General features: G+C 43.5%; 728 protein-coding genes, 6 tRNA genes, 4 pseudogenes and 3 riboswitches (2 of these 741 running past the window's edge). Of the genes and pseudogenes, 294 read left to right on the top strand and 444 right to left on the bottom strand.

Annotated elements, in window-relative coordinates:
* Both BDE36_RS15500 and BDE36_RS15505 read right to left on the bottom strand, forming a co-directional pair.
* Positions 1-213, bottom strand: partial view of a response regulator gene (locus BDE36_RS15500; protein ID WP_141815597.1) — the 5' portion only. The gene continues 207 nt to the left of window position 1, outside the view; only the first 213 of its 420 coding nucleotides appear in the window; the start codon lies at positions 211-213; its stop codon lies beyond the left edge, outside the window.
* A 7-nt stretch (positions 214-220) separates the two neighbouring features.
* Positions 221-448 carry a hypothetical protein gene (locus tag BDE36_RS15505; RefSeq protein WP_141815598.1) on the bottom strand — a complete coding sequence of 76 codons (228 nt, stop codon included), beginning with the start codon at positions 446-448 and terminating at the stop codon, positions 221-223.
* A 218-nt stretch (positions 449-666) separates the two neighbouring features.
* Here BDE36_RS15505 and BDE36_RS15510 point away from each other — a divergent pair, with 218 nt between their 5' ends.
* A complete protein-coding gene (locus BDE36_RS15510; RefSeq protein ID WP_161987639.1) occupies positions 667-1,275 on the top strand; it encodes an RNA polymerase sigma factor in 609 nt (202 codons plus the stop codon).
* A 56-nt stretch (positions 1,276-1,331) separates the two neighbouring features.
* Here the strand turns inward: BDE36_RS15510 and BDE36_RS15515 are convergent, their stop codons facing one another.
* Both BDE36_RS15515 and BDE36_RS15520 read right to left on the bottom strand, forming a co-directional pair.
* Positions 1,332-1,811, bottom strand: coding sequence for a Dps family protein (locus BDE36_RS15515; RefSeq protein WP_128767726.1), 480 nt, complete (start codon positions 1,809-1,811; stop codon positions 1,332-1,334).
* 46 nt (positions 1,812-1,857) lie between these two features.
* Positions 1,858-3,159, bottom strand: a complete 1,302-nt coding sequence (locus BDE36_RS15520) for an NfeD family protein (RefSeq protein ID WP_235904282.1) — start codon at positions 3,157-3,159, stop codon at positions 1,858-1,860.
* Positions 3,160-3,221: 62 nt separating this feature from the next.
* Here BDE36_RS15520 and BDE36_RS15525 point away from each other — a divergent pair, with 62 nt between their 5' ends.
* The 4 genes from BDE36_RS15525 (at position 3,222) to htpG (ending at position 7,737) form a co-directional block, all read left to right on the top strand.
* Positions 3,222-3,992, top strand: a complete 771-nt coding sequence (locus tag BDE36_RS15525) for a DUF4905 domain-containing protein (protein ID WP_141815601.1) — start codon at positions 3,222-3,224, stop codon at positions 3,990-3,992.
* 29 nt (positions 3,993-4,021) lie between these two features.
* Complete coding sequence (locus BDE36_RS15530) at positions 4,022-4,870, top strand: septal ring lytic transglycosylase RlpA family protein (RefSeq protein ID WP_128767729.1); 849 nt, start codon at positions 4,022-4,024, stop codon at positions 4,868-4,870.
* Entirely contained in the window at positions 4,863-5,504 is a 642-nt protein-coding gene (locus BDE36_RS15535; protein ID WP_141815602.1) for a uridine kinase family protein, read from the top strand. Before BDE36_RS15530 ends, BDE36_RS15535 begins: the two co-directional genes overlap by 8 nt.
* Positions 5,505-5,853: 349 nt before the next feature.
* Positions 5,854-7,737: a molecular chaperone HtpG gene (gene htpG / locus BDE36_RS15540; RefSeq protein WP_141815603.1), complete on the top strand. Its 1,884-nt coding sequence runs from the start codon at positions 5,854-5,856 to the stop codon at positions 7,735-7,737.
* A 98-nt stretch (positions 7,738-7,835) separates the two neighbouring features.
* Here htpG and BDE36_RS15545 read toward each other — a convergent pair whose 3' ends face one another.
* The 6 genes from BDE36_RS15545 to BDE36_RS15570 form a co-directional block, all read right to left on the bottom strand.
* The gene (locus BDE36_RS15545) at positions 7,836-8,984 is read right to left on the bottom strand and encodes a porin (protein WP_141815604.1); all 1,149 of its coding nucleotides are present in this window, start codon (positions 8,982-8,984) and stop codon (positions 7,836-7,838) included.
* 146 nt (positions 8,985-9,130) lie between these two features.
* The gene (locus tag BDE36_RS15550; protein ID WP_141815605.1) at positions 9,131-9,484 is read right to left on the bottom strand and encodes a hypothetical protein; all 354 of its coding nucleotides are present in this window, start codon (positions 9,482-9,484) and stop codon (positions 9,131-9,133) included.
* A 131-nt stretch (positions 9,485-9,615) separates the two neighbouring features.
* A complete protein-coding gene (locus tag BDE36_RS15555; protein ID WP_141815606.1) occupies positions 9,616-10,149 on the bottom strand; it encodes a hypothetical protein in 534 nt (177 codons plus the stop codon).
* A gap of 18 nt (positions 10,150-10,167) precedes the next feature.
* On the bottom strand, positions 10,168-10,515 hold the full coding sequence (locus BDE36_RS15560) for an STAS domain-containing protein (RefSeq protein WP_141815607.1): 348 nt from the start codon (positions 10,513-10,515) through the stop codon (positions 10,168-10,170).
* Between the two features lie 30 nt (positions 10,516-10,545).
* Positions 10,546-11,685: a fused response regulator/phosphatase gene (locus BDE36_RS15565; RefSeq protein ID WP_141815608.1), complete on the bottom strand. Its 1,140-nt coding sequence runs from the start codon at positions 11,683-11,685 to the stop codon at positions 10,546-10,548.
* Positions 11,686-11,691: 6 nt separating this feature from the next.
* Positions 11,692-12,237: a hypothetical protein gene (locus BDE36_RS15570; RefSeq protein WP_141815609.1), complete on the bottom strand. Its 546-nt coding sequence runs from the start codon at positions 12,235-12,237 to the stop codon at positions 11,692-11,694.
* A 110-nt stretch (positions 12,238-12,347) separates the two neighbouring features.
* On the opposite strand from BDE36_RS15570, the gene BDE36_RS15575 reads away from it, so the two are divergent.
* The 7 genes from BDE36_RS15575 to BDE36_RS15605 all read left to right on the top strand — a co-directional run bounded on the left by BDE36_RS15575 (position 12,348) and on the right by BDE36_RS15605 (position 21,481).
* Positions 12,348-13,268, top strand: a complete 921-nt coding sequence (locus BDE36_RS15575) for a glycosyltransferase family 2 protein (protein WP_141815610.1) — start codon at positions 12,348-12,350, stop codon at positions 13,266-13,268.
* A complete protein-coding gene (locus BDE36_RS15580; RefSeq protein ID WP_141815611.1) occupies positions 13,268-14,440 on the top strand; it encodes a glycosyltransferase family 2 protein in 1,173 nt (390 codons plus the stop codon). The genes BDE36_RS15575 and BDE36_RS15580 overlap by 1 nt, the downstream gene beginning before the upstream one ends.
* Before the next feature lie 113 nt (positions 14,441-14,553).
* Entirely contained in the window at positions 14,554-16,035 is a 1,482-nt protein-coding gene (locus BDE36_RS15585; protein ID WP_141815612.1) for a sensor histidine kinase, read from the top strand.
* 47 nt (positions 16,036-16,082) lie between these two features.
* Positions 16,083-19,688 (top strand): response regulator, encoded by a 3,606-nt coding sequence (locus BDE36_RS15590; RefSeq protein WP_141815613.1) that lies wholly within the window; start codon positions 16,083-16,085, stop codon positions 19,686-19,688.
* Positions 19,689-19,700: 12 nt separating this feature from the next.
* Entirely contained in the window at positions 19,701-20,072 is a 372-nt protein-coding gene (locus BDE36_RS15595) for a response regulator (RefSeq protein ID WP_317132918.1), read from the top strand.
* The gene (locus BDE36_RS15600) at positions 20,073-20,894 is read left to right on the top strand and encodes a CheR family methyltransferase (protein ID WP_141815615.1); all 822 of its coding nucleotides are present in this window, start codon (positions 20,073-20,075) and stop codon (positions 20,892-20,894) included.
* Complete coding sequence (locus tag BDE36_RS15605; RefSeq protein WP_141815616.1) at positions 20,876-21,481, top strand: chemotaxis protein CheB; 606 nt, start codon at positions 20,876-20,878, stop codon at positions 21,479-21,481. Before BDE36_RS15600 ends, BDE36_RS15605 begins: the two co-directional genes overlap by 19 nt.
* On the opposite strand, the gene lysA is transcribed toward BDE36_RS15605, so the two are convergent.
* Positions 21,469-22,629, bottom strand: a complete 1,161-nt coding sequence (gene lysA, locus BDE36_RS15610; RefSeq protein ID WP_141815617.1) for a diaminopimelate decarboxylase — start codon at positions 22,627-22,629, stop codon at positions 21,469-21,471. The genes BDE36_RS15605 and lysA overlap by 13 nt on opposite strands.
* 39 nt (positions 22,630-22,668) lie before the next feature.
* Positions 22,669-23,979: an aspartate kinase gene (locus BDE36_RS15615; RefSeq protein ID WP_128767746.1), complete on the bottom strand. Its 1,311-nt coding sequence runs from the start codon at positions 23,977-23,979 to the stop codon at positions 22,669-22,671.
* A 406-nt stretch (positions 23,980-24,385) separates the two neighbouring features.
* Between BDE36_RS15615 and BDE36_RS15620 the strand changes: the two genes are divergently transcribed.
* Positions 24,386-25,774 carry an APC family permease gene (locus BDE36_RS15620; RefSeq protein WP_141815618.1) on the top strand — a complete coding sequence of 463 codons (1,389 nt, stop codon included), beginning with the start codon at positions 24,386-24,388 and terminating at the stop codon, positions 25,772-25,774.
* Here BDE36_RS15620 and BDE36_RS15625 read toward each other — a convergent pair.
* The 4 genes from BDE36_RS15625 to BDE36_RS15640 form a co-directional block, all read right to left on the bottom strand.
* On the bottom strand, positions 25,755-26,039 hold the full coding sequence (locus tag BDE36_RS15625; protein ID WP_128767749.1) for a hypothetical protein: 285 nt from the start codon (positions 26,037-26,039) through the stop codon (positions 25,755-25,757). The genes BDE36_RS15620 and BDE36_RS15625 overlap by 20 nt on opposite strands.
* A gap of 95 nt (positions 26,040-26,134) precedes the next feature.
* Entirely contained in the window at positions 26,135-26,734 is a 600-nt protein-coding gene (pncA, locus tag BDE36_RS15630; protein ID WP_141815619.1) for a bifunctional nicotinamidase/pyrazinamidase, read from the bottom strand.
* A 9-nt stretch (positions 26,735-26,743) separates the two neighbouring features.
* Entirely contained in the window at positions 26,744-27,241 is a 498-nt protein-coding gene (locus tag BDE36_RS15635) for a hypothetical protein (protein ID WP_202618137.1), read from the bottom strand.
* A gap of 77 nt (positions 27,242-27,318) precedes the next feature.
* Positions 27,319-28,692 carry a dicarboxylate/amino acid:cation symporter gene (locus BDE36_RS15640; RefSeq protein WP_141815620.1) on the bottom strand — a complete coding sequence of 458 codons (1,374 nt, stop codon included), beginning with the start codon at positions 28,690-28,692 and terminating at the stop codon, positions 27,319-27,321.
* 62 nt (positions 28,693-28,754) lie between these two features.
* Between BDE36_RS15640 and BDE36_RS15645 the strand changes: the two genes are divergently transcribed.
* From BDE36_RS15645 to BDE36_RS15655, 3 genes are read left to right on the top strand one after another with little or no spacing between them, the layout of a single operon-like run.
* Positions 28,755-29,276, top strand: coding sequence for a hypothetical protein (locus tag BDE36_RS15645; protein ID WP_202616805.1), 522 nt, complete (start codon positions 28,755-28,757; stop codon positions 29,274-29,276).
* A 30-nt stretch (positions 29,277-29,306) separates the two neighbouring features.
* Entirely contained in the window at positions 29,307-29,804 is a 498-nt protein-coding gene (locus BDE36_RS15650; protein ID WP_128767752.1) for an RNA polymerase sigma factor, read from the top strand.
* Positions 29,791-30,411: a hypothetical protein gene (locus tag BDE36_RS15655; RefSeq protein ID WP_141815621.1), complete on the top strand. Its 621-nt coding sequence runs from the start codon at positions 29,791-29,793 to the stop codon at positions 30,409-30,411. The genes BDE36_RS15650 and BDE36_RS15655 overlap by 14 nt, the downstream gene beginning before the upstream one ends.
* Before the next feature lie 7 nt (positions 30,412-30,418).
* Here the strand turns inward: BDE36_RS15655 and BDE36_RS15660 are convergent, their stop codons facing one another.
* The 11 genes from BDE36_RS15660 to BDE36_RS15710 form a co-directional block, all read right to left on the bottom strand.
* Positions 30,419-31,033, bottom strand: coding sequence for a hypothetical protein (locus tag BDE36_RS15660; protein WP_128767754.1), 615 nt, complete (start codon positions 31,031-31,033; stop codon positions 30,419-30,421).
* Positions 31,034-31,127: 94 nt separating this feature from the next.
* Complete coding sequence (locus tag BDE36_RS15665) at positions 31,128-31,721, bottom strand: DUF4230 domain-containing protein (protein WP_128767755.1); 594 nt, start codon at positions 31,719-31,721, stop codon at positions 31,128-31,130.
* A 35-nt stretch (positions 31,722-31,756) separates the two neighbouring features.
* Positions 31,757-31,879, bottom strand: coding sequence for a 30S ribosomal protein THX (locus BDE36_RS24360; RefSeq protein WP_128767756.1), 123 nt, complete (start codon positions 31,877-31,879; stop codon positions 31,757-31,759).
* A gap of 81 nt (positions 31,880-31,960) precedes the next feature.
* Complete coding sequence (trxB, locus tag BDE36_RS15675) at positions 31,961-32,917, bottom strand: thioredoxin-disulfide reductase (RefSeq protein WP_128767757.1); 957 nt, start codon at positions 32,915-32,917, stop codon at positions 31,961-31,963.
* Positions 32,918-32,972: 55 nt separating this feature from the next.
* Complete coding sequence (locus tag BDE36_RS15680; RefSeq protein WP_128767758.1) at positions 32,973-33,563, bottom strand: LOG family protein; 591 nt, start codon at positions 33,561-33,563, stop codon at positions 32,973-32,975.
* A gap of 27 nt (positions 33,564-33,590) precedes the next feature.
* Positions 33,591-36,548: a TonB-dependent receptor gene (locus BDE36_RS15685; RefSeq protein WP_141815622.1), complete on the bottom strand. Its 2,958-nt coding sequence runs from the start codon at positions 36,546-36,548 to the stop codon at positions 33,591-33,593.
* A 268-nt stretch (positions 36,549-36,816) separates the two neighbouring features.
* On the bottom strand, positions 36,817-38,292 hold the full coding sequence (gene guaB, locus BDE36_RS15690) for an IMP dehydrogenase (RefSeq protein WP_128767760.1): 1,476 nt from the start codon (positions 38,290-38,292) through the stop codon (positions 36,817-36,819).
* A gap of 47 nt (positions 38,293-38,339) precedes the next feature.
* Positions 38,340-39,812, bottom strand: a complete 1,473-nt coding sequence (locus BDE36_RS15695; RefSeq protein WP_141815623.1) for an MFS transporter — start codon at positions 39,810-39,812, stop codon at positions 38,340-38,342.
* A gap of 349 nt (positions 39,813-40,161) precedes the next feature.
* Positions 40,162-41,223, bottom strand: coding sequence for a DNA topoisomerase IB (locus BDE36_RS15700; RefSeq protein ID WP_141815624.1), 1,062 nt, complete (start codon positions 41,221-41,223; stop codon positions 40,162-40,164).
* A gap of 15 nt (positions 41,224-41,238) precedes the next feature.
* Positions 41,239-42,057, bottom strand: a complete 819-nt coding sequence (locus BDE36_RS15705) for an alpha/beta fold hydrolase (protein WP_141815625.1) — start codon at positions 42,055-42,057, stop codon at positions 41,239-41,241.
* A gap of 122 nt (positions 42,058-42,179) precedes the next feature.
* Positions 42,180-42,680 (bottom strand): hypothetical protein, encoded by a 501-nt coding sequence (locus BDE36_RS15710; RefSeq protein WP_141815626.1) that lies wholly within the window; start codon positions 42,678-42,680, stop codon positions 42,180-42,182.
* 73 nt (positions 42,681-42,753) lie between these two features.
* Between BDE36_RS15710 and BDE36_RS23755 the strand changes: the two genes are divergently transcribed.
* The 3 genes from BDE36_RS23755 to BDE36_RS15720 all read left to right on the top strand — a co-directional run bounded on the left by BDE36_RS23755 (position 42,754) and on the right by BDE36_RS15720 (position 45,045).
* Complete coding sequence (locus BDE36_RS23755) at positions 42,754-42,930, top strand: hypothetical protein (protein WP_161987641.1); 177 nt, start codon at positions 42,754-42,756, stop codon at positions 42,928-42,930.
* A 12-nt stretch (positions 42,931-42,942) separates the two neighbouring features.
* Positions 42,943-43,857 carry an alpha/beta hydrolase gene (locus BDE36_RS15715; protein ID WP_141815627.1) on the top strand — a complete coding sequence of 305 codons (915 nt, stop codon included), beginning with the start codon at positions 42,943-42,945 and terminating at the stop codon, positions 43,855-43,857.
* A gap of 210 nt (positions 43,858-44,067) precedes the next feature.
* Positions 44,068-45,045, top strand: coding sequence for a Gfo/Idh/MocA family protein (locus tag BDE36_RS15720; protein WP_141815628.1), 978 nt, complete (start codon positions 44,068-44,070; stop codon positions 45,043-45,045).
* A 32-nt stretch (positions 45,046-45,077) separates the two neighbouring features.
* Here the strand turns inward: BDE36_RS15720 and BDE36_RS15725 are convergent, their stop codons facing one another.
* The 4 genes from BDE36_RS15725 to BDE36_RS15740 all read right to left on the bottom strand — a co-directional run bounded on the left by BDE36_RS15725 (position 45,078) and on the right by BDE36_RS15740 (position 49,847).
* Entirely contained in the window at positions 45,078-46,022 is a 945-nt protein-coding gene (locus tag BDE36_RS15725; RefSeq protein WP_141815629.1) for a 1-phosphofructokinase family hexose kinase, read from the bottom strand.
* Positions 46,022-47,080, bottom strand: coding sequence for a class I fructose-bisphosphate aldolase (locus tag BDE36_RS15730; RefSeq protein WP_141815630.1), 1,059 nt, complete (start codon positions 47,078-47,080; stop codon positions 46,022-46,024). Before BDE36_RS15730 ends, BDE36_RS15725 begins: the two co-directional genes overlap by 1 nt.
* 78 nt (positions 47,081-47,158) lie before the next feature.
* Entirely contained in the window at positions 47,159-48,457 is a 1,299-nt protein-coding gene (locus BDE36_RS15735) for a M16 family metallopeptidase (protein ID WP_141815631.1), read from the bottom strand.
* A gap of 10 nt (positions 48,458-48,467) precedes the next feature.
* Complete coding sequence (locus BDE36_RS15740) at positions 48,468-49,847, bottom strand: M16 family metallopeptidase (protein ID WP_235904281.1); 1,380 nt, start codon at positions 49,845-49,847, stop codon at positions 48,468-48,470.
* Between the two features lie 165 nt (positions 49,848-50,012).
* Here BDE36_RS15740 and BDE36_RS15745 point away from each other — a divergent pair, with 165 nt between their 5' ends.
* Both BDE36_RS15745 and BDE36_RS15750 read left to right on the top strand, forming a co-directional pair.
* Positions 50,013-50,264, top strand: coding sequence for a hypothetical protein (locus BDE36_RS15745; RefSeq protein WP_141815632.1), 252 nt, complete (start codon positions 50,013-50,015; stop codon positions 50,262-50,264).
* A 55-nt stretch (positions 50,265-50,319) separates the two neighbouring features.
* Entirely contained in the window at positions 50,320-50,805 is a 486-nt protein-coding gene (locus BDE36_RS15750; RefSeq protein ID WP_141815633.1) for a CinA family protein, read from the top strand.
* 175 nt (positions 50,806-50,980) lie between these two features.
* On the opposite strand, the gene BDE36_RS15755 is transcribed toward BDE36_RS15750, so the two are convergent.
* Positions 50,981-51,442, bottom strand: coding sequence for a deoxycytidylate deaminase (locus BDE36_RS15755; protein WP_128767771.1), 462 nt, complete (start codon positions 51,440-51,442; stop codon positions 50,981-50,983).
* Between the two features lie 8 nt (positions 51,443-51,450).
* Positions 51,451-52,932, bottom strand: a complete 1,482-nt coding sequence (locus BDE36_RS15760; RefSeq protein WP_128767772.1) for an MFS transporter — start codon at positions 52,930-52,932, stop codon at positions 51,451-51,453.
* Between the two features lie 137 nt (positions 52,933-53,069).
* On the opposite strand from BDE36_RS15760, the gene BDE36_RS15765 reads away from it, so the two are divergent.
* Positions 53,070-53,699, top strand: a complete 630-nt coding sequence (locus BDE36_RS15765) for a LysE family translocator (protein WP_141815634.1) — start codon at positions 53,070-53,072, stop codon at positions 53,697-53,699.
* An 89-nt stretch (positions 53,700-53,788) separates the two neighbouring features.
* Here the strand turns inward: BDE36_RS15765 and glf are convergent, their stop codons facing one another.
* From glf to ubiE, 33 genes are all read right to left on the bottom strand, one after another.
* Positions 53,789-54,901, bottom strand: coding sequence for a UDP-galactopyranose mutase (gene glf, locus BDE36_RS15770; RefSeq protein WP_141815635.1), 1,113 nt, complete (start codon positions 54,899-54,901; stop codon positions 53,789-53,791).
* 13 nt (positions 54,902-54,914) lie between these two features.
* On the bottom strand, positions 54,915-56,330 hold the full coding sequence (locus tag BDE36_RS15775) for a retropepsin-like aspartic protease (RefSeq protein ID WP_161987643.1): 1,416 nt from the start codon (positions 56,328-56,330) through the stop codon (positions 54,915-54,917).
* Positions 56,331-56,399: 69 nt separating this feature from the next.
* Positions 56,400-57,785 (bottom strand): aspartyl protease family protein, encoded by a 1,386-nt coding sequence (locus tag BDE36_RS15780; protein ID WP_141815637.1) that lies wholly within the window; start codon positions 57,783-57,785, stop codon positions 56,400-56,402.
* Positions 57,786-57,847: 62 nt separating this feature from the next.
* Positions 57,848-59,185, bottom strand: a complete 1,338-nt coding sequence (locus BDE36_RS15785) for an HlyD family secretion protein (RefSeq protein WP_141815638.1) — start codon at positions 59,183-59,185, stop codon at positions 57,848-57,850.
* Positions 59,142-61,364: a peptidase domain-containing ABC transporter gene (locus tag BDE36_RS15790; RefSeq protein ID WP_141815639.1), complete on the bottom strand. Its 2,223-nt coding sequence runs from the start codon at positions 61,362-61,364 to the stop codon at positions 59,142-59,144. The genes BDE36_RS15785 and BDE36_RS15790 overlap by 44 nt, the downstream gene beginning before the upstream one ends.
* A 364-nt stretch (positions 61,365-61,728) precedes the next feature.
* Complete coding sequence (locus BDE36_RS15795) at positions 61,729-62,706, bottom strand: DDE-type integrase/transposase/recombinase (protein WP_211360926.1); 978 nt, start codon at positions 62,704-62,706, stop codon at positions 61,729-61,731.
* Positions 62,703-63,017 carry a transposase gene (locus BDE36_RS15800; protein ID WP_141815524.1) on the bottom strand — a complete coding sequence of 105 codons (315 nt, stop codon included), beginning with the start codon at positions 63,015-63,017 and terminating at the stop codon, positions 62,703-62,705. The genes BDE36_RS15795 and BDE36_RS15800 overlap by 4 nt, the downstream gene beginning before the upstream one ends.
* Positions 63,018-63,076: 59 nt before the next feature.
* Positions 63,077-63,709, bottom strand: a complete 633-nt coding sequence (locus BDE36_RS15805) for a lanthionine synthetase LanC family protein (RefSeq protein ID WP_141815640.1) — start codon at positions 63,707-63,709, stop codon at positions 63,077-63,079.
* Positions 63,690-65,555, bottom strand: coding sequence for a glycosyltransferase family 2 protein (locus tag BDE36_RS15810; RefSeq protein ID WP_141815641.1), 1,866 nt, complete (start codon positions 65,553-65,555; stop codon positions 63,690-63,692). Before BDE36_RS15810 ends, BDE36_RS15805 begins: the two co-directional genes overlap by 20 nt.
* Before the next feature lie 174 nt (positions 65,556-65,729).
* Positions 65,730-66,248, bottom strand: coding sequence for a hypothetical protein (locus BDE36_RS15815; protein WP_141815642.1), 519 nt, complete (start codon positions 66,246-66,248; stop codon positions 65,730-65,732).
* Positions 66,249-66,447: 199 nt separating this feature from the next.
* On the bottom strand, positions 66,448-67,371 hold the full coding sequence (locus tag BDE36_RS15820) for a glycoside hydrolase family protein (protein ID WP_141815643.1): 924 nt from the start codon (positions 67,369-67,371) through the stop codon (positions 66,448-66,450).
* Positions 67,325-69,211 (bottom strand): glycosyltransferase family 2 protein, encoded by a 1,887-nt coding sequence (locus BDE36_RS15825; protein ID WP_141815644.1) that lies wholly within the window; start codon positions 69,209-69,211, stop codon positions 67,325-67,327. The genes BDE36_RS15820 and BDE36_RS15825 overlap by 47 nt, the downstream gene beginning before the upstream one ends.
* A gap of 643 nt (positions 69,212-69,854) precedes the next feature.
* Positions 69,855-70,835 (bottom strand): hypothetical protein, encoded by a 981-nt coding sequence (locus tag BDE36_RS15830; protein WP_141815645.1) that lies wholly within the window; start codon positions 70,833-70,835, stop codon positions 69,855-69,857.
* A 611-nt stretch (positions 70,836-71,446) separates the two neighbouring features.
* The gene (locus tag BDE36_RS15835) at positions 71,447-73,345 is read right to left on the bottom strand and encodes an amidophosphoribosyltransferase (protein ID WP_128771470.1); all 1,899 of its coding nucleotides are present in this window, start codon (positions 73,343-73,345) and stop codon (positions 71,447-71,449) included.
* 569 nt (positions 73,346-73,914) lie between these two features.
* Complete coding sequence (locus BDE36_RS15840; protein WP_141815646.1) at positions 73,915-75,411, bottom strand: NADH-quinone oxidoreductase subunit N; 1,497 nt, start codon at positions 75,409-75,411, stop codon at positions 73,915-73,917.
* Between the two features lies 1 nt (position 75,412).
* The gene (locus BDE36_RS15845) at positions 75,413-77,014 is read right to left on the bottom strand and encodes a complex I subunit 4 family protein (RefSeq protein ID WP_141815647.1); all 1,602 of its coding nucleotides are present in this window, start codon (positions 77,012-77,014) and stop codon (positions 75,413-75,415) included.
* Positions 77,011-79,068 carry an NADH-quinone oxidoreductase subunit L gene (gene nuoL, locus BDE36_RS15850; RefSeq protein ID WP_141815648.1) on the bottom strand — a complete coding sequence of 686 codons (2,058 nt, stop codon included), beginning with the start codon at positions 79,066-79,068 and terminating at the stop codon, positions 77,011-77,013. The genes BDE36_RS15845 and nuoL overlap by 4 nt, the downstream gene beginning before the upstream one ends.
* Before the next feature lie 2 nt (positions 79,069-79,070).
* Positions 79,071-79,376 (bottom strand): NADH-quinone oxidoreductase subunit NuoK, encoded by a 306-nt coding sequence (gene nuoK / locus BDE36_RS15855; RefSeq protein ID WP_128771466.1) that lies wholly within the window; start codon positions 79,374-79,376, stop codon positions 79,071-79,073.
* Complete coding sequence (locus BDE36_RS15860) at positions 79,373-79,909, bottom strand: NADH-quinone oxidoreductase subunit J family protein (RefSeq protein ID WP_141815649.1); 537 nt, start codon at positions 79,907-79,909, stop codon at positions 79,373-79,375. The genes nuoK and BDE36_RS15860 overlap by 4 nt, the downstream gene beginning before the upstream one ends.
* Positions 79,910-79,913: 4 nt before the next feature.
* Complete coding sequence (locus tag BDE36_RS15865; protein WP_141815650.1) at positions 79,914-80,522, bottom strand: NuoI/complex I 23 kDa subunit family protein; 609 nt, start codon at positions 80,520-80,522, stop codon at positions 79,914-79,916.
* A gap of 153 nt (positions 80,523-80,675) precedes the next feature.
* Positions 80,676-81,767 (bottom strand): NADH-quinone oxidoreductase subunit NuoH, encoded by a 1,092-nt coding sequence (nuoH, locus tag BDE36_RS15870; RefSeq protein WP_141815651.1) that lies wholly within the window; start codon positions 81,765-81,767, stop codon positions 80,676-80,678.
* Between the two features lie 129 nt (positions 81,768-81,896).
* Complete coding sequence (locus tag BDE36_RS15875) at positions 81,897-82,457, bottom strand: OmpH/Skp family outer membrane protein (protein ID WP_141815652.1); 561 nt, start codon at positions 82,455-82,457, stop codon at positions 81,897-81,899.
* Positions 82,458-82,498: 41 nt separating this feature from the next.
* Positions 82,499-83,029 carry an OmpH/Skp family outer membrane protein gene (locus BDE36_RS15880; RefSeq protein WP_128771461.1) on the bottom strand — a complete coding sequence of 177 codons (531 nt, stop codon included), beginning with the start codon at positions 83,027-83,029 and terminating at the stop codon, positions 82,499-82,501.
* A 97-nt stretch (positions 83,030-83,126) separates the two neighbouring features.
* Entirely contained in the window at positions 83,127-85,688 is a 2,562-nt protein-coding gene (bamA, locus tag BDE36_RS15885; protein WP_141815653.1) for an outer membrane protein assembly factor BamA, read from the bottom strand.
* Between the two features lie 63 nt (positions 85,689-85,751).
* Positions 85,752-86,489 carry an isoprenyl transferase gene (locus BDE36_RS15890; protein ID WP_141815654.1) on the bottom strand — a complete coding sequence of 246 codons (738 nt, stop codon included), beginning with the start codon at positions 86,487-86,489 and terminating at the stop codon, positions 85,752-85,754.
* A gap of 105 nt (positions 86,490-86,594) precedes the next feature.
* Positions 86,595-87,419, bottom strand: a complete 825-nt coding sequence (gene porG / locus BDE36_RS15895; protein ID WP_141815655.1) for a type IX secretion system protein PorG — start codon at positions 87,417-87,419, stop codon at positions 86,595-86,597.
* Positions 87,420-87,570: 151 nt separating this feature from the next.
* The gene (locus BDE36_RS15900; RefSeq protein WP_128771457.1) at positions 87,571-88,452 is read right to left on the bottom strand and encodes an NAD kinase; all 882 of its coding nucleotides are present in this window, start codon (positions 88,450-88,452) and stop codon (positions 87,571-87,573) included.
* Positions 88,453-88,502: 50 nt separating this feature from the next.
* The gene (locus BDE36_RS15905; protein ID WP_128771456.1) at positions 88,503-89,165 is read right to left on the bottom strand and encodes a CBS domain-containing protein; all 663 of its coding nucleotides are present in this window, start codon (positions 89,163-89,165) and stop codon (positions 88,503-88,505) included.
* Between the two features lies 1 nt (position 89,166).
* Entirely contained in the window at positions 89,167-89,931 is a 765-nt protein-coding gene (locus BDE36_RS15910; protein WP_128771455.1) for an alpha/beta fold hydrolase, read from the bottom strand.
* Between the two features lie 113 nt (positions 89,932-90,044).
* Positions 90,045-90,491, bottom strand: coding sequence for a GatB/YqeY domain-containing protein (locus BDE36_RS15915; RefSeq protein WP_141815656.1), 447 nt, complete (start codon positions 90,489-90,491; stop codon positions 90,045-90,047).
* A gap of 215 nt (positions 90,492-90,706) precedes the next feature.
* Complete coding sequence (locus BDE36_RS15920) at positions 90,707-91,468, bottom strand: SDR family oxidoreductase (RefSeq protein ID WP_141815657.1); 762 nt, start codon at positions 91,466-91,468, stop codon at positions 90,707-90,709.
* Between the two features lie 210 nt (positions 91,469-91,678).
* Positions 91,679-92,431, bottom strand: coding sequence for a type IX secretion/gliding motility protein PorT/SprT (gene porT / locus BDE36_RS15925; protein ID WP_141815658.1), 753 nt, complete (start codon positions 92,429-92,431; stop codon positions 91,679-91,681).
* Positions 92,428-93,159, bottom strand: coding sequence for a bifunctional demethylmenaquinone methyltransferase/2-methoxy-6-polyprenyl-1,4-benzoquinol methylase UbiE (gene ubiE, locus BDE36_RS15930; protein ID WP_141815659.1), 732 nt, complete (start codon positions 93,157-93,159; stop codon positions 92,428-92,430). Before ubiE ends, porT begins: the two co-directional genes overlap by 4 nt.
* Before the next feature lie 66 nt (positions 93,160-93,225).
* Between ubiE and BDE36_RS15935 the strand changes: the two genes are divergently transcribed.
* The 4 genes from BDE36_RS15935 (at position 93,226) to araA (ending at position 98,328) form a co-directional block, all read left to right on the top strand.
* Positions 93,226-93,933, top strand: coding sequence for an NUDIX hydrolase (locus BDE36_RS15935; protein WP_128771450.1), 708 nt, complete (start codon positions 93,226-93,228; stop codon positions 93,931-93,933).
* Between the two features lie 71 nt (positions 93,934-94,004).
* Entirely contained in the window at positions 94,005-95,684 is a 1,680-nt protein-coding gene (locus tag BDE36_RS15940) for a ribulokinase (protein ID WP_141815660.1), read from the top strand.
* 90 nt (positions 95,685-95,774) lie between these two features.
* Positions 95,775-96,470 carry an L-ribulose-5-phosphate 4-epimerase gene (locus tag BDE36_RS15945; protein ID WP_128771448.1) on the top strand — a complete coding sequence of 232 codons (696 nt, stop codon included), beginning with the start codon at positions 95,775-95,777 and terminating at the stop codon, positions 96,468-96,470.
* Between the two features lie 367 nt (positions 96,471-96,837).
* The gene (araA, locus tag BDE36_RS15955) at positions 96,838-98,328 is read left to right on the top strand and encodes an L-arabinose isomerase (RefSeq protein ID WP_141815662.1); all 1,491 of its coding nucleotides are present in this window, start codon (positions 96,838-96,840) and stop codon (positions 98,326-98,328) included.
* Between the two features lie 49 nt (positions 98,329-98,377).
* Here the strand turns inward: araA and BDE36_RS15960 are convergent, their stop codons facing one another.
* The 4 genes from BDE36_RS15960 to surE form a co-directional block, all read right to left on the bottom strand.
* Positions 98,378-99,034 (bottom strand): HAD family hydrolase, encoded by a 657-nt coding sequence (locus BDE36_RS15960; protein WP_141815663.1) that lies wholly within the window; start codon positions 99,032-99,034, stop codon positions 98,378-98,380.
* An 83-nt stretch (positions 99,035-99,117) separates the two neighbouring features.
* Positions 99,118-100,233 carry a lipid-A-disaccharide synthase gene (gene lpxB / locus BDE36_RS15965; protein ID WP_141815664.1) on the bottom strand — a complete coding sequence of 372 codons (1,116 nt, stop codon included), beginning with the start codon at positions 100,231-100,233 and terminating at the stop codon, positions 99,118-99,120.
* A gap of 8 nt (positions 100,234-100,241) precedes the next feature.
* Positions 100,242-100,502, bottom strand: coding sequence for a stationary phase survival protein SurE (locus tag BDE36_RS15970; protein WP_141815665.1), 261 nt, complete (start codon positions 100,500-100,502; stop codon positions 100,242-100,244).
* Positions 100,486-101,271: a 5'/3'-nucleotidase SurE gene (gene surE / locus BDE36_RS15975; protein WP_141815666.1), complete on the bottom strand. Its 786-nt coding sequence runs from the start codon at positions 101,269-101,271 to the stop codon at positions 100,486-100,488. The genes BDE36_RS15970 and surE overlap by 17 nt, the downstream gene beginning before the upstream one ends.
* 307 nt (positions 101,272-101,578) lie before the next feature.
* Here surE and BDE36_RS15980 point away from each other — a divergent pair, with 307 nt between their 5' ends.
* The 4 genes from BDE36_RS15980 (at position 101,579) to istB (BDE36_RS15995) (ending at position 104,982) form a co-directional block, all read left to right on the top strand.
* Entirely contained in the window at positions 101,579-102,142 is a 564-nt protein-coding gene (locus tag BDE36_RS15980) for a 2'-5' RNA ligase family protein (protein ID WP_161987646.1), read from the top strand.
* Positions 102,143-102,311: 169 nt separating this feature from the next.
* Positions 102,312-102,387 (top strand) — tRNA-Lys (locus tag BDE36_RS15985).
* A 300-nt stretch (positions 102,388-102,687) separates the two neighbouring features.
* Positions 102,688-104,211, top strand: coding sequence for an IS21 family transposase (gene istA / locus BDE36_RS15990; protein WP_235904557.1), 1,524 nt, complete (start codon positions 102,688-102,690; stop codon positions 104,209-104,211).
* 24 nt (positions 104,212-104,235) lie between these two features.
* Positions 104,236-104,982 carry an IS21-like element helper ATPase IstB gene (gene istB, locus BDE36_RS15995; RefSeq protein WP_141814234.1) on the top strand — a complete coding sequence of 249 codons (747 nt, stop codon included), beginning with the start codon at positions 104,236-104,238 and terminating at the stop codon, positions 104,980-104,982.
* Positions 104,983-105,176: 194 nt separating this feature from the next.
* Here the strand turns inward: istB (BDE36_RS15995) and BDE36_RS16000 are convergent, their stop codons facing one another.
* The 10 genes from BDE36_RS16000 to BDE36_RS16045 form a co-directional block, all read right to left on the bottom strand.
* The gene (locus BDE36_RS16000; RefSeq protein ID WP_141815668.1) at positions 105,177-105,752 is read right to left on the bottom strand and encodes a GNAT family N-acetyltransferase; all 576 of its coding nucleotides are present in this window, start codon (positions 105,750-105,752) and stop codon (positions 105,177-105,179) included.
* 103 nt (positions 105,753-105,855) lie between these two features.
* Positions 105,856-108,129, bottom strand: coding sequence for a multicopper oxidase family protein (locus BDE36_RS16005; RefSeq protein ID WP_141815669.1), 2,274 nt, complete (start codon positions 108,127-108,129; stop codon positions 105,856-105,858).
* Between the two features lie 12 nt (positions 108,130-108,141).
* Positions 108,142-108,597, bottom strand: coding sequence for a heme-binding domain-containing protein (locus BDE36_RS16010; protein WP_134092076.1), 456 nt, complete (start codon positions 108,595-108,597; stop codon positions 108,142-108,144).
* Positions 108,598-108,624: 27 nt separating this feature from the next.
* Positions 108,625-109,044 carry a hypothetical protein gene (locus BDE36_RS16015; protein WP_134092075.1) on the bottom strand — a complete coding sequence of 140 codons (420 nt, stop codon included), beginning with the start codon at positions 109,042-109,044 and terminating at the stop codon, positions 108,625-108,627.
* A gap of 31 nt (positions 109,045-109,075) precedes the next feature.
* On the bottom strand, positions 109,076-109,600 hold the full coding sequence (locus BDE36_RS16020) for a DUF305 domain-containing protein (protein WP_134092074.1): 525 nt from the start codon (positions 109,598-109,600) through the stop codon (positions 109,076-109,078).
* Positions 109,601-109,611: 11 nt separating this feature from the next.
* The gene (locus BDE36_RS16025) at positions 109,612-110,268 is read right to left on the bottom strand and encodes a DUF3347 domain-containing protein (RefSeq protein ID WP_134092073.1); all 657 of its coding nucleotides are present in this window, start codon (positions 110,266-110,268) and stop codon (positions 109,612-109,614) included.
* Between the two features lie 122 nt (positions 110,269-110,390).
* Complete coding sequence (locus BDE36_RS16030; protein ID WP_141815670.1) at positions 110,391-111,449, bottom strand: YncE family protein; 1,059 nt, start codon at positions 111,447-111,449, stop codon at positions 110,391-110,393.
* Positions 111,450-111,457: 8 nt separating this feature from the next.
* A complete protein-coding gene (locus BDE36_RS16035; RefSeq protein WP_141815671.1) occupies positions 111,458-113,578 on the bottom strand; it encodes a heavy metal translocating P-type ATPase in 2,121 nt (706 codons plus the stop codon).
* An 11-nt stretch (positions 113,579-113,589) separates the two neighbouring features.
* Positions 113,590-113,901 (bottom strand): phosphoribosylpyrophosphate synthetase, encoded by a 312-nt coding sequence (locus tag BDE36_RS16040; protein WP_141815672.1) that lies wholly within the window; start codon positions 113,899-113,901, stop codon positions 113,590-113,592.
* A gap of 14 nt (positions 113,902-113,915) precedes the next feature.
* Positions 113,916-114,821, bottom strand: coding sequence for a DUF3347 domain-containing protein (locus tag BDE36_RS16045; protein WP_141815673.1), 906 nt, complete (start codon positions 114,819-114,821; stop codon positions 113,916-113,918).
* 195 nt (positions 114,822-115,016) lie between these two features.
* On the opposite strand from BDE36_RS16045, the gene BDE36_RS23760 reads away from it, so the two are divergent.
* Positions 115,017-115,274, top strand: a complete 258-nt coding sequence (locus BDE36_RS23760; RefSeq protein WP_161987648.1) for a hypothetical protein — start codon at positions 115,017-115,019, stop codon at positions 115,272-115,274.
* Between the two features lie 253 nt (positions 115,275-115,527).
* On the opposite strand, the gene BDE36_RS16050 is transcribed toward BDE36_RS23760, so the two are convergent.
* The gene (locus BDE36_RS16050; protein WP_134092068.1) at positions 115,528-115,749 is read right to left on the bottom strand and encodes a heavy-metal-associated domain-containing protein; all 222 of its coding nucleotides are present in this window, start codon (positions 115,747-115,749) and stop codon (positions 115,528-115,530) included.
* A gap of 259 nt (positions 115,750-116,008) precedes the next feature.
* Here BDE36_RS16050 and istA (BDE36_RS16055) point away from each other — a divergent pair, with 259 nt between their 5' ends.
* The 5 genes from istA (BDE36_RS16055) to BDE36_RS16075 all read left to right on the top strand — a co-directional run bounded on the left by istA (BDE36_RS16055) (position 116,009) and on the right by BDE36_RS16075 (position 122,434).
* Positions 116,009-117,532 carry an IS21 family transposase gene (gene istA / locus BDE36_RS16055; RefSeq protein WP_235904557.1) on the top strand — a complete coding sequence of 508 codons (1,524 nt, stop codon included), beginning with the start codon at positions 116,009-116,011 and terminating at the stop codon, positions 117,530-117,532.
* 24 nt (positions 117,533-117,556) lie between these two features.
* Positions 117,557-118,303, top strand: coding sequence for an IS21-like element helper ATPase IstB (gene istB / locus BDE36_RS16060; RefSeq protein WP_141814234.1), 747 nt, complete (start codon positions 117,557-117,559; stop codon positions 118,301-118,303).
* A gap of 477 nt (positions 118,304-118,780) precedes the next feature.
* Entirely contained in the window at positions 118,781-120,076 is a 1,296-nt protein-coding gene (locus BDE36_RS16065; protein ID WP_141815674.1) for a hypothetical protein, read from the top strand.
* Positions 120,077-120,944: 868 nt separating this feature from the next.
* Positions 120,945-121,583 carry a type IV toxin-antitoxin system AbiEi family antitoxin domain-containing protein gene (locus BDE36_RS16070; RefSeq protein ID WP_141815675.1) on the top strand — a complete coding sequence of 213 codons (639 nt, stop codon included), beginning with the start codon at positions 120,945-120,947 and terminating at the stop codon, positions 121,581-121,583.
* Positions 121,580-122,434 carry a nucleotidyl transferase AbiEii/AbiGii toxin family protein gene (locus BDE36_RS16075; protein WP_141815676.1) on the top strand — a complete coding sequence of 285 codons (855 nt, stop codon included), beginning with the start codon at positions 121,580-121,582 and terminating at the stop codon, positions 122,432-122,434. Before BDE36_RS16070 ends, BDE36_RS16075 begins: the two co-directional genes overlap by 4 nt.
* 14 nt (positions 122,435-122,448) lie before the next feature.
* Here BDE36_RS16075 and BDE36_RS16080 read toward each other — a convergent pair whose 3' ends face one another.
* Entirely contained in the window at positions 122,449-123,873 is a 1,425-nt protein-coding gene (locus tag BDE36_RS16080; protein WP_141815677.1) for an alpha/beta hydrolase family protein, read from the bottom strand.
* A gap of 60 nt (positions 123,874-123,933) precedes the next feature.
* Complete coding sequence (locus BDE36_RS16085; protein WP_202618194.1) at positions 123,934-124,320, bottom strand: hypothetical protein; 387 nt, start codon at positions 124,318-124,320, stop codon at positions 123,934-123,936.
* 178 nt (positions 124,321-124,498) lie between these two features.
* Here BDE36_RS16085 and BDE36_RS16090 point away from each other — a divergent pair, with 178 nt between their 5' ends.
* The 12 genes from BDE36_RS16090 to BDE36_RS16145 all read left to right on the top strand — a co-directional run bounded on the left by BDE36_RS16090 (position 124,499) and on the right by BDE36_RS16145 (position 144,639).
* The gene (locus BDE36_RS16090; protein WP_128771382.1) at positions 124,499-124,957 is read left to right on the top strand and encodes a MarR family winged helix-turn-helix transcriptional regulator; all 459 of its coding nucleotides are present in this window, start codon (positions 124,499-124,501) and stop codon (positions 124,955-124,957) included.
* 16 nt (positions 124,958-124,973) lie between these two features.
* Positions 124,974-126,386 carry a TolC family protein gene (locus BDE36_RS16095; protein ID WP_141815678.1) on the top strand — a complete coding sequence of 471 codons (1,413 nt, stop codon included), beginning with the start codon at positions 124,974-124,976 and terminating at the stop codon, positions 126,384-126,386.
* Positions 126,373-127,341, top strand: coding sequence for an HlyD family secretion protein (locus BDE36_RS16100; protein WP_128771384.1), 969 nt, complete (start codon positions 126,373-126,375; stop codon positions 127,339-127,341). Before BDE36_RS16095 ends, BDE36_RS16100 begins: the two co-directional genes overlap by 14 nt.
* Before the next feature lie 67 nt (positions 127,342-127,408).
* The gene (locus BDE36_RS16105) at positions 127,409-128,572 is read left to right on the top strand and encodes an ABC transporter permease (RefSeq protein ID WP_128771385.1); all 1,164 of its coding nucleotides are present in this window, start codon (positions 127,409-127,411) and stop codon (positions 128,570-128,572) included.
* An 83-nt stretch (positions 128,573-128,655) separates the two neighbouring features.
* Positions 128,656-129,744, top strand: a complete 1,089-nt coding sequence (gene mnmA / locus BDE36_RS16110; protein ID WP_128771386.1) for a tRNA 2-thiouridine(34) synthase MnmA — start codon at positions 128,656-128,658, stop codon at positions 129,742-129,744.
* A gap of 119 nt (positions 129,745-129,863) precedes the next feature.
* Entirely contained in the window at positions 129,864-132,206 is a 2,343-nt protein-coding gene (topA, locus tag BDE36_RS16115; protein ID WP_141815679.1) for a type I DNA topoisomerase, read from the top strand.
* Positions 132,207-132,281: 75 nt separating this feature from the next.
* A complete protein-coding gene (locus BDE36_RS16120) occupies positions 132,282-132,686 on the top strand; it encodes a hypothetical protein (RefSeq protein WP_141815680.1) in 405 nt (134 codons plus the stop codon).
* 61 nt (positions 132,687-132,747) lie between these two features.
* Positions 132,748-138,321, top strand: a complete 5,574-nt coding sequence (locus BDE36_RS16125; RefSeq protein WP_141815681.1) for an Ig-like domain-containing alpha-2-macroglobulin family protein — start codon at positions 132,748-132,750, stop codon at positions 138,319-138,321.
* 17 nt (positions 138,322-138,338) lie between these two features.
* On the top strand, positions 138,339-140,690 hold the full coding sequence (gene pbpC / locus BDE36_RS16130; protein ID WP_202618193.1) for a penicillin-binding protein 1C: 2,352 nt from the start codon (positions 138,339-138,341) through the stop codon (positions 140,688-140,690).
* Positions 140,691-140,709: 19 nt separating this feature from the next.
* On the top strand, positions 140,710-141,420 hold the full coding sequence (locus tag BDE36_RS16135; RefSeq protein WP_141815683.1) for a 3'-5' exonuclease: 711 nt from the start codon (positions 140,710-140,712) through the stop codon (positions 141,418-141,420).
* Between the two features lie 62 nt (positions 141,421-141,482).
* On the top strand, positions 141,483-143,639 hold the full coding sequence (gene rnr / locus BDE36_RS16140) for a ribonuclease R (RefSeq protein ID WP_141815684.1): 2,157 nt from the start codon (positions 141,483-141,485) through the stop codon (positions 143,637-143,639).
* Positions 143,640-143,664: 25 nt separating this feature from the next.
* Positions 143,665-144,639 (top strand): polyprenyl synthetase family protein, encoded by a 975-nt coding sequence (locus BDE36_RS16145; RefSeq protein ID WP_141815685.1) that lies wholly within the window; start codon positions 143,665-143,667, stop codon positions 144,637-144,639.
* A gap of 106 nt (positions 144,640-144,745) precedes the next feature.
* Here the strand turns inward: BDE36_RS16145 and rpmA are convergent, their stop codons facing one another.
* From rpmA to BDE36_RS16160, 3 genes are all read right to left on the bottom strand, one after another.
* Positions 144,746-145,030 carry a 50S ribosomal protein L27 gene (gene rpmA, locus BDE36_RS16150; RefSeq protein WP_128771393.1) on the bottom strand — a complete coding sequence of 95 codons (285 nt, stop codon included), beginning with the start codon at positions 145,028-145,030 and terminating at the stop codon, positions 144,746-144,748.
* Positions 145,031-145,096: 66 nt separating this feature from the next.
* Positions 145,097-145,408, bottom strand: a complete 312-nt coding sequence (gene rplU / locus BDE36_RS16155) for a 50S ribosomal protein L21 (RefSeq protein WP_128771394.1) — start codon at positions 145,406-145,408, stop codon at positions 145,097-145,099.
* A gap of 353 nt (positions 145,409-145,761) precedes the next feature.
* Positions 145,762-146,958: an MFS transporter gene (locus BDE36_RS16160; RefSeq protein WP_202618192.1), complete on the bottom strand. Its 1,197-nt coding sequence runs from the start codon at positions 146,956-146,958 to the stop codon at positions 145,762-145,764.
* Between the two features lie 258 nt (positions 146,959-147,216).
* Here BDE36_RS16160 and BDE36_RS16165 point away from each other — a divergent pair, with 258 nt between their 5' ends.
* The 3 genes from BDE36_RS16165 to BDE36_RS16175 all read left to right on the top strand — a co-directional run bounded on the left by BDE36_RS16165 (position 147,217) and on the right by BDE36_RS16175 (position 150,133).
* The gene (locus tag BDE36_RS16165) at positions 147,217-147,411 is read left to right on the top strand and encodes an entericidin (RefSeq protein ID WP_141815686.1); all 195 of its coding nucleotides are present in this window, start codon (positions 147,217-147,219) and stop codon (positions 147,409-147,411) included.
* Positions 147,412-147,603: 192 nt separating this feature from the next.
* A complete protein-coding gene (locus BDE36_RS16170) occupies positions 147,604-148,722 on the top strand; it encodes a hybrid sensor histidine kinase/response regulator (protein WP_128771396.1) in 1,119 nt (372 codons plus the stop codon).
* A gap of 61 nt (positions 148,723-148,783) precedes the next feature.
* Positions 148,784-150,133 (top strand): MATE family efflux transporter, encoded by a 1,350-nt coding sequence (locus tag BDE36_RS16175; protein WP_141815687.1) that lies wholly within the window; start codon positions 148,784-148,786, stop codon positions 150,131-150,133.
* A 12-nt stretch (positions 150,134-150,145) separates the two neighbouring features.
* On the opposite strand, the gene BDE36_RS16180 is transcribed toward BDE36_RS16175, so the two are convergent.
* The gene (locus BDE36_RS16180; RefSeq protein ID WP_128771398.1) at positions 150,146-150,604 is read right to left on the bottom strand and encodes a GyrI-like domain-containing protein; all 459 of its coding nucleotides are present in this window, start codon (positions 150,602-150,604) and stop codon (positions 150,146-150,148) included.
* A gap of 63 nt (positions 150,605-150,667) precedes the next feature.
* Positions 150,668-151,738 (bottom strand): histone deacetylase family protein, encoded by a 1,071-nt coding sequence (locus BDE36_RS16185; protein WP_317132929.1) that lies wholly within the window; start codon positions 151,736-151,738, stop codon positions 150,668-150,670.
* Positions 151,739-151,950: 212 nt separating this feature from the next.
* On the opposite strand from BDE36_RS16185, the gene BDE36_RS16190 reads away from it, so the two are divergent.
* The 3 genes from BDE36_RS16190 (at position 151,951) to BDE36_RS16200 (ending at position 154,814) form a co-directional block, all read left to right on the top strand.
* Positions 151,951-152,898, top strand: a complete 948-nt coding sequence (locus BDE36_RS16190) for a Smr/MutS family protein (protein WP_141815688.1) — start codon at positions 151,951-151,953, stop codon at positions 152,896-152,898.
* A 111-nt stretch (positions 152,899-153,009) separates the two neighbouring features.
* A complete protein-coding gene (locus BDE36_RS16195; RefSeq protein WP_141815689.1) occupies positions 153,010-154,059 on the top strand; it encodes a hypothetical protein in 1,050 nt (349 codons plus the stop codon).
* Between the two features lie 326 nt (positions 154,060-154,385).
* Positions 154,386-154,814 carry a nuclear transport factor 2 family protein gene (locus BDE36_RS16200; protein ID WP_235833198.1) on the top strand — a complete coding sequence of 143 codons (429 nt, stop codon included), beginning with the start codon at positions 154,386-154,388 and terminating at the stop codon, positions 154,812-154,814.
* Between the two features lie 87 nt (positions 154,815-154,901).
* Here the strand turns inward: BDE36_RS16200 and BDE36_RS16205 are convergent, their stop codons facing one another.
* On the bottom strand, positions 154,902-156,785 hold the full coding sequence (locus tag BDE36_RS16205) for a DNA topoisomerase IV subunit B (RefSeq protein ID WP_141815690.1): 1,884 nt from the start codon (positions 156,783-156,785) through the stop codon (positions 154,902-154,904).
* A 368-nt stretch (positions 156,786-157,153) separates the two neighbouring features.
* Here BDE36_RS16205 and BDE36_RS23765 point away from each other — a divergent pair, with 368 nt between their 5' ends.
* From BDE36_RS23765 to BDE36_RS16230, 6 genes are all read left to right on the top strand, one after another.
* A complete protein-coding gene (locus BDE36_RS23765; protein ID WP_161987649.1) occupies positions 157,154-157,327 on the top strand; it encodes a hypothetical protein in 174 nt (57 codons plus the stop codon).
* A gap of 436 nt (positions 157,328-157,763) precedes the next feature.
* Positions 157,764-158,789: a Holliday junction branch migration DNA helicase RuvB gene (gene ruvB / locus BDE36_RS16210; RefSeq protein ID WP_141815691.1), complete on the top strand. Its 1,026-nt coding sequence runs from the start codon at positions 157,764-157,766 to the stop codon at positions 158,787-158,789.
* Positions 158,790-158,949: 160 nt separating this feature from the next.
* Positions 158,950-160,539 carry a peptide chain release factor 3 gene (locus BDE36_RS16215; RefSeq protein WP_141815692.1) on the top strand — a complete coding sequence of 530 codons (1,590 nt, stop codon included), beginning with the start codon at positions 158,950-158,952 and terminating at the stop codon, positions 160,537-160,539.
* Positions 160,540-160,662: 123 nt separating this feature from the next.
* Positions 160,663-168,570, top strand: a complete 7,908-nt coding sequence (locus BDE36_RS16220) for a PKD-like domain-containing protein (RefSeq protein WP_141815693.1) — start codon at positions 160,663-160,665, stop codon at positions 168,568-168,570.
* A 72-nt stretch (positions 168,571-168,642) separates the two neighbouring features.
* Positions 168,643-168,984, top strand: coding sequence for a hypothetical protein (locus tag BDE36_RS16225; RefSeq protein ID WP_141815694.1), 342 nt, complete (start codon positions 168,643-168,645; stop codon positions 168,982-168,984).
* 135 nt (positions 168,985-169,119) lie between these two features.
* A complete protein-coding gene (locus tag BDE36_RS16230) occupies positions 169,120-169,527 on the top strand; it encodes a tail fiber domain-containing protein (RefSeq protein WP_161987653.1) in 408 nt (135 codons plus the stop codon).
* 61 nt (positions 169,528-169,588) lie between these two features.
* Here BDE36_RS16230 and BDE36_RS16235 read toward each other — a convergent pair whose 3' ends face one another.
* Complete coding sequence (locus BDE36_RS16235) at positions 169,589-169,969, bottom strand: SRPBCC domain-containing protein (RefSeq protein ID WP_128771410.1); 381 nt, start codon at positions 169,967-169,969, stop codon at positions 169,589-169,591.
* Between the two features lie 225 nt (positions 169,970-170,194).
* Here BDE36_RS16235 and BDE36_RS16240 point away from each other — a divergent pair, with 225 nt between their 5' ends.
* The 3 genes from BDE36_RS16240 (at position 170,195) to BDE36_RS16250 (ending at position 174,151) form a co-directional block, all read left to right on the top strand.
* A complete protein-coding gene (locus BDE36_RS16240; protein WP_141815696.1) occupies positions 170,195-170,938 on the top strand; it encodes a nucleotidyltransferase in 744 nt (247 codons plus the stop codon).
* A 1-nt stretch (position 170,939) separates the two neighbouring features.
* Complete coding sequence (locus BDE36_RS16245) at positions 170,940-171,680, top strand: metallophosphoesterase family protein (protein WP_141815697.1); 741 nt, start codon at positions 170,940-170,942, stop codon at positions 171,678-171,680.
* Between the two features lie 191 nt (positions 171,681-171,871).
* A complete protein-coding gene (locus BDE36_RS16250) occupies positions 171,872-174,151 on the top strand; it encodes a penicillin-binding protein 1A (protein ID WP_141815698.1) in 2,280 nt (759 codons plus the stop codon).
* Positions 174,152-174,153: 2 nt separating this feature from the next.
* On the opposite strand, the gene BDE36_RS16255 is transcribed toward BDE36_RS16250, so the two are convergent.
* From BDE36_RS16255 to BDE36_RS16275, 5 genes are read right to left on the bottom strand one after another with little or no spacing between them, the layout of a single operon-like run.
* Positions 174,154-175,350: a sensor histidine kinase gene (locus tag BDE36_RS16255; protein WP_161987654.1), complete on the bottom strand. Its 1,197-nt coding sequence runs from the start codon at positions 175,348-175,350 to the stop codon at positions 174,154-174,156.
* A 1-nt stretch (position 175,351) separates the two neighbouring features.
* Complete coding sequence (locus BDE36_RS16260) at positions 175,352-176,359, bottom strand: ATP-binding protein (protein WP_141815700.1); 1,008 nt, start codon at positions 176,357-176,359, stop codon at positions 175,352-175,354.
* A complete protein-coding gene (locus BDE36_RS16265; protein ID WP_202618191.1) occupies positions 176,352-176,765 on the bottom strand; it encodes an anti-sigma regulatory factor in 414 nt (137 codons plus the stop codon). Before BDE36_RS16265 ends, BDE36_RS16260 begins: the two co-directional genes overlap by 8 nt.
* Positions 176,762-177,172, bottom strand: a complete 411-nt coding sequence (locus tag BDE36_RS16270; RefSeq protein ID WP_141815701.1) for an STAS domain-containing protein — start codon at positions 177,170-177,172, stop codon at positions 176,762-176,764. The genes BDE36_RS16265 and BDE36_RS16270 overlap by 4 nt, the downstream gene beginning before the upstream one ends.
* Before the next feature lie 5 nt (positions 177,173-177,177).
* On the bottom strand, positions 177,178-178,029 hold the full coding sequence (locus BDE36_RS16275) for an STAS domain-containing protein (RefSeq protein WP_141815702.1): 852 nt from the start codon (positions 178,027-178,029) through the stop codon (positions 177,178-177,180).
* A gap of 347 nt (positions 178,030-178,376) precedes the next feature.
* On the opposite strand from BDE36_RS16275, the gene BDE36_RS16280 reads away from it, so the two are divergent.
* Positions 178,377-180,530 carry an FUSC family protein gene (locus tag BDE36_RS16280; RefSeq protein ID WP_141815703.1) on the top strand — a complete coding sequence of 718 codons (2,154 nt, stop codon included), beginning with the start codon at positions 178,377-178,379 and terminating at the stop codon, positions 180,528-180,530.
* 197 nt (positions 180,531-180,727) lie between these two features.
* Here the strand turns inward: BDE36_RS16280 and BDE36_RS16285 are convergent, their stop codons facing one another.
* The 3 genes from BDE36_RS16285 to BDE36_RS16295 form a co-directional block, all read right to left on the bottom strand.
* A complete protein-coding gene (locus BDE36_RS16285; RefSeq protein WP_141815704.1) occupies positions 180,728-181,963 on the bottom strand; it encodes a cation:proton antiporter in 1,236 nt (411 codons plus the stop codon).
* An 88-nt stretch (positions 181,964-182,051) separates the two neighbouring features.
* Positions 182,052-183,404, bottom strand: a complete 1,353-nt coding sequence (mgtE, locus tag BDE36_RS16290; RefSeq protein WP_141815705.1) for a magnesium transporter — start codon at positions 183,402-183,404, stop codon at positions 182,052-182,054.
* A 132-nt stretch (positions 183,405-183,536) separates the two neighbouring features.
* Positions 183,537-184,145: a WbqC family protein gene (locus BDE36_RS16295; RefSeq protein WP_141815706.1), complete on the bottom strand. Its 609-nt coding sequence runs from the start codon at positions 184,143-184,145 to the stop codon at positions 183,537-183,539.
* Positions 184,146-184,199: 54 nt separating this feature from the next.
* Between BDE36_RS16295 and BDE36_RS16300 the strand changes: the two genes are divergently transcribed.
* Both BDE36_RS16300 and BDE36_RS16305 read left to right on the top strand, forming a co-directional pair.
* Positions 184,200-185,066 carry a lysophospholipid acyltransferase family protein gene (locus tag BDE36_RS16300; RefSeq protein ID WP_141815707.1) on the top strand — a complete coding sequence of 289 codons (867 nt, stop codon included), beginning with the start codon at positions 184,200-184,202 and terminating at the stop codon, positions 185,064-185,066.
* Complete coding sequence (locus tag BDE36_RS16305; RefSeq protein ID WP_244939623.1) at positions 185,048-186,085, top strand: glycosyltransferase family 2 protein; 1,038 nt, start codon at positions 185,048-185,050, stop codon at positions 186,083-186,085. Before BDE36_RS16300 ends, BDE36_RS16305 begins: the two co-directional genes overlap by 19 nt.
* Position 186,086: 1 nt before the next feature.
* Here the strand turns inward: BDE36_RS16305 and cobA are convergent, their stop codons facing one another.
* Entirely contained in the window at positions 186,087-186,827 is a 741-nt protein-coding gene (cobA, locus tag BDE36_RS16310) for a uroporphyrinogen-III C-methyltransferase (RefSeq protein ID WP_128771424.1), read from the bottom strand.
* A 196-nt stretch (positions 186,828-187,023) separates the two neighbouring features.
* Between cobA and BDE36_RS16315 the strand changes: the two genes are divergently transcribed.
* Positions 187,024-187,920: an aldo/keto reductase gene (locus BDE36_RS16315; protein WP_141815708.1), complete on the top strand. Its 897-nt coding sequence runs from the start codon at positions 187,024-187,026 to the stop codon at positions 187,918-187,920.
* Positions 187,921-188,004: 84 nt separating this feature from the next.
* Here the strand turns inward: BDE36_RS16315 and BDE36_RS16320 are convergent, their stop codons facing one another.
* On the bottom strand, positions 188,005-188,952 hold the full coding sequence (locus tag BDE36_RS16320) for a D-2-hydroxyacid dehydrogenase (RefSeq protein ID WP_141815709.1): 948 nt from the start codon (positions 188,950-188,952) through the stop codon (positions 188,005-188,007).
* Between the two features lie 149 nt (positions 188,953-189,101).
* Here BDE36_RS16320 and BDE36_RS16325 point away from each other — a divergent pair, with 149 nt between their 5' ends.
* The 8 genes from BDE36_RS16325 to BDE36_RS16360 all read left to right on the top strand — a co-directional run bounded on the left by BDE36_RS16325 (position 189,102) and on the right by BDE36_RS16360 (position 195,104).
* A complete protein-coding gene (locus tag BDE36_RS16325; RefSeq protein WP_141815710.1) occupies positions 189,102-190,181 on the top strand; it encodes a 3-oxoacyl-ACP synthase III family protein in 1,080 nt (359 codons plus the stop codon).
* Positions 190,182-190,554: 373 nt separating this feature from the next.
* A complete protein-coding gene (locus BDE36_RS16330) occupies positions 190,555-190,863 on the top strand; it encodes a YgaP family membrane protein (protein ID WP_128771428.1) in 309 nt (102 codons plus the stop codon).
* 9 nt (positions 190,864-190,872) lie between these two features.
* The gene (locus tag BDE36_RS16335; RefSeq protein WP_141815711.1) at positions 190,873-191,136 is read left to right on the top strand and encodes a hypothetical protein; all 264 of its coding nucleotides are present in this window, start codon (positions 190,873-190,875) and stop codon (positions 191,134-191,136) included.
* Between the two features lie 54 nt (positions 191,137-191,190).
* Positions 191,191-191,598 carry an outer membrane protein assembly factor BamE domain-containing protein gene (gene bamE / locus BDE36_RS16340; RefSeq protein WP_128771430.1) on the top strand — a complete coding sequence of 136 codons (408 nt, stop codon included), beginning with the start codon at positions 191,191-191,193 and terminating at the stop codon, positions 191,596-191,598.
* Between the two features lies 1 nt (position 191,599).
* Positions 191,600-192,967: an NAD-dependent succinate-semialdehyde dehydrogenase gene (locus BDE36_RS16345; protein ID WP_141815712.1), complete on the top strand. Its 1,368-nt coding sequence runs from the start codon at positions 191,600-191,602 to the stop codon at positions 192,965-192,967.
* Positions 192,968-193,131: 164 nt separating this feature from the next.
* Positions 193,132-193,815, top strand: a complete 684-nt coding sequence (locus tag BDE36_RS16350; protein WP_141815713.1) for an ABC transporter ATP-binding protein — start codon at positions 193,132-193,134, stop codon at positions 193,813-193,815.
* Positions 193,816-193,886: 71 nt separating this feature from the next.
* Positions 193,887-194,567, top strand: a complete 681-nt coding sequence (locus BDE36_RS16355) for a hypothetical protein (RefSeq protein WP_128771433.1) — start codon at positions 193,887-193,889, stop codon at positions 194,565-194,567.
* 6 nt (positions 194,568-194,573) lie between these two features.
* Positions 194,574-195,104: an O-acetyl-ADP-ribose deacetylase gene (locus BDE36_RS16360; RefSeq protein WP_141815714.1), complete on the top strand. Its 531-nt coding sequence runs from the start codon at positions 194,574-194,576 to the stop codon at positions 195,102-195,104.
* On the opposite strand, the gene BDE36_RS16365 is transcribed toward BDE36_RS16360, so the two are convergent.
* Complete coding sequence (locus tag BDE36_RS16365) at positions 195,105-195,752, bottom strand: DUF502 domain-containing protein (protein WP_141815715.1); 648 nt, start codon at positions 195,750-195,752, stop codon at positions 195,105-195,107.
* A gap of 48 nt (positions 195,753-195,800) precedes the next feature.
* Positions 195,801-198,272 (bottom strand): bifunctional UDP-N-acetylmuramoyl-tripeptide:D-alanyl-D-alanine ligase/alanine racemase, encoded by a 2,472-nt coding sequence (locus BDE36_RS16370; RefSeq protein ID WP_141815716.1) that lies wholly within the window; start codon positions 198,270-198,272, stop codon positions 195,801-195,803.
* A gap of 36 nt (positions 198,273-198,308) precedes the next feature.
* Here BDE36_RS16370 and BDE36_RS16375 point away from each other — a divergent pair, with 36 nt between their 5' ends.
* The 3 genes from BDE36_RS16375 to BDE36_RS16385 all read left to right on the top strand — a co-directional run bounded on the left by BDE36_RS16375 (position 198,309) and on the right by BDE36_RS16385 (position 199,112).
* Positions 198,309-198,818, top strand: coding sequence for a regulatory protein RecX (locus BDE36_RS16375; protein WP_235904412.1), 510 nt, complete (start codon positions 198,309-198,311; stop codon positions 198,816-198,818).
* A gap of 80 nt (positions 198,819-198,898) precedes the next feature.
* Positions 198,899-198,974: transfer RNA gene (locus BDE36_RS16380), tRNA-Gly, on the top strand.
* Positions 198,975-199,023: 49 nt separating this feature from the next.
* Positions 199,024-199,112 (top strand) — tRNA-Leu (locus BDE36_RS16385).
* Positions 199,113-199,222: 110 nt separating this feature from the next.
* Here BDE36_RS16385 and BDE36_RS16390 read toward each other — a convergent pair.
* The 6 genes from BDE36_RS16390 to BDE36_RS16410 form a co-directional block, all read right to left on the bottom strand.
* The gene (locus BDE36_RS16390) at positions 199,223-200,176 is read right to left on the bottom strand and encodes an ISAon1 family transposase (protein WP_420837441.1); all 954 of its coding nucleotides are present in this window, start codon (positions 200,174-200,176) and stop codon (positions 199,223-199,225) included.
* 10 nt (positions 200,177-200,186) lie between these two features.
* The gene (locus tag BDE36_RS24015; protein WP_202616981.1) at positions 200,187-200,552 is read right to left on the bottom strand and encodes an ISAon1 family transposase N-terminal region protein; all 366 of its coding nucleotides are present in this window, start codon (positions 200,550-200,552) and stop codon (positions 200,187-200,189) included.
* 18 nt (positions 200,553-200,570) lie between these two features.
* Positions 200,571-200,813, bottom strand: a complete 243-nt coding sequence (locus tag BDE36_RS16395) for a hypothetical protein (protein ID WP_141815717.1) — start codon at positions 200,811-200,813, stop codon at positions 200,571-200,573.
* A 251-nt stretch (positions 200,814-201,064) separates the two neighbouring features.
* Positions 201,065-201,715 (bottom strand): lysophospholipid acyltransferase family protein, encoded by a 651-nt coding sequence (locus tag BDE36_RS16400; RefSeq protein ID WP_141815718.1) that lies wholly within the window; start codon positions 201,713-201,715, stop codon positions 201,065-201,067.
* A complete protein-coding gene (locus BDE36_RS16405; RefSeq protein WP_141815719.1) occupies positions 201,702-202,538 on the bottom strand; it encodes an alpha/beta fold hydrolase in 837 nt (278 codons plus the stop codon). The genes BDE36_RS16400 and BDE36_RS16405 overlap by 14 nt, the downstream gene beginning before the upstream one ends.
* A 637-nt stretch (positions 202,539-203,175) precedes the next feature.
* Positions 203,176-203,649 (bottom strand): OsmC family protein, encoded by a 474-nt coding sequence (locus tag BDE36_RS16410; protein WP_141815720.1) that lies wholly within the window; start codon positions 203,647-203,649, stop codon positions 203,176-203,178.
* Positions 203,650-203,843: 194 nt separating this feature from the next.
* On the opposite strand from BDE36_RS16410, the gene BDE36_RS16415 reads away from it, so the two are divergent.
* The 6 genes from BDE36_RS16415 (at position 203,844) to BDE36_RS16440 (ending at position 213,860) form a co-directional block, all read left to right on the top strand.
* Entirely contained in the window at positions 203,844-204,419 is a 576-nt protein-coding gene (locus tag BDE36_RS16415; RefSeq protein WP_141815721.1) for an RNA polymerase sigma factor, read from the top strand.
* A gap of 80 nt (positions 204,420-204,499) precedes the next feature.
* Positions 204,500-205,747 carry a FecR family protein gene (locus BDE36_RS16420; RefSeq protein ID WP_141815722.1) on the top strand — a complete coding sequence of 416 codons (1,248 nt, stop codon included), beginning with the start codon at positions 204,500-204,502 and terminating at the stop codon, positions 205,745-205,747.
* Between the two features lie 190 nt (positions 205,748-205,937).
* Positions 205,938-209,387, top strand: a complete 3,450-nt coding sequence (locus tag BDE36_RS16425) for a SusC/RagA family TonB-linked outer membrane protein (protein ID WP_141815723.1) — start codon at positions 205,938-205,940, stop codon at positions 209,385-209,387.
* 19 nt (positions 209,388-209,406) lie between these two features.
* A complete protein-coding gene (locus BDE36_RS16430) occupies positions 209,407-211,167 on the top strand; it encodes a RagB/SusD family nutrient uptake outer membrane protein (protein WP_141815724.1) in 1,761 nt (586 codons plus the stop codon).
* 30 nt (positions 211,168-211,197) lie between these two features.
* Positions 211,198-212,298: a family 43 glycosylhydrolase gene (locus tag BDE36_RS16435; protein WP_141815725.1), complete on the top strand. Its 1,101-nt coding sequence runs from the start codon at positions 211,198-211,200 to the stop codon at positions 212,296-212,298.
* A 23-nt stretch (positions 212,299-212,321) separates the two neighbouring features.
* Complete coding sequence (locus BDE36_RS16440; protein ID WP_141815726.1) at positions 212,322-213,860, top strand: alkaline phosphatase family protein; 1,539 nt, start codon at positions 212,322-212,324, stop codon at positions 213,858-213,860.
* Between the two features lie 41 nt (positions 213,861-213,901).
* Here BDE36_RS16440 and BDE36_RS16445 read toward each other — a convergent pair whose 3' ends face one another.
* Together BDE36_RS16445 and BDE36_RS16450 are read right to left on the bottom strand one after the other, a co-directional pair.
* A complete protein-coding gene (locus BDE36_RS16445; RefSeq protein WP_211360926.1) occupies positions 213,902-214,879 on the bottom strand; it encodes a DDE-type integrase/transposase/recombinase in 978 nt (325 codons plus the stop codon).
* Positions 214,876-215,190: a transposase gene (locus tag BDE36_RS16450; protein WP_141815524.1), complete on the bottom strand. Its 315-nt coding sequence runs from the start codon at positions 215,188-215,190 to the stop codon at positions 214,876-214,878. The genes BDE36_RS16445 and BDE36_RS16450 overlap by 4 nt, the downstream gene beginning before the upstream one ends.
* 150 nt (positions 215,191-215,340) lie before the next feature.
* Here BDE36_RS16450 and BDE36_RS16455 point away from each other — a divergent pair, with 150 nt between their 5' ends.
* Positions 215,341-216,201: a glycoside hydrolase family 16 protein gene (locus tag BDE36_RS16455; protein WP_141815727.1), complete on the top strand. Its 861-nt coding sequence runs from the start codon at positions 215,341-215,343 to the stop codon at positions 216,199-216,201.
* 238 nt (positions 216,202-216,439) lie between these two features.
* Here the strand turns inward: BDE36_RS16455 and BDE36_RS16460 are convergent, their stop codons facing one another.
* Positions 216,440-217,147, bottom strand: a complete 708-nt coding sequence (locus BDE36_RS16460; RefSeq protein WP_235904358.1) for a Crp/Fnr family transcriptional regulator — start codon at positions 217,145-217,147, stop codon at positions 216,440-216,442.
* 271 nt (positions 217,148-217,418) lie between these two features.
* Here BDE36_RS16460 and BDE36_RS16465 point away from each other — a divergent pair, with 271 nt between their 5' ends.
* Entirely contained in the window at positions 217,419-219,308 is a 1,890-nt protein-coding gene (locus BDE36_RS16465) for a chloride channel protein (protein WP_141815728.1), read from the top strand.
* Between the two features lie 126 nt (positions 219,309-219,434).
* Here BDE36_RS16465 and BDE36_RS16470 read toward each other — a convergent pair whose 3' ends face one another.
* Positions 219,435-221,180 carry a glycoside hydrolase family 43 protein gene (locus tag BDE36_RS16470; RefSeq protein ID WP_141815729.1) on the bottom strand — a complete coding sequence of 582 codons (1,746 nt, stop codon included), beginning with the start codon at positions 221,178-221,180 and terminating at the stop codon, positions 219,435-219,437.
* Between the two features lie 420 nt (positions 221,181-221,600).
* On the opposite strand from BDE36_RS16470, the gene BDE36_RS16475 reads away from it, so the two are divergent.
* Positions 221,601-222,470: a sialate O-acetylesterase gene (locus BDE36_RS16475; RefSeq protein WP_141815730.1), complete on the top strand. Its 870-nt coding sequence runs from the start codon at positions 221,601-221,603 to the stop codon at positions 222,468-222,470.
* 24 nt (positions 222,471-222,494) lie between these two features.
* Entirely contained in the window at positions 222,495-224,072 is a 1,578-nt protein-coding gene (locus BDE36_RS16480; RefSeq protein WP_141815731.1) for a glycoside hydrolase family 43 protein, read from the top strand.
* A gap of 41 nt (positions 224,073-224,113) precedes the next feature.
* Here the strand turns inward: BDE36_RS16480 and BDE36_RS16485 are convergent, their stop codons facing one another.
* Positions 224,114-224,944, bottom strand: coding sequence for an alpha/beta hydrolase (locus BDE36_RS16485; protein WP_141815732.1), 831 nt, complete (start codon positions 224,942-224,944; stop codon positions 224,114-224,116).
* 34 nt (positions 224,945-224,978) lie between these two features.
* Complete coding sequence (locus BDE36_RS16490) at positions 224,979-227,429, bottom strand: glycoside hydrolase family 95 protein (protein WP_235904357.1); 2,451 nt, start codon at positions 227,427-227,429, stop codon at positions 224,979-224,981.
* A gap of 689 nt (positions 227,430-228,118) precedes the next feature.
* On the opposite strand from BDE36_RS16490, the gene BDE36_RS16495 reads away from it, so the two are divergent.
* From BDE36_RS16495 to BDE36_RS16560, 14 genes are all read left to right on the top strand, one after another.
* Positions 228,119-231,301 (top strand): SusC/RagA family TonB-linked outer membrane protein, encoded by a 3,183-nt coding sequence (locus tag BDE36_RS16495; protein ID WP_170205923.1) that lies wholly within the window; start codon positions 228,119-228,121, stop codon positions 231,299-231,301.
* A gap of 10 nt (positions 231,302-231,311) precedes the next feature.
* On the top strand, positions 231,312-233,207 hold the full coding sequence (locus BDE36_RS16500; protein ID WP_128770602.1) for a RagB/SusD family nutrient uptake outer membrane protein: 1,896 nt from the start codon (positions 231,312-231,314) through the stop codon (positions 233,205-233,207).
* Positions 233,208-233,235: 28 nt separating this feature from the next.
* Positions 233,236-236,154, top strand: coding sequence for a SusC/RagA family TonB-linked outer membrane protein (locus BDE36_RS16505; protein WP_141815734.1), 2,919 nt, complete (start codon positions 233,236-233,238; stop codon positions 236,152-236,154).
* Between the two features lie 30 nt (positions 236,155-236,184).
* Entirely contained in the window at positions 236,185-237,939 is a 1,755-nt protein-coding gene (locus BDE36_RS16510) for a RagB/SusD family nutrient uptake outer membrane protein (RefSeq protein WP_141815735.1), read from the top strand.
* A gap of 42 nt (positions 237,940-237,981) precedes the next feature.
* Positions 237,982-238,950, top strand: a complete 969-nt coding sequence (locus BDE36_RS16515) for a DUF5627 domain-containing protein (protein WP_141815736.1) — start codon at positions 237,982-237,984, stop codon at positions 238,948-238,950.
* Between the two features lie 22 nt (positions 238,951-238,972).
* Complete coding sequence (locus BDE36_RS16520; RefSeq protein ID WP_141815737.1) at positions 238,973-240,643, top strand: endo-1,4-beta-xylanase; 1,671 nt, start codon at positions 238,973-238,975, stop codon at positions 240,641-240,643.
* A 95-nt stretch (positions 240,644-240,738) separates the two neighbouring features.
* Positions 240,739-241,476 (top strand): hypothetical protein, encoded by a 738-nt coding sequence (locus BDE36_RS16525; protein WP_128770607.1) that lies wholly within the window; start codon positions 240,739-240,741, stop codon positions 241,474-241,476.
* Between the two features lie 4 nt (positions 241,477-241,480).
* The gene (locus BDE36_RS16530; RefSeq protein ID WP_141815738.1) at positions 241,481-244,246 is read left to right on the top strand and encodes a TonB-dependent receptor; all 2,766 of its coding nucleotides are present in this window, start codon (positions 241,481-241,483) and stop codon (positions 244,244-244,246) included.
* The gene (locus BDE36_RS16535) at positions 244,243-245,403 is read left to right on the top strand and encodes a DUF4249 domain-containing protein (protein ID WP_128770609.1); all 1,161 of its coding nucleotides are present in this window, start codon (positions 244,243-244,245) and stop codon (positions 245,401-245,403) included. The genes BDE36_RS16530 and BDE36_RS16535 overlap by 4 nt, the downstream gene beginning before the upstream one ends.
* A gap of 9 nt (positions 245,404-245,412) precedes the next feature.
* Complete coding sequence (locus BDE36_RS16540) at positions 245,413-247,788, top strand: Plug domain-containing protein (protein WP_141815739.1); 2,376 nt, start codon at positions 245,413-245,415, stop codon at positions 247,786-247,788.
* Positions 247,789-247,817: 29 nt separating this feature from the next.
* Entirely contained in the window at positions 247,818-250,211 is a 2,394-nt protein-coding gene (locus BDE36_RS16545; RefSeq protein ID WP_141815740.1) for a glycoside hydrolase family 31 protein, read from the top strand.
* A gap of 40 nt (positions 250,212-250,251) precedes the next feature.
* Positions 250,252-251,652, top strand: coding sequence for a glycoside hydrolase family 43 protein (locus BDE36_RS16550; protein ID WP_141815741.1), 1,401 nt, complete (start codon positions 250,252-250,254; stop codon positions 251,650-251,652).
* A 380-nt stretch (positions 251,653-252,032) separates the two neighbouring features.
* Positions 252,033-255,119, top strand: a complete 3,087-nt coding sequence (locus BDE36_RS16555) for a SusC/RagA family TonB-linked outer membrane protein (protein WP_235904356.1) — start codon at positions 252,033-252,035, stop codon at positions 255,117-255,119.
* 9 nt (positions 255,120-255,128) lie between these two features.
* Positions 255,129-256,736: a RagB/SusD family nutrient uptake outer membrane protein gene (locus BDE36_RS16560; protein ID WP_141815743.1), complete on the top strand. Its 1,608-nt coding sequence runs from the start codon at positions 255,129-255,131 to the stop codon at positions 256,734-256,736.
* Positions 256,737-256,838: 102 nt separating this feature from the next.
* Here the strand turns inward: BDE36_RS16560 and BDE36_RS16565 are convergent, their stop codons facing one another.
* The 16 genes from BDE36_RS16565 to BDE36_RS16640 all read right to left on the bottom strand — a co-directional run bounded on the left by BDE36_RS16565 (position 256,839) and on the right by BDE36_RS16640 (position 285,915).
* On the bottom strand, positions 256,839-259,448 hold the full coding sequence (locus BDE36_RS16565; protein WP_141815744.1) for a glycoside hydrolase family 31 protein: 2,610 nt from the start codon (positions 259,446-259,448) through the stop codon (positions 256,839-256,841).
* Between the two features lie 52 nt (positions 259,449-259,500).
* Complete coding sequence (xyl3A, locus tag BDE36_RS16570; protein WP_141815745.1) at positions 259,501-262,110, bottom strand: xylan 1,4-beta-xylosidase; 2,610 nt, start codon at positions 262,108-262,110, stop codon at positions 259,501-259,503.
* Positions 262,111-262,124: 14 nt separating this feature from the next.
* The gene (locus tag BDE36_RS16575) at positions 262,125-264,152 is read right to left on the bottom strand and encodes an NPCBM/NEW2 domain-containing protein (RefSeq protein ID WP_141815746.1); all 2,028 of its coding nucleotides are present in this window, start codon (positions 264,150-264,152) and stop codon (positions 262,125-262,127) included.
* Positions 264,153-264,167: 15 nt separating this feature from the next.
* Positions 264,168-265,955 carry a family 43 glycosylhydrolase gene (locus BDE36_RS16580; protein WP_141815747.1) on the bottom strand — a complete coding sequence of 596 codons (1,788 nt, stop codon included), beginning with the start codon at positions 265,953-265,955 and terminating at the stop codon, positions 264,168-264,170.
* A gap of 181 nt (positions 265,956-266,136) precedes the next feature.
* A complete protein-coding gene (locus BDE36_RS16585) occupies positions 266,137-270,279 on the bottom strand; it encodes a hybrid sensor histidine kinase/response regulator transcription factor (protein ID WP_141815748.1) in 4,143 nt (1,380 codons plus the stop codon).
* Between the two features lie 87 nt (positions 270,280-270,366).
* Complete coding sequence (locus tag BDE36_RS16590) at positions 270,367-271,488, bottom strand: alpha/beta hydrolase-fold protein (RefSeq protein WP_141815749.1); 1,122 nt, start codon at positions 271,486-271,488, stop codon at positions 270,367-270,369.
* Positions 271,489-271,541: 53 nt separating this feature from the next.
* Positions 271,542-272,903 carry a family 43 glycosylhydrolase gene (locus BDE36_RS16595; protein WP_141815750.1) on the bottom strand — a complete coding sequence of 454 codons (1,362 nt, stop codon included), beginning with the start codon at positions 272,901-272,903 and terminating at the stop codon, positions 271,542-271,544.
* A 266-nt stretch (positions 272,904-273,169) separates the two neighbouring features.
* On the bottom strand, positions 273,170-273,439 hold the full coding sequence (locus BDE36_RS16600) for a hypothetical protein (protein WP_141815751.1): 270 nt from the start codon (positions 273,437-273,439) through the stop codon (positions 273,170-273,172).
* Between the two features lie 51 nt (positions 273,440-273,490).
* Positions 273,491-274,465, bottom strand: coding sequence for a glycoside hydrolase family 43 protein (locus BDE36_RS16605; protein ID WP_141815752.1), 975 nt, complete (start codon positions 274,463-274,465; stop codon positions 273,491-273,493).
* Positions 274,462-275,997, bottom strand: a complete 1,536-nt coding sequence (locus BDE36_RS16610; RefSeq protein WP_141815753.1) for a sulfatase family protein — start codon at positions 275,995-275,997, stop codon at positions 274,462-274,464. Before BDE36_RS16610 ends, BDE36_RS16605 begins: the two co-directional genes overlap by 4 nt.
* A gap of 18 nt (positions 275,998-276,015) precedes the next feature.
* Positions 276,016-277,179: a hypothetical protein gene (locus BDE36_RS16615; protein WP_141815754.1), complete on the bottom strand. Its 1,164-nt coding sequence runs from the start codon at positions 277,177-277,179 to the stop codon at positions 276,016-276,018.
* A complete protein-coding gene (locus BDE36_RS16620; protein WP_244939624.1) occupies positions 277,163-278,338 on the bottom strand; it encodes a family 43 glycosylhydrolase in 1,176 nt (391 codons plus the stop codon). Before BDE36_RS16620 ends, BDE36_RS16615 begins: the two co-directional genes overlap by 17 nt.
* A 29-nt stretch (positions 278,339-278,367) precedes the next feature.
* Positions 278,368-279,834: a RagB/SusD family nutrient uptake outer membrane protein gene (locus BDE36_RS16625; RefSeq protein WP_235904354.1), complete on the bottom strand. Its 1,467-nt coding sequence runs from the start codon at positions 279,832-279,834 to the stop codon at positions 278,368-278,370.
* 17 nt (positions 279,835-279,851) lie between these two features.
* The gene (locus tag BDE36_RS16630) at positions 279,852-282,947 is read right to left on the bottom strand and encodes a SusC/RagA family TonB-linked outer membrane protein (RefSeq protein ID WP_141815756.1); all 3,096 of its coding nucleotides are present in this window, start codon (positions 282,945-282,947) and stop codon (positions 279,852-279,854) included.
* A 39-nt stretch (positions 282,948-282,986) separates the two neighbouring features.
* On the bottom strand, positions 282,987-284,231 hold the full coding sequence (locus BDE36_RS16635) for a hypothetical protein (protein WP_141815757.1): 1,245 nt from the start codon (positions 284,229-284,231) through the stop codon (positions 282,987-282,989).
* A 28-nt stretch (positions 284,232-284,259) separates the two neighbouring features.
* Complete coding sequence (locus BDE36_RS16640) at positions 284,260-285,915, bottom strand: arylsulfatase (RefSeq protein ID WP_141815758.1); 1,656 nt, start codon at positions 285,913-285,915, stop codon at positions 284,260-284,262.
* Between the two features lie 174 nt (positions 285,916-286,089).
* Between BDE36_RS16640 and BDE36_RS16645 the strand changes: the two genes are divergently transcribed.
* Positions 286,090-290,091, top strand: coding sequence for a hybrid sensor histidine kinase/response regulator transcription factor (locus BDE36_RS16645; RefSeq protein ID WP_141815759.1), 4,002 nt, complete (start codon positions 286,090-286,092; stop codon positions 290,089-290,091).
* Positions 290,092-290,124: 33 nt separating this feature from the next.
* Here BDE36_RS16645 and BDE36_RS16650 read toward each other — a convergent pair whose 3' ends face one another.
* Positions 290,125-291,111, bottom strand: coding sequence for a family 43 glycosylhydrolase (locus tag BDE36_RS16650; protein ID WP_141815760.1), 987 nt, complete (start codon positions 291,109-291,111; stop codon positions 290,125-290,127).
* Positions 291,112-291,302: 191 nt separating this feature from the next.
* On the opposite strand from BDE36_RS16650, the gene BDE36_RS16655 reads away from it, so the two are divergent.
* The 5 genes from BDE36_RS16655 (at position 291,303) to BDE36_RS16675 (ending at position 298,315) form a co-directional block, all read left to right on the top strand.
* Positions 291,303-291,884, top strand: a complete 582-nt coding sequence (locus tag BDE36_RS16655; protein WP_141815761.1) for an RNA polymerase sigma factor — start codon at positions 291,303-291,305, stop codon at positions 291,882-291,884.
* Between the two features lie 79 nt (positions 291,885-291,963).
* Positions 291,964-293,085, top strand: coding sequence for a FecR family protein (locus BDE36_RS16660; RefSeq protein WP_141815762.1), 1,122 nt, complete (start codon positions 291,964-291,966; stop codon positions 293,083-293,085).
* A 230-nt stretch (positions 293,086-293,315) separates the two neighbouring features.
* Complete coding sequence (locus BDE36_RS16665) at positions 293,316-296,732, top strand: carboxypeptidase regulatory-like domain-containing protein (protein WP_141815763.1); 3,417 nt, start codon at positions 293,316-293,318, stop codon at positions 296,730-296,732.
* 18 nt (positions 296,733-296,750) lie between these two features.
* Positions 296,751-297,524, top strand: a complete 774-nt coding sequence (locus tag BDE36_RS16670) for a hypothetical protein (RefSeq protein WP_141815764.1) — start codon at positions 296,751-296,753, stop codon at positions 297,522-297,524.
* Between the two features lie 5 nt (positions 297,525-297,529).
* Positions 297,530-298,315 (top strand): hypothetical protein, encoded by a 786-nt coding sequence (locus BDE36_RS16675; RefSeq protein ID WP_141815765.1) that lies wholly within the window; start codon positions 297,530-297,532, stop codon positions 298,313-298,315.
* Between the two features lie 49 nt (positions 298,316-298,364).
* On the opposite strand, the gene BDE36_RS16680 is transcribed toward BDE36_RS16675, so the two are convergent.
* The gene (locus BDE36_RS16680; protein WP_141815766.1) at positions 298,365-300,290 is read right to left on the bottom strand and encodes a sensor histidine kinase; all 1,926 of its coding nucleotides are present in this window, start codon (positions 300,288-300,290) and stop codon (positions 298,365-298,367) included.
* Positions 300,287-301,030 carry a LytR/AlgR family response regulator transcription factor gene (locus BDE36_RS16685; RefSeq protein ID WP_128770638.1) on the bottom strand — a complete coding sequence of 248 codons (744 nt, stop codon included), beginning with the start codon at positions 301,028-301,030 and terminating at the stop codon, positions 300,287-300,289. The genes BDE36_RS16680 and BDE36_RS16685 overlap by 4 nt, the downstream gene beginning before the upstream one ends.
* Before the next feature lie 320 nt (positions 301,031-301,350).
* On the opposite strand from BDE36_RS16685, the gene BDE36_RS16690 reads away from it, so the two are divergent.
* Genes BDE36_RS16690 through BDE36_RS16700 form a run of 3 tightly spaced genes read left to right on the top strand, consistent with a single transcriptional unit; the run spans position 301,351 to position 305,234 of the window.
* Entirely contained in the window at positions 301,351-301,710 is a 360-nt protein-coding gene (locus tag BDE36_RS16690) for a hypothetical protein (RefSeq protein ID WP_128770639.1), read from the top strand.
* A 60-nt stretch (positions 301,711-301,770) separates the two neighbouring features.
* Positions 301,771-302,559 (top strand): GLPGLI family protein, encoded by a 789-nt coding sequence (locus BDE36_RS16695; RefSeq protein WP_141815767.1) that lies wholly within the window; start codon positions 301,771-301,773, stop codon positions 302,557-302,559.
* Positions 302,535-305,234 carry a peptidase associated/transthyretin-like domain-containing protein gene (locus tag BDE36_RS16700; RefSeq protein WP_141815768.1) on the top strand — a complete coding sequence of 900 codons (2,700 nt, stop codon included), beginning with the start codon at positions 302,535-302,537 and terminating at the stop codon, positions 305,232-305,234. The genes BDE36_RS16695 and BDE36_RS16700 overlap by 25 nt, the downstream gene beginning before the upstream one ends.
* Before the next feature lie 74 nt (positions 305,235-305,308).
* On the opposite strand, the gene BDE36_RS16705 is transcribed toward BDE36_RS16700, so the two are convergent.
* The 4 genes from BDE36_RS16705 to BDE36_RS16720 are packed head-to-tail and all read right to left on the bottom strand — an operon-like array spanning position 305,309 to position 309,449.
* Positions 305,309-306,634 (bottom strand): TolC family protein, encoded by a 1,326-nt coding sequence (locus BDE36_RS16705; RefSeq protein WP_161987658.1) that lies wholly within the window; start codon positions 306,632-306,634, stop codon positions 305,309-305,311.
* Between the two features lie 12 nt (positions 306,635-306,646).
* Positions 306,647-307,753, bottom strand: coding sequence for an ABC transporter permease (locus BDE36_RS16710; RefSeq protein ID WP_161987660.1), 1,107 nt, complete (start codon positions 307,751-307,753; stop codon positions 306,647-306,649).
* Between the two features lie 30 nt (positions 307,754-307,783).
* Positions 307,784-308,737, bottom strand: a complete 954-nt coding sequence (locus tag BDE36_RS16715) for an HlyD family secretion protein (protein ID WP_141815771.1) — start codon at positions 308,735-308,737, stop codon at positions 307,784-307,786.
* A 19-nt stretch (positions 308,738-308,756) separates the two neighbouring features.
* A complete protein-coding gene (locus tag BDE36_RS16720) occupies positions 308,757-309,449 on the bottom strand; it encodes an ABC transporter ATP-binding protein (protein ID WP_141815772.1) in 693 nt (230 codons plus the stop codon).
* A gap of 86 nt (positions 309,450-309,535) precedes the next feature.
* Here BDE36_RS16720 and BDE36_RS16725 point away from each other — a divergent pair, with 86 nt between their 5' ends.
* Positions 309,536-310,498 carry a helix-turn-helix domain-containing protein gene (locus BDE36_RS16725; protein WP_141815773.1) on the top strand — a complete coding sequence of 321 codons (963 nt, stop codon included), beginning with the start codon at positions 309,536-309,538 and terminating at the stop codon, positions 310,496-310,498.
* Positions 310,499-310,748: 250 nt separating this feature from the next.
* Here BDE36_RS16725 and BDE36_RS16730 read toward each other — a convergent pair whose 3' ends face one another.
* The 9 genes from BDE36_RS16730 to BDE36_RS16770 form a co-directional block, all read right to left on the bottom strand.
* The gene (locus BDE36_RS16730) at positions 310,749-311,117 is read right to left on the bottom strand and encodes a type II toxin-antitoxin system VapC family toxin (RefSeq protein ID WP_128770840.1); all 369 of its coding nucleotides are present in this window, start codon (positions 311,115-311,117) and stop codon (positions 310,749-310,751) included.
* Positions 311,118-311,130: 13 nt separating this feature from the next.
* A complete protein-coding gene (locus BDE36_RS16735) occupies positions 311,131-311,361 on the bottom strand; it encodes a hypothetical protein (protein ID WP_128770841.1) in 231 nt (76 codons plus the stop codon).
* Positions 311,362-311,549: 188 nt separating this feature from the next.
* Positions 311,550-312,074 (bottom strand): hypothetical protein, encoded by a 525-nt coding sequence (locus tag BDE36_RS16740; RefSeq protein WP_128770842.1) that lies wholly within the window; start codon positions 312,072-312,074, stop codon positions 311,550-311,552.
* Between the two features lie 109 nt (positions 312,075-312,183).
* Complete coding sequence (locus BDE36_RS16745) at positions 312,184-312,750, bottom strand: C40 family peptidase (RefSeq protein ID WP_141815774.1); 567 nt, start codon at positions 312,748-312,750, stop codon at positions 312,184-312,186.
* Between the two features lie 13 nt (positions 312,751-312,763).
* Positions 312,764-313,159 carry a hypothetical protein gene (locus BDE36_RS16750; RefSeq protein ID WP_141815775.1) on the bottom strand — a complete coding sequence of 132 codons (396 nt, stop codon included), beginning with the start codon at positions 313,157-313,159 and terminating at the stop codon, positions 312,764-312,766.
* Positions 313,160-313,166: 7 nt separating this feature from the next.
* On the bottom strand, positions 313,167-313,811 hold the full coding sequence (locus BDE36_RS16755) for a DUF6266 family protein (protein WP_128770845.1): 645 nt from the start codon (positions 313,809-313,811) through the stop codon (positions 313,167-313,169).
* Between the two features lie 60 nt (positions 313,812-313,871).
* Positions 313,872-314,522, bottom strand: a complete 651-nt coding sequence (locus tag BDE36_RS16760; RefSeq protein ID WP_128770846.1) for a DUF6266 family protein — start codon at positions 314,520-314,522, stop codon at positions 313,872-313,874.
* A 503-nt stretch (positions 314,523-315,025) separates the two neighbouring features.
* Positions 315,026-315,277 carry a helix-turn-helix domain-containing protein gene (locus tag BDE36_RS16765; protein WP_128770847.1) on the bottom strand — a complete coding sequence of 84 codons (252 nt, stop codon included), beginning with the start codon at positions 315,275-315,277 and terminating at the stop codon, positions 315,026-315,028.
* Positions 315,278-315,315: 38 nt separating this feature from the next.
* On the bottom strand, positions 315,316-316,752 hold the full coding sequence (locus BDE36_RS16770) for an aminotransferase class I/II-fold pyridoxal phosphate-dependent enzyme (RefSeq protein ID WP_141815776.1): 1,437 nt from the start codon (positions 316,750-316,752) through the stop codon (positions 315,316-315,318).
* Between the two features lie 252 nt (positions 316,753-317,004).
* Here BDE36_RS16770 and BDE36_RS16775 point away from each other — a divergent pair, with 252 nt between their 5' ends.
* From BDE36_RS16775 to BDE36_RS16790, 4 genes are all read left to right on the top strand, one after another.
* Positions 317,005-317,559 carry a cyclic nucleotide-binding domain-containing protein gene (locus tag BDE36_RS16775; RefSeq protein WP_141815777.1) on the top strand — a complete coding sequence of 185 codons (555 nt, stop codon included), beginning with the start codon at positions 317,005-317,007 and terminating at the stop codon, positions 317,557-317,559.
* Positions 317,560-317,679: 120 nt separating this feature from the next.
* Positions 317,680-318,984, top strand: a complete 1,305-nt coding sequence (locus BDE36_RS16780) for a serine/threonine protein kinase (protein ID WP_141815778.1) — start codon at positions 317,680-317,682, stop codon at positions 318,982-318,984.
* A gap of 6 nt (positions 318,985-318,990) precedes the next feature.
* Positions 318,991-319,497 carry a MauE/DoxX family redox-associated membrane protein gene (locus BDE36_RS16785; RefSeq protein ID WP_141815779.1) on the top strand — a complete coding sequence of 169 codons (507 nt, stop codon included), beginning with the start codon at positions 318,991-318,993 and terminating at the stop codon, positions 319,495-319,497.
* An 18-nt stretch (positions 319,498-319,515) separates the two neighbouring features.
* Positions 319,516-319,836, top strand: coding sequence for a hypothetical protein (locus BDE36_RS16790; RefSeq protein ID WP_128770852.1), 321 nt, complete (start codon positions 319,516-319,518; stop codon positions 319,834-319,836).
* Between the two features lie 57 nt (positions 319,837-319,893).
* On the opposite strand, the gene BDE36_RS16795 is transcribed toward BDE36_RS16790, so the two are convergent.
* The 3 genes from BDE36_RS16795 to BDE36_RS16805 are packed head-to-tail and all read right to left on the bottom strand — an operon-like array spanning position 319,894 to position 326,096.
* On the bottom strand, positions 319,894-321,384 hold the full coding sequence (locus tag BDE36_RS16795) for a TlpA family protein disulfide reductase (protein ID WP_141815780.1): 1,491 nt from the start codon (positions 321,382-321,384) through the stop codon (positions 319,894-319,896).
* Entirely contained in the window at positions 321,384-322,757 is a 1,374-nt protein-coding gene (locus BDE36_RS16800) for a RagB/SusD family nutrient uptake outer membrane protein (protein WP_141815781.1), read from the bottom strand. Before BDE36_RS16800 ends, BDE36_RS16795 begins: the two co-directional genes overlap by 1 nt.
* Positions 322,758-322,766: 9 nt before the next feature.
* Positions 322,767-326,096 (bottom strand): SusC/RagA family TonB-linked outer membrane protein, encoded by a 3,330-nt coding sequence (locus BDE36_RS16805; RefSeq protein ID WP_235904352.1) that lies wholly within the window; start codon positions 326,094-326,096, stop codon positions 322,767-322,769.
* Between the two features lie 55 nt (positions 326,097-326,151).
* Between BDE36_RS16805 and BDE36_RS16810 the strand changes: the two genes are divergently transcribed.
* Positions 326,152-326,340, top strand: a complete 189-nt coding sequence (locus BDE36_RS16810; protein ID WP_141815782.1) for a hypothetical protein — start codon at positions 326,152-326,154, stop codon at positions 326,338-326,340.
* A 55-nt stretch (positions 326,341-326,395) separates the two neighbouring features.
* On the opposite strand, the gene BDE36_RS16815 is transcribed toward BDE36_RS16810, so the two are convergent.
* Entirely contained in the window at positions 326,396-326,761 is a 366-nt protein-coding gene (locus tag BDE36_RS16815; protein ID WP_141815783.1) for a hypothetical protein, read from the bottom strand.
* A gap of 468 nt (positions 326,762-327,229) precedes the next feature.
* Between BDE36_RS16815 and BDE36_RS16820 the strand changes: the two genes are divergently transcribed.
* The 3 genes from BDE36_RS16820 (at position 327,230) to BDE36_RS16830 (ending at position 328,743) form a co-directional block, all read left to right on the top strand.
* Positions 327,230-327,679 carry a helix-turn-helix domain-containing protein gene (locus BDE36_RS16820; RefSeq protein ID WP_141815784.1) on the top strand — a complete coding sequence of 150 codons (450 nt, stop codon included), beginning with the start codon at positions 327,230-327,232 and terminating at the stop codon, positions 327,677-327,679.
* Positions 327,680-327,718: 39 nt separating this feature from the next.
* Positions 327,719-327,949 carry a hypothetical protein gene (locus BDE36_RS16825; protein ID WP_141815785.1) on the top strand — a complete coding sequence of 77 codons (231 nt, stop codon included), beginning with the start codon at positions 327,719-327,721 and terminating at the stop codon, positions 327,947-327,949.
* A 149-nt stretch (positions 327,950-328,098) separates the two neighbouring features.
* Positions 328,099-328,743, top strand: a complete 645-nt coding sequence (locus BDE36_RS16830) for a hypothetical protein (protein WP_141815786.1) — start codon at positions 328,099-328,101, stop codon at positions 328,741-328,743.
* Between the two features lie 310 nt (positions 328,744-329,053).
* Here the strand turns inward: BDE36_RS16830 and BDE36_RS16835 are convergent.
* The 4 genes and pseudogenes from BDE36_RS16835 to BDE36_RS16850 all read right to left on the bottom strand — a co-directional run.
* A pseudogene (locus tag BDE36_RS16835) lies at positions 329,054-329,749 on the bottom strand (IS66 family transposase); the annotation flags it as partial.
* Between the two features lie 51 nt (positions 329,750-329,800).
* Complete coding sequence (gene tnpB, locus BDE36_RS16840) at positions 329,801-330,130, bottom strand: IS66 family insertion sequence element accessory protein TnpB (protein WP_141815787.1); 330 nt, start codon at positions 330,128-330,130, stop codon at positions 329,801-329,803.
* On the bottom strand, positions 330,130-330,405 hold the full coding sequence (gene tnpA, locus BDE36_RS16845) for an IS66 family insertion sequence element accessory protein TnpA (protein WP_141815788.1): 276 nt from the start codon (positions 330,403-330,405) through the stop codon (positions 330,130-330,132). Before tnpA (BDE36_RS16845) ends, tnpB (BDE36_RS16840) begins: the two co-directional genes overlap by 1 nt.
* A gap of 448 nt (positions 330,406-330,853) precedes the next feature.
* Positions 330,854-331,543, bottom strand: a complete 690-nt coding sequence (locus BDE36_RS16850) for a 2-C-methyl-D-erythritol 4-phosphate cytidylyltransferase (RefSeq protein WP_141815789.1) — start codon at positions 331,541-331,543, stop codon at positions 330,854-330,856.
* Positions 331,544-331,929: 386 nt separating this feature from the next.
* Between BDE36_RS16850 and BDE36_RS16855 the strand changes: the two genes are divergently transcribed.
* From BDE36_RS16855 to BDE36_RS16870, 4 genes and pseudogenes are all read left to right on the top strand, one after another.
* Positions 331,930-332,835, top strand: coding sequence for an IS982 family transposase (locus BDE36_RS16855; RefSeq protein WP_141815790.1), 906 nt, complete (start codon positions 331,930-331,932; stop codon positions 332,833-332,835).
* A 68-nt stretch (positions 332,836-332,903) separates the two neighbouring features.
* Positions 332,904-334,052 carry a LicD family protein gene (locus BDE36_RS16860; protein ID WP_141815791.1) on the top strand — a complete coding sequence of 383 codons (1,149 nt, stop codon included), beginning with the start codon at positions 332,904-332,906 and terminating at the stop codon, positions 334,050-334,052.
* 292 nt (positions 334,053-334,344) lie between these two features.
* Positions 334,345-335,349, top strand: a complete 1,005-nt coding sequence (locus tag BDE36_RS16865; RefSeq protein WP_161987668.1) for a LicD family protein — start codon at positions 334,345-334,347, stop codon at positions 335,347-335,349.
* A gap of 100 nt (positions 335,350-335,449) precedes the next feature.
* Positions 335,450-336,484 (top strand): annotated as a pseudogene (locus tag BDE36_RS16870) (IS481 family transposase); the annotation flags it as partial.
* A 180-nt stretch (positions 336,485-336,664) separates the two neighbouring features.
* Here BDE36_RS16870 and tnpC (BDE36_RS16875) read toward each other — a convergent pair.
* The 7 genes from tnpC (BDE36_RS16875) to BDE36_RS16905 all read right to left on the bottom strand — a co-directional run bounded on the left by tnpC (BDE36_RS16875) (position 336,665) and on the right by BDE36_RS16905 (position 345,180).
* Positions 336,665-338,164: an IS66 family transposase gene (gene tnpC / locus BDE36_RS16875; protein WP_141815793.1), complete on the bottom strand. Its 1,500-nt coding sequence runs from the start codon at positions 338,162-338,164 to the stop codon at positions 336,665-336,667.
* Positions 338,165-338,353: 189 nt separating this feature from the next.
* Entirely contained in the window at positions 338,354-339,070 is a 717-nt protein-coding gene (gene istB, locus BDE36_RS16880; protein WP_141813394.1) for an IS21-like element helper ATPase IstB, read from the bottom strand.
* 1 nt (position 339,071) lies between these two features.
* Positions 339,072-340,628: an IS21 family transposase gene (gene istA, locus BDE36_RS16885; RefSeq protein WP_141813393.1), complete on the bottom strand. Its 1,557-nt coding sequence runs from the start codon at positions 340,626-340,628 to the stop codon at positions 339,072-339,074.
* A gap of 229 nt (positions 340,629-340,857) precedes the next feature.
* Positions 340,858-341,163, bottom strand: a complete 306-nt coding sequence (gene tnpB / locus BDE36_RS16890) for an IS66 family insertion sequence element accessory protein TnpB (RefSeq protein ID WP_141815794.1) — start codon at positions 341,161-341,163, stop codon at positions 340,858-340,860.
* Entirely contained in the window at positions 341,163-341,438 is a 276-nt protein-coding gene (gene tnpA, locus BDE36_RS16895; RefSeq protein ID WP_141815795.1) for an IS66 family insertion sequence element accessory protein TnpA, read from the bottom strand. Before tnpA (BDE36_RS16895) ends, tnpB (BDE36_RS16890) begins: the two co-directional genes overlap by 1 nt.
* 150 nt (positions 341,439-341,588) lie before the next feature.
* Complete coding sequence (locus tag BDE36_RS16900) at positions 341,589-342,911, bottom strand: HlyD family secretion protein (RefSeq protein ID WP_141815796.1); 1,323 nt, start codon at positions 342,909-342,911, stop codon at positions 341,589-341,591.
* 4 nt (positions 342,912-342,915) lie between these two features.
* Positions 342,916-345,180: a peptidase domain-containing ABC transporter gene (locus BDE36_RS16905; RefSeq protein WP_202618230.1), complete on the bottom strand. Its 2,265-nt coding sequence runs from the start codon at positions 345,178-345,180 to the stop codon at positions 342,916-342,918.
* 264 nt (positions 345,181-345,444) lie between these two features.
* On the opposite strand from BDE36_RS16905, the gene BDE36_RS16910 reads away from it, so the two are divergent.
* The 5 genes from BDE36_RS16910 (at position 345,445) to BDE36_RS16930 (ending at position 351,476) form a co-directional block, all read left to right on the top strand.
* Positions 345,445-346,134, top strand: coding sequence for a hypothetical protein (locus BDE36_RS16910; RefSeq protein ID WP_141815798.1), 690 nt, complete (start codon positions 345,445-345,447; stop codon positions 346,132-346,134).
* Positions 346,135-346,704: 570 nt separating this feature from the next.
* Positions 346,705-348,864, top strand: coding sequence for a glycosyltransferase (locus BDE36_RS16915; protein WP_141815799.1), 2,160 nt, complete (start codon positions 346,705-346,707; stop codon positions 348,862-348,864).
* Positions 348,865-348,964: 100 nt separating this feature from the next.
* Positions 348,965-349,678, top strand: coding sequence for an NTP transferase domain-containing protein (locus BDE36_RS16920; RefSeq protein WP_141815800.1), 714 nt, complete (start codon positions 348,965-348,967; stop codon positions 349,676-349,678).
* Between the two features lie 467 nt (positions 349,679-350,145).
* Positions 350,146-350,550, top strand: coding sequence for a hypothetical protein (locus BDE36_RS16925; RefSeq protein ID WP_141814246.1), 405 nt, complete (start codon positions 350,146-350,148; stop codon positions 350,548-350,550).
* On the top strand, positions 350,547-351,476 hold the full coding sequence (locus BDE36_RS16930; protein ID WP_141814245.1) for an IS3 family transposase: 930 nt from the start codon (positions 350,547-350,549) through the stop codon (positions 351,474-351,476). Before BDE36_RS16925 ends, BDE36_RS16930 begins: the two co-directional genes overlap by 4 nt.
* A gap of 302 nt (positions 351,477-351,778) precedes the next feature.
* Here the strand turns inward: BDE36_RS16930 and BDE36_RS16935 are convergent, their stop codons facing one another.
* Both BDE36_RS16935 and BDE36_RS16940 read right to left on the bottom strand, forming a co-directional pair.
* Complete coding sequence (locus tag BDE36_RS16935) at positions 351,779-354,319, bottom strand: AAA family ATPase (RefSeq protein WP_141815801.1); 2,541 nt, start codon at positions 354,317-354,319, stop codon at positions 351,779-351,781.
* 256 nt (positions 354,320-354,575) lie between these two features.
* Positions 354,576-354,893, bottom strand: a complete 318-nt coding sequence (locus tag BDE36_RS16940; RefSeq protein WP_202618235.1) for a type I restriction endonuclease subunit R, EcoR124 family — start codon at positions 354,891-354,893, stop codon at positions 354,576-354,578.
* Between the two features lie 220 nt (positions 354,894-355,113).
* Between BDE36_RS16940 and istA (BDE36_RS16945) the strand changes: the two genes are divergently transcribed.
* The 23 genes from istA (BDE36_RS16945) (at position 355,114) to BDE36_RS17050 (ending at position 380,879) form a co-directional block, all read left to right on the top strand.
* Complete coding sequence (gene istA / locus BDE36_RS16945; protein WP_141813393.1) at positions 355,114-356,670, top strand: IS21 family transposase; 1,557 nt, start codon at positions 355,114-355,116, stop codon at positions 356,668-356,670.
* A gap of 1 nt (position 356,671) precedes the next feature.
* Positions 356,672-357,388 (top strand): IS21-like element helper ATPase IstB, encoded by a 717-nt coding sequence (gene istB / locus BDE36_RS16950; protein ID WP_141813394.1) that lies wholly within the window; start codon positions 356,672-356,674, stop codon positions 357,386-357,388.
* 51 nt (positions 357,389-357,439) lie between these two features.
* Positions 357,440-357,919 (top strand): DUF3347 domain-containing protein, encoded by a 480-nt coding sequence (locus BDE36_RS16955; protein ID WP_141815803.1) that lies wholly within the window; start codon positions 357,440-357,442, stop codon positions 357,917-357,919.
* A gap of 5 nt (positions 357,920-357,924) precedes the next feature.
* Positions 357,925-358,389, top strand: coding sequence for a heme-binding domain-containing protein (locus BDE36_RS16960; protein WP_141815804.1), 465 nt, complete (start codon positions 357,925-357,927; stop codon positions 358,387-358,389).
* A 212-nt stretch (positions 358,390-358,601) separates the two neighbouring features.
* Positions 358,602-361,079 (top strand): multicopper oxidase domain-containing protein, encoded by a 2,478-nt coding sequence (locus BDE36_RS16965; RefSeq protein ID WP_141815805.1) that lies wholly within the window; start codon positions 358,602-358,604, stop codon positions 361,077-361,079.
* Positions 361,080-361,097: 18 nt separating this feature from the next.
* Positions 361,098-361,568, top strand: coding sequence for a DUF305 domain-containing protein (locus BDE36_RS16970; protein ID WP_141815806.1), 471 nt, complete (start codon positions 361,098-361,100; stop codon positions 361,566-361,568).
* Positions 361,569-361,598: 30 nt separating this feature from the next.
* Entirely contained in the window at positions 361,599-364,115 is a 2,517-nt protein-coding gene (locus tag BDE36_RS16975) for a heavy metal translocating P-type ATPase (RefSeq protein ID WP_141815807.1), read from the top strand.
* Positions 364,116-364,151: 36 nt separating this feature from the next.
* Positions 364,152-364,646 carry a DUF305 domain-containing protein gene (locus BDE36_RS16980; protein ID WP_202618225.1) on the top strand — a complete coding sequence of 165 codons (495 nt, stop codon included), beginning with the start codon at positions 364,152-364,154 and terminating at the stop codon, positions 364,644-364,646.
* A 13-nt stretch (positions 364,647-364,659) separates the two neighbouring features.
* Positions 364,660-365,328 (top strand): ferric reductase-like transmembrane domain-containing protein, encoded by a 669-nt coding sequence (locus tag BDE36_RS16985; RefSeq protein WP_141815808.1) that lies wholly within the window; start codon positions 364,660-364,662, stop codon positions 365,326-365,328.
* A 152-nt stretch (positions 365,329-365,480) separates the two neighbouring features.
* Positions 365,481-365,825 (top strand): hypothetical protein, encoded by a 345-nt coding sequence (locus BDE36_RS16990; RefSeq protein ID WP_141815809.1) that lies wholly within the window; start codon positions 365,481-365,483, stop codon positions 365,823-365,825.
* Between the two features lie 2 nt (positions 365,826-365,827).
* Complete coding sequence (locus BDE36_RS16995) at positions 365,828-366,328, top strand: DUF2231 domain-containing protein (RefSeq protein WP_141815810.1); 501 nt, start codon at positions 365,828-365,830, stop codon at positions 366,326-366,328.
* Between the two features lie 3 nt (positions 366,329-366,331).
* Positions 366,332-367,243, top strand: coding sequence for a cation diffusion facilitator family transporter (locus BDE36_RS17000; protein ID WP_141815811.1), 912 nt, complete (start codon positions 366,332-366,334; stop codon positions 367,241-367,243).
* 31 nt (positions 367,244-367,274) lie between these two features.
* Complete coding sequence (locus BDE36_RS24365) at positions 367,275-367,589, top strand: DUF6660 family protein (RefSeq protein ID WP_161987671.1); 315 nt, start codon at positions 367,275-367,277, stop codon at positions 367,587-367,589.
* A 240-nt stretch (positions 367,590-367,829) separates the two neighbouring features.
* Positions 367,830-372,191, top strand: a complete 4,362-nt coding sequence (locus tag BDE36_RS17005) for a CusA/CzcA family heavy metal efflux RND transporter (protein WP_141815812.1) — start codon at positions 367,830-367,832, stop codon at positions 372,189-372,191.
* A 13-nt stretch (positions 372,192-372,204) separates the two neighbouring features.
* Positions 372,205-373,419: an efflux RND transporter periplasmic adaptor subunit gene (locus BDE36_RS17010; protein ID WP_141815813.1), complete on the top strand. Its 1,215-nt coding sequence runs from the start codon at positions 372,205-372,207 to the stop codon at positions 373,417-373,419.
* A gap of 51 nt (positions 373,420-373,470) precedes the next feature.
* Complete coding sequence (locus BDE36_RS17015; RefSeq protein ID WP_141815814.1) at positions 373,471-373,815, top strand: four-helix bundle copper-binding protein; 345 nt, start codon at positions 373,471-373,473, stop codon at positions 373,813-373,815.
* A gap of 70 nt (positions 373,816-373,885) precedes the next feature.
* A complete protein-coding gene (locus BDE36_RS17020) occupies positions 373,886-374,251 on the top strand; it encodes a SpoIIAA family protein (protein ID WP_141815815.1) in 366 nt (121 codons plus the stop codon).
* Entirely contained in the window at positions 374,227-375,144 is a 918-nt protein-coding gene (locus BDE36_RS17025; protein WP_211360928.1) for a cation diffusion facilitator family transporter, read from the top strand. The genes BDE36_RS17020 and BDE36_RS17025 overlap by 25 nt, the downstream gene beginning before the upstream one ends.
* A gap of 42 nt (positions 375,145-375,186) precedes the next feature.
* The gene (locus tag BDE36_RS17030; RefSeq protein WP_141815816.1) at positions 375,187-375,366 is read left to right on the top strand and encodes a DUF2188 domain-containing protein; all 180 of its coding nucleotides are present in this window, start codon (positions 375,187-375,189) and stop codon (positions 375,364-375,366) included.
* A gap of 34 nt (positions 375,367-375,400) precedes the next feature.
* The gene (locus tag BDE36_RS17035) at positions 375,401-376,015 is read left to right on the top strand and encodes a hypothetical protein (protein ID WP_141815817.1); all 615 of its coding nucleotides are present in this window, start codon (positions 375,401-375,403) and stop codon (positions 376,013-376,015) included.
* A 10-nt stretch (positions 376,016-376,025) separates the two neighbouring features.
* Positions 376,026-378,050: a heavy metal translocating P-type ATPase gene (locus BDE36_RS17040; protein ID WP_141815818.1), complete on the top strand. Its 2,025-nt coding sequence runs from the start codon at positions 376,026-376,028 to the stop codon at positions 378,048-378,050.
* 34 nt (positions 378,051-378,084) lie between these two features.
* The gene (locus BDE36_RS17045) at positions 378,085-378,666 is read left to right on the top strand and encodes a GNAT family N-acetyltransferase (protein ID WP_141815819.1); all 582 of its coding nucleotides are present in this window, start codon (positions 378,085-378,087) and stop codon (positions 378,664-378,666) included.
* 5 nt (positions 378,667-378,671) lie between these two features.
* Complete coding sequence (locus BDE36_RS17050) at positions 378,672-380,879, top strand: ATP-binding protein (RefSeq protein WP_141815820.1); 2,208 nt, start codon at positions 378,672-378,674, stop codon at positions 380,877-380,879.
* Positions 380,880-381,157: 278 nt separating this feature from the next.
* On the opposite strand, the gene tnpC (BDE36_RS17055) is transcribed toward BDE36_RS17050, so the two are convergent.
* Genes tnpC (BDE36_RS17055) through tnpA (BDE36_RS17070) form a run of 4 tightly spaced genes read right to left on the bottom strand, consistent with a single transcriptional unit; the run spans position 381,158 to position 383,702 of the window.
* A complete protein-coding gene (tnpC, locus tag BDE36_RS17055; protein ID WP_141815469.1) occupies positions 381,158-382,774 on the bottom strand; it encodes an IS66 family transposase in 1,617 nt (538 codons plus the stop codon).
* A gap of 29 nt (positions 382,775-382,803) precedes the next feature.
* Positions 382,804-383,016 (bottom strand): hypothetical protein, encoded by a 213-nt coding sequence (locus tag BDE36_RS17060; RefSeq protein WP_141815468.1) that lies wholly within the window; start codon positions 383,014-383,016, stop codon positions 382,804-382,806.
* Positions 383,017-383,034: 18 nt separating this feature from the next.
* Complete coding sequence (gene tnpB / locus BDE36_RS17065) at positions 383,035-383,400, bottom strand: IS66 family insertion sequence element accessory protein TnpB (RefSeq protein ID WP_141815467.1); 366 nt, start codon at positions 383,398-383,400, stop codon at positions 383,035-383,037.
* A complete protein-coding gene (gene tnpA / locus BDE36_RS17070) occupies positions 383,397-383,702 on the bottom strand; it encodes an IS66 family insertion sequence element accessory protein TnpA (protein ID WP_141815466.1) in 306 nt (101 codons plus the stop codon). Before tnpA (BDE36_RS17070) ends, tnpB (BDE36_RS17065) begins: the two co-directional genes overlap by 4 nt.
* A 71-nt stretch (positions 383,703-383,773) precedes the next feature.
* Here tnpA (BDE36_RS17070) and istA (BDE36_RS17075) point away from each other — a divergent pair, with 71 nt between their 5' ends.
* Together istA (BDE36_RS17075) and istB (BDE36_RS17080) are read left to right on the top strand one after the other, a co-directional pair.
* On the top strand, positions 383,774-385,300 hold the full coding sequence (gene istA, locus BDE36_RS17075) for an IS21 family transposase (protein WP_244939636.1): 1,527 nt from the start codon (positions 383,774-383,776) through the stop codon (positions 385,298-385,300).
* Position 385,301: 1 nt separating this feature from the next.
* Entirely contained in the window at positions 385,302-386,018 is a 717-nt protein-coding gene (istB, locus tag BDE36_RS17080; RefSeq protein ID WP_141813394.1) for an IS21-like element helper ATPase IstB, read from the top strand.
* Positions 386,019-386,056: 38 nt separating this feature from the next.
* Here istB (BDE36_RS17080) and BDE36_RS17085 read toward each other — a convergent pair.
* The 10 genes and pseudogenes from BDE36_RS17085 to BDE36_RS17130 all read right to left on the bottom strand — a co-directional run bounded on the left by BDE36_RS17085 (position 386,057) and on the right by BDE36_RS17130 (position 394,031).
* Positions 386,057-386,435 (bottom strand): annotated as a pseudogene (locus BDE36_RS17085) (type I restriction endonuclease subunit R, EcoR124 family).
* A 140-nt stretch (positions 386,436-386,575) separates the two neighbouring features.
* Complete coding sequence (locus tag BDE36_RS17090) at positions 386,576-387,028, bottom strand: protein-export chaperone SecB (RefSeq protein WP_141815822.1); 453 nt, start codon at positions 387,026-387,028, stop codon at positions 386,576-386,578.
* On the bottom strand, positions 387,028-387,483 hold the full coding sequence (locus BDE36_RS17095) for a helix-turn-helix domain-containing protein (RefSeq protein ID WP_141815823.1): 456 nt from the start codon (positions 387,481-387,483) through the stop codon (positions 387,028-387,030). The genes BDE36_RS17090 and BDE36_RS17095 overlap by 1 nt, the downstream gene beginning before the upstream one ends.
* Positions 387,452-387,862 carry a hypothetical protein gene (locus tag BDE36_RS17100; RefSeq protein ID WP_141815824.1) on the bottom strand — a complete coding sequence of 137 codons (411 nt, stop codon included), beginning with the start codon at positions 387,860-387,862 and terminating at the stop codon, positions 387,452-387,454. The genes BDE36_RS17095 and BDE36_RS17100 overlap by 32 nt, the downstream gene beginning before the upstream one ends.
* Before the next feature lie 217 nt (positions 387,863-388,079).
* On the bottom strand, positions 388,080-388,952 hold the full coding sequence (locus tag BDE36_RS17105) for a sce7726 family protein (protein WP_141815825.1): 873 nt from the start codon (positions 388,950-388,952) through the stop codon (positions 388,080-388,082).
* Positions 388,953-389,047: 95 nt separating this feature from the next.
* Positions 389,048-391,228 carry a DNA/RNA helicase domain-containing protein gene (locus BDE36_RS17110; protein WP_141815826.1) on the bottom strand — a complete coding sequence of 727 codons (2,181 nt, stop codon included), beginning with the start codon at positions 391,226-391,228 and terminating at the stop codon, positions 389,048-389,050.
* A complete protein-coding gene (locus BDE36_RS17115; RefSeq protein ID WP_128770881.1) occupies positions 391,228-391,557 on the bottom strand; it encodes a nucleotide pyrophosphohydrolase in 330 nt (109 codons plus the stop codon). The genes BDE36_RS17110 and BDE36_RS17115 overlap by 1 nt, the downstream gene beginning before the upstream one ends.
* Before the next feature lie 63 nt (positions 391,558-391,620).
* On the bottom strand, positions 391,621-392,073 hold the full coding sequence (locus BDE36_RS17120) for a hypothetical protein (RefSeq protein WP_141815827.1): 453 nt from the start codon (positions 392,071-392,073) through the stop codon (positions 391,621-391,623).
* A 452-nt stretch (positions 392,074-392,525) separates the two neighbouring features.
* Positions 392,526-393,362, bottom strand: coding sequence for an RpnC/YadD family protein (locus tag BDE36_RS17125; protein WP_141815828.1), 837 nt, complete (start codon positions 393,360-393,362; stop codon positions 392,526-392,528).
* Between the two features lie 156 nt (positions 393,363-393,518).
* Complete coding sequence (locus tag BDE36_RS17130; protein WP_141815829.1) at positions 393,519-394,031, bottom strand: hypothetical protein; 513 nt, start codon at positions 394,029-394,031, stop codon at positions 393,519-393,521.
* A 354-nt stretch (positions 394,032-394,385) separates the two neighbouring features.
* On the opposite strand from BDE36_RS17130, the gene BDE36_RS17135 reads away from it, so the two are divergent.
* On the top strand, positions 394,386-395,093 hold the full coding sequence (locus tag BDE36_RS17135; RefSeq protein WP_141815830.1) for a hypothetical protein: 708 nt from the start codon (positions 394,386-394,388) through the stop codon (positions 395,091-395,093).
* Positions 395,094-395,160: 67 nt separating this feature from the next.
* Here the strand turns inward: BDE36_RS17135 and BDE36_RS24370 are convergent, their stop codons facing one another.
* Positions 395,161-395,448 carry a DUF7674 family protein gene (locus BDE36_RS24370; RefSeq protein ID WP_420837436.1) on the bottom strand — a complete coding sequence of 96 codons (288 nt, stop codon included), beginning with the start codon at positions 395,446-395,448 and terminating at the stop codon, positions 395,161-395,163.
* Between BDE36_RS24370 and BDE36_RS17140 the strand changes: the two genes are divergently transcribed.
* Positions 395,372-395,587: a hypothetical protein gene (locus tag BDE36_RS17140; protein WP_141815831.1), complete on the top strand. Its 216-nt coding sequence runs from the start codon at positions 395,372-395,374 to the stop codon at positions 395,585-395,587. The two genes, BDE36_RS24370 and BDE36_RS17140, sit on opposite strands and share 77 nt — an antisense overlap.
* A gap of 45 nt (positions 395,588-395,632) precedes the next feature.
* Positions 395,633-395,998 (top strand): putative toxin-antitoxin system toxin component, PIN family, encoded by a 366-nt coding sequence (locus BDE36_RS17145; RefSeq protein ID WP_262714950.1) that lies wholly within the window; start codon positions 395,633-395,635, stop codon positions 395,996-395,998.
* Between the two features lie 134 nt (positions 395,999-396,132).
* Here the strand turns inward: BDE36_RS17145 and BDE36_RS17150 are convergent, their stop codons facing one another.
* Positions 396,133-397,257: a serine hydrolase domain-containing protein gene (locus BDE36_RS17150; protein ID WP_141815833.1), complete on the bottom strand. Its 1,125-nt coding sequence runs from the start codon at positions 397,255-397,257 to the stop codon at positions 396,133-396,135.
* A gap of 75 nt (positions 397,258-397,332) precedes the next feature.
* Positions 397,333-397,704, bottom strand: coding sequence for a hypothetical protein (locus BDE36_RS17155; protein WP_141815834.1), 372 nt, complete (start codon positions 397,702-397,704; stop codon positions 397,333-397,335).
* Positions 397,705-397,749: 45 nt separating this feature from the next.
* Between BDE36_RS17155 and BDE36_RS24375 the strand changes: the two genes are divergently transcribed.
* The gene (locus tag BDE36_RS24375; protein ID WP_141815835.1) at positions 397,750-397,908 is read left to right on the top strand and encodes a helix-turn-helix domain-containing protein; all 159 of its coding nucleotides are present in this window, start codon (positions 397,750-397,752) and stop codon (positions 397,906-397,908) included.
* Positions 397,856-398,029: a hypothetical protein gene (locus BDE36_RS23910; RefSeq protein ID WP_170205907.1), complete on the top strand. Its 174-nt coding sequence runs from the start codon at positions 397,856-397,858 to the stop codon at positions 398,027-398,029. The genes BDE36_RS24375 and BDE36_RS23910 overlap by 53 nt, the downstream gene beginning before the upstream one ends.
* Before the next feature lie 28 nt (positions 398,030-398,057).
* Here the strand turns inward: BDE36_RS23910 and BDE36_RS17165 are convergent, their stop codons facing one another.
* From BDE36_RS17165 to BDE36_RS17175, 4 genes are all read right to left on the bottom strand, one after another.
* On the bottom strand, positions 398,058-398,495 hold the full coding sequence (locus BDE36_RS17165) for a hypothetical protein (RefSeq protein WP_141815836.1): 438 nt from the start codon (positions 398,493-398,495) through the stop codon (positions 398,058-398,060).
* Positions 398,496-398,619: 124 nt separating this feature from the next.
* Positions 398,620-398,772 carry a hypothetical protein gene (locus BDE36_RS24020; RefSeq protein ID WP_211360929.1) on the bottom strand — a complete coding sequence of 51 codons (153 nt, stop codon included), beginning with the start codon at positions 398,770-398,772 and terminating at the stop codon, positions 398,620-398,622.
* A 546-nt stretch (positions 398,773-399,318) separates the two neighbouring features.
* A complete protein-coding gene (locus tag BDE36_RS17170) occupies positions 399,319-399,714 on the bottom strand; it encodes a restriction endonuclease (protein WP_202618123.1) in 396 nt (131 codons plus the stop codon).
* A 178-nt stretch (positions 399,715-399,892) separates the two neighbouring features.
* Positions 399,893-400,996, bottom strand: a complete 1,104-nt coding sequence (locus tag BDE36_RS17175; RefSeq protein WP_202618124.1) for a Fic family protein — start codon at positions 400,994-400,996, stop codon at positions 399,893-399,895.
* Positions 400,997-401,148: 152 nt separating this feature from the next.
* Here BDE36_RS17175 and BDE36_RS17180 point away from each other — a divergent pair, with 152 nt between their 5' ends.
* Complete coding sequence (locus BDE36_RS17180; RefSeq protein ID WP_141815838.1) at positions 401,149-401,493, top strand: hypothetical protein; 345 nt, start codon at positions 401,149-401,151, stop codon at positions 401,491-401,493.
* A 541-nt stretch (positions 401,494-402,034) separates the two neighbouring features.
* On the opposite strand, the gene BDE36_RS17185 is transcribed toward BDE36_RS17180, so the two are convergent.
* The 8 genes from BDE36_RS17185 to BDE36_RS17220 all read right to left on the bottom strand — a co-directional run bounded on the left by BDE36_RS17185 (position 402,035) and on the right by BDE36_RS17220 (position 415,478).
* Positions 402,035-402,958 carry an ATP-binding protein gene (locus BDE36_RS17185; protein WP_211360930.1) on the bottom strand — a complete coding sequence of 308 codons (924 nt, stop codon included), beginning with the start codon at positions 402,956-402,958 and terminating at the stop codon, positions 402,035-402,037.
* A gap of 192 nt (positions 402,959-403,150) precedes the next feature.
* Positions 403,151-403,519 carry a hypothetical protein gene (locus BDE36_RS17190; protein ID WP_128770897.1) on the bottom strand — a complete coding sequence of 123 codons (369 nt, stop codon included), beginning with the start codon at positions 403,517-403,519 and terminating at the stop codon, positions 403,151-403,153.
* 77 nt (positions 403,520-403,596) lie between these two features.
* Positions 403,597-404,886 carry a DUF3472 domain-containing protein gene (locus tag BDE36_RS17195; RefSeq protein WP_141815839.1) on the bottom strand — a complete coding sequence of 430 codons (1,290 nt, stop codon included), beginning with the start codon at positions 404,884-404,886 and terminating at the stop codon, positions 403,597-403,599.
* A gap of 98 nt (positions 404,887-404,984) precedes the next feature.
* Positions 404,985-407,204, bottom strand: coding sequence for an alpha-N-acetylglucosaminidase (locus BDE36_RS17200; RefSeq protein ID WP_141815840.1), 2,220 nt, complete (start codon positions 407,202-407,204; stop codon positions 404,985-404,987).
* 567 nt (positions 407,205-407,771) lie between these two features.
* Positions 407,772-409,361 (bottom strand): glycoside hydrolase family 76 protein, encoded by a 1,590-nt coding sequence (locus BDE36_RS17205; protein ID WP_141815841.1) that lies wholly within the window; start codon positions 409,359-409,361, stop codon positions 407,772-407,774.
* A 124-nt stretch (positions 409,362-409,485) separates the two neighbouring features.
* The gene (locus BDE36_RS17210) at positions 409,486-410,466 is read right to left on the bottom strand and encodes a BT_3987 domain-containing protein (protein WP_141815842.1); all 981 of its coding nucleotides are present in this window, start codon (positions 410,464-410,466) and stop codon (positions 409,486-409,488) included.
* 15 nt (positions 410,467-410,481) lie between these two features.
* Positions 410,482-412,278, bottom strand: a complete 1,797-nt coding sequence (locus BDE36_RS17215) for a RagB/SusD family nutrient uptake outer membrane protein (RefSeq protein WP_141815843.1) — start codon at positions 412,276-412,278, stop codon at positions 410,482-410,484.
* 23 nt (positions 412,279-412,301) lie between these two features.
* A complete protein-coding gene (locus tag BDE36_RS17220) occupies positions 412,302-415,478 on the bottom strand; it encodes a SusC/RagA family TonB-linked outer membrane protein (protein WP_141815844.1) in 3,177 nt (1,058 codons plus the stop codon).
* 618 nt (positions 415,479-416,096) lie between these two features.
* Here BDE36_RS17220 and BDE36_RS17225 point away from each other — a divergent pair.
* Entirely contained in the window at positions 416,097-419,294 is a 3,198-nt protein-coding gene (locus BDE36_RS17225) for a glycoside hydrolase family 2 TIM barrel-domain containing protein (protein WP_141815845.1), read from the top strand.
* A 68-nt stretch (positions 419,295-419,362) separates the two neighbouring features.
* Here the strand turns inward: BDE36_RS17225 and BDE36_RS17230 are convergent, their stop codons facing one another.
* Together BDE36_RS17230 and BDE36_RS17235 are read right to left on the bottom strand one after the other, a co-directional pair.
* Positions 419,363-423,541 (bottom strand): hybrid sensor histidine kinase/response regulator transcription factor, encoded by a 4,179-nt coding sequence (locus tag BDE36_RS17230; protein WP_141815846.1) that lies wholly within the window; start codon positions 423,539-423,541, stop codon positions 419,363-419,365.
* 261 nt (positions 423,542-423,802) lie between these two features.
* Positions 423,803-424,324: a DinB family protein gene (locus BDE36_RS17235; RefSeq protein ID WP_235904267.1), complete on the bottom strand. Its 522-nt coding sequence runs from the start codon at positions 424,322-424,324 to the stop codon at positions 423,803-423,805.
* Between the two features lie 117 nt (positions 424,325-424,441).
* Here BDE36_RS17235 and BDE36_RS17240 point away from each other — a divergent pair, with 117 nt between their 5' ends.
* The 3 genes from BDE36_RS17240 to BDE36_RS17250 all read left to right on the top strand — a co-directional run bounded on the left by BDE36_RS17240 (position 424,442) and on the right by BDE36_RS17250 (position 426,396).
* Positions 424,442-425,224, top strand: a complete 783-nt coding sequence (locus BDE36_RS17240) for an AraC family transcriptional regulator (RefSeq protein ID WP_141815847.1) — start codon at positions 424,442-424,444, stop codon at positions 425,222-425,224.
* Between the two features lie 63 nt (positions 425,225-425,287).
* Entirely contained in the window at positions 425,288-425,830 is a 543-nt protein-coding gene (locus tag BDE36_RS17245) for a dihydrofolate reductase family protein (RefSeq protein WP_141815848.1), read from the top strand.
* On the top strand, positions 425,827-426,396 hold the full coding sequence (locus tag BDE36_RS17250) for a dihydrofolate reductase family protein (RefSeq protein WP_141815849.1): 570 nt from the start codon (positions 425,827-425,829) through the stop codon (positions 426,394-426,396). The genes BDE36_RS17245 and BDE36_RS17250 overlap by 4 nt, the downstream gene beginning before the upstream one ends.
* Before the next feature lie 215 nt (positions 426,397-426,611).
* Here BDE36_RS17250 and BDE36_RS17255 read toward each other — a convergent pair whose 3' ends face one another.
* From BDE36_RS17255 to BDE36_RS17295, 9 genes are all read right to left on the bottom strand, one after another.
* Positions 426,612-427,778 (bottom strand): hypothetical protein, encoded by a 1,167-nt coding sequence (locus tag BDE36_RS17255; protein WP_141815850.1) that lies wholly within the window; start codon positions 427,776-427,778, stop codon positions 426,612-426,614.
* A gap of 30 nt (positions 427,779-427,808) precedes the next feature.
* The gene (locus tag BDE36_RS17260; RefSeq protein ID WP_161987678.1) at positions 427,809-428,429 is read right to left on the bottom strand and encodes a YceI family protein; all 621 of its coding nucleotides are present in this window, start codon (positions 428,427-428,429) and stop codon (positions 427,809-427,811) included.
* A gap of 22 nt (positions 428,430-428,451) precedes the next feature.
* On the bottom strand, positions 428,452-428,922 hold the full coding sequence (locus tag BDE36_RS17265; protein ID WP_141815852.1) for a cupin domain-containing protein: 471 nt from the start codon (positions 428,920-428,922) through the stop codon (positions 428,452-428,454).
* A 240-nt stretch (positions 428,923-429,162) separates the two neighbouring features.
* Positions 429,163-429,891 carry a LytR/AlgR family response regulator transcription factor gene (locus tag BDE36_RS17270; protein WP_141815853.1) on the bottom strand — a complete coding sequence of 243 codons (729 nt, stop codon included), beginning with the start codon at positions 429,889-429,891 and terminating at the stop codon, positions 429,163-429,165.
* Positions 429,888-430,961, bottom strand: a complete 1,074-nt coding sequence (locus BDE36_RS17275) for a sensor histidine kinase (protein ID WP_141815854.1) — start codon at positions 430,959-430,961, stop codon at positions 429,888-429,890. The genes BDE36_RS17270 and BDE36_RS17275 overlap by 4 nt, the downstream gene beginning before the upstream one ends.
* A 105-nt stretch (positions 430,962-431,066) precedes the next feature.
* Positions 431,067-432,203 (bottom strand): serine hydrolase domain-containing protein, encoded by a 1,137-nt coding sequence (locus tag BDE36_RS17280; RefSeq protein ID WP_141815855.1) that lies wholly within the window; start codon positions 432,201-432,203, stop codon positions 431,067-431,069.
* Positions 432,204-432,398: 195 nt separating this feature from the next.
* Positions 432,399-434,162 carry a RagB/SusD family nutrient uptake outer membrane protein gene (locus tag BDE36_RS17285; protein ID WP_141815856.1) on the bottom strand — a complete coding sequence of 588 codons (1,764 nt, stop codon included), beginning with the start codon at positions 434,160-434,162 and terminating at the stop codon, positions 432,399-432,401.
* Positions 434,163-434,180: 18 nt separating this feature from the next.
* Positions 434,181-437,471 carry a SusC/RagA family TonB-linked outer membrane protein gene (locus tag BDE36_RS17290; RefSeq protein ID WP_141815857.1) on the bottom strand — a complete coding sequence of 1,097 codons (3,291 nt, stop codon included), beginning with the start codon at positions 437,469-437,471 and terminating at the stop codon, positions 434,181-434,183.
* A 194-nt stretch (positions 437,472-437,665) separates the two neighbouring features.
* Positions 437,666-438,655, bottom strand: a complete 990-nt coding sequence (locus BDE36_RS17295) for a GlxA family transcriptional regulator (protein WP_141815858.1) — start codon at positions 438,653-438,655, stop codon at positions 437,666-437,668.
* Positions 438,656-438,856: 201 nt separating this feature from the next.
* Here BDE36_RS17295 and BDE36_RS17300 point away from each other — a divergent pair, with 201 nt between their 5' ends.
* The 3 genes from BDE36_RS17300 to BDE36_RS17310 all read left to right on the top strand — a co-directional run bounded on the left by BDE36_RS17300 (position 438,857) and on the right by BDE36_RS17310 (position 441,143).
* A complete protein-coding gene (locus tag BDE36_RS17300) occupies positions 438,857-439,300 on the top strand; it encodes an SRPBCC family protein (RefSeq protein ID WP_141815859.1) in 444 nt (147 codons plus the stop codon).
* A 99-nt stretch (positions 439,301-439,399) separates the two neighbouring features.
* On the top strand, positions 439,400-440,173 hold the full coding sequence (locus BDE36_RS17305; protein ID WP_141815860.1) for an SDR family NAD(P)-dependent oxidoreductase: 774 nt from the start codon (positions 439,400-439,402) through the stop codon (positions 440,171-440,173).
* Between the two features lie 52 nt (positions 440,174-440,225).
* Positions 440,226-441,143 carry a helix-turn-helix domain-containing protein gene (locus tag BDE36_RS17310; RefSeq protein ID WP_141815861.1) on the top strand — a complete coding sequence of 306 codons (918 nt, stop codon included), beginning with the start codon at positions 440,226-440,228 and terminating at the stop codon, positions 441,141-441,143.
* On the opposite strand, the gene gap is transcribed toward BDE36_RS17310, so the two are convergent.
* On the bottom strand, positions 441,144-442,121 hold the full coding sequence (gap, locus tag BDE36_RS17315) for a type I glyceraldehyde-3-phosphate dehydrogenase (RefSeq protein ID WP_141815862.1): 978 nt from the start codon (positions 442,119-442,121) through the stop codon (positions 441,144-441,146). It lies immediately after the preceding gene.
* Positions 442,122-442,149: 28 nt separating this feature from the next.
* Positions 442,150-443,181, bottom strand: coding sequence for a GlxA family transcriptional regulator (locus BDE36_RS17320; RefSeq protein WP_141815863.1), 1,032 nt, complete (start codon positions 443,179-443,181; stop codon positions 442,150-442,152).
* A gap of 180 nt (positions 443,182-443,361) precedes the next feature.
* On the opposite strand from BDE36_RS17320, the gene BDE36_RS17325 reads away from it, so the two are divergent.
* Positions 443,362-444,225 carry a DUF808 family protein gene (locus BDE36_RS17325; RefSeq protein WP_141815864.1) on the top strand — a complete coding sequence of 288 codons (864 nt, stop codon included), beginning with the start codon at positions 443,362-443,364 and terminating at the stop codon, positions 444,223-444,225.
* A 124-nt stretch (positions 444,226-444,349) separates the two neighbouring features.
* Entirely contained in the window at positions 444,350-444,700 is a 351-nt protein-coding gene (locus BDE36_RS17330) for a nuclear transport factor 2 family protein (protein WP_141815865.1), read from the top strand.
* Between the two features lie 240 nt (positions 444,701-444,940).
* On the opposite strand, the gene BDE36_RS17340 is transcribed toward BDE36_RS17330, so the two are convergent.
* The 8 genes from BDE36_RS17340 to BDE36_RS17375 form a co-directional block, all read right to left on the bottom strand.
* Positions 444,941-445,699, bottom strand: coding sequence for a LytR/AlgR family response regulator transcription factor (locus tag BDE36_RS17340; RefSeq protein WP_141815866.1), 759 nt, complete (start codon positions 445,697-445,699; stop codon positions 444,941-444,943).
* Positions 445,692-446,756 (bottom strand): sensor histidine kinase, encoded by a 1,065-nt coding sequence (locus tag BDE36_RS17345; RefSeq protein WP_141815867.1) that lies wholly within the window; start codon positions 446,754-446,756, stop codon positions 445,692-445,694. The genes BDE36_RS17340 and BDE36_RS17345 overlap by 8 nt, the downstream gene beginning before the upstream one ends.
* 14 nt (positions 446,757-446,770) lie before the next feature.
* On the bottom strand, positions 446,771-447,409 hold the full coding sequence (locus tag BDE36_RS17350; protein WP_141815868.1) for a hypothetical protein: 639 nt from the start codon (positions 447,407-447,409) through the stop codon (positions 446,771-446,773).
* 39 nt (positions 447,410-447,448) lie between these two features.
* Positions 447,449-449,557 (bottom strand): TonB-dependent receptor, encoded by a 2,109-nt coding sequence (locus tag BDE36_RS17355; protein WP_141815869.1) that lies wholly within the window; start codon positions 449,555-449,557, stop codon positions 447,449-447,451.
* A gap of 105 nt (positions 449,558-449,662) precedes the next feature.
* Entirely contained in the window at positions 449,663-451,945 is a 2,283-nt protein-coding gene (locus BDE36_RS17360) for a monovalent cation:proton antiporter family protein (protein ID WP_141815870.1), read from the bottom strand.
* Between the two features lie 199 nt (positions 451,946-452,144).
* Positions 452,145-452,456, bottom strand: a complete 312-nt coding sequence (locus tag BDE36_RS17365; protein ID WP_141815871.1) for a DUF3817 domain-containing protein — start codon at positions 452,454-452,456, stop codon at positions 452,145-452,147.
* 75 nt (positions 452,457-452,531) lie between these two features.
* On the bottom strand, positions 452,532-452,993 hold the full coding sequence (locus BDE36_RS17370) for a hypothetical protein (protein ID WP_141815872.1): 462 nt from the start codon (positions 452,991-452,993) through the stop codon (positions 452,532-452,534).
* A gap of 34 nt (positions 452,994-453,027) precedes the next feature.
* Positions 453,028-453,645 carry a TetR/AcrR family transcriptional regulator gene (locus BDE36_RS17375; RefSeq protein ID WP_235904268.1) on the bottom strand — a complete coding sequence of 206 codons (618 nt, stop codon included), beginning with the start codon at positions 453,643-453,645 and terminating at the stop codon, positions 453,028-453,030.
* A 361-nt stretch (positions 453,646-454,006) separates the two neighbouring features.
* On the opposite strand from BDE36_RS17375, the gene BDE36_RS17380 reads away from it, so the two are divergent.
* Positions 454,007-455,227 (top strand): hypothetical protein, encoded by a 1,221-nt coding sequence (locus BDE36_RS17380; RefSeq protein ID WP_141815873.1) that lies wholly within the window; start codon positions 454,007-454,009, stop codon positions 455,225-455,227.
* 250 nt (positions 455,228-455,477) lie between these two features.
* Here the strand turns inward: BDE36_RS17380 and BDE36_RS23915 are convergent, their stop codons facing one another.
* From BDE36_RS23915 to BDE36_RS17390, 3 genes are all read right to left on the bottom strand, one after another.
* Positions 455,478-455,630, bottom strand: coding sequence for a hypothetical protein (locus BDE36_RS23915; protein WP_170205924.1), 153 nt, complete (start codon positions 455,628-455,630; stop codon positions 455,478-455,480).
* Positions 455,617-456,198 (bottom strand): ATPase, encoded by a 582-nt coding sequence (locus tag BDE36_RS17385; protein ID WP_128770187.1) that lies wholly within the window; start codon positions 456,196-456,198, stop codon positions 455,617-455,619. Before BDE36_RS17385 ends, BDE36_RS23915 begins: the two co-directional genes overlap by 14 nt.
* 179 nt (positions 456,199-456,377) lie before the next feature.
* A complete protein-coding gene (locus tag BDE36_RS17390) occupies positions 456,378-458,423 on the bottom strand; it encodes an alpha-galactosidase (RefSeq protein WP_150309368.1) in 2,046 nt (681 codons plus the stop codon).
* Between the two features lie 170 nt (positions 458,424-458,593).
* Here BDE36_RS17390 and BDE36_RS17395 point away from each other — a divergent pair, with 170 nt between their 5' ends.
* Together BDE36_RS17395 and BDE36_RS17400 are read left to right on the top strand one after the other, a co-directional pair.
* The gene (locus BDE36_RS17395; RefSeq protein WP_141815875.1) at positions 458,594-459,490 is read left to right on the top strand and encodes an NAD(P)H-binding protein; all 897 of its coding nucleotides are present in this window, start codon (positions 458,594-458,596) and stop codon (positions 459,488-459,490) included.
* Between the two features lie 86 nt (positions 459,491-459,576).
* The gene (locus tag BDE36_RS17400; protein WP_141815876.1) at positions 459,577-460,497 is read left to right on the top strand and encodes a helix-turn-helix domain-containing protein; all 921 of its coding nucleotides are present in this window, start codon (positions 459,577-459,579) and stop codon (positions 460,495-460,497) included.
* Between the two features lie 37 nt (positions 460,498-460,534).
* On the opposite strand, the gene BDE36_RS17405 is transcribed toward BDE36_RS17400, so the two are convergent.
* From BDE36_RS17405 to BDE36_RS17435, 7 genes are all read right to left on the bottom strand, one after another.
* Positions 460,535-460,810: a DUF4287 domain-containing protein gene (locus BDE36_RS17405; protein ID WP_235904269.1), complete on the bottom strand. Its 276-nt coding sequence runs from the start codon at positions 460,808-460,810 to the stop codon at positions 460,535-460,537.
* A gap of 30 nt (positions 460,811-460,840) precedes the next feature.
* Entirely contained in the window at positions 460,841-462,274 is a 1,434-nt protein-coding gene (locus BDE36_RS17410; RefSeq protein WP_202618126.1) for a SusD/RagB family nutrient-binding outer membrane lipoprotein, read from the bottom strand.
* A 9-nt stretch (positions 462,275-462,283) separates the two neighbouring features.
* Positions 462,284-465,439: a SusC/RagA family TonB-linked outer membrane protein gene (locus BDE36_RS17415; RefSeq protein WP_141815878.1), complete on the bottom strand. Its 3,156-nt coding sequence runs from the start codon at positions 465,437-465,439 to the stop codon at positions 462,284-462,286.
* A gap of 307 nt (positions 465,440-465,746) precedes the next feature.
* Positions 465,747-466,910 (bottom strand): cysteine desulfurase family protein, encoded by a 1,164-nt coding sequence (locus BDE36_RS17420; RefSeq protein WP_141815879.1) that lies wholly within the window; start codon positions 466,908-466,910, stop codon positions 465,747-465,749.
* Between the two features lie 98 nt (positions 466,911-467,008).
* A riboswitch (SAM riboswitch) is annotated at positions 467,009-467,112 on the bottom strand.
* Positions 467,113-467,247: 135 nt separating this feature from the next.
* Entirely contained in the window at positions 467,248-467,838 is a 591-nt protein-coding gene (locus tag BDE36_RS17425; RefSeq protein ID WP_141815880.1) for an NAD(P)H-dependent oxidoreductase, read from the bottom strand.
* Positions 467,839-467,909: 71 nt separating this feature from the next.
* The gene (locus BDE36_RS17430; protein WP_235904270.1) at positions 467,910-468,335 is read right to left on the bottom strand and encodes a Crp/Fnr family transcriptional regulator; all 426 of its coding nucleotides are present in this window, start codon (positions 468,333-468,335) and stop codon (positions 467,910-467,912) included.
* Positions 468,336-468,529: 194 nt separating this feature from the next.
* Positions 468,530-468,754 carry a hypothetical protein gene (locus BDE36_RS17435; protein ID WP_141815882.1) on the bottom strand — a complete coding sequence of 75 codons (225 nt, stop codon included), beginning with the start codon at positions 468,752-468,754 and terminating at the stop codon, positions 468,530-468,532.
* Between the two features lie 380 nt (positions 468,755-469,134).
* On the opposite strand from BDE36_RS17435, the gene BDE36_RS17440 reads away from it, so the two are divergent.
* From BDE36_RS17440 to BDE36_RS17470, 8 genes and pseudogenes are all read left to right on the top strand, one after another.
* Positions 469,135-470,463, top strand: a complete 1,329-nt coding sequence (locus BDE36_RS17440) for a TolC family protein (RefSeq protein WP_141815883.1) — start codon at positions 469,135-469,137, stop codon at positions 470,461-470,463.
* 4 nt (positions 470,464-470,467) lie between these two features.
* Positions 470,468-471,526 (top strand): efflux RND transporter periplasmic adaptor subunit, encoded by a 1,059-nt coding sequence (locus BDE36_RS17445; RefSeq protein ID WP_141815884.1) that lies wholly within the window; start codon positions 470,468-470,470, stop codon positions 471,524-471,526.
* A gap of 8 nt (positions 471,527-471,534) precedes the next feature.
* Positions 471,535-474,659 (top strand): annotated as a pseudogene (locus BDE36_RS17450) (efflux RND transporter permease subunit).
* Between the two features lie 146 nt (positions 474,660-474,805).
* On the top strand, positions 474,806-475,852 hold the full coding sequence (locus BDE36_RS17455; protein WP_161987682.1) for a sensor histidine kinase: 1,047 nt from the start codon (positions 474,806-474,808) through the stop codon (positions 475,850-475,852).
* Entirely contained in the window at positions 475,849-476,565 is a 717-nt protein-coding gene (locus BDE36_RS17460; RefSeq protein WP_141815886.1) for a LytR/AlgR family response regulator transcription factor, read from the top strand. The genes BDE36_RS17455 and BDE36_RS17460 overlap by 4 nt, the downstream gene beginning before the upstream one ends.
* Positions 476,566-476,599: 34 nt before the next feature.
* Positions 476,600-477,589, top strand: coding sequence for a hypothetical protein (locus BDE36_RS17465; protein WP_141815887.1), 990 nt, complete (start codon positions 476,600-476,602; stop codon positions 477,587-477,589).
* A 113-nt stretch (positions 477,590-477,702) separates the two neighbouring features.
* Positions 477,703-477,831 (top strand): hypothetical protein, encoded by a 129-nt coding sequence (locus BDE36_RS24280; protein ID WP_262714945.1) that lies wholly within the window; start codon positions 477,703-477,705, stop codon positions 477,829-477,831.
* Positions 477,832-477,930: 99 nt separating this feature from the next.
* Positions 477,931-478,497 carry a DUF4256 domain-containing protein gene (locus BDE36_RS17470; RefSeq protein WP_141815888.1) on the top strand — a complete coding sequence of 189 codons (567 nt, stop codon included), beginning with the start codon at positions 477,931-477,933 and terminating at the stop codon, positions 478,495-478,497.
* Between the two features lie 40 nt (positions 478,498-478,537).
* Here BDE36_RS17470 and BDE36_RS17475 read toward each other — a convergent pair whose 3' ends face one another.
* Positions 478,538-479,311, bottom strand: coding sequence for an HAD-IIA family hydrolase (locus tag BDE36_RS17475; protein ID WP_141815889.1), 774 nt, complete (start codon positions 479,309-479,311; stop codon positions 478,538-478,540).
* A 62-nt stretch (positions 479,312-479,373) separates the two neighbouring features.
* Complete coding sequence (locus BDE36_RS17480; RefSeq protein ID WP_128770170.1) at positions 479,374-480,126, bottom strand: MBL fold metallo-hydrolase; 753 nt, start codon at positions 480,124-480,126, stop codon at positions 479,374-479,376.
* A gap of 185 nt (positions 480,127-480,311) precedes the next feature.
* On the opposite strand from BDE36_RS17480, the gene BDE36_RS17485 reads away from it, so the two are divergent.
* The 3 genes from BDE36_RS17485 to BDE36_RS17495 all read left to right on the top strand — a co-directional run bounded on the left by BDE36_RS17485 (position 480,312) and on the right by BDE36_RS17495 (position 483,300).
* Complete coding sequence (locus BDE36_RS17485) at positions 480,312-481,772, top strand: PQQ-dependent sugar dehydrogenase (RefSeq protein ID WP_141815890.1); 1,461 nt, start codon at positions 480,312-480,314, stop codon at positions 481,770-481,772.
* Positions 481,773-481,877: 105 nt separating this feature from the next.
* Positions 481,878-482,555 carry a hypothetical protein gene (locus tag BDE36_RS17490; RefSeq protein ID WP_235904271.1) on the top strand — a complete coding sequence of 226 codons (678 nt, stop codon included), beginning with the start codon at positions 481,878-481,880 and terminating at the stop codon, positions 482,553-482,555.
* 10 nt (positions 482,556-482,565) lie between these two features.
* Positions 482,566-483,300: a hypothetical protein gene (locus BDE36_RS17495; protein ID WP_141815891.1), complete on the top strand. Its 735-nt coding sequence runs from the start codon at positions 482,566-482,568 to the stop codon at positions 483,298-483,300.
* Positions 483,301-483,306: 6 nt separating this feature from the next.
* Here BDE36_RS17495 and BDE36_RS17500 read toward each other — a convergent pair whose 3' ends face one another.
* Entirely contained in the window at positions 483,307-483,588 is a 282-nt protein-coding gene (locus BDE36_RS17500; protein ID WP_141815892.1) for a hypothetical protein, read from the bottom strand.
* Between the two features lie 407 nt (positions 483,589-483,995).
* Between BDE36_RS17500 and nirB the strand changes: the two genes are divergently transcribed.
* Positions 483,996-486,509 carry a nitrite reductase large subunit NirB gene (nirB, locus tag BDE36_RS17505; RefSeq protein ID WP_141815893.1) on the top strand — a complete coding sequence of 838 codons (2,514 nt, stop codon included), beginning with the start codon at positions 483,996-483,998 and terminating at the stop codon, positions 486,507-486,509.
* Between the two features lie 43 nt (positions 486,510-486,552).
* Positions 486,553-486,936, top strand: a complete 384-nt coding sequence (gene nirD, locus BDE36_RS17510) for a nitrite reductase small subunit NirD (protein ID WP_128770165.1) — start codon at positions 486,553-486,555, stop codon at positions 486,934-486,936.
* A 475-nt stretch (positions 486,937-487,411) separates the two neighbouring features.
* Here nirD and BDE36_RS17520 read toward each other — a convergent pair whose 3' ends face one another.
* Positions 487,412-488,062: a Crp/Fnr family transcriptional regulator gene (locus BDE36_RS17520; RefSeq protein ID WP_244939625.1), complete on the bottom strand. Its 651-nt coding sequence runs from the start codon at positions 488,060-488,062 to the stop codon at positions 487,412-487,414.
* Positions 488,063-488,297: 235 nt separating this feature from the next.
* Between BDE36_RS17520 and BDE36_RS17525 the strand changes: the two genes are divergently transcribed.
* The gene (locus tag BDE36_RS17525) at positions 488,298-488,594 is read left to right on the top strand and encodes a hypothetical protein (RefSeq protein ID WP_128770163.1); all 297 of its coding nucleotides are present in this window, start codon (positions 488,298-488,300) and stop codon (positions 488,592-488,594) included.
* Positions 488,595-488,614: 20 nt separating this feature from the next.
* Here the strand turns inward: BDE36_RS17525 and BDE36_RS17530 are convergent, their stop codons facing one another.
* Positions 488,615-490,111 carry an ATP-binding cassette domain-containing protein gene (locus BDE36_RS17530; protein WP_141815894.1) on the bottom strand — a complete coding sequence of 499 codons (1,497 nt, stop codon included), beginning with the start codon at positions 490,109-490,111 and terminating at the stop codon, positions 488,615-488,617.
* Between the two features lie 232 nt (positions 490,112-490,343).
* Here BDE36_RS17530 and BDE36_RS17535 point away from each other — a divergent pair, with 232 nt between their 5' ends.
* Positions 490,344-490,610 (top strand): hypothetical protein, encoded by a 267-nt coding sequence (locus BDE36_RS17535; RefSeq protein WP_128770161.1) that lies wholly within the window; start codon positions 490,344-490,346, stop codon positions 490,608-490,610.
* Positions 490,611-490,615: 5 nt separating this feature from the next.
* On the opposite strand, the gene BDE36_RS17540 is transcribed toward BDE36_RS17535, so the two are convergent.
* From BDE36_RS17540 to BDE36_RS17550, 3 genes are read right to left on the bottom strand one after another with little or no spacing between them, the layout of a single operon-like run.
* Positions 490,616-491,200, bottom strand: coding sequence for a DUF4202 domain-containing protein (locus BDE36_RS17540; protein ID WP_141815895.1), 585 nt, complete (start codon positions 491,198-491,200; stop codon positions 490,616-490,618).
* Between the two features lie 17 nt (positions 491,201-491,217).
* Positions 491,218-491,664, bottom strand: a complete 447-nt coding sequence (locus tag BDE36_RS17545; RefSeq protein WP_141815896.1) for a DUF2147 domain-containing protein — start codon at positions 491,662-491,664, stop codon at positions 491,218-491,220.
* Between the two features lie 51 nt (positions 491,665-491,715).
* Positions 491,716-493,572 (bottom strand): sensor histidine kinase, encoded by a 1,857-nt coding sequence (locus BDE36_RS17550; protein WP_141815897.1) that lies wholly within the window; start codon positions 493,570-493,572, stop codon positions 491,716-491,718.
* Positions 493,573-494,139: 567 nt separating this feature from the next.
* Between BDE36_RS17550 and BDE36_RS17555 the strand changes: the two genes are divergently transcribed.
* The 9 genes from BDE36_RS17555 (at position 494,140) to BDE36_RS17600 (ending at position 503,628) form a co-directional block, all read left to right on the top strand.
* Positions 494,140-495,987, top strand: a complete 1,848-nt coding sequence (locus BDE36_RS17555; RefSeq protein ID WP_202618128.1) for a chloride channel protein — start codon at positions 494,140-494,142, stop codon at positions 495,985-495,987.
* 137 nt (positions 495,988-496,124) lie between these two features.
* A complete protein-coding gene (locus tag BDE36_RS17560) occupies positions 496,125-496,751 on the top strand; it encodes a TetR/AcrR family transcriptional regulator (protein WP_128770156.1) in 627 nt (208 codons plus the stop codon).
* Between the two features lie 68 nt (positions 496,752-496,819).
* Positions 496,820-498,082, top strand: coding sequence for a TolC family protein (locus tag BDE36_RS17565; protein WP_128770155.1), 1,263 nt, complete (start codon positions 496,820-496,822; stop codon positions 498,080-498,082).
* 112 nt (positions 498,083-498,194) lie between these two features.
* Positions 498,195-499,232 (top strand): HlyD family secretion protein, encoded by a 1,038-nt coding sequence (locus tag BDE36_RS17575; protein ID WP_235904272.1) that lies wholly within the window; start codon positions 498,195-498,197, stop codon positions 499,230-499,232.
* Complete coding sequence (locus tag BDE36_RS17580; protein ID WP_244939626.1) at positions 499,229-500,179, top strand: ABC transporter ATP-binding protein; 951 nt, start codon at positions 499,229-499,231, stop codon at positions 500,177-500,179. Before BDE36_RS17575 ends, BDE36_RS17580 begins: the two co-directional genes overlap by 4 nt.
* Positions 500,179-500,946 (top strand): ABC transporter ATP-binding protein, encoded by a 768-nt coding sequence (locus tag BDE36_RS17585; RefSeq protein WP_235904273.1) that lies wholly within the window; start codon positions 500,179-500,181, stop codon positions 500,944-500,946. The genes BDE36_RS17580 and BDE36_RS17585 overlap by 1 nt, the downstream gene beginning before the upstream one ends.
* A 20-nt stretch (positions 500,947-500,966) precedes the next feature.
* Positions 500,967-501,332, top strand: coding sequence for a four helix bundle protein (locus BDE36_RS17590; protein WP_141815900.1), 366 nt, complete (start codon positions 500,967-500,969; stop codon positions 501,330-501,332).
* Between the two features lie 8 nt (positions 501,333-501,340).
* The gene (locus tag BDE36_RS17595; protein WP_141815901.1) at positions 501,341-502,474 is read left to right on the top strand and encodes an ABC transporter permease; all 1,134 of its coding nucleotides are present in this window, start codon (positions 501,341-501,343) and stop codon (positions 502,472-502,474) included.
* A gap of 35 nt (positions 502,475-502,509) precedes the next feature.
* Positions 502,510-503,628 (top strand): ABC transporter permease, encoded by a 1,119-nt coding sequence (locus tag BDE36_RS17600; RefSeq protein ID WP_141815902.1) that lies wholly within the window; start codon positions 502,510-502,512, stop codon positions 503,626-503,628.
* Between the two features lie 45 nt (positions 503,629-503,673).
* On the opposite strand, the gene BDE36_RS17605 is transcribed toward BDE36_RS17600, so the two are convergent.
* The 3 genes from BDE36_RS17605 to BDE36_RS17615 all read right to left on the bottom strand — a co-directional run bounded on the left by BDE36_RS17605 (position 503,674) and on the right by BDE36_RS17615 (position 506,087).
* Positions 503,674-504,081 carry an RNA recognition motif domain-containing protein gene (locus BDE36_RS17605; RefSeq protein WP_128770149.1) on the bottom strand — a complete coding sequence of 136 codons (408 nt, stop codon included), beginning with the start codon at positions 504,079-504,081 and terminating at the stop codon, positions 503,674-503,676.
* Positions 504,082-504,425: 344 nt separating this feature from the next.
* Positions 504,426-505,460, bottom strand: coding sequence for a glycosyltransferase family protein (locus BDE36_RS17610; protein WP_141815903.1), 1,035 nt, complete (start codon positions 505,458-505,460; stop codon positions 504,426-504,428).
* A gap of 108 nt (positions 505,461-505,568) precedes the next feature.
* Positions 505,569-506,087 carry an outer membrane beta-barrel protein gene (locus BDE36_RS17615; RefSeq protein ID WP_141815904.1) on the bottom strand — a complete coding sequence of 173 codons (519 nt, stop codon included), beginning with the start codon at positions 506,085-506,087 and terminating at the stop codon, positions 505,569-505,571.
* A 458-nt stretch (positions 506,088-506,545) separates the two neighbouring features.
* Here BDE36_RS17615 and BDE36_RS17620 point away from each other — a divergent pair, with 458 nt between their 5' ends.
* The 4 genes from BDE36_RS17620 (at position 506,546) to BDE36_RS17635 (ending at position 508,320) form a co-directional block, all read left to right on the top strand.
* Positions 506,546-507,094 carry an RNA polymerase sigma factor gene (locus BDE36_RS17620; RefSeq protein ID WP_141815905.1) on the top strand — a complete coding sequence of 183 codons (549 nt, stop codon included), beginning with the start codon at positions 506,546-506,548 and terminating at the stop codon, positions 507,092-507,094.
* An 11-nt stretch (positions 507,095-507,105) separates the two neighbouring features.
* Positions 507,106-507,471, top strand: coding sequence for a hypothetical protein (locus tag BDE36_RS17625; RefSeq protein WP_202618129.1), 366 nt, complete (start codon positions 507,106-507,108; stop codon positions 507,469-507,471).
* 51 nt (positions 507,472-507,522) lie between these two features.
* Complete coding sequence (locus BDE36_RS17630) at positions 507,523-507,762, top strand: hypothetical protein (protein WP_141815906.1); 240 nt, start codon at positions 507,523-507,525, stop codon at positions 507,760-507,762.
* A 132-nt stretch (positions 507,763-507,894) separates the two neighbouring features.
* Entirely contained in the window at positions 507,895-508,320 is a 426-nt protein-coding gene (locus BDE36_RS17635; RefSeq protein ID WP_141815907.1) for a hypothetical protein, read from the top strand.
* 1,128 nt (positions 508,321-509,448) lie between these two features.
* Here BDE36_RS17635 and BDE36_RS17640 read toward each other — a convergent pair.
* Positions 509,449-509,688, bottom strand: coding sequence for a hypothetical protein (locus tag BDE36_RS17640; protein ID WP_141815908.1), 240 nt, complete (start codon positions 509,686-509,688; stop codon positions 509,449-509,451).
* A gap of 120 nt (positions 509,689-509,808) precedes the next feature.
* On the opposite strand from BDE36_RS17640, the gene BDE36_RS17645 reads away from it, so the two are divergent.
* Positions 509,809-510,384 carry a hypothetical protein gene (locus BDE36_RS17645; RefSeq protein ID WP_128770141.1) on the top strand — a complete coding sequence of 192 codons (576 nt, stop codon included), beginning with the start codon at positions 509,809-509,811 and terminating at the stop codon, positions 510,382-510,384.
* 139 nt (positions 510,385-510,523) lie between these two features.
* On the opposite strand, the gene BDE36_RS17650 is transcribed toward BDE36_RS17645, so the two are convergent.
* Together BDE36_RS17650 and BDE36_RS17655 are read right to left on the bottom strand one after the other, a co-directional pair.
* Positions 510,524-511,225 (bottom strand): DUF92 domain-containing protein, encoded by a 702-nt coding sequence (locus tag BDE36_RS17650; protein WP_141815909.1) that lies wholly within the window; start codon positions 511,223-511,225, stop codon positions 510,524-510,526.
* An 80-nt stretch (positions 511,226-511,305) separates the two neighbouring features.
* On the bottom strand, positions 511,306-511,539 hold the full coding sequence (locus BDE36_RS17655; RefSeq protein ID WP_141815910.1) for a hypothetical protein: 234 nt from the start codon (positions 511,537-511,539) through the stop codon (positions 511,306-511,308).
* A 294-nt stretch (positions 511,540-511,833) separates the two neighbouring features.
* Between BDE36_RS17655 and BDE36_RS17660 the strand changes: the two genes are divergently transcribed.
* From BDE36_RS17660 to smpB, 6 genes are all read left to right on the top strand, one after another.
* Positions 511,834-512,286 (top strand): hypothetical protein, encoded by a 453-nt coding sequence (locus tag BDE36_RS17660; protein WP_141815911.1) that lies wholly within the window; start codon positions 511,834-511,836, stop codon positions 512,284-512,286.
* Positions 512,287-512,437: 151 nt separating this feature from the next.
* Positions 512,438-514,174, top strand: a complete 1,737-nt coding sequence (locus BDE36_RS17665) for a phospho-sugar mutase (RefSeq protein WP_141815912.1) — start codon at positions 512,438-512,440, stop codon at positions 514,172-514,174.
* Positions 514,175-514,453: 279 nt separating this feature from the next.
* On the top strand, positions 514,454-514,927 hold the full coding sequence (locus BDE36_RS17670) for a ribonuclease H-like YkuK family protein (RefSeq protein ID WP_128770136.1): 474 nt from the start codon (positions 514,454-514,456) through the stop codon (positions 514,925-514,927).
* Positions 514,928-515,090: 163 nt separating this feature from the next.
* Positions 515,091-515,672: a Crp/Fnr family transcriptional regulator gene (locus BDE36_RS17675; RefSeq protein ID WP_141815913.1), complete on the top strand. Its 582-nt coding sequence runs from the start codon at positions 515,091-515,093 to the stop codon at positions 515,670-515,672.
* A 71-nt stretch (positions 515,673-515,743) separates the two neighbouring features.
* Complete coding sequence (locus tag BDE36_RS17680) at positions 515,744-516,403, top strand: metal-dependent transcriptional regulator (RefSeq protein WP_128770134.1); 660 nt, start codon at positions 515,744-515,746, stop codon at positions 516,401-516,403.
* A gap of 74 nt (positions 516,404-516,477) precedes the next feature.
* Positions 516,478-516,921 (top strand): SsrA-binding protein SmpB, encoded by a 444-nt coding sequence (gene smpB / locus BDE36_RS17685; RefSeq protein WP_141815914.1) that lies wholly within the window; start codon positions 516,478-516,480, stop codon positions 516,919-516,921.
* A gap of 20 nt (positions 516,922-516,941) precedes the next feature.
* On the opposite strand, the gene BDE36_RS17690 is transcribed toward smpB, so the two are convergent.
* Positions 516,942-517,601, bottom strand: coding sequence for a protein-L-isoaspartate(D-aspartate) O-methyltransferase (locus BDE36_RS17690; RefSeq protein ID WP_141815915.1), 660 nt, complete (start codon positions 517,599-517,601; stop codon positions 516,942-516,944).
* A gap of 131 nt (positions 517,602-517,732) precedes the next feature.
* On the opposite strand from BDE36_RS17690, the gene BDE36_RS17695 reads away from it, so the two are divergent.
* Positions 517,733-518,467, top strand: coding sequence for a hypothetical protein (locus BDE36_RS17695; protein WP_141815916.1), 735 nt, complete (start codon positions 517,733-517,735; stop codon positions 518,465-518,467).
* Here the strand turns inward: BDE36_RS17695 and priA are convergent.
* Positions 518,464-520,944, bottom strand: coding sequence for a replication restart helicase PriA (priA, locus tag BDE36_RS17700; protein ID WP_141815917.1), 2,481 nt, complete (start codon positions 520,942-520,944; stop codon positions 518,464-518,466). The two genes, BDE36_RS17695 and priA, sit on opposite strands and share 4 nt — an antisense overlap.
* Positions 520,944-521,327: a DUF423 domain-containing protein gene (locus BDE36_RS17705; RefSeq protein ID WP_141815918.1), complete on the bottom strand. Its 384-nt coding sequence runs from the start codon at positions 521,325-521,327 to the stop codon at positions 520,944-520,946. Before BDE36_RS17705 ends, priA begins: the two co-directional genes overlap by 1 nt.
* A gap of 74 nt (positions 521,328-521,401) precedes the next feature.
* Between BDE36_RS17705 and BDE36_RS17710 the strand changes: the two genes are divergently transcribed.
* Together BDE36_RS17710 and BDE36_RS17715 are read left to right on the top strand one after the other, a co-directional pair.
* Complete coding sequence (locus BDE36_RS17710) at positions 521,402-524,020, top strand: hypothetical protein (protein WP_141815919.1); 2,619 nt, start codon at positions 521,402-521,404, stop codon at positions 524,018-524,020.
* Position 524,021: 1 nt separating this feature from the next.
* Positions 524,022-525,431 carry a DUF5723 family protein gene (locus BDE36_RS17715; protein ID WP_141815920.1) on the top strand — a complete coding sequence of 470 codons (1,410 nt, stop codon included), beginning with the start codon at positions 524,022-524,024 and terminating at the stop codon, positions 525,429-525,431.
* 8 nt (positions 525,432-525,439) lie between these two features.
* On the opposite strand, the gene tsaB is transcribed toward BDE36_RS17715, so the two are convergent.
* From tsaB to rpmH, 4 genes are all read right to left on the bottom strand, one after another.
* Positions 525,440-526,123, bottom strand: a complete 684-nt coding sequence (gene tsaB / locus BDE36_RS17720) for a tRNA (adenosine(37)-N6)-threonylcarbamoyltransferase complex dimerization subunit type 1 TsaB (RefSeq protein ID WP_141815921.1) — start codon at positions 526,121-526,123, stop codon at positions 525,440-525,442.
* A 45-nt stretch (positions 526,124-526,168) separates the two neighbouring features.
* Positions 526,169-526,414 (bottom strand): membrane protein insertion efficiency factor YidD, encoded by a 246-nt coding sequence (yidD, locus tag BDE36_RS17725; RefSeq protein WP_141815922.1) that lies wholly within the window; start codon positions 526,412-526,414, stop codon positions 526,169-526,171.
* The gene (locus BDE36_RS17730; protein ID WP_128770124.1) at positions 526,386-526,787 is read right to left on the bottom strand and encodes a ribonuclease P protein component; all 402 of its coding nucleotides are present in this window, start codon (positions 526,785-526,787) and stop codon (positions 526,386-526,388) included. The genes yidD and BDE36_RS17730 overlap by 29 nt, the downstream gene beginning before the upstream one ends.
* 65 nt (positions 526,788-526,852) lie before the next feature.
* The gene (gene rpmH, locus BDE36_RS17735) at positions 526,853-527,011 is read right to left on the bottom strand and encodes a 50S ribosomal protein L34 (protein WP_128770123.1); all 159 of its coding nucleotides are present in this window, start codon (positions 527,009-527,011) and stop codon (positions 526,853-526,855) included.
* Positions 527,012-527,283: 272 nt separating this feature from the next.
* Here rpmH and BDE36_RS17740 point away from each other — a divergent pair, with 272 nt between their 5' ends.
* From BDE36_RS17740 to purE, 4 genes are all read left to right on the top strand, one after another.
* The gene (locus BDE36_RS17740) at positions 527,284-527,865 is read left to right on the top strand and encodes an NADH-quinone oxidoreductase subunit A (protein WP_128770122.1); all 582 of its coding nucleotides are present in this window, start codon (positions 527,284-527,286) and stop codon (positions 527,863-527,865) included.
* The gene (locus BDE36_RS17745; protein WP_128770121.1) at positions 527,862-528,347 is read left to right on the top strand and encodes an NADH-quinone oxidoreductase subunit B; all 486 of its coding nucleotides are present in this window, start codon (positions 527,862-527,864) and stop codon (positions 528,345-528,347) included. Before BDE36_RS17740 ends, BDE36_RS17745 begins: the two co-directional genes overlap by 4 nt.
* Before the next feature lie 81 nt (positions 528,348-528,428).
* The gene (locus BDE36_RS17750; protein ID WP_141815923.1) at positions 528,429-529,568 is read left to right on the top strand and encodes a 5-(carboxyamino)imidazole ribonucleotide synthase; all 1,140 of its coding nucleotides are present in this window, start codon (positions 528,429-528,431) and stop codon (positions 529,566-529,568) included.
* A 119-nt stretch (positions 529,569-529,687) separates the two neighbouring features.
* The gene (gene purE / locus BDE36_RS17755; RefSeq protein ID WP_141815924.1) at positions 529,688-530,179 is read left to right on the top strand and encodes a 5-(carboxyamino)imidazole ribonucleotide mutase; all 492 of its coding nucleotides are present in this window, start codon (positions 529,688-529,690) and stop codon (positions 530,177-530,179) included.
* A gap of 135 nt (positions 530,180-530,314) precedes the next feature.
* Here purE and BDE36_RS17760 read toward each other — a convergent pair whose 3' ends face one another.
* Positions 530,315-530,878, bottom strand: coding sequence for a YqgE/AlgH family protein (locus tag BDE36_RS17760; RefSeq protein ID WP_141815925.1), 564 nt, complete (start codon positions 530,876-530,878; stop codon positions 530,315-530,317).
* A 95-nt stretch (positions 530,879-530,973) separates the two neighbouring features.
* Between BDE36_RS17760 and pdxH the strand changes: the two genes are divergently transcribed.
* The 3 genes from pdxH to BDE36_RS17775 are packed head-to-tail and all read left to right on the top strand — an operon-like array spanning position 530,974 to position 533,334.
* Entirely contained in the window at positions 530,974-531,627 is a 654-nt protein-coding gene (pdxH, locus tag BDE36_RS17765; RefSeq protein WP_141815926.1) for a pyridoxamine 5'-phosphate oxidase, read from the top strand.
* A gap of 1 nt (position 531,628) precedes the next feature.
* A complete protein-coding gene (locus tag BDE36_RS17770) occupies positions 531,629-532,126 on the top strand; it encodes an NADH-quinone oxidoreductase subunit C (protein ID WP_141815927.1) in 498 nt (165 codons plus the stop codon).
* A gap of 23 nt (positions 532,127-532,149) precedes the next feature.
* Complete coding sequence (locus BDE36_RS17775) at positions 532,150-533,334, top strand: NADH-quinone oxidoreductase subunit D (protein WP_141815928.1); 1,185 nt, start codon at positions 532,150-532,152, stop codon at positions 533,332-533,334.
* A 50-nt stretch (positions 533,335-533,384) separates the two neighbouring features.
* On the opposite strand, the gene BDE36_RS17780 is transcribed toward BDE36_RS17775, so the two are convergent.
* Entirely contained in the window at positions 533,385-534,482 is a 1,098-nt protein-coding gene (locus BDE36_RS17780; protein ID WP_141815929.1) for a S1C family serine protease, read from the bottom strand.
* Between the two features lie 10 nt (positions 534,483-534,492).
* The gene (locus BDE36_RS17785) at positions 534,493-535,065 is read right to left on the bottom strand and encodes an RNA polymerase sigma factor (protein ID WP_141815930.1); all 573 of its coding nucleotides are present in this window, start codon (positions 535,063-535,065) and stop codon (positions 534,493-534,495) included.
* Between the two features lie 148 nt (positions 535,066-535,213).
* Here BDE36_RS17785 and BDE36_RS17790 point away from each other — a divergent pair, with 148 nt between their 5' ends.
* The 5 genes from BDE36_RS17790 to BDE36_RS17810 all read left to right on the top strand — a co-directional run bounded on the left by BDE36_RS17790 (position 535,214) and on the right by BDE36_RS17810 (position 538,371).
* Positions 535,214-535,408: a hypothetical protein gene (locus tag BDE36_RS17790; protein ID WP_128770112.1), complete on the top strand. Its 195-nt coding sequence runs from the start codon at positions 535,214-535,216 to the stop codon at positions 535,406-535,408.
* 102 nt (positions 535,409-535,510) lie between these two features.
* Positions 535,511-535,732 carry a hypothetical protein gene (locus BDE36_RS17795; protein WP_141815931.1) on the top strand — a complete coding sequence of 74 codons (222 nt, stop codon included), beginning with the start codon at positions 535,511-535,513 and terminating at the stop codon, positions 535,730-535,732.
* Positions 535,733-535,762: 30 nt separating this feature from the next.
* On the top strand, positions 535,763-536,164 hold the full coding sequence (locus BDE36_RS17800; protein WP_141815932.1) for a DUF1801 domain-containing protein: 402 nt from the start codon (positions 535,763-535,765) through the stop codon (positions 536,162-536,164).
* A gap of 143 nt (positions 536,165-536,307) precedes the next feature.
* Complete coding sequence (gene purB / locus BDE36_RS17805; RefSeq protein ID WP_141815933.1) at positions 536,308-537,651, top strand: adenylosuccinate lyase; 1,344 nt, start codon at positions 536,308-536,310, stop codon at positions 537,649-537,651.
* Between the two features lie 162 nt (positions 537,652-537,813).
* Positions 537,814-538,371 carry a NifU family protein gene (locus BDE36_RS17810; RefSeq protein ID WP_141815934.1) on the top strand — a complete coding sequence of 186 codons (558 nt, stop codon included), beginning with the start codon at positions 537,814-537,816 and terminating at the stop codon, positions 538,369-538,371.
* Positions 538,372-538,532: 161 nt separating this feature from the next.
* Here the strand turns inward: BDE36_RS17810 and BDE36_RS17815 are convergent, their stop codons facing one another.
* The 6 genes from BDE36_RS17815 to BDE36_RS17840 form a co-directional block, all read right to left on the bottom strand.
* Positions 538,533-539,324 (bottom strand): inositol monophosphatase family protein, encoded by a 792-nt coding sequence (locus tag BDE36_RS17815; protein ID WP_141815935.1) that lies wholly within the window; start codon positions 539,322-539,324, stop codon positions 538,533-538,535.
* A 2-nt stretch (positions 539,325-539,326) separates the two neighbouring features.
* Positions 539,327-540,484 (bottom strand): prolipoprotein diacylglyceryl transferase, encoded by a 1,158-nt coding sequence (locus tag BDE36_RS17820; protein ID WP_141815936.1) that lies wholly within the window; start codon positions 540,482-540,484, stop codon positions 539,327-539,329.
* Positions 540,485-540,518: 34 nt separating this feature from the next.
* Positions 540,519-541,841, bottom strand: a complete 1,323-nt coding sequence (mtaB, locus tag BDE36_RS17825; protein ID WP_141815937.1) for a tRNA (N(6)-L-threonylcarbamoyladenosine(37)-C(2))-methylthiotransferase MtaB — start codon at positions 541,839-541,841, stop codon at positions 540,519-540,521.
* A gap of 33 nt (positions 541,842-541,874) precedes the next feature.
* A complete protein-coding gene (locus BDE36_RS17830; protein WP_141815938.1) occupies positions 541,875-542,444 on the bottom strand; it encodes a UbiX family flavin prenyltransferase in 570 nt (189 codons plus the stop codon).
* Positions 542,445-542,702: 258 nt separating this feature from the next.
* Positions 542,703-543,341 carry an alpha/beta hydrolase gene (locus BDE36_RS17835; protein WP_141815939.1) on the bottom strand — a complete coding sequence of 213 codons (639 nt, stop codon included), beginning with the start codon at positions 543,339-543,341 and terminating at the stop codon, positions 542,703-542,705.
* A 1-nt stretch (position 543,342) separates the two neighbouring features.
* Positions 543,343-544,278 (bottom strand): ring-cleaving dioxygenase, encoded by a 936-nt coding sequence (locus tag BDE36_RS17840; RefSeq protein WP_141815940.1) that lies wholly within the window; start codon positions 544,276-544,278, stop codon positions 543,343-543,345.
* Between the two features lie 243 nt (positions 544,279-544,521).
* On the opposite strand from BDE36_RS17840, the gene BDE36_RS17845 reads away from it, so the two are divergent.
* Together BDE36_RS17845 and BDE36_RS17850 are read left to right on the top strand one after the other, a co-directional pair.
* Positions 544,522-545,862 carry an MBL fold metallo-hydrolase gene (locus tag BDE36_RS17845; protein ID WP_141815941.1) on the top strand — a complete coding sequence of 447 codons (1,341 nt, stop codon included), beginning with the start codon at positions 544,522-544,524 and terminating at the stop codon, positions 545,860-545,862.
* Between the two features lie 13 nt (positions 545,863-545,875).
* Positions 545,876-546,475, top strand: a complete 600-nt coding sequence (locus BDE36_RS17850) for a TlpA family protein disulfide reductase (protein WP_235904275.1) — start codon at positions 545,876-545,878, stop codon at positions 546,473-546,475.
* 27 nt (positions 546,476-546,502) lie between these two features.
* Here BDE36_RS17850 and BDE36_RS17855 read toward each other — a convergent pair whose 3' ends face one another.
* From BDE36_RS17855 to BDE36_RS17880, 6 genes are all read right to left on the bottom strand, one after another.
* Positions 546,503-547,024, bottom strand: coding sequence for a Spy/CpxP family protein refolding chaperone (locus BDE36_RS17855; protein WP_141815942.1), 522 nt, complete (start codon positions 547,022-547,024; stop codon positions 546,503-546,505).
* Between the two features lie 11 nt (positions 547,025-547,035).
* Positions 547,036-547,350 (bottom strand): hypothetical protein, encoded by a 315-nt coding sequence (locus BDE36_RS17860; protein ID WP_141815943.1) that lies wholly within the window; start codon positions 547,348-547,350, stop codon positions 547,036-547,038.
* 34 nt (positions 547,351-547,384) lie between these two features.
* Positions 547,385-547,969 carry an RNA polymerase sigma factor gene (locus tag BDE36_RS17865; RefSeq protein WP_141815944.1) on the bottom strand — a complete coding sequence of 195 codons (585 nt, stop codon included), beginning with the start codon at positions 547,967-547,969 and terminating at the stop codon, positions 547,385-547,387.
* Between the two features lie 48 nt (positions 547,970-548,017).
* Positions 548,018-549,313 carry a ferredoxin reductase family protein gene (locus tag BDE36_RS17870; protein ID WP_141815945.1) on the bottom strand — a complete coding sequence of 432 codons (1,296 nt, stop codon included), beginning with the start codon at positions 549,311-549,313 and terminating at the stop codon, positions 548,018-548,020.
* 396 nt (positions 549,314-549,709) lie between these two features.
* On the bottom strand, positions 549,710-550,609 hold the full coding sequence (locus BDE36_RS17875; RefSeq protein WP_141814111.1) for an IS3 family transposase: 900 nt from the start codon (positions 550,607-550,609) through the stop codon (positions 549,710-549,712).
* The gene (locus BDE36_RS17880) at positions 550,606-551,157 is read right to left on the bottom strand and encodes a transposase (protein WP_141815946.1); all 552 of its coding nucleotides are present in this window, start codon (positions 551,155-551,157) and stop codon (positions 550,606-550,608) included. Before BDE36_RS17880 ends, BDE36_RS17875 begins: the two co-directional genes overlap by 4 nt.
* Positions 551,158-551,289: 132 nt before the next feature.
* Here BDE36_RS17880 and BDE36_RS17885 point away from each other — a divergent pair, with 132 nt between their 5' ends.
* The gene (locus BDE36_RS17885; RefSeq protein ID WP_141815947.1) at positions 551,290-553,566 is read left to right on the top strand and encodes a TonB-dependent receptor; all 2,277 of its coding nucleotides are present in this window, start codon (positions 551,290-551,292) and stop codon (positions 553,564-553,566) included.
* 96 nt (positions 553,567-553,662) lie between these two features.
* On the opposite strand, the gene BDE36_RS17890 is transcribed toward BDE36_RS17885, so the two are convergent.
* The 3 genes from BDE36_RS17890 to BDE36_RS17900 are packed head-to-tail and all read right to left on the bottom strand — an operon-like array spanning position 553,663 to position 558,311.
* Entirely contained in the window at positions 553,663-555,120 is a 1,458-nt protein-coding gene (locus BDE36_RS17890) for a RagB/SusD family nutrient uptake outer membrane protein (protein WP_141815948.1), read from the bottom strand.
* Between the two features lie 19 nt (positions 555,121-555,139).
* Complete coding sequence (locus BDE36_RS17895; RefSeq protein WP_141815949.1) at positions 555,140-558,040, bottom strand: SusC/RagA family TonB-linked outer membrane protein; 2,901 nt, start codon at positions 558,038-558,040, stop codon at positions 555,140-555,142.
* Positions 558,033-558,311, bottom strand: a complete 279-nt coding sequence (locus BDE36_RS17900; protein WP_141815950.1) for a carboxypeptidase-like regulatory domain-containing protein — start codon at positions 558,309-558,311, stop codon at positions 558,033-558,035. Before BDE36_RS17900 ends, BDE36_RS17895 begins: the two co-directional genes overlap by 8 nt.
* Before the next feature lie 230 nt (positions 558,312-558,541).
* Between BDE36_RS17900 and BDE36_RS17905 the strand changes: the two genes are divergently transcribed.
* Complete coding sequence (locus BDE36_RS17905; RefSeq protein ID WP_141815951.1) at positions 558,542-559,264, top strand: class I SAM-dependent methyltransferase; 723 nt, start codon at positions 558,542-558,544, stop codon at positions 559,262-559,264.
* A gap of 101 nt (positions 559,265-559,365) precedes the next feature.
* On the opposite strand, the gene BDE36_RS17910 is transcribed toward BDE36_RS17905, so the two are convergent.
* Positions 559,366-559,842, bottom strand: coding sequence for a hypothetical protein (locus BDE36_RS17910; protein ID WP_141815952.1), 477 nt, complete (start codon positions 559,840-559,842; stop codon positions 559,366-559,368).
* A 233-nt stretch (positions 559,843-560,075) separates the two neighbouring features.
* Here BDE36_RS17910 and BDE36_RS17915 point away from each other — a divergent pair, with 233 nt between their 5' ends.
* Both BDE36_RS17915 and BDE36_RS17920 read left to right on the top strand, forming a co-directional pair.
* Positions 560,076-562,013, top strand: coding sequence for a tetratricopeptide repeat-containing sensor histidine kinase (locus BDE36_RS17915; protein WP_161987684.1), 1,938 nt, complete (start codon positions 560,076-560,078; stop codon positions 562,011-562,013).
* Entirely contained in the window at positions 561,994-562,638 is a 645-nt protein-coding gene (locus BDE36_RS17920; RefSeq protein ID WP_141815954.1) for a response regulator, read from the top strand. Before BDE36_RS17915 ends, BDE36_RS17920 begins: the two co-directional genes overlap by 20 nt.
* A gap of 86 nt (positions 562,639-562,724) precedes the next feature.
* On the opposite strand, the gene BDE36_RS17925 is transcribed toward BDE36_RS17920, so the two are convergent.
* The 23 genes from BDE36_RS17925 to BDE36_RS18035 form a co-directional block, all read right to left on the bottom strand.
* Entirely contained in the window at positions 562,725-563,681 is a 957-nt protein-coding gene (locus BDE36_RS17925) for a bifunctional helix-turn-helix transcriptional regulator/GNAT family N-acetyltransferase (protein WP_141815955.1), read from the bottom strand.
* A gap of 125 nt (positions 563,682-563,806) precedes the next feature.
* Positions 563,807-566,503: an alpha-L-rhamnosidase-related protein gene (locus tag BDE36_RS17930; RefSeq protein ID WP_141815956.1), complete on the bottom strand. Its 2,697-nt coding sequence runs from the start codon at positions 566,501-566,503 to the stop codon at positions 563,807-563,809.
* A gap of 29 nt (positions 566,504-566,532) precedes the next feature.
* Positions 566,533-567,882 (bottom strand): sugar porter family MFS transporter, encoded by a 1,350-nt coding sequence (locus BDE36_RS17935; RefSeq protein ID WP_141815957.1) that lies wholly within the window; start codon positions 567,880-567,882, stop codon positions 566,533-566,535.
* Positions 567,883-567,911: 29 nt separating this feature from the next.
* Positions 567,912-568,703, bottom strand: a complete 792-nt coding sequence (locus tag BDE36_RS17940; RefSeq protein ID WP_141815958.1) for a glucose-6-phosphate isomerase family protein — start codon at positions 568,701-568,703, stop codon at positions 567,912-567,914.
* Entirely contained in the window at positions 568,696-570,459 is a 1,764-nt protein-coding gene (locus BDE36_RS17945) for a class I mannose-6-phosphate isomerase (protein ID WP_141815959.1), read from the bottom strand. Before BDE36_RS17945 ends, BDE36_RS17940 begins: the two co-directional genes overlap by 8 nt.
* Entirely contained in the window at positions 570,459-571,418 is a 960-nt protein-coding gene (locus BDE36_RS17950; RefSeq protein WP_202618152.1) for an ROK family protein, read from the bottom strand. The genes BDE36_RS17945 and BDE36_RS17950 overlap by 1 nt, the downstream gene beginning before the upstream one ends.
* 5 nt (positions 571,419-571,423) lie before the next feature.
* Complete coding sequence (locus tag BDE36_RS17955) at positions 571,424-571,978, bottom strand: glucose-6-phosphate isomerase family protein (protein WP_141815960.1); 555 nt, start codon at positions 571,976-571,978, stop codon at positions 571,424-571,426.
* A gap of 32 nt (positions 571,979-572,010) precedes the next feature.
* Positions 572,011-574,182 carry a hypothetical protein gene (locus tag BDE36_RS17960; RefSeq protein WP_141815961.1) on the bottom strand — a complete coding sequence of 724 codons (2,172 nt, stop codon included), beginning with the start codon at positions 574,180-574,182 and terminating at the stop codon, positions 572,011-572,013.
* Between the two features lie 3 nt (positions 574,183-574,185).
* Positions 574,186-577,266, bottom strand: a complete 3,081-nt coding sequence (locus tag BDE36_RS17965; protein WP_141815962.1) for an alpha-L-rhamnosidase-related protein — start codon at positions 577,264-577,266, stop codon at positions 574,186-574,188.
* A gap of 68 nt (positions 577,267-577,334) precedes the next feature.
* Entirely contained in the window at positions 577,335-578,819 is a 1,485-nt protein-coding gene (locus BDE36_RS17970; protein ID WP_161987687.1) for a RagB/SusD family nutrient uptake outer membrane protein, read from the bottom strand.
* A 20-nt stretch (positions 578,820-578,839) separates the two neighbouring features.
* Positions 578,840-581,803 (bottom strand): SusC/RagA family TonB-linked outer membrane protein, encoded by a 2,964-nt coding sequence (locus BDE36_RS17975; RefSeq protein ID WP_141815964.1) that lies wholly within the window; start codon positions 581,801-581,803, stop codon positions 578,840-578,842.
* Positions 581,804-582,099: 296 nt separating this feature from the next.
* The gene (locus tag BDE36_RS17980; RefSeq protein WP_141815965.1) at positions 582,100-582,984 is read right to left on the bottom strand and encodes an AraC family transcriptional regulator; all 885 of its coding nucleotides are present in this window, start codon (positions 582,982-582,984) and stop codon (positions 582,100-582,102) included.
* A gap of 27 nt (positions 582,985-583,011) precedes the next feature.
* Positions 583,012-584,520: a M81 family metallopeptidase gene (locus tag BDE36_RS17985; protein WP_141815966.1), complete on the bottom strand. Its 1,509-nt coding sequence runs from the start codon at positions 584,518-584,520 to the stop codon at positions 583,012-583,014.
* A 4-nt stretch (positions 584,521-584,524) separates the two neighbouring features.
* The gene (locus BDE36_RS17990; RefSeq protein WP_141815967.1) at positions 584,525-585,931 is read right to left on the bottom strand and encodes a hypothetical protein; all 1,407 of its coding nucleotides are present in this window, start codon (positions 585,929-585,931) and stop codon (positions 584,525-584,527) included.
* Positions 585,932-586,222: 291 nt separating this feature from the next.
* On the bottom strand, positions 586,223-588,442 hold the full coding sequence (locus BDE36_RS17995; RefSeq protein ID WP_141815968.1) for an alpha-N-acetylglucosaminidase: 2,220 nt from the start codon (positions 588,440-588,442) through the stop codon (positions 586,223-586,225).
* A 4-nt stretch (positions 588,443-588,446) separates the two neighbouring features.
* Complete coding sequence (locus BDE36_RS18000) at positions 588,447-589,208, bottom strand: endonuclease/exonuclease/phosphatase family protein (protein ID WP_202618151.1); 762 nt, start codon at positions 589,206-589,208, stop codon at positions 588,447-588,449.
* Positions 589,209-589,261: 53 nt separating this feature from the next.
* A complete protein-coding gene (locus BDE36_RS18005) occupies positions 589,262-590,839 on the bottom strand; it encodes a DUF5689 domain-containing protein (RefSeq protein WP_141815969.1) in 1,578 nt (525 codons plus the stop codon).
* Between the two features lie 21 nt (positions 590,840-590,860).
* Positions 590,861-592,417 carry a SusD/RagB family nutrient-binding outer membrane lipoprotein gene (locus tag BDE36_RS18010; RefSeq protein WP_141815970.1) on the bottom strand — a complete coding sequence of 519 codons (1,557 nt, stop codon included), beginning with the start codon at positions 592,415-592,417 and terminating at the stop codon, positions 590,861-590,863.
* 7 nt (positions 592,418-592,424) lie between these two features.
* The gene (locus BDE36_RS18015) at positions 592,425-595,844 is read right to left on the bottom strand and encodes a SusC/RagA family TonB-linked outer membrane protein (protein WP_141815971.1); all 3,420 of its coding nucleotides are present in this window, start codon (positions 595,842-595,844) and stop codon (positions 592,425-592,427) included.
* 185 nt (positions 595,845-596,029) lie between these two features.
* Entirely contained in the window at positions 596,030-597,232 is a 1,203-nt protein-coding gene (locus BDE36_RS18020) for a FecR family protein (protein ID WP_141815972.1), read from the bottom strand.
* 57 nt (positions 597,233-597,289) lie between these two features.
* Entirely contained in the window at positions 597,290-597,868 is a 579-nt protein-coding gene (locus BDE36_RS18025) for an RNA polymerase sigma-70 factor (RefSeq protein ID WP_141815973.1), read from the bottom strand.
* Between the two features lie 295 nt (positions 597,869-598,163).
* Positions 598,164-598,535: a type II toxin-antitoxin system VapC family toxin gene (locus BDE36_RS18030; protein WP_141815974.1), complete on the bottom strand. Its 372-nt coding sequence runs from the start codon at positions 598,533-598,535 to the stop codon at positions 598,164-598,166.
* Positions 598,536-598,537: 2 nt separating this feature from the next.
* Positions 598,538-598,768, bottom strand: a complete 231-nt coding sequence (locus tag BDE36_RS18035; protein WP_141815975.1) for a hypothetical protein — start codon at positions 598,766-598,768, stop codon at positions 598,538-598,540.
* Between the two features lie 405 nt (positions 598,769-599,173).
* Here BDE36_RS18035 and BDE36_RS18040 point away from each other — a divergent pair, with 405 nt between their 5' ends.
* Both BDE36_RS18040 and BDE36_RS18045 read left to right on the top strand, forming a co-directional pair.
* On the top strand, positions 599,174-600,016 hold the full coding sequence (locus BDE36_RS18040; RefSeq protein WP_141815976.1) for a hypothetical protein: 843 nt from the start codon (positions 599,174-599,176) through the stop codon (positions 600,014-600,016).
* A gap of 60 nt (positions 600,017-600,076) precedes the next feature.
* Positions 600,077-600,718, top strand: a complete 642-nt coding sequence (locus BDE36_RS18045; protein ID WP_141815977.1) for a DUF6266 family protein — start codon at positions 600,077-600,079, stop codon at positions 600,716-600,718.
* Between the two features lie 45 nt (positions 600,719-600,763).
* On the opposite strand, the gene BDE36_RS18050 is transcribed toward BDE36_RS18045, so the two are convergent.
* The 7 genes from BDE36_RS18050 to BDE36_RS18080 form a co-directional block, all read right to left on the bottom strand.
* Entirely contained in the window at positions 600,764-601,966 is a 1,203-nt protein-coding gene (locus tag BDE36_RS18050; RefSeq protein WP_141815978.1) for an esterase, read from the bottom strand.
* A 186-nt stretch (positions 601,967-602,152) separates the two neighbouring features.
* Positions 602,153-603,280: an acyltransferase family protein gene (locus tag BDE36_RS18055; protein ID WP_141815979.1), complete on the bottom strand. Its 1,128-nt coding sequence runs from the start codon at positions 603,278-603,280 to the stop codon at positions 602,153-602,155.
* Between the two features lie 140 nt (positions 603,281-603,420).
* Positions 603,421-604,935 carry a TlpA family protein disulfide reductase gene (locus BDE36_RS18060; RefSeq protein ID WP_161987689.1) on the bottom strand — a complete coding sequence of 505 codons (1,515 nt, stop codon included), beginning with the start codon at positions 604,933-604,935 and terminating at the stop codon, positions 603,421-603,423.
* 189 nt (positions 604,936-605,124) lie between these two features.
* Entirely contained in the window at positions 605,125-605,985 is an 861-nt protein-coding gene (locus tag BDE36_RS18065) for a DUF7281 domain-containing protein (RefSeq protein WP_141815981.1), read from the bottom strand.
* Positions 605,972-609,649 (bottom strand): ATP-binding protein, encoded by a 3,678-nt coding sequence (locus BDE36_RS18070; protein ID WP_141815982.1) that lies wholly within the window; start codon positions 609,647-609,649, stop codon positions 605,972-605,974. Before BDE36_RS18070 ends, BDE36_RS18065 begins: the two co-directional genes overlap by 14 nt.
* Positions 609,633-610,205, bottom strand: coding sequence for a condensin complex protein MksE (locus tag BDE36_RS18075; RefSeq protein ID WP_235904296.1), 573 nt, complete (start codon positions 610,203-610,205; stop codon positions 609,633-609,635). The genes BDE36_RS18070 and BDE36_RS18075 overlap by 17 nt, the downstream gene beginning before the upstream one ends.
* Before the next feature lies 1 nt (position 610,206).
* A complete protein-coding gene (locus tag BDE36_RS18080; protein WP_141815983.1) occupies positions 610,207-611,406 on the bottom strand; it encodes a hypothetical protein in 1,200 nt (399 codons plus the stop codon).
* A gap of 524 nt (positions 611,407-611,930) precedes the next feature.
* Here BDE36_RS18080 and BDE36_RS18085 point away from each other — a divergent pair.
* Together BDE36_RS18085 and BDE36_RS18090 are read left to right on the top strand one after the other, a co-directional pair.
* Positions 611,931-614,720, top strand: a complete 2,790-nt coding sequence (locus BDE36_RS18085; protein WP_161987691.1) for a sensor histidine kinase — start codon at positions 611,931-611,933, stop codon at positions 614,718-614,720.
* 34 nt (positions 614,721-614,754) lie between these two features.
* Complete coding sequence (locus BDE36_RS18090; protein ID WP_141815985.1) at positions 614,755-615,504, top strand: LytR/AlgR family response regulator transcription factor; 750 nt, start codon at positions 614,755-614,757, stop codon at positions 615,502-615,504.
* Between the two features lie 396 nt (positions 615,505-615,900).
* Here the strand turns inward: BDE36_RS18090 and BDE36_RS18100 are convergent.
* Positions 615,901-615,976 (bottom strand) — tRNA-His (locus tag BDE36_RS18100).
* Positions 615,977-616,181: 205 nt separating this feature from the next.
* Between BDE36_RS18100 and rnhA the strand changes: the two genes are divergently transcribed.
* The gene (rnhA, locus tag BDE36_RS18105; protein WP_141815986.1) at positions 616,182-616,643 is read left to right on the top strand and encodes a ribonuclease HI; all 462 of its coding nucleotides are present in this window, start codon (positions 616,182-616,184) and stop codon (positions 616,641-616,643) included.
* Positions 616,644-616,646: 3 nt separating this feature from the next.
* On the opposite strand, the gene fbp is transcribed toward rnhA, so the two are convergent.
* The 5 genes from fbp to BDE36_RS18130 all read right to left on the bottom strand — a co-directional run bounded on the left by fbp (position 616,647) and on the right by BDE36_RS18130 (position 620,516).
* Positions 616,647-617,723 carry a class 1 fructose-bisphosphatase gene (gene fbp, locus BDE36_RS18110; RefSeq protein WP_141815987.1) on the bottom strand — a complete coding sequence of 359 codons (1,077 nt, stop codon included), beginning with the start codon at positions 617,721-617,723 and terminating at the stop codon, positions 616,647-616,649.
* 21 nt (positions 617,724-617,744) lie between these two features.
* Complete coding sequence (locus tag BDE36_RS18115) at positions 617,745-618,239, bottom strand: metallophosphoesterase family protein (RefSeq protein ID WP_141815988.1); 495 nt, start codon at positions 618,237-618,239, stop codon at positions 617,745-617,747.
* A 189-nt stretch (positions 618,240-618,428) separates the two neighbouring features.
* Positions 618,429-619,157 (bottom strand): tRNA1(Val) (adenine(37)-N6)-methyltransferase, encoded by a 729-nt coding sequence (locus BDE36_RS18120; protein WP_141815989.1) that lies wholly within the window; start codon positions 619,155-619,157, stop codon positions 618,429-618,431.
* Entirely contained in the window at positions 619,144-619,536 is a 393-nt protein-coding gene (gene gloA2, locus BDE36_RS18125) for an SMU1112c/YaeR family gloxylase I-like metalloprotein (protein ID WP_141815990.1), read from the bottom strand. The genes BDE36_RS18120 and gloA2 overlap by 14 nt, the downstream gene beginning before the upstream one ends.
* Before the next feature lie 137 nt (positions 619,537-619,673).
* On the bottom strand, positions 619,674-620,516 hold the full coding sequence (locus tag BDE36_RS18130; protein ID WP_141815991.1) for an energy transducer TonB: 843 nt from the start codon (positions 620,514-620,516) through the stop codon (positions 619,674-619,676).
* Between the two features lie 204 nt (positions 620,517-620,720).
* Between BDE36_RS18130 and BDE36_RS18135 the strand changes: the two genes are divergently transcribed.
* From BDE36_RS18135 to BDE36_RS18150, 4 genes are all read left to right on the top strand, one after another.
* Complete coding sequence (locus BDE36_RS18135) at positions 620,721-622,895, top strand: glutamine synthetase III family protein (protein WP_128770063.1); 2,175 nt, start codon at positions 620,721-620,723, stop codon at positions 622,893-622,895.
* 228 nt (positions 622,896-623,123) lie between these two features.
* Positions 623,124-624,302: an AIR synthase related protein gene (locus tag BDE36_RS18140; RefSeq protein WP_141815992.1), complete on the top strand. Its 1,179-nt coding sequence runs from the start codon at positions 623,124-623,126 to the stop codon at positions 624,300-624,302.
* 10 nt (positions 624,303-624,312) lie between these two features.
* A complete protein-coding gene (locus BDE36_RS18145; protein ID WP_128770061.1) occupies positions 624,313-624,810 on the top strand; it encodes a YdeI/OmpD-associated family protein in 498 nt (165 codons plus the stop codon).
* Between the two features lie 102 nt (positions 624,811-624,912).
* The gene (locus BDE36_RS18150; RefSeq protein WP_128770060.1) at positions 624,913-625,764 is read left to right on the top strand and encodes a CvfB family protein; all 852 of its coding nucleotides are present in this window, start codon (positions 624,913-624,915) and stop codon (positions 625,762-625,764) included.
* 85 nt (positions 625,765-625,849) lie between these two features.
* Here BDE36_RS18150 and BDE36_RS18155 read toward each other — a convergent pair whose 3' ends face one another.
* Entirely contained in the window at positions 625,850-628,039 is a 2,190-nt protein-coding gene (locus tag BDE36_RS18155) for a S46 family peptidase (RefSeq protein WP_141815993.1), read from the bottom strand.
* 100 nt (positions 628,040-628,139) lie between these two features.
* Positions 628,140-628,544 carry a c-type cytochrome gene (locus BDE36_RS18160; RefSeq protein WP_141815994.1) on the bottom strand — a complete coding sequence of 135 codons (405 nt, stop codon included), beginning with the start codon at positions 628,542-628,544 and terminating at the stop codon, positions 628,140-628,142.
* A gap of 314 nt (positions 628,545-628,858) precedes the next feature.
* Between BDE36_RS18160 and BDE36_RS18165 the strand changes: the two genes are divergently transcribed.
* Positions 628,859-629,602 (top strand): DeoR/GlpR family DNA-binding transcription regulator, encoded by a 744-nt coding sequence (locus BDE36_RS18165; protein WP_141815995.1) that lies wholly within the window; start codon positions 628,859-628,861, stop codon positions 629,600-629,602.
* A 1-nt stretch (position 629,603) separates the two neighbouring features.
* Here the strand turns inward: BDE36_RS18165 and BDE36_RS18170 are convergent, their stop codons facing one another.
* The 14 genes from BDE36_RS18170 to BDE36_RS18240 form a co-directional block, all read right to left on the bottom strand.
* On the bottom strand, positions 629,604-632,429 hold the full coding sequence (locus tag BDE36_RS18170; protein ID WP_141815996.1) for an FAD-binding and (Fe-S)-binding domain-containing protein: 2,826 nt from the start codon (positions 632,427-632,429) through the stop codon (positions 629,604-629,606).
* An 82-nt stretch (positions 632,430-632,511) separates the two neighbouring features.
* Entirely contained in the window at positions 632,512-633,984 is a 1,473-nt protein-coding gene (locus tag BDE36_RS18175; protein ID WP_141815997.1) for a sodium:solute symporter, read from the bottom strand.
* Positions 633,985-634,142: 158 nt separating this feature from the next.
* Positions 634,143-634,952: an N-acetylmuramic acid 6-phosphate etherase gene (gene murQ, locus BDE36_RS18185; RefSeq protein ID WP_128770054.1), complete on the bottom strand. Its 810-nt coding sequence runs from the start codon at positions 634,950-634,952 to the stop codon at positions 634,143-634,145.
* 49 nt (positions 634,953-635,001) lie between these two features.
* A complete protein-coding gene (locus BDE36_RS18190) occupies positions 635,002-636,198 on the bottom strand; it encodes a serine hydrolase (RefSeq protein WP_141815998.1) in 1,197 nt (398 codons plus the stop codon).
* 29 nt (positions 636,199-636,227) lie between these two features.
* Positions 636,228-639,203, bottom strand: coding sequence for a serine hydrolase domain-containing protein (locus BDE36_RS18195; protein ID WP_141815999.1), 2,976 nt, complete (start codon positions 639,201-639,203; stop codon positions 636,228-636,230).
* A gap of 13 nt (positions 639,204-639,216) precedes the next feature.
* Positions 639,217-640,347, bottom strand: coding sequence for a dipeptide epimerase (locus BDE36_RS18200; protein WP_141816000.1), 1,131 nt, complete (start codon positions 640,345-640,347; stop codon positions 639,217-639,219).
* 5 nt (positions 640,348-640,352) lie between these two features.
* Positions 640,353-641,585 (bottom strand): C40 family peptidase, encoded by a 1,233-nt coding sequence (locus BDE36_RS18205; RefSeq protein WP_161987693.1) that lies wholly within the window; start codon positions 641,583-641,585, stop codon positions 640,353-640,355.
* 17 nt (positions 641,586-641,602) lie between these two features.
* Positions 641,603-643,456, bottom strand: a complete 1,854-nt coding sequence (locus BDE36_RS18210) for an outer membrane protein assembly factor BamB family protein (RefSeq protein WP_235904291.1) — start codon at positions 643,454-643,456, stop codon at positions 641,603-641,605.
* Between the two features lie 172 nt (positions 643,457-643,628).
* On the bottom strand, positions 643,629-646,136 hold the full coding sequence (locus BDE36_RS18215; RefSeq protein ID WP_141816003.1) for a bifunctional glycoside hydrolase family 9 protein/polysaccharide deacetylase: 2,508 nt from the start codon (positions 646,134-646,136) through the stop codon (positions 643,629-643,631).
* Entirely contained in the window at positions 646,133-647,662 is a 1,530-nt protein-coding gene (locus BDE36_RS18220; RefSeq protein WP_141816004.1) for a glycoside hydrolase family 10-like protein, read from the bottom strand. Before BDE36_RS18220 ends, BDE36_RS18215 begins: the two co-directional genes overlap by 4 nt.
* 71 nt (positions 647,663-647,733) lie before the next feature.
* Entirely contained in the window at positions 647,734-649,572 is a 1,839-nt protein-coding gene (locus BDE36_RS18225; protein ID WP_141816005.1) for a RagB/SusD family nutrient uptake outer membrane protein, read from the bottom strand.
* An 11-nt stretch (positions 649,573-649,583) separates the two neighbouring features.
* A complete protein-coding gene (locus BDE36_RS18230; protein WP_141816006.1) occupies positions 649,584-653,003 on the bottom strand; it encodes a SusC/RagA family TonB-linked outer membrane protein in 3,420 nt (1,139 codons plus the stop codon).
* A gap of 267 nt (positions 653,004-653,270) precedes the next feature.
* Positions 653,271-654,482 (bottom strand): exo-beta-N-acetylmuramidase NamZ family protein, encoded by a 1,212-nt coding sequence (locus BDE36_RS18235; RefSeq protein WP_141816007.1) that lies wholly within the window; start codon positions 654,480-654,482, stop codon positions 653,271-653,273.
* Between the two features lies 1 nt (position 654,483).
* Entirely contained in the window at positions 654,484-655,341 is an 858-nt protein-coding gene (locus tag BDE36_RS18240) for a phosphodiester glycosidase family protein (protein WP_141816008.1), read from the bottom strand.
* 271 nt (positions 655,342-655,612) lie between these two features.
* Between BDE36_RS18240 and BDE36_RS18245 the strand changes: the two genes are divergently transcribed.
* The 3 genes from BDE36_RS18245 to BDE36_RS24205 all read left to right on the top strand — a co-directional run bounded on the left by BDE36_RS18245 (position 655,613) and on the right by BDE36_RS24205 (position 657,330).
* A complete protein-coding gene (locus BDE36_RS18245) occupies positions 655,613-656,734 on the top strand; it encodes an acyltransferase family protein (protein WP_141816009.1) in 1,122 nt (373 codons plus the stop codon).
* Positions 656,735-656,823: 89 nt separating this feature from the next.
* Positions 656,824-657,030, top strand: coding sequence for a hypothetical protein (locus BDE36_RS18250; RefSeq protein WP_141816010.1), 207 nt, complete (start codon positions 656,824-656,826; stop codon positions 657,028-657,030).
* 84 nt (positions 657,031-657,114) lie between these two features.
* Entirely contained in the window at positions 657,115-657,330 is a 216-nt protein-coding gene (locus BDE36_RS24205) for a type II toxin-antitoxin system RelE/ParE family toxin (protein ID WP_317132919.1), read from the top strand.
* Positions 657,331-657,429: 99 nt separating this feature from the next.
* Here the strand turns inward: BDE36_RS24205 and BDE36_RS18260 are convergent, their stop codons facing one another.
* From BDE36_RS18260 to BDE36_RS18395, 27 genes are all read right to left on the bottom strand, one after another.
* Positions 657,430-657,813, bottom strand: a complete 384-nt coding sequence (locus BDE36_RS18260) for a hypothetical protein (RefSeq protein ID WP_141816011.1) — start codon at positions 657,811-657,813, stop codon at positions 657,430-657,432.
* Positions 657,814-657,881: 68 nt separating this feature from the next.
* Entirely contained in the window at positions 657,882-659,012 is a 1,131-nt protein-coding gene (locus tag BDE36_RS18265; RefSeq protein WP_141816012.1) for a glycerate kinase, read from the bottom strand.
* 1 nt (position 659,013) lies between these two features.
* Complete coding sequence (locus tag BDE36_RS18270; protein ID WP_128770038.1) at positions 659,014-660,351, bottom strand: GntP family permease; 1,338 nt, start codon at positions 660,349-660,351, stop codon at positions 659,014-659,016.
* 1 nt (position 660,352) lies between these two features.
* Complete coding sequence (locus tag BDE36_RS18275) at positions 660,353-662,317, bottom strand: glycoside hydrolase family 97 protein (protein WP_141816013.1); 1,965 nt, start codon at positions 662,315-662,317, stop codon at positions 660,353-660,355.
* Between the two features lie 43 nt (positions 662,318-662,360).
* Positions 662,361-664,550, bottom strand: a complete 2,190-nt coding sequence (locus BDE36_RS18280) for an alpha-N-acetylglucosaminidase (protein WP_141816014.1) — start codon at positions 664,548-664,550, stop codon at positions 662,361-662,363.
* A gap of 24 nt (positions 664,551-664,574) precedes the next feature.
* Complete coding sequence (locus BDE36_RS18285) at positions 664,575-665,894, bottom strand: IPT/TIG domain-containing protein (protein WP_141816015.1); 1,320 nt, start codon at positions 665,892-665,894, stop codon at positions 664,575-664,577.
* Between the two features lie 28 nt (positions 665,895-665,922).
* A complete protein-coding gene (locus tag BDE36_RS18290) occupies positions 665,923-666,744 on the bottom strand; it encodes an endonuclease/exonuclease/phosphatase family protein (protein ID WP_141816016.1) in 822 nt (273 codons plus the stop codon).
* Positions 666,745-666,767: 23 nt separating this feature from the next.
* Positions 666,768-667,628 carry an endonuclease/exonuclease/phosphatase family protein gene (locus BDE36_RS18295; protein WP_161987695.1) on the bottom strand — a complete coding sequence of 287 codons (861 nt, stop codon included), beginning with the start codon at positions 667,626-667,628 and terminating at the stop codon, positions 666,768-666,770.
* A 26-nt stretch (positions 667,629-667,654) separates the two neighbouring features.
* A complete protein-coding gene (locus BDE36_RS18300) occupies positions 667,655-669,304 on the bottom strand; it encodes a RagB/SusD family nutrient uptake outer membrane protein (RefSeq protein ID WP_141816018.1) in 1,650 nt (549 codons plus the stop codon).
* A gap of 4 nt (positions 669,305-669,308) precedes the next feature.
* Complete coding sequence (locus tag BDE36_RS18305; RefSeq protein ID WP_141816019.1) at positions 669,309-672,707, bottom strand: TonB-dependent receptor; 3,399 nt, start codon at positions 672,705-672,707, stop codon at positions 669,309-669,311.
* 180 nt (positions 672,708-672,887) lie between these two features.
* Complete coding sequence (locus tag BDE36_RS18310; protein WP_141816020.1) at positions 672,888-674,102, bottom strand: FecR family protein; 1,215 nt, start codon at positions 674,100-674,102, stop codon at positions 672,888-672,890.
* A 220-nt stretch (positions 674,103-674,322) separates the two neighbouring features.
* A complete protein-coding gene (locus BDE36_RS18315; RefSeq protein ID WP_141816021.1) occupies positions 674,323-674,892 on the bottom strand; it encodes an RNA polymerase sigma factor in 570 nt (189 codons plus the stop codon).
* Positions 674,893-675,066: 174 nt separating this feature from the next.
* The gene (locus BDE36_RS18320) at positions 675,067-677,076 is read right to left on the bottom strand and encodes an enterotoxin (RefSeq protein WP_141816022.1); all 2,010 of its coding nucleotides are present in this window, start codon (positions 677,074-677,076) and stop codon (positions 675,067-675,069) included.
* Between the two features lie 59 nt (positions 677,077-677,135).
* Positions 677,136-678,692, bottom strand: coding sequence for a DUF4832 domain-containing protein (locus tag BDE36_RS18325; RefSeq protein ID WP_141816023.1), 1,557 nt, complete (start codon positions 678,690-678,692; stop codon positions 677,136-677,138).
* A gap of 34 nt (positions 678,693-678,726) precedes the next feature.
* On the bottom strand, positions 678,727-679,830 hold the full coding sequence (locus BDE36_RS18330; protein ID WP_141816024.1) for an acyltransferase family protein: 1,104 nt from the start codon (positions 679,828-679,830) through the stop codon (positions 678,727-678,729).
* A gap of 9 nt (positions 679,831-679,839) precedes the next feature.
* Positions 679,840-680,706, bottom strand: coding sequence for a PKD domain-containing protein (locus BDE36_RS18335; protein WP_128770027.1), 867 nt, complete (start codon positions 680,704-680,706; stop codon positions 679,840-679,842).
* Positions 680,707-680,737: 31 nt separating this feature from the next.
* Positions 680,738-682,252: a RagB/SusD family nutrient uptake outer membrane protein gene (locus BDE36_RS18340; RefSeq protein ID WP_141816025.1), complete on the bottom strand. Its 1,515-nt coding sequence runs from the start codon at positions 682,250-682,252 to the stop codon at positions 680,738-680,740.
* 10 nt (positions 682,253-682,262) lie between these two features.
* Entirely contained in the window at positions 682,263-685,520 is a 3,258-nt protein-coding gene (locus tag BDE36_RS18345) for a SusC/RagA family TonB-linked outer membrane protein (RefSeq protein ID WP_141816026.1), read from the bottom strand.
* Positions 685,521-685,782: 262 nt separating this feature from the next.
* The gene (locus BDE36_RS18350; RefSeq protein ID WP_141816027.1) at positions 685,783-686,988 is read right to left on the bottom strand and encodes a FecR family protein; all 1,206 of its coding nucleotides are present in this window, start codon (positions 686,986-686,988) and stop codon (positions 685,783-685,785) included.
* A gap of 175 nt (positions 686,989-687,163) precedes the next feature.
* A complete protein-coding gene (locus BDE36_RS18355; protein WP_235904290.1) occupies positions 687,164-687,736 on the bottom strand; it encodes an RNA polymerase sigma-70 factor in 573 nt (190 codons plus the stop codon).
* Positions 687,737-688,077: 341 nt separating this feature from the next.
* The gene (gene purL, locus BDE36_RS18365) at positions 688,078-691,737 is read right to left on the bottom strand and encodes a phosphoribosylformylglycinamidine synthase (RefSeq protein WP_141816028.1); all 3,660 of its coding nucleotides are present in this window, start codon (positions 691,735-691,737) and stop codon (positions 688,078-688,080) included.
* An 82-nt stretch (positions 691,738-691,819) separates the two neighbouring features.
* Entirely contained in the window at positions 691,820-694,435 is a 2,616-nt protein-coding gene (locus tag BDE36_RS18370) for a glycoside hydrolase family 31 protein (protein ID WP_161987699.1), read from the bottom strand.
* Positions 694,436-694,550: 115 nt separating this feature from the next.
* A complete protein-coding gene (locus tag BDE36_RS18375; protein WP_141816030.1) occupies positions 694,551-695,903 on the bottom strand; it encodes a Gfo/Idh/MocA family protein in 1,353 nt (450 codons plus the stop codon).
* An 85-nt stretch (positions 695,904-695,988) separates the two neighbouring features.
* Positions 695,989-696,342, bottom strand: a complete 354-nt coding sequence (locus BDE36_RS18380; protein ID WP_141816031.1) for a hypothetical protein — start codon at positions 696,340-696,342, stop codon at positions 695,989-695,991.
* 65 nt (positions 696,343-696,407) lie between these two features.
* A complete protein-coding gene (locus BDE36_RS18385; RefSeq protein WP_141816032.1) occupies positions 696,408-697,691 on the bottom strand; it encodes an alkaline phosphatase family protein in 1,284 nt (427 codons plus the stop codon).
* Between the two features lie 122 nt (positions 697,692-697,813).
* Entirely contained in the window at positions 697,814-698,758 is a 945-nt protein-coding gene (locus BDE36_RS18390) for a hypothetical protein (protein WP_141816033.1), read from the bottom strand.
* Positions 698,759-699,400: 642 nt separating this feature from the next.
* Positions 699,401-702,667, bottom strand: a complete 3,267-nt coding sequence (locus tag BDE36_RS18395; protein WP_141816034.1) for a TonB-dependent receptor — start codon at positions 702,665-702,667, stop codon at positions 699,401-699,403.
* Positions 702,668-703,190: 523 nt separating this feature from the next.
* Between BDE36_RS18395 and lpdA the strand changes: the two genes are divergently transcribed.
* From lpdA to BDE36_RS18420, 5 genes are all read left to right on the top strand, one after another.
* Entirely contained in the window at positions 703,191-704,579 is a 1,389-nt protein-coding gene (gene lpdA, locus BDE36_RS18400; protein ID WP_141816035.1) for a dihydrolipoyl dehydrogenase, read from the top strand.
* Positions 704,580-704,768: 189 nt separating this feature from the next.
* Positions 704,769-705,617 (top strand): MBL fold metallo-hydrolase, encoded by an 849-nt coding sequence (locus BDE36_RS18405; RefSeq protein WP_141816036.1) that lies wholly within the window; start codon positions 704,769-704,771, stop codon positions 705,615-705,617.
* A 172-nt stretch (positions 705,618-705,789) separates the two neighbouring features.
* A complete protein-coding gene (locus BDE36_RS18410) occupies positions 705,790-706,164 on the top strand; it encodes a co-chaperone GroES (RefSeq protein WP_141816037.1) in 375 nt (124 codons plus the stop codon).
* A 287-nt stretch (positions 706,165-706,451) separates the two neighbouring features.
* Positions 706,452-707,312: a sigma-70 family RNA polymerase sigma factor gene (locus tag BDE36_RS18415; RefSeq protein ID WP_128768249.1), complete on the top strand. Its 861-nt coding sequence runs from the start codon at positions 706,452-706,454 to the stop codon at positions 707,310-707,312.
* A 379-nt stretch (positions 707,313-707,691) separates the two neighbouring features.
* Complete coding sequence (locus BDE36_RS18420) at positions 707,692-708,342, top strand: ATP-binding cassette domain-containing protein (protein WP_141816038.1); 651 nt, start codon at positions 707,692-707,694, stop codon at positions 708,340-708,342.
* Between the two features lie 192 nt (positions 708,343-708,534).
* Here BDE36_RS18420 and BDE36_RS18425 read toward each other — a convergent pair whose 3' ends face one another.
* The gene (locus tag BDE36_RS18425; protein WP_141816039.1) at positions 708,535-709,518 is read right to left on the bottom strand and encodes a potassium channel beta subunit family protein; all 984 of its coding nucleotides are present in this window, start codon (positions 709,516-709,518) and stop codon (positions 708,535-708,537) included.
* A 243-nt stretch (positions 709,519-709,761) separates the two neighbouring features.
* Positions 709,762-710,331, bottom strand: coding sequence for a hypothetical protein (locus tag BDE36_RS18430; protein WP_141816040.1), 570 nt, complete (start codon positions 710,329-710,331; stop codon positions 709,762-709,764).
* A gap of 231 nt (positions 710,332-710,562) precedes the next feature.
* On the opposite strand from BDE36_RS18430, the gene smc reads away from it, so the two are divergent.
* Complete coding sequence (gene smc, locus BDE36_RS18435; RefSeq protein ID WP_141816041.1) at positions 710,563-714,117, top strand: chromosome segregation protein SMC; 3,555 nt, start codon at positions 710,563-710,565, stop codon at positions 714,115-714,117.
* Between the two features lie 78 nt (positions 714,118-714,195).
* Complete coding sequence (locus tag BDE36_RS18440) at positions 714,196-715,104, top strand: M20/M25/M40 family metallo-hydrolase (protein WP_141816042.1); 909 nt, start codon at positions 714,196-714,198, stop codon at positions 715,102-715,104.
* Between the two features lie 9 nt (positions 715,105-715,113).
* Here the strand turns inward: BDE36_RS18440 and BDE36_RS18445 are convergent, their stop codons facing one another.
* The 5 genes from BDE36_RS18445 to BDE36_RS18465 form a co-directional block, all read right to left on the bottom strand.
* Positions 715,114-716,730 (bottom strand): S41 family peptidase, encoded by a 1,617-nt coding sequence (locus BDE36_RS18445; RefSeq protein WP_141816043.1) that lies wholly within the window; start codon positions 716,728-716,730, stop codon positions 715,114-715,116.
* Positions 716,731-716,798: 68 nt separating this feature from the next.
* Complete coding sequence (locus BDE36_RS18450; RefSeq protein WP_141816044.1) at positions 716,799-718,307, bottom strand: S41 family peptidase; 1,509 nt, start codon at positions 718,305-718,307, stop codon at positions 716,799-716,801.
* A gap of 124 nt (positions 718,308-718,431) precedes the next feature.
* The gene (locus BDE36_RS18455; protein WP_141816045.1) at positions 718,432-719,040 is read right to left on the bottom strand and encodes an HAD hydrolase-like protein; all 609 of its coding nucleotides are present in this window, start codon (positions 719,038-719,040) and stop codon (positions 718,432-718,434) included.
* Positions 719,040-719,504 carry an ATP-grasp domain-containing protein gene (locus tag BDE36_RS18460; RefSeq protein ID WP_141816046.1) on the bottom strand — a complete coding sequence of 155 codons (465 nt, stop codon included), beginning with the start codon at positions 719,502-719,504 and terminating at the stop codon, positions 719,040-719,042. Before BDE36_RS18460 ends, BDE36_RS18455 begins: the two co-directional genes overlap by 1 nt.
* Positions 719,505-719,506: 2 nt before the next feature.
* Positions 719,507-720,166, bottom strand: coding sequence for an ABC transporter ATP-binding protein (locus tag BDE36_RS18465; protein WP_141816047.1), 660 nt, complete (start codon positions 720,164-720,166; stop codon positions 719,507-719,509).
* Between the two features lie 115 nt (positions 720,167-720,281).
* Between BDE36_RS18465 and sucC the strand changes: the two genes are divergently transcribed.
* Positions 720,282-721,475 (top strand): ADP-forming succinate--CoA ligase subunit beta, encoded by a 1,194-nt coding sequence (gene sucC, locus BDE36_RS18470; RefSeq protein WP_141816048.1) that lies wholly within the window; start codon positions 720,282-720,284, stop codon positions 721,473-721,475.
* A gap of 99 nt (positions 721,476-721,574) precedes the next feature.
* On the opposite strand, the gene BDE36_RS18475 is transcribed toward sucC, so the two are convergent.
* The 3 genes from BDE36_RS18475 to BDE36_RS18485 all read right to left on the bottom strand — a co-directional run bounded on the left by BDE36_RS18475 (position 721,575) and on the right by BDE36_RS18485 (position 724,823).
* A complete protein-coding gene (locus tag BDE36_RS18475) occupies positions 721,575-722,216 on the bottom strand; it encodes a phosphatase PAP2-related protein (protein WP_141816049.1) in 642 nt (213 codons plus the stop codon).
* Between the two features lie 102 nt (positions 722,217-722,318).
* Positions 722,319-723,995: a hypothetical protein gene (locus BDE36_RS18480; protein ID WP_141816050.1), complete on the bottom strand. Its 1,677-nt coding sequence runs from the start codon at positions 723,993-723,995 to the stop codon at positions 722,319-722,321.
* Positions 723,996-724,040: 45 nt separating this feature from the next.
* Positions 724,041-724,823: an ABC transporter ATP-binding protein gene (locus BDE36_RS18485; RefSeq protein WP_141816051.1), complete on the bottom strand. Its 783-nt coding sequence runs from the start codon at positions 724,821-724,823 to the stop codon at positions 724,041-724,043.
* Positions 724,824-724,918: 95 nt separating this feature from the next.
* Here BDE36_RS18485 and asnS point away from each other — a divergent pair, with 95 nt between their 5' ends.
* The 10 genes from asnS (at position 724,919) to BDE36_RS18535 (ending at position 737,301) form a co-directional block, all read left to right on the top strand.
* Positions 724,919-726,364, top strand: coding sequence for an asparagine--tRNA ligase (gene asnS / locus BDE36_RS18490; RefSeq protein ID WP_141816052.1), 1,446 nt, complete (start codon positions 724,919-724,921; stop codon positions 726,362-726,364).
* A 62-nt stretch (positions 726,365-726,426) separates the two neighbouring features.
* Positions 726,427-726,681, top strand: coding sequence for a KTSC domain-containing protein (locus tag BDE36_RS18495; protein WP_141816053.1), 255 nt, complete (start codon positions 726,427-726,429; stop codon positions 726,679-726,681).
* 191 nt (positions 726,682-726,872) lie between these two features.
* Positions 726,873-727,925, top strand: coding sequence for an iron-sulfur cluster-binding domain-containing protein (locus tag BDE36_RS18500; RefSeq protein ID WP_141816054.1), 1,053 nt, complete (start codon positions 726,873-726,875; stop codon positions 727,923-727,925).
* 46 nt (positions 727,926-727,971) lie between these two features.
* A complete protein-coding gene (locus BDE36_RS18505; protein WP_141816055.1) occupies positions 727,972-728,592 on the top strand; it encodes an L-threonylcarbamoyladenylate synthase in 621 nt (206 codons plus the stop codon).
* Between the two features lie 204 nt (positions 728,593-728,796).
* Complete coding sequence (gene nhaA / locus BDE36_RS18510; RefSeq protein ID WP_141816056.1) at positions 728,797-729,996, top strand: Na+/H+ antiporter NhaA; 1,200 nt, start codon at positions 728,797-728,799, stop codon at positions 729,994-729,996.
* 235 nt (positions 729,997-730,231) lie between these two features.
* Positions 730,232-732,268 (top strand): M13 family metallopeptidase, encoded by a 2,037-nt coding sequence (locus tag BDE36_RS18515; protein WP_141816057.1) that lies wholly within the window; start codon positions 730,232-730,234, stop codon positions 732,266-732,268.
* 48 nt (positions 732,269-732,316) lie between these two features.
* Positions 732,317-733,252, top strand: coding sequence for a YihY/virulence factor BrkB family protein (locus BDE36_RS18520; RefSeq protein WP_235904181.1), 936 nt, complete (start codon positions 732,317-732,319; stop codon positions 733,250-733,252).
* A gap of 90 nt (positions 733,253-733,342) precedes the next feature.
* Positions 733,343-735,256, top strand: a complete 1,914-nt coding sequence (locus tag BDE36_RS18525) for an ABC-F family ATP-binding cassette domain-containing protein (RefSeq protein ID WP_141816058.1) — start codon at positions 733,343-733,345, stop codon at positions 735,254-735,256.
* A gap of 139 nt (positions 735,257-735,395) precedes the next feature.
* On the top strand, positions 735,396-736,703 hold the full coding sequence (locus tag BDE36_RS18530) for a type IX secretion system plug protein (RefSeq protein WP_141816059.1): 1,308 nt from the start codon (positions 735,396-735,398) through the stop codon (positions 736,701-736,703).
* Between the two features lie 73 nt (positions 736,704-736,776).
* Positions 736,777-737,301, top strand: coding sequence for an acyl-CoA thioesterase (locus BDE36_RS18535; RefSeq protein ID WP_128768272.1), 525 nt, complete (start codon positions 736,777-736,779; stop codon positions 737,299-737,301).
* Positions 737,302-737,399: 98 nt separating this feature from the next.
* Here the strand turns inward: BDE36_RS18535 and BDE36_RS18540 are convergent, their stop codons facing one another.
* The 24 genes from BDE36_RS18540 to BDE36_RS18655 all read right to left on the bottom strand — a co-directional run bounded on the left by BDE36_RS18540 (position 737,400) and on the right by BDE36_RS18655 (position 782,861).
* Positions 737,400-737,813, bottom strand: coding sequence for an EVE domain-containing protein (locus tag BDE36_RS18540; protein ID WP_141816060.1), 414 nt, complete (start codon positions 737,811-737,813; stop codon positions 737,400-737,402).
* 112 nt (positions 737,814-737,925) lie between these two features.
* Positions 737,926-739,341: an efflux transporter outer membrane subunit gene (locus BDE36_RS18545; protein ID WP_141816061.1), complete on the bottom strand. Its 1,416-nt coding sequence runs from the start codon at positions 739,339-739,341 to the stop codon at positions 737,926-737,928.
* Positions 739,342-739,353: 12 nt separating this feature from the next.
* On the bottom strand, positions 739,354-742,533 hold the full coding sequence (locus BDE36_RS18550) for an efflux RND transporter permease subunit (protein WP_141816062.1): 3,180 nt from the start codon (positions 742,531-742,533) through the stop codon (positions 739,354-739,356).
* A 65-nt stretch (positions 742,534-742,598) separates the two neighbouring features.
* A complete protein-coding gene (locus BDE36_RS18555) occupies positions 742,599-743,786 on the bottom strand; it encodes an efflux RND transporter periplasmic adaptor subunit (RefSeq protein ID WP_202618088.1) in 1,188 nt (395 codons plus the stop codon).
* A 111-nt stretch (positions 743,787-743,897) separates the two neighbouring features.
* A complete protein-coding gene (locus BDE36_RS18560; protein ID WP_141816063.1) occupies positions 743,898-744,497 on the bottom strand; it encodes a TetR/AcrR family transcriptional regulator in 600 nt (199 codons plus the stop codon).
* Between the two features lie 206 nt (positions 744,498-744,703).
* Positions 744,704-746,701: a glycoside hydrolase family 97 protein gene (locus BDE36_RS18565; protein ID WP_141816064.1), complete on the bottom strand. Its 1,998-nt coding sequence runs from the start codon at positions 746,699-746,701 to the stop codon at positions 744,704-744,706.
* Positions 746,702-746,726: 25 nt separating this feature from the next.
* On the bottom strand, positions 746,727-748,094 hold the full coding sequence (locus tag BDE36_RS18570; protein WP_141816065.1) for an alpha-amylase family glycosyl hydrolase: 1,368 nt from the start codon (positions 748,092-748,094) through the stop codon (positions 746,727-746,729).
* Between the two features lie 17 nt (positions 748,095-748,111).
* Positions 748,112-748,870: a SusF/SusE family outer membrane protein gene (locus BDE36_RS18575; RefSeq protein WP_141816066.1), complete on the bottom strand. Its 759-nt coding sequence runs from the start codon at positions 748,868-748,870 to the stop codon at positions 748,112-748,114.
* 17 nt (positions 748,871-748,887) lie between these two features.
* Complete coding sequence (locus tag BDE36_RS18580; RefSeq protein WP_141816067.1) at positions 748,888-749,235, bottom strand: hypothetical protein; 348 nt, start codon at positions 749,233-749,235, stop codon at positions 748,888-748,890.
* 20 nt (positions 749,236-749,255) lie between these two features.
* Positions 749,256-750,383 carry a SusE domain-containing protein gene (locus BDE36_RS18585; RefSeq protein ID WP_161987701.1) on the bottom strand — a complete coding sequence of 376 codons (1,128 nt, stop codon included), beginning with the start codon at positions 750,381-750,383 and terminating at the stop codon, positions 749,256-749,258.
* A gap of 15 nt (positions 750,384-750,398) precedes the next feature.
* Positions 750,399-751,970 (bottom strand): RagB/SusD family nutrient uptake outer membrane protein, encoded by a 1,572-nt coding sequence (locus BDE36_RS18590; protein ID WP_141816069.1) that lies wholly within the window; start codon positions 751,968-751,970, stop codon positions 750,399-750,401.
* Between the two features lie 11 nt (positions 751,971-751,981).
* Positions 751,982-754,939, bottom strand: coding sequence for a SusC/RagA family TonB-linked outer membrane protein (locus BDE36_RS18595; protein ID WP_202618089.1), 2,958 nt, complete (start codon positions 754,937-754,939; stop codon positions 751,982-751,984).
* Positions 754,940-755,302: 363 nt separating this feature from the next.
* Positions 755,303-756,979, bottom strand: coding sequence for a DUF6377 domain-containing protein (locus BDE36_RS18600; protein ID WP_141816071.1), 1,677 nt, complete (start codon positions 756,977-756,979; stop codon positions 755,303-755,305).
* Positions 756,980-757,074: 95 nt separating this feature from the next.
* Positions 757,075-758,820, bottom strand: a complete 1,746-nt coding sequence (locus BDE36_RS18605; protein WP_141816072.1) for a PQQ-dependent sugar dehydrogenase — start codon at positions 758,818-758,820, stop codon at positions 757,075-757,077.
* A gap of 105 nt (positions 758,821-758,925) precedes the next feature.
* A complete protein-coding gene (locus BDE36_RS18610; protein ID WP_141816073.1) occupies positions 758,926-761,244 on the bottom strand; it encodes a DUF5703 domain-containing protein in 2,319 nt (772 codons plus the stop codon).
* A gap of 104 nt (positions 761,245-761,348) precedes the next feature.
* Positions 761,349-762,773 (bottom strand): sialate O-acetylesterase, encoded by a 1,425-nt coding sequence (locus BDE36_RS18615; protein ID WP_141816074.1) that lies wholly within the window; start codon positions 762,771-762,773, stop codon positions 761,349-761,351.
* Between the two features lie 72 nt (positions 762,774-762,845).
* A complete protein-coding gene (locus BDE36_RS18620; protein WP_235904182.1) occupies positions 762,846-764,909 on the bottom strand; it encodes an aceric acid hydrolase in 2,064 nt (687 codons plus the stop codon).
* A gap of 2 nt (positions 764,910-764,911) precedes the next feature.
* Positions 764,912-768,367 carry a glycosyl hydrolase gene (locus BDE36_RS18625; protein ID WP_141816075.1) on the bottom strand — a complete coding sequence of 1,152 codons (3,456 nt, stop codon included), beginning with the start codon at positions 768,365-768,367 and terminating at the stop codon, positions 764,912-764,914.
* Positions 768,367-771,666, bottom strand: a complete 3,300-nt coding sequence (locus tag BDE36_RS18630) for a glycoside hydrolase family 2 TIM barrel-domain containing protein (protein WP_235904184.1) — start codon at positions 771,664-771,666, stop codon at positions 768,367-768,369. Before BDE36_RS18630 ends, BDE36_RS18625 begins: the two co-directional genes overlap by 1 nt.
* Positions 771,667-771,680: 14 nt before the next feature.
* Positions 771,681-773,843 (bottom strand): alpha-L-rhamnosidase-related protein, encoded by a 2,163-nt coding sequence (locus BDE36_RS18635; protein WP_141816076.1) that lies wholly within the window; start codon positions 773,841-773,843, stop codon positions 771,681-771,683.
* 67 nt (positions 773,844-773,910) lie between these two features.
* A complete protein-coding gene (locus BDE36_RS18640; protein ID WP_141816077.1) occupies positions 773,911-776,463 on the bottom strand; it encodes an L-rhamnose mutarotase in 2,553 nt (850 codons plus the stop codon).
* 1 nt (position 776,464) lies between these two features.
* A complete protein-coding gene (galB, locus tag BDE36_RS18645; protein WP_141816078.1) occupies positions 776,465-778,873 on the bottom strand; it encodes a beta-galactosidase GalB in 2,409 nt (802 codons plus the stop codon).
* 87 nt (positions 778,874-778,960) lie between these two features.
* On the bottom strand, positions 778,961-780,058 hold the full coding sequence (locus BDE36_RS18650) for a glycoside hydrolase family protein (RefSeq protein WP_141816079.1): 1,098 nt from the start codon (positions 780,056-780,058) through the stop codon (positions 778,961-778,963).
* 19 nt (positions 780,059-780,077) lie between these two features.
* Complete coding sequence (locus BDE36_RS18655) at positions 780,078-782,861, bottom strand: family 78 glycoside hydrolase catalytic domain (RefSeq protein ID WP_141816080.1); 2,784 nt, start codon at positions 782,859-782,861, stop codon at positions 780,078-780,080.
* A gap of 198 nt (positions 782,862-783,059) precedes the next feature.
* Between BDE36_RS18655 and BDE36_RS18660 the strand changes: the two genes are divergently transcribed.
* Positions 783,060-784,250 carry an ATP-binding protein gene (locus BDE36_RS18660; RefSeq protein WP_141816081.1) on the top strand — a complete coding sequence of 397 codons (1,191 nt, stop codon included), beginning with the start codon at positions 783,060-783,062 and terminating at the stop codon, positions 784,248-784,250.
* A 21-nt stretch (positions 784,251-784,271) separates the two neighbouring features.
* Here the strand turns inward: BDE36_RS18660 and BDE36_RS24210 are convergent, their stop codons facing one another.
* The 3 genes from BDE36_RS24210 to BDE36_RS18670 form a co-directional block, all read right to left on the bottom strand.
* Positions 784,272-784,487 carry a hypothetical protein gene (locus tag BDE36_RS24210; protein ID WP_235904186.1) on the bottom strand — a complete coding sequence of 72 codons (216 nt, stop codon included), beginning with the start codon at positions 784,485-784,487 and terminating at the stop codon, positions 784,272-784,274.
* Positions 784,478-785,020 (bottom strand): AAA family ATPase, encoded by a 543-nt coding sequence (locus tag BDE36_RS18665; RefSeq protein ID WP_235904188.1) that lies wholly within the window; start codon positions 785,018-785,020, stop codon positions 784,478-784,480. The genes BDE36_RS24210 and BDE36_RS18665 overlap by 10 nt, the downstream gene beginning before the upstream one ends.
* 171 nt (positions 785,021-785,191) lie before the next feature.
* Positions 785,192-785,710 (bottom strand): hypothetical protein, encoded by a 519-nt coding sequence (locus BDE36_RS18670; protein WP_141816082.1) that lies wholly within the window; start codon positions 785,708-785,710, stop codon positions 785,192-785,194.
* Positions 785,711-785,908: 198 nt separating this feature from the next.
* On the opposite strand from BDE36_RS18670, the gene BDE36_RS18675 reads away from it, so the two are divergent.
* Entirely contained in the window at positions 785,909-790,708 is a 4,800-nt protein-coding gene (locus tag BDE36_RS18675; RefSeq protein WP_141816083.1) for a RecQ family ATP-dependent DNA helicase, read from the top strand.
* A 143-nt stretch (positions 790,709-790,851) separates the two neighbouring features.
* Here BDE36_RS18675 and BDE36_RS18680 read toward each other — a convergent pair whose 3' ends face one another.
* From BDE36_RS18680 to BDE36_RS18720, 9 genes are all read right to left on the bottom strand, one after another.
* A complete protein-coding gene (locus BDE36_RS18680; protein ID WP_141816084.1) occupies positions 790,852-791,394 on the bottom strand; it encodes a SusF/SusE family carbohydrate-binding protein in 543 nt (180 codons plus the stop codon).
* 34 nt (positions 791,395-791,428) lie between these two features.
* Complete coding sequence (locus tag BDE36_RS18685) at positions 791,429-793,138, bottom strand: RagB/SusD family nutrient uptake outer membrane protein (RefSeq protein WP_141816085.1); 1,710 nt, start codon at positions 793,136-793,138, stop codon at positions 791,429-791,431.
* Between the two features lie 16 nt (positions 793,139-793,154).
* Entirely contained in the window at positions 793,155-796,433 is a 3,279-nt protein-coding gene (locus BDE36_RS18690; RefSeq protein ID WP_235904190.1) for a SusC/RagA family TonB-linked outer membrane protein, read from the bottom strand.
* Positions 796,434-796,562: 129 nt separating this feature from the next.
* Positions 796,563-797,720: a FecR family protein gene (locus BDE36_RS18695; protein WP_141816086.1), complete on the bottom strand. Its 1,158-nt coding sequence runs from the start codon at positions 797,718-797,720 to the stop codon at positions 796,563-796,565.
* 62 nt (positions 797,721-797,782) lie between these two features.
* Positions 797,783-798,358, bottom strand: a complete 576-nt coding sequence (locus tag BDE36_RS18700) for an RNA polymerase sigma-70 factor (RefSeq protein ID WP_141816087.1) — start codon at positions 798,356-798,358, stop codon at positions 797,783-797,785.
* A 152-nt stretch (positions 798,359-798,510) separates the two neighbouring features.
* Positions 798,511-800,895, bottom strand: coding sequence for a TlpA family protein disulfide reductase (locus tag BDE36_RS18705; RefSeq protein WP_161987703.1), 2,385 nt, complete (start codon positions 800,893-800,895; stop codon positions 798,511-798,513).
* A gap of 168 nt (positions 800,896-801,063) precedes the next feature.
* Positions 801,064-801,786: a 3-ketoacyl-ACP reductase gene (locus BDE36_RS18710; protein ID WP_141816089.1), complete on the bottom strand. Its 723-nt coding sequence runs from the start codon at positions 801,784-801,786 to the stop codon at positions 801,064-801,066.
* Between the two features lie 120 nt (positions 801,787-801,906).
* Complete coding sequence (locus BDE36_RS18715) at positions 801,907-802,953, bottom strand: MBL fold metallo-hydrolase (RefSeq protein ID WP_317132916.1); 1,047 nt, start codon at positions 802,951-802,953, stop codon at positions 801,907-801,909.
* A gap of 816 nt (positions 802,954-803,769) precedes the next feature.
* Entirely contained in the window at positions 803,770-804,384 is a 615-nt protein-coding gene (locus BDE36_RS18720; protein ID WP_141816090.1) for a porin family protein, read from the bottom strand.
* 346 nt (positions 804,385-804,730) lie between these two features.
* Here BDE36_RS18720 and BDE36_RS18725 point away from each other — a divergent pair, with 346 nt between their 5' ends.
* Together BDE36_RS18725 and BDE36_RS18730 are read left to right on the top strand one after the other, a co-directional pair.
* Positions 804,731-807,223 (top strand): TonB-dependent receptor, encoded by a 2,493-nt coding sequence (locus BDE36_RS18725; RefSeq protein WP_141816091.1) that lies wholly within the window; start codon positions 804,731-804,733, stop codon positions 807,221-807,223.
* 26 nt (positions 807,224-807,249) lie between these two features.
* The gene (locus BDE36_RS18730) at positions 807,250-808,572 is read left to right on the top strand and encodes a PepSY-associated TM helix domain-containing protein (RefSeq protein ID WP_141816092.1); all 1,323 of its coding nucleotides are present in this window, start codon (positions 807,250-807,252) and stop codon (positions 808,570-808,572) included.
* 91 nt (positions 808,573-808,663) lie between these two features.
* Here the strand turns inward: BDE36_RS18730 and BDE36_RS18735 are convergent, their stop codons facing one another.
* From BDE36_RS18735 to BDE36_RS18815, 17 genes are all read right to left on the bottom strand, one after another.
* A complete protein-coding gene (locus BDE36_RS18735) occupies positions 808,664-809,104 on the bottom strand; it encodes a hypothetical protein (RefSeq protein WP_141816093.1) in 441 nt (146 codons plus the stop codon).
* An 87-nt stretch (positions 809,105-809,191) separates the two neighbouring features.
* The gene (locus tag BDE36_RS18740; protein ID WP_141816094.1) at positions 809,192-810,094 is read right to left on the bottom strand and encodes a sugar phosphate isomerase/epimerase family protein; all 903 of its coding nucleotides are present in this window, start codon (positions 810,092-810,094) and stop codon (positions 809,192-809,194) included.
* Between the two features lie 170 nt (positions 810,095-810,264).
* On the bottom strand, positions 810,265-811,641 hold the full coding sequence (locus BDE36_RS18745; protein WP_141816095.1) for an alpha/beta hydrolase family protein: 1,377 nt from the start codon (positions 811,639-811,641) through the stop codon (positions 810,265-810,267).
* A 51-nt stretch (positions 811,642-811,692) separates the two neighbouring features.
* Positions 811,693-812,832: a sialidase family protein gene (locus tag BDE36_RS18750; RefSeq protein ID WP_141816096.1), complete on the bottom strand. Its 1,140-nt coding sequence runs from the start codon at positions 812,830-812,832 to the stop codon at positions 811,693-811,695.
* Positions 812,833-813,165: 333 nt separating this feature from the next.
* A complete protein-coding gene (locus tag BDE36_RS18755) occupies positions 813,166-813,861 on the bottom strand; it encodes a DUF3826 domain-containing protein (RefSeq protein WP_235904191.1) in 696 nt (231 codons plus the stop codon).
* Between the two features lie 16 nt (positions 813,862-813,877).
* Positions 813,878-816,649 carry a glycoside hydrolase family 78 protein gene (locus BDE36_RS18760; protein WP_141816097.1) on the bottom strand — a complete coding sequence of 924 codons (2,772 nt, stop codon included), beginning with the start codon at positions 816,647-816,649 and terminating at the stop codon, positions 813,878-813,880.
* A gap of 167 nt (positions 816,650-816,816) precedes the next feature.
* Positions 816,817-819,693 (bottom strand): glycoside hydrolase family 2 TIM barrel-domain containing protein, encoded by a 2,877-nt coding sequence (locus BDE36_RS18765; protein WP_141816098.1) that lies wholly within the window; start codon positions 819,691-819,693, stop codon positions 816,817-816,819.
* Positions 819,693-821,150: a sialate O-acetylesterase gene (locus BDE36_RS18770; protein WP_141816099.1), complete on the bottom strand. Its 1,458-nt coding sequence runs from the start codon at positions 821,148-821,150 to the stop codon at positions 819,693-819,695. The genes BDE36_RS18765 and BDE36_RS18770 overlap by 1 nt, the downstream gene beginning before the upstream one ends.
* A 1-nt stretch (position 821,151) precedes the next feature.
* On the bottom strand, positions 821,152-823,008 hold the full coding sequence (locus BDE36_RS18775) for an exo-alpha-sialidase (RefSeq protein WP_235904192.1): 1,857 nt from the start codon (positions 823,006-823,008) through the stop codon (positions 821,152-821,154).
* Positions 823,009-823,225: 217 nt separating this feature from the next.
* Positions 823,226-824,167: a glycoside hydrolase family 43 protein gene (locus BDE36_RS18780; protein ID WP_141816100.1), complete on the bottom strand. Its 942-nt coding sequence runs from the start codon at positions 824,165-824,167 to the stop codon at positions 823,226-823,228.
* A gap of 146 nt (positions 824,168-824,313) precedes the next feature.
* Positions 824,314-825,711, bottom strand: coding sequence for a glycoside hydrolase family 140 protein (locus BDE36_RS18785; protein WP_141816101.1), 1,398 nt, complete (start codon positions 825,709-825,711; stop codon positions 824,314-824,316).
* Between the two features lie 64 nt (positions 825,712-825,775).
* Positions 825,776-828,958, bottom strand: a complete 3,183-nt coding sequence (locus BDE36_RS18790; RefSeq protein ID WP_235904194.1) for a DUF6298 domain-containing protein — start codon at positions 828,956-828,958, stop codon at positions 825,776-825,778.
* Positions 828,959-829,428: 470 nt separating this feature from the next.
* A complete protein-coding gene (locus tag BDE36_RS18795; protein ID WP_141816102.1) occupies positions 829,429-831,081 on the bottom strand; it encodes a pectate lyase family protein in 1,653 nt (550 codons plus the stop codon).
* Between the two features lie 267 nt (positions 831,082-831,348).
* Positions 831,349-833,379 (bottom strand): RagB/SusD family nutrient uptake outer membrane protein, encoded by a 2,031-nt coding sequence (locus BDE36_RS18800; RefSeq protein ID WP_141816103.1) that lies wholly within the window; start codon positions 833,377-833,379, stop codon positions 831,349-831,351.
* Positions 833,380-833,408: 29 nt separating this feature from the next.
* On the bottom strand, positions 833,409-836,690 hold the full coding sequence (locus BDE36_RS18805) for a SusC/RagA family TonB-linked outer membrane protein (RefSeq protein ID WP_141816104.1): 3,282 nt from the start codon (positions 836,688-836,690) through the stop codon (positions 833,409-833,411).
* Positions 836,691-837,064: 374 nt separating this feature from the next.
* Positions 837,065-837,757 carry a DUF3826 domain-containing protein gene (locus BDE36_RS18810; protein WP_141816105.1) on the bottom strand — a complete coding sequence of 231 codons (693 nt, stop codon included), beginning with the start codon at positions 837,755-837,757 and terminating at the stop codon, positions 837,065-837,067.
* A 32-nt stretch (positions 837,758-837,789) separates the two neighbouring features.
* Entirely contained in the window at positions 837,790-839,409 is a 1,620-nt protein-coding gene (locus BDE36_RS18815) for a fucose isomerase (protein ID WP_141816106.1), read from the bottom strand.
* Positions 839,410-839,711: 302 nt separating this feature from the next.
* Here BDE36_RS18815 and BDE36_RS18820 point away from each other — a divergent pair, with 302 nt between their 5' ends.
* Entirely contained in the window at positions 839,712-840,587 is an 876-nt protein-coding gene (locus tag BDE36_RS18820; protein WP_128768310.1) for an AraC family transcriptional regulator, read from the top strand.
* Between the two features lie 88 nt (positions 840,588-840,675).
* Here the strand turns inward: BDE36_RS18820 and BDE36_RS18825 are convergent, their stop codons facing one another.
* The 7 genes from BDE36_RS18825 to BDE36_RS18855 form a co-directional block, all read right to left on the bottom strand.
* Entirely contained in the window at positions 840,676-841,611 is a 936-nt protein-coding gene (locus BDE36_RS18825; RefSeq protein WP_128768311.1) for a dihydrodipicolinate synthase family protein, read from the bottom strand.
* A 55-nt stretch (positions 841,612-841,666) separates the two neighbouring features.
* Entirely contained in the window at positions 841,667-843,238 is a 1,572-nt protein-coding gene (locus tag BDE36_RS18830; protein ID WP_141816107.1) for a sodium:solute symporter family protein, read from the bottom strand.
* Between the two features lie 443 nt (positions 843,239-843,681).
* A complete protein-coding gene (locus BDE36_RS18835) occupies positions 843,682-847,224 on the bottom strand; it encodes a malectin domain-containing carbohydrate-binding protein (RefSeq protein ID WP_141816108.1) in 3,543 nt (1,180 codons plus the stop codon).
* 183 nt (positions 847,225-847,407) lie between these two features.
* Positions 847,408-850,236 (bottom strand): glycoside hydrolase family 95 protein, encoded by a 2,829-nt coding sequence (locus BDE36_RS18840; protein WP_141816109.1) that lies wholly within the window; start codon positions 850,234-850,236, stop codon positions 847,408-847,410.
* Positions 850,237-850,311: 75 nt separating this feature from the next.
* A complete protein-coding gene (locus BDE36_RS18845) occupies positions 850,312-851,823 on the bottom strand; it encodes a glycoside hydrolase family 28 protein (protein WP_244939627.1) in 1,512 nt (503 codons plus the stop codon).
* A 213-nt stretch (positions 851,824-852,036) separates the two neighbouring features.
* The gene (locus BDE36_RS18850) at positions 852,037-853,584 is read right to left on the bottom strand and encodes an MGH1-like glycoside hydrolase domain-containing protein (protein ID WP_141816110.1); all 1,548 of its coding nucleotides are present in this window, start codon (positions 853,582-853,584) and stop codon (positions 852,037-852,039) included.
* 311 nt (positions 853,585-853,895) lie between these two features.
* A complete protein-coding gene (locus BDE36_RS18855; RefSeq protein ID WP_141816111.1) occupies positions 853,896-856,652 on the bottom strand; it encodes an alpha-d-galacturonidase in 2,757 nt (918 codons plus the stop codon).
* Positions 856,653-856,860: 208 nt separating this feature from the next.
* Here BDE36_RS18855 and trxA point away from each other — a divergent pair, with 208 nt between their 5' ends.
* The gene (trxA, locus tag BDE36_RS18860; RefSeq protein WP_128768318.1) at positions 856,861-857,166 is read left to right on the top strand and encodes a thioredoxin; all 306 of its coding nucleotides are present in this window, start codon (positions 856,861-856,863) and stop codon (positions 857,164-857,166) included.
* A gap of 43 nt (positions 857,167-857,209) precedes the next feature.
* The gene (locus tag BDE36_RS18865; RefSeq protein ID WP_128768319.1) at positions 857,210-857,524 is read left to right on the top strand and encodes a hypothetical protein; all 315 of its coding nucleotides are present in this window, start codon (positions 857,210-857,212) and stop codon (positions 857,522-857,524) included.
* A gap of 81 nt (positions 857,525-857,605) precedes the next feature.
* On the opposite strand, the gene BDE36_RS18870 is transcribed toward BDE36_RS18865, so the two are convergent.
* From BDE36_RS18870 to BDE36_RS18895, 6 genes are all read right to left on the bottom strand, one after another.
* Positions 857,606-857,689 (bottom strand) — tRNA-Leu (locus tag BDE36_RS18870).
* A 28-nt stretch (positions 857,690-857,717) separates the two neighbouring features.
* Positions 857,718-857,802 (bottom strand) — tRNA-Leu (locus BDE36_RS18875).
* Between the two features lie 48 nt (positions 857,803-857,850).
* A complete protein-coding gene (locus BDE36_RS18880; RefSeq protein WP_141816112.1) occupies positions 857,851-858,624 on the bottom strand; it encodes an MBL fold metallo-hydrolase in 774 nt (257 codons plus the stop codon).
* Positions 858,621-858,896 carry a hypothetical protein gene (locus BDE36_RS18885; protein WP_128768321.1) on the bottom strand — a complete coding sequence of 92 codons (276 nt, stop codon included), beginning with the start codon at positions 858,894-858,896 and terminating at the stop codon, positions 858,621-858,623. Before BDE36_RS18885 ends, BDE36_RS18880 begins: the two co-directional genes overlap by 4 nt.
* Before the next feature lie 8 nt (positions 858,897-858,904).
* Entirely contained in the window at positions 858,905-859,555 is a 651-nt protein-coding gene (gene lolA1, locus BDE36_RS18890; protein WP_141816113.1) for an outer membrane lipoprotein periplasmic chaperone LolA1, read from the bottom strand.
* A gap of 193 nt (positions 859,556-859,748) precedes the next feature.
* Complete coding sequence (locus tag BDE36_RS18895; protein ID WP_141816114.1) at positions 859,749-862,349, bottom strand: FtsK/SpoIIIE family DNA translocase; 2,601 nt, start codon at positions 862,347-862,349, stop codon at positions 859,749-859,751.
* Between the two features lie 628 nt (positions 862,350-862,977).
* Here BDE36_RS18895 and BDE36_RS23805 point away from each other — a divergent pair.
* On the top strand, positions 862,978-863,136 hold the full coding sequence (locus BDE36_RS23805) for a hypothetical protein (RefSeq protein WP_161987711.1): 159 nt from the start codon (positions 862,978-862,980) through the stop codon (positions 863,134-863,136).
* Positions 863,137-863,209: 73 nt separating this feature from the next.
* Here BDE36_RS23805 and BDE36_RS18900 read toward each other — a convergent pair whose 3' ends face one another.
* The 3 genes from BDE36_RS18900 to pyrF all read right to left on the bottom strand — a co-directional run bounded on the left by BDE36_RS18900 (position 863,210) and on the right by pyrF (position 865,686).
* Positions 863,210-863,431 carry a PspC family transcriptional regulator gene (locus BDE36_RS18900; protein ID WP_109416625.1) on the bottom strand — a complete coding sequence of 74 codons (222 nt, stop codon included), beginning with the start codon at positions 863,429-863,431 and terminating at the stop codon, positions 863,210-863,212.
* 1 nt (position 863,432) lies between these two features.
* Positions 863,433-864,710: a DUF2851 family protein gene (locus BDE36_RS18905; protein WP_141816115.1), complete on the bottom strand. Its 1,278-nt coding sequence runs from the start codon at positions 864,708-864,710 to the stop codon at positions 863,433-863,435.
* 160 nt (positions 864,711-864,870) lie between these two features.
* The gene (pyrF, locus tag BDE36_RS18910) at positions 864,871-865,686 is read right to left on the bottom strand and encodes an orotidine-5'-phosphate decarboxylase (RefSeq protein ID WP_141816116.1); all 816 of its coding nucleotides are present in this window, start codon (positions 865,684-865,686) and stop codon (positions 864,871-864,873) included.
* Positions 865,687-866,028: 342 nt separating this feature from the next.
* Between pyrF and rho the strand changes: the two genes are divergently transcribed.
* Both rho and BDE36_RS18920 read left to right on the top strand, forming a co-directional pair.
* Entirely contained in the window at positions 866,029-867,741 is a 1,713-nt protein-coding gene (rho, locus tag BDE36_RS18915; RefSeq protein ID WP_141816117.1) for a transcription termination factor Rho, read from the top strand.
* Between the two features lie 72 nt (positions 867,742-867,813).
* The gene (locus tag BDE36_RS18920) at positions 867,814-868,506 is read left to right on the top strand and encodes a CDP-alcohol phosphatidyltransferase family protein (protein ID WP_141816118.1); all 693 of its coding nucleotides are present in this window, start codon (positions 867,814-867,816) and stop codon (positions 868,504-868,506) included.
* Positions 868,507-868,703: 197 nt separating this feature from the next.
* Here the strand turns inward: BDE36_RS18920 and folK are convergent, their stop codons facing one another.
* Complete coding sequence (gene folK / locus BDE36_RS18925) at positions 868,704-869,576, bottom strand: 2-amino-4-hydroxy-6-hydroxymethyldihydropteridine diphosphokinase (RefSeq protein WP_141816119.1); 873 nt, start codon at positions 869,574-869,576, stop codon at positions 868,704-868,706.
* Between the two features lie 86 nt (positions 869,577-869,662).
* Here folK and sppA point away from each other — a divergent pair, with 86 nt between their 5' ends.
* Positions 869,663-871,429, top strand: a complete 1,767-nt coding sequence (gene sppA, locus BDE36_RS18930; protein ID WP_141816120.1) for a signal peptide peptidase SppA — start codon at positions 869,663-869,665, stop codon at positions 871,427-871,429.
* Positions 871,430-871,764: 335 nt separating this feature from the next.
* On the opposite strand, the gene BDE36_RS18935 is transcribed toward sppA, so the two are convergent.
* The gene (locus BDE36_RS18935; RefSeq protein ID WP_235904197.1) at positions 871,765-872,844 is read right to left on the bottom strand and encodes an AI-2E family transporter; all 1,080 of its coding nucleotides are present in this window, start codon (positions 872,842-872,844) and stop codon (positions 871,765-871,767) included.
* 109 nt (positions 872,845-872,953) lie between these two features.
* On the opposite strand from BDE36_RS18935, the gene BDE36_RS18940 reads away from it, so the two are divergent.
* From BDE36_RS18940 to BDE36_RS18950, 3 genes are all read left to right on the top strand, one after another.
* A complete protein-coding gene (locus tag BDE36_RS18940) occupies positions 872,954-874,633 on the top strand; it encodes a DNA polymerase/3'-5' exonuclease PolX (protein ID WP_141816121.1) in 1,680 nt (559 codons plus the stop codon).
* A 12-nt stretch (positions 874,634-874,645) separates the two neighbouring features.
* Positions 874,646-875,605, top strand: a complete 960-nt coding sequence (locus BDE36_RS18945; RefSeq protein ID WP_141816122.1) for a glycosyltransferase family 9 protein — start codon at positions 874,646-874,648, stop codon at positions 875,603-875,605.
* A gap of 94 nt (positions 875,606-875,699) precedes the next feature.
* Positions 875,700-876,197, top strand: a complete 498-nt coding sequence (locus BDE36_RS18950) for a SixA phosphatase family protein (protein WP_141816123.1) — start codon at positions 875,700-875,702, stop codon at positions 876,195-876,197.
* Here BDE36_RS18950 and dprA read toward each other — a convergent pair.
* Genes dprA through BDE36_RS18970 form a run of 4 tightly spaced genes read right to left on the bottom strand, consistent with a single transcriptional unit; the run spans position 876,178 to position 879,643 of the window.
* A complete protein-coding gene (gene dprA, locus BDE36_RS18955; protein WP_141816124.1) occupies positions 876,178-877,287 on the bottom strand; it encodes a DNA-processing protein DprA in 1,110 nt (369 codons plus the stop codon). The genes BDE36_RS18950 and dprA overlap by 20 nt on opposite strands.
* A 7-nt stretch (positions 877,288-877,294) precedes the next feature.
* A complete protein-coding gene (gene rsmG, locus BDE36_RS18960) occupies positions 877,295-877,927 on the bottom strand; it encodes a 16S rRNA (guanine(527)-N(7))-methyltransferase RsmG (protein ID WP_141816125.1) in 633 nt (210 codons plus the stop codon).
* On the bottom strand, positions 877,917-878,528 hold the full coding sequence (locus BDE36_RS18965; RefSeq protein ID WP_128768335.1) for an RNA polymerase sigma factor: 612 nt from the start codon (positions 878,526-878,528) through the stop codon (positions 877,917-877,919). The genes rsmG and BDE36_RS18965 overlap by 11 nt, the downstream gene beginning before the upstream one ends.
* Positions 878,519-879,643, bottom strand: a complete 1,125-nt coding sequence (locus BDE36_RS18970) for a glycosyltransferase (protein WP_235904199.1) — start codon at positions 879,641-879,643, stop codon at positions 878,519-878,521. Before BDE36_RS18970 ends, BDE36_RS18965 begins: the two co-directional genes overlap by 10 nt.
* 200 nt (positions 879,644-879,843) lie before the next feature.
* Here BDE36_RS18970 and tgt point away from each other — a divergent pair, with 200 nt between their 5' ends.
* The 9 genes from tgt (at position 879,844) to BDE36_RS19015 (ending at position 892,315) form a co-directional block, all read left to right on the top strand.
* Positions 879,844-880,974, top strand: a complete 1,131-nt coding sequence (gene tgt / locus BDE36_RS18975) for a tRNA guanosine(34) transglycosylase Tgt (protein WP_141816126.1) — start codon at positions 879,844-879,846, stop codon at positions 880,972-880,974.
* A 4-nt stretch (positions 880,975-880,978) separates the two neighbouring features.
* Complete coding sequence (locus BDE36_RS18980) at positions 880,979-882,070, top strand: LptF/LptG family permease (protein ID WP_202618090.1); 1,092 nt, start codon at positions 880,979-880,981, stop codon at positions 882,068-882,070.
* 3 nt (positions 882,071-882,073) lie between these two features.
* A complete protein-coding gene (locus BDE36_RS18985) occupies positions 882,074-882,985 on the top strand; it encodes a DMT family transporter (RefSeq protein ID WP_141816127.1) in 912 nt (303 codons plus the stop codon).
* Between the two features lie 677 nt (positions 882,986-883,662).
* Positions 883,663-886,521, top strand: coding sequence for a TolB family protein (locus BDE36_RS18990; protein WP_141816128.1), 2,859 nt, complete (start codon positions 883,663-883,665; stop codon positions 886,519-886,521).
* A gap of 2 nt (positions 886,522-886,523) precedes the next feature.
* The gene (locus BDE36_RS18995; RefSeq protein WP_141816129.1) at positions 886,524-886,802 is read left to right on the top strand and encodes a hypothetical protein; all 279 of its coding nucleotides are present in this window, start codon (positions 886,524-886,526) and stop codon (positions 886,800-886,802) included.
* A 41-nt stretch (positions 886,803-886,843) separates the two neighbouring features.
* A riboswitch (cobalamin riboswitch) is annotated at positions 886,844-887,032 on the top strand.
* A 90-nt stretch (positions 887,033-887,122) separates the two neighbouring features.
* Positions 887,123-889,177 carry a TonB-dependent receptor gene (locus BDE36_RS19000; protein ID WP_141816130.1) on the top strand — a complete coding sequence of 685 codons (2,055 nt, stop codon included), beginning with the start codon at positions 887,123-887,125 and terminating at the stop codon, positions 889,175-889,177.
* A 12-nt stretch (positions 889,178-889,189) separates the two neighbouring features.
* On the top strand, positions 889,190-890,329 hold the full coding sequence (locus BDE36_RS19005; protein WP_141816131.1) for a YncE family protein: 1,140 nt from the start codon (positions 889,190-889,192) through the stop codon (positions 890,327-890,329).
* A gap of 17 nt (positions 890,330-890,346) precedes the next feature.
* Positions 890,347-891,429: a YncE family protein gene (locus BDE36_RS19010; RefSeq protein ID WP_141816132.1), complete on the top strand. Its 1,083-nt coding sequence runs from the start codon at positions 890,347-890,349 to the stop codon at positions 891,427-891,429.
* Between the two features lie 7 nt (positions 891,430-891,436).
* On the top strand, positions 891,437-892,315 hold the full coding sequence (locus BDE36_RS19015; RefSeq protein ID WP_141816133.1) for a cell surface protein: 879 nt from the start codon (positions 891,437-891,439) through the stop codon (positions 892,313-892,315).
* A gap of 452 nt (positions 892,316-892,767) precedes the next feature.
* Here the strand turns inward: BDE36_RS19015 and BDE36_RS19020 are convergent, their stop codons facing one another.
* Positions 892,768-894,705: a beta-N-acetylhexosaminidase gene (locus BDE36_RS19020; RefSeq protein ID WP_141816134.1), complete on the bottom strand. Its 1,938-nt coding sequence runs from the start codon at positions 894,703-894,705 to the stop codon at positions 892,768-892,770.
* A gap of 142 nt (positions 894,706-894,847) precedes the next feature.
* Between BDE36_RS19020 and BDE36_RS19025 the strand changes: the two genes are divergently transcribed.
* The 3 genes from BDE36_RS19025 to BDE36_RS19035 all read left to right on the top strand — a co-directional run bounded on the left by BDE36_RS19025 (position 894,848) and on the right by BDE36_RS19035 (position 896,548).
* On the top strand, positions 894,848-895,963 hold the full coding sequence (locus BDE36_RS19025) for a Gfo/Idh/MocA family protein (RefSeq protein WP_141816135.1): 1,116 nt from the start codon (positions 894,848-894,850) through the stop codon (positions 895,961-895,963).
* Positions 895,964-896,078: 115 nt separating this feature from the next.
* Positions 896,079-896,273 carry a hypothetical protein gene (locus BDE36_RS19030; RefSeq protein WP_128768347.1) on the top strand — a complete coding sequence of 65 codons (195 nt, stop codon included), beginning with the start codon at positions 896,079-896,081 and terminating at the stop codon, positions 896,271-896,273.
* A complete protein-coding gene (locus tag BDE36_RS19035; protein ID WP_128768348.1) occupies positions 896,273-896,548 on the top strand; it encodes a type II toxin-antitoxin system YafQ family toxin in 276 nt (91 codons plus the stop codon). The genes BDE36_RS19030 and BDE36_RS19035 overlap by 1 nt, the downstream gene beginning before the upstream one ends.
* Positions 896,549-896,560: 12 nt before the next feature.
* Here BDE36_RS19035 and hrpB read toward each other — a convergent pair whose 3' ends face one another.
* Entirely contained in the window at positions 896,561-899,089 is a 2,529-nt protein-coding gene (gene hrpB, locus BDE36_RS19040; RefSeq protein ID WP_235904200.1) for an ATP-dependent helicase HrpB, read from the bottom strand.
* Positions 899,090-899,313: 224 nt separating this feature from the next.
* Entirely contained in the window at positions 899,314-899,520 is a 207-nt protein-coding gene (locus BDE36_RS19045; RefSeq protein ID WP_141816136.1) for a hypothetical protein, read from the bottom strand.
* A gap of 22 nt (positions 899,521-899,542) precedes the next feature.
* Positions 899,543-899,607, top strand: a riboswitch (Fluoride riboswitch).
* A gap of 54 nt (positions 899,608-899,661) precedes the next feature.
* On the opposite strand from BDE36_RS19045, the gene BDE36_RS19050 reads away from it, so the two are divergent.
* On the top strand, positions 899,662-901,056 hold the full coding sequence (locus BDE36_RS19050; RefSeq protein ID WP_141816137.1) for a voltage-gated chloride channel family protein: 1,395 nt from the start codon (positions 899,662-899,664) through the stop codon (positions 901,054-901,056).
* Between the two features lie 31 nt (positions 901,057-901,087).
* Here BDE36_RS19050 and BDE36_RS19055 read toward each other — a convergent pair whose 3' ends face one another.
* Together BDE36_RS19055 and BDE36_RS19060 are read right to left on the bottom strand one after the other, a co-directional pair.
* Positions 901,088-901,624, bottom strand: a complete 537-nt coding sequence (locus tag BDE36_RS19055) for a hypothetical protein (protein WP_128768350.1) — start codon at positions 901,622-901,624, stop codon at positions 901,088-901,090.
* Between the two features lie 46 nt (positions 901,625-901,670).
* A complete protein-coding gene (locus BDE36_RS19060; protein WP_141816138.1) occupies positions 901,671-901,919 on the bottom strand; it encodes a hypothetical protein in 249 nt (82 codons plus the stop codon).
* 114 nt (positions 901,920-902,033) lie between these two features.
* Between BDE36_RS19060 and BDE36_RS19065 the strand changes: the two genes are divergently transcribed.
* Together BDE36_RS19065 and BDE36_RS19070 are read left to right on the top strand one after the other, a co-directional pair.
* The gene (locus BDE36_RS19065) at positions 902,034-902,516 is read left to right on the top strand and encodes a DUF4112 domain-containing protein (RefSeq protein WP_141816139.1); all 483 of its coding nucleotides are present in this window, start codon (positions 902,034-902,036) and stop codon (positions 902,514-902,516) included.
* A gap of 70 nt (positions 902,517-902,586) precedes the next feature.
* The gene (locus BDE36_RS19070) at positions 902,587-903,705 is read left to right on the top strand and encodes a tetratricopeptide repeat protein (RefSeq protein ID WP_141816140.1); all 1,119 of its coding nucleotides are present in this window, start codon (positions 902,587-902,589) and stop codon (positions 903,703-903,705) included.
* Between the two features lie 85 nt (positions 903,706-903,790).
* Here BDE36_RS19070 and BDE36_RS19075 read toward each other — a convergent pair whose 3' ends face one another.
* From BDE36_RS19075 to BDE36_RS19115, 9 genes are all read right to left on the bottom strand, one after another.
* Positions 903,791-904,003: a hypothetical protein gene (locus tag BDE36_RS19075; RefSeq protein ID WP_128768354.1), complete on the bottom strand. Its 213-nt coding sequence runs from the start codon at positions 904,001-904,003 to the stop codon at positions 903,791-903,793.
* Positions 904,004-904,328: 325 nt separating this feature from the next.
* Entirely contained in the window at positions 904,329-904,781 is a 453-nt protein-coding gene (locus BDE36_RS19080; protein WP_141816141.1) for a hypothetical protein, read from the bottom strand.
* A 59-nt stretch (positions 904,782-904,840) separates the two neighbouring features.
* Positions 904,841-905,947, bottom strand: a complete 1,107-nt coding sequence (locus BDE36_RS19085; RefSeq protein ID WP_141816142.1) for a hypothetical protein — start codon at positions 905,945-905,947, stop codon at positions 904,841-904,843.
* A gap of 63 nt (positions 905,948-906,010) precedes the next feature.
* Entirely contained in the window at positions 906,011-906,841 is an 831-nt protein-coding gene (locus tag BDE36_RS19090) for a DUF4249 domain-containing protein (protein ID WP_161987713.1), read from the bottom strand.
* 5 nt (positions 906,842-906,846) lie between these two features.
* On the bottom strand, positions 906,847-909,210 hold the full coding sequence (locus BDE36_RS19095; RefSeq protein ID WP_141816144.1) for a TonB-dependent receptor: 2,364 nt from the start codon (positions 909,208-909,210) through the stop codon (positions 906,847-906,849).
* Between the two features lie 90 nt (positions 909,211-909,300).
* Positions 909,301-911,136 (bottom strand): STN and carboxypeptidase regulatory-like domain-containing protein, encoded by a 1,836-nt coding sequence (locus BDE36_RS19100; protein WP_141816145.1) that lies wholly within the window; start codon positions 911,134-911,136, stop codon positions 909,301-909,303.
* A 10-nt stretch (positions 911,137-911,146) separates the two neighbouring features.
* Positions 911,147-912,100, bottom strand: coding sequence for a FecR family protein (locus tag BDE36_RS19105; protein ID WP_141816146.1), 954 nt, complete (start codon positions 912,098-912,100; stop codon positions 911,147-911,149).
* Positions 912,101-912,136: 36 nt separating this feature from the next.
* Complete coding sequence (locus BDE36_RS19110; protein WP_235833038.1) at positions 912,137-912,724, bottom strand: RNA polymerase sigma-70 factor; 588 nt, start codon at positions 912,722-912,724, stop codon at positions 912,137-912,139.
* A 165-nt stretch (positions 912,725-912,889) separates the two neighbouring features.
* Positions 912,890-913,342: a hypothetical protein gene (locus BDE36_RS19115; protein ID WP_141816147.1), complete on the bottom strand. Its 453-nt coding sequence runs from the start codon at positions 913,340-913,342 to the stop codon at positions 912,890-912,892.
* 241 nt (positions 913,343-913,583) lie between these two features.
* On the opposite strand from BDE36_RS19115, the gene BDE36_RS19120 reads away from it, so the two are divergent.
* Entirely contained in the window at positions 913,584-914,153 is a 570-nt protein-coding gene (locus BDE36_RS19120) for a Crp/Fnr family transcriptional regulator (RefSeq protein WP_141816148.1), read from the top strand.
* A gap of 122 nt (positions 914,154-914,275) precedes the next feature.
* Positions 914,276-914,665, top strand: a complete 390-nt coding sequence (locus BDE36_RS19125) for a RidA family protein (protein WP_141816149.1) — start codon at positions 914,276-914,278, stop codon at positions 914,663-914,665.
* 95 nt (positions 914,666-914,760) lie between these two features.
* Here the strand turns inward: BDE36_RS19125 and ispE are convergent, their stop codons facing one another.
* Complete coding sequence (gene ispE / locus BDE36_RS19130; RefSeq protein ID WP_141816150.1) at positions 914,761-915,564, bottom strand: 4-(cytidine 5'-diphospho)-2-C-methyl-D-erythritol kinase; 804 nt, start codon at positions 915,562-915,564, stop codon at positions 914,761-914,763.
* Positions 915,565-915,684: 120 nt separating this feature from the next.
* Between ispE and BDE36_RS19135 the strand changes: the two genes are divergently transcribed.
* The 4 genes from BDE36_RS19135 (at position 915,685) to BDE36_RS19150 (ending at position 921,534) form a co-directional block, all read left to right on the top strand.
* On the top strand, positions 915,685-916,479 hold the full coding sequence (locus tag BDE36_RS19135) for a thymidylate synthase (RefSeq protein WP_128768367.1): 795 nt from the start codon (positions 915,685-915,687) through the stop codon (positions 916,477-916,479).
* A gap of 4 nt (positions 916,480-916,483) precedes the next feature.
* Positions 916,484-916,984, top strand: coding sequence for a dihydrofolate reductase (locus tag BDE36_RS19140; RefSeq protein WP_141816151.1), 501 nt, complete (start codon positions 916,484-916,486; stop codon positions 916,982-916,984).
* Between the two features lie 101 nt (positions 916,985-917,085).
* Complete coding sequence (gene secDF / locus BDE36_RS19145; RefSeq protein ID WP_141816152.1) at positions 917,086-920,052, top strand: protein translocase subunit SecDF; 2,967 nt, start codon at positions 917,086-917,088, stop codon at positions 920,050-920,052.
* A 177-nt stretch (positions 920,053-920,229) separates the two neighbouring features.
* Positions 920,230-921,534: an NAD(P)/FAD-dependent oxidoreductase gene (locus tag BDE36_RS19150; protein ID WP_141816153.1), complete on the top strand. Its 1,305-nt coding sequence runs from the start codon at positions 920,230-920,232 to the stop codon at positions 921,532-921,534.
* Position 921,535: 1 nt separating this feature from the next.
* Here the strand turns inward: BDE36_RS19150 and BDE36_RS19155 are convergent, their stop codons facing one another.
* Entirely contained in the window at positions 921,536-921,955 is a 420-nt protein-coding gene (locus BDE36_RS19155; protein ID WP_128768371.1) for a GNAT family N-acetyltransferase, read from the bottom strand.
* 61 nt (positions 921,956-922,016) lie between these two features.
* On the bottom strand, positions 922,017-922,746 hold the 3' portion of the coding sequence (fbaA, locus tag BDE36_RS19160) for a class II fructose-bisphosphate aldolase (protein WP_141816154.1). The gene runs 350 nt beyond the window's last position; 730 of the gene's 1,080 nt are visible here — the last part of the coding sequence; its start codon lies beyond the right edge, outside the window; it ends in the stop codon at positions 922,017-922,019.

Here is a 922,746-nt window from a genome sequence, read left to right on the forward strand (position 1 = left end):
ACCGGCAAGGTCGATACCTGTCTCCTCTCCTTCCAACTGAATATCTAACAAAAGGAGATCAACTTTATTCAGGTTTAAATCCCTTACCGCCTGCCTGTACGATGTGGCAGTACCAACGACTTCATACCCGGACCGTTCGAGTAAACCCTTCAAAAAAGAAGCCCAAATAGCGTCATTTTCAACGATATACACCTGCATTGGCGACTTTTCCATGGTTATCTTATAAAAGATTTAAGAAGTAAAAAAACGAACCTTCTGCAAGGAAAAGGAATAACACAGTAAGCACTCCTATCAACGTCCTCCCTCTCGAAGAATGCAAAAACTTATCCTTCGATATTGTTTGTTCCTTAGGAAGAACAGAACCAGAAAACGCAATAAAGCCAATAACCAGTCCCGAAAATACGACAACTGACAGCATCAGTATTACGAAGGTTAGTATGATAATCATATCTGAAAAAATTTAAGAACTGTAACAACAGAGCTAATTATCCAATAATAAGAGAATCTTTCTGTGTACTAAACCACGAACATGTGTATCTCACTACAAACCACTTGTAGTTTACAAAACCGTCAATGTTAAATACTACGGGTATTTACGACCTGCTTTTTAGTAGATACTTTTATCTAAATCACTTAGAATAAATGATTCCGAAAGAAAAAAAAGATATGAAAAGGAAAGATAAATTCAGTTCGGATATTGATGCGGTTAAGGCATTTACAGAGGGCGATCAATCAGCTTTCAATTACTTATACCATAAGCATTATACATACGTTTACGACTTCGCATCCAAACGGCTGAACTACAATAAAGGTCTTGCCAGTGATATCTCCTCTCAGACCTTTGTGAACTTTTACAAATACGCCGGACGCTTCAATATTCACTATAACATTAAGCTAGGCTCCTTTTTATGTGAGATTGCAAACAATCTGATTATTGACAATTACAGAAAACTTCAGCGGCAGGTTGAACTGAATGGTTATTCTTTATCTGCTTGCCAGAATGAATCAGGGGAATTAACAATAAGAGACACTTCATGCCTCTCTCCTGAAAAAATTCTCGACAGGAAAATAGTAAGTACCATACTGTATTCGCAGATCGCGAAGCTTGATACTATATCAAATAAAATCCTTATTTATTTCTACAAGGAGGAGATGACGTATCAGGAAATCTGCACAAAGCTTGACCTTCCACTTCATCTTGTAAAAACCAAGCTTTTCAGGGCAAAACAGAAACTGCGGTGTTCTTTAAGGAACAGCGGCTTAAGATATTCTTAAAAGCAAAAAGCATCAGAAAATCTGATGCCTTTTGCTTTTAAGAACCACATTATCTGTTAATCAGTGCCGCAGAATGACCTCAACATCCAGGCGTTCTTTTCTTTAAACTGCATAAACTTATTGATCATGTCGTTAGTTCCATCATCACCACTTTCGGCTGTCGACTCCATTATCTCCCGCTCAATCTCGATCAGAGTAGTGAAATCCTCAAGTATGGCATGTACCAACTTTACATCCTGAACGCCCACTGTATTAATTTCTTTAATACGGGCCGTATCGATATAATCCTTATAGGTACTTAAAGGTGCCTGACCAAGTGTTAATATCCTTTCAGCTAGCTCGTCGATTGTGGCTATGGCATTTGTATATAACTCCTCGAATTTCACGTGCAGCGTAAAAAAGCTCTTGCCTTTTACGTTCCAGTGGCAACCTCTTAGTTTCTGGTAATGAATATGGTAATTTGCCAGCAAATCATTCAATTGATCGACTATGGGTCGTACTTTCACTTCGTCAAGTCCGATTTCTTCTGTTTTCATAACTTTTAATATTTATACCTAAAACCCAAATATACGACATAAGGTTTTAAGCGTTTTTTTTCCTTACAAAGACGTTATAGTTCTCCTGCTTTTCTATACTTACTTCACTTCCTTTAACGATGTATCCGTCGAGCGCTACAGCATCATACCATTTGCCCTCTACTTCAATCTTTCCCGATGGCCGCATATCCGTTTTTGCAATACCGCTTTTGCCGAGCAAGTCTTCTTTTTGTCTCCCGCTAACATAGCCCATTTGCGAGCGTTGTTCATCCTGCAATACCAGCCGCTGAAAGACCGGAGTCTTCAATAAAGATTTGCCAAGAAGCACAGATATAACAATTGCCCCTACCATCGAACCAACAACAAGCAATAGCGCCCGGCTCAACTGCTCTGACCCGGTTACAGTAAAGTCAAAGAAATCGTTCGTAACAAGGCTTAACACCAGACCTCCAATAACACAAAGGATCCCGAGGATACCGGCAACTCCAAAACCTGGTATTACAAAGACTTCCAGAACAATAAGGATTACACCAACTATAAATAAGACTATCTCCCAGTGGGCGGCCAGGCCTTCCAGATAGAGAGGAGCAAAAAACAACAAAGCAGCGGTGATAGAAACAAGCAGTGCAAAACCGATACCGGGTGCCTGCATTTCAAAGTAAATTCCCCCGATAATCAGAAGGATCAATATCCCGCTTACAGCAGGAGAAATAAGAAAAGCAATGATCTTATCTGTAAAAGTAACCTGATGTGTGATCACATCTGCATTATCAAGCCCCTCTTTTAACAGCACTTCATTAATATTTGATACCTCTGCTTTGCAAAAACCGATTCTTACTGCTTCACCGCTTGTAAGAGTAAGCACCTTCCCTTTTGCGACTACACCCGGGATATCAACATCAGGATCAACAAAAGCCTCTGCTATGCGTGGATTCCTCCCTTTCGCCTCGGCTGTTGCCCGCATAAGCCCGCGCATATACGACTGGTATTTTTCTGGCATGACCTCGCCCTGAGGGTTCACAACGCTTGCGGCACCAATTCCAGCACCCTTTTTCATATAGATCTGATCGCATGCCAGGGCGATAAGAGCCCCTGCAGAGGCCGCATTATTATCAATAAAAACAAGGGTTTTCATAGGAGCATTTAAAATAGCGGTCCTTATTGAATCAGCATAGTCCACCATTCCTCCGAAGGTATTCATCCTTATCAGAACAGTGCCAGCCTGTTGTTCGGAGGCCTTCTCAAAAGCCTTTTTCGTTAAACGCCAGGCGGATGGTCCTATTTCCTCCCTCATATCAAAAACATACACTTTACCCCTTGTTTGAGCTAAGGCAGGTAATACATTCATTAAAAACAAACAGATTAAGAGGATGCCTTTACAATAGCGGTTCATAATTATTACTTTTGAAAATGTCTTCAACAAATAAATATACAGTAAAACTCACCCTTTGTGAAAAGTTTAAAGGAATAATCTGGAAAGTTGAAACAGACTATAAGTTAAATATAGTTGCTATCGAAACAAGAGACGCAGAAAGTCACACCACTGCTATTTCGGCTTTCGACTTCAGTACCGGACGATGCCTTTTCAAAGAACTGCAGGTTGAAGACAGCTGGAACTGGGGGCTAGACCGCGTGACTTCGGGTATAATCTTTGTCCACGGATATATATCAGAAAAAAGTCCCGAACATAAAGGGATTATTGCGCTTAATGAGCTTGGAGAAGTAGCATGGCAGCACTATAATAAAACGCTTTATACGATCGGCGAGGAAGGGTTAATTGCGTATAACCCCTCCGTGCAGCCACGGATGCTTGAATTACTCTCACCTCAAAACGGGCAAATGATTAAATATGGGATAAAGGAGTATAATTCTGTTCACAGAGATATTATTGTCCCTGAGGTCGTAAACCAGGATGCATTACCAGACAAATCACTGGCCGAAAACATAGCTGGTCCCATTCTTTTTGCGCAATTAAAAGGCAAGGATATCTTTTCGTTCCATATGGTCAACGGAAATACTTTTTCACAGAAACTAGTTGTATATGAACACGATAACATCATACTAAACGAGTTTCTTGCGATTAACATACAAAAGTTCAACCCAGAGGCGTTTTTTATTGAACACAATCATTTATTCTGTATACGCAATAACAAACAGGAATTTGTTTCGTATTTAGTATAATTGCAACCTTTAAATAAGAGAAAAAACAAATGCGTTCTATACTGGCAGTTTTTTGCATTATTTTTACATCAAGTGCTTTTGGCAACTTAAGAGATTCAGTAGGCGTAGAAAACGTCAATGGCAAACAGGTAGTCTTACATCGCGTAGCAGCCAAAGAAAGTTATTATTCAATCAGCCGTTTATATCATGTTCTTCCTAAAGATATTATTGACTTGAACAAGGTTAAAACGCTGCAGCCTGGAATTACATTGAGGATCCCTACCAACAGAGATTATATTCAGCCGGGGACTCAGCCAAAAGCTGCTGCAGCCTTGCCAGCTGAAGATTTGATAGATTATAAGGTGGGACCAAAAGAAACTCTATTTGCGATCGCCAAACGGTTTAATACAAATATCGACGAGATTAAAAGAATTAATAACCTCAAAAGCAATAACCTTAGCGTCGGGCAGATTATAAAGGTTAGACAGGGCGGTTCGTCAGTGCCCCCTCCCGTATCAACCCCTCAGGCGTCAGACAGCTCACCTGCGATAATCCCAGCAGATTCTGATTCTGCTGCGGCCGATAATACGAGGATACACCCAAACAGGTACGGAGTAACGGAAAAAACCGAGCGTGGCGCAGCGGTATGGATTAGCGACGAACACCTTGATGCTACGAAGATGCTGGCATTACACCGAACGGCTCCTATTGGTACTGTCATTAAAATAACCAACCCTATGAGTGGGAAAAGTACTTTTGCAAAAGTTGTAGGCAAGTACACCGAGAACGAGACAACAAAAGACGTTATTATCGTTATCACAAAAGCTACCGCCGATTTGCTGGGTGCATTAGACAAGAGATTTCAGGTTAATATAGATTACGGTGTGCCAAATGAATAAACCTTTTATAATTGGCATTGCCGGGGGAAGCGGCTCTGGAAAGACTTTTTTCCTAAAATGTTTTTTAAGCTATTTCGCTGATGATCAAATATGCCTGGTATCCCAGGATGATTATTATAAACCCCTCAAAGAACAACCCATAGATCAAAATGGATGGGTCAACTTCGACCTTCCTCAATGTATTGATGATCAAAAGCTGCTTGATGATCTGAATACTCTTCTGCAGGGCGGAACAATCCAGAAAAAAGAATATACATTTAATGTCTCTGCGGATAAAGCGAAGATGCTAACCATCCGATCTGCGCCAATTATCATTGTAGAAGGCCTGTTTATTTTTCATTTCAGTAAGATAGCTGCCCTTTTTGATATGCGGATTTTCATGGATGCAGAAGAGGAAATTACTCTAAACAGAAGGATTAAACGGGATACAGCCGAAAGGGGATATACACAGGATATGATCATGTATCAATGGGTAAACCACGTATTACCTGCATATAACGCTTACCTGCTCCCATATAAGGGCACTGCAGATAAGGTCATTCTCAATAACACGCATGTTGCCGATGATATTATTGCAGTTACTGAAACTCTTTCAAATGAGCTAAAAACAAAGATACTACTTTCGGAACCGTAACTTCATGTAACACCAGGCATACAATAAAAGCTTATATTTATATTAAGTGCATGTACAAAAGGGAATTTGATTTGTGTGGAATGGAAAAGAGCGATACCGCTGCTATCTGTAATAAGGGTGTAAGCGCATGCTGCACTGGCTGCATATATAAAAAGTGCTGCAAGAAATATAAAAAAGGCAAACGCTGTAAGGATTGTCCGAAAGCATAAAACTACGTTCGTATCTAAACCGCATCATTTGTCGCATCACCTAAAGGAGCAAATATTATTCTGTCAAAATGGCAATCTTCCAAGTTTGGAACACCCCTTGATAATAAGGACTCAAACAGAAAGTAAAATTTCAATATACTATGCAAGAAAAAGGAACCATTTCGATTCACACCGAAAACATTTTCCCCATTATTAAGAAGTTCTTATACTCAGATAATGAAATATTTCTGAGAGAACTGGTGTCTAATGCAGTTGATGCTACACAGAAGATTAAAAGACTTTCTTCTTTAAACCAGTATCAGGGCGAGCTTGGTGACCTGCAGGTAGAAATCGCCTTCGACGAAGAAAAGAAAACGCTAACCATTTCCGACAGAGGAATTGGTATGACTGCTGAAGAAATAAAAAAATATATTAATCAGATAGCCTTCTCAGGAGCCACTGAATTTGTTGAAAAGTTCAAAGACGCCAAAGATGCAAATGAGCTTATAGGAAAGTTTGGACTTGGTTTTTATTCAGCATTTATGGTGGCCGACAAAGTCGAGATTCAGACTCTTTCATATCAGGAAGGTGCCGAACCGGCCAGCTGGATCTGCGATGGCAGCACAGAGTTCGAGATCTTAGAGGGAACGCGGACAGAAAGAGGAACCGATATTATTCTTTACATCAATAAAGATTCAGAGGAATTCCTGAGCAAATACAAATTACAGGAAATTCTTGATAAATATTGTCGGTTCTTACCTGTACCTATAAAATTCGGTACCAAAACAGAATCTGAGCCAGATGGCGAAGATGAGGAAGGAAAACCCAAATATAAATCAGTAGAGGTTGACAACATCATCAATAACACTCAGCCTATCTGGACTAAGTCGCCGACGGAATTAAAAGATGAGGATTATCTTTCTTTCTATAAAGAACTGTATCCTTTCTCTGAAGATCCGCTCTTCTGGATACATCTGAATGTGGATTATCCATTCAACCTAACAGGAGTTCTTTACTTTCCTAAGATTAAAAACGACTTTGAGCTTCAGCGCAATAAGATAAAGCTCTTCTCGCGCCAGGTATTTATTACAGATGAGGTAAAAGATATCGTTCCCGAATTCCTCATGCTTCTTCACGGTGTGATTGATTCACCAGATATCCCTCTAAACGTTTCCAGAAGCTTTCTTCAGGCCGACAGTAGCGTAAAGAAGATCAACAACTACATCACGAAGAAGGTAGCCGACAAGCTGTCCGAGCTTTTCAAAAAAGACCGTAAAGCGTTTGAAGAAAAATGGCAGGATATCGGTCTCTTTGTTAAATATGGAATGATCAGTGAGGACAAGTTTTACGAAAAGGCTAAAGATTTTGCTCTCCTGGTAAATACAAAGAATGAATTTTATACCATCGATGAGTACCGGGATAAGGTAAAGGCTCAGCAGACCGACAAAGACGGTCAGGTAGTCTATATTTATACTAACGACGCCGCAAAGCAGGATACGTTCATTCAATCGGCAAACAAAAAGGATTACGACGTATTGCTGATGAATTCTCCTATAGATAATCACTTTATTAACCAACTGGAACAAAAGCTCGAGAAAACATCTCTTAAGCGGGTTGATGCGGATGTAACCGACAAGCTTATCAACAAGGAAGACAATCCACCTCATGTACTTACTGAAGAGCAATCAGTCAAGGTAAAATCGCTTTTTGAAAAAGCAATTCAGAAACCAAACATGAAGGTCGAAATAGAAAGCCTTAGTCCTGACGAGCTGCCTGTACACATCACCATGGATGAGTTTATGCGAAGGATGAAAGATATGGCGCAAATGGGTGGTGGGATGAACTTTTATGGTTCATTGCCAGAGAACTATAAAGTTGCCGTTAATGGCAATCATCCCTTGATCAGCCGCATTGTTAATACCGAAAATGAGGAAGAACAAAGTCAGCTTGCCAAACAGGCTTTTGACCTCGCGCTACTCTCGCAAGGCCTTTTAACTGGCGCCGATCTGACCGAGTTCGTTAAACGGAGTGTGCACCTGATCTAACCACAGACAGGAGAGCTGCATTAGCTCCATACGGCAATATAAAAAAAGCACAGCATAATAGTACGCTGTGCTTTTTTCATATTATTAGCTATTTATTCCTAAAATCTTACCTGCAATTGCACAACCCCTGTATTATGAGAGTATTGGACGGTATTCGGTATATCATGCTTATACATATCCATGCTGCAGCCAATTTCCAGGCGTGCGCAATAATCGTCAGCAAATTCAAAACTAACCATTGGCGTAATGGTCTGCCGGAGGTTCTCATTTATCTTGTAATTCTCGTCCAGATACTCATATCGGGATGAAAATTCAACAGAACGAAGACGAGGCAAACGACACTCATAACGAAGGTTCGGAAATACGTAAAATCCTCTGTTACGATACTGATCTATTCCTTTTTTCTCGGGATCAGGCGTTGCTGCATACGCCGAAAAATTAGTACCCTGCTTATATTCGCTGATAAGCTCGAGTTTCAGCTTATTGCATAAAGGGAAAACAGCTGATACATCAGCCCCCCAGGCATCTCCCTTTTGATTAACCCAACTTCCCTTGGCTGCATTAACCCCTAAACGAAAATCTTTTGCTAAATCAGCTTCTATTCTTCCGTAGTAGTTTTTCCGGTTATCATTATCTATAGTCTGGTTTCGGTTGTTTCCATTGTATACACCAGCATAGTAATGAAACGGCACTTTCCCCTTCGTATTTAAATCTCCATATACAGCGCCTCCCATCTGGAAGCTCTGCCATCCGCTTGCACCAAAAAGGTTGTACTGATTTGAATAATCCAGCGACTTAATGATGTCTGCCGGTAGCATGTCCTCCGGACCGAAAAAAGGCCTGAACTGCCCTACCTGAATATTAAACGCCTTACTTTTATGGTACCTGATAAAAGCGTTCTCAAGCACTTTATTAGCGGTATTCCCCGAAAACTCAGCAAAATTCAACAAAATCGCAGCATCAAAGTGATCGTTGATGTTTGCCCTCGTATTTAATCTGACTCTCCTCAATAGAAAGCTATTCGTGTTAGGTACTACATCATTTGTCTCGTTATAATGTTTGCCGTTTATATCAACATTATCTGTAAGAGAATACACATAACGCAATTGCATCATGCCAGACATAACAAGGCTGCGTTTAAAAGTTGAATAGTTTAAGATGGTAGAGTCGGGGGATGTCTTTGTATTAGCTTGAAGATTTCCTGCCATTGTAAGGGCAGTTAACGTTGCACAGATTATATATTTCATTAATAAAAATTATACCTGTGCAATTATAGGTCTTCATGAAGAAAGTAAATATGACGCTAGTCACGTCTTACTGTTTGGTTGAATAAATATTCGCTAGAATAGATAAGCTCTCTTCACACACTCAAGCGGCTCAACCAACCTGTCTTTCAGCGTTTCATTTCAAGACCGATTGCCTTCGCTACAAGACTCATTTTACTAAGCCAGTACTTAAGTAACTGTTCTTTTCCGACAGGATATTTAACTGATATTAAATATTCGCTCTTTCCCGAACCATTGTCCGGCGAACCACTCATAAAATCAAACGAAAGTGTGCTGTCTAAATACTTACCAAAATTATACTGCAACGCCATTGAAGCAGCCTTGATGTTCCCTGAAGTCCATTCCTCTTGTTCGTAAAGTTCTAATACTTCCCTTCCAGTGCGCCCAAGCAATACGGCCAGTTCTTCAGCCGAATACCCCTTGGCATGGGCCACTCCTTTTACAATTTTCCCAAAATGCATTACTAAAAAATAGATGCCAGATCAGATATAGGATCTTTCCGGCAATAAAACTAAACCCTTTTCTAAGCATCAATTTACAAAGAAAACATTGAAGAAACAAGGTAATTCCTTTATTCTAATCTTTTAGTTGACTAATTATTAAGATTAACCGTTGCACTAAATTTGTTAATCTTCTTATTGCTATCATATTCATAGGTAAAAACAGAGGATAACTTGGTAAGTATCAACAAACCGTAGTGTTCGGGAATGGATGAAGAAGAGTGGACGTCTTCAACCGGATATTCTTCTACCTCAAAACTCAACTGATTTTCCGACTGTATAACGGCACTCAAAGCGTAGAAATCACAGTTATAGATAACGGTCCTCTCCCCTTCCTTAAAATTGCTCAGAGGCCATTCCTGATGCTCATTTAACCTGAACACATTGCCTCCATCCAATTTACTTATCACAATAGAAGAAGAATCGAACTTAATTGTAATCAAACTAAGACCCGTACCCGAATGCTTCACGCCATTAGTAAGAAGCTCTATTACCAGTTGTTTGCATGCACTTATTTTATATGCCGGCAGGCCACCGCGGCAGTAACGCCCAATATCCAAAATAACCTCATTCAGTAAAGGGTATATTTCCCCGGTAGTGTTATGAAAAAAATAGTCCCTGATCACAAGCTGAAAAAATAAGTTCTACTTCTTTCTTAAAGATGAGCCCGAAAAAGATTCAGGCAGTTCATCGTAAATCAAAAAAACTTTATCCAGCCGTACCATCAAAAACAGGTTATAAAGATCTTTGTTAAGACCCGTTAAAGCGATATCTCCATCTTTTGAGATAGCATATTTCAGGGTCGAAACCAAAGCCGACAAATAAGTACTATCAATATAAACAACCTCGCTAAAGTCAACTATAATAAACTTATATCCTTTATCGGCAAAGCTAATGATGCTTTCTTTGAACTTCGCAGCAGACTCCAGGTTGGCCTCTGGATACTTAATCTTAGCAACGTAATAATCATTACGCTTATACACTTCTACCATAATATCTTAATACTAAACATATATTTTTCGTCACTTTCTCTCTATAAACAACAAGCTTCTGTCGTCAATCACCTCGCTGTCTGCCTGCTCAGAAAAAGTTTCCTTCTTTATTAACTCCATTGTGTTCTCTTGGCCCAGCAGCGGACCAACCTTCTCTACAAATAACCGGTAATCTGTTTTCGTCCCCCCCTTATTACGAAAGTCAGTCATACCATCTGTTACAATAATAAGCTGATCGCCGGGGAGCATATCTATAATCTGCTCATCATATTGACCGTCAGGCATCACACCAAGTAACATACCCGAAGATTGTACCTGCGAACAACTCCCCGCAGCCCGATTGTAATAAATGGGAGGCATGTCGCCGGCCCCGGTATAGCGGACTTCGGTTGTTTTATGATTGATCATTACCAACGACAAAGTAGATAGCACATCACTTAAAACGGGATCCAAATTAACAACCCTGTTAATCTTGTTTACAATGCTTGCCGTAGAAATATCCCCTTCAAAAACGCATAAACGAATGGCAGAACGGATATAACTTAAAAAGTTAAAAGAAAAAAACCAGGCGCCCCATTTCTTTCCCATAACGTCCCCCAATATAATAAAGGTATAATCGTCGCCGGTTGTTATAAAATCTATGAAATCCCCGCCAGGATAGTTTTCGAAAGATTGGTGCAGGAAGTCGAATTTAAAGCTTTCATTCTCGGGGGCCCGCTCTGGTACCGACCGTAAATTAAGTGCCCTCGCAGCTGCCCCGATTTCATGAATAGACTGTTCATGCTGTTTCCTTATGGTATCAAGTATATTCGTTAGTTTCGAAACCACAAGAGGGATAGGAGTATTTTTATCAATATAGTCTATCGCCTTCAGGTCCAGCCCTTTTTGCGCCAGCTCCTGATCGGCAAAGGATGTAAAAAAGACAAAAGGAACATTCCTCCAGCGTTTATCATTCAGAAGCATCTGCCTGAACTGGAAACCGTCCATAACAGGCATGCTATAATCAGAAAGTATAATATCCGGCGTTTCTTTCTCAAGCATCTGCAATGCCATCTTTACAGAGTCGGCCTTACGACATATAAAGCCCTTTCTGTAAAGCATCCGACAGATGAGAGTCAGTATAAAGCGGTCATCGTCGACCAGAAGGATCTTTTTTAGGCTGTCCGGCATATAGAATTACTGCGCCTTTAATTTAGCGCTGGTAAAGGAAGTAAACAACAAATATACACCCGAAAAAACAATTAACAATGATATCAGATCCATCAATGTAACCCCGTCATCAGGCGTGAAATAAAATATAGTGAACATTTCAAAATAAGGAGGAGCCGGCAGAATGATCATAGAAAAGCCTAACGTTATTAACAGTGCAGAAATAATTGCCATCACTATTTTCTTCATCCTTAAGCCTATAATCAATTTCCTCGAGGATGTACTGTCAAACTTATACGTTGACAGCAGCACCTCAAGATCGTCGGCTATTTCTATTCTCGACGACTTGCTGTCATCAAACTTTCGAAATTCCTCTATGTCATTGGCTGTTAATATCTTATTATCAACGGCCCTGTTAAATTTATCCTGCAGTTTTATTACGCGTTCGCTGTCAAGACCACTTTCCTCAAGCAAAACTATTAATTCATCGAGCTTTTGCTCAAGCGAAAGTTCCGCTTGGTCAAGCTTTTCAAAACGGCTCAACTCTTCGTCCAATCTCTTTCTTTTTTTCAAACCGCAACTTTTATATAACCTTTTTCGTACCCGCTATTGATTTTTTTAGCTAAACGTGTAAATTATCATTATTTTTTCCAAATTCTAAATTCTCTGTTTACTTGTTTGTAATGAAAAAGGTTTCTGTCATAACTGTCAATTTTAATCAACATTCTGTAACAGAAGCTTTTCTCGACTCCATAGCGGCAAACGAAAACCTTGACGAACTACAAATTATTGTAGTCGATAACGGCAGCAGAATAAATCATGTTCCTGAATGGATTAAAAAATATCCCTACGTTAATTTCATGCGGTCGGAAATAAATCTCGGTTTCGCTGGAGGAAATAACCTGGCTTTAGCTGAGGCCGAAGGAGATTATTTGTTTTTCGTAAATAACGATACAGAGGTCACATCAGGTCTGGTCGAAAAGCTTGTTAATATTCTCGACAGGCATCCTGTTGTGGGAATGGTGTCACCTAAAATCAGGTACTACGACCAACCCTCTCTGATACAGTATGCTGGATTTACATCAATGAATTTCTACACCTGCCGCAATGAGTGTATCGGGCATTTCGAAGAGGACAAGGGCCAGTACGATAGCGCTGCGGGCCAAACAGGTTACATCCATGGCGCAGCTATGATGGTACGGCGTACAGCGATAGAAAAAGCAGGCCCCATGGCAGAAAACTTCTTTCTCTATTTTGAGGAAATTGATTGGTGTGAGCGAATAAAGCGAGCGGGATTCGAAATATGGATAGAACCCCGGGCACTGATCTATCATAAAGAGTCGGTTTCTGTAGGTAGCAAGAGTGCATTAAAAGAATATTTTATGAACCGGAACCGCATTCTATTTATCAGGAAGAATGCACCTTTCTTAGCAAAGATCATTTTTACTCTTCACTTTTGCCTATTGGTAACCCCAAGAAACGTTATAAACTATATTTCTCAAAAAAGAAGTGACTTAATACCCTGGCTGTTTAAAGCAATGTGGTGGAATCTGAAGAACAGTACCGATAGTATAAACTCTGGCTTTCCAATTAACAAAATCTAATGAAATTTGCATTCTGGTCGTCCCTCTTTATTGTTTTCTATACTTTCGCCGGCTATGGCATACTTCTTTACCTTCTTGTCAGAATACGCCGCATCATTAAAGGAAAGAGAAATGTACCACAAGTCGCGATAGATCAGCTTCCCACTTGTACCCTTGTGGTAGCCGCTTATAACGAAGAAGAGTTCATAAGAGAAAAGATAATTAATACGCTTGAACTCTGTTATCCTGAAGAAAAGCTGAATATTCTATTTATTACCGACGGCAGCTCAGACCGTACTCCTGATATAATAGCCGAATATCCTCAGTTACTTTTATTACATCAACCCCAGCGCAATGGAAAGATAGCGGCGGTACATCGTGCAGTCGGGCAAATAAGATCTGAAGTTATAGTTTTTACCGACGCCAATACGTTGTTGAACAAGGAAGCGCTCGTTAACATCTGTAGGCATTATTCAGACAATACAGTAGGCGCAATTGCCGGCGAAAAGAGAGTTCTTTCGGAAAAGCAGGCCGATGCCAGTTCTGCCGGCGAAGGTTTTTACTGGAAATATGAATCAGCTTTAAAAAAACTAGATGCTGAGCTCTATTCCGTGGTTGGCGCGGCGGGCGAACTTTTCAGTATCAGGCGGCATCTCTATAAAGCAGTTGGCGGCAATGCAATTTTAGATGACTTTATGCTTTCTATGCAAATTGCAGCACAAGGATACAGGATTGTTTACGAGCCTAATGCTTATGCAACCGAAACAGCTTCAGCAAATGTATCGGAAGAACTTAAACGCAAAATTAGAATCGCCGCTGGCGGCATACAGTCGATCCTGTGGCTTAAGCCATTGTTGAATTTCTTCAAATACGGAACACTCAGCTTCCAGTACATTAGTCATCGTGTATTACGATGGACGATCACTCCTGTCCTGCTGATACTTGCACTTTTGCTCAACGTGGCTATTGTTGCCATAGATACGGAGATGTCTTACAGTCTTTTATTAATCGCTCAACTCCTGTTCTATTTCCTGGCATTCCTAGGCTTCCTCCTGGAGAAAAAACAGCTCAGGATAAAAGTTCTGTTTATACCTTACTATTTCTGCGTCATGAATTATGCAGTTCTTGCCGGAATTATCCGGTATTATCGCAAACAGCAGAGCGCAACCTGGGAGAAGGCTAAAAGAAAATAGCCTCCATTTCTAACTTGTCACCGGCCGTATGTCGATTTATCGAAACCATTCGTTATGTTTATAGCTTGCATATTTAGAGCTATATTTGACAAAACTGAACTTACTTGGCCGCAATGATTTTAATTGTTGATGATAAACCAGAAAACATTTTTTCATTAAGAAGGATATTAGAGATAAATAATTTTGAGGTGGATTCTGCTCTGTCAGGCGAAGAAGCCCTGAAAAAGATATTAAAAAACTCTTACGCATTAATCATACTGGACGTTCAAATGCCAGGGATGGATGGTTTTGAAGTAGCCGAAAATATCACTGGCTACAGCAAATCAAAAGACATTCCTATTATTTTCCTTTCCGCGGTGAACACCGACAAAAGGTTTATTACCAAAGGATATGCTTCCGGCGGGATTGATTATATTACGAAGCCGGTAGATCCCGACATTCTGATCCTGAAAGTTAAAACGCTTCATAAATTATATGAGCAAACCAGAGAGCTAAACGAAATTCAGCTGGCGCTCAGGGCAGAAATTGAATTCAGGAAACATGCACAGTCAGAACTTCGGGAACGGGTACAGGAATTACGTTCTATACTTGAAAGTATTCCTCAAATAGCTTTCACAGCTCAAAGCAACGGTAAAATAGAATTCGTAAACCAGCATTGGTTTAATTATTCAGATTCTGAAGAAACCTTTCCTGAAACCCATCCCGATGATGCAAACATTAGCACGCAATGGAATAAGACTATTGCCAACAAAACTCCTCTCGAAATGGAGATCCGCATCAAGAAATTAAATGAGGATGTTTATCGCTGCCACCTGCTTCGGGTAATGCCGGTAATGGAAGGGACAGAAATAGTAAAATGGGTAGGTACTTTTACCGATATAGAAGAACAGAAACAAGCTGAAAAAAGAAAGGACGAGTTTCTAAGCATTGCCAGTCACGAACTAAAAACACCTCTCACCAGTATCAAGGCGTACATGCAGCTGTTGGAACGCTCATTTGACGCGCAGTCGCCGGGGTCGGGCGAAACCGGAAAATACCTTGAACGAACTCTGTTCCAAATTGACAAGCTTCATAGTCTGATTGCCGATCTTCTCGATATTTCCAAGATTGAAAGCGGCAAACTGAAATTCAACAAAAAAGTTTTCGACTTTGAACCGGTGATTGAAAATACAGTAGATATTATAAGACAAACTAACAAAGATTTCAATATCATCAGGAGAGGATCTGCCAACGTACAGATCTATGGCGACGACATCCGCATTGAACAGGTAATCATAAACTACCTTACAAACGCAATCAAATATTCCCCAGAGAATAAAGATGTCTATATCGAAAGCCACATTACAAACGATGGGCAGCTTCGTGTAAGCGTCAAAGACTTTGGAGTAGGTATCTCCGCTGAGAAGCTCGACAACATTTTTAAGAAATTTTACAGGGTTGAAGAAACATCTCACCGGTTTCAGGGATTGGGAATTGGATTATATATTTGTGCTGAAATCATTAAACGGCATAATGGATTTTTTGGAGTGGAGAGTGAGGAAGGAAAGGGATCTGTCTTTTATTTCACTGTCCCTGTTTATAAAAATCCGGAATAATATTCATAAAGCCGTTTAAGATATTCATATAAAATTTACCGTCCAGTATGAAAACCACAATTACCAGAAACCTCCGCATAGGATATGGTTTATCACTTATTCTGTTACTTTTAAGTTCTGCAGCTTCTTATTTCAGCATCCGGAACCTATTGACAAGTTCGTCAATGGTGAATCACACCAACCAGCTGACGCTTGAGCTTGAAAATACTATTTCAGTGCTTAAAGACGCAGAAACGGGCCAGCGGGGTTATTTATTAACAGGGATTGACCAGTTCCTCGACCCTTACAAAGGCGCGTACGACCGTGCCATCAGCTCAATCAATGCCGTCCGGGAGATGACCCGTGACAATCCCATCCAGCAAAAAAACGCTGATGAACTTCAGAACATCGTTGAGAAACGACTCAAACGGCTCGATCAATTGCTTCAGGAAAAGCGGAATAACAGAACGGTCTCAACAAACGATCTGCTTGAAGGAAAAAATTATATGGATGATGCAAGGCGGATAATTAAGAGGATGGCAGAAATTGAACAACGATTTCTCGTAACAAGAACTGAGAAGATGAATCTTTTTGCAAGCTATACTCCCATCTTAATAATTCTGGCAGCAATCCTCTCTTTTATTATCACCATATATTCTTACTTAAGAGCCCGGAAAGATTTTGACCAAAGGGCTGAACTATATAATGAATTACAGGAAAAAGACAGGGATATAAGCCGTCGGATTAACATCATCGAGGGTATAGCTGATAAAATATCGGCAGGGGATTATAAGACACGTGTTATTGATGAAACGGAAAAAGACAATCTGGGTAGTCTGGCCCTGTCTCTGAATAAGATGGCCGAATCGCTGGATTACTCATTCAACCTTCTTTCCGATAAAGAATGGCTACAGGCTGGTATTGCGGGATTAAACGACAAAATGATTAATGCAACCGACGTGGAGCCGCTTACCAGTAATACATTAAACTTTATCATAAAATATACGGGAAGCCAGATAGGCGCCTTTTATCTGCTCCAGGACGAAAAAAACCTATTATTAAGCAGTAGTTATGCCCTGCCACCCGACAAAAAACGAATGGTAGTGCAAGTAGGAGAAGGTTTAGTGGGGCAATGCGCTTTAAGTAAGGAGCACATTCTACTCCAAAAAGTAGAAGAAGAACACCTTTTTATCAGCCTTTCTGCAGGCGAAATTAAACCGAGGAACATTATTGCCATACCCGTTTTATTTGAAAACAATCTTAAAGGGGTGATCGAACTGGGTTCTATAGAAAAGTTTAGCGACCTGAGCCTCGAGTATTTTAAAAGCATTTCACATAATACCGGAATTGCAATCAACACGGCACAGAATCGACGGCGTTTGCAGGAATTACTGGAGGAAACACAGGCCCAATCTGAAGAATTGCAAACACAGCACAGCGAACTGGAGAACCTGAACACTGAACTTGAAGCACAGGCTCAAAAACTACAGGCTTCGGAAGAAGAGCTGAAGGTACAACAGGAAGAATTGCTGCAGGCAAACAAGGAACTGGAAGAACGCAGCAAAATACTGGAAGAAAAGAATCAGCTTATAGTCGAAAGAAATCTCGACATCCAGAAAAAAGCTGAAGAGCTCGAATTAAGCACCCGGTATAAGTCGGAGTTCCTGGCTAACATGTCTCATGAGCTGCGCACTCCCCTTAATTCCATACTGCTTCTGTCCAGGCTTTTAACGGAGAATAACGACAGCAACTTGAACGACGAACAGATTGAGTACGCCCGTGTAATTCAAAGTTCCGGCAACGGACTTCTCACGCTAATAGACGAAATTCTTGATCTGTCAAAGATAGAAGCAGGTAAAATGGACCTGGAGTATGCCGATACTCCTGTAAGGGGCATCATAGCCGACCTGAAACCCTTATTTGCACCTATTGCTCGCGAAAAGAATCTTGAATTCAAGACAGAATTGAGTAAAGATGTTCCTGACACTATTCGCATCGACAAAATGCGACTGGAACAAATATTAAAGAATCTGCTGTCTAACGCGCTTAAGTTCACAGCAAGAGGCAACGTTAGCCTGTTAGTCGCTGCGTCTGATAGAGAAAACTATATTCAGTTCTCCGTAAAGGATACCGGGATAGGGATTCCTGCAGAAAAACAAGAGCATGTGTTTGAAGCCTTTCAGCAGGCAGACGGCTCTACGAGGAGAAAGTATGGAGGCACAGGCCTCGGACTTTCTATCAGCCGCGAGCTGGCTAAACTTCTCGGCGGCGACATCCAGTTGCGCAGCGAGCTTGATAAAGGAAGTGAATTTATTGTTACGATTCCGGTTGCCCCCGAACTTGCTGAACAAAAAGAACTGGGATTTTCTGAAAAGGAAATCACAGCACAGCTTCCGGTGGAGAGCACACTCGAAATTCCCGAAAAGAAGAAGTATGTAGTACCGCTGATACCTCATGAAGTAGAAGATGACAGGGAAAATGTAAAGGACGACGACAAGGTTATCCTCATCGTGGAGGATGATACGAACTTTGCTAAAGCCTTACTGGAATATACCCATAAAAACAACTATAAAGGACTGGTAGCTGTACGGGGCGATCTTGGCATTGAAATGGCCAGGCAGTATAAACCTCTCGCTATTTTACTCGACATCCAGTTACCGGTTAAAGACGGATGGGAAGTAATGGAAGAGCTAAAGGCCGACCCTTTAACCCGGCATATTCCGGTACATATTATGTCGTCTATGGAGGTAAAAAAAGAGAGCCTTGTAAAGGGGGCCGTCGATTTCATCAATAAACCTGTTGCGATAGAACAAATGAAAAAGATGTTCATCAAGATAGAAGATGCATTAAACCGCCATCCCAAAAAAGTTCTCATTATCGAAGAGAATCCTAAGCATGCCCAGGCGCTGGCGTATTTTCTGGAATCGTCGAACGTAAATTCAGAAATAAAGGGATCTGTTGCCGAAGGTGTAGACGCGCTTAAAAAAGAAGAGATAAACTGCGTGATCCTTGATATGGGAATTCCCGATTTATCAGCCTATGAAACCTTGGAAACAGTTAAGAAAAACCCGGGACTTGAGAATCTTCCGATCATCATTTTTACTGGCAAAAACCTTTCAAAAGCTGAAGAGAGCCGCATAAAACAGTATGCAGACAGCATCGTAATGAAAACGGCCCACTCCTACCAGCGTATCCTTGATGAAGTAGCTTTATTTCTGCACCTCGTTGAAGAAAAACAAAGTCCTGCGAAAGAAGACTACAAAAGAAAAAACCCTGTACTTAATGAAGTTTTAAAAGACAAAACCGTATTAATAGCCGACGACGACGTTAGAAATATCTTTTCTCTCACCAAAGCGCTGGAACAGCTTAAGATGAAGGTTATTTCAGCGACCGATGGCAAGGAAGCACTTAGGGTGCTTGAAGAAAATCCGCAAACGGATGTCGTTTTGATGGACATGATGATGCCTGAAATGGACGGTTATGAAAGTACCACACGTATCAGGATGAACCCCCGCTTTAAAAAACTTCCGATTCTTGCAGTAACAGCAAAGGCGATGATCGGTGACCGTGAGAAATGCATCCGGGCTGGAGCATCCGACTATATTTCGAAGCCCGTAGATATTGACCAGCTTATTTCTCTATTAAGAGTATGGCTCTATGATAAGTACATGTAAAGCATGAAGGATATGAATAAATACGTATTGATCATCGACGATGAGCCCCGCAATATTTTTGCTCTTGTTGCAGTGCTGAAAGCAAGAAAATATCCCTGCCTTACCGCTGCCAGTGCATCAGAAGGTCTGGAAATTCTTCGCTCAAGAAAGGATATTGGCATAGTTCTTATGGATATGATGATGCCCGAGATGGATGGATATGAGGCTGTTGCTCATATCAGGAAAGAACAAACCATAGCAAACACGCCGGTGATAGCTGTAACGGCCCAGGCTATGGTTGGCGATAGGGAGAAGTGTATAGATGCTGGTGTCGATGCTTATATAGCAAAACCGATTGATGTCGACGTACTTGTAAGTCTGTTAAAGCAGTATTATAAAAATTGAATGGAGCAAGGTGTTCTGCAGGATAGTGATATTGAGATCTTACTAAATGATCTGTGTGAAGTTTATGGATACGATTTTACCGACTATTCAAAAGCTTCTATCAAACGCAGAATAAATCGCTTGTTCACTATTGATCGTTTTTTAAGCTTTGCTGAATTCAGGTACCGACTACGATTCGACCCTGATTATTTAAAACGCTTCGTGGAACAAATCACCGTTACCGTCACTGAAATGTTCAGAGATCCTTTGTTTTACAGAGCCTTGCGTGAACATATCCTTCCGGTGCTCGGCACATACCCCTTCATCAGGATCTGGCACGCCGGATGTTCCACCGGAGAAGAGGTTTATTCCATGGCAATTCTGCTCAAAGAGGCTAATCTTCTGCATAAGTCCCTTCTGTATGCTACCGATATCAACGCAGAGGTACTTGAAAAAGCAAGAAAGGGAATATTCCCGCTGAGCCAGATGAAACAATACTCGGAAAACTATATTCTATCAGGCGGAAAGAAGGATTTTTCAAGTTACTACACAGCAAGTTACGACAAGGTTAAATTAGATGAAAGCCTGAGCAAAAAAATGATCTTTTCTAGTCATAACCTGGTTTCCGACCATTCCTTCAACGAATTTCAATTGATCTTGTGCCGCAATGTTCTGATCTACTTCGATAAGGATCTGCAGTCACGGGTATTTGATCTTTTTGAAAACAGTCTCGAAAATCTAGGATATCTCGCACTGGGATCGAAAGAAACTTTACGTTTTTCGAACATATCACAGAGGTTTAAACAGATAGATAAAGAAAAAATATGGAGAAAAATAGCATAGGACGTTCTGTAGGTCTGGTGGTCATAGGAGGATCTGCAGGCAGCCTCGATGTTGTCCTGCAGATGCTGCCTTTTCTAAACGGCGGTCTCCGTTTTCCTTTGATAATCGTTCTTCACAGAAAAATCTCTTTTGATTCTGCATTGACTGATCTTTTTGCTGGCAAAACTGCCCTCATCGTAAAAGAGGCGGAGGAAAAAGAGGAATTAAAACCAGGGATCATCTATATAGCTCCCGCCGATTATCACTTACTCGTAGAAGCGAATCATACTTTATCAATCGACTACAGCGAAAAGATACACTATTCAAGGCCTTCAATTGACGTTACCTTCGAAACTGCGGCAGATGCATTTGGGAAAGCCGCAGTTGGAATCCTTCTTTCCGGAGCCAATGCAGATGGGTCTGAAGGCTTAAAAGTCATCCGTTCCCTGGGTGGAATAACCGTAGTACAGAACCCCGTTACTGCCGAAATCCCATATATGCCTCAGCAGGCTCTTGGTGCCTTAGCCGTCGACTATGTGCTCGACAGTCACCAAATAGCTGGCTTTATCAATAAGCTGTCCGACGATACTGCTGCTTATTCTGAATAAACACTTCTCACTTCATCCCGAAGGTTATACCTTGATGCCATAACCTCTCCGTAAGCCCCAGCCGTCCTGATTGCTATTAAATCACCTCTTTCAGAATCAGGTAGCTCAACTTCTTTTCCGAAGCAATCGGTAGATTCACATATTGGTCCAACAACATCATACTTTATCCGCTCAGAGGAGGCTTTATCCGGCCTGGAGATATTTTCAATTTTATGATAAGCCTGATAAAGAGCCGGCCTCATCAGCTCTGTCATCCCCGCATCAAGAATCAAAAAGTTCTTTTTAATTCCCTTTTTAACATACAGCACCCGGCTGATCAGGCTGCCACAATGTGCTACCAGTGCCCTGCCAAGTTCAAAATGAACCTCCTGTCCCGGCTTTCTTTCAAGAAATTGATTAAAAATATCAAAATATGCCTTGAAGTCAGCAACCTGATTTTTGTCAGGCTGGTAATAGTCTACTCCAAGCCCTCCCCCTACGTTTAAAACGTTCAGGTTAAAACCACGCTCCTCAAACCAGGTTTTTATCTCGTTAACCTTGATACAAAGACTTTTAAAGACATTCATATCCGTTATCTGGGATCCAATATGGAAATGAATTCCTTCCAGCCACAAGTTCTGGGCGCGGGTAAGCAGTTCGGCACAGGCCGATAACTCCCACTGGTTGATGCCGAACTTATTTTCGTCAAGACCGGTGGTTATATTGTGATGTGTATGAGCGTCGACGTTTGGATTGATCCTCAATGCCACCCGGGCTTTCTTTCCGGCCTTTAATGCTAAATCGTTAATCACTTCAAGTTCCTGAACTGACTCAACATTGAAGCAAAAGATATTGTGGCTTAATGCCTCCGATATTTCTTTATCTGACTTTCCAACCCCGGCAAATACAACCCTCTGCGGAGCGAATCCTATTTCTATTGCTTTGTTTACCTCATTTCCACTCACGCAATCAGCTCCAAACCCGGCGTCCCTGATAAGCTCGAGGACACGGCGGTTAAAATTAGCCTTCATTGCATAATGAACGTGAAAACCATAACTATCAGCTGCGCCCTTGCAAGCCTCAAGTGTCTGGCTTAACAACTTGAGATCATAATGGTAAAAAGGAGTCTGTTCAGACTCAAAACGGCCTACTATATCCTGAAAAAACATCTTAAAAATTAATGTCTTCCCTTAAAAGGGAAGACTTTACTAAAATAAACGATCGTGCAGGCTTCTTAAAGCTTCTGTCTTATTCTCAGAATCCACCAGCAAAGAAATATTGCAGTTGCTGGCTCCATAAGAGATCATTTTTATTGAAATATGTTTAAGTGAATCGAAAACACGGGCAGCAAAGCCATGCGATTCAAAAGAAAAATCACCTACTACACAGACAATGGTCTTACCACTCTCAACCTCCACTGTTCCAAAGTCCTGAAGATCTTTCAATATTTCAGTCAGATACGTAGTGTCATCAAGCGTAACCGATACTGCTACCTCCGATGTAGTGATCATATCTATCGGAGTTTTATAGCGTTCAAAGATCTCAAATACCTTGCGCAGAAAACCGTAGGCTAACAACATTCTGCTCGAATGTATTTTAATAGCTGTGATACCATCTTTTGCCGCAATGGATTTTATCTTCCCCTTTTCGCTTTCGTTAGTAATCAAAGTACCAGGTGCCGAAGGCTCCATAGTATTTAACAGGCGTACCGGTATTTTATATTTTTGGGCAGGAAAAACACTTTGGGGGTGAAGAATTTTCGCACCGAAATAAGCGAGCTCTGCCGCTTCATCAAATGATAGCTGCGCAATAGGAGAAGTACCTTTAACAATCCGTGGATCATTATTATGCATACCGTCAATATCCGTCCATATCTGAACTTCATCTGCCCTTATTGCTGCTCCTATTAACGACGCGGTATAGTCACTGCCGCCGCGACGAAGATTGTCTATCTCCCCAAACGAATTACGGCAAATGTACCCTTGTGTAATAAATAACGTCTGATCTGCACGCTCATCAAGCAAAGGCTGTAACCTTGATCCTATATATTCAATTACAGGTTCATTGTCTTCATCAATCTTCATAAAATCGAGTGCAGGCAGTAATACCGAACGTATCCCGATTTCAGTGAGATAAAAATGGAACAAGCTTGTCGATAGAAGCTCGCCCTGGGCCAGAATGATCTTTTCTTCAACAGGCGTAAATAAGTCGGTAGAGAATGAGCCTATCTGCGTAAAATGGTAGTTAATAAGTTCCTTCCCGTTATTGCGTCCCTCATCTGAGGTAAAAAGTTCATTAACAAAAGTCTTATACTTATCAAAAAGACTATCAGTTAACTGCTTAGCCTTTCGCTTATCGCCGTTTAAATAAGCATCTGAAATTTCCACAAGGCTGTTGGTCGTTCCTGCAACAGCTGACAATACTACAATCTGTTTTTCTTCAGGGCGGATGATATCGAGGAGCTTCTTCAATCGCTCCGGACTACCAACTGATGTCCCTCCAAATTTTAAAATCTTCATTTGAATAAATTGTTTTTAAAAGCGATGAAGCTTTCATGATCAGCTTGTGAACTTCTGCAAGCGCTCATGGCTATCTCATCTTATATATACGGCTAAATACTCTATCAGAAGCCATTCCGACTCCTTAATTCTGCCGCTAAAAATAGTTAAAAGCCTGATATTATTTCATTTCATTTGATTTTTTTAGCAAATGATTTTAAGCCTGCCTGGGGTTTCCGGGCGATCCGGCCCCAATGCCCGTAATTGCTAATATTATCCCTGTGTCTCATCAATATCTCCTTCAACCTTTCCTTGTCAGCAGCTGTTAATATGCAGTCAGGTACCTGACCGTCTTTTTGAAGAGAGCGGGCGATGACCGGGAGATGCGGGGCTACAATTAACACAATATTGCTATATTGTTGCCTCAATGGAAAACAATAACCAGCCATTCCAAGAAAAAACGGAACTCCAAAGGCAGCTCGGGCTTCCGGAAACGCTTTCTATCGTAATAAACCGCATTATTGGTTCCGGGATATTCCGCACTCCTGCGCCTATTATGCTCATAACGGCTTCGGTGAGCATGTTTTATGGAGTATGGGTACTCGGCGGCGTTGCCACTATCCTGGGAGCTTTATGCTATGCCGAGCTGGTGGCCATGATGCCCAAAGCAGGCGGCCCCTACGTGTTCCTGAAAGCAGCTTTCCCACCCGTTGTTACTTTTTTACGGGGCTGGGCCATGTTTTTTGTTTCCGAAACCGGCGCCATTGCTGCAGTAGCCCTCTTCTTTTCCGAAAATGCAGTGTCCCTTTTCCACACAGGTCCTGCTAAATATCCAGTCGCGCTCATTGCCATCGCCGTTGTATTCATGCTTACTTTGTTTAATTCATATGGTATCAAACTGAGCGGCACACTGCAGAACATCTTCGGACTTGCGAAAATCGCCATACTGGTTCTGATTGTTGCGACCGCTTTCTCTTCAGGCATTAATACGGCCAATTTTTCTTCGGAAGCAGCTACAGCAGGACCGTCTGGCTGGGCGGCCGTGATCGCTATATTCACAGCTATGCGATACAGCTTTTTCGCCTATAGCGGATGGGAAGGCGCTACTTATGTCGCAGAGGAGGTTAAAAACCCTTCCAGGAATCTTCCATTATCGCTCTTCGGAGGCATCGGCATCGTCATGCTCCTTTATCTGCTTATTAATTCGGCGTATATAAATTTATTGGGACCTGCTAAAATGGGTACTTCGACCTCAGTTGCCGTTGATTCCATGCAGATCGCCATAGGTTCAGCGGGCGCTTTATTTGTAATAATAGCCATCATGGTGAATACCTTCAGCAATGTAAATACACAAATATTTGTTAAAAGCCGCACCTGGTTTGCCATGTCAAGAGATCAGCTTTTTTTCAGGCCGCTTTCAAAAGTTCATCCCCGCTATAAAACACCAAACTACTCTCTTTATGCACAGGCAGTCTGGGCTTCCGTATTGATTCTTTTCTCAACAACGGCAAAAAGTAATTACGAAGCCGTTATAGATTATTTTTCGTTCACTTCATCGGTATTCAACGTTCTTACTTTTGCATCGGTATTCGTGCTGAGAATGAAGTATCCGGATATTGCACGGCCTTATAAGACTTTTGGCTATCCAATTACTTTGATCATTGTGATCTTGATTCAGCTGACGTTTATGATTGTAACGCTGATAACGGCCTTCATTCCCTCTTTACTGGGCATTGCCTTAACTGCAACAGGGCTTATCTATTATAAATTTTATGTACCTGAAGAAAGTAAACAGCTCAAAAGTTCAATGAGCTGAAATCTGCCTGCTCATTTATACACGAAATAATAACCTTGATCTTCTTTCGGGCACAGTCATGCTCTGTGTTCCCTTTCATCCTTTCATAGACATCACCGAGGTGCAAAGCATACTTAATAGCTTCTTCGGCATCTGCAAAAGACAGCTCAAGATGATCTTTATTTTCTTCAAACTTGCAGGGAGGAATGGGGATAGGATATTTATCAAAATCTGAAACAGAAACACCCGAACAGTTTTTTCCAGTCAACGGAAGAAGTATTTTCATATCAGATAGAATAGGAGGTTATAGTTGCGAATACAATGTCGTTTTTCATAGAGACGCTACAATTGTACCGAAGGTTTTGTTCGGATAAATATCAGCTATAGTACACTGACGATCGTTCCTGATCTTTTTATAATCTCCTTTTTAGCCAGCTGAAAACCCTCATCACTAATGGCCCGGGTTGCGTTCTCTATTAAATACGTGTCAAACCCTTCGGCAATAGCGTCTAATACAGAATAATAAACACAGTAATCGGCAGCAAGCCCGGCAACATAAAGCGCTGTTACTCCTTTGTCTCTTAAATACCCCGCCATCCCAGTAGACCTCCGGTGTCCGTTATCATAAAATCCGCTATAACTGTCAATATCGGGGTCTACTCCTTTTCTGAAGATCACTTCAATAGGCCTTGCATCTAGTTGATCAGAAAGCTCTGCTCCCACAGTTCCCTGGATACAGTGATCCGGCCAAAGTACCTGTTCCAGTCCGTTCAGATCAATCTTCTCGAACACCATTCTCCCTTTATGATTAGAAGCAAAGCTTTTATGATTGGCAGGATGCCAGTCCTGGGTAGCAACAATCAGGTCGAACCTGCTCTGTATCTGGTTAACAATCGGGATTACTTCATTACCCTTAGGTACGGCTAATGATCCACCTTCAAGGAAGTCGTTCTGGAGATCGATCAGAAGTAATGCCTTCATAAGTGCTTACTATCCTCGTGCTTCGGCAGTATTAATAGATTTACTTACAGTTTCTATAAGCTGCCTTACAGCATCTTTTAACTTCGTATTACCATTATAGTTCAGGTCGAACACCACCTTCTTGGTTTTCCTTTGGTATTTAAACTCCAGGTAATACCGCGGCGATTTGGCGCCATTTGCAGAAGCAGGTCCGGTCATATCCTGAGGGAAGTCCCAGAAACCCAGCTCTGCAGCTTTTCTGTGGAGATACAACAAATCGTCTTTTGTAAGTTTAACCTGCTTTTTAACTAAAGAATCCCGGTCGTTTAAATACTGATAGTGCATGGTTTTCGAGTCATACTGATTAATCAGGCTATCTCCTATCCCGTATTTGAAGTTCAGCGATTCGAATTCTGCAAATTTATAGGGTGCGTTTTTAACCATCATGCCATAGTAATAGACGCAATAGATCATAAACGGCACTACTATACTTAACGCTAGAAATATTTTTTTCCCTTTGTCGCCCATCAGACTAAATTAACGATTTATGACTAAATATGTGAAATACGTCCTGGTTTGTGAGTAAATTGACTTTTCGCAAACGATTAATCAAAACTCTGTTCCGCCTCACTGGGGTGAAATTCTTTCTCCCATTTTGCTACGACAACAGTAGCCAGACAATTGCCGATTACGTTGACGGATGTACGGGCCATATCCATCAATTCATCTATCCCGAGAATGATAAATATCGGCCAGGTAGGCATTCCAAAGGAAGATGCTGTTCCGAGCAGAATTACTAATGATGCACGGGGTACGCCGGCAACGCCTTTACTGGTTAACATCAGGGTAAATACAATCAACAGCTGATGTCCTAAACTAAGGTTCATTCCAGCAGCCTGCGCCACAAATATAGAAGCAAGTGCCAGGTAAAGCGTCGTACCATCGAGGTTAAAGCTGTAACCAGTAGGCATCACAAACGCTACAATCTTTCTGGGAACCCCTAACTTTTCAAGATTCTCCATAGCCCTTGGAAGAGCTGCTTCAGAGCTTGTCGTAGCAAATGCAATAGAAACAGGACCAGCGATAGCGGCAATAAATTTCTTGATAGGCACCCCAACAATCAGGGCTATTGGCAACAACACTCCAAATAGAAAAACAAGGAGCGCAACGTAAAGAGTAGCCAGCAGCTGAAACAAGTTTACCAAAATACCGAGCCCCATATGACCCACTGTATAAGCAATGGCAGCGCCAACACCGATAGGAGCAAAATACATTACGATATTGGTAAATTTGAACATCACTTCGGCAAGACTCTCTGCAAAGTGCAGCATCGGAAGCCGTTTGTCCTCACGTACCATAGCCAGTCCTATACCAAATATGATGCTAAAAACTACAATCTGAAGTATCTGTCCATCTGCTACCGACTTGGCAATATTTTCCGGAAAGATATGAAGAATGATATCATTTGTCGACTGAGGCGGAACATCAGGCAGAGCTTCATGCTGAGCAGGGGGGATTTTGATCCCGGCACCCGCCTGCGAAATATTTATCGCCGCAAGCCCTATGAACAACGCGATAGTGGTTACTACCTCAAAATATAAGATCGACTTCCAACCCATTCGCCCCACTTGCTTCAGATCCGCGTGACCGGCGATTCCGTAAACCAGGGTTGCAAATAATAAAGGGCCTACGATAGTCTTTATCATTTTCAGAAAAACCTTGCTCAGAACCTGCAACTTCATGGCGACATCAGGATAGTCGTGGCCAATTTCGGCGCCCACTACCATCGCTATCAATATCCATGCGGTAAGCGACTTTTTTTTCAGTCCAAACAAAACTAGTCCAGCTATTGCCAACCATCTTGAGAAAACAAGAACAAGCGGAGGAACAGTAGATATATTGTAATGATTGAGAAAAAGAAGGATAACTGCTATTGTAACTGTAATTAGAGCAGTAAAACCTGCTTGTTTTAACTTCATGTAAACAATTTAATGGCGAGCAAAGGTAAAATAATTAGCTTTACCAGCCAAATTGCTCATAAATGAAGCCCGAAAGATTAAGCGAAATTAAAAAAGAGCTGATATTGCTTGAAAACGCAGAACTAGTTGAAATCTGCCTTAAACTCGCTAAATATAAAAAGGACAATAAAGAATTCCTTCATTATTTGTTATTTGAATCCTCTGATTCAGCTGGATATATTAACTCTGTAAAAATATTTTTACAGCCATCCTTCCAAAATCTCTCTTCTAACTCATACCTTAAAGCCAAAGAACTCCGAAAAATTCTACGGATATTAAACAAACACGTTAAATATATTGGCTCTGCCGGAGCAGAGGCTGAGCTTCTGATGTGGTATAGCGCTAATCTTCTCAAGTACGCAGGCATACGCACTTCGCAAAAAGCCTTATACCTGCTTTTGATCCGGCAGCTTCAAAAAACAAAAAAGCTTATCCAGAAGCTCCATGAGGATCTGCAAAGCGATTATAAAGACGAATTTCAGATGCTTGTGCGCATGGCAAACGATAAGATCAGGGATTTTAAACCGGGCGAATTCGAGTTGTAACAATAATACCCCACTCTCATCTAAACAACAATGGCAACTAAGGAAGCTCTTTTTAAAGAAATCTTTAAATCAAACTCCAAAAGGGTTTTCCATTTATGTTATGGTTATACAGGCGACAATGATGCCGCAAATGATCTGATGCAGGAAACCTTTATGAAGGTCTGGCAAAACCTTGATAAATTCAGGAATCAGGCACTGATCTCTACCTGGATATATCGCATAGCTGTAAACACCTGCCTCTCCTGGCTTCGGGTAGAAAAACGACAGGCCAAAGAAGAACTAACGGATAACATCATCGAAAACAAAAAAGAAGAGTTCTCTGAAAAAAATGAGCAGGTGGCCTTACTTTATAAATGTATATCGCAATTGGAAGAAAATGAACGTTTAATAATTACTATGGTACTGGATGAGCTACCCTATGCTGAGATTGCCGATATCGCGGGAATTTCCGAAGGGAACCTAAGGGTTAAAATACACAGGATAAAACACAAGCTGACTGAAATATATAACCGTTATGAAAGATTTTGAAGCACTGAAAGGTATATGGAGCGGTCAGGTATCAGAGCCAAAGATCAGCGGCGACGACATTATAAAGAGCCTGAAGAAGTCAAAAAACACCTTTGGCAATAAGCTGTTATTTGAAACCGCAGGAATGCTTGCAGGAGTTATTGTGTTCGTTTGGGTATGGATAAGCAATCCGTTTATGATGTGGACTACCCATTTATCCCTTCTGATATTGATAATCTGTTGTATATACTACATTTTTATTCAGATAAAAGATTACCGCAGCATCTCCAATAGCGAATCCCTTTTAAAGCAGCCGGAGGAGTATATCGGATACCTGAAAGACTACAGACATAAACGGTATGTTTTAAACACACGAAAATATTCCATTTACAGCATTTTCATTGGGATCGCCTTTGCACTTTACTTTATAGAGCTATACTTCATCGCCCCCTTATGGCAAACAGCAGGAGGCATCGCATTCACGATTGGCTGGTTTGTTGTCTCCTGGCGGTTAATGCGGATTTATATCCGAAGAGAACAGGAACGGCTCTATGAAATGATCGAAAACCTCGAAAGATTACAAAAACAGTTTAGTTCCAAAAACTCACCAGACGCCGATACTCTGTAAAACTGCATCAGGGAGTTTTAGTGCTAACAGAAAAATCGTTCCCTCTCAAACTGTACTCGAGGATCTTTTTTCCGGTGGGCTTTACACCAGCAGTATCCTTTACGTCATACAATGGAAACTCACGATATAGGATACCCTCCTTTACGTACAAAGAATCTTTCCCCCGGTAATTTTCTTTTGTTGAGGATGTGAGGTCAGGAAACCGAAGTTCACGTGATGTACCGTTGTCGTCAAACTCATAAACGTACATGTTCAGGTAATTGCCCTTCTCTACCCCCTTTGATTCTATAAAGATCTCCGGATTACCATCCGAATCCATATCCATGTTCCATGCATCATTAATTCTGCCTTCAAGCTCCCCGGAGGTCGAACGATATTTCATTCCAGACGAATCAGAACGCAGAATAAGGAAGGCACTCTCAAGCTCAGATCCTCTTCCCCAGCTTACCACATCAAAGGTTAGTCCTGGTTTCACTTCAATCGCCTTGTGAAAATGGAATGGCTCGGGAAGCACAACCTTCACATCCGGCTTTTGCGGGGTCTTCTCCTCCACTGAAGTACAAGAGGCGACAACGGAAAGAATAAAAGGTAGAACTGCTACGTAGTTGATCAATTTACTCATCTGCATATGGTTTGAGAGGGATCAATAATACGAAAGGTTCTTAAGAAAATAAAATCACTATGATAATTTAGTCGCAGGCACGCTACTAACCCAATCACTTGAACTTAATTCCAACTTTCTTACCTGAGATATTCTCAAGCATGGGTTTAAAGATGACAAATGCATTTTGCCGTGTTTTGCCTAAGATATCCATCTCCTTTGCATTTTGTAATATCCGTTGTTCGGCCAGTTTGTAAATCCCTTCTACCATCTCTTTAGTATCTGCAGGAAACCAGGCGCCCGAAACATCATACACTTTCGATCGCTTATGATCAAGTTTCACATAACAAATCTCAGGTTGAGGAAGATAAACAGTAACGGAATCGGCCGACGACTTTACAATATCCTCCTTCCCTACTTTCCTAAGGTCGATACATCCGGTAACTTCGCCTGCAGCTACAAATAAGATCCTCTTGTCAGGTAAAATAAGTCTCAGCTCCTTTTTCTCCAGAACGTCTTTCATTGTATACTTCACCAGTTCAAGTTTACCGATATCCGTAATTTTTTCAACCATCACATCCTCACTTATCTCGGTTCTTGTCTGCTGAAAGCCGCGCTTCACATAAAAGAATAGAAACACAAGAAACAGCACGGTGAATACAGAAAATATAAGAATGATAGCTGTACGGATTCTAAGAGATGATGCCATATCTATAAAACGAAAAAAGTGCCTTTATGGCACTTTTACTTTGAAGTTTTTTCTTCCTGAACAGTGTCCAACGGTTTAGCAAGCTTATGTGGCCTTTTCTTTCCGAACGACTTGTTTGTAATTTTTCCTCTTCTTGATTTAATATCACCTTTTCCCATAGTTTTATATTTAAGTGATAACTAAACAGAATAAAGGCCAAAAATGTTTTAACAAACTAAAACCCTAAACCGGCCTTCCCTTTACTCAGTTTCAGCAAATTCCTTTTCAGCAAGATACCTTTCAGCTTCCAGTGCTGCCATACATCCTGTCCCTGCAGCTGTAACAGCTTGTCTGTAAATCTTGTCCTGCGCATCGCCACAGGCAAATACACCTTCGATATTAGTCATTGCGGTACCGGGTTTGGTAATCAGGTAACCAGTTTCGTCCATATCAAGCCATCCCTTAAAAATGTCTGTATTGGGTTTATGTCCGATAGCAACGAAAAATCCGCTTACGTTTATTACAGATTCCTCTGTGGTCTTATTATTGTAAACCCGGATACCCGTTACGTTCTGGCCGTTTCCAACGATCTCCTTTGTTTCGGTATTATAATGAATTTCAATATTATGAGTATTCAATACCCGGTTTTGCATGGCTTTTGAAGCTCTGAACTCGTCACGCCTTACCAGCATATGAACCTTGCTGCATAGTTTTGCGAGATAAGTAGCCTCTTCCGCAGCTGTATCACCGGCACCGACTATTGCAACTTCTTCGCCTTTAAAGAAAAAGCCGTCGCATACAGCACAGGCCGAAACACCAAAGCCATTATACTTTTGTTCACTCTCCAGTCCAAGCCACTTTGCTGAAGCTCCGGTAGCGATGATCACAGTATCGGCAGTTATTGTTTTATGCTCGTCAATCACCACGGTATGCGGTGGCCCTGAAAAGTCAACAGATGTAACGTAGCCAAACCTGATCTCTGTACCAAAACGCTCTGCCTGCTTCCTGAAGTCTTCCATCATTTCCGGACCCATTATTCCCTCAGGGTAGCCCGGAAAATTCTCAACGTCAGTAGTTTGGGTGAGTTGTCCTCCTGGTACAATTCCTGTATATAAAACCGGTTTTAAATCTGCGCGGGCTGCATATATTGCTGCAGTATATCCTGCCGGGCCTGAACCTATGATAAGGCATTGTACATGTTCTGTTTCCTGGGACATAAAAATTATTTAGTCTGCAAATTTACGAGTTTAACTCAGCCATTACAAGAGCAGTTCAGGTCAGATTTCTGTCTTTAAACCATACTTCATCCGGTACCGTGTCAAATTTTGTCATTTTCTCCACAAGCTCTTCAGGATTACCTTCATTAAATACCAGCGCGCGGTTAGAAGCCTTCAAAAAACGCTGTTCTACCATTACATCCATTTGTGCAAACAGATGATCGTAAAAGCCGGCAACATTCAATACGCCAATAGCTTTATTGTGCAAACCCAGCTGGAGCCAGGTTAAGACTTCAAAAAATTCTTCGAGCGTCCCAAAGCCTCCGGGGAGGATAATAAAGGCATCAGATAAATCAGCCATTTTCTTCTTCCTCTGGTGCATATTTTCTGTGATGATCATTTCCGTCAGGCTATTGTGCCCAACCTCCTTATCCATCAGAAATTGTGGAATAACACCGGTTACTATACCGCCCTTTTGAAGCACTGCATCTGCAAGGAGACCCATGACTCCGACGCTTCCGCCGCCATAAACAAGCCTGATCTTCCGTTCGGCAAATACAGCAGCAAGGTTCTCTACTGCCTCTTTAAGCCTGGGATCACCATTAAAGTTGGCGCCGCAGTACACGCATATGCTTTTCAGTTCCATGCGCCAAAAGTAATAAAAAGCTATATCCTATTTTGTAAGCAGTCCATCGAAAGTGATAGCAGCATAATATAAACCTCCAAGCGTAGGGCCTCCGGCATATTGTATATATTTTTTGTTAAATATGTTGCTGGCCCCTACCTTGATAGTAGCTTTGCTTTCTGGAATCCTGAAGGATGTCTGAGCGTCAAACGTGTTCACTGCAGCTACTTCTCCGGTAACAAGCGGACTCTCCCACAAAAACGACTGCTGCCATCTGTACACAATGCTGAAACCTAAATTTTTGACAATCTCGCGGTTTCCAAAAGAAACATTCGCCGACCATTCAGGAGTGTTGAAACCGGTTACGAAAATATCAGAAGTCTCGTTAGCCTTCATTTTATTGAAGCTTACATTTCCGGCGACCGTGTATTTCTTATAAAAATTATAAGTGGTCGAAAATGCAGAGCCGTAGTTATGATAGGTATTTTTTGCATTGGTGTAAACCCTGTACCGATCCTGCCCTTTGCTTGCCGCGTTTGCTCCACTGGCTGTAGTGGCATCGCGATTTCTGTCGATCATAGCAATAACGGCAGCGTCAGAGCCCACAGTTTCGCCCTTCGGAACAAATACCTGCACCTGCCCTAAAAACCCATCGTATTCATTCATATAGGCATCGATGTCAAGCACGAGCTTATTATTTAATAAAATGCTCTTATACCCTGCTTCAAATGAAACGATACGCTCAGGCCGCGCCTTAGGAAGATTTGCCACCTGCAGCAATGCACGGTTCGCCAGAGCGGCCGCATCTGTGTTCCCGGCTGCCTTAACAGCTGCATTAAAATTAACAACAGACGTCTGAGTATAACTATTGTCAAGATAACCCAGACCTTCATTTATATACGACAGACTGCCGACGCGTTTCACCCGCCCGTTATTCACGTACGAAAGCGCCTCAAACAATGCTGGAAACCGGTATCCTTCCTGGAATGTAAAGCGAAAGTTATGGTTTTCTTTTAATGTGTAAACCGCCGCCAGTCTTGGAGTGAATTTAGGGTCAAACTCTGGATTATAGTCAAAACGAACAGAACCAAACAGCTTTAACTTGTCATCGAATAGGGTCTTCGTCACCTGCGTAAAAGCACCAAACTTCTTATAGTAAACGTTATCTCCATAACTGCCGTCTTCCTTTTGTTTATTCCGCTCTTCGATTGGGCGATCAAAGTCTACAAAACTATTTCCATCGGGAATGATCTCATAAACTCGGGCATCGCCGCCTATCAACAGATCAAAAACCTTAGTCTTTTCCGACAAGTCCCATTGTGCTTCTGTATGATATAAACGACTGTTCTGAACAAGGGCGGCACCACCTGTTTCTGGCGCATCCGGAATTTGAGCCGACTTAATATCCCAGTTATTCGTGCGCCTGATGATATTTTTAAGGTCGTCAAAAGCTTTTGTCCCCGGTTCTACCCTGCTGGCATCAGCCGCCTGCCTGGCGTACTGCGTAGCTGCAGCGAGGTTTTCAGAAGTGAGTGATCCGCCGTTAGCAGTAGCATACGCATTTAAGGCGGTCTTAAATTTAGCACTCCATACGCTGCCGCTACCCCCGCTGGCAAGATCCAGATTGTCGGCAAGAGGCTTTACGTTATAAGAGTCGCCCGAATCCTCAATAGACATATAACTTCTGATCAGAAAGTTACTTCCCTTTATGTCGAGCTTGTGGTTCTGAACAACAACATTGTCCAGCTGAATTTTATTGCCTCTCTGAAACACCCCATCCATTTTGCCAACTCTGTAGCTATACGACAACTCAACGCGATCGTTTAGCCTGTAATGCAAGGCCGCATCGAACTTCAGGTTATCCACCGTCGGATTGACAAGATCTTTTTCCCAGTAGCCTGTACGGGCAACTGTAAGCGTCTGGTTCGCTTGACCGTTTATAGTTAAGCCAGTGACTGAAACGGTATTGCTTCCCGCAAGCGCGTCGTCCCCGTACTTGTTCCAGCCATCAAATACTGCATTATTGCTCCCGTTCAATTCAGGGAAGGAAGGATTAGCCGTCTTCAGGCTATTCGGATTCTGATCCAGTCGCGTATCCGAAAGCCAGTCGGTTCCCCTTAGGTAACTGGCATTAATTTTAAAGGCCCATTTATTGTTAAATGCCTTTGCATACCTGATAGAAGTTTCCGTCAGGTTGCTTAACTCTCTCCCCGTACCGCCTGTATGATTAAACCCGGTCTTCTGGTAAATACTCAAGCCTTGATACAGAAATGGGCTTTTTGTGAGGAGGTTTGACATTCCATTAATGGCATTCATACCGTACAAAGCAGACGCAGCACCCGGGGTGATCTCCACACTTGCTATATCCAGCTCGGTAGGGCCCACTGCATTACCCAGCGGCACCCCTAATGTAGCAGCCTGCATATCCGTGCCGTCAACCAGCTGCATAAACCTATAATTACTCGGAATGTTAAACCCCCGGGTGTTAGGGATCTTAAACGTAAGACTGGAGGTGGTCATCTGAACCCCCTTCATATTCTCCAGGGCATCGTAAAAACCAGGGGCCGGACTTTCTCTGATGGACCGGATGTCGAGCTTTTCTATGGCTACCGGAGATCTTAAAATACTCTCCTCTACCTTTGATGCTGTTACAACCACTTCCTTCCCTAACATGGTTTGGGTTACTAAAGCAATATTAAGCTTGGATTCCGGACCTGTAACAAGAAATTCCTGCGTCTGAAAACCAACACTTGAAAAAACTAAGGAGAAAGGGTATTTAGCCTTGGTCTTAAGGTTAAACTCCCCCTGTGCATTAGTTATTGTCCCTCCTACTGTTCCCTTTACATGGACACTTACTCCTTCCAATGATTGCTTATTATCATTATCTATGATGTGACCAGACACAAGGATCAGATTGTTCCCTTGTGCATAAACGTTAACGGAGGACAGCAGCAGAGCGATAAAGCATCCGAAAAGTTGTGTAATTACGCGTATTCTAAATTGCATGAGTTTGGTTGGATATTGTTAAAAAATAAAATCAAAAGGAAAAGACTCTTGCCTCAACAGCATACATGGCGGGAAAAACGAGTTATGAGGCACATTACGATATATTAGTCTACTTATTTGATAGACTAAGTAAGTACATTAAACAATATCTTCCAAATTTAATTTTCATTCTTTTTATAACAATTGGTCAAACCACTGTAAACCAGACAAAAAAAAAGCAGGCATGCAATTACGCATACCTGCTTTTTCTTCTATTCTTCAGCTACCGTTATCTGCTGCTGGTATAATTAGGAGCCTCTTTAGTTATCGTAATATCGTGAGGATGACTTTCACGCATTCCTGCCGCAGTTATTCTTACAAAACGGGCATTCTGCAAATCTTCGATGGTAGCGGCTCCACAATAGTGCATCCCTGCCCTGAGTCCTCCGATATACTGGTATATCACCTCAGAGAGTGTTCCTTTATATGGAACGCGACCTACGATGCCTTCGGGCACCAGCTTGGTAACAACGTCAGTTTCATCCTGGAAATACCTGTCTTTCGATCCTTTTTGCATGGCTTCAACAGATCCCATTCCCCGGTAAGATTTAAACTTACGACCTTCATAGATGATGGTCTCACCTGGCGACTCCTCAACCCCCGCGAATAAAGAACCAGCCATAATGGTACTTGCACCTGCTGCAATCGCTTTTACAATATCGCCGGTTTGCTTGATACCTCCATCCGCAATAACCGGGACACCACGTCCCCGTAACGCCTTAGCGCATTCATATACAGCATACAACTGAGGCACTCCAACTCCCGCAATAATCCGGGTGGTGCAAATAGAACCAGGGCCTATTCCCACTTTCACGGCATCTGCTCCAGCATCAGCAAGAGCTATTGCCGCTTCCGCCGTACCAATATTTCCTGCAATTACCTGTAGCTTCGGAAAGTTTTGTTTAATAAGTTTAACCATGTCAATCACGCCTTTTGAATGACCATGGGCTGTATCTACAGTCACCACATCGACTCCCGCATTAACAAGTGCTTCCACCCTTTCAAGGTTGTCGCCAGCCACGCCTACCGCAGCGCCAACTCTTAACCTTCCGTGCTCATCTTTACATGCCAGGGGGAAATTTTTAAACTTCTGAATATCTTTAAAGGTGATAAGTCCAACAAGCTCTCCGGCTTCGTTAACTACCGGTAACTTTTCTATCTTGTACTCCTGAAGAATGCTTTCAGCTTGAAGAAGCGTGGTTCCTTCAGGTGCTGTGATAAGGTTTTCCTTCGTCATCGCTTTACTGATAGCGAGAGCAGCGTCCTTCTGAAAGCGAAGGTCGCGGTTGGTTATAATACCTACAAGGATCCTTTCTCTTGTTACAACCGGAATTCCTCCGATACTGAAATCCTTCATGATCTTGAACGCATCGCCCACAGTCGCGTCTTCATGAAGGGTTATAGGATCCTGAATCATTCCACTCTCAGATCGCTTTACCTTGCGCACTTCTTCTGCCTGGCGCTGTATAGTCATATTCTTATGAAGAATGCCTATACCACCTGCCTGCGCAATAGCAATGGCAAGTTCAGCCTCCGTAACCGTATCCATGGCAGCGGAAACAACAGGAACATTTAGCCGGATCTTTTTGGTGAGATACGTGCTGGTATCAACATCGCGTGGTAAAACTTCAGAATAGGCGGGAATTAATAAGACATCGTCGTAGGTAAGGCCTTCAGCTACGAACTTTTCGGGATCAAGTTGCATTGGCAAATAAATTTTATTATTTGCCGGACAAATATAGGGCTTTTATTTCAATGAAACAATTGCCTCATCTTTTTCATCAGTCCGATTGAGAAAGCGGGACTATAATTCCCTACCCTTTTAACTTCGCGCGTAATATTTCTTCTGAAACGGGCATGCATATATACCACAACTTTATCTTTGCCCACCTCGCCTTTTTCTCTTACCTCAGCTAGCAACCTAAGCGAAAACATAGCAAATAAGCCGCCGATGATAAAGAAGAAGTTCCAGCCCTGTAAATTCACAAAATTAAAGAGTGAAGTATGTCCATCACCCTTCCAGGAGAATCCACCCGTGAGTTGATGTGACGAAAAGAAATCGGCCATTAATCCGCCTATCATCGGCGCTATCGCTGAGAACAGGGCTATCGTCATATTTTTAACCGTGAGATAAACGATCGCCTCCTCTTTCGGCGCCAGTTTAATACTGATATTGCTAATAGCAAGATTCGCTCCGGCCGTAGAAAAACCCGTAACAATATTGATCACAGCAAGAAAGCAAAGTACCAGCAGCATAGAAGGCGCCATACTCACAAAGGCCCAGGAGATTATACATAGGATGTATATCGGCGCGCAAATATTAATGATCGTTTTATTGCTGAAGCGATCAGAATATCTTCCCCACATCTTAATTGAAAAGATACTGCTTATCTGGCACAGTATACCGAGACATATGATATAGGAAAGAGGCAAACCTATTGTTTTGAGCATGTAGACCGAAAAAAACGGAGTCGCCAGATTAAGTGAAAAAGCCCATAAGCCGTTGAATTTAAGAAGGCTCCTGAAGTTCTTATCTTTTAGTGGTCTTTTAAGCAGCTTTGCAATATTCTCGTTTATAAGGAGAGATGCAGGCTCCGGCGTTTTTGCCAGCAAATACACACTTAGCATTCCGAAACAACCGCCAATCAGAAACATTACCGAATAAGCAATCATTTCATACTGCGGATAATGCAGTTTTATATAATCCAGGGAAAGAGCGATGAGCAAACTTAAGATCACACTTAGCGACTGGGTCAGCCTGCTTCTATGGGAAAAATACGTACCCAGTTGTTTCGACGGAATCAAATCCTTCATCCACGAATTCCAGCTCGCACCGGCGATAGAACCGAGATAGTAGTGAAAGAAAAGCAGGAATATCAGAACCTTTACACTTGTCCCGCCTGTAAAGAGAAGCGGCAGCAAGCCAATAACCACTAAAGGAAAGCGGGCAAAAAGATTACTCACAACAGCTATTACCCGGCGACTGGCAAACTTCTGGACTAACCAGATAGACACCAGTTGAAAAATACTGCTGAAGGTTGGCAAAGCGGCGAGTATCCCAAGCTGAAAATTACTGGCGCCCATATGCAGGGCCATCGCCACCAGGAATGCACCGCCCGTGAAGGCAACCATCGATTCTGTTGCAAGCCCTTCTGCAACTACCAGTTTAAGCCCCTTTTGAACCTCAGCTTCGCGTAGGCTCGCAGACGGTTTTAATCGTATCATTTAACCCCTTTTCAGAAAACAACTGAAGAATTAAACGGAAAAGGGTAACTCAGAGTTACTTACAAGGGCAACAAAAAAGGATGATCGTTATCACAAAAAAAATCACCGTATACTTAAACAGACACTTTAATTGCACGATGAGCGCGATTCAACACGAAATACAGCTATTTACTTCAGAAAACATTGATTTCCTTTCGTGAGAAGACTTTGGCAGGATTTTTTCTATCTGAACAATATATCCATGAAACTATGAAAAATTACAACCGCCTTAAGGTAAAAGTCTGGACAGTAGTAGGAGGCGTACAACAACTCCTGCAGGTATATTTCAGATTATAAGCAGTGGTGTCTGTTATGTACTACCGCTTTTCTTGTTTCGTTCTGCTTTAAGAAATGACAACAAAACCTTTTCGTCGGCATTTAATCCCGTCTCGGGAGCTAAAAGACCATTCTTCTTAACCTTCTTTAGAAAAGGAAGAAGCGAACCGTTCTCATAGGCTTCCATCAAAGCAGGAAACACATAATACTTTTTGCAAACAGAACGCGTATTACCTAACTTAGAGCTTACCGAATCAAGTACAGCAACCGTTATTTTTTTCCGTTTCGTTTCCGACTCTGGAAATTCATATTCTGAATAAGACCTTAAGGCCTCCATCGTCCCCGACCAGGTTCTGAAATCCTTCGCAGTAAAATCGCAACCCGTGATTTCTTTAATATAGCTGTTTATCATCCCTGAATCTATCGGGCAGCGTTCACCATCGGGAGTATAATACTGAAACAACTCCTGACCGGGTATATCACGACACTTCTTCACCAGTTTAGAGAGATTTCTGTCTGTCAGATTCATCTCGTGCATCACCCCCTTCTTTCCCCTGAAACAAAGTTTCATCCGGCTGCCCTCTATCTTTACATGCCGGTCGCGAAGAGTACTCAGTCCGTAAGATCCGTATAGCTGTTTATAAGATTCATTTCCAACCCTGATCAGCGTCTTTTGCATAAAATTAACAGCAATAGCGAGAACTTTGCGCTGATCCAGCGACCTTCTCCTCAAATCCCTCTGAAGGTTGCGCCTGAACTCAGGGAGCTTTCTTCCAAATTCGAGAAGCCGGTAAAATTTGTTCTCATTCCTTAATTCCGACCAGCTGGAATGGTATCGATATTGTTTTCTGCCTGCCTGATCAATTCCTGTTGCCTGCAAATGGGCATTTGCCTTTTCAGCAATCCAAACGTTTTGCCATGCTGGCGGAAGCACAAGCCTCTTAATGCGTGCAAGCGTCCTCTCGTCGCTTATCTCTTCTCCCCTCCTGTTCAAAAAAACAAACCCGTCCCGAGCGGCTTTCCTTGTTATTCCGGGGGAAGTATCGCTCACATAAACCAGATTATTTTCCTCGAGCAATTGTTCTGTCTCTGTCATTGCTCAATTAAACAATCAGGATAAAAAATGTTTGCTTAGATAATCTTTAAGCTTAGAGTTAAACACAGCAGGAGCTTCACAATTAGGAAGATGCCCCGCATGAGGGATAATTTCAAGTTCAGAGTCCCTGACGCTGTCCTTTAAAACATCAGCCTGTTCCTGCGTCATCAGACGATCATCGGCGCCCCTTATAACCAAAACGGGCACCTTGACAGCCTGGAGCACGCCGGTGCTGTCTGTTCTCGAAGCTAAAGCAAGCTGCGTTGAACAAATTACCTGGGGTAAAGTACTCGTAATGAGTTCGCGTATAAATTCAGGCACTTTGGAGCCTGATCTCAGAGTATGATCACTGAACAGGTTTGCGACAAAATTCTCAGCGAATTTATCAGTCCCATTTCGCATTATCTCATCAATAGAGGCAAAACGTTTTAACTTGCCCTCATTAGAATCTGAAGAAGCATTGGTATCACATAATATCAGGCCGCTAATAAGCTCCGGCGCGATCTCTATTACTCTTAATGCGATATATCCGCCCATGGAGACGCCGCATAAAACCACATTCTCAAGAGATAGTGTTTCTATGAAACGGCAAAGATCCCTTGCAAAAAGATCGATACTAAAAAATGGATGATCGGTACTGCTTTCCCCAAAGCCACGAATGTCGTAGGCTATACCCTGAACATTTTCGTCAAGCGGTTCCAGCTGTTTCCTCCAGATCTCCGAACTAAAAGGGAATCCATGAATAAACACAATGGTTACTTTAGGCTTATCCGATGGTTTTATGAGATAAGAAACTTCGAGATCGTTAATTTCAACAAATCGTCTTTCAATCATATCTCATAAAGTTAAGAATTAACTTTCGTGAGTCAATATGCTTTTGTTAGACGATAGAGGAAAGTAAACACGCGAATCCACAATTAAGGCATTCGCATCGTGGGTTCAAAAAGCTTGAGTAATTAATACCAGTTATTACTTCTGAAAGGGATAAGGTAAATCAATTTTAGAGATGGACTGCTTTTCCTCATGTTATTCAAAGGATTATAGTCTCCAAAATTATAACCAGCTCCAACACCGATCTTTTCGCCGATCATATAGTTAATTCCCACGCCTGTCTCCAAACGTAGCGGCGATTTCATACTTACTGCCTGGAATTGCGTTCCGTTAGAAACATCACACTGCATATAGATATTTACCCTTTCCGAAACGCTTGTTTGAGAATACAGGCGTATCCCTACTAAATTCCCAAACTTCTGATCAGACATATAGCTTTTAACAACAGGACCAAAAGATAACTGCTGTCCAGCTTCTGTTTTAAACCCCGCCAGTACCGCACCGTTCATGTTCGGCGAACCATAATTACAACTGCCCGTTTGCGCAGAAAGGTACCAGCTAAGATATTGCGCTTTAACAGAAACGCCTGATACAAATAAGGTAAATAGAAGTAAATATCTCATCATACTGATACTAAGGCAAAAAAAAAGCCAAAGGCTGGCCATATTCCCCAAAGATCAATTGCACCTGTGAAAACACATGAATTATATTTCTAATGACAGGAACGGCAACTTCGGATTACAGAAACCTGTGGAATATTGGGAAATAGCGGGGAACCAAATACACGCTTCAGAATATTCAGCCGGTAAGCTGGCGTCACTCAAAGCGTTGCAGAATCAATTGGCTCAAAACACAAACAATCACTATATTGCGTAAAAAAGTAAATCAATGTATAAGATTATCCTTACTTTATTCTGTACTCTAATTTTAATGAAAGGCAGCACCCAGACAGTTATCGCCCTCTATAACGGAGAGATCCCGGGCTCAATAAAAGGAAACGAAAAAGAAGAAAAGAACACCGATGCTTCGGGAATGATAAGATATGGAAAAGTTTCAGAACCTACCCTTGAGATCCATCTGCCTCCGGCTGGAAAAGCCAACGGAGCAGCCGTAGTGATCGTCCCTGGAGGAGGCTATCATATTGTCTCCTACACAAACGAAGGAACCGATATTGCCGCCGAATTTAACAAAATGGGCGTCGCTGCCTTCATATTGAAATACAGGCTGCCATCGGATGCGATAATGAAAGATAAAACGACGGGACCCTTACAGGACGCACAGCAGGCTCTGAAGGTAGTCAGAAGCAGAGCTAAAGAATGGTCGGTGGATATTAATAAGGTAGGAATAATCGGCTTTTCTGCAGGAGGGCACCTGGCCTCTACTGCAGGTACCCATTTCAACAAATCATACACAGAGAATAAAGAAAAAACCAACCTTCGTCCAGACTTTATGATCCTTGTTTACCCCGTGATCAGCCTCAGAGATAGCCTGATGCATAAAGGGTCGAGAGATAACCTCCTCGGAACAAATCCTTCTGCCAGCCTCATAACAGAGTTTTCAAACGAACTGCAGATCACGCCGCAGACTCCACCCACCATGCTTATTCATTCAGCAGATGACAAGACTGTAAAAATTGCAAACAGCCTCGTATTCTATGAAAACCTTTTAAAGAACAACGTTTCCGCCGAAATGCATTTATATCCAAAAGGAGGACATGGTTTTGGAATCCGTCCGAACCGCTCCCCCGATCACTGGACGGACCGCGTAGAGCACTGGCTGAAGGGACTCGGAATGATTAAATAAGGATCGGTTGTGGGTTGCGTGTTGCAGGCGACTGGCAAATTATGAGTTATGAATTATGAGTTATGAATTTAGAGAACCTTTAAGCATAAGCCTGATTAACACACAAACCATAACTCATAACTAAAAAAGCCCGCAATTCCCACAACACGCAACTCGCAACACTTTTCTTGATACTTGATACTTGATACTTGATACTTGATACCAACTCACATGAGCAAAATCAACTGGGGAATTATCGGCTGCGGCAATGTAACGGAAGTAAAAAGCGGCCCGGCTTTCAATAAAGTACCGAACTCATCCTTAGTGGCTGTTATGCGTCGCGACGGAGCAAAAGCCGAAGATTATGCAAAACGGCACGGAGTACCAAAATGGTATAACGATGCGCGGCAACTGATTCAGGATCCTGACGTAAACGCCATTTATGTTGCCACTCCTCCTGCATCACATGAAGAGTATGCGCTGGCAGCTCTGGAAGCTGGAAAACCCGTGTATGTAGAGAAACCCTTTACATTATCACAGGAATCGGCGATAAGGATGTCCGGCGCAGCGGCAAAGTATAATACCCGGTTGACCGTAGCGCATTACCGTCGCGGACTGCAGCTCTTTAAAAAGATTAAAGAACTGCTTCAGCAGCGTGTCATAGGAGATATCAGGTTTGTAAGTCTGCAGATGCTGCAACCTCCGCAATCAGATATGATTGCAAAAACGGAAGAGAACTGGCGCTTGAATCCTGATATATCCGGAGGAGGCCTCTTTCACGACCTCGCTCCTCATCAGCTCGACCTGATGATCTGGTTCTTTGGCAAAGTAAAACGGGCAGAAGGATTCTCCTTAAATCAGGCAGAAGCGTATCAGGCAGACGACCTTGTATCAGGAGAACTGCTCTTTGACAATAATATCCTTTTTAGAGGGATATGGTGCTTTACTGTCCTGCCGGAAGAAAGCAGGGACATCTGTGAAATTGTCGGATCTGAAGGGAAAATAAGCTTTTCGGTCTTTGGCGACCATTACGTCCTTCATCAGAATGGAAAAGAAGAACGTACCGTATTCGCTTTGCCCCAGCACATCCAACAACCCATGATTGAAGAAGTCGTACAGTACTTTATGGGAACCGGCCCTAACCCATGCACCGCGCAGGACGGTGTAGATGTTATGAAAATTATCGACACTTTTACGGGCAGAGGGTAATACTCTCTGCCCTATATGCCATTTTCAATGCTTTATCCTACCGTCGACTTCAGAAGCCATTTGTAAAGCCTGTCTACATCTTCCACCTTAAACAATCCTGTACCAGGGTTCATCGTAGCGGCAGTCCCGCAGGCAACCCCCATCATCGCCATTTCACAGAAGTCGCCGCCTTTAGCCAGCACAGATACCATACCGGCAACCATACTATCCCCTGCTCCTACTGTACTAAGTTTTCTTACCGACGGAGCAGGAATATGCCTGTTCATATCCTTTGTTACGAGATGAGCGCCCTGTGGCCCCATGGATACCACAACTACTTCCGCCTTACCCATGGTAATCAGTTCCTTTGCAGCCTCGTCGGCCGATTCGTTATCCAGCGATTCGGCACCGGTAAGCTTAGCAAGCTCTCCTATATTGGGTTTAAGCAAAAACACGCCCTCAGCGACAGCCTCCTCCAACGCTTCGCCGGAAGTGTCGAGAACAACCTTCGCTTGTTTTTCTTTAAGCGACTTAATGAGTCGTCTTAAAAAAGATGCTTCCATATCAGGAGGAAGACTTCCACTGATCACTACTAGATCCGGAAAAGGCGACAGGTTCATGATACTTGTAAATATCCGCTCCTGAGCTTCTTCAGGAATCGCAGATCCCGGCATTCCAAAACGGTACTGCTGATTGGTGGATGTTTCCACTACAATAAAGCTCTCCCGCGTTTCGTCCTCCAGTTCAAAGGGCAAGATCGATACCTTTTCCTTTTCGAGCAGCTCCTCCAGCAACTTTCCCGTTCTGCCCCCCGAAGGAAAAAACGCGTCAGACTGAATGCCCAGCCGGCTCAGTGCCCTTGAAACGTTAACACCACCGCCTCCGGGTTCGTATTTAGGAGGATCACATCTCAATTTTCTTTCGGGAGTAATTTTATCAACGGCGCTGCTTTTATCAACGGTCGGGTTAAGCGTTATGGTTAGAATATTCTTTATCATCAGGCTAAGTTAATTTCTTTTGCCAAATATACATCCTGCATGGTCTGTAAAAAAGAAACGCCTTCAGCAAACGGCCTTTGAAAAGCCCGCCTTCCTAAAATCAACCCCGTTCCTCCTGCCCTTTTATTTACAACCGCAGTCTTCACTGATTCAGCAAGATCAGATGATCCTTTAGATTCACCGCCCGAGTTGATCAGTCCGGCCCTGCCCATATAACAGTTTGCCACCTGGTACCGGCACATATCTATAGGATGGTCAGAGGCAAGTTCGGTATACATCTCAGGACGGCTTTTAGAAAAATTGATAGCCGTAAAACCACCGTTATTCTCAGGCATTTTCTGTTTAATAATGTCCGCCTGTATCGTCACACCCAGATGATTGGCCTGCCCCGTGATATCCGCTGAAACTTCGTAGTTCACACCATCCTTTTTGAACGCATTGTTACGGGTATAACACCATAAGATACAGGCCATCCCCAGGTCATGTGCACGCTCAAAAGCTTCTGCAACCTCAACGATCTGCCGGCTCGATTCCTCCGAACCAAAATAGATGGTTGCTCCTACCGCCGCAGCGCCCAGATTCCAGGCATCCTCTACCGACCCAAACATAATCTGATCGTATTTAGTCGGATAAGTAAGCAACTCATTATGGTTTATCTTCACGATAAAAGGAATTTTATGCGCATACTTTCGCGACATCATCGCAAGATTACCAAAAGTTGTGGCCACAGCATTACACCCGCCCTCCATTGCGAGCCTGATAATATTCTCCGGATCGAAATACATAGGATTCGGAGCAAACGATGCACCGGCTGTATGCTCAATCCCCTGATCAATCGGAAGAATAGAAATATATCCCGTGCTCGCAAGCCTCCCATGATTAAAAATAGAGGAAAGGTTTCTCAGCACCTGCGGATTGCGATTTGACTGCGCAAATACTTTATCGATAAAATCCGGTGAAGGCGTGTGCAAAAGATCCTTCGAAATGGTTTTACATTCATGCAGCAAAAGCGTTTCAGCGCTGTCGCCTAAAAGATCAAGAATTTTCTGATAACTCATGGCATTGCATTTTATACCCTTTAACAGCGCGGCGCTAATATTGTTGCCATTGAATACAATTACAACCCGTAAGATACATTAAATCCCAGAACCGAATACTTCTTGTCCGGCAAGCGTTAAATCTCCAAGATAATTCCACTGAACGTTGTTTACATACTTTTTAAGGACGGCATTCATCTGCTCCAGCCTTACCTTTCTAATCAACTCGGCAGCTTTATCAGCAAGCTCCCAATCGCCCATTACTTCCGCAATTCCGAGGCTTGCAGCAATAGCAGCAGTGCTCTGTTCCTTGATGTAATTGTTGGTTATGAACCCGCTCTTTGAAGACACCAGCTCTTCGTAACTGAAGCCGTTCTCCATTGTTTTCTTCAGCAGATCTAACATCACTTCTGTGGAAGCTTTAGGGTTGGTTGTACTTACATACATAACTCCAAAAGGCATAAGCCTTGTAGTAGCAAAAGCATATGGAGCATAGGATAAATTTCTTTTTGCTCTGATCTCAATGAACAACTTATTACTTAACGCAGCAATAGCAAGCCTGTAAGGCATATAATCAGCACTCGTCATAGCCGGCGCATTGATGGAAGCCGTTATGTAATTTGTAGCCAACTGCCGTTGCTCTAACAGGGGCTTTTTATCCTCTAAAGCAGGGGCTGCATATACAACACGTTTATAGGGCTTGACAGGCAGCGAAGCGAAAGCCGCTTGAATCCTTTTTGAGATCTCCTCTTTTGTTATCTTACCTACCACAACAATAAACATCTTGTTCTTGTTGACCAGTTGGTTGTAATAATAATTCTTCACATCGGCGGCAGTAAGTTTCCGGATAGTTGCTTCTTCACCCGAGGGATTCCTGGCATAGGGCGTACCGTTAAATGCATGCTGCATAGTTAACTGGTTGATCCTTCCATCCGGAATAGATTCAGACTGCCGGATACCTGATACTACTTTTTCTTTAAGCATCTGCAATTCTTTCTCGCCGAACACAGGACTCGACACTGCGCTAACAAACAGATCCCAGCCCTGATCAAAAAAACGAGATATACAGTTCATATTGATAACACCAAAATCGTAATCAGATGAACCGGTGATCTCAATTCCGTAAGATTCAGCCCTGTTTTTAAACATGTCCCTGGTATATTTCCCCGCACCACATTCAGTTGTTGCCAAAAGCGCGAGATTCTCTATACCTGCTAAATCATCGGTATAATTTGCTACGCCACCTTTGTAATACATACTCACATTGACAATATCTTTAATCGTAGGTTTCAGTATCACTTTAATGCCAGCCACATCAAAGGAGCTAGTCCCCGCCTGCTGAGAATAAACGATGATGCCAGGAATAAAGAATAAAATAGTTAATACAATACGCTTCATATACTATAGATTATTTAGACACAAAGAACTTCCCGGGATTTAGCTGCTCCTTCATCTGAGGATTAATTAACATACCTGCGCAATACGGCTTGTCTTTAATATATTTTCTAACGTATTGCTGCAGGTCTTTCTTGCTTACTTTTCTGAGATTATCGATGTACGTAGTCAGGTAGTCAATAGAAGCTGAAGCCCACCAGAATGATACAGTATGTACATAATTGGTTGTAATTTCCTGCTCTTTTACCTGCCTGATTTCGAGCTGCCTTTTAGCAGTCTCGATCTGTTCATCTGTAAGATAATCAGCAGAGTCCCATAACGCTACCTGCTTCTTTACTTCAGCTATACACTCTTCAGCTTTTGCGGGATTTGGAACAACGAAAACACTGATGGGCCCCGTATGCTTTTGTGTCAGGTAACCGATACTAATTTGATAAGCCAGCCCGGTGCTTACAAGCGCCTGGCTGAATTTAGAAGAGTTCTGGTTAATGATAAATGAGAAGACGTCGGCGGCATAGGTCGCTGGAATATCGGTACGGGTGTCGGGCCCCATCCAGTTAAACATTACCAGGGGAACCTTAGCCAGCGCTGATTCAACAATAAAGTAATCTGTCGTCTTCAATGGCTGGAATTCGGGAACCGGCCATCTTTTAGCTGGATCAAAACCAGAGCGCTGCCAGCTTCCCAGTACATTTTCAGTAAGACTGAAAACCTCCTCATGCTTCACATCTCCGGCAACTGTTAAAAGCGAATTATTCGGCCAGTAGTATTTATTTTTGATGGTATCCATCTTGGCCGGAGTTGCAGACCGGATAATGTCATGGTTCCCTATTGTATTCTTCCTGCTATATAACGCGCCCCACATATGACGATTCATTGCATCGTATAAGGAAAAATATGGATTCGACTCATTCCGTTGAAACTCTCCGTCCACAACCACATTTTCGCCCTTCATTTCCTGGGCATCAAACTTCGGATATCTGATTGCCGAGTTCATAAATCGCAGGCCCTCAGGAAAGTTATATTTAGGAAGAGTAAAGAAGTAATTCACCCGTTCATTTGAGGTGGTGCCATTGAAGAGAATCCCTAACTCCCTCACTCTGTTCATAAAATCCTGCTGACTTGGATAATCCCTGTTTGCTTTAAAAAACATGTGCTCATAAAGGTGGCTCAGGCCATTATACTCAGGAGGCTCGGTGTAAGCGCCATTCTTTACAGCAATCTCTATCGTTACAAGGGGCACGCTATTATCTTCAATCACCATTAACTCCAGGCCATTCGGCAGTTTCTTATAAAACATATTGGAAGGTAGAGAGCCCAATTTCTGTAGCTGCTGCGCTCGAAGTTGTATACAGGCTACAGAAAACATAAGAACGAACAAGGTTTTTTTCATAAAGAATTGGTTTTTATAAAGATATAAAATAATGATAAAGTGTTTCAAATCCGGTGGATCGAATCTCCCGTAGCAAAAAACAATTTCAGTTATTCCTTTGTGTTTATTGCTAAGAAAGCGCTTTGTTCAATATCAAACATATCAGAATTCTGGCAGAATAACAACATGAAACTAAGTGAACCATTAATAAAGATCCTCGCTAAGATGTATGAGCCCTCGAGCATGATCAATAGCAGTTATAAAGGCAATGACATAGCTCTTAAAACGGATACCGAGGGCAACGCTGTGCTATTATTCATCGGAAAAGCCACTGAGAAGGGGACGATTAAAGGCGAACGGTACGCACGCACATTGAAGAAGGATAAAGACGGAAATATCATCAAAGATCACTGGGAGCTGAAAGGAAAAGCAACATGAAACCTCAAAACATTATCTGTATTTAAAACGTTAGCCAATTTCACTTTATAATCATATGCCTGCACCATCCGTTATAGCCTGCTGTATTAAAATACTTGAAAAAGGCCTCAAAATATCCTTTGCCGAAAGCGCCAGTACCGGACGACTGATATACGATTTCACGTCTGTACCTAACTGCGGTAACATCATCAAAGGAAGCATCGTCTGTTACGACAGAAGTGTTAAGGAAGAACTTTTTAAAATCCCTGCCGAAGTCATTGATGAACATTCAGCCGAATCAGCAGAAGTAACGCAACTGCTTGCAGAAAACCTCCGGGATCTTTTGCCCGCAGATATCGTTGTAGCAGTAACCGGACTAGCCTCGCCTGGTGGCAGCGAAACACCCGAAAAACCCGTTGGAACCATGTTTGTTCATGGCATCATAAAGGACAAACCCTGGAGCCGACGCTTCTTCTTCGAAGGATCCCCCGACGATATCGTAGCCCAAACGATCAATGCAACAGCCTTAACCTTACTTGATGAATTGAAAGATGTGGAATAAGAAGGTTATCAGCAGTCAGAAATTAGCAGTCAACTTTTACAATCCGACCATTGCCAGCCGATTCTTGAATCTTGCTTCCTGATACTTGATACTTGATACTCGATACCTGATACTCGAGACTTGATACCCGATACCTGATACCTGATACCTGATACTAGATACCTGATACTTGATACTAAGTCCCCAGCTTACTGCACTCCACACCAAAACGTCTCAGGAAATCAACACCTTCATCCGAAGCCAGGCCTTTGTACTCTGCGTAAGAGCTCTTATAAATAACATTAGTTATCCCCGACGAAAAGATAAGCCGTGCACAGGGAAGACATGGCGATAAGGTAACATATAAAGTAGAGCCTTGCAGGTCAGCCCCATTCTTTGCAGCATAGAGGATTGCATTTTCCTCCGCATGCAGCGCAAGAGAACAACTCCCCCTTGCATCCCTCGGACAACCGGTTTCGGGCCACTCCTCGTCGCAGTTATGAGTACCTGCCGGCGGGCCGTTATAGCCAATAGAAATAATCCGCGTGTCCTTGGTAAGAACGGCTCCGACCTGGGCCTTTACGCAATGTGAGCGTAAGGCCAGGTCGGAAGCCAGGTTCATAAATATGCTTTCAAAACTTGGTTTTTCAGCAATCATAAAAATTATTAATGCCCTCCGGCAACAGTTTTATCAAAATCAATACCCTGTTTTTTCAGGATACCACTAACACGCCATGCGTAAAATGCAAGATATGCGAAACATAAAACGCCTACAAGGTACGACCATTGAATTCCGAGGAAAGCATCGGCAACGTAACCCTGAAGTAAACTGATAATACCGCCGCCCATAATCATCATCACAAGTAAGCTCGATCCGGCGTTTGTATGCTTACCAAGTCCTGCAATAGCAAGAGTAAAGATACAAGGCCATAAAGTAGAGCAAAACAGCCCGACACTGATAAAGGCATAAACACTTACCATTCCTTCAGTAAGCATTCCTAAGAACAGCGCTGCGATGGCGATTGAAGAAAAGATCAGCAACTGCCTTGCCGGATTCCCTTTACTCAACAAATCAGCGATGATCAAAACAACGATATTTAAACCATACACGTAGAACGGTGTAATATCATGACTAGCTAGTTTATTAATCAACAGGAATACTCCAAAAGCGATATAAGGCATTATAAACCTCATAATCTTCTTCGTTCCGTCAGATAAATTAAAGGCGCCAACCGAAGCAGTCCAGCGGCCTATCATTAAACTGGCCCAATATAGAGACACGAAAGGCGCTATATTCTCTGTTGGGAAAGGCAAACCGTCTTTCGTATGAACGTGTTGCTTCATAAACTCCGGAAGATTTGCAGCCGTTGATACTTCCACACCAACATACACAAATATCCCAATCATACCCATCACCAGCTGAGGATAATCCAGAGCCGATTTTTTAACGTGATGTAATACATTCGATACTGTGCCTGCGGATGAGTCGTCTTCCTGCGTATCCAATTTATTAGGGATAGAAGAAAACATAAAAATAACAGCCACCAAAATGAAAAGGGCCCCCAGGATAAGGTAAGGCACTTTCACCATTGAAATACTTGCAACACTGGCAGCTCCGGTGGTGCTGACAGAACCAAAGATCGCCATACTTACAAGGATCGGACCTATAGTCGTTCCGAAGTTATTTACACCTCCGGTAAGACTCAGGCGCTGTGCACCTGTCTTAGGATCACCCATTGCGATAGCAAGCGGATTAGCAGCAGTCTGCTGCAGTGAAAAGCCTAATCCCACGATAAATAAACCCGAGATCATTAGAATGAAGGAAGCCGATTCAGCTGCAGGATAGAAAAGAAGAGTTCCCAGCGCAGATATAACCAACCCCACTGCGATCCCGTTTCTGTACCCTATTCTGTTCAATATATCTCCACCAGTCAGTTTAGATATAAAATTATAGATCAGTGACCCTACCGTATACGCTACGTAGAATGCGAAGGCAATCAGCATGGACTGCCATTGTTCCAGGTGAAGATGATCTTTAAATACAGGAATTAAAATGTCGTTACTGGCGGCGACGAAGCCCCAGAAAAAGAATACCATAACCAGCGTATATAACGCCGATCCATAATTTTTACTTTCGTTTGCTTGCATGGAAATAATAAATTAAAGCGCCTAACATAGGTATTTTTTCAAGAAATCTGAAACGTCAGTTAATATTATTATAATTCATTATTTAAGGTTTTTTATTGTAAAAATCAGATATTCGCACATTCCGAACTGCGAATTAAATGCTTGAAACAATTATATCTGGTGTAGGACTTGGAATAGTGCTTTCATTTGTAACAGGCCCGGTTTTCTTTGCACTGTTGAAAACCAGCATTGAAAGAGGCTTTCATGCCGGTATGTGGCTCGCCGCCGGCGTTGTACTCAGCGATTTTATCTATGTAGGACTTGCTCTATATGGCTCATCCTTCATAAAATTTGAAAATGAATACCGACTGCCCATTGGAATTACAGGAAGCGTCGTCCTGATGGGAATTGGTTGCTACTATTTATTCAAAAAAGTTAAAATAAACTACGACAATACCACCTCCACAAAAAGAAATACGGGTTATTTCATCAAGGGCTTCCTGATGTGCATCTTCAACCCTTCCCTGTTATTATACTGGGTGAGTGTAACCAGCGGAATCATTTCAGTCACAGGAGAAATCCAGGCACAGCAAGTCATTCCCTTCTTCGGCTCCATCCTCGCAACCCAATTCAGCATGGACACCTTAAAAGCGTACTATGCAAACAAACTGCGATACCGGATCAAAGAAAACACCATAACCCTCTTAAACCGCGTCGCCGGAACCCTCATCATCATCTTCGCCCTTAAACTGATCTACAACCTGGTGTTCAATATGCCGTTGGTGTAGAAGATCTAGGGTTCGAATCAATTGAGACTGATGAGATGTGAGGGATTTTAATATTAGTGGAGGACTGCGCCGGTCGTCATATGTTATATCTATTTATCTCCTCTTTGTAATTCCAGTTGAACTTTGTTTAGCGCCGAGGCAATAACCTGATGCATATCATAATAGCGGTACTCACCTAGTCTACCTCCTAAAATTATATCCTCATTTTGTTTTGCCAGTTCTTTGTACCTGTTTAAAACCACACTATTCTTTTCATCGTTAATGGGATAATAGGGTTCTCCATTAGTTCCGTTTAATGGGTGTTCATATGTAATAACAGTGCAGGGCTGGGATCCAAATTCGAAGTGTTTATGTTCTATTATCCTAGTATAGCTTGTTTCTTTATCTGTGTAGTTGATAACAGCATTCCCCTGGTAGTTGGACATATCTATGGTTTGTGATTCGAAATGGAGACTTCTGTATTCCAAACTCCCAAACTTGTAATCAAAAAACTGGTCTATTTTTCCTGTAAAGACTATTTTCCGGGCAAGCGATTCATAAGATTCTCTCATTTCGAAAAAGTCAGTATTCAAACGCGTCTCTACACCTTCCAACAACAGCTCTATTATTGTATTGTACCCACCGATTGGTATCCCCTGATAAGTATCATCGAAATAATTATTGTCGTAAGTAAATCTTATGGGCAGCCGCTTAATAATAAAGGCTGGTAAATCAATGGCTTTTCGCCCCCATTGTTTTTCAGTATAGTGTTTTATAAACTTCTCATAAATATCAGTTCCCACCAGTAGCAAAGCTTGTTCTTCGAGGTTTTTAGGATCCTTAATCTTCAGCCCTCCGATTTGTTCACGTATTTTCTGTTTTGCTTCTTCAGGAGTTTTCGTTCCCCAAAGCTGGTAAAACGTATTCATATTGAAGGGAAGATTATATAAATGCCCTTTATAATTTGCGAGGGGAGAATTTGTATATCTGTTAAATTCGGCAAATTGATTGACGTAATCCCATATCTTTCTATCGTTTGTGTGGAATATGTGGGCCCCGTACCAATGAACGTTAATTCCGCTTATCTCTTTGCAATAAATATTTCCTCCTGCATGATTACGTTTGTCTATAACCAGACATTTTTTCCCGGCTTTAGTCATTTCGTGAGCGAAGACTGCGCCGAATAATCCTGAGCCTACTATAAGATAATCATACTGTTTCATTTATGTGGTTTGATTAATTTAAGGCTGTCACTCTCATATTATCGAAATCGAAGCTTATTCTTGGTGCCAATCTTTTAAATAATTTGACTCCGGCAACACCGTCGAAAATATTAAAATGAACATTTCTATCTAGTACGAGCACCTCACCAACAGCGTAATTTATCCGTCTGCCATTGAGGTAAATATTTGCATCTTTTACAAGCTCATGTGGAATATTAAAGCCACTACTTGTTAATGTTTGATATTCGTATGGCTTTTTTTGTGTTACTGAATCTATTTCTATCATCTTTTTATTCTTGTTATAAAATGAAAATGGTATGGTCAAAAGATCATTAGATCCTACATCCAAATGCCCCGTCCAGCTCAGTCCGTTTATTTTCAATTTCACAAAAGGATTATTGTCTATGAGAAAAATGTTTGAAGAATCGTCTGGTCCTGTCTTTTCATTGTTGACAGGAAAAGAAACTGTCTGCTTTTCCCAGTCAAAATCAAATCTGCCGACGAGTTTCATTGCTGGCAGACCCATTATTACCTGGTCGTTGTTAAATATTTTCTCGACACTCGACTTCATTTTAGCATTTAAAGTATCAGATAAACGGGAAGTAAATGGATCGTTAAAAACTACTACAGGGATATTGTGCAGTCTTATCCCTCCAAAATCTACCTGGTCAATCACCTCTACCCGCATTTTTCTGGGGACGCCATTAAACATTTGTACACTATCCTGGTTTTTATTTACCAATTTAGTGCCTAGTTTATCAGCAAGGCTCCGTGTTATCGTAAAATAGGCTGAAAATCCTGTATCGAACGTTGTTTCGGCAGTAACACCATTGTAGCTAGCATTAAACCGGATAAGCTCACTATCATTAATCCTTATTGTTTTTCCTTTACCGGAATTATCTCTCTCGATTTTGATTCTCGGTTCAATTAGGTCCCTATATTTGAATGTTTTTTTGGTCTTTTCTATAGAATTCGTCTCATTGCGAATAAAATCATGGTCCCGGAAAAATGGATTTCTTCTTAAATAATCCAGGTATTTATCGCATACGATCACCCCGTCGCTGAATCGCTGCTGACTATCGTAAATAGATAACAGCTTTCCATAATAAGGGCTAATTCCAGGGCCTATTTTAAGTTCATGATTGGCGATTAAATCTTCGATATAAATAGCGGCGCTATCCGGTTTATTGAAAAACATCGACATGTGTGCCTTATATAAGGCATCTAATGTTTTATCATTTACCGGCAGCTTGTCTGCATATTGTTCGCGAAATTCCCTAGCGTCAAAACATCTGCCCTGCTGCATAAGGTCAACAAGCTCACGAACATAATCACGCCGGGCGTTAGAAGATAAAACAAAATTACGCTGGGCGTTAGAGGTTAAAATGAAGGAAAAAGCTAATGATAAGGTTAAAAGAAGTCTTTTCATGTCCAGTCTGATTCTATTTATAATGATTACTGGTATCTCGGTTGTAAAATTCTGCCTGTCCATTTAAAACTAATCTGATACTTTCACCCTCATATTATCGAAGTCGAAGGTTATTTTTGACCCCAGTCTTCTAAAGAAATTGACGCCGACAACACCGTCAAAAATAGTAGCATGAGATTTTCTGTCCGATACGACAACTTCGCCGTCTCCATGATTTAACATTCTACTATTTAAGTAAACATCTGCTCCTTTCACAAGTTCGTGCGGAATATTAAAGTAGCTCCCAGCCATGGTATGACGTTGAAATGGTTTCTTTTGTGCTGTCGAATCGATTTCAATCTGGCTTTTATTCTTCATATAAAATGAATAAGTCATATTTAAAAAATCATCAGACCCTGTATCTATATATCCGACATAATTCAACCCATTAATTTTTAAGTCTATATAAAGACTATTTTCTAATAAATACGTCCTTGAAGAATCACTAGAAACAATGTTTTCAGTTTTCACTGGAAAAGAAACTGTACGATTTTTCCAATCAAAGTCGATCATTCCTATCATTTTCATTGCTGGCAACCCCATTATGATTTGCCGATCACTAGCTATTGCTTTGTCCTTTGATTTTGTTTTTACATTCAAAGTATCTGTCGTATATGGAACAAGCCGGTCGTTAAAAACTAATACAGGAATATTATAAAGTTTCACCCCGCCAAGGTTTATTTGGTCGATCACTTCTATTCTCGCTTTCGTTGGAATATCATTTACTATTTGTATGCTATCCTGAGTTTTATCCACCAATTTCGTACCTATTTTATCTGCTAAACTTCTTGTTAACATAAAATAAGCCGTCGCCCCTGTACTAAACCATGTTTCGGCAGTGATATCATTGTACTTAGCATTAAACCGGATATAGCCCATGTCACTAATCCTTATTGTTTTATATTTACTGGAATTATCTCTCTTAATTTTAATCCTGGGTTCATTTACATCTCTGGACTGGAGAGCCTTTTTTATACTCTCTACAGAACTCATCTCTTTATGAATAAAGTCCTGAGCCTGATCAAATGGGTTTATTCTTAAATGCTCTATGTATTTGTCGCACACCTTTATTCCCTCTTTGAATTGTTGTTTACTCCCGTGAACAGACAACAACTTTCCATAATAGGAAGAGATCCCAGGACCTATTTTAAGTTCATGATTAGCAATTAAGTCTTCCAGATAAATAACTGCACTATCCGGTTTGTTAAAAAACAAGGCCATGTGTGCCTTATACAATACATTGAATGCACTGTCATTTGCCGGTAGCTTATCTGCATTTTTTGTACGGAATTCCATTGCTTCGAAACATCTGCCCTGTTGAAGAAGATTAACAAGCTCCTGAGCATAATTACGTTGGGCAAAGGATGACAAAATAACAGAAACAGATAATGCTATGGTTAAAATGAGCTTTTTCATTTATTTGATTTAAATTTTGTAATAATTAGACTCTTTGAACTTACGGTTTTATATTATTGAATCTATTTTGTATTAAACTTTATATTATCGAACAATCGTTCTATAAGCCTACGATCTTTTACAATAATATCAGCTTGTCCTCCAATTTCATATTTAAAACCCAGTTTATCTCCGTAGTTTGTAAGCAGTCCGTTTGGCATATCCACTGTAACCAGATAGGTATTAATATTGCTTTGGGTTGTTTTATATTCATTGGTTATCAGTGATATCGATTTAACAACACCTTTTACCGCCCCGTATTCGGCATAAGGGTAGTCGTCCAGTTTTATTGATACGTTAGAGCCAATTTTTACTTTTCCAGCCCCTATAGCAGGGAGCAAAACCTGCCCCAGGATCTTATTTTCCTTCGGAACTATACTAAATACGTCTTCACCTGCATGCACGAACTGCCCCTCAGCCCAAAATTTCAGGAATTCTACCCGCCCGTTAAAGGGCGCTTTTAAAACATAAGTTTGTTCCCAGTGAGTTATCTGGTCATTCAAATCGTGATAAGACGCCTGCAGATCCAGCTGTATTTGTCTTTCCTTTTCATTCTTTTCTACGGTTAATAGAGATAGTCTGTTTTTGATTTCGGCTATTTGCAACTGTATTGAAGCTATCTCCTTTATCAAGTCTTGATCACTCCGTTTAGCTGCTAAATATGCCGTTTTACGTTCGTCTATTTCAAATTCAGTAGCAGCAACAGTGTTTTTATTTATTGATTTATATTTTTCCAGCCACTTTTCTGTAATATCCAGGTTATCATTTGAAATTGCAAGGGCCCCCTCCGTCTCGCCCAATATTTTGATTTTCCATTTTATTTCTCCCTCCAGGTTAGTGCGCTGTTGCTCATAAACATTGTCTTTATAATAGTTTGCCATATTTTTCAGAGCAGACAGAAATGTATAATATTTCAAATTCAGTTCCCCTAATGAAACCTTTTCCGGGAAAATCTTAATGAACCGAGTATGTAGCGCTGTATTATTAGGATCGAATTTCCGGACGAGAGATGCTAGAAATTGAACGTCTGAAGTATTCGCCGGGTTTTCGATAATGGCTAAATAATCACCCTCTTTTACGACGTCCTGAGCTTCAAAGCCAAAGATCTTTATTTTACCAGATGTATTTGCAGGCAATTTAACTGACGTTGTATTGGAGTTTATTTTTATCTGTCCTGTTACAACATCCGGGTATCTTATCAACCAGCCAAATAGAACAAGAAGGATAGAAAAAATAATTATTGCAAGAGCTACCCAATTGCTGAAAGCCGTAGGCATCCGATCTATAATATCACTTACTTCTTCGCTTCGCTTCGTATTATCCCTCGACTTCGGCCGCAATTTTAACAGGTTCCAGATCATATTGGCTTTGAATTAATTCGTAATAGTGCTCATGTCTACTCATTAACATATCGTGGTCGCCCACCTCTGCAACCATACCAGCTTTCATCACGATAATTTGATCAGCTTTCTTAATTGTACTCAGCCTATGGGCAATTACTATTACCGTCCGGTTTTTAAATACATTATTTAAGGCAGTTACTATCTTTTGTTCATTAATCGTATCCAGGGCATTAGTTGCTTCGTCTAAAAAAAGATAGTCGGGGTTTTTATATAATGCCCTTGCTATCAGCAGGCGCTGCTTTTGTCCGCCGCTCAACCCACGCCCCATTTCCCCTATCATGGTCTGGTACCCTTGCGGCATAGCTTCTATTTCTTTTGAGATGTTGGCAATATCAGTAGCGCGCTGTAAAGCTTCATAATCTACTTTTTCGTCGTTCAGAACGATATTGTTCTGAATGGTATCGTTAAATACCTTTCCGTCCTGCATCACACTTCCACACTTTGCCCTCCACTGGCGCAAACTTACATTGTTGATATTCATATCCCCAATACAAACTTCTCCAAAGGAGGGGAGATAAAGTCGTAGCAAAAGCTTTAATAAAGTGGATTTTCCGCAACCACTATCGCCTACTACTGCTGTTACTTTTCCTGCCGGTATAGTTAAATAGATTCCTTTCAAAATCAGCGGAGCATGAGGAGAATAAGCAAATGAAAGATTCTTAACGATAATACTTTTATCTTTAGGTAGCTCCATACTATTGGCGGATATCGATACCATATCATCTTCATCTCTTAGCTGGTGAATCTCGTTGATTCTCATGAAACTGATCTTTGCATACTGTGCCGACTGTATAAATCCTACCAATTGAGCAATGGGGCCATTGAGCATACCAATAATGAACTGGGTAGATATCATAATCCCGAATGTAATGCTACCATTAATTACTGCGATGGCACAGAAAAACGTGATAGCCATGTTTTGTAAGTTGTTTATAAACTGCGCTCCCAGCATTTGAGCATTATTGATATTTAATATCTTAACATTTAATTTGTAAAGACGTGCTTGTATAGCTTCCCATTTCCAGCGCTTCTGATCTTCGTAGTTATTAATTTTTATTTCCTGAATATTTTCGATCGTTTCAACCCAATAACTTCGATCTTTGGATAATAAATCAAAATACTCCCAGTCTAGCTTACGTCTTATCTTTAGAAACAGGAACAACCACAGTACATACACAATACTCCCGCCTAAAAACATAAAAAAAAGAGTCTTATTAAAAATCATTAGGATGGCACTAAAAATAACAAAAGTGATAGAAGAGAATACCATGCCCAGGGAGTTATTCATAATAAAATAGCGAATACGCTCGTGGTCATATGCCCGCTGCAATATGTCCCCCACCAGCTTGTTCTCGAAAAAAGAGACTGGCAGCTTCATAAGTTTCATGAGATAGTCTGAAATTAATGAAATATTGACACGGGTGGTAACATGAAGTAACACCCAGTCCCTCAGAATATTTGACAATGTAATACTTAGCAGCAAAACAATATTGGCTACAAGTACCATATACACAAAATTTACATCTCGTGTACGGATTCCTGTATCAATTACAGCTTTTGAGATAAACGGCAGGAATGCCTGCAATATCGTAGCTATAAACATAATCAGGAACAGGGTACCAAAAGCTTTTTTGTATGGAGTGAAATAACCAAGCAGGTTCTCAAAACTTTTCAGTCGTTCTATTTTTTCATGGGCTTCAATCTGTTTAAAATTGGCCATAGGATCTAAGATCATTAATACCCCATAAGAGCCCTCGCTTTTATACCACTTTTCTTTGAATTGTTCGTGAGAATATGAAATAAGCTCTTTCGCTGGATCGGATACGTATATTCTTTTGTTTGTAGCCCGGTAGATGACAATAAAATGATCGTTATTCCAGTGAACAATTGCCGGTAAAACCACTCTTGTTACTAAATCTTTAATTGTAACCTTAACAGACACAGTCCTCAATCCAATCTTGTCAGCGGCATAGCTGATATCTGACATCGATACACCTTCCCGGGTAATTCCACATAAATCTCTCAGATATTGTAAAGAATAATATTTACCATAGTATTTAGCAATTATCTTCAAACAGGCAGGACCGCAATCTTTAGCGTCCATCTGAAATTCGTGGGGAAAAGATTTCAACAGCATACTATATTAATTTTAATAACTGTAATCCCCCGCCTATTAAATACCTATAGTCGTTATTGATTAATTTACTGTTGTCATAGAAAAGATCCGTGTCGTCAATCCAATCATCGATCATCTCGGGGTCGAAATGGTATTTATAACATGAAGGACAAACTAGTATGCTCAGCCATGCGTTATTAATATCCAAATTGGAATTATCTTTCTTTCTCTTAAGCCTATTTTCACACGAAAACTGGTTTGCAGTGGATAAAAAGAAGGAGGAAATAATATTTTTTTTGTCAATCATATTTCCAAGGCTTTGCGTCACCTCCATGGAATTCCACAATTCCACATCATTACTCAGCGCAATCACTGTACCGACCCCTTATAAGTTGGACAATAATAATGAATTAGTTGTGTAATATTTGTTTATATCTGGGGATAATTCGGAGGCCATTTTATTGATATCTTGTAGTTCCGTTCTTTCTGCCCTTTTCTTTTCGGTTATATGAATATTCTGTTCCCACTTCTGTAACGGGGTCATACCAATGTTTCGGTGATTTCTTCTGTTATCGTACCAGGAGCGGTGCGCTGCAAGTGTGTGCTTTGCGTGATAAAAGCTGTCGAACTCAAACCGGTCTACCACTTCCCGCTGAACAATGCTGTGGAAAGCCTCGATATAAGAGTTTTCTTCTGGTGTAGCAATGTGAGTAAACTCCTGATTAGCTTCGGCAGCTCTTAAGTATTGCTTCACGCTGTTAGCGATAAACTGGGATCCATTATCATTTCTGATAGTAACTCCTTTGATACCGTATTGCTGCCTGATTCTTCTGAAAGCGTTAATTACATCCAACTGCCGGATGCTTTTCTGAAAGATCTGATCAACCGTTTTTCGGGAAAATACATCCAGAATGGTTAACAGGTAATAATTTCGTTTATCGGCATGCACATAGATGTATTTAATATCCAAGCAAAGATATTCCATTGGATAAGAGGCCTGAATCTTACGGTGCTGAACGAACTTGCGTTTTCCGCTTGTCCGGATCACTTTGCCTAATAAGAGGTTCTGTTCATCCATTAACCGGTAGACCTTTTTCTCATTGATATAATATTCCTGTTTACGCAACTCCTGGGTGACATTTTCATAACCGTAACAACAGAATTCCTGCGATAAAATGTCTTTTATTTCTTCAACTACTACCTGGTTTTCCACCCTGGAGCCATCTAGTTTAAAAGTATGGGTACTGGGCTTTGCACCCCGCTTACCGTTTCTGTTTTTATAATAATACACACTGCCAGGCATACCCATCCAGGATAAAAGCGTGCTGGAAGGAACCATATGATTGAACTGAGAGACGATCATCTTCTTGTCTTGGTTTGAATGGGAGTTTTTTTTAAAAGCTCAGATTTTACTTCTATCTCCAGGGCCTGTCTGGCAATGATCCGTTTTAACCGCTCATTCTCCTCTTCCAGAGCTCTTACCTCCGGATCCACCCGGTGATAGGCTGGCTTCAAACCTTCCATGCCTTTACTCTGATACTTCTTCTTCCATCTGGCATACAGTGAGGGTGCTAAATTATACTTACGGCAAGTGGATGTGATTCCCTCTCGTTCGCCTTCTTGAATGATAGAAAGCCTGTCTTCAGGGGTGAACGCCCTTCTTTCTCTTTTCATGATTCCCTAATTTAATCGTTCTAAATTGTTTTTAAAATTTAGTCCAGTCTTTTAGGGGGCTAGTACATCACTATCTTAGACATTATCAATTCAATAATTAAATTTGATCGTTTGTAATAGTGCTGATTCCCATTCAGCCTTATCAGAAAATACAATACGGAATTTGTATATGCCAAAGTTCTGTTATTGAAGACAAAGTTGGAATTGTATACTTCTTCGCAAATAGTTAATGCCACGTCTACTCCTTGCCTTCCGGCCTCCTCCATTTCCGATTCGTTATTATTATAAATGTTTCTTTCAAGAAGATATAACCCATACGAGAATAGAGGGAAATCCTCCGCAAAATCGTTTATATTTCTTCTTTCATACCCTGAATGGATTTTTTTATCCAGCTGGATAAATATGTCGTCAGGATCAGCATCTATAAATTTATCTTTAACGAGACGATTTATAGCAAAAGGAAGCCCGGCTAAACCGTTAGAAAATGAAAAGTTTGTATTTGACTTTATATCTTCAAATAACTTGTCCATCAGGCTATCTGCCAAATCCTGATATGACTTGCAGTTCACTATCCTGGAAGAATAATACAGGAACATAATAATGCCCATTTTACCACTTGTTAAACCAATATTTGATACATAATTTTCAGTCATTACGAAAATATTAGATAGCTTAATGATCCTTTTTTTCATTTTTATCTTTTTTAAAGCTGATTACTTTTCTGAAAAACGATATTAGATCCTCTGTATAATGGTCAAAAGAGAAAAGATATCTTGATTTTATTGCATTTTCTGTTAAACAGCCGATTTTGCTTTTATTAGATAATTGACTTACTAAGTCTCCCATGTCATTAAAAAAGAACCCAAAATCCAGGCTTCTGACTTTTGTTTGAACAGCTATTGTATGCTGTGCATTGTTTTTCAATATAACAGGCAAACCGGCCGAAGCATATGTACTAATACGCGCCGGGATATTTAAATCATCCCAGGACACCAACAGTAACTCTCCATTATTATCACTGGACAAAAAGTGCAGCCAGCCTGCATCATATCTGGAGAATTCTTTTGTCCAATCCTGAGCAGAACAATGTGGATGAATATGAAAATGATTTGGGGCAACCCTCGCCATTTCGTTGTTAAATCCTTCTCTACAGTTATGATAGTTCTCTGTGTATAAATGAACGTGAACATTATTGTCGGCTAGTACTTTCATGTCTGCCGGACTTATACCTATCATACGTCCAACTATAACAGTATGGACGTGTCCATCTATTATTGAAAGCTTTTCCGAAAAGTCATCTTTGAAATAGTCGCTTTTTGGCAAATCTCCATCCATAATATAATCCAGACCCATTTGAGGGGTAAATTGCTGATACCACTTTTTAGCAGTTTCATTCAAATAGATTTTACCATCTGAATATGTATATAGATATATTAATTTGTCCCATTGGCCAAAATTCAGGCAGATTGACGGCCCCTCTTTAAAGTGCCAAACAAATGGTATATCAGGGTTAGCTTTTAATACATCATAAGCGAGATCAACTGCGACAAAATTTAAAAGCGCATATATAACATCAGGCTTAATCTCATTTATACTCTCTTGCCAGTTGTCGCATGGCAAATCAGTTACGTTACCAAAAGGCAGATGACCGACTGTATTGAAAGTATAACCAGGTTTTGATATCCATAAGCCATATAATTTATGTCCTGCCTGTTCTAAAGCATAAATACGTTCAGAATTATAAGCAAGCTCTCCCACAATGAGTATTTTTAAACAGCCAGGTTTAACCTGGTTTTTATCTCTGAAATTTTTATATAACTGATTTTCATCAATTTCTTTATACTTTGACATTCTCATATTTATTGGCTTTTTCACTTTATAAAAAGCCCGGTACTGATTAAGTCCCCCACCAAATCTCTCACCGGCAATTTTGTGCCTTTGGTTAGGATGATCAGTCCAGAAGCATGATACCTCGTGAGTTGCCACAATGCTGCCACTCGTCAATAGTTTCCTCCAATACATGTCGAGTAAATTATGAGAAACCCACTCACCACGCTCGACCCATCGTTCTTTATTCCTTTTGTGAGCTACCTGTACAAGCTGTAATGTATGTCCTGGTTTTAACACCACAGACTCCTTATCCGGAGCGTTAACCATTGTGTCGCCCGTTTGAGTTCTGATACCGCTGAAGGCTAAAAATGTCTCCGGATACTTTTCAAATACGCTCATGAGTGATTCTAAATGGTTTTTATAATAAAAATCATCAGATGGCAGGTAAGCGATATATCCATACTCCGCAAGCTCCAACCCTTGGTTGATGGCCCGTCCGAGTCCTTTATTGCTACCGTTTTTTATATACCGTATCCTAGGATCTATTAAGAAATCAGCTATAAAAAATTCGGTTTCATCAGTGCAGCCATCATTTATAATGATAAGTTCCCAGTTTTGATATGTTTGTCGCTGCAAACTTAATATTGCCCTCCTTATAAAAGACGCTTGATTATAAGTAGGCATAATAACGGAAAAGCCTTTTTTCATTTAGAAGCTTATGGTATTAGGTAATTAAACACGTAATGTTATGAGTATTTATTTAGTATGTTATTAAATAACTAGCTAGCTATCGGCAAACGGGATTATTAAAATGAAAACTTAATCAGAAAGAAGGTACCCCTATAGCTTCTTTCTGATAGGAATAAGAAAAAATCACTGTAGCTAAAAGCCGTATTTCATACCAGTGCTGATGGTTCCACTAGAAGCATTATAATCTACATAAATCGTGAAGGATCCACTGTGATAACCTATACCTCCCCCGGCGCCATCGCTACCAGTATATATATATCCAGAAACCCCACTAGTACTATTATAGCCTCCAGTAGCACCCCAACTATTGCTTCCATAGCCCACAATACCATAAGGACCAGGGTTACCAGTATTATAGCTTGCAGTTGCACCCGCTTCGTAACCCGTGCGAGTTGATGCTAACCATGTGCCGTAAGTATATGGATCGACAGTTAGAGTCAAAGTAGCAGTGGTTCCATACCAACTACTACTGATTGAGCCCCCTATTTGAGGAAAACTATTATTGTAGGTGTTCCAGGGCTCGGTAGTCGAAGAATAGCCACCTGTCGGTGGATCATCAGGACCGCCTCCTACTCCACCAACAAATTGAGCAGCTTCTGATGGTGATAGCTGCTCGAAATCATCAAATAAAATTCTTCTTAATTTTTTCATGATTTTAATTTTTAATTTACTTGTTTTTAATTTTATGGATTCCGCAGAACCCAAGTGCATTTTATTATTAAATTAAACCGGCGAACGGTTCAATTTCAGGGGCATACTTTAAGTATTCAAAGAGCTTTTTTTAAATCGGGACTCAGTGTACATTAAATATATTGCAATAGAGACCTCCAAATCCAACATTCTGCTCATCTCAAAGATTTGACAGATTGGTAGCAAATATTGCATTGCCAAGTCCGGCCAAGCCTTTACTAAAGAGAAAATCCCTTTTTTCTAAACTCATTTGTTTTTGTTTTACGAAGTTCGATACAAGAGTTAACGAAATCGGTTTCATTGTGTTAACTCCAATGTACAGACCTTCCAAATACGATAATTTTATTATCTCCTCTATATCAAAATCCTTTACACCGTCTTTCGAATTGAAAGAAACAATATCTTTCCACTTTTTCCTTTGCAGTGGAGTAAGCTTCGACAGCAAACGACCAAAAATATAGAGGTCTACCTTGTCGTATAATTTATCTTCAAATGTTTTTTTCAGAACCGCCGGAAGTAGCTTCTTTGTTTGAGCAGCCTTCTCTTGATAGTTTTCCAAGCTGTCTATTTGTATTAAAAAAAATAAAACTGAATTGATATGATACAGTGAAGTTTGTCCTTTATATTCAGATATTCCCCTATTGCAAAAATCTAAAAGTTGATTTATGTATTTTTCGAAGTCGCTATTGGATTTATTATCCTCTAATCTCTGTAGTAAATATATCCCTTGCCCTAACATCGAAGTAATTGGATTACAACTCCATTGAGAGAAGATCCTTTTATCTACATCCAACAATATATCATTGGGATCACCTTCTACATATTTATTCTTAATCAGATAATTTATCCCCCATCCTACGCCGGTAATTCCGTTCTCAAAGTCAGGTGAAATATGCTTTATAGAGTCCAATACCTTATCTAGGAGATCATCCGCAAATTCACTATAGTATTTGCAGTTCGCATATCGACCATATTGATATAAATATAAGATTATTGCCATCTTGCCGTTAAGCAGCCCGGCATCTTCGATATGATAACTATATAGCAAAAGTGTATTTGCTATTTTCCTCAGCTCTTTTTTCATTAGTCTTGTTTATTACTTCCCTAAAAAATTGTATAATAAAAGGAACATGGTAATCAAAAGTAAATTTCAATCTTTGCTCGCGAACGCTCTGTTCAATCTCTTCTAATTTTTTCCTGTCTTTTAGCTGGCTTACTAGGTCCTTGATGTCTTTGTAGAATACACCCATGTTATACTTCTCTACATAGCTTCGCATAGCAACAATATGATCCGGGTTGCTTTTTTGAATCATAGGGATCCCCGCTGCAGCTAACGTATTTATTCGGGCTGGAAGATTCAAATCCGACCACCCGGCCCTATATAAAGAACCACAATTAAGGCTATTAAATGAATGCAGTAATCCGGCATCGTATTTAGAGAACTCTTTAACCCACCCTAGTTGCGAACAATGTGGGTGCACATGAAAATGATTAGGAGCGGCCTCTCTGTACTGTAACAATATCGCCTCTTCAGATATGTGATTTTCGTTATATACATGTACATGAATATTAGTCTTTGCTAAAAGGTGTACATCCGCGGGGCTAATTCCAATTAATCTGCCTATATTAACAATGTGTAATGCTCCATCTTTCTTAGATAACTTTTTTGAAAATTCGCTGTTGAAACAATTCCCTTTTGGCAAATCTCCATCTAAGACGAGTGCAGGGCGAGGTACAGCCTGCGATGGGATGAACATCTCAAACCATTCCTTAATCTCATCATTAAGGTAAATTCTACCATCAGCGTATGTATAGAGGTCTATTAACTTACTCCATAGTCCTGATTTCATTGCTTCATGAGGTCCTTCCTTGAAATGCCACACAAAAGGAATACCTGTATCGGACTTCATCACCTCATAGGCAATATCAATAGCACCGGTACTCAACTGAGCATAAACTACGTCAGGATTTATATCCTGAAGTCTCTCCCTCCAGTTTTCATACGGAATATCTTCAACATTGCCAAAAGGCAGGGGACCAACAGTTGAAAAGCAAAAAGCGGGATTAGCCCACAAACCATATAGCTTATGGCCAGCCTCTTCAAAAGCATATATCCGTTCAGGATTATAAGCCAGTTCTCCGACTAAAAGTATCTTTAAAGAATTGATAGATAAATTCTTCTTTTCTTTAAATGGTTTATATATCAGGTTTTCATCAATCGTCTTGTAGTTAGTAGCCCGCATTTTAATAGGAGTCTGCACTTTATAATACCGGCGGTACCGATTTAACCCTCCTCCAAATCTTTCACTGGTAATTCTGTGTCGTTGATTAGGATGATTAGTCCATTCACAAGTTATCTTTTTAGTAGGGACAAACACCCCTTTGTCTGTTAATTTTCTCCAAAAAGTAAAAAACAAATCATCCGACACATATTCTTGTCGCTCGATCCATCTATCTTCAGTTCTCTTATGCGCTGTTTGCACAAGAAGCAGGTTATAGTTCGGTCTTAAACCTTCAGTTTGTTTGTATAGCAAAAGACCCTTGTTTTCAGATTCATCATATCTTACTCCGCTAAATGCGAGAACAATTTCTTCTGATCCATCTAACTTTTCTCTAAGAGATTCCAAATGGTCTTTATCATAAAAATCGTCGGATGGCAGATAAGCAATATATTCGTATTCTGCAATCTCAAACCCCTGATTAATGGCGCACCCGAGTCCTTCATTGCGATCGTTCTTAATATACTTGATCTTCGAATCTGTTAAGAAATCGGCTATAAAGAACTCGGTTTCATCGGTACAACCATCATTTATAATGATAAGTTCCCAATTTGTATATGTTTGCCCTTGCAAACTTGATATTGCCCTCCTTATAAAAGACGCTTGATTATAAGTAGGCATAATTACTGAAAAACCTTTTTTCATTTAGAAAGAATATGGTATAAGGTAATTTGAATAGCATTTAGCATGTTATTGAATAATGAATTATTTGGGGTAAACGGGTAAAGTCGATGTAATAAATATGCATTACAACGTCCACCGTCCGAGCTCGCAATGAGGTTAAAACTGATATTATTGAACGCCGGGCTGGTGAGAAAGCATAGTCATTACAAATGGTTCATCTGAACACCAAATTCCACGAATAAATCAGATGACTTCGAGCGATGATAGTCGCTCAAAATCACAGAACAAGACTCTTTTTAGTGATATTTTGATTCTTTTTAGGGCTTTAAGTGGTAAATTTAATTAGTTAATTGGTGATTATATTTATAGTACATAAGGCCTGAATACTGACGTAAATTTAAGAGCAAACACAAAACTCATTTCATCAATTCATCTCAAAGATTCAACTATTTGTCTCAGATATTTAATAGCATTATACCATCTTCTGCTAAGTCTTCTAAAAAAGAGCACTATATTGTTCATCCTATAAAGTTCGTTACTCAAATTCATAGCCGATCTATTCACATAATTTCAAGCCCCATTCCTCTATTATGCTTTGTGAATCTTCTCATCTTGTATGTTTTGGAAACTTTACTTCAAAGGAGAGCAACAACAGAGTCTTCTTTTAAAACCGGATCTTCCCTTCGGGCAAAGCCGGAGGACCAGATGGCGGAGATTCCTGAAGGATCTGCTGTCGGAGTTTTTCTACCTTCTCATAAAGGGCCGCATCTTTCTTTACCTCGGCCTTCTGCACCTTTTCCCGGATACGCTGGATCAAAGAAAGAGTTGCCTCTCCGCGGTAGGCGTTCAGCGGCTTCTTCTCATAGGGGTCTCCTGTATACGTGAACTCCGGTTTCTGAACCTCTTCCTCCCCCTGTGGTACCTGCACCGCATAGAGGATCTCCGCAGGGCTCCAGTCCTTTGTGTTCAGTGTCTGGTCCGAAAAGGTCTTGTTCATCGACATGATCAGCGACACCGTCACCAGTACAATGCTGCCTGCCGGCAGTTCCTTCTCTACCTTCCATACCTGCCCGGGCATCGTTGCCCCGTAATCTACCCAGACATCCCGGCTGGCAAGGTGTTCGTAGTATCCTGCACGGAAATGAAAGGCCGTGGCCGTTAAGCGCAGTGTAATGCCACTGTAGCGGTTCATCGGACAGCGGATGTCGTGGTCGCTGTTAAAGGACGGTACCCGTACCTCCGGCCTGCCGTCTGCTCCTACCTTTACTTCCGGCCGTACCTGAAGTGCTTGCTGCAAGGACGAGTTCTTATTGAACTGGAACCCTGCCAGGTAGTTCAGGTCGCCGTCGTGAAGGTCACGCTCTCCCCTGCCCTTTGTCTGGCTTCCGCGGATGCATTTAAGTATCCTGGAGGTGAAGCGGTTCACCATCCCTTTATCCGGCGAATAAAAAACAGGCCAGAGCGCCTCACGCATTATCCGTGCTGTATTGCTCGCCAGGCCGAACTCAATGCCGCTTTCGCGCGTTGCCTGTGTCTGCTTGAACCGTCGTGGCCTGCTCTGCACAACGTTAATCTCTCCGATGGTGCGGTACACCAGCGGGCCGGCTTTACCATGCACCCGCCCTTGTTTGTCTATTGTTGCCATTCTTTTTTGTCTTTACTTTTTGCTTTCAGCTTTCAGCGGTCAGCCATCAGTATGACAAGATTTTATGGCCGGGAGCTGAAAGGGTTTACTTAAGTAAAGTTTGCAAGAATATTTCAAATTAGAAGTTGATATATATCAACTTTTTCATTTTGTTGTGCCACTCGTATTGATGCTTGTTTTTGTAACTTTGTAAAGAAGTTGCAGGTTTATGATCCGGGTTAAGTACGAACTTAAAACCCTAAATGGCGAATAAAGGTTCGCCTTCAACCAAAGAAACGGGATCAGGAAGACTTCGCAACTCCTGTTTCCAGTCGTCCCTCTTTACTTCCTGTATCTTACTGAGCTGCCCTGCGTCATGGCCGTCCCTTCTCTGAGCCTTCTTATCTGTGAAAGTCTACAGAACCTTTATTTAACCCATAGAAAGTCCACATAAAAACCTTTAGACGTGGACTCTCTATGCTCGCACTATGGGTACACAAAAGACTCATGGAGAACATGGTACAGCGAGGGGCAGGAGCAGGTACAGTTTAGTCTCTGCTGGGCCGGACGATCAGGAGTATTAGCTAAATCAAGTCCCAAACGACCTGCAACTCACAACACACAACCCAAACCTACACATATGCCCTCTGATTCTTTCCCTCTACCCAGTTCATAAAGGCTCTGTTGACCACTTTATTTCCACCTGGAGTAGGATAATTACCGGAGAAGTACCAGTCACCAAGGTGAGCGGGACAGGCCAGGTGAAGATTATCAAGCGTCTGATAAATAACTTTTACTTCGGCCCTGATATCCTTCGGAGAAATTATTTGTGCTACTTTATCCGCTATTTCCTCATCCGTAAACGGAGCATAAATGGCTTTGATATAATTATCTATCTCTTCCTTATTCATAGAAAGCGATGCCTGACATTTCTCATAGGTTTCCCAGATGATATGTTCTCTGTTCGTTTCCTTCAGAAGCGATATAGCCGCTTCAAAAGCCACGAACTCGCCCATCCTTGACATATCTATACCGTAGCAATCGGGATAGCGGATTTGGGGAGCAGAGGATACGATGACGATTTTCTTAGGGTTAAGCCGGTCAAGGATCTTCAGGATACTCTGCCGCAAGGTCGTTCCTCGCACTATCGAATCGTCAATTACTACCAGGTTATCCTGCCCTGCATTAACAACGCCATAGGTAGTGTCATAAATATGCGACACCATATCCTGTCTGTCGGCATCCTGTGTGATGAATGTCCGCAGCTTCGCGTCTTTTATAGCAATCTTTTCAACCCGCGGCGCCATACTCAGCATTTCTTCGAGTTCGGCATCGGAGATCTTATCTGCCCTGTTTAAAAGAGTGTCCTTCTGTAACCGCTTAATATATTTATGAAGGCCTTCCACCATTCCGTAAAACGCTACTTCGGCGGTATTCGGAATAAACGAGAACACGGTGTTTTTCAGATCATGATTCACTGATTCGAGGATCTGAGGACAAAGTAGCCTGCCGAGGTGTTTCCTTTCCCGGTATATGGCGGCGTCACTTCCACGGGAGAAATAGATCCGTTCGAATGAGCACGACTTCTGTTCCTCAGGCTCTCTGAACTGCTCCTCCGAAATCTCACCATTCTTTTTAATGATCAACGCATGTCCTGGTTTTATCTCTTTTACAGCACTAAAAGGAACATTAAATGCGGTTTGTATAGCAGGCCTTTCGGACGTTACTACGGCAATTTCATCATCGTAATAATAATACGCCGGTCTGATACCTGAAGGATCACGCATCACAAAAGCATCACCATGGCCGAAGATACCTTCTATAGTGTATCCGCCGTCCCAGGTTTTTGCTGATCGTCTTAGTATTTTCGCTACATCGATTTTATCAGCAATGAGATGACTGATCTCAGCGTTGCTGAATCCTTCGGCCTTAAAGTTATCGAAGAGGTTCTGGTTTTCGGCATCCAGGAAGTGCCCGATCTTTTCGAGTACCGTTACCGTATCTGCCTTTTCTTTCGGATGCTGACCCAGCTCAAACAACTGTTCAAGAAGCTCGTCGACATTAGTCATGTTGAAGTTGCCGGCGATCACCAGGTTTCTGCTCATCCAGTTGTTCTGTCGCAGAAAGGGATGACAGTTCTCAATGCTGTTTTTTCCATGGGTGCCGTACCGTAGATGTCCCATAAGCACCTCTCCTGTAAAACTCACATTCTCCTTCAGCCATTTGGTATCTTCAAATTCGGGAAAGTGCTGAACATCGGCAAACTTTCGCTGTACGTATTCAAAAATCTCGGAAACAGCGGTAGAGCCCATTGCACGATAACGGCTGATATACCGGTTACCTGGACTTACATCCAGTTTAATTGTTGCTATACCCGCACCATCCTGACCACGGTTATGTTGTTTTTCCATCAACAGGTACAGTTTGTTTAAGCCGTAAAGGGCTGTACCATATTTCTGCTGATAAAAAGAGAGGGGTTTTAATAGACGAATGAGAGCGATACCGCACTCATGTTTTATGGATTCACTCATGGATTATCACTAAGCACGCAAAATTAGAACTTTTTATGCATAGTCTGAAATCTGATGTCGGAATTATTGGGTTAAGAGTTCAAAGTTGAAGGTTGTGAGTTGCAGGTTGTGAGTTGCAGGTTGAAGGTGAAAGTTGATGGTTAAAGTTAAGAGTTGAAAGTTGAAAGTTAAAGCTGAAAGGCTAAAGACAAAGGTGAAAGGTTAAAGTGCAAAGTTGAAAGTTGAAAGTTGAAAGTTGAAAAGCTAAAGCTCAAGGGTAAAGATTGAAGGCCCAAAGGCTAAAGACAAAGGTGAAAGGTTAAAGTGCAAAGTTGAAAGTTGAAAAGCTAAAGCTCAAGGGTAAAGATTGAAGGTCCAAAGTCGACCGTTAAAAGCCGAAGCCGAAAAAGATTTAAGAGGGTAAGACAAGATACGTTTACTTTCAGCTCACTGTTCAACTTACAATACGCAGCTCAATAGACAACCTTCAACTCACAACCTACAACCTTCAACTCACCACACACAACTCGCAACCTTCAACTCACCACACACAGCCGACAACTCACAACACGCAACCTACAACCTGCAACCTAAATAAGCAATCCTGGGAACACGCCCCATAGCAAAATAAGGAAGGTCAGGACAATAATAATATAAGTCAGGATATCACGCCGGGCTGTAATAACAGGAGTTGTTTCCGACTGACGGAGGAATGCGTTTAAGGGTACCTTGAAGTAATAAAACAACGAAACTACTGTGGTGATGGCACCGGTGACGAGAAGGGCGAGCATCCACATGGAGTGACCGGCGGAGTAACTTTCGAAGACGGCTGAGAACACAAGAAACTTCGCAATAAAACCCGCGAGCGGAGGAAGGCCGGTAAGCGACATTAAAACCACTACAAAGCAAACCATCTCTATCTTCAGGAAACGTCCCAGTCCCCTATAATCTTTAATACTAACGGCGCCGGACTGATCTTCGATTTTCCCGGCCAGCATAAAGGCCGACATGTTCATCAGCCCGTATATGAGCAGGTAAAACATCATCGCCTTTAATCCGCTACCTGTGCTTACTACCACAGCCATCAGAATGAACCCGGTATGTCCGATCGAAGAATAAGCGAGCATCCTCTTTATGTTGTCCTGCCAGATGGCTACGAAATTGCCGACCACCATAGAAAGGATAGCGACAGCAGATAAAACACCCTCGAAATCGAAAACAGATATGGAGCCCATGCCTTGTTGGGGACTGAACCCTCCTAAAAAGCGGATGAGAATGGCAAAGCCTGCGATTTTCGGACCGGTAGAAAGAAAAGCGGTAACCGGAACCGGCGCACCTTCATACACGTCGGGGCTCCAGAAATGAAATGGAACGAACGATAGCTTAAAACCAATTCCAACCAGTACCAAGCCTACAGCTATAACGACAACCGACCGTGGCATCTCTCCCAGTCCAAGCAAAAACTCCGGATCTGTAATAGTCAATGTGCCCGTAAACCCGTACAAAAGCGACATACCGTAAAGCATTATCGCCGAGCATGCAGAGCCAAAGAGCACATACTTCATCGCCGCCTCGGTTTGCTTATCATCGCCCGATACATAACCCGCCATCAGATAAGAGGATATAGAGATCATCTCGATAGAGAGATAGATCAGCAGCAGACTGGAAGCCATCGACATCAGATTGAGGCCAAGAAGAACAGCGGGCAGTAAAATATACAGGTCACCTGAGCCTTTTTTATGTTGTTTAACCCGGGGATTGCAGCGGATGAAAATTGCAAAAAGAACGATTACGGCATAAAAGATCTGTTTGAATATCGAGCTCATGGCATCGGAAACAAGGGTATTTCCGAAAAGAAGTGCGGGTCCCTTAACAGACGGCACTTTAAAAGCCACAAACAACACCGAAGCAGTGATGCCGGTTAAGCATAGCCAAAATGCCAGTGACGAGCGTCGGCCGGGGAAAAACAGATCGGCCAGCAGAACAACGATAAAGGTGGCGACCAGAATTATCTCAGGTATGAGATAAGCCATGCCCGAAAGAACATCCTTTATAAATACCGGCAGCGTTGGCAATAATTCGTTCATCCTATTTCTGGTTTACAAGACGAATTAATTCGAGTACTGAAAAATTCATTTTATCAAAAGCCAGCGAAGGCATTATGCCCAGCACCAGCGCAAATAAAGCAAGAGTTGACAAGGCCAGAACCTCCCGGCCGTTTACGTCGGTTAAAGCGCTCTTCCATGCCTCCCCTCCCATTAGGCGGGTTTCACCGAAGAACATTCGCTGTAGTGTCCAGAGCAGATAACTGGCGCTCAGCAGTATCCCTACCGATCCGCAAACAGCCATCCAGCGGGGTAACAGTCCATTGATGCTCTCTGATGTAAAAGCGCCTATCAGGCTAAATGCTTCGGCGATGAATGCAGAGAATCCGGGCAGTCCCAAAGAAGCGAAGAAGGCAATCATGATAAATACCGTATACTTCGGCATGATCAGCGCCAGTCCCCTGAAATTAGGAATTTGCCGGTCGTGCACTCTGTCGTAAAGCACCCCCACCAGGAAGAACAGCATGGAGGATAAAAACCCGTGGCTGATCATCTGCATCATTGCTCCGGAAATACCTTCGGCAGTAACGGAGGCGATACCCAGCAAAACGAAGCCCATGTGCGATACGGAAGAATAAGCAATCAGCCTCTTTAAATCTGTTTGAGCCAGCGCATTCAGTCCCCCGTAAATAATGGAGACCACTCCTATCAGGCCCAGCCACCATGCACTTTGAAGGGCAGCGTCGGGGAATATGCTCATACAAACCCTCAGAATACCGTATCCCCCTATTTTCAATAGAATACCTGCAAGGATAATAGATACGGGAGTAGGCGCTTCTACGTGGGCATCCGGAAGCCAGGTATGTAAAGGCACTATGGGCACTTTAATGGCAAAGGCAATAAACAATACAATAAAACCAAGCAGCCTGGCAGAGATGCCAAACAGTTCTTGCTTCGCTAAGGCCGAAAAGATTGATCCCTGGGTATAATTCGCCGGATCCATCATCGCCAGCATGTTAAAGGTATGGTTGCCGGTTTGCGGATCGGTTACCGAAAAGTACAGGCCAATGATAACCAGCAGCATAAACACCGAGCCGAACAGCGTATACAGGAAAAATTTGATCGCAGCGTATTCCCGTCTTACGCCTCCCCACATTCCGATTAGGAAGTACAGAGGCAGCAGCATGAGCTCATAGAAAATATAAAACAGGAAGAAGTCAAGCGATGCGAATACACCCATCACAGCGGTATCCAGCAGCAGGAACAAAGCGAAATACCCCTTCAGGTTGGTTTTAATACCCCATGAGGCCAGTACAGCCACCAGCATCACAATGGATGTAAGCACAAGAAAGGGCATTGACAGTCCGTCGATACCTAAGAAATAGTCTATCTGGAGCTTGCCGAGCGTTCCAAGGCTGATATTGATCCATGGAAGGCGTTCAACCAGCTGGAACTTGTTCTGACTGGCAATACCTGTAAACGTTCCTGCATTAAAGTTTAAATATATATAAGCGCTTAAAATCACCTGAATAGCAATAACCCCCAACGCAACATATTTGTACCGGCTCTGCCATGCTGAAGGCATCAGAATGATGAGCAGTCCGGCAACTAAAGGAAGGAATATCAATGTAGAAAGCAAACTCATATCGCTCCGCTGTAATATTTAAAAATAAAAAACCCTAATAAAATCAGAAGCATGGTAACAAAATAGTGCTGCAGCCGTCCCGTTTGGAAATGACGGAAAAACCTGCCGGTCTGGCCCGTTAAGTAAGCCGCGCCGTTAACTATCCCGTCAATAATATTCCGGTCGGTCCAACGGGAAAGATACGACAAAACTACTCCCGCTCTGCCCACTAAATTAACCACACCATCAACTACCACCTTGTCAAAAAAATAAATACCTCTGGAAATTAACACAATGCCATCTACGATCACACTATCATAAACCTTATCGAAGAACCATTGATTCCCGGCAAAACGAAAGAGTGCCGTGTTCGAAAAAGCCGGCATTTTCTTTTGTCGTCCGTACCATTGGTAGGCCAGATAGATCAGCAGCACAGCCATAATATTCACGGCGGCAGGAACAATGGTATGAAAAGCATTGACGCGTGTCATCGTATCGGCTACAGGAAGTCCCTTCAACAGCCATGCATCCTCAAAAAGAAGCGGATGGGATGAAAACACGGGGAAAAGGCACAAAACAGCCAAAACAACAAGTACATTTTTCATCGCTGCCGGGGCTTCATGCACAGAGAACTTCATCGCAAACTGCTTCTCAATACGGAGTTCGCCAAAAAACACCTTAAAAATAAGCCGCGAAATATAGAAGGCTGTAAACCAAGAAGTTATTAATGCCGAATAAGGAATCAACTTCGAAAGGCCATTTCTGCCCTCAGCCCATTCAAAAGACTGGATAAGGATAGCATCTTTTGAAAGATAGCCCGAAGTAAGAGGAAGTCCGGCAAGCGCCAGAGAAGCAACAAGCATACAAACAAAGGTCACCGGCATTCTTTTTCTGAGGCCGCCCATCAAACGAATGTCCTGCGTATCAAACTGAAGGTTGTTTTTATCACGAAGGTGCGCCATCTCGTGAATCACAGCACCTGCTGCCAAAAACAGTAAACACTTAAAGAAGGCATGGGTAACCAGGTGAAATATAGCGGACGACTGCGCACCTACTCCCATAGCCAGCATCATAAATCCAAGCTGAGAAATAGTGGAGAATGCCAGGATGCGTTTAATATCGTTCTGTACCAATGCAATGCTCGCCGACATAAAAGCTGTAAAGGCACCAATAACAGCGATCACTGTAAGCACATCGGCGCTGAACAGTGGATTGATACGGGCGAGCAGGAACACGCCGGCCGCCACCATCGTTGCTGCGTGAATGAGGGAAGATACAGATGTAGGGCCTTCCATCGCGTCAGGCAGCCAGGTATGAAGCGGAAACTGAGCTGATTTAGCAACGGCGCCGAGGAAGAAGGCGAGCCCTGCAACGTTAAGCCACACATCAGGCATGCTGCTTGTGCCATTTATCCAAAAGCCATTTTCGACAACAGCGCTCACAACAAGACCATTGTCGCCAAAAAGGCTGGTAATATCGAGCGTATTAAACTGATTCAGGACGATCATGATCCCGGTGAGGAATCCCAGGTCGCCTAGCCGGTTCATGATGAAAGCTTTGCGGTTAGCCAGTACAGCGGTATGGCGTGTAAACCAGAATCCAATAAGAAGATAAGATGAAAAACCAACCAGTTCCCATGCCATGTACATCAGCAGAAGGTTATCTGCTATCACCAGCAGAAGCATGGAAAAACAAAAAAGTCCCAGATAAGCCCAATAACGGTACAAATAAGGGTCGCCCTGCATATACTTCGTAGAGTAAACATGCACCAGCAGGGCGATGCCCGATACAAGTACCATCATCAATACCGACAGGTTATTCAGCAGAACACCTGCCTGGAAGGTACGGCCAGCTATCGTGAACCATTCGAACTGCTCGTGAACCGGTTGCCGGTTCCATACCACACTGAAAAGAAAGATAGAAATGATCAAACTCGCGGCAATACTGGCAATAGCAATATATCCGCCGCGGCTTGCCTTTCCGGGAATAAAAAGAATTGTAAAAAATGTAAGCAGGGGCAGTAAGACAGCCACCAAAGCCAGTATACTTATATTTTCCTGTGTCAGTGTATCCAATGCTAATCTCTCAACTGGTCAATACGGGTTGGGTCAATCGTTTTATAGTACTTGTAAACATTTAAAATGATAGCAAGCGCCACGGCAACAGCAGCGGCGGCAAGCACTATAGCAAAAAGGGCAAATGTTTGTCCTCCGGCTGCAAATTTATCATACCTGCTGAAGGCAACAAAATTAAGTATGGCCGCATTCAGCATAAATTCAATTCCTATGAGTATCATGATCGCGTTCCGCTTTGATAATACTCCGTACAGCCCTATACAAAATAAAGCCGCACTGATCAACATAAAGTGTGAAAGAGGGATCATATTTTACGTTCCTTTCTGGCTAAATGTGCTGCGCCCACAAGCGCAACCATGAGCAGTACTGAAACCACTTCAAAAGGTACAAGGTAGCGGGTCATCATGTTGATACCGATATAATGGATTGTGTTATCAGTTGGTTGAAGCGTGTTTTCGCGAGCCTGCTTTACCCACTCTATCTGGTCGGGATTCGCCTGATATACCATTACCGCTAAAACTACAAAAAAGATGAGGGCAACAGCTATCCCCGGCAGCTGGTGAAGTCCGATAATTCCCCGTTTCCCGGGCAAAGGAATATTCAATATTTCGCGGCTGGATAAAAGAAACGTAAAGATCATCAATACCAGCACTCCGCCAACATAAACCACAACCTGAGTAACAGCTATAAAATCGGCCAGAGCAAATATGAACAGTCCCGCCATAGAGAAAAGTGTTACAAAAAATAAAAATATCGAACGGACAGGGTTTCTCATCGCCACTACCATCAGCGCTGATAAAAGCACTATCCCGACAAATACGTAAAATACCAATTGTTCCATCCTGTTATGCTTCTCCTTTGTTAGGGTTATCTTTTGGTGCTGCTTTCGTGGCTGCTTCCTTAGCAGCCTGCTTCTCTGCCTGCTGTTTTGCCAGCTCCTGCCTCTTCTCCTCTGCCTCCGCGGGGGTCATGTCCGAGAACTTATATGTAAGATCAGCTATATTTGTTACACTCTTGTCGTATTGATCGGTCATCGTGATACACTCCGTGGGGCAAACCACCGTACAGAGGCCACAATAAAGGCATTTAGCCATATCGATATCAAATTTCGCAGGATACAGCCGCTTGGTTGTGCCGTCTGAAGTCTGACCGATCGGCCCGGTAGCTTTAATACTTTCGATTTCAATACAATCGACAGGACAGATCTTGGCGCAGAGGTCGCATACAATGCAATCATCAATTTCTACATGAAGCTGATACCGCCCTACTTCCGGAACCGGCAGCTTCTCCTTAGGAAACTGCACTGTAACAAGGCCTTTCTGCTGTTCGAAATAGTTATCCGACTTAATATCAATACTTTTACGCCGCTTACCTATAGCAAAAAGATGCCTCAGCGTAAGGGAAAGCCCCTTCCACGAAGTCTTTAATGCGTTTATGGTTTTTTTTATAATCAAATTTCTAAGCTATTAGCTGTTGGCAGTTGGCTATTGACCTCCTGCAAATTTCTTATTATTGATATTGTCTCTATGTCCTGCATCAATCTTTTTAGTCCTTAACCTAATGCCAAAAGCTAATTGCCAATAGCTAACTGCCGCAGCGCCAGCTGCCTACATCACCATCAAGCGCCACACACCTGAGATCAGCATACATAGAAATGCCAGCGGTGTTAATACCTTCCAGCAAAGATTCATCAGCTGATCAATGCGTAAACGCGGCAGCGTCCAGCGGATCCACATTTGCGCCCCCACAACAAGTAACACTTTCAGCAGCGTCCAGATGATCCCCCAGGCAAGGCCTGTGGTCCAGTCGGCCAGCTTAAGTGCACCGATATTCGGCAAAGGCGAGTTCCATCCGCCCAGGAAGAGAATTACCCCAACCATGCCAACAAGGAACATCATCGAATACTCTGCCAGAAAGATGAATGCAAAGCGTAAACCGGTATACTCGGTGTGAAAACCTGCCACCAACTCTGATTCAGCCTCCGGAATATCAAAAGGCGCCCGGTTACATTCAGCAAGTGAGGCTATGAAATAAATAATGTAAGCAATGATCAGATGGGGCGCCTGAAAAACATGCCAGGCCAGAAAACCGCCCGTCTTGCTTACATCCCCAAATCCTAAGAACTTAATAGTCTCCGTCGCCGTTACTCCCTGCCTCACTGCAATAACCTGAAGGTCGAGCGACTGGGCAATCATCACCACCGACACCAGTGCAATTCCGGCAGGTATCTCATATGAAACCACCTGCGCTACTGACCGCAGCCCCCCAAGCAATGAATATTTATTATTTGAACCCCAGCCGGCCATCAGGATGCCAATGGATTCTACAGAAATGATAGCAAAAACATAAAACACCCCGATATTGAGAGATGCGGGAACTGCACCCGGAGCCCAGGGAAGTGCAGCAAAACCCATATATACTGAAAGGAAAATGATCACCGGTGCCGCCGCGAACAATATCTTGTCCGCTGCTCCAGGCACGATAAATTCCTTCTGCAGCATTTTCAGTATATCGGCAATAGTTTGAAGGCTCCCATATTTACCGGTCTCCATAGGACCAAGGCGATCCTGAATAAAAGCAGCTACTTTTCTCTCGGCATACACACCGAAAAGAGCAAAGGCTGCAGTAAACGAGAAAAGCAAGACTGCAATAAGTATATATATTATATAGAGATTCAATGTAACAGTAGTATCCTGCAAACTTATAAAATAGAGCCGAAAAACACTGCATTTTATAATTTATGAAAGTAGAATGATAAAACACCCAACAAAAAGGGTGAAGCTTTCTGGCTTCACCCTTTAAAAATATTCTTTTAAATTGTTATTCTTTTACTTTTTAGGAGTAGCTGCTGTAGTTGCAGATATACCTAATTTAGTTTTCACAAGGGCTAAGATATCTTCACCGCCGTCAACATAAACCAACGACTGCTGTGAAGAATCGAAAACATAAGCAAATCCTTTTTCCTTTGCTACTGTCTTGATTGCGGTTTCAGCTTTCTGCATAATAGGACTGTATACTTCCTGTTGTTTCTGAGCAATTTCTTGTCTCGCCTTGTCGTTGGTTTCCTGCATTCTCTGCTCCATATCCCTTATTTCTTTCGCCATAGTTTCCAGCTCTTTAGCCACTGTTTCGCGGTTAGCCTGGCTTAAAGTAGCCTCCTTCTCATTATAGGCCTGTACTTTCTTCTGGTGTTCCGCGCCCATTTGCTGAAGCTCTGTTTGTTTTTGCTTCTGAAATGTCTGCATTTGTGTATCTGCTGCTTTTATTTCCGGCATTGATTGCAGAAGCTCCGCTGAATTGATATGTGCAAATTTCTGCTGAGCGTTCACTGTATTTCCTGCTAAAAATAATCCTACCGCTACTACTGCTACTTTAACTAGTTTTTTCATTCTGATACTAAAATTTATTATGATGGGTTTTTATACGTGTTTTACTGTGCTACGGTTCCCGGTTTATATCCGAGGCGTGTAATAACTTCATTACTTTTATCTAAACGCGAACTTGCGTACAGAAGGATCACCTGACTGTTTTTATCGAGGATCATATCCAGCTGATTGCTTTCAGCAACGGCTTCTACGGCCCTTGCTACACGTTCCTGGATAGGTTTAATCAGTTTGATGCGTTGCTGATAAAGCTCTCCCTCAAATCCAAACTTCTGGCGCTGAAACTCCTTGGCAGCTTTTTCCTTCTCCACTATCTCCTCTTCCCGGCGTTTACGCATATCAGGAGTAAGCATTACCTGATCGGCCTGGTACGCTTTAAACAGCTTTTCTACTTCGGCCAGCCGGTCGTCAACCTGTTTCTGCCACTGTTGCGAAAGCGCATCCAGCTGCTTCTGGGCAGAATTATACTCGGGAATATGTTTCAGTATATATTCGCTATCTACATAAGCAAAACGCTGAGCAAATGCTGAAAGGCCCGAAACACAAACAAACGCAATAATTAACAGCAATTTTTTCATTATTCTATCTTTCTTAATCAAACGGAAGTATTGTCAACAAAGTATCTTCTCTACAACAACCTGACTATTCCGATACACAAACTTATATAAAATACAATTAAAATCCACCACCAAGTTGTTGTGCAATACTGAACTGGAATCTTCCGCCTGATTTCCTCAGCATGTTGTCTGTAGTGTCGTATACTTTGTCGAATCCGTACCCCCAGTCGATACCCAGTAAACCAAATATAGGAAGGAAGATCCTCGCTCCCACACCTGCCGAGCGGCGTACATTAAACGGATTGAAGTCTTTAAAATGGTTCCAGGTATTACCACCTTCCACGAAAGTAAGCATGAACACTGTTGCCTGCTGACTGTTCATCAGAGGGTATCTCATTTCAACAATGTATTTATTAAAGATAGGACTACCCGAATACCGAGCTATGTTCGCCTCATAACCCAGAGGAGTTACGTTATTATTTTCATAACCTCTCATCGATATAACTTCAGATCCCTGAAGATAATCAAATCCCTGCAATCCATCGCCGCCAAGCTTAAAGCGTTCGAATGCCGACTGCCCTACAGCATTGTTGTACTGTCCGAGGAAGCCAAACTGCGCCTGCGTTTTCAGAACCAGCTTACCAACAATCCGCTGATACCACTGTGCTTCAAACTTCCATTTATGATACTCCGTGAACCTGTATTTGTCCTGATCAACCGCTGTCTTGTAATTAATATTGTTAAACAACGAATATGGAGGCGTCAGCTGTACAGTCAATCTGATATGCGAACCCGAAGTAGGATAAATTGGCGCATCGATAGAATTACGGCTCAACTCTTCCGTGAGGTTAAAGTTATACGAGGTACCTGTCGAAAACAGGAATCCAGGATAATTCTTCAGTTTATACTGCTGAAGGTTAATAGAGTGATTCAGATTAAAATAGTCATCAGGCCACTTCAAACGCTTACCTAAGCTGAAGGTAACACCATTTAAGCGGATACGGTATTTTTGCTCATCGGTATAGTTGTAATACCTGGCATAGTCATCATTTGAACTTAAAGAAGTAAAGGCACTGATACCAAAATAGATCGGCTTCTTACCACCTAACCAGGGCTCGGAGAAAGAGAAGCTGTACGACTGGTACGACTTACCATTTGTTTGTCCCCTGATGCTCAGTTTCTGACCATCGCCTTTCGGAAGCGGCTTCCATTCCTTCAGATTAAACAGGTTTCTGGCCGAGAAGTTATTGAAGGTTAAACCCAGCGTACCGATGATACGGCCACCGCCGAAACCTCCCGATAATTCAATCTGATCTGAAGGCTTTTCTGCCACCACATATTCAATATCTACCGTTCCGTCGGCAGGGTTCGGAGTTGGATGAACATCCGTTTTTTGTTCGTCAAAGTTACCCAGCTGGGCAATTTCACGGGTAGTACGTACAACCAGCTCCTTTGAGAACTTCTGACCTGGTTTTGTGCGGATCTCACGCATTACCACTTTATCGTTGGTAATGTCGTTGCCCTTAACAGTTACTTTATTGATCGTATATTGAGGGCCTTCGTAAATACGAAGCTCGAGGTCTATGGTATCACCGTATATTTTGGTCTGTACCGGATCAACGTTGAAAGTAAGATAACCATTGTTCAGGTATAACGACGAAATATCCTCGCCATTAGGGTTGCCTCTAAGCCGCTTTTCCAGTTTCTCCTCACTAAACACGTCGCCTTTCTCTATAGCCAGCATTTCTGCAAGGGCTTTAGTTGTATACACCGCATTACCTGCCCATGTTACATTTCCAAAATAGTATTTCGGCCCTTCGTAAACGTGAATGTTAATATCCACCCTTCCGGTAGGCTTTTTAATTACAGTATCGCTTACAATCTCTGCATCACGGTAACCTTTTTCCTGCATCTTGGCAATCATGGTACGCTTGTCTTCTTCATACTTATCCTGAAGGAACTTACCCGATCTGAAAATATTGAAAGTCGACTTTTCTTTAGTTTTCTTAAGGAACTTACGTAAATGCTTATCCTTAAAATCTTTATTTCCCTCAAAGGATATATCGTCTATCTTGGTCTTCGTCTTCTTATCAACGTCAACTATCAGAACAACGTTATTCGCCTCGGTAGTATCTTTCTTTTGTTCATATTTTACCTCTGTAAACAAGAACCCTTTTTCGTTGAAGAACTTTTTGATAATCGCCGTGGTAGTACTCTTCAGGGCCTCATTAACGATTTTACCTGTTCGGTCCTTTAACTTCTCCTTAATATCATTAGTCTCCCCTTTCTTCATCCCTTTGAACTCCATACGCGTAAGCCGCGGGCGTTCAACAACAGCTATGTCAAAAAAGATAGTATCCCCTTTTACAGTACCGCTCAGTTTAACATCATCAAACAAGCCCTGCTGCCATAAAAATTTCACAGCATTTGCTGTAGCATCTCCCGGAACGGTAATACGCTCGCCGGTAATAAGCTTGGATATCTGTATTAAAATATCTTTTTCCAGATATTGGGCACCTGATACAGTGGTTCCCCCAACAATGTATTCTTTAGGATTAAGATAACTTAGTTCATCTCCCGACTGAGAACGTAACTGGAGGCCTGATTGCCGCCTGCCTATCTGAGCCATTACGGAAGTAGCAGCACAAAGAAAAAATATTATTATAAGAAATCTGTTCATTTAGTTTTTTGACGTTGCTAAAATAACGCAATCAGTTGTTAAATTTTGTTAAAAGGTATTTTTTTAAACCTGTTCGCTGGTTAACCCGAAGCGACGCTCCCTTTTCTGGTAATCTATTATTGCAGCGTAAAGGTCTTCCCTTCTGAAATCAGGCCACAGCTTCTGCGTAAAATACAACTCTGCATACGCAAGCTGCCATAATAAATAATTGCTGATCCTGTACTCGCCGCTGGTCCGGATCATCAATGAGGGATCGGGAATCCCTGCTGTCGTAAGTCGCCCTGCAAATAATTCTTCATTAATATCTTCTGGTTTTATGTTGCCCTGCACTGCCTGTTCTGCGAGCTGCCGGGCCGCTTCAACGATTTCCCACCGGGCGCTATAGCTCAAAGCAAGCGTTAATGTACATTTTGTATTCGATGATGTCTTATCTATAGCCTGCTGAAGCTGTTTTACACACCTGGAAGGCAGCTGTTTCAAATCCCCGATAGCATTTAAACGAACTCCGTTCTCCATTAGTGTCTTTGTCTCCTTGTTGATAGTAGAAACGAGCAGTTCCATCAACGCAGTCACCTCAATCCAGGGCCGATTCCAGTTTTCTGTTGAAAATGTATATAAGGTGATATACGAAATGCCAGCCTCCACGGCACCTTCAACCACGTCCCTGACAGATAAAACACCACTCTGGTGACCGAAAAAGCGCATCTTGCCTTTTTCTTTTGCCCATCGTCCGTTGCCATCCATAATAATAGCTATATGTTCAGGCAATCTGCTTTTATCAATTTGTTCCAGTAAACTCATCAGTAAAATTAAAAGCCCAAACGGGCATTTGGGTGTCAAAGGTATAAAAAAATTGATAGCGGTCAATCAAACCCGATCGATTAACCACCGTATCCGGGTGTGCCCCTACTGAACTGGGGGGCATTTACTACCAAGAAAAGTATATGTGAGCGTAAAACCGGTAAAAAAGTAGGTATCCCTGGGCCTGAAATCTCCGCGTTGTGTACGGGGATCATTAGCAGGAAATCCTTTTTCGGGCGAGCGGTCAGAAAGAGCTATCCGCAGCCCGTCCCGCGGGTTCGAAGGATCGAGGCGGGAAAGATCGTAATACCGGCCGCTAACATCGTCCAGATAATCCGTTGATGTAGTGCGGTAACCAAGTTCAGCGCTCAGCGTCCAGTTCCTTAAAATATTATATTTAAATCCGGCTCCGTAGGGCACAGACAAAGCATATTTCCGGTAAGGACTGGCGGGAGCCTGATTTTCAGTCCGAAGCGTGTTTAATTCGTACGTCTCGCCCATATATTTCGCCTTCGGATTGAACAAAACAATTCCCGCTCCTGCAAACAGGTATGGCGAATAGCGTTTTCTGCTTAACGATGGGATATAATTAAAGAAATTAAACTCAATTTGCAGCCCGGCTTCTGTAAGAGGCGAGAAAAAACTTAAATTCCTCCTTCTCTGCTGCTCATTATCCGACACAGAATCGGCAGCGCTGATCTTACCATGAAGGATACTAAGTTTCAGCGACCAGTAGCCGTCAAAATTCCTTTTCGCTATTATTCCGTAAGCCATATTGTTCACAGAATAAGGTTTAACCGGATTTAAATCGCCCATATAGCCGGCGGCGCCACCAAAAGCCCCTATTTCCCAGCTTTGGGCCAGCGCTGCATGAAAGCTGCAGGCCGTCAGAAAAACCAGTAAAAGGATTTTGATACTCTTTAAATTCATGAATCAAGCCCTAAGCCCTATGTTGCGCCGCTGATGATACCTGTTAAGCGGTTAAAATGTTACAGCAGTTTACAAAACTACTAAATTGTTTAAAAAGCGCTCTTTGCTTGTTACAGTGGCGAGTCATTTTTGTATTGTTGTTGTGATTCTGCTAATAATTCCTTGTGTCGATGCCCCAGAGCATCTTATTCCTTAAAGTCGACAGATAGCTTTCGTTATTAAGCCTCACCAGGTTGATCTGAAAGTCGGCCTTGCGGACGCTGAACTTCAGAGAGCAGTCTATTATTTTTGTTCGCGAGTCGAGCGACAGCAGATACTTGGAGCTTCTGCCTTCCAGTTCAAACGAGAGCGTGTACGCATCGGAGATCACCACAGGTCGTACATTCAGATTATGAGGAGAGATGGGAGTAATCACAAAATTCTCGGACTGAGGGAAAATGATCGGACCTCCGCAGCTGAGGGAATAGGCTGTAGAGCCGGTGGGCGTTGCCACAATTAGGCCGTCGGCCCAGTATGAATTGAGGAACTCCCCATTGAGGTAAGCGTGGATGATCATCATGGCCGAATTATCGCGGCGATGGACCGTTAGATCGTTCAGCGCGAAGTTCTCGTCGCCAAAGATCTCATTATCTGTATCTACCCGCAATAAATCACGACTATCTATGGTGTATTCGCGTTTCACCAGGCTCTCAATAGCAGGCAGGATATCTCCTTTATTAATACTGGCGAGAAAACCGAGACGCCCGAAATTGATACCGATAACAGGGATGCCCGAATCTCTTATCAATGTCACCGTATCAAGCATCGTTCCGTCGCCACCGAGACTGATCATTACGTCGACAAGTCCTTTGATTTCGTGGTGATCTTTAAATACCCATAATTTACGGGGGAAATAAATCCGGCCTGATATAAACTTATTGAACTTTTCGTAGATATAAAGCTCAATATCGAACTTCCTAAGGCAATCAAAGACCTCCTGAACAAAAGGTAATGTAGTATTACTAAACTCCCTGCCGTAAATTGCAATCTTCATTTTATTTCATCTTTTTGGCATAACCGATGGAAGGGCAGTCGCATCTCCGATCAAAAACTCAGGTAGTTCATCAGTTGTTCGTACCTGTCGGAGCTGCCCGCTTCATCTTTAATATCATTAAATGTTGCAATAACGGTATAGTCGTACCTAAGGAAAGATGCAACGATAGCAGTAATATCACTGCGATTCAATTTCAGAGTAATTTCAGTACGGGTTGAATCGACAAAGGATGTAATATAAGAACTGAGGATCCGGCAATTATTCGATTCAACAATCTGGGCGATATGCGATAAAGAACTATTGCGGTTGTTCATTTCTAGAACGATAATCCCTCCCGGCTCCTTCATTGCAGTTATAGACGCAATATATTCCATCATCGTATTTATGGATATTACACCCAGGTAATGTTTATTCTCATCCAGTACAGGTACAACACTGAGGCGGCTTTCATGAAACATTCGGATCACCTCATAAACATGCTGTTCATGATCCATGAAAACTTTCTTTAGCATCAATCCTGAGTCGGCGAGTACCGTATTAAAATCAGGGGTTTCGAAAAGGTCGTCATCAGACAGCACTCCGAGAAGCTGGACTTCATCTACTACGGGCAAATGGCTCAACCGGAACTCTGCCATACGGTCCAACGCCTTCTGAATACTATCGGAAGGCGTTAAAGGGGGTATTGCATCAGATATAAGTTCCTTCGCTAACATATTACTTCAGGAGTACTCTGTCTAAAAATTTTTGTAAGTATTCAATAAACTCTGCAGGCCGCTCCATCATCGGAGCATGTCCGCATTTATCTACCCAGTTTAGCTCCGAATTAGGTAACAGATGATAAAACTCTTCTGCAACTTCAGGAGGTGTTACCTTATCATCTTTCCCCCAAATGAGGCAAACCGGTATAGTGATCTTATGCAAATCCTTTGCCATATTATGTCTGATGGCCGATTTAGCCATAGATAAAATTCTGATCACCTTATTACGGTCGTTAACAGCGGCAAAAACTTCGTCTACAAGTTCTTTTGTAGCCATTGCCGGATCGTAAAAAGTAAAGGCCACCTTTTCCTGGATGAAGTCGTAGCTTTCCCTGCGGGGGAAAGATCCGCCGAAGGAATTCTCGTATAAGCCCGAGCTGCCCGTCAATACAAGGGCTTTCACATATTCGGGATTGCTGAGTGTAAATATTAAAGCGACATGGCCTCCCAGGGAATTGCCTAGCAGATTGATGTTTTTCAACTGCTTATGCCGCACAAACCTCAGCAAAAACTTGGCAAGTGTTGTTACACCTGTAGTAAGCAGGGGAAGCTCATAAATAGGCAATAACGGAATTACAACCCTGTACTGAGATTTAAAGGCTTCAGTAACGTCTTCCCAATTGCTTAACGCGCCGAACAGGCCGTGAAGCAGTAATAAGGTATCACCTTCTCCTTCCTCAATATACTTAAATCCGTTTTCTTCTTTTACGATATAACTCATAGTTCTAAACGAGTGTGTTTAGCTAAATTAAATTGAGGCGCAATTTATATGCACAATCAGGAATAAAAGTACGCTTTTATAAACTAATCGCAACAAAGCTGAAAAATAAACAATCAGGAAAGAAGTTGTTTTACCACTTCAGAAATAGTCTTACCATCTGCCTTACCCGCAAGTTCCTTATTAGCAGCGCCCATCACCTTGCCCATATCTTTCACCGAGCTGGCGCCGGTACTTTTTATTACCTCCTTTATTAACTCAGTAATTTCCTCTCTGCTTAACTGCTGGGGAAGGAATTCTTCTATAACCTTCAATTCCTCCATCTCGATGGTGTAAAGGTCGTCCCTGTTTTGTGCTTTATAAATATCGGCAGACTCTTTACGCTGTTTGGCCAGCTTTTGCAGCACCTTCACTTCCGTTTCTTCGGTGAGGCCCTCAGAATTTCCTTTTTCCGACTTAGCCAGCAAAATGGCTGCCTTAATCGCACGAAGTCCCCGTAACCGGGCTTCACTCTTTGCAAGCATCGCTGCTTTAATTTCCTGATCTACTTTTTGTTGTAACATATTTTTAAGCTTTCTGCTCTCAGCCTTCAGCTATCAGCTTTTTAGTGATAGTTTCAGGCATCAGCATTGTCAATTAAAATTCTATTTGTTTGCTGCTTTATTCGCTATCGGCTATCAGCAATCAGCTCTTGTCCATTGTCAACTGTCAATTGACCCTTGCCCATTATCCATTGTCAACTGTCAACTTTCCATTGTCAATTGTCAACTGTCAATTGTCAATTCTCTTTATGCCAGTAATACGCTCCGGCCTGCGCCACAGGCATAACCACCAGCTCGTTAATGTTCACATGCGGAGGCGTTGACACCACATACCATATTGTATTGGCTATATCCTCTGCAACCAGCGGGTCAAAGCCCTCATACACCTTTTTTGCCCTGCCGGTATCTCCTTTAAACCTCACTTCAGAGAATTCTGTTTCAACAGCCCCCGGATGGACGGCGGTCACTTTAATTCCGTAAGGCAGAAGGTCGATGCGCATCCCCTTGTTCAGAGAGTCGACAGCGTGTTTTGTGGCGCAATAAACATTGCCGTTGGCATAGGTCTCTTTACCAGCAATAGAACCCAGGTTTACAATATGACCGTGTTTCCGCTTTACCATCCATGGCGAAACCACCCGGGTAACATAAAGAAGGCCTTTGACATTCGTGTCAATCATCGTATCCCAGTCGTCCGTATTACCTTCATGGATTGGATCGAGCCCCTGACTAAGACCCGCGTTATTAATTAATACATCTACGGCTTTCCATTCTTCGGGTAAGGACGAAAGCTGCGCTTCAACTTCAGTTTTGCTGCGTACGTCGAGCGTGAGGATCTGTATTTGAACGTGGTGAGTACTGCGCAGTTCGGAGGATAAACATTCCAGCCTTTCCGTCCGCCTGCCTGTGAGAATGAGATTGTAGTTTTGTGCGGCAAATAACCTCGCACAGGCTTCGCCGATTCCAGCAGTAGCTCCCGTTATAAGAGCAATTTTAGGCATATCTAATATTTTGATGGCGAAATTAGTAATAACTTCCGTTATTATCCCAATGTTATTTAGCAGTTGGCTATTGGCAATTGACTTTTGGCTTTCACCAATCGACTCAACTCATAACTTATAACCGTCCCGCAGCTTTAGTCTCAAGCAACCACTTGTCTTGATACCTGCGTCTTGATACTTGATACTCATCACAAAACACAACCCGCAACCTTACTCAAAATACAGGCTAAACTGGATATTCCTTAAATAAAGTTTATCAACGGGACTGGCAAACGGAGTGACGTCATGTTTCAGCACATCATTAAACGACTGGGAGAATTTGATCTCGGGCGACAGCTTGAAATATTCAAAGTAGAGATCGAAACCGATACCGGCCTCATACGAAAGGTAGTTCTTCTTATTTTTCAGAAGCTTCTCCGAAAAGATATTGTTCTCATCATCCAGCTTCTTTTTAGAAATAATATCCATGGAGTACTTTGCGCCAGCCAGGAGATAAGCCCTGAAGTTTTTCCGCCTGTCGGATTTAATCTTAATACCAAGCGGAAGATCAATCACCGACGACTGAACCTTCTTCTCTAAAACCTGGCCCGTATAGCGGTACTCATAATAAGCAAGGCGGTCGGCAAATACAAGGGTCGGCGTAAAGCGCAGATCGGCATTGTTCCCCAGGCGAAGGTTGCTCACAAACCCAAGTCCAAAGCCGGGGCTTCCGGAAGAGCTTACACTATATAAGGTATCATAAAGGATCGTTTCAGAAGGATCATGCTGAAGCTGGGGGTATAAAGTGCTAAAAGGCGTTCTCCATTGCGGGGTCTTCAGCACCTTGAATTCAGAATTCACATATTGAAAGGTAAAACCAAAGTGCAGCACCTCGTCATCAACTCCCCCGCCCCAGTTGTCCTGTGCCGACGCCCCAAGAGCAGTAAAGAGAAATATAACGAAAACACCTATACACTTTCTCATTTAACACCTGTATAGATCGAACTAATGCCAAACGTCAGCGGCCGGCTTTTAGTTTCCCGGTACCCTACTTTCTCCATCAGATCAGTAAGCGCTTTTCCCTCCGGGAAAGCAGCGACAGATTCAGGCAGATATTTATAAGCGCTATTGTCTTTAGAAAAAAGCTTTCCAATAGCCGGGGTGATCGAGTTAAAGTAAAAGTTATACAGCTGCTTTACCGGAAAAACCTTAGGCTTCGAAAACTCCAGGATCACTATTTTACCCCCGGGCTTTAAAACCCTCAGCATATCTCCAAGGCCCTTTTCCAGATCTTCGTAATTTCTAACACCATATGCTACAGTAACCGCATCGAATGTGTTATCTTCAAACAGGAGCTTCTCAGAATCACCCATCCTCACTTCAAACACATCACCAAGTCCCCGTTTCTTTATCTTCTCCGCGGCAACACCTAACATACCTTCCGAAATATCCACACCGATCACTTTCTTTGGCTTCAGCATACGGATAGCCTCGAAAGCGAAGTCGCCTGTTCCGGTGGCCACATCAAGCAGGTATTCCGGTTTGTTACTTTTCAGCTCCCCTATTGCTATTTTTCTCCAGATAATATCGATCCCAAGAGACATAAAGTGATTCAGAAAATCATATGTTCCCGAAACCTTATTAAACATATCAGCTACCTGCTCTTTTTTCGAAGCATTTTTATCTTTGTAGGGAGTTACTTGTTGCGACATAGATGGCAAAGATAAGAATATATTTGCGTGGTTAATTTTCATCATTTATAATTGTAGCACGATTCGATGAACAAGTACCCTAATCAAACCCGCTTTCTTATTGCAATCGACTGCATCATTTTCGGCTTCGATGGCGAGAACCTGAAACTTTTACTTATCCACAGGGCTCTCGTGCCTGAGAAAAACAAGTGGAGCCTGATGGGAGGTTTTGTTCAGCCCGACGAAAGTACCGATGCTGCAGCCGGAAGAATCCTGAAACAACTTACCGGACTGGAAGGTGTTTACATGGACCAGCTCAGGGCCTTCGGAAACCCCAGCCGCGATCCCATAGAACGCGTGGTGAGCATTGTTTACTCTGCCTTAATTGATATCCGGAAGTATAAGGAACAGCTGAGTGATGAGTACCAGCCCGAATGGTTTCTCCTTAAAGATATGCCACAGCTCATTTTCGATCATGAGGAAATGGTACGCGCAGCGCTGAAGGACCTTCGCTATAAAGCTGCGTTACATCCTGTCCTTTTTGAGTTGCTGCCCGAAAAATTCACTCTCCCCCAGTTACAGGCTCTGTATACCGGTGTTTACGACGCCGAATTCGACAAGCGAAACTTCAGCAGGAAAGTACTCTCCACTGGTCTGCTTATCAAGCAGAAAGAAAAAGACAAAGAGAACTCTAAAAAAGGAGCCTTTTACTATGTGATCGACAAATCAAAGTATAAGGATAAGTTTCACTCATTTTTAAACTTCGTCCCCAATCCCGATAATTTTCTTTTTTAAAAAATATGCTTTTTAAAAAGGAATTTCTATTTTTGATACAGATAAGTGTTATTTAGACACGAATACCAGTTATGAACTCAGAACACTTTGTAATAGGAGTAGATTACGGAACGGATTCCGTACGCTCAGTAATCGTTAATACGAAGAACGGACAGGAAGTTGCCGCATCCGTTTTTTACTATCCCCGCTGGAAGGAAGGCAAGTATTGTAACCCCGAAAGAAATCAGTTCAGGCAGCACCCTCTCGACTATATTGAAGGTGTGGAGCAGACGATCAAAAAGTGTCTGCAGCAGGCAGGTGAAGCTGTTGCCGCGAATATAAAGGCGATTTCGGTGGACACTACAGGATCTACCCCGGTAGCTGTAGACAAAACCGGAACTCCCCTGGCTTTACTACCGGAGTTTGCAGAAAATCCCAACGCCATGTTTGTGCTTTGGAAAGACCACACATCCGTTAAGGAGGCCGCAGAGATCAATGAACACGCTAAGAATTTCGCAACAAACTACCTTCAGTTTGTTGGAGGGATTTATTCATCTGAATGGTTCTGGGCAAAACTGCTGCATGTATTCCGCGCCGATGCGCAGGTAAGAAATGCCTGCTACAGCTGGGTTGAACACTGCGACTGGATTCCCTTCCTGCTAACAGGAGGAAAAGATGCAACACAAATTAAACGGGGGGTTTGCTCAGCCGGACATAAGTCATTATGGTCTGAAGAATTCGAAGGCTTCCCTCCTGATGAGTTTTTCGCTACCCTCGACCCTCTTCTGAAAGGTTTTACTTCAAAGTTGCCTGGCGAAACGTATACTTCTTCAGAGGCTGCCGGTACTTTAAGCGCCGAATGGGCAGAACGGCTGGGATTATCTGAAGACGTTGTGATAGGCATTGGAGCTTTCGATGCCCATATGGGCGCGGTAGGCGGACAAATAGAGCCCTACTACCTTAGTAAGGTGATGGGAACATCCACATGCGACATGCTGGTTGCTCCTGCAGATGAAGTGAAGGGAACGCTGGTAAGAGGAATATGCGGACAGGTGAACGGATCGATTATTCCTGGGATGATCGGAATGGAAGCCGGACAATCGGCTTTCGGCGATGCATACGCATGGTTTAAGAATGTACTGATGTGGCCGGTAAAACAACTCATTTCACAATCGGACATTATTGATGCTGACACCGCAGCAAAATTGATCGTAGATATCGAAGGACGTATCATCCCTGAACTAAGCCGCCTGGCGGATCAGCTTCCCCTGGAAGAAAACGGAGAACTTGCCATTGAATGGCTGAACGGACGTCGTACGCCGGATGCCAGCCAGCTTCTGAAAGGCGCCTTCCTAGGACTTGATCTGGGAAGCGATGCCGTAAAGATGTTCCGCTCGCTGGTTGAAGCAACCTGCTTTGGTGCAAGGAAGATAGTTGACCGCTTTATTGAGCAGGGTGTGCCGGTTAAAGGACTCATTGGCATGGGCGGAGTGGCCAAAAAATCGCCTTTCATCATGCAGATGATGGCCGATGTGATGAACATGCCTATCAGGATTCACAAGTCTGAACAAACCTGCGCTATCGGCGCTGCGATGTTCGCTGCTACCGCCGCAGGCATCTACCCTAAGGTGGAAGACGCGATGGCTGCCATGGGCCAGGGCTTCGACGCAGAGTATCTTCCTGATTCCGAACGCGTAGCAATCTATGCAAAACGGTACGAACGCTACTCCGAGGCAGGAGCCGTCATTGAAAAATTGACAATGGAGCATTGACAAGGGACAATTGACAATGGACAGGGGACAATTGACAATTGACAGTTGACAGGGAACAATTGACAAGGGACAAGGGCCAAGAGCTAAAAAATGAATTACGAAGATATCAGACAAACGGCTTACGATACCAACATGCAGCTTCCCAAACTGGGATTGGTGCTGTTTACTTTTGGTAATGTAAGCGCAGCAGACCGCCAGGCCGGTGTGTTTGCTATTAAACCGAGCGGAGTACCTTACGAAGAACTTTCTCCGGAGAAAATGGTGATCGTAGATTTCGACGGCAAGATCGTGGAGGGCTCACTTCGGCCCTCATCGGATACCAACACCCACGCCGTGTTATATAAATACTGGGAGAAGATTGGTGGTATTGTTCATACTCATTCCACCTACGCTACAGCCTGGGCACAAAGTCACAGGGATATTCCGATCTTCGGCACAACACATGCCGACCATCTCACTGTCGATGTGCCATGTGCGCCCCCAATGAATGATGCGATGATCGAAGGGGACTACGAGTACCAAACGGGCTTCCAGATAATGGACTGCTTTAAGGAAAAGGGGCTGAGCTACGAAGAGGTAGAAATGGTGCTGGTAGGAAACCATGCTCCTTTCACCTGGGGTAAAACAGCAGAAAAGGCAGTGTATAACAGCGCTGTTCTCGAAGCCGTTGCCCAGATGGCCCTGCTAACCGAACAAATTAATCCACAGGCACCGAGGCTCAAAGACTCTCTTATAAAGAAGCACTTCGAGCGTAAACACGGCCCTAATTCGTATTACGGGCAGTAATCGGGTTGTGGGTTGTGGGTTGCAGGTTGTGGGTTGCAGGTTCAGAGTTGAAAGTTGAAGGTGAATAGTTGAAAGTGAAGAGTTGAAAGTGAAGAGTTGAAGGAAATAAGTTCCAGGTTTCAAGATTAAAGCTTAGCATTCATAATATCTAATTAATGCAACATACAAACTCACAACATAAAACTCATATCACACAACTCACAACTCACAACATACAACCCGCAACATACAACCCGCAACATGCAACCCACAACATGCAACACACAACTCACAACATGCAACCCACAACATACAACTCACAACATACAACCCGCAACTCACAACCCACAACTTATAACATAAAACTTACAACTTATAACTAAATAAAATGATAGATCTTAAAAAATTCGAAGTCTGGTTTGTAACAGGAAGCCAGCATTTATACGGAGAAGAAACCCTTCAGCAGGTAGCTCAGCATTCGCAGGAAATTGCAAACTCCTTAAACGGAGCTTCGCAGATTCCGGTGAGAGTGGTTTTTAAACCCACTGTTAAAACAACGGAAGAAATTTATGCCATTTGTCAGCAGGCAAACGTTGCAGAAAACTGTATTGGGGTGATCACCTGGATGCATACCTTCTCCCCTGCCAAGATGTGGATCAGCGGATTAAAGGTTTTGCAGAAGCCTGTATTGCACCTGCATACGCAGTTTAACAGAGATATTCCGTGGGGCACCATCGACATGGACTTCATGAACCTGAACCAGAGCGCTCACGGCGACCGCGAATTCGGGTTTATCATGTCGAGGATGCGCATTGAGCGCAAGGTAGTGGTTGGTCACTGGCAGGACACCGACGTTCTTGAGCAGATCAACGCCTGGAGCCGCGCTGCTGCTGGCTGGTACGACTGGCAAGGTGCTAAATTTGTACGCTTCGGCGACAACATGCGCTTCGTGGCCGTAACCGATGGCGACAAAGTAGAAGCGGAACTAAAGTTCGGCTTCTCGGTAAATACCCACGGCATTGGCGACCTCGTTGCCGTTATTAACCAGATCAGCGACAATGAAGTTGACAAGCTCACTGCCGAGTACGAAGAAAGATATGCGGTTGTAGAAGCACTCCGTAAGGGAGGCTCACAATACTCGTCGTTGCGCGAAGCAGCGAAGATAGAAATAGGTATCAGAACTTTCTTAAAAGATGGTGGATTTAAGGGATTTTCTGATACATTTGAAGACTTGCATGGAATGGTACAATTGCCAGGGATTGCAGCCCAGAGACTAATGAACGAAGGCTACGGCTTTGCGGGCGAAGGCGACTGGAAAACTGCAGCCCTGGTACGTGCCATGAAAGTGATGGGAAGCGGATTAAAAGGCGGTAATGCCTTTATGGAAGATTACACTTACCACTTCGATCCTTCTAACCCCATGGTCCTCGGATCACACATGCTTGAAATCTGCGAATCTATAGCCGACGGCAAACCTTCATGCGAAATCCATCCTCTCGGAATAGGCGGAAAAGCCGATCCCGTACGCCTGGTATTCAATGTAGCCGCAGGACCTGCGATAAATGCTTCTGTTATTGATATGGGTAACCGCTTCCGTTTATTGGTGAACGAAGTAGAAGCCATCGCGCCTCAGCACGAACTTCCAAATCTTCCTGTTGCACGCGTGCTCTGGAAGCCATATCCCGACATGAAAACCGGCTGTGCAGCCTGGATCCTTGCCGGAGGAGCACATCACACCTGCTACAGTCAGAACCTTACGTCAGAACATATGCAGGACTTCGCCGAAATGGCCGGAATTGAGTTTGTGAAGATTGGTAAAGATACCACCCTCTACCAGCTTAAAAATGAGCTGAGATGGAGCGAAGCAGCGTTTAAATAATAGCTGAAAGCTAAAAGCTAAAAAGGTCCGGAGAAATATCCGGACCTTTTTAGTTTCTTAGCAGATCTTCGAGATACGGATCATTGTAATCATCAATAAACCGCAGGATATTAGAAAGACCCTCAAATTCATGCTCCTCGTGGGCGGTCTTGATCACCACTACCTTCATACCTCCGTTAAGAGCAGACTCCACCCCTTTTGGATTATCTTCAAAGACAATACAGTCTTCAGGTTGTACTCCCAGTTTCTCCGCAGCCATAACAAAAGTTTCCGGATCCGGCTTGCTGCGTTTAACATCATCAGCACTCACAACGGCCGAAATATATTTACGGATGTCGAGGCCATCCAGCACAAAATCAATATTAAAAGGAATTGCAGCCGAGGCTACCGCCATTTTTATCCCCTGTTTATGCGCTTTTTCGAGAAAACGATCCAGGCCCTCAATCAACTTAAGATGAGGCCTGAAAGCCTCCTGGTATTGCTTCTCTTTACCGATAGAAAGCGCTTCCATCTCTTCGGCAGTAAAATGATTCTCGCCGAACACACGCTCAAGCACCTCCTGGTTCTTGCCGTACATTTCCTTCTTCACCTCTTCCATGCTAAGATCAGCGCCGTGTTCATCCACAAGGATCCGGTACCACGCCTCGGTATGATATCGCATGTCATCTATCATTGTACCGTTCAAATCAAAAAGTATTGCTTTCATTTTGTAGCTATCAGTTATCAGCAGTCAGCCATCAGCCGACTAATACATTAAATTGTCAATTCTCCATTGTTCATTGTCCCTTGTCAACTGTCCATTGTCAATTGTCTAACGATCATTTCCGCGGTACGTGACGAAGCTCCCGGCTCGCCCATTTTCACAGAAAGAGTACGGTAGTTTTCAAGCATCTCATTTCTGTAATTGCTATCTTTAAGGATCAGGTTCAGTTCATCCGAAATTTTATCCGGATTACAATCCTGCTGGATCAGTTCCTTAACTACTCCCCTGTCCATTATAAGGTTCACCAGAGAGATAAACCGGATTTTGATCACCATGCGGGCGATAGCGATAGAGATCGCGCTGCCCTTATACACCACCACCTCGGGGACATGAAACAAGGCCGTTTCAAGCGTGGCCGTTCCCGAAGCAACCACTGCAGCTTCCGCAATGTTCAGAAGATTGTACGTATTGTTAAACACAAGAGGATACTTCTTTCCCGGCATAAAAGTATCGTAGAAGCTGGCATCAAAATTTGGCGCCCCGGCAATCACAAACTGGTATTCCGGGAAGCGTGCCGCAGTCTGAATCATATCGGGGAGGATCTTGGTGATCTCCTGCTTCCGGCTTCCCGGCAGCAGCGCTACCACAGGCCGCTCATCCAGCTGCTGCTTCTGCCTGAACTGATCATCCGGATGGAAATCAGCAATAGCATCCAGCAGCGGGTTTCCCACATAGTTCACCTCCATGCCCCACGAACGGTAAAAGTCGACCTCAAACGGAAGGATACAATACAGGTGATCAACCACCTTCTTGATCTTCAGCACCCTTTTCTGATTCCAGGCCCACACCTTCGGCGAGATATAGTAGAAAACTTTGATGCCATGCTGTTTCGCAAACTCAGCAATCCGGAGATTGAACCCGGGGAAGTCTATAAGTACCAAAGCATCCGGCTTAAACCGCAGCATATCCTCCTTAGCCTGACGCATGTTCTTCATGATCGTCCTCAGATTCAAAACCACTTCCACAAAGCCCATAAAAGCCATGTCGCTGTAGTGTTTTACCAGTTCTCCGCCCTGGGCAATCATCAAATCACCGCCGAGGAACCTAAACTGCGCATCACCATCAGCCTTCTTAATCGCTTTCATGAGATTCGCTCCATGGAGATCCCCTGAAGCTTCGCCAGCAATGAGGTAGTACTTCATTCTAAAAATTATTGATGCATCTTGTAATAGAAAAATATAAAGGCACAAATAAAGGTAGAAGCAACCACCCCTTTAGCGGTATTCTCTTTATACTGCCTGAACAAGATCCTCACCAGTATGAGGTTAATCGCAGCGCAGCCAATATAGAGAAGATCGTCTTTCTCCAGAATGCGCACATTCTTTTTCAAAACCTCCACAAAGAAAGCGGCTATACCCGGAAGCACCAGTCCGAGTAAAACCCCGAGCCAAACATTATCCCTCTTGAACATCGAATTGCCAGTTATTTAAAACAGGAATCGCATGATGAGCCGTCAGATCAAACTGAATCGGAACAAGCGAAACATACTCATTTTTCAGGGCCCATACGTCGGTGTCCTCGCCTTTGTCGTTCAGCTGGAACACGCCGGTAAGCCAGTAATAGTTACGATTATGAGGATCGGTACGTTCGTCAAACTCCTCCGCCCATTTAGCGTTCGCCTGGCGGCAGATCTTAATCCCCTTCATCTTCTCAGCCTTCGGAAAATTAACGTTCAGCAAAGTACCCACAGGCAAGCCATGCTCAAGCACCTGCCTGGCTATCGCTTTCACGAAAGGAACACACTTGCTAAAATCGGCATCGTACGAAAAATCGTCGTATGAAAAGCCAATGGAAGGGATGCTTTCAATAGCCCCCTCAACAGCTGCCGACATGGTTCCGGAATAGATCACATTAATCGAATGGTTGAGACCATGATTAATACCCGAAACACAAATAGCAGGCTTCTGATCGTGAAAAACTTTATTCACAGCTAACTTTACACAATCAACCGGAGTGCCCGAACACTTATACATTTCAACGTCGGGATATATATGCACCCGGTCGAGACGAAGCGGCCTTGCGATGGTAATAGCGTGCCCGGTTGCCGATTGCGGACTATCTGGCGCAACCACCACTACCCTTCCAAGGTCTTTCATTGCATCTATCAGCACTTTAATCCCTGGAGCATCAATACCATCGTCATTAACAACGAGGATCGTAGGTTTTTCTTTTTTAGTCATTGCTGCGAAATTACGAAAAGCATGCCAAACGAGCGGTAATTTTTAGTAACCCGGGCGAGGCATGGGTTTTAACCGCGACCGGAAATCCTACAGAAAGATAATTATCCGGATTCGGAGCATCTTGCCGCTCGCTCCCGTGCTTCTTCTGTTTTTTATCGAAGAAGCACAGAAGGAAGACAAGGCATGGTCGTTAAGTGAGTGCTTCCCATTCTGAAGCTTTTCAAAAGCGGGTGCGAAGCGGATGGCAGTCGCGCTGATCAAAGTAAGTATTTTGCTAATATTGTTAGTATTTTGTTTATATTTGAATATGAGTTTATATCTTACCGCTATATTGCCCCCTGCCCCGCTTGCAGAAGAGATCGATGAGATCCGCAAAGAAATTTCCGAAAAGTACCGCGTTTATAAAGCACTGAGGCCGCCGGTACATGTCACCCTTTTCCGGCCCGTTAATATAGACGACGACATTGAGAAATATCTCATACAATGGCTCAAGCCGGTATGCCATCTGCACAATCCCTTTGAACAGCAGCTGGAAAACTATGATTCATTCAACAACCATACGGTATACATCAGAGTGCCGAAAAGCGCCCTCCTTCAGGCTTTGCAAAAAGACATATCAGCGGTTTTCAATAAAAATAAGATCGATCCGCCCGAAATGAAAGGAAACACCAGCTTTAATCCACATGTAACCGTGGCCTACCGCGACGTATCGCCGGAAGTGTTCGCGGGCATCTGGGAAGAGTATAAAAACAAGAAGTTCAGGAGAAGTTTTACTATCGACAAATTCACGTTACTGAAGCACGACGGCCATAGGTGGAACATTTTAAAAGAATTCCCGCTTCAGAAGCCCGAAATACTACAACTGTTTTAAGGCCCGGCAGGCTTTTAAAATTTAATTCAGCTGAAATTTAAGCCCTTAACTTAAAAAACAAAAAAAACCACAGCAAGGTATTGCAGAATATACATCAGAGCCGTATCTTTGCCTCACTTTATCGGAAACGGTTAAACACTTCAAAAAGTATTAAACGTTAAAAATAAAAGATTCCGTAGCTCAGCCGGTAGAGCATAACACTTTTAATGTTGGGGTCCTGGGTTCGAATCCCAGCGGGATCACCATATGGGACAAGTCAAAATTCAAACGACTTGTCCCATTTTTTTTGGGCTTCAATTCCTTGTCTATTAAGGATATGGATAAAACACACCAAACTGACCCCTTTTGGCCAATTGAAAATGCCCCCCTCTGCCAGAGCAAAGTGATCCCCTTCGGCCAAAGTAAACTGTCCCCCTTTGGCCAAATCAAAGTGATCCCCTGAAAAGAACATAAAGTTTAGTTCCGAAGGTTTCTATGGACCGGGTTTTTGTTAGCTTTTCGCTAAACACAAATCCTTGATGCCAATGTCCAATAAACCAATTCAAATGAATAAACTTAGGCAGATTATCCGTCTTTATTGCCAGGGAACCGGCACCAAGACCATTAATGGGATGGTCGGCAGTTCCCGTACTACCGTAAAAAAGTATGTTCGCGTGTGGCATCAGCTTGGTATTACCCACGAAGAATTCAGTGCCAAGAGCGATAGTGAACTGTCGGTACTTTTCATGACTTCGGCAGCCAAGACTGTAAACAGTCCCCGGCGGCAGGAACTTGAGTTACTGCTTCCTGAGTATTGTAAAAGACTAAAAAAGAAGGGTGTAACCCGTGAGCTATTGCATGTGGAATACTTAGCGAAACATCCTGGAGGTTACGGACGATCCCGTTTTAACAATGCTATCCATACTTATCTTCAGCTTTCCAAACCTGTGATGCATATTGATCACAAAGCAGGTGATAAGATGTATATCGACTTTGCCGGGAGCAAACTTCAATTTCATCCTGCTGATGGTCCTGAACGTGATGCAGAGGTGTTTGTAGCCATATTGGGCTGCAGCCAGCTTACATACGTGGAAGCTGTGGAAAGCCAGCGCAAGGAAGATCTGATCAGGGCCTGCGAGAATGCCCTGCACTATTTCGAGGGTGTGCCCCGGGCGATCGTTCCAGATAATCTGCGTTCAGCGGTAACCAAAGGGAGCAAGTATGAGGCAGTGCTCAATGATGAGTTCGCAGCTTTTGCGGAGCATTATTCGGTAACTGTAGTTCCTGCAAGAGCTTATAAGCCGCGCGACAAGTCTTTGGTGGAAGGGGCTGTTAAACTGATCTACCGGAGTATTTACCAGCGACTGGAGGGCCGCAGGTTCAGTGACCTGGAATCGCTGAACGCTGCCATACGTCCGGCGCTGGAGATTCATAACAACAAACCTTTTTCTGGTCGCAGCTATTCGAGGCGTGAACAGTTTGAAGAGATTGAACGGGAAGCCCTTGGCACACTTAACCCAATACGGTACGAAGTGCACAAACAAGTCATGGCAACAGTGATGAAGAACGGTTATGTGCGCTTAGGCGAAGATATTCACTATTACAGCGTGCCCTACACTTATATTGGTAAGAAGGTAAAAGTACTTTATACCTCTGCTATAGTCCGGATCTATTTCCATTACACGCAGGTTGCTGCCCATAAGCGCAACCGGATCAAGTACCATTATACTACTGACAAAGAGCATCTGGCCTCACAGCACCGCTTTTTAACCGAATGGACACCCGAAAAGTTTATACAGGAAGCGGAACAGATCCATGAAGATGTAGCACGATATATCGCCCAGGTACTGGAGCACAAAGCCTATCCTGAGCAGGCTTATAAATCATGTTCCGGTATCCTGAGCTTTGCCAGACGGGTAGGCTCCGACCGCCTTGCCGGCGCCTGCCGCTGGGCCGACAACATTGGACAGTACAACTATCCGGTCATAGAGGAGATCCTCCGTAAACGCCTGGACCAGCTTACCCCTGAAGATGAACCGGCCACTATTCCTCTACACAACAACATCCGGGGTAAAGAATATTATCAGTAACCAGCTATAAAATTATAAAGAATAATGAACAACGAAACACTAGAGAAGATGCGTCAGCTTCGCCTTTACGGCATGTATGATGCTTTTAAAACAAATCTGGAGACTTCAGTGAAAGAATCCCTCACGGCCGATCAGTTTGTCTCCCTGCTGGTGGCCAGTGAATGGGACGACAGACGTAACCGCTTCATCGAAAGAACCATCAGGACAGCTAACTTCAGGTACAAAGCATCTTTGGAACAGGTAGATTACTCCTTTGACCGCGGACTGGATAAAAACCAGGTGCACCGGCTGGCAGGACTGGACTTTATCAAAGAACACAAAGACCTGTTTATCACCGGTTCTACAGGAACCGGCAAGAGTTACCTGGCTACCGCTCTTGGGTATCATGCATGCCAGAACGGGTATAAAGTCATGTATGTAAATACAGCTAAGCTGATGGGCCAGTTAAAGCTGGCTAAGGCAAAAGGAACTATGCTGGCAGAACTCAAGCGGATAGAGCGTCTGGACATGCTCATCCTGGATGACTTTGGTCTGCAGCCCTTTGATCCTCAATCCAGACTTGCATTGCTTGATATCATTGAGGACAGGCACCAAAAACGGTCCACGGTGATCACGTCGCAGATTCCGGTTAAGGATTGGTATGATATCATTGGTGAAAAGACAATCGCTGACGCGGTACTTGACCGTATCGTTCACCACTCTTTAAGAGTCGAATTGTTTGGAGAATCTCTAAGGAGAAAAAAATCCAAACCGGAAAATGTATTTTTGTAAAAATAATAGTTGTTAAACCGGACTAAAAGCATCAGTTCAAAGTGCCAATCTGTACAACAACTTTTGTTCTTTTCAAACCTCAACTCTGAGGGGACAGTTTGCAGTGGCGAACGGGGGACACTTTAATTGGTATATCCACTCACGAAAAGAAATGTGACGATGTGCATTTGTGTTCCAAATACCAACATTGCCAGTTATTTTACATCTCTTTTAAAAAAATACAAATGGTAAGTGAGGTCGTGTTCATTATAAACTTCAAATCCAAATTTTTCATACCACGGCAGATTCTTGACTGTTGATGTCTCCAGATAAATAGGACGATTAGAAGAATTACTGAAATTGATTATTTCCTGGAGCATCTTACTTCCTATACCCCGATTTTGTACCAAAGGATCAACTCCAATAAACCATAGATAAGACATGATTATTTTGGGTTGAATGTTCTTTATGAGTTTCTCCCTCTTTAAGGTTTTGTTTATATTACTTATTCCTACAGATCGAAGGATAAGTTTTAAATCTAACACTGATGAACGAAAAGTACTTTTCTTTTTTTCTGGATAAACAATTAAAGCGCAAGCTTTCTCATCATCAGAAAGAAAAACGTCCCCGAACATCATACAGATGTCAAAAGAATAGTCCATCAGTGCACGTATTCGTTTCTCTCTATGTTTATCCTGTTTAATAATGTAGTTAACACTTGCGTTGGTGTCAAATGACGATGCAAGAATTTCAATAACTAAATTCTTGTGGGTGTAATTTGCCTTTTTCATAAATATTGGTTATACAGTTTTATATTATTTTACAAGGATCTAATCTCTTCGGTAAGAAGATTACGCATCAGACCAGTAAATATCATCGTTATGTTTATCCATCTTAATAGGTCAATGATAATCCGACACCCCATCCCATATCACTATCGTAGTGAGTGCGGATGCCGATGTTTTTGTTGATGATGTAACTAAGTTCCCCCATGTATTCAAAGTCCGTATTCACCATAAAGCCACCACGTAATCTTTTGGATATAGGAATATCCTCTCTCGTCATTTGCAACCGGACGATTCCATCGTGATATACCTCTGCCTGGAAGTTAACCAGCATCGGCAGCGTATAGATAAATCCTAAGCTAAACTGTCTGCGGGTGTCTTTCTCATTTCTTTGCCCAAACAAATTCTTTTCGTGCTCATCAATACCGAGTCTGCGGTAACGCCAGTCAAAACCTATGAATGGCATAAACCATTGCATTCTGCCCAAATACCTGCCTAAATGTGTTTCCACCTCGTAGCCGTGCATATCATTGTAACCTAAACGCCATTCCGAACTCAGGTTCCACCTCGTGTTTTGCAGCATTGCCGTTCCGTCATTTCCGTTTGTGGCAAAGTCATTTTGCGCCATGAAATGTGGCATATTGCTTTCCCGCTGTAAGGTTCTATAGGCTTTAGCCTTATCGGGTAAGTTGGGATTTTGGTAATCGCCTACAGCAAACACCCTATTCATGCCCGACATCATGTGATACAAAATATGACAGTGAAAAAACCAGTCGCCCTCCGTATTTGCCGCGAACTCAAGGGTGTCTGTTTCCATCGGCATGATATCAATGATATTTTTAAGCGGTGAATGCTCACCTTTTCCGTTTAGCACCCGGAAATCAAACCCGTGCAGGTGCATGGGATGGCGCATCATGGAGTTGTTGTAAATCGTAATGCGCAGTATTTCACCTTTCTTGACAGGTATTTTATCCGTTTCAGAAAGTACCCTGTTGTCCATGCTCCAAACATAGCGGTTCATATTCCCGGTAAGGGTGAATTTTATGTTTTTTACAGGTGCATCTTTAGGTAGTGATGTGTTGTAGGGAGATTTGAGCATGGAATAATTTAAAGTAACAATATCTCCCAAAGCATTCGCATTATAACGGTTGGGGTCATTATCCATATTCATTCCGCCATGCTTACTATGGTCCGCCTTTTTTCCTGCTTCTCCTGTAATTTCGGGGTACATGACCACATTCATATCCATTTGGTTCAGGCTCATCTTCATACCCATGTCGTCCAGGTCGCCGTTCATCTTCATCATATCGTTCATCATCTTCATCCCTTCAAAGTATTTCAGTCTCGGCAGCGGTGAAATAAGCTGCTTTACCCCATTACCGATGAAATAGCTTGCCGATTGTGTCCTGTCTTCGGTTGTCGCTAAAAATTCGTACGCCAAACCATCATCAGGAATAGTGACCACTATATCGTATGTTTCTGATACGGCAATAATTAACCTGTCCACCTCAACTGGCTCCACGTCGTTACCGTCGTTTGCCACTACGGTAATTTTACCACCGGCGTAACGCAGCCAGAAATAAGAAGATGCACCGCCATTGGAGATACGAAGACGGACTTTATCCCCAGCCTTCAATTTTTTTCCATCCACCGATTTTAACTCCGGCGAATTGTTGCCATTCATAAGGATCTTATCATAATACACATCACTTACGTCCATTGCCAGCATCCGTTTCCACTCATTCTTTACTTTTACGCCCAATTTTCCTTCTTTGATAGCTTCAACGTATGATTGCGTTGCATTCTTTTTAATGGCAGCCCAATCGTTGGCGTTGTGCAACATCCGGTTAATGTTGTTAGGGTTATAATTTGTCCATTCGCTCAGGACAATGGGTAAGGTGGGCAAATCGTCGATTCCTTTTCTAAAGGTCTTATCGTCCGCACGCTTGTTCATTATAAAACTGCCGTACATTCCTATTTGTTCCTGCAATCCTGAGTGTGAATGATACCAGTGTGTACCGTGCTGGATAATTGGGAAACGGTAGGTATAGGTAGTACCGGGCTTAATCGGCTGTTGCGTAAGATAGGGTACACCATCTTCTTTATTGGGCAGGAATACGCCATGCCAGTGTAATGATGTATTTTCCTTTAACAGGTTGTGTACTACAATTTCGGCAGTGTCTCCCTCGGTAAATGTAAGCGTGGGCATGGGTATTTGCCCGTTTACCGCAATCGCTCTTTTTTGCTTTCCTGCATAGTTTACGAGGGTATCTTTTACATACAGCTCGTAATGCACTACCTTCTGTGCAAACAGGGTTTGCGTGCAAAGCAGTATCAGTACTGTTTGCAGTATTTTTATGGGTATGTCTTTATATCTATTCATTATTTGAAATTTTTATTTAATACTGTCTTCCATTGTGCCAAACCAATTAACCAAAACCTGCTTATCCTGCTGTGATAATACTGCGTTGCGATGAATCAACGTATATGACGACAACGGCATTTCCCCGTCCTTGACCTGACCCGCCATTGCCCTGAACTTATTTCGCTGCTTGCGGGCTGAATACTCGCCAAAGGTGCTAAAGTTGAGTTCCTCTTTGCCTTTTTTGATATGCCGTGCCATATACCATGCCCCGGGCTGGATACGGCTGTACCACGGATAGCGGGTATTGTTGCTATGACAGTCATAGCAGGATTGGGTAAGGATGGCCTTTACGTTTTGGGGTACGTTGTAAACCCTTTCAATATGAGAGGCGGTTACTTCATCCGACTGGTTTCGTAACGGCTGAAAAAACTGTATGCCGATTAAGATAACAGCCAACCCCAATATGATTTTCTTTTTTAAGGACATAATATTGTGGCTTCATTTAAAATGTGACTACTGTTTTTTAAAATAATTGTCGTAATTATCCTTACTCTCAAAGTAGGATACTTCGCCGTTGTTCCCCGTAACGGCAATCACCGCTACAGCTTTATCCACTTGCTTGTGGGAATACGGGTCCGTTGCCACCCGAACGCTGGCATCTTTTGGAATGCGCTCTTTGCACATTTCACAGCATCCGTAGTATGTTTTACCTTGAAATTTTACGTCAAACTGCTTTTTGCCCATATAGGCATCGTTGACCATGCAGACTTCATCTGAGGGGACCAATTCGCCTTTTTGGATACTATGTTCGTGGCCTGTTGCGACTGCCTCCGGGTGATGGTGTGTTGCTTCCGCCTTATCAGACCCTGTCTGCCCGCAAGCGGTGCATAGCAGGGTTAACAGGGAAAGCAAGCCGATTAATACTTTGCTCATGTTGAATTATTTTTTGAATTTTATCATCGTCCTATTTATCATTCTCAAACTCTTTTAGTTTGCGCTTCATCAGTTCAATTTCTTCTGCCTGAGTTTTAAGTATGTTTTTTTGTAACTGTATCAGTTCCGGGTCGGTCAGGTGAGCCTTTTCAGACATCAGTATGGCTGCTGCGTGATGGGGTATCATACCCTTTGCAAACTGCTTGTCCCCGACATTGAGTTGTTCCCTGATACCAAACCATGAAAAAATGCCAACGGCGACTGAAATTATTGCTATCAACCAGTTCATCTTCCTGTTGGGGTACATCATTTTCATGATCAATAATTCAATAAGCAACATTGCCGAGGTCATCAGCAAGGTCATATACAAATTGTTGATATTGAGTAGAAGGTTCTGCCACCCGTCTATCATGGCGTACATGATAAAATACATAACTCCGAACATTGCGACAGCCATCACCGCAAAGCGTTTGTACATGCCAGAAGCATGTTTTGAATTGTGCACACCATGCGCTGAAGCATGGTGTGCATGGTGACTGTTTTCCATATTTTCCATATAACTGATTTTTATTTGCTGTTAATTGTTTGCTGCACCTTACCGCAGGTCAGCATTTTCGAGCCATAATAAGGGTTTTTGATTTCCTTGTTTTCACTGAACCAAACAGCTCCCTTATTGTCGTTGAACATCGGGCAATGATCCTGATACAATGTTTGTGATGAACCAAACAAATCAATCAGGTCTTTCAAATCTTCGCTAAGCGAGGATAAATGTTCGCGTTGGTGGTGGATGTTGCCAACATTTTCCCCGATATGCTCCGCATGTTCTTTTGCATCATCCGCTATGTCCATGTATTTTTTATGCTTATCGGCGGGAATGGCTTTCATGTCTACCTGGTTCAAAGCAGCTAAGAGTTTTTTACCTGCTCCGGCAGCAGCTTTGTCATCGTCTGAAACGAGAGCATTCTTTAATGACAGGTAGCCGGTAATGATGGGCGCAATGGAAAATCCTTTGGCTGCGGCATTTACTGATTCGCCTGGCTGTTTACCGCTTGATGTATCGGTAGCGGCAGGGGCGGTTAAGGTATCATTTGATTGGGAAGTCGCCTGCCCTTCAGAAACGGCAGTGGTATCCGTTCCAGACTGGTTTTTGTTTGAAGACTCAGTACAGGATACTGCTATAAATGTTATGATAACTGCGAAGACTGATAATGCGAAATTTTTCATTTTATTAATTTTTAAATTGAATAAGTATTTTAAGTTAGGGTTACCACCGTACCATGCAGTACCGGCAACCGGTAAGAGTTATTGTTAGCGGTATAGATAATAGTATCTATGCCACCTTTCTTTTACATTTTTATCACGAGGCCATTGGGCTTTTTACCAACGTTAAGCGTCTTTGTTACGGCATGTGATGATACGTTGATTACTGAAACCGTATTGCTTTCCTGGTTGGTGACATAAGCGGTATTCCCGTCCTGTGTGAATACAATGGCGTGCGCTCCTGCACCGGTATTAAATACACCCGCGTGCATCCACATACTCATGGCATTGTCCCAAGTCCAGTAATGAACTTTCCCATTCATAGGGTCAGTCACCCATAGTTCATTTTTTGACGCGTTATGGGCGGCAAATCCGGGCATAAAACCTAAACTAACAGTTTCGCTTACCGTATTGGTCGCTACATCAATCACTGAAATGGTCTGTGAAGCCTCATTGTCCACATACATTTTGCCGTTACCCGCAGGCCAGGCTCCGACAGGATCATCGCCTACGGTCAGGGTAGCTACCACGGTTTTTGCAGAAGGACTGATCACTGAAACTGTACCACTGCCACCGTTGCACACGTAGGCTTTTGTGCCATCCATGCTAAAGGTTACTTCCGCCGGATCTTCACCTACGGAGATTGTATTTTTGACAGCATAGGTGGTGGCATCGTAAACCAACACCTTTCCATCCATCGCCATTTGCGTTGTCCATATTTCTGTACCGTCCGGAGAATAAACGGCATTGTGATTCATTGCCGGTGTTTCGATATCCTTTAAAATGGTTCCTTTCTTTGCATCCAGGATCAGGATACGCCCTTTCATACCTGCCATACCGCCAGTATGACCGGCACTCAAATCCATACCTGGTACGCCGATGGTTAAGTGATCTTGATGGTTATAAATGTGATGCGGCCACATAATCATATTACCACCGGAGTTCATGATGTCAAAGGTTTCGCTCACGGTATTATCGCTTAGCTTGATAATTGAAACGGTGGCGCTTTCACCATTGACCACGTATGCTGCGGGGTAATCAATATTTTTGTCCATTGACATATCTCCCTTGTCATCTTTGTTACAAGAGGACAAAGTGGTAAAGGAAACGGCAGCGATTGCTACTAAAAATGCTATGTTTTTCATTTTAGATTTCAATTTTTGATTTTTAAGAAACTTGCGTTAATGGCCACTACAATGGTGCTTACGCTCATCAGCACAGCACCCATAGCGGGACTTAAAATAAATTTTGGATAGAGGATACCTGCTGCAAGTGGAATCGCCACAACGTTGTAACCCACCGCCCATATCAGGTTCTGCACCATTTTTTTGTAGGTGAGTTTACCGAAGTCAATCAGCTTAACTACATCCCTGGGATCACTGTCCACCAATATGATGTCCGCTGTTTCGGCAGCCACATCCGTACCGGAACCTACGGCAATACCGACATCTGCCTGCGCCAGTGCAGGTGCATCATTGACACCATCACCTGTCATGGCAACCACTTCACCTTTATCCTGGAACTCTTTTACCTTTTCCTGCTTGTTATGGGGCAGCACATTTGCCAAATAACCGTCCATTCCTAATTTTCCGGCCACCGCAGCAGCAATCCTGTCATTGTCCCCGGTGAGCAAAAAGGACTTAATACCCATTTTTTTGAGTTCATCAATTGCCTGTCCGGAACCCTCCCGGATGCTGTCTGCCAAAGTGATGATGCCGATTACCTGATCTTCGATGAGAACGAAGTTGACCGTTTCGGCTTCCTGGTTGATTTCTGCTGGAATTTCCGGCAAGGAAAGGCGGTTTTCTTTGAAATAATTTGGCCCCGCAGCTACTACATTTTTCCCTTTGACAACACCTTTAACACCGATGCCCTGCATATAGCTGAAGTTTTCAGACTTCCATAAGGCAAGGCCCTTTTCTTTTAATATTGCCATGATGCCTTTTGCGATATGGTGTTCCGAATTTTGCTGTACTGCGGCAGCATACTGGATCACTTCATCAGCCTTATACTCGTCCGTTAACGGGATCACTTTTTCCACTGCATGGGAACCTTTGGTGAGCGTTCCGGTTTTATCAAAAATGATGGTAGATAGCTTCCGGGTTGTTTCAAATGCCGTCCGGTTGCGAATGAGCAGACCATTAGTCGCCGAAAGTGTGGTGGAAATGGCGACTACCAACGGGATAGCCACACCCAATGCGTGCGGGCAGGCGGTTACCATGACCGTAACCATCCTTTCCAGGGCAAAGGCAGTATCACCACTGCTGGCAAACCAATAAACGAATGTGCCTATGCCAACGGCAATGGCAATAAAAGTGAGCCATTTGGCTACTTTGTCAGCAAGGTTCTGCGTATTGGACTTAGTAGCCTGTGCCTCTTGGACCAGGTTAATCACCCGGTTCAGGTAGCTGTCTTTTCCTACTGCTGTTACCTTTACCTTCAACGCACCGTCGCCATTGATAGATCCTGCGATCACCTTACTGTTCGTTTCCTTTTTTACGGGAACACTTTCCCCGGTAAGCATACTTTCGTTGATGTAAGAAACGCCCTCCAGTACCAAGCCGTCGGCCGGAATTTTTTCCCCCGGTTTTATGATGACCGTTTCATTGCTTTGCAGCTCTTCGAGCTTTATTTTTACGGCTTCTCCGTTTCGTTCAACGGTGACATCGTTTGGCAGTAAGGCCACCAGTGATTGTAATGCCCGGGAAGCAGCCATCTGGGAACGCATTTCCAGCCAATGCCCCAAAAGCATGATGTCGATAAGGGTTGCCAGTTCCCAAAAGAAATCCATGCCCTGCAGGCCAAACACAACGGCCACCGAATAGATGTAGGCTACGGATATGGCAATGGCAACAAGTGTCATCATCCCTATGGCTTTTGCCTTCATCTCGCCCATCATTCCCTTCAGGAAGGGTAAGCCTCCATAGAGATAAATGGCTGTTCCGAGTGCCAGCAATACATATTTATCGCCGGTGAAAGCAAGGCTGAAACCCAACCATTGCTGTATCATATGTGATAACAGCAGGATTGGAACTGTAATGACCAGGCTTACCCAAAAGCGTTTCAGGAAATCCCCGGTATGGTGCCCTGCATGCTTATTAAAGCCCTCTTTTTCATGATCATGAGAAGAATGCTCAGCATGCCCATGTCCTGATGTATGCTGATGAGAAGCTGATGTACTGCCAACTGGCACCAATGTCATACCGCAGAGCGGGCATTTGCCCGGTTCGTCTTTTAGCACCTGCGGATGCATCGGACAAGTGTATTTATTCATAACAAGGGGGGTTAAAATTTATGTGCATTTAATTTTTTTGCCATCTCATGGGTCATCACACCGGCATAAGTACCATAGGCATCAACAAGTACCCCTTTGTTCTTACCGTCATTGGACGATATCGCGTACACAACTGCATTGTTATCAGGACTGCTGTCGAGGCTTTCAAACCTATGTGTTTCCGTTACCGTAAAATCCTCCGGTTTTAGCTTCAGGCTCCTTGATGCACAGTACAGGCAGTCCGGTAAAAGACTAAAGTCCATACTGTACCCACGTTGTCTCAGTTCTTTGAGCGCCTGCACCATGTCATCGTACTGTACCATAGCGTTCAGATCTGTTATTTGATGGTTTCTACCGTGCTGCCGCAGCTAAGCATTTGTGAGCCATAGAATGGATTTTTTATTCCATTCTCCTTACTCAGCCAATTGGCTCCCTTGCCTCCATTATACATAGGGCAATGCTGGTAGTAAACGGGAACGTCCTGCTTGGAAACTTTCGCCAGTTCGTAGATATTACCTGAAAGTGCTGCCAAGCCATTTCTTTGTTTTGCTACATCTTTTGATGCTGAAATACTCGCTGCATTGGCCGCTAAGTCTTTCATTACTTTCATCCAGGCCGTATGTTCCTGTGCCGACAGCTTATTCATATCTACCGCTTTGATGGCTGCTGCCAATTCTGTGGCTTTGGCGGCTGCGGTAGCAGCGTCGGTCTTTACCAGGGCATCTTTCACTGAAAAGTAGCTGTCAAATACAGGTTTTAGCGGTGACTGATCCTGGGGGTCCGTCATTTTAGCTGAGGCATCCATTTTACTGTGATCATGATTGCCGTGCTCTGTTTTCATGCCGGTCATATCCATACCCGCCATATCCTTACCCGCCTCTTTATTTTTGGCAACCGTCTTCAAGGGTCTATCATACTGGCAGCAGCCAGCCAGTTTAGCATATACGTCATCGGGAGCGCGGAACTTCTCATTGTCATACCCGGCTAAAGCAATACGCTTCAGGATTTCATCCTGGTTTGTTCTGTCGCTGTCGTAAGTGAGTGTAGCCACTTTGGTATCTTTATTCCAATCCACGCTGGCTACCTGCTTTACATTACCTGCTTTTTCGATGGTGGTTTTACACATTTCACAATTACCGTAGATCTTTACGGTTTCCGTTTTCGCATTCTTGATCTGTGCAAAACCGTTAATTGATGATAGTAATACAGCGATTACCATCACCATTTTCGATAATGATTTCATAATAATTACTTTTTTAGAAACGAGGTATTAGCAACCCCTTTCCTGGTTAAAGTTTTGAATAAATGATACAAATAGGGAAGTTCAAAAGCGGAGAGTTGCTTTTGAAAGGGCACACCTATGGCTATCAGGCCATAGGTTTAGCTTATTTTAGGCGGTAGCCAAATGGAGTAATAGCCCGAAGAATAATAGGCTTCTTTGAAACCGAATTTTTGCTTTTTAACTGCTGCAAAAGGATATTTTGCTTTTAAGTCGATGGGAGTTGGTATGGTTAAAGAGGTTACGGAAGCGCCGCACCTGCAAGAGTTATGTTTACAATTGCCCCCGCAGCCTTTGCCATGCTTGCATTTGTTACAGGATTTATCTTTACAACCTGCCTGGTGTTCTGCTTTGGCGGACTTTTTCTTGGAACAGGCAGCCTTCTCAGCCGTTGTTGCATTTTTGGGACAGGCATAACTTAGATTGGGCATCAGAAAGAAACCCAAACACAACAGTGTTAAAATGCCTATATGTATCCTCAAATTTTTCAACGCCACAAAGTTACAAAGAAGATTCGTTTTTTTTACCGTTTTACATCTTTTTGTTATACAAACCAAAAAAATTACTTACCCTGCTGATTGTCTTTCTTTAATACGGAAAAAATGCCCTTACCTGAAAACCTAATATTTTGACAATCAGTGGTAGAATGGGCATTTTCCCCTTTTTATGCTTAGGCATTCAACGGCTCTATTTTGAAGCCTGCCTTTTGTACCGTCGATATCACTTCCTGCTCTGTAATGCCCTCTGACTTCACAGTAAGTACTTTGTCCTTATTGGCTGTGTCCACTTCCCAATGGCAGATGCCCTCTGCATTATCCAGGTGAGGCTTTACTGATGCGATACATCCGCCACAATTGATGTTTGTCTTGAATTGAAATTCTTTATTTTCCATTGCTTAAAAATTTTATAGTTATCTGATACTGTGGATAAAACACACCAAACTGACCCCTTTTGGCCAATTGAAAATGCCCCCCTCTGCCAGAGCAAAGTGATCCCCTTCGGCCAAAGTAAACTGTCCCCCTTTGGCCAAATCAAAGTGATCCCCTGAAAAGAACATAAAGTTTAGTTCCGAAGGTTTCTATGGACCGGGTTTTTGTTAGCTTTTCGCTAAACACAAATCCTTGATGCCAATGTCCAATAAACCAATTCAAATGAATAAACTTAGGCAGATTATCCGTCTTTATTGCCAGGGAACCGGCACCAAGACCATTAATGGGATGGTCGGCAGTTCCCGTACTACCGTAAAAAAGTATGTTCGCGTGTGGCATCAGCTTGGTATTACCCACGAAGAATTCAGTGCCAAGAGCGATAGTGAACTGTCGGTACTTTTCATGACTTCGGCAGCCAAGACTGTAAACAGTCCCCGGCGGCAGGAACTTGAGTTACTGCTTCCTGAGTATTGTAAAAGACTAAAAAAGAAGGGTGTAACCCGTGAGCTATTGCATGTGGAATACTTAGCGAAACATCCTGGAGGTTACGGACGATCCCGTTTTAACAATGCTATCCATACTTATCTTCAGCTTTCCAAACCTGTGATGCATATTGATCACAAAGCAGGTGATAAGATGTATATCGACTTTGCCGGGAGCAAACTTCAATTTCATCCTGCTGATGGTCCTGAACGTGATGCAGAGGTGTTTGTAGCCATATTGGGCTGCAGCCAGCTTACATACGTGGAAGCTGTGGAAAGCCAGCGCAAGGAAGATCTGATCAGGGCCTGCGAGAATGCCCTGCACTATTTCGAGGGTGTGCCCCGGGCGATCGTTCCAGATAATCTGCGTTCAGCGGTAACCAAAGGGAGCAAGTATGAGGCAGTGCTCAATGATGAGTTCGCAGCTTTTGCGGAGCATTATTCGGTAACTGTAGTTCCTGCAAGAGCTTATAAGCCGCGCGACAAGTCTTTGGTGGAAGGGGCTGTTAAACTGATCTACCGGAGTATTTACCAGCGACTGGAGGGCCGCAGGTTCAGTGACCTGGAATCGCTGAACGCTGCCATACGTCCGGCGCTGGAGATTCATAACAACAAACCTTTTTCTGGTCGCAGCTATTCGAGGCGTGAACAGTTTGAAGAGATTGAACGGGAAGCCCTTGGCACACTTAACCCAATACGGTACGAAGTGCACAAACAAGTCATGGCAACAGTGATGAAGAACGGTTATGTGCGCTTAGGCGAAGATATTCACTATTACAGCGTGCCCTACACTTATATTGGTAAGAAGGTAAAAGTACTTTATACCTCTGCTATAGTCCGGATCTATTTCCATTACACGCAGGTTGCTGCCCATAAGCGCAACCGGATCAAGTACCATTATACTACTGACAAAGAGCATCTGGCCTCACAGCACCGCTTTTTAACCGAATGGACACCCGAAAAGTTTATACAGGAAGCGGAACAGATCCATGAAGATGTAGCACGATATATCGCCCAGGTACTGGAGCACAAAGCCTATCCTGAGCAGGCTTATAAATCATGTTCCGGTATCCTGAGCTTTGCCAGACGGGTAGGCTCCGACCGCCTTGCCGGCGCCTGCCGCTGGGCCGACAACATTGGACAGTACAACTATCCGGTCATAGAGGAGATCCTCCGTAAACGCCTGGACCAGCTTACCCCTGAAGATGAACCGGCCACTATTCCTCTACACAACAACATCCGGGGTAAAGAATATTATCAGTAACCAGCTATAAAATTATAAAGAATAATGAACAACGAAACACTAGAGAAGATGCGTCAGCTTCGCCTTTACGGCATGTATGATGCTTTTAAAACAAATCTGGAGACTTCAGTGAAAGAATCCCTCACGGCCGATCAGTTTGTCTCCCTGCTGGTGGCCAGTGAATGGGACGACAGACGTAACCGCTTCATCGAAAGAACCATCAGGACAGCTAACTTCAGGTACAAAGCATCTTTGGAACAGGTAGATTACTCCTTTGACCGCGGACTGGATAAAAACCAGGTGCACCGGCTGGCAGGACTGGACTTTATCAAAGAACACAAAGACCTGTTTATCACCGGTTCTACAGGAACCGGCAAGAGTTACCTGGCTACCGCTCTTGGGTATCATGCATGCCAGAACGGGTATAAAGTCATGTATGTAAATACAGCTAAGCTGATGGGCCAGTTAAAGCTGGCTAAGGCAAAAGGAACTATGCTGGCAGAACTCAAGCGGATAGAGCGTCTGGACATGCTCATCCTGGATGACTTTGGTCTGCAGCCCTTTGATCCTCAATCCAGACTTGCATTGCTTGATATCATTGAGGACAGGCACCAAAAACGGTCCACGGTGATCACGTCGCAGATTCCGGTTAAGGATTGGTATGATATCATTGGTGAAAAGACAATCGCTGACGCGGTACTTGACCGTATCGTTCACCACTCTTTAAGAGTCGAATTGTTTGGAGAATCTCTAAGGAGAAAAAAATCCAAACCGGAAAATGTATTTTTGTAAAAATAATAGTTGTTAAACCGGACTAAAAGCATCAGTTCAAAGTGCCAATCTGTACAACAACTTTTGTTCTTTTCAAACCTCAACTCTGAGGGGACAGTTTGCAGTGGCGAACGGGGGACACTTTAATTGGTATATCCAATGGTGATTATTATACTTTAAGAATTAGCGAAACGGGCAGATTGATGACTTTTTTTCCGATGGGAAAATAGTTATTTGTACTACTAGATCTAATTCTATTTGCAGCTTTAGTTCGTTTCAAGGGACAATTGATGTTATTGGTAGCACAATTATTTTTGATTTTTCTCGGTTCTCTGGCACCGTGTTTTTTAAGACGAGAAATTGATTTATCCCGTGATAAACGTGGATGCAAATAGTTGCTATCAGAATAGTTGGTAAATAATGAAATTTAGATATTCTTTAAGGCTGGAGGAGAAGTTTAATTAAAGGTTGGTTATTTTTGCCTGCAAATTAATTTAAATGAAATTACCAATAGAAAACTGGTTAGATCACAACAAGTTTCCAAGCGAAGTTACCCACCTCCTAAAGGATTCAATTATCTGCTATAAAGCAGGTGCCTTTACATCATCTCTTTTGATGAGCTATCTTGGCTTCTTAGCGCTCATTAAAGGTAGAATAATGATGGGCAATAAACCGTCATTGTTACCGGATTACAAATGGAACAATTTGCTCAAGGAGCTGATAAACGAAGACAAGTGGGAGGCCGCTGTTTTCGATGCGCTTCAAAAACAAGAGGTAATTGGCCCTCCCCCTGATAAAGCAAGGACTGAAGATCCAATTTTTGCAATTAACGACAGTGTAAGATTGCAGATAAGGTATTGGAAGGACCGACGAAATGATTGTGCTCATAACAAGGACAATCTTATTATTAATGCTCATGTAGAGGCCTTTTGGAGCTTTTTAATAAGTAATTTGCCAAAACTTACTATTGAAGGAGGCGTTGCAACCTTAATCAATAAATTGATAACTTTTTATGACCCCAATCAAACCCCTCCGAATGCATCTATCCTCCCCATTCTTCAGCTGATACCAAGTGCTGTCGAAAAAAATGAAATGAAAAATTTTTGGAAGAAAGCATTCGAAGTAATAGATAATACAGAAGACTGGTATTTTAAAAGATCAAATAACTTTATTAAATCCGTTTTGTCAATTCAAAATGAGTTGATGTCATCGTCCTTACTCGCATTCCTTAAAGCAAATGAAGACTACCTACTGCCTTACGTAGATGAACATCCTGAAATAATTACTACGTTAGAGCTTTCTCCAGAAGAGACAAGGCAGTTTTGGCGTAAAAAGGTGCTGCCGAGGAATAACTTCTTAAAAATTTATTCTTCAATGCTTAGGAATAATCTTATCCCTAAAGAAGAAATAGATGAAGCCAATAAGCTCTTTGCTAGTAAAATGAAGTACACCAATGACTATACGGACCATCTCGTACTTAGAGATTCGGGGTTTGGGACAGTGCTTTATAGTAAACTTTTTGTTGAGGCCAACACCGAACATTTCAAGTTTTGGGAATATTTGAACGACCACTATATTGTATACAGGCAATACATCGAATTTTATCCTTTGGACCTGGAGATCGTAAAGCTGTTAAGTAAGGAGTTTAGTAAGAGCTGGCATTCTTATTTCTTAAAAGATCAACTAAATGAGCTTTTTACAACTAGTAAATCTAAAAGGGAAGAATTCACATCAATTGCTACTTCAAATTCAATAACGTTACCAACGGAGCTTACTTCATTGTCATCAAGCTGATCAACTGAGGAGGAAAATAATTTTTTCCGTTTTCTTATCCATCTAAAGCTATTTCCCTATATTTGCATAACGAGATCGTTCTTTAAACAGAATCAAACAAATACAAAGAAAAAGGTTACTAATTCGGTTACCTAAATTTTAAAAGGCTTTGTAAATAACTGACATTCAATAGAATGTGATAAAAATATGCGATCCCAGCGGGATCACGGAGAAACCTCCAAACAAGTAGAAAGCCGCTTAAAAAAGCGGCTTTTTTCGTTAAAAAGCCCCTTTTCTCAAAAATTTCAGTTCAAAGAAGCTCAGGTAGAATCAACCAAATCGGGGATCAAGCGGAATACTTGGGGGATACAATGAAAAGTTGTTTTTTTGCGGAGAGTTAATAACACGTAAAAAGAGTAATCCTTGCAAGATCTATACCTACAGTTAGCGAGTATATTATTACCGAAAGGCATCTTAGAATTTTTTGAATTAACACAGGTGCTTCAAAGTGATACTTTTCTGTCCACCCATCCACAAACCCCACATAGGCGATCCAGCCTTTCTCCAAGAAGTAGATGCCAAAGATGTCACTTGGAAGTGGGTTGCGGGATGGGTTGTGAGTTGAAGGTCGTGCGTTGCAGGCACTGGGTTGAAAGTTACGGGGTCTCACACCACCTTCGCTGCCGGAAACAAAACATGGCGTCGTTTCTAATGTGACAATGCCCATTCAATTTTCTTTTTTATGCAGTCAAATTATAATGGGTTCAAAACAATGCATTCATTACGGATCAATTTATAATAGAAATATTTTGCATGTACAAATAATGTAAATTGCCACTAAGATAATCGGTTTATTTCCGATTATCTGCTAAAAATTATACATTTGAATATGGATTTAAGCCCTGCTGTACGGTCATATATGACGCACCCCTTGACACGTCAGTTAATACTGTCTCTGCTGAAGGACTATAGAAGGCCTAACGACAAGGTACACGAATTGTTAAAGCAAGGAATACTGCAGTCTATAAAGAAAGGATTATATATTGCTGGTCCATCATTTAAGGGCACTAAGCCGGAACCTTTTCTTCTTGCAAATCATATTTCAGGACCGAGCTACGTCTCTTTAGACAGCGCTTTGTCTTATCATGGTTTAATACCGGAACGGGTATTTGAAATTTCATCCATGACAACTAAAGCTTCCTGCAAGTTTACCACACCAGCCGGAATCTTTACCTATACACATCTGGATCTGCCATACTATGCATTCGGAATACAGCAGACGAAATTATCAGATGAACAACATGTAATGCTAGCATCGCCGGAAAAGGCTCTATTTGATAAAGTCGCGACAACTGCAGGGATAATACTTAGAAGCACGAAAAGTGCTGCCGCCTATTTGATTGAAGACCTGAGAATGGATGAGGATATTTTAAGGGGATTAAATACCAGGATGATGTCATCATGGCTACCGGATGCGCCTAAAAAAGACAGTTTATCAATGGCAATAAAAATGATCGAAAAATTATGATAAAGGAATGGCTGGACTCCTACCAACCCTCCAATAAGGAGGAGGCTTTGCAGGCCCTGCGTGAAATCATGCAGGAAATTGCGCTTGCAGGGCTATGTCGAGCTGGCTTCTTTGAAAAGGCAGCTTTCTATGGCGGTACTGCGTTAAGAATTTTTTACGGTCTTAACCGTTTTTCGGAAGACCTGGATTTTTCACTTTTAGAAGCTAATCCCGATTTTTCACTGGATAAATATTTACGTTCCATTCTCGCCGAATTTGATTCACTGGGCATGCACGTATCCGTGAAGGAAAAACAAAAAACCAATCAGAATAACATCGAGTCGGCATTTTTAAAATCAGAAACCATATGGAGGGAGCTGGTTTTAGAAGGCGTGATACCTCAAAGTGGACTGGAGCAGAAAGCTAATATTAAAATTAAGCTCGAAGTAGATACGATGCCGCCACCGGGTTTCGAAACGGAAGAAAAACTGTTACTGAAACCATTTTCTTTTTACGTAAAGTGCTTTACTATTTCGGATCTTTTTGCCGGTAAGATGCATGCCTTGTTGTTCCGCAAGTGGAAGGATAATGTTAAAGGCCGGGATTGGTACGATATGGAATGGTATATTAAGAAAGGGATTCCGCTTAATCTCAAACACTTCGCACTTCGGGCAAAAGATAGCGGCGATAGGAAAGACGAGTTAATTACATCGGCAGAATTTCAGGATTTGTTACATGCAAAAATTGATAGTGTGGATTTGAACCGGATAAAGGCAGATATCAGCAGGTTTATTCCGGATCCTAAAGTTTTAGAAATTTGGACACCTCAATATTTTCATGATTTAACAGGGCATCTGAAAATCAAAACTTAGATAATTAGTTCGTCTTATTTTTCACTGTGCCCTCGTATCCAGTCTGTCATGACCTTTAAGGCTTCGGGCGCAAATGTTTCTTCGATATCAGCATACTCGCCTACTTCGCCCGTATCTGCAGTCTGGAATAAATGGTTAAGACCGGGGAGTAATGCAATCTTAAAATCTTTGTTCCCAGCCTGCGTAAGATATTTTCTAAACCCTTCGAGGTTTTCTTTTGCAGAAACCTGGGTATCCTTTTCACCGTTCATCGCTAAAACAGGTATTTTAACTTTGGTCAACGTGGTAGCGGGATCATATTTAAAAAAATAGCGCATCCACGGGGAATAAGTTCTGTTAGCCATCATTCCAATTGCTTTATCAGCGTCAGGTCCTTTAAAACCAGCTTTCCGGAGAAAATCTTCGGGCTGCTGATCCAGCCACTTTTGAAAGGCCGGCTTAAATTCGGATTTCAGTTTGGCTTCATCAGGGTATTCATCACTTAGCTTTATCAAAACATCCATCATATCGAGGATCCGCTTTACCCCTTCCTGGTCAAAGCCCATCCGTGTATATGAATGTTCAACCTGCCGTTTTATTAATTCCTTTCCTGTTACTCCTACCCCTGCTAAACTTACAATAAACGACACGTCTTTGGAACGCAATGCCACCATTGGAGCGATTATTCCACCTTCACTATGCCCTATTAGTCCGATCCTTGCCGGATCAATCTCTTTTCGCGTTTTTAAATAAGCTATGCCTGCAAGGACATCTTGCGCGAAGTCTTCTGAAGTGGCATTTTTCGCATCGCCTGTTGTTTTTCCAACTCCCCGGTCGTCAACTCTTAATACGGCTATTCCATTCCGGCTTAGATGATCTGCTATTACAAGGAAGGGCTTATGTCCAAATACGGTTTCATCCCTGTCTTCCTGGCCGGAGCCGGTGATTAAGATCACTACAGGACTGGGCGAAGTTGAAACCGGCAGAGTGAGAGTAGCTCCATATTGTATGGTTTTATCTTTATTGGAATAAATCAGATCTTCTGCTTTGTATGGAAAAGGTGGCTTAGGATTTTGAGGCCTTTTTGGTCCTTCCCTGTTGGCAGTTCTCTTTAGTATAAGCGGGATCGTTGCTCCCCCCTGTTGCCATATCCCGTTCAATACAGATTTATCAGCATTGAAACTGCCTTTAAAACCGCCTTGTATCAATGAAGAAAATGCCTCCAGGCTGTCGGCTGCTATATGAAGCTTTGATACTGTTAAGCCAAGAGCACCCTGATCAGGACTGTCAAAAACGGCTGTTGGCTTATGCGAAACACTATCTTCATTTATCCTGAGGATCAATCGTATCGCTCCCAGTTTACCCTCCCACGTAGTTTTGGGTGGCAAATCCTGGGCTCCTGCATTTACTAAAATGGTGAAACAAAGGCTAAAAACGAAAAAAAGAAATCGGGCTGACATGATGTAAATTTAATAAATAGTTCTGCACATCATATCAGCTGATTTCATTAATAAATTACCCTAGCCAGCTGGTTTAGGAGTTGGGGTCGGGATTGGTGTTGGAGTTGGTGTTGGGGTTGGTGTTGGTGTAGGAGTAGGCGTTGGAGTTGGGGTTGGCGTTGGCGTTGGAGTTGGAGTTGGAGTTGGAGTTGGTGTGGGTGTCGGAGTCGGAGCTGGTGTGGGAGTCGGAGCTGGTGTGGGTGTTGGAGTTGGGGTTGGCGTTGGAGTTGGAGCTGGTGTGGGTGTGGGAGTGGGCGTTGGCGTCGGTGTTGGCACAGAATCAACGGTGTCCCGGAGTATAACGCTATAACTTTTCAATGAAGAACGGGATCCTTCCGCGTTGCTAACTGCTGCATTCGCAAATACGATCGCTGCAAATGGCAGCATCAATAACAGTGACTTTTTCATGATGATGTATTTAATAGGTAAATTATTCTTTGTTACTGGCATCTATTGTTCAAAAACCGTTCCACTATCAACTAAAAGAACTCGTGCAACCGGACTCAAATTCTGCATTACGCTTATTAAAAAATGTTTTATTTATTAAACATATACGTATATTTGTAGTTGCATAGGAAACCAATTTATGAAAATATTAGAAGAAGATATTTACAACCTCATCATAGGGCGGACGACTATCGTTATTAACCGCGCCCTTCTGCGGAATTTCCGGAAACATCATCTTGATATCACGATGGAACAATGGTCGGTGCTGGCTATTTTATGGAAGAAGGATGGCTGCTCTCAGCTGGAATTAGGAACACGCACTTTCAGGGAAAAGGCCGCCACAACCAGACTCCTGGATAAGCTTGAACAGCAAAACATTATCGTAAGAATCCCCGACCGAAACGATCGCAGGATCCGTTTCATTCATCTCACCGCCAAGGGAAAAGCGATGGAAGAAATTGCGAACAAGGTGGTAGAAGAAACGTATAAGCAAGCAGCAAAAGAGATATCCGACGACGACATGCTCGTCTGCAAATGCGTTCTTACCAAAATCTACGACAATCTGAATACTGGTGAAAAAATAAAGTTACCTAAGTAACTATCAATTATGTATTATGAAAAGAATACTTTCGTTCGCCTTTAGTTTTTTAAGTTTATCCGTTCTGGGGCAAACAAACATTTCGCCGGGGACGATGAAGCTCATACAGGATGCTATACATAAAGACTATGAACTGGCGAACTCTCAACTGGAAATTAATAAAACAGATCAGGACATAAAAAAAGCACATGAGACCTACGTTCCCAAAGTAAATGCCACGGCAGCGTATGCTTACCTGGACAATAAGCTCACGATCGATCTGCCAGCAATCCAGATACCTGGTTTAAACCTCCCTTTACCCCAGGGCGATCAGACCTTTCACAACACCAGTAATCTCGGACTCGCAGCTCTCAACACCCAGATGGTGTTATTTTCCGGAATGCAGGTTACTTATGGCAGTAAAGCGTTAAACGAAAAAAAGAAAGCACAGCAACATCTCAGCGATGCCAAAAGACTCGATATCGCTGAAGATGTAATTAATACTATTGATCAGATTGCACTGCTGCAGCAATCTAAAGTTTTACTTGACGAAAGCCGCGTAAGGCTTGACAAAGAAGTGTTAAGAGTAAACCGTGCTATCGAAAATGGCTTGGCTACTCCTTATGAACGTAAAAAGATCGAAGTGGCACTGAATCAGCTTGCATCCCGGCAGGAAGAATATGAGGGAAAAAAGGCACTCCTCTATTCGAAACTTGAGATGCTCACGGCACATCCCATGTCTGAGCTTGAGCAATTAGTAGTCAGCTTAAAGCCATGGCTGCTGAATGCAGCGGCAGAAGAAGATATAAAACCGAGGTCGGAGATTCTTGCGCTGGAAGCCGGAGAACATGCAGCCGACTACCAGATTAAAATGCAGAAAGCCAAGGTACTTCCACAGGTGGTTGGGATGGCAAGCTTCGGATATGTCAATCTATTCAACAATACCATCAGGACTCCGTTTGCAAATCCACTCAACGGACAGGATATTGCTATAAAATCAGATAACCTTAAATTATATCCCAACTGGATTGCGGGTATTGGCTTGAAATGGGATATATTCTCCGGATTTAGCCGAACCCGGGAATTGAATAAACTTTATATGGACAAGACAATTGCGGAAAACAGGAGAAAGGATATAAGTGAAAAGCTTGATCTGTTACGTGAAAAATCGCGTACAGAATACCGGACTGCTATAAAACAAATGAGTTTGAAGTCGGCAGAAAAAGTATTGGCAGAAAGCACGTTGGATCTGGCTGTTAAAAGCTATCAGCAGGGACTGCTCCCGGTATCTGAAAGGCTGGCGGCAGAAACCGGCATGCAGCAAGCCCAGCTCGAGTATCTCCAATCGATATATAATCAGCGTAAAGCTGCTATTCAATACCTGAAAGCAAGCGGAAACTTTTCATTACAACAAAATAGCAATAATTCAGATGAGAATGAACGATATTAGAACAGTAATAGCCCTGTCATTTACAGTCGTTTTATTTACGGCATGTAACAACAAACCGTCCGGCGTTATTGAGGGCCGGATAAAGAGAGAAACGATCTCTGTTTCCGGAAAAGTTGCGGGAAGGATAGAAAAGATCTTTGTTGAAGAAGGAGACAATGTTAAAGCAGGCGACACGCTTGCCCTGCTTCACCTGCCAGAAGTAGACGCAAAAATGGCGCAGGCAGAAGGGGCTGTTAAATCGGCCGACGCCCAATATGAAATGGCAAAGAACGGCGCTACTGCATTGCAGTTACAACAGTTAAATGCAAAATATGAGGGCCTTAAAGATCAATATCAATTTGCCCGCACGTCTGTTGGCCGCCTGGCAAACATGCTGAAAGATTCACTGATCGCCCAGCAGCAATATGATGAAGCATACACTCGTATGCAGGGTGCTAAAGCACAATTAGATGCTGTTACAGCACAGATAAAAGAAGCGAAGGACGGCGCCCGGGCAGAGCAGCAGACTATGGCGATGGGGCAGAAAGACCGCGCAGCAGGAGCGCTGAAAGAAGCAGGTGCCGCCTCCGTTGAGCGTTATGTTATCGCGCCACAGGATATGAGCATAGAAAGCATCACACTGCATAAAGGCGAACTTGCTTTACCCGGCTATGCACTTTTCACAGGCTATCTGAACACCACTACGTACTTCCGCTTTTCAGTTCCCGAATCAGCTATTGCAAAGGTTAAGAAGAAACAAAGGTATACAGTCCATATACCTTATAATAAAACGGACATTGAGGGCGAAGTAACATCTGTGAGCCAACTTAACCACTATGCTGACATTACTACGGCGTACCCCGACTTTGAGATGGGCGAAGCGTTGTATGAAGTGAAAATCAGGCCGGTCAATCCTGCGCAAACAAACACGCTTCTGGCAAACGCGACGGCAACATTGGAACTATCAAAGAAATGACAAGCTTCACTATAAAAAGCCTTTACTATCTCCTGTTGCCAACGCGGATATATTTAGTTGAAAATACATGAAAACTTTCTTTGATCTCGTACTTCGGGAATTCAAACTCTTCAGGTCGAATTCTGTACTGATTCTCCTTTTTATCGGGGCACCTCTTACATACGGAATTCTTTTTGGGTATACGTATAAAAAAGGTAAGGTAACCGATCTGCCGATTGTGGTGGTTGATGAAGATCATTCTTCGGTAAGCAGCCGTATGATTGATATGCTGGACGACAACGAAGTTGTAAAAATAGCAGCCATACTACCCTCAGCCAACAGAATTAAAGACTTCTCTATCAAACATGAGGCGGCGTGTATCCTGATTATCCCTTCAAATTTCGAAGCAGATATACAGTATAAGCGGTATCCCGAAATGCTTGTATATGTAAATGCCGATAATATCCTCACAGCGAATTTTGCCTCAAGAGCGATACAGACGGTTGCCGGAACGCTTAAAGCCGGAATACAAATAGAAGCGCTTAAAAAGACAGGTGTACCTCAATCTCTCGCAGAAAAACAATATGAACCATTTGCTGCCACTATACTGAGGAACTACAACAAGGGGAGCAATTATATGTACTTCTTATGGCCCGGAATGCTGGCAACCATACTTCAGCAGGTATTGTTCCTTGCTCTTGCCATCACTTTTGCCGCTGAGTACGAAAAGAATACAATGACAGATCTTGCCCTGAAGGCAGGCTCTCCCCTGCTTGCCATTATTACCAAATGCACTCCCTATTTTCTCATGTCGTTTTTAATATGGCTATCCTACGGACTCATGCATATGTGGTTTAAAATACCCATGCAATATAACATGGGCTTGCTCACGCTTCTTGCAGGTTTGTTTGTTTTCGCGGTAAGTATGATGGGAATTCTTGTGAGCATTCTGATTCCGAATCAATTAAAGGCCACGGAGATCCTGATGGTCGTAGCCACACCCAGCTTCGTGATCAGTGGTTTTACATGGCCTTTAAGCCAGATGCCTATCGGTGTAAGGATCCTTGCTGATGCCATTCCGCTCACTCACTTTCTTCAAATCTACAGGATCCTGATGGTAGAAAATGGAACGTTCGACCTGGTACAAAAACCGGTTTTATACCTCGCTGGGTTAAGCATTTTTTTCGGATTGCTTGCATGGATTGCGCTTAGCAGGAAATTCAGGAAACTGCGACAGATTAAAGAACAGTAATTCGCGGTATATGGGAAGTTTTACAACTCTCTGACCTGCCTAAAACAAAAATCGGCGGGGAAGAAGTATCTTTGTACTTTGTTATGAGTAAGCACGGAAGAATTTTGGTTGCAATGAGTGGAGGGGTCGATAGCTCCGTGGCCTCTGTCATGTTACACGAACAGGGGTATGAAGTAATTGGGCTTACCATGAAAACATGGGATTATGCATCGTCCGGATCATCTTCGAAGGAGACTGGCTGCTGCAGTCTCGACTCCATTAACGACGCCCGCTCGCTCGCCGTTGCTTATGGATTTCCTCACTATATACTGGATATCCGCAGCGAGTTCGGGGACTTTGTGATCGACAATTTCGTAGCCGAATATCTTGCCGGACGCACGCCCAACCCCTGTGTGCTTTGCAATACTCACATTAAGTGGGAAGCGTTGCTTAAGCGGGCAGACAAGCTTGACTGCGAATTTATCGCCACCGGCCACTATGCCAATATTCGCCTTGAAAATACAGGGCGTTATGTTATATCCAAAGGGAAAGACGAAAACAAGGACCAATCCTACGTTCTTTGGGGTGTATCCCAGAGAAATCTTGCGCGAACGAAGTTTCCGCTTGGAAGTTTTACCAAGGCAGAGATCCGGCAGATGGCGCTCGACATGGGGCAGGCAGAACTTGCTAAAAAAAGTGAGAGTTATGAAATCTGTTTTGTTCCCGATAATGATTACCGCGCCTTTTTACGCCATCGCGTAGAGGGATTGGACGAACAGGTACAGGGCGGCAATTTTATATTGAGCGACGGATCGGTTGTAGGGAGACATGAAGGTTATCCATTTTACACTATAGGCCAACGCAAAGGACTAGGCATTGCTTTAGGCCAGCCTATGTTCGTTAAGGAGATTATGCCCGAGAGCAATACTGTAGTTCTTGGAACACAGGATGAATTAAAAAAGGTTACCGCCATGGTAAGAGGACTTAACCTTATTAAATACGACCATATCACGGAGCCTTTGGAAGCAATAACAAAGATAAGATACAAAGATTCCGGAACCATGAGCACTATCGTTGAAGAAGACGGATTAATGAAAGTTAATTTCCATCATGCTGTTTCCGGAATTGCACCAGGTCAGTCGGCTGTCTTTTACGAGGATAACGACCTCCTGGGTGGCGGATTCCTGCTTTAAGTGATTCAAAATCTAATCCGCTACACATCACTTATTTCATTCACTTTACAAAAATTTAAAGCAAATGGATTTTGCATTGGGGTGATTAATGCCTTTATTTGCAAAAAACGCATCCTTTAATGGCAAAAAATCTACTAATCGTTGAGTCACCCGCAAAAGCAAAAACCATAGAAGGCTACCTTGGAAAAGACTTTATGGTTAAATCGAGTTACGGACATATTCGCGACCTGGTAAAAACTGACGACGCGATCGATGTTCTTAATAACTTTACCCAGAAATATGAAGTTCCCGCCGACAAGAAGGCGGTAGTAAGCGAACTGAAGAAACTAGCGAAAGAAGCAGACGTTGTTTGGCTTGCATCGGACGAGGACCGCGAGGGAGAAGCTATTTCATGGCATCTTTTTGAAACACTCGGACTGAAGGAGGATAAAACTAAACGGATAGTATTTCACGAGATCACCAAGCCGGCGATACTGAGGGCCATTGATAATCCGCGTAAAATAGACTACAATCTTGTTAACGCACAGCAGGCACGCCGTGTTCTCGACAGGCTGGTGGGCTTCGAGCTTTCTCCTGTATTATGGAAAAAAGTTAAACCTTCACTTTCAGCCGGGCGCGTTCAATCTGTAGCGGTGCGGCTGATCGTAGAGCGGGAACGAGAGATAAATAAATTTAAAACAACTGCTGCGTATAAAGTAGTAGCCATATTTTCTACCGGAAAACAAAAGGAGCTTTTCAGGGCAGATCTATCGGAGCGGTTTGATACCGAAGCAGAAGCGACAGAGTTTCTGCAGGCATGTAAGAATGCTGCATACAAAATAGAAAGTCTTGAAACACGCCCGGCAAAAAGAAGTCCGGCCCCTCCCTTTACTACCTCTACATTACAACAGGAAGCTAGCAGAAAGCTTGGCTTTTCGGTTTCCCGAACAATGACTGTTGCCCAAAAACTATACGAATCGGGAAAGATAACGTACATGCGTACTGATTCGGTTAATCTTTCGGAAACGGCTCTTGACGCTGCTTCAAACGAAATTAACAAAGCTTACGGCAATCAATATCACCAGTTACGGAAATTTAAGACAAAATCGGCAGGGGCGCAGGAAGCACACGAAGCGATCCGTCCTACTTATTTCGATCAGCACAGCATCGAGGGTGATAACTCTGAAAAACGACTGTATGAGCTTATCTGGAAAAGGGCTATTGCATCGCAGATGAGTGAAGCAAGGTTTGAAAAAACAACTGCAAAGATCGGGATTTCTACCCGCGCTGAACAGTTTATAGCAAACGGCGAGGTGATGAAATTCGATGGCTTTCTAAAGGTATATATCGAGTCGACCGACGAAGATCAGGATGTAAACCTGGATGATGAAAGCGGCAATGCTATCCTGCCGCCGTTAAGCAAAGGCCAGGATCTGAAGGCCCAGGAAATTACAGCTACGGAACGCTTTAGCCGGCCTCCCGCGAGATATACGGAAGCAAGTCTCGTTAAGAAACTTGAAGAGCTGGGCATAGGGCGTCCTTCCACTTACGCTCCTACTATTTCTACTGTACAGAACCGCGGATATGTTGTAAAAGAAGACAGGGAAGGGAAGTCGAGAACATATTGCGTTTTCAGTTTAAAGAACGGAGAGATAAATAAAGACACAAAGACTGAAATTACCGGAGCTGAAAAAGCGAAGCTCTTCCCTACCGACATCGGTGCCGTAGTGAACGATTTCCTGATTCAATATTTCAAAGGGATTGTGGATTACCATTTCACAGCCAATGTTGAAAAGGAATTTGATGAAATAGCGCACGGATTGAAAGAGTGGACTGAAATGCTGAAGTCATTTTATAGCCCCTTCCACCAGGAAGTAGAAAATACCATACAAACCGCTGAAAAAGCCAGAGGGGAACGCGATCTTGGCATTGATCCGGCAAGCGGGAAAAAGGTATCCGTCAGGATCGGAAGGTTTGGACCGTTCGTCCAGATTGGAGAGGCTGACGATGAGGAAAAACCGCGCTATGCAAGCCTTAGGAGCGGCCAGATGATCGAAACAATCAGCCTTGAAGATGCACTGGAACTTTTTAATCTGCCAAAAAAAGTCGGTGCCTTCGAAGATAAAGATATGACTGTGGCTATCGGCAGGTTCGGTCCTTATATCCGGCACAACAGTGCGTTTTATTCCCTGCCTAAGGATGTAGACCCGCATAGTGTCACAGAAGAACAAGCGATAGAAATTATAAAGAATAAGCGGATAAAGGATGCGGAGAAGCTTATTAAAACGTTTGATGAAGATCCTGCCGTTAAGGTTTTAAACGGTCGCTGGGGGCCTTATATTGAATACGGCAAACAGAACGTTAAAATCCCCAAAGGGAAGGAAGCAAAAGATCTTACATTCGAGGAAGTAAAGGCGCTGGCAGAAGCCGCCGAGAAAGAACCCAAGAAAAAAGGTGGAAGGTTTGCGAAAAAGAAGGGATAAATAGTATCGAGATATGAGTATCAAGATTTGAGACAGGAGATTTGAGAAAAATACTAATATCTAACAACCCAAGATATGAAAAAAGATCTGCCCGAAAATATTGTTGAAGATATAGCTATTGCTGTGGTTCTTGAAAGAGAGAGTCCCGAAGCAAAAGTTTGGAATGTCTATCTCGTTAATCTGAAGGCTGAACAGATTGATATGGTACTTGTGTCATCTAAGGGCTACGGACAAAAGGATGGCAAAGATGTAAAAACATCTATACTTCGCCATTCTATAGGCACCGTTGAAAGCGGCAGTTATGCCCTGATTGAAGCTATAGACGAACAGGTATTCGGCCTTACAAATGAATACTGGCTCAGCTATTATATAAAAGATCAGATATACGATAAAAAGTTCATCTTCCTTCCCGAAAGCATCGTTGAATCGAACATCATCAGGATACCCGTCGTTAATAAACCGGGAGTAATGATCAGGTAAAGAGCGCCTGAAATCTTTTTTTATGAATTTAAATCTTCTTAAATTCACAAAAATCTTTTATATGCCTTCCGAAAAATCTTTCACAAAGAAACAGATCACCGTTCTTCTTGCCTTCATTGCCGTGCTTTCCATTGCCGGCATTACCTACTGGAACTTAAAACGCTATAAAAAAAGCAATTATGTGGAGTACAGTAAATACATTGAGAGCTTTACCAGTGGAATCGTATCGCGCGAAAGTGCGATACGTATAAGACTGGCCAGTGATATTCAGAATACCTATTCGGCGGGAAAGCCGGCGGGAGACGACTTGATAGAAATTTCTCCGGACGTGAAGGGAAAGGTCTATTGGATTGATTCAAGAACATTGGAGTTTAAGCCGGATTCTGAGCTCGACCCAAATCAAAAATACGACGTAACGTTCCATCTTGATAAGGTAATGGAAGTGCCTGGCGAAATGGACGAATTTTCATTCGATTTTCAGACCATCAAGCCCGACTACGAAATAGAGTTTTCGGGACTTCGATCTGCCAGTAACAGTTCGCCCGATAAAATGAAACTTTCGGGAACGCTCATTATGTCGGATACAGAGGAGGACACAAAAGTGGAGCAGCTTCTTAAAGTGGAAAGTCCGTATAAGACAACAGTGACATGGCAGCATAATAATGAATCGAGAACTCACCAGTTTACTATCGACAATATAACCAGAGCCGAAAGAGCCCAGGCCATATCAATATTGTGGGACGGCAGCACCCTGGATATTGACAAAAGCGGAAAAAAGAAATTTGAAATTCCGGCTGTCGGCGATTTTAAAGTCCTGGATATTCGTGCCATTCAGGATAATGAGCAGTACGTTCTCGTACAGTTTTCAGACCCGCTGCGAATTGGACAGGAATTAAACGGACTTCTCGGGATCACCAATTCCGAAATGCCAGCCTACACCATCCAGGGAAGCGAGGTAAAGCTTTACCCGTCGGAACGACTTGAGGGGAACTATGGAGTATTTGTCAACGAAGGGATTGAAAATTTCTCAGGAAAGAAACTCCCCCGTTCTTTCAATGCCAATGTATTTTTCGAAAACCGGCTGCCCTCAGTGACCATCCCGGGAAAAGGTGTGATCCTCCCCCATTCGGGCAAACTGATGATGCCTTTCGAGGCTGTGAATCTGAAAGCTGTTGACGTAACCATCATTAAGATTTATGGAAATAACATTCCACAATACCTGCAGGAAAATTCACTTGACGGCGATGTCAACCTCCGCCAGGTAGCAAAACCGATAAAGCAGGTAAGCATCCGGCTTGATGACGACAAAAGTGTAAACCTTCACAAGAAGACACGCTTCATGCTGGATATCGACAAACTTTTAAGGACTGAGCCCGGCGCTATCTACAGAATTATGATCGGATTCAGGCCCTCCTATTCGGTATACTCGTGTAAAGGAAGTGGCGGAACATTAAGCGACGATGAGAATGAATTGGGTTACAAGGCGAATATCGATGAAGACGATGAGTTCTGGAGCCGGTACGACAACTATTATCCCTATGGATACAACTGGGACGAGCGGGAAGATCCGTGCAGCAATTCATATTATAATCGCGACCGATGGGCTTCACGAAGTGTCTTGGCATCGAACATCGGCCTTATCGCTAAGAACGGAAGCAATAACAACCTTACTGTCGCAGTTACCGATATTCTGAGTGCGGAGCCTAAAGGTGGTGTTACATTGCAGTTCCTCGACTACCAGCAGCAGATCATAGGCGAAGCAAAGTCGGGTAGCGACGGCATCGTTACAATTGCTCTTAAACGTAAACCCTATCTGCTTGTGGCAAAGAACGGTGATGAAAGAGCCTACTTAAAGCTGGATGATGGAAGTTCGCTACCACTAAGCCGCTTCAACACGGGAGGCGAACAAATTCAAAAGGGACTAAAGGGATTCATATATGGAGAAAGAGGTGTATGGAGGCCAGGCGATTCGTTGAATATTACTTTTATACTCGACGACAGGGAGAACAAACTTCCAGTTGGGCATCCCGTGAGTTTCGAGCTTTATACACCGCAGGGTCAGCTCTATAAACGTCTGATCAGGAACAAAGGTCTTAATGGATTTTATGCTTTTAAAACAGCTACAGAACAGGGCTCACCAACCGGTAACTGGCAGGCCAAAATAAAAGCAGGGGGTGCGGTATTTGAAAAGAGGATCCGAATAGAGACGATTATGCCCAACCGGCTGAAAATCGATCTGTCATTCGGAGGGAAAAAGATACTTCGGAAAGATGAAGGGCTCGCCGCAACCCTGAGATCAGAGTGGTTGTTCGGCGGCGCCGCCAGAAATCTGAAAGCACGTGTCGATGCCTTTGTGAGTGCTGATAAAACCTCTTTCCCGAAACTCGAAGATTTCTCCTTTGATGACCCATCGCGGCCTTTCAATTCGCAACTTCAAAATATTTATGACGGGAACCTGAACGAAAAAGGATTGGCGGCGTTCAATCCCAATATCAGTACGGAACAAGCATCGCCTGGCATGCTGGACCTTAACTTTATGGTCAAAGTGTTTGAGCCGGGCGGCAATTTCAGCATCAGCCAGGTGTCGCTGCCATACAGTCCTTATCCATCCTATGTAGGGATAAGGGTCCCGAAAGGGCAAGGTTTTTCAGGAATGCTTGTTACCGGCAAGGATCATCCTTTGGACATTGTCTCCGTAGATCCATCGGGGAATTCCGTGCAGGGAATCCGCGATGTTGAAGTGGAACTGTACAAAATACAATGGCGCTGGTGGTGGGATGAAGACGAAAATTCTGTTAGTAATTTCACACAAGATCAATATAACAAGCTTATAAGCACCTCAACAATCCGCCTGGTAAATGGAAAAGGTAAATGGAACTTCCGTGTGAATGAACCCGACTGGGGCCGTTTCCTTATCCGGGTAAGAGATCCGAAAACCGGGCATGCTACTGGAAAGATCGTATATGCCGACTGGCCAAACTGGTCGGAACGTCTGCAAAACGAAAATCCTACCGAGGCCGCAATGCTGTCGTTTACATCTGACAAAGAGAAATACCGTGTGGGCGAAGATGTGGTTTTAACCATTCCCACAGCAAACAATGGCCGGGCTCTGGTGAGTATTGAAAACGGAAGTAAGGTAATTAAAACTTGGTGGATCGATACTAAGAAAGGCCAGACTCAATACAGGTTTAAGGCTGAGAAAGAAATGACGCCCAATGTCTTTGTAAACATTACCATGCTACAGCCGCATTCTCAGACAGTGAACGACCTGCCTATCCGCATGTATGGTGTTATTCCCCTGGAAATTGAAGATCCTTCGACGCAGCTAAAACCGCTGATCGCTATGCCCGAAATCATCCGGCCTGAAACACGTTCATCCATCAGCATATCCGAAGCGGCAGGTAAACCGATGACCTATACAGTCGCACTTGTAGACGAAGGTCTTCTTGACATTACAGGATTTAAGACGCCCGATCCCCATGCTGCCTTTTACGCCCGTGAGGGTCTTGGTGTAAAGACATGGGATCTGTTCGATTATGTGATAGGCGCCTACGGCGGCGAACTGCAGAGGATACTCAGCATCGGCGGCGACCGCCAGTCGGGTAAAGCAAACAAGAATCCTATGGCCAACCGCTTTAAGCCCGTTGTTAAATTTCTTGGGCCATTCAGGCTTAAAAGCGGGGAAAAGCAAACCCATCATTTTACGCTTCCTCAATATATTGGCTCGGTAAAAGCAATGGTGATTGCCGGAGAAGAAGGCGCTTACGGGTTTGCTGAAAAGACAGTAAAGGTGAAGAAACCTTTAATGGTACTTGCAAGCCTGCCCCGGGTACTTGCCCCCGGCGAACAGATCAAGCTTCCTGTAACCGTTTTTGCGCTTGAAAATTCTGTAAAGAACGTTACTGTTCAGCTGCAATCTAATGCTTTCGCCCCTGTTAAAGCAACGAAAACAATACACTTCGCGAGGCCGGGCGAACAAATGGTATACTTTGATATAAACACAGGAAATTTTGAGGGTATTGGAAAAGTAAAGATAACTGCCCGCAGCGGAAGGGAAACATCGGCTTATGATGTAGAACTTGATGTAAGGAATCCGAATCCCCTGATAACGAAAGTCACAGAGAAAATCCTCGACGCAGGAGCATCCTGGAATACGTCCTTTAATACATTTGGAACTGCCGGAACAAACAGCGCATCACTTGAAGTGTCGTCCATCCCTCCTGTTAATCTTCAGCAGCGGCTGGGTTATCTTATCCGCTACCCGCATGGATGTGTGGAACAGGTAACCTCTTCGGTATTTCCTCAATTATACCTTTCCAGTCTTACAGATCTTTCATCTGTGAGAAAGGCGGAGGTATCCCGTAATATTAAGGCAGGGATTTTACGATTGGCTGGATTCCAGCTGCCAGATGGTGGCATGTCTTACTGGCCAGGTTCGGGAACCGCAGATGAATGGAGCACAAGCTACTCCGGTCATTTTATGATCGAAGCAGAAACGGCGGGCTATACACTTCCGCCAGCTTTCCTTCCGCAGTGGAAAAAGTTCCAGAGGTCTAAAGCTGTATCCTGGGCGCCTTCAACAACCGACTTCTATGGCGGCGATTTGCTGCAGGCTTATCGTCTTTATCTGCTTGCCCTGGCCCGTTCACCCGAGCTCGGCGCCATGAACCGGCTGCGTGAATTCAAATACATTTCACCAGCAGCTAAATGGCGATTAGCTGCGGCATACCGGATCGCCGGACAACCCGAAATCGCTGCTTCTCTTATAAAAGGGTTGCCCCTATCGATAAAGCCTTACCGGCAGTCATACGGCACCTTCGGGTCAGATCTCAGAGATGAAGCCATGATCCTGGAAACGCTTACGTTAATGAACATGAAACGGCAGTCGGCTGCTCTGGTACGTTCTATTGCGGCCCGGCTTTCGCAGCAAAGCTGGTACAGCACTCAATCAACTGCGTATGCATTGATTGCTGTTTCTAAGTATTGCGGCAACAATACTTCCGGGTCAAAACTTCAGTTTGCTTATGGACTAAATAACAGCAAAGGAAACGTGGATACGAAGTCGTTCCTCTGGCAGCAGCCGGCTGTGTTGAACACTTCAAAAAACAACGTAGCGATACGAAACAAGGGAAGAAACCGGCTTTTTGTACGCCTGATTACACAGGGAAAACCAGGCATAGGTCAGGAAACACCTTCCGAAAACAATCCCGACGTGTTAACGATGCGGGTTAGCTATTTCAGCCTTAACGGAAAACTGACTGACCCCTCAAAACTGAAGCAAGGCACAGACTTCGTAGCGCAGGTAAATATTTATAATCCCGGTAAACGCGGAAAATATACAAATATGGCTTTAACCCAGATCTTTCCTTCTGGCTGGGAAATCATCAATACCCGGCTGATGGATCAGGAAAGCATTTTCAGCTCATCACCCGCCGACTACCGGGATATCCGCGACGACAGAGTGAATACTTATTTCAGCATTGAAGAGGGAAAGGAGCTTACTTATTTTGTATTGCTGAATGCTTCGTATCCTGGCAGGTACTATCTTGCCCCCGTTTATTGCGAAGCGATGTACGACGGCAGCATTAACGCTTCAGTAAAGGGACAATGGGTAGAGGTTTTGCCGGAAAATTAACCCTGAGAAATAAGATCATGGCAGGGTTATCTGTATCCTGCCTCATTGCCTTTTGGCTTTGCCTTCCTGATCCACTGTTCACCCGTCCGGTTTCATTTGTTATTGAAGATAATAAAGGCGAGTTACTGGGAGCTTCGATTGCTGAAGACGGTCAATGGAGGTTTCCCCTGGCCGATTCAGTGCCTGATAAATTTAAAAAATGTATTACAGCGTTCGAAGATAAGCGCTTCAATATACATCCGGGGGTTGACCTGCTTTCCCTGGCAAGGGCAATACGACAAAACATAGCTGCAGGCAGGGTTGTGAGTGGTGGAAGTACTATCACGATGCAGGTGATCAGACTGGCGACAGGCTCAAAGCGAACAGTAGCCAATAAGATTCTCGAAAGCATCAGGGCAGTGCGGTTGGAAATGGCCTTCTCAAAGTCTGAAATTCTCGCGCTCTACGCTTCGAATGCACCGTTTGGGAGCAACGTAGTTGGACTGGAGGCCGCTTCATGGAGATATTTCGGGCGCGGCGCTGATCAGCTTTCCTGGGGCGAAACAGCCGCACTGGCAGTGTTGCCAAACGCGCCATCGCTTGTTCACCCCGGCAGAAACAGGAAGGTATTGCTTCAGAAGAGGAACCGGCTTATCAGCATACTCCGGCAGAAAGGCATTATAAACAGTACAGAAGAGAAACTGGCAAAGCTCGAGCCTGTGCCACAAAAGCCGATACCTCTTCCCCAGCTTGCGCCGCACCTGCTCGCCTTAGCGAAAAAAGATTACCACGCTGGAAAGCTGAACAGCAGCAGGATAAAGACCAGCGTTTCATTGCAGCTTCAGCAGCAGGTTGACGGCGTTCTCAACAATCATCACGAAAGATTGCTTGCCAACGGAGTAAATAACTTAGCTGCCCTGATCCTCGATATAGAAACAGGTAACGTACTGGCATACAATGGCAACATTTTCAGGCCGGAAAATAAAGAGATCGAAAGTCATGTCGATATTATTCAGGCAAGACGAAGTCCGGGCAGCATCCTTAAGCCTCTTTTATACGCTTCTATGCTTAGTGAAGGAATGCTGCTCCCAAACAGCCTTGTGCCGGACATCCCAACTCAGATTGCCGGATATCAGCCTAACAATTACGACCTCGGGTACGATGGAGCCGTGCCGGCGTCGAAAGCCCTGGCAAGGTCGCTCAATGTACCGGCGGTCAGGATGTTACGTCAATACAAGTACGAGCGATTCCACGACATTCTTAAAAAGCTGGGCATCACTACACTGAATCAGCCGCCAGACTTCTATGGTCTTTCGCTGATCCTCGGCGGAGGTGAGGTAAGCATGTGGGACATTGCCGGAGTGTACGCTGGGATGGCCCGCACGCTCATTCTCGGCTCCCAGGAAAGATCGCACCGGGCGATGTGGCATGCACCTCGCTACATCGCTGATACCCAGGACAAAGATCACATATCAAATGAGAGTGCCATGCTTCTGGACCGGGGAGCGATATGGAACACCTTCGAAGCCATGAATGAAGTAATGAGGCCGGGCGAAGAACAGTTATGGCAGCAGTTTGACTCATCTCAAAAGATAGCATGGAAGACAGGGACGAGTTTTGGATTCAGGGATGCCTGGGCTATTGGACTAAGCACAAAGTATGTGGTGGCTGTGTGGGCCGGCAACGCTGATGGAGAGGGTCGGCCAGGGCTTACAGGAATAGATGCCGCAGCACCTGTGTTATTTGACATTTTCCGCCTCCTTTCGTCATCAGCCGGCAAATGGTTTACTATGCCTGCTGCAGATATGGTTAAAATAGACGCATGCGCCGAAAGCGGGTTCAGGGCATCCGAACTATGTGTGCATAAGCAGGCTGAGTTTGTTCCCAAAGCAGGGCTCAAAGCGCCGGTTTGTCCCTATCATCGTTTGATACATCTGGATAAAAGTGAAAAATGGCAGGTTACAGACGACTGTATCCAGCCGTCGGATATGGTTCACAAAGCATGGTTTGTTCTCCCCCCCGCCATGGAGTATTATTATCAAAACAAAGATTTCCGGTATAAGCCCTTGCCGCCTTTCCGGCCGGGTTGTGTAGGCTCCGATGCTTCAGCCTCTTCTCCTATGGAAATGATATATCCAAAGGACAATGCGCGGATCTATGTTCCGTACGAATTAAGCGGAGCCAGAGGGCAGGTAATCTTTAACGCGGCTCACAGAAAGGCCGGTGAAACCATCTACTGGCATCTTGACGACGAGTACATCGGATCTACCAGCAACCTTCATCAGCTGGCTCTTACCCCTGCAGCAGGGAGACATACTATCACGCTTATTGATATGGAAGGAAACCGCCTTGAACAAACATTCACGATTCTTGATAAGGAAAAGAATTAAAATGTAAGTTTGCATTGTTATGCTTGAACAAACCGATCTTCAACAAGTGCTGGTGCTCGACATAGAAACAGTACCGCAATACGCTTCCTTTGATCTGGTTCCACCAGTGTTCAGGGAGCTTTGGGAGAAAAAGACATTGCCACAGCGTAAAGAAGGTGAAACGCCCGAAGAGTTTTATCCCAAAGCAGGGATCATGGCTGAGTTCGGGAAGATAGTGTGTATCTCGGTGGGCATCTTTACCCGCCAGGGCGACCAAATGGGCCTGCGTGTAAAATCATTTGCCGGTGACGATGAATGTGCCCTTCTGTCGGGTTTCATTTCGCTGCTCGACAAGCAACCACCATCTTTAAGCCTGTGTGCCCATAATGGCAAGGAGTTCGACTTTCCCTATCTCTGCCGCCGTACGCTTATAAACGAGCTGTGTATTCCTGCACAATTACGCATAAGAGGCAAAAAACCCTGGGAGATAAATCATCTCGACACCATGGAGCTATGGAAGTTCGGTGACTATAAAAACTATACCTCTTTAAATCTGCTGGCCGCTGTTTTTAATATCCCCACTCCAAAAGATGATATTAATGGCAGTGACGTTTACCGGGTTTACTGGGAGGAACACAATATTGAACGCATTAAAACTTACTGTCAAAAGGACGTTATCACTACAGCACAGCTTCTTATGAGGTTCAAACAGCTACCCCTGATAGCCGATGAGAATATAGCAATCGTGTGAAAGTTTATAACTTTCTCAGAGCTTTGCTTGTTATAGTCCTATATTAGAGCAATTTCAAATACATGGCAAAAAAAAAATCAAGTCATATACTCACCGTTTTCAACCAGCTCTTAAGCGACATCTTTGAGCGAAACGGAAATAAGCCGCTTAATTACAAGCAAGTAGCTGCGAAACTAAACCTTAATGATCCTGAATCGAGAGATACCATCATGGAGCTCTTAAAGGATGAGAGCAAAAAGGGCCTGTTCAGGGAAGTGGATCGCGGAAAGTTTCAGCTCAAAGAGCAGAAGACCCTGGTAACAGGAATTGTATCCATGACCAGCGATGGTTCTGCCTTCATAATACCCGAGGACGAATTTGAGGAAGATATCTATGTAGCGCCGCGAAAACTGCGCACAGCACTCAATGGAGACAAGGTAAAGATTTATGTCTTTGCAAAAAGTAAAGGCAAACGAAAGGAAGGCGAGGTAATCGAAATTATTCAGCGCGCCAAGATGGACTTTACCGGTATCCTCAAGGTGTCGGAGCGTTTTGCCTTCTTTATCCCTGACGATAGGAAAATGCTTCACGATATTTTCATACCACTGGGAGAACTAAACGGGGCAAAACATGGAGAAAAAGCGATAGCCAGGATCACCGACTGGCCTGAGGGGGCCAAAAACCCTATAGGCTCAATAACACGGGTTTTGGGGATTCAGGGAGAGAATAACACAGAAATGAATGCTATTCTCGCTGAATATGGCTTTCCCCTCCAGTTTCCCGATGAAGTTGAAAACGAAGCCAATTCTATTCCCGAGAACATTTCGAATGAGGAGATTGCGAAAAGACGCGACTTTAGGGAAGTGCTTACTTTCACAATCGACCCTGCTGATGCGAAAGACTTTGATGATGCTATTTCTTTCAGGCGGCTGGAAAATGGCAACTATGAAGTAGGGGTTCATATCGCCGACGTTACGCACTACGTAAAGCCGGATACGGCACTGGATAAAGAAGCGTTCGACCGCGGAACATCAGTATATCTCGTAGACCGCGTGATCCCTATGTTGCCCGAAAGGCTTTCAAACGGAGTTTGTTCGCTGCGCCCGAAGGAGGATAAGCTTTGTTTTGCGGCGGTCTTTGAACTTGATAAAGATGCAAACGTAATAAATCAATGGTTCGGAAAAACAGTGATTCATTCCGACAGACGGTTTTCGTATGAAGAAGCTCAGGAGGTAATTGAAGGAAATTCAGAAGATCTGAAAGAAGAAATACACATTCTTAACGATCTGGCCTATAAGCTTCGTGACCGGAAATTCAAGCATGGCGCAATTAGCTTTGAGTCTACTGAAGTGAAGTTTAAGCTTGATGAACAAAGCAGGCCAATAGGTGTATATGTTAAGGAACGCAAAGATGCACATAAGCTGATCGAAGATTTCATGCTGCTGGCTAACCGCAAAGTAGCTGAGTTTATAGCCAAAAAAGGCCGCGGCAAGAAACGGTTAACTTTCGTTTATCGTGCCCATGATGCTCCAAACGAACAGACTTTAGCTAGCTTCGCCCAGTTTGCAGCACGATTTGGATACAAGATCAACACAAAATCAGATAAGGAAATAGCACGGTCGCTCAACACCCTTATGGAAGATGTTGAAGGCAAGAAGGAACAGAACGTACTGACGCAACTGGCTATCCGGTCGATGGCTAAAGCCATTTATACTACTAAAAAATCAAGTCATTACGGACTGGCTTTCGATTTTTACACCCACTTTACCTCCCCTATCCGCCGTTATCCTGATATGATGGTACACCGTCTTTTAGAACATTATCTCAACGAAGGGCAATCTGTGAATGAAGAGGCTTATGAAAAGATGTGTTTACATACTTCGCAGATGGAAAAGAAGGCTGCGGATGCGGAACGGGCTTCTGTTAAATACAAACAGGCTGAATATCTTGAAAATAACATTGGAAGAGAGTACACCGGTATAATATCGGGAGTAACAGAGTGGGGTATGTATGTCGAAATAATAGAAAATAAATGTGAGGGCATGATTCGTCTCCGCGATATCACCGACGACTTCTATGTGCTTGATGAAAAGAACTATTGTATCATCGGACAGCGCAAAAAGAAAAAATACCAGCTTGGAGATGAGGTAACAATTATGGTCAAAAAAGTAGATCTTTCTAAACGCCAGATCGACTTTACTTTGCTGCACCGGAAAGCTGGAGAGGAATCATCATTTTAAGTTTTAATGGCACTTATAGATGCTTATGTATTCAATTGATCAATTACAGGATTTAATAAACAAACAGATAGCTGAAAAGCAATATCCGGATACCCCGTCGGAATTGTACGAACCGATCCAGTATATTATGTCGCTGGGCGGTAAACGAATGCGTCCGGCCCTTGTTCTGATGGCCTGCGACTTGTTTGGTGGAAGCGTTATGAAGGCGCTCGATCCCGCTGTCGGAATCGAGATATTTCATAATTTCACTTTGGTACACGATGATATCATGGATAAAGCCCCTTTACGCCGGGGGAAACAAACAGTTCACGTTAAGTGGAATGAGAATGTTGCCATACTAGCGGGCGATGTTATGCTGGTGGAGGCTTACAAACTGCTAACCCGGGTGGATGACAATATTTTAAGGAGTGCCCTGGATGTTTTCAGTACCACGGCTGCCGGGGTTTGTGAAGGTCAGCAAATCGACATGAACTTTGAACTATCAAACGGCGTAGATATATCAGGGTATCTTGAAATGATCCGCCTGAAGACCGCCGTGTTACTTGGCGGAAGCTTAAAAATAGGGGCTTTGATAGGAAATGCGCCGGAAGAGTACGCTGATTATCTTTATAAATTTGGAGAGAACCTTGGAATTGCATTCCAGCTTCAGGACGACATCCTTGATGTTTACGGCGATCCCGAAAAGTTCGGCAAACAGGTTGGGGGAGATATTCTCTCCAATAAAAAGACTTTCCTTCTTGTTAAAGCGCTTGAAATTGCTGAGGGGATTGATAAAGAAGAGCTTAATTACTGGCTGAGTTCAGAAAGCGCAGAAGCGGAAACAAAAGTGCAGTCTGTAACACAAATCTATAACAGGCTTGGGGTACGGCAGCTGGCAGAACATCAAATGAGCCAGTTTGCTGAAAAAGCACTCTCGGCCCTGGCAAAGATTGACATTCCTTCTGAAAGGAAAGATACGTTGAGAAGTTTTGCGGAGCGGCTGCTGATCAGAGAAAATTGAGAGCTATCTTCTGCTAACAAGCGTTGGGCGTTGTTAGCAGAAACCGTCATAACCAGAAAAAGCCGGAACGTGAGATCCGGCTTTTCTATTTATGCTATATTGTAGCTTATTCTGTAACGGGAGCAACTTCAGGAGCTGCAACCGGAAGAACAGAAACATATGACTTGTTATCTGCTTTCTTTTTGAAGACAACTTTTCCGTCAACCAATGCAAATAAAGTATGATCTTTACCAAGACCTACATTCTTATCGGGGTGGTGCTTAGTACCACGCTGACGAACGATGATATTTCCTGCAATAGCATCCTGACCACCAAAAATTTTGATACCTAGACGTTTGCTATGCGATTCGCGACCATTCCTGGAACTACCAACACCTTTCTTATGTGCCATGCTTTTTTATCTTTTTGAACTGAAAATCAATTCAGGTTAATACTCTTTCTTTTTACCTTCAGGATCTTATAAAGATATCCCGGTAATTTCAATTTTAGTGAACTGCTGACGGTGACCGTTTTTCTTCTTGTAACCTTTACGGCGTTTCTTCTTGAAAACAATCACTTTATCACCCTTTAAATGAGACACGATCTTAGCTGAAACTTTAGCTCCGTTCAATGCACCAGCACCTACTTTGATATCACTTCCGTCTGCAGCTAACAACACATTGTCAAATTCAATACTAGCGCCTTCATCTCCCTGTAAGCGATGTACAAAGATCTGCTGGTCTTTTGCAACTTTGAATTGCTGTCCGGCTATATTTACTATTGCGTACATTGTTAGTTATTATGTTTTTTTAAATGAGGTGCAAATATAGGAAAGTGTTTTGAAAGAAGCAAGCGCATTTGGAGAAGTTGAGAGTTAAGAGTAGAGAGTTAAAAGTACAAAGTTGAAAGTAGAGAGAGAAGAGTGGAGTGTGGAGAGTTAAAAGTACAAAGTTGAAAATAGAGAGAGAAGAGTGGAGAGTGGAGAGTTAAAAGTACAAAGTTGAAAATTTAAAGCCTAAGGTTAAAGCCAAAAGAAGCTTCTTTCAATGATGATAAACAGTTTTCAAAATTTCAACGCTTAACTTTGGGTACACGCAACCCGCAAAGTCCAACTTTCAACACGCAACCCACAACTTTCAACTTTCAACTTTCAACCTGATCGCTGCCGCCCAGCAGATGGATCAGCAACGTAAGACCGCTTACAACAAGCCCCACTCCTACCACCCCGTCCCATTTCCAGAGATGCCAGGCCTGACCGGCAACAAACGTCCCTGTAGCACCACCAATAAAATAAGAAACCATGTATACCGTGTTAAGCCGGTTCCTCGCTGCAGGATGAAGAGCGAAAATAATGGTCTGATTAGCAATATGAGTCGATTGCAGGCCAAGGTCTAAAAGTATCACTCCTATTATTAAACCAGCCATGCTTTGTGCAGAAAAACCAAAGACAATCCATGCAACAAGCATCATTGAGGTTGTGATGGTTATCAATCTTCGCTTGTTCATCCTGTCACTGATCCGGCCAACCACAGAAGCAGCAAGAGCCCCTCCTGCTCCAATAAGGCCGAATGCGCCAGCAACATCACTCCCTGCGTTAAAAGGCGGTTCCTGAAGCAGGAAAACAAGAGTGGTCCAGAACGCTCCGAATCCTGCGAATCCCAATCCTCCTCTGATTGAAGCAAGACGGAGAGAAGGTTCTGTTTTTATATATTTAACAAGCGACATCATCAGTTCTTTATAAGAACCTTTGTAATCGGGATGCACTTCCGGCAACAGCCATAACAAAGCAATCCATAAGACCACCATTACCCCGGCAGCAATAAAGAACATAGCCCGCCATCCAAAGTACTCCCCTACAATGCCACTTAAAGTACGAGAGCAAAGAATACCTATCAGCAAGCCGCTCATTACTGTGCCAATGGCCTTGCCCCTGTCTTCTGGCTTAGCAAGATGTGCGGCCATCGGAACAAACAACTGCGGAATAACAGATGTAAGACCAATTAGAAAACTGGCAACCATCAATATATGGATATTCGGCGCCATGGCGGCCATCAGCAAGGAAAAAAGGATCAGGACAAAGTCGGTAAGAATAAGCCGTTTTCTCCTTACCATATCACCTAACGGAATAATAAATAAGAGTCCCACTGCATATCCCACTTGGGTAAGCACAGCAACTGAGGAAGCTTTGGCCTCTGAAATATGGAATGAATCTGCAATTTTCCCTAAAAGAGGTTGGTTGTAATAGTTATTTGCTACAACTAAACCCGAACCGGCTGCCATAAGCCATAGGTTTGCCTTTGTTAACTGTGGCCCCGGGTCCTTTAATTTCACATCCTGCATCGTCATCTAACCTTTATACTGCTGCAAAAATAATTCATTCTCATATTCGGCCAGCGCTATTTTGTTTTTGCAATCGATAATCGGGTTATTGTTGATTCCAACCACTACACACTGTTGGATATTTCAACAATATTTTTTGAGGCGCCTTGTTCTAAAACCAAATAAAACATTGAAAAACAACTACTTAACACAAATACACATTCCTGGCATCATTATTCTTTATGTCTAGTCATCGTTAACAAATTAAAATACAGAGTCATGAAGAAATTAATGTTTTCAGCAGCAATATTAGCTTTCGCAGGGGTAACAGCATTCAGTTCGGTAAGTCATCCGGTAAACGCGACGAAAGCAGCGTTTGTTTTACAAGATACGACAGACACAACAAGTACGCCAGCCGATACAACAACTACTGATACTACGAGTACTCCAGCAGATACAACGAAAGCAAACTAAAGACACATCTACCTGTGAAAAACAGGAATGCTTATCCTTAAATTACAATTGCACAACCTTACAAAGGCTCCGCACAAGCGGGGCTTTTGTCTTTTTTATACATATAATTTCAACAATTGGTAAAAATACGTGTTTCTGAATGGTGAATATACGGCAAGAATTTTCTTCCGTTGTAATAGTATATCACCTGAAATGGTTTTAATTGTAGACGATCTCCCAGAAAATTTGCTGGGGCTAAGAAAGATACTGGAGTTGAATGGTTTTAAGGTAGATGAGGCTTATTCTGGTGAAGAAGCTTTAAAAAAAGTACTTGTAACTACCTATTCGCTCATTATACTTGACGTTCAAATGCCTGGGATGGACGGCTTTGAGGTTGCTGAAGCTCTTGCTGGTTTCAGTAAAGCAAAGGATATACCTGTCATTTTCCTTTCCGCTGTAAACACTACGAAAGAATTTATTACGCGCGGATATTTGTCCGGCGGCTACGATTATATCACAAAACCTCTTGATCCGGACATATTATTACTAAAAGCTAAAAATCTTCACAAGCTGTCACAACAGAACCTGGAATTAAAAAAGACACAGGCCGAGCTTGAAAAAGAAATTGAAGTAAGAAAAGAAGCAGAAAGAAAAAAAGATGAATTTCTAAGCATCGCCAGTCATGAGTTGAAAACCCCATTAACACGTGCCAAGGGCTACGTTCAGCTATTAAAAAAGTTCTCCACCGATCCTCAAAAAAAAGAAGACAGTATTTTGTGCCTTCAACGTACAGAAACCCAGCTGGAGAAATTAAATCTGCTGGTAGCTGGCATCCTGGATCTTTCGAATATAGAGGCCGGAAAAATGCAGTTTAAAATGGCCCCATTTAACTGCTCCGATATGATAGAGAACATACTAGAAACATTCAGCAATATTTATCCTGAGTATACCATTATCAGATCGGGTGAACTGCCTCAAACCCTGTACGCTGATAAAGATAAAATAGAGCAAGTGGTGCTTGATTTTCTTTTTAACGCAGCCAAGTACTCACAACAGTCTAAAGAGATCTACCTTAATACAACAACCGGAGGAAATAGCTTTACTGTTGAAGTGAGAGACACGGGTGTTGGTATATCTGCTGAGAAGCTGCCGCATCTCTTTCAGAAATACTACAGAGCAGAAGACTCGTACAATGAATTTCAAGGCCTCGGGATTAGTCTTTTTATTTGCTCCGTAATCATCAGGCACCATAAAGGAACCTATGGCGCAAAAAGCGTACAGAATGAAGGTTCCTCCTTTTACTTCACTATTCCGGTTGCCGGTAACGAATAGAACCTTTCATGAGTTGGTTTGAAACTTTTTTGTCAAATCGCTTATGTATCTTTGCGCCCCCATGCTAAAGGGTAAAAAATATAAAAAGTATTACAGGAGCAATCTCCGGCTGGCAATGCCAGTTGTAGTATCGCAACTTGGCCACACGCTTGTGCACACTGCTGACAGCGTAATTGTTGGCCATTTCGCCGGAACATTCGCTCTTGCGGCAGTATCGCTGGTGAACAGCACCTTTACCATCATCATGGTCGCTGGTATCGGCATCGCTTACGGTCTCACCCCACTAATTGCGCGTGAAAACGGGCGAAAGGACTACGATGAATGCGGCAGACTGTTAATCAACAGTCTGTTCATAAATATCATCACTGCCATTCTATTATTTTTACTCATTTACTTTGGACTACTCTCTGTTATCGATTTCCTCAAGCAGGATCAAAAGGTAGTCGAACTGGCAAAGCCCTATCTCGGCCTCCTGGGAATTTCCATCATACCATTAATGGTATTTAACACATTTAAACAGTTCGCCGAGGGCCTTGGATTTACCAGGCAAGCCATGGTGATATCTATAGTTGGCAACATAATCAATGTATGCCTCGGAATAACCTTCGTAAAGGGGCTGTTTGGCATTGAACCCATGGGTGTTAAGGGTGTGGGATGGAGCACCTTAATTGACCGCTCGCTGATGGCTGTAGTAATGGGAACATATGTTCTCCGTTCAGTCAATTTCAGGAAATACCTCCGCACATTTGCCCTGCAAAAAATCGACCGGCTGCGGTCTTTAAGAATTCTGAAGATTGGCGCGCCTGTAGCTTTACAATACACCTTTGAAGTAAGTGCGTTCAGCGGTGCTGCTATTCTTATGGGTACACTGGGAGCAATACAACTCGCTGCACATCAGATTGCCATTAACCTGGCTTCTGCAACGTACATGATGGCTAGCGGCATTTCTGCTGCCGCGACGATTCAAACAGCCAACAGCTATGGACGTCAGGACTTTAACGCGTTAAAAATGTCGGCTAACGCCAGCTATCACATCGTTCTCGCCTTTATGTCCGTCATGGCGCTGCTCTTCGTTGTGATGAACCAATGGCTGCCATGGGTTTACACCTCAGACTCCGCGGTCATCATCGTAGCTGCACAGCTACTGATAATCGCAGGTATATTCCAGCTTTTCGATGGTGCCCAGGTAGTGGGCCTGGGCATTCTTCGCGGGATGGGCGATGTAAACATCCCTACGGTGATCACTTTTATAGCTTACTGGATAATCGGTATTCCCCTGGGGTGGATTATGGGGATCTATCTTAATATGGGAGCTAACGGAATATGGGCCGGACTAACGCTCGGCTTGCTGGCCTCAGCTGTACTGCTGTACATTCGCTATAAGTACTTCAGTAAGCGAATATCTCAATAGCCTCATAAGCGGTTATTCTACTGCAATAAATATATCAACTTCTGCATTCTCCGGATTTACAGATTTGACGCCATACACTTCAAAATCTGCAGTGAACGATCTTCTCAGATCAGCGCTCCAGATTTTTTGCCACTCTTCGAAAACAGCACCCTGCATCAGATTTCCCTTCGCCGAAAATTTTCTATACTGTGCCTCTTCAAATGCCTTCCCTGTCATCTGGTCGGGGATTTGATCCAAGTTCTCCACACGACAGCCCAAAATAGTTGTATAGGGCCTCGTGTGATCTTTTTCGTAGTCGGTATAAATACAATAAATAGTATCATCTATTCTATTGGGGATCTTTTCAAGGATTCCGTCCGACATAAATTTCCGCCAAAGTGAGGGAATGTCTTTTCCAGACTGTCCATTCTCATTTGTCGTTCTTACGGAGATACCAATAACACTAAAAGGTCCTATTTTTTGATTATTCATTACTTTCTTTGTTGGTATGCAAAAGTATCCAGGCCAATGACAATCCTATGTCAGCATGGTAAATTAAAAATAAAGTGAATGAGCAACACGAAAAGTATTGCAATGTGCTTCTACTATATCCGTTATTCTTTTTGAGTAGCCCCCTCCCATACTCACTTGAACTGGTATTTCGTACTTCTTACATAATTCGAACACTCTGCGGTCGCGTTCTCTGCATCCCTCACGACTTAATGCAAGATGGCCCAGCTTGTCGGTAGCCAGCACGTCCACCCCCGAAAGATAGAAAACGAAATCAGGCTTCAGGCGGGAAAACAAGGGCTCAAGCGTGCTGGTTAGAATTTGCAGGTAGGCTTCGTCACCAGTACCCAGATCCAGACCTATATCAAGGTCCGACCGCTCCTTCCTGAAAGGAAAGTTCTTCTCGGCATGTATCGAAAGGGTAAACACTTCAGGAACATTCTCAAATATTTGTGCCGTTCCGTTACCCTGGTGCACATCAAGGTCAATGATTAAAACGGAAGACGCCAGCCGGTTGCTTAACAGATAATTTGCAGCCACCGCCTGATCGTTCAAAAGGCAAAACCCTTCCCCCCAATTTGACCCTGCATGATGAGTACCGCCTGCTACGTTGAATGCTACACCATATTCACGGGCATACATGCAACCATCTATCGTTCCCTGCGCGATACGTCTTTCGCGTTCCACCAGCTGCGCTGTGAGCGGAAAGCCTATGCGCCTTACTTCGCGCGGCCCTAATGTAAGATCCCTAAGATTTTCCCAGTATTCTTTCTCATGGGTTAGAAGGATTATATCTTCGGCAACTGCAGCACTTGAGAAAATATTTTCTTCTGTTATCAAGCCTTCGTATAATAGCTGACCGGGGATGAGCTCATATTTTAGCATTGGGAAACGGTGCCCTTCAGGCAATGGGTGGGCATATATCGGATCAAAAGCTATCTTTAACACAATTGCAAAATACAAATTGATATCCGTGAAAAGCAAACGACAAATGAATCTCAGTACATCGTTTAAAAAAACAGATTTGTTTCCTGTGCTCTCATTGTCGTGCGGACCTGTCCAGAACCGTTCCAGGCTATCTTCGGTGCAGACTGCCGCTCGCTCCGTTGCTTCCAAGGTATTTATCGAAGAAGCACAAGACACGATATAGCATGGTAGCTAAGTGGTGGCTTTCCTGTCCGAAGCCTTTCTGAAGCGGGTGCGAAGCGCACCCTGAAATTTCAAATGCGTTTAATCTTCACTTTCGGCACGCTAAGCAAAGATTGACTCGGAATTTGAGTAACTTTGCTACTGTCTGTTGAAAAGATACCGACAGCTAAAACTTAAAAATGGATTATAAATTAGGTGAATTCGTCCGCTTTGTGGACGAAAAGAGAGAAGGATATATTACACGCATCTTCAGTGATGATATGATTGGCGTTACCGGAGACGACGATTTCGAGATTCCGGTTCCGGCAAATAAGGTGACCAGGGTGCATGGCCATGTGTATGAGCAGCAAGTTACCGATCAGAATGCAGCTCAAAATGTGGCCCCTTCTGCAGCTTTTGAAACAAAGGGTATATATCTCGCTGTCGCTCCCGACCAACGAAAGGGCTCGGTGGTTTACTTTCATCTTGTAAATAGCACTTCTTTTCAATTGCTGATCACACTGGTTACTGAAAAAGGAAAAGAACTGAAAGGTGAATTCGCTGGTATTATTAATCCAGCTTCATCAACGAGAATATTTACAGCTTCGCTATCCGAGCTGGATATGTGGCCAACCTTCCACTTGCAGGCGCTTTACTTTACAACTCAAAACATCGCCCTTCCAGAACCACTAAAGATTAAAGAAAAATTTAAAGCTAAAGATTTCGCTGGAGCCAAAAAACCGGTCCCTTTGTTAAAACAAGATGCATGGCTTATACGTCTCGACGAGGAGGACCTTGTTATCGATCCTGTGAAACTGAAGGAAAGCTTTTTCAAAGCCCCCGAAGTAAAGAAGGAAATCGCAAAACCACTTCAGGAAGTGGATCTCCATATCGAAAAACTGCGCGACGACCACCAGTTTCTTAGCAAAACCGAAATATTAAAGATCCAGCTGGAACACTTTAAGAAATCGCTTGACGCTGCTATCGTTCATAAACTTCAATCCATTATTTTTATACATGGCGCAGGCAATGGAACGTTGCGAATGGAAATCCATAAAAGCGTTGGCCGGAACCCTCATGTTAAAACGTTCATGGATGCCAGGAAAGAGAAATTTGGGTATGGCGCCACGGAGGTGATACTTAAATAGTGGAAAATTGACAAGGGACAGTGGACAATGGACAGTTGACGATGGACAAGGGACAGTGGACTTTATAGCCGTATTACAATACAGATATTTTTGAGAATAAATTAGGAATACATGCCAGAGTACGAAACACGCAAGGACGTCCCCTCGAAGAAGAAGTTTTTTTACCCTGTGATCGACCCTTTACATGATTATCTTTTAAAGTATAACAGGGAAATTAAATTGCCGGTGCAATATTCTGACCTTCTCAGGTTCCAGATGAGTACGCCCTTACTTGATAAGAGCGGGAACGACACACTCTGGCAAACTGTGTATTACGATCAGCATGAGATGAACGAACTTTTTCCCAGTCTGGTTAATATTTACGTTCTGATGTGCGCCGATGGAGATATACAGGTGGCAGACAACCTGACAATTGCCCAGATCGACTACTGCACCTTCGGGAATTCCAAACCGTTTCGCATCAGGGTGATCAACAGGTTTAACGATAACTACGACTATATCTATGTCAAGATAGCTGATGCTTCAAGGATATACGGGCTTGAGCTCGAACACATTTTATCCCCAAACCGTATCACCTACTTAACCGATGGTGATACTTTGATTGAAGAGCATATTTCGGGTTTGCCTGGAGATGTTTTTATTAATCAACGATTGAATACATCGAAGTTTAACCAAATTCGTATTTGCAAAGAGTTTGTGAAGTTCAATGAGCGCTGCTTTATAAGACTTTTAGGCGATATGCGCTCTTACAACTATGTTGTGCATATTACTCCCGACATAGAGGGAAACCAGTACCGGATGCGGGCTATAGACTTTGACCAGCAGTCGTATGAAGGCCGCCGTAATTTCTACCTTCCCCATTTTTTCAAAGAGAACAATAAGCTAGTGCTGCTCGGCATTAAGCACATGGATAAATCTACCATGCGACAGTACCAGGAAGAGGAACGAAGCTTGATAAATAACCGTATGCGGCTGGTTCATTACCGGCTAAAAGATTTGCTGGATGTGATGAAGATCCAGGAGATCTCACCTAAAGAAAAAGTACAGAGGCTGGCAGGCGAATTAAGCGACTACCACAAAAGAGACTCGTTTAAAAAATGTCAAAGTATGGGCGAGTTGGTACAAGAGCAATTAAATGTATTTTTTGAAAAAAGACCGTAACACCGGACAAAATTTCATTTTGCCAGATACAGTTTTAACAAAACTTTAGTCTGAATTGTTAATTTCAGAGGTGTTTTTGTTCTGAAATCCCTCTAAAATCCCCTAAAACGCAAATATGTGATGGAAGTCACAATACTAAAACTGCTATTTTTTGTTAATTCTACGATAAGTGATCGCGGTATTTTGCATCTTTTTTAAAGGAAATTTAACAATGGGAGCGAGTGTTTAAATATTTACTAAAAGTGCTCTCAGGTATCAAAAAACGCAACTTTCGGCTCCTCTGAAACGTTTTAGTAATAAACTAATATACCTAAATATTAAATATTATGAAAGCTTTAAAAACTATTATTATTGCATTCTGTATAACATTTTCTTTTGGCGCCTTTTCTAAAGATGACGGAGCTAAAGATCAAAAACTAAGTATGAACTATGCAGTTCAAACTTATATAGATGCCATTACTCAGGGAAAGGTAAAATCACTTGGGGAAGTATTAGACAACGATGTGAAGTTTACTATGACTCAGGGCGAAAAGATTGTCAACTTCAACAGGAATGAGATGCTGAACGCTCTTAAAGGATCGGAAAACATCATGCAGAACTGCAAAACAAATTATGCCGTGGTTGAACAAAACGACTCTCAGTCTATTGTTAAAGTAACCATGAGCTACGATGTGTTTACAAGGATTAACTACGTAACCATCACACACACCAGCAAGGGGTGGAAGATTACTAATGTTTCCAGCGTATTCAATTAAATTCGATAAACATTAGTAAAAAAAAGAGGGGACATCGACATGATGTCCCCTCTTTTTTTACACAATTTTTTTTACACAATCACTTACTTAAGCGGCTGATCCCTCCGTAATAGTTTCGGCTGCAGCAGCTGTTTGGGCATCATTCTTTTCAACACGCAGATTTCTTACGATGTGCTGCTGCCTGTCGGGCGTGTTTTTACCCATAAAATATTCAAGCAATGCATGTATGTTGGCTTCTTTCAGAATTACCGGTTCCAGCCTGATGTCTTTTCCAATAAACAAACCGAACTCGTCGGGAGAGATTTCTCCTAGTCCTTTAAATCGGGTGATTTCTGGTCGTGTCCCCAGTTTGCTGATTGCTTGCTGCCGCTCTTCGTCACTGTAGCAATAAATTGTTTCTTTCTTGTTGCGTACCCTGAACAGAGGGGTTTGCAAAATGGAAACGTGCCCCCCCTTTACCAGATCAGGAAAGAACTGAAGGAAAAAGGTCATCATCAGGAGTCTTATATGCATACCATCCACATCGGCATCAGTAGCAATCACTATGTTGTTATACCTTAATCCATCGAGGCCGTCTTCAATATTAAGCGCATGCTGAAGAAGATTAAACTCTTCGTTCTCATATACAACTTTCTTTGTAAGTCCGAAACAGTTAAGGGGCTTTCCTTTAAGGCTGAACACTGCCTGAGTCATAACGTCTCTCGATTTAGTGATAGAGCCACTGGCAGAATCACCCTCCGTTATGAATAAGGTCGTCTCCTGACGTCGTTCATGGCTATCTTCAAAATGAAGCTTGCAATCCCTTAGCTTTCTATTGTGCAACGATGCCTTCTTTGCCCGTTCATTGGCAAGTTTCTTAATCCCTGCGATATCCTTGCGCTCCCGTTCCGACTGCAGTATCCTCTTTAACATTGCGTCGGCAGTCTGCGGGTTTTGAAGCAGGTAATCATCAAGTTCCTTCTTTACAAAGTCGTTGATAAAACCTCTCACAGAGGGTCCATCGGGACCAACATTCAGCGAACCAAGCTTTGTCTTTGTTTGCGATTCGAAAACAGGCTCCTGTATCCTTACGGAAATAGCAGCAACTATCGAAGCCCGAACATCTGAAGCATCAAATTCTTTCTTGAATCTTTCCCTTATCGTTTTCACTACAGCTTCACGAAATGCCGCCTGATGCGTTCCTCCCTGCGTGGTATGCTGGCCGTTAACAAATGAATAATATTCCTCGCCATATTGCTGACCGTGGGTCATGGCGATTTCAATATCCTCACCCTTTAAATGAATAATCGGATACCGTATATGGTCGGCATCTGTATTCTTGGAGAGCAAGTCGTGAAGCCCTTTCTCCGAAAAATACTTCTGACCGTTAAAGTTTATAGTAAGGCCGGCGTTCAGAAAAACATAATTCCAGATCATGTTTTCTACAAACTCGGGAATGAAACGGTAGTGCCTGAAAATGGTATCGTCTGGAATAAACGAAATAGCTGTCCCATTACGCTGGGTCGTGTCTTTCTCAGGCTCGTCCCTCACCAGCTCTCCCTTACTAAACTCAGCAACCTTTGTTCTTCCGTCACGATAGGATTGAACAGTGAAGGTTGCAGATAAAGCATTCACAGCCTTTGTACCCACGCCATTAAGTCCGACTGATTTCTGAAAGGCCTTGGAATCATATTTACCTCCTGTATTGATCCTTGAGACACAATCTATAACCTTCCCTAAGGGAATACCACGACCATAATCGCGTATTGAAACTTTATGCTCAGAAATGCTGATTTCAATAGTTCTGCCAGCCCCCATAACAAACTCGTCGATGGAGTTGTCAACTATTTCTTTTAATAAAACATAAATACCATCATCATAAGCAGACCCGTCGCCGAGCTTTCCTATATACATGCCTGGTCGAAGCCGGATATGCTCCTTCCAGTCAAGCGACCTGATACTGTCTTCACTATAATTTATGTTTTCTGCCATACTTAAAGAGTTAAAAGTTAAGAGTCAAATACGACGTGCACGATACAACACAGAAACGTCTTTGATCTCATTCCCCTGCATTTGCAAAAATAAGATTTTCTGTAAGCTTAAAAGCAGCTCTCTAATTTTAACTTTTGAAACGGCCACGTTTGACCGGGTAAAGATTCAAAGTGTCGCACTTTAAAGACAGGGCATGTATTGGAATACTTACATATACCAGACATTGATCAGCTCTTTAAACGCTTTTAAAAGTAAAAACCCACCTATTTTATTCGAATATTATTAAAACCACGGTCATCCGGCTGTTCTGGTATGATATTGGAACATATTTTTCCAGAAAGACAATAAGTATGGTTGTTGTAAACAAGATGAACGAACCAAAGGACGAAAAAGAAACGAACAAAGAGGGCCAGGAATGGGAAAACCCTGTCGCCCCTGAGCAAGCGTCCGATCCCAGAGATTTAGAACAGCTAGAGCGTCAAAAAAAAGAAGCGGAACTTAGAAAGAGTAATCTTTCTGATCCAGAGGAAGAAAATAAATAATTTGATAATCAACCTAAAATCAAAGTTATGAAAATGCTAAACAAGACCTCCGTCACGAAATTAAGTGAAAAATTCGACAGGCAACTTTTGAGTATTCTTTCTCAGGAACTTGACTCATTAAAAGCATCAAAAAATAAAATCATAAAGAAACTAGCCTCGGAACCAGACAACGGCTTAATGGTTGCCTGATAAATACCGGGCTTTTGTAAATTACATTTACCTAAGAAAACAATACAATCGTTCTTTTTCCCTCAGTTAAACAACAAGAAAATAGGCCCTGCTTAAACTCGGGGCTTATTTTTTTTATTCCCTACGTCTATCTAACACGTCGTTACTTTTGGTTAATAGCGGACAACGCCCGCCCCCCAGGCTACTCAACTATGAGAAAGATCGGTTCCACACCAGAAGATCAGAGAGGATTTTGTATTTTAGCCGCATGTTAAACGAGAATTTAGACCCGGATGCAGAACGGCTAAGTCCGGCAGAACGTGAGATAGAAAAAGTGCTTCGTCCGCAGGCATTTGAAGACTTTACGGGTCAGCATAAAATACTCGAAAACCTCCGTATATTTGTTCAGGCGGCAAGGCTCAGAGGCGAGGCACTGGATCATGTCCTTTTACATGGCCCCCCGGGACTCGGTAAAACTACCCTTTCCCATATCATCGCCAATGAAATGGGGGTTAACATAAAGATTACCTCCGGACCGGTTCTGGATAAGCCAGGAGATCTTGCAGGCCTCTTAACAAATCTCGAAACAGGCGACATTCTTTTTATTGATGAGATCCACAGATTGAGCCCACTGGTGGAAGAATACCTCTACTCGGCCATGGAAGATTTCAAGATCGATATTATGCTCGAAACCGGGCCTAATGCACGCTCGGTCCAGATCTCATTAAACCCTTTTACATTGGTTGGAGCAACCACCAGGTCGGGATTGTTAACCGCTCCTCTGCGGGCGCGTTTTGGGATTAACTCACGACTTCAGTATTATGATGCAAAGCTTCTGACCACTATCGTGCTCCGCTCCTCTTCCATTTTGAAAACACCTATTACAGATGAGGGTGCCTATGAAATTGCAAGAAGAAGCAGAGGAACGCCCCGAATTGCAAACGCATTGCTTCGGCGAACACGCGACTTTGCACAGATCAAGGGCAACGGGAGCATCGATACCGAAATTGCCAGGTATGCACTGAACGCGCTGAACGTGGATGAACACGGTTTGGACGAAATGGATAACAGGATTCTCACAACAATTATCGACAAATTTAAAGGAGGTCCGGTCGGTTTGAAAACCATTGCCACTGCAGTGGGCGAAGACGAAGGTACCATTGAAGAAGTCTATGAACCGTTCCTTATACAGGAAGGTTTCCTTATGCGTACATCCAGAGGCCGTGAAGTAACAGATCTTGCATATCGCCACCTTGGAAAAATGAAGCCTGGTGGAGCGCAGACTTTATTTTAAACGACCACCTCTCTATTGCAAATTACAGGCTATGAATTTTAGTCTGTAAATACTACCTTTGCACCTCGAATGAAGAATACCTATATATACTTCAGCCTTAGGTTCCTGTAGCACTTCGTTAGAGCAGTGTTACGCCGTACTTCTTTCACTTAGATATATTATGAGTCGTCATCCCGAAATAGAAAAAAGGAAAACTTTCGCAATTATAAGTCACCCCGATGCTGGTAAAACTACCTTAACAGAAAAATTTCTCCTTTTCGGGGGAGCTATTAATACAGCTGGAGCAGTTAAAAGAAACAAGGCAAACCAGAATACCACTTCTGACTTCATGGAGATCGAAAAACAGAGAGGAATTTCTGTTGCAACCTCTGTAATGGGTTTCGAATATAAAGATAAGCGGATTAATATTCTCGACACCCCGGGTCACAAAGATTTCGCGGAAGACACCTACCGTACTCTTTCGGCCGTCGACAGCGTCATTCTCGTGGTCGACAGCGTAAAAGGGGTTGAAGAGCAAACCGAGAAACTAATGGAGGTTTGTCGCATGAGAAACACTCCAGTTATCATCTTTATTAATAAAATGGACCGGGAGGGAAAAGATGCTTTTGATCTTCTGGATGAGCTTGAAACAAAGTTAACAATAAGTGTCTGCCCCCAGTCGTGGCCGATTGGACAAGGTTACACCTTTAAAGGCGTATATAATATTTATGGCAACCAGCTGAATTTGTTTGAGGCTGATAAATCAAAAATATCGGAGCCTGTTATCCAGGTTAAAGATCTTCACGACCCTCTTCTGTCGCAATATTTGCAGGAAAAGCCTCTCGATAAGCTAAAAGGTGATCTTGAACTCATCGAAGGTATTTATGGAAAACTCGATAAGGAGATGTATCTGGAAGGACTGCTTGCACCAGTATTCTTTGGCAGTGCGATCAATAACTTTGGCATCAGGGAACTGCTTGACACATTTATCGATATCGCTCCAAGTCCTCACCATCGCGAAGCAGAGCAACGGATGGTTTATGCCGATGAAAAAGACTTCACTGGCTTTGTTTTTAAAATACATGCCAACCTTGACCCAAAGCACCGCGACAGGATCGCCTTCTTAAGGATCTGTTCGGGGAAGTTTGAACGGAACAAATTCTACTACCATACCCGGCAGGATAAGAAACTCAAGTTTTCAAATCCCATGGACTTTATGGCCAACGATAAGACGCTGGTAGAGGAAGCATGGCCGGGCGATGTTGTGGGCTTATACGACAGCGGGAATTTCAAAATTGGTGATACGCTTACTGAAGGAGAAAAACTCCAGTTTAAAGGCATTCCAAGCTTTTCGCCTGAGATTTTCAAGGAAGTTGAAAACCGTGATCCTATGAAGACCAAGCAGCTCGAAAAAGGGATTCAACAGCTAACAGAAGAAGGAGTAGCCCAATTGTTCGTTCAGCAGCCAGGTAACAGGAAGATCATCGGAGCCGTCGGAGCCTTACAGTTCGAGGTTATTAACTTCCGGCTTGAAAACGAATATGGTGCAAAATGTGCGTTCCGGCCCCTCTCTTTTTCGCGTTCAAGCTGGATTACCGCCAGCGACAAAAAGAAACTTCAGGAGATTATACAAAGACGTGCATCACATATCAGCTACGATAAGGATGGAAACCCCGTCTTTCTCGCCGATAATGACTGGGCTATCAACCTTGCTAAGCGCGATTTTCCTGATATCGAATTTCATACGACTTCCGAATTTCGAAGGGCCTGATCACTCCTCCCGGTAATGTCAACTTAGCCAGTTGTAGCTCATTCCCCCTTTAACGACTTTTAAGTAACCGGCAGACCTTTTTGTCGTATAAGCAATTAAGTCTTAAAAACATACTTAGAGGGAGTGATTACATATACCAGTGGCTACATAAAAAAGAGTCTGCTTTTACTCGTGTTGCTGGTATCTTTCTTTGCAGAAAGTCGTGCTCAGGATTGTAATATTCCTATCATAGTCGATCTGAGAGCGTCGCCAAATATGTCCAAATCGTTCAAAACGAAACGAAATGGTGATTGTTGCGGGGACAAAAGCTGCGTTACTTTTAAAATATACCTGCACCCTGGTTCCGACCTGCTGAGTTTTGCTACGGATAAGATAACCGGAGCAGGCTTTTACTCTATTGATTGCGGCAGCTTAATACCCAGCGGCACAGCGGCTTGTTTATCGAAATCCAGTGACATAGTAATCATTACCTATTGTAAACCTGGAGGAGGGGATGAAGAAACTTATACAATAAAGACGTCCACTGAAGTAAGCGCTTCTGCTGATATCAACCTAAGGCAGGGATGTACGGGTGAAATGTCTGTAAACGGATTGCAGCCAGCCAATATAACATGGACGTCCATCTATCCGGGGGTTCAGGGGCAGTACAACTCTTATCTTAGCTGTACCTCCGGATGTCCGGCAACATACGTTACTCCCATGCCGGGAGCTCCGGCATATATCGACTATCAGGTCAGCGGGCCGGGCGCAGCGTGTGCCGGTACTAAAACAGATACAATCAGGGTCTATACCTCGCCACCTCTGACAGTCGCCATCGATCCTGCGAATCCGGCAATTTGTTCGGATGGATCCGGCAGTACGGTTTTAACTGCTGTAACCACAGGTGGTATCCCCCCGTTTACTTACACATGGAGCGATGGACAAAATACACCATCTATTACAGTTAATGCTGCCGGTAGTTATAGTGTAACGGTTCTTGATAATGCAACCAACTGTTCTCCGGTATCACAAAATGCCGAGGTAACGGCTATACCCACACCTACAGCGCCTGTTGTAGATGGAACCACTATTTGCAGTGGCAATACAGCTGTTCTAACGGCGACGTCTCCGGGTGGGACTTATCAATGGTTCAATTCAGCCTCAGGCGGCACCTTACTATCAACGGGCGACTCCTTTATAACACCCGTATTATCTGCTACTACAACGTACTACGTTCAAACTACAGTAAACGGATGTACAAGCCAGCGAACACCTGTTACTGTAAACGTCACTCCCGTTCCTGCAGCTCCCGTTGCGCAGGGCATGGCTATTTGCAGCAACAATGCGGTAACGCTATCGGCTACTTCCCCGGGCGGCATTTACCAATGGTTCGACTCCGCTTCCGGCGGAACCTTGCTCGGCGCCGGATCAGCTTTTACCACCCCTGTTTTAACCACTACTACCTCCTACTATGTACAAACTACTGTAAATAACTGTACCAGTCCCCGAACGAAGGTCACGGTCACCGTCAAACCGGTACCGCCAGCACCTTCTGCTACAGGGGCCTCAATCTGCAGCGGTAGTTCCGTAAAGCTCACAGCCACCGACCCGGGAGGAAACTATGCCTGGTTCAGCGCTTCAGAGGGAGGAGTACTATTGGCAACAACACCTGATTTTTTCACTCCAATTCTTACGTCGACAACGACCTACTACGTTCAAACTACCATTAACGGATGTACAAGCGCACGGTCGCCCGTCGCGGTTATTGTCAATCCCATACCACAAGCTCCGGCAGCAACCAACATAACCATTTGTCAGTATTCCGCAGCCACGCTCAGCGTCACGGATGCCGGAGAAATCTATAAGTGGTATGATGCGCCAGAGGATGGTAACCTGCTGGCAACAGGGAGCTCGTTCACCACACCTCCTTTGTCCAATACCACTACATATTATGTTGACGCAACATCGGCATCCGGTTGTACAGGAACAAGAACGGCTGTCACAGCAACTGTAAATTACCCCAAAAATCCGGCCTTTGTTTACGCGTCCGGAACATATTGCGTGTCGGGCATTGATCCAACACCTGCAATCATCGGTGGCGAAACAGGAACGTTCAGCGCCGGCCCCGGAGTGGTATTTACCGACCCAAACACAGGCGAAATCGACTTGAGTGCGAGTTTGCCAGGATTATATGAAATCACATTTATTGCAAATAACCCATGTGCTTATGCCAGCACCGTAAGTCTTACTATAACCAATGCTCCGGATGCGAGCTTTAATTATAACGGTTCTTATTGCAGGAAACAAAACAATGCGATACCGGCCTTTCCAGCAGGAAGCAGCGCCGGTACCTTCTCGGCATCACCAGCCGGACTCGTTTTCTTAAACGCAAGTACGGGAGAAATTGATTTGAACCTAAGCCAGGCAGGTACTTATACAATTACGAATCAAATAGCAGCTGCGAGTGGCTGTGCCGAAGCCTCTTTCTCACAAATTATCACCATCAATCCTGAATCCATTGCAGATGCCGGTCCGGATCAGACGATATGCTCGGGCAGTTCAGTCGTACTGAATGGGCAGATCGGTGGAAGTGCCACCAGTGGAAAGTGGTCGGGCGGACTTGGAACTTTTTCAGACCCCTTTGCGTTGAATGCTGTTTATACACCAGCAGCCGGAGAAACAAACGTTTATCTAACACTAACCGCCGACACCGGCCCTTGCGACGGGCAAAATAACACCATGAATCTCACCATCGAACCGACTCCGGTGATTACCAGTTCTCCTTCGCTGACTGTCTGCAATGACGAGCCTCTGCAATATACCATTACGAGCAGTGTTAGTGGAACCACCTTTACCTGGAGCCGTGCGTACGTTGCTGGCATAGATAACACCGCTATTGGAGGACAGACCAGCGGCGTTATTAATGAGATTTTGCATAACAGCACGCCCTTCCCCGTGGTGGTCAAATATGAGATTACCCCTGTAGCCGGTGTGTGTACAGGCGATGTTTTTATATACCAGGTCACTGTTAACCCCACTCCTACGGTTACCAGCAACACATCTATTACCGTCTGCAACGACGAATTGCAGAACTACACAATTACAGGAAGCGTAAGTAACACAACATTTATCTGGAACCGGGCGAATGTTGGCGGTATCAGTAATCCGCCAGTTACAGGACAACCCGGCGATAAAATCACGGAGACTCTGCATAATACAACTTCCTATCCTCTGATAGTTACATATGAGATCATCCCAATGGCAAACGGATGTGCAGGCGAGACTTTCCTTTACGAAGTTACCGTTAATCCCAGTCCTGTTGTCAGCAGCTCCTCTTCCGCGACAATTTGCAACGATCAGCCGCAGAATTATACCATTACCAGCGATGTCAGTAACACTACCTTCAGTTGGAGCCGCGCAGCAGTATCTGAGATTAGCAATCCCGCTGTTACAGGCCAAACCGGCAGTACCATAACAGAAACGCTCCACAATACTACAGTTTCTCCTGTCATTGTAAGCTACGAAATCACCCCAACTGCAAACGGATGTACGGGTGTTCCTTTTATTTATCAAGTCACCGTCAACCCCACTCCTACGGTTACCAGCAGCTCATCGGCAACCGTTTGCAACGATAAACCGCAAAACTATGCTATTACCGGAGGCAGCAGCAACACAACCTTCAGCTGGAGCCGCGCACACGTGCAGGGCATCAGTAACACAGCCGTTACAGGACGAATCAGCAGTGTAATCACAGAAACGCTGCACAATACCACAACCTCCCCTGTGATAGTCAGCTATGAGATCATCCCACGGGCAAACGGGTGTACCGGCGCTCCGTTTATATACAAAGTCACTGTCAATCCAACGCCTACGGTTACCAGCAGCTCATCCACGACAGTATGCAATGATGAAGCGCAGAATTACACCATTACCGGAGGCGTCAGTAACACAACCTTCAGCTGGAGCCGCGCAGAGGTTCCGGGGATCAGCAATCCCGCAGTTACAGGCCAACCGGGTGATATTATCACCGAAACGCTGCATAATATGATGGCCTCTCCGTTGACTGTCAGTTATGAGATCATACCGATGGCAAATGGCTGCTCCGGTAATCCATTTATCTATAAGGTTACAGTAAACCCTACGCCCACTGTAACCAGCAGTTCTTCTGTAACGGTATGTAATGACGAGCCACTGAATTATACTATTACCGGAAGCGTAAGCAACTCAACCTTCAGCTGGAGCCGCGCTGAAGCTGCCGGTATCAGCAATCCGGCTGTTACGGGTCAATCCGACGATACCATCACAGAAACGCTGCATAACAACACTAATTCTCCGGTTATTGTCAGCTATCAGATCATCCCAATGGCAAACGGGTGTACCGGAGATCCATTTATATATAGTGTGACAGTCAACCCCACACCAGGAGTAACGAGCAGTTTAGCTGCTATAGTGTGCAATGACGAACCGCAAAACTATATTATTACCGACGGTGTCAGCGGTACAAGCTTCACGTGGAGCCGGGCAGACGTCGCCGGTATCAGCAACCCCGCAGTCGCCGGACAAACAGGCAATGTTATTTCAGAAACTCTGCACAACAGCACCAATGCCCCGATTATTGTTAGCTACGAGATTACACCGCAGGCAAACGGGTGTACAGGTGATCCTTTTATTTATAAGGTCACCGTTAATCCCACTCCTACGATAAGCAGCAGTTCGTCTGTAATAGTGTGCAACGACGAACAGCAAAATTATACAATTACGAGCGACGTCAGCAACACGACCTTCAGCTGGAGCCGCGCAGCAGTTCCGGGGATCAGCAATCCGGCCGTTTCGGGTCAAACAGGAGGGATCATCGCAGAAACGCTCCATAACGACACAGACTCTCCGGTTATCGTCAGCTATGAAATCACCCCCATCCTAAATGGATGTGCAGGTAATGCTTTTGTTTATACCGTGACGGTAAACCCCACTCCTTCTGTCAGCAGCAGTTCATCGGCAACTATTTGCAATGACGATCCTCAAAACTATATTATCACCGCAGAAGTCAGCGGAACAAGTTTCAGCTGGAGCCGGGCAGATGTCGCGGGAATTAGCAATCCAGCGGTTTCCGGACAAACGGGCAATGTTATAACAGAAACCCTTCACAACAACACAACTTCTCCCATAACCGTCAGTTACCAGATCATTCCCACGGCAAACGGATGTACAGGTACCCCATTTACATATAATGTCACTGTTAACCCGACGCCCGTGGTTACCAGCAGCTCATCTGCTACTGTGTGCAGCGATGAGCAACAAAACTATATCATCGCAGGAGGGGTAACTAACACTGTCTTCACCTGGAGCCGCGCACAGGTTCCAGGTATCAGTAATGCAGCTACAGTGGGGCAAACCGGATCTGCGATCACCGAAACACTGCATAATACCACTGCCTCGCCGGTGGTTGTCAGCTATGAGGTTATCCCCACGGCAAACGGTTGCATCGGTGATCCGTTTATCTATATAGTGACCGTAAATCCCACTCCCGCAGTAACAAATACCGATCTTGTAAAAACGATTTGCTCGGGAGAGACCCTTCCGGCAGTAATTCTTACATCTGACGTACCGGGCACTACCTTTAGCTGGACAGCAACCACCTCCGGCGCAATTACTGGTTTTACCGGTAGCGGAAACGGAGATATTCCAGTTCAAACGATCAATAATACAAGCTCTGTGTCAGGCACGCTGACCTATAGTATTACTCCTTTCCATGACGGCTGCCAGGGAGTGACAAAAAACCTCGTAGTTGAGGTAAACCCTATCCCCGCGACGCCACTGGCTACCAGTAATTCACCGGTATGTGCCGGCTCGGTCCTTGTTCTGAGTACACCGGCTGTTGCAGGGGCAAGCTACTTATGGTCAGGGCCAAACGGCTTTGTGTCGAGCGAGCAGAACCCGGGCTTGCCGAACCTTTCATTAGCCGCAGCCGGAACTTATTCCGTACAGACAACGGTTAATGGTTGTACAAGTAGCGCCGGAACCACTGAGGTCACCGTGGTTCCTCTTCCTTCAACGCCCACTCCATTAAGCAACAGTCCAATATGCGCAGGCAGCACCCTTATACTGAGTACTACAGGCATCGCCGGAGCCTCATATAACTGGACAGGTCCCAACGGGTTCAGCTCCTCACTGCAAAATCCTGAGATAAACAATGCCACTTCTGCGGCGTCGGGAACTTACTCATTAACTGTAACGGTAAATGGCTGCCCCAGCGCTTCCGGCACAACAGACGTAGTAGTAAACCCAATACCTCCTGCTCCCCTTGCCGGCAGCAACAGTCCTCTTTGTGCAGGAAGCTCCTTAAGCTTACAAGCCGAACCTCTTACCGGCGCAACATACACATGGACCGGGCCGAATGGATTCTCATCCAACCTTCGGAATCCGGTTATCAACTCCGCCTCTTTAGCCGATGCGGGTACCTATTATGTAACAACAACCATTGCGGGTTGTACAGGGCCGGCTCAGGCTGTTACCGTAGTAATTAACACAACTCCAATTAACCCTGTGGTCACTGCCACCACTCCCGTTTGTGCAGGTGAAACCATTCATTTCGAAGCAACCGAATTTGCAGGGGCATTATATAACTGGACTGGTCCCGCGGGTTTCACATCCAGCCTTCGTAATCCGGAAATAAATAATGCCACACCTGGAGCAACCGGAACTTATAGTGTTATCATCAGCTCTCCCGGCTGCGGCATCAATATTACAAAAGAGGTTTTCGTAAAAGTGAATGAAACGCCCGCCTCCATAGCAGTAAGCAATAACGGCCCGGTGTGTGAGGGTGGGACAATAAGTCTGTCCGCGGCGAGCGTGCCGGGCGCATCTTATAACTGGACGGGTCCCAACGGGTTTATTTCGTCTTTACAAAACCCGGATGTCCTCAATGCAACAAGCTTAAATGCCGGCGCTTACCGGCTCTTCATAACCGTTGACGGTTGTCCGGGTCCGGTTTCTGAAACAATTGTGGTTATCAGTGAAGCCTCTGTTGTTTATGCCGGTTCTGATCAAACAGTATGTTCAGCGAGTCCTCTCGTTGCGCTTTATGGAACCATTTCGGGAGGAAGCTCTACTGGCGTATGGAGTACAAGTGGCAGCGGCACATTTCCCCAGGGTAATACCAGTTTAAAGGGAACTTACTCACCTTCTACAGCCGACGTAATTTCGGGAAGCATCAAACTAACGCTTACTTCAACCAATAATAAATGTAATGCAGTTGCCTCCTCTTTTATGGTCACTATACAGGCGACACCGGTGATTGCAGCAGGCCCCGATCAGGAAGTATGTTCGGATAATCCAGATGTAAGATTAAACGGCAGTGTAAACACACCATATGGAGCCATTTGGAGCAGTTCGGGTACCGGACGTTTCAGCCCCTCAAATGCCGATTTAAACGCCAACTATCTACCTGGCAGGGAAGATATTTCGGCCGGTAACGTCACACTGCGGCTATCCTCTACGGGCAATGGTGCTTGTTCCGTTGTTTCAGATGAACTGAACATCAGCATAATTCGCCCCCCTGCGATCACCCCCATTGCAGACATCTACATTTTTGAAGATGAGAGCGTGGTTTTAGAGCCTCAGGTTAGCGGAGAAAACCTCGAATACAGTTGGGCTCCATTTAATTATCTTAGCGATTCCACGATCAGAAACCCCTCAGTGAAGGGCGTTGAAGATATTACTTATACGTTGACAGTGAAAGGAAGAGCCGGCTGCGTTGAAACAAGCCAGATTTCCGTCAAAGTTTTAAAACCAATAAAGATACCCAATACCTTCACTCCCAATAATGATGGAGTGAATGATGTCTTTAATATCCGGGAGCTAGACGACTACCCGGGTGTGTCGGTTACCATTTTTAACCGTTACGGTTCAAAACTGTTCTCTTCGCAAGGTTACGACAGTCCCTGGGATGGTACCCACAACGGAAATCCTGTACCCACAGGCGTTTACTATTATGTAATTGATATACCCGTTTATAATAAGACCCTGTCTGGTTATATTACTGTCATTAAATGAAAATACAGCCCTGTCACGGAGCAAACAATTTTATCGCTTAAAGTATTATTTATAAATTAGCCTGATAAATTATTGAAGGATCTATTGAATAAAATGCAGTCGCTGGCAAAACAAATATTTGTTTTTCTTTTCCTCTTCATCATACTTGAAAGGGCTGGTGTTTCTGTAGTTTCAACGCTCATCTCCAGCACCACGGTTAATAATGAACTTATTAACGCGGAAGCAGAAAATACAGCAAAGGAAGCCGAAAGCATTAAGGATTCTTCATTAAAAGAGTACTGGACCTGCTGCCTGCTTTATCGGGTACCCGATCCTTTGCTGCCTTATAAACAAAAAGTCCATATCTCTAAAGAGGAGATTTACGCACTTCTATTCTTTCCATCCATCCCAACGCCACCTCCGGACTTTTGTTAGACTGCCTTTTCACGGGTTCGTATTTACGGCTACCCATGATGACCATTTAACAATATCTGTATTTACTATATTATTTTAATTATGAACTTATTCAGTTTTAAAAGCACTGCAGTTTTTGCATTTGCCCTTTTATTTATGAACACAAACGCATCTGCACAGGCTAAAAAAGCCGACGACTCAGAGCTAAAAAAGGAGATTACACCTTTAACAAATTCCTTGTCTTATATTTCTAAGCTTCAGCCTTTATCCTTCAGATACAGCCCGGAGCAAATAAGTAAACTAAACCTTCCTGCAGGACAGCAATATGGGTTCCTCTCTGAAGATGTGCAGAAGGTAATTCCGGGAATCGTTAAAAGCGAAAACAAAATGATTCCCCGCGGGAAAAATGCTTTTCGCACCGTAGAAATGAAGAACGTGGATCTCGAAAGCCTGATCCCTATGCTGGTTGGCTCCATACAGGAACAACAGGCGGAGATTGAAAAACTCAAAAGCGAGCTTCAATCGCTGAAGTCGATGGCTGCTGCGGACAGCAACGCACCATGATTTTCCAATATATGTTTTTAGTTTAGTTGCTTAATGGAGGGTCGATGGCCCTCCATTGTTTTTAGCCTTCGTAAAAATCCTGCAGGGCGCCGAAATAGGATGTATCCCATCCTGCAATAATATCTTCGTAATCGTTATCCGGGATATTGGTGTGCCGCAATTCAACCGATGTACCGCTCTTATGAGCATGTAGTTTTATAGTAACGATAGACTCCTCTGCCTGATCACCGAAATACCACTGCTGTACAATTTTTTTCCCTTCTTCAAATTCAAGGTTTTTTCCTGATATACTTCCTTCCCACAATGAAAACTCCGAACCAGGAACTGTAGACATCTCCGCCTCTTCACCTGTCCAGAGATGAATCGTAGGAGGATTAGTTAAAGCGAGATATACTTCTTCAGGAGACGCTGTAATGATATAATATTTTTTGTAATCCTTCATGTGTCACTGATCCGGAATTAAGTTTCCGGCATCGATTATTAAATATAGAGGTTAAAAATAGGAAGCTTCACTTAATAATCCGCATTTATCTTTCTAAAGCAATACTTTATCGTAGCATCCTCCCCCTGAAAGTCCGATTTCCGACGCCAGTTAAAAACATATTAATCCATCTTGCAGTTTATATGCCTACGGGTTTAAAAATACACAGCCCCCTTACAGATACATATGATAGAAACAAAAGAACAAAAGAGAGAAGCGAATGCATTTTACAGGGAGGCGCTGGAAATGCTTCATGCAACAGGCGCAAATTTTATGCTGGGAGGTGCGTTTGCATTATTTAAATATACAGGGCTTTACAGGGACACCAAAGACCTCGACGTTTTTTGCAAACCCAGTGAGTACCCTAAAATCTTGAAATTTTTTGCAGAAAAAGGCTATGAAACACAGCTGACAGATGTAAGATGGCTGGCAAAAGTATTTAAGGGGGAATATTTTATCGATATAATCTTCGACACAGTAAATAACATTTGTACAGTTGACGACACGTGGTACGAGCGCGCCACCGAGGGAGAGTTTGCGGGAATCCCGGTGAAATTCATATCGGCAGAAGAACTGATCTGGTGTAAGATATATGTGCAGAACCGCGAACGCTACGACAGTGCGGATATCAATCATACTCTTCTCAAATATGGTAAGCAGCTCGACTGGAAGCACCTGCTATTCAGGGTCGATCAGCACTGGCATTTGTTGCTGGCCCAAATCCTCATATTTCAGTTCGTATATCCGGCTGATTATCACGACATCATACCTAAATGGCTTTTCGACGAGTTGATGAAGCGGGCAAACGAACAATATGATATTCCGGGTGCTGTAGAAAAAGTATGCAGGGGACCAATTATTGACCAAACACAATATAAGGTCGATATAAAAGAATGGGATTATAAAGTTACTACGATTAAAACAGTTTGATATGGAAGATCAGAATAAAAAAATACGTATCGCTGCAGTAGGAGACGTTCACGTAAGAGAGTCGGATAAAGGGAAATGGATAGAATACTTCAAGAGGGTATCTCAGGAGGCTGATGTGCTCCTGATTTGCGGAGATCTTACTGATACCGGCGACGAAGGCGAAGCACAGGTACTGGCCGAAGAGCTGAAGGCATGTTCTATTCCTGTTGTTGGCGTACTCGGCAATCACGACTATGAAAAAGGCAGGCATAAACTCATCCGGCAGATCCTTCAGAACAACAACATGTCTGTTCTTGATGGAGAAGCGCTGGTTATACATGGCATTGGTTTCGCAGGTGTAAAAGGTTTTGGAGGGGGGTTTGACGGACACATGCTATCGATGTTTGGAGAAGGAGCCATGAAAGCCTTTGTGCAGGAAGCTGTAGATGAAGCGCTTCACCTTGACAGGGCCCTTGCACGCCTGGATCAGGAACATGAAAACATAAAAAAAGTAGCGATCCTGCATTATGCACCCATTAAAGATACGGTGATAGGCGAACCTGAGCAGATCTTCCCATTTCTCGGTTCATCGAGACTGGCAGAACCTTTGAGTCGTAGAAATGTGGTGGCTGCATTCCACGGGCATGCGCACGTGGGGCAACTCGAAGGCGCAACCTCTAGTGGCGTAAAGGTGTATAATGTGGCAAAGCAGATTCTTATGAAGGCTGGATACGAATTCCCGTTCTATATATTCGAAGTATAAGGGCAGCGTTAATTTGCTATCCAACAGTTGCTATCTCCAAATCGAAATCCCGTCGAAATACAATAGTTTTTGTATATTGGTAAAAGTTGGTTTACATCAGCCTTTATCGGGCTACTATTGTATTAAGCCTCTGTTATAGTATATTACCGGCAACGGGTACACCAGGAACATTATTTGAATACGCGAACACGATGCAGATCACTTTACTCCGGTTCATTTTAAAAAGTTTTGTCATTATAGCGCTGGTTCTGCTTCTGAGCTTTTTCATCTTCTACTTTTGCATATACTCAGGTTTTTTTGGAAAAATCCCTTCAGAAAATGAGTTAAAAAGTAAGCAAAACAGTATAGCCTCAGAATTGTACACAGCCGACAGTGTGTTGATCGGAAGATACTATATTCAGGATCGCAAGAATGTTCGGTTTGAAGAAATCTCCAAACACGTCATTTCTGCACTGGTTGCAACGGAAGATGCCCGTTTTTACAAGCATAATGGAGTAGATGTCCGTAGCCTGGCCCGTGTCTTTTTCAAAACCTTCCTCGCTGGCGACGAACAGTCGGGCGGAGGCAGCACATTAAGCCAGCAGCTGGCTAAGAACCTTTATCCCCGGCAGAGACAGCCCTTTCTTAGCACTCCGATCAACAAGATCAAGGAAATGATCATTGCACAACGCATAGAATCGATCTATTCGAAAAAGGAAGTCCTCGAGCTATACCTGAACACTGTACCCATGGGAGGAAATATTTACGGTATAGAACGGGCCTCCGAAGTGTATTTCGGCAAAGCCGCAATGGGACTAAAAATCGAAGAAGCCGCTGTACTGGTTGGGATGCTTAAAGCAAACACAACGTACAATCCCGCTTACTATCCTACCCGCTCGCTCGAACGCCGTAACTTCGTGATAGATCAAATGGTTAAATACAACTATCTTGACAATAGTTCAGCCGATTCAATCAAAAACCTCCCTCTAAAACTAAACCTTAAAAGGAGAACGGTCTATGCCGGTATCGCGCCCTATTTTAGCGAGCAGCTGCGGCTTGAGCTTGTTAAGTGGTGCCAAAGCCAGATAAAAGCAGATGGGGAGCCGTATAACCTGTATACCGACGGGCTGAAAATATATACAACGATCGATTCACGGATCCAAAGGGAGGCTGAAAAAGCGGTAAAATCTCAAATGTCGCGACTTCAATACCTTTTTAACCAACATTGGAAAGGGCGGAACCTATGGCGCAATAACGGATCTGTTATTCAAACGGCGATGCAGCAGTCGCTTCGTTATAAACGACTTAAGGAGGCAGGCAAATCAAGTCAGGAAATCCGCGAAATATTTAATACACCAGTAAAGATGACGGTGTTTACCTGGGCTGGGAATAAGAAACGAACAACGAGCCCTCTGGATTCTATCAAGTATTACCAGTCTTTATTAAATACCGGCTTGCTTTCAATAGAGCCGGGGACGGGCTATATCAGAGCCTGGGTAGGTGGAATAAACCACCAGTTTTTTAAATACGACCACGTGCTATCCAGGCGGCAGGCTGGTTCAACTTTCAAACCGGTAGTATATGCCGCAGCTCTTGAAAAAGGTATCAATCCATGCAGATACTTCCCCAATGTAAGAATCTCCTATCCTCAGTTTGAAAACTGGTCGCCACAAAATTCAGATAACCAGTATGGAGGAAAGTATACTATGCGCGGGGCCCTGTCCCACTCTGTTAACACTGTGTCCACTCAAATACTTATACGTACGGGTATCAAGCCTGCTATAGCCTTAGCAAGGAGGATGGGGATAGAAAGCGATATTCCGGAAGTGCCCTCCATTGCACTCGGAACCGCGGCCCTTTCACTGTTTGAAATGGTAAAAGCGTATACAACATTCTCAAACAGCGGCAAGGCAATAGAACCTATATATATCACCTCAATTACTGATCAAAAAAACATGATACTGCTTCAGAGGAATCATGCTGTTTCGCACCAGGCGATATCGCCGCAGAACGCAGCGATAATGATCGATTTTCTCAAAGGCGCAGTAGATGAAGGAAGCGCTGTACGGTTAAGAACTAAATATGGGCTTAGCATGGAGATAGCCGGTAAAACAGGTACGACTCAGAATCAGGCAGACGGGTGGTTTATAGGTATTACCCCCGACCTTGTAACAGGAGTATGGGTAGGCGCAGAAAACCCGGCAGTTCACTTCAGAACGCTGGAGGCCGGCCAGGGAGCAAGTACAGCCCTTCCGGTATGGGCCCACTTTATGCTTAACCTAAGTAAAAAAGACGATTTTGCAGGATATCGTTCCAGTCGGTTTGATGCATTACCACGCGACTTGCAGGCGAGGTTAGACTGCCCCCCCTTCGTTCGCGAAGAAGTGAAAGAAGAACCACCTAAAAAGAAAGAATCCTTCTTTAAAAGGATCTTAAAAAAGGGGCTAAACCTATTTAAAAAGAAAAAAAAGAATGAAAGTAACGACATTTAGCGTCAGCTTTCTGCAGGCAGGGAAAAACAGAAAGTAGCCCCTTTCCCGGGAATGCTTTCTGCCCATATTCTTCCGCCGTGTCCATGTATTATTTTAGAAGAGATATAAAGCCCCATTCCCAGTCCTGAATACTTTTGTATCACTTCGGCATCTCTGAAAAACTTCTCAAATATCTTTTCAAGGTTTCCGTCCGATATACCAATACCTTTATCAGATACCGCTATAATAGCATGGTTATCCTCATTACAATATGTTTTTAATTCGATAAGGCTTTCAGAGGACGAGTATTTTGCTGCATTACCTATAATATTCGAAAGCACCTGTTCTATCCTAAGTTTGTCGAGCTTCAGATTTATCGGGCAGTTTAACTCCCATCTTATCTTGTGGTTTGGTATAGAAAGCTTTATTTGTGACAAAGTCTCATTCAAATAGGCGTCGAGATCTACAAGCTCCAGCCTATAGTCAAACTTACCAGCTTCAATCTTTGATACATCCAGAAGCTGCTGGATAAGAAAGGTAAGCTTCGATGACTGAGCTTCTATTTTACTCAGATATGCCTGGATGAGTGGAGGGCATTGCCCTTTGCTCGTTGAAAGGGCTAATTGAGCATACGCTTTAATAATCGTGACCGGCGTTTTCAGCTCATGACTTGCAATAGAAATAAACTCGGTTTTCTGCTCATTAATAATCTTAGTTTGCCTTAACTCTTCATCTTTTTCCTCCGCAATCTGATTGAGGTGGCTGTTTTTCCGTTTTATTTCCTCGTAAGGCGTATATGGCTCCTCCTCATTAAAGAAATGAATGAGAACGCTAATTTTCGCATTGTTAATACCAGAGGAACGGGGAAGGCCAATCTTCAGTTCGATCGTCGTCCGCCCGTCTATCGTATGAATACCCAGATGGGGTAAAAGTTTCTGTGCGTACAAAAAGCCGTCATCGGAAGAATTATAGACGATATCTTCTCCAAAACTGATTTGGGCCGCTAAAGAATATCTGATCTCCTCCCTGACGAGGCCAATAGAAAGCACTCCTGTATCGGTTTTTTCGATGATACCCCTGCATATTTCAGAAACAGCGGTGGCAAATGTTGTCTGAGTTGAAATAGTAAGATTAAGCCGTTCTGCTACCCTTATTGCTTTCTTATAAGCAAGAATAAGGTCCATCTCATTCTCCAGGGTAACTTTAACAAGTTCTGTCATTTCATGAAGTGATTTTTGCGACAACCACAGACATATCATCCGTCTTGCGCGCATAGTCTTTATAGAGAGCTGCGGCGAGAACAGAAAGATCGTATTTATTAATCGAAGGAAACTTCGGCTCCCATCTGGTTTTTAGACCGTCTGAGCAAAGAATCATTTGCTGAAAATCTTCAGAGCTAAATTCCTGTTCCTTCATCGAATTTGGAATATTGTGACCCATAATACCATTGTATGACATGTAGTTGCGGTATCCAAGAGGATTAAGCAACTTCGTCGAAATATTACCTATACCGGCAATACTCCATCTTTTACTTTTAAAATTAAATAAAGCCACTGTTCCTACTATTCCTCGTGTCTTTTTTATAGAGGTATGAATATACTGAATAATTTCGACTGGTGAATTAGCCGGGCAAGCCTTAAATGCATTGACAGCCTCGTTTACAGCCCTGTTAGCCTCCGGCCCATGTCCTAAACCATCGGCAACAAGAAGTTTTAAACTTTCACCGCTGATCTTATAATAACTCCCGTCGCCGCTTAAAGTTTCACCTGGTTTGGCAACAATCACTGACCGAATATCAACCGGGGGTCTCTTTGAATTCAACAAACTTTTCTTATAAACCCTGCTCAGAGCAATAGTGCCCCAGCCTTTCTGACTGTAAAGATCAAACTTATCTGATAAGCGTTTGATACTACCCAGTCCGTGCCCGAGTGTATTGGTAGACGATATGCCGTCATTTATCATTCTAATGGGGTCGGACATTCCCGGACCGTTGTCGATACTGATAATTTCAACATACTCGTCGTCATCGCTGAAATTCCCAAAGAGAATCTCACCACCAGTTGCATGTTTAAAAAGATTAGAAGTCATTTCCGAAACGATGATATCTATTTCCCCAATCTTCTTCTCACTATACCCGGATTCCAGTACCCTTGCGTGTATTTCCTTTTTCAATATTGAGAAATAACTTCTGTCGTCGGCCCGAAAACTTACGTGTGTGGCATTAACCATTAGCCCATTTAATTATAGATACTGTAGTTCCCTTACCCGATTCACTCTTAATGTCAAATTCACTTACAAGCCGCCTGGCTCCAGGTAAACCAAGGCCCAGACTTTTCCCTGTCGAGAAACCATCCTTCATCGCCATTGATATATCTGCTATACCAGGGCCCTTATCTTTAAATACCAGCCTGATACCGGTGTCGCGTCCTTTGGAAACAATTTCTATCAGAACCTCTCCCCCGTTAGCATACTTTAACATATTTCTCACCAACTCACTCGCTGCAGTTATAAGCTTGGTTTGATTTACTAATCCCATCTTTATCTTCACCGCCTTTTCTTTCACACGGTTACGAAAGGGAACGACGTCCTGATCTCTGACGATATACATGATATCTTTAGACAGCGGAATAATCATTCTGAATGGATTCTATCGTCATCTTCCTCTTCCCCTTCGTCATCTTCGTCCAATTGAATCATTGAATTCAATAAATTCATTCCTCTCTCGACATTTAAGGCGGTATAAACACCTTTGAGCGGAAGGCCTAATTCAATGAGTGTAATCGCTACTGCGGGCTGCATACCCACAACCACGGTTTCTGCGTCCAGAATCTTCGACATGCTGGCTATATTTCCGATAATCCGACCCATAAAAGAATCGACAATAGCCACTGCCGAAATATCAATAAGTACTCCTCTCGCGCCGGTTTTATTAACCATTTGAACAAGATCGGCTTCAAGACTGAGAGCGAGCCTGTCGTATAAATCAACCTGAATGGTAACCAGCAAAAATGGCCCCATCTTCAGAATAGGTATCTTTTCCATTAATCTTAACGGCTTACTTTTTCTTTAACAACTTTTCTTACCTCAAGGTTCAAATTAGTAAAGGCAAAACGCAAAGCGCTGGCAAGAGAAGCCTTAGTGATAATATTAGAAAGATCAATACCAAGGTGAACAATTGTTTGTGCAATTTCCGGCCTTATACCACTGATGATACATTCAGCCCCCATAAGTCGCGTAGCGCTTACCGTTTTAATTAAATGTTGCGCTACGAGTGAATCGACAGCCGGCACTCCGGAAATATCAAGAATGGCAATGCTGCTGCCGGTTTCAACAATTTCCTGCAACAGATTTTCCATAACGATCTGGGTGCGGGCGCTGTCCAGCGTCCCGATAATAGGTAAGGCCAATATTCCGTCCCATACCCTGATTACAGGCGTAGATATTTCAGCAATTTCATCAGTTTGCCTCAGAATAACTTCTTCGCGTCCTTTTATGAAAGTTTCAAACATTACGATGCTGAAGCTATCCAGTAACTTGCTAATCTTTAAGCTTTCTGAGTACAATTTTTGGGTGTCGTTCTGATAAATATCCTGTAACACAGAAAGCAGTGCATCTTTAAGTCCCAAGACAAACAGACCTGTTTCACGGGGACTAAAGCCCTGTCGTGCCCTTGTTATCGTTATCCCGGCAAGTATTTCCAGGACCGGATCAAAGTCAGATGAGTAAACATTGTTTAGGTTATCCTCATTAAGAGTTGAAACTAAAATATCTACCAGCTCTTCCGAAGAACCTCTCAGTTCCTCGTTACTGATAAGATCTTCTCGCAGTCCTTCATCTGCAAGCTGGCTGTTTACCCAAAGTTCCAGGATCTGTGTTTTCTTTTTCTCAAAAATATTCATAGTTCTTTTTGTGTTTATTTAATTCCAGTATAAGATCAAACTATCCTCTATATACCAACCTAATCCTCATTTCTACATCAAAACGCTTATAGCTGTTAGCCGTCATTTAACATCCTTTCATAGATGCTCATTCCTTTTCAAAATACCCCGGTTTCAAGACGAACCTTATACGGTTTCTGTAAGCCGAACAAGATAACTGCATTTTTGTGATTTGTGAAATAAAACCTGCACTTTATGGATATTTTCACTGTACGTCACTTGATTATTCAGATATTCGTTACAAAGAGTTAATAATTTATATCTAGACAACTAATATTTATCTTCGCTGTTACTCTTGACGCAGATATATGAACCAGACTCGCGAGATTAAAAACTTTATTTTCAGCCAGTATTTTTCAGATGGACTTCGTATTTCAGCAGGAGTTTTGCTTCCGCCTCTGCTTTTGTCGCAAATGGGATATTTAGAAAACGGCATCGCAGTTTCGATGGGCGCCATAGTAACAAGTATTCCCGACAATCCCGGAGCCGTGGTCCATAAAAGGAACGGCATGCTTTTCTGCATTCTTTTTATGGTAATTACCTCACTGCTCACCGGGTTTATTAACGATTATCCGGTATTGCTGGTTGCCGAAATATTCTCCCTGTGCTTTTTCTTTTCCATGTTCAATATCTATGGTAATCGTGCTGCGGCCATTGGAACCGGAGTGCTGATTATCATGGTTGTCAACGTTGACCGCCAATTTAATACACAGTCATTGCTTGAATATACCGGTTTTCTGCTGGCGGGCGGTATCTGGTATATGGCCTTAAGCCTGGCTGTTTCGCAGTTCAGGCCATATCGCATCGCACAACACTCCCTGGGAGAATGCATAGATAAGATTGCTGAATATCTGAGGCTGAAAGCGAGTTTCTATGATACGAATGCTGATTTTAATGATACTTATAAAAAGCTGGTGGATCAGCAGATCATGGTACATCAGCAACAGGACAACGTCAGGGAGATCCTTTTCAAAAACAGGATGTTCACTAAAGATCCCACAGATACTGGCCGTCTTTTGATCCTTGTATTCCTTGACGTTATCGACCTTTTTGAACAAACAATGGCTACGCACTATGATTACAAAACAATCCGTACATCATATGGTAACAGCGGCGTGCTCCAGGAATTCAACAAAATCCTTTTAAATATCGCCCGAGAACTCGAAGACCTTGGATACGATATCAATGCAAATGAAAGGCCTCGTCTCTCGCAGGATTTTCTGCCGCAGCTGGAGCAGCTAAAAACCAGTATCGATAACGTGGAAAATAACTTCGTACTAAAAAAGATACTGATTAACGTTCGAAATATCGTCAACAGAATAAATACCATTTATAGCTATTTTAATCATAAGAAGCTCGAAACGGTTAGTATAAATGACGAAAAAGACCTTGGACGGTTTGTCTCGAGCCAAAACCTCGACCCGAAGCTGTTTATTGAAAATATAAGTTTTAAGTCGGCTATTTTTCGTCATGCACTAAGAGTTGCAATTGTTTCAGTTATTGGTTACCTGGTTTCAAAGCTTCTGCCCCTCGGACATCACAGTTACTGGATATTACTTACTATCCTTGTACTGCTGAAACCGGGATTTAGCTTAACCAAGGAGCGGAATTATCAAAGGTTGATCGGGACTCTGATAGGAGGAATTACAGGGGCCTTGATTATTTATTTTATTCCCGATCAAACGATAAGGTTCATTCTCCTTTTGATATTTATGCTTGGAGCCTACAGCTTTCAACGTCTTAACTATGTGGTAAGCGTGCTCTTTATGACTCCTTATATTCTTTTAATGTTTAGTTTTATTGGCCTGGGGGATTTAAGCCTTGTAAAAGAACGAATCCTCGACACCTTCATCGGATCGTTCATAGCTTTCCTGGCCAGCTATTTCCTCTTCCCTTCATGGGAATATCCGCAGCTAAAGAACTTCATGAGGAAGTTGCTTATTGCAAATTATCACTATCTTCTGAAAGTCGCCGACGGTTTAAGAGGTAGAGATCTCGACCTGACAGAGTATAAACTCGTACGTAAAGAGCTGTATGTTAGTTCGGCCAACATGGCCTCTGCGTTTCAACGCATGCTTTCAGAGCCCAAAAACAAACAAAAAAACGTTAGGGAGGCCAGTAAGTTTATTGTCTTGAACCATAAGCTTTCTTCCTACATAGCAACGCTGATGTCCAGCATACGGTACAATGAAAGCCGTCAGATCAACAAAGCACATATTAAGTTGATCAGAAAAGCCCTATACCAGCTAGCTGAAGCGATCTCATTGCTAAAGGATGACAAGAATGACGACTTTCAGCCATCCGAACTGCATATTCCTGAAAATGGCATCATTATTTCAAACGAAGACACCGACAGCAAACTGATTGCAGAACAACTGGAATTTGTTAACAAGACCGCAAGCGACCTGGTAAAGACAACCGTGCGGGTTACGGGGGACGAGTTGAGGGTTGAGAGGAGTTGAGAGTTCAAAGTTGAAGGTAAAAAGAGCTGAAAGGTGAAAGCGGAAAGCTCAAAGGTTTGAAAGTTGAGGGTTGAAGGAGCGGAAAGCCGTTGAGGGAGCGGAAAGCCGAAAGCAGAAAGGTTTATTGGTCTAAGGCTTAAGTCGATCTGATTAACTGTCAATTGTCCCCTGTCCATTTTCAATTGCTTACAGCTTTCTCAATCGTTGTCTTCATGTTCACTTTCAACCATTCTCATGCCGAAAGCCGCCGTTGCCCCATGCACAATGACGGAGATCAGTACCACAAAGCACAAAGTGGCCCATAGTTCATCTGCATATTTGAAATCGGCCTTACTTAAGCCAAAAGCAAGATAAAAGAAAGAGCCGATACCTCTTATCCCAAAAAAACTGATAGCCGTTTTTTCCTTCATACTGAGGTTAACCGGTAGCAGAGTTAGCATCCCTCCTATGGGGCGTATGAGTAAAAGAAAGGCTATACCAAATAACGCCAGGGGCCATGTTAAAGCATCAAGCACTCCCGTTGCAAGGCTGCCGCCGAAAAGCAAAAGTATAATGCCGAGAAGTATCCGCTCAATCTGGTCGGTGAAAGAATGCAGACGCGTATGGTACTTATCATGCATCTCGTAATTCCTTAAGGTAATGGCAGCAACAAATACAGCGATAAAGCCATAGCCATGAACAAGCTCCGTTACACCATAGACAACGAGTGTGACAGATAAGGCCACAAAGCCGTCCCTGATTTCCACAAGCGATTTCTTTTTTGGGAGATAAAAGACGAGCCATGCTGTAAGCCTTGCTATAAGAAAACCGCATGCAATCCCCGCTGCGATTCTATAGAGCAGGTCCTTGTATAACCATTCAGAAAGATCGGGAGTCTCGCCCGACTGGATCATAAAAACCACAATTGCCAGCCAGGTAAACGGAAAAGCCGTGCCATCGTTCATGCCTGCTTCTGCTGTAAGGGCGAAGCGAACTTCACTTTTCTCCCTTTCATGTGGCGGACCTACCTGCACATCAGAGGCGAGTACCGGGTCAGTGGGCGCCAGAACAGCACCCAAAAGGATAGCAGAAGGCAGGTCAAAACCCAAAAAATAATAGGCTATTGCGGCAACTCCTCCAATACAGAGAACCATTGTGATGCTCACCAGCAGAAAGGGTATCCGCCAGCTTCTGAAAGAAAAAGGACGGTCAATCTTTAAGCCAGTCCCCATTAGGGATATAATAACCATTATTTCGGTTAAATGCAGGGTATACGATTCTTTACGCAGAGGATCAGGTGTCGGAAAAAAATCAAATGTCCTGTATAACAAGAAACCAATGAGAACGTAGAATATAGAATAAGAGATGCGTGTTTTTTTTGCTAAAGCCGGCATCCAGGCCATACCGAACGCAGCCAGACCAACTATCAGTAATTCTATAATATAAACATTCATTGATACTTCTTACAAAGAACCCGTCTGATTGTTCTCCGATAGGGCAAAAGCTTTAATACAGCGCTTTAAAAGAAGATGAAGGCAGGTATTATAGTAAAAGCCGGCTCGCCAGTCCGAGGAGGATCAAAAAGCCAAATACGTCGGTAAATGTGGTAATAATAATAGAAGAGGCGATCGCCGGATCAATTCCGACCCGTTTAAGAAGCAGAGGGATGGAAGCTCCGGTTATACCAGCAATTACAAGATTTCCGGTCATTGCAAAAAAGATCACCAATCCCAGCATGAGGTTACTGTCATAGATTAAAGCAAAAGCGAAAACGATCAGTCCATTGGCCGCTCCATTGATGAGGCCCACGGTAATTTCCTTTAATACAGTACGATATGCTTGATTATCGGTAAGGTCATTTAAAGAAATACGCCTCACCGTCACAGCAAGGGCCTGTGTGGCTGCGTTCCCTCCCATGCCTGCAATCATTGTCATATAGCCAGATAATATTACAAGCCTTGATATTGTAGGCTCGAAATACCTGATAACAGAAGATGCAAGAAAAGCAGTTCCTAAGTTGATTATAAGCCATGGGAGTCGGCTTCTCACAGCTTCTTTCCAGTTACCCGATAGTTCCTCATCTTCAGACACCCCCGAGATCTTCAATATATCCTCTGTATTCTCTTCTTCCAGAACGTCGATAACATCGTCGAATGTGATCCGCCCGAGCAGATGCATGTCATCATCCACCACAGGAATACTGCTCAGATTATACTGTGAAAGTAATTTTGCCACCTCTTCCTGGTCAGTATTAGCCTTTACGTACACAAAATCATCATTTACCAGCTCACGGATGTGTACTGTATTTCTCGACTTTATAATATCTTTTAATGAAACAATGCCTTTTAAGCGGTTAGAGTTATCGACTACATTGATCGTATAAAACTCTTCCATCTCCTCCGACTGCCTGATAATTTCATCGAGCGCTTCCTTTTTCGTCAGGCTGCTGTTCACCTTAATTACCTGGGTGTTCATCCTGCCCCCGGCGGTGTCCTCTTCGTAAGTCAGCAGGTTACGGATATGGCTTGCGTCCTCGGCATCCAGATCCTGAAGGATTTCATCCTGCCGTTCCTGGGGAAGCTGGCTTATAATATCGGTAGCATCATCATAATCGAGCTCTTCAACGATCTCGGATCGTTTTTCAGGATGGAGTTTCTCCAGGAGCTTTTCAGGGTGCATCTCTGCATCCATTTCGGAGATAACCTCAGAAGCTACATCCGCAGGAAGAATATTAATGATATGCTCGCGCGACTCTTCCGAAAGGCTTTCAAACAGAATGGCAATTTCTGATGCATGATACTCCTCAAGCAAAACTTTCAGAGCGTTTTCATCCTCATCCTCCAGTGCCTGTTTGATCCGTAGAGTGTCCGTTTTATTAAGCTCGAAAGACTGCATCGCGTGCTAAAATAAGTAAATGAATCTTTATCCTCTCATTAGTTTTATATTTTAACCCTTTGTTAACAGTAAAGCACCCGTATGGTTGGAGACACTGCTAATTTATCCTGCGGCTACGGCAGAAGCGCCGCTCTACAGAAACGAGGAGCTTTGCGGACCCTGATTAAAGAGCAGGTCGACTACGCTTAAATTGGGTATAAAACCGTTTCTATCTTCAAAAACCTGAAAATAAGGAACCACCGGCTCTGTCATAGCCAACTTCGGATGAATAGAATTTCTGAAATCATCTAAATCGGGATACGCATCTTCATAAGCATTGGTATAAGACCACGCAATATCGAGCTTCAGGAACTTCAGCAGCAGGCCGAGCAGTTCTTCATTATAGTCAAACAGGTAATCCCATTTCTTCTGATAGAATGCAGCAAAGTCATCTTCGTAAAACTCGAAATAGGCAGAACTGCGATATGAAGTCTGCATACTCATCCAATGCAGGCGTTGCCAGTCGAAATCATAGCTAATCCGCACATCCTTCACCATGGTATGCACTTTGGATCCCTTTACTACCGGAACAATCAGGGCGAGCTTCCCCTGGGGCGAGTGGATAAGAGCCCTGTTCCTATAGGTTTGTTTCGGGAAATGTTCAAACCGTTCTATAAAAACGTTGTCCTTATACTGCCTGATCTTACTGAAGAATTCTACAGGCGGAAGATAAAATAACGGAAAAATTGCTCCTTTATTCATGGTATGTACTATGTTTGTAATTCAGTTCGACGAAATTAACGATAAAAAGCACAGATGAAGAAGGTTCTTACAAGCCTTACAAAATATCCTTTATATATTATTTCTCTTCTCCCTTTCCCGGTACTCTATTTAATGGCCGATCTGCTCTATGCAATCATCTATTATGCTGTTGGTTACCGGCGGCAAGTGGTGCAATCAAACCTCAGGAACGCCTATCCGGAAAAGACGGATGCTGAAATATATTCTATAGAAAAAAAATTCTACCACTGGCTTTCCGACATGATGCTTGAGTCGATAAAGATGGCCTCCATGTCGCCTGAAACAATAAAAAAGCGGTTCCGGTTGAACAACCCCGAATTAATCAGCAGCTATTTCAGCGAAGGGAAACCGGTTCTCCTCGTCACTGCACATTATGGAAACTGGGAATGGGGATCGCTGGTCCTTTCAGCTAATTTCCGGGAACCACTGATTATCGTTTACAAGCCCCTTACGAATAAGACATTCGAGGAAATGATGAACCATGTACGATCCCGTTTCGGCGCGATCATGGTTCCTATGAAACAAACCCTCCGCAAGATCGTCAACTACAGATCAAGCACATATTGGGCTGTCTTTTTAGGCGATCAAACTCCTGTCAGGCAGGAAGCGCATTACTTCACCAGCTTTTTAAACCAGCGGACGCCGGTATTCCTGGGAATCGAAAAAATCGCTAAAATGACCAATGCACCTGTTGTATTCGGGCATCTTAACAGGATAAAAAGAGGATATTACGAGGCTACTTTCACTACCCTGTCAGAAAATCCGGCAGGTACCACAGAATATGAGATAACCGAATCGCATACGAGGCTGCTGGAAAAAATCATCAACGAAAGGCCCGAACTGTGGCTATGGTCGCATAAACGATGGAAGAACAGTTATTAACCACACCAATGACATCAGTACCCGAAGTAGCAATAGTGATCCTTAACTGGAACGGGAAAATCTATCTTGAACAGTTCCTCCCTTCTGTGCTGAGATCATCTTATCCTAACTTCAGGATCATAGTGGCAGATAACGCTTCATCCGACGAGTCGGTGGCTTTCGTCCAATCTCATTTTCCTGAAGTAGAAATCATTGTAAATGAGTCGAACTTTGGTTTTGCAGGAGGATATAATGCTGCTCTGAAACAGGTTCGGTCAGATTACTTTGTACTCCTCAATTCAGATGTAGAAGTAACACCCGGCTGGATAGAGCCGGTGATAACGCTCATGGAAAGCGACCTGCAGATTGCTGCGGCACAGCCAAAGCTCAGGGACTTCAACAACCGCAGGCGTTTTGAATATGCCGGAGCCGCAGGGGGTTACATGGATAAATTCGGATATCCTTTCTGCCGGGGGCGGATATTTGACCACATAGAGGAAGATGAAGGACAATATGACGTTTCTACGGAGATCTTTTGGGCTAGTGGTGCTGCTTTATTTATTAAAAGGCCTTATTGGGAGGAAATAAATGGCTTTGATGCCGATTTCTTTGCTCATATGGAAGAGATAGACCTTTGCTGGCGTCTTAAAAACCGCGGATATAAAATTGTTTATTGCCCTTCTTCGGTAGTTTACCATATCGGCGGAGGGACACTCCATACAGAGAATCCGTATAAAACCTACCTTAATTTCAGGAATAACCTCGTAATGCTTTTGAAAAATCTGCCTTTCAGGAAGGCGCTCCCTGTACTTTTTATAAGGTTCTGGCTCGACTTTATTTCCCTGCTCAAGTTCGTGGCTGAAGGAAAGTTTAAACAGGCACGTGCAATCAATAAAGCGCATATAGCATTCTTTTCAAGATACCGAACTAACAAAAGAAAGACATTGAAAGACTATAACTTCAACGCCGCAGGCTTGGTCAAAAAAAGTATCGTTTGGGAGTATTTCGCAAAAGGGAAAAAAACATTCCGCGAATTGTAAGCTACTTTTCTATGTTTCGCAGTCCCGCAACCTCGCCTATGATGATAATAGAAGGGTGAGTAAGGTTATTCGCTTCGGCAATGGCGGGCAGGTCTTTTACTTTTCCCACTCCTGACTTTTGCTTCGGCAGGGTTGCATGCTGAATGATTGCCGCCGGCATCTCTCCCATTCCTTCTGTTATATAGGTTTCTGCAATCTCTTCTACCTTTTTCATTCCCATGTAGATAACAACAGTAGCATTGCTCTGCATGGCCAGGCGAAGATCGGACGATAGCCGGCCATCTTTTTTCGTACCGGTGATCACCCATATCCCCTCGCTAAGAGTACGATGAGTAAGTGGTATATCTTCAAAACCCGCAGCCTGCATACTGGTTATTCCGGGAATGTAGAAAGCATCGATGCCGTGTTCACGTGCGAAGATGATCTCTTCATACCCCCTGCCGAAAATAAAAGGGTCGCCTCCCTTTAACCGCACCACAGTTCCTTTTTCACTGGCTTTCTGAAGGATCAATTCATGAATGGTCTCCTGCGCAGTATATTCGCCATAGGGCCGTTTTCCAACATAGATCTTTTCGCAGTCAGCAGGAACAAGATTCAGCAATTCTTCATTAGCAAGGTTATCGTATAATATTACCCTTGCCCGCTGTAAAACCTTATATGCTTTTAATGTAATCAGATCCGGATCGCCGGGTCCCGCCCCTACGACGTACAATTCCTGGTTTGTCCTGTTTCCCGCATTCATTTGAGTAGCGGAAAATACGATTCATTTTGCATAAATAGAACAAAAAACGAAAATCGAACTAAAGTTCTGCTCCAGTTAAGAAATTTCATGAAAACTTATACTTTTGATTTGCCAATACTTGTTTAAATAACAAATCAACTTATGCGCACAAAAACTGATAGGGATTTGTTAATAAATGAAACATAGCAGATAAATCATGGAGTATACCCAGTTAGGAAAATCAGAACTAAAAGTAAGCCAGATCGGTTTTGGATGTATGTCGCTCGGTACGGACCTCGAAACTGGCCGCGGCATCATAGAGAGAGCCATCGAACTGGGTATAAACTACTTTGACACGGCGGACCTGTACGACAAGGGATTGAATGAAGAAATACTGGGGACAATACTGAAAGATAAAAGAGACAAGATCGTCCTTGCAACAAAAGTGGGGAACCAATGGAGAGCCGACGGTAGCGGATGGGACTGGAATCCCCGGAAGGAATATATCATAAAGACATCCGAGGAAAGCCTGAGGCGCTTAAAAACCGACTACATCGACCTCTATCAGCTGCATGGAGGCACCATTGACGACAATATAGATGAAACCATTGAGGCTTTTGAGATTTTGAAACAACAGGGCAAAATCAGATACTATGGTATATCCTCCATCAGGCCCAACGTAATCAGGGAATATGCACAGCGATCGCAAATAGTAAGCGTAATGATGCAGTACAGCCTCCTCGACAGACGACCGGAAGAAAGTTGCCTTGATTTCCTGCTTCAAAAAAACATCAGCGTGGTGACGCGCGGAAGCATAGCCCAGGGCCTGTTAACGGGCAAACCTCCAAAGATGTACCTAAACTATGATGAAGAAGAAGTTGATACTATCGCCAAAGCGGTTCGCTTTGTTGGAGGAGAAAAAAGAAGCCAGGCACAGACAGCGCTTCATTATGTCCTGCAACAGCAGGCTGTTGCTTCTGCGGTAGTCGGCATCCGTACAATAGTTCAGCTTCAAGATGCGGCAGGTACGCCGTCTACGCCATTGCTTACGAAAGCTGAAATTAACTTTCTTCGCGAAGCTATAAAGCAAAATTATTACGAACAGCACCGTTAGATGTGGATAGTAGATATGAGATATTAGGTTAGATACTCTATTCGGCTTCCCGATATTTGGTACCTGTTACTCAAATCTCAACACTCAATTCACTACATTAACCGGCTTCCCTTCTGTAAAAGCCTTAAGGTTTTGATAGGTGATCTCCAGAATCCGTTGCCGCGCTTCCCTGCTCATCCATGCATTATGAGGAGTTATGATACAGTTCTTCGCTGTCAGTAAAGGATTCCCGCTGCGCGGCGGTTCTTCAGTTAACACATCAATTGCAGCCCCGGCAATTATCCCCTCATTTAATGCTGCAGCCAGGTCCCGCTCATTAATCAGCTGACCTCTCGAGGTATTGATGATATACGCGGTTTTTTTCATTATGCTGATCAATGTTCTGTCAACAAACCCTTTGTTATCTGACTTCAATGGAAGATGCAGCGATATAATATCGCTTTCCATGAACAAAGAGCTGAGATCTGAGTACCGGGCAAGCTCTGTTTCTTTTTCCCGGGGAGTATGATAAATCACATTCAAGCCAAAGGCATTTGCTATGCGTGCAGTTTGCTGACCAATATTCCCAAACCCTACCAGGCCCATCGTTTTGCCGCTCAATTCAATCAAAGGAGTTAATGTATAAGCAAAGTCCTGTGATCGCTGCCAGTCGCCACCGGCAACTGAACTGCTGTGCAAACCAACCTGGTTAACAAGTTCGAGGATGAGGGCAAAAGTATGCTGAGCCACCGAGTTCGTACTATAACCCGGTACGTTACATACAACAATCCCTTTTTCCCGGGCGGCTTCGATATCGATTGTATTATATCCGGTTGCGAGTACATTGATCAGCTTCAGTTTGGGAAGCTTACCGATCACGTCCTTTGTAAACGCAATTTTGTTGGTGAGCACAACTTCCGCTTCAGCACACCGCGCTATCACTTCGCCCGGATCACTCCGGTCGTATATCTCTATATCCGCAAATTGCTTTAAAGCATCCCAGCTCAAGTCTCCGGAGTTCAATGTAAAACCATCTGTTACAACTACTTTCATATTATCAGCATATTTTTTATCATGAAAAAGAAATAAAATCTCTATCTTGTAGACTACTTACCGAAATGGTATTCCGTATAAACACATAAATCCTTTGTTCATTTAAAATAATCAAAGCAAACATATAATAGAGAATTATATAGTACAAAATGAAAAGTAAACCTCAATCGGTCATCGCAGCAACAGGTAGTTATATACCAGATACAATTATCAAAAATGACCATTTTTTATCTCATCGCTTTTTTGATAAGGACGGCACAATCATTCCTAAAGAAAACACCGAGATCATCAGAAAGTTTAAAGAGATAACAGGTATAGAAGAAAGACGATATGCAGCCCCTAATGAACGGGCATCCGACCTTGGCTTTTTTGCAGCGAAAGATGCACTTGAAAGCTCCGGTATAGATCCCGAGAGCCTGGATTACATTATTGTAGCCCATAATTTTGGCGACATCCCCGTCGGAAGCAACCGCGTAGATACAGTACCTACCCTTGCTTCAAGAATTAAGCAAATGTTAAAGATTGAAAATCCCGACTGCATAGCCTACGATTTACCATTTGGCTGTCCGGGTTGGGTGCAGGGACTTATCCAGGCCGATTACTATATCAGATCGGGCGATGCCAAACGATGTCTGGTCATCGGGACCGAAACCTTGTCGAGAATAATAGACCCGCACGACAGAGATTCATTATTATACGGAGACGGCAGCGGAGCCGCCATTTTAGAGGCATCCGAAAGCGGCGAAAGCGGTATCCTGGCACATAAAACCCGCACTTATGCCATTGAGCACGCTTTGCTTCTAGCGATGGATAGCTCGTACACATCGGAGTACCCCATGCAGGAGGATCTTTTTATAAAGATGAATGGCCGCAAACTGTACGAATTTGCAATTACAAACGTCCCCCTACTCGTTAAAGATGCACTGGATAAAGCGGGTCTCCATATTTCAGAGATCAGCAAAGTGCTCATTCACCAGGCAAATGAGAAGATGGATATGGTGATTTTGGAAAGACTCTTCAAGCTATATGGCATGAAAAGTCCGGGAGAAGAAATAATGCCGATGAGTATCTCCTGGCTCGGAAACAGCTCGGTTGCTACTGTTCCTACATTATTAGATCTAATCATGAAGGGTCAGATGAAGGAACATTCACTTAAATCAGGCGATAAAGTTGTAATTGCATCTGTTGGAGCCGGAATGAATATAAACGCAGTGATATACCAACTGTAATACGATCAGTTTAAAAATAAAATCTCCATCCTGAGAAGATGGAGATTCAAACTAACCAATTATAAACCTTTTTATTAAGAACCCAAAAATAAAGCGGTTATTTCAATTTAGCATTACTTACAGCAATGATTTAACAAATTTTAACGTTTTAGCAGCCCATTAAAAAAGAAAAGCCCTCAACTTTTGGAGCTGAGGGTCAAGGTCTATAATTAGCCAGATGAGCAATTATCAAATATATGTAATATTTCGAAATAACAAATAGAAAAAACATATAAAAATATCCCCTCCCAACCTGCCTGCTTAGATTCCATAAATAAAGTAAACACTGTTTGGATTAAGGTGTTATAAGAAGTAACAATCTAAAATTGAAAACATGAACAATCAGGTAATCGACAAATTAAAGGAAAGCTTCAAAGGCCCTATTCTTCAGGAAAATGAAAATGCTAATGTAGGCAAGTCTGAAAGAATTCTTTCTCTTGCAACGGGCGCTTTTATTCTATTTCAGGGTGTTAAAAATATATTCTCACATCCCCTTATTGCTATTGGCGAAATAGCTGTTGGGGGGGCGCTCATGCAGCGGGGGGTAACCGGATACTGCGCTGTAAAAGCAATGGTCGATGCGGACATCCAGGAGCCGGTTTCTATCGTTGTTACAAGTCCCGAGCAGATAACGGTATCTTAATTTTTTGCTATGACCGGAATCGGAACAGAACCGTTTGATATCACTATCGGGATTTCTTCCGGAAAAAAGGAGCTTACAGTCTTCCCTGAGGAGGACAGATATACCCTCAAAGAATCCGGAAGCATCGTAGCCGTTATTAAGCAAAACGAAGGCAGATGGCAATTCACCACCGGGAGCTATACGAATGAAGACGCGCAGAAAATCGGTGCAGCTATTGTTAAATTACAGAAACCTGAAGGAGCAGCTGGCTGCTCCTTCCTTTTTGAAACCTAAACAAACCACCTTACTCCTTGTTATTTAAAGCTGAACATATTAAATAACAATATTATGACCTTAACAAAATCTTTCAGCTTCTTATTCGGACTGTCTTTTTTGATTGCCTCCTGTGGTCAAAGCCCCAAAACATTATCCGGCGTGCAAACTGGAATGTCGAAGGAAGAAGTTATTGCTATTGTAGGCGAACCAAAAAACAAAAATGTTGTCAATAAAACCGAGATCTGGGATTATCCTGAATCAGATCGTACGGTTGTATTCAGAATGGATACAGTGTACACCATCCTCACTTCCGCTGAAGCCCGGGCAGACTCTGTTGGTATGTGGCTCGACAAAACCAATGATAAAGTAAAGGACCAGCTGGGGAACTTCGTGGATAAAGCAGACAGTGCCGGCGACCGCATTACGGATAAGCTTAGAGATAAGCTAAAAAAGGACACAACAGATAAGGAAAAGAAGTAGAATGAGCATTGAATCAGTAAATCCGCTGAATGGAGAAGTAGTCCGTACTTACCAGCCATATCCCGCAGAACTTGTAACCCGGAAAATACGTCAGTCACATCAGGCCTTTCTTAGTTGGAAAAACACCTCTTTTAGTGATCGGGCATTCTGCATGACCAGAATGTCGGATATATTAAGGAAGCGGAAACATGAGCTGGCGAAGCTGATGGCTGTTGAGATGGGCAAGCCAATCAAAGCAGGCGAAGGTGAGATTGAAAAGTGTGCCCTTGTATGCGAATACTACGCCAAAAATGCCGAAGAATTTCTTGCCAGAGAGACAGTGCCGAGCAGCGCTGCAAGGAGCTATATAACCTTCAACCCGTTAGGAGTCGTACTCGCCATTATGCCCTGGAATTTTCCTTTCTGGCAAACGTTCCGGTTTCTTGCGCCTGGCCTGATGGCCGGAAATTGCTGTTTACTGAAACACGCCTCTAATGTTCCAGGCTGTGCGATCGCTACCGAAGAAATAATAAAGGAAGCAGGGTTCCCGGATCGTGTATTTCAGACCCTGCTTGTTGAAAGCAGCGCTGTGGAAAAGATCATCGAAAATCCCGTTATAAAGGCGGTAACATTAACCGGTAGTACAGAGGCCGGCATGAAAGTAGCACAAAAAGCTGCTTCCCTGATAAAAAAGGTCGTCCTTGAGCTTGGCGGAAGCGACCCCTACCTCGTCCTCAAAGACGCCGATGTTCCATTAGCTGCCGCAACCTGTGCCGAAAGCCGCCTGATAAACTCGGGTCAAAGTTGTATCGCGGCTAAACGTTTCATCGTAGTAAAAGAGGTAGCAGAAGAGTTTATCAGGCTCTTTAAAGAGGAAATGCAGTCGAAGAATATGGGCAACCCGTTGGATGAAGCTACCGCGTTGGGACCAATGGCCAAAAAGGAGCTGCGTGATCAGCTTCACGCGCAGGTAACCCGAAGCATAGATCAGGGAGCAGAATGTATCCTTGGTGGTCAGATATCTCCCGGTTCACACGCCTTTTACCCTCCAACTATACTCATTAACGTTAAAAAAGGGATGCCTGCCTACGAGGAAGAAATGTTCGGACCAGTAGCTTCCGTAATTACAGTATCAGACGAAGAAGAAGCAATACAAGTTGCTAACGACACAAGCTTTGGACTAGGTTCTGCTGTTTTCACAACGGATATAGAGCGCGGAGAAGAAATTGCTGCCAGCAGGTTGAATTCAGGATGTTCATTTGTAAATGACTATGTTAAATCAACTCCCGAACTCCCGTTTGGAGGTGTTAACCAGTCAGGCTTCGGAAGAGAATTAGGGACGTACGGTATAAAGGAATTTGTAAATATAAAGACTGTCTATATAAAGTAATTGACTCTATCCGAACACTTATGTCCGAAAACGTGCATGTGCGCTAAGCAATAAACATACAAACAACTGACAGTAAGCATATTGCAAATATGGCCTGTAAAATGTAGTATTGAAATAGTAAAGGGATGGGACTCACCTGTTCGTTTTATATTCAACTATACAGTATGATCAGTTTAAAGCATATTTATAAATGGTACAATACCGGAGGCACACGCAATTTTGTACTAAAAGACATAAACTTCCAGGCAGAGGAAGGTGAATTTATATCTATAATGGGTCCTTCAGGATCGGGAAAATCAACCTTATTACACATCCTCGGGATGCTCGATGAGGCTTCGGAAGGCGAATATGACTTCATGGGGCAATCCGTATTCAGGTTAAAGGAGAAACAAAGGACGGCTTTATACAAAGAACATATTGGGTTTGTATTTCAAGCCTATCATCTCATTGATGAGCTAACCGTTTACGAAAACATTGAAACACCCTTGATCTATCAGAATGTTAAAGGCAGCGAACGAAGAGCGATCGTAGCAGATACACTTGATCGTTTTGGGATTGTCGGAAAGAAAGATCTTTTCCCGTCACAACTCTCCGGCGGACAGCAGCAGCTCGTCGGAATAGCCAGAGCGCTGGCAGCGAAGCCAAAACTTATCCTTGCCGATGAGCCCACGGGCAACCTTAATTCTAAACAGGGAGAAGAAATTATGGACCTTTTTAAGCAGCTTAACAAGGAAGATGGCGTTACGATCATTCAGGTCACGCACTCCGAGAAAAACGCCGCTTATGCATCGCGTATTGTGCACCTGCTTGATGGGAGAGTTGAGAAGATAGAAAAAATGATACATTAACTTAAATCAAACTTAAACGCTTCAAAGTTGTTATACTAAAGGAACTTCCATCTGGGAAGCTGACCCTTTGTATGACAAAACTTTATTTTTTTCTCTTTTCGTTATCCCTCTTAATCAACATTAAAGGCCTGAGAGCTCAGAACATCGATACCTTGTTGTCTAAAAGTGAGGAAATCCTCGAAGAAGGCAGGATATTCAGCATTAAGGGTATTGGTATGGCGTTTCCAATGGGTGAGGTTTCGGACGTGTTAAGTCCAAAGTTCTCATCTGAAATCGGATTACAGATACTCTTGAAGAACCCCCGGTATTTTGTTTATCCGGCGCTGGATTACATGAACTATAAATACGATCAGAAGTATGATGATCCAGGCTATGATTATAAAACCAAAAACGCCAGTGCAAAGTTGTACATCGTCACTTTTTCTGCGGGGTTAATAAAGCAAATCAACAAACTTCGCATCTTTAGTTCAGCAGGCCTTGGAGGCGGTATCATAAACGAGCCAAGGGCAAACGTAAATGCTGCCGCTCATGAAATTAACTTTGAAAACAAGTCCTCTTTTACCGGAACGTTACGACTAAACACCGGACTGGATTATGGAAAAAAAACATTTAAGTTTTTTGCAGAGATAAGCTACCTTCTGCAAACCAAACGAATAGAACAGAGCAATCTGCACACGCTGGCTATTAATGTCGGTACGAAAACAAATCTTTACCGGTTAGCTAAGAGTTTAAAGAAGCTCCGGGAACAATAAGAAAATATGGATCTGAAAGAAAGAATTAGCATCATGAAAGGCGACATCACCAAGGTTGCTGCCGATGCTATCGTAAATGCAGCCAACTCCTCACTAATGGGAGGAGGAGGTGTAGACGGCGCTATTCACAGGGCCGGGGGAAAACGAATCCTTGAAGAATGCATGGAAATTGTAGGCTTACAGGGAAAATGTGAAACCGGAGATGCCGTTATCACCTCGGCGGGTATGCTTCCGGCAAAGTATGTTATACATACCGTGGGGCCTGTATGGAATGGAGGCAACAATAGCGAGATTGAAAAACTAGGTGATTGCTACACCAATTCGCTTAGTCTGGCAGTAAAACACGGTATAGAAAGTATTGCTTTCCCTAATATCAGCACGGGGGTGTACCGCTTCCCAAAAGAAAAAGCAGCAGAAATTGCATTTAATACCGTAAAGAACTTTCTCGAGAATGATACATCAATCACAAATGTCTTTTTCGTATGCTATGATGAAGAAAATGAGGAGCTATACCGGGCCCTCTATCAGAAACTCTGATTAAGGCCTTCTGAAGCGCCCCTCTCCCTGCATAAACTGCTTCGAATGGGGCTTATCCAGTCCGCTCACTCCTCCCGAGACAACAAACTTCATCGCTTCACTTGCACTTAGATCAAGCGGCCGCACCTTGTCTGCACTTACTATAGCTAACTGACCTGCAAAAGAGTACGAAAAAGGAAAATATACAGCGACCTCTCCTTCCAGATCAAGCCTGGAAAGATCCTTCTGCGTTACAAAACCCACCTGCTTGTATCCCGAATTGTTTATTTCTACGATCACCGGCTCATGAAACTTCTTCTCATCGCCAACAAAAGCCTCAGTGAGGTCTTTAATGGATGAATACAAAAAATTGAAGAGCGGAAGGCGGTTCAGCCAACGGTTAAACCAGTTCTTTATCGGTTCCGTGATGAAATTCGTAACCACAATACCGGCAAAAAGTATGATAACCAGCACCGTAAGGATCCCTAATCCGGGGATATAAACCGGCAGTCCGGTTTTCGGGTCAACCCATATCACGCCGCTTAAGTTCAAAAGCTGATCGAGGGACGACACTACCCAATAAATCAACATGACAGCCGCGCCTAAAGGGACAACCACTAAAACACCTTTAATAAAATAATTCAATAATGCCCTGACTATTCTGTTCATTGTTAAAGATATATGAGATGATAGAGTGACTTAGTCCGCTGCCGGAAATCACTCATAATAATAAACTCTTTTTACTCTTTGGGAAATCCCCGTAAGAATCTCGTAGGGAATAGTCCCGAGCTGTTCAGCGATCCATTCAACAGAGATATCTCTGTTAAATACAATAACCTCATCCCCTTCCCTTGCGTCCACCCCTGTAATGTCTAACATACACATATCCATACAGATACTTCCGATTGTAGGGACCACCTTCCCTCTGACCATCATCTTCCCGGTACCGTTTCCAAGTTTACGGTTGTACCCGTCGGCATAACCGATCTTCACGGTAGCAACTTTTCCATCCTGCCGCAGAACACCTCTCCTGTTGTAGCCCACTGTTTCGCCGGCTTTAAGTGTCTTGATTTGGGATATGCTGGTTTTAAGCGTAGCCACCGTCTCAAGCGGCGAAGCCTTACCCTGATAAACGCTGTCGATCCCGTACAGGCCAATTCCAAGACGTACCATATCAAACTGCGCCTCCGGCCAGCGGCTTATAGCCGACGTATTAGCAAGATGTTTAATCACAGGATAGCCCACGGCACTTTCAATCAATGAAGTCCATTCTTTAAAAAGGGCAATCTGCTGCCTCGTGAAATCATCTGAGGCCGGATCTTCACTGCTCGTCAGGTGCGAAAATGCGCTTTTCACCCTCACTACTTTAGTTGCCTTTAATTCCGGAAGCAGAGCTTCCAGCTCTGTACCAACAAAGCCCAGGCGATGCATACCCGTATCCAGCTTAATATGTACAGGATAATCTTCACGGTTTTTACGATTGAGCACCGCAATGAAATCCTTCAGTACCCTCAAGCTATAAATTTCGGGTTCGAGATTGTTGTCGATCATGGTGTCAAACCCCATCACATCCGGGTTCATCACCATAATCGGCAGAGTGATGCCCGAGCTGCGAAGCGAAACGCCCTCGTCGGCAAACGCCACGGCAAGGTAGTCGACCTTGTTAAACTGAAGCAGGTTAGCAATTTCAAAGCTTCCGCTGCCATAAGAGAAAGCCTTTACCATCGTGGTGATCTTCACCCCTGGTTTAAGCTGCGATTTATAGTAGTTAAGATTATTTTCCAGCGCATTGAGGTTGATCTCAAGTACGGTCTCGTGAACTTTCTGAGTCAGCGCCTTACTGATACGCTCGAATTCGAAACGTCGTGCGCCCTTTAGCAGAATACTTTCGTTCGCCAAACCCAGCTCATCCAGGTTCTCCAGAAAGGTGGCCGTATCCGGAAAAAAAGCATGACTGATGCCGAACTTCCCGGCGTGTTTACCAATTTCCGAGCCGATGCCTATCAACCTGTCAACCTTTTTGTTCTCCAGTAAAGCAGCTACCTGGGTATACAGCGTTTCAGAATCAGTTCCCGCTTCGGGGATATCCGAAAGGATTAAAGTGCGCTGCTGATGCTGCTTCTGCTGCTTCAGGAAGTCAAGTGCTATAGCAAGAGAGGAGATGTCAAGACTATACGAATCATCGATCACCGAACAATTATTGATTCCTGTTTTTAGCTCGAGCCTCATACGTACGGGCTGAAGCTTTTCAATCCGCTGATCCGCAATCAGGGGTGAGTAGCCCAATGCCAGCATCGTTGCCCAGCAGCAGATCGCATTTTCTACAGATGCAGCATCCGTAAAAGGGATCAGACACTGAACATCCAGTCCAAGGTATTTCCCCCGAAGAAACTGGAATTTATTGTCCTCGGATATTTCGCCGTCGATAATCTCGAGATCGGCTTTGCCATTCCAGCACCAGGTAAACTGTTGCTTGCCGGGGATATCACCAGTATATCCCTGGAGGTACTTTGGCGAATAAATAAAGAGATCTGTATCTTTAAAAAGTTTCAGCTTCTCTGCAATCTTTTCTTCTAAAGAGCCAAAACCCTCGTTATGGGCCTGTCCGATATTCGTCAGTATCCCGATGGTTGGCTTAATAATCTCCTCAAGGGACGACATCTCGCCCGACCTTGAAACACCCGCCTCAAAGATGGCCATAGTGTGTTCCTCACTCATCGCCCAAACCGACAGGGGAACGCCAATCTGAGAATTATAACTTTTAGGGCTCCTTACTACGTTTTTTTCGGGAGCAAGCAGCTGATACAGCCATTCCTTCACAATAGTCTTCCCGTTGCTGCCGGTAATTCCGATGACAGGAATGTCAAAAAGACTCCGGTGATGGGCTGTCAGCATCTGCAGGGCCTGAAGTGTATCGGCAACCAGCAAAAAGTTGGCGTCCGTATATTTCCCCGGGAAGAACCGCTCGTCAGAGACCACAAAATTGCGGACCCCTGCATCGTAAGCTTCCGCAATAAATTCATGTCCGTTTCTACGACCCTGTAAAGCAAAAAAGAGGGCGTGATGGATATCGCCTAGCTTCCTGCTGTCGAAAGCAAGCGTATGTAAAGCAGCGTTAGAGATGGGCGTAAATGACCTTGCGTCAATCAATTTGCTCACCTCCGCGATAGAATATGATATATGGTACATTTGTCCCCAAATTTCAGTTAATTTTTCAGTATTTGAATGATAATTTTACGAATTGAAATGGATACCGGCAGAACACCTAATAAATCAATAGATAAAAAGACGGCGCTTGCAAAAGCCGGAAGCTTTTGTGCCTACCAGGAGCGCTCACAGCAGGAAGTACGCGACAAGTTATATAGCTATGGATTGAAGACTGCCGAGGTAGAAGAGCTGATATCCGAACTCATCGGAGCCAACTTTCTTAACGAAGAGCGTTTTGCAATAGCCTACGCACTCGGCAAGTTCAGGATAAAGAAATGGGGAAGATTAAAGATCGTTGCTGGCTTAAAGAACAAACGCGTTCCGCCGGGGATCATAAATAAAGCCCTGCGGCAGATTGATGCCGGGCTCTATTTTGACACACTACAAACCCTCCTCAAAAAAAAGAATGCAGCAGTAAAGGAAAGCAACCACTTAAAGAAGAAACAGAAGCTGCTCCAGTATGCCGCAGCGAAGGGATTCGAAAAAGACCTTATTTTTGATATCCTGAATTCCAGCGATTTACTATAAAGTTTAAAAAAAAACACAATTTGATATTGACAAACATCCTTTTCTGTCTATATTTGCATCACCAAAACGGAATACACCATGCGAAAGTAGCTCAGTTGGTAGAGCACAACCTTGCCAAGGTTGGGGTCGCGAGTTCGAATCTCGTCTTTCGCTCCAATCCCTTCCCCAAAAGAAGGGATTTAAATTTTAAAAGGTTCTTTAACCTGCTCGGGTGGTGGAACTGGTAGACACGCAGGACTTAAAATCCTGTTCTCCTTACAGAGAGTGCGGGTTCGATTCCCGCCCCGAGTACCAGAAAAACTGAGGTTGTTCATAAATCGTGAGCAACCTTTTTTTGTGCCATATCGGATCCGCCGAAAATCGGATCAAGCGGAATAAATGGGATCTGTTCCAAAACCTGTGGACTAAGCAAATAATTTCATGAGTCTGAAGAGGAAAAAGTTTACATTTCCTACGCCTCTGTATTGGGCTCTGAAAGCTTTAATTTTGGCGTTGAACGATTCGGCCGAAGCGTTTGTACTTCGGTTATCAAAGTAGTTCAGGATATTGTTGTGGTGGAGCGTGATGGTTCTGGCAATGGTATTAAAAGATTTAAAGCCGGATTGCTCCACCTTCTCATTCCATCGGGCCAGTCTTGCAAAGGCGTAGAGCTTATCTTTGGTATTGCTGAATATCCAGGATAAGCCCCGGGTTAGCTGATAGGCTTTCTCCAGGGAAGGATATCGCTCAAAGAGCAGGGAAGCCCGCTCTGCCTGTTCTGCACTCCAGTTTTGCTGGTCCTTGTAGAGCAGATAGCGGCTTCTGGCCAGTAACTGCTTTAAGGTATCTCCATTGGATAATACTTCAGGTGAATAGTTTGTTTTACTTGCTTTGGCTTCTTCCAGAGCCTGATTCTCTGCATCAATGGCTTCCCAGCGGTATTTGATCCGTATTTCCTGCAGCGCTTCTGTGGCTAACTGCTGCACATGAAAGCGATCAATGACCTGAGAGGCCAAAGGGAAGCACTTTTTAGCGATCAGACTCATGTTGCCCGCCAGATCCAGGGTGATCTCTCTGACCTTATTTCGCAGTCTTTGGGGGATCTTTTGAAGCAGTGGAATGATGTTCTCTGAACGGGTACCTTCCATAATGGCAACCAGAGTGCCCTTTTTGCCTCTGGCTTCTTTATTGGTGACCACCGTATAGAGCTCACCCTGGGAAAGACTGGTCTCATCTATAGAGAGATAAGGACCGATGTTCTGTGGGAAGATCAGGCCTTTACGGGCATCGGTACAGTGCTCCCAATTCTTGTATTCACTGAGTTGATCGCGATAATAGCGCTGCAGCTTCTTCCCTTTGATCCCGTAAAAGGAGGCAATCGTCTGTAGACTATGCGGCTGGGTATCGGCTGATTGCTTTTAAAAAAGCCGCGAAATCACTGGTGATCCGCGTTCCTGTTGCCACAACACGCCAATCCCGGTGAACGACCTTTCCTGTATCCAGATTCCACCATCTGCGTCGCTTAACATGCAAATACACTTCTTGTCCCCGTATAGGAAAGTCCTGCAGAATGACTTCATCAAAGAAGCCCTTTGAGAGCAACTTACTGGTCTTGTATTCCACCGGAGTGGAGTTGATCTCTTCCAGGTAAATATGAATCCCGCTAGTGTCTTTTTTGTGATCTGTCAATTGGAAATAATCGGATACTCCTTCAGGAATAATCAAGGGAAGTAGGGCTTTAAACGACTCGTGCATTTATGGATTTTATGCCCGCTAATATCTTACTTTTACTCTTCTCTCCACAACTTTTGTCCCTGTTCCTACAACACCGGGCCAAGCCCCGGCTATGGTACGGCCATGGTACGGTAAAAGGGGGTTAAAGACACCGTTGGGCAGTGCCTTTAACAAAATCAAATCATTCCAAACGAAAAATGTCGGATTCGGATCCGTGGTAATAATCCCGGCGGCGATACGACGACAGGTCTTCAGTATTCCATGGGTTTTATAGGAGTCCATGGTTCGTTCGGGAACTCTCAATCGTCGGGCCACCTCTGTGACAACGAGCCACACCTCCAGCTCTGGCAGTGCAGTTGTGTGGGGTAAACCTCGGAGGGACATCATCGTGCCCATCGAGGTCATGCGAACACAAAGCTCCCGTACAAACTCCGATAAAACACGTTTTGAACCCGATAGCAGCTCCTGCAGATCAATACCCAAAATAACACGATTACATTAGAAGATGAGATCCGTTGCAAGTACCCGGTTATTCATTCCTCTGACAGTGTTCTCGAAGGTGGATTATGCAGTTTACGCTGTTTGTTCTTACATGAAGCATAGAACTCATTGTAAGCAGATTCCATTTTCTTCAGATCGCGATCGCCGGCATATTCGCTGAGATATACCCTTGCATGTGGCTTAAAGCTGTCGAGGTAATCCAGTAAGGTAACACCAAAGATCACCTGAAAGGTGGTTTTAGATGATTTTTTCAGGATGACCGATAAACCGTTCTCAAAATGGATTCGTTCAAGGTGTTGTGAATAAACTTCTCCCTGAGGATAAATCCCCAGCATGTTATTAGGGTCTTTCAGAAGTCCGGCAGCGTAGTTGAGTGACTCGATAACTTCTCGCGAAGCTTTCCTGATAGAGAAACAGCCAACATACTTCAAAGGAATAAAAGCCTTCAGCTGGTCTTCTACCACCATTACCCTGAATTGCTTTTTTAACAGCTGACGGTTAAGCCGATGCAATATAGCGCCATCGTTAAAACTGTAGTGATTCATCAAAACGAGACACGCCTGCTCAGAATCAATTTCGGGGCTTTCTACAAAACGAATGCTGGCAAATTTACGGAGAACTGTTTTTTCTACGATATGTGTAAAAAACCATTTCAAATTCTTTATAGGCTTATCTCGGATCATATTGTACTAACTGCAAATGGCTGGTGATTATTTCAGCCAGTCCTTCATTTACAAGTTCGTGGCCAGTGTTGAGTATATGCAATGATGAATTCTCCAGCATGGCCGAAAACTCCCGGCCAATTGATGGAGGAAACAACCGGTCGGTTTTTCCAAAGTAAAAATAGGTGCTTATCCGGTTCCTGTTAATGATATCAGCAAGCTTCGTTTTGTCAAAACGAAGACCGGCGAAGTAGGTGATCACTTGATAACAGGTAAGCCTTGAGGCTTCGGTTCCGAACTCACCCCGCAGAATCCGGTACAGCGGATCATCAATATAACGATATTTTAAGAGGCTGTTCAATATGAGATTAACTGTTTTGGGACTGTAAACGAGCTTATAAAACAGCCGGTTTATAATTATGTTTCGCGATCCGATCTGGAGTAGCGTATTGGGTCGTATACCGTCCGGCGCAATAAAATAAGCATGGTCAACTTTATTCCCCAGTTGTTCGATAATTGACAGTGCCATCAGCGCTCCCATGCTATACGACAGCAGAGAAACTTTCTTAAAACCCATTTCCTGCATGAATTCGGCGATGTAGCTGCCAAATTCTGAAGAATGCAGGCCCCGGCGTATTACCTCCAGCGAGCTTTCAAGCAGTTCTGTATGACCATGAAAAAACAAATCGAAGCTGTAAATAGTATAGCGTTCTGCAAATGCCGATTCAAGCACTGAAAATTGCGTGCCTTTCATGCCAAAGCCATGAAAAGCGAGCATAGCTTCGGGGCCCTTACCATATGTATAGTAATGCAGGCGAACTTTATTATTAGAGAATACTGCCAATTAACCGGTAATAAGGGTCCAAAAATACGTTTATCCTATAAGTTTCAAAATAGCTGGAGGAAATGCCCGTTCATTTATTGCAGCTATTTTACCTAACTGCTTCGTAGGCTCCTACATGCATGGCCTTGTTGAAACGATTTGCCACAGATGATTCTTGCACGGCATGTTCGATAAGAAAATGATATGTGACAGCCCTTCTGCGCATAAAAGCAGTACTCTGTATCAAAAACCGTATCACTAATTCATATCCTTTTGTATATTAGTAACCGGGTTTCGATTGCCTATCGATTCTTAATCTCTACGTTTTATACAAATTAAAAAATCCAAAAGGAAGACATGGAACTTGAAAATCTATCTGAATTAAGCGATGAAGTACTACTAGAAAAAATAAAGAAAATAAAAACCAATAAAATTCTCGATAATGCGCTCATAGGGTTTACTATTGGAATTGTGGTTTATAGTGCCGTAAAAACGGATTTACTTTTTTTACATTCTTTCCCCTGCTATTAACGGTTGCAATCCTTAGAAACTCTAAAAACAATAAAATGCTGGAGAGTGAAATAGCGAAAGAATTACAAAGCCGAAAGAGTCAGGACATGCCGTGACGAGAATATAGGGCATATAAACTTTCATTAACTCACGCTTGCTGAGCTTTGCACTCCGGAAGATGCCCAATCTTGAAATTGAGGGAGTTAGCAATAAAACAAAGGCGATTGGCATCCTTGTGTAATTCAAGGGCTTTTTCTACCATCGAAGGCTGGGCAACGGTAACAACGGGTTTGAGTATAATGGATGTAAAACGTCCGCTTCCGTCAGGTTCCTCTACCATAATCCCTTCGGCATTGTCTTCATAATCTACAACAATAACGCCGGCAGTTGCACAGAGATGCAGGTACCAAAGCATATGGCATGACGAAACAGAAGCCAACAGGAGATCTTCTGGGTTATGCAGATCTGCATCGCCCCGATACTGCGGCATTGATGAGCCTTGAATGACTGCTTTGTTTTCTACTTCGATGGTATGTGTTCGTTTATACGAATTATAGGCTGAGGTTCCTTCTCCAGGATTCCCTGTCCAGTTAACTTTCACTTTGTAGCTGTGTTCTTTCATATAACAAAAGTAAGGGGAATTATTGAGAGTCGTTAGACGGTGTAAAAGCTATCATCTTATCTAACGTCTCCATTATCATTAAAAAACAGCTAAAAATCAATGGGGGCGGACTCTACAAAAATGCGGTCTGGAAAGACGTTTAGGAGCTCCATTTAACTAATAGCATTTGAAATAATTTGGTTACATTTAAGCCCATGATTGCCTATCATTCGTATTCTGATCAAGAGCTAACGGCCTTGCTACGGTCGGGCGATAGAGCTGCATTCTCTGAAGTATATCAACGATATTGGCCTTTATTGTACAGGCACGCAAGGAAATTATTGCATATAGATGAGGCGGCAAAGGATATTGTTCAGGATGTTTTCATATCGTTGTGGACAGCGGCTACGGAGTTTGACGCACAAACGGCATTATCTCCTTATTTGTATGCGAGTACACGAAATAAAATCCTGAATTGGTACAGACATAATAAAATTGCCAATGTGCACCTGGAGAGCCTCGGCGATTTCATGACTGCGGGTTCGAATGTTACAGATCACCTGGCCGGGGAGCGAATGCTGGCCAAACAGATTGAGAAGGAGATTGAAAATCTGCCGCCTCGCATGCGGGAGGTTTTTGAATTGAAAAGAAAGCAGAACCTTTCTTATAAGCAGATCGCCATCGCCATGAATATATCTGAGCTTACGGTAAAGACCCAAATGAATAAAGCGATAAGAATTCTCAGAGGTAAGTTCGGCAACAGCATGAATGTCTTCTTCCCCTTTTTATAATAATTTTCATTTCCCTATACAACATTGACTTTTGTTGCGTGTCTTAGCTGTATACCAATATAAACAAGGTCATTGTAAGGATGAAAAAAGAAACACCAAAAGCGCTTATTGATAAGTACCTTTCTGGTAAGGCGACTGCTGAGGAAAAGGCAATTGTAGAGAGCTGGTACCTTGAGCATGCCAGTCATCAAGCTGATGACCTGCCTGAACCAAACTATAGCAGTCTTGATCAAGAGATGTGGGCGGTAATTTATGCCAATACGCCTGCGCGAAGAAAAACAACCAGACTTTGGCCATTTCTCAGATCCGCTGCCGCAGCAGCAGTGTTAATTATGCTTGGTGTTTGGGTTTATTATAAGCCCCATCAAACAAACTTCAATCGCGGTACACAATTCGCAACTCAACATGATGTTCTGCCCGGCAAGAACACCGCAACTCTCACACTGTCTAACGGAAAAACTATTAACTTAAGTGATGCAAAAACGGGGGTTGTAATTGACACTTCAAAATTGAGGTACAATGATGGAGAGGAACTGGCCATCTCTTCAGAGAGTGCCAAACCTTTAAATCAAAACCCTGAGACTGCGTCATTCCCAACCAGCGGACAGGATTGGGGCAGCATGACCGGCGGCTGGACAATCGGACATTTACCAGGCAGTGGAATATCAGGAACTTTAACAGCAATGGACGAGCGCAAAGCCATGCAGGTAAGCACACCCCGGGGGGGTACTTATCAGATTGTATTACCCGATGGAACTAAGGTTTGGCTTAACGCAGCCTCAACCATTAAATTCCCCTCTGACTTTCATGGCGTGAAGCAGCGTATAATCGAGTTGACTGGTGAGGCGTATTTTGCAGTACATAAATCACGTAACATTCCTTTTGTAGTCAGATCACAGGGACAGGAAATACAGGTTCTAGGCACTGAGTTTAACGTTAACAGTTATTTTGACGAGGAACAAGTGACCACAACACTCGTTTACGGTTCTGTAAAAGTAAATGCGCTCAATGGAAAATCGGTACTGCTGATACCCGGCGAGGAAAGTCTCTTAGGCCCGTTAAACCTCAAAAAAAGAGATGCTGACATCGCTATGGCTACCTCCTGGCGGCACGGAACATTTTATTTCAACAAAACGCCATTTACTGCGATGATGCGGCAGGTATCGCGCTGGTATAATGTAGAGGTGGTGTATTTGACGAAAGAAATTCCCGACATCCGTTTTACTGGTGAAATAAAACGGGATGTAACGTTAAAGACCGTACTTACATACCTTGAGGACTTAGGCGTGAACCTCCGCCTTATGGATAGAACCTTAATTATAGAATAAACTATTGGATATGCTACGCTTTCAACTAACAAAAATTATAAACAAACAAAACCAGGAAATATGAACAGATTATTACTCAACTAATCACAGAGCAGGAAAGTGCTACCAACACTTCCCTGCGATGCTCGGATTCCTCTGCAAGGAGAACATGTGTAATTAGATTAAACACCATCCAAACGTATCAAATTTAATGAAAAAAAAGAGAATATACGCCAAGGGCTATACTATGCCTGTGCGTGTAAAACAATTATTGCTGATTATGAAAATGACCTTCATATTCCTCTTGCTTTTTTGCTTACAGCTGAGAGCCGAAACGCACGCTCAGACGGTAACTCTCTCGGTGAACAACCGCCCGCTGAAGGAAGTTTTGGAAATGGTTAAAAAGCAAACCGACTATATGGTTATCTTAACCTCTGATGTTGAAGAATCGGCCAATCCCGTCACAATAGAGGTGAAAAATATGCCATTGTCCGCATTTATGTCTACCGTGATGGCCAACCAACCCGCTTTCTATTATATAAAGGAGAAGACCATTTTTATCGCACGCCGTAAAAATGTACCTCAAAATAAGCCACCCTTACAATCGATCGTCCGGGGAAAAGTCACCGACAGCGATGGTTACCCTGTGCCGCGCGCGAGCGTGAAGCTAAAGGATACTCGGACCGCCACCGCAACAGACGTAAATGGCAATTTCTCCATTCAGGCAAGCCCGGGCCAGGTACTGATTTTCAGTTCCCTTGGTTTTAGTACCGTAGAACGCAGGATTGACAACAATGCAATTTTAAATGTAGTCTTAAAGATAGACGTAACAAATCTGAGTGAAGTTGTTGTTGTTGTTGGTTACGGCGTCGTTAAAAAAAGCGACCTTACCGGATCTATCAGTTCGGTTAAAATTGGGGATAACAATGAAAACAAAGTAGTTTCTGTACCCGAGGCATTGTTGGGCAGAGTTTCCGGCGTCAACATTCTGAACAATACCGGTGAGCCGGGTTCCGGTATGACGTTTAACATTCGCGGCCTGACTTCCATTACGGGAAACAACCAACCCTTAATCGTCCTGGATGGTCAGCCCATCGAGTCTGGCTTGGGCGTAACTTCAGCTGGTATAAACGTCGACTGGCAGTCGCAAACTCCTCCCCTGGATCCGTTGGCCTCGCTGAACCCTTCGGACATCGGGTCAATTGAAATTTTAAAAGACGCATCTTCTACTGCGATCTACGGATCACGCGGGGCAAATGGGGTTGTACTTATTACTACTAAAACAGGAAAATCCAATGGCAATAAGGATAGATTTACTTATAACCTCAGAACGGATCTAAGTAATCTCCCGCATAAGATTGAAATGGCCGACGCTTTGACGTTCATGCGGTACAGAAACGAAGCGGCTATGAACAATGGCCTGGGTCCGGCTTATACCGAGGAGCAGATGACTGCAAACGCCGAACAATATGGAGGTCATAATTGGCAGGATCTGGTTTACCGCACGGCCAAATCACAGGAACATCAGTTGACTGCATCAGGATTGATCGGCAAAAGCAATTACCGGGTGAGCTTGGATTATGGCGACAATCAAAGTATACTGAACAATGCTGGTTTTAAAAAAGGAGGTTTACGTTTCAACTTCAATCGGGATATCACTAAGAAATTGTCCCTCGCTATACGTTCCAATTTGTCTTTGACCGAACGAACTTATGGTGCGCAATCGAATACCCAGGGCGTATTTGCCTCCTCTGCAGTAATTGGCGCAATTGCTTCGACGCCTTTACGTATGGCTTATACCGATGACGGCGATCTGGATCTTACTTTCGCTAATAATCCTGTGCTGGTTACAGAATTATTGCGAGACGTTACAGATACCCGAATGGTGATCGCCGGTATAGATCTGGATTATAAAATCATCAAAGGTTTAAGCTATAAGCTAAAAGGTGCCGTCAATGAAGTATCATCTTTAAGGCAATTGTACTGGCCCAGAGGTACCTTCCAGGGTGATGAGTACGAAGGTTCGGCTACACGTGCCGACAATTTGAACGGCAATTATATGATCGATCATTTACTGAATTATAACGGCAATTTCAAGAAACACAGGGTCAATGCCGTAGCGGGATATTCGTATCAATACTGGTACAGAAAAGGCACTAGTATTACAAGTACAGGATTCCCGTCGGATGATTTAGGCTACGAGAATTTTGCTTTGGCAGATAAACAGGGAACGTATTTCACCACCAACAAAAACAGAGCATTGCAATCGGTGTTGGGCAGGGTAACCTATTCCTATGACTCAAAGTATTTATTGACACTAACCGGACGCTCTGACGGCGCCACCCGTTTGGCACCAGGCAATAAGTGGCATTTCTTTCCATCTGTGGGATTAGGATGGAACGTAGCGAGTGAGAAGTTCTTCAAAAAAGCTATTCCTGCGGTGAACAACTTGAAGTTAAGAGCCAGCTATGGAATTGCTGGCAGCGAGAACGTAGCTATCGGTGCTACTCAGGCCGATTATTCTATTGACTATGTTACTATTGGTGATCGTATTTTACCGGGATTGAATTATAACAGTTTTCCAAATCACTTGCTAACCTGGGAAACTACTGCCTCTGTAAACGCTGGTTTCGATCTTGGTATATTCAATGACCGGATTACTTTCACCGCAGATTTTTATTCAAAAAAAACCACGGATCTGCTGATTGGCTTAAGTATCCCTGCATCTTCAACCTTTAGAAGCTATAGTACTAACACAGGAGAGGTGACCAATAAGGGGTTGGATTTGGAAACCAGTGTTCAAGTGATGAGGACGAAAAACCTTGACTGGTCAATGTTTGGTAACGCTTCTTTCAACAGGAATAAGGTGATCAGTATGGGGGGAACCAATATGATCTATGGAGGTATATATCTGAATGGTGGCAATAACTTCCTTGGTCAAGCTTTACAGGTTGCTAAAGTTGGAGAACAGATCTCTTCATTTTGGGCCTATAAAAGTGCAGGCGTTTATCAGAATCCATTGGAGATCCTCAACGATCCCAACATTGCAAATGATCCGGCTAAATCAACCTATCGTCCAGGTGACGTAAGGTTTAAGGACATTAATGGCGATGGCAAAATTGATGAAAACGATAAAACAATTGTTGGGAAGCCAAATCCTGACTTTTCAATTGGGTTCGGTAGTAATGTAAGTTATAAGCGATGGAATTTTGCCTTCACCTTTATAGGCAGTTTCGGCAATGAATTGATTAACCTGAATCAATGGCTGATCGGATCCCTGACTAACCTGGGCACCTACAATGTCTCTATGGATGCGTGGAACAACCGTTGGCGGGGAGAAGGCACGAGCAACAAGTACCCGCGCGCCAACCGTGACGCTGCTCGTTTTGGGAATAGATTCCCCGATTACATGATAGAGGATGCATCATTTGTGAGGTTACAAAACGTGAATGTTGGATACACCTTTAAGATGGACCGGATCGCTAAGGGATCAACAATTAAAACCTATGTTTCGGGTACGAACTTGTTTACCATAACCAATTATTCAGGTTATGACCCAAGCATCAATTCTCAGGGGCACTTTGCTTTGATGAGTGGTGTGGATTACGGCACCTTGCCACAAGCCAGGACGTTTTCTTTAGGGCTGATATTATCTTACTAAGTCGATAAAACTATATATTATGAAAATACTTAAAGCTGCAAGATATGTTGCCGTGATTTGGGCACTATTACTTGCCATACAGTCATGTTCGCTTGATGAAACTGTACCAGATACGATCACCGCAAAAAATATCGACTCTAAAGCGGATGTAACCGCGGTGATTCATGGCGCTTATGCCAATCTGAACAATCCGGACGCATTCAAGTTTACCGGTGTTTTCTGTTTTTTGTTTGTAGGGGGTGACGACATTTATGCTACTGTGACTACGGATCCCGCGAAATTCTCTCAAAAGGCATTTGACGCAGGATATACCAGTTCCTTTTGGAATGTCCTGTACTCGGTCATCGGTAATGCGAACAATTTGATCGATATATTAGACAGTAAGGACTTTGGCGATGAATTTGAAAAGCGTGCGTATGGAGAAGCTTATTTTCTAAGGGCATTCTCTTACTATTATCTGGTGAGGTTGTACGGTGGCGTGCCGCTTCGTGTAGAGTCAGTTAAAGTTGATAGTGATTTCTATATTAAGAGAAACACTGTTGACGAAGTATACAAGCAGATTTTTGAAGACTTCAAAAATGCATCAGAAAGGCTTCCGCTTCGCACAGCTATTGTAGCAACAGAACTGGGACGTGCCTCAAAAGGTGCGGCACAAGGCTTATTGTCTCAAGCTTATTTGACTTATGCAAATTATCTCGACAGAGAAGGAAAAGCAGATTATCAATCGTATTATCAACTATCAGTTAATTATTGCGATTCTGTTATCAATAGTGGCCAGTATGTTCTATTGAATGATTATGGCAAGTTATGGGATGTAACGCAGGAGACCGCAGCCTACGAAGAAGTAATTTTTGGCATTCGCTTTACTGCTGATCCACTCAAGGTAAGTTTAGGGTCTTCAGGATCAGAGTTCGCTTATCGTTTTTTAGGCTCGAACTCCCATGGCGTAACCGGCAATAAGCCAACTGGTGGTGGTTCTGCCGACATCAGGCCGCAACCTTGGTATACTGATATTTACTTCACTGGCGATTATGGGGACAACAGACCTTATTATCCAGGACTTACTTACGATTACCGTTCAGAAAAGTCATATTTCCCCCGTGGATCGAATACAGGATTGAATACCGTGACCGGCCAGAATTTCAGGTATATTTATCAGTATCCATATGTAGGTCCCCAGTCAAACAATCAAACCGGTGCCACTGCAGCGACTACATCCATTATAGGGAAATATGTTGACGGAGCAGGATATGACAGCAGGAATCATGGCAATGATTTCTTCATTATGCGATATGCTGAGATTCTGTTAATTAAAGCGGAAGCATTGAATGAATTAAATGGACCTAGTGTAGAAGGAATTAATCTGATTAATCAATTGCGTATCCGGGCCAGGAAAGGAGACGGAATTCCTCGCAATTACCCTACTCTAATCCCTACCAATACCGTTTATACAAAGCAGAGTTTCAGAAAAAAAATTCTGGATGAGCGTGGTGCCGAATTATTTGCAGAAGGGCATCGCTGGTTTGATCTGGTTCGCATGAAAAGCCATATAAACGAAGCTGAAACAATGTATGATTATCAATTTGGAACGTTCTTAAAAGGCATATCTCCAAAGACACCATCTTATACCAACACCGGTAATTTATGGAATAATAAAGGAGGATATATACCCGGAAGTGCAGCGGGTCAAAGCTATGACCCTAAATTTAAACTGTATCCTATTCCGACTTCAGAATTGATTATCAACCCGAATTTTGGAGATCAAAACCCTGGATGGTAAGTAGATTTAATACCTAAAATATAAAATCAGATGAACAAAATAAAAATAACAATTCTCAAATATGCCGTGGTTCTTTTCGTGGCGGCTATTCTTGCAGGTTGTAATAAGGAGCTAACAGTAATTGAAAAGCAAGCTTACGAAGCTCCTAAATTTTTTAACCCGGTCGTTAAACCGTCGTTATTTAACTCTTCTGTACTGAGGACCTGGGACGGTTGGTTTTATGCCTATGGCTCGGAAGAAAACTGGGTGGGTGCCGGTGGGAACAGGTTGATGCCGGTGATGAAATCGGCCGATATGGTCACCTGGACATACCAACGCAACATATTCAACGCCAGGCCAAGTTGGAGTACGGGTGCTATGACCTCTCCGGATGTAGTAGAAATCGAACGCAGGTATTATGTATACTATTCATTCGCATCGGCTTCTTCTACGAGTCCGAAGCCCAGTATCGCTCTTGCTACATCCGTAACGCCAATGGGACCCTTTGTAGAGCGTGAGGATATGGAAGACATGGGAACTAAGCCAGGAAACCTTTTCGATACGGACTCGGTTGACACACCAAACCCTCGTCACCCCTTCTTTTTTCAGGAAGAGAATGGTGACAAGTATTTGTTCTATACCAGTAATGTTGCAGGCGACGTTAAATCTGCTGTGTATTGCTTACCGTTGTCAGCCAGCGGACAACGAATCCCGGATTTTACGTCAATGAAGAAAGTCGCTTCTGCAGATTTCGATGGCGTTCTGATCCAGAAAAAGGATAACTTTTACTATCTTTTTGGGACACGCGTGAACGGCAATAGCTCGACGATTATAGTAGGCAGATCGGCAAACCTCTTAGGCCCGTATGTAGATAAAACCGGAGGAGATCTGATGGTAGGAACAAATGGAACAATATTCGCGGAAGCCAATGCACTATTTAGCTCTCCCGGCCATAACTCTAAGATCTTTACAGATAAGAGCAAAGAAGATTGGATAATGTTCCACGTTATAGACAGTCGCGATCCAAAATTCACTAACAATTTGGATAAGAAGCCGCTAGTACTGGCCAGGATTGTTTGGAACAATGGTTGGCCTGAACTGGTATCGGACTATCTGACGGAAAAGGAACTGATCGGACCTAACTTCTATTAACCACTTAATTTTAATACAGAGAAATGAATAACCTAAAAAATATAATCTGGGCGATTGCTTTATTATTTCTTTCAGCAAGTGCCCATGCAAAGCATTCAAAACTCAGACAAATTAAAACCTTAATCGTATTTTTTGATGGTTTGCGGCCCGACTATATAACACCTGAACTTATGCCCAACTTATACGCTTTTAAAAAACAAAGTGTTTTAGCTACACAGCATCACAGTGTTTTTCCAACTGTAACACGATTAAACTCGGCCGCGTACTCGACTGGCTCTTACCCGGCTAAGACAGGCATCCTGGGCAATAAGGTGTATTTTCCACAGGTTGATAAGGTGAAAGGCCTGAACACCGGGGACGCCAGTGATTTGTTACGTATTGACAGTGCAACAAATGGAAAACTGCTAACCACCATCACCTTCGGCGAAGTGATGGAAGCAGCAGGTAAGAGATTTATGGTATTCAGCTCTGGTTCGTCAGGACAGGCTCTGTTACAAAACCCTACTGTGAGCGCAGGCGCCATTGTCAACCCCGATATGATCTTGCCAGAATCGTACAAAGAAACCGTATACAAAGCTGTTGGCCAGTTTACCAGTCATGACGATCATTCAGCAAAACACATCTGGGCTACAGATGCATTAATAAGGCTAGGCTTACAAACGGGCGGTCCCGAGGTGTGTGCACTCTGGATGTCAGATCCTGATCACACAACACATGCCGATGGTATCGGTACCCCCTCTGCTGTAGCAGCGCTCAAACTGGTGGATGAGCAATTTGGTAAAGTGATCAGGCATTTAAAAAGTCAGAAATTGGATGAAGTGTATAATGTTATCGTTTCTGCAGACCATGGCTTCGTGACTCATGTCGGGAAGAAAACGATCACAGCTCATTTGATTGAAAAAAGACTCAAAGAAAGCAAAACCTCTGAAGACGTGGTGGTAGCAGACGGAGCAATTTATGTAAAGAACCATAACCCGGACGTGATTAAGAAGATTGTCACCTCACTTCAGGAAGCGAAATTTATCGGCGCAATATTTACAAAAGGCAAGAAACCAGGCGACACCAAAGGCTGGGTTGACGGAACTATTTCTTATGAAACCATTCACTGGGACCACCCAACGCGTGCTTCCGACATACTGGTGGCCGAGTACTGGGATAACCGCAAAAACAAATTTGGGTATGAGGGCGCCGGTTTTGCAGGTGGCCCTGCAGGCCATGGTGGTTCTAGCCCCTATGAAGTACATATTGCTTTGATGGGATCGGGCCCAGGCTTCAAGAAGAATACTGAAACTAACTTACCAACTTCTAATATTGATATTGTTCCAACAATACTGCACCTGCTCAACGTTCCAATACCACAACAGATGGATGGTAGAGTTGTCTACGAAATGTTGAAAGAAAATCCGCCTGTGTCTGCCCCATCACTGGCAAAAACCGAGAATGTTGTTAGCAGTATCCATGCATCGTGGGGAACTTACAAAACGACAGTACAACGAACCATTTTAGGCAAGTATACTTATATTGACTTTGCTAAAACTGAGCGTGTATTCTCTAAGCCCTGATTTTAGCAGACCACCTCAGTCCACATTATTGTACCGACCCCTTATAAGTTGGACAATAATAATGAATTAGTTGTGTAATATTTGTTTATATCTGGGGATAATTCGGAGGCCATTTTATTGATATCTTGTAGTTCCGTTCTTTCTGCCCTTTTCTTTTCGGTTATATGAATATTCTGTTCCCACTTCTGTAACGGGGTCATACCAATGTTTCGGTGATTTCTTCTGTTATCGTACCAGGAGCGGTGCGCTGCAAGTGTGTGCTTTGCGTGATAAAAGCTGTCGAACTCAAACCGGTCTACCACTTCCCGCTGAACAATGCTGTGGAAAGCCTCGATATAAGAGTTTTCTTCTGGTGTAGCAATGTGAGTAAACTCCTGATTAGCTTCGGCAGCTCTTAAGTATTGCTTCACGCTGTTAGCGATAAACTGGGATCCATTATCATTTCTGATAGTAACTCCTTTGATACCGTATTGCTGCCTGATTCTTCTGAAAGCGTTAATTACATCCAACTGCCGGATGCTTTTCTGAAAGATCTGATCAACCGTTTTTCGGGAAAATACATCCAGAATGGTTAACAGGTAATAATTTCGTTTATCGGCATGCACATAGATGTATTTAATATCCAAGCAAAGATATTCCATTGGATAAGAGGCCTGAATCTTACGGTGCTGAACGAACTTGCGTTTTCCGCTTGTCCGGATCACTTTGCCTAATAAGAGGTTCTGTTCATCCATTAACCGGTAGACCTTTTTCTCATTGATATAATATTCCTGTTTACGCAACTCCTGGGTGACATTTTCATAACCGTAACAACAGAATTCCTGCGATAAAATGTCTTTTATTTCTTCAACTACTACCTGGTTTTCCACCCTGGAGCCATCTAGTTTAAAAGTATGGGTACTGGGCTTTGCACCCCGCTTACCGTTTCTGTTTTTATAATAATACACACTGCCAGGCATACCCATCCAGGATAAAAGCGTGCTGGAAGGAACCATATGATTGAACTGAGAGACGATCATCTTCTTGTCTTGGTTTGAATGGGAGTTTTTTTTAAAAGCTCAGATTTTACTTCTATCTCCAGGGCCTGTCTGGCAATGATCCGTTTTAACCGCTCATTCTCCTCTTCCAGAGCTCTTACCTCCGGATCCACCCGGTGATAGGCTGGCTTCAAACCTTCCATGCCTTTACTCTGATACTTCTTCTTCCATCTGGCATACAGTGAGGGTGCTAAATTATACTTACGGCAAGTGGATGTGATTCCCTCTCGTTCGCCTTCTTGAATGATAGAAAGCCTGTCTTCAGGGGTGAACGCCCTTCTTTCTCTTTTCATGATTCCCTAATTTAATCGTTCTAAATTGTTTTTAAAATTTAGTCCAGTCTTTTAGGGGGCTAGTACATTATAATCCCTAAGCGAGAAATGCCTCGTTTGCTCAACGGTTTAAATTAAAACTCTGCACATAGTGCTTTTGATAAAATTACTATGTGCAGATTATCAACGAATCATGAAGTAAATTCTATGAACAACAAGTTCTTCATTTCGAAAATATTGATCAGCGGTTCTCTAATAATTATGTTTTCCTTTTGTAAAAAAGGATCTGGTGCAGATCCAGAAGACAAAAAGGAAGAACAAAAAGAAAGCTCCGGCACTCCAGAATATGTAATTAAGGATTACAAAATGGTTTGGAATGACGAGTTTAATGGCACCACATTGGATCTCACCAAATGGAATTACAGACAAGACGGTGTAGTCAGAAAGCTCGGAACGGTAAATAAAGAAACCATCTCACTTGATGGTAAAGGCAATGTTTTAATTACCGTTTTTAGGGACAATAAGGGAATATACAATATCGGCCAGATATCTACCGAAGGACTATATGCTACCAGGTACGGTTATTTTGAATGCAGAGTTAAGTTGCAGAAAAGCCTTGGTCCTCATACCGCTTTCTGGCTTCAGTCGCCTACTTATGGCAGAACAGCCGGCAATCCTGATAAAGACGGGGTTGAAATTGATATTTTCGAATACCATCGCTCAGCACCTACTAAAGTGTATTTCAATACACATTGGGATGGCCATGGCGACTATCATAAAAATTACGGCAACAACATTACCCTTCCAGCTATAGTAGATGGTTATCATACTTTCGGATTAGAATGGAACGAAAATGAATATACATTTTACGTTGACGGTAAAAAGGGATGGAGTTCCAATCAAGCAATATCACGCACCGACCAATTCATAATCCTTAGTGCGGAACTTACAGGTTGGGGAGGAGATCCTGCCTTAGGAACATTCCCTGATGCAGTTGCGTTTGACTATGTTAGGGTATACAAAAAGAAATAGTCTCTATTAAAGAGATTGGGGTCATTTGAATTTACAGCGAAGGATCTTACTTAGTCTGGTGTTTACCAGCTTGCAGAATCCATTATTTTCAAAAAGGTCGCAGCCAAGATAAAGTATCTTCCACTTGACATTATTACACAGGAGAACCTTCGATTCTATGTAGAGGTGTAAGAAATTACTTACCAAAGCCATATAAAATTAAAATCCCGTTTGCTTCCTGCTAATGCGGATATGTACTTCACTTAACATTCAGGTTATCCTGATTAATGATATTCAATAGTTCGGCTTCATCAAGAATTTTAATTCGCCTGCCGGTGAGTTCTACTATCTTATTTAAGGTTAATTCATTAACTACCTTAAAAAGAGTTTCATAAGACGCCCCCGAGAATGAGGCGAGATCCTGCCTTGAAAGCTCCAGATTAATCGTATTGTCGGCGCTCATTCCAAACTGGTTCCTTAAAGCAATAAGCGATTTCGCAATTCGTGCCTTCACAGACATATGAACAAAGTCCAGCATGCTTTTCCTGGAATGCTGAAGTTCATCGGCAAAAAAATGCATTAGTTTAAACGTTAAATCTGTATTTACTTTTAATGTCGACTCAAAGAAAGCCCGGTCTATATAACACAGTACGGTCGGTTCCAGGGCTGTAGCGGAAACAGGGTACTTAGGATCCTTCCCCAAACCCAAATGACCCATAATATCCCCCGCTTTCGCAAACCGGATTATCAGCTCCTTATCCTTATCCCAGCGTTTATGAACTTTAACAGTTCCCGAGTAAATAAAGTATATTCCGGATACCAGATCATTTTCGGCAAATATTGATTGTCCCTTTTTTACTTCAAAGTTGATTCGTTGTGCTTTCACCGCTGGAAGCCAGTCGGGTAAACATCTCTGACATACGAAACAGCTCTGAGTATCGCATACGTTTTTACATTCTTTCATCATTTACATCTGGTGAACAAAATTAACATTTATACAGCAGCTTAAACTTTTAGCTTAATGCCAATTCAATATTAATCCGGCTGTATCTGTCACCATTCCGGCCGCCCATGCAAAACGATCAGAGACAATATTATATTGCCAAAACAATATTAAATTATACTATCAATCGATTTAAAATACAAAAATTATTGCCATATAAATAGTTTATTACTCCATCTTTTCCTAGTTTTGTAAAATACTACGGACACTTACACACTCTATCTTAAATGTGCAGATGAAAATTTTCAAACAAGGAATCCCCATTTCTCCGTCTTTAACTTATCTAAATACCTCTGACAAGAACATAAAGAAGTCTTACTTTCAGAAGAAGCGTCTATTACGTATTTCAGCACTCTGTGTATTAACAGCAGCGGCCATCAGTTTCGTCGCAAAAATTCTTATTTATCTTATCAATCTGGTTACTAATATTTCTTTTTATGGCTCCTTTGACTTTGCTTTTAATAGTCCTGCCAATAACCTTTTAGGGCTATGGGTGATTGTTGTGCCTGCAATGGGAGGCCTTTTGGTGGGTTTAATGGCTTTATATGGATCGAAAGCTATAAGAGGTCACGGAATACCTGAAGCGATGGAGCAAATTCTAACGAACAAAAGCAGGATTAAGCCTTCCATTGCTTTTCTAAAGCCGATATCTGCAGCTATTGCAATAGGAACTGGAGGCCCCTTCGGCGCTGAGGGACCGATTATTGCTACTGGCGGAGCTTTTGGTTCAACGCTTGGTCAGCTCCTTCATGTTACTCCTAATGAGCGAAAGATCATTTTGGCAGCGGGCGCCACTGCCGGCATGTCGGCCATATTTGGAACACCGGTTGCAGCAATCTTCCTGGCTATTGAACTCCTTCTTTTCGAATTTTCTCCAAAGGCTGTCCTCCCTGTGGCCCTCGCGTGCATCACAGGAGCCGCAGGCCATCATTTCCTGTTTGAATCCGGACCGGTCTTCCCTATGCCAGATCTGGATATCCCATCAAACATGGCATTGGGGATATATAGCTTTATCGGAATTATTATAGGCATTATTTCAATGGCACTGACTAAGGCAGTCTACTATATTGAAGACGCTTTCGAAAAACTTCCGGTTCATTGGATGTGGTGGCCTGCTATTGGGGGGCTGGCGGTGGGTATAATTGGCTTCTTCGCTCCGGCAACTCTCGGAGTGGGATATGAAAACATCACAAACATGTTATCGGGAAAGGTTCCTATGATACTGATGCTGAGTCTGTGCTTCTTTAAATTTCTTTCCTGGGCAATAGCGTTGGGGAGTGGTACATCGGGCGGTACTTTGGCCCCCCTATTAACAATTGGAGGAGCAAGCGGGGCTATATTAGGCTCTTTGATACTGAGCTTGTTTCCTCAATCAGGCATCAGTGTTCCAATGGCTGCCCTGGTAGGAATGTCGTCTATGTTCGCCGGAGCATCGCGGGCTTATTTAACCAGTATTACATTCGCACTCGAAGCAACGATGCAGTCTCATGCCTTACTGCCTCTTTTGGGGGCTTGTACAGGATCATATCTGGTTTCCTTTTTCCTTATGGAAAATACTATTATGACTGAAAAAATAGCCAGAAGAGGGATATACACCCCCGATTCATATGAGCCTGATGTATTGAGAAAAATGTCGGTTTCGGACGTAGTTAGACAAGATCTCATTGCAATAAACGAAGGGAACACCATAGCAGAAACAAGAGAGTACTTACGCGATTATTCTGTTTCTGAGAGCCATTTTTTGGTTGTAGATAAGGATGGTTTATTTGTCGGGACGGTAACGACTCTCAATATTCTTAACGAAAGTCGGAATCCTGATTCTTCAATAGCAGAAATCACCAATCGAAACATCGCTATCCTAAGATCTGATGACACTCTTTCAAAAGCAGTAACCCTCATGTCGGAATCGACTGAAGATTTTCTGCCAGTAGTCTCATCAAATGATAATAATACAGTTAATGCTATTCTTACCTACAAGGACGTCTTATCCGCTTATCAATTAAACCATCATGAAAACCATAAGGCTGCTGTGGATCTATCGCTTAAAAGGCAACATATGAAGGTATTAATTAAAGGCAAACGACTAGTTAATACTGAAAAAATACGCCTGAATTCTCAAAAGTAAAGCATAAATAATTCTGACATGCATAGCGATGAATCCGGTATATGCAGGGCGGGAGTATGGACAGCTGTAGTTGCCAGGGCAAAATATCTTAGTCGTACCAGTATCTTTGCCCTGGCAACTTGGCTCCTAAAGAGTAATATCGTTTTCAGCAGTTGCGTACAATCCGATTAAAGAACCTGTGAACCCCCCGGCAACATCCGTTGACAATATGTCACCAGAAACGGTTCCTCCCACATTCTTAAACTGTTGTTTATCCGTCGAATAGTTGAACTGATAGTTATCTCCCTTTGCCACAACCTGTAACTGTACCGGCTTCCTGATATCTATTTTCTCACTTCCAATTATCGTAGTCTTGCCTTTTTCGGTTCTTGCCAAAACCAAATAGTTTTCATTTCCCTTCTTTGTAAGTCCGAATACGTAATTAAACGTTTCTCTTTGATAACAAACAATTCCCGCCAGGTCTTTTTCTGATTGCGGAACATATTTTACCGTCACCGTCGCATCAAAGGTATTATGCTGCTGCCTGTAAAAAAGAGTGGACGTAGGGGCAACTGCTTTTATATTTTGCTTATATGGATTGATCTTCAAGCCGTTTTTTGTCAGGCTAATAAAGTCCTCGCGGGGGCCCCGGACACCAATCCACCGGTAATCAAGCACCTTTTCTGCAAAGTTATCGGTGAAGGTGAAGTTGCCATTCGGGAAAAAGCCGTTTTGTCCGGTAAGGTTTTTAACGCCTGCAGGGCTTTTTAATTTCGTTTTTAAAGGAATAAGTCCGTTTTCAAATACAGGAAACTCTCCGGTCCAGTCAACCGGAAGAATGAATGTCCCACGGCCTGTTGTAACACGGTTCGTTTCGTTCGGCCGGATAGCGAGAAAAACACCGTAATATTTACCTCCCGGTCCTTCTACTAAATCTGCGTGGCCAGCCCAATCAACTTTATTTGCCCGGTTCACAGGAAAGTATCTTTGAGTAAGAATAGGATTGTTATTAGCCGGTATAAAAGGTCCGGTAGGTTTATCGCTAACAAAAATCACCTCACTATGCCAGCCACCAGTGCCGCCTTCTGCACACATCAGGTAATATCTTCCATTCTTTTTGTAAATATGAGGGCCTTCAATCCAGATGGGCTTTTGAGAAATATCAACTCCTCCGTCGACAATTATTTTATCGGTCCCGGGAACGACACGGTCGTTTTGAACATCGTATTCCCATATTTTTATTACGCGATGCCCTTCATATAAAGCTTTTCCTTTTGGCGGGGCATCATTATGAACAACGTATGCTTTTCCATTATCATCAAAGAAAAGCGAGGGGTCTATACCTTCAAACTGAAGCTTGATAGGATCGCTCCACCCCTTCGCCGGGTCTTTTGTCTTCACTACCATATTACCTATCCCACCGGCAAATTGGGTGGTTATCATATAGAAGGTGTCGTTATTCGGATTATATTTAATATCAGGAGCATAGATTCCTGCCGAGATTCCTGCATCCTGTACTTTCAGTTGCGAGGGCCTGTCAAGCACATGCCCTAGCTGTTTCCAGTTCACCAGGTCGTTAGAATGGAAAATCGGAACTCCGGGAAAAAAGGCAAACGATGAATTTACAAGGTAGTAATCATTCCCCTTTCGTGTAATGCTGGGATCGGGATAACAACCCTGCAACAGAGGAGTATAGAACTCATCTGCATGGAGAGGATTTTCATTATATATCTGGTCATCTCCTCTATAACTGAACTCACTGAAAACAGGTGCGTTCTTTACTGTTTTTTTAGCCTCCTGCGAGGATGCATCAAACATTGACAACATTGCAGCCAGCAAAATTGCTCCGCGACATTTTAGATTGAAAGTAGATTTAAACCCTTTTTTTCTCATTATAACTAAATAAAATTAACTAGAGCAGCACGATGATATTTTCACTATTCAAGGCTACAATTCGCTATTGAGTATATTGTGTTAGTTTTTTTTATAAGGCAGGTAATTACGCTGCTCTCCACAATGCCAAAACTAACACCATGATAATTGGCGAAATGGTTAAAAAGTATAAATAAGTAGCACCAATGTTTAAGAAGTTCAGTAAATCGTATACATAGGAGGCATTTGACATTTATACTATCTTTTTTTACGGGATGGTCTTTGGCTTACTCTTCTATAGCTTAGTTTTGACAGGTTATTCGGAATTTGTTTCTGTTTAAGATGTATCTCAGCCTGTCAATTAACCATGCGAACTACTTTTAGAACAAGCTGATGACATTTGCTACAAGCTCGAAACACAATAAAACCTAAAATAAAAGTATGAAGATCCGGTTAAAACAAAATGTTCAACTAACACTACTGGCATTTGCAAGTTTACTCTTTGCACATAGTAATGTATTTTCACAGGACAAGAACTTCTATATATTTCTGTGCATCGGACAATCAAATATGGAAGGCAATGCAAAATTTGAGGCCCAGGACACCGTAGCTAACGAACGCTTCAGAGTGCTTCAGGCTGTTGACTGCCCTGACCTGGGAAGATCTATGGGTAACTGGTACGCCGCTGTTCCGCCTCTCTGCAGATGCCGGACTGGTCTTACGCCGGCAGACTACTTTGGAAGAACAATGACTGCCGGACTTTCATCAGATATTAAGATAGGTGTCATCAATGTTTCGGTTGGCGGTTGTAAAATAGAATTGTTCGATAAGGGTCATTACCAGAGCTATGTATCAACATCTCCCGACTGGTTGAAAAACATGGTAAAAGAATATGATGGCAATCCATATGGCCGACTTGTAGAAATGGCAAAACTGGCTATGAAGGCCGGAGTGATAAAAGGCATTCTATTACATCAGGGGGAATCAAATACAGGTGATACTGAGTGGCCTCAGAAGGTCAAAACGGTTTACGAAAGCATCCTGACGGACCTGGGCATCGGTCGGGTGCCCTTGCTTGCAGGAGAAGTTGTGGGTGAAGATCAGGGCGGTAAGTGTGCCAGCATGAACAAGATTATAGCAACGCTGCCCGCTGTCATCCCAAATGCTTATGTTATTTCCTCTGCAGGGTGCCTTACAGCACCCGATAACCTTCACTTTAATGCTGCAGGATACAGAGAGTTGGGAAAGAGGTACGGCGAAAAGATGCTTTCACTGATCAGGGAAGAAGACAAAAAACAGAAATCAAAATAGTAAGCCCATATTTCCTTATATCAGATGAAAAGAACAATAGCTTTTCTCTTCCCACTGCTTGGAGCGCTCATTTTTTCAACCTCCATTTGTGCTCAGAAAGCATCCAATCCGGTCATTTTTGCGGATGTTCCTGATATGTCGGTGATCCGCGTGGGCAACACGTACTATATGAGCAGTACGACCATGCATATGAGTCCCGGCGTGCCCATAATGAAATCAAAAGATCTGATCAACTGGGAGATTGTCAATTATGCTTATGATATACTTGATGACGTGGACGAACTGAATTTAACTAACGGAAAAAGCACGTATGGCCGCGGATCCTGGGCAAGCAGCCTCCGCTACCACAAGGGCACCTATTACGTCAGCACCTTTGCCGGAACAACTGACAAAACCTATATCTATAGTACAAAAAACATTGAGAAGGGACCGTGGAAGTCTCATTCATTTAAACCGGCATTCCATGATCATTCTCTTTTTTTCGATGATGACGGAAGAACATATTTGATCTACGGCAGCGGAAAAATCATGCTTACTGAGCTTAACGAAGACCTCTCGGGCATCAGGCCCGGATCACACAGCCGCGTAATTATCGAAAATGCCGGAACGCCGGCAGGGCCCAATATTGGCTTGCCGGCAGAAGGGTCGCAACTATTTAAAATAAATGGCAAGTACTATCTTTTCAATATAAGCTGGCCTCGTGGGGGCATGCGAACAGTGATCGTCCACCGTGCCGATAAAATCACAGGACCATACGAGGGCCGGGTAGCATTGCAGGATAAGGGTATTGCCCAGGGTGGTTTAATCAGTACGCCACAAGGACAATGGTACTCCTATTTGTTCCGCGACTTTGGATCTGTAGGCCGTATCCCTTACCTGGTGCCTGTCTCCTGGCAGGACGGCTGGCCTGTGCTGGGCGTTGACAATAAAGCCCCCGATGAGCTGAACCTACCGGCAAGCCGGGGATACAACCCGGGTATTGTCGCATCCGACGAATTCAACAGGAAAAAAACAGACAAACCGCTTCCTCTCGTTTGGCAGTGGAATCATAATCCTGATAATCAACTTTGGTCATTAAACCAGCATCCCGGTTTTCTTCGCCTTACTACGGGAAGAACCGACTCATCTATTCTTTCTGCCCGTAATACAATTACGCAGCGCACTTTTGGACCGGAGTGTTCAGGCGTAACTGTTATGGACGTGTCGGGAATGAAAGAAGGTGACTGTGCAGGTCTCGTGCTTCTGCAGGCCAGATACGGCTGGGTGGGTGTAAAGACGGAAGCCGGGGGACAACGCTCGGTTGTCATGGTAAATGCAGACTCCGGTGCGCCCGTTGAGGCACAACGTATTCCTCTAAATCAAAAAATGGTTTACCTGAAAGCTGCATGTGACTTTAAAGAAAGGGCCGACAAAGGGTATTTCTATTATAGCCTTGATGGCAGAACATGGACGTCAATAGGCAGCGTTCTGAAAATGTCGTATACAATGCCTCATTTTATGGGATATCGCTTCGGACTGTTTAATTACGCGACAAAAAAACAGGGCGGTTATGTGGATTTCGACTTCTTCCGCATAAGTGACAGGTTGACGGAAAAGAAATAAAAGGAGCCCGCCGTAGTACAACCGGCAGGCTTTTTCTTCTTTTATTTAAACAACAATTGCGAAAACAAATAAAGGTCGTTCTTCCATACCTTAAAATCGTGCCCCCCTGGTTCAACATAAAAAACATGTGGTACATTTTCCCTTATCAGATAGTCGTGCGTCCGTTCGCTGAAGGACATGAGATTATCATTGTCACCACAGGAGATCCAAAGCAGCTTAAGCTTTTTTCGTGCCTCCTCCGGACTGGGGACAAGTTGCTCGGGAACTTTCGTATTGGGAGCAGATGAGAATCCCCCTACCCAGGCAAACTTATCCAGGTTGCCCAACCCAAAGTTCAAAGACTGTCCGCCCCCCATTGATAATCCGGCGATAGCACGGTTCTCCCTTTCTTCTTTCACTGGATATTTTCCTTCAATAAAAGGGATAAGATCATTAAGCAGATCTTTCTCAAAAATGGCAAAGGCCTCAACCTTATCCGGGGCCATAATATTACCCGTTGCCCCATCGTCTTTCATTGCCCTTCCGTTTGGAAGCACTACAATCATTGGCTGAATCTTCTTTTCGGAATACAGATTATCAAGAATGATTTGGGGCTTGCCCTGATTAAACCATTCTTTCTCATCGCCCCCGATCCCATGCAGAAGATAAAGAACAGGGTACTTTTTGCTTTTTGAAAACCCGGGAGGTGTATAAACAAGAGCCCTTCGGACAGAACCGACTGTCTGAGAAGAATAAGAAACGGTATCGATTTTGCCGTAAGGGATATCTGCACGTAAAGAGTCGAAGCCTGCAGGTGCTTGTTTCATGGTTGGCTGTGAGAACGCAGCCCCCGAGATGGATAAAATTACAAAAGAAAGAAATATGTGTTTCATAACATTTTTGAGTGGTTCGTTATATTAAGAGTATCTATTTACCAGTATAGCTGTAAGTTCGTCCTTTAGTTGTAACAACATCGTAAGTAAAACCAGTGCCTGCGTTTTGCCCTTTAAGCTTCGCTTCGCTCGAAATAACAGGTTTCGCAATCTCATCTATGTAATAAAAGGGATTATCGTTTTTACCTTTAGCGGAGTTGAGAGATACACCGGAAGATGCCTTTAACGGAGTCGGAACTTTCAACCGCATAATACCGCCTATGTTTGATTTGATAACCAACTTTTTAATACGGGAATCTTGCCAGACCATCTCTACGATTTCGAATCCTCCCCTTGCTTTCAAGCCTTTTACGCTTCCGTTCTTCCACTCATCAGGCAATGCCGGCAGGAGATGGAGCGATCCCGCGTGACTTTGCATCAGCATTTCTGCAATTCCAGCGGTACACCCGAAATTTCCATCGATTTGAAAAGGAGGATGCGCATCAAACAAATTATTGTAGGTCCCTCCCCCGTCCTTGTTTACTCCAAGGGGCGTGAGCTGTGTTTTTATTAACTGCCAGGCTCTGTTTCCGTCAAGAAACCTTGCCCACATATTGACTTTCCAGCCCATGCTCCAACCCGTAGATACATCTCCCCTGTAAACGAGGGAATTTCTCGCTGCCTCAAACAGCTCAGGTGACTGACCGGGTAAAATCTGCTTTCCCGGAAACAGACCAAACAGATGGGAAATGTGGCGGTGCTTATCATTCGGATCATCCCAATCTTCAAGCCATTCCTGCAACTGGGCATGCTTTCCGATCTGCATTGGCGGCAGTTTTCCCCGTGCTTCCTTCAGCCGGTTCATAAATGCCATATCATTCATTTTAAGTATTTCGGCTGCACGGATGGTATTTGACAAAAGTTCGAAAACGATCTGATTATCCATAGTAGCCCCATAAGTAAGGGACACACCCTGGAACCCGGGTTTTTTAGGCTCGTTCTCAGGAGAAACCCCCGGAGCCACTACCAGCCAGCCATGTTTTGGTTCGACAACCAGGTGATCAAGGAAGAATTCAGCGGCTCCTTTCATAACAGGAAAAACTGACGCGAGGTAACTGTTGTCTCCACTATATAGATATCTCTCCCATAGATGTTCAGACAGCCAGGCCCCTCCCATCGGCCACATCCCCCAATATACCCCATCAACAGGGCCGGTGATCCTCCAGATATCTGTATTATGATGAGCTACCCATCCGCCAGCACCATACATCACTATTGCGGTCTCCCTGCCGCTTTCGGAAAGATCTTTAATCAGGCTAAGCAATGGCTGATGCATCTCGCTGAGATTGGTATTCTCTGCAGGCCAGTAGTTCATCTCTGTATTAATGTTAATGGTATACTTACTGTCCCATGGCGGGCTCATAGAATTATTCCATAGCCCCTGAAGATTGGCTGCCTGCCCACCCGGTTGAGAACTGGATATCAGAAGATAACGACCAAAATGAAAATAAAGAGCAACCAGTTGCGGATCGTAGCCACTTGCAAAAGCCCGCAGTCTTACGTCAGTTGGCTGAGATGCTGAGGGGCTTTTCCCGAGGTCGAGATACACACGGTTAAAAAATTTCTTGTAGTAAGTAATATGATCTTTTAGCAATTGCTGATACGGCTTCGATGCTGCAGCCGAAAGCATCCGCTCAGCTCTCTCAGTGGCATCACCACTAAGGTCTTTGTATGAATTAAAATTCGTACCAACAGAGACATAGATAGTTGCACTGGTAGCTGACCGTACTGCAATGGAAGAGTCGGCTGACAGTTGCGTTCCACCTTCAGTATCAACTTTTACCAATGCCTTGAATTTAACCATTCCCTTCACGCCTTCATGGTCTGATGTTGTTCCGCTAAGCTCTATCCGGCCCTTTGAATCAATTTGCTTCAGCGAATTATGAAGCGAAGATAAGGAAGCCGAAAAAGAAAGGCTCCCTGGCTTATCGGCAGTCAGGCGGATCACAACTGCTTTATCTGTAAAAGACGTAAAAACCTCCCTGTTGAACCGGATGCCGTTTACCTGGTAAGTTGTCCGGGCAACAGCATCCTCTATGTTGAGTTCCCTGTAATACCGATCGGGATGCCCGTGTCCTTTAAAGTCAAGATATAAGTTCCCCACCGGTTGAAACTTCATGCCCTGACTCGCTTTCGAAATCATTGTTCTTCCGGCAAGTGCCTGCGCTTCTGCAAACTTCCCTTCAAACAAAAGCTTTCTTACTTCCGGAAGAGATTTCAATGCTTCAAGGTTATCATTCCTGTTTGGCCCTCCTGACCAGACAGTGCCCTCATTGATAGAAATGATCTCCCGGTCCGGATTCCCATAGACCATGGCTCCCAGAAAACCATTCCCTAGCGGCATGGCATCGGTCCAGGTGTTTCCGGCGGGTTTATTATACCATAGTTTTAAGCTGGTATTACTCTGAGAATAGAGGTTAAATGCCGAAAAAATGAAACCAGCCAAACTTATACATCTGATTATTATTGGAGATCTGAGTGCCTGCATTATCCCTGGGATCGTATACTTAAAACTTCGTGTTAATAGTTTATAAATTTATGGATTCAAATGCTTCTTCAGTATTTGAAAGAGGTATGTTCAAAGCTATATACCGCTTCTATTAAGTTAGTACAGGAATCACCAAAAAAATAGCAGATTTGTCTATAATACCCGAACTGTTATAAACAAGTGACCGCATTGAATTACATAGCCTTAGCATATCAATGTGCGGAGCGCTGAAGCTTTAATGTACAATTGACATTTATCCTACCTTTTTTGACACATGGATCATTGTGTTCGTCAGTACGGGCATATTTTTGATCTGTCCATGTAAACAGAGCCGAAGATGGCGGTGGCTTATTTATTCATCGCCATATAAAACTAACTTATATAAACCATTAACCAATTAAAACAGTGCTTATGAAGCCACCAACATAACATCACTCATGTTAGCTTAAATGATAACGTCGTCATTTATCCTAAAGTCAGTATTAATAACAACACGGTTATTATAAAACTAAGCCCAATAGAATCATGAAAAGGACTAACCACTCTAAAGCTCCGCCTATATCCGATGTCTCGAATTAAAACGTACTCAGGGATCATCAGGAATAAATTCTATAAGCAACCTATTTCCCCTTTAACAATATCTTAGAATGAAGAAAAAAATACTAAAAGTAAAAAAGGGCGTATCTCTCAAGTGCTCCTTGGGGAAACGTCTGTTAACCAGACTGCATCTTACACACCTTATTATGATGTTTCTGGCCCTTAGTGCCACGGCACAACAAAAACGTACTGTTAAAGGAACGGTACTGGACGAGCAGCAAAATACTGTCATAGGAGCCACGGTTACTGTCAAAGGGACGACGATACGGACCCTAACAAATGTCGACGGAAAGTTCACCCTAGTCGTTCCTGGCGACAAGCAAATACTTGTTATCTCATACGTTGGGATGCACACACAGGAAGTCGACATCCGCGGAAAAGCCGAAATAAGAGTGGCAATGCGGGATGATATGGCTAAACTCGACGAAGTAGTAGTTATTGGCTATGGGATACAGAAAAGGGCAAGTATTGTGGCTGCCGTCGCTCAAACGACAGGAAAAGTACTCGAAAGAGCTGGAGGAGTGTCCAGCATCGGGGCTGCTTTGACCGGAAATGTACCGGGAGTTGTAACGACTGCCAGTACGGGTATGCCAGGAGAAGAAGACCCTCAGATCCTGATCAGAGGAAGAAGTACATGGAACAATACCAGTCCCTTGATCCTGGTAGACGGAATAGAACGCCCGATGACAAGTGTTGATATAGGTTCTGTAGAATCAGTGTCTGTACTGAAGGATGCGTCGGCAACTGCTGTTTTCGGAGTCAGAGGAGCTAATGGGGTCATTCTCATTACCACCAAAAGAGGCAATGAAGGCCGCGCAAACATTCGCGGAACTATAAATAACGTAGTTAAGGTGCCCTCCAAACTGCCAGGAAAGTATGATGCTTACGATGCTCTGCGGATCAGAAATCAAGTGATTGAGTACGAGCTCGCACTACGTCCGGAAAGCTGGAACGATTATCTCCCCCAGGAAATTATTGATAAATACCGCTATCCGGCCGATCAGACAGAAGCTGAGCGATATCCCAATGTAAACTGGGATGAAGTACTGTTTAAGAACTACGCTATGTCTCACAATGCCAATTTGAATATCTCAGGAGGCACTAATAAAGTAAAGTATTTTGCCAATGCAGATTACCTGTACGAAGGCGACCTGTTCAGGACTTTTGAGAATGATCGCGGGTACGAACCTGGATATGGGTTCAACCGTTTAAACATGCGAAGCAACCTCGATTTCCAGCTATTTAAACCTACTATTCTGAAGGTCAATCTTTCCGGATCCAGAGGAGTTAAAAAGATGCCTTGGGGAGCTTCTAACGGAGATTATGGTTACTGGATATCAGCATATTCAACTGCACCCGACGTTTTCATCCCCCAATACTCTGACGGAACGTGGGGGTATCATGCCCCGAACGTCCAACGCGGACTAAACTCGGCAAGGAACCTTGCTATGAGTGGTATAGAATACACTACTACCAACAGGATAACCACCGACTTCATTCTGGATCAGGATTTAGGCAGCCTGGTAAAAGGTCTGAATTTTAAGGGAACCATTGCACTCGACAACACTTTTGTTGAGGGAGACAGGGGGGTGAATGATTTATATAATGATGTTCAGGCCAAATGGGTCGATCCGAAAACCGGACAAACCACCTACCAACTGGCTTTCGACGCCACTAATCGTTTCGATTTTCAGAATGGAATAAACTGGGCTACAAGCGCAGGCGCGGTTGAAGACTGGTCTACTTATCGCCGGCTTTTCTACCAGGCTCAGCTAAACTATTCCAAAACTTTGGGAGCCAAACATAATATCACGGCGATGGGCCTGTTTAACCGAAACCAGTACGCTACGGGAAGTGAAATACCATTTAATCGCGAGGACTGGGTTTTCAGAACAACTTATAACTATGCCAATAAATACATAGTAGAATACAATGGTTCTTACAATGGATCATCAAAGTTTGGCCCCGAAAATCGTTTTGCTTTCTTTTCATCAGGAGGGATAGGCTGGACGATATCTGAAGAAAAATTCATGAAGCCGCTTACTTTTATTGATAATTTAAAACTAAGGGGTTCGTATGGTGAGATTGGAGACGACAGTGGAGGGGCACGCTGGCTTTATCTTACTCAATGGGCTTATGGTCAGCAGACCAGGCTTGGTGTAACAGGTGTGGATTCAGAGAACAGCCCTTATGTCTGGTATAGAGAAAGCGCTTTGGGCAACCCGGATATACGTTGGGAAAAAGTAAGTAAAATCAACATCGGTACTGATTTTAGTTTTTTCAGGGGCTTGATTTCGGGTAAGCTTGATTTCTTTAGGGATAAACGCTCAGACATCCTGCTTACCGGAGACAGCCGTGCCGTTCCTTCATATTATGGAGTGGATCCACCGACTGCAAATCTTGGGATTGTTGAAAACAAGGGATATGAACTGGAACTGGCTATTGATAAAAAGTTGAATCCCAACTGGCACATTTGGGGAAACATAAATTATACCCGTTCTAAAGACAAGGTTCTTGAAGCAGATGACGCTGCCCTGCTACCCGAATACCAAAAACGCATGGGGAAGCAAATCAGTCAAAGTTATTCGTATGTAAGCGCGGGTTACTACAATACATGGGACGAGCTTTATGCCAGCACAGTAGCTGATAACGGAGATGCTCAGAAATTGCCGGGCAATTATCATATTCTTGACTACAATGCAGATGGGGTTATCGACTCAAAGGACAACATACCTTACGCATTTCCATCGGTGCCCCAGCATACCTTTAATGCTACCTTAGGATTGGACTGGAAGGGATTCACCGCTTTCGTGCAGGTCTACGGAGTAAATAATGTCACACGTCAGGTAGTTTTCGGTAGCTTGTCCGGGCAAAATCATCTCGTTTATGACGAAGGATCGTATTGGTCAAAAGATAATACAGGTGCAGACGTACCCCTTCCGCGTTGGCTATCAACACCAAGCAGCTATAATTCGGGAAGCAGGTATATGTTTGACGGATCGTATATCCGTCTGAAGAATGCAGAAGTTGCCTATACTTTCCGTAAAGAGAACAGCTTCATAAAAAAGATCGGCATAGAGAGTTTGAGGGTTTTTCTGAATGGAAACAACCTGGCGGTCTGGACTAAGATGCCTGATGACCGGGAGTCGAACTTTGCGGGAACCGGATGGGCCTCTCAGGGAGCCTACCCTACTGTAAAGCGCTATAATTTAGGTGCTAATATTATCTTCTAAAAGAAATACCATGAAACAGTATATAAAAACTATCATATCTTGCTTTATCGTTTGGGTATGTATTGGCCTTTCGTCCTGCGAGAAATACCTCGACAAGGATCCAGAAACCAATATTTCCGAGAAGGAAGCATTTAAAAATTTTACGAATTTTCAGGGCTTTACAGAAGAATTATACAATTGTATAGTCAACTTCAGTAATAATTACTGGACCAACTCATGGAATTGGGGCGAAGACGAAATAACCTCAACCGCCGGTAACTTTCATTTTATCCATAAAATAGATGATGGCAATTTCTGGGGCTGGCAGTCTGAATTTGATGGATGGGGCTCCGGCTGGATGAACCAGAGTGATTTTACCACAAGTACAGCACAGGATAACCGATTCAATAAAGACCTTTGGAATGCTGCCTGGTATGGTATCCGTAAAGCCAACATCGGTTTGGCCAACATGGACCTGATGACCGACGCGACACAGGAAGAACGGAATTTGGTAAAGGGTCAGCTTTTATTTTTTCGCGCCTGGTTCCATCACCGCTTAATAGAATATTTCGGAGGCTTACCCTATATCGACACCGTACTGCCCAGCATTGGCGATATCCGGTTACCACGACTCAAATACAGTGAGTGCGCCGACAAAGCCGCTGCCGATTTCAGAGCCGCTGCTGATCTTTTACCTGTAAATTGGGATGAAACCGCTCCAGGGAAAAGAACCCTGGGTAAAAACCAATTGCGCATCAACAAAATAATGGCCCTCGCCTATTTAGGTAAAAATTACCTGTGGGCAGGTAGTCCCCTGATGAACTACGAATCCACCGGAAGCAAAACCTATAACGTTGAGTATTGTAAGAAGGCAGCGGCGGCTTTCGGTGAGCTCTTAAGCCTCACAGAAAGCGGCGCTACGCAGTATAGTCTGGTTACTTTTCCGAACTATTACAAAAACTTCTATACTATAGGTGAAGGCTGGGCTCTTCCAGGTAGTACCGAAGCGATTTTCAGAGGACCTTATTATTCTGCAAACAATTCTAACTGGGGAACCAGTAAGCAATACACTCCGGTTGTGGTTTCCGAAGGTGATCTTAAGTTTGTGCCAACAGCGAACTACGTAGACAACTACGGGATGAAAAACGGCCTTCCCATACCCGACATCACGAAAGCAGACGCAGAATCGGGTTACGATCCGCAATTCCCCTGGAAAGACCGTGATCCCCGTTTCTATAATGATATTGTCTTCGACGGTGTAAAGTTCGTGCAGGGAGCAATTCCCAATGCTGATGAACAACCCAATCGATATGCCAATCTATTTACCGGTGGTAGCTATAGGGATGTAGGTACAGGCAGCCGTACTGGCTATGTACTTCGCAAATTCGTCCCCACTACCGCTAATAAATACGATAACGCTTATAGTTGGGGCAATAACCTCCATATTTATGTACCCTATCTGCGTCTTGCAGATGTATATCTGATGTACGCTGAATCAGCTTTGATGGGATTCAACTCACCGAACGGTAAAGATCCGAAATTCAGTAAAACAGCTGTAGAAGCCATCAACGTAATCAGGGCAAGAGCGGGAGCTGCTTTGGTAAACGCAAAGTTCCTCGGTTCTGTTGATGCTTTTCTGGGAGAAGTAAGAAGAGAGAGAGCGGTTGAACTTTCTTTTGAAGGACACCGTTTTAACGATCTCAGAAGATGGCGTCTATTGATTGAAAAACCATACACTTTGAAAAAATCTGTCGAATTTGACCGGACAGGCACATTCAGCACAACAGACGCCAGTCAAAACAAAGTCGCCAATTTAAGGGAAACTGTGATTCTGGAAAGAAAATTCTCTGAGAAACATTATTGGTTACCGCTCAAGAATGTGGATGTTAACATGTATGTAGAATTTCCACAAAATCCCGGATGGTAAAAGCTGTTAAATATCAAAAGAGACAAAAATGAAGTCAATAAAAATAGGAATAGCACTATGCCTCACCGTCGCAATGGGTTCGCCCGCATTGACTTCGGAAAAGGCTGCTTTCAAAATAAGTAATAAATCAAGTGCCAGGACAAAACAGAGCACAACAATACCGAAGTCCCCACAACAGGATTCGGTTGTTTTGCAGGACGATAAAGACTCTCTTGTACAGGTAGCGTTCAAAAGGGTTAACAAAGCTGATCTGCTGGGAGGCGTTTCGGTAGTCAACGTTTCAAGGTTAATGGAAAAAAACTATGCAACATATAGCTTGGAAAACCTCGAAGCTCTAGCTCCGGGTTTCCATGGAAATATTTGGGGAAACAGCAGTTATCTGGTATTAGTGGACGGCTTTCCAAGAGATGCTAATAACGTGTTGCCTACCGAGATTGACCAGATTACGGTAATGAAAGGCATTGGAGCAGTTGCCCTCTACGGAAGCAGGGCAGCCAAGGGTGTTGTTTATATTACCACTAAAAGAGGTGGAAGTTACGCACAAAAAGTCAATGTCAGGGCTAATGCGGGGATAAATACTCCTAAAGCATATCCTGAATATCTCGGATCGGCAGAATACATGACCTTGTACAACGAAGCCCGCAGAAACGACGGTTTGACTGATTTATACAGCACCGCAGCCATTTACAACCACGCGTCGGGATCTAACCCATTCCGGTATCCCAATATCGATTTTTATTCCTCTGAATATCTAAGCGACAGTTATAACCGTTACGATCTGACTACAGAGATATCCGGAGGGAATGAGACAGCCAGATACTATACTAACATAGGTTATTGGTCAAATGGATCTCTGTTGAATTTTGGAGAAGCTGCCGGGAATAATCGTTCCAACAGGTTCAATCTGCGCGGAAATATCGATGTAAAATTGAACAGGGTAATCAAGTTAAATGTTGATGCATCTGCCAGTTTTTATACGGGGAAAGGGGTTAACACAGATTACTGGGGAAACTCTGCCACCGTTCGCCCTAACCGGTTTTCTCCTCTTATTCCAATCAGTATGCTTGAAAACGGTGATGACCCGTCTCAGATTTATGTGAATAACAGTAACTACGTCATTGATGGAAAATACTTGCTGGGTGGAACGCAGCTGGATCAAACCAATGTTTTCGCGAGTATTTATGCCGGGGGATCAAACAAGAATATAAACCGCCAGTTTCAGTTCAACACCGGAGTAGATTTCGACCTGAGTGGGTTACTGCAAGGTTTAGCTTTTAAATCGACTTTAGCTATCGATTATCTGACATCCTTTACTCAGGCATATAACAATAATTATGCTGTTTATGAGGCTGGCTGGAACAATTATGCAGGTTACGATCAAATCAGCGGACTTACAAAATACGGCGACGATTCGAAAACAGGCGCAGAGAATATCAGTAGCAGTTATTATCGTCAGAACATAGCGTTTTCAGGGCAGTTTAATTATAACCGTACTTTTGGTAAAAACCATAACGTCTCGGGGACATTGCTCGGGTATGGCTTCCATATTGGAGAATCGGAGGTCTATCATAAAACGAACAATGCTAACCTTGGGCTACAGTTAGCGTACAATTTCGCTCAGAAATATTACGCTGATTTCAGCAGCGCATATATTTACTCGGCAAAACTGCCTGAAGGAAACAGGGCTGCATTCTCGCCCACACTAAGCATAGGGTGGAGAATTAGCGAAGAGAATTTCCTTAAAGATGTTTCAGCAATTGACAACCTGAAGATTACTGCATCAGCGGGTATTTTAAATACCGACCTGGATATATCAACCTATTATCTGTATCAGGGATATTATACCTATAATAATGCAGCATGGTACAGCTGGAAAGACGGACAATTGGTGCACAGTTTTGACAGAAGAAGGGGCAATAACTTCGATATGACTTTTCCCCAGAGAAGGGAAATCAACTTTGGTATTGAAGGATCTCTATTGAACGACTTTATCGGGTTCAGCGGAAATGCCTTTTTCAGTCAAACGAAAGGTAATATCGTACAACCGACATCCCTTTATCCAATATATCTCTCAACAGGATGGCCGGTTTACTCTGATATTCCTTATGTAAACTATGACAACGACCAGCGCAGAGGATTTGATTTCAGCCTGAACTTCAACAAACAACTGGGCAAAGTGGGCTGGACTCTTGGCTTTAATGGTACATATTATCAAACTGAAGCGAGCAGCAGGGCCTCAGACAGTCAATATGAATATGATTACCAACGGAGAACAGGAAGACCACTCGACGCAATTTTCGGATTGCGAAGCGACGGCTTCTTTATGGACGAAACAGACATAGCCAATTCTCCAGATCAATCCACCCTTGCTTCCGGAGGAGTGAAACCGGGCGACATTAAATACAAAGATCAGAATAGCGATGGTATCGTCGACACGCGTGATGAAGTTTATTTAGGAAGAGGAGGCTGGTCTGGTGCGCCGTTAACGCTGGGCGTAAATCTAACAGCTAAATGGAAAAACCTTACCTTTTTTGCGCTGGGTGCCGGACGGTTCGGAGCAAAGGCCATGAAAAACACGAATAGTTATGGCAACTACTTTTGGGTAGATGGTCAGGATAAATATTCTGAAGTTGTCCGGGGACGATGGACGGAAGAAACTAAAGACGTTGCTACTTTTCCGAGGCTCACAACAGGAACCAGTGACAACAACTATCGTGATTCTGATTTCTGGCTTTTCAGTACCGACAGGTTCGACCTGGCAAAAGTGCAGGTATCCTACCAGTTTCCTGCCCGCATGTTGGGCAAGGGATTTATAAAGGAATTTGGAGCTTATGTCAATGGGTTTAATCTCCTTACAATAGCTAAAGAGAGAGATATTCTTGAACTCAACGTAGGCTCGGCCCCGCAAACCAGGTTCTATAATCTTGGTGTAAAGGCACTATTTTAAATAGAGGTTGGTAATTTAAATTATTAAAACATGAGAAAAATATTATTAATCTGTATCTCGATGGCCGTTCTGTTCTGCAGTTGCGAGGAAATGTTCGAACCTGCGATAGAGAATAACCTCGAACTCGAAAATGCATTCAAAGATGCAACGTATGCGCAGGGCTTGTTACTTAACGGATATACAAGACTCCCCACAAATTCCTATTCTTTTAATGATGTGGCTACTGATGATGCCGTAACAAACGACAGGAACAGCGGATTTCTTAGAATGGCGACGGGCCAATGGACTGCAATGAATAATCCCGTAGATCAATGGAGAAACAGCCGGTCGGCAATTCAATATCTAAACCAATTTTTTGCTGTAACGGATAGTGTAGCATGGGCTATAGATCCCATCATCAGCAAAATGTTTAACGACCGGATGAAGGGCGAAGCCTATGGTCTCAGAGCATTATTTATATTCTATCTTCTTCAGTGCCATGGAGGCAAGGCAGCAAACGGCGAATTGCTGGGCGTTCCCATATTATTGCAGCATGAAACATTAACCTCCGATTTCAATCAGCCCAGGGCAACTTTTGATGACTGTCTCAACCAGTTGTATGCAGATCTCGATAGTGCCGAGGAATTGCTGCCCCTGGATTACTCCGACTCCTCACCTGTCCCTTCAAAATACAGTAATGTAAGCGCAGACAATTACCATCGTGTCTTCGGCGGCAGTTTTATCGGACGTATGACCGGCCGGATCGCAAAAGGTATCAGGGTGAGGGCAGCATTACTGGCGGCAAGTCCGGCTTATAACACCGGAGATGTAGCCAAGTGGGAAAAAGCAGCCAATCTGGCGGCGCAGGTTATTGACCTGAAAGGCGGAATAACCGATCTTACGAATAAAGATCTGGAGTGGTATAACAATAGTACTGGTGGAATCGACGGGCTGGCAGCAGGAGCTAACCCTACTGAAATATTATGGCGGGGAAATATAGGTACAAGTAACGACCTTGAAAGAAATCACTTCCCTCCTACTTTAAATGGCAGCGGCCGGTTAAATCCAACACAAAACCTGGTTAATGCTTTCCCAATGATCAATGGATATCCTATTTCTGATGTAGCAAACAGCGGCTATAATGCTGCCGCCCCCTATACCAATCGCGATCCCCGGTTGAGGCTCTACATTCTGGTGAATGGTGCTACTGCCGGAACATCCAGTACAGCAATCAATACTTCTGAAGATGGCACGACAAATGACGGATTGAATAAAGTGGAGACCTCTACCCGTACCGGCTATTACCTCAGAAAGTTATTGAGACAGGACGTCAATCTTAATCCGTCATCAACCACTACTCAGAAGCATTATACCCCCCATATCAGGTATACCGAAATATATCTCGCCTACGCAGAAGCTGCTAATGAAGCCTGGGGGCCCCTGGAAACTGGTGGCAATGCTTATTCAGCGTACAGTGTAATCAAAGCGATCCGGACCAGGGCAGGCATAGGAGTTTCAAATGGAGACCCTTATTTAGAGTCGGTTAAAAACGACAAAAATGCCATGAGACAGCTAATCCGGAATGAGAGAAGGCTGGAATTATGCTTTGAGGGCTTCCGTTTCTGGGATTTGCGCAGATGGAATGCCGATCTGAATGAAACGGCAAAAGGTATGCGTATTTCTGCCGGCAATTATTCAATAATTGATGTAGAAAACAGGGCTTATCAGCCCTACATGATCTACGGACCTGTTCCTTACAGCGAAGTCTTGAAATACAACAAGCTCGTTCAAAATGCAGGATGGTAATAATTACGGTATAAAATGCGAAAAGATTAAAATCACAAGAAAATGAAAAAGATATTATATACGATACTGGCGGCTTCGGTTTGCTTAAGCTCCTGCGAAAACGATGACTGGGAATTTGACGATTACGAGTTTCAGTCGGTATACTTTGCTTACCAGGGGCCCGTCAGGACCATCACTCTTGGTGAAGACGTTTTTGACACCTCGCTGGATAACGAGCATAAATGTGAAATCATGGCTACAACGGGTGGCGTTTATGAAAATAAAAGCGACGTAACTATCGGCATTCGTGTAGATAATTCGATCGCTGCCAATATGGAATTCAATACGGGTGGTGATATTATCGCTATGCCTTCAAATTATTATAATCTTGCTTCCGACAAAATTGTGATTTCCAAAGGGCAAATTACAGGTGGCGTACAGGTACAATTAACCGACGCTTTCTTTGGAGATCCACTTTCATTAAAGAACACCTATGTAATTCCCTTGAAAATGACTAACGTAGTGAATGCTGATTCTATGCTGGCAGGCAAAAGTTATGTATTGTACGCCGTTAAATATATCAATATGTGGCATGGGAATTATCTTCGGAGAGGTAAAGACGTGCAAACGGGAAAAAATGGAAATACATCTCTGAATAAAACTATTGTAAGACATAAACAATACGTAGAATCGGACGAAGTCTCTTCCGTGAGTACGCGATCCTTAACTGTTGCCGAATTTCCCGTGATCTTTAAGGATCAGAATAATCAGAATATCACCTGCAAATTGCTTTTGAATTTTGATGGCTCGGGAAATTGTACAATTACTAACGGCGACAATACCTTCACAGCGACAGGAAACGGAAAATTTGTAAAGAAAGGAGAAAAGAACAGTTGGGGGGCTAAAGACAGGGATGCTCTTTATCTCAATTATGAAATTGATCTAACAGACAGGCATGTTTCCTCGACGGATACTTTAGTAGCGCGGGACCGCGGGGTTAAGATGGAAACCTTTACTCCTGTAAGCAAATAGTTTTAAGCTTAAAAAATGGAAGATGAAAAATTTGTATAAAATAGCATTAAGCCTTACCCTTTCTATGATAATGGCTTCCTGCGCCAAGCATGAATTACGTGACTTTTATGTAGAAAAACCCGCGAGCTTTTCTAACCAGGAGATCATAGATGCTTATCAGCCTTTAAAAACGTATCTGAAAGAAGAAACCCTTTCTAATTTCAAATTTGGAGTAGCTCTCTCTCTTTCAGAATATGTTAGTAAAGGCGTAAAAAATCGACTGGCAAATTCCAATTTCAATGAGATTGTACTCGGCTATGAAATGAAGCACGGTGCTGTGGTCCAAGCCGATGGTAAATTGGACCTGATAAACGTAAAGACCTTGCTGGCAACAGCAAAGAGCGCCGGCATTTCGGTTTATGGGCACACGCTCTGCTGGCATGCCAACCAAAATGCCACTTATTTAAACAGTATAATTGCACCGACAGTCATTCCCGGACAAGGTCCTGCGCTGGAAGAGAACTTAATAGCAAACAGCAATTTTGAGACGGGCAATACTTCTAACTGGGGAGGCTGGGGAAACTCGTCCCAAAGAGGTATCAGCGCAAATGGCCAGGGTTACGGGGCTACAGGATACTGCATGTACATGACAAACCCCTCAGTAGTTAATCCGTGGGAGGCTCAAACGGCGTATGATTTTGGCACGCCCTTTCAAAATGGATCAACTTACAAACTTAAGTTCTATGTTAAAGGTACCGTAGCGGGTGCTGCTTCGGCGGCAATGCAGAATCCGGTAAATTATAGCGGTGATGATTTTGGGTCATTTGAAGTTACTACAGACTGGAAGCTCGTGGAACTTGAAAAGAAGACCACCACGGGTGACAGAAAGAGATTTCTTTTTAGTTTTGGAGGATACAAAGGAACCATCTACATAGATAACATATCTCTCCAGCGTGTTAATCCGAATTCAGGCGAGATAGTAAAAACACCGGAAGAAAAGAAAACAATTATCACAGGTGCCCTAAGGCAATTTATTTCCGGCATGGTTGATACATGTAAATTCTATGTAAAGGCATGGGATGTAGTAAACGAACCCATGGATGATGGCCGTCCGGCCGAACTAAAAACAGGTTTAGGAAAGACTCTCGCCGCTGATGAATTTTATTGGCAGGATTACATGGGTAAAGACTATGCTGTAGAAGCTTTTAAAACGGCCCGGGAACATGGAAATGCCGGCGATAAATTATTCATCAACGATTATAACCTGGAATATAGTTTAGATAAATGCCGGGGCCTGATTGCTTATGTAGAATATATAGAAAGTAAAGGCGCACGGGTAGATGGCATAGGTACACAGATGCATATCGATATCAACAGCGACAAAGATAAAATTGTGCAGATGTTTACGATGCTGGCTGCAACCGGAAAATTAATTAAGATCTCCGAACTGGATATCGGCCTGGGCAACAACACAAAAACAACTAATGCAACTGCAGAACAGTATGAAGCTCAGAAAGTGATGTACAAATACATTATCGATAAATATTTTGAGATCATTCCGGCAAATCAGCGTTACGGGATCACGATCTGGAGTCCAACCGACAGCCCTGCAAGCTCAAGCTGGCGGGCAGGCGAGCCAATCGGACTTTGGACCGAAGGGTATACCCGTAAACCTGCTTATGTAGGCGTAGCCGAAGCATTAAAGGGTAAATAGTTATATTTTCAGATCAAACACAGGGAGTTGTCTCACCGCGCTCCCTGTGTTGAACATACAGGCTCTGTCAAACACCAATTATAAGCTATCACGGTATGAAGATTGTTTCTCAGTTTTTTGAACTGCTTCTTGTCCTGGCTGCTTCAAATAACCATCTTTCTGCACAAATACGTGATGATAGCGTTTTCGTCTCCGGAATTGTCCAAAAAATAACACGTACATACATTGAACAGTTGAATACCGAAGCACCCATCTACAATGGAAAAATGTACCGGCCTGTATTCAACCTGAATGATGGCGGACATACCTTGTTCCAGAGTAACCAGTACACCAAAGGTACAATAGTTTATAACGGACATATTTATCAGGATGTAAACCTGATGTACGATATGGTAAAGGACCAACTGGTGCTTCTGAATTTTGATCAGGTGGGCGGCATTGTGATTTGGCCTCAATATGTAGATGCGTTTTCTTTGCACCAGCATACTTTCATCAACATTCGTCCCGATTCCACAACACAAAAGAGCATCGCCCCGGGATACTACGACTTACTGTATCAGGGAAAGACAAGCCTTCTGGCAAAAAGGATAAAAGAACTCATCGAAACGCCAAATCAAAACGCGGTAAAAAGGACCGTTTCACAACAGAATAAATATTATTTGCTAAACCACTCGGGCTATACTCTTATCAAGGGCAAAAAAGATCTGCTCAGATTATTGAGCCGGACACGCAATGAAAATCTGCAATATATTAAGACAGAGCGCCTGAACTTTAAAAAAGAGCTGGAGCGTTCAATGATAAAATTGCTGAGTTATCACGACTCTATCCTCTGACAGCATGAAGAGTTTCTGTATTCTTATAACATTACTTACATTATACGCTGCAGACCTTAAGGCGCAGGAAGACAACCGCGATATCGTAGTACATCTCAACCATGACACTTTTCAGGAACTGGTAAGGCAAATCGAATCTCAAACTTCTTATAAAGTTTACTACGACGATCCCGGCTTTGATAGTTTAAAAACGACATTGAATATTAAATATCCTTCCCTGAGCCGTGTTCTTGATACAGCTCTTTCAGGTTCCGGTTGTCATTATGCCATATTTGAACAGGCTGTTTTTATTACAAAAAACAAACAGATAGTGACATCTTTACCTTCTCAGTTCTCAGGAAAACACTCAAGCCCAATTGCTCGTGAAGCTCTGCAGTTCGCGGACGAACCCTCTGCAAAGAGTATCGCGATGCCTGCCACATTAGAAAACAAATTATATCCCATTGGCAGCAATACCAATCCCGGCAGGTCTACCGCAACCATCGCAGGATATATCAGAAATGCGGAGACCGGAGAACCGGTAAGCGGCGTTGCAATTTTCATTAATAACCCAAAAATTGGTACACTAACCGATGTTTTTGGATTTTACTCGCTCACCTTACCGAAAGGAAGACATGAACTAAATATCACAGCCGTCGGCTTAAAAGATACACGAAGGCAGGTGTTGTTGAATGGCAATGGTAAATTAGATGTCAGTGTATACGATCAGCCTTTTTCATTAAAGGAAGTAGTGATTACCTCTGACAAAACTTCAAATATCCGGCGCACCGCAATGGGAGTCGAGAAACTTGATATTAAAACCATCAAACAAATTCCTGCTGTCTTTGGAGAAGCAGATGTCCTGAGAGTGGTGCTCACCTTGCCAGGAGTGAAGTCAGTTGGTGAATCAAGCACCGGATTTAACGTACGCGGAGGATCAACCGACCAGAACCTTATTCTTTTCGACGAAGCAACCATCTTTAATCCCTCTCATTTTTTTGGCTTTTTCTCGGCCATTAATCCCGAAGTGATCAAGGACGTCCAGCTATACAAGAGCAGCATACCCGCTAAATATGGCGGAAGACTTTCTTCGGTGCTCGAGCTAACCGGCAGAGAAGGCAATAAAAAAGAATTTACAGGGACCGCAGGTATCGGACTGATCACCAGCAGGCTAAATATTGAAGGACCGCTGATTAAAGATAAAACGTCTTTCATTTTAGGTGGCAGAACTACTTATTCAAACTGGATCCTGAACCTTTTGCCTGATAATGCGGATTACCATGGTGCAAAAGCAAGTTTCTATGATGTCAATCTCCATATTAGCCACCAGCAAAACGAAAAAAATAGATTTTATGCCACAGGATATTTTAGCAATGATAAATCTAACCTGGCTACAGATACCACTTTTCAATACAGCAATCAAAACTTCGCATTAAGCTGGAAACATACACTTAATAATAAGCTATATGGTGTTTTGTCCGGCGGGTATGACCGGTATAGCTACGATAACTATAGCAACTACAAGGACGATGTTGACTACCGCTTAAAGTTCAGCATAGGACAGATGCATTTAAAAACGAATTTTAACTATTATCCAAATGCCAGGTGGAATATCCTTTTTGGGGCAACTACTATCTACTACAAAAACAAACCCGGATCACTGGAACCCTATAGTGATCTTTCTTTGGTTATCGCGGATGTCCTGCCACAGGAACAAGCTCTTGAAAGCGCGGTTTTTGCCGATCAGCAGTATGACCTCACAAAAGCTCTTACCCTAAACGCAGGTCTTCGTTATTCCTTTTACAACTACCTCGGGCCTGTGTCGGTAAGTAAGTATGCAGAAAACTTAACCAGAAACGATGCCAATATAGAGCCAGTCGATCATTATAAAAGCGGGAAAATCGTAAAAACCTATCATGGCCCCGAATACCGGTTAGGAGTAAGAGCCGCGATAAGCCCTGATCTTTCAATAAAGGCCAGTTACAATACTCAGAGGCAATATATCCACATGCTCTCCAATACAACGTCTCTCTCCCCTACTGATGTATGGAAACTCAGTGATTGGAATATCACGCCGCAGCTTGGCAGGCAGTTTTCCCTGGGCCTCTACAGAAACTTTCTGTCCAACACAATCGAAACATCGGTAGAAGGGTATTATAAAAAGATAGAGGATTTTCTGGATTACAAAAGCGGCGCTGTGCTGATCCTTAACCATAAGATAGAACAGGATGTTTTGCCCACCCAAGGCAAAGCCTATGGCATGGAAGTCATGATAAAGAAACTTTCAGGCAAACTAAACGGTTGGCTAAGCTATACCTATTCACGCACATTACTAAAGACCGCAGATTCAAATGGTACGAGTTCAATCAACGGAGGCGCATACTATCCTGCAAACTACGATAAACCCCATGATTTCACCCTTATAGGAAACTACCGTTTCTCTCACCGGGTGAGCTTTTCTTTGAATCTAACCTACAGTACAGGAAGACCTATTACGCTTCCGGTAGGAAAATATTACTATGCAGGAGGACAAAGGTTGCTGTATTCCGATCGGAACCAGTACCGTATCCCGGATTATTTTCGCTCAGATATATCATTTAACGTTTTAGGTAATCACAAAAAAAGGCAATTTGCCCATAACTCGTGGACGTTTGGAGTATATAACCTAACAGGAAAAAAAAATGTATTCTCAGCTTATTTTGCCAGTGAAAATAAGATTATCAATGGTTATCAGCTCTCTGTTTTCGGCACAGCTATTCCTTTTATAAACTATAACATCCGTATCAAATGAGTAAGCTTGTGAATAAACCGGCCATCTTTTTGCTATTTGTCATTTTAGTGACCTATGCTTGTAAAGATCCCTTTACGCCCGGCGTCGATGCTCAATACAAGAACCTGCTGGTTGCTGAGGGCTTCATCAATATTGGAGGCGAAACCACCATACAGCTGAGCCGTACAGGCGATCTGAACGACTGGCAATCTCTAATTCCTGAAAAAGACGCCGTGGTGACCATAGAAGGCGACCATGGAACACAATTAAGCGGCACTTCCGATTCGAATGGCAGATGCGTTCTGTCAACCCGCGGCCTTGATCTTTCGGAGCGTTACCTTTTGAAGATCATCACTGACGGAAAGACCTATCAGACAAGCTATCTCGAAAACAAGAAAAGCCCTGAAATAGACAGCGTCAACTTCAGGATAGAAAATAAAGGTTTCCGGATTTTTGTAAACACCCACGATGATGCTAACCAGACCAGGTATTACAATTGGGACTATACTGAAACCTGGGAAATCCGCTCTGCCTTTCCTTCGGCTGTTGAATATAAGAGCGGGAAGGTAGTACCAAGGGATCCAAATGTCAATATCCAGTATTGCTGGGCATCAAACCGTTCTTCAGCCATCCTCCTGGGGAGTTCTGAACGTCTTAAGGAAGACAGGCTAACCATGATCCCTGTCAACCATGTACCGGGCAACTCTGTCAAAGTGGTTTATATGTATAGCATTTTGGCGAGGCAGTATGGGTTGACACGCGAAGCCTATCAGTATTTGGAAATTATGAAGAAGAATACAGAACAGATCGGGACTATTTTTGACGCCCAGCCTTCTGAACTAAAGGGGAATGTTATCTGCCTTTCGGATCCTGAAGAACAGACATTAGGATGGATCAGTGCCGGAACAGTTACTGAAAAAAGACTTTTTATCAGCTATAAGAATAAACCCCCGGGTGGAGCTGGCGAGGACTGGTTGTATATACAACGTTGTGAGCCTTTTGTAAGTCCTAAAGACAGTTTGCTTTACTATATCAATGCACGCAACCTGATCATTTCTGAAAACATTTTTCCGCAACCTGGTGGCAACGTCTGGATCAATTACACTATGGCGCGGGAAGAATGTATCGATTGCCGCTTGCGGGGCTCAAATATAAAACCCGATTATTGGCCTGAATAAAACCTTACAATGAAAAATATAGCTGTTTTCTTTCTTCTGTTGAATATCTGGCCCGCAAATCGGTGTACTGCTCAGGATATCAGAGAAATTGAAACAAAACTTGAAACCTACCTTCTTAATAATTTTCAGGAGAAGCTATATATGCATACCGATAAAAGTTCGTATCTGGCAGGAGAAAGGATTTGGTTTAAAGTATATTGCGCCGAAGCTTATACCAATCGGCCGGTGGATGTAAGCAAGGTTGCTTATATAGAATTACTGGATAATACCAACAAACCTGTCCTTCAATCCAGGGTAGCATTAAAAGACAGTGGCGGCGAAGGCTCGTTATATACCCCGCTTGATTTATCATCTGGCCTGTATACCATAAGATGTTATACCAGTTGGATGAAAAACTTTGATCCCGATTACTATTTTCATAAAAACATAGTCATTTACAACACTTTAAGAGAAGAATCCTCTTTGGCGAACGAAATAAAAACTAAAAACTCCCGGCACATACAGTTTTTTCCGGAAGGCGGAAATTTAGTCGCAGGCTTAACGAGCAGAGTAGCATTCAGGGCTGTAGACAGCCAGGGCGAAAGTTTCAATTTTGAAGCGGCACTTGTCAATAGCAGAAAAGACACCGTTTTAAAATTCGGCCCATTCGGATCAGAATTAGGCAGTTTCTACTTTAAACCCGAAAACCACGAAACATATAACGTGTGGATCAAGCCAGTTGGAGGACAGGGTTTCAATGCTTCCTTACCTCAAATTTTCGAAAAAGGAGTGGTAATGCTAACCTCCGAAAGCGGAGCTGGCCTGTCGCTTTCTGTACAGAGTACCTTAGATACCCCCGGCAAGCTTACACTTTTCGTTCACTGCGGACAAAAAACAATTTTAGTTGATTCACTTGATCCGGGAAATCAGCGAAAAGGCTTTCAGGTTCCTTTGAACCTGTTAGGAGACGGAATTTCACACTTTACGTTGTTTAATGCTAATGGAGAAGCACTTTGTGAACGCTTGTATTTTAAAAAGCCACAAAACTTACTAAATGTCAGGATAAATACCGATAAGCCCATCTATTCCACCCGGGAGAAAGTACAGCTTGAGATAAGCACAACATTCAAAAGCGTGCCACCCAAAAGCAATTTCTCCGTATCCGTTTACAGCGCCGATTCTCTCCTAACATCAGATGAAGATATTGCTGTTAGCCTCTGGCTCACATCCGAGCTGAAAGGAAGAATAGAGAATGCAGCCTGGTATTTTAACGATGCTCCTGCTGATGCAACAGATCTCTTAATGCTTACTCACGGATGGCGACGTTTTAAATGGGAAGATGTACTGAAAGAAAGAAAAGCGCCGGTAACCTACCTACCTGAAGTGGATGGCCATATTATAAGCGGACGTGTAGTGAACCCCATTTCATCAACCGGGCTAAGCAATAGAACTGGCTTTCTTTCCATCCCTGGCGTGCAAGGCAAGCTTTACACAGCTTCATCAAACGAAGACGGTGATATTCATTTTTACACCTCTGATTTTTACGGAGGCAATGAAATCATTACGCAACCAGATCTCCGTACCGACAGCACGGCGGCAATCGAAATCAGCTCTCCCTATTCAAGCCTGTTTGCTGCTAAAAGAGTCAAAAAATACAATCTTTTCCCCAACCCTAACAACTTACTTAAGAGAAGTGTGGCTATGCAGGTCAATAATGCGTGGCACTCTAAATATCTGAACAATAAAACCGTGATAAACGCTGACGCCCCGTTCTTTTACGTCCGGCCTGAAAAAGTTTACGTCCTGGACAGTTACGTGAGGTTTACTACTATGGAAGAGGTGTTACGTGAGTATGTGCCGGAAATAAACGTTACCATACGCAAGAACAGCTATCATCTGAGAATGCTTGATTCTGAGACAGGAAAATATCACGAAAATGATCCCCTGGTATTGATAGATGGTGTCCCCATATTTGATGAAGGTAATTCGGTGATCAGGATGGATCCCCTTAAAATACAACGCCTGGAAATCGTCACGAGCGCCTATCAATATGGAAAAAGCACCTTTCCCGGGATCCTCAGCATCCATAGTTACAGCGGGCAGCTGGCGGGTTATGCATTACCATCCCGTGCCCTCGCATTTGACTACGACGGACTTCAGCTAAAAAGAGAGTTTTACTCTCCTATGTACGAAAAGGACAGTACAGTACTTTCCCGTACTCCCGACTACAGAACAACCTTATTTTGGAGTGCGAACAATAAAACCAGCAGTGCCGGAACATCAGAATTAAGTTTCTTCACGTCTGACTTAGACGGAAAATACATTATCGAAATACAGGCATTATCAGACGACGGCAAAGCAGGTTCGGCGAGGGCTATTATAAATGTTGTAAAAAAATTAAATTGAACACCAAACCCCTTAAATGACAAAAGACTATGATATTTAAATCTAAATCACTCCTTCTGTTTACTATCTTTTTTATCACTAATCACCTGTCCGCCCAGCAATATCAAAAAACAGATAAGGGAATAAAAATACAATCAGCAGGCACCGCTATTGAAGTGCAGTTCTATACTCCTTCTACAGTAAGGATAATTAAGTACCAGGCTAATACAGCCTTCAGCAAAGAGAGCCTTTCAGTCATTAAGACACCTCAAAAAGTGCCATTTACCGTTAAAACGGAAGGAAATAGCATTTCGCTAAAAAGTGATAAAATAACCCTTAACATTAACCAGCAGACAGGTGCAATAAATTATCTGACAAACTTAGGGCTTCCACTGCTGCAGGAAAAACCGGAGGGCGCCCGCTTCACCCCTTTCAACGATGCAGGGAATCAGACATTCAGTGTTTCCCAGGCATTCTCACTTGATAAAGACGAAGCTATCTACGGCCTGGGACAGATGCAGCAGGGCCGTATGATACAGCGCAACTTCTCCGTGAACATGATTCAGGGCAATACAGACGATTATATCCCCTTTTTCCAGTCAGTAAAAGGATATGGCCTGTTCTGGGATAACTATTCACCAACAAAATTTTCCGATGATCAGCAAAGCACCTCTTTCAGTTCGGAAGCAGGCGATGGTGCAGATTATTATTTCATCTATGGGGGTAATGCCGACGGAGTTATTACAGGGATGCGCGACCTGACCGGCAAGGCACCTATGTTACCTTTGTGGACGTACGGCTTCTGGCAAAGTAAAGAACGTTACAAAAGTCAGAATGAATTGATCGACGTAGTAAAAAAATACCGGGAGCTTGGGGTACCGCTTGACGGCATTATACAGGACTGGCAATACTGGGGCAACAACTATCTTTGGAATGCTACAGAATTCCTGAATCCCGAATTTTACAATCCTAAAAAGATGGTGGACGATGTTCACGGTTTAAATGCGCATATGATCATTTCTATCTGGAATTCTTTTGGCCCGCATACGAAACCATATCTCGAACTGGAAAAAAAAGGCATGCTCCTGGATATTAAGACATGGCCTGAGTCAGGCAGCGAGAAATGGCCGCCAAACATGGATTACCCCTCCGGCGTACGTGTTTACGACGCCTACAATCCTGAAGCCCGCGACATTTTCTGGAAATATCTTAATAAAGGCATTTTCTCATTGGGTATGGACGGATGGTGGATCGACTCTTCGGAACCAGATCACCTGCAGCAAAAGCCCTCTGACTTTGACAACAAAACATTTTTGGGTTCTTTCAGAAAAGTGCGCAATGCCTTTCCATTAATGACAGTGGGCGGAGTATCTGCGAATCAAAGGAAGACATCATCAGATAAACGTGTTTTTATTCTGACCCGTTCTGCCTTTGCCGGGCAACAACGCTATGGTGCGAACACATGGTCAGGAGACATACAGGCATCCTGGCAGACCCTTAAAAACCAGATTTCTGCGGGACTGAATTTTTCACTGTGCGGTATTCCAAACTGGAATAGCGATATCGGCGGGTTCTTCCTTAGTAACTATAGAAGAAAACTGGACGATCCGGAGTACAGGGAGCTATACGCACGATGGATACAATTCGGCACCTTCTGCCCAATGATGCGTTCTCATGGAGCCGATGCCCCGCGGGAAATTTATCAGTTCGGAAAAAAGGGTGATAAGGTATACGACGCTATAGAAAAGTTTATTAAGCTCCGGTATAGCCTTCTGCCTTATATCTATTCCACATCATGGGATGTAACCGCTAACAACTCAAGCTTTATGCGTGCTCTTGTCATGGACTTCCCGACAGACAAACGTGCTCTGAATATCAATGATCAGTACATGTTTGGAAAATCGCTGCTAATAAGTCCGGTATCAGTTCCAATGTATGTAAAGGAAGGAACGACAGAGGGAGAAAAAGCAATGGAAGAGGATTTCGCCGTCATAAAAAGTAAAGAAACCTACCTTCCTCAAAACACGGTATGGTACGACTTCTGGACCAATGAGAAAATAAACGGAGGCACTTATGTCAAAAAAGAAACCCCGCTTGATGTCATCCCTGTTTACGTCAAAGCCGGTTCGATCATACCTATTGGGCCTGAAGTTCAGTATGCCACCGAGAAAAAATGGGACAGCCTTCAATTCCGGGTATATCCGGGAGCCGACGGCTCGTTTGTACTTTATGAGGACGAGTTCGATAACTATAATTATGAAAAGGGAGCATACACAGAAATACCCGTCGGATGGGATGACCGTTCTGCCACCCTCACTATAGGAGCAAGAAAAGGAAAGTACATCGGCATGATCTCAAACAGAACTTTTTCTATCATACTTCCTGATGGAAAAAAGAAAACCGTTTCCTATTCAGGAAAAAAAGTCGCTGTGAAATTCAAGTAACAGATACCTAATGCACTCTTAAGTAAACGAATGATCGTATATGAGACTAACTAAAATTATAGCATGCATCTTTACAGTAATATCAGGAAACAGCACATTAAAGGCTCAAAACCCTGTCATACAAACACACTACACGCCCGACCCTGCTCCTATGGTGTATAAAGATAAAGTTTATGTTTATACAGGTGACGATATCCCAGGTTATGACTTTTATTACATGACAAAGTGGAGAGTATTCTCTTCATCGGATATGGTGAACTGGACGGATCACGGTTCGCCGATATCTCTCGAGTCGTTTTCGTGGGCCAGGGATCGTGCGTGGGCTGCTCAATGTATTGAACGGAATGGTAAATTCTACTGGTACATCTGCGCCCAGACCGTACAGAACAATATGGCGCTTGGTGTTGCGGTGGCAGACAGTCCGATAGGTCCGTTTAAAGATGCCCTCGGCAAACCCTTAGTAACAACGGGCAGCTGGTCTAATATAGACCCAACTGTTTTCATTGATAACGACGGGCAGGCTTATCTGTATTGGGGAAATGGCAGCCTCTACTATGTAAAACTCAACGAGGATATGATTTCCTGGACCGGAGACATTGTTGAAGTACCGCAGTCAGCCGAATCTTTCGGAGGAGTAAGACAGAAACGTAGCCCCGACAGCAAAGAAAACCCACAGGTTAAGGATGTATACGTCGAAGGTCCCTGGTTCTATAAAAGGGCCGGTAAATATTACCAAATGTTTGCCGGAATGAGCAAAGGCGGCGAAAGCTTATCATACGCGATGAGTGACAGTCCAACCGGACCATGGAAATACCAGGGCAAAATCATGTCAGAACAGCCTACCAATAGTTTTACAAATCACGGAGGCATAATCGATTTTAAAGGAAACTCCTATTTATTCTACCATACGGGGTTGCTTCCAGGTGGCGGAAGTTACGGACGCGCTACATCCATAGAAGCGTTTAAGTACAACCCTGACGGAACCATCCCTCTGATTTCTATGACCAAAGATGGTGTCGGCGCGGTTGGACTACCCGATGCTTATAAACGCATAGAGGCCGAAACCATAGCATGGGCAGAAAAATGCAAAACAACCCAAAGCGACAAAGGAAACATTTTCGTTTCTGAAATCCGTACTGGCGGACATATAAAAGTACGCTCTGTAAATTTCGGGTTGACTTCTCCTAAAACCTTTACTGCGTCTTTGGCTTCGGGACTTGACGGCGGTGTTCTCGATGTGCATATTGACAGTCTGAAAGGCGCTAAAATCGCATCCATTAACGTACCCCGAACGGGCGGCTGGCAATCATGGAAAACCTTTTCTCAAAAAGTAAACGAAAACATTACAGGAGTGCATGACCTTTATTTTGTGTTCAAGGGCCAGAATATTACTGCAGGCAGGGAACTCTTCAATTTTGACTACTGGCAGTTTATACATTAGTGCTAAGCCATAGTAAGGTCGCCTGGTCCGCTTCATGTGGTCAAGGGGACCTTACTTTTCGTTTCTCTAAACGATGAGACTAGTTCTAGACATTTTGGATAGATTTTTAGTGATTTATGTACTCTATCTTCATACGCTCCGCCGTTATTTGTATTCAATGAGAGTGCCTCCGGCGCTTATCATTGAATACATAACCTATTACATATACCTAAAAAAATTAACTATGAAATCCAAACTAATTACAGTAAGCCGTAACAAAACAAGTCATCTTCCTGACCTCCCTTCCTGCTAACAGGCGGGCGCGCTGAATAAAGCGACGCATACCTTGGATATGAAGGGAAACCTGCCAAAAGCTACTAATTACATCTAAATACATGATTATGCGAAAACTAAAACCTGGCTCAGGAGCGATCCTGACGTTTTTTGTGGCAGTCTTGCCATTGCTATCCCCAGGCAGACTAAAGGCTCAGGGGAATGAAATTACCGTGAGCGGAACAATACGTGATTCTTCGGGAGTGCTCCCCGGAGTGAGTATTAAAATTAAAGGCACCTCAAAAGGAACTGCCTCCAATCAGGAAGGACGGTACCAGATTAACGCACCGGCAACCGCAACACTAGAATTTATAAGCATCGGATTTTCGCGGCTCGAAATTCCCGTAAAAGGGAGAACGGTTATTGACGTCGTGATGAAGGCCGACGAAAAAACACTGGAAGAAGTCGTTGTTATCGGCTATGGAACTCAAAAGAAGGTCGACCTCTCCTCCTCTATCGCTACCGTCGAAACAAAAGACTTGTTAAAGGTCCCTGGAGGCTTTCAGGCTATCATGCAGAGTTCTGTACCGGGGGTTCAGGTAAACGCGGGTACCATCAGGATCCGGGGAGTAGGCTCCATTAATAACACCGACCCTTTGTATGTTGTAGATGGAATGATAGGAGGCGCGATTCCTGACGACAACAACATTGCCAGTATCCAGATCCTGAAAGACGCAGCTTCAAGTGCTATCTACGGTTCACGTGGAGCAAACGGCGTTATCCTGATCACGACCAAACGGGGAGCTACCGGACCTGTTAAAATCGACTATTTCGGCTTTGGAGGGGTCAAATCTATATCGAACAACGTGGAAACACTTAACGGCCAGCAGCTCGCAGAGCTGATCAACGAGGAAATGTATAATCAAAATCCCGCAAGAACCGATTATCTTCCCGCTTTATCAAATCCTACTTCTATTGGCCAGGGGTACAACATGGTGGATGCTCTCCTCCGTACAGGCTCCTATCAGAAACATAATCTTTCTATAAGCGGTGGTGCCCAGAATGCGACATTCCGTATCAATGGCATTTATTCAACTGATAAGCCCATTCTGATTCGGGATAACTCAAAGACCTACGCCACACAGTTTATCTCCGATTTTACTAAAGGAAAGTTAAAGGTTGGCGAAACCGTTTTGCTCAACTTTAACAGCCGCACCTGGAGTGATAAGAACCTGATTGATGCCCAGAGATGGTCCTCCACACTGCCCCTTTACGATCCCAACAGCACCACAGGCTTCGCCGGAGCGGGAAACGGAACAGACGTAGCGAGTGCCCTCGCAAATGCTTATCTCAATGAAAACAATAATGAAACTTTCTTCGCAAATGGAAATATATGGGCATCCTATGAGTTTATTCCCGGACTGAAGTACAAGTTTAATTTAGGGCTGGATATCAACAGGTTCCGGGGACAAGGCTACATTTCAGGTTACTCAGTTGGCCAGTATCAAAACCACGATCCAGATGAATTGAATATTTCAAGTAATCAGAATAACAGGTGGCTGTTTGAGCACACTCTGTCGTATGATAAAAGTATAGGGAAACACAGTTTCAGCGCTCTGGCAGGGATCACCTCTGAAGAGTCCAGATATAAAGCTGTGAATGCAGGGGCAAGAGCGCTTCCCAGCCAGGACGTGTTAATTCTCGGATTGACCACTATGTCTTCCTCCAAAGTCGTGGGATCAGGCCTCGGCCAGTTTGCCATGTATTCGATGCTCGGACGCCTTAATTATAGCTATGAGAGCAAATATCTGTTAACGTTCAACTTCCGCCGTGACGGATCGGCCAACTTCAGTAAGGCCTACCGGTACGGAAACTTCCCTTCCATTTCAGCAGGCTGGAGGATCAGTCAGGAGAAATTCATGAAGAACGTTTCCTTCATCGATGATTTGAAACTCAGGGGCAGTTACGGGCTGCTCGGAAATTCAGACATCGCACAGTATCAATATCAGCGGACCGTCAGTTTCGACCATGTATGGTATTACCTCAATGATGTAATGGTCACCGGGGCACTTCCGCTCACTCCTTCCAATCCAAATGTAAAATGGGAGAGCCAGTACTCAACAGATCTGGGTTTAGATCTGTCAATGTTCCGCAACAAACTGTCATTCACTCTCGACTACTACAATAAGAAGACTGAAGATATGCTGGTCAACGTACCAATATCTTATGTGGCAGGCTATGTAGATAATTTCCCTGTACTAAATGCAGGAAATATCAGAAACCGCGGATGGGACTTTATCGCAACTTACCGGAATTCCGCGAGAAAGTTCAATTACTCGGCCTCCGCAAATTTGTCATTGGTGAAGAATGAAGTATTAAGTCTGGGTAATAATAATGAGATACTTTTTGGTGCGGTAAACCCGGGCGGCGAAAATGTCACCAGAACTGCAGTAGGGCGGTCTATCGGCGAGTTTTGGGGATACGTGACTAATGGCCTCTATACCACTGCAGAACAACTGCAGCAGGATCAGGCATTTGCCCCCAAAGCAGGTTTGGGAGATATCAGGTTTAAAGATCTGAATGGAGATAATGTATTGAATGATAAGGACAAGGCGTTTATTGGCAGTCCTATCCCCGACTTCAGTTATGGCTTTAACATTGATGCCAGCTATGCCGCGAGATTCGGCACTCTGGACTTTTCAATGATCTGGCAGGGAGTTCAGGGCAACGAAATTTATAATAACAGCAAATACTGGGGTGAAGGTATGTATCACTATTACAATAACTTCGCCACTACTCTCAACCGCTACAGAGCTGAAGAACTTGTCTTCACGAATCCCGTTTCAGGTGCGCAAACGGTTTATCCCCGCAATGTTAATACCGACATGCCAAGGGCAATCCTTGGAGACCCGAATCAAAACTTGCGGGCATCAAGCCGTTTCATTGAAGATGGTTCCTATTTAAGGCTCAAAACCGTGAACCTGGGATATACCTTTCCGGAGCACGTTACAAAGAGACTTAAAGTGGATCGCTTGCGCGTATACATCGGCGCGAAAAACCTACTCACATTTACTGACTACTCCGGTTACGACCCTGAAGTAGGATCAGATGAGACACGGTATAACCTTGCCCGCGGTATTGATGCACAAAGGCCCTGGGGACGAACCTTCCCCAATTCAAGAGAATTCTTTTTAGGAGCACAGTTCACATTATAATATTTTGAGATGAAGAAGCTGATAAAAACCAGAAATATACTTTTACTTACCCTGGCTCTTTCTGCAGGATGTAAGCCCAACCTGGACCTGCAGAACCCCCAGGAACTTTCTACGGATACGTATTACCTGACAGCAGATCAATTAGAGACCACTGTCATACCCGCTTACCAGGCTCTGATCGGCAGGGTGCAGGGCGGATATGCCCGCTCTTTGTATTATGAGCTCCTGGCTCCCGGCGACGACTTTAACCACACGTTTAAATGGGAACCGATGTATCAGGACACATACAACACACCTGCCAGCGACGGCATGGCGTCAGGCACCTGGAAGGATCTTTGGAATGGTGTTTCCGCGTCCAACCTGGCGATCGATAAGATAACAAATTTCACAGGTCAGATTGACGAACAGCGCCGCAACAGGCTGCTCGGTGAAGCACATTTTCTAAGAGCAATGCATTATATGCATCTTGCGTGTTTATTTGGAGAAACAGTTCCTCTCGTTGAAAAACCAGTTAGCTCCGATGCCGACTATTATCCCACTAATTCGGAAAAGGGACAGGTATACGCTCTTATCGTGAGCGATTTTCAGAAAGCAGCAGAGCTGTTGCCTGTACGAAGCGTCTTGTATGCCAATGCGGCTCAAAAAGGGCGGGCTACAAAAGGAGCTGCGCAGGCTTACCTCGCAAAAGCTTATCTGTATCGTCCGATTCTAGAAAGCGGTCAGAAAGCTGAATTTGCAAAAGCAGAAGCCGAATTAAAGAAAGTAATTGAAAGCAACGAGTACAGACTTGTCGATTACTTTAAAGACAACTTCGCGGAGTCCACTGAAAACAACGCCGAATCTGTTTTCGAAATACAGATGCACAATGGCCCGGGCTGGCTTGGAGATGATATATCATCTTCATGGCGCTGGCAGGAAATTGGTATGTTTGACGGTACCGGCGGCTCCTGGTGGAACCTGGCACCTAATAAGAAAACTCATGACGAGTTCGAACCCGGAGACCCGCGTAAGTATATGACACTCTGGTGCGAAAACGGTGCGAAACATACCCAGGTGGATGGTAAGGTGACAAGTTATCCGGACTGGATGAATAACCTGGCCACCAATAAAGATCTGTACGGCACCCGAAAATATTGCCCTGATGTTCAGGTTGCCGACTTCGACAATGGCATCAATGACCGCCTGCTCCGCTACGCAGATGTTTATTTAATGTATGCTGAATGCCTGAATGAAAAAGGTGATCTCCCGGGAGCAAAGTTTTACATCAATGAGGTGAGAAAACGAGCTAACAATATCGTCCCCTCAGAACAACCTCATTTATGGTACCAGCATTCCCGCGGAACCATTCCGGACGTTGATGGCCTCCTGGCAAAAGATACTATTATCAACGGTGTGAGGCTGAATAACATCAAAAACATTATTGCCCATGAACGCTATGTAGAATTCACAGGTGAATACCTCCGTTATTTCGACTTAATTCGCTGGGGAAGCGCTGATCCGAAATGGCTCGACCCACTAAAACAATTGGGCTGGACCGAACGCGTTACTTACTATCCATTTCCACAGGCAGAACTGGATAATAATAAAAACCTGAGAGGGAATGCAATGAACAATTAAATGTTTGCCGAACGGACATAAAAAAGTCTTGCGGGATACTTCATTACTTATACAGAGTATCCTGCAAGGCTTTTTCTTTCCCCTGAAGCGAAGTCCGGCAATCTAATTTCTTTTTACTTGTATCCTGGCTCCATTATAAATTATACTCTCTTTCCTTACCGGAAGACTATCTCCTTTTCCTGCTGACCGGCTAACCCAGACAACATCAAAAACATATCTCCCGGGGGCATCAGGATAGTCTCCCTTCATAGCATCTATCGTCAGGATATTCTTCTGTTCGTTCCAGGTAAAAGGAATAAGCCTGTATTTTCCTTTTTCATAATTGTAATTATCGCCCTCATCCGCATACAAGGTAAATTTCCCGTTAGCACCCCTGTAAATTCTTATCTCCAGGGAATCCACTGCCTTCACGGTGGCATACTGCGTCACTTTTCCGAGAGGCACAATCGAACCGGCTTTCACAAAAAGTGGGATCTGATCTGCCGGAGTATTTGCTTTAACGGTCTGTCCGCCCTTCAGCCGTGATCCTGTCCAGAAGTCATACCAATCATTACCTCCGGGCAAATAAACGGAACTCTCTTTTATTCCTGCTTCTGTAACCGGGGCCACAAGGAAAGCACTCCCAAACATGTATTCATAGGACTGAGCCAAAGCCCTGGAATCATTGCTAAAATCCATTACAAAAGGACGCATGATCGTACTGCCATTGCTTGAAACCTGCCACCCTTCTGAATAGATATAAGGCAACAGCCTGTAACGAAGATTCAGCATTTTTCGCATATCGGATTCCACCTTCTCCCCATACTTCCAGGGTTCTGTTTCCGTCTGATAACCGTGTATCCGAAAAACCGGGTTAAACGCCCCCCACTGAAACCATCTGGTAAGAATTTCATGATACTTTTCATCGGTGTACTGAGTAGCTCCGGGACGGAAAAATCCACCAATATCTGTAGTCCAGAACGGCATACCGGTAAGCGAAAAATTAAGTCCGGCCTTAATCTGTCTTCTGAAAGTATCCCAGTTCCAGCCTATATCGCCCGACCAGTTAATCGTCCCGAAACGCTGCTGCCCTGCAAAAGCTGAGCGCGTGAGTATAGTTACCCGCTTCTGATCATTCGTAGCCCTTTGTCCCTCATACACAGCCTTACTTACAAAAAGCGGGTACGTCAGCCTGTAAAACTCACCGGGCCCAAACGAGGTTTGCTTTCCCGCGAGTGCGTCATTTTCCGGTTCTGTAGCATCCATCCACCAGGAATCAACGCCTAAGCTAAAAAGATTTTTATCCAGCGCATTCCAGTGAGTCTTTTGAGTAGCCGGATTAAAGATATCAATCCATGGACTATTCGGGATGTAGAGGTTTCCGGAAATATAGTCCTTCGCTACCTCCGATTTCTTATCCAGGTTTTCCCATACAGAAATCGAAAAACGGGCATTCAGGTCGTGCAGTTGTCTGATAAATCCTGCCGGATTGGGATAGTTGGCCGTGTCAAATTGCGGCACTCCCCAACCGTGCTTCCCCCAGTATTGCCAGTCCTGTACAATCACATCTACCGGGAATTTTCTCTTCCGGAACTCTTCAACCGTACTAACCAGATGCTTCCCCGAGGTATAGCGTTCCCGGCACTGCCAAAAGCCATAAGCCCATAAAGGCAGCATCGGCACATTTCCCGACAAGTTACGGTAAGCGGCAATCACCTCGTCGGCGTTTTTTCCATGAAACACAACATAGTCCAGAGCACGGGCGTTGGGCGACCGGAAAATAGTCTCATTATCCGCCATATTCCAGGACAATACCGGTTTATTAGAAGCCCTGCAAACAACCTGCACCGTATGCTCTCCTGCCTTCAGGCGAGTGAGCATTCCTGCAGCAGGAGGCAGCCACAGGTTAGACTGATCAATACAGCTGACTCCATCAATAATCAGCAGATGACGGCTGTCCATATCTCCCAGGTCAAGCATAAAAGAGTACTCGCCATCCCTTTCAACTTTAAACTTGCCGGTATATAACGATTGTTGTTGTGATACCCGTTGTGTTCCCGAAGTAGTAGTCACCTCAACCTCCTTATTTTCACCTGTTGCACTACTCTGTTTCTCAAGCGGCACAATATTATCCGCAGGGTTGAAATAAGTGAGACCATATTGATTCCAAAGGATCCCATAACCTTTGCTGGAATACAAAAATGGAATAGCAATCTGACTATTCACCTGGATCAGTTTCCGGCTTATATTGCGGAGGTTAAACTGGCCGTCCTGGAACTGGCCAAGCCCAAAGACGTGTTCATCGGCTGGAGAAATAAACCGCTGCTCTGCCACCAGGCAAGGCTCCCCTGCTACTGACGATTCGGTAAGCTTTCTACCTCCCGCCTTCTCACTCAGAAATATCTTTCCTCGAGCATCCCTGTAGTCGATCGTACCGCTCCTTTTGTCAAAAAACACTGACATGTCCTTTAGCTTGAGAACAAGCTTTGAACCAGCTTCATTAACGCTGAATGCGGGAGGAGAAACCTTCTCAGTAAAGATCAGCTCCCGTTCCTCCTTCAATTGCCCCTTATGCCACTGGACTCTCACCGCCCTGTCCGACAAAGGAATAATATCCATCACCCCATCAGTCAGACTGACCGACAAGCGGTCCGTCTGTAAGCGATGTCCTGTATAAGATTGCGCCGCCCCTGTCATAGGCATTAGCAGCAAAAAAAGGAAAACTCTATTCATACTCTGAGTAATTCACACTTGCTTTTGATGTGCAGCAATGTAATTTCTACGTTTACAATACGGTAACTTTCGCCTTTTTCAGGTCACGGTCGTCAGAACTGTTTCCGTATAAAATTTCATAGTCACCCGGGGTGACCTCCATCCTGAGTTTCTCCTCATTATAAAACTCAAAAGCAGAATAAGGGAGTTCAACCGTTTCATTGGCACTCCTCCCGGCAGCAAGGCTCACTCTTTTAAATCCCCTGAGAGTCTTCAGAGGTCCGCCCTTATCGTTTACCTTCCTCACATATACCTGCAGTATTTCAGTTCCATTAAGCTTTCCCGTGTTTTTTACAGGCAGGTTCAGAGCAATAGTTTCTCCCTTGTCTATTTTCTGTTTGCTGACATGCGCATTGCCGATCGAGAAGGTTGTGTAACTAAGCCCGTGCCCAAAAGGGAAAAGCGGATCAGACATAAACCGGTACGTACGGCCTTTCATAGAATAGTCTTCAAATCCGGCAAGCTGAGAAGTACTTTTGTAAAAAGTAACAGGAAGCTTTCCTGAAGGATTATAGTCACCAAATAACACGTCGGCAACCGCCTGTCCACCCGACTCTCCTCCATACCAGGCCTGAAGAATGGCATCGCATGACTGGGTCTCCGGAACAAGCGCCAGAGGTGAACCTGAGCAATTCACAAAAACAACTTTCTTCCCGGCCGCCTTCAGAGCCTTTAAACAATTTCGCTGCACTTCAGGCAACTCTATATCCGTGCGGTCACCTCCCTTAAAACCAGGGTAAGATACCGGCATCTCTTCTCCTTCAAGAAGTGTAGACAGCCCACCCACAAACACAACCTCATCTATTCCTTTCAGTTTATTGATCAAGCCTGTAAAATCAACATCCAGCTCCTTCCCAAAATCAAACTCCAGGTTTGCCTGCCAGTTATTCAGTTGGGCATAGCGGATTTCAATTGCATACTTTTGTCCCTTCTCCACCTTATAGGTAACTCTGGAAGGCAGGGTCCTCCAGTTATTGTATTTAACAAGAGAGCTGTCGTTTACAAGCAGCTCAAAGTAACCTGTGGCTCCGCATTTAAACACGATCTCTTCGGTTTCCGGCGCCTCAAAAGAAGTCTCGTACTTTGCAGAGAAAGCCTCCAGCCTTACCCCTGAAGCAAACTCATGCTGACCCGCAGTTGTTAACTTTACCGGCTCACCGATCTGGCGCGTGGTAACCACGTTGTCTTTCATATCCCGGTTATTCCAGTAAGACGCTTTAAATCCAGTTTTGCCGCCGGCGGAGGTCTTTGAGAAATAACTCTCCATCACTTTGTTCTCAACAAGATCACAGGCTTTGTCATACACCACATTTCCATCTCCAACCTTCGATTGAATACCCTTCAGGATAGTAATCGTTCTTATTGGCTTACCATTATAGTTTCCCCATAACATGGCTTCGTTATCCGCATTCGGACCTACTACCGCAATTTTTTTCTTTCTGACTGAAAGAGGCAGCAGCCTGTTCCGGTTCTGCAGGAGTGTCATTGATTCGCGTGACATTTCAAGCGCCAGCCTCCTGTGTTCGTCATTATTGATGACCGATGCAGGGATTTTCGACCACGGAACCAGTGAGTCGTCATCCATTTCACCCAGATCGAAACGGGCAGTCAGAACACGGAGTAAACTTTTATCAATCTTATCCTCAGGTATCAGTCCCCTCTTAACTGCATCAGGTAATGTTCCATAGGCATATCTGTCCCACACACACTCAACGTCGGTACCTGCAATAACGCCTTTTGCAGCAGCATGAACAGAATCGGATGAAACCTTGTGGCTGGTAAAAAAGTCGGTTATGGCTCCGCAGTCGGATACCACAAGATGCTTAAATCCCCAGTCGTCGCGTAGAATTGTCTGCAGCAAACGATTATTTCCGCAGCAAGGCTCATCATCGAGCCGCTGATAAGCACACATTACCTGCCTTACGTCCGCTTCCTGCACCAACGACTTAAATGCGGGCAGATAAGTTTCCCACAAGTCCCGGGGACTAACGTTATTCAGATTCAACTCATGACGGCTCCATTCCGGTCCTGAATGCACGGCATAGTGTTTGGCACATGCAAGAAGTTTTCTGTACTTCGAATTTGCCGGGCCCTGTAGTCCCTTCACCACTGCCACTCCCATTCGAGATGTCAGGTAAGGATCTTCTCCATAAGTTTCCTGTCCCCGTCCCCACCTCGGATCCCTGAAAATATTCACGTTGGGAGTCCAGACAGAAAGTCCCAGGAACCGCCGGCTCTCCTGGCCCCGTCTCTGAGCCGCGTGATATTTTGCGCGTACTTCGTCTGAAGTAGCATCAAATATTCTGTAGACGAGGGAATCATTAAATGATGCCGCCATCCCTATAGGTTCCGGAAAAACAGTCACACTATCCGTATTAGCAAGTCCGTGGAGCGCCTCACTCCACCAACTGAACTTCTTGATACCAAGCCTCGGGACAGACTTTGATTCATCCATCATTATTAAAGCCTTTTCCTCCAGCGTCAGACGGCTGATCAGATCTTTTGCCCTTTCTTCGGAAGACAAGGCAGGATTTTTATAGGGAAGCATCTGGCCGGAAATCCTGCCAGAGAACAGAAATACAGATAAAAGACAAAGCAGTTTAAAGCGAATTCCAGGTTTCATTCCGACAAAGTTTTTTATTTCGATACTGTAAACTTATACAAAAGAACACCATGCACCGGAACAGAAAGCTGAAGTGCATTTTTCCCTCCCTTACCAATGACAGCAATATCTTTCTGCCGCCATACGTCCCGCACCTTCTGCTTACCTGCGATACCCAGCTTTGAAAAATCACTAAATGAAAGGTTAACGGGTTCAAGTCCAAAATTACAGAAACCTACCGCACGGCTTCCGTCTTCAAGTTCTTTCACATAGATGCGCAAGTCGCCAATGGTATGCAAACACGTTGCCTGTTTGCCGAGCGGATCCTGATTCAAAGCGATCACTTCGTCATTTGTCAGCAGGTTCAGGGTAAAATCGTCCAGCTTTTCCATATCGCAGCCTATCAGAAGCGGGGCGGAGAAAAGGCTCCATAAACTGATGTGCAGATATTGCTCGTCGGGTCTCAACCTGCTCGGATGAGGGTTGCCCCAGCCTACAGTCCCCACTACCAGCATATCCGGATCGTTCCAGTTTCCCGGCTTCGCCCATGGCGCGGCTTTATCCTGATCGAGGGCGATGCCCCTCACACTCGCCCAAGTATCGGTAATATCGTTCGTGGTACGCCAGGAGGTTCCTCCAACCGAACCGCCCCATTTCCATACATCCGACATGCCGTACTGGCATAAACTGTAAATGATATCGCGTGGCTGTGACCGAAGGTAGTCGCCCATTACCTTAAAAGGCTTAACAGCAGTCGGCAAATCACTGCCACCCTGGTACGACAGCGATCCCACTTTATAGGGGTCATTATCCGGCATGCCGTTAATAACACCTCCATAGCTGCACCAGTCGTATTTCAGATAGTCAAATCCCCATCTGGCATAGCTTTCAGCATCCTGCTTTTCATAACCATAACTCCCGGCACATCCGCCGCAGGTCCAGGGACCCGGACTTGAGTAAATCCCTATCTTTAAGCCAAGACTATGAACGTAGTCAGCCAGCGGCTTCATATCGCCAAACCTGGCATTTGGCACGATCCTGCCTGAATCGTCGCGCAGTTTACCACGGAGCGTCTGATCCTTCGAATCACGGTGATTCTGCCAGAAGTCATCGATATTGATATATGTCCAGCCATGATTAACAAGCCCGCTTTTTACCAGCGCATCAGCTGCCCTTTTTACTTTATCAGCTGAAACCTCACCTGCGAAGCAGTTCCAGCTGTTCCAGCCCATCGGAGGTGTAAGACCGATGCGGTCGCCGCAGACGATACGAAATTTCTTTGACGCTGTACCTTTCGCATTTTTTGCACCCAGCGTAACATAGAACGTTCCCGCTTTAGCTAGCTGCCCGGTAATAATTCCGGTTTGGGTATCAATTTTCAATCCCTCAGGCAATCCCGAAGCCGAAAAGGCCATTGGCCTGTCGCCCGTAGCCGGTATACGGTATAAAAAAGGAGAGCCGGGCCGCACCCCAAATACAGTAGCGCCATTAATCCTGGGCGTAGCCGGGGCTGCGGGAGTCAGTATATAGGGTACATTAGATACAGGATTAGTAGTGACGAAAGTACTCACTCCCGATGTCTCAAACTTCGCATTCGCCCAGTCTGCATGATCGTAATAGTTGCCGTTCCCTCCGTCAGTTACCACCAGTTCAAGCTTCTTAACGCCGGCAAGAGATACCGAACAGGGCCGGGCTGCATCGCCCAGGCGCACGATACCGCTTTCCCAAAGAACCTTACCATCGCCAACCACCTGAAATTCGGCGGCCGGCTGATGCCCTGTAACCTCGTCATCAATACCCACCTGAGCCGTAAATAACGTCGCCTTTCCATCAAGCTGAATAAAAAGTGAACTTACCGAATGTGTTCCAAAGCCACGTTCAAACGTTTTGCCCGCAATGGTAATGGGTTTGCCGTCGACAGACTTATTTTTCCCCGGCAATCCGAATCCCTGGGTAGCCACACTCAGATCAAGCTCGTCAAGCCATACAGTCTGAGCTTTTACCGGGCTTGCCCAAATCAGCCCGGTCAGAAAAAAAAGAACTAAAAAAAACTTTTGCTTCATAATATTTTCACCTATTTATTTGAGTGAAGCAAACCTCCACCAATCGAAATTAAACAACTCTCCCTCGCCACCTTTAAAAACGAAATAAACATCGTGTACACCGCTGAGTCCCGTGACCCGTGAAGTCACAGTTTTCCAGCTTTTCGGCCCGGCGGTACTTTTAACATCACAAATACCTGCAATCTTTCCTGTAACGCTGTCCAGCCTTATCTCTATTTTTCCTCCGGAAATTGCGGTCACTCCGGCTTCAAATAACTTTGCTCCGCGGCGGAAGTCGACACTCCGCACCTTAATGTAATCTCCGTTATGTATATCCGTCACATACATGCCTTTAGCGGGATCTTTTGCAGTTTCAGTACCCTCTTCCCAGGCAATTGTTTCAGCCTCTACCCTTTTAAAAGGGTCGGGGGAACCCACCGGTTGTTCCAGCCCTGGCGTTGGCACAACCTCTGCAACAGAGCCATCTTCATTAAATTTCAGCTCGTCCACACACACTGAGCGGTTAAAGCCGCCCCCTCCCGGCAAAGCGCCGTTATGATAAAACAGATAAGTCTTGCCCTTATAATCAATCACCCCGGGGTGATTGGTAAAAGCACCTCCCTTTTTGATAACAGCCATTACCGTATCGCCGTATACCCACTGTGGGCTTGCGAGGCTTTTACTGGTAGAATAAGCCAGGTGCTCAGGGACTCCTCCTGCCGGATAAAACAGGTAATAGAGCTTATTTCGTTTATAGATCCATGGACCTTCTTCGTAGGTAGTGAACCTTTTTTCGGTGCTGTTTACCGTCCCGGCGATCCTGCGGCTGAACCATTCCTTTTTATCATCCGGAATCTGCGCCGGTCCCTGACCAGGATCGTACGAAGTCATATCGCTGTTTAGCTTTGCATACCACAGTTCCGATGATCCCCAGGTGAGCCAGGGTTGTTCAGTATCATCCCGGATAACCGTGGGATTGATATTCCCCTCTCCGCAATGATCAGTAATCAGAGGCTTTCCCAGGGCATCAGTAAAGGGACCGATGGCTTTTTCACCGATGCCAACGCCGATCACCTTCCTCCCTGTGTTCTTATCGGTTGCACTTACATACCAGTAATACTTGTCATTTGTCTTGCTCTTAACACTATGAGACGCAAGGCCATCAATTGATTTTGCCCAGGCAAAAGTTTTATGAGCGTTTAATATCCGCAGCTTAAACCCCTCTTCGGTCAGCGGAACTTTCACGATTCCAGTCCCCTGATCGTATGAAACCATATCACCGTTGAGCTTCACATAGTACAGATGGGGGTTTCCCCAGTATAAATAAGCCTGACCATCGTCATCGATGAACACCGTTGGATCGATATATCCCCATCCTCCGGAAACAAGAGGTTTTCCAAGTGCATCCTTAAACGGACCTGCAGGCTTATCGGATACCGCCACCCCAATCGCCATACCATTGGAAATCTTATCTTTTGCACAAATGTACCAGTAGAACTTCCCGTTACGCTCAATACATTGCCCTGCCCAGGCATCTTTTTCTGCCCATTTAAAAGTGTCAAGCGACAGCGGACTGCCCCGGTCTGTCCAATTAACCATATCCGTTGTCGAATACGCATGCCAGTCTTTCATCACAAACCATGTGGATTTGTCTTCATCATGACCTGTATATAAAAACAAGGTATCCTTATATACCAGTGGTGCAGGATCAGCGGTATAGATGGTTTGAACAATGGGGTTTTGGGCGTTTGCAGGCAGCACGCCAGTTATTACTGATACAAAAAAAAGAGATCCGGCTTGAATCGCCCGTAGCTTTATATTCATTCGTTAGTTATTTCAGGCAAGCGACCCTCTAAGAGAGATTCAACTTAACCATCCGAAGCCGAAATTATAAGGAAAAGCTAAGCCGGTATGGCAGACTTGTCTAAAAAATAGGTTATAATGTTTAAAGTCGCTCACATTTCCGCCTTCCACCGGCGCATTACAAGTGTAAATACAACCAGCCTTAGTATTCCGTGGGCTGTAATTTTCTTTTCTTTGCCAGATACTCTGAAGGAACGATATTGTACTTTGCCTTAAACGCCCTTGCAAAATAATTAGGAGTAGAAAAGCCAACCTGATAAGCTATCTGCGCAATAGTGAGATCACTTTGTTCCAAAAGAATAATGGCCCGGTCGAGCTTTGCCGACCTGATAAATTCAACCGGACTCATCCCCGTGATTTCGGTGATCTTATTATAAAGTGATGCCCTGCTCATTAAAAGACTCCGTGCCATGCCCTCTACCGAAAGTTGAGGATTATTCAGATTCTCTTCAATGTAAACCAGGACCTTGTTAATCAGTTTTTCATTTTCCGACTGGATCTCAACAGCGGGCGGCAACACCTTAACCTGTTTCACATAAGTATCTTTCAACGTTTGATTGAGCATCAACAGGTTCTTCAGTTTAACATTCAGGACCGCAAAGTTAAACGGTTTCGTCATGTAATCATTAGCCCCCGATTCCAGCCCCTTTATCTGCTCATCTTCGAGAGTCGAGGCCGTCAGCAAGATCAGCGGAATATGCGACGTTCTTTTGTCGGCTTTCAACTTGCGGCTAAGCTCAATGCCGCTCATAACAGGCATATTAACATCACAAACTATAATATCCGGATGATGCGCCAGCGCGCGCTGCCATCCTTCCTTTCCATTAGTGGCTTCATATATCCTGTATGATAACTTCAAATTATCTTTAATGTAAAATCTGAAGTCATCATCGTCCTCCACGATGAGCACAGAAGCGCCGTCCGGCATCCTGTTCTGCTGGTTTGGAATAGTACCTCCTGTTTCTGCCGGTATTGCAGCCTCACGGCAGTGCCGTTCCTCAATTCCGTCCACCCCGGTTTCGGGTAAAGCAAAAGGAATGGACACAACAAAACTGCTGCCTTTTCTCTGCTCACTTTGTACGTCTACAGACCCGCCATGCATTTTGGTAAACTCCTTTACAATCGAAAGGCCAATACCAGTGCCCTGATTAAGTACCAGGGGACCCGGGTCATGTTGAAAAAAGCGGTTAAAGAGTTTTCTTTGCGCCTCGGCGGGAATACCTATACCCGAATCCGAAACAATGATATCAAGCACAAGCACTCCTTCAGAGCTCTCTTCTTCACGGGCAATAATTTCAACAAGTATCTCGCCTCCCTCCTGTGTGAATTTGAACGCATTTGAAAGTAAATTAAAAAGGATCCTTTCAATCTTGTCGTGATCAAAAAGCACGAACGCATTCGTAATATCTGCAGAAAATTTAAAACTGATATTCTTTCTCGCCGCTACATCACAAAACGAGTCGGCAATATCCCTTGAAAAAGAGATGATATCTCCAGCGGCAAGATGAAGCTTTAATTCCTGTTCTTCCATTTTTCTGAAGTCAAGCAATTGATTCACAAGGTTCATCAAGCGACGTCCATTACGTCTGATTAAACTTAACTGGCTAGAAAATGCCGGTTCGCTTATTTTTTCAATCAACGCCTCTACCGGCCCGACGATGAGGGATAGCGGTGTCCTGAACTCATGACTAAGATTCGTAAGAAACTTAATTTTCATCAGATCCATCTGATGAAGGTGCTCAGCCTGACGGCGCTCCTGTTCAATTAACTGCCTTGCTTCTATCCGCTCCTTTTCGAGGGCAAACTTCATTTCCAGTTTTTTTATTCCACGATACCTGATCCAGAAAATGGTACCGATTACGCTGAGAGCATAAAAGATGTAAGCGTAGATAGTACGCCAAAACGGAGGAGAGACATTGATGATGACCGAGCGGCCCTTTTTATTCCATATACCGTCGTTATTACTTGCCCTTACCTCAAATATATACTCCCCCGGATCCAGGTTGGTATAATACGCAGTATGCTCTTTTCCAGCCTGTATCCAGTCCTTATCAACACCTTTAAGACGGTACTCATACTGATTTTGCTCTGATATCGTATAATTTAATGCGACAAAGGTGATTGAGAAATTGTCCTTATACCTTAGATCGATCTCCTTTGCAATTAATATCGATTGCTTCAATGGGCCGTCGTCAGAAGGAATAACATTAGAATTATTTACCCTTAGATTGGTAAGTACCACAGGAGGAACATTGCGATTCATCCGCAGTACCGAAGGATCAAAATAATTAAACCCCTCCTGTCCTCCAAAGAACAAGGTTCCGTCAGACATACAAAGGCCGGCTCCGAGCACAAAAGGACTGTTTTGAAGCCCGTTATGGTGCGAGTAATTTTTAAATTTCCTGGTTAAGGGATCAAAGCTGCTTATCCCTTTATTAGTGCTCAGCCAGATCTTGCCATCCTTGTCCTCAACAATCGTCTGAACGCCGTCGTTAACAAGTCCGTCTTTTTCGGAGTATGTTACAAAACGACCACTTTTCCTGTCAAGTAAACTAAGTCCTCCACCGTTGGTGCCAACCCAAATATTCCCTTTGCTGTCTTCCTTGATTGTGATAATATAATTGTTAGGAAGCCCGTTCTTTTCCTTGGAATAGAACGTAAACCGGCGGGTCCTGGGGTTCCTCACAGAAATACCCCCGCCAAAAGTACCGATCCACATATTGCCGTTACTGTCCTCTTCCAGCGCCCTGATAACCAGATGAGAAAGATGATTACGATCCCCCGGTTTAGCCGGATTATGCAGCAACTTTTCAATCAGTCCGGTTGACGGGTTATAGAGATTTATCCCACCGCCGTTGGTGCCTATCCAGACATTGCCTCTTCTGTCTTCACGGATGCAGAAGATATCGCTGAAATTCAGGTTAGACGGGCCCCCGCCTTTAACCAGGTGAGTACTGCTGCCTGTTTTAACATCAACAATATATACCCCGTCAAGGAAAGTCCCCACCCATAACTTGTTATCTTTTGTCATCTCCAGGGCAAGAACCGACAACCGTTTATTGCTCCCGGCAACACCTGCGGCAACCTGATAATGAGTAAAAAGTCCGCTGTTTGGATGAAATAAATCAACCCCTCCACCGTCGGTCCCTACAAACACACCCTTTCCCCGGTACTCGGCGAAGGAGGTTACTACAGGTGCACTAAGTCCGTTCACATCGAAGGGATTGCTCTCCACTGCTTTAAAGCTGGTATAGTTCTGATCGTATTTGCTTACCCCTCCCTGAAACGTCCCGATCCATCCAATTCCGTTTGCATCAAAGCAAATGGAACGAATTGACTTAGACCTCAAACTGCTTCTGTTTCGCCGGTCAGCCCGGTACCTATAAACAAAACCACTATCAATATTTACAACATTTAATCCATCTTCGGTACCCAGCCATACCAAACCATCTTTAGCCGTTTTAACAGCATATACTATCTCACTGCTGATATTTGAAGAGCCACTTCCCTGATTGAGTGTCATTACTTGTTTTCCTGCAAAACTTAACACATACAGGCCTCTCATGGTCCCGGCAATGATATGCCCTTTTTTATCTTCAGTTAACGACAAAATATATCCTGGCTCAGCCATAGAATTCAGCACGCGCGTAAATTTACCCGTACTTTTATCGTGACGATAGAGGCCGGCATTTGTTCCGATCCACATGTTCTTCCTTGAGTCTCTGAATAGCGCAATAATAATATTTGTGTGTAAATCGCCTTTCGACTTCCCCTCCCTGTAAATGCGGATAACCTTTCGGGTTGCGCGGTTCACTACAAAAAGCCCGTTATAAGAACCTATCCAGATATTTCCGAGGTGGTCCTCAGAAATGGAAGTGGCGGCCATGTTCACAACCGAAGGATTGTATGCGGTAAGATTTACAAACTCATCTTTATTCCTGTCGTAAATGCTCACCGCTCCTCCATTCGTTGCCACCCATAACGAGCCGTCTGAATCTTCAAAAAGAGAAGTAACATGATTTACAGGTAATGAAGCCTCCTGGCCACTGATATGCCTGTAAACTTTAAAAGAAGTACCGTCAAAGCGGTTCAGTCCATCTTCGGTGGCAATCCACAAAAAACCGAAATGATCCTCAAGCACTGAATTGACAGTATTCGAAGACAAACCGTCCCTGGAAGTAAAGGTAGTAAAGTTAAGATCCGGCTCCTTTCCTGTCAGCTGAAACGAAAAAATAAAACACAGAACGTATAGGCCGGCTTTTTTTAAAGGTATGTTCCTATTCATGTAGAGGTCTTTTCAATAATTAGTAGTTTCGCTAAATTTAATCATCCTCACATAAAAAAGGAATAAACGCAGGTAATTTTTTAAGCATCAATTTTGTCGAAACAACAAAGGAGCCAGTTCCTTCAGGCTTCGCCGCCAGGTTAGAAATTCGTGCGCTGTATTTTCCGATACATATGAAACTGCGTTATAACCTGCTTCTTTCAAAGATGACACCGCTTTCTTTACACCGTCCGGGCGCTCTTTACTTCCGCAGCTCAGGAAGATCAAATGTGGCTTCACTTTATCTTTCAATTCATCCGGATTAAATGTGCCGCCACTTAGCAGGGCATAATAACCAAAAATATCGGGTTTGTTAAGTGTAATGCTATGCGTTTCCATACCACCCATTGAAAGCCCTGCCATAGCCCGGTTATTCCTGTTGGCGATGGTTTGGAAATTAGCATCGATATAAGGTATTAGCTCTTCTGTCAGCACAGTTTGAAAAGCGTCGATTTTAAAGTCTCTTATACCTCCCCATCTGGTGTCGTTCGTCATACCATAAGTCATAACAATGATAAAAGGCTTGGTTCTGCCCTCCGCAATGAGGTTGTCCATGATAAGATTCGCGCGCCCCTGGTTGCTCCAGGCGGTCTCATCCTCACCCCAGCCATGTTGCAGGTATAACACAGGATATTTTTTTGTGCTTTTTCCATAACCCGGAGGAGTGTACACGAATGCCCTTCGTTGCATATTGGTGCTTTTGGAAGGAAAGAGAACCTGTTGCACATTCCCATGAGGAACATCTTTAAGCGCATAAAAGTCCTGGTCCCTGGCTGGTATTTCAATCCCGCTTTCCCAGCGCAGGGAACCGAAAAAATTAAGAGCTCCCGGATCATTAAACACGCCTCCATCAATCGTCAGATGATAATAATGAAAGCCTTCATCCATAGGACCTGAAGTTGTACCTGTGAAAAATCCGTCTGAGCCTTTACTGAGCCGGGTTCCTCCCTGACCGCCAAGGCCAAGGCTCACCCTGATACTATCTGCCTGAGGTGCTTTAATCCGGAACCGGGCATAACCTTGTGAGTTCACCTGGGGATATTCTTGTCCCGGTTGATTCAGGGGCGATGGTTTGAAATCTTCCTTAACCCCCTCAGTGCTGGTTTGAGCATAAGAGAATCCGCACACTAGTGCAACTGCCAAAGCAATGGTAATACTTTTTAAGTTCATTACTGTTTTTATTAGAGTTTCTATATCGGTTAATGTTTACAATAAAGAGTAAATTAATACGAGCCCTCTTTTTCGAAGCATAGCCAGTCGACTTCTACATCGCCCTCACCTTTCATTACCACGAACAGGTCTTTTTGCCCTGTATACCTTTTTGACAGCTTCGCATTGACCACTTTCCATGAAGCAGTAACAGGAACTTCCACCTCGGCGATCACCGGCCCGGACAATGAGTTCAGCCGTATCTCAAGAATCCCTGAAGTTTTCGAAGAAGCCAGCACGCTTACCGATCCGGGTGCTTTACTCCCAAAATCTACACGGTTATACTGCAGCCATGCATCTGCAGAATTAAACCTTGTTTTCCATCCTTTAAAACGATCGGCTGTGTCAATAAACGCAATGGAAATGCCCCTGTCACTTATTTTACTATAACGGTCGATCTGTATTTTCTGTAATGCAGGCGTCAGGCCTACGCCTCTCAAAGTGGGTATTACTTTTCTGATAGTTCCGTCTTCATTAAAGAACAGACTATCCAGCCTCACCGACCTGTTCTTGTCGAATTTCGGGGAGTAATCATTATGATGATAAAACAGATACCATTGATTCCGGAATTTAATGATAGAATGATGGTTGGTCCAGCAACCTGTTGGAGATTCGTCCATAATCACGCCTGTCTTTTTAAAGGGTCCTAATGGATTATCGCCTACAGCATATTCAAGGCGTTCTATCTTATTTTCAACATGGGGATAGGTTAAGTAATAGCTCCCCCTACGTTCAAATAAATAAGGACCTTCCTTCAATCCTTTTTCAGGAAGATTCAGAAGGATAAAAGGTTCAGATGCCAGTTCAAGCATGTTATCTTTCAGCTTTGCGCCGAATATATGCCCCTGCGACCAGTACAAATAAGCCTGTCCGTCATTGTCAATAAACACATTCGGGTCTATTCCTTTCACATTTTTTATCGGAGAAGGCTGGGGAACAAAAGGGCCTGTCGGTTTGTCGGCCACAGCCACTCCAATAGCGAACCCCTTTCCCCCGCTTGTATCAGCGGGAGTGGCAGGGAAATAAAAATAGTATTTCCCATTTCTGAAAATGCAGTCGGGAGCCCACATGTTGTAGCTGTCAGGCTTCACCCATGGCACCTTGTTCTGCGTGATGATCACCCCGTGATCTGTCCATTCCCTAAGATTTCCGGAAGAAAACACATGGTAGTCTTCCATACAGAACCAACCGGGGCGGCCCTTACCAGGCACTACCGGAATATCATGAGACGGATAAACATATACACTGTCGCCAAAGACCCTGGCAGATGGATCAGCAGTATACTGCCCTGTGATGAAGGGATTCTGAGCAAAAAGGCTTTTACAAACAAATACCATCACCAATTGCGAAACAAGGAAGAAACTTTTCTTAAGCATAAGAATGTATTGTTAGCCAGAAAGCATTGGCTTTAGAAGGTCAGTCTTTCGGGCAACTTCTTAATAATCGGTTTAAAACTGACGGCAAGATCGCAAACAAACGCGAGTAAGGATGGCATGAATGGTAAATATCATAGCACAAATGTCAATCGGAGAATCGGTCGTCTACCTGGCAGATAGGTTGTACGACACAGCAAACTCAACAAACCAGCTTCGGCTGTCTGCTTTCATAACAGGATCTGGCTTTGTCCCTAACGGCACGGTAATTACAGTCCATGGAGAATGATCTGAAACAGCGAATATTCTATCCTGGGCTTTACCGGAAACTGACCGTATACATGCCACCAGCGATCAGGCCGCCAGTCAAAATCGATAAAAGGGATGATCTGGTTTCCAAAGAACTGCCTGGAATAAGCCAGTCCGAAACCAATGAACAGCGCCTGCCTGATAAAAATGGAGATCACATGAACTCCGAAGCCGGTGGCTTTCTGGATTGCGATTTCCTTAATCTTCTCATAAATAGTCAGAAGAACCAATTAATTTGATAAACCATCCATATCGGGACATGAAGCGGACATACCGTCCTGTCATTTAAGTACAGGCACAATAACCTCAGGTGCTTTCACACTGAACTTATAAAGGCCAGCCTCGGCATCCCATTGTTTTACGATCGGAACGATACGTGTCCTCCTTGGGCTTACCCGTCCACGGTCAAAGTGAACATGGTATACATAATACAATTGCCCGTCTAGTCCTTCAAACAGATCTCCATGACCGGAACCATTTTCACCCAGTAAGGACCGATGAATGATCGGACTATTCCTTTGCTTTACCCAGGGGCCATAAGGCGTATCAGAAACCGCATAACCAACAGAATAGTCTATATTTTCAAAATGGTTGGCTGAATAAAACAGATAGTATTTACCTTGTAGTTTGACAACCGTAGGGCCTTCCATAATTGGTGCCGATTTATAATTTGGAGTAGCCTCCCAGGCTTCAGTCTGGCCAAAACACCTCTTTAAGGTTTCAGGTTTGAGCTTGCCCGTCTTCAGATCAAACTCCGCCACCCACAAGTAATTGCCGTTATTAAAACGAACATGGTATAAATAATACTTGCCGTCGTCGTCTCTGAAAATGAAAGGGTCAATATTCTTGACTGAACCGTCAATTGGAGTGATATTCTTTTGACGGTAAGGCCCCAATACCGACTTTGACTGAGCTAATACTGTTTGTTCATTAGCGGTATATGCCAGGTAATAAGTATCCCTTTCCCTGAGTATCTGTGGCGCCCAGAATCCCCTGGTCCCATAAGCCGCATCACCCTTGTTCAGTATCATGTATACCGAGTCTGTTGCCCCTGCAGGCGGAGCCCACGACTTCAAATCTGTAGACTCAAGAACATTAAACCCCGGTCGTCCATGATTTCCTCCCGTCCCGGTCATGTAATATTTGCCGCCTTCAACGTAGATAGTCGGGTCGGCAAAAAATATTTCTCTATTCTCCTGAGCTGCTAGTTGCAGAGCAGTGAGCAAAATGATGCAACTGATAATAATAGGTTTCATTTCTTTGTTGTAGGTGATTTAATCAACTGGTTTAACTTAATGGCCATCTCCTTCACTTTATCAGGATAATGGTTCGCTAAATTATTCTTTTCTTTAGGATCTTTTTTCAAATTATATAATTGAGGAGTGTTTTGCAGGCCGGAAGCAACGTCCTTATTTGCAAGCCAGTCAGGCGTAGACTTAGTTTGAGGTGCGATGTATTTCCAATCGCCGGAACGCAAAGACATGGTAAATGACTCTTCAATCATAGTTTCCCTGCCTTTCGTAGATTCACCTAATAAAACGGAGAGCATATCAAAACTATCAGGAGCAGTAGATTTTCCGGCAATATCCTGGCCCACTAAGTTGGCGAGAGATGCAAAAAAATCAACCTGGCTAATCAATGCATCACTTTTACCCGGTTTTATTATACCCGGCCAGTAAGCAATTGTTGGTACTCTTGAACCTCCTTCATAAGCACTATATTTACCTCCTTTGAAAATGCCTGCAGGTTGGTGAGTTCCAAGATTTGTAACAGCCTGATCTGTATAACCGTCATCCAGAACAGGACCGTTATCACTGCTGAATATGATGAGTGTATTTTTGTCAATTCTCAATTCTTTCAGCGTTTTTATCACCTCCCCCGCCATCCAATCCATCTGTACAATAACATCTCCCCTTGGCCCCATTTTAGTGGCGCCCGCAAACTTTTGATTTGGCGCTCTGGGTACGTGTATATCTGGCAAAGCAAAATAGAGAAAAAAGGGCCGGCTCATATTTTGACTTATAAACTCTTTAGCCTTTACAGTCAAAACATTCGGAAATTCTTCGTCTTTCCAATAGGCTTTGTGCCCGCCGCTCATGAAACCTATCCGGCTGATGCCATTCACGATTGTACCGCTGTGTTGACTATCAGCTTTCATTTTCATTAACTCTTCATCTTCCAGGCCAATGGGATCGGGACCTATACGTTTATTGTAATTTACAATTATAGGATCAGAGGGATCAAGATTTACAACCTTATGGTTTTCAACAAAAACAGTTGGTACACGGTCTGGCGTGGCAGGAATTAGAAAGCTATAGTCAAAACCAATCTCCAGAGGTCCCGGTTTAATATCTCCGTTCCAATCCGGCGATCCATCCCCGAGGCCCAAATGCCATTTACCAACCACACCAGTTTTATATCCCGCTTTTTTTAACATAGCAGGCAAGGTTTCCTGTGCTGTATTTATAATCAACGGCGCGTCACCAGGTAAAATGGCGGCGTTATTTCTGAAAGCATAACTTCCCGTTAACAGCGAAAATCTCGACGGCGTACAAGTGGAAGCCGAGCAATGGGCATCGGTAAAAAGAAGCCCATTCCTTGCCAGTTTATCAACGTTCGGTGTGATTACCGACTTTGCTCCGTAGCAACTTACATCGCCATATCCAAGATCATCAACATATATAAACACGATATTAGGCTTTTGGCTGATTTTAGCCTTCCTTTGAGTACACGAAATCACTAAGACGAAGACAATCGTAAAATTCAATAGAACAAGCTTTTTAACCATGATATTTTATCTTCAGCATCAATTCTTGTGTTTAACCCAATCCATAAAATCATAGAAACTCAATGGATTTTTTTCAACTTCGCCATTTTCACTGACTCCGTAAGATTTGTTTAAATAGATCGGGTTCAAGAACCACGATTCAGACTTTGGAGTTACGATTTTAGCATACCCCTGTTGAAACAACGGATAAGTGGCCAGTACTACACCATACTCCTTATAATACCGTTGGTAGGTTTTCAAGTAATGCCGGGGATACCAGCTCTGGCTGTCAAACATTTCCCGGAACTGGCTCACTGGAATCTTTCCGGCATTAACCATAGTAAGCCATTCGCTAACAGTAATATTGTCAGGATAATTAAATTTTAAAACAAAAGCCTTTCCGGTACTCCCTGACCCGATTTCATCTTTAAGGTGATTATTATATAACCGGAATAACGAGAACTCAGGTACAATAATGGGTTTAGCTGGCATAATGCTTCTTACGAATTTCAGTGCCTGAGGGATTTCCAGAGTATCGGCAATATGAAGGTGAATAGCCAGGCCCATTATTTCGGGGTTGCTTTGCGTAAACTTTATCAGTTCGAAAACGCCGGGCTTCTCCTGTTGGCTGGTTTCAAATAATGCTGGTAATGATCCGGTATAAATTTGTGGCTTTTTCCACTGCGGATGTTTCCTGTAATATTGAAGCACATGCTGTAGCTGGCTTTTATTGAACTCCACCAAAGGCACCTTATGCTGAGAGTCATATTGAAGGTCGCTCTCAATAGTTTCTAAATTAGGCTCATTCCCTAACTTGAAAATTTGGATATACGGACCAACCCGATCTAGAATCTCATCCATCGTTTTAAAATATTCCGCTTCCCGGTTTGAGCCAGGAGCTGGCAACGCCAGTTTTCTTCTGTTAAAATCCCACCTGAAACCAAATGCGATTTTATATCCCAGTTTACCCGCTTCAACTACTTTTTGAATAGCCGAGTCGGATTTAGCATCCATCCTTCCTTCAACATAATCCAGTATTCTTGGAGTCGTTCTTATCCAGTGAACACCGGTTTTTTTAACATACTCTAAACTTATGTTTTCAGGATTATGATTAAAGTTCAGTCCAATTTCCTGCGCCTTTGTAATAAGAGCCGGCATGGAAAATACAAGCAGGAAAAAAACGCACTTATTTAATGATTTCATCTTTTGCTTTAAAATTTTTGTAAAACTGGCTGGCTCGTTCTGAGTCGGGCATTAACTTGCCGTCTACCCACTTCACGGGAACTAAACCGACTCTGCAGGTAACCGGAAACCTCCTGCCCATGGCTCCTCTGGGGTTGAAAAAAGTGGTCGACCACCATTCCCCTTTAGAATCTTTGAACAGATTATTGTGCCCTCCCTCTAAAATAGCCGGATATCGCGGTCCATATGGTCCATAGATATTATCCGCTTCCGAAACCACCACATCATAACTATGAACATCTTTCGAGTTTCCCTTATTCCCTATGTAAGAATATGTTCCGTTAGGCTGTTTAACTGACCATACCGTTTGCAGAAGTTGATACTTGCCGTTATGCTTATCTAACCAAACGCCTTCGATGTATGGTTCCGGATTATATGGAGTTTCTTTAAACTCTTTGAAAGGTTCAACTATATCGCTTAAATCATCGTTCATTTTCGTAATCAGATGATTATGACCTACCAGATAAACACTCTTATCCTCATCCTCAAAAACGCTTAAATCTATATCCGGAAAAATAGCGCCGTTTTTGTTAGCCGGTATATTTACATAGGGCCCTTCAGGTTTGCCTGAAGTACTTTCTAAAATGAACGAGCCCATACCACCGTTCATACAAGCGGCAATAATCCATTTTTTCCGGCTCTTAATATAGTGCAATTCAGGTGCCCAAAGCGCTCTGTAGACCGAGTCCAGTAAATCTCCATTCACCGATTTAGCTCCTGGTTTTATTGGCTTACCCTTTTTTTGCCACTCTGCGGCATCCTTATCGAAAGACCAAACTAAGCCCAGTGGGCTCCAGTTTTTTAAATCTTTCGACGTCCACATATAGATGCCATCATTATAATCCCAACAATGCGGTTCGTCACGAAACCGGCGTCCATGAGCTGCAGTAGTGCCGGTTAAATAATAGTTACCATCCGGCCCATGCATTACAAACGCATCTCTCATCCATTCATTTAAAACAGGCTTTACAGACGAAGGAACCGTTAGTCGTTTATTCCCGACCGGAGCTTGAGGGCTGCTGTACATTTGATTTTCCTTCACTTGAGCACAAGCGAAGGAAAACATGGATATAATTATCCATAAGAGAGTGTATTTTTTAAAATTGAGTTCTTTAATCATATATATTTATTTGGTAACTTAAGTAAGTTTTAATATCCGTTATTCTGAACAAGAAGCTTATTAGCCGAAACTTCTGTCTGAGGTATAGGAAAAAGCAGCTTGTCAGTGGTAGCAGATGCAGCAGACACCCCTCTGGCAATAGCACTTGAAAGGAATTTACCATGACGGATCAAATCTTCTCTTCTCAGCCCTTCACCATAGAACTCCCACCCTCTTTCTGCTAAAACAGCATCCCTAAATGCTTCTTTAGTTGGAGTTGTCGCTATCGTTAAATCATGCAGCCCAGCCCTCGTTCTTACCTGGTTTATAAGTGTAAAACACTCTGTAGTTGGAACTGCACTTAACTCATTCAATGCTTCTGCTCTGATTAATAATATGTCGGCATATCTCAGCACCGGAACATCATTTCCGCTGTTATTTCCAATTGTTGCATTATCCCAATATTTAAAACAACGGGCATTATCTCCAGCCTGAATATTCACTGTAGCATTTGCATTATTGACATAGCTGGTCAAAATCAATGACTTTCTCAGATCGTTGGCTGCAAACGAATTCACGAAGGCTGTTCTTAAACGGTATTGCGTTGCGAAGTTCGACATAGTGGGCAGATACGTATATTGTGGAAACTGAGGAGAGTTTTTATAAGCGGGAGGCAGGGCTCCAGCCATATACCAGTTACCATAGTCAACCTCGTTTTTGCATTGCTTTACCAGTATCATTTCTTTGTTTTGTTCATTCGCAACCATGAACAAGTCTTTATAAGGCGTGAATAAGGTATAATAGTTAAGATCTATCACTGCTTTACTGGCATCGGCCGCTTTCTGCCATTGCTTGGTATTGAGCATAAATCTGGCTAGCAAGCCTCCAGCTACGCCTTTATTGTATCTGCCGTAGGCCTCTTCCTGTCCGGGAAGCGGTAAATCCGGAATTGCGGTCCTGAACTCATCCTCTATAAAAGCTTTTATTTCTTCATCAGTAGCTTTTGCGAAATCACCCACCTGTAAGGTCGACGTTCTTAGCGGAACAGGACCAAAATAATTATACAGGTTCATATAAGCGTTTGCCCTTAATGCCCTGCCCTCTGCTTTGAACAACTTTTTATTTGCATCCGACGTGACCACGTTGTCGATATTTTCAATCACACCATTTGCATCGCGGATACAACGATATTCGGGAGCCCATACGTCTCCCTGAAAAGTACCCAGGCTTGCATCCCAGGTGAAATTTATCATATGAACCAATTGTCCATTTTCGCCTCCACCCGAATTGAAACCTATGTCGGTACTTACTTCAGCGTTGTTGATAAGAAATCTGCTGTTTTGCTGAGTTTGTTCTTCGGCATAGGCCGAGAACAATAATGCTTTAATGCCATTCTCTGAAGTTAGTACGTTACCTGGTGCAAACTCCGAATTAGGAGTTACGTCCAGCATTTCCTCGCACGAAGCAGAACCTGTAGCTATACCCAATAAAAATATATATTTAACTATCTTTTTCATTTTAATTAATTTAATTGTTAAAACTGGATGTTAAGCCCCCCTGTAATTGTTCTTGTCAATGGATAAGAACTGTAGTCAACCCTCACTATATTGCCCCCATTTGCATTTATTGCTGGATCTGCACCTGAATAGTTAGTAAAGGTGTACAGGTTTTGACCCGTTACAAAAACAGTGGCATTTTTAAAGGCCTTTAATTTTGATACTGGTAATGTGTAAGATAAACGCACTGACTGCAACCTTAAATAAGAAGCATCCTCCACCGTTTTAGTATTCACTATAAACGAGTTCTGTACGCCCCCTGGAACAAACGACGGATATTCATTAGTAGGATTGCTCGGTGTCCATCGGTTCAAATAGAGGTCGGCCAGCTTATTTCGCCTGAAATCAAAAGGATAGTAAGAATCCAGCAAACTATTGTTCAGCATCAAGGCGCCATGTGATCCCTCAAAGGCTACTGCCAAAGCGATTTTTTTGTAAGAGATACTTGTATTGAACCCGTAGTAAAAGTCCGGCAACGAACTTCCGAGTATCGTCCTGTCGGCAGTGTTGATGATATTATTACCGTCCAGATCGCGGTATTTCAAATCTCCCGGACGTACTCCCGCCTGTACCTTACTAAAATCGTCGCCTGTTTGCCAGACGCCATCGACGATGTATCCGAAAATGGAACCAATTGATTCACCCGGTCTTAATATTGAAAGCGGACCGGTACTTGCCGGTCCGGCCTGGATAAAATCCGGTTGCCCACCGAGACTCAAGATTTCGTTCTTGAGTGTAGATAAGTTGGCACCGACATCGAATTTTAAATCTTTTTTATCTACAATAACCCCGTTTATTACAAATTCAAACCCGGAATTACGCATGCTTCCCACGTTTTGCGTCTGAGCTCCAAATCCTGAACTTAGTGGTAACGAAACATTATATAAAAGCTTCTTTGTCTTTCTATTGTAGTACTCAACACTACCATTGAGCCTGGATTTAAACAATCCATAATCCAGGCCCAGATCGGTCTGGCCGGCAGATTCCCACTGCAGATTATAATTAGGACTTCTGGTAGGGCTTATGGAGGTGTAGTATACACCATTAAACACAGCCTTCCTTGCGGGAGAGTATGTTGAAAAATATAAATAGTTACCGTTTGGCTGATTACCGGTAGCACCATAGCTCACCCGCAATTTTAGATTGTCTATTATTTTATTTCCTTTCAGGAATTCCTCCTGACTGATCCTCCAGGCTACCGCCGCTGATGGGAAGTACCCAAATCTGTTGTTTGGGCCGAAGCGGGCAGATCCGTCTGCCCGGAAAGAGGCTGTCAGTAAGTATTTATTATTCCATGAATAGTTTACTCTGCCAAAGTAAGATACCAGAATATTCTCTTGCCGCCCGCTTCCAACACCATTTCTCAAAGGGTCTCCACTACCTATGGCATCGTATGTTAAATCAGGCAAGGTAAATCCCTGGCCGTTGGCCACTAAAGAACTTGAAGTGTAACGTTCATAAGTCGCCCCGGCAACCGTAGAAAAGCTATGCACTCCAAATGCCTTATTGAAATTTAGTGTTCCTTCAAAAAGATAGTAACCTCTCTTCCCATCTCTCACGTCAGCATAACCACCATATGACTGCCCGGTAAGTGTAGACGGATCTATCCAAAACGAGCGCTGAGTATTATTTAAATCAGCCCCGACCTTGATCCTGGCTGATAAAGAAGGAATAAAAAAATACTCTCCATAAATGTTCCCAACCGTACGATAAGTATCGCCAATAGAGTACTGGCCATTAATCACGGCTACAGGATTGTCCAAAGGGTTCATTATTCCGGAACGGGCATAAGTACCATCGGCATTATAAGCGGGCGCTGTTGGATCATAGTTTTGGGCCATATAAAACGCACTTCCATTATCATTTATACCCGTTCCGTTAGCGTTATAATCATCTCTGGAGTAAGTGGTGGTTAGGTTCATCCCAATAGCATACTTACCTGAAACTCCATTTTCCAGATTAATTCTTGCATTATACCTCCTGGTACCGGAATTGAGCATAATACCATCTTGATTAAAGTATCCTGCAGAAATATAAAATTTGGTATTTTCAGATCCACCACTGAAAGACAGGTCATGGGATTGTATTTGAGCATCTTTCAGCAGAAGACTTTGCCAGTCTGTGTTATAGTTGGTCCCTGTAACCCTTGAATAGGTGGCTGGGTTTAGATTATTCTCATCAATTATCCCGTTAATCACTGTTGTATATTCATCCCCGTTCATATATCTCAGGGTATTGCTTGGCGTTTGCTGTCCATAAGAAGCATCATAACTGACCGCTATTTTGCCTGTTTTTCCGCGCTTTGTTGTGATCAACACAACGCCATTCGCTCCTCTCGAGCCATAAATAGCTGTCGATGAAGCATCTTTTAAAATCTCAATAGATTCTATGTCGGCAGGGTTTATATTGCTTAATGGAGAACGATCATTGGGATTCACAGTCGCCCCGCCCGTACTTGCTGCCCCTATGGCCGATGAATTATTGATAGGTAAGCCGTCTATCACATATAGAGGTTCATTATTACCTGTAATTGAGGTAATACCCCTGATCTGCACACTCATTGCCGCTCCGGGCTCTCCGCTTTTTTGATAAATCTGGACCCCCGGCACCCTTCCCTGCAGCCCCTGTTGAAGATTGATATTGGTCCCTTTAGTCAAATCTTCCGCTTTTATCGACGAAACAGAACCGGTTAAGTCAGTCTTTTTAACAACCCCATAGCCAATTACCACCACTTCATCCAGTAATTTGGTATCCTCTTCCAGAAGCACCGAGATATTGGATTTCCCCTGTAAAGACACTTCTTTAGTTAAATGGCCTAAATAACTAAAGATCAATACGGCGTTTGACCTGGTCACACGAATAGTGAATCTCCCATTTGCATCCGAAGCTGCTGCATTTCGGGTTCCCTTTTCCAGGACACTTACGCCTATCAAAGTTTCGCCATCTTTAGCCGATTTCACTACTCCGTTTACCTGGGTTTGCTGTGCAAACACTGTAGAAATGGAGATGAAACACAATAAAGCGAACAGGAATTTCTGCTTCCTGCTCAAGAGTATAGTAAACAACGTGTTCATACTTAAAAATTTAGAATTAATAAATGATTAGATTATTCTTTATTGACATGGGTTCTGACCCTGCACCGCCTTTTGAAATTGGTCCAGGAAGCTATACCCCTTTTGGTTTCTGCCGTCCACCTGCTCAACAGTTCTGTTCATAAAAAGGCCGTTCATAACCCATGGATCGGTAGTTTCGGTAAAATCGGTATTGAAAGGATATGATTGCCGAAGTGCATAAAAACCGGCAAACACCTTTCCATTATTTTTTAGATTTTCATAAGAAGTACATATATAATCCTTAGCACCCTGCAGATAGGGCGAATATTGCCAGAAAGCGTACCATTCTGCGGCAGGCCTTGGATTTTTAAGTGCATAGTCGATGTATTGATAGTTTTTGGTTACACCAGCCGGAGGTGGGTAAATTCTGTCAGATGTGCTTGCATTGGCAGCGGCAATAAAGGCGGCGTCAATATCTGTGGTGGCATAACTCTCATAATATTTTACCAGCGAGAATTCGGTGATCATCATTTTCTGATCATCTCTTATCCTTTCTCCTACGTACTTCAAAGAGTTTAGCATCTCGGTGTTAGTCGTATGGTGGATATGTACATCCACGCCCTTTAAATAAATCGTGCTTTTAGCGAAGTTCAATAAGCTATTTATCGCGGCATTCCCGGTTCTGCCGCTTAAATACATATTGTCAAATGCGCCTAAAAATATGGGCTTATCTATATTATTGGTTTTAAAATAATCGTAAACCCTGGCGGATGCTGCTTTGTAAAAAGTGTTTAGAGGTTCGTTCCAATCGGATTGATTTGCTTCTATAAACGGTTCGTTGCCTACGATTAAAACATCAGTATAAGGCATTACCCGATCTAAAACAGTGGATATATAACTTATATAGCCGTTCCAATCCGAAGAGTTTAATGCAGGGAAACCTCCCTGTAGCCTGAAATCAAACTTTAAATTCAGAACAGTATGATATCCTTTTGATTTCAGGGCAATAAATGCCGCTATCTTAGGATCTGTAGCCGCCGACTGTGCCTTGTAAACAGGTATAAAATCGATAAAAGATCTCACCCATTTTGTCTTTGTGTCTGCCAGATCATTCATATCAGCAGCATCTGCCTGCTCATTCAGATTCACTCCTAATGTAAAGTCATAATTTAAAGAGCTGCCCGGTGTTGCACCTATCACAGGATCCGGTTCCTTAACGGTGATCCTGGCTTCATTCTTTTTACAGGCAGAGAAGCCAAGTGCTAAAACAGCACAAAATAGTACCATACTGTATTTCTTGTCCATTTCTGATTTTTTAGGTGTGGTTTAATAATTAATCATTCTCCAGTCCCATTTCTTTCGCCCATTTTTGCCATTTGGCAATCATTTCAGCGGCTTTCCGGGGTTCTGATTGAATTAAATTTTCAGATTCTGTTTTGTCCTTTTTGAGGTTGTACATTGCCCATTCACCCTTTCTCAAGGCAACTATCTTATAACCTGCGGATATCAGTGCCCGGCCCCCTTCATGTTCAAAAAATAAATCCTTGTATCGCCCGCTGTTTTTTCCTTGCATAACCGGTACCAGGCTATGACCGTCTATAGAGGTGATTTTGTGACCTTTATAAACCGACGGGTAACTGGCGCTGCTAATCGCCAGACAAGTGGGCATGATATCCATTACATGAGCTAAAGAACTATTTACACCTTGTATGATCCCCGGCCCCGTCATAAACATCGGGGTCAGAGCTCCCCCATTGTACGATTCCGCCTTCCAGTATCTGAACGGAGTATTCGATGCGCTGGCCCAGCCGCTTCCGATACCTGTGTAAGAGACCGGACCACCTATTTTATCGTAATCCGGGTAACCATATTGCAAGGCAGTTCCATCACTCAATGCAGATGGCCTGTCGTAGCCGGGGGTTGTAACAATTTCCGGCGAAGCGCCATTATCAGACATAAAAAAGAACACCGTGTTTTGATATTGCCCGTTCTTTTTAAGCTGGCTGATTAATTTCCCAACACCCTGGTCAACTTCATCAATCATTGCGGCATGAGTAGCCATTCTTTTAGAAAAATTCATTTTCTGTGAAGGACTCAGCATCTTCCACTTCAGGGCATCATTCTCAGCTTCCACAAACGGATATTCTTTGTCATTTATGAGTTTCATAGCGACCATTCGATCATACCTCACGCGCCTTAAACTATCCCATCCGCCTAAATAGGTTTTTTCGTATTTTTTTATCGTTTCGGCGGGTGCCTGAACCGGCCAGTGTGGTGCATTATAGGCCAGGTACATAAAGAATGGCTTCCGGCCGTTTTTATATTCGTTCACATATTCGATGGCTTTATCAGTGAAAGCATGTGTGGTGTAATAATTGGCCGGAATATTTTTCACTGCCCTCGTTCCTTCAACCAGGGAGAACGGGTTGAAATAATTGACCACACCCCAGATGATGCCATAATATTTTTCGAAGCCCCTGTTAGCAGGGTATGTGTCTGGAGCCGCGTAGGTAGTATCAGGGTTATATTCCCTGCTTAACCATCTCAGGTGAAGTTTCTTGTCGGCTATAGGCCCGGCCTTAGATAAATGCCATTTACCAACCATAGCAGTAGCATATCCATTTTGCTGTAACGCTTCAGCTATTGTTACGCCGTTTTTAGTTAAGCTTTCTCCATTTCTGGTAAGCCCAACCTTATGCTGATACTGGCCGGTTAACAAAGAGGCTCTTGTAGGACAGCAACGGGCGTCGTTGTAGAAATTGGTCATCATCATACCAGATGAAGCCAGGGCATCAATATTAGGGGTCTTTATCTCGCCTCCATAACATCCTAAATCAGAGAATCCCATATCATCTACCATTATAATGATGATATTCGGACGTGTCTGTTTAATTTTAGAGGTATTGTTTCTTGATAAGCTTTGGGCGTAAGCACTGCCCGTCACTAACATATTGCATAAAGCTATAACTTTCAAATACCCGAATTGCATAACTGTTCAGTTTGATTAATTGGCAGAACAATCTTAGGCAGAAAAGCATCCTGAGGATTAGGACACATGTTACAATCTTAAGGACTATTGTTTAGAACCCCTTTTGCTGATAATTTGACTTAGCGTTTCTAAATATTATTTTCGACATTGTGAGGCCATTACAAACCCATAATAATGAAGCCGTCGGCAATTATCCTTTTGTTCTTTCTTATAACACCTTTTTCATTTTCGCAGGATGTAAGGTTCAGAAAAATAACTTCGAATCAGGGCTTGTCACATAATACCGTATATAGCATTGTGCAGGACGATAAAGGCTTCATATGGCTCGGTACCAGGGAGGGTTTAAACAAGTACGATAGCTATAAGATTAAAAATTACTATGTAAAGGGATCAAAACTAGGCGGGTCGGCAAACAAGATAAACTCGCTCTTGAACATCCGGAATGACATTTATGTGGGCACTGATAATGGATTGTATCTTTACGACTCCCGGAAGGATGATCTATATGCATATCCCGGGTTTGAAAAATTCGCCATCCTTTTTTTGAACCTTCACAAAAACAATATCTATGTTGGTACTTCAAATGGACTGTATATTATAAAGAGCGGAAAATCCAGGCTTATTACCAAAAGGGATGCCGCTAAATCTATATGTAATCTTGCGGGAGGAAGATTGTTGTTGAACATTGGCAACCAGCTGCAAATTATTGATGAAGAAGGTAAAATACAGAGGCAGTTTTCCAGCTCCGCGTTTTCATATCTCACAGAACCCGATTTTAGTATTTTCTCTATTTACAAAGATCGCGAAAATAGAATCTGGATATGCAGCAATAAGGGCTTGTTCAGTTACAATCAGGACGACGATCGATTTTCCAGAATCCAGTTCTGTACATCAGAAAATAACGAGATAAATACGGTAAGGTCGGTAACAAGGAACAAGGAGAACAAGCTGTTTATCGGCACCGAAAATGGCTTGTATGTTTATAACCTCGGCACCGGCGTGTCCGAAAATTATCAGCAGTCTTTTAATTACGACGCTAAAAAACTGAATGACAAAGCCATATACTCCACCTATACTGCGAATGACGGCTCTATCTGGCTGGGAACTTATTTTGGTGGTGCAAATTTTATACCGCCGGCTAATTTCGGATTCAAAAGCTTTCTACCCAATGACAGAGGCGATGGCTTAAGCGGAAAAGCAATAAGCCAGATGATGGAAGACAAAGAACGTCGTCTCTGGATTGGAACCGAGGACGGGGGGATATCTGTTTATGATCCCAAAACAAATTCATTTTCTTATATCAATAAAGACAGTCGCCCATATTACTTAAACATCAATAACGTGCATGCCATACACGACGATGGCTACGGAAATGTTTGGGTGGGTACTTTTTTAGGAGGGGTGCACAGGTTCAATACGAAAACGAAGAAAACTACCATTTATATAAATCAGCCTGATAATCCCAATTCACTTTCAAACAACCAGGTTTATGGTATTTATCGCGACTCCAGAGGAATGCTATGGGTAGCAACACAGAGCGGATTAAATACTTTTGATTACCAGAGAAATTCGTTCAGACTATTTAAAGCAGCGATACTGGGCAAAATGTTCATTTATGATCTAACAGAAGACAAAAATGGCGACATGTGGTTTTGCACCAGACAGAATGGTGTTTACAGATATCTGATTAAAGACGATACTCTGATCCACTATACAACGCCAAAGCTATCAAGCAACCAGGTTATAAGCGTCTATAAGGACACAGAGCATCGCTTATGGTTTGGAACTCTCGATGGAGGCGTTTCGATGTATGATACCGACACCGACAGATTTACCCGCTTCACCATCAAAGACGGCCTGCCAAACAATAATGTATATGGAGCTTTGGAAGATCAGAACAAAGATATGTGGTTTAGTACTAACCGCGGGCTTTCCAAATATGACGTCAGAAGCCATAAATTCACTAATTATGATAACAGGCTTGGCCTGCCATCTAATCAGTTCAACTTTAAATCCTTTTTAAAGTCAAGCGACAAGACCTTATATTTTGGAAGCATTAATGGACTCAGCTATTTCTCTCCACAGCAAATTGCTTCAAAGAACCTCTATCTACCCTTAAGATTTACCGACTTTTTACTATTTAATAATAGTGTAAAAGTTGGAGGCAACTCGGTCTTAAAACAACAGATAGATGATACCGAATCAATAAATTTATCTTATTCGCAAAATGTGTTTACGATAGATTATGCGGCTCTAAATTATGCAAATCCCGGTAGTGACAGGTTTGCTTACTATTTAGAAGGCTTCGAAAAGGGTTGGAATTATGCAGGATACAAAAACGCGGTTACATACACAAACCTCTCACCTGGTACCTATACCTTCCATATAAAAGCTGTAGATGCAGATGGGACAAGACTTAGCGATGAGAGAACCTTAATTATTAATGTTTCTCCCCCCTTTTATCTTACCAGGCTTGCCTATCTGTTTTATTTCATTTTATTATGCCTGTTAATTTGGGTATATTCTTATTTCATCAAATTCCTGCACCAGAAAAAACTTGAAATTCAACTTGAAAGAATTGAAAAGGAGAAGATCAAGGAACTTACCCAGCACAGGCTAAACTTCTTCACTTTTATTTCCCATGAGTTCAAAACCCCCTTAACCTTGATCCTGGCATCGATAGACCAGTTTTTAGAGAGAAAAGAAGAAAGATTAAAAAAGAACGCCGAATTGTCAATAATCAAAAATAATGCTTCGCGCTTATTTAAGTTAATTCAGCAATTGATGGAATTCACAAAGATGGAAAACGATCATTATTCGTCACGTATCTCAAGAAACGATATTCTAGAATTGATCAGGTGTACTCTCTTTTCGTTCAAAACGCTGACAGATGAAAAGGGAATCTCATTAATTTTTAACACTAATCAGGATCAGTTTAACTGCTATTTCGATTCTGATAAAGTAGAAAAAGTGCTCATGAATATCATTTCAAACGCCGTTAAAAACACTTTCGAAGGAGAAATAAGCATAGATGTGAATATCCGGACAGATAACTCCGAAAACACAGCAAAGGTAATTATTGAAATTAAGGATACAGGTATTGGCATGTCTTCAGAAGACCTTAAGAACGCTTTTATTCCATTTTACAGAGCCCGTCAGTCAAAAGGAAAAGGAATTGAAGGAAGCGGTATCGGCTTATCATTAGTTAATAGCCTGATCAATTACCTTAAAGGAGAAGTTAGCATTGAGAGCAGGCTAAACAAGGGAACCTTAGTCAAAGTTTCTATTCCTGTTCTTACTTTGCTGACATCAGAAAATAGTGAAGTAAGCAGCAAGATTAGTGAAGTTGAAACACCAGCCAACGGACCGGACAAGGGTATTCATAATGCAGAGCAAGACAAAGTAGGTTTAAGTAAATACAAGATTCTTATTGTAGAGGATAATAAAGAACTATTAAATTTTCTGTCAAAACATTTTTCAAAAAGCCACGAAGTCATCACCGCATTAAATGGTGCTTCTGCTTTTAACAAAATTGTTAAAAATGCACCTGATGTGATTATTAGTGATATAAAGATGCCCAAAATGGATGGTATAGAGCTATGCAATAAAGTTAAAAGCGACGCCCGTTTCAATTTCATCCCATTTATTTTACTATCAAGCGATGCAACCGAAACTTCCAGAGTAGCCGGACTCCATAGGGGGGCAGACGCCTATCTTAACAAACCATTTAATCTGAAAGAATTTGATTTATTGGTAACCAATATGATTAAATCGAGGGTTCAGCTTAGGGAACATGTAATCGGCATCGGCAAATTCACACTAAACCACCTCCCCCGTAACAACAAAGATCAGGAATTTCTTTCGAAATTAAGCGACGTCCTTGAAAAGCGATTTTCAGATCCGAAGCTTACTGTCGATGATATTGCAAACGACCTAAGCGTAAGCAGGACTTCGTTACATTTAAGCCTGAAAAAGCTCATGGATAAAAGCGCCACCGAATTGCTCAACGAATACAGACTAAAAAAAGCGGTGCTGATGCTGGAGAACGACTTACCTATTGGCGAAATAGCATACTACTGCGGGTATAGTGATCCGAATTATTTTAGCCGTATTTTCAGAAAACATTATCAGTGCTCACCTTTGCAGTATAAGGAAAAGGTAACAGGTAACTTATAAAAAGCTACTCATTCCCGCTACTTTTCACATGACCTAAGGTTCCGAAATAAGGTATGGACCTTCTTTATTCCACCCAATTTTCACGTTAGATAAAAACCACGTTTTCCCTTTATCATTATTACCCTGGTAAAAAAGATAGGTTTCACCGTTCTCATCTTCAAAAATCCCGGGATGCCCTGACTCGCTCGAATTCCACGTCCCCGGCAAGCCATTACGTAAAAACGGTTTGTCAGAAAGCCGGCGCCAATGAATACCGTCGTCACTCTCTGCTACACCGATCTGTTGCGGCATGTTGTTATAGCTGCCTGCATAAAACATATAGAGCTTGTTATTCCTTTTTATAATACTTGCACCCTCAATGCACCGGCCTTCCCAATCTAACGCAGGAGACAAAATAGATTCATCACTCGCTTGCTTCCAATCCGACCGTTTAAAATCGGTATTTGCCGACGCCGTTGCCACTCCTTGTTTCTGGATCTCTCCAGCCTTATCGCGGGTGGCAAAGTACAAGAAATAACGCCTCCTGTAAAAGTATACTTCGGCATCGATCGCCCGACCATTGGTCCAGTTACCATTCGGAGAAAAAATAGGATTCGTTGTATCACGCGTGAAATTAACACCGTCTGCCGACCATGCATGGCAAAGTGCATCTTTAGGTCCATTGCCATATGTTTGATAAAAAAGATGCACCTTCCCTTCCTTTACAATAGCCCCGGGGGCACAAAGACCGCGCTGTTCATAGCTAGCATGGGGCTTTATTTCGCCGATCTTACTCCAATGATACAGATCCTTGCTTTGTGCTATACCGATGTTCCATCCCAGCATACCATCGTTATTGTTTTGAAACATCTGCTTCGAATAATACATCAGATACTTGCCCCTGAACCTTACAACAACCGGGTCCTTAGCGATCATTATACCAGCCGACGATGTATCTGTATAGTACATCTTTGGCGTATCTTGCGCGTATATGCCTGATAGTAAAAAACTAAAAAGCAAAGTATATATTAATTTTCTCATTATTGTTTTCGATAAATATATTACATCACAATCAATTTTCTGCAATTAAACAACACTAAAGGCAACAATGCCGCCACACCGGCCTCCAGGCACGCGGCAATTCAATTAATTCTTAATATTTCCTTAACGCTTTGATTACGTTCCCGTATAGTTGAGCCGTTAACTTTACCGCCGGTATTTAGCAACAAAAGATGCTCCACTATAGTAAAATAGCAGATACGGAACTGGCGGCACAGCTTTGCAACCATAACCATGCTGCGTTTACTGAAATATATAAAAGGCACTGGAAGTCGATGTACATCTATGCCCGCTCCATCCTGAAGGATTCGGACGACGCCTCAGACGTCGTACATGACATCTTTACCACCTTGTGGAACCGCGGTCCATATCTTCAGATCGATACCGGGTTAAAAGCTTATTTACTCACAGCAACACGCCACCGGGCCCTGAGGATTATCCATAACTCATCACGTGCTGATGCATACGCGGCCGAACTTGCACAAAGTTTCAGCGAAGAAGCCGGCAGCACCGACGATAACTGCAACTTCCGCGAACTTTGCACCATCCTCGACGATGCCGTAGAAAACCTGCCCTCAACCATGCAGGCCGTCTACCGCAAAAGTAAACACGAGGAATTATCTCACCGCTCCATAGCCGAAGAACTCGGCATTACCGAACACAGTTCCCGAACTCTGCTAAACCGGGCATTAAACTCGCTCCGGACTAAACTCACCACTCTACTCTCTCTCGCAGCGGTTTTCTGGTATTTTTAAAAAATTTCGTTTTTCCTGTTGACATCCGGCTACCACGCGTCTCTTACTATTAACGGCCTGTAAAGCCGGTTTATGGATCATGACGAAAAAAGAAGCCCGCGAACTACTTGATAAGTATCTGGACGGCACGGCTACGCCCGGCGAACGAGCCCTGTTTGAACAGCTATCCAACCGGGTAACCCGAAAACGCCTGGAGCACAGTAACGCAGAGTCGTATAAAGATATTGGGGAAGATATTTTCATGGGGCTACCCGAGCCCCGTCCTTTTTTCAAAAGAAACCGTTTTCTCGCCGTCGCTGCATCTTTCATCCTGTTTATTTCGGCTGCGGCTATCATTTATTATAGCGGGTACCATAATGTCAACGATCAACCGGAAACTACACAAACTGCCGATATAGAACCCGGCCGCAATCAGGCAACACTCACACTGGCGAACGGAAAAAAAATTATGCTCACAGACGCTGGCAACGGCGAACTCGCACGCCAGAGCGGGATCAGTATCCGGAAGAACCGTAATGGAGAACTGGTTTACACTGTAGTTATGCAAAAAACCCACAACCCGGTAGAATATAATACAACCGAAACACCCAAAGGAGGACAATTCCGTGTAGATCTCGCCGACGGGACTAAAGTATGGCTCAATTCATCCTCTTCTCTAAGATATCCAACCCGTTTTACAGGAAAAGACCGGCAGGTGGTCCTTACCGGGGAGGCTTATTTCGAAGTCGCTCATCAGGCGTCGAAGCCCTTTAAAGTACTGGCGGGCAAGCAACTCGTTACCGTTCTTGGTACGCATTTTAACATCTGTGCTTACCATGACGAGCCCTCCATGAGAACCACCCTGCTTGAAGGAAAGGTAAAGGTGAATAATGTCAACGGACTCGATTCAAAAATATTAAAGCCCGGGGAGCAAGCCGCACTGGTTCGCAATCAAATAGAAGTGACCGAAGGCGATCCCGAACAGGCAGTAGCATGGAAAAACGGCTACTTCCGCTTTAAGGGAGAGAATATCGAAAGCATCATGCGCAAGCTGAGCCGCTGGTACAATATTGATGTAAAATATGGCACAGCGGTTTCAAATGAGGGATACTATGGAACCGTGTCGCGCTCAAAAAATATCAGACAGGTACTGGCTGTGTTATCAGAAACAGGATTAGTTCATTTTAAAATTGAAGGAAGGAGCGTAACCGTGATGGAATAGACACCATGATCACCATTTTTGGTATCCATATAAAAGGCCATACCGGCGCCAACCGGGATGACCTTCAGCCTGGATTACCTGATAATTAAAAAATTACCGGAGCGCGAACTGCCTGCAGCAAGTCGAAATGTAGAAGGCAGCCGCATTATACCAAGCAATCACAAATGTACACTATTTACCCTAATAAGTTCGTGCGGCAGAAGCGCGCGTTATACAAAACACTTTTGATTATGAAGCTGACTATCCTTCTCATGATCTCCGCCATCATCCAGGTCAGCGCGGGCGCAAAAGCTCAGAAAGTCACGTTATCAGAGAATTACACACGTCTTGATAAAGTATTCGATAAGATACGTGAACAGACCGGATACGACTTCCTGTTCAGCAATGCAATTCTGAAAGCAGCCAAACCCGTCACCATCCAGGTGAAGGATGCAGAACTGGAGAAAGTGCTCAGCAGCATCCTCGAAACTCAGTCTCTGAAATATACCATTAAGGAAAAAACCGTCATTGTATCCAGGGAAGAAACTTTGCCCGGCTACGGGGAATACCCTGCTTTCAGGCAGGCCCTCCTCCCCGGCCGCATCGCGGGAAAAGTGACCGATGAACGCGGCGAGCCCCTGCCCGGGGCAAATATCCGAATCCTGGAAACCAGCCAGACCACGCGCTCGGCTGTCGATGGTAGCTATAATTTCAGCATAGAGCCCGGCACGTATACCATCGAGGTCACCTACGTATCCTTTCAAACAAAACGCATTACCCAGGTTGTGGTAAGATCTGCCGAGCCAACCAGTCTCAATATTGTGTTAAACGCCATTACCAGCAAGCTTAGCCAGGTAACAGTAACAGCCAGTTACCGGCAGGAAAACACGGTAGCACTATACGCTAAACAAAAAAACGCAGCGGGCCTTACCAACGGCATCAGCCGCGAGCAAATGGCCGCTCTGCCCGACAAAAATATAGGAGAAACACTGAAACGCATCTCTGGGATCAGCACCAACGACAACCGCCGGGTGGTGGTGCGCGGTATTGCCGAACGCTACAATCTTGCCATGATGGACGGGGCCACGCTGCCAAGCACCGATGTACAGGTGCGCGACTTCGAATTCGACATTGTTCCCAGCAATCTCATCGATAACGTGGTGGTCAACAAAACCTCTACGCCCGATATGAGTTTCGGGTTTGGCGGCGGACTGGTACAGATCAATACCATGGCGGTACCCGAAAACAATTTCACCACTTTCAGTTTCGGCAGCAAATACGTCAAAGGCAGTACCGGTAAAGATTTCCTGGGCTATGGCCGCGGGAAATATGATTACCTCGGTTTTGACGACGGCAGCCGCGACCATTTTCCCAAAAACCTCAATACCTTCGCCAACGGCCAGTATGATCCCTCCAAACCTTATGCTACGCCACCGGCGGGTGTTACTGCCATCACTCCCGCTATGATCGCAGAGCAAAACAAACGGATCGGCGGACTGGAACGTATCGGGGAACGGCTATACACCGCAGCGCCCGGACAAAATTACCAGTTTAGCCTGGGCCGCAGCTACCAGGCTGGCAGCCACCGCCTGGGTTTTGCAGGCTCGTTAAGCTACCGCAATGAACAGGCGACGGATGATATAGCTCAATTCGGACGTGGGGAATGGGAAAAACTAGGTAATGTTACCTATAACACCGGGACAGGTGAAGAATTGATGCCGACCGCCGCCAGGCAATATAACTTCAATACCACCTGGGGGGCACTGCTAAACATGGGCTGGAACTCGAAAAACCATAAGCTCACCTCGCGCAACTTCTATTCAAGGGTATTCAGCAACCAGTTTTCACGCATACATGGATATACTGCCGATCCTCGCGAATATGCCGAGATCCGGGAATATGACCGGCCCAAGTTCATTGACCTGCTGCAGAACCGTATAAACGGCGAACACAGTTTCGGCGCTTTCCGGTTTGACTGGAATGTAGCCCGCAATAAGTTAACAAATACAGAGCAGGATGCCGTGGAAGCCTGGCTAAAGCCCGCAGCAGAAGGTAGTACGCAGTATGTGATTACCCCCAGCTCACCTACCAACCCGGGGGGCGGAACATTCAACCGCTCGCAATACAAATATATTGAAACCAACAAAATTGCAGAAGGAGCACTTAGTTACCAGTTCGAGCTGTTACAGCAAAAACAAACCGTCAAATCAGGCTACCAGTACCTGCAGCGCGAAGGAATTTATGACTGGACTATATTGCCCATCAGCACATTAGGCGGCGTTTATGCCGGTGTACCCGTACAGGAATGGAGTCAGTTCCTGGATTTTAAATACCCGCTGACCGACCTCTTCTATTATCCGGCCGGTTTTTCAGAAAACGGCTACAAGGGGAAGAATATCAACCAGGCCGTTTACGGCATGCTCGACAACCGCTTCAGCAGCTGGCTGCGCCTGGTGTGGGGCCTGCGTGCAGAATACTATAAATACGAAAGGATCAGGAATGGTGCCAACGACCGGATCACCAACGATCTGATCGAGAGAAGCGAAAAAGAAGTATTTGTAGACCCCGAAACCGGCAAAATCGTAAGTGCATTTGCCGACGCAGAAAATGAAGAGAAAACATGGCGCTACCTCCCCTCTGCCAGCTTAACAGCTACCCCCTTGAAAGACCTGAATATCCGGGCCGCCTACGCGCAATCAGTGGTAAGGCCCGCGCTGATCGAAAATTCGCGAATGATGCGTTTTGACCCGGTTGTGGGGGGATATCGCCGCAATGAAGGGGTGTTGTCAACGCGAATAGACCATTACGACCTTCGCCTGGAATGGTATCCCAGCGCCGGAGAAGTAATCTCGGCCGGTTACTTCCACAAATACTTCGATAAACCCGCTGAAATTTACCGTACACAGACAGACCCTACCGGACGTGTATACCTGCTCACCCAAAACTCCGAATGGGCAAAGGTTGACGGCTGGGAGTTCGATGTGCGTAAAAGCCTTGGCTTCATCAACCCGGACTGGGGCTTTATGGATGATATTTTTGTAAGCGGGAATCTTACCCTGCAGACTTCCGAAGTGCAGGCCAGCACCTTCACCAGTAAAGGCATGAATTCCGATAAATATGGCAAGACCTATTCTTACCGTACTAAAGTACAGCAGAAAGAAAAAAGACCTTTATACGGGCAGGTACCTAAAGTATACAACATAGGGCTTCAATACAATGGCAGCCGCCTTGGAGGGAATGTGGCGTTTAATCACATGGGCTATAAAACCTTCGTTACCGGGCTATCTCCTGAGATCGTTGAGTACGAACGCCCGCGCAACCAGCTTGACGCGCAGCTGAGCTACCGCTTCCTGAAAAACAAAAAACTGCAGACGAGGCTCAATATAAGCAACATTTTGAACGACCCTTACCGCTTCTACGTCAACAGCATCGACACCTACGAGCTCCAGGATCAGTGGAAAGGTATGGGCATCAACCAGATCAACGAGGCCGGCGCATTCGACTGGGGAGATATTTACAAATGGAAAGAAGGCTTTTCACGCGACTACGAAGAAGGTCATTATGAAACGTCGGCAGATGGAAAGACCCGCACCCGTGTGGGAGACAAGGACACCTTCATCCGCCGCACCGGCACATCGTTCAGCTTATCCCTGAGCTATAATTTTTAAACTCTTTTGCATACAAACATGAAAACAGTAACACAATATCTTACATTGATAATCAGCATGCTCGCACTGTCTTCCTGCAAAAAGGACGGCGAAATCCAGGATACCCGCAACGTGCTGGCCGTTTCCTTCAGCATCCTCAACGTCGGCTCCACTCCCCTCGAAGCAATGGTCGATACCTTCCGCATAGAAATCCCCACCGGACGTTTCGATCTTACCAGGGCTTTCCCGCTTCCGGCCGCACAACGGAATATGAAACTCAGCATCACAGAAAAAGCAACAGGAAAACCGGTGATGGAAAAAGAACTAAAAAAGGAAGACGGCCGTGCCGATATCAGTTTCTTTTATATGAACGGAGAGATTGGAAACGTACCCCAGGTGCCACCCGTTGAAGATGGCAAGATCAAGATCATTTATATGTTCAGGCCAGTGAAAACCAACTATGCCGAACCGGTAGACATCGTATTGGGTAAATACTACCTCACACCGAAAGTATTTGAAGAGATCACCCGCATTAAAAACGTGAAAGCGAATGAGTTCACCGATCCTGTAACGATCTCTACTTTTACAACTTCCGGGCAGCAGTATAACGGTCAGCCCTCGGCTGTATCATTCCAGGTCTATATTTACAAAGCAGGCACGAATGAGTTTTATACCCAGGGAACAGGCTACAGCTGGAACCCCACAGGCTCCACTGCACCGAAGCCTTCATCTGCCACAGCTTCGTCTAAATTATACATATTCAGCGAGTCTCCGGGCAACTATATGGCGTTCACTAAAAACTTTGAGATATAAAGATCATGAAGGTACTTAATAAATATATCCGGACCGCAGTGCTGGCTGTGGCGCTGATCAGCGTCCTCTCCGCTTGTAATAAAGAAGATCAGAATGTGGAAAGAGCTATGCAAATAATCGTGAGCGGGTACAACGGCGGAGATAACCCTCTGATGATAGCAATTGATACCACCCGGTATAACAGGCCGAACGACATTCTGAAGCCCGCATCGCTGGCAGGTTTGAATACCGTTTACTCCTATAGCACACAAAAGGAAAGGCTGTTAACCATAACCGACACCGTTACAAAAAAGATACTCTACAGCAAAGCGCTGCCGGCAGGCGGCTCAAAGGCGAACTTCAACTTTATTTACCTGGACGGACGCGAGCTGGAGGTTGACGAGCCGGTGGCCGATCCTGCCACCAACAAGCTGTCTTTCTATATCCAGTATACCGCAGACGATTCGCCCTTTGATATCTTTCTGTATAACAAGGATAACGAAAGCGGCAAAGAGCACCGTCAATACCTGGCCAGAAATGTCAGACCGCGTACCTGGATCAGTTTGGATTACCTGCCCGACGAATACTTCAGCGATATGAACGCTGTCAGGGCCGGCAGTATCTGCTTTACAAAAGCCGGAACCACAGATGAGTGGGCATTTAACCAGGATGAAAACATGAGCAAGATGAGTGCTTTCGGCTTAAATCTGCCCAAAGCCGGCGAAAAAGGCCTGGTACTGCCCTACTTTGTCGTTCAGGACGCTACGAAGCTGGTATATACACGCCTGTTCTTCTACCCCGACAGGTCTTAATCAAAAAAGCATAAGAAAGGCGCCTTTTCGGGTGCCTTTCTTCATCTCTTCAGGCATCTGCCACCGGGATTTTCAACGTCACCACAGTACCCGAACCGCCTGCATCCTTTGCTGCCTGCACGCTGGCTTTCCGTCCCAGCAGCTGTATCCGCTCGCGGCTGATAATGCCCGACAGCGATCGGTGCGAACGCCTGCTATCCTCCATTTGTATTTTACCGCTGTCAGTTATGCTGACAATCAGGATCTCTTCTTCTATTTGTAAACGGATATCAATATTTCCTTCGCCTGTATGGAGATCAATACCATGCAAAATAGCGTTCTCCACATAAGGTTGGATCAGCATCGGCGGCAGCATGATGGCACTCAGATCCTGTTCCTGAGGAGGCATAATACGATAGGTAAAGGCGTCTTCGCTACGCATCTGTTGCAGGCTCAGGTAATTTTCCAGGGTATCGATCTCTTCACTCAGCGGAACCAGATCTTCCCGGCTCAATTCCAGGCTGCTCCGCAGCAGGCGACTAAAACGGCTCAGATATTTGATGGCGTCTTCCTTCTTATCCAACCGTACAAAACTCTGTACAGCGGAGAGTGTATTGAAGATAAAATGAGGCTCCATCTGAGTTCGCAATAATTTCTGCTGCAGCAGCAATTTCTCCTTCTCTTCCCGGAGGCGCCGCTGGCGAAAACTATAGAACAGGAAGAGCAATGTCATCCCCAGCGATACAACACCTAATACCGAAACAACAAGCCATAAACGGTTCTGCTGCAACTGCAGCTTATTGATCTGAATATTTTCGTTCAACGCATGAATAGACCTGTCTTTTGCCTGTAACTGATACAGGGCATTCATCTCCGCAATTGTCTGCGCATTTTGCGTTTGATAAATATCCTCCTGCAGATGGGCGACCTGTTTCAACGCGCTGATCGCCGCATTATGCTTGCCCTGTAATTGATACAACGCTGCCAGGGTCTTCTGGTAGATCACATCATTATCAGCAAAAATGACACCGGGGTGCTTCTTTCTAAGCCTGTCCGCTTCGCCGATATATTTTATTGCGGATGCAGGCCTGCGAAGCTCAGTATAATCCCAGGCAACATTACAATAATCTACAAACAGGTTATTGACAAATATGGAGGTTTTCTTAGAATGGTAAAGTTCGACATCTGCCTGCATCTTTAACAACTGATAGTGCAGCAATGAATCTTTCCTCCCTGCCGATTCAAAATACAATATTTTAGATTCATAGAGGTAGCTTGCGTTGTAATCACCGGGATTCCTAACGTGAAGCGCTTCTAACCTCCGTAGATAAGGCAGAAGGCTGCCAGGAGACTTATGCCGTTTATTCAGCGTTTGTATCAGCTGCACTAATACCCGTTGTTTCACAACATGTCCTTCGACAACGGAATCAGAAAGAGGCAAAGCGGCGCGGTTCATTTTCTCGGCAAGGTCATATTGAAAGGCATCCAGGTTACTCTGTGCTGCAGACAGTAAGATAGCTGACCTTGCTTCGGCAGACAGTCCTACAGTAGAATCAGACAATACAATAGCTGCAGCCTTATTATAATAATAAGCCGCCTCCTTTTCTTTTGCCTCCATACTGCGAATATTGCCCATGCCATTGTACACAAGCGCCTTCATTTTCAGATTGCCTGCAGTGGGTTCTATCAGCTCAAGTGCCTGTCCTACAAAAAAGCCGGCAGAATCCAGCCCTTGCATGCCATATATACGTGCTAAATGATATTTTACCTTTGTGGCAAGTACCGTATCTTTTTTTACGTATGGGTTTTTGTCGAGCCGTATTCCCTCTCTCAGCAGCGAATCGTAATTTGACGGGCGGGCCTTTACATTTTCCAGCGCCTCTATCCGCCTGGAAAGAGTATCCGATGTTCCGCCGGAGGCGCTGCGTTCCTGGTTGCACGCAAAAAACGCCACAAGGGCGGCTAAAAAAAGAATGGTTCGGAACAACGGCTTCATTTTTCTGATAAAAGTAGGGCTAATATGCTGCTTTTCCGCCGGATAGAAATAGGGATCTCTTCACTATTTTTCAATACAATGTATTCGGAACGGCTCACGCCTGTAACATACTGCCTGTTCACTAAATAAGACTGGTGAGTGCGCAGGAAATAGGGCGCAGGCAATAAATCTTCATAATATTTCAGGGGTTTGGAAATAAGCTCTTTTGTACCGTTATTGAGGAAGAAAAATGTATACGGGCCATCGCCTTTACAATATATGATATCCTGTACCCGAACGATCCGCATATTATTGAGAGAGTTCAGCACAATATTTTCCGGCAGTTCTTCCGCCTCTATCGATTCCTGTGTCAGCGATAACTGCTGCATCCATTGCGGATTGTTCTCACGCCGGCGACGGAAACGTTCCAGAGCTTCTTTCAGTTCTGTCTGGTCGATCGGTTTCAGCAGATAGTCGAGCGCGCCATACTTGATTGCTTTGATAGCAAAATGGTTGTATGCCGTTATAAATATGATGTTTTGCGGAATGGGATTGAGCTCTTTAAGCAAATCAAAGGCCGTCCCGTCACGAAGCTGTATATCCAGCAGGATAACGTCAGGGCGCTTTTCCTCTATTAACTTTTGCGCTGAACGGACATTGTCTGCCCATCCCGAAAGAACTGTATCCGTCTCCTGTTGTATGAGATAACTGATTTCTTTCCGCACTGCGGGTTCGTCTTCAATAATGGCGATGGTGATCATTCATTCAATGCTTTAGCTACGCAAAAAAAGTACATTCTCTGATTCCTGCACATATCCATTACAATTCGTTTATGCTTTTTACAAAGCGACTCAGGCGGTGTATCATCTGATAGTCGCACCTGTCTGTTTTTATAGTCACAATTTATCTTATTATGCAATAAACGTATCTCTTCCTCTGTAAACGCCGGTACGAATTGTAAATGACGAATTGGCGAATCATAAATGCTTTACCTGCTTACCCACCGCAGGGTCTTTTTTTGTATTTCAATTAACGCATGCGGCAAGCGTATGTAATGGTTTAACAAAAAAATTAAAAGTAAATGAAAAAGTTATTCATGAGTGTAGTAGCAGTGGCGGTTATGTCATCTGCTGCCTTTGCAAATCCAGCAGTAAAAGTGAGCGAAAACAAAGCTGCTGAAACAACAACAGTAAGAAATGTTGCTGCCGGTCAGTACAATCTGAGAGTTGCCGAAGAGGTTGAGAAAGACGCACAAAGTAAAAAGGTGACACGCTGCAAATTGACAATCAACCTCGTAAACACCTCAGGCCAGGTTGTTGATACACACGTTTTATACTGGAACTGTTACGGAGCAAACGACATGTTCTACGAAACCTGCAGTGATTTCTTCAGAGCGACTATCAAAAGATATCAGGATTATTACGGAAACCCGAACCACTAATTCAAAAAATGAAGCTCATCAAAGTGAACCATCCGGTTCACTTTGAAACCTGTGAATATCATGACAAAACACCTTTTATCTTGTTTACTACTCTGCTGTGCCTGGAGTGTGCAGGCACAGAAATTACATGCAGTGTATGAATACATTCCTTCATCTGCCGCAACATTCCGGGAACATGTCTATTTCGAAAAAGGAACCAGGATTGCTGTTCGCGATTCTGTTCCTGTGGCGTCCAATGCTGGAAAAGGAAACGAAGCGAATGACGAAATATCTTCGAGCTTCTCAATGGTATTGAATAATGGCACGAACTACCGGAATATTGTCATACAGAAAAACGATAAAAAAAGCCTGATTGAAACCCGCTCTCTGGAGGGGAAGAATTATTTGGTGACCGACAAATTTCCCGGCCTCGTGTGGAACACTGATTACAGTGAGACCGACAGCATCGGTAAATTCGTCTGCCGGAAGGCGACGGCCGAATATCGTGGAACTACATTAATTGCTTATTATACAGATGAAATCCCCGTACCTGCCGGTCCTTATAAATTCGGGGGCCTTCCCGGCCTGATCGTCATGTTGCATAACGAAAGTGCGAACCCCAACTATTGGCTGCTGCAGGAGCTAAACTATCCTTATTCGGGCAATATCCCCGTAAATGAAAAATACATAAACTCCCTGCCTAAATTATCCTTAGAGGAATATGTAAGGAAAGAGGAAGCGCAGACAGAGCAGCAAATGCGCATCATGCAAAGTAAAATGCCGGTGATAGATGGCGTAACTGTAGAAAGACACAAAGTGCGGGGCGCTGTGGAGCAGGTATATGAATGGGAACAAGGAAAGGAAAAATGAACAGTGGTCCGTCGCCGTTCTGGCTGTTACTTGTCGGCATGTGGCTGATTACTTTTCGGGCCCAGGCCCAGGTGCTGATCAGTGGTGAAGTGACTTCCGGTGGCAAGCCTGTCGGAGGGGTACGGGTAGACCTGCGCCTGCCCGGCGCCACGGGATTTCTGGGGTACACATTCACGAGCCAGGAAGGAAAATACCAGTTACGTACACAACAGAGCGGAAAACTGTCCCTGCATTTCAGGGCACTCAGCTACAAACCCGTTATTAAGGAAATAGGGATCACACAACAAGACACTGTAGTGAACATAGAACTGGTAGCGGGCGGTGTTGAACAGCTCCAGGAGGTGGTTATCAATGCACGGCGTCCTTACCGGATTGGCAAAGACACCATTGAGCTGGATGTTAAATCGTTCCTGCGGGGCGACGAGCGCACAGTTGAAGATCTGCTGAAAAAGATCCCCGGATTGAATGTCGGCACCGATGGCAGCATCAAAATCGGAGAGAAAGAGGTAGAGAAAGTGATGGTAGAAGGAGATGACTTTTTCGAAAAAGGATACCGCCTGCTCACACAAAACATGTCTGTACAACCCCTGGATAAAGTACAGGTATTACAACGTTATTCGAATAATAAACATCTCAAAGGAATTGAAAATTCCGATAAGGTAGCCCTGAACCTGCAGCTCAAAGAAAACAGCAGGAGCCGGTGGCTGGGGTCGCTTTCAGCGTCGGGCTCGGTAACAGAACCCCTGTTTTACCAGGGCAGTATCAACCTGATGAACTTCGGAAAAAGAAGTAAGTATTACGTGCTGGGCTCGGCCAACAACAATGGCGTAGATGCGGTAAGCAGCATAAACAACCTGCTGTATCCGGGGCAAAGCGATGAACCCGGACAGATCGGCATTGGGGTAATGACGCCGACACTTATCGACTATACTCCCGATTTACCGGACTTTGATTATAAAAGGACAAATTTCAACCACGACCGGCTACTATCCTTCAATACTATCCTGAATCCGTCAAAAAACTTCAAAATAAAATGGCTGGGATTTGCTAATCCGACAAAAAAATCGTTCTACCGCAATACGGTGCAGGAATATCATATCGAGGATATACAATTTACGAACACAGAACTTTATAAATTCCACAAAAAAACAGATAATTACTTTTCGAGGCTGGAATTGCAGTATGATATCAATACCAGGGCGACCCTCACCTACACCGGAAATTTGGGCTCGCTTGGCAGGAATGATAGCGGCGACCTTTTGTTTAACGGATCGGGCACCGCAGAACTGACCAAAACCCAGGGTATTCTTACCAACCACAACCTGACGCATACTTTTAAACTTTCGCCGAGGGAAGCGATAGTTAGTTCTGCCCGCTGGATCTTACAGAAATCGCCGCTGGATTACAGTATAGACGAATACTATTATGAGGATCTTTTTCAGGTTGGCGGTATTGCAAATATAAACCAGCATGCTGAAAATAACCTTCAATACATGGGCGTTACGTCACACTATGTACGCAGGCAAAAAGGGGGAGATTATATCGAATTCGCCATCGCCAATGAATATAAGGACCAGGAGCTGGTCTCAGACTTTGTTCTGCTGACAGAGGATGGCAGCGCGATCAGAACCGGGGGATTTTCCAACCAGCTTAGTCTTGTCACTAATAATACCAGTGTGATGGCCAAGTACACGGTGAAGCGCAGGAAATGGGAATGGACACCTCTCCTGAATACAGGATTCGTTCACAGCAGCTTACACACTTACGGCACTACGAAGCGGCGGGAAAACTGGCTGATTTCTCCAGGCTTGTTAACGAAATGGACACTAAATCCGAAGGGGAAGCTGGAAGCACAACTTTCGTTCAGCCAAACCAATACCCAGCTGATGGAAGTGGTTCCTAACTATTTTAATACCGGCATCCGGAACTTTGTAAAGGGGCTGGATAATATGGCCACACTGAGCAGTTCTGAAGGCACACTAATGTATTCTTATGGGAATATGCTCGATAAGTTTTTTGCCAATTTCTCGATTGGTTACCGGACAATGTTCGACTATATCAGCAACCAGAGCATGATAAGCCCCAGCTATAACCTGACAAAGCAGGTATTACTGAAAGATAAGAAAAACTGGTCCTACAATGCTCAGTTCAACTATTATGTAACGCCGTTGGGCGGAAATTTCAAGCTGGATGCAGGTGCTGAATTCTCTGATTATGAAACAGGCATCGCCGGGGTAGGAAACCGGCAAATCCATTCGGGATCGCATAATTACGGTCTGTCTTTCAAAAGTGTATGGAGGTCCAAAGTGAATATATATACAGGCTCCAGCCTGCAGTTTACATCTTTCCGAAGTGAAAGCACTTCCCGGTTGAAAAACACCTATAGTTTCCTTAATATTTTCTTCAAAGCCACTGCCGATATACAGGCCCACCTGAAAAATGAGGTTTACCGGTTCGGTGATTTTCTTTCTCAAACTCCCAAAACATATTATTTTTCTGATCTCTCATTTTCCTATGATGTTAAAAAGATCAAAACGAGATTCGATATCAGCGCCAGAAACCTGTTCAATAACCGCTATTTTAAGAATGCAGTGATAACAGATACCTATCGTGCTGTAACAGAATACAGGCTGCTCCCAAGATATATATCCATCGGACTGGATCATAGTTTTTAGAATCTATACACGCCCGTTTCTCTACCCTGACAGGTCTTAACGCCTGCAACGGCGTAAGAGAGTTTGAGAGTCCCTTATTTTGAAGCCTCAAAACCATTAAGCTTTTTGAAATTATAGTAAGCCAGAAGATAATTGTAAACCGCTTTTACATAGTTCTGCTCGGCCGTATTGATAGTAGCTTCTGCATCGAGAACAGCGCTGTAGGTAACGGTTCCCAGCTTGTAGTTGTTAAACTGATTCTGGCGCAGGGTGCGCGACAGGGTTAAACTGTTTTCGGCCGACTGGATGTTGCCGGTGGTGTTCCATAGCTCGGTTTTGTTCTTTGTTACTTCATAATTCAAATCCTGTTGCTTTTGCTGATACTGCATTTCAAGCTGCGCGGCTTTCATCCGGTATTCTTTTTTATTAGCACTGCGTGTCCATAGTTCAGTAATTGGCAGGCTGGCTTTGATCCCGATATAATTGTAAGGGGTCCACATGGAGCCGATATATTTAAAATCTGCCGCCTGGTAAAGAGTTGTATAGTTGCCGGTTAACGATAAGGTTGGTGCCCATTTAGAATTTTCTTTTCTAATTTTCAGGTCGTTCGCTTCTTCTAAGAATTTAAGCTGCTTTAGCTCCGGCCGTTCCAGCATATCCACATGCGAATCTGTGAGGTGATTGACGATAATTAAAGCCTGTAATGAGTCAGTCAATACCAACGGCATATCATCCTGGATGTTCATCTGGTACTTCAGTGCTTTCATCGCCAGGTCGTAATTCTGGGTGCTTTCTTTTTCCGTCAGACTGGCATTTTCAAGGTCTGTCTGCGCTTTCAATAAATCGGTTTCCAGGATGGTCCCCAAACGCTTTCTTTCTGAAGAAACATCCAGGTACTCCCTGTAACGCCGGGTATTGTCCTTAGCCAGTTGTAATTGCTTCTGTTTTAGGATCACATTCAGATACGCTTCCGCAACCTGCATCCTGATGGTATTTTCTTTCTCCGCCGTCTTTTGCTGTTCTGCTTTATTCTCTGCTTTAGCAATATTGATATCCGCATTTAAACCCGGTTTGTAGATATTTTGCGAGAGCTCCATACTAAGCGTAGTGAAATTGGTGGTACCCACTTCTATCTTTTCTTTACCGCCGTTGCCGCCGAAACCGTCCAGGATCATCGTTTGTAATTGTGCATTATAGCGCACTTCTCCATCCGCCTTAAGGGTTGGCAGCCATTCGTTCTTTGCTTTGGATATTTTATTCGCTGCAATGTCGGCATCCAGTTTGTTTGCCCTTATATCGTAGCGTCTTTCAATGGCCGTTTGCATTGCCTGTGCCAGCGACAATTGCTTTGGTGGCAAGGTTTGAGAACGCGAAGCTACTGCTATCAGCATCCCCATTAGTATAAAAATTCTTTCTTTCATCTGATTCATCATTTACATTCTGAAAATTTGTACCGGTTCGAGTTTAAAGATCTTCCGCATCGAGAAAATGTTGCCGATGAGGCTTATGGCAAACGTGACGAGGAACAGTCCCGTCAATAAAGCCGGTGAATAGATAATAACCTGATTAACGGCTGCCATTGCCGCCTGCAGACCGTAAAGCAAAGCCAGAGAGGCAACGAAGCCCATCAGGGCATAGATCAGGCACTGCCTGAGGATAAGCTTTGCAATAAGAAAGTTGCTTCCACCAATCGCTTTGATGGTTCCGTAGTCGCGGATATGGTCGTTCACCGAAGAGAACATCGTTAATCCAACGATGATAATTCCCGTAAGCAGCGAGAAGCCTATCAGCAGGTAGAAATTAGCCACAATACCGCTTGCAGTTTTTACATATTCGATGGAAACTTCCGAAAACGCTTCGCCCGTATAGGCTTTTACCGAAGGGATGGTCTTGTTAATCTCCTTCACCACTTCGTTAATCGCTGCTGTATCTGCCGACGTACTTTTAATCAAAAAAGCGCTGACGCTATTCGGGCTGAACCCGGTAAGCTGACGTGCCCGCTCAACGGTGGTGATAATGTTATACTGCCCCAATCCCGCATTGTTTACAGACATCCCGCTCACGAAAACCCGCTTGTCATTAAGCGTAAAATGCTCGCCCATTTTGATGTTCTCCATGTTTTCCACGTCTCCAGCATCAATAATGACGGCTCCCTCATTTTGAAGATTATTTAGAACCGTTTCATGTGTGTAAAATGCCGGAGCGCCTGCCATTTCAGGGTACTGAACACCAATGATTTGAGCCATAGCCGTACCGCCGGACCTGAATTTGGTAGTTCCCCCGGCAACAATCACCGGATAAACTTTATCTACACCAGGAACAGACTGCAGTTCGTTGCCCACGCGCTTGTCTACATTGACCAGCGAGGTAGAAGAAGTGCTCTTTTTATCGACGGCATAGATGTATTCCTTGTTACCCTTAACAATGCCAAGGCTCATGTCGAGGATGTTATTCAGAATGCCAAGCTGTGCCCCGATAAGGAAAATAGAAATAACGATACCACACAAAATACCAATTAGTTTGGCTTTATCGTACGTCATAAAACGCAATGCTGTATTCCACATAGTCCTTTACTTGAGATAGATTTTACAATCCACTTTGTTATTGATATTAACTTTTGCACCCGAATTGAGCAGCACTTTCACTTCTCTCACGCGGCGATCTTCTACAGTGTTCTCATCAGAGAAGAGTGATTTTTTCTTCAGAAACTCAGCTATGAAAACCACGGTGCCGCTGCCTGTTTTTTGCCCGTTCATCTGGGAATAGATTTCTGCTCTCATCCCCTTCGCCACTTTATCTGAAAAAAGCTCATCTACTTCGGTTACCGCGATGAGCGGACCATCCGGTGCATACTGACCAAGCTTTTGTCCGGGCGTTACATAATCACCGTCGTGTACATCCCATTGGAGTACCCTTCCGGGATAAGCAGATTTAATTTGCCTGTCGGATAAAATGGCTTTCCTGTATTTTATATTGGCATCAATTTCCTGCACTTTGCTTTTCTGCTGTGCGATGTCTGCTATCAGTTTCTGATAGTCATATTGCAAACGGGTTACTTTGGATTTGCTGTCGTTAAGAGCCTGCTCCGTAATTGCCCTGGCCTTGAATAACTGCTCGTTCAGTGCCTCATCTTTTTGCGCTTTTTGCAGGTCGCTAAGGACGGCCTTTGCATTTTGCGTTGCCGACAGAATGGCTGCGTTTTGAGCCGGAGCTTTGCTTTGTTCAATGGCGAGCAAAGCGTTGTCGGTCTGGTTATCCAGCAAAGCAAGGTCGCTTCCTTTGCTCACGGACTGGTTTTCGGCAGCAACAATCTTCGAAATGCGCCCATTGGCATTAGCGTAGATATTCAGCAAGCCTTTTTCCGGCTCTATCCGGGCAATTCCGACGACCATATTCATCTCTGCTTTTTTAGAAGCTGAGGCCGGTTTACCTACCGTATCGTTTTTTTTATCTTCGCTGGAACAGGAAATCAGCGCCAGCATCATCATTATTCCCAAAAAGGGTGTAGTCATTTTAGTTTTCATTGCTAAAAATTTAAGTGTACTAGTGTTTCATTGCGTCGGCAGCCTGCACCACCGATATTTTGCCGTTGTTTATTTCAATTGCCCGGTCGGCATAAGAAGCCAGACGGGGGTCGTGCGTTACCACTGCCACCGCTTTACCGCTTTTAGCAAGCTGCTGCAACTCCTCCATTACAATATAAATGCTGTCTTTGTCCAACGAAGCGGTCGGCTCGTCGCAAAGAATAATTTTAGGGTCGGTTACCAAAGCCCGGGCGATGGCAATACGCTGCTGCTGCCCGCCCGATAGTTGTCGCGGAAGCTTTTTTCGGTGATCAAGCATATTTACTTTTTGAAGAGCTTCGGTTGTCCGCTTTTTAATTTCTGAAGGCTTTAAACCGAGCATTTTTAAGGGAAATGCGATGTTGCCTTCTGCAGTAAGGGGCGCCAGCAAATTGAATTGCTGAAAAACAAATCCAATGGTTTCTAATCGGATAGCTGCCATTTCCACCGCAGATAAGGTGTTGGTTTTCCTTCCGTCTATTTCTAAAATACCTTCTGTAGGGTTGATGAGGCAGCCCAGTAAAGAAAGCAATGTTGTTTTCCCCGAACCGGACGGACCGATAATCAATAGCAGTTCTCCCTGGTTAATTTTGAGAGTGCAGTCGTCCAGAACGGTCATCTTCCCGGTGGGGGAATCGTAAACTTTACTTGCATTTAGTAATTGCGCTATCATCTCTTTTCTATTGTGAGACAAAATTACCATGACATAATGAGGCAAAATAGCGTACTTTGGCCTAATAATATTCGTAAACGGTCATTATGAAAATTGAAATTAAATCAAAAGACGGACTGGGGATGCTGGCTGCTTTTGCCCGGGAAGTAGGCAGTGTGGTTGAAAACGGCAGAGTAGAAGTACCGGAAAAGTTTGGAACGGGTTATATTCAAGGCTTTAATTTCGACGAACGTTTACGGATGATGATACGGAACTATGAATTGCATCAGGACTTTGCCATCAGCCGCAGGAACCAGCCGTCCAATATGCTCATATTTAATTTTCAGCATATCATTAATACAACGAAAACGCCTTCCGGTTCCAAATTACAGCCGTCGGTACAAATTACCACCCAGGGGTTGAATGCCGAACTTTTTGTACCCAAAAACACGGTTCAGAATTCTATTGCCATGGTAATTGATGCCAGCTACCTGCGCAAATTGATTGGGACGCGCGTTGACCATCCCGTGGTGAACACCATCCTGGATAATGAGCAACCGCTGTTGTTTGAAGAATTTGTAGTTGCTCCGCTGCTGAAAGTGGTTGACGATATCGTGACCGCTAAGGTGCCCTTGCTGCTTCATGATTTTTACTACAAACTAAAAACGCAGGAACTCATTTGCCAGTTACTGATTGAACTTGTCAGCAGGGATGAAAAGAAGGTGTACGGCTTGCATATTGCCGATATCAGGATGTTGTACCAGGTAAAAGAACGGCTGCTGCAAAATATGGAAGAGGCACCTTCCGTAGCGGAGCTTACTGAATTTTCCGGCATGAGTGAAACCAAATTGAAAAGGTTATTTAACCAGGTTTTCGGCAGGAGCATATTTCAGTATTTCCAAAATTTCAGAATGCAGGAAGCCGCGCGCCTGTTGAAAGAAGAACGGTTGTCAGTTTCGGAAGTGGGTTATCAGCTTGGGTTTTCCAACCTTGGCCATTTCGCCAAAGTTTTTGAAGAGGTGATTGGTGTTAAGCCAAAACAGTATAGTAAGTTAACAAATAACCGATAAATGATGGAAATCAAACAGCCTATCAATACGATGAGCAAAGTTTTACCATATTGGTTATAAAACATTCAACACTGGCTGTGACACTGATCAGCGGCTCTCCGCCCGTAATAAAGAAGTTCAGGATGTGGAAAGAGCCATGCAAATAATCGTGAGCGGGTACAACGGCGGGGACAATCCCTGAAATAGACCTTATCACGTCGAGTTTTCGGATCGTTTAAACAAGCTGTGTACAATTTTGCAGGAAAGAGAATCAGATTAATTCTATACCGGGTATAAAATTAAAGTCTTTAACATTATAAGTATAAAGAGGAATATTGTGAATGACTGAAGTAGCTCCAATAAGAGCATCAGGAATTTGCAGTCCATGACTTAATTTAAATTTCTCAATTAATTCAGTGGCTAATCTTGAGATCGCTATGTCAATTTCTACAATATCAAAATACTTGATTTTTCTCTTCATACGGGCCAATTCAGTTTTATTGCCCATACCCTGATAAAGCTCCATTACAGTAATAACCGAAAGAGCTATTTGGTCTAATCCAATTTGACGTAGTCGACTTACAGTGTCGTCTCTTCCATTAAAGGAATGAATAAGGATATTAGTATCACATAGTACCATCGAATTTCAGACATTAACTTCTATGCCAGGCATCCTTGCGAATAGCATCAAGCGATCTTGGATTATCAGCCCAAATACCGAATAAGTCATTAGGATCAATTTTTTTATTACCTCTTTTTACCGGAGCGGGGCCAGCAATATCATCATTAGAAACAACTTCTATTGAATCTATATCAAGTGATTTAAATAAAGCAGTCAATTTTTTAAAATCGTTTTTGCTATCTATTTCAATAGTTACTTTCATATCATATCTGCTTGTAAAATCAGATCCATTAACAAATGTACTGAATATTTCAAGAGGAACGGAAGAAATTAACGCGCGGAAATCGATATTTCATACTCGTGAAATCAATTTTCATGGCTATCCATTTTTTCTGGTTTTATAAGATCACAAGCACAGATTATAAATGTAATAACGAAGTTTTAGAAGGTTTAAAGACACGACCTTCTGAAATAAACAATTCCAGCACCTGCCAAAATCACAAAAGCTATCCAGTACCACAACAAGCTCAACCGGTTACTTTTAAACTCTTTGGCCTTCAGCGTTGAGCTGCCACGCGCCGTGCTTTTTTCTTTGCTTTCTGTTTCTTTGTTCAGGAAGGATTTGCTGCTGATGGAACCCGAATCCTTTAAGGCCGAATAGCTTTTGCTGCTGCCTCTGATGCGGACGAGCGAAGCTTTGCCGGTAAAGCCCCCTTCCCGACTGAGATGAAATTCGCCTTCGGGAATGATTTCGGTAAGAAAACCGGTCGCAGAAGAATCGGTAAGAAGCAGGACATGCTGCTGATAGGAGGAAGATACAGCAGAGGTATGTTCTATTGCGATGGCTTCCCTCCTGCTTAGGCTATCGGTTTTCATGAGATTCTTGTTTTTAAGTACCGAGCAGGAAGAGAGAAGCACCAGCAGGAGTGCTATGTTGCGGGTTGTATGTTGCATGTTGTAGGATGTGGGTTGCATGTTAATGAATTATGGGTTATAAGTTGACAGGGGACAATTAACAAGGGACAGTTGACAATTGACAGTTGACAAGGGACAGTTGACAAGTGACAAGTGACAATGGATAGCCTTAGGGGTAACGGGCTACTTTATAAATGGAGCTGATCAGCCTTCGCTTCCGGTACACGCCGTCGCCCTCCCTGCTGCCTGCCTCGTTGGTATTGCCCTCCACTGTAATAGCGTACTTATCGCCCCATTCGTCAACAAAGCCAACATGGGCAATCCGGCCTTTTTCAGGGAAATAGATCCCGAACACATCGCCGGATTGCGGGTTGTGAGTTGCAGGTTGTGGGTTGGAGGATGGGTTGTGAGTTGCAAGTTGTGTGTTGCGGGCAACTCCCTCAACTTTCAGCCCCCTGGTCCAGATCACTTTTTCCCTGGCAAACAAAACGGGGCAATAGCCGGTTCGGGGGTTGGCGATACCAGCCTTGCCGAGGCAATAACACACGAACGCCGCGCACCAGGGATCGCCTTTTTTGAGTCCCACATAGCGAAGGTAGCCCTCTACCCTACTTCCATCGTTTCGGCCGGTTGCTTCGCGAACACCAAGCTCTGCGATATAGATTTGTTGCAAGGAGTGGGTTGCAGGCCTGAAAGCAACAATGCTCAGCAAAATGAATGATATGATTGTTTTCATGTTATCCCAATTTCTACCCTACCGCCGCAAGCGCTCCCACGAAACCAAATAACAGCAAGAGATAAAAGCTGAGGTATATCAGCACTTTGTACAGTGCAGGAAGCGATATAAAATCGTCCTCGAAGTTCCATTCTGAGTATTCGGCAAATACCGGCCAGATAACCTGAAGAAGCAGCCAGGTAAAGGACTTAAATACAAGGAATGCAAGTACCGCCATGATCACGATGCTCAATGCACCCGGATCAACCGGGGCCGAAGTAATATCAATATGCCGCGACAGCCACGGGAAAGCAAGAAAAGCTATCACCACACACAGCAGGAGAAAGCCCTCATGCTTAGGCATATTCAGCTTGAAGCTGAAATTATCCCCCTCATTAGCGGGGAAAAAGAAATGCATTAACTTTTTCATATTCATTTTATTGATTAGTCAAACAATCAGTTAACTCACGTTGAATGCCAACGCCAACAGCGTCTGGCGCAGGCACTGCGGCGCCATCCTGCAAAACAGGTTTCAGGTAGACGCTCAGGGAAGAATCTTTGCCTGTGCGCGATAGAAAAAACAGGTATGCATGAACCGTACATCCCACAAATTCTGTAGGCAGGCTCACACGAAGCCCGGCATTCTGCCGTTCGGCCTTTCTCCGTAGTACGAGGAAGATATCCTTCTCCTCATTATAGAGCACCACTACCGCTTCGTCGTCCGACCACGCATACGGAGCCTCGGCATAGAACCAGTTCACTGTAAGCAAGTCTCCATCGATAGAAGCCTGCGCAGCATAGGCTCTCATAAGCCTCCCTTTGCTCAGCACTACCCTGCTGAAATCGATAGCCAGGTTGGGATAATCACCCCGCAGCGCATACGAAATCAGATGACTCACTGCCCCATGATAACCCTGAGGCCGTTTCGACTGCGACGATATGTTATATGCTGTGTCGAGCAGCACCCTCAGCGGGTTTAAAAAATGTACAGCCATAGCCATCTTTTCCCGGCATTCGAGCTGACGTAACGTAGGCTGACTTTTGGATTTACTTCTGCGGTTATATTTTCTGTTAATGTTCATTTCCTTACTATTTGATTATGAAAAAAAGAAGGCCGGGATGACCTGTCCCGGCCCCCGGCGTTAAAGGATCACCACGTTTTTGCCATACGAAGTGGCTGATTTCGTTTTTCCGTTCTCTGAGGTAAAGAACATGAAAACCTCCACGGTATCGTTGCTAAGCTCTTCAGGAAGCTGAATACTCAACTGCTTATCCGCGCGGGTAGCTTCGCCAAGACTAAGCACATGGAATTTCTGCGTAGTGTCGTAGAGAACAACCATCGCTTTATCGGCAGCGAAAGCATTCGCGTCATTCACCAGTCCCGACCAGCTCAGCGTAACTTCACCCGGAGCCATCGATTTAGCCGTAAGGCCAACGGGTTTCATTAAACTGCCCCTGCTGATCTCTATTTTGCTGTAGTCAATAGCGAAGTCGGGATAAACACCTGTAATGGCTTTCGATTTGAAGAGATTGAAATGAAAGCCCAGGTTATACCCGGTGAGGCGTGTAATGTCCTGGCTGCTGTAGCTGTCCTCCATCAGGTTCTTCAGGGGGGCAAGGAACGATACCATCAGCGAGAACCTCATTTTCTGCTCAAGCTGCTTGTCGGTTGCCGGCTTGTTGCTGCGGCGGGCCAGGCCCCTGATGTAATCAATACTGCGCCAGTTTGCGCCTATCACACTTCCGGCTTTGCCAGAAAATCCACCGTTTGCACCTTTTATAATTTGTCCCATAATTTTTAAAATTTAGATTCAACCATCTCTTCCCGCCATCCGCCTCCCCGGGAAGCTGGGAGGTTCAGAACATCGCTCTGTGTACCGGTACGTGCCTGTCTGATGAAGCAAACGTAGCGACAAAACCCACAACAATCTAATTCACAACGCCTTATTTCCGGAATCTTCCGGTATTTTCCGGAATTTTCCGGTATTTTCAGGGTACGAAAAACTGATTTCCGGACTATGCTCTGCGGAATGAGAAACACAGCGCAAAGCCTGGCGGCAGAGCGGTGGCACCCTGTAGGCAGACTAACAGCGCATTTGTTCGGTAATTCATCGACTCGGCATGCTGGTTTTATCGACAATTCATCGACTCGGAGTCGTATAACCAGGCTCGGGCCGTAGTATGGCTAAGGAATAAACCTGAGGGCAGTCTGCCGTCAGTCTGCCAGCAGTCCGGGAGCAGGTAGGGTAGAATTTATAGCAGGGCACCAGATGAGCCGGTGCCCTGCATTCGGTTTTCAGCGGAGAGGAAAAACTTCAGATTCGATATAATAGTCGCGTTTCCCTATACGGTGAGGCTTCAAAAGGCCCTGATTTTTGTAGGTATACAAAGTGCGTTCGGTTACGTTCAGGCGTTTGGCAACTTCGGTGCTGTCGAGCCATACTACCTTAGAAGATAGTACGTTCCGCTCCCGCAGTAAGGAAAGGATTTCGGCAAGGACGCCAGCAGATCTGATGGCAGTCCTCACCAGGCGCAAAATTAGTTTCATGTTTCTTATGAGGATTTAATAAAAAAATAATGGTTTCGTTATAAATCAGAGTAAGGAGCGCTCTTTCTAAAAGCGGTGATGAACCGGGGCGCAACTGTTTCGGCCTGCGCAGCATCAATATTTGAGTAGTCCAGTTTCAATACCATCCTCTCCACGCCGTCAATCACTCTTAAGGCAGGGCTTTTTATGTAAATAGTATCTTTGTACAGAAGCTGTTTCAGCATCTGCCCATCTGTAGCGGGCGGCATGTAAAGGAACATCCCGGTTCCGGCGTCGGGAAGAAATACGTCGATGCGGTTCTTAAGGCTGTTACAGAGTTGTTTCTTTAACAAAACGGCCGCTTCCCTGCATCTTTCAGCCCTCAACCTGGCTGCCTCCTCCATGCCCGGCTGTTCTATAACACGCTTGATTGCCATCAGCCGGCATTCGGCTGCCCGGCTGCAGCTTTCAGAAAGGTGCCTGAGCGAGCGGATCACCTCTACCGGTCCGGCGGCATATTTAACGTCGTACATCGAGTGGGTCAGTTTGCTGATGCAGCTCACATAGATCACGATATCCGGCGCGTCGGCAAACAGCAGCCTGAAGGGACGGTAGCTAAACTCGTAGTCGTAATCAATTTCAACGATCGGGAATCTGCAGGTCCGGGCAAGCCCGAGCAGCGCTTCCCTGCCCGCCTCGGGAAACATGATGCCTGTGCCTCCGTCGCAGCGGGTTTCGAGGAATACACCTTTGACGCGATGCGCATAGGCCGCCGTGCTGAGCGATTGAAAGAATTGGTCGTACGAATTCAAATCAATCTGCATTACGTTCAACCCCGCAGATCGGATCATCCTGACCACCATCGGATTAACAAAAGCAGGTACAACTATAAATTCCCCTTCATTTTCGCGCAGCAGTGAAGCGATATGATGCAGGATGGTAAATTCGCCCTCCGTGAGGCAGATCTGCCTGGCGTCAAGAGCTATATCCCTGTGTATCAGCGAGGGCCTCACGCATTCTACGATGGCTTCTTTAACAGCTGTGATGTCACTCGTGCATGATGTCGCCTTCCGGCTGATATAGCATTTCCGGAGCTTGTCTAACAGCCTGGCGTCGGGCTCGGGCGAACTCAGGTCGAGCCTGATGGCCGTTCTTTTCGCAGGCCTCCACAACTTCCGATCCGGCTCCGAGAAATCTTCATAATCATAATTCGGTTCGCTGGTCAGATTCCGTTTTATTTCGTCCTCCAGCAACAGGCCGGTTACATAGGTACCCTTTCTGTTCCTGGTCACCAGCAGGTGTTCACGAAAAAGCATGTGACAGGCATTCAATACCACATCCTCGCTCTCGGCATACATTTTAGCCAGTATTCTTTTCGAGGGAATTTTGGTGCCTGCCGGCCATACGTTGTTCATAATGTTTTCTCTGAATCTGGCAGCGAGTTTTTCATAGCGGGGAGTTTTGCTGTCAGGATAATCATTTAGTTCTGTCTTCATTTCGATAAAGTCTGGCCTGAATGGATAGCTTGCGCGGGAAATAGTGTAGAATATGCAGCTATTATGGCAAACAGAGAAACAGGCAAATACTTGTTTTTACATTAGCGAAATAAAAATATACACGTATCGCTAATTGTGAAACATTTTTTTTGCTGGTTGTCCGGTTCGGCAGAGTCTGGGGGCCAATTTCCTGGTTTTTTTCTAAGAAATTTGTTTCCGGAATACATTTAATGGTTCTACCGCCACAAAAAAATGGAACAAATGATCAGCCTTTACCAGCAGCAAATGTCCCGGCTTGCCCTGGCGGTCAGAAATCACGTCCCGCTGATAAAACGGACTTACAGCAAACACCTGTTGCTGCTCGGACCCGAAACAAAGAGCACCACAGCCTGCATCATCAGCAAGGGACTTGCCAAGCAATACTACCGCGATATAGAAGGCAACGAAGTGATTACAGGGTTCTGGAGGATGAACGAAGTGATGCTTCAGCCCGAAAATTTCTTTCTCGAAGTAGAAGCTCCAGAGTATACCGAACTCCTCGAAGAAACAGAACTCGATATGTTCAGCCTTCCCGCCCTGCTCGCCGCAGAAACCAGTAACCCGCAGCTCCGGCTAAAAGAAACCATTATCCACATCAGCCGCATGCGTCAGCGGATACATCACGAGCTCAAAAACCGCGACACCGTTACCGCCCTTAATTACCTCGATCAATTATATCCTCTCAACCGCATCTCCCGCAAGGACATTGCCTCCTACCTTGGCAAAGCACCCGGCAGCATCAGCCGGGGCAGGCGGCGCGATTTGTAGCAGGTAACGGTGGTACACTAACGAGTAACACATATTACAGCAACATGTACCATATGCACTACCTCTGGTCCTTCCTTCCAGCCTAACTTTATTTCACTGATTAACAGCACGCTATCTGTCATGGAAAAAGCATTCGAAATATCACTACTCAGTTACGGCCCTATGCTGCAAAAGCATGATATCGCTTACCACGAACGGAATAACATGCTCGTGCACGGAACGCCAGGCAGCAGTAACGCGTGGATACTATACCTTTCGGTGAGGACCCTCGATACCGTTTTGCTGCTGGAGAACCTGCTGCCTTTATTAAAAGAAAATAACACTCCGTTCTCTCTCATCAAAAACCAGTTGCTGCAATACCAGCTGAATGCAGGGGCATTCGGCGAAGAGCTTGTTGGGAAGGTAATCACCCTTTATCCCAAAACAACGCAGGATGCAGTGATCCTTGCCGGCCAGATCAATGCCCTAAGCAGCAATTATAGCGGTCCGGTTGTTCCCGGAGCACAGAGGATCGGCAAGATCCTGTATGCCCCTAACCCAGAAAAGCTTCCTTTCCACATTGACGCAGAATACCGGCATAAGACGAAGCGGCCAGCCATATTGGGCAGGTACTATGTGCCAGTTCAGATGATCAGGAGTTCGGCCAAGGGCGATATTTACAAAGGCGTTAACCTAAAAGGCTGTGCCTTCAACTGGTGCCTCATCAAGCAGGGAAAGCCCTCGGCCCTTGACGATCATTTCGGGCGCGACATGAAAGACCGGCTGCTCTGGCAGAGGGAAGTGCTCGAAGATATCGCCGGAAATGTTCCAACTCCCCGCTTCCTCGACTTTTTTGAACGCCGCGATCACTCTTACCTCGTAATGGAATATGCCGAAGGCGAACCGCTGGGACAGAAAGTAACCGAATTGCTGAAAGGAAGGACCTGGTTAGCCCTCAACACCGAAGAAAAGAAACAATTACTCCGCTGGTACCTCGGGGCGCTCGAAATAGCCGGTAAGGTCCATCAAAAAGGCTACGTACACCGCGATATCTCGGATATGAATTTCATTATCTTAAACGACAATCGCCTGTGCGTAATCGACTTCGAGCTCTCCTACAGTCTGTCCAGGCAGAAGCCAGCCGTTCCGTTCGTGCTGGGCACCAGGGGATATATGGCCCCGGAGCAGGTACAGTATGCGGTGCCTTCCGTCAAGGAGGACGTTTACTCGCTGGGGGCCTTGTTATGTTTCATCCTCACCGGAAAACAACCTGCCGAGTTTATAGAAGCACAACCCCAAAAGACGCGCCCGAAATTACAGGGCCTTGCAGGGCCGGGCACGTTAAGCAACATCGTTCTGAAATGCCTCGACCCGCAGCGGGAGAAAAGACCTGAGGTTAAAGAGCTGAGGGAGCAGGTGCTAAATTATTACTGTCTTTTAAACTGATAAACCATGAAAATAAAACAATGGATCCTTGAAATCTCAGCATACCTGGCGGCCCTGCTGTTTTTGTATACAGCCGCCAGCAAGCTCGCTGATCTGGCGAAATTCCAGCATCAGCTCAACAACCAGGTGTTCGGCAACCAGTATACGCCGTTTCTTACCTACGCGATACCGCTGTCTGAACTGGCCGTTACCATTCTCCTGGTATGGCCGAAAATCCGGGTGTACGGTTTTGCAGTGTTCACATGCATGATGGCGGCATTCACCCTCTATGTTGCACTGGTGACCGCAAATTACTTTGACCGCATTCCCTGCGGCTGCGCCACGGCCTTCGAACACCTTTCCTGGAGCTGGCACCTGGCAATCAATATCTTTTTCACGCTGCTTGGCGGCGGCGGTCTTATACTTCAATTAATAGAAAACAAAACCCGGGTACAGGCCGGGGCCTCAAAATATTCTTTGCGCGAAGATCAGGAGAAAGCTGAAAACCTGCAGAAAAGAGTAAGCACAAGTTAAACTACTTAAAAAAAAGTCATGATTGCTAAAAAAACGACTCTCATGGAGAGGGTACGGATTGTTTTTACGGTTTTAATTACAATCCTGGGATTCGGGGGAGCAATGGCAGTGCAGGGCGGTGCAAAACAGGCCGACCAGAGCTACCGGTACATTTCCCAAACGTCCGGTCATTACATCGTTCAACAGGCACCGCTGACTGACGGAACTTACCGCTGCAACGACGCCCAGACTATTTGTACGGTCCAGTCGTCTTCCAGTCCTCAAATGGATGGAACCCAGTACAAGCTGGACAAAAATGATGCTTCGGTGAGCCTCGGGACTTTCCAAAGCACCAACTAAGGCCGTACCCTAAAAGATGAAGCGTTGCCGGCAGACGGGCAACGCTTCATTAAGTAACTACTTTTTCAGCGCCCGGATAATGGTCGCCGCCAGTATTTCAGGTCCGCCGCTATACAATTCCTCCATTTTACCACTGTAGATCTTCCCCTTCTTATCGATCAGAAATGGCCGCGGATAGGCCGTAATTCCGTAATGTTTTATTACCCGGTGCAGGCTTCCCTGCCCGCCGGTATATACGTTCAGCACTTTTGAAGAGGTATAGGATCCGCTTCTTAATCCATTCAGCCACTTTTCCCGGGTGCGGTCCACTGAAACAGAAATGAAGACGACGTCCGGGTTCTTCTCAAACTGCTGTTCCACTTTCGAAACCACATTTTTATAATAAGCGGCACATCCCCCGCATCCCGTAAACCAGAAATCAACAAACACCACTTTCCCCCTGAAGTCACTCAACCGGATCGCCCTCCCCGATGTATCGGGAAGCAGAAAGTCAAAAGCCGGGGTTCCGGGGTTCAAATGCGACCTCAGTTTGCGGAGCTCTCCGGCATAAAACGCGTCGGCGACCAGGCTTACCGCATGCTCTACCGTTTTTTCCGGCAGAAATTCATTATTGTTCAGCAAAAAAATGGTCAGCAGCTTATCCCGCAGCAGGCCCGGAGGGTAGGTACCTGTCAGCCTTTTCAGCATATCCGTGCTATTGTGCTTTTCCCCACTGATTCCGGCATCCCTTTGAATAATGAACTGAGGGAATGATGCTGACAGTGCGATAACCGTATCAGGAAAAAGCGAGTCGGGATACCGCTTGCCGGATACCGAAAGCGAGTCGCGGTACTCCCCGGTTTTCACTTTTAGCAGCTCCAGCCTGCCCACAAAATCGGCGCGCAACAAATCGTATGCCATCCGGCTCAGGCTGTCGCGGCTTTGGTCTATCAGTGTTAAGCCTGCATGTATAAGCCCGTCATAATTGGAACCTCCCCTTTCAGCCAGTTTGTCGAGCGCATACCGGATGCGATATTTAGCCGCACCGCGTCCTGAAAATTCCAAACGATACTCCTTTTGGTATTTGGTACCGAAGGCCTCCACTTCGGGGACCATTCCAAGTCCCGAGGCCCTGACCAGATGTTCCTCAGGCCTGTAAGAGGTATCCTTTTCAGCCCGCAGCACCACATCATCACCCGGCTCCATAAGGTACATGCTGATGATCTGGATAAACTCACGCAGCTTACCGGCCCTGCTGTTCTCCAGAAGGGAAAAGTATCCGGGACGGTCAAGAGATGGAATCCGGAACACGAAATACCCGGCGCCCTCCCGTACCGGGTAAGCCTCTGTATGCTCCTGGTTTAAGTCCGTTACATCTGTAAAGGTATGCCTGAAACCCACGTACCTGATGGTATCCTCCGCGCCTGCCTCAGGGAGATACACGCGAATCGAAGCCCCCTTTGAAGCCGCGCTGCCTGGCTGCCCGCTTAAGGCGAACGGAAGGCAGCACAGGCTGTAAGCAACCAGAGCTTTGCTTATTAAATGGATCTTTATCATGCTCCTTTTCATTACCGTTCGTTTTGTTCCATGGGGTTATACTTCAGCTCATTTTCAGGGATAGGGTATACATACCTCGGGTCTCCCGGATCAAGCGAATACTCCTGCCCGTTGACCCTGCGGGTAAGGCGTTTAGCGAAACGCGGATCAGGGTTGAGCCGCCTCAGGTCTTCCCACCGCAGCTGCCCGGTAAAGGGAAGCTCCTTCCGCCGCTCATTGATAATGAGCTGAAGCGCTGAAGTGGCATCTGCGGCAGAATAGGGCTCAAAGGCACCAGCGGCAAAACGATGTCCGAGCAGGTCGTTGAGTACCGACAATCCGCCCTGGATATCGTTCATCCTCACTTTAGCCTCGGCGTTGATCAGGTACACTTCATTGGTGGCAATGCCGGCAAACGGGCTGAAGTTACCGGTATAGGAACCCTTAAAGGTGATCTTCCCAGCCCCGTAGTCGCGGAAGAATATCGTCTTCCGGAGATCTCCGCCGGCATACTGGTTGTAAAGGGCAGGATCGGCAATGGCGTACCAGTCAACCGTGATAATGCCATAGTTCACGCTCTCAGCGTACAGGAGGATTTCGGACGGACGGCCGGAGACCACCGGGAACTGCCTGGAATTGGACACCGTCAGGCCCTGAAAATCATACAGGTACTTGCGCTGCTGCAATACCTTCGAGGAGTATTCCAGCGCTTTGTCATAATTGCCCATCGTGAGGTACACCTTGGCCAGCAGCGCCTGCGCAGCGATCCCCGAGGGGCGCGTCAGTTCAGCAGGCAGCAGCGGCAGCAAGCTTTCGGCTTCCAGCAAGTCCTTCAGTACCTGGCCGTAGCTCTCGCTGACCTTCGGGCGGGATACCTTCACATTGATATCCGAAGTGAGCAGCAGCGGGATGCCCGGGTCGGACGCCGCTGTTTGCGGATCATATGGCCGGGCAAAAGTCTGGAGAAGTCCGTAAAACGAAAAAGCCCTGAAAAAGAGGGCCTGCCCCTTCACCCGGTCCCACTCCGCCTGGTTATCGGGCGCCACCGCCACTTTCTGAATTCCGTCGAGCACGATATTGGCATAGCTGATCCGCTGATATGCATAGTTCCAGTCGGAGGATGGAGCCCCTTCATAGATGTCCTTCTTCCAGATATAAGCATTCTGCTCGGTGAGCGTTACGCTTTTCCAGTTCGCATCCGTAACATAGTAGTTATCTGCGCCCACCAGGCCGATTGAGGGATAATAGCGGAACATCAGTTCGTAGTCGAGCAGGGCCTGAAAGTCGCTCAGCTTTACCGGCACCAGGTCGTTCTTATTCTGTTTAACATCCAGCCAGTCGTCTATCTTGCTGCAGCCGCTAAGCAGGACCAGCACCATCAGTAAAAGTATCTTGTCTGTTTTCATCGTTAAAAATTAAAAGGAGGCTTTAACACCGAATGAGAAGGTACGGGGCGACACGAAATCGTAAGAGGGAAAATCGGGGTCAATGTCCGTTTTGGTGGCTTTCCAAAGGATTCCCAGGTTGGCGGCATACATATAGAAGGACAGCTTCCTGCTGAGCATGTAAGTCAGGCTGACGTCCTGCAGCCGGATATGATCGCCCTTTTCGATGTTTACCTCCGCGAACCTGTAAAAGTCGCTCCTGTTGTTATTCGAAGGATAAACGGCAGAAGGGACACTGGTGAAGAGCTCATCGCCCGGCTGCTGCCAGCGGTCGCCGAATCCGGCACGCGGCATGCTGATCACGTCGGCATAGTTGAGCGACGTGGTTTCTTTGCGGAAGAAATAGCCCAGCCTGAACAGGATATTGACCGATACAGACCACTTTCGCCAGGAAAGCGAGTTCATCACCGAGCCGTAGATCTTTGGTTTGGAGGATCCGCTGTAGACCAGGCTGTCGGCAGGGGTCGTGGTAATGATCTTCTCCCAGTCCCTGCTCTCCTCCCCGTTCAAAACACCAACCGGATCGCCGGTTTCCGGGTCGAGCCCTCTCCAGGTGTAGCTGTAAACGCCGAACAGCGATTTACCGGTTACCGGGATCAGAAAGGAGGCCTGCGTGAGCTGCGTATTGTTGTACGACTGGTCAAAGGCGGTGACCTTGTCGGATGCGTAGCTGAACAGGACGACCGACTTCCAGTTCCATTTCCCTTTCAGGTTCACCGTGTTAAGAGTAAGGTCCAGTCCTTTGGTACTTGTACTGGCGCCATTGCCCCTGAAGGACGAAAAACCCCGGGAGGGCGCAAGCGGAATGTCCTCGATCAAGTCCTTCCCCTCTTTCCGGAAGAACTCTACCGTCCCCGAAACGCGGTTGCCGGCACTTTCAAAATCCAGTCCGATATTTACATTCTTCACCCGCTCCCAGCTTAAGCCGGGGTTTGGCGGCCGGTTCACTACCGAGTATGGCAGGCCCAGGACGTTATTGCCGATATACCGCGCCGTAAGCAGGGCGCTGGCATTATACACGTTGCCGTTATACCCGTAGCTGGCCCTCAGCTTCAGCAAGGGCAGCAGGCCCGAATGATAGAAAGCCTCGCGGCTGATCGTCCAGCCCATTCCGGCAGACCACAAAGGGGTGACCTTGTCATTGGTTTTCACCCCAAAAATATTGGCCCCGTCCTGCCGGGCGCTTGCCGTCAGCGTATACCGGCCCTTGTAGGTATAGCCCATATTGGCGTAATAAGAGACATAGCGGTTGACCGTGCCGGGTACAAGGCTGTTCAGGGCAGGCAGCACGCTTGATCCGGAGGGGTTGGTGGGATAGGGATTCTTGAAATCGAGGTTGGTAACCGAGGTGCCGTATTCATTGTCGTAGCCGTAATAGCTGCGGTCATAGCCATCCGTTTTGCTTTCCTTCAGTTCAAATCCCATCAGGCCGTTCAGGGCGTGCTGCCCGGCAAAAAGATGATCGTAGTTCAGCTGGCCCCTGAGGTTGTAAGAGGAGAGCTCGGATTGCCTCAGGTTCAGGATGTCGCCTTTGGGGAAGTTATAGGTAATCAGCCCGGTACTGGTATTGATGGAAGCAAACCGGTTGATATAGTTCCTCACCTCGTAGGACTGCTGAAGCTGGAGGTTCCTGGACGACCCCGACTGCCGCTCCTGCTGGTAGAGCAACTCCGAGGTAAAGCCGGCGCCGATCGTGTACTTCAGGCCGGCCCTCAGCAGCAGGTCCTGCAGGCGGCTGGTATTACCGGCAAGGTTCAGCTCTTCAAGCGGGCGGTAGCTCCAGTCGGGCAGCCCCCTGGCCTCCATGCTCTCCTTATACCGCTGCCGGTATCCCTTGATTACCGGCAGGGGGCTGCCGTCCTCAGCGGCAAGCCGGGCATAAGGAAAAATGGTATTGTACTTTCCGCCTGCGGCAAACGTCCCCATAAAGACATTGTTATTATTGTCGCTGGCGAAGCGGGAATACAGGATCCCGGCGGTAATTTCTAATTTATCGAGCGGCTTATAGGTGCTCAGGGAGTTCAGCGTTACCCGCTCGTTGCCGTTCCTTACCAGGTAACTCCGGTTGCGGTCGTAGCCGGTGGACAGGGTGTAAGAGAAGTTTTTACTGCCGCCTCTCAGGGCCAGGGAATATTGCTGGTTTATGCTTTTCTGATACATGTATTTCATGTAGTCCCTGCGCACATCCTGTTCCCTCAGGACTGCGGTTGGCTGCTCCTTTTCGGTGTCGGAAAGCTGCTGGTTTCCCAGGATCTCGATAAGCGGCGAAACCACCGGGTAGCCGGAGCTGTTTGTCAGGTCGGAATTGAAATAGCCTTTTCCGTAAAGTGCTGTTTCGGCATCGATATAGTCGGAAGCGCTGATGAAGTTGCGGCTGTAGTACAAATCCGGTTTCTCCGCCACCGTCAGGTTGCTGTTGAAGCTGATGTGCAGGGGCTGGTTCGCCCTTCCTTTTTTGGTGGTTATTACCACCACCCCGTTTCCGGAGCGCGAACCCCAGATGGAAGCTGCTGCCGCATCTTTCAGTAAGGTGATGCTTTCTATATCGTTCGGGTTGATGTTCTTGATATCCCCTTCATAGGTAAAGTTGTCCAGTACGATCAACGGGTCTGCCGCCCCTTTTGAAGTGCCGTTCGTGAGCAGGGTGCTTCGCCCCCGGATGTTGAAGGGTTCGGAGCTTGATGACTGGTTGGTGTTGAATAATACCCCGCTGGCTACTCCGTCCAGCCTTTCCAGGACATTGGTGGAAACCCGGCGGTTAAACAGTTCGTTATTGATTTGCACAAAACTGCCTGTTGCCCGTTCTTTGGGGATCTGCTGGTAGCCGGTGCTGACGATCTGCACTTCATTGAGCTGTGTACTGTCAGGGCTTAGCGAAACAGAAAGGAACGTGTGCCCTGGTTTCAGGGGGATTTCCTGGGGCTGGTAGCCGATGAAGGTAATAATCAATGTGGGGTTAGCGAAGGGGGCTTTGATTTGGAAGGTCCCCTCCTTACCTGAACTGGTGGCAAGCGTGGTGCCTTTTAGTTTGATGATGGCGCCGGCGAGCCCCTCTCCTTTTTCGTCGGTGACTTTGCCGGAGATGGTTTGAGCGGACTGGGCGTAGGTATCGACGACGGCCATCAGCGAGAAGAGGATGATGAGGAAGAAATAAAAGAGAAGGATGAACTTTCCCTGTGCGGAGCTGTCATCAGGACTGGTTTTCTTTTTACCAGGCTTTAGCAGCCACGATCGGATATTGAGAATGTAGTAGGTAAGCCAGGGGCAAAAGAATCCCCTTAAGCTGTTTTTTGCTTTCATTTTATTGCGTAAAGGTTGTTGAGTGATGGAATAAGAAATAACGGCCGAACTCACCGTGGAAAGCGAAAAAGGGTTAGATGGGATTTCTCGGTTTGCGGATAAAGAGAATGTCGAACTGGGTACAGGTATTGTGATAGTAATGCCCCGGGCTTTTCCATCGCATACGTGGCCTGATTATATTCCTAAAGAGATTTTTATGCGTTTTAATGATGACGGGTGGAGAAGTAAGGATTCTGCTTTGTAATTGTGAGGGGCTGAATCTGGTGACAAGAAAAATCCGGTTGGAAAGAGACCGAATATTATACATGGTCTTTTTCCCCTTTCTTCGAAATGATACCCGGCTGAATATTACCGCTATTTTCTGAGTTTAAGGCAGGAAAATCATTGATGCTTTCGTTTCCGTGGTTATATTCTAAATATACTTCACTGAGTAGCCCATCGAGATGCTCATAGAATGTCAGCAGGTTCTGGCGTTCAGTGGAATTTAGCGTAAGAAGATTACCTGAGATGGAGCACTTTAATAGTAGCCAAAGCAGTGCTTTACTTTCCTCTTGGCTGTAGGCAGAAACAAAATCTGCAATACCTTCAAAAGTAGCTCCATTTTGTGAAAGCTCCTTCCCTAAAGAAATACTCGATTTTAAGCCGCTTGTTCCGTTTCCTGACATCCTTTGTTGTTCGAAGAATCAATGATTGAAATCCTGAACGGAACATGGCGCCTGGTATCTTTGGAATATGATTAAGGGACAGCTTAATGTTCCGTCTTGCTGCAAATGAGGCACGGCAAAGAGCCCTGAACGTAGCAAGCTGATAGGAACGCTGCCCCTTGACCATTTAATATGGTGGAGCAGAGTTCTTTCACTATCATCTCACGTTCGTTGAAATTTGCCGTTTTCATTTAGCGAGAGTCTTGTGAAAACCCTGATATAATATCTATATCTATGTAGTTTTCAAATGTATCATATTTTTTTTAACCGGAAAAACCGGCTGCTTCACATTAATTCCTCCTTTTAATGTCTTTAAATTATGTATATCTTTGTTTATTCTGCAAAACAAAGATGCATAGCGTTGATTATTAATCAAATAACTAAAAGTTATAATCGCATAACATTTGGTTATTAAAATCATATAAGTGGATGACTACAGGAACTAAAATACGTTTACTAAGAGAGCAAAAAGGTTGGGGACAGGATTATATAGCTAATGCATTAGGTGTTACACAACCCGCTATTTCCAAACTGGAATCCGATCAAACCAAACTATCTTGGGATACTGCAGTAGTCTTGGCTGGACTATTCGAAGTAGATCCGGAATATTTCTTTGATTCAAGAGTAAATAATTATAATTACAATCATGGAAGCGGCAACCAAGTAGTTAGCCCCATTACCTATAATGAAAGTGATATTGAGACTCTGAAAGCATTACATGCCGAACAGCTAAAGTTAAAAGATGATCTTTTACAGGAACGATTTGAACGGAATACGGACCTTAAAGCCCAACTCGCTGATCTTAAAAAGGAGTTAGCCGAAGTAAAAAAGCAGCTTGAGATACTGAAAGGCGAGCGTGGAGATTTGGTAAATGGCTAAGAAATAATTTTTAGTATTTTTACATTAAAGAGAGAGCATATGTATTCAGAAGCCAGAAAATTGCAGTTAATAGAGGAATTGATAAAGATAAAAAGCGAAGAGGTGCTTGCTGAAATTGAAGCAGTAGTAAAAAAATCCTCTCGCTCTTCCAGGGTCAGGAAACTTTCAGCACATGATTTCAGTGGTGTCATATCCAAGGAGGATGCCATTTTAATGGAGAATGCCATTAATGAAGGATGTGAGAAAATTAATCCTGATGACTGGAAATAACATTTTATTGGATACCAATATTGTTTCAGCTTGGTTGAAGGATAAACATCCTTTTCTTTTTGCAAGCAAAACCGTAATTAGATTAACTCACAAGAACGTACCATTTAAATGATAACTCACCAATGTAAAATCGTATGTTCGTTATAGTTATGGATAAAAGTACAGATTTGGTTTGGTATGCTTCCTATGGCTCCAATATCAGTGAGGAAAGATTTCTCTGTTATATTAAAGGCGGCAAACCAAAGGGGGCATCTAAAACTTATATTGGCTGTACAGATCCTACCTTGCCGAGTAATATTGAGGAATTCTATATAACCAGCGAACTCTATTTTGCCAAATCATCATCTACCTGGAACAATGGTGGTGTGGGCTTCCTTCGCAATGACTTTAATAAAAATGCACAAACCTGGGGCAGAATGTATCTAATTACTAAGGAGCAGTTTGTTCAGGTGCTGCAACAGGAAATTGGAGGCAAAGCCGTTCAGATAGACTTTGACCGTGCGCGAACATTAGATTACGTTTTTGCGCCAGGCTCATGGTATAGTAAAATTATTTATCTGGGTGATCATCATGGGTATCCCATATTTACTTTTACCCATGAAAAAGACCTACCAGAAACGTCCCCAAGTCCAGCGTATTTAAGTACCATCGCGGCAGGCATTAAAGAATGTTTTCCTTACAGTAACCGGGAGATTGCCGAATACTTTATAGCAAAAGCTGGAGTTAAAAATAGCTATAACATCACAAACCTAATGGAAATACTTGTTGCATTGGACGAAACCGCTGATCGCTAAAACCCATTAAAAGTCAGAGTCTTCAATAATTTCCACTAATGCAGGAAAAGTGATTCGGTTAATTTCTCGATTTAGATTAAGTTTTACTATCTCCTTTGGTGCTGAAAGATAATTGGCAATCACCACTTGAAGACCAAGAGCATTTTTTCCTGTCACATCTTATTTGCGAATTTGGGTTGTCACATCCTGTCCCAAAATATGAATACTGTTTATAACATCATAATTTACTTGGCCTTCCCAATCGGTCTCAACTGTTAAGGGTGTTGACAATACATCGACGTCGATAAAAGCATCTTTCGTTTCAGGTGGAATATCCTTTGGCTTTGATGTCGAACCTGAGCTGCTGGTAAAGTGGTTCCAGTCTTTCCAGCGCCTGTTTGACCCAGCCTTCAATGGTAGAGGAGGCTATGGGGATGTTCTCCCGGGCGAAGCGTTGCTTCTGCCGGTACAAAGGGAGATGGTCAACATACTTATCAGTAAGGATCATGGCCAGCAGCCCTGCTCCGGGAATGCCTTTATCGATCACCCTCTCAGGAAGCTCTCCTGTTTTCACTCCCTCTCCGCTTTTAGCAGCATATTTATAACGAATGTAGCGGCGAATGAAGAAGCGGGCAGGCTCACACTCCAGCTCTTCGGTCACTTCTTTGCCAATGCAGACCATATCAGAGAGGTCTCCTTCAGGATGGATCTCAATTTCTTCTACCGGTAAGTGTGCAGGAAGGGCAGCGCGGCCTTTATGAGAAGATTGCTTCTTACGGGTATAGGTAATCTGTTCCTTGATTTCTTCCTGTTGAATGGCGTCTTCTTCCGGCTGAGCTTCAAATGGCAGTACGCCTTGGGCGGGATCGCCCTCAAAGCGCTCGCGCTTCTGGCCGAACTGCAGGCGTTCTAAAAGATCGACACGGGCTTTGAGGTAGGTGATCTTTTCGTCTTGTTTTTCTATGGTGGCATCTTTGTGTTGTAAAAGAGCAATTAATTGCTCTTTTGAGAGTGCTTCCATATCCATGACGTGAAATTACGTAAAAAAGCGCGTTACTGCAAGGAAAAAGGCGCTTTTTCAGAGGTGGAAGCGTCGCAATTGCCGGCTCTTGTGAACCTGTATTCCTTCGATCATCAGCACCAGATCGGCCCAGCTCAGCTGCTCCTTTTTAGGAGTGTGGAAAGTACCCTGTTCGAGCCGTTTATAGTAAAGAACGAAGCCTCCGTTTTCCCAGTGCAGAAGTTTAATATGGGTACGCCCCCGGTTGAGAAAGACGAAGACTTCTCCTGAAGATACTTCCCTGCGGAGTTCCGAGGTGACCAGGCCGCAAAGGCCGTCAAAACTTTTACGCATGTCACAATTCCCCTGGTAGAGGAGGAACCGGTGAGAAGAGTTCAGGCTGAACATTAATACAGATGGATGAGCTGAGAAATGGCCTTCAGATCTAAAGCCGGTACTTTGATCCGCACTCCGTTAGGGTAACTAACCTCTATGGCATCTACCGATCCCGCCGGAGGGGCTAAGGGGATAAACCCTTTCTTCTTTTCTGATTCTTTGCTGCGGGACACCCAGTAGCCAAACGTTCCTGCTTTCATTCCTAAACCTTTACAGAACTCTTTTTGCGATAGTCCACTTTGGCGCCAGCGCTCAACCTCTGTCTTCATTCTTTCTCTTTGATCCATTACTTTTATCCTTATCGTGCAGGCAAAGTAAGATCATTAAGATCTGCAGGTCAAGATGGGGTTAGTCGGGCGGATACGGTAATAGTAGGTATCGTAGAGAGGATTAAGGGGAATGCGATGGTGGCTTAGGGATGTCATATTTAGATAGTGCTTGATGAAGTCTATCTGTGGCGATGCTTTCTAGATATTTCTGTTCAGGTACTTTGCCCCTTTGAGATTGCCTTTTTTGAGGCAAGAAAGGTTCGGTAGAACGAGGTTATGTTGATGATGATCCCGATCTAATATAAAACATGCCAGCCTCTTTCACACCATGCCAGCAAACTGGACGAATTGCTGCCACATAAATGGACTTCTTCTTACGTGCAATAATCTTTTTACGAAGCCAAAATAGATGGGTTAACCGGACGCTTACCCTGCAGCGACAAAGGCCCCTTTAAATTACTACTTCTTAAGCCAATGATGTCTTTTGATTGTATTCAAGTATACTATGCGCTATAGCTAAGTCCAAGGGATGAGTTATTTTTATATTTCTCCTATCACCTTCAATTAAATTAATATTAATCCCATATTTTTCGGCAACTGTAGCATCATCAGTAAATAAGGGATCGTATAGTTGTTTATAAGCTTTTCTTATTTCTTCTACCCTAAAAACTTGAGGATTTTGTACTACATGTATCGTATTGCGATCTAATGCAATCGAAGATTTGCTATCCAGACTTTGTCTTATTGTATTTATAGCAGTAACAGCAGGTACAGCATTGCCTTTATTTTTAGCCGTTAAAAATGCATCAATAATAAGTTTGTCAGTAACGAAAGGTCTAACCCCATCATGGATGCCAACAATTCCGTCGTCAATAATTTCATTTAACCCTTGCTTTACCGAGTAAAAACGTTCTTTCCCACCTTCAACTATGATATAAGGTGTTCTAAAATTATATTGACGGCATAACTCATCCCAATAGCCGAAATAATTTTTGTTCATCACCAATATAATATCCGGTGAGATAGTTGAATTTTGATAGGCGCTAATCGTATGCATAAGCACAGGACGGCTGTCTAGAAGACTGAATTGCTTAGGTAAATCACCTTGAAAGCGATTACCCGAACCTCCGGCTAATATTATCACATAGTTCTTCACTAATAATTGTTAGGTATTTCAAATATAGGTTAGTAGGCAAAATCAAATTGTAAATAAATTGTTATGTTTTTGTATCGGTTAATTGCTGTTTATGTGATTTTGCAAGGTTAATTTTATATTATCAGTGAGTGGAATGAGATTTCAACTCCTGCGTTTTTGGATTGTGATGAGCGCTACTACAGTGGTTTGTCTAATTTTCCATTCCCAAACAGGTGGCGACAATCAGTCTTTTGACTTGAAACCTCATCATTTGATAGAAGAAGATGATGAAAGTGAATATTACGACACGGACCTCTTAATTAACGAAAGCTTAACATTGGCTTTCGTGACAACTGCCATGCGAGCCTCGGGTATTTTGAGATGGGTATTATATTCTCTATTTTCGAATGATGGGTAACAATTTCGACAAGATTCTTGAGATTAGCAAACTTGCTTTGTCAGAATATCTATTACCCAATGGCAACTTCTTTACCTACAGGTATTTGCCAAAACGCTCAGATATAGAAGTGATTGCCTTGTCTATTACTTCCGAAGCCCTTGGTATTGATTCTGAAAACCTGTTATTTTCTATGCTTAGAGCAGAATATAGCAGGGAGTTTCCAAATCTGACTGACCGCTGTAACTATAACAGAAGACGAAAGAAGCTGCAGGATTATATAGCCCTGGTAGCCCGGCCCGTCTCACAAATCATTAGCCCGGATAACAATCAGTTCATCATCGATCCGGTGCCCATTCCCATCTGTCAGAATGTGAGGATATCTAGGAACAGCATCTGTAAAGAAGACACTCTTGAATGGCCCGCCCGGGGCTACCATGCCTCTCATAAGATGCACTATTACGGCTTTAAAATGCAACTGATCATTTCTAAAGCAGGCGTGCCGGTACCGATGGGAATGACGGCTGCCAACGTGCATGACGTTCAGTTTCTTAATGAGCTTAATAATATAGAACTTTCTGACTGTGAATTAATTGCTGATAAAGGATATTTGTCTCTACCATTTCAGACAACCCTTTTTGAGCAGGACAGAATCAGATTGATCACCCCATTAAGGAGTAATATGAAGAAACAAACATCACTTTGGAACCCTTCCATCCGCTATATCCGAAAGCGAGTGGAAAATCTGTTTTCTCAGCTGTGTGACCATCTGTATATTAAGATGAACTATGCTAAATCTCTTAATTGGCTGTTCACGAGAATGTGCTCTATTATCAGCAGCGTAGTTGAGCTTCAACTTATTAGTTTAAGAAATAACAGACCCATTAATCACTTAAACCATGCCCTTGCCGGTTGAACCGCACAACGGGTTAAAGTTAAAATTTTTTAGAAACAAATAAACCCGGAGCTTACGCTTCTGCTGATATGAAGAAATACAAAATCGTACCAATATTTGATGGGAATTTTGGCCATTTACACGAGAAATACCAACTAGACTCAGAGGGTTATTGTGAAAAATATGGATTTGGATTAAGTGAAGTGGAGCTTAATGAAGTTTACCAACATATACAGGCATTAGAAGATTTTATATCTACTGAGGAGGATGTCGCTTTTGTATATGACACTATTCAGAAATCGGATTTCATAGATAATTTCGAGATACCGGATCAAAATAATTGGAACTTTATTATTTTACAATCAAAAACACCTTTTAAATATTTACCCCAACAGGGATATAAGATGGGCTATAAGTGGACGGATATGAATTATTTAGTTTCCAGGGAAGGAGCTATTATAGTACTCAATCGAATCAAACAGATAAACCAGAATTATTGTGATATTATCCTTGACTTAATGCGAGATAAAAAATTAACAGCTGCTGTATTGAAAGATGATGGATTTGATTTTATTAATAAACCTAAGGATTATGATCAACATAGAAATCAAGAAATTTTATCATCAATTGGTAAGATAGAACGTTGGAATTCACGTAACAAGGAAAAAGTAAGAGAGCTATTAAACATAGTCTTTTTGGAAGCAAAAAAAATAAATATTGACCTATTTATAAGTGAAGGTACTTTATTAGGTTGTATTAGGCACGGGGAAATAATGCGATGGGATGACGATGTAGATCTGGCGATGAACAACAAAGATGTAGAAAAGTTTTTAGAAAGTCTCAAAAAAAAAGAAGGCATTGAAATAGGAACTGCTAACTTGTATGGTAAATACCCTTTCTACAAAATTTGGTCAACAGACTGCGAAGAAATCCAAGGCTATAGACACAGGTTCCCTTTTATTGACATCTTTCCTTTTGCAATAGTTGATTCGAAGCTATATTTTGATTATGGATATGCATACGATATAGTAGATATTTTCCCGCTATCCGACTGTAATTTTGAAGGCACCATTGCTAAAATCCCCAAAAACCCTATGTCGTACCTAAACAATAGGTATCCAGGTTGGAAGGAAAAGATTGTTTTCTATCCATATAGCCATCGTATTGAGAGATCGATAGGGAAGTTATTAGAAGCATATATCTCTGTAGACAAAACCGGAAGGATAGAATGCTGTTGAAAAATTCTCTGTATCAAAAATCGAGTACTATAATCAATAATGTTCATCAATAAATATTGAAATCGATATGACGATTTATAACATCAAGAATGACGAATCAGGTCGCCCCTCGGGATTCATAATGACGTCTTGTGGGCATGAGACTATCCTTGGTAGCCCTATCAAACAAACTGACGATCATGTTTTTTATGAAACGTACGGAGTAAGATTAACAGCATACGAAATTGACAATTACAAAGCACACTCAAGTATATGGCATCACTTTCTTGAATCTTCACTAAATGATATATGCATGATTGTTGAAGAAGGAGTAAAAGTAACTGTTACAGCAGAAGAGCTCCTATCGGAATTTTCTGACGAAGAAGATTGGGAGGTATTTTTTCCATATGATAAAATATCTAAAGAGGGTAGAAAGAAACGTAATGAATTGGGAGCAAGTCGATTTAATTACTTTTGGGGTAGTTACTTTTATTTTATGAAAAAAAGTGGTGCGCAAAAAATGTTAGTATGTGACACTATTACACAACCAGTGGATGAAGAATTACTGATAAAGTCGCTTTCGCGCCAAATTAATACACTTTATCTTGAAACCGATTGGTTTGAATATGATGAAACTAAATCTCTCAGTTATCTAGAGCGAAGTCAATCTATAAGAAATGCGATATTTAATCATCAAGCCTGGACAGTCGATACAAAGAAACAAGCTATAACAATAATGCATCACCTATCCTTGGTAGCTGAAGAGATGGGTATTGACTTATTTTTACACGCAGGCACGTTGCTAGGAGAAGTAAGACATGGAAAAATTATGCCGTGGGACGATGATATAGATTTAGAGATAGATTCACGGGATGTTGACAAGTTCATTCAAGAGATAAAAAAACGAGGTGTGGTTGAGCATTGTACATGGATATGGGGCTACACAAATCAGCAATACCATAAATTATGGCTAAAGAATGGTCAAAAAACAAATGGTTTTCCTTATCTCTTTCCTTTCATTGATATATGGGTCTTCTTTGAGGAGGAGAATGGTGAAATAAGAACATGTAGTGGACACAGCTTTCAGCGCAAGACATATTTTCCTTCGCGCGAAATTAAATTTGAAGGTTGCAAATTGAAGTTGCCTAATGATTGCAAAGGTATACTTGATATCAAATATCGAGATTGGAGAACCCATATCAAAGTGTATACTTGGTCACACCGGGTTAAAGCCAGGATCTTCAAACCGCTTAGTTTACCCATTCAGGTAGATGAAACAGGCCGATATAAGATAACATCGCTGGCAATTATAAATTAAAAGTAATTAACAAGGGTTACTGTATACAGGTTTAGATGAGATAGTCAAAACTTAATCTGACAGTTGCAATAAATTAACAACTGAAAAACAGATTTGAGTTATGACAACACAAGAGAAAATCATCAAGAACAAGTTAGGGGTATTGGAGTTAGCCCAACATTTGGGGAATGTATCAAGAGCCTGTAAAGTGATGGGCTATTCCCGGGATAGTTTCTATCGATTTAAAGAGTTATACGAGCAGGGAGGAGAGTTGGCCCTGCAGGAAATATCCAGAAGGAAGCCGGTATTGAAGAACCGCGTAGAAGAACATATAGAAAAAGCCATTGTGGATATGGCCATAGAACAACCAGCCCTTGGACAATTAAGAGTATCCAACGAATTAAAGAAAAAGGGCCTCATTGTATCTCCAGGAGGCGTTCGCAGTGTTTGGTTAAGACATGATCTTCACACGTTTAAGTTGCGTTTAAAAGCGCTGGAAGCGAAGTCTGCACAGGAAGGTATCGTTTTAACAGAAGCGCAGTTAGCTGCCCTGGAACGGGCCAAAGAAGAAAAAAAAGCGCAGGGAGAAATCGAGACACACCATCCTGGATATCTGGGAGCACAGGATACCTACTATGTTGGCAATATTAAAGGGGTTGGCCACATTTATCAGCAAACCTTTATTGATACCTACTCCAAGGTCGCTTTTACCAAGCTGTATGACAGAAAGAATGCGCTGATTGCCGCCGATATGCTTAATGACCAGGTGGTTCCCTTCTTTGAACAACATGACTTACGTTTACTCAGGGTGCTGACAGACCGGGGAACAGAATATTGCGGGGCCAGAGAACAACATGAATATCAGCTATATTTAGCCATAGAGGACATCGATCATAGTAAAACCAAGGCCAAGAGCCCGCAGACCAACGGCATTTGTGAGCGCTTTCACAGAACGATACAGGACGAATTCTATGCTATCGCGTTCAGAAAAAAAGTTTACCGAAGCATTCAGGAGCTGCAGCATGATCTGGACCGCTGGATGCACTATTATAACCAGGAGCGAACTCATTCAGGTAAATACTGCTTTGGGAAAACACCTATGCAAACATTCAAAGACAGCATTCCCCTTGCCAGACAAAAGATGCTAGAAACACTGAAGGAAGACCATTTTGTGGCTTATCCCTCCTTAAGCCACATCTGGGAGGGTAAGCCACAAAATGCGTCTGAGGGATTTGCAGAAAATAAGTTATATTCGAAGAGGACGTCTGACAATTTTTAAAAACACCCAACTGTCAGATCAAGTAGTGGCTATGTATCCGCCCGACGAACCCATCTTTTAGGACTCGATTAGTTTCTTATAATTCTGCGGATAGAGGTCACGAATGTTCTTATGGTTAATGGTCATGACGTTTTGCAGGGCGTGTTTCAACCACTGCAGGGGATTCACCTCATGCTTTTTGCAGATAGCGAAAAAGGAATAGATCATGCCTGCTCTGGCAGCTGCATCATGGCTTCCTGCAAAGAGGTAGTTCTTGCGACCCAGAGAGATGGGCCTCAGTGCATTCTCGATTTGGTTATTGTCAATCAACAAGCTTCCGTCCTGCAGATAGGCGCTTAGCTTATCCCAACGCTCCATGGCATAGCGCATAGCCTTCCCGATCTGGCTTTTGGGTAAGGTATTCTTTACCTCATGAAAGATCCATTTTCCCAGTTCATTGATCACCGGAAGAGATTCTTCCAGGCGAAGCGCTTTGATTTGCTGGGCACTCAGTCCTTCCTCTTTTGCCTTTCGCTCTACTGCATATAAAGCCTGGATAAGCGACAAGGCTTTGGTTGCCCTGGTTTTATCATTATCCAGTGCCCGTTCAAACTCTCTTCTGGCATGAGCCCAGCAGGCTACCGGTGTTACTTCTGTCCGCTGTCCTATCTTTTGGTAGACGGCGTACCCGTCACTCTGGAGGTATCCTCTAAAGTGTTTCAGCATCTCCGTAGTGGCTGCCGCACCCCGGGTAGGCTGATAGTCCATCAGCACCAATCCATCCAAAGGACTATGGTAGACCCAATACCAGCCCATATGGGCAGCACCTTTCTTATCGCTTTCCAATACTTTGATCGAGGTCTCATCGACCTGTAAATACCCTCTGGCTTTGATATCAAACCTGAGTTGCTGGTAGAGTGGTTCCAGTCTTTCCAGTGCCTGTTTGACCCAGCCTTCAATGGTAGAGGAGGCTATGGGGATGTTCTCCCTGGCAAAGCGTTGTTTCTGCCGGTAGAGCGGCAAATGATCCATGTATTTATCAGTGAGGATCATGGCCAGCAGCCCTGCTCCCGGAATGCCTTTATCAATGACCCGTTCAGGAAGCTCTCCCGTTTTTACTCCTTCTGCGTTTTTAGCGGCATATTTATAACGGATGTAGCGACGGATGAAGAAGCGGGCAGGCTCACATTCCAGTTCTTCGGTTACATCCTTTCCAATGCAGACCATATCCGTTAGATCACCCTCAGGGTGGATCTCGATTTCTTCTACAGGAAGATGGGCAGGCAAGGCAGCGCGGCCTTTATGTGCAGACTGCTTCTTACGGGTATAGGTGATCTGTTCTTTGATTTCTTCCTGCTGAATGGCTTCTGCTTCCGGCTGAGCTTCAAATGGCAATACGCCTTGTGCAGGGTCACCTTCAAAGCGTTCTCGCTTCTGGCCGAACTGCAGACGTTCTAAAAGGTCGACCCGGGCTTTGAGGTAGGTGATCTTTTCGTCCTGTCTTTCTATGGTGGCATCTTTGCGTTGCAAAAGAGCAATTAATTGTTCTTTTGAGAGTGATTCCAGTGCCATATCCATGGCATGAAATTACACAAAAAAGGCCGTCTATGCAAGAAAAAAGCCTCTTTTTATGCCTGATAACGTCGTAATTGCCGGCTCTTGTGAACCTGTATCCCTTCGTGGAGATTCCGGAGATGCTGACCCCGTACCGGGCATACTGACCCCCTAATTTGGTTTTGGCCCATAGATTCTGAAGGCCTGACAATTTTACCTTTTTTTTCTTAGACTTTCACCTTTAAGTTCAATTCTGTAAGCGGTATGTACCAGCCGGTCGAGTATGGCATCAGCAATCGTTTCTTCACCGATCACATCATACCAGCTTGCCACCGGCAGCTGGCTGGCGATGATAGTAGATTTGCGGCCATGACGGTCTTCTATGATTTCCATCAGATCCATGCGTTGCTGCTGTTCCAGGTGAGTGAGTCCGAAGTCGTCCAGAATGAGCAGTTCCGTGCGCGAAAGCTTTTCCATAAACTTATAGATGCTCCCATCAATCCGGCTCATCTTCGTGCGCAGCAGTAACTTCTGCAGGTTATAATAAGCCACTTTATATCCCTGTGCACAAGCCTGGTGCCCCAGGGCAGAAGCCAGAAAGCTTTTACCGGCACCTGAGGCCCCGCTGATCAGAACGGCATCTCCACTGGAGAGATAAGTTCCCATGGCAAGGTCCGTAATGAGTGAACGGTCAATCCCCCTGGAGGCATCCATGTTCAGTTCTTCCACAGAAGCCCGGTAGCGGAAGCCGGCATTTTTAAGCAGACGGTCAAAGCGTTTTCCGCTGCGCTGTTCCTGTTCGGCCTGCAGCAGCAATTGTAGGCCCTCTGAGAGGTTCAGTTCGTGATGGCGGCGGGTCTCCAGCAGTACCTGCCAACTGCGGCACATTCCATGCAGGCGCAGCTCTTTGAGTTGTGTTTCGATTTGCATATTAAAAGTGAATAGTGGATTGTATATAGTATTCTTTTCCTCTGATATTGTTATGGGCAGGAAGCGGATGTTCAATGCTCTCCTCCTGCAGATAGAGCGTCATGTTGTTCTCCAGTATTTTCTGGATGGCCTTATAGGAGCAGATCCGGTGCTGCACAGCGATCCGGCAAACACGGGTGAACTTTTCTGCCTCGGTATTCCGGTGTAAACGGAACAGGCCGTCGCAGGTGCGGTACAACTGCTCTGGATAACGGTCCTGCTGAAAGATGATCTCAAGGAGGCGGTAGAGATCTTCCGACTTATAACGGGCCCGCTCCAGGTAATATTCCGGACTGCGGTTCAGCCAGGCCTGATTAGCAGAACTCAGATGTTCCTTTACCGAAGTATATCCCCCGCTGTAGCTTCTGATATGGACAGCCACCTGTTTCCCTTCAGCATAGATAGAGACCATACTGCGGGTATAGATCACCTTTACTTTGGAACCAATCAGCGTGTAGGGAACACTGTAAAAGTGTTTCTGAACACTGACATGCCCGTTACTGGCTACCTTGGGTTCACAATAGTGTTTTAGTTCAAAGTCCTGCTGGGGCAGCTCAGAGAGTAACGGCTTTTCAGCGGCCAGGAAGCGTTCTTCCCTGCAGTAGTCCTTACGCTGCATGCGGGTCTGGTTATGCTCGCGTACTTTTTCGCTGATGGCCTGATTTAGAGAAGCCAGATCGAAGAACTGCCGGTTGCGCAGCCGGGCATACACTCTGGTATAGAGCAGCTTTACCTGGTTCTCAACCAGACTTTTATCGCGGGGACGGCCCGGTCTTGCAGGCACGACCGACATCTGATAATGATTGGCAAAGTCTTCCAGGCTCCGGTTGACCTCCGGCTCATACCGGTCTGCCTTGACGATAGCAGACTTAAGGTTATCGGGTACCAGTACCCGGGGTACCCCGCCCAATTCTTTCAGGCAGCAGGAAAGGGCATACAGAAAGTCACCGATTCGCTGAGAGGGTACAGCCATAGCAAAAGCATAATCAGAAAAAGGAAGACAGGCTACAAACAACTGGCAACTGATAATTTCCCCGGTCTGGCGGTCTGTATAACTGATCTGTTTGCCGGCGAAGTCGACGAACAGCTTATCGGCAGGCTCATGGCTTAATACAGAGGTCGGCTTACGGGCAACAAGCTGCTGATGCAGATGAAAGCAGAACTGGGAGTAGGCATACCCCTGGGGAAAACCCAGAATGTATTCATCCCACAGCAGTTTTTTAGTCATCCCTATTTTTTTAAGCTCTTTGGAGAGATATTCCAGTTTTCCTTTGAAATGAATATAACGTGGATCCTTATAAGCAGGATTACCGGAATGGAACCGGGTTTCCAGGACAGGATCCTCCAACTGAAGCAGTTCCTGTGGGTCCAGGGCAGCAGACTGAAGCTTGGCAAGATAAGACTTCACCGTGTTCTTGCTGATGTTCAGCGTTCGTGCGATGGCCTTAATAGAATAGCCCTGGGTGTGTAAGCGTAATAGTTGTTTTATCTGACTCATGGGTCTTGGTTTTCCGGCCATCAGTGATCTTCTTTTGTAATAAATTGATCACTAAGTATAACCAAAACCAGAATTAGAGGGGTCAGTATGCTCCGGTACGGTATCCCCTTTAAGTCAATATCAGGGGGGCAACATGCTCCGGTACGCATTGCGCCTATCTCTCAGAGGGGGTCAGTATCCGCCGGAATGGCAGGCGTTTCTGTTGATTTAAGCAGCATCGCTATCCGCTATCCTAACCGCTTTGGAGGGGTCAACATGCTCCGGAATATCCACCTTCGATCATCAGCACCAGATCTGCCCAGCTCAGCTGCTCCTTTTTGGGAGTAGGGAAAGTACCCTGTTCGAGCCGCTTATAGTATAATACAAAGCCGCCGTGTTCCCAGTGCAGAAGTTTAATATGGGTGCGCCCCCGGTTGAGAAAGACGAAGACTTCTCCTGAAGATACTTCCCTTTTGAGCTCTGAACTAACTAAACCACACAGACCGTCGAAACTTTTTCGCATATCACAATGGCCCTGATAGAGAAAATACCGGTGAGAGGAGTTCAGGCTGAACATTAATACAGATGAATGAGCTGAGAAATGATCTTCATATCAGAAGCCGGTACTTTGATGCGCACGCCGTTAGGGTAACTAACTTCTATGGCCTCTACAGACTCCGCCCGAGGGACCAGGGGGATAAACCCTTTCTTCTTTTCCGGTTCTTTGCTGCGTGATACCCAGTAGGCAAAGGTTGCCACCTTCATTCCTAATTGCTGACTAAACTCTTTTTGGGTAAGCCCGCTCTGACGCCAGCGCTCAACCTCTGCCTTCATTCTTTCTCTTTGATCCATTACTTTATCTTTATCGTGCAGGCAAAGTAAGGCCATTAAGAATTGAAGGTCAAGATGGGTTCGTCGGGCCGATACGTGGCTATTACAGTTTAGACAAATAAACACAAGCGGTTTACGCTCTTCCTGGTACCAGAAAATCAGATTAACTAATTACTTATTCATAACGTATTTTAAATTGTCAAACAATCTCTGAACAAGTCTGCGATCGTCGGTTACAATTTCTGCAGTTCCTTTTGCTTCAGCTTTAAAAGCCAAGTGCGTGCCGTAGTTTGTTTTTAGCTGATCGGGAAAATTTACCGCCACCTGATATGTTTCTATTTCACTGTTTTCGGTTTTTGTACTGCTGGTTGTAAGTGAAATGGAATTTACCGTTCCGGTGACTGATCCATATTCATTATATGGAAAGTTATCTAATTTGACAATTACCTGTTGTCCCTTTGCAATCTTTCCAACACCATGCGAAGGTACAATTACTTGACCGTGGAGCAGATTTTGTTTAGAGACTATTGTGAAAATCTCTTCACCAGTTTGTACAGTTTGGTTTTCTTGATAAGGTTTTAGAAACTGAATTTTTCCATCAAACGGAGCTCTAAAAATATACTTTTGCTCCCAACTCTTGATATTGTCTACTAAATCGTTGTAAGATGAAATTAAAGTCATTCGAAGTTCCTTCTTTTTCTCGGATTTATTCACAGCTAATTCTTGCAATTTACTTTCAGACTGTTGAAACTGTTGTTTAAAATTAGTTAAGCTATTAATCGAGCTTTGATAAGCATCTTTAGCGGATATGTAATTCATCTGGGTCTTGTCAAGCTCAGACTCACTAATTACTTTTTTACTGAATAAGATGGAATCTCGCGAATAAAATTTATGTATATAATTTAGCGTTTTAATTGCCATTATAATTCTTTGTTCGGCAGAGAAAATCGCTTTTTTTTGTTCATCAATGATTTCGATCAAACTTATAGTCTGTTTGTCATATAAGTCGTCTTGTTCGAAATTTATAAATTGTTCTAGTGCTGATGAAAACTCGTAGTATTTCACATTCAGCTCACCGAGAGAGAAGTTTTTAGGCAATTTATGGTATAGGTTGAGCATGTCATCGCTGTTCGGGTTGTAAGGTCTTATTAGGCTATCGATAAAAAATACATTATACGGTTGGGCCGGATTTTCCAAATATGCGATGAGCTGTCCCTCTTTTACATCACTTAGCGACTTTATTGCTGTTAATTTGAGTTTACCGTGACTATTGGCAAGTAATTTCAATGGTGCGTTATCTGCATGAACAATAATCTGTCCTTTAACAATATCAGGATAGCGTATAATCCAACCAAAGATGACCATAATAGTAAATAATACTACTACAATCATACTTATCCCAAAGCCAAATCGCAATGGCATCCGTTCAATTATATGATGAACTTCTTCACTACGACTATTTTCTATTGCTTTATCTATCTTTGTTGGTTCCATTGTATTAATTACTATTTAAAGTTGCTGGAACTTCAGTTGGTGAAGTCAATTGGAAATCAAGTTGAGATTGTACCAATTGAAAATATCTCCCTTTTATTCCCATTAGTGAATTGTGATCTCCAATCTCGACAATCCTGCCCTGTTGCATAACCACAATCTGATCTGACTTTCTTATCGTACTCAATCGATGAGCAACGACTATTACGGTTTTTCCCTTAAATACCTCATTCAAAGAACCTGTAATTTTCGTCTCGTTAATTGTATCTAATGAGTTGGTCGCTTCATCAAAAAATAGGTAATCTGGATTTTTATACAAAGCGCGAGCTATTAGGATCCGTTGTTTTTGCCCCCCACTTAATCCCCGACCTTGCTCTCCCATAATTGTTTGATATCCTAGGGGTAAGGCTTCGATTTCCTGGGAGATATTTGCTGTATTTAAAGCCTTTTTTAATCGCTCGTAATCAATACGTTCATCGTCTAGAACGATATTGTTTAAAATGGTGTCGTTAAATATTTTCCCGTCTTGCATTACTGCTCCACATTTATCTCGCCATTGTCTAAGGCTTACGTTATTAATGTTCATTTCACCAATCCGAATGTCACCAACAGTCGGTTTATATAGTCGTAACAATAATTTCAATAAAGTTGACTTTCCGCTACCACTATCGCCAACTATTGCTGTTACCTTTCCCTGTGGGATAATCAATCGGATACCCTGTAAAACAATTTTGCCATGCGGTGTATATTGAAATCCCACATTGTTGACAATGAGGCTTTTGTTGTTGGGCAGTTCAATATTGTTTTGCCCTACCTCATCATGCTCATTATCCATTTGATGTATTTCATTTAGTCGAAGAAAGCTTATTTTTGCAAATTGATACGAAATGATAAATTGGATAAACTGAGTGACAGGGACATTTAATATACCAATGATAAATTGGACAGAAAGCATAACTCCAAATGTAATTTCTCCGGTAATTACTGCTTTAGCACAATAGAAAGTAATAAATAAATTTTTTAGACTATCAATAAATTGCGCTCCTTGACTTTGCATATTTGATATCTTCAAAACACGCAAATTCACCTTATACAACTGAGCCTGGATGCCTTCCCACTTCCATCTTTTTTGTTTTTCGTAATTATTAATTTTAATATCCTGAATGCTCCCGATTGTCTCCACCCAATAACTTTGATTTTTACTAACTAGTTCAAAGTATTCCCAATCGAGTTTTTTTCTGACCCTTAAAAATACTATTACCCATATAACATATATTGTACTGCCAGCTATGAAAGTATAGAAAATACCTGGATTATAAATGAACATAATAATCCCGAACACCAAAAATGTCAGGATAGAAAAGACCATATTCAGTGAATTATTCATTATAAATGAGCGGATTCGTTCGTGATCCTGGGCTCGCTGCAATATGTCTCCCATCATTTTATTCTCAAAAAATGTAATTGGTAAACGCATTAGCTGGATGAGATAATCCGAAATCAATGCAATGTTCACCCTCGCGGTTACATGCATTAAAATCCAATCTCGAACCATATTGCTTAATAGGACACTGATAACTATTGCAACATTTGCGATTAGCACAATATTAATAAAATCCAAATCTTGTGTCTGTATTCCAACGTCTATGACTGCTTTGCTTATAAATGGCAGCATACTTTGTAGAATAGTCACTATAAGCATAACTATAAATAAGTTTAAGAAGCTTTTTTTATAGGGTACGAAATAAGCCAGGAGACTCTCAAATGTCTTTCTCCGTTCTATCTTTTCTTCGGCTTGACGTGCATAAAAGTCCGCCTGAGGTTCAATTGCAATTATTGCTCCTTTATTGCTTTTCTGTTTCAACCATTTTGCCGCAAATTCGTTCGTACTATATTTCACATATCCTTTTGCCGGGTCAGAAACATAGATAGCACCCCTTGGAACTGTGTTTTTTGATCCTTTATCATTGTTCCGGTAATATTTTATTCGGTACACGACCACAAAGTGGCTATCATCCCAATGTATAATTGCTGGTAAAGGAATCTTTGTAAGAAGATCCTCTATACTGCATTTAAGTGCGAGAGTTCTAAGTCCTATTGATTCAGCAGCATGTGTGATGTCATCAAATGAAACTCCTTCTTTGGTGATTCCACATTTGTCTCGAAGTGACTGTAAGGAATAATATTTTCCATAATATCTTGCAATCATCTTTATACATGATGGCCCGCAGTCCATCAGGTCCAATTGTCTGTCGTTAGGAAATTCTGCCATTAAGATAAAAGCGGTAATGTAAAAAAAGGCAATATAGACCTTATATTTAAAATAAATAATAGTTTCTTATAAAAATAGTCTGCTATTTATTTGTTGTTTAATAAATTAATAATTTCTTAATAATTTCACAATATAGATATCTTGCTTAGCTGATAAATAGACAATATCTTGTGGAACTTTTAAATGGAGTCTTTATTCTAGTAAACATATAACATTAACGATACTTTCTTTAGAAATTCAATAAATAATTCAAATATTAAACTAATGAAAAAGGGTAAAAAAATCTTGGCATTTGAGCAATTGGAGGCTGAAATGGAACTGATCACTAAGGATCAGTTAGCAGCATTCATGGGCGGGTCTTCAACCGGTATACGTGTTGCAATTGATAGCAATGGACCTTATTTGATTGATCAAGAAATTTATACAGCTGGTGATGGGTCCTTTTACAAAAAAGTATCATTCGATGGATATTCTTGGACAGACATTCCAATGTATCAAGGCAGAATAGATGGAGGGACAGGAGGGACAGGAGGGATAGGAGAATCGGAAGAAACATATGTACATCCTATGTTAAGCCAATACGCTACTCATGGCCAGCCTCTACCATCAACTTGGCTTGGGGGGGCTTCGGTCCGAACGGACAGTGAAGGAGATTCTTATTATCAAGACAATACAGGACGCGTACATTATGTTATGAATACGTCAATAATCTGGGACTCACTCGTAGGGAGCCTCTCTGAGGCAGCATCATGGGGTGCGATTTTTGGTTACTTTAAAGATATGTTCGGATCTGGCGGGAGTTTTGGTAATGCAGCAGCTGGCGCTGGATATGGTGCTGCATTTGCGGTGGAAGGGGATATAATGGCAGAATGGTGGCGAAGTTTTGGGAATAAAACTATGTACGTAGGGTCGGATGGTCAGGAGCATTATATCGGTGGTTCAACTGGACATTAAACTTTCAATTTAACGATATCCTTGTATGACCAACCGTATTTATAGAATTATTTGGGTTGTATTGACTTTGATGTTATTAATAATCGAAATCTTTTTTTTACCACGAATTTTTTTTGAACTAGCGCGATCCCTGCCACTATTGGTTATAACCTATATATTTATAATCGAAAAGAGGGATTTTTTCTCTTACAATAAACAATTCAACTTTTTGGCCTCCATAATATCGGTACTTTTGGCTTTTTCACAGATTAGCAACTACTTATCAACGTTGGTTAGACAACCTTGGAATTCGGTACTATCTGTTATAACAGTGGCAATTTACATATCAATTGTACATTTTTTTATCTCATTAAGTGCTAAAAAGAAGTAGATTTTTTCCCTGTTTTTGAGTTATTTAAGCTCATGTTAAGATTATACAGGAAACACCGAAGGGGCGTTTCCTGTATCCAATAGCCTTGTTCACAACAACAACATCCAGTAATTAATATTGAAAGGAATATTGTTTAGCAATTAAGATTTCTATATGGAGATTATTGCTTCAATTCAAATTTGTGATAATAGTTTTTGCATATGAAACTTCAGGTTTATTTAATAGATTATTTTAGAGAAGTAAAAGACAACGGATTAAATACTTATATCACACAGTTGGGAAATGGTCTGGAAATAAATGGAGGCATCGATTTAACTTATGTATGGACTAATAGTAAATACCTTGATCTCAAAATAGAGTATCTAGCGTCTGCCAGGGAACTGCATATTCCAACATTTTCGACGCAAGATAGAGGGTATAATGCCGATGGATTTTTGTCTAATGTATTGATTAATGATATGAAAACTAAAACAAATATCATTGTTCATTTGAATTGGATAAATCATTGTTCAGTCGCCTGGCATTTGAAACAGCGGATAGACTGTAAGATCATCTTAACAAAACATTGTATTCCCTGGCGAGATTTTGTAAATAATAACTTGAAGGATTTTTATAAACTGAATGCTGTTTATGAAAAGAGAAAAAAGATCACTCACTTACTACCTAAGCTTCAATCCGAAAAAATTAATTATGAGTCTATCGATCATATTATTACGGTGACAGATTGTGCAAAAGATAATTTAACGAATCTTTTTAGTGTCAGTTCTGAGAGGATCACAACAATTAATAACGGTATACAAATACAATACTACGATAAGAATAAACAAAAAAAGAAACTGCGCAGAACCTACGGCTTTTCTGTGAATGATAAAATTATTCTTTTCGCGGGTACGGTTAAAGAATCAAAGGGCGTTTTTGATTTAGTAAAAGTTTTTGAAAAGCTCGTCGCTAGAAATCCAGAAAATATAAGATTGGTAATCGCAGGTTCTGGTAACTTGTCTCTGCTGCTGCAGAAAACAAAAAAATATTGGTCAAAAATTACCATTACCGGTAGCCTCGATAAACCGACATTATATGATTTTTTTTGCATGTCTGATATTGGGGTGGTTCCAAGTTATGTTGAGCAATGCAGCTATACAGCCATTGAAATGATGCAAATGGGCTTGCCCATAATTGTAAGTGATGTTGATGGTTTGAAAGAAATTGTTCTTGACGAATGCGGGCTTAGAGTGAAAGTCAATTTTACAAAAGGAAAGCCTGTTGTTGTTGATAGTAAGGAATTATTCACTAAGCTTGAGTATTTTCTACAAAATGAATCAATAGCCAGAAGATTTGCGAAAAATGCGCAAAAACACGCTTTGAAAACCTTCAAATTAGATAACATGGTTGACCGTACAATCGAGGTTTATCGAAATGTTATACGGGAAGGTCCCGAAATTGAACAATTGAAATATCCCCTGCCAATCTTTGACAAAGATGCTTGCCCATTGGTGACTGTTATATTGTCATGTGAAGATGGGCCAACATATCTAAATCTTTGTGTTGCTTCGATACTATCCCAAAGTTATTCAAACTTTGAACTCTTCGTAGTTGACAATGAGGCTGTCGATATCAGTCGCTCCTTTGTTGAAACTTATTGTGATGATAGAATAAAGTATCTTTCCTTCAACAAAAATATATCTAAATGGGATTTAGCAATAGATATAGCAAAGGGGAAATACATTATTCATCTAAATGCTGAGGATTGGGTTCATCCCCATGGTATAGCATTGCAAATAGACTTTTTAGAGCGTAATCCTGATTATGCAATGGTAGGATCATGGTGTGAAATTATTGATGCTTTTGGCAAAGTAACCTCTAGAGTACAAACTTCAATGAAGCATGAAGACATTAGTTTAGCATTATTATTCGGTAATCCATTTTCGCAAGCATTAACGACAGTGCGGATGCACTTCGCAAAAAAATATAGATTTAATGTGAAATTTAAGCATTGTGAAGATTATATTTTATGGCTTGAAATTGTTGGTGACGCAAAAATGGAAATTCTGCCATATAATCTGTTGAAATATCGCGAGTATGCAGGCTGTAAGAGGTTTAACGATAAGAACCCTCTTAAGAAAAATATGACGTCTATTTTGGGGCGAAATCTTGATGAATTGAATATTAACTATTCTAGCGATGAGTTTACAATACATTTAGCTTTGAGTTTTAACTACGAAAAGTATTTCAATTCGGATGAAAAGAGTAAAAAGCTTAAGAATTGGTTAGATAAACTTTTTTCAGCAAAAGCCTTAACCGATCTACATTCAGCTGCTAAACTTAACTCCTATAAACGTAATTTGTTATATTCTTATCTATAAGAGCGGTTACTGAATATTCGAGTTTACAATGTAGTCGCCAAAGTGAAACATATTTTTGAGCTGTGCCTTTAATAATATAAATCTACAAACGTCATAAAAAATGAATGCAATTATACTGGCCGCTGGCTTAGGAACAAGAATTAGAACATATGTAAATATTCCAAAGGCACTGATTAAAGTAGACAATATCCCTATAGTTGAAAGTCAAATCACCGCACTTAAAGAAATTGGAGTTAATGAAATCTGCATTGTTGTTGGTTATCGCTCTGAATCCTTTTCTTATTTAACTGAAAAATTCGGTGTAAAACTAATCTATAATCCTAATTTTGAAAGCTACAATAATATTTATTCACTTTACCTTTGCAGAAACCATCTTGAAAATACTTGGATATTAAATGGTGATGTTTATCTCCGTAATAATTGTCTAAAGGAAGGCGTTTTCTCGAGTAGCTATTTATCAAGCTTAAAATGCAATACTAAGGGTGAATATATTATTGTTCATGACGAAAAAAATAAGGTTATCGACATTTTGCCGCCGAAAGATCACGAGCAGATTAATAAAGACAGACAACACTTTATAATTTCGGGAATGTCTTTTTGGACTAAAGATGCATCGCTGAAAATTGCTGAATTACTCAATAAATATATTATGATTTCTACAACAATAAGTGGAAATAACGTAAAGAATTGGTATTGGGACCAGGTCGTTTTCCATAATTTGAGCCAATTTGATATTTACATTAAAGAAGTGGATGTTAGTGATTGGAGCGAAGTTGATTCATTAACTGACTTATTACTTGCGCGAAGTTATTAACCCAAAGTAGCAATTGAAAAGAGATAATCCTTGTAAGAAGCTGAAAAACAGTTGAAATTGCCAGGAACGATTATCACTCAAAAGATGACATCACTACTCTTTAAGTATTACCTAATAAAAAGATTAGTCTCTGGTATACTCGTCTAAAATATAATGAGGGAATAAGAAAAAAGAAGGAGGTTGTTTACCGAAAAAACGGTATGTTTTAATCGCAAAACAAAAACATCCAACCTGCAGAGCAAAAACAAAAAGAAGTGATGGAAATCCTTTCCATCATCATGGCCTCAGGCTCTTCCATGTTTTAACATAAAGTTATGGAAATGATCTATATGAATCACACAATTAAATTATTAGTATTTAATCCCTTATTTGTCCCTTTATATAGGTAGCTAATTGAAAAACATAGAAATAATATTTAGCAAGAGAATGTCTTGTCCTGAAATAGCTTTACATTAAATGTAAAGTAAATGGAAAAAAAACAGAGAAAGCGAACGGTAAAACCGCTCAAAAAGATCGGCAGATCTTATCCCGAAGAAGTCAAAAGAAAAGTTGTTGGAGAAATACAATCCGGTTTCCACAGCCATCGTACGGCAGCTAAGCTTTACGGTATGAGTCGGAATACTGTAAACGATTGGGTTGTTCAGTATTCTTTACTTAACTTGGATTCACTGAACTCACAAGAGGAATTTATGACAAAATCTACTGAAAGTTCAACCATTCGTCATCTTCACAGACAAGTTATCGAGTTACAGAAGGCTTTGGAAAAGTCTCAGTTAAAGGTGGATTCTTTGGAAACAATGATTAAGGTAAGCGAAGAGGAGCTGAAGATCAAGATCCGAAAAAAGCCTGGTGCCAAACAGTCAAGAGAATGAGGCAGAAACATCCCCATGTAGGCCTTGGGGAGCTCTGTGTACTGTTTGGCGTTACAAGACAAGCTTATTATGACGCATTCCACCATGCTGAGAAAACGTCGATTGCTAACATGATTGTTCTGACGTTGGTAAAGGAAATTCGGAGCGTGATGCCATTGCTGGGTACACGAAAGCTCCTGTACTTGCTGGAACCACAATTGAAGGAACATGGAATCAAAATTGGCCGCGATCAATTATTCGACCTGCTTCGATTTCACGGGCTAATGATCCGGCGTCGTAAGCGTATAGTTCGTACTACTGATTCTAATCATATCTTCAAGCGATATCCAAACCTGATAAAGGAACTTGTTATCACCGGACGAGAGCAGCTTTGGGTAAGCGATATCACCTATATCAGGACGATTCAAGGCTTCAGTTATCTAAGTCTGATTACCGATGCATATTCCCATAAGATCGTAGGTTATGCATTGCACCCGACGTTAGAAGCGACAGGTTGCTTGAAAGCTTTGGAAATGGCCATATCGACCTGGAAACATGAATCGCCATTTTATCTTATCCATCATTCCGACCGCGGAATTCAGTATTGCTGTGCAGAATACACCGAAACGCTTCAACGTTTCGGTGTAGCTATAAGCATGACACAAAGCGGTAGTCCTTACGATAATGCTTTGGCCGAGCGGGTAAACGGAATCTTAAAGAATGAATTCTTTCCAAAACGGATTTATCAAAATCATAAGGATGCACAGAAGCATGTATCCAGGATTATTGCTATCTATAACGAAAGCCGCCCCCACGGGAGTATAGATTATTTAAGCCCAGCGAAGGTTCATGAGAGTTTATCGGGTCCGATTCGCAAGCGTTGGAAACAATATAGAAGATATAGGAAGACAATTCCGGACGAAAATGAATTTGAACATTCAGAATAAAAATGAAACTCCGTATCCTTGTAAGGATATCTTAGGACTACCAGGAAATACCTGCAAAGTTTTTATAGGATTAATGGTCAAAACTGTAAAGTTTTTTCAGGACGAGACACATAGAACGGGAAAGAAGGTATTACAGAATAAATGAGCAGGAATTTGCAAACTTTCTCATCAGAAAAGAGGAGCGCAACAAACTGCTGTGCCAATATGAAGGTTTAGTAAGAGAAGCCTGGAGGGCCTACCCACTTTCAAGTTTTCCCAAGGTGCTGCCCAAGTGCCAATCCGCGGGATTTAATACTCTTATATCACTTGAATGTCTTGTTAAAATTCTCTAATTGCAGTAGATCCTGTTCGGCTTTTGCTGTATCCGGAATGGTTGGATTTAGGTTAGCCGCTGCGTCATGCACCCAACTGGAACTTTCGGTCATGCCCGATTCCACCTCTGCCAATATGGAAGGCGTGATATTGATCTTTTTTAGTCTTTGAGTAGAAACTCCGGGTGAAAATCGCTCAACAACACCATTTAACACCTTCTCTTCAACCATTCTTTCCCAAGTTTCCCTTAGTAGCATATACCAATTTTTTATAGACATCAGATATTTATCACTGTCTGCCGATGTATCAATCTTCTTAATACCAACCAACATGTTCCTCAAGAAACCCAGACGCTGTTTTACGCCAGTTGCCGGCCAGGGAATGTCTTTAAAGATGACGCCAGTTGCATCGGCATGTCTGCGGATAGATACTAGAGTGCAATCGAGGCCGGCTTCTTCTGCACGCGTTTTCATACGTAAATAAAATGCAATGTCGTGTGTAAAAATTACTACCTGGTTTGTGGCAGAAAACTCTACAAGGCGTCTGGCGATCCGCTCCTTTCTTTCATGATCGAGCGATGACACAGGATCGTCGAAAACTACACCCGTATTGTTAGGATTCATTTGCACTTCGGTTAAAAAATCGGCAATACAAATGGCGCGTTGCTCACCCTCGCTGAGGATCTGATTGGCGACGTACCCACTAACCTGTAATTTACGGAGCGTTTGTCCCTTCGCATTTCGCTGTTGAATATTGACGACGTTCGGCGCTTTCAACTTTTCGCATTCTTCATTAAACAAGTCCGTATATCTTGAGGTGATATATTTAGTAAATAACTCGCCTTGTTTGGTGGTCAGCGCGTTGGTTCTTAATATGGATAATACAGCATCGGCTTTATCCGCCCACGCATGTCGTTTAATATATTTCTCAACCTGATCCAATACTCTTGAAAGTAGGTTTTTATCATTTAACAGTATAATTTCATTGTTATAGCTTTCTAGCTCCGCGCTAGTATCTTTGGTCAGCAAGTCATCGATTTTAATCGTAATATCTTTCAGTAACTGGTCAAAATCAGCCGAGTCAACAGTAAGGGACATATAAGCTGCATTCACGTTTTTTGTTTCCAGCATTTGCAAAAGCTCTTGCTTAATCGAGGTTAGATCTTTCAGATTCTTTTGCCAAGTGGCGGCAAGTTCAGGTTTATTCTCTTTGATGTAAGCAAATACAGTGCTAGTCTCGTCAAATGCCGGAAACTGGACCGTTTTGAGTTTATCGATAGCAGCATTTATTTCGTCATTTGACTTTTTAAAATTCTCTTCGGCCACACTCCGTAAGAAATTCCAATAAGTAGCTATCAGCTTTGCTTCCGGTTCACCAAGTGGGCGAAGGCAGAGCAGGCAATTGTCACCTAACTCTTGTTTGGCCTGTACTGAATATACCTGCGCTGCGGTCAGAAAGGCTTTCCACTCCTTGCTGCCCAAAGCTACGATCTCATATTGTTCAAAAGATGTAAGGCCTTCCGCTTGGGAGATAGCCAAATAACCTTGGTTTTCTGTTAGTAGTTGCCGGTAACTATCATATGTAGCTTTATTTAGTGCAGAGATGATGTTTTCAAGCATTGCTACCAGTTCCTTAAAACGACCATTGAGCAACTGAAGATCGGCTATTCGTTTGGCAATGTTTAGACTTTGTAAAGCAACTTTTTCCGCGTTCAGTCTCTCCAGTTTTTTAATCTCTTCATCTCCGAAAATACCTAGCTCTTTAAATTCTTCCGGTTTTGATCTTCCGCTTAAGCCGGCTATCTTTTCTTTGATTACATTTTCATTAATGAATAACGACAGTAAAGTGTTGGCAGGTCTGTTTTTCGCGGTATCTGCGCTAAGAGTATCCTTTAGGTATCCATAAACTTCCAGTAATTGATCAAAAAACTGAAACCCGGAAGGGGTAAAACTGAGCTTATTATCCTGTTCGAGCTGTGCTTTCAGGCAATGCGTATCAAATATTGAAAACTGAGTAAATTCAACCTTGTCTTTGTCATCAGGATATTTCAATTCGACGGTCGATGCCGCGTCCGTGAACATAAACTTTCCCGTAGCCGACGCAGGTTTACCACCGTAAATATTATGGATGATGTGTTTATCGCCTCTCGAATTGAAAGCGTTGTTTAGTAGACGGATATAGCCTGACTTCCCCGAACCATTATTCCCATAAACAATCGTCAAGCCAGGGCCAATCGGTAATTGTTGTCCGGTCGCCAACGCGTTTACATTTTCTACATCTTTTATACCAGATAATAACTTTGGCGTACTTGCCGCTACCATCGGGATTGTAGGCGTTGTGAAAACCACCGCTTCACGGGCGACCGCAGGCTGGGATTTTAAATCGTTATCCTCCAGAAACAAACTATAGATGTCAGACTTTAAAGTATCAGTAAGCTGGGTACCATCCAGTAAAAGACTGCCAGCGTATTGTAACCAATAGGGTTGGAGCTTTAACCATGTGATGATCTCACTTTTAAGCAATTGGGACATAAATGAAGAGGTTATAATCTTATATCAAATGTAATCACGATGAATATTCTTTAAAGAAAAATATTTATTTAAGCCAAATCAGCAATTAAATCGGCATGCCCTTCAGTGAGTGCGTAACAGGCACTGGATTCGCTGTTTAAATTCAACGTTATCACCGGCTCTCCCGCTCCTATCTGATAAGGAACAGGACACCCAATGCTATTTATATGTTTATAGATATTAACCCCGTACCAGTTTATAGTATCCCAAAGCATTGTTACGCCACCATCCCCTTCTCAAACACGTGTACATACTCTTTCATTTTAGCAATGATCCTCTCTCCTATTTCCCGGGCCTTTAAAATACTGGGCCGGTTGCCTAAGCATCGTAATACGTCGTCGCGTAATGGATCTAAGCCACTAAAAATATAGGCCTCGATGAGGGCTTTAAACTGTTCCTGGTCGAGGTGTTCTTCTTCGCAGAGTTTTGCTAAGGCCAGAACCTCTTGCTCCTGCCAGTATTTTTCGAACTCATCGTCGATATTATCGGCATCGTCTATCCGGGTGGATATTCCGGAGCATGTTGACCCCTCCAAAGCGGTTAGGATAGCGGATAGCGATGCTGCTTAAATCAACAGAAACGCCTGCCATTCCGGCGGATACTGACCCCCTCTGAGAGATAGGCGCAATGCGTACCGGAGCATGTTGCCCCCCTGATATTGACTTAAAGGGGATACCGTACCGGAGCATACTGACCCCTCTAATTCTGGTTTTGGTTATACTTAGTGATCAATTTATTACAAAAGAAGATCACTGATGGCCGGAAAACCAAGACCCATGAGTCAGATAAAACAACTATTACGCTTACACACCCAGGGCTATTCTATTAAGGCCATCGCACGAACGCTGAACATCAGCAAGAACACGGTGAAGTCTTATCTTGCCAAGCTTCAGTCTGCTGCCCTGGACCCACAGGAACTGCTTCAGTTGGAGGATCCTGTCCTGGAAACCCGGTTCCATTCCGGTAATCCTGCTTATAAGGATCCACGTTATATTCATTTCAAAGGAAAACTGGAATATCTCTCCAAAGAGCTTAAAAAAATAGGGATGACTAAAAAACTGCTGTGGGATGAATACATTCTGGGTTTTCCCCAGGGGTATGCCTACTCCCAGTTCTGCTTTCATCTGCATCAGCAGCTTGTTGCCCGTAAGCCGACCTCTGTATTAAGCCATGAGCCTGCCGATAAGCTGTTCGTCGACTTCGCCGGCAAACAGATCAGTTATACAGACCGCCAGACCGGGGAAATTATCAGTTGCCAGTTGTTTGTAGCCTGTCTTCCTTTTTCTGATTATGCTTTTGCTATGGCTGTACCCTCTCAGCGAATCGGTGACTTTCTGTATGCCCTTTCCTGCTGCCTGAAAGAATTGGGCGGGGTACCCCGGGTACTGGTACCCGATAACCTTAAGTCTGCTATCGTCAAGGCAGACCGGTATGAGCCGGAGGTCAACCGGAGCCTGGAAGACTTTGCCAATCATTATCAGATGTCGGTCGTGCCTGCAAGACCGGGCCGTCCCCGCGATAAAAGTCTGGTTGAGAACCAGGTAAAGCTGCTCTATACCAGAGTGTATGCCCGGCTGCGCAACCGGCAGTTCTTCGATCTGGCTTCTCTAAATCAGGCCATCAGCGAAAAAGTACGCGAGCATAACCAGACCCGCATGCAGCGTAAGGACTACTGCAGGGAAGAACGCTTCCTGGCCGCTGAAAAGCCGTTACTCTCTGAGCTGCCCCAGCAGGACTTTGAACTAAAACACTATTGTGAACCCAAGGTAGCCAGTAACGGGCATGTCAGTGTTCAGAAACACTTTTACAGTGTTCCCTACACGCTGATTGGTTCCAAAGTAAAGGTGATCTATACCCGCAGTATGGTCTCTATCTATGCTGAAGGGAAACAGGTGGCTGTCCATATCAGAAGCTACAGCGGGGGATATACTTCGGTAAAGGAACATCTGAGTTCTGCTAATCAGGCCTGGCTGAACCGCAGTCCGGAATATTACCTGGAGCGGGCCCGTTATAAGTCGGAAGATCTCTACCGCCTCCTTGAGATCATCTTTCAGCAGGACCGTTATCCAGAGCAGTTGTACCGCACCTGCGACGGCCTGTTCCGTTTACACCGGAATACCGAGGCAGAAAAGTTCACCCGTGTTTGCCGGATCGCTGTGCAGCACCGGATCTGCTCCTATAAGGCCATCCAGAAAATACTGGAGAACAACATGACGCTCTATCTGCAGGAGGAGAGCATTGAACATCCGCTTCCTGCCCATAACAATATCAGAGGAAAAGAATACTATATACAATCCACTATTCACTTTTAATATGCAAATCGAAACACAACTCAAAGAGCTGCGCCTGCATGGAATGTGCCGCAGTTGGCAGGTACTGCTGGAGACCCGCCGCCATCACGAACTGAACCTCTCAGAGGGCCTACAATTGCTGCTGCAGGCCGAACAGGAACAGCGCAGCGGAAAACGCTTTGACCGTCTGCTTAAAAATGCCGGCTTCCGCTACCGGGCTTCTGTGGAAGAACTGAACATGGATGCCTCCAGGGGGATTGACCGTTCACTCATTACGGACCTTGCCATGGGAACTTATCTCTCCAGTGGAGATGCCGTTCTGATCAGCGGGGCCTCAGGTGCCGGTAAAAGCTTTCTGGCTTCTGCCCTGGGGCACCAGGCTTGTGCACAGGGATATAAAGTGGCTTATTATAACCTGCAGAAGTTACTGCTGCGCACGAAGATGAGCCGGATTGATGGGAGCATCTATAAGTTTATGGAAAAGCTTTCGCGCACGGAACTGCTCATTCTGGACGACTTCGGACTCACTCACCTGGAACAGCAGCAACGCATGGATCTGATGGAAATCATAGAAGACCGTCATGGCCGCAAATCTACTATCATCGCCAGCCAGCTGCCGGTGGCAAGCTGGTATGATGTGATCGGTGAAGAAACGATTGCTGATGCCATACTCGACCGGCTGGTACATACCGCTTACAGAATTGAACTTAAAGGTGAAAGTCTAAGAAAAAAAAGGTAAAATTGTCAGGCCTTCAGAATCTATGGGCCAAAACCAAATTAGGGGGTCAGTATGCCCGGTACGGGGTCAGCATCTCCGGAATCTCCAACTACTTCTGATAACGCAATCAGCGGCCTCCTTACGAACTATATTGAAATAAAAAACGCACTAGTGGCAGATAATGATAAAGAAGCCGCTAGCGCAGGCAATGCAATGGCCAATACATTTGATAATTTGGATAGGGCTTCTCTAACACCTGAGCAAGCTAAAGTTTATAACGACATTGTTGAGGACGCAAGAGAACATGCAGAGCATATCGGCGCTAACGCCGGAAATATCGAACATCAAAGAGAACATTTTGAAACCCTGAGCCAGGAGATGTATGATCTGGTAAAAAGTGTTGGTGCAAATCAAAAACTATATTTCACTAATTGCCCGATGTATAATAATAACAAAGGAGGAAACTGGCTTAGTGAGACGAAAGAAGTCCAAAATCCATATTTCGGACAGAAAATGGCCAAATGTGGCTCGGTGAAAGAAGAGCTAAATTAATATCCATGAGCAGGAAGAAGATCATATTGTTTGCTCTGCTAATTGCTTTTATTGCCATACAATTTGTACGGCCTGCCCGAAATTACAGCGGACAGGCCTCTTTAGACAATATTGGCAGGGTTTTTACGGTGCCTAAAAAAGTAGATGCTATTTTAAAGTCATCTTGTTATGATTGTCATAGTAATAATACTCGTTACCCCTGGTATGCTGAGATACAACCCTCGGGTTGGTGGTTGGCTTATCATATAAAAAAAGGGAAATCGGAACTTAATTTCGATGAATTTGGGGCATATTCAAGACGAAGACAGAATAGCAAAATGAAATCTATTGAAAATAGCATCAAGGATGGAACCATGCCATTGCCTTCTTATCTATGGATCCATAAAAATGCAAAACTTACAAAAGAGGATAAAAGCTTATTACTGAATTGGGTTAAAAAAACAAGAGACAGTCTTTCACTAAAACATTAAACGATGAAGAGAATACTAATTTTAGAGCCTATAAAATCCAATTCCAGCAATATCTCTTCGGTAATAGTGCACTACGATTTATACATAACCGATACTACCTTAACATACAGCAAAAAATCAAAAAGAGCTGTTGCGATCAACGGTCAAATCCTTGAGCCTATAGTAACATTTAACCAGACACATCAGACTTACCTTAATTTAATTTTGGATCAATGAATACCTATCAAATTTATTTCCTAACGAAAAAGTTATTTGTCCTGCTCTTTATCGCAGTTGTTAGCCAATCAGCTTTCGCACAGAAAAATATAAAAAGCTATACCGCTACCCCCGATGATCATCTCATTCGCCCTGGGAAAAGAGTGGTTTATGATTTATATATCACAGATACCATAGTGAACTTTACTGGCAAATCAGTGAAAGCTCAGGCGATCAACGGCCAAATCCCTGGTCCAACGATTCGCTTCACAGAAGGTGATACCGCAGTTATTCACGTCCACAATAAAATGAAGGATGAAACCTCTATGCACTGGCATGGCATCTTGCTACCCAATAAATTCGACGGTGTACCTTATTTAGAAACTGCGCCAATAATGCCGGGTCAGACCCATGATTTCATATTTCCTTTACGCCAAACTGGTACCTATTGGTATCATTCGCATACCAAATTGCAAGAACAGTCCGGATTATTTGGTTCTATCGTAATCGAATCTCAAGATAAGGGCAATAAAATAGATCAGTATCCTGATAAAGTCTTAATGCTTTCCGACTGGACCAACCAAAACCCTAAAAATGTGCTGCGCCTTTTAAAGCGTGGCAGTGATTATTTCCCAATCAAAAAAGGAGCAGTACAAAGTTATGGGGAAGCTATATCAAAAGGTTACGGAAGTGATAAATTGATGATGGAATGGATGCGGATGCCCGCAATGGACATCAGCGATATCAAGTATGATAAGTTTTTTATCAACGGAAAAGAAAATGTTGATCAGCAAGAATACAAGGCTGGCGAAACAGTAAGGTTAAGAATTATTGATGGTTCGGCCTCTACCTATTTCTGGGTACAGTTTGCTGGTGGACAGATGACAGTAGTGGCTGCCGATGGATTGGAGGTACAGCCTATAAAAGTTGATAAGCTTTTGCTGGGCGTGGCAGAAACTTATGATGTGCTGATCACTATCCCTAAAGATGGTAAATACGAGCTTAGAGCCACACCGCATGATGTATCCGGACAGGTGTCTACTTTCTTTGGAACTGGCACATTGCATAAAGCTCCAGATATTCCTAAGCTGAATTATTTCAGGATTATGCACAGTATGAGCCAGATGATGATGGGAATGAAAGGGATGCAGATGAGTGCCGTAAAAAACAGCAAACTGAAGAAAGCCGGAATGCTGAAAGAAACGCCTAACGGCATGGAAGGTAAAATGGGTGCGTCTGCGATGAAGATGGATATGGGAATGGGAATGGGAATGGGAGAAATGAAGATGGACGGCATGCAAGGAATGGATATGAATTCAGATTCTGTCAAGATGAAACATTCGGGTCACGATAGAACCATGAAGATGGACGACAGCATGAAAAAAATGGACATGAACTCAGATTCTGAAAAAATGACGGGAATTGATATGGGCGGTATGGATATGATGGGGATGAAAGATGATGGAAGAGGTATTAAAATGACCGTTCCCGGATCAATGATGAACAGCTTGGGCGGAGAAGGTAAAATCCTGACCTATGATATGTTAAGGGCAAAAGCCTCTACAGAAATAGATTCCAAACAGCCATTGAGGACTTTCCAGTTATACTTAACAGGTTCTATGTTAAGGTATGTATGGTCTATCAATAACAAAACCCTTTCAGAACAGGATGTTTTATCTATCAAAAAAGGTGAAAAAGTCAGGTTTGTGATGCACAATAACACCATGATGGAGCATCCAATGCATCTACATGGACACTTTTTTAGGGTTATAAATGCGCAGGGAGAATATTCGCCATTGAAACATACGGTAAGTGTGGAGCCTATGAAAACGGTTACCATAGAGTTTGATGCCAACGAAGAAAAAGACTGGTTTTTCCACTGCCATATTCTTTATCACATGAATGCTGGGATGGCAAGGATAGTAAGATATCAAAATTCACCTATAACACCGGAAGTTGCCCAATATCGTGGTAACAATCCTATTCTGAGGGAATCAAACCATCCTTTCTTTTGGGCAAGTATTGCTATTCAGTCACAGGCTAACTATGGAATGTTCAACGTTTCGAACGTTAGGTATAGTTTTAATTCTGACTGGCGTTTCAGTTATGATGGAAGGTACGAGGTTACGCCAAGGTTAGAACGCTACTTGGATAACCGCTTTTATCTATCAGGTTATATCGGTGCTGAATTTAAAAATGACACTAAAGGTGGCGCTTTTCTAATAAATGACGAACAAAATGCCTTTGTAGGTTTAAGGTATCTATTGCCCCTATTCATTCAAACCGATGTGAGGATCAGTCAAAACGGAAAAGCCAGGTTTGAAATTGGGCGTTCGGACATCCCGATCTCTAACAGAATACGTTTAGGGGGTAGCTGGAATACAGATAAAGAATATCGTATCAGCACAACTTACATACTTGGGAAAAATTTAGGTCTATCCGGAAATTATGATAGTGATTACGGATGGGGCGCAGGGTTAAGAATTATGTATTAAAAATTAAATTTTAAAAAAATGGAAAGTCAAAAATCAGAAAATGAAATGATGAGTTATAGGAAATTTGCACTAACAATGGGTATCTCCTTTATGGTGATGTATTTTATCATGTTCATAAACATTGTGGATATTGATCACTTTTATATAAGCCTTACCCGTATTTACATGGCTTTATTAATGGTAAGTCCAATGGCCATCATCATGCTATTGATGATGGGTAAAATGTATCCAAATAAGAAGATGAATAAAGCCATCATTATAGGAAGTATAGCAGTTTTTGGTTTGGTGCTTACTGCATTAAGAACGCAAACTCCTGTTGGTGATGAGCAATATATGAAAGCAATGATTCCCCACCATTCCTCAGCCATCATGACCAGCCAAAACGCCAATATTAAAGATCCGGAGGTAAGGAAATTGGCAGATGAAATTATTGAAGCTCAAAAGAGGGAGATTGCGGAGATGAAAGCCATATTGGCCAGGATGAAATAAATTATTCCACTTAAATCTTTTACCAATATCATGGAGCATACTTATAAAATAGAAGGAATGAGCTGTAATGGCTGTCGTTCAAAAGTAGAGGAAGCACTTAATTCAATTAAGGGTGCTTCTGCAAAAGTTTCTTTAGAACCTCCTGTAGCCACCATTAACATGGCGAAGCATATTGCTCTAGAAGAATTGCAAAAGGTTCTTAGTAGTGCTGGAGATTATCATATTAAAGTTTTAGATAAAAACGATCAGAAAAACCACCATCAGTATATTACGGGTGAAAAGCTTTTCACAAAAAATAAAGCCGTTGGAAAAGATAGAAACGGTGCTTTTTACTGCCCGATGCATTGTGAGGGAGATAAAACTTATGATGCATCAGGTAATTGCCCTGTTTGTGGGATGGATTTAGTGCAAGCACCCTCCTTAAAAAAAGAAGCCTCCTATACCTGCCCTATGCATCCACAAATCATCAGGAACGAACCTGGAGCCTGCCCCATTTGCGGGATGGATTTGGCACCCATGGAACCAGATTTGGATGAAGAGGATAAGACTTATGTCAACCTATTAAAAAAATTAAAAATTGCTTCAGCTTTCACTATTCCTATTTTTTTGATTGCTATGTCAGAAATGATTCCAAATAATCCGATTTATAAATTGATGGATTTGAAATACTGGAATTGGGTTCAGCTTGCACTCTCCATACCTGTTGTGTTTTACGCAACTTGGATGTTTTTTGAAAGAGCATGGAGATCCATCATCAGTTGGAAATTGAATATGTTTACACTGATAGGTATAGGGGCTGGCGTGGCATGGCTTTTTAGTTTAGTTGCACTGTTATTTTCTGATGTTTTCCCTGATCAGTTTAAAACCCATTCAGGTACAGTATATGTTTATTTTGAGGCTGCAACTGTAATCCTAACACTCGTCTTATTGGGGCAGGCACTAGAAGCAAGGGCACATGGACAAACAAATAGCGCCATCAAAGAATTATTAAAGCTGGCACCCAATAACGCTACAAAAATCGTGGGAGAAAAGGAATTGCTAGTAAGTATTGATGACATCCAAAAGGGAGACCTGCTACGCGTGAAACCCGGTGAAAAAGTACCTGTTGATGGAAGTATTAAGGTTGGGGAGATAACGATTGATGAATCCATGATCTCAGGTGAACCAATCCCGGTTGATAAGAGACCGGGGGACAAGGTAAGTTCAGGCACCATAAACGGGAACAAGACTTTTACAATGCTTGCAGAAAAAGTGGGCTCGGAAACTTTACTATCCCAGATCATTGAAATGGTCAATTCAGCAAGCCGTTCAAAAGCTACTATTCAAAAGCTGGCTGATAAAATCTCTCGATATTTTGTACCGATAGTGGTGTTGATAGCTATCATTACCTATATCGTCTGGGCAATCTATGGCCCCGAACCTGCCTATGTTTATGCATTTGTAAATGCTATAGCAGTATTAATTATTGCCTGCCCTTGTGCGCTGGGATTGGCAACTCCTATGTCAGTAATGGTTGGTGTAGGGAAAGGCGCAAAGCTGGGAGTGCTAATAAAGAATGCAGAATCATTAGAAAAAATGAACACCATCGATGTGATGGTTATTGATAAGACCGGAACGGTTACCGAAGGCAAACCATCTGTAGAAAAAATCGTTAGCACAAATCCGGATTTTACGGAGAACGACGTTCTGCAACGAATCATATCTCTTAATAGCAGTAGCGAACATCCGTTGGCACAGGCTACACTGCGCTATGGAAAGGAAAACAACGTTGAAATTAAACCTATTTCAAAGTTTGAAGCAATTACCGGCAAAGGGGTTATTGGGATGCTGGAAGGCAAAAAACTGGCTTTAGGAAATAATAAATTGATGGAACAAGTGAAAGCGAAAGTTTCGTCTGAATTAAATGAGCAGGTCAAAACAGAGCAGAAACAAGGTAAAACTGTTTCCTATTTCGCAGTTGAAAACACAGCCGTTGGTTTTGTAGTCATTTCGGATATGATTAAAGAATCGAGTAAAGATGCCATCCGCAAATTACAGAAAGAGGGTTTGAAAGTGATGATGTTTACTGGGGATAATGAAGATACTGCAAGAGCGGTGAGTGAAGCGTTAAACCTCGATGGATATAAAGCCCAAATGTTACCTGAGAATAAATTAGATGAAATCAAGCGTTTACAAGGAGAAGGAAAAAAAGTAGCGATGGCGGGCGATGGAATTAATGATGCCCCGGCATTGTCGCAGGCAGATATTGGTATTGCTATGGGTACCGGAACGGATGTAGCCATCGAAAGCGCCGCAATTACCCTGGTAAAAGGCGACCTGAATGGGATTGCTAAAGCCAGGCAGTTAAGCCACAAAGTAATGCGAAACATAAAAGAAAATCTATTTTTTGCCTTGGGTTATAACGTTTTGGGAATACCTATTGCAGCAGGGGTTTTATATCCGCTTTTCGGCATTTTACTTTCTCCAATGATTGCGGCGCTGGCCATGAGTTTTAGCTCGGTATCCGTTATTCTGAACTCATTACGGCTGAGAAGCGCAAAACTATAACATATAGCGAATTAAGTGCAAACAAAAAAATAAATCATGAAAAACGATAATCAAAAAATTTCACACCAAGCAATGGGACATGAGGGCAATCCATATAAAAAGTTGTTGGTCATGTTGGTGCTGTCTTTTATTTCCATGTATATTCTAATGTATGCAATGGTAAACAGCCTGGAAAATGTGTATCCGAATATTAACCAGTTTTATATGGCCTCTTTGATGACCATGCCGATGATCATCATTGAACTGGCTTTAATGGGTAAAATGTACATGAATAAAAGATTGAATACTGTTATTATTTCTCTAAGCTCAGTAGCACTAATAGCATTTTTCTTACTGATCCAGTATCAAACTGCTGTTTCAGATAAGCAATTTTTGAAAGGAATGATCCCGCACCATGCCGCAGCGATTCTAATGAGCGAGCAATCAAAATCACAAGACCCGGAAATAAATAAATTACAGGAGCAAATTATATCAAGCCAGCGGGAAGAAATAAAAGTGATGAAAGCAAAATTAAAAGAATTAGAAAAGTAACCAAATCGTAATTATGAAATCAAAAGTTCAATCCCGCTTTAAGGGAAGATTGGTACATCATGTAACTTTAGCGCTGGTCACCATAGTCCTACTGGGAAGCCTTTATTACCTTGTACAATCTCCCGATACTACCTTTAAGTGGAGCATGAGTACAGCCTATGTGTCTCTGTTGTTTTTAGGGTTAACCTTAATTACTGGCCCAATCAATTTACTGCGTAAACGGCGCAATCCGGTTTCTACTGATCTGCGTAGGGATATAGGGATATGGAGTGGAATTATTGGCTTGGCGCATGTTGCCATTGGTTGGCAGGTGCACATGGGCAATATGTTGCTTTACTTTTTTAAGGAAGACAAGACCACTAACGAATTCACTCTCCGTTCAGACCTATTTGGTTTCGCCAATTATATGGGATTAGCTGGCGCACTGATTTTAGTGCTTCTATTGGCGCTTTCAAACGATCTATCCTTGAGAAAACTAAAGGCTCCGCGATGGAAATACTGGCAGAGATGGAACTATGTATTGTATTTGCTGGTGATCATTCATGCGATAACTTACCAGGTTATTGAAAAGCGAACGTTGCCCTATCCGCCACTATTAACTTTGCTTATTTTTCCTATTTTAGTTTTACAATTGTTAGGTGTCACACAAATTAGAAAAATAAAACAGAGTGAAAAATATTAACGAAGTACTAAAACTATAAATGGATTTGGGTGGTAGTAGAAGCGATAGATGAAAGATTGTAAAACTGGCATTGTTTGTGCCAAATTTTCTGCCTAACAATTCCTATTATGAATTTGTTATTTTATAAACAACAGTCATTAAAAATCAGAACAATGAAAAAATTAATCTTAACAGCAGCGTTTGCAGCATTTTCTTTAGTCGCTTTCCAGGCATGTAATAATAGTGGCAGCAGCAGTGCCGAAGTAGAAAATACGGATGTCGTTCCATCTGGCACCTATAACGGAACAGCAGATAAAGTGGATCCTGATGAAAAAGAAGTGTATGTTAAAACAAGCGACGGGAAGATGCTAGAGCTTTATTTCACTGAACAAACCAAGCTCACCCAAAATGGGCAAACAGCTACTTTTGATGCCTTAAAAGAGGGACAAAACCTGGAAGTTACTGTAGAAAAGAAAGGAAACAGATTAGAACCAATGGCAGTTAATATTATGCAATAAGCATGGATAAAGTTTCAGCTATTTGGAGAACGGAGCTCTGGCATCCTTTGTCAGTCCATTATCCAATAGCATTTTTGATATTAAGCACCATTCTTGGTATTTTAATCTTCATTCTTGGTAATAGACATAATTTTGAAACTCGCCTGAGATTTACGATGTCATTACTTTTATGGAGCGGCACATTACTTTTGTGGCTTGCGTTTTATACAGGCAAGTTGGCTTACAGCGTAGAAGTTAGAAGAATTTGTGATCCGTTCGTACTAAAGAATCATCTCTATTGGGCAAACGTCACCAGCTTTGTTTTTTCTGCTGCAACAATCACAGATGTTCTTCAAAAAATTGCAGCTATTAAAATAAATAAATTGCTTGTGCTTGTTACAGTTATTTTAATGATTGCCGGATCAATTTGTCTCGGTTATACCGGCCATCTTGGAGCATCATTGGTTTATGAGCAGGGTGCGGGAGTTCATCAGCCAGCTTCAGATTGCAGTGACTATAAATAATCTATGGAAATTTCAGACAACAAAATTATAATACCAAATAGAGGTTTAAGAACTACTTTAATAGGCATCATAGTAAGTGGCATCCTTGCAATCATTAAGGCTTTGGGCGGTGTCTTCGGACATTCGTACGCTTTAATAGCCGATGCTATCGAATCCACTGCGGATATTTTTACATCCAGTATGCTATGGCTGGGACTAAAGTGGTCTGCTAAACCGGCAGATAAGGAACATCCTTATGGGCATGGTAAAGCAGAGGCACTAACAGCGATTGGAATAGCCCTTGCTTTAACTATTGCAGCCTTTATTATAGCTAAAGAAAGTATTCACAATATTATAACTCCTCATAAAGTTCCTGAAGCATATACCCTGATCATTCTTGTTGTCGTGATCGCAACCAAAGAGCTGTTATATAGATATGTTTTAAAGACAGGATTGGAAATCAACAGTGGAGCAGTAAAAGCAGATGCATTTCATCATCGGAGTGATGCCATAACTTCTGCCGCAGCCTTTATAGGAATTACCATTGGTTTAATTGGCGGTAAGGGCTACGAAGTAGCGGATGATTGGGCGGCGTTATTTGCCTCTTTAATTATTGTGATCAATGCTTATAAAATTTGCAGGCCCGCTATCGGTGAATTGCTTGATGAAGACCTTGAACCTGAACTAAATCAAAAAGTCAAACAACTGGCTGCTGAAATTCAAGACGTAATCCTCGTTGAAAAATGTCATACCCGAAAAATGGGTGTTATGAACCATGCAGACCTTCATATATGGGTAGACAAAAATCTGACGGTAGAACAGGGACATGATATAGCCCATAAAGTGAAGAACCATGTGCAAAAAAGCCTTCCCCAGTTTATAGATGTAATGATCCATGTGGAACCGGCAAAACACATTTTTAACTTGTATTTATAATCAAACCAAAATTACTATCTTTGCAAGATTCATGAAGTTTACAGCTTCCATATTGACTATCGTTATTTTAGCAATGCATTTTTTGCCTTGCTCCGATGCTTTTGCCATGAACAAAAGTAGCCGATATGACTCTGTACAAAAATCTGCCGACAATGATACACATAAGGATATTGATGAGTGTACCCCTTTTTGCTCTTGCGCCTGCTGCGCTATCCCATCTGTAACGCAAGCTCAAATCGCAATAAAAGTTCATGTGCCGGACTATTCAAATACATATAGGCCACATATACCCGGCGATTTTATCGATGTTAGCCTTCCTATCTGGCAACCTCCTCAATTAGGTTAAGTACTTCTTTCTTTATTTAAATCTATGACTGCGAAACGCAGCTCATAGTTCAAGTACATGTATTGCTTTACCCAATACAAATGCCTACACAGATTAAAAAAAGCAGAAAAAAGAAAAGAAAAATTTCTACTGTCCAAATTGTCCGGTTGATAATCTATTATCTGCTGGCTGCAATTCTGGGAGCTGCAGTCTTTATGCGTCTATGGCATTACTATTCATTTCACTATAAGTAAATAAGAAATGCTTAATAAAATCATTCATTTTTCTATTCATAATAAATTGGTAATTGGCTTATTCACCCTGGCGCTCATCGCGTGGGGCTTGTATTCGCTTAAGCAATTGCCAATTGATGCTGTACCCGATATTACAAATAACCAGGTACAGGTTATTACTTTAAGCCCTTCTTTAGCGACACAGGAAGTAGAGCGTTTAATCACATTCCCGGTAGAACAGACGATGTCCACCATTCCCGAAATAGAGCAAGTACGCTCTATTTCCAGATTTGGCCTTTCAGTAGTCACCATTGTTTTTCATGATAATGTTGATATATACTGGGCAAGGCAACAGGTCAATGAAAAGCTGTCCGAAGCCAAAAATAATATTCCTCCCGGTATTGGAAACCCCGAAATTTCTCCTATTTCTACAGGCTTAGGTGAGATCTATCAATACGTTATCCATGCAAAGCCTGGCTATGAGAAAAAGTATGATGCGATGGAATTACGCAGCATACAGGATTGGATCGTTCGAAGGCAACTTTTGGGAACTCCCGGAATTGCCGAAGTAAACAGCTTTGGCGGCTTACTTAAACAATATGAGATTGCCATAGACCCGGATAAATTAAACAGTTATGACCTGAGCATCAGTGATGTATTTAATTCATTAGAAAGAAATAACCAAAATACAGGTGGTGCTTACATCGATAAAAAGCCCAACGCTTATTTCATTCGAAGCGAGGGCTTGGTAGGCTCATTAGAAGATATCAATAAAATTGTAGTAAAAAACACACCTGACGGACTTCCCATTTTAGTAAGAGATATTGCCAATGTCCATATAGGAAATTCAATTCGTTATGGCGCACTAGTTCGTAACGGAGAAGGAGAAGCTGTAGGTGGCATTGTGATGATGTTGAAAGGAGCCAATGCTAATAATGTAGTTGGACAGGTAAAAGATAAAATTGAGCGTATCAATAAAACACTGCCTGAAGGTGTGGTTGTAGAACCATTTCTTGATCGTAGTGAGCTGGTAGATAGAGCAATGGGGACTGTTGCGAAAAACCTCATAGAGGGAGCTCTTATCGTAATTTTTGTGCTGGTGCTTTTCCTGGGTAATTTCAGAGCCGGGATTGTTGTTGCTTCGGTCATTCCATTGGCAATGCTATTTGCTATTGCACTGATGAAAGTATTTGGAGTATCCGGCAACCTAATGAGTTTGGGCGCAATTGATTTTGGTTTAATAGTCGATGGCGCAGTCATAATTGTGGAAGCCACTATGCATCTCTTGGGTACAAATAGAGCCGGCCTACCACTCACACAGGCACAGATGGATCAACAGGTGGAAAAGTCTGCAACAAGAATGATGAGTGCAGCGGCTTTCGGACAGATAATTATTTTAATCGTGTACCTGCCGATTTTAGCTTTAGTAGGCATTGAAGGTAAAATGTTTGGCCCGATGGCACAAACAGTATCCTTTGCCATATTGGGCGCATTCTTACTATCATTAACTTATGTACCCATGATGTCTTCGCTGTTGCTCAGTAAAAAGATTTCTCACAAAAAGAACTTTTCTGATCGGATGATGGATTTTTTTCAGCGATACTATAGCCCAATGATTAATGGCGCACTTCGTAATCGCCTCTTAGTTGTAGGATCATCTGTTATAATTTTAATTGTAAGTATTGTTTTATTTATGAGAATGGGGGGAGAATTTATCCCGACGCTGGAAGAAGGGGATTTCGCTGTTGAAACTCGGTTATTGACAGGAAGTTCATTAAGCCAGTCAATAGATAAAATAAATCAGGCATCTGGTATCCTGATGAAAAAATTTCCGGAGGTAAAAGAAGTAATTGGCAAAATAGGAGCAGCAGAAATTCCTACAGATCCAATGCCTATGGAAGCAACCGATCTCACCATTATTCTTAAAGATAAAGATGAATGGGTAAGTGCAAAATCAAGGGAAGAACTAGCAGAAAAAATGGCAGCTGAACTGGAAAATGTAACGGGAGTAACTTTTGGTTTTTCTCAGCCTATACAACTTCGCTCGAATGAACTGATTTCGGGGGTTCGACAGGATATTGGAATAAAAATATTTGGTGATGACCTTCAAGAACTTACAGATTTATCACAAAAAATTGGGAAAATCGTAAATACAGTTGATGGGGCAAAGGATTTGTACCTGGAACAGGCTACCGGCCTTCCGCAAATTGTAGTTAAGATTAACCGGGATCAGATTGCCAGGTATGGGTTAGATGTCGAAACCGTCAATCAAGCTATTAATGCTTCATTTGCCGGTCAATCTGCCGGTTTGGTATATGAAGGCGAAAGGCGTTACGATATGGTGGTAAGGCTGTCTGAAGAAAACAGGCAGGGAATAGACGATGTAAAAAATATTTATGTCTCCGCGCCAAACGGAAATAAAGTTCCGCTGGCCCAATTAGCTTCTATAGAATTTCAAGTCGGCCCTAATCAAATACAACGGGAAGATACAAAAAGAAGGATCATTGTTGGATTAAATGTACGCGGACGTGATATTGCAAGCGTTGTTGAAGAAATCCAGCAGAAAATAAACCAGCAGGTGAAGCTTCCCGCAGGTTATTATATTACCTATGGTGGACAGTTTGAAAATCTTAAAGCAGCCACCGAACGGCTTTCTGTGGCAGTGCCAGTTGCTTTACTTTTGATTTTACTCCTACTTTATTTCTCATTTGGATCTGTCAAACAATCCATCCTTATTTTTTCTGCCATACCAATGGCAGCAATCGGAGGTGTATTTGCATTATTAATTAGAGACATGCCATTTAGCATTTCAGCCGGTGTAGGTTTTATCGCCTTATTTGGTGTGGCTGTATTAAACGGGATAGTTTTGATCACAGAATTTAACAGGTTAAAACTAAGCGGAATTCATGATCTGAAAGAAATAGTTTTAAAAGGTACCGCATTAAGATTAAGACCTGTTTTAATGACCGCCACAGTGGCCTCTTTTGGTTTTTTACCAATGGCTCTTTCTACTGCTGCAGGTGCAGAGGTTCAAAAACCTTTAGCTACCGTAGTTATTGGTGGTTTGATCACTTCTACCATATTAACCTTACTGGTTCTGCCTGTCCTATATACCTATTTTGAAAAATTCAAAAGTAAAAAGTCAAAGGTTGTGCCTACGGCTATGGCTATTATAATTGGTTTGTTTTTCATGCCTTTTAATACAAAAGCTCAGCAGGTTCAAAAATTAAGTATGCAACAGGCCGTAGATAGGGCTTTATCGAACAACCAGATCATTAAGACGTCCGGTTTGCAGATTAATCAGCAGCAGGCATTGAGAAATACTGCTACGGATCTTGGGAAAACCAGCTTTGATTTTCAATACGGACAGATAAATACCATAAAGAGAGATAATAATTTTTCCGTCAGCCAGAGTATTCCATTTCCAGGGCTTTTTAGAAATCAACGTCAACTTTTTGATGCACAAATTAAAAGCAGTCAGTTAAACCTTTCAGTCAATCAAAATGAATTGACTTATCAGGTAAAAAGTACATATACGCAGTTAGCTTATTATAAATCGTTGCAAAAGCTGTATCAAAGCCAGGATTCTATCTTCAGCAATTTTTTAAAAGCATCATCTCTGCGCTATCAAACCGGAGAAACTAATTTACTGGAAAAAACTACTGCCGAAACTCAGCTAAATGAAGTCCGCAACCAACTGGAAAAGAATAATGCAGACATAGCTATTTACACTTCGGAGTTGCAGCGATTGTTGAATACACAAGAAACGTTAGAAATTGCACAACAAGAGTTACAGAAAGAGAAATGGAACATCGCTAATCTTGATAGTATCAATACTAACCCATTATTGGCATTTCAGAAACAACAAATAGAGATAGCAGACAAAGCTATTGGGGTTGAGCGGGCAAAAGCAGGCCCTGACTTTAATATTGGTTATTTTAATCAATCTATTATTGGCAACCAAACAGTTAATGGGCAGGAACAGTATTTTGATGGCGGCAAAAGATTTCAAGGCATACAGGCCGGTATAACTATTCCTCTTTTCTATAAACCTTATTCTTCTCGTATAAAAGCCGCCAAAGTTCAAATGCAGATTGCAGAAACTCAGTTTGATTTATTTGAGACTAATCTACAGGCTCAGTACAAACAGGCTTATCAGGATTTGCTGAAAAATTCAAAGAGCATTGATTATTATGAAAAGAGTGCTTTACCAAACGTAAACCTCATTTTAAAACAATCTCAAATTGCATTTCAAAGCGGGGAAATCAGCTATCTGGAATTTTCGCAGGCATTAAGAACTTATTCAGATATCCGCTTTAACTACTTGCAGGCAATTAATCAATACAATCAATCACTATATACCCTTCAATATCTTGTTGGATTAAAATAATTAATACAAAAACATGAAAAAACTCATTCAGTTTAAACGATTTTTTTACATCACTTCCATGGCGGCATTTTTTCTTGTGTCGTGTGGGAATAATAAAGATGCTGAAAATACAGAAACCGAAGTACCGGCTAAAGAGGATGCAAATACGGTAGAACTTACCCCTGCACAATACAAAACATCAGGTATTACTTTGGGTAAAATTGAAAAAAGATCAATTAGCGGTACATTAAAGGTAAATGGTTTTGTAGATGTACCGCCAGAGAACTTAATCAGTATCACTACGCAAATGGGCGGTATTGTTAAATCTACCCCACTGTTGCAGGGAAGCGTTGTAAAAAAGGGTCAGGTAATTGCCGTTCTCCAAAATCAGGAATATGTTCAGATGCAGCAGGATTACCTTGAAAATAAAAGCCAGTTGGAGCTTTCAGAATCTGAGTACAACCGGCAACAGGAGCTTGCCAAACAAAATGTGAATTCGCAAAAAGTTCTGCAACAGGCAAAATCACAATACCAAACTATGCGTTCACGGGCGAGTGCTTTAAAGCAAAGATTGCAGTTGATTAATATTAATGCTAATTCACTTACCCCGGATAATATCAGGAGTACCATTAATATTTATGCTCCGATAAATGGTTATGTAACCAAAGTAAATGTCAATTCCGGAAAGTTTGTTAGTGCAAACGACGTCATGTTCGAAATAGTAAACAGTGCAAATCTGCATGTAGAGCTAAAGGTCTTTCAAAAGGATGTAAATAAAGTAGCTAAAGGACAGAAGGTTCGTTTTTCATTGCCCAATGAATCTGAAGAACGTACAGCCACGGTTACGCTGGTAGGTAGGGAAATAAATGCTGACAGAACAGTTACAGTACATTGTGTTGCAGATTTTAAAAGTAAAAATTTAACGCCGGGAGCCTATTTGCAAGCTTCTATTGAAACAGGAGGCAGTGAGGTTGATGCCCTGCCAGAAACTGCCGTGGTAGACTTTGAAGGTAAAAAATATATTTTTCTTGAAACAGGAAAAAATATTGCCGAAAAAGAGCAGGAAAAAACTGCAAAAACTACAGAGAATACCTATCATTTTTTGATGGTAGAAATTACAACTGGTCCGACTGATGGAGGTTATGTACAAGTAGAGTTACCAGCAGATTTTGATAAGAATAATGCCAAGATAGTAACTAAGGGGGCATATGACTTATTATCTAAAATGAAAAATAGTGAGGAAGAATGATTATCAACCTTGGTAGAAATAAATCTACATATAAATAAATCTATTAAAATTATGGAAAATCAAAATCATGAACAACTCGTTCAAACCTTGCTAAACTGTGCTTTAGCTTGCGAAAACTGCGCTGCCCAGGGCTTCGCCGAAGGACAAACAGGGATGATGGAAAAATGTATCCCGATGGACATTGACTGTGCTGACATTTGTATGCAGGCAGCCAGATTATTACAGAGAAATTCTCCACTTGCGCATGAGTATCTGTTAATCTGTGAAAAAGCTTGCAGGCTGTGTGCCGAGGAATGTGCTAAACATGACCATGAGCATTGTAAAAAATGCGCTCAGGCTTGTAACGAGTGTGCAGAAGCCTGCCATGCACATCATGGTAATGTTCAATTAAGCTAACAAAAGAAAGTATGCGCTACTTGATGCAGCGCATACTTTTTATTTATGAGTAAAATCAATAAAAGATATTATGCTACAGATCTTAGGGCAAACAGAAGGCAACGTAATTGCCACAAAAGCAATTGAGAAACTTACAAAATCAGATTATGCTGTTCTGCTTCCTGTATTAATAAACAGGCTGCAAACTTATGAGAAAATCCGCTGGTATTTTGAAATGGAGAACTTTCAGGGATGGGAGTTAAAAGCGTTTTGGCAGGATGTAAAATTTGACGTTCAACATGCTAATGATTTTGAAAAGATAGCAATGGTTGGTGATAAGAAATGGCAGGAATGGATGGCTGATTTAATGAAGCCATTCACGAATGCAGAAATAGAGTTTTTTGAATTAAAGGATAGGGAAAAAGCATTTGAATGGATAAAAAAAGCAATAGAATAAAAATATTGAAAATGGAAATCGCATCTACATCTTATAAAAACAAAGGAAGGCTTAAGCTGGTGTTAGGTTTAACACTTACTTACCTTATTGCTGAAATTATTGGCGGCATTCTTACCAAAAGTCTTGCTTTGCTTGCTGATGCAGGCCACATGTTTACCGATGTTGGGGGGCTTGCTCTCGCCCTTTTTGCCATTAATATAGCTTCCAAGCCTGCATCTCCCGAAAAAACCTATGGGTATTACAGAGCAGAAATTTTGGCTTCGTTAACCAATGCCATTGTGCTGATAGGAATATCCATCTATATTCTTTATGAGGCTTATCAAAGATTTTTAAATCCTCCAGAAGTACAAAGCAAGGCGATGTTAATTGTGGCTGCAATAGGATTAGTAATCAACATAGCAGGCATGCTTATCCTTAGAAAATCTTCTAAAGAAAGTTTGAATATGAAGGGGGCTTATTTTGAAGTTCTATCTGATATGTTGACATCAATAGGAGTAATTGTAGCAGGTGTGATTATGCTAACTACAGAATGGTATTATGCCGATCCTCTCTTATCTGCTGGTATAGGCCTGTTTATTCTCCCAAGAACCTGGATTTTACTTAAGGATTCTGTTTCAATACTATTGGAGGGAACTCCTAAAGACGTAAACATCGCGGATCTGCGAGCTGGAATTTTGCAATTAAATAATGTTGAAGAATTACATGACTTACATGTCTGGTCGCTTACATCGGGAGTAAATGCCATGAGTGCTCATATTATCATTTCAGCAAATGCTAATTACAACGAATCTTTACAGGATATGAATAGATACATAACAGATAATTTTAAGATCACCCATACTACATTACAGTTAGAAAAAACAGGAAATAATGAATCTCAAATGCACATATAAGCAAATGATAAAATTAATATTCACACATAAATTAAAAACATAATGAATTGGAGATTTGAAGATTTTGAACCGGATTTAAAGGAGTTGAAACCATCAGTTAAAGAGAAGGCTATAGAAATAGCTAATAAACTTTTAAAGAATGGAAAATTTACCGATCAGGGTGAAGCACTTAAAGAAGGTATTAAACAGGCAGAGGAATGGTTCATTAATATGGAAGGCTAATACTGCCATTTGATAAACTTAACGTCTTTGAAAATTGACACAGATACTTATAGGAAGTTTTTTACTGAGTGTATTACATGCAGTAATTCCCAATCACTGGCTGCCCATATTAGCTATTGGTAAAAAGGAAGGATGGTCAACAAAAGAGGTAACACAAGTTACGTTGATATCGGCATCCGCTCATGCATTGAGTACTGTACTATTGGGATTAGTCTTAAGCTATTTAGGCGCAGAGATGGAAAATCATATTAATGAATTTACCCATCTGATTGCACCGTCCATTTTAATCCTGCTTGGGTTGGTTTTTATTTATCGCCATCACAGGCACAAGCATTTTCATATTAATGAAAACCTTAAAAGAAAGCGGTCTAAAATCCAGATAATAATGGTTTTAGGTGTGGCGATGTTTTTTTCACCTTGCATGGAGATTGAAGGATATTTCTTATTAGCCGGGACACACGAAGGTTGGTTGGTCTGGTTTATTGCTTTGATGTATTTTTTAATAACGATCACAGGTATGGCATTATTGGTAAGATATGCATATAAGGGATTACTAAAAATAAACTGGCACAAATTAGAACACAATACAGGAATTATAACCGGAATTACTTTAGTAATAACCGGGATCATTAGTTTTTTTATACACTAAAATTAAAGTTATGAGCAAAGAATGTTGCAATAATGAGGATGGCCAAAAAGTAAAGTCCGGCCCAACAACTGGTAAAAATAAATTGGCAGAAAAAGATTTGCATTCACACAAAAATGGCCACGATGAAGGCAATAAGGAAGATGATGGACACGATCATGGATCTAAGGAGACATCAGATAAACCAGCCTGGTTACAACATTGGAACTTATTAGTATCCCTGCTTATCCTTGCCGTTTTGCTGGTTTTGGAATATGCTTTTGATGTTAAATTTAAAAATCCACTTTCATTTATTATAAATGCAATTGCCTACTTACTGGCTGGGTGGAGTGTTTTAGGAATGGCTTTCCGCAAAGCCAAACGGGGAGACATATTTAATGAATTCGTTTTGATGAGTGTAGCCACCTTGGGAGCGTTTTACATTGGAGAATATACGGAAGGCGTTGCTGTAATGGTATTCTACTCTATTGGTGAATGGTTTCAGGATTCCGCTGTAAATAAGGCTAAAGCCAGTATCAAAGCCTTACTGGATATACGCCCGGATGAAGTAACAGTTATTCGAAATGGCACAACTGAGGTATTAGACCCATCTGAAATCCAGTTAGGAGAAAATATCCAAATAAAGCCGGGTGAAAAAGTTGCCTTGGATGGCGAATTACTTTCAGAAAGTTCGTCATTTAATACGGCCGCCCTCACTGGCGAAAGCAAGCCAGATACCAAATATAAAGGTGAGCAGATTTTTGCCGGAATGATTAACTTAAATACTGTAGCAGAGGTAAAAGTAACCGCCTTATTTAAAGACAGTAAGCTTAGTAAAATTCTGGAAATGGTGCAGGATGCTACCGCTCGAAAATCCCAGACACAACTATTCATTTCCCGATTTGCAAAAGTATACACCCCAATTGTATTCTTTCTGGCATTAGCTTTAGTCGTAGTTCCATACTTTTTTGTCGATAGTTATGTGTTTAATGAATGGTTATATCGTGGGTTAGTTTTTCTTGTGATTAGCTGTCCTTGCGCATTGGTAGTTTCTATCCCTTTAGGATACTTTGGTGGAATCGGCTTAGCTTCCAAAAATGGTATTTTATTTAAAGGAGGCAACTTTTTGGATGTGATGACAAAGGTAACAGCCATTGTGATGGATAAAACGGGTACCTTAACTAAAGGAGTTTTTAAAGTTCAGGAAATAGTAGTCCAAGATTTTGATGAAAAGGAATTAGTACGGCTGGCGGCAGCATTAGAGAAAAATTCTACCCATCCCGTAGGTGAAGCTATTGTAAAATATGCTGGTAATACTATCGGCAATACTACAGCAACCGGTGTTGAAGAAATAGCCGGACATGGTTTAAAAGGTACCGTTGAAGGAAAAGAAGTGCTCGCAGGAAATTTAAAGTTGATGAAAAAATTTCAAATAGCTTATCCTGTTGAAGTTGAAAAAATCGCTTATACCATTGTAGTAGTATCAGTTAATAATAAGTACGTAGGGTACATTACGATTGCTGATGAAATTAAAGAAGATGCGGCACAGGCCATAAAAGATATTCATGACCTGAATATTAAAACAGTAATGCTGTCAGGTGATAAACAGGCTGTTGTAGATGAAGTTGCAAAACATGTAGGAATTGATGCCGCATACGGAGATTTGTTACCTGAAGCAAAAGTTGAAAAAGTGCAAGAGCTTAAAAATCAAGGCTTTCACATAGCATTTGTTGGCGATGGTGTAAACGATGCCCCTGTAGTAGCACTGGCTGATGCGGGAATTGCAATGGGTGGCCTGGGAAGTGATGCAACCATAGAAACTGCGGATGTTGTAATTCAAAATGATCAGCCCTCAAAGCTTGTTTCGGCTATTAAAATAGGAAAGATTACCAGAAGCATTGTTTGGCAGAATATTATTCTTGCGATGGTAGTAAAGGTCATTGTACTAAGTCTGGGTGCCGGTGGTATAGCAACTTTATGGGAGGCGGTAATAGCAGACGTTGGGGTTGCTTTGCTTGCAATTTTAAATGCAGTACGCATACAAAGGATGAATTTTTAATCATAACCATTTATTAATCAAATACATGAAATTTATGAAAAAGGCAGAATACACCGACAAAGCTTTGATAGTAGATATACTAACGAAGTCGTTTGAAACCAATCGAAGCGTTAATTACATCGTAAAACAAGATGAAAAAAGGATAAAGAGGGTTAGTGCGCTGATGGATTATTCCTTTGAAGTCTGTTATGCATTTGGGGATGTGTTTTTATCTGATGATAAAAAAGCATGTGCGCTGGTACTTTATCCAGATAAAAAGAAAACGACAGTTAAATCTATCCTGCTGGATCTAAAACTGATTCTTTCCTGCGTCGGTATAGAGAACATAAAAAAAACGCTCAATAGGGAATCTATGATTAAGAAAATCCAGCCGAAAGAGATCATGTATTATTTATGGTTTATAGGTGTTGACCCAGTATATCAAAATACAGGAATCGGAAGTGTATTCCTCGATGAATTAATAGAAGACAGCAAGCTAAAAAGAAGGCCGATTTATCTGGAAACCTCTACACTGAAAAATCTTCCCTGGTACCAGAAGTATGGTTTTAACATATACCACGAAGCAGATTTAAGCTACAAACTATTTTTTCTTAAGAGAGAGCTTGCTAAACAATAGTGTATATGCTGGTTTTCGGAACGGAAATGCATATTGTCACATCTATTTTCGTGTGTTTAGAAACGGTTATACTTTTTTATCTGGCTACCTATAAATTAGCCCGGCCAGATGATAAGACTGCTACTCTGAACATGGTTCTTATTTCTTTGCTTATAGTTTACAATGTTACAGGCGGTTTACTTCCTGACCCTGATTTACCCGGATCATTTTTTCTACAGGAGATTATTGCTTATGCAACAGGATTTATTACACCCTGTTACTTCCCCTATTATGTTTACCAAACATTCGGGCTGGAGAAAATGAGGTTTCATGCGTACAAAGGAGTTTATATTTTTTTAGTCGTTCCTTATCTCATTTTTGTGATGGTCTTTGCAGAATCAGGAGATTTGGCGACAGCGCAGCAATTACTTATACTGCCCGTATTGTATGCGTTATGGGTAATCTACACACTAATAAAAGCGGTCCAGCATAAGTATAACAACAATTTCAGCAGTAAGGAATCGAAAACCGAAATAGGCATTTTGTTTTTTAGTTTAACACCATGGATCGGTTTACCCTTTATCGCCTACTTCAATCAGAGTCAGGTTATAGAGGCTTCCATCACAAACACCGGTTTTTTGCTTTTATTCGGGCTTCAGGTGAGCCGTCATATTCAGCACACAAGGTTGGAGCATCAAAGGCTAATAGAATCTGAGCTGCTCCTTTTAAACTGGAACACAAATTTGCAGGAAGAGGTAGACAAAAGAACACAAGAACTCGAAAAATTGAACGAGCAAAGAACGAATAATTTTATCAACCTTGTTCATGAAACCAAGACACCCCTAACCCTTGTAAATAATTACCTGGAAGAATACATTAATAAGTATGGCTCGGTTGCTGAATTGGATATTATAAAGGGAGGCATCGACAAAATGACAAATGACATCACTAATTTATTCGATCTTGAAAGATTCACAAAAGGGTTTAGCGTTTATGATCACAATCAAATAACTGATTTTAGTGAGATTTTGAAGAACAGCTTTACCTTGTTTGAATACTACTGTCAGAAACAAAACCTGAAATGCATCAAAAACATTGAAGAGAATGTTTTATTGAAAGCGAATTCCCATGCGATTTACAGAATAGTGAACAATCTGATTGAGAACGCAATTAAATTTTCAAATACGGGTGGATTGGTGGAGGTTACATTGAAGTCTAATAGTGATAAACTTTTGTTTTCAGTAAAGGATAGCGGAATTGGAATCTTGCCTCATCTTCAGCATAAAATCTTTAAGCCGTATTATCAAATAGGTCACAAGAAATCAGCCTTGCAGGGCATGGGACTTGGTTTGCCTATAGTTAAAAAAGTAACAGATAGTTTAGGTGGACGTATTCAGGTAGAAAGTAATCCTGCGAAAAAACCTGGAACAACAATTACCATAACGCTCGACCGATATAATTTAAAAGAAGGAGAGGCAAAAGCTAAAGACACGTCGAAAACGAAAACGCTAATTTATAGCATTGAAAACTTCGACATAAACGATACGCCTTATGTTCCGGATAGACAATCTATATTACTCATCGAAGACAATAAGGCCATGCTTCACTTTTTATATAAAAAGCTAAGCCTTAAATACAATATTTTTTGCTCCTTAAATGGATCGGAAGCCCTGAAAAAATTAGAGACACTGCCAACCGTCCCTGATTTAATTTTATCTGATATCATGATGGATAAAATGGATGGCTTTGAATTTGTTAAGATTATTTCCGAACAGGCAAATTATGGTCATATCCCAATTATATTCCTGTCTGCCAGATCCACGCCAACAGACAAACTCAAAGGTTTGCGTTTGGGCGCTATTGATTTCATCCAAAAACCATTTTCGTTTGAGGTGCTGTATCAGAAGATTGAGACGGTATTGAACACCATTTTGAAGCAAAAGAAAGCGATTTTAGACGCTTCTATTTCAAACCTGAAAGTTCTAAGCGGCCAGGAAATTAACACGGCTTCAAGTACCGGGCTGGCGCCCTCATTAGACCAAAAATGCAAGCTTTACCAACTGACCAACAGAGAGATTGAAATTGTTAAACTTATCTTAAAAGGAACTCAGTATAAAACGATAGCTAAAACTTTGTTTATCTCCGAAAAGACGGTGTCCAAGCATATTCAGAACATCTTTGAAAAGGTTAACGTCACCAACAAGGTAGAGCTTATAAATAAGCTGAATTCCTAACAAAACTCTCCGGGATTACTGTACAAGTCATTAATATACTATCTTTTACGTACGAAAATGCGGTAAATGCCCTATTCTTCTTGCAATGGCAAATAGGCACCTTTGAATATGGAAAATGTTCACCTTATTCAATCTATGAAACATGTGCAGAAGATATATTTTGGAATGGCTAGATTCCCTCATTACCGTTTCCCTTAATCCCAAGAAGACCAATTTAGCAACAATAACTGTATCCATGCCGTAAAATAGGTATTTGATTCCTGGGGAATATTTCAGTTTTAGCCGGCCATCATCATATCCTGACCTTGAACAGGAGTATATATTCGTTGGGCCTTCGGCTTCCAATTGTTAGGAAGCAATTCATCAAGTCTTTCTTTGGGTGCAAAAACCAGATAAGGCAGCCTGGCCAGCACATCTTTGAGATAGCTGAAAGGATCAATGCTATTGAGTATGCAGGATTCTGTAATAGAATAGATGATGGCACTTCTTTCGGCCGATTGATGGTTGCCGGCGAACAACCAGTTCTTACGGCCTAATCCAATGCAGCGAAAACGGCCTTCAAGGAGATTGGTATCCGGAAGCATTCTTCCATCTGTGGTATAGTGCATCAGTTTATCCCATCTCTTAAGCATATACCGGCAGGCTTCTGCTATGGCAGCCCTGTGGTTAAGTTCCATTAGTTGCTTTTCTGCCCATTCTTTCAGTTCTGCCAGTATGGGAAGGGAAAACTCCTGGCGCATCCGTAAAAACTCCTGCTCATTTGCCCCCTTGTCCCGTGCTGAAGATTCTAGGGCATATAATGCCCCGATCATCTCCAATGCTTCTGTGGCCCGTTTCTTATCACCGGAGAGGGCTTTAAAAAAATTGCGCCTTGTATGGACCCAACATCCGGCGTGTACCATATCTTTTCTGTCTTTCAATAATTTATCATAGCCACCATAAGCGTCTGTCTGAAAGGTACCGCTATAGTCGCCGATAAACTGTTCTGGATAGTCGGCAGCCCTCCCTTCGGCATAGTCCATGACCACCAATTTTACCAGCGGTGCCAGATAGCCCCAGATATAGCCCTGGTGCTTGCCTGACTCTTTATGGGTATCCAGTACTTTGATGGTGGTTTCATCGGCCATCAGATAATCACTTTGAAGAACCTGTTCTTTCATCCGGCTGTAGATGATGGCCAGAAGGTTGATCGATTCCTTTACCCAGCGTCCCATGGTAGAGGTGTTTACAATATCCTCCCCGTAGCGGTTGAGCATTTTCACCTGGCGGTAGTACGGAAGGTGATCACAAAAACGGGATACCAGTACCCAGGCCAGCAGCCCTGCCCCTGCGATACCTTTATGTACCGGGCGCTGTGGCATGGGGGCGATAGCCACTCCTTTGGTGCGGGGATCGGTAAAACGGGGCCTTGAGATGACCCGCACAAAGAAGCTGCCCGGACGGTAGTCCAGTTCTTCGGTAATTTCAGCATCGATACGCACCATCTCCTGATGGTAATTCTCCGGAAGGATTTCCACATATTCGCGGGGAAGGTTTGCGCTCAGTTTTTTGCGCCCGCAAGGTTTCAGGCGGCGCTGATACCGATGCTGCGGTTCACTGGCAGGCACAACCTCTGCAGACGCTGTTTCTTCTGCATCCTTCTCCCTGCTGGTCTCTATTTCCGGCTGGTCTGCGAAAGGGATTTCCCCCTGGACGGTATTCAAGTCAGCCTCAGCAAGCGCCCGGATGTGTTTCTCGCTTTTTTTACCCCAGATGAGCTGCGCGTATTCTGCCAGCGTTCTGCGGTCCTTATAATGACGGTCTTCCAACTCCTCAATTCGGGTAAGCAGCCGCTGTACCAGCGACTGATATTCTTCCCGGGTAAGGGTTTCAAACAGAGGAATGATGACCTGCATTATGCTTTAAATATAGGCCTTTAAACGTATTAAAGCAAGTTTTTACCCCTTAAAAGACGCTCATTTTGTTCATCTATTTCATTCAGAAAAGCCTTACGCGCACTCAGGTCGGAGAGCTCATTTTGCAACTGCTCATTCTCATTTTTCAGATAGTCAATCTCACCCTTGAGCCCCTCCATCACCTTTTGGTATTCCTCTGGGGTCAGGTCTTTAAACCGGGGTAGTTTCCGCTTCTTCTTCATGTCCGTAAAGTTAATCTTTTAAGGGATTCCCCGCCGCTGATACCGCTTACGATAACTGACGCTCTGCAGCTTTACCCCCTGAAGGATCAGTTGCAACTGGGTTCTGCTAATGATGGCCCGTTGGTCGTCCCCACTATGGCCCGGTCTTTCAAAGGTGCCTGCTTCCAGACGTTTGTGGTAAATACTGAAACCGTCGCCTTCCCATAATAATAGTTTGACCTGGGTACCCCGCCGGTTAATAAAGATATACACCTGATGGTTCAGCGGGTCTGCTTCCATTTCATTACGCACCAGCCCGCACAGGCCTTCAAAGGTACGTCTCATGTCAGCATGGCCGGTATACAGATAATAAGAAAGGTGGGCGGGCAGCGATAGCAGGCTCATCCAAGCAAACTTTTGATGTATTCTGCACTCACCTGGCCCTGAAGGATAATCCGTATACCCCGCGGCAGTTCAAGGGTGATCTCCAGATGGGGGGCCTCATCTTCTTTCACTTGCAGGGGGGCAAAGGCTGGTATCCCGCTTTTTTGTCTTGCTTTCTTTTTCTTTCCGTAGATCCAATAATGAAGGGATAACACTGGAATGCCTGCTTCCCAGCTGTAGGACTTCTGGCTCTTGCCGCTGTCCCGCCATTGCTGTACATGATACTCCCGTTCTTCTTTCGTGTAGGCTTTGACTGCTTCCATCTTTGATTTTTTTTTCAAAGGTAGAACGCTCCCGTATTCTTTAGGGAACCTACATTACGGGACGGATACAGATAAAACAACTATTACGCTTACACACCCAGGGCTATTCTATTAAGGCCATCGCACGAACGCTGAACATCAGCAAGAACACGGTGAAGTCTTATCTTGCCAAGCTTCAGTCTGCTGCCCTGGACCCACAGGAACTGCTTCAGTTGGAGGATCCTGTCCTGGAAACCCGGTTCCATTCCGGTAATCCTGCTTATAAGGATCCACGTTATATTCATTTCAAAGGAAAACTGGAATATCTCTCCAAAGAGCTTAAAAAAATAGGGATGACTAAAAAACTGCTGTGGGATGAATACATTCTGGGTTTTCCCCAGGGGTATGCCTACTCCCAGTTCTGCTTTCATCTGCATCAGCAGCTTGTTGCCCGTAAGCCGACCTCTGTATTAAGCCATGAGCCTGCCGATAAGCTGTTCGTCGACTTCGCCGGCAAACAGATCAGTTATACAGACCGCCAGACCGGGGAAATTATCAGTTGCCAGTTGTTTGTAGCCTGTCTTCCTTTTTCTGATTATGCTTTTGCTATGGCTGTACCCTCTCAGCGAATCGGTGACTTTCTGTATGCCCTTTCCTGCTGCCTGAAAGAATTGGGCGGGGTACCCCGGGTACTGGTACCCGATAACCTTAAGTCTGCTATCGTCAAGGCAGACCGGTATGAGCCGGAGGTCAACCGGAGCCTGGAAGACTTTGCCAATCATTATCAGATGTCGGTCGTGCCTGCAAGACCGGGCCGTCCCCGCGATAAAAGTCTGGTTGAGAACCAGGTAAAGCTGCTCTATACCAGAGTGTATGCCCGGCTGCGCAACCGGCAGTTCTTCGATCTGGCTTCTCTAAATCAGGCCATCAGCGAAAAAGTACGCGAGCATAACCAGACCCGCATGCAGCGTAAGGACTACTGCAGGGAAGAACGCTTCCTGGCCGCTGAAAAGCCGTTACTCTCTGAGCTGCCCCAGCAGGACTTTGAACTAAAACACTATTGTGAACCCAAGGTAGCCAGTAACGGGCATGTCAGTGTTCAGAAACACTTTTACAGTGTTCCCTACACGCTGATTGGTTCCAAAGTAAAGGTGATCTATACCCGCAGTATGGTCTCTATCTATGCTGAAGGGAAACAGGTGGCTGTCCATATCAGAAGCTACAGCGGGGGATATACTTCGGTAAAGGAACATCTGAGTTCTGCTAATCAGGCCTGGCTGAACCGCAGTCCGGAATATTACCTGGAGCGGGCCCGTTATAAGTCGGAAGATCTCTACCGCCTCCTTGAGATCATCTTTCAGCAGGACCGTTATCCAGAGCAGTTGTACCGCACCTGCGACGGCCTGTTCCGTTTACACCGGAATACCGAGGCAGAAAAGTTCACCCGTGTTTGCCGGATCGCTGTGCAGCACCGGATCTGCTCCTATAAGGCCATCCAGAAAATACTGGAGAACAACATGACGCTCTATCTGCAGGAGGAGAGCATTGAACATCCGCTTCCTGCCCATAACAATATCAGAGGAAAAGAATACTATATACAATCCACTATTCACTTTTAATATGCAAATCGAAACACAACTCAAAGAGCTGCGCCTGCATGGAATGTGCCGCAGTTGGCAGGTACTGCTGGAGACCCGCCGCCATCACGAACTGAACCTCTCAGAGGGCCTACAATTGCTGCTGCAGGCCGAACAGGAACAGCGCAGCGGAAAACGCTTTGACCGTCTGCTTAAAAATGCCGGCTTCCGCTACCGGGCTTCTGTGGAAGAACTGAACATGGATGCCTCCAGGGGGATTGACCGTTCACTCATTACGGACCTTGCCATGGGAACTTATCTCTCCAGTGGAGATGCCGTTCTGATCAGCGGGGCCTCAGGTGCCGGTAAAAGCTTTCTGGCTTCTGCCCTGGGGCACCAGGCTTGTGCACAGGGATATAAAGTGGCTTATTATAACCTGCAGAAGTTACTGCTGCGCACGAAGATGAGCCGGATTGATGGGAGCATCTATAAGTTTATGGAAAAGCTTTCGCGCACGGAACTGCTCATTCTGGACGACTTCGGACTCACTCACCTGGAACAGCAGCAACGCATGGATCTGATGGAAATCATAGAAGACCGTCATGGCCGCAAATCTACTATCATCGCCAGCCAGCTGCCGGTGGCAAGCTGGTATGATGTGATCGGTGAAGAAACGATTGCTGATGCCATACTCGACCGGCTGGTACATACCGCTTACAGAATTGAACTTAAAGGTGAAAGTCTAAGAAAAAAAAGGTAAAATTGTCAGGCCTTCAGAATCTATGGGCCAAAACCAAATTAGGGGGTCAGTATGCCCGGTACGGGGTCAGCATCTCCGGAATCTCCACGAAGGGGGAGGTTTTCCTGGATGAACTTTTCTATCAGTTCGCGTTTGCTCCGCAGCGTTACTTCGCTGCCAAGGAGGTCGATGATAATTTTCCGCTGTTTTTCGGCGTCTGATGGGTTAGCGGTTTTAAGCCTGGTCAGCAGTTTTAAAATATATACTACATTGATCTGGTCACGATGGATCAGTTCGGGAGCTGTCGTACAGGTCGAGGTATTTACTTTTGAAGTTCTCGAAATCCTGCTCGCTGATGCCGAGATCGTCCCAGCTGAAATCGGCATAGGAAGAAAGGATGTTCTTATTAACAAGAGTTACGACTAATAAAGATATCAAGACTGCTAAGTTGACTATACTTGATTGTTTTTTGCATCATGAGCCTATAGATTTTACAAAAAAAACAACGCGTAGCAGTTTAAGCAGCAAGGGTATGTAGTTAGGTGGTAAATTGATTTGTTGTTTTGGTTCACCAACAACTAAACTCTTTCAGACTTTTGAACAAACAAATCCGTAATATCAATCGGAGGAAGATCATAAGGACCAAATACAGACAAACTTGTGGTTTGAAGTATATGAGTCCTTAAGCGATTAATTAAAAGATTAACAGCAGAATAATTTCTCAGATTATCGCGATGTGCTTCTGTCAGTGCCGCATCAGGACTGATTCTAAATACCCCTGCTCCCTCGACAGAAATTTTATATCCAGCAATCAAAATCTCGTCTGTATTGATATCTATTTTAGTAAATACCTGGAATTCATCTGAGCCGGTATCCTGAATATCAAAGTCGATATCGATAATGTAATCTTTAAAAAAATCGGCGGGATTTATCTTTTTCTTCTTGGGTTTGACTTGTGGTTGTACAAATTGAAAATTGCTTTGAAGCAAGGCAAAATTTAACCAGGAAAGCGGAGAAACTTTTGCTTTCATTATGCTATTTTTTGTTCATTATAATCAATTCGCAATGCAACGGAAGTATGTTTGCCGTAATCTGGGGTTAAATTCTTGTAAACGGCTACGAATCCATACGGATTTTCCACCGCGGGAAATTCAAATTTCGTTTTCGATATATCTGCATTAGTTTCCTTGGCCTTAACTTCAAACTTTAAGCTCAAAGCCTCCTGAATCCTGGCAAGAATCGTAAAGTTAGGGAGGCGATCACCTCTGAAAAGTTGTGTTATATAACTAGCAGATGTACCTATCCGCTCAGCCAACGCCTTTTTGTTTAGGCCTTGCTGTTCGAGTGCATGTTCAACTTCACTCAAAAAATGAAAGGCTAATAATCTCGCCTCCTGTTCAATTAATTCTTCTTTGGTCAAGCTGTTAAACAACTCATCAAAAGACCTTTTAATCTCAGCTGGGCTCAACGATTTCTTTGTAGTCATAACTTGCTACTCTATGGATGATGTTTAAAATTCTTTGATTGATTTTTTGCGTTTTCTTGCTTTCCAATAGTTCGGATGCGATAATCACAAAAGTCTTATCCTCCCTTGTAACTTCCCTGCAGTATATGCGAGCATTCTCTTGTCCTTTAAAAAATTTCATCGCCCGAACTCCTTTAGACTTTGCATCGGGCTCTTCCTTGTCGTAAAGTTCAGTATTCCTGAGCCCATTCAAAATTACATTAGCTATATCTCTAAACTTGCTCTTATGCCTTTTGTCAGCACCTAGGAAAGCAAGGATCATTTCATAATTAGATTCGTCCACGGCTATGCACCGTTTTCCATCTTCTGACCGAGTGATAACTATTGCTTTCCTAACCATACAAACTTAAGCTATTGCTTAATTGTTTTCAATATTTATTTCAAAAATTTACATTCTATCTTTAAATCTGTGATCAAGCACGCAGTCCGGCAAGGTTGGTGAAGACTTTTTGACCGGCTCAAGAACAGGTGATATTTTCCTGAATGACCTAAGCGTTCGCTTAACTCCCGTAAGGCAAGGAGCTCGAACTGTTTACATCGAAGATAAGGGAAATACATTACATTGTGAGGTTTAAAAAGTTATATAGATTTTGAAATTCTGTTTTATTGGGATTAAAGGTGAGACAGATATGCTTAATTTCTTCCGGCGTTTCTTTTGACTGAATCATTCTCTCCTCATGAAATGCACGGGTTCTTAATTGCTTGAGCAATAAAGCATGAACGATAACCGGATCTAACTTCTCAATCAATGCCAGGCAGGCACGATAGAACTTAATGTTGGCGACTTTCGGAACATCACCGAACGCTTCCATGATCAGATTTGAATACTCGTCCTTCCGTAAGGTACTCATCATGATTTTATTATCTAACAGCGAGAATTCCTCTACTGCCTCCTTTACAAGAGAAAGGCCTGAATCAGAGGAAAGAGACAATAGCCCCACGCTGTTATCACCCAGAATGTCCTCATATTTCCTGACCAGGGAATGGTGGGTGACGAGATATATTTTAGGTGAAAATTTTCTGTAGTCGCTGATCTGCTTTTTAAGCTTATAGGGTGAGTCGAGCTCGGTTTTTACCTCATAGACGGTATTAGTGCCGTTGATTATGACTATATCTGCGATAGAGGCTCCTACGCGTAACTCGTTGAGCATAACGGCTTCGTTAAGATTGTGCCGTTCTAATAAAAGGTTGTTTGCGATATGGTTTTTGTATACGTATTCATTTCGGTAATTATGCATCAGGTGCTTATAGGCTTTTCCGAGCACCTTTTTCATAGTTACCTCCTTTCTGAAACCTAACCTGGAACGATAGTAAAATATCGTTTCTGCGACATAATCACTTTGTCCGCTTTTGAAAATCTCTTTAAAAATTGGAACTGAAAATATCGCAGCGATAGATCTGAAGTAGTCGTCTATCAGGTTTTTCTTCATCAACAGCCTTTTGGGTAAACAAAGTAACGAAATATTATTGTTAGAAAGTGAATAAAATATAATGCTTTACTGTGCTTATTGTACTGGTTTAGGTTCTACAGCACTTTCTTAAAAATGCCTATAACCCTGAAATCCAACAATTCTTCGTCGCGAAGATGTATCGGTTGGTATGAGATATCTGTCGATCGGGGCAATAGAATAATTTCTTCGTGGTGCCAGCCGTCGTCGGTAACGGTCTTCTTGCTGCTGTATTCTTTGACGGTATAGTTTGATCCGAAATCTTTGTCTTCAAAGCTGCTGCATTCCACTAATGTGATCAGTCCGTTTCGGGAGCCGCCGCCGTAGCGTTCGAAAAGGCAGATGGCTCCGTTAGGGATCACTTTATTCATCGACTCTCCTACTACCTTACAGGCAAAATAATGCGTATGGTTGTAAAAAGAATCATGAAGTTGAATATACCTGGTAGTCTCTTGCGCCTGCAATTCTGAAAAACTTCCGGCAGCGGCTTCTATGTCGTAATAAGGAACGGAGTTTTCCGTGGCCGAATCAAGGAATAGAATAGTGGACTCTTGCTCTTTGATCTTTCCATTCACGGGGATGTATTGAGAAAGATAGCTACGCAGGTTTTCGTTGCAAGCATAGATATAGGTCCCCTTAATCCCACGAAACAATAATGTCCGGTAAATATTGAAGATATAGTTTTTAAGTACGACCGTATCCTTAATGGAATTCTTCCCGTTTTTGTCTTTGTACCGGTCTTTATAGACGACAAAGGACCGGGTTCTGAAGTTGTAATCGAGTTCTGGTCCGATAATTACGCCGGTGTAATTAAGGTCGTATCCTTGTGTGGTATGGATACAACCCACTTCGTTAATGGCATTGGACGAGTTAACCCAATCTACTTCTGTACTGTTCCACTGCAGTTTGGTATCGCCAATGACGATATCGTACAAGCTTTTATCTTTCTTAGAGATCCAGTCCCACGCGAAACCGGCTACCATGCGCGCAAGTCCGTCGGTTCGTTCTTTCTTTTGGATCTGCTGTTCCATTTCGCCTATGTCTTCAAAAAGCTGAAGGTCGTAATGTCCGCTTTCAAAGGGGCCGGGTGTCAAACTATCATGGTCTGAAAAGAGCTGATGAATTAACTTCATATACTTCGCCCCTCCTTTTACCCTGAACTGTGATTGTAGTCGTTCTATGCGGGTTGATGATTTTTCCTGGAGTTCTAAAAACCGGCTTTTATCGGTATCGGATGGTTTTACCGACTGGAATTCGTCATAAAAGATGATGGATTTATCGGACTGACGTTGTACCCAATCTAATTCGGAACAGGTGTATTTATCAAGGCCCAGGGCGGCAGCGCATTGGTCGAACGTGTGATAATATGATGACAGGTTTGTACGCCTGCGCAAACGGTGACCTTCATCTACAATCAGCAGATCATATTTTTTCCTGGTAACTTCCGCAGGACCAATGACCATTTTTGGAGAAAGACCCTTTATATTTTTAAAGACTTTGGAAATAGTTTTTCGGAAGGATTGCATTGGTATAACCAGGGCCATCTCCAGCTGTCCGTATTTTTTGCGCACCTGTTCAACCATGCGGTATAGTTCTTCATCGCTTTCATCAAAGTCGGCCCGGTTGAAGTCCTGTAAATCTGTTTTCAGGAGCTTGAACAGAAAGATGGCCAGTATGGATTTGCCTGTACCTGCTCCACCATGAATAAGGCTCACTTTGGCAGTGTCGTCAAGTAAACATTGCAAGATCATTTTCAATCCGGCAACCTGTTCTGACGAAAGAGACTTATACGGAGAATATTTGAACAGATCGGAATTGTCTATATAATCGAGGGAATGGCGGGCGATGCCCAGCGCCTGCAGCTCGTTCCAGATATCGCGGAATAGCTCCCAATAAACCTCCTTCTGCTGATAGAATTGATGGTTTGAAATGCCGAGGTTGCCGTTTTGCAGATTAAATTTCTGGTCGGCGGCAATATACCTGATGAGATTGGATTCAATATCCAGCGTTGCCGATTTATTGAAAAGCTCGCTCACAATCAGCGAGACGGTGGAAAGAGATTGCTTTCTTTGAGTCTTGAGGTGTGTTTTCATCCTCTGGACCATGTCGGTTGTTTCACCCACATAGGCTTCGCCCACAAGGTCGTTTTGAAGGAAGTAGACAACCGGCCAGGAAAGAAAGTTACGCTGCTGGTTTTGCAGCGTATCCTCCAGCTTGCTATCAAAGGGATACTGGTCAATCTGAAAGGCTTTGGGCATTATAGTTCGTCGTATTTCTTTGCGTTACCTTTTGCTTTATCCACGGGATATTTGGCATTATTGAGCCTGATTTTTTCTTCGATGATCTGCTCAAGGTCGAGTCCATGCTTGTCTGCTATCAGCAGGGCATACATTAGCACGTCGGCAAGTTCTTCTTTTAACTTTTCGGGATTGGCATCTTCGTTCCCCTTCCACAGAAATAACTCTAATAATTCGGAGGCTTCTATACTGAGCGCAACCGCTAAATCCTTGGAATTATGGAACTGCTGCCAATCGCGTGCGTCGCGAAAGGCTCTGATCTTTTCTAATAATTGTTCGACGCTTGACATTTGCGGTGAAATTAAGGTTAAATTTAGAAAAATCTATGGATAACCGCTTATGATATTGTCTAACTAGTGGCTGCCTTGCCGAAGCTTATTTAATTCTATATCAAGCGAACTTATTCCAGTTCCTCCTAATTCTTCCAAGGTTTTGTGCTTTATTAAAAAAGAAGTATATGGTAACGTATTCATTTCCAACAATAACGTATCTCTCCTTATCCTGTAAACACCCATTTTTGTTATCTTTCTGAGGTTTCCCAGGCTAAACGTTGAGTCATTATATAAAATTAATTCGATCCCGGTAATCGGGGCTTCCCTTTTTGCGACCAGCATTCTTTCTTTCCCGACCTTTGGAGTGATTCTAAAATCTAAAATAGTCAACAACAGTAATGTTATGAAAACCGTCACCACACTCAACAGCGCTTTTCTAAATCCCTTTTTGCCTGAAAGGCCTGCTATAAAAAAGTACAATGTCGCAATAGTTCCTAAGATTATAACTATTGCCTTAATAACGAAGATGACCATATTTGATATTTTTATAATTCCCTGGCATTACAGTTCTTTTTGGCCTGCCATTACCGCTGTGCAGGTAACGTTTTGGTTTGAAGCAATAGAAGATAGGGACATGCTGGGTCTGTAAAACTCTACAAGGTAGTACTTTTATTAAAAATACTTTCTTATCTATTTACGGGGCAGTAAAAACAAAAGCCGCTCAGTGGCGGCTTAAATATCTTGAAAGGGAACTTTTGATTATAATCCTTCTATTTCATCAGGATAAAGTTGTATGTTTGATATTAGATCGGGATCTACTTACTTTCGTCCTGAAGACTCCCGTACTTTACGTACAAAATCAATAGAAACTCCGGCGAGAACTGAAATCCTGCTATCATCAAAATCAGTCTGTTTCAAAAGATTATTAACAAACTCATAGCTTTTACTTTCAACGCCCTGTTCAAGACCTTGGGCAAGGCCCTTTTCTAGACCTTCTCTTTTTGCTTTATCCAGTAAATATTCTCTGGTTCCCACAGTGGTACTCCTTCCTTGTTTTTCTTTAACTTGTTCTTCAAACTAAGATGAAATCGATCTCTCTCCTTCCTCTTAAAAACAAATAACCGGAGAAATTTACGAATCATTTCTGTTTTTTCAAACCGCACATAGTATGCCAGAAAATCATAAATGGCTCGCCGTTCTTTCCTGTCCATTTTGCGCTGCATCATCTGATCATAAAGATCATGCTTAATGTCAAGCAACTGGCTGTCACCTGCTCCGTTATGCCGGATTGCCATCAACGCCGTTAACACCACTACGGCAAATGGATTGGGATTGCTTCTTAAAACGGCTTCATCCTGGCCGAGGATCTTATAGCTGTTAAACTCATACCGCAGGCGGGTTCCAAGAAATTCCTGCTCATAAATCCGGGGATGGTACTTCACATCGTTATCTGCCAGGATAACGATGGCTGTAACCGGCACTTTATGTTTGCTTACGATCCTGGAATAGTATTCAAACATCCGGTGTGCTAGACCACCCTTGCCTTTCGCGGACTGCGCCTCTATGTGGATTAACACATACTTCTCTCCTCCTCCCCTGAGCGGTACCCGCACTAATTTATCGACATAGCGTACTCCTTTGTTATGGGGCTTGGGCGGGAACATGCTCTGTAGCTCCTTATCGAGATAAACGAATTTCTTACTTAAATCGAATATTTTATCGGCTTCTGGAAAAAAGAAAGTTAGAAAATGTATAAATGTTTGCTCGAGTACCGACTTCCACAGGGGATCGTCAACGGCTTCTTTGGATGAATGTGGTGACATGGTTATTTCAGGTGATAACCAAAGCTAAATAGCTTCGCCCAGTTTTAAAAATGATACTGGTCATACTTTGGAAACGTATTTTCCCTGCAATATCTACAATTGTTATTTGTTATTTCAGGTTGTGCACGAGCCATAGCATTTCTGCATCATAAATAGTCATCCGAGATTTCGGTATGAGCCCACTCCTTTCCCTATAATGGCTATCAGTTCTTTTTCCTCATTTGATAACTCTTTCATCCTGATTTCGACATTTGTGGTTCTCCAGCCAGCTTCACCGAACTCTATAAAAACCTCGTTATTGAACGAATTAACATTCAACTTTCCCGGTGCTATAACTGTTGATAAAAGACTGAAGCGGAGATATCTCGCCTGGCTGGCAGTAAGAATTATTGGAGAACGGAGTAATTTGAACTGGCCTAAAGGGGTATATCCAAAAATGATAGCTGCATCGTCAGTGAGGTATAGATCGCAACGGTTGAAAATATAATTACTATTTTTCGCGCCTGAACCGAAGGTACTACAACGAACTCCAGAATGAGAGATCTTTATTTTGTCGCCGACATCCGTAAGTATTTTCTCGTATTTTACCTTCTCTGCTTGGTTAAGCAACATGGTTATGCCTCCCACAATAAGCACAAAGAGGACTAAACCAATAATTGGTGCAATCATAATTTGCTCTCCATTCCGACCCTAAATTACCATTTAATTCGGGCAATACTGCTGTTAGTAAAAAGACAGACTCTTTTTCTTTTAACACTTTTCGCCTGCTGCTTGTACTGCAGAAGATTTCCTGATAGTTGGTTTCGGAGTATAAAAATAGTGGTGGGTAATATCGCCCGCCTGTCGTGGCAGTAAGAAAATCTATAATGCAACGCGGCAGCGGCGCCTCGTGTGTCAGTCATTTTTTCGATTCGTGTGTCACTCGACGGCATTTTTTCTGCTGCTACTTTGCAATGGAACCGGGTTGCACTTTTTGGGCTATACTTCTTTATGGAATTACTCCCATGAATGCATCCTGTAAATATGAAAATCATTAGCAGTCTTCTTTTAATCCTGATCTCTTTTAGCCTTCAGTCTTCTTCTCAGGACTTATTTACCATCAAAGGAAGATTATCGACCTGTAGACCTTACCGGGCAGGAAATGATTTTGGTGAAAGACAGTTATCACTTATTAAAGGTAAAGACACAATCATTAAAAACATAAAAACCAGCATGGGCGAGTTTGTTGTTCCGGGACTGCAGCCCGGTCAGTATACGCTACGCTTTTTAAACATTTTTAATCAGGAGGTAAAGAAAAGTTTGCTTGTAATGGGAAATCTTCAAGAGGTCATCTGCTGCACAGATAGCTTTATTGACACGAAAAGGCCGACATTTATTGAAAAAATGTCAGCAGGCAGTAAGATAAAGCTTTCATTTGAATCGCTCGGCTGCTTTCACAACGTCAAATCGTCCATTTATATTGAAAAGAAGAACTCGAAAATAATTGCTTCTTTTTACTCTTCCAGAGATAATAAGAAGAAAACGAAAGTATTAGCAAAACACGATATAGAGGCCCTCATTTTATTTGAAAGACAGTTATTTCAGATGAAGAACGTACGGGAAGATTGCACCACTGTTGATTATTACACCTATACCGTTGCCGGTAAATCTGTGTTGTCGGTTACAGACGGTTCGTGTGACTGGAACGGCTATCTCCTTTTGACTAAAGAAATCTTCGGTGGTGAGATTTGAATGTTGAAGCATATAACGGGAAAATAGCGTTTCGACGATAGTTCTTCGTCTTCATCCACCAGATCGTCTACGCTTTGATAGGTTGGCGTACCTCATTCAAACGTGCAGGAAGTAACGTTTTTGCCTGTGTATTTCCTGAAAAGTTTAAATAACCCAAATAGGTGATAACGATCGCATTTTCCACGTCGGATGTAACGGTATCGAACACAGCGTTGATAAAGTCGAAACAGGCCTTAATTAGGTTAACTTTGTGTGAAAAACCCGCTATATTTGAGATTATGTCAACTATCAGAATTGAAATATTGAATCCCACTGCGTTGAAGCTGATTGAAGGCATGCAGGATTTGAATCTCATCAAGGTTAGTGTTGAACCGGAGTCAAGGCTAAAAGCTTATCTCCAAAAAATGAGGAGGAATACCGTTTCTGCGCCTGATATTGATGAAATTACTTCGATCGTTGAGAAAGTAAGAGCCGAAAGGTATGGCAAGAAATAAACCTGCCAATATTATAGTAGATACCAATCTGTGGATTAGTTTATCATTTCGAAGAAATATCACCTCTTAGATAGATTGCTGTACACTAACAAGGTGCGCATTCTATTCTGCCTGGAGCTTATTGAGGAACTCGCATCTACAATAACTAAGCCCAAACTCCGCAAGTATTTCACAGGAAATGCATTAGATGATATGATCGAAGCTTTTGATGCGTTTATTGACTTTGTGGCCGTAAAAAGTAACGTGGAAATCTGTAGGGATCCAAAAGATAATTTTCTTTTAGCATTGGCTAAAGATGGCAAAGCCGATTATCTATTAACGGGTGATAAGGACTTATTAGACATCGAAAAATTTGGCCGCACCAAAATATTGACACTCACCAATTTCCTTAACGAAATAACAATACGTTAATCTTCTCACTCAGGTACGTGTAGAGAATCTTTTACAACTAAATAGCGCCTGCTTTCGCAGACACCTCCATTTTTATGAGGATCTCAACTTCCGTAGTTGGGTTTGATCACTATGTTTACACCCGGCTTGCTATTCTATTCTTCCATGATGTCATTTAATCCGAACATCGTTTCCAAAAGAATTTCATCGGAAATATGAAACAGGTTGAACGATATTGCTATATAGGTATTTGTTAGTTGGTTTTTGGCAAGTATATTTTTGTATCCGGCGGCCTGTCCGATATGTCCATGCACAACTGTAAGGCCATTGTGTTCAAATAGCATTGTACCTAGCCCGTATCTTTTACTTGGGCGGTTCGAAGCAACCGTCTCGCCAAACATCTCATTTACCAGGTTTTTGGGGATAATCTTACCTTCATGAAGTTCATAGTAGAACTTGATCAGGTCGCTTGTGGAAGAACTGATATCGGCAGAACCGAGATGAAAGGACATATTAAAATCCGATGCATCGATCAGCGATACCTTAACCGTATCAGCATATTTCTTAAGATAGAGCGAAGGAATATATCCCTTAAATCTGTTTTTGACAGGCAATGTAGCTACATAGGTATGACTAAGGTTGAAAGGCTCCAATATGGCTGAGCGGATGTAATCACCGTACGACATCTTTGATGCCTTTTTTATGATTTCAGCTAACAGGATATAGTTTGAACTCGAATAGAAAAAGTTGGAGTAGCCTGCTGTTTGTTTCATACCCGCTATGAGTTCGGGTAGAACCATACTATAATCTGTACTGTCGTTTAAGGGATCGATTTCTGATCCCTGAAGTTCGTAGATACCAGAGGTATGGTTCAACAAATTCCGTATCGTGATTTTGTCTCCATTGGCGATTTTAGAGATAAACTTTGAGGGTAACCATTTGCTGATTGGGTCATCTAAGGTGAGGGACCCAGCACTCGCTAGCTTCAAAACGGCTGTTGCGCAAAACAGCTTTGAAATACTCGCAATCCGGTAATGCATGTCGGGTTTTGCTGGTATTAACGAATCTATATCTGCCAGTCCATTGGCATAGTTCCAATCGATTACTCCAGGCTTGTAAACATGCACCAATATTCCTGCCCCGCTGTGTTTGAGCCTCATGCTATCTACATAAGTGGCAAGTTTACGTGTCAGCTCCTGGCTTATATCGGATTGTCGCTGCTGGCTATAGGCCGAACTGGAAAATGCATACAGTAATAATGCTACATAAAAAAATTTCATAATATGCTAAATATAGCTTTAATCTAAGGTATCTTTTTTATCCATTCGCCTTCAACATCTCTCCTTCTCTTACAACTATTCCAGTTCCATACTTGCTATTTCTCCCGGCAATTCGGCGAACTCGTATACCGGCAGCAGCACTTCCACCTCCTGTACTTCTTCCCTTATTAAAGCTGCCATTTCTTTTTGCAGTTCTTCTTCAATGATGTCGTCGGTTGCCGCTTGCGCCCGCGCTCCTTCTTTAGCTTCCGCCAAACGCCGCAGCTCTCTTTCGGGATTGCGAAACCAGTCGGTACTCCAAACCTGCCACATCTTCCATCCTATGGCTTCGAGCACTTGCATTCTCAGCCGGTCTCGGTCGCGGGCTGAGCGGGCAGCTCCATATGTGTCACCATCCAGGATATCCCCATAATATATCTTCCCGAATGTTCTGGCATGACGTAGCATCAGCGCTAACGTAGAGTCTTAGCAAGTATTTACCTTCTATGACTTTTGAAACAACCCTCCTACGCTTCCGGCGGTCGTTTTCCTGCAAAAAAGCTGGGAGTACACGCCTTGGTCATCGCGCGATATGAGCGTGGCGAGGTCAAACCGTCTATTGAGACGGCCGCACGTATGGCTGAGACGTTGGGGGTTTCCGCAGGAACTTGACCAGGATATCGTTAAACAGATCAACGAACTACAGTCCCTTCAACTCGAAGACAGGCAGCATATCCTAAGGACGCTTGGTGCCCTGATCAAAGAGGCTAAGACAAGACTTACTTTTGGGTAGATAATAAACGCACCTGCACTCTTAACGACTATTCATAGGGCTGGTAAAGCTTCAATGTATATCGGATTATCTGCTGAATTTCCATACTATACTTCTTTATATAGTCGTTTAGCGTTTTGTCGTTTTCTGTATTCAAGAAGAATATACTTTTATCAGCTTCAAGAATAGCCCAGTAACCTCTGGCGTGATCACCTAAAGGACCAAACTTCACTAACAATATTCCCGGATTATTAGGTTTATCCGACCATGGAAATAACTCTACCGTCTTATAAACAAACATTTTCCCCGAATAGCCTTTAATATCAACAGGCTCTTGGATTATACTGAATTCCTTCTTGTTAACCAGGAACTTTACCATATCTAACTGGTATTTTTTTATCCTTGAATCCTTATCGACATAACAACCTTGCTGACTATATCCGGGAATACTAAACATTAATAAGATTATGAATATTACTAATTTCATGGCTTCTACTGTTTTTTCTGTTCATCCAATTCCTGATAATATTTAGCTTCATCGGTCCTGGTACCTTTCTCAACCTCTGAGGCTGGCTTGTTCGGCGAACCTGAACGTCTTGAGTTCTTATCTGTTATCTGCTTGGTATCATGAACTCTGTAGCTCCTATGTGTTCATCCTTTGAATAACTATCCAGATAGATCTTTTCGCCCTCTTTCATTAAAACCGGCTGGGTCCCTGGCTTAGACGTAGACAATTCGTCTATCCCTTTTTCATAAACAGTCATTAAAATTATTATTACCAATAGTAATCTAAGGGAAGCTACTTTATCATTTATATTGCGTTGAGATATGGCGAAAAGCTCTATTATGTTTCTAATATCATTTTTTTTAATAATACCCGTCTGATTATTCATCAAAATATTTGCTCTCCCAATATCTGGGGCTTTTCGAGAGCTGGTAAAATGTTCAATATTCTTTCAGGTTCCAAAAGCTCAAATGGATCCAGTAAGAGGACAAACTTTGATTCTGCTGAGTTATATGTAAGCAGATATAGCTCAAGATCATCCTTTTGACTATTATAAGCAAACCGATCAAAAAAGAGCCTGAGATTATTACTGTCAATTGCTAACAACATTTGCTTGTAGCTTTCTTCAGTGCATTCGCACCCGCCTATATAGAATATCTTTTCGAGGTCCTCCTTTTAAGCCTGACATAGAAAGGCTGTGTTCTATTTTTGTGAAAAATGGATTCTTATTTCCCTTATCCATGGCGGCCTGTCATTTAGGAATGAGTATTTTGTGTTCTTTTCTCATAAAGATCAAAATAAAAACTTATACGACGGCCTTTTGTAAGATATTTATTTGGTCGCCGTCGATTAGTACAATTTTGGTTTCGTTCTTGAGAGAGTAGCTTAATGCATCCTTGGTAAAGGCTGAGGTGGTGATAAAAATCCCTTTCTTGGCTCCCTGACCGGCAAGAGCCCCAACAAACTTGTGCAACTCTGGCCGTCCTACTACATTGCCGGCTTGCCAGCGTTTAGCTTGTATATAAATAATATCCAGACCAAGTTTATCTTCTTTGATAGTACCATCGATACTCTCGTCATTTGTTTCACCTATGGCTTTACATCGAATGACACGGTGAATGTACCGCGACACCGGTTTTCTTATCAATCCCGAGAATACCAACGTTTCTTTTTCTGCATTCTTTAATAAACTCCAATGCATCAGTTTTTCTATATAAAAAAACACCTGCTCTCTCCACTGATTTAGTTAAAAACAAACGCTCAACTTCATTCATCTTATTAAGGTTTATATAGGTTTTGTATTGTCGCATCTGGCACCCAATTCTTATCTGCTCTATTACTTATTTGAACAACTTCCAATTATCCTGTGTGATGCTAAATCAAACTAAATTCAACTGGTATTTTACCGATCTCCCTGCTCCTTCCTGGATTAAAACGCCCATCTCCTGAAGTTGTTGTAAATCACGAGTTGCGGTGGCTTTAGAAGCTTTACTAATGCCGATATATTTCTTAGCGGTCATTCCCCCTTCAAATCCATCAGCACCTTTTTCTAACATCTTATTGATTGCTTTCAATTGCCGCTCGTTAAGCTGATGCTTATACCGGTCAAAAAATTGTGCTTTCTTCAAGGTAAACTGTACCATGGCCTTAGCATCGCGCTGGGCTTCTAAAATCACAGCAGCGAAGTAATTAATCCATGCGGTTATATCCAAAGACTGTTGCGCTTCCTTTAAGGCAGCGTAATAAGTCGCTTTATCGTGTTCAATGATTTTAGAAAGGCTAAGCATTACAGGGCGTCCGATAGATTGAGACAATGCCTTCTCGGCAATTGCCCGCCCAATACGACCATTACCATCTTCAAACGGATGTATAGACTCAAAATACAGGTGAGCCACCGCAGACCTGAGTACCGCCTCGGCAACTTCGCCTTTTAGAGGAAATGTAGCCTTATTGTACCATTGAACAAACCTCTCCATTTCTTTAGGAACATCTGAGGATGGTGGTGCTTCATAATGTACTACTTCGCGGCCGTATGTACCTGAAATTATCTGCATAGGCTCAGCCCCTATTCGCCACTGGCCAGGATTAACGTTACGTGCTCCGGTCATCAATATATTGTGCCAAACCTTGAGCATATTCAAACTTAATGGTTGATCAAACGATTTCCGGACCTCCAGCATCCATTGCGCTACACCTCCTGCCCGTTGATCTTTTACATTAATGAGCGTTTCATTCAGCCCGAGATTATTTCTAATAGACGAAATTACATCTTCACGGCTGATATATTCGCCTTCAATTTCAGAGGTTTTAACTGCTTCAGACAACATGAGCTGAAGGAGCGTTTCTTGCTTTAATTCGTCAGATAGTCCTTGAATTACACCACTTATTTCCCCGGTCTCTTGCGCAAACGCAAGGATTAACGGTTGCACTTCCTTTACTTCATAAATGAAATCAGGCCATTCTAAAAACTGCCAGTTATACATAATGAGCCGATTAGTTTATTTATTCGGCTCAAATATAATAAAACCATGAGCCGATTTTCATTTTATTTGGCTCAACTCTTCCACTCCCGCAAGTCTAAAAAAGCATGTATAGCGGTTTATAACAACAAATTCCAGAAGAAGGATGAACGATTATGCAAGATTTCTTTGAACGCAAGGTGGATGCAGACGGATACGAGAGAGTTATCAGGCAGTTTGATACGGAACGATTTAAACCTCTCTGTAATTTCTTAAAGCGGAGGACCAATAATACCGATGAGATTAATATAGAGTTGCTGGCCTGGCTGATTGACTTTCAACCAAGGCCTTATTATACTGACTGGACGCCGCTTGCTCCGGATGAATCGCATAATACTGAGGTAACTGATCGTCTGGTGTCATTCGGTGGCAAGCACGAGGACGCTGTTACTGCTTCCCTTAAAAGAAAGAGACTCGTGTTATTTGCAGGTTTGGCGCTTAGTGGTGTATTGGCTGCCTGATTTGGATAAGCTTAACAGAGCCTCAGCAATGTATGTATTGGACGGGTGATCATTATGAGGCGGTATCATGTGACGCAAAAATCTTTAATAAGAACATCCTGGCAATGGATACGGTAAAAATGGCCCATTTCAGAAGAATCACTAGCCTGACACAATCACCAAGAGGGCAAAGGGATAAGTTTGGTATTCAAAGATCGGCGGTAAATTAGAATATTATACTTCAGACGGCGTTCATCCTTTATATACTGATAGGGAGCTGAAAAAGCTGACAGATTATATGATTGAGAAGCATCTAACGGGAAACGAAGGTGTGTCAGCTGATTATTAATGAGATTAGAGACCTAATGCCTTTTTATTGCCAATATCTCTCAATTTTTTATCTCAATACTCCATTATGCACTAACTACTAATCATAGGCCAACACATTAAATTTCCTGCCTGACAAACCACTCAATATATTGATGCAGTGCTGTGGCAGCATAATAAGGTAAATTCAATAACAAATATGGTTTTTTATTGGGAGTAACAGCTCTCTCTGTCTTTAAGGCGCCACCATATATCCGGATGGCGGATGGTCTGCTGCTTCAATAAACTGATGGAGCGACTTTAAACTGCCTGTACTGCCTGATTTGATTTCTATCGGGATAACCAACTTGTTATAAGTGTACAGTAAATCCACTTCCGCACTGGACTGGGCTTTTTCTCTCACCCAGAAATTGGGTGTATGCGCCGAAATACTTTGAAGGGATATCAGCTCCTGGGTCACCAGATGAGGGATAACCGCACCTTTGTAGGCACTGTTCAAATCATCCATCGCGAGCATTTCAGCCTGGATGTTTAGGTTATGATTGACCAGGCCGGTGTCCAGAAACTGCAAACGTGGCGCTTTCTTTAAATCAGACTTCAATGGCGGGTGCATGTCCGTGGTGGGATAAATCAAACGCACGATCTTTGCATCGTTAAGGGTCCTGAACGCCTCTCCTACCTCTCTTGACCGGTAACTGGAATTCCCAAAGCCCTGAAACTTGATGCGCTCGTCCAGGTATACCGGTGCCGTATCCATTAAATGTTTAATAATTTTCCTTTCTGTGTCGTTTGAAGTGTACTTTTCTACATCACTTTTATAGGTACCCCAAATGCTCTCATAGATAATTGATAAATCCGAAAGGCTGCGTTTCTCAATGTCGGTTTTTACTACCTCAGGCATACCGCCAATAATCGCATAACGATGAAAGACATCCATTAAGGTTTGATGAGCAAAGGCTTTTACCGGAACCTGCTGCAATTGTTCCAGCAGGGAGTGCTTTCCACTAGCCTGCAGATATTCCTGGAAATTCAGCGGATGGAGATATAAAAATTCGACCCTGCCTACCGGAAAGCTATGCTCTTTCTGCATGGCAAATTCCAAAAGTGAACCTGCGCTAATAACATGAAGCGTTGGTATTTCTTCATAAAAATAGCGCAACAGTTGGATGGCTTTAGGACTCTCCTGTATTTCATCAATGAACAGAAATTGTAACAGAATAAGGGCAGAATTACATATTTTTTGTAATAAAATAAACCCAATTTAAACATTCCATTGTAACAGAATAAGGGCAATAAAATCTTAAAAGATCGTCTCCTGGATATGACAAGTTATGATTTACACATTTTGTTGCTATAAAATTCTATTTACAGAGCATCCAAAATATAATTTAAACGCCTTTTGACCTCCTGTTCTACTTACAACAACGGTATCCGTACCCCTTCTTTTTACTACTTCATCTCCCGTGTTAAGGTAACTAAAGAAGTTAGAGGTGTCCACACCAAGAACTATTGTCTGGTTGCTTAATTTGATGGTTTTACAATTATGGTTAGACTCATCGAAATACTTACGTTCAACAAAACCTTTAATATTCTCTTCCTTAAACTCTTCTAACTCTTCACATGCTAAAGAGTGACTAAATTTGTTATCATTAAAGTAAATCAGCAGAGCGACGGCTACTACAATTAAAAATGAAACAAAAACTTTTATGTTATACTTCATAGAGATTCATCTAACTAATAAACTGACAATCACCTGCTCCGGCATGTATGCAGCGATCATCTTATCTGCCTGGCATTTTAAGGCAACTTATTAAAATCGACAATAGGCTTTTCCGAATACAAGGGGCGTTCAAAAACCTGATCGAAAGGAATGAACTGATCAAAAAAGCCACAATTCATCAGATAAAACTGCCCGTCTTTTGTTCCGCCGGCATAATCAGCCCTCAATTTATTCCGTGCTGCAGCATCTGCGGTAAGTGTAATCTGGTTAAGCTCATGCCATTCTCCGTTCTTTCCTGCAATCCATTGGTTTTTATAGTAAGCAATTCTCACCAGGTTACCGTTTTCCGGAATAAAATTCTCAAGAAAGGAATGTAATTGAGACAGATAGCTAAGTGTCTTAGGGCGTTCGAAACGGGCGACCAAAAACCATTTGCCTAAACTTAAATCTTTAAAATAGGCCGTAAAGATGGTTGAACCGGCGGCAGTATCGGGCTCTGCACCTAACAAAAAGCCATACGTTTTGCCGGCTTCCCAGGAGTACCTCATAAAGCTCTGGCCTCCGGAACCTTCGTTACCAAAATCCTGGGCATGGACAGTGGGACCTTTTTTCAATAACCTTATTTTCATGCTGTCCGGAATACTTTCCGGATTTTCAGTTTCAAACGGGCTCCAGACAGAAAACAATATCCGTCGTTCAGATTTGCTGTTCACCTGCATGCCAAAATATCCCTGGCTAAATCCATCCGCCATAAAATAAGAGCCTTCTTTATCCATTCCGAGCGGCACAGATATCTCACTATAAAACCACCTTACATCATTTTTAAGGTTTTCAGGGATATGAAAGTTAAGATGTACCGACGGACCGCGCCTGCAGAAATAAAATGAACTACCATTCTTTACATAAATTACTTCATTATCAGCATGAACACCGCTAATGATCATTTCAGAAACATTGGCAAACACAGGTCCGGTTTTATGGATGCCATGAAGCTCGGCTTTTATATAACCACCTTTTCCGGGTGTTATACTGCCAACATGAATAATTTCAGGGCTGGTTGCGCTAACCTGCTTTATAAATTCCTTTTCCCCGATCGTAACTTTGATCCGGCTTTTGCCCGAAGGCACCTGTAGTTTTAAGGATAAATCCAATTGCTGGGGTTTCGTTATCCTGAAATAAATCACCGGAACATTGCCCTGCTCACTCCAGTTTGATACTCCTGTATCTGTAATAACAGCCGGACTGTTCACCCAGGCATTCCCACCTAAAGGCAATATAATTGTCGAGTCTGAGCCGTTTGCCATCAGTACCTTTGCGGAGACTGTAAAAACCAAAAAGCAAATACGTGTCAAAATCGATTTTAGCATCTTTAAATTATTCTACTTGTAAAGGCCCCGACGTCACTAACTCGGTCTGATTGCTGCTTGCAATTATAAAATAGTGCTCTGAAATCATTTATATTTCATTATAAATAAGGCGCCCATTTTTTATAAATGTCCACAACTACCGAATAAGTATTTCCGGTTGTATTCCATTTAAACGGTTGCTGGCTTTGGTTGGTGTTTACCCATTTCCAGTCAAAAGCGGCGCGTTGCTTATCAAAGGCGTCCATGTCTGGTTCTTTGCCGGTATCAATGGTTTTACGTAGTTCATTAAAGAACAACGTCCAGCGACCTTTATAATAAGTGCTGATCATTCCCGACCAATCTTTTGCTGCATAATCGGTTATACCGTTGCCTTCTCCTCCCCAGGTGGTTATCAGCAGGCGGGCGTTTTTTTCGTAATAGTTTTTTTCTTCTGGCGTTGAGCCGAAATCGCGGGCCTCTTTTATCCATGCACCTAATAGCAATTCGTGCTGAGTAGCTGTTATACGGTCCACATCGTCGCACAAGTCAAGAAACAATCCGGTGTATTTATTAAACAATTGCTGATTTTTCGAATGGTATGCCCTGCCAACAGAATCCCTTAAGGACACAGCGAGGTTCACCAGCACCTGCTTCTCCAGCATAGCCAGGTCTCGTGTATAGTTAGGATTGGCCTTTGATGCTGAATCGGCAAGCAGGAATTGCGGAAAAATATTAGCCAATGCCTGATAATTGTATTTTCCCAGCCACGTGTAGCCTCCATTCCCTTTTAACATCGGTTTGGATTGTATGATATTACCAAGCCCTACATCCGAAACATCAGAATTATAAATCACCGGAAGCAGCTTTGTCCAGGCAGCTGTAATTACCGGGTCGTTATGCCCGCAGCGGCTTTCAGCATATTTTTTTATCCAATTGGCCGGGTCTTTGGCACCGGTATTCCATGCGTAATCAAATAGCCACTCGAACATAAATTCATTTACGCCAAAACCCTCAAGCGTTGAGCCGATGCCTGTCATTTGCCGGTGGTTTGGGTCGTCCTCTGTTGCACTTAAAAGTTTAGCAGTTTTTAAAACCGGAGCGGCTAACTGCGTATTGCCCCCAAAGTTTCCGAGGTAACACCAGATGTATGGTGCATTAAAAAAGCCGTCCGTTATGCGCCACACTTCGGTTTGCTCGCAAAAATAGTCCAGTATCATCATGTGGTTTTGCGGAACAGCTTTGATCATGGCTTCTAATCTTGGGTTGGTCCAGTGTTTACGGTCGTAATAAAATGTCCAGCCCATCTGTATCCAAACAGCTTTAGGGTCTATGGCTTTCATACCGCCATAAATGGATGCCGCTGTTTTTGCCAGGAATGATGGCTCCCAGCTTGGCGGGTCCATCTCATTAAAAGGATCTGCCCCGTAATAATGGTCTGTGCCCCAAAGCTTTTGCTGTTCACTCAGGTATTCCTTTTGTATTTTAACAAAAAGCGGATCCATCGGGTCAAGAAAATAAGCGTCGTTTTCTGCGCCTGTATCATAAGAGCCAAGATTAGTGAGTTTAATATCAGGATATTTCTTTTTCAGGTCTTTTGGCACATGCCCTGCAAAAGCCGGCAAAATGGGGTGCATTCCTAAGGCCCTCTCGCGTGTCAGTATTTTTTTCTGAAGCTCGAACTGTCCATCTATAAAGCTTTGCGGCAGTGGCCCCTGCCAGCGGTCAAGGTTACCCATACGCTGCCAGGGTAAATGCACAGGGCCGGTAAAAAATGCGCGCGATTGTTCATCCGTCATTCCAAATTTACGCCAAACGCGTTGCCAGATGTATTCCTGCCCGGTTATAGCCAAAGGCATGTTAATCCCGTTCATGGCCATCCAGTCTATGAAATGCTGCCAATGGTTCCACTTCCACCAAACCGTGGTATAGCCAAAAGTGCAATAGTTTAAAAAGAAACGATTATCAAAACGGCAACGCTCACCAGCCGGAGTAAATGCTTTTGGAAGAACTGCAGGCATTATTACTGAATCTGCAGCATACCAGGTTACAGAGACATGGCAAATGTTTTTCAGATAGTAGTTAAACCCTTTAGCCATGGCAATGGTGCTGCTTGCTTTAATAGCTATTTTGTTATCCTCATTAGCAAGGTAAAAAGTATCAACAGCAGCTGTTATAGGCTGTAAATTAAATTCACTCGCTCTGCCATGGGTTACACGATTTATTAAAGCCTGAATTTCAGGGATATTAGGGCCGTCACTGGCTTTAGCGGGGTTGAACGGTAACAAAAAAAATGCAAGAGCTGAAAGAATTGCGATGGAGAGGTGTTTTTTTAAATACATAGGGGCTATTCAAAGCCTTTAAGGTAATAAAATTATTTATCTTACAAGAGAAAATCTTTCCTTCCCGAGAAACTGGTTTACTGTTTGCCAATTGCAACGGCTTAAAAAAGCCCGCTGAAATGAGGGCCTTGAATAAAGTCTGTCATAAAAAGACTTAGGAGGATGAATAATTTCAAAATTTGACGGTCTGTAATTTCAGGCATAGTTGCTGCAGTCTATATAGTAAGCCTTGCCTGACTAACATGTTCGTCTATTGCATCTTCTTTGCTACGATCTCTGCTACAGTCTCTGAATTTCCTCAATGCTGAGACCCGTAAACTCCGCAATCTGGCGGATAGATAATCCTCCATCTTTCATCTTTCTGGCTGTTTCAAGTTTTCCTTCGAACATCTTGCTTCGTACATGGCTCTCTCCTCCGGTGTTAAGTTGTTGATCAGAAACTCCGGCTCTATCACCTTAAGTTTTTTATTACTATTAGTCCTACGCCGTTGAACATCTGAATTTTTATTCTAAGTTTAAAAACCACAAAAAGCAAACAACAATTATTATTGGTTGACCCTGCAAATTCTATTGATCTTTTTGAGGAAACCAAAGCTCGCTGTCGTCATTACGTTCCTTCCATAAAACACAGTCAATATTTTCCTCCGCGCTTTTATCCTTCAATTTAATCAGACTCAAGGGCGCATGCTGACTTCTAATCTTGTACAATCCATCATAGTCATAAATAAGTTTCCAGTTCTGTGACTTACCGGAACCCGCAGTGGAGGCTTTAATTGTTGTTCCGTCGGACTGACCCCCATTAGAGATATCAAGAAAAAAGGAAGTGGCATTTTGGGGGCTAAGTTTATAATACCCTTTCCCAATTGATGTCACACGGAACTTTTGGGCAGGTTGATTATCCCAGGTTAATATATTAGCTTTATTTTCCTCCGGAGTGCCTGATATATTCAGAGCTGCTGCACTATTTAGTTTTGGAGTAAAGCGATATACTCCGCCTTCTACTATGCCGGGTTTTGACGCTGGCATTATTTGCTGCATTACAACGGTACCAACACATTCCAATGCAGAACAATTGTCTTTAGGCGTCTGGGTCGTCCATTGGTTCCATCCTATATTAAGATCTCCCCTTCTTATTGCCCAGGCGGCATCCGCATTTTGTTTCATCCAGGGATAATAGAGATCCCACAAGTTATTGTCCCGAACAAATTCTCCTACTCCCCGTGCAAATTCTGATTGCCAGGTTCCATCTCTGGTACTATGTGTTAGAATACCACCAACTGTTTTATTATTTTTCACGAAATCCACAGAGCGTTTAGCATCATCGAAGTACGAAGGGATTGCAGTAAGCTTATATAAATGATTTGCGGCACTTATGAATGCACCCACATTATAAACATTTGCATCGGCTTTTATTATACCATTTGCTTTTATAGTTTCTGATACAGCTCCGGTAGCGGAGTTATAAAGTGTCGCCCTGATCCAATCGTAAATTTGTTGGGCTTTTGCGAGGTATACCTCTTCGCCGGTGGCTTCGTAAATATAACACGCTGTGATCACTGCGGTATTATTACTCAAGCCGGATTTATCATCTTTACGGATATCCCACCAGATACCACCGCCTAATGCATCGTCCCATCCTCTGTCATAGGCTCTGTTGAAGGAGTACTTAGCCTGGGTAAGAAACTTCTCTTCCTTAGTTATGTGATATCCTCTGGCGAAGGCAATTGCAGCCCAAAGTATATCATCATTAAATTCGTTCCAGTCCCATTTATAGTCACCCCCTATATCCTTATTCTGTGCTATAAATGTATTGAGAAGATTTTTTATCAACGTTTTGTGACTATCGGATTTTGTGCGTAAGTATACATCTTCCACCATTTGAATTTCCAGTGCCTGACACCAGAAATAGTCTTTTTCTGCGTCGCTTATAGACTTCTTATAAAATTGAGTGGAACCGGAGGTTGTTAAAAAGGCATTATTATAATATGCAATCGACTGATCTGCAATAGGGTGAGCGTCCTTAGTTGTAACAGGAGTGATCTCTGTCTTGGGTTCTGTAGGAACATCTTCCTCTATTTTGCTGTCTTTTTTGCAGGCAGAGAACAGCAAAACAATTATTATTACAAGCCTGGCAAGCCTGGTGTTTGATATTTCCATCGATTAAGAGCTTATAGGTAATTTAATAAAGGTAGTACTGGCTATTGTTAGCGAATAAAAAGAGTATAAAACCCATAAGCAGTCAAGTGAAAAAGTACTGGCTGCTTATAGATCTATTGTATTCTTAGAAAGCATTCAGTTCTGCTATCTGCATGTATGACGCGCCATATGCTGAAACAATTGTAAATTTGAAATAACGGGCTGTAGGGAATCCTTCGGTTAAAAACTGAAATTGCTCCTGTTGCTTATTCTCAAAATTTATAGTTCCGGCACTTGTCCAGTTAACATTGTCAAGACTGGTTTGTACGGAGACTTCTTGTGGTTTACCATTTCCGTCAGCCTGACGCGCTACTAAGTAGAAACCATGAATTTCTCTGATGGTACCCATATCAATGGTTATATGGTGTGGAGCAACGGCTCCTCCATTTGACCACCTGGAGTGCCAAAACGTACTTTTATTATTATCTAATGCAAATATTGCCCGGCCATTATTAGGGCCCTCTCCTGTAGCCTCTTCTGAAGAAATATCAATTATTTGCCACTGCGACCGGTCGAATAAAGGATAGTCAGACAGCTTGGGTTGAGCTTTAACAAGGAAGTAAGCAGTAGTTAGTTCCGGGTTTACAGCAACTCCCTGGGCGGACATAGTTATCGGCAGCAAGTAGCTTTTAAGAGGGATCATTGATCCGGGTCCCTTAGTCTTTAATAATATGCTTAAGGGGGTCGTAGATAATTTTCCTTTAGGGATTACTGTACTTGTACTGGATAGAGTGTACATACTCTCAGGCAGAACAGGATAGTTTGTGTTATTTTTAGTGTTATACTCAGCCACCAACTGATTGTTAACTGTAAAGACAACAGGAATGTCTGTATTTGGATAACCAAATCCTCCAAAAGCTGCCCCATAAGTTACTACCTGAAGGGTATCCGAAATGTTTAATGTTCTGCTTACAGTACCAGCAACGCTTTGTGGCATATATACTTTATTATAGCTATCTATGGGCTGATCAGGGAGATCAACCGTGTCTTTGCAGGCGTTGTTAAGTAAAGAACAGCCTACAAGACTAAGAATCAGGACAGTATGTGGAATTTTTTTAATCATCATAACTTTTTTAATTAATTACCAACCTGGATTTTGAATGACAAGTGTTGCTCTGTCTATTTCATATTGGCTGATGGGAAACCAATAGGATGCAGGAGAACGGAAAAGGTGAGTACTGGCAACTACTCTTTTATAGAAGTCATTTCCATCTTTACTAATATCCATTCCATGCATATTCCCCATTACTTGCGGTGCAATTTTCCAGCGTCTGATATCGAACCATCTATGACCTTCAAAAGCAAGTTCCACTCTTCGTTCAGCTCTTATTCTTTGGCGCATTTCCACTTGATTGGCTGGAACTGGAAGTTGATTTGTTCCCGGGCCATATTGAGGAATCCCCGCTCTCTCTCTGATGTAATTAAGATACCTTACAATATCCGGGTTAGTCGGATCATATTCATTCAACGCTTCCACATAATTCAGATAAATCTCTCCAAGCCGGAAGTGAACCTGAGGCCGTTTAAATGCTCTGTTGGCACTATTTGCTCCGCTATTGGTTTCAGGACTCACATTTTTTCTAACCAGATATCCTGTTCTTGTCCAATCGGTAGCATGCCCGGCTGAACCATTAGGGCCAGACCTGAAAAAGTTGATAGTGCCTGCAGCATTCATATTTCCGAGTCTCCAGACAGTATTATTATACAGAATCGAGGCATAAAACCTCGGCTCGCGATTCAGGTACATATTTGATACCTGAACTCCATTTACAGTTGTGAATCCAGTTTCTGAATAGAGAGATGATTCATTAATCGGCTTACCATCGTTCATGAAGTAAGCATCCACTTGTTCCTGAGTTGCTCCCACCCCATTCCAGCCCCCGGCCGACCGGGGAGTTGAATGAACTTCCAGCTCTACCTGATTATTGTTAGGCCGCACAAAAATCTGCTCGCTGTTTCCTGCTACCAGGAAGATATCTTCATATGACTTTTGCGCATTATTTCCCGGTTCCTTATACAAATTGTAAATACCGAGATCAATTACGGCTTTTGCTGCATCCACAGCCTTTTTCCACTTATTGACATCGGATGTTTGACTTATTAATGGAACTCCTTCACTGTTTTTAAAATTCGTTACTTCTGTGTTCCCATTGTATAAAGGACTTGCAGCATACAACAATAGTCTGGATTTCACTGCTAAGGCCATTCCTACGGTTGCTCTTCCGAGCTGTGTTTGGTTTGGAACTCCCGCAATGGAAGGCACAAGTGGTAGAACCCTGGCAGCCTGGTCAAGTTCGCTACTTACATATTCCACGCATTCATCAAAAGTACTTCTGGGCAGTTGCAAACTGGCTGCAGAAGCATCTGGAGCCATATCCTTGTCTCCAACTAAAACCACTGGCCCGTACTGACGCATTAGTAGGAAATAATAGTAGGCCCTGAGAAAACGTGCTTCTGCTTTATACTGATCAATTAATACTTGTCCTGCAAGGCTCAGAATTTCCGTGTTTCCATCAATATGATTTATGAAATAGGTCGCCGCCCGTATGCCATTATAATATGTCCCCCACTTATCGAAGATCGTCGCACCGGGACTGTAATTTAATATGTTTAAGCGATAAATATTATATTTTGTCCACGTGATATCTGCCTCGTCTGAATTACCCCACCATGGATTATCGGTCCATTGATTACTTTCATCGGGAATGTAACTGTAAACGTTTGCCAGGTACTGCTCCGAAGGTTCTTTTTTCTGAAATACCTCCTCTATGGTAATGCGGTTATCGGGTATCTGGTCAAGATAATCTTTACAGCCTGTATTAAACATTAATGTAATGCCTAATGCAAAGGTGCTCCCATTTATTAATATAGATCTCATGTTTATAAGCTTAAATATGCTTGTTATTTGAATGTGCATTTAGCCCCGAAATTGAATGTTTTAATTAAAGGATATTGTGAACCCCGGCCATCCCCTAACTCTACGTCCCAAAGTTTAAATCCGCTGATTGTCCACAGGTTGTAGCCAATAAAATATAAGCTAAGGTTAGCCATCCCTACTTTTTTAAGTACTTTAGCTTTATTGAAATCATAGCTTACCTGTAAAGTCTGTAAGCGCATGAAAGCGCCATTTTTCATCCACCAGGTACTTGTTGCATAATTCATATTCTCATTGCCATCAGTTAACCGGGGATAAAATGGACGAGGATTGGGATTGCCGGGTGTCCAGCGATCTGTAATCTGAGCCATAAGGTTACCGCGCTCACCACCCTGACTGAAGGGCTGAAACCCATCCCCTGCAAGGCTAATATCAACGTTACTGATTCCTTTAAACCACCCGGCAACTGAAAATCCTTTCCATCGAATGGTTGGGCCGAATCCATAAACTATTTCGGGTATAGAACCATAACCTATAGGGGCCTGATCAAAATCACTAATTTTGCCGTCGCCATTTAAGTCTTTATATTTTATATCGCCCGCAGCCGTTTTTCCACTTTGCTCGGGGCTGTTGGCAACTTCTTCATCACTTTCAAATAATCCCAAATCAATATATCCAAAGCGCTGACCATACTTACGACCAATTCGCTGCTGCCAGGGGTATGGCCATGGCGCATTAGCATCATCCATTACTTTTGCTCTGTTCCAGGTAAGGTTTCCTCTAAATGCAAAGTTCCAGTCTTTTCCTACTTTCGCATTTAGATCGATAGTTCCATCGATACCCCTGTTTATCACATGGCCAAGATTTGCATTAGGTAGACGACGAATACCTGTATAGTTAGGCAGATCTCCTCTCCGGAGGAAAATACCCGTACGGTTTTCTTTAAATGCATCTACAACTAAAGAAATTCCATTGTGTAACATTTTGATTTCAAGGCCCAAGTTTTGTTTGGTTGCCTTTTCCCAGCCTACTGATACTGCGTATTCTTCAATATCATAGCCTTTTACTTCAGTTTGAGAAGTTCCGGCACCGTACCAATAACTGCCATTTCCTCCAGCAACTGTGGATATGTAACCAAAGCGAATAGGATCCTGGTTTGGACGTTGAATTCGATCATTACCGACCTGGCCCCAGGAATACCTCAATTTCAGGTACTCAATAGTATTAGCAACAGGCTTAAAAAAACCTTCTTCAGAAATTATCCATCCTCCGCTAAGAGCAGGAAAAAATCCAAACCGCTTATCTGGTGCAAAGGTTTCTGAACCGTTGTATCCAAAATTGGCTTCTAACAAATATTTATTGCTATAAGAATATGTAGTTCGTGCTGCGAGGCCCATATAACGGTAGGGAATCGATGCGATAAAATCACCCGCAAAGGCATCGGATTTATCCGATTGAGTATAAAGCAACATGCCTGTTACGTTGTGTTTGCCAAAAGTACGATCATAGTTTATTGAAGCTTCCGAGTTGAATAGACGAGTTCCTCCATTTTTTCTATTGTATCCAAGAAAACTACTGCCAGTAGAGGTTCTTTTTGTAAGTAAGTTACCATTGTCATCCCGGCCAATAGCTATATAACCATCAACAGTCCTCGTTCTTTCAATAGTGTGGGAATTATAGTTATCAAAGGAAAACATCGCTGTAGCCGATAATCCCTTTAACCAAAAGCTAAAATCCTGGGTTACTCGTATATTACTCCATAACTGGCTTCTAAATTCAGAGACATACCCCGATCGGGCAAGTAAGCTGTAGGGATTAAAAACATCGGCAGTCGCTATTTTAGGAGCTAATCCGTTAGAGTAAGTTGCCGGGATTAGAATAGGAGGCATGACGTAAGCTGATCCCCATATAGCATCAGAAGAGTTACCGGGGTAATTACCTTCACTTAACCAGCCCGATGCTCCAAAGTCAACTTTAGTCGTTTTTGTTACATTCAAACCCAGGTTTGAAGTGAAATTATAACGGGTGAATTTGATTGATGAATTATATGCAGAAAGCTTATCGGTTTTATAAAGGCCATCTTCATCATAATACCCCAGTGATAAGTAATATCTCGCGTTTTCAGAGCCTCCTCCCGCATTCACTCTTGCCCTCCGGTTTTGTCCCGTTTTATTAAACAATTCCTTAAACCAATTGGTATTAGGGTACAAGTCTGGATCTAATCCTTTGGCCGTTGAATCAATTCTTCCGGCAGAATACCGCGGCTGGTCTGTCGGTTTGCTGTTGTGAACCGCTTCATTGGCCAATTGCATATACGTTGCGCCATCGGCAAATTCAGGAAGCCTTGTAAACTCAGTTACTCCCTGATCGTACTGGAAGTTAATAAGTGGTTTTCCCACTTTACCTTTTTTCGTTTGAATGAGGATAACTCCATTGGCCCCTCTTACGCCATATACGGCTGTGGCGGATGCATCCTTAAGGATGCTAAAACTTGCAATGTCTTCCGGGTCAACGTTGCTTAACTCCCGTTGTACTCCGTCAACTAATACAAGCGGGCTGCTATTGGTAAAAGTGGAAATACCTCTGATGTAGATTTCAGCATTATCATAGCCTGGTTGTCCGCTCCTTTGAACGCCAATTATACCTGCAACTCTTCCGGCTAAGCCCGTTGATAAGTTAGCTACCGGTTGCTTAAGTTCTTCGATGTTCACTGAGGTAATAGCCCCTGTTACCGTTGCTTTCTTTTGTTGTCCATATCCAACAATAACAACATCATTTAGTCCGACTGCTGATTCTTTTAACGTGACATTGATGGTTTTGCTATTGCCAACTGTAACCTCCTGGGTGGCAAATCCAACATATGTAAAAACCAGAACTCCATTGTTACCAGGCAATTTGATTGCAAAGTTTCCTTCTGTATTAGTAACAGCAGACACTGAGCCACCTTTCAGCTTAATTGACACTCCCGGCAACGGAACACCTTTTTCGTCGGTTACCTTGCCTGTAACCTGTATCGGAACGATTTTATCCGAGAGGTTTTCAAAAAACATCCCTTCATCCATCGTTTTCTCATGCCCGATTGATGCTGTACTTATCTGCAAAAGAGCCGCAAGTAGCAGGAAAGATGTTTTAATTTTAAAAAGAAAATTAGGTTTGATGTGAAAAAGGTTTCCACATCGAAAAGCAGTATATTTGTTATACATTGTGACTGTAGGATTTTAGTAAATAATTGTCAGTTGTAATATTATTAGCTAACTAACGACAGTACTTTACTGCTTTCGGAGGTGTCGAGAGCCTCTGAGAGCAGCTTTTTCGATAGTTCATAATTAAAGTATCTTTTAGGTCATAAAGCCATCCTCCTTTCTTAAGTTTACTAGTTTATTTAAGCACTACTCAAAACGTATCTTTTTTGGCTAATACTCCGTTCAATACACGTTGATGAATTGAATTTTCAAGCATAATTGGTTTCAAAAAAGAACGGCGGCTTCGCAATTTGTTTTTCTGATTACTGGCCGTTCAAGTAATGCTTGAGACAAATGTGATTTTATATTTTAAATAATCCATTCCGCTAAAAGTGAAATGCATCTGGTGTCAAAAAAAATGTACAATTTGAAAAAAACGCAACGATGGTTCTGAGCTTATCGCTATTTTAGCAGTATGTAGTTTAATGTGTTGCGGAGAATACCAGGGGGTAACTGACATTTTTTTGTACGCTGTGTCAAAAATTATGTATGCGGGGATAATGTAAACGAAGCAATGTTGCACATCTTTGTCGTGTAACTCTAAATTTCCCTTAACACCATTCACTTAGTTTAATATTTATGCTCACCAATGTATTTAAGAAAAAAATCTGCAAGTCTTTGCCGATCCTTATTTTCGCATTAAGCCACAATGTAAGCTTTGGCTTTCACCAGCAAACAGGCTATTTATCAAAGACGGACACCGCTTTTGTGCCAAAAGAAATTGAAGATCCGCAGAATATCGGTATCAATAAAGAAGTAAGCCACGCAACTTTAATGCCTTATGGCTCTTTAAAAGAAGCACTCGCAGGCAAAAGACATGCGTCTTCGTTCAGTCGGAGCTTAAACGGCTTTTGGAAATTCAATTGGGTAGACTGGCCTCAGAAACGTCCTGTTAATTTCTATAAACCAGATTACGATGTTTCTGGTTGGAAGGAGATCAAAGTTCCCTCAAACTGGGATGTACAGGGATATGGCACTCCCTCCTACAGCAATTACAATTATATCATTAAGAAGGATTTCCCTCATGTGATGAGCACTCCTGATGAGAAGTTTACAAGTTACAAGGAACGAAATCCGGTAGGCAGCTACCGGCGCGATTTTACAATCCCGGCGGCATGGAACGGACGACGGATCTTTATCACATTCGACGGTGTAGACGCCGGCTTTTTTATCTGGGTTAACGGAAAAAAAGTAGGATATAGCGTAAATAGCCGGAATGCTGCTGAATTCGATCTTACAAATTATGTAAAGCCGGGTAAAAATGTGATTGCAGTGGAAGTGTATCGCTATACCAGCGGAACTTATCTGGAAGATCAGGACATGTGGCGCCTAAGCGGTATTTTCAGGAATGTAACCCTCTGGAGTAGCCCGCAGCAGCACATCAGGGACTATTTTATTAAAACAGATCTCGACAATCAGTTTCGGAATGCACAACTGGCTGTAACGGCCAAAGTTAAAAATTATGGGTCATCAGCAGTTCCGGCCCGTACGTTGGCAGTTTCTTTATACAATGGTTCTGTGGCAGTACCCGGTGCTGCGGGTAAAGCACCTGTTCCTGCACTACAGCCCGGCCAGGAAGTCCTCATAAATGTAAACTTTTCTGTTAAGGATCCTCAAAAGTGGACCGCAGAAACACCCAGGCTTTATACTACAGTAATCACCCTGAACGACGGAACCAGGACAATAGAAACACTCTCTTCACGTACTGGCTTTCGGGAGATGGAAATAAAAGGCCGTTTGTTTACGCTAAATGGTGTTCCGATCAAGCTAAAAGGAGTTAATCGCCATGAAAACTGGCCCGATGTAGGCCACGCTGTTACAGAAGAGCAGATGATCCGCGATATCGAGCTGATTAAACAGGCTAATTGTAATCACGTTCGTACCAGTCACTATTCCGATGATCCGAGGTGGTATGAGCTGTGTGACGAATATGGAATTTATCTGGTAGCAGAAGCGAACGTTGAATGCCATGGAGCAATGAACGAGTTTAATGACGAACCTCGTATCAAAGCTGCTATTGTTGACCGGAATGTAGCGAACGTTGAGAACTTCAAAAACCATCCTTCGGTTCTTATCTGGTCTTTAGGAAATGAAAACGGCAGTGGCGGAACGAACTTCAGAGCTGCATTACAAGCAATTAAAGACATAGATCCAACCCGGGTAACACATTATGAGGGTTTTGGAGTCGGGCAGAATAACCCTGCAGATATTGACAGCAGAATGTACACGCAAACTCCGGAATTACAGGATCAGGCGACCAATCCATCTCTCACAAAGCCATTTTATTTATGCGAGTATGCTCATGCTATGTTTAATTCAATGGGTTCGGTAGATCTGTATAACGAATTGTTTGACAAATACCCATCTTTGCTTGGTGGAGCTATCTGGGAATGGCAGGATCAGGGAATTTACAATAACAGGGATCCTAAACACCCGATCACTGCATTTGGAGGGGGCTTCGGTGAATATCCAAACGACCGGTATTTTATTCACAAGGGTGTCGTAGCTTCAGACCGTACTCTCAAACCACATTATCCGGAGCTTAAACATGCTTACCAATGGATCAGTATTCTCGACAAGGACTTAAAAAATGGTTTCGTGACCGTTAAAAACCGATATCAGTTTACTAATCTTAGCCAGTTTGCCGCGAAATGGGAGCTTTCAGAAAATGGAAAGGTTATTTCCAGTGGAAAACTCCCGGTTATTGATCTCGTTCCAGGCGGACAAAAGGATGTTAAAATACCTTATAAAGTAACTCCAAAACCGGGAGCAGAATATTTCCTTCGCGTTTCTTTCGATTTAACCAAAGACGAGCTTTGGGCTAAAAAAACCTATGAGATAGCGTCTCAGCAGCTGCAACTGCCTGTAAGGGTTGCACCTTTTGAGGATAATACCCCGGGCGGAAAATTGACACTAAGCGATAATGATCATTCCATACTAGTAAAAGGTACTGATTTTAATATTGTATTTGACAAAGTGAAAGGCACTTTTTCGAAACTTGAAAATGGAGGCGAAAACTTATTACAGGAAACCGGGGGACCAATGCTTCATCTTTGGCGCGCCCCTCACCAGATAGACGATATGTGGGCCTACGAAGACTGGGATAAAAAGGGATTAAGATCAATAAACTGGAAAACGAATGATGTAAAGAGCTCTCAGTTAGCGCCTGATGTAGTAGAAATAAGGGTAAGTTTAACTGGAACCGGTAAGCAGGATTTTTCAGTAAAACACGATGTCATCTATACAATAAACGGAAAGGGTTTAATAAAAGCGGTAAACAATGTAAGCTTTGGAGGACCTAAAATAGCGCTAGCCCGACTGGGTATACGCATGTTTCTTAATAAAGATCTCAATACGTTCGATTACTTCGGCAGAGGACCGATGGAAAACTATGCCGACAGAAAAAGCGGCTCCGATGTAGGCCACTATTTCAGCACTGTTAAAAATCAATTAACACCCTATGAGAAACCGATGGAATGTGGTAATCACGAAGACGTTCGCTGGGCAAATGTAACTTCCAAAAAGGGAAATGGCATAACTATTAAACAGGACAAGGACCTGCTTCAGGTTTCTGCATTGCCATACAGTGATGAAGAAATGGAAAATGTTGAATACAAAATCGATCTTCCGGAAAGCAAAGGAACGGTCTTATGCGTAAGTCATAAGACACTGGGCGTGGGTTCTCACGGTTGCGGCCCCCGTCCTTTAGAGCCTTACAGGGTCTATACCGATGCAGCTACTTTCAGCTATCAGATACAGTTAGCAGGTAGAAAGTAAAATTACAATTAGTTCGGTTATTTTATAGAGCTGCTGCGATCAACAGTTGTATAAAGTAACTGAACTAATTATTTCTTCAATGACCTTATATACTGCAAAGGCGATTTTCCAAATTCTTTTTTAAACGCCCTCGAGAAGTTTGAACTGCTTTGCAGTCCGATCCGATCTGCCACTTCGTTCATTGTAACGTCTTCGTGCGTCATTATCTGAATGGCTTTTTTCAAACGGATTGTCCTGATAAACTCACTAACCGACAGATCAGATACGCTTTTTATCTTTTGATATAGCTTCGTCCGGCTGATGTACAGGTGTTTGCATAAAAAGTCGACGTCCAGATCAGTGTCCTGTATATTTTCTTCTATGATATCTAAAAGTTTCTGCAAAAACTCCTTGTCTTTTTCTGAATGAACTAATTCTGTTGCTTCTGCCAGATAGTCGTTTATATACCGATGTTTAAGTTTTTTACTTTGTTCAAAAATATTCTGAACGGTTAGCTGGAGCAAATCCATACTGAGAGGCTTTTCAAAATAGAAATCAGCGCCAGACCCCATTCCTTCAAGCTTGGAATCCAGTGTATCTTTAGCTGATAGTATGATAAATGGAATATGACTCGTTTCGAATTGTTCTTTTACCCGTTTGCAAAATTCAATGCCATCCATTACCGGCATCATCACATCACTAATAATGAGATCCGGAACTTTTTCTGCTGCAATCTCAAGCGCTTCTCTTCCGTCAGCCGCTTCATAAATGTGATAATGTTTTTCGAAAGCCTGTTTTAAGAAAGATCGTAACTCTCTGTTATCATCCACGAGCAAAATGTATTTTTGGATCTTTAAGTCTTCATCCTTGTCATTTTCCTTCAATGTTAACGGCAGCAATATAGAATGGTCTACCGCTTCAAGTTTAGGCTCCAGTTCAGTTCCTTCGGGAGCTTTTTCTGCTTCGGTATAATTTTCATCTCCCCAGGGAAGCCCAATAATAATCTCCGTCCCCCGCTGCCGCTCGCTGTACACGTAAATGTCGCCTTTGTGCAATTGTGTTAAGCTTCTGACAAGGGCAAGACCAACACCCGACCCTAGATGATCCTTACTAACCCGGTAGTATCGATCGAAAATCCTGTGAATAGACTCGCCGGAGATGCCTATCCCTGTATCTGATACACCAAAATAAATGTATTTCTCTGCTCTGAAACCGTCGTTCAGAAGCTGAAACTCGTTTTGAAAGGATGGTTTAAAGTTTTCAAGATCGAAAAATATTTCAAGGGACACTTCTCCACCCGGTTCTGTATATTTAAAACCATTGTTTAACAGATTAAGAAGAATTTTCTCGAGAATCTGGATATCAAAATAGTTTGTTAACTGGTCATCTCCCGTTTCTGTATGATCGATCAGTTTAAAATGAATATCTTTTCCTAACGACAAATCCTGAAACTCCGATACCAGTTCTTTACAAAAATTATTTATTGCTAAAGGCTGTACCTGGAGCTTTATAACGCTGTCTGCTGCTTTTTTAAAGTTCATCAACTCACTCACCAGATTCATTAACCGCTTTGCATTTCTTAGCATAAGCTGATATGAATTACTTAAAGCTGAGCTGTTACTATGGCCCATTAGTTTTTCTAATGGGCCCAGTATTAATGTCAGAGGAGTTCTGAACTCATGTGATATATTCGTAAAGAATTGCAATTGCTGTTGATAAAGTTCAAGCCGCTGCTGATGCATTTCCTCTCTCTTTTTTTCATTAAGGGCCCTGACCTCAATTTCCCTCTTTAAGCGATGCCATCTTGCCTGATAGATATAGATGCCTGCCAGGCCAGACAAAATGAGTAGTCCATAAAGCATCTTCGCCGCTGTAGATTTCCACCATGGTGGTGTAATTGTAATATCTAGCTGCGCCTGATTAGCGCTCCAAATGCCATCTATATTAGTGGCTTCAACAATAAACTTGTACGTATTAAAATCGAGGTTGCTATATGCAGCAGTGGGGTTTCCTCCATTCGTGTAACGCCACTCCTTATCAAATCCAACTAGCTTGTAGCGGTATTGGGATTTAAGAGGATTAGCATAGTTCATTGAGGAAAATGAAACCAGAAAGTTGTTTTGCAAATAATTCAGTGTAAGCTCTTTAGTATAGCTGATAGCTTCTTCAATCGAATTTTTAGCAGGGCCTTGTTTCCCATATTGGGGTCTTTGATTAGTAATAAGGATATCTGTCAAAACCGGATGGGCAACAATGTGGCTGGGCTTTATCTGCTCAGGGTAGAAATAATTCAGCCCATTTATCCCACCAAAATATAGCCGGCCGCTGGCCCCTTTATAAGACGATCCAACTTTAAAACTGTTGCCCTGTAGCCCATCGTTTTTGTCGTAACGTATCAGCTTACCTGTTTTAGGGTCTAAACGTTCCAATCCATTCCCGCCCATCCAAACGTTTCCGGCATTATCAATTTCCATACTTTCTACATCCTTAAACACGCCATAATTGCTGGTATAAGGCCTGATCGTATACGAATTGTTTTTCAAGTTTAAAGAAAGACGATTCAGGCCGCCGCCTATGGTTCCGACCCAGTAAACACTATCATTCTGTTTACATATGGGGTATGTATAGTCGGAAGTTAAAGAGTTCGGTTTTGACGATGCATTGTAATGGAAGGTTTTTAATATATTTCCCTTCGCGTCGATTAAAACACGCTTTAATCCTCGTGTACTCGAAACAAACAATTGAGGCTTTTTGTCATCAGCATGAATAAAGTACCCCTCATCGTAGTATTTAACATGATACGTATTTGATTCGTCTTTCCATATCACACCAAAATTGTTCATGTGATTGCCAAACCAAATATTCCCGTAACAGTCTTTAACAATTGTTTCAATAATATATCCCGGGAATTGATCTGATCCTTTAGGTCGCCACAATTCTGTTCCTCCAGCTTTTAATATGTCGATGCCACTGCCAGTGCCAATCCACAAGTTATGAGCATTGTCAAATGTAAGAGAAGTGATTGCGTCATTTTTTAATTTGATGGGAGAGTTGTAGGAGTTATAATAAGTGTACTTCTTTGTTTTTAAGTTATATAAATTCAGTCCGTTCGCTGTTGTTCCTACCCAAAGATTGTCTCCATCTTCGAGTATAGAACGAATGTGATTTCCAGAGAGAGTATTAAGATGACGTGGGTCACGTTGGAGGGTGTAAAACAACTTTTGATTTAAATCGCAGTAATTAACGCCGCCTCCAAAGGAACACACCCATAAACATTGAGAGCGGTCTATTATGCATCTGGTTAATGACCGCGAATTCAGGCTATGCTGCGAACTTTGATCATCTACTCTTTGTATAAAGTTTAAATTCCTGTCTAGCCGGATTAATGCTGATCCTCCACTGATCCAATAGTCTCCCTTACTACCCTGCATGATATCTCTGACAGAGAAGTTATCGGGCATTGAATAGGTTAGGAATATGGTTTGTCTCTTAGTTGCTGCAGAGGAATTAGCAATCGGCCTCAGAATCATAAGCTTCTTCCCGTTTGCAATCAGCAGATTAAACTGATTATCAAAATATAGTCGCGACAGATTAGAGTCGCCAAGACCATCTACAGGAACCGGTTTGAATTTTTTATTTCTATCGAAAGTCCATAAACCTTTGTTGCCCGACAAATAAAGCAATCCGTCTTTGCTGTTTGCCATATCTGAAAACCGTACATCGTCACGTGGCATTTGTATTCTTTCTTCGTATACATTATTTCCGTCTACAGAATACATTTTCAATATACCATCCGTAATCCCATAAAGCACATTTTTTGATGGTGTAAGTAATTTAGAAAATGGAGGCACTACGTACTTTTGCAGTTTAGGGAAATCCAGGTACCGCTCTGTCCCGGGATCAAAACATTGTAATCCGTCTTCCGTACCCAGCCAGATCCGGCCTGTCTCATCCGAGGCAATGCATCTCACCCGGTTTTTAAACGCATTATTTAGCGGGACATTAACATTATAATATTTCCTGATAGAATAGCCATCGTAGCGGCTGATTCCAAAATATGTTGCTACCCAGATATATCCATACTTGTCTTGCACTATATCATTAGCATCTGTGTGTGACAGGCCTTCATCAACTGTAAGATAATTAAACTGGTAGGGAAAAGACCGGTTTTGGGCCAACAAAGGAACGGTTGAAAAAACAAGAGGAAAAAAAAATAATAGAGTTATAATTCTCTCCCTCATCATTTCAAACCAATATTTAATGTTCATTGATTACTATATGGGATTGGCTGGTTTCAGGTGTTATGTCTAACTGTAAAGCGAAGGTCGGCAAAATATTAACCACAATCAAGCTAGTGTGACGAGCAGCATAAAACAACTACCGTACGGTTGGTCATCATCACTATACTATCTTTTATTCACATCTGTTTGAAGAGCTTAACAAATTAGATTTCGCATAGTAGAATTAATAAGGCATTATCCTGCCGGCAAGAAATAGAACTGTTCGGTAAAATGATCCGCCTTTCAAACTTATGTGCGCCTGCTTTCTTCATATGTGGGGCCGTACATTCCCGGTACCTTATTCCCGGTAGCACGCAGGTAAACAATCATTTCGCCACGGTGATGATATATATGATTAAATAGAAATCCACGTGCAACGATTCCCCTCGGCATGGGGCCAAGAACCACTTGCTCTCCCAATTTCATCGTCCAATTGGCCTGCAATTTCTCCTCGGTAAGTGCTTTCAAGGCAGTGCGGGCTTTTTCAACGTTACTTTCAAAAAGCGCCAGCGTAGCTTTAATATCATTGGTATCACCTCTCTCCAACTGATCCGCTGCCATATCATACACATCTTGCGTTAGCGTACCCACGTACCAATAGTAGATAGTGGCAATGTGTTGCGCCAGTTCCCCCATTGTCCAGGAGGAATCTGAGGGTTTGTAACCAAGGTCTTTTTCTGGAATAGCCTGTAATAATTTACGTGTGCTGCTTACTTCATGTTCGAACTCTTGTGTCAGGTATTGCAATATCATAACCAGATAGTTTTTCAATAAAGATAATAAAGATGATCTGCTCTAAATTGTTTTTTTGATTCTTGTTTCATAGCTTGCATGACAGTATCCAAATACACAAGGCATCAACAGGGGTTATACATATATTTGTAATGTATGCGTATTCAATCCTATGACATCCTCCCTTCTTTGCAGCCGTATGTTAAGCTAATCTGCACAATGGAATGCGATGAAGATGCCGATACCAGCTGTATCCGCGTACTGCCGGACACTTGCGCAGAGATTTTTTTTAATTATACCATTGCTCCTGTTGCCATCATCAACGAGGAATTATATAAACGCAGTATTGCTACTTTTCGAATGAGCAAGCCAGCAAATGTTCAAATGCGGAAAGGGACGGGGGTTATTGCAATTTGTTTCCACCCGGGCATGGCATATCGTTTTATGGATGTCCCCATGCATCAGTTAGCCAACAAAACGATCGGTCTTGCCGAATTATGGGGTTCTCTGGCGGCAGAACTGGAAGATAAATTGGCAATGCTTAGCAATAACGAGGCTCGCGTAAAGCTGTTACAGAGTTATTTGGTTAAGAAGATGGATTATGGCAATTATGATATGAAAATTGCCTGCTGTTTACAACAGGTACGTTTCTCTGGAGGCATGATTCCTATTGAAAAGCTAGCTGCAGACCTCGGAATCAGTCAGCGCCATCTTTCAAGAAAGTTTCAGGAATGCGTGGGTTTGTCGACAAAAGAATACCAGCGCGCTTTCCGGTTCATTGAATCTCTCGGCCGTCTCAAAAGACATTCCGCAAAATCGCTGACTGAGGTTGCCTATGAAAGTGGTTACTACGATCAGGCACATTTTATCCGGGATTATAAAGAATATACCGGATACACACCCAGGCAGGTAGTGCTTGCAAGGCATATCTTGTATTGATGTCCGTTTTGTACAATTATTTGAAATCGATACTATTGATTTTTGCAGTATAAATTAACTATCATGCGAAAACTAATATTAGGACTGGCCATTACATTGGATGGTTACATTGAAGGGCCGAACGGCGAATACGACTGGTGCTTTACAGATCAGGACTATGGATTAAACGAGTTTTTCGAACGTATTGACGCGATGTTTATCGGTCGCAAGAGCTATGTGGTAAACCAACAATACAGCGAGAACAATAACGGTCAGGGTATCCCGGGCATGCCTGCGCTGACGGAATATGTATTCTCGGCATCGTTGAGTTCGGTAAAAGAAGGCGCTGTATTGGTATCGGAGAATAGTCTAGCCCGGGCGCGGCAAATCAAAAATCAACCGGGAAAGGATATATGGTTGTTTGGCGGAGCTTCCCTGTGCGAGGCCATGATGAAGGAGGGATTAGTCGATGAACTGTGGCTGTCGGTCCACCCAATTTTACTCGGCAGCGGCAAGCGCTTGTTTCATGAGCAGGACAGACGATCCTATCTTACGCTTTTGGAAAGTAAAACATACGAAACCGGGCTCGTTTCGCTTCGTTATAAAGTAGAAAACAGAATTATATGAGAAAAATAATTTCATTTATGCACATGTCACTTGACGGCTTTGTAGCAGGGCCGGCCGGCGAAATGGACTGGATTAAAGTTGATGAAGAGATTTTTGACTATGTTGGAAAACGAATAAGCAAGGGCGATACTGCATTATATGGCAGGGTAACTTACCAGATGATGGAAAGTTACTGGCCTACAGCGGCAGACAAACCAACTGCTACCAGGCACGACATCGAGCATTCAAAGTGGTATAGTAACGTTCAAAAAGTTGTTTTATCAAAAACGATGAAAGACGAGAACTTAACCAATACAAGAATTATAAGCGACAATATTTCAGACCGGATAAATGAAATAAAACAAGAGGAAGGAACAGACATCCTTCTGTTTGGCAGTCCAACAGCCACACACACCCTTATTCAGTTGAACTTAATTGATGGCTATTGGCTATTTGTCAATCCGATTATTCTTGGACGAGGCATTCCCTTGTTTGCAGACATCAAAGACAAAATAAAATTAACTCTATTGAATAGCCGGCAATTTACTTCGGGGGTAACGGAACTCAATTACATAGCAGAAAGATAATCAACCAGTCCTGATAGCTTGCAGCATATTTTTAACTTTTACCGGTCCGGCACAATCATCTTGAAGCCTGACGGGTGTAGTTATTAATAAATTAACGACCCCGCCACTGAAGACGCTGTAATTGATACAGCGCCTTCGGGCGATCCATCGGTGGTGAGCGATTCTGAGACGATTCAGCCGGACAGGCTTACCGCAGGGACTTCATCTTTCTTCTATTAGTCGTAAACCGAAATAGCAGTGATAACCGAACTTGTTGTCTCTTTATTCTCTATGTCTATAAGCTTATCATTCCTCCAATAACAGGCTAAACCACCCTGTTCTCCTGCAACATATACATTGTTGCCCTCTGTTCCAATGAGTGTTGCTGATCCATAAGGGACACCGGCTTTGGTAGGGAGATCAAACTTATTTGTTACCAGTTTGCCGGTATTGGGATCTAGTTTAAGCGTTACATAGGCACACTTATTCGATCCGTTTTCGTAATACGGCAGATAGACTGTATTGTTAACGTAAGCCCCTTTGTTAATGTGAAAATTTGCTTCTGGCATTTCCGCCTGGTACAACTTCACCGTATGATCTGTGAGATTTATAGTAAAATAGAACAAGCCGGTAATGGGTGTGCCTGCCCTCTTACAAGCGACAATAGCAATCAGGTGATTATCATCTTTGGCAAACAAATTTTCCACATCGATATAAATGTGTCCTGGTACCTCCAGTTTATAATCCTGAATCCAGTTGTCTTCTCTAAATACCTCCAGAAATGTCTTTTTGGTATCAGGACTTAGAGATTTAGACACAATTAAACCCTTGCTGGTACCGCAATGCCATGCATAACCATTACCGTTTGGTGTTGGTGCCAGTGGGTGAGAAGTAATCTTTCGGGTCTGGCCATCGATTTTATAATAGTACGAATTAACGCGCTGCCCCGGCATTCTGCCTATTGCAATAATATAGGTAGATCCGTTGTAACTTGTACAACCTTGTGACCACTCTACATATGAGGGATCAAGTTTTCGGCCCGCAGACTCTGAAAATGGGGTACTTTTCTCCAAAAACTGGCATAACCGCGAACCTTTTCCATCAGTCACTTCGTTGCCATAATACTCAATGCCTTTCCCTACCCCGTTGGGAGTTACAATTGACCTTTCGTAAAAACCAGTTACAACCAGGCTCTTATGTTTATAGGAAACAATCGATGTATCACGTCGCTTGCCCTGCCATTCTGTAGGCACATAGTTATCGCCCACCCTCGTCAGACCAAAAAGCAGGGGGTCATTTACCGGTTCCAGCTCTTCCTGCTTAGAAGGCTCATTGTTATTATTCTTTTTACAGCCTGCTGATACCATTACAGCGGCTATAATTATCGTATAAACTTTTTTCATTTTTAAAATATTGATCGGACACCACGCTACCTATTTATCCTGGCCGGTGTCGGACATAATTTTAAGTTTAATCTCCACGTCAGGTAAAAGATATAACGGTTCTTCAGGATCGTTATAGCTCGTCATCCCCCACTTAAGTCTGTTTAGCTTGAAAGATGCCCTGGCAATTAATTGGGCTCCTTCTATAGTTATGCTGGCTGGAAAACTTATCTGATGCGTCTGGCCGATCATAGTAAAACTACCCGAGATAAGGTAATTGGCGTCTTCCGCTGCATCGGGGTCGTCAGACTGGTAAGGGCCTGCTTCGGTAATATGAAATTCGGCATGGGGATGAATAGCAATGTTGAAAAAATCCGGGCTTTTCAGATGTGTTAACAACTGCTCTTTTTGCTCGTCGGGCAAATCGTAATTCTGGATACTGGCGATTGGAATTTTAAAGTCACCCCCGTTTACACGACCACCTTTGTCAACTGTTAAATGGCCTTGCACAACAAAAGAACCGACATGAAAATGGTCCGGTGCACTCCCTTTCCATTCTATCTTTGAGGATTTTTCATTAACGGCATATATTTTCGCATCAGATTGATCGTCCTTGCATCCGGCGTATATTGACAGCGCCAGAGTGGCTAATAGTAGGTGTTGTATTTTCATTTTATAGGCTTGTATTAAGAGATTAAAAAATTGTAATACCATAGGATAAAGTCATCCTTTTTGTGAGGTGGGCAATAAATTCAGTGGAAGGCGGGCCTTGTGGCGGTGTTACTACTGGTTCGCCGATACAAGGCTTGCTGAACTCTATAAAGTATTCCCAGAAGTTGCCTGGAGAGATTAGTGTAAGAAATCTGACTTCACGGCTCAGGATCTTAAACAAATGAGGCACCTTTCGGGGCGCAAAAACCGCATCGCCGGCTTTCACATGTATCTCTTTCCCGTCAATCTGAAAAAACATTTCGCCGCTCAGCAGATAGAAAGCCTCGTCTTCGTCGGCATGTAGATGCATGGGTGGCTCTGCTCCTTGCGGCAGTACCATTTCCATTAATGCTAATGCTCCGCCCGACTGCCCTGGCGAGATTAGTGTTCTGACGTAGCCCCCATTATATTCACGGTAGACTGTCGCCACTTCACTTTTCAATTCTTCTGACATATTATTTGATTGTTTTATTTCCGGCAAATTTTTGAAAGGAAAAGAATGCAAACAAATTAAGTCGATGTATGCGCTGTTCTGTCGATGGAAAGCAGCATCAGTTGCCAAAAGGCAAAACTGTTAATAGTTCGGCCTTTAACAGAAAAAGCAGTTCCCAGTCACCGCAAATCCATTTCCGGCAACGAAAAACCAGGCTGATGAGACGCGGGTGCAAGATTCAGCGGTTCGCGAAAGTTGAAGTCAGGCACCAGAACTGAATCGCTTTTGACATTCGAGCTTGTAATTTCTCCCAATAGGCAGCTCCTTTCCCAAAACCTGCACGTAATTAGGGTGAAAACACTCAATCTTATCCAGAGGAACGATAAAAGAACGATGAATCCGGACGAAAGCGTTTAGCGGCAGCAGCTTTTCCATGACGCCGATCTTATGTTTTGAAGTAAGTGTGCGGTCTTTCAACACAACTTTTATATAGTCCTTGAGACTTTCTATCCAATAAATTTCTGAAGTATTGATCTTAACCGTGCGACGCTCTATACGCAGGTACAAAAAATGGTCGTTATGCGCTGTCTGGGTACCGGCTGATTCGGCGTTATCTCTTATGAGTTGCGGGCCTTTAAACACAGAAAGGACTTTATCCATTGCTCTCAAAAAGCGTTCGAAGGGAATGGGTTTCAAAAGGTAATCCAACGCACTGAGGTCAAAGCCATCGAGCGCATATTCCTGATAGGCCGTGGTAAAGACCACTTTGGGAGGCACCCTCAAACTTCTGACAAGGTCGGTACCGCTCAACCCAGGCATCTTAACATCCAGGAAAACCAGGTCAATCCTCGTTGATTGCAGCAGTTGAAAAGCCCTGATCGCATTATGGCAGGTATCAACAAGTTCAATATCAGGAAAATTGGCAAGATACTTCTCAATCACTTCTATGGCGTGGGGCTCATCATCGATAATTAACGTTCTTATGGTCATTTTCCATTGATTAAAGCGGGCTGAATAGTATGTATCTTCAACACGGCAATGTACACATCATCCTCGTCGTCCAATTCAAGCGTGTATCTGCCAGGATAGAGCAGTTCGAGTCGCTTCCTCACATTGGATAAACCCACCTTCTCAAAGTCCCTTTTTCCTGCAGGCCCCTTGCCTTCGGGCTTACTATTGGTTACTTTCAGCAACAGCTGATCATTTTGGATCATCAATTCAATACTTATCCATGGAGCATCAACAGTCTCGCTTACCCCGTGCTTAAAAGCGTTTTCTACCAGGGGCAACATGAGCAAAGGCGCTATACGTCGCGCACAGGGATCACCATGGAACGTAAAATTAAGATCAAGCCGTTCTTCATAACGGATCTTTTCAAGGGCAACGTAGCTTTGCAGTATTTCTATATCGCGTTTCAGGAGCACTTCGTCCGAGCGACATTCGTATAGCATATACCGCAAAATATTAGAAAGACCGAGGATCACGCCTGGCGTTTGTTTCGACTCGCTTAGCGAAAGCGCATAAAGATTGTTCAGCGTATTGAACAAAAAATGAGGATGTACCTGTCCCTTAAGAAAGTTGAGCTCAGCCTGAACAGCAGCCTGTTGCCGCTCATACCACATTTGAATAAAGCGTAACGAAATACCTATCCATACAATAACATTACTTCTTTCAACCGCATTCACAAAATCTCCAGGCCTGAGCAACTGCCGTATAAACGTACCGTCCAGCTTGCTCCAGCTGAAAGCCGGATCCTGAGCTTTGTAAAATTGAAAGATATAGGGATCTGAAATAAGAATCTCGTTAAGGCGATATAGTACGGCGACCAAAATAGCCACGGTTAAGCAGGCTATCACTGTAACGATGTATTTTTGCCTAAAAAAGAACCTTGGAATGATCCAGTAAGAAACAGCGTAAAAATACACCATGTGCACCGGCAACAGCATCAGGATTACGGCAAACCCCAGGCGGTAATTATCGTAGGCAGTACCATAGATCAGCGTAAGCACCAGGGTACCAAGGCACCAAAAGGCAATCTGCTGAACTATCGGCTTCTTCATTGTGTTGAATAACGCTATAAAATTCAAAAATATAATTTAATTGGCTGCTGCCGGATAATCATCAACAAACGGCAAGATACATTGACAACAACAAAACTCTCGTATTTATCTGACAAGGTTTCTTTTCAGCGTTTTCGGCATTTCCTGTGGCTTGAACTTCGGGAGATAATGCTGTAGTATGTTGCCGGAAATATAAGGATACATATCCGCGAAATTGCTTAGTTCTATCACCGTAAGTTTTTCGGATGGGACGCGAAGAATATCCCCTAGTCCGGGACCGCCACTATGGCCGATGACCTGATAGCCGTTATTTAATTGAGTGGTCCATCCTAATTGGGTGAAACCTCCCTTGATCTCCGTTTCTTTTTTCATTTCCTCCTGCATCGAAGCGTTGATCAACGTTTGTTTATCAAGAGCGATAGTCCATTTTAGGGCATCCCGGATAGACAAAAACATGCCTCCAGCATCATAGCTAGTAGGTGCATAAAAGCTCTTAAAAATTAGCGGACCATTTCTTCCTGTAGTAAAATTCTGTGATTTGTGCTTTAATGGAACCATAGTTAACACCCTCAAGTCGCGCTGCTCAACATCGTACCCGCTGTTTGACATTCCGATCTGATCGAAGACCTCTTTCTTGAGAACCTGTTCGAAGGGCTGACCTCCTATTTTTTCTATAACGTACTGGAGGAGGAAATAATCGCCGTTTACATACGATTGTTTCGTACCGGGCTCGAAGTTCATCGGTGCCGCCTTTAGCTTCTCTATCAGTACCGGCATGCTGTCGACCTTGAAAGGCTCGGTTGCTGCAATACCAATGGAACCGCCGAGGGATGCCGGCCACGGAACGCCACTCTCATGGGCAACAAGATGCCCGATGGTGATCTTGCTCCAGGTCCCAGGCGTATTTGGAATATAGGCCGAAACCTTATCCTCCAAGGATATTTTTTTCTGTTGTATCCATTTCATCAATAAAGTCGAGGTAAAGAGTTTACTTACAGAGGCTATTTGAAAAGCAGTGCTTTCGGAAACCGGAATGTCATGCTCAATGTTTGCTATACCATACGTGTTGCAATGAAGTACTTTGCCGTTCCTGATGACGGCAACTGCCATGCCTGGGATACCGATTTCTTTCATCTCATTTTTGATGTATGAATCGATCCACGGGTCGGCAACGGTCATTTGCCGGGCATATACAGCCGAGCCCATCATCAGCACCAAAAGGAGTAAATTATTTTTCATCATGAATACTGTTCAGTTATGTTACTTTTAAAGTTACAAATTTATGTGCCGGGGTTTAACAATTCAGGACTATCGACAGACAACAGTTTACGTCGACGGACTGCCTGCTGCGACGATACCCCTAAAAAGAAAAGATCTCATCCCCAATACATAGGGAATGAGATCATCCAGTGTAAAACGATTTTAGATTTTCTTTAGCTACCAGCCTGGATTCTGCCCGAGAGCAGGATTCATATTATAGTCTGTCTGGGGAATTGGATACAAATACTTCTTATCCTCCCATTCGCGAACTCCGGGATTAAATATCACCTCACCTGAAGTTCCGTTGGAAAGCTGTATCCTTCCGGCCGCGCTGGAAGTACTCACATCAACGAATGCTATACCCGAAGTTGTAGAAGTTGGCTTACTTCCCTGGTAGAAGTAAACATCTTTGATCCCGTCGCCGTTAAGGTCATATTCGCCTAAAGCCGGCACATAAATTCCATTCATTACGGCTTCCTCAAAAAGTTCACCGATATGCCACCTCTTCAAATCATCGGGACGAAGGCCCTCGAAGATTAACTCAACCGCACGTTCACGCATAACTTCCAACAACACGGGGTTGGTGAACTTACCCTTGTAAAAATTAACAAGGTAGGGATCTGCTGCAGTTGGCATAGTGGTAAGAGTGATACCCGTAATTCCGGCACGACGGCGTAAGGCGCCGATTGTGGCAGCCCAATCTACATCTGTCATCTGTCCGAGTTCAGTCAGTGCTTCTGCTTTATTCAGCAATACTTCTCCCCATCGCATAATGATATGAGCGTTATCATTCCTGCTTTCGTCATCGTATGGAAACCTTTCATCATACGACCACTTAATAGGCTGATATCCGGTAAACGTTTGATTGAAGTTTGGAGGAGCAACAACAGGAACCCCATTTTCAGTCCTCTTATAGTCCCCTGAACGAATAGTCTGCTTTAACCGCAGGTCGCGATCCTTTACCTCGTCAACAAATTGAGTCGTGCTGTAGGCCGGATCGGCTGTAAACGGGGTACCATCGATTTTTAAGTAAGTATTGATGAAGCGACGTGTCAAACTGGGGCGATTGCCATAAGTTGGACTGATGAACCGCCGGTTAGCAGAGCTAAACACTTGTAGGCTTGCATCCAATACTACAGCGAGGATAGTTTCGTCGACATAAGGGGTTTTTGTAATAAAAAGCTCGCGGTATGAGCGATCAGATGACTGTCCCTGGTGCAAAGAATAACCGGTGATCTTATTCGCTTCACTTACAACCTCCGAATACCATTGGTTTGCCGTCGCCTGCTGCTTGTAAACGGTGTGGTACCGCCGGAAGGAAGCTTCATACAGACAAATCCTGGTCTTATAGGCTCTGGCAACATTCTTTGTAATCCTTGTGCAAGTTGCATCTTTAGTCAAAGTGATGTTCTCGATCGCAAAATTCAAATCGGCCAGCACCTTGTCCATCACTTCAAAGCGATTTGTACGCGGTGCTTTGAGGGATACTGTATCGTTTACATCGATCGTTCTGTCTATCCATGGAACGTCGCCGAAGCGTTTCACTTTTTCAAAATAAAACAGGGCACGAAAGAAGCGGGCCAAACCGATGTAGTTGTTTTTAGTGGCCAGACTGCTCTTTTCTGCGTTTTCTATGAAATAATTTATGTTACGCAAATCAGACCATGACCACCCCGAGCTGGTAATGGGACTTAAAGCATTCACGGCGAGAAAATTATCTACACCATTTCGCGCTACCACATCCGAAACATCGTCAATTTGGAACACCCCTACATCCGGGTTTGGCAATATATCGTAGAAGGAATTCGTATAGAGTTCCATACCACCCTCAGAGTCAAAAATAGCTTCGTTTGTTGCGGTATCAACAGGAACTTCATTTAGCTCGCAGGAAGATAACGACATCATCATTACCACCGTCAATATCGAATAGAATATCTTCATGATCTTGTTCTTAAAAAATTAGAAATTAACATTTAATCCGAGGGAAATGGCCTTCAGCATGGGGTAGTTATATCCATCGCCACTGCCGCCGCCGCTGAGGTCTCGATCTGAACCATAAATATTGGTAACGTCAGTGTCCTTGGTCCATTTGTACATCGGCGACCAGGTCCAGAGGTTTTCAGCAGAGACATAAAGACGCACATCGCTGGCATAGAGCTTAGCAGCGAGACGTTTCGGCAGACTATAACCTACCTGAAGATTCCTCAGCCGGATATACGACGCATCCTGCAGAAAACGATCATTTGCTACCTGAAGAGCCCGACCGGTGCCCTGAGCAACATAACCCACCAGGCGAGGGAGATAGGCATCGAAATTGCCAAGCTCTTCTCTGAACATATTATCCTCGTGCCATCTGGGGTAACTATTATAAGGCCGGTTATACTGTCCCCAGAAACGCGACTCAGCAGCCGGGTAGTAATCCTGCTTCAGCACCCCCTGAAAGAATGCCGACACAAAGAACCCGCTCCAGTCTCCCGACAGGTTAAAACCGTAAGTGTACCTGGGTTCCGAGTTGCCAATAATTGTCTTATCGCCCGAATTACCAACCTGATTTAAACCCTCGAAAATAACGTTGTCGCCATCGAGATTTCTGAACTTCAGGTCGCCAACATAGTTCTTTCTTGTATTGGTGTTAGGGATATTTGCTTGCGAAGGCGAGTTCGCTATTTCGTCCGCAGATCGGAAAAGGCCCTCTACCTGATAACCCCAGATCTCTCCTACGCGCTGACCTTCATAGTAGTCACTTAGTTTTTTGTCGGCGTTATTGTATTTAGTAATTTCGGCAATATAGTCGGACATGGTTACACGTATTCCATAATTGAAAGGCTTTTTTGCCAGAGAGAAACGGTCGTTCCAGTTCACTGATATCTCCCATCCCGTAGTTTCCATATCTGCAAAATTCCCTTTGGGAACTCCTGTACCAAAAACCGCAGGCACCGTTGGGCCAACAGTAAACATGTCGCTCGTCCAGCGACGATATGCATCTCCGACGAACTGGAGTTTACCATCCAAACTTGAGAAGTCAAGCCCTATATTACCGGTTGTAGACGTTTCCCAGGTTAGACCAATTGGAATGATAGCTGGCTGGCTGGTCCGCTGCGGGCGTACGCCGTTGATGATACGCTCAGACTGAGTGATCTTGAAGTTTTCGGTAAAAGAATATGGATCTATATTTCCGTTCCCAAGTGAACCATACGAAACACGCAGTTTAACATCCGAAAGTATCTTCCGGTTCACACCCCAGAACGGCTCCTCCGAAAGTCTCCAACCGGCTGAAACCGAAGGAAAGAAGGCCCATTGCTCGTCGGTAGGAAATTTAGAAGAACCATCGTACCGGCCGTTCAGCTCCAGCAAATAGCGCTCCTTAAAGTTGTAATTCACCCTGAAAAACCCACCTGCTATCGCCCATTTCTGGTTGCCGCCCGTGGTCGAAACACTTTGACCTAAAGCAAGGTTAATATCGTCGGCCCCCCAATATAAGATGCCGTTTCGCTGTGCCGTAAGATTCCTGTAAAGCGACTGTTCATAGTTGAAGCCAGCCAGAAATTTGAAGTTGTGTGTATTGTTAATTGACTTTATATAGTCGGCATAAACGTTCGTAGCTAAATACTCCGTGGTTCTTCTGCGTTCCTGAATGTCGTTAGTATTTGTACCGGTATAGCCAATCACTCCCTGATAGCGGCTGTAAGGAACCTGAACCCTATTTTGTTGTGAACCAATATCTGTACTCTGGAAAGTAAAATCGGCCCGCAGGGTGAGGCTTTTATCAAAAAAATCAGCAGTCACCGCGGTCCTGTTTTTGAGGAAACGCTGTGAATTATCTACACCGCTTCTGCCCAAATAATAGTCGCCCACGGTATAAGCAGCAGAAAACGAAAGCGTTCCGTCGGGATTCAGCAGCGGCGCCAGAGGATGTCCTTCATCGGCTATATTCCGCCAGATACCACTCCCCTCTCCAACATTCAATGGCTGATGGTAATCCATATAGGCGTATTCGGTATTATTCTCAATCCTCAACCATTTACTGAGTTCAATACTTCCTTTGCCGCGTAAATTGTACATTTCATAGGTATCCGAGTTATAGCGAAAGAGTCCATCCTGACCGTTATAACGACCGCTCAGGTAGAATGCAGCTTTATCATTACCTCCTGAAAGCGAAAGATTATGCTCCTTCGACACAAAATTGTCCTTATATAATTCCTTGTACCAGTCGGTACTGTAGTAATACCTATATTCATTGTTCGCCGGGTTAATCTCCACTCTGGGTAAAGAGGGGTCTTCCCACCTTCTCTTTATTTCAGCGAGATAGTCTTTCGAGAACGGCAATGTTTTGTTCACTGCAGTAGGTGTATTCCCGTTATCGTTCCATCGCGACCAGGCATCGCTAAAACCTTGAGCCCATGGATATGATTCGGTAATGTTATCAGGTACCGTTGTAGGTGATTTCCATGAGTAGTTTGTAGAATAATTAATCGCCGTTTTCCCCTCTTTAGCCGACTTAGTGGTGATCAATACTACCCCAAAAGCTGCACGTGCGCCATAAATGGAGGCAGAGGCAGCATCTTTCAACACTGAAATACTTTCTATATCATTGGGATTGAGCATACGGGGATCGCCCTCAACGTTATCAATGAGTACCAGAGCATTCCCACCCTGACCAATAGAGGTAGTACCCCTGACATTGAAACTTGGAGATTGTGTTGGCTTGCCGTCGAGCATTCTGATATTCAGGTTCGGGATCACGCCTACCAGTCCCTGAGAAACATTGGGAATAGGACGATTTTGTAATTCTTCGGCGTCAACCTGATCTACCGCTCCTGTAAGGTTTGCTTTTTTTTGCCGGCCATATCCTACTACTACCACTTCATTCAGGGAGTTGCTTTCTTCCTTCAGAATGAAACTAAGATTGAGAGTCTGGCCCTCTTTAACTGTAATAGTTCGCCGCTCGGATGCGAAGGAAATGAAGGAAACTTCAAGAACATGACTTCCCGCAGGAACGTTAAGTATAAACTTACCGTCCACGTCGGCAGAAGTGCTGATCTGCCGGTCAATAACCTTAACAGATGCGCCAGGCAGCGGCATCCCTTTAGCGTCTGTTATCCGACCTGTTACCCGGCCTGTTTGCTGCACTTCTGTACGCATAGTTTCGTACGTCGCTGGCAAAGCACGCAGGGGTGCGCAGTAAGCAATAGTAGCACAACATAATACCCAGGTTTTTAAATACCGTTTACATCGTAGTGGTGTCTTCATTATAAATTGCGTTTAGTGGCAGAGATTATGCTTTTTAAATTGCCGCAATGTTAGTTGGCGCAAAAGAACCCTGGGTTAAGCTTAGATTACCTTTATTTTAAGAAACATTAGAGGCGATGGACATAGTAAGCAACGGGAATTACAGCCCGAAACTTTCCGGGCAGTTGGTTCAGGTGTGCGAATGAAGTACTGCTTTAATATTGGATGAAAGATTCTTTGTTGTATTTGTTCTTGTATTCAAGCGGAGACAGACCTGTGATTTTCCGGAATACTTCCCTGAAAGCTTTCACATCAGAGTAGCCCACTTCAAACATAACTTCGTTAATGGTTTTCCGGGTGCTTTCGAGCGCTTTTTTTGCCGACTCAATTTTTACTCTTTGGGCATATTCCAGGGGCGTATTGCCGGTAGCCTTAATAAATCTTCTATCAAAATTCCTCCTGCCGATCGCAAACTTTGAGGATAAAGCCTCGACCGAAATCTTTTCGTTGATATTGTTCTCTATATAAGTCTGGGCCTTTTGCACCATCATGTCGCCATGATGTTTTTGCCCGGTAAATATTACAAACGCCGACTGACTACTCCTGTCGAGTTCTATCTGGAATACCTTGGAACAATAGATGGCTGTCTGCCTGTCGTAATATTTCTCAATGAGGTATATCACCAGGTTCAAAAAAGAATAGGCTCCTCCATTTGTATAAATTCCCTTCTCGTCGGTGATCAATTGGTCTGAATGCAAATTCACTTTGGGATAATTTGCTTTGAAAGCATTGGCATACGACCAATGTGTTGAGCAGCTTCTGCCATCCATAATGCCTGTAGATGCAAGAATAAAAGCGCCGGAACACATGCTGGCTATTTCCGCGCCTCTATTATACTGCTGCCTTATCCAGTCAAACATCAACCTGCTCTCGCTTGTTTCATCCCCCGGGATTGCTGATGGAATAATGATCAGGTCAGTCTTAGCAATATCTGATATGAGGGCATCAAGCTTTAGGGCCACCAGGTTATGAATATAATCCTTTTTGGGCCTTATACCTGCTACTACCAACTCATATTTCGGTTTATTTCCCTGCTCTGTCCAGTATGCACTTGCGCGTGTGAGTATCTCAACAGTACCAATAATACATGCTACGGTACCAAGGTTACAATGTCCTTCAGGATACAAAAGAGTGATATGTTTCATGTCAGGAAAATATATTCAAAGATACCGATGCAACTCGTCCAAATCAACCCACCACAAAGTCTATTTTACCACCATGTATGTGCATTTAAAGACCCTACATTTGCTTTGCTGTCAAACCCATCGGCTGTAAAATTCAGAAGGTGCGGTATTGAACCGGGGTAAGCGTGTGATAATCATTAACTACAATTTAAAAAAGAGAAAATGAAAAACCAGAATTTCAACACAACTATCGTGGTTGATCAAACGCCCGAAGAGGTATTCAATGTAATATTGGATGTACGGGCCTGGTGGTCGGGACTATTCAACGAGTCCTTTGAAGGAAGCTCCGGGAAATTAGGCGATGAATTCACCTTTCGTGCAGGCGAAGGCATGCACTACACCAAACAAAAGCTCGTGGAACTCGTCCCTGATAAAAAAGTAGTTTGGCTGGTAACTGAAAGTAACCTCAGCTTCACAAACACAACAGATGAATGGACCAGCACTAAAATATCATTTGATATCTCCCGGGAAGATAACAAGACAAAAATTTCGTTTACTCACGCAGGGTTGGTTCCCGAATTTGAATGCTATGAAGCATGTGCTCCAGCATGGACACGGTATATACACGAGAGGCTGGTTGCTGCAATAGCTAACGCAACCAGATGATATCGTATTCGTTTAAGCTACAAATGTCCTTGATTTGGTTATTATGAAAAAACAACAATTACTGAATTTTGCTTTATTCATTCATTAATTGTTACTCTTATGGAAAACCAAATTGAATCATCAACAAACTATCAATCTGTTGCTCTTGTAACCGGCGCCAACCAGGGTGTAGGCTTTCAGATAGCAAAAGCGCTGGCATCTAATGGTTATAAGGTATATGTCGGGTCGCGAAACCCCGGCAATGGAGAAAAGGCTGCTACTGAAATTGGCGCTAATGCACAAGCTATCCAGTTGGATGTCACACAGCAATCAACCATTAGCGCTGCAGTCGACCGTATTGAAAAGGAAGAGGGTCGTCTGGACTTGCTGGTGAACAACGCGGCGATAGCACATGCGGGCAAACCGGGTAGAACATTGGAAGATGCTACCGAGGCTGGTCGCGCAACCAATGCCTCTCTTGACGAAGTAAGGACGGTTTGGGAAACAAACGTGTTCGGTGTCATCAGCGTCACCCAGGCAATGTTACCTTTGCTTCGCAAATCAAGTGCAGCGCGTATCGTCAATGTGTCAAGCGGACTAGGCTCACTCACCTGGATCTCCGATCCCGCCTGCTGGGCAAGAGAACATTTTGGTGTGGTTTATGCAGCTTCTAAGACAGCGCTTAATGCCGTTACCATGGCTTTTGCCATAGAGCTGGAAAAGGAAAATATCAAGGTGAATGCAGTCAGCCCCGGTTTCACCGCCACTGCCCTGAATAACTTCCAGGGTACTGATACCGTTGAGGTGGGCTCGCGCGAACCGGTGCGTGTGGCGCTGGAAACAGATGGACCAACCGGCACTTTCACAGGGCCGGACGGCGCGCTTCCGTGGTAGTAAATTCATTACCGGTGACTAAAACAGTCGCCGGTACTTATTATCTTTAACTATGAAAAACGAATATCCGAAAGTCAGCAAGATAGAATCTATACCCGAGCTCCATCGCGAACTGGGCCTTCCGGGTCCCCTGCATCCGCTAATCAGCTTATTGGACGCCACGAACGGACAAATAGACATGAGCCGGCTTCCGGGTAGTTATATAACGGGGTTCTATAAGGTCACATTTATTACCCACCTGGGAGGAAAGTTCAGGTATGGTCAGGGTTATTATGATTTCGATGAAGGCAACCTCATATTCACGGCACCCAACCAGGTTGTGGGCAGTACGAAAAATTATGAGGGCAATAAAGGTTATTCGCTGATCGTCCATCCGGATTTCCTGCAGGGTTATCCATTAGCCCGGAAGATCAAAAACTATGGTTTTTTCTCTTATGCCATCAACGAAGCGTTGCATCTGTCAGAGCAGGAAAAATCAACCATGCTCGCCATTTACGGTATTATACGCGACGAATTGAACAGCAGGATCGACGACTTCAGCCATGAGGTGATTATCTCACAGATCGAGTTGCTGTTGAATTATGCCAAGCGCTTTTATAAGCGCCAGTTCCTGACCAGGCAGGTGATTACCAACGACCTGCTCCGGCAATTGGAAGATTTGCTGGATAATTACTTTAACGAAGAAAAGCCCATCGTCCACGGTATCCCGACTGTTCAATATCTTGCAGAAAAACTGAACTACACACCGAATTATTTAAGTGATATGCTGCGCTCGCTCACCGGACTGAACGCACAACAGCATATTCATCAAAAACTAATTGAAAGATCAAAAGACCTATTGTCGGGCACCAGTCTGACCATCAGTGAAGTGGCTTACAAATTAGGCTTTGAGCATCCACAATCTTTCAGCAGGCTGTTCAAAATAAAAACCCGGATATCACCCGTACAATTCAGGACAGCCTTTAATTAATCACAGTATACTTACCATTTCAGCGATCCTGTTAGAAATCCCTACTTCGTTATCATACCAGGCCACGACCTTCACCATCTCACCAATGTTCTTAGTCATAGTGCCATCCACGACAGAGGAATGTGTATTTCCCAGGATATCAGAAGACACCAGGGGTTCTTCTGTGTATTCCAAAATACCCTTCAATGAGTTTTCTGCGTAGTGTTTAAACAGTTCATTCAATTCCTTCGCTGAAACTTCCTTTTTCAGGTTGACAGAAAGATCGACGATTGACGCATCAATCACCGGAACGCGGTAAGAATAACCATCCATTATGCCTTTTAGATTGGGGAGTACGTCGCCAATGGCTCTGGCAGCACCGGTTGTTGTCGGAATAATAGAATACGTCGCGGCACGAGCTCTGCGCAAATCTCTATGAGGGGCATCCTGCAAATTTTGATCGGCCGTGAAGGCATGTACAGTAACCATGTATCCCGACTTTACACCAAACTCTTTATCAAGTATATACAATATGGGTGCGATACTGCCGGTGGTACAAGATGCAGTAGAATAGATCTGATCATTGCCAATCAAATCGTCGTTTATACCATGAACAATTGTTTTTACGCCGCCGGTAGCTGGTGCAGTGATCAGTACCTTCTTTGCGCCTGCGGCGATGTGGGCCTGGGCGGCCGATTTATCAGTAAACCGGCCCGTTGATTCTACTACTACATCAACTCCGAGGGATTCCCACGGTAACTTCGCCGGGTCTTTTTCGCTCAGTAAACGTATCTTCTTTTCGTTTACTATGATGTTTTCACCATCTTCCAGAACTTCACCCGGAAAACGTCCATGAGCGGTATCGTATTTTAAGAGATGTGTTAACGTCTTGATATCGGTAAGGTCATTGACTGCTACAACCTCTACTTCTGGCTTATTTTCAAGCGCGCGAAGTGTCATCCGGCCAATACGGCCGAATCCATTAATTGCAATTTTCATAATGTTAATTTTTAAAGTTTGAATTACATTAAGTGATCACATCGGCTAAAGAGGTTCTAAAAGCCCTCCGGTAGTCGGATGGTGTGACCATTAAGTGACGTAAAAAAGTCCTCCTCATTGATACCAGACCACCTAGTCCGCATTTCTCAGCGATCTCTTCCAATGTGCTATCGGTATCTTCAAGATATTTACGCGCCGCTTCAACACGTAGCTTTTCTACATATTTTGCCGGTGGTGTACCTGTTTGTTTATGAAATACTCTGGTGAAGTTCCTGGGACTCATATTAATATGATCTGCTAGCCGCACGATATCAAGCGGTTCGTGCAGGTGTTCGATCATCCAGGGACGCATCTTTTCGGCAATGTTTTGATGATCTTGTACAGGCAGTAAATTGCCGAACTGAACCTGAAACCCTGGCCTGTTGAGGTAAAATACCAGTCGCCGGGCTACCTGCATCGCTATTTCCCTGCCGTAGTCTTCTTCTACGAGGGCCAGGGCCAGGTCTATCCCTGAAGACACCCCACCGGAAGTATAAATCTTGCCGTCTTTTGTGTAAAACGGATTGGAATCTACCTGAACCAACGGATAGTTTTTCTGAAGCTGCCCGCCACGGTCCCAATGGGTAGTTGCCCTTTTGCCGTTTAATAGCCCAGCCTTGGCAAGTGCGAAAGCGCCCGCACAGACAGAGCCTACTCTCCGTGTTTGCTGATCTGCTGCAGACAGCCAGCTGTAAAATTCCTGATAATTTGGATCGTCGAGGTTCTGAACATCGTTACTTCCCGCGATCAATAATGTATCGATGTGACCGCGGACTTCCATCACAGAGTACATGCAATTGATCTCAATTCCGGCAGAGGTAGTTACCTGCTTAGTGGCAGTCGGCGAAACCACAAGTACATTATAGCCCCCGGAGCCTCCGCTACGTTCAATAATTGTATTGGCACAATTGAACACGTCTGCAGGCCCGGAAAAATCAAGCAACATATGGCCTGTCATTGCAACGATTACCACTTGTTTTTTTGGCTTATCTTTCCTGACCGATAAATCCTCCTGATTCATAAATCAAATTTACAGAATAAAGAATTCGTCTAAAAGGACATAAATTATACAATTTAAGCCAACATTCCCCCAGAGATGACAGTAGTACCTACTGGTTTCTTCAGGGAATCCCTTGCGATTAAAGCACTGACCATTTATAAATCTTTGATTTAAGCTTATATTCGTCCCAATTAATAAAATATGGCATCAGGTTTTTTTGCAATTCTGGATGATATCACTGCTCTCATGGACGATGTAGCAGTAACTACAAAACTGGCGGCCCGGAAAACTGCCGGTATTCTCGGTGATGACCTTGCTGTTAATGCCGAAAAAGCTACCGGATTCCTGGCTTCACGCGAATTACCTGTACTATGGGCTATTACGAAGGGATCCTTTATTAATAAGCTTATCATCGTCCCTGTCGCATTGGTATTAAACGCGATTTTTCCCGTGGCCATTACGGTGATTCTGCTACTTGGAGGTTTGTACCTCGCTTACGAAGGGGTTGAGAAAATAATTGAATATCTTTTTCACAGGGGAAAAACCGGGCATGAGGTCGTTGAAGATGTCAGGCAAGACGGCGCTGCAGCCGAAGCAGGCAAAATAAAATCTGCAATAACAACCGACTTTATCCTTTCAATTGAGATCGTAATTATCGCACTCGGCAGTGTTACAGAGGAAAATCTTACAACACAGATCTTAACGGTGACAGCTGTTGCGTTTCTCGCCACTGTGGGTGTTTACGGTATTGTAGCACTCATTGTCAGAATGGATGATACTGGCTACCGGCTCATTAGGTATTCGGGCAACAAAGGCTTTTTAACTACAATCGGCTCTTTACTGGTGAAATCGCTTCCTGTTATTATCAGAATTTTAGCTGTCGTTGGCACTCTCGCTTTGATTTTGGTATCTGGCGGCATATTCGTTCACAATATTGAATACCTGCACCATGTACTTCCGGCTGTACCGTCGACGGTCAAAGAAATAGTGTTCGGACTGGTTGCCGGTTTGCTTGCTGTAGCCGTTTTGAAAGGCGCAAAGAAAGCACTTTCTCTATTCCGGTAATCTACATCAGACGTCCGATAGGTACATTCACCCGTTTGTATTGGACATTGGCAGGCAAAATGTTTAAATTCGTATCTGCTTTTACCATCTAAGAATTTACTTGAACATATATTAGACCTACCCTATGAAATTGAATAATAAAGCAACACTCGAAAAGGCAAATGCATTTGTCACAAAAGGCGACAATGAAGGGTTCCTGACTTTCTGCACCGATGATACGGTATGGACATTTGTAGGCGACAAGACATTACAAGGCAAGGAAGCCGTTCGCCAGTATATGGCAAAGGCGTACATTGAACCTCCAAAGTTCATCGTTGAAAACTTAATCGCAGAAGGCGATTTTGTCACTGCCCTTGGAAAAATAAGCATGAAGAATGAAGACGGAAAGACAATCGAATACTCTTACTGCGATGTCTGGAGATTTCACGAAGGAAAGATGGCCGAATTAACGGCTTTCGTTATAGAGACGGTTTAAAATGACCCTATCGGAGAAATTACTTTGGTCTATTAATTCAAAAGACCGGGGACTCTAAATGGGAGATCGACAGGATTTTCGCCCGGCCATTCCACTCAAATCTAGCCTCACAAAAGTTCCTGTTAAAAGCGGGTTTTACTAAGGAGGCAGAATTGAAGCAAACCTTATTTAAAAACGGCCGATATTACAACGAATTAATCTTCCGCATCAGAAGAAGCTGGACCATCAGCTCTTTTCCTGTTAAATTTCGAAATGCTCTCTTAACACTTCTCCATATCGCCGGCTCGAACTCAGCTTTACCGCTTCCTTGTCTTTCATTACAAAGATGAGCGTTCCGTTGAAGCCTTTCCTGATTTCCGAAATATGGTCAGTGTTGATCAGGGTACTGCGGTTTATGCGAATAAACGTGTCGGGCAGCTTCGACTCCAGACCGCTAACGGTGAAGTCGGTGAGATGTTTCTTTCCGTCGAGGCAGCAGAGAAACACATATTTATCTTCCGCCTGAATGTAAGCGATGTTCTCCGGCTTTATAAGGAGTATCCTGTCACCAATTTTCACGGTCAATGTTTTCGTGTCTTTCTTTATGTTGAGTTGTTTCAACAACGATTCAATGGGGAGAGACACAGCGTCGCTCTTATTTTCCTTCTCCAGCCTTTTCATGGTTAATTCCAGGCGTTCTGCTTCAACAGGCTTTAGAAGATAATCAACGGAATCCTCCTCAAATGCCTTAATGGCATACTGGTCGTAGGCCGTTGTAAAGACTACCCTGGGTGGATCTTCCAGTTTCGACAGCATCTCGAATCCATTATATACAGGCATTTCAATATCCAGGAAGATCAGATCTGGTTTTAGCTCTTCAATTTTTTTCAATCCATCTTCACCGTTTACCGCCTCCCCTATTATATTAATAATGTCATTGTAGTTTTTGAGAAGCCGGATCAATCGCAGCCGCGCGAGCTCTTCGTCGTCAATAATGATAGTCTGAAGTTTTCTATTCATACCTAAGCGGAATAAGAATTTTGACCTGTTTTACCGGTTCGTTGGCTATGCACACCTGATAATTATCGCCATACAGCAGAGAGAGCTTGTCGTATGTACTTTGTAAACCGTATCCTGTCTGCAGTTCTGCCGGAAATGGAGTGCCATTATCGGCAATCACAATTTCAATAAGCCCCTGCTCGCGCCGGATTCGGATCGTTAGGCTCCCCTTTTCTGTTACGTTTTTTAATCCATGCTTCAGCGCATTTTCAACAAGAGGTTGTATGAGGAATCGCGGGATTTTGGCATCCATAAGCTCGGGGTCGACATCCAGACTAAAGGCAATACGATCCCCAAACCGTATTTTTTCAATATCGAGATAGGTAATTCCGGTCTCAACTTCGTCTTTAATCAGTACCAGATCCTCACTGTTCTGATTGATACTATACCGGAAAAGCTTTGATAGTTTGAGCGTCATTGACTCTGCCTTGTCGGCGTCGTGATGGATGAGACTTGCGATTGAATTCAGCGCATTGTAAAGGAAATGGGGATTGATCCTGGCATGGAGCGTTGCAAGTTCTGCCTGTGTTTTAAGCTGCGTAAGACGCATCATGTCAAGCTCTTTCTGCCTTATCTGGATCTTCAGCGCCGACTTTTGCGAATGGTAAACGAAGCTTATGGTGCAAACGATGATTACAATAAGGGTAGAGAAAAGCATATCATGCAAATGAAAGAACCTGTATGGTCCTCCATTCGCAAGCGAAAGAATAAAGTTCGCCAGCTCTGTACCGGCAGCCATTCCAACTAAACAAGCGGCATAATAGGCAATAATGAAGGACAGCCGGTCGTATCGTAAATGGAAAAGAGTCTGGACAATATAAATGCTATTCATGATGCAAAAGGAGATCATCACACTAAAGAGACAGTATGTCCAGAATATCTGTGCCTGCACAAACCGCCCCCTCGTTACCGAAATAAAAAGGTAGATCAGAGTCCCGATACCGATGCCCCCTAATAGATTGATCGCATTCGTTTTAAACCACTCCCCCTGAATGTATTTTGCCCTGCCTTCAAACATTTTTTTCCGGTCTTTTATTTACACTGTGTCAGTAGCTCGTTGTTCCTTTCCTTTCCCCAATCAGGAGCTATCTCATTCTCTGGCTTAAAGGTAGCAAATTTTGCAGCAGCTTTTTCGAGAAGGGGCTTAGCAACATCCTTACCTCCGCCAAACGCGGCTGGAGTATAAAAAACAGTCTGACCTTTGACAAGGTAAGGCCTTGGATTGTCGGGGTTCAGAGCGATAGCCTTGTCCAGAGAAGCCGCCGCACTTTTCATAAAAGCCAGTCTGTTCATCGGATCAACCGACATTTTCATAAATTCGATGTATCCTTTGACTGTGTAGATCTCGCTATTGTCGGCGGACAGTGAATCAGCCTTTGAAATCTGGACGAGGGCTTTATCAAGGAGGAGGTCCATGTTTTCCTTTTTTCCGAGCAACCCGGCAATGAGGTTACAGTAAGATGCATAATAGGATGGCAGCCATTGGGTATTTTCAACTTTTGCGATCCGTTCAAAGTGATTAGCAGCCGCAGCAAATGAGTCGGGATCTTTAGCAGTCTGAAGCAGTTGCAGACCTTTTCCCATGGCAGACTTATATTTTTCTGACTGAGCGAATGAAGTAGTTGCCAGAAAGAGCAGGGCAACGACAATGTTAATTTGAAAGATTTTCATGATTTTATGTTGTTTATATTGTTATTTCGATGATCTTCATCAGCGGACAAACGTATTGTCGCCGATTGTCATAAGTAAACCGATAAAGAAATCGCGGTCAGCTCCCGGCTGAATTGCTTGCCGGAAATGACCGTCCCTTGAATAGTGATATCCGTATACATTGTTGAACCCGGGAACGTTCGTTGCCGACAGATATACGACAGTGAACTGTTTAAGTATATGAGTGAGATAGCTGACGTTCAAACTTAGATTGTTGAAATTCGCGGTTTTGTCTGCAAGGTACACCGGATTGGATGGGTTCACATATGTCCTCCCTGTAGCAAAAGTATACGTAGCACTCAGTTGCGAGTTCAGCTTTTCAAAGAACTGTTTGTAGACCACGTTCATAGTGTGCTTCGCAGCAAAGGGCGGGACAGCACGGGTGGGGTAATCAGCAAACATTCTTTTTGTGTCCAGAAAAGAATAGGATATCCAGTAGTCAGCATTTCGTATACTTTTCTTGTCTCTCCAAAACAGCTCTGCTCCCCTTGCGTATCCATCTCCCGAATTACTTAAGGTCCCACCGAAGTCGCGGGTTAGCTGAGTATAGCTCTTATAGTATGCCTCTGCACGGAAAGTATAATTCGGGTTGCCGTATTGATAGTTGAGAATGTAATGATCTGCCTTCTCGAAGTTGAGTGGCTGAAGGATCAGGTATTCATCCTCCGGGTTCTGGTAGAACTTACCGTATCCTAAGGACACCTGACTGAAGGAACCTGTCCTGTAACCAAGAGAAACTCTTGGAGCAACATTATAACGGTCAATCCACGACGAATATTCTGCGCGTAACCCCACACGGCTCACTAACGATGGAGTGACGTATATTTCGGCCTCAGAGAAGGCGGCCGTCAAACGATCACTGTAATCCCGTGATCTGTCGTTCATCCCTTCTTCCCGCTTAAAGGCAAAACTCTCTGTTCCGAATTTGAGGTTGGAGAGCGAGGACAAGAAGTGTGTTACCACAACCCTGCCCTGGAAAACCCGGTCGGTCCTGTTATATTGATCTTCTTTTTGCAGTCCGTTATCTGCCGTATTGCTAAAAGCAAGGCCCGTCTGAATCTTCCATTTCTTACCTATAAAATCCTGGTATGAGGTATTTATATACGTGTTTTTATTGGTATTGCTAAAGTAGCTCGTTTCCTGCGGGTTCTCGGTATCGCTGGTATAAAGGCCCAGGGTGGTTCTGCTGAAGTCGCTGTACCATTTAAAAATCCCTGTGTCAGAAGTCTTCAATTTATACTGTAATGTTGCTCCATACTGTTCAGGCTCTTTATCCCACTCCCGGCGCTGCCTGATCACCGCAAAGGCCGGCTTAAGGTTATAATAGAAGCCTCCTGTTGTCAAAGCGCTGTTTTTAAAACGGACAGTCTGGTCGAGCCCAGCCCCCACAGATAGTAAAGAGACCCCGGTAGTCGTTTTCTCCGGAAGGTCTTTACTCTCAAGAAGTAAGGCAGAAGAAAGCGCTTGTCCGTATAATGCTGAATAGCCGCCTGCCGAGAACGACGTTCCTTTGAACAGGAAGGGAGAAAACCGTCCTCTCGATGCCTGATCAGGAACCTGTGTATTGAATGGGTTCTTAATCAGCATGCCGTCAAAGAAGGTTTTTGTCTCAGCGGCCGAGCCGCCTCTTACGAATAATCCGCTTTCAGAAAAAGTGGTCTGCGCTCCGGGTAAAGTCTGTAGAGCGCTGATTATATCGGCATTAGCCCCCGCTGTGGATGCTACATCCAGTGAACTCAGGATACTTCCCCGTTTTTTGTCGCCTGCTTCGAAGGTACCTGCCGTAATAGTAACCGCATCCAGCTCGTTTACCTTTTTTTTCATTATCACCTGCAGGCTTACAGGTCGTCCGTCAAGTTGCACTTTCACACTATCGTCCTGGTAATTGATGGCAGAATAAAGCAAACTAAAACGGCCTTTTTCGGAAGTGATAAAGGTAAACCGGCCCATGCTATCCGAAGAAGCACCGTCGTATGTGTCTCCAAGTGTGATATTTGCCCGTCTTACAGGCTGCCCCTTCTGGTTCTTTATCGTCCCCGAAATAACCGTTTGAGAGAATCCGTAAAACGCAGAAGTAATGATTAACGTTGTTAGTAATAGTTGTTTCATCGTATCGAATAATACAATACGAAGATGCAACGACAATGAGCTTATAGAAACGTTTTCCCGACGAGAGGAAGGAAAGCCCGGACGAGCGGAAGAAAGAGGATGATGTTAGATTCCCCCCGACACTTTATTTAATTTTTGAATTTTGTGCCGCTCACCAACTATCCATACAACATCTCCCCATTCAAAAACGGTGGTTGAGTTGGGATTGATTATCCTTTCCTTATTCCTTTCGATACCAACGATCAATCCATTGGTCCGCTCCCTGACGCCCGAGTTTTGTATGGTAAGACCTTTGAGTTTGTTATGCTCATCGACGACTATTTTTTGCACCACGATATCTTCTACAATCTGTCCGTTGCTATCAGCATGTTCTTTCGCGTCAAATACAGGTTTAAATGCCTGCATCTGCTCATCCGATGCAATTACGCCAACATGATCAAATGGAAATAGTCTGGCGGTCCTGCCAGGGGCATAGATTATTCTGTCTCCGCGCTTAATATAGGCAATATTGACGCCATACTTTTCGCGCCAGCCCAGTTCTTCCAGGGTTTTGCCAACATAGTCTGCCTGGGGGTTCACTTCGAGATCTACCATGTGGGCATCCCATGGCGAAAGCTCCTGCTGGGGCTTAAAATGCCTCCTCAATATGTTATCGGAAGAAGAATTCATCTCCTCTGCCGCTATCTCCCTGGCATTCAGATTAATTAAAAATCTTCCTTCCAACCGTTGATAAAACCGTTGAATGCGTTTAGAGAATAAGAATAATACAATGATGGTTATTGAAACGGCGATCAGGATAGCTACAGTACCCGAGAAAAGCTGGTTTACCCAAAAGGCAATGATCAATACCCCTATTATATTTCTTGAAATCTCTAATATTAATAGAGGGCCATGACTATATTGCCTGTCGAGCCATAATTCTTTATAACTCATATTATTCGGACCTTTAGTCATAAGCGCCCATAAAAATGGAGTAGCAACTAAAAGTGAGACAGCAAGAGTAACGATATTCAAGGTATTGTCTTCAGCAATATATCCGTTAAGGAAAGGCTGAAGAAATTTCAACGACAGCAGCATGAGAGCCAATAAGATGATGCCATTTGTAATGACTATACTTAAATAGGATTTCGATACCTTTTTCCAGTTGCTTTCTGCCTGTATCTTTTGTGTGCTGGTAGAATAATTACTTAAACGGGATTCCCATTTACCGGGTAGTATCCGAACCAGGAAATTATAAAAAGTGGGCGAGAACTTGATCATGTAAGGAGTAGTAAATGTGGTAATGGCTGATGCTCCTACTGCTACCGGGAAAACAAAACTGCTGGTGACCCCTAAAGAGAGCCCCAAAGCAGCAACGATAAATGCAAACTCCCCTATTTGTGCCATACTCATTCCTACCTGAACAGATTGCCTTAAAGGCTGGCCCGATAACAGGGCTCCAAGGGTTGTGCTAAAGCATTTGCCGAGCAATGTCAATAATGTAACCCACAGAATAGGCCAGCGATATTCAACCATAGCTGCCGGGTCGATCAGCATTCCTACAGAGACAAAAAAGACAGCACCGAAAAGATCTTTAACGGGCTTTATTAAATGCTCTACCTTCTCAGCCTTTGTTGTCTCGGCCAGGATCGACCCCATGATGAAGGCTCCCAGTTCGGCCGAAAAACCTACTTGCGTTGCTACCACGACCATCCCCAGACAAAGCCCGATAGAAAGGATCAGCAGGGTTTCCTCATCGAGCAGCGCCTTTGCTTTCTTTAAAAAAGTAGGAAGTAAAAAAATACCGGTAATGAACCATAATAGCAGGAAAAACAACAGTTTGCCGACCATAAATAACATTTCTGTTCCTTCAAACTGGTTGGTAACTGCCACAGTAGATAAAAGCACCATAAGTAGAATGACCACTATATCTTCGACCACTAATACGCCAAACACGATACGCGCATATTGCTTGGTTTTTACACCCAGTTCATCAAACGCTTTAATGATAATCGTAGTAGAAGAACTTGCCAGCATACCGCCCAAAAACAGGCTGTCCATGGTAGTCCATCCCATTGCTTTCCCGACAAAGTATCCGGTAACCGTTATAAAAATAATTTCAACAAATGCCGTTATAGAAGCTGCCCCGCCTACCCTCATCAGCTTCTTAAAACTAAACTCAAGTCCGAGACTAAATAACAGAAAGATAACACCAATTTCTGCCAGCGTTTCTACATTCTCTGTGTCAGCAACTGTTGGTGTTAACGATAAATGAGGACCTACAATAAAACCCGCTATAATATAGCCCAATACTAATGGCTGCTTTATTCTTCTGAACAACAAGGTGGTAATTGCTGCAGCCACCAGAATTAATGCTAAATCTTCTATGAGTTTCGGTAAATGCCCCATTCTTTATATTTATATAGATTTTGAAGTAAAACAAAGATAACCCTTGGGTAGTGAACTGAAGACCATCAGGATTTCCGCAACTATTCCCTATATAAAACGACAATTCTATCAAACCAATACAAAGGTGAATTGTAAAAAACAAGTTACGTAAAATAATTACTCTTCAGCTCGCTGCCGAGATATAATATGCATTTTTTCGCTACCTTTCGTCTGCAGGCTTTAATATTGTTCTGTCTACGTAAAATGTTCCAAATGGAATTATACAAGCCAAAAGTACTTTCCATGTTGTTTGCCTGAATTCCCATTTCTCCTCTATACCGACACTCGTCGTTTCGAATATGAACCATAAGAAAAGGGCTCCATGCAGCGGACCTAGGGTTTTAACAACAGAGGGATCGTGTGCTAAATATTTGATGGGCACTGCAACAAAGATCAGGATTAAAAGGGATATTCCTTCAAGATAGCCAAGCAGACGCAACCGTCCAAGCCTGGTTTTAAATAAATGCTTCATAAAACTTACTTATTAATTTATTCTGTGTTTTGACTATTTCGGGAGAGACGTTTACCCACTTTCCGGTATGGGTTATTAAAATCTCCGTATTAACGGGCGTGATACATATTCATAAAACGGCCATGGAATAGCAAGCAGGATAACGATCAAACCGGCAGTAAACCATCTTAGCATGGTGCGATATTTTTCGGCGTCCGTAGTCATCCTTTTAGCCTTAGCCGACCCGATCGTTATAAAAACCACGGCGATGAACATTAGCGAAATATGCAGGTATCGAAAGAAAATACCGTCATTGATCATCGCCTTACCGCTATCTAATACAGCATATTTAACTACAGGACTTTGAAAATATATTGTTATTCCTATCATCAATTGAATATGAGCAATAGTTGCCGTCCAGTGCCTGACCGTGTTTACCAGCGGGCTGAACATTCTTTTTGAGACCAGGCCGTTAAGTCCCATATACAGGGATAGCAGCAGGCTAAATAACACGAACCATCGAATGAGGGAATGGAAAGAAAGCAATAGATAATACATAAGATACTAGTTGGTATGTTTTTAATGAAATTTTTTAGTTTAGAGTGTCCAGATATTTTTTAAATTCCTTAAGAAACTGATTGTAAGAGCCCCTTCCAAATACCTTTCCCATGTTTCGTATGCCGCCATAGGTCGATGTAATATACATGGAGATTGCCTTAGGGTTATGTTGAGCACTGATATCGCCGGCAGCCTGAGCTTTGATCAATGCCTCTTCAATAGCTTTTTGCCATCTTACAACGAGCTGAGAAAGCGCCTTTCGAAACGTCTCATTTAGCGGCGCCATTTCCTCAATGAGATTTACCGCCGGACAGCCGAATTCAACTTTGAAAGAAGGTGCTTTAAGCAAAAGACTCTTCATCATCTCATAAATATTCTTTCGTACGTCGCCAGGTCTTTCCAGGAATCGAAGCATAAAAGGAATCATCGACGGATACATAATCTCGTTAATGATAGACAGTCCCATTTCTTCCTTATTTTTGAAATGATAAAAAAAAGCGCCTTTGGTTACGTGAGTCGTGGCAATAATATCGTCAATGCTCGTCGCCTGAAATCCTTTCCTATAAATGAGATCAAAGGCAGCTTGTAAAATGTTAAGACGGGTTGCACTTGCTTTCGACATAAGATACCACTTAGTATGTTTTGCAAACATACTGTTTCTTTTAATTACTCCCCCGACAACTGTAACATTTTACACTTTATTGATAGTCCGTTTACTCCATTAAGTCCCGCTTCACCGCTATACAGCGGTGCCTTCCCATTTTGGCATCCGAGCGAAGACTTACATATACAGTAGGTTTATCTTATTTTCAGTACGTCAGCACATTGCTATTGAAGAGGTAAGTTTACATTGTGCCGTGGACTAACGCATTTCTGCAAGTAAAGCAGCTGCATCTCTCTCAGGGTAGTAATATATTTCTCATACCCCGCTGATAATTGAGTTTTATTAATGCCACTGATATACTGCTTATGTTCCGCCCAGAGCCCGCCTTTCGTATATAAAGGCGGACTTTATGCACGATTTAGCCAGTAATCCGGTTGCCTTCTTTATACTGTGTTTAAATTGCGAATTTGTCTTGACCTTTCTGTCGTATTATCCCAACTTTACGTTGCAAACCGGCAGCTCCGGCGCCCATGACCCTCTGGACCTTCGATTCAATCATTCTCCCCCGGGCCTTAACGACGCTTCAGTTAGCCCTTTAATAACGATTATGGCAATTTTAGAGAAAAATGGTGCCCTGCGCGGAACGGCAGGCACGGTAGTATTCCGAAGGTTCCGTACCCATACGGTGGTGCAGAAGCTTCCCGAGAGAAAGAAAGGACAGACCCTGGCCAGCCGCGCCAGCGCCTGCGAGTTCGGACTGGCCAGCACCTCGGCGGCCTCTATCCGCGATGCCCTGAATCCTGTCTTCCGCAACCGTCACGACGGGGCCATGGTGAACCGCTTCAACAGTGCGGTATACCACAGCATCTTAGGCAGCAGAACGGCTGCCCGGGGCAACCGTGACCTGCACGATGGCGACCTGGACTGCCTCAAGGGCTTTGAATTCAATGCTGAAAGTCCCCTGAATGAAGCACTGAAGGTAAAACCGGTGGTATCCCTCACCCCTGAAGGCAGGATCCGCATCCAGATGGATGCCCTCCACAGCAATACCGACCTGAAAGTACCGGCAAAGTTCAGGGAGATGACCGGCAGGTTCCGGCTGCGCTTTCTGGTCACAGCCCTCAACTTCCGCAGCGAATACTATGAATATGTGGCTGTAAAGGATGTGACAGTGATCAACGGGAGGGCCCTGGAGGCACAGGACTTCGAAATGGAAGGGACCATTCCCCAGGGATGTATGATACTGGTAACCTTGTCGCTGGAATGCCTGACCCGGAATGACATGGATGACAGCATCGAGCTGATCAATACCCTCTCGTTCAGTCCGGCAGCCATCATAGCGGCCTTTCAAATCGCTGAGGCAACACCTATGGGACAGTCGGAGGAAGCAAAGAAGCAGGCCTGGGACGATTATTCCATAATGAAAGGGTACTCTGGCAATACCTTGTTAGTGAAAATGGCCGAACTGGCCGAACAGGCGGCTGCAGGTCAGAAGAAACAGCGGGGGAAGCGATCAAGGGGCGGCTCCGTTGAAAGGGATCCTGGCGGTATGAAGAAGCAGGATGTCAGCACTTCGCAGAGTGATGAAGGGGCTTCTTTTGTGGTGATTGGCAAGAGGTTTGGGTTTTAAGGGATTTGTACTTTTTTCTTTGACCGCAAAGAAAAAAGCTACCAAAAAAGAAACTCGCGGCTGCTTTCATTGCTCTGAAAGAGGCTGCGGATACGGAGTTTAGCGCTGTCGCAATGAAAAAGGCCGCAGGATCGGTTATGGCAGGGCGGTGATCTCGTTACCTACCTATTCCCTCACGCTTTTTTATACTTTTAAGATTTAATTCTATATTGGGTGTGTGGCTTACTGATATTCAACTCCCGGCAAAGATTCATTCAGGTTTAATCTTCACAATCTTACCATCTTTAATGACTACCAGTTCGCTGTTTCGTTCTTTTTTAAACTTAATCAGCCTATCATAAGCCAGATCAAGGCCCGCAAGAATCCGTTCTCTCAATTCCTTTTGTTTTTCAAGCTTCGTCATAATATTGTTTTAACCTATTGAATTTGACATCGTTTACTACAATTAGCCCTCTCCCATCTTTTTGCGCAAGCAACTCATGCCGACCAAGTGAATTATCGAAAACTAATGCATCATCAACAATGGGAAGATAGATATTAAATAAATTATTGATTCCTTTATGATAGCGCCTTTCAATAACTTCCGGATCGATGTTATGTCCACCTTCCGCGACCCTACTTTTTACACGTTCCTTTGCTAACTCTACATTTTCTAACCAGAAAAAGAGCAGCATAGTTGAATAACCTTTCTGTTTTGCCTCTAGAATTTTATTCTTATAACTTCGGGTAGACAGTGTTGTTTCGAAAGCAAAACTTTCATTAGCCTTTAACAACTCGTTTATTCTGCTTAGCATAATCCTGCCTGCCTCAATCGCTACCTTTTCAGGCTGAAAAGGTGAAAGTCCCTTTGCAATTTCATCTGCATTGACAAACTCTCTGCATTCGATAATTTCAGGTAAAATGGTAAAAGAAGCTGTTGTCTTTCCTGCACCATTGCAGCCCGCAATTATGTAGAGACTTTTTTCGTCCATCAATACAAATTTACAAATTTATTCCTGCATCTGACAATACGGAACCAAGTAAGGTGATTCTCCCTGCCTACGGAAAGGAGTTCGTTTATGCGGCAGCAATCCGTCAGTTTGCCAGCATGATGAATGATCTCCATTCATCTTTAATAGCATACTTCTTTCCCTTGCATGCCTTGTTATTCCTATATTTTAAACTTAAGCAAAATAACATCTTTTGCTGCGACTTGCACTTGCTTCCCTTGCCCTATGTTGTAAAGTCTTCCGGAAAAGACGTCTGTTGCGACGAAAACGCTTTGCGCTGAAAGCCCTGCTTTTGCAAGATCTAGCACGAAATCCTTTTCTGAATCTCCATAATTAAATACCGCAAGGTAGCAGATTCCATCCATTTTTTTCCAAAACACTCCGGTTGCCGACTTTCTGGCGCTTCCATTTAACGGCCGGAAAGTTTTTCCATCGGCTACAAGATTGAGCAGTTCCTTTTTTTGAAAGAGCTCCTTTGCCCGTGTTGTCCAGGCACCGGCGACAGAGAAATCATCGCCAGTTATAAAAGTTCCGGTAATAACGGCAGACAATGTCCTGGCTTTATTCTCACCGTAGCTTTCGTTTGCCAGAACCACATGGTCGGCATCCAGGTAGTTGTATAAATAGGTTTGCCACCAACCATATGTTACGCTGTTAAGCGTGTATTCGGTTTCGCTGATACTTTTAAACGCATCACAGGCAATGCGACGGATGTGGACGTATCGCCCAGTCGCCATGCTGGGAGAAATCGCCGCATAAACGAGCATTCGGTTGCCGAGCTGTTTCAACAAATACTCCATCCCTATTTTATAGGCTTGCATTCCCGTTTTAACTTTCCTATTGTAGAATGAGTCTGCTTCAACCGCCCCATGGCCCAGAAAGTCGATTTTGATCATTTTAAAACCACATTCTTTTAACTTTCCGATTACCAGTTTAATTCTTTCCTGTGTTCCGGGATGCGTGGGATCTAAAGCACGCGCGCCATCAAAATCATGATATCCTCCGTTAACTTTAGTCCATAGATCCCCGTAAGTAAAAGAACTTCCCTCGACACGTCTTTCCTTCCCTGCTTTAAATCCCCAATCTGTAAAAGGAGCCCAGTAAACCCCCGGTTGTACTCCTTTGCTCAAACAATATGTGGCAAAGCTTTTAAGCTCAGAGTAGTCGCCCTCCAGTCCTCCTTTGATCATTTTATCCCAGTAAGAATCAAGATCAACATAGACATCCTTTCCACTTCTAAAGCCACTTAAACTATCGGCGAAAAAATCGACCACACGTGTAGCGTTTGAATAAGTGATATTCGTTTGCAATGCTCCCCAACTATTCCAGCCGATAGGTGTCGCTTTATTCCAATAAAAAATATAAGGTACTTCGGCTTTTCGGTTAGCCTTCCCATACTCTTCCAATCCGGTGCGCCAGTCGTCAAAATATCCAACAAAAAATTTAGCTGACCTTATCACATCTCCTTCAATAAATCCGTGGAATCGCTGATCACGGGTAACGTCTTTATCAGAGTAGCCAGAAAATGCTTCCAGCTTATTGCCGGTATATGAAGCTTTCGTTGCCACGCCGGACTTCCACACCATGTGCTCTACTGAGCCCGCAACTATCGCATTACCGGAATTCTCGTTATAGACCGCACCGACCTCAGAACTTGTATTTTCCATCCCATCATTACATTCTTTGGCATCGTACCTGATCCAGGCATCGTTATCAAAGGGAACAAAAAGCGAGCGGTTATTCAAATCATTTTCATCATTCTTGAAACCGGCGATAAGCGGGGCAAGATAGTTGGATTTAAGATTCTTTCCTTCCAGAGTAATCTCTATAAAAAAGTAGTCTTTGGCCGGATAAGTATAGATGCAATGCTTTATGATGGGTAATCCGGGAGATCGATATTCGATTGTATGCTTAATACCTTTTCCAAAGAGATCACTTAGTGTTTTTTTAGAATAATTATGCGTTTTATAATTTTGTACATATAATAGCTCGTCGTTATTTTTTGCCTGAGCATACCCATTATAAAATATCAGTTTACCGTTCAGGTAAATATCCATTTTCCCACTATTGAGGTCGTATTTGATCATGCCATTTTTGCCATATGATATATCTACCCTGTCTGTGGCAGCAAAGGAATCAAGCCGGGATACAAAGACAAGTGAGACAAATAAAAAAAGAGCCTTTCTGCACAGTTTAAAAAACACCATATTATTCTATACTATTCTACAATAATAGAACAATAGCGGATACGCAAAAACAAAAACTTTCTATAAGCGGCTGCAATGAACGTGTCAGGATATTCGGCTACAACAAAAGTAGTTTTGGCTACGCTAGTCCGTTCCTAGGGTCGGAAATTTGTATTAACAATAATTGACAAATGAAGATCGCAGTAACAGGTTCCTTAGGGAACATCAGCAAACCGCTGACCATTGAATTGCTACAGAAAGGGCATGAAGTAACCGTTATCAGCAGTAATGCTGGTAAAAGAAAAGACATTGAGGCGCTGGGCGCTTTGGCCGCAATTGGATCTCTGGAAGATGAAGACTTTCTCACTTCCGTATTTACAGGAAAGGATGCGGTATATACGATGATACCGCCGAATAATTATTTCGACCATACACTCGATCTTCCTGCCTATTATGAAAGGCTGGCAAGAAACTATGAACAAGCAGTAAATAAATCGGCTGTCAAGCGTTTAGTACATCTAAGCAGTATCGGAGCTCATTTAAAAAAAGGAAACGGAATTCTGGCCAGCACGCACGTCGTGGAACAAATTTTGGGTCGGTTGAGTGATGTTACCCTTACGTTTATTCGCCCTACATCTTTTTATTACAACCTGTTGGGTTATATTAATGGAATAAAAACGGAAGGGCTCATAAGCGCCAACTACGGCACCCAAAATATCATTCCATGGGTATCACCTATTGATATTGCAGCGGCTGTGGCTGAAGAATTAACAGCACCGGCAGGCACTCCTATTCGTTATGTCGCCAGCGAGGAGCTGAATGGTGACGACACAGCAAAAGTTCTGGGTACAGCTATTGGCATACCCGATTTAAAATGGAAACTTATCAGCGATGAAGAAGCATTGAATGGGCTATTGACTATAGGAATGAATCCCTCAATTGCAGCCGGACTGGTAGAAATGTATGGTGCGCTGCAAACAGGGTTGCTATCTGCAGACTATTATTGTAACCGGCCTGAAAAAATGGGCACTGTGAAGCTTGCCGACTATGCAAAGGAATTTGCTGCTGTTTACAACTCGCAGTGCTAAGTTATACGTAATAAGTTGTAAATTATAAGTGTAAAGCGCAAGCACCTCCATAACAGCATTATCAACAGAATCATTATATTGTATTCATGCCTGGAAAAAAAATCATTCACTTAAAAAGCATCACGGAATTTCATCGCAGTCGTGGATTAGAGGCACCTCAGCATCCGCTGATAAGTATTGTAAATTACGCGGATATTCAACTGTCTGCTGATACTGCCGACGTAAACTGGGTTTGCGATTTTTATTCCATTGCAGTTAAAAGAAATTTAAATGCTAAACTGCATTATGGGCAACAGGAATATGATTTTGACGAAGGGGTAATGTTCTTTATCGCTCCCGGGCAGGTATATGGTGTATCTTTTGAAGGCGCTGCTACATGGGAACGTTCGGGATGGATTTTATTGTTACATCCCGACTTTCTATGGAATACTTCATTAGGTACCAGCATCAAGGGGTACGAATATTTTGGTTACTCAGCGAATGAGGCACTTCATCTTTCCGAGAAGGAAGAAGCGACAATGAAGGGGATTATTGATAACATCAGGCAGGAATATCACAATAATCTGGACAGGTTTAGTCAAAACATCATTATTGCCCAAATAGAAACGCTGTTATTTTACGCTGACAGGTTTTATCAACGTCAGTTTATCACGCGAAAAATATCTAATCATAAAATATTATCGCGATTCGAAATTATATTAAACGAGTATTTTAGCTCCTGTAAACAGATAAACAGCGGCTTGCCATCCGTACAGTATATCGCCGACTCATTGAACGTATCTCCTAATTACTTAAGCGGTTTATTGAAAAGCCTTACAGGTGAGACTACTCAGCAACACATTCATAACTATCTGATTGAGAAAGCGAAAGAAAGACTATCAGCCACAACATTATCGGTTAGTGAGATTGCTTACGAGCTGGGATTTGAGCATCCTCAGTCCTTCAGCAAACTGTTCAAGTTAAAAACGGATGTTTCACCCCTTGAATTCAGAGCAAAGTTCAACTGACAAACTATCTATGGATTCCTTCGAGTGCCGTTGGGCACTAATCACTATTCTCGTCTTTTAAGCCTCTTAATAAGGCATAAATAGCCATGCTATGGCCATGACCCAGCCCAAAGTCTTCTTTAAGCCAATTTGTAATTTCTCCGGCTTTTACCTTCAGTTCTCCATTTTGAATAAAACCCTTGTCTTCGGCGAGTGCTTTAAACTCCGCGGGCCTTTGCCTGTTTTTTCTTTGATAGTTTTGAGATATCCTTGAAACGACATATTGATAAGTAAATTTCTCTAATATAAGAAAAGCGGCGATGACTTTCGTCACCGCCGCTTTTTCCTGATTTGCCTTAGATATTTAATATCTGTCGAACCACAGATGTGTAAGCAGATTATCTGTACCCTGAACATTTACTGCGTCCTGATAGCTCTTACTGTTCAAAGTTTGTTCTGTACCGGGATAAATAAACCGAACAGGAATCTTCCCGTTGAGCACTCCCGCGGCGGCGGGCTGCAACTGTGGATAATCAAGCCGGCGCCATTCGGCGAAGGCTTCCAATCCCTGGCCGAACAAGGCGATCCATTTCTGGTCTCCGATAGATCTCTTGTAATTTGCAGGATTATATTTTACCGAACTCTGAGCAAGGTAGTCGTTAATAACTGTTTGACTCGCGATACCGTATTGATTGAAGGAAGCAGCAATCGCCTTGTTATAGAAATCCCCGGCATCTTCATTACTTAAGCCGCGCGCGGCTGCTTCTGCCCGTAGAAACAGGACTTCAGCGTATGTTAAGATAACTGCAGGGGCCTCGGCTGCTGTGAAATATCCACCAGGTCTTGAGGTTTTGGATAATCCGAGATTGGCTGCATCGCCAGTTGTAAGTCCGTTTGGTACGCCAACATATTTAGTAGTGTCTTTAGGGAGTTCGGCATATACCGGCAGCCTGGGATCATTCAGATCATATAACCGGTCTACCACCGTCTTCGAGATCCGGGAATCCTGACGGGTGGAAAAAATAGCTGCAACAGGATTCCAGTTTGGCGAAGCCTCATATGTTACTTTAGCATTTTCAGCGTTATTGCTGATCAGGCCGGCAGGGCTCGCAAGCACCTGGGCTACGATTTGCTTTGACAATTCCGGTTCTCTATCGGAGATCCGAAGAGCGATACGAAGTTTCAAAGAGTTTGCGAACTTCTTCCAGTTGCCAATACTCCCCTTGTAAATTGCATCTCCGCTTATTGGTGCAGATCCTTCCGTCAGCGTCGTCAAAGCTAAATCCAGCTCCTCCAGTATCCCATGATATACATCCTGCTGTTTGTCGTACACTGGATTGGGATACTGATCGATGTTACCGGCCTGTGAATACGGGACATCTCCAAAGGCATCCGTTAGCAGCTGAAAGTCCCATGCGCGAAGAATATGTGCGACACCTGCGTAGTTCGGATTGCCCTGTGCTTCACCAAGGTCAATAATCGTGTTGAGATCGGTAATGTTATTTGCGTATACCGTAGCCCAAAAGGAAGAAAAGCTGGCGTTGCTAAATACATACCGGTCGACGTCGGTATACTGAATTCTGGCCCACTGCTGTATAAATAATTGACTGGCACTGTAATTAGCGGTACTTCCCCAATAATTGTCGGCCGCCGATTTGATAACCGAGGTTAAAAGATAATCGGGTTGCGGGCTCTCTGCCGCATTCGGATTTTTATTAATATCCGATAGTTCTTTCTGGCAGGAAACTAATATGGAACTGGCTACCAAAATTGTCCATATATATATAATCTTTTTCATGATGTCGTTTTAAAATTTCAGGTTTAAATTAAGTCCGAAACTGCGGGTACTGGGGTAAGTCAGGTCTTCCAGGCCCTGACCGTTACCGGTATTGAAAGCTGTTTCAGGATCAATATTTGGAACTTCCTTATGGATGATAAACAGGTTCCGCCCCACTAAAGAAACCACAGCGTTCTGAAGTCCGATCTTTTTAAGGAATGAAGGATTGAAAGCGTAACCGAGCTTCAGCTCCCTAAACTTAACGTAGGAGGCACTGTAAACATATTGCTCGTCAATGCTTGAACGGGACTTATAATATTGAGAAGCTGCGATAATCTGCGTGTTCGGACTTCCGTTTTCTCCTACACCTGCGAATATGATACCATCATCATATACAGTAACGCCTGCAGGAGCCGGACCATTAAGCGGCATCGCAGGATTACGCTTATCATTCCCAGGATAATAATACTCAAGCCCCCCGTGCTCTTTATCACGTCCCGGCAGCGTTTGTCTGAGTACCCCGGTGTAATCGCCGGTAGAATTGGTTCCTGAATATAAACTGCCGCCGATGCTGGCATCGATAAGGAAGCTCAGGCTGACTTTCTTATAACTGAAGCTGTTATTTATGCCCCCGATCCAGTTGGGAGGGAAATGCCCCAGTTCTTTCAGTGTTGGATCGGACTGTGGCAATCCGTCTTCACCTACCACAATATTCCCGTTTGAATCACGAAGGTAGCCTATGCCGACTATAGTGCCGTAAGGGCGTCCGGATGCGGCAATAACTTGTGCAGTGCCATCGGTTCCCAGAATCTGAGGCTCAATATCATAAGTGCGGCTCCTGTTTGCGGCGAAATTTATATCGGCGTCCCATTGGAAGGCTTTTGTTTTTATTGGCGTAAGTCCAAGCTGTACCTCCAAACCTTTGTTTTTAATCTCTCCAATATTTGTTACCCGCTTGTTATAACCAGCAGTAGGAGTTACATTTATCTCGAGGATTTGGTTCTTGCTTCTTGTGTTATACACACTCAGGTCTAACCGCACACGACCTGAAAAGAAACCGGCCTCCAACCCTAATTCTGTTGAAGTTGTCATCTCCGGCTGAAGCAAAGGATTATTTTTGGTACCAGAGGTTGTTAACACAGGATAACCATTAAAAGGAGATCCAAAGTTGTAGTTGTCAAGTAATTTATAGGGATCTGCATCGGCGCCAACCTTTGCCCATCCTGCACGGATTTTCCCATAACTAAATATGTTGCTTTGTATCTTTAAAAGATCGCTCCACACGAGTGTTCCGTTTACGGAAGGGTAAAAGTACGACCGGTGCTCTGCGGGTAGAGTAGATGACCAGTCGTTTCTACCGGTAACATTAATAAAAGCATAATCTCTAAACCCTAATTGGGCAGAGCCGTAAACACTGTAAACGCGTCTGCGGGTTAATACGCTTGCAGATACTAAAGGATCCCGTGAGTTGGCAAGTGTGTATACATTTGCTACTGCAAGCCGGGGAGCTCTCTGATCATTTTCTTCATACGTATTATTTCTGAGGTTGGCTCCGGCAAGTGCATTTACAGTAAAATCTGAATTGATCTTTCTATCGTAATTTAGATTAAGCTCTGTATTGTTTTCATTCACCTTGTAACCGGTCTCCTGGTAAGATCCAAAAGGGGTGCCGCTGGTACCGTATGCAATACGCAGTTTGCGCCGGTCGTTATAATTATCCACGCCAGACCGAAAATTCACGCTAAGGGATGAGTTGATATCATACTTCAGTCCAACGTTCCCCGTGATACGGTCACGCCGCTGCTGAACTGTATTCTCATAAGCTCCAAAATAAAGGTTTGGATAATACGCATTATTCCAGTTATTGGGACTGCCGGTTGAAAAATACGACTCTTTCAGCTTATCTATATCCACCTGCCGGCCAAACCATGCGAATTGTAACATCGTACTGGTTGCCCTGCGCCCTCCTACTCCGGGAAGATTAGGAGCATCGGTGATAAAATAATTACCGGTAGTGGTAAGTGTTAAACGCGGATCAAGCTTAAAGGAAGTATTAAACGACACATTTCTTTTATTCAACTTTGTGTTCGGCGTTATCCCCGTTTGATGCGAATTGTTAAATGACACCCTGTAGTTATACTTGTCGGCAGCATCAGCTATAGAAATACCATTATCTGTGAGAAACCCGGTTTCGAAGTAGTCTTTTACATTATCGGGATGAGGAACAAAAGGCACGGGAACCCCGTTGGAGCCAAACTGGGGTATCAAGCGCCCGTCCATCTTCGGCCCCCAGCTTTCGTCGACGTTATCGTTTAGGCCGCCCCCGTTTCCATCCACGTAACTGAACTGCCCGTTTGCTCCCTGTCCAAAAACATCCTGATACTCCGGCAGCACCAGGGGCTTATCAAAAACGTTATTGGAGTTCAATGTAATTCCCAAACCCTCCTTCTTACGGCCGGATTTTGTTTTGATGAGCACCACACCATGGGCAGCACGCGAACCGTATAGAGCAGCTGCGGTAGGTCCTTTAAGGACGCTTATCGATTCAATATCTTCAGAATTAAGGTCTGAAATGGCGTTGGCATAATCACGGCTTCCTCCTGCTCCCAGTTGTGAATTATCCACAGGAACATTATCAACAATAAACAATGGCTGATTATTATTGCTGATGGAAGTTTCACCCCTGATTACGATCCTGGATGAACCCATATTACCCTGTGAATTGGTAACGCGAACGCCGGCGACTTTTCCGGACAACGCATTCACCAGATTAGTCGATTTTGCGGTAGACACGGCTCCCGATTTAATCTCCTGCACTGCATACCCCAGGGATTTTCTCGCTTTGCTGACACCCAGGGCCGTAACAACCACCTCATTAAGCGAATTACTTGAGGCAGAGAGATAGACTGTGAGAGGCGTGGTTTCCGTGGTGACTGCCACACGTTGTAACTGATATCCCAGATAGGTAAAACTAAGCGTATCACCCGTGTTGACCCGGATTCTAAAAGCCCCGCTTTCGTTGGTGATCGCTTTCGCACCTTTGTTGGATGAAATATTAACGCCTATCAGGGGATCACCCACGCCCCGCTCTCTGACACTGCCAGAGATTGTCCTTTCCTGGGCACTCGAATTGTGTAAGGATAGAAGAGCCAGGAAGAATATAAGAAACAGTATTTTTACTTTCATTGTAGTATTTTCAAAATTTTAATTACTAAGATTCCCAGTCCTGCCAAGGACTAGCCAGACGAAGCAACTATACCGTCGCTGTCTTATTACATTAAATTATTAAAGCTTGATTTTTAATTTATTACCCTTCAGGCAATAGCGGAGAACTATGCGCAACACATTCGGCAACAACACGATACTATTTCACTGGTAGATGAATAGACGTTAAAAATTGAAGTAGATTGCCCTGCGACATCAAAAAGAAGTGGTGAATTTTTCATTTTATATATTGAAGTATAGAAAGATTATTATTATCGAAGATTTTGCCTCAACCGGCAACCTTCAATCGTTCTGGCCCTGATTTATGATACAGTCCCACCAATTTTTCAACTGTGTAATCGATATCCTGTTCAGTATTGTACTTACCGAAGGAAAACCGGATCACTGTTCGTTCAAAATTATAATTCAGTGCATGTAACACGTGAGAACCACCTGTTGAATGACTCGTACAGGCACTGCCTCCCGAAGCAAATATATTTTGACTATCCAGGAATGCAAGAGCCGTTGAAAACTCTGGTGACGATGGAAGAGACAAACTCAAAACAGTGTACAAGCTTTTCTGCGGGTCGGCCGAATTTCCATTAAATGAGATTTCAGGAATCTCACTTTTCAATCTGCCAATCATACGTGCTTTAAGCGACAGAATACGATTTTTGTCGGCGTCGAGGTCGCGGTATGCTATCTCAAGGGCTTTAGCCATGCCTACAATTCCCGCAACATTCTCGGTGCCGGCCCTCCATCCATTTTCCTGCCCGCCACCTTTGATGATTGAAGCAAGATTTGTACGGTTGCCATGATACAAAAAACCAACGCCTTTCGGCCCGTTGAACTTATGAGCCGAGCCTACGATAAAATCAGCATTTATCCCGCTGAGGTCGTAGACATAATGCCCCATCGTCTGAACGGTATCCGAATGAAACAACGCATTATATTTCCTGCATATTTGTGCGATTGTATCTATATCATTCAAATTGCCGATTTCATTATTTCCATGCATTACGGAAACAAAAGCACGTTCCTGAAAGGCAAGGATACTCTCCAGATGCTTCAGAGAAATATTGCCTTTTGCGTCGTGCATAAGGTATAAGAGTTTTATCACTCCATCCCTTTCGAGAGACTTCAGAGTGTTCAAAACTGCATGATGCTCAAATTGAGTGGTTATTGCAAGTTTAATACCAGACGATTCTATAGCTGAGCAGATCGCTGTATTGTCGGCCTCAGTCCCCCCAGCTGTAAACAAAATCTGGCTGGGTTGTGCATTTAGAAGTCCGGCGATGGTCCCCCTTGCTTTTTCAACAGCTTTCCTTGCTTCTCTCCCCACACCATGAGCGGAAGATGGATTGCCAAATCCTTCAAAAAAGAAGGGCTCCATTTCACTAAAAGCTTCCCTGTCTAAAGGGGTCGTTGCTGCATTGTCTAAATAAATCTTCATAATAAGTTTACTTTTAATAAGCTTATTCAGATTGAAAGAAAGGAAGATTTCCGTTTGATAGTATAGCAGACGTATGCGCAGTAGTCTGGTTTTATATCAACTTATCTTTTCTGCACTCCGTGCAGACAGGAATTAGCACCTTGTATTACAACAGGTTGCTAAGACTTCACAGGGCCTATCCCTCCGTCTTTCTGGATAAGTGTTAAATAACACAGGGGCAAATATAGACAATACTCTACTAATTCTATAGGATTTTATAAATTATTTCTGAAAGGTATAAAAAGGAAGGACATTGGGGAAGGCGATACTAACTCCTGGTAAGTTTTGAAACGCAGGATTAATTGAATTTTGAGAATCTATTTTCGAGACTGATCAACCATTTTTCTCTTTTTTCGCGGCTTACAGATTTCACCGAAGAAAAGTTTATCCAATTTAGATTTTTGTAACCCATCGTTTTAAAAACACTTCGCAACATTGCTCTTCTAATCAAATTTCCGACGAGCAGGGAATACATTATGCGGGGCTTATTCATCGTGGTGATTATTGTGACACTTTTTAAACTTTTTAAAAGTGGTACTAATCCAAAACCTCTTGGGTGGTGGTCATACACCACGCCAGGGCATAGAACCCTGTCAATAAAACCTTTAGTTCTTGCAGGCATTAAATCCCACCAAATCGGAAAAACAAATATCAGATGGTCAGCTTCCTCCAAACGTTTATTATAGTCGATTACCTGAGGATCAATGGGTTTATGTTCCACGAAGGCTTTCAAGTCAGCCGCCGACATTGCAGGGTTAAATCCATCATTATCAAGGTGTATAAGGTCAACTTCGTGGCTTGCTTTTCGGAGTCCCTTAGTTACTGAACTTAATATTGCATTATTATAGCTTCCCTCGTAGGGATGGTTAAATACTATTACTACTCTCATCTTGTCTGAATTATTTTACAAAACTGAGAAGCAGCGAACGCCCGGACGATAACAATTGTAAAGAAATGAATTTATCGCCTGTTTCGTATCCGGCTTAATGAAACAGAAGTAATACCTAAATAAGAGGCAATATAATGCTGCGGAATACGCTGAATAATATGCGGATAGTCGTCAACAAGCTCCTCGTAGCGTTTTTGAGGATTATTTTTAAGATAGGAATATAAAAGTTTTTGGCTGTGTAAAAGTCGCCTGAACAGATGTTCTTCCATTTCTTTTTTCATTTCAGATGAATTCTCCAGAGCATTTTGGAAGTCTTGTTGCGAAATAGTCTGTAAAACACAGGGCTCTAAACTTTCAATGTTATATAAACTTGGTTGATTTGCCCTAAAACTCTCAATGGAAGCAACTCTGTCGCCCTCGAAGAAAAATTGGGTTGTTATGTCTTTACCATCATTATTAATCCAGGTTCGCAAGCACCCTTTTTCAATAAAGAACATTGTTCTTGAAATCTGTCCTTCCTGTAAAAGAATTACTTTAGCTGGAACTTCCTGTCGCTTAAAACAGTGACTGAATTGACCCCATCTGTTTGTCATTGAAGTTTTTTTGATATCGCCTTTGTTCTCGTTTCAAAATTACATAAATAATTCTCTGCCGAAGCTAACGTCCTTCGATGACACGGAACAGTGCAGTCCTATAGCTCGTAAGTTAAATTCTCGCAGTAAATGCCTTCCGCTTTCAGCAAGTTTTCTATTACCTGGGGCCGCAAACCAGAGGACACAACCCGCAGAATTTTGTCGCAGTCGCATAAGTCGAAATTCCATCGCGTAATCTGGTTAGTTGACTTAAGCAGAGCAGATGCCCGTTTCACATCGCTCTCGCATTCTACATTGGTTTTGAAAATCAGTACATCTTCCATACTCATTTGATTTATTTCAGGACCTCAGTCATGCGATAATTGACCGTAATAGATTTCCGATTACTTCCTGATGTTATTCACAACTGCGGCCCCGGCAAGAACAAATCTAACTTAGTTCAACACATCTGTCACGTATTTTATACAAACCGGGGATTCCATTATACGAAACGGGCATTCGCTATCTTCTGTAAGTTGCAATTGAAGGAGTTAACTTTCTCATTTTTTACCTCTGCGCAGGATTTGGTATAAAAAAATACCCCTCTTGTATAAAAACAGAATCGTCGCTCAATCAAACCTCTACTTTCGCCGCATTCGTCATCTGACAGACAACGTCACTTACAAATAGTTAAAACACCAACACATAGGAGAATTTCAATGCAATGAGAAAAACACTATTAATGATATTGGCAATATCAACGCTTAGTCTTCAGGCTCAGGAAAGGTTCACGCTTAAGAAATGCGTAGAATATGGCCTCAAAAACCATCGCAACAACGCGATTTACGCCAATAGAAAAATAGCAGCCGACGCGCAGATCAGGGAGGCGCTTGCCGCTTATCTACCACAGATTAGTGTTAGCAGCACGCTGGACGACAACCTTAACCTTCAGGAAACGACAATACCAGCCGGCATTCTGGGCCCTGAGGAAACCCGGGTAGCCTTTTCTCAAAAATACAGTGCTGACGCAAATGCCAGGTTGGACCAGATGATCTTCGATAAATCGCTGCTTACCTCACTTAAAGCCAATAAATATCACAGAAAGTCGGCAGAACTCAGCAGTGTGCAGAGTCAGGAAGGCATAATTTACAATGTAAGCAATGCTTACTTTCAAATACTGATTTACAGGCAGCAGCTTAATCTGCTCAGGGCAAACAAAGAAAGCTATGAGAAGCAAATAGAGATATTCGGATTGCAGGTAGAAAAGGGCGTAGCAATTGAGAGCGACCTGAATAAAGTAAGGGTCGACTATAATAATACCCTCTCGCAGATCCGCCTGGCAGAAAGCAATGTGCAGCTGACTGAAAATGAATTGAAGTATGAGATGGGTTATCCGATAGATAACAGCCTGCTTATTGACACAGCGCTTATCTCTTCTATGCCGACCCTGCTTAGCCCAGCAGGCAATCCCGGCTTTATCCCTTCTTCGAAAACCGATTATCAGATTACTGCCACTAATGTGCAGCTCCTTAAAATTGAGGAAGACCGGATTCGCGCGCAGGGTCTGCCTGTTCTTAGCGGTTATGCCCTTTATGGCCAAATTGGTTATGGCGACAACATAAGGCAGTCGTATAAAGATCTGGATCCTTATTCGGCCATCGGGCTTAAACTAAGTATTCCATTGTTCAACTTCTATAAGCGGAATGCGCAACATGCACAGGCACGCGTGGAACGATTAAATGCGGAGGAAAATTTGAAACTCGACGAAGAAAAATACAAGCTTGAATATCAGAATGCGCGAACGAAGTTATCGCAGACGCAGATAAATATGGAAAGCGACCGCCGTAATATAACACTTGCAGAATCAACCTTCAGGCTTACCGATCTACAGTTTCAAAAAGGTGTTACGAGCTTAGTCGACTGGCTCAACACTCAGAATTCGCTAAAAGAAGCGCAGAACAGCTATCTCGAATCATTATACAACTATTTCCTGGCACGTCTCGATCTGGAGAAAGCGGCGGGCTCTTTACACTCATTTTATAATTCACTTTAACAGAATGAAAAAGAAACTTTTACTCGCTGCGATACTGATTGGAACAGTCCTGCTCATTGTATGGAAACTGGCCTCCAATAAGAGTAAGATAAATGACAATAATAAACCGGGCCGGGCCGGTTCAATACGAATTCCGGTGACTGTTGCGACAGTAAAAGAAGAGTTAATGGAGATCAATATCGTGAAGACCGGGTCTGTTGCTCCGTTTAAAGAAGCCAAAGTCATCTCTGTTGCAAACGGGAATCTGCAAAAGCTCTTGTTTGCTGCAGGCGACAAAGTCCGCCAGGGGCAAATACTTGCAATGGTCGACACCCGCCTCTTGCAGCTGGACCTGCAGAAGTCGGAGTCGAACGTAGCTCGTCTGGCCCGTGATCTTAAAACATACACGGAGCTCATGGAAGCTAATGCAGGCACCCGGGAAAAGGTGAGCCAGGTTCGCCAGGACTATCAGGACGCCCTTAACCAATCGGAGCAGTTGAGGAAACAGATAGCAGACGCAGCCATTAAAGCCCCAACCAATGGAGTTGTAAGCCTGAAACTGGTTGAAGAAGGAGTTTTTGTTACTGCAGGGACCGAGATTACCAGTATAGTAAACCTTTCGCAAGTGAAGGTGCAGGTTAATCTTACTGAAACAGAAGTATATCAGGTATCAGAAGGCCAGAAAGTAACGTTATCTGCAGACGTGTACCCCGGAAAGACCTTCGATGGTACCATCACCTATATTAGTCCGCAAGCCAGCGAAACTCACAATTACCTTGTGGAGATCACAGCGAACAACCCTCCGGAGTCGCCTTTACTTTCCGGGACTTTTATATATGCCGACTTTTCCAAAAAAACTGAGCAAGGGATCCTTTTGATTCCGGCGGAAACATTAGTAGAAAACACCAGAGAGCCTTCTGTATATGTAGTCAAAAATGGAATAGCACGACTATCGCAGATAAAAGTTGGAGGCAGGTACGGAGAACATATCAGGGTATTGGAGGGAATAGGCCACGGCGATATAGTAGTGACTTCCGGACAGATCAATCTCAGCGACGGTACATCAGTAAACATCTCTAAATAAACAGGATTATGTCAATAACAGAAATTGCGATAAAACGCCCTCTCCTGCTGATAGTTATATTTACTGTCCTGATCCTTTTCGGACTGCAGTCCTACTTTAATTTAAACTATAATCTGCTGCCCAGGATCGATATACCCGTTGTATCAGTCAGCACCATATATCCCGGTGCATCGGCGGCAGAGGTACAGTCGTCGGTGACCAGGAAGCTGGAGGATGCATTTGCGTCTGCTGAAGGCCTTCAGCAGATCAGTTCCACATCACTTCAGGGCGTTTCACAAATAACTATAGAGTTCAGAAGCGGTGTAGATGTTAACAATGCAGAACGTGAAATACAGCGTATGGCTGATCAGGCACTCAACGATCTGCCCGACATTGCAAAAAGGCCGCAGGTACACAAACTGGATCTTGGGGAAGCTCCTGTAATTAAAGCGGGCATATCAGCAAACCTTCCTCCGAAGCAATTGTATGACATGGTAGATAATCAGATCAGGCCCATCCTTCAGAATGTTGCCGGTGTTGGACAGGTAGATATCATCGGCGGAGATAAACGCGAAATACAGGTTAGCATCGACCGCGAGAAGTTGCTGCTGTACGGGCTATCCACCCGTCAGGTAACCGATGCTGTTCACAATGCCAATCAGTCGTTCCCTGCAGGCAGCATAGAAACAAAGAATCAGCAGCTCTCCATCCGTTACGATGCCAATTTAAGCTCGCTTGATCAACTGCGCAACCTGATCATTGTGCAGAATCCTGCAGGAGGGAGCATTTATCTGAGAGACATTGCTGAAGTAGCAGACGCAACGGCGAGAACCACAGCTATCAGTCATATTAACGGAATACCCGCTATCGGCATCCAGATCATTAAGCAAGCTGATGCCAATGCTGTCGATGTAAGTAACCTGATAAAAGAGGCTTTTAAAAGAATAGAGGAGCAGTATCAGCAAAAAGCCATGGCCATCAGGGTGTCGTCAGACCAGAGCGTTTACACCCTCGAATCGGCCGATGCTGTAATAACAGATTTGATGCTTGCTATGTTCATTGTAGGCCTTGTGATGCTTGCGTTTCTGCATAGCGTAAGGAGTTCGCTGTTTGTGCTTGTTGCACTTCCTTCGTCTATTATACCAACGTTTATTGCGATGTACCTGCTCGGATTTTCATTAAACCTGATGACGCTGATGGCTATGTCGCTGGTTGTGGGCATTCTGGTAGACGACTCCATTGTTGTTCTGGAAAATATTTACCGGCATCTTGAAGCGGGGTCAGATAAGAGAAAGGCCGCACTTGAGGGACGTAATGAGATCGGGTTTACCGCTCTCGCAATCACCCTGGTTGACGTGGTGGTATTCCTTCCCCTGGCTCTGGCCGGAGGAACCATCGGCGCTGTGCTCCGGGAGTTCTCGCTCGTGGTAGTTTTTTCGACGTTGATGAGCTTGTTTGTGTCTTTTACTATCACGCCGATGCTTGCAAGCAGGTTCGGAAAAATCGAAGATCTGAAAAAGCGGACCTTATGGGGACGGATAAACCGGGGCTTCGAGCATTTTATTGATATGCTCAAAGACGAATACGGGAAGTTACTTGCAAGAGTGCTAAACAGGAAGAGATGGCTTTTCGCAGGTACGCTATTTCTTTTGTTTGGAGCGATAAGCCTTCTGCCTATGGGTTTTATTGGCAGCGCTTTTATTCCGACTGCCGACCAGGGCGAACTGCTGATCAATCTGGAGTTGGAACCAACGGCGTCTATATACAAAACAAACAAGGCCACACAGGAGGCGGAAAGAATCATCATGAAAGAACCAATAGTGAAAAACGTATTTTCGAGTATTGGATTCGTGGCGGGCAGTGTAGCCGGTACAACTAATAATGCGAACCGGGCAGAAATTACAATTAAACTTACCGGCAAAAACGAGCGGCAAATGTCGTCGGAGGAATTTGGTATTATAATGCAACGCAAGCTGACAAGTATGATACCCGGAGTAAAATTCACAACCTCGGTAAGTTCCATAGAGGGGGGGCTGAGGACGCGCCGATCCAGATCGGAGTTAAAGGGCTCGACATTGAAAAAGTAAGGCAGGTTGCCGAGGCATATCAAAAGCTGATAGCTACTATTCCTGGCACCCAGTTCGTGAAGCTGTCAGTTACCGATAGAAGAACAGAGGTTAATGTGAAATTAAACCGCGAAAGGATGGGCATTTTAGGCTTGAATGCCAGCGACGTTGGCGCTACGCTTCAGAACTCCTTCAGTGGAAACGATCAAAGCTTGTTTAAAGAGGCGGGTAACGAGCATGACATACTTATTATTCTTGACAGGTTCAACCGTTCGAGCATCAACGACGTCAGACATCTTCCCTTTACCAATAATAACGGCGAAAGCTTCACGCTAAGCCAGTTTGCAGAGGTGAGCGAATCGCCGGGAGAAAGTGCACTTCAGCGAACAGACAGGATGGGATCTATTGCTATTGAAGCGAACGTCATGGGACGGCCACTAGGAAGCGTGATAGACGACATCAAGGCCAGGTCGCAATCTATAAGATTACCAGAAGGAATCAGTGTTGAATATCTTGGAGATGCAAAAAACCAGGATGAAGCCTTCGGCAGTCTTGGACTGGCTCTGGTGACCGCATTTTTACTGGTTTACCTCATCATGGTAGCTTTATATGAAAATGCTGTCTACCCCTTTGTTGTATTGTTTTCGATACCTGTGGCGCTCGTGGGTGCTTTGCTGGCCCTGGCTTTGACAATGGAAACATTAAACATCTTTTCTATAATAGGAATAATCATGCTTTTAGGCCTGGTTTCGAAAAATGCAATCCTGATAGTCGACTTTACCAATCAGTTGAAAAGCGAAGGATTTACAGTAAAGGGTGCTCTCGTTGAAGCGGGCAGAGAAAGATTAAGACCAATACTGATGACTACGCTTGCCATGATATTTGGGATGCTTCCTATAGCAATGGCTACCGGAGCCGGGGCCGAAATTAAAAACGGGATGGCATGGGTTATTATCGGAGGGTTGACAAGTTCTATGATCCTGACACTATTTGTTGTCCCGGCGATGTATCTCGTTGTCGACAACCTTCTTACAACGCTTCTTAAAAAGCGCCTGGAGCTTGATTTACAAAAAGGAAAGGATTATTAACAATTGGAAAGGATTTGTGAATGCGAAGGTCGTTTACGAGGATAAAAAGCAATGAAGAAATCCGTTTTGGTATAAAAAAAGGTTTGTTTTGTATAAATACTATTTTATTTCAACCTCTTTTGCCGTTTTTAGATGATAATATGAACATGTCAGACAATATAATCAAAGACACGAGGTACCATCAAAACTGGCTTGTAAGCTTCCTTATTGAGAAAAGATATAGATTATATCGGCATACACTTATATGGGCTTATATAATTTTAACTGAATTCCATCAGCCAAACGGGCCACATGTAAAGCTGAGGATTGTGCTGTTCTTTTCCGCGGTATATGTAAACATGTATCTGCTGATCCCGGCACTTCTGCTTAAGGACCGGTATTTCACTTACCTGTTCACCCTCGTAACTATAATCTTTGTTACCTACTTTCTTCCTGCCTGGATTTTCGATTACTATCCCGAAGTTTATCAGAAGGAGGCAGAAAAGTCGCAAAGTGTATTTTGGGATATAATTGGAAATATGAATTTACTTGGGATTGCTGTATTCTCATCCACCGCAATAAAACTTCTTCAGCGATCAAAAATAGATTCAACAAGAATTAATGACCTTGAAAAAAACACCCTGCAGATAGAACTTCGGGAACTAAAGAACCAGATCAGTCCCCACTTCCTGTTCAACATGCTCAACAACGTAAATGTCCTGATACAAAAAGACACACAAAAGGCAGGTACTGTTGTGATGAAGTTATCAGAGTTTCTACGTTATCAGTTATACGAAATTAGCGGCAGCTCAGTATCGCTACAGTCTGAAATCAAGTTTCTCAGGGATTTTATGGAACTTGAAAAAATACGGCGTGACGATTTTCATTTTACTGTCACTAATAATAATCCTGCCGAAACAGCGAGAATGTTGTTGCCTCCCGGCCTGTTTCTTACGTTTGTTGAGAATGCTGTAAAACACAGCGCAGATTCCAACGCACCGTCTTCTGTCGATCTGAGTTTTTCTATATGTGAAGAAAAGCTGATATTTATCTGCACCAATACAAAACCCCAGCAGCCTTCCTTTACTAAGTCCGGCGGACTTGGGCTAGCAAACATCACCCGCCGGCTGGATTTATTATATGGCAAAACCTACGTACTTCACATTGAAAATCAACAAGAATCATACAAAGTAGATTTAAGCATCCCGATATGAATTGTATCATTGTAGACGACGAACCCCTGGCAAGAGAAGGCTTGCTTATGCACTTGCAGAGCATTCCCAATATTACCGTCTCCGGAAGTTTTAACAGTGCAAAAAAGGCGTTTGATTTCATGCAGGAAAACCGGATCGATCTTGTCTTCCTTGACATACAAATGCCGGGGGTGAATGGTCTCCAATTTGCAGCAACTATGCCAAAGGAGTCTCTCTTAATATTTACTACTGCCTACTCGCAATACGCCCTCGACAGTTATGAAGTAGACGCGATTGACTATCTGGTAAAGCCTATTGCCAAAGAGCGGCTGGAGAAGGCGGTAAACAAAGCGTTCACTTATCGCACCTTGCTGAGTGAACACGGAACTACGGAAAGTGTGGAGAATGATTTCATGCTTATTAAGGCAGACCGTCGTTATCATAAAGTTTTGTTTAAAGATATTCTTTATATCGAGGGGCTTAAAGATTATGTAGTGATCTACACAGAAGGGAACAAGATTACAACAGCAATGAACCTTAAAACGATACACAGCCATTTGGACAGCAAAATTTTTGCGAGGGTGAGCAAGTCGTATCTGGTCAACATCACACATATTGACTCTTTCGATAATCATACTATTTATATCAGACAATTTGAAATACCCATAGGAGATATCTTCAGAAAGGCCTTTCTGGAAATGTACCTCGGCAAGGACCTTTCAGACAAGCTGTAGAAAAAAGAAAAAGCAACAATTAAAAAAACGTATCATGAAAAAAACAATCTGTTTATTTTCATTGGCCTTCTTTTGCCTTAACTTAAAGGCGCAGGAGAACGATGATATCAAGAAAAAAATGCAGGCTACACTGGCCGACAAGTTTCCGGAAACCAGAACTATTGATATTCGGTACCTTCGCTATCTGCCTTCAGACTTTGATACAGAGCTTATGAAAGAAGGATATGAGGAAGGGAAACTGGAGAGCTACTCAAAGCTCAGAGTGGCGATAAACCTGCCGGTAATCCGTCAACCCAAATGGAACGTCACGAGCTCTTTCGTCTATACTAACGATGCCTTTGATCTGCGTAACGTATCAAGTCAAAACGATCCATTACAACCCTCTTACAACCGGAAACGTGATTTCCATACATTTGTAGGAGCTGTTAGTTTCACCTATTTCTCCACTTTATTTGGAAAGCCTTTCATATACAACTCCAGCCTGATAGCTGATGCCAGTAACAGAGATATAGAACGTCTGAAAGGATTTATTGGAGGGTCGATGGTAATTAAGCGTAAACCTCAGACCATGATGACCGTGGGCGCAGTTGTATTCATAGACCCGGCGTCGCCTCTGCCCTTTGCACCCACCTTCTCGCTGGATCACAAGTTCAGCGGATCAGCCTGGGTATTGGATCTGATCCTTCCGCAACGCCTGCTCCTCAAACGTAGCCTGTTAACTAATGGACGGATCTCTATAGGAAGTGAGATTACCGGCGACGGATTATACGTAAACAATCCGCTTCCCGGATATTCCTCTGTCTATAATTTCACTCAGGTTGAACTACGATCGGGTTTAACCTATGAATACGGCATTAAAAAAATCATACTGTCTTTCAAAACGGGGATATCAACTCCACTAAGTAACAGGCTCACAGAAAAAGGAGAATCTTCAAGCGATTATATTCTCAAAGTGAATCGTCAGAGTGCAGGCTACTTCAGTATCGGGGCTTCTTACAATATATTTAAGAAAAAAAAGGATTAAGTTCCAGGAGGGAGTGATCATGCGCTTCTCCCCCGTCTCTGTTGACCTCTTTGGTGGAGCACGACACTCGAGTGTTACGTTTTATTAAGCGCCTGCCGCGAAAAATAGGCAATATGAAGGGAAAGCAGCCGGTTGACAGCTGTTTTCCTTTCGTTATTGAAGATACCACAAGAAAGCAACTCTTTGAAAAAGAACCCGACATCCTGATTGCCATTGTTCTGAATAAAGGTTTATTTTCATAATATAAAAGGCTGCGATTTTTTCTAACTTAGATTTTAAAACAAACATTCCGACAGTACTCGTAACACATTACTTAAAAGAATCGCTTAATCTATGAAAATATGAGTAGCAATAACAAAGAGCTTACAAATGAACGCCGCCGGGAATTATTGACAAAGTTGAAAGCTCGTTTTGAGAAAAACATGAATCGTCATAACGGTATTGAATGGGCTGCAGTACAGGCGAAGCTGGAAGCCAATACCGAAAAACTATGGTCGCTCAGTGAAATGGAAAGAACAGAAGGCGAACCTGATGTGGTGGGTTATGATAAAAGTACGGGAGAGTACATCTTTAACGATTGTTCAGCTGAAAGTCCGAAAGGCCGGAGAAGCATTTGCTATGACCACGAAGCGCTTGAGTCAAGAAAAGAGCATAAACCGGAGGATTCTGCTATGGGTATGGCCGCGGACATGGGTGTAACACTCTTAACTGAGGAACAATACCGGCATCTGCAGACGCTTGGGGACTTCGACACCAAAACTTCAAGCTGGATAGAAACGCCTCCTGATATTAGAAAACTAGGTGGAGCGCTCTTTGCTGATAAACGCTACAACTGTGTATTCGTTTATCACAACGGGGCATCATCTTACTATGCAGCCAGAGCGTTCCGCGGTTCGCTAAGAGTCTAGTTTGATATAGGCTAAGTGTGATGTTTCTATTGCTTATCCCTTACCACCATTTTAAAGGGAATTCGATCTGGGCGACACTGCTCATAATGAGGTCAGGCTTGAAGGCGTAGTGACCCAGGTGTTCCTTCCTTGCTATCCCCGACAATACCAATATGGTTTTATAACCCATTTGAACGCCACCCTGGATATCGGTTTCCATAGTATCGCCTATAACTGTGGTTTCGGCTGTTTCAAGTCCAAGGTACTTTCTCGCCGACCGCATCATAACAGGACTTGGTTTTCCGGTAACAAAGGCTTTTCGACCTGAAGCTTCCTCAATCATCGCTGTTGTTGCGGCTATCCCCAGGTTATTCCAGCCTGGTTTCTTAGGCGAGGGGTCACGGTTGGTAGTGATGAATTTAGCTCCGGCTAAAATCATATCGACCGCACGCTGTACCATTTCCAGTGTGAAGTTGCGGCCTTCGCCCAACACGACAAACTCAGGATCAGAGTCGACCAGCGTAATTCCGTTCTCGTTTAAGCTGGTTAACAGTCCCCCCTCGCCTAACACATAAGCTGTGCCGTTAGGACCCTGGTCGGCAAGGAATTTTCCTGTAGCCATTGCGCTGGTATAAACATGGTCTTCCGAAACTTTTATTCCCAATCTGGCTAATTTACGTACCGTTTCCAAACGGGTACGCTGGCTGTTATTGGTCATAAAGGTAAAGGGTATATCGTTTTTCAGTAAGTTGGCAATAAAGCGGTCAGCGCCTTCTATCAAAGTTTCGCCGCTATAAATAACGCCATCCATGTCAATTAATAAACCATGCTTCATAATGAACTCTTTTTTTTTATAAATACTGTATAATAATTGTCCCCTTTATATCGGAACGCCTCTCAATCTTTGGGATAAAAATCCAATAAACGCACGTTGATACCGGGTTTATGTTGTGAAACCAGCTGCTTAAATTTCTGAATATCAGAAAGACCCTCTCCTCCTCTGTAATGATACGGTATAACCTCTTTAGGACTGAACGCAACAACACCGTCTGCAGCCCGCTCTACGGTCATCGTATAGGGCAAATTCATACAAACAAAGGCAAGGTCTATATTTTTCAACGAACGCATTTCAGGAATATCCTCTGTATCTCCGCTGATATACACCCGTTTATTGCCTAAAGTGAGTACATACCCATTTCCTCTTCCTTTAGTGTGGTAAGCCTGTCTTTCCCCCGGAAGATTGTACATAGGGATTGCTTCAAACTTAATCCCCTGCCACTGCTTGCTTTCTCCATTTGAAATAACGATCAGGTTCTTTTTCAGGTCTTCGGGCAATTTATCTGCTACAGCCTGAGGAGCTACAATTGGAGTACCATTTAACTTAAGCTTGTTGAGATTATCTGCATTAAGATGATCCGGGTGGATGTCTGTTATAAATACAATATCAGGTTTTTTGATGTCAGCTAAAGTTTTATCATTAACACTGGGATCAAACAAGATCACTTTCCCTTTCCATGTAAGTTCAAGGGTTGCATGAGAAATGGGCAGCACCCCCATTCCCTGAACGTTAACAGAAGTATGTTGGGCAATTGCCAGTTGACTACAAACAAAAAAAACAACAAGGAAAATAGCTACAGTATTCTTTTTCATGATATGGAGTTTTAAGATGCATCAGGTAAACAATTTCTTTAAAACACAGCAACGAAAATACCAATTTAGTTTCAATAAGAACAGTATATACCTGCGGAACTTTACGCTTAGCACGACCGGACACTATGTGTTATAAATTTTGTACTATTGTGAGGAAGAGGTAAGGCAATAAAGGTCATGATTTTATGAAGCGAAGAGTACACTATTTAGTCATCTTTTTTTTATTTATTTCAACAGGCGCTTCTGTTTTGCGACCAGAATATTCGCCGGCAGATACAATAGAGGGATTTCAGGTGGATACACTTGCTACAGACTTAGTAGTACCCTGGCAAATCGTTTTCCTGCCAGACAACACCATGCTGTTTACTGAAAGAGCAGGACGGGTGAGAATTATCAGGAATGACAAGCTCATAAAGAAGCCGGCCTATATAACTGAGGTTGTTCAAAGGAATAAAACGGGTTTATTGGGTATGTGTATCCATCCCGACTTCAGAAAAAACAGGTTTATATATCTGGCTGATAATTACTCCCGGAATAACCGTGTAAAGCTAAAAGTAGTACGATATGAGTTCGTAAACGATACCCTTATACGTCCTTTTACCATTTTGGACAATCTTCCTGCAAATCCCAATCACACCGGGTGCCGCCTGCTTTTTGGTCCTGACAGAAAGCTGTACATTACAACGGGTGATGCTGATGAGCCGTCTCTTGCGCAGGACCTTAAGGCTTATAACGGCAAGATCCTACGATTAAATGACGATGGCAGCATCCCTGAAGACAATCCTTTTGCGGGACATAACGACCAGACTCTGAAAGCGATCTGGTCATACGGGCACCGAAATCCACAGGGGATTGCTTTTCAGCCTGGCACGGGTTTACTGTTTAGTTCAGAGCACGGACCTACGGGCGGAGATGAGATAAATATCATCAAAAAAGGAGGAAATTATGGATGGCCGGTAGTTCATCATCAGGAGTCACAAGAAGGAATGATTTCGCCTATAGCTGAATACACACCCTCTATAGCACCTTCTGAAGCTATGTTCTATACAGGAAAAGCGTTTCCTGAACTCGAAGGCAAACTGCTCGTTGGGTGCTTAAGAGGAGAATCCATCTTGAGATTGGAATTAAAAAATGGGACTGTCGTAAAGCAGGATGTGATCTTGAAACAGAAATATGGAAGGATTCGCTCCCTGGTAACGGGGCCCGACGGATATATCTACCTTTCTACGTCGCAAATCGATCCGTCAGAAGGCGTTCGCAGACCTCAATATGATATGATATTGCGATTGAAACCTTCAGGAGATAGCAATACACAGATCTCATCTCAAAGGATTATGCCACGTAAGACAACCGCGGCGAACAACAAAAATGGAAAATCGCCGGTAAAAACCGGGACTGCAGTTTTATTTCAGCAGCTATGTGTAAGTTGTCATAGCAATACTTCGGCTGGTACCAAAATAGCAGGCAGCTTGTTTGACGGAAAGTTTAAATACGGATCGGGGAAGGCATCCATTATTAAGAATATAACAAATGGCCTTATTAATAAGGGTATGCCCTCTTGGAAGGGTGCTATCAGCAGGGATAACATAGAAAAGATAGCGGAGTATATTCTTATCCGCCAGAGAAATCGCGGCAGTGCAAAATGAGAATAATGTTTTTTTAAAGTTAAGACAAAACCAATATGCATTTTTAATGTATTTATACTAAGTTACATACGTATTAGTACTTGCCATCTACCAAAGTCATCTAATATGAAAAAACATGTATACGCTTTTTCAATAGCGCTCATGTCCGTTTTGTCAACAAACGGGCAAGTTGTTTCGTCAGACAATCTGCTTCATCAAAAATCTGTCCAGCTCAATATAGGAACACAGGGTGCCGGACTTGAATTGAATTATAAGGTAATGCCAAAAACCTCTCTCAGGCTGGGAGCCAATTTTGTACCTCTAGCGGCTAACAACGTTTTTGAAATTTCCGGATTTAACTCCACTTCAAGAGTTGGAGTCAATTTTTATAATGCCCATTTATTTGCCGATGTTATACCTTTCAACAGGTTTAGGAACGTCCGTATAGTTGGTGGTTTTGGCTACTTTTTTAGAGCCGACGGAAACGCGAGGATAAACCCTACAGATAACTACACCTATGGTGATATTGTACTCACCAGTGAGCAGGTTGGCCATATCGACTTAGATATTGAATGGAAGGGTTTAGCTCCTTACCTTGGATTTGCCTTCGGTAATCTCTATCCAGGAAAAAGATTCAATGTAGGCTTTGATTTGGGTACCTATTATCTGAGCAGACCCGATGCCCGAATAACCGGCACCGGCATTTTAGAAGGGAATTCGACCCAGGAAAGCCAGCTGGAATCTAATATAAAAAATTATCGCTGGTTGCCTGTGCTGCAGTTGAACTTTAATTTTAAAATTTAATCGGGGAAATATGTCTGCTGTAAAAAAAGGAATAACGGTTTTTTGCATCCTCATCATTGCTGCATGCAAGAATCCTACGGAAGATTTGAAAATGGTAATCGACACCGATATTATTAAATATACCGCGCTGATACATGTTACTGATGGAAGTAACGGCGGGCCCGCGCCTGCAAATACCTCTATTTCTATCTCTGGGCCGGCCGCTTCAGATATTTACGAGGTGTCGGGAAAAAAAGAAATTCGTCTCAGCGCCGGAATAGTAACTATTGGATTAGGACCCGGACGCGTGCCGGATCGTGATAATCCTGCGAATATTACAGTTGAAATTACTGCCCCGGGTTACAATAAAGTAGCTAAACCGGTATCCTTTACTGCCACGAACGAACAGCAGATCGTAAATATCGGATTGATTAAAACTGGTTCTACAACACCTCCGGTAGTGGTACCACCTCCCCCTGTTTACAATTCTGTTACCTTGAACTTCACAGGAAAATGCTCTAACCGATCCGATATAGAGATAAGGCCGAGCATTTATGTCTTCTTTAGAAAGGCAGGAACGAACAGTGCTTTCCAGTACCTTGGTTATATGAATAAAGGAAATATAACTACAAAATATCTGGCACTCGGCGAAACCTATGAATTCCAAATCGCCTTTGGCGGCGAAAACTATGAAGTAACTCAGAAAATTGAAATGCCGAATTACTCCTTAACCATTGACATGGGTTCTGCCTGCGACAATTATTAGGTTGAATCAGAATTTTAAATTTGCCTTTACCCAGTCCCTAACGTCCTCCTGAGTCCTGACCTCCGGGGGTAACTTATCATGAATAAGTTTCTCCATCTTATTCCCAGTGTTTGAAAAGCGATAATCCCACAAGACCATTAGCTTGTTAATAAGGTATATAACCTCGTTGCCTTCATGGTGATCAAAAAGAGTACCGTCAAGCTTTCCGTGAATCCTTGAATCATTATTTAAATACGATGACCATTTATAGTCGTCGTAAAACAAATTCCGTTTTGAGAATAATATCATATTTCAATATATCCTGCTAAAGGTACGTTTATAAAGAATATCAGCAGCAAAATACTGCCTTATTTTTTATTACTTACAGGCCGTATTTTTTTGAAAAAACAGAACACTTTCTTTTCAAAACAACACATTTTTAGAAAAAAACCACAAAAACACTAGATACTTTCGGTAAAAAAGTATTTTTTTTCAGATAAACACCCAAAAAAACAAATTACTATATTAAAATCATATTTATTATGATAAATATCATATAAAATTATACAAACAATATCATTTGTAGTATATTTGGATTATATAAATCATAAAAATGCAGAAAAATTGATTTTTATATAGAATTAATGCAGAAATAATAACATAAATCCCAACATCATCATATAATCAGATCACTTTTCGCCATAAACATAACACAAATGAAAAAGACCACAATAGTTGTAATAGGAAATGGGATGGTTGGTTATAAGTTTTGCGAGAAACTAACAGCAAAGTCGGATGCCTTCCGTATTGTGATTTTTGGAGAAGAACCCAGAAGAGCATACGACAGGGTTCATCTCAGTGAATATTTCAATGGAAAGACGGCGGACGACCTTTCCCTATCATCGGAAGACTGGTACACGGGACAGGGAATCACCCTGCATCTGAATGATCCGGTAAAAGAAATAGACAGAGAAATAAAAACGGTTTACTCCCGCACCGGTATTTCCGTCAATTACGATTATCTGGTAATAGCTACAGGTTCATCCGCATTCGTCCCTGACATCCCAGGCATAGACAAGGATGGAGTATTCGTTTACAGAACCATTGATGACCTTGAACTTATTAAAGGGTATGCTACGCTTGTAAAAAACGGCGTCGTAATGGGCGGCGGACTGCTGGGTCTTGAAGCAGCGAAAGCATTGATGGATTTAGGCATTGAAAGAACACACGTTATAGAATTCGCTCCCCGTTTAATGCCCAGGCAAATTGACAGCGCTGGCAGCTCCATATTACAATCAAAACTTAAAGCCCTGGGACTTGAAGTTCATCTAAACAAAAACACGAGCAGCATCGAGGGGGATGATTGCATCCGCTCTATAAAATTCAACGATGAAACCGACTTGCCTGCCGACATCCTTGTTATCTCGGCAGGAATCAGACCCAGGGATGAACTGGCGAAACTTTCTGGTTTGGAAGTTAGCCCACGCGGAGGCATTATTGTAAACGAAAAAATGCAAACCAGCGATCCTTCCATCTTTGCCATCGGCGAATGTGCGGTCTTTGATCATACGATTTATGGATTAATCGCACCTGGATATGAAATGGCAGAGGTGCTGGCTGCGAATCTCTGTGGTGCCACCAAGGTTTTTTGCGGTTTCGACATGAGCACCAAATTGAAGTTAATTGGTGTTGATGTGGCGAGTTTCGGAGATCCTTTTGTTACCGAGCCCGATAGCCGTATCATAACGTTTGAAGATACTCATCAGGGCGTTTATAAGCGCATTAACATAAGTAACGACGGCCAGTATCTTCTCGGCGGCATCTTAATTGGCGATGCATCTTCTTATAATGTATTACTGCAAACGGTAAACAATAAGATTGTTCTACCTCCGAACCCTGAAGATCTGATATTGGGATCACGGGGCAGCTCCTCTTCTTCATCAGGAGGTGGCGTATCATCTCTCCCTGATGAAGCCTTAATCTGCAGTTGCGAGGGTGTAAGCAAAGGCGCCATATGTAACTCTGTATCAGAACTAGGTTGCGAAAGCGTCGACGCTATAAAGAAATGCACCAAAGCGGGTACAGGATGTGGCGGATGTTTGCCAATGGTGAAGGACCTGATGGTCCACACGCTGAAGTCTAAAGGAAAATACCTCCGGAATGTAATTTGCGAACACTTTAATTATAGCCGGCAGGAAATTTTTGACCTTATAAAGATTCATGAACTAAAAAGCTACAATGAGGTACTAGACACCCTTGGTAAGGGAGACGGATGCGAAATCTGCAAACCTTTGGTTTCGTCCGTTTTGGCCAGCCTCTGGAACGAACTGATCCTGAGAAGAGGAAACGACACCGCACAGGACAGCAATGACCGATTTCTGGCAAATATTCAAAAAGGAGGCTCGTATTCTGTAGTTCCTCGTATCCCGGGAGGAGAAATTACGCCTGAGAAACTTATTGTGATCGGGCAGGTGGCACAGAAGTACAACCTTTACACTAAAATAACGGGGGGACAGCGGATCGACATGTTTGGAGCCCATCTAAACGACTTGCCTTACATCTGGGAAGAACTTATTGCCGCGGGCTTTGAAAGCGGCCATGCATATGGCAAGGGATTGCGGACGGTGAAAAGCTGCGTGGGCAGCACCTGGTGTCGTTTTGGCCTGCATGATAGCGTCAGTTTTGCTATCCGTATTGAAGAACGTTACCGTGGACTAAGAGCGCCACATAAATTCAAATCGGCTGTAAGCGGATGTATCCGTGAGTGCGCCGAAGCGCAAAGCAAGGATTTTGGCATAATCGCAACCGAAAAAGGCTGGAACCTTTACGTTTGCGGCAATGGCGGAAGTAAGCCACAGCATGCACTATTGCTTGCCTCCGACATAGATAGCGATACCTGCATCAGATATATCGACAGGTTTCTGATGTTCTATATCCGCACCGCCGATCCGCTAACCAGAACTGCAACCTGGCTAAACAAGATGGAAGGTGGTATTGATTATCTAAGGAATGTGGTTATTAACGACAGCCTGGGTTTAGGAGAAATATGGGAAGCTGAGATGGAGGCTTTGGTAAGTGCCTACACCTGTGAATGGAAACAGGCTGTAGAGGACCCTCATATCAGAAAAAGATTTAGTCACTTTGTTAACGCCCCCGATGAAAAAGACCCTTCAATACAGTTCAATGAAATGAGGGGGCAAAAAAAAGCAGCCGACTGGCCTGTTGTGTAATCACCGCAATCAAGAGATGATATTAATCAATAAGACGAAAACAATGGAACAAAAGACAAAATGGTTTGCTGCATGCAGAGTAGAAGATGCAGTAGAGAACGGGGGTGTATCTGTAAAATACGGTCATGATCAAATTGCCCTTTTCTATTTTACACGCCGCAACGAATGGTACGCAACACAAAATGAGTGTCCGCACCGTAAACAAATGGCTCTGAGCCGTGGTATAATTGGCTCCAATGGCGACGAACCGAAGGTGGCATGCCCTTTTCACAAAAAGACGTTTTCTCTAGCAACCGGGGAGTGTACGAGCGGCGACGAGTGTTCTATAAAAACATACCCTGTTAAAGTGGAAAACGGCCTGGTTTATATAGGAACAGAACCTCTGCCTCATGCCTCCGGCACAAGAACCATGGCTGATCAATGTTAAAAACAATGAAACCATTCGCTGCTTTGTTGCGTAAAATATTTTTCAAAACATGCATTAAACTTATGAATCTAACATTCTCCACTGCCCTGATTATCTGTCTCTTTCTCTCTTCTGGAATAAAAGCTCAAACTCAAAAAGAGACCAAGGTTAAACCCGTTTTATTTGATGGATTTTTAGTAACAGGCTACGTTGACAACGGAGCTTACATCAACTGCACAGGCCCGGGTGTTAGATTCACAAAAAAGCCCGTTTCTGTCCTTCTGGGCTTTTTGCCAGGCCTAAGAATAAAAGAAGACAAGGTGCCAGAAGGCGCATCTAAGAATTCTGCTGTTACGCCTTCCCTCGGATTCGGACTAACAGCAGCATATAAACATCTTGCAATCCAGGTGCCCTTTTATTACACCAGTAAGACAGCTACAAAAGATGGTAAGTGGAATCCGGGAATCGGCATTGGCTATAAATTTCAAGAAGGTCTCTATTGCGCCTCTATCGTGAGATCGCGCAACTTCTCTTCATCTGTGATACGTATTTTCTTTCCTGTTAACGCAATTAAGTTCTCCTGTACCAGATCGTTCATCATTCTGAAAACAGTTTCGTAAGTGGCGCCTGCGAAAGCGGCCAGATCCTGCCTGCTAAGCTCAACGTTGATGCAATCTTCGTCGTCTGTCCCGAACAAGTCTTTCAAATGAAATAAAGCCACAGCCAAACGGCTTTTCACCGACATCAGGGCAAGATTCCGCATTTTCTTTTCAGATTCCTGCAGCTCATCCGCATAAAACATCATTAAATTAAATGCGAGGTCGTGGTTAACTTTTAAAGTCGACAGAAAGAAATCAATATCAATAAAACAGAGTGAGGTGGGTTCAAGTGCTGTAGCAGACACCGGATATACGGAACTTTTAGTGCTCAATCCACGGTGTCCAATAATTTTACCTTCGTTGGCGAAACGCACGATGAGTTCTTTGTCACCCCACTTTTTATGCACTTTAACGTTCCCGTTGTAAACGAAATATATCCCCGTTACCGGATCGCCTTCCTTTAAAATCAACTCTCCCTTCTTTGCGAGAAAATTTTTCCGGTGACTATCAATTGCGGGTTTCCACTCATTCAATGCCAGGCGGCACATAAAGCACTTTTGGAGATTACAGGGAGTGTTACAATTTTTCATTAGCTACAACACGGAAGGCCTTTACCATAATTAAAATCAATGCATCGGGATCACACATTACTTGTATTTCATTTAAGACGGCCAATATATTAAGGATCCTCGCTTTTCCCAAATATTTACCATCGAATATAGTTTTCAGAGAAGATATTAAACAGAAAAACAAACAAAACTAATAGAAAAGCATTACAGAATTATGGACAACAATGAAGCTTATTCCATTCTAAAAAACGCCGGAGAAGAACGGTGCGAAATCATTTTCAACCGCATTAGTGGCATACAGGTCCGTGTTATACCCTTAAAAACCATGGAACCGAATTTCAGTGATACTGAGGTTCATTTTTTCGGAGATTACCGGGGGACTCCTCTTGCCTTTGAAACAGTGGATTATAATGAACAGGGAATAGACATGGTAAGGGATGCGATCAGATGGTATGCTGAATATCGGGAATATCCTGAAATGGAAATTAAAAACATTGAGTTTAACCTGTAAGATCCCAGCCGTCGCTTCCTTTACGCTACAACTTTCCCGTCATTTAGCTTCAGGGTATGGTTTACGCTTTCTGGTATTTCATGCGGATAATGTGTTACGTAAATAAGTCCGACGTTACTGTACTTACAGATCTCATCCACCACTTTTTTAAAATGCTCTTGCTGATGCGGGTCTAAACCCTGGCATGGTTCGTCAAATATCAGCAACGGTGGATTCTTAACCAGAGCGCGGCAGAGCAGGCACAGACGCTGCACGCTGGCAGAAACGTTCCTAAATTGCTTCTGAGCTGATGCGTCGATTTCCAAAAGTTCCATCCAGCGTTTACTGATTGAAGCCTTAAAGGGATCCGAAGGCCTGAAAAGGCCCAGTGTATCGTAAAACCCTGACTCAATTACCTGGAGGCAGGAAGATGATACCGGAAAATATTGAAATAGCTCGGGGGAAACAAAGCCAATCTTCTTTTTAATATCCCATATACTTTCGCCACTGCCTCGCTTTCGGTCGAAAAGAATAATATCATTCGCGTAAGCCTGTGGATTGTCTCCATTAACAAGGCTTAATAACGTTGATTTTCCAGCTCCGTTTGGCCCCAGCAAAGCCCAGCGCTCGCCTGACGCCACAACCCAGTTTACGTGATCAAGAATAAGTTTATCCCCGTACCTGATCACGATATCTTTCATTTCCAAGAGGGTTTTGTGAGTCTGCGCTACATGGATCGCAAGAAGCCGGTTCAGCTCATCTGCATCTATCTGAGCTGTTTCAGGATAGCTCGCCTGAGCAGCATCAAAGTATTTTTTCTGTTCTGCTTTGATAACCTTCCGGTCCTGGAGAATAGCAACATTTGTAATTACATCAGGAATTTCACCCGGTGGGGTGGCCATAACAATATGGATACCCGAATCCGCAATTTCGGAGAGCAAATAATTTAAGTCTTTCCGCGACTCCGCATCCAGTCCCGTAAAAGGGCTGTCAAGCAATAGTAAGACGGGATTTTTTAAGAGTGCGGCCGCGAACAGCAACCGTTTGGTTTCTCCATTGGAGAGTTTTATAAGCTGCTTACCGAGCAACGGCGTTAATCTCAACCGTTCTGTTACCCGACTGTAAGTCCACACAACCGGTGTATTTGATTTTATCGAATGAAGATACTGCTCTACGGTTTCTACATCTTCTGAGTCGGCAGAATTAAACCGCTGCTGATAATAAAAGCTGCTTGTGTTCGAAAGGTTCCTGAAATGATGCCTGGAAGAAACCAGTGCTATTAACTTTTGCCTGTTAAAAAGAGGGTCGGCTATTTCAAAACGACTAACGTACTTATTAAAGAAAGGGTATTTGGCCTCACCTCCCGATATATGAAACTTTCCGGCTATCGTTTCCAAAAGCGCTGTTTTACCCGAACCACTCGGACCCACAAGAGCCCATTGTTCGCCTTCATGTATATCAAAACATAAATCGCTGAAAAGGATCGAAGTAATACTGCGTACCGTTATACCTCCAAAAGAGAGAATTAAACTATCCATATTATTCTATTACAAAAGGAGAATTATTTACAACAGATTTCTCCGTTGAGGTGTAAAATAATATTTTTTTGAGAAAGCCGCTATAATGAATGATTCTTTCACTGAGGTACTATTCCGTTCCACACCATAAACACCTAAGCATCAAAAAATTAAACAAAAAAAACTCAAACTATATTTTTACAATAGCGTTTACTTATCACTAACTAATTTGTACAATTATAAATCGGACAAAATGGAATTGTTCATTTTACTTCATTCAGATGTATATGAGGCATCTGACGGAAAAATAATAGCCTGCTCTTTGTTTCGCGAGAATCTGACAGAGCGGATGAATAAAATAGCGGAAGCAGAGAACCAGAAAATATTAGAATTTGCAAGTCTCAACGAAACCGCATCTCCGCGGCTGTATATTTATAATGAAATTGAAGACAGCTGGATAAAGCGGAATGGCAGAAGCTGGACAGAACGACTGAGCATAGAAAGATTCGACATGATTTGATAGTGCTAAATTAACTTCAGCGCTTCATTTATATAATTTTGTCCTTCAGCAGAAAACTTTAGCGATAGGGCATGCTGATGTCCTTTCCAGTCCATTTTTAATAGTGACTTCCTTAAGATGTTGATGACTTTCTCCGGAGAATGTTTGGGGTAAAAGTCTTCATATTGAAATTGCAAAAACACCAGGCATAAAGCATTCTCAATAGTTTGCACTTCATGATCTACTTTTATCTTTTGTTTCAGAATAATCTGGCGTACCCTGGAGGTTGTTTCTGTTCCGAAACCTGCTTCAACCATAAGTTCCGTTGATTTTTCTGCATGAAAAAAAGCCAACTCACGTCGCCATCTCAAGTAAGCTTCTCTACCTTCTGGATAACTGTCCCGCGGCATCTCCCATCTTCCTATATGCTGGCTTCTTGAGGCAAGGAGCAGTTCTTCGCTGGCGTTGGGCTCGAGTTTCAAGACCCACTCGTACAACCTTAGCGCTAAAAAATATTCCTGGGGGTAGGTTTTCCCCTTCCAGATAAAAATATTGGGATCCTTTTTATTGTAGGCGTCAAATAGTGTAAATGCTTTTTCGAGTTTATTCATAAACCAATGATTTCTTATCAGTTATTCACTCTTTCCCACACTGTGCTCTTTCCAAAGGCAGAAATACCCACATATCCGCGTAACACGAGTGATCCGTCTTGTAACTTTATGATGCTGCTATACGTTTTACCGGTTCTGGGATCATAGATCTTCCCTCCGGTCCACTCTCCTTCCTCATAGGTAAAATCCTTTAACAATACGATGTTCAAAATCGTTCTCTTCCTTAACTGTTCATTTGGATTCTTGGTATCCTTTTTCAGAGTTCTTCCGTCGGCTTCGTACACCTTCTTTCCCCATATGAGTTTTCCAAAATACCTGTCTCCCGACTTATAGATCTCGACCCTGCCATCCTTTTCAGCAGTTAACCAGGTGCCTGTAATGTCGTCTGCATCCTGGGCAAAACCGGCCTTAAACAAGGCGAGCAGTATTATTATGAAAAAAGCTTTGTTTCTTTGTAAATGCATATTTGATCACGTTATTTACTGTTAACGCCCTTGTGATACTTATGTTGCTGATTAATTCTTAGGAATGTAAACGGCAAAGGTGGATCCAACATCGGGCTGGCTTTCAATCTGCACCCACCCTCCAAGGCTTTCGGCCTGAGTTTTGACAAGATTAAGGCCCATGCCTTTACCGGGAATTCCCTGGGAATGAAAACGGTTATAAAGCCCAAAGACCTGATCGCCATATTTTTCCAGATCTATACCCATTCCATTATCTTTTACGGAGAGGCAAAGATTGCTTCCGCTGACACAGGTACTTAAGTGTATGGTTAACTGTCTTTTCTCTGACCGGTATTTAATGGCATTCGAAAGTAAGTTAAACATTATACTGTAAATGAAGCTCCTTACGCTTTCTATCCGTTCGTTGCCGGTAAAATCAAAAGTTATTACAGCCTGGCTATCGGCGATCTCTTTATCGAGCACCTGCTTGATAAGCTCGAGTTCTACGCTAAAAATAATCTCCTCTTTTTTTGCCTTTATTCCCTGATCGCCGTTTGAAAGGATCGTGTTGAGATCTCTAACGACATTGTCAAGGTTTGTAGCTTCGTCGCAGATATACTTTATTAGCTGTTGATTAAACTCATTGCCATTTACTTCATGTTCAAATAAAGAGGTTAAGCCCAAAATCTTTGCTATAGGAGACCGGAGGTTGTGAGAAATAATATAAGAAAACTGCTTCAACTCCATGTTTCGCTGAACCAGATCCGATGTCATTTTGCTGCGCTCCTCTTCTGCCCTCTTTCTCTCGGTTATATCCAGCCCCATGCCGAATATGCAGGCCTTACCAGCAAACGAGGCGGCTTTGCCGTTAAAATAATACGGTATCTGCGCGGCAGATTTAGTTAACAAACAGGTTTCCGTCTCGCCCGATCCCACCTCAAATATTTCCTCAACTTTCGCTAAAACAGAGGACCGGTCGTTCTCACAAACCATATCGAGGAAATGAATTCTGCTTATTTCCTCGCTTGTATATCCAGATATTAGTTCCAGATTCTTGTTCCAGTAAAGAAAGTATCCTTCATCGCTAAGACAATAAAATATCCCAGGGAGACTATTTATGATGGACTTGGATAGCTCTTTCTCTTTTTCAACAGCCAGTTGAGCATGCTTCCTTTCTGTAATATCGTTAACTATACCTTCGACCCTCGTAAGTACTCCTTCGGCAATAAAGGGGACAACTTTAATTTCAATCCAGCGAATTGATCCATCGCTTCGAATGATACGATATTCGGAAATTGTTTGCTTCCCCTCATTGAGTAACACGTCGTCTTTCAAGACGATCCACCGGTCATCGGGATGAATTACTTCAAACCAAAGTCGGCTGTTGTTAAAAAAATCGGAAATAGAATACCCGTAGATTTTCTGGCATCCTACCGATAAATGGATATACTCGTTCCTTAGTACATCTCTGGAGTAGAATCCCTCGTTGACCGTATTGAAGAGCCTTGTTATTTCCTGGTGAGCAAGCTCAAGTTTCTTTCGTGCAAGCACCTGCCCGGTAACATCAACAGCAAAAATAAGGACCTCATCGACAACATTCTTTATTACTTTACAGGGCTGCACCACGATATTCATTACTGTTTCAACTGCATCTACCTGGTTACAATCGAAAGTAAAATACATCTCATTGGCAGAGGAGCGATTTCCCGTGGCATAAACATTACCAAGCAATTCTAAAAAAGGTATTCCATCTGGCCCCTGAAATATTTCATTGGCCTTACGGCCAACAATATCCTGTTTGCCGGTTAACTCCAAAAACTTAAAGTTGGCCATTTGGAACAGGTGGTCAGGACCCTGGACAACGGCGATAGGCGAAGGCACCTGCATCAATAAATTCATATTGTGCTGATTTTCTATCTCGTTTGTCATCTTTTATTCGTCCTTTATTCTGCTACCTAAGCATCTTTACCCGTTCCATGGATATCGTTTGCAAGGGATCATTCCCTTTAACGAAAAAAAGCGTGATAAGGTTGCGGTGCAGAGCAGCATTATTAATGGACCCGTTTCTACATCACAATTTTGAGTTCACTGAAACTTTAGCCCATTTTATATGTTCTAAAATAAAAAAAAACCTACATATGAAGTCAGCGCATTTACATTTATTTCTTATTAGTTTTATTCTATTCTTGTCCAGTTGCGAATTAGTCGGCGATATATTTAAGGCCGGCATGTGGGCAGGAGTCATTGCTGTAGTATTAGTGATTGCTCTTGTGATCTGGATCCTTAAGAAGATCTTCTGACCGCAGGGATAGCTTGATTGAATTGACCGAAGTATTTCAAAGCCGTTCTAATTTGCCTCCTGATCTGGTATTAAAGTGAAGGTTATATTAAACGGCTTAAGTTTTATTTCAGCGGATAACTTATTTTTGTACCCAAACCGAGCTCATACTGCCTGGCAGGCCGCTTTGATTTACCACTACAAACATATTTATACTGTTGAAAAGATTTAACACAATAAAGAAATACCATAGTTTTCTACGTTTCAGGAGGGATTTCACCAAGTATAGCCTAAAAAAGGTCAGAAGCTTTGACATTTTCATACACTGGCTTAAAAGCAAACTCAGCAGAAATCAGTTTTTATTGCTCTCTGGCATCCTGGTAGGAATAACTGCGGGCTTTGCCGGCGTGATTCTCAAATTACTTGTAAGTAATATTCACTACTTTATAACAGGTAAGGTTCATTTTACAGATCAAATTTTCTTTTATATTGTTTTCCCTTTCCTTGGTATTGTACTCACAACCATTATTGTGATCTTATTTTTTAAGGGCCAGGACAGGAAGGGGATTCCGGCAATTCTTTACGAAATAGCACAGAACTCAAGTCTGGTGTCCTCAGTTAAAATGTATTCTCAAATTATACAAAGTGCTGTAACAGTAGGGCTCGGTGGATCGGCGGGTCTCGAGAGCCCAATAGCTGTAACCGGAGCGGCTATCGGATCCAACTTTGCTAAGACCTACGAACTTGATTACCGTAACAGAACTTTATTGCTCGCCGCAGGAGCAACAGCGGGTATTGCTTCTGCATTTAACGCCCCCATTGCGGGCGTAATGTTCGCCTTCGAAATATTGCTTACAGGAGTAGTGTTTACTGATTTTATTCCCCTTGTCGTTGCTGCTGTCTGCGGGAGTTTAATTTCAAAAATTATACTAAAGGAAGACGTATTATTTCATTTCCAGGCTAGAAATGAGTTTAACTACAATAACATTCCTTTTTACCTTATCCTGGGGATAGGTTGTGGCTTATACGCCCGGTATTTCGTAGTTGTATCATCCCGGATAGAACACTTTTTTTCTTCCATAAAGCTCTCTAAGCTCAAGAAAGCAATGCTGGGAGGAGCTATACTTTCGTCTTTATGTCTTCTTCTTCCCCCACTTTTTGGCGAAGGCTATCAAACGATCAAAGATATCACCAGTGGCCAGATGTTTAAAGTACTTGAAAACAGTTTCTTTGGTTACCTCAGCTACAATAACTGGATTATTATCCTTTTTCTCGGTTTAATCTGCCTTCTCAAAGTGTTCGCTACCGCCGTCACTATTCATGCAGGCGGTAACGGAGGCAATTTCGCGCCCTCTCTGTTTGCCGGTGGAATCCTGGGATACTTTTTTGCCAGCCTCTTTACTCAATTGGGAATTGAAAATGTGCCCGACTCTAATTTAGTGCTTGCTGGTATGGCGGGTGTAATGAGCGGCGTAATGTATGCACCGCTTACTGCAGTCTTTCTGATAGCAGAGTCCAGCGAGGGCTACGACCTTTTTATCCCATTAATGATCGTTACCGTAATTTCGTATCTAATATCAAGATGGTTCTCACCTATTTCTCCTGACTTGAAGGAAATGGCAAGTAAAGGCAAAATATTTACGCGGGAATACGACAGGAATCTGTTATCTCTTATACATACCTCCCACCTTATAGAAACAGGCTTCCAAACAATATATACCGGGGCATCATTTGCAGAATTACTTGAACTGGTAAAATATGGCAAAAGGAATATCATTGCAGTCATTGATGAAACCGGCAATTTGAAAGGTACAATTACCATCGACGACCTCAGACCTTATATGTTTAACAATGAATCAGTGAATTCTTTAACCATCAGAACGCTCACCAAGGCACCTGCTGCTATTATTAATTCTGAAAAGGACATTTTCAGTGTAATAAAGCTCTTCGATGAATCAGGTTCATGGGAACTCCCCGTTACCAACTCTGAGGGCCGATTCATGGGCTTCGTATCAAAGTCAAGTATCTTACTGAAATACAGAGAACTGCTAAAGGGGTATTCTTAATCTTTCTTTTCCGAAATGCAACTTCAAAGTCGGTATCGAGAAATCATTTTGCAAGTATTGATATTTAATCATTTGTTTAATATTTTTGATTAAACAACATAAATCTTACTATATTTGTTGCCCGATACTATACTACGATGGCAAATACGAAGGCTTTAACCGAAAGATCAACGGAAGAAAAGATTAAAGAAGCTGCACGAAAGGTGTTTACTCAAAAAGGTTATGCTGCCACGCGGACCAGGGATATCGCGGAGGAGGCTGACATCAATCTTGCTCTGCTTAATTATTACTTCAGAAGTAAGGAAAAGCTATTCAATCTTATCATGTTTGAAAGTTTTGGAACCTTTATTTATGGATTGAAAGAAGTATTAAATAACCGGACCACGTCGTTAGATGAAAAGCTGGTCGATATTGTAAATCACTATATCGATATGCTTACCGCCAACCCGGATCTTCCACTGTTTATAATGAGTGAGATCAGGACTAATTCCGATCATCTCCTTAGTAATATAGTTACCCGCGACTTTATTCTCGACTCTTACTTTTTTGAACAGTATCAGGAAGAATCAGCTGCAAGTCAGAGAGAACCCTTGAACCCGCTGCAGCTAATTATGACTATTGTTGGAACAGTGGTATTTCCTTTTATTGCCAGTCCCCTGATAAAGAAGCTGGGAGATACTGACCAGGAAGGCTTTGACAAACTGATGCAGGAACGCAGAGAACTGGCGCCAAAGTGGATAAGAGCAATTATTAATACAGGTTAAAAAAAATTTGCACCGCCGTTGATCAAATGATTAAAACCACTGATAAAAAACAATCAAACTGTGTACACATGAAAGCAGTATATCTTTTCGCAGCGTTCATCATTCCCATTAGTCTTCACGGCCAAAACAGCCGATCACTCAAAATTGAAGAATGTTACGTTCTCGCGCGCGAGAATTATCCGCTAGTCAGACAACACCTGTTGATAGAAAAAAGCAATAACTATACAATAGAGAATATCGCTAAAGGTGCTCTTCCTCAAATTAGCGTTAGCGGACAAGCCAGTTACCAGTCTGATGTAACCACTCTTCCAATACAGCTTCCAGGCATGAATGTTCCGGCCATGAGCAAAGACCAGTACAGGCTGACTGGAGAAGTAAGTCAGCCACTTACGGACCTGATCACAGTGAAGCAGCAAAAAGAACTACAGGAGATGAACAGGCAGGTCCAGACGCAAAACCTTGAAGTGGAATTATATAAGATTAAAGACCGCATTAATCAGCTTTTCTTCGGAATTCTGCTTATCGACGAGCAGCTGGTTCAGAATAACCTCACTAAAAAAGACATTCAGTCGGGTATTAATAAAGTGAGCGCTGCACTTAGAAATGGAACTGACTTCAGGAGCAGTCTTGATAAACTAAAAGCTGAAATGCTTAAGGCACAACAAAGAGATATTGATCTTAAGTCGTCGAGGAGTGCTTATACAGCCATGCTTGGCTTGTTTATCAACCAAACACTTAATGATAGTACCAAATTTGATAGACCAGAAGAAATAACATCTATTGCAAATGTTAACCGTCCGGAAGTTACGGCCTACGACTTTCAGAAAAAAACATACGATTTACAGAACCAGTTACTAAATACAAGATCATTGCCGAAATTCTCTTTGTTTTTTCAGGGCGGATTGGGAAAGCCCTCACCTGTAAACATGCTTAGCAATGAACTATCGGGGTATTATCTGGGTGGCTTAAGGCTTAACTGGTCGCTTTCAAGCTTCTATACTCTCAAAAAAGAAAAGAAGATCAATGATATTGCGAAGGAAGCAGTTGAAGTACAACGCGAAACGTTCCTGTTTAACACAAAGCAACTTCTCCGTCAACAAAATGAAGAAATCAATAAAATACGGAAGCTTATCAATACTGACAGACAGATCGTTGATCTCCGCAGCTCTGTAAAAACCGCTTCCAATGCGCAGCTTGAAAATGGAGTGATCACCGTAAATGACTACCTCAGGGAAGTATATGCCGAAGAGCAGGCCCGACAATCAGTTTCGCTTCACCAGATACAGCTGCTTATGGCACAATATAATTATAGAACAACTTCTGGTAATTGAAAACAATGGACAGTTGATAATGGACAGTTGATAATGGACAATTGATAATGGACAAGAGACAAGGGATAATGGATAATGAAATTCAGAATAAAAAAGATTAAAGCAACACGTCATGAATAATAACAACGATAAATTACTACGCAATGGTTTAAAACCATTACGGCTATTTGTTGATCTGATATTCACAAAGGATATGGGCAGATTGATTACTCGGGGAACCTTTTCTTTCACTGTCCCTTGTCAATTGTCAATTGTCAAATTGCCTATTCTTCCTTACCTGATCTGTTTTGCTCTCTTTACCGCTTCGTGCGGCACAGAACCTGAATACGACGCATCAGGCACTTTTGAAACGGAAGAAACAATTATATCAGCTGAAGCTTCGGGCACCTTGAAATCATTCGTCGTTGACGAGGGACAAAAGCTAAAAGAGGGTGACCTGATAGGTTATATCGATACTCTTCAGCTATATCTTAAAAAGAAACAGCTGAAGAGCCAAATTGCATCGACACTTTCGCAATTGCCGGATGTGTCGACCCAGCTTGCGGCATTAAAATCACAATTGAAGACAGCCGAAAGAGAAAGGAAAAGGCTTGCAAACCTTGTAAAAGCTGATGCAGCAACGCAGAAGCAGTTGGACGACGCTGATGCTCAAATAGATTTGATAAAAAAACAAATTGCGGCACAGAAATCGTCACTCGGTATTACTACCAAAAGCATTAACCGTCAAATTGCTCCATTGGAAGTTCAAATTGAACAAATAAACGATCAAATCGCGAAAAGCAATATCGTAAATCCTGTTAACGGCTCTGTTCTAACTAAGTATGCGGAAGAAAAAGAAGTGGTGTCGGCAGGAAAGCCCTTGTACAAAATTGCTGACCTTTCAAGTCTCATTTTAAGGGCATATATCACAGGAGATCAATTACCAGCGATAAAACTAAATCAAAAGGTAAAGGTACTGACCGACAAATCGAAAGACGAGTATAAAGAACAGGAAGGCATTATCACCTGGATAAGCGACAAAGCGGAATTCACGCCGAAAACCATTCAGACGAAAGACGAACGTGCGAATCTGGTCTATGCCATAAAAATAAAAGTTAAAAACAATGGATACCTTAAGATTGGCATGTACGGTGAGGTAAAGTTTGAATGATGAATGCAGTTATAGTTGATAGCATTATTAAAACCTACGGCAAAGAGAAAGACCTAGCTGTCAGCAATGTGTCATTCGCTGTTAAGAAAGGTGAACTGTTCGGACTCATCGGTCCCGACGGAGCGGGGAAAACAACTCTTTTCCGCATATTAACTACTCTTCTTATCCCCGACAGCGGTACGGCAAGTGTAGATGGTTTTGATATCGTAAAAGACTTCAGAAAAATAAGAGACCGTGTTGGCTATATGCCTGGAAAGTTCTCTTTATATCAGGATTTAACCGTCAAAGAAAATCTCAGTTTCTTTGCCACGGTTTTTGGAACAACTATCAAACAGAACTATGAGCTAATTAAAGATATCTATACCCAGATAGAACCTTTCAAGAATCGGCGAGCTGGGAAATTATCGGGAGGTATGAAACAGAAGCTGGCTCTATGCTGCGCGCTGATCCATAAGCCATCCGTTCTTTTCCTCGATGAACCAACAACAGGTGTCGATCCCGTTTCGAGGAAAGAGTTCTGGCAGATGCTAAGGCGGCTCAAAGAGCAGGATATTACCATTGTTGTTTCTACTCCGTACATGGATGAAGCGACACTGTGCGATAGGATCGCGTTAATTCAGAACGGACGCATTCTTTCCGTCAATCCACCAGAAGAAATTATACACTCCTATCCAGATTTACTATACGCGGTTAAGTCTGAAAATATATATCATCTGGTAAACTGCCTTAAAGATTATGAAAATACTATCAGCGCCTATGCCTTTGGTGAATATGTCCATTTGGCAATCAAATCAGGAGTGTCGCCACGCCATCTGGCTATGAATGAAAAAGACCAAAAAATAGATGACATAGAACAATATCTTTTGAGGAATGGCTTTAAAAACGCCGTGGTTAGAAAAACGGAGCCTACAATCGAAGACTGTTTTATAAAATTATTGTCCGATTAATGAACCAGCAAATAAAAATGGCAGATCCGCAATTCTCGATTCAGGCCGAGAAACTAAGCAAGCACTTTGGTCATTTTACTGCCGTAAATGAAATAACATTCAATGTCGTTAAAGGAGAGATCTTCGGTTTTCTCGGCGCAAATGGCGCGGGAAAAACCACCGCTATGCGCATGCTTTGCGGGCTTTCAAAGCCGTCCTCCGGCAAGGCGCTGATCGCTGGCTTCGACGTATATAAGAACACAGAGGACATAAAAAGAAACATTGGTTACATGAGCCAGAAATTCTCTCTATACGAGGATCTTACAGTGCTCGAAAACATCAGATTTTACGGCGGCATTTACGGTTTGTCAAACGAGCAACTGAAAAACAAAAGTGAACAACTTATCACCCGCTTGGGACTGCAACAGGAGGCTAAAAAACTGGTGTCATCTTTGCCTCTGGGCTGGAAACAAAAGCTATCCTTCTCGGTGGCTGTCCTGCACGAACCGCAGATCGTTTTTCTTGATGAACCAACAGGAGGCGTAGATCCCGTGACCCGCAGACAATTCTGGAATCTCATTTACGAAGCATCAGCCCGGGGTATTACCATTTTCGTGACCACTCATTATATGGACGAAGCTGAATATTGCAACCGGATATCAATTATGGTTGACGGCAAGATAGAAGCCCTGGATACTCCTGCTAATTTAAAACAGCGGTTTAACGTCCCGTCTATGGACGATGTATTTTACCAATTGGCCAGAGGAGCCCAAAGAACTGACAACTGATAACTACAAATCAAAAGGCAATGAAAGCTGTATCCCCCACTATAGAAAAGAACGTTGTTGCTTCAAAATCTGTACTATTTGCACTGAAAATAATGCGTCTATACGAACAGTTGTGCAGCAAAGGAACAGACCGGTTATTAGCAACACATTTACTGCAAAGCGGAACCTCTATCGGGACTTTGGTGAGGGAAGCCGAGTTAACAGAGTCAAAACCTGAATTTCTCGACCTGATAAACATGGCACTAAAAGATGCGCAAACAGCAGCCAGGTGTCTGCTTCTTTTAAAAGAGGGAGATTATATACATTCCTTAGAGTATGACAAACTAAATGCCGACTGTGATGAGATAACAACGCTACTAACGGAGATAATCGATCAATTACAATAAATCAGACAATGAAACAATCGTCAGATTCTATTTTTAGTTCGCAATTTTTCTCTTTCGTAAGAAAGGAATTTTATCATGTAATGCGTGATAAAAAAACGCTGCTCATTCTGTTCGGAATGCCGGTAATGCAAATCCTCATCTTCGGTTTTGCCCTGACCAATGAAGTGAAAAATTCCAGAATAGTTGTGGTTGACTATGCAAGGGACCTGGCTTCGCAACAAATTACGGCAAGAATAGAGGCAAGCCAGTATTTTGATATCGAAAAAACTATTCTTGACCAGAAACAGATTGAATCGGCATTTAAGAACGGAAAGATAAAATTAGCCCTGATATTCCCGGAAAAGTTTAACGACGAACTGCTGCATCAAAACAAAGCCCAGATACGGGTAGTAGCTGACGCTTCCGACCCGAACATTGCGAATACGCTTACTAATTATGTGACATTAATCGTTCAGGACTATCAAAATGAGCTGAATAAGAATATATCACTTCCTTACAGAATTGATACAGAGGTGCGAATGTTGTATAACCCACAGCTGAAGGGCGCTCACTCATTTGTCCCGGGAGTGATGGCTTTGGTACTGATGCTGGTTTGTGTAATGATGACAGCAATCTCCATTGTTAGAGAAAAGGAAACAGGAACCATGGAAATATTGCTGGTCTCACCCTTTAAGCCTTTTCTTGTAATTCTTTCTAAGGCTGTACCCTATTTGATACTCTCCCTTATAAATGTAGTTTCTATACTTCTGCTAAGTGTATTTGCACTTGACCTCCCTGTGAACGGCAGTGTACTGTTGCTCTTCGCTGAAAGTACCCTGTTTATTATCACCTGTCTTAGCCTGGGAATATTCATTTCTATAAAGTCGGCTACCCAGCAGGCAGCTATGACCATCTCGTTAATGGGGATGATGCTACCTACCATTATGTTCAGCGGCTTCATGTTTCCTGTAGAAAATATGCCGGTCCCACTGCAGGTAATTTCGAATATCGTACCCGCCAAATGGTTTTATATTATCGCAAAATCGATCATGATAAAGGGTCTTGGAATTACAGCGCTATGGAAAGAAACACTTATTCTGGCTGGGATGACCGTCTTTTTGTTAATAATAAGCTTAAAAAGCTTTAAAATCAGGCTTTCTTAAATGCATTCATATCAAGTCTCTATAAATATTGAAACATGCGTACGATAGGATTTTTGCTTCAGAAAGAATTCCGGCAGATACTCCGGAACAGAACCATCAGAGGTATGATTTTTATTATGCCAATAATTCAGCTGATCGTTATCCCAATGGCCGCAGATTACGAAGTGAAAAATATCAACCTTGCTATAGTTGACCACGATCACTCTCCATATACGCAAAAGCTTATATTAAAAATAGCTGCTTCGGGGTACTTTAAACTGAATAAGTACAGCAGTTCATTTAAAGAAGCATTCACTCAAATAGAAACTGATAAGGCCGATTTGATCCTCGAAATACCCCAAGGCTTCGAAAAAAATCTCATTCGGGAAAATGAACAGAAACTTTTTATTGCAATCAACGCCATTAACGGTGTAAAGGCCAGCATGGGAGGAGCATATATCGGCAATATTATCAGAAGCTTTAATAACGAAATACGCTTAGAGTTTATACAACCGCAAAAAATTGCCGAAGTACCTGCTGTAGAAGTGGTGCCGTCTAACTGGTTCAATGCTGAAATGAATTATCACGTATTCATGGTACCGGGAATTCTTGCCATCCTGGTGACGATGGTTGGAGGCTTTCTTTCTGCTCTGAATATTGTTAAAGAAAAAGAAGCGGGGACTATTGAACAAATAAATGTAACACCTATCCGCAAACATCATTTTATCATCGGCAAGCTCATCCCCTTCTGGGTGTTGGGGAATATAATATTTACAATAGGCTTGCTAATCGCATGGCTTATTTATGGTATTGTCCCGCAGGGTAACCTTGCTGTCCTCTACACATGCACTTCGGTATACCTGCTTGCAATTTTAGGCTTTGGATTGCTCATTTCCACATTTTGTGATACCCAGCAACAAGCAATGCTCATCATGTTCTTCTTCATGATGATCTTCATTCTTATGGGCGGACTCTATACAACCATTGAAAGTATGCCCAACTGGGCTCAAACAGTCGCGCGGTTTAACCCGGCGAGCTATTTAATAGAAATAGTACGCATGGTGATCCTTAAAGGCAGCGGTTTTAAAGATGTAATGCCCCACATCATAAAGCTGTCGCTATTCGCTATTATACTTAACGGATGGGCAATATATAACTACAAGAAAACAAGCTGAGATTACGCTCACCCTTTTTCCCTGTAGCCTGACAAAACAATACTACTATCTGATCCTTTTCCGGGGTCGTTTAAACGGAGTTCCCTCACCCGGACGGCTTACCTTTTGATAAGTAACCTCTCCCGGACGACTTAGCTTCTGATATGTTTTAGGCTTTGACTTAAACTCTATCTTCCTGGCAGCAGGGCGTTTAGTTTGCTTTTCCTTTTGACGGTCATCAGCATACTTCACACTGATAGTTTCCTCATCAATGCTCGCTTCATGTAAATTAATGATGGCTTGCTTGGCGTCTTCGTCTTCCGCCATGTCTACAAATCCAAATCTTCTGCTTATACCAGTATGTTTATCCCGTACAATATTAACAGACTCTACCTTCCCAAATTGTTCAAAGATCTCCTTTAATTCAAGTTCCTCAAGATCGCGCGGAAACCCGCCTGCAAATAACTTAACCATTATGTCGTGTGTATTTTCTGATGGAAATGACCATCATTCTTAACTATTATACTGTTTTAATGAAATGATTGTTTCAATAAATATGCCGTTATGAGAATATATATATTTAAGTAAACTTTCTATCCCATTTATGATAAATTTGAGAAACTTTATCTACACTTAAGGGGCATTTGAACCCAATCCCCAGCGATGTATTCTTTGTTGCCTTTGTATCGAATTTTTTTGTATTTATCAAATAAGGCTCTATACAGATGGCTTCTATGAGCCGGTAAAAGTAGTGAATTCTTTTTTTATAACAAAACACATAAAATGTTATCGTCTTTCACAGCTACTCGCCTGTTTAATCAGGCACTCTCATACTGATTCTCAATGTTCCATTTATGCGGAATATCCATTGTGTGCTTATCCACTATCATGTCGGCAATTTGCTGGGTAACATCAGGATAATTTACCGCGACCGGCTTCCCATGTTGCAGCCAATCAGATATAACCGGCTTATGTTTCGATTTCAAGCTGCCTATAACAGGTATGCCCATCATCTCTAATGCCGCACCATTTAAATGCTGCTCATATTGATTTCTCATCGGAACAACCAACAGTTTTTTTCCCATATAAAGTGCTTCGGCAGGGGTTTCAAAGCCCGCACCGCATAATACTCCCGACGAGTGGGCCATACTAGCGATAAACTTTTCGTTATTAACAGGCTGTATACTAATATTCTTAAAATTCAGAGGCCGTCGGTTATGCTTTGAAAAAACCTCCCAGCGGACATCTTTATATTCTGATAATCTTTTATAAAGCCGTTTGTCGTCGTAGGCAGGGAGATAAACTGTATAATGTCCTTTATCCGAAACGTCATGTTGCCGCACCTGGCTTCTTATAACCGGAGTAAAAATATTCTCGCTGTAAGACTCAAAATGAAACCCATATTGAGAACTCGAAGGGGCGTAATTCTTAAGTACCAACCTTCCTATCATATCGCTATGACCAGGTTTAGGAGAATTGGGAGCAAGTACAGCCGACTGATGACTTAAAGCAATAGCAGGCTGATTCTTCATATAACATGCCCATGCCGATACTGGTTCGAAATCGTTGATCACGATATCGTAATCCTCAACAGGCAAAGCTTTAATCTCCTTGACCAACTTTTTCACACTGCTCTTTATTAACGTTTTCCAAAGGTCTACTCCACCCGACCGGCCAAAGATAAAGCTCAATCCGTTTAATTTATATCTAATGGGAAAAGGAAGAGGAAGGTCCCCTTGTATTCCACTAACCAGTACATCCACTTGTCCTCTGCGTTTCAGGCATGGAACTATGTCCATTGCCCGGCTAAGATGCCCATTGCCGGTTCCCTGTATCGCGTAGAGAATTTTCATATACAAAAGTAAGATAATAATAATAAGTGAAGAGCTTTATATACCTGTATACATAACAAAAGGAGGACACTTGCGTACCCTCCTTCTGTTCTCATACTTTCCTTCCTATTATTTACTCAGGTTGAAACCGTATGCAATACGAAGTGCTACCTGCTTGGTAGGGTCGTACTTAGTATAGTCTTCGTACTTAACACCAATATCTAGTCCGTTAGTAAAGGCCCAGCCAATAGACGGAGACCAAACAAAGGATGTTTCGGACCAATCGTCAGTTCCAAAACCAGCGCCAAGCTCACCACTTACATAGAAATTTTTACTCAAAAAAGCCTTTACACCAGCCTTTAGAGGAACAACGTTATACGGCAAATCATTTTGCGTATCTTTAAACTCATCTTTCACAAAGAAGTGGTTAAAGCCCGAAGCCAGCGTAAGGGAAACAGGACCTGCAAGATCCTTTTGCAATTTAACGTCGCCACCCAAAACAAATCCGTACGGATCTTTAGTACCAACTCCACCATTTAATCCTACTCCAAGGCGCCATGCCTGAGAGTCCTGAGCTTTAGTTTCTGTAACACTAAATAATAAAGCTATGGCTGAAGCAGCCGTCAATAGTTTTATAGTCTTTTTCATGTCTTTTTGTTTAATTGATAAATTAATAAAACCATACACCTGCCTGCAAGTAGCATGCCAGAAGGACTATCTCAGGACTTTCGACCCAGCTTCTAAGGTAAAATATTACACATGAAGTTATAATTATTTCATTTAAAGATAGTTCCAAAAAGCAGTTTTCGAGTAACGTCTCAAAATTTACTTTCAGAAGACCAGTTGCCTGTGCAATTGAATGTATCTGTTTTGAGCTATTCTGTCATATATAAAGGGCATATTTGGCAGTAGTCAGGCTCCCTTTCTACTAAATGCATTTCTAATTCCTGTTGACATAAGGTTGTCAGTGACCTGCCTTTTATTTGCGCTATATAAAAACAGACAATGGAAAAACTTCGGCTGAAACTTTTTATCACTTTTTTAAAATATCTTTAACACTCAATCGTCTCCCTTCATAAAGCATTTAAGTTTGATCTCAAAGAGTAATGTCATCAGGTAAGGACAGCCATATTATCGAAACCATCAAAGAATATGGCAGGGGCTTGCTGAGTTTCATCAGGCGGAGAGTCAAAAGTGATGCTGATGCTGAAGATATTTTGCAGGATGTCTGGCATCAATTCTGCGCGCTGGTGAACGCCGAACCGATAGAACAAACAGGGGCTTGGTTGTTCAGAGTAGCGAGGAACAAAATAATCGACCGTCACAAGAAGAAGTCAGAGCAACTATTTACAGAAAGCGTTACAGAAGAAGAGGAGACATTCTCCTTTAAAGAGATTATGATGGTAGACAACGCCACTCCGGAAACGGAATACCTTCGCAACGTTTTTTGGAAACAATTCTTTGCTGCTTTAGAAGAATTACCCGAAGAACAACGCCAGGTGTATCTATGGCACGAGCTTGAAGGCCTCTCTTTTGCTGATATCGCTGTGCTCACAGGTGAAAACACAGGCACTCTTATCTCCAGAAAAAGATACGCAGTGTTACACCTTCGAAACCGTCTTCGCCTGCTTAGAGATGAAATACTTATTTATTAGATATAGAAAATATGAAAAGAAAGTTTTTTGTACGAAAGGCCCTCCTGATCATTTTATTCGTCCCCACAGTAATAACTGTTTTAACTTTTGTGGTGATGTCATTATGGAATTCCGTTCTCACAGAAGTAATCCCGGTGAAACACGTTAGTTTTTGGCAGGCGATGGGCATACTCGCTCTATCGAAAATTTTGTTCGGCTTTGGCGGGGGAAAAGGCCCGGGCAGACACTCCTTTTGGTGGAATAAGCGAATGCAGAGTAAAATGAGAAGCATGAGCCCGGAAGAAAGAGAAAAATTTAAAGAAGAGATGTGCAGGCGAATTAACTTTTGGCATATGCCCGATCGCTACTGCGACGTCCCTGACAATAAAAAAGATTAAATGTTACAATAATCTACCTGATGAATCTAACTGATATTAATTCTGTTTGCTATGGATATACTAATATTTAAAACCAACGTAAGCGGTAGCGAGCATGTAGAATCGGTGCGGCCGCATCTTCATGAGCTACATGAAATACTCAAGTGGAACTTTGACCTTCTTGATGAGGAATTCATTTTAAGGATAGAAGCCCATCATAATCTTAACCCACGTAAAGTAGAAAGAGTACTGTCAAATGCCGGATACTATTGCCAGGAGCTACAAACATTCTCTGGTGTACAGGTAGTTTAACAATATTGAATTTGCGTTTTCATAGACAACAGCAGCAACTTCAACTGCCGCCTGAGTGAAAAATAAAAAAAATCAGAAATTTCATTTTATTTTCATGTTGCATAGTGTTCTTTGAATAAAAGATCTGGCATTATGAAAACCATCATACTTTATAGTTCTGTTGTTCTTGCTTCCTTTGCTTTCTCCGAGAGCACGGCTCAGGTTCATGTAGATGTAAATATAGGTCGGCCTGTGTATGTAAACCCGGCTCCCGTAGCAGTCAGTTATTACTACTTGCCTGATGCGGAAGCATATTACTACGTTCCAACAAGGGTTTTCTATTATCAGAATCGTGGCCATTGGGTATCGTCCAGACATTTACCGGGCTATCATAATTATAACATATACAATGTACGGCATATAGCAATAAACGAACATAGGCCGTACCACCGCCATGGCTATTACCGCTCTAAATACAATGTAAGACATTCATCTTATGTATACCGGGACCGGCCAGAACACAGGCATTCCGGGAAATTCAAAAAATCACGCACACATAGAGGAAGAGGGCACCATTAATTTGGTGCAAACAGGATCGCCGGCAGTTTTCAATGGGGTAATTGTCTGCCGGCACCTGTTTTTTTATTTTTCTACTGAATAGATCGCATATTCTAAACGTCCTTTGCCTTCTGCTATCAGCACCGCAAGCTATCAGAGAAAACCTGGGCTGCATTAGCGAAAATAGATATTTTGCTGGATGAAATGGTTTTTATCTAAGATCAAAGCTCAAAATATAAAAGATACAGGGGGGTAGAAAAGAGCAAATAAAGATAAGGTTTAGGAGAATAATATTGTGATAAAGTTTAAATGATTTGATTCTTAAAAGTAGAAAAAGAACATGTTATATAAAATGATCCTGATCACAAATTGAAATTATTGTTTTCCCATATATTTTCTTCAGCAGCGTAAATGGAAAAAACGTATCAGCCCGGAAAGTTGTGAACCATGCATAAATTTTCATTAAGTGGTATATAAAAATTCTATATTTCTCCCGTCTGATCTGGCTAATCAGGTATGTTTAATTTACGGTGAATGTTAATAAAGTACTAAAAGATGAGGGTCCCCGGGGGGGCCAATATGGGTATAGTGCCTAACAAAGCTCTGATAAAACCCTGACCAGTGCCGCATCATGTCAGCATCTCGTCAGTATCTCCTCAGCATCATGTCAGACTAAAGTCTGACGAGAGTCTGACATGATCCTAACAAGATGCTGACGAGATGCTGATAACATCAGGGTTTGGTCAGGTATTGGTCAGACATTCTATAGGTTTTTTACAAACCTTCACCTCTCTTTTATCGGTACAAACATGCCGGTTGCTGAAAAGCACCGAATTCATTTACAAAGTAGCTTATCGAATAGAAACAAACCAAAACCAAGAAACTGTATTGCTGGATCTTACTTGTCGGCATAATAGCATTAATCAGTTTAAATAAGCAAAAAGGGCCGGAATGAATCCGGCCCTACATCTACCTATGAAAAACATACCCTTTGGGAGGGTATAAATGGAATATCAAATAGAGTGCCACAGAAAACACCGCGTTATCACCCTATTTAACAACAAGTTACACCAATACCCTACATCCTAATAGGAAAAAAATTTCTCACTTCAGGCAATTATTTGCTCATTATGAGAAAACAGCACAATATTATTGTTTGCGGTTTGCCGAATCTGGTCCAGCTTGTATCCGCGTGCCTCTCTGATCATTGTTTTCATCCAGATGGCTGGAATCAGCAAGGCCCGTGGTAGCAGTATCACTCGTATCAGGAAGCAAGCCGTCGATCGATTCTGACGTATCTCCTGAGCCTTTGTCCCTGTTATTAGACTGACCACAGGCTAAAACAATGGACGAGAGAGCTAAAACATATACAAATTTTCTTATAATCATAGTTCATAGATTGATGACCTTACAACAAAATAAACACACTATGGATTTGCTCTTTGTTATTTTAAATTTATGTTTCTATAAAAAAATTTGTTGTATACCTTTACGCCATTAGGAATTTGAATGGAATCCCGTTATCAAAACGGTTTAATTAAAGCCTGTCAGTGGCTAAGTGTTGCGAGTCATCAATTATTTGAACTCAGCATTGAAATAGCTTTGTGCGATGACAAGCGAGGAAATATCTCTCCAATAAGGGTTGACGAAAATCAACTCGATTCCATTGGCTTAAAACAAAACCCTTATGCAACGGAACTAAACGAGCTCGCAGGCAAATTGCGCGACAAGCTCGATATAATCATGGTAATAAATGATCTTGATCCTTTCGAAATAGAATCATGGCATTTACTAGACATCTTTGATGATGACACCCTTGAAAAAAAGAGAAAGTGGGTATACCATGATCTTGTCCGATTTTGCTACAAGCAAATCACCTTCTTCCCTGCCCAGCTGTTAGCTATTATTAGTCCCGATATTCAAATGCTTCAGGCCAGCGCGGGCAATAAACTCATGAGTAAGGAAGATGCCTTATATGAAAAAAGTTCATCAATCTTACTGGATGCGCTTGACGACTTTAACGCCGCAACGCAGGGATTTATCATCGCTCGTTACCTGGCAAAGAACGAAGGCCGGATAGTATAAACGCGGTTTTTCTGGAAACTCAAATATTTTTCAATTTTTATGAAACTATTTCTCTCATCAATCCGTTTAAATATACGATAAGGTTTAGGTGCCCTGACTATACTCATTATAGCCGGGGCTTTTTGTTTAAGAACCATTTTCAAGTGGCAAAAAGAAAAGCCAGAAAAGCTGCGAATAAAGTACTTAAGAAGTTCACCACATTATTACCCAGGTAGTGTTTTCTTTCCAGGCTGGCTCCCAATATCGAATCAGCAAGGTTACCTGCAAGGCCACAGACAATAACAAGGGCCGCATTGTGTTGTCCATATGCTATATAAAACACAATTGCAATAAGTAAGGAACCTATAAGTCCAGCTAGCGTACCTTCAAAGCTAATTACACCGTTCTCCCCTCGCCTGTCTTTTGTGAAGGTGAGTATATTAAAAAAACGCTTCCCGTAGATTGTTCCCAGCTCCGAGGAAAAAGTGTCGCCAGTAGCCGAGGCAAAACTTGCCGCTAGCATCAGATTAAACAGTCCTGCCTTTTCCGGGTATATCAAACATAAAGCGCCGCACCCAGCGGCTACACCTCCGTTTGCTAACACCTGCAACGTGTTTCTTTCCCCCTTGTTAGCCTCTGCGACCTTCCAATGTTCTTTTATCCCGCGCTTCCACGAAGTAACCATAGATGCGAGCACAAAAAAGGCAGCCAGCATTGCCAGGCCGGTATACCCCCCGCCGAGATAGATAAGTACGGCAAGTACACCTCCTGTAAATGCCGCACCCACCGTGAGTTTCCTTGTTTTGATACTTAAGAGTACACCTGTAATCAGAACCAGAAAAAAGAAAAAGAGATTATTCATGATTTCTTTGCAAAGAAAGAACAATCACGATACAAACAAAACAAGCAGCAATATTCAATAACATGGCGGTCTGTTGCTCATTACAGTGAGTTATAGCGGGAATGAGGCTTTAGAGCCTGTGCCACTGCAGCAACAAGTTCCGGATTGACATCTTCCTCATCCACCACCTGCCATTCACCATTCTTTTCTACCATAACGAAGGAATCTTTATCAGGAAATACAATACGTAACCCCTGTTCGCCATTATAATCTTCAGGTTCTGCCTCCAATTCGATATCAGCGTGCGTTAACGCTTCTTTTACTGTGATTTTCATAGGTTTTCTATTTAAATAAATTCTGAGAAGATCAGGCTATTTCAGGCTCGATCCATAAATAAAACCCATTTCTTTTAAAAAGGTTTATTTAACGCGTTGTCTCGCTATTCAGAGTATACAGGCAAAAGACTGCGGGATCTTTCATTTAACTTTTTCACAACAATAAAGCTCCCCGTTTGTATTAATGTACAGGTACAGTGATTCTGATTAAACCTTCCCCGCCATGTTCTCATTTAATTACCGGGGCCGTAAATTTTGAGTATCGATTAAAAATTTATATAAAAAAGCAGGAAGATGGACAAGGAAACGCTGACTTTGAAGATTCAGCAACTGCTGACGCATTCTGTTATGGAAAGGGAATTCTACGACAGGGCCACCGATATAATTAGCAGCTCCGAGCTTAAATCTGCTTTCGCGAAGTATTTGTGGATGAGGGGAGAGCATATTGTAGGTATAAAAACCTTTCTCATGAGAGCTGAACAGAACCATGAAATACCAGTATCGCAACCCTTTGAAAACGAAAGATTATGGCGCTTCTTTATAGAATCTGTAAAGCGCAGAGACAATTCTGCAATTTTAAATACCGGGATGCGATATGCACGCTTAACGCGATATAAATACAACACGGCCCTCCCTTTTGCCAATATGACCGACAGGCTGAATACTATGCTTCAAAACCATCTTTTTGAAATACAGAATATCCTGCAGGAATTTTCATCAATTCAATTGTACAAAACCAGATCCTGAAGTACTGCCGCGTCTCTAATCTTTACTTCTTTCATAATTTTTACAACAAAAGACATTTAATTACATCACATGTACCTTAATTTTACCGGCAGTTATTATACTTGCACGTAAATAGAACAGGAAACAAATCTTAAAATCAACACATATCAAAATGCAGGAATTAGAGCCCTCAGTTCTTAAAAAAATCAATGAATGGCTTCAGGGAAGCTACGATGCAGAAACAAAACAACATGTTCAGAAATTGCTGGATGAGAAATCTTTCACTGAGTTAACGGATTCGTTCTACAGAGATCTTGAGTTTGGAACCGGAGGTCTGCGCGGCATTATGGGACCTGGTTCAAACCGTATTAACAAGTATACTATAGGTGCAGCCACCCAGGGACTAAGCAATTACCTGAAAAAAGCCTACCCACGCGAACAGATTAAGGTGGCTGTAGCGCATGACAGCCGTAATAATTCCGACTATTTTGCAAGAATCACAGCCGAAGTATTTTCTGCCAATGGCATTTATGTTTACTTCTTTAAAGAATTAAGACCAACACCCGAATTGTCATTTGCAATAAGAGAGCTAGGCTGTAAAAGCGGCGTAATGCTGACCGCCTCTCATAATCCAAAGGAATATAACGGATATAAAGCCTATGGTGCTGACGGAGGCCAATTTGTATCTCCTGAAGACACGAAAGTGATGGAAGAGGTTGCAGCGGTCAGCAGTGTAGATAAGATAAAATTCAATCCAGAAGAACAGAACATTGAATTGCTAGGTGAGGAGATTGACGAACTTTACCTCGATAAGATCACCAACCTTTCTGTTTCTCCTGAAGCTATTAAACGCCAGAAAGATCTAAAGATAGTGTACTCCCCTATTCACGGAACAGGGATTACACTCGTCCCACAGGCGCTTAAGAGATTCGGATTTACAAATATCACCCTCGTTGAAGAGCAGGTTAAGCCTGACGGCAATTTCCCTACAGTGGTATATCCCAACCCGGAAGAAAAGGAAGCCCTTACTCTTGCACTTCAGAAAGGCCGGGAAATTGATGCAGATCTTATTCTTGCAACCGACCCTGATGCCGACCGTGTTGGTATTGCCGTAAAGAATAATGAAGGAGAGTTTATCCTTTTCAACGGAAACCAAACAGGTAGCTTGTTAATCAATTATCTGCTCACCGCCTGGGAAGAAAAAGGAAAACTATCAGGCAACGAGTATATTGTAAAAACCATTGTCACTTCTTATATTATCGACGAGATTGCAAAAGCCAGGAATGTAGAATGCTACAATACCCTCACTGGCTTTAAATATATCGGCGAATTAATGACGAAGTTCGAAGGCAAAAAGACCTTTATCGGAGGAGGAGAAGAAAGTTATGGATATCTCATAGGCGAGCTCGTTAGAGATAAAGATGCCGTTGTATCGGCAGCATTTATCGCTGAAATGACTGCATTTTACAAAGACAAAGGCAGCAGCTTATTTGATGCATTACTTGAAATGTACCAACAATACGGCTTTTATAAAGAAAAGCTTGTTTCAGTTACTAAGAAAGGAAAGAGCGGAGCTGAAGAAATCAAAGCCATGATGGAACGCTTCAGAAACAATCCCCCTGCTACTCTTGGAGGATCCAAAGTGACTGCACTGAAAGACTACGAATTAAGGGTTGAAACGAATATCGCTTCGGGCGCTAAAAAAGAGCTCGAACTTCCAAAGTCGGATGTACTGCAGTTTATCACTGAAGATGGATCTATTATTTCTGCACGTCCTTCGGGAACAGAACCTAAAATAAAGTTCTACTGCAGTGTCAAAACAACTCTTTCTGATAAATCGGCATATCAGGCAACCAGCGCGCAACTTGATGAAAAGGTTAATTCAATAATGAACGATCTTGGAGTATAACACGCCTGGTTAGTAAATATCAAAAACGTCCGCATTACAGCGGGCGTTTTTCTTTTTAATAGCTCTTCCTTTATAACACCCCTCTTCTGCTTTGTGAGCACTCATGCCCACCACCTACAAAAGCGACCTAACATCAAACAATTACTTCATTGCTGATTGTTAATATGTTAACAAATAATTAATCAAACAATAACATCTTTTAGTATATCTTTATAAGACCTCGGAAAAGTTTGTCGGCAGGACATAACCAGGTCATTTAACCGCTAACAACATACCCATATGACCTGGAAAAAATTCAGTGGAGAAATTATTCATTCGGACATTCACGATGAAGTAAAAAAAGCTATTGAGCGCGAAAGCAGCCTCGGCAACAAATTAAAAGTTTGTATTGGCACTGATTCGCAGGTGAAAGGGGCGGTAACGGACTATGCTACAGTAATTGTGTTTTTAAGGGAAAAGAAGGGAGCCTTTATGTTCATTCACCAGGAACGCAGCACCCGCAAAATGAGCATTAAAGAACGTATGCTTACCGAAGTTCAAAAATCAATTGAAATAGCGTACGCACTATGCGATCTGCTCGACCTGTATCAGGTAGATCTTGAAGTCCATGCCGATATTAATACTAATCCGATGTTCAAGTCAAATCAGGCCTTACATGAAGCAATGGGTTATATTTTGAGCATGGGTTTTGTATTCAAAGCAAAGCCCGAAGCATTTGCAAGCTCAGCCTGCGCCAACAAGATGGTTCATTAACCACTCTCCGAAACCGTTAAGTAACGCGGTGCACCATAAGCGCACCTGAAATAGTACACCCTATAGAAATCACCGGAAAGGGCTCGCAACGATTTCCCCACAGCTCTGCTTTAAAGTGGTTTTATACTGATTTCATTTGTATAATTGTATTTTAATCGTTCACATGGACATCTCCTTATTGCTTAATAATATCGCCAGATACATTGATCTTAACAAAGAAGAGGAAGAACATTTCGCTTCGCTTCTTCACCACAAAAAGCTAAAAAGAAAACAATTTATACTTGAAGAAGGCGAGATAAATACAAAAAGTACATTTGTCACATCCGGCTGTCTCAGAAGCTATATTGTCGACAAGAACGGCATTGAACATGTGTTGCAATTTGCTCCGCGCGAATGGTGGATCGTTGATATGCGAAGCTTTATTACCGGCTCGCCTGCAAGGTTAAATATAGACGCACTCGAAGAAAGTGAAATTATCTATATCAACAAAACCGATTTCGATAATCTGTACATTACGGTGCCAAAATTTGAAAGATTTAGCAGGATTCTCGGGCAAAACTCGCTTGCGGCTTATCAGTACCGGCAGATCGACAATATTGCGCTTCCAGCGATGGAGCGGTATAAACATTTTTGCCAGCTGTATCCATCCCTGATCAAAAGTCTCCCTCAAAAACAAGTGGCGTCCTACATCGGTGTCACACCCGAGTTCTTAAGTAAAATGCTCAATACCACACTTATTAAATAGATTTAGCCCCCTGTAAACGGCAAAAGGATTTCAATTTTATTAAAAGCGTAAGCTTTTCGTACTTTTGCAACATGCTTTCTTATACAGAAGAAAATTATCTAAAGGCTCTGTTGCATCTCACGCTGGAGGTACAGCATAAGAATGAGGCCGGAACAAATCAGCTTGCTTTTTATCTGGGTGTAAAACCAGCAACAGCAACAGATATGCTCAGGAAACTAAAAGAAAAAAAACTCATTTCTTATGAGAAATACGGCAAGATCTCTTTATCCGAAGAAGGCAGGAAAAAGGCAGTAGAAGTAGTACGAAAGCACAGATTGTGGGAAACATTCCTCTACGAAAAACTGGAATTCAGTTGGGATGAGGTGCATGAGGTGGCCGAACAGCTTGAGCATATCCAGTCGCCTAAGCTGGTTGAAAAGCTGGATAAGTTCCTGGGTCATCCTGAGTACGACCCGCATGGTGACGCGATTCCAGATGCAAAGGGCTATTTAAAGCCCTCTTTCAAAAAAACTCTGGCAGAAGCCGATGCCGGAACAAACTGCAGGATGGTCGCGGTCAAAGATAATTCGGCTTCATTTCTGCAATATGTGAGTCAGCTAAACCTCGCTATAGACGCCAAAATACAGGTTGTATCACTTCAACCCTATGATGGCTCTATGGAGATAATAATTAATAATGAAACGAGAACAACCGTTTCGCAAAAATTTGCAGAAAACATTTTAATTGTTTAGTAAGTTGCAGCGTGTAGCATGTTGCAGGAGGGAGAAACGTCGTCTGCAAACGACTATAATATCAACACATCATTATGAACATCAATATCAAAAATAAAAAGGCCTATTTTGAATACCATATCCTGGATAAGTATACCGCTGGCATTCAGCTCCTGGGTACGGAAATCAAGTCCATCCGTGAAGGAAAGGCGAACCTGAATGATGCGTTCTGCTCCTTCTTTAACGACCATCTGTATGTGCGGAATATGCATATTGCGGAATATTCACACGGATCCTTTTATAATCATGAGGCCAAACGCGATCGCGCCCTCCTTTTAACAAAGAAAGAGCTTAAGAAGCTCCGTGAGAAAGGTGAGGAAAAAGGATATACGATTGTCCCTCTGCATCTTTTTATCAGCGAACGAGGCTTCGCTAAGCTAGAAATAGGCCTGGCGCAGGGAAAGAAGACTTTCGATAAACGCGACAGTATTAAAGAACGTGAGAGTAAGATTGAACTCGACAGAGCAATGAAACGGTAAGGCCCGATAGGCCTGTCACGCTACCACGCCTGATCACCTACCAGTGGAACAAACCTGAATGTATCTAATTCTATGCGCTCGTAATCCGTATCGCTTACCCTCATCACAGTAACCATCTTTTGCGATTTTTCGTCACCCACCGGTATCACCATTGTCCCTCCTACTTTTAACTGCTTCAGCATAATTTCCGGCACAAAAGGAGCCCCGGCAGTAACCAGAATTTTATCATAAGGGGCACATTCAGCTATTCCCCTGGATCCGTCTCCAAGAAAGAAGTTAGGACGATAACCCATCTTCGTCAAAAACAGCTTTGCCCGTTGATATAACTTTTCCTGACGCTCTATGGTATAAACAACCGCTCCAAGTTCCAGAAGAATACAGGTTTGATAACCTGATCCGGTACCTATCTCCAGCACTTTATCGCCCTCTCTGATATTAAGCAGCTGCGTTTGATAAGCTACCGTATATGGCTGAGAAATCGTTTGCCCCTCCCCGATAGGGAACGCTATATCTCTATATGCCTGGTTCCAGAAAGTTTCGTCAAAGAAAAAATGGCGTTGCACCTTTCCTATGGCATCCAGCACCCTTTTATCTTCGATCTTCCGTTCGTCCCTTAGCTGTGTTACCAGTTTTTTCCTGGCACCTCTTTCCCGGTAATTATCTACAAACTTAAACGCCATTCTTCGGCAAAAATAACCTTCCTTAACGTTATATAATAATCGAAAACAAATCATAACTTTATCCATTTCAGTATCAGTTTTATAAATTATATCTGAAACAAAAAACCAATTCAAAACTTTAAATCGGGAGTATGAAAAAAACTTTACTTTTTATTTTACTTATTTCGCCGTTTATAAGCAAATCGCAGCAAAGCAATATCAGCAACCGCAGTAACAGTATATATCAGCGCAGCTTCAATAATTCTACGGCCTATTCTTACAGTATAGGATATAAAATCCTAAGTTTTGAAGAGTTCCCGCGGATTCTGGACCAAACCGACAACAATGTGCTCAGACGCTCTGTTCTAAACGGTATTATTTTAAAATATAACAACAAACAGATAAGCTACAGGCTTTCAGGCAGCTTTTATTCCAACCGTATTACTTTTCAAAATGGATGTGATGAATGCGAAGAAATAGAAGGGCGGCTTAAAGACAACCATATAAAGGTGGGTTTCGAAAAGAACTTCACATACGGCACCATTCAACCCTACTTCGGAATCGACCTCGGTATAAAAAGAAGCATCTTCAAAGGTGATGTAAAAAGCACATTTCAAACGCTTGATTCCAGCGGAGAATATGATGTAAAGACAGAGAAAAACGGACTGTCCCTTTCTCCGCTGCTGGGTATCAAGTTGAATATAATTGACCATTTCAGCATCACAGCCGAAAGTACAATAGATGTCTTCTACAGCTACGAACGGCAGGAAAGGACGAATAATGCCAATCCAGGCAGTCGTACATTGCAAAAGTATTACAAGTGGGAGTATCTGTTGAAGCCTTTAGGAATGCTGAATCTGCAGTATAATTTTGGAGCGATATATTAGTAAGGATCCACATCCACCTGGATGAGCGTCCCCTTGTTCTGTTTATCTGTCTCAAAATTCAAAAGCAGTCCGCGCAAAAACTCTTTCACTTTACTAATCGCTATACCATCGCGTTCAACTTTAATATATAGTGTTTTGATAAAGAAATTCCTGATGCGGCCCACCAGCGGATCTTCAGGCCCCAGAACACGTTCACCAAGAGCTTTTTTCAGCTCCTGTCCGAGCCGGTTCGCCACAGCACTTAATGCATGTGAATCTTTATGCTTTACATCTATCCGGATCATCCTGTATAAAGGCGGATACCTGAAACTCTTCCTTTCAGCGATTTCCACACGGAAAAGATCTTCGTAGTCATGTTCTATCACCTGTTGTATGACCCTGTGATTGGTACTATACGCTTGAATAATAACTGTCCCCGGCTTGCCGCGTCTTCCGGCGCGCCCTCCAACCTGCGAAAGGAGCTGAAAACTTCTTTCAAAAGCCCTGAAGTCAGGATAGTTAAGCAGACTGTCGGCATTAATGATACCAATAAGCGTTACATGATCAAAATCAAGTCCCTTGGCAACGATCTGTGTCCCTACTAACACATCTATCCTCCGCTCTTCAAAATCGTTCAGGATCCGCTGAAAGCTGTTTTTACTTCGCGTCGTATCCAGGTCCATGCGGGCAATCCTCGCTTCAGGAAAGATAAACTGAAGATCGTCCTCTATCTTTTCTGTACCAAAGCCCTTCTGTTCAATATGCGTAGAACCGCAAGCAGGGCAAACCGGAACAGTATCTTGTTTATATCCGCAATAATGGCAATGTAGTTTTCCTGTGCTTTTATGATATGTAAGACTTACATCACAATGAATACACTGGGGTATATAACCGCAGGTTTTACAGATCAACAAGGGAGTATAACCCCTCCTGTTCTGAAACAGAATCACCTGCTCCTTCTTTTCAAGAGCCTCTTTTATACCATCAATAAGCACGCTTGTAAAATGCGACTGAATGGTCTTTTTGCTGGTCTCCTCTGCTATACCCACCACCTTGATCGCCGGCAGATTCGATTCTCCGTAACGTTGTCTAAGCTCAGCAAAACCATATTTTCCCGTCTTCGAATTAAAGTAACTCTCCAGCGAAGGGGTGGCTGAACCGAGCAATACTTTAGCCTCATGCAGGCGTCCGGCGTAAATCGCTGTATCCCTGGCATGGTATCTCGGCGCAGGATCATATTGCTTGTAGGACGACTCGTGTTCTTCATCAACCACGATCAATCCCAGCCCGGTAAAGGGCAGAAAAACTGCCGATCTCGCTCCTAATACAACGTTGTACTCGTTATTAAGTACCTTCGTCCACACTTCAGCACGTTCGTTATCACCTAACCTCGAGTGGTAGATTCCGATTTTGCTTCCAAAATATTCTCTGAGCCGTTCTATTATCTGTGTTGTAAGCGCTATTTCGGGTAACAGATACAACACCTGCCTTCCCGACGTAATACACTCTTCAATTAACCGGATATAAACTTGCGTTTTACCTGAAGACGTAATACCATGCAGCAATACCACATCTTTCTCTTCAAACAATTTTTTTATACCCTCTAATGTTTGTTCCTGCTCTTCGCTAAGCGTAAACTCCTTCAGATGCTCATAATCCCCTTCCTTAAGCCTGCTTACAACCCGGTTCTCCACAACAAATATCTCTTTGTCAATTAAGGCTTTTAACGGTCCATTGCCGCTTCCGCTTTCTTCAAGGATTTCCTTTTTTCCTACATAAGGACTGCTCCTGCTTAACTTCAGATAAGCGAGAAGGATATCCAGCTGCTTCGGACTGCGTTCAAGGACATTGAAAAGGGCTTTCCGGTTGTCGGCATCGGCATAAAATGAATGGAGCGTGATATATGCCACTTGTTTTGGCTTATAGCGCTCGACAACTTCTTCGGATATATGAATAACCCCCTTATCAAAAAGCGATTTCAGTAACCTGAATACCGATTTCTGACCAAGTAACTTCACAATGTCACTTACCTTGAGCTCAGGCTGAATCTCAAGTGCATCTATAATAAGGAATTCTTTATCATTGAAGTCCTTTTTGTCATAAACAGCATCCTTAAGCAAAACCACCCTGGTCTCACTGGCCAGCTTTAACGCCGATGGAAGTGCTGCCTGCATCACTTCGCCAAGGTGACACATATAGTATGCGGAAATCCACTCCCAGAGCTTAAGCTGATGCTGATTTACAACCGGACTCTCGTCGAGTACGTCAATCACATATTTAGCCTCATACAGTTTCGGCGGATTTTCACTTATATGATAAATGATAGCAGTGTAAATTCTGCTTTTGCCAAATTGCACTACCACCCGCTTGCCTACAGCAACCTGTTCATTCAGCGATTGCGGCACCCGGTAAGTATAGGTCTTGGATATAGCCAGGGGTAGGATTACATCAACAAAGAATGTTTTTAGCTCTCCCTTCTCTTCATTCAGTTCCAGCATTATTTATTTTTAACAGCAGCCAGCAATAGAAATAACCAGCCTATAATAAACATCAGGCCGCCGATTGGAGTTATCGGCCCAAGGAAACCGGCGCTTAAACCGGTTACAGCACGGGTAGAGAGTAAATATAACGAGCCTGAAAAGAGGAAAATGCCCAGGACGAAGGCATAGTAGGCTATATTGATGAAGCCATCGCGATATTTAGCAACAGTTGAAAGAAATAGCAATGCCAGGGTGTGATAAAAATGGTAGCTGACTGCCGTCTTCCAGTTCTCAAGATCTGATGCTGAAATGCGGGGCTTCAGTCCATGTGCTCCGAATGCGCCAAGAATAACAGCTGCGATACCAAATACAGAAGCCGTAATGATAATTTTCCTGTTCATATCTTTCTAAATATGCTAAATTAAGTAAACCTTACAACAATTCTAATTGTAAAGATTAAATTTGCAGACAGACCATGAGGAAAATAATCATTCTATGTTCTGTTCTGTTAATAGCTATTGCTGTAATTGCGGTAAAATACTTTTCAGAACTTTCTGGCAACACCAATAGCAGCACAAAAGTATTAAAATATATACCTTCTGATGCCGCTTTAATATTGAGTTTTAATAATGATGAGTCATTTTATGACATCTTCAGCGACTACGAGCTCTTTGATGCTATAATTGGCGAAACGAGAGCGGCAGAACTCGAGCAGTTGTACAACCTGTTACTTAAACAACCATCGCTAAAGGAAATAACCGGAGGCGAAAAAGTCTTTCTTTCTTTCCATCCCGGCAAAGCCGACTCTGTAAGCCTGCTTTTTTCTATGGGCTTTAATGAGAAGGCAAGTGAGAACGACATTCAGGACTATTTTATTAACCTTCCCGGAGTATCACTTACAAAACTGTCTGATGCCAACTGGTACAGCCTTTCATTAAATACAATCAGTAAACCTTTTTTTCTTTACATAGCAAACGGCGCTGTAACAGGCAGCTTTTCGAAGGAGCTTCTTGCCCGTGCCGCCGAACCTAAGACAGGTAAAATAAACAAATCCTTCATTAGTGAAATAAGCGAAAATTCATCCAGAAACCATAATTCACCTGTCAGCCTGTTTATTAATCATGGGTCCCTGCCTTCTTTTTTTGCGTCGTTTATGCGGGTAAAAGCAAACGGGAATTTACTTTTGCTTAAAGACATGCTGGGATTTTCGGCACTCACCATGAACTTTAAAAGCGATGCACTTATGTTTAACGGGATCAGCACGCCTGATACTGCTGCATCGGTTTATTTAAACCTGTTTCTGGGCCAGCATCCGGTGAAAAACCAACTGAAAAACCTGCTTCCCGCGAATACTTCGAATTCTATTCTATTCGGACTTTCAGACTATAAGAAGTTCCATCAAGAGCTAAAGGGCTATCTCAGAAAAAAAGGAGAATTAAACAAGCTCGACAACCAGCTGAAAACCATCCGATCAGAAACAGGTATCAATATTGACACGGATATAAAACCAAAATTATCAAATGAATTTGCCCTTATCGAAACAGATAACCGGGAACGCCTCGGAATAATTAAGGTATCGAACGGAATAAAAATGAACTTTACTCTGCGACTGATCAGCCAGCAGATTACAGAGGTTATCTCGCGCCTTAATCACTCCAATATACTCTATTATTACCTCGGCGATCCGTTCAAAAGCTTTGCAAGACCTTATTTTGCTATCGCAGATAATTATCTGATTGTTGCAAATTCACAAAGCGTGGTGCAAAGCTATTTGAATGAATACGCAGAAAACCGGTTTATTGTAAAAACGAAGGAATATACGGAACATGACCAATTGGTAGCCAACAAAAGCAACATCCTGTTTTTTATTAACAATAAAAACTCCGGAAAAATAATGAAAGCTACTCTTAAGAGGGGCTATGCAGAAATATTCTCCGATGATAATTATGCCCTCAATAACTTCTATGGCTTAACATGGCAATGGAGCTCAGAAGGAAAACATTTCCAGACGAACCTTTATTCTAATTTTAACACTACAGGTAAAAAGGAGTTAAAATCCGTTTGGTCGTTTAAGCTCAACGCCCGTATCGCAACGACTCCACAGATTTTCAGAGAAGGCCAGCGACAGGTGGTTATAGTACAGGATAAAGTTTACAACCTTTATGCACTTTCGGACGATGGCAAAAAACTCTGGGCCACACAGCTAGACGGTAAGGTACAGGGAGTAGTTTGCAGATTAAACGATGGCTCTCTGTTATTTAATACCTCTCGCAAGTTATATCGCATGGATATGAAAGGAAACAGCATAGCTGGATTTCCGGTAAACCTGCCCTTTAACGCTTCCGGCGGCCTGTCGGTTACCGCTGCTGAACCTGCGTCTGCTAAAATTTTCATTCCGGCTCAATCGATGATCCTTGCTTATACGACTGCTGGTGCAACTATCTCAGGGTGGAACAAAGAGCTGCCGGGCAGGATCATTCCTGACCTCAAGCTTACCTCGAACAATAACATCAACTACCTGATTACCGGAACACAGGATGGTCGTTTCTTTTTCTTTAATTACAACGGCCAACTAGTCGGGAAAGCGTCTATCCCTGGTAAAAGCTTATTTAAATATCAACTTTTCGTTAATAATGACCCGCAAAACCCTGGTGTGGTCACTACCGATACATCGGGAACCGCTTATTACATCGGCCTCAACGGAAAAATATCTTCGGTAAACCTCGGAAAATGGTCAGACAGGCACAGCTTCGACTTTAAAAATGTAAGCGGCGATGAAGACCAGGAGCTAATCTATTTGGATAAAACACAGTTGAATGTATATAATGGCGACGAAACCCTCGCTTTTACCTACGAATTTGAACACCCGGTGAATAACCTGCAATTATTCCCTATGCATAATAACCAATATGTTCTGGGGGTGTCTTCAGCAGAAGATAGCCAGCTCTTTTTATTTGATACTGATGGTAACCTTTTGAGAGGTTTTCCAGTTAAAGGTACTGGTAATTTTAATGTAGGCTATCTCAGGAATGATGGAATTCAATATCTCCTCTGCGGAACCACAGATAACTTTCTCCATGCATATAAGTTATAAAATGCGGTTAGTTATCCTGGTTAGTTTCATACTATTTATTTTCAATCTGAGGGCGGGCGCACAGCAATTTGCTTTGTATAATACAGGAACACTATACGATTCATTTGAAAATCCCTCACAAAAGGCGTTTATAACAGATAGCAGCCGGCATTACGCTTTTAACTTTTTCATTCCGGCTGCCGGTGTTAGCTATGGCACATCTGGACCAGGCCTTCCAACTATTAAAAAAGCTTTATATACCGGTAAATATGATGCACGAACGCTTTCTGAAGAAGAAACCGGGCTTACGCGTATTTCGTCGGCCGAAAATGCCTATCTCCTCACTTTCAAACTATTTCAATCAGTAAAATACCACCGCGAACTTGGTTTCTCATGGCAGGTCAGAACAGAGAACTATGGTGAAACCACAAATCAGACTCTTATTGTATTTCAGGATTACAAGCGCATCATTGACAAGCAGTTAGACAATCAACTCTTTGATAACAATATGTTTAACACCAATGTGTATGCCCAGTCTTATCATCAGTTCGGGTTTACCTTCCGTGAAAATTACAACAAGCGGCTGGCTTATGGGATAAAGTTGAGTTATCTGAGCGGAATTGCTTATAGCAAGATAAAAATCAATTCTTCCGGTTTAAACATCAACACGGAGACACTCGACTATGATGTCTACATTGACGGAGATCTGCGTACTAACTTTTACTACGACGACATCGAAGGTAAAATGATTCGTCCAGGGTTTAAAAATCCCGGACTTGCATTTAGCTTGAGCGGGAACTATAAATCAAAGCGCGGGTGGTACTTCCTTGCGAACCTGAAAGATATAGGCTTTATTAAATGGAGCAAAGATTCCTATATGTTCAGGGACAAAAACTATACGATTGAAGCTGGAATGGTAAAAGACAGCCTGTGGCATGAGATCAAGAGTAAACTGCAAAGGAAAGGTTACACTACTCTCATTAACGGAAAAGCCGAGATACTGTTCAATAAAGACCTGGGGAACTATCAGCCCAATCTCTTATTATCCAAAAATCTTTTTTACAAAGGAGGCGATATCGCATTGGTCAACACCTACAGATATAAAAGTCTCAATTTAAGTCTTTCTACCGATTATAACCTGAACAACTTTTTTGAAGTTGGTGCCCAGGTGATGATGAAATCACCAAATACAGAGTTTTTTCTGGGAAGCGACCAGCTTTTTAAAACCATGGATACACAAAAGGCCTTAATTAATTCAGACGAAACTGTAGGCAATGGCTATAGTGGAGCTTCCTTCTACCTGGGTTTTTCCCTGAAGTTCGGAAGGATTATGAGCAGGCCTCAGAACGACAATTACATTCCAGGCATAAACCTGAAGCCAGGCGCAAAACCAGGCTTCTTTCAGCGTATCCTTGGAAAAAGGCAGGAATGAAATCTGGCTTACAAGCCCTTGCCCCCTGCAATGAAGTCTTTCAGATAATACGGCTCAAAATACGCCACGTCTTCAAATTGCTGCTGACCGAACTTCTCAAAAGCAAGCTTGCTCATATCTGCAGCAGAGTTTATAAAATCGTCCACAAACACAGCATTTGGATTTGCTCCCAATACGTCTTTGCATTTCGGCGCCCCATCTCCAAAGAAGACAACAATATTTTGATCAAGCAGTTCAGCAAACGAATCGCTATCGATAATCTTTGCCTCCACCGGCTGGAGCACATTTACTGCCTTGTCGAAAACCGCAGTATACACTTCCATCCGCCTGGCATCAATCATCGGGCAGAACAATACCTCACGGGTCTGATATTGTTCCTGCATTTTTGAGGCCATAGATGTTAATGTATTTACTGAGATTAACGGAATGTCCAGCGCATAACATAGACCTTTAGCTGTTGAGACACCGATGCGAAGGCCAGTATAAGAACCGGGGCCCATACTCACCGAGACAGCATCAAGATCTTTCATGGAGTAATTCCCGGCCTTCATCACGTCCTCGATAAAAAGAGTGACCGATGACGCATGTGCATTCCGTTCATTAAGTTCTTTGACGGCGATAGTATTACCATCGCGCGATAAAGCTACCGAGCACGAAGTAGTAGCTGTTTCTATTTGCAGGATAAGTGCCATTAGGGCAAAGATGCGAATAAGATGACTTGAATAAAAGTTTTATGTTTAAGGCACAGGGTCGTGTCCATGACCTCCCCAGGGATGACACCTCGAAAGTCTCTTCAATGTTAGCCAGCCTCCTTTAAAAGGTCCGTATTTCTTAATAGCTTCAGCCCCATACTGCGAACACGTAGGTGTAAACCGGCAGGCTGCCCCTAAAAGCGGCGAAAGGAGATACTGGTACAAACGGATCAGCACCAGAAAGATCCATCCCAATACCCATTTAATTGCTCTGAGAACCGGCTTCAGCATAGGCCTTGTTTAATTGCTTAAAAACGAGAAGCAGTTTTTTCTCAATCACCTTGTATTCAACAATTTCCTTTCCAATATATTGCAAAGACAGAAGTAACTTCAGGTTGTGTTCGCGGAGAAATGAGTATAAAAATTCTTCCTTGTGGAGGCGGTAAGACTCGCGGATTCGCCGTTTTATGAGATTTCGTTCATTTGCGTGTTTAAACCTCCGCTTGGGAACGATAATAACGACCTGCGAAGGAAATACCAAATCACCGGATTCGGGAATATGAACGACTCTGAAAGGATATACAAGAAAAGAAGAACCGTTACTAAAAAGCTTACTCAGAAGCTTTTTACTGCATAACCGTTCTTCTTTTTTAAATGTGTACACTTTTGATTGCCTTTTAGCCTGATTGTGCAGAGTGATCTCCAGACCGTTTGGGCTGCAATCAAAAATTATGCTTTATGACGACGTTCGTCAGATACTGATAATCTTCTTCTGCCTTTAGCTCTTCTGGAAGCTAGTACCCTTCTACCATTTGCGGTGCTCATACGCTCTCTGAACCCGTGCTTATTTCTTCTTTTTCTCTGAGAAGGCTGGAATGTTCTTTTCATGATTATAAAAATGTAGCTCTTAAAAACAAGAGCGCAAATATAGGTAGATTTTTTTCAAAGTCAAATTAATTTATCCGAATAAAACATCCAGCAGGAAAGCTTGTAATTAACTTAAATCCTAAACCTGCAACGCACTACATGCAGCCCGCAATTCACATCATTGTAATTGCTGTGTAAGAGTAAGGACCACGCTCCTGTCAAACGAACAATTTTCCCTATTTTTGTGCGGTTTAGTTATAAAAACTAAAGTACAAGGGATTGTATATTAACTCATGGAACAGTTAACAGAATTCGGCAAAGTGTTTATTTTCCTCATCTCGGGTATACTGTTGGTATCCTTTACGCTTTTGCTCTCCCGGGTACTCGCGCCCCGAAAACCGAATCCCATTAAACTAAGCTCATATGAGTGTGGTGAAGAGCCGACAGGAAATTCGTGGGTGCAATTTAATCCACGGTTCTATGTCATTGCTCTCGTGTTCCTGCTTTTTGATGTTGAAATGATATTTATATTTCCCTGGGCCACGGTTTTTGGCCAGAAGGCCTTGCTTGCAGCCAGTCCGGTATGGGGTTGGCTAACACTTGTGGAGATGTTTATTTTCGTCGGGATTCTGCTCCTGGGGCTCGTTTATGTGTGGCGTCGTGGTGATCTCGATTGGATAAAACCCGAGCCAAAGCTTCCTCAGGTTGATACTGCTATACCAAAATCAGCGTACGACCGTATTAACGACGATACTTATAAAACAAGAGCATTCACAGCAGATCTTCGCAAAGAAGAACTTGCAACAGAAAAAGCGCCGGCCACAGTAACACAAAAGCCTGCCTTTAAACCTGCATTTAAAAGGATACAAAAATGAGTTTGGAAAGATTGCCGGAAGACGGAGGATTTATAGTTACAAAACTCGACGACCTGTTAAACTGGGCCCGGTTATCTTCACTATGGCCCGTGAGCTTTGGTATCGCCTGCTGTGCCATCGAAATGATGGGAGCTTATTCATCAAATTTTGATTTGGACCGTTTAGGCGTATTTCCACGCCCTACTCCGCGTCAAAGTGATGTCATTATTATCGCCGGCACTGTCACCTTTAAAATGGCCGACCGGATCAGGCGTCTTTATGAGCAAATGCCCGAACCCAGGTATGTAATATCGATGGGTTCCTGCTCTAACTGCGGAGGACCATACTGGCAACATGGTTACCATGTTGTTAAAGGTGTCGATAGGATCATTCCTGTTGATATTTACGTTCAGGGCTGTCCGCCCCGTCCCGAAGCCTTGATAGGAGGCATCCTTGAATTACAAAACAAGATTCGTGAAGAAAGTTTGCTGAGTAGTAAATAGTGTTGAGAAATCTCAATATCATCTCTCGCAACCCGCAACTCAAATTCGCTTTTCTCACAGATTTCAATTAAACTTGCATCAATGAAAGCATTTTATGGCGACTTGAGGGTAGGAGTTCTCGGCGGAGGCCAGCTCGGGCGGATGCTCATACAAGAAGCAATTAACTACAATGTTAGCATCAGTGTATTAGATCCGGATCCTGAGGCTCCATGTAAAAACCTATGCGACAAGTTCGTTACTGATTCTCTTACCGACTATGAAGCGGTTTATAATTTTGGCAAAAAAACCGATTTACTGACCATTGAAATAGAGAAGGTAAATGTAGAAGCACTTCAGAAGCTTGAAGAAGAAGGCGTGCTGGTGTATCCGCAACCGCGTATCATCCGCCTGATCCAGGACAAGGGCCTGCAAAAAGAGTTTTTCAAACAGCACGGTATACCAACGGCTCCGTTTCAACTTATTGGGTCAAAAGAGATCTTAAAAGGGGCTTCTTTAAGCTATCCGTTTGTACAGAAACTACGACGGGATGGCTACGACGGCCGTGGCGTATACAAAGTACGTTCGGCAGCGGATATTGCACAAGCGTTTGATGCGCCGAGCATTATAGAAGAATGGGTAGATTTCGAGAAGGAGATAGCGGTGATTGTAGCACGTAACGAAAACGGTGATATAAAAGCCTTTCCCTGTGTTGAAATGGAATTTAATCCTGATGCCAATCTTGTCGAATTCCTGATCTCTCCCTCCACTCTTCCCCTGGAGACACAAAAAAGGGCTGAGTTTTTAGCGATCGAGATAGCAAATTCCTTAAAGATTACGGGATTGCTTGCCGTTGAGATGTTCCTTACAAAAGATAACCGCGTGCTGGTAAATGAACTGGCACCGCGACCTCATAACAGTGGACATCATACCATCGAAGGCAATTATGTTTCACAGTTTGAACAACATCTGCGGGCGATATTTAATCTCCCCTTAGGAGATATCCGGCCGATAACTAATGCTGTAATGATCAATCTCCTCGGAGAAAAAGGATATGATGGCCCGGCATTATATGAAGGCCTTGAAGAAGCAATGAAGCTTGATGGGGTATATGTGCATCTCTACGGCAAAAAGTTCACGAAACCTTTTCGTAAAATGGGACATGTAACTATTATTGATGATGTGCGGGAAAAGGCCATTGAAAAAGCCCGCCTCGTGCAGGAAATAGTAAAGGTGAAAGCCTAGAGAGCTGAAAGGCAAAAGCTGAAAGGTGAAAGGTGAAGTCAAAAAGTATTATAAAACAATAAACATCAATATTCTAGTATCCTGATACTTGATACTAGCATCTTGATACAAATAATAAAATGAAAGTAGGCATTATAATGGGCAGCAAGTCTGATCTGCCGGTCATGCAGGATGCAGCGGATATTCTAAACGAATTGGGTGTAGCATACGAAATCACAGTTGTATCAGCGCATCGTACTCCCGAGCGAATGTTTAACTATGCAAAGACAGCAGAAGACAGGGGACTTAAAGTCATTATCGCCGGCGCAGGCGGGGCAGCTCACTTACCCGGCATGATAGCGTCGTTAACCCATCTTCCGGTAATAGGTGTTCCTGTAAAGTCGTCTAACTCCATTGACGGCTGGGATTCTATACTTTCAATCCTTCAGATGCCCAATGGCATTCCTGTTGCTACAGTAGCCCTAAATGCATCAAAAAATGCCGGTTTGCTTGCAGCACAGATCCTCGGAACCTCCGATGAGGCTTTAAGCAGCCGCCTCAAAGCATTTAAAGAAGATCTCAAAAAGAAAATCGAAGATACTGCCAGAGAAATGGAAAGCGGGACAATCTAGTACCAAGACCTAAGTATCTAGTATCAAGATAAGCGCTTTAAATTATAAGCGGCTGGCTGACGATCCAATCTTTGTGCCTCCGCTGTTATACCACTTGTGTCTTGATACTTGATACTAGATACTTGATACTGAAACTCAATTCCACATCGGGTTTTCAGGAAAATTGACTATATGGGCGTATTTAGGACCTAAGCCTATTACAATATCCTTCCACAAATTCTCTTCCTCTTCTGTAAATATAAAATCAGGATTATACTGGTTGGTAACGAGCCATGAGTTTTGCACCAGCTCTCCGGCGAGCTGCCCGATATCCCAGCCCGAATAGCCTACAAAAAACCTGATCTCATTTTCCTCAACCTGCTTATTGTTTATCAGTAATTTTAAGGTTTCGAAATCCCCTCCCCAGTAAATTCCTTTTCCAATCTCAGTTCCGCTGTTCATCCTGTCGTAGCAACGATGAAGAAAATGTAATGAGTCGTTCCCTACCGGGCCTCCTATATAGATGGGAAAAGATGCATCAGCGCATTCCGGAATCACATCGCTCAGCACAAAATCGCTCTTCTGGTTCAACACGTAGCCAATCGTCCCCTCTTCATTGTGCTCCGCAAGTAAAACTACCGACCTTTTAAAGTTAGGGTCGAGCATAAATGGTTCTGATATCAGCACACTTGCCGTCTTTGGCTGAACTTCATTTAACATATAACTATAACAATGACGGTCATATATATGTTTTTACATTAGTTTGAGAAGTATTATATCTTTAAATTTTTAACAATTAGTAAGTTTGCAGCAATATGACCTTAAGCAACGAAACAATTCAAAACCTCAGACAGGAATATCGTTCTGCGACCCTGTCAGAAAAAGAGGTTGCCCCCGACCCGATCAGTCAGTTTTCCAAGTGGTTTTCCGAAGCACTGGCTTCAAGCCTGACAGAACCAAATGCGATGACTCTTGCTACGGCAACAGCAGATGGTAAACCCTCTGCAAGGATCATGCTACTTAAAGGATTCGAGGACAAGGGATTTGTGTTTTACACGAATTACCTAAGCCGCAAGGGACAGGAAATCACTAAAAACCCGGTTGCAGCCCTTGTATTTTTTTGGCAGGAACTAGAGCGACAAGTGCGCATTGAAGGTATCCTGGAAAAAATAGATGAAAAAGAATCGGAGAAATATTTCCATTCCAGGCCGCGTGGCAGTCAGATCGGCGCCCATGCCTCCCCTCAAAGCCGCGAGATATCGGGACGTGACGTTTTACAAAAAAACCTGCAGCAACTGGAAGAGAAATATAAAGAGGGGATAGAAATCCCTAAGCCTCCGCATTGGGGCGGTTATATTGTCAAACCAACATTCGTTGAGTTCTGGCAGGGCGGCCAGGGCAGGTTACACGACCGTATTGCCTATCGCCTTGAAAACAACAATTGGAACATTATTCGTTTAGCTCCATAATATGGGTTTTGAAGATATTAAAGCGCTGCTTATAAACAAGTTTGGTGAAGGTATTATCGTGGGAGAAGACATTACCGGACTTCAGCCTGCTTTGATTATCAGCCCTGAAAGAATAGCTGAAGTATGTTTAGAACTAAGAGACAATGAGAAAACATGGTTCGACCAGCTCTCCTGTTTATCGGGAGTAGACTACGGGATTGAAGAAAACATGTTTGGCGTTGTTTACCACCTTGCTTCCATACCCTATAAAACACAGCTTACGCTGAAAGTAAGAAAATATCACGACAGAAGCCGCGACGAGCTTCCCTCCTTTCCTACGGTGAGTTCGGTATGGAAAACAGCCGACTGGCATGAACGGGAGGCATACGATTTGCTCGGCATCGGCTTCGAAGGTCATCCCGACTTACGAAGGATCCTTCTGCCGGACGACTGGGAAGGCTATCCTTTAAGGAAAGACTATAAAGTTCAGGAATATTATCACGGTATTAAAGTAGATTAGTCCTCCCCTGAGGCGAAGCGATTATGAATAGCATAAAACCCACACGATATGAGCAGTTGATTGCCGGGGCGACATCTACGGAGATGATCCTAAATATCGGTCCGCAGCACCCCTCAACTCATGGAGTATTGCGACTTGAGGTTATAACCGACGGCGAAATTGTAAGAGAAGTAATACCTCACGTGGGCTATCTTCACAGATGCTTTGAGAAGCATGCTGAAAACCTCACTTACCAGCAAACGATTCCTTTCGTTGATAGAATGGACTATCTGGCATCAATGAACAACAGTCATGCCTGGGTAATGGGTGTTGAACGGATGCTCGGTATAGATAAGGATATCCCTAAACGGATTGAATACATCAGGGTATTGGTATGCGAGCTAAACCGGATCGGATCGCACCTGATTGCACTGGGCACTTACGGAATCGACATTGGCGCTTTTACACCCTTCCTCTGGTGCTTCAGGGATAGAGAGCATATCATGAATATGCTAGAATGGGCTTCCGGTTCGCGGATGCTTTATAACTATATATGGGTGGGGGGACTGTTCTACGACCTGCCTGTAGGATTTGAAGAACGTTGCAGTGAGTTTGTAAACTACTTCAAACCTAAGATGGTTGAGTTGAATGAATTACTAACCGGCAACCAAATCTTCGTTTCAAGAACTGCAAATGTTGGCATCCTGCCATTAGACGTCGCAATTAACTACGGTTGCTCGGGACCGATGCTGCGCGCTTCAGGTTTAAAGTGGGACCTGCGCCGCGTTGATGAATATTCTGTATATCCTGAAATTGAATTTGATATCCCCACCGGAAAAGGCGAAATGGGAACAATAGGAGACTGCTGGGACCGGTTCAAAGTTCGGATAGACGAAATCGGGCAATCGGTTCGTATAATAGAGCAGTGTCTGGAACGCCTTCAGAAAGATCTTAAAAGAACGCCGGATTTTGATCCTCGTGCAAAACTGCCTAAAAAGATCATTCCCAAATCCCAGGACTTCTATATTCGGGCAGAGAGCCCAAGAGGTGAACTCGGCTACTATTTTATTACCGATGGAAAAACCGAAATCCCCAAACGGGTTAAGGCGAGGGCACCCAGTTTTCACAATCTTTCGGTATTATCAGAAATATCAAGAGGAATCCTGATAGCAGATTTAATTGCCATCATCGGCTCTGTTGACATTGTTTTGGGAGAACTGGATCGCTAAAAAAAAGACCCGCGGGGAGCGGGCCTTTTTAACACTCAAACTAACTAATATCAATATACCTTAACCATATATATATAGTCTTCGATCTTTTTTATCTGATCTTTTCTGCTTAAGTTGGATAATGTATTCTTTCTATTCAATACCAACTTTTCACCTAATGAATCCTTTGGGATAGAAGCAATCGCTTCCAGCAGATACCCAGACTTAATGGCAAATGAAGCGCCTTCGGTTCTCGATGATTTTCCTTTTATCACTCCAATAATGTTACCTTTTCCGTCAAGAAGAGGACCACCGCTGTTTCCAGGATTAACAGAGATATCCACCTGGTATTCCGTGGTATCTCCCGAGTGCCCGGTTCTGGAACTCAGGTACCCTTTGCTGAATACTAACTCATCTTTAGGAAAGCCATAGGTAAACACATCCTCACCTAAATCAGATGTTGTCTTTTTAAAAGTGTATGGCAATGGTTTTAAAGTCTTAAATGCGGGATCAGTGATCTTCAGTACGGCTATATCGTATGCAGGATAACTGTATATAGTCGCTGCTCTATACGACTCGCCATCCGTATTCTGAATGTAAACAGAATCGGCATCTTTAACCACATGATAGTTAGTAACCACGTAGCCATCAGCCGTCAGAGCGAATCCGGTACCTCCGAATATGGCAGGATCTACCGGCGCTTTTGTATTCGCTTTAATGTTTTTGAGGATCTCATTCTGAGAACGCTGAACTTTGGTGTTTATCTCACGGCTCATCTCCCTTCTCAGTGCGATGTTATCAGACGCAATCGCACTTGTTTTGGCAAAAAAGCCGGTAGAGAACAAAGTCGCAAACACGGCTAAGACAGCGACAGACGCAGCAACTGCAGCATTGATACGGTATTTATTCCATAAAATCCTGACCATCGTTGAAACGGGCAGCACTTCAGCCTTTAAAGCATTAACATCAAGCTGTTCATGAATAGCATTCATCTCAGACACAAGCTTCCGGCGCTCTCCGTATGTCTTTATCTGCCGGATAAAACTCTCATGAGCCACTACCCTTTGATCGAGCACTGGGTCAGAAGCACGCATCCTTTCAAAGGCAGCTGATTCCTCCGCTGTCATCTCTCCCCTTAAATACGCTTCTATTTGTTCTGTCAATTCCATTTCTAAACCCTTATTTTGAATCTGAAAAAAATATCTTCTTCAGACGTTGCAGACATTTGTACTTCTGGTTCTTAGCATTATCTGCATTCGTATAACCAAACTTTACGCATATCTCCTGCATCGATTTATTATTTATGTAGTAGTCCTCTATGATCGTCCGGCAGGGCTCCCCCAAATGAACCAACGCCGTTTCCATCTGCTTAAAAAGCCTGTCCTTCTCCTCATGCTGTTCAATATCCTCTTCAACAGGCAACGTTTCTTCATAATCCTGGATGCTTCCACTATTACGACTTTTATAAGTCAGACGCTTCAGCCATAACCTCCGGCATACTGAATAAATAAACGTTTTAAGCTTACTGCTTAGTTCAAAGTTTCCGCTTTGAACCTTATCATAAAGAACGATCACTGATTCCTGAAAAACATCTTTGGCCTCATCTTCCGTTCCGTTATTCATTACAACAAGTTGCAATATCATCGGGAAATACGCCTTATATAACCTCTCAAGAACATCTTTTGAGCCATTAAGGATTCCCAGTATAACTTCACTATCGGTTGGTTCTGACCTTTTTATCTCTCTGCTCACTATTTATACGGTATTATATATTTTGTAACCCAATGATAGGAAAAAAATAAATTAAAAAAATTATTCAATTATCGGGTTACTTTTTCAAATGCCCGGTATTAACCTTAAAATTTGTAATTGTTTAATCATTAAACTTTAACCCAAAAAAATGAAAAATCTGTTTAAATTCGGTTTCGTAGCATTAGCTATCTCTTTATCAGTTGCTGCATGTAGCTCTAACAAATCAGAAAGTGCTTCTGATTCTACTTCAGTTGATTCTGCTGCTACAACTGACACTACTATGATGACTGACACTACTGCTACTGATACTACTGCTGCTGCTGATACAGCTGCTGCATTGTAATATTTAGTAATGTAAAAAAAGCAGCCCTGATTATATTAGGGCTGCTTTTTTTTGTCCTTACTTTTTATATTGCACTTAACAACAAACTCAATCTATACACCAATGAAAACTCAATCTAAATTTACGACCAGTATCCTCGCTTTATCATTTATTTTCTTCTTTTCTATTTCAGCTTGCAACTCCAATAAAAGCACTGATACCACCACAGATTCCATTGATTCTGCATCGGAAGCCCAGGTAGACTCCATAGATTCGACTTTTAGCACAAAGGCCGACACGATCGATTCTACTTCCGAAGCGCTGACAGATTCGCTTCATCACTAATTCTACATAATAATATATTGGAGGATGACCATGACAGCAAGCTCAGATATACAAGCATATAACGATTCTCAGCAAAACGAAGAGAGGTCAATCTGCAGTGTTCTATATCAGGAGATCAATAAAAGCCTTCCAGAGGCCGAAAGCAAGATCTGGCATGGACATCCGGTTTGGTTTCTGGACGGAAACCCAATTGTGGGATACAGCAAACTAAAAGGCGGCATCCGGTTATTATTCTGGAGCGGTCAATCATTTGAAGAGCCAAATTTGTCCGCAGAAGGAAGTTTCAAAGCCGCTGAAGCCCGGTATACAGCTATCAGACAAATTCACACTGATGATCTTGAACGATGGTTGAAAAAGGGGCGCAACATCCAGTGGGATTATAAAAACATAGTAAAACGCAAAGGCTCATTAGAGCCACTAAAAGGCCTTTAATTAGCCATTCGAAGAATTATTCAGACAATATAATCTGTTTGTCGTACATCCGGCGGTCGGACATTCTGCTCCCCGCGTTTTAAACTTCTACATTAGTATTTTAGCTCTGCGTCCTAAAATGTAACTTTGGCAAAATATTTCACATGAGTTTTTCTCCATTATTTGCCATTTCGCCAATCGACGGCCGTTACAGTAAAACCACGCAGGCCCTGTCCGCTTACTTTTCTGAAGCAGCTTTAATCAAATTCAGGGTATATATAGAAATTGAGTATTTTATTGCTCTCTGCAATTTACCTCTGCCGCAGCTGGAAGATTTTCCGAAAGAAAAACTGGAGAGCCTTAGAGATATTTATACGCAATTTAACGAAGAAGATGCCCTCCGGGTTAAGGAAATAGAAAGCGTTACGAATCACGATGTTAAAGCTGTAGAATACTTCATCAAAGAAAAATTCGATGGCTTAGGATTACAGCCTTATAAAGAATTTATTCATTTTGGATTAACGTCACAGGACATAAACAATACTGCCATCCCCCACTCTTTTAAACTTGCAGTGGATGAGGTTTGGCTGCCGGCCCTGCTCGAATTAACAAACAGGCTTAGAGCTCTCGCTGGCGACTGGGAAGCTATTCCTATGCTCGCACACACGCATGGGCAACCGGCCTCTCCTACGCGCCTTGGCAAGGAACTGATGGTGTTCGTCGAGCGGCTTGAGGTCCAGATTAACCTGTTTACTCAAATCCCCTATTCGGCTAAGTTTGGCGGCGCTACAGGGAATTTCAATGCCCACCAGGTGGCTTACCCATCGATTGACTGGAGACGGTTTGCCAACGACTTTGTGAACGGCCAGCTGAAGCTGAACCGCTCTCAATACACCACACAGATTGAACACTACGATAATTTTGCTGCACAATGCGATGCGCTAAAAAGGATTAATAATATACTGCTGGATCTCGATAGGGATATGTGGACCTATATCTCCATGAATTACTTCCGTCAGAAAATAAAGGCAGGCGAAGTGGGCTCCTCGGCAATGCCGCATAAAGTTAATCCTATCGATTTTGAAAATTCGGAAGGAAACATCGGAATAGCCAACGCTTTGTTTGAACATCTCGCGGCAAAACTGCCGGTTTCACGACTTCAGCGCGATTTAACCGATTCTACCGTTTTACGTAACATCGGCGTACCCCTGGCGCACTCTCTTATTGCAATTAAGTCGACGCTCAGGGGACTTAATAAGCTTCTTTTGAATGAGGAAATAATCCGGCAGGACCTCGAGAACAACTGGGCAGTAGTAGCGGAGGCCATTCAGACAATTTTGCGGAGAGAGGGATATCCCAACCCTTATGAAGCATTAAAAGAGCTTACACGAACCAATCAAAAGGTAAATGCAGGCACAATTGCTGCTTTTGTCGAAACGCTTGATATAGCGGCTTCGGTAAAAGAGGAAATCAAGGCAATAAGTCCCGGTAATTATACTGGAATTTAATAGCAGCGAAAGTCCGGCTCCTGATTCTTACCCAGCCACTGCGAATTCATTAAATGAAATAAATACTTGTTGTCACTTTAATTATCCATTTAATGTCAATTCTTATCGGCCTCACCCTGTATTCAGGGTCTTTTGGTAATTTTGTATAAAAATACATCAAACATGGCTTTTAACATCAACGTATATACCGAATCCACCCCCAATCCTGCAAGCATGAAGTTTCTTGTAAACAAGCTTCTTTTAAACGGCAGTGTGGATTTCCCGACAAAAGAAAGTGCGGAATCATCTCCTTTCGCGAAAGAACTGTTTAAATTCAACTTCGTTGCCGGAGTGTTCTTTGCAAGCAATTTTGTTACTATATCAAAGACAGAAGATGCTGAATGGCCCGATATTGAGCCAATTTTAAAAGAATTTGTAAAGGGTGCTGTTGAAGCGGAGCTGCAGGTCAGAGAGATCGTTCAGGAAGGAACACCTGACTTTGAAGGCACCGAAGCAGAAATAAAAATACAGCAGATCCTCCACGATTATGTCCGCCCCGCAGTTGAGCAGGATGGAGGTGCGATCCATTTTAAGTCCTTTGATAGCGGAGTTGTGACAGTAGAACTTAGAGGATCATGCAGCGGATGTCCGTCATCAACCTATACATTGAAGGCAGGAATCGAAAATCTGCTGAAAAGAATGGTTCCTGAAGTTACAGAAGTGGTTTCAGAAGCACTGTAACACTTGGGATTACACCGGTAAAACAATATCGGTATAATCCCAAATTACATAAAGTAAAATGATTTATTGTCTTTCGCAGGGTTAAGGTTATCCCGCCCAGTTATACTTAATACGTATTACCAACAACTTACTACCTACAACCTACTACTTACAACCTACTACTAGTTAAAATACTTTCCGATCACTTCCCGCATTTTTTCATTAAGCTTCTTGTTACCGGCAAGAATTTCCCGGGTATTAAAGGTGTCCGGTCCGCCTGCAAAGTTTGTGGCTTCGCCTCCTGCTTCCCTCACAAGTACCATCCCGGCAGCAATATCATACGAATTTAAGTTGTACTCAAAGTACGCATCAAAACGGCCACAGGCTACGTAAGCGAGGTCAACTGCTGCCGATCCTACTCTACGGAGGCCATGACTCACCTTAGTCAGTTCCCTGAAAACATTGATGTATTTCTCAAGCTTTTCAAAATCATAATATGGAAAGCCCGTCGCAATTAATGACTGTGGAAATTCTTCATTTGATGAAACGGAGATAGGATTCCCGTTCAAATAAGCGCCCCCATCCTTCCATGCGTAGAAACATTCGTCGCGGTTAACTTCATATACTACCCCCAAAACAAGTTCGTCGTTCTGCTGTAAAGCAATGCTAACTGAAAAAGTAGGGAGCCCATGTATAAAATTGGTCGTCCCGTCAAGCGGATCTACAATCCAGTTAAACACATCGCCGGTCTTGTTAATTGTTTCTTCCTCGGTCACAAAGCCTGCTTCAGGAAGAAGACTGGTGAGCCCGGCGACAATTCTTTCTTCTGCCGTTTTATCAACATACGAAACCAGGTTATTCAGCCCTTTGTATTCAATTTTCGAAGCGTCGAATATTGCACCCTCTGCACGAATGAACGCACCTGTTTCCTTTGCAAGTTTTACCACGTTTGCGGTAAGTTGTTCTAAATCCATTGTCAAACCAACTGTTTTTTTGATTTATTTACAGACCAGATAATTCCTGCGGTTCCCGAGACCACCATAACAAGAGAAATAAACTCTGCCTGAGTGAAACTAAGGCCACCAACATGGTAATGAGAATTCACCCTGATAAGCTCTATGAAAAACCGCTCTACGCCGGCCAAAATAAGATACAGTGAAAACAATACACCTGCGGGCTTCAGCTTCGTCCTCAAAGACCAAAGGACAAAAAAGAGGATTAAACAGATAACGACCTCATAAAAAGCAGTAGGGTAAACGCCCACAGGAAGTTCATTGCAATATTTTCCAACACATCCGGGAATAGGCACCCCCTCATGAATCACATTATGCGGATACTTGAACGACCACATCCAGTCCGGCGCCCAGCTCAGCCAATCCGGCTTCGGAGCAGTATTCGGAATTCCCCAGTCGCCATCGCCCGACATGTGACAGCCTATCCTACCAACGGCATAAGCCAGCATCATCCCCGGACCGCCTACATCAAGCATATGCAGGGGTTTGATACCATTTTTATTCGCTATATAGAGTACAGCCGCACCACCGCAGATGAGTCCGCCATAAAAGGTTAAACCACTAAAAGAAAGCAAACCGTCGATAGGGTCCTTCATAAAATCTTCTAAATATTCCAGGTTATGGAATATTTTGGCTCCCAGAAATCCCCATACTGCGGCCCAAACTACGGCCGAGCTCATTACCTGATATGGATGTACAGTTTCTTCTACAACTTTAGGCTTGGGCAGCTGCTGCTTCTTCTTCTCCGAATAAGCCCACCAGGCAAAGAGCCCTCCCAGAATGAGGCCTCCGATAAAGTTCCCCCGAGACGACAAAATAAAGGATTGCGGATTGTTTACAAACTCAGCATAATTCAGAACACCGTCCAGCAGCTTATACCCGATAACAAATCCAAAGAGTCCGTTAAGAATCAGTTCTGAAGACGACACCGGCTCGCCAATAGTTACTTTCCGTTTAAAAGGATGTACAAGGCCTCCGGCCTCCTTCCTTTTTAATTCCTGAGTAAAAGCCCAGTACCCTGCAATGAATGCCAGGGCTACAAAAAAGCCAAAGGTTTGAATCGGAAGCGGAATATTGATCCCGGTGAAGTATTCAATGAGGTGAGAAAGGGTTGGAAACATGTGCTAAATATACGGCTTGATAATTAAAATAAAATTAATGAGAAAAAACTTCTGCCGCCGCCTCCTCAATATCAACATTCCCATCCTCAGATATAGCAACAAGTTTCACCACACGCGATTCATTAACAAGTACAGGATCGTATTTCACCCTTACTTTCACATAGTTTCGCGTAACCCCATGCATATAACCGTCTTTCTGATCGCTCTCAAACAGCACAGCTTCCGTTTTCCCAAGCTGCGACTCATAAAATACCCTTCGTTTCTTATCCGAAAGAATATGCAGCATCTTGCTTCTGTCCGCCCGCTGGGCGCCGGGAACATTCCCTTCCATAGCAGCTGCTAACGTATTCTCGCGCTCCGAATAGGTAAACACGTGAAGATAAGAGATGTCGAGGTTGTTCAAAAAGTTATAAGTATCTAAAAAGTCCTCACGGGTTTCGCCAGGGAAGCCGGTTATCACATCCACACCGATACAACAGTCGGGCATCAGCTCTCTGATCTTAGCAACGCGGTCGGCATATAACTCTCTTTTGTATCGCCTTCTCATCAGAGAAAGTATCTTATTACTGCCAGACTGCAGTGGAATATGAAAATGAGGAACAAAGCGTTTCGACCTGGCCACAAACTCTATGATCTCATTGCTCAGAAGATTGGGTTCAATGGATGAAATTCTGATCCTGTCAATACCTTCCACCTCATCAAGAGCCTTCACCAGGTCGAAGAATTTATCTTCTCTCCCTCCGTTCCGGATACCAAAATCGCCGATATTAACTCCGGTAAGTACAATTTCTCTGACTCCCGAAGCGGCTATTGCCCGCGCCTGCTCCGTAATCTTCTCAATGGTATCACTCCGGCTTCCACCTCTGGCCAGCGGAATTGTACAAAAAGTACATGAATAGTCACATCCGTCCTGAACCTTTAAAAAAGTCCGCGTGCGGTCCCCATATGAATACGACGCCACAAATTCATTTACCTCCGAAATTGGTTTATTATAGACAGTAGCTTTAGGCTGTTTTGTAAGATCGGTTAAAAACTCTACAATCCTGAACTTCTCAGCTGCCCCCAGCACCATATCCACACCCGGGATCTCCGATATTTCTTTTGGCTTCAGCTGCGCATAACAGCCTACTATGATTATATACGCCTGAGGCGAATGCTTTAATGCCTCCTTAACTACCTTACGGCATTTCTTGTCGGCATGATCCGTTACAGAACATGTATTGATCAGGTACACGTCTGGCTTATCTGTGAAATTTACAACCTCAAAACCCGCCTGGCTGAACTGACGGCCAATTGTAGATGTTTCAGAATAATTAAGTTTACAGCCTAATGTATAAAATGCAACCTTCCTGCTCATAATCAGGGGGCAAAGATAGGAAAATTCTCAGTCTTAACTCCCTTCTCCCCACCTGTATGACGAATTCTTAAGACCGATAAGATCGATAACCCGGTCTATTACCGTAGCTGCCACCTCCTCTACGGAAGCGGGGCGACTGTAAAACGAAGGACTTGCAGGACAGATGATACCACCAGCTTCCGTCACAGTCTTCATATTATTGATATGAATAAGACTTAAGGGCGTGTCGCGCACAACCAGCACAAGCTTCCGGCGCTCCTTCAGGATCACATCGGCAGCCCGGGTTGTCAGATCATTCGAAATTCCCGAAGCGATGCGGCCAAGTGTTCCCATAGAACAGGGACAGATCACCATTGAATCGTATTGGGCAGAGCCAGAAGCAAAAGGAGCATAGAAATCTCCCTTACTATATATCTTAAAGGGATAGCTCCTGTAAAGATCATTTCCCAGCTCATGCTGCCACACCTCCAGCGCGTTGTCTGACATAATAAGGCCGACTTCCAGAAGCTGATCCTGTAAAAGCTGTAGTTTATCAAGTAACACTTTTGCATACACAGCACCGCTTGCACCTGTTACAGCTATCACTATTTTTCTTCTATCCATCTGCTATCAACAAAAATAATACTAATTGGTTAAAAAAAAGGGTCGAATACAAGTATTCGACCCTACATCTACCTATGAAAAACATGCCCTTTGGGAGGGCACTACAAATATAGTTATAAGTGCAATATCTGCAAAGATTTTTTCTTTTAAATAAATGTTGCAACTTACAATACGCACAGAATGCTGATTTTCAGAAAGAAATTTTTTTCATCAATCTAAAACACTATCGCTTTTCGATTGTAAACAGCCCTCTTTTCTTTATTTAACACCATCATTACTTAAAATAACATCATTCGCCAGAGTAATTTCGTCATTTATTATCGTATGACGCCGGCCTTCAAACACTTTTAAAGTAATGTCAGCATTCATATTTTCCAGTATTTTCACTGTTTCCTGAACCCGGCTGAAAGGCACATGCTCGTCGGGCACACCCGTAGTAATAAGTACAGGAGTTTTCATCAGATCGCCGGCATATTTTCCGGGGCTCAGGGTTTTACCGATCAGCCCACCTGTAAAAGCGATAACACCGGCATACCTGGATGGGTGCCGTGCAATATATTCGAGAGTTAAACATGCTCCCTGAGAAAAACCCAAAAAATAGATCCGGTCAGAGCTTATTCCCTCTTTGTTAACATCGCTTACAAGCTCATTCAAAACCTCCAGAGCGCTTGCCAGCGCCGGCTGGTTCTGCTCATCGCCGGCCATGAAACTATATGGATACCAACTCCTGTTAGTTGCCTGGGGGGCATATATAGCCAGCGAATCAACGTTCAGCGCTGACGACAGGCGTACAATATCCCCGGCAGCAGCGCCTCTTCCGTGAAGCATGATCAGGGCGGCGCGGGCATCAGCACTTGCCGCTCCTGTGGTGATATATTGTTTTTTATGAGTGTACATATTAATATAATTCAGGTAAAGTTTCCTCCAGCCTGCTTCTGTACTGTTCATATTGTGCAGGAAGCTTGAGATGAGAGCCAAGCTCTTCCACAGATTCGTCGGCGGCAAAACCGGGGTTATCGGTAGCCAGCTCAAATAACACACCACCCGGCTCCCTGAAGTACAATGAATAGAAGTAATTGCGGTCAATCTTATCGGTGATATGCAAACCAAGCTTTTCAATCTTTTCCCTATACTGCATTAGCACATTTTCATCCTTAACACGGAAGGCAACATGATGAACAGATCCTCCCGCTACATGACCAACCTGCTCACCGGGAACTTCAACTAAATCAACAATGGCGGCATTCTCTACCGCATCGGTAATAAACCTGAAGCGGTTTACATGCTGCTCAAGCAAGCGGTAGCCGAACACCTCCGTTAGAATATCCGCAGTTGGCTGTATCTTGTTACTCGTGATCGTTACGTTGTGAAAGCCTCGGGTCGCATTTTCACCTTTCACTTCATCCGTTTCCCAGGGCAGTCTCAAGTCAGCATTCCTGGAAACAATAAGCTCCAGCTTCAGTCCGTCAGGATCAAGGAACGTTAAGTACGGCTCACCAAACTTCTCTGCAACCTTGTTATAGGTAACATTATGCTGATCGAATCTTTTCAACCAGAAATCCAAACTGCCTTCGGGAACTGAATAACCGATCTCGGTTGCCTGCCGGCTTCCGCGCCGACCCGTCATGATATTATCCCAGGGGAAAAAAGTAAGTATTGTACCGGGCGTACCATTCTTGTCACCATAATACAAATGATATGTTTCAGGGTCGTCGAAGTTTACGGTCTTCTTCACCAGACGAAGTCCGAGTACTTTTGTGTAAAATTCAAAGTTTCTTTTAGCGTTGCCTGCTATTGCAGTGATATGGTGTATGCCGTTTATCGTGCTTTCCATAATTACCTCCTTTTTGTTGATACAAATTTACGGCGGGTTATTCCAGCTCATCTTAATGTAGAATAAGAATATTCATAGGGTATTCACAGTCATCAATTACGACGACAACAAAATGTGATCAAAGTTACATAACCCCACCTCCTTTGTTGTTACTTTTGCAGTATACATTATTACAAAATGAATCGCCGCGAATAATTCAATCAGTAGAGAAAGCAAACATTCGGGCAAGACAGAAATATACCAATGAAAATAAAACAGTTTGAAGACAGGTACCTGTCGCACTACAGTTACGCCATATTAAGTGAATGCGAAAAGAAGATTGTACTGATTGACCCCTCGCGCAATCCTGAGCAATACTACGAGTTTGCCAGGGAAGAGCAGGCTCAGATTACAGGAGTTATTGAAACACATTCTCATGCCGACTTTGTAAGCAGCCACCTTGAGATCCATCAGGCTACAGGCGCACAGATATACGCAAGCAAGCATATGCAGCCCGTTTTTCCTTTTACGCCTTTCGACGACGGTGATATCATTGAAATCGGTCATATAAAGCTCAAGTCATTAAACACTCCCGGCCACTCCAACGATAGCATCTCCATCGTTCTGGAACATAATGGCACAGATAAAGCAGTCTTTACCGGCGACACGCTGTTTATTGGAGATATCGGCCGCCCCGACCTTAGGGAAACCCAGCAAAACGCTGCTGCCCTGAGAGAAGAGCTGGCAGAAAAAATGTACTACTCCCTACGAGATAAATTAATGACGCTCCACGAAGAGGTCACCGTATATCCGGCCCATGGAGCAGGAACCCTATGCGGAAAATCCCTTAGCAGCAGCAAAAGCAGCACCATCGGAAACGAAAAGATCGGTAACTGGGCGCTTCAGCCGATGACACCCGGGCAGTTCATTTCAGAGCTGACATCAAATCAGCCCTTCATTCCGGCGTACTTTCCCTTTGATGTGCAGACTAATATAAAGGGGGCACCTTCTTTTGAAGAAAGTGTTTCCCATGTACGGATCAGCGAAACACAACCGGATGAGATCACCCGGGAAACCTGGATCGTAGACACCCGTGCAGAAGATACATTTAAGCAGGGTCATCTCCCCCACTCCGTCAATATCATGGAAGGGGAAAAATTTGAGACATGGCTGGGCACTATCATCAGGCCTGACGAATCGTTTTATCTCGCTGCCGGCAGTTCCGATCAGCTCGTCCGGATGATCCGGCGGAGTGCATCAATTGGATACGAAAGCCTGATAAAAGGCGCCTTCGTAATAAACGAAGCCGATGAGCAGAATCCGGTGCTTGACCTTGATCATTTTAAGGCGCACAAAGACGACTACACCATAATAGATGTAAGAAACCGCTCGGAGGTGGAAGAAAAGAAACTCTTCGAAAACAGCATCTCTATTCCCCTGCCCGACTTGCGGAACCGGATAAACGAAATACCCACCTCCAAACCCATTGTTATTCATTGTGCAGGAGGATACAGAAGTGCAGCCGCCAGCTCTCTCATTGCGTCAGAAACAGGCAGCCCGGCTCCAGTGTACGATCTCGGTGAGGCTGTCAAACAATTCACTTAAGAAAGTTTATTCTATGTCTATCATTAAATATATCAAATCAAACGTTCTGTTCATTCTTTCGGTGATTCTGCTGATCATCGTCGTCGTCAATCCGGATGCTAAAGCATTTCTGATAAAAGGCCTGATGAAAACAGGCCTCTATTCACCCGATATGAAAGAGAAGCAACCTGAGGTAGCAAGGGGCGTTGAAGGCCCCGGCGTCGTGGCAGCATCCGTATTATTCAAATCACCAGCCGGCGAAACAGTTGATCTGTCTAAGTTGCGGGGAAAAGTGGTGTTCCTTAATTTCTGGGCTACCTGGTGCCCACCCTGCATTGCCGAAATGCCATCCGTGAACAAGTTATACGAAAAATTAAAGGGCAATAAGGATTTCGTTTTTTTAATGGTCGACGTTGATGCAAATTATCAGCGTTCAAAGAAATTCATGGACAAGCATAAGTATTCTCTGCCAGTCTATACTCCTTTATCCGACATTCCCAAAGATCTCCTTACCGGAGCCATTCCAACAACGGTAATATTCGATAAGAACGGGAAGACTGTTTTCAGGCATGAAGGAGCAGCAGATTATTCGACCCCCGAGGTAATAAAATTCATGCAGGAATTAAGCCGCTAACATACGTGGAAAAAGGACGGGCGCTGCTTAATCATTGTTCCAGTGATGGCCTCTGCCCCTGTGCCTGAACTGCTGGCCGCCGTCGAAGCTAAATACCGGTGCGAACGCCCTGTTTAGCTTCGCCTGCTGTTCCTCATTACAAATTTTCTTCACCTCAAGATAAAACCTGTACGTTTTTATCTTCAAGGCCTTATGCAAACGTCCTATATCAGAAGAGATAAGATTGCACTTTATAGTGTCGGGCTTAGCCTTCTGAAGTTCAGCAAACAGGTTATTTCTGCTCTCATTCAAAGACCTGTTAATATCGCTTATAGCCTCCATAAAATCGCGGTTGTGCGAATGAAATGATTCCCGCTGCTGCGCTGTAAAATCAAGATGCTCCATAAGCTCCCTCCCTTTCAGGGGACCGGGATACCTTTCTGAACGAAGTCCCATTTGTTTTTTCTCAGTTTGAATATGGTAGATTATGGTGGCAATCGTCGACACATTTAACAGCACCAGCACCACCACCCCCCAGGTTAAAAATTTAACTTTTTGTTCTGCTCTCATTTCAGGTTACATTATTGGACCACAAACATATTCAGTTTCTCCAATTCAGCGTCGTTCGCAGAAACCGACTCCTGTTGCGCATGAACTGTGTAACTGCTATAAACATTCCCCAGATAGATTCCAAGAAAGACAGCAATCAACACACAGGCGGCAATGGCCATGTTCTGTACAACCTTTTGATATAAACTATATACAGGAACTTCACGTGCGCCTATCCCACCCATAACTTTCAACGAAAGCTGAGTATCGAAAGGCACTTCTCTTTCCGCCTTAATTACCCGGTCAATCATTTTTTCCAACTCACCCATGTTGCTATAATCATCCATATCTGCTTAATTAGAAACCATTAACATTCTATTCCTATGCTTTAAGATAATTTGTTTGGTAATAAAGGAGCAGCTGCTTCTGCAGGTGCTTTTTAGCACGTTGCAGAAGCTGCTCCACGGCACCAACAGAAATCCCCATAACCTCCGCAATCTGCTTTTGGGATAGATCTTCGTACTTGCTCAATATGAAAGCCACACGCTGTTTATCGGGAAGATTCTTCATAGCCCTGTGAACCTGATCGGCACATTCCTTATCCATCAGCAGTTTATCGGCAGCGGATTCGCTATTACAAAAGGCCGAACCGATCTGCTCTTCCATATCCTCCATGGTACCCGACCTCAGTAAAACCTGATCCTTTACATATTTCCTTTTAAAGTTCAGACAGGCGTTGACAGCAATCCTGTATAACCAGGTCGACAGTTCAGCCTGACCCTTAAACCTGCTTAGTCCCAAAAAAGCGTTGGTGAAAATCTCCTGGCTCAGATCATCAGCATCCTCTTTCTGATGCACAAAACCCATACATATCCTGAATACCCCCGGTTGATATTTTTCTATAATCTCCTTATAGCAACTGATATTGCCTCTAAGAATTTCGTTTATCAGCTCCGTGTCGCTCATGATCTTAATGGATCCGAATCATTACCCGAAATTATCGAAATAAATACGCTATGAAAAATCAAAATTTTCATAATGAATGAGTTGCGGTGGTATGTTCATTTCCTGGAATATCTCATTTAAAGAAACGCTCATAGCCTTAGGTCCGCAGAGGAAAATCTCCCTCTTTTGTATTTCCTGAATATCCCTCACTTTAAGGAATCCCTCCTTGTCTGCGCAGATCAAATGCAGCTTAAATCCCGGAAAGCTTTGCTCAAACGACCTGAATTCATCAAGATACACCGCCTCACTCTCATGGTTCACACAATAATAAAGCTCAACGCGAAGCTTATCTGCAGGCTGTTGCTGCAAATCGTTCATCCAGCTCACAAAAGGCGCAATTCCAACTCCTCCTGCAATCCACACCTGGTCATCTATCCCATCTCTGAAGTGAAAGCAGCCGTAGGGACCGTTAATCCTCACTTTCGCACCAGGTTTGAGTGTATCATATAAGCGGGAGGTGTAATCGCCAAGAGCCTTCACTAATATCTGAACCGTGCTGCCTTCACCACTGCAAAGGGTGTATGGATGAGATTCGCGCGACATCCCGGGGTAACGGAAACTAAAGAAGCAAAACTGACCCGGAATAAATTTCAGTTCGCGGTCGCGGGGACTAAGTTTTACACTGAGTACTTTACCGTTGATTTTTTCAACGGTGTTTACCACGTACACGAATCCTCTATTAAAAAGTCCGTACAGCAAAGTCTGATAGATAAACGCGGCGATCCCCAGGCCCGAAACCATTACCAGGTACAGCCACAGCAATGGGTTCCGGTCGAAAGACACCGTCAGATGAAAAGTGTGGATAACAATCATTATAAAGAAAACACCCATAAACTTGTGACTTATCTTCCAGCTGCGGTATGGGAGTTTAATAAGCAGTGTAAATATCATCAGCAAAATAATTCCCCATAGTGCATAGCTGCCCAGGTTCACCTCATCCCGGCGATGCAGAGGAAAAACCGTTAAGAAAAACCGTGCAGCATTGTCGGGTATCCAGCGTAACGCCAGGAGAAATGGATGAGCTATCATAAACATAAAAGCAAGCACTGCCATTTTATGATGGGTCTGATACATCTTATCAAGGCCCCCGAACTGACGTTCAAGCCACTTAATCCGCGCCGACAAGACAAAGGACAAAGCCAGCATTGAGTAACCTGTCAGAGCTACGATCTCGTTAAAATGTTTTAATAATGGCGGCATCTTATGATGCTCTGAAGCCTCGGGCGCCGATAAAAAACTTAGCGGAATAACAAGAAGAGCCAACCCCCAGAAGAAGTAGTTCGTGGCTTTAATATTGATTTTCATCTTTAATAATTATGATGGAATAAAGCATACCAACGCTTTATTCTTATTATTTAGAACCCAAAGCATTTAAAAACCTACGAATATTTTACATGAATGCTTCGGACCCGGTTCAGAACCGCTTCAGAGTGGAAAGCACTCACTTAGGGACCATGCTTTGTCTTCCTCCCGTGCTTCTTCGAGAAAAACCGAAGAAGCACGGGAGCGAGCGGCAGTCTGCACCGAAGATAGAGAAACTCCTTTTAGAAGAAGTTCCGAAGCGCTTAGACACTCCGTATTATAAATTGTCTTGTCCTGAAATAGCTATACAGGTTAATGAGTAAATCCTGAATTAATTATACACTATGGTTTGTTATTCCTGATTGGATTATACACTGCAATTTGGTAATCCTGATTGAACTATACAAGGGCAAGTTCCTCCTTTTTTGATTTTTTATTCTTCCAGCGTTTCATCAAGACTCCTGCCCGCAAATGAGCCTGATCTGGAGTGAGGTAATCACAACTGGCATGAGGTCTTAACTCATTATATGCCCGGATGCTTTCGGCGATCTTTCTTTTAGTGTCATCAAAGCCCAGTCCTGAGTGGTGCAGGTTGAATTCTTCTTTGAGAATCCCGTTCACCCGCTCGGCCAACGCATTCTCATAAGGATCGCCATTTTCAGTCATACTGATGGCAATCCTGCTGCCCAGTAATACAGATACATACTCTTTGCTGCAATACTGCGATCCCCGATCTGAATGATGGATCAGTTCATCCTGATAGATCCGATTGTCCAGGGCCATTCTCAGAGCCTGTGCACATCCCTGAGCAGCCAGATCTTTATGAAAGCAGTACCCCATGATCTTCCTGGAATAAGCATCCGTCACCAGGCTGAGATATCCCCATCCGCTGTTCATGCGGATATAGGTAATGTCACTCACCCATACCTGCTCGGGACGGTTAATCCTCAATTCTTTCACCAAATTGGCATATTTATGCATCCAGTGCCGCGAATCGGTCGTCACTACCCGCCTCTTACGGCGCCGGATATCCAGTCCGTGCTCCCGCATCAGATCAAATAAATAGTCCCGCCCTATTCGGATGTCATGCTCAGCCAGCATGGGAGTGAGCATGTAATGTAATTTAAGGGTGCCTGTCCGCGGCAGGGACTCACGGACCTGATGGACATGCTGCAGGATGATCTCCTCTTTTAATCCAATATCCTGATAGCGCCACTGGTGGTCATACCAGGCATGGCGGCTCTTGCCAAACAGTCTGCACAGTTTCTTTATTCCCATTGCGGGTTCCTGCTGTTTCATTTTGGTGACTGTTTGGCTCCAGACTTTTTTCGGATATCGATTTTGAGCTGTTCTTCGGCAATATCGATCATCGTCTCCAGGGCCCGGATCTTTAGCTGTGCCTCTGCCAGTTGTTCCTCCAGCTCCTTGACTTGACCTGACGAATCTCCTTTTGGTTCCTTCTCTTCTGATTTCACGGGTGCTATTTGACGCCTAAGTTCGGCATTTTCTGCTTTCTGTTGTCTCACCCAACGGTCTACTACCGTCCTGCATTTGATGCCAAAGGTCACACAGGCTTCCCGAACCGACATCCCTGACTCCACGGCCCGCAGCACGGACCGCTTCTCTGAGGGGCTATACCGCCGGCTGCGTTCTGCATAATAGTCCTTCGATCCATAACGGGTCATCCAATTGGTCAAGGTCGATTCATGCATCCCGTACTGACTCCGTATCTCCCGACGGGGTACGCCTGATTCGATCATTTCGACTATTGTCTCAATTTCTCGCTTGGTAAAGGGAACATTCTTATTCTCCCTTGTTGACTTTTTTCCTGCTCTTTTTGTTTCCATACACTACTTGTTTGGTGTATAGCTTTTTTAGGAATCGACAAATTCAATTAACAAAATAAAAAAAGATAGACATATCTAACTTTTTTTATTAAATATATTTAACTTTGAAAACATCATCATCCATAACTTAAAATGAAAAAGTACCTTTACAGCATTTCCCTCCTATTTAGCACCCTCGGTTCTTTTGCGCAAACGGGAACGATCGAAGGAAAGATCAGCCACAAAGATTCGGGAGTCGGCCATGCTTCTCTCAAAGTTGAAAATACTGGCAAAGGGACGCTTGCCGACGGGCAGGGACGATTTGTAATAAAGGAAATCGCTCCCGGCCAACATACCCTGGTTATTTCCTCCATAGGGTTTGAAACATTAAAACTTCCGGTGACAGTTCGTCCCGGCGAGGTAACGGTGGCTAATGCTTCCCTGAAAGAGGTATCTTCCTCTCTTAATGATGTCGTGATCACAGGCACCAGGACCAACAGAAGGCGACTGGAGAGTCCGGTGGCTGTGAATATTCTGGACAGCCGCACTTTTAACATTACACAATCGAACACAGTTTCCGAAGGACTGTGTTTTCAGCCGGGCCTCCGGATGGAAACCGACTGCCAAACCTGCAATTACACTCAGTTACGGATGAACGGATTAGGAGGATCGTATTCGCAGGTACTGATTAACAGCAGACCAGTCTTTAGCTCCCTGATGAGTATGTATGGATTAGATCAGATTCCCTCCAATATGGTCGACCGGATAGAGGTAGTGCGCGGTGGCGGATCCGTATTATACGGCACGTCGGCCATCGCCGGAACAGTCAATATTCTGACTAAAGAACCGGAGACCAGCTCATTCACCGTTTCATCTAATACAGCATCGATCAAAGGCAAGGCAACCGACAATTTTTTAAACCTGAATGCCAGCGTCATTAATGACGAAAAAAACGCAGGAGCTTCATTCTTTGCTTCCCACCGTAACCGCGACGCCTATGATGCCAATGGAGATGACTATTCTGAAATAGCTAAGCTCACCAACAACTCATTCGGATTTAACTCCTTTCTTAAATTCGATCCGCAGAATAAACTGGAGGTCAACGGATGGAGCATTTACGAAGAGCGCCGGGGTGGCAACAAAATTGAGGAACGGGCCGACAAGGCCGACCAGTCTGAATACCGCCTGCACAACATTCTTCTGGGAGGGTTTAATTTCGACCATTACTCTAAGAACAACAAAAACTCGTACAGCATTTATGCTTCAGCACAACATACCCGCCGGACACACTATACGGGCATAGACCAGGCCGACGCCTGGGGGCGTACAAAAAATCATTCATTCCAGGGAGGGTTCCAGTACAATCAAGTTTTCGACGATTTTCTGAACGGAAAAAACACACTCACTACAGGAATGGAAATACAAAGCGAATACACCTTCGACGAAATAGCCCTCTATAATTATTTGATAGATCAGAGGGTAAACCTTTTAGGCGCCTTTGTCCAGAGCGACTGGGAAATCAACCGTAGCATCACGGTTCTGTCAGGTCTCCGGGTAAACAAGTCGAATAAAGTAGACCGCCTCATCTTAACCCCCAGGATCAGCGCCTTATACAAGCCCGGCCAGAATACACAGATAAGGGCATCCTACGCCCGCGGATTTAAAGCGCCGCAAGCTTTTGAAACCGATATGCATATCGCCTTTGCCGGAGGAGGTGTTTCTTTAATCAGTATCGATCCCGCCCTAAAGGAAGAAACCTCTGATAGTTACAATGTTTCTGTCGACTTTAATAAGGCAAATGAAAAGCTGATCTATGGATTCACAGGCGACGTCTTTTACACGAACTTGCACGATTCGTTCATCCTCGAAGAAAGAGGCACCGATGAAAACGGAAATCAACGGCTGTTCAGAAAAAATGGAAGTAACTCGACTGTTAAGGGTATCACGCTCGAAGGACGGATTAACTACAGCCAGAAATTTCAGCTTGAAACCGGTTTAACCGTTCAGAGGGCAGAATACGACCGCCCGGTAGCCTGGTCTTCAGAACTCCCAGGAAGTCGCGAATACCTGCGCAGTCCTGAAACGTACGGTTTCTATACCCTCAGCATCCTTCCTCAAAGCCGGTTCAATGTTAATATTTCAGGGGTTATTACAGGACCGATGAAAGTACCACACTTTGCCGGTGCCCCCGGAGTAAACCAGGACGCATTAATAACTTCACGCACCTTTACGGAAACGAATATCCGTCTCTCCTACCGGTTTACCTTGAAAAGCATAAGGCAGGATCTGCAATTCAACGCAGGGATCCAGAACCTTTTCGATCAGTATCAAAAGGACTTTGATACCGGGAAGAACCGCGATAGCAACTACATCTATGGTCCTCAAAGGCCCTTTACGGTGTTTGCCGGCATTAAGTTTGGCCTGATGTAATGCAAGCAGTTTCGGAATATCTTTTAAGACCAAAGGCCCGAAAACGATGCAGAACATCATTTTTGGGCCTTTGGATATTTAAATATGCTGCGGGAATTAATAGCCTTGGTTTTGCTGTGCTTTTAATCCCGGATTTGCATTGATCTCTGTCTGCGAAATGGGCAGTCTCGTTTTGTAAAAGCTCCTGTTGATGGATGTCTCCCGACCTGCAACACTTAAGCCGCCGAGTTCATCATTGAACGTAATTGTTTTATTTAAGCGGATCATGTCAAAAAACCTATGACCTTCACCTAACAACTCCTTGCTTCTCTCGTCGAGGATCATATCAAGGCTGATAGTTGCCTCTGTCGCAGGCGCAAGGTTCGGAGCGCGCTTGCGAATGGCATTCAGGTAGGTCACAGCCTTCGCCTTATCGGTTGGAAGCGCAGCTTCGGCGGCAATCAGGTAAATTTCAGAGAGCCGTATCACCTTAATATTCACGGCAGTATTCGTGGCCTTACCATCCCCTTCCAAAGTAGTGCTACCGCTATATTTATACAAGGAGCCCATACGTGTCGCCGAGGTTTCGTCGCGGGCTAAAATGCCCCAGCGAACATCATTGGGATCCTGACGCAGACGGTCCAGATAGTAATCACTTACTAAAAACTGTCCCAGCGCATTGTTGGATCCATGTCCGCTGCGACGAAGATAGACGCCCAAAGCAGAAGTACCCAAATCATTCTCCGTTGCAAAAACACCCAGTTCGAAGATCGACTCGGAGCCAAATGGTGTTTTCCACGAAGCCACCCACGCGGCATTGCTATACAAGCTGTAAAGCGCGGTTTTGCTGATTACTTCTTCTGCAGCAATCAGCGCATTCGCGTAATCCTTCATGTAAAGATATACCCGGGCCTGCATCGCCAGGTTAGTATAGTAATTTATGTAGCCCTTAGTGATTGTTTTAGGCAATAAAGGAGCCGCTTTAGTAAGATCTGCCAGTATTTGTGTATAATTCTGTTCAACTGTTGCACGAAGTGGCTGAGCCTCCGAACCTAGTCTTGTCGTTACATTGGGAACACCAAATGAACTTTTATCATCATCATACGACTTGCCATACAGACGCACCAGATCAAAATGCATGATCGCCCGGGCAGTCAAAGCCTGTGCCTTGTAAGTATCAAAACTCGCATTAGGAGCAGTAGCTTCGATTGTCGCAATACCTTCGAGAATGTTGTTGGCCTGATGAATACCATTGTAAATCTGAAGCCATGTCCCCGAAAAGCTGTTCGTGGTTGCTGTGTGGTTAAATGTGTATAGCGCATCTAAGCCCCGCCCCTGGGAATATACCGTCAGATCACCCCCTTTGGCATCACCATACATAATAAAATTTCTCCCGTAATAGTTCACATCGGTCATGCTGTTCATCATTCCATTCACCATTATCTGCGCGTCGGCAGGTGTCTGAATAGAAGTCTCCACCTTACCCATATTGGTTGGCTCTACATCGAGGAAGTCCTTACATGACGACAGGCTTAAAGCCACAAGACCTGCTAAAAATATTTTTGTTGCTTTCATCTTATCAAATCAAAACTCATTAGAAACTAAATTCAACGCCCATTGTATAGGTCTTTCCGAAAGGTGTCTCCCAGCCCCTGGTGCCATACTCATTTACTTCAGGATCGGCTATTTTATACTTTGAAAATGTCAGAAGATTGCTGCCGTTGAGATATACCCTGGCATTCGAAACACCGATCCTTTTGATCAGATCCTTCGGCAAATTATAAGCAAGCGTTACGTTTTTAAGCCTTAGGAAGCTGGCATCGTGCATCTGACGGTTGCTGAATTGCTGCGGGTCGGTCAGGTCTAAACCAGACAAGGCAGGTAAAGTTCCTTCCGGGTTTTCAGCGGTCCACATCTCCTCATAGTAGATCTGCGATCTAATCCTCTCCCAATAGTATCCATCATCTGCCACGTCTTTAAAAGCAGCATCATACAGATAACCACCTATCTTATAGTTAAAATTCAGACCGAGGGTGAATCCCTTGTATTCCAGATCGGTATTAATCCCGCCGTATACATCCGGGATTGCAGAGCCTAAAACTGTATAATTAGCCTTTGAATAATCAAAGGTTGCACCCCTGCCGTTATGTATGAAGTCGCCTTCACTCTCACCCTCCGGCGAGTTTACATACCAAACGTTTCGGCCGCTTGCAGGATGAACACCGGCCCACTCATATCCCCAGAACGCACGTGTCGACTCGCCTTCCCTGAAGATATATTGCGCCCTCCTGTCTTCAACTGACAAAGTAGGATCAATCCATACAATATCATTCGCTGCAGCAGCGCCTTCTGCCTTATACAGTTTTGTAACCTTCGATTTTAAAAATGCGGCATTTACACTTGCGCTCCATCTCAGGTCATTCCTGCGGATAATATCGCCGCCCAGTTCCACTTCAATGCCCCGGTTATTAATTTCGCCTACGTTCTTAAGAGTATTCGGTATACCGACCACCAATGACAAGGGAACATTCTGAAGCAGATTTTTTGAGTTTCTGTTAAAATATTCAACAGATCCGCTGATCCTTTGGTTAAATAATCCAAACTCGACGGCCAGGTTCGAAGAGTAGCTGGTTTCCCAGGTGAGGTTGGGATCAGCGATGGTAACGATAGCACCGGCCGGCTGATTCATGTATTTTGATTTATAGCTGGTCAGATTCCTCCAGCCATAATCGTCGGTAGGAAGCGTTCCATTTGTACCATACGAAGCCCTCAGCCGAAGGTTGCTCACGTAGTCAACCTCTTTCATAAAATCTTCGTTGCCAATAGTCCAGGCTCCGGCTACCGACCAGAAATTCCCCCAGCGTGTATCCGGGCCGAGTCTTGAAGATCCATCACGGCGGAACGAGGCCGATGCATAATATTTCTGCCCATAGTTATACTCGGCACGGGTAAATCCCGATAGCAGGTTATTCCCCCACTCATAGGCATTTGCCGTGAGCACACCTGCAGTTTCTACAGTACGTAACGAACTCGACGCAAGATTTGTACCGGTGGAACGCTGAAAATCGGTTTCATTCTTTTCTGCTTCAAATCCGGCCAGCATGCCGATGTTATGTAGTCCGAATTGCTTCGCATAATTCAGCGTAGTGGAAGATACGAGCTTATTGATATTGGTGGTCATCTCGTTCACTGAGCCATTGGTACCGGATCCATTAAAGTGAAGAGCACTGTAGTAAATATGATCTTTAACCTGCACATTATCGTACGAGAACACTGATTTGAGGTTCAGTTCAGGAAGAAATTTGATATTGAGGGTCTCATTTGCCGTTATCCTTCGTGTGATCGAACTATTCTCCCACTCATTGTCGTAGTATACAGCATTTTGAGCGAGACTGCCATACCTTGCGGTAAAAGGCTGACCGGTTTTATAATCCGTAGGCCAGTAAAATGGCCATAGCAGATTCCTGGTTTGCATAAAGTAGTTCGAGTTGGTGTTTCTCGAATCGTTATATCCCTCCTGGCCGGTCCTCCCGATGTTCACGTTCGATATAAACTCTACATACTTCCCTACTTTCTGAGCTAAATTCACGCGGCCGGCCACGCGGTCGAAACTATTGATTTTAACGCGGCTCTGATCTTTCGTATAAGACAAAGAAGAATAGTACGTAGTGTTTGCATCACCACCGCTTACAGAAAAGTCATTTGTCTGATACACGCCCGTTCTGAAGAGTGCGTCCTCCCAGTCAAAGTAAGTACCTTCACGGTTCACTATTCCATCGGTCATACCTTTGATGATGACATTTTCAGATAAGCCCGTCCCTGCCGTCTCAAAATAATAGCCATGCCTGTTAAACTTGCCATTAAGCCTTCTTAAAGCATCTGCATTTGCAGCCGCTTCTGTTTTTTTGCCGGCAATATTATAGTCGTAAAAAACCCGGTATAACATGTTCGTTTGTTCCTGGATCCCCGCCGGCTCATAGTTATCGGTTGCCCATGAAGGAGTAAAGCCAACAGAGGATTTAAAGTTGACCACAGGCCTGCCGCTTTTCCCTCGCTTTGTAGTCACGATAATCACTCCGTTTGCTGCTCTTGAACCGTACAGGGAAGATGCCGCAGCATCTTTCAGTATGGTGATCGATTCAATATCAGAAGGATTTATCGAACTCATCACATTGTTGGTGGCAGTAGTATAGTCCTTCATCTGCCCCGCATTTCCGGATACCGCCGGAACTCCGTCAATGACATACAGAGGCTCATTTGTGGCGCTCATGGAGCCAACTCCCCTGATCCGTATCATTGGAGCAGATCCGGCCTGCCCCGACGCAGAGGTGATCTGCACACCAGGTGTCCGCCCGATCATGGCAGTCTCAAAGGAAGCGGCAGGAACGTCTTTAATTGCGCTCTGCTTAATAACAGAGGCTGAGCCTGTATACGTTCCCTTTGTCGCTGTCCCATAGGCTACCACCATTACTTCCTGGAGGGCCTGATTATCCAACTGAAGGGCCGCGTCCTTTCACCTGTATTTCCAGCTTTTTATACCCTAAAGCTGAAAAAATAAGAGTACCATTCTGGGGTACGTTATCGAGCGAATAAGCTCCGTTTAAATCAGTGGATGCCCCTTTCGACGTACCCTTTAAGAGCACAGTAGAAAAAACACCTTTTCCATCTTCTGCAGATGTGACTTTTCCCGTCACCCTGATTTGTCCCTGTGCAAATGTTGCCAGGTAAAGCAGGACACTAAATAAAATCAGTAGAGATTTTCTCATAATAACACAAATAGGTTCTAAAATGAAAGAAATTGTTCCAATAAGCGTATATACATTCAGGGGCACGATAGTTTTCGGTATATACAATTACAATATTATTATTTATTATGAAGAATGATATTATATTTTTGAAAAAAACTTCTTTTTCTTTAATCATTTATCAATAATATCCTGTTACTCACCATGAAGTCCGTTAATTAAACCATGTACCTTTACAAAAAGACTAAACGATGAAAGCAAATTACTCGCAGAAGGCGTCTAATGCCGAGATCAGAACAAGGTTCGATAATGATGTAGAACGGTTTTCAAACCTCGAAACTGGCCAGCAAACCACTATCGATGCGGCACTTACAATGGAACTATGCACAGAGGCTGCGAAATACACAACCCCCCAAGGCAAAGAACTGCTTGATATTGGCTGCGGGGCAGGAAACTATTCCTTAAAGATGCTGAGTAAGCTACCCGATCTGAATTGCACATTAAATGATCTGAGTATGCCTATGCTTGAAAGGGCTAAAGCACGGGTATCCTCACAAACCAATGGAGAAACAACCATTATACAGGATGATATGCGTAACTTAAATTTGCCCGACAATCATTTCGATATCGTGCTGGCAGCGGCAACCTTGCATCATTTGCGTGACGACGCCGACTGGGAACTGGTTTTCGGGAAGATTTACAGGTGTATAAAGCCGGGGGGCAGCTTCTGGATCTCCGACCTGATCGGCCATGATTCTCCCCCAATTGACAAGCTTTTCCAGGGGAAGTACAGTGAATACCTGGAAACCCTCGGAGGCCCCGGATACCGGCAAAAAGTATTGGACTATATTGATCACGAGGACACCCCCCGTTCCCTGAACTACCAGCTGGCTTTATTGAGCCGGGTTGGCCTTAAACATACCGAAGTGCTACATAAAAATTCCTGCTTTGCCGCATTCGGGGGAATAAAATAAACACAGGTTCTATAGTATTACTAAGGCCGCCCCAAAGGTTCGGGGCGGCCTTTTCTATCAATTAATTAATCAGAAATGTCGATATAAAAAGAGTCGCTCTCTTACAGAGCGTATTTGAAGGACAGTCCGAAACGTCCTGCTTCAAAATCAGTATCTTCGGTCAGATCCCACATCGGGCGCCAGTCAAATCCAACAGCTATCGGAGCTTTGGGAACTTTAAACTCCATCCCAGCCTGAGGACGGATTAAAAAACCTGTAAGATCATCACCAAAATAAACCTGGGGACCTATACCGGCATTCCAGCTCAGGCCGCTCGCATTAGGAATTGGCTTATTATACGAATATTCAACTCCCAGTACAGTAAGGTCGTTGCCAAACATGATCATCGCCTGTCCGGCATCATGCTCTGTGAAGAAATGTTTCACATGAGGGCCAACAAAAGTTCCGCCGTTTCCAAGATCCAGGAACAAACCGAAGCTTGTATTGTAAGGCGCTGCGGTTTTCTGGGCGTGCAAAACGGCGCCAAACATCAGAGGTAATACTGTAGCGAGTACTGTGGTTAAAAGAGCTTTTTTCATAATTAGTTTTTTAGATGAAACCATACATATTTGCTTTTCAAAGTTGCGGAATACAAACGCTTTTTGAAATCCGCTGATTCTGGTATATTTCATCTCATGGTTTTCAGGTATTTTGCTAAAAACTTATGCGGCCTTCAGCAGCTTTGGTTATATTGCTTACATACTCTCCTCGCCTGCTACTTATGAAGAAGTATTTTTTCTTTTTGACGTTTATTTGTCTATACGGTTCAGTAATGGCCCAGCAGCTGATTACTGCTCAGCCCGATAGTCTTGAACTGGCTCTAAAGAAAAGCAGAAACTATAAGGAGCGGGCAAAAGCGCTTGCAGACCTTTCTGATTTCTGGATTTATACCGACTCGGCAAAGTCAATGAACTACGCCCTTCAGGTGATGACCCTGTACAGGCAGCATAACGACAAGCAGGGGATTGGAATAGGCCATTACTATATAGCAGGTGTTTACATGGAAAACGACAACGGCAAAATGGCTGAAGCCGAATTTCGGAAAGCAGTGAACATATTGCAGAAAGACAGTTCTTATCTGTCGCAGCATTACCTGGCCCGGGTATGGCATAATCTTGGTGTATTGCTTCAACGCGAAGGAGACGCTTACGGATACTTAAATATACTCCTTAATAAAGCTGTGCCGATCCTCGAATCTATTAAGGATACAATTACACTCGCACGGAACTATAACGACATTGGAAGCGCATTTCAGAATACCCAGCAGTTCGAAAAATCACTCTCCTGGTACAAAAAGGCGATAAAAACCCTGCAGCACTTCCCTAATTACGAAGACCTCGCCCTCGCCTACCTTGGAGCAGCCAGAGCATTGTTGTTTAAAGAGGATTTCTCTGATCGCCCCTCACGTCAGATCAAAGCTTATCTTAATTTAACTGCAGACGTTTTAAAACCGAACCCCAAAGCATATCCCTGGATAGACTACTATACAAACGAAGGGCTGTACTATCTTCATATCGTTAAACGACCAGATCTTGCCATCAGAAGTTATGATCAGGGACTACTTCTGGCCCAGGAAACACACCAGGAGTATCCTCAGCTTGAATTGCTTAACCGCAAGTATTATCTCTATTACAAACAGGGTGACTATAAAAAAGCGAGGACTACTGCTTATCAACTATATAAGCTGGCAAGCAAGTACCCCATTTCAAAGAACCTCCTTGTTATTTTAAAGAACTTAGTGGATGCAGAAGAAAAGAACGGTAACGAAGCCAGGGCCTTTCAGCTGCTAAAGCAGTATACTGCCCTGTCCGACAGTCTCAAGGTGGAAGAAACCAATATCCGGTTAAATGAACTGGAGAAAAAGTATGAGCAGCAAACAAAGGAAAAGAAGATCCTTCAGCTCCAGGCAGATAACTCACTGAAAAGTGCCGAGCTCGACTACAACAGAACACTTCTGTTAAGTATTTCAGGATTACTGATAAGTGTGATTATCCTTTCGGTGCTAGTGTATCTTCTACACCGCAACAAGCAAAAGCTGCGGGAAAAACAGAAAGAAATGCAGCAGGAACAACTGTTCTTCGATGCACTTAATCAGGGACAGGAGCAGGAACGCAAACGTCTGGCTGGCGACCTTCACGATGGACTCGGGGGACTGCTGTCTAACATCAAACTCCTAATTTCGAAGGAAACAGACTGTGATGAAAGCAATTCTTCATGGGATAAACAAAACAAGCTAATCCTCCAAAAACTGGATAATGCGATGAATGAACTGCGGCGGATAGCACGAAACCTGATGCCCGAAACACTCCTTCGGTTTGGTTTAACCACAGCCCTGAGGGACTATTGTGAGGATCTCGAAAAATCGGGGGTGAAGATTTCACTTCAGACCTACGGAATAGGCACACACCACGACAAAAACGAGCTGATTATGATCTACCGCATCATACAGGAGCTTATCAGTAATGCTATAAAGCATGCCGAAGCCGAAACTATCCTGGTTCAATGTATTCAGAATGATGAAAAGATCTTTATTACTATAGAGGATGACGGCAAGGGTTTTGATAAAGAAATTATGAGTACCAATCCCGGCCTGGGATTGTCGACGGTAAGGAACAGAGTTGCTTACCTGAAAGGCACACTGGATATTCAGTCAAAAAAAGATGTAGGAACTACCATTAATATAGAATTTAATGCTCAGCAAACCACTTAAAACGAGAGTCTATATTGTAGACGACCATCCGATCGTTCTGGAAGGAATAAAGAACTTCCTCCAGTCGAAAAGCGACGACATTGAGCTAAAGGGAGGATGTGGAACAGGAAAAGAAGCGATGGAGGCCTTACTTACCGAAGAGGTAGATGTGTTGCTGCTGGATATCAACCTGCCCGACATGAACGGGATTGATCTTTGCAAACTCATCAAACAGCAGCATCCCGACATTAATATTATCGCTATCAGCATTTATAACGAGCGAAGCATGATCACCAAGATGCTGCAAAACGGCGCTACCGGCTATATCCTGAAAAATGCATCAGCCGAAGAACTGTATACAGCAATCAAGACAGTGGTTAACAAATCCCTCTATTTTAGTACCGACGTTCAGCGCTCTCTTTTTGAAGCAGCCCTCGACGATCCGCTCGATTTGCCCCGCCTTACCAGAAGAGAAGAAGAAGTACTTCGTTGTATCGGCGAAGGAAAAACCACCAGCGAAATGGCCAGTCAGCTGTTTGTGAGCACTCATACCATCGAAACGCACCGGCGAAACCTGATGCAGAAGTTCAATGTATCCAACTCAGCAGCATTGATCAGAATGGCAACGCAGTATAACCTACTTTAAAATGAGTGATGTTAAAGGTAAAATGACTTATGGTATTCTCGTAAAACAAGAATATCAGTTGTTTTATACTTAAAACTTACAACTTATTACGTATAACTTAACACTAGCTCCATTTGAATATTACAGCGTTCGTATGGGGTGGCACGGCCTGTAACTTTCTCAAATCCCAGCTTACGATACAAACTGATAGCCGGCTTCAGGATTGTATTACTTTCAAGATACAGTGCCCCCGCGCCTTTAGCTCTCGCACGCTCAATGGCTGCTCTGCCTAAAAGCCAGCCTATGTTTTTACCCTGTGCTTTCGGAGATACCGCCATTTTAGCCAGTTCATAATCATATTGCAGGTCGTCCATTTTTAAAAGCGCACAGGTACCCAAAGGTTCGTCTTTGTATAGCGCAATAAATATCTCGCCTCCTTTATCCAATATATATTCTTTGGGATGATCCAGCGACCGGTAGTCGGCTTCTTCCATTTTAAAATAGGTGGAGATCCACTCCTCGTTAAGCTTCTTAAAAACTTCCGCATACTGGTCTTTGTAACCTACTATTTTCACGTTTGAACTTTCCCGCGATTTCTTCTGTTCCTGCACCCGCCGCAGCAAACTCTTCTGATCCAGTAAATACTCCCATTCTTCAATCGCCTTCCACAGATTATGCTGTGTATTGTTCAGAATATCTTCAATGGCATTGTTAACGTCCACGTACTGATCCTGTACCTTTTCAACTATTTCTTTCCCCTTTTTTGAAAGAGTTACCATATTTCTTCGTCCATCCTGCTTATCCTTCTTTTCTAGTACCACCCCCTTCTCAGACATTTCAGAAACTATTTTACTGACAGAAGCATGAGAGTGACCAATCTCTTTTGCGATTTCTGTAATAGTATTTTCGCCTCCCGACAATGTATGGAATACGGGGAACCATTTAGGATGCAGATCGGCACCATACAGTTTATAAACTTCAGCGGCATCTTCTGTGATCTTGTCAGTTAACAACCGTAGCCTGCTTCCGATAGCCATTTTCCCTGTTTTCTTGTAGATTTCCATGATGAAACTAATTACGTAACTGATTACGTAAATTTATAAAAACAGTCTTAATAAAAGAAACATAATCTGTCGGAAGAACGTCATAAACCTAAGTCCAACTTATCACTGCGTCTCTTAAACACCCATTACGGTAGCTTAACTACCCGTAAATAATCTATATATGCATCGTTTTTATACGTCCCTGTAAAAGACATATTGTTATCAAATCCTTTATTTTCAGGATTAAGAAGTAATTTAACTGAATGCTTGCCTTTAGGCAGTTCTTTTAATATTAATTGGTTAGACATAGTCCATTTATTCCAGCTACCAGAAGATTCCAGTATAAAAGTCCCTGCATCCTTGCCATCTATAAATACGGATCGAACAAAACAATAAACGTCATGCGGCCCCCTCCCGTTAGATCCAATCAATGAAAAGGAATAATTCCCGTTTTCTGCTAAATCAACAGTAAATTCAAGATTGGCAGGTTTGGCGGCAAAGTCGACAACGTATCCTTTTCCAGAATATCCTCTTGCGGTATCAGCTGTGTTAGTAAGATACTTCCCTTCTTCAGATTCAATTCTTATTACTGTTGAGGAATAAAGTATGGGATTGGATAAATCTGACTCTAATCCGTTATCATTTACCGCACTAACAGAATAATATCCTTCAGGCTTATTTGCTAAACTATAAGGCGAAGTTGCATCCTCTTTACTATTATTTCCATATATTTTATACCGGAGTCCAGGCTTGGAGTGCCATATCAGCCGACCCTTTTCCAAATTTAATACAGGCTCATCCGGTGCCCAGCATTTGCCTGGGCCGGCCTGCACTAAATTAATCTTTCTATTATCATTATTATCAGGCGATACTTCTATTTCAATAGTAAACTTCCCCTTAGCACTTGCAGGAAATTCAAATGGCAAAGATTGAACTTTTCCATTCACTCTGATGTTCTTCACCAAACTTCCCGTTCCTGTCAGTTTAATATCAAGCACACTATTTCTGTATTTGAAATTTTTCAGATTTAGTTCTCCCTTTACTAGATCAGAGGGGACAACAGGTGAAAACAATAAGCCCGTTTCTGTCATTTCCATACCAAATAGTACCCGGTAGACCATACTTATATAGGAAGCTACAGACCACAGCTGACGATCGGAATTTAACGCAGTATTGCGATCATAGCCAGTATCATAGGTCATATTTTCTTTATGTGTCAGAAACATCGCTCCCTGGCGAATCTGTGATTTCATGATATGACTTACCGCCGCTAAATTCTTAACACGTTTGGCAGCATATAAATAGGGAGTTTCCCAAACAGTCCACACGCTCTTGTTGTGATAAGCGAAGTCATCGGCAATGGTCGGATAAATAACAGCTCCGCCATAAGGATAAAGCGGATAATTTTCTACAATACCCGATACCTGTTTTAAAGATGCTGCTCCAAGACAAGCAGCAAGCCCGTTCGACATAATATCAACCCGGGAGGATGGTTGATAATTCATAAACTGGGGATACAAATACGAATAATATAGTCCCTTTTTCTCGTCCCAAAAATGATCATTGATACCTTTCTTAACCTTCTTATAATACCATTCCCAAACATCTATCTCTTCATTCTTCTTGTTCAACAACTTTCCCGAGCGGGCAAGAAAATCATACAGGAACAAATGCAGCGCGTTTGTTCCTGACGAGAAAGACTCACCTATATTTTCATTAGAGAACCAGTTGGGGTAAGTATGGGTTCTCCAGTCCATGGAACAGGTTTCACCTCTGAACAAATTAACGGTTTTATCAAAAGTTACATGAATATCCTTTATTGCCGTATAACTCAAGCCTTCGTAAGCTTCTGCGAGCCAAGCCTTATCGCCGGTTACTAAATAGTATTCCCACGCTGCCATTGCCCAAACAACGCGATCAGTTGAAATAGGCCATGATCCTCCTGTTCCTGTATCCTGTAATGCCTCTTTAGGTTTCTTTAAAGTTTGCTTTCTAAGCGTCCTTCTTGATATATCCTTCTGAATCCATGAAAATGCAAAATAAATACTATATACAGCATCACGTGTCCAGGTATCCGGCCATAAAGCGCCGGCCATAAAGGTAGAATCAGAGCGAATATCTAATTGCATTTCTTCCAGTGCCATGTTATAAAGGGCCACCATCATAGTATTATTTTCAGCTGTAAACTGTGGAAATAAGCCGATATTTTCTTTTAACTTCCATTGACCACCTTTCTCATGATAGTCCGATTGAATGCTGGTTATTGAAACAGCCTTCGACTCCCTTAAACCGAGAAAAGAGGCTTCAACTACGCTGTCTGGGAAAATGGCAAATGGCAGCAGAGATCCTTTCTCTCTTACGAGCGTCCAATGCGAACGGTAGTTGGTATTTCTGTCAGTTTTATTCAATCCGGCTCCTGATCCAATCTGTGTTAATAATTCACCCTCTTTTTCCGAAAAGTTTGATAAGGTATACCAACTGCAATTTGCCATTTGTCTGATACCAAAACCTTTAAACAACCAAATAGCTCTTTCAGGCTTAACATTACTGGACAAGTTTGCACAAACTACCCGGCCACCGGCACCCGAAAGAAGGTAGTGGCCCGTCCTTTTATTACGAATTTTAACATTCTCAGATTCCGTGGATTCAGAAATCCAGAGATACCTGTCATCAGAAGGAGCTTTTCCAAATCTAAGAACTCCCTTATCCTCATAAATGTATTCCCCGGTCTGCCTGCATTGCAAACTCCATTCGGAATAGACCTTTGATATTTGCGCATTTACTGACTTCTCGTGGCTTATTAAAAACAATACTATGCTGAGACAAACTAATTTTTTTTTCACGTCAGATTATAACTAATGGTTACAGTTATTTAAACACCGCTACTTATAAATTCACTCTCTATTTGTTCCAATGATTTACCTTTTGTTTCGGGGATCCATTTTATAACAAACAAAAACGTTAGCACGCAAAAGCCGGTAAAAACGGCAAACATCCAGGTCGTTCCCAGTTCTGCTCTTATAACGGGGGCAAACTGAATCGTCAGGAAACAGCATAACCAGCAAATCGCTGTAGAAAACGACATTGCCACTCCCCTTATCCTGGATGGATATATTTCAGAAATAACCACCCACATAACTGGAGCTAATGATGCTGCAAAAAACGACACATATGTCAGAAGCGCGATTAGTACGCTGAATGCGTTTTGAGATGGCTTTGAAAACTCGTAAGTGAGATACCCCAGCGAGACTGCCATACCGGCAGCGCCCCATAATAACAACGTTTTACGGCCTTGTGAATCTATTAACCATAAAGCAACAATAGTCATCAGGAAATTAATCAGGCCGAGAATTACCGACTGGAACATAGCTCCCTCTTTCATAGAACCTGCAGCCTGAAATATATCTGGCGCGTAAATCAGAACAGCATTCACTCCGGTGATTTGTTGCGCAGCAGCCAGAACTGTCGCTATCAAAACAACCCTCCCCGTTTTTCCTTTAAATAATTCTGTTAAGGAAACTCTTTCCTTGTCCTTCTCCTGATTAAGAGAAAATTCAATTGCCGGCAAATCTTCTTTTACTGACGTTTCTCCGCCAACTTTGAGAAGGACCAGGAGCGCATTGTCTTTTTTACCCTTGGCCAACAGCCACCTTGGGCTTTCGGGAAAAGACATGAACAATAAGATTAGAAATATAAGTCCGAAAACAGCCGGGATGCCAAGCATATACCGCCAACTATCATTACCAAGGCCTATCAGAAAATAATCAAAGACGTAAGCAAGAAGTATTCCTATTGTTATGGCAAATTGATTGAGAGAAACCATTGTTCCTCTGCTTTTAGCCGGTGATATTTCTGAAATATACATAGGAGCAATAACAGACGTAATTCCAACTGCTATTCCTGATAAAACCCGACCGGCATCGAGGAAAAAAATATTTGTCGTAAATGCACATACCAATGCCGACAATGTGTAAAGGACAGCTGAAGCTACCATTACTTTTTTTCTTCCATACAAATCTGCAAATCTGCCTGAAAACAACGCTCCAACTAAAGCTCCTATTGTAAGCAATGCAGCCACCGTGCCTAATGCAGAGTCGGTAAGACCGAACTCACTTTTTATCATAGCGTTTGCTCCTGAAATGCCGGCAATATTAAGTCCAAACAAGAACCCTCCATTAATCGCGACAAACGTAATCCAGTATAAGTATTTTTTACTTGTCATTGGTTATTGATTTTTAAATGTACAATAATTCAGGGTTCAAAATTATCCCATAGTCCTGCCTTTAATTGTGGTTTTGGAACATAAAGAAAGGTTTCCGGCTCCTCTTCAAAGATAGTGTATATCGGTTTGCCAGGCTGAATACCTAATCCTTCATACCTGTTCGGCGATTTACAGATGAGTTCAGACCTTTTATACGTTTGATTCGCCCTCCATTGAATTTCATTCTGTTCACTAAATGCCGGAAACCAGGCTATTCCTTTATGCCTTTTGATTCCATCATATACAAACCCGTAATCTCTGTCGCACCAGGCTCCGAAGGTAAGCGGACTTTCCGGATTTGCACTAATGGTAGCATGAGCCCAATCCGGCGGGACTATTACAACATCTCCAGGTTTAGCAAATACGGCAAAGCATCTCCCGGGATTGTCCTCGTCGTACTCCTGCATATAAATTACTGCTTCTCCCTCCCATATTTCGTAGATTTCAGGAGTAGACCAACCGCTATAGGAAGATATCTTATGTACGTGGCCCTGACTTCTAACCGGCTCCTCCCCTAACTTTCCTGCAGCATAGGTTACCACACCAAAAAGAAGATGCAAGTCCTTTAATAATTGTCGATGGACGGTTTTACCTACGTCCATTGCAATTGCATAAACTATTTCCGGCCCTTCACACCGGGGGTTTAGTAAACTTTTACGAATGTCATCCAATCTTCTGTATTCTACTTCCGGACCGAAGACACCTTCTCCATACAAAAACCCCATCGGATTACTTATCGAATGGATAGCGAAACCTGGATTAAAACTATCTGATTTATGCATTGGTTCGTACAAAAGCTTTAAGTGTTGCACATTGTTGTCCTTCCGATTCTCCATAAGGCCTTATGGTATATTCGCCTACCCTCGCAGGGACAATAAAGGTTTCAGCATAATGTATTACAAAAGGATCAAACGAATGAGAAGGGCTTTCTACTATCACTTCCCTTCCTTCCACCAGATTCAGCACGTTTACACATCCGTTAGTGTTATGCAATACAGCATTAGTGAACCAGTGTCGCCGAGTTTCAATAAATTCCTGCTCATGAAGGCCTGTACGTTCTTCTATCCACCCGTCACCTTCTGACATTTTTGTTACACGGGAAATAAGTTCCTTTTTCACCCATTGCTCCGTTCTGTCCCATTGTATCACTTTACTGCCATGATCTATATTTATAGGACGGGGTTTTCCGTCGAGACCCGGCCTGCCCCAATCCCAAAGTTTAAATGTAAAAATATAAGGCGTAGCACTGATTTCCAGCACCATTGACTCTGCGCCCGAACAATGAACTGTGCCTGCAGGAATAAGTACATGGTCATGCTTTTTTACAGAATATTTACCCACATATTTTTCAGTCGGAAACATGCCTGTCTTTTGAGATTCTTTAAGATCATTAATCATTTCAACCGGATTAATGTCTTCTTTAAACCCAAGATATACAACAGCTTCCTCTTTCGCATCCAGTAAATAGTAACTTTCGTCCTGCGTGTAATTCATCCCAAATTTATCCTGGATATACTCGGTTAAAGGATGAACCTGTAAACTCAGGTTACCACCCGCCATGGTATCCAGAAAATCAAAGCGGATGGGAAACTCATCTCCAAAGCGGCCATATACCGGGATGCCCAGCAATTCTTTCGGATGGGCAAAAACAAGATTTATAGAAGGTATTTCAAATTTTACATCTCCCAGTCCTAACAGAAGACTGTTTTCTTCGGGAACACAGTCGAAGCACCAGGCATAGTTCAATGCTCCTTTGTCCAGATCACAAATCTCTTTCATCCATTGGCCTCCCCATGGACCGGGATCAAAAAAAGGGACTACCCTAAACGGGCGCCTCGTAGCCTCGCGCAGCCCTGCCGTTATAGCTTCAGCAGAAGCCATCTTAGGTTCATCCGGCACATTTGTGTCAAGAACATAATCCCATTTCTTCATGAGTCGTTTCTTAAACCTGTCGCAAATACGCCAATCAACAAAGAAACCACGTTTATATTGAAGGGAAGCCTTTTCTTGGCAATTATTAACTCCTATATTGCTTACCTCGTTCCGACGGAACCGCATTTGTATTTCCCATCGGGCCATATCGGCATAAATCAGCACATCATACTCCGGCTGTAGATAGGCTGCCCCAACGCCATAAATAACTATAGTGCCTCCCGTTATTTCCGATATTGCTTTTCTTAATTCATAAACCTTCGCAGCATCAAAATAACTGTCTATATCATACCTGGTTATATACCCAAATATTTCGTCATCTGTTATGTCTTCCCGAAGCTTCCTGTTCAATTCTGATTCATTTAACATAGCATCTGCCGATCGTATAAAGGTCACCGGGCCCATACCCTGTATAATTCCAGTCTCAATTTCGTTATCTAAAACCCCCTGATAACATTCTATAACCACTATTTTTCGTGTCGATCGTACACTGTCGATCTTCTTTCTGATCTCATTACTTATATTTTGCCACCCGGTCCAGCATCGTGCTTTTTCGGAGGGAACAGGAATTACCGGATATTTGTCGTAATTTGAAGTTCTTGCCATTAGTTAATTTCCCCCATTTTTAAGCGTTTTAATAAACTATACTGAATACCCAAAAGGGCGGCGCTGTCCTCCAGTCGAGAAGCTACAATATCAACTTTCCCAGATGGACACCAGGCTAATCTGTCTACCCGATCCTTAATATAGGGGATGATCAGATCCTTGCTCTTCATAATCCCTCCGCCAAGAACAATTATGTTCGGGTCGTACGCGTGTATATAGGTAACGATCGCGGCGGCCCAGATATCCATGCAATTGTTCCGAACAGTTATCGCATCAGTCTCGCCCTCACTTGCCAGAGAAAAGATTTTCTTGAAGTCGTACTGTACCGCTCTTTCTCTAAATTCTGGTGACAGTGCATCATTTTCAGAAATGATCTGCGGAAGGAACGATGAAGACGCCAACGCTTCCACGCATCCTATATTTCCACAAGAACATCTTCTCGCTTTATAATCCACAACAAAATGGCCACCTAAAGAACCTGCCTGGAAATGCTCGCCATACAATAACGAATCATCCATGATCACGCCAGTACCTATACCGGTTCCGATCGTAACCATCACTACATTTTTATGTCCGCAGGCTGCACCGTACTTCCACTCCCCAACAACGGCCAGCCGGGCATCGTTGTCCATAAAGAACGGCACTCTCCAGTTATTCTCAACCCACTCATTGAAATCCAGATCTCGTGCATCATCGTATTTCTTATTGGTTGAAATGATGGTATTATTTATCGGATTTACCAGCCCGGGAAAGGCCAATCCAACACCAGACAGTTCGTTCTGAGCGACATTTTCTTTAAACAACAGATCGTTTATCGCACTTTTAATAAGGGGCAGATTAGGTCTGACTCCACGCTCTGAAAAAGCCTCAAGCAGGGTAAAACCCGCAATCTTTCCATCACGTATCAAGCCCACTTTCACTACTGTACCTCCTAAGTCTATGGCTATACTATACATCATTCTGCTTATATTAAACTGGCAACTCCATTTATATCAATCAGCCGTTTCGCAAAGCCATTCCTTGCAATCTCCTCATAATTATGACCGGCGTCAGAGGGCCAGCTGGCTGCAAAAGACAATAACTCCTTACCTGTGTTGGCCACCCTGTGCGCCACTCTTCCGGGGATATAATGAAAGCTCCCCGGGAACATCTTTTCAGCCCACACCCTTCGCTGTTCATCCATCAATATCAGCACTCCCTCCCCCTTTATCCCCCAATAGAACTCAGTTCTATCTATCATAGCATGAAAATGACCTTTCGTCATAAAATATTCACCCCCAACACTACCCGGAAAAATAGATGTTACTCCGAAATAAACCCCTCCCTGTGTTCCTTCTTTAACTGGCAAATAGCTGATTACTTCATACACCAGCGTTTCGGGGTCCATATTTTCAAAGGCGCGCTCATCCTTGAAAATGCCCCTCAGATCTTTCAGCTTACGGATGCTCTTGTCAACGCCTTCGCCTCCCAGATGATCATCTCTGAAAACGCGTTTAGGTTCATTTATAATTGTGTCCATTATCTTGATTTTAATTATTCTACCCTACTGCTTTATTGCAGATCAATGATCAGATGATTGTCCTTATCAGGACTTAACCTTACAAGGCTGTTCTGTCCTTTTTTACCCCATTTACCCAGGTGTACATACATCGCTCTACAAGCCTTATCACTTAATTTAGATACATTCAATACTGCACTTTTACCTTCCGCGTCTACCTGGATCGTAAAAGAGAGCAAGCCAAAGGGAGTAGCAATCTCCTTTAGGCTGGTTTTCATTCCAGGACGTATCCACTCTTTGGGGAGCCCTTCCAATAAATGGATCTCGTCACCCCTGTCGAGGGCAAGTAAGTGCACGGCAAGACGAATAAACTCTGCACTCGCCCAGTTATGAGGCATGTCGCCCACATATTTTGCCTGCAGATCCCGTGGATTATGTTCTTCCCGCCATGCATACAACGGAGAGGCATGATTTGCAAAGGCATATAATGCCCCGATCGCCTTCCCGCCGTCGCCTCTCCAGAGACAGGCATGCCCATAAAAACTTGCAAAATAGTTCCATATCCCCTCTATGATCCAACCTGTACCCATCACCATCCCTTCCTGAAGAGTCGATTCGAGCATATTCATAGTGCCGGAAGCAATCTTATCATCCTTTTCAAAGAGCTGGCCTGGATAAACAGCCTGGCAGAAAGCCCATTGTGCCCTTTGGGGAAGAGATCTTTGTTTTGGATCCATAACCACCGGAAGATATTTGTTACCAAATGAGTCGGAAGCGAGATCCCTTAATGCCGCTTTCCTGAACTTTGAATAAAAATCATGATATTCCCTTGTCCAGTCTTTGCCGTCCTGCTTCATACCCAACCATTCAGCTGCCTGGATCATTGTTTTTAGTCCCGCAAGGCACCAGTATATATTAGTATATTCCGCCATATCCTTTTTACCCCATAACCCACCATCAATTTCTCCCGGAGGAATCAATCCGTCATCAAGGGATATGCTATTATCAAGAGTCTGCCCTCTTAGCTTCCTGATAAAGCCTACTGTCCTTCTTAGTTTTGGCCATACCGACCGTAGCCACTGTTTGTCTTGCGACAGCATAGCATGTCTTACACATGTCCACAACACAATGCCATTCTCCTTCCAGTAATTGGAACTCATTTTGCCGAATCCACCGGTGGTATCCTGAAAAGACAGGAGATAGTTAATGCCGTCCCGGGCATCCTCCCCTCTACCCATCAGTGCAGCAGTTTCGAGCAGAAACGCACCGTCTACTATCCAAAGCCCCCTGTAACACGTTGGCCCAACCTGAAAGGCTATACTGTTTTTCTTGATTTCCCGGGCCTGCCAGATACCTCTGAGTGAAGCATCTATGAGGTTTTGAATCTCCTCATCAGGAATCTCTATATGACCGTAAGGAATATTAGTGCGGTTAGTCCAGTAATCTATTACTTCTTTTCTGAGATCCCCTGTTTTTTTTAAAAATCGAGGAGGATCTGATTCCATTTCCTTTGATAAGAGGGATGCTTTAGCATTATCATATAATGCCGCAATCTTTACAATACTGCCGTTCACCACCTTCACAGGCTCCAGTTCTATAACAGTTTTATAATCTGCTCCTGCGAGGTTTTGTCTTAATATCTTAACTTTTTCACTCAGATAAACATGGGCGGTTTTTCCCAAAGAATCTGTTATCGTCACTATTCTATCCTGTGCCGACACTTTATGATCTGAATTGACAATAAGCACCGGACGAATAGTCTGATCCTTTCCGGAGTTATTCCTGACCTCGGTTAGTATAAGATCTTCCCTGTTTCCTGCTTTTGTTGATATGCCTTTCCGCATATAATCCAATCCTAAAGCAAAGGTTTCCTGAGTGACACTCATTCCCCCGACAGAAGACATCGTTTGTACTATCGGAACCCGTGCATTAAGTAGCTTCTGATCACTAATCTTAATACCTTCATCGGCGAGGAAATGAACTACAGTCGCAAATCCACGGTCATTTGCAAAAGGGAAGAAGCTCCTGCTTCCAAAATCGTAGAATACCTGACCAAGGGGTCCTACGAGTGTTTTACAGGTATCATCAGGAAATGAAATGCATGACACATGCCACTGAGGGGCATATCTGTAATCAACTGTATGCGATTGTGCAAACAGGCCTTTTAAACTAAAGCAAAAGATTACTGAAATTATAATAATACTTTCAAAAGTGTTTCTAATCATCACTCAATTGTTAAAGTTTACACCAAGCTTTTTAAGGATATTCTTCCCCGTAACACTGCCGGCAACAGCTGGAGTTATAAGCACGTACCCCCCTTTTGTGTCAGCATTTGCAATTCGTACAATGCACGGATATCTTTCAGTGACCTGCGGATAAAGGAGATGCTGCCTGGTTGTAGTATAAGCAAGTGTTTCAAAAGTCCAGGGCTTGAATATGGCAAAATCAGTATAGGCAGTTCTAACAGGCATGTGTTCTTTAGGCAAACCTCTTAATATGGTATTGTCACAAAACTCTATCCCATCTCCATCAATCTCAAAACCGAACATTCCATTTTTTGTACTCCAGGAGTTAAAGAACTGTTCATTTCCCCAGTAATTGACCCCCTTTCTTTTAGGTGAGCTTAACCCTACGTCAGGAAGCGCCTCATCTATCGGTTGCCAGCTTTTTCCCGTTTCTGTAACCCCGATGCTAGCTCCGTTACTATCCGGCATTCCTCTATCCATTCCATCATTGAATATTCTGACGGCAAGGGTATTTTGACCGCTAAATCTTATTGCTCTATATGCTTCTGCCTCCGGCTTAACTACATAAAAACGGCTTAACATCTTATACCTGTGGGCGTCCGGATAATTAGTACGGGTGGGATACTCCTGCTTAATACAGGCTTCCATGTCCCTGAAACTTGCTGCAAAAGAACCGTTAATAAAAACGCTGTCGAGGCCTGAAAGCGGCCCAAGCTCTATAAGGATATTCTTTCCCCTGAATGACTGCGGGAGCGTAAAGACCGTAGTATAATTACCGTTTTTTTGTAAAAGAGAGGTATTAGCAGTATCCGGAGAGAAAACCCACTTTCCGAGATCAATTTTCGTCCTGGCCGGAAGATACTGGTACCAGTCAATGATACCGCATTGCTCGCCCAGTATTCCGGCTCCGTCTTCATCACTTTTGGCATTCGTAGTAGCACCAAAGAAAATTACCGTACCTCCATGCTTTACAAACGCTTCTAAAGATCTTTTAACGCTTTTTCCTGAACTTGAATAAAGAGGCAAACGATTCCCCCGTACAAGGATTTTCTTGTATTGTGTATTTCCCAGATCAGCTAATGCATCTATATTTAGTAATTCAGCGCCAGGGTAAGGTTTATCAGAATGAAAGGACGGATCATAAAAGAGTGCAGCTTTGCCTTCCTGAAGAGGCGGAAGCCCGGTCTTCTTTACCAGCTTATACCCGGGTTCCTTCCTGTTACTTAAAGCTAACGTTGCTTTATATAACTTCTTGCCCGTTCCTGTTACGAAAGTATTCTCAGGATCAGAGACATGGACAAACCTGATATTAGGATCGTTCACATTTACCGACAATCTTCGGTTTTTACTTTTTATCAGGAGATATCCATGAGGCGTTGGAACCCTGCATTCAAAGTTGTCCCAGCTATCAGGAATAGATGGTATAATTTTTATCTCTGACCATCCAGGAATAAGAGGTTCAACCCCCATCACATCCTTTACTACCACATCCAGAAGATTTCCCGCTGCAGTGACAAAAACATTCCCTCCAGTCGACACACCGTTTGTATCGAGGGTTTCCTCTATAAACCCCGGATACTTTTCATCGCATATTGTCGAAGCAGCAAGATTGAGCAGTTTATACCCATTGTCCTTTTCTCCGTATTTAAAACAGGCTTCTGCTTCCCACAGGTTCCACCAGGGCCACACTTTTACATTCTGATCGTTTTCAAGCCCAACGTGGTTCATCCTGGGAACTATCGTTAATGAGCCGTAATCACACCAATTGTTTTTACGCAGATAATCGAGTGTTTCGGCAGACCTTACTGCATCTGTAGCTCCAATCTTCAATAACATCGCCTGGGAAGCTTGTGAACTTCTCTGACACACCATATCCCATAAAACCATGTTGTTAAAGTATTTTCTTTCATTATTCCAGAACACCGTGTTGATTGCATTAACCGTCCTGTTGTAAAGACCGAAAAGTTTCTGCGCTTCCCCCTTGTTCCCAAGTTCCTTTTCGATCTTAGAGTAATAATTCAACAACGAAGCGTACATTGAATTAGCAGCGAGAGTGCTCACACCATTCGTTGTAAGCATCATGATCATATGATCCATAAACTCAGTAACATCAACAATTAATCCATCATCATCGTAATCCCTTCTGATCCAATGCGCTACCCATGGCCGAATAATCTCTGCATCCTCTCTTAATTGCCTGATATCGCCCGAATATTGGTAGTAATTCCAAACAGAGCGGGCAGTCCAGCCTATTCCTTCTGCAGTTCCGCCCTGTGAAGGATCATTTGAGTTTTTGCAATCCTCAGGCGACATCAGCGCATATCTTTTAAGATCATATTCCAGAGATTGTCTTGCCGCTTTAACCCGCCCGGATGCCATTCCGCCCGGCAATAGACCCGAACCGAGATCACGCGCCCAGATATCCTGCCATCTGAACAGCTCGCAAAACATTAGGTCTCCGTTATACCCTAAATCAAGAAGCGACTGCGAAAAGGCGACCGCCTGGTTAAGTGTCTTGTCAGGTGATTTTAACACCAGCTTTTGACCTGACGCTGTTAATAGCTGTTTCTGAAAGTCGCTGTAGCTTAATATAGCTGGCGGCAGTTCTCCCTGATTGAAAAAGACATATTTTATGCTCTTATCTCTTTTCTCTTTTCTTTGAAGACCGATTGAATTATTTAACATGAGACGAACCTCAATCCATGCTGAAGTTTTAACACATATTGAAAAACCAGAGGCCGGTAGAACTCCGTAAATAACAGATATCGAATCCCTTCCTACCCTGATATCATAGGCTACCCCGCCTGGGAAGAAAGTACTATTCCATAAAGTGCTTGCCGGCAGGAGCTCGTAACCATTGCTAAAGAAGCGAAACATACCGTCAAGCTTAATTCCCTTAGCCGCCACAAAACGGTCGGGAGTAGTCCTGATGATAAATTTTCCATCGCCCACCAATGCCGTCGGACTCCGACCCTGATACTTAAGAAATAAATCGTCCTGTGCCCTGAGATGCGCAGGAAACAATACATTGAGAAAAAACAGCCCTAATAATAAGTTCTTCATATCAAAAACAAGGAGAATAAGAGGATATGGTCCAACATATCCTCTAATGACTATTATTGCTTATCGGCTCAGTAACCGGGGTTCTGTGTAAGATTTGGATTCCTGTCCATGATAGTCAATGGTATAGGAAATATATACGTATGCCTGTCAGCAGGATCAGAGTTAGGTTTAAAATCCCAGGTATTTTTAAAGACGTCAAAGCGGATAAGATCATTTCTTCTCCAGCCTTCAAAAACAAACTCGAAGCCCCGTTCCTTGAGCAGAAGATCCAGAGTTAATGTTGACAATGGCTTGGCAGGATTAAAATTCCGCTCCCGCACCTCGTTAACGAGAGCTCTCGCACCTTGTTCATCTCCCGTACGTAACATGCATTCGGCTTTCATCAGTAAAATATCCGAATAACGGAATATGGCGAAATCGTTATTTAAGTGCGTACGACCGCCCTTCTCAACTTCCCATTTAAACAGTCGGGCTCCTTCATTCTCGGTAGCACTCGCAAAATCTCTTACATCGATAGTAAAATTCAATGGTGTTATACCGTCGCGTGTATAGATAACTTCTCCTGTTGATGAACGCTGTGGGCCTATCAAAAATGAATTTCTTCTGGCATCAGCCAAATCAAAACTCTTTACGAAGCCCGGGACAGCACATGGCCCATTCCAGGAGCTGAACTGAACATCAAAAGTGAGGTAACTTGAATAATGCCATGACATCTGATATGGAATAAAATAGCCTCTGAAATAATCGGCGTCGTAAGGTATTGACCAGATATTTTCCTTGGACCCTTCATTTTTCACCTTAAAGTTGTTGAAGAAATTAGGCTCCAGCTCATAAAGGCCAGACTGAACTACTTTATTACAGTATTCCAGACACTTATTCCACTGCGGGGCGCCAGTGTATACTCCGGCGTTAAGGTACAATTTTGCTAAAATGGTATAGGCGACCCATTTTGTTGCTTTAGTATAGGTGTTCGTACTTTTTTCTTCGGTCAGTTTGTCAACTACAGCTAAAAGCTCCGACTCAACAAAATCATAAACTTCTTTACGTGTATTGTTCTTCGGCAGTTCTCCTTCAAATTCTGTCACTATCGGAACATTTCCGATATTATCCAGCATCAGGAAATACCAAAATGCCCTGATCGTACGCAGCTCAGCATAAATCCTGTCTTTATTTTCAATCTCAACAGTGGTATTATCGAGCAGGTCTATAATTTTATTGACCGTTGTAACCTGCTCAAATCGCCAGAAATTGGGAGTTTCCCTGGCTGACCATTCGTGAGTATGATAACGTAAATGAATTCCGCCAGAATACCAATCGAGCCCTCTTGCCGGAATCATATATTCGTCGGTAGTGATCTCCTGCATCCAGAAGTCGTTGTTCACGTAATTTACGAGGGTGCCGTATGCCGGCCCAATCAATGAATTTATTTCTTCGGAAGTTCCGCCAAACTGACTTTGCGGAATTGAACTATATAATTCCTCATCAAGATCCGTACAAGCTGTTATACTAAGAACAGCTGATAGTATTATAGCTAACAAATAATTTTTTCTCATGACCTTCAGTGTTAAATGCATTAAAAAGAAAAATTAACTCCCAGAGAAAACGACCTGGTCTTGGGATAGTAATTCCTGGCGTCTATTCCGAATACAAGCCCGTTCACATTTACTTCAGGGTCAATTCCCGTATAATTTGTTATAATGAACAGATTGTTGGCAGTAGCAGAAAGCCTTAAGTTCTTTATTTTGGAAGAAGGAGGGAGCTTCACATCGTATCCTAAAGTCAGGTACTCAAGGCGAACAAAGCTTCCGTCCTCAATGTAGTAAGAGGAATACACTAATGGCTGTGCTGCAATATCTAGGGCTGTTTTGAGAACATTGTTTCCAGGCATGCGGTTAATGTCGTTGAGGTACAAAGCAGTTGAATTTGCAATATCATTACCGAACACTCCCCTAAGTAAAAGATCAAGTGAGAAGTTCTTATATTTCAGAGAATTAGACATATTCAGTGTAAAATCCGGCTGTGCGTTCCCTATTACTGTTCTGTCGTCTGCGTAAACAAACTTACCGTCGCCGCTCACATCTTCATACTGGAATATGCCGTTTGCATCGCGGCCGATATATTTGGCGCCGTAAAACGTTCCGATAGCGTATCCTGGCTTAAGAATTTGCGGAGTTTCCTGTAATCCTCCTAAGGCCCATTCCCCCGTATACACTACATCCAGCTTAAATTCGTCGTTCGAAAGTGACTTCAGCTTATTCTTATTCCTGGCGAAATTGAGTCCCAGGTTCCATTTAAATTCACTGGAGTTTATTACCGTTGATTCAAGGGAAAGCTCAATACCCTTATTTTCAACCTCCCCAACATTTGCCATCATGGTATTGTACTGGTAAGGAGGGGTTGGCACGGGATAGTTATAGAGAAGATTGGAGGTTTGCTTATTGTAATAATCAATACTGCCTCTGAACCTGCCGCCTAAAAACGAATAGTCGATTCCGGCATCAAACTGGGCGGTTTCCTCCCATTTCAGGTTCGGGTTCGGATTTTGATTAGGTGCATATTGTGTAAAAAACTCTCCTCCCTGATAGTAGTACCCTGCAGCACCATAAAGGGCGAGTGCAGTGTAATTCGGAATCTCCTGATTACCGGTTATTCCATAGCTCGTACGCAGCTTTAACTCATCTATAAATCTCACATCCCGCAGGAAAGGCTCTTTATTGATAGCCCATGCGACTGATCCTGAGGGAAAAATCCCCCATTTGTTATCCTTACCAAAGCGGGTTGATCCATCCCTCCTAATAGTCCCGGTAAATATATATCTCCCGTCAAAAGAATAGTTAGCTCTTGCGTAGAATGAAATAAGCTTGTTCTTTTCTTTAAAACTTGATATATCCGTTGGGGTTAAATTATTGCCGGCTCCCAGATTATTATACAAAAAAAGGTCAGTTATAAAGTCACGGTTCTGCGCTGCAAAATTCTCAGGCGTAAACTCCTGATAGGAGTATCCAAGAATTGCGTTTATCTTATGCTTTTCGTTAAATGTCCGGTCATAGGTGAGCGTCGACTCGATTAACTTTGAATTATCCTCGCTTGTAGTTCTTCTGGCAAAGCCATTGGTCTGTTCGGCAGCTCTCGATACCCTCGACTCATAATAACCGGTCATCAGATTACGCCTGGAAATAGACCCATTGATAGCAGCGGAAAACCCTTTAAAAAATGTATATTCCAACTGCATCCTCCCCAGGAACTGATTTCTCTTACTATCAGATGTCATTTGATTAAGCATCGCTACCGGATTATAGTATTCATATCCAGAGACTTCCTTAAATTTGCCATTTTCATCATAAACCGGAATAGTAGGATTTAAATTGAGGGCATAAGCAAAAACGTTCGCTGTAGGAACACTTCCCCAATCTTCAATCGTCGTGTTGGCGTTAATTAAAAGTTTCAGTTTACCATCCAATCCCGTTTGGTCAAAAGCGATATTGGCATTAACCCTTTGCAGGTCATTTGATAAAACGATACCTTTCTGGTCAAGATAATTTACAGATGCACGATATGTAGAACTTTCGGTACCACCCGTTAAACTGATATTATGGTTCTGCGAATGGCCCCTTCTATAAACCTCTTGCTGCCACTTTGTATCCGCTCCATAATCCATCGCATTCGTAATATTGTGTGATTGAACGTAATTGCGCCAGTCCTCGGCTGTAAGCATGTCCAGGTTATTCGCAAGGTTTTCTGTAGCAAAATAGCCGTCATAAGAAATAGCAGTTTTGCCGGCCTTCCCTTTTTTTGTCGTGATAAGAATAACCCCATTCGCGCTTCTTGCGCCATAAATAGCAGCGGCAGAAGCATCCTTTAGTACGCTTATGGATGCAATATCCTGAGGGGCAACACTATTGATTGAAGCTCCCGGAACCCCGTCAATCACCACAAGGGGGCCATTACCTCCCATAAGAGAGGTCGATCCTCTTAGCCTCATGGTTACTTCCTGCGTCGGGTCTCCGCCCGGCCTGGTAACAACGAGACCTGAAACTTTACCCTGCATCAGTTGCTCCGGCGATGTAACTACTCCCTTGTTAAAGTCCTTTTCAGATACATTTGTTACGGAGCCTGAAAGATCCTTCTTCTGAATAGTCCCATATCCGATAGCTACAACTTCCTGAAGCATTACAGATTCTTCTGCCAATGTAATTCTAAGCTCTGTACTAGTACCTATTACTACTGTCTGGGTCTTCATCCCAATAAAAGACACCACAAGTTCAGCTGCGCCTGTTGGAACCTTTATTGAGAACTTCCCCTCGGTATCTGTAGTTGTACTGACCCGTGTACCTTTTACAGTAATGGTTACCCCGGGCAATGTTTCGCCGCTGGCCGCTACAACTACTCCGCCAATAGTACGGTCCTGCCCCGTTTTATCTTTTGCTAATAATACATTAGCATTCAAAAGATTGAAGCAACAGAATAGCAGCAACAATCTCCGACAAGAAAGCATTAACCTCTTGTCCCTCTTTTTTGCAAGTAACTTTCTTTCCATTTTGGTTAATTGATTAGATTGAAATTCTTTTTGTATTTACTATACACATACTCATTTGTATACTACAAAAATAGAGGCTCTCACAACCGCCTTTTTATGCCATTTTCACCAATGATTCTGGTATTTTATTAAAATGAACCTTTAATAATTGATCTGTGCAGCGCGTTTAAATAAATAGGATAATTGCATCTACGAATGCTAAAAGACAGAGGTTTCCCTCCCCGAATTATCGATCCCGGGATATTCTTTATGAAAAAAAGTGGCTAACACCACTATGGTATCATTAGTATTTTATACTAATATCTGTTTTGTTTGCCGCCGTATTTCTTCTGGTATTCAGAGGGTGACATTTTGGTTGAGCGTTTAAATTGATCAATAAAGTTAGACAAGTTATTAAAGCCGGATTCGATGCTAAGCGTAGCAATAGTTGACTTTCCCTCTATCAACAGTTTCTTTGCATGCCCGATCCTCACATCGTTCAGATACTGAACAAAGGTTTTCTTAGTCCTCTCCCGGAAATAACGGCAGAACGCATTTGGTGTAAGGCTTGCCAGCGAAGCTACCTCTTCCAGACGGATGGGACGGGAGAAGTTTCTCATTATAAACTGATAAACTTTGTTAAAACGCTCAAAGTCGCCTGAGTCGATGGTATTCCTCACAAAGCCAACACTGGCGAGCGTCTCATATTCGTCGGTAGTAGCCATGCATTCCAGTAAAGATATCAGTTTGGCAATCCTGAATGCTCCGGTTTCATTAATATACTCAAGGATTCTTTCTGTTATCACCTCTTTAGATTTCCCTACAAACTTCACTCCCCTGTTAGACCTGGATAAAAGATTACGGATATTGCTCATTTCCGGAAGGTTAAGCATATTGACTCCGAAGATGTCTTTGAGGAAAAACAGGCACCAGCATGAAGCTTTTAATTTAGATTCTTTATGAAAAAACACATCATGGTTTCTCCATTCGTGAGGCAGATTGGATCCTATTAAGCACAAATCGCCTTCCTCATACTCTTCTACATGATCACCGACAAAACGAGTACCTGTACCTTCGAGGATATACATAATTTCTACTTCGGGGTGGTAGTGCCAGGGAACAATAAAATGGGGAAGTTCTTCTTTGTAGACGTTTATATAACTTGCGCGGTGAAACGGTAATTCCTGGTATAGCGGTCTCATAATTGGTGTGTTTACGGGTTTGTTTTATTAGGGGCTCCACTTCATATTCATATCCAGCGGATAACTGGGTCTACCGACATTTTTATATTTTATGTTCTTTATATCGAGATTACAGAATCCGGACGTTAAAGCCATTAGCTGGGCAGGAGCTATGTCCCGAAGTTCGGGATAAAGATACCCTAACTTAACCACTACTACTTTAAATTGCAGTGGATCTAATCCCAATTCTTTAAAATCCCGAATTTCAACGAACGACCTCCTGGCTTTCAAAACCACAACATATACACCATTAACATCAAGTAAAGCAGCGGCTCTGTGAGTACCAACTTCCGAATCCAATGTTAAATATAAAACTTTCCCTTCTACTTTTAATGGCTTGCTGTACACATGATCAATTTTTCCGCCGAGTTGTAAACTTATCTGTTTATTAGCTCCCACTTCTGCACACTTTTTAAAAGCATCCTCATCAACAATACCCGCAACCAGTGCATTTTTTGTGCCCCTTCGTAGAACGGCGGCCAGGACGTTCATATTATCACCCGGCGCCCCGGCAGTTGTATTGTCTCCCGAATCGGAGATAAACACCGTCTTTCCCGCACTTTCTCCTGCCGCTGTCAGCATCTGGTCGATCGTACCGGAAGGTACGTCAAGCGTCATTTTTGTTCTGCAGTCCCAAATCTGTTGAGCGAGGTTGACCGCCTCCCTGCGTGCGGCGCTCTTGTACAAATCACTTTTAGCTACAACAAACACCCTCATTGCAGAACGCGGCAGGTCTGCCCAACAATATCCGGCAAATATAGAGGCGTCCATAATCCCTTCTTTTGAAGCTACCGCGGGAAGTTGTGAGTATATTGATTTTAAAGGATCTCTTTCGGTAACACTCTTTTCGCCCGGCACAAGTATTGGTATTGTTACCGATTCAATATGCGGTTTCAAATGTTGCCTTATTGCATCAACCAGCATCTTTACAGCCCGTGTCCTCGTTTCCTCTTCATCGCGATGAGGGGCAGTGCGATAAGCCGTCAGCATATTAATATGTTTCACAAATTCGGTGGAAGGGTTGCCGTGCAGATCAAAACTTCCGCAGATCAAAACATCTTCACCTGCTATCTCCCTGATTTCCTTTATTAAAGTTGCCTGCGCATCAGCATAGCCCTCCACATGAAGCGCACCGTGAAGGTCCATGTAAATACCGTCGAGACGGCCTGCCGATCTCACTCCCTCCAGCATGTCCTCCTTAAAGCTCTCAAATGCCGAGCGTTCAACTACTCCCCCTGGCCAGGCATAAGCGTGAAGAGTAGGAATAACTTCAACCTTTTCGGCTTTCAGAAAATCGGCCCACATTTTTCCTTTCAATGCATTTTCGCCCTTTAATACCGAAAAGTCGGACGCCTTCGTCGGAGAGGTCGAAAACGTGTTTGATTCATTTCTGATGCCAAGAGTGAGCACTCTGATTACCTTATCGAAAGCAAAGCCCTCAACTTTAATGGGAAGCAACAGCCAGCCCAAAAACATACCGGTTAAAAACGTCTTCATTATATTAACTTTTCAGACTGAAAACCTTTTTATAGTTGAGAAAAAACGGGGGTACCAAAGCGGGCATATTCGACAGCGGCAATACTTCTTCCGGCAGCGCGATTCCAAGCTCTTCTTTCATGAATTCTCTCCTGCGCATGCAGCGATCATAGGTTTCGGGATATTGCTGCTTCACTTGCATCCGTAACTCTTCATCCGCAATAATGATCCCATCTTCCATCCTCGACGAATAGTATTTTTCTGAATGAGGAATAATGTCTACCTGAAAATACATTCCCGACCGGATCTCATCCTCCGAATTCTTATATACGGGCGAGCTCACCCACTCTTCATAATGAATCAAATGTCCCGGATTAAGAAAAATCTGAAAATCTTCAAATGGAAGACGACCGCTGATAATGTCATACAGAACCTTCCCTTTTGTGCCGATCCTTATATTCTCCAGCCACTTCACACATGCAGAAAAATAAGGCGCCGCGAATTTTTCGATATAGTCTTTAGCCTCTACGGGAAGATCATCTTCACTTTCCACAACCCAGCCGGCACGACAAATATTGCTTCCCCAATAGGACAGATTAACAGAACAGGAATCTCCTTTTTTTACCAATGCCCCAACCGGACTCGAAAGTCCGATACGCTTATTTCCAGAACTCTTTAAACCTACGTGACATCCTAAGGGATAACCGGTAAACTGATATTCCCTTACCAGTTCAAAATCGGTAACATCGTACCTGAAATTCTTCAATAGATTTATCACTCCTTCCGATGCCATTACATTTGAAAACTCAAAATGAGCAATCTCAAACGCCGAACAAGCAGCTTTAAGGCCGTAAACAGGCGACATCAGAATATCAGATGCGTTCACCACATTACCCTTACCACATAACAGCTGAAGGGTATTAACGATAAAATGAGGCAGTTCTATGGCCGCTTCATACTCCAGAAACTCGATTTCCGTAAAATACTTCCATCCTATACACCCGACCTTCGATGCCTCATTGATTACCTCGTCGCTCAAGATCTCCCTAAGAGACCTGCTTTCGTCCCTCGGCTGACTAATAAGCGAAAATGGCTGATAACGTTCGAATCTGAGCTTACTATCGTTAAATATGGGAGATACTGTTAAATGACTTACACATTCATTTCCCACCAGCAGCAAGGGAACGCCCTGTTCCTTTATGATTAGCAGCGCTTCTTCGAAGCGAGGGTCAAAGTGCGCCAGATACATTAAATTACCACAATGCTCCCTGTCCGCATACACTACCAAATGAGTCAGGCTTCGCGCCCTCATCATCTCCCTGCATTTTTCTATCCTCGATTCAATCTCCCCTGACGAAGGATAAATTACCGGCGTAGCCGATCCGAAATCAGGCCACTCAATTTCCTTTAGATATACTTTTTCTGCTTGCACGGTCAATTATAATTTTAAAAAGATCCTGTAAACAAATATAAGCGCCACTAACGGTCTCTATTTTTGCTATCTTAGCGAATGTGTATGGTATTTTATCTTCGGCAGCACAGAATTCGAACTATATGGGGTAGGCATTCCTCTGACATTAATTTTTGCCAGGAAAGAGCGTTCAGGCTGTCACTCCTCAAATGACCTTTGATGTTCTTCTATTCCGCATTAAGGTAATGCAGAATATTTATCGAGGGCGTTTAATTATTATAGTCACCTGAGGCGCTCAAAAAACCAAAGCGATCATGGCTTTTTAGTGTCGTATACTTCTCTGAATTGCCCAATATACTTCGTATGCAGACCTTGCACCGTTTTAATCTCATTCCCTGAAGGCTGTTCAGGGAACACGTCGTTCATATTCACCCACTTCCATTCCCAGTCTTTCATCCGCTCTTCAAATGCTTTCTGATCTAGTTTCGCACCCGATTTGAGTTGCTGGTTCGCAAAACTAAAGAACTGTTCCCATCGCGGTTTGTAAAACGAGGAGATCAATCCCGACCATTGACGGCAGGAATACTCATTTAATGAGCTGTTCCTGTCGCCCCACAGCGTGATCAGGTTCCTGGCGTTCCTTTCATAAAGCGCCTTTTCCCCGGGTGTGTTTCCTGTTCTTTTAGCATCGTTAAGCCATTTGCCGAGCAGGAAATCCTTACGTGTCATCAAAAGGCGGTCAACATCATCCATTACCATTAAAAAGGCCTTCGTATGGCGGTTGAACTCTTTGCTGTCCTTTCTCTCGTACGCCTTAGCAAACTTTCGTTGTAAGGTATCTGCATAGTTAACAAGCACCTGCCGGGTAACGTCGACAATATCATATTTAAACCCTTCGGTGTTAAGCTCCTGCGAAGCCTTTATAAGGGCCTCCCAGGCAGGGATCAGGTCTTCCGGCTTGTAGTTCTTTTTGGGGCGGGTGCCGCGTGTATTTGCCGCGAGTGTTGGCCTTCCGGTAATGATAGACTCAGGCCCTCCCGGCAGAATGCCACCTGTATAAACCGTGCGGTATAAAATCTCCCAGGCCTCATCCGCATGGGAATTCTGTGCTCCATAGCGTTGCTTCACATAGTCCCTGAGCCAGGCCGATACGTTGATCGGACCGCTTGCCCAGATATTATCCAACATCAACTGATAAATAGCAGGATTCTGCTCAATAGCCTCGGGTGTCAGGCCAATACCAACCATTTTACCCGCAGCCGCCGACTGCTTTGCCTTAAAGGCGCCGGAAGCAACTTCATCCATGCGGCCATATAAGCTGATATTGCCGCCAAAATTATGCAGCATATTCCAGATCCAGGGCTTGCCGTAATAAGCATCTGTACGCTGCCACACAGGGTAGTTTTCGCTCCAGAGATCAAGAACGATCATCTTGTCGTTGGGTATCGCATTTAACAAGGCTTTGATCTGGGCAGGTTTCCAGAACTTCGCGCCGTGATAGAACAGCCAGCCCTGCATAATCCACGTTGCTTTGGGGTCGGCCAGGGCCATCGACTGGTATACTTTCTTGCTGACATTGCTTAGATAGAGCGAATCGGAGGTTGGCGGCGTATTCTCGTTAAAAGTATCTGCAGTATATAGGTGATCCGTACCAAAGGTTTTAACCTCTTCTTCGATGAACTTTTTGCCAATAACAGTAAACAAGTCATCATCCGGGTCGAGGATGTAAACCGAAGGAAAGGTGGTCCAGTTAGTTTTCTTAAGCTTTGCCTTCGGAAACCTGTCCTTAAAAGCGGGAGGAACATGGCCGGTGAAGGCCGGCAGGATCGGCGTCATTCCAAACGAACGTTCACGCTCCAGTATCTTTTTCTGAAGCACTTCGTGAGCCTGCATCTGGCTTTGCGGAAGAGGCCCGCCCCACCCGTCGATATTCCCCATGTAAAACCAGTTGAAATATGCCGGACCGGTGAAGAAACTTTCCAGGTCTTTATCGGTAAAGCCGAGGCTTTTGTACACCCTGCTCCAAACTGCGTTCTGCCCCGTAATGGCAAGCGGCATATTGATGCCATTAAGTGCCATGAAATCTATTTCCCATTGCCAACGTTCCCAGTCCCACCAGCTCATAGAATAATTAAACGTGCAGTAGTTCAGATAATACCTGTATTTATATGGTGTCGTTTTGCTTACCTTCTCATTCACAGGAGGCAATTTGGATGGTAAATCAAGATTTGTTCCATTCCATGATATCAGGCAGCCTGCGTAATTACGCAGATAGTAGTTCAATGCACTTGCTATAGATATGTTATTATTCCCCGACAATACGATCTTATCATTCTTACTTTCCAGCTCAAAGATGTCCTTACCATCAGCGGCCGCGGGAATGTAATTAATCTCAAAATGCGCTGCATGCTCTTTAACAATGCGGCGAAGGAATGCATTGGCTGCGTCGCGGTCGGGTACAGCCGTGGCATGGGCTGAAAATGTAAAAAGCGCCAGCAGGCTAAAGGTGATGTTTCTGAGAGACTTACGCATGAATCTATTCTTGTTGTTTACTAAAAGCAGCTGTTATAGGACGATGGTCGGATGCGTAGGTTTCCTCGACTACGACATACTCCAGTAATGGCCACTTTATATTTCTCGTCGCAATATAATCGATGGTGCGGCGCGGATTAACCTGAGGAGAAGTACCCGGACAATTATCCACACAAGTACGTTTGAACTGCGCATCAAGCAGATCAATAACACCCGAACCTGCAACACTGTTTAAGTCGCCGCACAGGATCACCGGCAAAGATACATTTTCAAACTCTTTTAAAATACGCTGCATCTGAACGATCCGGTTTCCGTGATCCCTTGTAGCATCGAGATGGGTATTTGCAAAAATAATCTTTTGCTTGTCCACCTTTACTGTTACATATGCCAGTATGCGGTCTTCAGCTTCAACTTTCTGTGGAAGCGGAATCAGGCGGACATTACGCAGCTTAAACCGGCTCAATATGGCAATGCCGTATTCTCCTCCATCGTAGTCAATCGCTCTGAAGAACTTATAATGAAGTCCCGTCTTTTCGGCAAGCAGTTTCGCTTCATCAACACCTCCGGAGCGTTTAGTACCTGTCTCCACCTCCTGTAGAGCTACCAGATCCGCCTTCGATTCCCTGATTACACGGGCAATGGCATCCAGGTCAATAAGACCTGGTTTTGAGGGCGGATTGGCGTGATGAATATTGTACGACATGACACGCAGAACATCGGGTGAACCTCCATTGGCGACTTTACTTTGCGCCGATGTATCGTTCATAAAAGCCATTTGTGCTGTAATGCACAGAAAAAAAAGTATTTTGCTGATCTTCATTATTGAACAACTTTAGTTGGGAACAGTCCTTCTGTAGTACCATCTCCTGCAGGGAATTCTTTTTCAAGCTCATCCAGAGTGGAAGTTTTGGAAAGATCAACTACCCGTTGTGCTCTGGCTTTTACCCAACGATCGAGACGGACATTATATTCACCTCCTAATTTATAAAACCAGCCGGAATCGGACGGCGTACCATAAGCAAGACAAATAGTGTTCGAACCCTGCTTGTAGAACGGCTGCTCAACTAAAGAAACCGGATTAACGATATCATACCAGTCGGTGTTTGTAATACGATAGCCAACAGGGGGATTAGTACTGCTTAGTACACTTCCGTTATAGCCTATGAAAATCACATCAATAGGCACAGAAGTCCGGGTTACTGTAGTTCCTTCAAATACAGCTATGCCGCAGGCGAAAGTCCCGCTGTTAATAAACAGGTTTGTATTGGGGGAGCCAAACCCATCACCGGTAGTGCCCGTAGCACCGTAGTTTCTTGAAACGATCCAGTTTGCTTGCGCCATGCTTGTTGAGTTTTGCCCGTTAATGAGCTTCTTCGAATTGCCTACATAGAAATAAGTCCCTTTTGCCGCTGTACCGGTTTTAAGATCAAACTTGTAAGTTCTCAAACCTCCCGTCGCCCAACCGTTGGCTGGGAATCCTGTAGGTGTATAGCCCGAGGTTTGATTACAGGTGACCAGCGAAAACGGCGTAACCGAAAAATCTATATCCCTGGTAGCCAGCAACTGAATGTACTCTCCATCCAAATCCGTACCTTCCACATCGGTAACAAAACCAGAAACTACCACTGCCGCCTGGGTTACAGTAGAACTGAGTACCGTAATGTCTTCAGGCCGGCGGATGCGCAGATGGGGCGTATACTTCCCTCCAGCGTTCTTGCTGTACGTCACAACGCCGAAAAAATTCGCCATGCCGGGTAAGGGGTTATTGGCAAAAGTTGCCGATGCCTCCGTGTGAAGTGTGAAATTATCAAAGCCATCGTTAACCAGTTTATCGCCACTGTATGTATCGGTCGGCGCCGGTATAGGGTCAAATCCACCTTTTACGATAACAACTTCGGTACTTTCATATTTATCCGGATCGGCAAGAATATAACTGCTCGGCACCCGGTTTATAGCAATGGGCTGATCTGAAGCTACCTTAGTAACCGCAGAACCTGTCAGTCCGGTTACCTGTAATAAACCATCAACACGTTTCATTGTTCCACCCACAAGATTTACAATTACCGAATCTCCCGGCACATATTGTTCTGCCTCAGTGCCTATATTAATAGCAATACCCCTCAATTCGTTCAGGCGCAGCTTATCCTGAACCATCAGCAGTCCCGATGGCAGATTTTTACCGCTATGATCAGAAACCACAACTCCTGTAATTCCCGTGGAGCCAAGCATCGATTTCTGGCTTAACGCAAAATCAGCATCTTTATAAAAGCTTCTCAGGTCGAAGATGGCGATATACGGACTTACCTCCGCCCCGGGGAAGTTACCTGTCTTCTCGCATCCTCCAAAGATCATCATTGAAGAGAACAACCAGGTTATATTTAGTATTATCTTTCTCATATCTATCAATTTTATAACAGATTAAGGCTTCTGCCACCAAACGAGGGTATTAATGTTGTCGCCTCCCATTCTTTGTACCGCTTTGCTGTAATTCGAAGCATTAGCAGAGCTAACATATACCGGATAGTTTAATCTTGCCGGCATATTGCCGCCATTCCTTAGTCCCGCACCTTTAGGTAATACCGGGTGGCCTGTCCGGCGGTGTTCAAACCATTGCTGAAAATCGGTAAGGAACAGGCAATAGTATTTCTGCAAATGAATACGCTCCATTTTGCTGTCTCCGGCGGCGGCATCAAGGGGAAGAGTGTCATCCCAGCCAATATCAGCTGTCGATATATACTCTGTGAACTCCTGGTTAGCAATATCCGTAGTAAAATCAGGTACCCAGTAGTGAATAGCGTTGGCAATGCCCTTGTAATAGTATGTGGCCGATGAGCCGGTGATCCAGCCCTTTGCAGCTGCTTCAGCCAGAATGAACTGCACTTCAGCATAGGTCATGATAATACCGGCCAGAGGGCTTTTCTGTAAGGAAAATTCAGAATTGCCTGCAGAATAGAAAAAAGACTGCTTGGGCTCGCTGCTCCCGGGGGGATAACCGCTTTCTATCCCGGCAAAACCCGACGAGCCCTGTGCTATGCCCAGCCTGTTACGGGTACCGTTACCATACTGCGTACTGAGATCAATACGGGGGTCACTCCAGTTAGATAACTTGAGAATAAAGAAGTTGCACAGCGATGGAATAGTAAAATCCGCCTCGCGCAAGAGTGTAACATAGGGATTGGTAAAAGGGTCGGTGGTGACTACACCGCCTGTCCATTTCAGCACGGCCGATTCGTCCGTAGAAGCGAACGTAGGGTATTTCGTCGGATTACCTTCTGCTATTTCCTTTATTTTAGCAATTACCTGCGCAGAAACTTCTGCTTTTCCCGACACCCGCAACAGCAGGCGAAGATGCAAACTATTACAGAATTTACGCCACCGCTCAATATTGCCGTGATAAACAGGATCACTTGATTCCACGATCGCTTTATTTCCGGATAACAGCGTATTTGCCTCCTCCAGTTTATTGAACAAGCTTAGATAAATATCTTTCTGCGCATCAAAAGCGGGCTCCAGTATACCCAATTTACCTTTATTCGCCTCAGTGTAAGGCACGTCTCCATAAGAGTCAGTCAACAGAGAGAATACCCATGCTTCGCACACCAGGGAGATCCCTTTATACGAGTCGTTCTGGTATTCTGTACCTGAAGCGAGCTCGTAGATATCCCTGAAATTAGTGAGTTCAGAATACCATGCATTCCAGGTGTAATCGGCCAGGTTAGGCCGGAAGTCGTACCTGAATACGGCATTGTCGTCTTCACTCATCGTGACAGTAACCTGCATCAGTTCGTTATTAAAATTCCGGTTACGAACCAGGTTTGCGCTCAAAACGTTTACCAATGCCGGCGCCAGCAGTTTTTCGGGTGGTGAGTTTATAATACTGATGGGATCTGTATTGACCTCGTCAAAATCCTTTTGGCAGGCAGTGAAACTGAAAACAGTTATTAAAACCGGCACAATAGCTAAAATTCTTTTCATGTTTCTCTTAATTAATACCTACAACTAAATTAAAACCATAAGTACGGGTAGACGGAAACTGGCCAACCTCAAAACCTTGGACGATATCCAGACCCTGCAGAGTACCGAATTCAGGATCGAACATAGGCCATGTCGACCAGATAACCAGGTTACGTCCATAGACACCAATGCTGGCCCGCGATAGCCTCAATGGCTTGAGTATAGATGCCGGCAGCTTATAGTCCAGTCGTGCTTCGCGGAACTTAATGAAGTCGGTCTTATAGGTTGCTCCCTCACCATTAGCAGTGCCCATGGTGTAATTGTAGAATGAAGTGATGTCTTTAGTCATTGTAGTATTGCGACTAAATGTACCGTCGGCATTTCTGACGACGCCGTTCCCGATGATCCCGCTGTACCTTCCCGGCAGGGTGGCTGTCAGCTTTCCAAAATCTGCCAGACGGCCATGGGTATACGAGTGCGCAACAGCTCCCTGCTGACCGTCAAACAGTACGTTCAAGCGGAATTGCTTAAAGGTAAACTCACTGCCGATGCTCGCTTTATATTTAGGAATGGTGTTCCCGAGATAAACGGGAGTAGAAGTTATTTGAGCCAGGCCGGAAACAGCATCATAGATTACCTGTCCGTCCGGAGAACGCTCAAAGCCAATACCGTACATATCTCCGAGGCTGCCGCCTACCTTGGCAACGATCTGCGCACCTCCAACTACACTCGAACGTAAGATGATGGTGCTATCCGTGTTTGCCATCGAAACGATCTTGTTTTTGTTCGTAGAGAAGGTTGTAAAAACTTTCCACTTGAAGTTTTTGCCCTGCACAGGCGATCCATTCAGAGCCACTTCGAGACCCGAGTTATCGATTTGCCCTGCATTAATGATCTGTCGCGAGTATCCGGATGCACGATCGACAATCCTGTCAAGGATCTGGTTTCTGGTATTTCCTTTGTATACTGCAAAATCAATACCCAGGCGACTTTTAAACATCCTGATATCGGTACCCAGCTCAAAAGTTGTTGTTTTCAGGGGCTTCAGGTTGGGGTTGGGAAGTGTTGCGGGGTTTTGCAGCGAACCATCCGGATATGTCCCGTTAGCCGCTAACGGGTAGGTATAAGCCGTACGATAGGCGATAGTCCCCCCACTGCCAGCCTGCGAAGCTGAAAATCTGAGCTTTGCAAATTCGAGCACATCGGGCATCTTAAAGTATTCTGATGCAACGAAGCTTAAACTTGCCGACGGATAGAAGAATCCTACGCTATTTGCACGATATGGATTAGCCAGTGTACTGCTCCAATCCTGCCGGGCTGTCAGATCCAGATAAAGGTAGTTTTTATAGCTTGTAGAAAACAATCCGTAAAAACTGTTAATACGGAAACGGCTGGTATCAGGTACGGACACCAGGGCATTAGCCGCATTCTCGAAACTATAGACATTAGGTTCAATCAGGCCATCTGCTCTGAGTTCTTTTTTATAGTAATGATTTCTCAATAAACTCCCGCCCGCTGTAGCGGTTATCCTGAAATCTTTATTCAGCGGTTTGTCGTACTTTAACAGGAAGTCGCCTGTAAACTCCTGCACATCGATATCCTGAGTGCGGTAAGAGCCTGTTGCTAAACGGGCAGCCGTCCATGGACGTTTTTGGTGCCGCTCATCAGCCGAGCGATCAAGGGTCGCTCTAAGCTGCAGGCTTAACTCTTTAGAAAAGGTGTAGTTCAACTGCACATTTCCCGTAAGCCCGTTCCGGTTTGAGCCATTGATAAACTCGTACGATATAGCATAGGGATTTTCCGGGGAGGTAGTGAAAATATCGTGTAGCTCCTGGTATTCTTTACCGTTTACCCAGTAATTTCTAAGCCAGTTAATATCGGCGTTTGGTACCCAGAACACATACCAATACATCACCGACTGGTTGCCATAGCCCATTCCGGGCAGGTTGTTGCTGAATTTGTTGGTATAATTCGCTTTTACAGTTAGGTCAAGTTTCGGTGTGATCTTAGAATTAGTGGATAAAGAAACATTCGTACGCCGATAGCCGGTATTCGGAATGATCCAGGTGTTGTCGGCATGTGTAGCAGACAGACGATAATTCGTGTTTTTCAGTTTCCCACTTAAACTCAGCGAGTTTGTGAAAGTCCTGCCTGTTTCAAAGAACTTCTGAACCTGATTAGTATAAGGCACCCACGGCGTGGGCTCGGTCGCAGCTGCCTGGGTAACAGGATCATACTGAATAAACGATTGCCCGTTAAATCTCGGTCCCCAGGTTAAACTGGTAACGCTGTTAGTACCATAAGTATAAGTTGCCGCACCGTTTAATCCCTGGCCATATTCATATTGTAAATCCGGCCAGCGGTTAGCGCTTTCCATAGAGGTGTTTGAAGAAAACGAAATGCTAACCGCCTTACTTTTGGCTTTGCCTGATTTTGTGGTGATAATAATAGCGCCATTTGCCCCTCTTTGTCCGTAAAGCGCCGAGGCTCCCGGCCCCCTCAATACTGTAACACTTTCAATGTCTTCGGGGTTGATATCATTAAGTCCGCTTCCAAAATCAGTAGGTTGAATCCCGTCTGACGGTCCGGATGCCGCTCCCCCTGTTGCCGTACGCTTGCCGCTGCCGTTATTGATCACCACGCCATCCACTACAATCAAAGCCTCGTTCTCTCCGGTAAAGTTGTTCTCTCCCCGCAGGATTATCTTGTTAGATCCTGTTGGTCCTCCGTTTGACCGCACCATATTCAAGCCAGGTACTTTTCCGGATAAAGCATCGATCCAGTTGCCCGCGACCGCGTCGGTTAACTGTGTGCTGTCAATTTTTGTAATGGCATATCCTAAAGCTTTCTCTTCTCTGCGAATACCCAGGGCTGTAACTACCACTTCTGTTAAAGCTTTTACATCCTCCTTTAAGGTAACGTTTATGGTGGTTTGGTCACCAACCACTACTTCGGAGGCTTTAAAACCAACTAAACTAAATACCAGCACGGCTCCATTGTCCGGAACTCTGATACTGTATCGCCCCTGGCCGTCGGTAATCGCGATCAGGCTGCTGTTTTTTACTCTGACATTCACCCCCGGTAAGGGCTCTTTGTCATCGTCAAGCACGGTCCCTCTTATTATTATTTCTTTTTTCGGCTGCTGCTCTTTGGGCTTCGCCATAATAACCACCGTGTTGCCGTTAATAGTGTACATCAAAGGTTGGTTCAGAAAACATTGATTCAACACCTCTGTGAGGGATGCATCCTTCATACTGAGAGAAACCGTATTCGTTCCCTCCAGCATCTTCGAATTGTAAATGAAATTGTAACCTGTCCGGCTTTCCAGGTCCCTTAATACATTTTGCAACGAAACATTCCGTTTAACTATACTAATCTTTTGCGCATAACCTGTAGCAGCGGCCACCTGTAAAAATGCAGTTAGTAATAAAACAAAACTCAGTTTCATTATCCGTAATAATTTAAAAGGTATGTAAAACTGTTTTTTACATAAAGCAGTATATTTTTTATACATTTGAATGGTTTGTTTTAATTTGTATGGTTCACTCAAATAATCAAGCAGTTACAGCAAACTACAGTCGGGAGAGGGTTCAGCTCTCTCGATTTTTTCTGTAAAGGACATCTTAAATAAACTTATGGCATAACCGTTATCCTCCTTCCTTCCACTTTGAATTTAATGGTGCCCGTCAATTCTAAACTTTTCAAAAGCTCCGACAGATTACTCGTTTTAGAGAATTTGCCACCATATATTTTATCCTGCATCTCGCCATCGTAGTACACATCCATATCATACCACCGGCTGATTGTTGTCATGAGACTCTCTATAGATTCATCTCTGAACAGGAAATAGCCGTTCTTCCAGGCGACCGCCTTTTCTGTATCGGCCTGCCTGACCGTAAATCCTTTTTGACCAGATGTTGCAAGAGCTTCTTGTCCGGGCTTGATAAGCGACTCCATCACGCCCCTGTTCACTTTAACCGAACCTTCCAGTAAAGTTGCCCGCATATTGTCCTCATCTGAATAAGCAGCAATGTTGAAATGGGTGCCCAGCACCTTCACTTCCATATCCTTTGCGCTTACATAAAAAGGCTTCGTTTTATCTTTTGCAACCTCAAAATAAGCTTCACCGCTCAGTTCAACCCTTCTCGCATTCTCTTTAAAAACAGTTGGAAATTCCAAAGACGACATAGAATTGAGCCATACATTCGTTCCATCCGGCAGTATCAGCTGGTATTGTCCTCCCCGCGGCGTAGCAATCGTATTATAGGTCGTTTCTCCTGAAGTCCGGTCTCCGGATCTGGAGAGATCATAGATCAGCTGGCCGTCCTTTGCTTTAGTGATAACAACATTCTGTTGCTGTGCCAGACGGCCGTTTTTTGCCTCATCCAGCACGATCTTCGTACCGTCAGCCAGCGTAAGCACAGCCTTGTTTCCTCCGGGTACAATATCATTATGAACAAGTTGACTGGTTTCTTTAGAATGATGGCCTTTTTGTTTAAACAGATAGACTGTCAAGATGGCGGAAACCGAAACAAGAGCTATAATGGCAGCATACCTGAACATTTTGCGGTCTTTCCTTACACGCGGAGTAACAGCACCTTTCCGTTTCGTTGCTTCTTCTATCTTCTGCCACGCCAGTTCTTTATTGCTGGCAGAGAAGCTTTTAAGCTCAGGATCAACAAAATGAGGGTTAGTAACCTTTTCAAATAATTCTCTGTTATGATCACTTTCCAGCAACCATTTATCCAGTTTTGCTCTTTCAGCAGTACTTAGTTCGTCCTTCAGGTACTTTAATACCAGGGCGCCTATTTCATAATGATTTTCAAACTCTTCCATCGACTACACCATACAGACACGCGAGTTTCAAAAGCGGATAAAAAACTCAAAAAAAAATTATGATGCGTGCCACAGAAGAATGGCGAACAAGTCGGATGTAAGTTTAAGGCGAAGCAGCTGCAAAGCCCGCTGCTTTTGTTTCTTTACAGTATTTACAGACATGCCCAGCTCATCTGCAATCTCATGGTTTTTCTTACCTGCGAGAAAGCCCTTTAAAGAGATGATACGGTAATTTTCGGGAAGCGATTGTATCGCCATGTGGATTTCAGCCAGAACTTCTGATGTAATAATAGCGTCGATAACCGGCTGATCAGCGAGCTCTGTCAGCGACTGTTTCTGCGCATAGTTATCAACGATTTTATTATGCCGCAGGACATTAAAGCTGAGATGTTTTACAGTGGTGTACAGATAATTTTTCACCGCGCACCTTTCATACGCAATGTTCTCCCGGTAATCCCAGTATTTAACGAATGCTTCCTGAACGATATCCTGAGCCTGCTCCCTGTTATTGATCAGCTGAACTGAAAAATAAATTAAGCGATCGTAATATTCGTCAAATATGGATTTGAGGTCCATTTCATTTCCAGACCCGCCTCTTTCTTCCCGACTCTTACCTTCGCCCTTTATACTATACATGTTTAATAAGCTAAACTCTAAAAACTTATCTGCAACGAAACGACAAGCTAAATTTATCGATTTTTATCAAATAAAATCTGTAGTTATCTACAAATACTATGGTTTCTGTAAAAATCTTCCTGCCGACAAAAGTACGCTGGGTTAGTATTACATCTTGTTAACAAAAAATGAAGTAATTATTAAATAATTAACACGCTGTATCTGTAGCTGAGGATTATCTCGCGTTCTTTATAACCACTTAAATCGCCTTTAATCTGATTTGCGGTTAAAATAATTTTAAATTAAAGGTGGGATATTATCCTTGGATAGGATTAATGCATACTAATTCCTTAATCCGTTCAAAATCAACCACATTTCTTGTATAGATTTCAAGCTGATGAACTGATGCTGTAGCTGCAATTAAGCTATCACCCAGTTTTAGATTATACTTTTTACGAATTTCGATAGCGACATTAAATATACCTTGATCTGGAAGAATTACTGGTGCATACTCGAAAATGTCTTTAAAGTACTTTTCTTCATCTTTCTTTAATCCACGGTAACCCAGTACTTCCACCCTGGATATCTCTGACAATACACAGGAGTCACTAACTATTAGCTCTCTTAAATACGCATATTCAGTCGAATATGAATAGATGATAATATTACTATCTAAAAGAAAGGCCATACTTACGAAAAAGGCAATTCACGATCTGAACGCTGACTCTTTTCCCATTCTGCTGCGTCACCAAACGAGGATAAATTATTGGCTTTGAAACTAACTATCCGATTTTTCAGATCAACTCTCGTTGTCTTATTAAAATCAGTACGCCTTTTTTCGACCACCACGTTTAAAGTCTTTGCTAAAGCAATTATCTTTGCGAGGCTTTCCTCGTTATTCGACTTCAAAATAAGCTCCATGTTATTTTATTTCAGATACATACAAAAATACTAAAATAATTATTCTTTATCTATATCCGTATTATATACAACGAATCGACATCCACCTCTATCCCTGGCCTTGTCAGAGCATCCAAACAGAGTGATCAACGGTGACGAAATCCTAGAATGGTTCGGGCACTCTTCTGCCCTGGTAGGAGATTGATTCGACATAACAGCACAGTGAGTGCAGGGTGAGTGCACGGTGAGTGCACCTTTTTCCGGCGAAAGGTGCACTCACCGTGCACTCACTGTGCTCTCACCGTGCACTCACCCCAATCCGTTCATGACCGGTGTTCCTATAAAGGTCATACAATTCTATAACTTTTCCTACCCGAAAATTGTTTATTACTATAAAATCTTCTTGTTTAACTAAATTTTAAGAATATGGCAATCAGAGACAAGGCGGGGAATCTGAGGGGGAAAGCTGGAGATAAGGTTAACCGCGTTTTAAATAATAAGAATGTAGTACAGACTATACCTGATTATGTCCATCAGACACAGGAAACCAAAAAGTGCAGCGGAGAATGGGGATTGGTGAGCACGACGGGTAAAGTCATCCGACGGGCAATGAGTTACGTCTGCGAGGCATACGACAGCGGGATCACCAACCGCCTCAACGCCCTGATAAAAGAGTCTTTAGCCTCGGGCGGCAAGGCAATCCTGCAGCGCGACCTTCACGACGCCGACTTAAGAGGCTTCTCAGGTTTCGAGTTTAATATTAAATCGCCTGCAGGTAAGGCCTTTAAAGTCCAGCCTGTTGTGTCAGTTGACGAAAACTATACTATTTTAATTTCCCTGCCCGCCTTTTCGGGACAGCAAAGTGTCGTCTACCCGCCGTCCCAGTCGCAGGTCCGTTGTTCTTTATGCTTCAGCGTCACAGCATTGAACCTTCGCCAGGAGTATTATATCCGGATGGAGCGCAGGGAGGTCGACATTAAACTGAGAGAGAACGCAGCTGCTGAATGGAGTTTCACACCCATTGTTCCTGGGGGCTGCATTTTGTTTGTCTGCATGTCTCTTCACTACTATACTGAAGATAGTGTGGTTGGCAGAAGGTATTTGAATGGGAAGGACTGGTCGCCTGCCGAAATACTGACCGCCTTTCACGCTGGAGAAGGAAATACAGATGAAGATAGTGCCGGTGCACTGGAGAAGGAGCAGCTTGCCGGTTACCGGGGTAATGAAATATTAAGGAACCTTGGAGGATCAACGGACAGGCAGAATTAATCCCGGGCTGTTTATACTTATAACTTACTACGTATAACTTAACACTAATATTAAAATCATATGGGCATATACAGAAGAGGTATTAACGGGCCATTCTCAGGAAAAGCCGGAAGTGTGGTGGGCAGCAGATGGAAAAAGATCGATTATATCCGCGGGCTTTCGAGGCCCTCGCATAAAGAGGCCAGCGAGGCCCAGCTCCTGCAGCAACATAAGTTCGAGCTGATGACGGCGTTTCTCAGTCCTTTATCGAAAGTGTTTGAATTTAGTTATAAGGAAGATACCCGGTATAAAACGGCATATAATATTGCCCTTGGTTATAATTTGAAATGGGCTTTCGTAGAAAAAGAAGATGAATGGATCATTGACTTCAGCAGGATAGTGCTTAGCCGCGGAAGTCTCCCGAAGCCAGTGGATGCCACCGCTGAATATACAGCAGAAGGTGCATTTCTGATCAGATGGCAAACGCTTGTGAGGAATTCTTTTGTTTCTGCTGAAGACAAGGTCAGGCTCATATTATACAACAGCGTAGCGAACATCCATATCATCAACACTTCGGATTACGAGAGAAAAGATGGCGAGGCGATGATTAAGATAGAAGACGATGATGCAGCCCGGGGCATTTGGCATATTTTCATGTTCTATTCATCCCCTTCCGGAGATAACTCGTCGAGCCATTACCTTGGAGAAATAACGATCGAATAAGAGGCGCGATATTCTGTTTGATAACAAAAAGGCCCCGAACAAGCCTTATTTGAATAAGAGAGGAGCAAAATCAGTGAGATAAATTCTCCAGTTCCTCCAGATGTGGCCGCCTTCCGACTCGTGATAGGTGTACTTATAACCCTTTTCGTCGAGCATCTTACGGAACTCCTCGTTTGCTTTATACAGAAAGTCTGTCTTGCCGATGCCGATCCAATATAGCTTTGGCTTCTTGCTAAACTGAACCTTCAGCTTTTCATCCATATTTTCATATACAGGGGATTTAGCATTCTTATCCGGCATGATAGCAGCCGAAAAGAGCCCGACGTAGTCGAACATGTCAGGATACTGTTTTGATATGTGGAGTGAATGAAAACCGCCCATAGACAGTCCCGCAATGGCCCGGCCGGTTTTATTTTTAATAGTCCTATAGTTCTTATCGATAAAAGTGACTACATCAGGAAAGCTTTCTTCCATCGAGCCTTCCATCGTTTTAGGCAGCTGCATGGTAGGCTTGTAGTAGTTAAGGGATGATTCGCCGGGAGCAGCTTCCTGGGCTGCGTTACCATTAGTCATCACCACGATCATAGGAGAAGCTTTTCCCTGTGCAATCAGGTTGTCGAGGATCTGAGCTGTACGCCCTAACGCAATCCAGGCCTCTTCATCGCCACCCATACCATGGAGCAGATAAAATACGGGATATTGTTTGGTACTGGCTTCGTATCCCGGGGGAGTGTAAATGGTTATACGGCGGTCCATCTTCAAGGTGGGACTATTGTACCATCTACGGGATACCGTACCGTGGGGCACCTTATTTACTTTATACAGATCTGCCTTGCCGCCGCCAATCAGAAAGACATTGGTAACAGAGGCAACATCGCGGATCAGGTATACATTATTGGGATCGGTCGTTTTAAACCCATCAACAATAAAGGAGTAACTATACAGTTCGGGGCTCAGCGGAGCAGCTGTCTTATACTCCCAAATCCCGTTAGTTCCTTTTACAAGACCGGCCACTCCGGGAGCGTCGGTCTTACCGTAGGGACTATCGACCCGTTGAGTCGGCAGGAAATCGCCGGTAACCTGCACCTTCGTTGCCTGAGGAGCATGAAGGCGAAATATTACTGTATTATCTGCAGCAACTTCCGGCGAAACGATATTCTGGCCTCCCCATAACGCCTGCTGGGCGAATGAGCCAAGGTGCAGGCACACGACAATGATGGCAACTGCTATTCTTTTTAAGTATGTCATATTACAATCAGGCTATGGTTGGATCTCTATGTTTAAAGTATGTATCAAACTTAGATAAACTTGTTTTGATATGCAAAACATCGTTCCACCGGAAGCATCACTACAGTTCTTTCTTCATCATAATGTCGGTCTGTTCGTCGTCTCCCACTTTGAGGTCTACCAGGCAGAACGTGGATCAAATAGAGATCATGACCGGGGTTTTTCAGTATTAACTGATTCCAGCCGGGCAAGTCTTCGGTTCCGTTTATCGGTTAAATATTTCCTTACAGGGATATCGTAAACAACCATTACGAGATACGCTGCCCCAATCAGCAGAATTAATGCGGCTATAATTATGAACGTCAGCTGCATAGTATCCGGTTTATGAGTGGTATAATAATTCCCGAACATCCATAACACTGCATAGTGGGTCATGTACAATGGATAAGAGATCTTTCCGGAAAACACGCAAACATTTTTCAAGCCCCCTGTCAACGTTACCCCTGCGCCTAAAGCGATCAGCAAAGGAAAGTAGAACACTACCACGAAAGGTTCAGACAACCAGTTCCACTTTGAGAATGGCATTAAAAAGGCCAGGAACAATAATGCGCCGATGCCTGCAAAGCCCAGCTTATTTTTGATGATCCAGTTCGAACGGTAGATAAGCAGTCCTGCCAGAAAAGAATACGCTATACGGGCAGCGCCATCCCAAAAGGTCGGTCCGCTCCAGCCGCCCAACAAATTGCCCGAGCGGTAAGCCACCCAGCAAATAGCCACGGCCGAGATGATCGTCAACAGCAGCAGGAGGCCACGTTTGATCCTATAGAGCACAAATGCATAGAAAATATTGGCTATGTACTCCCAAAACAGCGACCAGGAAGGCGCATTAAAGCTGAACAGGTTAAATCCGCGATCTTCTATTACGGGCAGGGGGATTAGCAGCAGAGAACAAACAAACGCGAGTATGATCTTACCGGTGCTGTACAATTCGGGATGGCCGCCAAACGGGTCGAACAAAAACGCCAGCAGACCTAACACCGACCCTGCTATAACCAGCGGATGCAGCCTGATGATCCTCGATTTAAAGAACTCTAGTACGCCCATTTTTGCAATACGATCGTCATAGGCATAGCCTATCACAAATCCCGAAAGGCAAAAGAAGAAATCGACAGCTAAAAAGCCGTGCGCGATGAAGTTGGTAGTGAAATCGGTGTAAGCCCATTCCATAAAATGAAATATTACAACCGCCAGTGCGGCGACGCCTCTTAATCCGTCGAGTATTTCGAAATGCTTTTTTGTTTGCAGAGTTATTGCAGTAGTTTTATTGCTATCCATTAATTTCCTATTCAGCCTTGATTTAAGGAGCCAGCGCAGCCTCCGAGCTAAAAATAAGTCAATTCAGCAACATATCTTCACATTTTCACATAGATAAATCGATGGACAGGTAAATTGAGCACTATTGCGTTTATTTTTAGCTAATCACGTGTATAACGATCAATAAACGCTAACCAGTCGCTGTTAAAAGGAATAACCAAATAGTTACCTTCGGGCGTAATCAGCACTTTAGTGGGGAAGCCATTGACGTTGTAAGTGCTAAGTATTTTTTGATCTTCCATCGCTACCGGAAAGGTGTATTTAAATTCGTTCATGTAAGCAGATACTTTCTCTTTAGTGTCTTGACAAGCTATGGTGATAATATCCAGGCCCGCTGAAGTATCCGAAATACTCTTCAAATAAAGCTTTTGTAAATCCGGATGCTCTATGCGGCAAGGGCCGCACCAGGTTCCCCAAAAGTCGACTAATATCCATTTACCAGCATTCTGAGCTGAAGAATAATTGCTGCCGTCTGTTTTCCTTATGAATATTGACGGAGCTTTATCCAGGCCTGTATTGATTGCCCTACGCCAGTAGGTGTTAAAATTTTCGCGCTGCGCAAAATTAGCTGCAAAATAAGCGGCTAACCCGGCCTTATGATCCACCGGATTGCGCAACGCTATTTGTGTAAGAGCCGACAACATCTGGTTTTTATCTCCATACTTTTTTAGATAGTTAACATAGGCCAGCTGAAAATACTCAGGTTGTTTATTTCCGAAAAGATATACCTCGCTACTAATATCATTAGGTTTGCGCAGGTCAGTAAGATCGGGACTATACTCAGCCGCTGTTTTGTAATATGCTCCGGCGGCCTGATGATCGCCGGCCAAAGTAAGGGCATTGGCCTTAAAATAGTTGGCGGCGGCATAGAGGTAGCGGTTCCAGGCTCTTTTTGCTATGGCAATATCCGGTGCCGTGTTTACATTGATATTCTGAATAGCGCCCAAAGCCGACTTCATAGTAGCCGACAATAAATCTTCAGCCTGGCGTTGCATCGTCTTCTCATTAGCTATGTCTTTGTACATCAACAAAGCATAAGTACCTGTTTTATCCTGAAAAGAGTTCTCCTGGGTAGTTTGAAAGGCAACAAATTCTTTTACAAGCTGTTTAGTCCGGGCAATATCCGCCGTGTTGCGGGGACTTTTGAGGGGCATCCCTGGCTTGTCTTTAACCAGACTTTGCACTCCTGCCCTATCCGACTTCTCCAGTTCTTTATTGTTGTCGACATTTTGTTGGAGCCCATGCACCTTAGCCCACAAGAATAACGGCTTTGAAGTATTAACCACCAGCGGACTGGCATCGGTAGACATTTTATGTAAGGTATTATATATTGGCAATAAAAACTCATTGTATTTTTTCTTCCAGTCGGCGTCGTTATTCTTCAGGCTGGCATCTTTAAACTTTTGTTTAACCTCATCTGAAAAGTAGAAAAAAATATCCTCATGTACGGCTTGCCGCAGAAAGCTGGCGTATTTCGGATCTGATGCCAGCTTTCGGGCATAGAATATGGCCGAATCAGGGTTCTTGTAGTAATTATTGTAAAATCCAGTCCGGTATTTTACAGCATCAGGATGTAACAATTGAGCTGAGGTATGAATTGATGAAAAAATCATCATCAATAGGCCTAACTTAAATAAACCAATTTTTTTGAGAAGGTGAAGGTGCAGGCTCATAAGTCAGTAGCGTTAATACTGTGAGAATGAATATTTAAACTTTTTCGATCAGATTTCTAATTTACAAAAAGGTTATTAAAAAAAAACCGGAAAGCTTCATAAAAGCCTAAATAAGATTTAGGTGATATTATCTCAGACCAACTGAATCAATACCTCCTGCTCCAAACCTTTTTTATAGCGATGCAATAACTGACTGAGTTCAAGTATGCCTCGCTCATCGACTTCTGACGCATGAAAACTTTTTTTTTGCCGGTCATATAATTTTCGATTGCCAAACCTGGCGATCAGTGATTCTATGTCGTTTGGAATAAAGAATTTTGCCCGTTCGCCTAATGAACGTTTATATTCATTCAGATAAATATTAATCCCGGCAAAATCAAAATCACCAAAGTGCAGATAGGAGTTAGGAATGCGGCGCAGCCAGTTCAAAAGGTCTTTGTTCTGATTTTGTGGATAACGGCTTACAAATAATGGAGAAATCTCCTCGAACAGGTGTCGTTGTTCAGCGATCCTGCTGAAATTTTCCGCGTTTTCAACATTGACAATCAATACATCCGGATCCGGAACAAAAGTTTCATAATTATGAATGAATTGAAAGGTGCCAGGAGGCGGCTGAATAATGATTTCTTTCCCACCCAGCATGGCAACGACGGGTTGGTAACTATTCACTAAAAACCCTTTAAATGTTCTAACCACCTTTCTCTTTGAATCCGATGCATGCCGCGCCAGATCAGCCCTCAAAAAGTCATCTTGACGCAGTGTAGCTAAATATGCTTCCAAATCAGATATAGAAAAGCGATTGTTAATGTATGCACGCAAAGACACAGGGTCAGGAACGTACAACGTGCTTTTTGTCCGCCCCTTTCTTTGGTCTATGATAATCCCTTCTGATATCAGTTCGGCAACCAGAGCAAATTTAAGGCTGCTGGCGGGCAGGCGCTCTCCATGCGCTAACCGAAGTAACTTATCCGCCAATGCACTACTCAGTTGCATTTCCCATATTATTAGTGATTAGTCTCTTGATAAGAGTGGCATGCTTGCTATCCTTGGTCAGCAGATAAGTGTGTTTATAGTCAACGGCATTATACGATGTCGGAGAGCTGTTGATAAGCATAATATTGCGATCGTTAGCAAACTTAAGAATGCCTTTAACATTATTTGGGTGCAGCTTGCCGATTTCATCCATCATACAATGCAGCCTAAAATCCCTGAACCTTTTAGATGCGTTCTCTTTAAAAACATTCAACAGCATGATATTGATCATGGCCTTTACCAGCACATCTGTCCCTTCAGATCCAACATTTGTTAGCTTTTCGACCCAGCCGCTGTCATTTTCATTTTCAACGATCCTGAACTGGAGTTCAAAGGTATCCGAGAGTGTCACCTCACCTTGTTTTGATCCGGCAATTTCAGCTGCAAAGCTTTTCAGATAACTGACCGCACGTTTGTTGTTATGCACGGTATCATCATTGCTGAACAAATTGGCACCACCCAGTGAGATCGCGTAATCGTTATTGAACAAACGGATCTCCTGCAATAAGGTAACAATCTTATTTGCACTGGGAGACATCCGAAGTTCTATACCCCTGATCACACCGGCAAAATTACGTTCCACAAAGTCCCGGTTGATGTCGTTGATCACCTTGTTAATGATGGCTTCTTTAGAGACCAGTTCCGTCGTCTCTTTACTCACCTGGAAGACCAGGGTCGCAAAAAGTTCGTTGGTGCGCTTTTCGTATTCTTCAATTTTATTTTCCTCCAAAAACTCGCTAAGACTGTCGGCGAACCTGAGGTATTCTTCATCATCGATCAGACTGGTTTCAAAACCAAAAATATTCCCTGAAGAGAAATTACTCAGGAACCTGTTTATGCTGCCGCGCAGATCATTCATCCGTAATATAGCTTCATTGATCTTATCCGAGATTGCTGCAATCAGTTTTGTCAGCCGCAGACTGGTACCCGATTCATTACCTGTTTCATCGAAATGATCAGCCAGCCGCAGAAACGTATCTGTTTTACTAAAGTCCTCAAACGCTTTCAGATCTTCTCCCATTTCCCTCAATGCCTGATTTTCGGCCTTAATGACCTCATTTAACTGGTCAACGGTCTCCTGTAGTTTTGCCTTTCCGGCCTCGTAGCGTTGCTGCTCTCCCGACAGTTTGGTTTCCGCCAGCTTTTTAGCCGCTTTAAAATCATCCACATGGTCAAACAACTCCCGTTTATCTTTATTATACTCCGCTACCTGATCACGGTTGGCCTCAATATATTCGAGCTCCGCTTCCACCTCCGTTAGTTCCTGGTCTAAAGCAGTGATGCGGGCAACGTCAGCGCCTTCGTTTTCCAGGGCCTTTTTACCCTGTTCATCAATTTGCTTTTTTCTTAGGACTATACGGTTCCGCTCTTCAGCAATATCAACTGCTGCTTTTTCCAGTTCAGTGTGTAAGGCCTGATCTTCGGCATCGAGCCGCTGATCTCTTTCCTTCTTTTTATCATCAAGCCGCTTTTTAATGGTTTTTTGAAACACCAAAAGTTGTTCCTCCGCCGATGATCTTTCTTCAATGGCGCTAACAATATGTGCTTTGATCGTTGTAACCTCTGCTTTTTGTTCACTTTCTGCCTTTCGCAACCACTCATCACGTTCCAGTATCGAAGCCTCACGACTTTCCCTAAGCTTCGTTTCTTCGTATTCACGGAGCGCGATCGAATCCTTTAGTGCTCTTATCTGCGGCTGATATTTCTTCTTTAGTTTGTCGGCCTCCACCATCTGTTCTTCTGTCAATGCAGCCAGAGATACCTGGCAGGCCGCAATGTCGTTATTGAGTTGTTGGATTTCCTGTTCATAATCCGCAATAGACTTAACATCGCTGGTCACACCAGAGAGGTCGAGTTCAACTCCGTAAATCAACGGATGATCCGGCTGCACCATTTTAGGCGACAGCCCGGAATTGAAAAGTACCGACCGCTGATCAACCACTTTACCAACACTCTGCTCCCAGCCTGGTTTATTTTCGTGCAGCCATTCGTAGAACGAATTCCTGCTGTTTGCAATAACCGCTGCGTTCTCTTCGGCCATCCTCCCGGCGGCGACGATCTGTGCTTCAATTTTTTCCCGTTTAAGCGTGTATTCAACCTCACTTCTTTTGACATCGAGGTCCCAGTTTTTTTGAAGTGATTCGATCTGCGTTCTACTGGCTGATCTTTCGTTTTTTATAACCAAAAGTTTCTGGTCGGCATTTACAATGGCCTTATTGCTGGCTACCAGTTCATTTTCAAACCAACGCTTTAGTTCGGCTTCCTTCTTTTTTAACTCCAGTTGATGCACCAGTTCTCTTTTTTCGCTGAGTGCAGCTTCGGCATCCTTTTTAATATCCGCATGCTCCCGCTCAATGGCGGCCATTATCTTGTCATATTGTTTTCTTATCTCCTCCTTTTTGAGGTAAGAAGCGGCCCTGACATCATTACCTAAGGTATTCTTTTCATTTATAAACTGGTCCAGCTGATTTTGTAACTGGAGAGCTAAAGCTTCATACTTATTGGTGATCTCCTGATAGCGACCGACCAATAAAGCCCGTTCCGCCTGCTTATTGGTTTTCCGGCTTTCCCATTCTGATCTTCTAGCAACGCGTTCTATCAGGCGATGAATACCGATCTGGTCATAGTTTTCCGTCTTGCGCCTTATTTCCGTTAGTTTAGCATCCATCAAGGTGATCTCTTTATTGATCTTATCCCTTTTGTCCCGGAACTTCTGGTCCGCCTCTTCGACTTTTTTTACAGCAACGGCGTGTTTCTCCCTATGCTGGTCAAGTCGTTTAACATATCCAGGATAAGCTTGTTCCAGGCTGGAATGAACGTGGAAAAGTGAGCGAACGAGGTGTACTTTCTCCTGTTCCAGAAAGCCCACCGTTTTATGCAAGCCAGCTATCTTATCGGCCAGTATGCGAACTACGACCTCACCAGACCGGGAGCGTTCAGTCCATTTTCCGATATCCGATAGCTGTTGTTCAAAATTCTTTAAATGCAGAGCATACTGATCCAGATCGATCTTTATGTCTTCTTCATTCAACGACATGATGATCGTTTGCTTTATAAACTCAGCTTCCAGTTTAGAGTTTAGAAAAACATTCTGGATGGTACGCGGGAGGTTTTGATATTGCCGGCTTTCAATCATGGCATACTTCCTGAACTGTGCAGGAAGCCCTTTATTATTTCCATATAAAATATCCCGGTATTCTTCATAGCGTTCAATTTTACGGGTATAAACGGAAGTACCGGAAAATGTATTCCTTACCTGGTCCCAAATCATTGCTTTATGATCGGTGCTGATATAATTGGCCCGGTCATAAGCGCCGTCTATAAAGCGAAAAGCGACCCTGCCCTGCGATTTGTAAGCAAGAACGCAAAAAAGACCGGTTTCCGTAACCACTTCATAAACAATAAATGAATTGCCGTGCGGCAAATAATAATCATCAAAAGACCGCTTGCCTTTCTCAATGCCCAGCTTCGTTTTATCTGCATTATAAAAAAACAGTATAGCGCGAAGGATGGTACTTTTTCCCACTCCCTGCGTTCCGATGAAGTGCACATTCCCCGCAATACCTATTTCCGCATAAGCAATATTGGCACTATTGATAAAAATGATTTTATTGAGGTATCTCATGCTGTATATCTTCGGGAATATTGATAGTCAGGACTAATTTTTCAAGGTAAGTAAACGAGGATAGCGTCTTATACTCCTGGGAAATATCATTTTCAAGTTCGATGAAATTATCCCTTACCAGATGATCTAATACCTTTTCCATGATATCGGTATATTTCTCTTTCCCAGGAGCATATTTCTTTAAGCCTTCCAGTTTGTTTTTCAGGTCCGCGTCAACACTCGTCCGGGCCAGTATATCAGCTATACGAAAGCGGAACCCGGAACCAAAGCTATTGTCGTAGGTCTTCAGAAAATCCAGAATATCGATCCATTTCATGGCAATTTCCAGCTTACGTTCTATTTCAGCACGGTTCTCTGCACGCACAAAATGATAATATTCGTCCCCTTCTTCAAGGATGAGGTTGATTCCTGAAAAGTATTCGTAATAGGCCTCGAAATCCTGGCTGATTGCATTATAAAGTTTTCGAATGGCATCTTTGGTGCTGTTGGAGCAAATGAACTGGCCTTTGCTGAGAATTTCGAAAACTTCCGCTGTTTGTTTGGGGATCTCGATCATATTATAAAGGGTATATCAGTAAATATTCAGATTCGTGTTTGATTTGGTATTGGTCGGTTAACCGGAACTGCGTATCATATTGTGAAATGAGCTGACAATAGATGGTCAGCCTATCCGCAAAAGAGACCGCCATGCCAAAATCGTACGATTCAAGGAAATCAAAAAGATTGTTACTGCCTGCCAAGAAGCTGTTCTTTACTTCTTCCAGGTTAACCTGAGAGACCAGCTCAGCGCCCGTTTCCAGATAATCCTGAAGGTTTGTATCGGCTACAGACTGTCTGATCCGCTGTCCCGACCTTGAACGGGCCTGTACTTTCCTGATCAATTCAAGGCTGGCATCATCAACCTGTAGCTGATCCAGGGACAGCTTTAAGGCATAAGCGGGTTTGGCTTCAAACAGCAGTGGGTTTTGGGCGCCAAGTACTTGTACAATGTTGGTTTTGGTACGCAGCTCGAATTGATCCTTCAGGTATTTGAGCTGACGGATCTTCTCTACCAATATGCTCTGACTTCTGAGGCGGTTGAGATATTCGATGATTTGTTTCTGCGCATCGATCAGGTTATGACGGCAAATGTTCAACTGACCTTTCAAGTTCAGAATGATCCTTTGCAGCTCTTCATCAGCGGCTATTTTAAAAAAAGTTTGCTCATCGTCCCCCGAAATCAGGTTATCTGTCAGGCTAATCAGCGTCGATATGTCATTGCGCTTGAGATCCAGATGCTCCAGTTTTGCCTTTTTTACCTGGTAATTAGGCTCGTTTTTAAACGTATTGTCAATGTTCCTCTTCAGGTCGACCACGTTGCGGATGGCAATCGTTCCCGTCTTGCGAAGGGCGCTTTTTACTTGTCTGAGATAGGCATATCGCCGGCTTTCACTATTTTCCTGAAGGTAATATAAGATATTTTGCCGGATGGACTGCAGGTTTTCATTGATGTAAGATACATTGATCTCTTCATTTACCTCCAGTATCTGCTCGAAGAATTGAAGGAACTGGTCGTCCAGCTCCAAAAAGCTGCCGTTTTCACGCAATACAGCGTATTCAATTAAGATACGCAGCTTATCTTCATTATACTCCAGTACTTCCAGCGCATCGTCATATTTGTAAGCGAGCACTTTTCGCTTCTCAAATATTTCGCTGATCAGCTTCTGTTCCCGGCTGAGTATATTCAGCAGTTGTTTTATCGAGGAAAATGTTTTCAAGTTAAGCGCATGTATAAATCAGCAGAATACCGTCAGGTTGAAAAAAGCAGGGCAGTAAAAAACACTCTTTGATGTCTTTAAAAGCTAACGCATGTGTGTCCTGGATAATCATTCAATAAATTAAGGCTATAATAACATTCGAAAATAACAAATATTTGATTTTGCTTATGATACTGCGTGTTTTTCTTTGACAAAATCTGCGACGGAACGAGGAAGGCTCCCAGCATCTCCGCTTGATCCCTAAACGCTCAAAGCAAGAGTGGCCTTGACTCTAATTTTTATCCGTCTGTGTGTAGCTTAAAAAACTTCATGTACATTTGAAAGGGACGAAACGGTACAACCGATTCTTTTTCCAACGCCTTAGATGCTGGTATTGTTAAAGTTTGTTGTAGGCCCCGCCGAAGGTGGTTGCCAATAGTGCAACATAAAAAAATTGCTGAATAATAAATCAGAACTACCATATGCTCGGCCGGCTACCTCTCATGGGACGATTATGCTTCCCTTTGTTTCTAAATCCAAGACTCATGAAACAGAAAAAATTTGTCCTGCTGCTCCTACTACTGCTGCGCGGACTCCCAGGAACCATTTTTGCACAGCAGGAAGATGCGTTCCAGAAAATGAAAGCCGGCGACTGGTTTGAGGTACTCGTTGCAGATACCGCCCGAAAGCCTGCTGATGAAAGCTACCGCTATAACATCAGATATCTGTTAAAAAAAACCGACGCCTCGGGCAACCGGGAATATACACTGACGTTCGAGCGGATCCGAATCATACTCTCCCACCCCGGCATCGTAGCCCTTGGCTACGACTCTTATTACCCGCCTTACAGGCAGGGCATGGAAAAGCCTGACCAAAAACCCGTTTTCCAGTCCAGAGTTGATCCGAAAGGCAAGATTCTTTCCATGAAACCGGGTGCTGAGTTTTCCAGAATCAATCTTTACGAAATCGGGACCCGTAGTACTAATGTTGGTAGATGGGTCGAATTAGAACCAATCCATAAAGAAACCGCGACAGTTATTTCCGCAATCATCATGAAAGCCATAGCAAACAGGGAGCAGGACTGGTACAGTGGAACGCTCTATCGAAACTCAGGACTAAGCTTCGTGTTATCTGCTGCTTCGTTTCCTCTGAAACCCAATGTACTCATAGAGGGTCATATCAAAAATATGACGGCTGAGCTTGCCGGTGAATATGCTCTTTATCTACCTGGTGTCGAGAAGGCGTTCCGGATTTCAGCTGATGGAAGCTTCAGAATGGCTTTTTTCCTTTCCGAGGGATCAGGCGCGCGCCTGAGAAACCGCCACCGGCTAGAAAAAACACCGGCAAAACCACATTCAGGTACCATGAAAGATGTTGATGTTGTGTTGGCCATGCGTACAGTCGATATCCCCCTGTTTTTCCGGCCCGGCGATACGCTTAGGATAACAGGTGATGCGCTCGATCCCGAAGGCAGCCTGCAGTTTTCTGGAAATACTGCTAAAATGGCGGCATTCGGGCTAGACATAGCCAAGGCTACCCTTAAAAAGAATACTCCCGAAATACCTTACGGCGTAAAATTATATTCTGCTGAAACCTTTATGAAGCAACAGGACGCGGACAGGGCTATCTTCGACAGGCTTAACAAAACCTACAGCGGACAGCTTTCACCGGTTACCGGGAACTATTACCGGCTCTGGTTTGCCTTTACTCAAGCTAGCGAGAGACTGGACTTTCTTAGCAAGACCTCTTATAAAAGCAGTCCGGCTTCTACCAGAATGTTTGATGGGTTTCCGGAGCACTTTTTCGAGGCTGTTGACACCCTGCCCGTAATGATGACCGATTACAACAACGCAGTCTGGTATACTGATTTTATCAATACCTTCCAATTCTATCTGAGCGCCAAAGTTGGTCAGCTTAATGGGGGAAGCAGTGGGTTTTTCCTTGGAGACTATGTTCTTTCGTTAAACCACCTTAGGTGCTTTCCTCTCTACCTTACGTTGGCCGACGCTTTTGAAAACCAGCTTGGAAACAACAGCTGGAAAACAGCCCAGACATTGAAGCCCTACTACGAGGACTTCATTAACAATTGCGCAGATACCGTCTTGACCGGACTGGTACGACAGAAATGGGAAACCCTATCATTGTGGGCACCAGGAAAGCCGATTCCCTTAAAAAGCATCAAATTAGCAGACGGAGGTCTCCTGAATATGAACAGGTTTAAGGGAAAAGTGCTGAACATCACCTTCAACTTCCACTATCCGGATGAAATGAGACGGCTGTTGGAAAGGATCAAAAAGCAGGATCCCCAGAAAGTGCATTTCCTTATCGTGCAGCTCAAAGAACATAGCTATCCGCCCTCGAGCGTTGTCAGCGAACTGAAAAAGCTCTCTCAGGTAACCTTTGTAGAGGTCGCGCCCGACAACCAGGCGCTCAGAGAACTGGTGATGCTGGAGAATTTCGATATCAAAACCTTTGTTATGGATTCAGATCTTGGGATTATCCAGGACAACATTAACGATAGCCCCGATGAGCTCCCGAAAGATAAGAACTTTGAAGAGGCCGTACAAAAAGCACTTGAACCCAAAAAAATGAGCCGGCAGGAAAAGGCCGAACTGATCAAAATAACATTATGGAGCCTCGGCTCCATAATGTTTGCCGGTTTGGGCTTTCTGTGGATCTACAGGGCGAGGGTTTCGGCGATCAGAAGAAAGGAATCTCTGAAAAGACGAATCCAGGAACTAGAGATCAGGGCAATACGGTCACAAATGAACCCGCACTTTATGTTCAATGCATTGAATTCAATCCAATCTCTGATCAATGGCCACCAGTACAAGGAAGCAAACATTTACCTGGAAAAATTTTCATATCTCATGCGCATGGTGCTCAATAATTCCGAAAAGACCTTTGTGAGCCTCTCGGATGAACTAGAAGCTGTATCGCTTTATGCCGAGCTGGAAAAGCTTCGCTTCGATTTTGAGTTTGGCCTCTACATTGGGGCAGAGATCAACAGCGAGCTCATTGAGATACCCGGCATGATCATCCAGCCGCTTGTAGAAAATGCCATTTTGCACGGGATCGCCCAGAAGGGAGCATCTGGATTATTGGCAATCAGGGTAAGCAGAGTGGGTATTTATCTGAGGGTGGAGGTAACCGACAACGGGACGGGATGGACAGAAAAGGAAGGCAGAAAACCATCCGGGTTCGGACTGAAGCTAGTTAGAGAACGGCTGCATCTTTTAAATGTTCATGGCGGAATAGGAAAACTGGAGATAATACCTAATTTAGGGATTCATGCAGAAGGAGTAACCGCTGTGCTCAGCATTCCCCTCGATTAGAAAAGATTGGAACCGAACCCAAAACAACATATACATGAGAATCAGTACCATTCTTATAGATGACGAATCCAGGAGCAGGCAGAATCTGAGGCAGCTGTTGGAAGTTTACTGCCCGGATATCGACGTTGTTGCCGAAGCCGGCTCGCCTACCGAAGCGCTTAGCCTGATTGCTGTGCACCAGCCAGATCTGCTATTTCTGGACATCGAGATGGGCGAACTTTCCGGATTCGATCTACTCAAGATGCTCCATAGCCCGCAAACCTTCGAGGTGATCTTTGTCACGGCCTTCGACAGGTATGGGATCCAGGCGGTAAAGGCATGCGCCATTGATTACCTGCTCAAGCCCATAAATATAATTGAACTATGCAACGCGGTAAACAAAGCTTTCGGACAGATCGGGCCAAAGAAAGAAAACGAAAAGCTGAGAGAACTGATGGCCAATATTGACCGCAGGGAAGAAGAACAGCGCATTGCAGTTCCACTTGCAGATAAGATCGAGTTTATTCTGATATCTAAAATACTGCGGCTGGAAGCGGAGGGCAATTACACCCATTTTTATCTTGAAGGGGGAAAGCACTACCTGGTCTGCAAAACGCTCAAAGAGTACCAGGATCTGTTGGAAGGATATCAATTCATCCGTACCCATCAGTCACATGTCATCAATTTCAAAAAGATCAGCGCCTATGTCAAAAAAGACGGCGGATACATCTCCATGGAGGACGGCAGTTCCGTTCCCATATCCAGACAAAAGAAGGATGAGGTTCTCTCCCACATCTTGCGCTGATTTTTCTACCATATTGGCTATGTTTTTAAAGGATAATTGAAGGCAGCTAATTTCGTGACCAACATTCGCATGACCTGTTGGAACATCGGGTGGTAACTGTATCCGAGATAGCCTACCGGGTGAGCCCGGCCAGCATTTCCCGCCATTTCGGCTATGCGCCTAAATTACTTTGATAACAGAAGTATCAATGCCTCCGCTGAGTCTTTCAATGTCAAGAAGCCTTCAGAGCACAATACAGATGAGTGGGAGATGTCAATTTTTTCCTCTTCAGACTCATGAAATTATTTGCCTAGTTCACAGATTTTGACACAGATCCATATTTGCCGGATGGAAAAGGTGGAAAATTCTGATCAAAAGCAAAAAAAGCAGCTCTTTTAGAACTGCTTTTAAAACCCGGGGTGGAATATGGGGCTCGAACCCACGACCTCCTGAACCACAATCAGGCGCTCTAACCAACTGAGCTAAAACCACCGTGTTTTGGAGATGCAAAAATAAGTCATTTCTTTCATTATGCAAATTTTACTTTAAGAAACTTAAGGCTATGCACTAACAGACTGATATTCCACTGTTTAATTATGCACACTAAGAGGCGATGACATTGATCGATCGACAGATGTCCCCGCACAGGCGTTCTTTCGGTTTATCTTTTTACATTTGCGCCTTACATTTTGCTTTTCATGATAGAGATCTTTACCGACGGAGCTTCAAGCGGCAATCCGGGACCAGGGGGTTACGGGGTGGTTTTAAGGGCTGGACAACACTATAAGGAGCTTGCCGGAGGCTTTCGTAAAACTACGAATAACAGGATGGAATTACTTGCTGTAATCGTCGGGCTCGAGGCTCTTAAGAATCCCGGACAGGAAGTGATTATTTATTCCGACTCCAAATATGTGGTGGATGCCGTTGAAAAGAAATGGGTGTTTGGATGGCTGAATAAGGGATTTGCCGGAAAAAAGAACAAAGACCTCTGGCTCCGCTTTCTGCAGTTATACAAACTTCACAAAATTCGTTTTAACTGGATAAAAGGGCATGCCGGTCATCCAGAAAACGAACGCTGCGACCGTTTAGCAGTCGCAGCATATCAACAAAAGGAAAATTTACTCATCGATTCTGTATTCGAAGCAGAAAACGGGAAGTAAAGGTTAAATTACATTTCCAACTTTAGAAATATCAGCCGAAGGCTCAACTTGTTTGTCTATCAATTTACCAAGCTCGGGTGAGAAATCCCGCATCATCTCTTCTGCCTTGAGCACCATATTCTCTGATCCAAGGAAAATAGCAGAACGCTGATGCAAGGAAGTCACTTCTTGCTCCAGGATCCTTTCAAAACCGTCGGTAGCGCGGCCTCCCGCTTGCTCAATAATAAAGGCCATCGGATTGCACTCATATACCAGTCGCAACTTGCCCCTGGGAGCACTCGCCGTTGTGGGATAAATAAAGATGCCTCCCTTTATAATATTTCTGTGCAAATCGGCCACCATAGAGCCAATGTATCTTGATGAATAGGGCCTGTTTGTTTCCTTATCCATCACCTGGCAATATTTAATATACTTCTTTACGCCGTCGGGAAAGTGTACGTAGTATCCTTCATTTATGGAGTAGAAGGTGCCGTCTTTCGGGATCGTCATATCGGGATGAGAGAGGCAAAACTCGCCAATGGACGGATCGAGCGTAAATCCGTTTACTCCTTTACCCGTGGTATAAACCAGCATGGCTGAAGATCCATAAACCACATACCCTGCAGCTACCTGCTCCACTCCTCTTTGTAACGCATCCTGAATGGTTGCTTTCCCTTCAATGGATTTTCTTCTGTAAATAGAGAAAATAGTTCCCACTCCTACGTTTACATCGATGTTCGATGAGCCGTCGAGGGGATCAATAGCGACAATGTACTTTGCATTCTGGGAAATTTCCGACTCAATGTACACGGGGTCGTCATTTTCTTCGGAAACCACAATACAACATTCTCCGCCGCAGGTAAGGGCTGAAATAAACTGCTCATTCGCAAAAACATCAAGCTTCTTCTGTGATTCGCCATGCGTATTCATGGTTCCGATCTCCCCCAGGATATCTACCAATCCTGCCTTGTTTACTTCGCGGTTTACAATTTTGGATGCAATACCGATATCCCTCAACAAACGGGATAGCTCGCCCTTGGCATAGGGAAAGTCTTTCTGCTTTTCAATAATGAACTGGCCTAACGTTTTTACTACCGACATATACTTAGTGTATTTATTACATTATCTATTTCCTAGTTCGATGATCTCTAATGTATGAATTTTTTCGTCAGAAATGCTGAATCTTAGCAAAGAACGTATTTTATGCCACCCTTGTTTGCCTGCGGCGCCGGGATTTAAGTGTAAAGTACCAATTTTTTTATCGTATATTACCTTTAATATATGCGAATGTCCTGAAATGAACATTTTTGGCGGATCTTTATAGATTAAATTTCGCACCTGAGGACTGTAATGATCCGGATAACCGCCAATATGCGTCATCCAAACATCGACATCTTCACATTTAAACCGCAGATGCTCAGGATAAACCGTGCGAATATCTTTTCCATCGATATTTCCGAATACTCCGCGTAATGGTTTAAAGGCGGCAAGCTTGTCTGCCAGCTCTAAATTACCAAAATCGCCGGCGTGCCAGATCTCGTCGCATTGCTCAAAGTGCCTGAATACGGCATCATCGAGGAAACCGTGAGTATCGGAAATTAGTCCTATTCTTTTCATTATATTAAGCTGTTGGCAATTGGCTTTTAGCACATAACTAATAGCCGACCTCCTTATAATCTATGAATCCTTATTTTATTTCTTGATACTTACATCTTGATACTTGTATGCTATATCTTGATACCTGATACTAGTATCTTGATTCTTGTCTCTTTCCCACAACACACGACCTGCAACCTGCAACCGCGCTCAAAATATCGTAAAAAAGTCTTTCAATGCTTCCTTGTATTGTTCTGAATAGCGTTTTTCACGTTCGTAAATAGCAAAAGAGGTTGTGCTGGCTTCTTTGCTATTGCTCAGTCCAAATGTAACGATCTTCCGGTGCGGAACCGAGGATGGAAAGGATGAAACTTCAATTTCGTTTAAAAGGAACAATCCTGCCTCGCGGGCATTGACTGCGGCTATCTGCACTGTAGCCAGAGGAAGGATAAGCGATAAGTTGCCGTTGGCGTTTAAAGAATCAGCAGTGAGACTCAGTAGATCCGAGAAAAAGTTATGGTCGGTATGCCTGGCCGTCTGCTTCCGGAGGTTGGCATTTTTGATGGAGTTCAGAAAAAACGGGGGATTACTGACTATCAGATCGTATTTTACAGGTGAACCGGTCCTGAGATAATCCTGAAAGGACCTAGCATGGAGGCTAAGGCGGTCGGCAAATGGCGAACTTCTGAAATTTGCGGAAGCTGTTTCGGCTGCATGGGCGTCAATCTCTACGGCAACTACCTTTGCTGCCGGAAACCGCTGTGCAAGCATCAGTGCGATTACGCCTGTTCCCGTTCCTATATCTAATATGGTTTCAGGATAATCCGGCTTAATCAAAGTGCCTAACAATACTCCGTCAGTATTGATCTTCATTCCGCAATTAGCCTGATCCACTTCAAACTGTTTGAACTGAAACACCTGCGGCTTACTGACTTTCATAAAGTTCTATGGGCAACTGATCAGGGTCAGAAAAAAAGGTAAAGCGTTTTCCTGTTATTTCGTCGGTCCTTACCGGCTCTGCTTCTATACCGTGCTTTAAAAGCCCGGTGACCGCGGCATCAATATCATCGCATTTAAATGCGATGTGCCGCAGTCCGCATGCCTCCGGGCGCGACACCCTTGCGGGAGGCGCAGGAAATGAAAAAAGCTCGATCTGGAAGTCGTTCCCAACCTTCAGATCCAGCTTATATGATTGCCGCTCTTCACGGAAAACCTCAGAGATTATCTGAAGGCCCAAAACCTCTGTATAGAATTTTTTCGACACAGAATAGTCCGAGCAAATAATAGCGACATGATGAGCCGACTTCAAGTTGAGCATCGATTATTTCTAAAGCTATTGCGTTTTTGAGATACGCAAAATTAGAAAAAAGCATTCAAGTTTTAAAGCTGGGGCAGAGTAGTTGTAATCAGTTGATAGAGGGATGGAAAGGAATAACCCCAACCATCCCTCTCGTTTTATTCAGAAAACTGGAACAGTAAAGGTAAAGTATACTGAACCCTCACTTTCTGTTTATTCTGTATACCTGGCGACCAGGACGGAGACTTTTTAAGAACACGCACTGCTTCCTCGTCGCATCCGAAGCCGATTCCCTTAATCACCTTTATATTGGTTAAACTGCCGTCCCTTTCGACGATAAAGCTAAGGAACACTCTGCCGGCGATACCATTTTCTGCAGCGCTGGCGGGATACCTTAGGTTTTTACGAAGGAACCGGGCAAAGGCTTCCATTCCACCGGGATATTCAGGAAACTTCTCTACGACATTGAAGTCTACAGGTTCATTTGAGTTCGTACCCTCTGTCACTCCGATTCCGGTCCCACCTGTAGTGCTTGCAGGCAGCGGACTGACATCTGATGGTAATTCAACACCATCCTGTGTTTTTGTGCTGATCGTACTTCTTTCAAGCTCCCTGATTTCAGGCATCTCTTCAGTTACAAGTTCCTGGCGCACTACCCTTGGGGGAACAAAACGAGTAGTTTTAATTTTGACGACATCCGCTTTCGGCGCAGGAGCTGGCGGAGTCGCCTCCTTTATTTTACTCATGTCGAGCAAGATCACCCTGTCGTTGTCCGGCACCAGGGCAGAAACAGGCGATTGTATATCCGCTCCCTTCAGATTCTTGTAAACCACAGGAAAGCATACAGCCGAAATAAAAAGAACAGAGGCGGTTATCAGCGCTTTGTTAAGAGTGTAAGAATAGTTCCTTCTTAACTCATAAGCCCCATATTCCTGGTTTCTGTTAGCGAATACAAGTTCGAGCCACTCGCTCCTGTAAACATCAAATTTATCGTTTAACATGATCTGAAGATTTAGTTCTATAGATAGGATGCATACAGCAGCCGGATTCCATAATGGAGTATAATTTAAAATACCGGCAAGCTTAGGCGACTTTTATAATTACTGCATTTTTTTCAACGTTATTAGTTTTTTAGCAATATTTTCCAAATATTTGACCCGAATTTTCGTATTTAACTTAAATATTGATAAAAAACATATAGTATTATGTCAAATCTCCGTTTTCAGGCATTGAATGCCGTCCTCACCAGGACTGTCCCCGAAGTCACCTATCCCTCCTCTAAAGTTTCTGAATTCTATGCGTCGAATGTTTTCGACAGAAGAAAAATGAAGGAATATTTATCAAAGGAAGCATTTCAGAGCGTGACTAATTCTGTTATCCTTGGTGAGAGAATTGACCGGGAAGTAGCAGAACAGGTAGCCTCGGCAATGAAAGCGTGGGCAATGAGCTTTGGCGTAACACATTATACACACTGGTTTCAGCCACTTACCGGAACTACTGCAGAGAAACATGATTCATTCTTTGAGCCTGCAGGCGACGGTCTGGGCATAGAAAAATTTTCCGGCGACGCCCTGGCACAACAGGAGCCGGATGCTTCAAGCTTTCCAAATGGCGGTATCCGCAGCACATTCGAAGCTCGTGGCTATACGGCATGGGACCCTTCATCTCCCGCCTTTATCATGGGAAAAACCCTTTGTATCCCCACTGTATTCGTTTCTTATACAGGTGAGGCTTTAGATAACAAAGCTCCCCTTTTAAAGGCATTAAGCGCTTTGGATAAGGCGGCCGTATCTGTTGCACAGTATTTCGATAAAGGCATTGAAAAAGTGAACGCTTCGTTAGGAATCGAGCAGGAATACTTCCTTGTTGACCTTGCTCTATTTAACGCACGCCCAGACCTTTATCTTACAGGAAGAGCTTTATTCGGCCATATGTCCGCTAAAAACCAGCAGCTTGAAGACCACTACTTCGGATCAATTCCTGAGCGTGTGCTGGCTTTTATGCAGGATGTTGAAATCGAATCCCTGAAACTTGGTATTCCATTAAAAACACGTCACAATGAGGTGGCTCCTTCGCAGTTTGAGTGCGCTCCTATCTACGAAGAGATCAACCTGGCTATCGACCATAACCAGTTACTGATGGATCTGATGGACAAGATTGCCCGCCGTCATAACTTCAAGGTTCTTCTGCACGAAAAACCGTTTGCTGGAATCAATGGATCAGGAAAACACAATAACTGGTCGCTTATAACCAATACAGGTAAGAATTTGCTGGCACCCGGCAAAACGCCTAAGAATAACCTGATGTTCCTTACTTTCTTTGTGAACACCATTAAGGCTGTTTATGAGCATGCCGATCTTCTCCGTGCATCCATTGCTTCGGTGAGCAATGATCACCGCCTTGGAGCGAACGAAGCGCCGCCTGCCATCATTTCAATTTTCCTCGGTACGCAGCTGAATGATGTACTCGACGAAATCGAGACTTCACGTGTTACCAGCAAGATGAAGCAGGAGCCTTCTTTATGGACCAATATTCCGAAGATACCTCAGATACTTCTCGATAATACCGACCGCAACCGTACTTCTCCTTTTGCATTTACAGGCAATAAATTCGAACTGCGTGCTGTTGGTTCTTCTGCAAACTCTGCAGGCCCGATGACCGTGCTAAACATGATCGTTGCCGAACAGCTTAACAGATTTAAAGTTGAAGTGGATAAACTTCTGAAAAAAGGAGAGAAGAAAGATGTGGCCCTGATGACTGTGATCAAAAAGTACATCAAAGAATCCAAGTCGATCCGCTTCGAAGGAAACGGATACAGTGACGAATGGGCTGAAGAGGCTGAAAAAAGAGGCTTATCTAACATAAAGACTACTCCTAAAGCGCTGGATGTACTGATCAGCGAAAAATCGGAAAAGCTTTTTGAAGAGACCGGAGTATTTACCAAACGTGAAGCACATGCACGTCACGAGATCCTGCTTGAAAATTACTATAAGAAATTGCAGATCGAGGCTCGCGTGATGGGAGAACTGGTGAACAATGTTATCATCCCTGCTTCTGTTGCATACCAGACCGAGCTGATCGAAAACGTAAAAGGACTGAAAGACATCGGGCTGGAAGAGGATTCGTATGCAGCCCAGGTTGAAATCATTACTAAGCTTTCGGTTCATATCAACTTCATACGCACCAATGTGCTTAAAATGGTTGACGAACGTAAAAAAGCAAATATCATTGAAGACGCACGCGAAAAAGCAATCGCTTACGACGAAAATGTTAAATCATATTTTGAGCCTATTCGTTACCACGTCGATAAGCTAGAACGCTTAGTGGCTGACGATAAATGGCCTCTCCCTAAATTCAGGGAATTACTGTTTATCAAATAAAGGCTTCGTCTTTATTTGATTGCTATTAGCTTTTAGCAATTGGCTTTTTACAAATAGCTGGCGAGAGCCGGCTATTTTGCTTTAGAAGGCCCGGCTATAGCAGAAAGCCAGAAAAGTCAAAAGCTGAAAGTTAAAAGCTTAAAGTCAAAAGCTAAAAGCTAAAAGCTAAAAGCCAAAAGCCAATCGCTGTCAGCTAAAAGCTGACAGCGATTTATTACCTTTGCCTCAATGTCAGATCTCAAATACAACCAACGGGGCGTTTCAGCAGGAAAAGAAGACGTCCACAATGCCATAAAGAACATAGACAAAGGCATTTTCCCAAAAGCCTTCTGTAAAATAATCCCCGATATTTTGGGAGGGGACAGTGAATGGTGTAATATCATGCATGCTGACGGTGCAGGGACCAAATCATCGCTGGCTTATGTTTACTGGAAGGAAACCGGTGATATCTCCGTTTGGAAAGGCATCGCCCAGGACGCAATCATCATGAACCTCGACGACCTGCTTTGTGTGGGCGCCACGGACCATATCTTATTATCGTCTACTATCGGGCGCAATAAAAACCTCATACCGGGAGAAGTTATTGCAACTGTAATTAACGGTACGGAAGAAATTCTCGCCGAACTTCGCGACATGGGAATAGGCATTTATTCTACGGGAGGTGAAACTGCCGACGTCGGCGACCTGGTACGGACAATCATTGTCGACTCGACCGTTACCTGCAGGATAAAGAAAGACGACGTTATTTCGAACGACAGGATCAAGACAGGCGACGTTGTTGTCGGGCTTTCATCCTCGGGAAAAGCATCTTACGAAAAAGAATACAATGGCGGTATGGGTTCAAATGGCTTAACGTCTGCCCGTCATGATGTGTTTCATAAATATGTGGCAGAAAAGTATCCTGAAAGCTACGATCCCGGCGTTCCTTATGAGCTCGTTTTTGCCGGTGGTAAAAAACTGACAGACGAAATAGAGATTTCACATGGTAAAACGCTAAGCGCCGGAAAACTGGTACTCTCTCCTACCCGCACCTACGCTCCTGTGATAAAGAAGATGCTTGAACAGTTCAGGCCGCAAATACATGGAATGGTTCATTGTAGCGGAGGCGCACAAACTAAAGTGCTCCATTTTATAGAAAACCTTCACGTCATTAAAGATAACTTATTTCCAGTTCCTCCTCTGTTTGAACTCATTCAGAAAGAATCAGGAACGAGCTGGGAAGAAATGTATAAGGTGTTTAATATGGGGCACCGCATGGAACTTTACGTTCCTGAAGCTATAGCTCAGGATCTGATTGCTATTTCTGAAAGCTTTAATATAGAAGCGCGTATAGTTGGCAGAGTTGAAGAATCTGACCGCAAAAGAGTTACCATTCGCTCTGAATTCGGGGAATTTATATACCAGTAAAACCGCTGCTATGCCACAGCACCCTCAATCCGTTACGTTTACTGCAACTCTTAGTCCTGTTGAGGGACCGATGATCCATCATGTTATCATTGTTCCCCAGGAGGTCTCTGCAACGTTCAGAAAAGAAAAGGGTGCAGTGCGCGTTTTATGTTCGGTGGAAGGAAAGGAAGAGTTCCCCTGTGCCCTGAATCCGAGGGGTGAGGAATATGTAATCATGGCGAGTAAACAGCTTATTCGCAAGCACCGGCTAAATGAGGGCGTTCCGTTCTCCGTTTCTGTTCGTTCGGATCTGAACGATGGACTTGAACTTCCTGAAGAGTTTGTGGAAGTATTGAACCAGGATGAGTATGCAAGCCAGTGCTTTGAAGCGCTTCTTCCTGGGCTTAAGAGAAGCCTGCTTTACTATATCCGTTCTGCAAAGAGCACGGATACCCGCATCAAAAGATCACTTCAGATTGCAGAGAAGGCAAAAACCAGACAATTGTATTCGCAGAAAAATAAAGACTAAAGCCGCGGCGATTGTTACCTTTGCAGAAATGTACTTGAGTATCAATAGCTCAGGAACGTCCAATAGAGTCCGCGGGATTCTGTAGATAATCCAATACCAATAATGATAGAAATCGGAAAATATAACGATCTTGAAATAACAGCAAAAACACAGGATGGATACATCCTCTCCGACGGAGACAGGGATATCTTACTTCCTCTTAACCACGCTCCTAAGGATGTATCTATCGGCGATAGCCTTTTCGTTTTTGTTTTCCTTAACAAAGAAGGCCGCCTCGTTGCTACTACACAGAAACCGTACGCCTGCGTTGGCGACTTTGCGTACCTGAAGGTGATCGATGAAAACCGGGACGGCGCTTTTATGGACCTGGGAATCGATAAAGATGTTTTTGTGCCTAACCGGGAACAAAAACGAAAAATGACTAAAGGTGAAAGCTATGTCGTTTATATTTATCTGGACGAGAGTACTAACCGGATGCTGGCATCATCACGACTGTCGGCATTTGTTGAAGAGGAAGATATCGAGCTGGAAGAGAAAGAAGAAGTGAGCCTGTTAATCACTGAAGCGACCGACCTGGGTTACAACGCCATCATAAACAATAAATACATTGGCCTGCTTTATCAAAATGAGCTCTTCTCTTATATCCATCCGGGCGATGTAAGAAAGGGATGGGTAAAGAGGTTCAGGGTAGATGGCAAGATCGACCTGAGCTTGCAGCCTTTAGGTTATGAGCATATCCTCGATTTAAAAGGCACTCTGTTCGAAGAGATCAAGAATAGCAATGGTGTGATTCCCTTAGGCGACAAAAGCTCTCCCGACGATATCTATAAACGATTTCAGATAAGCAAAGGCGCATTTAAAAAAGCTATCGGCGCTTTATATAAAGAGCGGAAGGTGGTGGTATCTGATTATGAGGTTCGCCTGTCGGATGCGGAGGCTGATACCGACTCATAGCCATATTATCCGGTCACATTATAAAAGAAGAACCTGCAGTTCGGGATTACCGGCTGCAGGTTTTTCTTTTTAAGGAGATATCTTCTTATCTCTTAACCGCCTTTTTGGGCGTTGTCTTCGGAATATCTCTGCGGATGTCCAGTTCTGCAATGATATTTTTTGCACCGCCAAGTACATCAATACACCACAATACATAACGGGTATCCACGCATATTGTACGTTTGTACTGTTTATCGAAGGCAATATCACCAGACATCGCTTCCCAGTTGCCGTCAAACGCCAGGCCTATCAGTTCGCCGTTTCCGTTAATAACAGGCGATCCGGAATTGCCTCCTGTAATGTCGTTGTTGCTGATGAAGTTGACAATGAGCGTTCCGTTCTGCCCGTAGTGCCCAAAGTTTCGGGTGTTATACGCATCAATAAAGCTTTGAGGTAAGTCAAATTCAGAATCACCAGGTACATACTTCTGCATCACTCCATCTATAGTGGTAACAATATTATAGGTAATGCCGTCTTTCGGACTATAGTTCTGGACATTTCCATAGGTAATGCGCATCGTTGAGTTTGCATCAGGATACATCACTTTGTCCTTGTTCTTCTCAAGCAATGCTTTGAGATAGAGGTTATCCAGCTTAGCCTTCGTTGTTTCGAATTCAGCTACAGAAGAGCCCATATTGATCTTGATAAAATCGGCTGGAACAAGGTTTACTGCATACTGATATCCAGGATCGGCAGCGATATCATTAATTGTGATATTGCGGCTCAAAAAAGCTTTAAGCTTTTCAGGACGGATAAGTTCTGAGTTGTTCCACAAATAATCGGCGTACTTCTTAAATGTCTCCTCTGGGGTACCCTGCCAGTTATCCTGTGCAATAGTTGTATAGAACTTAGGATGCTGACTTTTAGGAATGTCGTTATAAAAAGCAGAATGAATGCTTACAAAGATCTTCTTATCGGCATTATCATTATATGTTTCTTCATATTCAGGCAAAGCTGCAGCAAGTTTGCTTTTTGCTTCCTGAAACTCCTTCTCTCCTTTTTTCGCAGCAACTACTAAACCAGCCAGCTGCCGTACCCATGCTGTAGCAAGAAATCCTTCGTTTATATAGGTGCGTTCAATTGCAAAAGGCTCATAAGCTGCATAAGCGGCCTGATACTGACTGGTAAGCTGTGCATATTCCGGCTTAGATGCTGCCCATTTTGCAAACTCTGCTTCCTGCTTTTGCTTTTGCTCGTAGATCTTCAGGCGCTTGAGCTGCTCTGTCTGACCGATGAAATATTTCCAGTAGTTAGCGATACCGGCGTATTTAGAAGAAAGCTTTAATCTTGTAGCTACGTCTTTGTCCATCTCCTCCTTCCAGGCTTTCAGGCGAATATCCCGCAATTTTACAATCGTAGGCGACACTTTATCAGTGGCGAGCTTTACTCCATATGAAGTAAGGAACCTGTCGGTCCGGCCGGGAAATCCGTAAACCATTGAGAAATCACCATTCTTCATGCCTTTGATAGAGACTGGTAGAAATTTCTTTGGAGTGTAGGGCTTGTTACTGGCAGAATAAGCTGCAGGCTTATTATCTGTTCCGGCATATACCCTGAATACAGAGAAATCGCCAGTGTGACGAGGCCATACCCAGTTGTCGGTATCGCCGCCATATTTGCCTATCGACTGTGGAGGCGTGCCTACCAAACGAACGTCGGTGAACTTTTCGAAGATATAAAGAAAATACTGGTTGCCTTTATAGAAATCTCTTACAAAGCCATCGTATTTAGTGCCTTTAACAGCTTCAGCTGCGATCTGCGCTCCAACTTCTTCAATCTTTGCGGCTTTCTGATCTTCAGGAAGGCCTTCAACGGCAGCTTTTACTTTTGCGGTAACATCCTGCATCCTCACCAGGAAATTTACAAAAAGGCCGGGGATCGGCTTTTCTTCTGAGAATGACTTCGCCCAGAACCCATTGTCGAGAATGTTGTCCTGAGGAGTAGAGTTAGATGCGATAGCATCGTAACCGCAATGGTGATTTGTAAAGATCAAACCGTTCTTAGAAACAATTTCACCTGTACAAAAACCGCCAAATGACACAATAGCATCCTTGAGGCTCGCTTTGTTGATGCTGTAAAGGTCTTCAGGTGTAAGCTTGAAGCCCTGCTTCTTCATTTGTTCGTAATTCTTCCCGATGAGCATCGGGATCCACATTCCTTCGTCAGCTTTGGCAATTGAACTGAAGAGTATCGCCAGGCTTAAAAAGAATACAATAAATACATTATTCCTTCTCATTATAAAATTGTTATCGGGAGCGAAATTACACAATGTTGCGGAATTTCCATTGCCTGGCGGTTAGCAGTTGGCTATTAGCTTTGAGCTTTAAGCTCTCAACTCACTTAGTATTATGCAGAAAGGGTTTGTTCGGGTCGGCTGGGAATGAAAGCATGTACTTTACGATCTTTTCGGCATCTTCCTTCTTCAGTTGAGGATGGGGTGTCATCTCACGCGATCCCCATAGCCCCTCGTTCGGTTTTACACCGATGATAACTTTATATGCAAGATGTGAGATATTCGCTTCAGAGGACTCGTATTCTGCCGCCAGCTGCCTGAATGAAGGGCCGATAATTGCGCTGCTCTCGGCATGACAGCCGCCGCAGTCTTCTCTCGCAAAGAGCGCTTTCCCTTCTCCCAAATCCTTATCCGCAGTGTTCTCCGTTCCTGATGCGGTTTTTTCTTTCGACCGGCCACAGGAAGCAAGAACAATAAAAACCAGTAAAAACGGAACCAGAAATCGCATAATTGAAGAATTAACTATATTCTAACAAAGGATAGCCTGCTTGGTTTTGAGAAGCCGATGGCGGCTTTTGGCAGTTGGCAATTGGCTATTAGCCTTCAGTTCTTTTAGCTTGTTAGCAAATCGCTGTAGCTGAGCTGTTGGCTATTGGCTGTTTGGCAATTGGGTAATAGTTGTTGGCTTTTTAGCTTTGGACTTTCACCTTTTGGCTGTCTGCTTTCACCTTTTAGCTTTCTGCTTCTCAAAACTCACAACTTTTCACTTTCAACTTTCAACTTTCAACTTATATTTGGGAACTAATTGAATCATGCCCGATTATGTTAAAAGAGGAAAGACATACATACATCATCAAACAGATAAACCTTCACAACAAGGTGCTTTCGTCTGATCTGAGTATAGAACTAAATGTTTCTGAGGACACTATCCGTAGAGATCTGAATGAGCTCGCAGAAAGCGGAAAAGTCCTTAAAGTTTATGGAGGTGCACTGTCTAAATCTTTTCATTATCCCTTTCAGCAAAACGACATTTACGCGCGGGAATCGAAAAAAGAGATTGCGCGAAAGGTGATCGGCCTCATTCAGCCCGGAATGGTGCTGCTGGCCGGAGGAGGCACTTCACTAATCGAGCTGGCAAGGCTAATGCCCGAGAACTTGCACTGCACTGTATTCACGGTAAGTCCACTCGTTGCCCTCGAACTTACCGAACGCTCGGGTGTCGATGTAATCCTGATCGGAGGCCATCTTTCTAAAAACTCACATATAAATACCGGCGCGCTTACTATCAGTATCCTGGCGGATATTAAAGTCGACCTGTGTATCCTTGGAACGAACGGCCTTTCCCTGGAAGAGGGAGTAACCGACTCCGACTGGGAAGTTGTGCAGGTAAAAAAAGCGATGATCAAAGCCTCTCAGAAGCTGGCTATGGTAAGTATCGCCGAGAAGCTGAATTCAGTCCAGAAAATGAAGGTCTGCGGCTTAAATGCCATCCACTACCTGGTCACAGACCTTGACCCTGCTGATAAAATGTTGCAAGGCTATTCAAAGACGTTGACTGTGTTATAAATCAAACGCATTCATCAAGCAAATACACGATCGACTCGTAGTTCTTTCCCACGGCGTCGGACAAGTTCATTTCGCAAGTCTTTGCTGTGGAGTAATATCCATCGTATTCCTTCTGCCTCACTTCCTCGGCTTCAGGAAGAGTCGCCGATTTGGTAAGCTCAGGGAACCAGAATCCTCTGTCGCCGGCCATACCGCAACAGCCCGCACTTAAGGGAACATCTACCTTATCGGCTAACTGGTGCGCTATCTTTAAAAATTTCGCTTCCAGTCCCATTTTCTGTAATGAACAAACCGGGTGTAATACGATCTCCTTCTTCGTTCTTTTAACCGTCACTGCGGGAAGAATATAATCCAGGATATAATCGATACTGTCGAGGATCTTAATCTTGTCGAATTTGATCTTATTAGGCTCCGAGAGCGACGGTCGGCAATGATGGAGGGTAAATGTACACGAAGTAATATCGAGCACCACAGGGAGGCGCCCTTCGTCTGTCCACTTCCAAAGTTTTTCTATGGTTTCGTTGGCTGTATAAGAGAACGCTTTGTTAAATCCTTTGGACGAGAACAGTTGTCCGCAGCAAGCGGACTGAATATCATCCGGGATCAGCAGTCCCATCCGGGCTTTTTCTGCAACATTGAGAAAAGTATCAATGATACTCTTCTTATTCTCCTGCGCTCCTCCCATATTCCTCGAAATACAGGTTGGGAAGTAAACGGCACCAACTGCGTTACCACTGTTTTGCGAACGCTTAATTTGTCCGGCCAGTCCTGGTGACGGCTTTAGCTGATTACTCCATAACGGAAAAAGAGGTACCACCTCCTTCATTCCTTTTGTAAGCTTCAAAAGGGAATTGTCGCCAAAGATCCGGTTCACTGCCATTCCTGCCTGGAGACCCATTTTAACTGACGTGGCAACAGTTCCGAAGTTTTTTGCAATGGTCAAAGCAACGCTGTTCGCAAAATCACTGTGATTTTCTTTTCTTAGTCGTTTTACCAGCATGCCGGTATTAATGTCGACCGGACAGGCAGTAGCGCAAAGTCCGTCGACCGCACAGGTATCTAGTCCATCGTACTGATATTGGTCCAGCAGTTCTTTATGCTGCTGCTTCTTACCCTGACTTTTCAGTTTCAGGAGCTCGCGTCTTACTACGATGCGCCTCCGTGGAGTAAGAGTGACGTTCCTGCTTGGACACTTATATTCACAGAAGCCGCATTCCATACACTTATCCACTTCTTCTTCTACCTGTTGAAGCTCCTTGAGATCCCGGATATGCGCTTTCTTATCTTCATTTATGATTACTCCCGGGTTCAACAGGTTCTCAGGATCGACAACCTGCTTCAGGCTCTTCATGATCTGATAGACCTCCGCTCCCCATTCGGTCTCTACAAAGGGAGCCATATTCCTGCCGGTACCATGTTCTGCTTTCAGCGCTCCGTCGTATTTCTTAACCACCAGATCGACCACTTCGTTTAAAAAGCGGTCATACCGTTCAATCTCCGACTCCGAATCAAAGGCCTGTGTTACTACAAAGTGAATATTGCCGTCTTTAGCATGACCAAAAATGATGGCATTCTGGTACCCATGTTTTTTAAAGAGCTGCTGAAGATCGAGGATTGCATCTCCGAGCTGCTCTACCGGGAAAGCAATATCTTCGAGGATTACGGTGGTCCCACTCCTCCTCACCGCGCCGACGGCGGGAAACATTCCTTTCCGGATCTTCCACAGAAATGCCTGCTCCAGGGGGTCGGAAGTGAATACCGGGGGATAGAGCACCGACAGGCCGGGAGAAAGACCCAAAAAGCCACTCGTCTTGGCCTGGAGTTCAGCCTCATTATTGCCCTGATACTCCACCAGCAAAGCCGCCGCTGTTTCTGGCAACACTTTTAATACATCAGGAACGCCTTTAATATGCTCAACAGAACGCAATGAAGCCCTGTCCATTAATTCCACTGCTTCTGCCCCCGACACAGTAAGCGGAACGATTGCCTGACACGCCGCATAAATATCTGGAAAGTAGAGCAATGCTGTCGATTTAACCGGATAATCCGGAACGGTATGCATCACTGCTTCTGAAATGAACCCAAGCGTTCCTTCTGATCCGATAAGCAGGTGAGCCAGAATATCAAGCGGTTCATGGTGATCTATGAAAGCATTTACCGAATATCCTACCGTGTTCTTGGTTTTGTATTTACTCCTGATCCTGTTGTGAAGTTCCGGATTAGCACGGATCTGGTCGCGCAGGACCGCTATCTGCTGATATGCCTCCTGGCACTCTGTTTCAAACCGTTTATAATCCGCACTGTTTTCCGTAGAAAACACGTTACCGTCTGGCAGCACAAAACGTATGTACTTCGTTGTGTGATAAGAATTTCGGCTCACACCGCAGCACATACCACTGGCATTATTAGAAAGTATGCCACCCATCATCGCAGAATTGATGCTTGCAGGGTCGGGGCCTATTTTTTTAAAGTACTTTTTTAAACGGGCATTTACTACCGAGCCGATCACTCCCGGCTCAACTCTTACAGAGGCTCCGTCGTCCTCAATTTTCAGCCCTTTCCAGTATTTGCTCAATTCTACCAATATGCCGTCGGTGATAGACTGACCGGATAAACTGGTACCAGCTGCCCTGAAAGTAAGAGGAATTTTATTCTCGTGAGAGAAACGGAATAACCCTTTAATCTCCTCCTCTGAGACCGGCTGCACTACCGCTTTCGGTCGCAAATGATAAAATCCCGCGTCCGATGCATACGATACAAGATCGATCAGGCGACATTTTATACGGTCTTCAGGTAGAACAGATTCTAAAAGTTTTCCTATGTTCATTTTCAAATTATGATTAGCCAATCCACGTCGGCTTTTCGGGTACAGGCCCCAGTTGTAATACAGCCTGAGATCGAGCCGAAGTTTAAACTTTCGCTTTCCCGCTCTTTCCAGTTACTAACAATAACAGGTAAGTAATCAGGCCGTTAATGATGATTAGTTCAAAACCTATTGAATACCCAAACCAGGACCCTGAATTCCTATCTATTATAAACGAAAGAACAGGCGACAAAATACATATAAAAGGCACAAGTTTATCGGTTACTATCCTTTTTGTGGACATGCCGAAAGCAAATAAACCAACAAGCGGCCCATAGGTGTACCCGGCTGCTTTAAAAATTGCGTTCACTACAGAATCATCGTTAATAATCTTAAATCCAAGGATAACAAGAAGCATGATAAACGAAAAGATCACATGCACCATATGGCGGGTACGTATCAGCGCAGGGTCGTTATGATTTTCTTTCTTGTTAAAGCCAAGGAAATCTACGCAGAATGACGTAGTTAGAGCTGTAAGCGCCGAATCGGTGGTTGCAAATGTCGCGGCGGTTAATCCGAGCATGAAAACAACCCCTGGTATCAAGTTGAGATGATTTAAAGCGATTTCAGGAAACAAATGGTCGGGAGTCTGAAGCGCTGATACATCAATATTGTTTGCCGAGGCATACATATAAAGCAGGGCACCGACGCTGAGGAAAAACAGGTTGATCACTACAAACACTGAAGTGAACGTGAGCATGTTCTTTTGTGCTTCACCAATATTTTTGCAGCTTAGATTCTTCTGCATCAGGTCCTGATCGAGGCCTGTCATCGCTATGGTAACAAATATCCCTCCTAAAAACTGCTTTACGAAGTGATTTTTATTCCCCAGGAAATCTTCCCAGAAGAATATCCTGGAGTATGAGCTATTCTTTACCGTCTCGAAAGTCTGAGCCAGGTTGAGATTCAGGCTCTTTGATATAAACCAGATAGAGAGAATAACTGAAGACAGGAGAAATACCGTTTGAAGAGTGTCGGTAATGATAATTGTCTTGAGCCCGCCTTTAAAAGTATAGAGCCATATAAGCACAAGGCAGATTAATACAGTAGCCCAGAATGGAACATTCCATGCGTCGAATATGAACTTCTGAAGGACGATCGCTACAAGGTACAACCTGAAAGCCGACCCTATGGTTCTCGAAATAAGGAAGATCATAGCGCCCGACTTGTAGCTCCAGAATCCCAGCCGGTTCTCGAGGTAGGTATAGATGGAGATGAGGTGAATCCGGTAATACAGAGGCAGCAACACCGTTGCTATCAGAACGAACCCCACAGCATTACCCAGAACAAACTGGAAATAACCAAAGCTGCTGTTCACAACTGCTCCGGGAACAGAGATGAAGGTAACGCCCGAAAGCGCTGTGCCAATCATTCCAAAGGCCACAAAATACCACTTTGAGTTACGGTTGGCAATGAAAAACGTTGAGTTATCGGCCGAATTCCGCGACGTGAAATATGAAATAATTATCAACAGGCCAAAATAGCCTATCAAAAAAGATAATAATACAATTGGAGGCATCTTTTAAGTTGAAAGTTGTACGTTATAAGTTGTAAGTTATACGTTGTAAGTTGTAAGTAGCTAAAAGGCGAAAGCAGAAAGCTAAAAGCGGAAAGTCCAGAGTTAAAAGTGGAAAGTCCAAAGCTGAAAGCGATAGCTAAGCGCCAACAGCCAATCTGCTACGCCCGAACAATCGCCTCTATCGCTTTACGCACATTTCCGTATTTTTCGAGTAAGTCGGAAGCCGTTTGTTCGTCCGTTCCGGTTTCTTTCATAATAATACGAACGCCTCTGCTATATAGCTTATTATTCGTTAACTGCATGTCTACCATCTTATTACCTTTCACCCTTCCCAGTTGAATCATCACAGAAGTAGTGAGCATATTCAGCACAAGCTTTTGAGCGGTACCCGACTTCATGCGCGTCGATCCTGACAGGAATTCGGGACCAACAACTACTTCGACAGGATACTGCGCTGCTGCTGCTACAGGGCTTCCGGAATTACAGACGATGCACCCCGTTGCAATTCCGTTTTCATTGGCCTTTTTCAATCCTCCGATCACATAGGGAGTAGTACCTGAAGCGGCTATCCCCACTACTACATCGCTGGAATCGATTTCATATTCCTGGAGGTCGAGCCAGGCTTGCTCAGCGTCGTCCTCTGCAAATTCTACCGCCTTGCGGATAGCACTGTCGCCCCCTGCTATTATCCCGATCACCCAGTCGAATGGCACGCCGAAGGTTGGAGGACACTCCGACGCATCTAATATCCCGAGTCGCCCGCTTGTTCCGGCGCCAATGTAAAACAAACGCCCCCCTTCTTTCATCTTTTCCGACGTTATGGCTGCGAGCTTCTCTATCTGAGGTATCGCCTTTTCAACAGCTAAAGGAACTGATTTATCTTCGTTATTTATGTTAACCAGCACTTCCCTTAAAGACATCTTTTCAAGATCATTGTAATCTGAATCTTTCTCTGTTACTATTTCCATTCTAATAATTTATATTCTAATTGTCCTTTATTATATACTTCAAAACCGTTCATCTGAACCTGCTCAGATCCGGCTTATTCTTTCTATTTCTTTGTATTTCCTTTTGATGAATAATTTCCCCTAGTTCTTTAAAAAAGGGATACCCTATGGTTTCATAGTCATATTTATCGTCATTCAACACGCCGTCGCTGTTTACATAGATAGTGGCAGAGATCAAAAACTCACAATTATTTTCAAGGTCTGCGATATATGCGTTATCCGTCAGGAAGCCATATGACCAGCCTGCCTTGCTATAGATCCGCATCTGGCGCGGAATGTTACGCTTCTCTGCTCTGTATATAAAGAATTTAGCATAGCTGTCGAAAAACTCCGTGGTATCGTACCTTGGAAAATCACTCTCCCGAGGAAGCATTGATAAATATTTATAGAGAAAAGAGTAGTCATCGGCAGTGAGTCCAAAGCGCTTATCCTTACTTACAGACTCGGGAAACAGTACCGATCTCAAGATCCGTTGCTGATCTTCCAGCGGAAAGCAATTATGGCGTGTAAAATCCATAGGCTCCTTTATCAATACTTCATCACGGTTATAGTACGAATTGCCAATAGATACTTTCTTACTGAAGTCAAACTGAGCCTCGCTAAAGGCTGCTGGCAGCTGATATATCCGTTTTCCGTCTTTGAGAAAGCTGATTGGATTGGTATGCCTGTTCTCTTCATCTGTCATAGGCCAGAACCGTCGCGTGATACGGGTGTTCGTATACCCTTTCTTCCATAGCTTTTCATTCAGGGTTTGTTGTCCCACCCATTCGTAGAGCCTGTTATAGGCATCGTTGTCGCTTACCAGAAATATCTTTTTTACATAATGTGCTATAGACGGATAGCCGCTTTCTGAACTGACATCTTTCAACACGCTGGTTTGTCCGCTAAAAGCACTGTCGGTGATCATGTCGGTATACTTATCCAGTCCCTTCACGTTGATTTCATTCAGTTTTTCGAGCGCAAGCAATGCCGTTGGCAGTTTCACTGTAGAAGCAGGATTAAAATATCTTTCGCGGTCGGTGTTGAGATAGTAAGATTTAAAATGAGGCTTATTCTGTTTGTCTCTGTCAATGCGGGTATAAATAACCTGGTACTGGTATGTTCCGGGATTATCAAGGACCTTTCTGAAAAGCGGGCTTCCCTTACTATAAAGCAATTCTGCGAGCCATTTATCAGTCTTTTGCGCAACTAATGATACACTTATCATAACAAACATTAGAAGTAAGCCTGCAAATTTCATTTTGCTTCTTTTTTTATAGACTTATAGATTACTTCCTGTATTTCTGAACGGACATTCATTTTCAGAAGCCGCGTATTTTCTCCATCAGGACATACCCTGTTCGACATGAATATATAGACAAGATTATACTTCGGGTCCACCCATACACAAATTCCAGTAAAACCGGTATGGCCGAAAGTCTGAGGAGAAACACTTAAGGACGGATAAGGTTCTTCCCGTTTGTCATTGTCTTTTTCGGGCTTATCAAATCCGAGTCCTCTCCTGCTTATATCACTATGGTATGCAGTGAAATAATCGATAGTTTCCTTCTTAAATAACCTGACACCATTTAGCTCTCCGCCATTTAAAAGCAGCTGGTACAGCTGCGCCAGATCATAAGCATTACTAAACAGCCCGGCATGTCCGGCAACACCGCCAAACATCGCCGCTCCGGGATCATGTACATCGCCTCTGATCTGCTGGAGACGAAAATACTTCTCGTTTTCAGTGGGTGCGATCTTATTTAAAGGCACATGTCCCAAGGGTTTGAAACCAGTACTCTTCATATGCAGAGGCTCATAGAATGTTGTGCGGGCATATTGATCGAGGCTCATGCCGCTAACCTGCTCCACCACCTTTCCAAGAAAAATAAAGTCGTTGTCGCTGTATATATACTTTCCCTGCGGCCCTAGCTTACTTTGCAGGATCCTTTTATAAAGGGTATCCGTCCAGTCCTTACGCATGTACATGTTTTCAGCCACCCGGATGCTATATACATCATCCGGGGTTGATTTATAAAAACCAGGTTTCGGTTTCCCGGAAGCGTCGAGGGTTTCACGGTAAAAAGGTATGAATGACACGAGGCCCGCCTGATGAAGCAGGATATCTTTTAACTTCAGGCCAGCTTTATTCGTACCTCTTACCCAGGGAAGATAATCGCCGAGACTCTTTTCCAGATCAAGTTTTCCCTGTTCGTAAAGCTTCATAATACTAACGGTAGTTGCAGATATCTTGGTTACAGAGGCGAGATCGTAAACTGTTTCAACAGTCACGGGCTCTTTATTGTCATAGTTCATATGACCATAAGCACGCTGAAACGCCACTTTCCCATCTTTAGCTACAAGCACCACACAACCAGGAGTAGCGCCCTGACGGATAGCGTTCAGAGCGACATCATCAATACGATTTAGCTCCTTCTCATCCAATCCAACCGCTGCAGGCTGCGCAGCAGGAAAATAAGAGTTGTAGATAATGCCGCTTCCGTAATGAAAGGCTCCGGGCACGCTCACAGGAAGTTTTCCCTTTGCGGTAATGTTACCCTGAAGCAAACTCACAGCTACATCGTGCATCAGGCTGTCGTCTTCATAACAAGCCACCAGGTTCTTTGCATTCCCAAAGTTACTGATAGCATAAGGATTGCCAAAAATAAAGCTAATGGCGTTGTCCTGCAGGCCGATTGCGCGGACCAGGGATACGGCCGCATTGCTGATTCCAAAATTATTGGCAGGATATTTCCTATACTGATGAAGACCCACGATCACAGCGTCATACCCCGACCCGATTCTATTTAGAAGGCTGTCGGCAACGGTGCTATCTGCTGAATAACTGAAATAATAACAGTCGGCGCCAAACTGCTGCTGAAGGCTTTCGGCAAAATGGTTCTGCTTTTCTATGCCAACCCCTACATATGCTATCTTTTTACCCTTAGCAAGCGGCATAATGGAAGGACTGACACTGCTGAGCAAAGTAATCGCATTTTCATATACCTCTTTCTTTACCCTAAGTACATCAGTGTTGAGATCAATGGTAAGAGCAGCGGTATCAATAGCTTTCTTAACTCCTAAGCCAAGGTTATATTTGGCCAGCAATACCCTGTATACTTTCTCGTCGATACCCTTCCAGCTTAATTTATCCTTACGGATAGCTTTTCTCACCTTGCGGATACTTCCTTTAACATCACCCGGCAGACAAAGCATGTCATTACCGGCGATTAACGACTGCACAGCAGCCTCGCCCTGAGGATAGAACTTGGAAACGCCTTTCATTTCAAGGGCGTCAGTAAACGTCAATCCGCGGAAGCCCAGCTGATCGCGAAGCAGCCAGCTTACATTCCTGGGAGAGAGAGATGTTGCACGGTTATGAGTACTATCAATAGAAGGAATATACAGGTGTGCCACCATCACGCTACCCACTCCATCTTTAACCAGCTGCCGAAATGGATATAACTCCAGTGAATCGAGCTGAAGGATTGATTTATTTATTACCGGAAGATCCAGATGTGAATCAACGGCCACATCGCCATGTCCGGGGAAATGTTTGGCACAAGCCATTATTCCCTCATCCTGCATTCCTCTCATAATGCTCGATCCAAACAAGGCTACTTTGTATTTATCCTCGCCAAACGACCGGAAGTTAATGACCGGATTAGCAGGATTATTGTTTATATCCACTACGGGGGCGTAATCCACCTGGATGCCTATGCGCCTGCACTGTGCACCAATGGCCTGTCCCACCCTGTATGCAATAGACGCATCCTGAACAGCGCCTATGGTGAGTTGATCGGGGAAAGGAATAACGTCTGAGAAACGCATTCCAACACCAGTTTCGCCATCTACACACACCAGAAGAGGAGTTTTTGCCTTTTGCTGCAAGCGGTTGACAACCCCGGCCTGCTGCTGGGAAGTTCCCTGGAACAAACAGATGGAACCTATATTATACTTTCTTAGATATTTTGATACTTCGTCCTCATAAAACGCCACCCCATTTCCGCGTTTTTCAGACATTCTGATCACCATAAGCTGCGCGATCTTCTGCCTGCGCGACAACTTTTTCAGAGCGCTGTCCGCCCAATGTTTAGATGCAGGAGTTATTTCAAGGAAACGCTGAGCAAAAACAGCGGAAGAAGATGAAAGCAGTATAAAGAGCGAAAAGCACCTTATAATGGTACCTGAAGGCAGAAGACGGTTGATCTGGAGACGATTGTTGATAAACATGTACCTTGTTCTTTTAAATTTTTTCAACACCAATACCTGGTTTACTATTCAGGGTGACTTTACCGTTCACGACTGTCGCCCCCCGGTAAATATCGTTACTAATGAGCAGCGCTCCATCGAGGTCGGCCCAGTCTGTCATTGGGGCGAGCTGCGCAGCAGCAGATATGGCACATGACGTTTCGGTCATACACCCTATCATCACTTTCATTCCGAGTGCCCTGGCCAATGTGAGCATCTCATGTGCCTCACGCATTCCGGTACATTTCATTAGCTTGATATTAATTCCTGTATATACTTTATAAGCCTTCAACACATCTTCCAGGCGTTGTACCGATTCGTCGCCCATGGTAGGTAACGGACTTCTTTCTGTCAGCCATGCATTATCGTCGATCTGCTCCTTAGGCATAGGCTGTTCTATAAATACGATCCCCTTTTCATGAAGCCAATGGGCCATATCAAGAGCCTGCTGCTTGTCTTTCCAGCCCTGGTTCACATCAACGCAAAGAGGCTTATCTGTTATTTCCCGGATAGTTTCGATCATCTGCTTATCTGTATCACGCCCGAGTTTCACTTTCAGTATCTTATAGGGGTCGGCCTCCTTTACTTTTTGCCGCACTACTTCCGGAGTGTCAATCCCGATGGTGAAGGACGTAACAGGAGTTTTTGAAGGGTCATATCCCCATATGCGGTACCATGGCTGCTTCATGATCTTTCCCACAAGGTCGTGCAAAGCAATATCCACAGATGCCTTGGCAGCCTTATTGCCCTCCTCTATACCGTCGACATAATTGAGAATGTTTTCCATCTCAAAAGGGTCGTCGAATTTGGAAAGATCAACTTTAGACAGGAACTTCAGCACTGTTTCGTGAGACTCACCAAGGTATGGAGGCATAGAAGCCTCACCGTATCCGGTAATACCGTTATATTCCAGTTCGGTAAGAACCACAGGGGTGGTAGTTCGCGAGCTGCTTGCCAGATTGAAAGCATGTTTGAGGTTTAACGTATATGGCTTAAACCGTAATTTCAACGTACCCTTACCGGCAAAGCTCTCTCTTGCGTCAGCAAGTATTTTATTTGTACCTAACACCATAGATGCTCCTGTTATTAAACCTGATTTCTTAATAAAGTCTCTTCTTCCTGACATACCTGTTACTTGGATACTGTTTGATATAAAGAATGCTTATCGATACGGCTTATACCTTCGGTTCCTACTGCCGTTAATATTCGTCGCGCGCTCAGCAGCGTACGCGTCTGATAGGTATCATAATTAGTCGCCTCTTTCAGTAAGCTGTTTATTCTTACCATCCCCGCCGACTGGATGAATTCTCCCTTGCCAATATAGATTGCCGTATGAATGACCCTGGGTGCACCTCCATCCGCCTTTTTCCGGCCGAAAAACAAAAGGTCGCCGGGGAGCAGGTTCTGCAGACATTTTTCAATGCTGACGGTATCATTTTCAAGAATATCTACCGGTTCTCCTGTAAGTGCCTGCTGCGAAGCATCCCTGGCCAGGATAATTCCGTTGAGGTAGTAGCTCATCTTTGTAAAGCCGCTGCAGTCAACGCCTTTTACAGAGGTACCACCCCACAAATAGGGCACTCCTATCAACGACTTCGCCGTTCGGATAACTTCGGAAGCATCAGGATCAGGCCTCGCAACCCATTTCCTGTAAAGTTCTGCCTGCTTTACCGGTACATATCCTGTTCTTCCATCAGGGTATGCTATCCTATAAAATTTCTTATTCTTCCCCTTAAGCTCGAGGATATTCCCCGCCACGAGGTCTGAAACAGGTAAAGATCTTGTATCAGCTTCACTGTAGGCATGGCCATATTCAGATGTAAACACAACCCGCTCTGCATTCTTCCATTTCGTAAAAGCGGTTTCATCAACGACACTGATTCCTGCTTCCTCTGTCCAGGAGATATATCCTTCGGGAGTGCGGACAAGATAATACCCGCTTTCTTTTTTCAATATTTCAACAGGAGTGCCCAGGAGAGTTTGGGAAACCAGTTCAGCAGTATGTGTGGGCACGAAGCGGTTATTGCAAACCGACAAACTGGCAATACCATATATCCGGTTTCCAAGATCGGCCGAGGGCAGTAAGTGTTCGTTTAAGACCGTTTGTATGTTTGATTGAGCAAGGGTCTTCCTTAGGTGAAGGAGAGCTTCCTTACTGGTAGTTTCAACCCGTATCGTAAGGGGGTTTTCCGATTCAATGATGGCATTAAATATCGAGGTCCTTTTGTCAGGAGCAAACTGCTTCTCCACACGATGAAGCAGCTCTTCGGCTCTTTTTACCTGCACTGAATCATTATCTGCATACGCCGGCAAAGAATGCTGTGCAGCAATAAATAAAACAAGTATCAGATAAAACCTTTTCATAACCATCGCAAAAGGTACTATTTCTTTAAATACTCTATACAGGTAATTTTACCGTCCATAGTGCTAAGCACCACCTTATTTTTATCAAGGGGCATTACGGGATTCAGCAAACTGTTCGAACTCTTGTACTGCCACAGAACCTTGCCGCTCTTTCTTTCTACTGCTGATGCAAGTCCTGAATGAGAAGGTACATACACTACTCCTTTGCTTTCAACAATAGCGGAAGGAGTTAATTCGTAGGGTAGCTGAAGTTCTGATTTCCAGTCTATCTGCATAGAATCGGCCCTTGTCGACACACCAAAAAGCTGTCCGTCCATTGTCTTCACATAAACCAGGGAGCCATCTGAGGAAAGCCCCATTGATTCGCGCACCCGTTTATCTTTTATCTGCTTCCGCCATATTACATTACCAGTCTCAGCATCGAAGGAAGTCATATAGCGATCGGGAGCTACAATAAACACCCGTCCGTTTGATGCCACCGGATAACAGGCAGCCGGCGAGAACATGCGGTTGGAGGTGCCATTGTTCCATTTCCAGGCAAGCTTACCCGAAGCCAGATCCAGGGCATAAAAATCGTTTGCCCAGCAGCCAAAATAGATCTTATCCTTATAAATCAGCGGTTTGGTAACCACAAACCCCTTTACGTCATCAAAATCCCATTTCAGTTCTCCGGATTCAAGCTTCAGCGCTCTGAAATGTCCGTCGGAACTGCCTATATAAACCGTTTTATCTTTAATGACGGGTGCCCCGAGAACAGGCTTTAATGCAGCAACTTTCCAAATAAGCTTTCCTGTTAAAAGAGAAAGGCAATAAATATGATTATCTGAAGAACCAGTCACTACATAATTACCGGCCACTTCAGGAGTTGAATAGATCTTTCCGCTGGTTTTATACAGCCACTTTTGTTTTCCGGTGTTCTTATCCAGGGCGTAAATATGGCCGCTGGTGTTCGTGGCTATAACCAAGCCTTTTCCACTGGCTGTCCCTGCTCCTACATCACTCTTATCCTGATATTGCCATAACACCTTCGCTTCCGGATATTTATCATTCACGGCATACGATGGCCTGAAGTACCGCTGCGTATCGCGCCCGAAGTGGTGATTCGTCATAGCAACCTTTAGCCATTGGCTTTGCGACTGGACAACTGGTCTTCGCACTTCAAATATTGCGTTTCCCCCCTCTAACGTTACGATATTATACCCGCCAATGCTGTCTTTTGCTCGGAGGTTAGAACGGCCCATCACTCCTGGAATTCCCTCAAAGTCGTAGAGCTGATTGGTATGACCATGCCCGCAAAGGATGAGCTGTACGTTTTTCTTCTTTAACCTGTCTATTGCTTCGTACCAGTTATTCTGGGCAGAGTCCTGGGGATAGTGATTCAGATAAATGACCGGCATTTCGGGATCTTTCATGTTGTTCAGCACCGAATCAAGCCATACAATATTTTCGCGCGGTACCTGGCCAGGCCCCATACGCATGTTTGGACCTGAGCTTGTTGCAGCGAAAAGATAGCCTCCGCTAACAAAGGAAAAGGTCTCGGCTCCGAAAACTCTGCGGAAGCTGTTGCTGCCGCTTTCTGACCAATTAGAATCGTGGTTACCCGCAATTGCATACCAGGGCTTGTTGAGACTGTCAAGAATTTGCCGGGCTGTTTTTAGCTCTTCATCCGACCCAAACTCTGTAATATCCCCGGTAACTACTACAAACTGTAATGCCGGGTTTTCATTTATATCCTTTACCGTTCTTCTTAAATCATCCGCTCCGCTGTGATTTCCTATATGTGTATCAGTCACAAAAGCAAACTTCACAGTTTGTGCGTTTGCATGCTGCAGCAGCACAAAAGAGAATAATAAAAAGATCGTTCTATACATGATTTTGTTCATTTATCAGAAAATCAAAAACCGAATTCACGTTTCAAGTAAATAGCGCAAAAAGACGCAACCCCTCGTTCTATCTTTATAACGCTAAAATTACGAATTAGCGACTTAAATAACAAGCGCTTCATGCATTATTAATTTAAAACATGCATAAAAACGCAAGACTCTATTCTCCCTCATTCAGAAGCTTATCTATTTTTTCGAAGGAATATCCTTTATGATGCAAAACCTTAATCAAACTGTCGAGCAGATTATAAAACTTATCTGTCCTCCTAACGTCAGTACCGATATGCATCAGCAACATAAAGCCGTTCATCCCATTTTTTGCATTCGCTTCAAAACTCAATATCGAGTTGTAGATATCTTTTGATGAAATATAGCTCTTACCCATATCAGGATAAGTATAGTCGGCCGTCGATCGCGTTCCCGGGCTAAAATTCACCAACTGCATTCCTTCCTCCTTTGTCCACTTTGCGACAGTACTGTTATACCACTCGTAAGGCGGCAGAAAATAAGAAGCATCCTGTTTTTCGATACCAAAGTACATCATTGCATCATAATTTCTGCGCAGATCCTCTTTAAATTGCTCTTCGGTGACCAGCATACTGTCTCTCCGTTTCCAGTCGCAATACAACAGATGCTGATCAGAATGCGCCCCCAGATAGTGATCGTCTTTTTTTAGTTCTATTATCAGTTTTTCAAACAACGGATTCCTGTAAAAGCGACCGGTAAAGAAAAAAGAAGCTTTTACATGATTCCGTCTTAAAGTCCTTGCGATTATCTCTCCTCCATCTGCAAACTCGTCGCCGGTGAAAACCAGTGCGATATTTTTCTTAGTGGTATCACCCCGGATAATCGCTCCATGCGCATCAGTAACTACTTTTTTTTTTTGAACACCCTCCCGGTTTTCTGATTCCTTTGCAGCGAGCAGATAAACCAGGGAAGCTGTACCATCCATAGTAGGCTCGTTGGTACTATAATCGCCATAGTCATCATGATAAACTACAAGATCAGATTGAAAATCAGCATATTCATCGTCGCCATACAAGGTGATTCCGCGCAAGCCCTTATAAATCGAGCCATAAACAGGTCCATCAACCAGCCCGCCGTCTATTGGATACTTATACAAATGTGTAAAGGAGGAATGCGGATCGGCTGGAGTATCACCGCCGGTTGGAAGACCATACACCATGCTGGTTCCCCAGGGATTACAACCGAATAACCAGTCGAAATTTGCCTGTTCAAGTTCTCTGTAAGATTTGTCGCCACTAAGCTTTTCATATAAAAAACACTGGATAGCGAAGGACGTAGTCAAATTATTTGAACACCAGATAAAAGGCACACCCCGGTAAAAAGCGTTCTTCTTTCCCTTTTTCCATATATTTTCGATTCCTTCTTTATAAAAACCAGTCAGCTCTTTACGATCTCTGGCAATGGCTTCACCGGCCAGCTCGTAGTGACCGAAGTTATGAAAGGGATACCACTGATAATGACGGGCAGTATCAGCGCCCATCCAGGGTGTCACCTTCTCTTTTAAACCAAACTGAAAACCCTCATTGAAATACTTCTTATTGTTGGTCAGTTGATAAAGCGCTGCCGCACCAAGCTCCATATCATCCACCCAGTTATCTTCCTCGTAAAAATAAGGAGCAAGATTAGGAGCAGTTTGACACACTCCCGGTTTCTGAATTCCCAGTAAATAGGCGGACAACGCTTTCTCCCTCAACAATGCGGAAAAAGCAGCATCGCTGCCCTGATAGACCTTCGATCCCAGGGCAAAAGCAGCGGCAAACTTTCCGGCTGTGGAAGCCACACCGGTAGCTCTGTTCTTGTATTTACCCAACCCCTGTGGCATTCCGGTAGCAAAATAAACGGGTCGCCCTTTTCCCGGACCTACCCCGTAATCCACTGAATCGAGCGATGGAAGACGCATTCCTTTGTGATCGCGATCATCGGCCAGCTGATTGAAAAGCCAGTCTTCTTTCGGATGCATTTTCAGCAGCCATTCAATTCCCCATTTTGCCTCATCCAGAACATCAGCCACCCCGTTTGAACCATTCAGTCCATTTGCCTGGTGCTCATCAGTAAAAGCGGAAGGGAAATCCCTGTACGCTGCCAGAAGATGATAGGTTGCGTTGGCTGAAGTTGTAGAATACTGAAGATAATCAGATGCATCATGCCAGCCGCCGGCAACATCTATTCGCGTGCTGTCGGGCATAGGGCCATACATGGTATACCCATCGGTAGTATGACATGAATCCTTAAGATACGGATTGTAACCGCTTCGCTGCTGACGCATATAACGAAGCGCGAAGTCTGCTGTACCCTTATAAACATCGGCATCTATCCGGAAAACAGGCGACTTCACCGACCCTGCCCTGACGTAAAAGCTACCGGGAGTTTTGAATTCCGAAAAGTTCAGCCGGTACGACTCTTTGAAAGGACCGTAAGCTCCGAACCCGTGGCCTGCTTTTCCACGATATACAATTTTCTCAGTATTTGCATTGATAAGTTCAAAATCACGGATATTCCCAGCTGATTTGCTTACCCATACTGCTACTTTTATACCACCGGGAGTATATCCAAGTTGGTTAATGCGGATCCAACTATCGTCAGCAGCTTTTGTACTAAAAAAAACAAAAGCTGACAGTATTATAAAAATGCTTCTTTTCATTTTTTAACTTTTACTGTCGCGGCATTAGATGGCGTACTCTCATTCTTCATCCTGTCAATAGAGGTCACGAGATAAATGTATTTGCCGCTTTGTTTATCACTGCTATCAGTATAAGTGGTTGTTTTAGCGTTGAAACTAACATGAATGATATGCTCCGGATTATTTATGTCTATCCGCTCGTTTTTATCAAACCGGTAAATAACATATCCGTAAGCGACCTCACCATCCCTGACAGCTATAGGCTCGCTCCATTTTAACAACACCCCTCCCGGAACCCGTGAAGCCTTTAGCTTAAGAGGCGACAGAGGAGGAACTGCATCCATCCATATCATTTGCGGCAACAATGCCGGGTACTTATAATAATCGTTCCTTAAAGAATCTTTGAATCCTGCAAGGTTATTGGTAAGCGATTTCGAACTAAAAAACACACTCCCCTGAACCCTTGGATTTTGCCGGAGATAACGGATCTGATTTGGGAGCTGCTGTTTATCCCGCCAGCCATCACGATCTTCCATGGCGCGGTAAACACTATGTCCGATATATACATGTTTCCCATTCGCTACGTTGCTCCACCAGTCCACCAGCTTTTCGTAAGCAGCTGCTGGATAATTAAAAGGGAAATAAACCTGTGGATTTATATAGTCGATCCAGCCCTCTGTCAGCCATTTCTTTGCATCTGCATACAAGGCGCTGTATCCGGAAAGGCCGTTTGTCTCCGAACCTTCCGGGTCATCTTTCTGATTACGCCAGATACCAAAAGGACTGATGCCGAACTTCATATACCGCTTTTCTGCATGGATGCTATCTGAAAGAGTTTTTATGAGCACATCCACATTATTCCGTCGCCAGTCGTCAATTGAAGAAAACTCCTTTCCGTATTGAACGAAAGATGCGCTGTCGGGCAGAGGAGTTTTGCCCGGATAGGGATAAAAATAGTCATCAAAGTGGACGCCATCGATGTCGTAATTCCTAACCACATCCATAATGATCCCAATTATATAATTTCTCACCTCAGGCAGCCCCGGATTAAAGTACTTCTTTCCGGCGTAGGTGAAAAACCACTCGGGTTTGGTTCTGGTAATATGCTGAATGGCCGTATTTGAGTCGATGGTATCGTTCGTTGCCCTGTAAGGATTAAACCAGGCATGAAGTTCCATCCCTCTCTTATGCGCTTCAATAACTGCAAAGTCAAGAGGATCATAGAGCGGTTGGGGAGCAACTCCCTGCTTCCCGGACAAAAACATGCTCCATAGCTCCCGGCTTTTACCATACACGGCGTCTGCGGACGGACGAACCTGCAGCATAATAGCATTGATACCCGTCTTCTGATGATCATTCAGAATATTCACAAACTCCTGTTTCTGGACCTCCGAACTCAACCCCCGTTTAGAAGGCCAGTCTATATTTTGAACAGTGGCTATCCAAACTGCACGAAACTCGCGTTTGGGAAGATGGAGGTTCTGAGCTAAAACTTCTATAGAAAAGAAAAAAAAAGAGACTAGAATACCGTTTTTTTTCGCAAACATGCATTAATTCATTAAAAAAGCCCTCCTCGCAACATTGCAGTGGAGGGCTTTTCATTAGTAAATTCGACAAGTTACCATCCTGCTGTTTGCGTAAGAGTGTAGCCTTTATCTTTGTATTCATTAATTTGCGTCTGTCCTACAGGAGAAAGATATGCTTCATCACCAAACGTATTCCGGTTAGCAGCATTCTGCACTCTATAGAATCCGACCATTTCACTACCATTAGTTCCATTGTAGGTTACCACCGTTCCGTCAGCCTTCCTTACCTTTAAATTATCTTTATAAGTGGCAGCTAAAAAAGCAGGCATTTCTGTTGCAATATTAACCCAAGGCCCATAGAAATAATCATCGTTGGTACTAAAGTTCATGTAGTTAAGCTTCTTCCACCGCTTGAGATCCAGCAGTCGCGAATATTCAAACACAAATTCCATCCGTCTTTCACGACGAATTTCCCAGATCAGCGCAGGTACATCTGAATCACGAGCCGGATCAACTGGCAAAAAGTCCAACTGTAATCCAGTGGTTTTCTTTACACCTTTTGCAATAGCTTCTGCATCAAGAGGTCTATTTCTTATAGCATTAATCGATTTATCAAGATCTGCCTGAGTAACTGCTGTTCCACCTAAATGTTGAGCCAACACAGCTTTTGCTTCTATCCAATTTAGAACTACCTCTGCAAGGCGAATAACAGGTGCATCATTTGTGTTGGTATTACTTGTCCAGATTGATGGGTAAGGTTTCCCGATATAGGTAATAGCTTGCCTGGACGCAAATTTATACCCATACAGCAGAGTGGCAGAAGCGTTAATTGGCTTATCTATAAAGCTCGCTTCAAAACGTGGGTCACGTGTCACTACAAGATCCTTTGGTGAAAAGCTGTTTGCGTTGGTGACACTCGAGTTTTGCCAGACCTTTCCATCATTACATATAAACGACTTAATGAGCACCAGATTAGGATCCACTTCTACAGTTTCAGTACCGTTTGAGTATGAACCAACACTATGAGTAACATTCAAAGCAGCATCATACGTTCTGTACATCAGAACTTCAGGATTTCCAGATAGGTTCTCAGACGCAAATAAGCTCTTAAAATCACTTCCAAAACTGTACTTTCCACTATTCATCACCAACTCAGAAGCTTCAATTGCCAACTGAAGATATTTTTTCGCTCTCTCCGTATTTATATTGTGGTAATATTCATAAGTCCCTTCAAACAACATAAACCTCGAAATGAATGCCGCAGCGATATATCTGTTCAAATTTTGTTTTCCATCATCCAGCCTGATATTTTGCATTGCAAACACACAATCGTCATAAACTTTATCCATTACCACTCCCCTGTTATCGCGATCTTTATATAACAGATCCAGTTCAGTCTCTTGTACATCTTTGTCAAAATATGGAACATTTCCAAAAACCTGTACCAGACGGGTATATTCAAAAGCTCTAAAAAAACGCGCAACCCCCATCCAATGATTATATGCCTCGCCCGGCAAATTTACCTTGGCGACATTCTCAAGACGATCGATCAATATGTTAGACTTCCTCACCCATGCAAAATCCCACGTCGGTCCAGCATATTGTGTCAACCAAGCTGCGGTTTCAGAAGTTGATGCTCTGGTTGATGGTACCGCAATTTCAAAATTACTTTGAACCCCCTTCCTCGTAACATCATCGTTAAACGTATAACCTCGCGATGGAGCGTAGTCAACGCCAAATCCACTATTATACCCAGTGAAATAATTAGCATAATAAGCATTAGTGTATAAACGTATATCGGTTTCATTTCTCCAATACGCATTGTCTCTTGAGGCGGTTAACTGAGGTCGATCAAGCACATCCTTGTTACATGAAGCCAGTAGGGTAACTGCCGTAAACGCACTATATATAAATCTGTTATAATATTTCATTTCCTTAAATTTTAGAAATTTAGCTGAGCACCAAAAGAAACACTTTTAAAGGCAGGAACGCCTGCTCCGGTACGACCAGAATTATAGTTTTCTTTATTATACATTGAGTATCCATTAATATATTCGGGATCGATAGGCAAACCATTTAAATGATCCCAAGTCCAGATATTTTCTAAGGACATATATACCCTAAGTGAGTTGACACTTATTTTACTCAGGAATGATTTAGGTAACGAATAACCGAAGGATAGATTCTTAAGGCGTAAATATGCCATATTCAAAAGATACCTAGATTGAATCTGCATGTTGTTGGCGGAGTTACTTGCGCCATTATTATAGGCCCTTGGATAAAATGCTCCAGTATTATCTGGCCTCCAATAGTTGTCAACTATGGCAGCAGGCATTGCTCCGTCTGATGAGTTATATCCTGGAATCGCGAGAAAACCATCACCCCAAACTTTACGACTCCCCACCCCCTGGAAGAATACAGACAAATCAAAACCTTTGTAATCACCGCCTAATCTAAAGCCATACTCGTATTTGGGCTGAGAATTTCCAATCAACTCGAGATCGCCATGATCTCCAATTGTCGAACTACCGTTATTTATCTCTCCGTCGCCATTTATGTCAACAAATTTCACGTCACCAGGGCCGAAATAGAAATTAGAACTGTTCTGCAAAAATGTTTGGTAAACCGGAGATTCACCGTTTGGCCCGCTCTTCAATTTATACGCTTTCTTACCGGCATACAGCTTACTCTCATTTGTAGTCAGAGTTATCAATTGAGGATTCCCATTTGCATCCAAATCAAAATCATCCATCTGGAACAAACGATCAGTTCGATACCCCCAAATCTCTCCGATATTCTTACCGACGTAATAATTGCTTAAAGCTTGCGTAGATCCGTATTCCTTAACAATAGAATTTGCGTTAGAAATATTACCAGCCAAGTTAATTCCGAGCCCGTTTTCGAAACGATGATTAAAAGTAAGGGCAAACTCCCACCCTTCTGTTCGAAGGTTCCCATAGTTACCATACGGAGCAATCGTTCCAAAAGTCACTGGTATACCTTCCTGAGGAACGAGCATATTTTTTGTATCCCGCTGGTACCAGTCAAATGTCATCCCCAATCTATTGTTTAAGAGACTTAAATCAACTCCAAAATCAAGAGTATTAATCTCCTGCCAGGTGGGATCCGTCTTAATAGCACTTGGGGTGCCTACATAATTCAGTTTTGCACCGTCCCCGCCAATCCAGTTCGATATCCCGCTCGTGAGGATCGACTGATATAAAGTATTAGGAACCGTCTGATCACCGATCGATCCCCATGACCCTCTGAACTTTAATTGGTTTAAAGTCTGCTTAGACCATTCCATGAAACTCTCTTCGCTTACTACCCAACCGGCAGAAAAAGAAGGGAACCATTTCCACTGTAATGCTTCCCCGAACTTGGAAGTACCATCATGGCGTAAATTTCCTTCAAATAAATACTTATTCTTGTATGCATAGTTTACCCTTCCGAAATAACCGAGTTGTGATTCCCAAAGAGCCTCTCCTCCGCCTGTCCAGGTCCCGATTCCATAGGAGAACTGGGGATTGGTGATATCAGTAAGGTTGGTAACCTGAGTATAGTGATTTTCTGTGTCGTTCGTCACCCGGTTCAAACCAAGAATAAACTTAAAGTCATGATCCTCGTTGAGCTTCCAGTTATACGTTGAAAAAGCGTTAATTGTATTATTTCGAACATTCTCTGACAATCGGTACAAATGGTCTGGATTAGATCCATTAGCAGTATATGTTTGATAAACAAGATCATATGCTCGCATAGCACCAGCAGCGGTACTTGAAACAACCTCGCCCGCGTCATTTACATACACAGCATTCCCAGAATTATCGTTTCTCACCACCGGTGCAACCCACGAGTTCCTTGCTGTATACCTGGTACCGGGCCGGTTCCATACATGTTCTTGATTAGCAAAGGTATAATCAAAGTCTACTTTCCAGTTACTGGTAATATTTAACGTTCCGCCAAGATTGAGATTTAGGTAATTATAAAGTAAACTCGCAGTATTTGCTGCAGCGGTTTCACTTGCAGGACTGCGGATAGCATCACCATTTTCGTCATTCCCAAAAGGATAAATAGGAGCCCACCGGTATAAATATAACCATGGATCGGCAGTAGTAGAATTAGTTACATAAGGATATTCTTTATTCCTCCTGGAGTACATGGCACCCGCTCTTGCTGTAAAATACTTATTAATCTCGCTATTTACCCGCACGGAAGCATTGTACCGACTAAACTCATCCTTTTTGGCGGGCTTCATCATTCCGGATTGATTCAACAAACCTAGACCAATATCATAGGATGTTTTATTGGCGGTTCCTCCAATTGAGAGGTTATGTTGTTGTGTTGGAGCCCACTCTTTCACCATATAATCATACGGATTATAAGTCCTTACACCCATTTTACCAACACCAGGCTGAAAATACCAGTCCCGCCCATACACAGTGGGATCATCTGGGCCAATTGTACTACCATATTTTTCTTTCCATGCAACTGCTCTCTCATAGCTCTCCCTATTCACATAATAAAAAGCACCAGCGAATGTACTTCCAACCCTTTCAACAGCATCCATTGTATATTTCAGAGAATTAACATCTCCCATTTTTAATTCCTTCCATGGATTCTGAAAAGAAAAGTTATTAGTATATGAAATCTGGGGCCTCCCCGTTCCAGTTCCCTTTTTTGTTGTTATCAAAACCACGCCGAAGGCCGCTTTTGCCCCATAAATAGAAGCAGATGCAGCATCTTTCAACACTGAGATTGAAGCAATGTCAGAAGGATTTACGAGCTGAATACTCGGAATTTCCACGTTGTCTACCAGTATCAAAGGAGATGAACCTCCTATTATAGAGCCAATCTGCCCTCTGATTTTAATGACAGGATCTGACCCTACTTCACCACTCGGAATTACCACACTCAAACCCGGTGTTGATCCCTGAATCGCCCTGCCAACATCAGAAATCGGTCTTCCATCTAAAGCCTTTTTAACATCAATGCTCGAAACAGAACCGGTTAAATTACTCTTTTTCTGCGTACCATAACCTACAACCACGACCTCATTTAACGCTTTAGAATCTGAAGTTAGTTTAATATTAATGACACTCTCCTCTCCTACTGTTCTTTCTTGAGGGGTTGAGCCCACAAAAGAAAAAACAAGCACCTGTCCCGGTGACACTTTAATGGAAAAAGTTCCTTTGGAATCTGTACTCACTCCGGCGCTAGTTCCCCGGACCTTTACAGATACTCCTGGCAAAGGACTTCCGTCATCGGCAGAAGTAACCCTGCCTGTTACCGTCTTTTGTTGTGCCATGACTTGCACAATCATAAAGACCATACTCATAAAGAGTGTAAGTAGTCTTCTTTTCATATTGATATATTTAATTATTGAATGGATAAATAAATTCAATCAGAACATTGCACGTTTATACGCATTGCATTTTTATTTCGCAGAAATAGGCATTTGATAAAACACAAAGAAACCTCTATTTCACTAAGCGAATATATAATTATTAGTTTAGAAATTGAATGTTTTAGCGATTTTTACTTAAAAAAAAGCATAAACAAGCAAAAAAGAGTAACTAAATCGTTTAAATGGTTAATTTTTATGTATAATCATGCAGTATTTATCGTCTTTTTATAAATACAGCAAATATCTCTTTCTTATTTCCTTGAATTTTTCAAGCTTCGGCTCCCAGGTCTTCCTAATTTCCACCTCTGTCAAACCTGCAACAATCTGCTTTTTCAAAAGAGCGGTACCGGCGAGTTTATCGAAGTTCCCCATCTCTTTACTCTGTTTATAATCGAAAAATTTTTCCTTGTCCGGGTAAGCAGCATAAAGCTCGATAAGCCACTTAAGATTTATCTTTTTACTCTTTACAAGCTTATTAACATCATATTTACGCAAATCCAAGCCATAACATGCCTTATTCATATGCAATGGCGTTTCGCTCATCCCTTTAATACTAACCGGAGTAAAAGAAAAAGAATACTTACCTTTTAAGTCCGGATTCCCAAGGACAGTAAAAGGAAAATGAGTACCTCTTCCCTGACTAATAATTGTTCCCTCAAACAAGCAAACAGAAGGATACAGCATGATAGATTGCTGCGTATTCAGGTTTGGCGAAGGATTTACAGGAAGCGTATATAGCATGTCGTGCCGGTAATTCGCAACTGGAATAATCTTGATTTTACACTTTACTCCATTAGCAAGCCACCCCTCCCCGTTAATCATCTGGGCAAACTCCCCTACCGTCATTCCATGAGCGATTGGAACCGGATGCATTCCAATCCCTGACTTTAACTGCATGTCAAGCACCGGACCATCTACAAAATAACCATTGGGATTAGGCCGGTCAAGTATCAGCATTTCTTTGCCGTTCTCCGCACAAGCTTCCATTACCCTGTGCATAGTTGCTATATATGTATAAAAACGAGCACCCACATCCTGAATGTCAAAGACCATCACGTCAACATCTGCCAGACTCTCCTTTGAAGGCTTATGATTTTTTCCATATAATGAAATAACAGGGATACCCGTTTTAGAATCTTTACTATCTTCTACACTCACACCAGCACTTGCGTCTCCCCGAAAACCATGTTCCGGTCCAAATACTTTTACGATATTTATACCTAATGAAAGCAGACTATCTACACTTGCCTTAGTGCCAATAATGGACGTGGGATTAACAACCATCCCTACACGCTTACCTTTTAAATAAGGAACATACTTCTCCGTCTGATCTGCACCAGTTAGGATTTCTTTATTTCCTTTCTTATAAGAAGCTGAAAACGCACTGCCAGAAACTGCAAATACAAAGAACAACAAAGCACTTAAATTCCTTATCATATCATTTCCTTTTTAAAAGAACAACATTTGCCACTTTCCTTTGACCTTCGTGATCCCATTTTTTATTATCGGATGGATAGTTAACTACTCCACTTCCTGACTGGCCTCTTACCCACAAAGTGGTAGATCCTCCTCCGTCGAGATTGATAGCATCTTTACATTTCAACCATCTTACTATTTTGCTAATTTCAGAAAGGCTCATCCCTGCCGAATTTTCATGACGGCCATCTACAGTAATAAACCAAACACGATTTCTTCCATCGACTGCAATTACCGAGCGCGGATGTCTATTTCTGCTAAACGCTGAAGTGTCAGCAAGAACATCAGCAAAATCGTCAAGAATCATGGGACCCGACAACATCACATCCTCACCTTTCAATAGCTTTTCCCAGTCACTTGAGCCATTCCATTGACTTATTGAAAGCTTACCCTTATCAATCACAACCGCGGCTTTCTGGTGAATAGCACGTGTATTAGCCGCCAATGTGCGATTCTCATTGATAACGCAATCATTTAATCTTATATAATCAACAGATCCTCCGTTCGCAACATCAAAGAAAGTTCCATTAATGGCAGCTATCGCATTATTCTCAGCGCCAAACTCGCTGGTTGTCTTTTTAAGCCTCGCTTCTGCCGCCAGGTCAAACTCCAGTTTGCGCTTTTGTTTTACCTCAAGAATAGTAATATTCTGATTAGAATTAAACAGAGTATTGCCGGTAAAACTGTAGTGTTTTAACGATATTCCCCGGGCAATGCTTTTCGTTTCCCACCTGGCGTTTACCACAGCGATTGAATCCTGCTGTGCATACAGACCAGCAGAGAATAACTGAAAAAGAATAAAACAAGCGGAAATTCTCATATAAGGGTTAAAGCTATAATTTACTATTTACTATCTATAAGAAACGCAAAAACAAGCAAATAACTATAATCTATAATTGGTTTGTTGAAAGGATAAATGTAATTCATATTTACCAAACATGCAAACAATTGCATTATTTTTTTAAACTTCCGCATTATAACGCAAGTGCAGAGAGCCCATTAACCTTAACAACCAACAAATAACATTTTTCTCATACATATGTTCTATTTTCTGCATATTTTTATAAACAAATGCACAAACAAGCAAAACAATGACCACACTTAAGCCACGCCTGCTCTCTCTTGATGTATTCAGGGGCGCCACTGTTGCAGCAATGATCCTTGTAAATAACCCCGGCAGCTGGGGACATATTTATCCACCTCTGGAGCATGCCGAATGGAACGGATGCACGCCGACCGACCTGATCTTCCCTTTTTTCCTGTATATTGTGGGAGTGGCAATTGCATTTGCTTTCGATTCGAAAAAGGAAGATCAGGCACAACATAGCAAACTTATCCTGCGGGCTTTCAAAAGAGGCCTTATTCTTTTCTTCCTGGGTTTCTTCCTTGCCCTTTTTCCAGCCTTCGACTTTAGTACGGTAAGGATCTTCGGAGTTCTTCAGCGAATTGGTATCGTATTTTTTATATGCGCGGTATTATTTATTAAAACCAGTACAAAAACGCAATTACGCACATTACTGTTCGTCCTGATTCTGTACTGGGTACTGATGACACTGGTTCCTGTACCGGGCGTCGGTTATCCTAATCTTGACAAGGAAACTAACCTGGCCGCATGGCTCGACAGGCTCATTATTACAGAACAACATACCTGGAAAGCTGCCCGCACCTGGGATCCCGAAGGTATATTAAGCACCCTGCCCGCTATTGGCACCGGAATTCTGGGGATGCTTGCCGGAACATGGCTGAGAAGAAAGGATAAAACAGAGAGCGAAAAGATAGCGTGGATGTTCTCTTTGGGATTTATATCAGCCCTCCTTGGTCAGATCTGGGGTCTTGCCTTTCCGATAAATAAATCCTTGTGGACCAGCTCTTACGTATTATATGCCGGGGGACTTGCTACCATGATGCTGGCGCTTCTGTACTGGATGATCGACGTGCAGGGTTACAAAAGATACACGAAGCCCTTTGTTGCATATGGCGTTAACGCCATTACCGTGTTCTTCATGTCTGCGATTATTGTAAAGGTAATGAGCAGGATAAAAATAGATCTTGATGGCGAGCAGGTGGGACTGCAAACATGGCTCTATAAATCATTTTTCACGCCTTACCTTTCCGACCTCAATGCGTCCCTGGCATGGGCTGTAACTTTTGTGCTTTTCTGGCTGCTTATCCTTTGGCCGATGTATAAGAAGAACATTATCATTAAGGTATAAGGGCATGATGAAACACATAATCGAATGGCTCAAAGTGGTTATTATCAGTAATAATATTTAAATTTGCTCTATCCCACTAAAAAGAAGTCATGAAACTATTGTTAGAGATAAAAGATGAAAAAGCTTCCTTTATTATAGAGGTTTTGAAAAACTTTAAAGATGTAAAAGTCCAGCCACTTTCTTCCTATAAGGCAGATGTGTTTGAGGGATTGAGGGAGGCTGTAAGGGAGGTTTCACTTATAAAACAGGGGAAATTAAAGGGAATTCCAGCAGAGGATTTGCTTGATGAATTATGAGATTATAGCGACCCCTCGTTTTAGAAGGGATATCAAAAAGCTTGTCAAAAATATGCTTCGTTAAAAAAGGAGTTTGCCGAACTTATAGAAGACCTAAAGAAAGACCCTAAACAAGGTACTGCTCTGGGAGACAATTGCTTTAAGATCCGCATTGCAATAGCATCTAAGGGTAAGGGAAAATCGGGCGGTGCAAGGGTTATTACTCATGTGCTGATTAAAGAAGAAACTGTATTTCTATTATCGATTTACGATAAAGCAGAGCGAGAGGCTATTTCTGACAAGGATATTAAAGAACATTAGATCAACTTTAAAAAATTCCTGACCAGCTCTTTTATCCTCCCCTACGCTGTTTCAAACAGGTTAATAGCGAATAGAGTTTTCTTATAGCTTACATAACCATTAAGACTTCAAACTTTCCTCTTCTTTTTTTGCCAGTAACCGTTCTTTCTTAAGATCTATCCGGATAAGATTGTAGAGACTCATATATACATTGGCAATCCAGACTAAAGAAAAGCCTGCAAGGAGGTATCCTCTCCAGTCCATTAGCAACAGATGGAAATCAGTCAGTATCAAAATAAAGATAGTTACATAATGACTAAAGCAATATTCACATGTAAAAAGATAAAAGAATTTCCTTTTAAATAGCGTTCTGCTTTCATTACTATATCGGACGCAGTACTCCCTTGGTTCTCTGAATACTTCCTCGTGTGTTACGGTCCAGGCGATGCAGGCGATCGGAATTGCCAGCACAAAAAGCCATATCAATTGCTCGTTTAACGACATGTAAAAGAATACATTCAGCCGTTCCGAATTGTTTGTTTAAAAGCTTCTTCCTGCTATGAACAGTGCCTTTACTTTATTGCCAGCAAATTGCCGATCTGTTCCGATGTCCTTATCAGGTTATCCTTAGTGCACATCATAGCACTTGCAACATCGGCTGGCTCATTACCAATAGACAGCAGTACGTCGAAATACGCCGAAAGCCCGACATGGCTCTCCAAAGGAATTTTACCCGCTACACCAATCACCGGTATACCGCTCTCTTTTGCACGCCTGGCCACACCAAATGGTCCTTTTCCATGCAGGGTTTGTTCGTCAATACTGCCTTCTCCTGTTACCACGAGATCTGCATTCTCTAAAGCCCTGTCGAAATCTGTAATCTGAAGAAAATAATCAATGCCGTTAACAAGCTTTGCGTTCAAAAAAGCGTAAAGACCAGCGGCGGCACCCCCAGCTGTCCCTCCGCTTACCACTTCAGCCATATCTTTTCCGGTTGTCATTAAAGCCACGTCCCTCAATCTCCCGAGCGATGCCTCAAGTAAAGGGACATCCTTTTCCGATGCTCCCTTCTGCGGACCAAAGACTGTTGCTGATCCGCGATCACCGAGCAAGGTATTTTCCACGTCGCACAGCACTACGATTTCACAGTCCATAATTCGCCTGTCCAATCCCGAGAGGTCCGCTCTTTCAAGGGCTATCAGGCCTGCGGGAAGCTCTTTCAGATCAATCCCCTCCGCATCCAAAAAACGCACTCCCAGGGCTTTCAGAATACCCGTCGCTCCATCTACAGTAGCCGACCCTCCCATCGTAATTACCAATTTAGTTACCCCCTCGTCCAAAGCATGACTAATAAGTTCACCTGTACCAAAAGAAGAAGCATAAAGCGGATTAAGCTCTTCCTGTGATAATAACCGTATCCCAGATGCTTCTGCCATCTCAATAACAGCGGTCTTGCCGTTATCGATGAGACCAAAGGACGACGGGATCTTCCGACCCAGGGGGTCGCTCACTTCAGCATTTACGATGACGCCCCGACATTTTTCAACGATCAGCTTTCCTGTTCCGTCACCTCCGTCGCCTATTGGAAAACGCTCACAACTGCAACTGAGCCGACTTTTCAGAAAACCATCCTCTATTGCATCCGCAGCAGCCGAAGCATCAAGGCTGTTCTTAAATGCATTAGGAGCTATAAGAATATGCATATCAAACAAAAGATATAAGATAAATCATCGCTAAAGATACCAGTCCCATAAACAGGGTAGCAAGCGAATATACACGGAACATCGTCTTCATATCAAGTCCCGAGAACCTCGCTACCACCCAGAAGTAAGCATCATTGGCGTGCGAGATCATCATCGATCCTGCTCCCATCGCCAAAACCGCCAGCATCCTTCCATCCGGATCATTAAGCCCAACAGCAGGTAAAAGCGGAAGTACGATCGATGCCGCCGTAATAATAGCTACAGTTGATGAACCCTGTGCCGTCTTCAAAAGGGAGGTGAGCAAAAACGGAAACAATATTCCGAGACTGGTAAGAGGAAGTGAATCCTTAAAACTGTCGCCCACATGGGCTGCAGCCAGTACCGCTCCGAAAGCGCCTCCCCCTCCTATGATCACGAGGATAACACCAGCCTTGGTAACAGACTCTTCCAGCAAGTGGTTTATGGCCGACCTCTGACCCTTATTCATGTTAGACAGAGCCAGCAACACGCCCACGATCAAAGCCATTACAGGATTGCCAAGTATGATTAACAGATTTCTCCATATTTCCGCATCTTCGTTTTCTGTTGAGATAAAGGACCTTATGGAAATCAGCAAAACAGGAACCAGGACCGGAAGAAACGCCCTGAACACACCAGGAAGATCCTGCTGTTCTCTCACGACCGCCGCTGCCTCTTCATTCCCGGCTGCCGGAACATATCGCTTACCTGCATACATAGCCCAGAAATATCCGGTGAACATAGCTGGTATAGCCACGATAATGCCTGTTGCTATTAACCTTCCCAGATCCACTCCGATAAGACCGGCAGCTGCCGAAGCCCCCGGATGGGGCGGAATCAGACAATGAACGGCATATAAACCCGTGGCAAGGCAAACTGCCAGCGCTGCAATGGAAATTCCTGTACGCTTTGCCAGAGGTTTATTCAGTCCGCTTAATACGATATAGCCGGAGTCGCAAAACAAGGGAAGCCCGGCAATCAAACCTGTCAGGCTCAGTGAAAGCGCGGCTCTCCTTTCTCCCACAATCCTCAGGATATAAGCAGCCATCACTGTAGTACTCCCGCTATGCTCAAGCAATATACCGAGAGTGGTACCCAGCAGTATAATCATGCCAAGCGATTTCATAATGTTCCCGAAACCTTCCTTGATCAGTTCAATGATCGCAGGTACAGGCATTTGCATTCCAAGGCCTACCACAAAGCAGGCCAGGATCAGCGCAAAAAAAGCGTGCAGTCTCAACTTAACAGTCAGAACAACAATCGTTACGATTCCTGCCAGCAGGCAGATCATTAAATAGGTAAAGCCGAATGACTGCACCATATTAATCTGCCTTTTCTATAATACCAGCCCAGCCTCCACCGGCCGCAAGGTTTAAAACAAGCTTACTTCCATTAGTGATCTTTTGAACTACCTTCTTATAGTCATTCCCATTACGCCCTGCATTAACACCGTCCTGCATCATCTCAATTTTATAATTCCCGGGGGGCAAGAAAGAGCAGTCAAGAGTCAGCGTTCTGGGCGTCCAGTCTGTCATTGCCCCGGCATACCACTTAGCACCTTTTCTACGAGCCACCAGAATATAATCAGAAACTTTCGCATCCAGCACTCTAGTTTCATCCCAGGTTACCGGCATCTTAGAAATAAACTCTGTCGATTCGGGTTCTTTATAGTAGTGAGTCGGATTGTCTGCTAACATTTGAAGAGGACTTTCATAAACCACATACATCGCAAACTGATGACAACGTGTCCCCATGCTCATTGGATTATCGAAAATATCCCTGAAGCTGACCTTATTGGCATTTATCATCGCGCCGGGAGTGTAATCCATAGCCCCGGCCACCATCCTGATAAAAGGAAGTGTCAAATTATGATCAGGAGTGATCAGCTTACCCCATTTGTTGTTTTCTGCTCCTTTCAGACCTTCATAGCTCATCACATTGGGATAAGCACGGTGCAGTCCCGACGGCTTAAAAGCACCATGGAAATCAACCAGCAACTGACGTTTCGCACATTCACGGGCAACTCTTTCATAGTAATTGACCATATACTGATCTGCGCGCTGCATGAAATCGACCTTGATTCCTTTGGCTCCCCATTTCACAAACTGATCGAGATGCTTCTCCATGTTCTGATCCAGCGGCTTCCACAACATCCAAAGGATCACACCAACTCCTTTGCTTTTACCATAGCTGATCAATTCCTCAAGGTTAATGTCAGGATTGGGAGCTGTCAGATCAGTGGTTGTTTTTGACCAGCCCTCATCTAAAATGATATATTCCAGGCCATATTTAGCCGCGAAATCGATATAATACTTATAGGTCGCTGTATTCAGCCCCGCTTCGAAATCAACACCATAGATGTTATTGGCATTCCACCAGTCCCATGCCACTTTTCCCGGCTTGATCCATTTTGTGTCATTGATAGCAACAGGTCTCGACAATTTGAAAACCATATCGCTTTCTGCAAGTTTCCTGTCGTCATCTGTGATAGTAAACACCCTCCAGGGGAAGGTTCTTGTTCCGCTTGTTCTGGCGATATAATCAGCTTCCTTTACGATCTTTTCATCCCTGTCAGGACGCTTTCCCGGGTCAGCCTGAAGCAATACCGGTGGAAATTTAGCAGCTAAGGAATTACCTGCTGTTGCCGAGAGAAACAAATTCGGGTAGTCGAACAGATCAGCTTCGGTAACCAGCACCCTTACGCCGCCCGAAGTCACGAGGACTGGCAATGAACAAAACCGTCCTAAAGATAACGAAGCAAGAGCAGTATCGATATACGATCTTTCGTAATGCGAGATGATGCTTTCCTCTTCAGGAAAAAACACCTGGCTGCCGGGGTTGAAGCTTAAATTGACATCCTCATTTTCAACAAGGACCTCATTCTTATATTTGGTTTCAAAGCGATAGGCTGCCCCTTCGTTATAAGCCCTGAATATAAGGGAATAATTATTTTTAAATTGAAGAAGCAACTCATTGCAAAGGTCCTGCTCCGTCTTATTCTTTCTAGGCACATCTACCGTGATCCTGTTATTGATCTGCCTTCTGCTCTGCGAAAGCAGAACCGGCTTTTTCCCTAAGATATCCTTGTTTACCGCCATAGAAACAGATCCCGGAAGTATCACAGGTTTCCCATCAAGGGAGGCCGACCATTTGATATCGTCGCCGACTTCAACTTTTACGGTAACTCTCCCGTCGGGGGAAGAGAGATTGAATTGCCGCTGCGCAAATGTTTCCATAGAAAACAACAGAACAGCGACAACAAAAAATAGAATTTGCTTAATATTCATTTTATAACTGGATTGGTTTATAACAAATTAAAATACCTGAACCTTAGGGTTCACTGTATTGCCGTACAAGCTCCTTTGCTTTTGCAAGAGGATCAGCAAAAGGAGGCACTTTACTAACTCCTGCTTTCTTTATCCACGACTCTTCCCATTTTGCACGGTTAAAGTTAACATCATAAAGGTGATTTTGTATCCGGGGGATATAATAATCTCTGATCAAACCGCTCCATAACCGTGCTGCATAGTCTTCCTGCTTCCCTCCCCAGGTAGTGATAAGCCGCTTAGCGTTCGACTCGTAATAGTCTTTCTGCTGCTCTGTCTTGCCGTATGCACGTGCCGATGCTACCCAGGGCTGCAGGCGGTCGGTCGGATGAGATTCAAGTAAGCGGTCAATCTGTTTCAAGATCGCTATCGCCTTGTCGCCTGCCGCCTTTTTCTCCGCTACTTTACCCTCCCCGGCAGCCTTTAATGCTTCCTTATAGTATTCATCAGCCCTTACTCCCAGATAAAGCATGGCAATTTCTATGGCATCGTTTCTGTAAAGGTTGCTCTGCTTCAGATCTTCCGAACAATCAAGGAAATTCTGCGCTGCCTGCATAAAAAGAGGGTCGGAATTGACGCTGCCTTTTCTCCGGGTATCGGGCTCCACGAGCTGCCAGAGAAAGCGCGGATAAGAACCAAACGTTCCATAAGCCGTTTTCTGAAGCTGCTCCCAGGCAAGCCTCATTTTATCAGGATAGCCACCGTAGCGCGACCTGCAATATTGAGCTAGCCAGCTATTCAGGTCAACGGCATCCCGGCTCCATCCCATATCGGCCAGCAGCTCATATACCACCTCATTATTCTCAATCCCCTCGGGGGCTGAACCGAAGCCCACCAGACTCTTGTTGTAAGCCGATTTCAAAGCCTCTGCCGAGCCCGACGCATACAGAGAAAGGACTCCTGTCCATGGCGTTTTACCTCCGAAGTTTGGAACGAAGCTGTATACCCACTGCTTGCCGTAAAACCCTTCGTGCGTTTTCCAAACCATGGGTATCTTCCATACATATTCAGGGTATTCATTTGCCAGATCGAGGATCATCATCTTGTCGTCGGGCACCTTGGACAGCATCGCTTTAAGTGACTGCTGATCCCAGAATTTATGCTGATATCCGAACGTCCAGCCTTGAGTTACCCACACGGCGTCCGGATTTCCGGCCTTAATAGAGTTGTAAATAGACTCCCCGTAGCCTGCCAGTAGCGGATATTTCTGTTCGGGATGATCTTTCGGCACAGGTACATCCATTTCGTTAAAGCTGTCGGAAAGATAAAAGGTGTTCCTGCCAAACTCCTTCTCCCACTCCTCAACAAACAGCTTACCGATGTCTTCAAACCACTTAGAGCCCGGAGAGAGAACATAAGCATTGTACTCTCCAGGGAAACCGCCCCATTTCAAAGCGTTCACCTTCAGCTCAGGGTGTTTTTTCTTAAACCCTTCGGGCACAAATCCTGCGAAGGCAGGGGCAACCGGATGCATACCCAATGCTCTCATCCGGTCAAGGATCTTATGCTGAAGTGCCAGCTGATCTTTATGCCACGAGGCAGGGATCGGACCGTCCCACTTGTTCAGGTTTCCCATCCTGTGCCAGGGGAGATGTGCAGGACCTGTAAAAAACTCGTGTATCTCCCGATCGCTCAGGCCTAGTTTCTTCCATACACGAGCTGCAATTGCCTCACTCCCCACAACTGCCAGAGGCATATTCACACCGTGAAGGGCCATCCAGTCCAGCTCCTTTTCCCAGCGTTGCCAGTCCCAGTAAGGCGTGGTATAACCAAAAGTGACTACGTTAAGGTAATACCGGTATTTATAGGGCGAAGTCGTCGTTGCAACAGTGTAATCAGGCCACCTTGCCGGAATATTCAGATAGGATCCGCTCCAGCTCACCATACTGTTGCAGGCCTTTTTGAGATATTCATAGAAGCCGTAACACAAGGCAGAAGCACTGCTTCCCCGCACCGTAAGTTTTCCATTGCGAGCCTCAGCGGCATACACGTCCAGTCCATTTGCGGCAGGAATAATTTCCAGCTGAATCTGGTCTGCCCGGTTGCCAATGGTCCTTCTGATCACCTCGCGTGAAGAACTAAGTCCTGAACTACTCTGAGAGCTCAAGGTATGATCTGCTATCTCAGCAAAACCAGTGAACGGACTACTCAGCAATGAGACTAAAATGATTAAATAGCTTATACGTCTGTACATGAATAAGAATTAAGAAATCAATAATTATTTCTGCTGAACCAGCCTGCGCACCCGGTGATTCGCAAGGTCTGCAACATACACTCTTCCCTGACTGTCGGTAACCACGTCGGTTGGGTTGGTAAACCTTACCGCAGAAGCAGTGGCTCCATCGGCAAACCCCGCTGTACCATTTCCTGCGATCGTAATCACCTCCCCGTACTTCGTAATCTTACGTATAGCATGACCAGCAAGCTCGGCAACAAAGATTTCACCCGATTGAGCAATACAAAGACCGTATGGCTCGGAGAATGAGGCCGACAGCAGGTCGCCGTCAACCACTCCTTTAGTCCCGTTCCCTGCAACCGTAGTGACAACGCCCGCAGGAGTTATCTTTCTGATCATGTGGTTATTCCTGTCGGCAATAAGCAGATTGCCATCGTGATCCAGCGCAACGCCGCAGGGAGCATTGAATTTAGCATCCGTCCCTGTTCCGTCGGCATATCCGACGGTACTTCCGGCTAGGGTAGTAACCATTCCATCTGTGGTGATCTTACGGATCAGGTTGTTAGTATAATCCACCACATAGATGATCCCGCTGGCATCCACTTCCACATCCTGCGGATAGTTAAAGCTGGCACTCGTGCCTTGTCCGTTGGCGCTTCCTCTTACGCCGCTTCCGGCTATAGTCGATACCATACCATCGGCAGTGATCTTACGGATCAGGTTGTTTGACCTGTCGGCAACGATGATGTTATCATTCTTGTCCACCGCCACCTTCCATGGTCCATTAAATGTCGCTGTAGCTGCCGGCCCATTCACCTTTCCTGCAACACCCGTTCCGGCCAGTGTGGTGACCACCCCTTCCGGCGTTATTTTGCGAATGCGGTTATTGACACGGTCGGCAACGATGATATTCCCTCTTGAATCAACAGCAACACCTTCAGGGTTATTAAACTTAGCAGCTATACCTGCGCCATCAGCAAAGGCAGCGGTGCCATCGCCGGCGAAGGTCTCCGTGGTGTAAGGAATGATCGGATCCATATATTCAAAGGAGGAGCCCTCAACAGATTTACCGGCAACGCTGATACTTACAGGCCCGGTTGTCCCTCCTTCAGGTACCTCAACATAGATATTCTCTTCATTGAACGTAACGATCTTTGCCTCCACCCCATTAAACTTCACCGAATTCTCTTTCCTCAGCCGGCTGAAATTCTCACCGCTGATCGTTACTACCGTTCCAGCCCTTCCCCGCAGCGGAGAGACCGAGCTAACCACGGGGGCCGGTTTATCCCCTGAACCATCCTCTTTTTGACATGAAGCGTTTAACAATCCTATTGTTAAAAGCAGGAGCATAAGTCTTTTCATTTATAAAATCTTTTAAATACCCTGATAATTACTTTACTTTCAATTCGGCCAGAAGCGGCAAATGATCCGAAGCATACGGCTCGCTGATCACCTTATGAGACAGCACTTCAAACTGCTCAGGCTTTTTGAACATGATATAGTCAATGGTGCGGTTAGGATTCACTTCAGGGATGGTAAAACCACAGTTTTCCCTGCATGTACGTGTAAATCCTTTATCAAGAATGGTGATGGCTTCACTTTCGGGAAGAGAATTAAAGTCGCCGGCCAGCACTACCGGCAAGCTCTGATCTTTAAATATCCTGTTCACTTCCTCCGCCTGAAGGGGCTTATTTGCTGCTTTCAGGTCGAAGTGCGTACTGGCAAAGACCACTTTCTTACCGCCTTTCAGTTTCACTGTCACCACCGCCAGTCCTCTCGGCTCACCCCCGGCACCTTCCTGCATGGGAAGTTTGTATTTCGCCGAATCGACTATCGGAAATTTAGAAAGAACAGCGATCCCATAGTCGCCACCCTGATGATCTATTGTTTTGACAAAAAAGAAATGCATTCCGCACCGCTTTGCCAGCTCCCTGGCCTGGTTCAGCCCTTTACCCGAGCGCTCGGTATTTACATCTACCTCCTGCAGGGCCACCAGGTCTGCGTGCGATCTTTTAATCACATTTGCAATGGCCTTAATATCTATCAGCCCTTCCTTTGCTTTTGAAGGGGGGTTGCAGTGGTGTATATTATAACTAAGGACTTTTATTTTCACTCCTTTTCCTCCCTGGGCAAGCAAATTGCCCGACAGGGAAAACGCCAGAAGAAGGAGACATAAGCTTTTTACAAGTTGTTCCTTAATGAAATCGTTCATTGATCAGAATATTTTGAAATGGTCTATTTATATTTTAATTCGGCAATAACGGCGCGGTGATCGGAAGCCTGAGCCTCATTTGCTGTCCGATAGCTCAGTACGCTGAACGCAGCCGAAGCTTGCTGGTTAAGAAAGATATAATCGATAGTACGACTGGGACTGGCAGCCGGTGAGGTAAGAGGACAACCTGAACTGCAACCAGGATTAAAGCCTTGCTGGAGCGCGGTGATCGCTTCACTGGCCGGCTGGGCGTTGAAATCGCCCGCCAGCACCAGGGGTCCCTGTATCCCCGAATTGATGCGGAGAAGTTCCCTCACCTGCGCCATCCGGCTTGCCGCATCCGAGACTTCGAGGTGCGTAGAGGCAAAATAGAACTTTCCGCTTCCCCCTTCGGCGGCTACCGAGATCATCGCAACAGAGCGAAGTTCGCCGGTAGCCCCTTCCGCCAGCAGCAAAGGATAACGGGTACGATCTACTATAGCATATCTCGAAAGTACGGCGACCCCATACTCGCCCCCGTCATAATCGATAGACTTAGAGAAAAACACGCTCATCTTAGTCTTCGCAGCGAGGTCCTGCGCCTGGTTCAGGTTTACTCCCGACCTTCTGGTATTCTTATCTACCTCCTGAAGCGCCACAAAATCAGGCTTCTCGGCATTGATCACAGTCGCTATCGCATTTACATCTATCACCCCTGCCTGAGCGGGAGGGTTTGCATGATGGATGTTATAGGTCATTACCTTAATAGTCTGCCCCGACTTAATCGTCGTAAGGGTTTCCGTTACTGGCTTTTCGGGCTCCTCAGGCCCGTCTGACTTCGATTTTCCACATCCTGCCACGATCGCTGCGGCAATCCCTGCCAGTACAAAGTTCCTTATCTTCATGCTTCTTATCTTTCTTATTTGTACAGTTACCATCCGGGGTTCTGACCGAGATTAGGATTGCGGTCGAGCTGAATCATCGGCACCGGCCACAAATAGTTCTTCGGATCTTCAAAACGACGGTCGTCATCCACAATAATATAGCCCTGAGCGTCTGCTCTGAGGTTTGCTACGTCTGCAGGTACCGCCGCCCAAGCTTTGTTCATCCCCTTAATAGGCTGAGCCAGCAGCGCTCCCTGTTTCCAGCGCTTGATGTCGAAATAACGCTGTCCCTCAAGGGCCAGTTCAACCCGGCGCTCCCTTCTTATCTCAGTGCGTACATCCATGCCGTTAGCCGCTAGTTCAGTAAGCATCATAGGGTGCATATTAACTCTCCCACGGAGCAGGTTGATCGTTTTGTCAAGATCTTCCTGTGTAAGAGTACCTTGTTCAAACCGCGCTTCTGCGTACGTTAAAAGAATTTCACCGTAGCGTAAAACATGGATATCATTCTGGTCAAAACCTACCTGGCTGACAGTAGCTATCTCAACATACTTGGTAAAATAATAACCGGTAACCGTTACACTCCCTCTTCTGTCGGACACAAATTTAGGTGTGGTGAAAATCTCGGGACTGGTATTGACGGGTTTACCGTCATAGCGACCGCCCCATCTTGCACCCGGAGCAAGGATCGTTTGAGCCATACGCGGATCCCGGTTTTCAAACACCTGGTTATAGGTATTGTCCCGGTAGAGTGGCGACTTATCAATAGGCAAGCCGTCGGAACACAAATATGCGTCCACCAAAGATTTAGTAGGATTAAACCTCGAACTCTGATCAGGCACCTGAATTTCCCTGCTTAAGTTATGCATACTTTCGTTGGTCAGGTTAAGCCGGGCGATGATGGTTTCCCTGTTATTTCCGTTTACGAGCTTTCCTGCCCAGGTAAAAAAGTTATTGTACGTTGTTGCCGGATCTCCTGTATTGTACAACTGGTAAACCCCGAGGTCCATCACGTCTTTTGCTGCCTTCTCAGCCACATCGTAACGCCCGAAATACAGCGCGTACCGTGCTTTAAGTCCCAATGCAGCGCCTTTACGGATCCTCCCCTGATTGCTTTTATCCGGTAATTCTGATTTCAAATATACCGAAGCTTCCTGTAGTTCATTCAGAACGAAATCTTGTACTTCCTGAGCCGGATTCCTCGGGCCATAAACATCCTCAATAGTGATAGGAGTAGTTATCAATGGGACATCTCCGAAAAACAGTGTCAGGTGAGCATATAAGTAAGCACGAATGACCCTTGCCTCTGCAGCAAGTTCTTCTCTGCGCTCCGGACTTACAGTTTCTGCCCTGTTGTAGTTGGAAAGAAACACATTACACTGACGGATAGCCTGATATAAATTCCTCCATTCGGTGTTTGCCGTTCCTATATCAATCCCATATCTCCCGGCGGCGATATTACGGTGGTCTGTACTGCTGGAGTTATAAGAATTATCCCCGATCTGGTCCAGATCTACCGTGTTCTTATTTTTAATAACCGCATACAGCCCGTTTGCCGCCAAAACCAGCTGGCCTTCCGTCTCCCAGAACGTTTCATCTACAATCTGATCACGCGGAACACGGTCTAAGAAATCCTTCTTACAGGAAGAAAGGGCTAGTCCTGCTAATATTGCTATATATATAGTGATTCTCTTCATGGCATTATTTCAAATTGACGTTCAAACCAAAAACAAAAGTCTTCACCTGCGGATAGTATCCGCCAGAAGTAACCGGACTTTCCGGATCGTAGCCATAGTAATAATCTGACTTCGTAAAGAGGTTGTCGGCAGATGCATAAACACGCAGCCTGCTGATCCTAAACTTCTGAACAAGAGAGGATGGAAACGTATATCCTACCTGTATATTCTTTAGGCGGAGATACGATGCGTCTTCCAGCCAGTAGGTAGAAAGTCTCTGATTATACGACTGGTTGTAAGTAAGACGGGGATAGCTGGCATCAGGATTATCGATGGTCCAGCGATCAAGATGTACACTTTGAGGCATGCTCCCCTCATTAATGAACGCGTGGCGGGCTGAACCCGTTATCAACCCCTCTGCTTTCCCTACTCCCTGAAGAAAGAACTGAAAATCAATCCCCTTCCAGTCGACATTTCCCCTGAAGCCATACGTATATCTGGGTATAGCACTTCCGATCACCTTCCTGTCGTTGGCAGATGTTATCGCACCATCTCCATCCAGGTCCTTGAGGATTATATCGCCGGGCTTGGGCGGATACTGGGTGTCATAAGCAAATCTTGGAGTGTAGACCCTGGTTGCCGGATTGTAATCAAAATCCGCTTCCTGCGCCAAACGGTCAGCTACAAATCCATAAAAGGCATCAATGGGATAGCCTACCATTTGTACCCTGTCGGCAGGAGAAGAATTGGAGCCTCCCATATCGGTAACTTCATTCCTCACATCCGACAAGTTGACGCTAAGCCCGTAATTCACCTTCTTTATCCGGTCTTTCCATGACAAAAGCAGTTCCCATCCTTTATTTTCAACCTTACCGGCGTTCTGCGGAGGATAATTCTCACCAACCCCCAAAACGTCAGGCAGCCGTACAGGCAGAAGAATATCGTTAGTTTTATTGATGTAATAATCTGCGGTGATACCCAGGCGGCTTCGCAGCATGGTCAGATCTATACCGAAATCCTGCTTGGTGCTAGATTCCCAGCGCAGCAACTCGTTTGCCACTCCGTTTTGCCTGTATCCAATCTGAGGAACGTTCCCAATAGGCATTGTCTGGAATGGAGAAATGGTAGCCAGATACCCAAAGTTTAAGGTTCCGCCCGAAGAACTGGTCACCCTGTCATTCCCCTGACTACCATAAGACGCCCTGATCTTTCCAAAGTCGATCACCGACTTCAGAGGTTCAAAGAACCCCTCCTCTGAAAAGATCCATCCGAGAGAACCCGAGAAAAACCAGTCCCAACGGAGATCTTTCCGAAAACGGGATGACCCGTCATACCGGAAGTTACCTTCCGCCAGATACTTCTTATTATATATATAATTCAGGCGACCAAAGATAGACTGAAGAGCCCACTGTGTTGAGCTTGCGCCATTTTCCTGTTGTAAAGTACCGATATTAAGACTGGGAACGTCCTGCGACGGTAAACTCAAGCGACTTGCATTGAAATTATCCGTAATTTCTTCTTCCCTTGAATACGCCACCATTAACTTAAGTTCATTCTTCTCAGCAAAGGTTCTTTCATATTCTGCAAGTCCTAAAAACGACTGATAGAAATTGGTGTAGTCGTTTGCAGTGATACTGTTTGTCGGACTTGTCTGATAGATGAGCGAGCCATCGTCGGGACTATAGTAATTTATGGTCTTGTTGAAGACAGTACGTTTTGAATTAGATCTGATCAGGGCGTACTGACTACGCAGATTAAGCCCTTTTGTAATATTCAGTTTCGCCTGCAAATTTGCTGTTACCTCCTGGGATCCAAAGTCGTTTGAGCCCCCGTCTGTTGTGACAGCGACGGGGTTACGAGAGCCCCCTATATACCCCCATCCTCCTGTAGTAAATCTCACGGGAACCAGCGGAAGTATTTGCATTGCCGCATAAATAGGACCTGTTGCTGAGGTTACATCCTCGGAGGATCCTGCGTAGTTCCGGTCGATATAGCCAATATTTGCATCGAGATCGAGCCGGTTGAACAAACTGGTATTAAATCTTGCCCTGATATTGTGGCGTTTGGATTGATATTTATCGCCTGTAACAAGGCCGCCTTCTTTCAAAAAGCCGTAAGAAAGATAATAGTTAAGGTTTTTTGCGCCTCCATTAATGCTGAAGTTGTGGTTTTGCTGAGGTGCGCTTTTCTTCATGATCGCATCGATCCAATCGGTGTTGGCATAGTAATTAGGATCGGAGCCGTTCCTCGCAATTTCTATTTGTGCATCCGTATAAGTGGGATTTTGTCCCACATTCGACCTTGCTTCATTCAGCATAGTCATGTATTCTACAGAGCCTATCCTCTTCGGCAAAGCCGTCGGCGTTTGAAAACCAAAATAGTTGCTATACCCTATATTAGGCTGATCGCCAGCTCCTTTCTTGGTAGTGACCAGGATCACTCCATTACCGCCACGAACACCGTATATAGATGATGAAGCGGCGTCTTTGAGGACTGAAACACTTTCTATATCATCAGGGTTCAGAATATTCATATTTCCTCCGGGAACCCCGTCAATAACGACCAGCGGGTTGGCATCGTTCAACGTTCCTTCACCCCTTATGCGTATAGAAGTAGAGTTATTCCCCGGTACCGCGGTACTGCTGACGATTGTAACCCCGGCCATTTGTCCCTGTAAGGCAGAAGTAACGTTTCTTACAGGCCGGTTCTGAATATCCTCTCCTTTTATCGAACTCACCGCTCCGGTTACGTTTACCTTCTTCTGAGTGCCATACCCTACTACCACAACTTCGCTCAGGGCCTGGAGATCTTCTTTTAAGCTGATAGAAATCTCTGCCCTGCCATTTACGGATATCTCCTGCTGGGCAAAACCGGTATAGGTAATTACCAGAACAGCATTATCCTCAACATTTGCAATATTAAACACACCGTTAATATCTGAAACGGTTGCCTGGTTAGAGCCTTTTACCCGTATCGTTGCTCCGGGAAGAGGTTCTCCTTTATCGTCAGTTACCTTTCCCCTGACAGTAATCAAAGGGGTTATCTTAACCGGTTCCTTTTCATTCTTCTTCGTAACGATTATCGTCCTCTCTTCTATAACATACTTAAAAGGTTGACCCTTAAAACTCTGTTCCAAAGCCTGCGCTACCGAAACATTGTCGAGGTCAACAGTTACAGGTTTTGCGGATTTAAGCTCGTTATACTTGTAAAAAAAGAAGTAACCGCTTTGCTTCTCAATCGCAGTAAGGACTTTTTCAAGCGGCAGGTTTTTGCCCGACAAGCTGATACTCTGAGAGAAGCTGTTTGCACTTAGCTGAAGACAAGTGATCGTTAATAAAATGGCGGTGAGTTTCATTACCAGAAACAATTTGTATGGCAACAAACGCCCGAAACCAGGCATTTTACCATGAGAAGTTAATTGCATACTTTTGTACAGTTTGGGTTAAAGGATAGATTCCGTCAAGAATTTTATTTTTAGTCCCGGACAACCTATTCTATAGGTCCATTACCGGAAGTGTTGCAGCACTTCCGGCTTTTAGAGACTTAATTTGATTAAGTAACTATGTCTTCATCATGCTTATCTTAATAGTTAAACCTTATTGAATTAATTCCCTATAATTATCTTTCTGCCCTCTACCCGGCATTTTACGTTACTGAGCTCGAGTATGCGCAGTACTCCTGATACATAAGCCGTGCGCTTAATCTTTCCTACAAACTCGTCCGAAGGGATCTCTCCCCGGTATTCTACATCTACATCGTACCAGCGGGACACCTGGCGCATTAAAGACTGAATGTCTTCTCTGTCAAATTTGAAATATCCGTTCTTCCAGGCAACCGCCTTTTCTATATCAGCCTGACGAACACTCGTTGCATGATCGCCAGAACGAACAATGGATTCCTGTCCCGGCACGAGAAGCTTCGAAGCAGTAACTGAATTCCGGCCGGGTGTTACCCTTACAGAGCCTTCAAGCAGCGTGGTCTTTGTTTCACCTTCGTCCGCATAAGCATTGATGTTGAAATGCGTTCCCAGTACCTCAACTTCCTGCTCAGCCGTCATTACGATAAAAGGAACTCTTTCTGAATGCTGTTCTTTAAACTCTGAACCCTCAACTTTAAACTTCTTCGCTACTTCAAAATACACTTCGCCTGTTATCTCTACTTTCCTCTCATCACCATTGAACACCGTCGGGAAGCGGATAGACGATGCCGAATTAAGCCATACTTTCGAGCCGTCAGGCAGCGTAAGCTGATATTGTCCTCCCCGCGGAGTAGCTACCATATTATACGTAACCACTCGCTTCGCCTGCCCCGCACCTGCTTCATAGACAATTTCTCCGTCTTTCGTCTTGTTGATTGCGGCCCCTCCCTCCTTAGCAAGAACGCCATTTACTGCGTCGTCAAGCATTATTGTCGAGCCATCGCCTAATGTCAGAATGGCCTTGTTGGTTCCGGGAGCAATATCTTGTTTATGGATCGTTACAGATTGAACGGGACTCTTAGCACTTTCCTCTGTCTGGTTTACCCAAAACCAGATACCTGACGAAACAAGTATTAAAACAGCTGCCGCAGCAGACCAGCGCATATAAAAGCGGTCCTTCCTGGTTGTCCCCTCTGTTCCGGTATCGATCCGCGCCTTTAATTCAGCACGGATACTCTTCTTCAGTTCGTTCTTTTCAGATTCGCCCAATGACTTAAGCGGGTCCTCTTTAAGGTCGAACATATTATAATAAGCATGAAGGAAATCCTCCTCCTCCGCAGAAGCCTGACCGTTCCTGTACTTTTCCAGGATCCGTAGAAACTCCTTATTGTCAATATTCATTTAACGGCATTTCTACTAAGACCGTCATACACGGAAAAGTCCCACGCCAATATCAAATTTTTTGAAAAAAATTTCAAGGCAGAGGATAGGCAGAATGAAAAGGCAAAGCCATTGCCCGGAAGGCAAAAGATTTAAGCAAACATTTAAAAATCAATACTTAGAACTTACAACCTGGAACTTACAACTTAATACCTTCAACTTAGAACTTACAACCTGCAACTCACAACCTGCAACATAATGCTAAAGATAAAAGGCATATCAGCATAAAGGACTCACGCAGTAGCGCGATACTCCTGCCTAATTGGTTTTGAACGGTTTTACGTGAGACATTTAACCGTTCTGCGATTTCGTCTGTAGGAAGATCCTGGTGAAAGCGCATTTGAAAAATAACCTGTTGCGAAGATGTCAGGGTGCCGAGAAGTGCTTCATAAGCTCTGAGAAACTCTTTGTGAAGTACCACTGCGTCGGCATTGTCTTTCGACATTTCAAACTGAAGCAAAAGATCGGGAATGGAAGTATATTTGCCTTCCCTTTCCATCCATTTGTACACGTTATTACGTACAGCGGTAAAGAGGTAGGCAGGTAGGTTGTCAATTACAAGCTCTTTTCTCCTCGACCACAACTGCAAAAAAATATCCTGGGTGATATCCTTTGCATAACCGGGATCGTTAAGTCTTTTAAATGCAGCGGCGTAAACCTTCTCCCAATACTTTTCATATAACGCATCAAAAGCTTCGGAACTGTCTTCCTGCATCCTTAACAATAAAAACTTATCAGTTTCCTTATGCATAAACTACCAGCATTGACAATCCGCGTAATATCAAATTTAGGAATTATTCTGATTAAAAATCTAAAATAATTAAGGCTAAACACCTTCCTGAATCAGTTCCCGGACCGGCTCAAAGGAAGGTGTTTGGTATTAACTGGATATTAATTGCTGATTAAAGAAACATTAGCCGTTATCTCAGTCCGCCATGGCATTCATTACTTTCACTTCAAAGGGCTTCAATTTAATCACGGCCGTTCTTCCTGAGAATAATTTATCCCCACCGGGCAACCTGGCGTCATAAAAACTATAACTGTCACCTAATCCCCCGGGTATTTCAAACAGCTGCCTCACATTAACGGTAAAGCTTTTCTCAACAGGAGAAGGATTTCTTAAGGTTAACACCCCCTTTTGATCACGCCAGGCTGCAAAGCCGTACACTTCTTCCTTGTCAGGGTCGCCTCCAGCCCAGTGAACATCAGCCAGGACCTGCTCATTTGCTTTCGCCCAGCTGGCCGCATCGCGAAGACAGTCCCAGGCTTTGCTGTCTAGTTTATGTGGGTTTATATAAAGTTCCTGGAGACTGGTACCGGTTCCAAAAAACGACCAGATCTCATCTTCGACATTCTGATTGTCCGTTTCCAGTCCACCGGGGAGTCCGTTGTCGGCAATACATATCCCGTGGTTCATGAGGGAGTTTAGAGGATAAAGGGGAGCTCTTTTTACTACGTTCTTATAGGTTTGTGCATCCCGGTAATTGATCCACTGCTGGCGTTTCGTCCCCCTGCCACTCAAACCGGTATCTTCACCGGCACGCCATATAGCGTCGCCGTAATTCAGCCAGTATACCGAGGGCCAGGTACCTACTGTCAGACTAAAGTACAGGTCGGGTTTTGTTTTCCGCATCCCGCTGATCAAATTTAGGAACGACTCGATATCCTTCTGATAGGTAATACTCGCCCCGCTGGCGCCGTTTCCTGCCCCTACCCCGTCAAACTTGAACATGGAAACATTGTACTCTTTTATAAAGTTACTGGTGACTGCATTGAAACGCTTGTTGTAAACAGGGCCCGACAATGAAAATCCGTTTGCATTGGTCTCAAAAGGCGGGTTTTGCTGTTTCCCATAATTCAGGCGCTGCTCCTTTGCCTCGTCATATCCGCCCCAGGGTGAAATCCATACTCCGATTCCTGCCTGATAGCTTGCAGCCGCTTTCTTTAGTTCTGTAAAGCCCTTGGGGAAACCGGGATTAAACTGCCACAAGCTCTTATTATCATCCCAGCCGTCGTCAAATAAAAAGGCTTTTAAGTGCACATTGCGCTTTTGAACAAGGCTATCGCCAAACGTCTTTATACGGTCGAGACAAACTGCTTCGTTCAGCTTCCTGTCACCCCAGGAAATATCATACCATGAATTATAGTGCAGCATCTGCCGGTAAGGCATGGCGCGCTCCTTTTCAACGTAACATAAAAAGCCGCGGCGCAGTTGTCCTTTCGGGGTCACTCCCCATACGGCTGAAGTAGTAAACGAACTACCGGGAGTTAAAGGTTCGAGCCTTGGCAGATCGGAGCTGATGTATCCCTTTTCCTCTCTTACCCGACTCATGGGGTGCTCGGAAGCAAAAAACATCGTTTTATGAACAAGGGGTGAACCGTCGACAGTGCCAACTGCTTTAACACCAATATTCCCGGGTAACTTAATCATACTGATATTAACCAGCTTTACCGTCTTGTTTACAGCGAAGGTGATCACCTCTCGTATATAATTTGCGTCTTCTGTTAATATTGCTTCCCAGTGGATATTGATACCGGTTTTGGGATCTTCAAGTTCGGATTGATACTTTCTTCCTCCCGCTTTGCCAGGGCGTCCCGACCCTGAATCATAAGAAGGTATATTAACCAGCGCAGGTTTCTTCTTCAAAACAAAAGCGTCTGACGAAACAACTTTCCCGTCTGCGAAAGTGAGCTCAAATACAGGAAGATTCAAAGATAGCTTTGCTCCTGTACTCTTATCCGTAAAAGCGGCAACCCTTAACTTGCCGCCCACTGTACTAAATGTCATCTTCAGAATGTTATTTTCTAAACTGAGCTGATCTTTAGCGGAGGTCGTCTGCACCTCGCCCGGACTCTTTCCGGGATAAGGGATTTGAGCATATACTGTATTGATTGCGCTTAAAGCAATCAATACAAACAGAAGCCTCCATTTCATATAATCGATTTTCAAATGAATCATTGTAGTCCTTTATTTCAAATACGCCAGAATCGTTGTTACTTCACTTGCACAACATGATTCAGCTTATTATATCCGGTAGTCTCTTCCCATACATCCTTATTTGCCAGGCGGATGCTGTATTCGGGTTTGCCCGCCAGGCTCGAATAGGCGTCGGGAAGGTTTAAAAGCAATTCGTAGTCACCGGGAGTTATATCTCCTGTGATTCTCAACTTGCCCTGCAGCATTATCGCTCCAGAATACCATCTCCTGATATCCGTATCAAAAGGCAGTGTTATAACCTCCCCCGAGCTCTTACTGCGAAGAAGGACTTGCACCGGCCTTGGGTTATACGGAGCGGCATACCCTTTATTGCGGATATTGAGGGTGATATTCATTTCCGTTTTTCTTACCGCATTATCCGGTAAGACCGCACTTTCCAGCACCAGCCGGTAGCCTAGGTTTCTCTTAATATTATCCATGCATCCGCCGTCCTGCCAATCGTTGTTCACTGTATTATTATAATGAGCATTGATATAGCTGTAATGCATCGCCGCAAATTCTTCCTGGGCTTTTCCCGCTGGTTCACAATCATTCTGCGGACTGTATCCGTCACTGCATGTTTCTCCTCCCACCACCACAAACCGGCTATCGTTCATCATATAATCTCTTAATGTATTTACAACGGCAGCATCAGAGCTTCTGGGAGACAAGTTATTGCCATAGTCTTCAAAGGTCCCCACGTCGTTTGAACCCGACAGGAAACAATCGTTATGATATCCTATCCTCGATTTATCGGTCGCCGTAAATGCCTCCTGCTCGCTGAGCGCTGCCGAACTGATCAATGAATGAACTCCATAAGCAAACCGCTGCTTAAACTGCGGATACCTTACCTGCACCATCCTGTCGGCAGGTACAGCGCCAAGCAAAGCTTTTAAAACATCGATCCGGTCCTGCCAGTTCTGATCGCTAAGCACGTTCTGCTGATTCCCGTTTGGAGAAGGATCCCCAAAATAGTCAGAGTAATAGTTCTCCCCCCATATCCCTATAAAGCCAAACTGAACGCAGGTAATTACGTCCGCATTTTCCTGCAACAAGGGCTTTAGCTGCGCAATATGGTTCAGCACTACCGCTTTTGAAGCATCACCGTAAGGAGGGCAGATCCCTCCTTCAGCACAGTTTCCCGCATTGCTGGTCACGGTGTACACAAACCTCGGGATCACTTTCAGTCCGGCCGTCCTTATGGCTTGCATATCTGTCTTGATGCCGTTTAGTATAGCAACAGGGATGGCTGCGTTCTTTAGATTATCAAGAATATAATACCTGAACAGCAAGGTACTCAGTACCTGGTAATTTGCATTTTCAATGCTTTGAAGATTTCGGTAGCCCTTAATAGAAGAAGCATCGAGGGGCACGAAATTGCTGGCTGAAGTTTCTGAATAACGATAAAATCCCCGCTCGGGATTTGGAAAATCCTCTTCGCTTTCTGTATAGGTAACATTCACCTTGCTTATATCAACCAAACTATCTTCCTTCTCACGGCAGCCATAACAAAAAGACGTCAGGACAAACCCAACAGAGGCTACGGTAACGTATATACGTTTAACTACTTTCATTTTAATATTTTTATTCGTGAAATAATCCTCGGAACTAAATCTTAAAAAAGATCTTTCTCTTATACAGCCAGAAACAGAGATACCACTCTGCAAAAAGAGTGACCAGCGACGAGATGATAGCGCTTATCTTTTCGGGTGTGCCGGCAAAGCCGAGAAATCCCTTGATAAATATGCCAACGAAGCCGTTGAACCACTGCATTCCCACGGTCTCAAAGAACAGGTAAATAAACAGTGCATTCATCCCAACCACCGTAAACAACCAGGCACACTTATTCCAGTCTTTGATATCATTAAGCCAATACAAAAAGGCCATCATAAGTAATACCCATCCGCCTGAAGCCAATACAAAAGAACTGGTACTTATCCGTTTGATGATAGGTGTAACAGATGAAAGATCGAGTGCGTAACCCGCTACTAAACATACGCTACCTGCAATAAACAGATAGCTTATTTTCTTCTCAGCAGAAATCCCCGAAGCCAGTAACTTCCCCGCAAGAACACCCCAGATGGTGTGAGCCGCCGTAGGAATAAAGTTAATGGCCACCCATCCGTCTCCGTTGATCTTGCCCATCAGCAGGGTGTCCATGTAAGCGCCAAAGTTGTGATGCTCAGTAAAAGGCTGATCAAATCCCGGCATCAGTATCATCCGGTATAACAGGTCGGTCAATACCAGCAGAACGGCCGAGAATACCATTTGCCAGGCAAACGGCTTCCTGATGATCATATAAGCGACCAATGTGGTCACAGACAACTGCGTCAGCACATTCCAGAGTTCCCAAACAAGTTTCCCCGCGTACACACAATGCAGTGCCGTACCAAAGATGAACAGACGGAGGCATCTTATAAGGATATGCTTCAGGTTTCCCTTCCAGGTAATTCCTCTGACCGATTTACCCGACCACGACATATAGAGCGCTGCCCCTGCCATAAACATGAAAGCCGGCTGTACAAGGTCCCAAAAACGCAGGCCATGCCAGGGATGATGAAAAAACTGATCCACAAGGACCCCGCCGATGCCAGCAGGCTCAAGCTGCTGCAAAGAGGTGTATACCATACAACTCTCTGCAGCTAGCAGGACCATAATCAGGCCTCTCATCACATCAAGTGAGAGAAGCCTCTTTCCCGAATAATGTGCCATCTGATCTTCTTATTCGTCCATATTCAAAAAATAACCGGCAGACCCTTCATCCGGTGCGCTGCCAATTGAAGCCGACCAGTCGCTCTTGACTGCGGCAATAGCAATCCGCAAACCTGTACCGGTCAGAAACTTTAGTTTGCTTCTTTGCAAACTGCATTCAAACTTCAGAAGACCATTCTCTTCAACCACTGTCCCAACCGCATAGGCTTCCGAAATTGATTGAGGGTCAAAATTAAAAGCCGTCTGCGGATCATAATGATAAAACACATCAAACGCGCCTTCAAGGATTTGTCCTTCCATCAGGATATCGTAGCCTCCCTCCGGATAGGTGCCCGTAAGATATCCGGTCCCGGCATTATTATCCGAATCAATATAGAAGTCGAAGACCGGAGTGTCGCTTCTATTTCCTGATACCTCTATGTATACATAAACCGCATTGCCATCGTAATCCAGCTTCACTTTTTTGATCCCGTTACCTGCTGCGGTTGGCGTAATGACATTAGCCGTAATGTTGTCCCAGTCTGAAAGGGTATTATCCTTCAGCTTCACAGGTGTTGATTTTGAAATCCTGATCACAGTAGAACCCTCAACAGTTTGGCCCGAAGCGGTGGTAGCATACAGCGTAGCCACATACTTGCCCTTTCCGGGATAGGTATGAACCGGACTTTCCTCCTCCGAGTTTGTACCATCGCCAAATTCCCATTTATAAGCACTTACCCCCTTTGTTTCATTTTTAAATGCCACCTGATTGCCCTCGACATCCAGCGTATAGATCACATCAACGACCGGTTCATTATCTTCATCCTTGCAGCCATTCAGTACCCAGGCCAGCAATACCAGGGGCAGGATGTATCGCATTAATTTAAAAGTCTTCATATTCTGAACATTAAATCATTAATAAAAGGATTTATGGATTCTGCTGAACCTCAGTATTCGTAAGCACCTCATCAATAGGAATGTAATAGACCACCCTGGGACTATTCCAGCTTACCGTAATATTGGAATAACCGGAAGGCGCCTTTGATAGATCCACATCGGTTTCCTTCAGGCCGGGCAGATGATATCCCCAGTATGCCCTTTGCAGATCTTTTTTATTCCTGTAAACATCATACATCCGGTGACCTTCAAAAGCGAGCTCAATGCGGCGCTCATTCAATACTACATCCAGAAGGGTCGAACCCGATGGAACCTGCCCATTATACAATGAACCCTGAAGTCCCCGGTTCTTGCGGATCATATCCACATCTTCCAAAGCTTTGGCGGCCTGCGCCAGCTTGGCCTCTGCTTCCGCACGGTTCAGGTACATTTCCGAAAGACGGAACATCACAGGCGAACTCAGATTAGGGCTTCCACCCTGTCCTGAAAACTTTTTGATGTAGTAAACCTCTATGCCGTTCTTTTTCTGAACCGCCCCGTTATCATCTTTCAAAGGCACAATATAGCTCCATCGCACATCTTCAGGATGCTGCTCCATTAGGCTCCTTAACGACTGGGAAGCAAACTCCTCTCCCCATCCCGAGTTCCCATCCGAATAGACCATAGAAGCAATAGAACCGAACTTACCATAGTCTTCTGCCGTTGTAAAAGCAATGCAAAAGATCGTTTCGGATGAAGTGGTGGCATTGGCAAACAAAGAAGGATACGTAGAGGCCGTTGTCAGTTGAAACCGGTTCGAATTAATTACATTAGTGGCGTATTCTATAGCCTTTGCATTATCCTCTTTATACAAATTCACCCTTGATAGCAAGGCCCAGGCCGCCTCTCTGGATGCATATTGCACGCCCCTGGGCTGGTTCATCAGTGAGGCCGCTTTTTCTGCGTCTGCTATAACGGACGCATATACTTCCGCTACCGACGACCTTGGTTTTTTTGCAGGATCGGAAAGCGATGTCCGCAATATGATTCCCGGAGCCTCAGGACTCTGGCTGTAGGGCCTGGCAAACAAACGTACAAGATTGAAGTGGCAGAATGCACGGAGGAAATAGCATTCTCCTAAGAGCTGCTGTATGGATGCACTGGGGTTTTCTATCTTCTCCGCAGCCTCAATCACTGTATTCACACCGCTGATGATCTTGTAGGATACATACCAATAGTACCGGGTATTAGCCTGCGTAGGGGTATGGTCCTGTGTAAAACTATTGAACAAAGGGTCTTCTGTTATTTGTCCGCACACGATATCGTCACTCGCAAAATCAGAAAGCTGAAAGAACTGCCGGAGATACATATTGTTATTATCCGTTGTTCCGTTAAACTGAATATGGTCCTTAAACAGCGCGTAAGATCCATTCAGTGCATTGGTTAGCCCATCTGAGGTACTAATAAGATTCTCTGTTGTAATGGCGTTACTTGGTTCTACATCTAAGTCGCAACTTGTCGCGGCCGTTAGCACAAAAGCTATCAGAATTAATAATTTCGTTTTCATATCGATCTGTTTAGAACCTGCAGTTTATATTAATTAGATATTGCCTGTTATTAGGATATTTAAAGTCCGACACACCCGGCGTTACATTCTCTCCGGGAGTTACAGTTGTCTGAGGATCCTGTCCCAGGAAATTACTGAATGTATACACGTTATCAGCAGTCAAAGAGATCGTCACTCCCTCAAATTTCAGCTTGCCGACCACCGACTTTGGCAGTTCATAAGAAAGCGCGACATTCCGGATCGTAAAATAACTGCCGTCTTTAAGATATCGCGTCGATGTTTCTGTAGAGTTCGCTGAATTTTGGGGGCTCGGCTCCGTGGCGACATGCCCCGGATGGGTCCATACAACAGCGTCGTCGGGCAAGCTTATCTGGTTATAATAAGGCTCATGCCCGTCATTCATTACAAAGCGAAGGTTATTACTAAATACCTTGTTGCCGTAGTTAAAATACGTATTTACCCGCAGTCCGAAATTCTTATACCTGAAACTGTTATTAAATCCTCCCTGGTATTTTGGCAGGGCCGATCCAACTTCCTGTAACGTAGCCTGCGAATACTCCGTAGTGGTCTCGCGCGCTACCACCATTCCGTCTTCATCTTTAATCAGCTTTTCCCATAATGGCGCACCCGTCTCCGCGTCTACTCCCCTCCACTTTGGCATATAGAACTCATACAGGTTCCCTTCATTCCGGTAGATCTGGGAAATGCTCCATGCACCGGTCCTGATAATTTCACCTGGCAGTTCTTTTAACTTATTGCTGTTAAAATTTACCGAAAGATCCGAGTTCCATTCGAAATTGCGCGACTTGATAACAGCAGCATTGATCCCCAGCTCAACACCGTCGTTGATCACCTGGCCCGAATTCTCCCAGCGCTGTTCAAAGCCGATGGAGAGAGGCTGCGATACCTGCAGCAGCAAGTCTTTGGTAACGTTATGATAGGCATCAAACGTTAAAGCAAGACGTTTAAACAAGCCTATATCAACACCTGCATTATACTGGTGCTTACTTTCCCAGGTAAGCAAGGGATTAGGCAACTGGTATGGCGTTGCTCCCGGCAGCAAATTATATTGAGTAGTCAGAGAAAACAATCCAAGGAATCGGGATGCTCCGATGTCTTGTGTACCGGTAACCCCGTAGCTCAAACGAAGTTTAAGGTTATCCACCACATCGTTGTCTTTCAGAAAATCTTCGTTGCTTACCAGCCAGGCTGCAGAAACAGCGGGAAAGCCGGCAGTCTGGTTTCCCTTTGGAAATGCGGAAGATCCGTCAAGCCGGTACGAGCCGGTAAACATATACTTATTCTTATAACTGTAGTTCAGTTGCGAGATGAACGACTGGATAATGGCTCTGTTATTTGACCCGTTTACCAGCTGATTACTTGAAATGACGTCCAGAACCTTAAGTCCTTCAGGTAAACCGCGCCCCGATGCGCCGGAAAGCTCTGTTTTACTATTCTCAAACGCAACGCCGGCCAAACCATTAATGCTATGGTCGCCCAGCTCGAAGTTAAACTTGAGCAGATTATTGGATATTAGTCCGTAATTGATCGTATTCAGCTCATCGAGGTAACCGGTGTTATGATAAGTTCCCGCAGCAAGAGGCGAAACATAATTCACTCCCTTGTTAAAGCCGGCCGCAAAACGATTAGAGCTGGAGAAGATCAGCCATTTGTTAATCGTATAGTTCGCTGCAAAGTCATAATTCAGATCAAAACCCTTTGTTGAGTGATCAGAATTATTCACTGTATGAACCGGGTTCACCTTATCCCTCGACCACCATTTGAAAGCGGAGTTTCCGTCAACATAAACTGAGTTTCCATTTGTGTCATAGGGGTTATCCCAGGGCATATTCAGAAAGGAATAATAAACATCCATATAATCATAGCTCTTGCCTATTGAACCGCTCAGGTTAACGTTGTTTGTCACATTCAGCTTCTTCGAAAAGTGGTAAGTTGAGTTCGCCCTCAGATTCAGGCGCTGGAAACCAGTGTTCATAAAAGTTCCTTCCTCTTTGTAATAGGAAGCCCCCGCATAATAATCGTTCTTCTCTGTTTTTCCTCTCGCAGAAAAATAGAAATTATACATTGGCGCAGGCTTGAACGACTCGTCCACCCAATTATAATTCTGACTGCGTAGTTCAAGCGGCCTTTCGCTGTAGAACTTTACTATGTCTAACTTGTAAGAGTTATCAGTGGCTCCAACGATATAGTCGCGGTAAAACTCCTTCTGGTGCTCATAAAGCTCACTGCCGCTCATCATATCCATTTTACCGAAATCAGCAGTACGGTATCCGGTAGTTATCTTAGCCTCAAAATGAGTCTTATCAGACTTAGCGCTCTTCGTGGTGATGATAATGACTCCTGCATTTGCCTGCGAGCCATACATCGCCGTTGCACCCGCATCTTTTAGTACTGTAATGTTTTCCACATCATTCGGGTCGTAGTTGCCCCCGATAATCCCGTCAACAACGGTAAGAGGCTTCTGAGTAGCATTAACAGACGAAACACCGCGTAGCCTGATCTCAGGCGCTGCCCCGGGTGCTCCCGAGCTGTTGATTACCTGCAGACCGGCAACCTTACCCTGAAGCATAGAACCCACGTTGTTGGATGTCACGTCATGCAGCTCTTCAGAGGAGACAGTGCTTACCGCACTGGTTAATTCACTTCTCCTCCGGTTACTGTATCCCACAACCACTACCTCACTCAGATCCTGCAGATCTTCCTTTAATGCGATCATCAACTCGATCCGTCCGTTTAATGGAACCTCCACAGTAAGAAAGCCCGTATAAGAAACGACGAGCACCGCATTGTCATTGACGTTTCTGAGAGTAAAGATCCCGTTAACATCTGCTGCGACCGCCTGGTTTACCCCCTTTACCTTGACAGTAGCGCCAGGCAGAGGCTCGCCCTTCTCATCCGTAATCCTGCCCCTGACCTGCGCAGGAGCGGTGCTGTTCACCGGCTTTTCTTTGACCACTGCAGGTTTAATAATGATGATCTTGTCGACAATTTCCCAGGTAAAGGGCTGTCCTGAAAAGGCTTTCTCAAGAGCCTGTTCTACCGAAACCTTCTTTACATCAATACTCACAGGGTTTGCTTTTTTCAGGTATTCAGAGTCGTAGAAAAAGGCATAGCCACTTTGCTTTCTTATCTCCTTTATTACTTTTTCCAGCGGCGCCTTCCTTACAGCAAGGCTAACCTGCTGCGAAAAAACCGCAGCCTGTATCTGGAAGCAGGTGAGCACCGTTAAAATAATTGAAAGCTTCATGGTCAACAGAATTTTCGACTGAGAAGAACGGCAGCGGCAACTAACTAAAATATGCCGGCAGCACATTCCCTTGCCGTGAATGTAAGAATTCATACATTTGTAATGTTTAAGGTGAAAAATCGCATTAATTACTTTCGCCAGTGTTAATTGCAGAGAGACCTTAATGCCCGGGGTGTTCCACCACCTCAGGACAGCCCCGTCTTTTACAGATGGGGTTTTTGGCTTCTGCTGTCGCCCTCCGGCGGGAGAGCTATGAGGTAAGTCATTGCAGCATAGAAACCCTCCTTCCTTCTATTTTAAATTTCAAACCACTTGTCTTCTCCATCATGTCAAGTACCTGAGAGAGTTTAACATTCCGCGGGATAATGCCGTTAAATCTCTTCTCGGGCATACCTTTCGTATCTACCTCTATATCATACCACCTCTCAAGCTCATTCATAATGCTTCTGAGGTCGCTGTCGCTGAACTGAAACATACCGTTTTTCCAGGCAATGGCTTCCTCTGTATCGACTTCATTTACAATAATCTCTCGCTGTACCGAAGACAATTCTGATTGCTGGCCGGGCTTAAGCAACTTTGAATCTTTAGGAGATTGTTTACTGCCTGCAGTAACACGTACTTTCCCTTCAAGAAGAGTAGTCTTTATAGAAGCTTCATCGTTATAAGCACTAATATTAAAGTGTGTGCCCAATACTTCAACTATTTGCCCGCCGCTTCTCACCACAAATGGCACTCTTTCACCTTTTTGCTTTCCCCTTTCTGCTTTCACCTTATATGCCACTTCGAAATAGGCCTCTCCTTTCAGCTCTACCAGTCGCTCGTCTTTATCAAAGGAAACCGGAAACTTCAGGGAGGATGAAGCGTTTAACCATACCTCCGTTCCGTCAGGCAGGGTAAGCCGATAGCTTCCTCCACGTGGAACAGTAATGACATTATAAGCCATGGATGCCGCACTATTTGAATCTCCCGCTTTTGCGGTCCGGTATACTATTTTTCCGTTTCCTGTTTTATTGATGGCCATATTTCCCTGAGTGGCCAGGCGGCCATTTTCCGATTCATCAAGCATAATCGATGATCCGTCAGCTAAGGTCAGCACAGCTTTATTTCCTCCGGGATTAACATCGTTCTTATACTGCACTTCAGTCTTTTCCGCAAGCATAGCGCCCTTCCGATCCTGCTTTATAATATACAGCAGGCCTGCAGAAACAATTAACAACGCAACGGCCGCGGCAACTTTAACATAAGCAAAAGTGAAAGATCTTACAGGCTTTTCTTCCTGAGCTTTAATGGCTTCATCGATTTTAGCGCGGATCTCCTCCCCAATACTTTCCCCCTCTGCCAGAGTTTCCCATACCTGTTCGTCTTCCTGAAAATGATTGTAGTAGGAATTAAACAGTACCACTTCCTCTTCAGTCGCTACACCCTTACTTATTTTATCTGCTATCTGCAGGAACGCTTTCTTGTCCATTGTATACCTTCTATATTAGAAGGCACATTAAAAGCGTTCAGCCCCTACGAAAAGTAAAAAAAAGTCAAAATTAATCATAAAAGCGGCTCAATTGCTGTCGAAAAAGCGACAAATCTATTAAACAACGTGCCAAAAGAGACGTCTAATCAAGGTTTCATGCCATTGAACAAGCTAATTACAGAAAAAACAATATGAAAGAGGATAAACGCACGAGGGAAGAACGCAGCTTTTTGAGCGCGGTGGTGATTTGATTCTCGACAGTCTTCACGGAGATCCCGAGGCGCACTGCTATTTCTTTATTACTAAGGTGCTCATTCCTGCTTAACATGAACACTTCACGGCACTTCTCAGGAAGTTCACTGGTAAAACGCGCTATAACAACAAGCAAATCCTTTACTTCTACACTCTCCTCTACAGAAACAGAAGGTTCGCCAAGCTTACGGACATCGTCAAAAAAGGATTCCCGGATCTTTCCATACCGGATATAATTGGCAACTTTGAATTTAACAGCAGCAAACAGGTAGCCCTTTAATGTGGTAACTCTCATGCTGTCGTGATGCGACCAGATCCAGATAAAAAGTTCCTGTATAATGTCCATGCAGGCATCCCTGTCTCTCACTACATTGTAGGCAGACCGGAACATAGGGTTCCAATAGCGTCTGTAAATCTCATCAAAGGCTTTCTTTTCCCCCTGATTAAGCAAACAGATGAGCTCTTCGTCCGAATAATTCGTGTATTCCGTCCCCAATGTTGCGATGTTTACTCAAACTTAGTAAACTTTAACAAAAAATTAACATGTTTTTTTCAAGGAAGTAACACCTGAACATAAATAATTCACATCCCGGTATACAAAAAGCACATTAATAACAGACGACGAGTTAAGCCCCTGAAAGCAATAACTTTCAGGGGAATGAAAATCGTAAAAAACGTAGCTTACTTAATAGATTTACAATGCCGGTAAAGCAGCGGCAAGCCAATGCAAAGCTTAACTCTTAACTCTCAACCTATAACACACAACCTGCAACTCACAACCTGCAACTCACAACCTGCAACTCACAACCTGCAACTCACAACTTACAACTCACAACATCAATGTCCTTCCAGCCATACTCTGGCGTTTACGAAAGCTTCAAACCACGGCGACACCTCATCCTTACGTCCTGCAGGGTAATTAGCCCACTGCCACTGAAGAAGCGAACGTTCTATGTGCGGCATTGTCACGAGGTGTCTTCCGGTCCTGTCGCAAAGGATTCCTGTATTATAGCCCGATCCGTTCGGATTAGCCGGATAACCTTCATATCCATACTTGGCAACAATCTGATATTTGTCTTCTGTATAAGGGAGCTCAAACTTGCCTTCTCCGTGTGAGATCCATACACCGAGAGTTGATCCGGCGAGGCTCGACAGCATCACCGATTTATTCTCCTGAATAGTCAGCGAGGTAAAGCCCGATTCGTGTTTGCCGCTATCATTATGCAGCATCTTTGGTTTATTATCATGATCATCGTTGATCAGTCCCAGCTCCACAAACAGCTGGCAGCCATTACAAATGCCAATGGAAAGAGTATCCTCACGTTTGAAGAAATTCTCCAGTGCGATCCTTGCTTTCTCATTATATAGGAAAGCTCCTGCCCATCCTTTAGCTGAACCGAGCACATCGGAATTGGAAAAGCCTCCAACTGCGCCTATAAAACGAATATCTTCCAAAGTTTCCCTTCCGGAGATCAAATCCGTCATGTGAACATCTTTCACATCAAAGCCGGCGAGATACATGGCATTGGCCAGCTCTCTTTCAGAGTTGCTGCCCTTCTCGCGAAGGATCGCCGCCTTAATCCTTGGCTTTGCAGGATCCAAAACCGGTTTCTTCCCGTTGAAATCCGGCGGGAACTTATATTTCAGAACCTGGAACTTATAGTTATCAAAACGCTCCTTTGCCTTTACCGGTCCGCTTTGCTTCTGATCAAGAAGATACGAGGTTTTGAACCACACATCGCGTAACTGGTCAATGTCAAAATTCCATTCACCTGTACCGTTCTTCACTTTCAGCAAGGACTCGGAACTAACCTCCCCGATCTTATAGTAGGTAATCCCCTTTGATTCGAGAATGGATTCTACTGCCTGATCAGCCTGGAATACCAATGCAATATTTTCTGAAAAAAGAGTCTCAATGATGTCCTGATCTCCAAGAGGCGACAAGTCGATACTGGCTCCCAGACCACGATCAGCAAAGCAAAGCTCCAGCAAGGTAGTGATCAATCCACCGCTTCCGATGTCATGCCCTGCCTGAATATGGCCGGCTTTGATTAAACCTTGTACGGTGTCGAACACATTTTTAAATTCAGCTGCGTTCCTGATATCGGGAGTTTCCGAGCCAATTTTATTCAGGATTTGAGCGAAAGAAGATCCGCCAAGCTTAAAGCGATCGCCAGAAAGACTAATATAATAAATAGAACCGCCATCTTTGCGAAGGACAGGCTCAACGGTAGCTGTTATATCGTCGCAATGACCAGCAGCAGAAATAATTACAGTTCCTGGTGCGATCACCTCCTTGTCTTTGTACTTCTGCTTCATCGACAGGGAGTCTTTACCAGTAGGAATGTTGATACCCAGTTCGATTGCAAAGTCGGAACAAGCCTTCACCGCTTTATACAAGCGGGCGTCCTCGCCCTCATTTTTGCATGCCCACATCCAGTTAGCTGAGAGCGATACACTCGTCAGGCCGTCTTTCAAAGGAGCCCAGACTATATTCGAAAGAGCTTCAGCGATAGCATTCCGGCTACCTGCCGCCGGATCAATAAGAGCAGAAAGGGGAGCATGACCTATAGAGGTCGCAATCCCATCCTTTCCCTGGAAATCCAGCGCCATTACCCCGCAGTTGTTTAAAGGCAGCTGAAGGGGACCAGCACATTGTTGTGTAGCAACCCGGCCGCCAACGCAACGGTCGACTTTATTCACAAGCCAGTCTTTACAAGCTACCGCTTCCAGTTGCAGTACCTGCTCAAGGTAAGTTTCAAGCTTACTCACATCGTATACAACCGGCTCATATTTTGTTTCGACGGTTTTATCCTGCATCACCGTTTTCGGGGAACTTCCAAACATATCCTCCATCTTCAGGTCCATCGGCTTAGCTCCGCTCACCTGAGATTCAAAACTGAAACGATGGTCGCCTGTTACCGTACCCACAGTATACATTGGAGCACGCTCCCTGTCAGCGATCTTCTGCAGGGTGTCCAGGTTCTCCTCTCCGATCACCAGGCCCATACGTTCCTGCGATTCGTTACCGATAATTTCCTTGGCAGAAAGCGTTGGATCTCCTACCGGCAACTTATCAAGATCTATTTTACCGCCGGTTTCTTCTACCAGCTCCGAAAGGCAATTCAGATGGCCACCTGCACCGTGGTCATGTATGGATACGATCGCGTTGTTGTCGCTTTCAACCATGCCCCGAACGGCGTTGGCAACCCGTTTTTGCATCTCCGGATTCGAGCGCTGCACCGCATTGAGCTCAATTCCCGATTCGAAGGCGCCGGTATCAGCCGAAGATACAGCCGCCCCGCCCATACCGATACGGTAATTATCACCACCGAGGACTACGATCTTGTCGTTTTGCTTCGGTGTATATTTTTTTGCCTGGTCGGCTTTCCCATACCCTATCCCTCCTGCCTGCATGATCACCTTATCGTACCCGAGGATCCTCGAGTTTTCCTCATGTTCAAACGTTAGGACGGAACCTGCGATCAGCGGCTGGCCAAACTTATTTCCGAAATCGGACGCACCGTTCGATGCTTTAATCAGGATATCAACCGGTGTTTGGTACAACCATTCCCTTTCCTGTACTGCGTTTTCCCAGGGCCTGTCTTTTGTAAGACGTGAAAGAGCAGTCATATATACTGCCGTTCCCGCGAGAGGAACAGCGCCTTGTCCGCCTGCCAGACGGTCCCTGATCTCCCCTCCGGAGCCGGTTGCCGCACCGTTAAAGGGTTCTACTGTTGTAGGGAAATTATGTGTTTCGGCTTTCACCGAAATAACCGATTCAAAATCCTTTATTTCATAATATGCAGGAACATCAGGCCTTTGGGGAGCAAACTGCTGCACCACCGGTCCTTTCAGGAAGGCTACATTATCTTTATAAGCAGAAACGATCCCGTTGGGATGAGCTTCAGACGTTTTACGGATAAGTTTAAATAACGATACCGGCTGTTCCTGTCCGTCTATAACAAATGTTCCGTTGAAGATTTTATGACGGCAGTGTTCTGAATTTACCTGAGAGAAGCCGAATACTTCGGAGTCGGTGAGCTTACGCCCCAGTTTGTTAGCAAGACCATTCAGATATTCAATTTCCTCTTCGCTCAGCGAAAGCCCTTCCTGCTGATTGTAAGCAGCGATATCGTCAATTTCAAGAATTGGCTCAGGCTTGATATGGATGGTAAAAATATCCTGGTCCAGTTCCTTATACTTCTGCGAAAGCATCGGGTCGAAATCCTTAAAATCAGCTGTTACTCTTGTATACTCCTCTATCCTCAATATTCCATGGATATCCATATTTTGAGTGATCTCAACAGCGTTCGTACTCCAGGGAGTAACCATTGCTGCACGGGGTCCTACAAAATAGTCCTGGATTTTTGAGTCCTGTACTAACTGAGCGCTACCAAAAAGCCAGCTTAATTTAGAAATATCTGAAGAATCAAGGGTTTCTGGTTTTTGTACTGCGTAGACTGTATTCGCCTTATTGGAAAAAAAGTATATCATGGTCTTACCTAAGCCACAAAGTTATAAGATTCTTGCCTATGTGGGAAATCAGCCCGCCAGATTTTCGGGGTAAACGTCTATTTTAACCGCCGAGACCCAAATAACCCAGATACCATGACTCAGTTTCCTTCTTTAAGCCAAGAGGTTTAATAATTTCGGGCATTTTATTATAATTTTCATTAAACGTTCTGATAAGCTCCTCAAACTTTTCGGGTGAATACTCTAGCTGACGGTTTGTTTCCTCCGTTTTTCCGAGCATGTTCGGTAAAACCAGGCTACGCCCTTCTTTAAACTTAAGTTCAGTTGTTGCTTTAGTTAAACGCTTGAATCTTTCCTTAATGCCGTTGTTAATGTCAGTATGTGTGCCGCCAGGATAGCGTACCAGCACCTCCGCCTGTTCTGTACATGACGACTGCGGCAAAACTATACTGACGCTTAACTCCCTTCCGTTGTAATTCCAGCCTTCGCTATTAAGATCATCCGCTTTATAACTCAGCGGCTTTCCGTTTACCATCACATCTGCAGGCATCCTCGATCCGTAAAGAGTTAACTCATACACCCTGCTATCTTTCATCTCCTTGTACTTCCCTTCTCTTGGCGAGATGCTTACCTTCAAAGATCCGTCCTGCTGCAGTCCGGTTTTAAAAGCAGTATAAGCGTACTCCTTAGAATAATTCTTATCATTGCCGTTATCTTCGTACATCCTCGACGCGCTGCTGCCTCCCGGAAAAATGCCCAGTTTGATCCTGTCAGGATTATCACTCAGGTTTTTCACATCGTTGCCAAACATCGGTAAAATAGCGCCTGCCTTCACATATACAGGATACTCATCAATAGAGAATTCTCTCTCAAGTGTCTGGCCTCCCTTTAAAAGGGTACCCGTATGCCATTCATACCAATCGTTTCCTGCCGGCAGCCACACTTTTACTTTAGCAAAACCGTTCACCAAAGGCGTAGCCAGAGGGGCAACAAGAATATCATCCCCAAACTGATACTGCCGGCTGAAATCGTAAGCTTCCTGTTTTTCAGGATTATCGTAATACATAGGCCTGCAAAGTGAAATACCTGTATCATAAGTCTTTCTTGCCATGGTATAGATATACGGAACAAGAGAATAACGCAGCCTGATGGCATCGTACTGCGCATTGAAATAGTCACCCCTGAAATTCCAGATCTCCTTATTTAAAACGGAGCTCTTTGTAGAATGGGTTCTGAATACAGGACTTAGAGCACCATACTGCATCCAACGGGTGTACAATTCTGGCTCAAGTGTTCCCCCGTCCCGGTCTTTGAACATATGCCCCCCGATATCATGGCTCCAGTAGCCATACAGCACGTTTGACGCCGCATTCGTAAAGTAGGGCTGAAACTCGAGCGATTTCCAGGATATTATTGCATCGCCTGAAAAACCGATCTGATACCGGTGGTTTCCAAGTCCGCCCCAGCGGTGATAAAGCATCGGCCGGGTATCCCTGTTCCGTTCCATATCACTAAAGAACAAATAGTTAAGCCACCAGGTATTCTGCAGTCCCTTAATCTGCTTATCTTCCAGCCATTGCTGCCAGTCGAGCCACCAGAAATCCACGCCCTGCTTTTCCATCGGCCTGAGCACAACATCAAACAGGTTTTGTACAAACTTCTTATTCGAACCTTCATATGGAATATTCCTGCGGCTCGTCGTATCAAAATTCATTTTCCTTGCAAACTCTCCGTACTGCTTTTCAAAAGGAGCTATCCCCGAAGCCGGGTGAAGGTTCAAGGTTGTCTTTAGATTTTTGGAGTCGGTCCATTTCAAAAACCGCTCAGGATTAGAGAAAAGTCCGCTGTCCCAGGTCCAGCCGGTCCACCACTTACGCTGGCCAAATTCGTCCGGTTTCGCGTTAATGCTATCGGTAGAGTGCCAGTCCATATCAATTACCAAAACATCGAGAGGCACATTAAACTTTTCAAAGTTACTCACCAGGTCCCGAAGTTCATTATCAGAGTAGCTCCAGTATCTCGACCACCAGTAGCCAAAAGCATAACGCGGAGGCAGCGGAACTTTTCCCGCTATCTTCGTATAATCAGCAAGGGCCGCCTTGTAGTTGTGCCCGTAACCCATAAAGTACCAGTCCTGGACATTGCCTGCGTGCCGCTGAGTTACCCAGGGCCAGTCGCTTTTATCAAACAGAAATGATTGTGAGTCGTCCAGCAGATGCCACCCATCTCTTGAAAGCAGTCCATCCTCCAGCTTCATTTTCTTACCCTTTTTGTCCGTGTCGCCATCAAACCCGTCGAGAGTACGGTATGTTCCTTTTAAGTTGGCCTTCTCAACCTGCCCGGGCCGCCAGGTAAAACCATCTTTCTTTTGTTTCAGATACTTTACAGAAAGATTCTCAGCAGTAAACTTACCCGTGTTTACACGATATTTCAGCTCAAGCTCTTCCGTTCGTATCGTTAGCCAGTCGCCTTTTCTTACACTACTGAATTTCGGAACCGGAAGATTGCGGTTCACAACAACAAAAGAGGCATTATTGGTAAAAGAGGCGGTGCTGTCCCACTCCATCCGGATCACACGGGGAGTCAACACGGTAAATCGTACATCTTTGCCCGCTTTAACGATAGCGCTGTCTTTGGCCAGCGGATTGTTTTGAGCAAATGAAGGAATAGAAAAAGTAAGGGTAATAAGAGTGATTATACCCGTGGAAATTTTAGACATTACTTTAAGGAATATAAACATTGGTCAAAACCATTGCGGGGAATGATTTGAGAAAATACCCCGAATGGACAGAACAAATATAGATACCTTAATTAAATATCAAAACCACTTCCTCTTAAAACCCTGAGTCATCCAGAGCGAAGGTATTTTTCCGGCTTTTCCACTTCCCTTTAGTAAAATCAGGAAACTCCTGAGGCTGGTTACCTTCTGATATCGACTTTTGAGAAAGAGGAAGAATTACGCTCATAGTTACAGAATCATACACATCAATAGGAGTCTGCTTTTTCTGTTTTACAGATTGAACGAAGGCATTAAACACATACCAGTCCATGCCCCCATGACCGGCGCCTTCAGCCTTTGCTGCATATTTTTTCCAAAGCGGGTGATCATATTTTTCCAGCCATTCTTTTGCCGGATCCCATTTATCATAGTTTTTTGATTTCCCCTCAATATAAATTGAATCAGCTACATCCATCCACAAGCCTTCCGTTCCCTGAACCCGGAATCCTAAGGAATAAGGTCGTGGCAAATGGGTGTCGTGACTTAGTATCACAGTCTCGCCGTTAGCGCAATTAATTGTTGTAGTGACCACATCGCCATTCTTATAATCGAGCTTTGCATTTTTATGGCCGGGCGACATTTTTTCAACATACGAACTCAAGCCTCTGGCTTTAGAAGCGAAGGAAACCATATTAGTAAATCTGTTTCCGCTATTAATGTCAATATAGTGCATCAAGGGACCGATTCCATGGGTGGGATAGATATCGGCATTCAGATCAATGTTATACTGAGTTCGCCATTGCGCCTCTCCAATCGATGCCTCCTGTCCAAACTCTACTCCCTTTCCATAAAAATGCTTGCCATCGTTAAATAATACAGGTCTCAAATCATGCTGATACCCCCCTTCCAGATGTACCAGTTCGCCAAACAAGCCATTCCGAACCATATTCAAAACAGCCATTACGTCACGACGGTAACATACGTTTTCCAGCGTCATGTAAGGAACGCCGGTTTTCTCCGAGGTGTTTACGATATCCCAATGGTCGTCAACGGTTAATCCGGCTATTACCTCACATCCCACGTACTTACCTGCATTCATCGCATCTACCGCCTGGTCTTTATGGAAGGCCCATGGCGTAGAAATAATAACACCGTCGATATCTTTCCTTTCAAGTAGCTTTTTATAAGCGTCAACGCCTCCCGTGTACTCTTTCGGAAGCACTTTGCCGGCCTTTACAAACTGTTCCCTGCACAATTTCAACGAGCTTTCCTGCGTATCACAGATAGCTACAATCTCAACATCGTCCCTTAATAACCCTTCATTTATATGATTTCTTCCCCGAAGGCCCACTCCGATATAGCCCAGTCTTACAACACCCCGGTCCTTTGCAAATAAAACCCCCGAGGGAAGAATAGTTAATCCAGCTGCCGCGATGGCACTCTGGGCAATGAAATCTCTACGGTTCATAGTTCTTTTTATCCTGTTATTGAAGGACTAAATATATTAATTAATGAGATTTTATTTTAAGTTTTCAACTTCTTTTGGCCGCAAGTCACTTTACCTGCCATAAGTTACCACCTTCTTTAGACTCCAGTTCTTCCGAAGAACGGATGATAAACTCGTAAGACAGAGATCCTGACAATTGCACTTTAAGGGTTTTTCCTGAAACAGAATAGGTTCCGGAAGAAATGATATCACCCATATGCAGCATGCTTACTTTATTTCCGGGAAGAAGGGTTAGCATACCACAGCCTGTTTCGCCATAACGCATAGCATTTGTAAGACAGATCTCAGTATAGGTTTTACTTTCGAGGTCGCCTAACGGATCTTCAACCTTGTTCTTCTTGCAGGAATAAACGAAAAACAACAATATGACGAACAGAGGAGCACACTTTAAAAGCTTCATAAAATAGGTTTTTGTTATTACGGGAGAGTATAACAAATCGCTACAGTGAAGCTTCCGTTCCGGAACTACCGCGGTTCCTTTTTGAGCACTGACTTCAGTACCTTCAGGCGCCCGTCAATCGTTTCCTGAAGATTTAATCCTAATATTTCAGCGACCAGAGGATATACATGAACATTTTCGAAAGCAGGAATCTGCATGTTGGATCGAAAGGCAGGTCCCCACGCGATAAAAGTCGCATGCATGTCTTTCACATTGTAAGGATCGTAACCATGTTGTCCCGGGTTAAATTGCCGGTTCGAAAAATATCCCGGCCAATCTGCTGCTAACAAAACATCAGCAATACGACCCGCAGAGTCATCTTTCGCCGAATAATGCCAGTGAGAGGGAGTATTAAATTTCGTATAAACCTTATAGCCCTTCTCATTCTTTTTAAGTTTGGTATAAACCGTGTGAATGTCTTCCTTATTCTTAACAAAAACATCCAGCATTGTTCCGCTGCCCGAAATCGTATATTGGGCAGTGTCCGCCGGAATGTCCGAGATCAGCAGTGGACGCTCATTGTTCGCCTTAGTCATTCCATGATCAGATACAAAAATGAAATTCACGGGGAGACCTGTCTTTTTAACCTCTTCCGTTAACTTTCGTACGGCGGAATCAACAAACAGCACCGCGTTCCTGGTTTCTAGGGCGTCAGGACCATGCTGGTGGGCTTCATGGTCCACTTCGGGCATATAGAATGTTATTAAATGCGGACGTTCACTTTCCGGAAGCTTTAACCAGTTTACGGTAGCCTGAATTCTGCTATCGATGTCAATTCTCTCGTTATATGGATACCAGTACGTCGGCCTTGTGTTTTTAATTGCAGCCTCCGAGCCTACCCAGTAAAAGCTAGCGCTTAACATCTGCTGTTGCTCGGCAAGCACCCAAAGAGGAGTTCCGCCATACCAACTTCCATCCTTTACTGCCTTTTTATCCGACGAAGAGTACGACTTTTCACGCTGCGGATCATAAAAACTATTATCTATTAAGCCATGATGAGAAGGATACATCCCGGTAACCAATGTATAGTGATTAGGAAATGTTGAGGAAGGAAACGAAGGGATCATGGACGCCGCATGAACACCGTGCTTTCTCATCGACAGGAGAAAACTTGCTCCGTACTTCTTATCAAAGTCATGCCTGAAGCCGTCTGCCGATATTAAAATCACATACGGCTTCTTCTGCTGTGCCAAACTGTTTTTCCGATTGGGAACTACTTTCTGAGAGGTGTCAGTTTGAGCCTTTGATGACTGTAAAAAGGATATCAGGAAAAAAAGAAAAAACAAACTAACCCGCAGAAGATGTAACATAATATGATTCTCAAACTTCACAATGCACTAGCCGTGATAAGACACACAAATGTACTAAATAAACGCTTTTGACGGCCTTATTTGAGATTCCGGTTTGTTTCCTGACGTGAGAATGACGACGCCTACATCTTCGTCCAGCCATCCTTATCCTTTGTCTTCTCCTTCGCCACTGTTGGGCTCTTCCCCTTTGCCTGTTTCAGCCTTTGCCTTTGCAGCTTGTTATAGGCCTTGCTGTTTAACCCGACCTTTCGCCAGCCTGAATCCGGTGCCCATGATTCGTATTTGGATACCCGGATGATCTGCGGTGGTTCCTCATACGGCGTTTCCCGATCAGCACGGATAAAGCTCCCGATGATCTCTGTTGAACTGTGTTTTGAACGGTCCTGTACGATCTCCAGGATCCCGTTATTGTTCCGGTAGTATTTCAGAGAGAACCCCACCAGAAGTAAACATCCTTCCGGTACGTCCGACTCAAATGTCCATTCGGTGGCCTCCTGACGCCCGGTAATCAGTTTCACTTCCAGCTTCTCTTCTCCAAGGCTCTTGTACCGGCTGTTCTTAAAGTCGAAGGCGATCACCTGGGCCTTGATGATGCAATAGCTGCAGCTGGAGGATGGCGTCAGGTCTTTTAGATACACGAACGACGGAAAGCTCACCCGGATCGTTCCCTTTTCATCCATCCCGACCTCCGGTGTCAGCCTCCACTGGTTGCGCAGAGGGGCCGCCGCATTGAACTCGAAGCCCTTCAGCCTGCTGATATCTCCGCCGGTGATCTCCCTTTGTCCCCGAGGCCTGTCGTCCTTGCCGATCACTTCGGTAAGTGTTCTGACCATCCTGTTCATCATCCTGCCATCATACTCATACCCGTACAGGTTCCCAAAGGCATACCGAAGCATCTTGCCTGCTGTACTGGCCAGCCCGAACTCGGCGCTGCTCTCCCGCGTGGCCTCCGTTTGACGGACCGTGCCCCGGCCTGGCTTAGATTGTATAATGTTGCGGTTGCCGACCTTGCGGAATGCGTAATTCCCCACGCTTCCCCTTAAATATTTGCCTTGTATGATTGCCATGCCCGTTTTGGTTTAGATGAACATCGGTTTGGTTTATGAAGCTAATTTAGGAATCCTGAAAATTAAAAACATAAAAAATTTGAAATCTTTTTTCTTTAAAGATTAAACCACTTTCTCCTGAAAGAGAGCGGATTAGCTCTGCAGGTGCAGCAAGGCGATCTGAAAACGGGCTGTATAAGGGTATAAACAACGTTTGGACTGCATTTCAGCCTTTGCGGTCAAACAATATAAAAACTATGTTAAAAGTCCGTGTTTTAATGCCAAAACACGGACTTTTAACGCACTCATCACGTAATATGGACGCTAACGTAGTGATGAGGTTTAAAATAAGTTGCAGGCTGGGTACAGGTTGGGGAGGTAAAACCGGAGATAGGTAGGGTATAAAAAGTATAAGTGTCGTTAAAATAAAAAAGGCCGGAATCACTCCCGGCCTTTCACATTATCAATTATACTAACTTACTTTATTGTTATTAAGTTGTCTATTTTCAGCTGATAAGTAGTATATAGACAACTAATTTCTTGGGGCGGATATGGCCCTAGGCTATTAACAGTGGCTTAACGACACATTATCTCATTTAGCATAAATACAAAAGCCGTTCTGGATTATACCAGAACGGCTTTTGTATTTTAAACGTTCAGTTCTTAATTAAAGATATATCTGAAACCAAACTGCATATAATAAGTTGAGTTAATGGTTTGATTATCTCTAAATGTGGTAGAAACAGGAAGGTTTCTATCTGTCGCCAATCGATATAGGGGCTTAGTCGTTCCTCCAGGCGTAATACTATTAATATTAGACACAGAAACCAATGAGCCACTATTCGGGTTTAAGGTCCTTTTAGCACCCCAATTTTTGTTAAGTAGATTACCTAGATTAAACACATCCCAACTGAATTGAAGTGTATTTCTTTTTCCTCCTACATTAACAAAAACATCTTGAAGAAATTTCATATCTACCTGATTTCTCCATGGATACAATGCTCCATTACGTTCTGCATATTCACCTTTATGAGAACTTAAATATTTATCTTGCTCTATATAACGGAAGAACATGGCTTTTTGCTGTTCGGGAGTATAAGAAACTCCGTTTATAGTCGTTGCTGCAAAATCTATTTCTGACTCGTCTTTAGGAATGTACATCAGTGAATTATTAGACCCATCGCGAGTTAGGTTAGTTGTTACATAAGAGAACCGCCCATCATTTGATCCTTCATAAAATAACGATATTGTAGTACCTAAATTCTTCAGGTACTCTTTCCTATAGGATACCGAAGCTATTACTCTATGGGGAACAACATAACTTGCATAACTCAAGTCGGGGTTGTTAGCCCCGTTAATAGTGGGTGTTAAATTCCAGGCACTTCCAGCCTGATCGCCGCTTCCATCAAACAAATTCTTAGCTTCGCTTCCAACATATGCGACAGAAGCTGCTAACCCTCGGGTAATTTGTTTCTCCAATTTCGCGGTAATCGAAAAATAATATCCCTTGTAAACATTTTCTAACTGGAAGGCATTAAACGAACCATTCAATTTTGCTGTTGGATAGACCAATCTATTATCAGGGTAATCAGCAATATTTGTTGCCGTTGGTGCTGAGAGATTGACATTCCTCCACATCGCAGCAATTAAATCCCTGTTATAGATTCCCTCTAATGTTCCTACTATTCCCCATGGAAGCCTTGCATCTAACGCTAAACTACTTTTCCACGTTTGAGGCATTTTAAAATCATCATCTATAGCAGCTATAGATGACGGAATAGATGTTCCCGCCAAAGGAGGTGTTGATGGCAAATAAGCTGCTGGATCTGGGTTAAATGGACCGGGAACAGGAGTCGCATTAGCCCCCGTTGTTGGATAAGCACTTGTAAACTGAAGCATTCCCGAATCCCCTGCTTGTGCAACAACCCAAACAAAAGGAACGGAACCCGTAAAGATTCCCGAACCTCCTCTTAATTGGAGGGTACGATCTCCTTTTATGTCCCAGTTGAATCCTATTCTAGGAGAAAACATAAGAGTTGATCCTGGCAATTTACCTGTGTTTATTTTCTCTCCATTTTCAAACGTCAGCGGAGTAACTAAAGGATGTTCAGCTAATGAACCGGGGTAAGTTGGCAATTCTATACGAAGTCCAGGGGTTATTTTCAATCGTTCAGTAAGCGCTATCTGATCCTGTGCATATAACGAATAATTAGCAAATTTAAATGTTGGATAAGCTTGTTTGTAACCTGGGGTTAGGGAATAAGTAACAGCAAAATCTGTTGGGTTCGCGCCATTTACAAAATCATTCCATGATGCAAACCTATAATAGCTACTGCCAAAACGCATAAAACCATTCTTAGTTTTGCTGAAATCGGCTTGGGCGCCGACTGTCCAATTGTGCTTACCCGATGTCCAGGTCAAGTTATCTCTGAATGAATAGGTTTCTACGTCTCTAAGATTTCCGAATGTAAAAAGTTCTGTACCAAAGGAAGTATAAAACTTGCCGTCTTCCATGATGTCGACAAAAGGAAATACGCCTCCATCACTGCTGCGCGGATCATTTTGATGCGTATAAGAAGCCCTAAGAGTATTTGAAAATTTACCACCGAAGGTTGAATTTAATTCAGCAGCTACTGAATAATAATTTGCCTCCTGATAATAATTCGCACTCTTAAATGCTAAAGCGTTGTTATCCAGCCTAGTAGTTCCCGAAGGATTGCCTGAGATGGTTCCAGAGCTAGAAGTGCTTGGAAAAGATGGCGTTTTACTTTCTAGCTGACTATAACGAACATTTAAACGATGATTCCGATTAATATTCCAGTCAACACGAGCTAAAAATTTGTCACTATTCGATTCAAAATCATATCCATCATATGGTCCCACATCATATCCATAATTATCCAGCATATATGTTCTGATAGCATTCAACCTTTCTGCTGTAGGTCTGGCAACATTATTGTCAGGCCCCCCAAAGGGATTATCGGCAGTCGATGCTTTCTTTAACTGGCCGGGAGTGATATTCTTATCTGTTTCAGCATTTAAAAAGAAAAAAAGCTTGTCCTTAATAATAGGTCCTCCAAAACGGAATCCATACTGATTATATTGGAGATTTTCCTGAGTAATTTTATAAGATCCAACGCGACTTCCCTGCCCCTTTTCACTTCTAAAATAAGTATATACAGATCCGGAGAATTCATTTGTCCCGGAACGTGTTACTGCGTTTATTGAACTTCCTACAAATCCTGAGTTTTGAACATCATAAGGAGTTACATTAACCGAAATCTCTTCAATGGCATCTAGCGAAATAGGCTGAGAAGAATATCGTCCTGAACTAACTCCTGGAAGATTGCTTCCTATACCAAAACTATTGTTAAAGCTGGAGCCATCGACTGTTATATTATTCTGTCTATAATTTCCACCTCCAATAGCATTACCGTTTGCTTGTGGTGTTAAACGAGTTAGATCATTTATACTTCTGCTGATAGTCGGTAAAGTTTGAATCTCCCGCGTACTGATATTAGTCGTCGAACCACTTCTGTCTGCATTTAATACAGATCTTGGATCTGTTGCTGTTACAGAAACTTCTGTCAACTCTGTTCCAGCCTGACTTACATTAACATTCAGGACATAAGGTTCTCCTAACTTAAGTAAGACATTATCGATACGTCTTGATTGATAGCCTATATAGCTAACTTCCACACGGTACGGACCGCCACTCCTCATATTTGGAATTGAAAAATGACCTTCGCTATTAGTTGAAGCGCCATAAACAGTTCCTGTTGGCTGATGCGTGGCTTTCACCGTAGCTCCAATCAAAGGCTCTCCTTTTGAATCTCTAACAGATCCGGTAATACTACTTGTTGTCACCTGGGCGTACGAAGTCGCCACTCCCAGTAAGGCAAGAAGTGTAAAAAGTAAAAACTTCCTCATAAAAATTTGCTGTTTGATTAAAAATGAAAATTATATTTTGATTTTCGTCGCAAAGATAACCACGTTTTTTTAAAAATTTGCAGGGTTCTGCGTTAAATTAATATTAATAAACGGTTAAATCATCTAAGGATTTATCAGAAACGAAATTTTTCAGCCTTTAATTATCATTATACTACTAAGAGTTATAAAACATAAAAAAAATGTGGAAAACTTTTATGGAAATTGTTAATAAGTTATATCACACCAGATTATGCGCTCTTATTCATGTATTGCTGTATAAAACTGAATATTCGGGTATCTTTCTTTGAAGATACGGTTAAAAACGTTCAGCTTTATTGTTTCGCAAAAAGGTCAACAATAATATCAAGCAAAGAGTGTCTTCTTTCCAAAATCAACAGGCTTCGTTTTAGTAATTTACCTAACGACAAACACTTTAAATTTCATTATATGTTATTGCTGTGAAAATCGGAATGCAAAATTTTGCGTAAGTTTGGCGCGTTCAAAAATATAAATAGAAATTCTTATGAATTACGACTTAATAGTTATCGGAAGCGGCCCCGGCGGCTATGTTGCTGCGATTCGCGCTTCACAGCTGGGCTTAAAGACAGCGATCATTGAACGCGAATCTTTAGGTGGTATTTGCCTTAACTGGGGATGTATTCCAACAAAAGCGTTATTGAAAAGCGCGCAGGTTTTTGAATATATCAAACATGCTTCTGATTACGGTATCCAGGTTCAGGGTGGCGAGGCCGACTTCGGCGCTGTCATCAAACGCAGCCGTGGTGTGGCTGAAGGCATGAGTAAGGGTATCCAGTTCCTGATGAAGAAGAACAAGATCGATGTGATCATGGGTGTTGCCAAAATCAAAAAAGGCGGCAAAGTGGAGGTAAAAGCTGCAGATGGTTCTGCTAAGGAATACACTGCAAAGCATACGATCCTGGCTACCGGCGCGCGCTCACGCGAATTGCCTAACCTGAAGCAGGATGGCAAGAAGATCATTGGCTACCGTCAGGCGATGAACCTTCCTGAACAGCCAAAGAGCATGATCGTAGTTGGATCAGGAGCTATCGGTATTGAATTTGCTTATTTCTATAGCGCATTAGGCACTAAAGTTACTGTGGTTGAATTTATGGACCGCATTGTTCCGGTAGAAGATGAGGAAATCTCTAAACAACTGGAAAGAAGTCTTAAGAAAGCCGGCATTAATATTCTTACCAGCTCTACTGTTGAAGCAGTGGATACATCAGGTGAGGGTTGTAAGGCACAGGTAAAATCGGCTAAGGGAACTGAAACCTTAGAGGCTGAGATTGTTCTTTCCGCAGTCGGCATCACTCCTAATATTGAGAATATCGGTCTTGAGGAGGTGGGTGTTAAGACAGATCGCGGACGAGTGATCGTTGACGACTTCTATAAAACCAATATTGAAGGTGTATACGCAATCGGCGATATTGTAAAGGGACAGGCACTTGCGCACGTTGCATCTGCTGAAGGTATTATCTGCGTTGAAAAGATCGCAGGTCACCATCCGGAACCTTTAGATTATAATAACATCCCGGGTTGTACTTATTGTACTCCTGAAATTGCTTCTGTTGGTTATACTGAAAAAGGAGCTAAAGAAGCAGGATACGAAATTAAAGTGGGTAAATTCCCCTTCTCTGCATCGGGTAAAGCGAGCGCTGCCGGCACGAAAGATGGCTTTGTAAAGGTGATCTTTGATGCAAAATATGGTGAGTTCCTCGGAGCTCACATGATTGGCGCCGGTGTTACTGAAATGATTGCCGAAGTTGTAGTTGCACGTAAACTTGAAACAACCGGCATGGATATCATTAAGTCTGTTCACCCCCACCCTACCATGAGCGAAGCGGTTATGGAAGCTGCTGCTGATGCGTACGGCGAGGTGATACACCTATAATTGAGTTGCAGGTTGAGAGTTGTGGGTTGAAGGATATGTATAGCGCATTAAAAGCGGGATAAATTACAAAAGGGCAATAGATAGATTGTATTTATTGCTCTTTTTTGTACATTATTTATCGTCTGTCCTAACCTTCTTTGCTGAAGGTTCTCCCTACTCACAACACGCAACTTACAACATACAACACATATGAACCTCTACTCCATCAACACTGGTCTTTTTAAATTGGACGGCGGCGCCATGTTCGGGGTAGTTCCTAAAACCATATGGAGCAAGACGAATCCGGCGGACGAAAACAATCTGTGCACTCTTGCTATGCGTTGCCTTCTTGTGGAGGAAGGGAATCGCCTTATCCTCATTGATACGGGCATTGGCGACAAGCAAAGCGAAAAGTTCTTCAGGTATTATTATCTGCATGGAGAGGATACACTGGAAAAATCGTTAAAGCAACATGGATTTCATCGCGATGATATTACTGATGTGTTCCTCACGCATCTTCACCTGGACCATGTGGGCGGCGCCGTGGTAAGGGATGGGCAAGATCTTGTTCCTGCTTTTAAAAATGCGGTTTATTGGACTAGTAAACGACATTGGGACTGGGCAGCAAATCCAAATGAGCGGGAAAAGGCTTCTTTTCTTGCCGAAAACATCAATCCTCTTCAGGAAAGTGGTAAACTGAACTTCATAAACGAAAGCAACCCGACTTCCCTTACACCTGATTTTGGTATTCGTTTCACTTACGGGCACACGGATTCGATGATGCTGCCAACTTTGCAATATAAAGACCGTACAGTTGTCTTTGTGGCAGATTTACTGCCAACTACCGGGCACATTCCCGTTCCTTATGTTGCCGGTTATGATGTTTTCCCATTGCAGTCTATGGCAGAAAAAAGAGCGTTTCTGGATGAGGCACAGCAGAATAACTATATTTTATTCTTTGAGCACGACGCGGTTCATGAATGCTGCACGCTGCAACAAACCGAAAAGGGCATAAGACTTGCTGATACTTTTTCGCTGAGAGGGATAGCTGGGAGGTGAGGGTTGAAAGTGGAGAGTTGAAGGTTGAAGGTTTTGAGTTGTAACAGAAAGCTGAAAAGCGGAAAGTCCAAAGAGACAAGTTAATAGTCTGTTACTAAAGTTAAAGCTTAATGACGAAAGTAAAAGCCAACTGCCAATACCTCTAAAATAAGCTGATAAGCTCTAAAATAACATGCAAATTACACCTGATAACAAAATAAAAAAGCTGATTGTTGTGGGCGACAGGCTCCTGATTAAGCCTCTGAAACCGGAGGAAAAGACGGCTTCGGGATTGTTTTTACCTCCGGGAGTTCAGGAGAAAGAAAAGGTAAGACAGGGATATGTTATAAAGGCAGGTCCGGGCTACCCGATTCCGCAGGTTGCGGATGATGATGATGTGTGGAAAGGACGCGACGATCAGGTTAAATATATCCCCTTACAGGCGAAAGAAGGCGACCTAGCCATCTTTCTTCAGAACTCGTCAACAGAAATAGTTTATCAGGGAGAGAAGTACTTTATCGTGTCCCAGGGAGCAGTTTTAATGCTTGAACGAGAAGATGAATTGTAATTAAAGTTCTCTTTTGTCTGTTAAGTGTAATTTTGAAATATATTAAAACCTTCGCTCCGTAATAAGGGTTTACAGAATAGAACTAAACACTTTAAAAGAACTTTATAAAAAGGTAGTGTCTTTGCGGGGGCAGGACTTCCATGGAATGATTTTTGCTAACTATTGTCGCAATTCAAATTTAATATTAAAAACAATTAGTTTAGCAACTTTTTCGTTAAAGCATCGTTTAAGAAACAAAAGTTCTTAACTTTGCACACGCTTTTTAGAAAGGGGTATCATAACTTTAAATGAGACAACTCAAAATAACACAATCGATTACCAATCGCGAGTCGCAATCACTCGACAAGTACCTTCACGAGATTGGTAAAGTAGATTTGATTACTGCTGAAGAAGAAGTAATTCTGGCTCAAAAGATTCGGGAAGGCGACCAGGCTGCTCTCGAACGCTTAACCAAAACTAACTTGCGGTTCGTAGTATCGGTAGCAAAACAATATCAGAATCAGGGGCTTACTTTGGGCGACCTGATCAATGAAGGAAATCTGGGGCTGATTAAAGCGGCTAAACGCTTTGACGAGACCAAAGGGTTTAAGTTCATTTCATACGCAGTATGGTGGATACGCCAGTCAATCCTTCAGGCGATTGCAGAACAGTCGCGTATTGTACGTTTACCTTTGAACCAGGTAGGATCGTTAAGCAAGATCAGTAAGGCATTTTCAAGGCTTGAGCAGGAATACGAACGTGAACCGTCTCCCGAAGAACTCGCAGATATTTTAGAAACAACGGTAGATAAGATCTCTGATACTTTAAGTAATTCAGGACGTCATGTATCAATGGATGCTCCGTTTGTTCAGGGAGAAGAAAATACCCTGCTGGATGTGCTCGAAAATGATGATCCGAATACAGATAGTAACCTGATCAATGAATCGCTTTCTGAAGAGATTAAGCGGTCGTTACAAACGCTTACAGAACGCGAGCGCGAGATCATCGTATTGTTTTTCGGACTGGGGACCAATCATCCGCTGTCACTGGAAGAAATTGGTGAGAAGTTTAATCTTACCCGTGAAAGGGTCAGACAGATTAAAGATAAGGCCTTACAGCGTTTACGTCATACATCACGCAGTAAAATCCTTAAATCCTACTTAGGTTAATAAAACAGTTTTATTAAAAATACTTGAAAGGCTTCCCTGAAAAGGAAGCCTTTTTTTATTTGATTAATAGTTTTAAACTTCTAAATTGTCGGTGTGAAGAAGTACCTTCAATTCTATAGGCTGTACTATGTCTGGTTTGCCCTGGCAAACTTCATCGGCTTCTGGATTTTCTTTTTTGAACCCGTTCCCCTGCCTATTCTGTTTATTATTAAGGCGTCTTTCTTCCCTGCGATTTATCAGCTTGCCAAACCATCCGTAAAAAAATACTTTTGTTACTTCCAGAATTTAGGTTATCCTGCCAATAAGCTTTTTATAAGTGTCGCGTGTTTTGACTTTGCGGCTTTTATTCTAATTATTTTAATCATTAATTCTTTTAAAGATGCTTGAAATAGATAGTGTATCGCTTTGCTTTGGCAGAAAACAAGTATTGTCGGGCTGTTATATTTGCTGCAAACCCGGCGAGATCGTCGGTCTTCTGGGAAGGAATGGCTGCGGCAAATCAAGCTTGCTGAAGATCATCTTTGGTACCCTAAAGGCTGATTTCATGCATCTGAAGGTCGGCAGCAAGATTACGAAAAAAACTTTTCCGGGAAAAGATGTGGCGTATCTTCCTCAGCATAACTTCATTCCACCTTTCCTGACCGTTAGAAAGGTACTCGAAGATTGTGACCCGTCTGTGGCTACAGAAGAGGCTGTTGTGAGCCTTAACGAACTAAAAGACAGCCGTATAAACAGCTTATCCGGAGGCGAACGGCGATTTTTGGAATGCCTGTGGCTGCTGTCACGCCCGGCAACGTACCTCTTGCTGGATGAACCTTTTTCCGAAATTGCTCCTTTCCAGATTGAAATCCTTCAGGATATCATCCGGACAAAAGGGAAAACCAAAGGTATTATCCTTACAGATCATTTTTATCTCCCTTTAATGGAAGTGAGCACCAGGATTGTTCTGATGCACAATAACGCCATCTATAATATTCGCGACGAGTCTGACCTTATTCTGTATAATTATATCCCGGACTTTAGCAGTTGACGGGAGAGAATGGACAGTTGACAATGGACAATTGACAGTTGACAATCGACAATTGATAATGGACAGGGGACAATGGACAATTGATAAGGGACAATGGACAAGGGACGATTGATAATGGACAAGGGGCTGTTGACAAACAAGTGATTTAGTGTGCGGCTAAACCACTTGTTTGTTATGGCTGACTAATATCAATTAATGAGCGGGGATTACGGGTTTGTTCTGGAGCACCTGCTCGATCTTTTCCATTATCTCTCCGGTTATCAGCGGGAGAACGTCGAGTGCGGTGAGATTTTCGGACAGCTGCGCGGTTTTTGATGCTCCAAGGATTACCGTACTTACATTTGGGTTCTTCAGGCACCATGCCAGTGCGAGTTTAGGCATGCTGACGCCCATTTCATCTGCTATTACCTTAATCTTGCGCGCTTTCTCCAGGCTCTCGTCTATAAGCGTACTATTCTTTAACCAGTCGAGCCCCGGTATGTGCAAACGTGTGTCGGTAGGGTCTGAATCATTATACTTTCCCGACAATAAACCTGACGCCAAAGGTGACCAGATAGTGGTACCAATGCCGTGATCACGAAACAACAGATGATATTCCTTCTCAAGCTTATTTCGCTCAAGCATATTATACTGTGGCTGCTCCATTGTAGGCCCGATGAGGTGATTCTCCCTGGCAACCCGGATTGCTTCAGCGATCTCTACAGCGCTCCACTCCGAAGTCCCCCAGTACAGGATCTTCCCCTGCTGAAGCAAGGTGTTCATCGCCCATACTGTTTCCTCTATCGGCGTATTGATATCTGGCCTGTGACAAAAATAAAGATCGAGGTAATCAACCTGCAAACGTTTTAATGCTCCATGACAGCCTTCTATCACATGCTTACGGGACAAACCGATGCGATTAGGACCTTTCTTCTCCGCTCCAAAAAACACCTTGCTTGAAACTAAATAGGATTCACGGTCCCAGTCTTTACTTTTCAGTATCTTACCCATTACCTCTTCCGATTTACCACCAGCATAACCTTCTGCATTGTCAAAGAAGTTCACACCGTTATCGTAAGCGATGCTCATGAGTTCGTCGGCAACATCGTCCGAAATTTGTTTTCCGAAAGTCAACCAGCTGCCCAGTGATAAAACGCTCACCTGAAGCCCGGACTTTCCTAATCTTCTATATTCCATATTCGTAAAATCAATGTGTTATACAAAACTAAAGAGGGTTTTAGATTAAAGATACATTTCATTGTCAAATAAGGAACGACAATCCGCATCCTTAAGGCGAAAGTATAGTACTGTTGAGTTATACATAGGTTTAAGTACGAGTCAGCTGAAGCCTTCGTTTTATAAAAACCAAGGAGTCGTCTTGCTTTAACGCATTCGTTCAGCACGGTTACCGCTGGGGTGGCTTGTGCTTGTTACAATGCTTCAATATTCAGGCCGGTTGAGGATGGCTTGCTGTATTATCGCCTGCCGCATGTCAAACTCGAAATAAACATCCTGATCCTCATGAGTGAGAGGATTCATTCCATGCTTGTGAGGAGCGTGAATGTTCCTGTTTTTTACAGTCTCATCAGATATATCTTCAAAATGAGTTAATTCTACGCGCGTTGGGGTGACAGTCTTTTCCAGTCCACTCCTTTTGGGCAAAACCGGCTTCTCATATACCGGTTCGCTGTAATCTCTTGTATATACAGGTTCATAAGGACGCTGCGGATTAGTGGCTTCCCTTACTAAAACGGGTTCAGGCTTAGCCTGAGGTTTTGGAGCAGGTATCGAAGGACTTTGAGGCCAGGAGACAACCGGTCTGTGTGGTGGCATAGAAGGACGCGGCTCGGATACTTGCTTTTTCTGAGGATTAGAAGTCTCATCAGCTTCGCTCTGTTTTGTTGGAAGAGAAGGATTTCGCTTACGCGCTTTCTCCTGTTCCTCTTGAAAATTGCTGTAAAGCTTATATGCAGCAATGATTATACCAATAACGAAAGGCAAATACTCCATCTGTTAAAGTTAGTGGTTTCTATTGATAGATGAAAGAAGTTATTTTTTGTTGGGGAGATTGGTTGAAGACTATATGGTCAGATACTGTCTTACGTTTTGTACTCATAATAAACCGGCCTTAATCCTATTTTTATTCGTGCGTGTGTAGCATCAAAAACTTCATGTACATTTGCCTGGTTATTTTGACAACCAATAGGTTATAATAAAAGGGGAAAGAGAACAAAACTAAGGATGCAATTAACGAAGCTGGAGATTAAGGGCTTTAAGAGCTTTGGCGACAAAATCACTATAAATTTTAATGAAGGGATTACGGCTATTGCCGGACCTAATGGCTGCGGAAAATCTAATGTGGTAGATGCTATCCGCTGGGTGCTTGGCGAACAGAGCACGAAGGCGCTGCGTTCCGAAAAAATGGAGAACATCATTTTTAACGGCACCAAAACGCGCAAGCCATCACAGCTTGCAGAGGTTTCGTTAACCTTCGACAATACAAAGAACATCCTCCCTACCGAGTTCGCGCATGTTACCATTACCCGTAAGTTATACCGCAGCGGAGAAAGCGAGTACCGGCTGAATGATGTTCATTGCCGGCTTAAAGACATTACAGATCTCTTTCTCGACACTGGTATCGGATCTGACTCCTACTCTATTATTGAGTTGAAAATGATCGACGAGATCATTGCGAACAAAGAAGGTTCAAGGCGAGCTTTATTTGAGGAGTCGTCGGGAATTTCGAAATATAAGCTTCGGAAAAAGCAGACGTTTAATAAGCTGAAAGATACGGAGGCTGACCTGAGCCGGGTTGAAGACCTGCTGTTTGAAATAGAGAAGAATCTCAAAACACTCGAAAACCAGGCTAAAAAAGCAGAACGGTATTACAAGCTTAAAGAACAGTACCAGTCCCTCAGCGTGACACTTGCTTCGTTCCGGATTACGGGCTTCAGGGAATCATTGGAGAAGCTTGATGAGCAGGAGGAGCGTCACAACGTCGAAAAAAGCGGTATCATTGCAGAAATCGATAAGCTAGAAGCGGCCCTTCAGCAATTTAAGACCGAAAATATCACAAAAGAGAAAAACTTGTCGGCCCAGCAGAAGGCGGCTAATGAGTTTACTTCAAAAATACGTGCTTACGAGAGCGAAAAAAAGATTAAGAATGAACAGCTGCGTTTTTTGCAGGATAAGGAAAAACGTCTGAGTGAGGAACTCGACAAGGATAAAAATCAGCTGAATCATGTTATCTACAACATTAAGCGGCTGAATGAAGAACATCTTCAGGAGAGCGAAAAGCTAAACGCCATCAGCTCCGGCCTTTCAGAAAAGAAAGCCGAGCTGGATGAAATGCGCTTGCAGCAACAATCCTCCAAAACGGCTCTTGACAGTTTTGTAAAGCAAAACAATGAACTGCAGAACGAGGTCTATAAGGTCGAAAAGGACCTGACGGTCTTGAATATTCAGAAGGATGCTCTTTTGCAGGAAAGCAGGCGCAATATCGCAGATACAGAATCGAAAGAAACGGAGCTGAACGAGTTCAATAAAGCGATATCCGAACTCGACAACAAGCTGAAGATCAAAAAGGAAGAGCTTGAGGCAGCTCAGATGTACGAGGATGATCTGGAACTGCAGATCAAGTCGACCGACGAACAGCTAAACAGACATAAGGAACAACTGTCGGCAGAAAGCCGAAAGCTTGACGCCAAACAGAATGAATATAACCTGACAAAATCGCTTGTAGACAACCTTGAAGGATTCCCTGAATCAATACGGTTTCTGAAGAAGAACACGGGATGGGCAAAACAGGCTCCTCTCCTGTCGGATGTTCTTTTCTGTAAGGAAGAGTACCGTATCGCGATTGAGAACTACCTGGAGCCTGTGATGAACCACTATGTGGTGGAGACTCATGCGGAGGCCGTTCAGGCCATACGGCTGCTCAGCGACTCATCCAAGGGCAGGGCAAACTTCTTTATTCTTGCAGCCCTGGACGCAGGGCCTGAGCCTTCGGCGCTTGATATGGTGGGAAGCAACCTTATTCCTGCCCTCAGCATCATAGATGTTGAAGAAAAATACAGCAGGCTTTGCCGTCAGCTCCTCAGAAATGTATTTATTCTGACTACCGGCGATGAGGAAGAGCTAGGCAGCATTCTTCCTGATAAAAACGTCGTTATCCTCAGTGGCAGCGGTAAGTTTATTAAAAGCCGTATTACCATGGCTGGCGGCTCTGTGGGACTCTTTGAAGGCAAGCGTATCGGCCGGGCGAAGAATCTTGAGAACCTTGCCAAAGAGATCAGGGCTCTTGAAAATAAGATCAGTGTGCTCAAAACTTCAATCGAGCAAGAGGTTCAGAAGTCGGGCACCTTGCGATCGAGTTCAAAAAAGGAAGAAATACGGTTATTACAGCAGGATACAAACCGGCTGAATAACGAACTTATATCCCTGCAAACGCGACAGGAGCAGTATACTACATTTATTCAGAACAGCCAAAACCGTAAGCAGGATATTGAACAAAAGATCCGGTCGCTGAACGAAGAGCTTGAGAAAGCCGGTCCTGAGCTAAACCGGCTAAAAGATAAAAAGCAGGAAATGAGCAACATGCTTGCTGAAAAACAGCAGGCTTATCACGAACTTGCGGAGCTGGTAACAGAACGGGCAACAGCCTGGAACCAGGAGAACATCCGCTTCCATCAGCAGCAAAATAAAGTTTCAGGAATAGAGAAAGACCTGGACTACCGCGACAGCCAGCAGCAGGGACTCGATACCAGAATCGCCACCAACGGCACAGAACTCGAAAAAACCCGGTCGGAGATCAACGAAACACTGCAGCATGTGGATCATTCGGATGAAGATCTGATAGCCATGTATGTTCAGAAAGAAGAGTTTGAAAAGGGCGTACGTGAAGCTGAACAGGAGTATTATCAATCGAGAGGTGTGATAACAGAAACGGAAAATGCTGTTTCTGCATTGCGGCGTAAAAAGGAACAGTCGGAACTGATCGGAAACGAGCTGAAGGAGAAAAAGACGAGTCTGCGGCTGGAACTGAACGCGTTGAAAGAAAGACTGTCGATAGAGTTTTCGATTGATATTGCCGACCTTCTTGACGCGGAGATCCCTGAAGGAGAGAATGAAACCGACCTTAAGGAAAGAACTGATAAGCTTAAACGCCAGCTGGATGACTTCGGCGCTATCAACTCGATGGCTATGGAGGCTTATAAGGAAATGAACGAGCGCTATTCCTTTATTCAGGGGCAGAAAAAGGACCTGCTGGAGGCAAAGGCTTCGCTGATGGAGACAATCAGGGAGATAGACGACAGCGCGAAGAGCAAATTCATGGATGCCTTTTTGCAGGTCCGGGATCACTTCATCCGCGTGTTCCGTTCGCTCTTCAACGAAGAGGACAGCTGTGACCTGATACTCTCTGATCCCGAGAATCCTCTCGAGTCGGACATCGATATCATTGCACGCCCCAAGGGGAAACGCCCTCTGTCTATAAATCAGCTCTCGGGAGGAGAAAAGACATTAACGGCAACAGCCCTGCTCTTTTCGCTATACCTGCTAAAACCGGCTCCTTTCTGTATTTTCGATGAGGTAGATGCACCGCTGGATGATACGAACATCGACAAGTTCAATAATATTATCCGTAAATTCTCCTCTGAATCGCAGTTTATAGTGGTGTCGCATAACAAACGTACTATAGCGAGTACAGACATCGTTTATGGTGTAACTATGGTTGAGCAGGGTATCTCGCGGGTTGTGGCGGTGGATTTGAGGGAATATCCGGCAGAGGTGAGTTGAGAGTTTAAAGTGGAGTTGAGAGTTTAAAGTGAAGAGTGGAAAGTTATAGGTTATAAGTCTGTTAAAAGTATTGATTGTATGATCAGGAGTCTGGTTATTCTGGGTATTCTTCTTTCTGCTTGTTTTGCGGGCAGATGCCAGTCTTTATTAAATGATGTTAAAGAGCTGTCCTCTGATAAATATCAGGGCAGAAAAACGGCGACTGAGGGTAACCGGATGGCTGCAGAATATATCGTCAAGCGTTTTAAAGCTATTGGGTTAAAAAGCTATAATAGTAGTTTTAAGCATTCATTCAGTTTCAGGAACCAGGAGAAAACGATCAAGGGAACGAATCTCATAGGGTATATTCAGGGAAAGAAGAAGGATGTAATAGTAATATCCGCGCATTACGACCATTTAGGAGTAATAAACGGAAAGATCTACAATGGTGCGGATGACGATGCCTCCGGAATCGGCGGCCTTCTTGCAATAGCTGAACATTTCAGTCGCAACAAACCGGAACATACGCTTGTGTTCGCAGCCTTTGATGCCGAAGAAATGGGATTACAAGGAGCCAAAGCTTTTGTTGCCAGGCCGCCGGTTGCATTGAGCTTAGTAAAGCTGAATATAAACCTGGATATGATCAGCCACAATGACAAAGGGGAACTCTATGTGGCAGGGACATACCACTATCCTGAGTTAAAGGGCTATCTGTTTGTCACTAAGGCGAATATCAAATTACTTACGGGGCACGATAATCCACAGCAGACATCCGCAGATGACTGGACAAACCAGGGAGATCATGGCGCCTTTCACGCTAAAAAGATCCCTTTCCTTTACTTCGGTGTGGAAGATCATAAGGACTACCACCAACCTTCTGATGATTTTGAGAATATCAATAAGGAATTTTACAAGAATGCTGTAAGCAGTATCCTTGAGGTGGTGAAGAACTACGATCAGGGTAAAACTATCCAGAAGGTATTCAGGAATAAAAAGATAATGAGGTAAGGCGAAGAGTTACTTTCTCTTTTTCCTGTCTTCAATCATCCCCTTAAACTCTTCACAGGCAGGCGAAAATGATTCCATTTTGGTCCCTGATATGCTGTTGCCCGACGATGATTTAACAGATGATTTCTTAACAACACCGGTATACGTTCCGTTTATCAGGTAGCTATACGCACTTGCGAGTAATTTTTCCGAAAGATCTCCGAAATCATATTTATTATCATTCGCTCCTGATATTTCCTTTAAGGTATAATTGGGTTCCATACCACTAAAATACTCTCCCTGCCCCTCTGAATTTTTCGACTCAAACATGCTAAAGTACACCTCGTATTTATCAATTGTGATAGGAAAGAAACCAACAGGCTTGCCATAGGTTTGTTCACCTATGAGCTTAATATCGGCTATATGCGGTTTAAGGCTATTAATAACCAGTTCGCTGGCGGATGCTGTGTTGCCTGATACCAGGAACACGATTTTTTCCACGTTATTCAAAGAGCCTTTTTTGGTAAAGTTATAGGTATTCCCATTGACGCTGTAGTCCAGATCAGCATAAGTGAGCAACTTTCCGTTTTCGTATTGAGGCTGGTCATTCACAAGAAAAATCTGGTTTTTCAGTATTGATGCCTTACCGTTTTGCAATGTAGAATTGAAATACTCTTTATACATTACCCTACTATTAATCGTCGATGGCGCTATCAGATCGGCCAAATACTGTGCGGTGCTTACATAGCCGCCCCCGTTATATCTGAAATCGACGATCAAATCAGTCACCCCCGCGACAGCAAACTTATTAAAAGCTGCATCAAGTACAGGCTGGGCATTCGTTAATGTAGAAAAGCGCGCAAAGGCCAGGTAACCGATCTTCTTTGCACCCGAGATATAGACTGAATCGCGATATATTGGATTGCTTTTATAAGATGTTCTGTTTAAAACAATATCGGATGAAATGCCCGTATTTTTCAAAACTTTCAGGGTAACTGCTGATGCATCAAATAAAGCAGCGTTTATAAAATCTTCAACGGACGAAGTAAAGTTAGTAGTAACCTGAGTTCTGTTTATTGACGTAATTACATCTCCCCTTTTTATTCCGGCTTTCTCGGCAGGAGACCCTTGATAGACAGCGAGTACTCTTACCTCGTAAGATGCTTCTGTCCCAAACAGCCCTACATAAAATCCAAAATCATACCCATTACCTTCAAGATCTACCGAGCTTTTGACTGGTAAAGTATATGAGACAGGATTAGCGTCGTCGGTATCAAAGATATAACTGTACTTCGTTTCATTTGGGCGATTCTGATTATACTCATAGGAGTTTTTCGCATATCTGGTTATTGCAAACAACTCATTATTTAACCCCGCCTCTTCATCGCTGTTTACATACTGGCGCGGATTAAAAACTTCGTAAGTGGGCAACAAATCATTCCATAAATAAACCTCTTTAGCATAAAGGAACATCGAGTCGGCGGATAGCTGGGCACGTGAACTTTGCGGAGTGACCGTAACCTTGGGTTCCGGTTCGGGCTGAGCCTCTTCTTTCTTCGCCTTCTTACAGCCTGCCGCTGCTATACCATAAATCACTAACACAAGAATTGAGAGCCTTGCAGAAAATGTATATCTCCGTATTTCCATATAACCTGTTTTCTTTTTAACTACTTATGACTCCGGGCATCAAACGCTCTGGCTGACAGCGTAATCGGTTAACGTTTACGTGGTTTATCCACCATTCCTTTAAACTTATTGCCTTCGAGCTTATTGTTTACTTCTTTGAATCTTTCATTACTCATCACTACCAAAGGACGTGTAGTTGCGGAGGTTTTGGTGGAGCTGACCGTATAATTTCCGTTCGCAGAATATGCCAGAGCAGAAGCAAGATATCGCTCAGCAGGATCACCAAAGGCTCTGGTAATATCGTCGTTCGCTTCTTTATTAACACTTAATCCGTCGAAATACTCGCCCACTCCCTTCTGGTTCTTCGTCTGGAACTGGGGGATATAGAGGTCATATTTATCAATGTGAATAGCAAAAAAACCAACAGGCTTCCCATAGGTGGGATGACCGATAAGCTTTACATCCATAACAGGAGCCAGGCTATTAATTACCAGTTCGCTTGCTGATGCTGAATTCCCTGTAACCAGGAAATAGATCCGTGAAAGGTTTAAGGAGCCTTTTTTGGCAAACTTTTCCGTGTTCTGCGAAGCAGCGAATGGAACGTCAAAATAAGAAACCACTTCTCCATTATACAAAAACTTCTGATTCTTCAGTATGGTTGCCTTACCGCTCTGCATCGTTTGATTGAAATGATCCACATGCATCACGTTGCCACTCTGAGCAGCGGGGACGAACCAGTTGGCCAGGTAATTTGCTGTTTCAACACTTCCGCCTCCGTTGTATCGCAGGTCGACTACCAGTTCTGTAATATTCTGACTTTGGAAATAGTTCAGAACTTGGTCCAGCGCTGTTTTGAATGGTGTTGGGACATCCTCATCAGAGCCAGAGATCTGAAGGAAACTGTTCAATACAAAGTATCCTACTTTCTTCGATCCCACACTGAACACATTACTTGCCAGGATGGGATTGATGTTATACCGAGCTTTTGTTACAGAGACATCGGCAATAGAGTTATCCTTTTTTCTAACCCTTAAATTTATCGTCCGGTCAGGCCCAAAAAGCGCATTATTAAGAAAGTTGATATTGGCATCCACCCGCCCATCCAGATTACTGTTTCCGTTTATCTGGAGGATCTGATCACCTCTCGACAGTCCTGCCGTTCCTGCGGGAGAACCAGAGTAAACATAGTTAATTCGAAGATCTAAAGGATCGTAGCCGCCTTCAAGACCATTAAAACCGACAAAGAAACCGTAGTCGCCACTGATACCCTCTCCGATTTCGTCGGATACTTCGCCCTCGTCAATGAACGAATATTTATCAAGGGCTCTGCCCGAAGTGCTCCGCTTATAGCTTTTCAGTGCATTTATTTCGTCCTGAAAGCTCGAATACTGCCTTGGATTAAAACTTTTATAGGACGAAGGCAGCGCATCATTCCACAAATAAGTTTCGCGTGCATATAAGTAAATAGAATCTTTAGTGAGTTCGTCTCTTGTCCCTGTTTTAGGAGGATTGTCAGACGATTTTTTGCAGGCCCCAAAGGCCAATATCGCAAACAGTCCGAACAAAAACCGCTTGCGAAAAATTGAATATGAATACATCTTTCTTTATAATCTAATGTTAAGTTATATGTAGTAAGTTACCAGTATAGACCGGCTGTAATTCTTTGTTATACAGAAACGTAATGAGCCATTTTATCATTACTTAAATCTAAGTTAATGTAGGCTATTTTTCTATTTTAACGAAATCAATACCAGCATTTTCTGCAAAAACTGCGTCTAGTGACGCTACTCCTGCGACCAACACATCTATTGCTTCAAGATTATGCAGCTTCAATATCTCTAATAGTACGTCGGGAGAAGGTTTTGGTTTCACTTCATTGGTAAAATATACTCTCAAATACTTCTCGAGCCCATTCCATTCTATTTGCCTGATCTTATTCAACTGCTGAACAGGATCTCCGGCAGTAACAATGAAAATCTCTTTGCGGTCAATCACTATATCCTGCAGTAACTTCAGCATGTCGTCGAATAACAGAAGCTTCAGGGGCAGCTGAGCCTGACGATGAAGTCGCAAAAAGTTTTCTCTATATTTCTCACTAATGCCGAAAGCCTCTCTGGCTTTATCAAAAATAAGATTTGGGCCGGCATGTTCATACGCCTTTTTAAAGAACTCGGTAAGCTGGACGGCAGGAGGAAATGTCTCTGAATATTCGAGAAAGTTGGCAAAAAGATAATATACCTGCAAAAGGTAATCTCTTTCGGGATACAGAACATTATCCAGTTCGAAAACAAACGCTTTTTTTGAAGGATCAAATTCAGAATAGACTAACATTAATCGGCTGTAAAAATGGCTACCCGGCTGTCCGGATATTCTTCATTAATTAAAAAAAGTCCAAAGTCGGCATCGGGAAGTAGACCAGCTTGATCAGATAGATCGGTTTTTATCAGAATTCGCCCCGGTCCATTCCTCATCTCCATTTTTTCGAGCGCCGGAAGTGGTGGTACTATAACCTGAATTCCGTATTCCATGAACAAAGTCCGCGATTCGGAGAGTGCTTTAATTTCCCCTTTTCGCAGCGGAAAAACTCTTTCAATCTGCTGATCAAGACAAATGCCGAGCAATTCGTGAGCAAAAGAAGGGGCGTTCCCTTCTGATATCTTTATAAATTTTCTGTTCTTCAGCATAAACTGCGGTAGTTCCGCAGAATCGGCAAAAAAAACAGCTTCCGTTCCTCCTACCAACCGTTCGAGCTGGTATGCTTGTGCCGTTGCTGCAGCCGTAATCAGAATATTCACTTTTATTGTCCGCTAATAATTAAACCATCTTTCATTATCACCTTCCGGTCGGCCATCTCGCCAAGATGTTCATTATGTGTTACAATAACAAATGTCTGCGAAAACTGATCCCGTAGCTCCTTAAAGAGCATGTGGAGACTATTCGCATTCTCGGAATCCAGGTTTCCTGAAGGTTCATCTGCCAGCACAACAGAAGGTTTGTTCACAAGAGCCCTGGCTACGGCCACTCTTTGCTGTTCACCCCCCGATAGTTCAGAAGGTTTATGATCGGCTCTATCGCCTAGTCCAAGCATTTCGAGTAACTCCCGCGCACGAACCTCCGACTCTCTTTTACCCCTTTTCGCAATATATGCCGGAATACAGATATTCTCGAGAGCGGTAAACTCCGGAAGAAGATGATGAAACTGAAAAATAAACCCTATCCTCTGATTACGGAAGGCGCTTAGTTTTGCTGAAGACAGTGACGATATATTGACTCCATCTATCGTGACCTCTCCCCTGTCGTATTTATCCAGGGTTCCGATTATATGCAGCAGGGTACTTTTACCAGCCCCTGAAGCGCCTAAAATGGTTACGATTTCGCCCTTGCTGACATCCAGATCAACGCCTTTTAATATCTCCAGTTTTCCGTAAGCTTTATATATACCTTTAGCATGCAGCATAGGGCGAAAATAAACATTTATGTGATTAGGATAAGGTTCAGTGTAATCTTTTTGTCATCAGTGTAATCTATTCCAAAAAACTATTAGCTTTACCCTCTGCAAACTATCAAAACAAATGAATATTCACGAATATCAAGGCAAAGCCATTCTCAAGAGCTTCGGTGTACGGGTTCAGGAAGGTATCGTTGCTGAAACTCCCGAACAAGCTGTTGAAGCGGCTAAAAAGCTGAAAGAAGATTTCAATTCGGACTGGGTGGTTGTAAAAGCTCAGATCCATGCCGGGGGCCGTGGTAAAGGCGGAGGCGTAAAGCTGGCCAAAAACCTCGATGAAGTAAAAGAAAGATCAGAACAGATCATCGGAATGCAATTGGTTACTCCGCAAACCGGTCCGGAAGGTAAGAAAGTAAATAAAGTGCTGATTGCACAGGACGTTTATTATCCTGGTGAAACTGAACCTAAAGAATTTTACATGAGCGTATTGCTCGACCGCTCAAAAGGCCGCAACATCATCATGTACTCTACTGAAGGGGGAATGGATATTGAGCATGTTGCAGAAACGACTCCTCACCTCATCTTCAAGGAGGAGATTGATCCGAAAGTGGGACTTCGCCCTTTTCAGGCCAACAGAATCGCTTTTAACCTGGGTTTAAGCGGCGATGCCTTTAAAGATATGACTAAGTTTGTTGCATCGCTTTATAAAGCTTATGAAACTACCGATTCTTCTTTGTTTGAGATAAACCCTGTTTTAAAGACCTCTGACAATAAGATCCTGGCAGTCGATGCTAAGGTGAACCTTGACGATAACGGACTTTTCCGTCATAAGGACTATGCTGAGATGCGTGATACTTCAGAAGAAGATCCTACGGAGGTTGAAGCCAGCAAATCGAACCTTAACTATGTAAAACTCGACGGGAATGTCGGCTGTATGGTTAACGGTGCCGGGCTTGCTATGGCAACAATGGACATCATCAAGCTTGCCGGCGGCGAACCTGCTAACTTCCTTGATGTGGGTGGTACTGCTAATGCCCAGACCGTAAAGGCTGCTTTCAATATTATCCTTCAGGATCCGAACGTAAAAGCTATACTGATCAATATCTTTGGTGGCATTGTTCGCTGCGACCGCGTTGCCCAGGGAGTTATTGACGCATATCAGGAACTCGGAAACATTCAGGTTCCAATCATTGTGCGCTTACAGGGAACCAACGCTGAAGAAGCTAAAAAACTGATCGATGAATCGGGCCTGAAAGTTTATTCGGCGATCCTGCTTAAAGAAGCAGCTGACTTGGTTACGAAAGTGTTAAAAGCGTAAGTTATAAATTATGAGTTATGGGTTATGAGTTTACATGACTCAACATAGTTTTAAAAAGAAAGCGGTTTAAAGACCGCTTTCTTTTTTGTCTCCCCCTTATCACGCCATTCGCCGGGCGAGCAGATAGCACAGATATGTTAGCGGTGGGGCAAAAACCACATCAATGGTATAATGAACGTGCTGAACCATCACTAAAACTCCCATAAGAATGGTTGTAATTAATGCCAGCAGCTTATCACTCTTCTTTGGAAGCAACAGAAAGAATAAGAACTGAGTAGCAGTGTGTCCCGAATAAAAGAGATCTTTCGTAACGTAAGTATCTCCGTAAAACATATCCGTAATAGGGTCCCATATATCGATCAGGCCAGCCGGAGGATTTAACGGTACCAGAGAGATGGTTATAAAGCGGGAGATATTTAATACAATGACACCGTAAAGTAAACTCAATAACAATGACGGCGTTTGAATAACCCTTGTCAAGGTAAATAAAGCCATCCCCCAGGTAATCATAAAAATGGGGATAGAAACATCTATGGAAGGGATGAGATTAAGAAGCGTATCATTATAAGCAATACCTTCCCTCCTTTCAATGAACTGGTAAAACATCGGAAACACCGGAGTGAGGCACAATAGTATCACCACTGCCATCGCCAGCTTTTGCTTAAATAAAGGGGCCTGCCACGTAAGCACCCATCTCCTGGCCAGGAATACACTGCCCAGCCTTGTTCTTTTATTACTCATCAATACTTATATCACATAAACATCATGTTAATTTTATGTGAAGGGGGACGCAAATATAATGAGTAATTTGAAATTGCAAACGAGAATGATGTCATAGTCGTTTTAGTCTTCCATGTCCAGACTTTCCCAGCTTTCGCGTACATAGTAATGGAATGCGAGCCAGCTTAGGAAACCGCTTATGAAGACCGAGGCCCATATTAACATTTCATATGAGGAGAGCCAGTAATGGGCAAATCCTATAGCGCCTGGAATCATAATCAACAAGAAAGAGACCAGAATCCTGCTGCCCGCTTTTATAATGGGAGGCTTGGAAAATGGCAAACCTTTTACCATGAACAAAGCGTTGAGCAAACCGTAAAGCAGGGAAACGAAAAAGGCAAGCAACATATCGTTTATAACCCTGGGGCCCCAGAAAATCAGAGTAAAAGCTGAAACGAGAATAAAATAAGGAACATAATATTTTACCACTACTGCTTTAAACATGCCGCCGAGTATCCTTCCAGGCTGGTTGTGAGGAGTGGTAAAATATATCCAGGAAGCTTTATACCTATCGGAATAACTAACATTTTGCAATACAGTGATCAGCACGAAGCCGGTTAGGTAAGCAAGGAACAGATACATATTACTTCCTTTGACTTCTTTCCATCTGGTCGCATAGGATCCTTCTCCCCTTCTGTTGATAAAGGCAAAATAAACAAAGTATACCGGCACGTAGGCAAAAGAGGGATACACCTTAATCCGAAAATCCCTGAAACGCGATGTTAATATCCAGGTTACACGGAAGCCTGCATTTTCAATTGCATTTGGAGATATAGCATTCGCTATCCTGTTCATTAAACCAGTTCCAGATTTCATTGCCGGCTTCGGCTGCTCCTCGTTTCCGCTGCCACTGATGGCTCCAAGCTTTGTATTGAATCCTGGAGCAAGTACCTTTACCACCAGAAAAAGGCAGATAAAAGGTGTTATTACTGCGACAGCCGCCAGCATAAACGCTCTTGACCCGGCTCCTGAAGCTACTGAAAGTTCATGCAAAGAGGCAACCCAGAGGGAAGGCAGAAAATAAATACCTTTGAAGCTCAGGATATCTATATTTTTCAGTACAGAACTATCTATCAGTCTCGGAAGCATGTAATAAAGAGCAAAGATCACTACAGAAAAGAACACCTGAAAATAAGAAATAAAATCCTTGAAGCGCGCAGGACTCGAAATCTTCAGTACCAAAAGGTAAATAATGTTTACGATAAAAATACTTAACACCGTAGATATAAGGATCTCGACGATAAAAAGCAGTGCAGCAAGGATGCTCTCCATCACCAGCATATAAATCAGTCCGGTAATACTAAGGGCAAAGGCCATTTTTGAGACATGAACCAAGATGTGAAGAACCCTTGACAAACTGAAAGTTGCATCATTTACCGGCTTTGGCAGGATAATATAATTATCCCTGACATCAATCAGCACATTAGTAAAGTCGGAAATAAGTGTAACCGCAAGCATCACCATAAATGCCGAGAAATAAATAGTATGACCTGTATATGGCTGCTTTGCCATGGGCAGAAAAAAAGCAAGGAACAAACCCGCCAGCGCGAGGACAAACATGGTGATCCATGTTGAGTATTTCGACTCTTTACCTGCCTTCTGCCGACCTACCGACAGAGGACGACGGTCGTCCATCTTCAACTTGGTTTCCAGAATGATCTTTAATTGTGATGCATCGGCACCAAACCTCTTGTAAAGGGGTGCAAACAGCATAATAAGTTTCAGTATTATTTTATTCATGGTTGAGCTATCAGAAATCAGATATCAGCTTTATAAATGCCAGATTTAGCGAAGGGCCTGTAGTATGTCTTCGGCTTCGTGACTGCTCTCTTCTTTCCCTGTAAGCCTGGCGAATATTTTTTCGAGTGTTGCACCGTGATGCTGCTTTAGCTCTTCAAAAGATCCGTCTGCCACAATCTGTCCGTTGTTTATCAAAAGAATACGGTCGGACACCTTCTCCACCACATCCATCATATGTGAACAATAAAAGATAGTTTTTCCCTCTTTGGAAAGCAGCGAGATCAGTTCTTTGACCATAATTACGGCGTTGGCATCGAGTCCTGATAAAGGTTCGTCAAGTATGATAATCTCCGGATTATGTATGATACCACTTATCAAAAGCACCTTTTGCTTCATTCCTTTTGAGAAGGTATCCATCCGCTGATTGGCGTTGGCTTCTATTCCGAATGCCCGCAGCAGCTTTGTTGCCCTTTCTAAAATATTAGCTTCTTCCATTGAATACAGCTTTCCGACAAAGTCGAGGTATTCAACAGGCGTCAACACATCGTACAGTTCGGCATTTTCGGGAACATAGCCGATGAGCGATTTAATTTCCTGAACGTTGTCTTTCAGAAGCTTTCCGTTAATATAAACATCTCCCTGATAATCGGAGATAAGTCCGGTAAGCACCTTCACTGTCGTAGATTTACCTGCGCCATTGGGACCAATATATCCGATAACCTGACCGGCAAAAACATCGAGGTTGATATCTTTCAATACCTGCCTGGTGTCGTAAAATTTGTTTAGTCCTTTAATTGTAATAACGGGGGCAGGACCTTGTTCTTCCATTTTCTAAAGTTTAAGTTGAGGGAAGAAAGATAAGGTTTATCTGAATAAAATCCCCAATCCTATTCTCCAATTCTTTTTTTTAGATTTGCGTCAATATGAAACGCACGAAAATTAAAGACTTATTGAATGCTACCGACTTTGGTCAGCAGGTTACTGTAAAAGGATGGGTAAGGACGTTCCGGAACAATCAGTTTATAGCTATTAATGATGGGTCTTCAATAAATAATATACAGGCGGTTGTTGATTTTACATCTACGGATGAGAGCTTGCTGAAAAGACTGACTACAGGAGCTGCTGTTTCGGTTACAGGTGAGCTTGTTGAATCGCTCGGAAAAGGACAGCGTGTAGAAATTAAGGTCGGGCAGCTCGAAATACTCGGCGACTGCGATGCTGAAAAATATCCTTTACAGCCAAAGAAACACAGCCTCGAGTTTTTAAGGGAAATCGCGCACCTGCGCTTCCGTACCAATACCTTTAATGCCGTATTTAAAGTAAGGAATGCGCTTGCGTTTGCTATACATAAATTCTTTAACGAACAGGGTTTTGTATATATGCACTCTCCTATCATCACTGGCTCGGATGCTGAAGGAGCCGGAGAGATGTTCAGGGTGACTACTATCGACCTGGATAATATTCCGCGTAACGAAGATGGCTCCGTAAATTACAAGGAAGACTTCTTTGGCAAGTCGACGAACCTTACCGTTTCGGGACAGCTGGAAGGAGAGCTTGCGGCTTTAGCTTTTGGAGAGATCTATACTTTCGGCCCCACTTTCAGGGCCGAGAACTCAAATACTACACGACACCTTGCTGAGTTCTGGATGATCGAGCCTGAAATGGCCTTCTATGATCTGAATGACAACATGGATCTGGCAGAAAGCCTGCTTAAATATGTGATTCGCTATGCTCTTGATAACTGTGGTGACGAGCTGGAGTTCCTTAAAGGCCGCCTGCAGGAAGAAGAGAAGCTGAAGCCGCAGAACGAACGTTCTGATCTGGATCTGATCAGTAAGCTTAACTTCTGTCTGGAAAATAGCTTTGAACGTATCACCTATACTGAAGCAATTAACATATTAAAAAGTTCTAAGCCAAACCAGAAGAAGCAGTTTAAATATCTTATAGAAGACTGGGGAGCAGATCTGCAGTCGGAACACGAGCGCTATCTGGTAGAAAAACACTTTAAAAAGCCAGTGATCCTGACGGATTATCCTGCCGACATCAAGGCGTTTTACATGAAGCAGAATGATGCGGATGACCAGGGCAGAAATACTGTTCGTGCGATGGATATTCTTTTCCCAGGAATCGGTGAAATTGTAGGGGGCTCGCAAAGAGAAGAAGTTCTGGAGAAACTGGAAAGAAGGATGACAGAAATGCACATCCCGGTAGAAGAAATGTCGTGGTTCCTTGATACCCGCCGTTTTGGATCGGTACCCCACTCCGGATTTGGGCTAGGTTTTGAACGGCTCGTTCTTTTTGTAACGGGAATGACCAACATTCGTGATGTGATCCCTTTCCCAAGGACACCGAAGAACGCAGAATTTTAATTGCGGATCAAAATATTTAAACATAAAGCTCCTTTTGGAGCTTTTATTGTTTCCGGATATTCATGAAACGAAAACGCCTGCCTCCGAAAAACGCTGTCTATACTCCTGATTCGGGTACGACTGTGATGGTTAATTACCACGAGAAAGACCGAATACTGGAAGTTGAGTTTACGGGCGGAAGAGCCTATCATTATCATGCTGTCCCCTTAAATATATGGGAGGAGTATAAGGAAATTATCCGATCCGGGGGTTCATCAGGAGAATTCGTAAATTACCGGATAAAACCGTTTTATGAAGTAGTAAGCGTTGAGGAGTAGTGGGTTGCGGGTTGCGGGCAAAGCTAAAAAGCAAAAAAGGTTTCATGCATCTTACATTTTCATAATCCATAAACCCATAACTCTTAATAGCATACCCCCGCATACGAAACCCTACAACCCGCAACGTACAACCTGCAACTTACATCTTAATTTCCCGAACAACTTTGCTAATTTGCAGTTTTATTATCAATATGGCTTTGAATCAGGAAAAATCACTGAACTTCCGTATTGTTTCTGTCACACAGGAAACAGCTTTGGCTAAAACCTATGAGCTGGAACTACTGGATGGAGATAGCCTGAATTATAAACCGGGGCAATTCCTTACTTTCATTATTCGAACCGGCCAGCAGGAGCTGCGTCGTTCTTATTCTATATTAAGCCTCCCTGGTGAGCCTTTAAAAATCACCGTCAAAAAAGTTGAAAACGGGGCAATCTCCCGATTCATCCTTCAGCATTGGAAAGAAGGGGCAATAGTGAGCGCTCTTTTACCGGCAGGGCGCTTTTCACTTAAAGCTCAAAATGACAGGCAGCGCGACATTTTCTGCTTTGCTGCCGGAAGCGGCATAATTCCTATCCTGCCTCAAATAAGGTATCTGTTGAAGAATGAACCCCAAAGCGTCATCCATTTAGTTTACAGCAATCACAATGAACATGAAGCTCTCTTTCTTGAACAAATAGAGAAGCTGGCTGAACGACATCCTAATTTGCATCTGATCAATTTATTTTCTGATCCGGTAACAAGGCGTAAAGAACCGGGACATCTGAGTAACATTTTATTGGAATCGTATGTTAAAGAACAGATGACGTTTACAAAGGAAGATGCGATGTTCCTCGTATGCGGTCCTTTCACCTATATGAGAATGATCAGGATAACTTTGGGATTCATGCACTTTAAGGCAGAAAATATTTTAAGAGAGAACTACAGTCCGGAGTTAATGCGTTCCGGGAATGTCCATCATCCTGTATTTCCCGAAAGGAATGTCATGATCAGCATCCACAACCAGCGGCATATTGTGAAGGTACCCTCGGGGAAAGACATACTTTCGGCATCGCTGGAGGGGGGAATCGTTCTGCCCTATAGCTGCAGAGGGGGTGTTTGCGGAAACTGTGCTGCAATATGTAAAAGGGGAAAAGTACAAATGAGTATAAACGAAGTATTAACAGACAGTGATCTGAAACAAGGTTGGATTTTAACCTGTACTGGCTTCCCAGAAGAGGACAATACACTGATAGAATTTTCGTGATAACAAGTACATATAAACAAATCAGAAGACCTTTAATTATTTAATTATGCTGTTACGTATTTATCCTGAAAACCCAAATGAAAAGGCAATCCAGCAGGTGGTGGATGTGCTTAAGAACGGTGGTCTGATCATCTATCCTACCGACACTATTTATGGGCTTGGTTGTGATATCACAAACCACAAAGCGATTGAAAAAATCTGCCAGATACGTGGCATAAAGCCCGAGAAAGCGAACTTTTCATTCATATGTCACGATTTGAGCCACATTTCTGAATATGTGAAGCCAATTGATACGTCGGTTTTCCGCATGCTTAAAAAAGCGCTTCCGGGGCCTTATACCTTTATTTTTGAAGCAACTAATAAAGTACCAAAGCTTTTAAGTTCAAATAAAAAGACAGTCGGCATACGCGTTCCTGATAATAATATTGCCCGCGAAATTGTGAATCAGCTCGGAAACCCTATTGTTTCAACTTCTATCCGTGACGAGGATGAAATTCTTGAGTATTCTACAGATCCGGAACTTATTTACGAAAAATACAGAGACAGCGTCGATATTGTGATAGACGGTGGCTATGGCGGGAATATCGCGTCAACGGTGATTGATTGTACTACCGGCGACTTTAATGTCGTTCGTCAGGGAAAAGGAAATCTCACAGAGATACTCTGAATTCCATTTATTGTTGCCTGAAGTTTAGGATTGTAACGATAATCTAACATCTGTCAGGTACTTATTTCACTAAAGCAATAAGTCTTTATATATCAACAACAAACACTTCTGATTATTAAAAAGCGACCATCAACACTCCGGCATCTCTATAATAAGAGAAGCCGGAGCAATTAATTATTTTTTCAGAATCCTTAAATTCGCCGCATGAGTAAACTTATAAACTTCCGCCCTTTCAAAGATTTTCTAAGATCAGGACAAATCGGCGGGATTATTTTGATGTTGGCGGTAATTATTTCTTTAATCATAGCTAATTCTCCGTGGCAAGAAGGATTTACTCATATTCTTGAATTTCAAATCGGCAAGAACGTTGGCAATGTCCAGTTAAGATATCCTCTCGAATTATGGATAAACGACGGGCTTATGGCTGTCTTTTTTTTATTGGTTGGACTGGAAATAAAGCGTGAGATTCTCGAAGGTGAACTTTCTTCACCCAAGAAAGCTGCTATGCCAGTATTCGCGGCGCTTGGCGGAATGCTGATACCAGCAGGTATTTTCTTGTTAATTAACGGTGGATCGGAGACTTCTCATGGTTGGGGCATACCAATGGCAACTGACATTGCTTTTGCACTGGCAATAATATCCTTGCTGGGAAAACGGGTGCCTACTTCGCTGAAAATATTCCTGGCGGCCCTTGCAATTGTTGATGATTTAGGTGCCATTCTTGTAATAGCCGTCTTTTATACCAGCGAAGTACACCTAGATCAATTACTCTATTCGGGCATTATTCTAGCCCTTCTCACTGCATTTAATTTATTGGGTGTCAAAAAGCTTATCTTTTACATTATCCCCGGATTCTTTTTATGGTATTTTGTTCACCATTCCGGAATACACGCGACTATTGCGGGCGTCCTTCTGGCATTTACGATTCCTACAAATCCGGTAAAAGCAACATCTCCGCTGGAGAAGCTGGAACACTCGCTTACGGCCCCGGTAAACTATTTCATAATGCCCATTTTCGCCCTTGCCAATACAAACATTCATTTTGAGGATGGCATGGTTCAAGGCCTTGCCAGTTCACTTGGACTTGGAATTATTGGAGGGCTGGTGTTAGGAAAAACGATAGGGATTACACTTTTTTCATACCTGTCGGTAAAGCTGGGTTTCGCAAGCCTTCCCTCCCGTTCCGGCTGGAAACACATTATCGGACTAGGTATGCTTGGCGGGATAGGATTTACCATGTCGGTTTTTATTGCCCTCCTCTCTTTTGATCAGCCCGAGTTCCAGGCTGAAGCTAAGTTTTCTATTTTGATCGCATCGCTGATCGCCGGTATCTCTGGCTATTTGTTCTTAAACTCCTTATATAAAAAGCGCTTAAAAAAAATCCTGGTGCATAAAAATTGTTAAAAAACATTCCCCAACATCATACTATTTTTAAATATTAACAGTTTAGAATAGTGTTTAGTTGATTAAAATGAAACCAGATATCAATCAGAGAATATCCAACATCCTCTACAATTATCTTCACTTAGATCGCCTGTTCAGATGGTTCAATAAGTAAAATAGCTATTACCTTGCTCTTTTTCTGATTTTTTAGGCCTATTTTTACGCCTCTCCCGGTGAGGGTTAACCATCATTGTTCATGAATAAAGCATTTTTGAATCTTATTTTATCGGGTATGCTGGTATGTGGTCTAAAGGCCTCTGCACAGCAATCTCCGGCAACTAAGTTTATTGACCAGGCGAATATGGATTTGTCTGTTAAACCCGGTGACAATTTTTATCAGTATGCTAGCGGAACGTGGATCAAAAAAAATCCTGTCCCAGCCAAAGAAACAAGATGGGGAAGCTTTAATGTACTACGCGACTTTAATATTAACGCTGTAAAGACGATTCTTACGGAGGCAGCAACTAACAAAAATGCTCCTGAAGGTTCCGTCGAAAGAAGAGTAGGTGACTTTTATGCTGCGGGGATGGATAGCTTAACGGTTGAAAAGCTTGGTTTTACTCCTATTAAAACCGACTTGCAACGCATCGCTGAGATCAACAGCCTGAACGGCATACTGGATGAAGCAGCTTATATGCGTATACAGGGCCTTGCCTCGCCATTTTTCGGTTTCTATGTTGGGCAGGACCGGAAAAACGTGAATAAGAACGTCCCACAACTATCTCAGGGAGGCACCAGCTTGCCCGACAGAGATTATTATCTGAAGTCGGATCCACGAAGCCTGAAAATACAGTCTGCTTTTAAAACATATATCACCACCCTTTTCACTCTAACCGGCACTCCGGCGGCTGAAGCAAAGAAGAATGCAGAAACAATTTTCAGTTTTGAAAAAGCTCTTGCATCCGCTCAGATGAGCCGGGTGGAAATGCGTGATCCGCACAAGACATACAATAAATTTACTATAGCAAACTTCAACAGGCTGACTCCCGCAGTTAACTGGACGGATATGCTGGCAAAAATAAAAGCTCCGGGCCAAGATACTGTTCTGGTTTCGGTTCCTACGTTTTTCTCCTCACTCAACGGTCTTTTAACAAGCACCTCCGTAAAGGATCTTAAGACGTACCTGCAATGGAATATCCTAAAGAATTCGGCTCCATATCTAAGCTCGCCTTTCGTTAAAGCTAACTTTGTTTATAGCCAGGCGCTAAGCGGGCAGAAGGTGCAAACACCGAGATGGCAGCGCATGTCGTCTTTAACAGATAATAATATAGGTGAGCTGCTGGGACAGCTGTATGTAAAAACCTATTTTAAACCTGAAGCAAAGGCCAGAATGCAGGTTCTTGTCCAGAACTTAAGAAAAGCGTATGCCATTCGTATTAATAATCTGGACTGGATGAGTGATGCCACGAAGAAAAAGGCGTTAGCGAAGCTCAATGCGTTCAATACAAAAATCGGGTATCCCGATAAATGGAAAAGCTATGAGGGACTTCAAATAAGCCGGAGTTCATTCTTCCAGAATCTGCGTAATGCAGATAAATGGAGCTATAATGAAATGGTAAGCCAACTGGGAAAGCCCGTCGACCGTACACGGTGGGGAATGACGCCGCCAACAGTAAACGCATACTACAGTCCGGTAATGAACGAAATTGTATTCCCGGCGGGAATCCTGCAGTTCCCTTTCTTTGATCCCAATGCCGACGACGCTGTTAACTACGGAGGTATTGGCGCCGTTATAGGTCACGAAATGTCGCACGGCTTCGATGATTCAGGAAGCCAGTATGACAAGGACGGAACCCTTCGTAACTGGTGGACAGAAGAAGACCTTGCTAAGTTTAAGGCTAAAACAAAAGCGCTTGGCGAACAGTTCGATGCCTATACCGTACTTGATACGATCCATGTAAACGGTAAGCTCACGATGGGTGAAAATATTGGAGATTTAGGAGGCTTAAATGCAGCTTATGAAGCATTTAAAATGACTAAGCAGGGCCAGTCGAATGAAAAAATTGATGGATTCAGTCCTGACCAGCGTTTCTTCCTCTCGTGGGCACAGGTATGGCGGGGAAATATCCTTCCTGAAACCGCAGCTCAGTTTATTCTTACTGACCCACATTCTCCGGGAGAATACAGAACTATCGGGGCTCCGGTAAACATGGATGCCTGGTATAAAGCCTTCGATGTTAAACCGGGAGATAAACTATATAAGAAGCCGGAAGATCGAATCAGAATCTGGTAGAATAGAGCCTGCTATAAAACAAAGCTGCTTAAAAACTATTATAGCCAAATGAATGTAGCGGAAAACATAAAAAAAGCGGGTAAAACGCTGGGAACCCTTCCCTATTTAATGCGACATTCTTTCGCAGAGCTGCAAAAGAACGACCCTCTGCGGCTTGCGGGAGCCACGGCCTTTTTCACTACTTTCGCCCTTCCTCCCATAATGATTATACTGATCCAGCTTTTCGGATTATTCGTTAATGAAAGGACCATCCGAAAAGAATTAATCGGTCGACTGGGGAGCATGATCGGCAGAAAGGGCGCGCTGCAGATAAGGGAAGTACTTGAGAACATAAGTACACTAAGCAAGCATTGGTATGTTACTTTATTTGGTTTTATTTTCCTGCTGTTTGTAGCGACAACTCTCTTCAACGTAATTAAGAACTCTTTAAACCAGATTTGGAAAATCAGGGTTATACAAAACCCTGGTGTGTTATTTACGCTCAGACTGCGTGCAAAGGCTTTTGGCATTATACTTCTTACCGGCCTGCTTTTCGTTTCAGGATTAATAATTGAAGGGATACAGGCTATTCTCGGCGATTACATTACGTATATATTACCCCAAACATCGGCGTTGTTCAGCAATGCCTTAAATGAGATTTTCTTCGTCATTATTGTGACCGTCTGGTTCACTATGCTTTTCCGCTTTCTCACAGACGGACAACCTGCATGGAAAGTGGCATGGGCCGGAGGCTTTTTCACCGCTATGCTATTCACCTTTGGGAAAGTAGTGTTGCGCAGAATGCTCGCAATAAGCAACATCGATACAATTTATGGTGCTTCGGGTTCCATTGTGCTCATCCTTCTCTTTGTTTTTTATTCAGCGTTAATTTTTTACTTCGGCGGTTGTTTTGTTAAAGCGTTAAGTGATAAATTGAATTGCCCTATACAACCGCATCATAAAGCATTCCATTACGAACTCCAGGAAATTGTGCAGCCCAGGTAAGCGGCAAAGCCACTTACCTGGTTGAGCTGTCAGCTAATGACTGATGGCTGATCGCTGATTGCTTTCAGCAATTTTTCGTAAATTTGCAAAGTGATTGCAATTAACAACCTTACGTTCGAGATCGGTGCGAGGGCATTATACGACGAAGCGAACTGGCACATTAAACCTGGCGATAAAACAGGGCTTATAGGGGCTAATGGAACGGGTAAAACAACCCTGCTAAAACTGATAGTAGGTGACATGAAGCCTACCGGTGGAAACATTTCCATGTCTAAAGATCTCAAGATCGGCTATTTGAACCAGGACCTCTTATCTTACCAATCCGATAAAAGTATTCTCCATGTGGCGATGGAAGCTTTTACACGGCAGAATGAGCTTCATGGAGAAATTGAAAATCTGCTAAAAAAGCTTGAGACAGACTATTCTGATGACCTGCTTCATAAGCTAAGTGATAAACAGCACGAATTTGAAGTGCTTGACGGCTATAATATTGAATTTAAAGCCCATGAAATATTAGCAGGACTCGGTTTCAGCGAGGAAGATCAGAACCGTCCTCTGGCGGAGTTTTCGGGAGGATGGCGCATGAGAGTCATGCTTGCTAAAATTCTGTTGCAGGCCCCCGACATTCTTCTTCTGGATGAACCGACCAACCACCTTGACCTTCCTTCTATTAAATGGCTCGAAAGCTATCTTCAGGCTTTTGACGGTGCTATTGTAATTGTTTCGCATGACCGTTGGTTTCTCGACAGGGTAGTGAACCGGATCGTAGAATCGCGCAAAGGTAAGTTGACCTCTTATGCTGGGAACTATACCTTCTATACCGAAGAAAAGGGAATGAGGGAAGAGATCCAGCGTAACGAATATAAAAACCAGCAGCAGAAGATCAAACAGGAAGAACGTTTGATTGAGCGCTTCCGGGCAAAAGCCAGTAAAGCTAAATTTGCGCAGTCGCGCATAAAAATGCTGGATAAAATGGATCGGGTGGACGATGTGGATGATGATAACCCGAGCGTAAACTTCAGTTTTAAGTTTAGCAAACAATCTGGCCGCCATGTGATACGCCTGGAAGACGTAAGTAAATCTTACCCTGCAATAAAAATCCTTAGTCACAGCAGTGCTGTAATTGAAAAGGGCGATAAAATTGCATTAATAGGTGCTAACGGACGAGGTAAATCTACTTTGCTGCGCATTATTGCTGGTGCTGAATCTTTCGAAGGTGAATGTATTACAGGCCATAATGTAACCGAAACATTTTTCGCCCAGCATCAGTTGGAGTCGCTGCATCTTGAAAATGAGGTATTACAGGAACTGCAATCCTTTGCTCCGAAACATACGGAGACTGAACTTCGCTCTATTCTCGGATCGTTCCTTTTTACTGGAGATGATGTATTTAAAAAGATCAAGGTATTATCGGGAGGAGAAAAATCACGCGTAGCTTTAGCGAAAGCGCTTACGGCAGATGCAAATTTCCTGATCCTGGATGAGCCTACCAACCACCTCGATATCCAATCGGTTAACATCCTGATCCAGGCACTTAACCAGTTTGAAGGAACTTTTATCGTCGTATCCCATGACCGGTACCTGCTGGATAACGTAGCTAACAAGATCTGGTTTATTGAAGATCAGAAGATCAAAGAATACCCGGGAACTTATGCTGAATATGAGGACTGGCAGTCTAAACGGGTGATTACGGCTCCTAAACAGCCTATCGCCCCACCTAAAAAAGAAGAAAAACCAGCTGCCAAACCACATCAGCACACAGACGACAAAAGTAAGCAGCTCAAAAAACTGAATCAATCACTGCAACAGATCGAAGAGAAAATTGCCCTGCTTGAAACAGAGGTGAAGAACGCTGAACTCGAACTGGGCCAGGAAGGAATTTATCAGGATATGGCAAAGTTGAATAGCGTCAACGAGCGCTATCAGAAAGCAAAAACAGAGCTTCAGGTGACTCAGGCAGATTGGGAAAGCCTTGCCGAGCAAATCATGGAGCTGGAAGGTTGATGGGGGGTAGGATGTGAGTTGCGGGTTGCGGGTTGAAGGTGAAAGATGAAAGCTAAAGGTGAAAGCTAAAAGTCAAAAGCTGAAGGCTGATCGCTGACAGCCAAAAGCCAACTGCCAATAGCCAAATAAAAAACGGAGAATGAACCATTTTAGATCGGGTGTGCTTGTTATCGCTTTCCTGGTGCTGAGCACCTGCTGTATCTTTGGACAAAAGAAAAAGCGTGCAAACTTTGATCAGGTTCCTGATCAACAGTTAATCTACCAGGACTTTGTTTATATCCCTCAGATCCGTACCGTTGAATTTTACAATCGTAGTAAAGAGGGCTCTGTACCGGTAATAACCCTGGGTTCTGCAGATGAACTTCTGCTTGCCTTTGACGATCTCAGGGCAGGAAGCAGGAATCTGTCGTATACTATTGAGCATTGCGATGCACAATGGAACAGCAGTAACCTCTCTCCAATTGACTACCTGGAAAGTTTCACGGAAGACAGGATCAACGACTACCGATCTTCGTTTAATACCCTGCAAAAGTATACTCACTATGAACTGACATTGCCCAACAACACCGTTAAGCCTAAGATATCGGGGAATTACTTGCTAAAAGTCTATGAGGATGGAGATCAAAACAAGCTTATCCTCTCACGGCGGTTTCACATTGTTTCTCCTTTGGTAACCATACAGGCAGAATTGGTAGCTTCTCCGAAGGTGCAGAACCGCGACAAGAACCAGAAGATCAATCTCCTGATAAATCACGCTGCTGTTAACATCCAAAACCCTTATACGGATGTAAAGGTACTGGTAATGCAAAACGGGAGGCCGGATAATGCAAAATGGGCAGTGCGGCCTTCTTTCGTAAGGCAAAACCAGTTGGTATACAATGACCTCACCTCGTTCGACTTTCCAGGTGGTAATGAATTCAGATTTTTTGATATCCGAAGTTTCAGATTACAGACAGAGCGGGTGGCGACTATCCAAAAGGATACGTCCAATATCATTCAGCTCCTTCCTGACGCTGACAGAAGTAATGCACCTTATACATCTTCCTTTGACGAAAACGGAAGATTCTACGTCAGAAATCAGGACGGGCGCGATAACCGGACAGATGCTGACTATGCTTCTGTTCATTTCATTCTGGAGGCTGCGGCTCCTTCTCCCGGCGGCAATGCCTATATAGTCGGAAAGTTTAATGACTACCGTCTTACCGAAGAAAACAGAATGACCTACGATGCTGAAAGGAGCCGTTTCTATGGCAACGTATTTTTAAAACAAGGACTGTACGATTATATGTATGTCTGGGCTAAAGATCCCCATAGCAGCGCTCAGGTAGCCGATAATGCTTTCTTTGAAGGTTCTTTCTATCAAACCAGAAATAATTACCAGATATTATTCTATTACAGGCGTCCGGGCTCAAGATGGGAGGAGTTGCTGGGATATAGTGAGTTGTGAGCCAAGCCAACAAATTTGCACTATTTCCGTTCTATACAACATATACATAACTATTTTCAACTCAAACAATTCCATGCACATAACATCAAAGCCGGCTAGCGAATCGCACACGATAATGAATGAACTGGTACTGCCAAATGACACCAATCCTCTTCACAATCTGATGGGAGGAAGACTCCTTCATCTTATGGATATTGCGGCAGCTATTTCAGCTCAAAAACACTCCAATCATATCGTTGTAACAGCCTCGGTAGATAACGTTTCATTTAAACATGCGGTTAAACTTGGCGATGTTATTACCATCACAGCCAAAGTAACCCGGGCTTTTCATACTTCAATGGAAGTTAAAATCGAAGTGTGGAGCGAAAATATTCCTTCTGGATCTAAAATAAAAAGCAATGAAGCGTACTATACATTTGTTGCACTTGATGACGAGGGTAAGCCGGCACTTGTTCCCGAGCTTATCCCTGAAACAGAAGAAGAAAAACATCTCTATGACTCAGCATGGTCGCGCAGAGAACAGCGGCTGATCCTCGCAGGAAAAATGAAACCAGAGGACGCTACTCACCTGAAGGCCATTTTCTTCCCGGAGCTATGACGGTTGAGTTGTGGGTTGTGAGAGAGTTATGAATTATGGATTATGAGTTATGGGTTTGAATGATGCAAATTCATAACTCATAATTCATAACCCATGGCTTAGCTAACGTTGCTTCCCAATTCAACAATCCTATCGAACTCTTCAGGCTTTAACGACATTACCGAAAGTCTTCCCTGCTTTACCAGTCCGATATTTTGGAGCCGTTCATCTTTTTTAATCTGTTCGAGAGTAACAGGGGTTTTTAACGTTTCTATAGGTGCTAGATCTACAACCAGCCAGTTAGGGTCTTCTGTAGTGGGATCCTGATAATGCTCTTTTACCACTTTAGCAACCCCAACCACAGCTTTCCCCTCGTTGCTATGATAGAACAGCACCAGATCACCTTCTTTCATGTCGCGAAGGTTGTTCCGTGCCTGAAAGTTACGGACGCCGTCCCAGAATGTGCGTCCATCTTTATTAAACTTGTCCCAGCTGTATTTAACAGGCTCGCTTTTAACTAACCAGTAGTTCATTATCGATCTTCTTTAAAAGTGTAAACCGTTTTCGTCACCTGTATGCTCAGGGCAACGAAAACGGTTACAAATTAAGAAAAGGTTTGCGAATTATTACAAGCAAAGCTTAACGCTACTTCCAACCTCCCCCAAGCGACCTGTACAGCTCCACGACCGCTCCAAGCTGCTGACGCTGTATGGACGCGAGATTAAGTTCAGCCTGCAGTACGTTACTCTGTGCCGTTATTACTTCGAGGTAATTTGCCATATCGCTCTTGAAAAGCAAGCGTGCATTCCGGCTGGCGCTGCGCAAAATCTCTACCTGCTTATCGGCAATTTGTCGTTGTTGCTTTAGTTTCTCGTTCTGTACCAGCGCGTTTGAAACTTCTCCTACCGCATTCAGCACCGATTGACGGAACTGCATAACGGCCTGTTCGCGTTGTATCTTAGCCACCTCATATTGGGTTTTAAGCGCCCGTCTTCTGAAAACAGGTTGTAGAACGGTTCCTCCGGCAATCCCAAACAGTGAATTTGGAACACTGAACCAATTGCTCGACTTGAAGCTTTCAACACCCCCTGCGGCAGTGATACTTAAGGAAGGGTACATATTGCCCTTTGCCACTCCAACTTGTGCATTTGCAGCAGCCAGAGCCATCTCATCTGCCCTTATATCGGGTCGCCGGCTAATTATAGTGGCAGGAAACCCTGCTGGGAGATCAGTACGAACGTTCAGTTGTTCTAACTCAGAACTACGAGGCAACGAGGCGGGAAGTTGTCCGGTTAATATCTGCAATGCATTTTCCTGTACGCTAATGTTTTGCTCTAATACAGGAATTAGTAAAGCAGTAGTTTGCCTTTGAGCTTCTGCCTGCTGAATAGCAAGAAGATTTACTTCACCGGCGTCCTTCAGCAATTTAGTAAGCTGCACGGTACTATCGTTCAATCGTAAATTCTCCCGGGCTATAGTTAGCTGGCCATCAAGCATCAGCAGATTATAATATCCCTGGGCAATGTCAGACACCAGCTGTGTTTGCACTGCTTTGGTAGCTTCATACGTTTGAAGATATTCGGACAGCACCGCCTCTTTTTGACGTCGGATCTTACCCCATATGTCAATTTCCCAGGAGAGATTGAGACTTGCGTTGTAATTCTCTATGTGTTTGCTGCCAAGGAAACTGCTTGTACTTAACCCGTTCAGGCTGTTGTCTGAAGGCCTGTTGTACTGCCCCGTTACCTGAAGATCAAGCTGAGGAAGCAACAATAACTTTGCCTGTTTCAGTTGCTGCTGGGCAATGTCTATACGCTTAAGGGCGATCTGAAGATCGTAATTATACCTAATTCCTCTGTCAATCAGTCCCTGTAGTGTGGTATCAGCAAAAAACTTTCTCCATTCTATATCGGCAATGCTGTTGGTATCACTGGTAGCGGTACCGTTAAACTTCTCCGGGAGACTGACTGAAGGCCTTTGGTAGTCTTTCCCTGCTTTACATGCACCAAGAAAAAGGGCAAGCAACAGGATACTGTATATCTTAATATTATTTCTTTTCATCGTATTCTATTATCAGGCATGTATTACTTCAACTTCTTCCTCTTCGTCTTTTTCTGTTAATACCTTCGGCTTTCCGTTCACTCTCTCGTGAAGGCCCTGAAAGATTACAAATAGTACCGGAATGATGAATATACCAAGCATTACACCAGTAAACATCCCCCCCACAGCGCCAGTTCCGATGGAACGGTTACCCAAAGCAGAGGCCCCGGTTGCTCTAACAAGAGGCAAGAGTCCGGCAATGAAAGCAAAGGAGGTCATTAATATCGGACGTAGACGTAACTGCGCTGCCTCAAGGGCTGCCGCAACAAGGTCCATTCCGCTTCTACGCCGCTGAACAGCATATTCAATGATCAGGATTGCGTTCTTAGCGAGCAAACCAACGAGCATAATAAGTCCTACCTGTACATAAATATTATTCTCTATACCGGTTAATCCGATAAAGGCAAATACTCCAAATATTCCCGTAGGTACCGACAGAATAACTGCCAGAGGCAGGATATAGCTCTCATACTGGGCGGACAACAGGAAGTAAACAAATACCAGACTAAGAATAAACACAATGGTTAACTGAGACCCTGAACTCTGTTCCTCACGGGTCATGCCAGTCCATTCATAAGCGTAACCTCTCGGAAGATATTTTTCGGCTACTTCCTGCACTGCCTTAATAGCATCACCCGAAGTGTACCCTGGGTTTGGCAATCCATTGATGGCCACCGCGTTGAAAAGATTATTACGGGTAACAGTCTCAGGTCCATACACCTTCTTCAAATTAACCAGTATGTTTACGGGAACCATTTCGCCCTGATCGTTTTTCACGAATACATCATCCAGTGAGGTCGGCTCAGCACGATAAGGTATATCCGCCTGAACAATCACACGGTAATATTTACCAAACCTATTGAAGTCAGACGCAAAGCTGCTACCGTAATAAACCTGCAGGGTTTGCATCAGATCGGTAATGGATACTCCTAACTGCTTGGCTTTACCGTCGTCAATATCAAGCATATATTGAGGGTTATTGGTATTGAAGGTGGTGAAAGCGTACATAATCTCCTTACGCTTCATCAGTTCTCCGATAAAACCGTTGGCGGTTGCGTTCATTTTATCAAGCGGGCCGCTCGTGCGGTCCTGCAGAATAAATTCAAAGCCGCTGGTATTACCAAAGCCCTGTACAGTAGGATAGACGAACATGAAAACGTTAGCTTCTTTTATAACGCTCAGCTTTTGGTTTAGCAACCCTATATACTGGTCGATATTATTCACGGCACCACGTTCGCCAAAAGGTTTTAGCCGTATAAAGCCGACCGCATAAGCAGAACTATTGGCATTTGCAACGATGTTTAACCCCGTAACAGCGCCGAGCCGCTCTACTCCTTCCTCCTTGCTCAGAATTTTGTCGATCTTATCCATTACTTTCTGAGTCCTATCGAGTGACGCCCCCGGAGGCAGGTTTACAGAGTACACTATAAATCCCTGGTCCTCTGTGGGTATAAACCCGGTCGGGGTGCTATACATGATCCATGCCGTTGCAAGGGTAACCACCGTGAGTCCGCCAATTGCGACCCATTTGCGCTTGATCAGAAAATTCAGGCTTCTCCTGTACCGACCGGTAGTAGCATTAAAACCCGCGTTGAAAGCCCTGAAAAACCGGGCTCCGAATCCTGTTTTTTCTTTATGCTCACCAGGCTCTACTTTATGAACGCTCTTTAGAAATATAGCACACAATGCAGGACTCAAAGTCAAAGCATTTAATGCTGATATTAAAATGGCAATACCAAGGGTAAAGGCAAACTGCTTATAGAAAACACCGACCGGTCCCTGCATAAAGCCCACAGGTACAAACACGGCCACCATTACCAGTGTAATAGAGATAATGGCACCCGATATTTCGCTCATCGACTTGATAGTCGCTTTCTTTGCCTTCATGCCCGTTAATTCCATCTTTGCGTGCACCGCCTCGACGACAACAATGGCGTCATCGACCACGATACCAATAGCAAGCACCATAGCAAACAGAGTAAGCAGGTTAATGGTAAAGCCAAAAATCTGCATGAAAAAGAATGTCCCTATAATGGCCACAGGAACAGCAATTGCCGGAATAAGAGTAGAACGAAAGTCCTGCAGAAATATGAAAACAACCAGAAACACCAGAATAAAGGCTTCCACCAATGTGTGCTGCACCTGGCTAATTGAAGCATCCAGAAATTCCTTCGAGCTGTACATGTTGAAATAGGATACTCCTTTAGGAAAAGATTTCGATGCCTTTTCCATCACCTTGTTGACCTCTGTAAGAATATCATTCGCATTTGAGCCTGCTGTCTGATATACTGCCAGTCCGGTACCCATCTTCCCCATGATTTTGGTATTGGCGCTGTAGGTATAAGAGCCAAATTCCACACGTGCAATATCCTTAAGCTTTATTACAGATCCATCGGCGTTTGCTTTGAGAATAATATTTTCATACTCAACATTCTTGGAGTACTTGCCTTTGTACTTTAGTACATATTCAAAAGACTGGCTGCTGCTTTGACCAAAACGCCCCGGAGCGGCTTCAATATTCTGCTCTTGTATAGCATCCAAAACGTCTTTTGCAGATAACCCGGCAGCATTCAGGCGATCTGGCTTCAACCAGATACGCATAGAGTAATCTTTAGCTCCGAAAATAGTTGCCTGCCCCACTCCCGGTACCCTCTGGATCTCCGGAATAATATTTATTTTGGCATAATTCTGCAAAAAGGTTTCATCATAGGTTGAATCGGTGCTGTATATAAGCGGCACCATGATCATACTATTCTGCTGCTTTTGAGTAGATATCCCCGCCTGAACGACTTCCTGAGGCAATTGACTCACAGCTTTCGACACGCGGTTCTGAACATTTACAGCCGCGAGATCGGGATTTGTCCCCAGCTTAAAAAACACGTTCAGGGTCATAGTTCCATCGTTGCTGGTGGTCGAGGTCATATACGTCATATTCTCAACACCGTTCACGGCTTCTTCTATAGGGGTGGCTACGGCGCGCGCAACAACTTCTGCATTCGCACCGGGATACGTTGCCGTTACCTGGACGGTGGGTGGTGCAATGTCAGGAAACAACGTTATAGGCAGAGTATAAAGGGAGATAATCCCGACCAGCGTTAACAAGACCGATATCACAGTAGAGAGAACCGGCCTTTCAATGAATTTTTTAAACATAGTTGTGACATTATGCTCCCCGGATCAGTGCCAGGGAGCAGTAAAAGGTATATGCAGGGTGAAAATTATAGTGATGCCGACTTAAACAGGCTATCTATTGACGTATTCTTTGGACTTATAACCATTCCATCGCGCAAACGGTCGATGCCCTGGTACACAATTTTGTCGCCAGCTTTAAGTCCTTTGGAAACAAGGTAGAAGTTACCGCTGGTACCTTCTATTGTAAGCGGCTTTCCTATCACTTTGTTGCTGTCAGCAAGAGCGTACACGAATACTTTATCCTGCAACTCAAAAGTGGCTTCCTGAGGCACCAGCAGTGAATTATCAACAAGATTAGGGACTTTTATTCGTCCTGTGTTGCCTGATCTCAAAAGGCCGTTTGCATTCGGAAACGTAGCTCTGAAACTAATTGTTCCTGTAGTCTTACCAAATTGCCCTTCTGCTAACTCTACCTTACCCTTTGCAGGATACACGCTGTTGTCGGCAAGGACCAGCTCAATTTCGGGCATATTCCTGATTTTCTCCTGGATTGTATTACCGGGAAACTGCTCTTTGAATTGAATAAAGTCGACTTCACTCATTGTGAAGTAAGCGTGAATATTCCGGGTTTCGGATAGTACAGTCAGAGCTTCAGGCGTTGATTTACCAACGAGACTGCCGGTCTTAAACGGTGTTTTACCAATATATCCTTCAGCTGGTGCAGTGATGGTGGTGTAGCCGAGATTAATCTTTGCGCTCTGAACCTGCGCCTGAGCTTGAGCAACATTGGCCTTGGCTGCATTATAAGCTGCCTTTGCCGATCTTAACTGCACGTCGGAAACTACATTGTTCTCAACGAGCGGCGTTAGCTTGCTTACATTTATGGATGCATTCTCAAGCGCAGCTTTTGCAGATGCTAATACCGCGACCGCTGTATTCAACTGTTCGCGATAGGGTCTCGCATCAATTTTAAACAAAGCCTGCCCCTTTTTTACCAATGCGCCTTCCTCGACATAAATAGCTTCAAGATAGCCGTCTACCTGCGGGCGGATCTCGATGTCGCGGCTTCCCTGCAAAGTAGCTGTAAACTCATTGTAAGTAGTAACAGGACGGCTACCTACACTTATGACGGGTAGGTCGGGTGGCGGTGGTGCAGACGCATTATCGCCTGCAGATGAAGAGCTGCAACCGCTATACAGGACGATCCCAGGCATTAATAGAGAAACCAGTATGATTTGATTCAGGGATAGTGCTTTTTTTTCAGTCGTTTTCATGTGTTAATAGTTTAAAGGTATTATGTATTTGTTTTTGAGAGCATTAATTAATTTATTATTAAAACGACGTTAACTTTCCTAACAGCGTTAGAAGTTTGAGCATAAAAAAACCTAGCTGAGGTTTTTAATATATCCTTCAATAGCGTCATCCAAAACCATCTTATTCAGTTCCTGGTCGATCACTGAATTGCCAATTATTTTAATAGAAATAAGACCATGCATCACCGACCAAAATGTATGATACTTCATACAAGGATTAATATCGGTTCGCTTACTCCTCTTTATCAGGACTTCAATCGGCTCCATGACGAGGTTCCTGAATTTCTGCTGCTCGGGCATTGCTTTTGCTATTTCACAACATGGCATACCGATACCAAACATCAGCTGATAGTGTTCTACATTATTCATCGCAAAGTCCCAGTAAGCATCAGCCATAGCCTTTATTTGCTTTTCAGGTTCTTTATGACGATCTCTTGCTTCTATAATCTTACCGGATAACAGAGTGAAGCCTTTTTTACTGAATTCGAGAAGGATGGCATCTTTGTTCTCGAAATGATCGTATATCACCGGCACACTGTATTCTATCGCATCGGCAATTTTACGAATGGATAGCGACTGCCATCCCTCCTTTTTTACCATTTGCCATGCCGTACAAATAATATCATTCTTAACTTCATCCTTCTGTCTTTGCCTGCGCTCTGATATTCCCATGTTATATTTCCTAACAGTGTTAGCAAATATAACAACACTTAATAATCACTTCCAACTATTCTAACAGGAAACCGGTTTCTTTTATACTCACATGACATTTGTCTATTTCTGCCTGATACAAAAATACCATCCAAATCACGAATAGAGGATGTGTAAAAACGACAAATAAAGGGGGTATATGCGTCTGAAGGATAAGCAGCAGACGGTTATTGCCCGTCTGCTGTCAGCTTCGTAAAAATCATGGCCGCGCCTCCGCCTGGTGCGAGGTGCAACCTAAGTATCGATTCTGAAGTAACTTCCATTTCTTCGATATCAAGGGGATATGGGTTCGTCTTATAGTCGGCCTCCTTGCCGTCTCTAAATATCTTCGCCTTATACTTTGCATTGCCATCAAGAAAGGTAAGGTGCAAAACCATGTTACGGGGGCTGGCATTGGTGATGCTACCTACAAACCAGCTTTCAGAAGTCCGGTCTTTACGTGCTATCGTTACATATTCTCCAATCTTAGCAGCAGGTATCAAGGTTTTAGCCCAGTTCACCGGACATGAGGTGATAAATTCGAATCCTGGTTTATCTTCATAATTTTCGATCATGTCTGACGCCATTTGCAGCGGACTATAGAGAACCACAAATAAAGCAAGTTGCTTAGCCAGGGTTGTGTGCACACGCGTTCCAGGTAATGCAGTATTCGTAAAGTTGAAAGTCCCGGGAGTAAAGTCCATCGGCCCCGCCAGTCCACGGGTAAATGGAATAATCGTTGTATGTTCCGGCGGGTTACCACCGTCCTTCGACCATGCATCCCACTCCTGGCCTCTCACGCCCTCCTGGGTCATCAGGTTGGGAAAGGTTCGCTGAAGGCCGGTAGGCATCACCGGCTCATGGTTGTCTATCATGATTTTATGAAGTGCAGCTGTCTCTATCACCTTTCTGTAGTGCCTTACCCCGTACTGACTGCTGTGTCTCTCCTTGCCGTCGAGCATGCCGCCCACATAACCTGTCTTTACAGCATCAACGCCGTACTTCTGATAATAGGCGAACGCTGTATCCATCTGACCTTCGTAGTTTCGGGTATTACCACCCGTTTCATGATGGCCAATCAGCTTCACATTCTTTTTTGCTGCATACGATGTGATTTCAGCTATGTCAAAATCTGGATAAGGCTGAGTAAATTCAAATGACTTCCAGTCTTCCCATCCTTTGTTCCATCCTTCCACCAGCACTCCTGAGAAGCCATACTTTGCTGCAAAATCAATATACTTTTTTGTATTTTCTGTTGTAGCGCCGTGCAGCGGCCCGGCCTCCCAGGTATGCTTTTTCATATGCATTCCCCACCAGATGCCAATATAGCGCCCTGGTTTAATCCAGGATATATCTCCCAAACGGCTTGGCTCATTTAGGTTGAGCAGCATCCGCGACAGAAGTAAGTCGGATGGAGATTGTGCAATGATCATCATTCTCCAGGGGCTATGCCGCACGCCGCTCACAAACACTTTCTCCCCGGTAGACCAGGGTGTCAGAAAAGTTCTTAAAAGGGGCGTTTTGTTGACCGGAAAGAGATTCATGCCAGCGTAATCGGTGAGATTTGCTTCGTGAATTGACAGATATAGACCTTTCTTTGTTTCCATAGTCAGTGGAGTACAAACAGTATCGAGTGCACTTATTGCAGACGGTTTATAAAGGCCTTCGTAAAATTCCGTTTTATAAGGTATCGACCAGGCTGTATGTTCCCCTGCCAATGCAAACTCTGTCAACTCGTCCATAATTATAAAATCTTTCAGGTTTTCCTGTTCGGGGAACTCGTACCTGAATGCAAAGCCGTCGTTATACGTTCTGAAAACGACGTTCAATTTCCTTTTTAATCCGTCGGACTCCTGCAGGCACAAGATGAGCTGACGATAATTATCTCTGACAGCCAGTTCTTCCCCCCAGGGCTTATTCCAGCTTTCATCAGAAGAACTTCTCTCTGCGCTTAGTATTTTAAAACCACTGTCAAAGTTTCCTTCTTTCAAACGGAAGCCCAAAAATGACTTATTCAGGATTGCAAGCCCCCCCTTTTTCACAGAATAATATATCCTGCCCTTTTCAAGTCCTGCCGTCACTACGATCTGCCCGTTAGGCGAGCGAAGCGTTTCCGGCTTTTCATCGGCAAAGGAGGTTAAGATAATCAGATGTACAAATAAGAAACAAATTAAGAAGTACTTCATCAAAAAAATAATTGCTGGTTTTAATCTACTTACTAACGTAAACGGCATAGCCGTTCGCCGGCAGGCTTAGCTCACTCTGCAATGAAAAGGACACGCTTCCCTGGCCTAAATAATCAAACATTGTATATTGCGGTGTTGTATTGCTAAAAGAAAAGCTTACAGGATGGGGTGACAGGTTAAGCATGATCAGCACCTCGTTAGTGCCACGTTTCCTCGAGTACACAAATACCTGATCATTATTAGTGGGATAAACCTTGAGCGTACCCCGGTTTGCACCGTCTTCAAGAGCTGGCTGCGTCCTTTTCAACTGCGTAAGTCTCTTAAGCAAGGTGTTCAAAGTTTCATTCACTGGCTTCCATTCTACAGGCGATACTTCAAACAGGTTCATACGTTTGTTCATTCCTACCTCCTGCCCATTGTAGATTAAAGGCATATCATACACTGTAAAATACAAAACGGTGAGAGGAAGCAGATTAGCCCCGTAACGTTGTTGTTCAGAACCGGTGTCATTATTGAGATCGTGATTGGTAAGGTAAACCATCCTCCCTTTGTCAGCATATGTATTGTTTGAAGCCAGTTTATTGCAATCGCTTACAAGCTGTTTAACATTATTGCTTTCACCAAAGGCATTCAGACGGTTGTTAAAGTCCCAGGCGTAGTCATAGTCAAATACCTGCATATATGCTGGATTTTCCCCCTCGCATAACCATGTTATCTTTTTTAGTGGATCAATGACCGCCCTCGCTTCCTTCCAGAATGTTAGCGGAACGTAGGTCGCAGCATCGCAACGATACCCATCAATATCAAACTCCCTCACCCAATAGCTCATGGCGTCGATCATTGCAGCGCGGAGCTCTTTATTTTTATAGTCAAGCTGGGCGACATCGGCCCATCCTTCGGGTGAATAAGGTCGCCGACCGTCCTTCACCGCATAGTAGGCAAGATTTGAAGTCGCCCAGGGATGATCCCAGGCAGTATGATTAGCAACCCAATCCATCCAGATTTCCATTCCGGATGCATGTGCAGCCTTAACAAGCGATTTGAAATCATCTGCTGTCCCGTAATCCGGATTAATTGCCTTATAATCCTTTACAGAATAAGGGCTTCCCTTTGTACCAATCCTGTTTTTAACACCTATCGGATGAACCGGCATCAGCCATAGAATATCAATGCCCAACTCTCTCAGCCGCGGAAGATCTTGCTCAAGCCCCTTAAAGTTCCCTTCTGCTGAGTAATTTCGAAGGTTTACTTCATAAACCACACGATTATTCGGGCTTATTGGGCTCACTTCTTCATTTGGAATTTGAGGCCAGCTCCCTGTATCGTCGTCTTTGCTGCATGCGCCAACGGAGCAGAGCAGCAGGCTCAATGTCAATAATTTAATAGTATTCATATCGATACGTTGGATCGTTAATTGTCTTTTTTAATAACATAATGTCCAGTGAGGTCATTAAAATAGATAGTGTATGTTCCCGCTTCCTGAACAGTTGCTCCCGGACCGTCGAACACGGCTTTTCCAAAAGGAATATCCAATTCGCCTCCGCCCCAGTTATTGGTCCAGTTCCTGTCGCCTCTGAATTTACATGCTGTTGAGCCTGTGAAAGCCTGGTTGATACGCCACTGATGTTTATCGAATGCAGAAGGGGTCATGGCTGGTTCGTTATCCCAGTTGCAAAATCCTCCAATCGGACCAACAATGTCGTAATTTTTCGCATTGCCGGCATCATATGGCTCAATCTTCCAGGTCATATTGATTATATCTATTGTAACGGTTTTGTAGCCAGCGATATAAAAAGCACCGGTGTCGCCGAATTCAAGTTTACCGCCATCAGCTGCGCAATACATATTGGCAAATCCGCCTAGAAATTCTTCAGCGCAGAATTTCAGGTAGACCCCTGTGCCGAAATTACCTGTATAGGTATATTTGCCGTCGGCACCATCGTTGTTGTCCCGAAACATAATAAAATCACGGTTGTTCGGGTTCCACTGATTCATGTCACCTATGATGTAAATAAATTTAGGAGCGTCAGGAACAACTGGCGGCTCAACATAAATATAAGGCCTTACAACAAGTGTAACAGGTTCAGAATAAACAGAATCTGCGACCGCCGTTTTAATCTTTACCCGCAAACTCAGGTTCTGCACCTCGTTACTTTCTTTTCCAAGCAAGCTATGTACGAGCTCATTCAGCTGAAGGGTGTAGATATCAGTATATAACTTGCTGTTGATGCAAGCACCTTAGCCTTCGAAAAATTATTAGCTGATAAATCAGCCTCTACCTCATACGTCACGCTGTCGACAGGGACGTAATCTCCTCCAATACTTAAGAATCTTGACTTTGACCACCCCAGTCTGAACAGAAAGGTATTTTCATCTCCGGCAGGCTGAGTAAGCTGCCAGTTTGAATTTACCGGAGGAGTAATAACCGGAGCAACCGCACGTATTGCTGCGGTGTTTATTTCATTATCCTTTTGGCAGCCTGATAAGCATAATAAAACACATAGCAGACTTCCTAAATATCCTGGTACTTTCATCGCTATTATATTATTGGATTTTACTTTTGTAATAGTATGATGTAGTGGCCTGTCAGATCATTAAAATGGATCCTGTATTTACCCGGCTTGGCCACATTTGCTCCCGGTCCGTCAAACACACCCTTTCCAAATGGAAAGTCGTCAGCGCCCCCACCCCAGTTGTTGCCCCAGTCTCTGTTGCCTCTGAACTTACAGGCCGTAGATACGGCAAACTCGTACACCAACGTCCATTGGTGGGGATCATAAGACGACACGGTCATAGGGGGTTCATTATCCCATCCGCAAAATCCTCCGATAGGTCCCATTGTTGTATAAACCCGTGCAGAAGACGCGTCGAATGGGGCGATAGAATAAGTCATGTCTTTGAGGTTCACATTAATTGTCACATATCCCTCATTTGTATTGGTAAATGCTCCGTCTGCCCGGTCTTCATAAACGAGGGTGCTTTCATCCTTTCGGCAGTATGACTTGTTTGTACCCAGTGATTCTTCGGGGATAAACTTGAAGCTGGTCCCTGCGGCCAGCCGCCCGGTAAATGTATACGTCTCGTCATTCGGATTGCTGCTATTGCGATACATAACAAGTCTCGTCCCTGAAGGATACTCCCCATGAGTATCTCCAAGGATCCGCAGGTACATCATCTGCATCTTTGGAGTGGCCGCATATGGTGTAATCGTCAGTGGCAAGGTGTTTCCCGATATAGCTATGCGGGCCAGATTCTTTCCGTAATCGGCAACGATTCGCATCTCCATATCTATAGATTCTCCCGGCTTGGCCCCGAAGCTCTGCAGGAGCAAGAGATTCATATCACTTACAAAGATGTTGGCCGAAAGTCCGTTGGTAGCAGCCACTACCTGGGGATTAGCAAAAGCATTCCCTTTTTTATCAATTTGCAGCGTATAATTTACAGGGCCAAGAGGCTGCGGACTTGTACTCCCATCGAGGTAAAACTGAGTTTCTGTCCAGGTAACTGTAAGCAGCAGAGGATTGGTATCCTCTACAGGTTCTGCCAATACATAGTTCTGCGAAGGAAGGTTATCTAGAACGCTGGGTTCCGAATGTGTGAGCACGGGAGATTGATCCTTCTTGCATGAAGTAAATACAGCAAGAAGAATCATGCCCATCAGTATGTATCTAGTTAATTTCATTTGAATAAGCATTTATTAATATCCTTTATTCTGAGCAAGCTTCGGATTGGCAGTCAGCTCTAATGCAGGCAAGGGGTACAGGTTATATTTATCATCGATGGTAGGAACACCGGTAAAGACTCCATTTTTCCATGGCCATGAATACTCACGGGTAAACTTGCCAAAACGGATCAGATCGCTTCGACGGTGGCCTTCCCAGTACAGTTCCCGTGAACGCTCATCAAGAATAAAAGAAAGTGTGAACTGAGTATCACTTACGTCGTCAGCATCTGCCCTATCCCGTAATGCATTTACCAGCGTTCTTGCCTGCTCCCGAGTGCCACCCTGCCCTCCTCTTAATACTGCTTCCGCGTACATCAGGTAGGCGTCGGCCAGACGGAAGAATGGAAAGTCGGTGTCGGCAAATACAGGATTCGATCCCTTTTGACCGTCACTATTGATGTTAGTATACTTAATCACCGACCAGCCTTTGTTGAAATCGTACCATTGTGTAGTCTCAAGTGTACGTCCTTCTTTCCAGAACAAAGCTCTTTTATCGTTATTTGCAAACCGTGCCGATAACGACTCTTTCGCCCGTATACCTGACCATGCCTGTGAAAAGCCGAAATTGTCGGCGGGATTCATGTCTGATTTATATGATGCGGCAAGAAGAAACGTCGTCCCTCCATAGGTTGTGGCTCTTCGCCCATCAAATACTAAAGGGAAAATGATCTCGGGCGACTTATAGTTATCAGCCCCGAACATGTTCTTATAAGCTGGGTCAAGAGAATAACCGGCAGCAAGCACCTTATTCACGTACTGCAGGCATTCAGTATATTTATTCTGACCAATATACACCTCAGCATTCAGATATAGCTTTGCCAGGATCATCCAGGCAGCAGCACTAGTTAACTTTCCGTAATTTGCTTTCGTATTAGGAGGAAGTCCGGCCTCAGCATCTTTGAGCTCCGACTCAATGAAAGAGAAAAAGAACTTACGATCTTTCTGTTCAGGCAGATAGGCCCCTACGCCCGCTTCTTCAGGAATATAGGGAACATTCGCATAAAGGTCCATCAGGCAGTAATAATTCAGCGCACGCAAAGCGCGAACTTCGGCCCGGTAGGTTTTTATCTGATTCTTTAAATCAGCTGGCACCCCACGCTCCTCGAGTTTGCTATCGGTTGTTTCGCGTAAAAACTCGTTTGCATACGCAACGTTCATATAAATGCGTGTATAGTTGAGCAGCAGGAAATTATTACTGGATGTCCATTGACAAAACTGTAATCCCCGAAGAGTTTCATTATCCCAGGCCCCCAGAACTTCATCCGTGCAAAGTTCCTGTAAGTTCCAGTAACTTCTTAGAAAGGTGGCTTCACCCTGATCGTCTGCTGTGATATCAGGCTGGCCCGCAGGGCCTTCGTTTCCCGACAATGACAAACCTGCATATATTTTGGAAACAAATTGTTCGTACGAGTCCTGATCCCGCCACGCAGTCTCGGGAAGCAATATATTGTCGGTTAATGGCTTCGTATCTAAATCTTTCACACATGACGAAAAAGCGAACAGCAATGCGGCTACCAGCACCCATATATTAAAAATCTTTCTCATATCCATCTTTATTAAAAGTTGAGATTAACACCAAGCATGACAGTAAAAGGGCGGGGATATACGTTATTATCTATGCCGCCGAACACTTCGGGATCAAGTTCACTGTACTTCGTGAATACCAGTGGGTTCTGAACAGTACCATAAACTCGTCCTCCGAAAGGCAGGTTTTTCAGCTTTTTGAAGGAATATCCCAAAACAATATTGTCTATCCGGAAAAACGAAGCGTCCTGTATGTAGTAATCCGATTGTGGCTGTCCAGTCTGAAAGCGTGTTGATAAAGCACTGGTAACCCTGTTTGTAAGAAATTCGTTTGCAAATACCGACGTAGAACTGATTGCGGCATTATTAGCTGCAATGGCATTATAATTATATTTGCCCAGACTACCGTGCCCTGCAATAGTAAAGTCCCAGGACCTCCAGGTTAGTTTCGAGTTTAACCCGAAATTAAAGTCAGGTGCCGCATTCTTGTAAACATGCAGGTCCTGCTCGTTAATCAATCCATCACCATTGCGATCACGGTATAATCCTTCAATAGGTTTGGCCTGGTCATCATAGATCTGCTCATACACATAAAATGAATTTACCGGACTTCCTACCTTCTGTACAAGCATGCCTTCCTGACGCAAAGCATTCGGATCGTCTGAGTTGGTGAGCTTTGTAAGCTCGTTTTTATTATAAGCAATATTTCCCGCAAAGTCCCACTTAAGGTTCTTTCTGTCAATAACATGTGCATTAGCTGATAATTCGAACCCTGTGTTTTCGAGATTCCCGATGTTAGCAGCAACATATTCGCTGAAATTGGTACCGGCAGCAATCTTCGTTTTAGCATTGATCAAATCTTTTGTTTTCCTGTGATATACATCAATGGCTCCCTCAAGGCGGTTATTGAATAATCCGTAATCTATTCCAGCGTTGTACGTTTCTGTCGACTCCCACTTCAGATCCGGATTAAAGGCGCCCGGTCTGAGGAGAGAGACCCAAACAGGTTCCCCATTATTGTAACCGCGTAAATAGCTTGCTTCAGCGCCAATACTGTGCTGGTAAGTTCCGAGATAAGGATAGTCGCCCTGATTAATATCCTGCTGTCCGGTCATTCCCCAACCCAGTCTCAGCTTCAGATTACTTATGGTCGTTGAATTTTTGAGGAAGCTTTCGTCTTTTATTCGCCATGCTAGCCCCAGAGATGGAAACAGGGCCCATCGGTTTTTCTTGCTAAAGCGTGATGATCCATCATCTCTTAGAGTAAAGGTAAGCAGGTACTTTTCTTTCACACTATAATTGAGTCGTCCGAAAAAGGAAACTATATAATGTTCGGTATCATAGTCACTGGTGCTTACAAGCAAGGGGTTTCCCTGCTCATCAAGACGGGAAATACGATACGCGATATTATCCCCCGACCGCCTGTAGTGCTGCCAGGAGTAGCCCGCCATTATATCGAATTTGCTGTCGAGGGCGTCGAGATTATGAAAGTACTGCGTATAAAAGTCAAGTGTTTCGTTTCTTCGTTTCTGGGTCCAGTCAGAGTCATACCCTCCGTAGTTATAGTCAGACGGTGCGTCAGCCGGAATATATCTGAATCCGTCGCTATTTGAGTAATCCATTCCCACGTTAAGGTTAAAATGAAGGTCGGGAAGCGAGTGCAATTTATAGTCAAACTGTGCATTTCCAACGAAGTTGTACACATCAGATATATCCCTGTTCATCGTTAACATTGAAACAGGGTTGACTGTAGCAACCTGATTCGGAATGCCCCCTGTAAGCCAGGTAAAATATCCGCCGAATTTACTGGCAGGATCGTACACCGGTTGTGTAGGATCCATGTTTATGGCAGCCCCGATAGACGCCTGATTTGCAAACCGATTATATGCATACATTCCCCTACCATTTAACGTCATCTTCAAGTGGTCGTCAAATAACGACGGCGACAATGAAACACTGCCGGTAGTACGTTTCATCACAGAGGTCTCAAGAATTCCCTGCAGATCTGTATAGCCAGCCGACGCCCTGTAAGGCAGCTTTTTGCCGGCTGAACCGTAAATACTGATATTATGTTCATTGTTTAACGTAGTCCTGAAAATCTCGTCCTGCCAACTAGTGTTGCTGCTCCCTAACTTTCCTTTCAGCTCGTCATATGTGGAGAGCTGTGAATATTCTCTGTCTATAAAGCTACGAAAGTCACCGGCCGTCAATACGTCGATGTTCTTTTTGGGACTACTTACCGAAACGTTTCCATCATACGCTATACGTGTTTTCCCGGCGGTTCCTTTTTTAGTGGTAATGAGAATAACGCCGTTTGATGCCCTGGATCCATAAATGGCTGTAGCAGAAGCATCTTTTAAAACTGTAAATGATTCGATGTCTGTTGGATTGATCGTGCTGAGAATATTCCCAACACCACCGAGTCCCTGGTTGTCAATAAATATCCCATCTACAACGATCAGCGGATCGTTACTGGCCGACAAGGAAGAACCCCCGCGAATACGGATTGCGGCACCACTGCTCGGGGAGCCCCCTTCACTGGTGATACTTACGCCTGCTACCTTACCTACAAGCATATCCTGTGCATTGGGCGCCAGCCCTCTCACCGAGGCGTCAGCCTTTACTGCCGAAATAGAGCCTGTAGCGTCTCCTTTACGGACTTGTCCGTACCCTATTACCACTACGTCCTCCAGCATCTTCGCGTCTTCAGTAAGCGTAACATTCAGTTGTGACTGCCCTTTGTAAACAACCTCTTTGGTTACATAACCAATAAAAGAGAATACAAGGGCGGAATTTATACTGACATTATTTAGCTTGTAAAAGCCCTCCGCATTAGTCGAAGCGCCTGTCCTGGTGCCTTTTACTATAACAGATGCTCCGATAACGGGTTCTCCTGATGCATCCTTTACAATTCCCTGTACAGTGTGCTGAGCCTGAACACTGGTCACGATCAGCAACATGCAAAAAAGGCAGAGTACATTTGTTCTCATTAAAATCAGGTATTTCATTTAGATAATTTTCTTACAGCCGTGTGCTGTGATTAACTCACTGATTATAGTTAGTAAAAAGTTGTTAGCAGTAGTGAACTGTCAATGTTAACATTTCAGGCTCCTGCGAAAGATGGTTAGTGTAGCGTTCTATCATACTATTCTTTTAATTGGTTAATAAACTTTTCCGATCAACTCAAAATTAGATATCACTTTAGTCAGTGAGAATAGCGGAGATGACTCTGGTAACTTTTTGCACTGCTAACATCAAATCAAAAAACTGAATATCAAACAATTACACCAAATAAAATCAATAGGATATGTAAAAATATAGTTAGCTCTGAGCGTGTTAACCGGCGATCCAACCTATTCCAGCAGACCGATTTGCCGCACCTTCTCTTCAAAATCAACCTCCTGGTTAAGAGATTTCGATTTCACCTTACTTCTGTAATTGTAAATAGTCCGGAGGGAGTAGTGTAAAAAAGTAGCTATTTTATTGCTGTCTGTAATGCCGAGCCTGATAAGGGCAAACACACGCAGTTCCTGGTTTAGCGATTTTCCGTCATTCAGTGGATATTGTTCTTCCAGGCGAAGCATTTTGTTAAGCTCTTTAACGAAATCGGGGTAGATATTCAAAAATGCTTTATCAAAGCTGGCATAGAGCGATTTCTGCTCTTTCATCGAATCTTCAGATGTTGATGTAATTTTAAGAAGGTCATTAATCTGTCCGGCCTTTATCTTTCGGTGAACCATTAATTTGAAGGCATCAAGCTTTTCTATATGTTCTGTACAGATTTCGAGAAACTGACTGATGAATTTTTCCTTGATATGATTAGCTTCCGCGAGGTGAATATTAGTTTGCTTTTGTTGTTCATTTGCAGCTTTGAGTTCCTCATTTAGCTCATTCAGCTTGCTGTTAATCTGTAATATTTCTTTCTGCGCTTTTGCCAGAGCCCTCATTTGCCTGAAAATAAACACAATACCAATCAACAATACTAAAGACAATACGCTAACTATCACCAGAAGCACCCTCAATTTCTGCTGATATTTCTCCCTATCAAGCTGGTAAGCTTTATCAATAATAGGAAGCACCCTGGACGTTTGAATATTTCGTAAGCGGGCATTATAAAAATTGGCGTCCTCCAGACTTTTCTTGATATAGGAGTTCGCCCTCTCAGTATCGCCCTTACCATAGAGAAGTGTGGCGAGTTCCCTGAGGGCCAAATTTTCTTTTATTGCAGCCCTAATATCAGAAGTAGCCGACATGGCCAGATATTTCTGTTGTTTTTGTGTTTCTCCTTTCTTTTCATACAAATAGGCAAGAATAGAGGCCAGGACTGAATACTCGCGTGTGTCTTGCTTAACAGAAGGAATGCAGGCTAGAAGGATATTCTCTGCCTGCTGAAAGTGCCCCGACTCGATACATTTAGTACCGAAATTGATCGCATATTCATACCCATCGGCGGGGAGATAACTTAGAAGGGAATCCTGATAGTCATTCCGCTTTTTTACCAGGAGGTCGATATCATTTCCTCTCTGAAATTCGATCCAGTAAATATATGTCTCAATATACGCCTTATAACAGGCTATACGCTGTGGGGAAGATAGTTGCCCTTTATTTATTTCATCCAACAGGCCAACAGCATCTGAAAACATTGCTACCCGCGCCATGACCCTGGCAAGCTGAATCTTGCTGTCCCTTATTTTTTCGGAATCGCCCAATTGTTGCGCAGCTTGCAACGCTTTCCTGCCGTATAACTTAGCCGAATCGCTTATAAACCCTTCATATTCTTTTGCCAATGTACTATACACTTCATACTTTCCAGTCTCAGCCAAATCAGTACGACTTAACCGTTGAGTGATTTTATTTAGAAAGGCCTTCTTCTTATCTGTAAACTGCTTTTCGGTGTTGATTACATTATCAAGTTCAGATAGCAAAGAATCGGGCTTAGCAAAAGCAACACCACACATTAGGACTGACTGAAAACCTATCAGCACCGGAATGATCCGCTTAACAGGTTGAATAAGAAAACTTCTAAACATGAATATTGGCTAATACCACAAAGATAATTTATTCAGGCTGATAAACAGCCTGTCGCTATGGTCCCTTTGATGGTTTGCCAGGCAAGCCTGATCATTTAATTATCCTGCTGTTTTATGCTGTTCACCAGTCCCGAAGTCAGTTTCTTAGTGAGTTGGATATCTTCAGGTGTTAACCTACGTTTAATCAGAAGATTGAATGCAAGTTTCATTTCCGGGCTGAACATCACCTTCCGGGCTGTTCCTCCGTCCATTGATTTGATCGACTTTATCAGTTCACTCAAAAGTTTCTTCGCTGATTTCTGATCATTAACGGCCCCGGCTTTTTCTTCTATTCCATCCAGGTCGGCTCCCCCTTTCTGCCAGGTGAACTGTATAACTACCCCTCTTAAGCTACTGCCTTCCGGATCTTCACCTGAGGGCCCAGACGTCACAGAGGAGCTATCTGTAACAACATAAATATTTTTACCATCGGGCGAAACGGCGATATCTCTGTATCTTGCTTTTCCTTTGAAGTAGCTGATGGTATCGCCACTAATTCCATCGCCATTTTTATTGAGCTTTAGACGAACCACTCTTCCCTCCTTTAGCGAGGCGACAAGCAGAGAATTTTTCCAGCCCGCTATTGCATCGGATGTATACACTTCTATACCAGAAGGCGCAACAGCCGGCCAGTCAGGCTTTTCACCGGTCTTTTCTTTTGTTGCTATAAATATCTTATTTAGGAAACTACCTTCGGCAACGTACATGCTCTTTATGGGATCCCGGTAATTATCTAACCCTATCTTTTCTGCATTTTGCTCTTCGCTTACAATCTCGGGATAAGTAGTATGCCACTTACCCGGCAGACTATCGCGGTCCGAAACGCCAGCTGAAAATCCGTTATAATTATTGTCGTTATATCCTATGATCAAAGGGTGCCCGTAGTTCTTTCCTTTCTCAATAATATTGATCTCATCGTCAGAGAAGGGACCATGTTCCGATGAGTATAAATAGTCTTTTCCCTTTATCCTGGCCGCTGCAAGTCCCTGAGGGTTGCGATGCCCGTAGCTCCATACCGCATTTTGTCTTTCGGAATTAAAGGGATTGTCGTTGGGTATCCACCTGTCGTATACGTCAAAATCACTGTCGGGAGTAAGATTAAATCGATGGATCTTTCCTTCATATTTATTTGTATTTTGAGCATGATTTGTTCTTCCTCCATTGTCAAACTGTCCCGCTCCCATATCCCCAACGGAATAAAAAAGATAATCGACGCCATCAAGGGGCGCTATGCGCAGCCTGCCGCCATTATGATCATTGCTTTGAGGGATAGAGTCACAAATCGTTACAGGATTTATAAGGCTATGATTCTTTTCGTTGTACTGGTAGCAAACGATCCGGCCTGTAAAAAAATGTCCTCCCCAACCAGGCTTTCCTCCATCATTTGTTGAATTTACTGCCGGGTCGTTGTAGATGTACATGAGATACACATAAGGCTTTCCCTTAAGTAACTGAGGATGCAAAGCCATTCCCATTAATCCCCCCTGCGGCCATGGTTTTCCATTATCTATTGAATCAGGAACCTTATCATACCTTGGAAAATTCTTTTTATCATTTAAATCAAGTACAACTGCCCGTTCACCGTTCTCCGGATTGATCCGGCTTACCTTATACCCCTTTGATTCGGTTATCCATAGAAAATTATCAGGACCATAAACAATCTCCCAGGGATCGCTTAATCCTTTTGCTATAATTTTAGATTTAAACTCCTCACCATATGGTCCGTGGAGTTTCTGCGGATAAGCTTCCGGGTAAAAAAAAGTCAATAGAATAAAAAGCAGGATAAAGGTTTTCCGTTGCATAAAGATTGTTTTTCTGTAAAATAGATGCAAATATGAAACAGGCTGAGCACCTTAATGTTTCAACAAAAGACGTTCCGTAGACGTTGTGTTTCAGTAATGTTACTCTTATCTGATTATTACTTCAACGTCTTTTGCCCTGCTGGACGGTATTACATTCAGCGAAACGATTTTACCTTTTATAACAACAGCTTCAACAGTAGTCTCATACGGCGCACGCAGCTTAAAGTGAACATCCCAAGTTTTGGGCCAAGCGGGAAGCAGATGAATTTTCCTGCCGCTGGTTTGCATAAGCATTTCCTGAAGTCCTATCATTCCGGAACCACCCCAATTATGGTCTGGAGTCCAGTCGTATCCCGGTCCCCAGAAAGCAGGAAAGCGCCGGCCCGAATCTCCAAGCTTTAACAAGGTAAGTCGTGAGGCCTCTTCTGTTAATCCTAATCTGGCTGCAAATATATTGTCCTGTTTCCAACCAATATGGCTTCTGAACTTTAAAGCATCTGCATCATATCTGTACGTATTAATTGCGGTATCCAAACCCGGTTTTCCTATTCCATAAATTCCCCAGGGGAAAACAGGATAGAGCTGCGCGGTTTCGGTGTTATTCACCCTCGCCCATAATTTAGCCGGTGCTATTGTGGGGTGTCCGTCTGACTCACGAAAACTGAGAGGAGGAACGCGGTTCAGCATAAGGGCCCATTGCTGACGCTTCTGCTCATCCAAATATTTTTCCGGCAGTTCAAGCAATCGGGATAAAATAATTCTTAGCCCGGAAATGGTGGACGACGCGTTATATGCCATCTTGTAGGTCTCCGCTCCTGAACCCGGATAGAAAACGAGATGTCCATTTCCGTCCAGCATTTTGCTGCCCCTCATTTTAGCCAGATACTGGTAATGCTCGTTAAAGAAGGTCAGACAGCTCTCAATAAACGGGATATACACGGTAATGTCGCGCCCTGTATATCTCTCCTCTTCGAGCATCATCAAACAAAACTCAAGTACCGTATCCCATTCATATTCGAGCCAGGCATTATACTCCATTCCTTTATCATACCATTCCGGACGCTTCCAGTTATACTCAGCCGGATTAGGAAGGCCAAAGTTTTCCAGTTGCTCCGTAAAGCAGGCGCCCTTGTGTCCCCAATATACCTGGCTTCTCAGTTCCGCATTTTTCAAGGCCCTCATGTAAAATTCAAACTGCGGCTTCATCAGGTCGAAGTCGCCGCTTTTTAGCATTGGCCAGTATACGAGTCGTTGATTTTGCGCAGTATGCGTGCCTCCACCCCAATTTCTAAAGTCGGGAGTAAACTTAAGTGCTGAATCGGTCAATGAAGGGTCGTACGTAAAGAGGCCTCCATTAAATTTTGTAGGCCATTGTCCGAATGCGTTGCACCCAAGCATATACCTGAATAGCTGATAGTTTCTACCGATCTTCCATTCATCTGAAGAAGCGCCGGAGGCAGAAGGCTGAATGCAAATGTAGCTTCTGTCCCAATACTGGTTCCACCAGGCGGTACTCTTTACATAATCACTTTTTGTATTTTCAATAGCAGATTGAAGAAGTGTGGCCAGTTTTTTTCGCCACTGGCTTGTATCCTTAGTCTGTTCGGTATTTAAAGCAATGAAAAGGTCATGGCTGACAGCAGGCTTTTTACTTTTTATTGTCCATCTTCTGAAATCGGTATCAAGGTATTTTCCGGCAGATGTTCCGGCCTCTTTCATGTTATGCCCATAAAGAATGCCTCCGAAAAGCAGGTTTTTAACCGGGTTATATAGCTGATCCTTCACTTTATCCATTCCCTGCTGAATAACCGCGGCATCAAACACTGTTGAATCTGTATTGTGATGATAAAACAGTACCTTGTCTTTTTCAAACGCAATTTCGTCTTCCCGCGTAGTCACGATTCCTTTTGGTGCCCATTTCCAGGAATTGGCGTTATTTTCCTTCCCTTTTGGAAATCTGTCCGTATATCTCCAGCTTTCAAACGACGCTTCTGCCACGAGAGGCTTGTTTCCCGAAACATCAACATGAATAACGGGATGAAATACATCTACCCATACTCTGACATCTGCCGACAACCCTCCCTTTTTTCCTGAAATTCTGACATTTCCATCCTTCAACACCAATTCCTGTCTGAACTCCCCCCCTTCAAAGGGATTAGGACTGAGTTTCACTCTCACCCTACCCAGCTTCAGCAGGGTATTATTCTCATCGAATGTTCCGCTCCTGGCAATGTAGAACAGAAGCTCTCCTTTTTCAACCCAAACATTCAGACCAATATCTCCACCACCACAGAGCATCGACTCGCCTGAATTTTTACTTTGGCTATTCCATACCAGATTATAACGGCATAATTCCGAAGGCTGAGCCATTCCCCAGGCAAACCGGAGAAGCAAAAAAGATAATATGAGGATTCTTTTGACCATGAACTCTTATATATAATTAGCAGTTGGCGATTGGCTGTATGTTATGCGCCACCTCCCGCCAACTTTTAACTTTCTACTTTAAACTTTCCACTTACAACTTTACCTCACCATTCGTCAGTTCTGAAAGATGCAGCCGGAAGTCCGTCAGTACCAAACAGGTCACCGACAACAAAATCCTTAAAAGCATAGCGAACGGCAACAGGGTCCTTTACCATTGGCGAAGATACCGAGACTGTGCTTCCGTTGATGGCTGCTTTCGCAGGATAGAATATTTTATCCTTGCCGGCAACTTCGAAGTTGGTTATCTCTTTTCCAAAAGAAGTAAGCCCGTTAGTTGCGTTTACAAATTTAAGAACGGCAACACTTCCATTTATTGTCAGCGATTCGTATTCAGGGCTGGCAAATCCAAAGCCCTGCAATCCGTAAGTTTTCCCCAGGGCTAGCAAGGCAAGACGCTTGCCTCCTTCCTCTTTGCGGGCAGGATGTATGGAGTTCTCTTCGCCGATATCCAGCACAACCGCCATTCCCGAGTTAGGGATTTTCGCGGCTGACTTGCGTTGAGCATCTCTAAGATATGCAGAATTAAACTTGCCGCCATAGTTAAAAGGGGGAAGTTGTGAATAGTTATAGGGCGCTATCTGAACATAATAGAAGGGGAAATCGCCCTGACTCCACAAGGTCCGCCATCTTTTTACCATTGAAGGGAGAAGACCCTCATACTGGTCCGGCCTTTCGTAATTTGATTCGCCCTGGTACCAGATACAACCCTTAATGCCATATCCGATAACCGGGTGAAGCATCCCATTAAAAAGAGTAGTCGGTGTACGGTTCACCACTTTTATTGAATCGCTCTTCCCGGGAATTTTAATCTCAGGGAACGACTTTAATACTTCAGGATCCATCCATGCCTCAATCGTAGAGCCACCATAGCTCACGTTAATCAGACCGACAGGAACGTCGAGCATCTCATTCAGCAAACGGCCAAAGAAATACCCCGTTGCGCTGAAATTTGCTACGGTCTCAGGGCTTGCTATTTTCCAGGGTGAGGGTTTGCTGTTTGCCTGAGGCTCCTTCTGAGAGGAACGCGGTACGGTGTAAATCCTCAGATTCTTGTTCCGTGACTTCAATATCGCGTCGTTTGAACCGATTATGGGTTGTCCCTTAAATCCTTTCAAGGGCATTTCCATGTTCGACTGTCCCGTACAGAGCCAAACCTCGCCGATCAGGATGTTGTTCAGCTTAAGGGGAGTGCCATCACTTATCGTCAGTTCGTACGGACCACCTGCAGACGGCGTAGAAACGATCGCCTTCCATTTCCCGGCCTTATCAGCCTTAACCGAATAGCTTTTCCCGTCCCATGACGTCACTACATTAACAGCGCTTCCCTCCTTAGCCCAGCCCCATACAGGTACCTGTGACTGCTGCTGTAATACCATGTTATCCGTAAATATCGACGGAAGCTTAACCTGCGCTTTCAGACAAAACGAAGCGCAGAATAAAAATAGAAATGTGTATGTTGTTTTTGACATGAATATATGGATATCGGAGGTTTGAATTTCTTATTACTTTTAACTTTCAACCTTAAACTTTCAACTCCCCAATTACCTCACTGGCATCCAGACTTCCATATCCGTATGGCCCCGGTTACCCCAGGCGTAGTAAGGCACAAGGCGGATCTTTACCCGCTCTGGTTTATCCTGCGATATTTCGCGGTATAATTTATTGTTCCAGTCCTTTTTGCCGGTAACAAATCCTTCTCCTTCAAGGGCTATCAAATTGCTGTTGCTGACAGTTACTTCTTTCGGGGTAAAGGCAGCGTTTGAAGGAACGGCCACATCAAACATATTGACGTTCTCGGGAAGATCTTTTGCTTCGAGGCAATATACTACAGGTCCCCGTTTAACGGCCACCTGGTTACGAGTTTCTTCTACCAGAGGATTAGATTCAACAAGAACCGCATTCATTGGAAGAATAAGCTCGATAATGTCGCCTTTTTTCCATTTCCTCGTAATAGTAGCGTACGTACCGGCGGTAAGTTCATCCTGCTGATCCTTTCCATTAATTTTTAAGCTTGCTCCTTTGCACCACCCTGGAATACGCATCATCACAGCAAATGGTTTCGATGGTGTCGATTCGAAGCTTATCCTGATATTTCCGTCCCAGGGATAAGCTGTTTCCTGTGTCAGCTTAACTACCGAGCCATCATTCAGCTTTGCAGATAGTTTGCTTCCTCCATACAAGTTAAACCACAGGCCTTTGTCAGATACACTATACAGGTAATTATTCACTTCAGCTATCGTTCTGACGACATTGGGCGGACAGCAGTTAGAGAGTGCAATGTATCCCACCCGGTCTTTCGACCAGCGTTGTTTAAACGGAAGTTCATCCGAATAGCTAAGCGGGTTGGTGTATAAAAACTTAGTTCCATTTAAACTGATGCCCGATAAGATACTGTTATAAAGCGTCAGTTCAGCAATGTCGGCATATTTGGCATCGCCGGAGAGAGCCAGCATCCTCCAGTTCCACAGCATGTTCCCGATGTTCGCGCAGGTCTCGCCGTGGGCCGTAAAATTCGGCAGTTGGTAATCCCGTCCGTATGCCTGGTGGATCTTCTGAACATCTGTCGGCTCGTAAGAGGTGCCGTCAGGAGACACACCATCATATAAAGCGCCACAGGCCCCCGTAATGTACATCTTACGCTGGGTTACGTCATTCCACATCAGGTCGAGCCGATGGAGCAAACTGGTATCCCCCGTTTCAGCATATACGTCTGCCACTCCTGCATATAGATAATTCGCACGAACAGCATGGCCCATTGCCTTAGTTTGTTTTCTGAACGGGATCCGGTCCTGATTATCGTCCGTTCCGTTCTCAACCAATCCCCTGATATCGATTAAACTTTTTGAAAGCTCAAGATACCGGGCATCCTTCGTCGTACGGTACATTTCAACCACTCCCATGTAATGAGAAGGACAAATGGCATTACGCGCCAGCTCAGGAGACGATGTTTTGTAGAAATTATACAAATAGTCGGTTGCTTTCTTTGCAATAGTCAATAAAGAAGTTTTTCCGGTAGCCCGGTAATGAACACACGCTGCAGTCATCAGGTGACCCATGTTATAGGTCTCAAAATGCAGCCTGTCTTTAAACTCAGCCGCCTTTCCTGCAGAGTTTCGTTCTTCAATCATAGTTGGCGTATGGATGTATCCGTCGGCTCTCTGGCATTTGGCAATCACGGGGATCACCTCATCAATGTACTTGTCAAGCTTCGGGTCTTTCGTAACAGCGTACATTGCGCTAAGCGCCTCAATCAATTTATAAAAGTCGCCATCATGAAATGGAGGCCCTGCATTCTTTCCTTCCTTCAGCCCTGCTGCTATCTCAAAGTTGCGGAAGGCATGAGCTACCTCAGGGTCCTTATATAAATTCCACATATAAGGGATCATAGAATCCTGGCATACTTTCATTCTCTCCGCCCAAAAACCACTGGTCATCTTAACATCGCCCATGTTTACGTTCCTGAGCTTTGCATAGGGACTGGATGTTGTATTTACGAGGCTTTTATCCTGCCCAAAGCTGCTATTTGCAGTCAGCATCATCATCCCGGCAGATAAGGCCGCCAGCATAAAGGCTGTCTTCAATTTATCACGCATTATTCTGTTCATTATCATTTCTCTGAAAGGATTGTTACTGCTCCGGTAAGCCCCGCTTTTAAAAGAGAGCGATTGTGTAGCCTGAAGGGAGCCGTCGTGTGGCTTATCCTTTGATTTTCCGACAATGTCTGATCATGCTTCATCCGGTTGAACCAGGTGTTTGTTACTTCTATGACCAGTTCATTATTACCGTTCTTCAGTGCATCTGTTATATCGAGTCTGTAAGGTGCAGTCCAGGCAATGCCACAACTTACACCATTCAATTTCACCTCTGCGATATTGGATACCTCCCCAAGATCGAGCCAGAAGCGGTCACTATCCTTAGGCTTCTTCCATTTAAAGTTCTTATGATAAACCGCCGTGCCTGAATAGTAACGGACAGACGTATCCTGACTTTGACTCCAATCGCTAAGTTCCTTAAACAATACAGGCTTTTGCGGTCCTCCCAAAACAGGATCAAAGTGCACAGACCAGCCACCCTCTATCTGCTTGACAGTATGGGATTCCGACCAGTTCTTCTTATCTCCGTTGGCAGAAGGAACTGTCTCATTTCTGAAGATCACGAAGTAAGATCCGTTCGGAGGAAACAGCATGGGTAGTTCCGTACGGCCCGATGAAGCCGTCCAGTTGGTTGCTGTGATTGTTCTTCCTGTAACAGGATCATAAATATCGGGGACTTTATCCGCGACCCGGAACGACAGTACGAGCTCTTTATTGACCGAATCCTGATTCGAAACAAAATAGATTTCAGAATCGCCGGTACTCCGGTGGTTCCAGGCAATTTTACCGGCCGGCTCATTATTCTTACCTGTGTAAGTAAAATCGCACGGTACTCCGATGAAGTCAAAAGACTCTAAACTAATAGGCCCGGGTATCACACGGCCCTTTCCGACCTGTTTTACCATTGCTGAAGCGGCTCCGTTGCGCACTGTAGTAAAAGATCCACCCCAAAGTTCCTCTGTTGCTATCTGAAGCCTCTTATCTTCTTCAGTAAAATCTTTAAGCCCGGGAGTAGTTACCGGCCGGTCTCCAAGCACAACGGTTGCACCGTCTTTAACAAGCTGCAGCAATCGTTCCGCTACACCGGCACTCATTAAATTACTGTTTGGATTCATGGGATGTTTTCCCGGCAGTACAAGAACCGCGTAACTTGCTCCTCCGGGCAATTCAATCCGTCCGTTCCTGACCACAGCGAGATTAAGCAGGACGTCTGCGTTGAAAGAGTCATAAGCATACCCGCGCAGCGGATCAGTCCAGTCTGCAGGATTGATCATATTCGCCCCCGTATTAACGCCTACAGGCATTTCGCGCATGGGCACTCCCCGGTTTTCGAGCCTCTTCCTTTCTGCGGTTACAACTTCCTTACCGAAAATCCCTGGTAAAGACGGCACAAGCCGTTCAGGGAGGATTGCCCTCCCTGGAAACTCCTCTCCGGTAAAAACGGCAATATCGTCAACTGGTCTTCCCTGCTGAAGCAATGATTGACAACGCTCTGCGTATTCTACCCATGACCTTCCCTGCTTCCACCAGGTTTGATCCCGCTGGAAAAGTAATCCCACATCATTGAGCGTCATCCCAGGCTTACGGTCCATCCAGGGGTTGTGTGTATACACATGATAAACCAGTCTGTTTATGCCCAGGGCATAGTTCCTGTCCTGCAAAGCTTTAAGCATTCCCGGATGTTCATCCCAGTGCATGCGGACCTCCGTAAATGCCTCCGACTGGATGACGTTCTTGCCATAAATATGAGCGCCGCTGATAGCGTCCCTTACATCGTTAGGTTTATCGTGCGACGGGCTCCGCAGCCAGAATTCACCCATCGGTATATCCACCTCCTTAAAGTGCAGCAAGCCATCAGCAACCATCACAGGAGCCGTCGCCTCTGCAGTAAAGGTGGCACCCTTTTCATGAGCCAGCTGTTTAAGGGTTTTAAAGAAGTTATCAGCTATAAGCTCTGATATGGTTTGCCTTATATCATAGAGGAAACGTTCCGAAACATCAGCGCTCTCAACAGGAACACCCGTCATGACGGGAAGGTATGGCACAGGATCGTATCCCCGCCGTTTCCTGAACTCTTCGCGAAATACCGGCGACCAATTCTGGCTTCCGCATTCCCAGCTGTCGACATGAAAGATATTCAGGACTCGTTTAGCCAGGTCAGGACCTGCCACACGGAGCGCTTCTCCAAACCATTTGTCAAACTGAAACCTCACCACCTCCGGGTTAAACTTGTCGCACTCGAGTCCTTTTCCCGCACCGGCAGTTTCATTCATGTGACCGGTTGATGTATAACCAACCCTGAGAATCACCCAGTTGCCTGCAGGAACCTTCCACTTCAACCTTCCTTTACCGTCAGCATATTGTGTTATATCCTTTACAGAACCGAAAGGAACACAAAGTGAATCGGGGACAAGGTCGCTGGTGGTCCTTGAACTTACCCTCCATACTTCACCTGTCTTGCCTTCATACTGATGGATGCGGGCCTCAGATGACAGCTCTATACCAGCAATCTTAAGGGAGGGCTTCCATTTTGCCGCGTCCAGGTCTTCGGCTCCAGGCTCTGAACCTTCTTTATTGTAGACAAAGCGAAAGAATCGTGCAGTTACAGGCTTAATTTCATGGGTAACGTCGGCATCCCAGTCAAGCCAGCCTGCCCTTGGCGGCTGAAGACGTTCGGCGGCCCGGAAGTTTTTGCCGTCGTCACTCACTTCAATGAGAAGCCGGTGCGACTGATAATTAAAGCCATTCACCCTGATCACCACCGAGCGGCAGGTAAACGGCTTTGTAAATTCATATTGGATCCAGCAGGGATCGTTACGGCCGAAGTTTTGCTTATTACCCGGCTTCACAAGGAAAGACGCGTCGGCTCCGTTACTTGTGGTCACCTTTGGAACAACCGTCCTGGTTGAATGTCCCGCTCCCCGGTTTGCCGGGAATGCAAACACTGCAATGTCGCGAAAATATCCTTTATATGCTGGCAGAGAAGGCAAAGTATCATTAAATACCCGTCCGCCCTTTATCATTAAGGAAGATGAAACCACTTTTTGCATTGAATTCTCAGGCGTAATCCATGGGCCGCCGGCGGTTGCGAAACCATCGTTGGGAAGCATCGCAATCTTAATCCCTATCCTGGCGGCTTCATCAAGGGCATAGCGCACCATCTTCCACCATTCGGGACTAAGCTGATCAATAGAAGGCGTATACAATGGAGGATCTGTTTTCCCCTTGATGGGGGCCAGATACGCCCCTGCGATGCCAGCCTGCTTCATTGCTTCCAGATCGGCTGTAATACCCTCTCTTGAATAGGCCCCGTGCATCCAGTACCAGAATACCCAGGATTTTGCCGATTCACCAACGGGCTTTATGTACTCCGGCAAACCACGCTGTGCTGAGGCCCTTCCAAACATCAGAACGGACGTCAGAACAGAAAGCACTATACCGTATTTAATTCTTTTATAACTCACTTTCATCAGAACTTAAGCTTTTTAGATATTTCCCCTGCATCTTCTGCCTTCACTCTCGCAGGCAGAACATAAAATCCGTACCGGTAAGGCTTAGCGGGAATTTGATACTGCGCTAAAGGCTGAGAAACATCCGACCATGTGTCATTACCTCCCACTCCCATCTGGATCAGATCAATATTTAAAGTGAGGAAGCCTGCATCCTTCAGTTTATTGGTGTGCTTTGCCTCTTCAATGTTCTTTTCCGTGTAAGGCCACGCACTCATGCTGAGAAGACTGTCGGCTACTACCAGCAATCCTTCATTAGCTTTATCCTTCTTCAGATACATCCACCTCACGTCAGTCCGGTTGCCATTCTCCTGGGGATACATATACGGCTCCATGAATTCCTTCACCGGAAGGGAATAGACAGCAGCGTCAAAGCCGTATCTTTTGTCAATATAGTTTTCAAGGGGGCCGCGGCCATACCAGTTAACCAAATCGTATTCCCTCCGTATGCCGCATTGCATCCCGACTTTCGGGATATTAGGCAAACCGGTGCCCGGGTTTAGTGAATAATCAACTTTTACGACGCCCTCCCCATTCACTGTGTAGACCACTTCCACTGAAGCCCGTCCTCCTATTAGAGTATAAACGCTTTTAATTCTTATGAGACCGGATTCCTGCTTCTCCCCGGTTATGCCTTTCAACTGAAGATCATTCTCATACCATTCTTTCAGCTTCTTTGAAGGCTTCCAGCCGCGGCGGTCGTTATCCGTTTGAGGTCTTGTAAAGTGAGGCAGAAGCGGACTGAATATCTCTTCTTTTCCGTCAGAGATGTAGGAACTTAAAGCACCGTTCGCCTTACTGAACTTTATCCGGAAACCGCTGCCTGAGCAAACGTATCCTTCAGCATCCTCTGTAAAGCTAACTGCGCGATATTGTTTCTGGGCGTCCGAGGGTTTGGCAAGGCCAGTCAAAGCAAACTGGTTAGATGCAACCTCAAATCCCCGGGGCGCCCATGGCTCGTCTCGCGACAACGAAAAATGGATATCTGCAAGATACTCGCAGCCCTGCTTAAAGGTTGGGAACCATTTTTCAATGCTGATTATAGTATCTTTTCCCGCCTGAAGACTTAAACGGGGCAGCGACTGCACTTTTACTGGCTTACCGTCCTGCCGTACTATAAGGGTAACAGCATAGTCGGCTAACGACTTCACGGCATGGCGGTTGGCGACTTTTACAAGGCCTCTTTCAGCATCATAAAGCTCACACTCGGCAGGCTGATAAACTCTCTTGCATTCGAAAATCGCTGACTTAGGCCTTCCGTCAGAAGCTACTATGCCGTTAATACAGAAGTTTCCGTCGTGCCTCTTTTCGCCAAAATCACCCCCATAAGCATAGAATTCTACGCCTGCTGAATCCTTTTTCAGTATTCCCTGATCTTTAAAATCCCAGATACAGCCTCCAATCAATCGGGGACGTGACCTGAAGATCTCCCAAAACTCCTTCATATTACCCGTTGAGTTACCCATAGAATGCGAATATTCAACAAAAAGAATCGGCCGGTTGTCGCCGTTCTTCTGATTAACAAGAAGATCGGGAGTGTAAATACCCGGGTAGAAACGACTCACAATATCCACATAATACTGGTCGAGGGGATTCTGCAAACGGTGAGAATGATCGTTAGACTTTGGATAACGCGGATCGGAAGGATCAAGATATCCTTCCAACTGATGGCTTCCCATTGCCGGCTCGTAATGAACCGGCCGGGTAATATCGAAATCATGAATCCAGGCAGCTTGTGCTGCATTGCTCGGGCCTCTTCCGGCTTCGTTACCCAGGCTCCAGATGATGATACTGGGGTGATTCTTATCGCGCATCACCATTCGGGTGGTACGTTCCATGAAAGCGTGTGTCCATTGAGGGTCGTTGCTTAACTTCCCTCCCAATCCGTGCGTCTCATAGTTGGCTTCATCCATTACGAGAATTCCATACTCATCACACAGATCGTAGAAATACGGATCATTGGGATAATGGCTTGTCCGGATACAGTTGAAATTAAACCGCTTGATAGTTTCAACATCCTTCCGCATGTCTTCCCTCGACAATGCCTTTCCTTTTACCGGGTCGTGATCATGACGGTTGACGCCATACAGATAAGTCACCTTTCCATTGATCAGCAGTTTCCCGTTCTCCGTCGAAAACTCTATACTTCTGAAACCCACCTTACAGCTTTTCGCTTCCAGCACGTTCCCGGTCGAATCGGCAAGGGACAATACAAGGGTGTAAAGGTTTGGTTCCTCGTCACTCCATTTATCCGGATTCTTAACCGTCGTTTCCAGCAAGCCGAACTTTACGTTATCCAGCCGCGGGTAAATTTCATTGATGATCGATTCGGCGCTTCTTTCAAGAGCCTTCTGAAAAACAGGCTGTCCCGCTTTGTTGTACAGCTGCGCTTTTATCACACAGCCTTTCACTTCTTCTCCTGTGAGGTTCTCTATCCTTGGCCGGATACTGAATATCGCGTCTTTATAGTGTTTATCGAGTTTCGCCTGCCAGTGAAAATCGGCTATCCGAACTTTCGGTTCTGCCAAAAGCATCACTTCCCGCTGGATGCCACTCATTCTCCAGTGATCCTGGTCTTCGAGATAGGCTCCATCCGACCAGCGGATCACCTGAACAGAAACAGTATTCTCACCATCCTGCAGGTAAGGAGTGACATTGAATTCAGAAGGAAGACAGCTGTCTTCGCCATAGCCTAAAAACTTACCGTTTACCCAAACCTTAAAAGCCGAACTTACCCCTCCGAAATGAAGGGTGATATTCATATGCTTCCAATCAGCAGGAATTGTAAAACTCCGCTGATAAGAACCTACCGCATTGTAATCTTTTGGCACCCGCGGCGGATCAACCGGACGGAATGGATACACTGCACTTTTGTAGATTGGAATATCATAGCCCTTCAACTCCCAGTTAGAAGGCACTTCAATCTTCTGCCAGCCCTGCACCTTCGACTTATAAAAATCGTGGGGAGCGTCGGCGGGTTTAAAAGCAAATGAAAAGTCCCATTCTCCGTTCAGCAAAAGCATTCGCGTGCTCTTATTCCTGTCACCTGTCAGGGCTTCCTTTTCCGTTTTAAACGAATAGGCGGTAGCACGCGCCGGCTCGCGGTTGATGCTGGTTACAAGAGGGTCTTCCCATGGTTCGGTATTATAAATCCCCTGTACCGGAGGAATAGCTGCCGGCAGACCGTCAACAGTCTGCGATTTCACAGCCAATCCCGGCATCACAAAACATACATAAAAAACAAAAAGCTTGCGCATCATAATTTCGTATCCCGTTATAGAGCAGAATAACGTACGGTTATTGCCTTATTCTGTCCTATTCCAATTTCATACAGCTGATTGCCTAAGGGTTTAACCTCAAGGCCGTCCCCCGATGGTTTCGTCTTACTTTTAATCCTTAACACACCTGCTCCTGCAACTCCCTGCACCCTGATCTCTTTCGTGCTGCAATAAACTTTGACATCACCTGCCGGGGTAGGGACCTTACCATCCATCCATTTTAGGCCACCAAGCACCGGCTCTACCACATAGCTCGCATAGCCAGGGCTTAACGGTTTTACCCCGAGGTAGTATTTCCCAAGAAGGTAAAGCGGACTGGCGCCCCAGGCGTGGCACAGGCTTTTCCCAAAAGGACGTCCATACATTGCGTAATGCTCCGCGCCCTTCTTCGAAGGATTATATTCTTCCCAGAAGGACGTTGCTCCCAGTTTTAGCATTCCGCCCCAGTAATCTTTCATCTCAAGCAGGACATGTTTCTGTTCTCCCATTGCACACAGCGCTTCCAGCTCGTAAAAACGCATGTAAGGAGTGGTAATTTTTTGAATCTTGTCGTTGAGCAGTACATGCTGCTTAACACCCTGTTTTTGCTGCTCGTCAAAGTAATCAAAGAAGATCCCGAACATATTAGCATACCGGGTAACATTATCAGTTTGCTTCCCGGCAACGAGGCTGTGTACCAGCGCCTGTTTCTGTTCGTTCCAGTAAGTCGAAAAGATCTTCGCCTTAAGATTGGAAGCCAGCTTTTCATACTTCGTCGCTCCTTCCTGATCGTTCACAATCTTAGAGCAGGTAGCCATAGTTTCGAGGCTTCTGGCCAGTAGAAGTTGCTCGAAACTTACTGCTCCCTGTTTACTTAGTCCGTCGGCCCAGTCGATGAAAACCCAGTCTCCCGGCAAACCCTCCATTAAACCGTCGCCGTTGCGGCGCGATAAACAGAACTCCATCAAACTTTGCATCCGCGGATAAAACTGCTCAATGAACTTTTTATCTCCTGTATACAGGTAGTAATCGCTGATACCAAGGAACCAGTAAAACGTATAGTCCATAATGGTATTAATGTGACTGCTTACCGGGTCTTTTCCTCTCAATGCAAGCAGGGTCCTCGTCACCGAGGGCGAGTCGAACAGGAGATAATAATTCATCAGGTAGCTCTGATAAGCATCCCCCGACCAGATCCACCGGTCGCGTTTAATTCCGTCGATAAAAAACTCCCTTGTATTAAGATGAAAGGTATACTTGGAAACGTCGTAAATTCTGTTGATTTCGGCATCAGAACAGCGGAAATCACCCCTGTCGGCCACCGGCAAATATTCATAAAGCATGGAGACGCTGTCAATACTTACATCTGGATGATACTTTACATTTACAAAACGAAAGGCTTTGGTAAGGTTCATAACCGAATCCTTTTTCACCGGGGCGTTGATCTCAAGATGATCGAGAGTCTCGCAGGTTTCGGTAGCCAGAGCTTCTTCCTTTGATTCCCCATAATAAACCGATACACGGCCATTTCCCTTCAGTCCCTTGAGCCTGATAAAGCCAAAGGTCTCTTTCCCGAAGTCAACCAAAAGCGATCCTGCCGTCTTTTCCACCTTCACCGGCGATTGCGGCGCAGTAGCAAGTGCAAACATTGAAGGAGGAACAGAAGGACTGTCAAAATTCCAGCTTCCGGCAGAAAGCCAGTTGGTACCCGACTGGTCAGAGGCCTTTCCGCTGGCGTCGATCCACTCCTTATCTTCGTAGGTTACCAGCCACGATGAATCAGAAACCACGGTTTTGCCCTTTACGAATATAGCAGGTACCCTGTCCTGACAAAACACCTTCATGCTCAACTTGTGTTTCCCTGCTGGCATTGTAATGGTACGCGGATATCCGCTGATCCCTTTACCGTCGATCTTCACGTTGAACTGACCTTCCACATAAAGTTCTACCTGCTCTTCTGAAGGAACATCAAAAACCTTATGAAAATCAATCAGCACATAATGATTATCCATTCTCCAGAACGGAGGGAAAAAAGCCCCCCTTTCGGTCCGCCGGTTCTGCATCTTATTGCTCAGCCAGACCTCAAAATCTCCCGGGTACCAAATCCAGGTAACCCTGTTCTGAGCACTTAGTTCAGCTCCCAAAGAAATCAACATGAACAGAATAAAAACCTTTTTCATTTTCTTTAGCTATTGGCTTTTAGCAGTTGGCAATTGGCTTCCTGCATGATAATTCATAACTCATAATTCATAACCCATCATTCCCTTTCAGCTCCACCCAAACCTCCCCAGGCTTTGTGCCTGGAATTCCCTCCTGGTATTTCTTCATCAGCGCGTTCCATTCGTCGACTCTCGGATTATTTTCCGTTGTCAGCGGATTAAGCTCATCAAGGGTTTTTCCTTTCGGAATACTGATCACCAGTAAAAGCTGTTTCCCATTGCGAAATAGCAGCAGACGCTGAAAATCAGCATTACAAAATCCTTTAGCCACTTCAGGCCATTTCTTAAGCTGAGCAGCATGAAAATCCATATACTCCTTTTGTAAGCCTTCATCGGCAACCAGATTGGCTGTTAACAAAATATTATCCCACTCAACTGCCTGACGTATATCATTGCAACGTTCTTTTCCTGAAAAGGAATAAAAAGGCGTGTTGTAACTCTTCACAACGGCATCAGGAAAGCGAAGGGCAAGCTTCTTCTGCATCTTTTCCGAATCATTCAGGAAATCATCAAATATCACAACGTGATTATCCCATTGAAAAATGGAATTCGTCGCTATACCGTGCTGCCTGCAAATATCGGCTATTGAAGAAAGGTCTAGCCGTTTTCCCGGTTTCGCGCTGATCTCTATCGCCTGCGGCTTCGACCCCAGACCATCTACATGCGCATATACCGAATTAACCTCTCCTTTGGCTGGAGCACTGAATCTCAGCAGATCTTTATACTTCTCCTGAATCCCGGCGGCAAGCCTGATACTGTCTGCTACCTGAGGCCCGTTATTCTCCCACACATTTCCCGGGCCATTTGCATTCTGCAGAAATTTTCCAGCCGGGCACCAGTTATCTTTAACCGTAAAATAAGAAGAGCCTTCATCTGTGTACAGGTAAAACCAGTGATGAGGATCATGCGCATAAGGCGCCTTATAGATACTATCGATATAGTTTTCTGTAATGGAGGACCCGGGCTGTGCTGATAATGTATAAATACCCGCAACGTCGTACATATTCCGGCCATAGTGATGGATCTTATTGGCGCGGATCACGTTATTATTCATCACATTGATATCCTTTGTCCAGCCCCAGCCGACAGAAATACCTGAATAAGACACCTCATTAATTTCATTATGCTCTATCTTTATCCCTTTTACAAAGCCCGCCCCGATACCTACACAGCCCCAGTCTTCGTTGGTCACGTCCGTTATAAGATTATTCCTAATTTCCGTTTGAGCCGTTACTTCCCTCTGATCGGCAGGATTATAAGCAAGGTGAGACTCAAAAGCCTCGTCTGAAAACACCCCTGCGAGGATTGCAGATCCGCCTATATCCTTAAACAGGTTGCCCTCTACGCCGTCGTTCTGGTTTCCTCTCCTGAGGTCAAGGCCCGTAGATGCAAGATGTTCAAAACGACATCTCTCAAATCCGGTGTGGCTGCTGAAACTGACTTCCACCGCCGCCTCCGGCCGCCCTGTCCAGCCCTGATTTTCGAGGCTTTTCTTTTCGGGAGTACCCGGAACTTTTAGCTTATAAGCATCAAGAAGATACATGCCCGCCTGAAGAGGAACATGCCCCGCCTTCGAGGGACGAAGCCATCCGCTATGCTGAAATGAAATCCCCTTGAAATATACATGAGATACAGGCCTGTCTGCAGTACCTTCCATCTTCACAAGCGTTTCCAGAAAAGGCACGGTAACGACCGCCTTACTCAGGTCCTCATTTTCACTGGGCCAGTAGTACACCTTCCTGTTTTTCTTATCAAGAAACCATTCACCCGGTTCGTCCAGAAACTGGATCGCGTTGCTCAAGTAGAATGCCGAGTTTCCTGTTTTAGAAGAGATCCAGGGCGCAGGCCATGGATGTTCCGATTGTATATGGCTCTCAGGCTGATGAAACCTGAGCCGTGCGTTTTCCCCTTCCGTTTCAATGGATTTAACTCTCAGAATAGCAATGGCCCACCATTGATGGATAAACATTTCGAGTCCTTCGGCTTCACTCAGTCCCTTTATCTGAGGCAAGGGAATCAGGCAGCTCTCAGAAGCATGATCCCATGAAACGATCCTGCTCATCGAGATACCGCTCGCATCCTTCGCCCTTACCGCTTTGTGGTCACCGATCCACAGTTGCCTGAAATCAACCGGGTTTCCTCCTTTCAAAGGGACATCTGCCACCCATACATTTCCCTTTGCCTTCCCAGATAATCCCCTGACAACACCAGTTGCACGCTGCCATTTACTAATCTGCACGCCGCCGCTTAATACCGGATATTCTCCAGGCGCAGCCTCTATAATTGTCGGGCTGGAGGGGTTTCCTGAATCTTCGGGCCTGACAAACAAAGGTTCATCAAGACGGTAAACATCCCCGCGAAGGATTATACGAATACCCCCAGCTACAGAGGGATCATTTAGCCGCCGCAGCTCTCTCCCCATGCGAAGAGCCGTATGAATACTCGACACAGGCTTTTCTTTCGTGCCCGGATTCTTATCAGAACCAACCGCCGATACCCATATCTCTGCTGCTTTCGATGGGTAACTGCAAATAAGCCAGCAAGTCAGAATAGTGAGGTATAATCTGTACTGTTTCCCCATGTTATCTTGCTTTTAAGGAAATTACTGCGGGATCCAGACCCTCAGCAACCGCCCGTAATACTATTGTTCCGCGTTTTTCCGATGATTGAATGATCGCCAGACAAAGGCCGTTAAAAGCCTTCCGGTGATCAGCCTTAAAAGGCTCCATACTGGCCTGGTATCCGTTATCAACACCCGCAATAAAACCTTCACCTCTAATGCTGAACTTCACGAGGTTATCTGCATCCGGCACCACATTCCCCTCTTTATCGAGGATCTTCACCGTAATGAACGAGAGGTCCCTGCCATCGGCCCTGATCTCTTTCCTGTCGGCAAGCAGTTCTATTTTCGCAGGTCTACCGGCCGTTTTCACTTCTCTTACCAGCACCTCTTTCCCGCCTTTGCGCGACACAGCCTTCAGCACTCCCGGTTCATACTTTACACGCCACATTACATGCAGATCGTCGTTCTCTTTTGCCTTTACCCCGAGCGACTTTCCATTCAGGAAAAGCTCCACTTCGTCGGCATTATTATAGTAAGCCCAAACATCTACCGTTTTCCCTTCCTGCCAGTTCCAGTGCGGCAAAAGATGAAGGACAGGCTTGCTGGTCCACTCACTCTGATACATATAATACGAATCCTTCGGAAAACCGGCGAGATCAAGAATTCCGAAATAAGAACTTCTGGCCGGCCATGGATATGGAATTGGTTCTCCGAGGTAATCAAAACCAGTCCAAACATACAAACCGGCTATATGATCCAGCTTCTTTACCGTTTTCCAGGTTTCTTCATGGGTGGAACCCCAGTATGCAGAGACGTTATCATAAGCCGAAACCGTATAATCTTTATTACCTTCTGTCAGTTTAGTCTTCCCGTCCTTTGGCCAGCGCCTGATACTATCCGAAGGCATATCATAATGTCCGCGGGTGGCGATAGCGGACGAAGTCTCCGATGCGATAAACTTGTAGTCGCCGAACTTCAGCGGTAAGCTGTCATATTTTGCATGATTATAGTTAAACCCAAGAAGATCGAGGGCCTTCGCCTGAAAGAGGAAATTCTTTTGGGGAACCATTTCAGTCAAAGCGGAAGTGACAGGCCGGGTTTGATCCAGCCGTTTAACAATAGAGGTAAGCTCGCGTGTTATGCTGATGCCCGTACTGTCAAACTGTTCCCTGATTTCATTTCCGATGCTCCACATGAATACAGAAGGATGGTTCCTGTCGCGTTTGACGTGATCCTCAAGATCCCTTTTATACCACTCCGGAAAATCAAGATGATAGTCCTTCGAATTCTTCTTCTTCTTCCACATGTCGAAGGTTTCGTCCATTACAATGAAACCCATCCGGTCGCACAGATCCAGAAGTTCGGGAGCCGGAGGATTATGCGCGGTTCGGATACCGTTACAGCCCATCGCTTTCAGTAACTCCAGCTGCCGCTCCATGGCGCGGACATTAATCGCTGCGCCCAAAGCGCCGAGATCATGGTGATTACAAACTCCGAGTATTTTGAGGGGCTGGCCGTTCAGGCTGAACCCTTTCTTTGCGTCGAAGTTGAAGAAGCGTATTCCAAAGGGCGTCACATAATGGTCTGTCAGCTTCTTTCCAATATATACCTCGGTCACTACACTGTACAGATAAGGCCGGTCTACCGACCATAGAATGGGATTGCTTATTGAAATCTTCTGATTAGCCACCGCCGACTTACCTTCAATATGCACAGACACTTCACTTTTGCCGACTTCCTTTCCTTTTTCATCCACAACAAAAGTTTTAAGTATGACATTGCTGCCCGCACCGCTGTTCTTCAGACTTGTTTCAACCGACACCTTTGCATGAGATTCGCTCACTTCGGGAGTCGTAACATAGGTACCCCACAAGTCTACCCGCACTTCGCCGGTCGTTTCCAGCCAAACGTTCCTGTAGATGCCGGAACCTGAATACCATCTCGAATTAGGCTGTGCCGAATTGTCAACCCTCACAGCTATCACATTCCATTTCCCGAACCTGAGATAAGGAGTCAAGTCATAACTAAACGAGATATAGCCATTAGGCCGTTTGCCGAGATACTTTCCGTTCACCCAAACCTCGCTGTGCTGATACACGCCGTCGAAAGTGATGCTCACATTCTTTCCTTTTGAAGACGAGGGTACAACAAAGCTCTTCCTGTACCAGGCAATCCCGGTTGGCAAAGCCCCCCCTTCCGGCTTTGCCGGATTAAAGTTGCTGAAATCCCCCTCAATACTCCAGTCATGAGGAACGTTCAACGACCTCCAAAACGCGTCCTTATAATTAACCTTAGATGCCTCTTTCTCATCTCCAGCAAAAAACTTCCACCCCTTATTGAACGACTCGCGCAAACGCACATTTCCCTGTCCGTAAACCAGTACGGGTAGCATCAGAAAATACAGAATAAAACACCTCAATTTCAGCATATTTTTTGTTATCGTCTTTAGGCTCTCCGCCATATTTACTACTTGCTATTCTCTTGATACTTGTGTCTTGATACTTGATACTTCTTATCACTTCCCAACAAACCTCACCACGCTTTTACCCAGATCTTTAGAAGTTGCAACCGCAATTCCCCGCTGGTCTTTCTTGTTCACGGCGCAGTAAAAGTGATATACCACACCTTTATGCTTTACAACAAATGACTTATGGGCATAGAGGCTGTCATAGTGTTCAGAGGGCTCTATCAGATTATCACCAGTCCAGTCTGTCCAGTTCACGAGGTCATAAGAACAGGCGAATCGGTTGAATGCACCCTTTCTATCCTGCCAGAACGCACCAAAATAGAACATCACCCAGAGGTCGTCAATCTTTTGCAGAACAGCATCACCGGTTATCCCTACCGGGTGGTGCATCACAGGCTCCTCGTTAAACCGTTTCCAGTTAACCATATCATCAGAAACAGCCATGCCAATCCGTTCGAACCACCGTGTTTTAATATTATTTTTAGCCGAATCGCCATTAGCATTATAATACATCACGAAAGGATGTCCTGTCAGCTTCTTTTGGTCGTATATTACACTACTCTTAAACAGCTTTCTGTTCTCCCACCAACGTACGTCCGCGTCCTTTGATGTAAAAAAAGGTTTATCAAACCGGGTCCATTCATGAGGCTTTGAAGGATCCTGTGTTGTGTAAGCCATACTAATCCCAAGGTCGCCGGCTTCATAGCCTTTGTCGGCTCCTCCGAAATACGACATCCAGTATTTTCCGTCATGCTGCTTCAACTTATAACTTCCCCCCCATTTCGTATCCTGCAAGGCTATATATCCGGCCCGCTGACTGCCGTCCCATTCCGTGCTATCACCAAACGACATCAGGCGGCCCTGCTGCTCCCAATGCAGAAGGTCCTTACTTTTCGCCATCCAGGTTTCATACCCGCGGCCGTTGAAGATAACATAGGTCATGTACCAGTTCTTTCCTTTTCTAAAAACACTGGGACAATCCATTTTTTGCGAATCATCTGACGGTACCAGCACAAGACCATATTTATAGGGAGTCTTAATTTCCTTATACACCTCCTGCATTTTCTCGTCACCTACCGTTTGTCCTTTTAAAGACATGCCGCTTAAAACGACCAGTATAGCTATCAAGGCAATCTTAAATCTCATCTCTCTCAGAATAAAAAAACTAACTGATTTTTACTGTAAACCGATACACTCCCGAGCCAACTTCTAAAACAGTCTTTCCTTTAACAACGGCCTTCAATAATATTTCGCTGCTGGTGGTAAGCGGTCTGCCTCCCTCCATAATCATTGATGCCTGCTCTGCAGGCAGCCAGACTTCAGCCTTTGTGTTCACCGGAATTTTTATGGTTAGCTCAAATTCATTTGCCGTTTTCGTCCAGCGACTGGAGATCAGTCCGTAGGGGGAATAATGATCTGCACCTCCCGAAGTAATATCCCCCACGAGTTCAGGATGAATTACGATCCGGTTGAACGCTACCGAATTCTCTGCCGGCCTGATACCTGCAAGGTCGCTGTAAAACCATTCAAGAATATGCCCCAGCATAAAATGATTGTTGGAAACCGCCGGGGAAGCCACCCACGACTCGGTGAGCGCTGTAGCGCCCTTAGCCAGCTGATAACCGTATCCCGGCACCTCCGTATTGCTGTTCATATCATAGATCACGTCCGATCTTCCGGCGTCTGCCAGCACCTGGATCAGATAACGGAAACCGATGTCGCCCGCCGTGAGGCTGTTATTCCTGTCACGGATATCCTTCACAATATTATCAACTACCGCGTCCTTATCCTCCGGATCAACAAGGTTCATGTACACTGCCATGGCATTGGATGTCTGACTTCCGCTGCCGTACTGTTTCTTTTCCTTGTCGTAGAATTTCTTATTGAAGGCAAGTTTCACTTCTGACGCCAGTGCTGCATACTTTGCGGCATCGGCTTTCTTTCCGAGAAGAAGGGCAGCCTTTTGAAGAATGACAAGATCATAATAATAGTAGGCAGTTGCAGTTAACCCCATCGGAGTCATCTGCGAAAACCCTGAACGCTGCGGACCGATATCATACCAGTCGCTTAAGCCGTAGGAAATAATATATCCTGAAGCTTTGCTGCTGAGATATTCGAGGTATCGCTGCATCATCTGATAAGAGCTTTCAAGCGCCTCTCTGTCGCCATACCACTCATAGAGATACCAGGGAAGAATAATGGCATTACTTCCCCATTCAGGCGAATCACGAAAAACACCACCCGAAAAATCCATTACCGTATATTCAGGCACCGTGCCAGGAATTAACCCTTCAGGCGTCTGCGCTGTTCTCAGATCGCTTAAAACCTTCCTGCAGAGATTGGCAATATGATAATTGTAGCGAATAGAGTTACCCACAAGATGCACCTGTTCCTGCCATCCAAGGCGTTCGCGGTGCGGGCAATCAGTAAAAACGCTGACCAAATTACTGCGGATAGCCCAGTCGATCAGCTTACTGGCGCGGTTAAAAAGATCATTCGAAGAAGTAAACTCGCCGGCCCTTTCCGCTGCATTCCTTGTGTGCAGCCCCCTTACCGCTTTCAGTACCGGCTTGTCAGTAACATTTTCCATCCCTTGGGGCACCGCTCCGTCAATCTGGAGGTACCTGTATCCGTAATAAGTAAAGCGGGGGGTCCAGGTTTCTACACCCTCTCCCTTCAAAATATAGTCGTAATACACCGGTTTACCCGTTGCTTTCTGATTAGCCGTATTGTCGTCATTGAGTAATTCGGCAGGCGTTATTCTTACCGTGTCGCCCTTCTTTCCCTGTACTGCAATTTCCGGGATACCCGAAGCATTCTGACCAAGGTCGAACACGTAACTTGTCCCGCCGATCTTCATCGTATCCACAGGAACGAAACGCTCAAAAGTCTTCAGGGGATCGGCCATCTGCGATTTCAGCACAGGAGGTCCGTCTGTAAGAATGACCGGCTTCCACGCCTTATCATTAAACACTGCTGTATTCCAGCCAGTTTGTTCCTTCCGCGCATCGTAATCCTCCCCGCCATAAATACTGCTATAGGTAACAGGGCCCGGCGATGTTTTCCAGGTGGCGTCACTCAGGATATTTTCTGTTGTACCATTCTGATATTCCAGCAGAACGCGACAGATCATTTTAGGATAACCAAAGGCGCTGGTGAGCTTGCGGTAGCGTTTATCCCGCGGAGTATAGTAAAAACCATTCCCCAGCATCACTCCTATCGCATTCTTTCCCTCCTTCAGCTGACCGGTCACATCGAAGGTGACATATATAGCTTCCTTATCATATTTAGTCCATCCCGGATCAAGGAAATGATCGCCGGTTTTCCGTCCGTTCAGGCTCATTTCAAAGTGACCCAGTCCCGAAATAAACACCGTTGCCCGTTTCACCCCGGCCTTTACGGTAAAATCCTTACGAAACAGAGGCAAGACATTATTAGAAGGACTAAGATTTTTGCCCCCCTTACCATGTATAGCAGGCACAATCTTTTCAGAATCAGGTAATTTCTCATAGGCAATCCATCTTGCACCCTTCCAGTCGCCGGCAGCAAACAAACCAGTTTGCCATGAAGCCACCTTGCTCCAGGCTGATACACGGCCTTTATCATCCCAAACCCGCACTTTCCAGAAATAACTTTTCGCAGGAAGCAAGGCTTTACCCTCATACTTTACCTGAATCGAAGCCCCTGAAACAAGCTTCTTTGAATCCCAGACATTTCCGAGGTTAGCAGAAAGCGCTTTCGCGTTGTCAGCAACTAATACCTGATACGCAGTTTGCAACACGTTCCGTCGCTCAGAACTGATTTGCCAGCTCAGCCGCGGCGTCTTTATATCAACCCCAACAGGATCTTTTTTAAATTCACAGCGCAGGTTCTCCACCATCAGCCCTTGCCCAAAGGAACATACAGAAATAAAAAGGAAAAGCAAGGAAAGAGTAGTTAGTTTGCGCATTCTTCTTTCGTATCTATGGCTAGCAAACAAAATTACTCGGAGAAGACAGCTCTTTTATATAAAAAGTTCTCTATATATTGTATGATATTATCTTAGCGTATACCATCTGCTGATATACCATAGTTATATGAGTTCTTCGAATTTTGTTGTTTACATTTAACATTATTACATTAATTTTGTTGTGCAAACAGAACAAGAATGGAAAAACTTAAAGAAAAGTATTATAAGAAAATAGATAATATCCCCCTCCGTTTTACGCGATATTTAATGAAAAAAATCGATTGGAGTAACCGTATAATAGGGATAAAAGGTGCACGCGGCGCCGGAAAGACAACGTTTCTGCTACAATATATACGCCTGTATTTACCTCAGGACAATAAAACTTTGTACGTCAGTCTCGACGACTTATATTTTACAGAGAATAAACTTATAGATTTTGCGGATACATTTGTTAAGCAAGGCGGAGAATACCTTCTTCTTGACGAGGTTCACCGGTATCCAAACTGGTCGCAGGAAATAAAAAATATTTATGACGATCATCCGGATTTAAAAGTCATATTTACAGGATCATCTATATTACATATCGATAAAGCAAGGGGTGATTTGAGCAGAAGGGCCGTAATGTATGAATTATCCGGTCTTTCTTTTCGTGAGTTTATTAACTACACGACCGATGCAAACTTAGAAGCTGTTGAACTTAAGGAGCTGCTCAGCAATCATACAAGCATTGCCCGCTCTATAGTAAAGAAATTACGACCGCTTGAGCATTTTCAGAATTACCTTCGCTACGGTTATTATCCTTACTTCGCAGAAAACATAAATCTATATCCCCAAAAGCTCGCCGAGACTATTTCTCTTGCCCTCAGTACCGATTTACCGGCAATGTACGAGATTAGCAATGCAAGTATTGAAAAAATGAGATTACTACTGTATATTTTGGCAGAGTCAGTCCCATTTAAACCCAATATATCAAAGCTGAGTGAACGTATAGGAATCAGCAGAAATTCACTGCTCAACTTTCTCCGTTATCTCGAAGATATGCGGGTAATACGAAGTGTTTACAGCTCTATTCACGGTATCGGACTTTTGCAAAAGCCAGAAAAAATATATCTCTATCATCCAAACATTCACTATGCTTTAGCTAGCAACGATAGTAATGTCGGAAATATAAGAGAATGCTTCTTTTTAAATCAAGTTCAGACAACAGAAAAAATAACCTATCCGTCAGAAGGAGATTTTAAAGTAGATGATCTGGTATTCGAGATTGGAGGCAAGGGAAAAAACACAAAACAAGTTAAACACATGCAGGATTATCGTATAGTTTCCGACGATATTGAAATTGGTTCTGACATAAAAATTCCTTTGTGGCTATTTGGTTTTCTTTATTGAGCATTATGAATATAAAATACTTCAATCCTCCATGAGATGTCTTAAAAACACATCGGGATTATCCAGGAAAGATTTAGTGAGCCGGTAATGCTCCGTCTGGTCATAAGTTGTCTCAGAAACACCCGTTTCGTCAAACTGGAAGATGGAAGCTCCGGGGTAACATATCAGGATGGGAGAATGCGTTGCTATTAAAAACTGTGCCCTGCCGCTCCTTTCCAGCTGGTTAATTACCGACATAAAGCGAGTATCCGCGCCGGAGATAAGGCTGCTTCAGGCTCATCCAGTATATAAATACCTGAATCGAAGTGATTATCAAATAAAGCGAGGAAAGATTCACCATGCGATTGCTCATGCAGGTATTTACCGCCATAAGCATCAAGAAGTTTTTGACGATCACCAGGGGGAGCTTCCCTGGCAATTTCATCAATATATGAAGCAAAATTAAAAAAGCTCTCCGCCCGCATAAAGAAGCCATTGTTAATTCTTCTGGGCCTCCACACCAGTTCAAGAGACTGCGCCAGCGGTGATTCATATCCCTGAAACCCGTAGCCCGTATTGAAGTTGTGATTTCTGTTCCCTCCCCTCAAGCCAAAACCACACTTTTCTGCAATCCCCTCCAGAACAGTCGATTTTCCAGATCCGTTCTCTCCGACAAAAAAGGTCACGTTGCTGTATAATGATAAACGCAATCCGTTTCTCAAAGCAGGAATATTAAACGGATACACATCAGAGAGAGAAGCAGGATGTTTTATTTCTGAAAGGTATGGCATAACGGGTATAACATTTTTATTAAAACAAACATTTTTATAACCTCGAAGTACGGTCGAACTCAATGCAATAATAGCTTAAATTCCGGGAAGACTATCTGGCAGCTTTATTTCTGCTCGTATAATCTTCGATTTAATGGATCGATACCTGATGCACCTGACTGTTAATCGCCACTAAGACAGTATTTGTTCTTCTGTGCTAATTAAAGCCTTCCTGGTTTCAATGTCATTCTTCAGTTTATCCAGCCAATAAATAATCAGGAAGGGAACAAAATTGATCAATAACGAGAGTTCTGACGTGTTATCGGGAGTATACTTTAATCCAAAACCGGATAATGAAAACGCTGCGTCAGGTATAATCTTATCCCCGATTTGTATCCCAAACGCAATTCTAAAGCCAGAATAGTAGGAAAACCCAAAAGCTGCAACATTAATTTGAAATACCTGAAATATTTGGTTCCAGATCGAAGCTTGTAGCCCTTCTACCTCTGATTTACGCAATCTGTTACCACAGTAAATGGAGAAAGCAAATAATCCTCCTGCTATCGAATAAAACAAAAATTGCAAACCACCCAGTACGGGTTCCTGCACAAACATTCTGCCGGTAACATACAGTCCGAACAAACCACCAGCTATCTGGTAATATCCCAGACCTTTCATCCGGTCTTCAATGTCAAAAGATAAAATTCTCATCAAGATGGAGTAAAAATGGTTCACTGGCCAAGGGGCAGGATAAATGTAAACCGGAAGGTTGGAATTTGCAAGATAACCTTTAGAAAAAAAACATGGCCACTCACGTTAGTAATTGTTTCGTTTACCCTCTTCATATACAAAATATACAGCTCTTCTTGTATCTTTACTACCACCTATATAACCCTATATTACCCGAGAATGGAGTCAATTGTCTTTTTTGATACTGAAATCGAACCCCGCAATAAAAAAATACTGGATATCGGTGGTATTCGCGGGAATGACCATCGTTTTCATTCAGCTTCCGTCAGCTCCTTTATCAGGTTTATTAACGGCGCGAAATTCATCTGCGGACATAACATTATCAATCACGACCTGAAATACCTTAACGGGTATCTTAAGGAAGCCGGAGAGAACAGCTATACTGTTATTGACACTCTGCTTCTTTCCCCGCTGATGTTTCCTACTCACCCATGCCATGCATTGCTGAAAGACGACAAACTTCAAACCGAGGAGTTGAACAATCCTCTTAACGATGCTATAAAAGCTAGAGATCTCTTTTTTGATGAAGTGTCAACCTTTAACCATCTAAGGCATGAACAGAAGCAGATCTTCTGGCTATTGCTGAACCATCGTCCTGAATTCAGCGGATTTTTTGATTACACCGGACATTATACAAGCCCCCAGGATGCCGCAACGCTTATCCGGACGACGTTTCAGTCTGAAATCTGCAGCCACGCAGATCTGGAGCAGATCGTGAACCAATGGCCGGTAGAGCTGGCTTATTGCCTTGCACTCATTAACAGCAAAAAACCCAATAAGCTGCTGCCTCCATGGGTTGTCAGGCAATACCCCAAAGCAGAATGGATTATAAAGGTTCTTCGCGAAACTCCCTGCCCCGAAGGATGCAATTACTGTAATAAAGCTTTGGACATTTACGAAGGACTGAAAAGACATTTCGGGTTCACTGCCTACCGCAGCTATGGAGGGCAGCCCCTCCAGGAGATGGCAGTAAAGACCGCCGTTAACAATAAGTCATTATTGGCTGTATTCCCTACCGGCGGAGGCAAGTCCATCACCTTCCAGGTGCCTGCTCTTATGGCCGGCGAAAACTCACGAGCTCTTACCATGGTGATCTCGCCCTTACAGTCGCTGATGAAAGACCAGGTAGATAACCTGGAAAAAGCAGGGAGCACGGTTGCGGTTACCATTAACGGATTACTTGACCCGATTGAGCGTGCTAAATCTTTTGAACGAGTGGAAGACGGATCAGCATCAATCCTCTATATTTCCCCTGAATCCTTACGTTCGGTGAGCATCGAACGACTGTTACTTGGCAGAAAGATAGCCCGCTTTGTAATAGATGAAGCCCATTGTTTCTCGTCATGGGGACAGGATTTCAGAGTAGACTACCTGTATATCGGCGATTTCATCCGTTCACTTCAGGAGAAGAAAAACAGCGAAGAACCTATTCCCGTTTCCTGCTTTACCGCAACGGCTAAGCGGAAAGTGATAGAAGACATCCTTCTCTACTTCAAGGAGAAGTTGTCTCTCGATCTGGAGGTGTTCAGGACCGGGACCTCAAGAACCAATCTCCACTATCGTGTACTTAACCGGCAGGACGACACTGAGAAATACAATACATTGAGGGGACTCATCGCAGAAAAGGATTGTCCTACCATTGTATATGTCTCAAGGACAAAGAGAGCGGGCGACCTTGCCAATCAGTTAACCAAAGACGGATTCACAGCTCTTCCCTACCACGGAAAGATGGAGTCATCAATGAAAATCCGTTACCAGAATGATTTCCTTTCAGGATCTGCCCGCATTATGGTAGCCACTTCGGCCTTCGGAATGGGTGTAGATAAAAAAGATGTCGGAATGGTCATCCACTATGATATTTCTGACTCTCTTGAAAATTATGTTCAGGAAGCCGGAAGAGCGGGCAGGGATGAAAATATCACTGCGGAATGCTATGTATTATATAATGATGACGACCTCTCCAAACATTTCATCCTGCACAACCAAACCAAACTGGGGATTAAAGAAATACAGCAGGTTTGGAAAGCGATAAAAGATCTGACAAAATTCAGGTCGGCTGTATCAAATTCAGCTCTTGAAATAGCCCGTAAGGCTGGCTGGGATGATACGATCGCTGAAATAGAGACAAGGGTAACTACAGCTATTGCCGCACTTGAAGACGCTGGCTATATACAGCGCAAACAAAATATGCCCCGGGTGTTTGCAACAAGTATTGTTCCCCGTAACGCACAGGATGCGATCGACAAGATACATACCTCACCGAGGTTCAACGAAGAACAGCGGGCAAGTGCCGTAAGGATCATCAGGAAATTGTTCTCGGCTAAAAGCAGGAAACACGCAACCGGCGAAACGGCAGAATCGCGGATTGATTACATTTCCGATCATCTGGGAATCACCCGGGAGAAGGTGATAGAGGTGATTAACCTGCTCAGGGAGGAGAACATCCTTGCGGATTCAAAAGACCTGACCGCCTTTATCAGAAAAGGAGAAAGCAGGAACCGCTCCTTAAGCGTCACAGAGACCTTCTTCCGGGTCGAAAACTTTCTGTTGTCTGCCATCCATGGTGATGATCAGATTTACTCATTTAAGGAGCTGAATGAACAGGCTGAAGAAAAGGCAATAGAAAATGTGACCCCCAACACGATACAGACCATCCTCAACTTCTGGTCGATAAAGAAATGGATATCCAAAAGAAGAGGCGGCTTCTCGAAGAACCACTTAAAAATAAACTGGCTGATCAGCGAAGAACAGGCAAAAGAAAAGTTTGGAAGGCGCCGTGACCTTGCAGGTTTTATTATTGGATTTCTTTACAGCAAGGCGATGGCCGACAGTCCGGAAACCGATCCGGGAGAGGAAGAAATACTGGTTGAGTTCTCCGAGCTTGAACTCATAACCGAATACAACAGCCAGACTGCTCTTTTTCAAAACAGGGCTACTTCAGAAGATATTGAAGATGCTTTATTTTATCTTTCAAGGATCGGCGCGCTGAAGCTGGAAGGAGGTTTCCTGGTTATCTATAATAAACTGACGATCGACAGGCTTGAGAAAAATAACAGGGCAAAATACACCCTGTCCGACTATCAGAAGCTAAGCCAGTTCTACGAGAATAAAGTTCAGCAGATCCACATCGTGGGGGAATATGCTCAAAAAATGATCAATGACTATAAGAGCGCGCTGGAGTTCGTCGACGATTACTTCCAACTGAACTATTCGTCCTTTCTTAATAAATATTTTAAAGGTGACAGGCAGACCGAGATAAAAAGGACACTCACACCGGCTAAATTCAGGCAGATTGTGGGCGACCTTTCACCGGCGCAACTCGGGATAATTAATGACAACACTTCTAAATACATTGTCGTAGCCGCAGGGCCCGGCAGCGGAAAGACCAGGGTACTCGTTCATAAGCTCGCATCCCTGGCAATGATGGAAGACATCAAGCTGGAACATCTGCTGATGATCGCTTTTTCAAGAGCAGCTGTGACCGAATTCAAGAAACGGCTTATCGGCATTATCGGAAACGCAGCCAACTTTATCGAAATTAAAACATTTCATTCCTATTGCTTCGACCTGACCGGGAGAGTCGGCAATCTCGAAAAGTCGAAGGATGTCATCAAAGAAGCCGTTCTCAAAATACAAAATGGGGATGTTGAAACGAGCCGCATTACTAAAACTGTTCTCGTTATTGATGAAGCTCAGGATATGGATGCTGATGAATATGCCCTTGTTGAAGCCCTTATACAGCAAAACGAAGATATGAGGGTGATTGCCGTAGGCGACGACGACCAGAACATTTATACATTCCGCGGTGCCAGTTCTGAATATATGGAAAAGCTGATTTCCGAAAAAGGAGCAACAAAATATGAACTTATTGAAAACTACCGGAGTGAAAATAATCTTGTTCAGTTCACTAATAAATTTGCGGAGAACATATCGCACAGGCTAAAGGCAAGTCCAATTGTGGCCAGACGGGCTTCAAACGGAACCGTCCGCCTGATCAGCTATAACGGAGGCAGCCTCATTACTCCGCTTGTAAATGATGTACTGAATACCGACCTGGCCGGCAGCACCTGTGTCCTCACACGGACAAATGAAGACGCCCTGCTCGTTGCCGGATTGCTACTGAAACACAACCGCCAGATAAAACTCGTCCAGGCTGAAGAGGGAATAAACCTGCGAAATCTCGTTGAAATCCGTTTTTTCCTTAAACTGCTGGATCACTACGATGATGTTTTTATCATTCAGAACGAACACTGGAAACAAGCAATCGCAGAGCTGACAGGCAGGTTCAGCAAAAGCTCCAGGCTGGAGATGTGCCTTCGTCTCCTAAAGGACTTTGAAGAAGCTAACACCAGGGCAAAATACCGCAGCGATCTTGAAACTTTCATCATTGAATCTAAGCCAGAAGACTTTACCTCTGTCACAGAAGATTCTATTCTGCTCTCCACCATTCACCAGGCAAAGGGCAAAGAGTTTGATCAGGTTTTTGTACTCCCCGGCAATTGCCATACGTATGATGAAGACACCAAAAGGCTCCTGTATGTGGGAATGACAAGGGCTAAAAAACACCTTTCCATTCATACCACCGACAGATTTCTTCAAAATATCAAAGGCGAAAATATTATAAGGATAAAGGATGATACTACTTATCCCCCGCCTAATCAGATATTACTCCAGCTTACTTACAAAGATGTGTGGCTCGACTATTTTATATCACGACAGCAATCTTTATCACGTCTGACCTCCGGAGATTTGCTTCTCACCGGAAATGATACATGCAAAACATCTGACGGGATTCCGGTATTAGTGTTCTCAAAAAAATTCCAGCAAACAATTACCGACATGCAGGCCAAAGGCTTTACCATGACCTCTGCCAGAATAAATTACATTCTTTACTGGACTAAAGAGGAGACGGAACAGGAGATCAAAATCGTACTTCCGGAGGTACATTTTGAGAGGTAAAAAATAACATCTTTTACAATTACCGGATTTCCACTTGTATGCAGTAGAAATCCGGTAAGACAAGGTAAATGTGCCCGTAATGTATCCTAGTAAACTATAACAGCTCTGCCACTGCCTACTACACACTATTTTGGCTCTATGGTCTAATTCTGCACCTTTTCAAACGAAACTGTCGGAATCCGTATATCCAGGGTAATCTTGTAATTTCCAGCCTCCGAAGCGGTGAGCTTCCAGTGGATATCAGGACGGGCGTTCGGAGCAAGCTGTGCTTTACTGTCGGTAATTGGCTGACCGGCGACTAAAGACATAAAAGAGTCTGAACTCCAGTTTCGCAATGTGGGAAATTTAATTTCTCCCGCCTTCAATGGACCCGTCCAGGTAAAAATGTCGGTATTTTCGGTGCTTCTTGTCATTGCTTTAGCACTGTCTATGTTCCATCCTGCTGGTGTGGCATCTCCAACGAGATAGACGTTCTTGTAGATCAGGGGTAGCGGATCTCCAGCCTCTAACTTCTTGCTACAGCCGGTGCTGGCCATCATCAATATCAAAACGGCCGGTATCATACCATAAAGTAACTTTTTTATATTTATATTCATTTCGGTATTCTTAGAATAATAATCACTTATTTTACTTGAATAGTTATTAGTGAAGCGTTCGCTGATACTGAGAAGAGCGGAACGCTTCATCAGACCTATATCTGTCTATCTTTTATCAGACATCTTAGTAACCCGGATTCTGATTTAGCTGAGGATTAATATTGAGCACCCTCCTCCCTATAGGGAAAATAAGGGTATAGTTACCGGCATCGGGTTGTTTGTCCCACCAGTTCCCTGCATTAAAAACGCCCCAGCGGATGAGATCTGTCCTTCTCCTGCCTTCCCCGATAAATTCGCGGCCCCATTCATCAATCACTTCCTGGTCGTTCAGATCGCTTCCGTCCGTCTTGTAAAGACTGGCAGATCCTGAAGGATAATAACGTTTTCTCACGCTGTTCAGCAAAGCAGCCGCGCCCGGCTTATCACCGGCCCTGTATTTACATTCGGCAAGAGAATAATAGATCTCAGCCAACCGTATCTCAGCATATGCTGACATGATCGCATTTTTGTCATCAGATGGATATATGGGATATTTAACCAGTCTGAAACCGGAATTATGATCGGCATGATCCATATTCGATTCCTTATCCGCTGGTACTTCGTCGGGCGGCAAATTCGTAAACATACCAACAGCATCCCTCATATAAAGTGTATACCCCTTTGTAGTCTGTACATTTTTCACCACCCCGTCTTCGGTGTAAGGAAGGTAGCCGAAAAGGAACATCCCTTCCCGTTGTGAATTTCCGAGATTTTTGTATTTCTTCAGCCTTACATCATCCGGGTATTTTGAAAATTTCAAGAACGGCTTACCAAGGGCCTGGGGGAGCTCGTTCCCATCCACGTTCCTGCCCGGTGCCAGCGACCACTTAGGGTTATTCGCCCCGAATTCAGTAAAATCGAAATATTTGAAAGTATTGGCCTCATAAAACCGCCAGTACATATCGTCCGTATAGTGCCAGTGCGTATAACCCTGTGAAGAAGGGAATGCAAAAACAGTTTCAGATGAGTTGGCATTATTATAATCAAAGGGAGCATCCCACCGGTCTTCAATAGCATAATTACCATACTTTCCGTCGATAATATCCTGGCAAACAGCGGCGCATTCAGAAAATTTGTCCTGTCCTATATATACTTTCGCATTCAGATAAAGACGCGCTAACAATGACATGGCAGCACCCTTTGTCCAGCGTCCTACAGCGTTCTCTCCAAGGCTTTCTTTTGTTGGCAATCCATCTATCGACTCCTTCAGCTCCTTTTCAATAAAACTAAAGCTTTCTTCCGGCGTAGACTGTGTTGTGCCGGTATTCTCCCCTTTAACTTTGGTAATAATTTCAATGTTTCTGTATAAATCAAGAAGCCTTAAATAAAACCAGGCCCGGTGCACGCGGAGCTCAGCAAGAAAATCAGCCTTTTCAGCTTCCGTCATATTAAATTTTGCAGGATCAATTGCCTGAATGTCCTCAAGTGAATTGGTAGCAAGATCTATTCCCTGATAAAGAGCATTCCACATATCCGAAGTATATGAGTCTGTAGGAATCCAGGTATGATAATGAGCGCGCTGGTAGATACCGCCGTCATACCAGTCCCCCTCCCTGTTGGGAGTAATCAGTTGATCGGCCGAATTCTCCTGAGCAACAAAAGTGCTTCCTATGCTCCAGTATCCATGTTCAAATGACCGCAGAAAGTCTCTTATAACATCCTCGCGCGTCTGTAAAAAATTTGATGATATAATGATGTCGTATGGCTTCTCGTCCAGCTTGGTGCAGCTATTTAGCGTCAGCACAATTGCCAGGCCCGCCATTAATGTCAATGCACAATATGTCTTGAATTTCATCTTCTTAAATGTTTAGTTAAAAACTAACCTGTACTCCTGCAAGCAGTTGCATAGTGGTAGGATAAAAGCCTCTGTAAGTGTTAACACCTGGCCATAAGCCGTTTACAGACACCGTTTCCGGGTCTCCGCCTGTATACTTCGTGAAGGTTGCGATATTCCTTCCCGTGAAATACAGCCTCGCTGATTTGAGATACTTCATCCGACTGTGGTAGGTGTAACCTAAAGTAACGTTGTCAAGCTTTATAAAACCACCGGGTTCAAGGAAATAGTCTGAAGGAGTATTGAGCGTAGAATTACTGGTCAGTTTGGAATATTTTCCTCCGTCATACGCTGATTCCAATACATTTCCTGAGCTGGTTGCCGGAGTTCCGATATAATAAGCCGTCGTGTTAAAGATCTTATAACCAAGCATCCCTCTCAGATATACAGAAAGGTCCCAGTTCTTATATGTAAGCGTATTGCCGAGACTACCACTGAATTTAGGCAGCCCATTACCAACAAACTGCTTATCGTTGTCAGTCCCGAGATTGCCTGAAATAATTTCACCATCCTTGTTGTACACCAGTAACCTGCCAAAGGAATCATTGCCGGCCGACTTCAACATGTAAAAGCTGCCAATCCTTCTTCCCTCCTCTAAACGCTGAATTTCGCCAGGACTACCAGGAGACGGTAAGCCGGCTCCATCTGCAAACTTTTGTCCGTGATAGATCTGGTTAGAGAAGGAAAGGAACTTGTTCTGTAAAGTCGCACCAGCAAAGGAAATCTCGTACTTCAGTTTATCTCTCCTTATGATGGCCCCTGTTAACTGCAGCTCCAGGCCGGTGTTTCTCATAGAGCCCACATTAGCATAGATAGTTCCCTGAACGTTTGGCGGCACAGGGACATCATAATTCCCAAGCAGATCCTGGTTCTTTCTTATATAGTAATTAATACTTCCGCTGACCGTCCTTTTCAGGATGGAAAAGTCAAGACCGATATTATAGTTGATCGCTTTTTCCCAATGGAGTTCGTAATTGGTGTTCTGACTGGGTCCGTAAACCTGGTAATAGTTCCCGTTATACTTATAATAGCCATATGCGGCATAAGTATCGAGGGAAAGATAATTGCCGAAATTCTGGTTCCCTGTTACTCCGTAATCCCCTCTCAATTTCAGATTATCAATCCAGTCAAATTGTTCAACAAAAGGGCGCCGGCTCAAATCCCAGGCTAACGACAGAGCCGGAAAATTGCCCCATTTATGATTCAGTCCGAATTTCGACGAACCTTCGTGGCGCAGACTGGCGGCAAAAAAGACCTCGTCGTTGAAGTTATAATTTAGCCGTCCGAAAAACGCAATCAACCTTGAGTCGTTCTGATAACTGTGAACATCATCCCGGCCCAGTTCCCGGTTATAAAGACCGGTACCCAGATTGTTATAGGTAAAAACATCGGTAGGGAATTCCGAGTTGCCACCTGATAAACCCTGGCTATTGTAATAGAAATAGGAATAGCCACCCAAAAATTTAGCAAAGTGCTTTTTATAGTTAAAAGAATAATTGGTTGTCCATTCGAAACTTTTCCAGTCTTTTACATCATAATTCCTGGAAGCAGAATTGCGGCTGTCATTGTTCTGAATAGCGCCCGTATTCGTAGAGGGAGTAAAGCCAAAACCAAAAAAATTTGTATTATTCTCGCTTAACATCACCTGTGTATCCCAATTATTGAGTATATTCAACTTGAACGAGCCGCTCCAGTCCAGGTACTTACCGGTCTGCCCGGAAAGAACAGTCCTCGCAGCTTCAACGGGATTATACATGTCGATCAAACCCTCGGTTACGTAATAATACCTATTGGGATTATCAGGGTCCATAATCGGCTGAGTAGGATTAAGCGTGAGTCCCTGGGCCCAGCCCTCTTCAGAATTATTTGATTTAAGATACCGCGGAGCAATTCTGAAGTTGATCGTATATAAATTACTTGCCGGAGTATGGGTTATATTGGCCCTAACGCCATAGTCCTCCTTGGTCGATCTGTAATCTATACCGTTTGCATTTCTATAATCACCTGACACATAGTAATTCGTTTTTGAATTTCCGCCAGAAACAGACAGATAATGCCGGTGAGAAAAAGCGTAATCCCGGCTCATTGCCGACATCCAGTCTGTTCTGGCCCCCTTGTCAGCTCCCCTCCCATGTGCCAGAAATTCTTCAGCAGAGAGCGGACGAAGCTGATTATTGGGAATATCGAAGGCAAAGTAATCGCTGTAAGTGGTTTGGGGCTCAGCAGATCCTTTCTTCGTGGTTATCAGAATCACGCCATTACTTCCCTGCGTTCCATAAATAGCGGAAGCGGCTCCTCCTTTGAGCACGTCGATCGAAGCAATATCGTTCTGGTTAATGTTATCGACATTCCCGTTCGGAACACCATCAATCACATATAAGGGACCAAGTCCATCATTCAATCTTGAGGATACCCCTCTTAGTTGAATAGCTGCCGTAGAGTTCGGATTAGCGGTTGCGGTATTTGTAATAGTCAGACCAGCAACCTTTCCCTGAAGTGACATTAAGGGCTGATTGCCGCCTGTCGTTAACAGTTCGTCGCCGGAGATATGTGTAATGGCGCTGCTGATTTCCTTTTCTCTCAAAGTACCATAGCCGACTACTACCACTTCTTCCAGCCCACTTGTTTGGGGCCTTAGCGATAAGTTAATAATTTGCTTCCCGGCCACAGATACCTCCTGCGAAGCAAACCCTATAAAACTGAATACGAGAACCGCATTATTTTCAGGAACCGTGATTTTGTAATTACCCTCAACGTCCGACACGGCAGTTGTGGCTCCGCTTTTCACGCGGATAGTAACTCCAGGTAAAGGCGCCCCCTTCTCGTCCGTTATTTTCCCGGAAATGTTTACCGGAGGGAAGGCGATCCGAAGGGAAGGCACGTCTTTTTTTTCCGCCTTCTTAATAATGACCGTTGCGTTCTCTATCCGGTAGGTCAATGCCTCGCGAGATAAGCACTGATCCAGCACTTCTCCAAGGGGTGCGTTATGAAAGTCCAGGCTGACAGGCTTTGCCTTCCTGACCAGATCAAAATTATAAATAAAATCAAATCCGGTTTGCTCACGTAACTGATCGAAAACCGTCAGTAACTGAGCATTCTCCACTTTAATATTGACGCGCTGGGCGTACCCCTTCCCATAGGTTTGCAAAAAAGCGGCTAAAATTATTATCAGGGAAAGTTTCATCGGCAATAAGTACCTGGATAAAAGACCATAATAGTCCCTTCTGCAAGAAATTGCAGCAAATATTTTATACATTTGAACAATAGGTTAAATTTAATTAATTGGTGATTTCAGTTATTAATTTACCTTATTCATCATTGATGATTAAGCCGGGAGCGCTCCAACGCTTCCGGTTTATTAGGTTTTTTATCGGGTTAGTCGAAATTAGTTCATAACAGTTACCCTCCTTCCTTCCTGTTTAAATTTCAGATCCCCCGCTTCATGTAAGTATGCCAGCAACTGCGAGAGCTTTTTATACCGCGAAAACGTACCGCCGAAAGGCGGCGATTTTACATCCCCCTGGTAAACCACCTCCACATCATACCATCTGGCTACTCTCATCATCACACTTCTAATATCCTCATCGTGGAAATAGAAATAACCATTTTTCCATGCAACATTAGCTTTTATATTTGCCTGAGAAACGATTATTTGATCGTTCTTTTTATCTATACTGGCCTGTTGCCCCGGCATCAAAAGCTGTTTTCCATAGCGGTTTCTGATAAGCACCGATCCTTCCAGTAAGGTAGTATTCATTGTTTCCTCATCGTCATAAGCCATCACGTTGAAATGAGTTCCCAGCACCTTAATCTCGATTTGATCGGATTCAACGATAAAAGGCTTTGTTTTATCGGGTGCAACTTCAAAATAAGCTTCCCCGGTTAACACAACTTTTCTTTCCTTTCCAGTAAAAGCAACCGGATACCTTAATGATGATCCGGCATTAAGCCAGATCTTTGTATTATCAGGAAGATTTATCTGATATTGACCTCCCTTAGGTGTTTCTATGACATTAGTTTGCCCTGCAGTGATTCCCCGGCTAGCGGGATCCACCACGGTATAAACCAGTTCACCGTTAGTCTTTTTCGTGATTTTTATGCCCGACTGTTTAGCAATTTCCCCATCGGCCGAATCATCCAGCAGGATCTTTTTTCCATTGGATAGCGTAAGAACAGCTTTATTTTCTCCCGGTGCAATATCATTATCAGCTGTCTGAACAGTTCCCGGATCTTTCCGGAGGATCAACAGCAGAATACAAAGGGACAAAATAAGAGCAACAGAGGCTGCGACCCTCCGGAAGGGCCATGATTTCAACCTTACGATCAACCCTCTTTTTTCTGAACCGGTCCAGTCAACGGTTGCAAGCATCCTTTCTTTTTGCGACCTTTCGTCACTGGCAAATTCACTACTGACGGTAACGGGTTTATCCTGACCGGCATTGTACCATGCGGCAAACTCAGCCTCCTCTTCAGGAGTGATTTTACCTGTCATCCATTTCTCTGCTAGATCCAGATAACGCTTGTCAACTTGTTCGTTGTCCATGAGATTTAGTAGGGCTCTTTAAATAGTATATCGGCTGAGAAAGGCGGAACCCTATATGCTTTTTAAAAAAAAAGAGAGAAAAGAAATGAGCTTAACTTGCTCCTGAGGATTTTCAAGGCGCGTGTAAGATGGGCTTCCACTGTTTTCTCAGAAATGCTCTGTTCTGCTGCAATTCGCTTGTTGCTGTATCCCTGCTCACGGCTTAGCTGGTAGATCAACCTGCACTTTTCAGGAAGAGCATTTACAAGCTTCTCCAGCCTTCCCCGCAATTCCTCAAAACTCAGCCAGTTTTCGGTTGAATCATCATATTTAGTGCCGTTGGTCAGCATATATTCCTCATAACGGTTCCGGTGACTCTGTCGGGCAAGGTAATCGATCACCTTATATTTCATGGCGACAGCAAGATAAGCACTAAAGGTAGTTGTGATCCGGATAGTATCTCTGCGTTGCCATACATCTGCCAGTATGTCCTGCGTCAACTCCTCCGCAACAGCTATATCTTTTAACTTGTTTGCCGCTATAACGAATAATTTCTTCCAGTAACGTTCGTAAAGCTCTGTAAATGCAGCCCGATTGTCTTCCCTGGTAAGTTCCAACAACTTCTCATCCGTCCAGTTGCTCGGCATGTAAAGAGGCATGAATTGAGGGATTAACTTCTATATTTAAACCTCAAACTTAGATAAATTGCTTTTATATGCAAAATCATAAGTTGCTTGTAAAACGATTTAACGGTCTCTAATCTGCCTTTTCGAATAGTTCTGTAAACGCCTTCAGGAGCCTCACGCCCTCATTATTCCTGAATCTTACTAAACTGCATGACCACATCTTTCCAGTCCGTTCCAAAGTTCACCGTAAGCATCCGACCTTCAGGCGAAATAATTACCTTACTGGGATAGCTCCGGACATTATAATTCTTCTCAATAACGTTATCTGACATTACGGCCGGCATGGCGTAGTTATTCTTTGTAAAGAAAGACTTCACTTTTTCTTCTGTATCGTGGCAGGCAATACTCAAGAAAGAAACATTCTTATGCTTCCCCTCCTCCACTTCTTTTGCAAAAGAGTTTATTGACGGCATTTCCTGACAGCAGGGACCGCACCAGGTTCCCCAAAAATCGAGCATAAGCCATTTGCCTTTATAGTCCTTAAGTCCATGCTCTTTGCCATCGATGCCTTTCAATACGAAATCAGGGGCTAAAGCCCATGATGTAATAATCTTTTCAGCAAAGAAACGATTGAAGCTCTCACCCTGGAAATGTCCTTCATACGTCTTTTTCATCTCGCCGAGCTGATTTGGGTTAGCGTTAATGTGTTCAATAATAAAAGGCAATACACTGCTCCTGTCCCTCTTCTTAAATAATTCGGCAAGGTACTCACCCCGGTAGCTATCCTTTGAGTGTAGAAATACTCTGTCGTAAAAACTCGCGTGCGCCGACTCCTTCTCGCTTTTAGGAGAAAGTTCTGCAGCTCTCGATAAGTATCGAACAGCCTTTGCTGAATCAGTGGCGGCTGTTTCCTTATACTTAAGATAATACGCAAAAGCAAGGATATTCTGCTGAGCATACCTCTCCGTATTCAGCGAATCCTTAACCAGTCCATCAAGCTGATTTATTGTACCATCCAGCAATCGTGCTGCCGTCTTGTTTTCTCCAGCCCTCTGCAGCAGGTCATAGATTAATAAAGCATATCGCCCTCCATTTCCAGTCTGCAAGTCAGCGGGACTCATTTTACCGAACTCCGTCGCAGCCTTCATAAGAACTGATTTATCTTTCGAATTATCCTTTGAGGTAACCCATAGATACAACGGATGCGCCGTTTTCTGCATTGTCAGATTGTTTGAATTATTGAGCTTGTCCAGCAGCATATAGCTGTTCTCAGAGCTGTTCATCCTATCTTTCTGCTCCTGTGCTATTTCCTCATCCGTCCACCCTAATTTTTTAACATGTTCAGCAAAGTTCCTCATTTCTTCTTCCGACGGCTTCTGGTACCGGTCACGGAGAAAGTCCTGCGCAAAGGAATTGTGTACCCAGTCAGAGAACGAGGGAGTCTTAGACATATATTGTGCTATAGCATAGGCTGAATCAGCACTTTTATCCGCCACCTTTTGAAGCTTGTTAAAAAGGTGGCTGTATTGCGATTCAAGGAGGTGATTTGGAGTTTTTGCCAGTTCTTTAGAATAGTTTCGATACGCCCTGTCACTGCGAAAATGCTGCATCAGGCTGAGTTTAGTAGATACATAATAAGCATCTCCCCGAAAAATCGGATCATATTTCTTAAATGCATTAAACACTTTCAGCGAATCATCTTCATCCCCACTCTTCAACCACGTACTCATCCAGCTAATCCTAACCGCCATATTGATCCAGGCGGTATCCACTGCTTTAATACGAACCGGCCTTACCAGCTTTATTGTCTCAGAAGTTTCTATCTCTTCAGAAGGACCATTTTTCACTTTAGGGGACAAGGAATAATAGATTTGAGATGATTCTTTCAGTCCTGTATTGCTGTTTAACATGATATCCCCCTTTTGAACAGAATAAGTAGTATCCTCTTTAGAGGAGCTCTGCCTGATCATCAGCAAGGCGCCTTTTTTACCGGCAACATCGTATCTGGTTTGTTTGTTATCACTGGTCCACGACCCGGGATAGGTAATCTTCTTTTCAGATAAAGGACGGAATAAGCCTTCTATTTCAACACGAGGAGTAGCTTTTAAATTCTGTATGCACTGCGCTCTAAGCTCGTCCTTTGCCTGCCAGATATCGAGCGAATTATTCACCAGTTGTTCCAGTCCCTTCACCGTATCTACCCGGCCCAGAGAGTCCAGTACTACTTCAAAAGGCTTTCCCAAAATAGAGAACGGTATCAGCAGTCCACTCGATTGCAATGTTGTCTTACGGATGCTATCGCTATTGAAAACTGTAAATTCTCCCACGCGGCCATACGAAGGCTCTTTTTGCCAAATCCTTTGTAAAACACATTCAAGCCGGTACTTACCTTCGTTATCTTTTCCTAAAACCTTAAAATTATAGGTAAATTCAGAATCCGATTTATACGGAGTCTTCATTGCTGAATGACGAATAAATGCAAAAGTATTCCCGGTTTCCAAGTTAAGTTTCTGTGCCGAAAGGTTCAGGCTGATTATCAGGCAAAATAAGAGCAAAAAAGGCTTGGTCATGCTATAGCTGTTTAGTATACGAATATAGTAAATCTGAAACGATAACTCATGCATCTTTTTAATTTATGAAAGCACGAACGATCGTTCAGATTTACATGCCTGGGCGGCTTATTCAGGACCAAATAATGCCCGTAAAGTCACTTCGACAGACGAGGATCTGCTATTGAATCAGGGATTAGTCGACCAAAGTCCAACTTCTTTAACGAATGCACGTTGCGGCAACTTTAAATTGTTAACCACCAGAGAGGCAAGATCTTCAGGTTGCAGTACTTTTTCCGCATTGCCGTCGGTAAAGTTAGCATTGATCGTCATTTCAGTCGCGATAGTACTCGGGTTCACTGTGGTAACGCGAATGTTCGATTTACGGACTTCCTGCATCAATGATTCGGTCAAATTGATCACCGCCGCTTTAGAAGCACCGTAAGCGCTCATTCGGGCAGATCCTTTCAATCCTGCGGTAGAAGCTACATTAATGATATCGCCTCTGCCCTGCTCCAGGATGAACGGTAAAACCTCATGTATCACGTAATAGTTACCCAATACATTCACTCGAAACACCTCTTCCCATTCTGTTACGGGCAGCTCAAGAAAGCCACCAACCTTTAGTATACCGGCGTTGTTCACGAGAATATCCACCTTTTCCAGTTTTCCCACAAGCTCCCCAACAGCGGATTGAACTTCAGCATAGTTAGCCACATCGGCGCTGGCGAGGGCCACTGTAATGTCGGGGTTTTGCCCTTTCGCTTCCCCGGCTACACGTTCAAGGTCAGCTACCGTTCTGGCCACCAAACCCAGGTTTACTCCCTCAGCCGCCAAAGCAAGTGCCATTGCCCGTCCCAATCCTTTTCCAGCACCCGTGATTATGGCCGTTTTTCCTTTTAAAATTTGCATATTTATTACGTTCGGATTTATGTATTATAAAAGCTAAATATTAGCACCGCTAAATTCATAATATTTGATTTAGATTTCAAATATGGCTTCAAAAGTTTCGGCGTCTACTGGTGAAACACCTCAATTCACTCGTTCCCACCATTTGGTAAAAACTTGTGTACTGTCATTTAGCCTCACTACTTCCCCAATCTTAGGCGTCACCAAGGGTAAATGATATTCTTTTTCGTTCAGTTCACTGATGGTTTTCAATGGTTCATCCCAGGGGTGATTTGCCAGTTTAAATTTAGAAGAATGTACAGGAAACAGCCGTTTAGCATGTAAATCCTTCGCAGCTTTCAACCCTTCGTTCGGTAGCATATGAATGGCCTGCCATGCTACATTATACTGACCGTTGTCTAAGAGTGCCAGATCAAACCCACCGAACTTTTCCCCGATTTCGGCAAAGTGCGTATCGTAGCCGCTATCACCACCTAGATACAACTTCAGATCAGACGTTTGCAAAACAAATGAAAGCCATAGCGTATTATTTCTGGTAAAACTCCTGCCGGAAAAATGACGTGCAGGTGCAGTATGCAAGGTAAAATTTTCGCCGATAACAACACTCTCGTTCCAATCCATCTCAATGACCTTTGCAGTATCGAACTTCCAGTATTCAAAATGTTCGCCCACACCTAAACCGCAAATGATCTGCCTGACTTTAGGCTTCAGCTTCATCACAGTTTGATAATCTAAATGATCGTAATGATCGTGTGTTATGAGCAGAAAATCAATTTCTGGCATATCCTCTGCCGAATAGATGTCTGTGCCCTTAAATGATTTATTAGAGTTTGGTATCGGCGAAGCATTGCCGCTAAAAACAGGATCAATAAGAAAACGCTTCCCATCGAGCTGAATAAAGTATGACGAATGCCCGAACCACACCAAGACATTTTCGGTAATTGGTAAATTTTTCAAATCGGTCTTTACAGAAGGAATACTGTCGATTGGCCGGGTGCGCGGAAATTTTGTAAATATGAAATTATACATCACGCCCGCCATGGAATAACCTTCAGTCGTAATAGGTGTAAAGTGTATATTTTGAAATTTTCCGTCTTTGTAGTGGGGTGATTTTTGCAAACGCTCAAGTCGTTTGCCTCTTGGTGCTTTTCCGAATTGTGGTTGACGCATATAGAAATATGTTACAGTTACTAACAGCAATGTAATACCCAAAAGGATTATCATTGTTCGTTTTATCATTTTTTGTTTTTACTCATTTTGTTGCGGGCTGCTATTTATTGCCCTGTAGACGGAGATTACTTCAATCCAGCGGTCCCTGCGAAATCCGGTCTAATTTACTGTTTTGAATGTTACTTTAGCAATTTTCTTTAGCTCTCTTTACCACGACTATTGTTATATACTTCATGTGTGCGGAGCTATTCTTACTATACAGATGCCTCAATGCAGAGGAGAATCGGCACTATATTTTTCTTTCGATAGCTCGTACTGAAAAGGATATGCTTAAATAAAAAGAGGCCACCAGATTGACCCGTATGGGGTTACTGCCTTCCAAATCCCTGATAAACGCCTTACCAATCCCACATCTCGTCAGGATGTCATCAGCATCTCCTCAGCATCATGTCAGACTAAAGTCTGACGAGAGTCTGACATGATCCTAACAAGATGCTGACGAGATGCTGACAACATCAGGGCCTGGTAAGGGATTTGTCAGACACTCTTCAGGTTTTCTACAAGCTTTTACCCCTGTTCTTACCATTTTATGGCAAAACGTGGCTTTGCTTGTTCAGTGTACACTCTTACACTAAATAATTTGAAAGAATCAATACTGGAACCAAAGGCTCCCTATAATGAAGTTGGTAAGTGTGATCGGATTGGGAAACTGGTATTTATAACGGGAGAATTCCAGGTAAAAGGCAGGTTTCAAAAAAAGAGGATGATGCACCTGTACACCATCCTCTTTTTCTGAAGAGGTTTGTTCAGTTAATTTTAAAAATTAAATCCAATATTAATGTTCGAGGTACTGCTTCTTATGGTCATCCCGGTATTATCTTTCACTAAATCAGTAAATCCGCTCTGTCCATTAAGTTCAATAAAGAACTTGGTTTTCTCAGAAACCGGAATTTTTACTCCAATACCGGCATCCAGTCCGAAGTCTGTACTGGAAAGAATAGATTTAATATCAGTATCACGGGCAGTTTCCGAGGCTGATAACAGAATACCGACATAAGGACCAAAGTTTAAATACCAGTTTCTGGTACGCCCAAAATGCCAGTTTGCCATTACAGGAATAGTAAGGTAATCCAGGTGATAGTTTGTGGTGACAGGACCGCTGCCACTATCAAAGTAACCATTATTCCATCCTTTCTGATCATACGTGAACTCACCTTTAATGCTCCAGCGATCAGAAAAAAAATAGTCCACAGAAACTCCAGCATTAAAACCGCTCCTGTATTTGCTGTTCGTAATGTTATCATCGCTGGTAACTGTTGCTGCGTTGTAACCAACATGAAAACCGAATTCTGTTTCGCCTTTTGTTTGAGAAAAAACGGTTGTACAAAGGCTTAGTACGATAAGAAGGGTAGTAAAAAATTTTGACATCATCGTGTGATTTAAGTTGCTCAAAGCTATAATTATTTTGCTATTCCGCCCAAAACTAAATCACACAAATTCCGGCAGATATAGTGCAATTAGGCCCACTCTCGTAGTGTTTTATTTATATAACGACCTCATTTCTCAGTCGCGCTGCCCAATGCAGGTGAAATAAGGGATTCTATTGGCGGTAATGAACTAAAAATAAGAAAATGAACGTGCAATATGTGCTTTTAGGTGTCATTTATTTGGACTGAATCTAAATAACTCTATATTTGCGAAGAAAAAAATGCCACACGGGGTGGACACCGTGTGGCTGCCGGATAAACCGGATCACCTTTAATATAGATTAAAAGTAATGCAAGTTAAGAAAATTTTGCTATTAGGTGCCCTCTGCGCCTGCTGGTCTATTGACAACACGATGGCCGGACTAAAAACATCTGGAATCAATTCAAAAGCCTATGAAGAAAGTTTACCTGAAAATGAACAACATTACGGCACAATTCGGGGAAGGATCACAACGGCCGACGGTAGCATAGCTGCGTATGTGTCGGTGGTATTAAAAGGCACCAAGTTCGGTGCGATGTCGGACGAAAATGGTGAGTACCAGATAAAGAGGGTACCAGAAGGTGATTATACCATGATAGTATCTGCAGTTGGGCTATCTCCAAGGGAAAAACAAATCCATGTTTCTGGTAAGGGAACTGTGATTGCGGATTTCTCCTTGAAGGAAAATCGGGCGGAGCTGGAAGTGGTGCAGATAAAAGGGCACCGGAACAAGTTTAAGACTGATAAAGTCTCCCCTTCCCTGCGATTGCAGTCGCCGCTCATTGAAATACCTCAGAACATTCGGGTGGTTACCGATAAACTGATTGCAGATCAACTGGTATTTGATATAGTAGATGGAGTGACACGAAATGTCGCTGGAACGGTCAGGACCGGTCACTGGGACGCTCAGTATGCAAACATATCAACGCGCGGCACTACGATCCCGGCTTTCAGAAATGGGATGAATCAAAAGATGCCATGGGGGCCTCTGGCTGATGATGCAGCAACCATTGAAAGGATTGAGTTTATAAAAGGGCCATCAGGGTTTATGATGGCAAACGGCGAGCCGGGCGGCATTTATAACGTAGTAACTAAAAAGCCCACAGGAGAGAATCGCAGCTCGGTAAGCTTCAGTGGTGGTGGTTATAATTTGGGTCGTGCAGCTATTGATCTTGACGGAAAATTATCGGCTGACGGCAGACTGCTTTTCCGCCTGAACGCGGCAGCCCAAACCAAAGGCAGCTATAACAAATACAACTATACCGACAAATATGTGATTGCGCCAGTAGTAAGCTACCAGATTGACAGTAATACCCTTGTCACCGCTGAATATACTACGCAGCATGTGGAGGCCCAGGCTTTGGGTACTTATGGTTTTTCGCCCAATGGATTTGGCGATACCGATCCCAGCTTCTTTATAGGTGACCCTTCTCTTGACCCTAACAAGTTATATGATCACAATGCAACATTGTATTTCAACCATAAGCTAAACAACGACTGGAAGGTAAACGCCCAGGTAGCTTATGTTCGGTACGGTTTATTTGGCGGTACCCCCTGGCCATCTCAGATTGCACTTAACGGGGATATGAAACGATATTTAAATATCAGTGAAGAGTTAGCCATCAATAAAAATGCACAGGTAAGTATTATGGGAGATCTGGCTACAGGTCCGGTGATCCACCGGCTAATGGCTGGCGTGGATATGGGCAATCTCAAAACCTGGGGGGACTTTGGGAGTGCACAGGAGCCCGATCTTCGATTGGGGGATAATAAGGTGTTTAACATCTATAACCCTGAATACGGCATTCCAATGGACAGTATCCCGGTTTTCGACCGTTCAAGAAGTATTCAGATACGCTCTGGTTCAAGTACGTACCTAACCAACCTTACTTATACAGGAGTTTATTTACAGGACGAAATTCGGATGCTGGACGAAAAGCTTCGTTTAACTCTGGCCGGCCGTTTTACCCACGCCGTAACGGTAGGAAAGACTAACAAGACGCATATTTCTGACAATATATTTAGCCCCAGAGTGGGCCTGAGTTACTCAGTGACAAAAGATTTCTCTGCATATGCGCTATATGATCAGAGTTTCCTGCCCGTAGGAGGCCAGGATTTTGCAGGTGATCCATTTAAACCCATCAGGGGTAATAACGTCGAGTTGGGTTTGAAGAAAGACTGGTTTGACGGAAAATGGAATACCACTATTGCAGCTTATAAGATCACTAAGAAAAATGTACTTACTCAAGATTTAGATCCCGAGCATCGTGCAATAAATCCAAATGCTCAGGTTCAGGTAGGTGAAATTGAATCGAAAGGGATTGAACTGGATATTGTGGGCGAAATTGTGAGTGGGTTGAACGTCGTGTTAAATTATGCGTATACTGATGCGATAGTCAGTAAAGATAACAATCCGGAGTTAGTTGGCAGACACGTCGCCAATTCTGTAAAACACCTTACAAACGGCTGGTTGTCATACCGCTATAAAAAGCAGGGATCGTTACTCGATGGTTTCGGATTAACGGGCGGTTATCAAATTCATCTTGACAGGTACGCAGGAACAACAGCCAGGCCGCTAATGTTGCCGGAGTATTATCGCTTTGATGCAGGTGCAACATATGAAAAAGGTAAACTGAGTGTTTCTTGCCTTGTGAACAACTTGCTTGACCGAAGATTGCTCACACAGGGTTCTTATAATCAGTTAGATCCCAAGAAGGTAACACCCACAAATGTTAATTACTACACATACATATACGAAATGCCCAGAAACGCGAGGCTGAGTATTGCTTACCGTTTCAAATAAATTTATCACTTTATTAACACAGCACAATGACTCCCATGAAACAGACACCGGCAAAAAAGAAGCAAAAGGATTCTCTTTTTAAAAGGATTAATAACTGGCTTCATTTATGGCTGGGACTGATATCTGGTGTCATTGTGCTGATTGTTTGTCTTACCGGCTGTATCTGGGTGTTTAATGAAGAGATTACCGGCTTGCTCGAGCCAGAAACCAGGTTTGAATGGCAGAACAAGCCGGTCCTCAGGCCTTCCCAGCTGATAGATATCGCAGCGAAGCGGCATCCTGATAAGATACCGTCGTATGCCAATTACCAACAGGGCAGAGCAATTAACCTGAACCTTCGATCTGCAGATGCCGCCCCGCGTGATCGCAGTGGCGGAACGCTTCTGAAAATCAATCCCTACACTGGCGAGGTGATTAGTGAAGAAGTGCGAAAGAAGGGAGAAACCGATTTCTTCAGATTCATCCTCAATGGACACAGGTTTCTATGGTTGCCTTCCGGGATTGGCAGGCCGATCGTAAACTACGGAACATTGGTGTTTGTAGTATTGCTTATCACCGGACTGATATGGTGGTATCCCAAAAAATGGAACAAGTCTACCCGCAGGAAGAGCTTCACGATTAAATGGGGCGCCTCGTTCAGGAGGGTAAACCTTGACCTGCATAATGTAGTCGGCTTCTATTCGTTGCTGTTCCTGGCGGCTATTGCCCTCACAGGAATGGTGTACGGCATCAAATGGTATAGCGAAGGATTGTATTGGGTTACTTCGGGTGGAGATAAGCTGGCTGAATATAAAAGGATGGAATCGGACTCTCTGCAGAAGGGAAACCTCTATACACCAGCGCAAGCGATGGATGGGGCCTGGGCCAGAGTGATCGAAAGGCATCCTAAATCCATGGGTTTCTATTATAGTTTTGCCGACACTTCGCATCCGAAAGCTGCGATTGACGTTTCGGTTTATCCTAACAAAGGACAGTTTTACAATAGTCAGGGCTATAGCTTCGACCAGCATACGCTGAAAGAACTGAAACGTCGCGATGCTTACTCTGTAGCTTACAACGAAGCTTCCTTTGGCGAGAAGCTGCGAAAAATGAACTACGATATCCATGTTGGCAGCATTCTCGGCTTTCCAGGTAAAGTTCTCGCCTTCCTGGCTTCACTAATTGGGGCAAGCCTGCCGGTTACTGGCTTCCTGATATGGTATAACCGTAAGTTTAAGAAGAAAAAAGGTGTCAAAAAAAGGAGGAATGCTGAAGGAGAGGATTCATCGCTGTTCGGCAACGAGAAACGAAATATAAATCCAAAGACCTCTTCCAGCAAACCTCAGCCAGCACTGTCCAGGGTGCTTTAACGTGTTAAAAACACTACTATTACATTCTGGTACTGCTACTTTCCTGTGCAGGTACTATATAAAATAATACCTGCATTTTCCGGAACTCACTTTACCTCGTGTAGATTACCTGCACCTTTTTCTCAACTGTTGTATTCGGTGTTTTATAAATGGTAATGGTGTAAGTACCCTGAGCATCGGGGGTAAAAGATGCTTCTCTTGCCGCTGTTACGGGAGTATTTTCGCAGCTTCCCGTACCTACGGTTCCATAAGCTTTCAGAACGTAATTATACTTTGAACTTTTGGTTAAGGATAACCTCAGGTCCGTCCAACAACTGCTGCTGCCGGTTACTGTTGCTTTAATCTTCACGGGGTTTACCCCCTTGGACGCCTCGGGAACCACAATGTTCGATATTTGCGCCTGCTGGCTTCCCGGAGTGGTACTTTGTGCAGAGCTTAATTCTTCTTCGCTTTCCAGGACAGCATTGTCCTTACTGCAGGCGCTTAAGAAGACACACAAAATTGCAGTAAACAAAAATTTTGACGTTTTCATGGCTAGATGTTTGTTATTTGTATTATCAGCAAACATCCTGCCAATACGGTCGGCTAAGGTCGGTTTAAAAGAGAGGAAAACTAATCATTATCCCTGAAATACCTTCTTAAGATAGGCCACATTAGCTCCGAAGTTCCATTTGACGTTTGTTGGGTTACTCTGGTCGCGCGACCGTTCTACCACCAGCCAGCCTTCCCAGCCCATTTTATCGAGCGTGCGCTTAACCTCCTGCATGTTGATTGCCGGATCGTTCTGCAGCCATACTCTATCTTCATTTGTACAGTGGATCATACAAATTCGTTTCTTTCCGAGGATCTTTAATTCCTGACATAAATCCCTTCCGCCCTTTACAGGGTTGGCGAACTTGAAATAGATCTTTATTGCATCAGACCCGATATCTTTTAGCAATTGCACTTCTGCCCTCGCGTCAAGAGAAGTTTCTATTCCGATAATCACACCTGCCTGCTGAGCCATCTTCCCGGCTACTTGCAGCCTTTCTACAATCGCAGGCCTTAACTCCGGGTTCTTTACAAGGTCTCCCTGTACTCCCAGAGGCAGAAAAGCGACCTTCACTCCCATTGCCTTCATCGTATCTATACAGTCCTGAATCATCTTCTGCCAGGTCGGCCTTGTAGCAAAGGACTGGGCAAAGAAGCCAGTCATTGCCAGGGAGCAAATCCCCAGATTTAGTTCTTTCGCTTTATCGAGGAACTGCTGTCTTATTATTGGATCTGAAAGTTTGTTATCAAACGTCTCACGGTTACCCAAGCCACCCATGTCTACTTCAAGCCCATCCGCTCCTATCTCTTTTGCAAGCTGAAAGGCGCTTAGTTTCTGACGCTTCAGGATCATCAGATCTACAACCGCGATCCTGTACCTCTGTTTCTTATCAGTCAACGCCCACGCAAGACTGCCCGGCATTAGTAATCCCGCCGATGCCATTGCAGTACCGGCGATAAAATGCCGTCTGCTGATAGTTTTGTTTTTCATTGTTATATTACTATAGTATTGAGACATGAGAGATTAGGTAATAGATTATTTTCACTGTAATGAGAGATGAGAGAATAGGTAACAGATTGTATACTTAGCGCTCTAGTATCTATTACCTCATATCTAGATACTCATATCTATTCTATTACCTCATATCTAAATACTTATATCTATTTAAACATCTCTTCCAATTGAGCAAAATCCTTCACTGCATTGGCTGGCAGGCTCTCCCGCTTCTCTCCAAATACGTACATAGCCGGGTATTTTTCTATCGTTACTCCCGACTCGTGGATCCTGCCTTCCTTGTCCTGAATTTTCTTAATGTCGAGGTTAAAATGCTTTGCAACAAACTGATACATAGCCACACGCTTACTTAATCCGTAATCGTGCCCTTCCTGGGGAAAATGCGCATTCTCAACCTCGCCCGTTTTCCCATAAAAGTCGTACACCTTCTTCAGGTAGGGAAACTCCACTTGCGGTACCTGCTGGGTCCAGTCCTTTCCATCGGAAATAATAAGTTGAGGTCTCGGTGCCGCCATCGCCGCAATTTCGACATTGTTGGTCCCTCCGCCGCAAAGATGTACCCCCATACCACTCTCACAAGGGCAGCCTCCACTATGGTAGGACGACATCATCACTACTGGAACGCTCAGCTTGATCCGGTCATCCAAAGCGGTGATCAGCATAGTCTGACTTCCGCCTCCTGATCCTCCGGTAATAGCTACACGATTAGGGTCGGCGTTCTTCATCGACAACAGCCAATCGAGTATTCTGATGCTATTTAAGGCATGAACGCTCATTGCGAGACTCTTTCTATGATCGGAAGGTTTAAATTGTAATGCTGATTCGCCCCATGCGAAAAGATCATAACTAAAGGAAATAGCTCCCATTTTTGCCTGCATAGCACAGCGGTACTGGCAGTCAGCCCTGTACCTTCCATCGCCGAAATGCCCATCGGGATTGAGGATCACCGGAAGTTTCCCTTTTGCATTCAACGGCCGGTATAAGGAACCGCAAACGTATACGCCGGGCAAGGTTTCCAAAGCAACATTCTCAATAGTGTAACCGTTCATGGTTCGCCTATTACTAATAACAGGTCTACTCGCAGGCTTCGCCGGAAGAGGGGAAAGCTTTAAAGCTTTCCACATACATTCCCGCAACTCCTTTTTACGACTTTCCCAGGACGTCACGTCATTAAACTTCGTCCACAGGTACTCTAGTTGTTGTTTTCCTTCAAGCGGAGTTTTCAGGTGGTACTGAAAGTTCTGAAGCTTGTATTTGCCCTCGCCCTCCTTTACAAACGTAATATCCTGTGACGACATTACATTGAACAGCGTCTGTTCAAGATCCGGCCTGAACCTCCAGCCAGCATAAGTTACCATGCGGTCCTTCACAAGATCTTCAGGATAACGAATCTTTACATGGAACTGGTTTTCTATATCGGATATTACTTCCTTTAATGGTTTTCTGAAAGCATCGTCAGCTGTTTGGGCAAAGCTGAAAGAAGCAAGTAAAACCAGAAAACCGGCAACTAAGCTTTTATACATCTTTTTTTTTCTTGATTGCTTATACATCTCATACCGTCCGTTCAAACTGTCTTAGTCGTTTGTGATTTCAGCCCCTTTAGGCGCAGTGTAACCCTTCATTTTCGGCCATTCTCCATTTACAATCTTCTTCAGCTTTAATTTTGAAGGATCAATTACGACATGCTTAATCCGCTCCCGCCGCCAGGTATAAACCACATGGATCATTCCTTCTTTACTTTGAATGATGGATGGATAAGAATACTGACTAATGGGCGAATCTTCCAGGATTGCAGCCGCATACCAGGTTTTTCCGTCTTTAGATAAAGAGAGGTTCAAAGGCGTGCGAGGCCCCTTCGCTAAGTCACCTGGAGGCAGCACATGATTATAAATGAGCGCATGCCGACCGTCTTTAAGGGTCACTGCGTCAGTTCCGGAATTGTTATTTGGCAGGTTTGTTTTCGACAGGGGTTCCCACGTTTCTCCATTATCATACGACCATGACTGTAATATGGCCCTGTTCCTGCTTCGTGCCAATAACTGAAGTTTGCCCTTTCCATGGTCCAGGATACTTGGCTGAATGGCATCAAGACCTTTCTCTGCCTGAACAGGGCCTATCTTCCTGAATGTTTTCCCCATATCAGGAGTCACCTCAAAATGTATTTGCCAGCTATTGCCCGTACTGTTTCCTTCAGTGCTCGTAGGTGCGAACAAGTTTCCGTTACTCAGTAATACAGGTTTATTTTTCACCGGGCCAATATATCCTTCAGGCAAGGGGAATCCCTGTGACCATGTTTTCCCGTCATCTTTAGAGATCCTCGCCCATCCTTTCCAGGTCGAGGGGCTAGGCCCAATCTTGTAAAACAGATATAGTTCTCCTCCTGGAACCTGGTACAAAACAGGGTTCCAGGTTGGATATCTTTTGTCGGGCATTACCCCATCGGCCACATTCTGTGGGGCAGTCCACTTACCATTCTCACGCCTGCTTACGTAAATACAAACGTCTGGATTCCTCTCCTTCGTCCCGCCAAAGAAAGCTGCTACCAGCCCCGTGGGAGTTTCAGCTATTGTAGCAGCATGCGCCTGTGGAAACGGCGCCGATTCATAAATAAATTCATCCACGAGGATTCCTTTTTTCCAGGGCTTATCCTGCGCCGCAACACTCCCTGCGAGGCTCGTTGCGACCAAACTTAGTGCGATTAATTTCTTAAACATATTTGGCTATTAGCTATTGCTGTTGGCTATTAGCTTTTTTAGCAGCTAAAAGCAATCAGCCTTTTTTGTTACTTATAATTTACCTGATTCTACTAATTCTTCTTCTATCTCCTTCTTGATACTTGATACCAGCTACTTGATACTTACTACTTTCCTTCAACACACAACTCGTAACCTGCAACCCTCTTTCCTGCAACCCACATCCTACAACACACAACCACTTTTCCTGATACTTAATACTATCCGCTTGATACTATCCTGCAACCCACATCCTACAACTTGCACCCACTAATCCTGATACTTGATACTAGCTACTTGATACTCCCCCACAACTCACTTCCCCTTCTCCGCTTTGCGCGCAGTAACGTAGTCCTTAAACAACTGTTTCCAATTTCTTCCATTCGAATTCAGATACTGCTCGCATTTCGTTTTATAAATCTCGAAGATGGCAGAGATCTGGTTCATATTCTTAAAGTCGACTGCCTGTTCCCTTGCCAGCTTCAGGTTCTTCAGAATAACGGCCTCTTCTTCAGGCTTCAGGTCGGGAACGATCGCCTTATAACCTTTTAAAGTAAAGGCCACTTTCCCAACGGTATACTTATCCAATATAGCCTCAACCTGCTCCTCCGTCAGATCATTGCGCAGACCGTCCATCAGGCTTTTATGAACGGCAGAAGGCATCGCCGAATTGGCAATCACCTGCCTGTCGAGATCACTCAGCTTAATACCCGTAGCTGGATTGATTCCCGCGGGAACCGTAGTAAAGGGATGATCGTTATGCCAGTCTCTGATCGTCTTAAGATGTGTGGCGACAACACTCTTCACCCTGTTCTCTTTTGCCGGATCATTCAGATTAAGTGAAGCAACCCATTCGGCCGCCTTCTTTTCCTGATCAGCATCAGATTTCACTTTTGCGTCAGCACTCATAACTGCTGTCTGAACCTGCTGGGCTTGACAAAAAGTTGAAGATCCGAGTAGTACAGCGCTTAACATCGCCGCGCCTAACACTTTTGATTTAATATCGTTCATGTTCATAATTAAAACTTTACATATTCGAAGTGAAAGAATAGTCACCCGATCCAGCTTCAAACAAAGCTCTGTTTCCCTCCATTTTTAAAAACTTTAGTCCATCCGAAGCAGAAGCAGCCTTCTTACCTTCTTTAACCTTTTCGGCTGAGGAGGCAGGAATATATACGAGAGCCCGGGTATTAGCAGGAACGCTGATATTCCATATAAAAGTCTTGCCGGCCTTCTTCCAGTCGCTTTTAACCAGGCCGTGAACAGACTGGTACGATGCCCTAGCATAAGTAAGGCCATCTATCATCTCCGGTTTCATTATGATCTTTTTGAAAGCCGGAGCGTCCGGATCAGACTTAATCCCAGCTACGTTTTCGTAATACCAGATCACCAGATCCCCCAGCAGCATTACATGATTAGCGGAGTTCATTTCGGGGTTGGCAGTATTCCCATTCCACAGCTCCCAGATGGTGGTAGCTCCATTTTCAGCCATGTACCCCCAACTTGGATAGTCGCGGTTCGATGCCAAACGATAGGCGATATCCGGCCTGCCGTTTGCAGTAAGCCCCCTCATCAGCCACTGGGTTCCTATTACTCCCGTCCCGATATGCCCCTTGTTTTCTATCATGATCTTATCGGCTATGCTAGTCATCAATTTCTCTCGGGAATTTTCCGGAACAATTCCATAGACGAGTGGAAGCAGGTTGGCTGTAATTGTATTATTACTGTACTGGCCTTTGCCAGGATCAAAAAACTTCTTATTGAAAGCGTCTTTTATAGCAGAAGCTCTTGCTGCGAACTCAGCAGCATCCTCATTCTTGTTCAGCAGCTTCGCAAATTTTCCCATTAACGACGATGCATGTACATATGTTGCCGAGGCGAGGAGTACACCATCTGTTTGCCTTTTTGGATCTCTTGAGTGGATCATCTCTTTTGATTCAGGCGGCACACACCAGTCGCCATACTTATCTTTTGTGATCAAACCATCCCGGGTGTATTTGGCGGCCATGTAGTCCATCCATTTCTTCATCGAATCATAGTGCTTTCTAATCGATTCGAAGTCGCCATACTGCCTGTACAGCATGTCGGCAATCGTCATATAGGTGGAAGGCCACGTTACATTATCGCTGTAATACCTCCAGAAGGCCGGCGCCACATCCGGTATGCTGCCGTCTTCTTTTTGCGACTGACGGATATCATCCAGCCACTTGGCGTAAAGCCGGCTGTTATCAAAAATAAAGCTTTCACCATATGCACCGGTAGTGCGATCGCCTAACCAGGGCTGGCGCTCGTTACGTTGCGGACAGTCGACGGGCATTCCCTTATAGTTGCTGAGAATACCCCACTTTGCATTCTTGTAAACCTGATTGATCGTGGCATCTGAAGTAAGAAACCCGCCAGTAGTTTTCATATCATCATAAATCACCCGCCCATCGAAATCCTCTATAGCAGGAGTGCCTGGATATCCTGTAATTTCAACGAAACGAAAGCCATGATATACAAAGGTTGGCTCCCAGCTTTCCTGTACTCCTCCCTTTAATATGTAGACGTCGGTAGAACGGGCGTCGCGAAGATTGCGGACATATAACTCCCCATTAGCCTGAACATCTTCGCCAAAGCGAAGTTTAACAGTGTCTCCTTTTGATCCTTTAACCCTCATCCGCAGCCATCCCGCAAAGTTCTGACCCATATCTAAAATATAGGTATTGGCTTTCAACTTTTTTATTGAAACCGGCTTTATCGTAGCCATCACCTTCATGTTCTCGTTCATTTGGGCTTCATAGGTACCACCCGGTTCCTGCACAAACGTTGCCTTCAGCCATTTACTGTCATCGAACCCGCTGGTATTCCATCCCGGCATCTCTTTATTCGCGTCGTATTCTTCTCCGTCGTACTCGTTATTCGACCTTATAGGTCCGTCAGCATTCAGCTTCCATGAATCGTCAGACACAATCGCTTCGTTAGAACCATCCGAGTATTCAATCAGAAGATTGAAGAGCATTTTAGGATACCCGAAAGTCTTGATTTTATAAGGCTTATAGGCCTGTCGCATGGTGTAGTATCGACCGTTGCCCAGGATAGTACCAACAGCATTCTTCCCAGGCTTAAGCATACCTGTAACATCAATAGCATTGTACTTGACACCTTTGAAATAGTCGGTAGGTCCGGGTGCCAGAACCTGATCTCCTACCTTTTGTCCGTTGAGGTAAAGCTCATATAAACCCAGCCCGATAATATAGGCTGTTGCACGACTAATGGTTTTCTTTGTTTCAAATTCTTTCCGTAAGTACCTTGCAGACAAACGCGACCACTGGGTTTCACTATCCCAGGGAAAAGAACGGTCCATTCCAATCCATCTGCCTTTCCAGTCAATAGAATTCAGAAGTCCAATTGTGAAAGTAGCAGGACTGCTCCATGCTGATTCGCCCTTGTTCGTCCATACCTTCACTTTCCAATAGCATCTTGCATTGCCTTTGAGATCTGTACCATTATATTTAACATGAACCGAAGCATCAGAGCCAACCTTCCCCGAGTTCCACAGGTCACCTTCATTGGCAGAAAGTTTTTCCTCGCTGGAAGCTACAAGTACCTGGTACGCGGTCTGAACAGTCGCTCTTGCGGCGGACCTGATCTCCCAGCTCAACCGCGGTTGTGTAACGTCAATCCCTACAGGATTAACAAGAAGTTCCGTCCTGAGATTTTGCAGACTAACAACATCCGCTTTTCCATAGACGTTCATGCCCGTAGTTAGCAGGAACAGAGGAAAGATTATCAGATAAAGAATACTTTTATGTTTCATTTTATTTAAGCTATTGGCAGTTAGCGATTGGCTTCCTGCATAATGCACTTGTTTATTATTATTTAGCTATTGGCGCTTAGTGTTTAGCAATCGGTTACTATATTACTCATAATTCCTCTCGCTTAACTTATTCTTGATACTTGCATCTTGATACTTGATACTAAACCTCACTTTCCCGAGAAATCAAAATACAACACTATATTCAACGCTCTTGCAGGCTCTTTCTCATAATCATAAAACAGGTTCTTCATTGACATGGGCCCGGTACGGTCAGCCCGTTGAGTTTTTGTACCTATACCCGGAATTCCCTGCATAAAAGAAATATCTCCCGACGGAAAAAGAGGCTCATAATTATGCCATTGATCGGTTTTGTATGCCGCACTAAACAGACGCAAAAACAGATCTTCATTCTCGGTTACCACTGTAAAAGGCTGGTCTGTGGTTAGGAATTTACACCAGTACATGTTAGAATGATATCCTTTAAATTCAGGATATGCCCAACTTTCACCGGTCTCCGTGCTATTGTAATCCTTTTTCCAAACGCCAAACTGATTGCCTTTTATCCGGTTTTTCCACACCCTGTAAGGGCCTCTTCCCATATACTCCATCCCTTTCATTTTATTTTCAGGAAACGAGAAGTTTATTCCGGCAAAGTTGGTAAGATATTCTGCCGGAAAGTATTTCACATCCAGCTTCACCCAGCCCGAAGGATATATCGTCCACTGAAGTGTGTTATACGATGTTTTACGATTGAAGGTCGACTCAATGATCAATTTATCACCATCTCTCCTTGATGTAATACCACTGAAATTATTCGCTCCTTCCTGAACCACCGGACCGTTACTAAATGGAATGATTCCGGCGTCATTCTGTACTTTCTTAAGGACCCCCGTGCTTTTGCTGAAGCTAAGGCTGATCCCATTTGCCTTAACATTGTAAAGAGAGTCTGTTTCCGTTACAGAAACCGCCCCTTTGCCCTCCTTTACCACCATTCCTGCGGCTTCTTTAGCAGGAAGTGTAATGGGGAAGCTTGATGTGAACAATTCTCTTTTATGAGGATCTGTTGCGGTAATGTAGAGAACGTCGAAACTTCTCCAGTCGGAAGGCAGGTCCACTTTTAACTTTCCTTTTTCAAAAGGCTTTAGGTCCGGGGATCCAGCAGTTCCTGTTTTTGATGCGTTCGTTTTAAGGTTAACCAGCTTCCAGCTAAAGCTGCACTGGTTAAGGTTCGTGTAGTAATACCGGTTCTCTACATTGAACACGCCATCAAAGCCTTCGGTCATTTCCCTGCGTTCGAAAAACACAGGACTCCATACCTCCTTAATAGTAAAGAAGCTGCCCTCCTTTTCATGGTAGGGGCCAACAATGCCGTCTGCACCGCGACTTCCATCCGTGTCCAGGATGCCATTCTTATCCGTCCTTACCACTCCCTGATCTGCAAAGTCCCACAGGAAACCACCGGCAGAAAGCGGGTGATTCAGCATTTCATTCCAATAATCTTCCAGTCCGGCGCCATGACCGCCATCGTATACGCCATGTAAAAATTCGGTGGGCATTACGATACTATGGCCATGCATATAATTGGAAATTCCGTAGTTATACTCGCGGTAGTGCTGTGTGTCAAAACCATTAAAATCCTCCCAGGGGTGAACCATGGGGCGTTTCTGAATATCCAGTTCTGCGAATAAATGATCGAGTTCACGGTTGTGGCCTCCTTCATTTCCGTTAGACCAGAACACAATAGAAGGATGGTTCACATCCTGGATCATCATTTCCTTTAACAGCTTTGAGCCGGTAGGCGTATCGTAGTTCCCATGCCATCCGCCGAGCTCATCCATCACAAATAAACCGAGAGAATCGCAAACGTCGAGAAAATGACTATCCGGAGGGTAATGCGACATGCGTACTGCATTCATATTCATATCCTTCATCAGGTTCACATCGGCAATACTGATCTTCTTGCTGGTTGTCCTACCCGACGATGGCCAGAAAGAATGACGATTTACCCCTTTAAATTTAATCTTCACCCCATTTATAAATACCCCGTCGCGTTCCCTCACTTGAATGGTGCGGAATCCAGTCTTCTGACTAAAAGAATGAATGGGCTTCCCATTGTCATACAGCGTAAAAACAGCTTTATACAGATTAGGAAATTCCGGAGACCAGAGCTTTGGAGAGCCGTAACTACCGCTGAGAAGTATCTCTGAAGAGCCATTTGCTATAGACGAAGACATCTCGTTCCCAAATTTCTGACCATCGGCAGAATATAGCTGAACAGATACCTTAGCCGCCCCGCTCTGTGTGTATACCTTTGCTGCAAACTGACCGTTTGCCTTTGCATCAATTGCTACTCTTTCAATGTGCGACGCAGGCAAAGCCTCCAGATAAACAGGCCTGAATATCCCTCCGAATATCCAGTAGTCGGCTTTCCTTTCGGCTTCATTCACCGATTGGTTGGCAGAGTGCTTAGCCACTGTTACTTCCAACCGATTGGAGGAGCCGTATTTCAACAGCTTGCTGATATCGTATCTAAATGCATAGAAGGAACCCTGATGGATCTCTCCGGCCTGAATGCCATTGATCTTCACCTCCGTATCCGTCATAGACCCTTCAAATACGATATTTACTTTCTTGCCGCGCCATGCAGACGGAACCTTAAAAGTGTACTTATATAGTCCCTTTTCTTTTCCCCTCACAGAGTCTTTATCGAAGCCGTAGTTATATTTACCAAAGCCCTGCAACTCCCAGTTTGATGGCACTGCAATCTTACTCCACTTACCTGAGTTTCTTCCTGCCGTGCAATAGAAATCCCACTTCACAGTATGGTCATTACCGGTACCTGATAAGTATACTTTCTGAGTTTCCTGGGCCCTGAGAGAGCTGAAAGCAGAAAGCAGAAAGCTCAAAGCTAAAAGCTTAAAGCGGAAAGCGAAGGGTTGAAAGTTGAAAGTTGAAAGTTGAAAGTTGAAAGCAAAAAGCTGAAAGCTGATCACTGATTGCTGATGGCCTCTCAAGGATTGCTGATTGCTGATCGTAGATTGCATTACTTTTTACTATCCGGTTTAAACTGATTAATCAAAATATTATCGGTCCTGAAGGGTTGCGCAGGCAGACCCTCTTTATTATAAAGATTGGGTTGGGCTGTTTCCACCCATGCAAACCGTACGTCGGCCGGGCTGTTCACCGCATTGGATGAAACAACTACTTTATTTCCTTTTATTTCAGCCTGCGCAGGAACGAATTTCTTATCCTTTCCCGCGATAAGAAAATCTGACAATGTCTTGCCGTCCTTACTGACGAGGCCCCCTCCCACAGAGCTGAAGCTCAGTTCTATCTTATTACCCTTTATTTTCATTCCATGATAAACCGGACCGGTACTTACAATTTCCTTAAATCCATAGTCACGTGCAAGGGCAAGAAGTGCCAGCCGTCTGCCGACCTCCCATTTATAAGAAGGATGGATATCGCTGAGATTATCAGCCAGATCGGTAGTAATGATCATGGCGGTGTTCGGTATTTTTAGGGCCGCAGCCTGCGCTTCCCTGAACTCGGGTAACGATTCTTTATTGAGTGTAACCTTATTATCTTTTGATTCAGAATACTTGAAAGGTGCTATCTGAACATAGTAAAAAGGGAGATCTTTATCATTCCAGTCGCTTCGCCACCTGCCGATCAAAGCTTCCATTTTATGGGTGTATTCAATCCTTTCATTAAGGAAGCAATTCGTCTCTCCCTGGTACCAAAGGAAGCCTTTTATAGCGAAAGGAACCAGGGGATGAATCATAGGAGTATAAAACTTCCCGGGATCATTTTGAACCTTATAGTTAATAAAAAAAGCGTGATCATTGAAAGCCTCCGCCGGGATCCATGGTTCTATAGCACTCCCCGGGACGGCAGAAGAAATTACACCAACGGGAACATGAAGGCGGCTGTATAACTCTTTTGCAAAGAAATAAGCCGGGGCTGAAAACACCCTTAGCGCAGAATCACGTGCAATGCTCCAGCCACGGTGAAGGGAATCGGGCTTGATCAGCTCCTTCCGGTTTACCTGGAATATCCTGATTGAAGGATTTTTAGCGTACTGCAATTCATCCACCGGATTCTGTCCGGCGACATCAGGACGCTTCATTTTGCTGCTTTTTCGCATAGTGAATTCCATGTTCGACTGGCCTGAACACAGCCAGACTTCACCAACAAGGATGTTCTCAAGCTTTATAGTATTCGATCCGGCAATGATCATTTCACGCCCTTCAGATGAAGCGTTCATTGGATCAAGCAAAACTTGCCACTTGCCTGCTACATCAGCTATTGTTTCCTTTCTCTGCACTGAAAACGTTACACTAACTTTCTCTCCTGCCACTGCTGTTCCCCAGATACAAACTGGTTTATCCCTCTGTAAAACCATGTTATGCCCTAGTACTCTCGGCAGAACAACTTCGGCCTGCGTTTCAGATAACATGAGGAGCGCAGCAATTACAAAGAAGATCGTAGTTACTCTCATTCTATATGCCGGTTTTAAAAGATTTAATGGAATATATGGCTTCCGGTGCTGGCTCCCCGGGTTTATCAAGATCAAAGTCCTGGTCGGTAGGAGTATCCGCATCAGGAAAACGCCTTACTTCACCGGTTCTGAAAACAATTCTTTCTACTGATGCAACAGGAGCAAAAAAGATCTTAGTTCCCTTGCTCTGACCGTTTACAGAAATTGAATAAGAACGGGTAGCCACATTATAGTCGACACGAACCTTGTACTCCTTGCCCCCCTCGTACTTCGTGACGCCTGAATTTCTATATCCGGCTTTTGTCTTGAGCATACTGTCGGCATCAAAGATCAGCCTGATAGCCGCGCTTCCTTTTGCATCCTGGAATTCTACATGTAACAAGCCTCTATTATTTTGCGCTGGGATGACCGAAAACTCAACGGACCCCTGTTTTGATGCCGGAATTACGCGCTCTGCTTTTGCATAGTCGTAAGGGTCTTTATCTCTTAAAACGAGAGATTTTGCTCCGTCACCTCCCTTTTCAATTTTTACCGTTGCCCAAAGCGGACTGTATACATTCCAGTAATTAAGCTCCTTCCCATCTGCTATCTGAGTAAAATCCTCATTAACAGCATCAGTGACTTTTGAAACTACCGGAACAGGAACCCTGGCTACCCACATATCCTCCTTGTTCATGCTGTAGGTTATCCACATATTTTTATCAGGAGGCGTTCCATTCCCTTCTGCTATACCTCTCACATATTGGGGACCATAAGACTTGTAATTGCCACCGTAGCGCATCGGCGAGATCTCACCATTCACCAGCAGAAGGTCTTTATACTCCAATCCATTATCACTTGTAGAAACTGCCAGAGGCCAGCGATACTCTGAAGGATTATACACCGTAGCAAAACGTCCGTCAGAAGTACGTTGTCCCCAGATCTTGGCATTACTGTTTACAAAACCGGGAGCACGTAGTGGGTTATATGCCCAGGTTTTTCCCCCATCATTTGAGATAGAGGTGAGCGCATGCTTCCATAAGCCTACCACGCGACCATCGTTCAAATGATAAAAACTGAAGGCTTTCACAGGGCGTTGCAGGCTGATAAGAGGATCGTTTCTGTCTGCTTCTTCCACCCACTGCTGCACCATTAGCTTATTAGCCATCAATTCGTTACATGCTTCAACGAAGCCTTTATCCTTGCTTTTTGTATAAAACGGAAAGTCGCCTTTCTTTACTTTCCAGGAAGAATTGTTGCGGATAAAATATATGGGACCGAATTTTCCGTTCTGATATACTTCTCTCACCACCCGGCCGATTCCTTTTCCATCGTTCGGATCATCCTTCGCATCCATTGCAATTCCATAATATCCTAAAACCAGCAACCTGTTCTTTTTGGAAACATAGAATCCCATCCGTTGATGCATTACCGCATCCAGGTTCTTTGCTACGCCTGGGTAACCTTCTTTTACCGTGCCATCAGGAATCCTGTAAACCGGAAACACAGTAGAAGGAGCCGACCAGTTATATCCGTCTTTTGACGTAAGTAGAAAAGTCTGACCGGGAGGAATGTGTTCGCCAACCGGGTTACTCAAAAACTCCAGGTAAAAAGTATTATTCCAGTAAGCCAGCATGGGCTGATGGTTATACGTCCAGTTCATGCCGCCCGCCATCTCAGGATGCTCCCTGTTAGCTCTGAACACCTGTATATTATGTACCCCAACCGCCGGGCTTAATTGTCCGTGATGATAATCTACACTAGACAGTGTTGTCCCGGTATATTCTACCGTATCCTGCGCCCTCACACCGACATTGCCCATACCCAGCAACAAAGCTGTAAATATACCTATCTGTTTTGCCCTGTTTCTCAATATCATTCGTTTTAAAATCGTTTTTTTCTATCAACTTTCGGCTATCAGCAGCTTCTCACTTTTTGCCTCGCGCTTAATAGTTTGTTCCTTATTTTACACTAATTCTTCATCAAACCGCAACAGTACTATCTTGCTGCTTGATACTAATATCCTGATACCTGATACTGTTATCTTGATACCTGATACTAGTATCTTGATACTTTTCCCACAACCCACAACTCAATCATTTCCCCGCTTCCTTCTTCAACGTTTTCAATTGCGCTCTGGTTACTTTAAAAATAGTTCCATGCTTGTGCCCTTCGGGAACTTGCACCTGATTGGATACATCCTCAAAAGTCTTGAAATCATATGTTCTCGCAGCTCCATATTTTTTCGTTCCGTATGAATCATAATAGATCAGCCACTCTTTACCCGGATGAACTACGGCAGGCCCTTCCGTAAGTTTTGCAGTAAAAGGCTCTGAGACGTTTGTGTAGGGACCAAGAGGGTTATCGCTAAAGGCCACTCTAATGTTCCGGTTAGGACGTGTATTATCCTTCAATACCAGCACATATTTACCTTTTGCTTCCTTCAAAATAACACAGTCTATCACGCTAAAACCGGGATCAAGGAATAGCTTTGTTTCGCTAAACGTCTTAAAATCCTTCGTGGTGGTATAATACATCCGGTGGTTATTGTTCTCCTCTTCCTGTCCCTTAGGAAAGCGAAACGGGATAGTTGAAGCCCAGATGATAATGAACTGCCTGCCTTCATCATCGTAGAAAAGTTCGGGAGCCCATACATTCACTGTTTCCGGTTCCTTTGCCATCACTTCTATCGACCGCTCATCTGTCCAGTGGATCAGATCCTTAGATCTCGCGTAACCAAAGCCCTTAGTTCCCTTCCATCCCGTTGTCCATACGAGGTGATAGGTTCCGTCAGGCCCCCGCGCCATAGAAGGATCACGCATGATCTTCTGTTCACCCACACCCGGCTTAAGAAAAACATGGTTTAAGTCATTCCACTTGTAGCCATCATAACTATACAGCAATCTCAACCCCTCATCCGCAGGCTCATGAAACGAAGAAAAAACGTATACGTCCCTGGAACATCCGCTAATAAACAGCGACAGAAGGATGAACCATATCGAGGCAACCCTTTTTGAAACATTTCTTGATCTTATCATTATAATCAACTGTCTATTTAGCTATGGGCCGTCAGCGCCATTTATAATTCACCCCTACTCTTACTGTTTATCTTGATACTTGTATCTTGATACTTGTGTCTCGATACTTGTGTCTCGATACTTGTGTCTTGATACTTGATACTTTTCTATAACGTATCAAGCACCAACACCCAGTCATTCCCTTCCTTCACTTCTCCGGGGGGATTAAACTCTTCAACCCCTTTGTTATCAAACTTTCCTATTTCTGTAGTTTTTCCGTCACGAGGGTTGAACCAACATGCTTTTACCTTTCCTCCTGCAATCTTTCCCATGTTGATCTTCATGTTTCGGCCTGTATACGTATAAACAAATGCATAATCTTTTCCACGTGTTGCAATCAGGTAATCATATTTTTCACCCTGATTGACAATCAGCGACTGGTCTGGCACTCTTTCCATAAAAGGTCGTGAGAGCATAAGCGCTTTGATATAAAGCATCTGACGAGCTCCGGGGTCATTCAAGGCGTCATACCAATATTGATGAGATCCATAAGCACTCGTCTTATCCTTAGGGTTGTGCATTTGCATCACCGAATTATGGCCGTAAGTATAACCGAAGCCACCAGCAAAAACCGACCAGTAAGCGTACCGGCGAACGTCATTCGCTGTCCACCGCGGCTGAAGAGTGTCGTGAAGCCCCTGTGGAATTCCTTCATAGGAAGGCTCACCATCAATTGAAGGCTTTACAGGTTTTAACCTAAAGTCCTCAGCGACAAACTTCCAGTTATCTTCTCCGTAATGCCGGGTTTCTTTCGCCGAAGTATCCTGATCGTACCTGCGGTGACCGGATTGGAACATATTAAAATCGAGCCATTTTTCATTATGAAACCATTCAGACGATGTGGTACGGCCCCGTGGGTGGAAGGTAATAAGATGGTTCGGGTCGTTTTTCCGGAGAACAGCACCTATCGTTTTCCACACATCAAGTGAATCACTTCCCTTGATGTCGCCACCGTTCAGCCAGATAATATTCGGGCGGTCTTTATACCTGTCTGCAAGGAACTTTGCATATACAGCTGCCTGCTTTTGATTCACGAAGCCGCTTTTCACATTCGATCCCCATACAGGGACCATAGCCATGTACAGCCCCTTCTCTGCGGCTTTATCAACCATATAATCCACGTGATCCCAAAAATCATATTGAACAGAATCTTTAGGGTCGTTTCCAGGTGTAACTTTGGGTTTAGCAACATCCTTATTTACCATTGCTGTGTCGCCATAAAAGTTAACAGCAGGCACCGTATGCAATACCATTACCTGAATTACATTGAATCCCTTTTTACTACGGTCTTCCAAATATTTATCGGCTTCCTCTCTGCTCAGTTTCCCGAACAACAGCCAACCTGTGTCGCCAAGCCAGAAGAACGGCTCTCCGTTTTCGCTTACTAAATATCTCCCGTTTTCGGAGACCTTTAACTTTCCTGTTTTTTGTTCTGCTTTCTTGTCAGTACTGCACCCGGCAGCCAACAACCCAAGAAGAACCACTATATATGATATTCGTAACATGCGATTTATTTTAAGCTATCAGCTTCTTATTAACTATTCATTCTTCACTGTCAATTGTCAACTGTCAATTGTCCATTCTCAATTGTCCCCTGTCAATGTCCGCCCAAAGCACTGCATCTCCGCCAGCCGGCTTGCTGACCTGTACCAGTTTGCCTCCTTTTACTGATTCTTCCTTTCGGATTATTTTTCCATTCGCCGGATTAATCCAGCAAAGCTTATAAGTGCCACGATAGTTTCTCAGATCAAGTTCCGCCGCTTTATCTGCTGCGCAATAGATTATGCTTCCTCTTTCACCCCCATTAAGAATATACATTCCCGATGCTGGATCTGCCGGAACTGGTTTCATTAAAGCAGCAGCAGAAAGAAAGGCAGGATCAATATCTGATGGAATTTTAGGGATCGATCCGCCGGCCATGAAGGCGGCCCAACCAAAAGCATCCCAGCTATCACCCGAATACATAATAGCCTTCTCGGGGAATCGCTGATGATATTCGCTTACGGCGCGGTAAACCTGTTCAAAAGAACTCCTCTTTGGCTTCAGCAGACGTGCATGCTGCCTTGGGGCCAGGTTTTGCCCCCCCTGAGGAGCATAGGCGTTTCCGTCTGCCTGGTAATGCCAGTACCTTATATCGACTAAACTGACCACTGAGGCACGTGCGGGGTCAGCAAGAATAGCGTCCTGAACATCTTTAGTTGTACTCAATCCAATAATGACATTATTGCCGTTTTCTTTTTCCCATTCCTTAATGACATCAATCCAGAACTCGACAAAATGCAACGGACCTGTAAACTCAGCACCGATCAGCTGAATGACGCCTGTATTATCTTTAAAATTATTGAGACACTGGCGAATATAGGCTCTATGCAACTCACGACGTGCCGGATTGCTGATATCATAGAACTGTGCGGCCATGAAGATCCTTTTATCCCCCGCATAGGGAGGAGGTTCGGGAAAACCTGTATCGCTTATATTGTTGGCGGTACGCCATGGAAAGTCGGCGTAATGGGCCCCTGCTTCTATAATGTTATGCTGAAAATAGTTCTGGTGAACTAAAACCAGACCTTTTTGGTCTGCGAGATCAGCGAAATGTTTCAAGCGTGTCCAGTAAAACTGATTGTATTTCTTGAGATCATACTTACTCAGGCCGTCCCACGCTGTACCCTGACCGCTACGGGCAAAGGGCTGCTCATAGAATGGAGGCCAAACCTCACCATCCATGCGCCTGATGCGTTCATGGTCGTCACGGCGGCGATCATACCAAAGCCCGTAATTATGCTCGAGAGCCACGATACGGCTGTCTTTCATCCATTCCGTAACTTCGTCCAGATCGTCCGTTAAACCAAGTCCTGTTCTCCCGGGAACAAAACGGGTGATTGCAGGCTTTGATGCTTTCAGCTCATTTGGCTGAAGGCTTCCCCTCCACCATGGAACATCCTGACGACCTCCCGTCACTACGCTATTTCCTCTTAAGATCCAGCCGTTAGAGAGGCGCATACCGGGAGCCTTAGGTGTGGAAGGCGTTGTTTTCTTGCCTACCTGGTCAATTGATTTTATCCCTTTCGTCGTCACAGGAATAGGATTGCGTATAGCTGAGCTATCAATCCAGTCTGTTAACTGAGTACGCGGTTTTGCCGACAACTCAGTAAGCTGCATAGCCACCGAAACCGGAGGACTGCTTGATGCTTCTGTTCCGATCGAAAGCAGATAAGCTCTTTTCATCACATCCTGGCCTAATCTTTCAGAAAGTTGAGCATAGTACAGACTTCTGGGATCGACATGTTCGTTCGACATATTCCAGTAACCGTTTCCCTGAAATTGTGCCCAGCATCCAAAAGCCCAGTTATTAGCCGTCGGAGGGGCAAAACAGTCGATCCTCGCCGCCGAGCATTGCCAGAAAACGCTGTTAGCAGCTGTCCATCCGGCTCCCTGAGCATCTTGTCCGCGGTTGAGGTAACTCAGCGCCTGCCCGTCTACATTTACAATATCGAACAAAACGCCGGAGGCCCAGCTGTCTATTGTTCCACTAAAACTGTAGGGCAAATGAGATTCACACTGAACAAAGGCATTGGGACCGGTAGCACAAAATCCCACAGCAAAATCATGATACCCTTTTTCAGCATAACAACGCTGGAATAACGTTTGCTGACCGAGGGTATAAAATGTGTAACGACGCTGACCTCCTATCTCCGAAACCGGAGCCAGTGACTTGCAATCTTCTACTGTGATCTTTCTGGCAGTCTCAAGAACAGCCACTGCCGAACCGGCAAAATGTTCGAAAGTAACCTGCCTTACCCAGGCATTAGTAACGTTCTCCAATGTTACAGCCATCCAGCTATGATCCTCGTCTTTTAAGTTACCGGGATCATAAGCTGATCTGCAAAGCATATTTTCCACACCGCACTGAGATATCAATCCGTTCCACTGCAGTTTGCTTACTGTTCCTCCTCCATACTCCGATTCTATTGCAGTAGTAAGCGGGGCGTCCAGTGTCAGGATATTTCCGTTAACCGAAGTTATTGCTCTATCCCAGTTAAGATCCATTTCGCCAGGCTTCCAGCCCAAAGAGGTAATACCGCCGCCAAAATGATATGTACCGAGCTTCCCGATCCATTGAGCCGTAGATGGTCTGCGGATAGTTACAAGATCGCCTGCTCTAAATAAATTCCCTTTTGAAACTTTAATTTTAACAGAATTTACAGGCACATAGGCATCCGAAATTCCAACACTGTCTTCTTCTTTCCTGTCGTTGGCTCCCTTTATACGGATAAGTGCCTCCCGCTCTTTTCCGGTAGAATAAAGAATAGTTCCATTATGCCCCATTCCGCTTCCTCTTAGTACAACCCCGCCAGCTTTGATTACCAGGCTACCTGCGACCTCATAAGTACCCTTTTCAAGCAAAACAGCTCCGCGTATTCCGTTCTTATCAGCAGGCAAAGATGATACATAATTTATGGCGGTCTGAATCCTTGAAGTAGCATCTCCCTCCCGTAAGGGCACTACTACCTTCACCGCCACATCTGGAATAGACTTTTCTCCCGCCATATAACCGGCATAAGAAAAGTCGGGGATCCTGTTACCCATCGAATCAGGAGAATAAACCAGTTTACCATCTTCGCCTTGTGCGAGAGGAGGTATGGGTTTGGGTGTCTTTATCTTTTGTGCTTCTGCTTCTCCGGTATAAATAAGTCCAGCGCCTATTATCGCCGAAAACAAATACTTAAACAGGAATGACTTATCAGGTAACATCGTTTTAATCTTAGTGTGCGGGATCAATCCCAATTGGTTGTTGAATTTAGCTTTACCCTGGCCTGAAAACAAATTCTCAGTAACAAAAGTATATGGAGCCCATAGTTATTTTATATACCATTTTCTCAATGTTTTGTATCATCTTGACATGAATGGGCTTCAGTAAATATAATAAAAAAGAGACTGACCTTCTAAGGAACAGTCTCTCACACCAACTTACTTAATGAACTTGTTACAATTACTTAACCACGGTAACTGTATTCAATGGAACAACACTATTTAACCAGGCTTCGATGTTGGTATATCCGTCTTTTCTAAACTTAACAGCATCCGAAGGATCATTAGGATTCAGTCCGTTTCTCGCCTCTTTCTCTAATTTTCATTTTCCAATCTCTCTTTAAAAGAATACCGGAAGACGATGAGCGTTACTTCCGGTATTCGAAGTATATGAAAGGATCTTTAATGTCTGTTTATTTAGCTACTGGTTTTACAATGTCGATCGCTACAAGACTGTTCAGGTAGTTTTCGACGTTGGTGTAGCCATTCTTTCCGTATTTCGCTGAGTCGGTTCCATCTTTAGGATTCAACCCGTTCTTTGTTTCCCATTCATCCGGAATACCATCGTTATCAGAATCCTTGTAAGGTTTGCCCTTATATTCGGGATATCCGCCTACCTGATTGATATCGGTAATGATACCTCCTTTATAAGAGTCGATCGGTAAACGACGGTGTTCAAACTGTGTTTCAGGCAGCTTAACATTCTTTAGATAATTAATTTTGCCGGTTCTCACCTGCTCAATAACTCTCGTGTCCACCGCATCCCTCTTTGGGAGAGTTGCGCCAACATTCGTCAGCACATATTCGTAAGCCTTTTGTGTTGGAATAATAGTGATAGGCGCCATTGGATGCGGATTTTTCGTACGCATAGCGGCAAAGTATGATTTTGCCTCTTCGAAGCTCATCAGGTCGCCTTTTTTATTCTCAAGCTGAATACCGCCGTCCCAGTTGTCTTTCGTTACTTTTTCGTTACCGTCAATAATGTTACCTTCCACGTAGGCTCTTCCGAATACTACATAGGGAAGTTTGCTCCTGCCGGATTCTGGCTTCAAAATCCTGTAACTGATCGGTTCATTTAACGGAGTTAAAGGTCCGGGCTTATAATAATTATTGATAATATTATATAAAGCAGTGTAATCACCTCCATCGGTTGAACGGTGCACCCAGTTAAATACTACGTTATTGGCAAAGTTGAATACTCCATTCCAGCCGATGGAAGGGTTCCTGGCGGCATTATCAGCCCACAGGTTTCTCATGAAAGTACAGTTCTCACCGCCAAGGGTGCTTCCGAAAGCGTGATTCCAGGTATCCAGCGCTTCAGAGAAGATTGAATTCTGAATGGTAATGTTCGACGTCCCCAGTTTCACTTCCGCTTTTCCCGTGCTGTCGTTATACATATGACGATACATAGACATGTTTTCGTCTAATCCCCAGCTTGCTGAAACGTGGTCTATCATGATGTTCCCTACCGGATTTCCCCCAATTGCATCGTCACGGCGTCCAACATAAGTCTCACCACGACGGAAACGCATAAAGCGGATCACCACATCATGTGTATTGATCCATACCGATTCACCGGCCACACATACACCATCGCCTGGAGCAGACTGTCCCGCAATGGTAATATAGGGAGCTCTGATGATCAGCGGACTCTTAAGCCTGATAATTCCAGATACATTGAAAACAACCGTACGCGCTCCTCCTTGCTCACATGCCCAACGAAGAGTGCCCGGGCCGTTGTCAGCTAAGCTTGTCACAACGATTACTTTACCGCCGCGACCTCCAAAAGAGTAAGCGCCTCCACCTTCAGCACCAGGAAATGCAAGCATCGAAGCCTGAGGAAGATCCGTGGGTCTGCCCGCCCATGGTATAAATGGCTTGCCTTCACGCGCCTCCTTCTCTATTACAGGAAGAGCTTTAAGCCAGGCACTATCAGAACGACGCTCTGCGTCCTTCATTAATTGTCCTGACTGCTGCTTAACATCCTCAGGAATACTGGGATATTGCGCTGAAGCCGAACTAATCAGCCCCAAGAACAATGGGATTATGAAATACCTTCTATTCATCGTTAAATCTGTATATAATTGAACTAATTGTGTGTTTAAAACTTAATATAAAATACTATAACATTTCAGGTAACGGACCTTGGTTAGAAAGTTAATAATTCAAAGATGCATCAAGAAATAAAGTTTTTTTTATAGCATTTTCTCAAGGTGTTGTAGGATATTAGCAGAGGGAATAATAGTTAAGCATCCGTTTGTAGATACATAATAACTTAATAAAAAAGAGGCTGAATCTTTGGATACAGCCTCTTACTTTTATTATTAAGCAAATTACTTTAGCGGATCAAAACCATCAAAGCCACTGAGACTATCCCAATCCTTCGTTTGTTGAAGATATGGCGCTCCTGCCAATGATTTGGCATTAAGTCCAAAGAAGTAATATTGAGGATACCATGTAAACTTCCAGTTTGACACACTAGTATTCTCAAGGTTATCCCGTTCTACTATGTCAAAATAAGTATCATACAAGTAATCAAGATACTGGTCATATGTCGTAATCCCTGCCGGATACGATGAAGGCTCACGTTGAATAACAGGTGCAGGTGTAGTTCCGTCTTTAAGAGGATCGTTAGGTCCGACGTATTTGGTACCATCAGATTTCTTCACAACAAAATAATAACCTGTACGGCGCATTCCATTAATAGGCTGCATGTTCAGTTTTGTGCAATAGCCGTAAGTATCATCAAAAAGCAACCAGCGTCTTAAGTCCCAGAACCGTTTTCCTTCATAAGCCAGTTCAATCTTCCTTTCATTTAAAACAGCTGCAAAATATTCATTACGGGAAGATGCAGTGATCCCATAGTTACCATCTTTATTTTCAATTCCGGCACGATCTCTGATGCTCTTAATGAGCGTTAGGCCTTCACTTAGGTTGTTGATTCCGATTGCGCACTCCGCCAAATTGAGAACAACTTCGGCATAACGCATTTCCATAAAATCGGTACCACTTTCCTTAAAGTGACCGGCAGCATTGGTGGCGTTCGGATTTGTCGCTTTGCAAAGATAAAGTCCGCTTGCGCTGGCCGTTTTTTCCGTTCTTCCATCTGGTGCAGTAGCCGAAGCAGTTTTGTACCATGAATAAGTCCATTGCTTATAAGTGGTAGCTCCACTATAAGGCCATATAGCACCGTTGTAAACAATAGTTTTATAGAACCGGGGGTCCCTATTTTTGTAAAACTTCTTGGTTTCGTAAGCATAAGTAGAGGAACCAGGCATTTTACCATCTTTCATCGGGAACGCATCCACCATCTGCTTTGTAGGCACAATTGATCCTGATCCATTGAGGTCAGCAGACCGCAAACTGTTTTCCCATCCGTTATTCTTTTTAGTTCCAGAAGAAGTTAGATTGTTAAAACCAAAAACGATGACACCTTCGCTGTTGTTCACTCCATTTGCTGTTGTGTTATTGGCAAACCACATATTACCCCAGGCAGTGCCATTTGCTACACCCCCTGTTTTAAAAAGGCCAAAGCCGTTCGCATCAAGCATTTCCATGGCGGTTTTGTTCGCATCATACGCACGTTGCCACCTGCTAACTTCATCTGTCCGGTTGAAAAGTGGACTTGCCCATGTTAATAATACCCGACCTTTAAATGCGGCTGCTGCACCACTGGTAATTCTACCCCAATTAGAAGAGTTCCACTTACCTGGCAACATGCTAATGGCCATATCCAAATCGCTGCATATTTGCTCGATACATTCTGAAGATGTACTTCTCGGTATTTCGCTTGATGTATCGCCTTCTGGTATAATGGGATTCTGTGTTTTCAAAATCAAAGGCACACCACCATACAGCCGTACAAGATCAAAGTACTGATAAGCTCTCCAGAAATACATTTGACCTTTAAGTTTAGTGCGAACATCCTCAGGCAATCCATGTAGATCGATATTTTCTAAGAAGAGATTTATCTGTCTTATACGAGTATAGGGATTATTTACTATGCTCCCAGTCATTGCTTCCCCGAAATATTTCGGTGCATGGTCCTGAGTATATGAAATTTTACTATAAACTTTATTATAATTCGTCTCTCCCGCTCTTTCCTGAGACATTTTGCTCCAGGTATCGCCACCGGCACTGGCACTATTTCCTGAAAGCTCCCAGATAAACGCCGCATTACCATCCGAGGGTTGAAACTGCGCATAAACATAGTCGACAAATGCGGTGGCTGTATTTTCATACATGTACACATCATCATTCATCCCCGTCAAATCGCTCTTCTCCTGAAGGAAGTCATCTTTACATCCTACCGAATTTACAATCATCCCGAGTAAAAGCAGTAGCAAAACTTTATTTCTTTTCATAACAATATTATCAAAATTACGGACCTTAATTAAAGTGACAGGTTAACTCCAAAGGAATATGTTTTTAATAAAGGATAAGAGTCGTAAGCACTGTCTGAATCCCTATACGTAAATGGATTGTAGAAGTTAAATGGATTAACTGCTGTAAAATACACTCTACAATTTTTCACCTTTAACTTTTCCGATATCGAATTAGGTAAAGTATAATTCAAATTAAAGTTTCTCATTCTCATTCTGAAAGAACTTACCTGCCAGAAACTCGACGCGGGAGCTAAACTCACAGCACTATAGTATGGATTTGGGTATTTTCCATCTGGATTCAATTCAGGATCATAAATATTACCCCAGTAAGCTACCGTACTTTGATAGTTTTCAGTGATCTTATCTTTCATCTTCGTTCTTCCATCCATTTCTGCATATCCACCAAAGGAACCAGAAACGACGCAATCAAAGCTAAAAGCTTTATACGAAGCCTTCAAGGTCAGTCCAAAACCATAGTGGTTTTTTTCCTTTTTTGTTAACTGCACCTGGTCATTTTCATCAATAATTCCATCCGGCCCCTCGAAAGTTCCATCTGCGTTCATTACACCCCGAACATCACGGTAATAAAGCATTCCTGGCCTCAAATCATCTTTTGTAAGATTTGCGTTAGGCAAAGAAATCTGTTTAATGTTATACTTGTTAACATAATCATCAATTTCCTGCTGATCATGAAACATTCCTAAATAGTCATATCCCCATTTACCAACGTCGTCTGATCCATTGGGTTTGTCATTCCAAGGCTTTAGAATTTCAGTATCATTAAAGTTGCTTTTCTTTACTTTATTATCAGACCAGGAGAATCGGCCTTCGATCCCATATCTAAAATCCTTGCCAACCTTGTCATTCCAACCTAATGATAACTCGTAGCCGAACATATCAACGATTGCATAGTTTTGCTCTGTCACAGATCCGCCTATTGTTAACGGAACATTTCCTGTAACTGGAATAAGGAGATCTGTTCCATGGTTATAATAGCCATCTAAACCGATAGACAAGCGGTTATTCAGTATGCTTGCGTCGATACCAAGGTTATTCTTAAACTCATCGCTCCATCTTGCATTACGATTCGGGGATACTTCCATCTTCATCCCTAATCCGGCAACATCGTTATCTGCTCCAAAAACTGCTCCTTTACCCTGCTGATAAGTATATCTTTGGTTCCATCTCCAGGCCTTTGTGTCATCTTTTCCCAAAAAGCCTATGGAATATCTGATTTTCAAGTAGTTAACAAAGGACTTGTTAAAAAACCCTTCTTCTGAGATAATCCAACCGACTGAACCGGAATAAAAGTCTCCCCAGTAATTATCAGGATGGAATCGTGTAGAAGCATCAGTTCTATACATAAATTCAGCAAGATATTTATTGGCGTAGTTATAATTCGCACGCGCTATATATGATAAAGTACCCGACTCATTTCCGGTAGTTTTTCCATCTATTGCCCCGAAAGCCGTGTTAAATTGCAGATTGCTCGTTTCGACAGGATCCTCTTTCCAGACATCTTCCTGCGCAGATTCTGCCTCAGACTTTTCAACAGTAACCAAACCGCTAACATTGTGCTTACCAAACTGGCGTTCAAAATTCAAAGCGAAGTTTAGCTGGTATGATTTTCCTGTGACATTGGAAAGGTAAATTCTGTTACCGTTTTTATACCTGGCAGAAGTACCTAATGTAGCGCCTTCATCATAGATGTGACCATTCGCACCAGCAGTAGTTACATTATACAATGTATACATGGTTCCAAGCTGTGTGCCACGTCCACTACTCAAATTGCGACCATAGTTTACTCGTGCTTTCAATCCCTTTATCCCTGGAATTTCATAATCGGCGTTAAAATTGACAGTCAACGTTTTATTATTGTCTCTCGCAAGATTGTTCAAGTCTTCAAGAGCAAAAAAGTTATAATAAGAAAGCTTATCAGAACCGGTAGCTATCCTTATAAACTGTCCATCTAGCTGCCATGGAATATAACGGGGTGCCAGGAGTAAGTTAGTGTAATCATCGTCATCCCTTTCTGAATTTACCTTATTAAATGTCTTTTGCTTCTCAGAGTAGTTTCCTGATAGTTGTAACCCTGCCTTCAATCTTTTAGACACCTGAACGTCAGCACCAGCCCGAAAATTCCATTTATCGTAATTAAGCGTGCTTATATTTCCATCCTGCTTCCAGTAAGATGCCCCCGCATAGAAGGTGGCAGTCTCAGTCCCCCCGCTTACACTCAATGAGTGGCGTGTATTGTATGAAGGCTTCCATTCTTCTTCCAGCCAGTTGTAATCGACATTTTTGAAATGTTCCAGCTCATCATCAGAAAAGAAGTATATACCGTCGCCCTTGACCTTTTCATTTCTTCCATTAGGGCCGTTCATTATATTATAGTATAGACCGTACTCATATGCGCTAAGCACTTTAGGCCTGTAGGCCTCATCATTGACAGCATATGAACCACTATATGAGATCCTAGGCGCACCCTTTTTCCCTTTTTTTGTTGTTACCAATACTACTCCATTGGCAGCCTTAGAACCATAAATAGCAGCTGAACCATCTTTTAAAACTGAAATACTTTCAACTTCGGATGGATCAAGATTACTAAAATTCGTATTATCAAGAGATCCATCTGCGGACATTTGAACTACTCCGTCAATTACAAATAAGGGAGCGGTGGTTCCTCCATCCTTAGAGTAAGCTACCTGATTCCTTATTCCTGAAATAGTTGATACCCCACCTGGCCGTGGAGAACTATTAAGAGAAACATTAACTAAACGCCCCGCCAATGCATCAGATACGTTCGAAACGGGTAGATCCTCTACTTCACTCAGCTTAATTTGTTGAACCGCAGCAGTTAAATGTACCCTTTTTTGCGTTCCATAGCCGACAACAACAACCTCATCAAGGTTATTAGCTTCTTCGGTTAGCTGAATGCTCAACGTCGACTGTCCCTTAACTACCACTTCCTTTGTATGAAACCCGATATAGGTTATCACCAGCGTTTCATTTCCTGTCGGCAAGTTAAGCCTGAATACGCCGTTAATATCCGTACTCGTTCCAGACTTTGTTCCTTTAATCTTTACTGATACCCCGACCAGCGGTTCGCCTTTACTATCCTTAACAGTACCAGTAACATTTACCCGCGCGTTGCTTACCGCTTTAGCAGATAAACCTGCCGGACTTGAAGCATATGAGACGCCTGGAATAAATCCGGATAACAATAAACCGAAACAAATCAGCCTTAGACCAATGTTTCGGTGGAATTGTGTTTGTAATTTTTTTTTCATGTTCCTTTTCGTTTATTTTTAAGTCAGACACTTACCCCCGCCTGATTTAAGGCTGCTAATTAGGGGTGACCGTTTGCAATACAGTCTTATTGATTACTCCTAATTTTAGTTTTTCTATAACATATCCTTGGTTTATTTGATCATCAACCGGTTAGCGGCGTATTTTAATGTGGTTTTACAAACGTTATATATTCTATATGAAAACTTCTCTTATCCCCCATACGTTCAAACTATTAACTAAAGAGTACTTAGGCTATTAAATGAGTTGTTGGTTAGACAAACTTTACTAACCAAAAGTAGCTATGGCGTATCTGCTTTTCCTATAGCATTTTTTCCAGCTTTTGTACTATCTTATCATTGGAACCGTATAAGGATTATGGCTTTGCAGCTTCCCTCTCTTTCAGCTTCTTTTCCCATTCAGCACGGGCCGTCTTCGTTTCTACCCCTTCAGCCGAAAGATAATTATTGATCTTTCCCTTATATTTTCCAAACCACCAATGCTTCTTTTCCGACGATCCGGCGTCAATTGCATGTTCCCTTGCTTCGGTAAGATATGCGAGTATTTTCGATTTCTGCTTTTCTGTAAGGTCGGGCAGCATTTCGAGATATCCTTTATAAGTAATAGGAAGTACATTGTATGTCATCCCGTCTTTTACTTTGTCAACCTGTTCTGCATTTAGCTCTTTTGAAAGCCGACTTATATAACGTTTGTGCAGCTTAGCTATTTGCTTTTCATCAGCAGTCTCAAGATCCTTTAGCTTCGCTTCGAATGATTGTTTATCACCTCCAGTTTTTTCTTTCAAACTGTTTACTTTTTCTTTTTTTGCTTCCTGGATGGTATTCAAGTCACGATATTGCTGCGTAATAATATCTCTAACCTTGTTTGCTTTAGCCTGATCAGCAAGATTAAGCGTAATTACTATTTTATCGGCACGTTGTGTAATCGCACGCGTGTACTCTGCCGCTTTATCCTCCTCCTTCTTCTTCTGTTCCTGTGCCTTCAAACCCACAAACAATCCTATTGTCATGATAAAGCAAAGAGACACTACTTTTACCCATTGATTCATATATTCAGATCTATGTTTTAAACTGTGATTGATTATTCGAATTTGACATCTCCGCAGAAGTGAACTTCTATTCCAAGTTCAGCAAGCGCAGCTGCTTTTATGCGGCACGCCTCATGCGCCTTTGCCTTATCAGAGGCATACACCACCTGGATATGGTTCGCCTTGTGACGTGCCATCATCTGATCGCGTGTTACCCCGTCAAGCACTGCATGCATGATCGGCCATTGCGGATTGGTTTCTTTCCATCTTCGCTGTGTTTCCTCTTCAGGCAGAAGTACGCACTCGCCGACGCCGAGATCACAATGTAATTTATTGTTCATTACAAAAACACGACTCCACACTATCGGCCCAGGCTTGCTTACCCCCTTTAGAGTTCCGCCACCAAACGGGAAAAACATAGGCGGTTGCCTGTCGCTTGCAGCTCCTTTGTACCCATTAATAAAGTGAGATGCAGGTGCAGCCCCCGATATCAGAAGTACCCAAACAAAGTCATCTATTCCATTCCCCTGGAAATGCTCTCCCCAGCGAATGTCATGCAAGGTATTGTCACCCTGCATTCCGAGTTCTTTCCACAATAGGTAGGTGATCAAACCATCTAAACCGGCACACTCATCTACTTCGTTAAAATGAGGAAGGGCACTCCCGGCATACAACACATCCCCGGACTCCGACACAACCGGAGGACGGTCAGTGTTGTTCAACAACCCTTCTGTAAGGTCGCTCGCCACTGTAAGATCTTTCAATCCCTGCTGATATTGAATACCAATGGTATCGCAACCAAAATTATCTGCAATGCGTAACGCAGCGATATACATTTTGCATTGCTCAAGGGTCTGTTCCCTTGTCAAGTCAGACTTCGGATCTTCTCCCCAGTTGAAAGTCATCCCCTTGTCCAGCATCCAGTTTAAAACGGCTTCTGCTTCTTCGGTTTTTACCTTAAGCATGGCAGCATACAAGGCGGACTGACTTAGTCTCTCTTTAAATATTCCGGTCGCATGAAGCAGATCATCAGGGACAATTGCATTGTACATCCCCATACACCCCTCATCAAAAACTCCCATGATCGACTTCTTAGCTTTAAGCTTTTTTGCAAACTCACGTCCCGCAGTCTCCTCCTTAACGGGGATCTTCACAAGATCAAAATCCTTCACATGACTCTGATCATGCCTGATCTTGCCGGTCGACAACCATTCACTCAATCTTTCTACGAAGAATGCATCATCAAAGTTTCGGCTCCATAGAGTACTATATACGACCCCTGCTTTTGTTAACGAACCGTTCAGATTTAGCATTCCCACAAGTCCCGGCCACATACCGCTCCAGTTTGCTACAGTCAGTATCGGCCCCCTATGCGTGGTAAGTCCGGCAAGTACATGATGAGAATATTGCCAAACGCTTTCTGCAACAATTATTGGTTGATCCGGATCAACGTTTCTAAACACCTCCATGCCCATCTTCTGGGAATCAATAAAGCCGTGCTTTTTAACAGCGTCATACAGATGAGCTCTACGCACTTTCCACCCTTGCTTTTCAATCGCAGCGGTAAGGGCTTGCTCCATTGCATCCTGCGTTGCCCAGCAGTCCTGATTAGCTGAAAGTCTCAAATCGCCACTTGCGACAAGTAAAACTTCTTTTATTTTTCCTTCCAACATAGTATAAAAATTTGAAAAAACAGTAATGCTGATCCAGTCGTCTTAACCAATCGACTTCGAGAATATTAGTCTTGATAACCCCTTTCGTTATCTCAATTACTTATTAGAATGACCGGATATCCTTAAGTTTATAACGCACTATCGCTCTCTAACAAAGCATAGTCATCAACACAAATATGCGTGGCTGTGTAATACTATTGTTGCAGATTGTTATCCTATTTTTATACGATCTTACCATCAACATTCCGCTCAAATTCAGTATCATTGCAGTCCGTTAGTGCAAGGCGGATAATAGATAGAGTATGAAGCCTTTATTTCATAAAGTCCCGGTTAAACTTCAAAATTCATTTAGCATAAGGCATGATGTGGCCTCTAATTTTGGAACGGTCTGGCATTATCACCCCGAACTTGAAATACAGTATGTGATTAAGGGAGAGGGGGTCCGCTTTATCGGCGATAACATCAGTAATTTCTCATCCGGAGAGCTTATCCTGCTCGGCGAGAATCTGCCACACACATGGAGATGTAATGAGACTTACTTCCAGCCTAATTCTCAACTCGAAGTTGAAGCCATAGTCATACACTTCCTTCCCGACTGCCTCGGCAAGGACCTGCTTAATCTCCCTGAAGCATATCTTATCCCGAAGCTCTTCGAAAAAGCAAAACAAGGGATGGTTATTCAGGGTAAAACACGTGAAAAGTTGAGCAAGCTTCTTTTTTCAGCCATTAATGCCACTAATCTCGACAGGATTATCGTTCTTCTTTCTATTTTGAAAACGCTCGCAGAGACGAATGAATATTCCACTATCACTACCAGTCAGCATACTTTTACCCAATCGTCAGAATCTGATAATATCCGCCTGAATAAAGTTTATAACTACACGTTGTCGCACTATAAAAAAGAGATCAGTTTAGAGGAGATCTCTTCTTTAAGCAATCTTAGTGTTACCTCATTCTGCCGGTACTTTAAGCTGATGACGAAAAAAACGTATTACGACTTCTTAATCGAGATTCGGATTAGCCACGCCTGCAGAGCGCTTATTGAGGATAAATTGCCCACAGAGGTGATTTGTTTTGAATGCGGCTTCAACAATGTTTCAAACTTCTACCGGCACTTTAAAAAAGTGACCGGAATAACGCCGCTCGATTATAAAAGAACGTATTTGAATAAGCTGTAGATGAGTTGCGGGTTCTGTGTTGTGTGTTGAAGGAAACAAAGACTATAAAAGACTCCTGCAACCTGGAACACGCAACACAGAACCTAAACTAAAACTCATACTTCAAATCCAGCTCCTGCTGCAGATGATTGTATTTTTGTAAAAGTGCCTCTATTTCCTTTGTAACAGACTGAGTAAACTCCCCCACTTTCCTCCGTGTAAAGGTAGAAATATTCAGTCCGCGCTTTTGCAGGAAGTATTTGGATACCACAGGATATACATTGTGCATGACATCCATATTGTCTATTAAAAATTGCTGAACTTTTACTACTTCCTGCTGTAGAGAAGGATCATTATAATTATCGCATAACCAAACGATCAGTTCTGGAAAGTAGTTCCCCTGGATGCAGGATAGTCCGGCTGATCCGGCCCTTAAGGAATCTACGGCATGCACCATATACGCATCATAGAGGCCAAATTCAGGGTATTTTTCTGTGGCTTTCAGCTTTTCTTTTATCTGGTTCAGATCCAGACAGGTATCTTTATGGTAAATCACCCTTCCTGTTTCAACAAATGACTGAAGCTGAGCAGCAGAAAGAACACGTTTATAAGGCACCGGACATTCATAAAAGCCGAGAGGAATTCCAGGGGTGAGATCTAGTAGCTCAAATACCCGTTCATTAAAGATATCGTCGGATTCCTGCTCCCCAGCAAGAAGACTGCTGATCATGATCACTGCCTGAATACCGGTATCATGTACCTGCTTGACAAAGTCTGCCTGCTTAGAAATCGTCCCCCCGAAGGTGCCGGTTGCAACGACAGGAACCTTCCCATTCACTGCCTTAACAACATGTTTGATTGCCTCAATGCGTTCCTTATCGCTCAGCTCGAACATCTCACTCGACAGACAGTTGGCAAACAGCCCCGCCGCCCCTGCTTCCAGATACACCTCTGTAAGCTCTGTTAAAACGTCGTAATCTATTTCTCCATTATTCTTAAAAGGCGTTAGCATTACCGGAATAAATCCCTTCTTCTTATTTTCCATTTATATATTTTAATCTATTTCTTTCTTCTTCCGGTAATGCAGGCTATATCCTCACTCAGCTTTCCACCGTAAATTCCCTTCTCTTGCGAAGCCTGGTAAGAAAAACACCTACAAGAAATATCGTCAGCGTTCCTATTACGATGATCATGTTAATATGAAGAGGATTCCTGAGATATCCATATTCGTCAGGAATACTACCAGAAAATGTCATCCATACAATCACCAGAATTCCAATGATGGTTGCCGTTAGCGCCTCGTAATTGCCGCTTTGTTTGCTGATAATCCCCAAAAGGAACAAGCCAAGCATGCCTGCTGCAAATATTCCAGACAACTGCCACCAAACGTCCAGGATACTCTTCACCCCGATCATTGCAATTCCGGTTCCCATACCCAGCAAACCAAATGCAACCGTAGCAATGTGCAAGAGCTGCATGGTTTGTTTTTCTTTGATATCTTTCTTAAAATATCGCTTATATATATCCACAGAAAAGACTGTGGCCGATGCATTCATTCCCGAGCTAATGGTACTCATTGCGGCAGAGAGGATTGCCGAAACAATCAAACCCACCAATCCGGCTGGTATTTTGGTTACCATAAAATGAGGCATTACCTTATCTCCATAGTCTGAAGGCTGCAATGTGGCAGCAACCTGTACAATCTGCTCATGACTGGCATTCAATGGCAATCTCTCGGCTGCAACCTGCTGCCGTATCCCTTCAATTAATTCGGGATGAACCTGGTAGTATGCGAACAGACAGGAGCCGATAATAAAAAACAATAGTGATGCCGGAACATATAACCATACACACAGCCACACAGACTTTGATGCTTCTGCTGCCGACGTGGCGGTATGATATCGCTGAATGTAATTCTGATCCATCCCGAAGTTGTTCAGATTTATAAAGAATCCATACAACAGGATCACCCAGAACGATGCTGTCGTAAGATCGGGGGCAAAGCTTCCTAAACTAAATTTTCCGTTCTGCTGACCTATCTCAACAATCTTCGATACTCCACCCGGCATCTCTACGATAATCAGGTAAAGGATCAGTGCGGCGCCAAGAGTCTTGATCACTCCCTGAACTACTTCTGTCCAGATAACCGCCTCTATTCCTCCTAATACAGTATAAATAATTATGCAAATACCCATTACCAGCATAATGGCCGACATGGAATATCCCGTTAATGCCTGTAAACTTAAAGCGATACCAAAAAAAATGGATCCCATTCTGGCCAGCTGCGTCAGCAAAAAACAAATTACGGCATACGTTCTCGCCCAGGCACCAAAACGGTGTTCCAGATGCGTATAGGCCGAGATCTCTCCGGTAGCACGATAAAAGGGTACAAAAAACTTCGATGCTACCCAGGCAGCAAAAGGCATGGAAATACTAAAAACGAATGAGTTCCAGTTGGCTCCAAAAGCTTTTCCGGGCACACCTAAAAAGGTGTTACTACTTAAAAACGTTGCATAAATGGACATTCCTATTGCCCATCCCGGAATTAAGCCCGATGCTTTGGTAAACTGTTCTGAATTTTTATTTTTCCTTGAAAAATAAACACCAACGAGGATCATCCCCAGAAGATAAGTTGCTATAACAGCAAGATCGAAAATTGGAAGGTTCTTCATATTAATCGTCAAATAAATCAGATTTATTTGATCCGTTCAAATTCGTTAGTTTTTACTGTTAAAGCACCGATCATTAAGTACAAAACTACTTTTGGATGTCTCACTAATCATATAGCATTTTTTCAAGCTATTGTAGGATATTAGCATTCAGTATCAAGACACAAGTATCAAGTATCAAGACGTACGACGTCAGTGTCAGGAAAGTATCAGGACACAAGTATCAAGTATCAAGACGTACGATTTAAGAAAGAATTAAGAGACAATCCCTGGAACCGCATGAAGAATCTTGATACTGATGCCGGATATTTGATACTTGCAAACTGTATCTTGATACGTGGTACCCATATCTTGATACTAATATCTTGATACTTGTATCTTGATACCTGATACTAATATCTTGATACTAACATCTTGATACTTGATACTTCTATCTTGATACTCAATCACTGCACATCAAGCCCCGAGACACTCAAACCCTCTGCGTCAACAGAAATAAGCCTAACCTTATAAGTCCCCGCATTGATCATGGAACCGGTGGATGTTGCAAAATAATTCCATTTACCTGTCTTGCTTGGCGCAAGTGCTATCATCTCTTCTTTCATTAGCGTACCATCGGCAGCGAGCAATTGTAGCTTTGCGATCAGGTCGTGAGAAAAAATGTTGGCATATTTAACGGTAAGGGAGTAAGTATCAGCCACCCCTACTGATATCGTCCATTCGAGGGTATCTCCTGATGCCTTTTTAAACGTTATTGCATCTTTTTCATTTACCGTCGTCTTAATGATGCCGGCAGTCATCGCAGCCAGCGGAGCTTTATAGCCATTTACCGGTTTCAGATCATAGGCCGGAGCTATTGTTGTTGCAGGCAGAACTGCAATGGTGTACATAGGGGCGCCCTCTTTGTTCTTTCCCAACTCAACTAACTGTCCCTTTTCCACTCTTCTACGGTATACTTTGAATCGGTGATTCTCGCTATCCGTGATGAACGACTTCGTGTCTTCATATCCGTTCATCCAGGAAAGCAGAGGCTCCTTCTCTTCCAGTCCGATAAACACATCAGCAACGGTATCAACCCTAAATACTGCAGAAGAAGCGGACGACAGTGATTTCGCGGAAGGGGTTTGAATCCATTCGGCCCCGTAAAGGTTGGAAGGCAAAGAAGAAAAAGCGGTGCCCGCATCCGTGTAGAGTTTATCTCCTGTGTTAAGCCAGGTCTGAGCCGAAAAGCCAGAGGCCTTTCCCTCCCGGACTTTCAAGTCACTGATCAGAGCAGGCGACCCCAATGCGGGCTTTACTGCTTTATCTGCCGACGCGATGGCGATGGCCGAGATTAACGCCTGACCAGAGGCTACTTTCGGGAAAGAAACAACCAACAAGCCGCCTGTTACCTTCACCCTGGCGGTTTTTTTAAGCGCTCCATCATGTCCAGCTTCTTTCCAGATATCCAGGTTTTGTATAACCGTATTGCCGTTCACGGCCACATCAAACAGGCGCCATCCGGTACAATCGAGGCCGCCGCCCGTTCCTAACCATGGCTCTGTAAAATAGAATTCCACCATGTATTCACCGTCCGGCACCGGAAACTCGTAAGTTAACTTGTCGCGTCCATAGCGAAAGCTCTGAAAGAGTGACCAGTCGGCAGTACCTTTAATCGGATCATTTGTCTTTCTCTGACTGGCGAAGAACGCCGGCATACCGGGGTAGTCTTCGGTCCACGACTTCGATCCCCATGTTTGTTTTTCAGTTCGTCTACGGTCTGCTAACCATATGTTACCATTTTCATCCCTATAGTCAGGGCCTCCGCAGTTCACCCTATAGAGGTAGTTATAACCCTTTAGAGGTGCGGTCAACGGCTTTGCGTCTTTTAAAAAGGCATCAAAGTAAGGAGCCTTTGGAAGATGATGTAAAACGATGTAATCTCTGGCAACTTCCTTTCCGCCGACATACCCAACAGCATATAATACATTGTATTTTATGTCTGCTCCATCCCACTGAAAATGAGTTCCTATGCCATTTCTTGTCCGTCTGCCTAACGACTGGTCATTCACATCGTTAAAAAGCTCTACTTCATCACAATTTGAATATACAGTAATGCTATCTTTTTTGCCTGGAGTGGTCCAGCGGTCGGGCCAGGTATGAGATACAATATAAACCATTGGTTCTTTATCCTTAGGCGCATAATTCGCTCTGAACATATAATATACGTCCAGCGGTTCCTCCCAGGGAGTTAAGAGTCCTTTGTAATTTACCGGACCAACACGATCTATCTCCCGCAAGCCTTCGCCTCCCTGAACCCTTCCGGGATTGTCATGCGATGTAAACAGCCAGAAATAATGGCCGCTTGTTTTATCCTTAACAGATTCGGCAAGCCTCACCTTCGTTTCCATTAGCTGCGTCATCCGATCCTCGCTATAAGCTCCGTTTTGATTAAAAGGGCCTTCTGTATGAAGATCCAAAGTCCGCCAGGCTCCGTATTCTCCGATTAAAACCTGTCGTTGAACATCATCCGCATAGGTGGCAGGGTTTCCGCCATAGGTCCCTGTCCAGTTCTGCGGAACATCCCAATCGGTTCCCTTTCCTCCGTTGCAGGTGGTAACTTTCCGTTGAGAGGAAGCAGTTGGATCAAGCCGACGGATCAGCTCTGTACATTCACGTGCAAAATCTTCGGGAAGAGTGCTTTCATTTTCAAGCCCCCAGAGTACTACAGAAGGACTATTCCGCCTTTCTTTCACCCAGTCGGTCAATAAGTCTTTAAAGTTTTTCCTGAATTCTGGATTATCAAACCAGATATGGGCAGCCATCTGCGGCCACCACAGGATGCCCAATTTATCCCAATATTCCTGGTATCGAAGGTTATGAGGCTGATGCGCATCGCGGAACGAGTTAAACCCGGCTGCCTTCATTTGCATTACCCGAGAGTGAACCTGCTCTGCGCTGAAGGCATGGCTCTGGCCTATTAAATGCTCGTACTCCGCTATTCCATTAATAAAGACCGGTTTACCGTTGAGGTAAAAGCGCTTATCATCGGAGCTTCTGCCCACAGGCCAGCTTATCCACCGTATACCATAGGGCGTTGAGATGCGATCTGTTATCTTTCCGTTTTCTCTGATCTCAGAAACAAGCGAATAAAGGTAAGGATCCTCAAGCGACCATAAACGGGGAGTCCGGATTTCCGGAGTTTGCTGCCTGAATGTAAAAGTCTCTCCGGCAGCAATCTTTCTCCCGGCATGGAGTTCGGCGATCAGCTTTCCCTCCTTTGTTAAAAGGCGGTTAACAATGCTCACTGATTTAGCCTCTTTACTATAGTTCTTTACTTCTGTTTCAACATGAAGTTTTGCAGATTTTTCGGAGATAGTGGTATCATTCCAGATGTGAACGCCAAAAGGTTCAATTCTCACGGGATTGGTAATCAGAAGATGTACTGGCCGGAATATACCCATTGGCTGCGACCCTTCCGAAAAACCTCGCTCCTCCGAACAGCCGCCGCACACCCAGGGAAGATCCCGTATCTGCGCAGGATGATCTGCCTTAACAGCGAGAACGTTTACAGAGTTATCTTTATGAATAGTTTCAGTTACGTCGAGAGTAAAGGATGTTCTTCCCCCTGCATGCGATCCTACTTTCTTACCGTTTAACCACACAGTTGCGTAAGACCCAACACCTTCGAACCAGAGAAAATATCTCTGCCCCTCACCTTTGGATTTAACGCGGAAGGATTTACGATACCATGCGTATCCATGGCGGTTTCCATGCATGAGTCGCCTGTATCCGCCGTATTCATCCCAGTTATGAGGGACATCTACCCTCTTCCACCCTTTGTCATTGAATACCGTTCTTTCAAAGCCGGCATAAGCGTCTTTGCTGGTATCATTAGCCGCTGTCAGCCAGTTATCGCTGAGGGAAATGGATTTACGTCTCTCCTTCTGCGCCGACGCAGACCGTACTATAACGTTTACAAAAAGAAAAACAAGAATGAGATGTCTCATATTGTGCTAGCTTTTTAACTCTGTAAATCACATCAGGAAGTTATTGAAAAGGTGCATTCAACTAATCCTGAAGCAGAGAGTATATCTTAACAACTGATTAAAACGACAAGGCTTGAGCAAGTCTGCTGCAAGCAGACCTGCCAGCCGTGTCTATTACTAACCAATTAACCAAATTGCAACATTTTAAAATTTAACTAAGGCTCCATTCAACCTGTACTTTCCGCCCTTTGTTGTTTTAAAGTTCACATTCTTGTCACCGTAGCGCACACTGCAGTCATTGCCCGCCTTTGAGATTATCTCAGCGTACTGCAGTCGTCCCGACTTCCAGGAAAAGTTCAATTCAAAACCACCCCTGGCGCAAATACCCTTAATCTCACCATCCGGCAGCGCCGAAGGCAAGGCAGGAAGAAGATCAATTACACCATTCTGGCTCTGAAGCAGCATTTCCGCTATACCAGCCGCTCCTCCGAAGTTTCCGTCGATCTGAAATGGTGGATGAGCATCAAAGAGGTTCGTATAAGATCCGGCTCCTCCCTTTTCTGCCGGACTGATCAGCATTTTAACCAGATTAAAAGCATGATCGCCTTCCCTGAACCTCGACCATAAGTTTATCTTCCAGCCGAGGCTCCATCCCGTCGCGGCATCGCCTCTGTATATCAGAGATTGCCTTGCCGCTTTCATTAAAACGGAAGATGTTTCCCAGTTTATTTCGTTTCCCGGATAGACAGCCCATAAATGGGATACGTGCCGGTGTTTGTTTGTAGTATCATCTTCGTCCTCCAGCCATTCCTGTAACTGTCCGTATTTCCCAACCTGATTAGGCGCTATATCTTTATATTTTCGCTGAAGAGTATCAGCGAATGATTTGTCAGTCTGCAGAATAGACGCAGCCTCTATGCAGTTTTTAAACAGGTCCCGAATGATCTGATGATCCATAGCCGGTCCTGCTACCAGTCCCCCCTGCTCGGGCGAGTTTGATGGGGTGCTGATCAACCATCCCGTTTTAGGGTCCCTGATCAAAAATGTATTAAAGAATAAAGCAGCGTCTCTCATTACAGGATAAGCCCGGTTTTTAAGGAATTCTTTATCCTGCGTAAACACATAATGTTCCCAGAGATGATGGCATAACCAGGCGGCGCCGCTTACCCAGATCCCGTGGTTAGAGGCGTTAATCGGTGCTGTACCCCTCCATAGATCGGTATTGTGGTGCAATACCCAGCCCGGGGCATTGTAATGCATCCTGGCTGTCGTCGAACCGGTTTCCCGTAGTTCATCAATCATATCGAATAACGGTCCGGCCATAGGCGACAGATTCAGGATCTCCGACGGCCAGTAATTCATTTCCAAATTGATGTTAGTTGTATACTTACTTCCCCACGGAGGGGTTAAAAGGTCATTCCATATCCCTTGCAAATTAGCAGGCCGCGTACCAGGTCGTGAGCTTGAGATCAGCAAATATCTGCCATACTGAATATAAAGAGCGGCGAAAGCTGGGTCGGCTGAAGAAGCAAACTCTTCAAGCCTTTTGTCCGTCGACACATCAGTCTTAAGATCAGGTCCGAAGCCTACAGAGAAGGTGTTAAAATATTTCTGATATTCCTTTATATGGGCGTCTTTTATACTTTCATAGTCCTTTGCTGCAACAGAAGTCAAAGCGTTTTTACAAACAGCGGCAGGATCGCCTGATACATCGTTGTACCGCCTGTAATTAGTTCCGGCGCTAAGGTATAAGGTCACTTGATCAGCCCCGCTTACATTCACTTTGTCTCCGGTTACCGACACCTTCCCTTTAAGCGACACTACCCGCAAATAACTTTCGCCTCTCAAAGCGCCATTCCTCACTTTCAATGAAAGGGCCAGGGTGTGGTCGTCAATTTTCTGCACAGCCGAATTTTTATGGGGACTGCTCAGAGCTGCCTCAAAGCTAACACTCCGCGGCTTGTCGGCTTTTATATGAATTACGATAACCTGGTTGGGCTGACTCGCAAAATACTCCCGTGTAAAGGTTGTTCCATTAATTTTATAGGTCGTACGTGCAACAGCGTTCTGCAAATCAAGTTCACGCTTGTAGTTTTCGGTTTTCTCATGCCCCTGAAAAGCAAGGACTACATCACCAAATGGCTGGTAATCTGCCTGAAACCTTGGTACAGCAGGAGGTTCATCATTCTGAACCAGATATTTCCAGTTTCCATTCAATGGAATTCCAGTACTCTCAGCTTCACCTTCAGGATAAACCAACAGCTTGCGTGATACATCTTTATATCCAACTAACCCACCCTTGTCGTAGTAATTGAGAACCTGAACCGCGATATAGTTTTTTCCTTTTCTTACGTTACTTGCTTTAATCGTGTACTTCCGTCCTGCCCCCGCATCGTCCATACTTCCAATCAGTTCACCATTAACATATGTAAAGTCCTGGTCGCGGATCTTGCCAAGATCGATAATCAGATTTCGCCCGGTCCATTTTTCCGGCAACTCAAACGTTGTCCTTAACCATACAGCCCCATCCAATCCCTGCCATCCTGCCGCTTCCCATCCTTCGGATACTGGCACGGGCATATCTTTCCACTTGCTGTCATCATAACTGATGGTTGCCGGATTGGCTGAAAGGCCCTTCATGGCACGCATTTCCCTGAACCAGGCTTCCTTGTTCCCCTCACCCGACATTGTTCCCATAAACTTTTCAGCTGCCAGCTTCTCGGCTTCATCCTGCTTCCCTTCAAAAAGAAGTTGCCGTATTTTCGGCAGGTAAGCCGAGGCCCCTTCCCTGCTGTAAGTTCTTGGCTCTCCGGTCCAGAGTGTTTCCTCGTTAAACTGGATCCTGTCCTGCGCCGGACCAGCAAAGATCATCGCACCAAGTCTGCCGTTACCAATAGGCAATGCATCCGTCCATTTAACAGCTGGTTTATTATACCATAGCTTTAAATGCTGCCCATTAAGGGAAGCCGACAGCATCAATGCGGCCACAAGCAACTGGAATTTCCGGAAACCGGATAAATGAAGTACTGGCATGGTTATTATTTTTTGCTTTCAGAATCAGCTATAAACTTTGACTTTCAACTTTTGACTTTCAACTTTTAACTTTACTCAAAACGCAGTCACTTTTTCCTTTACCGATATATCCTGAATTACAGGTGTTTTCACGTTTCTCAGATTATTATTTTTCAAAACGATTCCCTTCGTCTGTTCTCCACTAAGCTTCAGAAATATCTCTGTTCCTGATACAGGAAATGAATTATAAAAAAAGGCATCTTCTGTATTGGTTAAGTCAGCGATAGCAACACCAGGAAGAGGAGTAAAGGACTTTAAACCATCCACAACTAGGGTCTTTACATTTTCTGACTTCAAAGCCGGACCCTTTTTTGTATTAATATGAAGATTATGCATCTCTATGTTTGCAGCGTTCTTTATCTGAAATCCTGTTTCTGCATCCATGTTCATATCGTTGAAAGAAATGTTCTCTACAGGCATTTCCTCCAGTCCGTTTATATAACAGGCTTGTTTAACTCCAGACGCAGTGATATTGCTTAAATGAATATTCCTGAGCCTGGGGGTTCTTTCTGAAACAAGCTCAGGTTGTGTTTTAGCATACTGCATGTCGAGCACAATCGCCTGTTCCTTTATGTTCTTCATGATAATATTATCCACCCTGATCTCTTCCACTACCCCACCTCTGCCTCTGGCTGTTTTAATCCGTATACCCCTGTCGGTTCCATCGAAAACACAATTGGATATCGTGATCTTCTTCACATCTCCCGACATTTCACTTCCTATTACCACCCCTCCATGGCCCGACAACATCGTACAATTGGTGATGGTATAATTCTCTGCCGGCATAGCCATTGCTCTCCCCGGTTTATCTTTTCCCGATTTGATGGTAATGCAATCGTCACCTACGCTGATATGGCAATTCGATATATGAACATACTTGCACGATTCAGGATTAATGCCGTCCGTGTTAGGAGAGTGCGGGTTATTTATCGTCACTCCGGTTATCGTTACGTTTTCGCAAAACTCCGGATTTACCGTCCAGAAAGGCGAGTTTATAATGGTTATTCCTTCGATCAGCACATTCTTACAATACATCGGCTGAATGAAAGGGGGGCGGAGGAAGCCTCGTTTCATTTGTTTTGGATCGTCAGGAAGAAGGATGGTCTTGTTCAGATCATCGAACATATACTGCCATTTTGATCTTGGCTGCCCTTCCTTGTACCCTTCTACAAAGTCCCACCACTTCTTTCCGTGACCATTAATTAATCCTCTGCCTTTAATGGTTATATTTTCCGCTTTATACGCATAAAACAAAGGAGAAAAACTGGTAACATCGACTCCTTCGTAGCGACTCTTCACCATTGGAAGGTAGTGATCAAAGTTATCGCTGAAATGAAGTTCCGCTCCGGCTTCAATAAAAATAGTGATGTTGCTTTTAAGATGAATTGGCCCGGTCAGATATTTCCCCGCCGGAAAATAAACAGTGCCCCCTCCGGCTTGCGCAGCCGCATCTATAGCCTTCTTCACAGCATCCGTAACCAGCTTGCTGCTGTCGTTTTTTGCCCCGTACTTCAATACATTATAATATTGCTGAGCCGAAGCAGTCATTGTAAAAAACAACAATAACAAACACCAAATTAGCTGTTGGCTATTGGCCATCAGCAATTGGCTGGCTGGCTTTCGGCTATCAGCTATCAGCAATCGGCTTTTATATTTACGTATAGTTTTAGTATGCATAATCCTTATTTCTATTTCTCGTTACTTTGCATCCAGTCTTGATACCTGATACTTGCTACCTGATACTATCTCACAACCCACATCCTACAACTTCCCCCTCACCGCCTTCAGCTTTGCAGAGCTAATCACTTCCTTCCCATCGGCAAAAACCCTCAGGCCTTTTCCTTTTCCGTATTTCTTTCCTGTCTTATCCCAGAGAATGGTAAGTTTCTTCCCATGATATAATACGTTATCAAGGCAGAACCAGTCCCATTGCCCTTCAGGGATCAGAGGATGCAGCTCGAGAATATTATCTGGTCTCGGCTTTAATCCCACGAGGTCGCTGATAACAAGGTCACAAAATCCTGAATGGTTATAAAAGCGGCTTCTCGGGTTATCCCCTTTAAGCCAGTTTCCATTCTTTTCATCCTGGTATTCGCCGATATACGTTCTGCCGTTCATAACGTGCGACATGGCATATTTATGAAGTTCATCATAAAATACCTTAGCGGTCATCTTGCCCTGTTTCGAATAATTACTTAACAGGTTCGACAAGCCCTTTAATGTTTGAGTAGTAGCAAATGGCCATACGGCGCCATCCCACTCACAACCATGGCCAGATCCCCTGGTCCTGAATGTTGGTTCACGACGTTCGGCAGTAGTCAGTCCCCATGGCGCATTAAAGCCTGCAGTGTCTATGATCTGATCCCATGCCCGTGCATACACAGATTTGTCGGCAGGAAGGTTAAAGTACCATGGTATAAAACCTATAGCTTCTCTTGGTGCAAGATTACCGTCTTCCTTCAGCGCAAGGAAGAAAGAAGCGCTATCGCTCCAGAGGCTGTCGACGATCATTGTATTCAGCATCGCGGCCTTCCGCTCATACACAATCTTAAGGCTGTCATTATTCGTCATCGAAGCCATTTTAGCAAGAGCTACGGCATTGCCATACATATAGCTATTAATAGATGGTCTGCGGTTCTTCACTTTCCTGCCGCCGCTTACCGACTCTTCCATGCCATCTTTTACATCATATTGCCAAAACATGCCTGAGGGTAACTGTTTTTCCGACTCCCACTTCCGGTAATCAGCATCCAGTTCGGGAACCAAACCAGTTATGAACTTTTTATCCTGATTAACAAGATAACGGTTGTAGATAGCATCGTCCACCCAGCTGCTGAAGGCATGGAACCGCGGTGCAGGGAATGTTTTATCTTTTAATACCCAAAAGTTGATATACTGATCAATATACTGCTGATTATGTAACCAACGGCCTTCGTATATATGATGGCCAAGCGCACAACTTATCGCATTAAACTTTCCGGCATGCTTTACCGGAGTAATGAACTCAGTAAAAATAAACCCTGCGGGGGTTTCCTTCAGATGCTTCCGGAACGTCCACCACCTGTAATAGTAAATTTTTTCTATTGCTGAATCGGGACACTCAAAAAGCGGAGCGTTTGCTGCAATCCAGCTGGCTGCCTGTGCATTGGGAATAAAGTTTTTTACGTCCTCGCTATCCAGAGAGTTAAAATACCTGGTATACCTTTCCAGTAAACCAGTTCCAACCACACTACTTTTCTTCTGCCCATAAACACTCGCTCCTGTAATCACCAGAGCAACGAATCCTAAAAGTTTAAATGTCTTTATCATCTTATTTTGGCAATTGGTTTTTGGCAATTGGCTTCATTCATAATTCATAGTAATTTAGCTATTAGCAATCGGACATCAGATATCAGCTTTTTGCTTTCCGCTTTGAGCTTTATCAGGCTATCAGCAATCGGCCATCAGCTTTCTGCTTTCCGCCTTAAGCTTTCTGCTTTATTCATAATTCATAACCCATAACTCGCAATTACTTACCGCTTTCTCCCGATACTTGTGTCTTGATACCTGATACTATTCTATTTCTCGTTACTTTGCATCCAGTCTTGATACTTGCTACTTGATACTATCTCTCGCAACCCCTACTCAAACAACCAGTCTATATCTCTTTTGCTTTCCGGCACTCCAATTCCCGCATCATATAATCTTATACGTTCATTATCATCTATAAAGCCTAAAATCACACAAGTTCCTTTCGCAAGCGTAAGCGTATGTGTTCCCGGCTTGAAGGAATAACTGTGAATGTTAAGAGGCGCCATTCCATCTAAAGCAAGTGCATTAGCGATCTTTATCTCAGACTGACCATACTCGTTTGCTGTAGCGTCATGTTCAAGATCAGGAGGTGGCAGAAAACCCGGAGCTTTACTATTGAAAAAGCCAACCAGAAGCTTAACAGCCTTACCCGTTGTAAACTTAATTGCAGTGCCCTTTGATTTTTGCAAAGACCTGTTTATTTTAATACCCCGGAGTCCAGCGAGTTCTTTTGCAAAACCGGTAATTTTGGCTGTGGTATCCCGAAACACCTGTTCACCTGTATTAATGGTAAAGTAGCCTTCGGTATCAGACAGCACCTTCACATCGGCGTTTTTAAAAGGATGTATCATTTTGCCCTTTCCCGCCGATTTATCCGATTTCAGAGAATCTATACTTCTTTTAAAATGTATAAGCTCCTCCTCAAACCGTGGCAGCACTTCAACCCATGTCTTATAAGTAGCATCCACCCCCCTTACCGGTATTTTCCGCTGGCTGGTTTGCATGCTGTTTGCATATAAATAGGTATCTTTTGTTAATTCTGTCAGCTTTCTATAGTGCTTCACACTATTTTCGAGAAAAGGAAGAGCTTTTTCAAGATCTGCAACATCGTTAGAATACTTATATTTTAACACCAGCAAGGCAGCGCGTACTTTTTCTGCATAAAAACCAGCTAGCTCGTTATAGCAGTGCACATCATTCCTTAGTCTGGTAAATTCGTCGTTATCTTTTGAAACGGCAGTTGCTGCTTTGTCGATCGCTTCTACGGCTTTTCGTCCATGCTCCGTTACTTCAGCCGCAACCTGAACGGGTGTTTCACCAATATGCTTTTGGCCCTTCCATTCCTTCTCCGCATACTCTATGATCATCTCGCCCTCAGGAGCTTCCGATTCATACATCAGCGTAAACAAGCCATAACGGAAGGGATTGATCAGCTGCGTCATAAACATTCCCAACGTTAAGGTCTGTCGATTTCCGTCGGTTATTCCATACCGTCTTAAAAGTTTGGGAGCGATCTCGCCCGTCTGCTCATAGGCTTCCAGGATGTCCTTCCCTTTATTCAGATCTGTCCCGTACTTCGTGGAAAGTAAACCCGACCAGTAATTTATTTCATCAGCTCTGTCCCGACGACAATTCCAGGCATAACGGGCCCATGTTTTATACCATATCCAGTCGCGGTCGGTTTGCAGTAAGCGCCCCTTTACATTATCTGCAGCATAAGGCCAGTCCCAATAAGATGCCTGCGGATAAAGATGCAGACCGTTGGCTTCATAAACATCATGCATTGCCTGAACGGACTTTTGAATGAAGTCGGCTGAGCCATAACGGAAGGGCTCCAGATTTGCGAGGATATGCACATTCTCGATATGTACCGTACCAATCCTGCTCAAACTGCGGTGCAGGTCGGCCCATTTGCCCCTTGGAGTATATGTGGTTAATGCCTCGCCATTATACTTCGCCATGGTATAAAGATTTTTATAGAGAGGCAAGGCTGCTTTCATCACCCGCGGCGCATCAGTATCATGAACTCTCAGTACGATTGGGGGTTCTTTACTTAGCCCGAGAGACTTCATACCATCCTGAACACCGGGAATAATCGTTTTTGTAAACCAATCTACATCATCCTGCCCCACGCCCTCCATAGCCTCGCCGAGTGTAATGAGCAGGCCTACGTTAGGATACTTTTCTACGAAAGCAGCAATAGATTTACGGGTGTAATCAGCTATAACTGGCAAGATCGGACGGTTCCTGTCCTGCGTCTTTATCTGATGCTTCTCGGCGAAAGGTTTCGATACGATAATATTATAGAACATTTGGATTACCCATATACCCCTTTTGTCTGCCTCTTCTGTAAGAAAGCGGAACATTTCCTCGTTCTTTCTGAACGTTGCGTCGTCTACTTCAACAGCATAGGGATATTCCTTTAGCTTCACCAGGGAGGCGAAAGGATGACCATTCCAGAGATATAAAGAGTTATACCTGTTCTCAACCATCATGTCCAGATATTTTACCCAGAGCGCCTTGTCATAGAACCAGGGGAAAGATTCAGGAGTATAAGGATACTCATAAACACCCCTTCCCGGAAGTAACGCCGGTTTCTGAACACCTATACAGGTACCCCGCAAAACCATCTCCGGTTTGTCGGTGAGGGATATATTTTCCGGAATTTTGCCCGAGGAAGCAATGCGTTCGGCTAATTCCATACAGCCATACAAGGCTCCGGAATCATCAAACCCATTGATAACAAGTCGATTCTTACTGAAAGAAGATATTGCAAACCCCTCTTTCCCAGTTGCTTTAACAGCGAGTCGCATGTTCTGAACTAATGCATCCGAAGATCTGCCAACGGCTATTACTACGCCATTCCCAGAAATCTTATCCTGTCTCAATACGGAAACTGTATAACCTACTCCTTTCAATACTCCTGAAAGTTTCTCTGCACCGAATTTCATCCTGGCACTTGCTGCAGAAGGAATTACCACAGTAACTTTTTGTGCCTTTTCTGCAGCATTTGCAGAAAACATCTCTCCTGTAGCAAGAAAAACAACAATAAAAAATGTAAGAAATAAACGTATGGAGCCCTTCATTTAATTAATCCTTCTGGTTTGTGTGCGTTATTACTTAAGCTGCTATTCGGTTAGTATTAGCAGTATTCAAAAGTAGTACAAGAAACAAAAGTATTTCTGTACCATTTTCACAACATATTGTATAATCTTATCAGAGGTCAAAGAGCGGGGGGACAAATATTTAAAACTGCATATCCACCATCCTTGTTTATTACAAAAACAACTGATCATGAACACAACATCCCGCTTCTCAGATATTATTGGTTCTGAAAAACCTACATTGGTTGACTTTTCGGCAGAATGGTGCGGCCCTTGTAAAGCGATGGCCCCAATCCTCACCGAGCTGAAAGAACAGATGAAAGACCGTCTTACAATCCTTAAAATAGATGTCGACAAGAACCCTTCAGCAGCCAATGCATACGCTATACAGGGAGTACCTACATTAATTCTTTTCAAAAAAGGAGAAATAAAATGGCGGCAGTCAGGAGTTGTAAGCAGTAACCAATTGCAGCAGGTTATAAATATCTATTCCTGAAAACATTTTTCCATATACATCTATTATCTTGTAATACTAAAATATGGATCAATCTGTTTTCCTTTTGGTACAAGACTCACATAATGCCTGCAGAGAAGTCATCAGGCATCGCGATGGAGATTTACGTATAAAAGTATATTGCCTCGGGCAGGACGGATTTGAACCCGACCCGGATGAGCTGCAGTTTTACGGAAATGACAATGGAAATCTACTTGCTTTTGAAACATCGGGCTACGACGGATCAGACCCTCTTTTAGTGATTGAAGCAATCCGATGGTATGCCGACTATATTGATAACCCCCGCATGGAGATACTCGCGGAAGATCCCCGCATTTCTGACGCCGATACAATCTATTAAGTAACGATTTGGGATATAAATACAGAAAGGCCGCTCTTTTACAGAACGGCCTTGTAAGGGATTCCTTTTATTCTTTTGCCGTGCCCGAGACGAGATTCGAACTCGTACACCCAAACGGGCGCCACCCCCTCAAAGTGGTGCGTCTACCAATTTCGCCACCCGGGCATTGCATATTTAAGAACTGTTCCTTTGATGGTGACCGGAGAGAGACTCGAACTCTCAAGGGAATTCCCAACGGCTTCTGAGACCGCAACGTTTACCAATTTCGCCATCCGGCCATAAAGGACTGCAAATATATGATCTTGATCCGAAAGTTCAAATGAAATTTAGAGATTATGAGAAAGCTCAAGAGTTAAGCCATCATAAGCAAGTTCGATTCCCTCGGGCAATTCCCTGTTCACATCCTGATGCCTCCCCATATTGTGACTGATATGAGTGAAGAACGTTTTCTCTGCCTTTATTTCCTGTGCAAAGCTTATAGCCTCATCCAGTGTAAAATGTGAAATATGGCTAGCCCTCTGAAGCGCATTAATCACCAGTACTTTCGTACCTTTTATCTTTTCCATTTCCTTAGGCGCAACCGATTTTGCGTCGGTGACATAAGTAAATTCCCCTATTCTAAAACCCAACACAGGTAGTCTGTAATGCATTACTTCAATCGGCAGAATGTCGGCTCCCGCAATAGAAAAAACACTTTCACCAATATCATGAAGGTTAATGAGCGGAACACCAGGATATTTCTTTTCTGAAAAAGCATAATAAAACTCGCGTTTAAGGGCCTCTTGCACCCGGGGACGGGCGTATACATCCATCGCCCGCTGCTGCCGGTAATTAAATGCTCTCACATCATCCAAGCCAGCTATGTGATCTTTATGTTCATGTGTAAGCAATATCGCGTCGAGCGACTTCACTTTCGCCCGGAGCATCTGAAATCTGAAGTCTGGCCCCGTGTCGACCACAATAGTCTTTTGATTAATCTGCAACATAACAGAGGTTCTCAACCGCTTGTCGCGGGGATCCTCAGACGTACACACAGAGCAATCGCAACCAATAACGGGGACCCCCTGCGATGTTCCTGTTCCTAAAAAAGTAATAATCACAATTGCAGAGATGTTTGTTTTAAATGATACAAAAATTGCTTCTGTTTTTCGTCAAGCAGGTTTTCACTTATGGGTATCTGCTGTAACAACTCTGCTAATGAGTTTATTTTACTCTCAAGAGAAGAAAACTTATTGACTACCACCACTTTGCTGTTTTCCAGCAGACAGGCGGCAGTTTTAAAGTTCCCCTTTTCATAACGTACCTTATAGTCCAGCGCTTTCAGTAATAGCTCCAGCTTATCAAGTGTATACTGGGTGTATGAGAGTGGCATAACATAAATTATCTAAGATCAACAACCTCTACCCCCGGATGTTTTCGGGGATCAAACGTAAAGATAGTCTCCGGAACCTTTACATTAGGGGTAAAAGTTTTGATAGTATATGTATAATGACTTCCGTTTTTATCAAAGATCAAAGCTTTACTTATCCTCTTCGTCTGTTTATCGATAGTAAGTCTCACCTTGAAAAATGACTGCTTGCTGTCCAGCGGACTCAGGTCAATAACATGATAGACCTTCGAACTTTGCTTTACATCTCCGGTGTAAAGATATTTAAATCCTTTCTCATAAATGGTAAATATCTTTGCAGGATTGAGCGCTTTGCTGCTATTATCTACGTCGCTTAACTGAACTTCTTTGTCGCTTTTCAAATAAGTCCACTGACTCTTACCGTCACTGATCAGCTCCTGATCTTTCATCGTAACATGATACTTATTTGCTTTGGGCCGCGTATACAATGTCCCGGGGACGGTTTGGTTAATATTTGCCTGAGGATTATTGATTGTATAAGTAAAATCCGTCTTTATTATATTGTAGGAAGAATATTTCTTGCTCACTTCAGCGAGAATTGCCTTGGCTTTTGTATCGGTTTGTGCCAGTCCTGTTATCACACATCCTGTTATTAAAAAGGCACTTATAATAAATTTTCTCATTGGTATTTATTTGTTGTTATATCTACACCAGCTTTCGTTACAAATTATCGCGCGTTCAAGCCCTTCTCTTTGTCTCTTTATTAAAGAGACAGCAATTATGCTAATTGGTTTAACATTAATCAAAAGTGAGCCGAACTTTATACAGGCATGACAGACAAAAGATGAGAGCCATACCTTCTGCAAAGCCATATCGCTATTCATTATTCAGATTATCCAGGAATTGTTCCAGGGCATAATCGTCAGGCAATAACACCTCACGGGCTTTACTGCCTTCAAAAGGTCCAACTACTCCGGCGGCCTCCAGTTGATCAATTATGCGTCCGGCCCGATTATACCCCAGCTTCAGCTTTCGCTGAATAAGGGAAGTTGATCCCTGCTGATGCAATACTATAAGGCGCGCGGCATCTTCAAACAATGGGTCACGGTCATTGGGATCAAAATCCTTGACACTTCCGCCTTCACCGCTCTCATCAACATATTCGGGTAGCAGCCATGCAGATGAGTATCCCCGCTGCTCTCCTATGAAATCAGAAATACGTTCTACCTCGGGCGTATCTACAAATGCACACTGAAGACGTATCAGGTCGCTCCCCGTAGAGAGAAGCATATCTCCCCTTCCTATCAGCTGATCGGCACCGCCCGAATCCAGAATGGTCCGTGAGTCTATCTTGGAAAGCACTCTGAAAGCCAGTCGTGCAGGGAAGTTGGCTTTAATAGTACCGGTAATGATATTGACCGAAGGCCTTTGAGTAGCAATTACAAGATGTATACCAACGGCACGTGCCAATTGTGCTAAACGGGCGATTGGCGTTTCTATCTCTTTCCCGGCAGTCATCATTAAATCGGCAAACTCGTCGACAATTAAAACGATGAAAGGCAGAAAGCGGTGTCCCTCTTCAGGATTCAGACGTCTGTTTATAAACTTCTGATTATATTCCTTCAGGTTACGTACATGGCCATTCTTCAGCAGGTCATACCGCTGGTCCATTTCAATACAAAGTGAATTTAATGTATTGATAACCTTTTTGGTATCGGTAATGATCGCATCCTCCTCTCCCGGAAGCTTCGCAAGAAAGTGCCTTTCTATCTTCTTGAAAAGAGTAAGTTCTACCTTTTTGGGATCTACCAGCACAAACTTCAGCTGAGAAGGATGGAGTTTATACAACAACGAAACCAGAATGGCATTTATCCCTACAGACTTACCCTGGCCTGTTGCTCCTGCCACCAGCAAGTGAGGCATTTTAGCAAGATCGGCTATATACACCTCATTCGATATCGTTTTTCCAAGCGCAATCGGAAGATCCATGTGCGTATTTTGGAACTTCTCTGTGGCCATAACGGAACGCATAGCGACCATTTCCGGCTGTTGATTTGGAACCTCAATACCAATCGTTCCCTTTCCTGGCATCGGTGCAATGATACGTATACCCAGAGCTGCGAGACTAAGCGCGATATCATCCTCAAGATTTTTAATTTTGGATATACGTACGCCCGGTGCAGGTATGATTTCATATAGGGTAACCGTGGGACCGATAGTAGCCTTAATCTTATCAATCTCTATATTATAGTTATTGAGAGTTTCGACGATCTTGTTCTTATTAGCTTCAAGTTCCTCTGTGCTCACTGATATCTTATTAGACCGGTGATTCTCCAGAAGGTCGAGATGCGGATACACATACGAAGAAAGATCGAGCTTCGGATCGTATTGCCCGAACTGCTCAACCAGATCTTTTGCGGTCTTTTCTTCAGCAGTCCTTTCTATTGTAAGTTCGGGTTCAGGCTTAGACACTTCAGGCTTAATATAATCCGAATCAGCAGGAACAAACTTTGGTACATTTAAGGCTGTCGCAGCTGCAGCCGTTTCAAGTGGTACAGTCCGAGGCACTACCGTTTCACCAGCAGCAGAAAATGTCGTTTCTACAGGAGGTACGATCCTTTCCTGCTTTAACGTTGTACTTTCGCTTCCTTCAGCAAACTTTTCTTCTGCAAGTGTTTTCTCTCTTCTCCTGTTATTCAAAGGGAACTCTACCGGCTCCGACTTTATCTCATCTTCCAGCTCAATCTCATCAGGCACAGCCGGAACTTCCAGCACTGTTTTTTTCTCCCTTGCCGGAATTTTAAAATCAATATTATAGGCAATAATCAAGACCGTCAATGCGGCAAACCCAAGTAAGCCTGCAATGCCAGCATTCCCAATCTGAGCCTGCAGCAACCGGTTTGTCCAGAACCCAAATTCACCCTCAAGAAAATGCGGGTAATCTGAAGTAAAGCTGTGGAAAAAAGCCAACGTTAAGGAAATGAATATTAAAAGAAAAAACGAATACCCAAGGGCTTTAGAAATGGATACAACATGAACTTTAAAAAGCAGGCGGTAACCAATAATAAATAGTATCGCTATGAAAATAAAGGATGCAACCCCAAACCATTCGTAAATAAACTGGTGGGATAGCAAAGCACCAAATTTTCCGAGCCAGTTTTCAACTATAGGCGTTTGAACGTCAGACTTTGCAAGCTCTTCGCTGGTTTTGAAAAGATTACTCCAGCCACCGTTGACATCGAGCACATAACTTTGGTCCTCTTCCCAGGTAAACAGATAAGAGCAAAAAGCAACCATGAAATAGAGTGAGAGCACCAGGAAGAATAATCCCAGTATCTTAACTACTCTCCCGTTGTTAAAAGTAAATTTTGGTAAGCTCTCGGCTTTCTCCTTCACTAAGCGCTCCCGTCCCGACCCTCTCGGCCTTTCCTCATCCCTAAAACTATTTGATCTGAACTGATTTCCTTTTACCGGCATTTTTTGCGGTTTTAAACCGACAAATATACGAAAGTTTTTAGTTGATAAGACGGGTCCGGAAAGGGCAATCCAACCACCGTTTAACCATATTAAAACATACCTGTATAGATTCGCTCCGCTATCCCGACGGATTATTAAAGAATATATATATTGGTAACATTTCTGTGTTCAATAGGTCCCGGAGAATCTACTGCTTGAAATTCTCAATTGTACCGCCTCCTGTTATCCCCAGGCTATGCCCTGAGTATCAATATTGCCCCACTTCTGCTAATGAATCTCTACTGTGAGTCTACCTTTTTACCCAAAAGGTAGACTCACTATACGCTGAGTCACCCTGATGTGAAGGAATACAGATAGCCAGGGGATATGCAGTAGCAGACCACTCCCGGAGCCTCCCGGCTCCGGGCCATGCCCTTGCCGGGATTGCCAGAACAGCTCAAACCAAAGGAAATCAAGCGCTTAGTTTAAACTGATTATAAATTACAAATACCTGTTTCATCTTTTTGCAGTTCTTATCAACTTTACTTTACATCAGCTAAAGCCGCCGACCTCCGCATCGTGTTACCGTCCTAACCCTGCCCTGTGCCAGCTGCTGATGGCTGAAGCAATTTAAAAAAGGAGAAAATATATGGCAGTAATCGATAGTAAAGGCGGCATCCACGGCACAGCAGGCTCCGTGGTATACCGCAGCTACGGGGGAATGAACATCGTTCAGAGCCGTCCCCGGCGCTTCAAACAAACAGAGGCCAGCCATTACCGAGTTATTGTCATACTGACGGCATTCTAACGGTATGCTTTCAGGCGGTCAAATCTGCCTTAGCTCATCCTGTTAAATCATTACATACAGAATAGAAGAAGCTTTAAAAGTCCCATATCCTGGTTCTGATCCGTTTCATATAATTGCGGATCCCCAGAACAAAAGCTGCCAGGAAATAAAATATAAGCGGAAATCCTACGGCAAGAAAAGATGAATAAATGAAGAACAGGCGGATTTTGGAGATAGACATGTCAAACCTTTCGCCAAGGTAGGTTGAAACTCCAAAAGAGTATTTTTCAAAGAAGGCGATAATTCGTTGTATCATATCAATCGGAATTTATAATCTTAGCTCCGACAGCACAAAATAAACAATTTTTTTTGTCACACCACGATTTTTTTAATTGCAATAAAGCCTGGGACCTGTCGGCATTTCCACACGCTACTCCTATTTCATTAAACCGTTTGGTTATATGATTTGTTTCAGAGGGCAGATTTTCCAGAATATCTACTGCTCTGCGCATAAGATTCTCATCATCAATATACTTTCCATAACTAAAAATCATTACAGCAACGGTATTTATAAGAATGTTATTGATAGCTTCCTGTCCTAATTGTGGGGATACACCAGTGCTAACCTTACCAAGCCGATAGTGATTGTCCCAATAGGGATTGGGGCGCAAACCTTTAAAAAGATCCGCAATTTTTTTTGTTTCCTTAATCTCAAGGATCTGTGAGAATAGCCTCGTCGATTTGAGAATCAGGGCGGAAAACTGTGCTATCCGTAGTGTAGGGAAGTTCTGAGGCCTGAGCCGAAGAAACTTCCATAAATAGGAATCGATAGGTTTCAGCGAATACTTCTTCTTCAAAAAGTGATATTCTTTGGTAAGCAACGATGTGTATACGTCTTGTTGTTCTTCGTTCAAAAGGCCTGCCTGGCCAAAAAGCAGTGCTTCAGTTTGAAGGGGACTATTTTTATGCTTGCCAAGTATCTGCTGAGGAAGGGATCTCGCCAGGAGTTCGAAAGGAAGTGCATTTACTTTGAGTCCGAAGTTTCGGGCAATCTGTATGTAAAAGGCATCATCCCAGCTCCCTTTACATTCCTTTACCAGTGCAAAGATGCCAGAGGACTTTTCTTCCAGGCGTTCTATGAGCATTCTGGACAACCAGTTACCAATATAAATTTCATCTACCTGTCCCATTTGCTTTTCACAAGGTATCCAGCTTAGATTTTCCATCAGCATATGGTAACGTTTTTCGATCCCGGGTATTATATAGCTTTTTAGCTCCAGCGTCGGCGGCTCTGTCCCATCGTTCCTTAACACGGACTTATCATGTTCGTAAACTATATGAAGTACTACATTATTGTAAGCCTCATCCTGACCATGTTTGTGGCGCTCCCAATCGGAAGACTGAATGTGCACCTCTGCATTTCCTGCCCACAGCGTGTTATTAATGCGAACTTTTACATCACTAAAGTCCGGACCGGCATCCTTATTATAAATTCCTGGTGTTATAATTTCGACAGGTTCGGAGTAAATGGTTTTTAAGTCCTTCTGACTAAACTGCCTGAATTTCCATATAAAACAGATAAAGTCCTCGGTCATTTATAGTTATGAGTTATATGTTATGAGTTATGAGTGATTTAAGCCACCGGGGTACGTAAAACCTCCTGTTATATAAAACAAATATGAAGAGCCTAAGGTTTAAAAACAGCTGATTTCTAATACACCTAACTTATAATCCATAATCCATAATTCATAACCACTAAAGCCACGCAGCCATTTCCTGCTGGACCTTCTTCGCTTCCCGTCGTGCAGCCTCCGCGAAATCCTCTCCCGAAGACGCATAAATAATAGCACGCGATGAATTAACGAGTAGTCCGCAATCCTGGTTCATCCCAAATTTACAGACATCATCCAGGCTTCCTCCCTGAGCGCCTACTCCCGGAACCAAAAGAAAGTGGTTAGGCACATGCTTCCTTATAGTAAGGAAGGCCTCTCCTCTTGTCGCTCCCACAACAAACATCATATTTTCATCAGAGCCCCACTCTTTCGCTGTATTTAACACCGATTCAAACAACATCCCGCCTCCATCTGAAGTTAAAAACTGAAAATCCTTGCTTCCCTGATTGGAAGTAAGAGCCAGAAGAATCACCCATTTATCTTCAAAGCTGAGGAAAGGTTTAACAGAGTCGGCGCCCATATAAGGCGCCACGGTCACAGAGTCGAAGCTCATTCCGGAAGATCCCGGATCAAAAAAGGCCTTAGCATACATTTCCGAAGTATTGCCGATATCGCCTCTTTTAGCATCTGCTATGCTGAAGCAGTCTTTCGGGAGATATTCAAAGGTTTTAATGAGGCTTGTCCAACCCGCAAGACCACGGCTTTCATAAAAGGCTGTATTTATTTTATAGGAAACGCAGAAATCTTTTGTCGCATCAATAATCTTCTTGTTAAACTCAAATACAGGATCTTCTGTATCCAGAAGAGAATTTGGAATCTTGTCAATATCTGTATCCAGTCCGATACATAAAAAAGACTTTTTAAGCCTTATCTGATCAATCAATTGTTCGCGTTTCATATTTTATTACTGGTAAAGCCTGCTCCTGGTAATCAAAAAAACATTCATATTGAAGCCATTGGCTCCGTAATGAATACGCATAGCACAAAATAACGAAGTCATCCTGCTTCGTAAAAAGAGGTGTGCAGTTTGCGACACAAAGAAACCAAAACAATAAAGGGCACGAAAATTTTTTTTATTTTTTTGCTATTTCGAAATTATTGCAGTACAATTGTGCCGTTATCTCAGAATGTTATCCTAAACATCGCAGAAAATTCATAACGATTTCTTTAAAATGTTTTTTCTCTGATTGTTGCGGATTTACTCTTACAAACAAAATCCTATATAATATTTCAAAATTGAATGGAAATTACTGAATTGAACGACAAGCTTGTGTCTGAGCTTCGTGAGATTGCCAAATCCTTTGGTATCGAAGGTGCTGATACTTTGCGAAAAGCCGAACTTATAAATAAAATCAAGGAGCAGCAATCACTTATTGAAGCTGCCCGTCAGAGTGAACCAGTTGCCGAAGTTGAGCCAGCGATAGAAGAAAAGCCAAAAAAAAGGGCACGCACTATAAAAACAAAAGCAGAAAAACAACCGGAGTCATCTTCAAGTACGTTATTTGACGCGCCGGCAGAAACTCCTTCAACGGAGCCAGCTCCGGCAGAAGCAGCGCCAGAAGTAGCAACGAAGGCTGAAGCTTCGCCTGCTGAAACCACTCCTGCAGAAAATACAGCGCCTCCTGCCAGGCCAAGAAGGCAGATCACGTTAAAAAAACGTACAGAAGCTGATATAGAAGCTTTCGAAGCAGCTCAACAAGTAGCTCCCGAAGAAAGACCTTCCTCTGCAGCAAGCAGATTTAGCGCTGCCAGAGCCTCTGAAAGAAGTACTGACAGCAGAGCTCAGGAGGCCAGAGCGCAGGAAGCTGCTGGCCTTTCCCCTGCTACCAATTTAGACTTTGACAACGTCATTGTAAATGAAGGTGTGCTTGAAATAATGCCCGATGGCTATGGTTTCCTCCGCTCTTCCGATTACAACTATCTGACGTCTCCTGACGATATTTATGTTTCGCAGTCTCAAATTAAATTATTCGGGCTCAAAACAGGCGATACTGTAAGAGGAAGTATAAGGCCTCCAAAAGAAGGTGAAAAATATTTTCCATTAGTACGTGTAGAAGCTATCAACGGACGGATTCCGGCTGAGGTAAGGGACAGAGTGCCTTTTGATTACCTTACGCCCCTTTTCCCTTTAGAAAAGCTGAATCTGTTCATGGATACAAGCCATAACTCAACAAGGATCATTGACCTGTTTACTCCAATAGGTAAAGGCCAGCGCGGACTGATTGTTGCGCAGCCAAAGACAGGAAAAACCATGTTACTGAAGGATGTGGCTAATGCGATTGCAAAAAATCACCCTGAAGTGTACCTCATTATCCTTCTGATCGACGAACGTCCTGAAGAAGTAACTGATATGGCAAGAAGCGTACGTGCTGAAGTTGTTTCGTCGACATTTGATGAACCTGCAGAGAGACACGTGAAGATTGCTAACATTGTGCTTGAAAAAGCAAAAAGAATGGTAGAATGCGGGCATGATGTTGTTATCCTGCTGGATTCTATTACACGACTGGCCAGGGCCTATAACACCGTTGCTCCGGCTTCCGGAAAAATCCTTTCTGGTGGTGTTGATGCAAATGCACTTCATAAACCAAAACGTTTTTTCGGAGCTGCACGTAATATAGAAGACGGCGGATCTTTAACTATCCTGGCTACCGCCTTGATAGACACTGGTTCTAAAATGGACGAAGTGATCTTCGAAGAGTTTAAAGGTACCGGTAACATGGAACTTCAGCTCGACCGCAAATTATCTAACAAAAGGATATTCCCAGCAATTGATCTTACTGCCTCAAGTACCAGAAGAGATGATCTTCTGCATGACCGTGAAACACTCCAGCGTATCTGGATACTCCGGAATCACCTTGCCGACATGAACTCCCAGGAAGCTATGGAATTCCTGCTTGGACAAATGAGAGGCACAAAATCAAACGAAGAATTTCTTGTTTCAATGAATAGTTAAGACAAAGTGCAGGCGAATAGGAGAAAGTGTAATACTCTTTCTTACCTTTGCGCCTGCACTTGTACTTTTTACATGAAAAAACACATACCAAATGCAATTACTTGTTTCAACTTGTTTAGCGGATGTGTTGGTATTGCCTTTGCATTCAATAACAACCTCATCTATGCAGGCTATGCTATAATTATTGCAGCCCTCTTTGATTTTGCAGATGGTTTAATTGCCCGGGCTCTCAGCGTTTACTCAATTCTGGGTAGGGAGCTTGATTCTCTGGCTGACGTGATCAGCTTTGGACTGCTGCCTTCGGTAATTGTTTACCAGTTATTTCTTGCGGCTCCTCAACTGGGCGAACTGAGTATTTACTTAAATTACTCTGCCTTTATGATCACTATCTTCTCGGCACTCAGGTTAGCTAAATTCAATATTGATGCCCGCCAGACGGATCATTTTATCGGACTGCCTACTCCGGCAAATGCGTTGCTGGTTGCGTCTCTTCCTATGATCATATCTGAAGCAGGAAGCTTTTGGTCGAGCTATATTTTAAATCCTTACTTCCTTTTTATCTTCAGCATTGGAATGGGCTTCCTGCTGGTCATGGAAGTACCACTGATATCGTTAAAATTTAAGTCTTTCGCTCTCAACGAGAACCTCCTACGCTACATTTTACTATTTTCTGCAGCCCTGCTCATCGTGCTGTTTAAATTCGTCGCCGTTCCGTTTATTATCTTTATCTATATCGTTTTATCGGTTATTCAATTTAAGTTTTAAGTAATAGGTTTTAAGTAGTAAGTTCTAAGTAATAAGTTCTAAGTAGAAAGTAATACGTTCTAAGTGATACGTATTGAACGATACATTTCTGATCAATTTCTAACCTATAGGCATTACGCGCAACTCATAACTCATAACTCATAACTCATAACTCATAACTCATAACTCATAACTCATAACTCATAACTCATAACGCCCTACCCTTTCCCCTGAAGGTCGTCTTTTATTTTCTGAAGACCGGCGTAAAGAGACTCGCAGGAGACCTTTAACTGGCTCACCTTTTCCTCTATCTCTTCGGTATGATCAAGATTGCGGGCCTTACGTTCAATTTCAGCCATTTGCTCCTTTGCTGCTTCCACACCCATAAAGGCCAATGTTGGTTTAATCTTATGAGCCACGTCTCCGGTAACTTTCCAATCTTTTTCCTGAATTGCTTTATCCAATTGATCAAAATAGACCGGAGTTTGCTCCATAAAGATGTCGATCATATCAATAATAAACTCGGCATTTCCATCCGCAATATCATTAAGATACGAAAGATCAATATCAAAAGTAGTTTTGTTAATATCCTGGGGCATATTGTTATTATCAGATTCCACTTGTACGTATAAATCGTCAGAAAGTTCGGATAATAGCTCTTTTATCTTCTTCCCTATTAAAGGATGAACCATGTCGGGCGCTATCTCGCATAGTGGCGCTAATGCAAATCTTCTTTCCTGCATTAAGGGGTGAGGGATAACCAGATCGGGTTCGTTAATGATTTCATTCTCATAAAGAAGAATATCAATATCAAGCGTTCTGGACCCCCATTTTTGAACTCGTTCGCGACCCAGAGATTTTTCTATGGCATTTACAGTGAACAAAAGGTCGCGCGGCGAAAGACTCGTAGACACCTGTAAAGCCTGATTCAGAAATTCAGGAAGCCCGGTATTGCCCCATGAGGCAGTTTGATAAATGGAAGATGACTTTTCTATCGGACCTATTTCTCTTTCAATCAAGAGGGCCCCCTCCCGGAGATAAGAGTGTCGGTCGCCCAGATTACTTCCCAGCAACAAATAAATATTTCGCATAAACCTAATTCGGGCTTGTAACGTTTCAAATATATTGATATCTATTGTATACTTGCATATATTAAACACTATAAGATTAGCTTTCGATGAAAGGATTTTTTAAGATTGTTTTCGCTTCAATGGTAGGATTTATCCTGTCGGCCATTGTTTTGGGTATTCTTTTTATTGCCATTGTCGTGGGAATTGTTTCTGCAACCGATGGCGAGAAGGTGACGGTGTCGCCCAACTCCGTTATTCATATGTCTCTCAATGACCAAATTGTAGAGAGAACATCAAAGAGTCCTTTTGACGAGCTTGAACTTACGGGACTTCAAACCAATAAGAACATGGGGTTAAACGACATCTTATTGGCACTCAAGCGTGCTCAGACCGACGATAACATCAAAGGGATCTATCTTGATGTCTCTGGAGTACAGGCAGGAATGGCCACAGTAGAAGAAATAAGAAATGCTCTGATCGACTTTAAAAAGTCGAAGAAGTTTATCCTGGCTTACAGTGAGGTATATACACAGGGCGCCTACTATCTGGCTTCGGTAGCAGACAAGGTTTATATCAATCCGGAAGGGATCCTCGAATTTACAGGATTCAGCTCGCAGGTTACCTTTTTTAAGGGAACAATGGAAAAACTGGAAATTGAGCCGCAGATCATTAAGGTAGGCACATATAAAAGTGCAGTCGAACCATTTATTCTGGATAAGATGAGTGATGCGAACAGGCAACAGGTCACTTCTTTTGTGGGCTCTATGTACGATCATTTCCTAACGCGAATCGGTGCTGCCAGAAGCATCAGTAAAGATTCGCTGTTTGCCATAGCAAACCAGCTGAAGGTTAGGAACGCTTCAGACGCCGTAAAGTTGAAACTGGTGGATGGACTTCGCTATAAGGATCAGGTAATTGACGAACTTAAAAAGCGTACTGGTACCGATAAGAAAGACGATGTTAAAGCTGTTTCTCTTGCAGGCTATATAAAAAACAATACGGTTGAAGATGGTGATATCAACAACAGAATTGCAGTTGTTTATGCTTCAGGAGAAATAACTGGCGGAGAAGGCGATGACGAAACAATCGGATCAGAACGTATTTCGCGCACCATTCGTAAAGTGCGAACAGATGATAAAATAAAAGCTGTGGTATTTAGGGTTAACTCTCCCGGAGGAAGCGCCCTGGCATCTGATGTAATATGGAGAGAAATAGCGCTTACAAGAAAGGTTAAACCTGTGATCGTTTCAATGGGTGATGTCGCTGCATCGGGAGGTTATTACATCGCCTGCGCTGCCGACTCCATTTTTGCTGAACCCAACACAATCACCGGCTCTATCGGTGTATTCGGAATCATACCTAACATGCAGAAATTCTTCAACAACAAGCTGGGGATTACTTTTGATGGTGTTAAGACTGCCGAACATGCCGACCTTGGTACGGTTACCCGTCCGCTTACGGATGCCGAACGCTTAATTATTCAGGCCGAAGTTAACCGGATATACGGCACCTTTACAAAAAGAGTGGCCGATGGCCGGAAAAAGACCCAGGAATATATCAACCAGATCGGGCAAGGCCGCGTTTGGAGTGGTTCCGAAGCGTTAAAAAATGGTTTGGTAGATCGTCTTGGTGACATCGACGATGCCGTCGTATCTGCTGCAAAAATGGCTAAGCTAACAGACTATAAACTAGTTTCCTATCCAACCCAAAAAGATCCGCTTGAATCCATATTCAATACGGGAGAGGATAAGCTTAAAGAGCATTTTACGAAAATGCAATTAGGAGAACAGTATCAATATTACAAACAACTCAAGGATGGTTTGCGCTTTACAGGTATCCAGGCCCGGCTTCCTTATAACATCACTATTAAGTAGATGTTGTAGGATGTGAGTTGACGGTTGAAGGTTGTAGGTTGTGAGATGCGAGTTGTAAGATGTGAGTTGTAGGTTGTAGGTTATAGGTTGTGAGTTATGAGTTATTGATATTGCTGTTGCGGACGGTGGGCTGATTCATGGAAGTTTACAAAAAGGCTACTGGAAACGCTAATAACAATGCAGGACTTGCCATCCCAAAGAGCAACGCGCAACCTGCAATCACTTGTAACTTATATCATACAACTTACATCTCCCTTCATGCAACATGCAACTTACAACTCACATCTTACAACTCACATCCTGCAACCTGCAACTCACATCCCACAACTCGGATCTCAAAACATCTTCTTCAGCTTTTCAACGATTCCGGTCTTTTTCCCCGACTTCGATTCGCCTCCTATCAGGTAGGCGTAAGGTTTTAAAGGGACCACGTTATCGCAGATAATTTTAGTAACGCCCAGCAGCGGGATAGCAAGTACCATCCCGGCAATGCCCCATAAAAGTTCTCCAAGCACAAGGGCAATAATCGTAAAGAGAGGATTGATATTTACTTCAGCACCCACAACCAGGGGCTCAATAATATACGTCTGAACAAACTGGATCACTAAATAAGTGGCAATAACGCCCAGCACAAGCCCGCTGCCCTCTCCCTGCGATACAGCCATTAATACAGCGATCCCGGTCCCGGTAAGGTTCCCGATAAAAGGGACGATTTCAAGCAGGCCGCATAGTACTGCGAAGAAAATGGCGCTTTTGAGTCCTGCTATTGAAAATCCAATACTATACAGGACCCAGAGCATTACAATCATTACCGACAATCCCGAAAGGTACTGGTAGGCCACTTTTGCCGATTCGCTGATCACTTTCTCCGTCTTCTCCATCTCGTCAACGGGAACGAGTTTCAATATAAACCCTTTGATACGTTTTCTGAAAAAAACAAAGAGGAAGGTATACACAACAACCAAAACAAAATCTACGAGGAACCCCATCAGACCGGTAACCATACTGGTCATCCTTCCACTACTGCTTTTCTGCTGCTGTTCCAGAATTTCCCTTTGTTTCTCGGCTGTAATCCCTACAGCAGTGCTCAGAAAACTCTGTGCGCGCTCCAGCATCCTGGCTACCTGCTGCTTCATTTCAGACACATCTTTTGCCAGATCTGAAACCTGCCATATAATGAGAGAAATAATTCCGGCAACTATCAACAGCAATCCAACAATACAAATCACAGTTGCAAAGCCCTTATGAAGTCCCTTCTCCTCAAGCTTCTGTGTGGATGGCAAAATAAGGGTGGCAAACAATCCTCCAAAGGTTAAGGGAATAAGAAATTCGCGGGCGTAATATAGTCCGGAAAAAATGAGGAACAGGAGTAACAGGATCTGTACCGGTTTCGCTATGGTTATTTTTTGTGTCAACGCTGATAAAACACAATTGAAATACCTAATGTTTGCACTTCCGATAAATTGCCCTGGTATGCTTTTATGTATTTTGCATATAAAAGCAATTTATCTATGTTTGAAAAATATGGAGAACAAGACCATAGCAAGGACTTTAAGACTGCTGAGCCAGTTAATGGAAATTCACAATGAAAATCCATTCAAAGTTAAATCCTTCTCATCTGCTGCTTACACTGTTGATAAACTCCCCTACCCCCTGTCTAAGAAGACTTTAGCCGAGATCGAGAAGATTAGCGGCATTGGTAAAAGCACGTCGGCAAAGGTTTGGGAGCTGTTACAGACCGGAGAATTGCAGGAACTGGAGGACTTCCGGAACCGGACTCCAGAGGGAATAATTGAAATCATGAGTATCAAAGGCCTTGGTCCTAAAAAAATACTGGTGATCTGGAAGGACCTTGAAATAGAAAATTTGGGGGAGTTATTGTACGCATGCAATGAGAACCGCCTGATTGAAGCTAAAGGTTTCGGACTTAAAACTCAGGAGGAAATAAAGAAGGCCATTGAATTCAAGATGGCTAGCAGCGGTCGTTTCTTATATGCTCACGTTCACGAACTGGCAGAACAACTGCTGGCCCGGCTTAAACAACTGTTCCCTTCCCGGCAAATCTCTTTTACAGGTCCTTACCGCAGAAAATGTGAGATTATTGACAACATTGGTGTACTGATTGCCATTCCGCTTAGCGATAGCATTTACGAAAAAATAAATGAAATACCCGGGCTGGCGGTCACCGAAAGGAAAGAAAATGCACTCGTAGCAGTGAGTCCGGCAGGAATATCGCTTCAAATTTCTTTTTGTAATGAAGCAGACTTTGTAAAAGAGCTGCTGATACAAACCGGAAGTTCAGAACATATAGACGAACTGATCAAACGTCTCGATAATAATATACCGGCAGCTGCCAATGAAGCAGAAATCTACAGTAAAGCCCGGCTCTCTTTTATAGAACCCGAATTACGGGAAGGCCGGGGAGAATTCAGCCTGGCTGAAGCAGAGAAGCTACCTCAACTATTGGAGTATGCCGATCTTAAAGGAATGCTGCACTGCCACAGCACCTGGAGCGATGGAGTAAATACGTTAAAAGAAATGGCCGAATATTGCCGTGATGAACTAAAACTACAATATCTGGGCATCAGCGACCATTCAAAAACAGCATTCTACGCCAAAGGACTGAGTGAGGAAAGGGTACTGGCACAACACGAGGAAATAGCGCAGCTTAATCAGCAGCTTGCACCTTTTAAAATATTTAAAGGGATCGAATCGGATATACTGTTCGATGGATCACTGGACTATTCTCCCGAAATTCTTGCGACATTCGATTTTGTGGTAGCTTCTATACATTCTGTATTCAGAATGTCGGAAGAAAAGGCTACGTCCCGACTTATTAAAGCGATTGAGAACCCCTATACAACTATCTTAGGGCACCCAACAGGGCGTTTACTTCTCTCGCGGAGTGGATACCCTGTAGATTTCAAAAAGGTAATTGACGCATGTGCGGCGAACGGAGTGGTAATCGAAATAAATGCAAATCCGCTTCGTTTAGATTTGGATTGGCGATGGCATCAATATGCAATTGAAAAAGGCGTAATGCTTTCGGTCAACCCCGACGCTCACAGTAATAAAGGATTTAATGATAGCCGCTATGGGGTACTTGCTGCCCGAAAAGGAGGGTTATCTTCAGGGAACTGCCTGAATATCCTGAACCTTGATGAAATCAGCAGCTTTTTCAAGGACAGAAAGTTGGTTAACTAAGGAAGGAAAAAATTGAAAATACTGGTTATTCGTTTCAGCTCAATAGGCGACATCATTTACACTACTCCAGTTATACGCTGTATTAAACAACAGCTGCCGGACGTTGAATTGCACTATCTTACCAAGAGCAATTTTAGTTTTATAGTCGATAACAATCCTTATATCGACAAGCTTTTTTTACTAAAATCGCCCCTGGATGAAACGATTAGCGACCTCAGGAAAGAAAAATACGACTATATTATTGACCTTCACAATACACTCCGTTCGTCCATTGTTAAGCTGAAGCTGGGCGTTAAATCGTCTACTTACAAAAAGGAACGGTTGAAAAAATGGCTCGCCATCCGGTACAAAATTAATCTTGTGAAGCCGGTGCACCTTGTAGACCGCTACCTTAAAACGGTAGAATTCCTTGGCGTGAAGAATGATAATCTTCCCGTTGACTATTTTCTGCAGGGTGATTTTGACCTGCAAAAACTGCTTCCTCCCGGTTACCAGCAACAGTATATTGCTTTTATCATTGGAGCCACTCATTTTACCAAAAGGATGCCTAATGAGAAGGTAATTGAACTTTGTCGAAAACTGAATTTTCCCGTTGTACTATTAGGTGGAAAAGATGTAGCTGCAAACGCTGAGGTAATAGCAGAAGCAGTAGGATTAAAGATTTTTAATGCCTGCGGCACAATCGGTTTTAACGAATCGGTATATCTCGTTAAAAACGCTCACAAAGTAATTGGCTTTGACACCGGTCTTACCCATATTGCCGAAGCTTTTAATAAACCCATTGTTTCCATTTGGGGTAGTACAGTACCCGAACTGCTCGGGGTTCAGCCATATCATGTCGACGAAGTTTACGAAGCTGGCGTTGCTCTCCCCTGCCGGCCCTGTTCGAAGTTTGGCAGGCGGAAGTGCCCGCTCGGGCACTTTAAATGTATGTACGACATCGACCTCAATAAAATAGCTGATTTTATTTAATTTCTTATACCGTTTAGTGTCATAGGGACTCTTTCTAAAGAAGATTTTCTTATAATTGTGCAGCCCGGTTTTGGGCTGTCTTTTTAATATCCGGATGAAAAAAATACTTCTTGTTCGTCATGCCAAATCCGACTGGGAAAATTCTGAATTACAAGATTTTGATCGGCCTCTTAACAGGCGGGGACAAAAAAATGCTCCTGAAATGGCGGGCAGGTTACTTAAAGCAGGGTTGATTCCCGAAATATTAGTTACAAGCCCCGCATTACGTGCGCTAACTACAGCAGAGTGCTTTGCAGACGTGCTTAGCATTGAACGATCCGCAATCATAAAAGAGCCACAGATCTACGAAGCCTCCTCATCAACTCTTTTAAACATCATTAACTCGCTTGATAATAAACATCACTTCGCCGCACTGATTGGCCATAACCCCGGTCTAACTAACCTTGCCGTTAATCTCTGCGATAGTGATATATACAATATCCCGACATGTGGAATGGTGCTTATACATTTTCCTTTCGACCAATGGGATATGATTAGTTACTGGACAGGCGACCAGAAACTGTATGATTATCCTAAGAATGTTGCGGAGTAAAAGATAACTTGTACATTTTACCTGGCAGGGCAATTGCAATTCCGGTCATTTCGAGCGAAAGCAGAATCATTGTAAGTTTGCTGTGAGGCAGCTGTGCAAGGATTGAGATTTCGTCAATAGCTATAGTACCCTTCTGCATCAGGATATCAACAACCTTCTTTTCCTCCACAGAGAGATTTAGGGGGAGACTGAGTTGTTTTTGTTCCTGTTGTTCTTCAACCTCCCATCCCATCAGGTATTCGATATCTTTGACGCCAGTTATCAGGTTTGCCCTGTTGGTTTTTATCAGATAGTTGCATCCCGAAGAATATTCATCCTGAACACGCCCTGGAAATGCAAACACATCGCGATCATACGAATTAGCAAGTTCCGCAGTAATCAGCGCACCTCCGTTCACAGCGGCTTCAACAATGATCGTTGCATCGGCAAGTCCCGCTACAACGCGGTTCCTTTTAGGAAAGTTCTCCCTGTCGGGATTTGTCCCTGATGGAAACTCGGTGAGCAGCCCTCCATTGCTCATCATTTTTTCGGCTAAAGGCCGGTGCTGGGCGGGGTAAATACGGTCGAGCCCATGTCCTACCACTCCTACGGTAGGAATGTCCTGCTTTAAACAAGCCCTGTGCGCTATTCCGTCAATGCCGTAGGCAAGGCCACTTATCACAACAACATCGTGCTTCTTCAGATCAGCCACCAACTGGTCCGTTAATTCTTTCCCATAAGAAGTTGCATTCCGTGTACCAACTATGCTGATTATCCTGCTGCTATTGAGATCTGCATTCCCCTTGTAGTACAACAAAACCGGGGCATCATAACAGTTTCGCAGTCTCGAAGGGTATTCTTCTGACGTATAGAAAAGCATCCTGATTTTGTACTTTTCGACGAAAGCAAGCTCCTTTTCCGCTCGTGTTAAACAATCTTTTGCGTGGATATTGCCGGCAGTTTTAGGTCCGACACCAGGTATTGCCATTAATTGAGCAGGCTTCGCTTTAAATACAGATTCTGCATCTCCGAACTGATCCAGTAGATTGCGGGCTGTTACCACTCCAACTCCCGGAATAAGGGTAAGCGCTATTTCATATAAGGAAGGCATAAAACAACTATTGAGCAGGGAAATAAACTACAAACTTTGTTTCAAAGAAATCTTCTGAAAAATAAGAACTTAAAGAGAACAACTTAACTTGCTTTAAGCGGCTCTCTTTAATCTCTTCCTCCAGGTCGCCTCCTTTCAGGTATAACACGCCATTCGGTAAAACATTACCCGACTTCGTTTCAAATTTACCCCGTATCCAGGGATAAAAATCACCTAAACGAGTAACCGCTCTCGACACTATAAAGTGAAATTTCCCGTCAATCTGCTCCGCCCTGGCATGGCTTGCCTTAATATTTGTTAATCCTGCCGCCTTCGAAATTTCGTTCACCACCTTAATCTTTTTGCCAATAGAATCTACCAGGTGGAATGTGGTCTCGGGAAACAAAATGGCCAATGGTATCCCCGGAAACCCTCCGCCAGTCCCTACATCCAGCACCTTCTCTCCCGGCAAAAACGGCATCACTTTAGCTATTCCAAGAGAATGAAGAACATGCCGCAGATATAAACTTTCAATATCTTTTCTGGATATAACATTTATCTGGGCGTTCCATAGGATGTATAACTCCTCAAGTTTGTCAAATTGTTCTTTCTGTGCCGTGCTGAGACCAGGGAAGTAGTGATAAATAATGTCAGAAGTCACTTGGGTTGGTTTTTTTCCTTCGGTTTAAAATATTAGCCATCAGATCGCGCGCCCTGAACAACTGGGCCTTCACTGTACCTAACGGCAGGTCGAGCTGCTGTGCTATCTCTTCATAAGAAAGTTCATCGAAATATCGCAGCATAATCAGAGTTCTGTATCTCAAAGGAAGCTTATCAACAATAAGTTTGATGGCCTCGCTTTGTTGCTTCTTTATAGATTTTTCCTCTGGATTTAACACATCCGATTTGATCTCCAGCTGTCGTTCCTCCCCCTCGTCGGTGAGCGTATGGATGGAAACCATGTTTATTCTTTTTTTCCGGATAAAATCAATGCTATTATTCGTGGCAATACGGAAAAGCCAGGTACTAAAGGCAAAGTCCGGTTTATACTTCTCAATATTCTCAAAGGCTTTGGCGAAGGTTTCAATAGTTAGATCCATAGCATCATCCTTGTTATTCACCATCTTCAGCGCCATGAAATAAATAGAGTCCTTATACCGCTGCATAAGATCGGCATACGCTTTCTGATCACCTTCTTTTGCCCGTATAACGAGATTAAAGTCATTAACCGCATTGGCCGAAAAACTTGGATTTACTTCCATTTGACTTTTTTCTTAAATAAAGAAATAATGCTTAACACGATAATAAAAAAATTATAAGACAAATCCAATGCCGGAAACCACCAGAGCAGGTCTTTATTATTTAATTTTTTTGCAGTGGGATAATAAACTATCAGTTGAACAAGCAGTCTCACGAGGTAAATCCCTAAAAGCATCCACCATTGCGCCTTCAAAACAATCAAGACAAACAATAATAAATAAAACAAGCCGGCAGACGCTGCCTGCACAGACAGGATTACTTTGTCGCTCTTCTTATACGCTTTGCCAGCGCCCATGTGGCGAATCTTTTGTTTCCAGTAAGAAGACCAGGTTCTTTTTGGCCACGACCATACCTGGCTTTCGGGACGGATTTCTATGACTGTATTCTCCCTGGTGGAATTTTGATTCACAAACAGGTCATCATCTCCCGACGGAATATGTATATGAGAGGCGAAACCTTTATTTTTAAAGAAAAGCGATTTAGTATAACTGAGGTTACGGCCTACGCCCATATAAGGGTGTCCTGCAAGGGCGAACGACAGGTAATTTATCGCCGTATTAAAAGTTTCAAACCGTATAAAAGCATTCAGAAAGCCCTTCCCCCTGAAATATGGCGAGTAGCCCAAAACAATCTCCGTATTCTTTACGAAATTCTGCTGCATCATATTTATCCATTCTGCACTTGCCGGACGACAATCGGCGTCTGTAAACAACAGATGTTCGTTTGACGCCGCCTTTATACCTAAAGTAACAGCGAATTTCTTCCCGTGTTTAAAGCGATCGTGTTCCTTAATAGTCACCACCTTAAGATGCGGATATTTTTGCGACAACTGCCGCAACACGAGATCTGAATCGTCGGAAGAGCAATCATTTACAACTACCACTTCAAAAGAAGGATAGTCCTGCTCGAGTACAAGCGAAAGATTCTCTTCGAGGTTCTTTTCCTCATTGCGGGCACATATAATAACAGAAACAGGAAGCTGCGGGTGCTCACTGTCAGCCGGGTCTGTCCTCTTATATGAGCGCAACCGCCCATGCATCATCACGATAAAATATAACTGAATAATAAAAGCGGCCTGTAATAGTATAAAAACAAATAAAAATACGTAATCAGTCAATGGTGTATAATTTATTGGGCAAAGGTAAGCAAAAGGCAGCTGAATGGGTTATGAATTATGGGTTATGAGAGATGGGATGTGAGATATGAGATATTAGTACTGAGAGCTGCAAGTTGATTGCTGATCGCTGATACCTAACTGCCAATTGCTAAAAGCCAACGCCAAAAGCTGAAAGCTTTTAACTACCTTTGCGTGTTAAAATGAAATTCAGATTAGAAGTAACAGATAAGCTTTCTAAGGCCAGAGCGGGCGAGATTAGCACGGACCACGGGACTATTAAAACTCCTATCTTTATGCCAGTGGGCACCGCCGGCTCCGTAAAGGCCGTGCATCAGAGGGAGCTGAAAGAAGATATAGAAGCACAGATTATATTAGGAAATACGTATCACCTATATCTAAGACCGGGGTTAAATACGCTTGAACAGGCCGGAGGGCTCCATAAATTCAATGGATGGGACAAACCCATTCTCACCGACAGCGGCGGGTATCAGGTATATTCACTTACAGAAGTACGAAAAATAAAGGAAGAGGGAGTAACATTCCGCTCTCATATCGACGGATCAAAACATCTGTTTACTCCAGAAGCAGTGATGGATATACAGCGTACCATCGGAGCGGATATTATCATGGCTTTCGATGAATGTACACCTTATCCTTGCGAATACAACTATGCAAGCAAGTCGGTAGACATGACCCACAGGTGGCTAAAACGCTGCTGCGAGCGGTTTGACTCTACAGAACCAAAATACGGGTATTCCCAAACACTCTTCCCTATTGTACAAGGCTCGGTTTATAAAGATCTGCGCGTAAAATCTGCAGAGGTGATCGCTTCTTTTGAACGGGAAGGGAACGCTATAGGCGGTTTATCGGTAGGTGAGCCGGCCGAAGAGATGTACGAGATGACTGACCTTGTGTGCAATATCTTGCCTAAAGACAAGCCACGCTATCTCATGGGAGTAGGGACACCGGTAAACATCCTCGAAAACATTGCTTTGGGGGTTGATATGTTCGATTGTGTAATGCCTACCCGGAATGGTCGCAACGGCATGCTTTTTACAAGCGAAGGCGTCATAAATATCCGGAACGAAAAGTGGAAGAACGACTTCTCCCCCATTGGTCCCGGCAGTGATCTTTTTGCAGATATTACTTACTCAAAAGCTTATTTACGTCATCTTATAACATCTAAAGAGATATTAGGTGCCCAGATCGCAACACTCCACAATTTGCATTTTTACCTTTGGCTGGTAACGCAGGCAAGAGAAAAGATCATATCCGGCGAATTTTACGAATGGAAAAACAAAATGATAAAAAAGCTTTCTCAACGTTTATAATAAGATGGGCAACGGATTTATCAAAATAATAGACTGGTATATTATTAAAAAATACCTCGGTACGTTCGTATTCACCTGCGCTATTTTTACAGTAGTATGTGTGGTATTTGATGTTTCTGAGAAGCTCGACGACTTTCTCAAGCGTTCCGCTCCGTTTTCGAAGATCCTTTTTGAGTACTACGCCGGATTTATTCCCTTCTATCTGAACTTCCTTTCACCCTTGATCAATTTTATTGCAGTTATCTTTTTCACAGCAAAAATGGCTGATCAGACTGAGATTGTTCCGATCCTTAGCGGAGGTGTGAGCTTCAAAAGGTTCCTGTGGCCTTATTTCATTGCTTCTTGTCTTATCTTTGTGGTTACACTTGTTGCTAACCTGTATGTTATTCCACATACTAATAAGCTGATGATCGGCTTTGAAAATATCTACATCAAGCCCGTTTCTGACAATTCAAAAACAGAAACGCACATGCAGATCGATAAGAATACGTATGTATATATCAAGAGCTTTGATAACGTTCAGAAGGTCGGATATACCTTTATCATGGAGAAATTTAACGGCGATCAGCTGGTAGAAAAACTGATGTCAGACCGCATTGTATGGGACTCTTTGAAGAGGAAATGGAGCATTGAAAACTACTCCATAAGGACGGTTAACGGACTGAAAGAAAAAATGATCTCCGGAATGAAGAAAGACACCACTCTTGACATGCGGCCTGTCGATTTTCAGGTGTACGATAATATATACTCTGCAATGAGTATGAAAGAGCTTAATTCACGTATTGAGAAAGAAAAGATACGGGGAACCGGGGTGATGCAGCTTCTTGAACTCGAGAAATACAAGCGGTTTATATCCCCTCTGTCGGCGTTTGTCCTTACGCTCATGGGGGTATCTCTATCTTCACGAAAGGTACGTGGAGGGATTGGTCTGCCGCTTGGTATCGGTATCTTTTTAAGCTTCACATATATTCTTTTCATCCAGTTTTCAACCATGTTTTCCTTAAAAGGAGGCTTACCTCCTATTATTGCTGTGTTCATTCCTAATATACTATTCGGTGCCCTCGGAGTTTATCTGATGATAAAAGCGCCTAAATAAACCATGTTAAAATCACATTCTTTAAACCGCAATCTGCTGGTATTGCATGCTACTGTTATGATATGGGGCTTCACCGGCATTCTTGGTAATCTCATTTCAATTTCTGCAACCCACCTGGTATGGTATAGAGTGCTCATCGCCTTTATTACGCTGCTAATCTATTTCAGGGCTACAAAGACTCCCTTCACGGTCACGAAGAACGCCTTCTTTAAGCTCATTTTTACGGGTGCTATTGTAGGGGCTCACTGGATATTTTTCTTTCAGTCGATCAAGTCATCTAACGTGTCGGTAGCATTGGTTTGCCTTTCTTCGGTGACTCTTTTTACCGCCATATTAGAACCCATTTTCAGCAAAAAAAAGATCTCAAAACTGGAGATATTTACCGGGCTGATGATCATCACAGGCATCACTTTAATCTTCAAATTTGAAACGCGATATGCTGTCGGGATCAGCTTCGGACTCCTGTGTGCTTTCTGTGCCAGCCTCTTCTCAATCATCAATTCAAAGCAGGTGCAAAACCGGCCTGCGCCGGTTATCAGCTTCTATGAAATGGCGGGTGCCTGGGTGTGGATTTCACTTTATCTGGCGCTTACCGGAGGCTTTAATTCGTCAATGAAACTACCCCTTTCCGACATCATATATCTGCTCATTCTGGGTACTATTTGCACCTCTCTTGCATACGTTGCGGGGGTCTCTGTGATGAAGGAATTGTCAGCGTTCAGAGTTGCCCTGATCACCAATCTTGAGCCCGTTTACGGCATCATCCTGGCCTTCATTTTCTTTGGAAAAAGAGAGCATATGACTGCCGGTTTTTACGCCGGTTCTCTTATCATTCTGTCTTCTATCTTCCTGTATCCTTACATCCGTACGAAGATCGAAAAACGGCGAATGAGCAAGCAGATGCTGCCGGGGTAGGGGAGGAGTTTAGTACACTAAGTGTAGTCAAAAAACGCTTCCGGAACAGAAGAGAATAACTTCACCAAACAACATTTCATCAGGCCAATTTATTGAGGCGTACCAGAGAAGAAGGGGTACGCCTCTTTTAATTTTCAGCATTTTTGATTCGTAGCCCAGCGAGTCAACAAAGACAAAACGACAGCATCTTCTGCAGTCCCGCTCATCTTGCGGAGTAGCTCCGCTTAAACAGATTCCCGTTAAATATTCATCTCCAATATCGATCCGGCACTAATCATTCTTTTGTGCGAGGGCCTCTGGCAATCTAAAATCTCCCGGGCGTAAAGGAGCCTTTGAAATCAAAATACAAGTCGGCTGATCGCAACAGAAGTCAGCGATATGGGGGAGCTCTTCTTCGTCTCTAATGCAACTGTCCAGCCGCCTGTATAGATTCGGCGAGATTGCTTTTCGGCAAACCATCTTCAATTCACGACGCTGTTTCAGACTTAATTAGCCAAGCGTCCGTTTTTCTCGAAAAAAAGTGGTAAATTAAAGTTTTTAAAAGAAAATCATAGGATCAACTATTTTATATAACACACAAAATATCTTTTGATTAAAGCTTAACAACTCAATTAAAATATAATATTAAAAAACTTGTTTTTTGCTCTTTCGACTAAAATATTTAGCAATCAATTAAAATGACCTGTAAATTACGACATATACATTTTTTAATCAGGAATATAACACTAATTACATTAATCTTTAGTTATCATAGTCTAAACGCCCAGGTATTCAATTCAGATCAGAACCCTCCCTCCCTTAAATGGAGCCAGATAAACACAGAAAATTTCCAGATCCTCTATCCTACCCCCTTTGAAACTGAAGCGCAACGGATGGCATCCGTACTGGAAAACATCATATCCAGGGAAGCATATTCACTGAATAAGAAACCCAGGAAGATCTCTGTCATTCTTCAGAACCAAGGTACCACGTCCAATGGTTTTGTTCAATTGGGCCCCCGGCGTTCAGAGTTCTACACCACCCCGTCCCAGAGCTTCGACTACCAGGACTGGCTAAATAGCCTGGCCGTGCATGAAATGCGGCACGTTGTTCAGTTTGACAAGTTGACAGGTAAACTCAATGCTCCTTTTTTCGAAAAACTTGCATTGGCAGTTTTCGGCATTACCCTCCCACCCTGGTTCTATGAAGGCGATGCTGTTGGTACCGAAACTGCCCTAACCCATGCAGGCCGGGGAAGGATACCCGAGTGGGCACTAATCATGAGAACGAATACACTAAGCGGAAAAAAATTCAGCTATTCCAAGGACTTCTTCAACTCTTACAAAGACCTTACTCCCGGCTATTACCAGCTTGGATTTTTCATGAATACGAAGCTCCGGAGAGACTTCGGAACCGGCATAACAGATAGTATCATGACCCGGATTTCGAAGAACCCTCTACGGCCATATAGCTTCAGTAATTCGGTGAAAAAATACACGGGTTTAAGCACCCGGCAACTGCATGATTCGACCATCTCAGAGCTAGGTAAATTATGGTATCAGCAGACTGAAAAAACGGCCCCTCTGGATTACCCTGCAATCAATAAAAGAAAGAGTAATACTCCCGAACATTATCTGCTCCCGGCAGCGATTCCCGGCGACAAGATTTTAGCGTTAAAACAGAGCAAGGCACGTACGCCGGCGATTGTAGAAATAGACTCCGCAGGTCGCGAGCGAAGGGTAACAGATATAGGTTTACAGGAGGTGGCATGGTTTAGTTATTCGGCTGGTAAACTTGTATGGGACGAGTCACGTTTTGATCCGCGCTTTCATCAGCGGTCGTTCAATGTTATCAATATTTTTGACATGCAAACACGACGGGCAAAACAGCTCACTCATCGCACCCGCATGTTCGCCCCTACCCTGTCGCCCGACGGCAAAACTATTATCGCAGTCGACATCTCCTACTCGAACAGGATTTCACTAAAGTTAATGGATGCCGCACGGGGAAAAGAGATCCGGATTTACAACAGTCCGGAAAACTACATGCTTCAAATGCCGGCCTTCAGTCCCGACGGCAAAACCGTAGTTGTGGTAGCTGTCGCAAAAACCGGCAAGGCCCTTTTCGAACTCAATCTTGAATCGGGTACGTTCTCTCCGCTCTTCCCCTTTCAGCTTCAGGAAATCCTTCGCCCGGTCTATGCCGGCAGACAGATCCTCTTCAAGGCTCATTACAACGGAATCGACAACATTTACCGGTTCAACCCCAATGACAGGCAGATATATCAGCTCACATCAGCCCGATTTGGCGCTTTTAATCCCTCCTACGACACGATCTCCCATAAGTTAATACTGAATACCTTTTCGGGACGCGGATACGATATAGCGGCTTTAAATTACTCCGATACCTCCGGGCAGAATATCAGCACGATAAAAAACACTTTTATCGACTACGCAGCACCCTTATACGACCAGGAAGGCCACAGCAATGTATTCGACAGCATTCAGCATAAAACTTATCCGGTAAAACGATATCACGAGTTGAGCAATTTGTTCTACTTCCACAGTCTTGTGCCGGTTGCGGAAGAAAATCAGTTCTTCGACGACTATAATGTTGGGATCGAAATGCAGTCGGACAATAAACTGAACACGCTGAGTTTCTACTCCCGCTACCAGTACAACAACGCTCTGCGTAAAAGTGAGTACCTCACCGGATTTAACTACAAACGCTACTTCCCTATCTTCAGCATCGATTATATTAACCGTCCCCGGCTGATATACCGCCGCGTGAATCAGGCGGGTAAAACTGTTTTAAGCCCGGTTACCTGGCGCGAGAATGAGATAAAGGCCGAAGTGACCTTTCCTTTTACCCTAAACCGGTTTAACAATAATTATAGTTTTGGATTCAAAACCGGCACAAGCTATACCAACCGGTACGGTATCGAAAACGGCATGCCTTCGCTCTTAAAAACGCTTGAATATCCCATGCATTACCAGTTTTACGCCTCGAGGAACAATCGCCGGAGCTCCCGTGATCTTGCGCCGCGTTGGGGACAGAATATCACGCTCACTTACCGGAACTATCCCTTCGAAAACCGCGTGGAAGGCGAACTATTCACCCTTCGAAGCACCTTTTACTTCCCCGGCCTTGCTTCCAACCACTCTTTTCAGGCTGCTTTCAACTACCAGCACGGTGATGGAAATTATGTAAATACAGTAGATATCCCGAGGGTAAGCGGCTACAGTTACCTTAGCCCGATTGGGAATACACGCAACACGCTTCTTCTGGACTACAGGCTACCTTTGCTTTACCCCGACTGGGAAGCAGGGCCACTTGCATTTATCAAACGCATTAAGGGCGGTGTTTTTGCCGATTTCGAAAATATCGGAAAGGGCGACGCCTTCTCTCCCCGCTCCTACGGCGCTGAACTCAGAGCGGATATGAACCTGCTCCGCTTTTATCTTCCTAATTTTGATGTTGGAGGAAAAGTGATATTTTTAAATGAAAAACCACGCCAAAATCCGATATTCGAATTTATGGCTACTTACAGCTTTTAACCATGAGTGGGAAAACAATTTTCATTATCGTTGCGACTGTTCTCGTGACGATCGTACTGATGAATAATACAGAAGAGATTGACTTCTGGATTTTTGGAATAGCTAAAATCCCGAAACTTGCAATCCTGGGTGCGATGTTTGCCATAGGGTTTGTCCTGGGAGTAATGGCAGCCAGGCCACGCAAGCAGAAAATAATCGTAAACGACCATTCTTCAACAACAGCCGAACCCGACGATTATCAGCCCAAACTAAGCGACGAAGACAGAGACTATATTAGTTGACAAGGGACGATGGAAAGTTGTCAATTGTCAATTTAATATTCTACCTTTGCAATGCTTTTGGTTTCCGGTGTAATAACCGGGATTAAAAGGGAATCCGGTGTAAGTCCGGAACTGTCCCGCAGCTGTAAGCTCCATTAACCAGGTCCACCCTATGTCACTGTATTTGAAAATACGGGAAGACAGGCCCGAGGGGAGTAAGTCAGAAGACCTGCCATAGCACGATAGATTCATAGCTTTCGGGGATTGAAGCTGGAATGAAAATACTCGTCGTATTTCCATTGTTCATTTCCTTCCCCCTGCTTAAATAATTACTCATTAACATGAAATCAGGGCGAGGACTTACTTCTTACAGACTGACGTATATTTTATGTCTGGCGCTTTTTTCAGGAAGCATCGCCTCGCATACAGAAGTCTTTGCTCAAGCCATTACGCCGAACGCCAAAAATCGATTCTCCACAAACGATACACTTAAGGAAGTACAAATAAAGGGGATCAAACCCAGCCTCCGTCATACCTCAATTACCCCTGTTCAAACACTCGCCGGACAGCAGCTTGAAAATCTGAACAGCTTATCCGTTGCAGATGCATTAAGATTCTTCTCGGGAGTACAAATAAAAGATTACGGCGGCATCGGAGGCTTAAAAACGGTCAACATTCGCAGTCTCGGCAGTCAGCATACCGCCGTATTCTATGACGGCATTCAACTCGGCAACGCGCAGGACGGGGAAATAGACCTGGGAAGATTCTCGCTCGACAATATCGAAGAGATCGACCTGTATAATAGTCAGCGGAGCAGCATCTTTCAGCCCGCGAGAGCTTTTGCAGCAGCCAGCAGTATTTACCTGCAGTCCAAAATCCCGGTTTTTAAAAACAACGATCGCGATCACGTGAGGGCCGCTTTCAAAACAGGCTCATTCGGACTGTTTTCACCATCACTGGCCTGGCAGCACAAAATAAGCAATAAGATTTCCAGCACGTTCAGCACAGAATGGCAAAGGACCGACGGCCGGTACAAGTTCAGGTATACCAATTCAGTATACGACACCACTGCCGTCCGTCAGAACGGCGACACCGAAGCTTTGCGATTAGAAGGAGGCTTGCATGGGTCGTTTGCCGACAGCAGCGAATGGTCTGTTAAAATCTTCCAGTATTTTTCAGAAAGAGGACTTCCCCGTGCCATCGTCAGAAATAATTTTGAATCACGCGACAGACAATGGGACCGCAATACTTTTGTCCAGGCATCCTGGACCAGCCGCAGCAACGGGCCATTTCAGCTGATGCTGAACGCGAAATATGCTCACGACTATATGCGGTATCTACAGCCCGGATACGACAATATCGAAGGATCCATGGATAACCGGTACAGACAAAAAGAATTTTATGCCTCAGCTGCCGGCCGGTACAGCTTAAATTCATTGCTGGACATCGCTCTGTCAACAGATCTCCTCGTTAATGACATGAGTTCTAACATGGCTCATTTTTCTTATCCTGCCAGATACACGAGCCTGACAGCGCTGGCATCCGAATTCCACTCCGGGCGTTTCAGAATGCAGGGAAGCCTTCTGGGCACACTGATTAATGAAACAACAGAGCAAAATGCTGCTGCAGGAAATAAAGAGAAGCTAAGTCCCGCTTTTACTGCTTCATGGCAGCCATTTCCGCAAAATACACTCTTGCTGAGAGCTTTTTACAAGGACATCTTCCGGATGCCTACCTTTAACGATCTTTATTATACCTTTTCGGGCAACACCGCCCTTCGGCCTGAGAATACCAAACAATACGATGCTGGCTTCACTATCCTGAAACATCTTAGTTCGCGTTTCTGGCAAAGCATTTCCCTTCAGGCAGACGCTTACTACAATCACGTAAAAGACAAGATCGTTGCTGTACCAGGCGAGAATATCGCTACCTGGATGATGATGAACCTAGGCGAAGTCAATATCAAAGGAGCGGAAGTAAACATGACAACTTCGGCAAAAGCCGGTAAAACCTCGTTAAATGCAACGCTGGCTTACACCTACCAGCAGGCTCTTGACGTAACCAGCGCCTCCGACTTTAACTATCGCCATCAAATCCCTTATACTCCCGAACACTCCGGGTCCTTCATTTTAAATGCCACACGCGAAAACATCTCCTTAAACTACAGTTATATCTATACGGGAGAACGGTACAGTCAGAAGGCTAATATTCCCGACAACTATATGGAACCCTGGTATACACACGACATATCAGCATCGGGAGGCTTCAAAACAAAGAAGATCGTTTATAAGGCCACCGCGGAAGTGAACAATCTTTTTAACCAATATCGTGATGTGATTTTGAACTTCCCGATGCCGGGCCGGTCATACCGCTTCACATTAAGCATGAACTATTAAAAGAGAATGACGATGAGAAAGATCAAACATATAAAATTACTCCTCCTGTTTGCCCTGATTACAGCGGTGCTTTCCTCCTGTCGCAAGGATCCTAAGGTAACACCTGAAGAAATTACCGGGATATCAGATCCTGACCTGGCTCAAAAAAGCAGCTTTTACCTTTTAAATGAGGGAAACATGAACATGAACAAGGCCTCTCTCGATTTCTTTGACCATCAGACAGGCGTTTACAGGAGGAATATTTTTGAATATACCAATCCCGAAATCACAAAAGGGCTCGGAGATGTAGGCAACGATATCGGCATCTATGGTTCCAAATTATATATCATTGTCAATAACTCCCATCAGGTTGAAGTATTAAATGCACAGACCGCAAAGCATATCGGCACGATTGACATTGTGAACTGCCGGTATATCACATTTTATAACGGCAAAGCATATGTGAGCTCGTATCAGAGCCGCATTGAAGGAAACAGCTCTGCGAACGGATATGTGGCAAGGATCGATACCGCCAGCTTACAAATAGAAAAAACTGTTACCGTGGGCCGCCAGCCGGAAGAGATGGCAATTACAGGAGGAAAACTATATGTCGCTAATTCCGGCGGGTACGACCCCGGACAATACGAAAGTACTCTTTCTGTAGTTGACCTTAACAGCTTTACCGAGATAAAGCGGATTGACGTAGCCATCAATCTTCATCGTGTAAAGGCCGACAAATACGGTGACCTCTATGTTACTTCGAGAGGCGACTCTTACAATATCCCTTCAAAGCTTTTTGTAATTGATACCGGTACAGATGCAATCAAAAAGACATTCGACATAGCAGCTACCAACCTCTGTATCGATAATGATCTGGCTTATATCATTGGGGTGCAGTTTAGCTACCCGCTTCAGAAAAACACCATCTCTTATGCCGTTCTGAATGTAAAAGACGAAAGCATTGTAAGCCGGAATTTCATTACCGACGGTACGGAACAAAGCATTGTAAGGCCTCAGGGCATAGCAATCGATCCTTATACAAAAGACATCTACGTTACAGATGCCAAAGATTTTGTTACGCCAGGTACTCTTTACTGCTTTGATCGAAACGGCCGCAAAAAGTGGTCGGTATTTACCGGGGACGCTCCCGCACATTTCGCATTTATAAATTAAACACTATATATTTTATTATGAAACAACGACTATTACCCGCACTGTTTATCCTTTCGCTGGCGCTTTTTCAATCATGCAAAAAAGACCGTGATGAAACTCCAAAAGAAAAAGAGACAGTGGGGATGTATGTACTTTTTGAAGGATCGTGGGGACAGAATAACAGTGGAATAGCCTGGTATGATCTAAGAACCGGTCAGTCTGACGCAAATTATTTCAAAACCGTAAATGGTCGCAATTTGGGAGAAAGTGCCCAGGATCTTAAGCTATATGGAAATAAAATGTATTGCGTTGTATCAGGAACTCAGGGCGAGAAAAAATCATTTCTTGAAGTGATAGATCCTCTCACCGGAAAATCGATTAAACAAATTCCATTTTTTGATGCCAACTCCGAGTATATGCCCCGCTCTATCGCTTTCGCAGGAGGCAAAGCTTACGTTTCAGGCTTTGATGGCTATATTAGCCGGGTAGACACTGCGTCGTTAACTATTGACAGCCGGTTGTCGGCAGGACGCTTTCTGGAAGGAATTACTATATCAAACGGAAAATTGTATGCAGCGAATTCAGACTATAATTATTCCGGAGACGAAACAACTGTATCTGTTGTAGACATAGCCTCGTTTAAAAAGTTATACGAACTGGAAGTTGGTTCTAATCCCACAAAAATGGCGACATCTGAAAATGGCGATGTTTATGTGGTGCTTGCAGGCACTACTGCCAACGCTCCTGCATTTAAAAGGATCGATAGCAAAACAGATAAAGTCACGGCATCTTACAATTACTTTGTTGGATCAATGGCTGTCTCCGGAACGCGCGTTCTATTGAATGTAAACCCCTACAGCACTCCCGAAATCAAACCATTTGATATCACCTCAGGCGCTCTCGGTTCCAACTTCATTACGGATGGCATCAAGGTTGACATTCCATACAGCATCAGTATCAATTCGCTTAATGGAGATGTCGTAATAGGTGATTCAAAAAGCTATTCATCTGCATCTGGTGAAGCACTCTGCTTTTCCTCAGAAGGAAAGCTGAAATTTAAATTCACTACAGCTGCTACCAATCCCAATCACACCGTATTTATCTATGGCAACAAACAGTAATAATCATATGAAAAAAACTACCATTCACCTATTGATTCCGCTGCTATTGATCTTTGTGGTTATTAACGGCTGCAAAAAAGAAAGCGGCATTGACGGATCGGATGAGGCACCAATACGGCCCATAACGTCCGGCAGCAATGCCTATGTTACCACTTTATTTGAATACCTGCCAGCACCCGGTCAGCTGGTAAACACCAATGCCGGCACTACTGCCGCTGCAGAAAGCATACTTAGCAAAAAAGGTCTCATCTCGCTCGGGGCATGGGGAGGGAGTATCGTCCTCGGTTTTGACCACACTGTCGTCAATGAATCCGGCAAAGACGATATTATTCTGCTCGGGAACGCAAGTACCATTTTTGCAGAACCTGGAGTAGTATGGGTGATGCAGGACGAGAACGGTAATGGCAAACCAGATGATACCTGGTATGAGCTGGCAGGAAGCGAGTACGGCAAAACAGGATATATACGTAATTACTCTATTACTTATACTCGTCCGAACCCGGCCGGCGATGTGTCGTGGACAGATAACAAAGGAAATACAGGCTTTGTTAAAACGAATTCCTCCCATACTCAGCCTTACTATCCTGAATGGATCACTGCGGACAGCTATACAATAACCGGAACGTTGCTACCAGGCAACAATATCGACGACAGCGTTCCTACCTTCATCAAAAGTCTCCCATTTGAATTTGGTTACGCGGACAATACACAAGGAGGAGATAAAATCGACATCGACAGGGCCGTAGATAAAGACGGCAAAAAAATCAATCTTAAAGGTATTGATTTTATTAAAATCCAGACGGGGGCACAATACAATATGGGATGGCTGGGAGAATTGTCAACCGAGCTGCAGGGAGTAGCCGACCTAAGCCTGTATAAAGAATAGACGATTGTCAAATAAAAAAGAAGAGATAAGGCAAACGCGACAAGAAGTTTCAGACGGGAGGGCTATAAGTTTCCAGTCAGCAGACGAAGAACTTCTCCTGTTTTGATCTTATTCTATTACACTATTACAATTGAGCAACGAAGTACAGGTTCACCAGATTATTACTTTAATAATGGCATAAAGTCCAACAGCAAGGATAACCGCTTCAACTGCAATAGTAAACTTGATCACTGATTCGAAAATTCTATTTTTCATATCAGGTTTTGATTAGTTAATTCACTATAAAAGTAGAATATCACAATCATATTCACAAACACAAAACGCACAAAACAAACTGATTTTCAGCCATTTTGTGCGTTTTGCATATTCAGCAATTATTCGCGTAAAAACCTGCGATGAATGCTATATAACGACTTCTCTCTATGCTTTATCGCAAAGAATCGAACCGCTAATTATTGCTGCCTCTGTCCCTGGGTTCTTTGCAGCTTAATTTTATCCTGAAGGTCTTTTATCGGATAATTTATCATTCTTCCAACGGGCTTATTTCCCCGGTATGTAATTACCTTTAACATCACGGCATCTTTAGGCGCTATTAAAGGCGTAGTATATTTTGGATAAAAGTGATCGGGAAACGAGTTGTCAAAAGTGTAATATATATCAAGGCCGCTTACTTCTGTGCTCATATGGATTTGCAGCTGCTTATCAGGAGTAACGCTTGTTGAGAAAATCGGCTCGTAAACACTGGGTGCATACTTGATCTCGGCCTGATCGAAACGCGCGAAATGTTTTTCTACCCTGTTAAAGAAATAGTCCCAGTTTTTCTTTCCTTTTTGCGACCAAACCGACTCAGAAATAGCGAAAGCCCTGGGCCAGGTCATGTATTGGGCGTGCCGCATGTTATAAATTTGCTCGGTCCACAAGTTAGCCTGCCCTCCTTTGATATATTGCTCATCAACACTGTCGGGAAGTGGCTCAAACTGGTATGCCTTGTTTAAGCGAAGGGATGCATAAACCTTAGGTTCAATTGCCGCATCGCCCTGCATATAGTCGAGATAAGCAAAGGTTGTGGGGCTCATAACCACCTCATGTTTCATTTTCGCAGCTTCTGTCCCGCCTTTCATCCCTCTCCAGCTCATAACGGCAGCACTTGGCGCTAATCCACCCTCAAGGATCTCATCCCAGCCCATAAACTTTTTTCCCCTGGATACTACGATCTTTTCAAGACGTTTCTCAAAATATCCCTGAACCTCTTCCATGTTTTTCAGGTTATTTTCCTTAGCCAGCGCTTTAATAGCCTCGTTCTTCTCCCAGAAATTCTTCGGACACTCATCACCTCCCATATGGATATATTCGAAAGGGAAAAGTGCAGCTACTTCTGTTACTACATTATCTAAAAACTCGTATACTTTTTCATTCGCAGGGCACAGCGTGTTATCGAGAAGCGCTATCGGGGGCGCTCCGCGCGACCAGTCCATTATCTTTTCACCCGATCTAACCTTGTACTGATCTGCACCAGGAGTACAAGATAATTCCGGATAGGACGCTACGGCAGCAAGACTATGTCCGGGGACGTCAATCTCGGGAAGAATATCAATAAAACGTTCCTTCGCGTACCTGACAAGTTCTTTTATATCCTCTTGTGTATAGAATCCACCATAAGTACGCGGTTCGTTAGGCAGCGGCGGCGTAAAGTCGCCAAAATACCCTACCTTTTTCACATTCCATGCACCAACCTGTGTAAGTTTAGGATAACTCTTTATTTCAATACGCCATCCCTCGTCGTCGGTAAGGTGTAAATGCAGAAGATTAAACTTGTAACGTGCCATCTGGTCGATATACTGTTTCACATCTTCCTTTGTGAAAAAATGGCGGGCTACATCAAACATGAGGCCTCTCCATCCAAATCTTGGATAATCTGTAATGGTTGCACAAGGCACCTGCCACTTCAGATTCAGAAGCTGATCTTTGCTCTCCACTTCCTTTGGAAATAGCTGAAGGAGTGTTTGTACTCCATAAAACAAGCCCGCAGGCTGATTTGCTTCGATCTTCACTTTCTCTTCGGATACATTCAACCTGTACCCTTCTTTACTTAGTTCTGTATCTTCTTTGCGCAGCAGGACCAGTTCAATGTTGCTGTTTCCCGAGTGACTGACAACAATGTTTTTCCCGGTAACACCTAATTTCTCTTTAAGATAAGCAGCTACCTGCATGCTTTCCGCATTGCTGGAAGCTTTAATCGTGGTCTTTTCAGGTAAAACAAAAGTTCCCGTATGTTCTACTATGCTAACAGGTTCGGGAATGATAGCAATTTTTCCGGACGACGTTTGTGCTGATGCAGTAAAGCCAGCATAAACAAAGAGAGCTGTAAGAATTCGCTTTTTTAATAACATAATCTGAGCTTATAAAGTCTGTGTGCGCCCACAAGATAAGTTCTTTTAAGGAAATTGCAAAATACAAAGAACTTAAGCTAGCTTAGTATTGTTTACTGAATATCAATGTATTGCTCATGTAACCTCCTTAACCATGATTTTTATGAAAAACAACAGCAGGTATACCAGAAGAAGCTTTTTAAGAACCTTATCCTATTCCGCCGGAACTCTGGCGCTTATGCCCGCCTTCAAATCGCTGGCGGCTTGCTCCTTACCCGGTAAAGATAAAAGACTAGGCATAGCGCTGGTTGGGTTAGGGGGATACAGCGGCGGACAACTGGCGCCTGCTCTGCAGGAGACAAAAAACTGTTACCTCGCAGGGATAGTAACCGGCACTCCTTCCAAAGCCGACAGCTGGTCGAAAAAGTATAATATCCCCGGCAAGAACATCTACAACTATAACAACTTCGATTCTATTGCCGACAATCCGGACATCGACATCGTCTATGTGGTATTGCCTATTTCGATGCACAAAGAGTTTACCATCAGGGCGGCTCAGGCAGGCAAACACGTGATCTGCGAGAAGCCTATGGCTTTGAACGCCGGCGAATGTGCCGAAATGATTGCTGCATGTAAGAAAGCAAACAGGATGCTGTCTATCGGATACCGGCTACATTTTGAACCGCACAATATCGAGATGATGCGGCTTGGTCAGAAAGAAATATATGGCAAGGTTACTTCCATCGACACCGGAAACGGCTTCACTTACCGGGGAGATCCTAATGCCTGGCGGTTAAAAAAAGCGCTGGCTGGCGGAGGCGGCCTGATGGATATGGGAGTTTACAGTATCCAGGGATCCAGATATAGCCTTGGCAAAGAACCTCTGTTTGTAAAAGCAACCGAAGAAAAAACCAATCACGAGCTTTTCCGTGAAGTAGACGAAACCGTCTTCTGGGAACTCGAATTTCCGGGCGGCATATTAGCCAAGGGAAAATCGAGCTACAACAATAACTGGGGATACCTGAAGGTAAAGGCGGAAAAAGGGACTTTCGGACTAGAGCCGGCATTTGGATACGGAGGCATCAGGGGAAACTCACCTGCAGGAGAAATGAATTTTCCACAGATTAATCAGCAGGCCTTCCAAATGGACGACTTTGCCCGGTGTATCCTTCAGAAAAAGCCAACGAGAGTACCCGGCGAAGAAGGCATGAGAGATATGAAAGTAATTGATGCTATTTATAGAAGCATTGCCTCGGGCAAGAGAGAAAGAATAGTATAAAAAAGACATCGCACGCCACACAAACGTTACCACAACACCTGTTTCTTTCTCCTGCAAACACGGAACAATTTTATTTTTTTGTAGCTTTGGGTAACTTCATTAAACAGGTGCGGATATGGAAATTACAATAAAAATAGATAAGCGGAGCAAGCAGGCAAAAGCGTTCTATGAATACCTTAAGACGCTTCCGTTTGTTGAGTTGGGAGAACCACGTTATAATAAAGATACTGAAATAGCGATTAAAGAAGCTAAATCAAGAAAGACATCCAAAATCTCGCTTGAGGATTTCAGAAAAGAACTTTATTCCTAATGTATCAACTTGAACAGACAGGAAAGTTTAAAAAGGACATTAAACTCGCTAAAAAGCGTGGTTTGGATATGCGCCTGCTCGATGAGGTCGTTACTCAACTGGTCGAAAAAGGTGAGCTTCCAAAACAAAATAGGTCCCACAAATTAACAGGTAATTATAAAGGATTTTGGGAATGCCACATCCAGCCCGACTGGTTATTGGTATGGGCCCAAGACGATACCATTAGGCTCATTACACTAACGAGAACTGGTACACATCGTGACTTATTTTTGTAGGGACACCACATATCACTTCCTCCTTACCCCGCTCACAGCTTCCGCTTTTAAAGGTTCCTCTGGCCATGAATGCTTAGGATATCGTCTCTTTAATTCCTTTCGCACCTCGAAATAGGCATTTTCCCAGAAGCTCCTCAGATCAGAAGTCACCTGTACAGGTTTAAATCCCGGCGACAACAAGTGAAGTACCACGCCCTGTCGGCCTTCATTTATCTTTGGCGTATCCAGCATACCGAAAACCTCCTGCAGCCTTACTGCTAAGACGGGCAACGCCCCGTCGGCATGGTATTTTAATTTCACCTGAGAACCACTGGGAACACGGATACTTGAAGGTGCAAGATGATCGAGAGTGACCTGCATCTCATAAGGGAGGCTTTGCTGAAGCACCTGCACTAAATTTATCCGTTTCAGATCCTCTGTTTTCTTGACCTGAGGCAAATAAGATGAGAGCCACCTCTTGTTATTTTCAAGCAACGCCGCCGTACTCACATCCGGCCAATTTTCTTCCGGCCGCCAGAGACGCAGGCTCATTACCCGGTTCTGCCATTGTTCGGTTTCTTCTGTAAAGTTCAGCAAACCCTCGCCTTCTGCTTTGAGCGCCTCCGACACTGCTTCTATAACCAGTTCCTGGTCGGGCGACATCATTTGCCGCGATTGCAGAACAATACTTCCGATCCTCAGATCCCTGGTCGCCACGATACCTCCTTTGCGGGTATCCCATAGTACCGTATCGCTCTCTGACGCTATATCAACCAGATCATTAGCATTCACCGGGGCCGCAAGGAAGATCTTTCCAATGCCCTTACGAGCGTCGAGCTGGGCGACAGCTAACCAGTGTTCATGGGCGAGGTCGTCTTCAGTACTCACTGCAGCGGTCTTTCCGTTAGCGAGCTGAAACTGCCCTGTATGACCAGGCCTGGCGCAGGCGATACGTTCGGGGTAGGCGTATGACAACAGCAACCCGGTTGCATAAGGATCGTTCGTTCGGTTATCCTCATCAACTCTGAATAAGCGCCGGTAAGACGAAGCTATCTTCTCGATATTATCCATCCTTCGTTCTTTACGACGCTCCTGCCGGTGTCTTCTCAGCGCTTCAACCCTCAGGTTGATATCGATGTTACCTTCCTTTTCGAGGGGGTCTCGCTCTTCAAGCAAAGCAGCCAGGTCGGTAGCTAAGGCAAGGTTTTCAGTACCCGAGGCCATTGCCAGCATATGAGCGATGCGCGGATGACAGGGCAAAGCATGTATCCGCTTTCCATGCGGGGTGATCTTATTGTCTTTAAGCGCATTCAGCTCATGGAGGATTTCATTCGCCCGCGCTAAGGCAGCAGCCGGAGGCGGCGTCAGCCACGTCAGCTGAAGGATATCTTTCACGCCCCACTGTACCATGTCGAGTACCAGGGATGCGAGATCAGCCTCAAGGATCTCCGGAGTACGATATGGCGCCATTCTTTCCTGCGTTGCTAATGACCACATACGATAGCAGGTACCTGGACTAAGTCTTCCTGCTCTTCCGGAACGCTGGTCGGCTGAGTCGACTGAGATCTGCGAGGTCTTTAACCCCGACAGTCCCGACTTTGGATCAAAAGCCTGACTTCTTCCGAGTCCGCTGTCCACTACGATCTTTATGCCTTCTATGGTTAAGCTGGTTTCAGCAATCGATGTCGCCAGAACCACCTTTCTTTTACCCGAGGGATCGGGCATAATAGCTGCATTCTGTTCTGCAAATGAAAGCTGACCATACAAGGGATGGATACCAATATCTCTGAGCTGTCTTTTCAGTAAGGCTTCGCATTTTCTGATCTCGCCCTGCCCGGGAAGAAACACGAGAACATCCCCCTCCCTCTCCGCTATAGCGCGAACAACGGTTCGTGCGCATACTTCCGGCAGTTGCTGCAAATCCTGCTCGCCTGTATAGATAACATCTACCGGATACATACTTCCTTTGCTTTCGACCACAGGGGCTTCCAGTAACCCGGCCAGGCGCGGAATATCAAGGGTGGCCGACATGACCACGATCCGCATATCGGGGCGTAGCACCTGCTGCGTCTCCCGGCAGAGAGCCAGCGCGATGTCGGCATGGATGCTTCTTTCATGAAACTCATCAAAAATCACCAGTCCGATATCTTCGAGGGCATTATCACTGTGAAGCATTCTTGTGAGTATCCCCTCTGTTACCACTTCAATCCGTGTTTGAAAAGATGTTTTATTTTCAAAACGGATGCGGTATCCTACAGTCTGGCCGGGTTGTTCTCCTAATAAGGAAGCCATCCTGTTTGCGATAGTCCCCGCAGCTAAACGCCTCGGCTCGAGAATAATCATTTTCTTATCTTTCAGCCAGGGTTCCTGAAGTAATGCCAAAGGAAGGACAGTACTTTTCCCGGCACCCGGAGGAGCGCTTATGATGAGCGTGTTATTAGTGGCAAGACTACTGCTTACGGAAGGAATGATTTCTGTAACCGGAAGTCCTGTTTTATAGGGATCAAAATTATTGCGCATGCGCTGCAAAGATACAGGGAAATCATTTTTAATGTGAAGCATTCCTTTGGTTGATCAATATCATCACCCCTTTAATCTATCTGAAGAATTTGCAAGGAAGCTATAGCAGGGGCTTCACTGAGAGTCGGAATGCTTCCGTACATTAGCCCGGCTGGCTTCGGCACGGCTATGGGATTTCTTCTACAGTTCTTCTAAAAAATCCAATACCCAGACCGAAGCCAGGCAATACCCAGCCAGAAGGTGAGTAGTTGCCACTACGAACATGGTCAGGAAAAGGTCCCCAATTTGTCAACAATGCTGCCCAGCTCATACCCTGGTTTGGCTATCTTCGGTACAGACAGCCACTCGCTCCCGTGCTTCTTCGGTTTTTGTCGAAGAAGCACAGGAGGAAGACAAAGCATGGTCGCTAAGTGAGTGCCGACCACTCCGAACCCTTTCTGAAGCGGGTCCGAAGCGAACGTCAAAATTTGCATATAAACACAAGTTTGGATAAGTTTGCGGAACGGAAATGGTGTCTTCCGACTTAACCGCCCTAAAAAGCTGATGGCGCCTGCAAAATTCAATCCGGGAAGGTTTACTTCCCGCGAACAATTTATTTGTAGGCAACAATCAAAATGACAGCAAGAAATATAGCATCCGAACAATTCCCAATCTTAAAAAACCTTGTACGATGGACTGTAATGGTGATTCCGGTTGCTATTGTGACGGGAAGCATGGTCGCGTTGTTCCTCTGGCTGCTCCATTCGGTTACTGATATCCGTTTTAATAATCCATACCTCTTATTTTTTCTGCCTCTGGCCGGACTGCTTATACATATAATCTATAAGGGTATCGGGCAATCGTCGGAAAAAGGAAATAATCTGATCATCGACGAAATCCACAGTCCGGGAGGAGGAATTCCGAAACGGATGGCCCCTATCGTATTGTTGTCAACGGTGCTCACTCATCTATTCGGAGGCTCGGCAGGTCGCGAAGGAACGGCAGTCCAGATAGGCGGCAGCATTGCCCAGATGTTCGGAAGCTGGTTTAAGCTGCAAAAGAAGGATATGACCATTCTGCTTACTGCCGGTGTAGCGGCTGGATTCGGTGCTGTTTTCGGAACGCCGCTGACAGGAGCGATCTTTGCAATGGAGGTATTGACCATCGGACGTATTCAATACGATGCCCTGCTGCCTTGCCTCATCGCCAGCATTGCAGGCGACGCAACGGTAAGCGCCTGGGGAATTCATCACACTACGTATCATATTGATGTTTTTCATTCAGCACCGGGACTGTTCTCTTCTTATTTGTCACCCGATTTCTATCTGCTTTTGAAGGTAATTATTGCCGCTATTGCCTTCGGTCTGTCGTCTTATCTTTTTTCTATACTTGTATACGGGATCAAAAATTTCTTTGTCAGCAGGTTTACCATAAAGTGGCTGATACCGGTAACCGGGGGACTTATTATCATCGGATTAACGTACGTTACCGGTAAACCAGATTATCTGGGCCTGGGCGTTGATTCGCAATATGCCGGTGCGGTAACTATACCATCGGCTTTTAAGGCTGGTGGGGCGGATACATGGAGCTGGCTTTGGAAAACCCTTTATACATGCCTGACCCTTGGAACAGGCTTCAAGGGCGGCGAAGTGACTCCTTTGTTTTATATCGGGGCAACCCTGGGCAACACGCTTTCTATTTTACTGGATGCCCCCGTGGGCCTTTTTGCGGCGCTGGGTTTTATCGCTGTATTTGCAGGAGCCACCAACACGCCTTTGGCCTGCACCATCATGGGCGTTGAATTATTTGGTAGCGAGTACATCATTTTTTTCGCGACGGCCTGTTTTGTTGCTTACTTCTTCAGCGGACATTCGGGAATCTACAGCTCGCAGCGCATTGCCGTGCCTAAAATCCTTAATTCACGTTTTTCTGAAGAAACTTCACTCTCTGAATCGAACCAGCGAAGGGGTCGGCGCATGCGATGGAAGTTAGCGAAGTATATCGTTGCTTTAAAAAATAGAAGGGGATAATAATTACACAGCCAGTCGACACAAAACGCTTCTAATTGTTTTTACTATATCCGTTAAAGATCCAGTACCCCCCTGAGTCTTTCCGGTATTGAACTTCATAGTATTCACCTTCAATTGAGAGATTAAAGCTAAAGGACTGCGCCGAACGATCGGTGGGAATATACTGATAAAGGATACCGTCTGCTACCATTTCAATAGCATCTCTCAATTCATCCCGCTCAATAATGATACGGAGTTCGATATCTGTAAGTTCGAAGATGAGGTTTTGGAAGCGGTGGACGCTAAAAGATTTCGAAAGGACTGTTTTACCGTCCTTTATGATCTCAAAATTGTCGCCCGTGTGTCTGATATGCCAGGAAGGCAACGACTCTATACTGAACAGACTATGGGCGCTTTCAAAAAAGCCCAGCATCAAAAGCCATTCATTTGTTAGCGGTACCGGCTTGCAGGTCGTCTCCAGATCTTTCCAGAATTCCGCAGAGCGAAAAGCTTCCACTGATGCTTCAACCGGGGAGCCATCCTCCAGTCCTATGATATTTCCAATTCTAAGTTCGCTTGCTTTTATCATTGTTATCCCGCCGGGTTAATTCCGCAAAGATAACACAAGCATTAACCTATAGGTCCAAAGTTGCTCTTTTCAGATCAAAATTTATCAGGGCCTCGTTAATTATTGATTCTCTTTCCGCCCTGGCTGATTCATCGAGTTCGGCCCACGAACCTTCCTTGAAAAATTGATCCCAATCCAGAGGCGATTTACGAAACTCGTTCATAAAATATTCCTTAATGTTCTCTCCGTAAGGAACTTTGTTAAGGTTTGAAAACACCAGCATATCCAGGGCCTGCTTATCTAATACCTGCTCCATAGTCATTGAATTAAAAGTCCATAGTTAGTATTTTTCGGCAAGTATTCCAAACCCGCCGATAAAACTATAGAACTGTGCTTCAAACCTTTTTTCTCATTGCCCGGTTATACCGGTATGTCAAACGAGATATCGAAACCAGTGGAACTGAACAACCAAAAGCTGAAGTGGGTGGAGCGCGTCGCTTACCTGATGGATAATCAGTTCAGGCTTCCGGGTACTTCTTTCCGGTTTGGCGTAGATCCGATCGTTAACTTTATTCCTTTCCTGGGCGATATTTCAGCTTTTTTAGTTTCAGCGGTTCTTGTGCTGACCATGGCTCGTCATGGTGCAAGCGGCAAAGTACTTATATTAATGGTACTGAATATCCTGCTCGACGCGGTAATAGGCGCCATACCTGTCATCGGCTGGATCTTTGATTTCGGATATAAAGCTAACTCCCGCAATATCAATCTGCTTAAACGGCATTATGTTGAAGGCAAATATCAGGGCAGCGGTAAAGGAATTATCTTTACTATCATTGTAGTTATCCTGGTATTCTTCATTGTTCTGATCTATTTAATGTGGAAAATACTGGCATGGGCGGCTGATATGATATAGGGCTTACCCAATGGTACAGGGTTTGTATAGATATATTTATAATATTGTAACAAGTACTTAAAGAGGATCCATGAAATTTATAATATACCTTACCTTGCTGATCGTGCCGGGCTCTTTCACTCTTGCTTCAGGGCGGCAGGACAGCACAAGTATTCGTAATAAGGTTCGCGACTCGCTGTCGGCCAGGGCAGATTATTATATATTGATGGCAACTTTTAACAGCGCTATAAAGCCTGCTGATGCAGTAAAGAGTTATAAAAAAGCATTAACGACAGCTCCTGTGCGGAACGAGCTTTGGGAAGCAGACGTCAGGACAGAGATCGGAAAACTTCTCTTTAAATTGAAGAAGGACGAAGCTATTGCTCAGTTTATAAAAGCAGAGTCACTTTATAAGAAACAATCCAATTTGCGCGGAAGGGCTGATGTTCTGGATATGCTGGCTAAAATATATGAGAAGAAAGGGATGCTGACAGAAGCACAAAAACAGTACACTGACCTTTATAAAGTACATATGGAAGCTGGCGACGCCGTCTTCGCAGGGAACGTTGCATCACATCTTTCTGACGTTTTCTTTAAGAAGAAGAACTACGATGCAGCGTTCTCTTACGCTGCTATGGCCAAAAATTCGTATGAAAGGGTGTGCCGGAGAGATAGTTTGGGCTCTATCTACCTAAAGATTGCAACCATCAAACGAATTCAGAATAAACCTAAGCTTGCGGAGTATTATGTAATAAACAAGGCTCTGCCCTACTCCAGTTCAGCTGATGATTTTAAGGGACGGATAAGAAGCTTCGTGTTTCTAGGCAACATGTACAAAGACCAGAAGAGCTATTCTCAGGCGAAGTGGTTTTATATACAAGCGAATACGCAGTCGCGCGCGATCAAAGATACAAGCGGGATAATCAATTCTTTGCTTAATTTAAGTGTGGTAAAAGCCCTCATTGGGAATCCTGTCCTTGCAAAAAGAGATCTGGCAGAAGCAAGGGCCCTGGCAAAAGGGACTCCCTATTCAGATCTCACAGAAGCATTTAACGACAGATACCCTACTCTCCTCAGGAGGCTTGGACTAAAGGATCTGGCGGCTGTTACCATGAAGAGGTCTGCCGATCCGGGAGATTTGCCTGTACAGAAGCTGCTCATTCATGATCAGACAATTTCGCCCTCTTCTACGCTGGTGTTGAGCGATTGATAAATAGAACGATAATACATGGCAATTAAACCGTGGATTCCTGAAGCGGTCCCGGTTGTTCTAGATCTGAGAAATGTAAAAAGCTTTAAATTATAGTGAGATCGTTCGGACGAATATTTACCGGTTGTCCCTCGGTAACAATAACATTTATTGGATCAACACGATAATAAGAGTTGTGATCCAATCCTATAAAATACTCCCCAAAGCGTATCTTATCACTGTTGATCTTGTACTTGTCCCTATCGGTAAGTTCGTTATATTTAGTCTCAGCCTCTTTATTTGTTAAAATTCTTTCCATCGCCCTCTTTTTATATTTGCCCCAATTGCTTGCCCTGCAGTTATATTAAATTATCAAAACTCAATAATACAATTATAACACGAACTATGCCACAAACTTTCGTTTCTGTTATATTTTTTATTTTAATGACAGGCGCGGTTTCCGCTCGCGTATTTTCGTTAATCTGCGTTTGAATAGTTATTGATCCAGGAAATGTTGTACGTATAAATGCTACAGAAGGTTTTGCGGAAAAGATAGACATTCTGTGGAGGACATCCATACCTGATGCATAAGCAGTCTTTACATCCTGCTGTACGCACCAGGCAGATCTTTATTATTGATTCAATTATTTTGAAAATATAAGCCTCGTAATGAATATACCGGCTCCGTCTTCTTTTCCTCCATCGCTTTCTACTCCGCTGGTGACAAAGGAAAGCTTCCATCCATCTTTAGCTAACTCATTCATTTTCGACGTAATGATTGCGTCATTAGACGCAATGTTCTGGAAATTAATCCCTGCGACACTGAAGAAATTAAGGAGCTTTGTTTCTGCAAAAGAGTCTATTTTGGCATCGCCTCTTTTTACATCACCTTGTTTGCTGTCTTTTCCGTCGGTGCGCTCGGTTGTGAAATCAGCAGCATTCACCTCTGTTTTCGTTTCAATAAGCCTCGACCGGCCCAGCCCTCCTGGTACAATTGATTCGACAATAGTAACTACCTTAAATTGTGGCACCGCCTGCTGCGCAAACGAGCTTAGGCTGAGCGCTATTAAACTGAGTGTTAAATATAGATTCTTCATCTCCCTGAGACGTATGCTACATTCCAAACGTTACAGCTCGCGTGCTGATTCTGTTATCTTCAAAATCCGATCTGCAAACCCGCGGTATACCCGATGAATAACTGACGTTTGTCGTCTCCTGAATAATCATTCCAGAAATCATTTTCGATCAGTTTCTTCCCGTCGTCAGTATCGGTTGAAGAAAAGTTAAGAGAAGGACCGCCAAAGAGTTCTATGCGGGGTGTAAGACGGATGGAGGGAAGAACGCGGAAGGTGTTTTTATAGTAGAATCCTTTCTTCCAGTCTTCGAGATATAAACTAGTTAACTCTGCATTTATTCTGAAAGAATTCGATAATGGAAGATGCGCACCAAAGCCTCCTTCAAACGCCATGTATGATGTGCTGGTCTTCCAGTTACCGCCAACACCGATAATGCCATACAGCACCCTGCCTCCCGACCGGAACGAAAGAACGGTTGTTTGTGTCTCATCTATAGTAACTCCGATGCTCTTCTCGCCATTTTTTATAATATTAACAAGGGCAAGCGAGTGGTCGCTGCTATCGGCGATATTTATAAAGCCGGCAAACTGTAATCCCCGTACCTTTTTAGCAACATTAACAAAGCCGGCAAACTGAAAGCCTTCCACATCCCTAACCTTATTAACAAAGCCGGCAAACTGGAAACCTTTAAAGTTGCCGCCATCAATATTGCTGAATCCGGCGAACTGGAAGCCATCTATGTCATTGCGGACGATGTTGCTGAGACCAGCGAACTGAAAGCCTTTGACGGTAGCAGACCGGTTAAGCAGGCCCGCAAACTGAAAGCCGTCAATTGTATCGACATCATTGTAAATGCCTGCGTACTGAAAGCCCTTCATTGCATTCTTCACATGATTTGAGATTCCTGCAAACTGAAAACCTGAAACCTTATCCCTTACTACGTTTGAGATTCCCGCGTAACTGAAAGCCTTCTCCTCCTTTGAAAGGCCGGCAAGGACATGAAAAGAAGCATTATTTGTATACTCGCCCGCCCGCGATCCATTCGTGCTGAGAGGATAGCAAAACCCTATATGAACATTACTTACAGGCTCCTGTGCTTTGGCAATATGGGCGTTAGAAAAAATAAAAAGGCAGACCATCATAAAAACTGATGCTGCCTTTGAAATGTTTTTAAAAGTTAAATTCATCGTTGTATTGTTGTTTATTAGTAATACAACCTCCTGAATTCTTACCCCTATGTCCGGTGTTATTTATTCTATCTTTTTTTCTACAGTGCCAACCAGTGAAATACCAAAATATCCGATGACATCCTTAGAGTTTTCGGTCAGCTTCTTCACATTAGTCCGGGTATTCGTAAGGGGTGAAGCAAAGATGCCACCATTTCTCAACTGGGTTTGCAGGTCGGCCCAGAAATAATAGGCATTTTCCGTCAGCGACCATACCTCTGCTCTTATAGTATCGCCCGCAGCAAATGCGCTGTCAATTTCAAGTCCCATATCTATATAATTGCCATCTACAAATTTATCGGGGAAAATATTGATGTCATCTACGCTGTTAAGGTATCTGTTGTTCTTGAAAAGCTTCACCTGGATAAAATCGTCTTCACCAGGCAATTCCTGGCCGTGGATGTATGGATAATAACCTTCCTGCTCATAAATGATCGATTTCTCTTCATATTTAAAGGTGAGAGAATCGGGAGCCATAGAAAGACGCGGCATTTTCGAAACGGCTTCATAACTGCCTTCGGCGGTCTGGATACGGAGAGTATAGGTTCGTGCCTCTACTCCTCTTATCGCCGATATTTCGTATTTCCCTGCACTTACTTCCTTAAGCTGTTCAGTATGCCCGGCATCGTCGCTCAATGTGAGTGTTGCATTTCTTACCGGTTCAAAATCATTAGAACCACCAAGAGGTTTCGTTATGTACAACTTCACGTAGTGATTTTCAGGGCGGTCGGTTAACCAGCCCTCTACCACAAGAGCAGGTTTACCTTCTTTAACATCAATATCTATAGGATCTTCGCATGCCGAAAACAAAAGAACGGGAGCAAGAAGAATCAGTATTAATTTCAATATTTTCATGATCATTAAAATTTAAAGTTCCAGGTAACAGACGGGATAATTGAACCAAACATTGAAAAGCGGATCGTCTCCAGTTCCGACATGCTGTCTTCGTTCTGACGGAGATACAGGGAAAATGCATTCCGCCGGTTTAATGCGTTAAACATAGAAACGACCCACTCGCTCGTGTACTTTCGTCCGGGAACGGGTTTCTTTTTAAAGGTAGCCGACAGGTCGAGGCGATGATAAGAGGGAATGCGGTAGTTATTGCGAAAGTTTCCTGAATTATACTGTACCGGAAAACTGTCAAACTCGAAACGACCGTCGGGTAAAGTGGCCGGTATTCCGGAAGCGAAATTGTATGTACCCGATAATATAATTCGTGGCTTTAGTTCATATACAGCAACTACGGCGAGAGAATGAGTTTTATCGTATTTAGCCGGATAGTACTCATTATTGTTGATGCCATCTATTTTCCGTTCCGTACGGCTAAGCGTATAACTTACCCAGCCATTCAGCCGTCCGCTGTTCTTTTTAATATAAAATTCCGATCCGTAAGCTCTTCCATCACCAAACAACATATCACCTGGTAAATCCTCGTTAAGCAGGGTTTCGGCACCATTAATAAAGTCCATTTGATTGTGTAGTTTACGATAGTATACCTCGGCGGACGCTTCATACTTATTGTTACTGAAATTTCTAAAGTAGCCAGCTGAAACCTGATCAGCAGTTTCAGGCTTCACATTATAGGAACTCGGCGTCCAGATATCAAGAGGACTGGACGAAATGGTGTTTGACACCAGATGCAGGTTTTGAGCTGTACGGCTTAAAGAAGCCTTTACAGAAGCATTCTCACCAGTCTTTACTTTAAATGAGAGTCTTGGCTGCAGGTTATGATACCACTTTATGCTTTGCCAGTCGCTGAATGTCCTGGTATTCACCGGCTCCTTACGTTCACCTGTAACACCCTCGTAATCGCTTATTTTAGTCTCTCCTTTTGCCAGGCTCTGGAACGCAGAATACCTCAGGCCATACTCGGCCGAAAACACATCGGAGAGCGTTATTTCATGATCCCAGTACAGGTTATAGTCGGCAGCACGCTGACCAGGCATTTCCGTGAAGTTAAAGATAGAGCTCTCACTCGCCGGCTTGGCTGTGCCCGGCATAAAGTCATGAAGTCCTGCTTCTATACCAAAGTAAATGGTATTGCGGGCATCGGGGTACCAGCTATAGGCGTTCTTCAGGCTGTAATCAACAATTGACGCATCCCAGGTAAAGCTCGTAGCGGGATCCTGATAGGCACCTAAACGATACTTATAATCAGAGTAGATCACACTCGTATTCGAAAATAAGCGGGGATTGAAAATATGGTTCCACCTTATGGTTCCCGTTCCATTTCCCCATTGCAGCAAAAACATTTTTGCTGCATCGATATGGTCTTTACCAAAATAGCCTGAAATGAACAGTCGATCCTTGTCAGACAACGTAAAATTCAGTTTGGCACTCAGATCATAGAAGTAGATGGAATTGTCTTTGATATCAGGGTCGGACGACTGTTTAGTAAGGATATCCGTGTACGAACGCCTGGCACTGATGATCATGGAGCTTTTATCTTTTTTTATGGGACCTTCGGCGGTAAACCGGCTTGCTATAAGTCCTAGTCCCCCTGCAAAGTTCCACTCCTTATTATTGCCATCCTTCATACGGGTATCCAGTACCGACGATAAGCGCCCTCCAAACCTTGCAGGCATTTCCGTTTTATAGAGCGCTGCATCCTTTACCGCATCCGGATTAGCCACAGAAAACAGGTTAAAAAGGTGGGATGTAAAATAAAGCGGAGCTTCATCCAGTAAAACAAGGTTCTGATCTACGCCTCCCCCTCTTACGTTAAAGCCTGAGGCGCCATCTCCAACAGTACTAACTCCCGGCAGAAGCTGAAAAGACCGGATGAGGTCTGCTTCGCCAAGAAACGCGGGCAGCTGCTTTACTTCGACCATAGACAAAGGAGCTATGTTCACTGGTTTATTTACATTATCCTTTTTTGATACCGTACTCACCACTACCTCGTTCATCATGTTCGAAGCGGGGTTAAGATTTACATTAACTGCCGTATCTCTCCTGAGAACCAGGGAGTGTTCTTCGCGCTGATAGCCAACATAGGAATAATTCACCTTATAGCTGCCGGAATTCAGCGACAAAGAATAAAAACCATAACTATTTGCTGATGCCTTGATAGCGGTACCCTGAACCGTTACAAGCGCTCCTGCAAGGCTTTCGCCGCTTACAGCATCTTTAAGATAGCCGCTAATGGTAACTTTCTTCTGAGCGTAGGCTGTTGTCTGCATTGCAGTAAACAGCAATGCCATGAAAAACAGTTTAATAAATTTCATACTTTGTGGAATTGTTTTATATAATACAATAAACTCAGCGCTTACCCCTATGGCAATTGTGAAATATTGTTAGTGTGTGCTCTTTTGACATTATTTTGTAAACGGTGTTACACTAATCCCCGCACTCCAGCCTATCCAGTGATATAATTTGTCGTTTTTTGAACTACGAGACATTTTTATTCTTTCAGTTATCAATGAATATCCGTCAACCTTTTTATCCTGATCGGAATAGAGAACATTTACAGAGGGTCCTGCAAAAACGGAAAGAAGCTTATGTACCTTGCAGGTAAGGTTCATATTAAACCTTGTAATGGTATTTGTATAATCCCAGCTGCCCTGGTAAAGATATAAGCCGACCAGTTCGGGGCTCAAAAACAATCTATTGGATAACTGGTACTGTTTTCCAAAACCCCATCCTCCCATATTACGTGCTCCGTGTATAATTGTGTAGAACTTAGGAGTGCCGGTTTTAATTAACAGATTCCAGGTAAACATCTCATTTGAACTAACCGATACAGAATGGAGTCCATTTTTACGAACAATGTTAATCAGTCCGACACTTGCGCCTGAAGATGTATCCGCAACATTAAGGAGGCCAAACTGGAAGCCTTTCTGGTGCCGTGCAAAATTAACGACGCCTATCTGTGCTCCCCGCATATCGCCACCTGCAATATTGAGGGTTCCGGATACCTGCATTCCCGCCATATTCTGTCCCGCCGCATTCATTAATCCTGCCACCTGAAGCCCCGCCGTATGATTACCTGAAATATTCATAAGTCCCGCAGCTTGAATTCCTTTTACCGAACCAAGATCAAAGTTCAGGAGACCGCCCGCCTGTACACCGGAAAACTCGCCTCTTACAAAATTCACAATGCCGCCCGCCTGAACCCCTGCGAAGTCCTTGATTACAAAATTCGCTATTCCACCTGCCTGAACTCCCTGAACCGAATCTAAGACACCGTTATAAATCCCCGCAGCCTGTACTCCCACTACCGACATTCCCACGAGATTGAAGATTCCAGCCGCCTGTACCCCCTTTGCATACTTCTTATTTATATTAAACAAGCCGCCCGCTTCCACTCCTTCAACACCTGCGGTATAACCCCCGAAGATATTAATTGAAAATTTGTTGATCACCTGTCCGCTTAACATACCATGAGAGCTTAGTCCGGGCGTGATGGAAGCCTGAACGGGGCTTTCGGCAATAAAGCCGGGAACGTTCAGCTCCTGGATCTTTTGTTTGTATGAAACCAGCAAACGCCCTATCGCTGTTCTTTCAGCGACGGAGGCGCCCTCTCCGGAAGCATGATCCGGATCGTCACGGGTACTGCCATCAGAGTTTACATCTACTGATGAAAGGATCAGCACAGTGGTGTCACGATAAAGCTCCTTACTTACAGTTAGGGCTATAGAGTGATTCCGCGTGTTGATTTTCATCTCAAAAGAACCATCAGCCTCTGTCAGGGCAGACCGCAGCAGCTTTTTTTCGTAAACACTGGCTTTCGCTATCTTTTCGCCGGTACGATCATCTATGACAAAACCGCTGATTCGATAAACGCCCCTGTTGCTTTCAACCTTATCTGTGATTAATGACAATCTTAAAGGAGCATAACGCAGAATGATAAAGCCGGCCGCTTCCTTATATTCAAAACGACCAGCGAACAACATGTCGAGGATGTCTTTTATAGTCTGATTGCTGACTGAAAGGCTAATGAGGCTATCCCGGGGAACGATGCTGCTGTTATATGAAAAGCTAAATCCGCACTTCTGACCTATCCGGTCGAGCACATTTTCCAATGGCAGATGATGTGCCTCAACCGAAATTTTCCGGTAAAGCAGTCCCTGTGCATTCAATTGCTTTTGGGGAAATAAAAGAACTGTCAGTAATAAGAGAAGGGTTATCACTAACCCTTTATTTTGGAACATAAATATATTTCTATTTAAGGGTGATCCTCCGCCCCTCACGCTCTACCTCTGCATTAAATGTGACACTAAGTACTGTAAGAATATCTTCGAGACTTTTATTGTTAAGCGTAGTACTAATTTTCGAGCCTTCAAGTTCTTTATTAGCAATAAAAATCTCAACATTATAAGCATCACTCACTGCTGCTGTTAATTCGGGCAGAGGCGTATTGTGACAAATGAATTCCCTGTTCGAATAGGAATGATACAATGTACTTGTATTAATCCCCTTTGAGAGAACTCCGTTTTTGCCGGTTGTAGCTTTCTCGCCTGCTTTTAACTCTACCCGGTCGTTATTTTTAAAGACCCTGACAATTCCCGATTCTACAATCACTTCAGTTTTTTGATGACGGCTTTTTATATTAAAAGACGTTCCGACTACGGTAACTGTTACATCGTTGATCTTAATAATAAATGGATGGCTTTTATCGCCCGCAACTTTAAAAAAGGCTTCGCCCTCCATGGATACATTCCTTGTCTTCCCTGTAAAACGGGAGGGATAAGACAGACGGCTGTTCCGGTTCAGCGTAATAACAGACCCGTCCGGAAGGGTATCCGATAGCGTCGAGTCATGGCTTTGCAGCCGAACCATTCTGACAATCCTTGAATTTAAATAAACAGAAACAGCTATTCCTCCTGCAGTGGCAATGAGAACCAGTACAGCCGCGATGCGGACCCAGTAGCTCAGAGAGCGAATCCGTGCAGGCGGTGCCTGCTTTAAGATCACTTTATTTCTAAACCGGTCCCAGGCTGCGTTCTCATCCGCACTGCCTTTCAGCGCTACTGTCTCGCTCTCCTCCCATATCATCCGGAAATGATTAAAATAACGCTCATTGTCAGAATGCTCACTAATCCACTGCAAAACCGTGCTCTTCTCTGCCTCACTTGCCTCATCTGCAAGGTACTTTACCAGCAGGTCGTCGTTCATATCAAAACTTTTATCTTTCACTTGTCGTTCCCCCCTCTAAAAATTCAGTAATAAAAGTAACAGTACCGGAAGAAATTCCACCAGCTTCAACCTCAACAACTTCAGGGCCTTGCCCATCTGGTTTTCGACTGTCTTAATCGAAATGCCAAGATGGTCGGCTATCTGCTGGTATTTTAACTGTTCAAACCTGCTAAGCTGAAAAATGATCCTGCATTGAGTGGGAAGCTCAGAAAGCGCTTTAGCTATTTGCTTCTCAAGTTCAGAAACGAGTGCATTCTTTTCACTGTGGTCATATTCACCTTTCATACGCTGCGTATAATATTGCTCATATTCTGCTTTAACTTTATGATGTTTTAAATAGTTGAGACTTTCATTGTGTACGGCACGATATAAATAGGATTTAAGAGTGCCGTTTACGTCAAGCAGGTCTTTCTTCTCCCATATCCTGCAAAAAACATTCTGAACGATTTCTTCTGCCGCTACTTCATCTTTAAGGAAAGTAAAGGCATAGGCGTGCAGCCGTTTATAATACTCTTTAAAAACCTGTTCGAATGCACTTTCATTACCCTCTTTGAGTAACTCTATAACCGTACTGCTGGTAATTTCCACGCTTATAATATCCAAATCTGCCGTAAATATATGCTTTAACAATTGTCTGTTTAATACTGATACAACTGTTTGCCGGATTACCCCTATGCAGATATTAAATAATTCGTAATATTTACTCAAAAAAAAAGACCGCCTTTTCCAGCGATCCTTTTATGAGTAAATACGAAGGGCAGACCAGTTCTATAACTGATATTTGAACTTTCTCCCCTCTTTTTCTCCTCTGATTCTATTGGCTTTATGAAGAGCCGATAACTTGACCATAACGGCCTTACTAAGTTTATCTGCATCTTTCTCGGGCTCGAGCTCCTTAAGGCGCTCTATAATTTCGGTGTTGAATAACGCACCATTCTTTGATAAGATAAAGGCAATTTTACTGTCTAGTTTCCCGTTTGAATCAAATTCTTCAGGAACGTCCAAGGGTTTTACAACTTCTTTTTTGGGAGCTGGTTTACGACCTCTTCTGCTTTTTACTGGTTCTGGGCTCTCAACTACCGCTGGTTTATTTGCAGTAACCGGAGTTGCTTTACCGCTGAAAGCATCTAATGCTGCCTGAGTTTTCTTTAACTCGGCAGTAAGGGTTGATATCTTATCCCTAAGAAAAGTAATTACATCTTGTTCGGTTACTTTTGCCATTTTTTTTGATTTAAATTTAAAGTTAAAGTTAATATAGCTAAAACAATAATTAACGTAATTAATACGGCAAAAATATAGTTTTAGTTTTTGTTTTAATTTAAAAGCGTTTAAATTTCAATTATTCAATGCTGACTAGCTTACGGTATTAGACTGGATACAGTCCATGCATATAAATAACAGATATGACTTATATCTTTGTTAAAAGCGTGCCGACGGAGAACACGAAACTCAAATTATACCTATGCAGAAAGAACTAAGGGAACATATAGAAAAGATAGTCACGCTCACCGACGAAGAATACGGGTTTATAATGTCAAACTTTATTGTTAAACATTATAAGAAACGTGAGTTCCTTTTCCGGGAAGGTGAAGATGTTCCGTATATCTATTTTGTTATTTCAGGTCTTTTAATGTTAGTATATACCGACGATACGGCAAAACAGCATATTGTTTCTTTCGCAATGGAAGACTGGTGGGAAAGCGACAATTTAGCCTATTTCACTCAAACTAAAGCGACGATGTCTTTGCAATGCCTCGAAGACACGTCTGTTCTTTGTCTCCCGCTTGAAAGTTACCGGCTCCTCTGTGCCGAACTTCGAAAAATGGAGTATTTTTTTCTTCAAAAGGCTAATGCCGGTCATATTGCGGCACAAAGAAGGATATTATCTTTCCTTACTTCTAATGCCGGAGAACGTTATGAACAATTACTTAAACGGTATCCCTCCTTATATCAAAGAGTACCGAAAACGTTGCTTGCTTCCTGGCTAGGTGTTTCACGTGAAACCCTAAGCCGCCTTTGGCGTACTTCATAGCTTGCTCGTCGTTTTTATAATTGTGATGTTTGTCACACCAGAAAGTTCATAATTGTGTCCATTTTTGCTTCGTACAATTTTATTAATCCCGGTGTCGCGCGGCTCCAAAAACTATTAAAACAATGGAAAAACGAATAATTAATCCCTGGCAATGGCAGGATTCGCGCAGCTATGTGCAGGCAGTTGAAGTAAAACACGCTGAAGGCACTCTTTATTGCGCAGGGCAGGCCGCTGTTCTGGCCGATGGCAGCTCAAGCACAGATGACATGAGGAACCAATTGATTCAGGCAATTGAGAATCTGGAACAGGTGATCACTGAGGCAGGATATGAATGCAGGAATATCGTCCGTTTAAATATCCTGACAACCTCATCGGCCGAATTCTTTAGTAGCTTCGATATCCTGCAGCAATGGATAGCCAAACATGGCATTAAACAGGCAAGTACATTTTATGAAGTGAGCAGTCTTTTCGAAACGTTGAAAGTTGAACTTGAAGCAACGGTAGTCAGGTAAAACAGGAATCGAATAGTTTTCTATCAGGGCTGGTTCAGAGCCTGTCCTGATGGAAGCTATTTTACTCTGCTGGCAACGAGACGTTCGGCAATCGCTTATATCTCATAGAATACCTGATTGTTAGCTTCAAGATGGGGCAATTCAATTTTATTCTTGAAAATGCCATAAACCGACGATCCGCTCCCGCTCATTGAAGCATACAGAGCTCCAGCTTCGTATAGTTCAGCTTTTACTCCTCTTATTACAGGATGATTTCTAAATACGGATTCTTCGAAGTCGTTCTTCATTAAATACTTCCATTCTTCAAGAGGTTCGCCGACAAGTTCCCGCAAGGATATATTAGGATTAGCGGGCTTCACTCCGCTGTATGCTTCGCCGGTGGATACGTGAACGGGCGGCATAACCAGCACTAAAAAAAAGTCTTTTAAAGTCAATGAAATATCTTCAAACTCATCGCCTTTTCCATACGCAAATACAGGTTGATTTTTAATGAAGAAAGCGCAGTCTGCTCCTAATTCCCTTGCGTAATTCTGCATTGTTTCGACATTCATATTCAAATTAAACTTACTATTCAACAGTTTAATAAAAAATGCAGCATCCGCTGACCCCCCTCCGAGGCCCGCACCGATTGGGATTTTTTTATGAAGATGAATACTTACCGGGGGCAATTTAAAATCATTCTTTAGCCTTTCGTATGCTTTAAGACAAAGGTTTTCGTTGGCGTGACCGGGTATCTCAATTCCGCTGGCATTAAAACTTAACTCGGGCGACTCTACCACTTCGATAGCGTCTTTTATATTTACAGGATAGAAAACGGTTTCGAGGTTGTGATACCCGTCTCTTCGCCTGCTAATGACATTGAGCCCTATATTTATTTTTGCATTAGGAAACGCTATCATCTTTTATAAACATTATTGATTTCTTCACAATAGTAGGATGGTAAAAATACATTTATTTTCTTTGCATAAATAAGGTAAGAACAGAAAGGTTCGTGTTTACCGTCATACATATACGACTAAATGAAGCAATATCTTGATCTGATGAAACATGTGCTGGATCATGGCACACAAAAACACGATCGTACGGGAACGGGGACTATAAGCGTGTTCGGATATCAGATGCGGTTTAATCTGAAGGAAGGTTTCCCTTTAGTTACTACGAAGAAATTACACCTTCGCTCTATTATCCATGAACTGATATGGTTTTTAAGGGGCGACACGAATATAAGCTATCTTAAAGAGAACGGCGTTAGCATCTGGGATGAATGGGCCGATGAGGCCGGAGAATTAGGCCCCATTTACGGGTATCAGTGGCGGTCGTGGCCTCGTCCCGACGGCACACACATCGATCAGATTCGTCAGCTCGTCAGTCAGATTAAAAATAATCCTGATTCAAGGCGGCTCATCGTTTCGGCATGGAATGTGGCCGACATTGAAAAAATGGCCCTCCCCCCTTGTCATTGCTTCTTTCAATTTTATGTGGCCGATGGTAAATTAAGCTGTCAGCTGTACCAGAGAAGCGCCGACATCTTTTTAGGTGTGCCATTCAATATTGCATCATATGCCCTGCTGACCTTAATGATTGCACAGGTATGCGACTTAGAACCAGGAGACTTTATTCATACCCTGGGGGATGCTCATCTCTACAACAACCATATTGAGCAGACCCAGCTTCAGCTAAGCAGGGAACCGAGACATCTTCCGGTGATGAAGATAAATCCTGAAGTCAAAGATCTGTTTGATTTCAAGTTTGAAGATTTTAAGCTTGAGAACTATGACCCTCACCCTCATATTAAGGCGCCGGTAGCGGTATAAAACGATGGTTAATTTAAATATTATAGTCGCAACCGATAGTAAGGGAGGAATTGGCAAGAACAATGCTTTGCCATGGCATCTGCCGGCTGATCTGAAGTATTTTAAAGCTTTGACTACTGGTCATACCATCATTATGGGCCGAAAAACCTTTGAAAGCATTGGTAAAGCTCTTCCTAACAGACGTAATATTGTCATTACCCGTCAGGATCTGAAACTTAGCGATGCCGAAGTGGCTCACTCTTTAGAATCTGCCATTTCGCTATGTAACGAGGACGACGACGTGTTTGTGATAGGAGGTGCGGAGATATTCAGACTGGCACTGCCAAAAGCTAACCGACTCTTTATTACCTTGATACATCATGAGTTTGATACCGACACCTTTTTGCCGGAGATTGAACGGGGAACATGGAAAGAAGTAAAAAGAGAAGACAAGCAGCCTGATGATAAAAACCGGTTTTCGTATTCTTTCCTAACCTTCGAAAAGGCCCCGATAACAGAGGACTGATATTTCTGAATTAAAGAATTTTATAAATTAAAAATTTACTTAGATTTGCCGTCTTATTCAGAAAAGACTTATTATAAATATACTATATATCATAAACAAAAATGCAAGGTAAAGGTTTGATTAAATTCGTTGCTGTCGCCTTAACGATCGGGTGTCTGTATTCTCTTTCGTTTACGTGGGTCGCAAAACAGGTTGAAAAAGATGCTCGGGAGTATGCAAAAGGAGATCCTGAAAAAGAAAGAGCATATCTTGACTCTATGGCTACCCAGCCGGTATTTAACCTTGGGTTTGCAAAGTTCAATTATCAGTATGTAAAAGAACGTGAAATTCCTCTGGGGCTTGACCTTGCAGGTGGGATGAACGTTACTATGGAAATTTCCCTTACCGAGCTGGTAAAGAACCTGGCAAACCACAACAGCGATGCCACCTTCAATAAGGCTCTAAGCAATGCTGAAGGCAGATTAAAAAACAGCCAAAAAGACTTCATCACCTTATTTGGTGAAGAATATCAGGCTCTTAGTCCGAACGCAAAACTTGCCTCTATTTTTGCCACGCGCGAAAACGCAGCTTCCATAAAACCGGATGCGAGCAACAGCGAGGTTATACAGTTTTTACGTACGCAGGCAAACAGCGCTGTTGACAGGTCGTTCAATATCCTTCGTACACGTATTGATAAGTTCGGAGTAACCTCCCCTAACATTCAGCTGCAGGCAGGTACGCACCGAATTCTTATTGAACTTCCGGGAGTATCGGATGCTGAACGCGTAAGAAAGCTCCTTCAGGGATCTGCTCAGCTTGAATTCTGGGAAACATATGATAACAGCGAAATTTTCCCGTTACTGGAAAACATAAATAAAACATTAGCCGCAACTCAGGCTACATCAAAGGATACCGCAACTGCAAAAACCGCTTCAGCGAAATCTGATTCTGCAGGCGCAGGTAAACTTGCCCAACTTGGGGCACGGAAAGATTCGGCAGGAAAAGATACTTCTGCGCTTGCACAGTCGCAAGCTCGTCAGAACCCGTTGTTTGCTGTTTTAAATCCTAATATTGGCCAGGGCGAAAACGGACAGAGCGTTTTAGGAAGAGGACCGGTGATTGGTTACGCGGCTCAGAAAGATACTTCAAAGGTAAACGCCTATTTCAACTCTCCTGCTATCCGTTCTATTATTCCAAATAACGTAAAGCTTCTTTGGGGTGTTAAACCCGTTAGTCCCGAAAGCCGGGTGTTTGAGCTTTATGCTTTAAAGACAAGCGGATTTGAAGGAACAGCGATCATGGGCGGCGATGTCATTACTGATGCCCGTGCCGACGTTGAACAGGGCAATCCTGAAGTGGTCATGTTTATGAATTCTACCGGAGCACGCCAGTGGAGACAAGTTACCGCAGCAGCTTCTGCTGATCCTAACAACAAACGTTCAATTGCTATCGTACTTGACAACAACGTTTATTCTGCTCCAACTGTACAGAACGAAATCCCCAATGGTATTTCTTCTATCACTGGTAAATTTACACAGAACGACACCAAAGACCTTGCGAATGTTCTTAAGGCAGGCAGACTGCCTGCTCCGGCTAAAATCGTAAGTGAATATATTGTAGGTCCGTCATTAGGTCTTGAATCAATTAATAAAGGATTGATCTCCTCCTTAGTTGGTGTTATTGTTATCCTTCTTTTCATGGGCCTTTACTACAGCAAGGCTGGTTGGGTAGCAAATGCAGCCCTGCTTGTTAACTTGTTCTTCCTTATGGGAGTAATGGCCTCCTTAGGCGCTGTTTTAACCTTGCCTGGTATTGCAGGTATCGTACTTTCATTAGGTATGGCAGTTGATGCCAACGTACTGATCTATGAACGTGTCAGGGAAGAGCTGGCCTTAGGAAAAAGCCTGAGAATAGCAGTATACGAAGGCTACAGCAAAGCGATGTCTTCGATCCTTGACTCTAACATCACTACATTCCTGACAGGTGTGATCCTTTATGTGTTTGGAAGCGGCCCGATCCTTGGATTTGCCACTACTTTGATGCTGGGTATCATCACTTCATTGTTCTCTGCAATCTTCATCAGCCGCCTGATTTTTGAATGGATGCTCGGTAAACAACAGAGTATCAGCTTCTCAATTAAGGCAACAGAGAACCTGTTTAAAGATACCAAGTTCGATTTTATCTCCGGACGCAGAAAGTTCTACCTCCTTTCAGGTGCTATCATTGTAGCTGGGTTGGTATCGATGTTCACCAGGGGATTCAGTCTTGGTGTCGACTTCAAAGGAGGACGTTCGTACTTTGTAGAGTTCGATAAGCCTGTAAGAACCGATGCTATACGTGATGTACTGCTTGACGAGTTCGATGTTGCTCCTGAAGTAAAAACCTACGGCTCAAGTAATGAGGTGAAGATCACCACCTCTTATATGATTGACAATACAACGGAAGACGGTGAAGCTATTGTAGCCAAAAAACTTCATGATGGTTTAGCTAAGATAAATCCTAACTTCCAGATAAAAGACGCCCAGAGAGTGGGTCCAACGATCGCGAATGACATCAAGATATCAGCCGTTTACTCGGTGATCTTTTCGATCCTCGTAATCTTCCTGTATATCCTTATCAGGTTCAGGCGCTGGCAGTTTGGGGTATCTGCGATTATCGCATTAGCGCATGACGTGCTGGTGCTGCTGTCGATTTTCACCTTGCTGAATGGCATTGTTCCATTCTCCCTTGATATCGACCAGGCATTTATTGCTGCGATCCTGACGGTAATGGGATATTCCATTAACGACACGGTGGTTGTATTCGACCGTATCCGCGAATACATTAACCAGCACCATAGTAAGAACGAGGATATGCCGACGGTAATTAATAACGCCTTAAACAGCACCTTAAGCCGTACAGTAGTAACCGGTATTTGCGTTATTGCGGTACTTATCATCATCTTCATCTTCGGTGGTGAGATTTTAAGAGGCTTCTCTTTTGCGATGCTTATCGGTGTTGTATTCGGTACTTATTCGTCACTGTTCGTTGCTACACCGTTCGTAGTGGAACTCATTAAGGAAAAAGACAAAGAAAGCTTCAAAGCTTAAATAACAGAATTTGTTTAAAGTAAAAGGCCGGGATTGTAAGACCCCGGCCTTTTTGTTTTACTAAGTTTTCTGAATCAGACTTCAACGAAGCGTCATCTTCTTCGAATAGGACGTGCAAGAGACAACATTTCTGCGTGATTAGGGTTTAAATAGTATAAGCATTCTAATTATTAAAATATGGAAGCAGGATCGTCTTCAGTAAGTTTTCCAAGAGTAATCATTATAGGAGGAGGGTTTGGCGGGATACAGTTAGCCAAGCATCTGAAAGACAAAGAGGTTCAGGTTTTAATGCTCGACAGGCATAATTATCATACATTTCAGCCTCTTTTATATCAGGTGGCAACGGGTGGCCTGGAGGCTGACTCTATCGCATTTCCACTGAGAAAAATATTTAAAGGTCAGAAAAACTTCATTTTCAGGAACGCAGAAGTATTATCGGTCATTCCTGAACGTAAAGCTGTTGAAACCAATATAGGTGAGTTTTATTATGACTATTTAGTCATTGCAACCGGATCGGATTCAAACTTCTTTGGATCCAGGGAATTGGAGCATTATACCATGCCCATGAAGACCATTCCTGAATCACTTAACCTCAGGAGCATGATCCTTCAGAATCTTGAAGAGTCACTTATTGAAACCGATCCTGTGAAGAAAGCAGCGCTTTTGAACTTTGTTGTAACGGGCGGAGGTCCTACCGGAGTGGAACTTGCCGGTTCGCTTGCTGAGCTAAAGCGCCATGTACTCCGTAAAGATTATCCTGAGCTCAACATGGATGATATGAATATTTATCTGGTTGAAGGCTCTCCCGTACTGCTGGGCCCAATGTCGCCCCAGTCGCAGAGGAGTTCCTGCCAGTTTCTCGAAGAACTGGGAGTGAAGGTTATGACCGATATGCGGGTGTCGTCTTACGACGGAAGCAAAATTGTACTCTCCAACGGAACCGAGATCGTAACAAAGAACGTGTTATGGTCCGCTGGTGTAAAGGGAGTAGTTCCGGGAGGAATACCGATGGACAGAATAGTAAGAGGCGGAAGAATAAAAGTAGATGAGTATAACCGGGTTAGCGGCTACATCGACATTTTTGCTATCGGTGATGTTGCTTCCATGTCTACAGAGGATTATCCTAACGGCCATCCCGGTGTGGCGCCGGTAGCTATGCAACAGGGAAAACTGCTTGCAGAAAATCTTGTCCGAATTATTAACAGGCAGGAGCCTGTTCCTTTTAAATATAGAGACAAAGGCTCAATGGCCACTATAGGCCGTAACAGAGCTGTTGTAGACATTGGGAAAATTCGGTTCCAGGGTGTGTTTGCCTGGTTCGTTTGGATGTTTGTACACCTCATGAGCCTGGTAGGGTTCAGGAATAAACTGGTAGTACTGGTTAACTGGATATGGAGTTATTTCAGCTACGACCGCGGCACCCGTTTAATCATTCGCCCCTTTAACAGGCAGTCGATGACAGAGGATACACAAACGAAATAAGCTAATACAACACCATCTTATAGTGCAGTATTCCGGCTTCTTCGAACTGGTTGCCTTCAGCCACAAAGCCCAGTTTACTATATAGTCCCATAGCGGGCACCTGAGCATGAAGATAAATATATTGTGCATCAGCGGGAAGATCGGCGAGTACCGCTTTTACAAGGGCCTGCCCTACTCCCATCCCTCTGAATTCTTTTAGCACAGCGAAGCGCTCAAGTTTATACCCTTTTTCTGTACGTCGCCAACGTGCAGCGCCTGCTGGCTGACCATCATGCCGCGCAAGGAAATGGATTGATTCATCCTCAAATTCCCATTCCAGCTCGGGAGGGCAGCATTGCTCGTCAACAAAAACAGTTCTGCGGATAGCGAACACTAACTGGAGCTCCTCATCGCCGGTAACCTTTGTTATCTCTATTCCCATAAACTTATTCAAAAAAAAACCATCTCATAAGAGATGGCCTTTTTATATAACCTACTTAGTGTTAAAGTTTACTATTAACATCAATACAGTTCAGATCTTCAAAAGCGGCAGACAGACGCTTAACGAAAGTCTCTTCGCCTTTACGTAACCACACGCGTGGATCGTAATATTTTTTGTTCGGAGAATCAGGTCCTTCCGGATTTCCGATCTGGCTTTGAAGATATCCTTCTTTTGATTTGTAGTAATCTTTTATACCTTCCCAATATGCCCACTGCATATCGGTATCTATATTCATTTTAATAGCACCGTAAGAAATCGCTTCGCGAATTTCCTCCTGTGACGAGCCCGATCCACCATGGAATACAAAGTTGATTGGTTTTTCTGCCTCAAGACCAAGTTCTTTTCTAAGATATTCCTGAGAATTCTTCAGAATAATGGGCTGAAGTTTTACGTTACCTGGTTTGTAAACACCATGAACATTTCCGAACGCTGCTGCAATGGTAAAGCGGTGACTTACGCTGCTAAGTTCTTTATAAGCGTAAGCAACTTCTTCGGGTTGTGTATATAGTTTAGAGCTATCAACATCTGAATTATCTACACCATCTTCTTCTCCTCCGGTTACGCCGAGTTCGATTTCAATAGTCATTCCCAGCGCTTTCATACGCTCAAGATAGGTCTTGCTTACTTCGATATTTTCTTCAATCGGCTCTTCAGAAAGGTCGAGCATGTGTGAAGAAAATAAAGGCTTTCCAAATTGCTTGTGGAAACGTTCTCCATGAGATAACATTCCA

This window comes from Arcticibacter tournemirensis (assembly GCF_006716645.1).
Lineage (GTDB): Bacteria > Bacteroidota > Bacteroidia > Sphingobacteriales > Sphingobacteriaceae > Arcticibacter > Arcticibacter tournemirensis.

Bases quoted from the DNA above. Each gene is read 5' to 3' on its own strand.
- BDE36_RS15505 (WP_141815598.1), bottom strand. From the start codon at position 448: ATGATTATCATACTAACCTTCGTAATACTGATGCTGTCAGTTGTCGTA.
- BDE36_RS15510 (WP_161987639.1), top strand. From the start codon at position 667: ATGAAAAGGAAAGATAAATTCAGTTCGGATATTGATGCGGTTAAGGCA.
- BDE36_RS15515 (WP_128767726.1), bottom strand. From the start codon at position 1,811: ATGAAAACAGAAGAAATCGGACTTGACGAAGTGAAAGTACGACCCATA.
- BDE36_RS15520 (WP_235904282.1), bottom strand. From the start codon at position 3,159: ATGAATGTATTACCTGCCTTAGCTCAAACAAGGGGTAAAGTGTATGTT.
- BDE36_RS15525 (WP_141815601.1), top strand. From the start codon at position 3,222: ATGTCTTCAACAAATAAATATACAGTAAAACTCACCCTTTGTGAAAAG.
- BDE36_RS15530 (WP_128767729.1), top strand. From the start codon at position 4,022: ATGCGTTCTATACTGGCAGTTTTTTGCATTATTTTTACATCAAGTGCT.
- BDE36_RS15535 (WP_141815602.1), top strand. From the start codon at position 4,863: ATGAATAAACCTTTTATAATTGGCATTGCCGGGGGAAGCGGCTCTGGA.
- htpG (WP_141815603.1), top strand. From the start codon at position 5,854: ATGCAAGAAAAAGGAACCATTTCGATTCACACCGAAAACATTTTCCCC.
- BDE36_RS15545 (WP_141815604.1), bottom strand. From the start codon at position 8,984: ATGAAATATATAATCTGTGCAACGTTAACTGCCCTTACAATGGCAGGA.
- BDE36_RS15550 (WP_141815605.1), bottom strand. From the start codon at position 9,484: ATGCATTTTGGGAAAATTGTAAAAGGAGTGGCCCATGCCAAGGGGTAT.
- BDE36_RS15560 (WP_141815607.1), bottom strand. From the start codon at position 10,515: ATGGTAGAAGTGTATAAGCGTAATGATTATTACGTTGCTAAGATTAAG.
- BDE36_RS15565 (WP_141815608.1), bottom strand. From the start codon at position 11,685: ATGCCGGACAGCCTAAAAAAGATCCTTCTGGTCGACGATGACCGCTTT.
- BDE36_RS15575 (WP_141815610.1), top strand. From the start codon at position 12,348: ATGAAAAAGGTTTCTGTCATAACTGTCAATTTTAATCAACATTCTGTA.
- BDE36_RS15580 (WP_141815611.1), top strand. From the start codon at position 13,268: ATGAAATTTGCATTCTGGTCGTCCCTCTTTATTGTTTTCTATACTTTC.
- BDE36_RS15585 (WP_141815612.1), top strand. From the start codon at position 14,554: ATGATTTTAATTGTTGATGATAAACCAGAAAACATTTTTTCATTAAGA.
- BDE36_RS15590 (WP_141815613.1), top strand. From the start codon at position 16,083: ATGAAAACCACAATTACCAGAAACCTCCGCATAGGATATGGTTTATCA.
- BDE36_RS15595 (WP_317132918.1), top strand. From the start codon at position 19,701: ATGAATAAATACGTATTGATCATCGACGATGAGCCCCGCAATATTTTT.
- BDE36_RS15600 (WP_141815615.1), top strand. From the start codon at position 20,073: ATGGAGCAAGGTGTTCTGCAGGATAGTGATATTGAGATCTTACTAAAT.
- BDE36_RS15605 (WP_141815616.1), top strand. From the start codon at position 20,876: ATGGAGAAAAATAGCATAGGACGTTCTGTAGGTCTGGTGGTCATAGGA.
- lysA (WP_141815617.1), bottom strand. From the start codon at position 22,629: ATGTTTTTTCAGGATATAGTAGGCCGTTTTGAGTCTGAACAGACTCCT.
- BDE36_RS15615 (WP_128767746.1), bottom strand. From the start codon at position 23,979: ATGAAGATTTTAAAATTTGGAGGGACATCAGTTGGTAGTCCGGAGCGA.
- BDE36_RS15620 (WP_141815618.1), top strand. From the start codon at position 24,386: ATGGAAAACAATAACCAGCCATTCCAAGAAAAAACGGAACTCCAAAGG.
- BDE36_RS15625 (WP_128767749.1), bottom strand. From the start codon at position 26,039: ATGAAAATACTTCTTCCGTTGACTGGAAAAAACTGTTCGGGTGTTTCT.
- pncA (WP_141815619.1), bottom strand. From the start codon at position 26,734: ATGAAGGCATTACTTCTGATCGATCTCCAGAACGACTTCCTTGAAGGT.
- BDE36_RS15635 (WP_202618137.1), bottom strand. From the start codon at position 27,241: ATGGGCGACAAAGGGAAAAAAATATTTCTAGCGTTAAGTATAGTAGTG.
- BDE36_RS15640 (WP_141815620.1), bottom strand. From the start codon at position 28,692: ATGAAGTTAAAACAAGCAGGTTTTACTGCTCTAATTACAGTTACAATA.
- BDE36_RS15645 (WP_202616805.1), top strand. From the start codon at position 28,755: ATGAAGCCCGAAAGATTAAGCGAAATTAAAAAAGAGCTGATATTGCTT.
- BDE36_RS15650 (WP_128767752.1), top strand. From the start codon at position 29,307: ATGGCAACTAAGGAAGCTCTTTTTAAAGAAATCTTTAAATCAAACTCC.
- BDE36_RS15655 (WP_141815621.1), top strand. From the start codon at position 29,791: ATGAAAGATTTTGAAGCACTGAAAGGTATATGGAGCGGTCAGGTATCA.
- BDE36_RS15660 (WP_128767754.1), bottom strand. From the start codon at position 31,033: ATGAGTAAATTGATCAACTACGTAGCAGTTCTACCTTTTATTCTTTCC.
- BDE36_RS15665 (WP_128767755.1), bottom strand. From the start codon at position 31,721: ATGGCATCATCTCTTAGAATCCGTACAGCTATCATTCTTATATTTTCT.
- BDE36_RS24360 (WP_128767756.1), bottom strand. From the start codon at position 31,879: ATGGGAAAAGGTGATATTAAATCAAGAAGAGGAAAAATTACAAACAAG.
- trxB (WP_128767757.1), bottom strand. From the start codon at position 32,917: ATGTCCCAGGAAACAGAACATGTACAATGCCTTATCATAGGTTCAGGC.
- BDE36_RS15680 (WP_128767758.1), bottom strand. From the start codon at position 33,563: ATGGAACTGAAAAGCATATGCGTGTACTGCGGCGCCAACTTTAATGGT.
- BDE36_RS15685 (WP_141815622.1), bottom strand. From the start codon at position 36,548: ATGCAATTTAGAATACGCGTAATTACACAACTTTTCGGATGCTTTATC.
- guaB (WP_128767760.1), bottom strand. From the start codon at position 38,292: ATGCAACTTGATCCCGAAAAGTTCGTAGCTGAAGGCCTTACCTACGAC.
- BDE36_RS15695 (WP_141815623.1), bottom strand. From the start codon at position 39,812: ATGATACGATTAAAACCGTCTGCGAGCCTACGCGAAGCTGAGGTTCAA.
- BDE36_RS15700 (WP_141815624.1), bottom strand. From the start codon at position 41,223: ATGACAGAGACAGAACAATTGCTCGAGGAAAATAATCTGGTTTATGTG.
- BDE36_RS15705 (WP_141815625.1), bottom strand. From the start codon at position 42,057: ATGATTGAAAGACGATTTGTTGAAATTAACGATCTCGAAGTTTCTTAT.
- BDE36_RS15710 (WP_141815626.1), bottom strand. From the start codon at position 42,680: ATGATGAGATATTTACTTCTATTTACCTTATTTGTATCAGGCGTTTCT.
- BDE36_RS23755 (WP_161987641.1), top strand. From the start codon at position 42,754: ATGAATTATATTTCTAATGACAGGAACGGCAACTTCGGATTACAGAAA.
- BDE36_RS15715 (WP_141815627.1), top strand. From the start codon at position 42,943: ATGTATAAGATTATCCTTACTTTATTCTGTACTCTAATTTTAATGAAA.
- BDE36_RS15720 (WP_141815628.1), top strand. From the start codon at position 44,068: ATGAGCAAAATCAACTGGGGAATTATCGGCTGCGGCAATGTAACGGAA.
- BDE36_RS15725 (WP_141815629.1), bottom strand. From the start codon at position 46,022: ATGATAAAGAATATTCTAACCATAACGCTTAACCCGACCGTTGATAAA.
- BDE36_RS15730 (WP_141815630.1), bottom strand. From the start codon at position 47,080: ATGAGTTATCAGAAAATTCTTGATCTTTTAGGCGACAGCGCTGAAACG.
- BDE36_RS15735 (WP_141815631.1), bottom strand. From the start codon at position 48,457: ATGAAGCGTATTGTATTAACTATTTTATTCTTTATTCCTGGCATCATC.
- BDE36_RS15740 (WP_235904281.1), bottom strand. From the start codon at position 49,847: ATGAAAAAAACCTTGTTCGTTCTTATGTTTTCTGTAGCCTGTATACAA.
- BDE36_RS15745 (WP_141815632.1), top strand. From the start codon at position 50,013: ATGAAACTAAGTGAACCATTAATAAAGATCCTCGCTAAGATGTATGAG.
- BDE36_RS15750 (WP_141815633.1), top strand. From the start codon at position 50,320: ATGCCTGCACCATCCGTTATAGCCTGCTGTATTAAAATACTTGAAAAA.
- BDE36_RS15755 (WP_128767771.1), bottom strand. From the start codon at position 51,442: ATGATTGCTGAAAAACCAAGTTTTGAAAGCATATTTATGAACCTGGCT.
- BDE36_RS15760 (WP_128767772.1), bottom strand. From the start codon at position 52,932: ATGCAAGCAAACGAAAGTAAAAATTATGGATCGGCGTTATATACGCTG.
- BDE36_RS15765 (WP_141815634.1), top strand. From the start codon at position 53,070: ATGCTTGAAACAATTATATCTGGTGTAGGACTTGGAATAGTGCTTTCA.
- glf (WP_141815635.1), bottom strand. From the start codon at position 54,901: ATGAAACAGTATGATTATCTTATAGTAGGCTCAGGATTATTCGGCGCA.
- BDE36_RS15775 (WP_161987643.1), bottom strand. From the start codon at position 56,330: ATGAAAAGACTTCTTTTAACCTTATCATTAGCTTTTTCCTTCATTTTA.
- BDE36_RS15780 (WP_141815637.1), bottom strand. From the start codon at position 57,785: ATGAAAAAGCTCATTTTAACCATAGCATTATCTGTTTCTGTTATTTTG.
- BDE36_RS15785 (WP_141815638.1), bottom strand. From the start codon at position 59,185: ATGATCTGGAACCTGTTAAAATTGCGGCCGAAGTCGAGGGATAATACG.
- BDE36_RS15790 (WP_141815639.1), bottom strand. From the start codon at position 61,364: ATGCTGTTGAAATCTTTTCCCCACGAATTTCAGATGGACGCTAAAGAT.
- BDE36_RS15795 (WP_211360926.1), bottom strand. From the start codon at position 62,706: ATGATCGTCTCTCAGTTCAATCATATGGTTCCTTCCAGCACGCTTTTA.
- BDE36_RS15800 (WP_141815524.1), bottom strand. From the start codon at position 63,017: ATGAAAAGAGAAAGAAGGGCGTTCACCCCTGAAGACAGGCTTTCTATC.
- BDE36_RS15805 (WP_141815640.1), bottom strand. From the start codon at position 63,709: ATGAAAAAAAGGATCATTAAGCTATCTAATATTTTCGTAATGACTGAA.
- BDE36_RS15810 (WP_141815641.1), bottom strand. From the start codon at position 65,555: ATGAAAAAAGGCTTTTCCGTTATTATGCCTACTTATAATCAAGCGTCT.
- BDE36_RS15815 (WP_141815642.1), bottom strand. From the start codon at position 66,248: ATGAAAAAATTAAGAAGAATTTTATTTGATGATTTCGAGCAGCTATCA.
- BDE36_RS15820 (WP_141815643.1), bottom strand. From the start codon at position 67,371: ATGAAAAAAGAGCTGAGGAAAATAGCAAATACACTTTTGCTATATAGT.
- BDE36_RS15825 (WP_141815644.1), bottom strand. From the start codon at position 69,211: ATGAAAAAAGGTTTTTCAGTAATTATGCCTACTTATAATCAAGCGTCT.
- BDE36_RS15830 (WP_141815645.1), bottom strand. From the start codon at position 70,835: ATGGCAACAATAGACAAACAAGGGCGGGTGCATGGTAAAGCCGGCCCG.
- BDE36_RS15835 (WP_128771470.1), bottom strand. From the start codon at position 73,345: ATGAGTGAATCCATAAAACATGAGTGCGGTATCGCTCTCATTCGTCTA.
- BDE36_RS15840 (WP_141815646.1), bottom strand. From the start codon at position 75,411: ATGAACGAATTATTGCCAACGCTGCCGGTATTTATAAAGGATGTTCTT.
- BDE36_RS15845 (WP_141815647.1), bottom strand. From the start codon at position 77,014: ATGAGTTTGCTTTCTACATTGATATTCCTTCCTTTAGTTGCCGGACTG.
- nuoK (WP_128771466.1), bottom strand. From the start codon at position 79,376: ATGATCCCTCTTTCACACTTTATGTTGATCAGTGCGGCTTTATTTTGT.
- BDE36_RS15860 (WP_141815649.1), bottom strand. From the start codon at position 79,909: ATGGAACAATTGGTATTTTACGTATTTGTCGGGATAGTGCTTTTATCA.
- BDE36_RS15875 (WP_141815652.1), bottom strand. From the start codon at position 82,457: ATGAAAAAACTAGTTAAAGTAGCAGTAGTAGCGGTAGGATTATTTTTA.
- BDE36_RS15880 (WP_128771461.1), bottom strand. From the start codon at position 83,029: ATGAAAAAATTGCTGTTAATTATTGCGTTTGTTTGTGTTTCGGGCCTT.
- bamA (WP_141815653.1), bottom strand. From the start codon at position 85,688: ATGAACAGATTTCTTATAATAATATTTTTTCTTTGTGCTGCTACTTCC.
- BDE36_RS15890 (WP_141815654.1), bottom strand. From the start codon at position 86,489: ATGAGTTTACTGGAACAAATTGATAAAAGCAGATTGCCTGAACATATA.
- porG (WP_141815655.1), bottom strand. From the start codon at position 87,419: ATGAATTTAAAGAGTATCAAAATCCTTTTACTGGTTTTTCTGACGGCC.
- BDE36_RS15900 (WP_128771457.1), bottom strand. From the start codon at position 88,452: ATGAAGATTGCAATTTACGGCAGGGAGTTTAGTAATACTACATTACCT.
- BDE36_RS15905 (WP_128771456.1), bottom strand. From the start codon at position 89,165: ATGTTAGCGAAGGAACTTATATCTGATGCAATACCCCCTTTAACGCCT.
- BDE36_RS15910 (WP_128771455.1), bottom strand. From the start codon at position 89,931: ATGAGTTATATCGTAAAAGAAGAAAACGGATTTAAGTATATTGAGGAA.
- BDE36_RS15915 (WP_141815656.1), bottom strand. From the start codon at position 90,491: ATGTTACAACAAAAAGTAGATCAGGAAATTAAAGCAGCGATGCTTGCA.
- BDE36_RS15920 (WP_141815657.1), bottom strand. From the start codon at position 91,468: ATGCCTAAAATTGCTCTTATAACGGGAGCTACTGCTGGAATCGGCGAA.
- porT (WP_141815658.1), bottom strand. From the start codon at position 92,431: ATGAGAAAGTGTATAGGTGTTTTCGTTATATTTCTCTTTACTGCTCTT.
- ubiE (WP_141815659.1), bottom strand. From the start codon at position 93,159: ATGTCGCAACAAGTAACTCCCTACAAAGATAAAAATGCTTCGAAAAAA.
- BDE36_RS15935 (WP_128771450.1), top strand. From the start codon at position 93,226: ATGAACAAGTACCCTAATCAAACCCGCTTTCTTATTGCAATCGACTGC.
- BDE36_RS15940 (WP_141815660.1), top strand. From the start codon at position 94,005: ATGAACTCAGAACACTTTGTAATAGGAGTAGATTACGGAACGGATTCC.
- BDE36_RS15945 (WP_128771448.1), top strand. From the start codon at position 95,775: ATGAATTACGAAGATATCAGACAAACGGCTTACGATACCAACATGCAG.
- araA (WP_141815662.1), top strand. From the start codon at position 96,838: ATGATAGATCTTAAAAAATTCGAAGTCTGGTTTGTAACAGGAAGCCAG.
- BDE36_RS15960 (WP_141815663.1), bottom strand. From the start codon at position 99,034: ATGAAAGCAATACTTTTTGATTTGAACGGTACAATGATAGATGACATG.
- lpxB (WP_141815664.1), bottom strand. From the start codon at position 100,233: ATGAAGTACTACCTCATTGCTGGCGAAGCTTCAGGGGATCTCCATGGA.
- BDE36_RS15970 (WP_141815665.1), bottom strand. From the start codon at position 100,502: ATGTTCAAGAGGGATAATGTTTGGCTCGGGGTTTTACTCGGACTGGTG.
- surE (WP_141815666.1), bottom strand. From the start codon at position 101,271: ATGACTAAAAAAGAAAAACCTACGATCCTCGTTGTTAATGACGATGGT.
- BDE36_RS15980 (WP_161987646.1), top strand. From the start codon at position 101,579: ATGAGTTTATATCTTACCGCTATATTGCCCCCTGCCCCGCTTGCAGAA.
- istA (WP_235904557.1), top strand. From the start codon at position 102,688: ATGAATAAACTTAGGCAGATTATCCGTCTTTATTGCCAGGGAACCGGC.
- istB (WP_141814234.1), top strand. From the start codon at position 104,236: ATGAACAACGAAACACTAGAGAAGATGCGTCAGCTTCGCCTTTACGGC.
- BDE36_RS16000 (WP_141815668.1), bottom strand. From the start codon at position 105,752: ATGAAAAAGGCAAATTACACCCACAAGAATTTAGTTATTGAAATTCTT.
- BDE36_RS16005 (WP_141815669.1), bottom strand. From the start codon at position 108,129: ATGAATAGATATAAAGACATACCCATAAAAATACTGCAAACAGTACTG.
- BDE36_RS16010 (WP_134092076.1), bottom strand. From the start codon at position 108,597: ATGTCCTTAAAAAAGAAAATCATATTGGGGTTGGCTGTTATCTTAATC.
- BDE36_RS16015 (WP_134092075.1), bottom strand. From the start codon at position 109,044: ATGAGCAAAGTATTAATCGGCTTGCTTTCCCTGTTAACCCTGCTATGC.
- BDE36_RS16020 (WP_134092074.1), bottom strand. From the start codon at position 109,600: ATGGAAAATATGGAAAACAGTCACCATGCACACCATGCTTCAGCGCAT.
- BDE36_RS16025 (WP_134092073.1), bottom strand. From the start codon at position 110,268: ATGAAAAATTTCGCATTATCAGTCTTCGCAGTTATCATAACATTTATA.
- BDE36_RS16030 (WP_141815670.1), bottom strand. From the start codon at position 111,449: ATGAAAAACATAGCATTTTTAGTAGCAATCGCTGCCGTTTCCTTTACC.
- BDE36_RS16035 (WP_141815671.1), bottom strand. From the start codon at position 113,578: ATGAATAAATACACTTGTCCGATGCATCCGCAGGTGCTAAAAGACGAA.
- BDE36_RS16040 (WP_141815672.1), bottom strand. From the start codon at position 113,901: ATGGTACAGTACGATGACATGGTGCAGGCGCTCAAAGAACTGAGACAA.
- BDE36_RS16045 (WP_141815673.1), bottom strand. From the start codon at position 114,821: ATGAAATCATTATCGAAAATGGTGATGGTAATCGCTGTATTACTATCA.
- BDE36_RS16050 (WP_134092068.1), bottom strand. From the start codon at position 115,749: ATGGAAAATAAAGAATTTCAATTCAAGACAAACATCAATTGTGGCGGA.
- istA (WP_235904557.1), top strand. From the start codon at position 116,009: ATGAATAAACTTAGGCAGATTATCCGTCTTTATTGCCAGGGAACCGGC.
- istB (WP_141814234.1), top strand. From the start codon at position 117,557: ATGAACAACGAAACACTAGAGAAGATGCGTCAGCTTCGCCTTTACGGC.
- BDE36_RS16065 (WP_141815674.1), top strand. From the start codon at position 118,781: ATGAAATTACCAATAGAAAACTGGTTAGATCACAACAAGTTTCCAAGC.
- BDE36_RS16070 (WP_141815675.1), top strand. From the start codon at position 120,945: ATGGATTTAAGCCCTGCTGTACGGTCATATATGACGCACCCCTTGACA.
- BDE36_RS16075 (WP_141815676.1), top strand. From the start codon at position 121,580: ATGATAAAGGAATGGCTGGACTCCTACCAACCCTCCAATAAGGAGGAG.
- BDE36_RS16080 (WP_141815677.1), bottom strand. From the start codon at position 123,873: ATGTCAGCCCGATTTCTTTTTTTCGTTTTTAGCCTTTGTTTCACCATT.
- BDE36_RS16085 (WP_202618194.1), bottom strand. From the start codon at position 124,320: ATGAAAAAGTCACTGTTATTGATGCTGCCATTTGCAGCGATCGTATTT.
- BDE36_RS16090 (WP_128771382.1), top strand. From the start codon at position 124,499: ATGAAAATATTAGAAGAAGATATTTACAACCTCATCATAGGGCGGACG.
- BDE36_RS16095 (WP_141815678.1), top strand. From the start codon at position 124,974: ATGAAAAGAATACTTTCGTTCGCCTTTAGTTTTTTAAGTTTATCCGTT.
- BDE36_RS16100 (WP_128771384.1), top strand. From the start codon at position 126,373: ATGAACGATATTAGAACAGTAATAGCCCTGTCATTTACAGTCGTTTTA.
- BDE36_RS16105 (WP_128771385.1), top strand. From the start codon at position 127,409: ATGAAAACTTTCTTTGATCTCGTACTTCGGGAATTCAAACTCTTCAGG.
- mnmA (WP_128771386.1), top strand. From the start codon at position 128,656: ATGAGTAAGCACGGAAGAATTTTGGTTGCAATGAGTGGAGGGGTCGAT.
- topA (WP_141815679.1), top strand. From the start codon at position 129,864: ATGGCAAAAAATCTACTAATCGTTGAGTCACCCGCAAAAGCAAAAACC.
- BDE36_RS16120 (WP_141815680.1), top strand. From the start codon at position 132,282: ATGAAAAAAGATCTGCCCGAAAATATTGTTGAAGATATAGCTATTGCT.
- BDE36_RS16125 (WP_141815681.1), top strand. From the start codon at position 132,748: ATGCCTTCCGAAAAATCTTTCACAAAGAAACAGATCACCGTTCTTCTT.
- pbpC (WP_202618193.1), top strand. From the start codon at position 138,339: ATGGCAGGGTTATCTGTATCCTGCCTCATTGCCTTTTGGCTTTGCCTT.
- BDE36_RS16135 (WP_141815683.1), top strand. From the start codon at position 140,710: ATGCTTGAACAAACCGATCTTCAACAAGTGCTGGTGCTCGACATAGAA.
- rnr (WP_141815684.1), top strand. From the start codon at position 141,483: ATGGCAAAAAAAAAATCAAGTCATATACTCACCGTTTTCAACCAGCTC.
- BDE36_RS16145 (WP_141815685.1), top strand. From the start codon at position 143,665: ATGTATTCAATTGATCAATTACAGGATTTAATAAACAAACAGATAGCT.
- rpmA (WP_128771393.1), bottom strand. From the start codon at position 145,030: ATGGCACATAAGAAAGGTGTTGGTAGTTCCAGGAATGGTCGCGAATCG.
- rplU (WP_128771394.1), bottom strand. From the start codon at position 145,408: ATGTACGCAATAGTAAATATAGCCGGACAGCAATTCAAAGTTGCAAAA.
- BDE36_RS16160 (WP_202618192.1), bottom strand. From the start codon at position 146,958: ATGCAGGATGTGAAATTAAAGGACCCGGGGCCACAGTTAACAAAGGCA.
- BDE36_RS16165 (WP_141815686.1), top strand. From the start codon at position 147,217: ATGAAGAAATTAATGTTTTCAGCAGCAATATTAGCTTTCGCAGGGGTA.
- BDE36_RS16170 (WP_128771396.1), top strand. From the start codon at position 147,604: ATGGTTTTAATTGTAGACGATCTCCCAGAAAATTTGCTGGGGCTAAGA.
- BDE36_RS16175 (WP_141815687.1), top strand. From the start codon at position 148,784: ATGCTAAAGGGTAAAAAATATAAAAAGTATTACAGGAGCAATCTCCGG.
- BDE36_RS16180 (WP_128771398.1), bottom strand. From the start codon at position 150,604: ATGAATAATCAAAAAATAGGACCTTTTAGTGTTATTGGTATCTCCGTA.
- BDE36_RS16190 (WP_141815688.1), top strand. From the start codon at position 151,951: ATGGATTATAAATTAGGTGAATTCGTCCGCTTTGTGGACGAAAAGAGA.
- BDE36_RS16195 (WP_141815689.1), top strand. From the start codon at position 153,010: ATGCCAGAGTACGAAACACGCAAGGACGTCCCCTCGAAGAAGAAGTTT.
- BDE36_RS16200 (WP_235833198.1), top strand. From the start codon at position 154,386: ATGAAAGCTTTAAAAACTATTATTATTGCATTCTGTATAACATTTTCT.
- BDE36_RS16205 (WP_141815690.1), bottom strand. From the start codon at position 156,785: ATGGCAGAAAACATAAATTATAGTGAAGACAGTATCAGGTCGCTTGAC.
- BDE36_RS23765 (WP_161987649.1), top strand. From the start codon at position 157,154: ATGAACGAACCAAAGGACGAAAAAGAAACGAACAAAGAGGGCCAGGAA.
- ruvB (WP_141815691.1), top strand. From the start codon at position 157,764: ATGTTAAACGAGAATTTAGACCCGGATGCAGAACGGCTAAGTCCGGCA.
- BDE36_RS16215 (WP_141815692.1), top strand. From the start codon at position 158,950: ATGAGTCGTCATCCCGAAATAGAAAAAAGGAAAACTTTCGCAATTATA.
- BDE36_RS16230 (WP_161987653.1), top strand. From the start codon at position 169,120: ATGAACACAAACGCATCTGCACAGGCTAAAAAAGCCGACGACTCAGAG.
- BDE36_RS16235 (WP_128771410.1), bottom strand. From the start codon at position 169,969: ATGAAGGATTACAAAAAATATTATATCATTACAGCGTCTCCTGAAGAA.
- BDE36_RS16240 (WP_141815696.1), top strand. From the start codon at position 170,195: ATGATAGAAACAAAAGAACAAAAGAGAGAAGCGAATGCATTTTACAGG.
- BDE36_RS16245 (WP_141815697.1), top strand. From the start codon at position 170,940: ATGGAAGATCAGAATAAAAAAATACGTATCGCTGCAGTAGGAGACGTT.
- BDE36_RS16250 (WP_141815698.1), top strand. From the start codon at position 171,872: ATGCAGATCACTTTACTCCGGTTCATTTTAAAAAGTTTTGTCATTATA.
- BDE36_RS16255 (WP_161987654.1), bottom strand. From the start codon at position 175,350: ATGACAGAACTTGTTAAAGTTACCCTGGAGAATGAGATGGACCTTATT.
- BDE36_RS16260 (WP_141815700.1), bottom strand. From the start codon at position 176,359: ATGGTTAATGCCACACACGTAAGTTTTCGGGCCGACGACAGAAGTTAT.
- BDE36_RS16265 (WP_202618191.1), bottom strand. From the start codon at position 176,765: ATGATTATTCCGCTGTCTAAAGATATCATGTATATCGTCAGAGATCAG.
- BDE36_RS16270 (WP_141815701.1), bottom strand. From the start codon at position 177,172: ATGGAAAAGATACCTATTCTGAAGATGGGGCCATTTTTGCTGGTTACC.
- BDE36_RS16275 (WP_141815702.1), bottom strand. From the start codon at position 178,029: ATGAATATTTTTGAGAAAAAGAAAACACAGATCCTGGAACTTTGGGTA.
- BDE36_RS16280 (WP_141815703.1), top strand. From the start codon at position 178,377: ATGAACCAGACTCGCGAGATTAAAAACTTTATTTTCAGCCAGTATTTT.
- BDE36_RS16285 (WP_141815704.1), bottom strand. From the start codon at position 181,963: ATGAATGTTTATATTATAGAATTACTGATAGTTGGTCTGGCTGCGTTC.
- mgtE (WP_141815705.1), bottom strand. From the start codon at position 183,404: ATGCAGTCTTTCGAGCTTAATAAAACGGACACTCTACGGATCAAACAG.
- BDE36_RS16295 (WP_141815706.1), bottom strand. From the start codon at position 184,145: ATGAATAAAGGAGCAATTTTTCCGTTATTTTATCTTCCGCCTGTAGAA.
- BDE36_RS16300 (WP_141815707.1), top strand. From the start codon at position 184,200: ATGAAGAAGGTTCTTACAAGCCTTACAAAATATCCTTTATATATTATT.
- BDE36_RS16305 (WP_244939623.1), top strand. From the start codon at position 185,048: ATGGAAGAACAGTTATTAACCACACCAATGACATCAGTACCCGAAGTA.
- cobA (WP_128771424.1), bottom strand. From the start codon at position 186,827: ATGAATGCGGGAAACAGGACAAACCAGGAATTGTACGTCGTAGGGGCG.
- BDE36_RS16315 (WP_141815708.1), top strand. From the start codon at position 187,024: ATGGAGTATACCCAGTTAGGAAAATCAGAACTAAAAGTAAGCCAGATC.
- BDE36_RS16320 (WP_141815709.1), bottom strand. From the start codon at position 188,952: ATGAAAGTAGTTGTAACAGATGGTTTTACATTGAACTCCGGAGACTTG.
- BDE36_RS16325 (WP_141815710.1), top strand. From the start codon at position 189,102: ATGAAAAGTAAACCTCAATCGGTCATCGCAGCAACAGGTAGTTATATA.
- BDE36_RS16330 (WP_128771428.1), top strand. From the start codon at position 190,555: ATGAACAATCAGGTAATCGACAAATTAAAGGAAAGCTTCAAAGGCCCT.
- BDE36_RS16335 (WP_141815711.1), top strand. From the start codon at position 190,873: ATGACCGGAATCGGAACAGAACCGTTTGATATCACTATCGGGATTTCT.
- bamE (WP_128771430.1), top strand. From the start codon at position 191,191: ATGACCTTAACAAAATCTTTCAGCTTCTTATTCGGACTGTCTTTTTTG.
- BDE36_RS16345 (WP_141815712.1), top strand. From the start codon at position 191,600: ATGAGCATTGAATCAGTAAATCCGCTGAATGGAGAAGTAGTCCGTACT.
- BDE36_RS16350 (WP_141815713.1), top strand. From the start codon at position 193,132: ATGATCAGTTTAAAGCATATTTATAAATGGTACAATACCGGAGGCACA.
- BDE36_RS16355 (WP_128771433.1), top strand. From the start codon at position 193,887: ATGACAAAACTTTATTTTTTTCTCTTTTCGTTATCCCTCTTAATCAAC.
- BDE36_RS16360 (WP_141815714.1), top strand. From the start codon at position 194,574: ATGGATCTGAAAGAAAGAATTAGCATCATGAAAGGCGACATCACCAAG.
- BDE36_RS16365 (WP_141815715.1), bottom strand. From the start codon at position 195,752: ATGAACAGAATAGTCAGGGCATTATTGAATTATTTTATTAAAGGTGTT.
- BDE36_RS16370 (WP_141815716.1), bottom strand. From the start codon at position 198,272: ATGTACCATATATCATATTCTATCGCGGAGGTGAGCAAATTGATTGAC.
- BDE36_RS16375 (WP_235904412.1), top strand. From the start codon at position 198,309: ATGATAATTTTACGAATTGAAATGGATACCGGCAGAACACCTAATAAA.
- BDE36_RS24015 (WP_202616981.1), bottom strand. From the start codon at position 200,552: ATGCACGAGTCGTTTAAAGCCCTACTTCCCTTGATTATTCCTGAAGGA.
- BDE36_RS16395 (WP_141815717.1), bottom strand. From the start codon at position 200,813: ATGGACTCCTATAAAACCCATGGAATACTGAAGACCTGTCGTCGTATC.
- BDE36_RS16400 (WP_141815718.1), bottom strand. From the start codon at position 201,715: ATGATCCGAGATAAGCCTATAAAGAATTTGAAATGGTTTTTTACACAT.
- BDE36_RS16410 (WP_141815720.1), bottom strand. From the start codon at position 203,649: ATGAAAGAACACAGCTACAAAGTGAAAGTTAACTGGACAGGGAATCCT.
- BDE36_RS16415 (WP_141815721.1), top strand. From the start codon at position 203,844: ATGATTGCCTATCATTCGTATTCTGATCAAGAGCTAACGGCCTTGCTA.
- BDE36_RS16420 (WP_141815722.1), top strand. From the start codon at position 204,500: ATGAAAAAAGAAACACCAAAAGCGCTTATTGATAAGTACCTTTCTGGT.
- BDE36_RS16425 (WP_141815723.1), top strand. From the start codon at position 205,938: ATGAAAAAAAAGAGAATATACGCCAAGGGCTATACTATGCCTGTGCGT.
- BDE36_RS16430 (WP_141815724.1), top strand. From the start codon at position 209,407: ATGAAAATACTTAAAGCTGCAAGATATGTTGCCGTGATTTGGGCACTA.
- BDE36_RS16435 (WP_141815725.1), top strand. From the start codon at position 211,198: ATGAACAAAATAAAAATAACAATTCTCAAATATGCCGTGGTTCTTTTC.
- BDE36_RS16440 (WP_141815726.1), top strand. From the start codon at position 212,322: ATGAATAACCTAAAAAATATAATCTGGGCGATTGCTTTATTATTTCTT.
- BDE36_RS16445 (WP_211360926.1), bottom strand. From the start codon at position 214,879: ATGATCGTCTCTCAGTTCAATCATATGGTTCCTTCCAGCACGCTTTTA.
- BDE36_RS16450 (WP_141815524.1), bottom strand. From the start codon at position 215,190: ATGAAAAGAGAAAGAAGGGCGTTCACCCCTGAAGACAGGCTTTCTATC.
- BDE36_RS16455 (WP_141815727.1), top strand. From the start codon at position 215,341: ATGTGCAGATTATCAACGAATCATGAAGTAAATTCTATGAACAACAAG.
- BDE36_RS16460 (WP_235904358.1), bottom strand. From the start codon at position 217,147: ATGATGAAAGAATGTAAAAACGTATGCGATACTCAGAGCTGTTTCGTA.
- BDE36_RS16465 (WP_141815728.1), top strand. From the start codon at position 217,419: ATGAAAATTTTCAAACAAGGAATCCCCATTTCTCCGTCTTTAACTTAT.
- BDE36_RS16470 (WP_141815729.1), bottom strand. From the start codon at position 221,180: ATGAGAAAAAAAGGGTTTAAATCTACTTTCAATCTAAAATGTCGCGGA.
- BDE36_RS16475 (WP_141815730.1), top strand. From the start codon at position 221,601: ATGAAGATCCGGTTAAAACAAAATGTTCAACTAACACTACTGGCATTT.
- BDE36_RS16480 (WP_141815731.1), top strand. From the start codon at position 222,495: ATGAAAAGAACAATAGCTTTTCTCTTCCCACTGCTTGGAGCGCTCATT.
- BDE36_RS16485 (WP_141815732.1), bottom strand. From the start codon at position 224,944: ATGAAACACATATTTCTTTCTTTTGTAATTTTATCCATCTCGGGGGCT.
- BDE36_RS16495 (WP_170205923.1), top strand. From the start codon at position 228,119: ATGAAGAAAAAAATACTAAAAGTAAAAAAGGGCGTATCTCTCAAGTGC.
- BDE36_RS16500 (WP_128770602.1), top strand. From the start codon at position 231,312: ATGAAACAGTATATAAAAACTATCATATCTTGCTTTATCGTTTGGGTA.
- BDE36_RS16505 (WP_141815734.1), top strand. From the start codon at position 233,236: ATGAAGTCAATAAAAATAGGAATAGCACTATGCCTCACCGTCGCAATG.
- BDE36_RS16510 (WP_141815735.1), top strand. From the start codon at position 236,185: ATGAGAAAAATATTATTAATCTGTATCTCGATGGCCGTTCTGTTCTGC.
- BDE36_RS16515 (WP_141815736.1), top strand. From the start codon at position 237,982: ATGAAAAAGATATTATATACGATACTGGCGGCTTCGGTTTGCTTAAGC.
- BDE36_RS16520 (WP_141815737.1), top strand. From the start codon at position 238,973: ATGAAAAATTTGTATAAAATAGCATTAAGCCTTACCCTTTCTATGATA.
- BDE36_RS16525 (WP_128770607.1), top strand. From the start codon at position 240,739: ATGAAGATTGTTTCTCAGTTTTTTGAACTGCTTCTTGTCCTGGCTGCT.
- BDE36_RS16530 (WP_141815738.1), top strand. From the start codon at position 241,481: ATGAAGAGTTTCTGTATTCTTATAACATTACTTACATTATACGCTGCA.
- BDE36_RS16535 (WP_128770609.1), top strand. From the start codon at position 244,243: ATGAGTAAGCTTGTGAATAAACCGGCCATCTTTTTGCTATTTGTCATT.
- BDE36_RS16540 (WP_141815739.1), top strand. From the start codon at position 245,413: ATGAAAAATATAGCTGTTTTCTTTCTTCTGTTGAATATCTGGCCCGCA.
- BDE36_RS16545 (WP_141815740.1), top strand. From the start codon at position 247,818: ATGATATTTAAATCTAAATCACTCCTTCTGTTTACTATCTTTTTTATC.
- BDE36_RS16550 (WP_141815741.1), top strand. From the start codon at position 250,252: ATGAGACTAACTAAAATTATAGCATGCATCTTTACAGTAATATCAGGA.
- BDE36_RS16555 (WP_235904356.1), top strand. From the start codon at position 252,033: ATGCGAAAACTAAAACCTGGCTCAGGAGCGATCCTGACGTTTTTTGTG.
- BDE36_RS16560 (WP_141815743.1), top strand. From the start codon at position 255,129: ATGAAGAAGCTGATAAAAACCAGAAATATACTTTTACTTACCCTGGCT.
- BDE36_RS16565 (WP_141815744.1), bottom strand. From the start codon at position 259,448: ATGAATAGAGTTTTCCTTTTTTTGCTGCTAATGCCTATGACAGGGGCG.
- xyl3A (WP_141815745.1), bottom strand. From the start codon at position 262,110: ATGAAACCTGGAATTCGCTTTAAACTGCTTTGTCTTTTATCTGTATTT.
- BDE36_RS16575 (WP_141815746.1), bottom strand. From the start codon at position 264,152: ATGAAGCAAAAGTTTTTTTTAGTTCTTTTTTTTCTGACCGGGCTGATT.
- BDE36_RS16580 (WP_141815747.1), bottom strand. From the start codon at position 265,955: ATGAATATAAAGCTACGGGCGATTCAAGCCGGATCTCTTTTTTTTGTA.
- BDE36_RS16585 (WP_141815748.1), bottom strand. From the start codon at position 270,279: ATGAATAGGAACATACCTTTAAAAAAAGCCGGCCTATACGTTCTGTGT.
- BDE36_RS16590 (WP_141815749.1), bottom strand. From the start codon at position 271,488: ATGAACTTAAAAAGTATTACCATTGCTTTGGCAGTTGCACTAGTGTGC.
- BDE36_RS16595 (WP_141815750.1), bottom strand. From the start codon at position 272,903: ATGCTTAAGAAAAGTTTCTTCCTTGTTTCGCAATTGGTGATGGTATTT.
- BDE36_RS16605 (WP_141815752.1), bottom strand. From the start codon at position 274,465: ATGAAACCTATTATTATCAGTTGCATCATTTTGCTCACTGCTCTGCAA.
- BDE36_RS16610 (WP_141815753.1), bottom strand. From the start codon at position 275,997: ATGGTTAAAAAGCTTGTTCTATTGAATTTTACGATTGTCTTCGTCTTA.
- BDE36_RS16615 (WP_141815754.1), bottom strand. From the start codon at position 277,179: ATGAAATCATTAAATAAGTGCGTTTTTTTCCTGCTTGTATTTTCCATG.
- BDE36_RS16620 (WP_244939624.1), bottom strand. From the start codon at position 278,338: ATGATTAAAGAACTCAATTTTAAAAAATACACTCTCTTATGGATAATT.
- BDE36_RS16625 (WP_235904354.1), bottom strand. From the start codon at position 279,834: ATGAAAAAGATAGTTAAATATATATTTTTATTGGGTATAGCTACAGGT.
- BDE36_RS16630 (WP_141815756.1), bottom strand. From the start codon at position 282,947: ATGAACACGTTGTTTACTATACTCTTGAGCAGGAAGCAGAAATTCCTG.
- BDE36_RS16635 (WP_141815757.1), bottom strand. From the start codon at position 284,231: ATGGACAAGAAATACAGTATGGTACTATTTTGTGCTGTTTTAGCACTT.
- BDE36_RS16640 (WP_141815758.1), bottom strand. From the start codon at position 285,915: ATGCAATTCGGGTATTTGAAAGTTATAGCTTTATGCAATATGTTAGTG.
- BDE36_RS16645 (WP_141815759.1), top strand. From the start codon at position 286,090: ATGAAGCCGTCGGCAATTATCCTTTTGTTCTTTCTTATAACACCTTTT.
- BDE36_RS16650 (WP_141815760.1), bottom strand. From the start codon at position 291,111: ATGAGAAAATTAATATATACTTTGCTTTTTAGTTTTTTACTATCAGGC.
- BDE36_RS16655 (WP_141815761.1), top strand. From the start codon at position 291,303: ATGCTCCACTATAGTAAAATAGCAGATACGGAACTGGCGGCACAGCTT.
- BDE36_RS16660 (WP_141815762.1), top strand. From the start codon at position 291,964: ATGACGAAAAAAGAAGCCCGCGAACTACTTGATAAGTATCTGGACGGC.
- BDE36_RS16665 (WP_141815763.1), top strand. From the start codon at position 293,316: ATGAAGCTGACTATCCTTCTCATGATCTCCGCCATCATCCAGGTCAGC.
- BDE36_RS16670 (WP_141815764.1), top strand. From the start codon at position 296,751: ATGAAAACAGTAACACAATATCTTACATTGATAATCAGCATGCTCGCA.
- BDE36_RS16675 (WP_141815765.1), top strand. From the start codon at position 297,530: ATGAAGGTACTTAATAAATATATCCGGACCGCAGTGCTGGCTGTGGCG.
- BDE36_RS16680 (WP_141815766.1), bottom strand. From the start codon at position 300,290: ATGAAGCCGTTGTTCCGAACCATTCTTTTTTTAGCCGCCCTTGTGGCG.
- BDE36_RS16685 (WP_128770638.1), bottom strand. From the start codon at position 301,030: ATGATCACCATCGCCATTATTGAAGACGAACCCGCAGTGCGGAAAGAA.
- BDE36_RS16690 (WP_128770639.1), top strand. From the start codon at position 301,351: ATGAAAAAGTTATTCATGAGTGTAGTAGCAGTGGCGGTTATGTCATCT.
- BDE36_RS16695 (WP_141815767.1), top strand. From the start codon at position 301,771: ATGACAAAACACCTTTTATCTTGTTTACTACTCTGCTGTGCCTGGAGT.
- BDE36_RS16700 (WP_141815768.1), top strand. From the start codon at position 302,535: ATGGGAACAAGGAAAGGAAAAATGAACAGTGGTCCGTCGCCGTTCTGG.
- BDE36_RS16705 (WP_161987658.1), bottom strand. From the start codon at position 306,634: ATGAAAGAAAGAATTTTTATACTAATGGGGATGCTGATAGCAGTAGCT.
- BDE36_RS16710 (WP_161987660.1), bottom strand. From the start codon at position 307,753: ATGACGTACGATAAAGCCAAACTAATTGGTATTTTGTGTGGTATCGTT.
- BDE36_RS16715 (WP_141815771.1), bottom strand. From the start codon at position 308,737: ATGAAAACTAAAATGACTACACCCTTTTTGGGAATAATGATGATGCTG.
- BDE36_RS16720 (WP_141815772.1), bottom strand. From the start codon at position 309,449: ATGATAGCGCAATTACTAAATGCAAGTAAAGTTTACGATTCCCCCACC.
- BDE36_RS16725 (WP_141815773.1), top strand. From the start codon at position 309,536: ATGAAAATTGAAATTAAATCAAAAGACGGACTGGGGATGCTGGCTGCT.
- BDE36_RS16730 (WP_128770840.1), bottom strand. From the start codon at position 311,117: ATGGTACTATGTGATACTAATATCCTTATTCATTCCTTTAATGGAAGA.
- BDE36_RS16735 (WP_128770841.1), bottom strand. From the start codon at position 311,361: ATGAAAGTAACTATTGAAATAGATAGCAAAAACGATTTTAAAAAATTG.
- BDE36_RS16740 (WP_128770842.1), bottom strand. From the start codon at position 312,074: ATGCAACCCACATCCTACAACATGCAACATACAACCCGCAACATAGCA.
- BDE36_RS16745 (WP_141815774.1), bottom strand. From the start codon at position 312,750: ATGAAAACAATCATATCATTCATTTTGCTGAGCATTGTTGCTTTCAGG.
- BDE36_RS16750 (WP_141815775.1), bottom strand. From the start codon at position 313,159: ATGAAAAAGTTAATGCATTTCTTTTTCCCCGCTAATGAGGGGGATAAT.
- BDE36_RS16755 (WP_128770845.1), bottom strand. From the start codon at position 313,811: ATGAACATTAACAGAAAATATAACCGCAGAAGTAAATCCAAAAGTCAG.
- BDE36_RS16760 (WP_128770846.1), bottom strand. From the start codon at position 314,522: ATGGGACAAATTATAAAAGGTGCAAACGGTGGATTTTCTGGCAAAGCC.
- BDE36_RS16765 (WP_128770847.1), bottom strand. From the start codon at position 315,277: ATGAAACTAATTTTGCGCCTGGTGAGGACTGCCATCAGATCTGCTGGC.
- BDE36_RS16770 (WP_141815776.1), bottom strand. From the start codon at position 316,752: ATGAAGACAGAACTAAATGATTATCCTGACAGCAAAACTCCCCGCTAT.
- BDE36_RS16775 (WP_141815777.1), top strand. From the start codon at position 317,005: ATGGAACAAATGATCAGCCTTTACCAGCAGCAAATGTCCCGGCTTGCC.
- BDE36_RS16780 (WP_141815778.1), top strand. From the start codon at position 317,680: ATGGAAAAAGCATTCGAAATATCACTACTCAGTTACGGCCCTATGCTG.
- BDE36_RS16785 (WP_141815779.1), top strand. From the start codon at position 318,991: ATGAAAATAAAACAATGGATCCTTGAAATCTCAGCATACCTGGCGGCC.
- BDE36_RS16790 (WP_128770852.1), top strand. From the start codon at position 319,516: ATGATTGCTAAAAAAACGACTCTCATGGAGAGGGTACGGATTGTTTTT.
- BDE36_RS16795 (WP_141815780.1), bottom strand. From the start codon at position 321,384: ATGAAAAGGAGCATGATAAAGATCCATTTAATAAGCAAAGCTCTGGTT.
- BDE36_RS16800 (WP_141815781.1), bottom strand. From the start codon at position 322,757: ATGAAAACAGACAAGATACTTTTACTGATGGTGCTGGTCCTGCTTAGC.
- BDE36_RS16805 (WP_235904352.1), bottom strand. From the start codon at position 326,096: ATGAAAGCAAAAAACAGCTTAAGGGGATTCTTTTGCCCCTGGCTTACC.
- BDE36_RS16815 (WP_141815783.1), bottom strand. From the start codon at position 326,761: ATGTCAGGAAACGGAACAAGCGGCTTAAAATCGAGTATTTCTTTAGGG.
- BDE36_RS16820 (WP_141815784.1), top strand. From the start codon at position 327,230: ATGACTACAGGAACTAAAATACGTTTACTAAGAGAGCAAAAAGGTTGG.
- BDE36_RS16825 (WP_141815785.1), top strand. From the start codon at position 327,719: ATGTATTCAGAAGCCAGAAAATTGCAGTTAATAGAGGAATTGATAAAG.
- BDE36_RS16830 (WP_141815786.1), top strand. From the start codon at position 328,099: ATGGATAAAAGTACAGATTTGGTTTGGTATGCTTCCTATGGCTCCAAT.
- tnpB (WP_141815787.1), bottom strand. From the start codon at position 330,130: ATGTTCAGCCTGAACTCTTCTCACCGGTTCCTCCTCTACCAGGGGAAT.
- tnpA (WP_141815788.1), bottom strand. From the start codon at position 330,405: ATGGATCAAAGAGAAAGAATGAAGACAGAGGTTGAGCGCTGGCGCCAA.
- BDE36_RS16855 (WP_141815790.1), top strand. From the start codon at position 331,930: ATGATGGGTAACAATTTCGACAAGATTCTTGAGATTAGCAAACTTGCT.
- BDE36_RS16860 (WP_141815791.1), top strand. From the start codon at position 332,904: ATGAAGAAATACAAAATCGTACCAATATTTGATGGGAATTTTGGCCAT.
- BDE36_RS16865 (WP_161987668.1), top strand. From the start codon at position 334,345: ATGATTGTTGAAGAAGGAGTAAAAGTAACTGTTACAGCAGAAGAGCTC.
- tnpC (WP_141815793.1), bottom strand. From the start codon at position 338,164: ATGGATATGGCACTGGAATCACTCTCAAAAGAACAATTAATTGCTCTT.
- istB (WP_141813394.1), bottom strand. From the start codon at position 339,070: ATGCAAATCGAAACACAACTCAAAGAGCTGCGCCTGCATGGAATGTGC.
- istA (WP_141813393.1), bottom strand. From the start codon at position 340,628: ATGGCCGGAAAACCAAGACCCATGAGTCAGATAAAACAACTATTACGC.
- tnpB (WP_141815794.1), bottom strand. From the start codon at position 341,163: ATGTTCAGCCTGAACTCCTCTCACCGGTATTTTCTCTATCAGGGCCAT.
- tnpA (WP_141815795.1), bottom strand. From the start codon at position 341,438: ATGGATCAAAGAGAAAGAATGAAGGCAGAGGTTGAGCGCTGGCGTCAG.
- BDE36_RS16900 (WP_141815796.1), bottom strand. From the start codon at position 342,911: ATGGAACCAACAAAGATAGATAAAGCAATAGAAAATAGTCGTAGTGAA.
- BDE36_RS16905 (WP_202618230.1), bottom strand. From the start codon at position 345,180: ATGGCAGAATTTCCTAACGACAGACAATTGGACCTGATGGACTGCGGG.
- BDE36_RS16910 (WP_141815798.1), top strand. From the start codon at position 345,445: ATGAAAAAGGGTAAAAAAATCTTGGCATTTGAGCAATTGGAGGCTGAA.
- BDE36_RS16915 (WP_141815799.1), top strand. From the start codon at position 346,705: ATGAAACTTCAGGTTTATTTAATAGATTATTTTAGAGAAGTAAAAGAC.
- BDE36_RS16920 (WP_141815800.1), top strand. From the start codon at position 348,965: ATGAATGCAATTATACTGGCCGCTGGCTTAGGAACAAGAATTAGAACA.
- BDE36_RS16925 (WP_141814246.1), top strand. From the start codon at position 350,146: ATGGAAAAAAAACAGAGAAAGCGAACGGTAAAACCGCTCAAAAAGATC.
- BDE36_RS16930 (WP_141814245.1), top strand. From the start codon at position 350,547: ATGAGGCAGAAACATCCCCATGTAGGCCTTGGGGAGCTCTGTGTACTG.
- BDE36_RS16935 (WP_141815801.1), bottom strand. From the start codon at position 354,319: ATGTCCCAATTGCTTAAAAGTGAGATCATCACATGGTTAAAGCTCCAA.
- istA (WP_141813393.1), top strand. From the start codon at position 355,114: ATGGCCGGAAAACCAAGACCCATGAGTCAGATAAAACAACTATTACGC.
- istB (WP_141813394.1), top strand. From the start codon at position 356,672: ATGCAAATCGAAACACAACTCAAAGAGCTGCGCCTGCATGGAATGTGC.
- BDE36_RS16955 (WP_141815803.1), top strand. From the start codon at position 357,440: ATGCCCGGTACGGGGTCAGCATCTCCGGAATCTCCAACTACTTCTGAT.
- BDE36_RS16960 (WP_141815804.1), top strand. From the start codon at position 357,925: ATGAGCAGGAAGAAGATCATATTGTTTGCTCTGCTAATTGCTTTTATT.
- BDE36_RS16965 (WP_141815805.1), top strand. From the start codon at position 358,602: ATGAATACCTATCAAATTTATTTCCTAACGAAAAAGTTATTTGTCCTG.
- BDE36_RS16970 (WP_141815806.1), top strand. From the start codon at position 361,098: ATGGAAAGTCAAAAATCAGAAAATGAAATGATGAGTTATAGGAAATTT.
- BDE36_RS16975 (WP_141815807.1), top strand. From the start codon at position 361,599: ATGGAGCATACTTATAAAATAGAAGGAATGAGCTGTAATGGCTGTCGT.
- BDE36_RS16980 (WP_202618225.1), top strand. From the start codon at position 364,152: ATGAAAAACGATAATCAAAAAATTTCACACCAAGCAATGGGACATGAG.
- BDE36_RS16985 (WP_141815808.1), top strand. From the start codon at position 364,660: ATGAAATCAAAAGTTCAATCCCGCTTTAAGGGAAGATTGGTACATCAT.
- BDE36_RS16990 (WP_141815809.1), top strand. From the start codon at position 365,481: ATGAAAAAATTAATCTTAACAGCAGCGTTTGCAGCATTTTCTTTAGTC.
- BDE36_RS16995 (WP_141815810.1), top strand. From the start codon at position 365,828: ATGGATAAAGTTTCAGCTATTTGGAGAACGGAGCTCTGGCATCCTTTG.
- BDE36_RS17000 (WP_141815811.1), top strand. From the start codon at position 366,332: ATGGAAATTTCAGACAACAAAATTATAATACCAAATAGAGGTTTAAGA.
- BDE36_RS24365 (WP_161987671.1), top strand. From the start codon at position 367,275: ATGAAGTTTACAGCTTCCATATTGACTATCGTTATTTTAGCAATGCAT.
- BDE36_RS17005 (WP_141815812.1), top strand. From the start codon at position 367,830: ATGCTTAATAAAATCATTCATTTTTCTATTCATAATAAATTGGTAATT.
- BDE36_RS17010 (WP_141815813.1), top strand. From the start codon at position 372,205: ATGAAAAAACTCATTCAGTTTAAACGATTTTTTTACATCACTTCCATG.
- BDE36_RS17015 (WP_141815814.1), top strand. From the start codon at position 373,471: ATGGAAAATCAAAATCATGAACAACTCGTTCAAACCTTGCTAAACTGT.
- BDE36_RS17020 (WP_141815815.1), top strand. From the start codon at position 373,886: ATGCTACAGATCTTAGGGCAAACAGAAGGCAACGTAATTGCCACAAAA.
- BDE36_RS17025 (WP_211360928.1), top strand. From the start codon at position 374,227: ATGGATAAAAAAAGCAATAGAATAAAAATATTGAAAATGGAAATCGCA.
- BDE36_RS17030 (WP_141815816.1), top strand. From the start codon at position 375,187: ATGAATTGGAGATTTGAAGATTTTGAACCGGATTTAAAGGAGTTGAAA.
- BDE36_RS17040 (WP_141815818.1), top strand. From the start codon at position 376,026: ATGAGCAAAGAATGTTGCAATAATGAGGATGGCCAAAAAGTAAAGTCC.
- BDE36_RS17045 (WP_141815819.1), top strand. From the start codon at position 378,085: ATGAAAAAGGCAGAATACACCGACAAAGCTTTGATAGTAGATATACTA.
- BDE36_RS17050 (WP_141815820.1), top strand. From the start codon at position 378,672: ATGCTGGTTTTCGGAACGGAAATGCATATTGTCACATCTATTTTCGTG.
- tnpC (WP_141815469.1), bottom strand. From the start codon at position 382,774: ATGCAGGTCATCATTCCTCTGTTTGAAACCCTTACCCGGGAAGAATAT.
- BDE36_RS17060 (WP_141815468.1), bottom strand. From the start codon at position 383,016: ATGAAGAAGAAGCGGAAACTACCCCGGTTTAAAGACCTGACCCCAGAG.
- tnpB (WP_141815467.1), bottom strand. From the start codon at position 383,400: ATGAGCCTGCTATCGCTGCCCGCCCACCTTTCTTATTATCTGTATACC.
- tnpA (WP_141815466.1), bottom strand. From the start codon at position 383,702: ATGGAAGCAGTCAAAGCCTACACGAAAGAAGAACGGGAGTATCATGTA.
- istB (WP_141813394.1), top strand. From the start codon at position 385,302: ATGCAAATCGAAACACAACTCAAAGAGCTGCGCCTGCATGGAATGTGC.
- BDE36_RS17090 (WP_141815822.1), bottom strand. From the start codon at position 387,028: ATGAAAGCAAAAGTTTCTCCGCTTTCCTGGTTAAATTTTGCCTTGCTT.
- BDE36_RS17095 (WP_141815823.1), bottom strand. From the start codon at position 387,483: ATGACTACAAAGAAATCGTTGAGCCCAGCTGAGATTAAAAGGTCTTTT.
- BDE36_RS17100 (WP_141815824.1), bottom strand. From the start codon at position 387,862: ATGGTTAGGAAAGCAATAGTTATCACTCGGTCAGAAGATGGAAAACGG.
- BDE36_RS17105 (WP_141815825.1), bottom strand. From the start codon at position 388,952: ATGAAGAAAAACCTGATAGACGACTACTTCAGATCTATCGCTGCGATA.
- BDE36_RS17110 (WP_141815826.1), bottom strand. From the start codon at position 391,228: ATGCCCAAAGCCTTTCAGATTGACCAGTATCCCTTTGATAGCAAGCTG.
- BDE36_RS17115 (WP_128770881.1), bottom strand. From the start codon at position 391,557: ATGTCAAGCGTCGAACAATTATTAGAAAAGATCAGAGCCTTTCGCGAC.
- BDE36_RS17120 (WP_141815827.1), bottom strand. From the start codon at position 392,073: ATGGTCATCTTCGTTATTAAGGCAATAGTTATAATCTTAGGAACTATT.
- BDE36_RS17125 (WP_141815828.1), bottom strand. From the start codon at position 393,362: ATGTCACCACATTCATCCAAAGAAGCCGTTGACGATCCCCTGTGGAAG.
- BDE36_RS17130 (WP_141815829.1), bottom strand. From the start codon at position 394,031: ATGATTGCACCAATTATTGGTTTAGTCCTCTTTGTGCTTATTGTGGGA.
- BDE36_RS17135 (WP_141815830.1), top strand. From the start codon at position 394,386: ATGAAAATCATTAGCAGTCTTCTTTTAATCCTGATCTCTTTTAGCCTT.
- BDE36_RS17140 (WP_141815831.1), top strand. From the start codon at position 395,372: ATGTCAACTATCAGAATTGAAATATTGAATCCCACTGCGTTGAAGCTG.
- BDE36_RS24370 (WP_420837436.1), bottom strand. From the start codon at position 395,448: ATGAGATTCAAATCCTGCATGCCTTCAATCAGCTTCAACGCAGTGGGA.
- BDE36_RS17150 (WP_141815833.1), bottom strand. From the start codon at position 397,257: ATGAAATTTTTTTATGTAGCATTATTACTGTATGCATTTTCCAGTTCG.
- BDE36_RS17155 (WP_141815834.1), bottom strand. From the start codon at position 397,704: ATGCTACGTCATGCCAGAACATTCGGGAAGATATATTATGGGGATATC.
- BDE36_RS17165 (WP_141815836.1), bottom strand. From the start codon at position 398,495: ATGAAATTAGTAATATTCATAATCTTATTAATGTTTAGTATTCCCGGA.
- BDE36_RS24020 (WP_211360929.1), bottom strand. From the start codon at position 398,772: ATGACTGTTTATGAAAAAGGGATAGACGAATTGTCTACGTCTAAGCCA.
- BDE36_RS17170 (WP_202618123.1), bottom strand. From the start codon at position 399,714: ATGCATTGGAGTTTATTAAAGAATGCAGAAAAAGAAACGTTGGTATTC.
- BDE36_RS17175 (WP_202618124.1), bottom strand. From the start codon at position 400,996: ATGTATAACTGGCAGTTTTTAGAATGGCCTGATTTCATTTATGAAGTA.
- BDE36_RS17180 (WP_141815838.1), top strand. From the start codon at position 401,149: ATGCAAGATTTCTTTGAACGCAAGGTGGATGCAGACGGATACGAGAGA.
- BDE36_RS17190 (WP_128770897.1), bottom strand. From the start codon at position 403,519: ATGAAGTATAACATAAAAGTTTTTGTTTCATTTTTAATTGTAGTAGCC.
- BDE36_RS17195 (WP_141815839.1), bottom strand. From the start codon at position 404,886: ATGCTAAAATCGATTTTGACACGTATTTGCTTTTTGGTTTTTACAGTC.
- BDE36_RS17200 (WP_141815840.1), bottom strand. From the start codon at position 407,204: ATGTATTTAAAAAAACACCTCTCCATCGCAATTCTTTCAGCTCTTGCA.
- BDE36_RS17205 (WP_141815841.1), bottom strand. From the start codon at position 409,361: ATGGAAATATCAAACACCAGGCTTGCCAGGCTTGTAATAATAATTGTT.
- BDE36_RS17210 (WP_141815842.1), bottom strand. From the start codon at position 410,466: ATGATGATTAAAAAAATTCCACATACTGTCCTGATTCTTAGTCTTGTA.
- BDE36_RS17215 (WP_141815843.1), bottom strand. From the start codon at position 412,278: ATGAGATCTATATTAATAAATGGGAGCACCTTTGCATTAGGCATTACA.
- BDE36_RS17220 (WP_141815844.1), bottom strand. From the start codon at position 415,478: ATGTATAACAAATATACTGCTTTTCGATGTGGAAACCTTTTTCACATC.
- BDE36_RS17225 (WP_141815845.1), top strand. From the start codon at position 416,097: ATGCTCACCAATGTATTTAAGAAAAAAATCTGCAAGTCTTTGCCGATC.
- BDE36_RS17230 (WP_141815846.1), bottom strand. From the start codon at position 423,541: ATGAACATTAAATATTGGTTTGAAATGATGAGGGAGAGAATTATAACT.
- BDE36_RS17240 (WP_141815847.1), top strand. From the start codon at position 424,442: ATGCGTATTCAATCCTATGACATCCTCCCTTCTTTGCAGCCGTATGTT.
- BDE36_RS17245 (WP_141815848.1), top strand. From the start codon at position 425,288: ATGCGAAAACTAATATTAGGACTGGCCATTACATTGGATGGTTACATT.
- BDE36_RS17250 (WP_141815849.1), top strand. From the start codon at position 425,827: ATGAGAAAAATAATTTCATTTATGCACATGTCACTTGACGGCTTTGTA.
- BDE36_RS17255 (WP_141815850.1), bottom strand. From the start codon at position 427,778: ATGAAAAAAGTTTATACGATAATTATAGCCGCTGTAATGGTATCAGCA.
- BDE36_RS17260 (WP_161987678.1), bottom strand. From the start codon at position 428,429: ATGAAAATACAACACCTACTATTAGCCACTCTGGCGCTGTCAATATAC.
- BDE36_RS17265 (WP_141815852.1), bottom strand. From the start codon at position 428,922: ATGTCAGAAGAATTGAAAAGTGAAGTGGCGACAGTCTACCGTGAATAT.
- BDE36_RS17270 (WP_141815853.1), bottom strand. From the start codon at position 429,891: ATGACCATAAGAACGTTAATTATCGATGATGAGCCCCACGCCATAGAA.
- BDE36_RS17275 (WP_141815854.1), bottom strand. From the start codon at position 430,961: ATGAAGAAGCCGATAGTTCAGCAGATTGCCTTTTGGTGCCTTGGTACC.
- BDE36_RS17280 (WP_141815855.1), bottom strand. From the start codon at position 432,203: ATGATGAAAAATAATTTACTCCTTTTGGTGCTGATGATGGGCTCGGCT.
- BDE36_RS17285 (WP_141815856.1), bottom strand. From the start codon at position 434,162: ATGAAGATATTCTATTCGATATTGACGGTGGTAATGATGATGTCGTTA.
- BDE36_RS17290 (WP_141815857.1), bottom strand. From the start codon at position 437,471: ATGAAGACACCACTACGATGTAAACGGTATTTAAAAACCTGGGTATTA.
- BDE36_RS17295 (WP_141815858.1), bottom strand. From the start codon at position 438,655: ATGAAACATATCACTCTTTTGTATCCTGAAGGACATTGTAACCTTGGT.
- BDE36_RS17300 (WP_141815859.1), top strand. From the start codon at position 438,857: ATGAAAAACCAGAATTTCAACACAACTATCGTGGTTGATCAAACGCCC.
- BDE36_RS17305 (WP_141815860.1), top strand. From the start codon at position 439,400: ATGGAAAACCAAATTGAATCATCAACAAACTATCAATCTGTTGCTCTT.
- BDE36_RS17310 (WP_141815861.1), top strand. From the start codon at position 440,226: ATGAAAAACGAATATCCGAAAGTCAGCAAGATAGAATCTATACCCGAG.
- gap (WP_141815862.1), bottom strand. From the start codon at position 442,121: ATGAAAATTGCAATTAATGGATTCGGCCGTATTGGCCGGATGACACTT.
- BDE36_RS17320 (WP_141815863.1), bottom strand. From the start codon at position 443,181: ATGAATCAGGAGGATTTATCGGTCAGGAAAGATAAGCCAAAAAAACAA.
- BDE36_RS17325 (WP_141815864.1), top strand. From the start codon at position 443,362: ATGGCATCAGGTTTTTTTGCAATTCTGGATGATATCACTGCTCTCATG.
- BDE36_RS17330 (WP_141815865.1), top strand. From the start codon at position 444,350: ATGAAATTGAATAATAAAGCAACACTCGAAAAGGCAAATGCATTTGTC.
- BDE36_RS17340 (WP_141815866.1), bottom strand. From the start codon at position 445,699: ATGAATAGAAAACTTCAGACTATCATTATTGACGACGAAGAGCTCGCG.
- BDE36_RS17345 (WP_141815867.1), bottom strand. From the start codon at position 446,756: ATGTTTGAAGGCAGGGCAAAATACATTCAGGGGGAGTGGTTTAAAACG.
- BDE36_RS17350 (WP_141815868.1), bottom strand. From the start codon at position 447,409: ATGAAAATCTTTCAAATTAACATTGTCGTTGCCCTGCTCTTTCTGGCA.
- BDE36_RS17355 (WP_141815869.1), bottom strand. From the start codon at position 449,557: ATGAAACAACTATTACTAACAACGTTAATCATTACTTCTGCGTTTTAC.
- BDE36_RS17360 (WP_141815870.1), bottom strand. From the start codon at position 451,945: ATGGGGCATTTACCGAAACTCATAGAAGATTTAGCATTAATTCTGGTG.
- BDE36_RS17365 (WP_141815871.1), bottom strand. From the start codon at position 452,456: ATGAAGCATTTATTTAAAACCAGGCTTGGACGGTTGCGTCTGCTTGGC.
- BDE36_RS17370 (WP_141815872.1), bottom strand. From the start codon at position 452,993: ATGTATTATCTATTGCTTTCTTTCCATTCCCTCATTCGATGGTTCGTG.
- BDE36_RS17375 (WP_235904268.1), bottom strand. From the start codon at position 453,645: ATGTTTGCAAAACATACTAAGTGGTATCTTATGTCGAAAGCAAGTGCA.
- BDE36_RS17380 (WP_141815873.1), top strand. From the start codon at position 454,007: ATGCACGATTTAGCCAGTAATCCGGTTGCCTTCTTTATACTGTGTTTA.
- BDE36_RS23915 (WP_170205924.1), bottom strand. From the start codon at position 455,630: ATGACGAAGCTTGAAAAACAAAAGGAATTGAGAGAACGGATTCTTGCG.
- BDE36_RS17385 (WP_128770187.1), bottom strand. From the start codon at position 456,198: ATGGACGAAAAAAGTCTCTACATAATTGCGGGCTGCAATGGTGCAGGA.
- BDE36_RS17390 (WP_150309368.1), bottom strand. From the start codon at position 458,423: ATGGTGTTTTTTAAACTGTGCAGAAAGGCTCTTTTTTTATTTGTCTCA.
- BDE36_RS17395 (WP_141815875.1), top strand. From the start codon at position 458,594: ATGAAGATCGCAGTAACAGGTTCCTTAGGGAACATCAGCAAACCGCTG.
- BDE36_RS17400 (WP_141815876.1), top strand. From the start codon at position 459,577: ATGCCTGGAAAAAAAATCATTCACTTAAAAAGCATCACGGAATTTCAT.
- BDE36_RS17410 (WP_202618126.1), bottom strand. From the start codon at position 462,274: ATGAAAAAGATTATATATATATGGACAATTTTGGTAGCCAGTTCCATA.
- BDE36_RS17415 (WP_141815878.1), bottom strand. From the start codon at position 465,439: ATGAAAGTAAAAATACTGTTTCTTATATTCTTCCTGGCTCTTCTATCC.
- BDE36_RS17420 (WP_141815879.1), bottom strand. From the start codon at position 466,910: ATGAAGATTTATTTAGACAATGCAGCAACGACCCCTTTAGACAGGGAA.
- BDE36_RS17425 (WP_141815880.1), bottom strand. From the start codon at position 467,838: ATGAGAGTAGTAATAGTATTTAACCATCCCTACGAGGGAAGCTATAAT.
- BDE36_RS17430 (WP_235904270.1), bottom strand. From the start codon at position 468,335: ATGTTCTTTATTGAAAAAGGGTGCTTGCGAACCTGGATTAATAATGAT.
- BDE36_RS17435 (WP_141815882.1), bottom strand. From the start codon at position 468,754: ATGGAAGATGTACTGATTTTCAAAACCAATGTAGAATGCGAGAGCGAT.
- BDE36_RS17440 (WP_141815883.1), top strand. From the start codon at position 469,135: ATGAGAAAAACACTATTAATGATATTGGCAATATCAACGCTTAGTCTT.
- BDE36_RS17445 (WP_141815884.1), top strand. From the start codon at position 470,468: ATGAAAAAGAAACTTTTACTCGCTGCGATACTGATTGGAACAGTCCTG.
- BDE36_RS17455 (WP_161987682.1), top strand. From the start codon at position 474,806: ATGTCAGACAATATAATCAAAGACACGAGGTACCATCAAAACTGGCTT.
- BDE36_RS17460 (WP_141815886.1), top strand. From the start codon at position 475,849: ATGAATTGTATCATTGTAGACGACGAACCCCTGGCAAGAGAAGGCTTG.
- BDE36_RS17465 (WP_141815887.1), top strand. From the start codon at position 476,600: ATGAAAAAAACAATCTGTTTATTTTCATTGGCCTTCTTTTGCCTTAAC.
- BDE36_RS24280 (WP_262714945.1), top strand. From the start codon at position 477,703: ATGAAGGGAAAGCAGCCGGTTGACAGCTGTTTTCCTTTCGTTATTGAA.
- BDE36_RS17470 (WP_141815888.1), top strand. From the start codon at position 477,931: ATGAGTAGCAATAACAAAGAGCTTACAAATGAACGCCGCCGGGAATTA.
- BDE36_RS17475 (WP_141815889.1), bottom strand. From the start codon at position 479,311: ATGAAGCATGGTTTATTAATTGACATGGATGGCGTTATTTATAGCGGC.
- BDE36_RS17480 (WP_128770170.1), bottom strand. From the start codon at position 480,126: ATGAAAAAGAATACTGTAGCTATTTTCCTTGTTGTTTTTTTTGTTTGT.
- BDE36_RS17485 (WP_141815890.1), top strand. From the start codon at position 480,312: ATGAAGCGAAGAGTACACTATTTAGTCATCTTTTTTTTATTTATTTCA.
- BDE36_RS17490 (WP_235904271.1), top strand. From the start codon at position 481,878: ATGAAAAAACATGTATACGCTTTTTCAATAGCGCTCATGTCCGTTTTG.
- BDE36_RS17495 (WP_141815891.1), top strand. From the start codon at position 482,566: ATGTCTGCTGTAAAAAAAGGAATAACGGTTTTTTGCATCCTCATCATT.
- BDE36_RS17500 (WP_141815892.1), bottom strand. From the start codon at position 483,588: ATGATATTATTCTCAAAACGGAATTTGTTTTACGACGACTATAAATGG.
- nirB (WP_141815893.1), top strand. From the start codon at position 483,996: ATGAAAAAGACCACAATAGTTGTAATAGGAAATGGGATGGTTGGTTAT.
- nirD (WP_128770165.1), top strand. From the start codon at position 486,553: ATGGAACAAAAGACAAAATGGTTTGCTGCATGCAGAGTAGAAGATGCA.
- BDE36_RS17520 (WP_244939625.1), bottom strand. From the start codon at position 488,062: ATGTGCCGCCTGGCATTGAATGAGTGGAAACCCGCAATTGATAGTCAC.
- BDE36_RS17525 (WP_128770163.1), top strand. From the start codon at position 488,298: ATGGACAACAATGAAGCTTATTCCATTCTAAAAAACGCCGGAGAAGAA.
- BDE36_RS17530 (WP_141815894.1), bottom strand. From the start codon at position 490,111: ATGGATAGTTTAATTCTCTCTTTTGGAGGTATAACGGTACGCAGTATT.
- BDE36_RS17535 (WP_128770161.1), top strand. From the start codon at position 490,344: ATGGAATTGTTCATTTTACTTCATTCAGATGTATATGAGGCATCTGAC.
- BDE36_RS17540 (WP_141815895.1), bottom strand. From the start codon at position 491,200: ATGAATAAACTCGAAAAAGCATTTACACTATTTGACGCCTACAATAAA.
- BDE36_RS17545 (WP_141815896.1), bottom strand. From the start codon at position 491,664: ATGCATTTACAAAGAAACAAAGCTTTTTTCATAATAATACTGCTCGCC.
- BDE36_RS17550 (WP_141815897.1), bottom strand. From the start codon at position 493,572: ATGACAAACGAGATAGAAAATCAGCACAATATGAATTTATTGATGCAG.
- BDE36_RS17560 (WP_128770156.1), top strand. From the start codon at position 496,125: ATGGCAAATACGAAGGCTTTAACCGAAAGATCAACGGAAGAAAAGATT.
- BDE36_RS17565 (WP_128770155.1), top strand. From the start codon at position 496,820: ATGAAAGCAGTATATCTTTTCGCAGCGTTCATCATTCCCATTAGTCTT.
- BDE36_RS17575 (WP_235904272.1), top strand. From the start codon at position 498,195: ATGAATAATAACAACGATAAATTACTACGCAATGGTTTAAAACCATTA.
- BDE36_RS17580 (WP_244939626.1), top strand. From the start codon at position 499,229: ATGATGAATGCAGTTATAGTTGATAGCATTATTAAAACCTACGGCAAA.
- BDE36_RS17585 (WP_235904273.1), top strand. From the start codon at position 500,179: ATGAACCAGCAAATAAAAATGGCAGATCCGCAATTCTCGATTCAGGCC.
- BDE36_RS17590 (WP_141815900.1), top strand. From the start codon at position 500,967: ATGAAAGCTGTATCCCCCACTATAGAAAAGAACGTTGTTGCTTCAAAA.
- BDE36_RS17595 (WP_141815901.1), top strand. From the start codon at position 501,341: ATGAAACAATCGTCAGATTCTATTTTTAGTTCGCAATTTTTCTCTTTC.
- BDE36_RS17600 (WP_141815902.1), top strand. From the start codon at position 502,510: ATGCGTACGATAGGATTTTTGCTTCAGAAAGAATTCCGGCAGATACTC.
- BDE36_RS17605 (WP_128770149.1), bottom strand. From the start codon at position 504,081: ATGGTTAAGTTATTTGCAGGCGGGTTTCCGCGCGATCTTGAGGAACTT.
- BDE36_RS17610 (WP_141815903.1), bottom strand. From the start codon at position 505,460: ATGAAAATTCTCTACGCGATACAGGGAACCGGCAATGGGCATCTTAGC.
- BDE36_RS17615 (WP_141815904.1), bottom strand. From the start codon at position 506,087: ATGAAAAAGACTATAAAACTATTGACGGCTGCTTCAGCCATAGCTTTA.
- BDE36_RS17620 (WP_141815905.1), top strand. From the start codon at position 506,546: ATGTCATCAGGTAAGGACAGCCATATTATCGAAACCATCAAAGAATAT.
- BDE36_RS17625 (WP_202618129.1), top strand. From the start codon at position 507,106: ATGAAAAGAAAGTTTTTTGTACGAAAGGCCCTCCTGATCATTTTATTC.
- BDE36_RS17630 (WP_141815906.1), top strand. From the start codon at position 507,523: ATGGATATACTAATATTTAAAACCAACGTAAGCGGTAGCGAGCATGTA.
- BDE36_RS17635 (WP_141815907.1), top strand. From the start codon at position 507,895: ATGAAAACCATCATACTTTATAGTTCTGTTGTTCTTGCTTCCTTTGCT.
- BDE36_RS17640 (WP_141815908.1), bottom strand. From the start codon at position 509,688: ATGATTATAAGAAAATTTGTATATGTTTTAGCTCTCTCGTCCATTGTT.
- BDE36_RS17645 (WP_128770141.1), top strand. From the start codon at position 509,809: ATGGAATCCCGTTATCAAAACGGTTTAATTAAAGCCTGTCAGTGGCTA.
- BDE36_RS17650 (WP_141815909.1), bottom strand. From the start codon at position 511,225: ATGAATAATCTCTTTTTCTTTTTTCTGGTTCTGATTACAGGTGTACTC.
- BDE36_RS17655 (WP_141815910.1), bottom strand. From the start codon at position 511,539: ATGAAAATCACAGTAAAAGAAGCGTTAACGCACGCTGATATCGAATTG.
- BDE36_RS17660 (WP_141815911.1), top strand. From the start codon at position 511,834: ATGGACAAGGAAACGCTGACTTTGAAGATTCAGCAACTGCTGACGCAT.
- BDE36_RS17665 (WP_141815912.1), top strand. From the start codon at position 512,438: ATGCAGGAATTAGAGCCCTCAGTTCTTAAAAAAATCAATGAATGGCTT.
- BDE36_RS17670 (WP_128770136.1), top strand. From the start codon at position 514,454: ATGACCTGGAAAAAATTCAGTGGAGAAATTATTCATTCGGACATTCAC.
- BDE36_RS17675 (WP_141815913.1), top strand. From the start codon at position 515,091: ATGGACATCTCCTTATTGCTTAATAATATCGCCAGATACATTGATCTT.
- BDE36_RS17680 (WP_128770134.1), top strand. From the start codon at position 515,744: ATGCTTTCTTATACAGAAGAAAATTATCTAAAGGCTCTGTTGCATCTC.
- smpB (WP_141815914.1), top strand. From the start codon at position 516,478: ATGAACATCAATATCAAAAATAAAAAGGCCTATTTTGAATACCATATC.
- BDE36_RS17690 (WP_141815915.1), bottom strand. From the start codon at position 517,601: ATGGCGTTTAAGTTTGTAGATAATTACCGGGAAAGAGGTGCCAGGAAA.
- BDE36_RS17695 (WP_141815916.1), top strand. From the start codon at position 517,733: ATGAAAAAAACTTTACTTTTTATTTTACTTATTTCGCCGTTTATAAGC.
- priA (WP_141815917.1), bottom strand. From the start codon at position 520,944: ATGCTGGAACTGAATGAAGAGAAGGGAGAGCTAAAAACATTCTTTGTT.
- BDE36_RS17705 (WP_141815918.1), bottom strand. From the start codon at position 521,327: ATGAACAGGAAAATTATCATTACGGCTTCTGTATTTGGTATCGCAGCT.
- BDE36_RS17710 (WP_141815919.1), top strand. From the start codon at position 521,402: ATGAGGAAAATAATCATTCTATGTTCTGTTCTGTTAATAGCTATTGCT.
- BDE36_RS17715 (WP_141815920.1), top strand. From the start codon at position 524,022: ATGCGGTTAGTTATCCTGGTTAGTTTCATACTATTTATTTTCAATCTG.
- tsaB (WP_141815921.1), bottom strand. From the start codon at position 526,123: ATGGCACTTATCCTGCAAATAGAAACAGCTACTACTTCGTGCTCGGTA.
- yidD (WP_141815922.1), bottom strand. From the start codon at position 526,414: ATGCTGAAGCCGGTTCTCAGAGCAATTAAATGGGTATTGGGATGGATC.
- rpmH (WP_128770123.1), bottom strand. From the start codon at position 527,011: ATGAAAAGAACATTCCAGCCTTCTCAGAGAAAAAGAAGAAATAAGCAC.
- BDE36_RS17740 (WP_128770122.1), top strand. From the start codon at position 527,284: ATGGAACAGTTAACAGAATTCGGCAAAGTGTTTATTTTCCTCATCTCG.
- BDE36_RS17745 (WP_128770121.1), top strand. From the start codon at position 527,862: ATGAGTTTGGAAAGATTGCCGGAAGACGGAGGATTTATAGTTACAAAA.
- BDE36_RS17750 (WP_141815923.1), top strand. From the start codon at position 528,429: ATGAAAGCATTTTATGGCGACTTGAGGGTAGGAGTTCTCGGCGGAGGC.
- purE (WP_141815924.1), top strand. From the start codon at position 529,688: ATGAAAGTAGGCATTATAATGGGCAGCAAGTCTGATCTGCCGGTCATG.
- BDE36_RS17760 (WP_141815925.1), bottom strand. From the start codon at position 530,878: ATGTTAAATGAAGTTCAGCCAAAGACGGCAAGTGTGCTGATATCAGAA.
- pdxH (WP_141815926.1), top strand. From the start codon at position 530,974: ATGACCTTAAGCAACGAAACAATTCAAAACCTCAGACAGGAATATCGT.
- BDE36_RS17770 (WP_141815927.1), top strand. From the start codon at position 531,629: ATGGGTTTTGAAGATATTAAAGCGCTGCTTATAAACAAGTTTGGTGAA.
- BDE36_RS17775 (WP_141815928.1), top strand. From the start codon at position 532,150: ATGAATAGCATAAAACCCACACGATATGAGCAGTTGATTGCCGGGGCG.
- BDE36_RS17780 (WP_141815929.1), bottom strand. From the start codon at position 534,482: ATGGAATTGACAGAACAAATAGAAGCGTATTTAAGGGGAGAGATGACA.
- BDE36_RS17790 (WP_128770112.1), top strand. From the start codon at position 535,214: ATGAAAAATCTGTTTAAATTCGGTTTCGTAGCATTAGCTATCTCTTTA.
- BDE36_RS17795 (WP_141815931.1), top strand. From the start codon at position 535,511: ATGAAAACTCAATCTAAATTTACGACCAGTATCCTCGCTTTATCATTT.
- BDE36_RS17800 (WP_141815932.1), top strand. From the start codon at position 535,763: ATGACAGCAAGCTCAGATATACAAGCATATAACGATTCTCAGCAAAAC.
- purB (WP_141815933.1), top strand. From the start codon at position 536,308: ATGAGTTTTTCTCCATTATTTGCCATTTCGCCAATCGACGGCCGTTAC.
- BDE36_RS17810 (WP_141815934.1), top strand. From the start codon at position 537,814: ATGGCTTTTAACATCAACGTATATACCGAATCCACCCCCAATCCTGCA.
- BDE36_RS17815 (WP_141815935.1), bottom strand. From the start codon at position 539,324: ATGGATTTAGAACAACTTACCGCAAACGTGGTAAAACTTGCAAAGGAA.
- BDE36_RS17820 (WP_141815936.1), bottom strand. From the start codon at position 540,484: ATGTTTCCAACCCTTTCTCACCTCATTGAATACTTCACCGGGATCAAT.
- mtaB (WP_141815937.1), bottom strand. From the start codon at position 541,841: ATGAGCAGGAAGGTTGCATTTTATACATTAGGCTGTAAACTTAATTAT.
- BDE36_RS17830 (WP_141815938.1), bottom strand. From the start codon at position 542,444: ATGGATAGAAGAAAAATAGTGATAGCTGTAACAGGTGCAAGCGGTGCT.
- BDE36_RS17835 (WP_141815939.1), bottom strand. From the start codon at position 543,341: ATGTACACTCATAAAAAACAATATATCACCACAGGAGCGGCAAGTGCT.
- BDE36_RS17840 (WP_141815940.1), bottom strand. From the start codon at position 544,278: ATGGAAAGCACGATAAACGGCATACACCATATCACTGCAATAGCAGGC.
- BDE36_RS17845 (WP_141815941.1), top strand. From the start codon at position 544,522: ATGAAAATAAAACAGTTTGAAGACAGGTACCTGTCGCACTACAGTTAC.
- BDE36_RS17850 (WP_235904275.1), top strand. From the start codon at position 545,876: ATGTCTATCATTAAATATATCAAATCAAACGTTCTGTTCATTCTTTCG.
- BDE36_RS17855 (WP_141815942.1), bottom strand. From the start codon at position 547,024: ATGAGAGCAGAACAAAAAGTTAAATTTTTAACCTGGGGGGTGGTGGTG.
- BDE36_RS17860 (WP_141815943.1), bottom strand. From the start codon at position 547,350: ATGGATGATTATAGCAACATGGGTGAGTTGGAAAAAATGATTGACCGG.
- BDE36_RS17865 (WP_141815944.1), bottom strand. From the start codon at position 547,969: ATGAGCGACACGGAGCTGATAAACGAAATTCTTAGAGGCAATATCAGT.
- BDE36_RS17870 (WP_141815945.1), bottom strand. From the start codon at position 549,313: ATGAAAATCAATATTAAAGCCACGAACTACTTCTTCTGGGGGTTGGCT.
- BDE36_RS17875 (WP_141814111.1), bottom strand. From the start codon at position 550,609: ATGAAACAGCAGGAACCCGCAATGGGAATAAAGAAACTGTGCAGACTG.
- BDE36_RS17880 (WP_141815946.1), bottom strand. From the start codon at position 551,157: ATGGAAACAAAAAGAGCAGGAAAAAAGTCAACAAGGGAGAATAAGAAT.
- BDE36_RS17885 (WP_141815947.1), top strand. From the start codon at position 551,290: ATGAAAAAGTACCTTTACAGCATTTCCCTCCTATTTAGCACCCTCGGT.
- BDE36_RS17890 (WP_141815948.1), bottom strand. From the start codon at position 555,120: ATGAAAGCAACAAAAATATTTTTAGCAGGTCTTGTGGCTTTAAGCCTG.
- BDE36_RS17900 (WP_141815950.1), bottom strand. From the start codon at position 558,311: ATGAGAAAATCTCTACTGATTTTATTTAGTGTCCTGCTTTACCTGGCA.
- BDE36_RS17905 (WP_141815951.1), top strand. From the start codon at position 558,542: ATGAAAGCAAATTACTCGCAGAAGGCGTCTAATGCCGAGATCAGAACA.
- BDE36_RS17910 (WP_141815952.1), bottom strand. From the start codon at position 559,842: ATGAAAAAAGCTCTTTTAACCACAGTACTCGCTACAGTATTACCTCTG.
- BDE36_RS17915 (WP_161987684.1), top strand. From the start codon at position 560,076: ATGGCCCAGCAGCTGATTACTGCTCAGCCCGATAGTCTTGAACTGGCT.
- BDE36_RS17920 (WP_141815954.1), top strand. From the start codon at position 561,994: ATGCTCAGCAAACCACTTAAAACGAGAGTCTATATTGTAGACGACCAT.
- BDE36_RS17925 (WP_141815955.1), bottom strand. From the start codon at position 563,681: ATGGAAATCTACAAGAAAACAGGGAAAATGGCTATCGGAAGCAGGCTA.
- BDE36_RS17935 (WP_141815957.1), bottom strand. From the start codon at position 567,882: ATGACAAGTAAAAAATACTTATACTGGATTACGTTTGTCGCGATTAAT.
- BDE36_RS17940 (WP_141815958.1), bottom strand. From the start codon at position 568,703: ATGCATAAATCAGATAGTTTTAATCCAGGTTTCGCTATCCATTCGATA.
- BDE36_RS17945 (WP_141815959.1), bottom strand. From the start codon at position 570,459: ATGGCAAGAACTTCAAATTACGACAAATATCCGGTAATTCCTGTTCCC.
- BDE36_RS17950 (WP_202618152.1), bottom strand. From the start codon at position 571,418: ATGATGTATAGTATAGCCATAGACTTAGGAGGTACAGTAGTGAAAGTG.
- BDE36_RS17955 (WP_141815960.1), bottom strand. From the start codon at position 571,978: ATGGACACAATTATAAATGAACCTAAACGCGTTTTCAGAGATGATCAT.
- BDE36_RS17960 (WP_141815961.1), bottom strand. From the start codon at position 574,182: ATGATTAGAAACACTTTTGAAAGTATTATTATAATTTCAGTAATCTTT.
- BDE36_RS17965 (WP_141815962.1), bottom strand. From the start codon at position 577,266: ATGAAGAACTTATTATTAGGGCTGTTTTTTCTCAATGTATTGTTTCCT.
- BDE36_RS17970 (WP_161987687.1), bottom strand. From the start codon at position 578,819: ATGAGAAAAAATTATTTGTTAGCTATAATACTATCAGCTGTTCTTAGT.
- BDE36_RS17975 (WP_141815964.1), bottom strand. From the start codon at position 581,803: ATGGAAAGAAAGTTACTTGCAAAAAAGAGGGACAAGAGGTTAATGCTT.
- BDE36_RS17980 (WP_141815965.1), bottom strand. From the start codon at position 582,984: ATGAGACCGCTATACCAGGAATTACCGTTTCACCGCGCAAGTTATATA.
- BDE36_RS17985 (WP_141815966.1), bottom strand. From the start codon at position 584,520: ATGAAGACGTTTTTAACCGGTATGTTTTTGGGCTGGCTGTTGCTTCCC.
- BDE36_RS17995 (WP_141815968.1), bottom strand. From the start codon at position 588,442: ATGCGTAAGTCTCTCAGAAACATCACCTTTAGCCTGCTGGCGCTTTTT.
- BDE36_RS18000 (WP_202618151.1), bottom strand. From the start codon at position 589,208: ATGAACGATACATCGGCGCAAAGTAAAGTCGCCAATGGAGGTTCACCC.
- BDE36_RS18005 (WP_141815969.1), bottom strand. From the start codon at position 590,839: ATGAGAAAGATAATACTAAATATAACCTGGTTGTTCTCTTCAATGATG.
- BDE36_RS18010 (WP_141815970.1), bottom strand. From the start codon at position 592,417: ATGAAAAGAATTTTAGCTATTGTGCCGGTTTTAATAACTGTTTTCAGT.
- BDE36_RS18015 (WP_141815971.1), bottom strand. From the start codon at position 595,844: ATGAAACTGAGTTTTGTTTTATTACTAACTGCATTTTTACAGGTGGCC.
- BDE36_RS18020 (WP_141815972.1), bottom strand. From the start codon at position 597,232: ATGGAAGAGTTTGAAAATCATTATGAAATAGGCGCCCTGGTATTAAAG.
- BDE36_RS18025 (WP_141815973.1), bottom strand. From the start codon at position 597,868: ATGTATAGTATAAAGGGCGAAGGTAAGAGTCGGGAAGAAAGAGGCGGG.
- BDE36_RS18030 (WP_141815974.1), bottom strand. From the start codon at position 598,535: ATGGCCTTTCTTTTAGATAGTAATATTATCATCTATTCATATTCGACT.
- BDE36_RS18035 (WP_141815975.1), bottom strand. From the start codon at position 598,768: ATGGAGCTTATTTTGAAGTCGAATAACGAGGAAAGCCTCGCAAAGATA.
- BDE36_RS18040 (WP_141815976.1), top strand. From the start codon at position 599,174: ATGGCAATCAGAGACAAGGCGGGGAATCTGAGGGGGAAAGCTGGAGAT.
- BDE36_RS18045 (WP_141815977.1), top strand. From the start codon at position 600,077: ATGGGCATATACAGAAGAGGTATTAACGGGCCATTCTCAGGAAAAGCC.
- BDE36_RS18050 (WP_141815978.1), bottom strand. From the start codon at position 601,966: ATGACATACTTAAAAAGAATAGCAGTTGCCATCATTGTCGTGTGCCTG.
- BDE36_RS18055 (WP_141815979.1), bottom strand. From the start codon at position 603,280: ATGGATAGCAATAAAACTACTGCAATAACTCTGCAAACAAAAAAGCAT.
- BDE36_RS18060 (WP_161987689.1), bottom strand. From the start codon at position 604,935: ATGATGATTTTTTCATCAATTCATACCTCAGCTCAATTGTTACATCCT.
- BDE36_RS18065 (WP_141815981.1), bottom strand. From the start codon at position 605,985: ATGCAACTGAGTAGTGCATTGGCGGATAAGTTACTTCGGTTAGCGCAT.
- BDE36_RS18070 (WP_141815982.1), bottom strand. From the start codon at position 609,649: ATGAGATACCTCAATAAAATCATTTTTATCAATAGTGCCAATATTGCT.
- BDE36_RS18075 (WP_235904296.1), bottom strand. From the start codon at position 610,205: ATGATCGAGATCCCCAAACAAACAGCGGAAGTTTTCGAAATTCTCAGC.
- BDE36_RS18085 (WP_161987691.1), top strand. From the start codon at position 611,931: ATGAAACAGAAAAAATTTGTCCTGCTGCTCCTACTACTGCTGCGCGGA.
- BDE36_RS18090 (WP_141815985.1), top strand. From the start codon at position 614,755: ATGAGAATCAGTACCATTCTTATAGATGACGAATCCAGGAGCAGGCAG.
- rnhA (WP_141815986.1), top strand. From the start codon at position 616,182: ATGATAGAGATCTTTACCGACGGAGCTTCAAGCGGCAATCCGGGACCA.
- fbp (WP_141815987.1), bottom strand. From the start codon at position 617,723: ATGTCGGTAGTAAAAACGTTAGGCCAGTTCATTATTGAAAAGCAGAAA.
- BDE36_RS18115 (WP_141815988.1), bottom strand. From the start codon at position 618,239: ATGAAAAGAATAGGACTAATTTCCGATACTCACGGTTTCCTCGATGAT.
- BDE36_RS18120 (WP_141815989.1), bottom strand. From the start codon at position 619,157: ATGAAAGTCAGTAAGCCGCAGGTGTTTCAGTTCAAACAGTTTGAAGTG.
- gloA2 (WP_141815990.1), bottom strand. From the start codon at position 619,536: ATGCTCAACTTGAAGTCGGCTCATCATGTCGCTATTATTTGCTCGGAC.
- BDE36_RS18130 (WP_141815991.1), bottom strand. From the start codon at position 620,516: ATGTTAAACGATAAATTTGATGTTTACAGGAGCGAGTGGCTCGAACTT.
- BDE36_RS18135 (WP_128770063.1), top strand. From the start codon at position 620,721: ATGTCAAATCTCCGTTTTCAGGCATTGAATGCCGTCCTCACCAGGACT.
- BDE36_RS18140 (WP_141815992.1), top strand. From the start codon at position 623,124: ATGTCAGATCTCAAATACAACCAACGGGGCGTTTCAGCAGGAAAAGAA.
- BDE36_RS18145 (WP_128770061.1), top strand. From the start codon at position 624,313: ATGCCACAGCACCCTCAATCCGTTACGTTTACTGCAACTCTTAGTCCT.
- BDE36_RS18150 (WP_128770060.1), top strand. From the start codon at position 624,913: ATGATAGAAATCGGAAAATATAACGATCTTGAAATAACAGCAAAAACA.
- BDE36_RS18155 (WP_141815993.1), bottom strand. From the start codon at position 628,039: ATGAGAAGGAATAATGTATTTATTGTATTCTTTTTAAGCCTGGCGATA.
- BDE36_RS18160 (WP_141815994.1), bottom strand. From the start codon at position 628,544: ATGCGATTTCTGGTTCCGTTTTTACTGGTTTTTATTGTTCTTGCTTCC.
- BDE36_RS18165 (WP_141815995.1), top strand. From the start codon at position 628,859: ATGTTAAAAGAGGAAAGACATACATACATCATCAAACAGATAAACCTT.
- BDE36_RS18170 (WP_141815996.1), bottom strand. From the start codon at position 632,429: ATGAACATAGGAAAACTTTTAGAATCTGTTCTACCTGAAGACCGTATA.
- BDE36_RS18175 (WP_141815997.1), bottom strand. From the start codon at position 633,984: ATGCCTCCAATTGTATTATTATCTTTTTTGATAGGCTATTTTGGCCTG.
- murQ (WP_128770054.1), bottom strand. From the start codon at position 634,952: ATGGAAATAGTAACAGAGAAAGATTCAGATTACAATGATCTTGAAAAG.
- BDE36_RS18190 (WP_141815998.1), bottom strand. From the start codon at position 636,198: ATGATAAGTGTATCATTAGTTGCGCAAAAGACTGATAAATGGCTCGCA.
- BDE36_RS18195 (WP_141815999.1), bottom strand. From the start codon at position 639,203: ATGTTTATCAACAATCGTCTCCAGATCAACCGTCTTCTGCCTTCAGGT.
- BDE36_RS18200 (WP_141816000.1), bottom strand. From the start codon at position 640,347: ATGTCAGGAAGAAGAGACTTTATTAAGAAATCAGGTTTAATAACAGGA.
- BDE36_RS18205 (WP_161987693.1), bottom strand. From the start codon at position 641,585: ATGAAAAGGTTTTATCTGATACTTGTTTTATTTATTGCTGCACAGCAT.
- BDE36_RS18210 (WP_235904291.1), bottom strand. From the start codon at position 643,456: ATGTATAGAACGATCTTTTTATTATTCTCTTTTGTGCTGCTGCAGCAT.
- BDE36_RS18215 (WP_141816003.1), bottom strand. From the start codon at position 646,136: ATGAAAAGAAGCATTTTTATAATACTGTCAGCTTTTGTTTTTTTTAGT.
- BDE36_RS18220 (WP_141816004.1), bottom strand. From the start codon at position 647,662: ATGTTTGCGAAAAAAAACGGTATTCTAGTCTCTTTTTTTTTCTTTTCT.
- BDE36_RS18225 (WP_141816005.1), bottom strand. From the start codon at position 649,572: ATGAAATATTATAACAGATTTATATATAGTGCGTTTACGGCAGTTACC.
- BDE36_RS18230 (WP_141816006.1), bottom strand. From the start codon at position 653,003: ATGAAAAGAAGACTACTTACACTCTTTATGAGTATGGTCTTTATGATT.
- BDE36_RS18235 (WP_141816007.1), bottom strand. From the start codon at position 654,482: ATGATAAGGAATTTAAGTGCTTTGTTGTTCTTTGTATTTGCAGTTTCT.
- BDE36_RS18240 (WP_141816008.1), bottom strand. From the start codon at position 655,341: ATGAGAATTTCCGCTTGTTTTATTCTTTTTCAGTTATTCTCTGCTGGT.
- BDE36_RS18245 (WP_141816009.1), top strand. From the start codon at position 655,613: ATGACCACACTTAAGCCACGCCTGCTCTCTCTTGATGTATTCAGGGGC.
- BDE36_RS18250 (WP_141816010.1), top strand. From the start codon at position 656,824: ATGAAACTATTGTTAGAGATAAAAGATGAAAAAGCTTCCTTTATTATA.
- BDE36_RS18260 (WP_141816011.1), bottom strand. From the start codon at position 657,813: ATGTCGTTAAACGAGCAATTGATATGGCTTTTTGTGCTGGCAATTCCG.
- BDE36_RS18265 (WP_141816012.1), bottom strand. From the start codon at position 659,012: ATGCATATTCTTATAGCTCCTAATGCATTTAAGAACAGCCTTGATGCT.
- BDE36_RS18270 (WP_128770038.1), bottom strand. From the start codon at position 660,351: ATGGTGCAGTCATTCGGCTTTACCTATTTAATGATCTGCCTGCTGGCA.
- BDE36_RS18275 (WP_141816013.1), bottom strand. From the start codon at position 662,317: ATGAATATTAAGCAAATTCTATTTTTTGTTGTCGCTGTTCTGTTGTTT.
- BDE36_RS18280 (WP_141816014.1), bottom strand. From the start codon at position 664,550: ATGTACAGACGTATAAGCTATTTAATCATTTTAGTCTCATTGCTGAGT.
- BDE36_RS18285 (WP_141816015.1), bottom strand. From the start codon at position 665,894: ATGAAAAGACTTATGCTCCTGCTTTTAACAATAGGATTGTTAAACGCT.
- BDE36_RS18290 (WP_141816016.1), bottom strand. From the start codon at position 666,744: ATGAACGATTTCATTAAGGAACAACTTGTAAAAAGCTTATGTCTCCTT.
- BDE36_RS18295 (WP_161987695.1), bottom strand. From the start codon at position 667,628: ATGAAGATAAGGAACTTTGTACTGGCAGGGATTGCCGCAGCGATCGTG.
- BDE36_RS18300 (WP_141816018.1), bottom strand. From the start codon at position 669,304: ATGAAGAGAATCACTATATATATAGCAATATTAGCAGGACTAGCCCTT.
- BDE36_RS18305 (WP_141816019.1), bottom strand. From the start codon at position 672,707: ATGCAATTAACTTCTCATGGTAAAATGCCTGGTTTCGGGCGTTTGTTG.
- BDE36_RS18310 (WP_141816020.1), bottom strand. From the start codon at position 674,102: ATGAATATTGACAATAAGGAGTTTCTACGGATCCTGGAAAAGTACAGG.
- BDE36_RS18315 (WP_141816021.1), bottom strand. From the start codon at position 674,892: ATGCATAAGGAAACTGATAAGTTTTTATTGTTAAGGATGCAGGAAGAC.
- BDE36_RS18320 (WP_141816022.1), bottom strand. From the start codon at position 677,076: ATGAAATGGAGGCTTCTGTTTGTATTGATTGCTTTAAGCGCAATCAAT.
- BDE36_RS18325 (WP_141816023.1), bottom strand. From the start codon at position 678,692: ATGAAAGTAGTTAAACGTATATACGTTACCGTAGCCTCTGTTGGGTTT.
- BDE36_RS18330 (WP_141816024.1), bottom strand. From the start codon at position 679,830: ATGGCACATTATTCGGGAAAGAGGCTTCTCTCACTTGATGTGATGAGA.
- BDE36_RS18335 (WP_128770027.1), bottom strand. From the start codon at position 680,706: ATGAAGACTTTTAAATTAATGCGATACATCCTGCCCCTGGTATTGCTG.
- BDE36_RS18340 (WP_141816025.1), bottom strand. From the start codon at position 682,252: ATGAAAACGAAATTATTAATTCTGATAGCTTTTGTGCTAACGGCCGCG.
- BDE36_RS18345 (WP_141816026.1), bottom strand. From the start codon at position 685,520: ATGAAGCTTTCAATTATTTTAACGGTGCTCACCTGCTTCCAGATACAG.
- BDE36_RS18350 (WP_141816027.1), bottom strand. From the start codon at position 686,988: ATGGACAAGAAAGCGTTCCTGCAGATAGCAGATAAAATAAGTAAGGGT.
- purL (WP_141816028.1), bottom strand. From the start codon at position 691,737: ATGATATACTTTTTTTCCAATAAGGCGAATACAGTCTACGCAGTACAA.
- BDE36_RS18370 (WP_161987699.1), bottom strand. From the start codon at position 694,435: ATGTCTAAAATTTCCACGGGTATAATCACTCTTATTACCCTTACTTTT.
- BDE36_RS18375 (WP_141816030.1), bottom strand. From the start codon at position 695,903: ATGAACCGTAGAGATTTCATTGCCCAGAGTGCCATCGCGGCAGCTGGA.
- BDE36_RS18380 (WP_141816031.1), bottom strand. From the start codon at position 696,342: ATGAAGCTTTTAAAGTGTGCTCCTCTGTTCGTCATATTGTTGTTTTTC.
- BDE36_RS18385 (WP_141816032.1), bottom strand. From the start codon at position 697,691: ATGTTACATCTTCTGCGGGTTAGTTTGTTTTTTCTTTTTTTCCTGATA.
- BDE36_RS18390 (WP_141816033.1), bottom strand. From the start codon at position 698,758: ATGGCAATCATACAAGGCAAATATTTAAGGGGAAGCGTGGGGAATTAC.
- BDE36_RS18395 (WP_141816034.1), bottom strand. From the start codon at position 702,667: ATGAGGAAGTTTTTACTTTTTACACTTCTTGCCTTACTGGGAGTGGCG.
- lpdA (WP_141816035.1), top strand. From the start codon at position 703,191: ATGAATTACGACTTAATAGTTATCGGAAGCGGCCCCGGCGGCTATGTT.
- BDE36_RS18405 (WP_141816036.1), top strand. From the start codon at position 704,769: ATGAACCTCTACTCCATCAACACTGGTCTTTTTAAATTGGACGGCGGC.
- BDE36_RS18410 (WP_141816037.1), top strand. From the start codon at position 705,790: ATGCAAATTACACCTGATAACAAAATAAAAAAGCTGATTGTTGTGGGC.
- BDE36_RS18415 (WP_128768249.1), top strand. From the start codon at position 706,452: ATGAGACAACTCAAAATAACACAATCGATTACCAATCGCGAGTCGCAA.
- BDE36_RS18420 (WP_141816038.1), top strand. From the start codon at position 707,692: ATGCTTGAAATAGATAGTGTATCGCTTTGCTTTGGCAGAAAACAAGTA.
- BDE36_RS18425 (WP_141816039.1), bottom strand. From the start codon at position 709,518: ATGGAATATAGAAGATTAGGAAAGTCCGGGCTTCAGGTGAGCGTTTTA.
- BDE36_RS18430 (WP_141816040.1), bottom strand. From the start codon at position 710,331: ATGGAGTATTTGCCTTTCGTTATTGGTATAATCATTGCTGCATATAAG.
- smc (WP_141816041.1), top strand. From the start codon at position 710,563: ATGCAATTAACGAAGCTGGAGATTAAGGGCTTTAAGAGCTTTGGCGAC.
- BDE36_RS18440 (WP_141816042.1), top strand. From the start codon at position 714,196: ATGATCAGGAGTCTGGTTATTCTGGGTATTCTTCTTTCTGCTTGTTTT.
- BDE36_RS18445 (WP_141816043.1), bottom strand. From the start codon at position 716,730: ATGGAAATACGGAGATATACATTTTCTGCAAGGCTCTCAATTCTTGTG.
- BDE36_RS18450 (WP_141816044.1), bottom strand. From the start codon at position 718,307: ATGTATTCATATTCAATTTTTCGCAAGCGGTTTTTGTTCGGACTGTTT.
- BDE36_RS18455 (WP_141816045.1), bottom strand. From the start codon at position 719,040: ATGTTAGTCTATTCTGAATTTGATCCTTCAAAAAAAGCGTTTGTTTTC.
- BDE36_RS18465 (WP_141816047.1), bottom strand. From the start codon at position 720,166: ATGCTGCATGCTAAAGGTATATATAAAGCTTACGGAAAACTGGAGATA.
- sucC (WP_141816048.1), top strand. From the start codon at position 720,282: ATGAATATTCACGAATATCAAGGCAAAGCCATTCTCAAGAGCTTCGGT.
- BDE36_RS18475 (WP_141816049.1), bottom strand. From the start codon at position 722,216: ATGAGTAATAAAAGAACAAGGCTGGGCAGTGTATTCCTGGCCAGGAGA.
- BDE36_RS18480 (WP_141816050.1), bottom strand. From the start codon at position 723,995: ATGAATAAAATAATACTGAAACTTATTATGCTGTTTGCACCCCTTTAC.
- BDE36_RS18485 (WP_141816051.1), bottom strand. From the start codon at position 724,823: ATGGAAGAACAAGGTCCTGCCCCCGTTATTACAATTAAAGGACTAAAC.
- asnS (WP_141816052.1), top strand. From the start codon at position 724,919: ATGAAACGCACGAAAATTAAAGACTTATTGAATGCTACCGACTTTGGT.
- BDE36_RS18495 (WP_141816053.1), top strand. From the start codon at position 726,427: ATGAAACGAAAACGCCTGCCTCCGAAAAACGCTGTCTATACTCCTGAT.
- BDE36_RS18500 (WP_141816054.1), top strand. From the start codon at position 726,873: ATGGCTTTGAATCAGGAAAAATCACTGAACTTCCGTATTGTTTCTGTC.
- BDE36_RS18505 (WP_141816055.1), top strand. From the start codon at position 727,972: ATGCTGTTACGTATTTATCCTGAAAACCCAAATGAAAAGGCAATCCAG.
- nhaA (WP_141816056.1), top strand. From the start codon at position 728,797: ATGAGTAAACTTATAAACTTCCGCCCTTTCAAAGATTTTCTAAGATCA.
- BDE36_RS18515 (WP_141816057.1), top strand. From the start codon at position 730,232: ATGAATAAAGCATTTTTGAATCTTATTTTATCGGGTATGCTGGTATGT.
- BDE36_RS18520 (WP_235904181.1), top strand. From the start codon at position 732,317: ATGAATGTAGCGGAAAACATAAAAAAAGCGGGTAAAACGCTGGGAACC.
- BDE36_RS18530 (WP_141816059.1), top strand. From the start codon at position 735,396: ATGAACCATTTTAGATCGGGTGTGCTTGTTATCGCTTTCCTGGTGCTG.
- BDE36_RS18535 (WP_128768272.1), top strand. From the start codon at position 736,777: ATGCACATAACATCAAAGCCGGCTAGCGAATCGCACACGATAATGAAT.
- BDE36_RS18540 (WP_141816060.1), bottom strand. From the start codon at position 737,813: ATGAACTACTGGTTAGTTAAAAGCGAGCCTGTTAAATACAGCTGGGAC.
- BDE36_RS18545 (WP_141816061.1), bottom strand. From the start codon at position 739,341: ATGAAAAGAAATAATATTAAGATATACAGTATCCTGTTGCTTGCCCTT.
- BDE36_RS18550 (WP_141816062.1), bottom strand. From the start codon at position 742,533: ATGTTTAAAAAATTCATTGAAAGGCCGGTTCTCTCTACTGTGATATCG.
- BDE36_RS18555 (WP_202618088.1), bottom strand. From the start codon at position 743,786: ATGAAAACGACTGAAAAAAAAGCACTATCCCTGAATCAAATCATACTG.
- BDE36_RS18560 (WP_141816063.1), bottom strand. From the start codon at position 744,497: ATGGGAATATCAGAGCGCAGGCAAAGACAGAAGGATGAAGTTAAGAAT.
- BDE36_RS18565 (WP_141816064.1), bottom strand. From the start codon at position 746,701: ATGAAGTACTTCTTAATTTGTTTCTTATTTGTACATCTGATTATCTTA.
- BDE36_RS18570 (WP_141816065.1), bottom strand. From the start codon at position 748,094: ATGAATACTATTAAATTATTGACATTGAGCCTGCTGCTCTGCTCCGTT.
- BDE36_RS18580 (WP_141816067.1), bottom strand. From the start codon at position 749,235: ATGAAAGTACCAGGATATTTAGGAAGTCTGCTATGTGTTTTATTATGC.
- BDE36_RS18585 (WP_161987701.1), bottom strand. From the start codon at position 750,383: ATGAAATTAACTAGATACATACTGATGGGCATGATTCTTCTTGCTGTA.
- BDE36_RS18590 (WP_141816069.1), bottom strand. From the start codon at position 751,970: ATGAGAAAGATTTTTAATATATGGGTGCTGGTAGCCGCATTGCTGTTC.
- BDE36_RS18595 (WP_202618089.1), bottom strand. From the start codon at position 754,939: ATGAGAACAAATGTACTCTGCCTTTTTTGCATGTTGCTGATCGTGACC.
- BDE36_RS18600 (WP_141816071.1), bottom strand. From the start codon at position 756,979: ATGTTTAGAAGTTTTCTTATTCAACCTGTTAAGCGGATCATTCCGGTG.
- BDE36_RS18605 (WP_141816072.1), bottom strand. From the start codon at position 758,820: ATGCAACGGAAAACCTTTATCCTGCTTTTTATTCTATTGACTTTTTTT.
- BDE36_RS18610 (WP_141816073.1), bottom strand. From the start codon at position 761,244: ATGGTCAAAAGAATCCTCATATTATCTTTTTTGCTTCTCCGGTTTGCC.
- BDE36_RS18615 (WP_141816074.1), bottom strand. From the start codon at position 762,773: ATGTCAAAAACAACATACACATTTCTATTTTTATTCTGCGCTTCGTTT.
- BDE36_RS18620 (WP_235904182.1), bottom strand. From the start codon at position 764,909: ATGAACAGAATAATGCGTGATAAATTGAAGACAGCCTTTATGCTGGCG.
- BDE36_RS18625 (WP_141816075.1), bottom strand. From the start codon at position 768,367: ATGAAAGTGAGTTATAAAAGAATTAAATACGGTATAGTGCTTTCTGTT.
- BDE36_RS18630 (WP_235904184.1), bottom strand. From the start codon at position 771,666: ATGATGCGCAAGCTTTTTGTTTTTTATGTATGTTTTGTGATGCCGGGA.
- BDE36_RS18635 (WP_141816076.1), bottom strand. From the start codon at position 773,843: ATGAAAAAGGTTTTTATTCTGTTCATGTTGATTTCTTTGGGAGCTGAA.
- BDE36_RS18640 (WP_141816077.1), bottom strand. From the start codon at position 776,463: ATGGGGAAACAGTACAGATTATACCTCACTATTCTGACTTGCTGGCTT.
- galB (WP_141816078.1), bottom strand. From the start codon at position 778,873: ATGCTGAAATTGAGGTGTTTTATTCTGTATTTTCTGATGCTACCCGTA.
- BDE36_RS18650 (WP_141816079.1), bottom strand. From the start codon at position 780,058: ATGAGATTTAAGATTGCCTTGATAGCTATACTGGTCGTTTTAAGCGGC.
- BDE36_RS18655 (WP_141816080.1), bottom strand. From the start codon at position 782,861: ATGCGCAAACTAACTACTCTTTCCTTGCTTTTCCTTTTTATTTCTGTA.
- BDE36_RS18660 (WP_141816081.1), top strand. From the start codon at position 783,060: ATGGAAAAACTTAAAGAAAAGTATTATAAGAAAATAGATAATATCCCC.
- BDE36_RS24210 (WP_235904186.1), bottom strand. From the start codon at position 784,487: ATGTCGGTAATTAACCAGCTGGAAAGGAGCGGCAGGGCACAGTTTTTA.
- BDE36_RS18665 (WP_235904188.1), bottom strand. From the start codon at position 785,020: ATGCCATACCTTTCAGAAATAAAACATCCTGCTTCTCTCTCTGATGTG.
- BDE36_RS18670 (WP_141816082.1), bottom strand. From the start codon at position 785,710: ATGAGAATTTTATCTTTTGACATTGAAGACCGGATGAAAGGTCTGGGA.
- BDE36_RS18675 (WP_141816083.1), top strand. From the start codon at position 785,909: ATGGAGTCAATTGTCTTTTTTGATACTGAAATCGAACCCCGCAATAAA.
- BDE36_RS18680 (WP_141816084.1), bottom strand. From the start codon at position 791,394: ATGAAGCGTTCCGCTCTTCTCAGTATCAGCGAACGCTTCACTAATAAC.
- BDE36_RS18685 (WP_141816085.1), bottom strand. From the start codon at position 793,138: ATGAAATTCAAGACATATTGTGCATTGACATTAATGGCGGGCCTGGCA.
- BDE36_RS18690 (WP_235904190.1), bottom strand. From the start codon at position 796,433: ATGTATAAAATATTTGCTGCAATTTCTTGCAGAAGGGACTATTATGGT.
- BDE36_RS18695 (WP_141816086.1), bottom strand. From the start codon at position 797,720: ATGGACAACGAACAAGTTGACAAGCGTTATCTGGATCTAGCAGAGAAA.
- BDE36_RS18700 (WP_141816087.1), bottom strand. From the start codon at position 798,358: ATGCCTCTTTACATGCCGAGCAACTGGACGGATGAGAAGTTGTTGGAA.
- BDE36_RS18705 (WP_161987703.1), bottom strand. From the start codon at position 800,895: ATGACCAAGCCTTTTTTGCTCTTATTTTGCCTGATAATCAGCCTGAAC.
- BDE36_RS18710 (WP_141816089.1), bottom strand. From the start codon at position 801,786: ATGCAAATTTTAAAAGGAAAAACGGCCATAATCACGGGTGCTGGAAAA.
- BDE36_RS18715 (WP_317132916.1), bottom strand. From the start codon at position 802,953: ATGCGTCAACCACAATTCGGAAAAGCACCAAGAGGCAAACGACTTGAG.
- BDE36_RS18720 (WP_141816090.1), bottom strand. From the start codon at position 804,384: ATGATGTCAAAATTTTTTACTACCCTTCTTATCGTACTAAGCCTTTGT.
- BDE36_RS18725 (WP_141816091.1), top strand. From the start codon at position 804,731: ATGCAAGTTAAGAAAATTTTGCTATTAGGTGCCCTCTGCGCCTGCTGG.
- BDE36_RS18730 (WP_141816092.1), top strand. From the start codon at position 807,250: ATGACTCCCATGAAACAGACACCGGCAAAAAAGAAGCAAAAGGATTCT.
- BDE36_RS18735 (WP_141816093.1), bottom strand. From the start codon at position 809,104: ATGAAAACGTCAAAATTTTTGTTTACTGCAATTTTGTGTGTCTTCTTA.
- BDE36_RS18740 (WP_141816094.1), bottom strand. From the start codon at position 810,094: ATGAAAAACAAAACTATCAGCAGACGGCATTTTATCGCCGGTACTGCA.
- BDE36_RS18745 (WP_141816095.1), bottom strand. From the start codon at position 811,641: ATGTATAAAAGCTTAGTTGCCGGTTTTCTGGTTTTACTTGCTTCTTTC.
- BDE36_RS18750 (WP_141816096.1), bottom strand. From the start codon at position 812,832: ATGTTTAAGAAATTAATCGCACTAAGTTTGGTCGCAACGAGCCTCGCA.
- BDE36_RS18755 (WP_235904191.1), bottom strand. From the start codon at position 813,861: ATGAACGATATTAAATCAAAAGTGTTAGGCGCGGCGATGTTAAGCGCT.
- BDE36_RS18760 (WP_141816097.1), bottom strand. From the start codon at position 816,649: ATGAAACATAAAAGTATTCTTTATCTGATAATCTTTCCTCTGTTCCTG.
- BDE36_RS18765 (WP_141816098.1), bottom strand. From the start codon at position 819,693: ATGCAATCTACGATCAGCAATCAGCAATCCTTGAGAGGCCATCAGCAA.
- BDE36_RS18770 (WP_141816099.1), bottom strand. From the start codon at position 821,150: ATGAGAGTAACTACGATCTTCTTTGTAATTGCTGCGCTCCTCATGTTA.
- BDE36_RS18775 (WP_235904192.1), bottom strand. From the start codon at position 823,008: ATGATATTGAGAAACAGGGCAAAACAGATAGGTATATTTACAGCTTTG.
- BDE36_RS18780 (WP_141816100.1), bottom strand. From the start codon at position 824,167: ATGATAAGATCAAGAAATGTTTCAAAAAGGGTTGCCTCGATATGGTTC.
- BDE36_RS18785 (WP_141816101.1), bottom strand. From the start codon at position 825,711: ATGTTACGAATATCATATATAGTGGTTCTTCTTGGGTTGTTGGCTGCC.
- BDE36_RS18790 (WP_235904194.1), bottom strand. From the start codon at position 828,958: ATGTTACCTGATAAGTCATTCCTGTTTAAGTATTTGTTTTCGGCGATA.
- BDE36_RS18795 (WP_141816102.1), bottom strand. From the start codon at position 831,081: ATGAATAGAAGGTATTTCATAATCCCATTGTTCTTGGGGCTGATTAGT.
- BDE36_RS18800 (WP_141816103.1), bottom strand. From the start codon at position 833,379: ATGAAAAGAAATAAAGTTTTGCTACTGCTTTTACTCGGGATGATTGTA.
- BDE36_RS18805 (WP_141816104.1), bottom strand. From the start codon at position 836,690: ATGAAAAAAAAATTACAAACACAATTCCACCGAAACATTGGTCTAAGG.
- BDE36_RS18810 (WP_141816105.1), bottom strand. From the start codon at position 837,757: ATGAATCAATGGGTAAAAGTAGTGTCTCTTTGCTTTATCATGACAATA.
- BDE36_RS18815 (WP_141816106.1), bottom strand. From the start codon at position 839,409: ATGTTGGAAGGAAAAATAAAAGAAGTTTTACTTGTCGCAAGTGGCGAT.
- BDE36_RS18820 (WP_128768310.1), top strand. From the start codon at position 839,712: ATGAAGCCTTTATTTCATAAAGTCCCGGTTAAACTTCAAAATTCATTT.
- BDE36_RS18825 (WP_128768311.1), bottom strand. From the start codon at position 841,611: ATGGAAAATAAGAAGAAGGGATTTATTCCGGTAATGCTAACGCCTTTT.
- BDE36_RS18830 (WP_141816107.1), bottom strand. From the start codon at position 843,238: ATGAAGAACCTTCCAATTTTCGATCTTGCTGTTATAGCAACTTATCTT.
- BDE36_RS18835 (WP_141816108.1), bottom strand. From the start codon at position 847,224: ATGAGACATCTCATTCTTGTTTTTCTTTTTGTAAACGTTATAGTACGG.
- BDE36_RS18840 (WP_141816109.1), bottom strand. From the start codon at position 850,236: ATGCCAGTACTTCATTTATCCGGTTTCCGGAAATTCCAGTTGCTTGTG.
- BDE36_RS18845 (WP_244939627.1), bottom strand. From the start codon at position 851,823: ATGACTGCTTCGGCTCAGCAATATTATAATGTATTGAAGTACGGGGCA.
- BDE36_RS18850 (WP_141816110.1), bottom strand. From the start codon at position 853,584: ATGATAAAGACATTTAAACTTTTAGGATTCGTTGCTCTGGTGATTACA.
- BDE36_RS18855 (WP_141816111.1), bottom strand. From the start codon at position 856,652: ATGAAGGGCTCCATACGTTTATTTCTTACATTTTTTATTGTTGTTTTT.
- trxA (WP_128768318.1), top strand. From the start codon at position 856,861: ATGAACACAACATCCCGCTTCTCAGATATTATTGGTTCTGAAAAACCT.
- BDE36_RS18865 (WP_128768319.1), top strand. From the start codon at position 857,210: ATGGATCAATCTGTTTTCCTTTTGGTACAAGACTCACATAATGCCTGC.
- BDE36_RS18885 (WP_128768321.1), bottom strand. From the start codon at position 858,896: ATGCCACTCTCATACACCCAGTATACACTTGATAAGCTGGAGCTATTA.
- lolA1 (WP_141816113.1), bottom strand. From the start codon at position 859,555: ATGAGAAAATTTATTATAAGTGCCTTTTTAATAACAGGATGTGTGATA.
- BDE36_RS18895 (WP_141816114.1), bottom strand. From the start codon at position 862,349: ATGCCGGTAAAAGGAAATCAGTTCAGATCAAATAGTTTTAGGGATGAG.
- BDE36_RS23805 (WP_161987711.1), top strand. From the start codon at position 862,978: ATGGCAGTAATCGATAGTAAAGGCGGCATCCACGGCACAGCAGGCTCC.
- BDE36_RS18900 (WP_109416625.1), bottom strand. From the start codon at position 863,431: ATGATACAACGAATTATCGCCTTCTTTGAAAAATACTCTTTTGGAGTT.
- BDE36_RS18905 (WP_141816115.1), bottom strand. From the start codon at position 864,710: ATGACCGAGGACTTTATCTGTTTTATATGGAAATTCAGGCAGTTTAGT.
- pyrF (WP_141816116.1), bottom strand. From the start codon at position 865,686: ATGAAACGCGAACAATTGATTGATCAGATAAGGCTTAAAAAGTCTTTT.
- rho (WP_141816117.1), top strand. From the start codon at position 866,029: ATGGAAATTACTGAATTGAACGACAAGCTTGTGTCTGAGCTTCGTGAG.
- BDE36_RS18920 (WP_141816118.1), top strand. From the start codon at position 867,814: ATGAAAAAACACATACCAAATGCAATTACTTGTTTCAACTTGTTTAGC.
- folK (WP_141816119.1), bottom strand. From the start codon at position 869,576: ATGCGAAATATTTATTTGTTGCTGGGAAGTAATCTGGGCGACCGACAC.
- sppA (WP_141816120.1), top strand. From the start codon at position 869,663: ATGAAAGGATTTTTTAAGATTGTTTTCGCTTCAATGGTAGGATTTATC.
- BDE36_RS18940 (WP_141816121.1), top strand. From the start codon at position 872,954: ATGGAGAACAAGACCATAGCAAGGACTTTAAGACTGCTGAGCCAGTTA.
- BDE36_RS18950 (WP_141816123.1), top strand. From the start codon at position 875,700: ATGAAAAAAATACTTCTTGTTCGTCATGCCAAATCCGACTGGGAAAAT.
- dprA (WP_141816124.1), bottom strand. From the start codon at position 877,287: ATGCCTTCCTTATATGAAATAGCGCTTACCCTTATTCCGGGAGTTGGA.
- BDE36_RS18965 (WP_128768335.1), bottom strand. From the start codon at position 878,528: ATGGAAGTAAATCCAAGTTTTTCGGCCAATGCGGTTAATGACTTTAAT.
- tgt (WP_141816126.1), top strand. From the start codon at position 879,844: ATGAAATTCAGATTAGAAGTAACAGATAAGCTTTCTAAGGCCAGAGCG.
- BDE36_RS18980 (WP_202618090.1), top strand. From the start codon at position 880,979: ATGGGCAACGGATTTATCAAAATAATAGACTGGTATATTATTAAAAAA.
- BDE36_RS18985 (WP_141816127.1), top strand. From the start codon at position 882,074: ATGTTAAAATCACATTCTTTAAACCGCAATCTGCTGGTATTGCATGCT.
- BDE36_RS18990 (WP_141816128.1), top strand. From the start codon at position 883,663: ATGACCTGTAAATTACGACATATACATTTTTTAATCAGGAATATAACA.
- BDE36_RS18995 (WP_141816129.1), top strand. From the start codon at position 886,524: ATGAGTGGGAAAACAATTTTCATTATCGTTGCGACTGTTCTCGTGACG.
- BDE36_RS19000 (WP_141816130.1), top strand. From the start codon at position 887,123: ATGAAATCAGGGCGAGGACTTACTTCTTACAGACTGACGTATATTTTA.
- BDE36_RS19005 (WP_141816131.1), top strand. From the start codon at position 889,190: ATGAGAAAGATCAAACATATAAAATTACTCCTCCTGTTTGCCCTGATT.
- BDE36_RS19010 (WP_141816132.1), top strand. From the start codon at position 890,347: ATGAAACAACGACTATTACCCGCACTGTTTATCCTTTCGCTGGCGCTT.
- BDE36_RS19015 (WP_141816133.1), top strand. From the start codon at position 891,437: ATGAAAAAAACTACCATTCACCTATTGATTCCGCTGCTATTGATCTTT.
- BDE36_RS19020 (WP_141816134.1), bottom strand. From the start codon at position 894,705: ATGTTATTAAAAAAGCGAATTCTTACAGCTCTCTTTGTTTATGCTGGC.
- BDE36_RS19025 (WP_141816135.1), top strand. From the start codon at position 894,848: ATGAAAAACAACAGCAGGTATACCAGAAGAAGCTTTTTAAGAACCTTA.
- BDE36_RS19030 (WP_128768347.1), top strand. From the start codon at position 896,079: ATGGAAATTACAATAAAAATAGATAAGCGGAGCAAGCAGGCAAAAGCG.
- BDE36_RS19035 (WP_128768348.1), top strand. From the start codon at position 896,273: ATGTATCAACTTGAACAGACAGGAAAGTTTAAAAAGGACATTAAACTC.
- hrpB (WP_235904200.1), bottom strand. From the start codon at position 899,089: ATGCTTCACATTAAAAATGATTTCCCTGTATCTTTGCAGCGCATGCGC.
- BDE36_RS19045 (WP_141816136.1), bottom strand. From the start codon at position 899,520: ATGCAAATTTTGACGTTCGCTTCGGACCCGCTTCAGAAAGGGTTCGGA.
- BDE36_RS19050 (WP_141816137.1), top strand. From the start codon at position 899,662: ATGACAGCAAGAAATATAGCATCCGAACAATTCCCAATCTTAAAAAAC.
- BDE36_RS19055 (WP_128768350.1), bottom strand. From the start codon at position 901,624: ATGATAAAAGCAAGCGAACTTAGAATTGGAAATATCATAGGACTGGAG.
- BDE36_RS19060 (WP_141816138.1), bottom strand. From the start codon at position 901,919: ATGGAGCAGGTATTAGATAAGCAGGCCCTGGATATGCTGGTGTTTTCA.
- BDE36_RS19065 (WP_141816139.1), top strand. From the start codon at position 902,034: ATGTCAAACGAGATATCGAAACCAGTGGAACTGAACAACCAAAAGCTG.
- BDE36_RS19070 (WP_141816140.1), top strand. From the start codon at position 902,587: ATGAAATTTATAATATACCTTACCTTGCTGATCGTGCCGGGCTCTTTC.
- BDE36_RS19075 (WP_128768354.1), bottom strand. From the start codon at position 904,003: ATGGAAAGAATTTTAACAAATAAAGAGGCTGAGACTAAATATAACGAA.
- BDE36_RS19080 (WP_141816141.1), bottom strand. From the start codon at position 904,781: ATGAAGAATCTATATTTAACACTCAGTTTAATAGCGCTCAGCCTAAGC.
- BDE36_RS19085 (WP_141816142.1), bottom strand. From the start codon at position 905,947: ATGAATTTAACTTTTAAAAACATTTCAAAGGCAGCATCAGTTTTTATG.
- BDE36_RS19090 (WP_161987713.1), bottom strand. From the start codon at position 906,841: ATGAAAATATTGAAATTAATACTGATTCTTCTTGCTCCCGTTCTTTTG.
- BDE36_RS19095 (WP_141816144.1), bottom strand. From the start codon at position 909,210: ATGAAATTTATTAAACTGTTTTTCATGGCATTGCTGTTTACTGCAATG.
- BDE36_RS19100 (WP_141816145.1), bottom strand. From the start codon at position 911,136: ATGTTCCAAAATAAAGGGTTAGTGATAACCCTTCTCTTATTACTGACA.
- BDE36_RS19105 (WP_141816146.1), bottom strand. From the start codon at position 912,100: ATGAACGACGACCTGCTGGTAAAGTACCTTGCAGATGAGGCAAGTGAG.
- BDE36_RS19115 (WP_141816147.1), bottom strand. From the start codon at position 913,342: ATGGCAAAAGTAACCGAACAAGATGTAATTACTTTTCTTAGGGATAAG.
- BDE36_RS19120 (WP_141816148.1), top strand. From the start codon at position 913,584: ATGCAGAAAGAACTAAGGGAACATATAGAAAAGATAGTCACGCTCACC.
- BDE36_RS19125 (WP_141816149.1), top strand. From the start codon at position 914,276: ATGGAAAAACGAATAATTAATCCCTGGCAATGGCAGGATTCGCGCAGC.
- ispE (WP_141816150.1), bottom strand. From the start codon at position 915,564: ATGATAGCGTTTCCTAATGCAAAAATAAATATAGGGCTCAATGTCATT.
- BDE36_RS19135 (WP_128768367.1), top strand. From the start codon at position 915,685: ATGAAGCAATATCTTGATCTGATGAAACATGTGCTGGATCATGGCACA.
- BDE36_RS19140 (WP_141816151.1), top strand. From the start codon at position 916,484: ATGGTTAATTTAAATATTATAGTCGCAACCGATAGTAAGGGAGGAATT.
- secDF (WP_141816152.1), top strand. From the start codon at position 917,086: ATGCAAGGTAAAGGTTTGATTAAATTCGTTGCTGTCGCCTTAACGATC.
- BDE36_RS19150 (WP_141816153.1), top strand. From the start codon at position 920,230: ATGGAAGCAGGATCGTCTTCAGTAAGTTTTCCAAGAGTAATCATTATA.
- BDE36_RS19155 (WP_128768371.1), bottom strand. From the start codon at position 921,955: ATGGGAATAGAGATAACAAAGGTTACCGGCGATGAGGAGCTCCAGTTA.